791 protein-coding genes, 11 tRNA genes, 1 other RNA gene, 13 pseudogenes, 1 riboswitch and 2 other annotated features (1 of these 819 only partly in view) are annotated in these 922,746 nt (G+C 53.6%); of the genes and pseudogenes, 366 read left to right on the top strand and 450 right to left on the bottom strand.

What is annotated here, in order from left to right; genetic code table 11:
* Together aldA and FVB43_RS09460 are read left to right on the top strand one after the other, a co-directional pair.
* A protein-coding gene (gene aldA / locus FVB43_RS09465; RefSeq protein WP_167863824.1) for an aldehyde dehydrogenase crosses the window boundary here: on the top strand, positions 1–1,301 show its 3' portion. Its footprint begins 139 nt before the window's first position; only the last 1,301 of its 1,440 coding nucleotides appear in the window; its start codon lies beyond the left edge, outside the window; the stop codon is at positions 1,299–1,301.
* A 160-nt stretch (positions 1,302–1,461) separates the two neighbouring features.
* Complete coding sequence (locus FVB43_RS09460; protein WP_167863823.1) at positions 1,462–2,412, top strand: sulfonate ABC transporter substrate-binding protein; 951 nt, start codon at positions 1,462–1,464, stop codon at positions 2,410–2,412.
* 90 nt (positions 2,413–2,502) lie between these two features.
* Here FVB43_RS09460 and FVB43_RS09455 read toward each other — a convergent pair whose 3' ends face one another.
* Positions 2,503–3,708 (bottom strand): acyl-CoA dehydrogenase family protein, encoded by a 1,206-nt coding sequence (locus tag FVB43_RS09455; RefSeq protein ID WP_167863822.1) that lies wholly within the window; start codon positions 3,706–3,708, stop codon positions 2,503–2,505.
* Positions 3,701–5,164, bottom strand: coding sequence for an MFS transporter (locus FVB43_RS09450; RefSeq protein WP_133841963.1), 1,464 nt, complete (start codon positions 5,162–5,164; stop codon positions 3,701–3,703). Before FVB43_RS09450 ends, FVB43_RS09455 begins: the two co-directional genes overlap by 8 nt.
* 245 nt (positions 5,165–5,409) lie before the next feature.
* Between FVB43_RS09450 and FVB43_RS09445 the strand changes: the two genes are divergently transcribed.
* Complete coding sequence (locus tag FVB43_RS09445) at positions 5,410–5,778, top strand: hypothetical protein (protein ID WP_167863821.1); 369 nt, start codon at positions 5,410–5,412, stop codon at positions 5,776–5,778.
* A 45-nt stretch (positions 5,779–5,823) separates the two neighbouring features.
* Here FVB43_RS09445 and FVB43_RS09440 read toward each other — a convergent pair.
* Positions 5,824–6,126 (bottom strand): annotated as a pseudogene (locus tag FVB43_RS09440) (MetQ/NlpA family ABC transporter substrate-binding protein); the annotation flags it as partial.
* A gap of 94 nt (positions 6,127–6,220) precedes the next feature.
* On the opposite strand from FVB43_RS09440, the pseudogene FVB43_RS09435 reads away from it, so the two are divergent.
* Positions 6,221–6,589 (top strand): annotated as a pseudogene (locus FVB43_RS09435) (CHAP domain-containing protein).
* A complete protein-coding gene (locus tag FVB43_RS09430; RefSeq protein ID WP_167863820.1) occupies positions 6,589–7,050 on the top strand; it encodes a YqhG/Tai3 family protein in 462 nt (153 codons plus the stop codon). Before FVB43_RS09435 ends, FVB43_RS09430 begins: the two are co-directional and overlap by 1 nt.
* Positions 7,051–7,091: 41 nt before the next feature.
* Here the strand turns inward: FVB43_RS09430 and FVB43_RS09425 are convergent, their stop codons facing one another.
* From FVB43_RS09425 to ssuD, 7 genes are all read right to left on the bottom strand, one after another.
* Positions 7,092–7,967, bottom strand: a complete 876-nt coding sequence (locus tag FVB43_RS09425; RefSeq protein ID WP_167863819.1) for a MetQ/NlpA family ABC transporter substrate-binding protein — start codon at positions 7,965–7,967, stop codon at positions 7,092–7,094.
* A complete protein-coding gene (locus FVB43_RS09420) occupies positions 7,964–8,668 on the bottom strand; it encodes a methionine ABC transporter permease (RefSeq protein WP_167863818.1) in 705 nt (234 codons plus the stop codon). The genes FVB43_RS09425 and FVB43_RS09420 overlap by 4 nt, the downstream gene beginning before the upstream one ends.
* Positions 8,665–9,678, bottom strand: coding sequence for a methionine ABC transporter ATP-binding protein (locus tag FVB43_RS09415; RefSeq protein WP_133841958.1), 1,014 nt, complete (start codon positions 9,676–9,678; stop codon positions 8,665–8,667). Before FVB43_RS09415 ends, FVB43_RS09420 begins: the two co-directional genes overlap by 4 nt.
* On the bottom strand, positions 9,675–11,084 hold the full coding sequence (locus tag FVB43_RS09410; RefSeq protein ID WP_167863817.1) for an LLM class flavin-dependent oxidoreductase: 1,410 nt from the start codon (positions 11,082–11,084) through the stop codon (positions 9,675–9,677). The genes FVB43_RS09415 and FVB43_RS09410 overlap by 4 nt, the downstream gene beginning before the upstream one ends.
* A 193-nt stretch (positions 11,085–11,277) precedes the next feature.
* Positions 11,278–12,669, bottom strand: coding sequence for an FAD/NAD(P)-binding protein (locus tag FVB43_RS09405; RefSeq protein ID WP_167863816.1), 1,392 nt, complete (start codon positions 12,667–12,669; stop codon positions 11,278–11,280).
* A complete protein-coding gene (sfnG, locus tag FVB43_RS09400) occupies positions 12,662–13,753 on the bottom strand; it encodes a dimethylsulfone monooxygenase SfnG (protein ID WP_159336584.1) in 1,092 nt (363 codons plus the stop codon). Before sfnG ends, FVB43_RS09405 begins: the two co-directional genes overlap by 8 nt.
* Positions 13,754–13,763: 10 nt before the next feature.
* Positions 13,764–14,936 (bottom strand): FMNH2-dependent alkanesulfonate monooxygenase, encoded by a 1,173-nt coding sequence (gene ssuD, locus FVB43_RS09395; protein ID WP_167863815.1) that lies wholly within the window; start codon positions 14,934–14,936, stop codon positions 13,764–13,766.
* Positions 14,937–15,210: 274 nt separating this feature from the next.
* Between ssuD and FVB43_RS09390 the strand changes: the two genes are divergently transcribed.
* Positions 15,211–17,100 carry a sigma-54-dependent Fis family transcriptional regulator gene (locus tag FVB43_RS09390; protein ID WP_167863859.1) on the top strand — a complete coding sequence of 630 codons (1,890 nt, stop codon included), beginning with the start codon at positions 15,211–15,213 and terminating at the stop codon, positions 17,098–17,100.
* A 476-nt stretch (positions 17,101–17,576) separates the two neighbouring features.
* Entirely contained in the window at positions 17,577–18,617 is a 1,041-nt protein-coding gene (locus FVB43_RS09385) for an acyltransferase family protein (protein ID WP_133841953.1), read from the top strand.
* Between the two features lie 35 nt (positions 18,618–18,652).
* On the opposite strand, the gene FVB43_RS09380 is transcribed toward FVB43_RS09385, so the two are convergent.
* Entirely contained in the window at positions 18,653–19,924 is a 1,272-nt protein-coding gene (locus tag FVB43_RS09380) for an MFS transporter (RefSeq protein ID WP_171148426.1), read from the bottom strand.
* Positions 19,921–21,345 carry a M20 family metallopeptidase gene (locus FVB43_RS09375; RefSeq protein ID WP_167863814.1) on the bottom strand — a complete coding sequence of 475 codons (1,425 nt, stop codon included), beginning with the start codon at positions 21,343–21,345 and terminating at the stop codon, positions 19,921–19,923. Before FVB43_RS09375 ends, FVB43_RS09380 begins: the two co-directional genes overlap by 4 nt.
* Before the next feature lie 160 nt (positions 21,346–21,505).
* Here FVB43_RS09375 and FVB43_RS09370 point away from each other — a divergent pair, with 160 nt between their 5' ends.
* Positions 21,506–22,429 carry a LysR family transcriptional regulator gene (locus tag FVB43_RS09370; RefSeq protein ID WP_159336580.1) on the top strand — a complete coding sequence of 308 codons (924 nt, stop codon included), beginning with the start codon at positions 21,506–21,508 and terminating at the stop codon, positions 22,427–22,429.
* 547 nt (positions 22,430–22,976) lie between these two features.
* Here the strand turns inward: FVB43_RS09370 and FVB43_RS09365 are convergent.
* A complete protein-coding gene (locus FVB43_RS09365) occupies positions 22,977–24,569 on the bottom strand; it encodes an ABC transporter substrate-binding protein (RefSeq protein WP_133841949.1) in 1,593 nt (530 codons plus the stop codon).
* A gap of 127 nt (positions 24,570–24,696) precedes the next feature.
* Here FVB43_RS09365 and pepT point away from each other — a divergent pair, with 127 nt between their 5' ends.
* Positions 24,697–25,929: a peptidase T gene (pepT, locus tag FVB43_RS09360; RefSeq protein WP_167863813.1), complete on the top strand. Its 1,233-nt coding sequence runs from the start codon at positions 24,697–24,699 to the stop codon at positions 25,927–25,929.
* A gap of 388 nt (positions 25,930–26,317) precedes the next feature.
* Here pepT and FVB43_RS09355 read toward each other — a convergent pair whose 3' ends face one another.
* The 4 genes from FVB43_RS09355 to FVB43_RS09340 all read right to left on the bottom strand — a co-directional run bounded on the left by FVB43_RS09355 (position 26,318) and on the right by FVB43_RS09340 (position 29,491).
* Positions 26,318–26,686: a VOC family protein gene (locus tag FVB43_RS09355; protein ID WP_167863812.1), complete on the bottom strand. Its 369-nt coding sequence runs from the start codon at positions 26,684–26,686 to the stop codon at positions 26,318–26,320.
* 62 nt (positions 26,687–26,748) lie between these two features.
* Positions 26,749–27,450, bottom strand: coding sequence for a helix-turn-helix transcriptional regulator (locus FVB43_RS09350; protein WP_133841946.1), 702 nt, complete (start codon positions 27,448–27,450; stop codon positions 26,749–26,751).
* Between the two features lie 70 nt (positions 27,451–27,520).
* The gene (locus FVB43_RS09345) at positions 27,521–28,297 is read right to left on the bottom strand and encodes a transporter substrate-binding domain-containing protein (RefSeq protein WP_159336576.1); all 777 of its coding nucleotides are present in this window, start codon (positions 28,295–28,297) and stop codon (positions 27,521–27,523) included.
* A gap of 24 nt (positions 28,298–28,321) precedes the next feature.
* Positions 28,322–29,491: a pyridoxal phosphate-dependent aminotransferase gene (locus FVB43_RS09340; protein WP_167863811.1), complete on the bottom strand. Its 1,170-nt coding sequence runs from the start codon at positions 29,489–29,491 to the stop codon at positions 28,322–28,324.
* A 132-nt stretch (positions 29,492–29,623) separates the two neighbouring features.
* Here FVB43_RS09340 and FVB43_RS09335 point away from each other — a divergent pair, with 132 nt between their 5' ends.
* From FVB43_RS09335 to FVB43_RS24740, 3 genes are all read left to right on the top strand, one after another.
* Complete coding sequence (locus tag FVB43_RS09335) at positions 29,624–30,475, top strand: LysR family transcriptional regulator (RefSeq protein ID WP_133841943.1); 852 nt, start codon at positions 29,624–29,626, stop codon at positions 30,473–30,475.
* 79 nt (positions 30,476–30,554) lie between these two features.
* A complete protein-coding gene (locus FVB43_RS09330; RefSeq protein ID WP_167863810.1) occupies positions 30,555–30,842 on the top strand; it encodes a contact-dependent growth inhibition system immunity protein in 288 nt (95 codons plus the stop codon).
* A gap of 48 nt (positions 30,843–30,890) precedes the next feature.
* Positions 30,891–31,013, top strand: a complete 123-nt coding sequence (locus FVB43_RS24740; RefSeq protein WP_277950370.1) for a hypothetical protein — start codon at positions 30,891–30,893, stop codon at positions 31,011–31,013.
* On the opposite strand, the gene FVB43_RS09325 is transcribed toward FVB43_RS24740, so the two are convergent.
* Positions 31,010–32,662 carry a methyl-accepting chemotaxis protein gene (locus FVB43_RS09325; RefSeq protein WP_167863809.1) on the bottom strand — a complete coding sequence of 551 codons (1,653 nt, stop codon included), beginning with the start codon at positions 32,660–32,662 and terminating at the stop codon, positions 31,010–31,012. The genes FVB43_RS24740 and FVB43_RS09325 overlap by 4 nt on opposite strands.
* A 234-nt stretch (positions 32,663–32,896) precedes the next feature.
* Positions 32,897–34,426 carry a carboxylesterase/lipase family protein gene (locus tag FVB43_RS09320; RefSeq protein ID WP_133841941.1) on the bottom strand — a complete coding sequence of 510 codons (1,530 nt, stop codon included), beginning with the start codon at positions 34,424–34,426 and terminating at the stop codon, positions 32,897–32,899.
* Between the two features lie 165 nt (positions 34,427–34,591).
* On the opposite strand from FVB43_RS09320, the gene FVB43_RS09315 reads away from it, so the two are divergent.
* Positions 34,592–35,026 carry a DoxX family protein gene (locus tag FVB43_RS09315; protein WP_159336720.1) on the top strand — a complete coding sequence of 145 codons (435 nt, stop codon included), beginning with the start codon at positions 34,592–34,594 and terminating at the stop codon, positions 35,024–35,026.
* Between the two features lie 722 nt (positions 35,027–35,748).
* Here the strand turns inward: FVB43_RS09315 and FVB43_RS09310 are convergent.
* Positions 35,749–37,074: an MFS transporter gene (locus tag FVB43_RS09310; RefSeq protein ID WP_133841940.1), complete on the bottom strand. Its 1,326-nt coding sequence runs from the start codon at positions 37,072–37,074 to the stop codon at positions 35,749–35,751.
* Positions 37,075–37,420: 346 nt separating this feature from the next.
* Here FVB43_RS09310 and FVB43_RS09305 point away from each other — a divergent pair, with 346 nt between their 5' ends.
* Entirely contained in the window at positions 37,421–38,344 is a 924-nt protein-coding gene (locus FVB43_RS09305; RefSeq protein WP_133841939.1) for a LysR substrate-binding domain-containing protein, read from the top strand.
* Positions 38,345–38,348: 4 nt separating this feature from the next.
* On the opposite strand, the gene smrA is transcribed toward FVB43_RS09305, so the two are convergent.
* Complete coding sequence (gene smrA, locus FVB43_RS09300) at positions 38,349–38,915, bottom strand: DNA endonuclease SmrA (protein WP_133841938.1); 567 nt, start codon at positions 38,913–38,915, stop codon at positions 38,349–38,351.
* Between the two features lie 355 nt (positions 38,916–39,270).
* On the opposite strand from smrA, the gene FVB43_RS09295 reads away from it, so the two are divergent.
* Both FVB43_RS09295 and uspE read left to right on the top strand, forming a co-directional pair.
* Positions 39,271–40,026: an FNR family transcription factor gene (locus FVB43_RS09295; RefSeq protein ID WP_133841937.1), complete on the top strand. Its 756-nt coding sequence runs from the start codon at positions 39,271–39,273 to the stop codon at positions 40,024–40,026.
* Positions 40,027–40,142: 116 nt separating this feature from the next.
* The gene (gene uspE, locus FVB43_RS09290) at positions 40,143–41,093 is read left to right on the top strand and encodes a universal stress protein UspE (RefSeq protein ID WP_133841936.1); all 951 of its coding nucleotides are present in this window, start codon (positions 40,143–40,145) and stop codon (positions 41,091–41,093) included.
* A 48-nt stretch (positions 41,094–41,141) separates the two neighbouring features.
* Here uspE and FVB43_RS09285 read toward each other — a convergent pair whose 3' ends face one another.
* Positions 41,142–42,548, bottom strand: coding sequence for a PTS fructose transporter subunit IIC (locus tag FVB43_RS09285; protein ID WP_167863808.1), 1,407 nt, complete (start codon positions 42,546–42,548; stop codon positions 41,142–41,144).
* 279 nt (positions 42,549–42,827) lie between these two features.
* Between FVB43_RS09285 and FVB43_RS09280 the strand changes: the two genes are divergently transcribed.
* The gene (locus FVB43_RS09280; protein ID WP_238337017.1) at positions 42,828–43,325 is read left to right on the top strand and encodes a DUF2946 domain-containing protein; all 498 of its coding nucleotides are present in this window, start codon (positions 42,828–42,830) and stop codon (positions 43,323–43,325) included.
* A 181-nt stretch (positions 43,326–43,506) separates the two neighbouring features.
* The gene (locus FVB43_RS09275) at positions 43,507–43,773 is read left to right on the top strand and encodes a DUF2534 family protein (protein ID WP_133841934.1); all 267 of its coding nucleotides are present in this window, start codon (positions 43,507–43,509) and stop codon (positions 43,771–43,773) included.
* Between the two features lie 86 nt (positions 43,774–43,859).
* On the opposite strand, the gene pntB is transcribed toward FVB43_RS09275, so the two are convergent.
* Together pntB and pntA are read right to left on the bottom strand one after the other, a co-directional pair.
* Complete coding sequence (pntB, locus tag FVB43_RS09270; RefSeq protein ID WP_133841933.1) at positions 43,860–45,248, bottom strand: Re/Si-specific NAD(P)(+) transhydrogenase subunit beta; 1,389 nt, start codon at positions 45,246–45,248, stop codon at positions 43,860–43,862.
* Between the two features lie 10 nt (positions 45,249–45,258).
* Positions 45,259–46,788, bottom strand: a complete 1,530-nt coding sequence (gene pntA / locus FVB43_RS09265; RefSeq protein WP_167863807.1) for a Re/Si-specific NAD(P)(+) transhydrogenase subunit alpha — start codon at positions 46,786–46,788, stop codon at positions 45,259–45,261.
* Between the two features lie 518 nt (positions 46,789–47,306).
* Between pntA and ydgH the strand changes: the two genes are divergently transcribed.
* Together ydgH and FVB43_RS09255 are read left to right on the top strand one after the other, a co-directional pair.
* On the top strand, positions 47,307–48,257 hold the full coding sequence (gene ydgH / locus FVB43_RS09260) for a DUF1471 family protein YdgH (RefSeq protein ID WP_133841931.1): 951 nt from the start codon (positions 47,307–47,309) through the stop codon (positions 48,255–48,257).
* A 210-nt stretch (positions 48,258–48,467) separates the two neighbouring features.
* Positions 48,468–49,859, top strand: a complete 1,392-nt coding sequence (locus FVB43_RS09255; RefSeq protein ID WP_133841930.1) for an amino acid permease — start codon at positions 48,468–48,470, stop codon at positions 49,857–49,859.
* 3 nt (positions 49,860–49,862) lie between these two features.
* On the opposite strand, the gene FVB43_RS09250 is transcribed toward FVB43_RS09255, so the two are convergent.
* Positions 49,863–50,294: a hypothetical protein gene (locus tag FVB43_RS09250; protein WP_197931266.1), complete on the bottom strand. Its 432-nt coding sequence runs from the start codon at positions 50,292–50,294 to the stop codon at positions 49,863–49,865.
* Between the two features lie 177 nt (positions 50,295–50,471).
* On the opposite strand from FVB43_RS09250, the gene rstA reads away from it, so the two are divergent.
* The 7 genes from rstA to FVB43_RS09220 all read left to right on the top strand — a co-directional run bounded on the left by rstA (position 50,472) and on the right by FVB43_RS09220 (position 56,947).
* Positions 50,472–51,200 (top strand): two-component system response regulator RstA, encoded by a 729-nt coding sequence (gene rstA / locus FVB43_RS09245; RefSeq protein ID WP_133841928.1) that lies wholly within the window; start codon positions 50,472–50,474, stop codon positions 51,198–51,200.
* Positions 51,197–52,486: a two-component system sensor histidine kinase RstB gene (rstB, locus tag FVB43_RS09240; protein ID WP_133841927.1), complete on the top strand. Its 1,290-nt coding sequence runs from the start codon at positions 51,197–51,199 to the stop codon at positions 52,484–52,486. The genes rstA and rstB overlap by 4 nt, the downstream gene beginning before the upstream one ends.
* Positions 52,487–52,505: 19 nt before the next feature.
* On the top strand, positions 52,506–53,990 hold the full coding sequence (locus FVB43_RS09235; RefSeq protein ID WP_167863806.1) for a carboxypeptidase M32: 1,485 nt from the start codon (positions 52,506–52,508) through the stop codon (positions 53,988–53,990).
* Between the two features lie 327 nt (positions 53,991–54,317).
* Positions 54,318–54,839, top strand: coding sequence for an acid resistance repetitive basic protein Asr (asr, locus tag FVB43_RS09230; protein ID WP_133841925.1), 522 nt, complete (start codon positions 54,318–54,320; stop codon positions 54,837–54,839).
* An 86-nt stretch (positions 54,840–54,925) separates the two neighbouring features.
* Positions 54,926–55,009, top strand: a complete 84-nt coding sequence (ydgU, locus tag FVB43_RS24940) for a small membrane protein YdgU (RefSeq protein WP_455814865.1) — start codon at positions 54,926–54,928, stop codon at positions 55,007–55,009.
* A gap of 119 nt (positions 55,010–55,128) precedes the next feature.
* Complete coding sequence (locus tag FVB43_RS09225) at positions 55,129–55,935, top strand: trypsin-like serine peptidase (protein ID WP_133841924.1); 807 nt, start codon at positions 55,129–55,131, stop codon at positions 55,933–55,935.
* A gap of 121 nt (positions 55,936–56,056) precedes the next feature.
* Entirely contained in the window at positions 56,057–56,947 is an 891-nt protein-coding gene (locus FVB43_RS09220) for an N-acetylmuramoyl-L-alanine amidase (RefSeq protein WP_167863805.1), read from the top strand.
* A 55-nt stretch (positions 56,948–57,002) separates the two neighbouring features.
* Here the strand turns inward: FVB43_RS09220 and hrpA are convergent, their stop codons facing one another.
* On the bottom strand, positions 57,003–60,902 hold the full coding sequence (gene hrpA, locus FVB43_RS09215; protein WP_167863804.1) for an ATP-dependent RNA helicase HrpA: 3,900 nt from the start codon (positions 60,900–60,902) through the stop codon (positions 57,003–57,005).
* 237 nt (positions 60,903–61,139) lie between these two features.
* Here hrpA and FVB43_RS09210 point away from each other — a divergent pair, with 237 nt between their 5' ends.
* On the top strand, positions 61,140–61,745 hold the full coding sequence (locus FVB43_RS09210) for an FMN-dependent NADH-azoreductase (protein WP_133841921.1): 606 nt from the start codon (positions 61,140–61,142) through the stop codon (positions 61,743–61,745).
* Positions 61,746–61,812: 67 nt separating this feature from the next.
* On the opposite strand, the gene FVB43_RS09205 is transcribed toward FVB43_RS09210, so the two are convergent.
* Genes FVB43_RS09205 through FVB43_RS09195 form a run of 3 tightly spaced genes read right to left on the bottom strand, consistent with a single transcriptional unit; the run spans position 61,813 to position 64,953 of the window.
* Positions 61,813–62,136: a YdbL family probable chaperone protein gene (locus FVB43_RS09205; protein ID WP_133841920.1), complete on the bottom strand. Its 324-nt coding sequence runs from the start codon at positions 62,134–62,136 to the stop codon at positions 61,813–61,815.
* Between the two features lie 11 nt (positions 62,137–62,147).
* Entirely contained in the window at positions 62,148–62,339 is a 192-nt protein-coding gene (locus FVB43_RS09200; RefSeq protein WP_133841919.1) for a YnbE family lipoprotein, read from the bottom strand.
* Complete coding sequence (locus FVB43_RS09195; RefSeq protein WP_159336562.1) at positions 62,323–64,953, bottom strand: YdbH family protein; 2,631 nt, start codon at positions 64,951–64,953, stop codon at positions 62,323–62,325. Before FVB43_RS09195 ends, FVB43_RS09200 begins: the two co-directional genes overlap by 17 nt.
* Before the next feature lie 190 nt (positions 64,954–65,143).
* Here FVB43_RS09195 and FVB43_RS09190 point away from each other — a divergent pair, with 190 nt between their 5' ends.
* Complete coding sequence (locus tag FVB43_RS09190) at positions 65,144–66,136, top strand: 2-hydroxyacid dehydrogenase (protein ID WP_133841917.1); 993 nt, start codon at positions 65,144–65,146, stop codon at positions 66,134–66,136.
* Between the two features lie 169 nt (positions 66,137–66,305).
* On the opposite strand, the gene lapB is transcribed toward FVB43_RS09190, so the two are convergent.
* The 3 genes from lapB to pgpB all read right to left on the bottom strand — a co-directional run bounded on the left by lapB (position 66,306) and on the right by pgpB (position 68,734).
* A complete protein-coding gene (gene lapB, locus FVB43_RS09185; protein WP_133841916.1) occupies positions 66,306–67,475 on the bottom strand; it encodes a lipopolysaccharide assembly protein LapB in 1,170 nt (389 codons plus the stop codon).
* A gap of 6 nt (positions 67,476–67,481) precedes the next feature.
* The gene (locus FVB43_RS09180) at positions 67,482–67,790 is read right to left on the bottom strand and encodes a LapA family protein (protein WP_133841915.1); all 309 of its coding nucleotides are present in this window, start codon (positions 67,788–67,790) and stop codon (positions 67,482–67,484) included.
* Positions 67,791–67,966: 176 nt separating this feature from the next.
* Complete coding sequence (gene pgpB / locus FVB43_RS09175) at positions 67,967–68,734, bottom strand: phosphatidylglycerophosphatase B (RefSeq protein ID WP_133841914.1); 768 nt, start codon at positions 68,732–68,734, stop codon at positions 67,967–67,969.
* A 228-nt stretch (positions 68,735–68,962) separates the two neighbouring features.
* Here pgpB and ribA point away from each other — a divergent pair, with 228 nt between their 5' ends.
* On the top strand, positions 68,963–69,553 hold the full coding sequence (gene ribA / locus FVB43_RS09170; protein ID WP_159336561.1) for a GTP cyclohydrolase II: 591 nt from the start codon (positions 68,963–68,965) through the stop codon (positions 69,551–69,553).
* 63 nt (positions 69,554–69,616) lie between these two features.
* On the opposite strand, the gene acnA is transcribed toward ribA, so the two are convergent.
* The 5 genes from acnA to topA form a co-directional block, all read right to left on the bottom strand.
* Positions 69,617–72,298 (bottom strand): aconitate hydratase AcnA, encoded by a 2,682-nt coding sequence (acnA, locus tag FVB43_RS09165; protein WP_167863803.1) that lies wholly within the window; start codon positions 72,296–72,298, stop codon positions 69,617–69,619.
* A gap of 545 nt (positions 72,299–72,843) precedes the next feature.
* A complete protein-coding gene (locus FVB43_RS09160; RefSeq protein ID WP_133841911.1) occupies positions 72,844–73,011 on the bottom strand; it encodes an AraC family transcriptional regulator in 168 nt (55 codons plus the stop codon).
* Between the two features lie 2 nt (positions 73,012–73,013).
* Positions 73,014–73,172, bottom strand: a complete 159-nt coding sequence (locus FVB43_RS09155) for a YmiA family putative membrane protein (protein WP_133841910.1) — start codon at positions 73,170–73,172, stop codon at positions 73,014–73,016.
* 501 nt (positions 73,173–73,673) lie between these two features.
* Positions 73,674–74,648, bottom strand: coding sequence for an HTH-type transcriptional regulator CysB (cysB, locus tag FVB43_RS09150; protein ID WP_062743153.1), 975 nt, complete (start codon positions 74,646–74,648; stop codon positions 73,674–73,676).
* Positions 74,649–74,901: 253 nt separating this feature from the next.
* Positions 74,902–77,499 (bottom strand): type I DNA topoisomerase, encoded by a 2,598-nt coding sequence (topA, locus tag FVB43_RS09145; protein ID WP_133841908.1) that lies wholly within the window; start codon positions 77,497–77,499, stop codon positions 74,902–74,904.
* Between the two features lie 613 nt (positions 77,500–78,112).
* On the opposite strand from topA, the gene FVB43_RS09140 reads away from it, so the two are divergent.
* Genes FVB43_RS09140 through FVB43_RS09120 form a run of 5 tightly spaced genes read left to right on the top strand, consistent with a single transcriptional unit; the run spans position 78,113 to position 88,549 of the window.
* Complete coding sequence (locus tag FVB43_RS09140; protein WP_159336560.1) at positions 78,113–81,931, top strand: DUF4132 domain-containing protein; 3,819 nt, start codon at positions 78,113–78,115, stop codon at positions 81,929–81,931.
* Positions 81,932–81,960: 29 nt separating this feature from the next.
* Positions 81,961–83,040 (top strand): ATP-binding protein, encoded by a 1,080-nt coding sequence (locus tag FVB43_RS09135; protein WP_133841906.1) that lies wholly within the window; start codon positions 81,961–81,963, stop codon positions 83,038–83,040.
* Positions 83,041–83,072: 32 nt separating this feature from the next.
* Positions 83,073–85,379, top strand: a complete 2,307-nt coding sequence (locus FVB43_RS09130; RefSeq protein ID WP_133842149.1) for a DUF5682 family protein — start codon at positions 83,073–83,075, stop codon at positions 85,377–85,379.
* A gap of 9 nt (positions 85,380–85,388) precedes the next feature.
* Positions 85,389–86,525, top strand: coding sequence for a vWA domain-containing protein (locus FVB43_RS09125; protein WP_167863802.1), 1,137 nt, complete (start codon positions 85,389–85,391; stop codon positions 86,523–86,525).
* The gene (locus FVB43_RS09120; protein WP_422718019.1) at positions 86,522–88,549 is read left to right on the top strand and encodes an SWIM zinc finger family protein; all 2,028 of its coding nucleotides are present in this window, start codon (positions 86,522–86,524) and stop codon (positions 88,547–88,549) included. Before FVB43_RS09125 ends, FVB43_RS09120 begins: the two co-directional genes overlap by 4 nt.
* A gap of 35 nt (positions 88,550–88,584) precedes the next feature.
* Here FVB43_RS09120 and sohB read toward each other — a convergent pair whose 3' ends face one another.
* Positions 88,585–89,634: a protease SohB gene (gene sohB / locus FVB43_RS09115; protein ID WP_133841904.1), complete on the bottom strand. Its 1,050-nt coding sequence runs from the start codon at positions 89,632–89,634 to the stop codon at positions 88,585–88,587.
* Positions 89,635–89,854: 220 nt separating this feature from the next.
* Here sohB and FVB43_RS09110 point away from each other — a divergent pair, with 220 nt between their 5' ends.
* The gene (locus FVB43_RS09110; RefSeq protein WP_133841903.1) at positions 89,855–90,616 is read left to right on the top strand and encodes a YciK family oxidoreductase; all 762 of its coding nucleotides are present in this window, start codon (positions 89,855–89,857) and stop codon (positions 90,614–90,616) included.
* Entirely contained in the window at positions 90,616–91,209 is a 594-nt protein-coding gene (gene cobO / locus FVB43_RS09105; RefSeq protein ID WP_133841902.1) for a cob(I)yrinic acid a,c-diamide adenosyltransferase, read from the top strand. Before FVB43_RS09110 ends, cobO begins: the two co-directional genes overlap by 1 nt.
* Positions 91,210–91,271: 62 nt before the next feature.
* Here cobO and rluB read toward each other — a convergent pair whose 3' ends face one another.
* The 4 genes from rluB to FVB43_RS09085 form a co-directional block, all read right to left on the bottom strand.
* The gene (gene rluB / locus FVB43_RS09100; RefSeq protein WP_159336557.1) at positions 91,272–92,165 is read right to left on the bottom strand and encodes a 23S rRNA pseudouridine(2605) synthase RluB; all 894 of its coding nucleotides are present in this window, start codon (positions 92,163–92,165) and stop codon (positions 91,272–91,274) included.
* 203 nt (positions 92,166–92,368) lie between these two features.
* Positions 92,369–92,794 (bottom strand): glutaredoxin-dependent arsenate reductase, encoded by a 426-nt coding sequence (gene arsC / locus FVB43_RS09095; RefSeq protein ID WP_133842147.1) that lies wholly within the window; start codon positions 92,792–92,794, stop codon positions 92,369–92,371.
* Positions 92,795–92,807: 13 nt separating this feature from the next.
* Complete coding sequence (locus FVB43_RS09090; RefSeq protein WP_133841900.1) at positions 92,808–94,097, bottom strand: arsenic transporter; 1,290 nt, start codon at positions 94,095–94,097, stop codon at positions 92,808–92,810.
* 54 nt (positions 94,098–94,151) lie between these two features.
* Positions 94,152–94,475, bottom strand: a complete 324-nt coding sequence (locus tag FVB43_RS09085) for a metalloregulator ArsR/SmtB family transcription factor (RefSeq protein WP_272952604.1) — start codon at positions 94,473–94,475, stop codon at positions 94,152–94,154.
* 85 nt (positions 94,476–94,560) lie between these two features.
* Here FVB43_RS09085 and FVB43_RS24735 point away from each other — a divergent pair, with 85 nt between their 5' ends.
* Together FVB43_RS24735 and FVB43_RS09080 are read left to right on the top strand one after the other, a co-directional pair.
* Complete coding sequence (locus FVB43_RS24735; RefSeq protein WP_272952599.1) at positions 94,561–94,686, top strand: hypothetical protein; 126 nt, start codon at positions 94,561–94,563, stop codon at positions 94,684–94,686.
* Positions 94,687–95,397: 711 nt separating this feature from the next.
* Positions 95,398–96,024, top strand: coding sequence for a S1 family serine peptidase (locus FVB43_RS09080; protein WP_159336556.1), 627 nt, complete (start codon positions 95,398–95,400; stop codon positions 96,022–96,024).
* 56 nt (positions 96,025–96,080) lie between these two features.
* On the opposite strand, the gene FVB43_RS09075 is transcribed toward FVB43_RS09080, so the two are convergent.
* Together FVB43_RS09075 and rnm are read right to left on the bottom strand one after the other, a co-directional pair.
* Positions 96,081–96,701, bottom strand: coding sequence for an L-threonylcarbamoyladenylate synthase (locus FVB43_RS09075; protein WP_133841897.1), 621 nt, complete (start codon positions 96,699–96,701; stop codon positions 96,081–96,083).
* Positions 96,701–97,612: an RNase RNM gene (rnm, locus tag FVB43_RS09070; protein ID WP_167863801.1), complete on the bottom strand. Its 912-nt coding sequence runs from the start codon at positions 97,610–97,612 to the stop codon at positions 96,701–96,703. Before rnm ends, FVB43_RS09075 begins: the two co-directional genes overlap by 1 nt.
* A gap of 156 nt (positions 97,613–97,768) precedes the next feature.
* Positions 97,769–97,867, top strand: a sequence feature (Trp leader region).
* A gap of 23 nt (positions 97,868–97,890) precedes the next feature.
* On the opposite strand from rnm, the gene FVB43_RS09065 reads away from it, so the two are divergent.
* The 6 genes and pseudogenes from FVB43_RS09065 to FVB43_RS09035 all read left to right on the top strand — a co-directional run bounded on the left by FVB43_RS09065 (position 97,891) and on the right by FVB43_RS09035 (position 104,885).
* Positions 97,891–99,453, top strand: a complete 1,563-nt coding sequence (locus FVB43_RS09065; RefSeq protein ID WP_167863800.1) for an anthranilate synthase component 1 — start codon at positions 97,891–97,893, stop codon at positions 99,451–99,453.
* Positions 99,453–101,044: pseudogene (trpD, locus tag FVB43_RS24595) on the top strand (bifunctional anthranilate synthase glutamate amidotransferase component TrpG/anthranilate phosphoribosyltransferase TrpD). The gene FVB43_RS09065 and the pseudogene trpD overlap by 1 nt, the downstream one beginning before the upstream one ends.
* 2 nt (positions 101,045–101,046) lie before the next feature.
* Positions 101,047–102,408 carry a bifunctional indole-3-glycerol-phosphate synthase TrpC/phosphoribosylanthranilate isomerase TrpF gene (trpCF, locus tag FVB43_RS09050; RefSeq protein WP_133841892.1) on the top strand — a complete coding sequence of 454 codons (1,362 nt, stop codon included), beginning with the start codon at positions 101,047–101,049 and terminating at the stop codon, positions 102,406–102,408.
* 14 nt (positions 102,409–102,422) lie between these two features.
* Positions 102,423–103,613, top strand: coding sequence for a tryptophan synthase subunit beta (gene trpB, locus FVB43_RS09045; protein ID WP_133841891.1), 1,191 nt, complete (start codon positions 102,423–102,425; stop codon positions 103,611–103,613).
* Positions 103,613–104,419 (top strand): tryptophan synthase subunit alpha, encoded by an 807-nt coding sequence (trpA, locus tag FVB43_RS09040; RefSeq protein ID WP_159336553.1) that lies wholly within the window; start codon positions 103,613–103,615, stop codon positions 104,417–104,419. Before trpB ends, trpA begins: the two co-directional genes overlap by 1 nt.
* 151 nt (positions 104,420–104,570) lie before the next feature.
* Positions 104,571–104,885 carry a BON domain-containing protein gene (locus tag FVB43_RS09035; RefSeq protein WP_133841889.1) on the top strand — a complete coding sequence of 105 codons (315 nt, stop codon included), beginning with the start codon at positions 104,571–104,573 and terminating at the stop codon, positions 104,883–104,885.
* Positions 104,886–104,947: 62 nt separating this feature from the next.
* Here FVB43_RS09035 and ompW read toward each other — a convergent pair whose 3' ends face one another.
* The gene (gene ompW, locus FVB43_RS09030) at positions 104,948–105,583 is read right to left on the bottom strand and encodes an outer membrane protein OmpW (RefSeq protein WP_159336552.1); all 636 of its coding nucleotides are present in this window, start codon (positions 105,581–105,583) and stop codon (positions 104,948–104,950) included.
* A 370-nt stretch (positions 105,584–105,953) separates the two neighbouring features.
* On the opposite strand from ompW, the gene FVB43_RS09025 reads away from it, so the two are divergent.
* The 3 genes from FVB43_RS09025 (at position 105,954) to yciA (ending at position 107,807) form a co-directional block, all read left to right on the top strand.
* A complete protein-coding gene (locus FVB43_RS09025; RefSeq protein ID WP_133841887.1) occupies positions 105,954–106,691 on the top strand; it encodes a YciC family protein in 738 nt (245 codons plus the stop codon).
* 74 nt (positions 106,692–106,765) lie between these two features.
* Positions 106,766–107,305: a septation protein A gene (locus tag FVB43_RS09020; protein ID WP_159336551.1), complete on the top strand. Its 540-nt coding sequence runs from the start codon at positions 106,766–106,768 to the stop codon at positions 107,303–107,305.
* Between the two features lie 73 nt (positions 107,306–107,378).
* Positions 107,379–107,807 carry an acyl-CoA thioester hydrolase YciA gene (yciA, locus tag FVB43_RS09015; RefSeq protein WP_133841885.1) on the top strand — a complete coding sequence of 143 codons (429 nt, stop codon included), beginning with the start codon at positions 107,379–107,381 and terminating at the stop codon, positions 107,805–107,807.
* A 164-nt stretch (positions 107,808–107,971) separates the two neighbouring features.
* On the opposite strand, the gene tonB is transcribed toward yciA, so the two are convergent.
* Positions 107,972–108,697 (bottom strand): TonB system transport protein TonB, encoded by a 726-nt coding sequence (gene tonB, locus FVB43_RS09010; RefSeq protein WP_197931265.1) that lies wholly within the window; start codon positions 108,695–108,697, stop codon positions 107,972–107,974.
* Between the two features lie 202 nt (positions 108,698–108,899).
* Here tonB and FVB43_RS09005 point away from each other — a divergent pair, with 202 nt between their 5' ends.
* A complete protein-coding gene (locus FVB43_RS09005; RefSeq protein ID WP_133841884.1) occupies positions 108,900–109,196 on the top strand; it encodes a YciI family protein in 297 nt (98 codons plus the stop codon).
* Positions 109,197–109,239: 43 nt separating this feature from the next.
* On the opposite strand, the gene FVB43_RS09000 is transcribed toward FVB43_RS09005, so the two are convergent.
* Positions 109,240–109,413: a YciY family protein gene (locus FVB43_RS09000; RefSeq protein WP_133841883.1), complete on the bottom strand. Its 174-nt coding sequence runs from the start codon at positions 109,411–109,413 to the stop codon at positions 109,240–109,242.
* A gap of 171 nt (positions 109,414–109,584) precedes the next feature.
* Between FVB43_RS09000 and cls the strand changes: the two genes are divergently transcribed.
* Together cls and FVB43_RS08990 are read left to right on the top strand one after the other, a co-directional pair.
* Entirely contained in the window at positions 109,585–111,045 is a 1,461-nt protein-coding gene (gene cls / locus FVB43_RS08995; protein WP_133841882.1) for a cardiolipin synthase, read from the top strand.
* A 45-nt stretch (positions 111,046–111,090) separates the two neighbouring features.
* Positions 111,091–111,414 carry an HI1450 family dsDNA-mimic protein gene (locus tag FVB43_RS08990; protein WP_048915935.1) on the top strand — a complete coding sequence of 108 codons (324 nt, stop codon included), beginning with the start codon at positions 111,091–111,093 and terminating at the stop codon, positions 111,412–111,414.
* Between the two features lie 25 nt (positions 111,415–111,439).
* Here the strand turns inward: FVB43_RS08990 and FVB43_RS08985 are convergent, their stop codons facing one another.
* The 7 genes from FVB43_RS08985 to FVB43_RS08955 form a co-directional block, all read right to left on the bottom strand.
* Positions 111,440–112,297, bottom strand: coding sequence for an ion transporter (locus FVB43_RS08985; RefSeq protein ID WP_133841881.1), 858 nt, complete (start codon positions 112,295–112,297; stop codon positions 111,440–111,442).
* 141 nt (positions 112,298–112,438) lie between these two features.
* Positions 112,439–113,440, bottom strand: a complete 1,002-nt coding sequence (gene oppF, locus FVB43_RS08980; RefSeq protein ID WP_133841880.1) for a murein tripeptide/oligopeptide ABC transporter ATP binding protein OppF — start codon at positions 113,438–113,440, stop codon at positions 112,439–112,441.
* Complete coding sequence (gene oppD / locus FVB43_RS08975) at positions 113,437–114,453, bottom strand: ABC transporter ATP-binding protein (protein WP_133841879.1); 1,017 nt, start codon at positions 114,451–114,453, stop codon at positions 113,437–113,439. The genes oppF and oppD overlap by 4 nt, the downstream gene beginning before the upstream one ends.
* Before the next feature lie 11 nt (positions 114,454–114,464).
* The gene (oppC, locus tag FVB43_RS08970; protein ID WP_133841878.1) at positions 114,465–115,373 is read right to left on the bottom strand and encodes an oligopeptide ABC transporter permease OppC; all 909 of its coding nucleotides are present in this window, start codon (positions 115,371–115,373) and stop codon (positions 114,465–114,467) included.
* Between the two features lie 14 nt (positions 115,374–115,387).
* Positions 115,388–116,308, bottom strand: coding sequence for an oligopeptide ABC transporter permease OppB (oppB, locus tag FVB43_RS08965; RefSeq protein WP_062743122.1), 921 nt, complete (start codon positions 116,306–116,308; stop codon positions 115,388–115,390).
* Positions 116,309–116,391: 83 nt separating this feature from the next.
* Positions 116,392–118,029, bottom strand: coding sequence for an oligopeptide ABC transporter substrate-binding protein OppA (gene oppA / locus FVB43_RS08960; RefSeq protein ID WP_133841877.1), 1,638 nt, complete (start codon positions 118,027–118,029; stop codon positions 116,392–116,394).
* A gap of 786 nt (positions 118,030–118,815) precedes the next feature.
* Positions 118,816–119,463: a YchE family NAAT transporter gene (locus tag FVB43_RS08955; protein ID WP_133841876.1), complete on the bottom strand. Its 648-nt coding sequence runs from the start codon at positions 119,461–119,463 to the stop codon at positions 118,816–118,818.
* A gap of 24 nt (positions 119,464–119,487) precedes the next feature.
* Between FVB43_RS08955 and FVB43_RS08950 the strand changes: the two genes are divergently transcribed.
* Together FVB43_RS08950 and adhE are read left to right on the top strand one after the other, a co-directional pair.
* Positions 119,488–119,700 (top strand): hypothetical protein, encoded by a 213-nt coding sequence (locus FVB43_RS08950; protein WP_159336550.1) that lies wholly within the window; start codon positions 119,488–119,490, stop codon positions 119,698–119,700.
* A 236-nt stretch (positions 119,701–119,936) separates the two neighbouring features.
* Positions 119,937–122,627 carry a bifunctional acetaldehyde-CoA/alcohol dehydrogenase gene (gene adhE / locus FVB43_RS08945; RefSeq protein ID WP_133841875.1) on the top strand — a complete coding sequence of 897 codons (2,691 nt, stop codon included), beginning with the start codon at positions 119,937–119,939 and terminating at the stop codon, positions 122,625–122,627.
* Positions 122,628–122,756: 129 nt separating this feature from the next.
* Here the strand turns inward: adhE and tdk are convergent, their stop codons facing one another.
* Positions 122,757–123,383 carry a thymidine kinase gene (gene tdk / locus FVB43_RS08940; protein WP_167863799.1) on the bottom strand — a complete coding sequence of 209 codons (627 nt, stop codon included), beginning with the start codon at positions 123,381–123,383 and terminating at the stop codon, positions 122,757–122,759.
* Positions 123,384–123,744: 361 nt separating this feature from the next.
* Between tdk and hns the strand changes: the two genes are divergently transcribed.
* Positions 123,745–124,152: a histone-like nucleoid-structuring protein H-NS gene (hns, locus tag FVB43_RS08935; protein ID WP_133842144.1), complete on the top strand. Its 408-nt coding sequence runs from the start codon at positions 123,745–123,747 to the stop codon at positions 124,150–124,152.
* Between the two features lie 135 nt (positions 124,153–124,287).
* Here the strand turns inward: hns and FVB43_RS08930 are convergent, their stop codons facing one another.
* From FVB43_RS08930 to rssA, 5 genes are all read right to left on the bottom strand, one after another.
* Positions 124,288–125,295 carry an NAD-dependent epimerase gene (locus FVB43_RS08930; RefSeq protein WP_133841874.1) on the bottom strand — a complete coding sequence of 336 codons (1,008 nt, stop codon included), beginning with the start codon at positions 125,293–125,295 and terminating at the stop codon, positions 124,288–124,290.
* Positions 125,296–125,310: 15 nt separating this feature from the next.
* Complete coding sequence (locus FVB43_RS08925) at positions 125,311–126,651, bottom strand: UDP-glucose dehydrogenase family protein (protein ID WP_133841873.1); 1,341 nt, start codon at positions 126,649–126,651, stop codon at positions 125,311–125,313.
* Positions 126,652–126,677: 26 nt separating this feature from the next.
* On the bottom strand, positions 126,678–127,586 hold the full coding sequence (gene galU, locus FVB43_RS08920; protein WP_133841872.1) for a UTP--glucose-1-phosphate uridylyltransferase GalU: 909 nt from the start codon (positions 127,584–127,586) through the stop codon (positions 126,678–126,680).
* A gap of 194 nt (positions 127,587–127,780) precedes the next feature.
* Entirely contained in the window at positions 127,781–128,794 is a 1,014-nt protein-coding gene (gene rssB / locus FVB43_RS08915) for a two-component system response regulator RssB (protein ID WP_133841871.1), read from the bottom strand.
* Positions 128,795–128,889: 95 nt separating this feature from the next.
* Positions 128,890–129,798 carry a patatin-like phospholipase RssA gene (gene rssA, locus FVB43_RS08910; protein ID WP_159336549.1) on the bottom strand — a complete coding sequence of 303 codons (909 nt, stop codon included), beginning with the start codon at positions 129,796–129,798 and terminating at the stop codon, positions 128,890–128,892.
* A 106-nt stretch (positions 129,799–129,904) separates the two neighbouring features.
* On the opposite strand from rssA, the gene FVB43_RS08905 reads away from it, so the two are divergent.
* The 6 genes from FVB43_RS08905 to xthA all read left to right on the top strand — a co-directional run bounded on the left by FVB43_RS08905 (position 129,905) and on the right by xthA (position 132,746).
* Positions 129,905–130,366: a YchJ family protein gene (locus FVB43_RS08905; protein ID WP_167863798.1), complete on the top strand. Its 462-nt coding sequence runs from the start codon at positions 129,905–129,907 to the stop codon at positions 130,364–130,366.
* Positions 130,367–130,405: 39 nt separating this feature from the next.
* The gene (gene purU, locus FVB43_RS08900) at positions 130,406–131,254 is read left to right on the top strand and encodes a formyltetrahydrofolate deformylase (RefSeq protein ID WP_133841868.1); all 849 of its coding nucleotides are present in this window, start codon (positions 130,406–130,408) and stop codon (positions 131,252–131,254) included.
* A gap of 144 nt (positions 131,255–131,398) precedes the next feature.
* Positions 131,399–131,483: transfer RNA gene (locus tag FVB43_RS08895), tRNA-Tyr, on the top strand.
* Positions 131,484–131,554: 71 nt separating this feature from the next.
* Positions 131,555–131,639, top strand: a tRNA-Tyr gene (locus tag FVB43_RS08890).
* Positions 131,640–131,679: 40 nt separating this feature from the next.
* Positions 131,680–131,808: non-coding RNA, RtT sRNA (locus FVB43_RS08885), on the top strand.
* A gap of 134 nt (positions 131,809–131,942) precedes the next feature.
* On the top strand, positions 131,943–132,746 hold the full coding sequence (gene xthA / locus FVB43_RS08880) for an exodeoxyribonuclease III (protein ID WP_133841867.1): 804 nt from the start codon (positions 131,943–131,945) through the stop codon (positions 132,744–132,746).
* A 67-nt stretch (positions 132,747–132,813) separates the two neighbouring features.
* Here the strand turns inward: xthA and FVB43_RS08875 are convergent, their stop codons facing one another.
* From FVB43_RS08875 to FVB43_RS08860, 4 genes are read right to left on the bottom strand one after another with little or no spacing between them, the layout of a single operon-like run.
* Complete coding sequence (locus FVB43_RS08875) at positions 132,814–133,131, bottom strand: YnjH family protein (protein WP_133842143.1); 318 nt, start codon at positions 133,129–133,131, stop codon at positions 132,814–132,816.
* Positions 133,131–135,053 (bottom strand): DNA topoisomerase III, encoded by a 1,923-nt coding sequence (locus FVB43_RS08870; protein WP_133841866.1) that lies wholly within the window; start codon positions 135,051–135,053, stop codon positions 133,131–133,133. The genes FVB43_RS08875 and FVB43_RS08870 overlap by 1 nt, the downstream gene beginning before the upstream one ends.
* Positions 135,054–135,071: 18 nt before the next feature.
* Positions 135,072–136,118 carry a selenide, water dikinase SelD gene (gene selD / locus FVB43_RS08865; protein ID WP_422718018.1) on the bottom strand — a complete coding sequence of 349 codons (1,047 nt, stop codon included), beginning with the start codon at positions 136,116–136,118 and terminating at the stop codon, positions 135,072–135,074.
* A 9-nt stretch (positions 136,119–136,127) separates the two neighbouring features.
* Positions 136,128–136,679, bottom strand: coding sequence for an NAD(P)H nitroreductase (locus FVB43_RS08860; protein WP_133841865.1), 552 nt, complete (start codon positions 136,677–136,679; stop codon positions 136,128–136,130).
* A gap of 193 nt (positions 136,680–136,872) precedes the next feature.
* Between FVB43_RS08860 and sppA the strand changes: the two genes are divergently transcribed.
* The 3 genes from sppA (at position 136,873) to pncA (ending at position 140,476) form a co-directional block, all read left to right on the top strand.
* A complete protein-coding gene (gene sppA / locus FVB43_RS08855; RefSeq protein ID WP_133841864.1) occupies positions 136,873–138,729 on the top strand; it encodes a signal peptide peptidase SppA in 1,857 nt (618 codons plus the stop codon).
* A 102-nt stretch (positions 138,730–138,831) separates the two neighbouring features.
* Positions 138,832–139,845: an asparaginase gene (gene ansA, locus FVB43_RS08850; protein ID WP_133841863.1), complete on the top strand. Its 1,014-nt coding sequence runs from the start codon at positions 138,832–138,834 to the stop codon at positions 139,843–139,845.
* 16 nt (positions 139,846–139,861) lie between these two features.
* Positions 139,862–140,476: a bifunctional nicotinamidase/pyrazinamidase gene (pncA, locus tag FVB43_RS08845; protein ID WP_167863797.1), complete on the top strand. Its 615-nt coding sequence runs from the start codon at positions 139,862–139,864 to the stop codon at positions 140,474–140,476.
* A gap of 76 nt (positions 140,477–140,552) precedes the next feature.
* Here pncA and FVB43_RS08840 read toward each other — a convergent pair whose 3' ends face one another.
* Both FVB43_RS08840 and msrB read right to left on the bottom strand, forming a co-directional pair.
* On the bottom strand, positions 140,553–140,831 hold the full coding sequence (locus FVB43_RS08840) for a YeaC family protein (protein ID WP_133841861.1): 279 nt from the start codon (positions 140,829–140,831) through the stop codon (positions 140,553–140,555).
* A gap of 8 nt (positions 140,832–140,839) precedes the next feature.
* A complete protein-coding gene (gene msrB, locus FVB43_RS08835) occupies positions 140,840–141,250 on the bottom strand; it encodes a peptide-methionine (R)-S-oxide reductase MsrB (RefSeq protein WP_159336546.1) in 411 nt (136 codons plus the stop codon).
* A 341-nt stretch (positions 141,251–141,591) separates the two neighbouring features.
* Between msrB and gapA the strand changes: the two genes are divergently transcribed.
* Positions 141,592–142,587 (top strand): glyceraldehyde-3-phosphate dehydrogenase, encoded by a 996-nt coding sequence (gene gapA, locus FVB43_RS08830; RefSeq protein ID WP_166653688.1) that lies wholly within the window; start codon positions 141,592–141,594, stop codon positions 142,585–142,587.
* Positions 142,588–142,657: 70 nt separating this feature from the next.
* Positions 142,658–143,536, top strand: coding sequence for a D-hexose-6-phosphate mutarotase (locus tag FVB43_RS08825; protein WP_133841858.1), 879 nt, complete (start codon positions 142,658–142,660; stop codon positions 143,534–143,536).
* A 53-nt stretch (positions 143,537–143,589) separates the two neighbouring features.
* On the opposite strand, the gene FVB43_RS08820 is transcribed toward FVB43_RS08825, so the two are convergent.
* A complete protein-coding gene (locus tag FVB43_RS08820) occupies positions 143,590–144,441 on the bottom strand; it encodes an aldo/keto reductase (RefSeq protein ID WP_167863796.1) in 852 nt (283 codons plus the stop codon).
* Positions 144,442–144,523: 82 nt separating this feature from the next.
* The gene (locus tag FVB43_RS08815) at positions 144,524–145,273 is read right to left on the bottom strand and encodes a MipA/OmpV family protein (protein WP_133841856.1); all 750 of its coding nucleotides are present in this window, start codon (positions 145,271–145,273) and stop codon (positions 144,524–144,526) included.
* A 432-nt stretch (positions 145,274–145,705) separates the two neighbouring features.
* On the opposite strand from FVB43_RS08815, the gene yeaG reads away from it, so the two are divergent.
* The 5 genes from yeaG (at position 145,706) to FVB43_RS08790 (ending at position 154,268) form a co-directional block, all read left to right on the top strand.
* Positions 145,706–147,640 (top strand): protein kinase YeaG, encoded by a 1,935-nt coding sequence (gene yeaG / locus FVB43_RS08810; protein ID WP_133841855.1) that lies wholly within the window; start codon positions 145,706–145,708, stop codon positions 147,638–147,640.
* A gap of 70 nt (positions 147,641–147,710) precedes the next feature.
* Entirely contained in the window at positions 147,711–148,991 is a 1,281-nt protein-coding gene (locus FVB43_RS08805; protein ID WP_133841854.1) for a YeaH/YhbH family protein, read from the top strand.
* 309 nt (positions 148,992–149,300) lie between these two features.
* Positions 149,301–151,028: a potassium/proton antiporter gene (locus tag FVB43_RS08800; RefSeq protein WP_133841853.1), complete on the top strand. Its 1,728-nt coding sequence runs from the start codon at positions 149,301–149,303 to the stop codon at positions 151,026–151,028.
* Positions 151,029–151,456: 428 nt separating this feature from the next.
* The gene (gene wbaP / locus FVB43_RS08795) at positions 151,457–152,926 is read left to right on the top strand and encodes an undecaprenyl-phosphate galactose phosphotransferase WbaP (RefSeq protein ID WP_167863795.1); all 1,470 of its coding nucleotides are present in this window, start codon (positions 151,457–151,459) and stop codon (positions 152,924–152,926) included.
* 151 nt (positions 152,927–153,077) lie between these two features.
* The gene (locus FVB43_RS08790; protein WP_159336545.1) at positions 153,078–154,268 is read left to right on the top strand and encodes a multidrug effflux MFS transporter; all 1,191 of its coding nucleotides are present in this window, start codon (positions 153,078–153,080) and stop codon (positions 154,266–154,268) included.
* Between the two features lie 2 nt (positions 154,269–154,270).
* Here the strand turns inward: FVB43_RS08790 and dadX are convergent, their stop codons facing one another.
* Both dadX and FVB43_RS08780 read right to left on the bottom strand, forming a co-directional pair.
* A complete protein-coding gene (dadX, locus tag FVB43_RS08785; RefSeq protein WP_133841850.1) occupies positions 154,271–155,341 on the bottom strand; it encodes a catabolic alanine racemase DadX in 1,071 nt (356 codons plus the stop codon).
* A 29-nt stretch (positions 155,342–155,370) separates the two neighbouring features.
* Entirely contained in the window at positions 155,371–156,672 is a 1,302-nt protein-coding gene (locus FVB43_RS08780; protein ID WP_133841849.1) for a D-amino acid dehydrogenase, read from the bottom strand.
* 509 nt (positions 156,673–157,181) lie between these two features.
* Here FVB43_RS08780 and FVB43_RS08775 point away from each other — a divergent pair.
* Entirely contained in the window at positions 157,182–158,720 is a 1,539-nt protein-coding gene (locus tag FVB43_RS08775; protein ID WP_133841848.1) for a SpoVR family protein, read from the top strand.
* A gap of 104 nt (positions 158,721–158,824) precedes the next feature.
* Here the strand turns inward: FVB43_RS08775 and fadR are convergent, their stop codons facing one another.
* On the bottom strand, positions 158,825–159,544 hold the full coding sequence (gene fadR / locus FVB43_RS08770) for a fatty acid metabolism transcriptional regulator FadR (RefSeq protein WP_133841847.1): 720 nt from the start codon (positions 159,542–159,544) through the stop codon (positions 158,825–158,827).
* 285 nt (positions 159,545–159,829) lie between these two features.
* Here fadR and dsbB point away from each other — a divergent pair, with 285 nt between their 5' ends.
* The gene (gene dsbB / locus FVB43_RS08765) at positions 159,830–160,360 is read left to right on the top strand and encodes a disulfide bond formation protein DsbB (protein WP_133841846.1); all 531 of its coding nucleotides are present in this window, start codon (positions 159,830–159,832) and stop codon (positions 160,358–160,360) included.
* A 54-nt stretch (positions 160,361–160,414) separates the two neighbouring features.
* Here the strand turns inward: dsbB and FVB43_RS08760 are convergent, their stop codons facing one another.
* The 4 genes from FVB43_RS08760 to FVB43_RS08745 form a co-directional block, all read right to left on the bottom strand.
* A complete protein-coding gene (locus tag FVB43_RS08760; RefSeq protein ID WP_167863794.1) occupies positions 160,415–160,864 on the bottom strand; it encodes a YcgN family cysteine cluster protein in 450 nt (149 codons plus the stop codon).
* Positions 160,865–160,928: 64 nt separating this feature from the next.
* Positions 160,929–161,588 carry a fumarylacetoacetate hydrolase family protein gene (locus FVB43_RS08755; protein ID WP_167863793.1) on the bottom strand — a complete coding sequence of 220 codons (660 nt, stop codon included), beginning with the start codon at positions 161,586–161,588 and terminating at the stop codon, positions 160,929–160,931.
* A 69-nt stretch (positions 161,589–161,657) separates the two neighbouring features.
* Positions 161,658–162,698 carry a lytic murein transglycosylase gene (locus tag FVB43_RS08750; protein WP_167863792.1) on the bottom strand — a complete coding sequence of 347 codons (1,041 nt, stop codon included), beginning with the start codon at positions 162,696–162,698 and terminating at the stop codon, positions 161,658–161,660.
* A 90-nt stretch (positions 162,699–162,788) separates the two neighbouring features.
* Positions 162,789–163,064 (bottom strand): YcgL domain-containing protein, encoded by a 276-nt coding sequence (locus FVB43_RS08745; RefSeq protein ID WP_133841842.1) that lies wholly within the window; start codon positions 163,062–163,064, stop codon positions 162,789–162,791.
* Positions 163,065–163,220: 156 nt separating this feature from the next.
* Between FVB43_RS08745 and minC the strand changes: the two genes are divergently transcribed.
* Genes minC through minE form a run of 3 tightly spaced genes read left to right on the top strand, consistent with a single transcriptional unit; the run spans position 163,221 to position 165,050 of the window.
* Positions 163,221–163,916 (top strand): septum site-determining protein MinC, encoded by a 696-nt coding sequence (gene minC, locus FVB43_RS08740; RefSeq protein WP_167863791.1) that lies wholly within the window; start codon positions 163,221–163,223, stop codon positions 163,914–163,916.
* A 42-nt stretch (positions 163,917–163,958) separates the two neighbouring features.
* On the top strand, positions 163,959–164,771 hold the full coding sequence (gene minD / locus FVB43_RS08735) for a septum site-determining protein MinD (RefSeq protein ID WP_062746173.1): 813 nt from the start codon (positions 163,959–163,961) through the stop codon (positions 164,769–164,771).
* A gap of 3 nt (positions 164,772–164,774) precedes the next feature.
* Positions 164,775–165,050, top strand: coding sequence for a cell division topological specificity factor MinE (minE, locus tag FVB43_RS08730; RefSeq protein ID WP_133841840.1), 276 nt, complete (start codon positions 164,775–164,777; stop codon positions 165,048–165,050).
* A 54-nt stretch (positions 165,051–165,104) separates the two neighbouring features.
* On the opposite strand, the gene rnd is transcribed toward minE, so the two are convergent.
* The 5 genes from rnd to FVB43_RS08705 all read right to left on the bottom strand — a co-directional run bounded on the left by rnd (position 165,105) and on the right by FVB43_RS08705 (position 171,562).
* Positions 165,105–166,214, bottom strand: a complete 1,110-nt coding sequence (rnd, locus tag FVB43_RS08725; protein ID WP_167863855.1) for a ribonuclease D — start codon at positions 166,212–166,214, stop codon at positions 165,105–165,107.
* 120 nt (positions 166,215–166,334) lie between these two features.
* A complete protein-coding gene (gene fadD / locus FVB43_RS08720; protein ID WP_133841839.1) occupies positions 166,335–168,020 on the bottom strand; it encodes a long-chain-fatty-acid--CoA ligase FadD in 1,686 nt (561 codons plus the stop codon).
* 216 nt (positions 168,021–168,236) lie between these two features.
* Positions 168,237–168,833 carry a Slp family lipoprotein gene (locus tag FVB43_RS08715; protein ID WP_133841838.1) on the bottom strand — a complete coding sequence of 199 codons (597 nt, stop codon included), beginning with the start codon at positions 168,831–168,833 and terminating at the stop codon, positions 168,237–168,239.
* A gap of 58 nt (positions 168,834–168,891) precedes the next feature.
* A complete protein-coding gene (gene tsaB, locus FVB43_RS08710; protein ID WP_133841837.1) occupies positions 168,892–169,593 on the bottom strand; it encodes a tRNA (adenosine(37)-N6)-threonylcarbamoyltransferase complex dimerization subunit type 1 TsaB in 702 nt (233 codons plus the stop codon).
* 49 nt (positions 169,594–169,642) lie between these two features.
* A complete protein-coding gene (locus FVB43_RS08705) occupies positions 169,643–171,562 on the bottom strand; it encodes a DNA repair helicase YoaA (protein ID WP_159336542.1) in 1,920 nt (639 codons plus the stop codon).
* A gap of 132 nt (positions 171,563–171,694) precedes the next feature.
* Between FVB43_RS08705 and FVB43_RS08700 the strand changes: the two genes are divergently transcribed.
* Positions 171,695–172,039: a RidA family protein gene (locus FVB43_RS08700; protein ID WP_133841835.1), complete on the top strand. Its 345-nt coding sequence runs from the start codon at positions 171,695–171,697 to the stop codon at positions 172,037–172,039.
* Positions 172,040–172,075: 36 nt separating this feature from the next.
* On the opposite strand, the gene FVB43_RS08695 is transcribed toward FVB43_RS08700, so the two are convergent.
* A complete protein-coding gene (locus FVB43_RS08695; RefSeq protein WP_133841834.1) occupies positions 172,076–172,306 on the bottom strand; it encodes a YoaH family protein in 231 nt (76 codons plus the stop codon).
* A 116-nt stretch (positions 172,307–172,422) separates the two neighbouring features.
* On the opposite strand from FVB43_RS08695, the gene pabB reads away from it, so the two are divergent.
* From pabB to FVB43_RS08675, 4 genes are all read left to right on the top strand, one after another.
* Positions 172,423–173,790, top strand: coding sequence for an aminodeoxychorismate synthase component 1 (gene pabB, locus FVB43_RS08690; RefSeq protein WP_159336540.1), 1,368 nt, complete (start codon positions 172,423–172,425; stop codon positions 173,788–173,790).
* Positions 173,780–174,352 (top strand): CoA pyrophosphatase, encoded by a 573-nt coding sequence (locus FVB43_RS08685; protein WP_167863790.1) that lies wholly within the window; start codon positions 173,780–173,782, stop codon positions 174,350–174,352. The genes pabB and FVB43_RS08685 overlap by 11 nt, the downstream gene beginning before the upstream one ends.
* Positions 174,353–174,544: 192 nt before the next feature.
* Positions 174,545–175,909 (top strand): L-serine ammonia-lyase, encoded by a 1,365-nt coding sequence (locus FVB43_RS08680; protein ID WP_133841831.1) that lies wholly within the window; start codon positions 174,545–174,547, stop codon positions 175,907–175,909.
* Between the two features lie 240 nt (positions 175,910–176,149).
* On the top strand, positions 176,150–177,712 hold the full coding sequence (locus FVB43_RS08675; protein WP_133841830.1) for an EAL domain-containing protein: 1,563 nt from the start codon (positions 176,150–176,152) through the stop codon (positions 177,710–177,712).
* Between the two features lie 81 nt (positions 177,713–177,793).
* Here FVB43_RS08675 and FVB43_RS08670 read toward each other — a convergent pair whose 3' ends face one another.
* The gene (locus FVB43_RS08670) at positions 177,794–179,356 is read right to left on the bottom strand and encodes a TerC family protein (RefSeq protein WP_159336538.1); all 1,563 of its coding nucleotides are present in this window, start codon (positions 179,354–179,356) and stop codon (positions 177,794–177,796) included.
* Positions 179,357–179,873: 517 nt separating this feature from the next.
* Between FVB43_RS08670 and manX the strand changes: the two genes are divergently transcribed.
* The 4 genes from manX to FVB43_RS08650 all read left to right on the top strand — a co-directional run bounded on the left by manX (position 179,874) and on the right by FVB43_RS08650 (position 183,132).
* The gene (gene manX, locus FVB43_RS08665) at positions 179,874–180,833 is read left to right on the top strand and encodes a PTS mannose transporter subunit IIAB (protein ID WP_167863789.1); all 960 of its coding nucleotides are present in this window, start codon (positions 179,874–179,876) and stop codon (positions 180,831–180,833) included.
* A 57-nt stretch (positions 180,834–180,890) separates the two neighbouring features.
* On the top strand, positions 180,891–181,691 hold the full coding sequence (locus FVB43_RS08660) for a PTS mannose/fructose/sorbose transporter subunit IIC (RefSeq protein ID WP_133841827.1): 801 nt from the start codon (positions 180,891–180,893) through the stop codon (positions 181,689–181,691).
* 15 nt (positions 181,692–181,706) lie between these two features.
* A complete protein-coding gene (locus tag FVB43_RS08655) occupies positions 181,707–182,555 on the top strand; it encodes a PTS mannose transporter subunit IID (protein ID WP_133841826.1) in 849 nt (282 codons plus the stop codon).
* Between the two features lie 118 nt (positions 182,556–182,673).
* Positions 182,674–183,132, top strand: a complete 459-nt coding sequence (locus FVB43_RS08650) for a DUF986 family protein (RefSeq protein ID WP_133841825.1) — start codon at positions 182,674–182,676, stop codon at positions 183,130–183,132.
* Here FVB43_RS08650 and rlmA read toward each other — a convergent pair.
* From rlmA to FVB43_RS08625, 5 genes and pseudogenes are all read right to left on the bottom strand, one after another.
* Positions 183,113–183,970, bottom strand: a complete 858-nt coding sequence (rlmA, locus tag FVB43_RS08645) for a 23S rRNA (guanine(745)-N(1))-methyltransferase (RefSeq protein ID WP_159336536.1) — start codon at positions 183,968–183,970, stop codon at positions 183,113–183,115. The two genes, FVB43_RS08650 and rlmA, sit on opposite strands and share 20 nt — an antisense overlap.
* A gap of 163 nt (positions 183,971–184,133) precedes the next feature.
* Positions 184,134–184,343: a transcription antiterminator/RNA stability regulator CspE gene (gene cspE, locus FVB43_RS08640; RefSeq protein ID WP_001062678.1), complete on the bottom strand. Its 210-nt coding sequence runs from the start codon at positions 184,341–184,343 to the stop codon at positions 184,134–184,136.
* An 88-nt stretch (positions 184,344–184,431) separates the two neighbouring features.
* Positions 184,432–184,500 (bottom strand): annotated as a pseudogene (locus FVB43_RS08635) (DUF2627 domain-containing protein); the annotation flags it as partial.
* A 539-nt stretch (positions 184,501–185,039) separates the two neighbouring features.
* Positions 185,040–186,044: an MBL fold metallo-hydrolase gene (locus FVB43_RS08630; RefSeq protein WP_133841823.1), complete on the bottom strand. Its 1,005-nt coding sequence runs from the start codon at positions 186,042–186,044 to the stop codon at positions 185,040–185,042.
* Positions 186,045–186,063: 19 nt separating this feature from the next.
* Positions 186,064–186,339 (bottom strand): YebO family protein, encoded by a 276-nt coding sequence (locus FVB43_RS08625; protein WP_133841822.1) that lies wholly within the window; start codon positions 186,337–186,339, stop codon positions 186,064–186,066.
* A 230-nt stretch (positions 186,340–186,569) separates the two neighbouring features.
* Here FVB43_RS08625 and FVB43_RS08620 point away from each other — a divergent pair, with 230 nt between their 5' ends.
* Positions 186,570–186,806 carry a YobH family protein gene (locus FVB43_RS08620; RefSeq protein ID WP_133841821.1) on the top strand — a complete coding sequence of 79 codons (237 nt, stop codon included), beginning with the start codon at positions 186,570–186,572 and terminating at the stop codon, positions 186,804–186,806.
* A gap of 38 nt (positions 186,807–186,844) precedes the next feature.
* Here FVB43_RS08620 and kdgR read toward each other — a convergent pair whose 3' ends face one another.
* Positions 186,845–187,636 carry a DNA-binding transcriptional regulator KdgR gene (kdgR, locus tag FVB43_RS08615; RefSeq protein ID WP_133841820.1) on the bottom strand — a complete coding sequence of 264 codons (792 nt, stop codon included), beginning with the start codon at positions 187,634–187,636 and terminating at the stop codon, positions 186,845–186,847.
* Positions 187,637–187,824: 188 nt separating this feature from the next.
* On the opposite strand from kdgR, the gene FVB43_RS08610 reads away from it, so the two are divergent.
* On the top strand, positions 187,825–189,198 hold the full coding sequence (locus FVB43_RS08610) for an MFS transporter (protein ID WP_167863788.1): 1,374 nt from the start codon (positions 187,825–187,827) through the stop codon (positions 189,196–189,198).
* A 51-nt stretch (positions 189,199–189,249) separates the two neighbouring features.
* Here FVB43_RS08610 and htpX read toward each other — a convergent pair whose 3' ends face one another.
* The 4 genes from htpX to FVB43_RS08590 all read right to left on the bottom strand — a co-directional run bounded on the left by htpX (position 189,250) and on the right by FVB43_RS08590 (position 193,671).
* Complete coding sequence (htpX, locus tag FVB43_RS08605) at positions 189,250–190,131, bottom strand: protease HtpX (RefSeq protein WP_167863787.1); 882 nt, start codon at positions 190,129–190,131, stop codon at positions 189,250–189,252.
* Between the two features lie 185 nt (positions 190,132–190,316).
* Entirely contained in the window at positions 190,317–192,362 is a 2,046-nt protein-coding gene (prc, locus tag FVB43_RS08600) for a carboxy terminal-processing peptidase (protein ID WP_167863786.1), read from the bottom strand.
* 19 nt (positions 192,363–192,381) lie between these two features.
* On the bottom strand, positions 192,382–193,074 hold the full coding sequence (gene proQ, locus FVB43_RS08595) for an RNA chaperone ProQ (protein WP_133841816.1): 693 nt from the start codon (positions 193,072–193,074) through the stop codon (positions 192,382–192,384).
* 96 nt (positions 193,075–193,170) lie between these two features.
* The gene (locus tag FVB43_RS08590) at positions 193,171–193,671 is read right to left on the bottom strand and encodes a GAF domain-containing protein (RefSeq protein ID WP_133841815.1); all 501 of its coding nucleotides are present in this window, start codon (positions 193,669–193,671) and stop codon (positions 193,171–193,173) included.
* Positions 193,672–193,894: 223 nt separating this feature from the next.
* On the opposite strand from FVB43_RS08590, the gene yebS reads away from it, so the two are divergent.
* The 3 genes from yebS to rsmF all read left to right on the top strand — a co-directional run bounded on the left by yebS (position 193,895) and on the right by rsmF (position 199,345).
* The gene (gene yebS, locus FVB43_RS08585; protein WP_133841814.1) at positions 193,895–195,139 is read left to right on the top strand and encodes a membrane integrity lipid transport subunit YebS; all 1,245 of its coding nucleotides are present in this window, start codon (positions 193,895–193,897) and stop codon (positions 195,137–195,139) included.
* Complete coding sequence (locus tag FVB43_RS08580; RefSeq protein ID WP_159336532.1) at positions 195,108–197,741, top strand: PqiB family protein; 2,634 nt, start codon at positions 195,108–195,110, stop codon at positions 197,739–197,741. Before yebS ends, FVB43_RS08580 begins: the two co-directional genes overlap by 32 nt.
* A 167-nt stretch (positions 197,742–197,908) precedes the next feature.
* Positions 197,909–199,345, top strand: coding sequence for a 16S rRNA (cytosine(1407)-C(5))-methyltransferase RsmF (gene rsmF / locus FVB43_RS08575; RefSeq protein ID WP_167863785.1), 1,437 nt, complete (start codon positions 197,909–197,911; stop codon positions 199,343–199,345).
* 284 nt (positions 199,346–199,629) lie between these two features.
* Here the strand turns inward: rsmF and FVB43_RS08570 are convergent, their stop codons facing one another.
* Positions 199,630–199,923 (bottom strand): hypothetical protein, encoded by a 294-nt coding sequence (locus FVB43_RS08570; protein WP_133841811.1) that lies wholly within the window; start codon positions 199,921–199,923, stop codon positions 199,630–199,632.
* A 302-nt stretch (positions 199,924–200,225) separates the two neighbouring features.
* Here FVB43_RS08570 and FVB43_RS08565 point away from each other — a divergent pair, with 302 nt between their 5' ends.
* Positions 200,226–201,020 (top strand): spermidine synthase, encoded by a 795-nt coding sequence (locus FVB43_RS08565; protein ID WP_167863784.1) that lies wholly within the window; start codon positions 200,226–200,228, stop codon positions 201,018–201,020.
* Positions 201,021–201,146: 126 nt separating this feature from the next.
* On the top strand, positions 201,147–202,322 hold the full coding sequence (locus FVB43_RS08560; RefSeq protein ID WP_167863783.1) for an AI-2E family transporter: 1,176 nt from the start codon (positions 201,147–201,149) through the stop codon (positions 202,320–202,322).
* 138 nt (positions 202,323–202,460) lie between these two features.
* Here FVB43_RS08560 and FVB43_RS08555 read toward each other — a convergent pair whose 3' ends face one another.
* Both FVB43_RS08555 and FVB43_RS08550 read right to left on the bottom strand, forming a co-directional pair.
* Positions 202,461–202,820 (bottom strand): bleomycin resistance protein, encoded by a 360-nt coding sequence (locus FVB43_RS08555; RefSeq protein WP_167863782.1) that lies wholly within the window; start codon positions 202,818–202,820, stop codon positions 202,461–202,463.
* A 68-nt stretch (positions 202,821–202,888) separates the two neighbouring features.
* Positions 202,889–203,143 (bottom strand): hypothetical protein, encoded by a 255-nt coding sequence (locus FVB43_RS08550; protein ID WP_167863781.1) that lies wholly within the window; start codon positions 203,141–203,143, stop codon positions 202,889–202,891.
* A gap of 325 nt (positions 203,144–203,468) precedes the next feature.
* On the opposite strand from FVB43_RS08550, the gene FVB43_RS24590 reads away from it, so the two are divergent.
* Positions 203,469–203,615, top strand: coding sequence for a hypothetical protein (locus FVB43_RS24590; protein ID WP_242462126.1), 147 nt, complete (start codon positions 203,469–203,471; stop codon positions 203,613–203,615).
* Positions 203,612–204,136, top strand: a complete 525-nt coding sequence (locus FVB43_RS08540) for a hypothetical protein (protein WP_167863780.1) — start codon at positions 203,612–203,614, stop codon at positions 204,134–204,136. Before FVB43_RS24590 ends, FVB43_RS08540 begins: the two co-directional genes overlap by 4 nt.
* On the opposite strand, the gene FVB43_RS08535 is transcribed toward FVB43_RS08540, so the two are convergent.
* Positions 204,105–204,356 (bottom strand): hypothetical protein, encoded by a 252-nt coding sequence (locus tag FVB43_RS08535; RefSeq protein WP_167863779.1) that lies wholly within the window; start codon positions 204,354–204,356, stop codon positions 204,105–204,107. The two genes, FVB43_RS08540 and FVB43_RS08535, sit on opposite strands and share 32 nt — an antisense overlap.
* A 369-nt stretch (positions 204,357–204,725) precedes the next feature.
* Here FVB43_RS08535 and FVB43_RS08530 point away from each other — a divergent pair, with 369 nt between their 5' ends.
* Complete coding sequence (locus FVB43_RS08530; protein ID WP_167863778.1) at positions 204,726–205,496, top strand: hypothetical protein; 771 nt, start codon at positions 204,726–204,728, stop codon at positions 205,494–205,496.
* A gap of 14 nt (positions 205,497–205,510) precedes the next feature.
* On the opposite strand, the pseudogene FVB43_RS08525 reads toward FVB43_RS08530, so the two are convergent.
* Positions 205,511–205,975, bottom strand: a pseudogene (locus tag FVB43_RS08525) (phage portal protein); the annotation flags it as partial.
* 31 nt (positions 205,976–206,006) lie between these two features.
* On the opposite strand from FVB43_RS08525, the gene FVB43_RS08520 reads away from it, so the two are divergent.
* Complete coding sequence (locus FVB43_RS08520; RefSeq protein WP_167863777.1) at positions 206,007–206,585, top strand: hypothetical protein; 579 nt, start codon at positions 206,007–206,009, stop codon at positions 206,583–206,585.
* A 299-nt stretch (positions 206,586–206,884) separates the two neighbouring features.
* Here the strand turns inward: FVB43_RS08520 and FVB43_RS08515 are convergent, their stop codons facing one another.
* The 3 genes from FVB43_RS08515 to copC form a co-directional block, all read right to left on the bottom strand.
* Positions 206,885–207,223: a YebY family protein gene (locus FVB43_RS08515; protein ID WP_133841807.1), complete on the bottom strand. Its 339-nt coding sequence runs from the start codon at positions 207,221–207,223 to the stop codon at positions 206,885–206,887.
* Positions 207,224–207,285: 62 nt separating this feature from the next.
* The gene (gene copD, locus FVB43_RS08510) at positions 207,286–208,176 is read right to left on the bottom strand and encodes a copper homeostasis membrane protein CopD (protein ID WP_167863776.1); all 891 of its coding nucleotides are present in this window, start codon (positions 208,174–208,176) and stop codon (positions 207,286–207,288) included.
* Position 208,177: 1 nt separating this feature from the next.
* Positions 208,178–208,540: a copper homeostasis periplasmic binding protein CopC gene (copC, locus tag FVB43_RS08505; RefSeq protein WP_167863775.1), complete on the bottom strand. Its 363-nt coding sequence runs from the start codon at positions 208,538–208,540 to the stop codon at positions 208,178–208,180.
* Positions 208,541–208,707: 167 nt separating this feature from the next.
* Here copC and FVB43_RS08500 point away from each other — a divergent pair, with 167 nt between their 5' ends.
* The 3 genes from FVB43_RS08500 (at position 208,708) to exoX (ending at position 210,443) form a co-directional block, all read left to right on the top strand.
* Positions 208,708–208,938 (top strand): DNA polymerase III subunit theta, encoded by a 231-nt coding sequence (locus tag FVB43_RS08500; protein ID WP_133841804.1) that lies wholly within the window; start codon positions 208,708–208,710, stop codon positions 208,936–208,938.
* A gap of 68 nt (positions 208,939–209,006) precedes the next feature.
* Positions 209,007–209,765 (top strand): carbon-nitrogen hydrolase family protein, encoded by a 759-nt coding sequence (locus tag FVB43_RS08495; protein ID WP_167863774.1) that lies wholly within the window; start codon positions 209,007–209,009, stop codon positions 209,763–209,765.
* 12 nt (positions 209,766–209,777) lie between these two features.
* A complete protein-coding gene (gene exoX, locus FVB43_RS08490) occupies positions 209,778–210,443 on the top strand; it encodes an exodeoxyribonuclease X (protein WP_167863773.1) in 666 nt (221 codons plus the stop codon).
* On the opposite strand, the gene FVB43_RS08485 is transcribed toward exoX, so the two are convergent.
* On the bottom strand, positions 210,440–212,500 hold the full coding sequence (locus FVB43_RS08485) for a S9 family peptidase (RefSeq protein WP_167863772.1): 2,061 nt from the start codon (positions 212,498–212,500) through the stop codon (positions 210,440–210,442). The genes exoX and FVB43_RS08485 overlap by 4 nt on opposite strands.
* A 144-nt stretch (positions 212,501–212,644) precedes the next feature.
* Positions 212,645–213,298, bottom strand: coding sequence for a tellurite resistance TerB family protein (locus FVB43_RS08480; RefSeq protein WP_159336498.1), 654 nt, complete (start codon positions 213,296–213,298; stop codon positions 212,645–212,647).
* Positions 213,299–213,498: 200 nt separating this feature from the next.
* Between FVB43_RS08480 and FVB43_RS08475 the strand changes: the two genes are divergently transcribed.
* Positions 213,499–214,317, top strand: coding sequence for a sugar phosphate isomerase/epimerase family protein (locus tag FVB43_RS08475; protein ID WP_167863771.1), 819 nt, complete (start codon positions 213,499–213,501; stop codon positions 214,315–214,317).
* Between the two features lie 48 nt (positions 214,318–214,365).
* Here FVB43_RS08475 and FVB43_RS08470 read toward each other — a convergent pair whose 3' ends face one another.
* Positions 214,366–214,662 (bottom strand): YebG family protein, encoded by a 297-nt coding sequence (locus FVB43_RS08470; RefSeq protein ID WP_133841798.1) that lies wholly within the window; start codon positions 214,660–214,662, stop codon positions 214,366–214,368.
* A gap of 138 nt (positions 214,663–214,800) precedes the next feature.
* On the opposite strand from FVB43_RS08470, the gene purT reads away from it, so the two are divergent.
* The gene (purT, locus tag FVB43_RS08465; protein WP_167863770.1) at positions 214,801–215,979 is read left to right on the top strand and encodes a formate-dependent phosphoribosylglycinamide formyltransferase; all 1,179 of its coding nucleotides are present in this window, start codon (positions 214,801–214,803) and stop codon (positions 215,977–215,979) included.
* A gap of 46 nt (positions 215,980–216,025) precedes the next feature.
* On the opposite strand, the gene FVB43_RS08460 is transcribed toward purT, so the two are convergent.
* A complete protein-coding gene (locus FVB43_RS08460) occupies positions 216,026–216,664 on the bottom strand; it encodes a bifunctional 4-hydroxy-2-oxoglutarate aldolase/2-dehydro-3-deoxy-phosphogluconate aldolase (RefSeq protein WP_133841796.1) in 639 nt (212 codons plus the stop codon).
* A gap of 223 nt (positions 216,665–216,887) precedes the next feature.
* Positions 216,888–218,363: a glucose-6-phosphate dehydrogenase gene (zwf, locus tag FVB43_RS08455; RefSeq protein ID WP_133841795.1), complete on the bottom strand. Its 1,476-nt coding sequence runs from the start codon at positions 218,361–218,363 to the stop codon at positions 216,888–216,890.
* Positions 218,364–218,749: 386 nt separating this feature from the next.
* On the opposite strand from zwf, the gene FVB43_RS08450 reads away from it, so the two are divergent.
* The 4 genes from FVB43_RS08450 (at position 218,750) to FVB43_RS08435 (ending at position 225,392) form a co-directional block, all read left to right on the top strand.
* On the top strand, positions 218,750–219,622 hold the full coding sequence (locus tag FVB43_RS08450; protein ID WP_159336495.1) for a MurR/RpiR family transcriptional regulator: 873 nt from the start codon (positions 218,750–218,752) through the stop codon (positions 219,620–219,622).
* Positions 219,623–220,238: 616 nt separating this feature from the next.
* Positions 220,239–222,182 carry a methyl-accepting chemotaxis protein gene (locus tag FVB43_RS08445; protein ID WP_133841793.1) on the top strand — a complete coding sequence of 648 codons (1,944 nt, stop codon included), beginning with the start codon at positions 220,239–220,241 and terminating at the stop codon, positions 222,180–222,182.
* Between the two features lie 302 nt (positions 222,183–222,484).
* Entirely contained in the window at positions 222,485–223,927 is a 1,443-nt protein-coding gene (gene pyk, locus FVB43_RS08440) for a pyruvate kinase (protein ID WP_133841792.1), read from the top strand.
* Positions 223,928–224,165: 238 nt separating this feature from the next.
* Positions 224,166–225,392, top strand: coding sequence for an MFS transporter (locus FVB43_RS08435; protein ID WP_133841791.1), 1,227 nt, complete (start codon positions 224,166–224,168; stop codon positions 225,390–225,392).
* A gap of 43 nt (positions 225,393–225,435) precedes the next feature.
* On the opposite strand, the gene lpxM is transcribed toward FVB43_RS08435, so the two are convergent.
* From lpxM to znuA, 3 genes are all read right to left on the bottom strand, one after another.
* Positions 225,436–226,407, bottom strand: coding sequence for a lauroyl-Kdo(2)-lipid IV(A) myristoyltransferase (gene lpxM / locus FVB43_RS08430; protein ID WP_167863769.1), 972 nt, complete (start codon positions 226,405–226,407; stop codon positions 225,436–225,438).
* Positions 226,408–226,542: 135 nt separating this feature from the next.
* Positions 226,543–227,868: a murein DD-endopeptidase MepM gene (mepM, locus tag FVB43_RS08425; RefSeq protein ID WP_133841789.1), complete on the bottom strand. Its 1,326-nt coding sequence runs from the start codon at positions 227,866–227,868 to the stop codon at positions 226,543–226,545.
* Between the two features lie 12 nt (positions 227,869–227,880).
* On the bottom strand, positions 227,881–228,840 hold the full coding sequence (znuA, locus tag FVB43_RS08420; RefSeq protein WP_133841788.1) for a zinc ABC transporter substrate-binding protein ZnuA: 960 nt from the start codon (positions 228,838–228,840) through the stop codon (positions 227,881–227,883).
* 77 nt (positions 228,841–228,917) lie between these two features.
* Between znuA and znuC the strand changes: the two genes are divergently transcribed.
* A complete protein-coding gene (gene znuC / locus FVB43_RS08415; protein WP_133841787.1) occupies positions 228,918–229,676 on the top strand; it encodes a zinc ABC transporter ATP-binding protein ZnuC in 759 nt (252 codons plus the stop codon).
* Positions 229,669–230,454: a zinc ABC transporter permease subunit ZnuB gene (znuB, locus tag FVB43_RS08410; RefSeq protein ID WP_159336492.1), complete on the top strand. Its 786-nt coding sequence runs from the start codon at positions 229,669–229,671 to the stop codon at positions 230,452–230,454. Before znuC ends, znuB begins: the two co-directional genes overlap by 8 nt.
* 43 nt (positions 230,455–230,497) lie before the next feature.
* Here the strand turns inward: znuB and ruvB are convergent, their stop codons facing one another.
* The 6 genes from ruvB to aspS form a co-directional block, all read right to left on the bottom strand.
* A complete protein-coding gene (gene ruvB / locus FVB43_RS08405; protein ID WP_167863768.1) occupies positions 230,498–231,508 on the bottom strand; it encodes a Holliday junction branch migration DNA helicase RuvB in 1,011 nt (336 codons plus the stop codon).
* Between the two features lie 13 nt (positions 231,509–231,521).
* Positions 231,522–232,136 carry a Holliday junction branch migration protein RuvA gene (gene ruvA / locus FVB43_RS08400; RefSeq protein ID WP_133841784.1) on the bottom strand — a complete coding sequence of 205 codons (615 nt, stop codon included), beginning with the start codon at positions 232,134–232,136 and terminating at the stop codon, positions 231,522–231,524.
* A gap of 96 nt (positions 232,137–232,232) precedes the next feature.
* On the bottom strand, positions 232,233–232,754 hold the full coding sequence (gene ruvC / locus FVB43_RS08395; RefSeq protein ID WP_133841783.1) for a crossover junction endodeoxyribonuclease RuvC: 522 nt from the start codon (positions 232,752–232,754) through the stop codon (positions 232,233–232,235).
* Between the two features lie 31 nt (positions 232,755–232,785).
* Positions 232,786–233,529 (bottom strand): YebC/PmpR family DNA-binding transcriptional regulator, encoded by a 744-nt coding sequence (locus FVB43_RS08390; RefSeq protein WP_133841782.1) that lies wholly within the window; start codon positions 233,527–233,529, stop codon positions 232,786–232,788.
* A gap of 186 nt (positions 233,530–233,715) precedes the next feature.
* Complete coding sequence (nudB, locus tag FVB43_RS08385; RefSeq protein WP_133841781.1) at positions 233,716–234,150, bottom strand: dihydroneopterin triphosphate diphosphatase; 435 nt, start codon at positions 234,148–234,150, stop codon at positions 233,716–233,718.
* Positions 234,150–235,937, bottom strand: coding sequence for an aspartate--tRNA ligase (gene aspS / locus FVB43_RS08380; protein ID WP_167863767.1), 1,788 nt, complete (start codon positions 235,935–235,937; stop codon positions 234,150–234,152). The genes nudB and aspS overlap by 1 nt, the downstream gene beginning before the upstream one ends.
* 311 nt (positions 235,938–236,248) lie before the next feature.
* Between aspS and FVB43_RS08375 the strand changes: the two genes are divergently transcribed.
* The 6 genes from FVB43_RS08375 (at position 236,249) to FVB43_RS08350 (ending at position 241,324) form a co-directional block, all read left to right on the top strand.
* On the top strand, positions 236,249–236,818 hold the full coding sequence (locus FVB43_RS08375; RefSeq protein ID WP_159336490.1) for a hydrolase: 570 nt from the start codon (positions 236,249–236,251) through the stop codon (positions 236,816–236,818).
* 106 nt (positions 236,819–236,924) lie between these two features.
* Positions 236,925–237,749 (top strand): DUF72 domain-containing protein, encoded by an 825-nt coding sequence (locus tag FVB43_RS08370; RefSeq protein WP_133841778.1) that lies wholly within the window; start codon positions 236,925–236,927, stop codon positions 237,747–237,749.
* Between the two features lie 86 nt (positions 237,750–237,835).
* Positions 237,836–238,231 (top strand): MAPEG family protein, encoded by a 396-nt coding sequence (locus tag FVB43_RS08365; RefSeq protein ID WP_133841777.1) that lies wholly within the window; start codon positions 237,836–237,838, stop codon positions 238,229–238,231.
* 84 nt (positions 238,232–238,315) lie between these two features.
* A complete protein-coding gene (gene cmoA, locus FVB43_RS08360) occupies positions 238,316–239,056 on the top strand; it encodes a carboxy-S-adenosyl-L-methionine synthase CmoA (RefSeq protein ID WP_133841776.1) in 741 nt (246 codons plus the stop codon).
* On the top strand, positions 239,053–240,021 hold the full coding sequence (cmoB, locus tag FVB43_RS08355) for a tRNA 5-methoxyuridine(34)/uridine 5-oxyacetic acid(34) synthase CmoB (protein WP_133841775.1): 969 nt from the start codon (positions 239,053–239,055) through the stop codon (positions 240,019–240,021). Before cmoA ends, cmoB begins: the two co-directional genes overlap by 4 nt.
* Positions 240,022–240,226: 205 nt before the next feature.
* On the top strand, positions 240,227–241,324 hold the full coding sequence (locus FVB43_RS08350; RefSeq protein WP_133841774.1) for a glycerol dehydrogenase: 1,098 nt from the start codon (positions 240,227–240,229) through the stop codon (positions 241,322–241,324).
* A 54-nt stretch (positions 241,325–241,378) separates the two neighbouring features.
* Here FVB43_RS08350 and FVB43_RS08345 read toward each other — a convergent pair whose 3' ends face one another.
* Both FVB43_RS08345 and cutC read right to left on the bottom strand, forming a co-directional pair.
* On the bottom strand, positions 241,379–242,215 hold the full coding sequence (locus FVB43_RS08345; RefSeq protein ID WP_133841773.1) for a hypothetical protein: 837 nt from the start codon (positions 242,213–242,215) through the stop codon (positions 241,379–241,381).
* Between the two features lie 192 nt (positions 242,216–242,407).
* Positions 242,408–243,163 (bottom strand): copper homeostasis protein CutC, encoded by a 756-nt coding sequence (gene cutC, locus FVB43_RS08340; RefSeq protein ID WP_133841772.1) that lies wholly within the window; start codon positions 243,161–243,163, stop codon positions 242,408–242,410.
* A gap of 99 nt (positions 243,164–243,262) precedes the next feature.
* On the opposite strand from cutC, the gene FVB43_RS08335 reads away from it, so the two are divergent.
* Positions 243,263–244,408, top strand: coding sequence for a MalY/PatB family protein (locus FVB43_RS08335; RefSeq protein WP_167863766.1), 1,146 nt, complete (start codon positions 243,263–243,265; stop codon positions 244,406–244,408).
* Positions 244,409–244,410: 2 nt separating this feature from the next.
* On the opposite strand, the gene FVB43_RS08330 is transcribed toward FVB43_RS08335, so the two are convergent.
* Entirely contained in the window at positions 244,411–244,977 is a 567-nt protein-coding gene (locus tag FVB43_RS08330; RefSeq protein ID WP_159336489.1) for a VOC family protein, read from the bottom strand.
* A 662-nt stretch (positions 244,978–245,639) separates the two neighbouring features.
* Here FVB43_RS08330 and argS point away from each other — a divergent pair.
* Positions 245,640–247,370 carry an arginine--tRNA ligase gene (gene argS, locus FVB43_RS08325; RefSeq protein ID WP_167863765.1) on the top strand — a complete coding sequence of 577 codons (1,731 nt, stop codon included), beginning with the start codon at positions 245,640–245,642 and terminating at the stop codon, positions 247,368–247,370.
* 106 nt (positions 247,371–247,476) lie between these two features.
* Here the strand turns inward: argS and flhE are convergent, their stop codons facing one another.
* The 11 genes and pseudogenes from flhE to FVB43_RS24855 form a co-directional block, all read right to left on the bottom strand.
* A complete protein-coding gene (flhE, locus tag FVB43_RS08320; protein WP_159336488.1) occupies positions 247,477–247,869 on the bottom strand; it encodes a flagellar protein FlhE in 393 nt (130 codons plus the stop codon).
* The gene (gene flhA, locus FVB43_RS08315) at positions 247,869–249,959 is read right to left on the bottom strand and encodes a flagellar biosynthesis protein FlhA (protein WP_133841767.1); all 2,091 of its coding nucleotides are present in this window, start codon (positions 249,957–249,959) and stop codon (positions 247,869–247,871) included. The genes flhE and flhA overlap by 1 nt, the downstream gene beginning before the upstream one ends.
* Positions 249,952–251,103, bottom strand: coding sequence for a flagellar biosynthesis protein FlhB (gene flhB, locus FVB43_RS08310; RefSeq protein WP_133841766.1), 1,152 nt, complete (start codon positions 251,101–251,103; stop codon positions 249,952–249,954). The genes flhA and flhB overlap by 8 nt, the downstream gene beginning before the upstream one ends.
* Before the next feature lie 176 nt (positions 251,104–251,279).
* Positions 251,280–251,924, bottom strand: coding sequence for a protein phosphatase CheZ (cheZ, locus tag FVB43_RS08305; protein ID WP_133841765.1), 645 nt, complete (start codon positions 251,922–251,924; stop codon positions 251,280–251,282).
* A gap of 9 nt (positions 251,925–251,933) precedes the next feature.
* Entirely contained in the window at positions 251,934–252,323 is a 390-nt protein-coding gene (gene cheY, locus FVB43_RS08300; RefSeq protein ID WP_133841764.1) for a chemotaxis response regulator CheY, read from the bottom strand.
* A gap of 36 nt (positions 252,324–252,359) precedes the next feature.
* Positions 252,360–253,409 (bottom strand): protein-glutamate methylesterase/protein-glutamine glutaminase, encoded by a 1,050-nt coding sequence (locus FVB43_RS08295; protein ID WP_062746328.1) that lies wholly within the window; start codon positions 253,407–253,409, stop codon positions 252,360–252,362.
* Positions 253,409–254,281, bottom strand: coding sequence for a protein-glutamate O-methyltransferase CheR (cheR, locus tag FVB43_RS08290; protein WP_133841763.1), 873 nt, complete (start codon positions 254,279–254,281; stop codon positions 253,409–253,411). The genes FVB43_RS08295 and cheR overlap by 1 nt, the downstream gene beginning before the upstream one ends.
* Positions 254,282–254,361: 80 nt before the next feature.
* Entirely contained in the window at positions 254,362–255,918 is a 1,557-nt protein-coding gene (locus tag FVB43_RS08285) for a methyl-accepting chemotaxis protein (RefSeq protein ID WP_159336487.1), read from the bottom strand.
* Between the two features lie 106 nt (positions 255,919–256,024).
* Positions 256,025–257,704: a methyl-accepting chemotaxis protein gene (locus FVB43_RS08280; RefSeq protein WP_133841761.1), complete on the bottom strand. Its 1,680-nt coding sequence runs from the start codon at positions 257,702–257,704 to the stop codon at positions 256,025–256,027.
* Between the two features lie 205 nt (positions 257,705–257,909).
* Positions 257,910–259,577: a methyl-accepting chemotaxis protein gene (locus FVB43_RS08275; protein ID WP_133842138.1), complete on the bottom strand. Its 1,668-nt coding sequence runs from the start codon at positions 259,575–259,577 to the stop codon at positions 257,910–257,912.
* A 293-nt stretch (positions 259,578–259,870) separates the two neighbouring features.
* Positions 259,871–260,032, bottom strand: a pseudogene (locus FVB43_RS24855) (IS5/IS1182 family transposase); the annotation flags it as partial.
* Positions 260,033–261,861: 1,829 nt separating this feature from the next.
* Between FVB43_RS24855 and FVB43_RS08270 the strand changes: the two are divergent.
* The 16 genes and pseudogenes from FVB43_RS08270 to FVB43_RS24580 form a co-directional block, all read left to right on the top strand.
* The gene (locus FVB43_RS08270; RefSeq protein ID WP_159336484.1) at positions 261,862–262,353 is read left to right on the top strand and encodes a LuxR C-terminal-related transcriptional regulator; all 492 of its coding nucleotides are present in this window, start codon (positions 261,862–261,864) and stop codon (positions 262,351–262,353) included.
* Between the two features lie 91 nt (positions 262,354–262,444).
* Complete coding sequence (locus FVB43_RS08265) at positions 262,445–263,575, top strand: polysaccharide export protein (RefSeq protein ID WP_159336712.1); 1,131 nt, start codon at positions 262,445–262,447, stop codon at positions 263,573–263,575.
* Positions 263,576–263,683: 108 nt separating this feature from the next.
* Positions 263,684–265,840: a polysaccharide biosynthesis tyrosine autokinase gene (locus tag FVB43_RS08260; protein WP_167863764.1), complete on the top strand. Its 2,157-nt coding sequence runs from the start codon at positions 263,684–263,686 to the stop codon at positions 265,838–265,840.
* 110 nt (positions 265,841–265,950) lie between these two features.
* Positions 265,951–266,997: an EpsG family protein gene (locus FVB43_RS08255; RefSeq protein ID WP_159336482.1), complete on the top strand. Its 1,047-nt coding sequence runs from the start codon at positions 265,951–265,953 to the stop codon at positions 266,995–266,997.
* A gap of 74 nt (positions 266,998–267,071) precedes the next feature.
* Entirely contained in the window at positions 267,072–268,178 is a 1,107-nt protein-coding gene (locus tag FVB43_RS08250) for a glycosyltransferase (protein WP_167863763.1), read from the top strand.
* A 3-nt stretch (positions 268,179–268,181) separates the two neighbouring features.
* On the top strand, positions 268,182–269,057 hold the full coding sequence (locus FVB43_RS08245) for a glycosyltransferase (RefSeq protein ID WP_159336480.1): 876 nt from the start codon (positions 268,182–268,184) through the stop codon (positions 269,055–269,057).
* Positions 269,058–269,089: 32 nt separating this feature from the next.
* Positions 269,090–270,076: a cellulase family glycosylhydrolase gene (locus tag FVB43_RS08240; RefSeq protein ID WP_159336479.1), complete on the top strand. Its 987-nt coding sequence runs from the start codon at positions 269,090–269,092 to the stop codon at positions 270,074–270,076.
* Positions 270,077–270,092: 16 nt separating this feature from the next.
* Complete coding sequence (locus FVB43_RS08235; protein ID WP_192933164.1) at positions 270,093–270,950, top strand: hypothetical protein; 858 nt, start codon at positions 270,093–270,095, stop codon at positions 270,948–270,950.
* A 44-nt stretch (positions 270,951–270,994) separates the two neighbouring features.
* Positions 270,995–272,029 carry a dTDP-glucose 4,6-dehydratase gene (rfbB, locus tag FVB43_RS08230; protein ID WP_159336711.1) on the top strand — a complete coding sequence of 345 codons (1,035 nt, stop codon included), beginning with the start codon at positions 270,995–270,997 and terminating at the stop codon, positions 272,027–272,029.
* A 38-nt stretch (positions 272,030–272,067) separates the two neighbouring features.
* Positions 272,068–272,949 carry a glucose-1-phosphate thymidylyltransferase RfbA gene (rfbA, locus tag FVB43_RS08225; protein ID WP_167863762.1) on the top strand — a complete coding sequence of 294 codons (882 nt, stop codon included), beginning with the start codon at positions 272,068–272,070 and terminating at the stop codon, positions 272,947–272,949.
* Positions 272,936–273,472: a dTDP-4-dehydrorhamnose 3,5-epimerase gene (gene rfbC / locus FVB43_RS08220; protein ID WP_159336477.1), complete on the top strand. Its 537-nt coding sequence runs from the start codon at positions 272,936–272,938 to the stop codon at positions 273,470–273,472. Before rfbA (FVB43_RS08225) ends, rfbC (FVB43_RS08220) begins: the two co-directional genes overlap by 14 nt.
* Entirely contained in the window at positions 273,469–274,317 is an 849-nt protein-coding gene (rfbD, locus tag FVB43_RS08215; RefSeq protein WP_159336476.1) for a dTDP-4-dehydrorhamnose reductase, read from the top strand. The genes rfbC (FVB43_RS08220) and rfbD (FVB43_RS08215) overlap by 4 nt, the downstream gene beginning before the upstream one ends.
* A complete protein-coding gene (locus FVB43_RS08210; protein ID WP_167863761.1) occupies positions 274,314–275,795 on the top strand; it encodes a lipopolysaccharide biosynthesis protein in 1,482 nt (493 codons plus the stop codon). Before rfbD (FVB43_RS08215) ends, FVB43_RS08210 begins: the two co-directional genes overlap by 4 nt.
* Before the next feature lie 66 nt (positions 275,796–275,861).
* On the top strand, positions 275,862–277,319 hold the full coding sequence (wbaP, locus tag FVB43_RS08205) for an undecaprenyl-phosphate galactose phosphotransferase WbaP (protein WP_167863760.1): 1,458 nt from the start codon (positions 275,862–275,864) through the stop codon (positions 277,317–277,319).
* Positions 277,320–277,402: 83 nt separating this feature from the next.
* Complete coding sequence (locus FVB43_RS08200; protein ID WP_159336473.1) at positions 277,403–277,918, top strand: hypothetical protein; 516 nt, start codon at positions 277,403–277,405, stop codon at positions 277,916–277,918.
* 39 nt (positions 277,919–277,957) lie between these two features.
* Positions 277,958–278,107, top strand: a pseudogene (locus FVB43_RS24580) (IS5/IS1182 family transposase); the annotation flags it as partial.
* A gap of 70 nt (positions 278,108–278,177) precedes the next feature.
* On the opposite strand, the gene FVB43_RS08195 reads toward FVB43_RS24580, so the two are convergent.
* From FVB43_RS08195 to FVB43_RS08150, 10 genes are all read right to left on the bottom strand, one after another.
* Positions 278,178–279,848, bottom strand: coding sequence for a methyl-accepting chemotaxis protein (locus FVB43_RS08195; RefSeq protein ID WP_133841760.1), 1,671 nt, complete (start codon positions 279,846–279,848; stop codon positions 278,178–278,180).
* Positions 279,849–279,991: 143 nt separating this feature from the next.
* Positions 279,992–280,489 (bottom strand): chemotaxis protein CheW, encoded by a 498-nt coding sequence (cheW, locus tag FVB43_RS08190; protein WP_133841759.1) that lies wholly within the window; start codon positions 280,487–280,489, stop codon positions 279,992–279,994.
* A 24-nt stretch (positions 280,490–280,513) separates the two neighbouring features.
* Complete coding sequence (gene cheA / locus FVB43_RS08185) at positions 280,514–282,520, bottom strand: chemotaxis protein CheA (RefSeq protein ID WP_133842137.1); 2,007 nt, start codon at positions 282,518–282,520, stop codon at positions 280,514–280,516.
* 10 nt (positions 282,521–282,530) lie between these two features.
* Positions 282,531–283,562 carry a flagellar motor protein MotB gene (gene motB, locus FVB43_RS08180; protein WP_133841758.1) on the bottom strand — a complete coding sequence of 344 codons (1,032 nt, stop codon included), beginning with the start codon at positions 283,560–283,562 and terminating at the stop codon, positions 282,531–282,533.
* The gene (motA, locus tag FVB43_RS08175; RefSeq protein WP_133841757.1) at positions 283,559–284,443 is read right to left on the bottom strand and encodes a flagellar motor stator protein MotA; all 885 of its coding nucleotides are present in this window, start codon (positions 284,441–284,443) and stop codon (positions 283,559–283,561) included. The genes motB and motA overlap by 4 nt, the downstream gene beginning before the upstream one ends.
* Before the next feature lie 130 nt (positions 284,444–284,573).
* On the bottom strand, positions 284,574–285,152 hold the full coding sequence (gene flhC / locus FVB43_RS08170; RefSeq protein WP_133841756.1) for a flagellar transcriptional regulator FlhC: 579 nt from the start codon (positions 285,150–285,152) through the stop codon (positions 284,574–284,576).
* Positions 285,152–285,505, bottom strand: coding sequence for a flagellar transcriptional regulator FlhD (gene flhD, locus FVB43_RS08165; RefSeq protein WP_133841755.1), 354 nt, complete (start codon positions 285,503–285,505; stop codon positions 285,152–285,154). Before flhD ends, flhC begins: the two co-directional genes overlap by 1 nt.
* A 965-nt stretch (positions 285,506–286,470) precedes the next feature.
* Positions 286,471–287,901: an alpha,alpha-trehalose-phosphate synthase gene (gene otsA, locus FVB43_RS08160; protein WP_167863759.1), complete on the bottom strand. Its 1,431-nt coding sequence runs from the start codon at positions 287,899–287,901 to the stop codon at positions 286,471–286,473.
* Positions 287,902–287,905: 4 nt separating this feature from the next.
* Positions 287,906–288,685 (bottom strand): trehalose-phosphatase, encoded by a 780-nt coding sequence (gene otsB / locus FVB43_RS08155; RefSeq protein ID WP_167863758.1) that lies wholly within the window; start codon positions 288,683–288,685, stop codon positions 287,906–287,908.
* Positions 288,686–288,870: 185 nt separating this feature from the next.
* Positions 288,871–290,094, bottom strand: a complete 1,224-nt coding sequence (locus FVB43_RS08150) for an HD-GYP domain-containing protein (protein ID WP_133841752.1) — start codon at positions 290,092–290,094, stop codon at positions 288,871–288,873.
* A 370-nt stretch (positions 290,095–290,464) separates the two neighbouring features.
* On the opposite strand from FVB43_RS08150, the gene FVB43_RS08145 reads away from it, so the two are divergent.
* The 4 genes from FVB43_RS08145 to FVB43_RS08130 all read left to right on the top strand — a co-directional run bounded on the left by FVB43_RS08145 (position 290,465) and on the right by FVB43_RS08130 (position 295,994).
* Positions 290,465–291,196 (top strand): YoaK family protein, encoded by a 732-nt coding sequence (locus FVB43_RS08145; protein WP_133841751.1) that lies wholly within the window; start codon positions 290,465–290,467, stop codon positions 291,194–291,196.
* Between the two features lie 218 nt (positions 291,197–291,414).
* A complete protein-coding gene (locus tag FVB43_RS08140) occupies positions 291,415–292,914 on the top strand; it encodes a PTS transporter subunit EIIC (protein WP_133841750.1) in 1,500 nt (499 codons plus the stop codon).
* A gap of 59 nt (positions 292,915–292,973) precedes the next feature.
* Positions 292,974–293,990 carry a Mal regulon transcriptional regulator MalI gene (malI, locus tag FVB43_RS08135; RefSeq protein WP_133841749.1) on the top strand — a complete coding sequence of 339 codons (1,017 nt, stop codon included), beginning with the start codon at positions 292,974–292,976 and terminating at the stop codon, positions 293,988–293,990.
* Positions 293,991–294,518: 528 nt separating this feature from the next.
* Positions 294,519–295,994, top strand: coding sequence for a sugar porter family MFS transporter (locus FVB43_RS08130; protein ID WP_133841748.1), 1,476 nt, complete (start codon positions 294,519–294,521; stop codon positions 295,992–295,994).
* A 40-nt stretch (positions 295,995–296,034) separates the two neighbouring features.
* Here FVB43_RS08130 and FVB43_RS08125 read toward each other — a convergent pair whose 3' ends face one another.
* Genes FVB43_RS08125 through FVB43_RS08115 form a run of 3 tightly spaced genes read right to left on the bottom strand, consistent with a single transcriptional unit; the run spans position 296,035 to position 300,648 of the window.
* Positions 296,035–297,621, bottom strand: a complete 1,587-nt coding sequence (locus FVB43_RS08125; RefSeq protein WP_167863757.1) for a carbohydrate porin — start codon at positions 297,619–297,621, stop codon at positions 296,035–296,037.
* Positions 297,622–297,644: 23 nt separating this feature from the next.
* A complete protein-coding gene (locus tag FVB43_RS08120) occupies positions 297,645–299,039 on the bottom strand; it encodes an MFS transporter (RefSeq protein WP_159336471.1) in 1,395 nt (464 codons plus the stop codon).
* A 34-nt stretch (positions 299,040–299,073) separates the two neighbouring features.
* Positions 299,074–300,648 carry an alpha-L-rhamnosidase-related protein gene (locus tag FVB43_RS08115; RefSeq protein WP_420361206.1) on the bottom strand — a complete coding sequence of 525 codons (1,575 nt, stop codon included), beginning with the start codon at positions 300,646–300,648 and terminating at the stop codon, positions 299,074–299,076.
* Positions 300,649–300,854: 206 nt separating this feature from the next.
* Between FVB43_RS08115 and FVB43_RS08110 the strand changes: the two genes are divergently transcribed.
* Both FVB43_RS08110 and FVB43_RS08105 read left to right on the top strand, forming a co-directional pair.
* Positions 300,855–301,679 carry a helix-turn-helix domain-containing protein gene (locus tag FVB43_RS08110; protein WP_133841745.1) on the top strand — a complete coding sequence of 275 codons (825 nt, stop codon included), beginning with the start codon at positions 300,855–300,857 and terminating at the stop codon, positions 301,677–301,679.
* A 73-nt stretch (positions 301,680–301,752) separates the two neighbouring features.
* On the top strand, positions 301,753–302,055 hold the full coding sequence (locus tag FVB43_RS08105) for an EthD family reductase (RefSeq protein WP_133841744.1): 303 nt from the start codon (positions 301,753–301,755) through the stop codon (positions 302,053–302,055).
* A gap of 40 nt (positions 302,056–302,095) precedes the next feature.
* Here FVB43_RS08105 and hemB read toward each other — a convergent pair whose 3' ends face one another.
* Positions 302,096–303,076, bottom strand: coding sequence for a porphobilinogen synthase (gene hemB / locus FVB43_RS08100; RefSeq protein WP_159336470.1), 981 nt, complete (start codon positions 303,074–303,076; stop codon positions 302,096–302,098).
* A gap of 225 nt (positions 303,077–303,301) precedes the next feature.
* Between hemB and FVB43_RS08095 the strand changes: the two genes are divergently transcribed.
* Positions 303,302–303,862, top strand: a complete 561-nt coding sequence (locus tag FVB43_RS08095; RefSeq protein WP_133842135.1) for an NADPH-dependent FMN reductase — start codon at positions 303,302–303,304, stop codon at positions 303,860–303,862.
* A gap of 109 nt (positions 303,863–303,971) precedes the next feature.
* On the top strand, positions 303,972–305,306 hold the full coding sequence (locus FVB43_RS08090; protein ID WP_133841742.1) for a cation:proton antiporter: 1,335 nt from the start codon (positions 303,972–303,974) through the stop codon (positions 305,304–305,306).
* Between the two features lie 8 nt (positions 305,307–305,314).
* Here the strand turns inward: FVB43_RS08090 and FVB43_RS08085 are convergent, their stop codons facing one another.
* Positions 305,315–306,613 carry a flippase gene (locus FVB43_RS08085; RefSeq protein WP_167863756.1) on the bottom strand — a complete coding sequence of 433 codons (1,299 nt, stop codon included), beginning with the start codon at positions 306,611–306,613 and terminating at the stop codon, positions 305,315–305,317.
* Between the two features lie 28 nt (positions 306,614–306,641).
* Complete coding sequence (locus tag FVB43_RS08080; protein WP_159336709.1) at positions 306,642–307,613, bottom strand: glycosyltransferase family 2 protein; 972 nt, start codon at positions 307,611–307,613, stop codon at positions 306,642–306,644.
* A gap of 940 nt (positions 307,614–308,553) precedes the next feature.
* Here FVB43_RS08080 and FVB43_RS08075 point away from each other — a divergent pair.
* The gene (locus FVB43_RS08075) at positions 308,554–310,734 is read left to right on the top strand and encodes a putative bifunctional diguanylate cyclase/phosphodiesterase (protein ID WP_242462125.1); all 2,181 of its coding nucleotides are present in this window, start codon (positions 308,554–308,556) and stop codon (positions 310,732–310,734) included.
* Positions 310,735–310,799: 65 nt separating this feature from the next.
* Here the strand turns inward: FVB43_RS08075 and exaC are convergent, their stop codons facing one another.
* On the bottom strand, positions 310,800–312,320 hold the full coding sequence (gene exaC / locus FVB43_RS08070) for an acetaldehyde dehydrogenase ExaC (RefSeq protein ID WP_167863853.1): 1,521 nt from the start codon (positions 312,318–312,320) through the stop codon (positions 310,800–310,802).
* A gap of 239 nt (positions 312,321–312,559) precedes the next feature.
* On the bottom strand, positions 312,560–313,282 hold the full coding sequence (locus FVB43_RS08065) for a glutamine amidotransferase (RefSeq protein WP_133841739.1): 723 nt from the start codon (positions 313,280–313,282) through the stop codon (positions 312,560–312,562).
* Between the two features lie 238 nt (positions 313,283–313,520).
* Between FVB43_RS08065 and FVB43_RS08060 the strand changes: the two genes are divergently transcribed.
* Together FVB43_RS08060 and FVB43_RS08055 are read left to right on the top strand one after the other, a co-directional pair.
* Complete coding sequence (locus FVB43_RS08060) at positions 313,521–314,432, top strand: DMT family transporter (RefSeq protein WP_133841738.1); 912 nt, start codon at positions 313,521–313,523, stop codon at positions 314,430–314,432.
* 20 nt (positions 314,433–314,452) lie between these two features.
* On the top strand, positions 314,453–315,871 hold the full coding sequence (locus FVB43_RS08055; RefSeq protein WP_167863754.1) for a CoA transferase: 1,419 nt from the start codon (positions 314,453–314,455) through the stop codon (positions 315,869–315,871).
* A 190-nt stretch (positions 315,872–316,061) separates the two neighbouring features.
* Here the strand turns inward: FVB43_RS08055 and FVB43_RS08050 are convergent, their stop codons facing one another.
* From FVB43_RS08050 to ghrA, 3 genes are read right to left on the bottom strand one after another with little or no spacing between them, the layout of a single operon-like run.
* Positions 316,062–316,613, bottom strand: a complete 552-nt coding sequence (locus FVB43_RS08050; protein ID WP_133841736.1) for a TorD/DmsD family molecular chaperone — start codon at positions 316,611–316,613, stop codon at positions 316,062–316,064.
* 36 nt (positions 316,614–316,649) lie between these two features.
* Positions 316,650–317,387, bottom strand: a complete 738-nt coding sequence (locus FVB43_RS08045; RefSeq protein ID WP_133841735.1) for a phosphatase — start codon at positions 317,385–317,387, stop codon at positions 316,650–316,652.
* Between the two features lie 17 nt (positions 317,388–317,404).
* The gene (gene ghrA, locus FVB43_RS08040) at positions 317,405–318,343 is read right to left on the bottom strand and encodes a glyoxylate/hydroxypyruvate reductase GhrA (protein ID WP_133841734.1); all 939 of its coding nucleotides are present in this window, start codon (positions 318,341–318,343) and stop codon (positions 317,405–317,407) included.
* A 282-nt stretch (positions 318,344–318,625) separates the two neighbouring features.
* Here ghrA and FVB43_RS08035 point away from each other — a divergent pair.
* Positions 318,626–318,713, top strand: a tRNA-Ser gene (locus tag FVB43_RS08035).
* Positions 318,714–319,235: 522 nt separating this feature from the next.
* Here FVB43_RS08035 and FVB43_RS08030 read toward each other — a convergent pair.
* A complete protein-coding gene (locus FVB43_RS08030; RefSeq protein WP_167863753.1) occupies positions 319,236–320,390 on the bottom strand; it encodes a low temperature requirement protein A in 1,155 nt (384 codons plus the stop codon).
* A 113-nt stretch (positions 320,391–320,503) separates the two neighbouring features.
* On the opposite strand from FVB43_RS08030, the gene FVB43_RS08025 reads away from it, so the two are divergent.
* Positions 320,504–321,496, top strand: coding sequence for a phospholipase D-like domain-containing protein (locus tag FVB43_RS08025; RefSeq protein WP_159336464.1), 993 nt, complete (start codon positions 320,504–320,506; stop codon positions 321,494–321,496).
* Between the two features lie 47 nt (positions 321,497–321,543).
* On the opposite strand, the gene phoA is transcribed toward FVB43_RS08025, so the two are convergent.
* Positions 321,544–322,947, bottom strand: coding sequence for an alkaline phosphatase (gene phoA / locus FVB43_RS08020; RefSeq protein ID WP_167863752.1), 1,404 nt, complete (start codon positions 322,945–322,947; stop codon positions 321,544–321,546).
* A gap of 247 nt (positions 322,948–323,194) precedes the next feature.
* On the opposite strand from phoA, the gene FVB43_RS08015 reads away from it, so the two are divergent.
* Together FVB43_RS08015 and FVB43_RS08010 are read left to right on the top strand one after the other, a co-directional pair.
* A tRNA-Ser gene (locus FVB43_RS08015) sits at positions 323,195–323,282 on the top strand.
* Between the two features lie 303 nt (positions 323,283–323,585).
* A complete protein-coding gene (locus FVB43_RS08010; protein ID WP_167863751.1) occupies positions 323,586–324,326 on the top strand; it encodes an NADPH-dependent oxidoreductase in 741 nt (246 codons plus the stop codon).
* Between the two features lie 73 nt (positions 324,327–324,399).
* Here FVB43_RS08010 and phoH read toward each other — a convergent pair whose 3' ends face one another.
* The 5 genes from phoH to putP all read right to left on the bottom strand — a co-directional run bounded on the left by phoH (position 324,400) and on the right by putP (position 330,812).
* The gene (phoH, locus tag FVB43_RS08005; RefSeq protein WP_133841729.1) at positions 324,400–325,188 is read right to left on the bottom strand and encodes a phosphate starvation-inducible protein PhoH; all 789 of its coding nucleotides are present in this window, start codon (positions 325,186–325,188) and stop codon (positions 324,400–324,402) included.
* 548 nt (positions 325,189–325,736) lie between these two features.
* Positions 325,737–327,020: an iron uptake transporter deferrochelatase/peroxidase subunit gene (gene efeB, locus FVB43_RS08000; RefSeq protein ID WP_159336463.1), complete on the bottom strand. Its 1,284-nt coding sequence runs from the start codon at positions 327,018–327,020 to the stop codon at positions 325,737–325,739.
* A gap of 6 nt (positions 327,021–327,026) precedes the next feature.
* Positions 327,027–328,154 carry an iron uptake system protein EfeO gene (efeO, locus tag FVB43_RS07995; protein WP_159336462.1) on the bottom strand — a complete coding sequence of 376 codons (1,128 nt, stop codon included), beginning with the start codon at positions 328,152–328,154 and terminating at the stop codon, positions 327,027–327,029.
* 56 nt (positions 328,155–328,210) lie between these two features.
* Positions 328,211–329,044, bottom strand: a complete 834-nt coding sequence (gene efeU / locus FVB43_RS07990; RefSeq protein WP_133841726.1) for an iron uptake transporter permease EfeU — start codon at positions 329,042–329,044, stop codon at positions 328,211–328,213.
* Between the two features lie 283 nt (positions 329,045–329,327).
* Positions 329,328–330,812 (bottom strand): sodium/proline symporter PutP, encoded by a 1,485-nt coding sequence (putP, locus tag FVB43_RS07985; RefSeq protein WP_133841725.1) that lies wholly within the window; start codon positions 330,810–330,812, stop codon positions 329,328–329,330.
* A gap of 442 nt (positions 330,813–331,254) precedes the next feature.
* Between putP and putA the strand changes: the two genes are divergently transcribed.
* Positions 331,255–335,202: a trifunctional transcriptional regulator/proline dehydrogenase/L-glutamate gamma-semialdehyde dehydrogenase gene (gene putA / locus FVB43_RS07980; protein WP_167863750.1), complete on the top strand. Its 3,948-nt coding sequence runs from the start codon at positions 331,255–331,257 to the stop codon at positions 335,200–335,202.
* 142 nt (positions 335,203–335,344) lie between these two features.
* Here the strand turns inward: putA and FVB43_RS07975 are convergent, their stop codons facing one another.
* The 7 genes from FVB43_RS07975 to FVB43_RS07945 all read right to left on the bottom strand — a co-directional run bounded on the left by FVB43_RS07975 (position 335,345) and on the right by FVB43_RS07945 (position 343,084).
* The gene (locus tag FVB43_RS07975) at positions 335,345–336,418 is read right to left on the bottom strand and encodes an acyltransferase family protein (protein ID WP_167863749.1); all 1,074 of its coding nucleotides are present in this window, start codon (positions 336,416–336,418) and stop codon (positions 335,345–335,347) included.
* A gap of 168 nt (positions 336,419–336,586) precedes the next feature.
* Positions 336,587–337,681 carry an acyltransferase family protein gene (locus FVB43_RS07970; protein ID WP_167863852.1) on the bottom strand — a complete coding sequence of 365 codons (1,095 nt, stop codon included), beginning with the start codon at positions 337,679–337,681 and terminating at the stop codon, positions 336,587–336,589.
* Between the two features lie 186 nt (positions 337,682–337,867).
* On the bottom strand, positions 337,868–338,848 hold the full coding sequence (locus FVB43_RS07965) for a D-cysteine desulfhydrase (protein ID WP_167863748.1): 981 nt from the start codon (positions 338,846–338,848) through the stop codon (positions 337,868–337,870).
* Between the two features lie 84 nt (positions 338,849–338,932).
* A complete protein-coding gene (gene fliZ / locus FVB43_RS07960; RefSeq protein ID WP_062742545.1) occupies positions 338,933–339,436 on the bottom strand; it encodes a flagella biosynthesis regulatory protein FliZ in 504 nt (167 codons plus the stop codon).
* Between the two features lie 43 nt (positions 339,437–339,479).
* Entirely contained in the window at positions 339,480–340,202 is a 723-nt protein-coding gene (locus tag FVB43_RS07955; RefSeq protein ID WP_062742546.1) for an RNA polymerase sigma factor FliA, read from the bottom strand.
* A 167-nt stretch (positions 340,203–340,369) separates the two neighbouring features.
* Entirely contained in the window at positions 340,370–341,338 is a 969-nt protein-coding gene (locus FVB43_RS07950) for an HNH endonuclease signature motif containing protein (RefSeq protein WP_159336459.1), read from the bottom strand.
* 72 nt (positions 341,339–341,410) lie between these two features.
* Positions 341,411–343,084 (bottom strand): FliC/FljB family flagellin, encoded by a 1,674-nt coding sequence (locus FVB43_RS07945; RefSeq protein WP_167863747.1) that lies wholly within the window; start codon positions 343,082–343,084, stop codon positions 341,411–341,413.
* A 280-nt stretch (positions 343,085–343,364) separates the two neighbouring features.
* Between FVB43_RS07945 and fliD the strand changes: the two genes are divergently transcribed.
* The 4 genes from fliD to amyA all read left to right on the top strand — a co-directional run bounded on the left by fliD (position 343,365) and on the right by amyA (position 347,184).
* The gene (gene fliD / locus FVB43_RS07940; RefSeq protein ID WP_167863746.1) at positions 343,365–344,771 is read left to right on the top strand and encodes a flagellar filament capping protein FliD; all 1,407 of its coding nucleotides are present in this window, start codon (positions 343,365–343,367) and stop codon (positions 344,769–344,771) included.
* Positions 344,772–344,787: 16 nt separating this feature from the next.
* Positions 344,788–345,186 carry a flagellar export chaperone FliS gene (fliS, locus tag FVB43_RS07935; protein ID WP_167863745.1) on the top strand — a complete coding sequence of 133 codons (399 nt, stop codon included), beginning with the start codon at positions 344,788–344,790 and terminating at the stop codon, positions 345,184–345,186.
* A 12-nt stretch (positions 345,187–345,198) separates the two neighbouring features.
* A complete protein-coding gene (gene fliT / locus FVB43_RS07930; RefSeq protein WP_167863744.1) occupies positions 345,199–345,564 on the top strand; it encodes a flagella biosynthesis regulatory protein FliT in 366 nt (121 codons plus the stop codon).
* A 141-nt stretch (positions 345,565–345,705) separates the two neighbouring features.
* Positions 345,706–347,184, top strand: a complete 1,479-nt coding sequence (amyA, locus tag FVB43_RS07925; protein ID WP_167863743.1) for an alpha-amylase — start codon at positions 345,706–345,708, stop codon at positions 347,182–347,184.
* Positions 347,185–347,219: 35 nt separating this feature from the next.
* Here the strand turns inward: amyA and yedD are convergent, their stop codons facing one another.
* Positions 347,220–347,705: a lipoprotein YedD gene (yedD, locus tag FVB43_RS07920; protein ID WP_167863742.1), complete on the bottom strand. Its 486-nt coding sequence runs from the start codon at positions 347,703–347,705 to the stop codon at positions 347,220–347,222.
* Positions 347,706–347,959: 254 nt separating this feature from the next.
* On the opposite strand from yedD, the gene FVB43_RS07915 reads away from it, so the two are divergent.
* The 3 genes from FVB43_RS07915 to FVB43_RS07905 all read left to right on the top strand — a co-directional run bounded on the left by FVB43_RS07915 (position 347,960) and on the right by FVB43_RS07905 (position 351,264).
* Positions 347,960–349,525: a methyl-accepting chemotaxis protein gene (locus FVB43_RS07915; RefSeq protein ID WP_133841713.1), complete on the top strand. Its 1,566-nt coding sequence runs from the start codon at positions 347,960–347,962 to the stop codon at positions 349,523–349,525.
* A gap of 13 nt (positions 349,526–349,538) precedes the next feature.
* Positions 349,539–350,840 carry an ABC transporter substrate-binding protein gene (locus tag FVB43_RS07910; protein WP_238337012.1) on the top strand — a complete coding sequence of 434 codons (1,302 nt, stop codon included), beginning with the start codon at positions 349,539–349,541 and terminating at the stop codon, positions 350,838–350,840.
* Positions 350,841–350,940: 100 nt separating this feature from the next.
* Positions 350,941–351,264 carry a DUF6388 family protein gene (locus FVB43_RS07905; RefSeq protein ID WP_133841712.1) on the top strand — a complete coding sequence of 108 codons (324 nt, stop codon included), beginning with the start codon at positions 350,941–350,943 and terminating at the stop codon, positions 351,262–351,264.
* A gap of 92 nt (positions 351,265–351,356) precedes the next feature.
* Here the strand turns inward: FVB43_RS07905 and FVB43_RS07900 are convergent, their stop codons facing one another.
* From FVB43_RS07900 to FVB43_RS07890, 4 genes are all read right to left on the bottom strand, one after another.
* Positions 351,357–351,536 (bottom strand): YodC family protein, encoded by a 180-nt coding sequence (locus tag FVB43_RS07900; RefSeq protein ID WP_133841711.1) that lies wholly within the window; start codon positions 351,534–351,536, stop codon positions 351,357–351,359.
* 192 nt (positions 351,537–351,728) lie between these two features.
* On the bottom strand, positions 351,729–351,863 hold the full coding sequence (locus tag FVB43_RS24730; RefSeq protein ID WP_259151748.1) for a hypothetical protein: 135 nt from the start codon (positions 351,861–351,863) through the stop codon (positions 351,729–351,731).
* A gap of 34 nt (positions 351,864–351,897) precedes the next feature.
* Positions 351,898–352,809, bottom strand: a complete 912-nt coding sequence (locus tag FVB43_RS07895) for a DUF808 family protein (RefSeq protein ID WP_133841710.1) — start codon at positions 352,807–352,809, stop codon at positions 351,898–351,900.
* Between the two features lie 11 nt (positions 352,810–352,820).
* Positions 352,821–353,096 (bottom strand): hypothetical protein, encoded by a 276-nt coding sequence (locus FVB43_RS07890; RefSeq protein WP_133841709.1) that lies wholly within the window; start codon positions 353,094–353,096, stop codon positions 352,821–352,823.
* 166 nt (positions 353,097–353,262) lie between these two features.
* Between FVB43_RS07890 and yedA the strand changes: the two genes are divergently transcribed.
* The gene (gene yedA, locus FVB43_RS07885) at positions 353,263–354,183 is read left to right on the top strand and encodes a drug/metabolite exporter YedA (RefSeq protein WP_167863741.1); all 921 of its coding nucleotides are present in this window, start codon (positions 353,263–353,265) and stop codon (positions 354,181–354,183) included.
* A gap of 191 nt (positions 354,184–354,374) precedes the next feature.
* On the opposite strand, the gene FVB43_RS07880 is transcribed toward yedA, so the two are convergent.
* Positions 354,375–354,845, bottom strand: coding sequence for a very short patch repair endonuclease (locus tag FVB43_RS07880; protein WP_159336456.1), 471 nt, complete (start codon positions 354,843–354,845; stop codon positions 354,375–354,377).
* A gap of 72 nt (positions 354,846–354,917) precedes the next feature.
* Positions 354,918–356,327 (bottom strand): DNA cytosine methyltransferase, encoded by a 1,410-nt coding sequence (locus FVB43_RS07875; protein WP_159336455.1) that lies wholly within the window; start codon positions 356,325–356,327, stop codon positions 354,918–354,920.
* A 156-nt stretch (positions 356,328–356,483) separates the two neighbouring features.
* Here FVB43_RS07875 and FVB43_RS07870 point away from each other — a divergent pair, with 156 nt between their 5' ends.
* Together FVB43_RS07870 and FVB43_RS07865 are read left to right on the top strand one after the other, a co-directional pair.
* Entirely contained in the window at positions 356,484–357,140 is a 657-nt protein-coding gene (locus FVB43_RS07870) for an epoxyqueuosine reductase QueH (RefSeq protein ID WP_133841705.1), read from the top strand.
* 126 nt (positions 357,141–357,266) lie between these two features.
* Complete coding sequence (locus FVB43_RS07865; protein ID WP_159336453.1) at positions 357,267–358,868, top strand: methyl-accepting chemotaxis protein; 1,602 nt, start codon at positions 357,267–357,269, stop codon at positions 358,866–358,868.
* A 49-nt stretch (positions 358,869–358,917) separates the two neighbouring features.
* Here the strand turns inward: FVB43_RS07865 and FVB43_RS07860 are convergent, their stop codons facing one another.
* Together FVB43_RS07860 and FVB43_RS07855 are read right to left on the bottom strand one after the other, a co-directional pair.
* Positions 358,918–359,166 carry a hypothetical protein gene (locus FVB43_RS07860; protein ID WP_133841703.1) on the bottom strand — a complete coding sequence of 83 codons (249 nt, stop codon included), beginning with the start codon at positions 359,164–359,166 and terminating at the stop codon, positions 358,918–358,920.
* A 63-nt stretch (positions 359,167–359,229) separates the two neighbouring features.
* Complete coding sequence (locus FVB43_RS07855) at positions 359,230–359,943, bottom strand: phosphohydrolase (protein ID WP_167863740.1); 714 nt, start codon at positions 359,941–359,943, stop codon at positions 359,230–359,232.
* A gap of 594 nt (positions 359,944–360,537) precedes the next feature.
* On the opposite strand from FVB43_RS07855, the gene FVB43_RS07850 reads away from it, so the two are divergent.
* The 3 genes from FVB43_RS07850 (at position 360,538) to FVB43_RS07840 (ending at position 362,300) form a co-directional block, all read left to right on the top strand.
* A complete protein-coding gene (locus FVB43_RS07850; protein WP_133841701.1) occupies positions 360,538–361,194 on the top strand; it encodes a hypothetical protein in 657 nt (218 codons plus the stop codon).
* Positions 361,195–361,330: 136 nt separating this feature from the next.
* Positions 361,331–362,125 (top strand): DgsA anti-repressor MtfA, encoded by a 795-nt coding sequence (gene mtfA, locus FVB43_RS07845; RefSeq protein WP_133841700.1) that lies wholly within the window; start codon positions 361,331–361,333, stop codon positions 362,123–362,125.
* Between the two features lie 99 nt (positions 362,126–362,224).
* Positions 362,225–362,300 (top strand) — tRNA-Asn (locus FVB43_RS07840).
* A 116-nt stretch (positions 362,301–362,416) separates the two neighbouring features.
* Here FVB43_RS07840 and FVB43_RS07835 read toward each other — a convergent pair.
* From FVB43_RS07835 to FVB43_RS07790, 10 genes are all read right to left on the bottom strand, one after another.
* On the bottom strand, positions 362,417–362,662 hold the full coding sequence (locus tag FVB43_RS07835; protein WP_133841689.1) for a YmjA family protein: 246 nt from the start codon (positions 362,660–362,662) through the stop codon (positions 362,417–362,419).
* A gap of 146 nt (positions 362,663–362,808) precedes the next feature.
* A complete protein-coding gene (locus FVB43_RS07830) occupies positions 362,809–363,405 on the bottom strand; it encodes a hypothetical protein (protein WP_133841688.1) in 597 nt (198 codons plus the stop codon).
* Positions 363,406–363,530: 125 nt separating this feature from the next.
* Complete coding sequence (locus FVB43_RS07825) at positions 363,531–364,301, bottom strand: VOC family protein (RefSeq protein WP_167863739.1); 771 nt, start codon at positions 364,299–364,301, stop codon at positions 363,531–363,533.
* A 306-nt stretch (positions 364,302–364,607) separates the two neighbouring features.
* The gene (locus FVB43_RS07820; RefSeq protein ID WP_167863738.1) at positions 364,608–366,068 is read right to left on the bottom strand and encodes a methyl-accepting chemotaxis protein; all 1,461 of its coding nucleotides are present in this window, start codon (positions 366,066–366,068) and stop codon (positions 364,608–364,610) included.
* Between the two features lie 559 nt (positions 366,069–366,627).
* Positions 366,628–367,431, bottom strand: coding sequence for an ABC transporter permease (locus FVB43_RS07815; RefSeq protein ID WP_133841685.1), 804 nt, complete (start codon positions 367,429–367,431; stop codon positions 366,628–366,630).
* A complete protein-coding gene (locus FVB43_RS07810; RefSeq protein WP_133841684.1) occupies positions 367,421–368,290 on the bottom strand; it encodes an ABC transporter permease in 870 nt (289 codons plus the stop codon). The genes FVB43_RS07815 and FVB43_RS07810 overlap by 11 nt, the downstream gene beginning before the upstream one ends.
* Positions 368,287–369,378: an ABC transporter ATP-binding protein gene (locus FVB43_RS07805; protein ID WP_167863737.1), complete on the bottom strand. Its 1,092-nt coding sequence runs from the start codon at positions 369,376–369,378 to the stop codon at positions 368,287–368,289. Before FVB43_RS07805 ends, FVB43_RS07810 begins: the two co-directional genes overlap by 4 nt.
* Entirely contained in the window at positions 369,375–370,460 is a 1,086-nt protein-coding gene (locus FVB43_RS07800) for an ABC transporter substrate-binding protein (RefSeq protein ID WP_133841682.1), read from the bottom strand. Before FVB43_RS07800 ends, FVB43_RS07805 begins: the two co-directional genes overlap by 4 nt.
* Positions 370,447–372,474: a hydantoinase B/oxoprolinase family protein gene (locus FVB43_RS07795; RefSeq protein ID WP_133841681.1), complete on the bottom strand. Its 2,028-nt coding sequence runs from the start codon at positions 372,472–372,474 to the stop codon at positions 370,447–370,449. The genes FVB43_RS07800 and FVB43_RS07795 overlap by 14 nt, the downstream gene beginning before the upstream one ends.
* Complete coding sequence (locus tag FVB43_RS07790; protein ID WP_197931263.1) at positions 372,471–374,552, bottom strand: hydantoinase/oxoprolinase family protein; 2,082 nt, start codon at positions 374,550–374,552, stop codon at positions 372,471–372,473. The genes FVB43_RS07795 and FVB43_RS07790 overlap by 4 nt, the downstream gene beginning before the upstream one ends.
* 910 nt (positions 374,553–375,462) lie before the next feature.
* Between FVB43_RS07790 and FVB43_RS07785 the strand changes: the two genes are divergently transcribed.
* The 4 genes from FVB43_RS07785 to FVB43_RS07770 are packed head-to-tail and all read left to right on the top strand — an operon-like array spanning position 375,463 to position 378,864.
* Positions 375,463–376,374 (top strand): metal ABC transporter substrate-binding protein, encoded by a 912-nt coding sequence (locus FVB43_RS07785; protein WP_133841679.1) that lies wholly within the window; start codon positions 375,463–375,465, stop codon positions 376,372–376,374.
* The gene (locus FVB43_RS07780) at positions 376,371–377,174 is read left to right on the top strand and encodes a manganese/iron ABC transporter ATP-binding protein (RefSeq protein ID WP_167863736.1); all 804 of its coding nucleotides are present in this window, start codon (positions 376,371–376,373) and stop codon (positions 377,172–377,174) included. Before FVB43_RS07785 ends, FVB43_RS07780 begins: the two co-directional genes overlap by 4 nt.
* Entirely contained in the window at positions 377,174–378,028 is an 855-nt protein-coding gene (gene sitC, locus FVB43_RS07775) for an iron/manganese ABC transporter permease subunit SitC (protein ID WP_133841677.1), read from the top strand. Before FVB43_RS07780 ends, sitC begins: the two co-directional genes overlap by 1 nt.
* A complete protein-coding gene (locus FVB43_RS07770; RefSeq protein ID WP_167863850.1) occupies positions 378,028–378,864 on the top strand; it encodes a metal ABC transporter permease in 837 nt (278 codons plus the stop codon). The genes sitC and FVB43_RS07770 overlap by 1 nt, the downstream gene beginning before the upstream one ends.
* Before the next feature lie 45 nt (positions 378,865–378,909).
* Here the strand turns inward: FVB43_RS07770 and FVB43_RS07765 are convergent, their stop codons facing one another.
* Complete coding sequence (locus FVB43_RS07765) at positions 378,910–380,346, bottom strand: glycoside hydrolase family 1 protein (protein ID WP_167863735.1); 1,437 nt, start codon at positions 380,344–380,346, stop codon at positions 378,910–378,912.
* Positions 380,347–380,708: 362 nt separating this feature from the next.
* On the opposite strand from FVB43_RS07765, the gene FVB43_RS07760 reads away from it, so the two are divergent.
* Positions 380,709–380,784: transfer RNA gene (locus tag FVB43_RS07760), tRNA-Asn, on the top strand.
* A gap of 85 nt (positions 380,785–380,869) precedes the next feature.
* On the opposite strand, the gene FVB43_RS07755 is transcribed toward FVB43_RS07760, so the two are convergent.
* Positions 380,870–381,802, bottom strand: coding sequence for an ArdC family protein (locus FVB43_RS07755; RefSeq protein ID WP_167863734.1), 933 nt, complete (start codon positions 381,800–381,802; stop codon positions 380,870–380,872).
* A 953-nt stretch (positions 381,803–382,755) separates the two neighbouring features.
* On the opposite strand from FVB43_RS07755, the gene FVB43_RS07750 reads away from it, so the two are divergent.
* The 6 genes from FVB43_RS07750 to FVB43_RS07725 all read left to right on the top strand — a co-directional run bounded on the left by FVB43_RS07750 (position 382,756) and on the right by FVB43_RS07725 (position 388,693).
* Entirely contained in the window at positions 382,756–383,802 is a 1,047-nt protein-coding gene (locus tag FVB43_RS07750; RefSeq protein WP_197931262.1) for a thymidylate synthase, read from the top strand.
* The gene (locus FVB43_RS07745) at positions 383,799–384,353 is read left to right on the top strand and encodes an AAA family ATPase (RefSeq protein WP_167863732.1); all 555 of its coding nucleotides are present in this window, start codon (positions 383,799–383,801) and stop codon (positions 384,351–384,353) included. The genes FVB43_RS07750 and FVB43_RS07745 overlap by 4 nt, the downstream gene beginning before the upstream one ends.
* The gene (locus tag FVB43_RS07740) at positions 384,346–385,377 is read left to right on the top strand and encodes a nucleotide kinase domain-containing protein (RefSeq protein WP_167863731.1); all 1,032 of its coding nucleotides are present in this window, start codon (positions 384,346–384,348) and stop codon (positions 385,375–385,377) included. Before FVB43_RS07745 ends, FVB43_RS07740 begins: the two co-directional genes overlap by 8 nt.
* A 21-nt stretch (positions 385,378–385,398) precedes the next feature.
* A complete protein-coding gene (locus FVB43_RS07735) occupies positions 385,399–385,890 on the top strand; it encodes a TIR domain-containing protein (protein WP_167863730.1) in 492 nt (163 codons plus the stop codon).
* A complete protein-coding gene (locus FVB43_RS07730; RefSeq protein ID WP_167863729.1) occupies positions 385,884–386,546 on the top strand; it encodes an Nmad2 family putative nucleotide modification protein in 663 nt (220 codons plus the stop codon). Before FVB43_RS07735 ends, FVB43_RS07730 begins: the two co-directional genes overlap by 7 nt.
* Before the next feature lie 353 nt (positions 386,547–386,899).
* Complete coding sequence (locus FVB43_RS07725) at positions 386,900–388,693, top strand: ATP-binding protein (RefSeq protein ID WP_167863728.1); 1,794 nt, start codon at positions 386,900–386,902, stop codon at positions 388,691–388,693.
* A gap of 249 nt (positions 388,694–388,942) precedes the next feature.
* Here the strand turns inward: FVB43_RS07725 and FVB43_RS07720 are convergent, their stop codons facing one another.
* Genes FVB43_RS07720 through FVB43_RS07700 form a run of 5 tightly spaced genes read right to left on the bottom strand, consistent with a single transcriptional unit; the run spans position 388,943 to position 392,846 of the window.
* Positions 388,943–389,761 (bottom strand): hypothetical protein, encoded by an 819-nt coding sequence (locus FVB43_RS07720; protein ID WP_167863727.1) that lies wholly within the window; start codon positions 389,759–389,761, stop codon positions 388,943–388,945.
* Complete coding sequence (locus FVB43_RS07715) at positions 389,758–390,951, bottom strand: toll/interleukin-1 receptor domain-containing protein (RefSeq protein ID WP_167863726.1); 1,194 nt, start codon at positions 390,949–390,951, stop codon at positions 389,758–389,760. Before FVB43_RS07715 ends, FVB43_RS07720 begins: the two co-directional genes overlap by 4 nt.
* Before the next feature lies 1 nt (position 390,952).
* A complete protein-coding gene (locus tag FVB43_RS07710; RefSeq protein ID WP_167863725.1) occupies positions 390,953–391,465 on the bottom strand; it encodes a TIR domain-containing protein in 513 nt (170 codons plus the stop codon).
* 41 nt (positions 391,466–391,506) lie between these two features.
* On the bottom strand, positions 391,507–392,118 hold the full coding sequence (locus FVB43_RS07705; protein WP_167863724.1) for a TIR domain-containing protein: 612 nt from the start codon (positions 392,116–392,118) through the stop codon (positions 391,507–391,509).
* On the bottom strand, positions 392,118–392,846 hold the full coding sequence (locus FVB43_RS07700) for a hypothetical protein (protein ID WP_167863723.1): 729 nt from the start codon (positions 392,844–392,846) through the stop codon (positions 392,118–392,120). The genes FVB43_RS07705 and FVB43_RS07700 overlap by 1 nt, the downstream gene beginning before the upstream one ends.
* Before the next feature lie 391 nt (positions 392,847–393,237).
* Between FVB43_RS07700 and FVB43_RS07695 the strand changes: the two are divergent.
* The 4 genes and pseudogenes from FVB43_RS07695 to FVB43_RS24575 all read left to right on the top strand — a co-directional run.
* Positions 393,238–393,381, top strand: a pseudogene (locus FVB43_RS07695) (transposase); the annotation flags it as partial.
* Positions 393,357–393,716, top strand: a pseudogene (locus FVB43_RS07690) (integrase core domain-containing protein); the annotation flags it as partial. The pseudogenes FVB43_RS07695 and FVB43_RS07690, both read left to right, overlap by 25 nt.
* A gap of 219 nt (positions 393,717–393,935) precedes the next feature.
* Complete coding sequence (locus FVB43_RS07685) at positions 393,936–394,793, top strand: hypothetical protein (protein ID WP_167863721.1); 858 nt, start codon at positions 393,936–393,938, stop codon at positions 394,791–394,793.
* A 40-nt stretch (positions 394,794–394,833) separates the two neighbouring features.
* Positions 394,834–395,019: pseudogene (locus FVB43_RS24575) on the top strand (hypothetical protein).
* Between the two features lie 259 nt (positions 395,020–395,278).
* Here FVB43_RS24575 and FVB43_RS07680 read toward each other — a convergent pair.
* Positions 395,279–395,530 carry a hypothetical protein gene (locus FVB43_RS07680; RefSeq protein ID WP_159336428.1) on the bottom strand — a complete coding sequence of 84 codons (252 nt, stop codon included), beginning with the start codon at positions 395,528–395,530 and terminating at the stop codon, positions 395,279–395,281.
* 137 nt (positions 395,531–395,667) lie between these two features.
* Between FVB43_RS07680 and ccdA the strand changes: the two genes are divergently transcribed.
* A complete protein-coding gene (ccdA, locus tag FVB43_RS07675) occupies positions 395,668–395,886 on the top strand; it encodes a type II toxin-antitoxin system antitoxin CcdA (protein ID WP_133841674.1) in 219 nt (72 codons plus the stop codon).
* Positions 395,887–395,888: 2 nt separating this feature from the next.
* A complete protein-coding gene (ccdB, locus tag FVB43_RS07670; RefSeq protein ID WP_133841673.1) occupies positions 395,889–396,194 on the top strand; it encodes a type II toxin-antitoxin system toxin CcdB in 306 nt (101 codons plus the stop codon).
* Between the two features lie 156 nt (positions 396,195–396,350).
* Here the strand turns inward: ccdB and FVB43_RS07665 are convergent, their stop codons facing one another.
* The 3 genes from FVB43_RS07665 to FVB43_RS07655 are packed head-to-tail and all read right to left on the bottom strand — an operon-like array spanning position 396,351 to position 398,904.
* Positions 396,351–396,788, bottom strand: coding sequence for a hypothetical protein (locus FVB43_RS07665; protein ID WP_167863720.1), 438 nt, complete (start codon positions 396,786–396,788; stop codon positions 396,351–396,353).
* A gap of 50 nt (positions 396,789–396,838) precedes the next feature.
* Positions 396,839–398,227, bottom strand: coding sequence for a sensor histidine kinase (locus FVB43_RS07660; protein WP_167863719.1), 1,389 nt, complete (start codon positions 398,225–398,227; stop codon positions 396,839–396,841).
* On the bottom strand, positions 398,227–398,904 hold the full coding sequence (locus FVB43_RS07655; protein WP_167863718.1) for a response regulator: 678 nt from the start codon (positions 398,902–398,904) through the stop codon (positions 398,227–398,229). The genes FVB43_RS07660 and FVB43_RS07655 overlap by 1 nt, the downstream gene beginning before the upstream one ends.
* Positions 398,905–399,108: 204 nt before the next feature.
* Between FVB43_RS07655 and FVB43_RS07650 the strand changes: the two genes are divergently transcribed.
* Positions 399,109–399,945 carry a MipA/OmpV family protein gene (locus FVB43_RS07650; protein WP_167863717.1) on the top strand — a complete coding sequence of 279 codons (837 nt, stop codon included), beginning with the start codon at positions 399,109–399,111 and terminating at the stop codon, positions 399,943–399,945.
* A 140-nt stretch (positions 399,946–400,085) separates the two neighbouring features.
* On the opposite strand, the gene FVB43_RS07645 is transcribed toward FVB43_RS07650, so the two are convergent.
* Both FVB43_RS07645 and FVB43_RS07640 read right to left on the bottom strand, forming a co-directional pair.
* Positions 400,086–401,351 (bottom strand): MFS transporter, encoded by a 1,266-nt coding sequence (locus FVB43_RS07645; RefSeq protein WP_133841667.1) that lies wholly within the window; start codon positions 401,349–401,351, stop codon positions 400,086–400,088.
* 53 nt (positions 401,352–401,404) lie between these two features.
* Positions 401,405–404,512: a beta-galactosidase gene (locus FVB43_RS07640; protein WP_167863716.1), complete on the bottom strand. Its 3,108-nt coding sequence runs from the start codon at positions 404,510–404,512 to the stop codon at positions 401,405–401,407.
* Positions 404,513–404,717: 205 nt separating this feature from the next.
* Between FVB43_RS07640 and FVB43_RS07635 the strand changes: the two genes are divergently transcribed.
* Positions 404,718–405,788: a LacI family DNA-binding transcriptional regulator gene (locus tag FVB43_RS07635; protein WP_133841665.1), complete on the top strand. Its 1,071-nt coding sequence runs from the start codon at positions 404,718–404,720 to the stop codon at positions 405,786–405,788.
* 32 nt (positions 405,789–405,820) lie between these two features.
* Here the strand turns inward: FVB43_RS07635 and FVB43_RS07630 are convergent, their stop codons facing one another.
* The 7 genes from FVB43_RS07630 to FVB43_RS07600 form a co-directional block, all read right to left on the bottom strand.
* Positions 405,821–407,479: a glycoside hydrolase family 13 protein gene (locus FVB43_RS07630; RefSeq protein WP_167863715.1), complete on the bottom strand. Its 1,659-nt coding sequence runs from the start codon at positions 407,477–407,479 to the stop codon at positions 405,821–405,823.
* Positions 407,479–409,125, bottom strand: a complete 1,647-nt coding sequence (locus tag FVB43_RS07625) for an alpha,alpha-phosphotrehalase (RefSeq protein WP_197931270.1) — start codon at positions 409,123–409,125, stop codon at positions 407,479–407,481. The genes FVB43_RS07630 and FVB43_RS07625 overlap by 1 nt, the downstream gene beginning before the upstream one ends.
* 32 nt (positions 409,126–409,157) lie before the next feature.
* Positions 409,158–410,267, bottom strand: coding sequence for an ABC transporter ATP-binding protein (locus FVB43_RS07620; protein ID WP_133841663.1), 1,110 nt, complete (start codon positions 410,265–410,267; stop codon positions 409,158–409,160).
* Between the two features lie 61 nt (positions 410,268–410,328).
* Positions 410,329–411,690 (bottom strand): family 4 glycosyl hydrolase, encoded by a 1,362-nt coding sequence (locus FVB43_RS07615; RefSeq protein WP_167863714.1) that lies wholly within the window; start codon positions 411,688–411,690, stop codon positions 410,329–410,331.
* 32 nt (positions 411,691–411,722) lie between these two features.
* On the bottom strand, positions 411,723–412,568 hold the full coding sequence (locus FVB43_RS07610) for a carbohydrate ABC transporter permease (RefSeq protein ID WP_133841661.1): 846 nt from the start codon (positions 412,566–412,568) through the stop codon (positions 411,723–411,725).
* Positions 412,565–413,542: a carbohydrate ABC transporter permease gene (locus tag FVB43_RS07605; RefSeq protein WP_133841660.1), complete on the bottom strand. Its 978-nt coding sequence runs from the start codon at positions 413,540–413,542 to the stop codon at positions 412,565–412,567. The genes FVB43_RS07610 and FVB43_RS07605 overlap by 4 nt, the downstream gene beginning before the upstream one ends.
* A 35-nt stretch (positions 413,543–413,577) precedes the next feature.
* A complete protein-coding gene (locus FVB43_RS07600) occupies positions 413,578–414,843 on the bottom strand; it encodes an ABC transporter substrate-binding protein (protein ID WP_159336420.1) in 1,266 nt (421 codons plus the stop codon).
* A gap of 123 nt (positions 414,844–414,966) precedes the next feature.
* On the opposite strand from FVB43_RS07600, the gene FVB43_RS07595 reads away from it, so the two are divergent.
* Complete coding sequence (locus FVB43_RS07595) at positions 414,967–415,902, top strand: LysR substrate-binding domain-containing protein (protein ID WP_167863713.1); 936 nt, start codon at positions 414,967–414,969, stop codon at positions 415,900–415,902.
* Here FVB43_RS07595 and FVB43_RS07590 read toward each other — a convergent pair.
* Complete coding sequence (locus FVB43_RS07590) at positions 415,899–416,171, bottom strand: PTS sugar transporter subunit IIB (RefSeq protein WP_133841657.1); 273 nt, start codon at positions 416,169–416,171, stop codon at positions 415,899–415,901. The genes FVB43_RS07595 and FVB43_RS07590 overlap by 4 nt on opposite strands.
* A gap of 446 nt (positions 416,172–416,617) precedes the next feature.
* Between FVB43_RS07590 and FVB43_RS07585 the strand changes: the two genes are divergently transcribed.
* Entirely contained in the window at positions 416,618–418,420 is a 1,803-nt protein-coding gene (locus FVB43_RS07585) for a glycoside hydrolase family 13 protein (protein ID WP_167863712.1), read from the top strand.
* Between the two features lie 67 nt (positions 418,421–418,487).
* Here FVB43_RS07585 and FVB43_RS07580 read toward each other — a convergent pair whose 3' ends face one another.
* From FVB43_RS07580 to FVB43_RS07565, 4 genes are all read right to left on the bottom strand, one after another.
* Positions 418,488–419,402 carry a GGDEF domain-containing protein gene (locus FVB43_RS07580; protein WP_167863711.1) on the bottom strand — a complete coding sequence of 305 codons (915 nt, stop codon included), beginning with the start codon at positions 419,400–419,402 and terminating at the stop codon, positions 418,488–418,490.
* 421 nt (positions 419,403–419,823) lie between these two features.
* Positions 419,824–420,642, bottom strand: a complete 819-nt coding sequence (locus tag FVB43_RS07575) for an oxidoreductase (protein ID WP_133841654.1) — start codon at positions 420,640–420,642, stop codon at positions 419,824–419,826.
* 20 nt (positions 420,643–420,662) lie between these two features.
* Positions 420,663–421,445, bottom strand: a complete 783-nt coding sequence (locus tag FVB43_RS07570) for an SDR family NAD(P)-dependent oxidoreductase (RefSeq protein WP_167863710.1) — start codon at positions 421,443–421,445, stop codon at positions 420,663–420,665.
* A gap of 75 nt (positions 421,446–421,520) precedes the next feature.
* A complete protein-coding gene (locus FVB43_RS07565) occupies positions 421,521–422,612 on the bottom strand; it encodes an alkene reductase (protein WP_167863709.1) in 1,092 nt (363 codons plus the stop codon).
* Positions 422,613–422,745: 133 nt separating this feature from the next.
* Between FVB43_RS07565 and FVB43_RS07560 the strand changes: the two genes are divergently transcribed.
* Positions 422,746–423,318, top strand: a complete 573-nt coding sequence (locus tag FVB43_RS07560) for a TetR/AcrR family transcriptional regulator (protein WP_167863708.1) — start codon at positions 422,746–422,748, stop codon at positions 423,316–423,318.
* On the opposite strand, the gene FVB43_RS07555 is transcribed toward FVB43_RS07560, so the two are convergent.
* Entirely contained in the window at positions 423,269–424,177 is a 909-nt protein-coding gene (locus tag FVB43_RS07555) for a LysR family transcriptional regulator (RefSeq protein WP_159336412.1), read from the bottom strand. The genes FVB43_RS07560 and FVB43_RS07555 overlap by 50 nt on opposite strands.
* 121 nt (positions 424,178–424,298) lie before the next feature.
* Between FVB43_RS07555 and FVB43_RS07550 the strand changes: the two genes are divergently transcribed.
* Entirely contained in the window at positions 424,299–425,249 is a 951-nt protein-coding gene (locus FVB43_RS07550; protein WP_133841649.1) for an alpha/beta hydrolase, read from the top strand.
* Here the strand turns inward: FVB43_RS07550 and FVB43_RS07545 are convergent.
* A complete protein-coding gene (locus FVB43_RS07545; RefSeq protein WP_159336410.1) occupies positions 425,246–426,181 on the bottom strand; it encodes a LysR family transcriptional regulator in 936 nt (311 codons plus the stop codon). The two genes, FVB43_RS07550 and FVB43_RS07545, sit on opposite strands and share 4 nt — an antisense overlap.
* 119 nt (positions 426,182–426,300) lie before the next feature.
* On the opposite strand from FVB43_RS07545, the gene FVB43_RS07540 reads away from it, so the two are divergent.
* The 4 genes from FVB43_RS07540 (at position 426,301) to FVB43_RS07525 (ending at position 430,299) form a co-directional block, all read left to right on the top strand.
* A complete protein-coding gene (locus FVB43_RS07540; protein WP_167863707.1) occupies positions 426,301–427,398 on the top strand; it encodes an alkene reductase in 1,098 nt (365 codons plus the stop codon).
* Positions 427,399–427,488: 90 nt separating this feature from the next.
* A complete protein-coding gene (locus tag FVB43_RS07535; RefSeq protein WP_197931261.1) occupies positions 427,489–428,403 on the top strand; it encodes a helix-turn-helix domain-containing protein in 915 nt (304 codons plus the stop codon).
* A gap of 82 nt (positions 428,404–428,485) precedes the next feature.
* Positions 428,486–429,136 carry a LysE family translocator gene (locus tag FVB43_RS07530; protein ID WP_167863847.1) on the top strand — a complete coding sequence of 217 codons (651 nt, stop codon included), beginning with the start codon at positions 428,486–428,488 and terminating at the stop codon, positions 429,134–429,136.
* A gap of 251 nt (positions 429,137–429,387) precedes the next feature.
* Positions 429,388–430,299 (top strand): alpha/beta fold hydrolase, encoded by a 912-nt coding sequence (locus tag FVB43_RS07525; protein ID WP_167863706.1) that lies wholly within the window; start codon positions 429,388–429,390, stop codon positions 430,297–430,299.
* A gap of 228 nt (positions 430,300–430,527) precedes the next feature.
* On the opposite strand, the gene FVB43_RS07520 is transcribed toward FVB43_RS07525, so the two are convergent.
* The 3 genes from FVB43_RS07520 to FVB43_RS07510 all read right to left on the bottom strand — a co-directional run bounded on the left by FVB43_RS07520 (position 430,528) and on the right by FVB43_RS07510 (position 435,408).
* On the bottom strand, positions 430,528–433,611 hold the full coding sequence (locus FVB43_RS07520; protein ID WP_167863705.1) for an efflux RND transporter permease subunit: 3,084 nt from the start codon (positions 433,609–433,611) through the stop codon (positions 430,528–430,530).
* Positions 433,608–434,717: an efflux RND transporter periplasmic adaptor subunit gene (locus FVB43_RS07515; RefSeq protein WP_167863704.1), complete on the bottom strand. Its 1,110-nt coding sequence runs from the start codon at positions 434,715–434,717 to the stop codon at positions 433,608–433,610. Before FVB43_RS07515 ends, FVB43_RS07520 begins: the two co-directional genes overlap by 4 nt.
* Positions 434,718–434,793: 76 nt before the next feature.
* The gene (locus FVB43_RS07510; protein WP_133841643.1) at positions 434,794–435,408 is read right to left on the bottom strand and encodes a TetR/AcrR family transcriptional regulator; all 615 of its coding nucleotides are present in this window, start codon (positions 435,406–435,408) and stop codon (positions 434,794–434,796) included.
* 89 nt (positions 435,409–435,497) lie between these two features.
* On the opposite strand from FVB43_RS07510, the gene FVB43_RS07505 reads away from it, so the two are divergent.
* Positions 435,498–436,955 (top strand): efflux transporter outer membrane subunit, encoded by a 1,458-nt coding sequence (locus tag FVB43_RS07505; protein ID WP_167863703.1) that lies wholly within the window; start codon positions 435,498–435,500, stop codon positions 436,953–436,955.
* 150 nt (positions 436,956–437,105) lie between these two features.
* On the opposite strand, the gene FVB43_RS07500 is transcribed toward FVB43_RS07505, so the two are convergent.
* The gene (locus tag FVB43_RS07500) at positions 437,106–438,005 is read right to left on the bottom strand and encodes a LysR substrate-binding domain-containing protein (protein WP_133841641.1); all 900 of its coding nucleotides are present in this window, start codon (positions 438,003–438,005) and stop codon (positions 437,106–437,108) included.
* A 236-nt stretch (positions 438,006–438,241) separates the two neighbouring features.
* Here FVB43_RS07500 and FVB43_RS07495 point away from each other — a divergent pair, with 236 nt between their 5' ends.
* The 5 genes from FVB43_RS07495 to FVB43_RS07475 all read left to right on the top strand — a co-directional run bounded on the left by FVB43_RS07495 (position 438,242) and on the right by FVB43_RS07475 (position 444,039).
* On the top strand, positions 438,242–438,814 hold the full coding sequence (locus FVB43_RS07495; RefSeq protein WP_167863702.1) for an NAD(P)H-dependent oxidoreductase: 573 nt from the start codon (positions 438,242–438,244) through the stop codon (positions 438,812–438,814).
* Positions 438,815–438,964: 150 nt separating this feature from the next.
* Positions 438,965–439,684, top strand: coding sequence for a putative quinol monooxygenase (locus tag FVB43_RS07490; RefSeq protein ID WP_238337008.1), 720 nt, complete (start codon positions 438,965–438,967; stop codon positions 439,682–439,684).
* Positions 439,685–439,725: 41 nt separating this feature from the next.
* Positions 439,726–440,529 carry a carboxymuconolactone decarboxylase family protein gene (locus FVB43_RS07485; protein ID WP_159336405.1) on the top strand — a complete coding sequence of 268 codons (804 nt, stop codon included), beginning with the start codon at positions 439,726–439,728 and terminating at the stop codon, positions 440,527–440,529.
* Between the two features lie 142 nt (positions 440,530–440,671).
* Positions 440,672–441,379, top strand: coding sequence for a DUF1266 domain-containing protein (locus tag FVB43_RS07480; protein ID WP_242462122.1), 708 nt, complete (start codon positions 440,672–440,674; stop codon positions 441,377–441,379).
* A complete protein-coding gene (locus tag FVB43_RS07475; protein WP_167863701.1) occupies positions 441,376–444,039 on the top strand; it encodes a hypothetical protein in 2,664 nt (887 codons plus the stop codon). Before FVB43_RS07480 ends, FVB43_RS07475 begins: the two co-directional genes overlap by 4 nt.
* Before the next feature lie 52 nt (positions 444,040–444,091).
* Here FVB43_RS07475 and FVB43_RS07470 read toward each other — a convergent pair whose 3' ends face one another.
* The 7 genes from FVB43_RS07470 to FVB43_RS07440 form a co-directional block, all read right to left on the bottom strand.
* The gene (locus FVB43_RS07470) at positions 444,092–445,774 is read right to left on the bottom strand and encodes an Hsp70 family protein (protein WP_374760142.1); all 1,683 of its coding nucleotides are present in this window, start codon (positions 445,772–445,774) and stop codon (positions 444,092–444,094) included.
* A gap of 201 nt (positions 445,775–445,975) precedes the next feature.
* Positions 445,976–446,302, bottom strand: a complete 327-nt coding sequence (locus tag FVB43_RS07465; protein ID WP_167863700.1) for a hypothetical protein — start codon at positions 446,300–446,302, stop codon at positions 445,976–445,978.
* Positions 446,303–446,458: 156 nt separating this feature from the next.
* Positions 446,459–448,123 (bottom strand): dipeptide ABC transporter ATP-binding protein, encoded by a 1,665-nt coding sequence (locus tag FVB43_RS07460; protein ID WP_167863699.1) that lies wholly within the window; start codon positions 448,121–448,123, stop codon positions 446,459–446,461.
* Positions 448,113–449,654 (bottom strand): Sapep family Mn(2+)-dependent dipeptidase, encoded by a 1,542-nt coding sequence (locus FVB43_RS07455; protein WP_167863698.1) that lies wholly within the window; start codon positions 449,652–449,654, stop codon positions 448,113–448,115. Before FVB43_RS07455 ends, FVB43_RS07460 begins: the two co-directional genes overlap by 11 nt.
* On the bottom strand, positions 449,651–450,577 hold the full coding sequence (gene opp4C / locus FVB43_RS07450; RefSeq protein WP_197931260.1) for an oligopeptide ABC transporter permease: 927 nt from the start codon (positions 450,575–450,577) through the stop codon (positions 449,651–449,653). Before opp4C ends, FVB43_RS07455 begins: the two co-directional genes overlap by 4 nt.
* Positions 450,574–451,539, bottom strand: coding sequence for an ABC transporter permease (locus FVB43_RS07445; protein ID WP_133841635.1), 966 nt, complete (start codon positions 451,537–451,539; stop codon positions 450,574–450,576). Before FVB43_RS07445 ends, opp4C begins: the two co-directional genes overlap by 4 nt.
* A 72-nt stretch (positions 451,540–451,611) precedes the next feature.
* Positions 451,612–453,231, bottom strand: coding sequence for an ABC transporter substrate-binding protein (locus tag FVB43_RS07440; protein ID WP_242462121.1), 1,620 nt, complete (start codon positions 453,229–453,231; stop codon positions 451,612–451,614).
* 239 nt (positions 453,232–453,470) lie between these two features.
* On the opposite strand from FVB43_RS07440, the gene FVB43_RS07435 reads away from it, so the two are divergent.
* A complete protein-coding gene (locus tag FVB43_RS07435; RefSeq protein WP_133841634.1) occupies positions 453,471–454,169 on the top strand; it encodes an RluA family pseudouridine synthase in 699 nt (232 codons plus the stop codon).
* A 1-nt stretch (position 454,170) separates the two neighbouring features.
* Here the strand turns inward: FVB43_RS07435 and FVB43_RS07430 are convergent, their stop codons facing one another.
* The 4 genes from FVB43_RS07430 to FVB43_RS07415 form a co-directional block, all read right to left on the bottom strand.
* On the bottom strand, positions 454,171–454,707 hold the full coding sequence (locus FVB43_RS07430; RefSeq protein ID WP_133841633.1) for a DUF2058 domain-containing protein: 537 nt from the start codon (positions 454,705–454,707) through the stop codon (positions 454,171–454,173).
* Between the two features lie 117 nt (positions 454,708–454,824).
* Positions 454,825–455,583, bottom strand: coding sequence for a hypothetical protein (locus tag FVB43_RS07425; protein WP_167863697.1), 759 nt, complete (start codon positions 455,581–455,583; stop codon positions 454,825–454,827).
* An 82-nt stretch (positions 455,584–455,665) separates the two neighbouring features.
* Complete coding sequence (locus FVB43_RS07420) at positions 455,666–457,276, bottom strand: FAD-NAD(P)-binding protein (RefSeq protein ID WP_167863696.1); 1,611 nt, start codon at positions 457,274–457,276, stop codon at positions 455,666–455,668.
* 118 nt (positions 457,277–457,394) lie between these two features.
* A complete protein-coding gene (locus tag FVB43_RS07415) occupies positions 457,395–458,606 on the bottom strand; it encodes a multidrug effflux MFS transporter (protein ID WP_159336400.1) in 1,212 nt (403 codons plus the stop codon).
* Positions 458,607–458,815: 209 nt separating this feature from the next.
* Between FVB43_RS07415 and FVB43_RS07410 the strand changes: the two genes are divergently transcribed.
* Positions 458,816–459,271 (top strand): putative T6SS immunity periplasmic lipoprotein, encoded by a 456-nt coding sequence (locus FVB43_RS07410; protein WP_167863695.1) that lies wholly within the window; start codon positions 458,816–458,818, stop codon positions 459,269–459,271.
* A 247-nt stretch (positions 459,272–459,518) separates the two neighbouring features.
* Here the strand turns inward: FVB43_RS07410 and fepB are convergent, their stop codons facing one another.
* Together fepB and FVB43_RS07400 are read right to left on the bottom strand one after the other, a co-directional pair.
* The gene (gene fepB, locus FVB43_RS07405; RefSeq protein ID WP_167863694.1) at positions 459,519–460,565 is read right to left on the bottom strand and encodes a Fe2+-enterobactin ABC transporter substrate-binding protein; all 1,047 of its coding nucleotides are present in this window, start codon (positions 460,563–460,565) and stop codon (positions 459,519–459,521) included.
* A 139-nt stretch (positions 460,566–460,704) separates the two neighbouring features.
* Positions 460,705–461,826, bottom strand: coding sequence for a Gfo/Idh/MocA family protein (locus FVB43_RS07400; protein ID WP_167863693.1), 1,122 nt, complete (start codon positions 461,824–461,826; stop codon positions 460,705–460,707).
* A gap of 306 nt (positions 461,827–462,132) precedes the next feature.
* Between FVB43_RS07400 and FVB43_RS07395 the strand changes: the two genes are divergently transcribed.
* Positions 462,133–462,208 (top strand) — tRNA-Asn (locus FVB43_RS07395).
* Between the two features lie 180 nt (positions 462,209–462,388).
* On the opposite strand, the gene FVB43_RS07390 is transcribed toward FVB43_RS07395, so the two are convergent.
* Positions 462,389–462,871 carry a cold-shock protein gene (locus FVB43_RS07390; protein ID WP_133841625.1) on the bottom strand — a complete coding sequence of 161 codons (483 nt, stop codon included), beginning with the start codon at positions 462,869–462,871 and terminating at the stop codon, positions 462,389–462,391.
* Positions 462,872–463,293: 422 nt separating this feature from the next.
* Between FVB43_RS07390 and FVB43_RS07385 the strand changes: the two genes are divergently transcribed.
* The 4 genes from FVB43_RS07385 to FVB43_RS07370 all read left to right on the top strand — a co-directional run bounded on the left by FVB43_RS07385 (position 463,294) and on the right by FVB43_RS07370 (position 466,395).
* Positions 463,294–464,277 (top strand): DUF1852 domain-containing protein, encoded by a 984-nt coding sequence (locus FVB43_RS07385; protein WP_167863692.1) that lies wholly within the window; start codon positions 463,294–463,296, stop codon positions 464,275–464,277.
* Positions 464,278–464,301: 24 nt separating this feature from the next.
* The gene (locus FVB43_RS07380) at positions 464,302–465,333 is read left to right on the top strand and encodes a methionine synthase (RefSeq protein ID WP_167863691.1); all 1,032 of its coding nucleotides are present in this window, start codon (positions 464,302–464,304) and stop codon (positions 465,331–465,333) included.
* Between the two features lie 184 nt (positions 465,334–465,517).
* Positions 465,518–465,865 carry an HNH nuclease YajD gene (yajD, locus tag FVB43_RS07375; RefSeq protein WP_133841622.1) on the top strand — a complete coding sequence of 116 codons (348 nt, stop codon included), beginning with the start codon at positions 465,518–465,520 and terminating at the stop codon, positions 465,863–465,865.
* Positions 465,866–465,957: 92 nt separating this feature from the next.
* Positions 465,958–466,395, top strand: a complete 438-nt coding sequence (locus FVB43_RS07370; RefSeq protein WP_167863690.1) for a GNAT family N-acetyltransferase — start codon at positions 465,958–465,960, stop codon at positions 466,393–466,395.
* A 7-nt stretch (positions 466,396–466,402) separates the two neighbouring features.
* Here the strand turns inward: FVB43_RS07370 and FVB43_RS07365 are convergent, their stop codons facing one another.
* Positions 466,403–467,353 carry an AraC family transcriptional regulator gene (locus tag FVB43_RS07365; protein WP_167863689.1) on the bottom strand — a complete coding sequence of 317 codons (951 nt, stop codon included), beginning with the start codon at positions 467,351–467,353 and terminating at the stop codon, positions 466,403–466,405.
* A 107-nt stretch (positions 467,354–467,460) separates the two neighbouring features.
* On the opposite strand from FVB43_RS07365, the gene FVB43_RS07360 reads away from it, so the two are divergent.
* Entirely contained in the window at positions 467,461–468,696 is a 1,236-nt protein-coding gene (locus FVB43_RS07360) for an MFS transporter (protein ID WP_167863688.1), read from the top strand.
* A 149-nt stretch (positions 468,697–468,845) separates the two neighbouring features.
* Here the strand turns inward: FVB43_RS07360 and FVB43_RS07355 are convergent, their stop codons facing one another.
* Positions 468,846–469,820 carry a quinone oxidoreductase family protein gene (locus FVB43_RS07355; RefSeq protein WP_167863687.1) on the bottom strand — a complete coding sequence of 325 codons (975 nt, stop codon included), beginning with the start codon at positions 469,818–469,820 and terminating at the stop codon, positions 468,846–468,848.
* A gap of 109 nt (positions 469,821–469,929) precedes the next feature.
* Between FVB43_RS07355 and FVB43_RS07350 the strand changes: the two genes are divergently transcribed.
* Positions 469,930–470,796, top strand: coding sequence for a LysR family transcriptional regulator (locus FVB43_RS07350; protein WP_133841617.1), 867 nt, complete (start codon positions 469,930–469,932; stop codon positions 470,794–470,796).
* Between the two features lie 29 nt (positions 470,797–470,825).
* Here the strand turns inward: FVB43_RS07350 and FVB43_RS07345 are convergent, their stop codons facing one another.
* Positions 470,826–471,296, bottom strand: coding sequence for a DUF1203 domain-containing protein (locus FVB43_RS07345; protein ID WP_133842121.1), 471 nt, complete (start codon positions 471,294–471,296; stop codon positions 470,826–470,828).
* Positions 471,297–471,520: 224 nt separating this feature from the next.
* Here FVB43_RS07345 and FVB43_RS07340 point away from each other — a divergent pair, with 224 nt between their 5' ends.
* A complete protein-coding gene (locus tag FVB43_RS07340; protein ID WP_167863686.1) occupies positions 471,521–472,354 on the top strand; it encodes a hypothetical protein in 834 nt (277 codons plus the stop codon).
* A gap of 82 nt (positions 472,355–472,436) precedes the next feature.
* On the opposite strand, the gene FVB43_RS07335 is transcribed toward FVB43_RS07340, so the two are convergent.
* From FVB43_RS07335 to FVB43_RS07325, 3 genes are all read right to left on the bottom strand, one after another.
* On the bottom strand, positions 472,437–472,919 hold the full coding sequence (locus FVB43_RS07335; protein ID WP_167863685.1) for a glutathione peroxidase: 483 nt from the start codon (positions 472,917–472,919) through the stop codon (positions 472,437–472,439).
* A 10-nt stretch (positions 472,920–472,929) separates the two neighbouring features.
* Positions 472,930–474,150, bottom strand: a complete 1,221-nt coding sequence (locus FVB43_RS07330) for an MFS transporter (protein ID WP_159336385.1) — start codon at positions 474,148–474,150, stop codon at positions 472,930–472,932.
* Between the two features lie 337 nt (positions 474,151–474,487).
* Positions 474,488–475,285 (bottom strand): AraC family transcriptional regulator, encoded by a 798-nt coding sequence (locus FVB43_RS07325; RefSeq protein ID WP_159336384.1) that lies wholly within the window; start codon positions 475,283–475,285, stop codon positions 474,488–474,490.
* 87 nt (positions 475,286–475,372) lie between these two features.
* Here FVB43_RS07325 and FVB43_RS07320 point away from each other — a divergent pair, with 87 nt between their 5' ends.
* On the top strand, positions 475,373–476,563 hold the full coding sequence (locus FVB43_RS07320; RefSeq protein WP_167863684.1) for an MFS transporter: 1,191 nt from the start codon (positions 475,373–475,375) through the stop codon (positions 476,561–476,563).
* A 94-nt stretch (positions 476,564–476,657) separates the two neighbouring features.
* On the opposite strand, the gene FVB43_RS07315 is transcribed toward FVB43_RS07320, so the two are convergent.
* Positions 476,658–477,575, bottom strand: coding sequence for a LysR family transcriptional regulator (locus tag FVB43_RS07315; RefSeq protein ID WP_167863843.1), 918 nt, complete (start codon positions 477,573–477,575; stop codon positions 476,658–476,660).
* 130 nt (positions 477,576–477,705) lie between these two features.
* On the opposite strand from FVB43_RS07315, the gene FVB43_RS07310 reads away from it, so the two are divergent.
* From FVB43_RS07310 to FVB43_RS07295, 4 genes are all read left to right on the top strand, one after another.
* Positions 477,706–479,103 (top strand): amidohydrolase family protein, encoded by a 1,398-nt coding sequence (locus tag FVB43_RS07310; RefSeq protein ID WP_167863683.1) that lies wholly within the window; start codon positions 477,706–477,708, stop codon positions 479,101–479,103.
* 14 nt (positions 479,104–479,117) lie between these two features.
* Positions 479,118–479,591, top strand: coding sequence for a DMT family transporter (locus FVB43_RS07305; protein ID WP_167863682.1), 474 nt, complete (start codon positions 479,118–479,120; stop codon positions 479,589–479,591).
* Positions 479,592–479,648: 57 nt separating this feature from the next.
* A complete protein-coding gene (locus tag FVB43_RS07300) occupies positions 479,649–480,509 on the top strand; it encodes an SMP-30/gluconolactonase/LRE family protein (protein ID WP_167863681.1) in 861 nt (286 codons plus the stop codon).
* A 196-nt stretch (positions 480,510–480,705) separates the two neighbouring features.
* On the top strand, positions 480,706–481,035 hold the full coding sequence (locus tag FVB43_RS07295) for an NIPSNAP family protein (RefSeq protein ID WP_133841610.1): 330 nt from the start codon (positions 480,706–480,708) through the stop codon (positions 481,033–481,035).
* A 353-nt stretch (positions 481,036–481,388) separates the two neighbouring features.
* Here the strand turns inward: FVB43_RS07295 and FVB43_RS07290 are convergent, their stop codons facing one another.
* The gene (locus FVB43_RS07290) at positions 481,389–481,874 is read right to left on the bottom strand and encodes a GNAT family N-acetyltransferase (protein ID WP_167863680.1); all 486 of its coding nucleotides are present in this window, start codon (positions 481,872–481,874) and stop codon (positions 481,389–481,391) included.
* A gap of 225 nt (positions 481,875–482,099) precedes the next feature.
* Between FVB43_RS07290 and FVB43_RS07285 the strand changes: the two genes are divergently transcribed.
* From FVB43_RS07285 to FVB43_RS07270, 4 genes are all read left to right on the top strand, one after another.
* Positions 482,100–482,726 carry a type 1 glutamine amidotransferase family protein gene (locus FVB43_RS07285; protein WP_167863679.1) on the top strand — a complete coding sequence of 209 codons (627 nt, stop codon included), beginning with the start codon at positions 482,100–482,102 and terminating at the stop codon, positions 482,724–482,726.
* On the top strand, positions 482,719–483,162 hold the full coding sequence (locus FVB43_RS07280; RefSeq protein ID WP_167863678.1) for a MarR family winged helix-turn-helix transcriptional regulator: 444 nt from the start codon (positions 482,719–482,721) through the stop codon (positions 483,160–483,162). The genes FVB43_RS07285 and FVB43_RS07280 overlap by 8 nt, the downstream gene beginning before the upstream one ends.
* A gap of 272 nt (positions 483,163–483,434) precedes the next feature.
* Positions 483,435–483,908 carry an NUDIX hydrolase gene (locus FVB43_RS07275; RefSeq protein ID WP_167863677.1) on the top strand — a complete coding sequence of 158 codons (474 nt, stop codon included), beginning with the start codon at positions 483,435–483,437 and terminating at the stop codon, positions 483,906–483,908.
* 197 nt (positions 483,909–484,105) lie between these two features.
* Positions 484,106–484,543, top strand: a complete 438-nt coding sequence (locus FVB43_RS07270; protein WP_015697722.1) for a VOC family protein — start codon at positions 484,106–484,108, stop codon at positions 484,541–484,543.
* Positions 484,544–484,636: 93 nt separating this feature from the next.
* Here FVB43_RS07270 and FVB43_RS07265 read toward each other — a convergent pair whose 3' ends face one another.
* Together FVB43_RS07265 and FVB43_RS07260 are read right to left on the bottom strand one after the other, a co-directional pair.
* On the bottom strand, positions 484,637–485,155 hold the full coding sequence (locus tag FVB43_RS07265; protein ID WP_167863676.1) for a GNAT family N-acetyltransferase: 519 nt from the start codon (positions 485,153–485,155) through the stop codon (positions 484,637–484,639).
* Between the two features lie 254 nt (positions 485,156–485,409).
* On the bottom strand, positions 485,410–485,844 hold the full coding sequence (locus FVB43_RS07260) for a putative T6SS immunity periplasmic lipoprotein (RefSeq protein WP_159336365.1): 435 nt from the start codon (positions 485,842–485,844) through the stop codon (positions 485,410–485,412).
* 162 nt (positions 485,845–486,006) lie between these two features.
* Between FVB43_RS07260 and FVB43_RS07255 the strand changes: the two genes are divergently transcribed.
* Positions 486,007–487,512, top strand: a complete 1,506-nt coding sequence (locus FVB43_RS07255; RefSeq protein ID WP_167863675.1) for a hypothetical protein — start codon at positions 486,007–486,009, stop codon at positions 487,510–487,512.
* Positions 487,513–487,532: 20 nt separating this feature from the next.
* Complete coding sequence (locus tag FVB43_RS07250; RefSeq protein ID WP_167863674.1) at positions 487,533–488,141, top strand: glutathione S-transferase; 609 nt, start codon at positions 487,533–487,535, stop codon at positions 488,139–488,141.
* Between the two features lie 61 nt (positions 488,142–488,202).
* Here FVB43_RS07250 and FVB43_RS07245 read toward each other — a convergent pair whose 3' ends face one another.
* The 6 genes from FVB43_RS07245 to FVB43_RS07220 are packed head-to-tail and all read right to left on the bottom strand — an operon-like array spanning position 488,203 to position 494,495.
* Positions 488,203–489,066, bottom strand: coding sequence for a ribokinase (locus FVB43_RS07245; protein ID WP_167863673.1), 864 nt, complete (start codon positions 489,064–489,066; stop codon positions 488,203–488,205).
* Position 489,067: 1 nt separating this feature from the next.
* Positions 489,068–489,925 (bottom strand): MurR/RpiR family transcriptional regulator, encoded by an 858-nt coding sequence (locus FVB43_RS07240; RefSeq protein ID WP_167863672.1) that lies wholly within the window; start codon positions 489,923–489,925, stop codon positions 489,068–489,070.
* Positions 489,925–490,896, bottom strand: a complete 972-nt coding sequence (locus tag FVB43_RS07235; RefSeq protein ID WP_133841602.1) for an ABC transporter permease — start codon at positions 490,894–490,896, stop codon at positions 489,925–489,927. Before FVB43_RS07235 ends, FVB43_RS07240 begins: the two co-directional genes overlap by 1 nt.
* Before the next feature lie 21 nt (positions 490,897–490,917).
* Positions 490,918–492,411 carry a sugar ABC transporter ATP-binding protein gene (locus FVB43_RS07230; RefSeq protein WP_133841601.1) on the bottom strand — a complete coding sequence of 498 codons (1,494 nt, stop codon included), beginning with the start codon at positions 492,409–492,411 and terminating at the stop codon, positions 490,918–490,920.
* Positions 492,412–492,428: 17 nt separating this feature from the next.
* Positions 492,429–493,469, bottom strand: coding sequence for a sugar ABC transporter substrate-binding protein (locus FVB43_RS07225; protein ID WP_133841600.1), 1,041 nt, complete (start codon positions 493,467–493,469; stop codon positions 492,429–492,431).
* 45 nt (positions 493,470–493,514) lie between these two features.
* On the bottom strand, positions 493,515–494,495 hold the full coding sequence (locus FVB43_RS07220; protein ID WP_133841599.1) for a TIM barrel protein: 981 nt from the start codon (positions 494,493–494,495) through the stop codon (positions 493,515–493,517).
* A 319-nt stretch (positions 494,496–494,814) separates the two neighbouring features.
* Here FVB43_RS07220 and FVB43_RS07215 point away from each other — a divergent pair, with 319 nt between their 5' ends.
* The 6 genes from FVB43_RS07215 (at position 494,815) to FVB43_RS07190 (ending at position 501,756) form a co-directional block, all read left to right on the top strand.
* Positions 494,815–495,900: an aldose 1-epimerase family protein gene (locus tag FVB43_RS07215; protein WP_242462120.1), complete on the top strand. Its 1,086-nt coding sequence runs from the start codon at positions 494,815–494,817 to the stop codon at positions 495,898–495,900.
* Between the two features lie 272 nt (positions 495,901–496,172).
* Positions 496,173–497,156 (top strand): substrate-binding domain-containing protein, encoded by a 984-nt coding sequence (locus FVB43_RS07210; protein WP_234472508.1) that lies wholly within the window; start codon positions 496,173–496,175, stop codon positions 497,154–497,156.
* Positions 497,157–497,244: 88 nt separating this feature from the next.
* Positions 497,245–498,729, top strand: a complete 1,485-nt coding sequence (locus FVB43_RS07205) for a sugar ABC transporter ATP-binding protein (RefSeq protein WP_159336360.1) — start codon at positions 497,245–497,247, stop codon at positions 498,727–498,729.
* Positions 498,722–499,723, top strand: coding sequence for an ABC transporter permease (locus FVB43_RS07200; protein ID WP_167863670.1), 1,002 nt, complete (start codon positions 498,722–498,724; stop codon positions 499,721–499,723). The genes FVB43_RS07205 and FVB43_RS07200 overlap by 8 nt, the downstream gene beginning before the upstream one ends.
* Positions 499,720–500,760 (top strand): ABC transporter permease, encoded by a 1,041-nt coding sequence (locus FVB43_RS07195; protein WP_159336358.1) that lies wholly within the window; start codon positions 499,720–499,722, stop codon positions 500,758–500,760. Before FVB43_RS07200 ends, FVB43_RS07195 begins: the two co-directional genes overlap by 4 nt.
* 135 nt (positions 500,761–500,895) lie before the next feature.
* Complete coding sequence (locus FVB43_RS07190; protein ID WP_133841593.1) at positions 500,896–501,756, top strand: MurR/RpiR family transcriptional regulator; 861 nt, start codon at positions 500,896–500,898, stop codon at positions 501,754–501,756.
* An 18-nt stretch (positions 501,757–501,774) separates the two neighbouring features.
* Here the strand turns inward: FVB43_RS07190 and licT are convergent, their stop codons facing one another.
* From licT to nac, 13 genes are all read right to left on the bottom strand, one after another.
* Entirely contained in the window at positions 501,775–502,632 is an 858-nt protein-coding gene (gene licT / locus FVB43_RS07185) for a BglG family transcription antiterminator LicT (protein WP_133842119.1), read from the bottom strand.
* A 53-nt stretch (positions 502,633–502,685) separates the two neighbouring features.
* Positions 502,686–504,098: a glycoside hydrolase family 1 protein gene (locus FVB43_RS07180; RefSeq protein WP_167863669.1), complete on the bottom strand. Its 1,413-nt coding sequence runs from the start codon at positions 504,096–504,098 to the stop codon at positions 502,686–502,688.
* Positions 504,095–505,984: a beta-glucoside-specific PTS transporter subunit IIABC gene (locus tag FVB43_RS07175; protein WP_167863668.1), complete on the bottom strand. Its 1,890-nt coding sequence runs from the start codon at positions 505,982–505,984 to the stop codon at positions 504,095–504,097. The genes FVB43_RS07180 and FVB43_RS07175 overlap by 4 nt, the downstream gene beginning before the upstream one ends.
* 891 nt (positions 505,985–506,875) lie before the next feature.
* Positions 506,876–507,718, bottom strand: a complete 843-nt coding sequence (locus FVB43_RS07170; RefSeq protein WP_422718020.1) for an ABC transporter substrate-binding protein — start codon at positions 507,716–507,718, stop codon at positions 506,876–506,878.
* A 32-nt stretch (positions 507,719–507,750) separates the two neighbouring features.
* Positions 507,751–508,488 carry an amino acid ABC transporter ATP-binding protein gene (locus tag FVB43_RS07165; RefSeq protein ID WP_133841589.1) on the bottom strand — a complete coding sequence of 246 codons (738 nt, stop codon included), beginning with the start codon at positions 508,486–508,488 and terminating at the stop codon, positions 507,751–507,753.
* Between the two features lie 3 nt (positions 508,489–508,491).
* Complete coding sequence (locus FVB43_RS07160) at positions 508,492–509,250, bottom strand: amino acid ABC transporter permease (RefSeq protein ID WP_133841588.1); 759 nt, start codon at positions 509,248–509,250, stop codon at positions 508,492–508,494.
* A 6-nt stretch (positions 509,251–509,256) separates the two neighbouring features.
* Entirely contained in the window at positions 509,257–509,958 is a 702-nt protein-coding gene (locus tag FVB43_RS07155) for an amino acid ABC transporter permease (RefSeq protein WP_133841587.1), read from the bottom strand.
* Between the two features lie 28 nt (positions 509,959–509,986).
* Complete coding sequence (locus tag FVB43_RS07150) at positions 509,987–510,739, bottom strand: SDR family oxidoreductase (protein ID WP_167863666.1); 753 nt, start codon at positions 510,737–510,739, stop codon at positions 509,987–509,989.
* Positions 510,740–510,844: 105 nt separating this feature from the next.
* On the bottom strand, positions 510,845–511,618 hold the full coding sequence (locus FVB43_RS07145) for a LamB/YcsF family protein (protein ID WP_167863665.1): 774 nt from the start codon (positions 511,616–511,618) through the stop codon (positions 510,845–510,847).
* Positions 511,599–512,054, bottom strand: a complete 456-nt coding sequence (locus FVB43_RS07140) for an acetyl-CoA carboxylase biotin carboxyl carrier protein (protein ID WP_167863664.1) — start codon at positions 512,052–512,054, stop codon at positions 511,599–511,601. Before FVB43_RS07140 ends, FVB43_RS07145 begins: the two co-directional genes overlap by 20 nt.
* A 19-nt stretch (positions 512,055–512,073) precedes the next feature.
* Positions 512,074–513,042, bottom strand: coding sequence for a 5-oxoprolinase subunit C family protein (locus FVB43_RS07135; RefSeq protein WP_167863663.1), 969 nt, complete (start codon positions 513,040–513,042; stop codon positions 512,074–512,076).
* Positions 513,039–513,710: a 5-oxoprolinase subunit PxpB gene (gene pxpB, locus FVB43_RS07130; protein WP_133841582.1), complete on the bottom strand. Its 672-nt coding sequence runs from the start codon at positions 513,708–513,710 to the stop codon at positions 513,039–513,041. The genes FVB43_RS07135 and pxpB overlap by 4 nt, the downstream gene beginning before the upstream one ends.
* A 220-nt stretch (positions 513,711–513,930) precedes the next feature.
* Positions 513,931–514,854, bottom strand: coding sequence for a nitrogen assimilation transcriptional regulator NAC (gene nac / locus FVB43_RS07125; RefSeq protein WP_133841581.1), 924 nt, complete (start codon positions 514,852–514,854; stop codon positions 513,931–513,933).
* A gap of 320 nt (positions 514,855–515,174) precedes the next feature.
* Between nac and FVB43_RS07120 the strand changes: the two genes are divergently transcribed.
* Positions 515,175–516,383: an aspartate transaminase gene (locus FVB43_RS07120; protein ID WP_167863662.1), complete on the top strand. Its 1,209-nt coding sequence runs from the start codon at positions 515,175–515,177 to the stop codon at positions 516,381–516,383.
* Positions 516,384–516,395: 12 nt separating this feature from the next.
* Positions 516,396–517,088: an RraA family protein gene (locus FVB43_RS07115; RefSeq protein WP_167863661.1), complete on the top strand. Its 693-nt coding sequence runs from the start codon at positions 516,396–516,398 to the stop codon at positions 517,086–517,088.
* A 588-nt stretch (positions 517,089–517,676) separates the two neighbouring features.
* On the opposite strand, the gene FVB43_RS07110 is transcribed toward FVB43_RS07115, so the two are convergent.
* Together FVB43_RS07110 and FVB43_RS07105 are read right to left on the bottom strand one after the other, a co-directional pair.
* Positions 517,677–518,615 (bottom strand): 2-hydroxyacid dehydrogenase, encoded by a 939-nt coding sequence (locus FVB43_RS07110; protein WP_133841578.1) that lies wholly within the window; start codon positions 518,613–518,615, stop codon positions 517,677–517,679.
* A gap of 111 nt (positions 518,616–518,726) precedes the next feature.
* On the bottom strand, positions 518,727–519,239 hold the full coding sequence (locus FVB43_RS07105; protein WP_167863660.1) for an SRPBCC family protein: 513 nt from the start codon (positions 519,237–519,239) through the stop codon (positions 518,727–518,729).
* A 123-nt stretch (positions 519,240–519,362) separates the two neighbouring features.
* On the opposite strand from FVB43_RS07105, the gene FVB43_RS07100 reads away from it, so the two are divergent.
* Positions 519,363–520,262, top strand: coding sequence for a LysR family transcriptional regulator (locus tag FVB43_RS07100; RefSeq protein WP_133841576.1), 900 nt, complete (start codon positions 519,363–519,365; stop codon positions 520,260–520,262).
* A gap of 87 nt (positions 520,263–520,349) precedes the next feature.
* Positions 520,350–521,450, top strand: coding sequence for an NADH:flavin oxidoreductase/NADH oxidase (locus tag FVB43_RS07095; protein WP_133841575.1), 1,101 nt, complete (start codon positions 520,350–520,352; stop codon positions 521,448–521,450).
* A gap of 64 nt (positions 521,451–521,514) precedes the next feature.
* On the opposite strand, the gene FVB43_RS07090 is transcribed toward FVB43_RS07095, so the two are convergent.
* From FVB43_RS07090 to FVB43_RS07070, 5 genes are all read right to left on the bottom strand, one after another.
* Positions 521,515–523,866 carry a TonB-dependent receptor domain-containing protein gene (locus FVB43_RS07090; RefSeq protein WP_167863659.1) on the bottom strand — a complete coding sequence of 784 codons (2,352 nt, stop codon included), beginning with the start codon at positions 523,864–523,866 and terminating at the stop codon, positions 521,515–521,517.
* 272 nt (positions 523,867–524,138) lie between these two features.
* Positions 524,139–524,666 (bottom strand): PadR family transcriptional regulator, encoded by a 528-nt coding sequence (locus FVB43_RS07085; protein ID WP_242462119.1) that lies wholly within the window; start codon positions 524,664–524,666, stop codon positions 524,139–524,141.
* 1 nt (position 524,667) lies between these two features.
* On the bottom strand, positions 524,668–525,471 hold the full coding sequence (locus FVB43_RS07080) for a siderophore-interacting protein (protein ID WP_171149142.1): 804 nt from the start codon (positions 525,469–525,471) through the stop codon (positions 524,668–524,670).
* A gap of 112 nt (positions 525,472–525,583) precedes the next feature.
* The gene (locus FVB43_RS07075; protein WP_133841573.1) at positions 525,584–527,014 is read right to left on the bottom strand and encodes an EmmdR/YeeO family multidrug/toxin efflux MATE transporter; all 1,431 of its coding nucleotides are present in this window, start codon (positions 527,012–527,014) and stop codon (positions 525,584–525,586) included.
* A gap of 135 nt (positions 527,015–527,149) precedes the next feature.
* The gene (locus FVB43_RS07070) at positions 527,150–528,046 is read right to left on the bottom strand and encodes a Kdo hydroxylase KdoO (RefSeq protein WP_167863658.1); all 897 of its coding nucleotides are present in this window, start codon (positions 528,044–528,046) and stop codon (positions 527,150–527,152) included.
* A 175-nt stretch (positions 528,047–528,221) separates the two neighbouring features.
* On the opposite strand from FVB43_RS07070, the gene FVB43_RS07065 reads away from it, so the two are divergent.
* Positions 528,222–529,295 (top strand): LacI family DNA-binding transcriptional regulator, encoded by a 1,074-nt coding sequence (locus FVB43_RS07065; protein ID WP_167863657.1) that lies wholly within the window; start codon positions 528,222–528,224, stop codon positions 529,293–529,295.
* Between the two features lie 56 nt (positions 529,296–529,351).
* Here FVB43_RS07065 and FVB43_RS07060 read toward each other — a convergent pair whose 3' ends face one another.
* The 4 genes from FVB43_RS07060 to dacD all read right to left on the bottom strand — a co-directional run bounded on the left by FVB43_RS07060 (position 529,352) and on the right by dacD (position 532,874).
* Entirely contained in the window at positions 529,352–529,669 is a 318-nt protein-coding gene (locus FVB43_RS07060) for a DUF496 family protein (RefSeq protein ID WP_133841570.1), read from the bottom strand.
* Between the two features lie 161 nt (positions 529,670–529,830).
* The gene (locus tag FVB43_RS07055) at positions 529,831–530,889 is read right to left on the bottom strand and encodes an FUSC family protein (protein ID WP_159336346.1); all 1,059 of its coding nucleotides are present in this window, start codon (positions 530,887–530,889) and stop codon (positions 529,831–529,833) included.
* A gap of 213 nt (positions 530,890–531,102) precedes the next feature.
* A complete protein-coding gene (gene sbmC / locus FVB43_RS07050) occupies positions 531,103–531,573 on the bottom strand; it encodes a DNA gyrase inhibitor SbmC (RefSeq protein ID WP_133841568.1) in 471 nt (156 codons plus the stop codon).
* A gap of 155 nt (positions 531,574–531,728) precedes the next feature.
* Positions 531,729–532,874: a serine-type D-Ala-D-Ala carboxypeptidase DacD gene (gene dacD / locus FVB43_RS07045; RefSeq protein WP_159336695.1), complete on the bottom strand. Its 1,146-nt coding sequence runs from the start codon at positions 532,872–532,874 to the stop codon at positions 531,729–531,731.
* 619 nt (positions 532,875–533,493) lie between these two features.
* Here dacD and FVB43_RS07040 point away from each other — a divergent pair.
* Both FVB43_RS07040 and sbcB read left to right on the top strand, forming a co-directional pair.
* Positions 533,494–534,591 carry an acyltransferase family protein gene (locus FVB43_RS07040; protein WP_167863656.1) on the top strand — a complete coding sequence of 366 codons (1,098 nt, stop codon included), beginning with the start codon at positions 533,494–533,496 and terminating at the stop codon, positions 534,589–534,591.
* A gap of 796 nt (positions 534,592–535,387) precedes the next feature.
* On the top strand, positions 535,388–536,815 hold the full coding sequence (gene sbcB / locus FVB43_RS07035; protein ID WP_167863842.1) for an exodeoxyribonuclease I: 1,428 nt from the start codon (positions 535,388–535,390) through the stop codon (positions 536,813–536,815).
* Between the two features lie 61 nt (positions 536,816–536,876).
* Here the strand turns inward: sbcB and FVB43_RS07030 are convergent, their stop codons facing one another.
* Together FVB43_RS07030 and FVB43_RS07025 are read right to left on the bottom strand one after the other, a co-directional pair.
* The gene (locus FVB43_RS07030) at positions 536,877–538,244 is read right to left on the bottom strand and encodes an APC family permease (protein ID WP_133841564.1); all 1,368 of its coding nucleotides are present in this window, start codon (positions 538,242–538,244) and stop codon (positions 536,877–536,879) included.
* Positions 538,245–538,714: 470 nt separating this feature from the next.
* On the bottom strand, positions 538,715–540,130 hold the full coding sequence (locus FVB43_RS07025) for a glutamine synthetase family protein (protein ID WP_167863655.1): 1,416 nt from the start codon (positions 540,128–540,130) through the stop codon (positions 538,715–538,717).
* 221 nt (positions 540,131–540,351) lie between these two features.
* On the opposite strand from FVB43_RS07025, the gene puuD reads away from it, so the two are divergent.
* Genes puuD through FVB43_RS07010 form a run of 3 tightly spaced genes read left to right on the top strand, consistent with a single transcriptional unit; the run spans position 540,352 to position 543,005 of the window.
* Entirely contained in the window at positions 540,352–541,116 is a 765-nt protein-coding gene (puuD, locus tag FVB43_RS07020; RefSeq protein WP_167863654.1) for a gamma-glutamyl-gamma-aminobutyrate hydrolase, read from the top strand.
* Positions 541,113–541,670 (top strand): HTH-type transcriptional regulator PuuR, encoded by a 558-nt coding sequence (gene puuR / locus FVB43_RS07015; RefSeq protein WP_167863653.1) that lies wholly within the window; start codon positions 541,113–541,115, stop codon positions 541,668–541,670. Before puuD ends, puuR begins: the two co-directional genes overlap by 4 nt.
* Positions 541,671–541,727: 57 nt before the next feature.
* Positions 541,728–543,005, top strand: coding sequence for an NAD(P)/FAD-dependent oxidoreductase (locus FVB43_RS07010; protein ID WP_167863652.1), 1,278 nt, complete (start codon positions 541,728–541,730; stop codon positions 543,003–543,005).
* Positions 543,006–543,070: 65 nt separating this feature from the next.
* On the opposite strand, the gene FVB43_RS07005 is transcribed toward FVB43_RS07010, so the two are convergent.
* Entirely contained in the window at positions 543,071–543,898 is an 828-nt protein-coding gene (locus tag FVB43_RS07005; RefSeq protein ID WP_167863651.1) for an SDR family oxidoreductase, read from the bottom strand.
* A 190-nt stretch (positions 543,899–544,088) separates the two neighbouring features.
* Here FVB43_RS07005 and hisL point away from each other — a divergent pair, with 190 nt between their 5' ends.
* The 9 genes from hisL (at position 544,089) to hisIE (ending at position 551,349) form a co-directional block, all read left to right on the top strand.
* Complete coding sequence (hisL, locus tag FVB43_RS07000; RefSeq protein ID WP_100396937.1) at positions 544,089–544,136, top strand: his operon leader peptide; 48 nt, start codon at positions 544,089–544,091, stop codon at positions 544,134–544,136.
* Positions 544,112–544,234: a sequence feature (His leader region), on the top strand. It overlaps the preceding gene by 25 nt.
* A 58-nt stretch (positions 544,235–544,292) precedes the next feature.
* Entirely contained in the window at positions 544,293–545,192 is a 900-nt protein-coding gene (gene hisG / locus FVB43_RS06995; protein WP_133841557.1) for an ATP phosphoribosyltransferase, read from the top strand.
* 4 nt (positions 545,193–545,196) lie between these two features.
* On the top strand, positions 545,197–546,504 hold the full coding sequence (gene hisD / locus FVB43_RS06990; RefSeq protein WP_167863650.1) for a histidinol dehydrogenase: 1,308 nt from the start codon (positions 545,197–545,199) through the stop codon (positions 546,502–546,504).
* A complete protein-coding gene (hisC, locus tag FVB43_RS06985) occupies positions 546,501–547,592 on the top strand; it encodes a histidinol-phosphate transaminase (protein WP_167863649.1) in 1,092 nt (363 codons plus the stop codon). The genes hisD and hisC overlap by 4 nt, the downstream gene beginning before the upstream one ends.
* Positions 547,589–548,653 (top strand): bifunctional histidinol-phosphatase/imidazoleglycerol-phosphate dehydratase HisB, encoded by a 1,065-nt coding sequence (gene hisB, locus FVB43_RS06980; RefSeq protein ID WP_133841554.1) that lies wholly within the window; start codon positions 547,589–547,591, stop codon positions 548,651–548,653. The genes hisC and hisB overlap by 4 nt, the downstream gene beginning before the upstream one ends.
* Positions 548,653–549,243, top strand: coding sequence for an imidazole glycerol phosphate synthase subunit HisH (gene hisH, locus FVB43_RS06975; protein ID WP_133841553.1), 591 nt, complete (start codon positions 548,653–548,655; stop codon positions 549,241–549,243). The genes hisB and hisH overlap by 1 nt, the downstream gene beginning before the upstream one ends.
* Before the next feature lie 5 nt (positions 549,244–549,248).
* Positions 549,249–549,986, top strand: a complete 738-nt coding sequence (hisA, locus tag FVB43_RS06970; protein ID WP_159336341.1) for a 1-(5-phosphoribosyl)-5-[(5-phosphoribosylamino)methylideneamino]imidazole-4-carboxamide isomerase — start codon at positions 549,249–549,251, stop codon at positions 549,984–549,986.
* Positions 549,968–550,744, top strand: a complete 777-nt coding sequence (gene hisF, locus FVB43_RS06965; RefSeq protein ID WP_133841551.1) for an imidazole glycerol phosphate synthase subunit HisF — start codon at positions 549,968–549,970, stop codon at positions 550,742–550,744. Before hisA ends, hisF begins: the two co-directional genes overlap by 19 nt.
* Positions 550,738–551,349 carry a bifunctional phosphoribosyl-AMP cyclohydrolase/phosphoribosyl-ATP diphosphatase HisIE gene (gene hisIE / locus FVB43_RS06960; RefSeq protein WP_167863648.1) on the top strand — a complete coding sequence of 204 codons (612 nt, stop codon included), beginning with the start codon at positions 550,738–550,740 and terminating at the stop codon, positions 551,347–551,349. Before hisF ends, hisIE begins: the two co-directional genes overlap by 7 nt.
* 41 nt (positions 551,350–551,390) lie before the next feature.
* Here the strand turns inward: hisIE and FVB43_RS06955 are convergent, their stop codons facing one another.
* The 27 genes from FVB43_RS06955 to wbaP (FVB43_RS06825) form a co-directional block, all read right to left on the bottom strand.
* Entirely contained in the window at positions 551,391–552,401 is a 1,011-nt protein-coding gene (locus FVB43_RS06955; protein WP_167863647.1) for a Wzz/FepE/Etk N-terminal domain-containing protein, read from the bottom strand.
* A gap of 145 nt (positions 552,402–552,546) precedes the next feature.
* Positions 552,547–553,953: an NADP-dependent phosphogluconate dehydrogenase gene (gene gndA, locus FVB43_RS06950; protein WP_159336338.1), complete on the bottom strand. Its 1,407-nt coding sequence runs from the start codon at positions 553,951–553,953 to the stop codon at positions 552,547–552,549.
* 215 nt (positions 553,954–554,168) lie between these two features.
* A complete protein-coding gene (locus FVB43_RS06945; RefSeq protein ID WP_167863646.1) occupies positions 554,169–555,284 on the bottom strand; it encodes a glycosyltransferase in 1,116 nt (371 codons plus the stop codon).
* A 13-nt stretch (positions 555,285–555,297) separates the two neighbouring features.
* Positions 555,298–556,407, bottom strand: a complete 1,110-nt coding sequence (locus FVB43_RS06940) for a glycosyltransferase (RefSeq protein ID WP_167863645.1) — start codon at positions 556,405–556,407, stop codon at positions 555,298–555,300.
* A 41-nt stretch (positions 556,408–556,448) separates the two neighbouring features.
* Complete coding sequence (locus FVB43_RS06935; RefSeq protein ID WP_167863644.1) at positions 556,449–557,375, bottom strand: glycosyltransferase; 927 nt, start codon at positions 557,373–557,375, stop codon at positions 556,449–556,451.
* Entirely contained in the window at positions 557,372–557,962 is a 591-nt protein-coding gene (locus FVB43_RS06930) for a DapH/DapD/GlmU-related protein (protein WP_167863643.1), read from the bottom strand. The genes FVB43_RS06935 and FVB43_RS06930 overlap by 4 nt, the downstream gene beginning before the upstream one ends.
* Positions 557,959–559,281 (bottom strand): hypothetical protein, encoded by a 1,323-nt coding sequence (locus FVB43_RS06925; RefSeq protein WP_167863642.1) that lies wholly within the window; start codon positions 559,279–559,281, stop codon positions 557,959–557,961. Before FVB43_RS06925 ends, FVB43_RS06930 begins: the two co-directional genes overlap by 4 nt.
* 80 nt (positions 559,282–559,361) lie before the next feature.
* Positions 559,362–560,270: a glycosyltransferase family 2 protein gene (locus tag FVB43_RS06920; protein WP_167863641.1), complete on the bottom strand. Its 909-nt coding sequence runs from the start codon at positions 560,268–560,270 to the stop codon at positions 559,362–559,364.
* Positions 560,233–561,522, bottom strand: a complete 1,290-nt coding sequence (locus tag FVB43_RS06915; RefSeq protein WP_167863640.1) for a flippase — start codon at positions 561,520–561,522, stop codon at positions 560,233–560,235. Before FVB43_RS06915 ends, FVB43_RS06920 begins: the two co-directional genes overlap by 38 nt.
* A 24-nt stretch (positions 561,523–561,546) precedes the next feature.
* The gene (gene rfbC, locus FVB43_RS06910; protein WP_167863639.1) at positions 561,547–562,101 is read right to left on the bottom strand and encodes a dTDP-4-dehydrorhamnose 3,5-epimerase; all 555 of its coding nucleotides are present in this window, start codon (positions 562,099–562,101) and stop codon (positions 561,547–561,549) included.
* 4 nt (positions 562,102–562,105) lie between these two features.
* Complete coding sequence (gene rfbA, locus FVB43_RS06905) at positions 562,106–562,978, bottom strand: glucose-1-phosphate thymidylyltransferase RfbA (protein WP_133841540.1); 873 nt, start codon at positions 562,976–562,978, stop codon at positions 562,106–562,108.
* 33 nt (positions 562,979–563,011) lie between these two features.
* Positions 563,012–563,911 carry a dTDP-4-dehydrorhamnose reductase gene (gene rfbD, locus FVB43_RS06900; protein ID WP_167863638.1) on the bottom strand — a complete coding sequence of 300 codons (900 nt, stop codon included), beginning with the start codon at positions 563,909–563,911 and terminating at the stop codon, positions 563,012–563,014.
* A complete protein-coding gene (gene rfbB / locus FVB43_RS06895; protein ID WP_167863637.1) occupies positions 563,908–564,999 on the bottom strand; it encodes a dTDP-glucose 4,6-dehydratase in 1,092 nt (363 codons plus the stop codon). Before rfbB (FVB43_RS06895) ends, rfbD (FVB43_RS06900) begins: the two co-directional genes overlap by 4 nt.
* A gap of 590 nt (positions 565,000–565,589) precedes the next feature.
* The gene (gene galE / locus FVB43_RS06890) at positions 565,590–566,603 is read right to left on the bottom strand and encodes a UDP-glucose 4-epimerase GalE (RefSeq protein ID WP_133841537.1); all 1,014 of its coding nucleotides are present in this window, start codon (positions 566,601–566,603) and stop codon (positions 565,590–565,592) included.
* 46 nt (positions 566,604–566,649) lie between these two features.
* A complete protein-coding gene (galF, locus tag FVB43_RS06885) occupies positions 566,650–567,546 on the bottom strand; it encodes a UTP--glucose-1-phosphate uridylyltransferase GalF (protein ID WP_133841536.1) in 897 nt (298 codons plus the stop codon).
* Positions 567,547–567,694: 148 nt separating this feature from the next.
* Positions 567,695–569,035: a lipopolysaccharide biosynthesis protein gene (locus tag FVB43_RS06880; RefSeq protein ID WP_167863636.1), complete on the bottom strand. Its 1,341-nt coding sequence runs from the start codon at positions 569,033–569,035 to the stop codon at positions 567,695–567,697.
* Positions 569,032–570,255, bottom strand: coding sequence for a glycosyltransferase (locus FVB43_RS06875; RefSeq protein WP_159336332.1), 1,224 nt, complete (start codon positions 570,253–570,255; stop codon positions 569,032–569,034). Before FVB43_RS06875 ends, FVB43_RS06880 begins: the two co-directional genes overlap by 4 nt.
* Before the next feature lie 4 nt (positions 570,256–570,259).
* Entirely contained in the window at positions 570,260–571,510 is a 1,251-nt protein-coding gene (gene wcaK, locus FVB43_RS06870) for a colanic acid biosynthesis pyruvyl transferase WcaK (RefSeq protein WP_133841533.1), read from the bottom strand.
* 144 nt (positions 571,511–571,654) lie between these two features.
* A complete protein-coding gene (locus FVB43_RS06865) occupies positions 571,655–573,868 on the bottom strand; it encodes a phage tailspike protein (protein ID WP_133841532.1) in 2,214 nt (737 codons plus the stop codon).
* Between the two features lie 89 nt (positions 573,869–573,957).
* Entirely contained in the window at positions 573,958–574,992 is a 1,035-nt protein-coding gene (locus FVB43_RS06860) for a glycosyltransferase family 4 protein (protein ID WP_133841531.1), read from the bottom strand.
* Between the two features lie 18 nt (positions 574,993–575,010).
* Positions 575,011–575,763, bottom strand: a complete 753-nt coding sequence (locus FVB43_RS06855) for a glycosyltransferase family 2 protein (RefSeq protein WP_133841530.1) — start codon at positions 575,761–575,763, stop codon at positions 575,011–575,013.
* A gap of 142 nt (positions 575,764–575,905) precedes the next feature.
* Positions 575,906–577,030 carry an EpsG family protein gene (locus FVB43_RS06850; RefSeq protein WP_133841529.1) on the bottom strand — a complete coding sequence of 375 codons (1,125 nt, stop codon included), beginning with the start codon at positions 577,028–577,030 and terminating at the stop codon, positions 575,906–575,908.
* Between the two features lie 36 nt (positions 577,031–577,066).
* Entirely contained in the window at positions 577,067–577,972 is a 906-nt protein-coding gene (locus FVB43_RS06845) for a glycosyltransferase family 2 protein (RefSeq protein WP_133841528.1), read from the bottom strand.
* 89 nt (positions 577,973–578,061) lie between these two features.
* A complete protein-coding gene (wzc, locus tag FVB43_RS06840; RefSeq protein WP_133841527.1) occupies positions 578,062–580,242 on the bottom strand; it encodes a tyrosine-protein kinase Wzc in 2,181 nt (726 codons plus the stop codon).
* An 11-nt stretch (positions 580,243–580,253) separates the two neighbouring features.
* Entirely contained in the window at positions 580,254–580,688 is a 435-nt protein-coding gene (locus tag FVB43_RS06835; RefSeq protein ID WP_133841526.1) for an arsenate reductase/protein-tyrosine-phosphatase family protein, read from the bottom strand.
* A gap of 15 nt (positions 580,689–580,703) precedes the next feature.
* Positions 580,704–581,837, bottom strand: coding sequence for a polysaccharide export protein (locus tag FVB43_RS06830; protein WP_133841525.1), 1,134 nt, complete (start codon positions 581,835–581,837; stop codon positions 580,704–580,706).
* 115 nt (positions 581,838–581,952) lie between these two features.
* Positions 581,953–583,386, bottom strand: a complete 1,434-nt coding sequence (wbaP, locus tag FVB43_RS06825) for an undecaprenyl-phosphate galactose phosphotransferase WbaP (RefSeq protein ID WP_133841524.1) — start codon at positions 583,384–583,386, stop codon at positions 581,953–581,955.
* An 813-nt stretch (positions 583,387–584,199) separates the two neighbouring features.
* On the opposite strand from wbaP (FVB43_RS06825), the gene FVB43_RS06820 reads away from it, so the two are divergent.
* Positions 584,200–585,765 (top strand): TerC family protein, encoded by a 1,566-nt coding sequence (locus FVB43_RS06820; protein WP_167863635.1) that lies wholly within the window; start codon positions 584,200–584,202, stop codon positions 585,763–585,765.
* A gap of 48 nt (positions 585,766–585,813) precedes the next feature.
* Here FVB43_RS06820 and asmA read toward each other — a convergent pair whose 3' ends face one another.
* The 3 genes from asmA to udk all read right to left on the bottom strand — a co-directional run bounded on the left by asmA (position 585,814) and on the right by udk (position 589,139).
* Positions 585,814–587,661 (bottom strand): outer membrane assembly protein AsmA, encoded by a 1,848-nt coding sequence (gene asmA / locus FVB43_RS06815; RefSeq protein ID WP_167863634.1) that lies wholly within the window; start codon positions 587,659–587,661, stop codon positions 585,814–585,816.
* A gap of 230 nt (positions 587,662–587,891) precedes the next feature.
* Complete coding sequence (gene dcd / locus FVB43_RS06810) at positions 587,892–588,473, bottom strand: dCTP deaminase (protein WP_133841521.1); 582 nt, start codon at positions 588,471–588,473, stop codon at positions 587,892–587,894.
* A 24-nt stretch (positions 588,474–588,497) separates the two neighbouring features.
* Positions 588,498–589,139 carry a uridine kinase gene (gene udk, locus FVB43_RS06805; RefSeq protein ID WP_133841520.1) on the bottom strand — a complete coding sequence of 214 codons (642 nt, stop codon included), beginning with the start codon at positions 589,137–589,139 and terminating at the stop codon, positions 588,498–588,500.
* 272 nt (positions 589,140–589,411) lie between these two features.
* Here udk and FVB43_RS06800 point away from each other — a divergent pair, with 272 nt between their 5' ends.
* Both FVB43_RS06800 and FVB43_RS06795 read left to right on the top strand, forming a co-directional pair.
* On the top strand, positions 589,412–590,041 hold the full coding sequence (locus FVB43_RS06800; RefSeq protein WP_227534793.1) for a phosphatase PAP2 family protein: 630 nt from the start codon (positions 589,412–589,414) through the stop codon (positions 590,039–590,041).
* A 160-nt stretch (positions 590,042–590,201) separates the two neighbouring features.
* On the top strand, positions 590,202–593,540 hold the full coding sequence (locus tag FVB43_RS06795; RefSeq protein WP_159336328.1) for a diguanylate cyclase: 3,339 nt from the start codon (positions 590,202–590,204) through the stop codon (positions 593,538–593,540).
* Positions 593,541–593,562: 22 nt separating this feature from the next.
* On the opposite strand, the gene FVB43_RS06790 is transcribed toward FVB43_RS06795, so the two are convergent.
* The gene (locus tag FVB43_RS06790) at positions 593,563–594,978 is read right to left on the bottom strand and encodes an ankyrin repeat domain-containing protein (protein ID WP_159336327.1); all 1,416 of its coding nucleotides are present in this window, start codon (positions 594,976–594,978) and stop codon (positions 593,563–593,565) included.
* Between the two features lie 188 nt (positions 594,979–595,166).
* Between FVB43_RS06790 and yegD the strand changes: the two genes are divergently transcribed.
* Entirely contained in the window at positions 595,167–596,519 is a 1,353-nt protein-coding gene (gene yegD / locus FVB43_RS06785; protein ID WP_133841517.1) for a molecular chaperone, read from the top strand.
* An 89-nt stretch (positions 596,520–596,608) separates the two neighbouring features.
* On the opposite strand, the gene FVB43_RS06780 is transcribed toward yegD, so the two are convergent.
* A complete protein-coding gene (locus FVB43_RS06780; protein ID WP_167863841.1) occupies positions 596,609–597,571 on the bottom strand; it encodes an aldo/keto reductase in 963 nt (320 codons plus the stop codon).
* A gap of 255 nt (positions 597,572–597,826) precedes the next feature.
* Between FVB43_RS06780 and FVB43_RS06775 the strand changes: the two genes are divergently transcribed.
* From FVB43_RS06775 to FVB43_RS06705, 15 genes are all read left to right on the top strand, one after another.
* The gene (locus FVB43_RS06775) at positions 597,827–599,074 is read left to right on the top strand and encodes an MdtA/MuxA family multidrug efflux RND transporter periplasmic adaptor subunit (protein WP_133841516.1); all 1,248 of its coding nucleotides are present in this window, start codon (positions 597,827–597,829) and stop codon (positions 599,072–599,074) included.
* A complete protein-coding gene (locus FVB43_RS06770) occupies positions 599,074–602,190 on the top strand; it encodes an MdtB/MuxB family multidrug efflux RND transporter permease subunit (RefSeq protein WP_133841515.1) in 3,117 nt (1,038 codons plus the stop codon). The genes FVB43_RS06775 and FVB43_RS06770 overlap by 1 nt, the downstream gene beginning before the upstream one ends.
* The gene (mdtC, locus tag FVB43_RS06765) at positions 602,187–605,261 is read left to right on the top strand and encodes a multidrug efflux RND transporter permease subunit MdtC (protein WP_167863633.1); all 3,075 of its coding nucleotides are present in this window, start codon (positions 602,187–602,189) and stop codon (positions 605,259–605,261) included. The genes FVB43_RS06770 and mdtC overlap by 4 nt, the downstream gene beginning before the upstream one ends.
* A gap of 4 nt (positions 605,262–605,265) precedes the next feature.
* Positions 605,266–606,672 carry a multidrug transporter subunit MdtD gene (mdtD, locus tag FVB43_RS06760; protein ID WP_133841513.1) on the top strand — a complete coding sequence of 469 codons (1,407 nt, stop codon included), beginning with the start codon at positions 605,266–605,268 and terminating at the stop codon, positions 606,670–606,672.
* Positions 606,672–608,057, top strand: a complete 1,386-nt coding sequence (gene baeS, locus FVB43_RS06755; RefSeq protein ID WP_133841512.1) for an envelope stress sensor histidine kinase BaeS — start codon at positions 606,672–606,674, stop codon at positions 608,055–608,057. The genes mdtD and baeS overlap by 1 nt, the downstream gene beginning before the upstream one ends.
* Before the next feature lie 16 nt (positions 608,058–608,073).
* On the top strand, positions 608,074–608,781 hold the full coding sequence (gene baeR / locus FVB43_RS06750; protein WP_159336325.1) for an envelope stress response regulator BaeR: 708 nt from the start codon (positions 608,074–608,076) through the stop codon (positions 608,779–608,781).
* 190 nt (positions 608,782–608,971) lie between these two features.
* Positions 608,972–610,354 carry a prephenate-dependent tRNA uridine(34) hydroxylase TrhP gene (gene trhP / locus FVB43_RS06745; RefSeq protein WP_167863632.1) on the top strand — a complete coding sequence of 461 codons (1,383 nt, stop codon included), beginning with the start codon at positions 608,972–608,974 and terminating at the stop codon, positions 610,352–610,354.
* A 274-nt stretch (positions 610,355–610,628) separates the two neighbouring features.
* Entirely contained in the window at positions 610,629–611,528 is a 900-nt protein-coding gene (gene yegS, locus FVB43_RS06740; protein ID WP_133841509.1) for a lipid kinase YegS, read from the top strand.
* A 184-nt stretch (positions 611,529–611,712) separates the two neighbouring features.
* Complete coding sequence (locus FVB43_RS06735) at positions 611,713–612,168, top strand: hypothetical protein (RefSeq protein ID WP_167863631.1); 456 nt, start codon at positions 611,713–611,715, stop codon at positions 612,166–612,168.
* The gene (locus FVB43_RS06730) at positions 612,137–612,310 is read left to right on the top strand and encodes a hypothetical protein (protein WP_159336322.1); all 174 of its coding nucleotides are present in this window, start codon (positions 612,137–612,139) and stop codon (positions 612,308–612,310) included. The genes FVB43_RS06735 and FVB43_RS06730 overlap by 32 nt, the downstream gene beginning before the upstream one ends.
* 156 nt (positions 612,311–612,466) lie before the next feature.
* The gene (gene manD, locus FVB43_RS06725) at positions 612,467–613,681 is read left to right on the top strand and encodes a D-mannonate dehydratase ManD (protein ID WP_133841507.1); all 1,215 of its coding nucleotides are present in this window, start codon (positions 612,467–612,469) and stop codon (positions 613,679–613,681) included.
* A gap of 10 nt (positions 613,682–613,691) precedes the next feature.
* Positions 613,692–614,702, top strand: a complete 1,011-nt coding sequence (locus FVB43_RS06720; RefSeq protein ID WP_167863630.1) for a Zn-dependent oxidoreductase — start codon at positions 613,692–613,694, stop codon at positions 614,700–614,702.
* Positions 614,703–614,773: 71 nt separating this feature from the next.
* Positions 614,774–616,057 (top strand): MFS transporter, encoded by a 1,284-nt coding sequence (locus FVB43_RS06715; RefSeq protein WP_133841505.1) that lies wholly within the window; start codon positions 614,774–614,776, stop codon positions 616,055–616,057.
* A 47-nt stretch (positions 616,058–616,104) separates the two neighbouring features.
* The gene (locus FVB43_RS06710; protein WP_167863629.1) at positions 616,105–617,568 is read left to right on the top strand and encodes a mannitol dehydrogenase family protein; all 1,464 of its coding nucleotides are present in this window, start codon (positions 616,105–616,107) and stop codon (positions 617,566–617,568) included.
* 92 nt (positions 617,569–617,660) lie between these two features.
* Positions 617,661–618,347 carry a GntR family transcriptional regulator gene (locus tag FVB43_RS06705; RefSeq protein ID WP_133841503.1) on the top strand — a complete coding sequence of 229 codons (687 nt, stop codon included), beginning with the start codon at positions 617,661–617,663 and terminating at the stop codon, positions 618,345–618,347.
* A gap of 59 nt (positions 618,348–618,406) precedes the next feature.
* On the opposite strand, the gene fbaB is transcribed toward FVB43_RS06705, so the two are convergent.
* From fbaB to FVB43_RS06680, 5 genes are all read right to left on the bottom strand, one after another.
* The gene (gene fbaB, locus FVB43_RS06700) at positions 618,407–619,459 is read right to left on the bottom strand and encodes a class I fructose-bisphosphate aldolase (protein ID WP_133841502.1); all 1,053 of its coding nucleotides are present in this window, start codon (positions 619,457–619,459) and stop codon (positions 618,407–618,409) included.
* Between the two features lie 152 nt (positions 619,460–619,611).
* Entirely contained in the window at positions 619,612–620,412 is an 801-nt protein-coding gene (gene thiD / locus FVB43_RS06695) for a bifunctional hydroxymethylpyrimidine kinase/phosphomethylpyrimidine kinase (RefSeq protein WP_159336319.1), read from the bottom strand.
* On the bottom strand, positions 620,409–621,200 hold the full coding sequence (gene thiM / locus FVB43_RS06690; protein WP_167863628.1) for a hydroxyethylthiazole kinase: 792 nt from the start codon (positions 621,198–621,200) through the stop codon (positions 620,409–620,411). The genes thiD and thiM overlap by 4 nt, the downstream gene beginning before the upstream one ends.
* 34 nt (positions 621,201–621,234) lie before the next feature.
* A riboswitch (TPP riboswitch) is annotated at positions 621,235–621,331 on the bottom strand.
* A 111-nt stretch (positions 621,332–621,442) separates the two neighbouring features.
* On the bottom strand, positions 621,443–622,225 hold the full coding sequence (locus tag FVB43_RS06685) for a hypothetical protein (protein ID WP_167863627.1): 783 nt from the start codon (positions 622,223–622,225) through the stop codon (positions 621,443–621,445).
* 277 nt (positions 622,226–622,502) lie between these two features.
* On the bottom strand, positions 622,503–623,051 hold the full coding sequence (locus FVB43_RS06680; protein WP_133841498.1) for a helix-turn-helix domain-containing protein: 549 nt from the start codon (positions 623,049–623,051) through the stop codon (positions 622,503–622,505).
* 103 nt (positions 623,052–623,154) lie between these two features.
* On the opposite strand from FVB43_RS06680, the gene FVB43_RS06675 reads away from it, so the two are divergent.
* On the top strand, positions 623,155–623,817 hold the full coding sequence (locus tag FVB43_RS06675) for an AzlC family ABC transporter permease (RefSeq protein ID WP_133841497.1): 663 nt from the start codon (positions 623,155–623,157) through the stop codon (positions 623,815–623,817).
* A complete protein-coding gene (locus FVB43_RS06670; RefSeq protein WP_133841496.1) occupies positions 623,817–624,140 on the top strand; it encodes an AzlD domain-containing protein in 324 nt (107 codons plus the stop codon). The genes FVB43_RS06675 and FVB43_RS06670 overlap by 1 nt, the downstream gene beginning before the upstream one ends.
* Before the next feature lie 22 nt (positions 624,141–624,162).
* Here FVB43_RS06670 and FVB43_RS06665 read toward each other — a convergent pair whose 3' ends face one another.
* The gene (locus tag FVB43_RS06665) at positions 624,163–625,071 is read right to left on the bottom strand and encodes a LysR family transcriptional regulator (protein ID WP_167863626.1); all 909 of its coding nucleotides are present in this window, start codon (positions 625,069–625,071) and stop codon (positions 624,163–624,165) included.
* Between the two features lie 136 nt (positions 625,072–625,207).
* Between FVB43_RS06665 and FVB43_RS06660 the strand changes: the two genes are divergently transcribed.
* From FVB43_RS06660 to FVB43_RS06640, 5 genes are all read left to right on the top strand, one after another.
* Entirely contained in the window at positions 625,208–626,092 is an 885-nt protein-coding gene (locus FVB43_RS06660; protein WP_197931259.1) for a pirin family protein, read from the top strand.
* Between the two features lie 114 nt (positions 626,093–626,206).
* Positions 626,207–626,803 (top strand): NAD(P)H:quinone oxidoreductase, encoded by a 597-nt coding sequence (gene wrbA / locus FVB43_RS06655; protein ID WP_167863625.1) that lies wholly within the window; start codon positions 626,207–626,209, stop codon positions 626,801–626,803.
* A 162-nt stretch (positions 626,804–626,965) separates the two neighbouring features.
* Positions 626,966–627,388 (top strand): GNAT family N-acetyltransferase, encoded by a 423-nt coding sequence (locus FVB43_RS06650; RefSeq protein WP_133841493.1) that lies wholly within the window; start codon positions 626,966–626,968, stop codon positions 627,386–627,388.
* Positions 627,389–627,499: 111 nt separating this feature from the next.
* Positions 627,500–628,117 (top strand): trimeric intracellular cation channel family protein, encoded by a 618-nt coding sequence (locus FVB43_RS06645; protein ID WP_133841492.1) that lies wholly within the window; start codon positions 627,500–627,502, stop codon positions 628,115–628,117.
* Positions 628,118–628,149: 32 nt separating this feature from the next.
* Positions 628,150–628,398 carry a hypothetical protein gene (locus FVB43_RS06640; RefSeq protein WP_133841491.1) on the top strand — a complete coding sequence of 83 codons (249 nt, stop codon included), beginning with the start codon at positions 628,150–628,152 and terminating at the stop codon, positions 628,396–628,398.
* Between the two features lie 43 nt (positions 628,399–628,441).
* Here FVB43_RS06640 and apbC read toward each other — a convergent pair whose 3' ends face one another.
* Positions 628,442–629,554 carry an iron-sulfur cluster carrier protein ApbC gene (gene apbC / locus FVB43_RS06635; RefSeq protein WP_167863624.1) on the bottom strand — a complete coding sequence of 371 codons (1,113 nt, stop codon included), beginning with the start codon at positions 629,552–629,554 and terminating at the stop codon, positions 628,442–628,444.
* Positions 629,555–629,687: 133 nt separating this feature from the next.
* On the opposite strand from apbC, the gene metG reads away from it, so the two are divergent.
* From metG to sanA, 6 genes are all read left to right on the top strand, one after another.
* On the top strand, positions 629,688–631,769 hold the full coding sequence (gene metG / locus FVB43_RS06630; RefSeq protein WP_277950371.1) for a methionine--tRNA ligase: 2,082 nt from the start codon (positions 629,688–629,690) through the stop codon (positions 631,767–631,769).
* 71 nt (positions 631,770–631,840) lie between these two features.
* Positions 631,841–632,236 (top strand): CidA/LrgA family protein, encoded by a 396-nt coding sequence (locus FVB43_RS06625; protein ID WP_167863622.1) that lies wholly within the window; start codon positions 631,841–631,843, stop codon positions 632,234–632,236.
* Positions 632,229–632,921: a CidB/LrgB family autolysis modulator gene (locus tag FVB43_RS06620; protein ID WP_167863621.1), complete on the top strand. Its 693-nt coding sequence runs from the start codon at positions 632,229–632,231 to the stop codon at positions 632,919–632,921. Before FVB43_RS06625 ends, FVB43_RS06620 begins: the two co-directional genes overlap by 8 nt.
* Positions 632,922–633,047: 126 nt before the next feature.
* A complete protein-coding gene (cdd, locus tag FVB43_RS06615; RefSeq protein ID WP_133841486.1) occupies positions 633,048–633,938 on the top strand; it encodes a cytidine deaminase in 891 nt (296 codons plus the stop codon).
* Positions 633,939–634,064: 126 nt separating this feature from the next.
* Positions 634,065–635,762 carry an NAD-dependent malic enzyme gene (locus FVB43_RS06610; protein WP_167863620.1) on the top strand — a complete coding sequence of 566 codons (1,698 nt, stop codon included), beginning with the start codon at positions 634,065–634,067 and terminating at the stop codon, positions 635,760–635,762.
* A 153-nt stretch (positions 635,763–635,915) separates the two neighbouring features.
* Entirely contained in the window at positions 635,916–636,629 is a 714-nt protein-coding gene (sanA, locus tag FVB43_RS06605) for an outer membrane permeability protein SanA (RefSeq protein WP_159336312.1), read from the top strand.
* Positions 636,630–636,757: 128 nt separating this feature from the next.
* Here the strand turns inward: sanA and mglC are convergent, their stop codons facing one another.
* The 7 genes from mglC to FVB43_RS06570 all read right to left on the bottom strand — a co-directional run bounded on the left by mglC (position 636,758) and on the right by FVB43_RS06570 (position 645,121).
* Positions 636,758–637,768 carry a galactose/methyl galactoside ABC transporter permease MglC gene (gene mglC, locus FVB43_RS06600; RefSeq protein ID WP_133841483.1) on the bottom strand — a complete coding sequence of 337 codons (1,011 nt, stop codon included), beginning with the start codon at positions 637,766–637,768 and terminating at the stop codon, positions 636,758–636,760.
* 19 nt (positions 637,769–637,787) lie between these two features.
* Entirely contained in the window at positions 637,788–639,308 is a 1,521-nt protein-coding gene (mglA, locus tag FVB43_RS06595; RefSeq protein WP_133841482.1) for a galactose/methyl galactoside ABC transporter ATP-binding protein MglA, read from the bottom strand.
* Positions 639,309–639,385: 77 nt separating this feature from the next.
* Positions 639,386–640,381 carry a galactose/glucose ABC transporter substrate-binding protein MglB gene (gene mglB, locus FVB43_RS06590; RefSeq protein WP_133841481.1) on the bottom strand — a complete coding sequence of 332 codons (996 nt, stop codon included), beginning with the start codon at positions 640,379–640,381 and terminating at the stop codon, positions 639,386–639,388.
* Between the two features lie 319 nt (positions 640,382–640,700).
* Positions 640,701–641,741, bottom strand: a complete 1,041-nt coding sequence (gene galS, locus FVB43_RS06585; protein ID WP_133841480.1) for an HTH-type transcriptional regulator GalS — start codon at positions 641,739–641,741, stop codon at positions 640,701–640,703.
* 135 nt (positions 641,742–641,876) lie between these two features.
* Positions 641,877–643,046, bottom strand: coding sequence for a DUF418 domain-containing protein YeiB (gene yeiB / locus FVB43_RS06580; protein WP_167863619.1), 1,170 nt, complete (start codon positions 643,044–643,046; stop codon positions 641,877–641,879).
* 42 nt (positions 643,047–643,088) lie between these two features.
* Positions 643,089–643,754: a GTP cyclohydrolase I FolE gene (gene folE / locus FVB43_RS06575; RefSeq protein ID WP_133841478.1), complete on the bottom strand. Its 666-nt coding sequence runs from the start codon at positions 643,752–643,754 to the stop codon at positions 643,089–643,091.
* A gap of 233 nt (positions 643,755–643,987) precedes the next feature.
* Positions 643,988–645,121, bottom strand: a complete 1,134-nt coding sequence (locus FVB43_RS06570) for a YbfB/YjiJ family MFS transporter (protein WP_167863618.1) — start codon at positions 645,119–645,121, stop codon at positions 643,988–643,990.
* A 102-nt stretch (positions 645,122–645,223) separates the two neighbouring features.
* Here FVB43_RS06570 and ptrR point away from each other — a divergent pair, with 102 nt between their 5' ends.
* The 3 genes from ptrR (at position 645,224) to fghA (ending at position 648,149) form a co-directional block, all read left to right on the top strand.
* A complete protein-coding gene (gene ptrR / locus FVB43_RS06565) occupies positions 645,224–646,102 on the top strand; it encodes a putrescine utilization regulator PtrR (RefSeq protein WP_133841476.1) in 879 nt (292 codons plus the stop codon).
* A gap of 65 nt (positions 646,103–646,167) precedes the next feature.
* On the top strand, positions 646,168–647,295 hold the full coding sequence (locus tag FVB43_RS06560; protein WP_133841475.1) for an S-(hydroxymethyl)glutathione dehydrogenase/class III alcohol dehydrogenase: 1,128 nt from the start codon (positions 646,168–646,170) through the stop codon (positions 647,293–647,295).
* A gap of 11 nt (positions 647,296–647,306) precedes the next feature.
* Positions 647,307–648,149, top strand: coding sequence for an S-formylglutathione hydrolase (gene fghA, locus FVB43_RS06555; RefSeq protein WP_133841474.1), 843 nt, complete (start codon positions 647,307–647,309; stop codon positions 648,147–648,149).
* Between the two features lie 225 nt (positions 648,150–648,374).
* On the opposite strand, the gene FVB43_RS06550 is transcribed toward fghA, so the two are convergent.
* The 4 genes from FVB43_RS06550 to yieE form a co-directional block, all read right to left on the bottom strand.
* Positions 648,375–649,160: an ABC transporter ATP-binding protein gene (locus tag FVB43_RS06550; RefSeq protein ID WP_166653681.1), complete on the bottom strand. Its 786-nt coding sequence runs from the start codon at positions 649,158–649,160 to the stop codon at positions 648,375–648,377.
* Complete coding sequence (locus FVB43_RS06545) at positions 649,160–650,242, bottom strand: FecCD family ABC transporter permease (protein WP_133841472.1); 1,083 nt, start codon at positions 650,240–650,242, stop codon at positions 649,160–649,162. The genes FVB43_RS06550 and FVB43_RS06545 overlap by 1 nt, the downstream gene beginning before the upstream one ends.
* 152 nt (positions 650,243–650,394) lie before the next feature.
* Positions 650,395–651,861 (bottom strand): amino acid permease, encoded by a 1,467-nt coding sequence (locus tag FVB43_RS06540; protein ID WP_133841471.1) that lies wholly within the window; start codon positions 651,859–651,861, stop codon positions 650,395–650,397.
* A 190-nt stretch (positions 651,862–652,051) separates the two neighbouring features.
* A complete protein-coding gene (gene yieE / locus FVB43_RS06535; RefSeq protein WP_133841470.1) occupies positions 652,052–652,918 on the bottom strand; it encodes a DNA-binding transcriptional regulator YeiE in 867 nt (288 codons plus the stop codon).
* A 139-nt stretch (positions 652,919–653,057) separates the two neighbouring features.
* Here yieE and FVB43_RS06530 point away from each other — a divergent pair, with 139 nt between their 5' ends.
* Both FVB43_RS06530 and nfo read left to right on the top strand, forming a co-directional pair.
* Positions 653,058–654,119 (top strand): YeiH family putative sulfate export transporter, encoded by a 1,062-nt coding sequence (locus tag FVB43_RS06530; protein ID WP_133841469.1) that lies wholly within the window; start codon positions 653,058–653,060, stop codon positions 654,117–654,119.
* 65 nt (positions 654,120–654,184) lie between these two features.
* Positions 654,185–655,027: a deoxyribonuclease IV gene (gene nfo / locus FVB43_RS06525; RefSeq protein ID WP_133841468.1), complete on the top strand. Its 843-nt coding sequence runs from the start codon at positions 654,185–654,187 to the stop codon at positions 655,025–655,027.
* A gap of 71 nt (positions 655,028–655,098) precedes the next feature.
* Here the strand turns inward: nfo and fruA are convergent, their stop codons facing one another.
* The 3 genes from fruA to fruB are packed head-to-tail and all read right to left on the bottom strand — an operon-like array spanning position 655,099 to position 658,875.
* Entirely contained in the window at positions 655,099–656,787 is a 1,689-nt protein-coding gene (gene fruA / locus FVB43_RS06520) for a PTS fructose transporter subunit IIBC (protein WP_133841467.1), read from the bottom strand.
* Between the two features lie 16 nt (positions 656,788–656,803).
* Positions 656,804–657,745, bottom strand: a complete 942-nt coding sequence (fruK, locus tag FVB43_RS06515; RefSeq protein WP_167863617.1) for a 1-phosphofructokinase — start codon at positions 657,743–657,745, stop codon at positions 656,804–656,806.
* Positions 657,742–658,875: a fused PTS fructose transporter subunit IIA/HPr protein gene (fruB, locus tag FVB43_RS06510; RefSeq protein ID WP_133841465.1), complete on the bottom strand. Its 1,134-nt coding sequence runs from the start codon at positions 658,873–658,875 to the stop codon at positions 657,742–657,744. The genes fruK and fruB overlap by 4 nt, the downstream gene beginning before the upstream one ends.
* Before the next feature lie 372 nt (positions 658,876–659,247).
* On the opposite strand from fruB, the gene FVB43_RS06505 reads away from it, so the two are divergent.
* Positions 659,248–660,462 (top strand): sugar efflux transporter, encoded by a 1,215-nt coding sequence (locus FVB43_RS06505; RefSeq protein WP_167863616.1) that lies wholly within the window; start codon positions 659,248–659,250, stop codon positions 660,460–660,462.
* Position 660,463: 1 nt separating this feature from the next.
* Here the strand turns inward: FVB43_RS06505 and FVB43_RS06500 are convergent, their stop codons facing one another.
* On the bottom strand, positions 660,464–660,718 hold the full coding sequence (locus FVB43_RS06500) for a YkgJ family cysteine cluster protein (RefSeq protein WP_167863615.1): 255 nt from the start codon (positions 660,716–660,718) through the stop codon (positions 660,464–660,466).
* Between the two features lie 215 nt (positions 660,719–660,933).
* Here FVB43_RS06500 and yeiP point away from each other — a divergent pair, with 215 nt between their 5' ends.
* Positions 660,934–661,506, top strand: coding sequence for an elongation factor P-like protein YeiP (gene yeiP, locus FVB43_RS06495; RefSeq protein ID WP_133841462.1), 573 nt, complete (start codon positions 660,934–660,936; stop codon positions 661,504–661,506).
* 64 nt (positions 661,507–661,570) lie between these two features.
* On the opposite strand, the gene FVB43_RS06490 is transcribed toward yeiP, so the two are convergent.
* Positions 661,571–661,930, bottom strand: coding sequence for a hypothetical protein (locus FVB43_RS06490; protein WP_159336304.1), 360 nt, complete (start codon positions 661,928–661,930; stop codon positions 661,571–661,573).
* Positions 661,931–662,007: 77 nt separating this feature from the next.
* Between FVB43_RS06490 and FVB43_RS06485 the strand changes: the two genes are divergently transcribed.
* The 8 genes from FVB43_RS06485 (at position 662,008) to yejF (ending at position 672,359) form a co-directional block, all read left to right on the top strand.
* Positions 662,008–662,985 (top strand): CobW family GTP-binding protein, encoded by a 978-nt coding sequence (locus tag FVB43_RS06485; protein WP_167863614.1) that lies wholly within the window; start codon positions 662,008–662,010, stop codon positions 662,983–662,985.
* A 52-nt stretch (positions 662,986–663,037) separates the two neighbouring features.
* Complete coding sequence (locus tag FVB43_RS06480) at positions 663,038–663,745, top strand: phosphatase PAP2 family protein (RefSeq protein ID WP_133841459.1); 708 nt, start codon at positions 663,038–663,040, stop codon at positions 663,743–663,745.
* Positions 663,746–664,252: 507 nt separating this feature from the next.
* Positions 664,253–664,825: a bifunctional murein DD-endopeptidase/murein LD-carboxypeptidase gene (mepS, locus tag FVB43_RS06475; protein WP_133841458.1), complete on the top strand. Its 573-nt coding sequence runs from the start codon at positions 664,253–664,255 to the stop codon at positions 664,823–664,825.
* Between the two features lie 310 nt (positions 664,826–665,135).
* Positions 665,136–666,728, top strand: a complete 1,593-nt coding sequence (locus FVB43_RS06470; protein WP_133841457.1) for a cyclic di-GMP phosphodiesterase — start codon at positions 665,136–665,138, stop codon at positions 666,726–666,728.
* 109 nt (positions 666,729–666,837) lie between these two features.
* Positions 666,838–668,646, top strand: a complete 1,809-nt coding sequence (locus FVB43_RS06465) for an extracellular solute-binding protein (protein WP_133841456.1) — start codon at positions 666,838–666,840, stop codon at positions 668,644–668,646.
* A gap of 11 nt (positions 668,647–668,657) precedes the next feature.
* Positions 668,658–669,749 carry a microcin C ABC transporter permease YejB gene (locus FVB43_RS06460; RefSeq protein ID WP_133841455.1) on the top strand — a complete coding sequence of 364 codons (1,092 nt, stop codon included), beginning with the start codon at positions 668,658–668,660 and terminating at the stop codon, positions 669,747–669,749.
* Positions 669,749–670,774 carry a microcin C ABC transporter permease gene (locus FVB43_RS06455; protein ID WP_167863613.1) on the top strand — a complete coding sequence of 342 codons (1,026 nt, stop codon included), beginning with the start codon at positions 669,749–669,751 and terminating at the stop codon, positions 670,772–670,774. The genes FVB43_RS06460 and FVB43_RS06455 overlap by 1 nt, the downstream gene beginning before the upstream one ends.
* A 1-nt stretch (position 670,775) precedes the next feature.
* Complete coding sequence (gene yejF / locus FVB43_RS06450; RefSeq protein WP_167863612.1) at positions 670,776–672,359, top strand: microcin C ABC transporter ATP-binding protein YejF; 1,584 nt, start codon at positions 670,776–670,778, stop codon at positions 672,357–672,359.
* 13 nt (positions 672,360–672,372) lie between these two features.
* Here yejF and FVB43_RS06445 read toward each other — a convergent pair whose 3' ends face one another.
* The 3 genes from FVB43_RS06445 to rsuA all read right to left on the bottom strand — a co-directional run bounded on the left by FVB43_RS06445 (position 672,373) and on the right by rsuA (position 675,058).
* Complete coding sequence (locus FVB43_RS06445; RefSeq protein WP_374760141.1) at positions 672,373–672,717, bottom strand: YejG family protein; 345 nt, start codon at positions 672,715–672,717, stop codon at positions 672,373–672,375.
* A gap of 403 nt (positions 672,718–673,120) precedes the next feature.
* The gene (locus tag FVB43_RS06440; RefSeq protein ID WP_133841451.1) at positions 673,121–674,323 is read right to left on the bottom strand and encodes a Bcr/CflA family multidrug efflux MFS transporter; all 1,203 of its coding nucleotides are present in this window, start codon (positions 674,321–674,323) and stop codon (positions 673,121–673,123) included.
* Between the two features lie 30 nt (positions 674,324–674,353).
* The gene (rsuA, locus tag FVB43_RS06435) at positions 674,354–675,058 is read right to left on the bottom strand and encodes a 16S rRNA pseudouridine(516) synthase RsuA (protein ID WP_133841450.1); all 705 of its coding nucleotides are present in this window, start codon (positions 675,056–675,058) and stop codon (positions 674,354–674,356) included.
* A 189-nt stretch (positions 675,059–675,247) separates the two neighbouring features.
* Between rsuA and radD the strand changes: the two genes are divergently transcribed.
* Complete coding sequence (gene radD, locus FVB43_RS06430) at positions 675,248–677,002, top strand: DNA repair helicase RadD (protein WP_167863611.1); 1,755 nt, start codon at positions 675,248–675,250, stop codon at positions 677,000–677,002.
* Positions 677,003–677,172: 170 nt separating this feature from the next.
* The gene (gene rplY, locus FVB43_RS06425; RefSeq protein ID WP_133841448.1) at positions 677,173–677,457 is read left to right on the top strand and encodes a 50S ribosomal protein L25; all 285 of its coding nucleotides are present in this window, start codon (positions 677,173–677,175) and stop codon (positions 677,455–677,457) included.
* 57 nt (positions 677,458–677,514) lie between these two features.
* Here the strand turns inward: rplY and yejK are convergent, their stop codons facing one another.
* Entirely contained in the window at positions 677,515–678,519 is a 1,005-nt protein-coding gene (gene yejK, locus FVB43_RS06420; protein WP_133841447.1) for a nucleoid-associated protein YejK, read from the bottom strand.
* A 169-nt stretch (positions 678,520–678,688) separates the two neighbouring features.
* On the opposite strand from yejK, the gene FVB43_RS06415 reads away from it, so the two are divergent.
* From FVB43_RS06415 to FVB43_RS06405, 3 genes are all read left to right on the top strand, one after another.
* A complete protein-coding gene (locus tag FVB43_RS06415; protein WP_133841446.1) occupies positions 678,689–678,916 on the top strand; it encodes a YejL family protein in 228 nt (75 codons plus the stop codon).
* Between the two features lie 21 nt (positions 678,917–678,937).
* Positions 678,938–680,689, top strand: a complete 1,752-nt coding sequence (yejM, locus tag FVB43_RS06410; protein ID WP_133841445.1) for an LPS biosynthesis-modulating metalloenzyme YejM — start codon at positions 678,938–678,940, stop codon at positions 680,687–680,689.
* Positions 680,690–680,764: 75 nt separating this feature from the next.
* A tRNA-Pro gene (locus FVB43_RS06405) sits at positions 680,765–680,841 on the top strand.
* A 605-nt stretch (positions 680,842–681,446) separates the two neighbouring features.
* Here FVB43_RS06405 and FVB43_RS06400 read toward each other — a convergent pair.
* From FVB43_RS06400 to FVB43_RS06385, 4 genes are all read right to left on the bottom strand, one after another.
* Complete coding sequence (locus tag FVB43_RS06400) at positions 681,447–681,908, bottom strand: hypothetical protein (RefSeq protein ID WP_167863610.1); 462 nt, start codon at positions 681,906–681,908, stop codon at positions 681,447–681,449.
* Between the two features lie 4 nt (positions 681,909–681,912).
* Positions 681,913–682,272 carry a hypothetical protein gene (locus FVB43_RS06395; RefSeq protein WP_167863609.1) on the bottom strand — a complete coding sequence of 120 codons (360 nt, stop codon included), beginning with the start codon at positions 682,270–682,272 and terminating at the stop codon, positions 681,913–681,915.
* 174 nt (positions 682,273–682,446) lie between these two features.
* Complete coding sequence (locus tag FVB43_RS06390; RefSeq protein ID WP_167863608.1) at positions 682,447–682,653, bottom strand: recombinase family protein; 207 nt, start codon at positions 682,651–682,653, stop codon at positions 682,447–682,449.
* A gap of 117 nt (positions 682,654–682,770) precedes the next feature.
* The gene (locus FVB43_RS06385) at positions 682,771–683,541 is read right to left on the bottom strand and encodes a hypothetical protein (protein WP_167863607.1); all 771 of its coding nucleotides are present in this window, start codon (positions 683,539–683,541) and stop codon (positions 682,771–682,773) included.
* Positions 683,542–684,906: 1,365 nt separating this feature from the next.
* On the opposite strand from FVB43_RS06385, the gene FVB43_RS06380 reads away from it, so the two are divergent.
* Positions 684,907–685,875: a DUF4062 domain-containing protein gene (locus FVB43_RS06380; protein WP_167863606.1), complete on the top strand. Its 969-nt coding sequence runs from the start codon at positions 684,907–684,909 to the stop codon at positions 685,873–685,875.
* A 35-nt stretch (positions 685,876–685,910) separates the two neighbouring features.
* Here FVB43_RS06380 and FVB43_RS06375 read toward each other — a convergent pair whose 3' ends face one another.
* Both FVB43_RS06375 and FVB43_RS06370 read right to left on the bottom strand, forming a co-directional pair.
* A complete protein-coding gene (locus FVB43_RS06375; protein ID WP_167863605.1) occupies positions 685,911–686,873 on the bottom strand; it encodes a tyrosine-type recombinase/integrase in 963 nt (320 codons plus the stop codon).
* A 226-nt stretch (positions 686,874–687,099) separates the two neighbouring features.
* Entirely contained in the window at positions 687,100–687,513 is a 414-nt protein-coding gene (locus FVB43_RS06370; protein WP_133841444.1) for a hypothetical protein, read from the bottom strand.
* 509 nt (positions 687,514–688,022) lie between these two features.
* On the opposite strand from FVB43_RS06370, the gene FVB43_RS06365 reads away from it, so the two are divergent.
* From FVB43_RS06365 to FVB43_RS06330, 8 genes and pseudogenes are all read left to right on the top strand, one after another.
* Positions 688,023–688,229 carry a hypothetical protein gene (locus FVB43_RS06365; RefSeq protein WP_133841443.1) on the top strand — a complete coding sequence of 69 codons (207 nt, stop codon included), beginning with the start codon at positions 688,023–688,025 and terminating at the stop codon, positions 688,227–688,229.
* A gap of 73 nt (positions 688,230–688,302) precedes the next feature.
* Positions 688,303–689,037 carry a 4'-phosphopantetheinyl transferase family protein gene (locus FVB43_RS06360; RefSeq protein WP_167863604.1) on the top strand — a complete coding sequence of 245 codons (735 nt, stop codon included), beginning with the start codon at positions 688,303–688,305 and terminating at the stop codon, positions 689,035–689,037.
* A gap of 392 nt (positions 689,038–689,429) precedes the next feature.
* Entirely contained in the window at positions 689,430–690,428 is a 999-nt protein-coding gene (locus FVB43_RS06355) for an LLM class flavin-dependent oxidoreductase (RefSeq protein WP_167863603.1), read from the top strand.
* A gap of 11 nt (positions 690,429–690,439) precedes the next feature.
* The gene (locus FVB43_RS06350; protein ID WP_159336297.1) at positions 690,440–691,570 is read left to right on the top strand and encodes a M20 peptidase aminoacylase family protein; all 1,131 of its coding nucleotides are present in this window, start codon (positions 690,440–690,442) and stop codon (positions 691,568–691,570) included.
* 44 nt (positions 691,571–691,614) lie between these two features.
* Positions 691,615–692,568, top strand: a pseudogene (locus FVB43_RS06345) (ABC transporter substrate-binding protein); the annotation flags it as partial.
* Positions 692,569–692,579: 11 nt separating this feature from the next.
* Positions 692,580–693,104, top strand: a complete 525-nt coding sequence (locus FVB43_RS06340) for a GNAT family N-acetyltransferase (protein ID WP_133841438.1) — start codon at positions 692,580–692,582, stop codon at positions 693,102–693,104.
* Positions 693,091–693,990, top strand: coding sequence for an amino acid ABC transporter permease (locus FVB43_RS06335; RefSeq protein ID WP_167863602.1), 900 nt, complete (start codon positions 693,091–693,093; stop codon positions 693,988–693,990). Before FVB43_RS06340 ends, FVB43_RS06335 begins: the two co-directional genes overlap by 14 nt.
* A gap of 2 nt (positions 693,991–693,992) precedes the next feature.
* Entirely contained in the window at positions 693,993–694,787 is a 795-nt protein-coding gene (locus FVB43_RS06330; RefSeq protein WP_133841436.1) for an amino acid ABC transporter ATP-binding protein, read from the top strand.
* Between the two features lie 178 nt (positions 694,788–694,965).
* On the opposite strand, the gene FVB43_RS06325 is transcribed toward FVB43_RS06330, so the two are convergent.
* From FVB43_RS06325 to apbE, 3 genes are all read right to left on the bottom strand, one after another.
* On the bottom strand, positions 694,966–696,618 hold the full coding sequence (locus tag FVB43_RS06325; protein ID WP_133841435.1) for a multidrug ABC transporter permease/ATP-binding protein: 1,653 nt from the start codon (positions 696,616–696,618) through the stop codon (positions 694,966–694,968).
* 94 nt (positions 696,619–696,712) lie between these two features.
* Entirely contained in the window at positions 696,713–697,354 is a 642-nt protein-coding gene (alkB, locus tag FVB43_RS06320; protein ID WP_133841434.1) for a DNA oxidative demethylase AlkB, read from the bottom strand.
* 17 nt (positions 697,355–697,371) lie between these two features.
* The gene (gene apbE / locus FVB43_RS06315) at positions 697,372–698,421 is read right to left on the bottom strand and encodes an FAD:protein FMN transferase ApbE (RefSeq protein WP_133841433.1); all 1,050 of its coding nucleotides are present in this window, start codon (positions 698,419–698,421) and stop codon (positions 697,372–697,374) included.
* A gap of 452 nt (positions 698,422–698,873) precedes the next feature.
* Here apbE and FVB43_RS06310 point away from each other — a divergent pair, with 452 nt between their 5' ends.
* Positions 698,874–699,038 carry a hypothetical protein gene (locus FVB43_RS06310; protein ID WP_159336293.1) on the top strand — a complete coding sequence of 55 codons (165 nt, stop codon included), beginning with the start codon at positions 698,874–698,876 and terminating at the stop codon, positions 699,036–699,038.
* 107 nt (positions 699,039–699,145) lie between these two features.
* Here FVB43_RS06310 and ompC read toward each other — a convergent pair whose 3' ends face one another.
* From ompC to FVB43_RS06280, 6 genes are all read right to left on the bottom strand, one after another.
* Positions 699,146–700,252: a porin OmpC gene (gene ompC / locus FVB43_RS06305; RefSeq protein ID WP_133841432.1), complete on the bottom strand. Its 1,107-nt coding sequence runs from the start codon at positions 700,250–700,252 to the stop codon at positions 699,146–699,148.
* 473 nt (positions 700,253–700,725) lie between these two features.
* The gene (locus FVB43_RS06300; RefSeq protein ID WP_133841431.1) at positions 700,726–701,895 is read right to left on the bottom strand and encodes a beta-barrel domain-containing protein; all 1,170 of its coding nucleotides are present in this window, start codon (positions 701,893–701,895) and stop codon (positions 700,726–700,728) included.
* On the bottom strand, positions 701,892–704,057 hold the full coding sequence (locus FVB43_RS06295; RefSeq protein WP_133841430.1) for a type I secretion system permease/ATPase: 2,166 nt from the start codon (positions 704,055–704,057) through the stop codon (positions 701,892–701,894). Before FVB43_RS06295 ends, FVB43_RS06300 begins: the two co-directional genes overlap by 4 nt.
* A gap of 38 nt (positions 704,058–704,095) precedes the next feature.
* Positions 704,096–705,445, bottom strand: coding sequence for a TolC family outer membrane protein (locus tag FVB43_RS06290; protein WP_133841429.1), 1,350 nt, complete (start codon positions 705,443–705,445; stop codon positions 704,096–704,098).
* Positions 705,446–705,511: 66 nt separating this feature from the next.
* Positions 705,512–707,899 (bottom strand): BapA prefix-like domain-containing protein, encoded by a 2,388-nt coding sequence (locus FVB43_RS06285; protein ID WP_167863601.1) that lies wholly within the window; start codon positions 707,897–707,899, stop codon positions 705,512–705,514.
* A 447-nt stretch (positions 707,900–708,346) separates the two neighbouring features.
* Positions 708,347–726,616 carry an Ig-like domain-containing protein gene (locus tag FVB43_RS06280; RefSeq protein WP_167863600.1) on the bottom strand — a complete coding sequence of 6,090 codons (18,270 nt, stop codon included), beginning with the start codon at positions 726,614–726,616 and terminating at the stop codon, positions 708,347–708,349.
* Positions 726,617–727,414: 798 nt separating this feature from the next.
* Between FVB43_RS06280 and FVB43_RS06275 the strand changes: the two genes are divergently transcribed.
* Genes FVB43_RS06275 through rcsB form a run of 3 tightly spaced genes read left to right on the top strand, consistent with a single transcriptional unit; the run spans position 727,415 to position 731,894 of the window.
* Positions 727,415–728,569 carry an MFS transporter gene (locus tag FVB43_RS06275; RefSeq protein ID WP_167863599.1) on the top strand — a complete coding sequence of 385 codons (1,155 nt, stop codon included), beginning with the start codon at positions 727,415–727,417 and terminating at the stop codon, positions 728,567–728,569.
* 15 nt (positions 728,570–728,584) lie between these two features.
* Entirely contained in the window at positions 728,585–731,245 is a 2,661-nt protein-coding gene (gene rcsD / locus FVB43_RS06270) for a phosphotransferase RcsD (protein WP_133841425.1), read from the top strand.
* Position 731,246: 1 nt separating this feature from the next.
* Complete coding sequence (gene rcsB / locus FVB43_RS06265; protein WP_062742930.1) at positions 731,247–731,894, top strand: response regulator transcription factor RcsB; 648 nt, start codon at positions 731,247–731,249, stop codon at positions 731,892–731,894.
* A gap of 84 nt (positions 731,895–731,978) precedes the next feature.
* On the opposite strand, the gene rcsC is transcribed toward rcsB, so the two are convergent.
* Both rcsC and FVB43_RS06255 read right to left on the bottom strand, forming a co-directional pair.
* Positions 731,979–734,831: a two-component system sensor histidine kinase RcsC gene (gene rcsC, locus FVB43_RS06260; protein ID WP_133841424.1), complete on the bottom strand. Its 2,853-nt coding sequence runs from the start codon at positions 734,829–734,831 to the stop codon at positions 731,979–731,981.
* A 105-nt stretch (positions 734,832–734,936) separates the two neighbouring features.
* The gene (locus tag FVB43_RS06255; protein ID WP_133841423.1) at positions 734,937–735,920 is read right to left on the bottom strand and encodes a helix-turn-helix domain-containing protein; all 984 of its coding nucleotides are present in this window, start codon (positions 735,918–735,920) and stop codon (positions 734,937–734,939) included.
* 76 nt (positions 735,921–735,996) lie between these two features.
* Between FVB43_RS06255 and FVB43_RS06250 the strand changes: the two genes are divergently transcribed.
* Positions 735,997–737,013 (top strand): alpha/beta hydrolase family protein, encoded by a 1,017-nt coding sequence (locus FVB43_RS06250; protein ID WP_242462118.1) that lies wholly within the window; start codon positions 735,997–735,999, stop codon positions 737,011–737,013.
* A 67-nt stretch (positions 737,014–737,080) separates the two neighbouring features.
* Here FVB43_RS06250 and gyrA read toward each other — a convergent pair whose 3' ends face one another.
* Positions 737,081–739,717: a DNA topoisomerase (ATP-hydrolyzing) subunit A gene (gyrA, locus tag FVB43_RS06245; RefSeq protein ID WP_133841422.1), complete on the bottom strand. Its 2,637-nt coding sequence runs from the start codon at positions 739,715–739,717 to the stop codon at positions 737,081–737,083.
* 191 nt (positions 739,718–739,908) lie between these two features.
* Here gyrA and ubiG point away from each other — a divergent pair, with 191 nt between their 5' ends.
* From ubiG to yfaE, 4 genes are all read left to right on the top strand, one after another.
* On the top strand, positions 739,909–740,643 hold the full coding sequence (gene ubiG, locus FVB43_RS06240) for a bifunctional 2-polyprenyl-6-hydroxyphenol methylase/3-demethylubiquinol 3-O-methyltransferase UbiG (protein WP_133841421.1): 735 nt from the start codon (positions 739,909–739,911) through the stop codon (positions 740,641–740,643).
* A 492-nt stretch (positions 740,644–741,135) separates the two neighbouring features.
* Complete coding sequence (gene nrdA / locus FVB43_RS06235) at positions 741,136–743,421, top strand: class 1a ribonucleoside-diphosphate reductase subunit alpha (RefSeq protein ID WP_133841420.1); 2,286 nt, start codon at positions 741,136–741,138, stop codon at positions 743,419–743,421.
* 90 nt (positions 743,422–743,511) lie between these two features.
* Positions 743,512–744,642: a class Ia ribonucleoside-diphosphate reductase subunit beta gene (gene nrdB, locus FVB43_RS06230; protein WP_133841419.1), complete on the top strand. Its 1,131-nt coding sequence runs from the start codon at positions 743,512–743,514 to the stop codon at positions 744,640–744,642.
* 1 nt (position 744,643) lies between these two features.
* On the top strand, positions 744,644–744,898 hold the full coding sequence (yfaE, locus tag FVB43_RS06225; protein ID WP_133841418.1) for a class I ribonucleotide reductase maintenance protein YfaE: 255 nt from the start codon (positions 744,644–744,646) through the stop codon (positions 744,896–744,898).
* Positions 744,899–745,139: 241 nt separating this feature from the next.
* Here the strand turns inward: yfaE and FVB43_RS06220 are convergent, their stop codons facing one another.
* The 8 genes from FVB43_RS06220 to elaB form a co-directional block, all read right to left on the bottom strand.
* Positions 745,140–746,330 carry a nicotinamide mononucleotide deamidase-related protein YfaY gene (locus tag FVB43_RS06220; RefSeq protein WP_133841417.1) on the bottom strand — a complete coding sequence of 397 codons (1,191 nt, stop codon included), beginning with the start codon at positions 746,328–746,330 and terminating at the stop codon, positions 745,140–745,142.
* An 85-nt stretch (positions 746,331–746,415) separates the two neighbouring features.
* On the bottom strand, positions 746,416–747,801 hold the full coding sequence (gene menE / locus FVB43_RS06215) for an o-succinylbenzoate--CoA ligase (RefSeq protein ID WP_167863598.1): 1,386 nt from the start codon (positions 747,799–747,801) through the stop codon (positions 746,416–746,418).
* Positions 747,783–748,751, bottom strand: coding sequence for an o-succinylbenzoate synthase (menC, locus tag FVB43_RS06210; RefSeq protein ID WP_159336286.1), 969 nt, complete (start codon positions 748,749–748,751; stop codon positions 747,783–747,785). Before menC ends, menE begins: the two co-directional genes overlap by 19 nt.
* On the bottom strand, positions 748,751–749,608 hold the full coding sequence (gene menB, locus FVB43_RS06205) for a 1,4-dihydroxy-2-naphthoyl-CoA synthase (protein ID WP_167863597.1): 858 nt from the start codon (positions 749,606–749,608) through the stop codon (positions 748,751–748,753). Before menB ends, menC begins: the two co-directional genes overlap by 1 nt.
* Positions 749,609–749,617: 9 nt before the next feature.
* Positions 749,618–750,385 carry a 2-succinyl-6-hydroxy-2,4-cyclohexadiene-1-carboxylate synthase gene (gene menH / locus FVB43_RS06200; protein ID WP_166653679.1) on the bottom strand — a complete coding sequence of 256 codons (768 nt, stop codon included), beginning with the start codon at positions 750,383–750,385 and terminating at the stop codon, positions 749,618–749,620.
* Positions 750,382–752,049: a 2-succinyl-5-enolpyruvyl-6-hydroxy-3-cyclohexene-1-carboxylic-acid synthase gene (menD, locus tag FVB43_RS06195; RefSeq protein ID WP_133842110.1), complete on the bottom strand. Its 1,668-nt coding sequence runs from the start codon at positions 752,047–752,049 to the stop codon at positions 750,382–750,384. The genes menH and menD overlap by 4 nt, the downstream gene beginning before the upstream one ends.
* 85 nt (positions 752,050–752,134) lie before the next feature.
* Entirely contained in the window at positions 752,135–753,391 is a 1,257-nt protein-coding gene (locus tag FVB43_RS06190) for an isochorismate synthase (RefSeq protein ID WP_167863596.1), read from the bottom strand.
* Positions 753,392–753,536: 145 nt separating this feature from the next.
* Positions 753,537–753,848, bottom strand: coding sequence for a stress response protein ElaB (gene elaB / locus FVB43_RS06185; RefSeq protein ID WP_133841412.1), 312 nt, complete (start codon positions 753,846–753,848; stop codon positions 753,537–753,539).
* A 334-nt stretch (positions 753,849–754,182) separates the two neighbouring features.
* Here elaB and FVB43_RS06180 point away from each other — a divergent pair, with 334 nt between their 5' ends.
* Positions 754,183–755,841, top strand: coding sequence for a glucan biosynthesis protein D (locus FVB43_RS06180; protein WP_167863595.1), 1,659 nt, complete (start codon positions 754,183–754,185; stop codon positions 755,839–755,841).
* A gap of 111 nt (positions 755,842–755,952) precedes the next feature.
* Here the strand turns inward: FVB43_RS06180 and FVB43_RS06175 are convergent, their stop codons facing one another.
* The 15 genes and pseudogenes from FVB43_RS06175 to lrhA all read right to left on the bottom strand — a co-directional run bounded on the left by FVB43_RS06175 (position 755,953) and on the right by lrhA (position 773,042).
* Positions 755,953–756,411, bottom strand: coding sequence for a GNAT family N-acetyltransferase (locus FVB43_RS06175; protein ID WP_133841410.1), 459 nt, complete (start codon positions 756,409–756,411; stop codon positions 755,953–755,955).
* A gap of 74 nt (positions 756,412–756,485) precedes the next feature.
* On the bottom strand, positions 756,486–757,943 hold the full coding sequence (gene nuoN, locus FVB43_RS06170) for an NADH-quinone oxidoreductase subunit NuoN (protein WP_133841409.1): 1,458 nt from the start codon (positions 757,941–757,943) through the stop codon (positions 756,486–756,488).
* A 6-nt stretch (positions 757,944–757,949) separates the two neighbouring features.
* Positions 757,950–759,470, bottom strand: coding sequence for an NADH-quinone oxidoreductase subunit M (nuoM, locus tag FVB43_RS06165; RefSeq protein ID WP_167863594.1), 1,521 nt, complete (start codon positions 759,468–759,470; stop codon positions 757,950–757,952).
* 71 nt (positions 759,471–759,541) lie between these two features.
* Positions 759,542–761,380, bottom strand: a complete 1,839-nt coding sequence (gene nuoL, locus FVB43_RS06160) for an NADH-quinone oxidoreductase subunit L (protein WP_167863593.1) — start codon at positions 761,378–761,380, stop codon at positions 759,542–759,544.
* Complete coding sequence (gene nuoK / locus FVB43_RS06155; protein ID WP_133841406.1) at positions 761,377–761,679, bottom strand: NADH-quinone oxidoreductase subunit NuoK; 303 nt, start codon at positions 761,677–761,679, stop codon at positions 761,377–761,379. Before nuoK ends, nuoL begins: the two co-directional genes overlap by 4 nt.
* On the bottom strand, positions 761,676–762,230 hold the full coding sequence (gene nuoJ, locus FVB43_RS06150; protein WP_133841405.1) for an NADH-quinone oxidoreductase subunit J: 555 nt from the start codon (positions 762,228–762,230) through the stop codon (positions 761,676–761,678). The genes nuoK and nuoJ overlap by 4 nt, the downstream gene beginning before the upstream one ends.
* Before the next feature lie 10 nt (positions 762,231–762,240).
* A complete protein-coding gene (nuoI, locus tag FVB43_RS06145) occupies positions 762,241–762,783 on the bottom strand; it encodes an NADH-quinone oxidoreductase subunit NuoI (protein ID WP_048915455.1) in 543 nt (180 codons plus the stop codon).
* A gap of 13 nt (positions 762,784–762,796) precedes the next feature.
* Positions 762,797–763,774, bottom strand: a complete 978-nt coding sequence (gene nuoH, locus FVB43_RS06140) for an NADH-quinone oxidoreductase subunit NuoH (protein ID WP_133841404.1) — start codon at positions 763,772–763,774, stop codon at positions 762,797–762,799.
* Positions 763,771–766,497, bottom strand: coding sequence for an NADH-quinone oxidoreductase subunit NuoG (nuoG, locus tag FVB43_RS06135; RefSeq protein WP_133841403.1), 2,727 nt, complete (start codon positions 766,495–766,497; stop codon positions 763,771–763,773). Before nuoG ends, nuoH begins: the two co-directional genes overlap by 4 nt.
* Positions 766,498–766,547: 50 nt before the next feature.
* Positions 766,548–767,888: an NADH-quinone oxidoreductase subunit NuoF gene (nuoF, locus tag FVB43_RS06130; RefSeq protein WP_133841402.1), complete on the bottom strand. Its 1,341-nt coding sequence runs from the start codon at positions 767,886–767,888 to the stop codon at positions 766,548–766,550.
* The gene (nuoE, locus tag FVB43_RS06125; protein ID WP_133841401.1) at positions 767,885–768,400 is read right to left on the bottom strand and encodes an NADH-quinone oxidoreductase subunit NuoE; all 516 of its coding nucleotides are present in this window, start codon (positions 768,398–768,400) and stop codon (positions 767,885–767,887) included. The genes nuoF and nuoE overlap by 4 nt, the downstream gene beginning before the upstream one ends.
* A 2-nt stretch (positions 768,401–768,402) precedes the next feature.
* A pseudogene (nuoC, locus tag FVB43_RS06120) lies at positions 768,403–770,216 on the bottom strand (NADH-quinone oxidoreductase subunit C/D).
* Positions 770,217–770,319: 103 nt separating this feature from the next.
* Positions 770,320–770,994, bottom strand: a complete 675-nt coding sequence (locus tag FVB43_RS06115; RefSeq protein ID WP_133841399.1) for a NuoB/complex I 20 kDa subunit family protein — start codon at positions 770,992–770,994, stop codon at positions 770,320–770,322.
* 15 nt (positions 770,995–771,009) lie between these two features.
* A complete protein-coding gene (gene nuoA, locus FVB43_RS06110; protein ID WP_004158614.1) occupies positions 771,010–771,447 on the bottom strand; it encodes an NADH-quinone oxidoreductase subunit NuoA in 438 nt (145 codons plus the stop codon).
* A 668-nt stretch (positions 771,448–772,115) separates the two neighbouring features.
* Positions 772,116–773,042, bottom strand: coding sequence for a transcriptional regulator LrhA (gene lrhA / locus FVB43_RS06105; protein ID WP_133841397.1), 927 nt, complete (start codon positions 773,040–773,042; stop codon positions 772,116–772,118).
* A gap of 1,032 nt (positions 773,043–774,074) precedes the next feature.
* Here lrhA and FVB43_RS06100 point away from each other — a divergent pair.
* Together FVB43_RS06100 and yfbR are read left to right on the top strand one after the other, a co-directional pair.
* Positions 774,075–775,292 carry a pyridoxal phosphate-dependent aminotransferase gene (locus FVB43_RS06100; protein ID WP_133841396.1) on the top strand — a complete coding sequence of 406 codons (1,218 nt, stop codon included), beginning with the start codon at positions 774,075–774,077 and terminating at the stop codon, positions 775,290–775,292.
* 60 nt (positions 775,293–775,352) lie between these two features.
* Positions 775,353–775,949: a 5'-deoxynucleotidase gene (gene yfbR, locus FVB43_RS06095; protein ID WP_133841395.1), complete on the top strand. Its 597-nt coding sequence runs from the start codon at positions 775,353–775,355 to the stop codon at positions 775,947–775,949.
* A gap of 73 nt (positions 775,950–776,022) precedes the next feature.
* Here yfbR and FVB43_RS06090 read toward each other — a convergent pair whose 3' ends face one another.
* The 9 genes from FVB43_RS06090 to yfbV all read right to left on the bottom strand — a co-directional run bounded on the left by FVB43_RS06090 (position 776,023) and on the right by yfbV (position 785,983).
* Positions 776,023–777,507, bottom strand: a complete 1,485-nt coding sequence (locus tag FVB43_RS06090) for a surface lipoprotein assembly modifier (RefSeq protein WP_242462117.1) — start codon at positions 777,505–777,507, stop codon at positions 776,023–776,025.
* Positions 777,508–777,589: 82 nt separating this feature from the next.
* A complete protein-coding gene (locus tag FVB43_RS06085) occupies positions 777,590–778,351 on the bottom strand; it encodes a Slam-dependent surface lipoprotein (RefSeq protein ID WP_133841394.1) in 762 nt (253 codons plus the stop codon).
* A 187-nt stretch (positions 778,352–778,538) separates the two neighbouring features.
* Positions 778,539–779,393, bottom strand: coding sequence for an energy transducer TonB (locus FVB43_RS06080; protein WP_159336283.1), 855 nt, complete (start codon positions 779,391–779,393; stop codon positions 778,539–778,541).
* A 171-nt stretch (positions 779,394–779,564) separates the two neighbouring features.
* Positions 779,565–782,258: a TonB-dependent receptor gene (locus FVB43_RS06075; RefSeq protein WP_133841392.1), complete on the bottom strand. Its 2,694-nt coding sequence runs from the start codon at positions 782,256–782,258 to the stop codon at positions 779,565–779,567.
* A gap of 172 nt (positions 782,259–782,430) precedes the next feature.
* A complete protein-coding gene (locus tag FVB43_RS06070) occupies positions 782,431–783,399 on the bottom strand; it encodes a FecR family protein (protein WP_159336282.1) in 969 nt (322 codons plus the stop codon).
* Between the two features lie 83 nt (positions 783,400–783,482).
* Positions 783,483–783,983, bottom strand: coding sequence for an RNA polymerase sigma factor (locus tag FVB43_RS06065; RefSeq protein ID WP_133841390.1), 501 nt, complete (start codon positions 783,981–783,983; stop codon positions 783,483–783,485).
* A 257-nt stretch (positions 783,984–784,240) separates the two neighbouring features.
* Positions 784,241–784,900 carry a sugar phosphatase gene (locus FVB43_RS06060; RefSeq protein WP_133841389.1) on the bottom strand — a complete coding sequence of 220 codons (660 nt, stop codon included), beginning with the start codon at positions 784,898–784,900 and terminating at the stop codon, positions 784,241–784,243.
* 13 nt (positions 784,901–784,913) lie between these two features.
* Complete coding sequence (locus FVB43_RS06055) at positions 784,914–785,408, bottom strand: YfbU family protein (protein ID WP_133841388.1); 495 nt, start codon at positions 785,406–785,408, stop codon at positions 784,914–784,916.
* 122 nt (positions 785,409–785,530) lie between these two features.
* Complete coding sequence (yfbV, locus tag FVB43_RS06050; RefSeq protein WP_133841387.1) at positions 785,531–785,983, bottom strand: terminus macrodomain insulation protein YfbV; 453 nt, start codon at positions 785,981–785,983, stop codon at positions 785,531–785,533.
* Positions 785,984–786,335: 352 nt separating this feature from the next.
* On the opposite strand from yfbV, the gene ackA reads away from it, so the two are divergent.
* Both ackA and pta read left to right on the top strand, forming a co-directional pair.
* Positions 786,336–787,538, top strand: coding sequence for an acetate kinase (gene ackA, locus FVB43_RS06045; protein WP_133841386.1), 1,203 nt, complete (start codon positions 786,336–786,338; stop codon positions 787,536–787,538).
* 193 nt (positions 787,539–787,731) lie between these two features.
* Positions 787,732–789,873, top strand: a pseudogene (pta, locus tag FVB43_RS06040) (phosphate acetyltransferase); the annotation flags it as partial.
* A gap of 358 nt (positions 789,874–790,231) precedes the next feature.
* Here pta and FVB43_RS06035 read toward each other — a convergent pair.
* The 3 genes from FVB43_RS06035 to pdxR (FVB43_RS06025) are packed head-to-tail and all read right to left on the bottom strand — an operon-like array spanning position 790,232 to position 793,070.
* Positions 790,232–791,317, bottom strand: a complete 1,086-nt coding sequence (locus FVB43_RS06035; protein WP_133841384.1) for an ABC transporter ATP-binding protein — start codon at positions 791,315–791,317, stop codon at positions 790,232–790,234.
* Positions 791,295–791,519, bottom strand: coding sequence for a hypothetical protein (locus FVB43_RS06030; RefSeq protein WP_167863555.1), 225 nt, complete (start codon positions 791,517–791,519; stop codon positions 791,295–791,297). Before FVB43_RS06030 ends, FVB43_RS06035 begins: the two co-directional genes overlap by 23 nt.
* Positions 791,520–791,564: 45 nt before the next feature.
* Entirely contained in the window at positions 791,565–793,070 is a 1,506-nt protein-coding gene (pdxR, locus tag FVB43_RS06025) for a MocR-like pyridoxine biosynthesis transcription factor PdxR (RefSeq protein ID WP_133841383.1), read from the bottom strand.
* Positions 793,071–793,177: 107 nt separating this feature from the next.
* Here pdxR (FVB43_RS06025) and FVB43_RS06020 point away from each other — a divergent pair, with 107 nt between their 5' ends.
* From FVB43_RS06020 to FVB43_RS06005, 4 genes are all read left to right on the top strand, one after another.
* Positions 793,178–794,440 (top strand): 4-aminobutyrate--2-oxoglutarate transaminase, encoded by a 1,263-nt coding sequence (locus FVB43_RS06020; protein ID WP_133841382.1) that lies wholly within the window; start codon positions 793,178–793,180, stop codon positions 794,438–794,440.
* A 77-nt stretch (positions 794,441–794,517) separates the two neighbouring features.
* Positions 794,518–795,543: an ABC transporter substrate-binding protein gene (locus FVB43_RS06015; protein ID WP_133841381.1), complete on the top strand. Its 1,026-nt coding sequence runs from the start codon at positions 794,518–794,520 to the stop codon at positions 795,541–795,543.
* Between the two features lie 116 nt (positions 795,544–795,659).
* A complete protein-coding gene (locus FVB43_RS06010) occupies positions 795,660–796,919 on the top strand; it encodes an ABC transporter permease (protein WP_167863592.1) in 1,260 nt (419 codons plus the stop codon).
* Between the two features lie 10 nt (positions 796,920–796,929).
* A complete protein-coding gene (locus tag FVB43_RS06005; RefSeq protein WP_133841379.1) occupies positions 796,930–797,757 on the top strand; it encodes an ABC transporter permease in 828 nt (275 codons plus the stop codon).
* 54 nt (positions 797,758–797,811) lie between these two features.
* Here FVB43_RS06005 and yfcD read toward each other — a convergent pair whose 3' ends face one another.
* Positions 797,812–798,336, bottom strand: coding sequence for an NUDIX hydrolase YfcD (yfcD, locus tag FVB43_RS06000; protein ID WP_133841378.1), 525 nt, complete (start codon positions 798,334–798,336; stop codon positions 797,812–797,814).
* A 126-nt stretch (positions 798,337–798,462) separates the two neighbouring features.
* Positions 798,463–799,104 carry a glutathione transferase gene (gene yfcF, locus FVB43_RS05995; RefSeq protein WP_167863591.1) on the bottom strand — a complete coding sequence of 214 codons (642 nt, stop codon included), beginning with the start codon at positions 799,102–799,104 and terminating at the stop codon, positions 798,463–798,465.
* Positions 799,105–799,309: 205 nt separating this feature from the next.
* Here yfcF and FVB43_RS05990 point away from each other — a divergent pair, with 205 nt between their 5' ends.
* Complete coding sequence (locus FVB43_RS05990; RefSeq protein ID WP_159336278.1) at positions 799,310–800,203, top strand: TIGR01777 family oxidoreductase; 894 nt, start codon at positions 799,310–799,312, stop codon at positions 800,201–800,203.
* A gap of 346 nt (positions 800,204–800,549) precedes the next feature.
* The gene (locus FVB43_RS05985; protein ID WP_167863590.1) at positions 800,550–801,800 is read left to right on the top strand and encodes an MFS transporter; all 1,251 of its coding nucleotides are present in this window, start codon (positions 800,550–800,552) and stop codon (positions 801,798–801,800) included.
* Between the two features lie 134 nt (positions 801,801–801,934).
* Here the strand turns inward: FVB43_RS05985 and hisP are convergent, their stop codons facing one another.
* From hisP to FVB43_RS05910, 15 genes are all read right to left on the bottom strand, one after another.
* Positions 801,935–802,708 carry a histidine ABC transporter ATP-binding protein HisP gene (gene hisP, locus FVB43_RS05980; protein WP_133841374.1) on the bottom strand — a complete coding sequence of 258 codons (774 nt, stop codon included), beginning with the start codon at positions 802,706–802,708 and terminating at the stop codon, positions 801,935–801,937.
* 11 nt (positions 802,709–802,719) lie between these two features.
* On the bottom strand, positions 802,720–803,436 hold the full coding sequence (locus tag FVB43_RS05975; RefSeq protein WP_159336276.1) for an ABC transporter permease: 717 nt from the start codon (positions 803,434–803,436) through the stop codon (positions 802,720–802,722).
* Positions 803,433–804,119 (bottom strand): histidine ABC transporter permease HisQ, encoded by a 687-nt coding sequence (locus FVB43_RS05970; RefSeq protein WP_133841372.1) that lies wholly within the window; start codon positions 804,117–804,119, stop codon positions 803,433–803,435. The genes FVB43_RS05975 and FVB43_RS05970 overlap by 4 nt, the downstream gene beginning before the upstream one ends.
* 102 nt (positions 804,120–804,221) lie before the next feature.
* Positions 804,222–805,004, bottom strand: coding sequence for a lysine/arginine/ornithine ABC transporter substrate-binding protein ArgT (gene argT / locus FVB43_RS05965; protein ID WP_133841371.1), 783 nt, complete (start codon positions 805,002–805,004; stop codon positions 804,222–804,224).
* 274 nt (positions 805,005–805,278) lie between these two features.
* On the bottom strand, positions 805,279–805,848 hold the full coding sequence (locus FVB43_RS05960; RefSeq protein WP_133841370.1) for a UbiX family flavin prenyltransferase: 570 nt from the start codon (positions 805,846–805,848) through the stop codon (positions 805,279–805,281).
* Positions 805,849–806,027: 179 nt separating this feature from the next.
* Positions 806,028–807,545, bottom strand: coding sequence for an amidophosphoribosyltransferase (purF, locus tag FVB43_RS05955; protein ID WP_133841369.1), 1,518 nt, complete (start codon positions 807,543–807,545; stop codon positions 806,028–806,030).
* Between the two features lie 36 nt (positions 807,546–807,581).
* The gene (gene cvpA / locus FVB43_RS05950; protein WP_133841368.1) at positions 807,582–808,067 is read right to left on the bottom strand and encodes a colicin V production protein; all 486 of its coding nucleotides are present in this window, start codon (positions 808,065–808,067) and stop codon (positions 807,582–807,584) included.
* 333 nt (positions 808,068–808,400) lie between these two features.
* Entirely contained in the window at positions 808,401–809,147 is a 747-nt protein-coding gene (gene dedD, locus FVB43_RS05945) for a cell division protein DedD (protein WP_167863589.1), read from the bottom strand.
* On the bottom strand, positions 809,137–810,399 hold the full coding sequence (folC, locus tag FVB43_RS05940; RefSeq protein ID WP_167863588.1) for a bifunctional tetrahydrofolate synthase/dihydrofolate synthase: 1,263 nt from the start codon (positions 810,397–810,399) through the stop codon (positions 809,137–809,139). Before folC ends, dedD begins: the two co-directional genes overlap by 11 nt.
* Positions 810,400–810,464: 65 nt before the next feature.
* The gene (accD, locus tag FVB43_RS05935; RefSeq protein ID WP_159336273.1) at positions 810,465–811,376 is read right to left on the bottom strand and encodes an acetyl-CoA carboxylase, carboxyltransferase subunit beta; all 912 of its coding nucleotides are present in this window, start codon (positions 811,374–811,376) and stop codon (positions 810,465–810,467) included.
* A 172-nt stretch (positions 811,377–811,548) separates the two neighbouring features.
* Complete coding sequence (locus tag FVB43_RS05930) at positions 811,549–812,211, bottom strand: DedA family protein (RefSeq protein ID WP_133841364.1); 663 nt, start codon at positions 812,209–812,211, stop codon at positions 811,549–811,551.
* A gap of 30 nt (positions 812,212–812,241) precedes the next feature.
* Positions 812,242–813,057 (bottom strand): tRNA pseudouridine(38-40) synthase TruA, encoded by an 816-nt coding sequence (gene truA, locus FVB43_RS05925; RefSeq protein ID WP_167863587.1) that lies wholly within the window; start codon positions 813,055–813,057, stop codon positions 812,242–812,244.
* Positions 813,057–814,067 (bottom strand): aspartate-semialdehyde dehydrogenase, encoded by a 1,011-nt coding sequence (locus FVB43_RS05920; RefSeq protein WP_133841362.1) that lies wholly within the window; start codon positions 814,065–814,067, stop codon positions 813,057–813,059. Before FVB43_RS05920 ends, truA begins: the two co-directional genes overlap by 1 nt.
* Positions 814,068–814,181: 114 nt before the next feature.
* On the bottom strand, positions 814,182–815,309 hold the full coding sequence (gene pdxB / locus FVB43_RS05915) for a 4-phosphoerythronate dehydrogenase PdxB (RefSeq protein WP_133841361.1): 1,128 nt from the start codon (positions 815,307–815,309) through the stop codon (positions 814,182–814,184).
* A 102-nt stretch (positions 815,310–815,411) separates the two neighbouring features.
* Positions 815,412–816,200, bottom strand: a complete 789-nt coding sequence (locus FVB43_RS05910) for an AraC family transcriptional regulator (protein ID WP_167863586.1) — start codon at positions 816,198–816,200, stop codon at positions 815,412–815,414.
* A 99-nt stretch (positions 816,201–816,299) separates the two neighbouring features.
* On the opposite strand from FVB43_RS05910, the gene FVB43_RS05905 reads away from it, so the two are divergent.
* The 6 genes from FVB43_RS05905 to flk all read left to right on the top strand — a co-directional run bounded on the left by FVB43_RS05905 (position 816,300) and on the right by flk (position 823,846).
* Positions 816,300–817,181 carry a DMT family transporter gene (locus tag FVB43_RS05905; RefSeq protein WP_133841359.1) on the top strand — a complete coding sequence of 294 codons (882 nt, stop codon included), beginning with the start codon at positions 816,300–816,302 and terminating at the stop codon, positions 817,179–817,181.
* Between the two features lie 493 nt (positions 817,182–817,674).
* Complete coding sequence (locus FVB43_RS05900; protein ID WP_133841358.1) at positions 817,675–818,202, top strand: fimbrial protein; 528 nt, start codon at positions 817,675–817,677, stop codon at positions 818,200–818,202.
* Between the two features lie 66 nt (positions 818,203–818,268).
* Positions 818,269–819,021: a fimbrial biogenesis chaperone gene (locus tag FVB43_RS05895; RefSeq protein WP_167863585.1), complete on the top strand. Its 753-nt coding sequence runs from the start codon at positions 818,269–818,271 to the stop codon at positions 819,019–819,021.
* 50 nt (positions 819,022–819,071) lie between these two features.
* On the top strand, positions 819,072–821,603 hold the full coding sequence (locus tag FVB43_RS05890) for a fimbria/pilus outer membrane usher protein (RefSeq protein WP_167863584.1): 2,532 nt from the start codon (positions 819,072–819,074) through the stop codon (positions 821,601–821,603).
* A gap of 15 nt (positions 821,604–821,618) precedes the next feature.
* The gene (locus FVB43_RS05885) at positions 821,619–822,653 is read left to right on the top strand and encodes a fimbrial protein (RefSeq protein WP_167863583.1); all 1,035 of its coding nucleotides are present in this window, start codon (positions 821,619–821,621) and stop codon (positions 822,651–822,653) included.
* A 143-nt stretch (positions 822,654–822,796) separates the two neighbouring features.
* Positions 822,797–823,846 carry a flagella biosynthesis regulator Flk gene (flk, locus tag FVB43_RS05880; RefSeq protein ID WP_133841354.1) on the top strand — a complete coding sequence of 350 codons (1,050 nt, stop codon included), beginning with the start codon at positions 822,797–822,799 and terminating at the stop codon, positions 823,844–823,846.
* Position 823,847: 1 nt separating this feature from the next.
* Here flk and FVB43_RS05875 read toward each other — a convergent pair whose 3' ends face one another.
* Positions 823,848–824,300: a rhodanese-like domain-containing protein gene (locus FVB43_RS05875; RefSeq protein WP_133841353.1), complete on the bottom strand. Its 453-nt coding sequence runs from the start codon at positions 824,298–824,300 to the stop codon at positions 823,848–823,850.
* 89 nt (positions 824,301–824,389) lie between these two features.
* On the opposite strand from FVB43_RS05875, the gene pdxR (FVB43_RS05870) reads away from it, so the two are divergent.
* On the top strand, positions 824,390–825,820 hold the full coding sequence (gene pdxR / locus FVB43_RS05870; RefSeq protein WP_167863582.1) for a MocR-like pyridoxine biosynthesis transcription factor PdxR: 1,431 nt from the start codon (positions 824,390–824,392) through the stop codon (positions 825,818–825,820).
* On the opposite strand, the gene FVB43_RS05865 is transcribed toward pdxR (FVB43_RS05870), so the two are convergent.
* The gene (locus FVB43_RS05865; RefSeq protein WP_133841351.1) at positions 825,801–826,994 is read right to left on the bottom strand and encodes an MFS transporter; all 1,194 of its coding nucleotides are present in this window, start codon (positions 826,992–826,994) and stop codon (positions 825,801–825,803) included. The genes pdxR (FVB43_RS05870) and FVB43_RS05865 overlap by 20 nt on opposite strands.
* Before the next feature lie 187 nt (positions 826,995–827,181).
* On the opposite strand from FVB43_RS05865, the gene FVB43_RS05860 reads away from it, so the two are divergent.
* The 8 genes from FVB43_RS05860 (at position 827,182) to FVB43_RS05825 (ending at position 835,854) form a co-directional block, all read left to right on the top strand.
* Entirely contained in the window at positions 827,182–827,868 is a 687-nt protein-coding gene (locus FVB43_RS05860; protein ID WP_167863581.1) for a hypothetical protein, read from the top strand.
* Positions 827,869–828,325: 457 nt separating this feature from the next.
* Positions 828,326–829,312, top strand: coding sequence for an autoinducer 2 ABC transporter substrate-binding protein (locus FVB43_RS05855; RefSeq protein WP_133841349.1), 987 nt, complete (start codon positions 828,326–828,328; stop codon positions 829,310–829,312).
* Positions 829,313–829,363: 51 nt separating this feature from the next.
* The gene (locus FVB43_RS05850) at positions 829,364–830,863 is read left to right on the top strand and encodes a sugar ABC transporter ATP-binding protein (RefSeq protein ID WP_133841348.1); all 1,500 of its coding nucleotides are present in this window, start codon (positions 829,364–829,366) and stop codon (positions 830,861–830,863) included.
* Positions 830,856–831,842, top strand: a complete 987-nt coding sequence (locus FVB43_RS05845; RefSeq protein WP_133841347.1) for an ABC transporter permease — start codon at positions 830,856–830,858, stop codon at positions 831,840–831,842. Before FVB43_RS05850 ends, FVB43_RS05845 begins: the two co-directional genes overlap by 8 nt.
* A 1-nt stretch (position 831,843) precedes the next feature.
* Positions 831,844–832,797, top strand: coding sequence for an ABC transporter permease (locus FVB43_RS05840; protein WP_133841346.1), 954 nt, complete (start codon positions 831,844–831,846; stop codon positions 832,795–832,797).
* A 16-nt stretch (positions 832,798–832,813) separates the two neighbouring features.
* Complete coding sequence (locus FVB43_RS05835; protein ID WP_133841345.1) at positions 832,814–834,448, top strand: FGGY-family carbohydrate kinase; 1,635 nt, start codon at positions 832,814–832,816, stop codon at positions 834,446–834,448.
* Positions 834,448–835,050, top strand: coding sequence for a KpsF/GutQ family sugar-phosphate isomerase (locus FVB43_RS05830; RefSeq protein ID WP_167863580.1), 603 nt, complete (start codon positions 834,448–834,450; stop codon positions 835,048–835,050). The genes FVB43_RS05835 and FVB43_RS05830 overlap by 1 nt, the downstream gene beginning before the upstream one ends.
* A 276-nt stretch (positions 835,051–835,326) precedes the next feature.
* Positions 835,327–835,854, top strand: a complete 528-nt coding sequence (locus FVB43_RS05825; protein ID WP_133841343.1) for a CbrC family protein — start codon at positions 835,327–835,329, stop codon at positions 835,852–835,854.
* Positions 835,855–835,942: 88 nt separating this feature from the next.
* On the opposite strand, the gene FVB43_RS05820 is transcribed toward FVB43_RS05825, so the two are convergent.
* The 10 genes from FVB43_RS05820 to ada form a co-directional block, all read right to left on the bottom strand.
* On the bottom strand, positions 835,943–837,112 hold the full coding sequence (locus tag FVB43_RS05820; RefSeq protein WP_167863579.1) for an MFS transporter: 1,170 nt from the start codon (positions 837,110–837,112) through the stop codon (positions 835,943–835,945).
* An 81-nt stretch (positions 837,113–837,193) separates the two neighbouring features.
* The gene (locus FVB43_RS05815) at positions 837,194–837,958 is read right to left on the bottom strand and encodes an SDR family oxidoreductase (protein ID WP_167863578.1); all 765 of its coding nucleotides are present in this window, start codon (positions 837,956–837,958) and stop codon (positions 837,194–837,196) included.
* Between the two features lie 27 nt (positions 837,959–837,985).
* Positions 837,986–838,690, bottom strand: coding sequence for a cupin domain-containing protein (locus FVB43_RS05810; protein ID WP_167863577.1), 705 nt, complete (start codon positions 838,688–838,690; stop codon positions 837,986–837,988).
* A gap of 48 nt (positions 838,691–838,738) precedes the next feature.
* Positions 838,739–840,427, bottom strand: a complete 1,689-nt coding sequence (locus FVB43_RS05805; RefSeq protein ID WP_133841339.1) for an FAD-dependent monooxygenase — start codon at positions 840,425–840,427, stop codon at positions 838,739–838,741.
* A complete protein-coding gene (locus tag FVB43_RS05800; RefSeq protein WP_133841338.1) occupies positions 840,424–841,140 on the bottom strand; it encodes a methyltransferase in 717 nt (238 codons plus the stop codon). Before FVB43_RS05800 ends, FVB43_RS05805 begins: the two co-directional genes overlap by 4 nt.
* A 59-nt stretch (positions 841,141–841,199) precedes the next feature.
* A complete protein-coding gene (locus FVB43_RS05795; protein ID WP_167863576.1) occupies positions 841,200–842,906 on the bottom strand; it encodes a class I adenylate-forming enzyme family protein in 1,707 nt (568 codons plus the stop codon).
* Positions 842,903–843,730, bottom strand: a complete 828-nt coding sequence (locus tag FVB43_RS05790; RefSeq protein WP_167863575.1) for a class I fructose-bisphosphate aldolase — start codon at positions 843,728–843,730, stop codon at positions 842,903–842,905. Before FVB43_RS05790 ends, FVB43_RS05795 begins: the two co-directional genes overlap by 4 nt.
* An 11-nt stretch (positions 843,731–843,741) precedes the next feature.
* Positions 843,742–845,043: a 3-dehydroquinate synthase II domain-containing protein gene (locus FVB43_RS05785; RefSeq protein ID WP_167863574.1), complete on the bottom strand. Its 1,302-nt coding sequence runs from the start codon at positions 845,041–845,043 to the stop codon at positions 843,742–843,744.
* A 249-nt stretch (positions 845,044–845,292) separates the two neighbouring features.
* Positions 845,293–846,015, bottom strand: coding sequence for a 2OG-Fe(II) oxygenase (locus FVB43_RS05780; protein ID WP_133841334.1), 723 nt, complete (start codon positions 846,013–846,015; stop codon positions 845,293–845,295).
* Positions 846,008–847,075, bottom strand: coding sequence for a bifunctional DNA-binding transcriptional regulator/O6-methylguanine-DNA methyltransferase Ada (gene ada, locus FVB43_RS05775; RefSeq protein WP_133841333.1), 1,068 nt, complete (start codon positions 847,073–847,075; stop codon positions 846,008–846,010). The genes FVB43_RS05780 and ada overlap by 8 nt, the downstream gene beginning before the upstream one ends.
* A 302-nt stretch (positions 847,076–847,377) precedes the next feature.
* On the opposite strand from ada, the gene FVB43_RS05770 reads away from it, so the two are divergent.
* Positions 847,378–847,647 (top strand): YceK/YidQ family lipoprotein, encoded by a 270-nt coding sequence (locus FVB43_RS05770; protein WP_133841332.1) that lies wholly within the window; start codon positions 847,378–847,380, stop codon positions 847,645–847,647.
* A 53-nt stretch (positions 847,648–847,700) separates the two neighbouring features.
* Positions 847,701–848,078, top strand: coding sequence for an MmcQ/YjbR family DNA-binding protein (locus tag FVB43_RS05765; RefSeq protein ID WP_133841331.1), 378 nt, complete (start codon positions 847,701–847,703; stop codon positions 848,076–848,078).
* Positions 848,079–848,143: 65 nt separating this feature from the next.
* Here the strand turns inward: FVB43_RS05765 and fabB are convergent, their stop codons facing one another.
* Positions 848,144–849,367: a beta-ketoacyl-ACP synthase I gene (gene fabB, locus FVB43_RS05760; RefSeq protein ID WP_133841330.1), complete on the bottom strand. Its 1,224-nt coding sequence runs from the start codon at positions 849,365–849,367 to the stop codon at positions 848,144–848,146.
* A gap of 155 nt (positions 849,368–849,522) precedes the next feature.
* Here fabB and mnmC point away from each other — a divergent pair, with 155 nt between their 5' ends.
* From mnmC to FVB43_RS05730, 6 genes are all read left to right on the top strand, one after another.
* Positions 849,523–851,523, top strand: coding sequence for a bifunctional tRNA (5-methylaminomethyl-2-thiouridine)(34)-methyltransferase MnmC2/FAD-dependent 5-carboxymethylaminomethyl-2-thiouridine(34) oxidoreductase MnmC1 (mnmC, locus tag FVB43_RS05755; protein WP_133841329.1), 2,001 nt, complete (start codon positions 849,523–849,525; stop codon positions 851,521–851,523).
* Positions 851,524–851,685: 162 nt separating this feature from the next.
* The gene (locus tag FVB43_RS05750; RefSeq protein WP_133841328.1) at positions 851,686–852,159 is read left to right on the top strand and encodes a (2Fe-2S)-binding protein; all 474 of its coding nucleotides are present in this window, start codon (positions 851,686–851,688) and stop codon (positions 852,157–852,159) included.
* A complete protein-coding gene (locus tag FVB43_RS05745) occupies positions 852,156–854,393 on the top strand; it encodes a xanthine dehydrogenase family protein molybdopterin-binding subunit (RefSeq protein ID WP_167863573.1) in 2,238 nt (745 codons plus the stop codon). Before FVB43_RS05750 ends, FVB43_RS05745 begins: the two co-directional genes overlap by 4 nt.
* Positions 854,390–855,682: a c-type cytochrome gene (locus FVB43_RS05740; RefSeq protein ID WP_133841326.1), complete on the top strand. Its 1,293-nt coding sequence runs from the start codon at positions 854,390–854,392 to the stop codon at positions 855,680–855,682. Before FVB43_RS05745 ends, FVB43_RS05740 begins: the two co-directional genes overlap by 4 nt.
* Positions 855,683–856,261 carry a nucleotidyltransferase family protein gene (locus FVB43_RS05735; protein WP_159336257.1) on the top strand — a complete coding sequence of 193 codons (579 nt, stop codon included), beginning with the start codon at positions 855,683–855,685 and terminating at the stop codon, positions 856,259–856,261.
* A complete protein-coding gene (locus tag FVB43_RS05730; RefSeq protein WP_205945462.1) occupies positions 856,261–857,235 on the top strand; it encodes an XdhC family protein in 975 nt (324 codons plus the stop codon). Before FVB43_RS05735 ends, FVB43_RS05730 begins: the two co-directional genes overlap by 1 nt.
* 45 nt (positions 857,236–857,280) lie before the next feature.
* Here the strand turns inward: FVB43_RS05730 and FVB43_RS05725 are convergent, their stop codons facing one another.
* Positions 857,281–857,553 (bottom strand): YfcL family protein, encoded by a 273-nt coding sequence (locus FVB43_RS05725; protein ID WP_133841324.1) that lies wholly within the window; start codon positions 857,551–857,553, stop codon positions 857,281–857,283.
* Positions 857,554–857,583: 30 nt separating this feature from the next.
* Positions 857,584–858,132, bottom strand: a complete 549-nt coding sequence (locus tag FVB43_RS05720) for an elongation factor P hydroxylase (RefSeq protein ID WP_133841323.1) — start codon at positions 858,130–858,132, stop codon at positions 857,584–857,586.
* Between the two features lie 410 nt (positions 858,133–858,542).
* Here FVB43_RS05720 and FVB43_RS05715 point away from each other — a divergent pair, with 410 nt between their 5' ends.
* Complete coding sequence (locus FVB43_RS05715; RefSeq protein ID WP_133841322.1) at positions 858,543–861,128, top strand: bifunctional diguanylate cyclase/phosphodiesterase; 2,586 nt, start codon at positions 858,543–858,545, stop codon at positions 861,126–861,128.
* Here the strand turns inward: FVB43_RS05715 and FVB43_RS05710 are convergent.
* The gene (locus FVB43_RS05710; protein ID WP_159336256.1) at positions 861,102–861,923 is read right to left on the bottom strand and encodes a helix-turn-helix domain-containing protein; all 822 of its coding nucleotides are present in this window, start codon (positions 861,921–861,923) and stop codon (positions 861,102–861,104) included. The genes FVB43_RS05715 and FVB43_RS05710 overlap by 27 nt on opposite strands.
* A gap of 153 nt (positions 861,924–862,076) precedes the next feature.
* Here FVB43_RS05710 and iolE point away from each other — a divergent pair, with 153 nt between their 5' ends.
* Positions 862,077–862,970 (top strand): myo-inosose-2 dehydratase, encoded by an 894-nt coding sequence (gene iolE / locus FVB43_RS05705; protein WP_159336255.1) that lies wholly within the window; start codon positions 862,077–862,079, stop codon positions 862,968–862,970.
* A gap of 9 nt (positions 862,971–862,979) precedes the next feature.
* Positions 862,980–864,152, top strand: a complete 1,173-nt coding sequence (locus FVB43_RS05700; RefSeq protein WP_167863572.1) for a Gfo/Idh/MocA family protein — start codon at positions 862,980–862,982, stop codon at positions 864,150–864,152.
* A gap of 267 nt (positions 864,153–864,419) precedes the next feature.
* On the opposite strand, the gene FVB43_RS05695 is transcribed toward FVB43_RS05700, so the two are convergent.
* From FVB43_RS05695 to prmB, 4 genes are read right to left on the bottom strand one after another with little or no spacing between them, the layout of a single operon-like run.
* The gene (locus FVB43_RS05695; RefSeq protein ID WP_133841318.1) at positions 864,420–865,217 is read right to left on the bottom strand and encodes a sulfite exporter TauE/SafE family protein; all 798 of its coding nucleotides are present in this window, start codon (positions 865,215–865,217) and stop codon (positions 864,420–864,422) included.
* A gap of 13 nt (positions 865,218–865,230) precedes the next feature.
* On the bottom strand, positions 865,231–866,058 hold the full coding sequence (mepA, locus tag FVB43_RS05690; protein ID WP_167863571.1) for a penicillin-insensitive murein endopeptidase: 828 nt from the start codon (positions 866,056–866,058) through the stop codon (positions 865,231–865,233).
* Positions 866,059–866,061: 3 nt separating this feature from the next.
* Positions 866,062–867,147 carry a chorismate synthase gene (gene aroC, locus FVB43_RS05685; protein WP_167863570.1) on the bottom strand — a complete coding sequence of 362 codons (1,086 nt, stop codon included), beginning with the start codon at positions 867,145–867,147 and terminating at the stop codon, positions 866,062–866,064.
* Between the two features lie 25 nt (positions 867,148–867,172).
* Positions 867,173–868,105, bottom strand: a complete 933-nt coding sequence (gene prmB / locus FVB43_RS05680) for a 50S ribosomal protein L3 N(5)-glutamine methyltransferase (RefSeq protein WP_133841315.1) — start codon at positions 868,103–868,105, stop codon at positions 867,173–867,175.
* A gap of 199 nt (positions 868,106–868,304) precedes the next feature.
* Here prmB and smrB point away from each other — a divergent pair, with 199 nt between their 5' ends.
* Positions 868,305–868,862 (top strand): endonuclease SmrB, encoded by a 558-nt coding sequence (smrB, locus tag FVB43_RS05675; RefSeq protein WP_133841314.1) that lies wholly within the window; start codon positions 868,305–868,307, stop codon positions 868,860–868,862.
* 88 nt (positions 868,863–868,950) lie between these two features.
* Here the strand turns inward: smrB and sixA are convergent, their stop codons facing one another.
* The 4 genes from sixA to FVB43_RS05655 all read right to left on the bottom strand — a co-directional run bounded on the left by sixA (position 868,951) and on the right by FVB43_RS05655 (position 873,578).
* A complete protein-coding gene (gene sixA, locus FVB43_RS05670) occupies positions 868,951–869,433 on the bottom strand; it encodes a phosphohistidine phosphatase SixA (protein WP_133841313.1) in 483 nt (160 codons plus the stop codon).
* Between the two features lie 171 nt (positions 869,434–869,604).
* Entirely contained in the window at positions 869,605–871,758 is a 2,154-nt protein-coding gene (gene fadJ / locus FVB43_RS05665; RefSeq protein ID WP_167863569.1) for a fatty acid oxidation complex subunit alpha FadJ, read from the bottom strand.
* Positions 871,758–873,068 (bottom strand): acetyl-CoA C-acyltransferase FadI, encoded by a 1,311-nt coding sequence (gene fadI / locus FVB43_RS05660; protein ID WP_133841311.1) that lies wholly within the window; start codon positions 873,066–873,068, stop codon positions 871,758–871,760. Before fadI ends, fadJ begins: the two co-directional genes overlap by 1 nt.
* Before the next feature lie 213 nt (positions 873,069–873,281).
* Entirely contained in the window at positions 873,282–873,578 is a 297-nt protein-coding gene (locus tag FVB43_RS05655; RefSeq protein WP_167863568.1) for a YfcZ/YiiS family protein, read from the bottom strand.
* A 377-nt stretch (positions 873,579–873,955) separates the two neighbouring features.
* On the opposite strand from FVB43_RS05655, the gene fadL reads away from it, so the two are divergent.
* Entirely contained in the window at positions 873,956–875,293 is a 1,338-nt protein-coding gene (gene fadL, locus FVB43_RS05650) for a long-chain fatty acid transporter FadL (RefSeq protein WP_133841309.1), read from the top strand.
* Between the two features lie 57 nt (positions 875,294–875,350).
* On the opposite strand, the gene mlaA is transcribed toward fadL, so the two are convergent.
* The 10 genes from mlaA to ccmA all read right to left on the bottom strand — a co-directional run bounded on the left by mlaA (position 875,351) and on the right by ccmA (position 883,117).
* Positions 875,351–876,112 (bottom strand): phospholipid-binding lipoprotein MlaA, encoded by a 762-nt coding sequence (mlaA, locus tag FVB43_RS05645; RefSeq protein ID WP_167863567.1) that lies wholly within the window; start codon positions 876,110–876,112, stop codon positions 875,351–875,353.
* 35 nt (positions 876,113–876,147) lie between these two features.
* The gene (gene ccmI, locus FVB43_RS05640) at positions 876,148–877,353 is read right to left on the bottom strand and encodes a c-type cytochrome biogenesis protein CcmI (RefSeq protein ID WP_133841307.1); all 1,206 of its coding nucleotides are present in this window, start codon (positions 877,351–877,353) and stop codon (positions 876,148–876,150) included.
* On the bottom strand, positions 877,350–877,811 hold the full coding sequence (locus FVB43_RS05635) for a cytochrome c-type biogenesis protein (protein ID WP_133841306.1): 462 nt from the start codon (positions 877,809–877,811) through the stop codon (positions 877,350–877,352). Before FVB43_RS05635 ends, ccmI begins: the two co-directional genes overlap by 4 nt.
* Positions 877,808–878,365 carry a DsbE family thiol:disulfide interchange protein gene (locus FVB43_RS05630; protein ID WP_133841305.1) on the bottom strand — a complete coding sequence of 186 codons (558 nt, stop codon included), beginning with the start codon at positions 878,363–878,365 and terminating at the stop codon, positions 877,808–877,810. Before FVB43_RS05630 ends, FVB43_RS05635 begins: the two co-directional genes overlap by 4 nt.
* Positions 878,362–880,317 carry a heme lyase CcmF/NrfE family subunit gene (locus tag FVB43_RS05625; RefSeq protein ID WP_167863566.1) on the bottom strand — a complete coding sequence of 652 codons (1,956 nt, stop codon included), beginning with the start codon at positions 880,315–880,317 and terminating at the stop codon, positions 878,362–878,364. Before FVB43_RS05625 ends, FVB43_RS05630 begins: the two co-directional genes overlap by 4 nt.
* On the bottom strand, positions 880,314–880,796 hold the full coding sequence (gene ccmE / locus FVB43_RS05620) for a cytochrome c maturation protein CcmE (RefSeq protein WP_167863565.1): 483 nt from the start codon (positions 880,794–880,796) through the stop codon (positions 880,314–880,316). Before ccmE ends, FVB43_RS05625 begins: the two co-directional genes overlap by 4 nt.
* Positions 880,793–881,023: a heme exporter protein CcmD gene (gene ccmD, locus FVB43_RS05615; RefSeq protein ID WP_159336247.1), complete on the bottom strand. Its 231-nt coding sequence runs from the start codon at positions 881,021–881,023 to the stop codon at positions 880,793–880,795. The genes ccmE and ccmD overlap by 4 nt, the downstream gene beginning before the upstream one ends.
* The gene (locus tag FVB43_RS05610) at positions 881,020–881,763 is read right to left on the bottom strand and encodes a heme ABC transporter permease (RefSeq protein WP_133842107.1); all 744 of its coding nucleotides are present in this window, start codon (positions 881,761–881,763) and stop codon (positions 881,020–881,022) included. The genes ccmD and FVB43_RS05610 overlap by 4 nt, the downstream gene beginning before the upstream one ends.
* A gap of 80 nt (positions 881,764–881,843) precedes the next feature.
* A complete protein-coding gene (gene ccmB / locus FVB43_RS05605) occupies positions 881,844–882,503 on the bottom strand; it encodes a heme exporter protein CcmB (RefSeq protein ID WP_133841301.1) in 660 nt (219 codons plus the stop codon).
* Positions 882,503–883,117, bottom strand: a complete 615-nt coding sequence (ccmA, locus tag FVB43_RS05600) for a cytochrome c biogenesis heme-transporting ATPase CcmA (protein WP_167863564.1) — start codon at positions 883,115–883,117, stop codon at positions 882,503–882,505. The genes ccmB and ccmA overlap by 1 nt, the downstream gene beginning before the upstream one ends.
* 245 nt (positions 883,118–883,362) lie before the next feature.
* Here ccmA and FVB43_RS05595 point away from each other — a divergent pair, with 245 nt between their 5' ends.
* From FVB43_RS05595 to FVB43_RS05585, 3 genes are all read left to right on the top strand, one after another.
* Entirely contained in the window at positions 883,363–884,283 is a 921-nt protein-coding gene (locus tag FVB43_RS05595) for a formate/nitrite transporter family protein (RefSeq protein ID WP_133841299.1), read from the top strand.
* A 70-nt stretch (positions 884,284–884,353) separates the two neighbouring features.
* Positions 884,354–884,428: transfer RNA gene (locus tag FVB43_RS05590), tRNA-Arg, on the top strand.
* Positions 884,429–884,565: 137 nt separating this feature from the next.
* Complete coding sequence (locus FVB43_RS05585) at positions 884,566–884,853, top strand: hypothetical protein (RefSeq protein WP_167863563.1); 288 nt, start codon at positions 884,566–884,568, stop codon at positions 884,851–884,853.
* Positions 884,854–885,292: 439 nt separating this feature from the next.
* Here FVB43_RS05585 and FVB43_RS05580 read toward each other — a convergent pair whose 3' ends face one another.
* From FVB43_RS05580 to FVB43_RS05565, 4 genes are all read right to left on the bottom strand, one after another.
* The gene (locus FVB43_RS05580) at positions 885,293–886,231 is read right to left on the bottom strand and encodes a pectate lyase family protein (RefSeq protein ID WP_167863562.1); all 939 of its coding nucleotides are present in this window, start codon (positions 886,229–886,231) and stop codon (positions 885,293–885,295) included.
* Positions 886,232–886,790: 559 nt separating this feature from the next.
* Positions 886,791–889,550 carry an autotransporter outer membrane beta-barrel domain-containing protein gene (locus FVB43_RS05575; RefSeq protein WP_242462115.1) on the bottom strand — a complete coding sequence of 920 codons (2,760 nt, stop codon included), beginning with the start codon at positions 889,548–889,550 and terminating at the stop codon, positions 886,791–886,793.
* A gap of 143 nt (positions 889,551–889,693) precedes the next feature.
* Positions 889,694–890,884: a glycosyltransferase family protein gene (locus tag FVB43_RS05570; RefSeq protein ID WP_159336169.1), complete on the bottom strand. Its 1,191-nt coding sequence runs from the start codon at positions 890,882–890,884 to the stop codon at positions 889,694–889,696.
* Positions 890,881–892,974: a tetratricopeptide repeat-containing sulfotransferase family protein gene (locus FVB43_RS05565; RefSeq protein WP_167863561.1), complete on the bottom strand. Its 2,094-nt coding sequence runs from the start codon at positions 892,972–892,974 to the stop codon at positions 890,881–890,883. The genes FVB43_RS05570 and FVB43_RS05565 overlap by 4 nt, the downstream gene beginning before the upstream one ends.
* Positions 892,975–893,482: 508 nt before the next feature.
* On the opposite strand from FVB43_RS05565, the gene FVB43_RS05560 reads away from it, so the two are divergent.
* Entirely contained in the window at positions 893,483–893,710 is a 228-nt protein-coding gene (locus FVB43_RS05560; RefSeq protein WP_159336167.1) for a hypothetical protein, read from the top strand.
* Positions 893,711–893,777: 67 nt separating this feature from the next.
* On the opposite strand, the gene FVB43_RS05555 is transcribed toward FVB43_RS05560, so the two are convergent.
* The gene (locus FVB43_RS05555) at positions 893,778–895,025 is read right to left on the bottom strand and encodes a mechanosensitive ion channel family protein (protein WP_159336166.1); all 1,248 of its coding nucleotides are present in this window, start codon (positions 895,023–895,025) and stop codon (positions 893,778–893,780) included.
* Positions 895,026–895,238: 213 nt separating this feature from the next.
* Here FVB43_RS05555 and FVB43_RS05550 point away from each other — a divergent pair, with 213 nt between their 5' ends.
* Complete coding sequence (locus FVB43_RS05550) at positions 895,239–895,448, top strand: hypothetical protein (RefSeq protein ID WP_133841237.1); 210 nt, start codon at positions 895,239–895,241, stop codon at positions 895,446–895,448.
* 45 nt (positions 895,449–895,493) lie between these two features.
* On the opposite strand, the gene FVB43_RS05545 is transcribed toward FVB43_RS05550, so the two are convergent.
* Positions 895,494–897,422: a methyl-accepting chemotaxis protein gene (locus FVB43_RS05545; RefSeq protein WP_159336165.1), complete on the bottom strand. Its 1,929-nt coding sequence runs from the start codon at positions 897,420–897,422 to the stop codon at positions 895,494–895,496.
* A 343-nt stretch (positions 897,423–897,765) separates the two neighbouring features.
* Here FVB43_RS05545 and FVB43_RS05540 point away from each other — a divergent pair, with 343 nt between their 5' ends.
* Positions 897,766–898,989 carry an L-lactate MFS transporter gene (locus FVB43_RS05540; RefSeq protein WP_167863560.1) on the top strand — a complete coding sequence of 408 codons (1,224 nt, stop codon included), beginning with the start codon at positions 897,766–897,768 and terminating at the stop codon, positions 898,987–898,989.
* A gap of 478 nt (positions 898,990–899,467) precedes the next feature.
* Positions 899,468–899,620, top strand: coding sequence for a hypothetical protein (locus FVB43_RS05535; protein ID WP_166653668.1), 153 nt, complete (start codon positions 899,468–899,470; stop codon positions 899,618–899,620).
* Positions 899,621–899,730: 110 nt separating this feature from the next.
* On the opposite strand, the gene FVB43_RS05530 is transcribed toward FVB43_RS05535, so the two are convergent.
* The 4 genes from FVB43_RS05530 to FVB43_RS05515 all read right to left on the bottom strand — a co-directional run bounded on the left by FVB43_RS05530 (position 899,731) and on the right by FVB43_RS05515 (position 902,375).
* Positions 899,731–900,012: a putative periplasmic lipoprotein gene (locus FVB43_RS05530; RefSeq protein ID WP_133842101.1), complete on the bottom strand. Its 282-nt coding sequence runs from the start codon at positions 900,010–900,012 to the stop codon at positions 899,731–899,733.
* Between the two features lie 256 nt (positions 900,013–900,268).
* Entirely contained in the window at positions 900,269–901,078 is an 810-nt protein-coding gene (locus FVB43_RS05525; protein WP_133841234.1) for a hypothetical protein, read from the bottom strand.
* 48 nt (positions 901,079–901,126) lie between these two features.
* A complete protein-coding gene (locus FVB43_RS05520) occupies positions 901,127–901,576 on the bottom strand; it encodes a universal stress protein (RefSeq protein WP_133841233.1) in 450 nt (149 codons plus the stop codon).
* Positions 901,577–901,589: 13 nt separating this feature from the next.
* Positions 901,590–902,375, bottom strand: a complete 786-nt coding sequence (locus FVB43_RS05515; protein WP_167863559.1) for an IclR family transcriptional regulator — start codon at positions 902,373–902,375, stop codon at positions 901,590–901,592.
* Between the two features lie 166 nt (positions 902,376–902,541).
* Between FVB43_RS05515 and FVB43_RS05510 the strand changes: the two genes are divergently transcribed.
* From FVB43_RS05510 to ypdK, 3 genes are all read left to right on the top strand, one after another.
* Complete coding sequence (locus FVB43_RS05510; RefSeq protein ID WP_167863558.1) at positions 902,542–904,149, top strand: MFS transporter; 1,608 nt, start codon at positions 902,542–902,544, stop codon at positions 904,147–904,149.
* A 2-nt stretch (positions 904,150–904,151) separates the two neighbouring features.
* Positions 904,152–905,180, top strand: coding sequence for an HlyD family secretion protein (locus tag FVB43_RS05505; protein ID WP_133841230.1), 1,029 nt, complete (start codon positions 904,152–904,154; stop codon positions 905,178–905,180).
* Between the two features lie 99 nt (positions 905,181–905,279).
* Positions 905,280–905,351: a membrane protein YpdK gene (ypdK, locus tag FVB43_RS24850; protein ID WP_133842100.1), complete on the top strand. Its 72-nt coding sequence runs from the start codon at positions 905,280–905,282 to the stop codon at positions 905,349–905,351.
* A gap of 43 nt (positions 905,352–905,394) precedes the next feature.
* Here ypdK and alaC read toward each other — a convergent pair whose 3' ends face one another.
* On the bottom strand, positions 905,395–906,630 hold the full coding sequence (gene alaC, locus FVB43_RS05495) for an alanine transaminase (protein ID WP_133841229.1): 1,236 nt from the start codon (positions 906,628–906,630) through the stop codon (positions 905,395–905,397).
* 118 nt (positions 906,631–906,748) lie between these two features.
* Positions 906,749–907,276 (bottom strand): GNAT family N-acetyltransferase, encoded by a 528-nt coding sequence (locus tag FVB43_RS05490; protein WP_133841228.1) that lies wholly within the window; start codon positions 907,274–907,276, stop codon positions 906,749–906,751.
* Positions 907,277–907,399: 123 nt separating this feature from the next.
* Here FVB43_RS05490 and FVB43_RS05485 point away from each other — a divergent pair, with 123 nt between their 5' ends.
* From FVB43_RS05485 to FVB43_RS05475, 3 genes are all read left to right on the top strand, one after another.
* Positions 907,400–908,650: a DUF1479 domain-containing protein gene (locus FVB43_RS05485; protein ID WP_167863557.1), complete on the top strand. Its 1,251-nt coding sequence runs from the start codon at positions 907,400–907,402 to the stop codon at positions 908,648–908,650.
* A 184-nt stretch (positions 908,651–908,834) separates the two neighbouring features.
* On the top strand, positions 908,835–910,517 hold the full coding sequence (locus tag FVB43_RS05480; RefSeq protein WP_159336681.1) for a sensor histidine kinase: 1,683 nt from the start codon (positions 908,835–908,837) through the stop codon (positions 910,515–910,517).
* Positions 910,518–910,531: 14 nt separating this feature from the next.
* Entirely contained in the window at positions 910,532–911,260 is a 729-nt protein-coding gene (locus FVB43_RS05475; protein WP_133841226.1) for a LytR/AlgR family response regulator transcription factor, read from the top strand.
* Positions 911,261–911,293: 33 nt separating this feature from the next.
* Here FVB43_RS05475 and glk read toward each other — a convergent pair whose 3' ends face one another.
* Together glk and FVB43_RS05465 are read right to left on the bottom strand one after the other, a co-directional pair.
* A complete protein-coding gene (glk, locus tag FVB43_RS05470) occupies positions 911,294–912,259 on the bottom strand; it encodes a glucokinase (protein WP_133841225.1) in 966 nt (321 codons plus the stop codon).
* Between the two features lie 167 nt (positions 912,260–912,426).
* Positions 912,427–914,079, bottom strand: a complete 1,653-nt coding sequence (locus FVB43_RS05465) for an alpha-keto acid decarboxylase family protein (RefSeq protein ID WP_133841224.1) — start codon at positions 914,077–914,079, stop codon at positions 912,427–912,429.
* A gap of 206 nt (positions 914,080–914,285) precedes the next feature.
* Here FVB43_RS05465 and mgrA point away from each other — a divergent pair, with 206 nt between their 5' ends.
* Both mgrA and FVB43_RS05455 read left to right on the top strand, forming a co-directional pair.
* Positions 914,286–915,275 carry an L-glyceraldehyde 3-phosphate reductase gene (mgrA, locus tag FVB43_RS05460; protein WP_133841223.1) on the top strand — a complete coding sequence of 330 codons (990 nt, stop codon included), beginning with the start codon at positions 914,286–914,288 and terminating at the stop codon, positions 915,273–915,275.
* Between the two features lie 197 nt (positions 915,276–915,472).
* Positions 915,473–915,835 (top strand): DUF2502 domain-containing protein, encoded by a 363-nt coding sequence (locus FVB43_RS05455; protein WP_133841222.1) that lies wholly within the window; start codon positions 915,473–915,475, stop codon positions 915,833–915,835.
* Between the two features lie 238 nt (positions 915,836–916,073).
* Here FVB43_RS05455 and FVB43_RS05450 read toward each other — a convergent pair whose 3' ends face one another.
* Complete coding sequence (locus tag FVB43_RS05450; RefSeq protein ID WP_133841221.1) at positions 916,074–917,312, bottom strand: Nramp family divalent metal transporter; 1,239 nt, start codon at positions 917,310–917,312, stop codon at positions 916,074–916,076.
* Between the two features lie 440 nt (positions 917,313–917,752).
* Between FVB43_RS05450 and FVB43_RS05445 the strand changes: the two genes are divergently transcribed.
* A complete protein-coding gene (locus FVB43_RS05445) occupies positions 917,753–918,937 on the top strand; it encodes a NupC/NupG family nucleoside CNT transporter (protein WP_133841220.1) in 1,185 nt (394 codons plus the stop codon).
* 219 nt (positions 918,938–919,156) lie between these two features.
* On the opposite strand, the gene FVB43_RS05440 is transcribed toward FVB43_RS05445, so the two are convergent.
* Positions 919,157–919,232, bottom strand: a tRNA-Ala gene (locus FVB43_RS05440).
* A gap of 350 nt (positions 919,233–919,582) precedes the next feature.
* Between FVB43_RS05440 and FVB43_RS05435 the strand changes: the two genes are divergently transcribed.
* Together FVB43_RS05435 and FVB43_RS05430 are read left to right on the top strand one after the other, a co-directional pair.
* Entirely contained in the window at positions 919,583–920,371 is a 789-nt protein-coding gene (locus tag FVB43_RS05435; protein WP_133841219.1) for a formate/nitrite transporter family protein, read from the top strand.
* 154 nt (positions 920,372–920,525) lie between these two features.
* The gene (locus FVB43_RS05430; RefSeq protein WP_133841218.1) at positions 920,526–920,876 is read left to right on the top strand and encodes a YfeC-like transcriptional regulator; all 351 of its coding nucleotides are present in this window, start codon (positions 920,526–920,528) and stop codon (positions 920,874–920,876) included.
* A gap of 43 nt (positions 920,877–920,919) precedes the next feature.
* Here FVB43_RS05430 and gltX read toward each other — a convergent pair whose 3' ends face one another.
* On the bottom strand, positions 920,920–922,329 hold the full coding sequence (gene gltX, locus FVB43_RS05425) for a glutamate--tRNA ligase (protein WP_133841217.1): 1,410 nt from the start codon (positions 922,327–922,329) through the stop codon (positions 920,920–920,922).
* A 258-nt stretch (positions 922,330–922,587) separates the two neighbouring features.
* On the opposite strand from gltX, the gene FVB43_RS05420 reads away from it, so the two are divergent.
* A tRNA-Val gene (locus FVB43_RS05420) sits at positions 922,588–922,663 on the top strand.
* The last annotated feature ends 83 nt before the right edge of the window (positions 922,664–922,746 follow it).

Below are 922,746 nucleotides of genomic sequence, written 5' to 3'. Positions count from 1 at the left end.
GTGCTATTGATGCGGCAGAGGCGGCCCAGCCCGCCTGGGAAGCGCTGCCCGCTATTGAGCGCGGTAACTGGTTGCAAAAAATCGCCCAGGGTGTGCGCCAGCGTGCCGCAGATCTGACCGCCACCATCGTTGCCGAAGGGGGAAAAACCCAGGAGCTCGCCGAAACGGAAGTGTTCTTTACCGCGGACTATCTGGACTATATGGCCGGATGGGCGCGCCGCTATGAAGGTGAGATCGTGCAAAGCGATCGCCCGCAGGAGAACATCCTGGTATTTAAGAAAGCGATTGGCGTCACGACAGGGATTCTGCCGTGGAACTTCCCGTTTTTCCTGATTGCCCGTAAAGCCGCGCCGGCCCTGTTAACGGGCAACACCATCGTGGTCAAACCGAGTGAACTGACCCCGAACAACGCGATTATCTTTGCGCAGATTGTTGATGAGATTGGTCTGCCTGCCGGGGTGTTTAACCTGGTTACCGGCTACGGCCCGGTGGTCGGTCACGAACTGGCCGCAAACCCGAAGGTCGGACTGGTCAGCCTGACCGGCAGCGTGGGTGCCGGGATCGCCACCATGCAGGCGGCGGCAAAGAACATTACCAGGGTCTCGCTGGAGTTGGGTGGCAAAGCCCCGGCCATCATTATGAACGACGCCGATCTCGATCTGGCGGTAAAAGCGATTGTGGCATCACGCATGATCAATACCGGGCAGGTGTGTAACTGCGCAGAACGCCTCTACGTGCAGGATGGGGTATATGACGAGGTGGTTGAACGTCTCAGTGCTGCCTTTAAGCAGGTCACCTGGGGCGACCCGGCCAGCCAAAAAGGTCTGGACATGGGGCCACTGATCACGGCGGCAGCACTGCAACGCGTGGAAAAAAAAGTGGCGGATGCGGTGGCTGCCGGGGCAAAGGTGGTGACAGGCGGCAAGCGTTCAGGCAACACCGGTTTCTTCTTCGAACCCACCTTGCTGACCCATGTCGGGCAAAAGATGAATATCATGCAGGAAGAGACCTTTGGCCCGGTGCTGCCGGTGATGAAGTTCAGCACGCTGGATGAAGCCATTGCGCTGGCCAACGACAGTGAATATGGTCTCACCTCCTCCATTTTTACCCAGAATCTGAACACCGCGATGCTGGCCCTGAAGCAGCTTAAGTTTGGTGAAACCTATATCAACCGCGAGCACTTCGAAGCCATGCAGGGCTTCCACGCGGGCTGGCGTAAGTCCGGCATCGGTGGGGCCGATGGCCGTCATGGTCTGGAGGAATATCTGCAAACCCACGTCGCGTATCTGCAATACCAGTAACCCATATTGCTGGCGTATTCACCGTAGGGGGCGATCATTTTTTCCGATCGCCCTCTGTCCTTATCTATCCTGCACATATCGTTATCACAACTACTCGTTAAGCCCGCTTCATGCAGTTTGTTATGTTTTTCCCATAGCGCTTATTACCTGGGGAAATAACATGAATAAAGCATTACTGAGCGGACTGATTGCCGGGATCGTTATTGGCTCGACCTTTTCCGCCACCGCCGCTGAAACCGCACCAAAAACCATCAATATCGGCTACCAAAAAGCCAATATCTTCGCGTTGCTGAAGTATCGCGGCACGCTGGACGAGCAGTTTAAAAAACAGGGTATCGCCGTACGCTGGGTTGAATTCCCAGCCGGGCCCCAGATGCTGGAAGGCCTGAACGTCGGCAGCATCGACCTTGCGGCTACGGGTGATGCCCCGCCGACCTTTGCTCAGGCAGCCCAGGCCGATCTGGTTTATCTCGCCCACTCCCCGGCAAACCCGAAAACAGAAGCGATTGTGGTACCGGAGAACTCACCGATCAAAACCGTCGCGGACCTGAAAGGCAAGCGCGTGGCGCTGAACAAAGGCTCTGACGTAAACTATCTACTGGTCAGCGCCCTCGAAGATGCCGGCCTGAACTATAAAGACATTACCCCGGTTTATCTGCCTCCGGCCGATGCCCGCGCCGCATTCCAGCGCGGCGCGGTGGACGCCTGGGTGATTTGGGACCCGTACTACGCCGAAGTGGAAACCAACGCCAAAGCGCGTCTGGTGAAAGATGCCGAAGGTCTGGTACCGCACTACACCTTCTATCTCGCCAGCCGCAAGTTTGCCGATACCTATCCGCAGACGGCGAAACAGGTGGTCGATGAGCTGGGAACCCTGAGTACCTGGGCTAACGCCCACCCGGATGACGCCGCGAAGATCCTTTCAACCTCGACCGGCCTGCCTCAGCCCATCTGGCAGCGTGCACTGGCGAGAATGCCCTACGGTGCAGAGCGCATGACACCGGAAGTGTTTAAGCAGCAGCAGGCACTGGCGGATAAGTTTACCCAGATTGGATTATTGCCAGTGAAGGTGGATGTCAGTTCGGCGACGTGGTCGCTGGATAAGAAATAATTTCGGCCTGAATTCCACCCCATCCAAATCGCGGGTCGACCAGAAAAGGTCGACCCGCTGCTAAGAGTGAAGAGTGGGTAGGTTTGGGTGTTACTCCCCTTCGCCAATCTGCCAGATAAACGTCGGTTCCTTACCGTTCACCTCCCAGTCGCCCACATTACGGATCTTATAAATCACCGGATTATGCGACGACACGGTACGCGCATTACGCCAGTGGCGATCCAGCGCTTTACTGATGCGAGTATCTGATGCCCCCAGTGCATTAAACAGCTCGGTTGCGGCACGCGGGATCAGCTCCGTGGCAATCACCTGCGCCTGTGCTGACGCCAGTTCCGCCAGCACATTGGCCTGCTGGATCAGCGCCTCGTCCCCGCTGTTATGGACCTCATAAGCACCTTGCAGCGCATGCGTTGCCTGCTGAACGGCGGCGTCCACCGCATAGACCCAGCTGGAGATCTGCCCCACTACCTGCAACACCTGTACATCGTTTTTCACCTGCGTGGCATTGCCGTGGCTGTAGACGCGTTTACGGCTGGCAACGCCTGCCGCCGCATCGCGTTTCACGGCTCGGCCAATTCCCGCCAGCGTCGACAGTAAAACATGCTGATAAAACGCGGTCTGATAGCGAAAACGCTCGGTGAAATCATAGACATGCGCCTGCTCAACCTCTGCCTGATGAAAACGGGTGGTCCCACTGCCGCTCAGACGCTGGCCGAAGCCGTCCCAGTCATCTTCACGCTCCACGCCCTGCTGATGGGTATTGACCAGCGCAATCACATCACGACCGTTATCGTTGCGCTGGGCATAAACATCAATCCAGTCGGCGTACAGCGTGCCGGTGCTGTAAAACTTCTCGCCGGAGATCAACCAGCCCTTCTCTGACGGGGTGACGCGGGTGATTACCTCACCCAGCTTGAGATTGCCGATTTCCGTCCAGCCACTGCCCACCAGCTCGCCATCATGGAAGCGGCGGAACCAGCGCTGACGCTCTTCACTGTCAGGCTGATTCAGGCGATCTTCCACAAAAGCGAAATGGGCGCGCAGCGCCTGCGGCAGGTTAGAGTCGGCTTCCGCCAGCTCCGTCAGCAGCTGGAACAGCTGCGGCAAGGTGGCGCCAAAACCGCCCTCCGCCTGCGGGATACGCAGGGTGCCGAACCCGGCTTCTTTCAACCAACGTATCGGCTCCAGCGGAAGTGTACGCGTCACTTCACGTTCGGCAGCACCTGCAGCAATGCGGGCAAATACCGGGCGAAAACGGGCCGCCAGCGCGGCGTAATCAGCAACAGATTCAGACATAGGATTCTTCCTTTTCGGATGGGTCATCAATGTCCTGCTTCGTCGGTTCAAAACGGATCACCAGCAGGAAAATAATCGGGATAATCGCGGCCAGCGAGACAATCCAGAACATATTAGTGCCAAAAGAGGCCTGTAAAATGGGCAGGATAAACAGCGCCAGCGCACTGCCGACGCCGGACAGGGAGCGGCCAAAGCCGACGCCGGTGGCTCGGATATGCGTTGGATAAGAGAGTGCCGGGTAGATCATCATCTGCGCGCCAGGGCCGAAACCTTCAGCAAACAGCCACAGACCCAACATCAGGATGGCGAACACCACACCCATCGTGGCACTTGGGTGACCAATCAGCGCCAGCGAGATCAACGCGATAAATTGCAGGGCAAAACCGGCAATCGCCACATGACGTGATGGGAATTTCCATGCCAGACGCATGCCCAGCAGACCGCCGGTAAAGGCAAACAGCGCATTCAGCCCCAGTGAAGCAGAGATGGTTTCAAACACGCCTGCCCCCAGGAACTGCGCAAGAATTGACGGCAGGAAGAAGGCAATCGCGGTGTATTCAAACGAGATACAGATATTCATGACCGCCGTCACAATGGTGCGTTCGCGGTACGGTTTCTGAAACAGCACACGGAAACTCACCTTCGGGGGGGCCTTCTTCACGGGCTCTCTTTCATCGGGTTCGGCGGCATGCGCCGTAATGCCATAGGAGTCACGCAGAATACGCGCCGCCCCTTCCAGGTCACCCTGATTAGCGGCCCACAGCGGGGATTCATTCATAAACTTGCTGCGCACGGCGATGATCAAGAGCGCAGGCACCGCACCAAACAGCAGCGAGGCGCGCCACAGCCAGTCGGCGTGTTCGGCAGGCAGCAGGAAGTAGAGCGCAAAGATAATAAAGAAACAGGCGGACGAAGCGGCGTACCACATCGGGCACCAGGCCGCCAGCCGGGCGGCTTTGTTGCCTTTGCCCGCAAACTTCGAGAATTCAGCCAGATAGGCCATCGCCACGGGCAAATCGATGCCAACGCCAATGCCCATCAGGAAACGGGCACCGATCAGCACCCAAACGTTCGGCGCTAATCCGGCAGCAATCGCGGAGACCACAAAGAACAGCATATCGGCCATAAAGACGGAGTAGCGGCCATATTTATCGGTCAGCCAGCCACCCAGCAGGTTGCCCACTATGGTGCCGATCATGATCGATGACGTCACCAGCCCGGTGATCGCCGGCGTTAAGCCAAACTCTTTCACCACATCGTCAATGCCGTAGGAGAGCGTGGTCAGATCGTAGGCATCGAGAAACACGCCGCCCAGAGCCAGAAAGACTATCCAGCGTGCGTAACTATTTTTACTGGTACGGGTGTTAATCAGCTGCGCCACATCACTGACGGATCGAACCGGTGTTGAATGGGATGGCGATATTGCAATGCCATCGTCAATATTAATTGAACTCATAGTATCCCCATATATCTATTATTTTATTTGCAGGTTCACCCGTTATTTTCGGGTGCCACACTACTTTTATAGAGAGGAAACCTTGCAATAACAAACAAGGAAAAATTATTTGAATGTGCGACAAAGTCATAATGCACGTAAAATAAATCACTTAAATGTCATAATAAATGCAAATAGCACAATTAGCTTAGCAAGAAGCATGCCAAATTCATTAGAGTACGCGATTGTTTTAAAAGGAGAACGACATGAAATGGAACAGAGATAAAGCATTAAAACACTTGCGAAGTCGTGCAAAACCAGCATCCCAAAATAGTTGTGCCGAATTTACCAAACAGGCAATAGAAGCAGGTGGAATCACTCTGCACCGAACCAATAATGCAAAAAACTTTAGCGCATCATTATCACGTGCAGGGTTTGCCGAGTTGCCTGCTGACTCAATAATAATTGCTGGTGATATTGTTGTTATTCAAACACATAGTGAAGATGACCTGATCGGTCACATGGCCATGTTCGATGGTTCAATCTGGATTTCAGATTTCAGGCAGCGCGCAATGTATCCCGACCTCGCCTATCGACAAGCTCAACCTTTATTTACCCTTTACAGAATGCCTTGATGTTAAAAAAGCCCGGATTATCATTCCGGGCTTTTTTAATTTTTCCGAAACAGGCACCAGCACACCCTGCACCAGCGGATCGGTGGTTTCCTTTAACCACTGCTGCACACGGGGATCGGCAAACGCTTTTTTCAGCTTGATAATATTTTCATCGTTTAAATAAGGCGTACCAATCACCAACTGTGAGGAAAAGGTTTGTGGCGCAGGCGGGAATAATATGCCTTTGTCGCGAGAAACTTTTCCTGCATCAAACTGGGAAACATACCCAATCGCCGCACCCACAGAATTTAATGCCCGTGGAATAGTTAACAGGCCCAGCTCCTTAAAATTAAATTTTTTCGGATTTTCTTTAAAATCCCTACACTATAAAAAATAGCATTTTTTGCCTTGCACGTGATAAGGCATAGTTATTAACGTACTCAGCACTTAAAAGGAGACGTCTATGACATGGAACAGAGACCGGGCATTACAACATTTAAGAAGCCGTGCTAATGCAGAATCCCAAAATCGTTGCGCTGAATTTACCAGGCACGCAATCGAAGCTGGTGGCCTCACTCTCAATCGAACAAGTAATGCAAAAAATTATGGCACGTCATTATCTCGTGCAGGGTTTCGTGAATTACCTCCTGGTTCAACGATAAATGCTGGTGATATTGTGGTTATCCAACCTTATAGTGGAGGAAACCCAGCCGGGCATATGGCAATGTTTGATGGCTCAATATGAATCTCAGATTTCAGGCAGCGCACAATGTATCCCGGCCCTGGCTATCGGCATTCTCAACCTTCTTTTAAAATTTACAGGATGCCTTGATGCGTATTGGGATGATTTTAATTGCTTCTTTTCTCTCAGCGTGCTGTGTTGCAAATAGACAGGATTCACGCACTCAAGCATACGATTTTTATAAATCCTACCTCACATCATTCTCTTCATCAGCCTCTGAAAATCGACCTCAGTGGCTCAATCAGTATGTCTCCACAGATACGTTAAATCGTCTTGAAAACATTGCCAAAATTCCTGAGCAGGAAATCGTTAATTCTGACTATTTTACCTACACTCAGGACTATGACCCTGCATGGATCCCAGCTCTGAAGGTGGGAAAACCACAGGCAATGATGAGCAGTGAAGTGGTTGATGTTTGGCTGGGAGTCGAAGATGATCAATCGCTTCATCTCCAGGCCTGGTTGCGAGAAGAAAATGGACGTTGGAAGATTTACCGCGTACGCGATATTACTGACAATTTTGAACATCGTATATTCAGTTACAGCAAATAACACATCATTAATAAAGCCCGGACGATTCCGGGCTGAACATTTTATTTTTCCGAAACAGGCACCAGCACACCCTGCACCAGCGGATCGGTGGTTTCCTTTAACCACTGCTGCACACGGGGATCGGCAAACGCTTTTTTCAGCTTGATAATATTTTCATCGTTTAAATAAGGCGTACCAATCACCAACTGTGAGGAAAAGGTTTGTGGCGCAGGCGGGAATAATATGCCTTTGTCGCGAGAAACTTTTCCTGCATCAAACTGGGAAACATACCCAATCGCCGCATCCACAGAATTTAATGCCCGTGGCATGGTTAACAGATCGAGTTCTTTAAAATTAAACTTATGTGGATTCTCTTTAATATCTTTTAATTTCGCCGTACGCGGTTCTACCGCCGGATCCAAACCAATCAGACCAATACGCTGTAACAGCCACAGCGCCTGCCCCTGATTAGCACCGTCATTCGGTACCACGATTTCCGCGCCTTGCGGCAGATCAGCAATGGTCTTGTAACGGTCAGAGTAGATGCCGAATGCCCACTGGAATACCGGCAGGGTCGAGGTCAGTTCAAACTTGTTGGCATCCACCACCTGCTTCAGCCACCACTGGTGCTGATAGATGGTTGCCGCATACTGGCCTTCCGCCACCGCACGGTCAGCCTGCACCGGATCCTGCAACCCTACCGCTTCCAGCTTGATGCCATAATCTGGCGCAATGTTCTGCGCGACATATTCGATCAGCCGCTGCTCTCCGGCCATCGCCGGTTCAAAATGCACTTTCAGCGTGGTGCCGAAAGTCACGCTGTGACGCTGCTGGGCTGTGAAGTACCAGCCCAGTCCGGCGATCAGCACAATAGCCACGATGGCGACCTGCCACGGCCAGGTTTTCTTCTTTTTCAGTTCAAAATTCTGCTGTGTCATGATGAGTGTGTACCCTGTGAGTGTTGAAGTGCGGCAACCACGCGGTCGCCAATAAACTGAATCAGTTGGATGGTCACAATCAGCACCACAATGGTGGCGATCATGATGTGGTTATCAAAACGCTGGTAGCCATACACCACGGCCAGATAGCCGATGCCCCCGGCACCAATGGTGCCCGCAATGGCGGAGTATTCGATCATCGAGATGACGTTCAGGGTGATCGCAGCGACGATGGCGGGGAGCGCCTCACTGAGCTGCGCCCCGGTGATCACCTGCCAGCGCGAACCGCCGGACACCAGTCCGACCGCCGTCACTTCCGGCGGCAGTTCACGCAGTGCGTTCTCCACCAGGCGGGCGAAAAACGGCGTCCCGGCAACAATCATTGGGATCACAGCCGCCGGAATGCCGATGGTGGTACCGGTCAACCAGAAGGTGAACGGAATAATCGCCGCCATCAGCACCAGAAACGGCAGTGAACGACCAATATTCACCAACGCGCTCAGGATACGGTTCAGCCCCGCTTGCGGAAATAGTCCGGCGCGCGAGGTGTTAAACAACACCACGCCCAGCGTCCCGCCGAGAGTGACAACAAACAGCATCACAATGCCGACCATCAGCCAGGTTTCACCGTAGGCAGGCAGCATCAGTTCATGGATCTGGTTCCAGGGGGTATCCTGGCTGGTAACGTCAACGGGCTTCATCCGGCCTCCTGCAAGCGCGGGCGCGCCTCGATGATTTGTGCCTTCATACCCAGCTGTGCCAGAGCGGTAATTAGCGCCTCAGGTGACAGCGGGCGCTGGTTAAAACGCACCGCAATCTGCATCCGTCCGGCGAGTTGCCCCGCCACCTCTTCCACATGCGCCGCCAGCAGATCAACCTGCACGTTGTGCTGCACGCTGAGCCGGCTGATCCAGTCGGTGGCCAGTGGCGGTGCGCAGGTCAGACGCAGCAGCAGGTCACCGCTGGCGGTAACCGGACGCAGCGGGAACAGCTGTGCGGCCAGCGCCGAATCCGGGGTGCTGAGCAGCTGCTGTAATGGCCCCTGCTGCACCAGTTGACCGTCGCGGATTTCTGCCACGGCATCGGCGGTGCTGCGCACCACGTCCATCTCGTGGGTAATCAGGATGATCGACAACCCAAACTGCTGACGAAGTTGTTTCAGCAACAGCAGAATGGCATCGGTGGCCTGTGGGTCCAGCCCGGAGGTCGCTTCATCGGCCAGCAATACGGAGGGTTTCAGCGCCAGGGCGCGGGCAATACCGACGCGTTGACGCTGACCGCCGGAGAGCTGAGCCGGGTAGTACCCCGCTTTGTCCGACAACCCCACGCTGTCCAGCAGCTGACCAACGTGGCGTTTGATTTCCCCAGGCACCACACCCAGCCACTCCAGCGGCAGCGCGACGTTTTCCCAGGCGGTTTTGCGTTGCAGCAGCGCGGACGACTGAAAGACGGTGCCAATGGCACGCCGTTCACGCCGCAGCGCGACACCGGACAGGCGAGAGAGATCTTCGCCGTTGACCCGGATACTGCCGGAGCTGGGCCGCTCCAGCAGGCTGATGCACTTTGCCAGCGTCGACTTCCCGGCACCGCTCGGGCCAACCACTGCCGTGATCGACGCGGCGGGCACCGTCAGTGAAATGCCTTTCAGCACTTCAACCGTGCGGCCCCCTGCCGCCGTGTAGTGTTTACGCAGGCCGTCGATTTCAATCATGGAGTGACCTCATCTTCTGCCACGACCGCAGTCTGTGATTCCCGGCGGTAGCCCGCGCCCGGATGTGGTTCGGCCAGACGAGCGCCCTGGTGAAAGAGTTTTTCGCGCAGGGTGCCGGGCTGGTACTCTTTCTTGTACACGCCACGTTTTTGCAGTTCCGGGATCAGGTGTTCCACCACATCGCTGAAGGTTTCATGCGTTACCGCATACGCGAGGTTAAATCCGTCAACATCCGTTTCTTCCACCCAGCTTTGCAGCTCATCGGCCACCGTTTGCGCACTGCCGACCAGCAACGGACCAAAGCCGCCAATGCCCACCCAGTCCGCCAGCGCCTGCACCGTCCACTGGCGATCAGGGTCGGCGGTAAAGAAGGTTTCTACAGCTGACTGAATCGCATTGGTGTGCAGGTGTTTTAGCACCTGGTCAGGCTGATACTGGCCGAAATCGATGCCCGTCCAGCCGGAGATCAGCGCCAGCGCGCCCTCGTAACTGACGTAGCTTTTGTACTCCTGCCATTTGGCCTGTGCCGCCTGGTCCGTCTCATCGACGATCACCGTTTGCAGGTTGAAAATCAGGATGCTGCGCGGGTCGCGTCCGGCTTCGGCTGCGCGGCGGCGAATATCCGCCACGGTTTTCTTCAGCAGCACTTTAGACGGTGCGGCGACAAACACGCATTCAGCATGTTCGGCAGCAAACTGTTTGCCACGGCTGGACGCACCGGCCTGATACAGCACTGGGGTGCGCTGAGGCGAAGGCTCACACAGGTGGATGCCCGGCACCTGGAAGAAGGTGCCCTGATGGTTAATTGGATGAATTTTGTTCGGATCGCTGAAGATGCGGCGCTCACGATCGCGCAGGATTGCTCCCTCTTCCCAGCTCCCTTCCAGCAGTTTGTAGATCACCTGAAGATATTCATCGGCATAGTCATAGCGGGCATCGTGATCGGTCTGCGACTGATGGCCGATGTTGCGTGCCCCGCTCTCCAGATAGGAGGTAACGATGTTCCAGCCAATGCGCCCTTTGGTCAGGTGATCGAGCGTTGAGATACGGCGGGCAAACGGATACGGATGTTCAAACGACAGCGAGGCAGTGAGGCCAAACCCGAGATGTTCGGTCACCAGCGCCATCGGGGTGATCAGCGCCAGCGGATCGTTGACCGGCACCTGGGTGGCATTACGAATCGCGGCCTGGTTATCGCCGTTCAACACGTCGTAAACCCCCAGCACATCCGCAATAAACAGACCATCGAACTTGCCGCGCTCCAGCAGACGCGCCAGATCGGTCCAGTAGCTTAAATCTTTGTACTGCCAGGAGCGGTCACGCGGGTGCGCCCACAGGCCCGGCGACTGGTGACCGACACAGTTCATATCAAAGGCATTCAGGCGAATTTCACGTTGTTGAGACATAGATAGCACACTCCAGATTCCAGACAGCCGACACCCGTCATACTTCAAGCTGCAGGTGCGTTGGCTGCGCCCGATCACCCCAGTCACATAGTTATCTATGCTCCTGGGGACTCTCGGGCTTGCCGCCTTCCTTCAGCTCGAATTATTTAGGGTCTCGAATTATTTAGGTTATTTTTTTCGGTGAGTTAACGCGTCAGACGGGACATCGCTCCGCATCCAGCCCCAGCAGCTGCCGGGCAACGCTTTCCGCATGTTCTGCCACCTGCGGCAACCCCATTAGTTCACCGAAGCGGGCGCGCGCCGCCGGGCCGGCAACATAAAGATGTGGATTGGCGCTACCGTCAGCACGTTCCGTTTGCGAACGCGCATTAACCTGGATCCCCAGCGCCAGCGGATCGGCCTGTATTACGCCCGTCGCGGCCAGCTGATGCAGCAACACATCGCTTTGCAGTAGCCCGCCGTGCGCAGGTCCGGTGGTGATAATCAGCCGATCCACGTTCAGGCTCTGCGCTTCACCGCTGCGCGGTTGCAGCCGCAGGGTGATGTCGGCACCTGCTGCGGTAACCGCTGCCAGACGCGCAGCCTGAACCGTTAACTGGCCGCGCTGCTGCAGCTGTTCCAGTACCGCGCTGACCTGTGGCGCAATGCGATAGCGATGCACATCCCACCACGGGCGCAGATGCCGCAGGAACCGGCGTTGTTCATTGAGGGACAGTTGCTGCCACAGGCGCTGTCCGTTAACGCGAATATCATCGAGAACCAGCTGCCACGGCAGTTGCTGCAGAGCGGCAGCAGCCACTTCCTGGCGAATACGGTGCAGCCACGCGCGCGCCGAGGCGTGTTGCGGCTGCTGGTAGTCCAGTGGACGCGGTTCAAACGGGCCACTGAGGTTCGGGCGAGGCAGCAGCCCCCGGCGCGAAAACGCCACAATCGGCCCGCGATGTCCGTGACGGTGTAACGTTGCCACCACATCCGACATACTCAGGCCACTGCCCATAATGGCGACCCGTTCATCAGGGGCAATCGTGGTCAGCGCATCATGACGCCAGGGATCGGCAATCAGCCCCGGATGCCCTTCCAGCGCCAGTGCCACCGCACGCGGCAGCGCCGGAGGCGGATGACTGATCGCCAGTACCACATCATCGGCCTGAAGCTTTTTACCCAACGCGGTACGCAGCGTTCCCTGCTCCAGCGCCACCCCCCGGTCACAGAGATGGTGCAGTTTGACCGGAGAGTGCAGCTGTGCGCGGGCAAACTGTTCGGCGATATACGCGCCAAACTGACCGCGCTGTGGATAAACCTTGCCATCGTGCCAGCGTGCGTCCGGGTCCGTCTGGTAAGCCGGTGAGGCGCGGAACCAGCGATCAAAATCCCCCTGTTCCGCCCCCGAAAGCTGCATGCGGTCAGCGGGGACATTAATGCGGTGCGCCGGATCGCGGGTACCATAGGCCACTCCGCGTGCCAGCTGTGAACGCGGCTCCACCACCGTTACCATCAGCCCGGCGTCACCGAGCCTTGCCAGATGGATGGCCACTGCGGTGCCGGTAAAGCCGCCGCCGACGATAACGATATGACGCTCAGCCATGACTGTGCTCTCGCTGCTGTTGACGTTCCAGCTCACGCACCAGAGGAATCACCTCGCGGCCAAAGAATTCGACCTCTTCCTGAAAATGCAGAAACCCCAGCAACATCAGACTGACCCCGGCCTCTTTCAGCGCGATGATACGTTGAGCAATCTGCAACGGCGTGCCGATCAGGTTGGTTTTGAAGCCATCGTTATACTGCACCAGATCTTCCAGCGTCGATTTCGCCCAGTTACCTTCGCCTTCGGGTGAAGCGCTACCCGCATTTTTGACCTCATGCTGGAAGCCTTTTACCGCATCCGGGTTGGCATGGTCGAGGATCGCCTGTAGCGCCTGCTGGGCTTCCTGCTCTGTATCGCGGGCGATGACGAAACCGTTAACACCGATTTTGACCTGATGCTGGTTCTGTTCCGCTTTCTGGCGAATATCGTCTACCTGCTGGCGGATGCCTTCCACGCTGTTGCCGTTGGTGAAGTACCAGTCAGATACCCGTGCTGCCATATCCCGGGCGGCGCGTGAACTCCCTCCCTGGAATATTTCCGGCAATGGATCGAGCGGTTTTGGCTTCATCGAATAGTCGCGATAGCGATAGAAATCGCCGGAAAAGTTGAAGACATCCTGTTGCCAGATACCACGCAGGCAGCGAATAAACTCTTCTGAACGCAGATAGCGCTCTTCATGATCCAGCCACGGCTCACCAATCGCCTTGAACTCCCCACGAAACCAGCCGCTGACCACATTCACGGCAATACGCGCATTCGACAGATGACTGATCGTCGCAATTTGTTTCGCAGCCAGCGTGGGATTCCACGGTCCGGGCAGCAAGGCGGCGATGACTTTCAGTTTTTCAGTCGCGCCGAGCAATGCCTGCGAGAAGCTGACCGACTCATGCTGATTATCTGCACCGTATCCGGCCGTAAAACGTATCTGGGTCAGCGCATAGTCAAAACCGGCTTTTTCCGCGATTTGTGCCAGCTTGCGGTTATAGTCAAAATCCCAGCCAGTACGCTGGGGAATGTTACTGATCACCAGCCCGCCAGAAACGTTAGGCACCCAGTAAGCAAACTGTATTGGTTGATGACTCATCGTTCTCTCCTCAGCTGGCGCTGCTGTTTTTCGCCGGACGGCGGTCGCCGCCGATCGTTTCACCAAATGGACCGGTATTGACCGTACGCTGACGTTTTTCCGCATTCGATGCCAGTGGCAGCAGCGGCATCACCAGTTCGGCAAAACGGTGGGCTTCTTCCAGATGCGGATAGCCCGACAGAATAAAGTTCTCAATGCCCAGCGCCTGATATTCGCGGATGCGGTCCGCCACCTGCTGCGGACTGCCCACCAGCGCCGTGCCTGCACCGCCACGGACCAGGCCAACACCGGCCCACAGGTTTGGGCCAATCACTAAGTCATCACGCGAACCGCTGTGCAGCGCACTCATGCGGGCCTGGCCGGTGGAGTCCATACGGGCAAAAATCTTTTGAGCCGCAGCGATGGTGTCTTCATCCAGATGAGAAATCAGACGGTCAGCGGCAGCCCAGGCCTCTTCTTCCGTTTCCCGCACAATGACGTGCAGACGGATGCCGTAGCTCAACTGGCGGCCTCGCTCTTCTGCACGTTTCCGTACTACCGCCAGCTTTTCAGCCACCTGCGCCACGGGCTCACCCCATGTGAGGTAGGTATCGATCTGGCTGGCGGCAACATCAATCGCCTCATCGGAAGATCCCCCAAAGTAGAGCGGCGGACCATCTTCCTGCACGGGCGGGAACAGGATCTCCGCCCCTTCCACGCGAATATGGTCGCCGTGGAAATCGACCTTTTCACCCTTCAGCAGGCGTGAATAGACTTCAAGGAATTCGCGCGTCACCTGGTAGCGGTCCGCATGGCTGAGGAAGATGCCGTCACCTTTATTCTCAACCGGATCCCCCCCGGTCACCACGTTGATCAGCAAGCGCCCCTCGGACAGTCGGTCCAGCGTGGCGGCCATTCGTGCGGCAAGGCTGGGTGGTTGCAGGCCTGGACGCACTGCAACCAGGTAGCGCAGTCGTTTGGTGATCGGTGCCAGCGCAGCAGCGACCAGCCAGGAGTCTTCACAGCTTTTTCCGGTCGGGATCAGCACGCCGTAATAGCCGAGGTTGTCGGCGGCCAGCGCCACCTGTTGCAGATACGGCAGGTCGACGGGACGCCCGCCTTCGGTGGTGCCGAGATAGCGGCCGTCTCCGTGGGTCGGGAGAAACCAAAATACGTTGATATTGTCCTGCGCTGACTCGCTCATTATCTGTTTCCTATATAACTATATCTGAATTTATTCGATACAAAGTTACGCTTTGGTTATAAAACCATTAGCAGGAAGTGTGCCAACTGTTATCGGTGTAAAAATCGTTATTTATCATCGCATTGCCGTTGATAAAAACCGGCTTTCTCTGCTGCAAATGCAGCAGTCACTGACGGAAGTCTGTTGCATTTGCAGCAATCATGCCGGTTACCCCCTCGCCCCGGATGGCGCGCCAGGATACTCTTTTCCTCTCTTCTCTCGTCAGGAATACAGCATGTCGCATCCCGGCCCGTTACTGATTGATCCCGCCTCCATTGCGTTTCAAAGCGTACTGGATCGGCTGGCACCCACCGACGCCACGGTGCTGATTGTTGGTGAAACTGGCACCGGCAAAGAAGTGGTGGCGCGCTATCTGCACCATCACAGCCTGCGTCAGTCACAGCCCTTTGTGGCGGTGAACTGCGGGGCGTTGACCGAGAGCCTGGCGGAGTCGGAACTGTTCGGCCATGAGAAAGGGGCATTTACCGGGGCGACTGAACGTCATCAGGGCTGGTTTGAAGCGGCTGAGGGCGGCACGCTGTTGCTGGATGAGATCGGTGAGCTGAGCCTGCCGTTGCAGGTCAAACTGCTGCGTGTTTTGCAGGAGCGGGAGGTCACGCGCGTGGGTTCACGCCGCCCGGTGAAGGTCAACGTTCGGGTGATTGCTGCCACGCATGTCGACCTTGCCCATGCCATTCGCGAGCGCCGTTTCCGTGAAGACCTGTTTTATCGTCTTAATGTGGCAGCGGTGACGTTGCCCCCGCTGCGTCAGCGACGCGAAGATATTCCCCTGCTGGCCGACCACTTTCTGACGCTGTATGCCCGCCGTCTGGGGCGTCCGCAGCTGCGGCTGAGTGAAGAGAGCATCGCCACGTTGATGGACTATGCCTGGCCTGGCAATGTGCGTGAGCTGGAAAATACCCTGCATAACGCCGTACTACTGAGTAAAGAGTCGATTATCTCGCCGCATCAGCTCCGGCTGAACACCGAAAGACTCGAACCGCACCCCGTCAGCGAACAGGCGCTGGATACGTTTCTGCGCCAGCAGTTACAGGGCGATGGCGGCCCCTTGTATCAACGGGTACTGGATGCGCTGGTGCGTAATGCGTTTGAACTGAGCGGCGAAAATCAGCTTCAGGCCGCTGCGTTACTGGGGATCAGCCGTAATACCCTGCGCACTCACTTAGGCCATCTTGGCCTGATTAAAGCCCGCCGTAGCCTGGTCAGCACAGCACGGCACGATGCCTCACGCCAGGGCCACCAGGATCGTGAACTGCGTATCGGCTATCAGAAGTTTGGCAATCTCGGCATCCTGAAAGCGCGCCAGAGCCTGGAAGCTGAATTTACCCAGCGGGGGATCAGCGTGCTGTGGAGCGAGTTTCCCGCCGGGCCGCAGCTGTTACATGCGCTGGATAATCGCGAAATTGACTTTGGTACCACGGGTGAAGTGCCGCCTGTTTTTGCCCAGGCGGGCAACAGCCCGCTGCTGTACGTTGCCTGGGAACCCGCGGCACCGCAGAGCGTCGCCCTGCTGGTGACACCGGACAGCCCAATCCAGACGATTGCCGATCTGCGCGGTAAGCGCATTGCGGTGAATAAAGGGTCTAATGTGCATTACCTGCTGGTGCAGATGCTGGATGAAGCGGGTATGACATTGAATGATGTCCGTGTGCTGTACGCACCGCCCAAATATCCTCTGACCCCCAGCGATCATCATGCCGTGGATGCCTGGATGATGTGGGACCCGCTGCTGAGCGATGCGGAACTGAGCGGTCAGCTGCGCGTGATTGCCGATGGACGCGGACGGGTGAACAACCATCAGTTCTATCTGGCGCATCGCGATTTTGCCGCCCACTCCGCAGATTTGTTGCATCAGCTGCTGGCGGCGCTGGTACAAACTGGCAGCTACATTGATGCCCATCGCCCGGAGGCGGCCGCCCTGCTCTCTGCTGAGCTCGGCCTCTCCCCGCAGGCGGTGTCACATGCTTTACAGCGCCGCAGCCATCAAACCCGCCGCATGGATTTGTCGGTGATCCGCGCCCAGCAGGCGATTGCTGACCGTTTCTTTGCGCTGGGGTTACTGCCGAAAGCGGTGCATGTACGTGATGCCGTGTGGCGTGGATAAGGCCAATGATTAGCAAAGCTTACTTGTCACAAAATTTGTCTGAATAATTTCAACTTTCTGATAATGTTTCCAATGGTAACCGATAGCTTTATGTAAGGTTATCGTTATAAATCAGAAAGATAATAATCGCCATTTCGGCGAGAAAACATCAAATAAACTGATAAATTAGTCATACCAGGCTAATGAGTTTATTCCGCCACCCTGCGAGTTATTCCTAAATACTTCCTGACAATAGTTTACCTTTGGAATTCATCTCCCTGTTGGAGTAAAGTTTATTCGCCGTAGCCTGTCAGATCGCCATGATCCGAGATGATATGCGGTTGCGCAATAACACCAGGGAATCGTTCCTCCATAGCAGACTTATAGAATTGGCTGTTATTAGCCCTCTTTTGCCTTAATTTTATTTAAGAAGATTAAATTTTACATCCTTGCTATTGAGTGGTTCCTGGAAATTTAAAAATCCGAGGGGGTTGTCGGTGAAAACAAATATCCTGTCGATTACTTATCTACGGGCCATTGCCTGTATGCTGGTAGTCGTTTGTCATGCTGAAAGTTTTTCTGCCAAACTGAGTCCGGCTTATTTTTCCGGTCTGTTTGGTTACGGCGGCGCCGTGGGGAAACTCGGCGTATACCTGTTCTTTATGATCAGCGGTTACCTGATGGCCTGCGTGCACTGGGAGGACTTTGGTAAGGGCAAGATGGGGTTGTTTGTCAAAAAACGTCTCGTGCGTATTTTGCCAATGTACTATCTGTTCACCCTGCTGACGATTGTGGCCTGGGTCATTAATCCGGGTTGGTTCCCGTCGACGGTATTAACGCCGCTGGATGATATTCTCTCCTTGCTGTTTATTCCCTCTGTATATATTAAAGAACTGGACACACTGACACCGGTATTATCAGTAGGCTGGACATTGTGTTATGAAATGCTGTTCTATCTGGTATTTGCGATTGGTATGTTATTCAATCGCCGCAGTGGAATGTGGTTTATTTTCATCACTATTTTCGCCTTCATTGCGATCGGATCATTCGGCGATTCACAGCGGCCCTATTTCCAGTTCTATACCGATGAGATCATGCTTTATTTCCTCAGCGGCATTGTCTGTTTTATGCTGCAAAAACGATTCAGTCAACGTTATGCCCATAATGTTTTATCTCTTGCCGTGATTACTGGATTACTGGCGGTATCGACGCTGTGGTTGCAAGGCTATCCCCAGTTACTGCTGCTGTCGCTCAGTTTCTTTATGCTCACCGGGATGGAATTCGCCTCGCAACGTCAGACCCACTTTACGCGTGTCGTCACCGGCATTGGCCTGGCTTCTTACTCTATCTATCTCTGCCACCGTCTGTTTATGGGCGCACTGCAGAAAGTGCTGCATGTGCTGTTACCCACCCCCAGTACCGCCACGATGTATCTGGCGATGGTGATCCTCAGCGTGGCGTCTGCCGTTGTCGGTTATCTGATTTACTGGATGATTGAGAAGCGCGCCACAATGACCTTCCGCGTCAAAACCAGCTAAAGCAAAAGGGCCGGATAATCCGGCCCTTTTTCCGCTTAACGCCCTACCCGGTACTGACTTTTAAACAATGCCACCGCACTGAACACCGCCAGCAGCATCAGATAATAGCTCGGTGCCAGACTGGACCCCGTCATGCTAATCAACAGCGTACAAATCAGCGGGGCAAAACCACCAAACACCGTCACCGCAACGTTGTAGCTGATGGCCATGCCGCTTGCGCGGGTCGACATCGGGAACAGGTCAGCCATCATCGACGGCACGGTAGAGAAGTAGACCGATTTCAGTAAGGCCATCCAGCCAACCAGCAGGATCAACGTTGTCGGCGTGGTGTTATCTGCCACCATCTTAAAGGCAGGATAAATGGTCAGCGCCAGCAGAATAAGCGATCCCCACATCAGCGGCACGCGCCCCACTTTCTCGGCCCACAGCCCCATCAGCGGCGTGACCACCGTCAGAATAATCCCGGCGACCAGCGTGGCGGTAAAGGCCACTGAACCTGGCAGATGCAGCGTTTTCGTTGCATACGTTGGCACATAGTTCAGCATGTAGTTAACGCCCGTTGAGATCACCATCAGCCCGATGGCCAGCAGCAGCAATGTTTTCTGGCGCCCCATCAGGTCCTTCAGCGGGGCATGTGATTTAGGCTGGGCAACAAAGCTGGCTGGCTCATGCACATGACGGCGAATATACAGACCCACCGGACCAATCAGCAGACCAAACGCGAACGGAATGCGCCATCCCCAGTCCTGGATCTGCGCCTCTGTCAGCCAGGCGGTCAGCCCCAGGCCAAACGCCGACGCCATCAGGGTACTGGCACCCTGGGTAGCAAACTGCCAGCTGGCAATAAATGCGCGACGTTCCGGGAAATGCTCCACCAGGAAAGCCGTCGAACTGCCGAATTCCCCACCGGCGGAGAAACCCTGAATCAGACGCGCCAGCAGGATCATGATCGGTGCCAGCAGGCCAATACTTTCATATGACGGCATCACGGTAATCATCAGACCACCCAACATCATCAGGGTGATCGACATCAGCAACGCTTTTTTACGTCCGACTCTGTCCGCATACGCCCCCAGCACAACGGCCCCCAGAGGACGGATCAGGAACGCGACACCAAAGCTGCCGAAGGTCAGCAGCATGGAGACTGAGGCGTCCTCCGTCGGGAAAAAGGCGTGGGAAATATAATTGGCAAAAAAACCGTATACCGCGATATCAAACCACTCCAGCGCGTTACCGACGCAGGTGGCAAACAGGGTTTTATACAGGTTCGGTGTGACCGCCTGTTGTTGCTGTACGATAGTGCTCACTGGCATTCCCCCTGTGCGCGATGCGCACGATGACGGGCCAGCAACGTGCCGCCCTGTTCGCCTAAATCCCAGAACAGCCGGGTCATGATTTGTAATCCTTCGCGGGCAATGGATTTCAGCATATGTTCATCCACCGCATGCTGGCCGCAGGCCGGATAGGAGTGCGGGATCCACAACGTCGGTAATCCCAGCGCGTGGGCGAAGACATCATTCGGCAGTGAACCGCCAAGATTCGGCAGCAGCGCCGGTTTTTTGCCACTGGTGTTGGCAATCACCTCCAGCGCCCAGTCCACCAGCGGGTCGCTCGGGTCAAGACGTGTCGCCGGGGAACCGCGCAGCACCTCCACCGTCACCTGCGGAAAACCGTGCGCATCCAGATGGTTGCGCAGATGCGTGGCAATATTTTGCCAGTCGGTGTCCACCACAAAACGCAGCTGGCAGACGGCGGTCGCTTTGCCGGGAATGGCATTCATTGGTCGTGCCGGATTTCCGGCGAGGAATGAGAGTACCTCAAGCGTGTTCCAGCCATACAGGCGCTCTGTTGGCGTCAGACCGGCTTCGCCCCAGTTCGGATCAATCTGCGGGCCATTTTCATCGCCCACTTCAATGTCGCTGAGGATCGCTTTGACCGCCGCGCTGATCGCGGGCGGCTTCAGCGCTGACACCTGCAACTGGCCGTGCTGATTGACCAGGCAGGCCAGCGCACTGGCCAGTTGGGTGCCGGGGTTGGTCAGCAGGCCGCCCCAGTTGCCTGAGTGGTAGTCACGGTCGCGGGCCTGAATGCTGAGGCGGAAGTTCACCGCTCCCCGTGAGCCAAGGAACAGCGTGGGACGCACGGCGTTCAGGCGCGGGCCATCGGAGGCGATAAAGATATCGGCTTTCAACTGCTCGCCGTGGCGCTGGCAAAGCTCCATCAGGCCTGGGGAGCTGATCTCTTCGCCCATTTCAAACAGGAATTTACAGTTAAAGCCCAGCGTGCCGCCGCGCGCGGCTGCAACCTGCTCCAGCGCGGCGATATTCACCGAGTGCTGGCCTTTATTATCCGCGCTGCCACGTCCGTACCAGCGGTCGCCCTCTTCCACCAGTTCCCAGGGCGTCAGGCCGCTGCGCCAGTTTTCATCATCACCAAACACCACATCACCGTGGCCGTAGCAGAGCACGGTCGGCAGTTCCGGGTCTTCTATGCGGGTTGCCAACAGGAAAGGCCGTAACGGTGCCTGCGGGTTCGCCAGCTGTTCCGTGGTGAAGCCCAGCGCCTGCATCACTGGCGCCATCTCTTCATCAAGATAGCGCTGGATCACCTCATCGCGATCGTCACGCTGGCTTTCGCTGCGCAGGGCGACGCGGCGTGCCAGCACCTGTTTGAATTTGCCACTGTCAAAGTACGCCGTGGCCTGCGCTACCGTCTGTTCACCTGTCATATATCGGTCCGTTTTTATTGTGTTTACTTTTTGTGTTTGCCCCTCCGTTTTAAGCTAGAATCGCTCTTTGCCACAATCATCAAATAATCAAGTTAGCGTTGCTTTAAAAGCAATGCTGTTCTGCACGATCAGTGAACATGCACCATAACGAGGCAGCCCGATGCACAGCAGTGAAATTCGCTATTTTCTTGCCGTCGCCAACAGTGGATCGCTGAGTGCCGCCAGTCAGCAGCTGTTTGTTGCCGTGTCGGCAATCAGCCGCCAGATCCAGCGTCTGGAGGCGCGGGTCGGCGCTCCGCTGTTTGAACGGCATGCACGGGGCATGGTGCTGAATGATGCCGGGCAGATTTTCGAAAACCACGTGCGCAAGAGCATGATGGATATGGAACATGCCATCGCCGAGATCAAAGGACTGAAAGCCATTCGCCGCACCGCGCTGCGGGTGGCCTGCACCGACGGCATGGCGTTCAGCCTGCTGCCTGTGCTGTGCACCCAGTTTCGTCAGTTGCATCCCGGCGTCAGTTTTCATCTGACGGTCGCCAGTGCCCTGGAGGTGGCCGAAATCATGCGGCGTGGCGAATGTGACGTGGCGTTTCAGTTCAGTCTTCACCCGGAACGCGGCGTGGAGGTGGTGGCCGCCTGGCCCGCCCCGGTGTTGCTGGTGATGCATGAAAGTCACCCGCTGGCGCAACAGCAGATACAGCTCAGTGACCTGATGGCGTACCCGCTGGCATTACCGGATGCGGGAACCACGGTACGCCAGCTGTTTGACCTCTCCTGCCGTATGAGCGGGACGTTTGTTGAACCTGTGCTGACCTGCAATAACTTCAGCACGCTGTATACGTTCCTGTTACAGACCCCCACGGCAATCACCATTTGCAGCCAGTTCACGGTGATGTACCAGGCGGTTGAACACGGATTGATGCTGAAATCAGTAGGTGCTGAGCAGCTCAGCCAGCGTTCATTGCAGGTTCAGACCGCCATTGGCCGTAAACCGGGGACGGCGCTGACGCTGTTTCTGGAATTTGTGCGGCATGAGTTGAAGCAGAAGGATGAGAGTATCCGGGCGGCGTTTGATTTTTAATGTGGCACGGGGTGTATTGGCTGACAGCCTGGCTTCAGGTCTGGGGCCAGTTTGAGCACGCCGGATCGGCAACGGCCGCATCCCTGCGGGCCTCGGAACGCGGCGTCCCTGCCGCGTGACGTCCGGCTTACCTCAAACTGGCCCCATCCCCGCAAAAACTGTGCTCGCTGTGGGTTTTAAAATAGCGACAACATGATAATTTCTGTGGATTAATTTGAATTTGGTTTTGACCTGGGTTTTGACGTTGAGGCGGCATTCAGCAGCGCTGAGGAAGCGCAGTGAACCAGGACGAACCGCCAGGACGGCGGTGAGAGGGAGAGCCGGCACAGGGAGGTGCCGTCACGACCGTTCCGTCGGTGAGCGGCGCTTGCGAAGGCACCCGCTGAAAGCGGGCGATGCGCCTGCCGCAAAGCCCGGGTCCCCAGGGCGGCGGCGACTGGCCGCCCTGGGTCGCTCAGCCCGCGCAGCGGGTAAGCGAAACGCCCTTGACGTTGACGTTGACGTTGACCTTGACCTGGACAATCGCGCAGATCAGCATCACGGCGTTTTATTTCACATCCACCTGATAGAAGATGTGTTTGCCAAACGGGTCCACTTCATAACCCGTCACTTCTTTGCGTACCGGTTCAAAGATGGTCGAGTGGGCAATCATCACCGCTGGCGCCTGATCGTGCATGATCTGCTGCGCTTCGCGGTACATCACTACCCGCTTGTCGTGATCCTGTTCGGCACGCGCCTTGGTAATCAGCTGATCAAACGGCGCATAGCACCACTTCGCTGAGTTGGAACCGCCGTTGGCAGAGGTGCAGCTGAACAGCGGGCCGAAGAAGTTATCCGGGTCGCCCGTTGCCGTGGTCCAGCCCATCAGTGCCGCCTGATGTTCGCCGTTTTTCACCCTTGAGAGATATTCGCCCCACTCAAAGCTGACGATATTGGCTTTGATGCCGACCTTCGCCCAGTCCGCCTGGATCATCTCCGCCATACGCCGTGCATTCGGGTTGTAAGGCCGCTGAACCGGCATCGCCCACAGGTCAATGGTGGTACCCGGTGCAATGCCCGCCTCTTTCAGCAAAGCCTTCGCCTGATCTGGCGCATAGTCGTAATCTTTCAGATCTTTATCCGCGCTCCATACGCCCGGCGGCAGCAGGTTTTTTGCTGCGGTGCCCGTCCCCTGGAATACCGCCTCGATAATCGCAGATTTGTTAATCGCCATGCTGAGTGCCTGACGCACTTTGACATTATCCAGCGGGGCTTTTTGCGTATTGAACGCGAGGAATCCGGTGTTCAGCCCTGCTTTTTGCATCATGGTGATATTCGGGTTTTCCTCCAGGCGCTTCAGATCGGCCGGATTCGGGAACGGCATCACCTGACACTCGTTTTTCTCCAGCTTGGCCGCGCGCACTGAGGCATCCGGCGTAATGGTGAAGATCAGACGGTCCAGCTTCGCCTTACCCTGCCAGTATTGCGGGAACGCACGGTACAGGATGCGCGAATCTTTCTGGTATTGCGCCAGTTCAAAGGGCCCGGTGCCGATCGGTTCACGATCCACTTTTTCCGGCGTGCCCGCTTTCAGCATCGCATCGGCATATTCGGCCGAGAGAATCGAGGCAAAGTACCAGCCGAGATCGGCGAGGAATGGCGCCTCCGCATGGGCAAGCGTAAAGCGCACGGTGTGATCGTCAATCTTATCGATGCCTTTCAGCAAGGTGCCGAACTCCAGGCTTTCGAAGTTGGTGTAACTGCCGTTAGACACCTTGTGATAAGGGTTGGCGGGATCTTTCTGGCGCATAAACGAGAAGATGACATCGTCGGCGTTAAAATCACGCGTTGGTTTGTAGTTTTTATTACTATGGAATTTCACGCCCTTACGCAAATGGAAGGTGTAAACCGTGCCGTCCGGGCTGATATCCCAGCTTTCGGCCAGCGAGGGGATCAACTGGGTGGTGCCGGGGGTAAAATCGACAAGCCGGTTATAAATCGGCACCGCGCTGGCATCCACGCTGGTGCCTGAGGTGTACAGCTGCGGGTTAAAGTTTTCTGGCGATCCCTCAGAGCAGAACACCAGCGTTTTTGCCGAAACCGCTGAAGTGACGGTCAGCGCCAGAGCCGCCAGAACCGTGCGTAATACCGCTTTCTTCATCTCCATCCTCGCTTTTTATTTGACATTATCAGGGGGTGGTGCGTAAACCTGTAAATAACCTGTTCATGAATAACATGATTTTGCACATTACCGAAATCATACCGCTCGAGACAAATAAGGAAAGCTTATGACTGATTTACTGGCACGTCAGCTGACTCAACGTTTTTACCGCTATCTGGCGGTCACCAGCCAGAGTGACGCCGCGTCCACCGTGCTGCCCAGCACGCCTGAACAACATGATATGGCACGGCTGCTGGCGGATGAACTGCGTCAGCTGGGGTTACACAACGTGGTGATTGATGAATTCGCCACCGTGACCGCCGTGAAACCCGGTAATCGCCCTGGCGCCCCGCGCATCGGTTTTATTACGCATATTGATACCGTGGATGTCGGCCTCTCGCCGCATATTCACCCGCAGACCCTGCGCTTCGAGGGCGAAGATCTGTGCCTGAATGCAGAACAGGATATCTGGCTGCGCCAGGCGCAACACCCGGAGATCGCCGCTTATCATGGGCAGGACATTATTTTCAGCGATGGTACCAGCGTGCTGGGTGCCGACAATAAAGCCGCCGTGACGGTGGTGATGACGCTGATGGAAAACCTGAACGATGCGCAGCCGCACGGCGATATTGTGGTGGCGTTTGTGCCGGATGAAGAGATCGGCCTGCGCGGCGCGAAAGCACTGGATCTGAAGACGCGCTTTGATGTGGACTTTGCTTATACCATCGACTGCTGCGAACTGGGCGAAGTGGTGTATGAGAACTTCAATGCCGCCGCCGCTGAGATCATCCTGACGGGCGTTACCGCCCACCCGATGTCAGGCAAAGGCGTACTGGTGAACCCGCTGCTGATGGCCTGGGACTTTATCGGCCACTTTGATCGCCAGCAGACGCCGGAACATACTGCCGGACGTGAAGGTTACACCTGGTTTAATGATATGCAGGCCAACGCCAGCGAAACGCGCCTGAAGGCCTCGATTCGTGATTTCGATCTGGCAAGCTTTGAGCAACGTAAACAGCAGATGCATCAGGTGGCGGAAATCATTCGCCAGGCGTATCCAACGGGCAAGGTGGAGGTCAGTATTTCGGATACCTACAGCAATATCAGCAACGCGATTGGCGCCGATAAGCGCCCGATTGACCTGATTTTTGCCGCGATGAAACAGCTGGATATTGAACCGAAGGTGATCCCGATGCGCGGCGGCACGGATGGTGCAGCGCTGTCTGCAAAAGGGTTATTAACGCCGAACTTCTTTACTGGCGCGCATAATTTCCACTCAAAGTTTGAGTTCCTGCCGATCCCGTCCTTTGTGAAGTCTTACCAGCTGGCTGAGAAAATCTGCCTGCTGGCAGCGGAGTAATTTCTAGTGGGCCTACCGGGAAATACGGCCTTCCGTGGGGCTCAAGGATCCCTTTTTTTGTGGCTGACAGTTTGGCTTCAGGTCTGAGGCCAGTTTGAGCACGCCGGATCGGCAAAGTCCGCATCCCTGCGGGCCTCGGCACGCGACGTCCTGTCGCGTGACGTCCGGCTTACCTCAAACTGGCCCCATCCCCGCAGCACGGTTGCACGCTGTCGGTTTTAAAACCGGCAACCCGATGTGCCGTCAACAACCGGTGCGTCGGTGAACGAAGCTGACGAAGGGATTCGCTGCGAGTGTACGATGTGCCTGACGCAAGCCCTCGACCGCTCCGCCCACTTCGGGTAAAAGCGAAACGCCCTTGACGTTGAACTGCACCCGCGAGTACGCCTCATTCCTCATAAACATACACACGTAGACGATGCCCGTCCGGGTCGCAGGCGGTAAAGGTATATCCGAAATCCAGCGTTGCTGGTGGGTCGAGGATCTCAACGCCCCACGCCTGCCATTGGCTGAAGAGACTATCCACTTCGTCACGACTCTCTGCGGTAAACACAATCTCCGACTGGCTGGCTCCGGTATTCACCGGTGGCGTCACTCCTGATGTAAGCCACAACCCGAGACGACCGCCGGAAGGCAGGATAAACATCGCAAAGGTGGGCGAAAATTCGACGGCATCAACGTTCAGTATCCGCTGGTAAAAATCGGCGCTGTTAGCCGGGCTGGCAACATACAGAATGGTGAAATCAAGTGCTTTCATTTGGGGTTTCCCGTTTAATGACTGGACGGGAACAGACTAGGCGATGCGACTGACAGTTTTTGTCAGTAGCCAAATCCCTGAGCAGAAATATTATGGCGTTCCCGCCACGCTTTCATCAGCTGTGTGCGAGCACGTGGATACCGCTGCGCGGTGACCTGCAGGTGGGTGAAACGATCAAGGCGAAAATGGCGGTAATCATCGCGTGTTTCGCACCAGGCCACGAGCACCTGCACAGAGTCAAAAAAACCAATCGCAATGGGCCAGACTCTGCGCCGGGAGCTAACGTCTTTCAGATCAAGGTAGTCAATCTCTATAATGTTCTGCCGGCTGATAGCCTGACGTAATGCGCCAACATCAATACTGATAGCCAACTCCGCCTTCGCCGGGCCGACCATCAGCGGCGATAACTCCAGCTGCGAACGCAGTTCGGGTGGCAAAACGTCGGCAATCTTGCTTAATGCAGAGTGCGCCGCTGCGGCGAGTTCGTTATCGGTCCGGCGCGCAACCCAACGGGAGCCGAGTACCAGCGCCGCAATTTCCGCGGTGTTAAACATTAACGGCGGCAGGGTAAAGCCGGGTCTTAATACATAGCCCAATCCGGGTTCACCCACGATATCCGCCCCTTGTTGCTGCAAAGTGGCAATATCACGGTAAAGCGTTCGTGTACTGACACGCAATTCGCTGGCAAGTTGCTCAGCCGTAATGGGGAAACGGTGGTTACGCAAAAGTTGCAGCAGATCGAGCAGACGTTGAGCACGTGACATAGTGGCTTTCGGCGGTTTGGGGAGGATGTCAGGGACGGCCAGCAGGGCTGGCCGCCGGAGTGGCGTAACGTTATTTCACTGCCACATCAATACCTGGGAAGAACTTCGCGGCCAGTTTGGTGACGGTGCCGTCGTTCTGCACTTTCACAATGGCGGCATCCAGCGCTTCTTTCAATTTGGCATCGTCTTTACGCAGACCAAAACCAATGCCGACGCCCAGTACTACCTGATCTTCCACGGCCTTACCGGCAAAGCTAAATTCTTTACCCTGCGGTTTTTCCAGGAAGCCAGACTGCCCGGCAGCCGACATCACCAGCGTACCGTCAAGGCGGCCCGCGACCATGTCGTTGTAAACCTGGTTCTGATCCTGGTAAGGCGTCACAGTCACACCCTGTGGCTCCCAGTGCTTCTTGGCGAAGGTTTCCTGAACGGAACCCTGCAGCACACCAATGCTCTTGCCTTTCAGGCTGTCAACGGTTGGCAGCAGGCCGGAGCCGGTTTTCGCAATCAGCATGCTCGGGATACGGTAAATAGGATTGGTGAAACCGATGCTTTTCATACGCGCTTCGGTGATGTTCATCGCCGAGTTGATGGCATCGAATTTCTTCGCGGCCAGCGCCGGGATCAGGGCATCAAAACTGCTTTCCACCCAGCTGCATTTGAAATTTCCCACCTGGCAAATCGCTTTGCCCAGTTCGATATCAAACCCTTCCAGCTCGCCTGAGGCGTTGCGGCTTTCAAACGGTGGGTACTGTGACTCCAGACCGTAACGCAGTGTGTCCTGCGCCAGCGCTGACATGGACGTCAGCAACCCTACTGCCACAAACAACGCATTCAGTTTTTTCATTCATTTACCCTCAGAGTGGTGCTGTTAGCGAGGCTTGACCTGACAGAGTGCGCGCGCGCCCGCCTGCAAGGTGGCTTCGTCTTTTGCGAAAGAAAGACGGATTAATTTATTGTCGGTGCCATCGGTATAAAACGCCGACAGCGGAATGGTGGCCACACCGTGATCAACAATCAAACGTTTTACCATTTCACTGTCAGTCTCGTCACTGAAATCTGCATAACTGGCTAACATAAAGAACGATCCGGCCGAAGGCAGCAGCGTAAACGGTGAATCTTTCAGCAGGCTGGCCAGCGTATCGCGTTTACGCTGGTAAAATTCCCCCAGGCCCAGATAGTTAGCGGGCTGATGCAGATAGTCGGCAAACGCCACCTGCATGGGGGTGTCGGCGGAGAACATCATAAACTGATGCACTTTGACCACTTCATCCATCAACTCAGCCGGGGCCAGCAGATAACCGACGCGCCAGCCGGTCACATGGAAGGTTTTTCCAAAGGATGAAACAATCACACTGCGCTGCGCCAGCTCAGAGTGGGTTGCCATTCCGTGGTGTTGACGGCCATCAAACAGAATATGTTCATAGACTTCATCCGACAGCACCACGATATCCGTGTTGCGGGTCAGTAATGCCAGACGGTCAAGATCGTCACGGCTGAGGACCTGTGAACTCGGGTTATGCGGGGTATTGATAATGATCATGCGCGTTTTCGGCGTGATCGCCGCACTGACTTCATCCCAATTGATGGCGAAATCAGGTACCTGTAATTTCAGGCCGATGGGCGTTGCACCTTGCAGACGCACAATAGGCGCATAGCTGTCGAACGCTGGTTCGAAGAAAATCACTTCATCCCCCGGATGAACCAACCCGGCAATGGCCGAGTAGAGCCCTTCGCTGGCGCTGGCGGTGATCAGCACTTCGCTGGCAACGTCATACTTCTGGCCGTACAGCGTTTCAACTTTGTTTGCCAGCACCTCACGCAGCGCCGCCAGGCCGGTCATCGGGACGTACTGGTTATGACCCTGCTGCATGGCGCGGGTCACACCGTTCACCAACTGAGGATCACACGGGAAGTTAGGGGCGCCCTGCGACAGGTTAATCGCGTTGTACTGTGCAGAGAGCTGGCCGATCACCGAAAAAATCGTGGTACCGACATCGGGTAATTTAGAACGTTGCTGCACCGAAGAGGTGATGGTCATGGAAGCTCCAGGTCAGGACATTAGCCAAACAGGGTAAAATTCGTTAGCCCTATTCAACGCGGCGGCACTTGAGGCGACAAGCGAATTGTTGTCATAATAGCCATGACGTTTAATCATAGCTCAGAGAACCCCATGCCTCAGCGCCCGCTGCCGTTAAATGCCATCCATGCTTTTATTGTGACCGCCCGTCATCTCAATCTGACGCGTGCCGCCAGCGAACTCTGTATTACCCAGGGTGCCGTGAGCCGTAAAATTGCCGCGCTGGAAGCCTGGCTGGGTTTTGCGCTATTTGACCGCCATGCACGCGGTCTGACGCTGACCCCGCAGGGCGCCAGCCTGCTGCCCGCGCTGCAAAGTGGCTATCAGCAGATGCACGAAGCGGCGCAACAGGCCAGCAGGCAGAATGCGATGATCCGTCTGAAAGCCCCGACCTGCGCGATGCGCTGGCTGGTGCCAAAGCTGGTGGCGCTGGAGAAAGCACGCCCGGAACTGCACGTCTCCCTGACCACGACCGTGGATCACAGCAGCCAGCTGGATAACTTTGATGCGGCCATTCTGTATGGCAGCAGCCCGCGCAACAGCGTGTTGTTGTTTGAAGAGGCGCTGACACCGGTCATGGCCGCCTCCCTGCTCCCCGACGGGCCTGCAACGGCGACATCCCTGGCAGACATGACGTTTTTGCATCCCACTGCCGACAACCGCGACTGGCAGCTGTGGTTACAGGCACAGCAACAACCGCTGGCGATGAAACGGAATCAGCATTTTTCAACGATGGATTTGGCGATTAGCGCAGCCATTCAGGGGTTTGGCGTGACCGTGGCCGATGTCACACTGATAGCGGAAGATCTGACGATGCAGCGCCTGGTCGCACCCTTTGCGGGCAGTGTAAAAACGGGCGCGGTCTATAGCCTGATCCGTCGCCCGCCTTCAGTATCGCCACCGCTGCTGGATGAGCTGGTGGCGTGGTTATGTGAACAGCCTTAATCGGGTTTTTGGCGCGCCCTACCAGGCGTTTAGTCGGATCATTATATTTTAACTGCGTTTCCAATTTTGGGTTAACACGATGAAAAAATACGAATCGATAAGGATTTTTTTTCGGTTTTTTTTTGGCCCCGACTGGGGAGACAGTTATCAAGAAATCGTGGATGCATATATTGACGATCAGGATGAGGTTGATAATAACTTGATTGAGGAAATTGACGACTTTCTAAAACACTATCCTGATGATGACTCTGCAAACCGCGCCCTGGAGCAAGTGTGCAGTGTGAGTATGGCTTTTTTACGCCCCTCCCCGGTAGCGTTCCTGTCCTGGTTATCTCACTATCTAAAACAGCAACGCGACAGCCGCTGACAAAGAAGCGAAATTAACATTTTCGACGAAATATCTGGCGATTAGCACATGGTCACGCTGTTTGCGAACAATGTAAAAACGGGCGCGGTCTATAGCCTGAGCCGTCGCCCGTCGTCAGTATCGCCACCGCTGCTGGATGAGCGGGTGGCGTGGTTATGTGAACAGCCTTAGAAAGACACCCACTCGTCAGCAGAGGCGGCGCGGGTTTTTGGCGCACCCAGGGCTTTCAGCGGGCTTTTCAACGCTGCCGGTGCAGCGGCAGAATGACTGGCAGGGGCACTGTTGGCGGAAAGGCGGAACTTCGACACCGACCGCGTCAGCTCTTCCGTCTGGCGCTCCAGCGCGCTGGCTGCCGCAGAAACCTGTTCAACCAGCGAGGCGTTCTGCTGGGTGACGCTGTCCATTTCTGAAATCGCGGTGCCCACCTGAGAAATGCCTTTGCTCTGCTCTTCGGAAGCTGACGCGATCTGCTTCATGATTTCGGTAACTTCAGCCACCGATGTCAGGATGTCGCCCATCGTGCTTCCGGCTTCACCGACCAGTTTTGAACCGGTATCGACGCGGGAAACAGAGTCCGCAATCAGCGTTTCGATCTCTTTCGCTGCACCGGCACTACGCTGTGCCAGGTTGCGCACTTCGCTGGCCACCACGGCAAAACCACGCCCCTGCTCTCCGGCGCGGGCGGCTTCTACCGCTGCGTTCAGTGCAAGGATATTGGTCTGGAAGGCAATGCTGTTAATGACCGTGGTAATTTCGGCAATTTTCTTCGAGCTGCCGGCAATGCCCTGCATGGTGTTAACCACTTCATTGACCAGCTTGCCGCCTTTGCTGGCCGTTACAGAGGCAGTATCCGCCAGTGAGCTGGCCTGACGCGCGTTGTCGGCATTGAATTTCACCGTGGCGGTCAGTTGCTCCATGCTCGCTGCCGTCTGCTCCAGCGCCGAGGCCTGTTCTTCTGTTCGCGAGGAGAGATCATTGTTGCCGGAGGAGATTTCTGCCGCTCCGCGATGGATATTTTCCGTACCGCTGCGAATAGCGCTGACGGCGTCACGCAGGCTGTCCTGCATCGCCCGCAGCAGTGGCACCAGCTTGCCAACACAGTTACGGCCAAAGTCGTTGACCGGTTGGGTCAGATCCCCTTCGGCAATCACCCGGAAGTGTTCGCGGATGGTGTCCAGTGGGCGTACCAGCATCACCACCAGATAGCGGTCGGTAAACACCAGGATCAGCAATCCGGCAATCACCGCCAGTACCAGCACGGTTTTGGTGACGTGGGTCAGATGGTCGACCGTAACACGAGTCGCATCGAGTTTAGCCGCCGCCGCCACGTTGAATTTCTCCACGCTGGCGCCAAAATCACGGCTCAGGGCTGGCGTAATGCTGGCGGCATGGCGACGGTAGTCATCCGGTGAGCCCTGCTGCGCCAGTCGGACCTGCGGTTTAACACCGTCATCCAACAGTTTCTGCCAGCTGGCAATGGCGCCGGAAGAGTACTGCTGATCCAGCGGGCCCGGCGACTGTTGTTTGAACTCAGCCAACAGCGTGGTCATGTTATCCAGTGCTTTCTGCACCGACGCCATGTCTTCCGGTTTTTTGGAATCTATTGCACGCGTTAAACGGGTGATCACGCGGAAATACTGATCGTTACCTTTGCTTAATGTGCTCATCTGTCCGACCAGATGGCGATCGACGGCATTGCCGTCACTCAGTTGATCCAGTGAATACACGCTGTACGTACCGACAGCGCCCCAGAGCAGGCAGAAAAAGCCTAAGATCCACAGCAAAACTGCGCGGATGGTATAATTTTTTAATAATTTCATAATGACTCCGTGACCTGGTGATACCGATAAAAGTGTTGTTATCTAGGGCTATCAGGCAAGTTATCGGCACGGAGACTTTAAAAAATTAAGAAATTAACACGATTTATATTGCTGCGTTTTATTCCTCATACTTTCCATGGTAAATCATAAGTTATTGCTATGATGCCGTTTTCTGACGATTTAGGTCATTTAAAATACAGCAGTAAAAATTAACTATCCCCTGAGCAACCCTAATTAATCGTGTCTGAGATGCACAAATGCCCGCATCAGCAGACGAAACACCTGCATTCTGCGTCGCATAAAGCGTTTTTCAGGGGCAATACAGGCCAGGCCGTGACGACCAAAGCGTAGCGTGATGTCACTCCAGGGATGCCAGGCGGGCCAGTCGGTTTCCCCGTTTATCTGATGCGAGAATACCGTCGCATCGCGGGCAAAACGCAGCCAGTATTCGCTGACACGTTGGGAAAAATCATGGTCTCCCTCAGTGAAAGATCGTGCGGTGTCAACGGGATCTAACTGGCCCAGCGTGTTGAGGACGTACGGAATTTCATTGCCATGCCAGGTGCCATGAGGATAGAGATCATGCGCGTTTTCAGAGACATAATCAAAATAGTAGCGCCAGCCCGGCACACCAGCACGGTGCTGCGCCAGGGCGACAATGTACCCCTGCGTGGTGAAGGTCATGTCACGAGCCACCTGCCTGCCGAGTTCGCCATCATCCCAGACGTCCGGGTACAGCAGCTTGATCAGTCGGAGCGCCAGCGGATGCTTGCGGCGCATATCGGCAATCACCTTAGCCGCATCCACACCAAAATAAGCCAGTACGCTGGCTTCATCACTGTTGCTGCCAATCATCAACGGCAGGCGCTGCTGTCTGGCTGCGGCAAACACGCTGAGCATCGGCTGCGGCAGCACGCGGTCGCCGTGAATCGCCACCGGCCCGATGTTTAGCGCGCGATCCAGCGGCCAGAATGATTCAGCGGGTAAGGCACGTAGCTGTTCCGCGCTGGCATCAGGGAGATTAAAATGACTTGCCAGCGCCTGCCCTTTTTTGAGTGCCTCTGCACGTGACACATCCGGTACACCGTAGGCACTCTGGACAATGCCTTTATGGAATAACCCCTCGGCCAGCGGTGAGGCAAACAGCGAGAGTACGCTGCGGGCACCGGAGGACTCCCCCATCAGCGTGACGTTTTTCGGGTTTCCACCAAAGGCACGGATATTGCGCTGCACCCACTGCAAGGCGGCAATCTGATCGAGTAAGGCGAAGTTATTGACCACTTCACCGTCGGCATATTCACGGTCCAGCGCCGGGTGAGCAAAAAAGCCCAGTTGGCCCAGGCGATAGTTTATCGTCACGATCACCGCACCACGCTGCGCCAGCGGTTCCCCCAGATACGGGGTTAATCCACCGGAGCCAACGGCGTAGCCGCCACCGTGAATCCACACCATGACCGGCAGCGGTGTTGCCGGGGCGATATCCGGGGTCCAGACGTTGAGGTACAGGCAGTCTTCATGAAAACGGCCGGGGTCGCCGCCGCCTACCGCCAGGCAATACTCCCGACTCTGCCAGCTGGCCGGTCCCCAGTCTGTGGCGTCTTTATCTCCCTGCCAGGCATTCAGTGGTTTCGGCGCCTTCCAGCGAAGTTCGCCCACGGGCGGTGCCGCATAAGGAATCCCTTTGAAGACGAAAATCCCCTCTTCCACACTCCCAAGCAGGCTGCCTTCCGCCGTCATAATCCGTAATGATCGTTCGTTTCTCATAGGTTTTTCCACATCATCTCTGGGTTAATTATTTGCAGACGAAGGGAGAAAGTCCATCACGGCTTTTGATTTGCAGATTATGCTGATATGACGCGTGTTTTACTCAGTGCGATGATCGACACACCGCTTCATGCGCATTCCGCCTTTACCTTCAAGGATTACGTTATGTTTACCGCGATTAATAATGGATTTTCCCGCCTCAGCGATCATCCGGATTTGGGCAAGCTGGTTTTACGCGTTTCGCTTGGTGCACTGCTGCTGTTTCATGGCGTGTTTAAAGTTCAGCATGGCGTTGGCTGGATCGCCAGACTGCTTCATGCGCATGGCATCCCCGGCTTTGTGGCTTATGGCGCTTATCTTGGTGAGGTGGTGGCACCATTGATGATTATCATTGGCCTGATGACGCGTCCGGCGGCGTTCGTGATCGTCGTGAATCTGGCGGTGGCCACCCTGCTGGTGAAAACAGGCGCAGTGTGGGACCGCACTGGCGTGGGGGCCTGGGCACTGGAAGGGGAAGCGCTCTATTTCTTCGGCGCGCTGGCCGTGATGTTTCTGGGCGCGGGCCGTTTTACTGTGATCAGTAATAGTCAGTTGCAATAGTATGCCTGGCGGGTTGGTGATCAGTTAATTTTCATGTTTTAAGGTCAAGGGCCAGGTCAAGGGCATTTCGCTTTCCCGCTACGCGGGCTGAGCGACCCAGGGTGGACAATCGCCACCACCCTGGGGACCCGGGCTTGCGGCAGGCGCATCGCCCACTTCGTGGGTTCCCTCAGTCGGTCGGTTTTCCCGCCGGACCGGGCGTGACGGGACATCCCTGTCCCGGCTCACCCTCTCGCCGACGTCCTGTCGGCTCTCCTGGAAATCCGCTCTCCCTCGGCGAGGCTTAATTGCCGCTCAAAAGGTCAACGGCCGGGTCAAAATAAAAAGAAAAACCAATCAAACAGACCAGACACAAAAAGCCTTTTTGGTTTTATTTAATCTTTTAGATTTTGGTTTTGATGTTGAGGCGGCAATTAAGCTGCGCTGAGGAAGTGATGTGAACCAGGATGAACCGCCTGGACGGCGGTGAAAGCTCGGGCCGGCACAGGGAAGTGCCGTCACGAGTGGTCCGTCGGTGAACGGAACTGACGAAGGCATCCGTGAAACGGGCGCGGCGCCTGCCGCAAGCCCGGGGTCAAGGGGCGGCGGCGACTGGCCGCCCCTTGTCGCTTCGCCCGCGCAGCGGGAAAGCGAAACGCCCTTGACCTTAAGACGTTGACCTTAAGACCTTGACCTTAAGACCTTGACCTTAAGACCGTGGCCTTTCGGGTCGACCGCATACATCACGCCTCACGCTGATAACCATAACGGTATTTCGCCACCAGCATCAGAGTCGTCAGCACGGCCGGAATCGCCAGGAAAGAGAAAACATCCGTGATATTCCAGCCGAGCGACAGCATTTGTGCACCCGCGAACGCACTCAGGATGGCCCCGATACGCCCCACGCCGTGCATCCAACTGGAACCCGTGGCACGGGCATGGGTAGGATAGTAACTGGCTGACAGTGCATTCATGCCAGTATTCGCCCCGTTCAGACAAAAACCGCTGCAAAAGGCCACTGACCCCAGTACCCAGACATCCGCTGGCGCATAGCCAATGCACACCGTGGCAATTGAGCCAGTGAAATAGATCGCCGCCAACGCCAGATTGGCGTTAAAACGATCCATCATCCAGCCCGCAAACAACGACCCTACGGTGCCACCCGCCTGATACATCGCCGTAACCAGCGCCGCCTGCGTCACCGTCATACCGACATCCTTCACCAGCGACGGCAGCCAGGAACCAATCAGATAGACCAGAAACAGCCCCATAAAATAACTGCCCCATAGCATCATGCTGCCGAAGAAGTAACGGCGCGACAGCACCACTTTTACCGCACCTTCACTGGTTGCGGCTTCGCTGCGCGTGAAGATGCACGCTTCTCCTATACTGCCGGGATGCATCTTCTCAACGATTTGCCGGATCTGCGCCGCCGGGGCGTTACGGGTGATCATAAAACGCACGGATTCCGGCAGCCAGCGCAGCAGCAAGGGCACCATCAGCAGCGGCAGAATACCGCCCATCACCAGCACCGCATGCCAGCCTAAGTTCGGGATTAACCATGAGGCGGCGAACCCACCGCTGGCGGCACCAAAGGTAAAGCCGCAGAACACCACGGTGATGAGAAAGGCACGTTTTCGTTCAGGAGAGTATTCTGCTACCAGCGTGCCGACATTGGGCATGGCAGCGCCCAGCCCAAGCCCCGTCAGAAAGCGGAACAACATGATCTGGTCAAGGTTTTGCGAGAAGGCAGTGGCCAGCGTCCATAAGCCAAAGAAGAACACGCTGCAAATGATGATCACCCGGCGGCCAAAGCGATCGGCCAGCGGCCCGGCAAACATCGCGCCTAGCGCCAGCCCGATCAGCGCGGCACTGATGACGGCACCTAACTGATGGTTCGTCACTCCCCATGCGCTTTTCAACGCCGGGGCAATGAAACCCATCAGGGCAATATCCATACCATCCATTGCCACCACGGCAAAACTCAGGGCGATGATGCGTTTTTGATAACGACTCAACGACCCCTGATTAATCAACGTACGGATATCGATCGCTGCGGTACTGTCCACTTCGCGCTCCATAACAGGCCAGTGTTAACCCCGCCCGGATGACAACGTTGCAGAGGTTTACAGAAAAAGTGCCGGCTATCATAACGGATTGTTATGGAATTCTCCTGGGAAAATATGTCCGTTTTATCCTGAAATGTGACAGAAATGATCTCAATACGGTATTCAGGTATTCGCTCACTTTTTCAAAGGATTAATAATCTCTGCAATACCCTTTCGCTCTGTAGTCATACCAGAAGTAATGGATAACGTCGGAAAAGCGGTAAATGTTAATTAAATTTTGCAATAAGGTTAACAAAATACTCAGAGAAAACTTGCCAGTTTATCCGGGCCGTTATTATTCTGCGTAATGGACAAAAAATATCAGTTTAATCAGCGTATTCGTCTGCGCCATTTACATACCTTCGTCGCCGTTGCACAGCAAGGGACGCTGGGACGTGCCGCCGAAACGTTGTCACTCAGCCAGCCCGCTCTGTCGAAGACACTGAACGAGCTGGAGGATTTGGCGGGTGTGCGGCTGTTTGAACGCGGGCGTTTGGGTGCACAGCTAACCACAATGGGAGAACAGTTTCTCACGCACGCGGTACGTGTTCTTGATGCACTTAATCATGCCGGGCAGTCGTTTACATTACCGCACGAAAAATCCCCTGAAGTGATGCGCCTTGGCGTGCTGACCACTGTGGCGCTGGGAATGTTGCCGTCAATTCTCGATCGCTTTCACCAGCAACAGCCACAGGCGATTGTGCAAGTGGCAACGCTGCACAACAATGTACTGATCGCTGCGCTTAAAGCCGGAGAATTTGACGTTGGGATTGGGCGCATGGCCGATCCCGATTTGATGGCCGGGTTGACCTACGAACTGCTTTTTCTGGAGTCCTTGCGCCTGGTGGTACGGCCAGATCATCCACTATTAAGTGACAATGTCACGCTTTCTAAAGCGCTCTCCTGGCCCGTGGTCATTTCACCGGAGGGCACCGCCCCGCGTCGCATTGCCGAAGCCATGCTGAAAGAACAAGGTTGCACGTTGCCAGGCACCCTGGTGGAGACATCCTCAACGTCGCTGGCCCGCCAACTGGCGTTGCGTTACAACTATGTGTGGTTTGTGCCATCGGGCGCGATTAAAGAAGACTTGCTGCATAATGCGCTGGCTGCGCTGCCGATTGCCTCACATGGCCCCGGCGAAGCGGTCGGCATCATGACCCGCTCTGGTGCGCCTCTGACACTGAGTGCCGAGATCCTGCTGGCCACGATCCGAAAATCCCATTCAGGCTGACATATCATCGACTGCGTTTGGCATGACGTTCACGGTTTTCCAGCCGTGCCTGTTCATTCTTACGCAACCCAACGTAGCAGGCCCCCGTGCCGCCATCCTGTGACCGGGCGCAGCAAAATGCCTGTACATCCTCAAACTGCGGCAGCCAGCGCATCAGATAGCTGCGCACGATATTGGCATGTGAGGCATCATCACGCCCTTTTCCATGCACGATCAACACATTGCGCAGACCATCCTGTACGCACTGCAACATAAACAGATACAGGGCCTGACGGCACTGTTCGACGGTGTAACGAATGAGATTCAGCGTGGCCTGCGGCGGGTATTTTCCCTGAAAGAGTTTGTCCAGCACGCCCTGTTGAATTCCTTCCGCTTTGTATTCCAGCGGCGTGGTCAACGGGACGATATCCAGCAGGCCAGTGGTCAGCGGATTATCCAGCTGTGGATCGAGCACCTGGCGCACTTTATTTTGTGAAGAAGGTAACCATAAGGTGCTGGAACAGGCTTTCAGTGGCTTAACGTCTCCCATCGCCTGTTTAAACAGCTCCAGCTCATCAGCGTTGTTGCTCATCACGTTATCCCCGATCAATACGCGCCCTGCGCGCGTTTTCTGCATTTTTCTACAGCTGTGAGTTTAGCAAAAAACGGACAGGCTTCATCCGGGTTGTGTTTGTCCGCTTATTGATACGGATCATGGAGGTGGATTCTGTGGTGAGCTTAACTAAAAAATCGGATATCAAGCCTATTTGGCGGAGGTTAGCCTGCGAATCATCTGATTACAGATTGTTTTTCACACAACTTTTACAGAGATGACGATTATTAATAACGTCCACATATTTATTGTGCCTAAAACTGCTCAGATGAGTTCCCTTGTGTGCGGGAAAAATGGTAAATTGATGTCAGTCAATTATCATCGAGCGTACATTATGATTCCGGAAAAGCGAATTATCACTAGACGCATACAATCGGGTGGTTGCGCCATTCACTGCCAGGATTGCAGCATCAGTCAGCTTTGTATTCCCTTCACGCTTAACGAGCATGAGCTGGACCAGCTTGATAACATCATCGAGCGTAAAAAACCGATTCAGAAAGGACAAACGCTGTTTAAAGCGGGTGACGAACTGCGTTCCCTGTACGCGATTCGCTCCGGGACCATTAAAAGCTACACCATCACCGAACAGGGTGATGAGCAGATTACCGGCTTCCATCTGGCGGGTGATCTGGTCGGCTTTGATGCCATCAGCGGTAACCAGCATCCCAGCTTCGCTCAGGCGTTAGAAACCGCCATGGTGTGCGAAATTCCTTTCGAAACCCTCGACGATCTTTCCGGTAAAATGCCCAGCCTGCGTCAGCAGATGATGCGCCTGATGAGCGGCGAAATTAAGGGCGACCAGGAAATGATCCTGCTGCTGTCGAAGAAAAATGCGGAAGAACGTCTGGCCGCCTTTATTTACGGTCTGTCGCGCCGCTTCGGCCAGCGTGGTTTCTCACAGCGTGAATTTCGTCTGACCATGACCCGTGGTGATATTGGTAACTACCTTGGATTGACGGTAGAAACCATCAGTCGTCTACTTGGTCGCTTCCAGAAAAGCGGCATGCTGGCGGTGAAAGGAAAATACATCACCATCGAAAATCATGAAATTCTGTCAGAACTGGCAGGCCAGAGCCGTGCCATCGCCTGACCCGCGCCGGATCGATATTTCTTATTTTATTGATCCGGCAACAACTTTTCCCCTTCTTCCTTTGCCTCGATTGGGCTATCTTTAAGCTGACACGCTCAGTGTAAGGAGAAACCGTTATGGCTCAATATCAGAACATTCTGGTGGCGATCGATCCACAACAGGACGACCAGCCCGCACTTCGTCGCGCTGTTTACCTTAATCAGCGGCTTGGCGGTAAGATTACCTGTTTTCTTCCCATTTACGACTTCTCCTATGAGATGACCACGCTGCTTTCACCCGATGAACGCGTCACCATGCGTAAAGGGGTGATCAGCCAACGCACTGAGTGGATCCGTGAACAGGCGCAGGCCTATCTTGCGGCCGGCGTGCAGATTGATATCAAGGTGATTTGGCATAATCGTCCGTTCGAAGCGATTATCCAGGAAGTGCTGAACAGCAAACACGATCTGGTGATTAAGATGGCCCACCAGCATGACCGCTTACAGGCGGTGGTGTTTACCCCAACCGACTGGCACCTGCTGCGCAAATGCCCGTGCCCGGTCTGGATGGTGAAAGATCAGGCCTGGCCAGAAGGCGGCAAGGCGGTAGTCGCAGTAAACCTCGCCAGCGAAGAGCCACATCACGATCCGTTAAACAGCAAGCTGGTCAGAGAAACGCTGGAGCTGGCCGAACGGGTTAACCATACCGAAGTGCATCTGGTCGGCGCTTACCCTGTTACACCAATCAATATCGCCATTGAGCTGCCAGACTTTGATCCGAGCGTTTATAACGATGCCATCCGTGGTCAGCATCTGGTGGCGATGAAGGCGCTGCGTCAGTCATTCTCCATTGATGAGAAGTTCACCCATGTGGAGAAAGGGCTGCCTGAAGAGGTGATACCAGAGCTGGCCGCACACCTTGATGCCGGTGTGGTGGTGCTCGGCACTATCGGCCGTACCGGGCTATCGGCAGCGTTCCTTGGGAATACCGCCGAGCAGGTTATTGACCACCTGCGCTGTGACCTGCTGGCGATCAAGCCTGACGGTTTCGCCTCTCCGGTCGAACTGGATGATGACGAAGACGATTAATGACCACGGGCGAGCCTGATCCCAGGCTCGCCCTCTCCCTTCCCTCCGCTATGATGACGTTGCCGTTTCCACCACGTCCTTTTTCAGGAACCACAGAATTAACGCCGTCAGCAGTGACCCTGCAGCAATAGCCAGCAGATACGCGGCCAGATTAGCGATCACATTCGGAATAAACATCACAAAAATACCGCCATGAGGTGCACGCGATGCACAACCCAGCGCCATCGATAACGCACCGGCCAGCCCAGAGCCCGCCACAATCGCCGGGATCACCCGTAGCGGATCGGACACCGCATAGGGAATAGCCCCTTCAGTAATAAACGACAGCCCCAGCACCCACGTCACTTTGCCCGTCTCACGTTCGCTGCGGCTGAATTTACGCCGGAACAGCACTGTGGCGAGCGCTATCCCCAGCGGCGGCACCATTCCGGCAGCCATACAAGCGGCAATCGGCCCGTAAATGCCGCTGGACATCAGGCCGATGGCAAACATACACACGGTTTTATTCAATGGCCCGCCCATATCAAAGGCTACCATCATGCCAAACAGCAGGCCAAGAATGGCCGAGTTGGTGTGCCCCAATGCATTGAGGAAGTCCGTCAACCAGCCAAGCAGTAATTTAATCGGCTCGCCAATCAGCCACACCATCAGCGCCCCGGTAATCAGCACGCTCAGTAACGGCACAAGCAAAATCGGCTTCAGCCCGGCAATCACCTCTGGCAGACGAATGTAGCGGACAATCATCAGCGTGACGTAACCCGCTAAAAAACCCGCCAGCAGTGCGCCCAGAAAGCCCGACCCGGTGTGAATGGCCATCATGCCGCCCACCGCACCGGAGACAATCCCCATTTTCCCGCTGATGGACTGGCTGATTCCCAGTGACAGGATCGGCAGCATCAGGGCAAATGCCGATCCCCCGCCGATATCGGACAGCATTTTCGCCAGCGGGCTGAAGTTGGCATCACCCGGCGTGGCAGCGGTGATCCCAAATGAGAAACTGAGAGCAATCAGTATCCCTCCGGCAACCACGAATGGGATCATCAGATTGACCCCGGTAATAAGGTGGACATAGATGCTGGAATACCAGCTGTTGCCACTGACAACGGGCACCACATCACCCTCTTCGCTGGCAATCTCCAGCCGGTGTGGGGCTAATTCCCCGGCGGTGATGGCATTGAGCAGCCCTTCGGCGTCTCTTGCCGCCCGGGCTACCGGGACTTCGACGATGTTCTTGTTCTGAAAACGCGCCATATCAACTTTTTTATCGGCGGCGATCAGAACAATATCTGCGGCAGAAATATCATCAGGGCTGAGGATGTACTTGCTCTCAATAGCACCCTGAGTCTCCACTCGCAGGGAAAGGCCCAGCTTTCTGGCGGCTTTTTTCAAATTACTTTCGGCCAGATAAGTGTGGGCCACCCCGGTGGGACAGGCGGTGATGGCGATAATATTCATGGGTGTTCTCCGGTAACAATAAAATAACTGTCGGTTCCGGCCGGAGTCTTATCTAAACAGAGCCCGATGGGAAAAACACTACCAAACACTGTCCCACTGGCGGGACAAACCCTGTACTGTCACTCAACAGCACAGGCTATTTATCGCGGGTATTCACCCTGTAATGAGATTCATTAAAAAATAAAACAGCAAGAAGATGATTAATTAAATTTCCCATTAACATCGGGAATAAAAATCGCTACACTTCATCTATCTTTTCACTCTGCTATAGGTTGACTGTTGGTTTCTTTTTATCGCCTGTCGCAGCGTCGAATACCGGCATTTATCGCTATTATGGCGATCCTGCTGCTGTTCATTGCACCGGATGTCTCTAAAAGTCTGGAACATCAGCGTGTATCAACACCGGATGCCTCTGCCCGTGAAGATCACTCATCGATGGTGTCGATGCATCATGGAGACATGAGCGGCATGACGATGGATGAGATGGCTACCCTGCACTCAGCGCCACCGTCGATGGCAACAACGCCCCCGTCCGATTACGCTCAGCATCATGCGATGCCTGCCGGTATGGGTATGATGGATGACGTTGCCTGCGGTTATTGCCAGCTGCTGGCACATTTCCCCGTACTGCTCATCGTCTTTATCCCGCTAGTTTGGCTGCTGTACCGTCTGACGTTACGGATGCCACCCTCACGCTATGAATCCTGGCTCCCCTCCGCCTTCTTCCCGGGTATTGTACAACCGCGCGCACCGCCTGTTTTTTCATTCTCTTTCTAAGGTTGTTATTTTTATTTTAGTCACTGCTTACGCCTGAAATGAATATGCGACACTCGCAGGAATGTAATTTCAGCGCTTTCGGCCCGCGTGGAAGAAACGCTACAATGTCCACATCAGTCGGGCGGGTAACGTTGATGCCACTTGACGTTAAATTTTAGAAAACAGTAAAGGAGTACACATCATGTCATTATTCCCTCCGGGCAAAAAACGCCGGAATTTCTTTATCGCACAGGCCTGCCTGTGGGTGTGCGCCGCTATCGTGATGACCAAAGCGATCATCGGTGGTGCCATCGATGAATATAATATGCCCTTCTCTACCTGGCCGGTGGAGCTGTATGTTTCTGAGTTCTTTATGATCCTGATATACAGCTCGGTGTTTACCGTGCTGCTGTCTATCCCGCTGTGGTACTGGTTTATCGGCGAGCAGAACCCGGATAGCCGGGGCTAGATCACCGGCAAAAAAAAGAGCTGACCCGTATCAAGGGTCAGCTCTTGTTGTAGGGGGCCACGCTGGTTCTGACGCCCCACGGTTTGTTACAGCGCTTTCAGAATCGCTTCTACCGTTGCTTTCGCATCACCGAACAGCATCTGGGTGTTCTCTTTGAAGAACAGCGGGTTCTGCACACCGGCATAGCCGGTATTCATCGAACGCTTAAACACCACCACATTCTGCGCTTTCCACACCTCCAGCACGGGCATACCCGCGATTGGGCTGCGTGGGTCTTCCTGTGCCGCCGGGTTGACGGTGTCATTGGCGCCGATAACCAGTACGGTATCCGTATCGCTGAAATCATCGTTGATCTCATCCATTTCCAGCACGATGTCATACGGCACTTTGGCTTCGGCCAGCAGGACGTTCATGTGACCAGGCAGACGACCCGCTACCGGGTGAATACCGAAACGCACCTTGATGCCGCGCTCACGCAGTTTGGCGGTGATTTCTGCCACCGGATACTGAGCCTGCGCCACCGCCATGCCGTAGCCTGGGGTGATAACCACCGTGGTGGAGTTTTTCAGCAGTTCAGCGGTGCCCGCGGCATCGATTTCGCGATACTCGCCCATCTCTTCGCCTTCACCGGTTGAGCTGCTGTCAGTACCAAACCCGCCTGCAATCACGCTAAAGAATGAACGGTTCATCGCCTTACACATAATGTAAGAGAGGATGGCACCGCTCGAACCGACCAGCGCTCCGGTGACGATCAGCAGGTCGTTGCTGAGCATAAAGCCCGCCGCCGCTGCCGCCCAACCCGAGTAGGAGTTCAGCATGGAGACCACGACAGGCATATCCGCACCGCCGATAGACGCCACCAGATGCCAGCCGAACGCCAGAGCGATCAGCGTCATTACCACCAGCGCAAAGGCCTGGGTTCCGGTGCTGTCACTGCGCACAAACATAATCAACAGCGCCAGTGAAACCACCAGTGCCAGCAGGTTGAGCTTATGACGATGTGGCAACGCCAGCGGGCGGGAAGAAATTTTGCCGCACAGCTTACCAAAGGCCACGATAGAACCGGTAAAGGTCACCGCACCGATAAAGATACCGATGAAGATCTCGGTCAGATGGATGTTTTCCATCACCGGAAGCAGGCCCGGGCCGTGGTCCAGGTAGCTGTTAACACCGACCAACACGGCAGCCAGCCCCACAAAGCTGTGCAGCATGGCCACCAGCTCTGGCATTTCGGTCATTTCGACTTTCTTCGCCAGACGAATACCGATAGCACCACCGATCACCATCGCCAGCAGGATCCAGGCAACGTTGCCCGTATCCGGACCGAAGATGGTTACCACCAGCGCCAGCGCCATTCCGCTTACGCCAAAAATATTCCCCTGCTTCGAGGTCTCATGTTTAGACAACCCGGCAAGGCTGCAAATAAACAGGATCGCAGCGATGATATAAGCTGCTGTCACTAATCCGCCAGACATGGACTTCCCCTCAGTTTTTACGGAACATTTTCAGCATGCGCTGGGTGACGGTAAAGCCACCAAAGATATTGATGCTGGCAATCAGCACCGCAACGAAGGACAGGAAGCTGACCCAGCCGCCATGACCAATCTGCAACACGGCACCGACGACGATAATGCCTGAAATGGCATTGGTCACCGACATCAGCGGCGTATGCAGAGCATGACTGACGTTCCACACCACGTAGTAACCCACCACGCAGGAGAGCGCAAAGACGGTGAAGTGCGAAAGGAACTCAGGTGGAGCCACATTGGCCAGCCAGCCAAACAGCACAATCGCCAGCACCAGCAGCCCGTATTTACGCAGCGGTGAGACAGGTTTTTCCACCGGTTTTTCGATCGGGGTTTCCACTTTGGCCGCTTTCGGCGCAGCAGACACCTGAATTGGTGGTGCAGGCCAGGTGATTTCGCCATCACGGATCACGGTCACACCGCGGATCACCACATCGTCAAAGTCGATGGTGATTTCACCGTTCTTCTCTTTGCACAGCAGCTTCATCAGGTTCACCAGATTAGTGCCATAAAGCTGAGAAGACTGAGTCGGCAGACGACTTGGCAGATCGGTGTAACCGATGATTTTCACCCCGTTCGGGCTGGTGGTGATGGTATCGGCCACGGTCAACTCACAGTTACCGCCGTTTTGCGCAGCCAGATCGACGATCACGCTGCCCGGTTTCATGGAGGCAACCATTTCTGCGGTGATCAGCGTCGGTGCCGGTTTGCCCGGGATCAGCGCGGTGGTGACAATGATGTCCACTTCTTCCGCCTGAGCCGCAAACAGCGCCATTTCGGCCTTAATAAAGGCTTCCGACATGACTTTGGCATAACCATCACCGCTGCCCGCTTCTTCCTCAAAATCAAGTTCGAGGAACTCCGCGCCCATACTCTGGACCTGCTCTTTCACTTCAGGGCGAGTATCAAAGGCACGCACGATAGCGCCCAGGCTGCGGCCTGCGCCGATAGCGGCCAGACCGGCCACTCCGGCACCAATCACCATCACTTTCGCAGGTGGCACTTTACCGGCGGCGGTAATCTGCCCGGTAAAGAATCGGCCAAATTCATGCGCAGCCTCAACAATCGCACGATAACCGGCGATGTTTGCCATCGAACTGAGCGCATCAAGAGACTGCGCACGCGAGATACGCGGCACGGCATCCATAGACATCACGGTGACGTTACGCGCGGCCAGTTTTGCCAGCAGTTCCGGGTTTTGCGCAGGCCAGATAAAGCTCACCAGCGTGCTTCCGGCACGCGTCAGAGCAATCTCTTCGTCGGTCGGCGCATTCACTTTTAATACGATATCGGACTGCCAGACATTCACCGAATCGGTAATGGTTGCGCCAGCCGCTTCAAAGGCCGCGTCTTCAAAACTGGCGAGTTTACCCGCGCCGCTTTCTACAGCGACGCTAAAACCCAGAGCTAATAACTGTTCAACCGTTTTTGGTGTCGCAGCAGCACGGGCTTCGTTGGGCAACCGCTCTTTGGTAATACCAATAAGCATAATCTTCCCTTTTCTTCAGAGAGTACGATGGTTTGTTCTCATCGTCCCGGCCCTTATGACCGAAACGTAACAGGTTCAAACTGGTTATAACCTACTGAAAATAAGTGTTCCGATCCACCCACAGTCAGTGTCTGGTGATGACTAACCGATAAAAAAGCAGTACAGACCCCCTCCAGCGATATATTGAGCCTGAATCAGGATGTAAAGAACGCATTATCTGCTACGGTAAAATTTAACATTTACCGACAAACGTTATCAAAAAACATTGATTAACAATGTGTTAACGATATAAGTGTTAACAATTACCAGCTTAAGTTGTTAATGTTTGAAAAATGACACGATTCAGCCAGCTTTCTTCATTATTCTGAAAACGGGAATTGTACTGACATCAAATCCCCACAAAATGGCTGAGACAGCGAACATTATTACATGCAATAATCATCCGCTAATCTGTTACACATCAAGAGTCCAGCACGTTTTTGTACTCATTTTTTGCGTAAGGCGAAGGATTAATTTTTATGAAGCTGAAGAATACCATTCTGGCATCAGCCCTGTTGTCACTCACAGCATTGACCGCCCATGCGGCGCAGGAACTGACGCCGGAGAAAGCCGCTGCGCTGAAACCGTTTGATCGGATCACCATTAGCGGGCGTTTTAATGCCATCTACGAGGCCAGCGATGCCGTATCAAAACGTGCTGATGCGCTTGGTGCAGCCTCTTACTATATTCAGGGTATCAACGATACCAACGGCAACGGCGGCAACTGGAATGTGACGGCCGATCTCTATCATGCCGATGCGCCTGTTGCGCCGAAAAATAAAGATCGCATCATTAATGGCGTACGTGAGCTGACCAAAGCAGAAGCGTTTACTATTGAGCCTTACGACACCGTCAGCGCCAGCGGCTTTTTCCGCAGCCAGCCTGATGTCAATGATGCCATTACCCGTGCAGCAAAAGAGAAAGGCGCAGAGTCTTTCTTTATCGTGCGTCAGATCGACACCAACAGCGGTGGCAATCAGATTATCACGGCTTACATCTATAAAGCCGATGCGCCTAAGCGTCAGGTGCAGTCTCCTAACCTGATCCCGGCGGATTCCGAAGCAGGTAAAGCCGCGCTGGCAGCGGGCGGTGCGGCAGCGAAAACGGTTGAACTACCGGGTGTGGCATCCAATGAAACCCCAAGCAACAAAGTGGGCCGTTTCTATGAAACTCAAAGCTCAACCGGTAAGCGTTACACCGTGACTCGCCCGGATGGCAAAAGTGTGCAGGAAGTGAATGCCATTACTGCGGCGCAGATGCAGCCGTACGATAGCGTGACCTTCACCGGCCACTACAGCACCCCGACTGAAGTGTCTGAAGAAGTGGGTCGCCGTGCGATCGCTAAAGGTGCCAAGTATTATCACGTCACCCGTCAGTGGTCGAATCAGAGCGGCGGTAACCTGACCGTCTCTGCGGATCTCTTTAAGTAACGTCTCTTTGCGGGGCAACTGCCTGGTTGCCCCGTCGTTATGAATAATTCCCGTCTCTTTTTGCATAGTAAGTCATTGCATCCTGCCGCCGCTATCCGTAAAATCCCCCGCCACTTTCAGGCGTTTCGTTGCTTTTTCCGGCCTCACATCCTGAGTTAAAACCAACATGGTCGTTACAACTGGTGTTTTATTCTGTAACCGGAGTTTTTCTTGGACAAAAAGTTAGGTCTCACCGCGCTGACGGCGCTGGTACTCAGTTCTATGTTAGGCGCGGGCGTGTTTAGCCTGCCACAAAATATGGCGGCGGTCGCCAGCCCGGCTGCCCTGCTGATTGGCTGGGCCATCACCGGTGTGGGGATCGTGCTACTGGCGCTGGCCATGCTGCTGCTGAGCCGCTTGAAACCCGAGTTAGATGGCGGCATTTTCACTTATGCAAAGGCGGGATTTGGCGAACTGATTGGCTTCTGTTCTGCCTGGGGTTACTGGCTGTGTGCCGTGATTGCCAATGTGTCCTACCTGGTGATCGTTTTCTCCGCCATGAGCTTCTTTACTGACTCTCCCGGCCATATCATTTTTGGCGATGGCAACACCTGGCAGGCCATGCTTGCAGCCTCAATCCTGCTGTGGCTGGTGCATGCGCTGGTGCTGCGCGGTGTGCAGACGGCGGCCAGCATTAATCTGATCGCAACGTTGGGCAAACTGCTGCCGTTGGGCTTATTTGTCCTGCTGGCCATTGCCGCGTTCCATTACGATCGTTTTCGCTTCGATTTCAGCGGCGTCGCACTGGGGAAACCGGTCTGGCAGCAGGTGAAAGACACCATGCTGATTACGCTGTGGGTATTTATCGGTATTGAAGGTGCGGTGGTCGTTTCATCGCGTGCGCGAAACCGTCGTGACGTGGGACGTGCCACGCTGCTGGCGGTCACGGCGGCGCTGGCGATCTACCTGCTAGTGACGCTGCTGTCACTCGGGATCGTCCCGCGTGCCGAACTGGCTGAAATGCGCAATCCCTCAATGGCCGGATTGATGACCGCCCTGATCGGCCCTTGGGGCAACCTGGTGATTGTCAGCGGCCTGATTGTTTCTGTCTGCGGAGCTTATCTGAGCTGGACCATCATGGCAGCGGAAGTGCCGCTGGTGGCGGCACAGCATGGCGCGTTCCCACGCGGTCTGAGTCGGCAGAATGTACGGGGCGCTCCTTCTGCATCGCTGTGGCTGACCAATGGCTGTGTGCAGGTGTGTCTGATCCTGATCTGGCTGACCGGCTCCGATTACAACACATTGCTGACCATTGCTTCTGAGATGATTCTGGTGCCCTATCTGCTGGTCGGCGCTTATCTGTTTAAGGTCGCGCGTGAATCAAATAAACCCGGGGCGATGATGGTGGCGCTGGGTGCCAGCGTCTATGGTGTGTGGCTGCTGTACGCGTCGGGCCCGATGCATCTGCTGCTGTCGGTAGTGCTGTACGCGCCGGGGATGGTGTTGTTTCTGTTTGCCCGCCGTGGCGGCCGCGCCGGGACGTCATTGCACCGCGTTGAAAAATCGATCATGGTGCTGCTGGTGATCACCGCCCTGCCTGCCGTCTGGATGCTGACCCGTTAAGGGTCAGTGTGTCAGCTGCGGGAGTATCACGCTAAGGCGATCGTCGAGCTGCTCAAGCTTGAGCGGCCTGGCGTACTCCTGGCGAATAGCAACCAGCTGTGATTCGGACAAGGGGTAAGGCATCAGGATATCAAACTGCCCAATGTGCTGCTGTTGCGCCAGGGTGATCAGACGGGCGATATTGATTTCATCGCTGACCTGGGTCGAGATGATTTGCAGCGCGAGGTCTTTCAGCGGTTCGGATGATGAAGGCGGGCTGGTGGCTGACTTGCGGGTAATCATGCCAAAAAACGGGATCACACCATAGATGGCGTCAACAAAGCTCCAGCGTTTTTTACAGGATGCGGAGAGGAAATCGATATAGTTGAGGCAGATACGATCACTGTACTCTGCTGCAGCCAGCTTCTCTTCTGACACTCTTATCCCCTTATCCATTTCGACGCAAGAACAGCCCTGACCGGGCTCGACACCGCACACCCTTTCAGGCGCGGGATATAATGACATATTCGACTGAGTTTGTACTACATTCCCCCTAACATTTAGCGCTGATTAATGGTCGTTGCGACCAGGAAAGGATAAGCTACGGTTTCCAATAGCCTGATACCCGGCCCTATGAACAAAATTGTATTTGTCGAAGATGATAAAGATGTTGGTGAACTGATTGCTGCCTATCTGGGCCGGCATGACATTGACGTTATTGTAGAAAGCCGTGGCGATCGCGCGGAAGAGACTATTGCTGCCGCGAATCCTGACCTGGTGATGCTGGACATTATGCTGCCAGGCAAAGATGGCATGACGCTGTGCCGCGATTTGCGTACGCGTCACAGCTGGTCAGGCCCTATCGTGCTGCTGACGTCGCTGGACAGCGATATGAATCATATTCTGTCGCTGGAGATGGGGGCAAACGACTATATTCTCAAGACCACGCCGCCTGCGGTTCTCCTTGCACGTCTGCGGCTGCATCTGCGCCAGGCAGGGATCAATAGCCAGCATGAAGAGATAGCCCCTGGGATTGCGGGTCAGAAAGCCCTGCGGTTTGGCACCTTAAGCATCGATCCGATTAACCGTCAGGTCACGCTTTCCGATGAGATTGTCGCCCTCTCCACCGCCGATTTCGATCTGCTCTGGGAGCTGGCAACCCATGCAGGCACCATTCTTAATCGTGATGCGCTGCTAAAAACGCTGCGCGGCGTCAGTTATGACGGTATGGACCGCAGCATTGATGTAGCGATTTCTCGCCTGCGTAAGAAGCTGCTGGACAGCGCCACCGAGCCTTACCGGATTAAAACCATCCGTAATAAAGGCTATCTGTTTGCGCCGCACGCCTGGGATGCACAATGAAAAAACTGTTTATTCAGTTTTACCTGCTGCTGTTTGTCTGTTTCCTGGTGATGGCAATGCTGGTTGGGCTGGTGTACAAATTTACCGCCGAGCGCGCCGGGCGTCAGTCGATGGACGATCTGATGAAAAGTTCGCTGTACCTGATGCGCAGTGAGCTGAGGGAGATCCCCCCGCGCGACTGGAATAAAACCATCGACAACCTCGACCTCAATTTGTCATTTAAGCTGCATATTGAGCCAATGAGCAAATACCAGCTAGACCCCGGGACGCTGCGCCGCCTGCGTTCGGGTGAGATCGTGGCGCTGGACGATGAATACACCTTCTTACAGCATATTCCGCGCAGCCACTATGTGCTGGCCGTCGGCCCCATTCCCTACCTGTTTTACCTGCATGAGATGCGCATTCTGGATATCGCGCTGCTGGCGTTTATCGGTATTTCACTGGCGTTGCCCGTGTTTATCTGGATGCGACCGCACTGGCAGGACATGTTAAAGCTGGAGAATGCCGCGCAACGCTTTGGTCAGGGGCACCTTGAGGAACGTATTCATTTCGACAGCACCTCCAGCCTGCTGCGCCTTGGCGTGGCATTTAACCAGATGGCCGATAATATCAACACGCTGGTCACCAGTAAGAAACAGCTGATTGACGGCATCGCGCATGAATTACGCACCCCGCTGGTTCGCCTGCGTTACCGCCTGGAAATGAGTGATAACCTGACGGAAGCCGAGTCTGCGGCGCTTAATCGCGATATCGGCCAGCTGGAGTCACTGATCGAGGAGCTGTTGACGTATGCCCGTCTGGACCGTCCGCAGGTTAACCTGAATTTGCAAACGCTCGATCTGGCCCAGTGGCTGCATGAACGACTGGACGATATCCGTTCGGTGAAGCCGGCGTTTGATATTGCCCTGGATACGCCGCAGCGCGAGAATATTGGCGTTGCCGATACCCGTCTGATGGAGCGCGTGCTCGATAATCTGGTGAATAATGCCCTGCGTTATGCCGATCAACGTCTGCGGGTCGGCCTGTGGTTTGATGGCGATATGGCGTTCTTGCAGGTTGAGGATGACGGTCCGGGGATCCCACTGGACGAACGTCAGCGGGTCTTTGAACCCTTTGTACGCCTTGATCCCAGCCGCGACCGCGCGACCGGAGGCTGTGGACTTGGCCTGGCCATTGTCCACTCGATCGCCCAGGCTTTTGGCGGCTATGTCATCATCGACAGCAGTCCGCTTGGGGGCGCCAGCGTGCGTTTTTGCTGGCCAGTGACCCCCACTCTGCACTCTTAAACTCTCAATAAGGAAATCTATGTCTTCTTCCTATGCTCACCTGACACGTACCTTCCAGCGCCTTTCCCGCTTCGGCCATCTGTCGGCCATTGCAGGCTGGGATATGATGACCATGATGCCCGCGGGCGGCAGCCGCGCGCGCGGTGAAGCGCTGGCGGAGCTGAGCGTCCTGCGCCATGAAATCCTCACCGCGAAAGAGGTGGGTGTCTGGCTGCAACAGGCACAGCAGGAAGATCTGGATGATGTGGCACAGGCCAACCTGGCTGAAATGCAGCGCGCCTGGCAGCAGGCCTCGTTGCTGCCGGCTTCATTGGTAGAAGCCAAGTCTATTGTGGGATCGCGCTGTGAACATGCCTGGCGCCAGCAGCGTCCGGCCAATGACTGGACCGGGTTTTCCGCCAATCTGAAAGAAGTAGTAAAGCTGAGCCGTGAGGAGGCTGAAATCCGCGCTCAGGCCAGTGGAAAATCGCGTTACGATGCCCTGCTGGATGTGTTCGAACCCGGTATGACCAGCGCCAAACTGGATAAAACCTTTGGTGACCTGAAGCAGTGGCTGCCGAATCTGTTACAGCAGATCGTTGAACAGCAGGCTGGCGAAATTGTCGATCGCCCTGAAGGGCCTTTCCCCCAGGCATCACAGCAACAGCTGGGCCTGGCGATTATGCAACAGTTGGGTTTTGATTTTAACGCCGGGCGCCTTGATATCAGTGCGCATCCCTTCTGTGGTGGCGTACCCGAGGATGTCCGTATCACCACGCGCTATAACGAAGCCGAGTTTATCAGCGCCATGATGGGAGTTATCCATGAAACCGGGCACGCGCGCTACGAGCAAAATCTGCCTAAGCAGTGGGCCAATCAACCCGTGGCGCTGGCGCGATCAACCGCCATTCACGAATCGCAAAGCCTGTTCTTTGAAAAGCAGCTCGGCCGCAGCCCTGAATTCCTCAGCCTGATCCGCCCGCAGGTACAGTTGCTGCTGGGCGACCGCCCGGAACTCAATGAAGCGAACTTTATTGCTCTGAACCAGCGTGTGAAGCCTGGGTTGATCCGCGTGGATGCCGATGAGGTCAGCTATCCGGCACACATTATTCTGCGCTATGAAATTGAACGTGCACTCATTAGCGGCGAGATTGAAGTCGAGGATATCCCGGCGCTGTGGGACGAGAAAATGCTGGCCTGGCTGGGCCTGGATACGCGTGGCAATTACCGTGACGGTTGTATGCAGGATATTCACTGGACGGACGGTGCATTCGGTTACTTCCCAACGTATACACTGGGCGCGATGTATGCTGCACAGTTGTTCCAGGCCGTGAAGCGGGCGATCCCGCAGGTTGATGAACAGATCCGTCAGGGTGACCTCCAACCGGTGTTTGACTGGTTACAGCAGAATATCTGGCAGCATGGCAGCCGTTTCAGCACCCGCCAGTTGATTGAAAATGCCACTGGGGAAGATCTGAATCCGCACTATTTCCGCCAGCACCTGGAAAGCCGTTATTTGAAGTAACCTGCCTGTGGGTCAGGCGTGCCTGACCCCTACACGTTCCTGCCCCTGGCCGAGGCATGCCTGACCCCTACACGTTTCTACCCCTGGTCGAGGCATGCCTGACCCCTGCGCGTTTCTGCCCCTGGTCGAGGCATGCCTGACCCCTGCGCGTTTCTACCCCTGGTCGAGGCATGCCTCGACCTTTTTCTGCGTATCGCCCCTCTTGTACAATCGGTTACACGCCGATACCAATCACTCACGGAAAGCCCTCACTGATTCCCTTATAGTCTTTTCACCGGCCCCAGAGTGGGCTGACACCTGAACTAAAAACACCTTGAGGGTTTTGCAATGAAAAAATTATTTGCTCTGGTTGTCGCTGCTACAATGGGTCTGTCTTCTGTTGCTTTCGCGGCTGAAACAACGGCTGCTCCAGCTACCACCGCTGCACCGACTGTGGCTGCTGCTACCAACACCACCGCTGCTCCAGCACCAGTGAAAGCGTCTGTTAAGCATGTGAAAAAACACAAGAAAGCGGCTGTGCAGAAAGCCCAGGCCGCTAAAAAGCACCACAAAGCGAAAAAAGCAGCTGCACAGAAAGCTCAGGCGGCTAAAAAGCACCACAAAGCGGCTAAAAAACCTGTAGCTCAGAAAGCTCAGGCTGCTAAAAAACACCACAAAGCAGCAACCAAACCTGTAGCTCAGAAAGCCCAGGCTGCTAAAAAACACCACAAAGCAGCAACCAAACCTGTAGCTCAGAAAGCTCAGGCTGCTAAAAAGCACCATAAAGCAGCAACCAAACCTGCTGCTCAGAAAGCCCAGGCTGCTAAAAAACACCACAAAGCAGTGAAGAAAGCCGCTCCTAAAGCGTAATGACTGACGGCCGGGGTGTTATACCTCACGTACATTAGTTCACTCAAACACCCGGTTCTACCGGGTGTTTCTTTAAGGAGTTTCGGATGATGGTTCGTCGCTATTTATTCGAAATCATTCTGGCTGTGATGATCTTATGTGGCCTGGTAGCCGCCAGCTTTTACCTGTAATCAGGGTTGCTGTAGCGTGCTGATATTCCAAATTAATCTCCCTTTTCCAGCACTATCCGTCTATAGTTACTGCACTAGCATAATCACTGATATCAACGTTTTTCCAGCCTGAGAAAAATATGCGTCTGACCGCTGTGTTATTGATAGGTTTCCTTACCGTGTCCTGTTACACCCATGCCGAAGATCCCGAGCGGAGCGACGCTGACACGCAAACACTGTTTTTTGGTAAAGATGACCGCCAGCCCGTCAGCGAGACAGCTTCTGTACCCTGGGAAGCCATTGGCCAGCTGGAAACTGAAAGCGGCAACCTGTGCAGCGCGACGCTGATTGCTCCTCATCTTGCGCTGACCGCCGGACACTGCCTGCTTGCCCCACCGGGAAAACCCGACAAAGCCGTTGCCCTGCGTTTTATCTCCAGTGATAACGGCAGCTGGCGTTATGAGATCCACGATATTGAAGCGCGTGTTGATCCGGCCCTGGGGAAAAAACTGAAGGCTGATGGTGATGGCTGGATTGTCCCGGCTTCCGCTGCGCCTTATGATTTTGGCTTGATTATTCTGCGTAATCCCCCTTCCGGGATTGTCCCTATTCCATTGTTTTCCGGGTCGCGCAAAGATCTCACTGCCGCGTTAAAAATGACAGGTCGCCGCGTCACACAGGCGGGTTATCCGGAAGACCATCTCGATACGCTCTACTCTCACAACGACTGTCTGATCACCGGTTGGGCGCAAAGAAATGTGCTGTCACATCAGTGTGATACGTTACCGGGTGACAGCGGTTCACCGTTATTGTTAAAGGTTGATGGCAACTGGCAGCTGATCGCGGTGCAGAGTTCGGCCCCGGCGCCCAAAGATCGTTATCTGGCGGATAACCGGGCCATTGCTGTGACCGCATTTCGTGACAGCCTGGAAGCACTGGCACAATAAGGATGACACGGTAAAAAATGCGCTGGCATAGCATCGCCGTTTTTATCGCTATTTAGTGGATATTTCTATTTAAGTCCCTCGTCGATAATGTCACTGACTTTTCAGTGTTCAAGGATGAGGTATGAAAAAAATAGCGTTGATGAGCCTGATTTTCTTCATCGCAGGCTGCACCAAAAACCAAAGTCTTCCGCAATCAGGTAATCCGCTCCAACGGACGGGTTATCTGGTTAACATACAACACCCTTCCCAAAGCCAGAATGAGCGTGTGCGATTTCTGATCCTGCATTACACCGCCGCCAATGATACTGACTCAATGCGTCTGCTCACCCGGGGTAATGTCAGTGCACATTATCTCGTGCCCTCTTCCAACAACCCGTTACTGAGCAAAAATACGGTTTATCAATTGGTTGCCGAAGATAAGCGCGCATGGCATGCCGGTGTCAGCGCCTGGAATGGTCGCACGAACCTGAATGACAGCTCTATTGGCGTCGAAAATGTGAATCTGGGCTATGAACAGAATTTAATGGAGCGGGAATGGTATGCGTGGGATGCCAGGCAAATCAAACTGCTTGCCCGCCTCGCCAGCGATATCATCAAACGCTATGATATTACGCCGGATAACGTGCTCGGTCACAGCGATGTGGCCCCCACACGAAAAGTTGATCCTGGCCCACTCTTTCCGTGGAAACAGTTAGCCGATGAAGGTATCGGTGCCTGGCCGGACAGCAGCACCGTACAGCAGTTTCTGGCGGGCCGTGCACCCAGTGATACCGGTTCACCCGTTAAAATTCAGGCTTATCTGGCCCGTTATGGTTATTCAATCCCGCAAACGGGCGTCATGGATACCACTACCCGACAGGTCATTGCGGTGTTTCAGATGCACTTTCGTCCGTCTGATTACAGCGGCATCGCCGATGCAGAAACCGAGGCCATTGCCGCTGCGCTGGTGGAAAAATATCGCGGCGATACGCAACGTATCGCTTCCCAGCAGGAGAGTAATACCGATTTATAACGTTGTCCCTGCCAGCATGAACCGGCTGGCAGGGTAATGATTACTCAACACCTCGTTACAACGTCACTTGCTCCATCGCCTGTAGGATACGTTTTTCCGAGATAGGGAAAGGCGTCCCTAACTGTTGAGCAAAGAAGCTGACACGCAGCTCTTCAATCATCCAGCGGATATCCTGCACTTCCTCATCATCTTTACGTTCCGGCGGCAGCTTGTTGAACCACTGTGTCCACGCCTGCTGAACGGATTCGACTTTAAGCATACGCGCACGATCGCTGTGCGGATCAACCGCCAGCTTTTCCATACGGCGTTCAATCGCCTGTAAATAACGTAAGGTATCAGCCAGGCGCTTCCAGCCGTTGCCCGTCACGAAGCCGCGATACACCAGGCCACTCATTTGCGCTTTGATATCCGACAGCGCCAGCGCCATCGTGATATCGACGCGCCCTTTCAGACGTTTATTGATATTGAATACCGAGGTCAGGATCTGCTCGACCTTTTTGGCGATGGCTACTACTGTGTCGTTCAGTTCAGCACGCACTTTATCATGCAACTTCGCGTATCCCTGTTCCTGCCAGCTTGGGCCACCCGACTCAGCGATCAGTTTATCGACCCCACAGGCAATACAGTCATCAATTAAATCCAGCACCTTACCGTAAGGGTTAAAATACAGCCCCAGCTTGGCTTTATTCGGTAATTTTTCGTGCAGATACTTAATCGGTGAGGGAATATTCAGCAGCAGTAAACGCCGCTGCCCGCGCCACATCGCTTTTTGCTGTTCATGCTGAGAGTCAAACAGGCGGATCGCCACGCTGTCTTTCTCATCCACCAGCGCAGGCCAGGCTTTCACACTGTAATTGCCGCGCTTCTGCTCGAAATGGTCCGGCAGATCGCCAAAGCTCCAGATATGCAGCCCATTCTGTTCCAGTCCGTCATCGGCCACTTTAGACAGCGTTTCCTGAACCTTACCTTTGAGCTGGAGTTTCAGCGCAGAGAGATCTTTGCCTTCGGCCAGCTTGTGGTTATTTTCGTCAATAATGCGGAAGGTAATTTTAAGATGATCGGGCACCTGTTCCCATTGCCATGCTTCGCGATCCAGCGTGACGCCCGACATGCGGCGGAACTCACGTTCCAGCGACTCCAGCAGCGGCAGCTCCAGCGGCGTGGCTCGTCCGAGAAATGCTTCAGCGTAGTTCGGCGCCGGGACAAAGTTACGACGCAGCGGTTTAGGCAGTGATTTGATCAGCGCAATCACCAGTTCCCGACGCACGCCCGGGATCTGCCACTCAAAGCCCTTCTCTTCAACCTGATTGAGCAACGGCAGCGGAACATAAACCGTGACCCCATCCGCGTCGGCACCCGGTTCAAACTGATAGCTCAGACGCAGCTTCAGGTTGCCCTGATGCCAGAAGTTCGGATAGTCGAGCTTACTGACGTTCTCCGCGCCCTGCTTGATCAACATCTCGCGGGCAAAATTAAGGCGGTCCGGCTCTTCGCGACTGACGGTTCGCCACCAACTGTCAAAATGCCTGGCAGAGACCACCTCGTGGCTGATGCGCTGGTCGTAAAAATCAAACAGCGTTTCGTCGTCAACCAGAATGTCGCGGCGGCGGGATTTGTGCTCCAGCTCTTCCACTTCCGTGCGCAGTTTGAGGTTGGCCTTGAAGAACGCATGGCGCGTTTGCCAGTCGCCTTCGACCAGCGCATGACGGATAAACAGCTCACGCGACAGCACCGGATCAATCTGGCCGTAATTCACCTTGCGCGCCGCGACAATCGCCAGCCCGTAAAGCGTCACTTTTTCATTGGCCATCACCGCGCCCTGGCCTTTTTCCCAGTGCGGTTCACTGTAGCTGCGTTTGAGCAGATGCTGTGCCACCGGCTCTATCCACTCCGGCTCAATACGGGCAGCAATGCGCCCCCACAGGCGGCTGGTTTCTACCAGTTCGGCCACCATCGTCCACTTCGGCGGCTTCTTAAACAGGCCAGAGCCAGGGAAAATGGCGAAACGCGCATTACGCGCACCGGTAAACTCCTGTTTATCAGCGTCTTTCTGGCCAATATGAGACAGTAAGCCGGTGAGTAGCGCAGTATGGATCTCGCGAATTTCAGCGGGAGCACTGTTCACTGGCAGCCCCAGTTCACGCACCACCTGACGCAGTTGCGTGTAGATGTCCTGCCATTCGCGCACCCGCAGGTAGTTCAGGTAGTCCGTTTTACACTGACGACGGAAATGGCTGGAAGACAGCGCTTTCTGCTGCTCCTGCACGTAGTTCCACAGGTTAACAAAGGCGATGAAATCAGAGTCTTTATCGGCAAATCGCTGGTGCTTTTCGTCTGATGCCTGCTTTTTCTCGGCCGGACGTTCACGCGGGTCCTGAATCGACAGCGCGGCGGTAATGATCATCACTTCACGCACGCAGCCATATTTCTGGGCTTCCAGCACCATTTTTGCCAGACGCGGGTCAACCGGGAGTTGGGCCAGCGCACGACCCGACGTCGTCAGCTGATAGTGCTGGCTCTCATTCAGAGTGATCGCACCCAGCTCTTCCAGCAGGCGCACACCGTCCTGAATATTGCGTTGGTCAGGGGCTTCCACAAACGGGAAGGCGGCAATATCACCCAGCCCCAGCGCAGTCATTTGCAGGATGACGGAGGCCAGGTTGGTACGCAGAATTTCCGGATCGGTGAAGGCCGGACGGCTGAGGAAATCATTTTCATCATACAGACGAATACAGATCCCTTCGGATACGCGCCCGCAACGCCCTTTACGCTGATTGGCTGACGCCTGTGATATCGGCTCAATCGGCAAACGCTGCACTTTAGTACGGAAGCTATAGCGGCTAATACGCGCCGTACCCGGGTCAATCACATATTTAATGCCCGGCACCGTCAGTGACGTTTCGGCTACGTTAGTGGCCAGCACAATGCGCCGTCCAACGTGGGACTGGAACACACGGTTCTGTTCTGCATTCGACAGACGCGCGTAGAGCGGTAATACCTCAGTGTGCGGCAGATCGCGTTTCATCAGGGCATCAGCGGTGTCGCGAATTTCGCGTTCGCCGCTCATGAAAATCAGGATATCGCCACGACTCTCTCTGCCCAGTTCATCCACCGCATCAAAAATAGCCTGAAGCTGATCGCGGTCAGTATCGTCAGCATCTTCCACCACCGGGCGGTAGCGTACTTCCACCGGGTAAGTGCGGCCAGAAACTTCAATCACGGGTGCGTTGTGGAAATGTCGGGAAAAACGCTGCGGGTCGATGGTCGCTGACGTGATGATCACTTTCAGATCAGGGCGTTTTGGCAGCAGCTCGCGCAGATAGCCCAACAGAAAATCGATATTCAGGCTGCGCTCGTGCGCTTCATCGATGATTATGGTGTCGTACTGCATCAGCAGGCGATCCTGCTGAATTTCAGCCAGCAGTATGCCGTCGGTCATCAGTTTGACCTGCGTGGTGTCGCCAACCTGATCGTTGAATCGCACCTTGTAACCCACACAGCCACCCAGCGAGGTTTCCAGTTCGGCGGCGATACGATCGGCCACGGTACGCGCTGCCAGGCGGCGCGGCTGGGTGTGACCAATCAGCCCGCGAATACCGCGTCCCAGCTCCATGCAAATCTTCGGCAACTGCGTGGTTTTACCTGAACCGGTTTCCCCCGCCACAATCACCACCTGGTGATCGCGGATCGCGTCAGCAATATCCTGTTTCTTCTGGCTAACGGGTAAATTTTCCGGGTAGCGGATAGTTGGCCTGGCGGCAAGACGTGCACTGACCCGCAATTCTGAGGCCGCAATATCACCACTTAGTTCCTCAATCAGCGCATTCAGCGCCGTTGGATTTTTAATTTTTTTTGCCCCCTGAAGGCGGCGCTGCAGACGCTGGCGGTCGCGCAGCATCAGCGAATCCAGCCGCGAATAAAGAGGCGTCAGGGCAGATTGTGGCGTATCAGACATGGTAGTAAAGCTCGCTTTGTCGCCGTGACATTGGGCGACATGGATTAAACAGGGGATAAGAATTTTGCGTAGTGTAACACAGACAAGCACTTAGGGTTTTAATTGCCCGGCGCGTCTTATTCAATATTTTCGAACATTGATATCGAAAACTCGCACTTACACTGTCGGCAATTTATCCGTAAAGTGTTCCTTATTGAGCGGTATGTGATCCGCGTGACAAAACAGGAAAAAAGAACCATGAGCAAAGTATTAGTACTGAAATCAAGTATTCTTGCTGGTTATTCACAGTCTGGCCAGCTGGCAGACCACCTGGTTTCCGAATGGAAAGCGGCCCACCCTGGCGATGAAGTGACCGAGCGCGATCTGGCCGCTAACCCAATCCCGGTACTGGACGGTGAGCTGGTTGGCGCACTGCGTCCATCCGATGCCGCACTGACCCCGCGTCAGCAGGAAGCGCTGGATCTGTCCAACGAACTGATTGCTGAACTGCAGGCCCATGACACCATCGTGATCACGGCGCCAATGTACAACTTCAATATCCCCACTCAGCTGAAGAACTACTTCGACCTGGTGGCCCGTGCTGGCGTGACGTTCCGTTACACCGAACAGGGTCCTGAAGGCCTGATCAAAGGCAAAAAAGTCGTGGTTCTGTCAAGCCGTGGTGGTATCCATAAAGACACCCCAAGCGACCTGCTGACCCCTTACCTGACCCTGTTCCTTGGCTTCCTGGGTCTGACTGACGTGCAGTTCGTGTTTGCGGAAGGTATCGGTTACGGTCCTGAAGTGGCAGCGAAAGCCGCCAGCGATGCGAAAGCGGTGATTTCTCAGATCGTGACTGCCTGATTACCCGAAAAAACAGGTTGAGCTAACCCTCCTCAACCTGCGCGGTGGCACTGTGTCGGTGCCGCCGCTACTTCTTCAACCACTGACCGTTTATTCCTCGTACATATTCCCCTGATTTCGCTCTCTCAACCAGTTTGGAACCCGCAATACTGGCAACGTCGCGCGTGGTCATATTATTTTGCTGCGCCAGCAGCTGATATTGACGTGTACGCCCCTCATTAATCTGTTTAACCAGCGTGAGGGTTTCCGCATCCTGCTGAACCGCCGCAATGTAGCCATTCAGCGTTTCACCCACACGTCCCTGTTGGCGGGCTTCATCCAGCGTCAGCGCCATCACAGCAGGTGACAGCAGCAAACAACCCAGCAATATACCGCAGTTAAGTCGTTTCATATGCCCCGTCCTCAGAACAGACCACTCTGGGTTTTTAATAACGCTTCAACGTCCTTATCCACTTTGATATGAATTTCATGCTCGATTTTTACATTCATATTAATGGTGATCGGCTCTTTTGGGGCGGCCACTTCAATGCGCGGGATACACCCGCAAAGCAGCATCGTTCCACCCGTTATCCAAAGGCTACTGAGGGGTTTCATCACTGTTTTCCTTTTGCGACGGCAAGGTGGCATTCTGTTCCACCCAAGATTGCAGGTTATCGCCAAAGCGCAGACTGCGCCACAGTTGGAACAAATTTTCCTGCTGGCTGTAGTTCAGCGATACGCGTTGATTTCTGTTGCTGAAACGGCTGGTGCCATCGACTTTAGCGGTCATGTTCATCACGCCTAAATTATCGAGATCGATTGTTGCCCAGCTTCGGGAGATTTCCATATAACGCAGCCAGTCGATGGCAGCCCCGGCGGCAAAATTATTACGACTGATGGCATCGGCCATGTCTTTATCCATACGCACGGTGAGTGGCCCGCTGTTAGCAACCCAGCCCTCTTTCACCAGCCAGTGTGAATTATTCAGCCACAGCGGCAACGCACCATTGATGTAGCCCGACATGGCCAGCTGTTTAAGCTTCATGGTGGTGACCAGTTCGGACAAGCTCAGATGCGTGACATGGATCGTGGCTGCCTCCGTTTGTGGCATCTGCAAGCTGGCCATACTCAACTGCCCGCCGAGCAGCTCAAGGTTCACGTTACTCAGTGTGAGCGGCTGCCTGTCACTCCAGGGATACCAGCCCTGAAGATCGGCCGTGACATTGTGCATCGCAAACTGGTTGTTAATCTTTTTTATCCGTAATGATACGGGCCCGTGAGCGCCGAAATACCAGCGATGAGATTCCAGGCGGAAAGGTAGCGAGAAGTCGATACCCTCAAATTCATTATCCGGCAGTAGCACGCTGCCATTGCTCACCAGCCAGTGACCACCGGCTTTCAGCCCCTGATCGCTGGCCGCAGAGAAAGCCACCTGAGCTTTTAACATGCCCCCCTGAATCGCCAGTTTCAGCTCCGGACTGATCAGCGGCTGAAACACGTTTAATGGCTGTTCCGGCCACCACATTTGACCACGCAGACGTTCTCCATCCCAGCGGCCCCGTACCTGAACCGGGCCAATTTTCTTCGCCTGCAAACTCCCCTTGTACAGAAACGCCTCCGGGTCGCGCCCTTTGACAGTCAGTGTCAGGGTCGATGGGGGCAAATAGCCGCCGCTACTGAAGTGCGTCTCCCTGGCGTTCAGGCTTAATTGCCCGTTGAATGAGGGTGACTCAGGGTCACGTTGCCAGCGAACAGGCTGGTCCAGCGTTAATCGTGGGGCATCCATCGTGACGCTGCCATAGGCAAGATGATCAAACCCGGTCGACAGCGAGGTTAATTCAATCAACCGATCCTGCCAGCGTCCCTGACCTTTGACATCCCATTTTGCGTTCAGCGGGGCCAGATAACCATCCCCCCAGTAACGCCATAACCACGTGCCTTTGTCCGGCCAGAAGTCACTGGCCCGTCCGTCCAGATGCAGGCGAAACCGCCCCATTTCGCGATCATGAGCACTGAGGATCGCCTGTAGGCGCCCATCAATACCGGCAGAAGAAAGCGAGACGCCCGCCAGCGGCCAGCGTGCTTCATCCACTTCCAGGGTGGAGAGCAACCGCCCTTTCATACGCAGTAATGCACCCGGCCGCATCACTATCTGTGGGTCAAGCATCGGCCCACGTAACTCTCCCGGCAAGCCGGCAAAGAATTGCAGGCTGTCGAGTTTCGTCTCTCCTGTCAGCCGGAACGGCAGCTGACTGTTCTGCCAGTCCAGATTTCCCGGTCCCAGCGTTAATACCACATTACCTTTCCCGCCACGTCCCTCGGTCAGCATATTAAAGCGGCCGTTTAGTTCCGTGGCGGGTAACCCCTGCTGCCAGCCTTTTGCCGTCAGCGCGAAACCACCAGAAAGCGGTTGCACCGCCCAGGGCCAGTTCCACTGCCCCTGTTGCACCACGATGTTCTCACGAGTGATGTTCCAGGGCAGCGTTAACAGCGGTTGTTTTTGATCCTTCGCGGTCACGACCAACGTGCCGACCTGCTGCTGCCAGTCAAGGCGCAGATGCAGCGGTTCAGGGACACTATCCAGCGCCAAATCGCCCTGTAATGCACCACCTTCAGGTAAGGAGTCAGGGATGCGCGGTAACGTCAGCGTGCCGCTCAGGCTCACGGGCTTCGGCACGCCAGGTGCCTGAATGTTCAATGATGTGAGCGTCAGCTGCTGTCCGTTGAGTTCGGCATCCAGTGACAGGTTTTTTCCCTGATAGTGCAGGTGCTGACGTTGAGGGTCGAGATTAAGCTGAAGCTGCCCGGCCCAGTTCTGCCAGGGCGTAATCGTGAGTTGCCGGAGAGTGACGTTGGCGGCGGGAAGCATCTGCTGCCATTCTGCCAACGTACGTGGTGCATCGTGATTGTCGGCACTGGTAAGGTTAGCTGCGCATGAAGTATCCACGGTGGCGTCATCGACAATCAGTTGCCAGCGGCTCTGGTGGTAACTGAGCGCCACGCCTTTTACGCTCGCCAGCTCGCAGTCTCCCACCCGATAATGCACACCCGGCAGGCGTAACGCGCCCTGATGCCAGCCGGGGTTACCGTCAAGGACGACGGAAGTTTTTGCGGGCAGCCAGAGGCCGGCCAGTCGCGGCAGCCACTGGGTAACAGTAAGAAGTATGCCGGTCAGCAGCAGGATAACTGCCATCAGCACAGCAAGCGCTATTTTCCAGCCCCGATTCATGGCGGTGACATCCTGTTCATTCCGTGATTATCCCTGAATGATGGCATGGAATCCCTGAAGGGTGAAGTTTTTCGCCTGTAATCAATCGATTCGCTGCTTTTAACACCAGCTAAACAGCGGTCCTCTCCCGCGTAGGGATAAATTATTGTTACACTGCTTTATCACTGACGCACGGCGAAAGGAAAAGGCGATGAAACTTGCGGTATATAGCACCAAGCAGTATGACCGGAAATACCTCACACAGGTCAATGAGGACTTTGGTTTTGAACTGGAGTTTTTCGACTTTTTGTTGAGTGAACGTACGGCGAAAAACGCCGTGGGCTGCGATGGCGTTTGCATTTTCGTCAACGATGACGGCAGCCGCAAGGTGTTAGAGGAGCTGGCCGAACTGGGCGTGAAGTTTGTTGCGCTGCGCTGCGCGGGTTTCAATAACGTCGATCTCGACGCGGCGCGTGAACTGGGTATTCAGGTGGTACGTGTTCCTGCCTACTCACCGGAAGCGGTGGCTGAACATGCGGTCGGCATGATGATGACCCTGAACCGCCGTATTCATCGCGCCTACCAGCGTACGCGTGATGCGAACTTCTCCCTCGAAGGGCTGATTGGTTTCAACATGCACGGACGTACCGCCGGGGTGATCGGCACCGGGAAAATTGGTATCGCTGCGATGCGTATTCTGAAAGGCTTCGGTATGCGTCTGCTGGCGTTCGACCCTTATCCAAGCCCGCAGGCACTGGAGCTGGGTGCGGAATATGTCGACATTAAAACGCTGTTTAGCCAGTCCGATGTCATCACCCTGCACTGTCCACTGACGGCGGATAATCATCACCTGCTGAACAGCAGTGCGTTTGCACAGATGAAAGATGGCGTCATGGTGATCAACACCAGCCGGGGTGCTCTGATTGATTCCCAGGCAGCCATTGAGGCGCTGAAGCAGCAAAAAATCGGCGCACTGGGCATGGATGTTTACGAAAACGAACGTGATTTGTTCTTTGAGGATAAATCTAACGACGTGATCCAGGATGATGTGTTCCGTCGTTTATCAGCCTGCCATAACGTCCTGTTTACCGGCCACCAGGCTTTCCTGACTGCGGAGGCCCTGACCAGTATTTCTGAGACCACGCTGGAAAATCTGCGCCGCCTTGAGAAAGGTGAACCTTGTGACAATGTGCTGACCGTGTAATCCACACGCGTACCCTGCACAACCCCGGCATAGCCAACCTCCCCGGCTATGCCTTTTCGCCTTTTATCCTGTAGAAAAAAAAGAGCTCGGTGGTGCTGGCACCGTTTTTTTTCGCGCCATTAGTATGTTGTAACTAATGCGGGGTGAAGTAAGCCGTAACGCCCACGTATTACTGGCCGTCAAGACCACGAATAGGTTTAACGGAGGACCAGGCACGGCACGACGGGCAATGCCAGTAAAGCGCATGAGCCGTAAAGCCGCACTTGTGGCACCGATAACGAGGTTTGGTTCGGATCTGCTCGCCGACCATATCGCGCAGCACCATCAGGCTATCTTTCGCACGGCCATCCTCGGCTTCCTGCAAGTTGAAATCCATCAGCCGATGGAAAACACGCATCGTTGGATGGCGCTGAAGCTGGCGGGTAATATAAGTTTGTGCAACCTCGGCGCCCTCTTCACGGTCAAGGATCCCCGCCAGGTAGAGTTCGGCTGCAGCACCGGTATTTTCTTCCACGCAGCGTTTAAGGTATTCGGACCAGGCCTGAGGCTGATTAAGATGTTCATAACAGCCTTCCAGCATCTCAAGCGTTTCACTGACCAACTCTTTATCCTGTTCGATTACCCGCTGCAAATGCACCACGGCTTTGGCAAACTCATTCTTCGCCATATGGATGCGGCCCATCATAATGGAGACGCGGGCACTGTTGCGGTCGGCTGACTCCCCTTTCTTCAGCAGATTCATGGCACGATCGAGATCATCACTGCTGATAGCCTGCAAGGCCAGCTCACAGTAGAAATGCGCGATTTCCATCTTCAGGCGATCTTTGCCCTGTTTCACCAGTCGTTCAGCCACTTCAATGGCATTCGGCCAGTCACTGGTGGCCTGGTGGATAATCAGCAGTTGCTGCAAGGCGCTGATGCGGAAATCCGTTTCGTCCACCAGCTGACCGAACATCTGTTCAGCGCGATCGTAGAACCCCGCAGCCATATAATCGCGGCCCAGCTGTTGGATCGCCAGCAGGCGCTGGTCGTAAGTGAGGGAGGCGCTTTCCATCAGTGCCTGGTGAATGCGTATAGCGCGATCGACTTCACCTCGGGAGCGGAACAGATTGCCCAGTGTCAGGTGCGCTTCCACCGTGCCACTGTCCTCTTTTAACATATCGAGAAACAGGTCGACGGCTTTGTCCTGCTGGTTAGAGAGCAGGAAGTTCACCCCGGTCACATAGTCACGCGACAGGCGGCTGGCTTCCTGTTGCTTATCCTGTTGCGCACTTCTGCGCCCCATATACCAGCCATAGGCGGCAGCAATGGGAAGTAACAGAAACAGCAGTTCTAACATAAATGATTATTCCTTGACGGCAGGTGCCTGTGACGCTGTCACGGATGGCTCTGTCTGCCCCAGTTGCTGCTGAAGACGTTTAAGTTTACGTTGCGTATGTGCCAGTGATACCCGCACACGCAGCCAGAACAATCCACAAATCGCCCAGCCCAGTAAAAATCCAGCGGCAAACAGTGAAGCCAGCAACGTTGAAACACGGAACTCACCCTGCGCCAGCAGATAGTTAAACTTCACTACCTGGTCGTTGTGCGCGCCCAGCGTGACTGAAATGACGAAAATCGCCAGGACCACTAAAAAAATCAGCAAATATTTCACAGTTCATCCCATACCCTGGTGTTAACCAGATGAATTATGCCAAAAAAATCGGTCTGATGCTTGCATTGATGTCACGTGTTATTCCTCGCCCCATCACTTTTCCCTGCACTTCCTGCCATCAGGCAGCCATAAAAGAGCCGAACAAAAGATATGGGGACAGGATACCGTCTTTACAATCAGGAGGCCTCATTTTCCCGCTGCGCTATCTCCTGCTGCTCCTGCGGAGGCACCGTTAGAGGCCCACAGAACCGCTGAGCCAGCCAGGTTGCGAGGGTAATGAATAACCAGCTGATAAGCGTAGCGAAAACCAAATCACGCGGCCAGTGCATCCCCAGCACCAGGCGGCTACCCATTACCGCTATCGCCCAGCTCATCAGCAACACGATAGTGACGTAGCGCCTGCGTGGCCACAGCAGCCCCACGCCGAGCAACGCCCAACTGGCGGCAAACATGGTATGCCCCGAGGGGAAAGCAAAACCGGTTTCAAATGCCCAGTGTTTTTTTAGCCAGTCAGGTAACTGGCTATTCTCCGCAACGGCGGCGCTGACCATCTCACTGCGCTGTTTGCGTTTCTGGTCATAGAATTGCTGCTCATTAATACCGTACGTTTTCTCCAGCCACAGAACATAGGGGCGCGGCTCCTGTACATGTTCTTTAATCAGGCTTTTGGTGTACTGCCCGGAGAGCAGCGTGGCAATAATGATCCCCAGAAGAAATACCGCGGGTTTCCAGCGAAAGCGCAGGCACCAGAGGAACCAGCCGCAAAGAATAGCACTGGTCAGCGTCCCCCAGGGGCTGGTGACTGTTTCGGTAAACCAGAAGAGCAGCTTGTGCCCCCATCCCATTGACACAGGCTGCCAGTGCCAGCCTGACAGCATCACCCCGAGTGGCATCATCAACAATACCAGCATGCCCAGGGTGGTACGTTTGAGGATCTCTGCCATTTATCTTCCTTTCGAACCGTTATGTTCACGAGTTTGTTATAAGATTATCTTAAAAAATAATAACATAAGGATTGTTATAGTGATAATTCTGCGTTATTAAAACAATCGCTCTAACGTGTTAACTGCCACGCGATATGTTGTGGCAAAATAGGCACAATTGTTTGCGTCAGGCAACTGACACAGCGATATCTGATGATAGCGCAACACCTGAAGTTTCTGGAGAGTCACATGCAGCTTAAACGGGTAGCAGAAGCCAATCTGCCCACGCCTTGGGGGGATTTCCTCATGGTTGGTTTTGAAGAACTCGCCACCGGGCACGATCATGTCGCCCTGGTGTTTGGCGATATTTCCGACAGCAAACCTGTGCTGTCACGCGTCCATTCTGAGTGTTTGACGGGCGATGCATTGTTCAGCCTGCGTTGCGATTGCGGGTTCCAGCTTGAAGCTGCCCTGGCGCAGATTGCTGAGCAGGGGCGCGGTATTCTGCTGTATCACCGTCAGGAAGGCCGTAATATCGGTCTGCTGAACAAGATCCGCGCTTATGCGCTGCAGGATAAAGGCTTTGATACGGTTGAAGCCAACAACCAGTTAGGTTTTGCGGCTGATGAGCGCGACTTCACCCTCTGCGCCGATATGTTCAAATTGCTGGGCATCCACGAAGTCCGCCTGCTGACCAATAACCCGCGCAAGGTTGAGATCCTCACTGAGGCGGGTATCAATATTGTTGAGCGCGTACCACTGATTGTGGGAAGAAACCCTAGCAATGCGCATTACCTGGATACGAAAGCCGCGAAAATGGGCCATCTGCTATCCAAATAACCCTCTCGGGTTAGCACTCTGGCGACCGGCAGCTTGCAGGTCGCCAGAGAAACACGGCGCGGACTATTGCAACATATTGCGGATCACGTAATGCAAGATGCCGTCATTCTGGTAGTACGTCAGCTCATTGCCGGTATCAATACGACAACGCGCTTCCAGCACTTCCTGGCGCCCATCAATGCGTGTCAGCGTGACTTTCACCACGCCTCCCGGTGTTAACTGCTTCAGATCCTGCACATCAATCTGCTCATCCCCGGTCAGCCCCAGCGTTTTCCGTGTGACGCCTGACGGAAACTCCAGCGGCAAGATCCCCATCCCAATAAGATTCGAGCGGTGAATACGTTCAAAGGATTCGGCAATGACCACCCTAACCCCTTGCAGACGTGGACCTTTCGCGGCCCAGTCGCGGCTGGATCCCGAGCCGTACTCTTTCCCGGCGATCACCGCCAGCGGAATGCCAGCCTGCTGATAACGCATGGCGGCATCATAGATCGCCATCTGCTCATCGCCAGGAATGTAACGCGTCATTCCCCCTTCCACGCCCGGTACCATTTCGTTACGAATACGGATATTGGCAAAGGTGCCGCGCATCATCACTTCATGGTTACCACGGCGTGAGCCATAAGAGTTGAAATCCGTTCGCTCGACGCCGTGCTCCAGCAGGTAACGTCCGGCCGGACTGTCGGCTTTAATGCTCCCTGCCGGTGAGATATGGTCTGTGGTCACCGAATCACCGAGCATCGCCAGAATGCGTGCCCCCTGAATGTCCTGAACTGGCTTCGGTTCTCTTTCCATATCATCGAAGAAAGGCGACAGCCGGATGTAGGTCGAACTGCCATCCCAGTCATAGGTCGCGGCTTCACTGACCTTGATCTGCTGCCATTCCGGGGTGCCCTCGAAGACTTCGGCATACTCTTTATGGAACATATCGGTAGAAACCATCTGCACGGCTTCGGCGATCTCTTCCGGCGAAGGCCAGATATCCTTGAGATACACTGGATGACCTGCTGCATCTTCGCCAAGTGGCTCCGTTTGCAGATTCAGGGTCATATTACCTGCCAGCGCATAGGCCACGACCAGCGGCGGTGACGCCAGCCAGTTGGTCTTCACATAGGGATGGATGCGTCCTTCGAAGTTTCGGTTTCCCGACAGCACCGCGCCGACGGTCAGATCGCCCTGTTTGATCGCGGATTCGATCTCATCCGGCAGCGGGCCGGAGTTACCGATACACGTCGTGCAACCATAACCGACCAGGTTAAAACCGAGTTTATCGAGATAAGGCGTCAGGCGCGCAGCGGCAAGATAGTCAGACACCACTTTGGAACCTGGCGCAAGAGACGCCTTCACCCAGGGCTTAGGAGCAAGCCCCAGATCCACCGCTTTTTTCGCCAGCAGACCCGCCGCCATTAATACACTGGGGTTGGAGGTATTGGTACAGGAGGTGATCGCGGCAATCACCACCGCGCCGTCATCCAGCTGATACTGTTGATGGGTTTTACTGTCCAGGTAGCTGACGGTTTTGTGGGCTTTCTGCGCGTGATTCACTTCCAGTTCATTACTGGCGCGGAAGGCCGCCGGGACGTCGCCCAGTGCGACACGGTCCTGCGGGCGCTTCGGCCCGGCCAGGCTGGATTCGACTTCCCCCATATCCAACGCCAGCGTGCTGGTAAAGACCGGTTCATCACCGGTATTGCGCCATAATCCCTGCGCTTTACTGTAAGCCTCAACAAGCGCTACCTGCTGCGTGCTGCGCCCGGTCAGTTTCATATAGCCCAGCGTTACGGCATCCACCGGGAAGAACCCGCAGGTCGCACCGTACTCCGGGGCCATATTGGCAATGGTGGCACGGTCGGCCAGCGGCAGATCATCCAGCCCGTCGCCGTAGAATTCAACAAATTTACCCACTACGCCGTGCTTACGCAGCATCTGCGTTACGGTCAGCACCAGGTCAGTGGCGGTGATACCCGCTTTCATCTTACCGGTCAGTTTGAACCCGACCACATCCGGAATGAGCATTGACACCGGCTGTCCCAGCATCGCGGCTTCCGCTTCAATCCCGCCAACGCCCCAACCCAGCACGCCCAGCGCATTAATCATTGTGGTGTGTGAATCGGTCCCCACCAGCGTATCGGGGTAAGCCACCTCTTTTCCATCTTGTTCTTCATGCCAGACGGCCTGACCCAGGTACTCCAGATTAACCTGGTGACAAATACCCGTCCCCGGTGGCACCACGCTAAAACGATTAAAGGCCTTCTGCCCCCAGCGCAGGAAGACGTAACGTTCATGGTTACGCTCCATTTCCAGACGCACGTTTTCTTCAAACGCATCGTCATCACCAAAGTGGTCAACCGTTACCGAGTGGTCAATGACCAGATCAACCGGCGACAGCGGGTTCACCCGGGCGACATCGCCACCCAGCCGTTTCACCGCCTCACGCATGGCGGCAAGATCAACCACAGCAGGCACGCCGGTAAAGTCCTGCATCAGGACACGTGCCGGGCGATAGGCAATTTCGCGGTCAGCATGCGCATTTTTCAGCCAGCCGGCCAGTGCATGGATGTCCTCATCGGTTACAGAGTCACCGTCCTGCCAGCGCAGTAGGTTTTCCAGCAACACTTTCATTGATTTCGGCAGGCGTGAAATATCGCCCAGTTCAGCCTCAGCCAGGTGAAGACTGTAATACTGGTAACGTTGCTCGTGGACAGACAGTACATCCTGACTGAGTTGGCGTAGGGTCGTCGACATTGCTCCTCCATTGCGTATTATTTTAACATTTACCTTAAGTCACCGGAGCCGTGCTGCGGGGATAAAAGGTAAAACCTTAGTAAGCACAAGGTTTGTTTAAACATAGCACAAGCGAATCGCAACGATTTGATAACAACACTAATTGACAACAGCTGAAACAAACTGAAATTAAAATACAAAAACGCCCCGCTGTACTGGCCAGCGAGGCGTTATTTGTTATTACGCGGGTGATGATTAAATAGTGCGATTAACGCACCATCATTCCAATCCATACCGCGCTGGTCCAGAACAATGCTGAGAATGTCCAGGTGCTGAACCAGGTAATTTGGGTTAAGTTCATGTTTATACTCCTGCAGGCCATCTCTGACCAAAACGTACCACATTAAACACTCTGCATTTAAAGCGAGGGTTTTACCGTTAAATGATGGGTTTAGCATCAAAAATGGGCGTCAAGATGCCCTGGCCAGTGAGTCGGCCTGAATGATAATTAACGCTGTTTTAATTTTGATTCTCAGCAAAACGCCGAGTGAGTTTTAATAACTGCTTTATTTAACTTTCTTCTCTTCGAACATTGACTCAATAAAATTGCGCTGCAGGTCATTCAAATCCCATGATGCCGGAATGGCGTCCTGAGCCTTGTTCTTGCCCTTACAGAAACGATCGTTCGTTTTGCGGACTTGCTGTGCTTTTTGCTCTGGCTGTCTCAGGTACATTGTTATCCCCATATACGCCATACGAATAAGCCAACCACTCCCCAAAACAGGGCTGAAGCAGCGAATACCGTCATCCAGGCTTTGCGTTTCAGATTGCTGTTACGCTCAACCTTGATGGTTTTGTCCCCGAAGCCGGGTTGTACAGATAATCTAGTAGCCATAGTTTTTGATAATCACTCTCATTAAAACGATTGTTTGAACCAATCAGAAATTAGGATGAATCCTAAACATTCTCTGTTGCAAAATCCAGTAATTTTTATTGAACAAAACGATTAACAGGATTAATCATCCATGAAGAAGATTAATTAAAAATGCTCACTCAACTCAGTCTCATTAATTATCACTTAACACAAATTAAGAACACCGAGTTCCATTACAGGTCCATTCTAAATTAGAGTTTTCTTTACTCCTCCTTTCGTTGCAGCTGTTCTCACCTGCTTTTAACTAGAGTATGAGAATCATCCTAACTGAGCGCAAAGGGGGACAATGAAAACTGTGTACTGTTTCTCATTTAAGAAATAACAATAGGAGAACATGTGATACATCTTTCATTTACGAAAAAATAATCAAAGGACATTAACGAATGGGGTGCCAGCTGGCATCAATGGAAAAAAAAAGAGCCGCAAAGCGGCTCCGGACAGGTTTTTTCATCACCTGAGTGATTATTTTGCGGGCAATTTTATATCTTTAAACATCGCTTCAATATCTTCATTCGAACGCAAACCTACAGCAGTATCAACAACATCGCGCGTCAGATGTGGGGCAAAACGTTGAATAAAGTCATACATATAGCTGCGCAGGAATGTGCTGCGACGGAAACCGATTTTGGTCGTACTGAAGCTGAATACATCGGTTGCTTCGATACGCACCAGGTCCGGATCGGACACCGGATCGACCGCCATGCTGGCAATCACCCCAACGCCCAGTCCCAGCCGGACGTAGGTTTTGATCACGTCGGCATCGGTCGCAGTAAAGACAATACGCGGGGTCAGCCCGGCACGGTTGAATGCGGTATCCAGTTCTGAGCGGCCCGTAAAGCCGAAGGTGTAGGTCACTAATGGGTATTCTGCAAGTTCCTCAATGGAGACTTTGCTCTTCGCTGCGAGGGGATGATCGGGCGTGACGACGATGGCACGGTTCCAGTGGTAACACGGTAACATGATCAAATCGTCGTAAAGGTGCAGCGCTTCGGTGGCAATCGCGAAGTCGGCATTGCCTTTTGAAACCGCCTCTGCGATCTGCGTAGGCGATCCCTGATGCATATGCAGGGAGACGCGCGGATAGCGCTCAATAAACCCTTTAATCACATTGGGCAAAGCGTAACGTGCCTGCGTATGCGTAGTGGCAACGTACAGAGAACCCTTATCTGGCCAGGTGTGCTCTCCGGCGACAGATTTAATCGCATCCACTTTCGATAACACTTCTCGTGCAATGCGGATGATCTCCTGCCCGGCAGGCGTCACCTGAGTCAGATGTTTGCCACTACGGGCAAAAATCTGAATGCCAAGTTCATCCTCCAGCATACGTACTTGCTTACTGATGCCCGGTTGCGAGGTATACAGCCCTTCGGCCGTTGAAGAGACGTTGAGATTGTGATTCACCACTTCAACGATGTAGCGCAGCTGCTGCAATTTCATTTTTCGTTCCATCCAGGGTTTGAAACAATGCGCCGAAAACCGAGCAACAGTGTTCAACTCTGTGGCTGGCGCTCTAATCAGGCAATCGCTCTAATGCAATTAGATAATAAGAAAGGGGTTATCTATAACAACTATATCAAAAATGTGGGATATGTATAGCACAGCCAGGGGAATTCATCAGCGGGAACAGAAGAAAAGAAGGTGCGGGGGCAGCGATGACAGGCCGCCCCCGACGAGGATAATTCACGCAACGTTACTTCTTGGTGACTTCCCATTTACCATCAACAAAGAAAGCAGACCAGCCAGTGGCTTTTCCGTCTTTTTCTGTGCTGACGTACTGCTGTTTTGTTTTGCGACTGAAACGCACGACGGCTTTGTTACCTTCTTCATCGGTCGCTGGCGCATCGGCCAGGTAACGCAGTTTTTCCGGCAAACGGTCGCGGAAGCGTTGCAGCTCTTCCACCTGCGGCGCGCGGGTCTCACGCGATTTAGGGAACGTATTGGCCGCGAGGAATACACCAGCAGCACCATCACGTAGAACGAAATAAGCGTCTGACTTCTCACACGGCAACTCAGGTAACGGCACCGGATCTTCTTTCGGTGGCGCGACTTCGCCGCTGCGCAGAATTTTACGCGTATTTTTGCAATCGTCATTGGTGCAGGACATGTACTTACCAAAGCGACCCATTTTCAGGTGCATTTCGGAACCACATTTCTCACACTCAACGATCGGACCGTCATAACCCTTGATGCGGAACTCGCCCTGCTCGATCTCATAACCATCACATTCTGGGTTGTTACCACAGACGTGCAGCTTACGCTGAGGGTCGATCAGATAGCTGTCCATCGCAGTGCCACATTTCTGGCAGCGGCGACGGGCGCGCAGTGCGTTCGTTTCCGCGTCATCACCTTCGAGAATATTCAGTACTTCATTCTCAGGAATCAGGTTAATGGTCTGCTTACAACGCTCTTTCGGCGGCAACGCATAGCCAGAGCACCCGAGGAATACCCCGGTGCTGGCAGTACGGATACCCATCTGGCGGCTACAGGTTGGGCAGTCAATTGAAGTCAGGACCATCTGATTAGGCTGCATACCGCCTTCTTCAGGATCTTTCTCTGCCTGCGCCAGTTGATCGCTGAACTCACTGAAGAACTTATCCAGTACGGCTTTCCACTGGGCTTCATTCTTCGCGACTTTGTCGAGGTTGTCTTCCATGTGCGCGGTGAAGTCATAGTTCATCAGCTCACGGAAGTTCTCTTCCAGACGGTCGGTAACGATCTCACCCATTTTTTCCGCATAGAATCGACGGCTTTCTACCTTCACATATCCACGATCCTGAATGGTCGAGATAATAGAGGCATAGGTAGAAGGACGGCCGATACCGCGTTTTTCCAGCTCACGAACCAGCGAGGCTTCGCTGAAGCGGGCCGGTGGTTTGGTGAAGTGCTGGCTTGGCACCAGTTGCTGGAGACTGAGCTCACTCCCCACTTCCACAGCAGGCAGCACGCGATCTTCATCACCTTTACGCAGCGCAGCCATCACACGCGTCCAGCCGTCAAAGCGCAACGTGCGCCCTTTCGCCTTCAGTTTGAAATCGCCCGCTTCCACCGTCAGCGTGGTGGAATCGTATTGCGCCGGCATCATCTGGCAGGCAACAAATTGACGCCAGATCAGCTGATACAGCTTCTGCGCGTCGGTTTCCATATCTTTTAGCTGCTCAGACTGCACTTTCACATCCGATGGACGGATGGCTTCATGCGCTTCCTGGGAATTCTCTTTGCTGCTGTAGACGTTGGCGGCTTTCGGCAGGTATTTCGCGCCGAACTCATCTTCGATGTAGCCGCGCACCATGCCGACAGCATCCTGGCTCAGGTTGGTTGAGTCAGTACGCATATAGGTGATATGACCGGCTTCATACAGACGCTGGGCCATCATCATGGTTTTCTTCACGCCAAAGCCAAGACGGGTACTGGCCGCCTGCTGCAGCGTAGAGGTAATAAACGGTGCGCCGGGCTTGCTGCTGGTGGGCTTATCTTCACGATCGGCAACCACATAGCGGGCTTTCTCCAGCAGGCTGACAGCGGCGTAGGTCTGCTCGCGGTTTACCGGACGGAACGGTTTATCGCCCTGATGCGTCACCTGCATCGGCAAATCCACCCCTTTCGGCGTGGTCAGGTCCGCATTCAGATCCCAGTATTCTTCCGGAACAAACGCTTTGATTTCGCGCTCACGCTCAACCACCAGTCGAACGGCGACCGACTGAACACGGCCAGCGGAAAGACCACGTGCCACTTTTTTCCACAGCAGTGGAGACACCATGTAACCCACAACGCGGTCCATAAAGCGGCGCGCCTGCTGGGCATTAACACGGTCAATATTCAGTTCACCCGGCTTTTCAAATGCCTGGCGAATCGCATTCTTGGTGATTTCGTTAAACACCACGCGGCTGTAGCGCGATTCATCGCCACCGATCACTTCCCGCAGGTGCCAGGCAATGGCTTCCCCTTCGCGGTCAAGGTCCGTTGCGAGATAGATATGGTCAGCTTTCTCAGCCAGCGCCTTGAGTTCAGCGACAACTTTTTCCTTGCCCGGCAGGATCTGATAATTCGCATCCCAGCCGTGATAAGGGTCGACGCCCATACGGTTAACTAACGCCGTCTTTTCGTCTTTTTTGACCTTTTTGGTTGTTTTACTGGTTGTAGAGTCAGCGCTCTTTTTAACTGTTGATCCACTGGTCGGCAAATCACGGATATGGCCTACGCTGGATTTCACCACGAAGTCATTACCGAGATATTTATTGATCGTTTTGGCTTTTGCCGGGGACTCAACTATTACGAGAGCTTTTCCCATAGTTACCTTTACCTGATTAAAACATCCGAGAGTAAGTGTGCCGTTTTGCACTCGTCACATCGCGCACTAACGATAGGGTTATCGGGATAACAGATTCAACCCGGTTAACTTTTTATCCATTCCAACATAATAACGCACGTTGCAACCAGTTGATTAACGGTACTTTTTACAACCTGTTAAGCGAATCTCTAACAGAGCGTAAAGTCTGTTTTACGCCCGGAACCCGAAACGCCCACACTCTACCTGATAAAATCTGTTACGCAACTTAATTAGCATCAAGCCCCCATTTACGCCAGGAAAGGCAGCAAAAAGAGATAAATTTGTGCTATTCGCCGCAACGCCCGGGCACCACGAAGCACAGCATTTGTTCACTGAGACGACTGCCTTATAAAGGAAGAAAAAAACGATTTGCCTGCGGATATGATATTTGGATAATCAACCGATTGATAAAAGCGAGATTTTTCCGCTTGAACCCCTTTCTGGCGTTGATTACATTGACCCACCGGTCTACCGCCGCTGCTGCAAAAAAAAAGTGACCGGAGGCAGAGAATCGCTTCTCTTTTACGGATATCGCTGCGCTATCGATGTCCTGTTCAACACAAATGGAAACCACATGACCACCTTGATTTATCAGGATGAAAAATCCCACAAATTCTGGACCATTGTACAAAAACAACAGGAACTCCATCTCAGTTGGGGACGTGTGGGAACTCAGGGGCAAAGCCAGATAAAAAGCTTTGATGATGATGAACAGGCCAGAAAAGCGTGCGAGAAGCTCATTAAAGAGAAGAGCCGCAAAGGCTATCTGGCAGCAGGTGAAGATAAACAACAGAGCATCGCTTCTGCTGGCAGTGCAGCCTCAGTCCAGGCCGTGCCACCCGCAGCCGTGGCGCCAGCCAGTCCGAAAAAAACACCGTCCGCCGCGCCAACGGCTGACGAGCCTCTCACCGCTTCCCCCGTAGCCGCTCCCCTCAGCGCCGTCGTCAACCCTGCGGCACCGCTGTGGCTGACAGAAGATGATGCCATTACGCTGCCGCAGAAGCTGTCCGTACTGGCACTCAGCCACCGTGACAGGCCACTCCCGGCCATCGGTAAAGTCGAAGAACCCGCAGAACAGTTACGTCGTCTGAAGGTCTTGAGCCAGGAAACCAAAAAGAACGGCGGCATGGTCCTGGACGGCAGTCGCTGCGATAGCAGCTGGCAGCAGGCGTTCGCCATCGCGCAGGCCTGCCTCGCCGAGGCAAAACCGCTGCCGCAGGACTCCCCGATGGCCGCTGCGGCCCTGATGAAAATCAATCAGACCTATGCGGGGCGCGACACTTCGCTGCTGATCGATGCCATCGTGGCCAGCTATGGCCTGGAGTATGCCGTCGAGATGATCATCGCCAGCCTGCAGATTGGTCTCGACCGGGATTACCGCTCGCGCAACATCTCGTTTTATCCGGCGGATAACCCACCTGCGGGTTACCAGCAGAATATCGTTGATTATGAAATGCGTCTGCGCTGGCACCTCTCTGCGGCACAGCCAGACCTGTGGCAACGCTGCGCAGACCGCCTGGTCGCCGCCCTGCCGCTGATCCCACTCTGGCGTCAGCCGCTGGTGTCATTGCTGCTGCCTGAGCGGCCCGAACTGGCCGATGAAATCACCCTGCGTGCAGGACGCAACCGGGATCTGACGGCGCTGGAGTGGCTGAAAATGACCGCGACGGATGAGGATACCCTGCATGTACTGGAGTATTACCAGGCGTTAGAACTGTTTGATAGCTGGTATTACGGCGAAATACTGACCAGCACTGTGCTGCTGGAGCAGGGTGTGCGCGCGCTACCGCGCCTGGCGCCCTATGCTCACGGCGATCGCTGTGGCGAAGTGCTGATGCACATCAACCATCCGCAGGCACTCATGATGTTAATTGACGCTGCCGGCAAGGGAAAACGCAGCTATGAGCGCGCAGCAAAAGCCAGTAAACGCTTCCCTCACGCCGCGTTCGCGGCCCTGGTTCGTCTGCTGAACGGTAAAGAGGATGCGCTGTGGCGTAGTCAGCTTCATGCCCTGCTGCACACTCAACCGCAGCTGGCTGCTGAGGTTGCCCCCTGGCTCTCCGCAGAGGAACGCGCTTTGGTGGAGAGCAGTCTTGCGCAGCTGAACGTTAAAACCGACTGCGCCAGCGCGGAGATGTTACCGGCGATCCTCGTGTCACCGCCGTGGACCGTCAAAAAACAGGTCGGCACCATTCCGCAGTTGACGTTATCGGTGCAGCCTGTCGCGCCACAGTTCGACGGCGTGCCAGAAGACCAGCTGTCGATGTGGTCGAATCATCGTAAGCTCAAGGTGGAGGGTCTGAAGACAGAAGAGATCCTCGCGCGTTTTGGCTTCAATTCATGGAACCAGTCATTGCCAGACACAGCGGTGCAGGCCTATGACGAGGATAATTACAGTCAGCTTATTGCCGACTGGGCGACCAACCACTCGCATTACGCCAGTGACTGGAATCTCACTATTTTACCCGGGTTGCCGCGTGAAAAAGGCCTCAACCTGTGGAATGCGCTCAGTACGGAGCATCACACCGGTATTGCGCTGGTCATGGCACATTTCGGCCTGGACGGGCTGCCCGGCTTTATCAACAGTGTTGGCCGCCAGCCGCAGGAAGCGCTACCCGTCGCACTCTGCGTGGGTAGCACCGACCTCGCACCGCTGGTTTCACGGGCGTTTTCCAAACTGAAAACCCTGCGTGCAGAGGCGCGTAACTGGCTGCTGAAGTATCCGGAACATGCGGTAGCTGGCCTGCTGCCGGTGGCTTTCGGCAAAGCCGGAGAAGCGCAGGATCACGCGCGTCTGGCGCTGCGTCTGCTGCTGGATAACGGCTATCAGGAACTGCTGGAAGCGGTGGCTGGACGCTATGCGCAACCCGAGGTGCTGGCAGCGGTCAATGCCCTGGTGCAGCTTGACCCACTGGACGATTTCCCGGCGAAGCGCCCTGCATTGCCGGACTTCTGGCAACCCGTGCTGTGGACACGTCCTCTGCTCCATAACGGTAAAGCCCTGCCGGAGGATGCCCTGATGCACCTCGGCACCATGCTACGATTCCCGACGGAAAATGGCCTGTATCCGGGGCTGGTCCAGGTCAAAGAAGCCTGTACGCCGGACTCACTGGCGGCGTTTGCCTGGGATCTGTACACCGCGTGGATGGCCGCTTCAGCGCCATCAAAAGAGGGCTGGGCGTTCAGCACGCTCGGGCTGTTCGGCAACGATGATATCGCCCGTCAGTTAACCCCGCTGATCCGCAGCTGGCCGGGTGAATCCCAGCATAAACGTGCCGTTGCGGGTCTGGATATTCTGGCGGATATTGGCTCGGATATCGCGCTGATGCAGCTGAACGGTATTGCGCAGAAGCTGAAGTTCAAAGCGCTGCAGGAGCGGGCGCGTGAAAAAATCAGCCAGATTGCCGAAAAACGCGAACTGAGTGTCGCAGAGCTGGAAGACCGCCTGGCACCAGATCTGGGGCTGGATGACAATGGCTCATTGCTGCTTGATTTCGGTCCGCGCCAGTTCAGCGTCAGTTTTGATGAATCACTCAAACCTTTCGTACGCGACAGCAGCGGCAGCCGCCTGAAAGACCTGCCAAAGCCGAACAAGAATGACGATGCTGCGCTGGCGACAGATGCGGTCAATCGCTTCAAATTACTGAAAAAAGATGCGCGCACCATCGCCAGCCAGCAGATCGCCCGTCTGGAAAGCGCAATGTGCCTGCGCCGTCGCTGGACAGAAGCCCAGTTCATCCAGTTCCTGGTGGGTCATCCGCTGGTCGGTCACCTGACCCGCCGCCTGGTGTGGGGTGCCTATGATGCCGATAACCAGTTGCTGAGCTGCTTCCGCGTCGCGGAAGACAACAGTTACAGCACCGCAGACGATGACCTGTTCACACTGCCGCATAACGCTGTTGAAATCGGTATTCCGCATATTCTGGAAATGCCGCCCGAAGATGCCGCTGCCTTTGGTCAGCTGTTTGCCGATTATGAACTGCTACCGCCCTTCCGCCAGTTGGATCGTAACCGCTATCTGCTGACCGCTGAAGAGCGTGAAGCCACCGATTTACAACGCTGGCAGGGCAGGCTCTGCCCAAGTGGACGTCTGGCCGGACTGACCAGCAAAGGCTGGCTGCGTGGCGTGCCACAGGATGCGGGATGGATCTGCTGGATGTTAAAACCCCTGGGGGACCTGACGCTGGTGCTGGAAATGGGTGAAGGCCTGGGCGTTGGCATGGCACCGGATGAATTTAACAAGGAGCAGTCGCTGGCAAGCATCTGGCTGTGGCACGGCGATGCCCACCAGTATGGCTGGGGCCAGCAGCACCCGCAAAAGCATCCGTTCTCACAACTGCATCCGATTACCGCCAGCGAAATGCTGAGTGATATTGATGCGCTGTTTGATTAATGCCTGAACCCGTTTGTTAAGGAAAGACCATGTCTGATGTATTGCAGCGGCCCCCGGCCGCGGTACTTTACGCTGCGGAACTGGCGCGGCTGAAACAGGATGACAGTGGCCCCCTGCCCCCCGGCTGGCAACTCAGTCTGCCGGCAGCACGGGCATTTATCCTGGGCGATGATGCCCGGGATATCAGTGCAAAAGTCGTCACATCGATCGCCAGCGTTGAGCGCATGCTGGTGACGCTGGCCACCGGGCGCGGTCTGATGCTGGTCGGTGAACCCGGCACCGCAAAATCGCTGCTGTCAGAGCTGCTGGCAACCGCCATCAGCGGTGATGCCGGGCTGACCATTCAGGGCGGCGCATCGGTGACAGAAGATCAGATTAAATACGCCTGGAACTATGCCTTACTGATTAACCAGGGGCCATCAACTGATGCCCTGGTCCCGGCCCCGCTTTATCAGGGCATGCGTGAGGGTAAAATCGTACGTTTCGAAGAGATCACCCGCGCACCGCTCGAAGTGCAGGACTGCCTGCTTGGGATGCTGTCTGACCGCGTGATGACCGTGCCGGAACTGAGCGGTGATGACAGCCAGCTGTATGCCCGTGAAGGCTTCAATATTATCGCCACCGCCAACACCCGCGATCGTGGCGTTAACGAGATGAGTGCCGCGCTGAAACGCCGCTTTGACTTCGAAACCGTGTTCCCGATTATGAATTTCGAGCAGGAGCTGGCGCTGGTCTCTTCTGCGTCTGCACGTCTGCTGACGCACAGCGGCATCCCGCATAAAGTGCCGGATGACGTGCTGGAACTGCTGGTGCAAACCTTCCGCGATCTGCGCAGCGGTGGAGAGAAAAAAAGCGCGATGGACAGCCTGAACGCCATTATGTCGACGGCTGAAGCGGTCAATGTGGCACATGCGGTGGGCGTGCGCGCCTGGTTCCTGCAACAGCGCGCCGGTGAACCGGCTGACCTGGTTGACTGCATTGGTGGCACCATCGTCAAAGATAATGAAGACGATCGCGCACGCCTGCAACGCTACTTTGAGCAGCGCGTCGGTAACCGTAAAGAAGCGCACTGGCAGGCGTATTACCAGGCGCGTCACCGGCTGCCATGACCCTCCCGGCAACAGATCGTCCTCCAGTCACGATGCCCCCGGCCGGTGAACCGCTCATCCTCGGCATCCGCCACCACAGCCCGGCCTGCGCCAGGTGGGTTAAGCACAGCATCGAACAGCTACGCCCGGCCTGGGTATTGATTGAAGGCCCGGCGGATTTTAACCCCCGACTCGATGAACTGCGGCTGGCGCATCAGTTGCCGATCGCGATTTACGGTTACTGCCAGTTTCAGGATCACGATACGCCCGGTATCGGTGCCTGGACACCGTTTGCCGAATGGTCACCTGAATGGCAGGCACTGCTGGCCGCACAACGGCTGAAGGCCGAAACGCGTTTTATCGATGTGCCGATCTGGGCGCAGACAACCGACGATGACGAAGACGACAGCGACAGCCAGCACTATCATCAGCGCCAGCAGGCGATGATGGCGGCCTGCGGGATGGAGAGCAGCGATGCGTTATGGGACCATCTGTTCGAAGATGACGATCAGCATAACGAACTCCCCCGCACGCTGGATCGGTGGTTTCAGCAACTGCGTGACGGTTGCCCTGGCAGCCCGCAGGATCGGCAGCGCGAAGCTTATATGGCTCGCTGGATCGCCTGGGCGATGGCACAGGATAACGGCCCGGTGCTGGTGGTCTGCGGAGGCTGGCATGCTCCAGTCCTTGCCCGTCTGTGGCGCAGCGTTTCAGATACCAGGGAACCCGGGCTGCCTGACCCACCCCTTACCGGTGCCGTCACCGGCAGCTATCTGACCCCCTACAGTGAAAAGCGGCTGGATGTGCTGGCAGGCTATCTCTCCGGGATGCCCGCGCCGGTGTGGCAGCACTGGTGTTGGCAATACGGGCTGCAACAGGCCGGGCAGCGTCTGCTGGAAACCGTTCTGACCCATCTGCGCCGCCAGCATCTGCCCGCCTCAACCGCGGATATGACCAATGTCGTCTCCATGGCGCGGGGGCTGGCGGCACTGCGCGGGCACCGGCTACCGCTGCGCAACGACTGGCTGGATGCGCTGGCGGGCAGTCTGATCAAAGAAGCCCTGCATACACCATTACCGTGGAGCTATCGCGGTCAGTTACAGGCGGGCACGGATCCGATTCTGATCACCCTGGTAGACGTGCTGGCAGGACATCGCTTTGGCGAACTGGCCGCCGACACACCACAACCCCCCTTACCCCAGGATGTGATACGCGAGCTTGCGCACGCCAGCATTACGCTCCCGTCCACCCTGACCCTTAACCGCTTTGATGCGGAAGGATTAGGGCAAAGTCAGGTGCTGCATCGCCTTGCGGTGCTGGATATCCCCGGCATTCTCTGCCAGCAGGGCCACACGCTGGCGCTTTCCGGTGACGGTGAAGAGCAGTGGACGCTGACCCGGCCGTTGCAGCAACATGCCGCCCTGATCGAAGCCGCACGCTATGGCGCCACGCTGATCGAGGCCGCGCGCAACCGTCTGGAATCCGCGATGGCCGGGGCCGATGACATTGCGTCACTGGCCGCCTGGCTGCAACGCGCCGCCCTCGCCGGGCTGTCCACATTCAGCCTGCAACTGCTCTCCCGGCTGGAGCAGCAGATCGCGCTGGAGAGTCAGTTTGAGCAGATGGGCCCCGCGATGGAGATCCTCTACGCGCTGTGGCGCCACGACACCTTCAACGGAATGCGCGACGCCGCCATCCTGCACACCACTCTACGGGCAGCGATAGACCGCACATTGTGGCTGGCGGAGTCGACCGGGCTGATTGATGCCACGCAGATCAATGCCCATCTGCACAGCTGGCAGGCACTGTGCCATATTTTGCGCGATGAGCAGAGTCACCCGCAGCCCGATCGCGCTCTGGTGCTGTTGCCGCGTGCGCTTGCCGTGCTGGAACGCCGCTGCCGTGCAGCGGAGGCGAGTGCGCTCAGTCGCGGCGCGGCGCTGGGTGCGTTAATTCGTCTTGAACATCCCAGCGCCGATGCAGAGGCGGCACTGGCGCTGCTGGCGGCACTGCCTCCGGCACGGCTGGGCGAGGCGCTGCACGGACTCATCGCGCTGGCACGCCACCAGTTGGCATCACATCCGGCCTTTGTGGCCGGGTTTAATCAGCAACTGATGCAGCTGGCGGACGATCAGTTTATCGCCGCCCTGCCCGATCTGCGTGCCGCACTGGCGTGGCTACCGCCGCGCGAACGGGCAGCGCTTGCACGTCAGGTGCTGGCGCATTACCAGCTCTCCCACTTGCCAGAACATCTGTTACAAACGCCGCTGCCGGATGCCTGTGCACCTGCCGATTTTCTTCGTCATCAGCAGCAGGAGCAGCGCGCCGTCGATGCGCTCCGCGCCTGGGGCATACTGTGAGGACCCCGGATGCCTGAACTCTCCGATATGTTAACCAGCACTGAGCTACAACGCTGGCGGCTGATGCTCGGTGAGGCTGCGGAAAGCAGTCTCGGCGGGCTTGATGAACATGCCCGCGCGGTGGATAACGCCCTGGAGTGGCTGTACGGTCGCGATCCGCAGCGCCTGCAACGCGGTGAGCGCCACGGCGGCAGCGAGGGATCGCAGCTCACCACCCCGCAATGGATCAACGCCATCCATCAACTGTTCCCTGCAGAGGTGATTGAACGGCTGGAAAGTGACGCCGTATTGCGCTTCGGCATCGATGATGTGGTCACCAACATTGAGGTACTGGAACGCATCGCCCCCTCTGAGGGCCTGCTGCGCGCGGTGTTGCACACCAAACACCTGATGAATCCACAGGTGTTACAGGCCGCCCGACGTCTGGTGCGTCAGGTGGTGGAACAGATTATGGCGCGGCTGGCGACTGAGGTCCGGCAGGCGTTTTCCGGCACCCGCGACCGCCGACGCCGATCGCCGGTGGCCATTGCCCGTAACTTCGATTTTAAAGGCACACTGCGTGATAACCTGCACCGCTGGGACCCACAGCGCGGACGGCTGTTTATTGAATCCCCGGTCTTTATGAGTCGGGTAAAACGCCACAGCGAGAAATGGCAGCTCATTTTGCTGGTCGATCAGAGCGGATCGATGGTGGATTCGGTGATCCACTCCGCCGTGATGGCCGCCTGCCTCTGGCAGCTACCAGGGATCCGTACCCATCTGGTGGCATTCGACACCAGCGTAGTGGATCTGACGGCTGACGTGCAGGACCCGGTTGACCTGCTGATGAAAGTTCAGTTGGGTGGCGGCACCGATATTGGTAAAGCCGTGCAGTATGCGCGGCAGCTGATCGAACAGCCGCAAAAAAGCGCGATTGTACTGGTCAGCGATTTCTTCGAAGGCGGATCCCCCTCACTGTTGGTCAACCAGGTCAGGCAGTGTGTGCAGAGCGGCAGCAAAGTGCTGGGACTGGCCGCACTCGACAGTAAAGCCGCCCCCAGCTATGACCGTGATATGGCCCAACGGCTGGTCAATGCCGGGGCACAGATTGCAGCCATGACGCCGGGTGAACTGGCGGCCTGGCTGGCGGAGAACCTGCAATCATGAGTGAGATGCTACGCAGCGAGCTGCTCGAACTGACCCCGCAGGCGTTAATCGCCCTCAGCAATGCGGGTTTCGTTAAACGCAGCCAGAAAGAGATCGCCGCCGGAAATCTGCCCTCGTTCAGCGATAAGGACGGCGTGCTGACAGCGCAGTTTAGCGATGGCATCCAGACCCGGTTGAGCCAGGGTCAGGCATTGAAAGAAGCACAGTGTAGCTGTGGGGCCAGCAACATGTGCCGCCATCGGGTTATGCTGGTGCTCGGCTATCAACAACGGTGTGCCACTGAAGCGCCAGTCCCCGCCGCCTCTGTCCGCTGGCAGCCCGGCGAGTGGCTGGCGGAACTACGCTCACTGCCTGCAGCAACGCTAAAACGCGCACAGCAACTGGCTGATAAAGGGCTGGTGATAGAACTCCAGTGCGAACCCGGAAAGGTGCCCGCAGCGAAACTGCCGATGAGCGATGTGCGTTTTTTTTCACGCAGCAGCATGCAGTTTGCCCGTTGCGACTGCGTTGAAGGCACGCTGTGCGAACATATCATTCTCGCGGTGCAGGCCTTTGCCGCGGCCGAAGCACAGCATCCGGGTTTTGAACACCTCGTCTGGCAATTACAGGGCGAACGGCAGGATGATGTGACTGACCTGGCGGAGAGTGAAGGCAATCTGGCAGAGCTTTGTCACCTGGGCCACCAGCTATGGAGCCGTGGGCTCAGCCAGCCTTCTGTCACCTTTGCTCCGCTACTGACTCAGGCACAACGCAGCGCTCAGCAGGCCAACTGGCGTTGGGTGACACTGTCACTCCAGCAAATGACTGAAGGGATCGACCACTTTCACCAACGTGCATCCCATTATCGTGCCGGGCCGTTTCTCAGTCAGTTATCCGGGTTAACGGCTCGCGTGCTGGCTGCCCGCGAGATGGCACGCGTGGCCTCGGAGGGCAAAACGCCCGCACAGCCCTGGCGCAACATTGTTGGCCTCGGGATTCAGGATCGGGTCAAACTCGACCATCTGCGGCTGGTATCACTCGGCATGGATTGCTGGCAGGACAACCGCCATTACGGGGTACGCATCTGGTTTACCGATCCGGATACGGGCAGCGTTCTGCATCTGTCACGCCAGTGGCCGCTGGCAGAACAGCAGAATGCACCCGGCTGGCAGCGCCGTATTGCGGGGTTCCAGGCTTCAATCCTCGCAGGTGGGCAAATCATCTCGCAGGCGGCACAGCGCGATGCGCGCGGGGAATTACACCTGGCGGCGCGCGATCGTCTGACTAGCGTCGCGCCCCTGACGCCCTCGGCATGGGAGATGCCCGAGTTCCCCCTTTGCCAGCCGGGTGTCGAAGCCCTGCGGCACCATCTGCAACAACGCCCGCCCGCCTTCACCCGACCACTTAGCCACAGTGATAGCCTGTTTATCCTGCCGCTGGGTGAATGTCTGGATATCCGCTGGGATGCCGGGCGACAAACGCTGGAAGCTGATGTTATCAGCGGTGCAGGTGAAGAAAATGTTCTGCGGTTATCACTGAGTGCATCGCCTTCGGCCCCACGCGCCATTGACTGTCTGACGGCCCTGCTGCAACAGCAGGATGATCCGCCCTGCAAGGTCTCCGGTCGGGTATCGGTGGTGGACGGTGTTCTGGTGCTGGAACCGCTGGTGATCATGACGCGCCAGCGTGCCTGGGTGCTGAATGCCGGGAACCCGCCATCTCAGGCGCTGCCTGTCAGCGCATCCCCTCCGGCATTACCGCTGCCTCTGGCCCTGCTACAGCAGTGCCAGCAGATGCTGATCCAGTGGCTACACAACGGGTTGTGCCACCAGGAACAGCGTGCCTGTCGTGAAGCGGAAACGCTGGCGCAGGCGCTGGATGGATGCGGCTTTGAACGGCTGGCACGTCTGCTGCGTCATCTGCCTGCATTACTGGCGGGTACGGATCATGAGCGGCTGGTGAATACGCTGAACGCGATTGTGTTGCTGCGGGATGAACTGGAACAACAGTGTCTACTGACGCCGCAGGACGCGAACGCCCGTTAAAAGTATCACGCCCGCAGACGCGGGCGTAATGAGGATTACAGCAGCGGTTTATCACCACGCTGCCAGAGACGCAGCAGCAGACGTTCAACACTACCCGTCGCGCTATCGGTAAAGCGGCTCATCACCCCTTTGCGGCGCGCATAACGCACCCCAATCACCTGGTGTTTCTCCATCTGAGCGATAATCAGATCATCACTGGTGCTGATGGCATCAACCAGGCCTTTATCCAGCGCCTGCGTCCCGTACCAGTGCTCCCCGGTCGCGACACTGTCAATATCCAGCGAAGGACGCATCTGGTGTACAAACTGCTTAAACAGCAGGTGCGTTTCATTCAGGTCCTCACGGAATTTCTCGCGTCCCTGCTCGGTATTCTCACCAAACAGCGTCAGCGTACGTTTGTATTCCCCGGCCGTGTGCAGCTCAACGTCAATCTCATTGCGCTTCAGCAGACGGTTAAAGTTAGGGATTTGCGCCACCACGCCAATGGATCCGATGATCGAGAACGGAGCGGCAACGATACGATCCGCCACACAGGCCATCATATAACCGCCGCTCGCCGCCACTTTATCAACGGCCACCGTCAGCGGGATTTTCTTCTCACGCAGGCGCTGAAGCTGAGAGGCTGCCAGGCCGTAACCATGCACCACGCCGCCTGGGCTTTCCAGACGCAGCAGGACTTCATCCCCGGCCGTCGCCACCGCCATGACCGCCGACACCTCCTCACGCAGCGAGGAGACTTCACCGGCATCCATGCTGCCTTTGAAATCGATCACATACAGCGTGGGTTTCGTCGCTGCCGGTGGACGCCCCAGCTTCGCCTGCTGTTTGGCGGTTTTTGCCTCCAGCTTCTCTTTTTTCTTCTGCTCTTTGTGCCACAGTTTTTGCTGTAACGGCTTCATCTTCGCCAGCCGCATCGTATCCTGCATTTCCGTGTAGCGTTCATCCAGGTGGGTCAGTTTTAGCTGGCCGCTCTGGGCGCGTTTCCGCATGGCAAGATTAGCGATCACCACGGCGATGGCCACAATCGCCACCACAACGGTGACGGTTTTTGCCAGAAAAAGTCCATAATAAGAGAGTAAGTCCACTCAAACCGCCTTGATTTACATTATGTTAGAGATTGACTTATTGTAGCGGAGTCGCGCTCAGGAGTCGCCTGCTGACGTGACTTCACCGTAAATCCGGGCAGCGCGATTGAACTCATCACCGTTTTCAGGCATAAATCACTTTATTCAATCCGTGCAAAGGCTTACGCCAACCAGGATCATCAGCCCGCGGATATCATCCCCATCGCCAGAGGATCTTTACGTGCATTATCAACCGAAAAGCGATCTGCTTAATCACCGAATTATTCTTGTGACCGGCGCCAGCGATGGCATCGGGCGCGAGGCCGCCCTCTCCTATGCCCGCTACGGCGCGCAGGTGGTGCTACTGGGCCGCAATGCCGAAAAACTGCAACGGGTCTGTGATGAAGTGAATCAGCACAGCAAAGCCCCGGCGTTGTGGTTTACTCTCGATCTGGAAACTGCGACGCCGGAAAGCTGCCATCAGCTGGCACAGTCGGTAGCAGCAGAGGTGCCGCGCCTGGACGGCGTGCTGCATAACGCCGGGTTGTTAGGTGACGTCGTACCGATGGATCAGCAGGACCCGGCGACCTGGCAGCAGGTAATGCGCGTCAATATCGACGGCACGTTTTTCCTGACCCAGGCCCTGCTGCCGCTGCTGCTGAAGTCCGATGCTGCTTCGCTGGTGTTCACCTCTTCCAGCGTTGGCCGCCAGGGGCGTGCAGGCTGGGGTGCCTATTCGGTGTCGAAGTTTGCCACCGAAGGCATGATGCAGGTGCTTGCCGAAGAGTACGATGCACGCCAGCTACGGGTGAACTGCATAAATCCCGGAGGCACCCGCACCAAAATGCGCGCCAGTGCCTTCCCACAGGAAGATGCCAATAAGCTGAAAACCCCTGCCGACATTATGCCGCTTTATCTCTGGCTGATGGGTGATGACAGTAAACGTAAAACCGGGATCAGCTTTGATGCGCAGCCTGGACGTAAACCAGGAGCAGCAGAATAATGGCCGCAGAAGATCGTCATCAACAGCGCCAGCAGCGACTGAAAGAGCAGGTGGACGCGCGCATTGCGGCGGCGACCGATGTTCGCGGTATTCTGATGGTATTTACTGGTAACGGTAAAGGAAAAACCACGGCGGCGTTTGGCACCGCCACGCGTGCCGTCGGGCATCAGAAGCGTGTCGGCGTCATCCAGTTTATCAAAGGCGAATGGCCCAACGGTGAGCGTAACCTGCTGGAACCTCATGGCGTAGAGTTTCAGGTGATGTCCACCGGATTTACCTGGGACACGCAAAACCGTGAAACGGACACCGCCGCCTGCCTGAGCGTGTGGCAGCATGGCAAACGCATGTTGCAGGATCCGACGCTGGACCTGGTGGTGCTGGATGAACTGACCTATATGGTGAGTTTTGACTATCTGCCGCTGGAAGAGGTGCTTGAGGCATTGCAACAACGCCCTGTTCATCAGAGTGTGATTATCACTGGCCGCGGCTGTCATCGGGAGATTCTGGAGCAGGCGGATACCGTCAGTGAAATGCGCCCGGTTAAGCATGCCTTTGATGCCGGGATCCAGGCACAGCAGGGCATAGACTGGTAAGCGCTATAACGCAAAAGGGACCCGAAGGTCCCTTTTGACATCACACACTGCATCACGCAACGTTAGCCTTGCTGACGCTTAGACGAGCGGCGATTGCTGCCCGGCTTGCTGGCTTTCGTGGTCGTGGTGGTATGACGCTTGACCGCACGGCGGATCTGGTTCGCTTTAGTACGGCGGCGATCTTTTTCCACGGCGACTTTGGTGACCGTTTCCGGCGCCAGACCGACCAGCTCACGCAGGTAGTTGGTCGGCTGGAGTTCCAGCTCTGTCCAGCCGCCACGCGGCAGACCTTTCGGCAGGTCGATATCGCCATAGCGGATACGGATCAGACGGCTCACCTGCACACCGACCGCTTCCCACAGACGACGAACTTCACGGTTGCGCCCTTCGGTCAGCGTGACGTTGTACCACTGGTTAATCCCTTCCCCGCCCGTAAACTTCAGGGTTTTAAAGGCTGCCGGGCCGTCTTCTAACTGCACGCCACGGCTCAGCTGTTTGATCTTCTCGTCATCGACGGCACCAAATACGCGGACGGCATATTCGCGCTCAACTTCACGGCTCGGGTGCATCAGGCGGTTTGCCAGTTCACCATCGGTAGTGAACAACAGCAGACCACAGGTGTTCACATCCAGACGGCCAACGGCCACCCAGCGTGCACCGCGCAGCTTCGGCAGACGGTCAAATACCGTTGGACGGCCTTCCGGGTCATTACGGGTACAAAGCTCGCCTTCCGGCTTGTAATACGCCAGTACGCGGCAGACTTCGGCAATGGATTCACTGACAGGAACAATATGGCCGTCAACACGGATCTTCATTGAGGCACTTGGCTCAACACGGTCACCCAGTGTGGCCAGCTTGCCATCAACGCTGACGCGTCCGGCAGAGATCAGGGTTTCGATTTCACGACGGGAACCGTGCCCGGCGCGTGCTAAAACTTTTTGTAATTTCTCGCTCATGGAGCTACCTCTGTGTCGCCTTCCCAGGCGTCATGGTGAAAACAGAATTTCTTTTGTTTTCAATAACTTAAAGTGTGTATCGCGTGTCATTATACAGCCTTTTTACTGCGGTGTAACCTTCTTACACCGCGCAGGCCCAAAAAAAGCCCTACACCTCGTCCCCATAACCCGTGCGACCCATTGAAAGAGTGAGCATTGTTGGACTACACCAGCCGCTTTCCTTGTTTGTCGATCAGTTTTTCACCCCCTTCCTTGCTGAATTCGCCCTGCTGCGGGTCTGGCAATATTTCAAGAACGATTTCTGACGGCCTGCATAACCGCGTGCCAATCGGTGTGACAACAATCGGGCGATTAATCAGGATCGGATATGTCAGCATGGATGCAATCAATTCATCATCGCTGAAGCGCTCTTCGGCTAATCCCAGTTGCTCGTAAGGTTCCACGTTCTGACGAAGCAATGCACGGGGGCTAATCTGCATTGCAGTGATCAACTGTACGAGCTTATCGCGATCGGGCGGTGTCTCCAGATAGAGAATAATTGTTGGTTCAACACCGCTATTACGAATCAGCGCCAGCGTGTTACGTGATGTTCCACAGGCCGGATTATGGTAGAGGGTAATATCTGTCATGTTCATTCTCATCTCATTGGGTCAGCGCCAGACGCAAAGCCAGCGCACTCAGGGTGACAAGCAACACGGGCAGTGTCATCACCACGCCAACCCGGAAGTAGTAACCCCAGCTAATCTTGATGTTTTTCTGGTCGAGTACATGCAACCAAAGTAACGTCGCCAGACTTCCAATCGGTGTAATTTTCGGCCCCAGATCGCAGCCAATAATGTTGGCGTAAATCATAGCTTCTTTGATGACACCTTCCGCCGCGCTTGCGTCGATTGAGAGCGCGCCGATCAAAACAGTGGGCATATTGTTCATCACTGATGAAAGCATCGCCGTGACCAGCCCAGTACCAAAGGTGGCACTCCACAACCCCCCGTTTGCGAAGGTATTTAACAGTGAGGTGAGATACTGGGTGAGGCCCGCATTTTTCAGACCGTAGACAACCAAGTACATCCCCAGTGAGAAAATAACAATCTGCCACGGTGCACCGCGTAGCACTTTCCCGGTGTTAATGGCATGGCCGCGTTTAGCCACAACAAACAGAATGAGCGCACCAGACGCAGCTATAGCACTCACGGGAATGCCGAGCGGCTCAAGCAGGAAGAAGCCAACCAACAGCAGAACCAACACCAGCCAGCCCATTTTGAATGTCGCTGGGTCTTTGATGGCATTCGCAGGAGATTTCAACAGTGAAAGATCGTAGGTAGCGGGAATGTCTTTACGGAAGAAAAGATGAAGGACAATCAGCGTGGCAATGATAGCGGCGAGATCAACCGGCACCATGACTGACGCATAGTCACTAAACCCCAGTTGGAAAAAATCTGCAGAAACGATATTAACGAGATTGGAGACTATCAGCGGCACACTGGCTGTGTCAGCGATAAACCCGGCTGCCATAACGAAAGCCAGTGTTGTTCCTTTGCTAAAACCTAATGCCAGCAGCATAGCGATAACAATGGGTGTCAGAATGAGCGCAGCACCATCATTAGCAAATAGCGCGGCCACCGCAGCACCTAACAGCACAATATACGTAAAAAGCAACCGCCCTCGCCCGTTACCCCATTTGGCAACATGCAACGCACACCATTCAAAAAATCCTGATTCGTCCAACAGCAGGCTGATGATGATTACTGCGATAAATGCAGCCGTTGCGTTCCAGACGATATGCCAGACAGCCGGAATGTCATTCAACTGAATGACTCCGGTCACCAACGCAAGCACTGCACCTATTGACGCTGTCCAGCCAATGCTAAGCCCGCGAGGCTGCCAGATAACCAACACGATGGTCAGGATAAATATTGCGCCTGCGAGTAACATTGAAATCTCCCACCTCGAAAAAATACATACGTTTTTGTGAATGCGTTTTTGCGATCAGCTGCACACATTAGCGTTAGCGTTTTTGAGTGATTCACGTACTTCCTCACGCTGACTGCTCCATGCGGTATCAATAATCGAGGCAGCCCATGCCGGCATATGAGGTGAAAGACGATAATGAACCCATTTGCCCTCACGGCGATCCAGCACTAATCCTGCATCACGTAACAGGGCAATATGCCTGGAAATTTTCGGCTGCGACTGGTTTGTCACTGCGCAAAGGTCGCACACACACAACTCTCCCGCTTCCCGTAACAGCAAAATAATGGTTGTCCGCGTTTCGTCGGCAAGCAATTTGAAAAGTTGAACAGGATGCATAATCAAACGTTCCAGTGAAAACAAGACAAATATGATAATTCATATATGTTAAAAGTAAAAGTGGATTTCAATCACTGGAAAATTTCCTATGCCAGCATTTCCAGCCCTTGATGCTGAACACGTTGATCTGTTCTTCTCAGGGAAAAATGCTGGCAGTGACGCAGTTTGCGGCGGGTCGCCGTCGTTCAACGCCGTCAATCAGGCAAAGATTTGATTGCTCCCCGTGCCATTGGTCATCAAACCCAAAGGACGCAGTGCGTGACCGCGCCATTTTTATTACATTTAAAAGACTTAACAGTTACCCACCTGAATGAAAGTATAAATACTTATCATTTAGCGTATTTTTCATTCATTCGTTAAAAAATGAATTAACCGAAATAACAGCAGGTTACTGCCTTACACTCCCCTTATTTGTTGAACCTTTCAGCCCGCACCAGGCCTGGCGCCAGCCCGAAAATCCCGTATCTACGCGTGAACACCAGCCCGCCACTCCAGTTTTTTTGATTTTTTTAGTTTCAAATACCAGACTGAAACTATTTTACATTATATCATGCTGCCATAATCACTATCAGCCGAGGATACAGGAGAATAAATACCAAATATTCAGTTAATTTACACAGCAGGTTGGGTTAATTCTGGATTATCCGGCATATTAAGATTAAGGCTCAGATATTAATTTGCTCAACTTATAAGTTTGTGTAGAATTCACTCAGGCAGAAGAGCGCCATATAAATAGATAGTTAAATAGATATTATAAATACACGTTTAACGTGAACATAAAAACTTCGTTTTTCTTTTCGTTGTTAGCAGTAAACGGGAGTGAATGCTCCTGAAAAAATACGCTGAGTCACACTCGGCATCGGCATTACACGTCATTACTCCTCACCAGGGATTTTACTGACGTGTCCGACAAAATGTGATTATTATGAAAATTAAAAACACCCTGCCGGCGTTGGCATTGCTAATGCTGACCGGCTGCTCTGTAGGCAAATATGACTACAGCAGCGAAGCTATGAAACGCGTAGATATGAACTTTACCGGCATTCCGACCATTCTCGGCATCGGCGCGCTGGGCACCAGTATCCCTATCACCCCGGAGTACAGCCTGACTGCAGCGCATGTGGCAAAGCTTTCCGTACAGAAAGTGAAGGCCTATCACCCTTACTGCGACCTGGCGATCATCTACCACAAGAACGACATCAAAACGCTGCCGAAATTTCGCGACGGTGCCATTGGCGAGTCAGTGAAAATGTACGGTTACAGCTTTATTTCCGCCATGCCCGTTGAATCAGCAGGCGTCAATCTGGCTCTGACGGGAATCCGCAATGAATGGAATAAACGACCTTGCGTAGCGATGGCATCCAATGCTGGCGTGGTAAAAGGCATGTCGGGGGGGGCGGTTTATAATAGCGATGACACCATTGGTGGCGTCATTGTTGGCTTTACTAGCGAAATAAAAAGACCGCGTAAATCTCCAGTTCCGCTTAAGGATGTTTCACTGTATATCCCGTATAAGGATTTTAAAGAGTGGCTGGGCAAATCAACATCGTAATAACAATGAATGAGAATAAATAACAGGCCCATTCTCAGCGGCCTGTTATTTAACGCTTAGAGAAAGGGTTGAATATCGCCCACACCCTCGCGGATCACTTCCGGGGTATTTTCCGTTAAATCAATGACGGTGGTTGGCTGCTGCCCGAGATACCCGCCATGAATAATCAAGTCCACCAGCTTGCCAATTTCATCCTGGATCGCTTCCGGATCGGACTCGGTAAAGTCATTTCCCGGCAGCATCAGCGACGTCGACATCATCGGCTCATTCAGTGCTTCCAGCAGTTCCAGCGCAATCGGGTTTGAGGGGACACGCAGACCGATCGTCTTACGTTTCTCGCTCATCAGACGGCGTGGCACCTCTTTGGTTGCCTTCAGAATAAACGTGTAGTTCCCCGGCGTGTTGTTCTTGATCAGGCGAAATGCGGTGTTGTCTACGTGCGCATAGGTCGACAGCTCTGAGAGATCACGACACATCAGGGTAAAGTTATGGTTCCCATCCAGCTGACGAATGCGACAGATACGCTCCATCGCACTTTTATCTTCCAGCTTACAGCCCAGTGCATAGCCAGAATCCGTCGGATAGACAATCACACTGCCCTTGTTGAGCATTTCAACCGCCTGCTTGATCAGACGCGGCTGGGGATTATCCGGATGAATATAGAAAAATTGACTCATTACACACCTCTTGTTTGCGCTTCACTGCCACAAACCTGATTGACAATTTCAGGAAAACGGTGCCATACCGCTTCGACACCGCCCGGCAGCCACAATTTTTTTCCCAGTTCAATCCAGGGACAGGCCTGATGGAAGTCAGAACCCTGCGAGGCCGCTAACTGGTAGTCCTGCGCATAGCGTGCCAGCTGCTGACGCTCATTGGGCGCCTGCTGACACTGAGCCACTTCCATCGCCTCGCCGCCCTGCTCACTGAAGTGAGCCAGCAGACGTTTCAGCCATTTTGCCGACAGACCGTAGCGGCCGGGATGGGCTACCACGGCACGGCCACCTGAATGATGAATGGCATCAATAGCTTGTTTAATTGTACACCACTGTGGCGGGGCATAACCGGTTTTGCCACGTGCCAGATAATTTTTGAATACCTGCTGCATGGTGTCCGCTTTACCGGCGTTAATCAGAAAGCGGGCAAAATGCCCGCGCGTCACGGCACCGCCTTCCGCCAGCGCCAGCGCACCCGCTAATGCACCGGGGATATGCGCTTTTTCCAGCCGTTCAGCGATCAGTTCCGCACGCGCCAGACGGCGCTGCCCCTGTTCAGCCAGGAAGGCCACCATCTGTGGGTGGTCAATATCAATACCCAGGCCAACGATATGGATTTCATGGTTCTCCCACAGCGTTGAGATCTCCACGCCATTGATCAACTGCAACGGCAACGCATGACGTGCAATCGCTTCACGCGCGGGTTTAATGCCCTCCGTTGTATCGTGGTCGGTGATGGCCAGCACGCCCACGCGCTGTTCCACCGCACGCATAACCAGTTGCTCCGGGGTCAGTAACCCGTCGGAAGCCCGCGTGTGGCTGTGAAGATCGTAGATAGGGAAAGCGCTGAGTGAGGCGGCAACTGCGGTCAAAACGACTCCGGGAAAGACAGAAAAATATCGCAGCATGATACCGACATTTTGCCCTAAGGGAAAAAGAGTATTGACTTTTCTCCCGCGAACCAGTTAACTAGTACGCAAGTTCACAAGCAAGGTATCTGTATCATGACGTATTCATTCTCTCTGATGACTGGTTGGTGGCGTACTTCTCCCTGAACGGGCGAGGTTGTCATGCACGGTCAATACGTAGTGCAGATACTCAAGCCCGCCTGATGCGGGCTTTTTTTTGAGCAAAAAACAGAGAACATCACATGCAAAATGCCAAACCTACAGTGAAGTTGATTACCGGCAACGCACCTTACCGCGAAGATCCGGCCGCTGTTTTTCATCAGCTGTGTGCCGCCCGTTCCGAGACTCTGCTGCTGGAATCTGCGGACGTTGACAGCAAGCGCAACCTGAAAAGCCTGCTGATTGTGGATAGCGCCCTGCGCATTAGCGCCCTCGATAACCGGGTACAGGTGCAGGCACTGTCTGAGAATGGTCGCGCACTCCTGCCGCTGCTGGATGCCGCGCTGCCCGAATCGGTTGAGAACAGCGTGCGCCCGGATGGCCGCGAACTGGTGTTCCCGATTAATCACGCTTTCCTCGATGAGGACGCCAATCTTCGTGCGCTGTCGGTCTTTGATGCATTACGCCTGATCCCACAGCTGGTTAATGCCCCGGCAGAAGAGCGTGAAGCCGTGCTGCTCGGCGGCCTGTTTGCTTATGATCTGGTGGCAGGTTTTGAGTCACTGCCGGAATTAAAGAATGAACAGCGCTGCCCGGATTACTGCTTCTATCTGGCAGAAACGCTGCTGGTGATTGACCATCAGACGCAAAGCGCGCGACTGCAGGCCAGCCTTTTCACCCATTCACCTTCAGAATTTATGCGCCTGCAAAGCCGCATTGAGCAGCTGCACGGTCAGATGCTGCAGCCTGCCAGCGCACTGCCGGTGAAGACCGTCGAAAGTATGACGCTCAGCGTCAGCCAGAGCGATGAGGATTACTGCCAGGTGGTGCGCCAGATGCAGGATGCGATCCGCATCGGCGAAATCTTCCAGGTGGTGCCATCCCGTCGCTTCTCACTGCCCTGCCCGTCGCCGCTGGCCGCCTATGACACGCTGAAGAACAGTAACCCAAGCCCGTATATGTTCTTTATGCAGGATCGCGAGTTCAGCCTGTTTGGCGCTTCGCCGGAAAGCTCACTCAAGTATGACGCCATCAGCAACCAGATTGAAATCTACCCAATTGCCGGCACCCGCCCACGCGGCCGCCATGCGGATGGCTCACTGGATCGCGACCTCGACAGCCGCATCGAGCTGGAAATGCGCACTGACCATAAAGAGATGGCCGAGCATCTGATGCTGGTTGACCTCGCCCGTAACGATCTGGCGCGTATCTGCGAGCCGGGAACGCGTTATGTGGCAGACCTGACCAAAGTTGACCGTTACACCTTTGTCATGCATCTGGTCTCCCGCGTGGTCGGCCAGCTGCGTGCGGATATTGACGTGCTGCACGCTTACCGTGCCTGCATGAACATGGGCACTCTGAGCGGCGCACCAAAAGTCCGCGCTATGCAGCTGATTGCCAAAGCCGAAGGCACCCGTCGCGGCAGCTACGGTGGTGCCGTTGGTTACTTCACCGCCAGCGGCGATCTGGATACCTGCATTGTGATTCGCTCTGCCTACGTCGAAGACGGCGTGGCAACGGTTCAGGCCGGTGCCGGGGTGGTTCTGGATTCCAATCCGCAGGCGGAAGCGGATGAAAGCCGTAATAAGGCGCGCGCGGTTCTGCGTGCCATCGCGACAGCGCACCATAGCAAGGAGATGTTCTGATGGCCGATATTCTGCTGCTCGATAACTTCGACTCATTTACCTACAACCTCGTCGACCAGTTACGTGCCTTTGGCCATAACGTGGTGATTTACCGTAACAACGTCCCGGCGGACCAGCTGATTGCCCGTTTGCAGCAGATGGAAAATCCGGTCCTGATGCTTTCTCCCGGTCCGGGCGCACCGTCAGAAGCGGGCTGTATGCCAGCGCTGTTACAGGCCTTACGCGGCCAGTTGCCGATTATCGGTATCTGCCTCGGCCATCAGGCGATTGTTGAAGCCTATGGCGGCCACGTGGGTCAGGCGGGCGAAATCCTGCACGGCAAAGCCTCTGCGATTGATCATGACGATCAGGGCATGTTTGCCGGGCTGAACAACCCGTTACCGGTAGCACGCTACCACTCGCTGGTCGGCAGCAATATTCCCGATGGATTAACGGTTAACGCCACCTATAACGGCATGGTGATGGCCGTCCGTGATGACGCCAACCGTGTCTGTGGCTTCCAGTTCCATCCGGAATCTATTCTTACCAGCCAGGGCGCACGCCTGCTGGAACAAACTCTTGCCTGGGCGCTGGCGTGATCAAGGAGACAGCAATGAACACTATTCTGGAAAAATTATACCAGGCCGAGATCCTGACGCAGGCAGAAAGCCACCAGCTGTTTTCGGCGATTATTACCGGGCAGCTGGAGCCAACCCAGCTGGCGGGAGCGCTGATCGCCATGAAGATCCGTGGTGAACGTCCTCAGGAGATTGCCGGGGCAGCCACCGCCTTGTTAGAAGACGCTAAACCTTTCCCGCGCCCGGACTATCCGTTTGCGGATATTGTCGGGACCGGCGGTGACGGCAGTAACAGCATTAATATTTCCACCGCCAGCGCATTTGTTGCCGCCGCGTGCGGATTGAAGGTGGCGAAGCACGGTAACCGCAGTGTTTCCAGTAAATCGGGTTCGTCAGATTTGCTGGCCGCTTTCGGTATCAGCCTGGATTTACCCGCAGTGCAGGCACGCCAGGCACTGGATGATTTAAACGTGTGTTTCCTGTTTGCCCCTCAGTATCACAGCGGTTTTCGCCATGCGATGCCGGTGCGTAAAGAACTGAAGACGCGTACCATCTTTAACGTGCTCGGCCCGTTGATTAACCCGGCACGTCCGCCGCTGGCAGTGATCGGTGTTTACAGCCCGGAGCTGGTGCTGCCGATTGCTCAGACGTTGAAAGTGCTGGGTTACCAGCGTGCGGCAGTCGTGCATGGCGGGGGGATGGATGAAGTGGCTCTGCACAGCGCCACTCATGTGGCCGAACTGCGTGACGGCGAGATCACCAGCTATCAGTTAACGGCTGAAGATTTTGGCCTGAGCTACCATCCGCAAGAGGCGCTGGCCGGGGGTTCACCGGAAGAAAACCGTGACATTTTAACCCGTTTACTCCAGGGTAATGGCGAGCTGGCGCACGAAGAAGCCGTGGCGGCAAACGTCGCCCTGTTGCTGAAAATTTTTGGTCATGAAGACTTACGACACAATGCCCAACAGGCGCTGAAAACCATTCGCAGCGGCAAAGCCTACGAGCACGTGGTCGCACTGGCAGCAAGAGGATAATCATGCAGGAAACCGTACTCACTAAAATCGTTCAGGATAAAGCAATCTGGCTGGCAGAACGTCAGCAGCAGCAGCCGCTGGCCACCTTTCAGAACGACATCACACCCTCCACGCGCAGCTTTTACGATGCGCTGAAAGGTGCGCGCACCGTCTTTATTCTGGAATGTAAGAAGGCTTCGCCCTCAAAGGGCGTGATCCGTGAAGACTTTGACCCGGCGGTGATTGCCGGCGTGTATAAGCATTATGCCTCTGCCATTTCGGTGCTGACGGATGAGAAATACTTCCAGGGAAGCTTCGATTTTCTGCCGATCGTCAGCAGTATTGTCACCCAGCCGGTACTGTGCAAAGACTTTATTATTGACCCGTATCAGATCTACCTGGCGCGCCATTACCAGGCCGATGCCATCCTGCTGATGCTCTCCGTGCTGAACGACGATCAGTATCGCCAGCTGGCTGCCGTGGCGCACAGCCTGAACATGGGCGTCCTGACGGAAGTGATCAGCGATGAAGAGCTGGAACGCGCCACCGCGCTGGGTGCCAAAGTGGTCGGCATTAATAACCGTGACCTGCGCGATCTCTCCATCGATCTGGACCGCACCCGCCGCCTGGCACCGAAAGTGGCGCATGGCGTCACGGTGATCAGCGAGTCCGGCATCAACAATTATGCGCAAGTGCGCGAACTGAGCCACTTTGCTAACGGCTTCCTGATTGGCTCGGCGCTGATGTCAGAAGATGACCTGGCTGCCGCCGTGCGTCGGGTGATTATCGGCGATAACAAAGTCTGCGGCCTGACGCGTGCCGAAGATGCCCGCAACGCGCTGGAGGCAGGTGCACTGTATGGCGGCCTGATCTTCGCCGAGGGTTCCCCTCGCCAGCTCAGTATCGAACAGGCTCAGCAGATTATCCCTGCCGCTGCACTGAAGTATGTCGGCGTGTTCCGTAATAATGTCATCAGTGACGTTGTCACCTGTGCGCAGCAGCTGAATCTCTCCGCCGTACAGTTGCACGGCGACGAAGACCGCGACTACGTCAGCCAGTTACGCAGCCAGCTACCGGAAACGGTAAAAATCTGGAAAGCGTTCAGCATCAGCGACAGCCTGCCTGACCGTGACTGGGCTGGCGTTGACCGCTACGTCTTCGACCACGGAAACGGGGGCAGCGGTCAGGCGTTTGACTGGTCACTGCTTGCCAACCAGTCGCTGGACAATGTGCTGCTGGCCGGTGGTCTGGGTGCAGAAAATTGCGTACAGGCGGCACAGCTTGGCTGTGCGGGCCTCGACTTTAACTCCGGCGTGGAAAGTGCCCCTGGAGTGAAAGATGCCGGTAAAATTGCTTCCGTGTTTCAGACACTGAAAGCCTACTGATAAAGAGAAACGACATGACCCGATTAAATCCGTATTTTGGTGAGTTTGGCGGCATGTATGTGCCGCAGATCCTGATGCCTGCACTGCTCCAACTGGAAGATGCCTTTATCAGCGCTCAGAGCGACCCGGCGTTCCAGGCGGAATTTACTGACCTGCTGAAAAACTATGCTGGCCGCCCTACCGCACTTACGCTGTGCAAAAACCTGACGGCAGGCACCAAAACCCGCCTGTATCTGAAGCGTGAAGACCTGCTGCACGGCGGCGCGCACAAAACTAACCAGGTGTTGGGCCAGGCACTGCTGGCGAAACGCATGGGGAAAAAGGAGATTATCGCTGAGACGGGTGCCGGTCAGCATGGCGTGGCGTCTGCACTTGCCAGCGCACTGCTTGGCCTGAAATGCCGCATCTATATGGGCGCGAAAGATATCGAACGCCAGTCTCCTAACGTATTCCGTATGAAGCTGATGGGTGCGGAAGTGATCCCGGTTCACAGCGGTTCCTCAACGCTGAAAGATGCCTGTAACGAAGCGCTGCGCGACTGGTCGGGCAGCTATGAAACCGCTCACTATATGCTGGGTACCGCAGCGGGCCCGCATCCGTTCCCGACCATCGTGCGTGAGTTCCAGCGCATGATTGGTGAAGAGACCAAAGCGCAGATTCTGGAAAAAGAGGGTCGCCTGCCGGATGCGTTGATTGCCTGTGTGGGTGGCGGCTCTAACGCCATCGGTATGTTTGCTGATTTTATTGATGACACCAGCGTTGGCCTGATTGGCGTTGAACCGGCGGGGCACGGGATTGAAAGCGGCGAGCACGGCGCGCCACTGAAGCATGGCCGCGTGGGCATCTATTTCGGGATGAAAGCCCCCATGATGCAAACCCACGATGGCCAGATTGAAGAGTCTTACTCTATTTCTGCCGGTCTCGACTTCCCGTCCGTCGGCCCTCAGCACGCCTATCTCAACAGCATTGGCCGCGCTGATTACGTTTCTATTACGGATGACGAAGCGCTGGATGCCTTTAAAACACTGTGCCGCAGCGAAGGGATTATCCCTGCGCTGGAATCGTCACACGCGCTGGCCCATGCCCTGAAAATGATGCGTGAAAACCCTGAGAAAGAGCAACTGCTGGTGGTGAATCTTTCCGGCCGTGGTGACAAAGACATCTTCACCGTGCATGACATCTTTACCGCTAAGGGAGAAATCTGATGGAACGTTACGACCTCTGTTTTAAACGCCTGGCAGAACGTAAAGAAGGCGCTTTCGTGCCTTTCGTTACCCTCGGTGACCCGAATCCTGAGCTGTCATTGCAGATTATTGATGCGCTGGTGGCCGGAGGCGCGGATGCCCTTGAACTTGGCATCCCCTTCTCCGATCCGCTGGCGGATGGCCCGACCATTCAGAATGCCAATCTGCGCGCCTTCGCCGCCGGCGTGACGCCATCACAATGCTTCGAGATGCTGGCCGCCATTCGCCAGAAATACCCGGAACTGCCGATTGGCCTGCTGATGTACGCGAACCTGGTGTTCTCAAACGGCATCGATAATTTTTATGCCCGCTGCCAGCAGGCTGGCGTTGATTCCGTGCTGATTGCGGATGTGCCGGTGGAGGAGTCCGCCCCCTTCCGTCAGGCGGCGATGCGCCATAACGTCGCCCCGATCTTTATCTGCCCGCCGAACGCCAGTGACGATCTGCTGCGTGAAATCGCCTCGCACGGCCGGGGGTATACCTACCTGCTGTCACGTGCTGGCGTCACCGGCTCCGAAACCCGTGCCAATCTGCCGTTGAAACATCTGGTCGATAAGCTGCGCGAATACCACGCTGCGCCTGCCTTGCAGGGCTTTGGCATTTCTGAACCTTCACAGGTTAAAGAAGCGATCGCGTCCGGTGCCGCCGGGGCGATTTCAGGCTCGGCGATTGTCAAAATCATTGAGCGGAACGCCTCCCACCCCGACGTGATGCTGAAAGAGCTGACTGCCTTTGCCAGCTCACTGAAGGCCGCCACCCGCAGCTAATCTCTGTTAATGCCTTATTCCTGTGATAAGGCATTATTTTCTTTCTGTTTGTCACAATCCTGATTTGCTTTCTTTCCTTCTGTGAACAACTATTATTGTGAACCGCAATCACGCGGATGACTGCCTTTTGATGATGACAGGGAGAGATGCAATGAAATTGTTTAAAGTCTTATCGGGTATGGTTATTGCCGCTGTTGTGGCACTGTCCGTCAGCGCCTGCGCGCCTACGGCAACCAAAGAAGGTACTGGCGGGTATATTGACGATACGGTAGTAACGACTAAGGTGAAAGCCGGGTTGCTGAATGATAAATCACTGAAGTCCACGGAAATCAACGTTGAGACCTTTAAAGGCCGCGTGCAGTTAAGTGGTTTTGTCAGTTCACCGCAGGCGGCAAACCGCGCCGTACAGGTCACACGTGGTGTGGCGGGTGTGAAATCGGTGGTAAACAATATGCAGATTAAGTAACGAACTGTATAAAAGAAAAAGGCGCGAACTTCGCGCCTTTCTTGTTTCTGGCCCAGACAGGCTTAGAAACGGTAACCCGCCCCGAAGAAGAACACGAACGGATTAATGTGTGTATCAATACTCTGATGACCTGCCGTCTGAGAGTCGAAACTGACTTTAGTATTAATATCCATGTACCACAGTGACGCATTCAGCATCCAGTCAGGCGTTAATTGATAATCCAGGCCTAACTGCCCCGCCACGCCCCAGGAGTTTTTCACTTTCAGGTTACTCAGCCCTGCCGCTCGCCCGGTGTCGTTAAAGTCCGTGTCATAGAACATGGTGTAGTTAACACCGATACCGGCATAAGGCTGCCATTTGCTGGTATTGCCCATGAAGTACCACTGTGCCATTAACGTTGGCGGCAGTTGATGAACTGTTGCCAGTGTTCCGGTGGCCTGTAGTCCAACGTGATGTTTGAACGGTGTGGCACCCAGCAACTCAATACCAATGTTGTCCGTCGCCATATAGGTAAAAGTCAGACCAAGCTGGGTATTGTTATCAATATCGAACTCCCCCAGCCCCATCACATTATCTGAGCCACCGGTCGGGCGCACAGTCGCTGAACCGGCGCGCATAAAGAAGTCCCCGGCTTGGTGGGCGGAGGCAACAGCAGGCAGTAGGGTAACAAGGGCCAGTGCCAGTGCTTTCAGTTTCATAACCATTCCTTTTGTCGAATTGTTGTCAGCATGTGGCCTGCTACGAGGCCTTAGTGCGAAATCACGAACATATTTACGCTTATTTACGCAAAAGGTCATGTGAATCAATCCGTATAAACTTGATAAAAAACATAGGGTTGATTTAGATCAATTTTGCCCAATTAACCCCGGGATTAATCTTAGTGATCCAGAGAGGGAAAATGAGAAATGACACAACGTCAGCTCAGACGCAGGGAAATGTCACGCAGCAGCGCGTGAAAGCTGCGGTAATACCTTCTTAAATCGAAAGTTATGTCAATCTGAGTGCCAGCACCCCATGAGAGCATGTACAATCGCCGGGTCTATAACACCGGCCTTTCAAGGAGAGTACATGTCTATCACGGCGGGTTCGCTATACCGTGACACGGGGAATTTTTTCCGTCATCAGTTGGTTACCATTACACTGATGGCGCTACTGACCTCATTTATCACCATGATGCTCGGCAAGGCTTTTACGCCTGATGCCGATCAAATGCAGATCCTGGGTGACGGTGCTGCAGGTTCGGCCGGCAGCCTGATGGAAATGATTCAAAACATGTCGCCGGAACAACAAAAGGTGCTGCTAAAAGCCTCCGCTGCGGGGACTTTTGCTTCACTGGTAGGGAATGTGCTGCTGCTGGGCGGCATGCTGTGCCTGATCCCGATGGTATCATCCGGTCAGCGTGTCAGTGCACTGCGGGCCATTGGTGCTTCAGCTCCGCTATTACCGCGCCTGCTGCTGCTGACGTTCCTGATGACGTTAGTGATCCAGCTTGGCTTTATGGTGCTGGTGGTGCCGGGTGTATTGCTGGCCGTGACGCTGGCGTTGTCACCAATCATCATGAACACAGAGAAAATCGGCGTTTTTGCGGCCATGCGCACCAGCGTTCGCCTCGGATGGAGCCAGATGAAACTGGTGGCACCGGCTGTTGTTCTGTGGATTGTGGCGAAACTGGTTGTGCTGCTGCTGGCATCTTCATTGCTGTGGTTGCCACCTGACGTCGCCTCCGTCCTGTTGAACGCCATTAGCAATCTGATTTCAGCCATACTGATTATCTATTTGTCACGCCTGTATATGCTGTTACGTTAATTCATCGGGAATGCCTCGACAGAGTCATTCCCGATTCATAATATTCCGGTTTAGTCTGTTATTTGGAAGCCGCTATGAAGCAGTTACTCGACTTTCTTCCGCTTGTAGTGTTTTTTGTTTTCTACAAGTTGTACGACATTTTTGTTGCCTCTGGTGCACTGATCGTTGCCTCAGGTCTGGCGCTGGTCGCCAGCTGGCTGCTGTATCGCAAGCTGGAAAAAATGTCGCTGATCACCTTCGCACTGGTGGCTATTTTTGGCACCCTGACGATTGCGTTGCATAACCCGGACTTTATCAAATGGAAAGTCACCATTATTTACGGTCTGTTTGCTGTCGCACTGCTGTTCAGCCAGTGGTTTATGAAACAACCTCTTATCCAGAAAATGCTGGGCAAGGAGATTCAACTGCCAGAATTTGCCTGGCGACGTCTGAATATCGCCTGGGCGCTCTTTTTCCTTGCCTGCGGACTGGCCAATATCTACGTGGCGTTCTGGCTTTCCCAGGACATCTGGATGAACTTTAAAGTCTTCGGTCTGAGTGCGTTAACGCTGCTGTTCACATTATTAAGCGGTGTCTATATTTACCGTCTGATGCCACAACAAGAAGAAAAATAAGCGTTAAATGCCCGACGGAACCCCCGATCGGGCAAGTGGGTTATTTGAAATCAGCAATGTCAGGAACATAACAATGAGCGAAGAACTAAGAACACCGCAGGGTGAGATGGTGCTGCGCACCCTCGCCATGCCAGCAGACACCAATGCCAACGGTGATATATTCGGTGGCTGGCTGATGTCGCAGATGGATATGGGCGGCGCTATTCTGGCCAAAGAGATTGCCGGGGGACGTGTGGTCACCGTGCGCGCTGACGGGATGACCTTTCTGAAGCCGGTCGCGGTGGGTGATGTCGTCACCTGCCATGCACGCTGCATTCGCACCGGCACCAGCTCCATCACCATTAATATTGAAGTGTGGATAAAGAAAGTGTCGTCAGAACCCATCGGGCAACGCTACTGCACCACCGAAGCCGTGTTTATTTACGTCGCCGTCGACCCGGACGGAAAACCGCGCTCCCTGCCGGATGATAAAATCAATTTCACGCTAGATATCCAGCAGTAACTCACTTTAAAAATTGATTTTTGGCAGAACACTTTAATTAGCGAGTAGATTTTGCATTAAAGCAAGGCGGCAATTGAGCTAATCCCCGGGAGCTTACATCAGTAAGTGACCGGGGTTAGCGAGAGCAGCCAACGCCGCTATGGTACAAAAGATGCTGGCTAATTTTATTCGATGCTGGTGCCGCCGTTAATCTTGAAGACAATATTCATCGTAATGTCCTTGCCGGGCTTGCCTGCTTCATAGCGCCATTTGCGCATCGCCAGCTTCACCTCCCGCTCAAACATGTTACGAGGTTCGGCAGACAGGATACGAATGTTATCGACCTGTCCTGAGCTATCGACGTCAAACTGCACGCGTACACGCCCTTCCACACGCAGCGCAAAGGCGCGTGACGGATAGGACGGCTTACCGACGGTCAGCGCCCGTGGGCCTGTTGAAACGGCCGTAGACGGCGCCTGAGAGGTCTTCGGTGCCGTGGATGGCTTTGTCTGCTCGGTCGGCCGGGTTTCCACCGGAGCAGCAGGACGCGGTTTCACTTCCTGCTTCGGCTTCACCACTTCTTTCTTCACCGGCTTCGGTTTAGGTTTCGGTTTCGGTTTCGGTTCCGGTTTCGGGATCGGCACGGGTTCAGGCTTGGGTGGCTCCGGGGCAGGTTCAGGTTCCACTACCGGCTCTGGTTCAGGTTCAACAACAGGGGGGGCGGGTTGCGGTTCCGGCTGCACCTCAGGTGCCACCATCGACACGCTAATCGGCTGAGACGCTTTGGGCATTTCGACCACCTGATGAAATGAGGCGTACAGCAGTGCCCCGATCACCGAACCATGCAGTACGATCGAGATCAGCAATGGCAAAGGTGAGCGGCGAGGTAGATCAGTTGTTAGCGTCGTCATAATCTTTCTGGTCAAAATGTGAAGGGGTGATTTTAAATGCAAATAGCAATCAATTTCAATAACCGCTCACGATCAATCGCGGATTTACGCTTTTAAGGGCAACAACCTGACCTTTATCAAGGGCAAATTATCTTTCATTTGCACAAATGTTAACGATCACTTAACGTGATGCCGAATCTCATCCCCGACAGGAGTTCTGAAGGTGCTCTACGTAATTTACGCTAAAGATAATGCTGACTCACTGGATAAACGCACCGCTGTGCGCCCTGCTCACCTTGCACGCCTGCAGTTACTGCGTGATGAAGGTCGTCTGATTATTGCTGGCCCAATGCCTGCGGTGGACAGTAATGAACCTGGCGTGGCGGGTTTTACCGGGTCGACGATTATCGCCGAGTTTCCTTCACTGGAAGCAGCACAATCCTGGGCTCAGGATGACCCTTATATCGCTGCTGGCGTGTACAAAAAGGTGGATGTTAAGCCTTTCAAACGCGCGTTTTAATCTCGGCCGGCGGTTCGGTGAACCGCCGGAAGCACGGCGAGCATCAGTGATGCTGAGTAATAAACAGAATTGAACGACGCTGCAGTTGGCTGACCAGATGTCGGAAAGAGTGCATGCGGCCATAACGACGTGACTGCCCTTCTAACCAACGTGCCCGGCGACGCTGAACCTGGCGACTCATGCGCCAGCGCGCAACTTCATTTCTGCTTCGTCTCATTACACCCTCAGTCTGTTGCTCTGTGTACGGTAAAAACTCGCGACGCATTATAGACCTTTCTTTTCCCTCACAAGGTCCGATGTCTTTAGGCTGATGATGGTTTAAAGGTTCCCAGCGTTGTCATCTGCACGTAAACTCCAAAGACTTTCGCGTGAACAGGACTTTCACTTAATGACCACTTTTTACACCGTGATGAGCTGGCTGCTGGTATTTGGTTACTGGTTACTGATTGCCAGTGTGACCTTGCGCATTCTGATGAAGCGCCGCGCGGTGCCCTCTGCCATGGCATGGCTGCTGATTATCTATATCCTGCCGCTGGTGGGTATTATCGCTTATCTCTCATTCGGTGAACTTCATCTGGGGAAACGCCGTGCAGAGCGCGCGCGCACCATGTGGCCTTCCACGGCCCGTTGGCTCGCCGAATTGAAATCCAGTCATCATATTTTTGCTGAAACCAACAGTGACGTTGCCCGTTCACTGTTTCAGCTGTGTGAGAACCGTCAGGGGATCGCCGGGGTAAAAGGCAATCAGCTGCAACTGCTGACCAGCACTGACGATACCCTGCGCACGCTGGTGCGTGATATCCAGCTGGCACGCCATAACATTGAAATGGTGTTCTATATCTGGCAGCCCGGCGGACAGGCCGATGAAGTGGCGGAAGCACTGATGGCAGCGGCACGCCGGGGTGTTCACTGTCGTTTAATGCTCGATTCCGCAGGCAGCGTCGACTTTTTCCGCAGTCCGTGGGCGGCCATGATGCGCAACGCCGGGGTCGATGTGGTGGAAGCGCTGAAAGTCAGCCTGCTGCGTGTTTTCCTGCGCCGTATGGACCTGCGCCAGCACCGGAAAGTCGTGTTAATCGATAACTATATTGCCTACACCGGCAGCATGAACCTGGTCGATCCGCGTTACTTTAAACAGGATGCGGGCGTCGGCCAGTGGGTGGATTTGATGGCGCGGATGGAAGGCCCGGTCGCCACCACAATGGGAATTATCTACTCCTGCGACTGGGAAATTGAAACCGGTAAGCGTATTTTACCGCCACCGCCCGATGATAATGTGATGCCGTTTGAAGCCGAGAGCGGCCACACCATTCAGGTGATCGCCTCAGGCCCCGGCTTCCCGGAAGATATGATCCATCAGGCGCTGCTCACTGCGGTCTACTCTGCGCGCGAACAGCTGATCATGACCACGCCCTATTTCGTACCCAGTGACGATTTGCTGCATGCGATCTGTACGGCCGCGTACCGGGGCGTTGAAGTCAGCATTATTGTGCCACGGCACAATGACTCCGTACTGGTCGGCTGGGCCAGCCGAGCCTTCTTTGGCGAACTGCTGGACGCCGGTGTGAAAATCTATCAGTTCGAAGGCGGTCTGCTGCATACCAAAAGTATTCTGGTGGATGGGCAACTTAGCCTGGTGGGGACGGTAAACCTGGATATGCGCAGTCTGTGGTTGAATTTCGAGATTACTCTGGTGATCGATGATGATGGCTTTGGCAGCGATCTGGCACGCGTGCAGGATGATTATATCGCCCGTTCACGTCTGGTTGACGGAAAACGCTGGTCACGCCGTGCTTACTGGCAGCGCATCGTTGAACGACTGTTTTACTTCTTCAGTCCATTGCTGTAAAACGAGCGAAAATGCACAACCCCCCGGGGCACGACAGGACATATTATGGATTTGAACAACCGCCTTACCGAAGACGAGACGCTGGAACAGGCTTACGATATTTTCCTTGAGCTGGCGGTCGATAATCTCGATCCTGCCGACGTCATTCTGTTCAACCTCCAGTTTGAAGAACGCGGCGGCGCAGAGCTGTATGATCCTGCTGAAGACTGGGCAGAACATGTCGATTTCGACCTGAACCCTGACTTTTTCGCTGAAGTCGTGATTGGACTGGGCGAAGAAGACGGCGAACCGATTACCGACGTGTTTGCCCGCGTGCTTCTCTGCCGCGAGAAAGACCATAAACTCTGCCATATTTTGTGGAAAGAGTAAGCCCTCTTACGGCTATCAGGCCCGGTTAATCCGGGCCTTCTTTATTTTTATCGCCCAGTCTCCCCCCGCACCCTTTGCAGAAATGCGCATCATCCTCATGGCCCGTCTGCTTACACACGGTGCAGTGACGCCGGTGACGATTACGCTGCATTACCTCCGTCATATACGAGCTCATCACCCCAGTCGGTATAGCGATCAGTGAATAACCGAGCAAGATCAGTATTGATGAGATCATCCGGCCCAGCGGTGTATGTGGCGTAATGTCTCCATAACCGACCGTGGTCATGGTCACCACCGCCCAGTAGACGGCAACCGGCAGGCTGGTAAAACCGTTCTCCGGCCCTTCAATGACATACATCAATCCGCCAAAAACGCAGAGCAATATCATTACCCCGCCGAAGAACAGCGAGAGCTTTTTCCGCGCACTGACCAGACTGTCCCACAGCACATTGGCAGAGCCCATATAGCGCAGTAGCTTTATCAGCCGAAGCAGGCGCAACACACGCAGCAGCCTTATCGCCATCATGTAACGTAGGGCGATATCCGGCCAGAGCCAGAAGATATACAACGGCAGCGTGGTGATCAGATCGACAATGCCAAAAAAACTGAAAACATACCGCATGGGGCGTTCCGTGGTCAGTAACCGCAGCACATATTCCAGACTGAAAAGCAGGGTAAAAGCATACTCAAGCAGGAGAAACACCGAGGCTTCTTTCAACTGCAGGGTTATTTTGTGTGGTTCCGCCGACTCAATAAACAGCGTCATCACACTGACCAGTGTCGTAATAACCCAGAAAATTTCAAACCGGCGACCCGCCGGGCTGCTCACATCAAACAAAAAAATATAGAGGCGCTGACGCCAGCTCCGATCCTGTTTAGCCATCTGCATGCCCTCCGGCCATCCTTTGCGAATCTGTATTACTAGAAGGGGCCAGACGGAAGATCAAGCAATATGCGGATAAACAAAAAAAACCCGCATTGAAAGCTCAATGCGGGAAGATAACGAGAGGGTTGTGACGAACGGTCAGAGCGGATCCACTTTCAGGCAGGAGACAGCGTGACGGAAACTGCCCTCCAGCAATGGCCGTGTTTTCGCGCACTCCGGCCCGGCAATCGGGCAACGTGTGCGGAACACGCACCCGGATGGCGGGTTGATCGGTGATGGCAGTTCCCCTTCCAGCAGTTGAATCACCTTCTGCTTTTCCAGATCGGGGTCGGGAATGGGTACCGCTGACATCAGCGCCCGCGTATAAGGATGCTGCGGATTCTGATACACCTCATCATAGGTGCCCAGCTCCACGGCATGCCCGAGATACATCACCAGCACGCGGTCAGAAATATGTTTTACGACAGCCAGATCGTGCGCGATAAAGATCAGTGACAGCCCCATCTCACGCTGCAACTTTTGCAGCAAATTCACCACCTGCGCCTGAATAGAAACATCCAGTGCCGATACCGGTTCATCACAGATAATCAGTTTTGGTTCGAGGATCAACGCGCGTGCAATACCGATACGCTGACACTGTCCACCCGAAAACTCATGAGGATAACGGTTGATCAGGTTAGGCAGCAGCCCCACCTTCAGCATCATCTCTTTCACGCGGTCTTTCACTTCCTGGCGCGGCATACGCGGGTGATAGGTGCGCAGCGGCTCCGCAATAATCTCTCCGATATTCATACGCGGATTCAGCGATGCCAGCGGGTCCTGGAAGATCATCTGGATATCGCTGCGCGCGGCACGCCATTCGTCTGCACTCTGCCCTAACAGATCGCGCCCCAGCCAGGCCACCCTGCCGTCTGTCGCTTTCACCAACCCGATAATCGCGCGCGCCAGCGTGGATTTACCGCAACCGGACTCACCCACCACGCCCAGGGTTTCTCCCTCGTACAAACGCAGGCTGACGCCATCAACGGCTTTCAGCGTTTTTGGCGGTTGCCAGAACCACTGACGTCCGTCTTTGATATCAAAATGCACCTTCAAATCGGCGATTTCGAGCAACACTTTTTTCTCAGCAACCGTTGTCATACCAACGCCTCCACGGGCTTAAAGCAGGCACGCAGCCGTCCGTCACCAAACGCCTCAAGAGGCGGCGCGCTGGCACAGATATCCATCGCATGCGGGCAGCGTGGCTGGAACGGGCAGCCTTTCGGTAGGCGTGACAGATTTGGCGGATTACCAGGAATGGTCATCAGTGTGTCGCCCTCATCAGCATCCAGACGCGGGACTGCATTCAACAGGCCAATGGAGTAAGGGTGTGACGGATGATAGAAGACGTCACGCGCTTTTCCATACTCCATCGTACGCCCTGCGTACATCACCATCACCTGGTCACAGATCCCTGCAACCACACCCAGATCGTGGGTGATCATAATAATCGCGGTGTTAAATTCGCGCTTCAGTTCGTTCAGCAGGGTCATAATCTGCGCCTGCACCGTCACATCAAGCGCGGTCGTCGGCTCATCCGCAATCAGCAGCTTTGGCCGACACAGCAGCGCCATGGCGATCATCACACGCTGACGCATTCCCCCTGAGAATTCGTGGGGAAACATTTTCATGCGTTTGCGGGCTTCCGGCATTTTTACCGCATCGAGCATACGGACTGACTCTTCAAACGCCTGTGCCCCGCTCATGCCTTTATGCAGTTGCAGCACTTCCATCAGTTGCTCACCGACACGCATATACGGGTTCAGCGAGGTCATCGGGTCCTGGAAGATCATCGCAATTTGTTCGGCACGCAGCTTGTTGAGCTGTTTTTCCGGCAGATTAAGGATCTCACTACCGTTGAAACGTGCTGAACCACCGATGCGGCCGTTGCTGGCCAGCAGCCCCATCAGGGCAAATGCGGTCTGCGATTTTCCCGATCCGGACTCGCCGACAATGCCAAGGGTTTCACCCGCACTCAGGCTGAAATTCAAATCGTTCACTGCCGTGACATCGCCATCGGGAGTGCTGAACGTCACACGCAGATCTTTCACATCCAGCAGCCGTTCGCTTCCCTGGGTCTTTGCCATTGCTGGCTGAAGTTCAATTACGCTCATAGGGAAACTCCTTAACGGTCTTTCGGGTCGAGGGCATCACGCAGGCCATCGCCAATAAAGTTGAAACAAAACAGGGTAATCACCAGGAAACCGGCCGGATAAAGCAGCAGCCAGGGTGAAACCTCCATCGAGTTAGCACCGTCGCTGAGCAACGCACCCCAGCTGCTCAGCGGTTCCTGCGTGCCGAGGCCGAGGAAGCTCAGGAAGGATTCAAACAGGATCATGCTCGGCACCAGCAGTGAGGCATACACCACGACCACGCCCAGTACATTGGGAACGATATGGCGCAGCACGATATTCAGCGTCGACACGCCGCCCACTTCCGCCGCTTCAATAAACTCTTTACGTTTCAGGCTCAGGGTCTGTCCACGCACAATACGTGCCATATCCAACCACGACACCATACCGATGGCGACGAAAATCAGCAGAATATTTTGACCAAAGAAGGTGACCAGCAGGATAACGAAGAACATAAACGGGAAGGAGTTGAGGATCTCCAGAACACGCATCATCACGGAGTCGATTTTACCGCCCAGGTAGCCCGCCAGTGTGCCGTAAAGTGTTCCCAGCACCACCGCCACCAGCGCCGCAGCAATCCCCACCATTAAGGAGATACGCCCGCCAATGGCGACACGCACCAGCAGATCACGCCCTGACGAGTCGGTGCCCATATAGTGGCCCGAACTCATGTCTGGTGCCGCTGACATCATTGCCCAGTCGGTGTCGTCATAAGTAAACGCAGACAACATCGGAGCGAAAATGACAAACAGGGCGACCAGCAGCAGCACAAACAGGCTGGCGACCGCCGCACGGTTATGGATAAAACGGCGGCGCGCGTCCTGCCACAGGCTGCGTCCTTCGATCTCTAGCTTTTCACTGAAGTTATCCAGAGCTTCGCTGTTTTTCTTAACAAAAATCATCTCCAGCTCCTGGATCAGTAACGAATTTTTGGATCGATGACCGCATACAGCACGTCAACAATCGCATTGAACAGAATGGTCAGCGCCCCGACCAGGATCGTCAGGCTTAATACCAACGAATAATCTCGATTCAGCGCGCCGTTAACAAATAGCTGACCAATACCTGGCAGACCATAAATGGTTTCAATCACCATTGAACCGGTAATGATGCCGACAAAGGCCGGGCCAAGGTAAGACAGGACAGGCAACAGCGCGGGTTTCAGCGCGTGGCGCAAAACGATGCGGTGCATCGGCAGCCCTTTGGCGCGTGCGGTGCGAATAAAGTTGGAGTGCAGCACTTCGATCATCGAACCACGAGTAATACGCGCGATGCTGGCGATATAGGCCAGCGACAGCGCCACCATCGGCAGGATCATAAATTTCAGCGCCCCGCCATTCCAGCCTCCTCCGGGCAACCACTTCAAGGTAATGGAGAACAGCAACACCAGGAGCGGCGCGACCACGAAACTGGGGATGACGATCCCGGTCATTGCCACGCCCATAACGGCATAATCCCATTTGGTGTTTTGTTTCAGCGCGGCAATCACGCCAGCACTGACGCCCAGTACCAGGGCAAACAGAAACGCAGCCGCCCCCAGTTTGGCCGACACAGGGAATGACCCGGCCACCAGATCGTTGACCGTATAATCTTTGTATTTAAACGATGGACCAAAATCCCCGTGCGCAAGCTGCTTCAGATAACTGAAGTACTGCGTCAGGATCGGATCGTTTAAATGATATTTGGCTTCAATATTTGCCATGACTTCAGGTGACAGCGTGCGCTCGCCGGTAAACGGACTTCCGGGAGCCAGACGCATCATAAAAAAGGAGATGGTGATCAGAATAAATAACGTCGGGATCGCTTCAAGAAAACGACGAAAAATAAATTTTAACATTGCCCTACCTGCCCGGCTTACTGCCTCAGCACTGCTCTATAAAAGATCTGCCGGGGAGAGTTCCCCCTCCCCGGGAACGACCATTAATGTTTAATGATGTACAAGTTTTTATCGTAGACGTTATCCAGCGGATCTTTACCGGTATAGCCGCCGACGTAAGGTTTCACCAGACGGGCATTGACGTAGTAATAGACCGGCACGATGACGGAATCCTTATCGAGGATTTTCTCAGCATCGGCATAACGGGTAGCGCGGGTCGCTTCGTCCGGTGATGCCAGCGCGTCATCCATCGCCTTATCGAAGGCCTCACTCTTATAGTGGGAGGTGTTGTTGCTGCTGTTTGACTGCATGGTGCCTAAGAAGGTGGTCGGTTCGTTGTAGTCAGCGCACCAGCCTGCACGAGCTACATCAAAGTTGCCCTGGTGACGGGTGTCGAGGAAGGTTTTCCACTCCTGATTCTCCAGTTTAACGTTCACACCCAGGTTTTTCTTCCAGATCGACGCAGCAGCAATAGCCAGCTTCTTATGCAGATCGGAGGTGTTATACAGCAGGTTGAAGGTCAGTGGTTTATCCGCTGTGTAACCGGCTTCAGCCAGTAATTTTTTCGCTTCTTCGTTACGTTTTTCCTGCGACCAGCCAAACCACTCTGGTGGCGTCAGCTTAATACCTTCGGTGTAAGGCGGAGTGTAGCTGTAGGCAGGCAGATCGCCCTGTCCTTTCACTTTGTTAACGATAATGTCGCGATCAATACCCAGTTTCAAAGCAGCACGAACGCGAGGATCGTTGAACGGAGCTTTCTGGTTATTGATTTCGTAGTAGTAAGTACAGAGATAAGGGTCAACATGCACTTCGGTCGGGATATCTTTTTTCAGCTTCTGGAATAACTCAATCGGCATGTTGTTGTAGGTCATATCGCTGCCGCCGCTGCGGTAGCGGTTAACATCGGTCACTTCAGAAGAGATCGGCAAGAAGGTGACTTTATCCAGTTTGGTTTCTGCGTTGTCCCAGTAATCGGTATTACGTACCAGAACAATACGTTCGTTCACTACCCACTCGGAGAGTTTGAAGGCGCCGTTGCCCACCCAGTTAGCGGGCTGAGTCCACTTATCACCAAATTTGTCTACTGCCGCTTTATTCACCGGAGACATGGAAGGATGGATCAGCAGCTTATAGAAATAAGGTACGGGTTCGCTCAATGTAACTTCCAGCGTATGCGCATCGATCGCCTTCACGCCCAGCGTGTCCGGGCTTTTTTTACCCGTAATGATATCGTCGATGTTCTCAAGATGGCCGTACTGCAGGTAACTGGCGTAAGGAGAAGCTGTTTTCGGATCGGAGAGGCGCTGCCAGCTGTAAACGAAGTCCTGTGCCGTTACCGGCTCACCATTGGACCATTTAGCATTATTGCGCAGGTGGAATGTCCACACCTTGCCATCTTTATTGTCCCAGCTCTCGGCCACGCCTGGAATCGGGTGCCCCTGCGGGTCACTGATAACCAGACCTTCAAGCAGGTCGCGGTTGACGTTAGATTCAGGCACGCCTTCTATTTTATGCGGGTCCAGCGACTGTAATTCAGCACCGTTACCTTTAACCAACTCCTGCTTAGCAGCCAGTTCGACTCCTGCTGGCACGGAGGCTGCAAACGCCTGCTGTGCTGTCATTGATCCCAGAGCCGCCATCACGCCAGCGGCGATCAGACTCTTCTTCGTGATGTTGATCATTTTTTACCTACTCCAGTTTTTATTAATACCAACGAGTGACAGGCACCGCGGTTACCCTATTTTCGGGAAAACTTAACCGGGCAGCGGAACGAGGCCGCCCGGCTTGTTTTTTTATACTTTGTACTGCTGAGAACTGCTGCTATCACCTTTCAACGCCCGGCGTTGCCGCACGTTGTTGTGTTCGTTCAATCATGGGATCTGAAACGCTTCAGAACGCTCCCCTTCGGATTGCATTTCCAGTGCCACTTTTTATCAAAGCCACTAAAAAATTATCAGAAGGACTCCATTTCCGCTAAAGCTAAATAGCAAAAATGTTAACCATTTCTCTTTTATCATGATCAAAAGCAGGGGCAAAGCGTTATTTATTATTGAAAAATAACAGATAACTTGATGATAAATAGGAATAAAGACGAGTTACACCGTGAGAGTTTTCAAAAAAAGAACTTTTTTTGAGTGATTTTTAAACAAATATCGTAAAAATATGAGCAATAATTACATTAAAACTACCAACCAACGAAAAACCAGCATTAACAACCATAAAGATACAAAATCGCACTATGTTATAATGTTAAAAAAATCACACCCCCTACAATTGCATGGATAATCATATTGTTTTCAGTAATTACATTAATAATCGATGCACCAATGTAAGAGAAATGAATAAATGCACCAAAATAATACATCAGAATGGTGTATTGCACTTTTATAGTGCATTGCAATGTAGGGATGTTTAAAAAAAGCGCATTAAATGCGCTTTATATTCACCAATTCAGAATTTTAACCGGGTTAATTTGTGAGCCCCGGAAACAGTGCGCGAATGCCTGTGACGACAAATTCAATCCCCAGTGCCATCAATAGTAAGCCCATAATACGTGTGACGACATTTATACCCGTTTGACCCAGTACTCTGACCATCAAAGGGGCTGCGCGGAATAACAGCCAACAGCAAAAAGCAAACAACGCAATCGCCAGGGTAAAGCCCAGTAAGTTTTGCCAGCTATGGTAGCGGGTGCTCCAGACAATGGTTGAACTGATAGCGCCTGGCCCGGCCATCAGCGGCAGCGCCAGCGGCACGACGCCAATACTTTCACGGTTAGCGCTTTCTGACTTCTCCTGCTTGTTCTGTTTGTCCTCGCCCAACTTCCCACTGATCATCGACATCGCGATAGTGACCACCAGAATGCCGCCCGCGATACGAAAAGAATCAATAGAAATGCCAAAAATATGCAGGATGCCGTCTCCGAGAAACAGCGCCGTCCACAGAATGATCGCCACTGACAGATTGGCCGTCAGATTGGTTTTATTCCTCGCTGCCGGAATCTGGTAGCTGGTCATACTGATAAACACCGGAATGATCCCAATGGGGTTGACCAGTGCAAACAGACCAACGAAAAATTTGATATAGCCAGAGAGATCTAAAAGTGCAGGATTCACATGCGCTCCTGTGGGGGACGGTTGATGGCGGCTAATGTAATGGAAATTGCCGATAATGACTATCCCCTCAAGGCTGGAATATCACACCAAATTATCAGCATAAACCCAGCGATTCTGACTACCTTGACATCACATTTCAGCACAATAAAAAACAAAAATGCGCAGTTTTTTTTCGTAACAGACGACTTTGCTTTAGACCGGATTATTCCTACAGCTGAATGGTATCAGCTTACATAATTAATGATCTAAATCATGTTTTCACCCCTGCACAACCGCTATGCTCAAGGACATCAAAGGGAAGTGATAACGTACCGAAAGGGGTCTGTAATGACCTGTACCACAGACTCTTTTAGTAAACCTATTAGAACGTTTTTAGCCATTCGGCAAGCCCTGACGGGCAGTGTTCTCCGACATGACTATAATTGCTAATTCTGACTTGTTTACTAATAGAGTTTAACTTTCAGGAGAGCCACATGGCCGTTACTAATATCGCTGAACTTAATGCACTGGTTGAACGTGTTAAACAAGCACAGCGTGAATATGCCAACTTCACCCAAGAACAAGTAGACAAAATCTTCCGCGCCGCCGCGCTTGCCGCAGCAGATGCCCGTATCCCACTGGCTAAAATGGCCGTTGCCGAATCTGGCATGGGTATCGTTGAAGATAAAGTGATCAAAAACCACTTCGCTTCCGAATACATCTATAACGCCTACAAAGACGAAAAAACCTGCGGTATTCTCGCCACCGATGACACCTTCGGTACGATCACTATCGCAGAGCCCACCGGCATAATCTGCGGTATCGTCCCAACGACTAACCCAACCTCGACCGCTATCTTTAAAGCACTGATCAGCCTGAAGACCCGTAATGGGATCATTTTCTCGCCGCACCCCCGTGCTAAAAACGCCACGAATAAAGCCGCAGATATTGTTCTGCAGGCCGCCATTGCTGCGGGTGCTCCAAAAGATATTATCGGCTGGATTGATGTCCCTTCTGTTGAGCTGTCCAATCAGTTGATGCATCACCCGGATATCAACCTGATTCTGGCAACCGGCGGTCCGGGTATGGTGAAAGCGGCCTACAGCTCGGGTAAACCTGCCATCGGCGTTGGTGCAGGTAACACCCCTGTCGTGATCGATGAAACTGCGGATATCAAACGTGCCGTAGCCTCTATTCTGATGTCAAAAACCTTCGATAACGGCGTTATCTGCGCCTCTGAGCAATCCGTTATTGTTGTCGACAGTGCTTATGAAGCCGTTCGTGAACGCTTCGCCAGCCACGGCGGTTATATGTTGCAGGGCAAAGAGCTGAAAGCCGTTCAGGACATCATTCTGAAAAATGGCGCACTGAATGCTGCCATCGTTGGACAGCCTGCGGTGAAAATTGCGGAAATGGCCGGCATCACCGTTCCGGGCACCACCAAGATTCTGATTGGTGAAGTGAAACTGGTCGATGAGTCAGAGCCTTTTGCCCACGAAAAACTGTCTCCGACACTGGCCATGTACCGTGCCAAAGATTTCAATGACGCGGTAAGCAAAGCAGAAAAACTGGTGGCAATGGGCGGTATCGGTCATACCTCTTGCCTGTACACCGATCAGGATAATGAACGTGAACGCGTGAACTACTTCGGCGATAAAATGAAGACCGCGCGTATTCTGATTAACACCCCTGCTTCTCAGGGGGGCATCGGTGACCTGTACAACTTCAAACTCGCCCCATCACTGACACTGGGCTGCGGCTCATGGGGTGGTAACTCGATTTCTGAAAACGTCGGACCAAAACATCTGATCAACAAGAAAACCGTGGCCAAGCGAGCAGAGAATATGTTGTGGCACAAGCTTCCTAAGTCTATTTACTTCCGCCGCGGTTCACTGCCTATTGCTCTGGACGAAGTGGCCACCGATGGGGCGAAACGCGCCTTTATCGTGACCGACCGCTTCCTGTTTAACAACGGCTATGCAGACCAGGTCGTTAACGTGTTGAAAGCACGTGGCGTTGAAACCGAAGTGTTCTTCGAAGTGGAAGCCGACCCGACGCTGAGTATCGTACGCAAAGGTGCTGAGCAGATGCTTTCGTTCAAACCTGACGTCATTATCGCCCTGGGCGGTGGTTCACCGATGGATGCAGCGAAAATCATGTGGGTCATGTACGAACACCCTGAAACCTCTTTCGAAGAACTGGCACTGCGCTTTATGGATATCCGTAAACGTATCTACAAGTTCCCGAAAATGGGCGTGAAAGCGAAAATGATCGCGGTGACCACCACCTCAGGGACCGGCTCAGAAGTGACACCGTTTGCGGTTGTTACCGACGATGCTACAGGCCAGAAATACCCACTGGCAGACTATGCGCTGACCCCGGACATGGCGATTGTCGATGCCAATCTGGTGATGGATATGCCGAAATCCCTGTGCGCCTTCGGTGGACTGGATGCCGTGACCCACGCACTGGAAGCCTACGTTTCTGTGCTGGCTAACGAATACTCTGACGGCCAGGCGCTTCAGGCGTTAAAACTGCTGCAGGAAAACCTGCCAGCCAGTTACAACGAAGGGGCGAAAAATCCGGTAGCACGTGAGCGCGTTCACAACGCCGCGACCATTGCAGGTATCGCCTTTGCCAACGCCTTCCTTGGGGTTTGTCACTCAATGGCCCATAAACTGGGTTCTGAATTCCACATCCCACACGGTCTGGCGAACTCGCTGTTGATTTGCAACGTCATCCGCTATAACGCTAACGACAACCCGACTAAACAGACCGCGTTCAGTCAGTATGACCGTCCTCAGGCGCGTCGTCGTTACGCCGAAATCGCCGATCACCTGCGTCTCAGCGCACCGGGCGACCGTACTGCGCAGAAAATCGAAAAACTGCTGGTCTGGCTGGATGGCATGAAAGCGGAACTGGGCATTCCTAAATCCATCCGCGAAGCGGGCGTCCAGGAAGCAGACTTCCTGGCAAAAGTCGACAAACTGGCCGATGATGCTTTCGATGACCAGTGTACCGGCGCTAACCCACGTTATCCGCTCATTGCTGAGTTGAAACAGATTATGCTGGATAGCTTCTACGGCCGTGACTTTGTTGAGCCCTTCGCCAATTTGGCCGAAGCGGTAACAGCGACTGATTCTGCCGCCGACGTTAAGAAAACAGAACGTAAAGTGAAACGTTAAATCCATCGTGACACAAAAAAACCCGCCATCTGGCGGGTTTTTTTATACATAAAGGGGCATAAAATAGTAAGCAATACTTATAAACGGAATAACGCGTACTACCTAAACCTTTAACGTAAAAGAATACTGTCAGACACTGTTTTCAGAATGACGATGTCCATAGATAGCCACCAAAGAGCCACTGTCCAGCGCTTCATAGTAGTGTTTACGACACACTGAAACGTAACGCTCATTGCCGCCAATCTCTACCTGAGCCCCTTCTTTAAAGGGTTTTCCTGTTTCATTAAGACGCAATACCATGCTGGCTTTCCTGCCACAGTGGCAGATGGTTTTTAATTCAACCAGTTTATCTGACCAGGCCAGCAGATACTGACTGCCGATAAATAACTCGCCGCGAAAATCTGTACGCAAACCATAACAAAGTACAGGTATATCTAAATTATCAACAACATCAGATAATGCTTTCACCTGATCGCGTGTCAAAAACTGACTTTCATCCACAAGCACACAGTGAATCGGTTCGATCTGATGCTCTGCGTTTATCTCACTAAACAGCGACGTGCTGTTATTATACAATTTAGCCGGAGAAGAAAGCCCAATACGTGAACTCACCCGGGCTGCACCAAAGCGATTATCAATCTCTGCGGTATACACCAGCGTGCGCATGCCGCGCTCATGATAGTTATATGAGGACTGCAGCAATGCCGTTGACTTACCGGCGTTCATGGCCGAGTAATAGAAATAAAGTTGAGCCATGAGCTCCGCTCCGAATGTCACTTAAGATGGCCGGAGTGTAACATAAACACGGTTGTTCACGCCCTGCCACATGTAATAACCAGGGGGTAAATAGTAGCAAAGTGGTATGTATCGCACAGTCCGTGCAGGGTTTAACAATTAACAAATGTTAACGAGAGAGTGTTCCATCTGTGCAATCATCGACTAAAAAGCGCATTATTTAGCTAGCACATCATATTTTGGCTCTCATTTTTTAACTCAACATTATGCTTTATTAGCTCATTCAGCTTTCTTACAAAATTAACTATTGCAGTTCCGAATGGCGAACACTATTATTATCAGGCAGAAACATCCCTATCAATATAATTTAGAGAATTGGACAATGAGCGAAGCACTTAAAATTCTGAACAACATCCGTACACTGCGTGCTCAGGCAAGAGAATGTAGCCTGGAAACTCTGGAAGAAATGCTGGAAAAACTGGAAGTTGTCGTGAATGAACGTCGCGATGAAGATAACCAGGCGCAGGCAGAAGTTGAAGAACGTACACGTAAACTTCAGCAATACCGCGATATGCTGATCGCTGATGGTATTGATCCAAATGAATTACTGTCTACTCTGGCCGCGGCTAAAGCACCAGGTAAAGCTAAACGCGCTGCGCGTCCTGCTAAATATTCTTACATCGATGAGAATGGCGAAAGCAAAACCTGGACAGGTCAGGGTCGTACTCCAGCAGTTATCAAAAAAGCCATTGAAGAGCAAGGCAAAAAGCTGGAAGACTTTCTTCTGTAATTCTGCTCAGGGTCCTTTTCTACTACCCCATAATTAAATGGGGTTTTTTTGGTCCTATTTTTAGTCGTTATCACCGGGCACGGATAAAAAAAGGAAGCCGATGGCTTCCTTTTTCTTTAGTTACGCAAACCCAAATTAAACCGGGTAAAAGCCTTTGTACCAGTCGACAAAGCTCGCCACACCCTCTTCTACCGACGTTTTCGGCTTAAAGCCGATAACCTGATATAAAGCCGTGGTATCGGCACTGGTTTCCATCACATCACCGGGCTGCATCGGTAACATATTTTTCTCAGCCACCTGCCCCAGTGCTTTTTCCAGCGCTTCAATATACGCCATCAGCGTCACAGGCTGGCTGTTGCCGATATTATATACCCGGTAAGGTGCAGAGCTGGTTGCCGGGCTGCCGGTTTCCACCGTCCAGTCTTTATCTGCGTGCGGAATGACGTCCTGCAGGCGTACAACCGCCTCGGCAATATCATCAATATAGGTAAAGTCGCGGCGCATCTGTCCGTGGTTATAAACGTCGATTTTTTCACCCGCAAGAATAGCGCGGGTAAACTTAAACAGCGCCATATCCGGACGTCCCCAGGGACCATATACTGTAAAGAAGCGCAGCCCCGTGGTGGGAATACCGTAGAGATGAGAATAAGTATGCGACATCAGCTCATTCGCCTTCTTGGTCGCCGCATACAGCGATACAGGATGGTCAACGGAGTCATCCGTCGAGAATGGCATTTTACGATTGAGGCCATAGACTGAACTGGAAGAAGCATACAGCAGATGTTCCACTTTATTGTGGCGGCACCCTTCCAGAATATTAAGATGGCCAATGAGGTTAGCGTCTGCGTAGGCCAGTGGGTTTTCCAGTGAGTAACGGACACCTGCCTGTGCGGCAAGGTGGATAACGCGTTGGAAGCGCTGGTTGCGGAACAGTTCGGCTATCCCTTCACGGTCGGCAAGATCGCCTTTCACAAAGGTGAATTCGGGGTGAGTATTAATCAAATCAAGACGTGCCATCTTGAGATTAACATCATAATAATCATTCAGGTTGTCGAGCCCGACAACCTGGTGACCGGCGGCAAGCAGACGTTGCGTGACATGAAAGCCAATGAAGCCTGCTGCGCCGGTGACCAGATATTTCATACTACCCTCGTTTAATTATGCAATTTGTAGAGATGCTCCGCGGCCGATTGCATAATAAACAAAACCGCGTTTGCTGATTCTTTCTGGATCATACAGGTTACGACCATCAAAAATCACGGGTTCTTTCAGAGCATTTTTAATCACATCAAAATCAGGCGCACGGAAGTTTTGCCATTCAGTACAGATAACCAGGCCATCTGCTCCCTGAAGTGCCGCTTCTTTGGTTCCCATCAGCTTCAGATCGCTGCGGTGACCATAGATGCGCTGTGCTTCGTCCATGGCTTCTGGATCAAAGGCCTGAACCGTTGCCCCTGCCTGCCATAATGCTTCCATCAGAACACGACTGGAGGCTTCACGCATGTCATCGGTGTTTGGCTTAAATGACAGCCCCCACACGGCAAAGGTTTTGCCCTGCAAATTTTCACCAAAATGACGCTTGATAAAGGTTGGCAGCTTATTTTTCTGCGAATCGTTAACGTCTTCCACGGCTTTCAACAGACGTGGCGTGTAGCCAATCTGCTCAGCGGTGCGAATCAGTGCCTGCACATCTTTCGGGAAGCAGGAACCACCGTAACCGCAGCCCGGATAGATGAACGAGTAGCCAATGCGCGAATCAGAACCAATTCCCTGACGGACTTTTTCAACATCTGCACCCAGGCGCTCGGCGAGGTTGGAGATTTCGTTCATAAAGCTGATTTTAGTCGCCAGCATGCAGTTTGCTGCATACTTGGTCAGTTCAGCACTACGAATATCCATCAAGATCATACGATCGTGATTACGATTGAACGGCTCGTACAGCTCACGCAGCAGCTCGACAACGTCATCATTGTCCGTACCGATAACGATACGTTCCGGGCGCATACAGTCGCTGACTGCCGCACCTTCTTTCAGGAATTCAGGGTTAGAGACCACATCAAAGGTCAGCGAAACGCCGCGCCCTTTCAGGGTTTCTTCCATGACCTGACGCACACGGTCAGCCGTACCGACTGGAACGGTTGACTTGTCCAGCACCACTTTGTGGTCTTTCATGTGCTGCGCGATAGTACGCGCAACCGCTGTAACATATTTCAGGTCAGCCGAACCATCTTCATCCGGAGGCGTACCAACAGCGATAAACTGCATAACACCATGGTTGACGCCATCTTCGGCGTTCGTGGAGAATTTCAGGCGACCCGCCTCATAGTTCTGCATAACCAGCGGCGTCAGGCCCGGTTCAAATATAGGAATGATCCCTTTCTTCAGATTCTCGACTTTGTTCTCGTCGACATCGATGCAAAGAACGTCATGTCCGACTTCGGCCAGAACTGCAGCCTGAACCAGACCAACATAGCCGATACCAAATACGGTGACTTTCATTGAATTGTCCCGGTTAGAAATTAAACTTACTTTTTATTACCGACGGTGGTTTCCAGCCAGGCTTTAAAATCGCTGCCCAGTGTGTTGTGACGCACACCGTACTCAACGAAAGCCTGCATGTAGCCCAGTTTGTTACCACAGTCGTGGCTCACACCTTTCAGGTGGTAAGCTTCTACGGTCTCTTTCTCCATCAGCATAGCGATAGAATCCGTCAACTGGATTTCATCACCCGCACCTGGAGGGGTTTTCGCCAGCAGTGGCCAGATATCCGCAGACAGAATGTAGCGACCTACAACCGCGAGGTTGGAAGGTGCTTTGTCCGCTTTTGGCTTCTCGACCACACCGACCATCGGGGCGCTGTCGCCTGGCTTCAGCTCTGCGCCCTGGCAATCAACAACGCCATAGGCCGTTACGTCCGCTACCGGCTCAACCATAATCTGGCTATGACCGGTTTCGTCGAAGCGCTTCATCATCTCTGCCAGGTTTTCTTTAGACAGGTCAGATTCGTATTCGTCGATAATCACATCGGGCAGGATCACCGCAACAGGCTCATTACCAATCACCGGCCAGGCACACATGACAGCGTGGCCCAGGCCTTTTGCCAGACCCTGACGGACCTGCATGATGGTGACGTGCGGAGGGCAGATGGACTGGATCTCTTCCAACAGCTGACGCTTAACACGTTTTTCCAGCATCGCTTCCAGCTCAAAACTGGTGTCGAAGTGGTTTTCGATGGAGTTTTTGGAAGAGTGCGTAACCAGCACAATTTCATTAATTCCTGCGGCGATACATTCGTTTACGACATACTGAATCAGCGGCTTATCAACCAGCGGCAGCATCTCTTTTGGAATCGCTTTTGTGGCAGGTAACATACGCGTTCCCAAACCAGCAACCGGGATAACCGCTTTTTTTACTTTGGACTTATAGGCAGACATCAAAGTACCTCTCTTTAGGCCGTTCAAGTTATTACTTGATATGTCGAGTTAAAAAACGAAGTGAGTATACCAGTTGAACCCACGCGGATTTATCCTGGTTAGACCATTTCAGCGCAAATTAAGACTATTACCCAAGTGTAAAGCTTATCTCTGGCCCTGTCTGCCAGGGCCAGATGAAAATAGTCACGGGGTGGTCATTCTGTAGACAACATCAGGCGCAGCCGCCCTCCGGCGCCCCATACCTGACATTGCCAGGCATCACAACGCTGGCTAATTTGATTAAGATGTGTACCGCCGAGCGTGCCAAGAGGGACACCGTTGCTCAACTGAATTTGATGAGGATGAACATTGAGAGTGGCGTTTAAACCAGCAGAAACCAGAATCAGGTTCTTTAAACCCTGGTGGTAATAGCCAACCAGCAACGGAAATTGCCCTTTCAGGTTGGCCTGACGCAATAAAAGATTGACCTGTTTAAGTAATGCACCCAGTTCGGGTAAACGCGGTCCCTGCCCTGACAACTGTTCCTGCAACAGGCCATTAAACAGTGCCCGCAATAACAAGGCAGCCAGCACCCCGTTGTCGCCTGCCCGGGTGACATCCAGACAGTAGAAAGCCAGATCTTTCTCTGACAACGCTGCGACATCCAGCACCAGTCCTGGCTGTTCGGCCATGGTGAGCTGACGATAGTTCACCCGGCAGTGGGCAATCGTCTGTTGCACGGGGGGTTGCAGTTCTTTCAACAGTTTTGCGGCAGCCTTAGGATCGCTGACCAGCGCGTCCCAGTCCTGAAACAATTGCTCATCCTCTTCCACTTTAGAGGTAAACATTGAGGGATAGAGGCATTCAAAAACAGCTTCGCGCAGGCGCCCAAGGTCTTTTACAGGCTTAAGCAGGACATCCTGCACGCCCAGACGCAGAACATGCGCAATGTCCGACATGTTCTCCGTGGCTGAGATAACGAGGATAGGCAGTGTTCCGCCCTTGCTACGCACATGCTCAACCAGTTGAATGCCGCCCATGCGCGGCATGGCGAGGTCACAAATCATCAGGTCGGGAAGCGAATGCGTCATGGTTTCAAGAGCATGGACGCCGTCATCCGCCAGAGTGACAATAGCGCCCAATGCAGTGAGGAAATTATCCAGCAGGGACCGGAAAACGACTTCGTCCTCGACGATGAGAATATGTTTTCCGCTTAATGGCTTTTCCATTGTGTCCCCCTGCATGACAGATACCTCAATAGTGGTCTATAAACGCCTTTTGCGCCTCTCAGAATTGCCTGAAGTAGCATGCTTAATCGACCACGCTATTGTCTGTCACGCACCAGCGGTAACAGTTCGTCCATTTTTTTCTCAACGGATAATCTCCCCGCTTCAATCGCTTCCTCTGCCCGGTGAAAATCCAGAGTGGAGATTTGCGGACAGAGTGGTTGTATCAGTACATCAGGAGGATCCCCAGCCATGCGATTACGCTTAAGCCGGTTTTCCAGAACCTGAATAGAGGTGGACATGATCTCCATCGCGCCGGGCGTATACTGCATTTTACGCGACGTGATGCGCCCGATACGCTGGCGCAGTCTACCGCTCCAACTGTTTGGTGCAGGTAAGTGAGTATCGCCATCCGATTCTGGCGTTACGGAGAAAAGTTCCTGCTGCATAAGATGTGCATCATGCTGAAGGTCGACCGCAATAACGATATCTGCTCCCAACGCGCGCGTCAGAGAGATAGGAACAGGATTGACGACCGCACCATCCACCAGCCAGTAGCCATTCCAGCTCACCGGCGCCAGTAAGCCTGGCATACTACAGGAAGCACGTACGGCCTGATGCAGATCGCCTTCCGTCAGCCACAGCTCGCGCCCGGTGCTGAGGTTCGTCGCTACGGCACCAAAAGGCAGGTCGCACTGCTGGATAGTGTCGCAGTTGATCAAACTACGGACATGACTGAAGACGCGTTCGCCACGGATTAACCCGCCACGCTGCCAGGAGAAATCCATCAGGCGAATGACCTGCCAGTAGCTGAAAGAACGCACCCAGCGTTCCATCAGCGGCAGGCGCTGAGTGGCATAGGCAGCGCCCACCAGCGCGCCAACGGAGCATCCTGCTACCACGTCAATTCGAATTCCGGCACGTTCAAGGGCATTAATTACACCAATGTGCGCCCATCCTTTGGCTGCTCCCGATCCCAGCGCAAGCCCGATTTTTACCTGTCTCATTCCACCTCTGGCCAGTGCTCAACGAACAAAATGGCATCACCGCGTCTGCCCGGTTATCATGACGCCTGAAAATCTTCTTACCTGTTATAAAACTTCCGGAGTCAACGTGTCTGAACATTGTCCGTGCGGTAGCGGATTGCAGTATAGCCTATGTTGCGAATCGTATCTAAACGGGAACGCTCTCCCTGCCACACCAGAAAGCCTGATGCGCTCGCGCTATAGTGCTTATGTGAAGCATGATACGGCTTATCTGGTGGCAACCTGGCATCCGTCGTGCCACGCAGAACGATTCTCAGCCAGTATTGAAGAGAGCTATGCTCACACTCACTGGCGGGGATTAACCATTCTTAGCAGTGAAATATTGCCGGATAAACCCCAGGGTTATGTGACATTTTTTGCCCGATTTACGGAAAATGGGCGTGAAAGTTTTATTCATGAACGTTCGCGCTTTCTTCGTGAGGAACAACGCTGGTACTATATTGACGGAACTTTCCCGCCAATCGGGCGTAATGACCAGTGCCCTTGTGGTTCTGGCAAAAAATACAAGAAATGCTGCGGTCAGTCGTGACCCGGATTTCCCTTTTGTATCGACAGGATTACCATCGCAATGCAAGCGCAAACACTGCAACGTAAAGTTCTACGCACTATCTGCCCTGATGCTAAAGGGTTGATCGCGAAAATCACCAATATTTGCTACAAACACGAACTGAACATTGTGCAAAACAATGAGTTTGTTGATCATCGCACCGGGCGCTTCTTTATGCGCACTGAGCTGGAAGGCATCTTTAACGACAGTACGCTGCTGGCCGATCTCGACAGCGCCCTGCCCGTTGGATCCGTGCGTGAGCTGCAACCCGCCGGCCGTCGCCGAATTGTCATTCTGGTGACGAAAGAAGCGCACTGCCTGGGCGACCTGCTGATGAAAAGCGCCTACGGTGGTCTGGATGTCGAAATTGCCGCCGTGATTGGTAACCATGACACGCTGCGCACGCTGGTTGAGCGTTTTGACATTCCCTTCGTTCTGGTCAGCCATGAAGGCTTAACCCGCGAAGAGCATGATAATAATATGGCTGCGGAAATTGACCGCTATCAGCCTGATTATGTTGTGCTGGCAAAATATATGCGCGTGCTGACGCCGGGCTTTGTGCAGCGTTATCCAAATCAGATTATCAATATCCACCACTCATTCTTGCCCGCCTTTATCGGTGCGCGCCCTTATCATCAGGCCTATGAGCGCGGTGTGAAGATCATTGGTGCAACGGCGCACTACGTGAATGACAATCTGGATGAAGGCCCGATCATTATGCAGGACGTGATCCATGTTGATCACACCTACACTGCTGAAGATATGATGCGCGCGGGTCGTGACGTTGAGAAAAATGCCCTGAGCCGTGCTCTCTACCAGGTACTGGCCCAGCGCGTGTTTGTTTACGGCAACCGCACCATCATTTTGTGAGCCGGATGATGCTGTTTTGTCTGACAAAACAGCATCCCGGGCAAAAAAACGGCAAACACGCTGTTTTATGCAAAACGGGGCTTTACAGCATCACTTCATTTGATATGATGCGCCCCGCTTAACAAGCACAGTAATCAGGCCAGTGGTGGGGTTCCCGAGCGGCCAAAGGGAGCAGACTGTAAATCTGCCGTCATCGACTTCGAAGGTTCGAATCCTTCCCCCACCACCATTTCTGGAGCGCGCAGCGACGCTGTTACGCTTCCCCAGCAAAGATACTGAACTTGTTAACACGCTTCCCCTGGTGGGGTTCCCGAGCGGCCAAAGGGAGCAGACTGTAAATCTGCCGTCATCGACTTCGAAGGTTCGAATCCTTCCCCCACCACCATCTTCAGATACCTAAACACTTCCAAACTTGTTCCACACTTTCATATTCCCGTTGGGGAAGAATGAGAAGCTTCGACCGAAGGTTTGCGTCGAACGCAGTGAGACAACGCCATTTATGGCGGCCCGAAGGGTGAGGAGCGACGCGACGAATAATCCTTCCCCCACCACCATCTTCAGATACCTAAACACCTCCAAACTTGTTCCACACTTTCATATCCCCTTTATCAATCGCAGCAATATTTCTTTCTGCTGGCAAAACCTGCTACCATTCCGCCCACTTTTTCCACGCAAAATGGCCTGTGCTATGAAATTTCTTTCTTTTAATATCAATGGGCTGCGTGCACGCCCTCATCAGTTACAAGCAATCGTTGAGCAGCATCAGCCGGATGTCATCGGCCTGCAAGAAACGAAAGTTCACGACGATATGTTCCCCCTCGAAGAGGTCGCTAAACTCGGCTACCACGTGTTTTACCACGGGCAGAAAGGCCACTACGGCGTAGCGCTGATGACCAAAGCAGAGCCACTGGCCGTGCGCCGTGGCTTTGACGGTGATGATGAAGATGCTCAGCGTCGTATGATCATGGCCGATATCCCGACCGCATCCGGCATTGTGACCGTGCTGAATGGTTATTTCCCTCAGGGCGAAAGCCGTGACCATGCGACCAAATTCCCGGCAAAAGAGAAATTCTATCGCGACCTGCAAAGCTATCTCGAGCAGCAAAGCACCGACAATCAGATTCTGATCATGGGCGATATGAATATCAGCAGCACCGACCTGGATATCGGCATCGGTGAAGAGAACCGCAAGCGCTGGTTACGCACCGGCAAGTGCTCTTTCCTGCCGGAAGAACGTGAATGGATGGATCGTCTGATGAACTGGGGGCTGGTTGATACATGGCGTGCGCAGAATCCGGACGCTAACGACCGTTTCTCATGGTTCGACTACCGTTCTAAGGGTTTTGATGACAACCGCGGATTGCGTATTGATCTGGTGCTGGCCAGCAAACCACTGGCGGAGCGCTGCATCGCAACCGGGATTGATTATGATATTCGTGGGATGGAAAAACCGTCAGACCATGCGCCGATTTGGGCAGAGTTTTCACTGTAATTCATCGTACTGATGTCATGTTGCAGGGCGGCGGTCCATCGCCCTGCAACATCAACAATGATGCCTGTTACTTCACAATACGCCAGATAAGATTGTTTGTTCCCAGCGATTGCTCATCACGCACACACTGCAACAGCACCCCTTCACTTTTCAGTACGGCCCCCTCGGTATAGCTCTGGTTCTCATAGATACAGCAGCGTTGACACGGAGGCTGACTGTTGCGGCTACCCTGAGTCCAGACTTCCGGGGGCATATCGACCACGACGTCAGCATTTCCGCCGCCGTTATTACCATTATTATTACCATGACCGTTACTGATGTAACGTTCGGCCATCGTTGGGGCGCTGATAGCAAGCAGCAGTAACATAGCCAGACGCAATTTCATCACTCGCTTTCCTTCTCTTTTGCCGCCTTACGGCGCGGTTTTTTCGCTTTGTTTGTCGATGGTGCCGGTAAGCCCCGGAAGGCATGCGCAGCGGGTTGCTGTCGCGCCTGGTGGATAAGACTGTGCAGTGTCTCTACCAGCGGGAACATAAAGTCCTGATAGCGGCACTGCTTCTCACTGATTTTAGTCAGCGTTGACTCCCACTGCGCGGTCATATCCGGCCGCGCGGCCATCTCCGGCAGTGAATGGATTAACGCGCGTCCCGCCGGGCTGGAGTGGATATAACGCCCTTTCTTAAATAAGAACGTGCGTTTAAACAACAGCTCGATAATGCCGGCGCGCGTAGCTTCCGTTCCTAAACCATCGGTCGCACGTAGCACTTTCTTGAGATCTTTATCCTGAACAAAGCGTGCAATGCCCGTCATCGCCGACAGTAACGTGGCATCGGTGAAGGGGCGCGGCGGCTGGGTTTGCTTATCGATCACTTCCCCGCGCTCGCACAGCAGCTCATCGCCCTTCGCCACCACGGGCAGCGGCGTGCCATCGTTCTCTTCATCACGCTCTTTGCTGCCCAGCAGCGCACGCCAGCCCGCTTCAGCAAGGAAACGCGCCTTCGCCACAAACTTGCCGCCTGCGATATCCAGCTCGATCACGCACTTACGATAGACCGCATCCGGGCAGAACTGCATCAGATACTGGGTGGCGATCAGCCGGTAGATCTGCTGTTCGTTCTCCGTCAAAGAGACCCGGCTGCTGCGTGCTGTTGGGACAATGGCGTGGTGAGCATCTACCTTTTTATCATCCCAGCAGCGATTTTTTTGATCGCTGTTGAAATCAGCGGGTGGTGTCAGATCGGGCTGATGGGCATTGATGGCATTCAGTACCGCCTGACGCCCGGCAAAGTGCTCGTCGGGCAGATAGCGGCTGTCAGAACGCGGGTAAGTGATCAGCTTATGGGTTTCATACAGACGCTGACAGGTATCGAGAACAACCTGCGCGCTCAGCCCAAAACGTTTACCCGCTTCAATCTGTAATGCCGACAATGAGAACGGCAACGGTGCAGTATCGTTCTCACGCTTGTCGTTATAGCTGGTGACCAGCGCGGGCTGGCCATCAATACGCGCCACTACATGGTCCGCCAACGGGCGATGCAGCAAACGCCCCTCTTCATCCTGATAAGGCTCACAGGAGTCACTGGGCTGCCACAACGCGACAAATCGTTCATCCTTTGGCGTAACGATATGCGCTTTCACTTCAAAAAAATCTTTCGCCACGAAGTTTTCAATTTCTTCATCACGGCGGACCACCAGCCCGAGCACCGGTGTCTGGACACGCCCCACGGACAGTACGCCATCGTAGCCTGCATTACGCCCCAGCAGGGTATAGGCGCGCGTCATATTGATGCCGTACAGCCAGTCGGCGCGTGAACGCGCCAGCGCAGAAACGCACAGAGGAATAAATTCGCGGTTTTCGCGTAGTCGCGTAATGGCTCTTTCCACCGCCTGCGGGTTGAGATCGTTAATCAGGCAGCGTTGTACCTTTGCCCGCTTTTCTACCGGCATGGTGAGGTAGTCCAGCACTTCATCGACCAGGAGCTGACCTTCACGGTCCGGGTCCCCCGCATGAACCACTTCACTGGCCTGCTCCAGCAAGCCTTTAATCACATTGAGCTGTTTGGCGACGGATGGTCGCGGCTTCAACTGCCACTTCTCCGGCACAATAGGCAGATCCGCCAGCGACCAGCGGGCGAACCGGCTGTTATAACTGTCAGGTTGCGCCTGTTCTAACAGATGCCCCACGCACCAGGTCACCACCTGGTCGGGGCCACAGGCAATATAACCATCACCACGGCGATGTGGTTTCGGCAGGACATCCGCAATAGCACGGGCAAGGCTGGGTTTTTCGGCAATAAACAAACGCATCCGGGGGTGAATTCCTGCTCAGGGTTTGACTTCAATAACGGCCCTTTCGGCCTGCGCCGTCAGGAGTTCGCCAATCGGTGTTAGCGAAATAGCATGTGCGGTCGCCATCGCCTCAACGGCGGCTTCCGCGCCCGGTAAAACGGCGAGTAACAGGCCACCCGAGGTTTGCGGGTCGCACAACAGATGACGCTGCATATCGCTCATGGGCCCCACCAACTGACCGTAGCTGGCAAAGTTACGCCCGGTGCCACCAGGCACACATCCCAGGGAAATATACTCTTCAACGCCCGGCAAACGCGGGATCGCGTGGAACCACAGATCGGCATGCAATCCGGCACCCTGACACATCTCGCTCAGATGCCCCAGTAAACCAAAGCCGGTCACATCCGTCATGGCACTGACCCCCGCTTCAGCCGCGAAGGCCGCACCGATCTGATTAAGCTGGCACATGGTGGCCGTCGCAAGGCCCTGGTGCTCCTGACGCAGCAACGATTTCTTCTCTGCGGTGGTCAGGATACCAATCCCTAAGGGTTTGGTGAGATAAAGGCGGCAGCCCGGCAAGGCTTCGCTGTTACGTTTTACCTGGTCGGTATTGACAATGCCCGTGACAGCCAGGCCGAAGATTGGCTCCGGCGCATCAATAGAGTGCCCCCCCGCCAGGCTGATCCCCGCCTGTTCACAGACGTTGCGCCCACCTTCTATCACTCTACGCGCAATTTCCGGTGCCAGTACGTTAACCGGCCAGCCCAGAATGGCAATCGCCATAATCGGTTTGCCGCCCATCGCCCAGATATCACTGATGGCGTTAGTCGCAGCAATACGTCCGAAATCGTAGGGATCGTCGACGATTGGCATGAAAAAATCGGTGGTGCTGACCACTGAGGTGCCGTTACCCAGGTCGTACACGGCCGCATCATCGCGGGTTTCATTTCCCACCAGCAAATTGGGATCTTTGCGCAGCGGGTGATCGCTGTGCAGAATACGATCCAGCACCGCCGGGGAAATTTTACATCCGCAGCCTGCTCCATGGCTGTACTGCGTCAGACGAATCGTGTTCTCGTTCATCTGCATCACTCAGAAATAGCTGACGAATGGCGCGCTGTCTGGCGACTGGATAGTGGTAGAGGATTTCAACTGCGGCGTACCCAGATAGAGGAAACCGACTATCGCATCCTGTGCACGGCAACCAAATGCCTGGCGTACCGCTTCGTCTTCTGTCCAGGCACCACTGCGCCAGATGCCGTTAAAACCCTGTGCCGCTGCGGCCATCTGCATTGCCATCACGGCGCAGCCAGCAGAAACCACCTGCTCCCAGTGCGGGACTTTGGGGTGCTCTTCACAGTGAGCCACCACGGTAATAATCATCGGAGCACGGAACGGCGCCTGCTGCGCTTTTTCAATGGCTTTATCATCCAGCTGTGCATCACGCGAGACGTTTTCCAGCAGCGCACTGAAGCGATCGCGCCCTTCATTTTCAATGATGATAAAACGCCACGGCTGTAAGGTGCCGTGATCGGGAGCACGCATACCTGCCTGCAGAATGTTTTCCAGCGCTTCACCTGTCGGAGCTGGCGCAGCCAGACGGGATGCAGAGCGGCGGTTAACCAGTAATTCCAGAGCGTCCATAACTTCCTCCTGATAATAATTTGTATCCCGCAGAAACTAGCACAGGATGATGTTTTGTTACAGCATTGCGCTTTTTCCTGCTGACAATTACGCCACTGCTAATTAGGATGTGAGCTATTACGGCCCGGTTTAGCGGTTACGCTGTCATCGACATCACGCGTATCGGGTATTTCATTGCGATTATGGAGAGTTTATGCGCGTCTTGTGGCGAATTATCGCTAATTTTTTTAAGTGGACTTGGCGGGTGCTGAATTTCGTACGCGAATTTATTCTCAACCTTTTCCTTATTCTACTGATCCTGGTGGGCGCGGGTCTCTGGTTCCAGTTTAACAGCGCCAGTACGCCTGCCGATGTTCAGAAAGGCGCACTGACCGTCGACCTCAGCGGTGTGGTGGTCGACAAACCGTCTGTCAGCAACACCATGAGTAAACTGGGCCGCCAGCTGCTGGGTGCCAGCAGCGATCGCCTGAAAGAAAACTCACTGTTTGACGTGGTGGATGCGATTCGCCAGGCCAAAGGCGATGCCAAAATTACCGGCATGGTACTGGATCTGCGCAATTTTGCGGGCGCTGACCAGCCGTCACTGCAATATATTGGTAAGGCACTGCGCGAGTTCCGCGACAGCGGCAAACCGATCTACGCTACCGGCGACAGCTACAGCCAGGCACAATATTATCTCGCCAGTTTTGCGAATAAGATTTACCTCTCCCCACAGGGTACGGTCGATCTGCATGGCTTTGCCACCAATGGTCTCTACTACAAAACGCTGCTGGATAAACTGAAAGTCAGTTCCCATGTCTTCCGCGTCGGGACCTATAAATCAGCGGTTGAGCCTTTCCTGCGTGATGATATGTCACCTGCGGCACGCGATGCCGACAGCCGCTGGGTCGGTGAGCTGTGGCAAAACTATGTGAATACGCTGGCGGCCAACCGTCAGATCACCGCAGATCAGGTCTTCCCGGGTGCACAGGGCGTGCTGGATGGCCTGCAGAAAGTCGGTGGCGATACCGCTCAGTATGCCAAAGACGCCAAACTGGTGGATGAACTGGCCTCTCCGTCCACCGTGGATCAGCAACTGGTGAAAACATTCGGCTGGGATAAACAGGCGAAAGACTATAACGGCACCAGTATTTATGACTATCCGCTGAAAAATGCCCCGACCACCGATGGCAACATCGCGGTGATCATGGCTAATGGCGCGATTATGGATGGCGAAGAGACACCAGGCAGCGTGGGCGGTGACACCACTGCAATGGAAATCCGTGATGCCCGCCTTGATCCGAAAATCAAAGCTATCGTCTTCCGCGTGAACAGCCCGGGCGGCAGCGTGACGGCCTCTGAAACTATCCGTGAGGAGCTGGCAGCTGCGAAGGCAGCCGGTAAGCCGGTAGTCGTTTCGATGGGCGGTATGGCAGCCTCAGGCGGTTACTGGGTCTCTACACCGGCTAACTACATCATTGCCAGCCCGAATACGCTGACCGGCTCCATCGGCATTTTCGGCGTGATCAACACCGTTGAGAACTCGCTGGATGCTATTGGCGTGCACACGGACGGCGTAGCGACCTCACCGCTGGCTGATATTGCCAGCACCAAGGCGCTGCCGACGGAAGTGCAGCAGTTGATGCAGTTAAGCATCGAGAACGGCTATAAAAACTTCCTTAACCTGGTGGCAACGTCACGCAACAAAACACCGGAACAGATTGACCAGATTGCACAGGGCCATGTCTGGACCGGCAGTGACGCGAAAGCGAACGGACTGGTCGATGCCCTGGGTGACTTTGACGATGCCGTCGCCAAAGCTGCAGAGCTGGCTAAACTCACGCAGCCGCAGCTCAGCTGGTATCAGAATGACCCCAGCCTGATTGAGGTGCTGTTCAGCCAGGTCGATGCCTCTGCACATGCGGCGTTACCTGAAACGCTGAAAGCCTGGCTGCCCGCTCCAATGATGGATGTGATGAATGCCATGAAGGATCAGCCAGGACTGATGAACGATCTGAATGATCCTCAGAACCGTTACGCATTCTGTCTGAGCTGCGGTAACGTCAAATAGCGGTGACCGCGATCACTATTCAGCCCGACGCCATCTGGTCGGGCTGCTTTTCCTCTCCTTTCCCCTTATACTGCGCTTTTTTGGCAAGTCTTGAGTTTACTAATGCAAAAGAAATCCATTTACGTCGCCTATACGGGCGGTACGATCGGTATGCAGCGCTCTGAACACGGCTTTATTCCGGTCTCCGGCCATCTGCAACGTCAGCTGGCCAATATGCCGGAGTTTCACCGCCCGGAGATGCCTGATTTCACCATCCATGAATACCAGCCGCTGATTGACTCCTCGGATATGACTCCGCAGGACTGGCAATCGATTGCGGATGACATTCGTCAGAATTATGACAATTACGATGGCTTTGTCATTTTGCACGGCACCGACACCATGGCCTTTACGGCCTCTGCGCTGTCGTTCATGCTGGAAAACCTGGCCAAGCCGGTGATTGTGACAGGCTCACAGATCCCACTGGAGCAACTGCGCTCCGACGGCCAGCAAAATCTGCTGAACTCACTGTTTGTTGCCGCAAATTATCCGATTAACGAAGTGACGTTATTCTTCAATAACACGCTTTATCGCGGTAACCGCACCACCAAAGCGCACGCTGACGGTTTCAATGCGTTTGATTCGCCAAACCTCGCCCCGCTGCTGGAAGCCGGTATCCATATTCGTCGTCTGAATACCCCTGCCGCACCTGCAGGCCAGGGAGCGCTGATCGTGCATCCGATTACACCGCAGCCGATTGGCGTGGTGACAATCTATCCGGGCATTTCTGCTGCCGTGGTGCGTAACTTCCTGCAACAGCCGGTAAAAGCACTGATCCTGCGTTCTTATGGCGTCGGGAATGCTCCGCAGAACAAAGAGTTCCTGCAGGAGCTGAAAGAGGCTTCCGATCGCGGCATTGTGGTCGTTAACCTCACGCAGTGCATGTCCGGTAAGGTCAATATGGGGGGTTACGCCACCGGAAACGCTCTGGCCCTGGCTGGCGTGGTGAGTGGTGCCGACCTGACCGTTGAGGCTACACTGACCAAACTGCACTTCCTTCTGAGCCAGGACCTGACCAGTGACGAAATTCGTCAGCTGATGAAACAAAACCTGCGTGGTGAACTCACCCCGGACTAATCCAACGGAGTAACTGATGCGTGACCGCCAGGCGTTGTTGTTGATTGATCTGCAAAATGACTTTTGTTCTGGTGGCGCGCTGGCTGTCAGTGACGGCGATCAGACGATTGCGGTGGGAAACCGCCTCGCTGCCGAGTTCCACCAGCGCGGTGAGCCGGTGATTGCCACGCTGGACTGGCATCCGGCTGGGCACGGTAGTTTTGCCAGCAGCGCTGGCACGCAGCCTGGGACCCTCGGTGAGCTTCACGGCCTGCCGCAAGTGTGGTGGCCGGATCATTGCGTGCAGCACAGCCACGGCGCGCAGTTGCACCCTCAGCTTAACCAGGCGCTGCTGACACTGCAGGTATGCAAAGGCGAGAATCCGGATATCGACAGCTACAGTGCGTTTTATGATAACGGCCAGCGTCACCAGACGCCGTTACATGCCTGGCTCCAGGAGAACGGCATCACGGCGCTGACGGTCATGGGGCTGGCAACAGATTACTGTGTTAAATACAGCGTGCTGGATGCACTGGCGCTGGGCTATCAGGTCACTCTGGTGAGCGCCGGATGCCGTGGGGTCAATTTGCAGGCTGATGACAGCCAGAAAGCCCTGGCCGAAATGGCCCTGGCGGGCGCGAAAATTATCTAAAGGCTACAAAATGACCGGGCGGGTCTGAGGCCCACACGGTCATACCACCAGGACGAATTATTCCGGAAGGAATAATTTACTGGAGTTTTATTCGCGTGATCGCATCGTCGCTGATCCCGAACTCTTCTTTGAGCTGTTTCTTACTTTTCATCACGATTTCCCCGCCTTTCGCGACACTCATATGTTGCGGGTTTTCATTGTGACGCGCCTGCCACAGCAAGACTAATTGTAAGCTGTTCTCTTTCTGCTCCGGCGTCAGTGCCACGCCATCAGCCCACTTGCCAGTCTCTACCGCCGTCACCAGTCGCTGATACACGTCTGGTGTCATACTGGCAATCATTTCATCCAGTTCCATCGCGACTCCTAGCCCTGAGTACTGTTGCCGTCTTCGTCAGTAAAACTCAACGAAGCGGAGTTGACGCAGAAGCGCTCACCCGTCGGCTGTGGGCCATCCGGGAACACATGACCAAGGTGAGAATCACAGCTTCCGCATCGGATTTCAATGCGTTGCATGCCATGAGTGTCATCTTCCAGATAGCGAATCGCATCATCACTGTAGGGCTCATAGAAGCTGGGCCAGCCGCAGCCTGAATCATATTTTGACCCGGACAGAAACAACGGTGCCTGGCAAACCAGGCAGTGATAAATGCCTTCGTGCTTGTTATGCAGCAATTTGCCGGAATACGGCGGTTCTGTGCCGCGCTGCTGGGTCACGTAGCGCTGCATCTCGGTTAACACATTTTCGGGTGAGAAAGGTGTATCATCTTTAGCCATGTTAGACTCTCTGGCAGTGTTATTCTGAAATTATCGGCTAGTATTCTAACAAATACTTAACAAGAGCAGGTGAATTTTTCGTATCGGGTGCACAAGGTGATCCAGTCAGCGTTGAATTTGTGACGCAGATCACCCTTTGGATCCATCACCCCTTTATATCCGGGCAACTTGCCCCAAGATCAATGGTGTTCATGCGTCAAGAAATAGGTTTTGTGTTGAATAATTCCTGGTCGACAGTTTGATTTGTCGCAACAATTGACACGATTCCGCTTGACGCCTGGTATGGTTTTTGTAATTTTACAGCCAACCTTTTATTCACTATCAACAAGCTGGTGGAATATATGACTATCAAAGTAGGTATCAACGGTTTTGGCCGTATCGGTCGCATCGTTTTCCGTGCTGCTCAGGAACGTTCTGATGTAGAAATCGTTGCAATCAACGATCTGCTGGACGCAGAGTACATGGCTTACATGCTGAAATACGACTCAACTCACGGCCGTTTCAAAGGCACCGTGGAAGTCAAAGACGGCCATCTGGTTGTTAACGGCAAAACCATCCGTGTTACCGCTGAGCGTGACCCGGCTAACCTGAAGTGGGATGCAGTAGGCGTCGATGTGGTTGCAGAAGCGACCGGTATCTTCCTGACTGACGAAACTGCACGTAAACACATCGAAGCTGGCGCGAAGAAAGTTGTACTGACTGGCCCATCTAAAGATGACACCCCAATGTTCGTTATGGGTGTAAACCACAAGTCATATGCTGGCCAGGATATCGTTTCTAACGCGTCCTGTACCACCAACTGCCTGGCACCACTGGCTAAAGTGATCAACGACAACTTCGGTATCGTTGAAGCACTGATGACCACTGTTCACGCAACTACCGCGACTCAGAAAACCGTTGATGGCCCGTCTCACAAAGACTGGCGCGGCGGCCGCGGCGCATCTCAGAACATCATCCCTTCTTCTACCGGTGCTGCTAAAGCGGTAGGTAAAGTGATTCCTGAGCTGAACGGCAAACTGACCGGCATGGCGTTCCGCGTTCCTACTCCTAACGTTTCTGTTGTTGACCTGACTGCACGTCTGGCTAAACCAGCATCTTACAAAGAAATTTGTGCTGTGATTAAAGCGGCTGCCGAAGGCGAGATGAAAGGCGTTCTGGGTTACACCGAAGACGAAGTAGTTTCTACCGATTTCAACGGTGAAACACTGACTTCTATCTTCGATGCGAAAGCGGGTATCGCACTGAGCGATACTTTCGTTAAACTGGTTTCCTGGTACGATAACGAAACTGGTTACTCCAACAAGGTCCTGGACCTGGTTGCTCACATCGCTAAATAAGCGACGTGAATGAGACTGAGGGCGACGGAAGTCGCCCTTTTTTTATGGTTAAATTTCAGAAGGCTGACTCATGAACGAGAAACTCTTTTCACTGCCCGTGATTAACCAGATTACCCCTTACCTCTCTCAGCGTCAGGTTGGCGAATTACCCGTTGTCGTCGTGGCGCATCCTAAAGTGCGTGCTGCCGTGACGTTACAGGGTGCCCAGCTGATTGCCTGGCAACCTGCCGGTGAAAAACCGGTGATCTGGTTAAGCGATAAAACCGCCTGGAATGTGGGTAAAGCTATCCGCGGTGGTGTGCCGATCTGCTGGCCGTGGTTTGGCCCGGCTGGCGAACCTGCGCATGGCTTTGCCCGTATCCTGCCGTGGACGCTGACCGCTCACGATGAAAATGAAAACAGCGTGATGCTGACCTTCGAATTAAAAAGCAGTGAACAAACGAAGAAATTCTGGCCGCACGATTTTACGCTGTTTGCCCGTTTCCGCTTCAGCGATCGCTGTGAGATTGAACTGGAAGCCCACGGTGACTTCGATGCCACCGCCGCACTGCACAGCTACTTTGAAGTGGCTGACATCGCCGGTGTTGAAGTCAGCGGCCTAGGTCCGAGTTATATCGACAAGGTCAACAACGGAGTCACCGGCACCTCAGCGGAAGGTAAGCAAACCTACCCGCAACGCATTGACCGCATCTATACCCAACCGGCAGATTGCAGCGTGATTGACGATAAGACGGGTCAGCGTGTAATTGAGGTTTACCACCATCATCAAAGTGACGTTGTCACATGGAATCCCGGCGCGGAGCTGTCATGCAGTATGAGTGATATGGCTAACGAAGGTTTTAAGACCATGGTGTGCGTGGAAACGGCCCATGTCAGTCAGCCGATGAAAAGCGCGGGTGAACAACCTGCCCGCCTGGCGACCACCTTCCGGGTGCGCAGTAAGCGTTAAGAATAGACCGGAGTGACCCTTTTCGGGCCGCCCCTGCTCTGCCTGCCCCGGACTCAGACCACATCCAGCGGTTGCTTTGTTTCTGGCGGTGGGAATGCCTGATTGATCAGTGCCAGTTCCTCGCTGGTCAGTACCACCCCGAGCGCCGCAGCATTGTCATCAACATGCGCAATGCTGCTCGCTTTCGGGATCGCCATCACTCCTTCTTTACGGATCACCCACGCCAGCAGCAGCTGCGCCATGCTGATGCCCTTTTGTTGTGCAATTCGGGTCAGCGTCGGGTGACTCATCAGCTCTGTGCGTAATCGACCCGCCTGCGCCAGGGGGCAATAAGCCATCAGCGGCATCGCCAGCTGCTGACAGTCAGGCAGCAAATCATACTCAATTCCACGGGATGCCAGATGGTAAAGCACCTGGTTAGTAGCGCACTGCGCGCCGCCTTCTTCAGCAAGTAACTCGTGGAGATCATCGCTGTCAAAATTAGACACCCCCCAGCGGCGAATTTTTCCCTGTTGTTGCAGTGTTTGCATCGCACGTAGCGTCTCTTCCAGCGGAATATTTCCCCGCCAGTGCAGAAGATAGAGATCGAGATAATCGGTGTTCAAGCGTGTCAGGCTGCGCTCACAGGCATCAACAGCATCCACCTCACTGGCATTCCACGGATAAACTTTGGAGACCAGATACGCCTGGTCACGACGCCCGCGCAAGGCCTCACCCACCACCCTTTCAGCGCCGCCATCGGCATACATCTCGGCGGTATCGATCAGCTTCAGACCCCGCTCCAGCCCGGCTTGCAAAGCAGCGACCTCCTGATGATGTTGAGCAGCGTCTTCCCCCATAAACCATGTACCCTGACCTATCACAGGCAGCTCGGTGCCATCGGCAAACGTGACGACTCGGTTCATCTTTCTCTCCATGCACTTTTTTAGGGCGCCACCATGATAAAAAAGGGCGCAGAGCGCCCTTTTTTAGTGCAGAGTGATGGCATCAGAAGGTATAGCTTACCCCGGTCCACAACAACATCTGTGAATCTCTGTCCACCATCGGGCTGTCTTTAATTTCATCAGCAAGACGGCTGTAACGACCTGAAAGGGTCGCATTCCAGTTCTGACTGATGGCCCAGCCTGCGGTCAACTCAACGTACGGGCTCCAGCTGCTGTCCGGATCGTAACGATCCAGCCCGCTGCGGCGGGATTCCGCTGACGAGATACCATAATAATACCCGTTCTGGTTTGAGCTGTTCCATAACGCGCCGATACCCGGTGTCAGGTTAAACTGGCCGAATTCAAAGCGATACAGGTAGGTCAGGTCCCAGATAATGCCGTTACTGTTGTCCAGCATGTCACCCACCAGCGTGGTGCGCACGATGCCCCAGTCGGCTGAGTGACGATACGCCAGGCCACCCATCAGGGTCATATGGCGCTTATTCAGCGATTTCATATCCCCGTCATCGACATCATCCGGATCATAGTTCTGCGGCGAACCAAGGACGGTCAGAGACAGCTGGTCCTGCTGGTCTTTCCACAGGAAATACCCGGCCTGAAGGCTACGGATATAGAAGCTGTCGCCCTCATAATTGATGATGGGAACCGGATAGTAACGGTCCTGACCGCTTTTATAAGGGCTCTGGCTATAGAGCAGCGACGCGCCCAACGTTAACGGATTGGCTTGTGCGAGAGGCGCAGCAAAACAGACAGGTAAAAGTGCAGTAAGCGCTGTAAGTTTGAATTGGTTCACAATTTATTCAGTCCATTAATATAACAATCGGTCATTAGTCTAAACAGTATGGTCGTATTGAGTCATACATTTACATTATTAGTAGCACATATAATCAATAACCCGAAAGAATGCGGTTGCAGATGCCAGTTGTTGAGGTTTACAAAAACCCGTCAGCCCGCATCCACTAAGGGGATGGTATAGCTGGTTTATAACTTTGTTATTGAAATTTCATTGAAAATGCTCAGCAAATCAGGAAATTTCCTAAATGCGATCTACGCTTATTTATAAGACGCTAAATTCCAACGAGCAGAGTGACCAGCATTTTTGTGTTTCCCGATAAAAAAAGTCAGGTTGGCATAAGGGTTGCTGTACTCACTGTAAGTTCCTTCAGGGGCTGACCAAACTTAGGCTCCTGGTACCTGTGCTAAAAACGAAAGGACGGGCATCGCCATGAATATATTCGATCACTACCGTCAGCGCTATGAAGCTGCCAAGGACGAAGAGTTCACACTGCAGGAATTTCTTACGGTTTGCCGGCAAGATCGCAGTGCATACGCCAATGCGGCGGAACGACTGTTAATGGCTATTGGTGAGCCAGTAATGGTGGATACCGCGCTGGAGCCACGCCTTTCCCGCCTGTTCTCTAATCGTGTTGTTGCGCGCTATCCTGCATTCGAAGAGTTTTATGGTATGGAGGATGCGATTGAGCAAATCGTTTCCTACCTGAAACATGCGGCACAGGGCCTGGAAGAGAAAAAACAGATCCTGTATCTGCTGGGCCCGGTCGGTGGCGGGAAATCCTCTCTGGCCGAACGTCTGAAATCACTGATGCAGCGTGTGCCCATCTATGTGCTCACGGCAGATGGCGAACGCAGCCCGGTGAATGACCATCCGCTGTGCCTGTTTAATCCGCAGGAAGATGCCAACATTCTTGAAAAAGAATACGGCGTTCCACGTCGTTACCTTGGCACCATCATGTCGCCGTGGGCCGCCAAACGCCTGCACGATTTCGGTGGTGATATCACCCGCTTCAAGGTCGTGAAGGTCTGGCCGTCGATTCTTGAACAGGTCGCGATTGCCAAAACCGAACCTGGCGATGAAAACAACCAGGATATTTCGGCGCTGGTGGGTAAAGTGGATATCCGTAAACTGGAAAACCACGCGCAAAACGATCCTGATGCTTATGGTTATTCCGGAGCGTTATGCCGGGCGAACCAGGGGATTATGGAGTTCGTTGAAATGTTTAAAGCGCCTATCAAGGTGCTGCATCCGCTGCTGACGGCCACCCAGGAAGGGAACTATAACGGGACTGAAGGGATCTCTGCCCTGCCGTTTAACGGGATAATCCTCGCGCACTCCAACGAATCTGAGTGGGTGACATTCCGTAACAACAAGAATAACGAGGCGTTCCTTGACCGTGTTTACATTGTCAAAGTGCCTTACTGCCTGCGCGTGTCGGAAGAGATCAAAATCTACGACAAGCTGCTGGTTAACAGTGAACTGACCCACGCACCTTGCGCGCCGGGTACGCTGGAAACACTGGCTCGCTTCTCGATTCTGTCGCGCCTGAAAGAGCCGGAAAACTCCAGTACCTATTCGAAAATGCGCGTCTACGACGGTGAAAGCCTGAAGGATACCGATCCTAAGTCGAAATCCTACCAGGAATACCGCGATTACGCAGGTGTGGACGAAGGGATGAACGGGTTATCTACCCGCTTCGCCTTCAAAATTCTCTCCCGTGTGTTCAACTTCGACCATGCTGAGGTCGCAGCTAACCCGGTGCACCTGTTCTATGTACTGGAACAGCAGATCGATCGTGAGCAGTTCCCGCAGGAACAGGCTGAGAAATACCTTGAACACCTGAAAGGCTACCTGATCCCGAAATATGCCGAGTTTATTGGTAAAGAAATTCAGACGGCGTACCTGGAATCTTACTCTGAATATGGTCAGAACATCTTCGACCGCTATGTGACCTACGCTGACTTCTGGATTCAAGATCAGGAGTATCGTGATCCGGATACCGGGCAGTTGTTTGACCGTGAGTCCCTGAACGCAGAGCTGGAAAAAATTGAGAAGCCGGCCGGGATCAGCAACCCGAAAGACTTCCGTAATGAGATCGTCAACTTTGTTCTGCGCGCCCGTGCTCATAATAATGGCCGTAATCCGAACTGGACCAGCTATGAGAAGCTGCGCACCGTGATCGAGAAGAAAATGTTCTCGAACACCGAAGAGCTGCTCCCGGTCATTTCGTTTAACGCTAAAACATCCACCGACGAACAGAAAAAACACGACGATTTTGTCGACCGTATGATGGAAAAAGGCTACACCCGCAAACAGGTTCGCCTGCTGTGCGAATGGTATTTGCGCGTAAGAAAATCGTCCTGATTCGGAAGTCGCATCCAGACGGGTCAGGGCTGATGCCCTGACCCGTCTGGCAACACTGTTTGGGGGAGCTATGGCCTATTTTATCGATCGGCGTCTTAACGGTAAAAACAAAAGCGCGGTCAATCGTCAGCGCTTTTTGCGCCGCTATAAATCGCAAATCAAACAGTCGATCTCCGAGGCCATTAATAAGCGTTCGGTTACCGACGTTGAGAGCGGTGAATCCGTCTCTATTCCAATTGAAGATATTAACGAACCGAGTTTCCATCAGGGACGCGGCGGCCAGCGCCATCGCGTTCATCCAGGTAATGACCACTTCGTCCAGAATGACCGCGTGGAGCGCCCACAGGGCGGTGGCGGAGGGAGCGGCAGTGGTCAGGGTAATGCCGGAAAGGATGGTGAAGGCCAGGATGAGTTTGTCTTCAATATCTCGAAAGATGAATATCTCGATTTGCTGTTTGAAGATCTCGCATTGCCGAATCTGAAAAAGAATCAGCATCGTCAGCTCAATGAGTATAAAACCCACCGTGCGGGCTATACCGCTAACGGTGTACCGGCCAATATCAGCGTGGTGCGCTCATTACAAAATTCGCTGGCGCGGCGTACCGCCATGACGGCGGGGAAACGGCGTCTGCTGGCCGAACTGGAAGAATCGCTGTTGCTGGTTGAAAACAGTGAGCCGGCTCAGTTGCTGGAAGAAGATCGGCTGCGGAAAGAAATTGAAGAGCTGCGTGCCCGCATCAAACGCGTGCCCTTTATTGATACCTTTGACCTGCGCTATAAAAACTTCGAAAAACGCCCGGAGCCATCCAGCCAGGCCGTGATGTTCTGTCTGATGGACGTGTCGGGTTCAATGGACCAGGCCACTAAAGATATGGCTAAACGTTTTTATATTCTGCTGTATCTGTTCCTCAGCAGGACCTATAAAAACGTCGATGTGGTGTATATACGTCACCACACTCAGGCAAAAGAAGTCGATGAGCAGGAATTTTTCTACTCACAGGAAACAGGTGGGACGATCGTGTCCAGCGCACTAAAACTGATGGATGAAGTCGTGAAAGAACGTTACGACCCGACCCAGTGGAATATCTATGCCGCACAGGCTTCCGATGGCGATAACTGGGCCGACGACTCACCGCTGTGTCACGAAATCCTGGCAAAAAATATTCTGCCCGTGGTGCGTTACTACAGCTATATCGAAATCACCCGGCGCGCTCACCAGACCTTGTGGCGTGAATATGAACATCTGCAATCGACCTTCGATAACTTTGCCATACAGCACATCCGTGAACCGGAAGATATCTATCCGGTGTTCCGTGCTCTGTTCCACAAACAGGCAGAAGAGAATTACTGATGTCTGTCCTCAGCCGACGTCTGCCGTCGGCTGAGAAATTTTGTATATAGTCCATTCCCCGCTTTTAACCCGTGTCATACTGCCCTCCTGCCAGGCTTTTATCTGGCTTTCACGCCTTTTTTTCGAGTCTGCATCGCTAATGCGTCAAATAAAGCCCATTTTGGTCGCACTCAGCGGCATTTACTTCTGGCTGTTTTGCGATATTTTATTCTGACTGACCTTTTCTTCTGTCCGTAAATGAATTGCGTACAGATTTTGACCCCTTCACTGAGTGAAGCGGTTTTTTCCTCATCACAGGAGAGATGCCCATTGGAAGCCAGCGCGATTTATAGTTTGTTCATTATTGGTTCTGTGCTGGTTGCGTCGAGCATTTTACTCAGCTCTTTTTCATCGAAACTGGGTATCCCGATTCTGGTTATCTTCCTGGCGCTCGGTATGCTGGCGGGTGTGGACGGTATTGGGGGGATCGCCTTTGACAACTACCCCGCGGCCTATCTGATCAGTAACCTGGCACTGGCAGTGATCCTGCTGGATGGCGGTATGCGCACCCAGGCCAGTTCGTTTAAAGTGGCGCTCGGTCCGGCGCTGTCGCTGGCAACGGTGGGCGTACTGATCACCGCGGGACTGACAGGTCTTGCCGCCGCCTGGCTGTTTGATCTCAACCTGATGAACGGTTTTCTGGTGGGGGCCATTATCGGTTCCACCGATGCCGCTGCGGTGTTTTCACTGCTGGGCGGTAAAGGCCTGAATGAGCGCGTCAGCGCCACGCTGGAAATTGAGTCCGGCAGTAACGACCCCATGGCCGTATTCCTGACCATCACCCTGATTGAGATGATTCAGCAGGGCCAGAGCGGATTAAGCTGGATGTTTGTGGTGCACCTGGTGCAGCAGTTTGGACTGGGCATTGTGCTTGGGCTCGGCGGCGGCTGGGCCTTACTGCAATTGATTAACCGTGTCTCTCTGGCCAGCGGTCTCTATCCACTGCTTGCCGTCAGCGGAGGCATTCTGGTCTTCGCCCTCACCACCGTTCTGGAAGGCAGTGGCATCCTCGCCGTCTACCTGTGCGGCTTTGTGCTCGGTAACCGCCCTATTCGCAACCGTCATGGCATTTTGCAAACCTTTGACGGCATGGCGTGGCTAAGTCAGATCGGCATGTTCCTTGTGCTCGGCCTGCTGGTCAATCCCATCGATCTCTGGCACATCGCTATTCCGGCCACGTTGTTATCACTCTGCCTGATTCTGGTCGCACGCCCGCTGTCGATAATGATTGGGCTGTTGCCGTTTCGCGGTTTCAATATTCGTGAAAGGATTTTTATTAGCTGGGTCGGGCTCAGAGGTGCCGTGCCGATTATTCTGGCCGTCTTCCCGATGATGGCCGGGCTGCCACATGCCTCCCTGTTCTTTAACATTGCTTTCTTTGTGGTGCTGGTGTCACTGATGGTTCAGGGCACGTCACTGGGCTGGGCAGCACGCAAAGCCAGGGTTGTCGTTCCGCCGATGGCTTCGCCTATTTCCCGCATCGGTCTGGATATTCACCCGGAGAATCCCTGGGAGCAGTTTGTTTATCAGCTCAGTGCCGACAAATGGTGTGTGGGTGCCGCGCTGCGTGACCTCAGAATGCCGCGAGAAACGCGTATTGCCGCGTTGTTCCGCGATAACCTGCTGTTACACCCGTCCGGCAGCACCCGCCTGAGAGAGAATGATGTGCTGTGCGTCATTGGCCGTGAGCGTGACCTGCCCGCACTCGGCAAGCTGTTCAGCCAGTCCCCGCCGGTGTCGCTGGATCAACGCTTCTTTGGTGACTTCATTTTGCAAGCCGATGCGCGCTTGCACGATGTCTCCGAGATTTACGGTATTGAACTGGATGCGGGCTCTGATACTCAGCAAACGCTGGGACAGCTGGTGCTGGGGATGATTGGCGGCGCACCCGTGGTCGGTGACCAGGTGGAATGGAAAAACATGGTCTGGACCGTGGCTGAGAAAGAGGCTAACGAGATCGTCAAAATCGGCGTCAGGGTTCAGGAAGAAAGGGAATAATTTTTCCTGATTTCATTCAGAACACGAATCCCACTCCACAAGATTTATCTGAAACCGTCATATTTAACCCTGGCGGTTTCAGATTCATCAAATAGTGATTTTTTGTTTATCGTATTGTCATATTTTTTATTTATATCTTTCATTTAGCATCAAAGCTTAAGATTAATCCCCTGTTTGATTTTTCATCTTCTTTTAGGATTATCCCGTATTAACTAACTCAAATAACTCCTGCATACTTATCACTTCATTATGTGACGGATATAGCGTGGTTATCTCATCTCCCACCGCTCCGCTGCCCTGAACACAGTTACGATAATGGCAATACCGACGTCAGTCTGATAAACCCAGAAGGTTTACTAAAGAGACTCCTGGACGCGTGCTTTATCCTCGTCAGGTCATTGATTTCTCATGATAAGAGAGCAGGCATTATGGCAAGTACTCTGGTACTGAATGAAAGTCGCCGGACATTCAGCGGCACACGAAAAAACATTATTGCGAAAGTTGCGTTAAGTTTCTCAGATTTACTCTCCATCAATCTGGCACTGTTTTTATCCGCAGCGACGCTGCAGGGTATTTGGGGTAATCTGGATATTTTTATCCCGCCGCAAGAAGTTGAAGTCCGCTTTATCGCGCAATTCATTATGTCAGTATTATGTACCGCATGGTTCTGGATGCGCCTGCGCCACTATACCTACCGCAAACCCTTCTGGTTTGAATTAAAAGACATTATTAAAACGCTGGTGATCTTTTCACTGTTAGACCTGGCACTGATTGCGTTTTCCAAATGGGATTTCTCCCGCATGCTCTGGAGTTTCACCTGGCTGTATGCCTTGATTCTGGTGCCTCTCCTGCGCTCATGCGTTAAGAATGCCATCCTGAAAGCGGGACAGTGGCAGAAACACACCATCATCATTGGTTCCGGTAAAAATGCCCGTGAAGCCTATGCCGCGCTGCAAAGCGAAGAGCTGCTGGGCTACGACGTGAAAGCCTTCGTTGCCCCGAGCGGTGAAAAGAACGGCGCTGATAGTTTCAATGGCATCCCGGTGATCACACACAAAGATATTGTCTGGGAGACTGTCGACCTCGATAACACCCAGTTTATTGTAGCGATGGAGAACGACCAGCGCGCCATTCGCGATAAATGGCTGAAACTGCTGTCGAAGAAAAAGTGCCGCTCAGTCTCCGTGGTGCCAACGCTACGTGGCGTGCCGCTGTACGGTACGGATATGTCCTTTATCTTTAGCCATGAAGTGATGCTGCTGCGCGTCAGCAATAATCTGGCGAAGCGCTCTTCACGCTTCCTCAAGCGCACCTTTGACGTTGTGGTGGCCTCACTGCTGTTGCTGTTCCTTGCTCCGGCATTTGGTTTGATCTGCTGGATGGTCAGCCGTGATGGCGGCAGCCCGATCTACGGTCACGAGCGCGTTGGTCAGGATGCGAAGAAGTTTAAATGCCTGAAATTCCGTTCGATGGTGATGAACTCGAAGGAAGTGTTGGAAACCCTGTTGGCCACCAGTGAAGAAGCACGCGCAGAGTGGGACAAAGACTTTAAACTGAAGAACGATCCCCGTGTCACCAAAATTGGCTCATTTCTGCGTAAGACCAGCCTGGATGAACTGCCGCAGCTGTGGAACGTCATTCGTGGTGAGATGAGTCTGGTGGGCCCACGTCCGGTGATTGAAGCAGAACTGGAGCGTTATGCCGGTGACGTGGATTACTACCTGATGGCTAAACCGGGTATGACAGGACTGTGGCAGGTGAGCGGTCGTAACGATATCGACTATGACACCCGTGTTTACTTCGACTCCTGGTATGTCAAAAACTGGGCGTTGTGGACCGATATCGCCATTCTGTTCAAAACAGCCGGTGTGGTACTGCGCCGCGACGGCGCGTACTAACCTGAGCTGAACAGTGCCAGCCATCGTCATTGCCGGCATCCGGCAATGACGATGGCCACATCCCCGAGCGCTTTTATCACTTTCTCCTTTTCTTTTCCCTCTGTTATCTCTACCCTGTCCGGCTTGCTTTAATCTGGACGCCACACCTGCTATGCAAAAATTTACGCTACTGTTACTCAGCCTGGTGCTGCTTGCACCGTTAGGCATTGACCTCTATTTGCCCACGCTGCCCGATATTGCTCTCGGTCTGAATACGCCCGTTTCTGCCATCCAGACAACGATCCCTTTGTTTTTACTGGTGATGGGCCTGGGGCAAATTATCGCCGGACCGCTGGTGGATAATCTGGGCCGTAAACCCATCGCGCTGATTGGTCTTCTGCTGTATGTCACCGGAAGCATCCTGGCCGCCACCGCCACCGGCTGGCCGCAGTTCCTCAGCGCCCGTGTCATTCAGGGCTGTGCCGTGTGCTGTACCGCCGTCGTGGCGTTCAGCGGCGTACGCGACCGTCTTAATGGTGAAGAAGCGGCGCGTGCTTATGGATTCTTAAACGGCGCGTTAAATATCGTCCCGGCCCTGGCACCGATGCTGGGTGGCTTCCTGGCCGATGCATTTGGCTGGCGGGCGAACTTTTGGTTCCTGACCGGTTATGCGCTGTTTATTGCCGTACTGGTGATGCTGTTCCTGCCGGAAACCCGCCCTGCTGATACGCAAAAGGTGAAAGGTTTACCCGTGCGTCAGTACTGGCAAATTCTGCGTCAGCCGCGTTTCCTCGCCTTTGCTTTTGCCAACGCGGGCGCACTGGGTATGGTGCTGACCTATGTTTCTCTGGCTCCGCAGGTTTTGATGACCGAAGGCAAACTCAGCGCACTGCAATTCTCCATCGCGTTTGGTGCTAACGGCTTCTGGATTATGCTGGTCAGCGTGCTGGTGAATAAGATGATCCGAAAACTGGGTCGCCCGATTTGTCTGGCAATTGGCGCACTGGCGATGACGATTGGTGCGATAACGTTAATGGGCGGTGTGATGCTGTTCCCGGCGGCCATGCAGACACACTGGGCGCTGTATATGCTGCCCGTTGCTATCTCCGTTGCCGGACTGGCCTTCACCGTGGGACCTGCAACCAGCTACGCCCTGGAGCCTTATCAGCAGCAGGCCGGTGTCGCCTCTGCACTGGCAGGTTTTATTCAGATGGCGGGAGGATCGTCGGCGGGTCTGTTAGTGATGGCGCTACCGATTGCGGAGAAATCCGCGCTGGCACTGATGATGGCGGCCGGTGCGCTGCTGGCACTGACCGCCTGGCGTATCAGTAAAAATGTGCGCGGTACGCTGACCTCGCTCTAAGATTATTCAACGATCACCGGCACCCGGGGGGCGAGCGCGCACATCAGCTCATAGCCAACGGTGCCGGCGGCGGCGGCCACATCATCAATTTTGACGTTGTTGCCCCACAGCTCAACCTGGCTACCTATGCCCGCCTGAGGGCACGGGGTTAAATCGACAGTGATCATATCCATTGAAACCCGCCCGACCGTCTGCGTCATCACACCATCAACCAAAATCGGCGTTCCGGTCGGCGCATGACGGGGATAACCATCAGCATAGCCGCAAGCTACCACTCCGATACGCTGTTCACCTGATGCACGGTACTGGCCGCCGTATCCAACAGCAGAACCCGCCGTCAGCTGCTGAATGCCGATCACTTCGCTGGTCAATGTCATCACGGGTTGCAAACCACTGCTGGCAATGTCCTGCCACTGGCCGCTGGGGGATGCGCCATACAGGATAATACCGGGACGTACCCAGTCATGATGCGTTTGCGGATGCCACAACGTAGCCGCGGAGTTCGCCAGCGAACGCGCACAATTCAGCCCTTCAGCCGCCTGCTCAATGCGCTGCAAGGGTCCGGCAATACCTTCACTGGTTTCAGCGTCAGCAAAGTGGGCCATCAGCGTCATTTCACCAACGTTATCCAGGGAACGTAATTTTTGCCACGCGTTATGCACCTGATCGGGCTGGAAGCCCAGTCGGTTCATACCGCTGTTCATTTTGAGATAAATATCCAGTGGCGCCGAGAGCCTGGCTTTTGCCAGCGCCTGAATTTGCCAGTTACTGTGAACGCTGGTGGTCAGGCGATACTGGTCAATAATCGCCAGTTCATCCTGATGGAAGAAGCCCTCCAGCAGCAGGATCGGTTTTTTCCAGCCCTGTTCGCGTAACAGAATAGCCTCTTCCAGGTTGAGCAAGGCGAAACCATCCGTTTCCACCAGACTCTGCCAGACTCGCGCAATACCGTGTCCGTAGGCATTCGCCTTCACGACTGACCACAGGCGCGAACCACCCGCCGCCTGGCGCGCTACTGCCAGATTTTGCCTCAGCGCAGCGAGATTAATCGTTGCGAGAATAGGACGAGACATACTCTCTCCTTGTAAAAAAATACGATGAGTTAGCGAACATTGGCACTGTGCAGTGAGCGAGCCGGCGCCGGAATAAAACCTGGCAGATAGCGCATGACAGACAGATCGTCAGCGGAAATCGCGGGTGTCACACCGCTAATAATATCCGCAAGAAGCTGCCCTGAACCACAGGCCATTGTCCAGCCAAGAGTACCATGTCCGGTATTAAGGAACAGGTTTTTCAACGGGGTACGACCTACAATTGGCGTGCCGTCGGGTGTCATTGGGCGTAAACCACTCCAGAAAACCGACTGCTCAATATACCCACCTTGCGGGAAGAGATCGCCGACAACCATTTCCAGCGTGCGACGGCGTGCCGGTAACAGTTTGGTGTTAAATCCGACAATTTCTGCCATTCCCCCCACACGAATACGATCGTCAAAACGGGTGATCGCCACTTTATAGGTTTCATCCAGCACCGTTGAAATCGGTGCCGCAGCCGCATCTTTGATCGGTATCGTCAGTGAATACCCTTTTAGGGGGTAAACAGGCACCTTAACAATATCCTCTAACAGCGCCGTCGAGAATGACCCGAATGCCACCACATAAGCATCCGCAGTCACCATCTCGCCGCCACATTTGACGCCGCTGATGCGATTACCATCCTGTACCAGAGCATCGACAGAGGTATTGAAACGGAAGGTGACTCCCGCGTCTGCCGCCATCGCCGCCAGACGCTGGGTAAACAACTGGCAATCACCGGTTTCATCATTGGGCAAGCGTAAACCGCCCGTCAACTTGTGCTGGGTTGCCGCCAGTGCCGGTTCTGCCTGCAACAGCTGCGTGGCCTCCAGCAGCTCGTAGGGGACTCCGGCCTCTTTCAGGACCGCGATATCCTTCGCTGCACTGTCAAACTGCTGCGCGGTGCGGAATAACTGCAATGTTCCTCCCTGACGCCCTTCATAGGCAATGCCCGTTTCCTGGCGCAATGCTTTGAGGCAGTCACGGCTGTATTCCGCAATTCGCACCATGCGGCTTTTATTCTGCTGGTAATGGCGCATATCGCAGTTACGCAACATCTGCCACATCCATTCCAACTGGAAGCGGCTGCCATCAAGGCGGATCGCGAGTGGAGCATGGCGCTGGAACATCCATTTTACGGCTTTAAACGGCACACCCGGTGCCGCCCAGGGGGCGGCATATCCGGGTGATATCTGCCCTGCATTCGCCGCACTGGTTTCCAGTGCTACTGCGGGCTGACGATCGATTACCGTCACCTCATGTCCGGCCTGCGCCAGATACCACGCACTTGCCACACCCACCACGCCACTACCCAGAATGACAACTCGCATACCCACCTCATAGAGACACATTATAGAATTATGCACTGGACATTCGACATCAACATGGATGAAAACACCAGTGATAACACTCACATTACGCTGACATATTTCACATCTTTTTTACCCTCCAGGTAAATAAAAACAAGATGCCCAGCTTAATTCAGTCAAAACCTCTGGTTTAATACATTAAGTAGCAGATAATAATTTAATCACAGCATATATGCGCAAACACCAGAACAATCCCACCCTGTCATAACTTAATGCTATAAACAGGATATTATCCTGCAAAATGCATGTTTTTATGAATTTATTGTTACGTAAAAATCTTTTTTTAAACAGCACTGGATTTTGTATCGAAGATTTCAATTGTTTTAACGAGAGGGATACGAGACAGTGAACTATCATTGAGATATTGGCTTTAATTCCAGGCTTATCAGCGCCTCATTTGTGCGGGTGAGCCGAGATGAAAACGGACATTCTGCCGTAAGGTAATCCGGTTTTATAAAAAGGGGTGCGCTATGACCACGATCTTTGACGATCCGATTAAGGACAGCAAACGACTCGATGATGGACCAGACTGGACCTTCGACCTGCTTGATGTGTATCTCAAGGAGATCGACCGCGTCGCTAAATCCTACCGACTGGATACCTACCCGCATCAGATTGAGGTCATCACCTCCGAACAGATGATGGATGCTTATTCCAGTGTCGGGATGCCAATCAACTATGCACACTGGTCATTCGGTAAGAAATTTATCGAGACAGAACAGCGCTATAAGCACGGCCAGCAAGGTCTGGCCTATGAAATCGTCATCAACTCCAATCCGTGTATTGCCTATCTGATGGAAGAAAATACCATGACGATGCAGGCGCTGGTGATGGCGCATGCCTGTTATGGTCACAACTCCTTCTTCAAGAATAACTATCTGTTCCGCAGTTGGACGGATGCCAGCTCCATCGTCGACTACCTGATCTTCGCCCGTAACTACATTACGCAGTGTGAGGAGCGCTACGGAGTGGAAAACGTGGAACGGCTGCTCGACTCCTGCCATGCGCTGATGAATTATGGCGTTGACCGCTACAAACGTCCGCAAAAAATCTCCTTGCAGGAAGAGAAAGCGCGGCAACAGAGCCGTGAAGAGTACCTGCAAAGCCAGGTGAACATGCTGTGGCGCACCTTGCCACGGCGTGAGCGCGAGGAAGCGCAATTCGCCAACACGCGCTACCCATCCGAACCACAGGAAAACCTGCTGTACTTTATGGAGAAGAATGCGCCGCTGCTGGAACCCTGGCAGCGTGAATGTCTGCGCATTGTCAGAAAGGTCAGCCAGTATTTCTACCCGCAAAAACAGACTCAGGTGATGAATGAGGGATGGGCTACGTTCTGGCACTACACCATTCTTAATCACCTGTATGACGAAGGGAAAGTTTCTGAGCGCTTTATGCTGGAGTTCCTGCATAGCCACACCAATGTGGTCTTCCAACCCCCTTACAACAGCCAGTGGTATAACGGTATCAACCCGTATGCGCTTGGCTTTGCGATGTTCCAGGATATTAAGCGCATCTGCGAGGAGCCAACGGAAGAAGATCGTCACTGGTTCCCGGATATTGCCGGTTCTAACTGGCTGGATACCCTACACTTTGCGATGAAGGAGTTTAAGGACGAGAGCTTTATCAGCCAGTTCCTTTCACCGAAGATCATGCGCGATTTCCGCCTGTTCACGGTGATGGATGACGATCGCAATAATTTCCTCGAAATTGCGGCCATTCATGATGAAGCGGGCTACCGGGCGATCCGTCAGCAGCTCTCCGCTCAATATAATTTGAGCAATCTCGAACCGAATATACAGGTTTATGACGTGGATCTGCGTGGGGACCGATCGCTGACCTTACGCTATGTTCCGCATAACCGCGCACCGCTGGATAAGAGTCGTCGGGAAGTGTTGAAGCATGTACATCGTCTGTGGGGCTTTGACATCAATCTGGAACAACAGAACGATGATGGCACAGTGGAGATCCTCGAACGCTGCCCGCCCCGCCCGGGCACCACTATCTGATCTGAGGTCAGCCTCAATGTGAAGAGGGCGACCCGCCAATGGGTCGCCCTCTTTTTCTGTTTCTTCGGGCTGACCGCATAAAGAGGTCAGCCCTTTTTATCGACTTAACGGCGAGCAGGCGGCAGATCGGTTGGCATACTGGTCTGCATGGCATGCCAGATTTCCCCGCTGCGACGACCATAGTCGCGCACGCTGTCTACAATCAGGTCATATTGCTGGGTATGAAGGATATTCAGCAGTTGCTGATAGAAAGCCTGTGCCAGACGTCGCGCTTCCGGGTTGGAGAAATAGTGACGCCCAACGCGCGTATACAGTCCTTTCAATCCATTGATGATCAAACCGTAAATAGGATTACCCGAGGCGAACGCCAGCCCACGGAAGATGCTGTAATCGAGATTGGTATAGGCTTCCGCCTGGTCGTCCACGTGGCTTGCGGTTTCCAGCACTTCACGCGCTTTATCCGGGTAAGTACGGATAGCACGACGAATAAAGATAGACGAAATATTGGTGCGAACTGACAGCAGGTTATCCACTAACTGCGGTACGCTGTCATGATCGAGACGGGCCAGTGTTTCCAGAATACTTAATCCGGAGGTTTCCCAGAAATTATTCACTTTGGTCGGTTTGCCGTGCTGAATGGTCAGCCAGCCATCGCGCGCCAGGCGCTGTAAGACTTCTCGTAGTGTGGTTCGGGTGACACCTATCAGTTCGGAGAGTTCGCGTTCAGCGGGCAGAATTGAACCCGGAGGGAAACGGTTATTCCAGATACTTTCAATGATGTACTCTTCCGCGAAACCCGCAGGGCTCTGCGCCTTAATAACCATAGCGTTCTTCTTCCGTTGCGTTCATTACGTCAAAAATTCGGCTCATCATACCAGAGGCACCAGGCATCACCTAGCCTGGCTGCCAGGGAAAAGACGATCGTCTGCAAAAAATATGACATTGCCGTCCTGGCAGCGAAACCACAATACAGCCTGTCCACAGACCTTCGTTTATCATCGGAAACATTATTTTAAGTCACTTTCCTGCTTAAATTTTTCCCTCCTGGCTGGATTGCAGACGCTTTTCGTTTACACTGCCGTCTAAATGTATTCCAGACGGATAAACTAATGTTGAGATACCTGAATAGCTGCTCCCGTGGCCGGGGCGCCTGGTTGCTGATGGCACTGACCGCTTTCGCTCTTGAGATGACCGCGCTCTATTTTCAGCATGTGATGCTGCTGAAGCCGTGTGTGATGTGTATTTATGAACGCTGTGCCCTGTTCGGCATTATGGGGGCGGGTATCGTCGGCGCTATCGCACCGAAATCACCTTTGCGCTGGGCCGCTATTCTGATCTGGTTATACAGCGCATGGGAAGGCCTGCGACTGGCGTGGGAACATACCATGATTCAGTTGCATCCCTCTCCGTTTGCGACCTGTGATTTTGCCGCCCGCTTTCCGTCCTGGCTGCCGCTGGATAAATGGTTACCTTCCGTGTTTGTCGCCAGCGGCGACTGTGCAGAGAAGTCCTGGTCATTTCTGACCCTGGGTATGCCGCAGTGGCTGGTAGGCATCTTTGCCGCATACCTGGTTGTTGGTGTGCTGGTGCTGATAGGTCAGCCCTGCAAACCTAAAAGACGCGACCTGTTCTCACGTTAAAAAAAAGCTCCGCCTTCGCGGAGCTTTTCTGCTTATCATACCCACTCTGAACGTCTATTTACCGTACCAGCGCGGGCGGTTGATAATATGCTCTTCCCAGTCAACCACTTCACTTTCATGCACGGCAATATGCCGTACCGAAATACGCGCAGCATGCATAGCTGCACGTGAACCACTTCGCAGCGGATGCCAGGGTGGCAGAGTTTTCCCTTCAGCCAGCACACGGTACGCGCAACTTGGCGGTAACCATTGAAAGGTGGGCAGATTTTCGCGCGTCAGCTTAATACAGTCCTCTTCCAGTTCGAAGCGGCGCTCATAGTTACGGCATTGGCAGCTTTTGATATTCAGCTGATTACAGGCAACGTTGGTGAAATAGATTTCATCGGTGTCGGCGTCCTGTAACTTATTCAGGCAACACTGGCCACAGCCATCACATAAGGACTCCCATTCCTCGTCGCTCATTTGTTCCAGCGTTTTACGCTGCCAGAAAGGGGTATCAGTCATGTTGGGTGTCCGGTAAAAGTAAAAGCCCGCACCTTATAGAGGGTTTAGGCTTTAGTTGCAAGTTTTACAGCACGCGCGTGGCAACACCGTGGCCGCCGAGCGACACTTCAAGACGATCGCCTGAGACCATCGGCCCCACACCTTCCGGTGTCCCGGTCAGGATCACATCGCCCGCGCGCAGGGTAAAGAACTGGCTCATATACGCAATCAACGGCAAGATTTTATGGATCATGTCAGCAGTCGTTCCCTGCTGGCGGACCTCTCCGTTGACGATCAATTTCAGCTCGACATCCTGAGGGTCGTGTTTGAATTCACTCACCGGAATAAAACCGGACAGCGGGCAGGAATTATCGAATCCCTTGGCTTTTTCCCAAGGCTGTCCGGCTTTCTTACAGCCTGCCTGAACATCGCGTAAGGTTAAATCCAACGCAACACCATACCCGGCAATCGCCTGCGCGACGTGTTCTTCGGTCGCATGCTTAAGTGTCACGCCAATCAGTATCGCCAGCTCGACCTCGTGATGCACGGCACCGAGGTTTTTTGGAATAGAGAGCGGCTGGCGGATATCACACAGCGCAGTTTCCGGTTTAATAAACAGTACGGGTTCCGTAGGTGTCGCGCTGCCCATCTCTTTAATGTGGTTTGCGTAGTTACTCCCAACGCAAACCACTTTGCTGACCGGAAAATCTAACAATGCGCCCTGCCAGTTATGGTGCTGATACATGCTTTTCCCCTGCTTCGTTAGAGTGGCTGCGCCGACATCATGCCGCCGCATATCTGCTGACTGTTCTTTTTACTGCGCTGCGATGGCATCGGCCATCATGCCAATACTGATAGCGAAATAATAAGACCGATTCCAGTGCATCAACGTTCGGAAATTGTCATAAACCATGAATGAACGACCGTCACCGTCCTGTGGCGTGATGATCCAGGCGCGCTGGCTGCTGCTGTTCTGTTCGGGATGCAGTAGCTGTACGCCTGACTGCTGCCACTGCGCCGGGGTTTTGGCCTGTGCCGTTTTTAATCCCGCCAGTTGCGCATTAAAATCAGCCGGCAACGTCACTTCCACGCCCCACCCCTGCCCGGCTCGCCAGCCTTCACGTTGTAAATAGTTCGCTGTGGAGGCAAAGACATCATCCAGATTGTTCCAGATATCAATTTTGCCGTCACCATCACCATCCTTTCCGTAATTCAGGAAGGAGCTGGGCATAAACTGGCTCTGACCCATCGCCCCTGCCCACGATCCTTTCAGCTCAGCGGCTGTCATCTGTTGGCGTTGGATGATTCGTAGCGCTGCCATCAGTTCTTTCGTGAAGAAGGCTTCTCTCCGGCCTTCAAAGGCCAGCGTGGCCAGAGCAGAGACCACCTCCTCCTTGCCCTGAATCCTGCCGAAGTGACTCTCAAGCGCCCACAGCGCGACAATATATTGTGTCTGAACGCCGGAGGCATCGGCTATCGGTTGCAGCTGGTTGTGGTATTGCTGCCAATATTCCCGGGCCTGAGCGATCTTTTCTGGCGTGATCACGCGGGTCAGATAATCGTTGAGGGTGACTTTGTTTTCCAGCTGTCCGCGATCGGATTTAATGACCCGGTCAACAAAATGCACGCCGGTAAACGCCGTCTCGATAGTCGCATCATCATAACCCTGCTGACGGGCCTGTGCTTTGAGCTGCTCAACGAAAGCAGGAAATTGTGCCGGGTCGCGGCCCTGCTGTGCCAGCGTGGTGTCTGACGTGTTTGTGCTGTTACCGGAGTTTAGGAAGGCGGCGTGGCTGGCAGAGCTCCCCACCAGAAAGAGAGAAAATACGAAGAAATTTCGGGCTGAGAGCTTCATGCGGGCATCCTTTTATCGCTATCTACACCGGTAATTTAAAATAAAAAGCGATCCCTGACCGGCGAAGATATATTTGCAGATGATTCCGAATTAATCTTTTTTAACATCGTTAAGATGCATCTTAAGCAGACTTTCCAGCGGCGGAGGCAATTGTAAATAAAACCCCTCATCGCGCAGCGCGGTTTTCACTTTTTCAATATCCGCCCCCACCAACTTCTTGCTGCCGTCCAACGGAAGCAACATCGCCAGTTTCGGCTTGCCAAAGCCCTTCAGCAACGCTTCAGGGACGCGTGAGAAATCGTCTTTTTTTTCAACATAAAGATAAGTCTGGTCACGCTGGGGACTTCTGTAGATCACACAAAACATATTTTTTACTCGAATTAACCTGGATGGTGACTTGCCTGAATATTACAGTAACTATAACATGCTTGCAGAACTTCGGAATATTGCCTGTCTTGATTTAACGCCTGAAAGTGGCGTTGATTTAGCCAGGATAGGAAATAACAGGACTGAGCGGGACAGATGTCACAATCGCCAATCGAGTTAAAGGGCAGCAGTTTTACGCTGTCAGTCGTTCATTTGCATCACACCGACCCTGAAACGGTGCGTAAAGCCATTCAGGAAAAAGTCAGTCAGGCTCCAGCTTTTCTGAAAAATGCCCCGGTGGTGATCAACGTATCCTCGTTAACCCGAGAGGTGAACTGGCGACAAATGCAGCAGGCAATCGCCGAAACGGGTCTGCACATTGTGGGTATCAGCGGCTGCAAAGATGAGCAGTTGAAACGCATGATTGCCCGGTCCGGCCTGCCGGTGTTGAGCGAAGGCAAAGAACAGAAGTTCAGCGCTGAGAGTGCACCGCCTGTGGCCATTCCTGTCGAACAACCCGCCATAAAAACCCGGCTTATCAGTACCCCGGTGCGTTCCGGTCAGCAGATTTATGCCAAAAACTGCGACCTGATCGTCACCAGCAGCGTCAGCGCGGGTGCCGAGCTGATTGCCGATGGCAATATCCACATTTATGGCATGATGCGCGGCCGCGCGCTGGCTGGCGCGTCTGGCGACAAGCAGTCTCAGATTTTTTGCACCAGTTTATCTGCAGAGTTGGTATCCATTGCTGGAAATTACTGGCTTATGGATCAAATCCCTGCTGAATTTTTCGGAAAAGCGTCTCGTCTTTGTCTCATGGACGGCGCATTGACTATACAGACACTGAACTGAGCCAGGCTCTCGAGCCCTTTCTTTTCTTAAGGAAATTATTTTATGGCACGCATTATTGTTGTTACATCGGGTAAGGGAGGCGTGGGTAAAACCACGTCCAGCGCGGCCATCGCTACCGGTTTGGCGCAGAAAGGGAAAAAAACTGTCGTTATCGACTTTGATATCGGCCTGCGTAATCTGGATTTAATCATGGGCTGTGAGCGCCGCGTGGTGTATGACTTCGTTAACGTCATCCAGGGTGATGCCACGCTGAACCAGGCGTTAATCAAAGACAAACGCACTGAAAATCTGTTTATCCTGCCAGCCTCTCAGACGCGTGATAAAGATGCGCTGACCCGCGAAGGCGTGGAAAAAGTGCTGGATGACCTGGCGACCATGGATTTTGAGTTCATTGTCTGTGATTCACCGGCGGGCATCGAAACCGGTGCGCTGATGGCGCTCTATTTCGCCGATGAAGCGATTATTACCACCAACCCGGAAGTCTCTTCTGTACGTGACTCCGACCGTATTCTCGGCATTCTGTCCTCTAAATCACGCCGCGCTGAAAGAGGCCAGGATGCAATTAAAGAACACCTGCTGCTGACCCGCTACAATCCGGGACGCGTGAATCGTGGTGATATGCTGAGCATGGAAGACGTGCTTGAGATTCTGCGTATTCCTCTGGCCGGCGTTATCCCGGAAGATCAGTCAGTACTGCGTGCCTCGAACCAGGGTGAGCCCGTGATCCTGGATGCCGAATCCGACGCAGGTAAAGCCTATGCTGATACTGTTGACCGCCTGCTCGGAGAAGAACGCCCCTTCCGCTTCATTGAAGAAGAGAAGAAGGGTTTCCTGAAACGCCTGTTTGGGGGATAAACCATGGCCTTACTCGATTTCTTTTTATCCCGTAAAAAGAGCACAGCCAATATTGCCAAGGAACGGCTACAGATTATTGTGGCGGAGCGCAGAAGGGGCGATAGCGAGCCCCACTATCTGCCACAGTTGAAAAGGGATATTCTGGAAGTGATCTGTAAATACGTGAAAATTGATCCGGAGATGCTGACTGTGAAGCTGGATCAAAAAGATGATGATATTTCTATTCTCGAACTGAACGTAACGTTACCGGAAACGGAAACGGAAGAAGCACCGAAATGATCTTCTCCTGCTCATGATTTTCCCCTGCTATGGTGCAGGGGAAAATTGCAGGATTTAGTGTGCCGCTAAAATGTCAGCAATCCCGTCTTCAAGTAATGTCCCCCGCCAGCCATCTACCAACTCCGGTTTACCGGCCTGTGGCTTCAATTTCCAGTGCCAGTTCAGCAACTGATTAATCTGACGACGCGATGCCAGCAACTCCTGGCTGACGCCATGCTGCTCCGCCGTTTCTGCCACCAGGGCTTTCAGACTTTTGAACACCTGCTTGTAGTTCGGGTAATCGATGAGATTCGGCACCGCTTCCGGCAGCTCATCTTCCCCGAGCGCATTCGCTTCAGCGACCATCGCCACCAGCGCCTTACCGTGGAAACGGATCTCCTGCCCCGGCAACCCCAGATGATCAAGCTCGCCAAGGGAACCCGGCATATAGCGTGCGATCTTCCACAGGTTCTCTTCACGCACCACAAAATTCACTGCCATATCTTTTTCGCGGGCCAGCGTCAGACGCCATGCCGCCAGCAGGCGCAATGCAGCAAGCTGACGCGGACGCAGTTGCCACGCATTGGCGATCTCACGATACGCTTCCTGCGGGTCAACCACGGTGGTACGGCGCTGGCACAGCAGACGACACTCATCCAGTGCAGCGGCCATTTGCCCGGCGTCTTCCGTTTCTGCCACCAGCTTGACGGCAATCGGTAACAGATAGAAAACATCGGCTGCAGCATAAACGCACTGCTTTTCCGTCAATGGACGCGCGAGCCAGTCAGTGCGTGATTCGCTTTTATCCAGCGCGATCCCGGTGAAGGACTCTACGATGGTTGCAAAACCGCAGGAGAGCGGGCGGCCGCTGAACGCGGCGAGGATCTGTGTATCAATCATCGGCTGCGGCAACACCCCAAACTCATGCTGGAAGACTTCAAGATCTTCACTGCCGGCATGCAGATATTTGACGACCTGCTGGTCCATCAGGAGGTCACGGAACGGCGTCCAGTCGGTAATCGGCAAAGGGTCAATCAGCGAGATGGTTTCACCGTCAAACAGTTGTATCAGACCCAGTCGCGGGTAATAGGTGCGGGTGCGAACAAATTCAGTATCCAGCGCCAGAGCAGGAACCTGGCGGGCACGCAGACAAACCTCAGCCAGCGCGTCATTAGTGGTGATCATGATGTAATTCAAAATAGCGTTCTCTCGCCACTGGCGGATGATGCCGGTGGTCAACTGTAATGGCGCAATAAAAATGCCGGGTAACCCGGCATGATAGATATCGGCAAAAAGCAACGCCCCTCAGTCTAAGGGGGGTTGGGCTTTTATCGCTTCCTCGCGCAGTTCACGGCGCAGGATTTTGCCGACGTTGGTTTTCGGAAGCTCATCCCGAAACTCAACAATTCTGGGTATTTTATAGCCTGTCAGATGCCGCTTGCAGTGGGTGATAAGCTCTTCTTTGGTCAGTGAATCATCTTTTTTCACCACACAAACTTTCACCGTTTCGCCCGCCACATCATTTGGAACACCGATGGCGGCGGCTTCACGTACTTTCGGGTGCAGCATCAGGACATCTTCAATCTCATTAGGATAAACATTGAAACCGGAAACCAGAATCATATCCTTTTTACGATCGATAATACGCAGGAAACCTTCGTGATCAACGGTAACAATATCACCGCTGCGAAGCCATCCATTTTTTAAAACTTCATCGGTCGCATCCGGGTGCTGCCAGTAGCCCAGCATGACCTGCGGCCCTTTTATGCACAACTCACCCGGCTCCCCTTCTGGCACTTCATTACCGTTATCATCCACCAGCATAATATCAGTAGAGGGAACCGGCAGGCCAATGCTGCCGTTGTGGCACTGAATATCATACGGGTTCACTGAAACCAGCGGGGAACATTCGGTCAGACCGTATCCTTCCAGCAGATAGTGACCTGTCAGCTTTTCCCAGCGTTCGGCAACCGCTTTTTGTACCGCCATCCCGCCGCCTGCGGATAACGTCAGCGTGGAGAAATCCAGCTTATTAAAGGCATCATCATTGAGCAGCGCATTAAACAAAGTATTCACCCCCGTAATAGCGGTGAAAGGATGTTTACTCAGTTCTTTGACCAGCCCCGGAATATCACGCGGATTGGTGATAAGCAGGTTAGCCCCCCCCAGTTCGATAAACAGCAGGCAGTTCACTGTGAGGGCGAAGATATGATACAGCGGCAATGCCGTTACCACGGTTTCTTCACCCGCTTTCAACAGCGAGCCGTAGGTGGCTTTTGTTTGTTCGAGGTTTGCCTGCATATTCCGGTGGGTCAGCATTGCCCCTTTCGCCACCCCGGTGGTCCCACCGGTATATTGCAGGAAAGCGAGATCGTCATTAATGATCGTCGGTTTGACATACTCCATCTGCGCACCGTTTTGCAGCGCCTGACGGAAAGATATCGCACCGGGAAGATAGTATTTCGGCACCATCTTTTTAATGTACTTCACCACGAAGTTAACCAATGTCCCCTTCGCAGGGGAAAGCTGGTCACCCAGGCGGGTGAGGATCACATGCTTCACTGTTGTCTTCGCCACCACTTTTTCCAGCGTATGGGCGAAGTTAGAGACAATCACAATAGCGCTGGCACCGCTGTCATTGAGCTGATGTTCCAGTTCTCGCGGGGTATAAAGCGGATTGACGTTAACCACGATCATTCCGGCACGAAGAATGCCAAACAGCGCGATCGGATATTGCAGCAGATTGGGCATCATCAGTGCGATACGGTCGCCTTTCTTTAGCCCTAATCCCTGTTGTAAATAGGCCGCAAAGGCCCGACTGCGGTCATCGAGCTGCTGGAAAGTAAGACTCTTCCCCATATTGATAAACGCCGTTTGCGTAGCGTAACGCAATACCGCGTGTTCAAACAGATCGATTAAAGAGCCATAACGATCAGGATTAATCTCCGCCGGAACATCCGCCGGATAACGGTTTAACCAAACCTTATGCAAGGAATCACCTCGAAAATGATAATTTGTCGTCATCGCAGCCTCAACCTTTCAGCGCCTGTTAACATTATTTTAACTCAGCGTACCAGTTTGCTCAGGTCTCTATTGAGAGGTTGCGAAGCCCATCACTAAATTTCTCTCATCCTGAGAGAATCAATTAAAAAAGGCCTATCCGCTGATATCCAGCGGATCTGCCGTGTCTCTTTTATACGATACGAATTATGGGGTAAGAATGGTCTGCACCTGAGCGGGACCGGGATTGTAGTAACCCCAGGGAGCGGGGCCCCAGTAGCCTCCGCGATGGCGGCCATAGCCTGGACCGTACCAGATCCACGGATCAATTGGCTGCGGCGGGGTAACGATCTGCTGGGACATATGCCAGCGCTGATAGCCTGTGACCTTGATGACCACAAAGTTATACTGCGCATCACCAATTTTGCCTTTCTCAGTCCCGCTAATAGTGCCGACAACGGTGACCATCTGCTGATTAAAATCGACCGGATCGACAAAGCCGTTCACATCGGCAAAAATGCGGCCAATAGACGGTGAACCCAGCGTCGGCCTGGCGCCTTCATCGAGGGGCATTGCGGCAATCTCCAGGCGTGTCATCCCGTTACGATTGTCCACCTTGAGGACCTTACCGCCAAAACGTGACTCCTGGCCAATAAACAGCTCAGGAGCATTCAGCACTCGCGCCAGATCCTGTTGCGGGGTCTCTGAATGCCCTTTTATCGAATCAGGCACGGTAACACAGCCGCTTAATACCAGCGACGCTAAGAACAGAACACTGCACTGCCAGACACTGGATTTACGCATAGAAACTCCCCCATTGTTATGCTACTTCGACTGCTACCGACTCAAATAGTTGCTGCCACTACTCGCGGCCCGGTAATTTTTTCCATGTCACTTCATTACGCAGATAGGTCGGTTCAGCATGTTCGGGGGCGACGGTCATACCGGCTGCCAGCGCCTGTTGTGCCAGCGGCAGCATATCTTCGGCGCAGGGCAGCGTCACGTCTGATAACGTCAATGCCAGCGCGCTGTTTTCTGCCAGCTGCGGCCAGGCTTGCCAGCCGGTGCCCACACAGGCCCACTGCCCGCTCAGCGCTGCCATCCGCGCCGCTGCGGCATCGGGTTTCAGCACGGCTTCTGTTTCTTCACCCTGCCAGTTGCCCTGCTCATCACGCTGATATTCGGCCCAATACACTTCGCCCATCCGCGCATCAATCGCCGCCAGAACACGGCTGGCACCGTGCAGACGCCAGGCGCTCTGCGCCATGGTTTTCAGTGTCGACACGCCGATTAACGGCAAGTTTGCCCCCAGCGATAACCCCTGAGCAATGCCGATGCCAATACGCACACCGGTAAAACTGCCGGGCCCGCGGCCAAAGGCCAGCGCATCCAGGTCCTTCAGCGCAACGCCGCCTTCCTGCAAAATTTGCTGCACCAGCGGCAGGATGCGTTGCGTATGTTCCCGGGCACAAAGTTCAAAATGTGCCAGCAACCGATCTTCATTCAGTAGTGCGACCGAACAGGCTTCCGTTGCCGTATCAATGGCTAAAATTCGCGTGGACATACTAACCTCAGGGGAGAAAATTTTCGGCGCGCATCATAGCACATCGCCGTTAGATTAATGACTGCTGCGTCGTTGACTGGAGAAAGTCCACGGCTTTTTGCAGATCGCGCGTGCGCGGCGTTGGCGGCAGGCTGTTAAGAAATACCGCCCCGTAAGGACGCATCACCAGACGATTATCACAGATCACCAGCACGCCACGGTCGTCAACGTCACGAATCAAACGTCCAACACCCTGTTTAAGCGCGATCACCGCATCGGGCAGTTGCACATCGTCGAACGGCTCACCGCCACGCACTTTGCAGTCTTCCATGCGGGCTTTCAGTAGCGGATCCTCTGGCGAGGTAAACGGCAGCTTATCGATAATCACCAGTGATAATGCATCGCCACGCACGTCCACCCCTTCCCAGAAACTGTTCGTCGCCACCAGCAGTGCATTGCCTGCCGCAACAAACTGCTTGAGGATCTGTCCCTTGCTGGTTTCCCCCTGGAGCAAAACAGGAAGCGTCATGGAGGCGCGGAACTCGGCCGCCAGCTCACGCATCACCTGGTGTGACGTACAGAGGAAGAAGCAACGGCCATTATTGGCTTCAATCAGCGGTTTCATCATTCTGGCCAACTGGCGGGCACCGCCAGGCTGATTGGGTGAAGGCAGGTTACGCGGCACACAGAGGAGCGCCTGGCGGGCGAAATCAAACGGGCTGTTGAGGATCAACGTCTCCGCCTTCCCCACGCCAAGCCGTTCAACAAAGTGTGTCATCTGTTCATTCACCGCCAGCGTCGCTGAGGTAAATATCCAGCTCGCCGGGCGTTCATCCATCACTTCACGGAAACGGTCGGAAACGGAGAGCGGGGTCAACGCCAGTACAAAATTACGCGCGTTACATTCATACCAGTAGCTGAAACCGGGCTGCGTGGTGTCTTTCAGGCGTTTCAGGCGCCCGCGATAGAGTGACGCACGTTCGAATGCCGCATCCAATAGCGCAGAGCGCCCCAGTGAGAGTTTCGCCACGTCGTAACACAGTTCAAGTGCATCATCCAACAGCAGCAGGGCACGCTGGATCTGCGGGTTGCTCAGCAGCTCTCGCAGGTTACCGCGAAAACCGGGATCGCCTAATGACAGACGAAAATCCTGAGTGCTTTGCGCCAGGCGATCGGCCGACTTCTGGAGCTGCTGCATATCACGGACTTCGGTGCGGTAGGCAATGGTGATGTCTTTCGCCAGATCGAGCAGCTGGCGGCTGGAAAGTTGTTGCCCGAAATACTGGCTGGCGATATCCGGAACCTGATGTGCTTCATCGAAAATCATCACGTCGGCATCGGGGATCAGCTCGGCAAAGCCACTCTCCTTCACCACCATATCGGCCAGGAACAGATGATGATTGACCACCACCACATCAGCATCCATCGCTTTACGTCGCGCTTTCACCACAAAACAGTCTTTATACTGCGGGCAGTCACTGCCCAGACAGTTATCGTTGGTGCTGGTGACCAGCGGCCAGATGGTGCTGTCTTCCGCTACGCCACCGCAGGTGCTGATATCACCATCCACCGTTTCGTTTGACCAGCCGCGCAGATGAACGAGATCGCTCATTGCCTGCACCGCCAGCTCGCCCCCGGCCATCGACTGCTGCTCCAGTCGCTCCAGGCAGAGATAGTTGGACCGCCCTTTGAGCAGCGCCATGATACCTTTGAATTTAAGCGCTTTTGCCACCGTTGGCAGATCGCGGCTGTAAAGCTGATCCTGCAACGCTTTTGATCCGGTCGAGACGATCACTTTTTTTCCCGAACGCAGCGCCGGGGCCAGATAGGCATAGGTTTTCCCCGTACCGGTTCCGGCTTCCACGACCAGCTCACTTTTGCTGTCAATGGCACGCGCTACCGCAGCCGCCATCTCACGCTGAGGTTCACGTGGCCTGAAGCCGGGAATCGCCTGCGCCAGAGCGCCATCTGCTGCAAAATCGTCTACCACATACCCTCACCACCTGGTTAAAACGACAGTGATTATGGCAGTATCCGCCAGCGCACTCCACCCTTTAGATGACAGGCACCGCTAATCTGTGCCAGTCTGTCGCGGTTTTGAGTGCATTTAAAAGGAGCCAGCATGACCATTGAACGTATTGATCCTGAACATCGTATGTCCGAAGCCGTTATACATAACGATACGGTGTATTACACCAGCGTGCCGGAAAATCTGGATGACGATGCTGAAGCGCAGACGGCGAATGCCCTGGCGGTGATCGATAAACTACTGACTCGCGTCGGTTCAGACAAAAGTAAGATTCTGGATGCCACCATTTTTCTGGTGAATAAATCGGATTTTGCGGCGATGAATCGCGCGTGGGATGCGTGGGTGTCTCCAGGTAACGCACCGGTGCGCTGCACAGTGCAGGCCAACCTGATGAACCCGAAATATCTGGTCGAAATTAAAGTGATTGCTGCCAGGTAATGCTTTCCCCCTGCCGGGCTGGCAGGGGTTAACCACTTATTCGTCGTACTCTTCTTCTTCGTCGTCGTGGTTGTTGTCACCCATGTAATCTTCTTCATCTTCATCGAACATCACCGGAACATTGCCGCCAGTGTGGTTCTCACGGATTTCAGCTGCCACCAGGCCAATCGCCTCGCCGCTGCTCATTCCCTCTGACATCAGCTTATGAATGCGTTCAACCGCGTCCTGCTGCTGTTCGTGTGATAACGCGGGTAATCCTGTAGACATAGTGACTCCTGGGGTGATTTGCGGTGCGGATTATTCCACGGGCGACAAAGAGATGCCAGCAGCATAAAAATATGTCACGCTTGGCGTCTCATTGAAATTTTCTCTGCTGAAAAACCATGTCGCCTGTTTATCATCTTCTCAAGTATACGCCAGATGCCGTTGAGCATCATTTTGCCCGCCTGTCCCATCGGCCCTGGGCGATGCTGCTGCATTCCGGTTTCGCCGATCACAGTGATAACCGATTCGATATTATGGTCGCTGACCCCCGGGTGACGCTGACCACGCGCGGTATCCAGACCGTGATTGAACAGGATAGCACCTGCTGCGTCAGCGAAGACGATCCGCTGGCGCTGCTCCAGCAGCAGTTAACAGCCTGCGGATTACAGGCGCAGCAGCAGGATGACCTGCCTTTTCAGGGTGGCGCACTTGGCCTGTTTGGTTATGATCTGGGCCGCCGTTTTGAGCGAATACCCACGACGGCCGATCAACAGCTGACCACACCGGATATGGCGGTGGGCATCTATGACTGGGCGTTAATCGCCGATCATCACAAGAAGACGCTAACGCTGGTGGTTCAGGGCGACCTCGCAGCGCGTCTGGCGTGGCTGGATGCTCAGCAGGCAACACCCGCCGTCCCCTTCCAGCTCACCAGCGCGTGGCAGGCGAATATGACGCGTGAGCAATACGGCGAAAAATTTCGTCAGGTGCAACAGTGGTTACTGTCCGGTGACTGCTATCAGGTCAATCTGGCGCAGCGCTTCGCCGCCCGTTATTGCGGTGATGAATGGCAGGCCTTTTTACTGCTGTGCCGTGCTAACCGCGCGCCGTTTAGCGCCTTTATCCGTCTGCCAGGCAGCGTGCTCCTCAGCCTTTCTCCGGAACGGTTTATTAAACTGCGCCACCGGCAGATTGAAACCCGCCCGATTAAAGGCACACTCCCCCGCCTCGCGGACCCGGTTGCCGATCGCCTGCAAGGCGAGAAGCTGGCGCAGTCACCGAAGGATCGCAGCGAGAATCTGATGATTGTGGATCTGCTGCGCAATGATATCGGTCGGGTAGCAACGCCGGGCAGTGTCAACGTCCCTGAGTTATTTGTCGTCGAGCCTTTCCCGGCAGTACATCATCTTGTCAGCACCATTACCGCCGTGCTGAAGCCTGAGCTGACCGCCTGTGATTTACTGCGCGCCTGTTTCCCCGGCGGGTCCATTACCGGCGCACCAAAAGTACGGGCGATGGAAATTATTGAAACGCTGGAACCTCAACGGCGTAATGCCTGGTGTGGCAGTATCGGCTATATCAGCGTCTGCGGGCGGATGGATACCAGCATCACCATTCGCACCCTGATTGCTGAAGACAGTACGCTATATTGTGCTGCCGGCGGCGGTATTGTCGCCGACAGCGATGAAGCCTCTGAGTATCAGGAGACGTTTGATAAAGTGAATCGCATTTTGCCCTGCCTGGAGTCACCGCCTGATGAACGCTGAGCATCCATCACTCACGCGCTTTCTGACGCGTTTCATGCTGCAACTGCCAGAGGCAGGCCAGCAAAATTTGCCTCGTCGACAGGCTGCAGTCCTGGTGCCGATTATTGCGCATCCTGAACCGACGTTACTGCTGACACGTCGCGCCGCGTCACTGCGCAAGCATGCGGGCCAGGTGGCTTTCCCCGGAGGCATGATGGACAGCAGCGATGCTTCTCTGGTGGCTACCGCCCTGCGTGAAGCGCAGGAAGAAGTCGCCATACCGCCCGATGCTGTGCGGGTTATTGGCGTGCTGCCCCCGGTGACCAGCAGCACCGGTTTTCAGGTCACGCCAGTGGTTGGCGTGCTGCCGCCGGGTCTTAACTGGCATGCAAATGAAGATGAAGTGGAATCGGTATTTGAGATGCCGTTGCGTGAAGCGCTGCGTCTCGGGCGTTATGCGCCGTTGGATATCCAGCGCTCAGGACAGATGCACCGCGTCTGGCTTTCATGGTTCGATGACTACTTTATCTGGGGTATGACCGCCGGAATTATTCGCCAGTTGAGCCTGCAAGTGGCTAAATAACGATAAACAGGCTAAAATACAGCCATTAGTTGCTTCAAAAAGCGCCTTTACATTATTTTTCACCAGATTATTGCCACATGGCGATCCAAATCACTGCAATACGGCGTTTTTTCATTTATATTTCACGCAAATTGTGGGTACCCGAAATCTTCTCCCACTGCGTGATTAAAAATCCTCCAAGGAGCGTACAACGTGATTAGCGTTTTCGACATGTTTAAGATCGGCATTGGCCCGTCAAGTTCTCATACGGTTGGCCCAATGAAAGCCGGCAAACAGTTCGTCGACGATCTGGTGAACAATCGCCAGCTCTCTTCGGTGACGCGTATTGCTGTCGATGTCTATGGTTCTCTGTCCCTGACGGGCAAAGGCCACCATACCGATATCGCCATTATTATGGGGCTGTCTGGCGCCTCGCCGGAAAGCGTTGATATCGATGCTATCCCTGCCTTTATCCGTGATGTCGAAGAGCGCCAGCGCCTGCTGCTGGCCAGCGGTGCCCACGAAGTTGATTTCCCACGTGAAGGCGGCATGGTGTTCCGCAGCGATAACCTGTCGCTGCATGAGAATGGCATGACCATTCACGCTTTTGCTGGCGACCTGCGTATCTACAGCAAAACCTACTATTCTGTTGGCGGCGGCTTTATTGTTGACGAAGAGAACTTCGGTAAATCGGTGGTGAATGAAGTCGCCGTTCCTTATCCGTTCAACTCGGCAAAAGAGATGCTGGCCCACTGCCAGATGACCGGACTGTCGCTCTCCGGCATGATCATGAAGAACGAACAGGCCGTGCACAGCCGTGCCGATATCGAGCGCTATTTCACCGATATCTGGCAGACGATGCGTGAATGTATCGATCGCGGGTTGAACACTGAAGGCGTGCTGCCAGGCCCACTGCGTGTACCGCGCCGTGCTTCGGCGCTGCGCCGCCTGCTGGTGTCCTCTGATAAAATGTCCAGCGACCCGATGATTGTCATCGACTGGGTCAATATGTTTGCTCTCGCCGTGAATGAAGAGAATGCGGCCGGTGGCCGTGTTGTGACGGCACCGACTAACGGCGCATGCGGCATCGTCCCTGCGGTACTGGCTTACTATGACCACTTTATTGAGCCTGTCACCCCTGAAATCTTTACCCGTTACTTTATGGCCTCTGGCGCCATTGGCATTCTGTATAAAATGAACGCCTCTATCTCCGGCGCGGAAGTCGGTTGCCAGGGTGAAGTGGGCGTTGCCTGCTCCATGGCGGCGGCGGGTCTGGCAGAACTGCTGGGGGCTAGCCCGGAGCAGGTCTGTGTGGCGGCGGAAATCGGCATGGAGCACAATCTGGGGCTGACCTGTGACCCGGTTGCCGGACAGGTGCAGGTGCCGTGCATTGAACGTAATGCGATTGCCTCGGTAAAAGCGATTAACTCCGCCCGTATGGCGATGCGCCGTACCAGCGAAGCGCGCGTCTCACTCGATAAAGTGATCGAGACCATGTACGAGACGGGCAAGGATATGAATGCTAAATACCGCGAGACATCGCGCGGTGGACTGGCGATAAAAGTCCAGTGTGATTGATTCATCAACGCCACCTCCCCGGTGGCGTTTCTTTTTGCGCCATTCAGCAAAAATAGTTTAGCTCCCGGCTATCGCCAACAGCAGGAAATAGCTAAAGTGTTTTGGCGTGTCTTGTGAGAGTAAGTTCCTGTTTTTGAGCCATTCAGCTTTTCTCTTCAACACTACTAAACTTAATGCCTCAGTTGCCGATAATTGGTATTCGGTCTCTATATACGCGTCTTGATCTAAGGGTGGTTACTGATGCAAATGTCCCAGGAAGTATTCGGACAGTTTCGCCGTAAGCGGTTACTCATCGCTGCGGTTGTTGCCGCGTTGGTGCTCATTCTCACATTAACCTTCCGTTTTATGGAAGAGAAAGGCCGAATAGAGCAGCAGTCGCGCACATTTGCCGATAATGCCATCCAGCGTTTTGATCGCATGTTTTCGCCACTGGATGTGGCGGCGAATAACACCATTGGTCTGGTAGGGCTCACCTGTGGTGAAATCCGTTTCCCACTGATTGAGAAACTGGCGTCATTACAGACGGTCAGATCCATTTTACTGGTCGATGAAGACCGGATTTATTGTTCGAGCATTTATGGCAGTTCGGATATTCCATTTACTGATAACTACCCTGAACTGGCGGTGAATAACCAGCGAATGCTGCTGGCGGTGGATGAGCATCTGATTAAGGGGTCTCCGGTATTATTGTTCTGGACACCGCGTTCGCTGGATAACCGTTCAGGTATTATTCAGATCATCAACATTGAGCTGATGACCAACTATCTGTTGGAGCCAACGCTCCCCTGGGTAGAACGCGCCATTTTCAATGTCGGTGGGAAGAGTCTCGAATACGGCAACCCAATGATCGAAACGGCGGTGCCGTCGGAAGATGAAGTCAGCTACGAAGAATCGTCGTTACGTTACCCGTTCTCTATTACACTTTTTGGGCCATCCCCTTCCCGTCTGGCATTGATGACGGTACCTTCGCAACTGCCACTGGCGCTGCTGTTAAGTTTACTGATGGGATACATTGTCTGGCTGGCAACCGCCAACCGCATGAGTTTGTCCTGGCAAATCAGCTATGGCATTACCGCACGTGAGTTTATGGTTTACTGTCAGCCGCTGATCAACGCTCGCAGCGGCGCCTGCGACGGTATTGAACTGCTGTTACGCTGGCATAATCCCCGTCAGGGATGGATACCGCCGGATGTGTTTATCCCGCTGGCTGAACGGCAGAATCTGATTGCCCCGCTGACACGTTTTGTTATCAGCGAGGTGGTTCGCCATCTGCCCGATTTGCCTGGCTGTAAGTCGTTCCATATTGCTATCAACGTTGCAGCTAGTCACTTCCACGATCGGGCGATTATTGATGATTTACAGCGTCTGTGGTGGCCGGCAAACCCGAAACCTCAGCTTATCGTTGAGCTGACAGAGCGTGATTCACTGCCGGTTGTTGATCAGCGCGTCGTCTCCCATCTGCATAAGATTGGGGTCAAACTGGCTATTGATGACTTTGGTACGGGGCACAGTTCGCTCTCCTACCTGAAGACACTCAGCCCGGACGTGCTCAAAATCGATAAGGTGTTCACAGCGGCGATTGGAACAGATGCGATTAATGCGACGGTGACCGACATGGTGATCTCGCTGGCGCAACGGCTGAATATCAGCCTGGTAGCCGAAGGGGTGGAAACCGCAGAGCAGGCGGCTTATCTACGTGAGAAAGGCGTGGATGTGTTGCAGGGTTACTTCTATGCCCGCCCGATGCCATTAGGGGATTTCCCTGACTGGTTGGTGAATCATGAAGAAACACTGGATGCCTGATCGAAAACGGGCAGACCTTTGCAGGTTCTGCCCGTAACAATATTGTTAAGGGGCGCCCGGTGAAGACCTGGCGCCCTTTTTTTATTGTTCGTCTTCGTCGTGCTCATCGCGCTGTTTCGTCACACGAACCAGGTCAATGCGATAATCAGTGGCTTCGATAATCTGAAAGCGCAGTGGCAGTAGCTCAATGACTTCACCAGGCTTAGGTAACTGCCCTTTCTGCTCAATCAACAGACCCGCCAGCGATGCATGATCGTCTTCCGGCCTTACCAGTTCCTGCGTATCCAGCAACTGCTGCAGCGAGTGCAGATCCGTACCGCCTTTCACCAGCCATCCATCACCATCTGCGATAATATCCGGGGTTTCATCTTCGTCCGGGAATTCACCCGCAATCGCTTCCAGCACATCCAGCGGCGTAATCAACCCCTGCACCACACCGAACTCATTGGTCACGACCACAAAGCTGCCTTTGGCGCGGCGCAGCACGCCCAGCAGATTCAGCGGGTCAAGCGTCTCCGGCACGATAATCGGCGGTGTGCCCGAGGCAAAGCTGGCAACATCAATACCATGATCGAGGGCAACCAGCAGCTCTTTGGCACGCACCACGCCGATGATTTCATCCAGCTCTCCACGACAGACCGGGAATAAGCTGTGCGGCGTGTCCAGAAGCTGGAGGCGAATTTCGTCCATCGGGCGCGTTGCATCCACCCAGGAGATCTCACCGCGTGGCGTCATAATGCTGCGTACGGAGCGTGAAGCCAGCGTCAGTACGCCATTAATCATGTAACGCTCTTCGTCTTTAAACGCTTCCTGCGGCATGATCGCGGCAACTTCGCTACTCTCACTGTTGTGATTTTCGCTCTGGCGGCGGCCCCCCATCAGGCGCTGAATCGCCTCAGCGGTACGCTCACGCATTGGTCGTCTTTCCTGATGGCGCATAAAGTTATGGCGCGCAATCTGGTTGAACAACTCAATCAGGATTGAGAAGCCAATCGCGGCATACAGGTAACCTTTTGGTATATGGAAACCAAAGCCTTCTGCCACCAGGCTGAGACCAATCATCAGCAGGAAGCTCAGACACAGCACCACTACCGTTGGGTGCGCGTTGACGAAGTTTGTCAGCGGCTTAGACGCCAGCAACATCACACCCATCGCGATCACCACGGCCGTCATCATAATCGCCAGGTTGTTTACCATCCCGACCGCTGTGATCACGGCATCAAGCGAGAACACGGCATCAAGAATAACGATCTGCACCACTACTGCCCAGAAACTGGCATAACCTTTATTCCCGCCGGCGTTCATGTCGCGGTTTTCCAACCGTTCATGGAGTTCCATCGTGGCTTTGAACAACAGGAAAAGTCCCCCGAGCAGCAGAATAAGGTCGCGTCCGGAGAAGCTGAACTCGCCAATGCTAAACAGCGGGGTGGTTAACGTCACAATCCATGAAATCAGCGACAGCAGTCCCAGACGCATAATCAGCGCCAGCGACAGGCCAATAAGACGCGCTTTATCGCGCTGCTTCGGTGGCAGTTTGTCAGCGAGGATGGCAATAAAGACCAGGTTATCAATACCCAGCACGATCTCAAGAACGATGAGCGTGAAGAGACCTGCCCAGATTGAGGGGTCTAAGAGAAATTCCATGACAGACTCCGGAAAAAGGAACGGCAATACGCAGCAGACGTTCGAATGAGCGTGCAGCAGGGATGACAACAAGAGGAATGTACGGTTACGTCAGGAGACGTTAAAAGCGGTACCGGAAAGCCCGGCGGCATCATTGAGCGACTTCGGTGACAGTCCATAGGGAGGGCTGAGGCCCGTTACTCCTGTATTGAAAAAGGATCCCTACTCTATCAGGTGAAACATGCGCGTCAAAATAATTTCTTACACTCCCGCGGCGTGCTGCACATTTCTGGATAATGTTTCATCAACGTTCCAGAAATCGCGATTAACGTCTAAATAGCTGAGCACCGTCACATAATTTATTTTTTCGCGTACTAAAATAATTCCCGTTACTACGCTGTGTGTTTAAAGGCGCTGATACATTCTCACCGCGCTGCACTAAAAGTTGGACCTCAATCATACTGGATGCAACAGGATTCAGGTGAACCTCGCGCGGCTTGCAGACAAAGCCGTTGCCAACTGATACAGGAGGTAGCAAGTGACTATTGCTATTATGATTGGCACGCACGGCTGGGCAGCAGAGCAACTGCTGAAAACCGCCGAAATGCTGTTAGGGGAACAGGAAAATGTCGGCTGGATCGACTTTGTCCCCGGGGAAAACGCCGAAACGCTGATGGAGAAATACCAGGCGCGGCTGGCTGAGATGGACAGTACGCAGGGCGTGCTGTTTCTGGTTGATACATGGGGAGGCAGCCCGTTTAACGCCGCCAGCCGCCTTGTTGTCGATAAACCAGGTTATGACGTTGTCGCCGGGGTCAATATTCCGATGCTGGTCGAAGTGCTGATGGCACGTGACGATAACCCCACGTTCGATGAACTGGTCGCACTGGCCGTTGAAACCGGGCGCGAGGGCGTCAAAGCACTGAAAGCCAAAGTTCCTGAAGCCACGCCTGCCGCTATAACAAAAGCCCCTGCCGCTCCGCAGGCTCCCCTTCAGCCCGGTGAGCATATGAAAATCGGGCTGGCACGTATCGATGACCGCTTGATCCACGGGCAAGTTGCCACACGCTGGACCAAAGAAACTAACGTCACACGTATTATTGTCGTCAGTGATGAAGTCGCCGCCGACAACGTCCGTAAAACGCTTCTCACTCAGGTTGCCCCACCCGGCGTTACCGCTCATGTGGTGGATGTCGCCAAGATGATCCGTGTGTGGAATAACCCAAAATATGGCAAAGACAAAGTCATGTTGTTATTTACCAATCCCACCGACGTTGTTCGCCTGGTCGAAGAAGGTGTGACGATCCCCTCAGTGAATATTGGTGGTATGGCATTTCGTCAGGGGAAAACCCAGGTGAATAATGCTGTCTCGGTCGATGCCAAAGATATTGAGGCGTTTAAAAAACTCAACGAACGCGGTATCGAGCTGGAAGTGCGCAAAGTCTCCAGCGATCAGAAACTGAAAATGATGGACCTGATCGGCAAAATAGCTCAGTAGCCCGTGGCCTGATGTTTCAGGTTGAACTCCGTTCTGGCATTAAAGAGGAAAAGTGTAATGGAGATTACCACGCTGCAAATTGTTCTGATTTTTATCGTCGCCTGTATTGCAGGTATGGGATCAATCCTCGATGAATTTCAGTTCCACAGGCCATTAGTGGCCTGTACGTTAATTGGCGCCGTTCTCGGCGATATGAAAACAGGCATTATCATCGGTGGTACGCTGGAGATGATCGCGCTGGGCTGGATGAATATCGGTGCCGCCGTGGCCCCGGATGCCGCACTGGCGTCTATCATCTCGACCATTCTGGTTATTGCGGGTGGGCAGAGCGTGGGTGCTGGTATTGCCCTTGCTATCCCGCTGGCAGCAGCTGGTCAGGTGCTGACCATCATCGTGCGTACCATCACCGTTGCCTTCCAGCATGCGGCCGATAAGGCAGCCGAAAAAGGTAATTTAACCGCTATCTCATGGATCCACGTCTCTGCGCTGGTATTGCAGGCGATGCGTATCGCCATCCCGGCACTGATTGTTGGCGTCTCTGTGGGCACCCACATCGTGCAGGAACTGCTGAACTCGATCCCAGACGTGGTCACTAACGGCCTGAATATTGCCGGTGGCATGATCGTGGTGGTGGGTTACGCGATGGTGATTAACATGATGCGTGCCGGTTATCTGATGCCGTTCTTCTACCTCGGTTTCGTGACCGCGGCATTCACCAGCTTCAACCTGGTTGCGCTGGGCGTGATTGGTGTGGTGATGGCCATCCTGTACATCCAGCTGGCACCGAAATATAACCGTGTTGCTGGTGCGCAGGCCTCAGGCCCGGCGAATAATGACCTTGATAACGAACTCGATTAAGGAAAGGTGAGAGAAATGGTTGATACAACTACCACTACGCAGAAGAAATTAACACCAGGCGACATCCGCGGTGTGTTCTTACGCTCAAACCTGTTCCAGGGTTCGTGGAACTTCGAACGTATGCAGGCGCTGGGATTCTGTTATTCCATGGTGCCGGTGATCCGCCGTCTGTATCCGGAGAACAACGACGACCGTAAACAGGCGATCAAACGCCATCTGGAATTCTTTAATACCCATCCCTACGTTGCCGCACCCGTGCTCGGCGTAACGATGGCGATGGAAGAGCAGCGTGCGAACGGTGCCGCCATCGATGATGCCGCGATTAACGGTATCAAGGTGGGCCTGATGGGGCCGCTGGCCGGCGTGGGTGACCCGATCTTCTGGGGAACCGTGCGCCCGGTATTTGCGGCACTGGGTGCGGGTATCGCCATGAGTGGCAGCCTGCTGGGCCCACTGCTGTTCTTCGTACTGTTTAACCTGGTGCGTTTACTGGTACGTTATTACGGCGTGGCTTATGGCTACCGCAAAGGGGTGGATATCGTCAGTGATATGGGCGGCGGCTTCCTGCAAAAACTGACTGAGGGGGCGTCCATTCTCGGCCTCTTTGTGATGGGGGCGCTGGTCAACAAATGGACCCACGTTAACGTGCCGCTGGTGGTATCGAGGATCACTGACCAGACCGGAAAAACTACGGTCACCACTGTGCAATCCATTCTTGATCAGTTGATGCCGGGCTTAATTCCGCTGCTGTTGACCTTCGGGTGTATGTGGCTGCTGCGTCGCAAAGTCAACGCATTGTGGATTATCATGGGGTTCTTCGTGATTGGTATTTTCGGTTACTGGGTCGGCCTGCTGGGCGTTTAACAACGTATCACTAAACGCTAAATCATTCGAGCCCCCTCCTGGGGGCTTGAACCAGGATGTGTTCATCACATATTCTCTCAGGGGCCAGCACAGTCTGGCCCTTTTTTTGGACGCTGATATGTTTTTGACTGATTACCTGATTATTCTGTTTATTGTTTTGATTTTTCTTTATGGGCTTTACGACGAACTGATCATGGACCGTTTGCAGGGTCCAACGCGGCTGAAAGTCCTGTTGCAACGGCGTAATAAGCTCGACAGCCTGATTTTCATCGTCCTGCTGGGTATTCTCTTATACAAGAATGTGAGTGACCAGGGTCCGCAGATCACCACTCTGTTGCTCATGGCGCTGGGTGCGTTGACGGCGTGGTTATTCTGGATACGCGCACCGAAGCTGCTGCTAAAGCAGCATGGTTTTTTCTACGCTAACGTTTTTATCCCCTGGGGGCGTATCAGCGCCATCAACCTGTCTGAAGATGGCGTGCTGGTGATTGCACTGGAAAACCGTCGTTTACTGATCCATGTGCGTCAGCTCGACGATCTGGAGAAGATTTATCAGGTTATGCTGGAGAGTCGCTAACATCCATCGCGATGACAGAAGCGCTGTCGCGCTGCCACAGACGCAGGGTGAAGTCGGTCTCACAGGAGAACTGTTCGGTGGTGGCAAGAATTCCCCACACTTCAGGGCGCGCACGCCAGGCGAAAGGCGTCATCTGCAACAAGGCGCCAGACTCTTCGCTGTTCAATGTCATGGGATAGCTTAGCTGCTGCTCTTCGACCAGCGTAAAGCCAGGCATCTCTTCAGGCGTGGTATCGTGCAACTGCACATCCTGGTAAATCAGCGCTTTAAACTGCATCAGATGGCGTGGACCGGGCGTCACTGTCAACACGTAGCCCTGAGGTCTGACTACGCGTGCCAACTCCTCAGCCTTGCAGGGTGCGTAGATGCGCAGCACGGCATCAAACTGATTATCACTGAACGGCAGACGATGGCTGGAAGCCACGCAGAACTCAACGTTGCCATAACGCTTTGCCCCGGCACGAACGGCAATCTTCGCCACATCCAGACCGTAGACTTTCGCCTCCCCCTGCGCTTCCAGGCGGTTGGCCACTTCATGGGTGTAATACCCCTCCCCACAGCCAATATCCAGCACGCTGACAGGCGGCTGTGGCAAAACACGCACCAGTAAATCACAGACCTGTTGTTGCAGCGGCTGGTAGTGCCCGGCATCCAGGAAGTTGCGTCTTGCCTGCATCATGTCAGCGCTGTCACCCGGCTGTTTAGAGCGTTTATGCTGTACCGGCAACAAATTGACGTAGCCCTCTTTCGCCTGATCAAACTGATGATGATTTGAGCAGCTGTAAATACGCTGATTAAACAGCAGCGGTTGCTGGCAGAGAGGACACTGGTACGACATAACAACACTCCATAAACAGATGACGCGGCAGTTTACTGTAAACCCCGATGAAAATCCCGCAGACAATGACGCAAAAAAGCCCCGTCATTTCTGACGAGGCTTTAGTATTCAGATTTCAGCCTGGATTACACGCAGGGCGGCAATGACAGGCTCAGATCGAAAATTAGATAGCGGTGACGTTCACAGCAGCAGGGCCTTTCTGGCCGTCCTGAATTTCGAACTCAACGTTCTGGCCTTCAGCCAGAGTTTTGAAGCCATTACCCTGGATTGCAGAGAAATGTACGAATACATCTTTGCTGCCGTCAGCAGGAGTGATGAAACCAAAACCTTTAGACTCGTTGAACCACTTAACCTGACCTTTAATCTTTGCCATTTTGCAAATTCCTTAGAGTGTTTATTCGCCCGTGGGCTTTACTTACAGAAAAACCAGAGACATAACTGCATGAGGCACTAAATTAAAGATCGGCAAGGAAGTGGAATTCAACGTCAACGTCTTTACTCAGAACTTCTTTACTGAAGATGCCATACATAAACAGAACTGTACCTCGTTTTACCCGAATGTTTTATCACATATCCGTTAATTAATGGCAAGTCATTTTTAAACAGAGATAGTGATGTCGCACACATTTGAAACGATAGCCGATACAGATTGCACGTACATGCATGACGCTTCATCAACGATGAACACCTCATTCCCCTGCTGCCCCCTTTCACTGCCTGCTCAGGCTGAGCGATATTTTAAACCGCAGATGCCATGAAGTCTATGCTGATAAGGTGTAAACCTTATATTTTGCGCGAAAATTATTGCATAAATATGGCAAAGCATTGACGAAAGTTATCGTTGATAAACACACAATAACGGGAGTAAGGCCACCTCCACTTGTACAAAAATCCGGCATTAGCGCCAGTGTATATTTGTATTGCACCAAAATCATGAAAGTCGCTAACTCATTGCCCCATTTAAAAGCATTGATCTGACCCCGCGTATTATCACAATCAAATCACTCTATTTGCATTATTAGATCCGGGTTCTTAATTTTCACTGCGATATAAGAAAACAGAGTTAAGGTCAATCCGAATCGATATTATCCAGCAGCATTTTACCTCCGATTATCCACGGCTTAAAACGGGTCAAATCCAGCCCTGCGGACAGCATTGCCTGCTCCAGTACCTGAGGGGGTTCATCCAGTGATTCATCGGCAAGCTCAAATACCCCCCAGTGGATCGGGATCGTCACAGGCTCACCTATTGCCTGATGGAGCGAGACGGCCTGGTCAGGGTCCATATGCTGAGACTGCATGAACCATTTTGGTGCATAAGCACCGACCGGCAAGGCAGCAAGTGTAAACGGCCCTAACCGTCTTGGGATCTCCAGTAACCCCTCCCAATAACCGCTGTCGCCGCTAAACCAGAAATTAAGCGTCTGACTTTTTATGACCCAGCCGCACCACAATGAACGATTTCGGTCCCACAGCGTACGCATACTCCAGTGGCGTGCAGGCACTGCGTGAAAGGTTAACCCGTACGCCTGAGTCTGCTGCCACCAGTCGAGCGGCACGACCTGACGTGCACCGCGATGCTTAAACCACGTTTCCAATCCTAGCGGCACCACAAAGGTGACCTGCGGAAAACGACGTAGAATTTTTTTTATCGTTGGACGATCAAGGTGGTCGTAATGATTGTGGGAGATCAGCACCACATCCAGCCTGGGTAAATCCTCAATCGCCAGCGCAGACGGCGTTTGACGCTGTGGACCATAAAAACTAAGGGGGGAAGCGCGTAATGAGAGCGCAGGATCGATCAGGGTATAATGTCCGGCGGTACGTAGCAGCATGCAGGCATGACCCAGCCACCAGACGGCATCCTGTTCACCGCTAAGATCGGCGGGCTGCCACCATTGCCTGATGAACTGTTCATAGCCTTGCGCCGGGGGCCGGGGTAATCCCTGCTGCTTACGTTCTTGCCGCCAGCGTTTGAGATCGCCGTTCTGGCGCAAATCTGGCTCCAGGTTACGAAACCCCTCCGGGGTATGGTGAGGTTTTTCAGGGTCGTACCAGGGATTCTGCCAGGCCATTGACGGCTCCTTGATGAAATTAACGCTCCGGAATCAGACGGGTAAAATCTTTGTTCTCAGCGGTATCCGTGGTTTTTTCTGCCTGCTCTTTACCCGCAACCGAATCGGTCAGACGGCGCAGCAACACATTTTGTTTTTTCTGCTCTTCCAGCAGCGCTTCCAGCAACTGAATTTGCTGATTTGCCCTGACGCTGGCCCGATTAACAAAAAACCAGACTACCAGCCCAATAATGACCAGGACAGTCACCACACCCATTGATGCGATATCCATCGCACCTGTCGTCATTTCGTTCATACATGCCTCAAAACTGAAAATGGGCTACCGAAGTACGTTAGCGCCGCCGAGATGATTTTACCTGCTCGGGCGTTAATTGATAGCTGCATCACAAAATACTCAACGTACTGCGACAGAAATGTTCCGCGCTTTCAGTATCCTCTTATCGTTTTTAGTACCAGTAACCTGCATGGTGCTATGCTTAGCGCGGGCAGTGAGGACACCGCCTGAACAATAATAAGGGGATACACATGAAATTTTTGCTACGGATCGTTGCATTGCTGGTCATCATCTGGCTGGCAATGCTATTGACAGGCTATGGCGTTCTGACAGGCAGCAACAAAAATGTCGCGGGAATGGGGCTTCAGTGCCAGTATCTGACAGCACGCGGCATGGTGATTGCGCAGTATCTGCATACTGATAGCGGGATCATCGGCGTGACAGACTGTCCTCTGCTGAGGAAGAGCTCGGAAGTGGTCGACAACTGACAGACAATCGGGCCAGCGCACTGCTGGCCCATTCCGTATCAGAAAGGATAGTCGTGGTAGCCCATCTGCTCGGAGATGTTTTTCGCCGCCTGATGCAGCATCGCGACGTATCCTTTTTTATGTTCTTCTGAGAAACGAATGGTCGGGAATGAAATACTCAGACCAGCAATCACCACGCCGAAGCGATCAAAGACTGGCACCGCAATACAGCGTAGACCTTCTTCCTGCTCTTCATTATCCTCACCAAAGCCCTGAGAACGCACCTGGTCCAGCGCAGGTAACAGTGCTGCAGCGCTGTCGAGCGTCCTTGACGTGCTGCGGGTAAACTCGACACCCGTCAGAATCTCCTCGACTTCTGCGCGGTCTCGCCAGGCCAGCAGCACTTTACCAATTGCCGTGCTGTGGAGTGGATTACGACGACCAATACGGGAATACATACGCAGGTTGTATAATGAATCCACCTTATGGATGTAAACAATACTGTCTTCTTCCAGGGCCCCAAGGTGGATCGTTTCTTTCGTCTGACGCGAAATATCACGCATCTGTACATCGGCACTGCGGATCAGATCGACATTCTGTAATGCTTTTGCGCCCAGCTCGAACAGTTTAAGGGTCAGCGCATACTTCTCAGACTCCCCTTCCTGTGAGACGTAGCCCAGGGTTTTCATGGTCTGCAGAAAACGGTAAACGGTACTTTTCGACATCATCACCCGCTGCGAAAGCTCGGTGATTCCATTTTCACGTTCCTCGCCCAGCGCCTGCAAAATGCCAAACACTTTCATGACCGAAGAGACGGAGTCTGGTTGTTTATCTGAATCGGCACTGATCATGTTTTACCTTTAAGTGTTTTATAAAAAATGGAACGCTATTTCCATTATACGGCCCGCACCCTGAGTGTGCAACGACCTGCGCGTGATGACGGACACATCCGGTGATAGTTTTCAGCCAGTTACAGACTGGAAAAAATCGTAAAAACCATTAGCATGGTGATATTCGCCCCTCTGACTATTTCATCACCATGCCGCCTGAATCACCGACTGACGGTTTACCGTTACCCCAACGCTACGGGGCCATTGTGGCCATTGCGCTCGGCATTACTGTCGCTGTGCTTGATGGTGCCATTGCCAACGTCGCACTACCGACCATCGCCCGCGAGCTTCATGCCAGCCCGGCACAGTCCATCTGGATTGTGAATGCCTACCAGCTGGCGATTATTGTCTCGTTGCTGTCGCTCTCTTTTCTGGGTGATATGCTGGGTTATCGCCGCGTTTACCAGTGCGGCCTGGTGCTGTTTACCTGCACGTCATTATTCTGCGCGCTTTCTGACTCACTGAGCATGTTAACCTTCGCCCGCGTGTTGCAAGGGTTCGGCGGCGCAGCGCTGATGAGCGTCAACACCGCACTGATACGTATTATCTATCCCCAGCGCCACCTCGGGCGCGGTATGGGAATTAATTCGCTGATTGTCGCCGTCTCCAGCGCCGCGGGGCCAACGGTGGCCGCTGCGATACTGTCTTTCGCCTCCTGGCAGTGGCTGTTTCTGATCAATATCCCGGTCGGCATTGCCGCACTGTATCTCGCCCTGCGTTTCCTGCCAGACAATCAGCAGAAGTCTCAGGGGCAGCGTTTTGACGTCGCCAGCGGTGTGATGAACGCTCTCACCTTCGGCCTGCTTATCTCGCTGCTGAGTGGGTTCGCCCAGGGGGTGGATGGCAGGCTACTGTTGGCAGAGCTGTTGTTGCTCCTGGTTGTTGGCACCCTGTTTATTCGCCATCAGCTTAGAATGACATTTCCGCTGCTGCCGGTGGATCTTTTCCGCATCCCGGTCTTTGCATTGTCAATTGGCACATCGGTCTGTTCTTTCTGTGCGCAGATGCTGGCGATGGTTTCACTGCCGTTCTTTTTGCAAAGCGCACTGGGGCGGAGCGAGGTCGCCACGGGGCTGCTGCTAACGCCGTGGCCGCTGGCCACCATGGTGATGGCACCGATTGCTGGCAGGCTGATTGAACGCGTTCACACCGGGCTATTGGGCGCTATTGGGCTGGCAATGTTTGCCAGCGGGTTATTTGCTCTGGCTTTGTTGCCTGCCAGCCCGGCTGACGGCGATATTATCTGGCGAATGATACTGTGCGGTGCCGGATTTGGTCTGTTCCAGTCGCCCAACAACCACACAATTATCTCTTCTGCCCCGCGCCATCGTAGCGGGGGTGCCAGCGGGATGCTGGGTACGGCAAGACTGCTGGGTCAGGCCAGCGGTGCTGCGTTGGTGGCACTGATGTTTAACCTCTTTGCCACCCAGGGTACTCATCTTTCGCTGCTACTGGCAGGCAGCTTCGCCACCGTAGCCGCGCTGGTCAGCGCCCTGCGCATCACTCAACCACGTAACGTTTGAGCATAAAAAAACCCGCCAGAAGGCGGGTTTTTTACTTAAAAAGGTGGGTGGTTACTTCAGGTATTCACCACTACGCAGCGCTTCAATACGTTTGTCCAGCGGCGGGTGAGACATAAACAGCTCACTCAGCGACTTAGACTTCCCGTTGATGCAGAACGCCATCATGCTGCTGGCTTCCTGTGGCTCATAACTGGTTTTAAGGCGTTGCAGCGCGGCAATCATCTTCTCACGGCCGGCCAGACGTGCAGCCCCCGCGTCCGCATGGAACTCACGGTGACGTGAGAACCACATGGTGATGATGCTGGCAACAATACCAAAGACCAGCTCCAGTACCATTGAAACCACAAAATACACCATCGGGTTACCGTTGCTGCTCCCTTCTTCATCGCGGTTGCCAGACATAAAGCCTGCCGCCAGCTGCGCTAAAATACGCGAGATGAAGATCACAAAGGTGTTCACAATACCCTGAATCAGCGTCATGGTGACCATGTCACCGTTAGCGATATGGCTAATTTCATGTGCCAGCACCGCTTCTGCTTCATCACGGCTCATGTTCTGCAACAGGCCGGTTGATACCGCGACCAGTGAAGCATCACGACGCGCACCCGTTGCAAAAGCATTGATATCGGGCGCATGGTACACAGCCACCTGCGGCATCGCGATGCCTGCCTGCTGTGCCTGGCGGCCTACGGTTTCCATCAGCCAGCGTTCGGTTTCATTACGCGGCTGTTCAATCACTTCACCGCCGACGGAACGTAACGCCATCCATTTCGACATCAGCAGTGAAACAAACGCACCGCCGAAGCCAAACAGACCCGCCATGATCATCAGGCCCATAACACTGCTTGACTGGATCCCTGTCAGGCTGAGGATCAGCCCGAACACCACCATAACCCCAAGGTTGGTTAACAGGAAAAGAGCAATACGCATCATAAAATTTATTCTTCCTCAGTTATTCCGCTATTCGCGTAACACCATCGTAAGGTCAATACTGTGCATTTCAAGCACTCTTAATCTTTAAGTGCTTAAAAAGACATAACTTTACACTTTGTCTTACTTTTTACGCACCACGCCAGGAGGGAATAAAAAAGGCACAGCGAATGCTGTGCCTGTTGGGCTTATTTCGCCGCGGCTGGGGTCGCTGGCGGCTGCTGTTTTTCCAGCTGCGCCAAGTCTTCAGCAATCTTCACCGTTTCATCGAGATACGGGTCAGGCTCTTTATAATCTTTCGGCAAATCGTCCAGTTTCACCAGGGCCTTTTTGCCTTCTGCTTTCAGACGCGCATTGATGCGTTCCAGACGCAGAGCATCATCTTCCCGGTTCTCTTTTTCACGCTCGGCCAGATTGAGCGAGATGATATTGCGCTTCTCTTTATTCGCATTGAAACGAGCAATATCTTTGATGATGTACTGGAACTCTGCATCTTTCGCGATGCGATCCTGATGTTGCTGGATCAGTTTCGGTTCCAGCGGCTTGAGGTCACCCATTTTCACGTAGGTCGCGGCTTTAACGCTGTCCCACGGCAAGGCATTGTCCTCAAACTTCTCGCCGGTTTCCACCGCTTCCACGCCGGTCGGCATCAGCAGATCAGGGGTCACCCCTTTCCGTTGTGTGCTGCCGCCGTTGATACGATAGAACTTCTGAATGGTGTACTGTACAGATCCCAACGCTGGCCACTCAGGGCGCAACATCTGATCGTAGATACGGTTCAGTGAGCGATACTGCTGCACGGTGCCTTTACCGAACGTCGGTTCACCGACAATCAGCGCACGGCCATAATCCTGCATTGCAGCGGCAAAGATTTCAGACGCTGAAGCACTGAAGCGGTCAACCAGCACCACCAGCGCACCTTTGTAATAGGTCACACCGTCGTTGTCGCTATCCTGACGAATTTTGCCGTTATTATCACGCACCTGCACAACAGGGCCGCCAGGGATAAACAGACCAGAAAGCGATACCGCTTCCGTCAGAGCCCCACCGCCGTTAGTACGCAGGTCGATAACAATACTGTCAACATTCTGCTTTTGCAGTTTCTGCAACTGCACTTTCACGTCATCGGTCAGACCAACATAGAAGCCGGGGATATCCAGCACGCCGACTTTCTGTTTGCCAACGTTGTGCACGGTCATTTTTACCGCGCGATCTTCCAGACGGATTTTCTCACGCGTCAGCGTGACGGTACGGGTTTTGGTTCCTTTACCGGCAGGCAGGATTTCCAGGCGCACTTTGCTGCCTTTTGGTCCTTTAATCTGCGCAACCACATCGTCCAGACGCCAGCCGATCACATCGACCACCGGCTTACCTGGCTGGCCAACACCGACAATACGATCGCCAACGGTGATCGTTTTGCTTTTAGCAGCAGGGCCACCCGCCACCATGGAATTGATCACGGTGTAGTCATCATCCATTTGCAGCACCGCACCAATACCTTCCAGAGACAGGCTCATTTCGGTATTGAACTGCTCGGTGTTACGTGGAGAGAGGTAGTTGGTATGCGGATCAATTTCGTGCGCAAATGCCGTCATTGCCAGCTGGAAGACGTCCTCGCTGTTGCTTTGCGCCAGACGGCGTACCGCGAACTGATAACGTTTAGTGAGAACTTCACGGATCTCTTTCTCATCTTTACCGGCCAGCTTGAGGCTCAGCTCATCATATTTGACCTTCGCGTCCCACAGGGCGTTGAGCTCTGCGGTGCTTTTAGGCCATGGCGCTTTGCTGCGGTCGATATCAATGGTGTCATTGCCGGTGAAAACCATCGGCTTATTCAGCACGGAGAGTGCGTACTGATAACGTTCAAAACGGCGTTTCTGTGTCAGATTGTAGAGATCATAAAACGCCGAAAGCTGGCCGGTTTTTAACTCGTCGCCCAGCGTCGTTTTCTTGTCCGCATATTGCGTAATATCCGACTCCAGCAACACATTGTGGCTGTAGTCGAGCAAGTTCAGATAGCGCTCAAAGATTTTAACGGAAAAATCTTTGTCGAGATCGAACTGGCGATAATGGGAACGGGTGAAACGGGAGGTCACACGCTCACTGACAGTGGCATGCTGTGCTTCCTGATGTAACTGCGGGATTTGATCGGCGCGCGAGATATTGTCAGCCGCAAAAACATTGCCTGCGATAAACAGGCCCGCAATGATGGTGCTTTTAAAAAGAGTGTTCATGCCCTGATTAGCCTCCGTATCAGAACTGCAAGTGTTCTGCGCGTACTATCATTGCCAGGCCGGAAGCTAACTGCACCCGAACGCCATCTTTTGAAATTTCCAAAATAGTGGCATCCATTGCACTTTTACCTGCGGTAACTTTAATGCTCTGGCCAACTTGCAACGCTGATGTGTCGGTAACCGGTTTGCGTGGCTCCGGCTGAGTTTCTACACGAGGTGCGGAAGAGCCTGATTCGACCTGAGGACGAGCGGGTTTGCTGCGCACTTTACGTGGCTGCTCACCTTCTGCCGCAGGTTTACGAACAGGTTTGCGCGGACGACGCGGTGTGGTTTCTTCACCCGCTTCACGCTTTTTCGCCTGCTGCTGTTCGCGTTGTGCCTGCACACGCGCTTTGGCTTCTTCAAGCTGTTTACGCGCATGTTCAACATGCTGTTCGTCCAGTTGGCCACAGGCATTACCATCAAGGTCAACACGCGCTGCGCCAGCTTTGATGCCATAAAGATAGCGCCAGCTGGAAGTGTAAAGACGCAGTGCTGAACGAAGCTGAGTTTTGCTCAAGTTCATTTCGCCCTGCACGCGGTCGACTAAATCCTGAAAGATGCCGATTTTAAGTGGTCGTGCTTCCCCTTCTGCGCTAAAGCATTGTGGAAAACGCTCTGCCAGAAAGGCGATGACTTCTTTGGTGCTATTCAACTTAGGTTGATTTTCCATGAAATTTCCTGATTACAACGGGTTTGCCAATCAGCGCGGGCATGAACAGGCGTCATTATAATGACACCATCAGCAATTGCTACGTGATCCAGCGCTTTAGGTGCGTTTCATGTGAATAAATTTTTCCACATCCGATCCGGCAAGCACCTCACAAAGCCCGTCCGTCAACGCTTTTAGCCCCGCTTCATCCTCACTGTCAAAGCGGTTATATTCCACACTATCAATGTCCAAAACACCAATAACACTGCCATTAACCACCAGCGGCAACACAATTTCTGCATTACTGGCGGCATCACAAGCGATATGTCCGGGGAATGCGTGCACATCATCAACGCGCTGAACGGTATTCTCTGCCACGGCCGTTCCACAGACACCACGCCCCACAGGAATACGCACACAGGCGATTTTCCCCTGGAATGGCCCCAGAACCAGCGTTTTTTCTTCCGTTAACAAATAAAAACCTGCCCAGTTAACCCCATCAAGACGTTCGTATAAAAGCGCGCTACAATTGCCCATCACCGCCAGAAAGCTGGTTTCGCCACTGAGTAAGGCACGCATATCACGATTGAGGTCGGTATAAAATTCTGCTTTTGTCATTGTTTAACCATTGTAGAAACGAAGACGACACCGTCAGGCTGCATCGCCCGAAAAATTAAGCATTAAAAAACCAGCGGATCAGATGAATCATTCTGTTAGTTACTATAACCTTAGAATTATCCGAATACTGAAGCATGGCTATACTGAGTCTTGCTCTCATGGCGTTAATCAGCCTAACCCTGCCCTGCACCTGCGCTGTTTGGGCTAAAGCACGATCGGGAATATGAAAATACACGCCATCAGTCATGCTCTGCCACAGGCACGTTATCAGCGATGTCCCCAATGTGATACCCTTTTTTCCTTACCAGATGTGAAATCACGCCAGTCAGCACACTGCCCGCGTTGCAATGCGCTTATCCTTAATGGACGTGACTGGTCAATGACGCGTCTGGCGGCCATGGCCGTCACCATGATGTTGCTGATGCCGTTCGCATTTAATGAATCGTTAATGTCGGTGCGTCTGCTGGGAACCAATATTTATGCCAGCCTGCTGGGCGGCATCATGCAGATGGCGCAACAGGGCGATGTGATCACCGCTGCGATGGTGGCGTTCTGTACCATTGGTGCACCGGTGACGCTGGTCGCCTCCATTGCTTACCTCTATTTTGGTGAAAAACTGGGCATGAACCTGCGCCCGGTGCTCCTGATGCTCGACCGCTTAAAAGAGTGGGTGATGCTGGATATTTATCTGGTGGGCGTCGCCATTGCCTCCATCAAGGTTCAGGACTATGCGGCGATTACGCCAGGCATTGGGCTGATTGCTTTCATTATATTGACGCTACTGAGCCTGCTGACGTTAATTCACCTGAATGTTGAACAGCTGTGGCATCGTTTTTATCCGCAGCCAAACCCCAATGTCCCCCTCGTACAATTGCAGGTTTGTCTGAGCTGCCACCACACCGGGGTCGCCGATGATCGTGGACGTTGCACACGCTGCCACACTCCACTGCGTTTTCGCCGCCACTTCAGCCTGCAAAAATCCTGGGCATCACTGATTGCCTCCATCGTGTTGCTGATCCCGGCAAACCTGCTGCCGATCTCAATCATCTATTTGAACGGCGCGCGTCAGGAAGACACGATTCTTTCCGGGATACTTTCGCTGGCCTCCGGTAATATTCCGGTGGCCGCCGTGGTGTTTATTGCCAGTATTCTGGTGCCCTTCACTAAGGTCATCGTGTTACTGACGCTGTTAATCAGCATTCACTTTAATTGCGAACAGGGGCTGAAAACCCGCATACGCCTGTTGCGCGTGGTGAAATGGGTTGGCCGCTGGTCAATGCTCGATCTCTTCGTTATTTCGTTAACCATGTCGCTGGTCAATCGCGACCAGCTTCTGGCTTTTACAATGGGACCCGCTGCGTTCTACTTCGGATCGGCGGTCATACTTACTATCCTTGCCGTTGAGTGGCTGGATAGCCGTTTACTTTGGGATGCTCATGCAACAGGAAACGCCGACTACACCGACTAGCGCACGCATCAAAAATCGGCGCAAAATATCGCCGTTCTGGTTGCTGCCCTTTATTGCGCTGCTGATTGCCGGCTGGCTGATCTGGACCAATTACCAGGAGCGCGGCACCACGGTCACCATCGATTTCGCTACCGCCGACGGTATTGTGCCCGGCCGCACGCCAGTGCGTTACCAGGGGGTGGAAGTCGGTCTGGTGCAGGGCATCAGCATGACTGACGATCTGCGCACCATTAAGATCAAGGCCAGTATTAAAAGCGATATGAAGGATGCGCTGCGTGAAGATACGCAGTTCTGGCTGGTCACGCCCAAAGCCTCACTGGCCGGTGTTTCCGGCCTGGATGCGCTGGTTGGCGGGAACTACATCGGGATGATGCCCGGTAAAGGCGAACCGCGCGAGAACTTTGTTGCGCTGGATACTCAGCCGAAATACCGCGTCAATACGGGTGAAATGATGATCCACTTACATGCCCCGGATCTCGGTGCATTGAACAGCGGATCGCTGGTCTATTTCCGCAAAATCCCGGTCGGACGCGTCTACGACTATAGCCTGAATTCGGGCAACAAGGGCGTGACCATCGACGTACTGATTGAACGGCGTTTCACTAATCTGGTGAAAAAAGAGAGCCGCTTCTGGAATGTTTCAGGCGTGAAAGCTGATGTCGGCCTCAGCGGTGCAAAAGTGCAGCTGGAAAGCCTGGCCGCACTGGTCAATGGCGCTATTGCTTTCGATTCACCAGAAACATCGGAGGCCGCGAAATCCGACGACACCTATGCCCTCTACCCTGACCTGGCGCAAAGCCAGCGCGGCGTGATGATTTCGCTCGATCTGCCAGATGGTAAGAATTTGAAAGAAGGCAGTACTCCGCTGATGTATCAGGGACTGGAGGTCGGCACGCTGACAAAAATGACGCTGCTGGACAGCGGCAAAGTCAGCGGTGAACTGACCCTCGACCCGTCCGTGACCAGCCTGATGCGCACGGGAACCCGCATTGAAATGCGTAGCCCGAAAATTAGCCTGAGCGATACCAGCCTCAGCAGCCTGCTGACAGGCAATACGCTTGAGCTGATCCCGGGTGACGGTGAGCCACAAAATCATTATACGGTCTTGCCAAGCAATGAATCGCTGTTACAGCAACCCAACGCGCTTGAGCTGACGCTCAATGCCCCGGAAAGCTACGGCATTGATGCCGGGCAGCCGCTGATGCTGCACGGAATGCGCATTGGACAGGTGATCAAGCGTACCCTGAATGAAAAAGGCGTAACCTTTAATGTTGCCGTGGCGGCCGAGTACCGCCATCTGGTGCATGGTGACAGCAAATTTATCATTAACAGCCGCCTGGATGTGAAGCTCGGCATAGACGGAATGGAAGTGCTGGGCGCCAGCGCCCGCGAGTGGGTCGACGGGGGCATTCGCCTCGATCCGGGTAACAAAGGCGCGGTGAAAACCCGTTATCCGCTGTATGCCAACAGCGAGAAAGCGGAGGAAGGCATTCTCGGTGACACTCTGCCCACCACCCTCACCCTGACCGCCAGCAGTCTGCCCGACATCCAGGCAGGTTCTGTGGTGCTTTTCCGTAAGTTCCAGGTGGGTGAGATTGTCAGCGTGAACCCTCGCTCCGATGCTTTCGACGTCAACGTACATATCAAGCCGGAGTACCGACGCCTGCTGACACAAAGCAGCGTCTTCTGGGCCGAAGGCGGTGCACGCGTGCAGTTGAACGGTAGCGGCCTGACCGTGCAGGCCTCACCGTTGAATCGTGCACTGAAGGGCGCCATCAGCTTTGATAATTTATCCGGTGCGGGCGTCGGTTTAACCCGTCAGGATAAACGCGTTCTGTATGACTCAGAGACCACAGCCCGCGCCGTGGGCAGCCAGATCACCCTGCGGACTTATGATGCCAGTAAGCTGTCAGCGGGTATGCCTATCCGCTATCTCGGTATCACCATTGGGCAGTTAGAATCACTGGCACTGGGGGCCGATAATAATCAGGTGATCGCCAAAGCGGTGCTCTACCCTGAATACGTGCAGGATTTCGCCCGTCTTGGCACCCGCTTCTCCGTGGTATCGCCGCAGATTTCGGCTGCCGGCGTTAACCACCTGGAAACCTTGCTTCAGCCTTATATCAACGTAGACCCGGGCAAAGGCCGAGCTCAGCGCACCTTTGAGCTCCAGGAATCCACCATCACCGATGCGCGTTATCTTGACGGACTGAATGTGGTGATGGACGCACCGGAAGGCGGTTCACTGTCGGTCGGTACGCCAGTGCTGTTCCGCGGCGTGGAAGTCGGTACGGTGACAGGGACATCACTGGGAGCAATGGCCGACCGCGTACAGATTACGCTGCGCATCAGTAAGAAATATCAACACCTCGTGCGTAATAACTCGGTGTTCTGGCTGGCATCGGGCTACAACCTGAAATTTGGGCTGATCGGTGGGGTGGTGAAAACCGGAACCTTCCAGCAGTTCATTCAGGGTGGTATCGCCTTCGCCACACCACCAACCGTGCCGCTGGCTCCGCAAGCCTCTTCCGGTAAACACTTCCTGCTGGAGGAAGAGGAACCGAAAGAGTGGCGCAAATGGGGTACCGCACTGCCACAGTAGTGGTGTAAACAGGGCAAAACACAGCGGGGCCTTATGTCGCAACATAAGGCCCCGCTCTTTATCCGCGACATTTTATAGGAAAAAAACAGATTTTTTTGGCTTCTTATTTTTTACCACTGTCATGACCATGCTAAACTGCAAGCACTTATTTCCCCTGGATTCAGCCTGTGTCTCACTCTTCCCGCGTCTATTTTCCGCAAGCCTTTCTCGATCAAATGCAGCAGTTACTGCCAGATAACACCGAATACGAACGTTTTCTCGCCATCAGTGAGCAACCTCTTCGCCGCAGCCTTCGCGTCAATACGTTAAAAATCAGCGTGGCGGACTTTCTCCTACAGGTGGCGCCGTATCAGTGGGCATTAACGCCGATTCCCTGGTGTGCAGAAGGATTCTGGATCAGCCGTGACGATGCCGACACGCTGCCGCTGGGCAGCACCGCTGAACACCTCGCCGGGCTGTTCTACATCCAGGAAGCCAGCTCGATGCTACCGGTCAGTGCACTGTTTTCCGGTGATACCTCTCCTGAGCGGATTATGGATATGGCGGCAGCGCCAGGTTCAAAAACCACGCAGATTGCTGCCAGGATGAAGAATCATGGCGCCATCCTTGCCAATGAATTCTCCGCCAGCCGCGTGAAAGTGCTGCACGCTAACCTTAGCCGCTGCGGCGTGAGCAATACCGCAATGACCCATTTCGATGGACGCGTCTTCGGCCCGGCGCTACCCGAGTGCTTTGACGCTATTCTGCTGGATGCCCCCTGCTCGGGTGAAGGTGTCATCCGCAAAGATGCGGACGCCCTGCGTAACTGGTCTGAAGCCAGCACCGCCGAGATTGCCGCCACGCAGCAAGATTTGATCAACAGTGCGTTTCATGCCCTGCGCCCGGGTGGCACGCTGGTTTACTCCACCTGCACCCTGAACCGCAGTGAAAATCAGCAGGTCATTACCTGGTTGCAGGAACAGTACCCGGATGCCGTAGAGATTGAACCCCTGAACTCGCTGTTCGAGGGAGCGGAAAAGGCGGCCACGTCGGAGGGTTTCCTCCATGTGTTCCCGCACATTTTCGACAGCGAAGGCTTCTTTGTTGCACGTCTGCGCAAAACGGCAAGCGTGCCTCCTCTGCCGGTGCCCGGCTATAAAGTGGGGAAACCGCCCTTCAGCCCGCTCAATCGTAAACAGCAGGAAGAGGTGATCGCCGCGGCGGCAAAATCGGGACTGCGCTGGGAAGATGACATGGCGCTGTGGCAGCGTGACAAAGAGCTGTGGCTGTTCCCGCGCGCGATAGAAGCATTGCTGGGCCGCGTACGTTTCTCTCGAATCGGCCTGAAGCTGGCAGAAACATTCCCGAAAGGTTACCGCTGGCAGCATGAAGCCGCTATCGCGTTGGCTGATCCGGCGGCACCTCATGCTATTGAATTGAGCAGCAGTGAAGCGGAAGAGTGGTATCGTGGGCGGGATATCTATCCTGAGCGTGAACTGCCGGGTGATGAGCTGATCATTTGTTATCAGCAGCAGCCGATTGGTATAGCCAAAAAGGTCGGTAGCCGCATTAAAAATAGCTACCCCCGAGAACTGGTACGCGACGGCAAGCTGTTCAGCGTGTAACTCACTGGCGGTTTTTCGGAGCCGCCATTGACGTTATGGCACGGCCAATTGGCACGATATTGAGGCATGGTTTATCGCAATTGCTTTAAAATGATGTCTTTCTGACCTTCACGGATTTCACAGAGATGAGCAAACGCAGGCAGTTTTATCTGACGCTGGCCCTGATTACCACAGGCAGTTTATTAATTATTGAGGTGCTGGCGCGACTGGTACATTTGATTATCGTGGGATAGGCGAGATAAGCAGACAGGAATACAAGGGCCATCACAGCCCCGATAACAGAATTATTTCAGTGCGCGCGGATTTTTACGCAGTGAACCACTCCAGCTAAAATCTTTCACTTCGCTCTCTTTTGCCGCAGACGGTTTACGCGGTTTCTTAGCCAGTACCACTTTGCTGCTTTCGCGCACAACGCGCTCTTTCATCACTAACCGCTTGGCCTCTTTGAGGATTTCTTTCTCTTCTTTCTTACTGGCGACGTGACTGAGTTTATCGGTCAACGTTTTAACCCGCTGCTCCACCAATACTTTTTCATCATCCGTAAACTGGTCGATGGAAATTTCTTTCTCGCTTTTCATGCAACAGGCTCCTGGCCAGTCATCAGTGTTACGGTTATCCGCAGCACCGGGCCACCTGACATCGTAGAGTGCCGGGCGATGATGCACAAGCCATGATGGCAGAAAGTGGGGTTGAATCGTCCTTATTTCATCATGAAACCCTCATGCTACGATATTTTGCGTGATTTCTTGCGGGTAAAAACCGTCAGGGGCTGCCTTTATGCGAGCAACACGCATTGCTCTGCCCTGCGGTTAAATGTAAACATAGTATAAAAATGATCATCAAGGGCTCGGCTCCGGCTGAGAGCCACGGAATCACCATCATGTCTGACAACGATGTTTACACTTCTTCCATGCTGTTTCGCATTCGGGGCGACATTGTGGCCACCGCTGAGGATGCACACGGTGAGGTCACCGTGATCGATAACAAGGTCTACCGCCTTCTGAGCTTTGACCGGGTTTTCGAGCAAAGCAAAATGCAGAAAAGCAACCCGATGATCCCCGTACATAAATACATTTGTGCCATGTTGATGGCTACGGCGCTGACTCCCGCGAACCGCATTCTGGTGCTGGGTCTGGGTGGCGGATGCCTGATACGACCGCTGTTTGCAGGTAACCCACAGATCGTCATTGATGCCGTGGAGCTGCGTCAGGTGGTGCTGGATGTTGCCCTGGCGCATTTTCACCTGCCGGTAACCCCAGATATTCAATATCGGGTGGAAGATGCCGCCGATTTCATGGCGCAGGCAGACCCTGCCCGCTACTCACTGATTTTTTCTGACCTGTATTCCGCCAGCGCCATTGTGCCACTGCAGTCTTCACGTGAGTTTTTGCGTCAATGCGCGCAAACGTTACAGCCCAACGGTTGGCTGGTACTGAACCATCCTCAGGCCCCGGATGAAGACTCCGCGTTTTCCGATGCACTCACAACCCTGTTTCGCACTGTGCTCTATTGCACCACGCCCAGTGGCAATGTGGTGATCTATGCCAGCGTCGGGCATTGCAGCACGCCGCTGACGCAACTGCGCGCCATGATGAAAGCCAGCGGCGAAGGGTATCAATCTGATTTCTCCCTGCTGGCGCATAAAATTTATCGCTGGCCTGGTCAACAGACCTGATACCGTTGCTTAGACTTCATTTCCTTTAAATTTTCCGGCGAACATTGCTGGTAACCGGAGCGTGGTCTATTTTTAGCGATCAAAGGGAATACGTTCATTACCGAGACCATAAACAGAGACAATAAAATGATCATTCAGGGCATTAGTAAGGGATTCTTTATCTTTATACTGGCGGCAACCACGCTGGCTTTTTTTCACATCCTGGGGCCTTATTTTTCGGCGATCCTCTGGGCCGCCATTCTGGCGATTATTTTCCATCCACTTAAAACCAAAATCAGAAAACATCTTGGCGATAAAAACGGCCTGGCATCGCTGCTGACGTTGTTGGTGATCTGCCTGATTGTATTTATCCCACTGGCCGTGGTCGCCTCCTCACTGGCGGTAGAGTTCAACGCCCTCTACAACCGTTTGCAGGGTAACCAGACCGAGCTCACCACGGTGGCAGCAAGCGTTATCAATCATTTGCCCGACTGGTTGCGTCACTTCCTGCAAGAAAACAACATGAACGATGCCAGTGCCATTCAGGAAAAGCTGTCTGGTGTGGCGATGAAAGGCGGCCAGTTCTTTGCGGGTAGCCTGATGATGATTGGTAAAAGCACCTTCAGCTTTGCCATCGGCTTTGGTGTGATGCTGTATCTGCTGTTCTTCCTTCTGAAAGATGGAGCCTATCTTGTCGGCCTGGCGCTGGATGCCATTCCGCTGTCGCAGTTTGTTAAACAACATCTGTTTGTGAAGTTTGCGGCAGTATCACGCGCAACGGTTAAAGGCACCATCGTCGTAGCTGCAGTACAGGGTGCGCTGGGGGGTATTGCATTCTGGTTTGCGGATATTCAGGGCAGTATTTTATGGGGGTCGCTGATGGCCTTCCTGTCACTGATCCCGGCGGTTGGTTCAGCGATTATCTGGCTGCCTGTGGTGCTGTATTTCTTCTTCACCGGTGCGATGGTGAAGGGCCTGGCACTGACGTTCTTCTTTGTGGTGGTCATCGGTCTTATCGATAACATCCTGCGCCCACTGCTGGTGGGGAAAGACACCAAGATGCCGGACTACCTGATTCTCATTTCGACCCTCGGTGGCATGGAAATCTATGGTCTCAATGGCTTCGTGATTGGTCCCTTGATTGCCGCGCTGTTTATCTCCTGCTGGAACCTGTTGTCCGGTAAGGACCATAAAGGCAATACCGATGGGATTGATCCTGACTTTATTGAAGAAGGTCAGACACATCAGGAAAATCAGGAGAGAGAGGGTCAGGAAAGAGAACAGCTGGAAAAAGAGAAGCTCGAGCACAAGAGCAAACCATAAACAACAACGGGGCTGAATCAGCCCCACTTTTTTCTATCGTGTTCACAAGAACGCTGACCGTTAGCACAACGATGACGGCTGACGTATTTGGGCACCGTGTGCTTGTTGTCGGCGGCAACTCTCAGGTATCCGACTGGCTCAATTGCTGATTAAGCGAATCAACGTTCCATCATGATCCACCAGAGCCGCCATTTTCAGCCCCGAGGGTTGTTCCACGGGCGGATGAATACGCGGGAAATCTTCGCACTTCTCCTCAATGCCGGCCGCCTGCAACACCGCATAAAACCCATCGAGATCATCCAGCCGCAGACAGCAGCTAAACCAGCTACTGTAAGGGTCAAGATCCTGATGCGGGAAAAACTCCAGCGTCAGGTCCCCACGCAGCATAATCAACCAGTACTCATCTTTATATTGCGTGGTAAAACCTATCTGACGATAAAAATGTTCTGTCTCAGTGAAACTCCGGGAGGGCAGATTAGGCGTGGCGCGATCGGTCATACGAGGTTCCTTGAGAGGCAGTGAGCAGCATTCCGCTGCAACGTCATTGCAGGGGCCAAATGTTGGCTTTACTCTTCGTTGGCGGCATCGTCTTTATAGACACGATTTCCGTACCACACCACCGCCGCCCCAATCAGCATCGCAACGATAACGTACGGGATCTTGTCCTCTTCCGTGCCCCCTATCCCGCCTGCCGAGAGAAAATACAGCCCGGCAATCAGCGCAAGGATCACCTTCTTCACATTGTTTATGGGTTTCATACAGATACTGCGTACCGCCCATGCACCCAACATCAATCCCAGCAGCCCCAACATGGTTCCCATCGCAATACCCTTTTGTACATGTGATTTATTGATATCGGGCATCGGAACCCGTGGCAGCGTAACGCCGCAGTGCAAGTTGCCCATGTAGCGGCAAGCCGTTGAAGATACTGCGTTATGTTAGGGGGAAAAGCAAACGGAGGTGGGGGCTTTAACATGGGGGGTTGATTTCATTATTAAGCATGTGAGTCCGCTCGCATTTTTATTGCCACCCACATTAATGATGTTAATATATATAAAATTGTTAATGGCTATAGGAAAGGGACGAAAAAAAATGTGGAAGTTGTCCATTATCTGTTCAGTTATTGGTTTTATTCAAGGTGTCGTGATGGTTTGGGCCGCTGACAGCGCCCCCCAACAAGCTGCCGGTGCAGCGATGGGCCTTGCATGGGCGGTGATCCCATACTGCATTTGTCGCGCTATTCAGCAACTGAAACCCCGTGAAGTGGTCATTAAGCAGGAGATTGTGAAGTGATAACCAGAGCCGTAACTACCCTTTCCGCTTTCGTCTTAACGATTTCAAGCTGTTATGCCAACATCTGGCACACAGCTTACCAAAACGATGAAATGCGTGGCACCGCACAGAAATATAATCAGAATGACTCGGAGAACAAAGTAAATTTTGAATTTCCCTATAACGGTGGTTCAAGTATGAGTATTGTTCTTCGCTCCAAAAAAATTGAACTCAAAGAAGGTCAAAAACCAGAAGACCTGGTCCCCACGGAAGCGATGCTTGTAATTAGTAAAGGACAGTTTTTGTGCAGTTCTTTTAGTGAATGCCATGTTTCGGTGAAGTTTGATAATGAAAAAGTTCAAAAATTTTCAATGGGCGGCGCAGCAGATGGCAGCTCTAATGTGATTTTCTTCAAGAACTCATCTGAATTTATCAAGAAGTTACAATCACATAAGACACTCTTTATTGAAGCTCCTTTTTTCCAGGCTGGTGATCAGCAGTTCAAATTCACTATAGATGGCTACTCGCCTTTACAGAAATAGCGATATGGAACAATAAAACCTTAAGCTTCAGTAAGAAACAGAGATCCCACAGCAGCAGTATCAGGAAAATTTTCTCGAAATTTCCACGGCTGACGTTGTTCAACGGGTTATTGGTGCCGGCTATGCGATTACTGCTGCTGAGGCTAATATCTACATCACGGCGCATCGCCAGATCGTTACTGAAGGTGTACACGGTTTCCACCTCTTCCGCGTCATTCATTAAACTGCCTTACAGGCCATCGAATCGGTGGCCTGTAGCTATGCATGTGTAGAGTGCATGGATCCGCATGTAGGATCCCCTGCCCCACACTCCTCACCACACCAGTTGCGGCGCAGCTTCGTGAGGATCGTGCAGTTGCATGAAATGAGGCCACTAAAGCGGGCAGGCGTGGCGGGGATAGCATTGCGCGCGAGGGGTGCAAACATGTATGCGAGCGATACAACAGCGCTGAAGCATATTGGATGGTATATACGCTTCTAAAAATGTTCCTACAGGCTTAAAATCAATGTGTTGGACATGTTTCTTGAGCGATGCAATTTTGAAGTGAAAAATTATCAATCACATGAGAATTTAGTCAGAGGGTGGATTATGGAAACTGATAACAACTTATCAATTTATATATCTATTGGGGGTTTTTTTATCTCGTGTTTGGGGTTTGTCAACACCTTACGTCAAGCCAGTATTACAAGAAGAAATGAAAAGTTAAGAGTTTACGACAAGGTCTATTTTGATGTGTGCGATTTACTTCTTTACGATTATAAATTAAAAACAAACACACCATATGTATCCGAGGATAAAACACTCGAACGTGCAGTAAACGAATATGAAAAACTTCATTGGCTTGAACAGCATTACGGCCCAGCTAAATACGATTATGTTGATTTCGAAAGTAGCAAGTCACTGATAGAATTTCACAGAAAGGTTGCAGATGAATATAGGGTGCATAACAGAAGCAAAGTGGAAATGTGGGATATGAATCAATCACCAGTTATGCACTTAGACAAAAAGGATTTTTTAGAGCGCTTTGATAGAGTAATGGGGCATGTAAAAGAAAATATTTCTTTCTTCTCTCCTTTCATTCGCACTCAATGGGAGAAGGCTGCTTTCATGAACCCTGATAATATTAAGGCTGAGTACGAGTCTCTCAAGCGAGTGAATGAATATAGTTGTGAAGAGTTTCAGGAGCGGGTTGATGATCCATTTCTTAATGTTTTTCTTTTTATCAGAAGCGAGCACAGAATTTTGAATCAAACACAATCCGATAAATTTGGTGAATTTTTTTATAACTTAAAATACTACTTTCCAAAAAAAATTTACAAGTGGAAAAAGAAACGAAAGCAAAGAGGATATAGCTCATAAAGAGCCATATATTATTAACTATTAATTTCCAGAATATATGGCCGGAATGATACGATCTCATTCCCTATCCATGAATTAATCTCCTTCATCCGTTCTTGCAATGGCGTCAGCTCGTTCCTAACAAACACCTGTGCCGCTTTCACCACATCACCAAAGCCGCCAGCATTGTCAGGGATAATGCCCATCATCTGAGGCGGCACCCGGTTCGCGGCAAGCAGGTCGTCACGGCTGGCCTTTTTGATATTGAAAAAGTCATCTTTGGGGGCGACCTCGCTCAGGGGCAGGATCTTAATCCCATCCGGCTTTCCGTTCGGCGCATACATAAAAAGGTTGCGGAAATTGCCCTCGCCTTTAGTGTCGCGCATTGCCTTTCGCATTTGCTCAATGTCGCTGCTGCTCTGCGCGGCGTCCGTCATATACAGGATATAACCCGCGTGCGCGCCGTTCTGGTAATACTTGCGGCGGTAGAGGGTGTGGGCGCTGGGTTCAATTGGTCTGGCGTCGTGGCCGGTGATTTCGGGCATCAATACGATCATCTCAATCGGCGGCAAAATGGGCGTTGCTTTCAGCGTGGCCGGGGAAATGATTGTTGCCGCCCTCGGTGCCATCTCCCTGCCGGTTGTTCTGGTGGCCGCCGCCATCGTCGCGGGTGCGTTGCTTATCAGGAAATACTGGGAGCCTATCAGCGAATTTCTGAAAGGGATGGCCGCGGGCTTTACCGCTGCAATGGGGCCAATCGCTGATGCATTTGCACCGCTCAAGCCCGCCTTTGACTGGCTGGGGGATAAGCTCGGCGGGGTATGGGACAAGTTCAAAGGGCTGCTTGAACCGGTCAAGTTAACCCAGGATGAACTGAAAGCGGCGGGTGATATGGGCAAGCAGTTTGGTGAGCTGCTGGCCGCCGGGATTAAGTTCGTACTTTCACCGCTGACTGAGTTGCAGAACGGCATTGACTGGGTGCTGGAAAAGCTCGGCATGGTTGACGATAAGTCGAAAAAACTTAAAGACAACATTCCGACTAAGTGTCTACAGAGGTTCCTACAGGGTGTAATGGGGTGTAACAGGGTGGGATGTAACTCATTGATTTAAATCTAAGTGATTGTTTTAACGTACTATCCAAAAAAAGACCAAAGACGATTCCTGTCTTTGGTCCAGGGAAAGGGCTCTTTTCAGAGCCGTGCGCTAAAAGTTGGCATTATTGCAGGCGATTCGCCTTGCACTTTAAAAGATAGACCAGTTGTGGGGGTTTACCAGCCAGTTGTAAACAACGTAATAACTGATTGTTAGCATTGTGATCGCGGCGGCAGAAACGGGCGGGCTGCGCTTTTCAGCGAGAGTGGAATGGGAAATAACTGGCGCACCGAAAGGTATGCGCCAGCGTCGTGCAATCAGTTACAGAGCTTTTCGGCGCGCGCGATAATCGGGGCCAGGCTCTTCTTCTGGCCCGGGTTGGCCGGGTCGTCAGCCAGAATCTTACTGATTGGGAATCCGGCCTTTATCTGGCCCGCTTTGACTTTGGCTTCCGCCGCATCATTCAGCGGATATTGCACCAGCGTGCCATCGTTAATGGCGAGCAGCACGTTGCCTTTTTCACAGCTTAACATCATCTCTTCACGCACAAACGGCCAGTTCTCTTTGCCCATATCGAAACGGCTCACGGTTTCGATGCCAGCCATTGCACTGCTGCTGATGCCCAGTGCGACGCAAAATAATGCCAACTTTTTCATCTTGTTAGTACCTCAAACGATAAAACATAAACTGAATCGGGATAAGCGAAAACAGGTGTTGATCAGGCAGGTTCGAGTGTGGCAAAAATGCCCACCACCAGCAGTACCACCGCCGCCAGAGCGATCTCCACCAGCGTACTGGTGATAAACGACTGCTGCGCCCCTGCCCCGCTATGCTGAAAACGCGGTACCAGCCAGTAGCGGTTAAACAGAGCAATGCCCATCATTACGCCAACCAGCAGGGATTTCAGCACCAGCAGCTGGCTGTAGAGGCGGAAACTGGCAGGCGGCCAGCCGAGCAGCAGCAACGCATTGATCACCCCGCTGATGACCACCAGCATGACGGCCAGATGACCGTAGCGAGAAAAACGCATCATGGTGCTAATGGCATCGTAACGATGCTCGGGGCTCCGCGCTGCGCGCATCAGGTAAACGACAGGAAGCAGGCCACCCGCCCAGAATGCCGCGCTCAGCAGATGCACTGTCTGATTGGCGCGCTGGAATACACCGCTCCAGCCATCCAGCATCGCAGCATGTCCGGTAAAGGCCAGCCCGCAGAGCTGCAATACGGCTAACAGCAACACCGTCTGCTGGCACAACTGCCCACTCAGTCGTCTGCGAAAGCACAGCACCAGACAACACAGTACGGCCAGCGCCAGTTGCCACTGCCATGCGCGGCCAAACTGCGTCTGTAGCACCGCCAGCCAGATATCACCTTCAAGCGTATCCTGCCAGCCGTCCCCCATCTGTCCTGTCTGTGCCGCGAGCAACAGTACCGCACTCAGCAGCGTCAGCCCTGTACTCACCCGGATTAACGGCATCAGCCGCCGGGTAAGATCGGCGCGATAACGTGCCGGAGCCAGCAACGTCGTGGTGACTCCGGCCCCGACCAGCGACATCAGTGCGCAGAAATGCAGCCAGCGGCACAGAATATAGAAGCCCGTGAGTGACATATCACTTCACGTTGAAGGTGTAGTTCCCTTTGGTCTTATGGCCGTCTACTGACAGCACATGCCATGTCACCTTGTACTCACCACTGCTCAGCGGCTGTTTAAACTGTACCCGCAGGGTATTGTGCTGTTTCGGGTCAAGGGCGGCTTTGATCTGATCGACCGGCTTGTTGTCCGTACGGCTGACGACCACGCCGCTAAATGCTGGCTCGATATCCTCGCTGAAGGAGATGGTCAGTGACTCAGGCCATTCGCTACCGGCGGGATTAACCGCGGTATACTGGCTTTTAAGGTGGGCATGAGCGGAAACCTGTTGGGTAAACAGTGCGGCGAGTAAGAAGCCGGAAACCCTGAAGAAATGTCGCATATGTCGCAATGATCCTTAGCAAATCGCAGCGCCTTGCTGCCTGAGGGCGAAAGAATACTCCGCTTAAAAACGGGTGTCGAGGTGATAGCGACTATCAATGGGCCGTCAGACTTGCTAATCCGTGCCTTCTGCATTATTTTCTGCCACACACTAAGGGGGGGAATACCATGAGCTACAATCTGGCCACATTGCCGCAGACAGATAAAGACAAAATCAACGTTGATCTGGCCGCTGCCGGGGTGGCGTTTAAAGAACGCTATAACATGCCGGTTATTGCCGAAATGGTGCTGCGTGAGCAACCGCCAGCGCTACAGGAGTGGTTCCGTGAGCGTCTGACTCACTACCGCCAGGCCTCCCTGTCACTCTCGCGTCTGCCGTACGAACCTAAACAAAAATAGTGGCTTGTTTTTTGCTCCCGCTTCGGTTGAGATGAAGGCCTTACTTTACTCTTCAGGGTGGTTTTTTTATGTCCAGCTGGACTATCGCGGCAGCACAGTCAGGTTCCCGTCCGGGCGATATCGCCTGGAATATTCACCACCACCTCGAATTTATCCAGCAGGCCGCGTCGCTGCGCGTTGAACTGCTGATGTTCCCTGAACTTTCGCTGACCGGTTATGAGCTTCCGCTGATGGCTGAACTGGCGCTCTCGCTGGACGACGAACGGCTGCAACCCTTTGCCCACGCGGCGCAGCAGCATCAGATGGGCATCAGCATCGGTCTGCCATTAAAGGCGGACAATAATGTTCGCCTCTCCGCACTGACATTCCTGCCGGACGGTACGCGCATCGCCTACAGTAAGCGCAATTTGTACGGTCAGGAAAAAGAGATTTTCGCGGCAGGTAATACGGTGCCGTTATTTGGATATCAGCGTCATCAGGTGGCGCTGGCCATTTGTGCCGATATCAGCGTGGAAGCCTTTGCCCGTGATGCCTCCGTTCGCGGTGCCGATCTCTATGCCACCAGCGTGCTGGTTTCCGAGCAGGGATATGAAACCGACTGCAGCTACCTCGCCCGCTGGTCGCGTGATTATCAAATGGCCGTGGTGATGGCGAATCACGCCTGGCCCACGGGCGGCTACCAGTGTGCGGGTAAAAGTGCTTTCTGGGACGCGACCGGACGCCAGGTCATACGCGGGGGCGAAGGCGAGCAACTGATTATTGCCCGTCGTAGCGGTAATCATTGGCAAGGAGAGGCGCATTCGTTACCCTGCCCGTCAGTTCTGTAAACGGGAGAAGCTATGTTACGCGTGATAGACACGGAAACCTGCGGCCTGCAGGGTGGTATTGTCGAAGTGGCATCGGTGGATGTGATTGACGGACAAATCGTCAATCCAATGAGCGACCTGATCTCACCCGACCGCCCTATCAGCCATCAAGCCATGGCCATCCATAAAATTACCGAGGCCATGGTGCGGGGGAAACCCACCATTGAGCAGGCGATCGGCCGCTATCACGGCAGCCCTTATTATGTGGCGCACAATGCCAGCTTTGACCGCCGTATGCTGCCAGAGATGCCCGGTGAATGGATCTGCACAATGGCGCTTTCGCGCCGCCTGTGGCCGGGCCTGAAATACAGTAATCTGGCGCTGCGCGAATCCTTACAGCTGGAGGTGACGCCGCCGGAAAATTTACATGCCCACCTTGCGCTATATGACTGCTACATCACTGCGGCGCTGCTGATCCGTATTATGTCGTTCAGCGGCTGGGATGCGCCAGAGATGATCCGTCGGATGCAGGTGCAGGGATCGTTTAATACCTTCCCGTTCGGTAAGTATCGCGGGCAGAAAGTGGATGATGTGGCGAAGAAAGATCCGGGATATTTAAAGTGGATGCTAAAAAATATCACGGATCTGAAGCCCGACTTACGCAGTGCCATGCAGCGGGCGTTGAGTGCGACGGATTAAGCCGCGGGTGTGGTCAGCAGGCCGCTGGCCAGCCCGATAAGAAATGCATACTCCAGCGCCACCCCTTCATAGGCTTTAAAACGGCCTGACTTTCCGCCATGACCAGAGTCCATATCCGTTTGCAGCAACAGTAGATGATTATCGGTTTTCAGCTCACGTAGCTTAGCCACCCATTTTGCTGGCTCCCAGTACTGAACCTGGGAGTCATGCAGACCGGTGGTGATCAACAGATGCGGATAATCCTGCGCCTTAATGTTGTCATACGGGCTGTACTGTTTGATGTAGTGATAATACTGCTCCTCAGCCGGATTGCCCCACTCGTCATATTCGCCAGTGGTAAGCGGAATGGTTTCATCCAGCATCGTCGTCACCACATCCACGAACGGCACCTGCGCGACGACCCCCTTGAAACGCTCCGGGGCCATATTAATGACGGTGCCCATCAGCAACCCACCGGCACTTCCGCCCATCGCATAGAGTTTTTCCGCATCGCCGTACTTTTTCTCCACCAGCGCATCGGTGATATCGATAAAGTCATGGAAGGTGTTCATTTTATTCAGCAGACGTCCATCGTCGTACCACTGCTGACCCATCTCACCGCCGCCACGAATATGCGTCAGGGCAAAGACAAACCCGCGATCCAACAGGCTGAGACGACTGGCGCTGAAATCAGCATCCATACTGCTGCCGTAAGAACCATAACCGTAAACCAGCAACGGGTTGGTTCCCGGCTGGTAGCTGTCTTTACGGTACACCAGTGAAACGGGGACCTCGACGCCATCACGCATGGTGATCCAGTGGCGTTCGCTGCGATAGCGCGCCGCATCAAACCCTTTCACTTCCGTCTGCTTAAGGACTTCACGCTCACCGGTGTCCAGGTCCAGTTCAAACAGCGTATCCGGCGTGGTCATGGATGAGTAGCCGTAGCGAACTTTGCTGCTGTCCGGCGTCGGGTTATGGCCAATCCAGGTCACATAGGCCGGATCGTCGAAGGCAATGCTGGTGCTCTCACCGCTTTGCCAGTTTATCTGACGCAGGCTGGTCAGCCCCTGCTGACGCTCTTCCACCACCAGCCAGTCGCGGAACAGCGTATAGCCTTCCAGCACAGTCGTATCCCGTGGCGCAATCAGCGGCTGCCACTGCTGCTCATCTGCACTGTCGCTGCGGTACAACCCGAAGTTCTTGCCATCCCGGTTGGAACGCACATAGAACTGCCCCTGATAATGGTCCACGCTGTACTCATGATCTTTACGCCGCGCAGAGAACAGCTGGGGCTGAGCATCGGCATCAGCGGCATCCAGCAACAGGATCTCACTGGTGGTGCTGCTGCCGAGAGCAATCGCCACAAACTCTTCGGACGTGGTTTTGTAAACGCTGACGTAGAAGGTGTCATCTTCCTCTTCATACACCAACTGATCCTGCTGCTGCGGCGTGCCCAGCGTATGCCGCCATACCTGATACGGCAGCAGCGTCTTTTTATCTTTCAGCACATAGTAGAGGGTTCGCGAATCACTGGCCCACGTCATCGCGGAGGAGACGCCTTCCAGCACTTCCGGGTACCACTCGCCGTTCTCAAGGTTGCACAGACGAATGCCGTACACCCGGCGTGACAGGAAGTCTTCTGCCACGGCCATTTTCTGGTTATCCGGGCTGATCGCCACGCCGCCCAGGGTATAAAACTCATGGTCAGCAGCACGCTGATTGCCATCCAGCAGCGTATCCCAGTGGTCCGGCGTCTTCGTGTCGGCGGGCTGACGGGCGTAAATCGTGTATTCATTCCCCTCTTCATAGCGGCTCTGATAACGATATCCCCGCTTCACATAAGGCACCGAATGGTCACGGGCAGGAATGCGGTCGATGATCTCCTGCAACAGCTCCGCCTGTAAGGCCTGCTGCGGCAGCAACTGTTGCTGACAGTAGTCGTTCTCAGCCCGCAGATAAGCAAGCACCTCTGGCGCTTCGCGCTCGTCGTCGCGCAGCCAGTAATAATTATCGATACGGGTATCACCGTGCAGGGTCATCTGATGGGGAATTTTATTCGCTTTAGGAGGTGTCATAGTCTCTTCGCAGTTGCTGTGCCTGTGTGTAAGGTTGGCAGCAACCAGACTGATTAACAAGCCGTTATCAGTGCAACAACGTGCTTTTCAGGGGATTTTTTTGCGCGGGTGACAGTGTTCACCCGCGAAGGATTAACTGATCTATCAGGCAGGGAGCTTCTGCTTCTCGGCACGAATGTCGGTTTCAATCGACTGACGCACGTCCTGTGGGATTTTCAAGGCATCGCCCAGCGCCTGCAAATAGCTGCGCTCCATAAAGTGGTCAACATCGATGACAAGGTTGCTGAGGAAATAGACCTCCAGCGCTTCTTCTTCGTTTTTCACATCGGCCGCCAGCTTCTGCGGATCAAGCGGAGAGTCAATGGCACGCTGCACCAGCTGCTCGCCCTGCGCACCTAAACCAGACTGGCGAATATGTTCATCAATGGCTTTACGCTCATCGTTGTCGATATGGCCGTCACTTTTGGCCGCAAAGACCAGCGCTTCAATCAGACGCTCGGCGCGACGGTCGACCGGGGAGCTCTGCTGACCAAACTCAGGCTGATCCTGATGGGTTTCACTGACACGCTGTTTGTACTTATTCCACAACAGGGCACCCGCAGCAGCACCGCCGCCGATGATTACGGCGTTCTTCCCGTACTTCATCAACAGGTTGCGGGAAGATTTACTGGCAATCAGCAATCCCGCCAGGCCACCGAGTGCACCGGGGGCCAGCATTTTGCTCAGCCCTTCTCCGCCAGAGGAGGATTTGCCTGCCTTGCCTAATACCGTCTGAATCTGTTGCAGCCAGTTGCTCATAGTCAGTCCTTCATTACCCGAAAACACCACAATAAAGCAGCACACGTCAGGAAACGTCAAACGATGAAAAGGCTGTAAAATTTCCCGTTGTTTCCAGCGGCAGATGGACAGATATCCTGCAGTCAGTCGTGGATAAGTTGTTGGATGGTTGCATTGCCTCTACCCTGAAAAGGAAATTACGCAGAGGAGAATCGATACAAATGGCATTTTCGGCGAACCCATTGTTTATCAATACCATCCTGCTCGGTGGCAGCAGTGAAGAGAAACTGCGTGCAGCTGCAGCGGCGGGTTTCAGTCAGGTGGAATTGTGGCAGCAGGATGTGAGTGAAGCCGTGGGCGATGCCGCCGCGCTGGCCGATCTCTGCCAGCAGCTTTCCCTCGGGCTGACGGATTACCAGGTGCTGCTGGATTTTGATGGGGCGCCAGAGAGCCTGCGTGAGGATAAACGGCATGAAGCCTTACAGATGATGGCAACGGCGCAACGCCTTGGCGCATCAACGCTGTTGGTGCCGGCATCCACTCATCCGCACTGTTGCACAGAACGTATCGAAGCGGATTTACGCTGGCTGGTGCAGCAGGCGGCAGATCATGGCCTGCGCGTAGCGTATGAGGCGATGGCCTGGAGCCAGCATATTAATAACACCGCCCAGGCATGGCAGCTTATCCAGCAAATTGACGCACCCAATCTGGGGCTGGTGGTGGATGCTTTTCATATTTTTGTACGCCAGAGAACGCTGGAAGACCTGGCCGGTATTCCGGCAGAGAGGATTTTTCTGGTGCAGTTGTCCGATCTGAATGAGCAGCCGGATGCAAAGCATCTGGTCGATACGGCCCGGCATCACCGATTGTTACCCGGTGAGGGCCAATACCCACTGAAGGCGCTGTTAGCGCATTTGCAGCAGATCGGTTACGAGGGGCCAATAGGCCTGGAAGTATTTAACGATCAACGCCACGCTGCTGACCCGCTGGCAACGGCACAGGCAGCGATGGCGTCATTGCGCAGTGTGCTGAGCACATAATGATCTGAACGGCTGATCAGAAAAAAGATCAGCCACAGCAGGGGCGGGTTACACCGCGCGCAGTTTGCCTTCATCAGATGCGTCGCTGTTATCAGCCGCACTGCTCTCTTCAGGCAGTTTACCGGTGCGGAGGATCTGTTGCAGCGCGTCTTTATTTTCCGCCATAAACAGCCCCAGCGCTTCACCCTGCTGTTCTTCCATTTCCAGCGGGCTGGCGGTCAGCCAGTCGGCAAAGACTTCCGCCAGGTCGAGCATCTTGTCGTAAGCATCGGCTTCTTTCTTGCTGGCAAATGTCATCTTTTCCTCACCTTTTCTGACGACAACGTATTTGATTTCAACAGCCATGATTTTCGTCCTGTTTAACTGTATTTTTATACAGTGTAGCAGCGTCGCTTTTTTCACTCAAGCGTAAAGTGCGGATGATTACGCAAACGTTTTCGTTTATACTTCGCGCGTTTTTTTCAATCCATTCAGGTAGAGATTATGACAACTCTTGGAACTGCGCTGCGCCCTAATGCAACCCGTGTAATGCTGCTGGGATCCGGTGAACTGGGCAAAGAAGTAGCGCTGGAATGCCAGCGTCTGGGTGTGGAGGTGATCGCCGTGGATCGCTATGCCGATGCCCCTGCGATGCACGTTGCCCACCGCAGCCATGTGATCAATATGCTGGATGGCGCAGCCCTGGCCGCACTGGTCGCGCAGGAAAAGCCGGACTTCGTGGTGCCGGAAATTGAAGCGATCGCCACCGATATGCTGATCGAACTGGAAAAACAGGGACAGCACGTAGTGCCGACCGCACGCGCCGCGAAACTGACCATGAACCGTGAAGGTATTCGCCGCCTTGCTGCGGAAGATCTGGCGTTGCCGACGTCATCCTACCGCTTTGCCGACAGCCGCGAGGCTTTCCTGGCCGCCGCTGATGAGATCGGTTTCCCGTGCATCGTAAAACCCGTGATGAGTTCTTCCGGTAAAGGGCAGAGTTTTATCCGTGAAGCCGCACAGCTGGATGCTGCATGGGAATATGCACAACAGGGTGGCCGTGCCGGTGCCGGTCGGGTGATCGTTGAAGGCGTGGTGAAGTTTGATTTCGAAATTACCCTGCTGACCATCAATGCTGTCGACGGCATTCACTTCTGCGCGCCTATCGGACATCGTCAGGAAGATGGCGACTATCGCGAATCCTGGCAGCCGCAGCAGATGAGCGAGCTCGCACTGAAACGTGCGCAGGAGATTGCTGAAAAAGTGGTGAATGCACTGGGTGGACGCGGCCTGTTTGGCGTTGAGCTGTTTGTTTGCGGTGATGAGGTGGTGTTCAGTGAAGTGTCGCCACGCCCGCATGATACCGGCATGGTCACGCTGATTTCTCAGGACGTCTCCGAGTTCGCGCTGCATGTGCGCGCGTTCCTCGGTCTGCCAGTCGGCGGCATCCGCCAGTACGGTCCGGCAGCATCAGCGGTGATCCTGCCAGAGCTGGACAGCAATAATGTGCAGTTCGCCAACCTGTCTGCTGCACTGGGCGCCGGGCTGCAACTGCGCCTGTTTGGCAAGCCAGAAATTCAGGGCAAACGCCGTCTTGGTGTGGCACTGGCAACGGGCAATGACATGGAAGAGGCGGTGCAGCGTGCCATCAGTGCCGCTGCCAGCGTAAAAGTCAGCGGCTGACAGACCTGCGGATTATTCAAGGGGCGGAATTCCGCCCCTTGCGGTTTTATCGCGCCCCGGCAACGGCTTCCTGCGCCAGGCGGGTAATACGGTCATAATCTCCCGCTTCCAGCGCATCCGCTGGCACCAGCCACGACCCACCAATACACAGCACACTTTTCAGCGCCAGGTAGTCGCGGTAGTTAGCCGGCGAGATGCCGCCCGTCGGGCAAAAACGTACCTGTGGGAAAGGCCCGCCAATCGCCTGTAAGGCTTTCACGCCGCCGTTAGCTTCCGCCGGGAAGAATTTAAACTCACGCAGACCATAATCAAGACCGGTCATCAATTCAGACACGGTGCTGATTCCCGGGATCAACGGCACTGAGCCGTCTACAGCGGCTCTGAGCAACGGCTCGGTCAGGCCCGGGCTGATGATAAACTGCGCGCCCGCATCGGTGACTTCTTTCAACTGCTGCGCGTTCAACACGGTGCCTGCCCCAACAATCGCTTCAGGCACTTCTCTCACCATGGCCTTCAGGGCATCCATCGCGCAGGGCGTGCGCAGCGTCACTTCCAGCACACGCACACCACCCGCTACCAATGCTTTCGCCATCGGAACAGCATGCTCAAGCTTGTTCACCACGATCACCGGCACAACCGGGCCTGTTTTCAGAATCTGTTCAGCGCTTGTTTTCCAGTTACTCATCAACGACGTTCTCCTGTCTGGCCTGCCTTCCGTCCTGGTGGATCGTAGCAGGCAAAAGTGACGCTCGCGGCGTCAGGAAGTGATTATGCGATCTACCATACAGGAGAAGCACCGCGAGCGTCTACGCGATCGTTGTGTTTTTAAAATGCAGGTTCATTTTTTATGAAGCCGTATTTTGCCCACAAAAAAGCCCGCCGAAGCGGGCTTAACCTGTCAGGACAGATTACTCGAATTCATTCCACGAGCGACCATCACGGGTGATCATGGCCACGGAAGCCACAGGCCCCCATGTTCCCGCCTGATAAGGCTTAGGTGCTTCTTTATCGGAAGACCAGGCATCCATAATGGAGTCAACCCATTTCCAGGCTTCCTCAACTTCGTCACGACGCACGAACAGGGCCTGGATACCGCGCATGGTTTCCAGCAGCAGGCGCTCATAGGCATCCGCCAGATGCGACTGATTGAAGGTTTCTGAGAAGCTCAGGTCCAGCTTGGTGGTTTGCAGGTTATGTTTGTGATCCAGCCCTGGCACTTTGTTCAGGATCTGAATATCCATGCCTTCATCCGGCTGCAGACGAATGGTCAGTTTGTTCTGTGGCAGTTCCTGCCAGGTGTCTTTAAACAGGTTCAGTGCCGGGTTTTTGAAATACACCACCACTTCTGAACACTTGGTTGGCAGACGCTTGCCGGTACGCAGATAGAACGGAACACCAGCCCAGCGCCAGTCGTCGATGTCCACGCGGATGGAGACAAAGCTTTCGGTGGTGCTGGATTTGTTCGCCCCCTCTTCTTCCAGATAGCCAGGGACTTTTTTGCCCTGTACAAAACCGGAGGTGTACTGACCGCGTACGGTTTTTTCACGCACGTTGGTGTGATCGATACGACGCAGGGAGCGCAGAACTTTCACTTTTTCGTCGCGAATGCGATCCGCAGAGAGATCGGCTGGCGGCGACATGGCCACCATGGTCAGCACCTGTAACAGATGGTTCTGGATCATATCACGCATCTGGCCCGCTTTATCGAAGTAACCCCAACGGCCCTCGATCCCCACTTCTTCCGCCACGGTGATCTGCACGTGATCGATGGTACGGTTATCCCAGTTAGAGGCAAACAGGGAGTTAGCAAAACGCAGCGCCAGCAGGTTGAGTACCGTCTCTTTACCGAGATAGTGGTCAATGCGGAACACCTGGTTCTCTTCGAAGTATTCACCCACCTGGTCGTTAATCTCGCGCGATGTTGCCAGAGACGTACCCAGTGGTTTTTCCATCACAACGCGTGCAGGTTGCGCATTCAGCTTCGCTTCACCCAGGCCCTTACAGATGGCTCCGAAGGTGCTTGGCGGCATCGCGAAGTAGTTAATGGTGACGCGTTTTTTCTGGTCGAGCATTTTTCCCAGACGAGGGAAATGGCTGCGGTCATCCACATCCAGGTTGCAGAAATCGAGACGGCTGCTGAGTTTATCCCACAGCGCTTCGTCGATCTTCTCCTTCATAAAGGTTTCCAGTGCCTCACGCACCACCTTGGTATAAGCAGCCTTATCCCATTCCGCACGGCCAACGCCGATAATGCGTGAATCTTCATGGATCTGACCGGCTTTTTCCAATTGATACAGAGAGGGCAACAGTTTCCGGCGCGCAAGATCGCCTTTGGCACCGAAAATTACCAGATCGCATGCCTGGGCTGTTTGTGTAACCGCCATTTCATTCTCCTCGTTGCAGGATTAGCCTGTCCCTGAGATTCCGTAGTCGGACAGACTCTTATTGTAATTTTGTTTCAATACAATGTACTGCTTTTGCCTGCTCCTCGTAAACCAGGGGAGGCCACTGCGGCACAATGTATTCAATCAATGCTTAATTTAGTGGCAACCTTCGGAGGCCTACCATCAGATTGTGCGTAATTTTTCGTCATTTTTGTTACTGTTCTTACCATTCTGAAAATCAGACACAGCTCAAACTCTGGCAAAAAATGTAAATTAATGTCGTTATGCTACTGCCACCGAGGCTGTAGCGCATTGTATATTCTCTACAAAATGACATCGATTTCTCCTTTGATTGAAATCGTCAGAATGTATGAACGGGTAGCACTATGAATATGCTGGAAAAAATTCAATCACAGCTGGAAAATCTGAGCAAATCAGAGCGCAAAGTTGCCGAAGTCATTCTCGATTCTCCCACCACTGCCATGCACTCAAGCATTGCCCTGCTGGCTCGCGCGGCGGGCGTAAGCGAACCGACGGTGAATCGCTTTTGCCACCGGCTGAAAACCAAAGGTTTCCCTGACTTCAAATTGCAGCTGGCACAAAGCCTGGCCAGCGGAACGCCCTATGTCAGCCGCAACGTTGAACAGGACGACAGCGTTGAGTCTTACTCAGGGAAAATTTTCGAGTCCGCGATGGCCGGGCTGGATCGGGTGAAACAAAGTCTGGATGTCGGTGCCGTTAATCGTGCCGTCGATCTGCTGACCCAGTCAAAGAAAATTGCCTTCTTCGGTCTGGGGGCTTCTGCTGCCGTGGCACACGATGCAATGAATAAATTTTTCCGCTTCAATGTGCCGGTGATCTATTCCGATGACATTGTGATGCAGCGCATGAGCTGCATGAACAGCGGTGAAGGCGATGTGATGGTGCTGATCTCCCATACCGGTCGCACCAAAAATATGGTTGAGCTGGCGATGATGGCGCGGGAAAACGATGCCACGGTACTGGCCATCACCTCTCCCGGGTCGCCACTGGCGCGCGAGGCCACGCTGGCCCTGACGCTGGATGTTCCTGAAGATACCGATATTTATATGCCGATGGTGTCGCGCCTGGCGCAATTAACGCTGATTGATGTGCTGGCCACCGGCTTCACCCTGCGGCGCGGAGCAAAATTCCGCGATAATCTTAAGCGGGTTAAAGAGGCGCTCAGAGAATCCCGATTCGACAAAGACAGCCCTGATTCTGTGCTGAAAGCGCATTGAGTGAGCCATTTTTATCGCGTCATCGCGTGGGGGACATTCATCTGGCCCCACGCTGGCTGCTATGAAACAAAAAAATGTCCTACCCTCAGAATGTAATCAACAGAGCAGATTGATACTGCCACTGTGTCGATGTATCCGCTCCCCCCACAGCGATAAGAACAGGTAATAATTTACTCATTTCACCTAATAATAAGATACGTATCTCAAAAAACCGCTTATCGGCATTATTGAGCAAAACTTAAATCTTTTTTTCAAACCATAAGAAATACGTATGATCGATTAAAACCATCGTGACCATATAAACAGCTAAATCTAAAAATAACGATAAAAATCAACTTACTGATAATGAATTGGATTCAAAAGTCACGTTAATAAATATCATCTATTTACCTCGTGGACAATCGCGAATCCCTACCTATAATTCATAAAAATTAATCGACCAATTGGTAAAAACAACTTATTGCCCGTCATGGCATGAAAATGCTTTTAAAAAAAATCAGTTTATTCATTTTCGTTAATCACTACATTTTGGCTCTGACAAAAAATACAAACTGAGCACAATGCATTAACAGCACATTTTTAGTACTAAAATTTCACCTGTGGAAATAAATACAAAATGAAAAAGATACTGAATAATATCAACCTGCCTGCAAAATTCATGCTCCTTGCTTTCTTTGCACTGATACTTTTTGCTGTACCTACCGCCTTATTTATTGATGAGGGAAATCAGCAGATCAGTGCAAAAGAGTTAGAACTACAGGGCATCCCCGTTGAAAAACAGATGCTGGTACTGCTGAATCTTATGCAGCGCCATCGTGCAGAAGCCGCCATCGCTATCGCTCAAAACACGCCCGATGCACCGGCAAGGCTGGCATTGAAAGAACAGATCAACGTATTAAGCGATGCCATTCAGGGCACATTGCGCTCCTCGGCCAGTGAAAGTGCTGCCCTGCAAAGTTTTAGCAGGCTGACCGGCCTTTGGCGTCAACTACAAACTGATATAGATAACCGAAATTTAACCCTGGCAACCAGTTTAACGCACCATGCCCAGCTGATACGTACATTGCTCGATACCAATATGCAGGTCGTCGATTTCTACGGATTATCACTGGATCCTGATTTAAATACTTATCAGTTTATCATCAGCACCTTTAACCGGTTGCCGGAATTGACTGAAACACTCGGGCAGATCCGTGCCCGGGGTACCTCATTACTGGCAAGTAAGGAAGGTATTAACGACAGCGACTATGCCCGCATGGAGTTTCAGATACTGAATGGCAGAAATGCCCTGCGTCTTTATAATGACAATCTGCTGAAATCATTCGAGACCGATCATTCTTTGCGCACAAAATTCAGTACTCGCACGAGCAATGCTTTTAAACAAACCGATGAAGCATTGAAAATGGCAGAAGCTGTCTTTGTGAATCGTAGTCTGAATAATCTCAAACCGACCGAATTTGTTGCTGTTTTCACCAATGCTATCAATCAGTACTCTACCTTCGCCAATGAAGCAGCGGATGAATTAGATAACATGCTGTCGGCGCAGATAAGTGAACATAGATATAATCAATATGAACTGTTAGGCGTGCTGGCAACGATTATGCTTATCGTTGTGACACTGGCGATTTATATCATCCGTTCCATCACTGATCCGCTGCGTGATGTGGCACACGTTGCCAGAGAGGTTGCCTCGGGTAATTTGACGTCTCAGGTTCAGGTTAACGGCACCAATGAAATGGCGGCGCTAATTCACTCCTTAATGCAAATGCGTCACCGCCTCTCGGAACTGGTTGCCGATATAAAAAATAATGCGACAACCATCGCCACCTCCTCTGAAGAGATAGCACAGGGAAATGGCGATCTCTCAGCACGCACAGAAGAACAGGCCGCCTCTCTCGCTCAAACTGCTGCCAGCATGGAACAACTTTCATCGATTATTTTGCAGAATGCGGATAACACCCGCCACGCTGCCGGCATGGCCAGTTCAGCAACCGATGCTGCGCTGCTGGGCGGGGAAGCCATGGAGTCCGTTCTGGAGTCAATGCAAAAGATCAGCTCCAGTGCCGGTCAGATTGAAGAAATTATCCGTGTGATCGACAGTATCGCGTTTCAGACCAACATTCTGGCACTGAACGCTGCCGTTGAGGCCGCACGTGCGGGTGAACATGGAAAAGGGTTCGCGGTTGTGGCGGCCGAAGTCAGAGCGCTGGCTCAGCGCTCCGCCAGTGCAGCTAAAGAGGTCAAGCAGTTGATCACCCACTCGGTTGAAAATGCCCGTCAGGGTATTTCTATGGCGCAGGATGCAGGGGACAAAGTGAAGCAAAGTGTCTCAGCGATTGAGCAGACGGCCCAGTTGGTTAACGACATTGCCTCCTCCTCACAGGAGCAGAGTGCGGGTGTTGCGCAGATCAATATTGCGGTGAATCAGATGGATCAGGTCACCCAGCAGAACGCCGTTCTGGTTGAACAATCAGCGTCGTCGGCAGACGAGCTTGCCGCGCGTGCGAATCAATTACGCGAGCTGGTGGCGGTGTTCCGCACGGAGGAGAATCGGCTTTAGTCACATCAACACCTTTAGGCGCGCTCTTCTTTATCCTCGCGCGGCGTCAAGGTTATAGCAGGTTCCTGCACCACCAAGGTCATTCTTAAGGGAATGTCTTACGATAGGAGTGACTTTGGCGGGTTGTGTCAGTATTGTATCAGTCGAGGCCTTCACACTACGCCAGCCTTATTCGAATGCAGAAGAAGGCTGGCGTACGAGAATGAATAACTAAACCGTACATCTGAATAGATAATCATCTTTAGACCTCTTAAGTGAATACTCTACACATCACTTTAGGTCTCCCTAGCTAAGGAAACTCTATGTCTCGTCGTCTCAGAAGAACCAAGATTGTAACCACCTTGGGCCCCGCTACCGATCGCGATAATAACCTCGAAAAAGTCATCGCTGCCGGCGCCAACGTCGTTCGTCTTAACTTCTCACATGGCACGCCAGAAGATCACCAAATGCGCGCCGACAAAGTGCGCGAGATTGCCGCTAAACTGGGACGGCATGTCGCGATTCTGGGTGACCTTCAGGGGCCGAAAATCCGCGTTTCTACCTTTAAAGAAGGCAAGGTTTTCCTGAATATCGGGGAAAAATTCCTGCTGGATGCCAGCATGGGCAAAGGCGAAGGCGACAGAGAGAAAGTGGGGATCGATTATAAAGGTCTGCCTGCCGATGTGGTACCGGGCGATATCCTGCTGCTGGATGATGGCCGTGTACAGTTGAAGGTACTGGAAGTCCAGGGCATGAAAGTCTTCACCGAAGTGACCGTTGGTGGGCCACTGTCGAACAATAAAGGCATCAACAAACTCGGTGGTGGCCTGTCAGCCGAAGCGCTCACGGAAAAAGACAAAGCCGATATCCTGACCGCCGCCAAAATTGGCGTCGACTACCTGGCCGTGTCCTTCCCCCGCTGTGGTGAAGATCTCAACTATGCACGTCGTCTGGCACGTGAAGCCGGCTGTGATGCAAAAATCGTCTCCAAAGTGGAACGTGCTGAAGCCGTTGCCAGCCAGGAAGCGATGGATGACATCATTCTTGCCTCGGATGTCGTGATGGTGGCCAGGGGCGATCTGGGCGTTGAGATTGGTGATCCGGAGCTGGTCGGTATTCAGAAGGCCCTGATCCGTCGTGCTCGCCAGTTAAACCGTTCTGTGATCACTGCCACCCAGATGATGGAATCGATGATCACTAACCCGATGCCGACGCGTGCAGAGGTCATGGACGTGGCTAACGCCGTGCTCGACGGCACCGATGCCGTCATGCTGTCTGCAGAAACGGCAGCAGGCCAGTACCCGGCAGAAACCGTTTCAGCGATGGCGAAAGTCTGCCTGGGCGCAGAAAAAATCCCAAGCATTAACGTCTCCAAACACCGTCTTGATGTGCAGTTCGATAACATCGAAGAAGCCATTGCGATGTCGGCGATGTATGCAGCGAACCATCTGCAGGGCGTCACGGCCATTATCACCATGACCGAGTCAGGCCGTACTGCGCTGATGACCTCACGTATCACCTCAGGTCTGCCAATTTTCGCGATGTCGCGCCATGAGCGCACGCTGAATCTGACCGCGCTGTATCGTGGTGTCACCCCGGTCTTCTTCGACAGCAATAATGATGGCGTTGTCGCTGCGCATGACGCTATCAATCTGCTGCGTGAAAAAGGCTTCCTGATGTCAGGTGACCTGGTTATCGTTACCCAGGGCGATGTGATGAGCACCACCGGAACCACCAATACCAGCCGTGTGCTGCGCGTTGAGTAATTCCGCCTGAATATATTGGGCCGCAAGGCCCAATATATTCCACTCCCACTTCGTGCTCGCTTTAGACTCACTCTGCAAAGCGTATTACCCCTCAACTCTCCATCATGTGATGCCGTTAAATGGCCACCTACCTCACCTTCATATTTATGCATTGTGATCGGGCGAGAATGCGTTATGTTAGCGCGGTTCCGAAAGCTGACACGCTGCTGCATTACACCACCCCCTGGAGGGAGCCAGAATGGCGTCATTTGTTCCACTGTCGAACCTGACCCGTCGACACCTGATATTCCCATTGTCATTAGTCCTCTTCGAGTTTGCGACCTATATCGCCCACGATATGATTCAGCCCGGTATGTTGCTGGTCACTCAGGAATTTAACGTTGGGCCAGAATGGGTATCAGCCTCTCTGACGGCCTATCTGATTGGCGGCATTGTGTTGCAGTGGTTGCTGGGCCCCCTGTCGGACAAGCTGGGTCGGCGCCCGGTGATGCTCGCCGGAGTTACCTTCTTCATGCTGACCTGTATGGCGACCCATTGGGTGCAGAGCATCGAGCAATTTATCCTGCTGCGTTTCCTGCAGGGAATCAGCCTGTGCTTCATTGGCGCCGTGGGGTATGCCGCGATACAGGAAGCCTTCGATGAAGCCCTTAGCGTGCGTATCATGGCGTTAATGGCCAACGTTGCGCTGCTGGCTCCGCTCGCGGGTCCGCTGGCCGGGGCTGCATTTCTGGAAATCAGTGACTGGCGTACCATGTTCTGGCTGTTTGGTGCCGTCACGGCCATTGCCCTTCTGGGCCTGTGGCGTACCATGCCGGAAACGGCCGGTGACCCGCAGATGTCGCTGTCACTTCCCTCTCTGGGCAAAGGGTATCTGGCCCTGCTGAAAGACCGTCAGGTGATGAGTGGTTCACTGGCAATAGGCCTGGTGACCATCCCGTGCCTGGCCTGGGTGGCGCTGTCGCCCGTGATCCTAATCCACGATGAGGGGCTGACACGGCTGGATTACGCACTGTTGCAGCTTCCCGTATTCGTCGCCATGATTGCCGGGAACCTGACCCTGGGCAAGCTTGCCTCTCGCGTGCCTATCGATCAACCGCTGCGCCTGGGCGCCTGGCCGATTTTACTGGGCCTTGGGATCGCCGCACTGGCCTCCGTTATCGACAAGCACAGCTACCTGTGGCTGACTGCCGGGCTCAGTCTCTACGGTTTTGGCACCGGACTGGTGAACGCGGGTCTGTACCGTTTGACGTTGTTTTCCAGCCAGGCAGGCAAAGGCAGTGTCGCCGCAATGCTCGGCATGGTGAGTATTCTGGTGTTTGCGTTGGGGATTGAGCTGGCGAAGTTTGCTTACTTTAGCGACGGTGCCCGCGCTTTCAGCCTGGCGAATCTGGCCTGCGGTCTGGTGTGGTGCGTGTTAGTACGGGCATTTCTGCGGGAATGGAAGCGTCGTTCCTCACTGAACTGATCGGCCAGGGGACAACAACATAGCGCGTTGTCCCCTGCCAGTATTACTTCTTTGGATAAAGTTCTTTGCGATCGTAAGGTTCTTTCTCACCGGGTTTGCGTGTTTTCAGCAACTTGAGTATCCAGGTGTACTGCTCCGGATGCGGACGCACAAAATCTTCCACTTCTTTATTCAACCGGCGAGCCTGTGAAGCATCATCAGAATCCGGCAGATCGTCCATCGGCGGACGTAGATAAATATCCAGACAGTGGCGTTTGCTGTTATACACCGGGAAGAGCGGTACCACTTTCGCCCGGCAGACTTTCATCATACGCCCTACCGCGGGTAGCGTAGCTTTGTAAGTATCGAAGAAATCAACGAATTCACTCTGCTCTGCACCGTGATCCTGATCCGGCAGATAATAGCCCCAGTATCCCTGACGGATAGACAGGACAAACGGTTTGATGCCGTCGTTACGCGCATGCATACGACCGCCAAAACGGCGTCTTACCCGGTTCCAGACGTAATCCATTACCGGATTGCTCTGGTTATGGAACATCGCCGCCATCGGCTGCCCTTCAGACGCCAGCACCATCGCCGGCAGGTCGACGGCCCAGGCGTGGGGTACCAGGAAAATGACATTCTGCCCGTCATTCTGCAAATCATCGATAATCTCACGTCCGTGCCAGCGAATACGCTTCTTTGCGTTCTTCGGCCGCAGGGCGAGTTCGGCCATCATCGCCATCGACTGCGGGGCAACGGCAAACATCTCGTCGATGATCGCTTCGCGTTCTTGCTCTGACTTATCCGTCATGCAGTACAACAGGTTAATCTGTGCACGACGGCGCGCACTGCGGGCAAATTTCCCTGCCAGACGACCTAATGCACCCAATAACGGGTCACGCAGACGTGGGGTCACCAGCGTCAGACTGGCAAATGCGCCAACACCCAGCCAGCTTCCCCAATAGCGTGGCAATAAGAAACTTTTGTTAAACGTGGGAATGAACTCAATTTGATTATTTTTTCTGTTTTCCATGCACTGGCCTCGAACAATAACGGGCTTATGATAGTGCTGACGGAAGATTTTGCAAAGTTATTGCCGTGAATGCGCCTGTTTAGGCTAAAAAAAAGCCGATGGCATCCACCATCGGCTTTTTTATGTGCAGCAATCTTACTTGAAGCGAAGTTGAGGCACGACTTCGCGCACTTTCGCCAGGTAATCGCGACGGTCTTTACCGGTCAACCCTTCCATACGCGGAAGTTTGGCCGTCAACGGGTTCACTGCCTGATTGTTAATCCAGATTTCAAAGTGCAGGTGTGGCCCCGTAGAACGCCCCGTATTACCGGAAAGCGCGATGCGATCGCCACGCTTCACTTTCTGACCGGGTTTCACCAGCAGCTTCTTCAGATGCATATAGCGCGTCATATACTGACGTCCATGGCGAACGGCAACGTAGTTACCCGCCCCACCGCTGCGTTTAGCAACGATAACCTCACCATCACCGACAGCCAGCACTGGCGTCCCCACTGGCAGAGCAAAGTCCACGCCTTTGTGTGGCGCAACACGCCCGGTTACCGGATTTAAACGACGCGGGTTAAAGTTCGATGACACGCGATACTGTTTCACGGTTGGGAAACGCATAAAACCACGCGCCAGGCCGGAACCGTTACGGTCATAGAACTTACCGTCTGCCCCACGGATCGCGTAATAATCTTTGTCACCACTGTTCAGGCGCACGCCAGCCAGTTCACTCTGCTCGCTTTTACCATTCAGCATTTCGCGCGACATCAGTACGGAGAACTTGTCGCCGTTACGCAGCTTGCGGAAATCCATCTGCCATTGCAGGGATTTAATCACCGCGCTGATTTCACTGCTGGACAGCCCCGCTTTCCTGGCACTGCTGACAAAACTGCCGTTGACCACACCGCTTAATACGCTGTTTTGCCACTCTCCCTTCTGAATGGCAGAAGAGGGTTTGAAGCCGTCACCGGAGCGGTCGTAAGTGCGCGTTTCACGGCGGGACACTTCCCAGGTAATGCGCTGTAAATCACCATTGTCGTTCAGCGACCATGAGAGTTGCTGCCCGACTTGCAGGTTGCGCAAATCTTTATCGCTTTTCACCAGCATGTTGATTTCCGACATATCAATGCCGTACTGGTTTAACACGCTGCTGAGGGTATCACCTGTTGAAACAACGTAATCGTGCGTGCCGCTTTCATCCGGAACGTCTTCATCGATTTCATCTTTCGGGGCATCGTCAGCCGGGGATGGGGTGTCCTGATCTATCGGCTCACTGGCTTCAGGAAGCAAGGTACGTAGTTGATTTTTATCGAGCTCGACGGTTTTAACAATCGGGCTTTCGTTACCCGGATGATAAACGTAAGGCCGCCACAGCGTGACGGCCAGCGTTACAACGGTCAGCGACCCCAACATAATGCGGTGGGGCCGGGGTAAATTATTAAACGCCATGGCGACAGCGCGGGATATCTGCTGCACTTAAATGTTCCTCTATTCTCCTTTCAGGCAGCTCTCATACTGGCTGGACAACTGTGAGAGGAATGTCACATAGCTGTCTTTACCTGGGGTGATGTCCGTCCCGAGTGGATCCAGTGTGCCCGAACGCACGGTGGTCCCTCTGGCAACGGCCTCTATCACGGCTGGCCTGAATTGTGGTTCAGCAAAAACGCAGGCTGCTTTTTGCTCAACCAACTGTGTTCGTATTTGATGTAAACGCTGCGCACCGGGTTGGATCTCAGGGTTGACGGTAAAATGACCTAATGGGGTCAGACCGAAGTGTTTTTCAAAGTAAGTGTAAGCATCATGAAAAACGAAATACCCTTTGCCTTTAACCGGGGCCAACTGTTTACTGATTTTCGCATCGGCTGACGCCAATTCTGCCTCAAAGTGCTGCAGGTTTGCGTCTAGTTTGTCCTTGCTTTGCGGCATAAGTTCCAACAATTTTCCATGGATTGCAATCGCCGTTTGCTTTGAGATCTCCGGAGACATCCACAGATGCATATTATACTCACCATGATGGTGGTGATCGTGGCTGTCAGCAGCCTCATGCGAATGCCCCGCATGTGCTTCATGCTCTTCTTCTTCTTCGTCTTCGCCGCCCTTCAGCAGCAAGCCTTTCACACCTGGGAGGGCACTCATTTCGACGTTCTTTTGTGCGGGCAAACTGGCGGCAGATTTGGTCATAAACGCTTCCATTTCCGGGCCAACCCAGACCACTAAATCCGCGCTTTTTAAGCGTTTAATGTCGGAAGGACGCAAGGCATAATCATGCTCTGAGGCACCATCGGGCAGCAAAACATTCACCGGTGTGACGCCATCCGCAATCGCGGCAGCGATAAATCCAACAGGTTTAACGGAGGCAACAACGTCTGCATGGGCAGGAAGCACAAGCGAAGCGGCAATGCTCATGCCTGCGAGCATTGATAAGGCACGTGTTTTTTTGTGTAACATAATGATTCAATCCATCGTGAAGAGCTGATGGATTGTGATATTATAACATTCGTAATTTTCTGCAACCAGTAATCGACATGTCATCTTTGATCACCCTTGAAAAAATTTCTGTGAGCTTTGGACAGCGCCGTGTCCTGTCCGATGTGTCACTTTCGCTGCAACCTGGCCGAATTCTGACCCTGCTCGGGCCGAACGGGGCCGGTAAATCAACGCTGGTGCGCGTGGTGCTCGGGCTGATTGCCCCCACCGCCGGTACCCTGCTGCGCCCGGCGCAACTGCGTATTGGTTACGTGCCGCAAAAAATCCATCTTGATGTCACCCTGCCCCTCACGGTTGCGCGCTTTATGCGTCTGCGACCTGGGGTAAAGTCAGACGATATTCTGCCCGCGCTGAAACGCGTGCAGGCGGCTCATCTGCTGGAATACCCGCTACAAAAACTCTCCGGTGGCGAAATGCAGCGTGTGCTGCTGGCACGAGCACTGCTCAACCAGCCGCAGCTACTGGTGCTTGATGAACCCACGCAGGGCGTTGACGTCAACGGTCAGGTGGCGCTGTATGACCTGATCGACCAGCTGCGCCGCGAACTCAACTGCGGCGTGCTGATGGTCTCCCACGACCTGCATCTGGTGATGGCGAAAACCGACGAGGTCTTGTGCCTCAATCACCATATCTGCTGTTCGGGTACGCCAGAAGCGGTGTCCAAACACCCTGAATTTATCTCGATGTTCGGCCAACGCGGTGCTGAACAGCTGGCGATTTATCGCCACCATCACAACCATCGTCACGATCTCCAGGGACGAATTATTTTGCGCAAAGGGACCGGCCGTCATGATTGAATTATTATTACCCGGCTGGTTAGCAGGCGTATTACTGGCGCTGGCAGCCGGGCCGCTGGGTTCCTTTGTGGTGTGGCGTCGCATGTCCTATTTTGGCGACACGCTGGCACATGCCTCCTTGCTGGGCGTAGCTTTTGGCCTGCTGCTTAATGTCAGTCCGTTTTATGCAGTGATCGTAGTCACTCTGCTGTTGTCGCTGGTGCTGGTGTGGCTGGAGCGTCGTCCGCATCTGGCGATTGATACCCTGCTGGGCATTATGGCGCACAGTGCGCTGTCGCTGGGCATGGTGGTGGTCAGCCTGATGTCTGACGTGCGTGTGGATCTGATGGCCTATCTGTTTGGTGACCTGCTGGCCGTGACACCAACCGATCTGTGGACGATTGTCGCGGGTGTGGCGGTGGTTCTGCTTCTGCTGGCGTGGCAATGGCGTGCCCTGCTGTCAATCACCATCAGCCCTGAGCTGGCGCAGGTGGATGGCGTCAATATTCAGCGGACCAAAATGATTCTGATGCTGATCACGGCGCTGACGATTGGGGTAGCGATGAAATTTGTCGGGGCGTTGATCATCACCTCACTGCTGATTATCCCTGCCGCCACCGCCCGCCGTTTTGCCCGCTCACCGGAGCAGATGGCGGCACTGGCGGTGGTCATTGGCATTATGGCCGTGACCATCGGTCTGACCTTCTCTGCCTTCTACGATACGCCAGCCGGCCCTTCTGTGGTGCTGGGGGCAGCGGTGATGTTCATGCTGAGTATGGTGAAGAAACCGGCGGTGTAACCCGCCGTTTTTGCACGGGCAAGGAGGCATCCCTCGCCCCTACTTACTGTGATTCTGGTCGGTCGATGCCGAAGTGCTTGTAAGCATGCTGGGTGGCCATACGGCCACGCGGCGTGCGTTGAATAAAGCCCTGCTGGATCAGATACGGTTCCAGCACGTCCTCGATGGTTTCGCGCTCTTCACCGATTGCCGCCGCCAGGTTATCCAGCCCGACCGGGCCACCCATAAATTTATCGATAATCGCCAGCAGTAGTTTGCGGTCCATATAGTCGAAACCTTCGGTATCCACACTCAGCATATCCAGTGCTTTTGAGGTCACGTCACCGCTCATACTGCCGTTCGCACGCACCTCGGCAAAGTCACGCACGCGGCGCAGCAGTCGGTTAGCGATACGCGGCGTACCGCGAGCACGGCGGGCGATTTCCAGCGCGCCATCATCACTCAATGGCAACCCGAGGCAGGACGCACTACGGGCAACGATGTGCTGCAAGTCTTCTACCCGGTAAAACTCCAGACGCTGCACAATGCCGAAACGGTCACGCAACGGTGACGTCAGTGAGCCCGCGCGCGTGGTAGCGCCAATCAGGGTAAACGGCGGCAGGTCGAGTTTAATCGAACGCGCGCCCGGGCCTTCCCCGATCATAATATCCAGCTGATAGTCTTCCATCGCCGGGTACAGCACTTCTTCCACCACGGGCGACAGTCGGTGGATCTCATCAATAAACAGGACATCATGAGGTTCGAGGTTGGTCAGCATCGCCGCCAGATCGCCTGCTTTCTCCAGCACCGGGCCGGATGTGGTACGCAGGTTAACGCCCATCTCGTTAGCAACAATATTTGCCAGCGTGGTTTTTCCCAGGCCCGGCGGGCCAAAGATCAACAGATGGTCGAGCGCATCACCGCGATTCTTAGCGGCTTCGATGAAGATTTCCATCTGTTCACGCACCACCGGCTGACCAACGTACTCTGCCAGCATTTTCGGGCGGATAGCGCGGTCGATAACTTCTTCTTCGGTGATGACCCCGGCGGAGACCAGGCGGTCGGCTTCAATCATGCTCTACCTCAAATCAAATAGCGGCGCGCAGGGCTTCGCGAATCAATGTTTCGCAGTCGGCGTTCGGTTTACCCACTTTGCTGACCATGCGGCTGGCTTCCTGAGGTTTATACCCCAGCGCCACCAGGGCAGAAACGGCTTCGCTTTCGGCATCGTTGGCGGCTTCTGTCGGCATTTCACTGGTCAGTGCAAACGGTGCATCGGTGGCAAACAGATCGCCGTGCATCCCTTTGAAGCGGTCTTTCATTTCCACCACTAAGCGCTCAGCGGTTTTCTTACCCACGCCTGGCAGTTTCACCAGCACAGCAATCTCTTCACGTTCAACGGCGGTGACGAACTGCTGCGCTGACATACCGGACAAAATGGCCAGTGCCAGCTTAGGCCCGATGCCGTTAACCTTGATCAGTTCACGGAACAGCGCCCGCTCCGGCTTGCTGTTAAAACCAAACAGCAACTGCGCATCTTCGCGCACCACAAAGTGAGTAAAGATAATCGCTTCATGGTTGATGTCGGGAAGCTCATAAAAACAGGTCATTGGCATTTGCACCTCATAACCCACGCCGCTGGCTTCCAGTAACACCACGGGCGGCTGTTTTTCCAGGATAATGCCTCTCAGACGACCTATCACATTCGCTTCCTTCTGATAACAATTTAGAGGGGAGTTTATAGCATAAAAAAGGCTGGATGAATATCCAGCCTGTTGAGATTAGCGGGCCATTGTCCATTAACTCAGACGACCACGAGCGAGGTTAAGCTTGCCCTCACCGATACGATTGACGTTCTGGCTCAGGTGACAATGCGTGATGGCAATCGCCAGCGCATCGGCGGCATCCGCCTGGGGGTTCGCTGGCAGTTTGAGCAAGGTACGCACCATATGCTGTACCTGGCTTTTCTCTGCACTACCGATGCCCACAACGGTCTGCTTCACCTGCCGCGCCGCATACTCAAACACTGGCAGATCCTGGTTCACGGCAGCAACAATGGCCGCACCGCGCGCCTGGCCCAGTTTCAGGGCTGAGTCGGCGTTCTTCGCCATAAAGACCTGCTCAATCGCGAAAAACTCAGGCTGAAACTGAGTAATAATCTCGCTAACACCCGCATAAATCAGCTTCAGGCGCGACGGCAGGTCAGCCACACTGGTGCGGATACATCCACTGCCCAGATACGTTAACTGCCGCCCCACCTGCCGAATCACACCGTAACCGGTGATGCGCGAACCGGGGTCGATCCCCAAAATAATAGCCATTACGCGCTCACCCGATGTGATGGACGGAGTGTCACAGGGTTTCCGCCACCTCGTCAGAAATTTCACCGTTATGGTAAACCTCCTGCACGTCGTCGCAGTCTTCCAGCATATCGATCAAACGCAGCAGTTTTGGTGCGGTCTCCACATCCATATCGGCTTTGGTCGATGGGATCATGGTGACTTCGGCACTTTCTGCCTTCAGACCCGCCGCGTCCAGCGCGTCTTTAACGGCCCCCAGGCTTTCCCATGCGGTGAATACGTCGATGGTGCCATCGTCCCAGGTCATCACATCGTCAGCACCGGCTTCCAGCGCCGCATCCATCACCTGGTCTTCTTCCAGGCCCGGTGCGAAGGTGATCACGCCTTTTTTGGTGAACAGGTAGGCCACAGAACCATCCGTCCCAAGGTTACCACCGGTTTTGGTGAAGGCATGACGCACTTCTGACACGGTACGGTTACGGTTATCACTCAGGCACTCCACCATCACAGCGGTGCCACCTGGGCCGTAACCTTCATAAATGATGGTTTCCATATTGCTGTCATCATCACCGCCCACGCCGCGTGCAATCGCACGGTTCATGGTGTCACGGGTCATGTTGTTTGACAGTGCTTTGTCCATCGCCGCACGCAGACGCGGGTTGGAGTTAGCATCACCACCGCCCAGTTTGGCAGCAGTCACCAGCTCACGAATGATTTTGGTGAAGATTTTACCGCGTTTGGAATCCTGAGCAGCCTTGCGGTGCTTGGTATTCGCCCATTTACTATGTCCCGCCATTTACACTGAGTCTCCAGATTGCCTATTGCACAGGCTATCTTGCTTGCTATTTTGCACCCGGGCAGTGCTCGCAATCCTCACATACATAAGTATGCTGCGGTTGCTCCGCGCTGGCCGTGCGCAAACTATCTGCGCCGATAACGCCTGGACATCAAGCTAAGTTCAAAAGATAAAAATTAAACAAAATTACAGTACGAATTCTTCAATTGCCTGGCGGTTACTCCAGGACTTGGTGAGCGCGGCGGCGGCCGGGGCATCCAGCCACTGAAAGGCCAGATGCTCGCTCAATGTGATGCTGCACTCCGCAGGGAGCATGAGGCTAAACCAGTGTTCCCGATTATGGGTGGTGCCCGGTGCGTAACGATGAAGAAAGTGCGTAAAGATTTCGAATTCTATATGACGCTGGCAGTCCACTAATGTGAGCTGCCCGGCGTTTATATCAATGCCAATCTCTTCCATCACTTCCCGCTGTGCGGTCTGCGCCAGGCTTTCGCCCGGCTCCTGGCTGCCGGTCACCGACTGCCAGAAATCCACATCATCGCGTCGCTGCAACATCAGCACCCGCCGGGTATCCTGGGCATAAATCACCACCAGAACCGACACCGGATGCTTATACGCCATCAGTTATTCTCTGACGGCTGATCTTTCACTTTCTTGACCACTTCAATGCCCAGCTCGGCCAGTGAGGCCGGGTTAGCAAAGTTTGGCGCTTCGGTCATCAGACAGGCCGCAGCGGTGGTTTTCGGGAAGGCAATCACGTCACGAATGTTATCCGTGCCGGTCAGCAGCATGACAAGGCGATCAAGACCAAAGGCCAGACCCGCATGCGGTGGCGTACCGTATTTCAGCGCATCCAGCAGGAAGCCAAACTTCTCACGCTGTTCGTGCTCTTCAATACCCAGAATGCCGAACACCGTCTGCTGCATCTGACCGTTGTGAATACGCACGGAACCGCCACCCACTTCATAGCCATTGATGACCATATCGTAGGCGTTAGCAATCGCGGTTTCCGGTGCGTTCTTCAGTTCTTCCGGCGTCATCTCTTTCGGCGCGGTAAACGGATGGTGCATCGCGGTCAGACCGCCTTCGCCATCGTCTTCAAACATCGGGAAGTCCACGACCCACAGCGGCGCCCAGGAGGCCTCGTTGGTGATCTTAAGGTCACGACCCAGTTTCAGACGCAAAGCACCCAGGGCATCGGCCACGACTTTCGCGCTGCCCGCACCGAAGAAGATCATATCGCCATCGGCGGCGCCGTTACGTGCCAGAATCTCTTCAACGATTTCTGCATTAAGGAATTTCGCTACCGGGCTGGTGATCCCTTCCAGGCCTTTAGCACGCTCGTTGACCTTGATGTAAGCCAGGCCCTTCGCGCCGTAGATTTCGATAAATTTGCCGTAGTCGTCAATCTGCTTACGGCTCAGCGTCGCGCCACCCGGCACACGCAGTGTTGCAACACGGCCTTTGGCATCGTTAGCCGGGCCAGCAAAGACGCTGAACTCAATGTTTTTCAACAGATCCGCGACGTCAACCAGCTCCATTGGGTTACGCAGGTCTGGCTTATCGGAACCAAAACGACGCATCGCTTCGGCGAAGGTCATGGTTGGGAAGTCACCCAGTTCAACAGACTTCACATCAACCCACAGATTGCGAACCAGACGTTCCATGATTTCACGCACCTGAGCGGCGGTCATGAACGAGGTTTCAACGTCGATCTGGGTAAATTCAGGCTGACGGTCAGCACGCAGATCCTCGTCACGGAAACATTTGACGATCTGATAGTAACGGTCAAAACCGGACATCATCAGCAGCTGTTTGAACAGCTGTGGCGACTGTGGCAAGGCGTAGAATTTGCCTTTATGCACGCGGCTTGGCACCAGATAGTCACGGGCACCTTCCGGCGTGGCTTTGGTCAGCATCGGGGTTTCGATATCGAGGAAACCGTGCTCATCCATAAAGCGGCGCACAAAGCTGGTAATTTTCGCACGAGCTTTCAGGCGGTTCGCCATATCAGGGCGACGCAGGTCAAGATAGCGATACTTCAGACGCGCTTCTTCGCTGTTCGCCATATTGGAGTCTAACGGCAGCGGTTCTGAGCGGTTGATGATGGTCAGGTCGGTGGCGAACACTTCGATCTCACCGGTGGCCATATCTTTGTTTTTGTTCTTCTCATCACGCGGACGCACGGTGCCGGTGATCTGGATGCAGAACTCGTTACGCAGTTCAGACGCCAGATCGAAAGCCGCCTGACGGTCCGGGTCGAAGAACACCTGCACGATGCCTTCACGGTCACGCATATCAATAAAGATCAGGCTGCCCAGATCGCGACGGCGATTAACCCAACCGCACAGTGTCACTTGCTGGCCTACATGAGACAGATTGATCTGCCCACAATACTCAGTACGCATAACGATATCCTTTTAACTTCAGCGCTGCTGCCGCAGCTTTATAATCACTATCCTGCTCTGAGGAGCGCTGCTGCCGCGAAAAATGGCTGCCATTATAATGGAAAATGGCTCACAGGATAAGTGCTGTCATCAGGGGAAAGTGGCAGAAAAACGCTGCGATGTGCTGCCACCGGACGCTGTGGTTAACAAAACATCATCACCACGACATAACCGCTAACAAATCTCAGCGCTTTACCCACATTATTTTCATCGCCTCGTTTAACTGTTCCTTTGTATTCTCAATGGTTTTCCCCCTTATCCCGGAGAAACGCATGCTCAATCTCAATCCCCAGACCACCGCACTGGTGCTGATCGACTTACAGGAAGGCATTCTGCCGTTTGGCAAGGCACCACACGCGGCCAGTGATGTCGTGCCACGTGCCGCGAAACTGGCCGACCACTTTCGTGCACACAACGCCCCGGTCGTGCTGGTACGTGTAGGCTGGTCAGCGGATTTTGCCGATGCGCCAAAACAACCGGTTGATGCCGCCCATGCCGGAGGCGCACTGCCGGATAACTGGTGGGTCTACCCTGAAGCGCTGGGTGTTCAGGAGAGCGATCTGCACGTCATCAAACGCCAGTGGGGGGCATTCCACGGTACCGATCTGGAACTGCAACTGCGCCGTCGTGGCATTGACACCCTTGTGCTGGGTGGCATCGCCACCAACATTGGCGTTGAGTCCACCGCACGTAACGCCTGGGAACTGGGTTTCAATCTGGTGATTGCCGAAGATATCTGTAGCACCGCCAGCACTGAGCAGCATCAGGCCAGCGTCGAGTGGATCTTCCCACGTATTGCCCGCGTGCGTCAGTCAGATGACGTCATCGCCGCGCTGTCTTAACCTGCGCATGACCGGAGGGAACCGGTCTTTCTCCCCACTGCCTGCCTTGCACTCCCCTGTATCCACACGGTAAAGTTGCCCGCAACTGACTGAATGTGGATAAACAATGAAGCCGTTGTATCTTGGCCTGCCACAGTGGCAGCACCCGCAATGGAAAAAACTGGGGATGACCACCCTGGAAGATTATGCCCGTCACTTTAACTGTGTCGAAGGCAATACCACGCTGTATGCACTGCCGCGCCCGGAAGTGGTACAGCGCTGGCGGGCAATGACGCACGATGACTTCCGCTTCTGTTTTAAATTTCCGGCGACCATCAGCCATCAGGCCGCGCTGCGCCAGTGCGGCGATCTCAGCGCAGAGTTTTTTGATCTGCTCTCTCCGCTGGCCGATCGCATCGGACAGTTCTGGTTACAGCTTCCCGCGGCTTTTTCGCCTGCTGACCTGCCTGCTCTCTGGCAGTTTCTCGATAACCTGCCTACGGAATTCCGCTACGGTGTGGAAGTGCGGCATCCGGAGTTTTTTGCCAAAGGCGAGGCCGAGCAGGCGCTGAATCGCGGATTGCATCAGCGCCGCGTCAACCGGGTGATCCTCGATACCCGCGGCGTGCACAGTGCCCATCCTTCAACGGCCGCGATTATTGAGGCACAACGCAAAAAACCTAAACTGCCAGTCCATGCGGTGATGACCGCAGACGCCCCGATGATCCGTTTTATCGGCGGCGACAACGTCGAGGCTAACCTGAGCTGGTTCAACGCCTGGCGAGATCGGTTACCGCAGTGGTGCGAAACGGCCCAGCCGTGGCTGTTTATACATACCCCGGATGTCGGCTTCGCACCGGATTTGGTGCGCGCGCTGTGGCCCGGATTACAGCAGGTGCTCCCGCATATCGGTGATGCCCCTGAATGGCCGCAGCAGGAGATGTTATTCTGAACCGGTTCATGCTGATGCCTGGCGACAGTGTCAGCATTGTTCGATACCCTACTCAATAAGATCATTATTACATCATGGAGTGAGTCATGGTCAGTGCGCTTTACGTGGTACTTGGTACGCTTTTTATCCTGAAGTTTTTACTCGACGTGGTGCGCTTACGTCGTCAGTACCGGGTCTCGATCGGTGATGGTGGGGTGTCTGATTTACAGCTGGCCATTCGCATCCACGGTAATGCGGTCGAAAATATCCCCATCGCACTCTTTCTGCTGGTAATGATGGAGATGAACGGTGCCGATATCTGGATGCTGCATCTGCTCGGGCTGTTTTTCTTTTTCGGCCGTCTGATGCATGCGTATGGTTTACGCAGCCGCACCGTACTGTGGCGCCGTAACGGCATGCTCCTGACGCTGCTTTCGCTCTTCGGCATGGTGGTCGTCAATCTGCTGTTCCTGCCCTGGGACCTGGTTCTCGGCACTTCCTGACCGTTCTACTGGCAGAAAAGATGCAGCCCGCCGCGCTTTCTGCCAGAATATGCCCTTTCCGTTAGCTTCCCCGGACTTACCACTATGTCTAACCGCGATACGCTGTTCTCCGCGCCAATTGCCAAGCTGGGCGACTGGACGTTTGATGAGCGCGTGGCTGAAGTCTTCCCCGACATGATTCAGCGTTCTGTGCCCGGCTATTCCAACATTATTTCCATGATTGGCATGTTAGCCGAGCGCTTTGTCCAGCCCGACTCCCGTGTTTACGATCTCGGCTGTTCGCTGGGCGCGGCCACGCTGTCAGTGCGCCGCAATATTACTGCCGCTGGCTGCAAGATTATTGCTGTTGATAACTCACCCGCCATGGTTGAGCGCTGCCGCCGCCACATTGATGCCTTCCGTGCCGATACGCCGGTCGAGGTGATTGAAGCGGACATCCGCCAGATCCCGATTGAGAATGCCTCCCTGGTGGTACTGAACTTCACGTTACAGTTTCTGGCACCGGAAGAGCGTCAGCAGTTGCTGAATACCATTTATCAGGGACTGAAACCCGGTGGTGCGCTGGTGCTTTCTGAAAAATTCAGCTTTGCTGACTCTGACGTGGGTGAACTGTTGTTCAACATGCATCACGACTTTAAACGCGCGAACGGTTACAGCGAACTGGAGATCAGCCAGAAGCGCAGCATGCTGGAAAATGTCATGCTGACCGACAGCGTGGAAACCCATAAACAGCGTCTGCACAATGCCGGTTTCCAGCATGCAGAACTGTGGTTCCAGTGTTTTAACTTTGGCTCTCTGGTGGCCTTAAAAGCAGGTCATCCCTGATGGATTTCGGAAATTTTTATCAACTCATTGCCAAAAGCCCGCTGTCTCACTGGCTGGAAACCCTGCCTGCGCAGATCGCGGCCTGGCAACGCGAGTCACTGCACGGTCACTTTAAAAACTGGGACCGTTCCGTTGAACACCTTCCCGCACTGACCCCGGAGACGCTGGATTTACTGCACAGCGTCACCGCCGACAGCAGCCATCTCTCCGCACGCCAGCGTGACGGCATTGAAAAACTGCTGCGTAATCTGATGCCATGGCGTAAAGGGCCGTTCTCACTGTACGGCGTGACTATCGATACAGAATGGCGTTCTGACTGGAAGTGGGAGCGGGTGCTGCCGCATATTTCCTCACTGGCCGGACGTACGGTGCTGGATGTCGGTTGTGGCAGCGGCTACCACATGTGGCGCATGCTGGGCGCGGGTGCCAACCTCGTGGTCGGCATCGACCCGATGCAGCTGTTCCTGTGCCAGTTTGAAGCCGTGCGTAAACTGCTGGGCAACGATCAGCGTGCGCACCTGCTGCCGCTGGGCATCGAGCAACTGCCCGAGCTGAAGGCGTTCGACACCGTATTTTCAATGGGCGTGCTGTATCATCGCCGCTCCCCGCTCGACCACCTTTTCCAGTTGAAAAATCAGCTGGTCAGCGGCGGCGAACTGGTGCTGGAAACCCTGGTGGTCGAAGGCGATGACCTGCAGGTACTGGTGCCGGGTGAACGCTATGCGCAGATGCGTAACGTCTACTTCATCCCGTCAACCGGGGCGCTGAAAAACTGGCTGGAGAAGTGTGGATTTGTTGACGTCCGTATTGCTGATTACTCGGTCACCAGCACGGATGAACAGCGTCGTACCAGCTGGATGACCAGCGAGTCCCTGGCCGAGTTCCTCGACCCGAACGACCCAACGAAAACCGTCGAAGGTTATCCTGCCCCCCTGCGTGCCGTGTTGGTAGCGACCAAACCATAATCCCGACAGGGTTGGCCGTCTTACGGCTGACCCTGCCTCCCCCTCGTCGTTGCCCTGCCTCCTCACCGCTCTGAGTGAAATCCTGATCTGTGTCAATGAGAATGATAATTCTTATTAAATCACTCTTTTTGATCAAATGGCCTAATACTTACGGGTTAGTGTGGGATCAGTTGTGCGTTAAATTCACCTGAAAGGAGTATCTGGTATGAGTAAATTTGTTTTTTCATCACCACGGAAATACATTCAGGGCGCGGGTCAGCTAGCCCACCTGGGCGAGCATCTGGCCGAACTGGGCAGCAATGCGTTCCTCGTTGCTGACAAGATTGTCTGGGGGCTGATCGGAAAAGACGTTAAAGCCTCCCTGATCGCGAACAAGGTCGAATTCCACTACGAAGAGTTTAACGGTGAAGCCTCCAGCAATGAGATCACCCGCCTGGCTAAACTGGCGAAAGCCAACGGAACAAGTATTGTGGTCGGACTCGGTGGCGGTAAAACCCTGGACACTGTAAAAGCGGTTGCCGATGAGTTGAAACACCCCGTTGCCGTCGTGCCCACTATCGCCTCTACCGATGCCCCCTGCAGTGCGCTGTCAGTGATCTACTCGGATACCGGCGTGTTCGAAAGCTACCGTTTCTACAGTAAAAACCCGGATCTGGTGCTGGTGGATACGCAGGTCTGCGTGCGCGCGCCGGTGCGTCTGTTTGCCTCCGGTATTGCGGATGGCCTGGCGACCTATGTTGAAGCGCAGGCGGTGAAACGTTCACACAGCAAATCGATGGTCAACGGTGACCCGACCATTGCCGGAATGGCGATCGCCGAAGCCTGTGAAAAAACACTCCTGACCTGGGGGCTGAGTGCCTATCAGGCCGTGGAGAAACAGCTGGTGACACCCGCGGTGGAAGCCGTGGTGGAAGCCAATACGCTGCTTTCAGGGCTGGGGTTCGAAAACGCCGGTCTGGCCGGTGCCCACGCTATCCACAACGGTTTTACTGCGATTGAGGGCGATATTCACCACCTGACGCACGGTGAAAAAGTGGCTTACGGCACCCTGACCCAGATGGTGCTGGAGCAGCGCCCTGATGAGGAGATCGCACGCTACGTGCGTTTCTACCGAGCCATCAAGATGCCGACCACGCTGAAGGAGCTGCATCTGGACAACGTAAGCTGGGACGATCTGGTGAAAATCGGCGCGCTGGCCAATAACGAAGGGGACACGTTGAAAAACCTGAACCCGGGACTGAGCGCTGAGGATGTGGCGAACGCCATTCTGGCCGTAGATGCCTTTAGTCTGTCAGTGAAATAACCGTATTGTAGTGAAGGCCGATCCGGGCGATCGGCCTTATTTTTCTGCCGCGGTTTATTCCCAATATTCGTAGCGGTAAGCGGCAGTAATATTGCGCCGGATAATCCCGGAGGGGAACACTTCCATTTCACGCGTATAGCTCAACGTACAGTTCCCCTGGTCATCCCACAGCTGGCACTCCTCCAGCGTTGTCATACTGCTCATCGCTGTATCCGAGCGGCTGCTCAGACGTAACTCACGCTGATCCCGGTCGTAGTCCAGCGTCATTTTTTCTCGATCAGACGCCAAAGCCACCAGCAGGTTCTGTTTGTTCCAGCGGTAGGTGAATTTACCGTTACTGTTGCTATCCGATCCCCGCGCAATACTGCTAATCAGCCGCGACTGGCGGTCGAAATGGTGGGTGGTTTCCGTGAAGCCTTTTTCACCATTGAGGACGAACGTATCCGCCGAGCTAATGATATTACCGCGGCTTCCCGTCCGATAATGTGTGGTGCCACGTTTATCATTGATCACCACCGGCTGGCCGTTACGTAATTCAGCAACGGTCATTTCATAGCTTGAAAGCCAACCATCCCTGACATGTTCAATACTCTGCACCAGTGAGATCTGGAGCTTGCCTTCCTGTTTATCGAAGCGCAAATCGGCACGTTTCAGCGTTCCGCAGCGATCAAACTCGCCAATCATGCGTTTTTGCTGATTAACATCCTTACCAAATTCGCCGAGGACAAACTGTTTAACCGGGCCTCTGGCCGTTCCCCCCAACATCACAATGCTGTTATTACTGGCCACCTGCTGAAAGCCCGGCGTGCAGTCTGTTGCCGCCTGTGCAGCCGGAGTCAGCAAAAAGGCCAGCGTCATCATCAGCGTACAACCCGAAAACGGAATCTTCATCACAGCTCTTATGGCAGATTAAGGAGATGACTCAGTGTAGTTTTTTTTGGGTACAACACGCATTACAAACCCGCACCAGGAGCAAAAAAAACCCCAACAAAAGGCGCTGGGGTCTGGTACTTGCAAACACCACGTCTGAGAACGGCGTGCTGCGCGGCAAAATCGGCACGTTACCGCCAGGCGGCAACGGATTTAGGCAACGTGAAGCGGTGCGCCGAGCGACATCACGCTTTTCATCGCGGCGACCACATCACCATCAACGCAGGTGCGGGTAAATTCGTCATTTTCAGCATCCGAACACATAGACACACCGGCTTTACGGTAACGCATCGATGAGGCAATACGTTGGCTGGCGGAGCTGTGCAACTCAAGCAGGCCAGCATCGATAAACTTTTGCACATTGCTCAGGCGCACACCCGCACCGGCCATCACTTTTACGCCCTTCGCCATGCGGGTAAGCTCCCTCAAGAGGGGTAAGCCGCTTTCTGCACTCTGCTGCTGTCCGGAAGTGAGGATGCGCGACACGCCTAAATCAGTCAGTTGCTTAAGTGCCATGACCGGGCTGTGGCACAAATCGAAGGCACGATGAAAGGTCACCTCCATACCCTGACACAGCTGCATGACGTGCTGCATGCGCGGCAGATCAATATGCCCGTCCACATCCAGCAACCCGATCACCAGCCCCGGAAAGCCCTGTTCCCGGATAAACGCAATATCTGACTTCATCTGCTCAAATTCGATATCGCTGTAACAAAAATCTCCCCCTCTGGGGCGCACAATCGGATGGACCGGGATCGCAACGCGACGACGAGCTGACATCAATGTCCCCGCCGATGGTGTTAATCCCCCTTCCGTTGGCGCAGCACATAACTCCACGCGATCGGCTCCCGCTCGTTCCGCCGTCACGGCACATTCCACTCCGTAGCAGCATATTTCCAGTTTTCGCATCCCATCCTCCGGTTATCACTGCTGTCTGGTTGTTTATTTTCATGCCGATGATTAGTCTGATCGACATTACTGGTATTTATCTTAACGGGAATCATCAGCATGGCATTCAATTTTGACCAACGGATAGACCGCCGTCACAGCGATAGCCTGAAATGGCAAAAATATGGTGATCGGGATATCCTTCCGTTGTGGATCGCAGACACGGATTTTCGCGTAGCTGATTGTATTACTGAAGCATTACAGACTCGTATCTCACACGGCATCTTCGGCTATGGTGTCCCGCCGCAGGCCTTTATTGAGGTCGTCATTGAGCGCATGAACACACGTTTTGGCTGGAAAATTCAACCCGAGTGGCTGGTCTTTCTACCGGGCGTCGTTACCGGGCTGAATCTGTGCGTACGCGCGTTTACCGAGCCACATCAGGGCACCATTGCGCCCATACCAATTTATCCCCCTTTCCGCCTGGCAGCAAAGCTGGCCGGACGCGAGCAGGTCAGCGCCCCGTTACAGCTTCAGAATCAGCGCTGGGTGCTGGATCTGGATGCTCTGGAACCTGAGCTTAAGGGCAACGAAAAACTGCTGCTGTTGTGTAACCCGCAGAACCCGGGCGGTACCGTTTATCGCCGTGAGGAACTGGAGGCACAACTGCGCTTTGCCCAGCGACATGACCTGATAGTGTGTTCTGATGAAATTCACTGCGACCTGCTGCTGGAGCCGGGCGCTGAACATATCCCGTTTGCCAGCCTGAGTGAAGATGCCGCCCAGCGCTCCATTACCCTGCTGTCTCCGTCGAAAAGCTTCAACATTGCTGGCCTCGGTGCGTCTGTGGCCATCATTCCTGACCGCGAACTGCGTGACCGTTTTAACCGGGAACGTAAAGGGATGGTGCCGGATGTCGATGTTCTGTCCTATGTCGCCGCAACGGCCGCCTGGCAGGACGGGCAACCGTGGCTGGATGCGCAGGTGGAGTACCTGCGCAGCAACCGTGACGCACTGACACAGCACGTGAATGCGCTACCGGGACTGAGCATGGTGGCACCAGAGGGCAGCTATCTGGGCTGGATTGATGCCAGCAAACTGAAAGTCGCCAGCCCGGCCCTGTTCTTTGAAAAACATGGGCTGGGCTTTTCACCGGGGCGTGACTTCGGTGACGATAAGTTTATCCGTTTCAACTTCGGCTGCCAGCGTGCGATGTTAGACGAAGCCTTGCGCCGCATGACGCTGGCGCTGGCTATCGGCCGCTAGATTTAACGGTCCACTTCACTGGCGACGATCTCTTTCAAGCTCCACGGATGGAACTTGATGGTCACCTGCCCGTCAGTTACCGCCAGCGTTGGGTTAGGCAGGCGTTCGCCGTCACCCTTTGGTGCACTGGTTTTAATCGAAATTCCCTGCTGTGTCAGGCCTTCGTCACCCATCAACGCCAGAGCACGTGCGCCGAGCGTCTCTTCGTCGCCGCGCAGAACCACTTCGACATGTTCCCAGCCTTCATGGCGATAAAGCCGCTGCCCTGGCCAGGGGAGTTCCACCACGCCGATCTTCCACAGGCCCACGTCCAGCGGTGTAGCCAGCTCAAACAGGGCGACGGGACGTCCGGCAATCTCTTTTTCCGAAAACAGCGAACCGCAACGCAGAAACCCCTGTTTCCACCGCGCTGCGGTGGTGTTCTGGTGACATCTGACCGCAATGTGATCAACCTCAAGAACATCAAGATCAAGGCTTAATCGCTCAGCCAATTGGTAAAGGGATTGTAAAAAACGCGGTAAATCATTAGCTAAATCGCTTAATTCTTCTGCATTGTTTATGGATAACATCTCAAAACCCTTCATTTACAGTAATTTCACTTATCATTTTCACTTAAAGCATATGATTTTACAGACCAGATAATGGAATAGAAACTTAGCATTTCATCGGAATTATTCATATAAATTGCCCGCTTAGAAAACATTTCATCCAGCATCTGGTGGTTCAGTACCAGTGATTTTTTTAGAAAATGGCCTTTAACTTTATGTTTTAGTTTAGTTAAATTTATACAATGCGACAATTCCTAAATCATTAGGGGTGCATTGTAGGCTATTCTGCTTTCTTATAGATTTATCCCGACCATCAACACAAGGAAAAGCTTAATGCTTATGTTATTACTTGTCGCCGTGCTGATCGCGATGATGGGATTGGCGATTGTACGCCACTGGAAGGTACGGAACGGAAAAACGACGGTGGCAAGTCCCCACCGCCCGCAACGTCGCCGCTAATCTGACTTTCCGTGGAAGACAGCCTCACAGCACTGTTTTCCCGCGCGCAAAACACAAGTTATCCAGGGGCTCAGGTTCCTGGATAACTTGTTCCTAAATGCAGTATACTTTTCCCCTTCTTTTTTAGGCGCTGCCACCCTGGGTGAATGTCCCCCGGAATGCGGCGGCGTCGAGACCATGGCCTGCACCTCTGCGTGTGGGTTTAAAAAAATTAAGGTAACTCGGTGAATATTCAGGCCCTTCTCTCAGAAAAAGTCAGTCAGGCGATGATCGCAGTGGGAGCACCCGCAGATTGCGAGCCTCAGGTGCGTCAGTCGGCAAAAGTGCAGTTTGGTGATTATCAGGCCAACGGCATGATGGCCGTGGCCAAAACCCTGGGTATGCCGCCACGACAACTGGCCGAAAAAGTGCTGGAGCAGCTGGATCTCACGGGGATTGCCAAAAAAGTTGAGATCGCCGGGCCGGGCTTTATCAATATCTTCCTGGCACCTGAATGGCTGTCTGCACAGATCGACAGCGTGCTGGCCGCCCCGAAACTGGGTGTGGCCGCTGTGGAGCCGCAGACCGTGGTAGTTGACTACTCTGCACCGAACGTGGCGAAAGAGATGCACGTGGGTCACGTGCGCTCCACCATCATCGGGGATGCGGCAGTGCGTACGCTGGAGTTCCTCGGCCATAACGTTATCCGTGCCAACCACGTTGGCGACTGGGGCACCCAGTTCGGTATGTTGATTGCGTTCCTTGAGAAACAGCAGAACGAGAATCACGAAGAGATCGCGCTGGCAGACCTGGAAGTCTTCTACCGTGAAGCCAAACGTACCTACGATGAAGACCCGGCCTTTGCCGAGCGCGCACGCGGTTATGTCGTTAAGCTGCAGGGCGGCGATGAATACTGCCGCAAGATGTGGAAGCGACTGGTCGACATCACCATGGCACAGAATCAGCTGATTTATGACCGTATGAACGTCACCCTGACGCGCGACGATGTGATGGGTGAAAGCCTGTATAACGATATGCTGCCGGGCATCGTTGCTGACCTGAAAGCCAAAGGTCTGGCGGTAGAGAGCGAAGGCGCCACCGTTGTGTTCCTTGATGAGTATAAAAACAAGGAAGGCGAACCGATGGGCGTGATCATCCAGAAAAAGGATGGCGGCTACCTTTACACCACAACGGATATTGCCTGCGCGAAATATCGCTACGAGACGCTGAAAGCGGACCGTGTGCTGTATTACATCGATTCACGTCAGCATCAGCACCTGATGCAGGCCTGGACTATCGTGCGCAAAGCGGGCTATGTACCGGCGTCCCTGCCACTGGAACACCACATGTTCGGCATGATGCTGGGTAAAGACGGTAAGCCGTTTAAAACCCGTGCTGGTGGCACCATCAAGCTGTCCGACCTGCTGGATGAAGCCATTGAACGCGCAACGGCGCTGGTTGCCGGTAAAAACCCGGATATGCCTGCCGATGAGCTGAAAGCACTGGCCAACATCGTCGGTATCGGTGCCGTCAAATACGCCGACCTGTCGAAAAGCCGCACCACCGACTACATCTTCGACTGGGACAACATGCTGGCGTTTGAAGGTAACACCGCACCGTATATGCAGTATGCCTACACGCGTGTGCTGTCCGTCTTCCGCAAAGCAGGCATCGATGAGCACGGCATCAGCGGCACGACCGCGATCGCTGAAGATCGTGAAGCCGCGCTGGCAGTACGCCTGTTGCAGTTTGAAGAAACCATTACTCAGGTTGCGCGCGACGGGATGCCACACGTGATGTGTGCGTATCTTTACGATCTGGCGGGTCTGTTCTCAGGCTTCTACGAACACTGCCCTATCCTGACCGCCGACGATGACGCAACAAAACAGAGCCGTCTGCGTCTGGCGCTGTTAACGGCGAAAACTCTGAAGCAGGGGCTGGATACGCTGGGGATTGAAACCGTAGAGCGGATGTAAGTCTTTTCGGGCGAGGCGTGCCTCGCCCCTACGGGGATCGGTGGAGCCTGGCCCCGACATAAATCCTCGTAGGGGTCGGGCATGCCCGCCCCTTCTGCTCTGATGATTACTGGTAATTCACCATCACTTCATTACTCAGCACATGCAGCACCGGAAACACCCGCCCTTTACCTTCAACCTGATAAATAAAGCGTAATGTCTCTCCGGCGGCCACATTGGTCAGGCCCTGAGTACTGCCGCTGCCCCCTTCCACAGGCACGCAACGACTTTCTGAACACAGACGAACCTGCAGCCCGGCGGGTGCGGGAGCCGTCAGCGTATAGCGCCATATTACCGTACTCATGACGCCGGTCACCGGTTCTGGTGGCGTGAGCGGGCGTGATGACGCCTGCACACCACGATTAGAGAGTGACGGACCTGTGGCGCTGGCATGCCAGCCGCCCTCAGCCGCCATCGACAGGCCGGGCAACGTCAGCAGCAACCACAGCATCACTTTCATCAATGGCCACCAATCGTTGACGTCATACGAATATTGCGGTTGTCCGTCAGTTCCATATTGGAAATCACCATCAGCTGCGGCAGCGAACGACGCAGGAAGCGCGCCAGCAGTGCACGCAGCGGATGGTTCACCAGCAGCACCGGCGGTGCACCCAACCCTTCCTGATGCTGCAATGCCGTCTGCGCCTGCGCCAGCAGACGGTCAGCCAGACCCGGCTCCAGACCGCCACCGCCCTGCAAGGCCTGCAACAGCAGACGTTCCAGCGTGGTATCCAGCCCGATAACCTGCACTTCGCCATTGCCCGGGAACCATTGCTGCGTAATGGCACGGCCTAACGCCACACGGACCACTGAGGTCAGCTCCTGCGGATCGGTCTGCACCGCCGCATGCTCCGCCAGCGTCTCAATAATCGTCCGCATATCGCGGATAGAGACACGTTCAGCCAGCAGGTTCTGCAACACTTTATGCAGGGTGGTCAAGGTAATCACGCCAGGGATCAGATCTTCAGTGAGCTTCGGCATCTCCTGGGTCACGCGATCCAGCAACTGCTGCGCTTCCTGGCGACCGAACAACTCACTGGCGTACTGACCAATCAGATGGTTAAGGTGGGTGGCCACCACGGTACTGGCTTCCACCACGGTGAAGCCCTGAATCTGCGCCTGCTCTTTCAGCGCACTGTCAATCCAGATCGCTTCCAGCCCGAAGGCCGGGTCAACGGTCACTTCACCCGGCAGCGAACCCGCTGCCGTCCCCGGGTTGATCGCCATCCAGCGGCCCGGATAAGCATCACCACTGCCGATCTCTACCCCTTTCATCAGAATACGGTAGCGTGCCGGGGTCAGATCCATGTTGTCACGAATATGAACCACCGGTGGCAGGAAGCCCATTTCCTGGGCGAATTTCTTACGGATACTGCGGATGCGGCCGAGCAACTCGCCATCCTGTGCACTGTCCACCATTGGGATCAGGCGATAGCCCACTTCCATCCCCAGCGAATCTTCCAGCTGCACATCACCCCAGGTGGCTTCGACGCTGGCCGCACTTTCCGGCTGTTTGGTCATGGACATCTGCGGGGCCGCAGCGCTTTTCGGCTTCATCTCTTTACCGCGTATCCACCAGGCCAGGCCTAGCAGCGCAGCAGTAAACAGCAGGAACACCAGATTGGGCATGCCCGGTACCAGGCCCAGCAGGCCGAGAACACCGGCACTCAGCATCATCACGCGCGGGTTATTAAACAGCTGGCTGACCATCTGCTCGCCGACGTCCTGATCGGTGCCGACGCGGGTGACGATAACACCCGCCGCGGTGGAGATCACCAACGCGGGGATCTGAGCAACCAGACCGTCACCGATGGTCAGCAGCGTATAGGTTTCGGCTGCATGACCGGCATCCATACCGTGCTGGAGAATCCCCACCAGCAGGCCGCCGATCACGTTGATAATCATGATCATGATACCGGCGACGGCATCACCACGAACAAACTTACTGGCACCGTCCATTGACCCGTAGAAGTCGGCTTCCTGGGTCACATCAGAACGGCGTTTTTTCGCTTCCTCTTCACCAATCAGCCCGGCATTCAGGTCGGCATCGATCGCCATCTGTTTACCCGGCATCCCGTCGAGGACAAAGCGCGCCCCCACTTCCGCAATACGCCCGGCACCCTTGGTGATAACCATAAAGTTGATAATCACGAGGATGACAAACACCACGATACCGATGGCGAAGTTACCACCAACGAGGAAGTGGCCAAAGGCTTCAACAACCTGACCCGCAGCAGCCGCACCGGTATGGCCGTCCATCAAAATAACACGCGTCGAGGCCACGTTCAGAGCCAGACGTAGTAATGTGGAGAACAGCAGAATGGTCGGGAAGGCGGCGAAATCCAGCGTGCGCTGGGTAAACATCGCCACCAACAGCACCATAATCGACAGGGCAATGTTAAAGGTAAACAACAGATCGAGGATAAACGGTGGTAACGGCAGCACCATCATCGACAGGATCAGCAAGATCAGTATCGGTCCGGCAAGGACTTTCCACTGTGTATCTTTCATGTTGCCCGGTAAGCGCAGTTTAGCGGCCAGATTAGCCATCAGATTTTTGTTCTCCAGCAAAGTCCAGCGCGTCCGGCACTGGCAATTTAACAGGTCTCTTCGGGATCAGCCCCCCTTCCACTTTCCAGCGGCGGAGTTGCCAGACCCAGGCCAGCACTTCAGCAACCGCTGCGTACAATGTCCCGGGAATATGCTGACCAATTTCACTGTGGCGATAGAGCGCACGTGCCAGCGGTGGCGCTTCTAAAATCGGGATACGGTGCTCTTTCCCCATTTCACGAATACGCAGGGCAATCTCCCCTGCGCCTTTTGCCAGCACTTTCGGTGCACTCATTTTTTTCTCGTCGTACTGCAACGCGACCGCATAGTGGGTCGGGTTGGTCACAATCACGTCAGCCTTCGGAACATCAGACATCATGCGGCGGCGTGCGGCGGCGCGCATTTGCTGGCGGATGCGCCCTTTAACATGCGGGTCACCCTCCTGCTGCTTATGTTCGTCGGTAATATCCTGACGCGACATGCGTAAATTTTTAAAATAGCTGAAGAGCTGGAAGAAGACGTCAAAGCCCACCATCGGCGACAACCCCAATACAATGAGGATGCTGCACATGGCAATCATATTCAGCGAGCCCGCCAGGGCTGTCACGGGTGATTCGCTGATCAAATGCAGCATCTCAGCCCAGTGGTTATGGATATATATCCAGGCGACCACGCCAACCAGCACCGCTTTCAGCACGGCTTTCAACAGTTCAGCGGCTGACTGGGCAGAAATCATCTTTCCCAACCCTTTAATCGGGTTCATTTTGCCGACGTCAAACTTGATGGCTTTCCCGCTGATGACCAGGCCACCCAGCAACATCGGTGCCGCAATCGCCATCACCACCAGACCAAACATCATCGGCAGAATAGCCATCACCGCCTGCATCAGCAGATCGCTGATCTGACGCAGCATCTGACTGGTATCACTGACCACGGAATGATTGAAGACCAGCCCATCCGCGACCAGTGCACCCAGCTTGCGTCCCATCCATTCACCACCCGCCCATAAAATACTCAGGCCAGTCACCAGCATCAAAATAGACGTCAGTTCGCGCGAACGCGGGATTTGCCCTTCTTCTCGTGCTTTTTCAAGTCGATGGGCCGTGGGGGACTCTGTTTTTTCCTCATCGCTATCCTGAGACACGGTAGCAAACCTTCAATACGGAATGACTGAGGGTAGAATGCCAAATTCGCGCAGGGGTAATGCCACGAGTAAACGTGTAAATAGGGGGTTATTTACGGAATGGAGAAAAGACAGTGCCCGCACAGGATGGCGGGACACCGTTTTAAAGCAGGGGCAGAAAGGCTCTGCCCCTGTTATCAGAAGCCGAGGCTGTCCAACAGATCGTCAACCTGATCCTGGCTTGCCACCACATTGGGGGCCGCCGCATTAATCTGCGGGCCGTTCAACAGGCTGTCAGCATCTTTCTTCACACGCATGCTCTGGTCTGGAATGTTTTCCATGAGGACCGACAACAGCTGTCGCTCAATTTCCTGGATCACATCCATCATACGTTTAATCACCTGCCCGGTCAGGTCCTGGAAATCCTGAGCCATCATGATTTCCATCAGCTGAGCATTGGTGAAGCCAGTATGTTCCGGTACCGCGTCGAGATAACCACGCGTATCCGAAACCAGAGAGCGGGCATCTGACAGTTCGATAGGATTCTCGAACCATTCGTCCCAGCGAACTTTCAACGCCTTCGCCCCATTCTCCATCACTGTCTGACGAGGCTGTGCAGCCTCGACGCAGTTTAAGGCACGTTCTGCCGCCTGGCCGGTCATTTGAATCACATAATCAAGGCGATCGCGGGCATCTGGGATCGCCTCTGCCGCTTCTGCGATGGCCTGATCAAGACCTAACTCACGCAGACTGTCGCGCAGCATGCGCGTCAGTGAACCAATTTTAGAGATAATGTCCTGCGCTGAAGCTGCATCAACATTTGGTTTCGGAATAGCGTTCATCTCAGCTCCTTACATACCCAGTTTTTCGAAGATCTTACCTAACTTCTCTTCCAGGGTAGCCGCTGTGAATGGTTTAACCACATAGCCGCTGGCACCCGCCTGCGCAGCCGCAATAATGTTCTCTTTCTTGGCTTCTGCCGTCACCATCAGTACGGGTAACTTACTCAGCGCACCGTCTGCACGGATGGTTTGCAACAGTTGCAAACCATCCATATTCGGCATGTTCCAGTCAGACACCACGAAGTCGAAACCGCCTGCACGCAGCTTGTTCAGCGCGTCCACACCATCCTCTGCTTCTTCAACGTTGTTGAAACCCAACTCTTTCAGCAGGTTACGGACGATACGACGCATTGTGTTGAAGTCGTCGACCACCAGAAACCGCATATTTTTATCTACCATACTTACTCCCGTAATGTGTAGCCCGCGAGGACCGCGTTAGATACGCAACGCCTGTCCGGCGCTAATTTTTGCCAGCATGTGCTGGCTGATTTGGTGAAGATCCACCACCTCACTGGCTCCCCCGAGGGCAATAGCCTCTCGTGGCATGCCAAATACGACACAGCTCGCTTCGTTCTGGGCAATGGTCCAGGCACCGGCTTTATTCATCGCCAGCAGTCCGGCAGCACCATCGTTACCCATGCCGGTCAGGATAACGCCGACGGCGTTACGACCGGCAAACTGCGCCACTGAGTTAAACAACACATCGACCGACGGTTTGTGACGATTAACCGGCGGTCCATCATTCAGTTTGACCTGATAGTTCGCGCCGCTGCGCGTCAGTTCCATATGCATCGCTCCCGGTGCGATGTAAGCATGTCCGGGCAGGATGCGCTCACCGTCTTCCGCTTCTTTCACCGTAATCTGGCACAGCTTGTTCAGACGTTCGGCAAACGATTTGGTGAATCCCGGTGGCATATGCTGCGTAATCAACAGCGCCGGGCTGGTCGCCGGCAACGGTTGCAGCACATGTCGAATCGCTTCGGTTCCGCCGGTAGAGGCACCAATGGCAATCAGTTTTTCACTGCTCAGCAACGGTCCGGCTTTCAGCATCACCGGGGCCGGCTGTGGCCCACGCGTATGCAGACGAGCACGGGAAGCGGCGCGTACCTTGTCAGCAATCATCTGACTGTAGGCCAGCATCCCTTCGCGAATACCCAACGAGGGTTTAGTCACAAAGTCGACAGCCCCCAGTTCCAGCGCCCGTAGCGTAATTTCAGAGCCTTTCCCGGTCAGTGAGGAAACCATCACCACCGGCATCGGGCGCAGACGCATCAGCTTTTCCAGAAAATCGAGGCCATCCATGCGCGGCATCTCGACATCCAGCGTCAACACATCCGGGTTAAACTGTTTAATTAAATCCCGCGCGACCAATGGGTCCGGCGCCGAGGCCACCATCTCCATATCGGAATGACTGTTGATAATTTCGGTCATCAACTGGCGCATTAACGCTGAATCATCAACGCATAAAACTCTGATTTTACTCATTATCTTTCCTTAGTCAGTCCATAGACCGTCTGGCCACGCAGATAAAATTCTTTGCTAATCTGGCTGAAGTTTTCTGAGTGACCGGCAAACAGTAAGCCGCCAGGTTTCAGTAACGGAACAAAGCGTCGTAAAATCTTCTCCTGCGTTTCTTTATCGAAGTAGATCATCACGTTACGGCAAAAAATCACATCAAACTGTCCCGGTAACGCCCAGTCGTTGGCCAGCAGATTAAGCTGGGCAAAGGTGACCATATTGGCCAGCTCCGGGCGCGCACGCACCATGCCCTCATGAGGACCGGTGCCACGCAGGAAATAGCGTTGCAGCTGCTGAGGCGAAAGCGTACGCAGCTCTTCCTGGCGGTACACACCCGCCAGCGCTTTTTCCAGCACCTGCGTATCAATGTCGCTGGCGTGGATCTGGAATTTACCCGGACCGGTACCCAGCGTTTCGGCCAGCGTCATGGCGATTGAGTAAGGCTCTTCCCCTGTCGAGGCGGCCGCACACCATACGCTGTAATTGCCAGTACGGCGTTTCGCATGCTCTGCCAGGATCGGAAAGTGATGCGCCTCGCGGAAAAAGGCGGTCAGGTTAGTGGTCAGGGCATTCACAAACGCCTGCCATTCAGCGCTGTTAGGATCATTTTCCAGCAACGCCATATAACGACCAAAATCATCGATATTCAGCGTGCGCAGCCTGCGGACCAGGCGGTTATAAACCATTTCCCGCTTATGATCGGCGAGCACTATGCCAGCTCGCTGATAAATCAGCTGACTGATACGCTTAAAATGCGTATCGGATAACGGCAAGCGCTGTACCATCTGCGACAGCAGCGTTGCGTTTTCCGGTGGAGCTAACAACGTCGATTTCTTCATGTAGCCATCCTGCAAAGCGCGGATAAAGATATTAATAGGGTGTCTCGTTCCCGCCAGCCTGAAGGCCTGAGGATCGCTCTTTACTCTGTACGCTCATCCAGCGCGAAACGGCTGACTGCCGCCGTCAGATATTCTGCCTGTGATTCCAGTGCGCCTGTTGCCGCTGCGCCCTCTTCGACCAGCGCGGCGTTCTGCTGGGTCACCTGGTCCATCTGGCTGACAGCCAGTGCAACCTGTTCAATACCGCGTCGCTGCTCATCGCTGGCGGCGGCGATTTCGCCCATAATCCCGTTGACCCGGTTCACCGACTGGACAATCTCATCCATCGTTTCCCCGGCGGAGGCCACCTGCTTCGCCCCCTGATCGACCCGGCTTACCGACTCTTCAATCAAGGACTTAATCTCTTTTGCAGCCTGTGCACTGCGTTGAGCCAGGTTACGCACTTCCCCCGCTACCACGGCAAAACCACGTCCCTGTTCCCCGGCTCGGGCGGCTTCTACCGCGGCGTTCAGGGCCAGGATGTTGGTCTGGAAAGCGATGCCATCAATCACGCTGGTGATATCAGCGATTTTCTTCGAACTGCCCGCAATCGCGTTCATCGTCGTGACTACATTGCCCGTCAGCGAACCGCCTTTATGGGCGGTGCCTGAGGCTTCACGGGCAAGATCTGACGCCTGACGCGCGTTATCGGCGTTAGCCGAGACCGTCGCCGTCAGCTGTTCCATACTGGCCGCCGTCTGCGCCAGCGATGCCGCCTGCTGTTCAGTGCGGGCTGACAGGTCATCGTTTCCGGCCGCAATTTCTTGAATGCCGGTCTGCATGGCACGACTACCATCGCGTACATCACGCACGGTGGACGCCAGCGCCTGCTGCATATGCTGGAGGCTGGTAAAGAGCTGGCCCAGCTCATTGCTACCGCCGGTCTCCACTTTTCCGTTCAGATCGCCTGAAGCGATACGTTCAAAATGGCTACGCATGCGGGCCAGGGGGGCAATCAGCCCCTGCTTCGCCCACCACAGTCCGGCCAGCGTCACCAGCAGTGACAGCGCGACCGCGACCACGAAAATCACCTTCGACTGTGAGTAGAAGCCTTTACTGGCGTCCCCTGCATGGTCACGCAACGCATCAATATGTTTCATCCAGAGGCTGTACTGCACCTGGAATTTATCCTGTTTACCCTGAGTGGGTGAATCGAGAAACGCCTGCAATTGATTGTTTTGCAGGTAAGCGATCAACTGCGCCAGCTCGCTGTAATAAACGTCATAGGTGGCAACAATCTCTTTTTCTAACGCCTGCCCTTCCGGTGTCACGGCGGGGATGGCTTTGAATGTTTTAAACGCTTTGTCGGCCAGATCGAGGTCGCTTTGCGCTTTGGTCATCAGGCTGACGACCTGTTCGCGGGGCAGATTAAGTGCTGCACGCGTTCCTGCACGGCTTAATGTCACCCGGGCACTGAGCAGTGCCGCCCAGCTTTCACCCAGCGCATCACGCTGGTCACCGCTAATCTCGACCTGATGAATGTTGTTTGCATCCAGACGAAACGAGTTGAAGGACAACCCACTGGCAATAATCTGCATCAGGCAAAAAAGTCCGAGCAGAGCGATAATCGTGCCAGAAATACGTAAACGACTTAACATTGCACACTCCCCGGGAAGGTCACCTGATACAGGCAACAAAAAATCTTTTTATCGGGCCGCCCGTTTAACGGGCTGGCCCTTTATCACATCACTTCATGTAAACGGCTTAAAAGGTTTCCCAGTTATCGTCTGAGTTGCCCGGCGGCAGCGCTTTACGCGCGGCTGGCGGCGGTGTCAGCAGAGGAGAAACCTTGCCCCTGTTGTTATTAACGGCCGCGATGACATTTTCTTTACGGATTCGGAACACAGCAACGGCCTGAGTCAGACGACTTGCCTGATCTTCGAGCGATGCAGCGGCAGAAGCAGACTGTTCTACCAGTGCAGCGTTCTGCTGGGTGACACGGTCCATTTCGTTCACGGCGGTGCCCACCTGGTCAATACCACGGCTCTGCTCGTCGCTCGCGGAGGCGATCTCCCCCATGATATCGGTCACGCGGGTCACCGCGCTGACGATGTCATTCATGGTTTCCCCGGCGCTTTCTACCAGCACAGAGCCGGTATCCACACGGGCGACAGAGTCCTCAATCAACCCTTTAATTTCTTTCGCTGCCTGCGCACTGCGCTGGGCCAGGTTACGCACTTCACCCGCTACCACGGCAAAACCACGCCCCTGTTCACCGGCGCGTGCGGCTTCCACTGCGGCGTTCAGTGCCAGGATATTGGTCTGGAAGGCAATACCGTCAATCACGCTGATAATGTCGGCAATCTTCTTCGAACTGCCGGCGATGTCGTTCATGGTTTTCACCACACCATCCACCACCTTGCCGCCCTTCTGCGCGGTTTCTGACGCGCTGAGCGCCAGTTGCGATGCCTGACGGGCATTCTCGGCGTTCTGTTTCACCGTTGACGTTAACTGCTCCATACTGGCCGCGGTTTCCTGCAACGCGGAGGCCTGCTCTTCGGTACGCGAGGAGAGATCATTATTCCCCGCCGCGATTTCGCTGGCCCCGGTGTAGATAGCATCTGAGCCATCACGCACAACGCTCACGGTCTTGATCAGTTCCTGTTGCATATGCTGGAGGCTGATCGCCAGTTGTGCCATTTCATTACGCCCTTCCACATCGATTTGCTGCGTCAGATCGCCGCTGGCAATATGACGAATATGGTCGATGCTGGATTTCAGCGGACGTAACAGGATCTGATGAATACCTGTCCAGACGGTCGCGATGATCACCACAGAGATGAGCAAAATTGCCAGCAACACCCAGATAGCGCGCTGATAGGCACTCTCATTCTGTGCCGAACCCGCTGCGAGCATTGAGTCGGTATGGGCTAACCAGACGTCATAGGCTTTTTCGAAACCGTTCTGGAAACCGGTGGTGGGCTGGTCAACGAAACCTTTAAAGTCTCCGCTGGTCAGCATCTGGATCAGCTCGACTAACGCGCCGTGCAGGATCTTGTAGTTCTCGTTCACACCTTGCACATGCGGCAGGTTGAGCACATCCGGTGGCAGCTCTTTGTTATATTCACTGAACTGCTGTTCTGCGGTTGCCAGCTGCGTTTTTGCCAGCGCGACGAGGTCAGTGACGGTGGAACCGCTGCCCTGCCCTTTATCGTCCAGCAAATAGCGCGTTGCTGCGCGATTGAGTGTATTACGTGTTTGTACCAGAGCTATCCATGCAGAGGTGAGATTGGCCTGTTCCCGGCGAATCTGTTGTGTCAGGCTGAAGTTTTCTTTATCCCCTTTCAGAGACTGGAAAAATAAGCCACCAGAAATCAACTGCAATGAACCAAAAATGACCAGGACCAACACCAGGCTGGTCACGACTTTCATACGCTTAAACATACCTTTCCCCAATTGGATAGCTACTGCTGAGAGATTTATCGGCAATTACACGGGGATCTTTATCAGCGAATGCAGATAAACGGGGAAAGAAGCGGGCGGGTCATGACCCGCCCCTACAAAATGTACGGGTCGGGCATGCCCGACCCGTATTAACAACGGTCATCAATCGGGTATGCCCGACCTGCTGTTCAGGTTGATCAGATTATCAGAAGGTTTCCCAGTGACTGTCGCCGGAAGAAGGCGCGGTCAGCTTAGGCTGTTTTGCTGTAGCGGTCAGCGCTGGCCGTTTCAGCACCACGGAGGGTGCACTGCTCTGACGGCTGATGCGGAACACCGCCACCGCCTGCGTCAGACGGCTTGCCTGATCCTCCAGTGACGCAGCCGCCGATGCAGACTGCTCCACCAGCGCCGCGTTCTGCTGGGTAACGCGGTCCATTTCGTTCACGGCGGTGCCGACCTGGTCAATGCCCCGGCTCTGCTCGTCGCTCGCGGAGGCGATTTCACCCATGATATCGGTCACGCGGGTCACCGCGCTGACGATGTCATTCATGGTTTCCCCGGCGCTTTCTACTAGCACAGAGCCGGTATCCACACGGGACACCGAATCCTCAATCAGCCCTTTAATTTCTTTCGCTGCCTGCGCACTGCGCTGCGCCAGGTTACGCACTTCCCCGGCCACCACGGCAAAACCACGCCCCTGTTCACCAGCACGCGCCGCTTCCACTGCCGCATTCAGTGCCAGAATATTGGTCTGGAAGGCAATACCGTCAATCACGCTGATAATGTCGGCAATCTTCTTCGAACTGCCGGCGATGTCATTCATGGTTTTAACCACGCCATCCACCACTTTGCCACCCTTCTGCGCGGTTTCTGACGCGCTGAGTGCCAGCTGAGAGGCCTGACGGGCGTTTTCGGCGTTCTGTTTCACCGTTGACGTTAACTGCTCCATACTGGCCGCGGTTTCCTGCAATGCCGAAGCCTGCTGCTCAGTACGGGATGAGAGGTCGTTGTTACCGGCAGCGATTTCGCTGGCCCCGGTGTAGATGGCATCCGATCCGTCGCGCACCACGCTGACGGTTTTGACCAGCTCGTCCTGCATATGTTGCAGGCTGGAAGCCAGCTGCGCCATTTCGTTACGCCCTTCCACCGCGATCGGACGTGTCAAATCACCACTGGCGATACGACGAATATGGTCAATGCTGGTCTGTAGCGGACGCAACAAAATATGGCGGATACCGGTCCAGACGCTGAAAATGATCAGCAGGGAGAGGATCAGCACACTGCCGAGGACCCACACCGCCTGACCGTATGCGCGCAGATTTTCATCTGCCCCGGCTGCCGCCTGTGCATCATTTTTCGTCAGCCACGTGTTATAGGCATGAGCGAATCCGTCCTGATAACCCTGGGTTGGCTGGTCGAAGAATTCGTTAATTTTTCCGGCATTCATCAACTGGATGAGTTCGCTCAGTGCGTCATGCAAAATCTGATAATTCTGCTGAATGGCCTGCACGTTCTCGGCGGTTTTCCCTTCTTCTGACAGGCGGGAGTTCCAAAGCGCATAGTTCTGTTCAGCAAGGGTTAACTGCCCCTGCGCATCGGCCAGCAGCTGTTTAACGCCATCGCTGATGCCTTCACGGTTAGCATCCAGCGTGTAACGGATACCCGAACGATTGAGGGTGTTACGCGCCTGAATCAGCGCGATCCAGGACTGGTTGAGGGCAGACTGTTGCAGACGAAGCTGTTGGGAGACGGCGAAGTTATCCTTATCGCCTTTGAGAGCCTGGAAGAACAAACCGCCAGTGATTAACTGCAATGAACCAAAAAACACCAGAACCAGAATCAGGCTGGTGACGACCTTCATACGCTTAAACATAATGTTCCTTATTAGCCAGTTGACGCTGCTGTTATCGGCAGGGGCATTCAGATCTTTATGTTGCAAAGACATCAGAAAACCAGTCAGTCATATGGCTGTCGAGTTAATCATCACGATGAAACGTTTTATTATCGTTGCGGAGATAAACTATTAACATGTTTGGCGATTTGCATGACGGGTTGATCGAAAAAAAGCCTCCCTACAGAGGCTAATCATGCTGAGAGTGGAAGGTATGGTTGTGGCGGGTAGTGGCCGACTCTTTATTTCGGTCGGCCAGAGGTTTTGTTGAATAAATAAACTGAATGCCATTTCCAGTAAGCATTGCTCCCGGTAAGGAGTTGCCTCGCCACCGCCTGATTTCTGTTGGCATACTCCACCGGTCAATAACCGGCGCATTCTCACGGCAGGATCAGTGCCCTGATTTTCCTGTGCGTCTGACGGATAAGTCCCGGGAAGAGGGTTTGGGGTCGTCGTACCAATCCTGAATGGCCTGCTCATCCAGCCACAATTCAGTGAACCCCGATTGACAAGAACCTTACTGAAGATAGCCCGGTTGGTGATGTTGAACTTTTTTGCTACGCGATATCGTTACAGGGCCAGGTACATAGTGATCGGATCCTGATTGCATCTAAGGGCTCGATTTATTCATCAAAGCCTCGGCATCGTTTCCGTTTCACGGAGGCTTAGCCTGCCAAATTTCTATTTATCCATGGAACATCTCTGCAGGTTTAGAGCGGTATTGTTATAACGCAAATCTGATCAATACCAATTTTTTTACAATAACATATTGATTTTAATCACATTACTACATTGAATGGTTATATTTATGATTTTTTTAACTTAATTCCACACACATACACCGTAATGATAAATATTTTTAGAATTTTATGCTTTTTATTTGATTTGAGTAAGATTTTAACGATCAAATTATTTTGTTTAATAGGTTAAAACATAGGTATACCCAATCATAACTTGTTTATTAATTGGTTAAATTGATCATAAAATAGGACCAGTCTGATGCAGGAAGTCGATGGTATGGTCCGTGAAGCTATGTGAGATTGTAAAAAAAGGATGAGGAGTGGCTTGACAGCAGCTCCCATCGTCGAAATGTCGGGAAAGGTACTGGCCGTAAAAATTGGCACAGAAGGGGTCTCACCAGGGAAGCTTCTATCTTCTGATATCACCAAACTTAAAAAAACAGAAAAAAAGGTTGCTTGAAGAACAGATTAATCAAGAGAAAACAAAAAATCTTTCTTTATACAGAACACTATTCTTTGCTCCATTGATATCGATTTCGATATGGCATCTATGCTTATCCATGACGACGATATTGTTGAATTGGCACGGCTGAAACCTTTTTTAAGATTGATATTATCAGAAAGATTTCCGAATATTTCTGATGGAATAAAAATCCGTTGTTAAAATCTTTGTCGGAAAGTTATACGTTGTGGCTGGGAGATCTTGGTTCAGGTGAGGCTAACCTCAAGGCGTTACAAGATAACCTTTTTGAGAGCGTGAAAATTGATAATAATCTTCAGCGTATATGTAAAAACACTGAAATGTGGTTAAGCGTTCTTAAGAACGTTATGCACTTCTGTGATTTCATTATCCTTGAGGAAATGATTTTTATTTATAAAAAAATAGCTTAACTAAAAAATAAACACATTGAAAATAGATTACTCAAAAGCGATTCCACTTACGGAGGTAGATTCAATCAAGCATTACATTACGACGAATATGGGCACTGCAACCCGTTAAAGAAAACACAATTAAAAATATTCTAGATATAAATTTTTAGAATACTCCTTGGTATTTTCTTTTTATTTTTTATCATTAATGGACCCGGAATTTGGCGCCAGGAAGCTAATGGCGGTAGCGTGGCAGAAGGCAAGAAGAGTTTCAATGTTAGATTTAAATAAATATTTTTATAATCGCAACATTTGATAACACAGGTAAGACATGAAGATAAACAGGGTAATAATACTTCTATTCGCTGGCATGCTCAGCGGTAATGCAACAGCGGAAAATGAAATAAATCAAAAGCCCCTGCCCGCCACGACTCCGCATACAGGTGTTGCTGCAGGCGATACTGCGACAAGTTATGCGACGGGCAACAGTCTGGCTACAGATGACTTATCGGCAACAGCATTAGCTGGGGTAGCCCTAGACACATCATTACCAGACGGAGGGAAAACCTCGACAGCATCGCCGGATACAACAAGTACTCACGAAAAAAAATAGTTATTTTACAACCATGGGGGACACCAACTGGTGTCAAATAACGATGAGGATAATATCCGATGATTACTATTTTAAGTTTGGATTAAAAGATGTTTTGAAAATTCACGGAGATGATCTCAATGATATAACCATTGCAACAAGTTATGATATGCAAACCATCCGGTTATATAAAGGAATTAGTATTAATTCTAATGAGCGACTCTTTTTTGGAGACTGTCTCAACACCTTTGTTCTGAGCTGTCAGCTTCGCAATGGTTTAACTCCGCTGCGATATAGCATCTATAAGTTAATCGCCGAAAGGAAATCGGTTTTTTTAACACCACGAGAGATTAGTGTTTTAGGTGGGTTATTAAAAGGTGAGTCGCTAACCGGATTATCACGAACCTCCGGACTAAGTCCTAAAACAATCAGCGCCCAAAAAAACTCGGCATTGAAGAAACTTGAAGTAAAAAACCTACAGGTATTACATAAAGACATATCGTCATTCAGAGAACTTTTTTATAGAGAGCAAAATAAATCATGGAATGATTCGTGAGAGATGAATAACAATTCACTCAACACATCTCTTTGTTATTTTCAAAGGGCTTTATTTTCTACAATTTAACAGGGTTATAATCCTCACTATGATGATGAAGCCAACATTAAAAACATCCGTCGTCATTACACTCTCTTTTTTACTTTCAGCTTGCGTTTTAGCACCAGGTCAGTCACTGACGACTGGGAATAAAAACGTCATAGAAGAATCGGACTCAAATACAGATATCGATAAATTTGTCACCGTTTATCCTTTGACGCCAAAACTGGTCGAAATACTTCAGCCGAAGTCGATTATCTCCAGCCAGAATACATTGCTGGAAGAAGAAATTAAAAAGTACCAATACCATGTTGGTATTGGCGATGTTCTGATGGTGACAGTGTGGGACCATCCTGAGTTAACCACACCTGCCGGACAGTACCGCAGCGCCAGCGATACAGGTAACTGGGTGAACACTGACGGCAGTATCTTCTACCCTTATATTGGCAAAGTGCAAGTAGCAGGCCGCACGATAGAAGAAGTCCGTACGGAAATTACCGCTCGTTTGAAGACCTATATCGAAAGCCCACAGGTTGATGTCAGTATCGCGGCCTTTCGTTCGCAAAAAGCTTATGTCACTGGTGAAGTGATGCGTTCGGGGCAGCAGGCAATTAGCAATATTCCGCTGACAATAATGGACGCTATTAACGCCGCAGGTGGCTTAGCGCCTGATGCAGACTGGCGCAATGTGGTGCTGACACATAAAGGGAAGGACAGCCTGATCTCATTGCAGGCACTGATGCAGCAGGGTGACTTAAGACAAAACAGATTGCTAACACCCGGCGATATTTTGTTTGTTCCACGCAACGATGCTCTAAAAGTCTTCGTCATGGGTGAGGTAAATAAACAGTCTACTCTGAAGATGGACCGTAGCGGTATGACCCTTGCTGAAGCTCTTGGTAATGCTGAAGGACTCAGCCAGGAAATGGCCGATGCATCAGGCATTTTTGTTATTCGCGCATTGCGTGGTGGTGAAGGCAACAGCAAGCTGGCCAACATCTATCAGCTGAATGCAAAAGATGCCGCCGCAATGGTCATGAGCACCGTCTTCCAGTTACAACCCTATGACATCGTCTATGTTACCACCGCCCCAGTGGTGCGCTGGAACCGTGTTATCTCGCAGCTCGTTCCCACCATCGGCGGAGTGCACGACATTATTGAAGCCACGAATTACATTCGGTAATGGTGATACGGGAAAGTGAACCGGCCTTTGAGGATGTGTTCAATTCTATCAACATGACTCGCTCTCCATGGGGCAAAAAACGTAGTGGTAACCTTTCAGGGAAAAACGATGACGAAATTAATAGCCAATAAACAGAAATCTGCCGGACCAGATGATGAAGGAGCGGGCCGTTATATTGCTGAGATTATGGATAATAGAAAACTGATCATCATCATCACAACCAGCTTTCTAATTATTGCCATACTGTATTCCTTTCTTGCAACGCCAGTTTATCAGGCCGATGCATTGATCCAGGTTGAACAGAAACAGGGTAATGCGGTACTGGATAGTCTCAATCAAATCCTGCCTGATTCACAGCCTATTTCAGCCCCAGAAATCGCACTATTGCAGTCAAGAATGGTGGTAGGGAAAACAGTCGATGACTTAAATCTGCAAATCAGCGTACAGAAAATAAACTTCCCCATTATTGGTAAAGGTCTTGCGAGGCTGCTAGGCAATGATGCTGGTTCCATATCAGTGACAAGACTGAATATCCCTACCACAAGGGATGAGAAACCCGGAAAGATAACGTTAAAAATCATCGATGATAAACGTTTTAGCATCGATTATGGCAACACCAGTGCGCTGGGTGAAGTGGGTAAGTTATTACAGAAAGATCGGTTAACGCTATTGGTTAGCGAGAGCCATGCCAAACCGGGTGAAGAATTCGAGATACTACAATACACCCGGCTAGCTGCGATTGACCGACTGTTACAAAACCTGGTGGTCGCAGATCAGGGTAAAGATACCGGTATGCTGGAGCTTAAACAGACTGGCGAAGACAAAAAACAGATAACCGCGATCCTGGATAACATCAGCTATCACTACGTTACACAGAATATTGACCGTCAGGCGGCACAAGACGCCAAGAGTTTGGAGTTTTTAAACCAGCAACTGCCAAAGGTCAGAAGCGAACTCGATAGCTCGGAAAATAAATTAAATACCTATCGTAGACAAAAAGACTCGGTAGATCTGTCACTTGAAGCCAAGTCAGTTCTTGAGCAAGTGGTGAACGTCGACAACCAGCTCAACGAGTTGACGTTCCGGGAAGCTGAAGTCTCGCAACTGTTTACGAAGGAACATCCCACCTATAAAGCTTTATTAGCCAAAAGAGGAACGCTACAGCAGGAGCGGGAGAAATTAAACAAGCAGGTCTCCTCGATGCCGTCAACCCAGCAGGAAGTTCTTCGGCTCAGCCGGGACGTTGAAGCCGGGCGCGCAGTGTATATGCAGTTGCTCAATCGCCAACAGGAACTTAGCATCGCAAAATCAAGTGCGATTGGTAATGTGCGCATCGTCGATAACGCAGTCACCGTGCCAAAAGCAGTACGACCACAAAAAGTGATCCTGATTCTTGCAAGCATCATTGCTGGTTTGATTTTTTCCGCCAGCCTGATCCTCATCAGGGTATTTTTCCATCGTGGCATCGATTCAACCGAGCAGCTGGAACAGGCAGGACTCAGTGTTTACGCCAGTATCCCCAAATCAGACTGGATGGTCCGGCACACCCGCAGTAAAACGTCTAAAGCGCATTTACTCGCAGTCGAAAATCCAGCAGATTTAGCCATAGAGGCAATACGCAATTTACGTACCAGCCTGCACTTCAACATGCTGAATGCGAAAAAAAATGTGCTGATGATTTCAGGCGCGACGTCTGAAGCAGGAAAAACCTTCATTAGCACGAATCTGGCCGCCATTATCTCGATAGCAGGGAAAAAGATTCTGTTTATCGATGCGGATATGCGCAGAGGCAGGGCACATGAAATATTCCATATCAGCAATGATGTAGGGCTGGCGGACGTGCTCACCCATAAAGTGGGGGTGGCAGATGCGATTAAAAAAGTGCAGCAGGGAAAATATAATTTTGACTTTATGTCACGAGGAAAAGCGCCTGATAACCCGGCTGAATTGCTGATGGGTGAAAATTTACTCTCGCTGCTGGACTGGGCGAAAGCCAGATATGACCTGGTGATTATCGATACACCTCCGGTTTTGGCAGTGTCGGATGCGGTGCTGATTGGCAAGTATGCTGGAACGTTGTTGCTGGTAGCACGTTATCAGACCAATACGGTGAGGGAAATTGAGACAAGCATCAATCGCTTCACCCAATGTGATATACACGTTCAGGCGTGCATTTTGAATATGGTAGAAAACAGCTTCAGAAGTTATTACACCTACGGTTACCGTCATAATACATACGCCTACGATGACAAAAAAATTAAATAATCCCTAAATCCTAAAAATGACCTGCCTCACATCATGTAATCGATGCCAAGCAGGATATTAGAAATAACAGACATTATACCCCTGAACGGTAACAATTAAAGAGATAAACCATGTTGCCATACTTAATTGTAGCCCTGCTTAGTGTTTTCTTTGTTTACATCCAGGAGGAGTCACTTAAATCAAGAGGAGTGATCCTGCCACTCTTTCTTTTGGCGTTAATGGCATCCATACGGGATTACACCATCGGGACTGACTCATATGTCTACACGCGATACTTCAGGTTTCCATTTAGCCATTACCCGTTAACATTTGACCCTGATATTGAGCGGGGTTATCAGTTACTGGTTATGATTACCCGTGATATTTATAGTGAATATTTTTTCTATTTTATTATTATGGCACTGGTCTGCATAATTCCTGTGCTTTTGACGTTAAAGATGCGTTCGGTTAACTATTCGTTATCCCTCTATATTTACGTGACGTTTGGCCTGTACTTTGCTCTTTATAATCAGGTGCGCCAAACCATCGCTATGGGGATCTGTTTCCTGTCAATGCGGTTTCTGGTAGAAAAACGTTTTCTGACTTATGCATTATTAATTTTATTTGCCAGCCAGTTTCATATCAGTGCAGTTCTGATGCTGGCATTTTACTTCCTTTGTCACTGGACAGTTCGCATCGAATATAAAGTCATCTCAACTTTCCTGACAGGATTGATTGCCACTCCCTTGATTATTGCGCATATGGCAGCGAATAACGTTCGATATGAACATTACACTGAGGGATCGGCAAATGGAAAAAATGGACTGATGACGGTTACACTCTATGTACTGATTGCCATGGCGGTCTATGTGCTAGGAAAAAAAATCAGAAAAGAGAATCGTGAATACAGTTGTATCGAGTGTATCTATCTTTGTGGCATAGCAGCACTACTTCCGGTGACAATGCTAGGGACCGACCCAGCAGGACCGCAGCGAGTTGCTCAGTATTTTGTTTATTACCTGATGTTAATCATCCCATTAATACTTGATAAGATTAACAATAAAATGGTCACGATTATGTTTTGTTTTTTTGCATTCACTTATTTTATATTGATGATTTACAGTAACTTGGGTGGAATTTATCCATTCAAAATTAATGATGTTTTTAATGTATTTTAATTTTTAACACAAAGAGTGAGATCTAATTAAAGAAATAATAGAAATATAAAATAAATTAAACGAAGGAATAAGACATGAGAGTATTGCACGCAGCTGAGACGATTAAAGGCGGTGTCGCTACTGTACTTGATAGTTTGGTACAGCATCAACTAGAGAGCCGTGAGATCTCGGAAATTAAAATTATCGCCCCTGAGCAGCAGAGCGCAGAGTTAGAAAAAAATCTGTTGCCGAATATCGTTACGTTCAGCAGAAAGAACAGAGGGATAGTGGCTCTTTATGCTTTTGCTCGCTGTTTTCATTATCAGGTTCACACCTTCAGACCTGATATAATTCATTTACACAGCACTTTTGCTGGTTTCATTGGTCGATTGATATTAATAATCTTTTTTTGGCGTCAAAAACCGCAGGTCATCTACTGTCCTCATGGTTTTTCATTCCTTGTGAAAACCTCATTCATTAAGCTCACTCTTTTCACGGCCTGTGAACGTCTGCTATCACGATTTACACAAAGTATCATTTGTGTAGGTGAGTATGAGTATCTTAAATCACTCGAAAAGGGATTCTCCGAAGAAAAACTCTGTCTGATCAGTAATGGTGTTGATCTTCCTGAGAAAAAAAACACAAATACACACAATAAATTAAATGAATACACCCTGCTTTATGTTGGCCGATTTGACCGCCAGAAAGGCACGGATACGTTACTTGATGCTCTTAGAACCTTAGACGATAAAACGTTAGAATTTTCAATAAAAGTGATTATGATTGGTTCTGCCATTAACAAGACCCATTCGGCAGAAAAAATACATCTGAAAAATATTAATATAGAATATACTGGTTGGCTAAAAAAAGAAGATATCGGTAAGTATTATCGCAAAGCAAACTGTTTAATCATTCCTTCACGCTGGGAGGGTTTTGCCATGGTTCCTCTGGAAGCAATAAGCTATAACCTGCCAGTTATCACCAGCGACATCACTGCATTTAAGGAACTAAACAAAGTCAGCAAATTATTTTTCAACTGCGGTAACAGTTCATCTCTTGCCAGCCTTCTTTCCGGTATTAATACCTACGACCTCGACAGTATAAAGGAAAAGTTGATGACAAAGGTGACCGAGTCCTACACCAGAGAAAAGATGAATGACATGACGATGAAACTATATTCTCATTCTTTACAAGGTAAATAATAAATGAATGACACGCCGTTAGTTTCTATCTATATTCCCACTTTTAACCGACTTCAGTTACTCACACGTGCACTGGATTCTGTTCGTAATCAGAGTTACAAAAATATTGAAGTTATTGTTGTTGACGATCACTCTTCCGATGGCACACAGGATTACCTGGCTGAAGTCGCGTTAATTGACCAGCGTGTAAAATACATTTTGAAAGAAGTTAATTCTGGTGCTTGTGCCAGTCGAAATCTGGCTATTGATAAAGCCATGGGTGTATATATCACTGGGCTTGACGACGACGATTATTTTTTAGATGGTAGGATATCTTATTTTATTGAAAATAGGCAACTATTGGAAAAATATAGTTTTCTGTACACTAACTATCTGACATTAAACAAGAAGGGTAAATATAATAAAACCAGACACCTTAATATGTTATTACCACGAGAAATCACATCCAAAGATATTTTATTTAAAAACATCATTGGTAACCAATGTTTTACCTATACAAAGAGAATGAAAGATGCAGGGAAGTTCACTGCCGATATGCCAGCATGGCAAGATATAGATCTTTTTTATAGGCTATTAACAAGAACCAGTCATAACCATGCAAAGCTATTGAGCAAATCACTTTATGTACAAGATACTTCTCACGACCTAAACCGCATCACATTAGGCAACAAAAATAAGATTCTCAATGCTTATAATTTATTTTGCCAAAAAAATAACATAACTGGAAAACACAAAAAAATACTTGAGGCACAGCTTGTTAGCTATGGATTAAAAGTTAATTGCTCTATATTTTTCACCCGTCTCAAGTCACACACAAGGCTATACTTTTATATTGTCGATATCTTTCTTTTTATAAAAAACAATAATAACAAACTCTAAGAACCACTACCGATAATAATTATGGAGTTCATATGGTTAACTTTAGAGCTTTCGCGTTGTTTTTACTTATAGCCACAAGTTCTGGAAATGCAACCGCCGCTTTCCTGACCGGTGTGTGCTTCCATCCAGACCGGATGAAGATATCTGCCAGTGAAACACTCCAGAAATTGCATAAATATCAATTTTCCTCCTACAGAACAGATTTACGATGGCGAGAGATTGAAAAAAAAGAAGGTGTTTATAAACTGCCCTACGAGAATTTGAAATTTATTATTGATGGTTCACTCAAAGTGGGTATTATACCTATCGTTATCCTGGGCAGTGCAAACCCGCTGTATGGCGATAGCAAACCCGTCACTGATGAGCAGGTACATGCTTTTACTCGTTATGTCGAGTGGGTGGTCAATCAATACCCCCATGAGAATATTATTTATGAAATATACAATGAATGGTGGCACGATGATTTTAAAAGTCACCCAGAAAGTAACGATGCCCTATCAGCAAAAAAATACGCACGGCTAATAAAAGAAGTCTCAGCCGTCATCAGAAAAAACAACCCTAGAGCTACCATTATTGCGGGAAGCCTCAACCCATTAGCGCTACGGCAGGTAAAGTGGCTGGATTCCATGATTAAGGATGGTATTCTGACGGCTATTGACGGAATATCAATACATCCTTATTCAACGAATTTTCCGATTATGGATTTTTCAGCCATTGATCTATTCTCTCAACATTTGACAGCAATGAATGACGGTAAGCAGGTCAATATATTTATTACTGAAATGGGATATTCAAATTCTTTGCGTGGCAAGCTATCACCCAGCCAACAGGAAAACTACACACAGCAATACTTCAAAATGGCGAGCGAAAGAGATTATATCAAAGGGCTTTGGTGGTATTCACTGACGGATGAGAAAAGTACCGATACCTATGAGTCAAATTTTGGCTTATTGGATAATAACGGGATTGAAAAAGACATCATCCATGGCTATCTCTCATGGTTGAACAGTAAAAAATAACCTCAAGGGTTTATTTATGCGCAAAACAATATTGACTGTAATCCTATACGACAAAACATTCAAAGAGTCGCTTACACTCAACTGCCTCATGAATAAAACGTATGTTGATATCGACCTGTTAATTATTAACAATGGACCTAAACCTCTTGAATTTGATAAAAGATTTATTCATACGCTTGGCTTTTTCGTTAACAGCATTAAAAACAAAGAGTTCCTTGATAACAGGCCATTGAGTTGGATATATAACGGTGTAATCAATGAGTATCATGACTATGACCGTTTTATTTTTTTAGATGATGACAGTATTTTAACGAAAGAGTACATCAAAAAACTTGATCAATACGATCCCAGTGGCATTGACCTACAAATACCGAACATCAGGGAGCGAACTAACGGTATGATTTACTACCCGCTGATCAATAAAAAGGTAAAAAAATTCAGAGATGGTGACAACATACCCCCTCAGAGCAGCGTACTGTCGATTGGATCTGGACTGGTGATTCATCGTTCACTCGTTGATAAATTTTCAGAAATGAATATGGAAGTTTTTGATAGCCGGTTCGCACTTTATGGCGTCGATTATAGTTTTTTTAACCGTATTGAATTATTAAAAAAGCACAATTTTGATGTCACTATTCAGGTCGTCGGAACGCTTGACCATTCGCTATCAAGAGTCGACGAGCCCTACAATCAATGGCGGACCACTGAGCGACTTTACGATAGCGTGTTATCAGTAAAATATTATTCTGGCAGCAAAGTCATCATTTTAATGCGAATGATTAAACTATTCTGCAAGCAGCTAATTAAATTAAGACCATCCTATCTCGTCTTAATCATAAAGACATTCATCAAGGGTAAGCATCCACGCTGCTAAGTGCTCATCCTGTTTTACATTTATTTTCACAGCATCTAAGGTTTATTATGAAAATCATCGTTACGGGTGGCGCAGGATTTATTGGTTCTGCAGTAGTCAGATATATTATTGAGCATACTCAAGACGAGGTGGTGGTGGTTGATAGCCTGACCTATGCCGGGAATATGGCCTCGCTGTCGCCGGTCATTGATAGTAAAAGGTTTACCTTTGAACTCGCTGATATCTGTGATGACAACCTCGTCGCTGAGATTTTTAACCGCTACCAGCCCGATGCCGTGATGCATCTTGCGGCGGAAAGCCATGTTGATCGTTCAATAGATGGGCCAGGCACATTTATCCAGACCAATATTGTTGGCACCTATACATTGCTGGAAAGTGCAAGGGCTTACTGGTCTGGCCTGAGCCCATCGCGCAGCAATGCTTTTCGTTTCCACCATATTTCAACTGATGAGGTTTACGGCGATCTCGATGGCACCGATGCGCTGTTCACTGAAACCACCTCTTATGCTCCCAGCAGCCCGTACTCTGCATCAAAAGCGGCCAGTGACCATTTAGTACGCGCCTGGCTGCGTACCTACGGTATGCCGACCATCGTGACAAACTGTTCCAACAACTATGGCGCCTACCATTGCCCGGAAAAGCTGATCCCTTTAGTTATTTCCAACGCCCTGTGCGGCAAACCTCTACCGGTCTATGGTGATGGCAAACAAGTTCGCGACTGGTTATATGTTGACGATCATGCAAGAGCACTATACCGGGTAGTTACCGCTGGCGTACCCGGGGAAACCTACAATATTGGTGGCTATAACGAGAGAAAAAATATCGACGTCATCATTACGATTTGTCACTTACTGGATGAATTAGCACCGATAAACCATGAAACTTTTAGCAGCTATGCCGAGTTAATCACCTTCGTGAAAGATCGCCAGGGACATGACCTGCGTTATGCCATTGATGCGAAAAAAATCGGCCAGGAACTTGGCTGGTATCCACAAGAAACGTTTGAAACTGGACTGCGAAAAACCGTTTCCTGGTTCTTAGATAATGAGAGCTGGTGGCGAAATACGCAGCATAAATAATTTCTCCATTACTTCACATTAAATATCAGGGTGACATCATGAAAGGTATTGTACTGGCAGGTGGTTCAGGGACGCGTTTATATCCATTAACCCAAGGAGCATCAAAACAACTGATGCCAATTTACGATAAGCCTATGGTTTATTACCCTATCTCGGTATTGATGCTTGCAGGCATCAGAGACATTCTTATTATTTCCACCCCTGAAGACATGCCTGGTTTTAAACGTTTATTAGGAACGGGGAGTCAGTTTGGCGTGTCGTTTACCTATGCCATCCAGCCCAGCCCAGATGGCCTTGCCCAGGCATTTATTATTGGTGAGGAGTTTATTGCAGGTGAGCGCTGTGCTTTGGTTCTGGGTGATAACATCTATTTTGGCGAAAGTTTCGGCCGTAAACTGGAACACGTGGTGGCTCGGGAACAAGGAGCGACCGTGTTCGGTTATGAAGTAATGGATCCTCAACGTTTTGGTGTCGTCGAGTTTGATAAAAATCAGCGTGCAATATCAATTGAAGAGAAACCAGAAAACCCAAAATCAAATTGGGCAATAACCGGACTCTATTTCTATGACCATCAGGTTGTCGAGATGGCAAAACGGGTACGCCCGTCCGTTCGGGGAGAATTAGAAATTACCACCCTCAACCAAATGTACCTGGATCAGGGGAATCTGACGGTGGAATTACTTGGCCGTGGTTTTGCCTGGCTTGATACCGGAACACATGAAAGCCTGCTTGAAGCATCACAGTTCATTCATACCATTGAACAACGCCAACGCTTCAAAGTCGCCTGTCTGGAAGAGATAGGTTATCGCAAAGGATGGCTCAATAAGGAGCAGGTTGCAGAACAGGCAAGAAAACTGCAAAAAACCCAATACGGCCGATATCTATCCTTATTGACGGAGGCGATTGATGAAAGTTACTAACACTGACCTTCCCGGCCTGAAAATAATCCAACCGAGTGTGTTTGGCGATCCGCGAGGATTTTTTCTTGAAACCTTTGAGAGGGATCGTTACCAAAAAATGCTGGAAATTGACCTTGATTTTGTCCAGGACAACCATTCCCGTTCATCAAAGTCGGTGCTGCGTGGCTTACATATTCAGTCCCAGCGACCACAGGGTAAATTGGTTCGCGTAGTTCGTGGGGCGGTTTTTGATGTTGCTGTTGACCTCCGACAGGGCTCAGCCACTTATGGTGGTTGGCATGGGGTGCTACTGTCAGAAGATAATCATACGCAGTTTTGGATCCCACCAGGCTTTGCACACGGCTTTCTGGTGTTATCTGACATTGCAGATTTTGAATATAAATGCACCGACTATTATTTCCCGGAGCATGAAGAGTGCCTGCTATGGAATGACCCTGAGATCAATATTACCTGGCCAGAAGACACTCCGTTGCTCTCTCTTAAAGATCAAAATGGTCAGTCGCTAAAGGGGTACAGAAAATGAAAGTTCTGCTAACAGGTGCCAAAGGACAACTGGGGCGGTGTTTTTCAGACTGCGCCCCTGAGAGCTGGAAAATTTATAGTCTGAGTTCTGCTGAGCTGGATATTACTAATGGCAGAAAAGTCGAAGCTATCATCCGTGCATTAAAACCCAATTTCGTTGTCAATGCGGCAGGTTATACCCAGGTTGATCAAGCTGAGTCACAGCAGTTTTTAGCCAATGCCGTGAATCGTACAGGACCAGAGAATCTCGCGCGTGGTGCCAATAGTATTGGTGCAAGATTAGTCCATGTCTCTACCGACTATGTTTTTGATGGCAAGTCACAGCGTCCTTATCTTGAAGACGACAAGACCGCCCCGCTCAACGTCTATGGCAAGACGAAACTAGAGGGAGAAGCTGCCGTGTTGTTGCGTCAGCCTGAAGCCATTGTGTTACGAACCTCTTGGGTTTTCAGTGAGTATGGTAATAATTTCGTCAAAACCATGCTGCGGTTAGCCGCCACAAGGAAAATTCTGCGAGTAGTCGGTGATCAGCTTGGTTGTCCAACCGATGCACGCGATATTGCCATGGCCATCATCATGCTGCTCAAAGCACAGGCTCCCGGCGGGATATATCATTTTTCGGGAAGTACGATGATGAGCTGGTACGATTTTGCCAGGCAGATTATTGACATGGCCGCCAAGAATGAACTCCTGAACACCTGTCCGGAGTTGGTGCCTATCGCCACATCTGAATATCCATTTCAAGCGGTCAGGCCACTCTATTCCGTTTTAGACACTCATAAGATAGCTCCTTTTTATCATCCGTCGACCTTTGATGAATCATTGAGAAGGGTGATTTTTAGATGAGCCTTTTGTCTAATGCAAAGTGGAATGCCCTGTCACAATTTTTTAAGATATTTGTCCAGGCGGTCAATCTTATTTATCTGGCCAAAATCATTCCACCGGATCAATACGGCATCATGGTCATGGCAGTGGTGGTGATCAACCTCGGGATTCTGCTCAGGGATCTCGGAACATCAGCGGCAATTATTCAAAAGAAATCACTCAGCCACGATTTGATCAACTCCATTTTCTGGCTTAATGTGACACTCGGTGTTGTCTTATGCGGGGTTATCACGCTACTGGCTAAGCCATTGGCTATGCTGTACGGGCATCCTGAACTGACTACGATACTGATGATGCTTGCCGTGACGTTCCCGTTATCCAGTTGTGCCGCGACGCATCTCGCCTTACTGGAAAGGGATTCGCGCTTCAAAAGCATCGCCAGGATCGAAGTGACATCGGCGCTGGTGTCAGTGGTTGTCGCGGTTACAATGGCCAACCTTGGTTATGGCGTGTTTAGCCTGGTTGCTCAGGCCATTACGTTGAATCTGATGTCTGCCGTGCAGTTCTGGGTGGTTTCCCACTGGAGACCTTCCGTCAAACGGCTCATCCAATTGCGTGATATTAAAGAGATTTTTTCGTTCAGCACACATCTCTCTTTATTCAACCTGATCAACTATTTTTCGCGTAATGCTGACAGTTTCATTATAGGGAAATTTATGTCAGCAGCAATTTTGGGCCAATATAATCTGGCCTACCGCATCATGCTTTTCCCCTTACAGAGCCTGACCTTTGTCGCCACTCGTTCGCTTTATCCTATTTTAAGCAAATATCAGGATGAAAATGGGAAAATTCTTAACACTTATATCAATACTGTTTTTGTTATTCTTGCGTTAACTTCACCGCTAATGACAATTATAGGATTTTACAGTTTCCCATTGATCGCTACTTTTTTTGGTGAACAATGGCTAAAAACGGCTGAAATTCTCAAATGGCTGGCACCCACAGCCATTATACAGTCGGTTTTGAGCACCACAGGTTCGGTATTTATGGCAAAAGGAAGAACCGACATATTGATGCGCCTGGGTATATTAGGGGCATTTCTCCAGTTGACTGCTTTTATCCTTGGCGTTCAGTTTGACATTAACACATTTGCTAAGTTTTACTTAATTGCAAACGTGCTTAATTTCGCCCCTGTCATGTACTGTCTGATGAAAATCATTGGCGGTGATATATCCACCTTGTTTTTTAAAACATATCCAATTGCAATCTCTGTGATGAGCATGATTTTCTTTATGTTGCTTATCGACCACCAACTTCCTAATAGGGAGATAAAAGAGATATCACCTCTGATATTGATTTTTTTCAGCAACCTTTTATTTTATTTTCTTTGTCTTCTTGCCATATCAAAAGGTTCGAGAAAATTCATATATGGAAAAGTAGTCACACGAGCAGACGGATTTTTATCCACTAATCGACACAAGCGATCTATTGATAAATAGACACACAGCCATTAAACAAAATCACCCTTATAAATATCAACTTCTTCATTAATTAGGTTTATTCTCATGAATACACTGCCGCATCACGTAAATATTAGCGCCAACATTTCTTATAAAAACACAATTAATAAATTCACACTCATATTTTCGGATCTTGTTTTTTTCAATGCGGCATTATTTATCACTCTGCAATTAATTAGTTCACATTCACTGCTCAGTCTTTCTGCTATTTCCACAACCAATTTTCAGATACATATCGCCACACATATTGTTTTATCCGTGGCTTGTATTGGTTGGTTCTGGATGCGCTTGAATCATTTCACCTACAGAAAACCCTTCTGGTTTGAGTTGAAAGAGATTTTCCGCACCATTCTTATTTTTTCAGTGATCGATCTGTCCATTACCGCACTCTCACAGTGGCAAATGTCCCATTCTGTCTGGCTCTTAACTTGGCTACTTACCCTGGTCATGGTCCCTTTAGGTCGTGCGATTTCCCGACGTTTACTGAACCATTTTGGACTGTGGAAAAAGCAGACAATTATCATTGGTAGTAACAAAAATGCCAAGGAAGCCTCGCAGGCATTACAGAGTGAAAATGTACTGGGGCTGGATATCATCGCCTTCTACGATGTCGACGGCAGCAGCCCACAAGCCAGTATCAACGGCATACCGGTACTGCATTATGAGCAGGAGCTGTGGCGGCTGACGGACAGCGAGACCCAGTTCATCGTGGCGGTGGAGTTTGAGCAGAGCCAGCACCGTGATCTCTGGCTGAAAATGCTGGCAACGCAAAACTGCCAATCCGTATCGGTTATTCCTTCCTTACGCGGCGTCCCACTTTATGGTACCAACATGGCTTATATTTTCAGCCATGAGGTGATGATTCTGCGGGTTAAAAACAACCTGGCGAAGCGGACATCACGCTGTCTGAAACGTACCTTCGATATCGTTGGTGCCCTCGGAATCATCATTTTGCTGTTACCGGTATTGCTGTTGCTAGGCTTTATGGTCGCACGCGACGGCGGCCTGCCAATTTACGGTCACGAGCGTGTGGGCATTAATGGGCGCAAGTTTAAGTGTCTGAAATTCCGGTCTATGGTGATTAATTCTAAAGAGGTGCTGGCAGAAGTGCTGCGCACTGACCCGGTAGCCCGCGCCGAATGGGATAAGGATTTCAAAATCAAGAACGATCCTCGTATTACTAAAGTGGGTCAATTCATCCGCAGAACCAGCCTGGATGAGCTGCCACAGTTGTGGAACGTGGTGCGGGGCGAGATGAGCCTCGTAGGCCCGCGCCCGGTGGTTGAAGATGAACTCAGTCGTTATGCCGGTGATGTTGACTATTACCTGATGGCAAAACCCGGGATGACGGGATTATGGCAGGTCAGCGGTCGCAATGACGTTGACTACGAAATACGTGTTTATTTAGATTCGTGGTATGTCAAAAACTGGTCACTGTGGCATGACATCGTGATTTTGTTTAAGACGGTCGCTGTGGTGCTAAAACGTGACGGTGCTTATTAATAACCAGACAGCGCTAAAAAAACGCTCATCTTTATTACCCAATCGACATTTCCACTCAATCTATGAGGTTTATGTGATAGCAAATGACCAGAATTGTCACCCAACTGCAAAATAAATTTATTATGCATGCGATAAAAAACTTATCTCATGAAAACCTTATTAAAAATAGCAGCTATTTTATTTGCGATGCTCAGTATTTCTTACTGGCATTAACCAAAAAAAATAACCATTTAAGCATGAAAAATATCGTTCTTATTTTCAATAATGAATTGGAGGTTTTTATTTTTCAATCAATATGTAATGTGCCATTTTTTGCGCTGGATGTTCGCAGCCAGGATGTATTTACCTTCTTCAAAAAAAACAAATTATTTAAAAAAATTAAACCATTGAAAAAAAATAATGACAGTATCAGAATGCGTGTTTTTCTTCTTATTCTTCGCCATTTTGATGATGAAGCTATTTGCCAGTCACTATTCATCAGCATGAAAAGATTGAAAGAGATTAAGTCGCAACTGACCTGGATTTTCTTCGAGAAAAGAAGAAACCTGTTCTATCTTACCTTGAATGTATTAATCAACCATCACAGACTGGCTGCATGAACAACCGGAGTCTGGGTTGAATAAATCTAACTGTTGAGCGTAATCAGGCGGGCCAGCTCCGTCAGCATACAGTGCAAAAAAACCACGCACGGTGAAATTGCACATCGGGTTATCGACTCCAATGGCTTAACACTTTTCGGTGAGGGTGAGTGGAAGGTGAAAAAACACCGTAAGGAAAAGCGTCGCGTCTGACGGGGAGTGGCCGACCCTCTGTTTCGGTCGGCCAGCACGGGGCAATCGAAAAATCACCCCGGTAAAATCAGAACGTTTCCCAGTTTGAATCAGACACAGGTGCGGCTACGGCAGGTGCCTTGCGCGCTGGAGTGCCCTTCAATGCCGGTCGCTTCAACGGTGCCGGTGCCACACTGCCCTGACGGGCAATACGGAACACGGCAACAGCCTGCGTCAGACGGCTGGCCTGATCTTCCAGTGAGGCCGCCGCCGAAGCAGACTCTTCCACCAGTGCGGCGTTCTGCTGCGTCACACGATCCATCTCTGTCACTGCCGTGCCGACCTGATCAATACCGCGACTCTGTTCATCACTGGCTGAGGCAATCTCACCCATAATGTCAGTCACACGGCTCACTGCATTGACGATATCCGTCATGGTTTCCCCGGCGGTACCCACCAGCGCAGAGCCGCTGTCCACCCGAGAAACAGAATCTTCAATCAGCCCTTTAATTTCTTTCGCTGCCTGCGCACTGCGCTGGGCCAGATTACGCACTTCTCCTGCCACCACGGCAAAACCACGGCCCTGTTCACCGGCACGTGCCGCTTCCACTGCCGCGTTCAGTGCAAGGATATTGGTCTGGAAGGCAATACCGTCAATCACGCTAATAATGTCGGCAATCTTCTTCGAACTGCCGGCGATGTCATTCATGGTTTTCACCACGCCGTCCACCACTTTACCGCCCTTCTGCGCGGTTTCTGATGCGCTGAGCGCCAGCTGAGAGGCCTGACGGGCGTTCTCGGCATTCTGTTTCACGGTCGCCGTCAACTGCTCCATGCTGGCCGCCGTTTCCTGCAACGCGGAGGCCTGCTGCTCAGTGCGCGATGACAGGTCATTGTTTCCGGCAGCGATTTCGCTGGCACCGGTGTAAATAGCATCAGAACCGTCACGCACCACGCTGACCGTTTTCACCAGCGACTGCTGCATATCATGCAGACTGGACGCCAGCTGGGCCATCTCATTGCGCCCTTCTGACACAATTTTCTGCGTCAGATCGCCCGATGCGATACTGCGGATGTGGGCAATCGTCGCCTGCAACGGACGAATCAAAATATTACGCAGACCAAACCAGCACAGCACAATCAGTGCGATCACCAGCGCCATCACGGCGGCGATGGTCCACAGCATATGCTCATAGGCTTCCTGGTTCTGCACGGCACCCTGTGCGCTCAGCTGGTTCTGCACCTTACGCCATTCGGTATATACCGCCTGCATGGCAATCTGCTTCTTTTCAATGTTCTGTTTGAACATCGCATCCAGCTGTTTGTTTTCCATCTGCTGCGTCATCGCGACAAGCGCAGTGACGTAATCGCTGTAGCGCTGCTTAAGACGTTCGGTCAGATCAACATCCACACCTGGTGTTGCGGGCGTCGCCAGGAAGGCATCATAAGATTGTTGTGCGGTAACCAGCTGCTGTTTTGCCTGCGCACTGAGCGTAGACAGAGAGGCGCTGCTGCCGCTGTTCGCCGCTTCACTCTGAATGCGCAACATCCCGCGGTTCAGGGTGATACGTGTCTGGTTTAGCGTGACCCACGCATCGGTAAATAATGAGACGTTATCATTCGCCGTTTGAGAAACCGCAAAACTATTTTTGTCGTGTGTGAGCGCGTTGATAAACAAGCCGCCCGCCGCCAGTTGTAAAAATCCGAAGATAAATAGCACCAGAATCAGGCTGGTGACGACTTTAATACGCGTGAACATAAGTGAACCCTTGGTGAAATAAATGGAATAACAGTGGATGTATCGGTTACCAGGCGGGGATCTTTATGTTGCTGGGAGTTTAGTAACTAAAAGAGGCGAATCACCGATTCGCCTCTTTTTATAACACGCGGAAAAACACGCTATTACGCGCTACGCAGCGTATCCATCAGCGCCATCTCTTCACTGCTTAACAGCTTCTCGATGTCGACCAGAATCAGCATACGCTCACCCAGTGCACCCAGACCTGTCAGATACTCTGTCGACATGGTGACCGCGAATTCCGGGGAAGGACGAATTTGGTCCTGCGTCAGAGACAGCACGTCAGACACGCCGTCAACGACGATACCCACCACGCGCTGTTCCAGATTCAGAACGATCACCACGGTATTGTCGTTGTACTCGACATCGGGCTGCGCGAACTTGATGCGCAGATCGATAATCGGAACAATAACGCCACGCAGGTTAGTCACACCTTTAATAAACGCCGGGGTGTTGGCGATACGCGTCACCTGGTCGTACCCACGGATTTCCTGAACTTTCAGGATATCAATTCCGTACTCTTCGTCACCCAGCGTAAACACCAGGAACTCCTGACCCACGGTTTCGCCGGCGAGTTTAGTGACAGTGGCCATTCCAGTCATAATTCTACCCTTAATCAGTTATTGTCAGGCTGCGGCTCCCGCCACACGCTTTTCACGGTTCAGAGACTGCAGTGCTGAGACATCGACGATCAGCGCTACACTGCCATCGCCAAGGATGGTGGCAGCAGAGATGCCCGGCACTTTGCGATAGTTGCTTTCCAGGTTTTTCACTACCACCTGGTGCTGACCAATCAGTTGATCAACCAGCAGCGCGTAACGTTTTCCGGCGCTTTGCAGGATGACAACAATCCCCTGCGTGGCTTCGGTTTTGGCCCCCTGGACCTCAAAGACGTTCCACAGCTCAACCAGTGGCAGATACTCGCCACGCACTTCCAGCACGCGTTCGCCGCCTGCCAGTGCTTTCAGGTCGTCTGCCAGCGGTTGCAGTGATTCCATGACCGCATTCAGCGGCAGGATAAACACTTCGTTCGCCACGCGCACTGACATCCCATCGAGGATAGCCAGCGTCAGTGGCAGCAGGATACGGATTGTGGTGCCCTTGCCCTGTTTAGACGAAATTTCAACGTGTCCACCCATTTCCTGGATATTACGTTTCACCACGTCCATACCAACGCCACGGCCGGAAACATCCGTCACCTGCTCAGCGGTTGAGAAGCCTGGGGCGAAGATCAGCATGCCGACTTCTTCGTCGCTCATGGATTCGCTGACCGGCAGGCCAGAAGACAAGGCTTTCGCCAGAATACGTTCACGGTTGAGACCGGCACCATCATCGGTGACTTCGATGCAGATGTTGCCGCCCTGATGTTCCGCAGACAGCGTCAGGTTACCGATCGCATGTTTGCCTACCGCCTGGCGTTTGTCAGGGGTTTCGATACCGTGGTCAAGGCTGTTACGCACCAGGTGCGTTAACGGGTCAATGATACGTTCGATCAGGCTCTTATCCAGTTCGGTCGAGCTGCCCATCAGGGTCAGTTCAACTTCTTTACCCAGCTTACTGGCCAGGTCACGCACCAGGCGTGGGAAGCGGCTGAAGACGTATTCCATCGGCATCATACGAATCGACATCACCGACTCTTGCAAGTCACGGGCGTTACGTTCCAACTGCCCCATGCTGTTGAGCAGGTCGCCGTGGTTAACCGGGTCAAGTTCACCGGAGCGCTGGGCCAGCATTGACTGGGTAATCACCAGTTCGCCAACCAGGTTGATCAACTGATCGACCTTCTCTACCGCCACACGGATACTGGTGGATTCGTTAACTTTTGGATTAGCGACTTTTTTCGCCGGCTCACGCTTCAACTGCACAATGTCGCTGACACTGGCCAGTTCAGGCTCTGCAGCGACGTCAGCTTCAGCATCCGCCACGGCCTCAACCACAGGCGCTTCCGTCATGGCGCTGGCAATATCCACCACATCAGCCTGCGGGAAGTGGATCTGCGACTCGTCGATAACGAAGCACAACACGGCAACGATATCGTCTTTACCAACAGAGGAGTCGAGTGTGGCTTCCAGTGAATCATCACCTTTTACCGCATCGGAAACCGTGCCCAGGTTACCCAGCTCTTCCAGCATCAGATCGGCTTCGTTGGTTTTCAACCCGGTCAGTTTAATGCGCAGACCGCTGGCCACTACGGAAGGCGTACCGCCCGCTGCAACAGGTGCGATGTCGGTGACCGGTGCTTCGCCTTTGGCTTCCAGCGCGAGCTGACGTAAGGCCTGACAAATGTATGCAAACGTCGCGGCGTCGGGTTCCGAGGCGGTTTTATACGCATCTAGCTGTTCCTGCATAATATCTTTGGTTTCCAAAAACAGGTTGATGATATCGGTACTGAGCTGCATTTCGCCGCGGCGCGCACCGTCGAGAATATTTTCCAGAATATGCGTGGTTTCCTGTAAAACAGTGAAACCAAAAGTACCCGCCCCGCCTTTAATCGAATGGGCAGCCCGGAAGATAGCATTAAGCTGTTCCGAATCTGGTTCCTGCGGGTCAAGACCCAACAGGTGTTGTTCCATGTCCGCCAACAATTCGTCGGCTTCATCAAAGAACGTCTGGTAAAAGTCGCTGATATCCATGCTCACGGTATCACCTCGGCTGTGAGTCGCGATCGGTCTGGGTCGTCGGTGCCGGAGCAGCAGGTAACGAAGTTACCGGCGCCTGGGTACTGACAGACTCAGCCTGTGGGTGTTGAGGGTCTTGGTTTTTGGTGGCTGTGGAAGGAACTTCCGGCGCCGCTATCTCTTTAAGGCTACTTGCATCGTTAATCTGCACCGCATCACTTTCGGCGTTTTCACGCTCGATCTGCGTTTCGGTGTCATGATTTAACACCAGCAGACTGATACGTCGATTCACCGAATCGTTTCCGCCGCGATTCTTTAGTTTCATGGTGTCAGACATGCCCACCACGCGCAGCATCTTGCCACCGTCCAGTCCTCCCAGTACCAGCTCACGCCGTGATGCATTGGCGCGGTCGGCAGAGAGTTCCCAGTTACTGTAGCCACGGTCGCCCCCGGCATACTGGAAATCATCGGTATGGCCCGCCAGGCTGATCCGGTTCGGAATATCATTCAGAATCGGGGCAATAGCGCGCAAAATATCGCGCATATAAGGTTCAACCTCAGCGCTACCGGTTTTAAACATGGGTCGATTCTGGCTGTCGATGATCTGAATACGCAGCCCCTCTTCCACCATGTTAATAATCAGGTGCGGACGCAGAGCACGCAGTCGCGGGTCAGCTTCAATCAGCTGGTCCAGCTTCTCCCGCAGGCGGTTCAGACGAATCTCTTCCAGCTTGCGTTTCTGCGCATCCATATCCACCACTTTATGGACTTCACCGATTTTTTCCGTCGGGTCCTGGCCACCGCCAGGAATCGGGCTTGAGCTATCGCTGCTGCGCTGCCCGCCGGTTAACGCCACTTTCAGCGGCGTTTTAAAGTAATCGGCAATCTGAATCAATTGTTGAGGACTCGAGATTGAAATCAGCCACATCACCATAAAAAAGGCCATCATTGCCGTCATAAAGTCGGCGTAGGCGATTTTCCATGAACCGTGCGAGCCGGCATGCTTATTCGACTTTTTCCGCTTTACCAGCACAATGGGGTGATTGTTATGCTTCATGCGTCTTGGTCCGAAGTCTGCTTATTGGATTTAGCATTACGCACATGCTCTTCCAGCTCGGTAAACGACGGTCGGTCGGTTGAGTACAACGTCTTACGACCAAACTCCACCGCAATCTGCGGGGCATAACCGTTGAGGCTGGAAAGCAGCGTGACTTTAATGCACTGCATCATCTTGGTGTTCTCTGCACACTTCTGGCGTAATACACCCGCCAGTGGAGAGATAAAACCGTACGCTAACAAAATACCGAGGAAGGTTCCCACCATCGCGTTGGCGATCAGCGCACCCAGTTCCGCCGCAGGTCGGTCTGCAGAAGCCAGGGTATGAATAACCCCCATTACCGCTGCAACGATACCGAATGCCGGAAGTGAGTCACCCATCGTCGCCAGTGCCGTTGCCGGGACATCACACTCGTGTTCGTAGGTTTCAATCTCTTCGTCCATCAACGCTTCGATCTCAAAGGCATTCATATTGCCGCTGACCATCAGGCGTAAATAGTCGGTAATAAAATCCACTAATCTTTTATCGGCAAGAATGCGCGGGTAATTAGCAAAAATCTCACTTTCCTGCGGATTTTCGATATCGCGCTCCAGCGACAGCATCCCCTGCTGGCGCGATTTAGCCATCAGGCGATACAGCAGCGCCATCAAATCCATATAAACGGCTTTATTGTATTTCGCGCCACGCATCAGCAACGGTAGCGATTTCAATGTCGCTTTAATCGCCTTACCGTTGTTACCAACGATAAACGCACCGACACCGGAACCGACAATAATCAGCACTTCTGAGGGTTGGTATAATGCGCCAAGATGGCCGCCAACCATTGCGAAGCCGCCTAACACCGACCCGAGGACAAGGATGTAACCCAATATAATCAGCACAAATAATCCTTACGCTGCAAACGTGTGGGTGGAAGGGAGCCAGAATAAACAGGGGGAACACCAGACGTGGGGCAAAAAAAAAGCAGCGGTCAAAGACCGCTGCTGGATTCACTCCACGTGGCGAACACTATTAAACGGCTTGTTTAACCTGTTCATCCAGCAGTTGTGAATTGTTATCGGCAACTTCTGCGATAAGTTTACGTCTTTTTACCGCTCGAGATGGCGGTTGGCACAGGCTGCAAGTGAAGCTACCCACGGGCTGATGCGCATGGTTAATAAAGCTTCCGCCGCAGCATTTGCAACCGGTTAATTCCAGCATGCCACTTTCAACAAACCGGACCAGGGTCCAGGCGCGTGTCAGCGCCAACAGCGGGCCCTCGTCCTGTTGCGGGCACTGTTCGAGATAGAGACGGTAAGCTTTGATCACCGCTTCCACACCCGTACACAACCCGCTTTTCACCATAAACTGCCAGGCATTACAAAACATGGAAGCATGGATATTCTGCTCCCAGGTCATGAACCAATCGGTAGAAAACGGCAGCATGCCTTTTGGCGGTGGGCTACCGCGCAACTCTTTATACAACTTAATTAAGCGACCGCGACTCAGCTGCGTTTCGCTTTCTAACATTTGTAAGCGTGCACCCAGAGTGATGAGTTCCATCGCCAGCTGAATATCGCGCGCTTCCTGAACAATACTTTTCTCAGCCATTAGCTCGCCACTCTCTTTTTCGGTGTCTCATCATCTTTCGAGACATCACGTAATAAACGACTAGATAACAAGATGCCTGTATGGATCTGTTGTAAGTCGTCCACGCGAGATTCCTGAGTGAGACGGCTGATTGACTTGTGATCGTTGAAACGGAACTGACACACCAATTGATTGGTTTCGGCCAGCTTAACCATTTCGGGCAATGTTAATCCTGCAAGCGCATCGGCCATTGGCTCATCGATGCCCAGACGGAACATTGCTGAAGCTTTTTCCTGGTTAATTAAACGTTGTGCGAGCAATAAATATGACAAGTTGATGTCGTAAATATGTTTGAGTAATTCTGATGTACCCATTTTTTTTCCATCCTGACTGACACTACTTTTAACGTGTGCGGCTGAGGCCGCTACCATGGTTGCTGGTTGGTAAATCTAAAGATGGCAAAAAATTTAGTGGCAAACGCCAAACGTATAAATAAGCTGTCTTGTTTTTCGGCAAACCAAGCCAGGAAATAATCATGAATTCATTTTGCCAGTGGCCTTTCCTGAGCCCTCTCTTCCCTGACCCCGTCCGTGACTTCTTGTTACATTCTTTTAAGACTATTCCGAAAACAAGGCAACTCTATCCCCTCTATTCGTGGGATACAACGAGAAGCCAGCCGAATTTTAGATAAAGTGTGACGTAGATCACATTTTTAAGGCAAATACTTCCCAAAAACCCATCAGCAATACTGTTGATTAGCTCACTAACTAACCATTTCGGTCATTTTTTGTAAATTTCACACCGTGAGTAACCATCACCAGTCCAAAAGCGGACTAATTGGTATATTAAAGCGAACCGGCTGAGACGAAGCGGCAAACACCGAGCATTAATCTCGCAATAAATAAAATAAACAGGATTTAATGCCAGAAAAGACAGTGAAGCAGACGAGTATGGTTAGTTACTCACGGTGAGTATCTGACAGCTACATGAAGTCAAAAATGTGACATAGCGCAGGTTTTTTACAGGAAGTGATAATGCTTTGTAAGCAGTCAACCTCTTACGTTCAGCCTGTGACAGCAGATGTAAACAAGCGTTACATAAGTGATATGAATGTTTTGGCGGGAGTTTTAGGAATTACCCTATGAGTATCGACAAAAGACCAACTTTCTTTAGTGAAAAGTGGATTTTTTTTAGTTTCTATGGGCCGGATGGGTGTTTTTTCCACAATTAACCGCATAAATAGCGATGTGGTGATCGGGAATGGTTAAGCGGGGGGCCATAAAATCAGGGGGCATCGCCCCCTGTTACGAACCGTTCTTATTTAGGCTGGACCGTCTTATCAGGCGAGTTTGGGAAAGGCGGCCACATTACTCTCCTTTTCCTGCACCCGCCCTTCCTGCGGCAACGCCCGCAGATCTTTCAGGTAGCTCTCACGCCAGTGGGTGATGTCGTTTTGGCGCAGTACAGTCATCATGTCGTTGTAGCGCGATATTCGCTCCGTCCGCGACATGGTCATCGCCTGATTCAGTGCGGCAGCAACCTCATCCCGATCGTAAGGATTGACGATCAGGGCTGATGTGAGTTCATTGGCCGCCCCGGCGAAGCGTGACAGCACCAGCACGCCGGGATCATCCGGGTCCTGTGCCGCCACATACTCTTTCGCCACCAGATTCATGCCATCACGCAACGGCGTCACGAGGCCGATATCCGTCAGACGGAATATCTTCATCAGCAGTCGGCGGTCAAAATGCTGGTTCAGGTAGTAGAGAGGCGTCCAGCCCAGCGTGCCATACTTACCATTGATGCGCCCTGCTTCCGTTTCCAGCTGGTGGCGAATGTCCTGATAGGCCTGCACATCACCGCGCGAAGTCGGCGCAATCTGTGAGTAGCGGATTTTCCCATGATGCTGTGGGTAGTTTTCCAGCAGCGCCTCATAGGCGAGAAAACGCTCCGGCAATCCTTTCGAATAGTCGAGCCGCTCACAGGCAATGATGTTCTGCGCATCACCTAAATCTTTTTTCATGGCCACCATTTTCGGTGGTAGCGGGCCTTCAGCCATCTCTTTGATACTGTCTGGCTCAATCCCTATCGGATAAACTTCGGTGGAGAACCGGTTACCAAACGCACGATGCGATTTCCCCTGGGTGGACAGCGGAGTCAGCAGTGACACACACTCCAGAAACGCGATGCGGTCGCTTTCTGTCTGGAAGCCCAGCAGATCGTAATCGCACATCATCTCCAGCAAATCGGCATGAGGGGGCAGCGCGTTGAAGATTTCCGGCGTTGGGAACGGGATATGCAGGAAGAAACCAATGCGATTATTAATGCCCAGCTTACGCAGCTCAGCGGCAAACGGCAGCAGATGGTAATCATGGATCCACAGCACATCGTCTTCTTTCAATAGCGGCTTTAAACGCTGCGCCAGCTGAATGTTCACGCGACGATAACCCTCCCACGCTTCGCGCTGGAAATTCACCAGGTCAAGGCGGTAATGAAAGGCAGGCCACAGTACGGCATTCGAGAACTGAAGGTAATAAAGGTCATAATCGTTCTGGTTCAGACCAAAGGAGGCATAAGTGATGCCATCCTGCTCAAGCATGTTGAGTTCGTCATCATCCTCACCGATTTCATTAATGTCTCCATTCCAGCCATACCAGACGCCTCCTGTGGATTTCAGCGCATCGACAATCCCGACGGTGAGCCCCCCTGCACTGGCCTTACTGCCATCCGGGATGGCAATACGGTTAGATACAACAACTAAGCGACTCATAACCTTAACTCCTTTCTGACGTTAAAACGTCTTCATCTAGTTTTAATCGTGCCTGTTCCAGCCAGACATAAACGGCAGCAACATCACTGAGATGTCCCCGCGCGTTGCTGGGGCCGGCACCGACTTTAATGGAAATGCCGTCCAGGGCATTGACCGTGGTAAACCCTGCCTCATCGGTCAAATCATCTCCGAGAAACACCGGGACACGCCCGGCGAACGGAGGCTGCTGCATAAAATCATCAATGGCGGCGCCTTTGTTTACGCCCCGGGGTTTCAGCTCCACCACACACTTGCCGGGTTGCTGCACCAGTTCCGGGAAGCGCGCAACACAGGCTTCCGCCAACTGTTCCACCGCATGCTGATGCTCTGCTGCCTGACGATAGTGCAGGGCAAACGCCATGCCTTTACTTTCCAGCGTGGTGCCTGGCAGTGCGGCGAGCGCCGAGGTCAGTTCACGATTGAGCGTCCTGACGGTGTCGGGGTCGAGAGAGATGCGCGTGATATGCCCTTCGCTGTCACGTCGTTCCGCGCCGTGTACGCCAGCCATCGGCAACACGAGCGGAGACGCCAGCGCATCCAGTTGATCAATTGGCCGACCGGAGATCAGTGCCACGGCCCCCTCGCAGCGATGTGCCAGCCGTTTGAGATCGTCCAGCGCCTGCGCCGGAATAGAAACCTCATCGGGCCGCGGCTTAATCGCTGCCAGGGTGCCGTCCACATCAAAGAAAAAGGCGTAGCGGGTATCTGCCTGGAGTGGGGGAACGAAATCTGTTTGCGTTGTCACACATTCCTCCTGAGTTAGGGTTTCAGAAGATGCTGCTGACAATGAGGGGGACAGCGTAGCCTGACGAACGGGGTAAACGGGACCTGTCGTCAGACGTGGTCGAGGGCAGGAAATCTCATGCGTCGGCCCTCAGTGCAGACAACATCAGACTAAAGTATAGCGGGGTTTCCAGATCCCGCCAGAAATCAGGCGCTAACAGGCTGCTGCCACAGAGAATTCACATCTAACTCCGGCCAGCGGTTTACCTCTTCGGGTCCCACGATGTTGTCTTCACAGTGCAGACTGGCCAGATCAATGACGTGCGGCGTCAGTCGTTTTCCACTATTCAGTGAGAAGAAAACGCAGACTTTGGGTTGCAGCAGCGAATGGTCTCCGGGTTCAATCACCACCCCAAGACGCCCTGACGACAGGCGCACCAGTGAGCCAACGGGATAGATGCCCACCGCTTTGACAAAGGCATACAGCAGTTTGCGGTCGAAGTGCCCAGGCCAGTTCGCCATCTGGTGCATCGCACTGGCCGGGTTCCAGCCTGCTTTATAAGGACGTTCGGAAGTGACGGCATCGTAGACATCACAGATGGCCGCCATACGCGATAACAACGAGATGCCATTGGCGCGCAGCCCGTGCGGATAACCGCTGCCATTCACTTTCTCGTGATGGTGTAATGCCACATCCTGCAAATCGTCATCGGCTCCGCTCAGACGCAGGATCTCCGCCCCCGCCACCGGATGGAATTTCATGATATCGAACTCTTCATCCGTCAGCTTGCCAGGTTTGTTGAGGATCGCCAGCGGTATCGCCGCTTTGCCCACATCATGCAGCAGCCCCGCCATCCCGGCGCGTTTCGCCTGCGCCTCGTCCAGCTCCAGCTGTGATGCCAGCGACAGCATCAGTGCACAGACAGCCACGGAGTGAAGATACGTGTAATCATCATGGGATTTCAGACGCACCACGCTGAGCAATGCCGCCGGATGGCGGTTGAGCGATCCGGCGATATCATTCACCAGCGGGACGGTACTCTCAGCATCAATGGTTTTACCCAACCGCGCATCGCTGAACATCGCCATCACCGGGCCTTTTGCCGCGAGGCAGATTTTATTTGCCTGTGCCATTTCACTCTGCATCGTCACGACGGCATCTTCAGCAACAGACTGCGGTTCGTAAACAGCGGGAACCTCTGCAATCGGTTGTGTCAACGGTGCCCCTTCGCGGATTTTCACCTCAGGGCCTCGGCCACGGGACAGATCGATCCACACCTCACGAACATCGCTTTGCTGGATGGCATGGATGTGTACGGCGTCAGACAGCAGCATCTCATTATGTACCAACGGGTGCTTAAGCCAGAACACATCCAGCTTGTATAAATACATCCCCGTTTGCAGTTCATTCACCGCAATACTGATGATCATCCGGCCTCCCCCTGACAATGTGAATTCCATTCCTTCATTACTATCGGCAGATCAACAAAAAATCTGCAGGGCTGGCGGACAAATCAGCGGGAATTTTACCGGAGATTACGCCAGATGTGTCCCTGCTCACAGCCGATCGCCCTGTGCGAGAGTGCAGAATTAAGAATAGGATTCTTCCACCAAAATACCGGGGTTTTATTGACAGAAATTGAACTAAGTATGGGTAACCACAGAATCAGCATCAGACCTGTCTGGAATATCAGGCAGCGGGTTCATCCTGCCAACACATTCCACACCAATGCGCTACATTGCCTTAATTACCCGGCCATCAGTCAGACTGAAGCGCCAGCATGCAGAATAAGGGGCGATAATGTTAAACATGATGATCAAACGAAAGCGTGAACGCCGTCACACGGAAGACCGCTATCTGGCCCTGGTGCTGGCCACCAGCGCCGGGCTACTCAATGCCATGGCACTGGGCGCGTTCGGCGTCTTCCCTTCGCACATGTCCGGTAACACCTCCCAGCTCTCGACTGAAATCTCCCGCGTTGATATCCGCGACCTGACCTTTCTCCTCGCCATCATTACTGCTTTTGTGACCGGCTGCGTCACCGCCCGCATGATGGTGATCGTCGGTATCAGAAATAATATCCGCACCATCTTCAGCCTTATCCTGCTGACTGAAGGGGTATTGTTGATGATGATGTCGGCGTTTGAACTGTTGTTCTACTCTTCCGGCAATAACCGTGAGGTGCTGGTGTTTCTCGGCTTTTTAATGGGGATCCACAACGCCACCTCTACGCAGCTATCAAATGGCCGTGTGCGCTCAACGCATATCACCGGCACGCTGACGGACGCTGGCATTGCGCTGGGTTCTTTGCTGGCAACCCTGTTTCGTCGCGACCCGTCAAAAGAGGTCAACGTTCAGCGCAAACAGTTTATTACCCACCTGATCACCATCCTCTCATTCCTGTCGGGCGGCATCGCCGGCTTGCTGCTATTTAACCAGTTTGGCTTTAGTTCAATGATTGCGGTGGGGGGCTTTCTGGTGGTGATCGCCCTCAGTTCGATTGCCATCGCTGTACAGATGGCCCGACGCTAACGCCGTTTCCTTTCCTGATAATGTCCTTTTGCCTCCTGCCTGACGCAGCAGCTTTCAGAGCTGCGTCATAAAATAACAATTTGATCTGACCCGGTGTGACATTTTCGTTGCGGAAATAAACACACTACATAACTATAGGTAGAACGTTCTACTAAAACGTTCTACTGATTTTAATTACGCACACTCATACTTAAAACTCTGTCCCAGCAGGAGACACCATGCGTTTTTTTACCGGGTTCGTTAAATCGCTTTCAAAACTGTCGATGATAGGCCGCGCGCTGATGCTGCCCATTTCACTGCTGCCCGCAGCAGGGTTGTTACTGGCCTTCGGGGATAAATTCCATCTGCCGCTGATGATGAATGCCGGTGGGGTCATCTTCGATAACTTACCGCTACTGTTTGCGGTCGGTTCGGCTGTCGGTCTGGCTTCTGAATCCGGTATCGCGGCGCTGGCCGCCACCGTTTCCGTGCTGATTACCAATATGACGATTGGTACCGTGATGCACATTACACCGGAAATGGCCGCCAGTGGCGGTAAGTACGCGATGGTGATCGGCATCCCGACATTACAGATGGGGGTGTTCGGCGGCCTGATATGCGGCGTCCTCGCGGCATGGTGCTTCAACCGTTTTCACACCTTACAACTGCCTGAATTTCTCGGTTTCTTCTCCGGCAAGCGTTTTGTCGCTATCGCCACCGCGTTCCTCTCTTTCCTGCTCGGCCTGGTCTTGCCGTATATCTGGCAACATATCCAGGCGGGCATTGATGCCCTGTCGATTGTGGTCAATGGGGATAATCAGGCGCTGTCGACCTTTATCTTTGGTCTGGTTGAGCGTGCGCTGATCCCACTGGGACTGCACCATATCTGGTATCCGTCTTTCTGGTACTCCTTTGGGGACTACACCACCCAGGCCGGGCAGCTTATCCACGGCGATCAGACCATCTGGTTCAAGATGCTGGAAGAAGGCACCAAGTCCTTTAGCAGCGACAGCTATCAGAACGCCGGTAAGTTTATGCAGGGGGAATTCCCGCTGATGCTGTTCGCTCTGCCCGCCGCCTGTCTGGCGATGTACCATGAAGCGAATACCAAAAACAAAAAAATTGCCGCCGGTATTCTGTTCTCTGCCGCCCTGACCTGCTTCCTGACCGGCATTACCGAACCGGTAGAATTTACCTTTATCTTCGTCGCCCCGATCCTCTATGTGTTTAACGCCGTTATGGCGGGCCTTTCTTATATGTGTATGTACCTGCTGCACGCACATATCGCCAAATCGTTCTCGGCCGGGCTGATTGACTATATCTCATTCGGTATTCTGCCTTCCTTTAATGGCTTCCAGACCAACTTCCTCAGCGCCGTGATCGTCGGTGTGCCGATGGCAGTGATCTACTACGTGGTGTTCCGTTTTGTTATCCGCCGTCTGGACGTTAAAACACCGGGCCGCGCCGATATCACCGCTAACGCCGGAGATAAAAGCGATATCGAGCTGGCGACAGAGATCGTCGGTCTGCTGGGAGGCAACAAAAATATTGGCAGCGTGGGTGCCTGTATCACACGACTGCGACTGGAAGTTGAAGACAGCGAACTGGTTGATAAAGACGGGCTGTATCATCTGGGCGCACGCGGCGTGGTGTTCGTCGGGGATAACGGCATTCAGGTTATCTTTGGTGCCCGGGCGCAGTTTATCGCTCAGCAAATGACGCAGCTGACCGGGCGGTAACTGGCACAAATCGTCGTCTCCTGTATGCTACGGGAGACGCGTTTTTTACAAGGATTGCAATGAAGAAGGTCAGCATCATTGATGTGGCAAAACTGGCGGGAGTTTCCGTCTCCACGGTGTCGCTGGTACTCCGTCAAAAAGGGAAGATTTCAGCGCAAACCATTGAAAAGGTAAAAGAGGCCATCACTGAACTGGGCTACGTACATAACGTTGCCGCCGCTAACCTGCGCTCTAATACCTCAAATCTGATTGGTCTGATCGTGCGTGACTTTAGTGATACCTTTAACCTTAAGGTGATCACCAGCATTGTACAGGCGCTGGAGCAGCAGGGTTATATGGTGTTTCTTGCTCATCCTCAGGATGATGAAGATCGCCTGGTCCAGTGTCTGTTGTCCTTCAGCCGCCAGGGGGTGGCAGGTGTTATTTATCTCACGAATGATGCCACGCGGCTCACCTTACCGGGTCCCATTCGCCACTGCTCACTGCCGCTGGTCACCGTTTCTCAGGCAATGATCGAAGGTCAGTACGATCTGGTGATGCGGGACAACCGCCAGGCCGCGGCCCAGGCCACACGCTATCTGATTGAGCGTGGGCATCGTAATATTGCGTATATTGGCGGGGAAGAGCGCTGTCAGATCCGCGCTCAGCGTCTGGCCGGTTACCGCATGGCGTTGCAGCATTACGGCTTACCTTATAAAGAAGAATTGACGCCTTCCTGCCTGGAAGAGACGAATGCGGCCCGCCTGGCCACCCGGCGCTTGCTGGAAAGCAATAATAAGATCACCGCCCTGCTGTGCCACTCATCACATGCCATTATTGGCTGCCTGAACGGCATCCATCAGGTGGGTCGTACCGTCGGGAAAGATGTATTTCTGACTCAGCAGGTGTCGCTGCTAGGCTTTGAAGATATGTTGCAGATTAACCTCAGCTCCCCCTCCTTTACTTACGTCTCTTCTGCCAGTGATGAAACAGGCCGACAGGCCGCTGCGCTGATCCTGCGTAAAATCCAGCAAAGCGACCTGCCGCCTCAGCGTATTGTCGTTTCGGGCGAACTGGTGCTCAGAGAATCCGGCTGATCGCGCCTACCCCTGTCCTGTATTCACCCGCTTGCCGATATTTTTCCATGGTCATTGAGAGCACACTAACCGCCCTCGGGATCCATACCGGCTTAGATCAACAATTAGAATGTAAATTCCATGCAGTACGAAAAAAACCCTTATTTGAAAAATTCAATCCGTTAAATGGGCCGTTTTGATCGTATTTCCACTGAAAAAAAACGGTTTACCCCCTCCCCAACGCGCCGATTTTGTCATAATACCCATCCAACGCCATTTTTCATATCACTGATTAAATTCAGTTTTTACTTTTCACCCGCCACCATTTCATAACCAGGGGTAATGAAACCTGTTTATCTCACACCAAAATCACCGCTCAGTGCAACAATCGCTTAAATAGTTTTAACCCGCTCACAGATTTCGAAATATTCAATTCAATACGTACCGAATAGAACATACATTCCACTGAGTTAACAAATAAAACGAGATGGGAATCGCAGTCCCATCGTGACAGGCCGCTCTGTGGCCAGCTTTGAAAAGGGTTAAAAAATGGATACCAGGCAAACGCGTTATAATATGAAGTACGTAATGCTCTGTTGCACGGTGGCGGCATTTGGTGGGCTGCTTTTGGGGTATGACTCCTCGGTGATCTCCGGTGCTATCGAACCACTGAGTGACTATTTCCAACTCTCCCCCAGCGAAACCGGCTGGGCGGTGTCAAACATTCTGCTCGGCAGCCTGATCGGTTGTTTCATCGCCCCTAAACTCAGCGATAAGCTGGGCCGCAAAAACTCACTGGCGATCACCGCCTTTATCTTCACCGTGTCGGTGGCAGGCACCGTGGTGGCGCACAACTTCACTACCTTCGTGATTATGCGCATGCTGGGCGGGCTGGCGATTGGGCTGGCATCGGTGATCTCCCCTATCTATCTGGCCGAGCTGTCACCGTCAAAGTTTCGCGGACGCACCTCAGCGCTCTACGCTGTCTGCTGTGTTGGCGGCCAGTCCGTCGTGCTGTTAACCAACTTCTTTATTAATAAATCCATGGCGCCGGAAGCGATGATCGATATGGGCTGGCGCTACATCCTCGCCACGGCGCTGATCCCCTGCGCGCTGTTCCTGTTCTGCATTCTGTTTATTCCTGAGTCACCGCGCTGGAACGTGCTGAAAGGACGCGATAAAGCCGCCCTGGACACACTGACTAAAATCTCGAATAAAGAACATGCTGAAACCGTGTTTAGTGAGATCAAACGCTCCTTCAGCCACCAGGCAGCGAATCAGCATAAAACCAAATTCCGTCTTGATAAAACCACGGTGCCTTTACTGGTGATCGGTATCGGTCTGGCCATTGGTAATCAGATTAGCGGTATTAACGTGATCCAGTACTTTGGCCCGTCCCTGCTGAAAAACGTCTCGTCCAGCACCGACAGTGCGCTGCTGGTGACCTTCTGGCTGTCCGTTTGTCAACTGGTCGGGGTGTTGATCGGGATGTCATTGATTGACCGGGTGGGACGCCGCAAGCTGCTGCTGATGGGTGCCATCGCCTCCAGCGTGTTTCTGACCTACTCGTTTGTCGCCTTCTATTATCAGTTGCCTGGCCTGCTGGCCGTGGTCGGCCTGTTCGCTTACATGGTGTTCTTCGGTATTTCATGGGGCCAGATCGTCTGGACCGTGCTGGGTGAGATTTTCCCGACGGAAATCCGTTCGGTGTGCGTCGGTATCTCCATCTGCATGATGTCGATGGCTAACTTTATCATCAGCACCACCTTCCCGATTTTAAACAGTAACGCCTTCTTGCTGGACGTGTTCCACGGTGGCTTCCCGCTGCTGCTGTTCGCGATTTTCTCGCTGGGTATGTACTTCTTTACCTTCCGCTATCTGCCAGAGACGGCTGGCGTGTCGCTGGAGAAAATTCACGGTCTGGTCCTGAAACAGTTCAATGTCAACGTGGATGAATCAGAACTGCTGGGCACTAAGGCAGGTGATAAAAACACCGAGTCGTTTAATGTCCCGATGGGGCACTGATTACCCTGGCGGTCCGCATTCTGCGGACCGCCAGCCTCACTCAGAACCAGATTTCACTCTGCACGCCAAAACTCCAGTTCCCTCCTGCACTAAATCCGGCGCTGCCAAAATCATCATTCACTGCATACCGATCCAGATCCTTCGACCAGTTCATATACGTCACGAAGAAACGGATTTCCGGCCGCGCCTTAATATCAAACACCTCCCCAACCTTAAAGGTCGGGGCAAACGTCAGCTTGTAAAAGTCCCCTTTCACAGCCTGGTATTGATTCAGCGCGCCATCACTGCGATAGCTTCTGCCATTAGGGTCGAGATCCATATACTGCCAGGACGCTTCATACAGCAGCGCAACGTTGCGGCTGATAGCCTGTGAAGCACGCAGATTGAACGTTGCCCAGTCATAGCGATCCCCCTCGCGATAACGGTCTTCACTGTGCTGGGCAATCACTGACGGTGCCAGTTCCCAGCGTTCACTCAGCGGCACAATACCGTAAGAGGCGAAGCGCAGAGACTGTGCATTACGCGTCAAATCTCCATCACTTCCCGGTTGCCGTGCTTCAGCCCCCAGGCCGCGACCATATTGCAACGCACTCTCTGATGTGCCGGGCAGCAGACCATAAAAACGCTGTTTATCATGCCAGGCCAGCATGGTATAGGCACCATTTTTGGCCGTGTTATCGCTGCGGGTGGCATAGCTGCCGGTGGTCGAGGTGTTGTCTTGCAGGTCATCGTTGCCTTGCGCACTCATTCCCGTCAGCATCCATTGCAGATTGCCCCAGTAGTTGTTGGCCGTCAGCATCACGTTCTGCACATCGTTGTCGTTGTAACGGTCGCTGCCGAGATCGCCAAAATTACGCGCATACAGTGAGAAATTACTGTGGAAGCCCGGCGTCCACTGCACGTCATTTATCCCACCGCCCGTGCCCCCCAGAAAGACAATATCGCTGTCGGTAAAGTGGATATCGAAATTATCGCGATCGAAGCGTTTACCGGCCCACAGCGTGGCATTTTTTAGCGGGCCACCGAAATCGGCAAGGCTACCCATTTCCACATACAGCTGACGAATATTCAGATGGTGGCTGTCATTATCCTGTACCCACGGATCGGGATTATTCGCGCCGTCGGCCAGCATGGTTTTAAATCTGGCCCAGGAGCCATCGTTAAACGTCAGGTTCTTAATGAAACTCAGCTCAACATAGTTGTCTTTCTCGTTGCCCAGACGGCCAATATGCGCGTCGCCGCCGATAGAACTGGCGGGAGAAACTCCCGGCCCACCGTGAGCACCGCGTCCGCTGCCGCTCAGCAATGCGCCGGAACGGGCATAGCCGGAAAACTCAAACCCATTGTCTTTCTCAGTGGCCGCTACCGCTGGGGCAGCAGGCGATGCTGCCGGCTGTGCCGCTGCCAGCTGACGCTCTGCACGCACGGCGCGCGCCTCAGCCTGGGCCATTTTTTCACTCGCCTGCTGCGCGCTGAGGCGTGCACTGCTGGCCTCTGCTTCCGTTTTTTCCAGCCGCTGCTCCAGCAGTGCCAGGCGTTGTTCTATGGTCAATCCTGTGGCGCCTTGGGCCATCGGGCAGCTCAATAGCGCGCAGCAGAGCGCCACGTAAAGAGGACTTTTACGCATTATCCGTTCCTGTTTGAAGGTGATCAGTGCTGCGGGGTTGGCAGCGAATCCGGGTCTGAAGGTGAGGTCTCAGTGGCAGACGAGGCTTTACGGCGCGCTAATTCCGCGCGGATATTCTCGTAGTCGTTGTCCAGTCGGTAATATTTCCCCATCCAGATCATCGACAGAATAATCAGCACCAGCGGGATATACAGATAGCAGGTTTTAATCGCCAGCAGCGCCTCTGTGCTCTGCGCATGGTTGGCATGGTAGCCACCCAGTGACAACAGGATACCCGTTATCGCTCCGGCGCCCGCCATCGCCACTTTGCCGAGGAAGCCGTTCACGGAGGTGAGTATCCCGGCGGTATTAATCCCGGTTTTCCATTCACCGTAATCCACCGGATCGGCCTGCATGGAGAAGTAGATAGCGGTTCGCTGCCCGGCGCCAATGGAGAGGATGGTGGCCCCCATCAGCAGACCCGTGACATGCGTATCTGCCACGATCATCACCAGCATTCCCAGTACATTGATGGCACTGGACAGCAGATAGACGTGACATTTTTTCATCCGCGCAGCGAGTAACGGCACGGTCAACGTCCCCAGCAACGGTACAAACGTGGAGATCCCGGCAGCCACTGCCGTGATATTGACGTCCCCCACGTAGTAGTTAAAGAAATAGACCAGCGCCCCGGTCTGGAAGAAGAACGCCCCCCACATCAGGAAGATATTCACGGCAAATACCGCCCACGGTCGGTTACTTTTCAGCCCCTGCCAGGCACGCGGTAGCGTCATACGCTCCTGTTGAACCTGAATTCGCTCCTCCACGCTGCGAAAACTGAGCAGCAGGAAAAAGGCCGCAATGCCGCCAAAAATCATCGCCGTATACAGAAAACCCTGCGCCTGATCCCCCTGCCCGAGGCTTTTCACCAGCGGCAACGTCAGCACCGCGACCAGCGTGGATCCCAGCGATCCCATCACAATGCGCACCGCCGACAGCGTGGTGCGCTCCCGGGAGTCACTGGTGATAAACGGCAGCATTGCGCTGTAGGGAATATTCACGAACGTATAAAGGAATGACAGACACAGATAGGTGACGAAGGCATAGAATAAACGCCCGGTCGTGGAGAGCTCCGGCGAATAAAAGGCCAGCATACACAGCAGCCCGAACGGGATCGCCCCCAGCAATAAATAGGGGCGACAACGTCCCCAGCGGGTCGTCGTATTATCAATCACCAGCCCCATCAGCACATCGGCGACGCCATCCACCAGCCGCGTCACCAGGAACATCAGCCCGGCGTAATAAGCAGGCAACCCCATAATATCGGTATAGAAAAACATCAGGTACAACGAAATTAACTGCCAGACCAGGTTACAGGATAGATCGGCTACCCCGTAGCCCAGCCGCTGACGCCATAGAGCAAAAAGTGAAGTTGGCATAATCATCTCTCAGAATTTATAGGTTATTTGTTGTTCAGAGTTCAAAGTGACGAATCAGCCATGCCGGGGTACAACTCCAGGCATGGCAGTAGCTGTTAATTAATTTGCTGCCGTAGGGTGAATAGTCGGGATTATCCGGGTCATATAACTCCCAGAAGGTCTCCGCCCCGGCCTGCACCATGCCGCCCCAATAGCGTTTAATTTCAGCAACAGCCTGCTCACGTTCACCGTGAGTGAGCAGCGCTTCAATAAAGTGGTGCATCATATAAGGCGTGTGCATTTTTATCACCGGGGGATGACGCTGTAAGCGGGCTAACAGCTGGCGACGAAATGCCACGTCACCCACTTCGCCGAGGATCAACCAGACTTGCGCAGCCCAGGAAACCTGCCGCGCTTCCCCGCTGACAAAAAAGCCCTGCTCGTCATCCCACAGATGGGTCAGTGCCGCCTGGCTGACGCGTTCAAGCGTGGTTTCCAGCCAGGCGATGTTGGCGTTATCACAGCGCCGGGCCAGCTGTATCCCTTTACGCAGGGCATAGATCAGCACGCCCTGTGCGGCAGCCTGTTTGTTGAGCTGTTCATGCCAGTCGATAAACGCCCACCAGTCTTCGCTATCACGCAGAATATGGCGATCGTCCAGACGTTGCAGCGACAGCTCAATCTGGCGCCGCGCCGTCGGCCACAGATCGTCCAGCGTTGCCCGGTCACCCGTTGCAGCCACGTAGTCTTCCAGCGTGGCGACAAACAGCAGCGCATAATCGAACAGGAAAGTATCGTCGGCGATCACCTGCGGCTGCATAAACAGATTGGAGGAGACCATACCGTCTTCGCGCGTTACCCCGGCGAACAGGTAGAGGCAGCGTTTAACCAGGTCGTTGTGCGCATAGGTGGGATAGTTGACCAGCGCCTGTAAGCGCAGGTCGCCCAGCCACAGCCGTCGATCGCGCTTCGGGCCATCTTCGAAGACATCCTGCATACAGTTTTTGAGCGTACGCACGCTGATCTCATCGATCTCCCGCAATAAGGGATCGGCAATCTGTACCTGTTGCAGGGTACTGTCACTGGCGGAGCTGACGGTGTCGAGATGGAAAGTGGGGAAACGCAGACCGTATTTCGGTGACGTCGAAACCACCCGCACTTTGACATAGCGACAGCAGTAGCGGCGCGGCAGGGTCATCTCCACGGGCAGAACATCCAGATAACTGTCCTCCTGTTGCAGCCAGCTGCGACTGAGCCAGCCATCGTATTGGGAGAACGGCTCTGCGACCTCCGCACTGATTTCGCCGAAGATAAATTGCAGGTGCGCGGGGGCATCCGGCGGACTGCCTGCCGACTCACAGCGCAGCGAGAGATACCCCACGCAATGCTGACCAAAATCCACAATAAATTCATCACCGCTGGCAAACGTTTGTTGGCTCAGTTGCTCTGGTGTAAAGCGCGCTTCACTGCGCCAGCCGTGAATAGTCAGCGCATCGGGTATCATGGTGACGACAGAAATCGGCATGACCCGCTGACGATAAAGCGCCGGCCGCATGGCATCGGCCTGGGTAAGAAACGCCGCATGAGTGCGGGTGCGTAATTCGCTATGTTTTTGCATGGCAGCGACCACAAAAGACTCCTTTAACCGGTTCAAGAGTCAGCGAGTGTAGAGCCACGGTTGGCGGGCGATCTATTCTGAAACCGCCAGGTAAAACGCGGGACTGGCGCTGCGGGAAAGGTGTCCCCGATAGCGATCACAAAATGATAAACCCGACTCGCCCACCGTTGAGAAATCCCTTAAGTTGAACGGATATCAGTGAGTGAGATGTGTGAAAGATGAATAACCTGCGGCTTGACCAGTATTTCAGCTCGGCGCGTGACCAGTTTTCCCTCTATACCAGTGACCCGGAAGATAACAATTGTGAGCACCGCCATGAATTTAATGAGCTGGTGATCGTTGAGAGCGGGCATGGTCTGCATGTGATTAACGGCAAACCTCATTTTATCCAGGAGGGTGACGTTTTCTTTGTTAAGGATGGTGACTGCCATTTCTATGATGAGCTGGGCACACTGCGCCTGATCAATGTGCTGATCAACCGCCAGCAGCCGTTTCAGTGGCTGAACAATGTCGGGGCGTTACTGGCGCGTTTTGATGCAACCCAGCCGGGCAGTTATCACTGGCTGCTGCCGCAAACCAAAGCGCAGTGTAAACAGATGATCGGACAGCTTTTTAGCGGTCAACAAACCCGCCACGAGGAGACGAACAGCGGCTGGCGGGAAGCCTGCTTCTTTCAGTTGCTGATGAATATGGCCTGCCAGCAGGATGAACACACCAAAAGCCAGACCAAATACAAGTTGCACAAACTGCTGGGTTTCCTGCAACAACACTGTTTTGAAGAGATTGACTGGGAGGCATTAAGCGATCGGTTCTATCTGAGTAAGCGCACACTGCAACGCCAGATTAAAGAGACCACCGGGCTCACGCCTGACAATTACATTAAACGTTTGCGGCTGGTTTCGGCGCGGGAAAAGATCATCAATACGGAGGAGAGCATTACCTATATTGCCTATCTGTGTGGCTTTGCCAACAGCAATCACTTCTCCACCTGCTATAAGCAGGTGTTTGGGCAAACACCCAGCCAGCAGCGCTCAATGCGCTAACCCGCTTCGCCCATCACTGGTTATAATCTTTTTCTTAGCATCCTATGTGGCTGCTTAACCAGAGGAGAAACCTGTGATCAAATTCAGCGTACTTTATCCACGTCAGGCCGATGCCCATTTCGACCATGATTATTACCGCGATGTGCACCTGCCGCTGATCAAATCACGGATGGGTGAACGTTGTCTGAGCTATGAAATTGATACGCCGCTGGATAACAACGCGCCGTTTATTGCGGCCTGCCATATTTACTGTGCGGATATCGAGACGTTTGAACAGGTGATTGCTGAACATGGCGAGGAGTTTGTCGCTGATGTGGCGAATTTTTCTAACATTGAGTCAGTGAAGCTGGTTTCCGACGTTTTGCGCGTCGAATAAGCGATAAAAAGGGGGCCAGCAGATCGCTGGCCCCGTTAAATCAGGAAAGGATTTTCTTCTCGGCCAGATCCAGCGCGAAGTAGCTGAAGATAATATCGGCACCGGCGCGTTTGATGGCACCCAGGCTTTCGAGCGTCACGTCAAGCTCATTGATCGCCCCCGCCTGCGCACCAAATTTAATCATCGCGTACTCACCGCTGACCTGATAAGCCGCCAGCGGCAATTGCGTACGCTCACGCACGTCGCGCAGGATATCCAGATAGGCGCCTGCCGGTTTCACCATCAGCGCATCAGCACCTTCACTTTCGTCAAGCAGTGACTCACGAATCGCTTCACGGCGATTCATCGGGTTCATCTGGTAGGTTTTACGATCGCCTTTCAGCGATGTACCTGCCGCTTCACGGAACGGGCCGTAGAAAGAAGAAGCAAACTTGGTGGAGTAAGACATGATGGCAGTGTCAGTAAAGCCTGCAGCATCCAGCGCGTGGCGAATCGCTGCCACCTGCCCGTCCATTGCCGCCGAAGGCGCGATAAAATCCGCACCCGCCGCCGCGGCAACCACGGCCTGCTTGCCGAGGTTAATCAGCGTGGCATCATTATCCACGCCGTGGTCGTGCAGCACGCCGCAGTGGCCGTGGCTGGTATATTCACAGAAGCAGGTATCGGACATCACGATCATTTCCGGCACGGTCTGCTTGCAGATACGTGACATACGCGCCACCAGTCCGTTCTCATTCCAGGTATCACTGCCGTCCGCATCCGTATGATGCGAAATCCCAAAGGTCATGATCGACCGCACTCCCGCTTTCGCAATACGTTCAATTTCATACGCCAGACGTTTTTCAGGAATACGCATCACGCCTGGCATGGCGGCAATGGGTTTGTAGTCATCAAGACCTTCCTCAACGAAGATCGGCAGAGCCAGATCATTCAGACTGAGGGTATTTTCCTGGAACAAAGTGCGAAGAGAAGCAGACTGACGCAAGCGTCTTGGGCGCTGGACTGGAGAATAGCTGGACAAAACAACCTCGGTTTAGCGGGTCACGCAACGGTAATATTCACCGATGGTGATAAACATGAATAGTGTGCTAACACTATACCTCCGGGCGCGTGATGACAATCCTTGCGCCGTTACCCGGCACAGAATGATTCATTTTATTGACCCCGCATCGCCGTAAACCCGAAAAGATCGGGCACGATGGCGCTGTGTGATTCACGGTTCTTACACTGACTAAAGGAAAATATGATGTCTGAAGACGCCAAACTGACGTTTGTCACCCTGCTGGGCAGCCTGCGTAAAGCCTCACTGAATGCCGTTGTGGCACGCAACCTGCCTGCGCTGGCTCCGGTTGGGGTTGAGATTCACGCACTCGGTTCGATTGCCGACTTACCGCACTATGACGCCGATATTCAGGATGAAGGCATCCCGGCAGCAGTACTGGAAATGGGTAAAGCGATTGCCGCCGCCGATGGCGTGGTGATCGTGACGCCGGAATATAACTATTCGGTGCCGGGCGCGCTAAAAAACGCCATCGACTGGCTGTCCCGCCTTCCGGAGAATCCGTTTGCCAACAAACCGGTGGCGATCCAGAGTGCCTCGCCGGGGATGATTGGCGGCGCACGTGCGCAGTATCATCTGCGTCAGAGCATGGTCTTTCTTAACGCCCAGGTGCTGAATAAACCGGAAATTATGATCGGCCAGGCCACCAGCCGTATTGATGCCGCGAGCGATACCATCACCGATGAAAGCACCCGCCAGCATCTGACCGCACAGCTGGCAGCGCTGGCGCAGGCAGCACGTCGCTAATCGCTGTCCCCTCTTTCCGTTACGCACACGCTTTTCCTGGCAAAACCAGGAAAAGCTCTATCCTGTATAGAGCACATTGGCACAATGAAGTATCGCAAGCGGAGAAAAGATGGGATTTATTGGATGGACCGCGGCCACAGGCGGGTTGTTATTATTGATGTCGCTCGCCTCTGGCTGGATAAGCCGGGGCCCGGTGACGGCTTTTGCTCTCTATTTAATCGCCGGGGTCCTGTGTGGCCCCTGGGTACTGAATCTGCTACAGATTGATATTGCTGCCCACGCCCACCTCGCAAAAAATCTGACTGAAATCGCGATGGCCGCCTCACTGTTTATCACCGGACTGAAACTGCGTCTGCCGCTGAACAGTCCCGGATGGCGGATGGGGCTACGACTGGCTTTCCCCGGGATGTTACTCACGGTGGCAGGCGTCACGCTGGCAGCACACTGGCTGGCCGGATTCTCATGGCCGCTGGCGCTGGCGTTTGGTGCTATCGTGGCCCCCACCGATCCGGTGCTCGCCAGCCTGATCTCCGTGAATGATGCGCGCGATGACGATAATCTGCGCGTCTCGCTCTCCAGTGAAGCCGGGCTGAATGATGGCACAGCCCTGCCATTGCTGATGCTGGCAGTATTGCTGCTCACCGGCAGCGGCGAGCTATCCTGGACGTTATTCAGCCACTGGGCGCTGGTGGATGTTCTCTGGGCGGTGGTGGGGGGAAGCCTGATCGGCTTTGTGCTCGGTCGGCTGATTGGGCAGTATGCCTCGCACCTGCGCCATACCCATCAGGATGTCGCCCCCAATGATTTTCTCGCGCTGGCGCTGATTGCGCTCAGCTATGCGATTGCACAGTCGCTGGATGCCTCCGGCTTTCTGTCAGCCTTTGCTGCCGGGGTCGGTTTACGCCGCGCCGAGATGCGCGTGGTGCGGCACTTTCCAACGGAAGCGTTTCAGGAGAGTGATTACCATCCGCCTGCGGAGGAGCTGGTCAATCCTAATGCACGCCACCAGGGGGAACAGACCAACCCGGTCGGTTCAGCCGGACTGGTGGTCAGCGATGCGCTGTCGTTTGGCGATACGATTGAACGCCTGTTTGCCGCGGCCATTATTATTGTTCTGGGTGTCACACTGGCGCAGCACTGGAACGTCACCGGCATCCTGCTGGCCGCCCTGCTGTTTTTCGCCATCCGCCCGCTCTCGGTCTGGATTGCCACGCTGGGTGTTGATACTCCGCCGCTACAACGCGCCACCATCGGCTGGCTGGGCATACGCGGCATTGGCAGCATCAACTATATTGCCTGGGCCTATACGCATGGGCTTGATGGCCCGGAGGCCGCACGCATGGCGGATATGGCATTCACGCTTATCGTTGCCAGCGTGGTGGTGCATGGCATTTCCGTCACACCGTTACTGAACTGGCGTCAGTCACGCCTTCGCCGCGACTAACGCCTGATTCAGGCCTGTTCATTGCCTGGCTGCTTAAATGCCGCTGGCCGGGCAAGATAGACCTTCAGAATATCGTGCTTGACCATAATGCGCAGGATACCAACAAACACCAGGAACTCTGAGAGCACCAGTGAACTGGCCGCGCCGATGGCACCATATTGCCATGCCAGCAGGCAGCAGATCGGGATGTTAATCAGCCCGACAATAAACATCACATGCATACGCTGTTTCGCCAGGCCGAACGGGATAAGGATTTGCAGTCCGGCCGGGTAACTGATATTGCCAAAAATAAAGCCGCACACCACCACGCGCAGCACATTGGCTGAGTCATGAAACGCCGCCCCCAACAGGATCCGCACCACATAATCCGCAAAAAAGAAGGTGAACACCACGATAAACAGACTGATCAGAAACGACAGAGTGATGCTTTTCCGCGTTGCGGCAATCGCGGCAGCACGATCTTTATGAAACAGATGACTGACGCGCGGAAAAAACGCATTGCCTATCTGTTCCGGCACTGAGTTAGCGGCTTTCTTCAGGCGGTCGGCACCGTTATACAGCCCCACCATATAGGTGCTGGTCATACTGGCGAGGATCAGCACGTTAATGTTATTGAATAAATTGGCACCAAAGATCGCCAAAAACACATGCAGGCTGTCTTTGATGCGTTGCATTATTTCGCGTGGTTCAAAGCGGTAGAAACCAATAACCCGCATCTGCACTACCAGACTCAGGGTGATGATGGCAGTAATAAAGGCCACTACACCCGGGATCAACGCCGCCAGCCAGGTGTCTTCTGGCGTCTTCACCAGCAGAAACGTCAGGGGGATGGAACAGAACTGCCCGACGGTGGAAATAATCGAGGTTTTACCCAGTTTTTCAAACCCCTGCATCAGCCAGCCAAAAGAGAGCAACTGGCCAAACAACACCGTAGAGTTCGCCAGCACGATATAGAACAGCGCGTGCCACGCCGGGTTAAACCAGGTCAGCAGCAGCAGGATCGCCAGCGTTGAGCAGCCCAGGATCAACTTAGCATTAAACGTCGACCAGAATAGCTGCGTCACGCGCTGCTTATCGTCGCGATGTTGAGCAATGTCCTTGGTGGTGTAGACATTGAACCCCCAGTCGGAAATCGTGCTGCAGTACATCACGCACGCCAGACCCAGCGCCAGCAGCCCCATATGCTCAACGCCAAGAATGCGCGCCAGATACGGCAGGGTAACCAGCGGGAAGATAAAGGACGTCCCGCGATAGGCCAGCAATGACAGCACGTTAATTAACAGACTTTTATCGATTACTTTAGCCATCAGTCTCTGACCTTATGTGAGATTCCATTCATGCTTTACGCAGACTCCGCTTTATCCTGATCAGATGAGAATATAATTCGGGTTGTCTTAACAGCAGCCAGTTGACCGCACCTTCCGGCTTTAGTGTTTTCCCGAAATAATAAATCGCATTCATGACATAATCGGGCACCCGCTGTCCACTGGCCAGGGAGAGATGGATCATTAATCTGAAGGAGTGAATAAGATAAAGACGACGAAGCTCGGCCTTTTCACTCACACCATCGGTCAGTTTAACTAATTTTTCATACGAGCCGAGAAAGGCGTCATAACGTTGGCGAAAAAAACTGTCACTTTTATGACTGTTGGTCAGTGAGCCACTGCGAATACGTTGCCGATAGTAAAGGTGCCGACTCACCCAGGCAATACGACAGCGCATAAATGCCTCTACGGTAAAACTATGATCTTCATGCAGCCGGGTAATGTATTTCAAATGAAACCGGTCTATGATCTCTTTTTTAAGAACGTAATTCCAGGTAGCCGATGTATACGCGCCACTATTAAGCAGACCCTGGAAAATATCCTGCGCACGCAACAAGCCAAATTGGTGGTGCTGTACTTTGGGGTAGATACGTTCCGGATCATTGTCTTCAAACATGAGTGAATTAAAACAGAAGAGTTCCAGCTCTGGATAAAGCGTAGTAATCTGGCTTAATTCCTCATAAAACCCCTCACAAACGACATCATCAGGATCACAGCAGAAGATGTATTTACCCTGTGCCAGCGCAATGCCGTAGTCGCGCGCCTGACCCAATCCGCCATTAGGGATGGTGAAGATACGGACCTGCTCTTCGCGGGCATAGTGTTGTTCTATTCGTTCCAGGGTGTCATCCGTCGAACCGTCATTAATGATAATTAATTCATTCGGCGCAGGGATTTGCGCCAGTAAAGAATCAATGCACTCGACAATATAATTCGCCACGTTATACGCAGGGATAATCACCGACAGATTTTTTTGTGTCATCACATTTGTCTCACCGTTTTGGGAACCTGTTTAATTAACACCAGAAAACGATAAAGATCAACGCACCTTCAGGGCGGGACAAGGGTTTAGGAAAATACCTGGAACATTATTAGAATCACATAAGAAAAACCCAAACAAAACGTAAACAAGATACGGGGAATCATTAATTAATCTATTTATAAACGATTCATAAACAGCTAATCAATTAAGTCACATATTAAAATATTCATTAATACATAATTAATGAATTACTCATGGGTCCATTCCGTAAAAAAATGCCATTGCAACAGTATCAACCTCCTGTAAACCTTGATGCTCTTCAGGATAAATCTCAGGCACTCACTGTTTCATGGAGTAACGCTGAAATGAGGATTATCTTAGCAACGAATCAATACACCGTGTTTTTCTTACCCTGTTTCCTATTAAAATCGTCATGTTAGCCCTATAAAGGCCATGACGTCGTCGGGCACCAGACCAAACTGATGAAAGGGTTGTTTACACTTTCTACCGTCAGGGGACGTCAAAAACGCTCAGGCAGAAAGATAACAAAACCGATCGCAACACTACGCAAAGCAGACAAATCTGATTGAAACACCCTTAAACCCCATTAACTAAACCCTCCATAGCGAGGAGGCGAATTTGTGTTAAGGCTCATACTGACATTATTATCGGTAAAGAGACGCTTCCGGATAAGCTTTTCGCCACACCTCTCATCCTTCAAATGCCCTGTCAGTGAGGCATCAGCCTCGCGCCAACGCCCGCATTAACGCAAAACTGATAAATTTGTTTTATTACTTAACACAAACTGAACAAATAATCGTTTGAAAAATCAATCTCGCGTCAAATCCCCGAGGCACTGAAGCCGCGCACGTTGTCATTTATGCTAGCCTCAATTAAGCGCTTTCGGCCACACCCAAGAGCAACCTGGATGGTTAAAATCATGAAGATCTCTGACAATTTTCGTCAGCATTTCATTAAAGATGTGCTGATCCCTTTGATTGTCGTTTTACTTATCACCTTTAGTGCTGGCATTTTTACCTTGAACTGGGCGAGCACACGCACCAATAACGACGCAGCCATTCAGCAGCAGCAAATTATTCAGACCACGATGTCGCAAAGCCTGAGCGATATGCTCAAACAACAACGCAGTCTGACGCAGTGGCAGCCGTTGGCCGATCGCCTGGCGCAGGGTACGCACAACCTGCAATGGCTCAATGAGAATGTCGGTGCCTGGCTCTCCACCATGTTTGATCATCAAGTCATCTCCCTGCTGGATGCTTCGGGCAATCCGGTTTATCTGTGGGAGAATGGACGTAATGCGCCGGTGGAGCAGTTCGGCCATATTGCCTGGCCCGTGCGTCCGTTTCAGCAAAGTCTGCTGCATGCGAACAGCCCAAACAGCGGACGCCGTGATCGGGTGGGCTTCGCGCTGATCGATAATGCCCCGGCGATTGTCGCTATCGGGCAGATCAGCGGAGATGCCGCCGACAGCGGTCAATATTCCATGCTGAGTATTCGCCGTCTCGACAGCGCCTGGCTGGAGACACTGGCCCAGCGGAGCCTGTTGCACGGCCTGCATTTTACCGACGGTCTTACGCCCGTCACCGAGAGCGGCCATTATGCGCTGACCTCTCTCGACGGGGTCCCGATTGGCAACCTGCAATGGCAGGCTGACCGCCCCGGATCACGTATGCTGAAGGTGATTACACCGCTGGTGCTGCTGGTGTCGCTGGTGATCACCCTGATTTGTATTCTGATGATACGTCGGCTGTGGGTGTCATCGATGCGCCTCTCAGACTCCCTCCTCCAGCTGGGTGCCAGCGAAGCGCAGGCACAGCATCTGGCATTTCATGATGTGCTGACCGGTCTGCCTAATCGGGCACTGGTGGAAGAACGCATGACCCAGGCTCTGGTGCGCGTCTCCCGGCAGAAGGATAAGGTGGCGGTGCTGCTGCTCGATCTCGATCGTTTTAAAATCATCAATGACACCTATGGGCATCAGGCCGGTGATGAACTGATTATTGAGGTCGCCCATCGTCTGAACGGACTGGTGCGTCATATCGACACCGTGGGTCGCCTGGGGGGTGATGAATTTGTCATTATTCAAAAAGACATCACCTCAACGCAGGAGGCCACTGCGCTATGCCAGCGAATTCTCGACGTGATGAGACATCCCTTTACTCTACTGGGAAATGAAACCTGGGTGGGTATCAGCATTGGCGTGGTACTGGCGCCTGACGATGCTACGGAACGGATGGAGATAATGCGCAAAGCGGATATCGCGCTGTATGAAGCGAAAAATCAGGGACGCGGACAGTACCGCCTGTTTGAAAGGTCGATGGATGAGTCCCTCAAAACTCGCCAACAGATCGGCGCTGACCTGCGGCATGCGTTGAAGACCAAAGACGGTCTGAACGTCTATTACCAGCCTCTGATGGATATCAGTGGGGAAAAAGTCGTGGGGCTGGAGGCACTGATGCGCTGGCAACATCCGGTTCACGGTATGATCTCGCCGACGGAGTTTATCCCGATAGCGGAAGATATTGGGCTGATCACCCAGCTCGGAGAGTGGGTGCTGCGTGAAGCCTGCCGCGTTGCCCGCCTGTGGCCGGATTTAACCCTTGCTGTCAATGTGTCCCCGTTGCAGTTTCGATCGCTGGGCTTTGTCGACCGCATCAAGGCTATCGTCAGGAAAGAGCAGATTTCCCCGTCAAACATCGAGCTGGAGATCACCGAAGGCGTGCTGATTGACGATGAAAAAATGGCGAAGGCGATTATCGATGAGCTGCGCGAAGCCGGGTTCCGCATTGCCCTTGATGACTTCGGCACGGGTTATTCCAGCCTCAACTACCTCAGTCATTTTGCCGTGGACAAAATCAAAATTGACCGCTCGTTCACCCAGTCGCTCGGCGTGACCAGTAATTCCAGCGCCATCATCGAATCCGTGGTGAAGTTGGGCCATGCAATGGGATTGATCGTAACCGCTGAAGGCGTGGAAACATCCGGGCAGATGAATGCGCTGGCCCGCGCGGGCTGTAACCAGCTGCAGGGTTTTCTGTTCTCTGAAGCAGTGCCTAAAGAGCAGATCCCACAGTTAATTAATCAGCGTCACGCCAGCTAGTGGTTGATGAAGGAAGGAAGGAAGGAAGCAAACGGAGATGGCCGGGGGGGCCCCGGCCAAGACACTCAGAAGAAACCCAGCGGTTGAATGCTGTAACTGATCAGCAGGTTTTTGGTCTGCTGGTAGTGATCGAGCATCATTTTATGCGTCTCGCGGCCAATACCCGATTTCTTATACCCACCAAACGCAGCATGTGCCGGATAGAGGTGGTAACAGTTGGTCCACACGCGCCCGGCCTTAATCGCCCGCCCTACGCGGTAAGCACGGTTGATATCACGCGTCCAGACCCCCGCGCCAAGGCCGTAAATAGAATCATTGGCAATCGCAATCGCCTCAGCCTCATCTTTAAAGGTGGTAATCCCGACCACCGGTCCGAAGATCTCCTCCTGGAAGACACGCATGCTGTTGTCCCCCTTGAGTAAGGTTGGCTGAATGTAGTAACCGGTGGCAAGATCGCCCTCCAGTTTTTCCACCCCGCCGCCCGCCAAAATTTCAGCGCCCTCTTTCTGAGCAATCTCCAGGTAAGAGAGGATTTTATCGAACTGCTGCTGTGAAGCCTGCGCACCAACCATGGTATCGGTATCCATCGGGTCACCGCGTTTGATGGTTTTCACCCGTTTCATCACCGCGGCCATAAAGGGTTCGTAAATCGACTCCTGTACCAGAGCACGTGACGGACAGGTACAGACCTCGCCCTGGTTGAGGAAGCCCAGCACCACCCCTTCGGCGGCTTTCTCAATAAAGGACGGTTCGGCCTGCATAATGTCTTCAAAGAAGATGTTCGGCGATTTACCGCCCAACTCCACGGTGGACGGGATCAGGTTTTTCGCCGCCAGTTCAAGAATATGTCCGCCTGTGGCGGTTGAGCCGGTAAAAGCGACTTTGGCGATACGCGGGTTGGACGCCAGCGCTTCACCCGCTTCGCGGCCAAATCCGTGGATCACATTCAGCACGCCTTTGGGCAGCAGGTCGCCTATCAGTTCAACAAACAAGGTGATCGACAATGGCGTCTGCTCAGCCGGTTTCAGCACCACGCAGTTGCCCGCCGCCAGCGCGGGTGCCAGTTTCCACGCCGCCATCAGCAAGGGGAAATTCCACGGGATGATTTGCGCCACCACGCCCAGCGGTTCATGGAAATGGTAGGCCGCAGTAAATTCATCAATCTCTGCCGCTGTGCCCTCCTGAGCGCGCAGGCATCCGGCGAAATAGCGGAAATGATCCACCGCCAGCGGCAGGTCAGCGGCCAGCGTCTCACGGACTGGTTTGCCGTTATCCCAGGTTTCATTCACGGCCAGGGTTTCCAGATGCTGTTCCAGACGATCGGCAATTTTCAACAACGTCAGAGAGCGCGACTGCACCGATGTTTTTCCCCAGGCATCGGCAGCGGCGTGCGCCGCATCCAGAGCTTTTTCAACGTCGTCTTTGTCAGACCGGGGAAATTCGCCAATCACCGATCCATTGACCGGGGAGGTATTCGTGAAGTAAGCACCGTTCACGGGCGCGGAGAATTCCCCGTTGATGTAATTGCCATACTGCGGCTTCAGGGTAATCAGTGACTCTTTACTGCCCGGATATGCATAGCGCATCATCGCTCTCCTGTAGAAAGATATCGCCGTAGCGACTTCGCCGTTAACAATAAAATAACTCATTATTAACATTATCGACAAAAGTGAGCTTGTCAGATTGCCCGGCAATAAACTGTGACGGCATCGAAAGGAAATCAGGATTTTAGCAAGGCGGTGTGAGGTAGCGCACAGGGTGTTCATGATGACTGAAAGCGCACGAACTTCCGCCGGGTAGAGGCTATCCCGGCGGCTTTAGCGGGTCAGGCGCGTTTTGCCACCGGCAGACCCTGCTGCCAAAAATCGCGCAGTAACTGACGCGGCCACTCCGGCTCCGCTCGCGCAGGCACCAGGTGGTCGATCTCGGCATCTTTCAGGCTGTTTTTCAGGCAGGCCGTCATGATCTCGGCGGTGAATTCCGGGTGAAACTGCACCGATAATGCCTGCGCCGAGTAGCGAATAATCTGGCAACCGTCCTGTGCAGAAGCCGCGAGCACCTGGGCACCCGGCGGCGGCGTGAGCACCGACTGACGGTGCGACAGCCAGGCCGAGAACTGCGTTGGCAACGATGCCAGAAGCGGATCGTGATGGCTCTCGGCGCGCGCTTCCAGTGCCGTCAGGCCGCGTTCCCAACCATTAGGGTTATCGCCGACTTCACCGCCCAGCGCATAAGACATCAGCTGATGTCCGTAACAGACACCCAGCAGCGGTAACTGTTCTGCCACCGCATGGCGTACCCAGGCGGCGGTACGCTCACTCCATTCAGCATGATCGGTGACCATCGCCCAGGAGCCACTGAGAATGGCCGCAGAAATCGTCTCCAGCGCCGGTAAAGGTTCGCCCAGGTCCGGGCGCACCACAATATAGTCCTCCACGGACAGATTCAGCGCATCAACGAACCATTGCTTCTGCTCCCCGACAAGGGTGCTGACCGCCTGCGGCGGTGTTTCAAGCTGGATAATGGCTAACGGAAGTCTCACGGTCATCTTGCTCAATCCTCGAATCTCGGCGGAGTCGCTCACCCCGGTGATTATCATGGCAGCTTGTCACGAACCTGTCTCATAACATTTTCTGGCATTCTTTAAACAAAGCATCGGGTTAAGCCCTTCGATTTTCGCCTGGTTTGCGCCAGAGGCTGCTAAAAAAACTACGGAGTTCAGCGCCTCATTTGGTGCATTTCATGCCATGATTATCGTGACTACTTCGTTTGCTAAGGACTGTGCAGTGGCTCTGCGTCATTTTTTGCTGATTTTGCTGGTGGTGTCCATTTGGGCATTTAATAACATCGCCATTAAATGGGGGCTGCTCGACCTGCCGCCTCTGTTGATGATTACCATGCGCTTTGTGGTGGTGGCATTAATCCTGGTGCCTTTTACCCGCGTGACCCGCCAGCAGCTCCTCTATCTTGTGCCGCTCGGCTTTACGTTCGGCTTTATGCATTTCGCCCTGCTGTTTGTCAGCCTCAGCTATACCGATGCCGGAACGGCGGCGGTGATCGTGCAGTTGGGTACGCCGATCGCCATGTTGCTGGCGATGGTGCTGCTGAAAGAAAAACTGCGGCTGGTGCAGCTGCTGGGCATTGCTCTGTCACTCAGCGGCGTTGTGGTGCTGGCCGGCAGCCCGACCATCCCCAACGGGTGGGTGCTGCTGCTGCTGTTACTTAGCGCCTTCGGCTGGGCCATCAGCAATATGATCGTGAAAAAATCCCCGGCCATCAGCCCGCTGACGCTGACCGGCTGGCTCTCCTTTTTTGCCATCCCGCTGGTGGGATGTGCCTCCTGGGTGGTCGAATCTGACCAACTCAATCTGCTGCTACACTCTTCATGGCGGGGTTGGTTTGGCATTCTTTTCAGTGCGATTGGCTCCTCCATTGTGGCCTACTCGCTGTGGTACAGCCTGCTGAAGCATTACAACGTCAACCTGATTATGCCGTACTCACTGCTGACGCCGGTGCTGGCGGTGATTATGGGCGTGGTGGTACTGGGCGACAGCATGAACAGTTTTAAGGCGATGGGTGGCGTGCTGGTGATTGTCGGCACGGCGATTGCGGTGATTAACCTGCGTAACCTGAAAATGCATGCACGCTTGCCGCGCTTTCGTTATGACCGCCACAGGAAAAACCGTACCCGGCCCTGAAACCCTGTAAGGAGAGTCAGATGGATAACCGCCTGAGCGATGCGCTATGGCAACAGCTGTGGCACGGACTGCGTAACAACAGTTCACCTCTGCCCTCACTCACGATCCGCGGCGATCGGGCGCTGGTATCGGCTTATCCGGTCAGTGAGCTCGCCGCCACCAGTATCGGGCTGGCCGCTCAGGCCGCAGCCAGCCTGACGGGAAACCCGTCTTCGCTGGAGGTGGACGGGATGCTGGCTTCACGCTGGTTCCAGCATGCCCTTCGCCCGGTCAATCGTCAGATGCCGCCACTGTGGGATCCCTTCGCCGGGGATTACGCCACAGAGAACGGCTGGATCCGCCTGCACACCAACGCCCCGCATCACCGGGCCGCGATGGAAAAGGTGCTGGGGAAACACGCCGACCGTCAGACGCTGGCGGCAGCCGTCGCGCAATGGACAGGCAGCGATCTTGAGCAGGCCGTGGTGGATGCCGGAGGCTGCGCCGCTGCCCTGCGCAGTTTCAGCGAATGGCAGCAGCATGCTCAGGGCCAGAGCGTCAGCCGGGAAGCGCTTATCGAACAAACCCTTCAGGCCTGTGGCCCGGCACCAACCTGGCGTCTGCTTCCCGCCCGTCCGCTGCTCGGCGTACGCGTACTCGACCTGACGCGCATCATTGCCGGGCCGGTGGCCACTCGCTTTCTCGCCGGGCTGGGCGCAGAGGTCCTGCGCATTGACCCACCCGGCTGGCAGGAGCCGTCGCTGGAAGAAGAGATCAGCCTGGGAAAACGCTGCGCACGGCTTGACCTGAAATCCAGCGAAGAGCGACAGCAGTTTGAAAAATTGCTCAGCCAGAGCGATGTACTGGTGCACGGTTACCGCGCCGATGCGCTCAGCAATCTGGGCTATGACACGGAAACGCTGCAACGTATCAGGCCGGGGCTGGTCGATGTCAGCCTGAATGCCTGGGGCTGGACCGGGCCGTGGCGCAATCGCCGTGGATTTGACAGTCTGGTACAGATGGCCTGCGGCATCGCCGAGCGCGGCCGCCTGTGGCAGGGCAGCGATGCGCCGGTGCCGTTACCCGTGCAGGCACTGGACCACGCCACCGGCTATATAATGGCAGCCGCTGTACTGGAAGGATTACGCCAGCGCCTGCTGCATAACACCGGGTTTACTGCCCGTCTGTCACTGGCGCGCACCGCCTGCCTGCTGACGGATGCGCCCTATCCACAGGATGCGCAGCCCGCAGGGCTTGGACCGCGACAGGTTCAGGACGACGATGCCGAAGCCGTTATTTCTCAATGGGGGGTAGCTTACCGTCTGCGTTCACCCTTCTGGCTGCCGGGGATGCCGCTGAACTGGTCAAAAACCCCTTCACCGTTCGGTTCGGCAGCGGCGGAGTGGACCCGCACGGGTCAGGCATGCCTGACCCCTGCATGGTTATTACCCTCGCCGTAGGGTCGGGGCATGAATGCCTGACCCCTGCATGGTTATTACCCTCGCCGTAGGGTCGGGGCATGAATGCCTGACCCCTGCATGGTTATTACCCTCGCCGTAGGGTCGGGGCATGAATGCCTGACCCCTGCATGGTTATTACCCTCTCCGTAGGGTCGAGGCACGCCTCGACCGGGATCACGATGCCCGACGCTTACGCCTGCTCGTCTTCCAGTTCATCACGCATCGCCTGCAACGCTTCGCGGCTGATGGCCGCCAGCGTGCGGTAAAATGCGCTGCCCGCATGTGCCTCCACTTTTCCGAGGAAAGCACCGACCCACGGCATCAGGAACTCATCAAACAGCTGGATCTGCGCCTGGTACTCATCGACCTCAGACTGATCTTCCAGCCAGGACGATGCCAGCAGCAAGGCACCAATATGATCGGCAGGCGCATCAGTTAGCGGCATCCCACGCTGGCTGAGAAACGCCCGCACTTCGGCTTCCTGCGGGCCATTTTCCCACTGAGAACCGTACGGTGACACCTTGCATTCCGGGCCTACAAACAGCGCATTATAGTCAGACGCCAGCAGCGCGGGATCGCAGTTCTGCTGTAAGCGGGTTAACAGTTCGTCCTGCTCCAGCGGCCAGTGCTGCTGCAGTTTGCCTTCGCGCAGCAGGGTAAACAGAGGGACCAGCAGCGGGTCCTGAGGCTGACGATTATACAGCGAGCCCAGGATGCGGCAGATGATGGAAAACTCATTCATGTGTTTCAGTTCCGTTAAAGGTAATATGTGACACCGTCACAAATCAGCGAATTCAGCAATTTCCCTGCCGGTGCGCTGTTGTAAAAAGTCCAGCAGGCGGCGTGGCGTGACATTTAACACGCGATCCTCTGGAAAATCCACCTCGCGCATAATGCGCAGGCAGTGGTCGAAGTGACCAAGGGTAAACGCGGTATGCGAATCCGACCCCAGCGCCAGACGGCCACCGGCATCACGCACAGCGGCGGCTACGGCACGACAGTTAGGTTCACTGCCCACGCGGGAGGTGGTAAACGAGGAGTTATTCAGCTCCAGTGCAACATCATACTTCGCTGCCGCTTCGGCAACGGCCCGAATATCGATGGGATATTTCGGGTTGCCCGGATGACTGATGATATGCACCAGTCCGTTCGCCATCGTGGCGATCATCGCTTCGGTATTGCTCGCTTTATCCTGCGGGGCCAGCACCGGTTCGTGAAAACCGGCTACGATAATATCAATCGAGTCGAGCATCGGCCCGCTGCAATCAATCTCACCCTGATTATTTTTGATGTTCGCTTCTATCCCGCGCAGTATGCCCACGCCATCAATCACCCGTGGCCAGACCTTCATATTTACGAAGTGCCAGTAGTGCGGCGCATCGGCCATATCCGGGCCGTGGTCGGTGATCGCCAGCAGTTTGACGCCACAGGTTTGTGCCTGTAACACGTAGTCACGCAGCGTACTGTAGGCATGAGTGCTGGCCACAGTGTGCATATGCAGGTCAACTGGATACATCGGTTTTCTCCTTTATATTAATAGCCGCGGCTGATATCAACGCGCCCTTCTGGCATCTCGCCATTCTCACGTCGCAGTATAGCCTGTGCAATGTAGTCCATAGCTTCGTCTGGTAAGGTTACAGCCGCATTATGGGGCGTAATCGCAATATCAGGATGCGACCAGAAAGCATGTTCGGCCGGCAGCGGTTCGTGATTAAACACGTCCAGTGCGGCAGCGCTCACCTCGCCCGCTTCCATTGCGGCGAGCAGATCGGCTTCCACCAGATGCGCACCGCGTGCAAGGTTCAGCAAAAACGCGCCGGGTTTGAGCTGGCTGAGCAACTGGCGATTGAGGATCCCTTCGGTCTGTGGCGTATTAGGCAGCAGATTGATCAGTACCTGCGTAGAAGAGAGGAAGTCGCCTAACTGCTGCTCGCCATGGAAACTGCTAACCCCGTCGATCTGTTTCGGTGAGCGGCTCCAGCAACTGACCGGAAAATCCCATGCCAGCAGGCTTTGCGCGACGCTGCGGCCCAATACGCCAGCACCGAGGATGCCGACAGAGAACTCATCGCGCTTACGGTTACGCAGGTGATGCCAGAGCGTTTCGGTTTTCTGTTTCTGATATTCAGGAAAGCGGCGGAACCAGCCGAGCACGTGATACACCGCGTACTCCTGCATCTGACGCCCCATTCCGGTATCTTCCAGGCGGAACAGCGGCACGCCCGGGGCCAGCATCTCAGGGTGCTCACGCAGCTGCCCCAGGATATCGTCAACGCCCGCGCCCAGCGCAAACGCCCCCTTCAGCTCGCGCCCCTGAAGCATTTCAACGGGTGGCTGGCGCACCAGCGCATAGTCGGCCGGGCCGTTGTCTCCCACCTGCCATTGACGAATGCGGGCATGAGGCAGACGTTGCTGCAAACCGTTGATCCAGGTCTCTGCCTTGAAAAAGGGGTGATAAAAAATGATATCCACGTTTTTTCTCCTGTTTTTTGCTTAAGCTCGTGGAAAATGCGACGGCTGGCAAGTGAAACTTTAGCCGGGCGTCCGTCCGGTGGCCTGCACAGTGTGAAATTATCAGGCCATGATCCGCGCGTAACCCGCTTAACAGCGGATGAAGTCTTCCCACTGCCGTTTTAAGCAGCAAAGTGATTTAAAACTGACTAAACGCACGCATATTTCGGGAATCAGTGTTGACCGCAACCGCAGTTTTCCCTACATTAGCGCCCGTCAGCAACCCGGTTGTGACAACAATATGGTGAGGTGTCCGAGTGGCTGAAGGAGCACGCCTGGAAAGTGTGTATACGGCAACGTATCGAGGGTTCGAACCCCTCTCTCACCACCATATTCTAAGAGAATGCCTGAGCGAAAGTTCAGGCATTTTTTTTGCCTGTCATTCCGTGGAGAGAGGGAGTGAAGAACCCTCGCCAGGGTTCGACAAAACGGCAGGATAGCCGTTTTGCACAGCCGCAGGCTGCCCGCAGGGCGAGCGCCAGGGATGGCGCGAGTGATCCCCCTCTCTCACCACCATATTCTAAGAGAATGCCTGAACGAAAGTTCAGGCATTTTTTTGCCTGTCCGACCCGGGCGAGGCATGCCTCGCCCCTACATCAGGGAGGGTACGAGTCTCGCCCTATTCAAGAATAATGCCTGTACGTAGGGGTCGGGCATGCCCGACCCGGGACGAAGCATGCCTCGCCCCTACATCAGAGAGGGTACGAGTCTCACCCTAATCAAGAATAATGCCTGTACGTAGGGGTCGGGCATGCCAGACCCGCAACAAGGCATCAGGAATGATCCCGTCAAAACAATAAATGTGCTCTTCCATGCAAACGAGCGACATGATTTGCAGACCACGCCCATGCCACTAACCCGACCGCCGTGAAACGCTCTCCCATCCGGCGACCACGATCATAATCACCGTGGTGAGACCATTCACCATCAACCTGTCGGTGATAAACACCACAGGAATTAATCCGGCCAGCGCCACCAGCCCGACAATATGCGACAGCGGAAACCGGCCGTAGACCATCAGTTTATAAATCGCATTGGCCAGCAGATAGACCGCCGGGCCGAGCAGCAAAACGGCGGCGGCGGCCATGTCGATATGTCCATCAGGATGGGCGATCACCAGCTCATTGGCTACGGCGCAGACAATAATCGCGCCGACCAGCACCACATGAACATAATGGAAGCAGGCACCCATCTGTCCCGGATTATCCGCATGTTGTATAGCATGACTGCCTGCCTTGCTGCTGGTATCGAAATAGACCCACCACATTGCCAGGCTGCCGATAAAAGCCACCAGCGAGGCAATAATAATCGGCGCATCCCACACGTCGGTTTCACTCAGCGTTGCACCGGTAATCAGAATGGTTTCACCCAGTGCGACAATAACAAACAGCTGGCAACGCTCCGCCAGATGGTGCCCTTCTATGGTCCATTCACTGCTGCTGTCTGAACGGCCCAGGCCCGGCAGCGGGAAACCGAACATCGGTGAGAAGTAGGTGCAGGCCACCGCTATCCCCCACAGGATCAGGCGTTCCGGCCCTTCTGCAATGCCACCCCACAGCCAGAACACCCCAGAAATACACATCCAGCCGAGGATGCGCTGGAAATTACGCCGCAGCAAATGCCCCGCGGGCAGTAACCATAATGTGACAGCGCTGCGCCCAACCTGCATCGCAACGTAAAACAGTGCAAATATCCAGCCGCGTTCACCGAATGCCTGCGGCAGTGCTGAAGAGGCAAACAGGCCCAACAGCATCACACCAAACAGCAGCAGGCGAATTTGTCGGGTTTCAGGATCGAACCAGTTGGTGACCCACGCGGTATACTGCCAGGCGAGCCAGACGGCAAACCACAGCAGCAGGGTTTCCAGTGCGCCAGTGAGCGTCAAATGATGCAGAAGATAATGGGAAAGTTGAGTGACCGCGAAAACGTAAATCAGGTCGAAAAGAAGTTCAGAAAATGACACCGTTGCGCCGTGGCCATCACGTACGCGAAGCAGAGTTAGCGCCATGGAAATGTTCCTGAAAAGGGGGCATTACATTGATAATAGCGAGACGCCCGAAACAGGAACATGTTTTATTGATGTCGGGCAGCGCCTTATTGGCATGATAAAGAGGGAATACGATGTTTTTAACATCTTCAGATTATCAACAGGCGGTTACATCGCTGGCAGCAGACGAAGAAGAACTGCTTGCGGCAGTGGCATTTTGGGGAAAAGGGGCAGACACGATGATCTGCCCACGCGTCGGTCAGCGCGCCAGGCTGATTTGTAATGTAGACAGCGGCGCCACCAATCCCCAGGTGATCAAAGCGCTGCGTGATAAGCCGGGCGTGACAATACGCCAGTCGGACAAACTGCATGCCAAAGTCATCGCCGGGGCGAAACAGGCGCTGGTCGGTTCGGCCAATTTTTCCGCTAACGGATTAAATCTTGAAGGCAGCGAGCAGTCCTGGTGGGATGAAGCCGGACTGTTAACCGAGGACCCCGGGCAGATCGCAGCTATCCATCAATGGTTTGCCGCGCAGTGGGAAGCATCACGCGACATTAGCGATAAAGACCTGCAACTGGCCCAGCTGCGATGGTCACAGCGGCGAGCCAGCCGAACCGCATCGGCACCGATTCACGCATTTGAACGCCTGCGCCCCACCGATGCTGAAGACAGGGAAATCTACCTGGTGATTTATAATGAGGCGATGTCGCAGGACGGTGAAAAGGCCTTCCAGGAAGAGCAGAAAAAACGGACCTGTCAGCCACAAACGGATATCACTGTGTTACCGCCCCTGTATGAAGGCTGGCCAGATTTGCCAACGAATGCCTTGCTGATAGACCTGTATTACGAGGAAGGGAGGAAGATGGAGTGCGCGGGCATTTTTACGCGTACCCTGCAGGATATCAATTTCACCTATTCCGATGGCAGTGCGGGCCATCTGGCGTTGTGCGTTCAGGAAGACAAGGTCATGGGTTATCTGTTTGATGATAAAGAGGCCAGATTGTTCGTGAAGCAAATCCGGCCTTTTATAAAGAAAATCCTGCAACACGCCACAGGTTCAGAGAAGAGTCGCTCTGTGTGCATCCCTTTTTCAGAGGTACTCCACATCTGCCAGCAGTCACGTTAACCAGCATCAGGATGGCGACGACGCACCGTTCGTCGCCCACCTTATCGTTACTTGATCGCCAGAGCAGCCTTGATGGTATAGAACAGATCGGTTTGATCGGTCAGACCGACCACATTCGCCGCATGAGGACCATATGCCGCAATGCGCAGTTGCGTGCCGGTGTGGCCCTGAGAATCTTCTTCCGAATTGCCGTAGCTGATGGTCATCGGGCTGCCATCTTTAGTGATCAGCGTCTGCGTCAGGCCCGGTGCCTTGCTGTCATTGGCAATGATCTGGCTGGAGTGCGCATGGTCAGCGGTGACAATCACCAGTGTGTTGCCGTCCTTACGCGCAAATTCCAGCGCCTTTTGTACCGCTTCATCCAGATCGACCGTTTCACCAATCTGGCCGCACGGATTAGCCGCATGATCCTGCTTATCAATAGATGCCCCTTCCACCTGAAGGAAGAAGCCCTGCGGCTTGCTGCTTAGCAGTGAGATGGCTTTATCGGTCATCTGGGCCAGGGTTGGCGTTGATGCCGGACGTTCCGCATTCACTTCACAGGTGATCGGTTTCCCGTCCAGGTTACCGTGATAAGTGGCTTTCGGCCCTTTCCAGCGCACCGGCATATTGCCGTCAGCAAACAGCCCCAGTACCGGCTTATCGTCGCCCGCTTCGCTCAGGCCGTTCATCCCCGCGAGATCGCTCACCAGCTGATAGCCGCGCAGCTTCGCCTGCTCTTGCAGAGTTTTGCCCTGCCATTCGCCCGCTTTCGCCGTCTCACTGAAGGTTTTCCCACCGCCGCCGAAAGTGACGTCCGCGCGGGCATTCAGCAATTGCTCAGCGATGGAACCTTTACCGCCCTTTTCCAGCGCGTTGGTGGCACAGAGTTCGCTGGTTTTCACCGGGCCATAGCATTTACGTGAGGTAACATGGGCAATCTGCGCGGCCGGGGTGGCATCTTCCAGTTCGGCGGTAGATACGTTACCCGTGGCTTTACCGGCGGCTTTAGCCAGTTCCAGCAGTGAAGGATAATCTTTACCGTTCACATCCACGCCGATGGCGCCATTATAGGATTTTACCCCGGTGGCCCAGGCGGTGGCAGAAGCCGCAGAATCGGTGACGTAGTCGGGTTTATGGCTTTTTTTATCCAGCGAGTAATGGGTGTACTGCCCGGTCAGCGGCAGCGCATCAATACCTTTAAAGAAACCGCCCGCGCCTTCTGCATAGTTACGCGCTGCCGTGATTTCAGAGTCACCCATGCCATCGCCGATCAGCAAAATGACATTTTTCGCCGTGGTATTGTTTAACGAGGCTTTAATTGCCTCGGTCTGATCACCGGTCAGGCGGCGTGCACCACCGGGCTGGGTGATATCCCCCTGTGCGGCACGATTCCAGGTGGCAATATCCGCCACGGCAGAGGAGCAAATCAGCGAGGTCAGCAGGGAAAGGGCAAAGGCTTTGTGTTTCATTGTTGGCGATCTCCATGAATAAATTTAACTTAATGTTTCTGCGCCACAGTCTGCGATACAACTATTTCATTTTCGTGTCAGCCACGTGACAGGGAGATTTCATCGCCGGGTATGCTGATGATGGAATTTTGCGACTGCTCATGAGTTAAGCGAATAGAACCATAGGGAAAAATACTACTTGACCCATTAACGGCGACTGCCTATAGTACCGCCCCGTTACCCCCTGTGGGTGACGGCAGTAAAATATGGTGAGGTGTCCGAGTGGCTGAAGGAGCACGCCTGGAAAGTGTGTATACGGCAACGTATCGAGGGTTCGAACCCCTCTCTCACCACCATATTCTAAGAGAATGCCTGAACGAAAGTTCAGGCATTTTTTTTGCCTGTACGTAGGGGTCGGGCATGCCCGACCTGGACGAGGCATGCCTCGCCCCTACATCAGGGAAGGTACGAGTCTCGCCCTATTCAAGAATAATGCCTGTACGTAGGGGTCGGGCATGCCCGACCCGGGACGAGGTATCAGGGATGACCCCGTCAAAACAATAAATGTGATCTGCCGCACAAACGGACTACTCGAATATCCTCCACATTTATTATCTTGACCCCCTTTATTCTCACCTCTTATAACAGCCAGGTATCCCATGAATGATATTACCCAACTGCTGAAAAGCCATCGCAGCGATCGTAGCTACCTTGATAAACCTGTCGCCGACAGCATTATTGATGACATTGTTGAAGCAGCGTGGCTTGCACCGACCTCCGTCAACTCGCAGCAGGTATCACTGGTTGTTGTACGCGATGCCGCTACCCGCGCCCGCATTGCCGAAATCGCCGGTGGCCAACCGTGGATCGCAAAAGCACCGGTATTTATCACCTTCGTGCTGGATATGTACAAAAGCCAGCAGGGTATTGCCGCAGAAGGTAAAACGCAGATTGCGCATGAAAGCCTGGAAAGCCTGATCTCTGGATCGACTGATATTGGTATCGCGCTGGGTGCGGTGATGACGGCGGCCCGTTCACACGGGCTGGGCGTAGTGCCGATTGGCGGGATCCGCCGTGAACCCGAAGCCATGATTGAGCTGCTGAATCTGCCTGAACTGACCTTCCCGGTGGCGGGCGTGGTACTGGGCTATGTCGATGAACCCGCCGTGCAGAAGCCCCGCATGTCGCTGGCAGGCTTCCGTCACGAAGAACGTTATGACAGCACCTCATTGCCAGACGTGATTAAAGCTTACAACGAAGTTCTGGTGGCACACTGGAACAGTACCGGGCGTACCGATGGTGATAACTGGGGCAACAACACCGCCAGCTATTATCAGAATATCTATTTCCCGAACGTTCAGCCGGCTATCCTGAAACAGGGTTTCGGCATCGATAAATAAACAAAAAAAGCCCGGCACTGCCGGGCTTTGATTCGTACGGGGCGATCGCAGACCGCCCCGCTTTCATCTCTGATTAACTGTAAGCAAGCAGTGCTCGTTGGCAAAGCTCTGAACGCACACAGTCCTCTTTATCAAAACGCACCACACCAATCATCTCGTCTTCCTCGAAGCGCGCCATCGCGTCGCTGAGGCCAGACTTCACATGAGCCGGCAAGTCACACTGGGTGATATCACCGTTAACGATGACCGTGACGTTTTCTCCAAGGCGAGTTAAGAACATTTTCATTTGGGCTGCGGTGACATTCTGCGCCTCATCCAAAATAACCACCGCGTTCTCGAAGGTACGACCGCGCATATAGGCAAAAGGCGCAATTTCCACTTTGCCTATTTCGGGGCGCAGGCAGTACTGCATAAAGGACGATCCCAGACGTTTAACCAGAACGTCATATACTGGCCGGAAGTACGGGGCAAATTTCTCGGAGATATCTCCGGGCAGGAATCCCAAATCCTCATCTGCCTGAAGGACCGGACGAGTCACTATGATCCTGTCGACATCCTTATGTATCAGGGCCTCGGCTGCTTTCGCAGCGCTGATCCAGGTTTTACCGCATCCGGCTTCACCGGTGGCAAAGATCAGCTTTTTGTTTTCTATGGCGTGGAGATAGTGCGCCTGAGCTTCATTTCTGGCTTCAATCGGTGAATGGTCGCGGGTATCGCGAGCCATACCAATGGAATCCAGCCCACCCATCTGCACCAGCGAGGTGACCGATTCTTCTTCACGCTGACGATGACTGCGTGAATCGCTACGAAGCACACGTTTTGCTTCACGACGCGCTTTGATCACTGCTTTCTGTCTTCCCATAGTGGCACCTTACAGTTGGTTTCATTTCCCGCATCGGTATATCGATGCGATTACGTGAACGCTTTAGAGGTCGTGGCTTCCTTTTAAGCCTTGTCTGGCCGTTGAAACAAATGCACAGCAGAAATCATGCCCGCCATGCACCGGTAAGGGTTAAAGGAATTGAGTAGCCGTTGAGTTGTGAAAGAAGAGAAAGCTGAAGAGGAAATGTTTTCCTCGCAAATATTCGCGATATGAGACTTTTTGACGACTGGCCCGGTAAAGGACTTCTGCATTCGCTATCTCCAGAGTGGAAAACTATATGCGAAAATCAACAGCAATTTCATATTCTTCATATTAGCGAAGAAATGCAACACTTTTTTTAACGTTATTATGACATTCAGATGAATGCATTTAAAATCATGAAGTTATAATTATATGTTTATTAACAATGGCGAGGTGGCGAAGATGGGTTGTGTGATTTTTAATCAGTTTGATTTTATTGATGCTAAGAATCATCCCAGCATAACGAGCTTAGAATTAGCGGATTAAGATTAATCCGCTAATTAAGATTAAGCCTCCAGCAATCCCTGTGCCAGATAGTGCTGGGCATCGGCAACGCCGGGAAGAACGAAGAAATACCCCCCGCCGATCGGTTTTATATATTCTTCCAGCGCTTCGCCATTAAGTCGTTTTTGCACGGCCAGAAAACCTTTTTCTAAATCGTGCTGATAACAAACAAATAACAGCCCCATTTCCAACTGTCCGGCGTTAGAGACACCCAGAGAATAGCTGTAACCACGGCGCAGCATCAGGCTGCTTTGCGTTTCCGGCGTACGCGGGTTCGCCAGACGGATATGGGCATCCATTGGGATAACATCTCCGTTAGGATCGCTGACGTAGTCCGGCACATCGTGCTCTTTGTGCATCCCCAGTGGCGCACCGCTGTGCTTCTCGCGACCAAAGATGGTTTGCTGTTCACGTAACGGCGTACGGTCCCAGAACTCCACATGGAACTGAATAATACGTGCCGCCTGATAGCTGCCGCCCAGCGTCCACGCCGGTTCGCCCTGCGCTTTGCTGACCCACAGAATATTATCCATCAGACTGTTATCGGTGCTGTCCGGATTCGCCGTACCGTCTTTGAAGCCCAGCAGATTAATCGGCGTCTCTTTGCCTTTGCTGCGCGCTGCGTGGTCGGAGATAAACCCTTCACGCCGCCAGCGTACGCTCAGCAGATCCGGCGAATGCTTGATAATATCGCGCAGCGCGTGGATGACCGTATCATTGGTATTGGCACAAATCTGCAGCAGCACATCGCCGTGGCACAGGCTGGCATCAAGCGAATCGTTAGGGAAGCGCGTCATCCGCTGTAATTTCAGCGGTTTTAACGCTTGCAGGCCAAAACGCTCGTCGAACAAAGAGGTACCAACAGAAACGGTAATGGTGAGGTTATCCGGGTAGATATCCTCCCCCAGAATGCCGGAGTCCATCGGTGGCAGCTGCGGGTTGGTCACCAGCGGGGCTTTACCGCCGGTGGTCAGAAACGCAATACGGTCGGTTAACAGCCTGAACAGACGCACCAGATCGGCTTTGTCCGTGGCCAGTACATCAAACGCCACCAGCATCATCGCCGCCTGCTGCGGCGTGGTGATCCCCGCCTGATGCGCACCATAGAACGGCTGACGTTCCTGGCGGGCGCCAGGTGACAGCGTTCCGGGTGATGAGGTTTTCTCGTCACTGGCCGCATGAACCGGACAACCGCCCGCCACTACCAGGGCACCACTGAGGATGCCCATTCCTTTCAGTAAACGACGACGTGACGCTAACGCCACACCGTCAACAGGTTTTGCCATTTCTGATTAATCCAGACCGAGCGTACCACGCAGCAGGGAAAGGTCTTCGGCCAGCGCCGTAATAGGACCTTTCAGTGCCGTGCGATCGGCATCAGTCAATTTCTCGTAAGATTCATAGCCGTCTTTGGTACGGTACTTCGCCAGAATGGTATCGACTTTTTTGAAGTTACCGTCCACTTTCGCCAGCAGTTCAGGGTCAGATTTCTGCACCAGCGGACGCAGCAGGTTGACGATCTTCTGCGCGCCATCAACGTTGGCCTGGAAATCCCACAGGTCAGTACGGCTGTAGCGGTCTTCTTCACCCGAAATTTTGCTGGAAGCGACTTCCTCAATCAGACCCGCAGCACCGCCAACCACTTTGCCCGGAGGGAAAGCCAGTTCACTGATACGGGTCTGCAGATCCAGCACATCTTTGTACAGCTGGTCGGCGAATTTATCCATACCTTTGGTGGTGTTATCGGCAAATAACACTTTTTCCAGACGGTGGAAGCCGGTGAAATTAGGGTCCTCTGCTTTCTTCTCGAAATCATCTTCGCGGGCATCAATCCGGCCATCAAGATCGGAGAACAGCTCAGCAATCGGCTCAATACGCTCGTAGTGCTGACGGGTTGGCGCAAACAGGGCTTTCGCTTTCGCCAGATCGCCCGCTTTCACGGCATCAGTGAAAGCTTTGGTGCCGGTGACCAGCTGGGCCACTTCCTGAGTGACATACAGCTTATAATCAGCAATCGGCCCAACCAGTTGCAGTACATCCGGCTTGCCGTCGTTCACTTTACTGCCGTTCGCTTTCACGATCAGCTTGCCTTTCGGGTTGCTCAGCAGGCCGCAGGTAATATCGTACTCACCCGCTTCCAGATTCGCGGTCAGCTTCTGGGTGAAGGATGGCGCGATATTTTCACGCTCTTCCACCACCATTACGCCTTTCAGAATCTCCCACTCCAGCGCTTTCTGGCTGTTGTTCTTAATGATGAACTGCGTTTTGCCTGCATCCACGGTCAGTGTCATCGGTTCACACTGTTTATCGGTCACGCTGACGTTAACCTGTGGGATATCGGCAGCCAGCGCTGCGCCGGATGAAGTCAGGGCGGCCAGCAGGGCAGCATTCAGTGCGTGGCGGCGAAAGTGTGTGGTCATTGAGTCATCCCAGTCAAAGTGTTGTTAACGGCAGACCATCAGCCTGCCAGACAGATTCAGCGCGTGGTACGCGCAGAGGTCGATACAGAGCGCGCAGGCAGTGCAAACAGCAGCAACGCAGGAATCAGATAGATAAACCACACCGCGACTTCACTGACGCTTGGCGCTTCCTGATAGCCCAGCAGGCCCTCCAGTAAGGTGCCAACAACGCTGTGGGTGGTCAGGGTGTTACTCAAATCAAACGCCACGTCCTGGAAGTGATTCCATAACCCGGCTTCATGAAAGGCGCGGATCGCCCCTGCGGCCAGTCCGGCAGCGACGAAAATAATGAACAGGCTGGTCCATTTAAAGAAGCTGGCCAGGTTAAGGCGCACCCCACCCCAGTAAATCAGCATACCCAGCACCACCGCAGTGCCAAGGCCGAGCATCGCACCCAACGGTGGCGCATAACCCACATCCTGCTGGAACGCGGCCAGCAGGAAAAAGACGGATTCCAGCCCTTCACGCGCCACGGCAAGGAACACCATCATGATCAGCGCCCAGCCGCTGCTGTTGCCCTTCTGTAACGCGCTATCAACAGCCTCTTCCAGCTGTGCCTTTACGTTACGTGAGACTTTACGCATCCAGAACACCATCCAGGTGAGGATCACCACGGCAACGGCGGCAACCAGGCCTTCAAACAGCTCCTGCTCTTTCTGCGGGAACTCGCCCGTGGTTTCATTGATAAACCAGCCGAGTGCAAGGCACAGCGCGGCAGCAACAAACACCCCAATCCACATGGCACCAAACCACTGACTGCGCTGGGTGCGTTTCAGGTAACTGGCGATCAGGCTGACAATCAGCGCCGCTTCCAATCCTTCGCGTAACATAATAAGAAACGGGACAAACATGCCATACACCTCAAAGCGTGAAATTAGGTCAAAACCAGTAAAGATAAGTAAAATAAAAACGATATTGATTATCATTATCGGGCGACTAATTACAAGATGGCGGAACGATATTTTCGTGTTTTGCGAGATGGGAAAAATTAAGCAAATGTAACGATGACGACAGGGCTTTCTCCCGCTCGTTCCCGACGGACAGACAGGAGCGAGGGCATAAAACGGGAAAGCGGGCTGAATTGCAGAGGGGGAAGATTCGCTGGTACCGGGCGGCACCAGCGAAGAGGAGAGCTTAGTCGGCCTGATATTCGGCTTCAGCGGCATCAAAACGCTGCTCAGCAGCGGCAGATGGCCCTTTGCCCAGCAGGCTGAAGACCACAATGGCGATACTGCCGAACAGGAAGCCTGGAATAATCTCGTAGAGGTCAAACCATTCGTATTGTTTCCATACCAGCACGGTCGCCGCACCGACGATCATCCCGGCCAGTGCACCGTTACGCGTCATACGTCTCCAGACAAGAGAGAGCAGAACCACCGGACCAAATGCCGCACCGAAGCCAGCCCAGGCATAGCTCACCAGACCCAGTACACGGTTGTCCGGATTCGCGGCCAGCGCAATAGCAATTGCCGCCACCAGCAGCACCATCAAGCGCCCCACCCACACCAGCTCACGCTGGCTGGCCCCTTTACGCAGGAAGTTCTTATACAGATCTTCCGTCAGTGCGCTGGAGCACACCAGCAGCTGGCAACTGAGCGTTGACATCACCGCCGCCAGAATTGCGGACAGCAGGATCCCGGCAATCCATGGGTTAAACAAAATGCGCGCCAGTTCAATAAAGATACGCTCACTATTCTGCGAAACCTCGCCCGCCAGTGCAGGGTTGTTCTGGAAGTAGGCGATACCAAAGAAGCCCACGGCGACAGCACCCGCCAGGCACAGAATCATCCAGATCATCCCGATACGACGCGCGGTACGAATAGAACGGTGAGAATCCGCCGCCATAAAACGCGCCAGAATATGCGGCTGGCCGAAGTAGCCCAGCCCCCAGCCCAGCAGGGAGATAATCGCCACAAAGTTGAGATTTTTCAGCATATCAACATTGGCAAGGCTCTTGGCTTTGATCACGACCATCGCATCGTCCAGACCACCGACCGCAAGAATGACCATCACCGGCGTCAGGATCAGGGCAAAAATCATCAGGCTGGCCTGCACCGTGTCGGTCCAGCTGACTGCGAGGAAACCGCCAACGAACGTATAAACGATAGTGGCAGCGGCACCGGCCCACAGGGCTGTCTGGTAACTCATACCGAAAGTGCTTTCGAACAGTCGCGCACCCGCCACCACGCCAGAAGCGCAGTAGATGGTGAAGAAGATCAGGATGACCACGGCGGAGATCACGCGCAATAGCTTGCTGGTGTCTTCAAAACGGCTGGAGAAGTAGTCCGGCAGCGTCAGGGCATTGCCGTGATGCTCAGTCTGCACGCGCAAACGGCCCGCGACAATTTTCCAGTTCAGATACGCCCCCAGGGTCAGGCCAATGGCGATCCAGCTTTTTGAAATCCCGGCAAGGAAGATAGCGCCCGGCAGGCCCATCAGCAGCCAGCCGCTCATATCGGACGCACCGGCAGAGAGTGCCGTCACAACAGCACCTAAACTACGACCACCGAGAATATAGTCATCAAAGTTTTTCGTTGAACGGTATGCGATGAAACCAATCAGCACCATGCCAAGAATATAAACACAAAATGTCACCATCATGGGTGTACTTACAGTCATTTAAGTTCTCCACTTATTATTCGTTTCCACAGCGGGAGGCTGCATATGCGTCATCTGCCGGAACGAAGCAGACCGGCGCACGGGGGGGGCATCCAGCCGGGGGGCGGTATCCTGCCGTAAACGGCTGTGTGGCACAAACGATTTAACACAGCTCGCACATCCATTTCACCAGGTTGTTACTATTAAATGCCAGCAGGTTGCACTCCATCACACTTCACCGGGTTGCACCCGAATAGCAACCCCATAAAAACCAGGTTTAACGGCGCTTTCACGAACCTGGCGAGTTTCTTGCAGCAATATCCATGCCGCTTTTTGTACGTTAACAAAAAGCCCATTTTTAAGTTTGAGGAGAGGGTCACATTTAACGAGGTTGCACAAAGTTGCAACATCAGTGATATTGCACCCTATCATTTGTTATCTACTGATTCAGGAGCTGTAAGGCATGGGCACAACTACCATGGGTGTGAAACTGGACGATGCAACACGCGACCGGATTAAACAGGCCGCGCTGCAGATTGACCGTACGCCGCACTGGCTGATCAAGCAGGCCATTTTCAACTATCTGCAACAGATCGAACAAGGCACCACGCTGGCCGAGCTCCCCACCAGCACCCTCGCTGTAGAGAGTGATGTACGCCCGTCGGAAGAAACGCACCAGCCCTTCCTGGATTTTGCCGAGCAGATCCTGCCGCAGTCGGTCGCCCGTGCCGCCATCACATCCGCCTGGCGCCGCCCGGAAACCGAAGCAGTGCCCATGCTGCTGGAACAAGCGCGTTTACCGCAGCCTCTGGCAGAGTCCACCCATCGCCTGGCTTATCAGCTGGCGGACAAGCTCCGGCACCAAAAAGGGGCGGGCGGGCGCGCCGGAATGGTGCAAAGTCTGCTCCAGGAGTTCTCACTTTCCTCCCAGGAAGGCGTGGCGTTGATGTGCCTGGCCGAAGCCTTACTGCGTATTCCTGACAAGCCGACCCGTGATGCCCTCATCCGCGATAAAATCAGCAACGGTAACTGGCATTCTCACCTTGGGCGCAGCCCGTCGATGTTCGTCAATGCCGCCACCTGGGGGCTGTTGTTTACGGGCCGCCTGGTGTCGACCCATAACGAAGCCAATCTGTCACGCTCGCTCAACCGGATTATCGGCAAAAGCGGTGAGCCCTTGATCCGTAAAGGGGTTGATATGGCGATGCGCCTGATGGGCGAGCAGTTCGTCACCGGGGAAACCATCGCCGAAGCGCTGGCCAATGCCCGCAAGCTGGAAGAGACCGGTTTCCGCTACTCCTACGATATGCTGGGTGAAGCAGCGCTGACGGCGCAGGACGCCAAAGCTTATCTGCTCTCCTATCAGCAGGCGATCCATGCCATCGGCAAAGCGTCTAACGGTCGTGGCATTTATGAAGGCCCGGGGATCTCCATCAAGCTTTCTGCGCTGCACCCACGTTACAGCCGTGCGCAATATGAACGCGTGATGGAAGAGCTGTACCCGATCCTGAAATCACTGACGCTGCTGGCACGCAGCTACGATATCGGTATCAATATCGATGCTGAAGAAGCCGACCGCCTTGAGCTGTCGCTCGACCTGTTGGAAAAACTCTGCTTTGAACCGGAGCTGGAAGGCTGGAACGGCATTGGTTTTGTGATCCAGGCCTATATGAAACGCTGCCCGATGGTGATCGACTATCTGACCGACCTGGCACAACGCAGCCGTCGCCGTCTGATGATCCGTCTGGTAAAAGGGGCCTACTGGGACAGCGAAATCAAACGCGCCCAGACGGACGGACTGGAAGGCTACCCGGTCTACACGCGCAAGGTGTATACCGATATCTCCTACCTTGCCTGTGCCCGCAAACTGCTGGCGGTGCCGAACCTGATTTACCCGCAGTTCGCCACCCATAACGCCCATACTCTGGCGGCAATCTATCAGCTGGCAGGCAACAACTACTATCCTGGCCAGTATGAGTTCCAGTGTCTGCATGGCATGGGAGAACCACTGTACGAGCAGGTGGTAGGGAAAGTCGCCGATGGCAAACTCAACCGCCCTTGCCGCATTTATGCCCCGGTCGGGACACACGAAACACTGCTGGCCTACCTGGTGCGCCGCCTGCTGGAAAACGGCGCGAATACCTCCTTCGTTAACCGCATTGCCGATGCCACCCTGCCGCTGGACGAACTGGTGGCCGACCCGGTGTCTGCCGTGGAAGCTCTGGCACGTAGCGAAGGTGCGGTCGGTCTGCCCCACCCGAAAATCCCGTTACCGCGCGAGCTGTATGGCGAACACCGTCAAAACTCATCCGGGCTGGACCTCGCCAACGAACATCGTCTGGCGTCACTGTCGAGCGCACTGCTGAACAGCGCCAGCCAGACCTGGCAGGTGCAACCGCTGATTGATGGCCCGCTGGCCGCTGGCGACAGTATTCCGGTGATCAACCCGGCAGAACCGCGGGATGTGGTGGGCTATGTCCGTAGCGCAAGCCCGGAAGACGTTTCCGCTGCACTGGATGCCGCCACCCGCGTTGGGCCAATCTGGTTCGCCACCCCGCCGCAGGAGCGTGCCGCCATTCTGGAGCGCGCCGCCGTCATGATGGAGGGCCAGATGCAGCGCCTGATCGGCATTCTGGTGCGTGAAGCGGGTAAAACCTTCAATAATGCCATTGCCGAAGTCCGTGAAGCCGTGGACTTCCTGCACTATTACGCGGGTCAGGTGCGCGACGATTTCGATAATGAAACCCACCGCCCGCTTGGCCCGGTGGTCTGCATCAGCCCGTGGAACTTCCCGCTGGCGATCTTCAGCGGCCAGATTGCCGCCGCACTGGCCGCCGGTAACAGCGTGCTGGCCAAACCGGCAGAGCAGACGCCTCTGATTGCAGCTCAGGCCGTTGCCATTCTGCATGAAGCTGGCGTACCACCGGGTGCATTACAACTGCTGCCCGGCAGCGGTGAAACCGTGGGGGCGCAGCTGGTGCAGGACGACCGTGTACGCGGCGTGATGTTTACCGGCTCGACCGCCGTTGCCACTCTGCTACAGCGTAATCTGGCCGGACGTCTGGATCAGCAGGGCCGCCCGACGCCGCTGGTGGCGGAAACCGGTGGGATGAATGCGATGATCGTCGACTCCTCGGCCCTGACCGAACAGGTGGTGACCGATATCGTTGCCTCTGCTTTTGACAGCGCAGGACAACGTTGCTCCGCCCTGCGCCTGCTGTGCGTGCAGGACGACGTGGCAGAACACACGTTAACCATGCTGCGTGGCGCAATGGCCGAATGCCGTATGGGCAACCCGGAGCGCTTCTCCACCGACATTGGTCCGGTGATTGATGCCGAAGCCAAAGCAGGCATTGAGCAACATATTGAGGCGATGCGCAGCAAAGGCTTTACCGTGTTCCAGGCAGCGCAACCGCAGGCACCAGGGCGCCGCGAATGGCAAACCGGCACCTTTGTGATGCCCACGCTGATTGAGCTGCACAAGGTAGAGGATTTGACAAAAGAGATCTTCGGGCCGGTACTGCATGTGGTGCGCTATGCACGCAATACCCTGCCGCAGGTGATTGAGCAGATTAATGCCTCTGGCTACGGACTGACGCTGGGCGTGCACACGCGCATCGATGAGACGATCCATCAGGTGGTACAGAAGGCGCACGTCGGTAACCTCTACGTTAACCGTAATATGGTCGGTGCCGTGGTGGGTGTACAACCGTTTGGCGGCGAAGGTCTGTCCGGCACCGGGCCGAAAGCCGGTGGCCCGCTTTACCTTTATCGTCTGCTGTCGTCACGCCCGGATAACGCGCTGTGCATCACTCTCCATCGCCAGGACAAAGAGCGCCCTGTTGATGCCGCACTGCGCCCTGCACTGCAGGCCGCGCATCAGGCGTTGAGTGAATGGGCCGTCGACCGTACCGATCTGGCAACCTGCTGTGCCCGTTTTGCCGAGCTGGGCCAGGGCGGCACCATCCGCCTGCTGCCTGGGCCAACGGGTGAACGCAATACCTTTACTCTGCTGCCGCGTGAGCAGGTGCTGTGTCTGGCCGATAACGAGCAGGATGCGCTGGTGCAGCTGGCAGCCGTCACGGCCGTGGGCAGCCGCGCGCTGTGGGCGGAAGACGAGCTTCATCGCAGCCTGTGGCAACAGTTGCCGCCAGCGGTACAGCAGCGCATTGATTTTGCGGCGCAGCCACTGGAGAGCAAAACCATTGACGCGGTGATTTACCACGGCGATGCCGACCAGTTACGTGATCTGTGCCAGGCAGTGGCGGCACGCGACGGCGCGATTATTTCCGTACAGGGCTTTGCCCGTGGCGAAACCAATCTGCTGCTGGAGCGGCTACTGCTGGAACGTTCGTTGAGTGTGAATACCGCAGCGGCAGGAGGGAATGCCAGTCTGATGACCATCGGTTAACACGTCATCTCATGACACGGGGCGACCGGAGAAAAAGTTTTTCCGTCCCGACATGTGCAAACCATCAACACGGGGCGACCGGAAAAAATGGTCGCCCCCTACATGTAGGGGCGGACCTTCTGTTTCGGTCCGCCCTTCTCTCTTAACTCTCAAATTTCATCCGCAGTAGCTTCGGGTAGATAAACAGCGACTGGCCCCAGCCGCGATTCAACAGCGTCCACACGCCGACCGAACACCCTACGCACAGCAACACCATCAGCGGCGGGAAACCCACGGCCCACAGCAGCGAAAATGCCCGACTGGCAAACAGTTGATGACCCACGGCATACAGGATCGCTGACAGACCAAAAAACTCAATAAAGATGCGGTGCAGCACGTAGATCTGCAAGGTGTTCTTCCCCACCCAGTTGAGCCAGCGCATGGAAAATATCCGGTTCAGGGTGCGGCAGAGTGCAATGCAGCCGAGGATCGCCAGCACGCACAGGAACAGGCTTTGTTCCAGGCCCAGCAGGCTGTGCGCGGTTGTCAGTACCAGCAGCAGTGCCCAGGGCAGCAGGTTATCCCGTCGCCATTCGCTCCAGCGGATCAGGACCTCGCTGTAAAATGCACCAAACAGGAAGAAGACAAAGTATTGCGACAGGCTTTCCGGCCCCCAGCCGGGGATGATGCCGGTGACCGCCGCATAGTTGAGTCCTGCCGCCAGCAGCAGGATCAGCGGCTTATGCTGGCGAAACAGTTTCGCAAACAGGAAGAACAGCGCCAGGGCGTAAAGATACCAGGAGGAGCTCATCGCCAGCAGCATCAGCTTGAGAAACTGCCACGGCGAATCGGCCCAGGCGGCATTGATATTGCCAGAGAGATGCTCGCCCATCATGCCGACCGATACGCCATTAATCATCAGCCACTGAATCAATCCCCAGAGAAAATAGAGGTAAAACAGGTTGGTTACGCGGCTGGTGAATACCTGTTTCCACGGACGATTCAGAATGGCATTGGCCGCCAGCAGGCCAGAAACAAAGAAAAACGCGGGCATACGTAACGGGGAAAGCTGGTTATTAAACGCCAGCCAGAGTTTGGCCGGTAACTGCCCGGCGGTCAGTAAAGGGGCAATATCGGCATAACCGGGAAGTACAACGTGATAAAGCACTACAAGTAAAATACAGCCGCCTTTCAGGGTATTAACCCAGGCGATATCTTTTTTGGTCGTCATATTCATGACAATACTCCTGCTGTGAGCATCTGATGTTGATAAAAAGGGAAAAGCATCCTCCGTCACGGTCGTTTTTATATTTTTTATTGGTATTGATAAAAATATACCCGTCATACTTATCTGCATGGCGGGTATAAAAAATGGCCGATATTATTATCGGCCAGATTTGAAAACTCAGCCGTTGTTAGCGACTTTCTCCACAGGGCGCGGTTTACGCAGCAGCCTTGGGTACATAAAGAGTGCTTTGCCCGGCCCGCGATTCAGCAGGTTCCAGGCCACCAGTGAAATACAGGTGGTGATGGTTACCGCGAAAATCGGCAGCAGCAGTGCCCAGGCCAGCGAGAATCCCTGATTGTCGAACAGGCTGTATTTCACCGCCAGCGTCAGCATGGTCAGGCCCAGCAGTTCGATAAAGATACGGTGCAGCACGTAGATTTGCAGCGTGTTGCGGCCAATCCAGTTCAGCCATCCCATATTGAAGCGGTTATTCAGCGCCCGGCACAGCACAATACCCGCGACAATCGCGACGATGCAGTAGAACGGGTTTTTCATCATCCCGGCAGCATGATGCGCTACCCCAACCAGCACCATCGCCCCTAACAGAGCCAGATGACGGCGCGACAGCTGGCTGATCTCCACCAGCGTGTGGCTGAAGAAGGCCCCCAGGACAAAGTAGACAAAGTTCTGCACCACGCCATTCGGGCCCCAGCCAGGCACCAGATGAAACTGCGTGGCATAGTTCAGCAGCACCGCGCCCACCAGCAGCGCAACTTTTTGACGATGGAACAGTTTCGCCGCGATAAAATAGCCCGCCAGCGCATACAAATACCACAGGCTGGTCATCGACAGCGTCAGCAGCTTAACGAACTCCAGCGGCGAACTGGCATAAGCGGCATTGACGGCGGTGGAGAGTTTCTGCCCAATCAAATTGGCGGAAATATTGTAGATACTTGCCCACTGAATCACCCCCCAGAGAATATAGAGGTAGAGAATATTGGTGAATTTCTTAGTAAATACCTCGCTCCAGCTCTTTTTACTGATGGCACTGGCTGCCAGCAGACCTGAGACGAAAAAGAAGGCAGGCATACGCAGCGGCGAGAGGTATTTATTAAACACAACCCATATGTCAGCCGGTATCATTCCGGCCGTGAGATACTGCAAAGAGGGAATGAAGGTGGTAATAATGGTGTGATGCAGGACCACCAGTAATATGCACCCGCCCTTGAGGGTATTAATCCACAGGACTTCTTGCTTGCCAGCGACAGACATAATAATAAAACCCAATCTCATCATAATATCCCGAAAGTATCCCTTGATACTCTACGGATCACTATGAGGATCGTCTGAAAGCGTTCCGAATGCTTTCAAATCCTTAATGTTTTTCCTGCCCTCATCCGCAATATGCTCTGATTTCAGGCAGGTAACATTTTACTTTAAGAATAACCTTATTAAAGTTTAGGGGTGATAGGCAAACAGCGCGGGTGAACCCCCGGTGTGAATAAACACAATCGGCCCTTCACGACGAAAACGCTGCCGGGTAATCCCGTCGATCAGGCCCGCCATCGCCTTGCCGGTATACACCGGATCGAGGAAGATCCCTTCCAGTCGTGCCAGCAGTTTAACCGCTTCCATGCCCTCTTCATTCGGCTCGCCGTAGCGCGGAGCAAAGTAGTCATCCCATAACGTGATGGGGGCTGTACTCACCATCTCCAGCGACCGGGCCAGTTCCTGACGGATTTTCTCGACCTTGGGTAATTGATCGGCCACCTTACGTGAAACGGTGACCCCCACCAGCTCCGTCTCCGGCAGCAGATGTTCCAGGCCCACTGCCAGCCCGGCATGTGTACCCGCACTGCCCGAAGCCACCACCACCGCAGCAAAGTCGACCACGCCTTCACTCTGGTGGGCAATTTCCTGCGCGCAGTCAACGTAGCCCAGCGCACCCAGCGCATTGGAGCCGCCCACCGGGACGATATAAGGGCGAAAACCCTGCGCCTCCAGCAGCGTGGCCTGCTCTTCAAGCTGTGCATCCGGGGCGTGCAGCGCATCGACCATCACAATCTCGGTGCTCATCAGCTCCAGCAGCAGGCGGTTACCGTTGCTCAGGTAGTTTTCAGCGGTGGTGCCAATTGGATTTTCCAGCAGTGCCACACACTTCAGGCCCAGCTTCGCGGCGACCGCCGCCGTCTGGCGTACATGATTGGACTGAATCGCCCCCGCTGTCAGCAGAACGTCAGCCCCGGCACGCAGCGCATCAGCGGCGAGAAACTCCAGCTTTCTGAGTTTGTTACCCCCCAGGGCCACCGGCGTGACATCGTCACGTTTGATAAAAATATCGCGGCCGAGATAATCAGACAGACGGGGAAGATGCTCTAAAGGCGTGGGCGAACCCAGCAGTTCAAGACGGGGAAAATTAGCAATATTGTGTAAGGACAACGCGGCCTCCATAGCAGGCGTTCAGGTTATCCTTACAGTGTTGCAGAAGATGACCTGATGGTCATCTTCTTATCATCGGTGCCATTAATTACGTTGCCAGCCGAGGAACTGATCATACTTACGCAACGCAATGCGGTAATTGTTATTTCCCGCATCCGGTAAATCATTTTCGAGGCATTCATGCCAGCTTGGGCCACTCAGGCGCTCTGCCGGGAAGCCTCGTGCTGAGAGCATATCGTCAAGACGACGCAGGCGAACAACATATTCGCGAATGGTACTGTGGCTCATTTCAGTCTGCTCGAACAGGTACTGTTTGAACGCCATGATGTCAAAGTAAGTCGGATGTGTGTTGCAATAAATGTCGCTACAAAAACGGCACAACGCCGTAAGCTCATTCTGTAATTTTAACCAGACCTGATCGTCGATCAGCTGATCCATCCGGGCGATGGCCTCTTTGTTAATGATCTGACCACGAAAAACCAGTGCCATGCGGTCTAATACTTTTCCGCAATGTGAGCAGTTGCTCTGGCTGTGTTTGTAGTCTTTCAAATAACGGCTCAACGGCCTCATTTTAGTTTTGGATCCCATTCGAGATTCCCCGGTTGGTGTTGAGAGTGCAAAACTGACTTCGTCAGCGCGCCCCCGTTAACCGGGCGCGCAGGCGTTTTATCGCCTGACTGTGCAGTTGGCTGACACGGGACTCGCCCACCTCAAGCACTGCGCCAATCTCTTTCAAATTCAGCTCTTCCTGGTAATACAATGTCAGCACCATTTTTTCGCGATCGGGCAAAGCCTCAATTGCTTCAATGACACGCTCGCGCAGACTGCCTTCCATTAACTGGTGCAGCGGATTGGCTTCTTCATGGCCGTCCGTCACCAGCTCTGCGCTGTCACCGTGCTCTTCACGATACTCATCGTAGGAGAACAACTGGCTATTATTGGTATCCAGCAGGATCTGCCGGTACTCCTCCAGCGAGACATCCAACTGCGAAGCCACTTCCTGCTCGGTGGCTGAGCGCCCCAACGCCTGCTCCACCTGATGCATGGCCCCCGCTACTTCGCGCGCATTGCGGCGCACGCTGCGTGGTGCCCAGTCGCGGCTGCGAAGTTCATCGAGCATCGCCCCACGGATACGCTGTACGGCGTATGTCGTGAACGCAGTGCCTTGTAGCGCGTCGTAACGCTCTACGGCATTCAGTAGCCCGATGCCTCCCGCTTGTAACAGGTCATCCAGTTCAACGCTGGCGGGCAGACGTACCTGCAAGCGCAACGCTTCATGGCGAACCAGCGGTATGTATCGCTGCCACAGAGAATGTTTGTCCATCACGCCATCGGCGGTATATAGATCGTTCACTCTGACCTACCCTGCTGTAATTAAGTTATCGGCACGATTATCTGTTTCTGTAGGGCAGATTGATTGGGGGAATAGCGGTTAAAAAGGCGGGTTATTTCATTTTTGTGGACCTGAACGATCCCGGCGACGCGATTTTTCGACGCGGGGATCCCTCAGCATAGAACAGGTCAAACTTTGCGCAGCAAACGCTGCCGCGTGTTCTCCGGCACCTGCTGCCACAGCGCACAGACCTTCCCTTCCAGCTCCTGATAAAACGGCAACAGGGTCTGATCTTCCTGTAACGTGCGGCGAAAATGCACCGTGCCGTTTAACGGGTCGATAGTCATTCTGCGGCTGGTAAACAGACGTTGCAGATCGCTTCGCAGGAACAGGCCGTTATCTGCGCTGTTATCCAGCAGGAAGCCCTGTTCGTTCTCACGTATATCGATGTGGCAGGCCTCCACCCACGGCCAGGCATGTTCGTCGGTAAGCAGCGTACCGGTGATGACACAGGCACCATAGCGCTCGCGTACCGCATGGCTGAACTCATGATGGCTGGCCCGATGCCACAGCCGGGCTTTCACGCGTCGCCCGACCTGCGTACCCTGGATGACACCGGCTGGCGGCGGCAACAGCGGTGAGGTCAGCACCACGATAAACTGCAGCTGACGCGAATACTCAAAGCATGGCTGCGACTGGCGGTCATACAGCTGCCAGTATTCGTCATCTTCATCGCTGCGTAACAGCGTCAGGGTGTAACCCCGCTGCTGTAACAGGCTTTGCGCCATGATCGATGCCGGATCCAGCATCGCCAGCACTTTGCTCTCCCCCATCACCTTCCAGGTATTCCACGGTGTGGGTTCCAGCGGGCGACGGAAATAGAGAAAACTCTCCTGGCGCTGCAAATAATGCTCGAAGCGCTGCAGGTAGTTTTTACGTTCGTTATCGTTGGTAATAAACAGCAGATCTTCCAGCGGAATATGGCTGTCTTTGCTGGCAAAGATGGCGCGAATAGTCCAGTTTTTGCTGGAGGTTGACGGGCTCAGCAACCCTCTGGTCGTCAACGATTTATCGTCGGGGTACTTTCTGCTGTAGCGGTCGTTTATCTCCTCAAACGGCAGCAGTTCCCCAGGTAACAAGTCATAATTGAAGCGCATAGCACACTCCAGAGAAAAAAAACCCCGCAAAAGCGGGGTTTTAAAGGGTTCAACGTGGCGTTAAGTCGCCGATTAGCCCTGCAGCAGAGACAGAACCTGCTGTGGAACCTGGTTAGCTTTAGCCAACACTGAGTTACCTGCCTGCTGAACGATCTGAGCTTTAGACAGGTTAGACACTTCAACCGCGTAGTCAGCATCCTGGATACGGGACTGTGCTGAAGACAGGTTGGTGGTGGTGTTGTTCAGGTTAGTTACCGCAGAACCCAGACGGTTCTGGATAGCACCCAGGCTTGAACGGAATTTATCGATTGACGCGATTGCTGCATCCAGTGCTGCCAGTGGATCTTTAGTCGCAGTACCTACGCTGGTGGTGTCGGTGGTCAGTTTGCCTGTAGCGCTAACGAACGCCTGTGCACCTACGTTTGGAGCATATTTATCAGTACCAGTACCACCAGTAACAGTCACTTGACCGTTATCTTTATCAACAGCATAAGTAGTGCTGTAACCAGTAGAAGTGGTCAGCGCACCATCGCTGTCTGTGTAGGTCAGAGCAGACACACCAGAAGTCAGGGTAGCAGTTGCAGTCAGACCGTCCTGGTTGAATTTGATGCTAACATCGTCAGCAGTAGCGTTAGCTTTAACAGTTGCCAGCAGCGCGTCAGAAGAAACGGTGTCTTTGTAAGTCACACCACCGCCAGAACCCGCGAACTGGTAAGTTTTGCTGTCGAAGGAGATGGTAGATGCAGCACTACCGGCGGTAGCATCAGCCGCACCGAACAAGTCTTCCATAGTAGCGGCTGTTGAGCCAGCCACGTTGTTGGTGGACAGAGCGCCATCAGCAGTGATGAAGGCTGCTGCGCCGCCGATGGTGATGTTGCCTGAAGCATCGGTGTTGAAGTCAACTTTACCGGTTGAAGAAGTGTAAGTACCGGCTTTAGTCTGGCCAGCAGCGGCTTTCAGAGTCGCACCGAGGTCAGAAGTATCAGTACCGGTAGCAACGGTTTTAGTGGTAGTAAAGTTTTTCGCGGTAGCGTCGTAAGTGTAAACTTCAGCATCAGTGGTCAGAGTGACAGTGTCGCCAGTCTGAAGTTTAGCGAACGCTTTATCAGCAGTCAGCTTGTCGAAGGCAGTAGCAACAGTGTAAGGACCAGTACCGGTTGCGCCAGCTGCAGTCAGGTCGCTTACGGTCGCGGCTTTGTTAGTGATAGTGCCGGTGCCGTTAACGTTGAAGCCGTTCAGACCCAGAGTAGAAGAGTCGATTTTTTTCAGGTCGATGGAGATAGTCTGGCCATCGTTCGCGCCAACCTGGATTTTCATGGTGCCGTCTTTTGCCAGCACGTTCACGCCGTTGAACTGAGTCTGACCGGATACGCGGTCAATTTCGTCCAGACGTGATTTGATTTCGTCCTGGATTGAATCAAGGTCAGAGCTTGAGTTGGTGCCAGTAGTTGCCTGAACACTCAGTTCACGAACGCGCTGTAAGTTGTTGTTGATTTCTGACAGTGCGCCTTCAGTCGTCTGTGCAACAGAGATACCGTCGTTGGCGTTACGAGCAGCCTGAGTCAGGCCCTTGATGTTAGAGGTGAAGCGGTTAGCAATTGCCTGGCCAGCAGCGTCATCTTTCGCGCTGTTGATACGCAGACCGGAAGACAGGCGCTCCATAGAAGTAGACAGAGCAGACTGGTTCTTGTTGATGTTGTTCTGGGTGATCAGCGAGAGGCTGTTGGTATTGATTACTTGTGCCATGATAAAGTTTCCTGTTAAATCATTTCGGGTTAAGTGGTTGGGCTTGTTTGCCCCCCGGCTTCATCGCCGTCAAAGTTGTTATCGTCTGTCCCCCAATAACCTTTAGAATTTTTTTACCCTCCCCCCGATTTTTTTTTCGTTTTCACTTACTGGCCGAAATACCCCTCTTTATTACCGTTATTCGTTTTATTGCCGTTGCGCAAATAATCGTAAACTTTATGCATCAGTCGCCGATAACTTCGGTATTCATACTCCGTCCTGATTAAATAAAGGAAACATCATGGCTAGTATCTCTACTTTAGGTATCGGCTCCGGCCTTCAGTTAGCTGACATCCTTGACAGCATGCAGACAGCTGAGAAGGCGGCATTAGCGCCTATCACCAAACAGCAAAGTGCGTATTCTGCCAAGCTCAGTGCCTACAGTACCATGAGCAGTGCGATAGAGACCTTTCAGACCGCCAACACCAAACTGAACAATGCCGACCTGTTCAGCGCCTTTAAGACCGTCAGTTCGTCAACCGCCTTCAGTGCCACCGGAACTACAGGCGCGGTCGCCGGTAAATACAGCATCAGCGTCACCGCGCTGGCCAAAGCGCAGACACTGACCACGGCAACTCAGACCAGCAACACCACGGCACTGGCCACCACCGATAGCACGCTGACCATTCAGGCCGCTGCCGATGGCAGTAAGCCGATTGAAGTGAAAATTTCAGCAGCGGACTCCTCACTGACCGGCGTACGCGATGCGATCAATAAAGCCAATGCTGGTGTGACTGCCAGCGTGATTAAAACCGGTGATGGCAGCTACCGCCTGTCATTGACCGCCGATAAAACCGGTTCAGATAATGCCGTGACGCTGAGCGTCGATGGCGATAACGTTATGAAAGACCTGCTGAACTATGGCGGCGCCGGGGCCAGCAACGTCGTACAAAGCGTGACCGCACAAAATGCCGAGTTGACGGTTAACAATGTGAAGATTGTTAACAGCAGCAACACCATCAGCGATGCGCTGGAAGGCATTACGCTGAATCTGAATGATGTGACCACCGGCGAGCAGACGCTGACCATCACTAAAGATACCAGCAATGCCTCAACCGTTCTGACTGACTGGGTGACCGCCTACAATACCCTGCAGGATGCCTTCAGCAGCCTGACCAAGTACACCGCAGTGGAAACCAACGCTGATACCCAGGACACCAGCAACGGTGCACTGGTCGGTGACAGTGCGCTACGTACCATTCAGCAGCAGATGAAATCGCTGTTGACCAATACCGCCAGCACCTCAACCTTTAAAACGCTGTCACAGATTGGCATCACCACTGACCCGACCACCGGGCAACTGGAAACCGATAAAACCAAGCTCGATGCGGCGCTGGCGAAAGATCCAGCCGGTATTAAAGCGATGATCATTGGCGATGGAAAAACCACTGGTATTGCGACCAGGATGGCGACCAACATGAGCGGCTGGCTCTCCAGTAAAGGGATCATTCAGTCAGCAAAAGATGGCGTCAGTAAAACGCTGAATAGTCTGACCCAGCAATACAATGCAGCTAACACGCGGGTTAACGACACCATTGCGCGCTTAAAAACGCAGTTCACTGCGCTGGACTTAATGGTCAGCAAACTGAACAGCACCAGTGACTACCTCACTGCGCAGTTCGAAACGACCAAATCCACCAATTCTTAATGAGTCAGGAGCCATAATGTATAGCGCAAACGGTACCCAAGCCTATGCAAAAGTCGGCGTGGAAAGCGCAGTGATGAGTGCCAGCAATGACCAGCTGATCACGCTGCTGTTCGATGGGGCGATCAGCTCCCTCGTCCGCGCACGCCTCTTTTTGCTGGAGGGCAATATCGTCAAAAAAGGTGAATCGCTCTCCAAAGCCATTAACATTATTGATAATGGTCTAAAACTCGGACTGGAAGAGACCAGTGAAGATGATTTAACCCGCAATCTGGCGTCTCTGTATCGTTATATGGTGCACCGTCTGTTGCGCGCCAATATCGATAACGATGCCGACGGCATCGAAGAAGTTGAGAAGTTACTGCGCAATATCGCCGACGCCTGGAAAGAGGTTTCAGGCACAACCGCTCTGGTTTAGGACTCTGTAGACATGAACATTGCCCCACATCTGCTCGCGATTTATCAGGAAATTTTGACTCACAGTCAGTCTATGCTGCGTCTGGCTGGCGAAGGACAGTGGGATGCACTGATTGATATGGAAGTTAACTATCTTAGCGCCGTGGAAAAACTGGCGAAAGCAACCCAGAACGAGCCGGTTCCAAGCCATACCCAGGAACAGCTGCGTCCGGTACTGCGTCATATCCTCGATAATGAATCGGAACTTAAAGTCCTGTTGAAGAACCGTCAGGATGAGATCTCCGGTCTGATACAGCAGGCCGGGCGTCAGAAATCGGTCAATAATGCCTACACGAAAATGTCCGGTGTGGTGTTGTTTCCCACTGGAGCCAATGGATAAACCAGACCTTTAAATTTTTATGCTTTTACTCAGCACCTTCTGTGGGCCAGAGTGGAATAAATAATTCCCTTCTGGCCCGCACTTTTTCTCCCCGCCTCGCTCATACTTCATTTTCCCGTCTGGCGAAAATGGACCCACTACATGCGCAATCCCACACTGTTGCAGTTTTTTCACTGGTATTACCCCACAGGCGGCAAACTCTGGCCGGAAGCGGCAGAACGTGCGCAGTGGCTGGCTGAAACGGGCATCACTGACGTCTGGCTGCCCCCGGTTTATAAAGGGGAATCCGGCGGCTATTCGGTTGGCTACGACAGCTACGATCTGTTTGACCTCGGTGAATTTGACCAGAAAGGCTCGCGTGCCACTAAATACGGTGACAAAGAGCAGCTGCTGGCCGCCGTTGAAGCGTTAAAATCGCACGGCGTGGGGGTAATCCTCGACGTGGTGCTCAACCATAAAATGGGCGCCGACGAAAAAGAACAGGTGCAGGTCAACCGCGTTAATCCGGACAACCGCGATGAGATCGACCCGGAAGTGCTCACCGCAGAAGCCTGGACGCGCTTTACCTTCCCGGTGCGTGCCGGGCAGTACTCGCAGTTCGTCTGGGACTACAAATGCTTCAGCGGCGTCGACCATATCGAAAATCCCGATGAAAACGGCGTATTCAAAATCGTTAACGACTACACCGGGGAGGGCTGGAACGACCAGGTGGATGACGAGCTGGGCAATTTTGACTATCTGATGGGTGCCAATATCGATTTCCGTAACCACGCGGTGACCGAAGAGCTGAAATACTGGGCGCGCTGGGTCATGGATGAAGTGCATTGCCGCGGTTTTCGTCTGGATGCGGTGAAGCATATTCCCGCCTGGTTCTATAAAGAGTGGATTGAACACGTACAGGAAGTGGCACCCGAACCCCTGTTTATTGTGGCGGAATACTGGTCGCACGAAGTGGATAAGCTGCAACAGTACATCCACCAGGTCGATGGCAAAAGCCTGCTGTTTGACGCCCCGCTGCAAATGAACTTCCACAATGCGTCCAAACAGGGTGCGGGGTACGACCTCAGCCAGATCTTCACCGGTACTCTGGTGGCTGCCGATCCCTGGCATGCAGTCACCCTTGTGGCTAACCATGACACACAGCCGCTACAAGCGCTGGAAGCCCCGGTGGAACCCTGGTTCAAACCGCTGGCCTACGCGCTGATCCTGCTGCGTGAAAACGGCGTGCCGGTGCTGTTCTACCCGGACCTGTTCGGCGCGCGCTATCAAGATGAAGGCGGTGACGGCGAACAGTATGACATTGAGATCCCGGTCATCGCCGAGCTGGAAACCCTGGTACGTGCCCGCCAGCAGTACGCCCACGGAGAACAACGTGAGTGGTTTGATCACCCTAACTGCATTGCCTTTGCACGCAGTGGGACGGAAGAGATGCCAGGCTGCGTGGTGATCATGTCAAACGGTGAAGCCGGTGAGAAAACGCTGGATTTAGGGGAGAACTACGCCGGGAAGCGCTGGCACGATCTGCTGGGGCACATCAGTGAAGAGGTCGGGAGCGACGAACAGGGCAACGCGGTGTTTCGTTGTCCGGCGGGCAGCGTCAGCGTCTGGGTGCTGAACTAAGGAGGATCGTGGCCACGATGGCCACGACAACCTGATTACTTCTCGGTGTAGATCATCTTATTGTGTTTTTTGGGCTGCTCTGTGGCGGCGCTGGCAGGCTGTTCACCCTTCGTTTCCTGGGGTTTCGCCTGATCGGCCAGCGCCTTCTGGCACTCCACGGTGGGTTGCGACACTTTCTGCAGCGTCAGTTTATCGTAGTGCAGCTCGGTGCCTTCCAGATCCAGCGGCATCACGCGCACCTCGTTGTTTACATTCACCCACTCGCCGTCAAAATGCGTGACTTTACCCGGCTTGGCAATCACGCGCTGCCACTGGCGGCAGTCCAGCGTATCGCCCTCGGCGGTAATCATCAGGCTGGCTTTGGCCTCCTTGCTCACCAGGCCTTTCTGCGGGCCGAAGGTTTGCCAGTTGCCAACCAGCGCGGCCGGTGGCGGCGTTTTCACCGCACTGGCGTAATCGGTTAACTGCGCACAACCACTTAAGGTCACCACTGCTGCGGCGGCAACAATCCACTTTTTCATTTTTCTCATCCTGATTTTCTCAATTAGGCGATACGTTATAATTTTTCCCTGCCCTGCCGCAAGCCCGGCGCGCCCTGCCGCTGTGCTTTCTGATTTTTCATGTCTTTTCTGATACTTGCTTTGCAGCATAATTAAGCAAATCGTTAAAGTTTGCCTTATGTGCTGCCGATAGCAGTTTAATGAGGGAACCCGCCGCACAGAGAACAACCACCCTCCCGGACTATTGAATTGTCAATTCAGGGGAAACAACTGCTATGCGATTAACCATTCGCGCCCGCTTAATCGGGATCGTGGGCCTGCTGTGCATACTGCTGATTATCGCCGCAGTATGGGGAATTATCGGGCTTCGTGCTGCTGACCAGCGCGCCGCCGCCACCTACCAAACCGAATTGCTCCCGTTACAAAGTTCTTCCCGCCTTTATCGCCTGGCCCAGCTGCAATCCGCCACGCTGTTTGAAGCACTGCGTTACTGGACCGACGCCGGAGAAGTGGATAAACGTCTTGCCATTATCCAACAGTATGCCAGCCAGATTGAACAGGTTCGCGGACAGTACCAGAGCCTGGCACAGATCCCCGGAACCGAAAACCTCAGTAAACAATTTGTCACAGACCTCACTCAGTGGCAGCAAGCGTTGAAAGACGCGGGTGCGCTGCTGAAAACCGGCAATCCTTCTGCGGCGTTGGTGATCATCGAAACCCGCCTGCGCACCGGCAGCCTCGCACTGCAACAGGGCATTGACCAGCTTGATCGCCTGATGCGCGAACATGCAGAACGTAACTACCAGCAGAGTGCGCAATCTTACCAGCTGGCACGTAACAGCCTGATCGGCATTCTGACGGTTGGCCTGCTGCTGGCACTGGTGGCGGGGATAATGCTGGTGCGCTCCATCAGCCATTCGGTGGGTAAAGCCCGTCGGCTGGCTGAAGCGATCGCCAACGGCAAGCTCGATCACCATATCGAACGTTTCGCCCCTGATGAACTGGGCGAACTGATGCGTGCGCTGGCCAGTATGGACCATCGCCTCTCCGGCATCGTGCGTGAAGTGGGCGACAGCGCCGTGGCATTGAATGATGCCGCCCACCAGATGGCAGAAGGCAATCAGGATCTCTCCGGTCGCACCCATGCCCAGGCCAGCTCGCTGGAGCAAACGGCCGCCAGCATGGAACAGATGACCGCCACCGTAAAACACAACGCGGATAACGCCGCACAGGCGAACGAACTGGCGATGACGGTGCGTGAACAGGCGCTGCGCGGCAGCAAGGTACTGGAGGATGCCGTCGGTGCGATGCGGGAAATCGAAAGTTCCAGCAAGCAGATTGGCGATATTAACCGGGTGATCGATGAGATTGCTTTCCAGACCAACCTGCTGGCCCTGAATGCGGCAGTGGAAGCCGCGCGTGCGGGCGAAATGGGCCGTGGCTTTGCGGTGGTGGCGTCAGAAGTTCGTCAGCTGGCCCAGCGTTCGGCGCAGGCAGCCCAGCAGATTAAAACCCTGATCCAGGCCAGCGTCAGTAAAGTCGATACCGGCAGCTCGCTGGTGATGCGCTCTGGCGAGATGCTGCAGGAGATCAACGGTGGCGTGGCGCGAGTGGTGGCTATCGTCGGTGAAATCGCCGTGGCCAGCCGTCAGCAATCCAGCGGCATTGAGCAGGTCAACCTGGCGGTGATCCAGATGGACAGCGCCACCCAACAAAATGCCGCACTGGTCCAGCAGGCGAGTAGCGCCAGCCAGACGGTGAATCAGCATGCCGGGTTGCTGGTTGAAAAAATGGCCTTCTTCCGTTTTCGCGGTGACCGCCCCCGTTCCCCTTCGCTGTAAATCAGGAGCGACTATGCGTAGCAAACTGACCGCCGCCCTGCTGCTGATGCTGGCTGCGGGCGCTGCCCGGGCTGACACCACTCTGACCATTGCCACCATCGCCAACGGTGACATGACCATTATGCAGCAGCTTTCCGGCACCTTTGAGCAGGCGCACCCTGGCATTCACCTGCGCTGGCAGGTGATGGATGATGCAGAACTGCGTAAACAGGTGCTGGCGGCGATGAACAGCGGCCAGCCGACTTTTGATGTGATTACCGTCGGCACCTATGAAGCACCGCTGTGGGGCAAGCGCGGCTGGTTAACCCCGCTGGATGCCCTGCCCGCTGATTATCAGGTGGATGACCTGCTGAAGCCCGTGCGTAAAGCCCTCTCCTGGCAGGATAAACTCTTTGCCCTGCCGTTTTACGGCGAAAGCAGCATGACCTATTACCGTAAAGATCTGTTTGCTGCCCGTGGTCTGACGATGCCTGAAGAGGTCAACTGGAGTGATATTAAACGCCTGGCGGCGAAGCTGACGGACAAAGCGAACGGCGTTTATGGCCTGTGCCTGCGCGGCCGTCCGGGCTGGGGGGATAACGTGGCGTTTGTCACCACCATGGCCAACGGCTACGGTGCACAGTGGTTCGATCTCGACTGGAAACCCACGCTGGACAGCCCGGAGTGGCGGGAAGTGCTCAGCGACTATGTGCAGATGGTGCACGACTACGGCCCGCCGGACAGCGCTGAGAACAGTTTTGGTCAAATCCTTAAGCTGTTTGCCGAAGGCAAGTGCGCTATGTGGGTCGACAGCACCGTGGCTGCCGGTCTGCTGATTAACCCGCAGATCTCCCGTGTGGCCGACAAAATTGATTTTGCCCCGGCCCCCGGTGAACTGACGCGCAATGGCTCGAACTGGCTGTGGTCCTGGGCACTGGCCGTCCCCACCAGTGCGGCGAACAAAGCGGCCGCACAGGAATTTATCAGTTGGGCAACCTCACCCGCCTACATTCAGCAGGTGGCGCAAACGGTCGGCTGGGGGGCCGTGCCGCCAGGCAGCCGCTACTCAACCTACCAGCAGGCGAGCTATCAGCGCCTGGCACCCTATGCAAAACGGGTACAGGCCGCCATGGAAAGCGCCACGGTGGAACAGCCGACCCTCGGCCCGGTGCCGTATCAGGGCGTGCAGTACGTCAGCATTCCCGGCTTCGACCAGATGGGCAATGCCGTGGGTGAGAATATCGCCGCGCTGTTACAGGGCAAACTGACGCTGGACGAAACCCTGACGCGAAACCAGCAGGTCGTGACCGAGATTTACACAAAGACCCATCCATAAACGGGTGGCGGGCAGCGCTGCTGCCCGGCTTTCCCCGACCAATCCAGCCGTGTACACTAGCGCCAGTCAATTTTCCTGCATGAATCCGGGCATTATCGTTATGAAAACCGTTGAAGAATATTACGCCATCGCCAAAGATCTGTTTCTTGAGGCCCACCCGACGCTGAAAGCCGGTATTGAAAATCTGACGGCAGACCAGGCCGCCACGCTCGGAATGACGGTGGAGCAGCTGCAATCCATGCAGAAAGATCGCGCCTATGCCGCGTATGTACGTGAAAAGAAACTGGACGGCATGCTGTTTGCCATTCAACTGGCTGAGCCGGATAAAGCGGTGATGGTGAATGCGATTGAAGCGTATCTGCACACCCATGCCGAAGCGCTGGGGATGAGCTGGGAAGAGTTTTGTATTAAAAACGAGTTGTAATCGTATTCACGGGCCGATCGGGAAAAATGATCGGTCCATGGGCACAGGGCAAACCTCTTTATCGGCCCACCCCGTCACATAAAACAGTGGAACTACCCCGCTAATCGCGCTGCGGACGATAATGATGACAGCTCTTCTTCGCGAAACGCCTCGCGCTTCACACTGAAACCATCGTACCAACGACACTCGACCATACCGCTGGCCACTCCCGTCACAATCATTGCGGGGCCACCATCCTTATGTTGCACTTCATCACTGACAATAAAGCTCATACAAAGTACCTCCCTATCTGGTTATCACTGGTTATGAAACGTCAAATAGTTATAGCATCTGAATATAAACCGTGCTGTTAACGCCAGGTAAAGTATTTGTTAAATTCAAATAAGCAGTTAAAAACACTAAATATAAAAAAAGCGTGTAGTTTTACTACACGCTTTTTATGTGAAACTCGTCGCATTTTGCGATTAGATTTTGCAGCCTTCGCAGTCGGCTTCATCGCCTAAGTCAGCCGGTACTTCGGCTGCTTTCTTCTGGGCATTGGCTTCTGCCTGCTCAAGTTGAGCATCAATATCAAATTCAAACATATCGTCGTTCATCATTAACCCCTGGATATTTACTGATTTCAGCCCGTCTTTATACTGATGACGGGCGCATTTTGGCAATCAAATTTACCGCGCACAGCACAATCGACCCCACAATAAAGCCGATGATGAGGTTAGCAACATTGCTCAACAGCATCGCCAGCAGACCATGCAGGCCTGCGCTAACGCCTTCAATAAGATGGTGCAGTAATGGCACGCCGTGCACGATAATCCCACCGCCGACCAGGAACATCGCCAGGGTGCCCACCACCGTCAGGATTTTCATCAGCCACGGTGCGGCCACCAGCAGCACGCCGCCCACCGCTTTCGCTGCCGCCGAAGATTTCTGCTGCAGCCACAGGCCGAGATCGTCAATCTTCACGATACCCGCAACAATCCCGTACACACCAACGGTGACCGCAATCGCCACGCCAGCCAGAACGATCACCTGATTCAGCAGCGGTGCTTCAGACACGATACCCAGGGTAATCGCCACAATCTCCGCCGAGAGAATAAAGTCAGTGCGTACCGCCCCTTTTACTTTTTTCTGCTCAAACTCCGCCGGGTTCTGCTCGGCCGCTTTCAGCAAACGCGCTTCACGAGCCTGCGGCGTTTCCTGGCTTTTATCTTTATGCAGACTGTGCAGTACTTTCTCCACGCCCTCAAAGCACAGGTATGCGCCACCCACCATCAGCAGCGGGGTGATCGCCCAGGGGGCAAACGCGCTGATCAGCAGCGCCAGCGGCACCAGAATCAGTTTGTTAAGGAACGACCCTTTCGCCACGCTCCACACCACCGGCAGTTCACGGTTGGCTTTTACCCCGCTGACCTGCTGCGCATTCAGCGACAAATCGTCGCCCAATACACCGGCGGTTTTCTTTGCCGCCACTTTGCCCATCACGGCGACGTCATCCAGCAGTGTGGCAATATCGTCCAGTAAGGTCAGTAAACTACTTCCGGCCAAAATCAGATTCCTTATTCATGTCCATCATGTTGACAACAGGGGCACAGCTCCATTTCGGTCACCGCCATATCGGCAATGCCATCACAGTCCCACTCAACGCGCACTGGCTGCCCCTGCGTTTCCGCATGGTGCAGATACTTACTCACCGGGCTTTCGGTCATCCCGCTGATCTCTTCCGTGGCAATCAGGCGATCGCCCACGAAAATACGCGCCGTCGCCTGAGTATTGACCATGCGCTCGCCGCTGAGTTTATACAGACGTCTTACCGTCAGTTTGACACTGGCCATGGCTCACCCCTGGCTGGCTGTATTAAAGAGGGAACAGATCTAAGCAATTATGGGCATGGAGTGCAAATTTTGTAAAAAAATAACGCCCGCCGGGGATAATTAGTGGCAGAATCGGGTCCTTATAACATTTTCACAACCTGATATAACTTTAGGAAGAGTCTCTGACATGACGTTACGCCGTGCCCCCGCCCTGCTGCCCCTGCTGGCCGCGCTCTTTTCTCTCTACTTTATCTGGGGTTCCACCTACCTGGTGATCCGTATTGGTGTGGAAAGCTGGCCGCCGATGATGCTGGCCGGGTTGCGCTTCTTACTCGCGGGCGTGGTGCTGCTGGCATTCCTCCTGATGCGAGGGGAAAAATTGCCTTCCTGGCGTGAAGCCGGTAACGCGGCGATCATCGGTGTCCTGCTGCTGGCAATGGGTAATGGTGCAGTCACCGTTGCAGAACATCAGCATGTGCCTTCCGGGCTGGCTGCCGTGATGGTGGCGACCGTTCCCCTGTTTGCCATGTATTTCAGCCGTATGTTCGGCATTACCACGCGCTGGATTGAGTGGCTGGGCATTGGCGTCGGCCTGGTGGGGATTATTTTACTTAACAGCGGCGGCCATCTGGCAGGGAATCCGTGGGGTGCCCTGATGATTTTGGGCGGATCGCTGACCTGGGCCTTTGGCTCGGTATGGGGGTCACGTATTGCGCTACCGCACGGCATGATGGCCGGAGCTGTCGAGATGCTGGCCGCCGGGGTGGTGTTGCTGACCGCCAGCCAGTTGACGGGTGAACATCTGGTTCAGAAACCCTCACTGGCGGGCTTCTTCTCGCTGGGTTATCTCAGCCTGTTTGGTTCGGTGATTGCCATCAATGCCTATATGTTCCTGATCCGCAACGTCACACCCGCTATCGCCACCAGCTACGCCTATGTCAATCCGGTGGTTGCCGTGCTGCTGGGCATCGCTTTTGCCGGTGAAAGCCTGTCAGGACGTGAATGGCTGGCGCTGGGCATTATTGTGCTGGCGGTGGTGCTGGTCACGCTGGGTAAATACCTCTTCCCGGCAAAACCGGTGGTGAAACCCTGCTCGCCGACTGATTAAATCCTCAGCGTGTGCAGCATGACCTCTAAGGTATACCCACAAAAATGAATGGCTTCCCGTCTGGCGTCAGGTCCGGGGCCAGTTTGAGCACGCCGGAGCGGCAAAAGACGCATCCCTGCGGGCCTCGGCACGCGCAGCGGGAAAGCGAAACGCCCTTGACGTTGACCTGGCCAGCGTCGCTGACAGAGGGTTTACGGTAGTACGCGAATCCCTTGTTCATCGATCTCGCCGTTGTTTTCCGCGGCGCAAATCCACTCCTCCAGCCGCGTGCGCAATGCCTCTTCCTCCAGTCGCGTTTTCCCGCGTAGCGCACATTCCCACACCAGCAACACGCGCCAGCCGCTGGCCGTCAGCTCCTCGACATAACGTTTATCACGCGCCACATTACTGTCTATTTTGCCCTGCCAGAACGCCGTGCGTGTTGCCGGCATCTTGAACAGATGACAGTGATGACGATGCCAGAAACAGCCGTGAACAAAGATAATGGCCTGATAGTCTGCCAGAACAAAGTCGGGACGACCGGGCAACGATTTATCCTGCACCCGATAACTCAGGCCCAGTTCAACCAGCAGTTCTGCCAGCCGCTTTTCGATTGCCGTATCGCGGGTACGAATAGCGCGCATATTCTTACTGCGCACGTCGGAAGAGTGAACGTCGGCCATCTTGATATTCCTTTAACGAAGACCTTAAGTGTAGCTAAAAGCGGCCCTGCCGTGATGGCACCGGGCCACATTTCACTGGCGCTGTTGTACCGCCTGTAGGATCCAGGGGCGCAGGAGTTTGGCAACCGCCGCGAAGGCAGGCACCACCACCGAGTTACCAAACTGGCGATAGGCCTGGGTATCCGATACCGGAATATGGAACGCCTCCTGGCCGGGCTGTTCAAAGCCCATCAGTCGGGCGCACTCGCGCGGTGTCAGACGACGCGGTCGGTTCTGCTGATTGTCCGCGTTATCGAAGTCTTCCTCACCCAGCGCTTTGTCCCAGCCGCGATCGATCAGAATCTCCGAGCCATCTTTGTAATAACGCGCCGACAACGTCCGAACCACTCCCTGCTCAAGCGCCGGATCAACCAGCCCGTAGCCAAAGCCGTTACCGCGTGCCTGGTGCTTCTTCGCATAGAGGTAGAGATACTTCCATAGCGTTGGCGTCAAAATATATTTCGCATCAACGACCGGGTCGAGTAAGGCCTTGAGTGGCGTGCGCTGCGGCGGGTAGAGCGCAGATAACGCGCTCAGGCTGAAAGCGGGCAGCGCCAGATCGCGACGGAACCCTACCAGCACAATGCGTTCACGGTGCTGCGGCAGGAAATGCTTGCCGTCGATAATTTTCGGGTCCGGCGAACCGGTGACCGCCGCATCCGCCACGTCATAGCCCAGCTCATCTAGCGTCGACATAATAATGCGGAAAGTATTACCCTTATCGTGGCTTTTCAGGTTTTTGACGTTTTCGAGGACAAAGATCGCCGGTTTTTTGGCCGTAATAATGCGTGCCACATCAAAGAACAGCGTCCCCTGCGCTTCATCTTCAAAACCATGTTTACGGCCCAGGGCATTTTTCTTCGACACGCCCGCCAGTGAGAAAGGCTGACAAGGGAATCCCGCCAGCAGCACATCATGGTCCGGCACCTGCTGGCGAATATGCTGATACGCCTGCTCTTCGTCCACCTGGGGATCGCCACTCAGCGTGACATCGCGGATATCCTGATTAAAGCGGTGCTGCTGCTCATCACAGTACCAGTTGGCTTTATAGGTGCGCACCGCATGTTTGTTCCACTCACTGGTAAACACGCACTGTCCACCAATCGCTTCGAAGCCGCTACGTATGCCACCAATACCCGCAAAAAGGTCAATAAAACGAAAAGCATAATCGGGATGATGTGCCGGAGGCGCAGGCAGCATACTGTGCAGCAAACTGACTTCGGCTTCATTCAGCGTTTTGCGGCTGTTGCCCTTCACCCAGCGATTAACAGACTCCCGCGTCCACTCCTGCTGACTGACCTTTCGCAGGGTCGCCGCGACCGTTTTCTGGTCATAAATCTCCAGCACCCGCAGCAGCAGCTCACGATCCTGCTGTTCTTTATGCCGGGCATCTTCTCGTGCCTGTTCAGCCAGTTCTGCGGCCACGCGGTCAAAATCGCTCATATTTACTCAGTTAACAGGGGATAAACGGGTGTCAGTCTATCACTTAGTTGACCCAGCGCCAGGCGGAAATTGGCCGCAGCGAGGGCAATTAATGACAGCGCGTCATGCTGCCTCTACACTGATGCGGTTTTACTGTTAACAATGGAGCTATTACCGATGAACGCCCCCCAACGCGAGCTGCTTAGCCTTCCCGATGGCGCTAAAAAACTGCTGCTGCACTCCTGTTGCGCCCCCTGCTCCGGCGAAGTGATGGAAGCCTTGCAGGCATCAGGCATTGATTACACCATTTTCTTCTACAATCCAAATATTCACCCGCAGAAAGAGTATCTGCTGCGTAAAGAAGAGAATATCCGCTTTGCGGAACAGCACGGCATCCCGTTTGTCGATGCTGACTACGATACCGATAACTGGTTTGCCCGCGCGAAGGGCATGGAGTGGGAGCCAGAGCGTGGCGTGCGCTGCACCATGTGCTTTGATATGCGCTTTGAACGCACCGCACTGTATGCCTATGAAAATGACTTTCCGGTGATTTCCAGCTCTTTGGGTATTTCGCGCTGGAAGAATATGCAGCAGATTAACGACTGTGGCGATCGGGCGGCCGCGCCCTACCCCGGCATCCAGTACTGGGATTATAACTGGCGCAAAAAAGGCGGGTCGGCGCGCATGATTGAGATCAGCAAACGTGAGCGTTTCTATCAGCAGGAATATTGCGGCTGCGTATATTCGTTGCGCGACAGCAATTTGCATCGCAAAAGTCAGGGCCGGCCATTAATCAAGCTCGGCGTCCTCTATTACGGTGATGAAGAACAATAACGCTGAAAAACAGCGGGGTAATTTGCCTTATCAGCGGATAATCCCCTGTTTCCTTTTTCTATTTTATCGCGGTAACACAAGTGACATAAAAGCGGCGAATACTCCCTTTTATTTTAAGGGAAGCTTATGTCACTGCTCACGATTTTACCCTTACGCACTATGCTGCGCCGTCCACGTTTTGCCTCGTTGATGACCGGTTGGGGCTGGCTACGCAGCCTGCGGGGTGGCTTCATCCTGTTTCTGCTGGTCTTCTCGCTGCTGCAGTGTGCCAGCGTGTTGCTACTGACCCGCCTCGTTTCCAGCACGGGTGACAATATTTCCGAGATCCATACCCTGTCTGGCCGCCAGGCGCTGTTGGATAAAGCCCGTATGGAACTGCTCACCGCCAGCGACAACAGCCACCGCGCCGGGATCTACCTGATGCAGGATAACCAGACCGGCTCCGTCGACAGCTGGAAAAGCCTGGCCGAAACGGCTCAGACCTCACTGCAAAATGCGCGAAAACTGTTTGGACAGTATCCGGTGGCGCAGGACAGTCCGCTGAAGCAGAACTTCGATATGCTGGCCGACGGATTGCAGGAGCAGTTAAAAGGGCTGAATGCGAAAGATATTGATGCCTTTTTTATGGTGCCAATGCAGGCCTTTCAGCAGCAGTTTAATGACACCTACTATCAGGTGCTGACGCAGGCCAATCACCAGGCCGACGATCTCAACCTCTCTACGCTCTCATCGCTGACCACCAGCCGCAATCTTTCCCTGGGTATCTCTGCCCTGCTGGGCGGACTGCTGTTACTGAGCGGCGGGTTACTGCTGATGGGGGTGATCCAGCCGATGGAACGCGTGTCGCGCTGGCTGGCACAGATCGCAACGGGCGATATCTCGCAGCAGGCGTATCAGAGCCGTTACCAGTCAACGGAGATCAGCCAGCTGATACAGAATGTGGACGGGATGCAGCAAGGTTTACGGCATATCGTGGGCGAGATTAACGCCATCTCCGGTGCGGTGCGTGGCAGCGCAGACCGCATGGCACAACAAAATGATGAGTTTAGTGCCCACAATCAGCAGCAAAGCAGCGCGTTTGAGCACATCAGCCAGCGTCTGAACCGGGTGGCAGAGGAAGTGGGCCACAGCGTGACGTTTACCCATCATGCGACGCAGCAGGTACAGGCCGCCGATGAACTGACCCGCCGCTGCGGCACCGTGGTGACCGCTGTTGATGCGCAGATGCGCCAGATTGTTGACGCTTCCGGTGAGATTGCCGGGATTGTTACCCTGCTGGAGGGCATTTCGCTGCAAACACGGCTGGTGGCACTGAATGCCGCTATCGAATCAGCCCATGCCGGCGTTTATGGGCGCAGCTTCTCCATTGTGGCAAAAGAGATCGGCCTGCTGTCGGAGAAGAGCAGTGCCTCGACGCGATTGATTGACGGGCTGATCGGCTCAACCCATCAACACATTGATAGCGGCTTTAGCCAGGTACAGACGCTGGAGGGATTGTATCGGGAAATTACGCATGCCGTATCCGGCGTGGTGACGCTACTGAGCGAGTTGCAACACAATGCGGATGCGCAGAGTAAAAGGGTCAATGCGATAGCGCTGGAGATTACTCGCCTGAATCAGCAGGTCAAAGAGAGCGAGCAACTGACACGTCGCAGCGCAGGGACATCGGAAGCGCTGGTGGATCATGCGCAACGGCTCTCGCACAGCGTGAGTCAGTTTGTTATGTAAGGGGGTTGAAAGCGTCTCTCAGAACGAGAGACGCTGGATAAGACGGGGCTTACTTTTTCTTCTTCGACTTTTTCAGCAGTGCGCGAACTTGTTTCAGTTCTGCCTGGCTCAATTGTTCGGCCGTCTCTTCTTCTGTATGGGTACTATCTACCGCATCGGGTGCCTGAGCAGAAAAACTCTTTACCAGATGCTGGGTAACCAACTCGCTAAGCGAAATCTCACTATCCAGAGCGAGTGTTTTAATCGTTTCTTTTAAGGCGGGATCGATCTTTATTGTTAAGCTAACTTTGTCGGTCATTGCCTGATTCTCCTGAGAATTGTCCCAACAACGTAACCTGTAACGTGCGATTTAACCATACTGTCATAAAAATTTAATATTTGACGATCCCGGGCTGAATTCTTCCAGTACGGTTTGATCCAACGCGCAAAAATCCCCCTTCAATTCAGCGCACAGCTTCGCCATATAGGTCACGAGAAAGCGGGCATTAAATTCCGCCAGGCGTCGCCCTTCTGCCGTTTGCATCGTTTCAGGCAATTTCAGTAATTTTTTCTGGAAATGGTCCAGCGCCCATTCAGCATCATCCAGTGGGCGTTCGCGCCCCAGCGGATCGCGACTGTCAAACAGAGAACGCCCTAATGCGCCAGAGACATAAAACACCCGCGCCAGACCAATAGCGCCCAGTGATTCCAGACGGTCGGCGTCCTGCACGATCTTGGCTTCAAGGGTTTCTGCCGTTACGCCAGCACTGAAGCTGTGCGCGTGAACCGCGTGGGCCACGGCTTCAATTTTATCACTGGGGAAATCCGTAAAGACCTGCCGTAACGCACGCCGGGTCTCGTCAGCTGCCTGCGCGGAAGCCAGATGGCGCTCAGGGTGATTTTTAGGCAGATTGACAATGTCATGGAAGTAGCACCCGGCCAGCACCACCAGCTCGTCGGCCCCGGTGCCCACCATAATGCGCTGTGCAGACTGCCAGACGCGCGTCAGATGCGCCACATCATGGGCTTTATCATCATGTTGCCAGGTGTCGTGCAGCCACTTTTCAAAACGTAATTGCCAGTCAGTCAGCGTCATAGACTTCTCCTTAATTGTTTGAACTTTTTGAGATGTCAGTGGTGGTCACCCACTGCAACGGGTTAACCATTTCTGCTTAAAAATGAGATCCACATCAAACTTATAGCGGTTGTTACGCGCTGGTGACAGCATTTTTCCCATTTTCAGTTTTTTCTGGCTCACTTTTAACTGGCTGCTTTTTGATCTAAATGATAAACAATAGTTATGATCAGATGCGGGTAATTGTCTCTCAAACAACAATACAGGCGCGGTGTGCGCCCGTTCTGTCAGTGATCGTGAGGAACAGGCGATCGCCACGGTTAGAGGCCATCGTCGCTAAGCATTCGTCACACTAACACATTGTAATATGGTAAAATGTCAATTTGGTTACGGCATGACGACCCCGTGATGACGACGCGGGACGCACCAGACAATTGCGTCCGGCAGAAGTGCAAATTTGCCCTAAGTCATTTTTTTTAAAAGTTTTTCCTAAGTTTAGTAAAATAAACGTGCTGAATCGTTTTTTTGCGCTAAGGTTAGGAATTATCTGTATTGTGTTTCTACTTTGCTTATGAACCAGGAACTGGTCGAGAAAGTCATACTAGAGGTTAAACCATGAAAGAACGCCCGATTCTATTTAGCGATCAACGGGTGCGCGCCCTGCTTTCAGGCCAACAAAAACAGACACGGCGCATCATGAAATCCCAACTGTTCGGGCCAGGCCAGGACAACCATGAAGGTTGTTACGGCATTGATGTCCTGAGCAACAATTTGCAGGGTAACCGTGTTCTGGGCATGGAAAACCTGAGTTATCACTGCCCTTACGGGCAGCCGGGCGATCGCCTGTGGGTGCGTGAAACCTGGCGCGGCCCTGTGGTGCCCGCAGAAGAGATGACGAAATATCAGACCTCTCCTGCACAGTTTAAAAATATTGACTACTGTCAGTACCGTGCCGACTCCAGCATCTATACCTCTGACGAAGAAGAGACCAACTTTGGCTGGCAGGCCGGTATTCATATGCCGCGCTGGGCCAGCCGTATCGACCTGACCATCACGGCTATCCGGGTCGAGCGCATCCAGGATATCAGTGACGATGACGTGCTGGCTGAAGGCGTGCAGGTAGACTCTCATTTTCTCAATAACTTTTTCACCCTGCATAGCGAAGCCGTTTCCGCTAAAGATGCTTATCGCAAGCAGTGGGCCATTCAATACGGTGGCACCAGCTGGGAAGTGAACCCCTGGGTCTGGGTGATTGAATTCGCGCGTATCTGACCCTCGCAAATCGACGCGGCGCTGACTTTTTTCAGCGCCGTTTGCGTTTCGTCACAGACAATCTGCATTATAACTGATTGAATCTTCCCCTTATTCAGCGGCATTAACGCCATCATCAGGCAGGAGTGACAACAGCATGATCAAATGGCCGTGGAAAGGCGGTGATGACGCAGTGGAAAGTGGGCTGCCATGGCAACAGGCGCTGGAGATCCCGCTGCTGGCAAGCTTAACGGCTGCTGAACAACAGACGATCTGTCAGCTTGCGACCCGTTTTCTGCGCCAGAAACGTCTGGTGCCTTTACAAGGCTTCGAACTGGACGATGTGAAAAGCTGCCGACTGGCTCTGCTGTTTTGCCTGCCGGTTCTCAGCCTCGGCTACGACTGGCTGGACGGTTTTCATGAAGTGCTGATCTATCCTTCCCCGTTTATGGTCGATGATGAATGGCAGGATGAGTTCGGCCTGGTGCATCGTGAACAAATGGTGCACGCCGGGCAAAGCTGGCAGCAGGGTCCGATTGTCCTGAACTGGCTGGATGTGCAGGACTCATTCGATCTCTCCGGTTATAACCTGGTGATCCATGAGGTCGCGCACAAACTTGATGCGCGCGGCAGCGGTGAAGCTAACGGTGTACCGGCCATTCCCCTGCGCGAAGTGGTGGGCTGGGAGCGCGATCTGCGTGCGGCAATGAGTGCAATACAGGATGAAATTGACCAGGTGGGTGAAAACGCCACCAGCATTGATGCCTACGCCGCCAGCGAACCCGCGGAATGCTTCGCGGTATTGTCAGAGTATTTTTTCAGTGCGCCTGAGCTGCTGATCGCCCGTTTTCCGGCGCTTTATCAACGGTTCCGCCAGTTTTATCGCCAGGATCCCCATCAGCGCCTGGAGCAGCAGCAGTTACACCATAATGCGGGTGGAATTGTTCACTAATCGGGCGGGTTGATTCAAACGCAGCCAGTTGAAAGCTAAAATGTTTTTTGCTGTTGACAGTCTGAGGGCGTATCGCTACTATTCGCCTCGTTCCACAATTCCTCTGTAGTTCAGTCGGTAGAACGGCGGACTGTTAATCCGTATGTCACTGGTTCGAGTCCAGTCAGAGGAGCCAAATTGAGAAAAGCCCGCTTAAGGAAACTTAAGCGGGCTTTTTGCTTTTCGTGTTTTTTGAGGGACAGGATACCCGGTAGAAAACGTGCCCGGGCATCAAAAACCTATCAGAGGGTGTTACTCATTGCCCCATTGATTCAGAAACGTCGCGATATCATCAATACGCAACGCGTGGATACCAGCTTCAGTGGCCATCTCTTTCTGCTGTTCTTCGCTGATTTCTTCGTTATTGGTTAAATGCGTCATCAGCAACTCGAAATAACGCGCCAGAGGGCTGCGCTCTGATTCGGTTACCGGCTGTGCGGCTTCCGTCGCATACTCATCTACGAAGTCATAATACTTAAGGGGGATGTCATTGCTCATCAGTCGTTTCCTGAAGGTAGTGCCAGTTTTTTCAGCGGGTGCAGGTTAATCAGGCTTAGCATCTGATATCGGCCTGATATATCCCGCTTGTCAACCAGTGGATAATGCGGGGGATTATACCTGTAATTTGGCAGGCTGTACCCTGTTTAACCGAACAGTTTCCCCAGCCGTTCTTTTGCCTCAGCGGGAGGCAGTAACTGAATATGCAGCCCCTGAGCATCCAGCGTAAAAAAGCCTTTGCACAGATCCGGCATCGCATCATATTGCGCATTGAGCTGTTCTGATGCCTGTATAAAACAGGCATAGCCATAGTGCGCCACTAAATAAGGCAGCCCAAATTGAGATCGTAACATCTCATATTCCTGGTAAGGATAGCGTGTATGCGCGGGGAGCTTTTTGATGATATCGGAAAGTTTAGTCATCAGCGGAATCACCTCTTCTTCAGAGGCATAGTGCGTATAACCGCGCAGGGCGACTAATCGCATATCGACATGACGTTCTTTTTTGAATGCCGCCAGGAAAAAATCTTTCAGGTCCCTGTCCGGACAAGTTAAGACCAATGCATACAATATCTGATTACGGCTGAAAACATCTTTTGATGTGAGGTAGTGCGCCTCAAAAAAAGCCACATCGTCATCCGTGAAGGTCTCAAAACGCATCTGTATCATGGCCTCACGATACACAGGGTTATCCTTGTACCCTCTTTTGCCCACTACACCCCTGACTGTGTCGATATTCGTCATACTTTATCCAAATATACCCCTTGAGCGATAATTCTAGCACGATGTGAAATTTGACAGGGCAGATCTGCCGTTCTGCCCTCTCCTCTCTGCCCGGCGCCGATAACATGATCCTGTGTTATCGCCGGTTATCCCTGCGCGAAAACATACTCGCCATGCCCCACCGACCAGCGCTTGCCGTGTAACGCAGGCTCCCCGGCCGTCAACACCAGTTCCACCAGTCGGTTGTCCGCACCGGGGCGGAAAATAAACTGCTGGTCACCCAGATCCAGCCCTTCCTGCGTGGCATCCGCTAATGGGGCAAAGCCAAACAGCGCCTGCCAGTGAGCGCGCACCGCCTGCGGGTCCTGCACGTCAAACACCGCACGCGTCAGCGCCACCTCTCCGGCAGGATGCGGGCTGTCCAGCCCCTGTGCCCGTAACCGCGCCAGGCGGGCATCATCATCTTCCCCCCATTGCAGAACAAAGGGATAAGGCAAACCGTTAACGTCGCCATCAATGGTAAAAATACGCCAGCTGATCACGTTGCCCTGCGGATCGTTGCGCTGGCCGTCCGCAATCGCCGACACCTGTAAGCCTTTGCGGTGCAGGTCCTCGTGCGTCTGCACAATATCGTCGCTGCGCAGGGCCACCCGATACAGTGCCTGGTTTTCCGGCAGTAACTGCGACGCATCGCGCGACAGCAGGAACCTCTGTGCGGCAGTCTCCAGCTCTGCCTGGTCAGCAATCGCGAGAAACTCGATATAGGTCAGGCCGAAGTAACTCAGCGCATTCCGGGTGCCCCACCCCGGATGGCGCCCGCCCGGTATGGCGTTCAGCTGCTGTGCGGCGAAAATCTGAATCGCCTCTTCGGGATGATTGACAAACTGAACCGCATGATCCCACTTTAGTGTTGCCATCCTGCCTCCTGAATCTGTTGGTAAAGATGGATGGCATCATTATCTTTTGGCCGAATAATGCCTCTTTTGCCTCTATCGCAGCGCGATAGAGGGTTCTGGTGGCAACTATATTGCTGCGACACGTGCAAAAACAAACAATAAAATAATCTATCCAAAGTCGTAAAAATCGCTTCCCTCATGAATGTTAAAACCAATAATTACTTGTTGTTACTGACGTTATTTTTCGCTGCAAAGCCAGCAGGCATAAAAAAAGCCCGCTCTGGTTTTCCTGAGCGAGCTTTTTTGTTCTTGAGTCGTCGTCAGCGATTAATGCGACGCAACGGGGTCCACTTTGAACACATCCACCATCACCATCAGATCGCGCGCCTGTTCCTGCATCGATGCGGCGGCAGCGGCAGACTGCTCCACTAAGGCGGCATTTTGCTGGGTTGCATCATCAATGTGATTCATTGTGTTGTTGATCTGCGCCAGACCATCGCTCTGCTCATGGCTTGATCCCGCAATATCACTCATCAGGCTCGCCATACTGGTAATGTTCTGCACCATATCCTGCATCGCTACATCGGCTTTCCCCACCAGCTCACGACCTTCGTCAATCTGGCCAACAGAACGATCAATCAGCTCACGGATCTCCTTCGCGGCGGTGGCACTGCGCCCTGCCAGCGTGCGCACTTCGCCCGCCACCACCGCAAAACCGCGTCCGGATTCTCCGGCACGGGCTGCTTCGACGGCGGCATTCAGCGCCAGAATGTTGGTCTGAAAAGCGATGCTGTCGATCACCTGAATAATATCGGCCATCCGGGAAGACGAATCATGGATGCCCTGCATACGGTGAGTGACGGAGCGCATCAGCTCCCCGTTATGCCTGACAATCCCGCCCGCTTTGGTCGCCAGCTGATGTGCCTGCCCGGTATGCCCGGCCGTCTGGCTGAGCGTGCTGGTCAACTGGCTGAGCGTGGCTGCCGTTTGCTCAACGCTGGCCGACTGCTCTTCGGTTCGCGCCGACAGGTTGCTGTTGCCGGAGGAGATTTCATCCGCAGCATTGACGATTTCACTGGTGCGCACCTGGATGCGGTGAACAATCTGGTTAAGCTGCGCCTTCATGCCCGCCATGCTCTGCAATAACTGGCCGATTTCATCCTGACGATCGCTATTCAGCGTGCCTGTCAGGTCACCATGAGTAATACGGTTGGCCTCCTGTAGGGCTTCATTCAGCGGTGGAACGATCTGCCGGTGAATACTGACGGCAACGATCACGCCCACCAGCATCGCGACAATACCGAGAACACCCAGCAGCCAGCGATTCCAGGCCAGCAGCTCAGCGGAGTGCGACTCTTCAGCCCCGTAGATTTTATTGATGTCTTCCAGCAGGCCCGAGATCCGCACCTGGGTGGACTTATCATTGCGGGCCGCGGTGCTTTGCAGATCGGTACGGAGGGCGTCGATATCTTGCTGTATGGTGTCGGCTAAGGGCGCGTACTGGGCTGGCCAGTCGCCTTCGCGGATCAGTGAGTGGATTTTGTCGAGTTCGGTGCTGACCGCAGCCAGCTTCGTCATCGCGACGGCAGGGTTCTCCTGCAAGCCATCCTTGACGGCACCGGCATTATCATACAGTGCGCCGACCACCGATAAACGTGCCGATGAATCTTCCGCAGTGCTGAAACCACTAAAGCCGCAGTAACAAATGGCGGCGACAAAAAAAAGTAATACACCGAAACCTGCCGTCAGTTTTCGGCCAACCTTCATGTTCCTGAGCAGTTGCAGCATCAACATCCTCCGTGAGACAGCATGAGTGGGATTTTTATTTAAGATGACCTGATCAGTTACGGCATGTTGGCGCCGATCTTTATAGTGTTTCTATTTTTCAGGCAGTTAAATATAAAAGAAGAGAGGCATTCACCCGGAGTGGCTGACCATCTGTTCCGGTCAGCCAGCAAAGCTGACCTGATCCCTGGAACACTCCATCAGCACGGCTCGTTCGGAAAATATGATCGCCCCCTGAGGGATCCCCACAAAAATTAATGGCTTCCCGTCCGGATTCAGGTCCGGGGCCAGTTTGAGCACGCCGGAGCGGCAAAATCCGCATCCCTGCGGGCCTCGTCACGCGACGTCCTGTCGCGTGACGTCCGGCTTACCTCAATCTGGCCCCCTCCCCGCAAGATAGCGCTCGCTGTGGGTTTTAAAACGCTACGACGTGACTGACTTTGCTGATTGATTTGGGTTTTGACCTGGGTTTTGACGTTGAGGCGGCATTCAGCAGCGCTGACGAGGGCATCCACGCAGTGGAGGTTTAAAACCCACCGCGAGCGATTAGACGCCCTGCCTCTTACAAAATCTTCACTAACCCGATGGTGCGTTCAATCGCCAGCAGGATCAGCACCGCAATCACAATAAAGATCACCGAAATGGCATTCACCGTCGGGTCGAAGGTCTGATCAACATAGTTAAAGATCCTCACCGGAACGGTGATGGTATCCGGTGCGCTGAGAAACAGGCTGACGGACACTTCGCCAAACGACGTGACCCCGGCAAACACCGCGCCGGCCAGCATTCCGGGTTTGATCAGCGGCAGCGTCACGTGGCGGAAAGTGTACCAGCGCCCGGCCCCGAGGCTCATGGATACGGCTTCCAGCCTTCTGTCCATCGCCGCCAGACTGACGCTCACCGTACGCACCACATAGGGCAGCGCCACCACGATATGACCTATCACCAGCCCACTGACCAGCCCGGCAATCCCGGCGGCGGTCAGCACATACAGCAGGGCAATCCCCAGCACCACCTGCGGGATCATCAGCGGCGATAAAATAAAGGCCTGCAACGTCTCACGATAACGAAACTCAAGCCGCGCCAGCGCCCAGGCGGCAAAGGTGCCGAGGATCACCGTCAGCGGCGTCACCACCACTAACAGGATAAGGCTGATACTGAGCGACTCCCGCCAGCCCGCATCATCCAGCAATGCGGAGAACCAGCGCAGGGACACACCCTGCGGCGGAAACTGTGGATACGGTTCCGGGCTGAAGGCCGAGAGCACAATCACGCCGACCGGTAAGGCGAGAAACAGATACACCAGAATCCCGGTCAGCGTCACCAGCCCCTGGGTCAGGCGCCGCAGTATACGGTCAGTGACCATGATTTTTCTTCTCCCAGCGTTTGAGGAACAGGCCAACAATACCGGCCACCGCCAGCGTCATCACCAGCAGCGTCAGCGACAGCGCGGCCGCCAGCGGCAGATTCGCCGTCTGCATCGCCTGCTGATAGATGGCAATCGGCAACAAGGGTTGCAGCCGCCCGCCAATCAGCAACGGCGTAATGTAACTGCCTGCCGCCAGTGAAAAGACAATGATAAATCCGGTCAGCATCCCGGGCAGCGTCAGCGGTAACACCACCCGACGGAACGTCTGGCCCGGCGTGGCGCCCAGGCTCATCGCGGCCAGGCGCAACGACGGGGCAATTTCATTTAACGAGGTGATCAGCGGCAGCACGGCAAATGGCAGCATGACCTGCACATAGGCAATCACCACCGCATTCATATTCCACAACAGCGCCAGCGGCTGCGGGATCAGCCCGGTAAACAGCAGGAAGCCGTTAATCAGCCCGTTCTGCGCCAGCAGCACAATCCAGGCAAACGTGCGGATCACCACGCTGGTCAGCAGCGGCGAGATTAAAATCACATACAGCAGCGTACGCCAGTGGCGGCCTTTCACGGTCACCAGCAGCCAGGCGGCGGGCCAGGCCAGCAGCACGGTCATCGCCGCCGTCAGCAACGACACCCACAGCGTGGTCCAGAGCGCATACAGATACTGCGACTCGCCAAACACCGTCAGGTATTGCGCCAGGCTGTGGCCGGGCAGCGGATTCAGCAAACTGTCGACCGCGGTCAGGCTCTGATCGAGCAGCAGCAGCAGCGGCACCAGCAGAAACAGCACCAGGAACACCAGGCACGGCGTCAGCATCAGCCAGGGAAAGGCGTTCTGCCTAAGCCGGTTCATTGCGGCGCTCCCGGCGTGGGCAGCACGATGACATCGTCTTCACGCCACGCCAGGTAGAGCTTATCGCCCGGTGCGGGTAACTGACGGAAGTCCTGTTCCGCAGGCTGCACGCGCAGCTCGCCGCCGCCGGGAAGCTGGCACAGCAGGCGCAACGTCGCCCCGGCAAAGCTCGCCTCTTTTACGCTGGCGAAGGTGCCGTTAACCGCCGGTTCACCGCCGCCGGGCAGAATGCGGATGCGTTCCGGTCGCACAATCAGTAATGCGCTACGGGCATCAAAACGACTGGCTGCCAGCTGTAACGGCTGCCCCGCTGCACTGAAATGTTCGCTGGCCTGATAACGTTCGCTGCCACGGTCGGCCGTCACCTGGAACAGGTTCGCCTGCCCGACAAACTCGGCGACAAAACGGTTCTCCGGCTGACGGTAAAGTTCCGACGGCGTGCCCACCTGCTGCAACTGCCCCTGACCGAGAATACCGATGCGATCGGAGAGCGTCAGCGCCTCTTCCTGATCGTGAGTGACTAGCACCGTGGTGATGCCCACCCGTTTTTGCAGCGCACGCAGCTCATCCTGCATCTCCTTGCGCAGCCGGGCATCCAGATTGGACAACGGCTCATCCAGTAACAGCACCTGCGGCTCAATCGCCAGCGCACGGGCAATCGCCACGCGCTGCTGCTGGCCGCCGGAGAGCTGATGCGGCATGCGCGTTCCCAGCCCCTCCAGGCGCACCTGCCTGAGGGCCTCCGCGACCCGGCGGCGCTGCTCATCGCGCGCCACATGGCGCACCTTTAGCCCAAAAGCCACGTTATCCGCCACGCTGAGGTGCGGGAACAGCACATAGTTCTGGAACACCATGCCGATATTGCGTCGGTAAGGGGGTAACGCGGTCATATCCTGACTGCCAATCAACACCCGCCCGTCATCGGCCGCCAGAAAACCCGCGATGATATTCAGCAGCGTGGTTTTGCCACAGCCGCTGGGGCCGAGCAGGGAGAAAAACTCCCCCTGCTCTATCGTCATGCTGACGCCATCCAGCGCGCGATGCTGCCCAAACTGCCGCTTCACCGCGTCAATCACCACGGAACTCATTTTGTCGCCCCCAGCGACTGGCTCCAGCGGTTGGTCCAGTCGGCCAGCTGCGGCGTGGCCGTGGCGTAATCAATCCAGATCAGTTTGCTGTAGGCTTCTTCACCCACTTTCACCTGTTTTTTCAGGTTGTCGCTGTACTGCACCTCTTTATTGGTCATGCCGTACAGTGATTTATCGGAGAAGGCTTTCTGCACCTGGGCGCTGGAGAGCGCATTCACCACTTTGTAAGCATTCGCCAGATTCGGTGCGCCTTTCGGGATCACCCAGTTGGCCGCGCCAACCACCGCGCCTTCAGACGGGTACACAAAGTCGATTCTCATCCCCTGCTGTTTCAGGGCAAACACGCGACCATCCCAGAACGGCACAATCCACGCATCCCCGCGCTCCAGCAGCGTCTGGATGGCACCCGGGCTGTCCGGGAAGGCCACCGCGTTACCGCGCAGATCTTTCAGTTTGGCAAAGGCTTTATCCACATCAGCCGGGTTGTTCAGCTCACCGCCCAGCGCATGCACCAGCCCGGCAAAGAACTGCAGCCCCGCCGCATAGGTCGGTGACGAAATCGCCACGTGGCCTTTGTATTCCGGCTTCCACAGATCCAGCCAGCTGGTCGGCGGGGTTTTCACCAGGTCGCTGCGGTAGGCGAGGCCTAACTGCCCAAGACTGAACGCGGCAGCATAGGTTTTGTTCTCGCTGACAAAGCGCGTTTGCACACTCTGATAGAGCTTATCGAGGTTAGGAATCTCTTTGGCCTCCAGCGGTTGCAGCAACCCTGCTGCCGTCGCACGCTGCACGGTATCCGGCTGGAAAACCACAATATCGTAAGGCGAACGACGCCCTTTTGCCGCACGCAGTTTGGCAAACCATTCGGCATCGGCACCGGGCACCACGGTCAGTTTGATATGGTTATCTTTAGCAAACTGCTCCAGGCCGGAGGCACGAATATTCTTCTCCCAGTCACCGCCATACACCCCCACCACCACCGAATCCGTGGCTTCCGGCGCGGTTGCTGCCGTGGCTGCACCGCTGATAACAAGGCCGATCAAGGCAGAAAGCAGTGCCCCACTGTTTTTAGTTAAACGCATGTTCATCTCCTGGTGATGACGAGGTAAGGGATAAAAACTGCTGTTCCAGTGCGGCAACAGCGTCGGCAAAACACTGACGGGCAGTGTGAATATCGGCCTGCGTTTCACGCGGGAAGTGAGGCGGTAACTGCGCCAGCGCGGCGGCAAACGCCTGCTGGCGATAACGCTGTCTTTCCGCCGGCGTCAGCGCATAAAGTTGTTGGTTGAGGCGTGATAACAGCGCGGGGGAAAACACGGCCAGCCAGTTATCCCGCGCCGGGCCGGAGGACGAGCCCGGTGTTCTGGCCTGCTGACGCAGAGTGGTTGTCGCCTGCTGATCCACCTCGCCGTTGACGATGATCACGCCATACTGGTCGGCGGCGGACAGAATACCGATCAACTGGTTATCGACATCACGCTTCACCGCTGCCGGGTCGCGCAGGAAGGGATCGCCCCAACCGCCGCCGCCCGGGGTTTGCAGCAGCACCTCATCCCCGGCTTTGACGCTGAGCAGGTCAATTTTGCCCAGCACGGTGCCGCCCGCATCGCCCGGGTTGAGCGTCATGCGCGTGGGTTGCCCGGGCAGCCCGCCGTTGACGCCCCAGGGCTGGAACACCATCCGCTCCATGCCGCGCGCCAGCAGCGTGGTGTCATCGTGCAAAATGCGAATACGGATTTGCTGGCCCATACCACCGCGCCACTGCCCGGCTCCGGCAGACTCTGCGCGCAGGGCATACTGCACGATTTCGATTGAGGTTTCGGCTTCGACCATCTCCACCGGGTTGTTCGCCAGGTTAGAGATGCTGTTGTCACGCCCGTCGATGCCGTCACGGCCAAAACGGCCGCCACCGCCGCCGACCATCGGTTCAATCACCTGTACATTCTGCTCTTTGCCGTGGCGGGCCGTTTCTGCCACCACCAGCGGAATAATGGTGCCGCCGCTGGCCGCTGGCATCACTTCAGGCAGCGCCTGCCCCAGCAAACCGTTCAGTAAGTCGTTGACGCGCACGGCCGTGGCATGGCGCACGCCAACGGCGGCCGGGAACTGCGGATTGACCAGCGAACCGACCGGGGCAAACAGGGAAACAGGTTGCAGCAGACCGGCATTCAGTGGCACGGTTTTATCCAGCGTGCAGACCAGCGCCAGAATGCGCAGCGTCAGCCAGGCATGGGGATCGCCGTGGCTCGGGATATTCAGCGCCACAGCCACCTGAGCATCGCTGCCGCTGAAATCCAGATGCACATTGCCATCGTCAAAGGTGGCTTTCAGCGCCAGCCGCACCGGCAGGCCGCTGCCAGCCGCATCATCCAGATAGTCTTCAAATTCGTAGCTGCCCTGCGGGATACGGCGCAGCACCTGATGCGCACGGGCCGCCGCATACTGTTGCAGATCCTGCTGCGCCTGAATCACCTGAGGTGCAGCGTGCTGAGCAACGATTTTTTGCAGGCGCTGGCGCCCGGCCCCCAGTGCGGCGAGCATCGCCTGAATATCCCCGGCGTTGGCATCCGGCGTGCGGCTGTTGGCGGCGAGAATAGTGACCACGTCCTGATTCAGCACCCCCGCCCTGACCAGTTTGACCGGCGGGATTTGCAGCCCTTCCTGGAAGATATCGCTGTTGGTCGGTGAGATGCTGCTGGGCACACGGCCACCGACATCGGATGCATGGAGGAAGGCCCAGCCCCAGGCGACGATCTCCCCGTCAATAAACCAGGGTTCCAGCACCTGTAAATCCGGCAGGTGCGTTGCCAGCCCGCGCGAACGCCAGGGATCGTTAGTGAGGATCACATCCCCCGGCTGCACCTCGCCCACCGCCTGCATTGTGGTCAGCAGATTCAGCCCGACAAAACCGGACACCCCGATGCCGCGCGGATAGGCGAAGAACTTGCCGTGCCGATCGGCCACCGCGCAGCAGAAATCCGCCGTCTCTTTCACATACAGCGTGCGCCCGGTGCGTTGCAGGATATGGCACATCTCTTCCGTCAGCGCCGTCAGTTTATGGTTGAGGATCTCAAGCGTAATCGCGTCGAGCTTCACAGGGGGCCTCCCGTTTCACGGGTGATCAACAGGTTGCCTGCCGGGTCGAGCTGTGCCGTCCAGCCGGGGAGAATCAGCGTGGTGGTATCATCCTGTTCGACAATCGCCGGGCCTGTCAGGCGATCGTCAAACTGGATCTGCACACGCTGCCAGATATCCGCCGGCTGCCAGCGCTGGTTAAGATACAGCGGCCGCCGGGGGCGATGGGCTTCCGGCGCGTGTGGCACAAAGGCTTTCTCTGTCGGGCGCGGCAGCGGTGCCGTCAGCGACAGCCGCAGGGTGGTTAATTCGATATCGGTGCGGGCACCGGTAAAGCCGTAGCGCTGCTGGTGCAGCTGCTGGAAACTCTCCTGCAATCCGTCCAGGGTGAGCGTGTCCGCGCTGGCAAGGCTGACGCTCAGCTCATAGGCCTGGCCGCTGTAACGCATATCGGCTTCTACCGTATAACGCGGCGCTGCGCGGCTCAGGGCAGCGGCCTGCTCACCGAACCACTGCTGCGCCAGCAGATGAAGTTCGTCAAGGGTCGTGGTCAGCGTAATGAAGGTGGTGGCATTGACGCGCACGCGCAGGCTGCGCACAAAGTCACGGCGAATATCGGCGGTGATCGCCCCCTGTGCGCAGAAGGTGCCAGGACGTAACGGCACCACAATGCGTTCCAGGCCCGCCTCACTGGCAAACAGGTTGGCGTGCGTCGGTCCGGCACCGCCGAACGGGATCAACGTCAGGGCATCGGCCGAGACGCCGCGCTGCGCCACGGCTTTATTCAGCTCCGTCGCCATCTGCGTGGTCGCCACCGCCAGCGCCCCGCTGGCAACCTGCTCTGCCGCATCCTCGCCGCGGATACCGAGTTGCGCCGCCAGCGCGGCAAGCGCCGTTCGCGCCGCCGCAAGGTCGAGGGGAATGGTGCCGCCCAGCCGGGCATCAGCCGGCAGGATGCCGCAGACCAGATAGCAGTCGGTGATGGTCGGGGCCACGCCGCCGCGGCGATAGGCCACCGGGCCGGGATCGGCCCCTGCGCTTTCCGGCCCCACTTTTAAAATGCCGTATTCATCGACATGGATAATCGACCCACCTCCGGCGCCGATGGCAGAGACGCCGACCACCGGTAACATCAGCGGCAGGCCGCCAATATCAGTGCGGTTGACGCGTTCAACATCGCCCTCCGCAGAAAGGGAAATATCGCTGCTGGTGCCGCCCATATCGAAGGAGACATAGCCACCGCTGTGCGTGGTGGCCGCAAGATGTGCCGCCGCCATCACGCCCGATGCCGGGCCGGATAACAGCGTATCGACCGGGCGCTGGCGAGCCGACGCCAGCGGCAAGACGCCGCCGTTAGAGGCGGTGATCAGGAGCGGTGCGGTCACCGACTGCGGCTCCAGCAGCCCGGTGAGGCGGCTGAAATAGCGCTGCATCAGCGGCTGAATATAGGCATTCAGCCCGGCCACCAGCGTGCGTTCATATTCCCGGATTTCCGGCCACAGTTCGGCGGATGAGAGCACGGGGACATCATCAAGCTCAGCCTGCAGCCGCTGCGCCAGCTCGCCCTCCTGTTGCGGATTGGCGTAACCATTCAGGGTGACCAGCGCCACGGCGCTGACGTCGAGCCGGGCAATGGCCTGCGCCAGCGTGCTCAGAGCGTGCTCGTCCGGCCACTGCATCACCTCACCTGTCGGACTGAAGCGCGCGCCGATCTCCAGCACCCGCTCACGCGGTAGAAACGGCGGTTCACGGTCGGCATGAAAATCAAAGGAAGACGGCATACGTGCGCGGCCAATTTCCAGCACATCACGAAATCCCTGGGTGATCACCAGGGCAATTTTCGCACCACGACGCTGAATAATGGCGTTCAGGCCCAGCGTGGTGCCGTGCAGCAACAGGGAGAGTGCGCTGGCAGGCTGGCCCGTTTTCTTCAGCGCCGCCTGTAAGCCATCGCTAAAGGCCAGCGCCGGATCGGCCGGGGTACTGGGTTGTTTATGAAAGAAATAGTGCTGACGCTGAGGGTCAAATATCACAAAATCAGTAAAGGTGCCCCCGACATCCACTCCCACTGTCAGCCCGGCATCGGGAATGTTGTTCACCTTTTTCTCCTGATTCACGCGTAAGTCGCGAAATTGATTAATGAAATATTTTGTTAATTTTCCCTGGATACTCCCGTATTACGAATAACAAATAGGACTAACCTTTGCCGGAAAAAGCATGACGGTGTGTAACAGCCTTAATAGATGGTTTTCGTGTAGGCCGTGGAGTACCCATCATGATCTTTTGCAGAGTTCGGCCTCTGAGGGATCCCCCAGGCATTTTTTATCGCTGATAGTTTGGCTTCAGGTCTGAGGCCAGTTTGAGCACGCCGGATCGGCAACTGCCGCATCCATGCGGGCCTCGGCACGCGGCTTCCCTGCCGCGTGACGTCCGGCTTACCTCAATCTGGCCCCATCCCCGCAAGAGAATGCTCGCTGTGGGTTTTAAAACCGCGACGACATGATGATTTATGTGGATTGATTTGAATTTGGGTTTGACCTGGGTTTTGACGTTGAGGCGGCATTCAGCAGCGCTGAGGAAGCACAGTGAACCAGGACGAACCGCCAGGACGGCGGTGAGAGGGAGAGCCGGCACAGGGATGTGCCGTCACGACCACTCCGTCGGTGAACGACGCTTGCGAAGGCATCCACGCAGTGGACGCAGCGCCAGCCGCAAGCCCGGGTCCCCAGGGTGGGGGCGACTGCCCACCCTGGGTCGCGCAGCGGGAAAGCGAAACGCCCTTGACGTTGACGTTGACCTGGCCCTGGCCCTGAACCATCGTGCAAACCATCCCCAAAGGGTCGACCGGAAAAAGGGTCGCCCCCTTCGGCTCGCCGCCAGTCTCCCCCCTTTAATTGTCAAAGAGTGTAATCCCACACAAAAAACATTCACACGGAGATATAGCCTGTGCTATACCTTATAGCAACTGCTAATTACGTCGTATTTTTAAGCGCTTTCTGGGAGATTTCTATGCGTTTTCAGTTCCGGTTAAAAAGGTGGATCTGCGCCACTCTGCTCGCCACATTGCCGCTGGCACCCGCGCTGGCACAGGAAAAATTCAAGGTCATCACTACCTTCACAGTGATTGCCGATATGGCCAAAAACGTGGCGGGTGACGCTGCGGACGTGGCGTCCATCACCAAAGCCGGGGCAGAAATCCACGAATATCAACCCACGCCGGGGGATATCAAACGCGCCCAGGGCGCACAGCTGATCCTCGCCAATGGCCTGAACCTGGAGCTCTGGTTCCAGCGTTTTTATCAACACCTTTCCGGCGTGCCGGAAGTGGTGGTGTCTGACGGCATTGTGCCTATGGGCATCAGCGAGGGGCCTTACAGCGGTAAACCCAATCCTCATGCCTGGATGTCACCCAAAAATGCCCTGATCTACGTTGATAACATCCGCGATGCGCTGGTGAAACACGATCCGGCCAATGCCGATATCTATCGTAAAAATGCCGCCGCTTACAAAGAAAAAATCAGCGCCACGGTGGCCCCGGTGCAGCAGGCTCTGGCGAGTATCCCGGCCGATAAGCGCTGGCTGGTGACCAGTGAAGGCGCCTTCTCCTATCTGACGCGTGATTTCGGGATGAAAGAGCTTTACCTGTGGCCGATCAACGCCGACCAGCAGGGCACCCCGCAGCAGGTGCGTAAAGTGATCGATAAAGTGAAGCAGGAGAAGATCCCGGCGGTGTTCAGCGAAAGCACGGTTTCCGATAAAGCCGCCCGCCAGGTGGCGCGTGAAACCGGCAGTCATTACGGCGGCGTGCTGTACGTTGACTCCCTCAGCGCCGCCGATGGGCCGGTGCCGACCTATCTCGATTTACTGCGCGTCACCAGCGACACCATCGTTAAAGGCATTCAGCAGGGGCTGGCAAAATGAACACTATCCAGGCGGCACCCGACGGCATTCGGGTTAACGATCTGACAGTCACCTATCGTAACGGGCATACCGCCCTGCGCGATGCCACCTTACAGGTACCCGGCAGCAGCATCGCCGCCCTGGTGGGGATTAACGGTTCGGGTAAGTCCACGCTGTTTAAAGCCATTATGGGCTTTGTGCCGCTCTCCCGTGGATCAATTACCCTGCTGGGCCAGCCCGCACACAAGGCACTGAAGCAGAATATGGTGTCTTATGTGCCGCAGTCTGAAGAGGTTGACTGGTCCTTCCCGGTACTGGTGGAAGATGTGGTGATGATGGGCCGCTACGGCCATATGGGCATGCTGCGCATTGCGCGTGCGGAAGATAAACGCCTGGTGACAGAAGCCCTGGAGCGCGTCGGCATGGCGGAGTTTCGTCAGCGTCAGATTGGCGAGCTTTCCGGCGGGCAGAAGAAACGCGTATTCCTGGCGCGTGCCATCGCCCAGCGCGGCCAGGTGATCCTGCTGGATGAACCCTTTACCGGCGTCGACGTCAACACCGAACGCCAGATCATCAGCCTGCTGCATGAGCTGCGCGAGGAAGGCCGCACCCTGCTGGTCTCCACCCATAATCTGGCCTCGGTCAGTGAATACTGCGACCACACGGTGATTGTGAAAGGCACCGTGCTGGCCTGCGGCCCGACGGCCACCACCTTTACCCGCGCCAATCTTGAAAACGCCTTTAGCGGCGCACTACGCGACGTGGTGTTCGGCGACGGCGATGCGCGTCCTGCGCTTTCCATGGTGCAGGGGGATCGCTAATGGCGTGGCTGGCGGAACCGTTCCACTATCAATATATGCTGAATGCCATGTGGGTATCGGCGCTGGTGGGCGGCGTGTGTGCGTTTCTCTCCTGCTATCTGATGCTCAAGGGCTGGTCCCTGATTGGAGATGCGCTGTCACACTCCATCGTGCCGGGCGTGGCCGGGGCATATATGCTCGGGCTGCCTTTCGCCCTGGGCGCGTTTCTCTCCGGCGGGCTGGCGGCGGGCAGTATGCTGTTTTTAAATCAGCGCACCCGGCTGAAAGAGGACGCGATTATCGGGCTGATCTTCTCCTCCTTCTTTGGCCTTGGGCTGTTTATGGTGTCGCTCAACCCCACGTCGGTGAACATTCAGACCATTGTGCTGGGCAACATCCTGGCGATTGCCCCGGAAGATATCATTCAGCTGGCGCTGATTGGCTTTATCTCGCTGCTGATCCTGCTGATCAAATGGAAGGATCTGATGGTGACCTTCTTTGACGAGAACCATGCGCGCTCCGTCGGGCTCAATCCCACGCGGCTGAAACTGCTGTTTTTCACCCTGCTGGCCGCCTGCACCATTGCTGCGTTGCAGACCGTGGGGGCATTTCTGGTGATCTGCCTGGTGGTCACGCCGGGTGCTACTGCCTATCTGCTCACCGACCGTTTCCCGCGCCTGCTGATGATTGCCGTCGCTATCGGCAGCACTACCAGCTTCTTCGGTGCGTGGATCAGCTACTACCTGGATGGCGCCACGGGCGGCATTATTGTCGTGGCACAGACGCTGGTGTTTCTCACCGCCTTTGTGTTTGCCCCTAAACACGGACTGCTGGCCCGCCGCCGTCGCGCAGCCGCCCCGCAGCAGGAGGCATGATGAACCTGACAGAACTGCTGTTAAGCCCATTTGAATTTGATTTTATGAACACGGCGCTGACCATCTCGGTGATTGTCGCCATCCCCTGCGCCCTGCTCTCCAGCTTTATGGTGATCAAGGGCTGGTCGCTGATGGGCGATGCCATGAGCCATGCGGTGTTCCCCGGTGTGGTGATCGCCTGGATTGTCGGCATTCCGCTCGCCATCGGGGCCTTTTGCGCCGGACTGTTCTGCGCGCTGGCCACCGGTTATCTGAAAGAGAACAGCCGCATCAAGCAGGATACGGTGATGGGGATTGTCTTCTCCGGGATGTTTGCCGCAGGGTTGATCCTCTACATCTCGATTCAGTCCGAGGTGCATCTCGACCATATTCTGTTTGGCGATATGCTGGGGATCTCCACCAGCGATCTGCTGCAAAGCGGCGGCATTGCCTGCGTGATTGCGGTGATTATCGGGGTGAAATGGCGCGACCTGGTGCTGCATGCGTTTGACCCGCATCAGGCGAAAGCCAGCGGGCTGAACACCACCCTGCTGCACTACGGCCTGCTGAGTATGATTGCCCTGACGATTGTGGCGACGTTAAAAGCGGTGGGGATTGTGCTGTCGATTGCCCTGCTGATTGCACCGGGTGCGATTGCCATTCTGCTGATGCGTCGCTTCTCCAGCGTGATGATCTGCGCGGTGCTGTTGTCGGTGGTGGTGTGCTTTAGTGGAACCTATCTTTCTTTCTTCCTCGACAGTGCCCCCGGCCCGACCATTGTCGTGCTGTTCGCCCTGCTGTTTATCGCGGCGTTTATCTGGTCAGTGCGCCGCGAGCGCCGGGTGGTGCTCTCCTGACCGATAAGAAAAACGGCGTCTGCACAGGACGCCGTTTCTGTCGGTTTAGCTGATATCCTGGCCGTTGGTGGCGATCACTTTCTGATACCAGTGGAAGGATTTCTTCTTGTAGCGGTTGCCGGTGCCGCTGATCTTGTCGTCCAGATCAACATAGATAAAGCCGTAACGCTTGCTCATCTCCCCCGTCGACATGCTCACCAGATCGATGCACCCCCACGGGGTGTAGCCCATCAGCTCAACGCCATCGTCAATCGCTTCCGCCATCGCATCAATGTGCTTACGCAGGTAGTTAATGCGGTAGTCATCGGCGATGTTGAAGCTCTCATCGGGCTCATCCACCGCGCCCAGACCGTTTTCAACAATAAACAGCGGCTTCTCATAGCGGTCATACAGCTGGTTCAGCGCAATGCGCAGGCCAACCGGATCAATCTCCCAGCCCCAGGCACTGGCTTCGAGGAACGGGTTACGCGCCCCGCCCAGCAGGTTACCGCTGGCTGCTGCCGCATCCGGGTCGGTGGCATAAGTGGTGGAGGACATGTAGTAGCTGAAACCGATGTAATCGACGGTATGCTGCTTAATCAGCTCCAGGTCACCCGGCTGGATATCCAGCGTCACGCCCAGCGACTGCCACAGTTTTTTGGCGTAGTACGGATATTTCCCGCCCGCCTGCACATCAGCGCAGTAGAAGTTAAACGCCTGGGTCTCTTTCAGCGAGGCCAGCTGGTTGAGCGGATTACAGTCGTACGCGTAGTTGGTGGCAAATAGGATCATGCAGCCCATCTGGATCTGCGCGTTGGTTTCGTGGGCAATTTTCACCGCCAGACTGCTGGCGACAAACTGGTTATGCCAGCCCTGGAATTTCGCCTGCGCTTCCAGCGCGCCGGTTTTCACCGTCAGCCCCTGGCTCATCATCGGGAAGTGCGCGGCGCTGTTGATCTCGTTAAAGGTCATCCAGTACTTCACTTTATCGCCGAATCGCTCGAGCACCGTGCGGGCAAAGCGCTCAAAGTGGCCGATCACCTCACGGTTTTTCCAGCCACCGAACACGGTCGCGAGGTGCAGCGGCATTTCGTAGTGGGAAATGGTGATCACTGGTTCAATGCCGTGTGCAATACAGGCATCAATCACCTGGTCGTAATGGCTGAGGCCCGCCTCATTGGGCTGCTGTTCAATGCCGTTCGGGTAGATGCGCGTCCAGGCAATCGAGAAGCGATAGCATTTGAAACCCATCTCAGCAAACAGCGCGATATCTTCACGGAAGCGATGATAGTGGTCGATGCCTTTGTGGTTGGGATAGGTGAAGCGGGTTTCATCCAGCGTAAAGTCGAACTCTGGTGCGGCCACAATGCTCAAGCGCTGTTTGCCGCCCGGGATGGCATCGACAATCGACAGGCCTTTGCCGTCGACGTCGTATGCTCCTTCAACCTGATTAGCAGCCGTTGCGCCGCCCCACATAAAGCCCTGCGGAAACCTGTCTTTCATGCCACTTTTCCTTAAATGATACGGAGAGTTAGCGGCGCCGCAGCGCGAACGCACTGCCCTGACCCGACGTCAGCACCGCCTGAACGGCAGAAATAGTAGAGCAAAATCGGTGGAGTGAACAGCACCATGAAACCGATTGCAGAAATGAACCATATAATGAAACTTACCCTCTCCCGCCCACTGCGCTTTGGCACGAATAACTTTCGCAGCATGCCCTTTGGCTGAAGTTACTGACGATAAAGCACGATAAATGTTGAGTAAATCATCAGGTTGCTGCAAACATCAGCAGTTAGTTGCCCATCGTAACTTTTGCCGTTGACACCCAGGGTCGGGATCATTAATATGCGCCTCGTTCACACGATTCCTCTGTAGTTCAGTCGGTAGAACGGCGGACTGTTAATCCGTATGTCACTGGTTCGAGTCCAGTCAGAGGAGCCAAATTTAGAGAAGCCCGCTCAGGGAAACCTGAGCGGGCTTTTTGTTTTTGGCGCGTATCAATCGTGGCGGGATCAGATGTCATTCATCAAAAGCGATGTGCTTTCGATGCTGCGCTTGGTGGCTTTGAAAAAATATAGCGTTTGTCGTTCTTCAGTGCTTTCAGCCAGGAAGCGATATAGCTTTCATGCTGGACCTCTCCGACAATCCCCAGATCCGCCATCAGGAACGCGCTTCCCAGCTCGGCGATCAGCTCCTCAAAAGCATAATTCTCACTGCCAAACTTTCCTTTCATTTCACGGTTCAGCCGGCTTTTTGCCCCGCTCCAGTGAACCAGCTCATGCAGTCCGGTGGCGTAGAAATTGGCCGCATCGGTAAAAAGACAACGTTCAGGTAAACGGATTTCATCAGTTGACGGTGCAAAAAAGGCGTTTTGTCCCTTCTCAATGATGGTTGCACCACTGTTACGGAAAAGCGCTTCCACCTGCGGTAACGGCTCAAAGGTCTCTGCCGGGAAAACGGCTTCGTCACTCAGAGGCAAACCATCAATTTGCTCAACATTAAACACGGTGAACGTCTTCAGCATCGGGATAAAGTCAGTTTCTCCGTCGTCATTTTCCTTTTCCAGTGTGGTATAGAAAATGGCGGTAGTGCCGTGTTCCCCTTTACGCACCTGCCCGCCTTCCGCTTGCGCCTGTTTGTAAGTCATCCAGCGGGAATCGCTGAATCCCTGCTCGGACGCACTGCTCCACAACAACATGATATTCATTCCACTGTAGGCCGCTCCAGTTGAGTAATTTGTAGGTAATCCTGACGTGCCCGGTACCCGCTGCCACGGGCAGGACCACGGTTTTACACCGGCTTCAAGCGCTGTGATGATGCTCTCGGTAACTGTCTGATAAATATCCGTCCTGGTTTTAGAAAATTTCGTTTTTGAGGAGCCTGACTGCTCCAGCGGGGATACGCTGGTCGCCGCTGCGGTGTTAGGGGCGCTAGTCTGGGTATGCAGGGAAATCGTCATGATTTTTTCTCCGTCAGTGGTGTGATTTTCGTCTTCGTATCGCCTGACGGTTCGCTTTCCCGACATCGTTCCGGCACGCAAGGACGCAGAATGCGTGCCATTTATCCTTGCAGGACGGGTTGTGTTGGGAAACGATTAACCGAAAGCCGATACAGGAACGAAAAGCGCACAGGAGAAAAAACTGCCCCTGCATAGCCGGGCGTAGCGCCCCTTACTCCGCAGTGGTGAAAAGTAGATTGGTGGTGTTGAGTCTAGGACCGGCACTGACAGGAACTTCATGTAGGTGTTAGCATGCTTTCCTGCCGGACGTGGCGATCCTGCTAACCGGGGGCGGTTTGTTCTTAAATAGTCTCGTTCCAGCATCAATTACTACCTGTTTCGGGCTGTCTCTGTATTGAACGCATCGTACAGTCTGTCCACCACCACCCGGATCCGGGGTGAGAGATTTCTTAAGCAGCCCACAACGTCGTAACCGGGGCAACCGGGCTTAGCAAGCGGCCCCAGCTTGCTACGCAAGTGTGACTATGGTTTTGATAGTAACCAGCATCGTCAGTTGTGATTCTGGTACATATAAGAGGCGGTCTTACTCGCTAGCGACTCGCTCTCCCACTTAAGTAATAAGCCTAAAGTTTCGTAATTATCTGATTGCCAGATTGACCAAATCCATAACATGAGTAACATTTGTAAATATTCATACAAGTGCAGTGCCTATGCAGCTGAGGGCGGTAGCGTGGGCCGAGGTCTCACTTTCTACTTTGGAAGCCAATTGGCTATCACGTTCGAGCCTGTTCTTAGCAGCAAGAGATTGAAACGTGCTATCCGGTTAGTCCAAAGTATGGCTGGACCAAATTCTGGATTAGGTCCAATAAACTATATCAACCAGAAAAATATTTTTATAGCATGAGGGTTTGTTTATGCACGTCATTTACGGAGAAACTATTAACGATGTAATAATGAAACTCCTAGAAAAAGTGCTTAATGAAGGAGTTCGTGTTTCGACAAGGAATGGGGATGCTATAACTATTTATGATGTTAGTATGATCTTGCGAAACCCTAGATCAAGGCATTTAAGTTTAGCAGGTCGAAAAAATAACATCTTCTCCACATTTGCTGAAGCTATATGGGTATTTTCTGGCGATAACCGAATTAAACCATATCTAACTTTTTTTTTACCAAGAGCGCCTAAATACTCAGATGATGGTGTCACTTGGCGAGCAGCTTATGGAGAAAGACTATACGCTCACGGGCAACTTGAAAATGTCGTCCAACAATTCAAAAACGAAGGAATATTTACAAGAAGAGCGGTTATTAGCTTATACATGCCTGACAGAGATACAAGTGAAAGTCTCATAAAGTTATACAACATAGAACATAGTGTCGATATACCTTGTAATAACTTAATTCATTTTTTTATCACTCCTGATAAAAATTTAAACATTAAAGTAGTCCAAAGAAGTGGCGATCTAATATTTGGAGTGAGCAATATAAATATTTTCGAGTTTAGTTTACTTCAAGAGATAGTACTTTCAATGTTACAGAGGGAAGTTGATAGCGAGATTAAACTGGGATACTTACATCAGTCTGTAACTAATCTTCATATATATGATGATAGAATAGGACAAGCCAATGAAATATACAAAAGAAAAGAAGAGCAAATGACAGATTTGATAAACGGTGATGAAATATCATTCCCTCCATCACTCCAAAATATAAAATCATTGTTCTGTGATATAGTTTTATTCCTTCAAAGAATAATAACAGAAAATGCACATAAAATAGACACAATAGACAAGGAAACTGAAAAACTAAAAAAAATATTTATTGAACATTTTGTAGAAACTGAAAGAAATTTACTTTGGGGATATGCAGAAGCAGCTTTATCATATATTTTTCAGGAAAGGTTTAACCAACCGATAGAGTTAACAGCTAAGTTAAGCAATGATTTCAATCTAAGCGTAACTTCCAATCACTTTAATAACTCTAATAAGGATCGCCTATGAAAATTGCACTCATGGGAATATCTGGTAGTGGAAAAGATTTTCTTGCCAATTATCTAATATCCAACTATGAATTTGTTAGATTATCATTTAGCGATCAACTAAAAAAATTGGCCAATTATATCTACCCTTGGATGGAAAAGGATTATAGCCCTGAAAAGAAAATGTTACCACTCAATATAACCTTACCTACCGGCGACTTTATCAACCATTCACCAAGACATATATGGCTGAGCTTAGACAAACTAAGGGAAATTGAAGAAAAAATATTTATTAGAATGCTATCAGAAGAGTTTAAAGTTTTAGAGAAAAATGAAGGGGTGAATAAAAACATAATAATTACTGACATAAGATCAAATGAAGAATTATTATGGTGTAAGAACAATCAGTTCACAATAGTACATATAGAACGGGAAAATAATAATTATAAAAAATACGAAATTGACAAGTATGTTAATGAAAATAAAACAAAATCAGACTATCATTTTAACAATAGTGTGAACGGAATTGATAGTTTTAAAAAATTCTTCGAAAAGGTATTATTTAGTGAATAGTAAAAACGATCAACTTTTTTGTAATGTCAGAGAAATGAAAATTAAAACCGCCAAACCCATCTTAAATGAAGATGTTATCAGGGAATGGTTTTATCATCAACGAGAGAGAACCTCTATATATTACAAGAAAGAGATACTTAACCTTCCGCCATATTGGACAGAAGACAAAATATTGAGAAACTATAAATTTGTAAATACTAAAAGAACATGGGACAAAGAAACCAAATGGTTATTAAAAAACATAACAAGCAATAATGAATTGAGTTATGAAAATAAAATACTCAATTCATTTTTATTTAGAGTGGTCAATAAAAGCGATACGTTAAATGAAATTGATGCGCCCTTTGATTTCACAAAAATGACGACTCGTGATATTAATGAAAAGATCAGGGAAAAGATTCTCAATATATCCACAAAAAAACCAGGCTATGTATTTTTTAGTGCAGCCTACATTTTAGGAGGTCCGAAATTTAATTTCGGGAAATACTTAGAGAATATCGAGGGCGCAACGGAAAATGACATGGTAATTAGAATGATAAAATTTGTTTATTATAACCAAGATAAAATCGTTAATGGTGTAAAATCATCAAGAAATCAGTTTGAAGTTTTTGAACATTTAAAATCATTTTCAGGGATTGGGGATTTTCTAGCATATCAAATTTTCATAGATCTGACATACATAGCCAATTTTCCGTTTACAGAGTTGAATTTTGTTATTTCAGGCCCTGGTTGTGAAAGAGGAATAAATTGGATTTTTTCTAATAGAGATGGAATGAATAGCGAAGAGTGTTTGTTCTGGTTTACTATTAACCAAAATAACATAGCAGAAAAATACAATGAAAACTGGAACATGGATGAAATATTCCATTTCATGCCTAAAGAAGAAAGAGTTTACACCTTAATGGATATGGAAAATAGTGGTGCATGCGAAATAGATAAAAGATGCCGAACTAAATTTAACAATAAAAGACCTAAACAAAAGTATCATTATCAGAGTAATAATATAGAATTATTTTATAATTAGCAAATTACAAAGGATTTTAAAATGGTTAAAGAAATTAAGAAAAATGTTTTTGTTAGCCATCATCATAAAGATGACGCTAGTGTTGATGGAGTTTCTCGTTTAGCTGCTGCAAAAGGTTATCATTTACGTAATAGTTCTATCAGAATGAAACCTGAAAACCAGCGACGAGTTGAGGAAAAAAAACTTAGTGATAGAACGATTGCACGTTTACTTAGAATGAAAATGAGGTGGGCTAGTCAAGTTATAGTTGTTATCGGGAAAGAAACACATACCAGACCTTGGGTAAACTGGGAAATTCAAGTAGCTCATCAACTTGGAAAACCAATTATAGGTGTATATGAAAATGGTTTAAAAGGCGATGTAAAACTACCAGAGAATCTCGAAAAGTATTCAACCTCTATAGTGGCCTGGAGAAGTGACGCCATTATCAACGCACTTGAAGGTAAAACTTCCTTTGAAAAACCTGATGGTACGGATCGTGATAAAGCTCAAGGTGGGAATGTCGTATGCTAATTGAGCCTAACTCTCACCTTTATGTCTATGCAATAACGAGAGACTTTGGTTTTGCACCCAATCCATTTCATGGAGTTTGCACCTTGGCAACATGCAAACCTGGAATTAGAAAGTCGGCTAAAGTGGGTGATTGGATACTCGGAGTTGGTGGAGCTAATTTAAAATTAGCTAAAAAAAAATGTATCCTATTAATGAAAGTTTCAGAAAAAATTAGTTTCAATGGTTATTGGGAGGACACAAGGTTCTCTATCAAAAAGCCGGCTAGAAATGGTAGTCATGTACAAATTCTGGGCGATAATATCTATCATCAAAATGAAAAAAATGAATGGATACAAGAAGATTCTCATCATAGCAATGCTGATGGTTCATTTAATATGACAAATCTTGAACGAGACACTGGTTCTAATAACGTGCTTATTTCAGATCATTTTTATTATTTCGGTAATAAAGCGATTGAAGTAGACTTAGACTCAATTGAATATCATAGAATTAGAAACTATAAAAAGATCTCTTTAAATTATACTATACCAGCCATTAACCTTATAAATAAAATAGAATTTGATTGTCGTAGTGATAAAAATTTAATTATATCTGACCCATGTAATTTTTCCGATTTCTATAAACGTGTAGATCAGGGAACTGGAGAACTTTATTAATAAGTACATATATTTTTGTTCCATGTTTTTAAAAGTAGAAGTGAAATAATTTTGTTAGACTATCGCAATTTTCTCTTATCTTTCGAACTTGCTAATCTGAAGGAGCATCAGGTCTAGAATGAGCAAAACATTACTATTTTTCCGCGTATTTCATAAAGTATCTATTGCTCAATTCGTAGTGATCCGTTTTATTAAAGAGAAAAATCGTCTTATCCAATACTTTGATTGAATTAATTTTGTAAAATGTGATTATTACTTCTACCACAACAAAAATCAATTATTTTTAAACGATTTTTTGAATGCATTAATTTTTTTTAAAATATAATTTTAATGTTTAAAAAATGGAGATTTTAATGAAACTTGAAAAACTAATCTTAAGGAACTTCCGTGGCTATCATGGACAACATAGCATTGACATTAACTCATTAACTTCATTAGTTGGTCGTAATGATGTTGGTAAAACAACTATCCTAGACGCACTTGGTATCTTCTTTGAACATAAACTATGTAAATATGATGCTACCGATAAGTGTGTCGATAGCATGGAAAATGAAGACGTGTCAATTGGTTGTATCTTTTCAGGGGCTGATATACCTATAGTTTTGGATGCCACGTCTATAACTAACCTTAGAGAAGAATATTTATTAAATAGTAATGGAAAGCTGGAGATATATAGAGTTTTTGCAAAAGGTAAGGGATCTGGCAGCGTTCAAGCTAAATGTATGGCTCCCTCAGTAAAAAGTGCGAAATCTTTACTTGCCAAAAAAAATGATGAACTTAAAGTAATTGCCGAATCTATTGGCGTGGATGGGGCGGATAAAAGATCAAATGTTAGTTTAAGACAAGAAATTTACAGGAAAGTTGGAGATTTGAAGCTTAAAGAAATCTTCGTTAAATTAAATGCTGAGGAGGGCAAGGTTATTTGTGAAAAAATATATGACAAACTCCCCCACTTTGCATTATTTCGCGCAGATAGACCGAGTACCGATGAAGAATCAGAAGTACAGGACCCTATGAAGTCAGCGGTCCAAACAGCATTGCAGAAGATTGATATTCAACTTGAATCAATTAAAGAAAGCATAAAAGAACATGCAGTTGAAGTGGCTGAAAATACAATTAAACATTTACATGATATATCTCCTAATCTTGCTGCCGGGTTAATCCCAAAATTTAAAGTGGAACCTAAGTGGGAAAATATTTTCAAGCTAACATTAGAAGATGATAGAGGAATAGCTATCAATAAACGTGGTAGTGGTGTTAGACGCTTAGTTCTGATTAGTTTCTTTAAAGCAGAAGCAGAAGCAGAAAGATTGCAAAAAGAATTCCCGGATAAAGGAGTTATTTATGCAATAGAAGAACCTGAAACTTCTCAACACCCATCTAATCAAAGACTTCTTATTGATGCATTTCAAGAATTAGCAAATGCTGATAAATGCCAGGTGTTAATTACCACCCACGTACCTGCACTTGTGGAAAAGATACCTACAGAGTCTCTACGCCATATAACCCGAACACTCGATAATGGTTTGGAAGTTAAAAATGGTGATGATGATGTGCTAAAGAACATAGCGAATGATCTTGGCGTATACCCTGATAGTAGGGCATCTGTTCTTGTATGCGTTGAAGGCCCTAATGATATAAACTTTTTAAAGAACATCGGTAAAATTTATCTCGACCATGGTGTTCCAAATGTTCCTGATATGATAAATGATCCACGTATAGTTTTCATTCCAATGGGCGGGCATACTCTTAAAGATTGGGTTAATAATAATTACTTAAAAATTCTAAGTAAACCAGAGGTTCACATCTATGATAGAGATGTTGCCATCCCTCCTCAGTATGAAAAGGAATGTAATTCAGTAAATGCAAGAAATGATGGTTCCATCGCATTCATGACTGTAAAAAGGGAAATGGAAAATTATTTACACCCTGATGCTATTCAGGCGGTGTTTGGTGTAAAAATAACCATAGATGATACGACAGATGTCTCGACAGCAGTATCCACTTTAACACGTTATAATGAAAGTAAAGCGAAGAAGAAGATTAATACATTTGCTACAGCAAAAATGAGTTATCAAATGCTCACTGCATGTGATGCAAAAGGCGAGATATTAACATGGTTCAATGCTATATATACGAGATTATAACATTTGGGCCGCGATTGCGGCTCTTCCTTAATATTATAATGATTGCTCTGCATATCGTCATCGTCTCACAATGTTGGCTTATCCTTCGGCACTTCTGTTACTTATACAAATTAAAAGGCTACTATGTGTACTGGCTTGTCGCCACTAGCACAGAACTACATATTAGATTAGGTTTAGCTCCGTGCCGCAAGAGTGCCAAAGGAAGTCTAAGCTAATACATATAATGATAATGGAATTTAAAGTCTTTTTTCAGCTACGTTTTACTAATCGAAAAAGCCCTCTCAAAATCATAGCGATAGCTTGGTCCACATGCGGAGTCTGTGCTAGCACAGTATTTTCTTCCTCAGTGAGGCCGTTATTAAGATCCTGGAAAGAGAAACCAACAAATTCTTCCCGCCCTCCCCAGTTGCGTTGCTGCATTCCATCAGATTCCACAATATTCAGACACTCCGTGATATCTTTTGCACATCCACCAAAGCCTCCCATAATAAAAAGGGGTTGTTTAGCACGAAGTGATAATACAGCCTCTTCTGCTATACCGGGCATTGCCCCCTTATACTTATCAACCTGCCCGCCAAGAATAATACGGGCATGTGTGTCTTGTAACATAGCATGTCGCATTGCTGTCAAACCTATTGCCCAATCTTCATCAGAAGGAATAGTTGCTATGTAATGGGCTCGTTCTGCCATTGGCAACTGCTCGCCATCCCGATTGAACAAAACAAGTCTTGCCATTCCTTTCAGGTCCGCACTGAGCCTTTCCAAGTCACTGGCATCTTTTTGCATATGCACCGGCCATGCAAGATAGTTCAATATACTGGAACGTTCATCCCCCTCATCGGCATCTCTTCTATGGCGTGCTACTAACTCAAATAACAGTTCAGTAAAACCATTTGCACGTAGATCTCCGCCATAAACAATCCGGGCTCCCAAGGCTAATAAATGACGCGCAATTTCTGTCATCGCGTCATATAAATGCTGTTTACTTAACCCCAATACAGGCATATCTGGGCTATCTGATGTAGATATTGCAATAACATGCTGACTAAGCATTTCACGATAAGTCATGATGTTCCCTCTGCCAGCCATTCGGTAAAACTTCTAAGCCTGATACCGGGTTTAACTTCTTCAAATAATCGCTCCTCTTCGGAACTTAAGGGTGGGTCAGGATATACAATTGTAGGCTGCCCAATACCGGGGAACTTTAAACCAGCAAGTGAAATTAACTCCGGCGCACGTGGAACAAACTGCACTGCACTTTGTTCAGTATTAATCAATTGTATACGACAACGCCACAGAAAATCTTTCAGAACCTCATCAAGCAGGCGTGCAATAATGATATTAATTCGTTCAGTCTGCTGGGGATCCATTCTCACTATGGGGACATTTCCCATATAAGGAAATCCCCTTTCATCCAATTCGCTAATACAGTTGGCAACAACTAAAGGTACACTATTACGTTTAGCTTCTATAATCTCTCGGCGACACCATTCACGCGAAGAATAAGAGTCGGTATGTATGGCAACAACTGCGCTTTGCGCCAGCTGTTTCAATAGCACCTGATGAAACCGAAGCCCGGCAGGGATATCATGGACATCAAAGAATGAACTTAACCCATGTCCACTATGTAATTTCTCACGTATCAAACGAGCAATCCGCTCTCCATCTTCATCATGTTTAGAATGGCTAAGGAATATCTGAACCTTCTTGAGATAATTAAGCAAATCATCTTCATCTTTTTCTGGTTGTTTCAGATGCTCCAGGTAATGGCGCAGCATCCTACAAAATTCGTATGTAAGCTCACTAATCAATCGTATATGAAGATTTGCTGTATTGTTGCTCCCATCCTGTATCCATTGGTCCCAGCGCAATGCCTGTTCTTCCAGTCCAAGATTTAATCCTTCTCCTTCAATAGCAATGGGGAAAAGATGTGTACCCAGTCCAGCTATTTCCGACTGTATTGATAGCTCCCGAAGGTAAGTCCCCCATTCAGGATCATTTGCCATACATGATTCTGCAAGTATAAGGACTGCGGTGGTCTCTGATTCTGAAAAATTGATCGGCAATGGCTTCCGCGTTTCAGGTAGAGGCTCAGAACGAAAAATAACACTTAAACCGGTTCCTCCAGCAACGTTCTGATAGAGTTCCCGACGAAAGTGTCCCCGCAATATTTCAGCCAGTCCAGCACCACCGGCGAAATCCGGGTGCCAAATGATATAAACAACAAGAAATGGTTTTGCTAAATTCGTCTCAAGCATATTATGCATTCCTTAAGCGGCGTTCACGAGTATTTCTTATCAGAGTATTACTACGGCAATTGGCTTGTTCGATATATCCCCTACACGACGAAATATTAGCTGTAAAATTAACCCAACTTACCCACAGTGCATATCCAGAATCAATATTATCACTGAGTCGAGCGGGCACATTCACTCGTCCAGAAGAATTTGATAACAATGTTGGCAACTGGACACCAATAAGTCCATGTTGTTTATCAAGCGTCGCGTTAATTTCCCAGTCAATATATTTCCTCCCCCATGATTCATTACCGACCAAGACAATAGAACATGAAGTCCCTGTGATATAATACTCACGAATACGTCGCATGACATAGTCAATATCCTCACTATCAACTCGACGATTAAGGGAATTATCCGTTACAGCCTCATATTCATCATGAAATTTTTTTGAGAATTCATTATAGTAATATTGGTCACCATCATGGTGGTAACTTAAAAAAACCTTTCTTTTAATTACTTTGCTATTATACATATCTGATCTCTTAAATTTATCTTAGCGTAAAAACAATCTCATCACCATAGTAAATTAGTTCTTATAGCCGGGACGTCCGCGGGATTTTTCTTTGCTGCTGGTTCCATAACATTTCTTTTATCAAATGCCTGGTTAATATAAAATTCACTATTCCCTATAAAATCTGAATAGTTAACTAGTGAGCAGTAAACATCCATATCCTCATAGTGAGGGACGACTTTTGAAAAGCTATGGTTTTTTTTAATTAACCAAGGGAGATAATGTTCATAACCCCAATCAATGGTTCTAAGTCCAATGCCGCAATTGCAAAAAATATCACTACACACACCAGAGCTAAATACGCTCGAATATATTTCATCTCTAATTACACCGATTAATCCAGCAGGATTTGCCCCCCATAAAGATGCCTGAATTTCTGAGTTAACGAAAGGTCTGTTGGCAGTTTCTGTACCTATGAGTACTACTGTTACGGTAGAGTCACCAAGATAGTCCTCCCGAATTTTCCTCATAATGTAATCTTCACTGACATTAGTGCTGATATCCCCGTCACTTACGGACTTGTCAATAAATGACGCACCACCAAATGCTTCAATGATTCCGTCCTTCAAATCTTGTTCGTTTGCATGATGATAACTCAGAAAAGTTTTATGCATTACTCCTCCCACTTAGCAATATCGATGTCAAAAATAACACTAATTTCCTCACAGAAAAATTTATTAATGCATTCAAAATCAGCCATCAATTGGCTGAAATGATAGTAATGAGTCTGGATTATTCCAATTGGTGTTAAATGATAAATTAAAGAAACATTTTCACCATTAGAATCTTTATCCCTCGTCAATACAATATCGTTTGTTGAGATGTACTTATGCCAACGCCTGTAATTATTCTGATGTTTGGTTAGCAATTGATTCAGTTTTTTTAGTATTTTATTAGATATAAGATACAACTCTATATCTCTTTTCCGCTTAACATCCAGCACTCTTATTTCAATACGAATGAAATTATAGATATCATATAAAGAGTTAAAAACCTCTTCAAATGAGTCAGAATGTGGATCAATTTTGAATACACTCCTTTTAGTATCAAGAAAATTTCGAACAGATCTTTTATATAGCAAGTCAGAACTATCAAATAAAATATTTAACCCACCGAAAGTTAGTTTTTCTAACTTTAATGAATATTTTTTCTCTAAAATACCGAAAAACAAAAATATAGTAATCAATGTTAATATTAGAATTGAAAGGAGCGCTTTTACAAAATCAAAATTTGATATGATATTTTTGATAAACCACCATTGTGAGGCCGGTAGAAAAGAGAAGCACCCCATTAAAATAATTGCTATTAAAATAATTCCAACTAGTAACAATCCCCTAGCCATAAGCGAATCCTTATGAAAAAATTTCAATCAAGTTGCATTTTTGTCAACAAACTTATAAAAAATATTATTCTTTATTATCAATGAGTTACAACTTCATAACACAACTATTCATTAATACTCAGAGACTACTATACCCTGATTCGGATTTATCCGAAATCCTTTAGGATACCAATTTCACTTTTTACAGCCCGACTAAAAATTTAGATATATCTGGTGGATTGCATTGGAGTTTTCTCTAGACAAGCAGTGGATATCTTCATCAGCTAGCTGTTTGTTGCAATGCAGGACTGTAGCAGATCACTAAAACATAATTGTAGGTATCCCTGCAAAAGGAACCGTTCACTTTTAGAGATCTTCCGACATACTGATTATGCCCCTGAAGGAGATCGCCATACGCAAAACCCGATTCACTGAGCATCAGATCATTGCCGTTTTGAAGTCCGTCGAAGCCGGACGCACCGTTAAGGATGTCTGCCGCGAAGCGGGTATTTCAGAAGCCAGCTATTACAATTGGAAAGAGAAGTTTGGCGGTATCCGCTGAAAATGCGGATGGATAACGGGCCGGAACTCGTATCTCTGGCTCTGGCGCAATGTGCCGAAGTCCACAGTGTGGTGCTGGGATTTATCAGGTCGGGTAAACCCACTCATAATGCGTTTATTGAACGTTTTAACCGGACATACCGGACATACCGGACAGAAGTACTAGATTTTTACCTGTTCAGAATGCTGAATGAAGCACGGGAAATAACGGCACGCTAGCTGACAGAATACAACAGCGAGCGTCCCCATGAATCTCTGAATAACCTGACGCCGGAAGAATACCAGCTGATGGCTGAGAAACCGGAAATCTCAAAAAGTGTGTGGAACTAAAACGGGTATGCTTACATTTGAACTTTTATGTTCTTAATATTCAAATACATTACTCGGATACTTGCAAGACAAAAGCAAGAGAATAAATAGATACCTCACAAAATAAATTACACCCATAAATTCATTAGGTTATAGTACTTTTCAGTATAAAATGGTAGGATTTTCCGCATTAAATTACGATACTTTCTCACAGCTATAAACAAAAAACGGGGATTAAAAATGGAGATGTTGGGAAATTTACTTTTACAAACGATTACGTCCACCGCTTTCAGCCTAGTATTTCTGGCTGGCGTTGGATGGCTTTTTAGAGCCTGGATTGGAAACCGAATTCATTTAAGCATTAAAAATGAATATGATAATAAATTAGAGAGGCTTAAAGCTGAACTTAAAACAGAAGGCGATGCTCATCTTACAGATATGAAGGCAGAATTAGAGCGACAATCAAACATATTAAAAATCGCTGCTTCGTCTTTCTCTGAGGTACAAAAAGCAACAATTTCAAGAAAAATTGATGCAGTCGATATTCTTTGGAAGGGGATAATCGACTTTCGCAAAAAATTTCCTGGAGTTGTCTCTTTTACGGACATTCTCACTGATGAAGAAATGAAAAAATTTTATACTGATGCACGATTATATAAATATTCACATGAATTGGAGCAATTTGATCTGACCCATTTAATCAATGCGAGTTCTGAAGACGTTAAGTTGGTAAGGCCACATATTGGTGAGTTTGTGTGGGCGCTCTACTCTACTTACTGTACTATTCTGATGCGTTCCATTTATTTATTAAAGGCAGGAAAAGAGGAGCCATCCAAAGTGGCATGGCATTGCGATTCCAATATTGAAAATTTAATTTTAGTTGCATTTGGTAAAGAGTGTTTTTCTGAGTTTAAAAAACTCCGTTGGGGGAGATATCAATGGCTTCATAACCAGTTTGATTCGTCATTATTTAAAGCGATTGACACTCTTCTAACTGGTAAAAGTTTTAGTGCCGCAGCTTTACATGAAGCACAATTGATGGAGCGTCAAATTAGCGCCAGTAGATCAAATGAGCTCAAGATTTCACATCCTCTATAATAGGCGTGATGATTCGCACCATTCTAGATATACAATCTAAATGGTGGTCATTTTGGTGGTCTTGACAAGACTGAATTTCTGATTTAGCTTAATATTCAGCCAATTAATGGCAAAGGCGATCCCAGTCAGAGGAGCCAAATTTAGAGAAGCCCGCTCAGGGAAACCTGAGCGGGCTTTTTGTTTTTTGCTGGATGAAACTGGGCGGCAGGTTTGGCCTAGGGGCTGACCATTTTTTCCGGTCAGCCCGCAGGCACAGGTGCTAACTTTTCACTCGAAGCGGCTGAAAGGTTGGTGACAGGCCCGGGGCCAGTTCGGGCACACCGGATCGGCAAAATCCGCTTCCCTGCGGGCCTCGGCACGCGACGTCCTGTCGCGTGACGTCCGGCTTACCCCGAACTGGCCCCCTGCCCGCAAGAATAGTGCTCGCTGTCGGTTCTAACACCCGCAACAGCATCACGATCTGGCATGGGGGTTTACCTGACGTTTTAACCATTCTGCTTTTGTTTCAAATATCCTAACAACCATTGCAAAAATTCAATCGCTGATGGATGGAGAAAAGACAGATCGCCAACTTCCATCCTGGTTATGTCATTCAGAGAGCAAGCCGCAGATTCATTGTCTGGATACTCTTCAATGAAAATAGAAAGTTCATCAACAAGGTCATCCACCAAACCAGAAAGAAGCGTTGTTGCTGTATCGACAATTTCACTATAGCTGTCGCTGTAAGTATCCATCACTAACAGACTCGACCAACCAACTCGAGAGCGCTGTTTTTGTGCAGCAGGCTACGAATCCTTACACCTGTTGCAGGATTGATTGATGAATAATTACGCAAAGTATATACTTCAGGTATGCACACAAGAGGAGCACGGCCATGAAACACAGAGTCAGCGTGACTGTAGACAAAGAGAACTATCTGGTTCTGAATGCTGCGGGCGTCAATATTTCTGGTCTGGTGAATGATGTCATCGGCAAGGAAGCTCGTCGTATAAAGGCAGAAGAGTGGAAAGACCAGAACCGTGAAGGGATGGAGGAAGTCGCCAGCTTTATCGCAAAGAATGGCTCTTTCGCCGATGAAAACAGGAACTGGTGATTATGCAATTTATTGTTTATCAATATAAACGCACCAGCCATTACAAAATTTTTGTCGATGTGCAAAGTGATATTGTCGATACCCCTGGGCGACGCATGGTTATCCCGCTCATTGAATCGCACCATCTTTCTGAGAAAGTGAATAAAACCTTGTTCCCGCTGATCCTCATCGAGGGAAAAAATCACCGATTGATGACCACGGAACTTTCTAGTGTCCCTGTCGAGGTTATCGGTGATGCAGTAGTGGATATCACCCGGTGTCAGGATGATATCAAAAATGCCATCAACCTCATGTTTTGGGGTATTTGAAAAAGCATTCACGGTGCGTGCCGTACGGCTCACCCCAAACTGGCCCCTCCCCACAACACTGTGCTGGCTGTCGGTTCTAACACCCGCAGCAGCATCACGATGCTGGCATGGGGATTATCTAATCCTGGGGGCACGTCAGTATGGCTAAGTGCCACACTAGCAGGCTCTATCGCCGTCAGTCCATCGCTTGATATCACTTATATTTGGCGACCTGATGCCCGTACTCAAAATATTCTTGGTTGTGTACAGGCTGATCTTAGCTTTGTCACCATCATGACTTTCTATCTCAATGAGTGTGTTGTTGATCAACAGTCCCTCTGAAACCAGTTTTTGAGTGATCTCACCTTCTTTACGCTCACCGTCAAACTCGCTAAATACGATGACCGGATTTCCTGAATATGACTCATATTCCAGACACTGCCTTGCAATGTGCCTTAGGGTTCGATAAGTATCGGAGGACCCCGTCTTGCTAATGAAACTGCCGTCTAAGGATGTTTCGCTGTTTTTTAAATCGCTGACGGTTATGGCACATCCGCTCAGTGATATAGAAAATAATAGTGTAGCCAGGGCCAAATATTTCAATTTATGCTCCATTATTCTGGTAAATGTCCTGGGCAGGATGGGGACTAAAATTGCGTTCTCTTTCAGACGGAATTGTGATTTGGGATATCAACAATAACCATAAGCCCGCCTTCTGCAGACGTACTTAGAAAAACACTGCTGTTGTGTTGCTGCGCAACCGCTTTGACTATTGCCAGCCCCAATCCACTCCCGCTTTGTATCTGATTGGGATCACGAAAAAATCTGTCGAATACTCGCTCCCTCAATTCAACCATGATTCCGGGTCCTGCATCTGAGATACGCAATTGGGTGGATTTATCTAACAATCGTACTTCTACCTCAACTCGCCCGCCCTCAGGACTGTACTTCACAGCATTTTCAATTAAGTTGTCGATTAGCGACATCAGGCGTTCCCTGACGCCTGTAATCCAGACTTCATCATGAAAGTAGAATTCAAGCTCAATCTGGCTCTCAGCCGCTAGCGGTGATAACTCAGCCATTCGCTCTTGGATGAGCGTCGTCAGCGGTACAGGCTCCATAACAGTGTCAATGCGCGCCTCACTGTGCATCAGCAGCAGCAACTGATTGACGAGTCGAGCAGCACGGCTATTGCTACGAATAATCCCTGCAAGCAATTCCTGTTGACGAACGTTGCTGACATCGGACTGCAAAGCCTCAACATTGACTCGCATTGCAGCCAGCGGAGTACGCAACTCGTGAGCGGCATCTGCAATGAACGTCCGTTCCCTTTCAGTGCTCTCTCGTACCCTGGCAAGGAATATATTAATCGCGTCCACTATTTGGCGCAGCTCCTTGTGCTTTGGAACTGCTTTTAAGGGAGAAAGATCTTCTGGTGTTCGTAAGGAAACTTCATTTGCCACCTTGTTCCAGGGACGCATGGCAATGCGGATTGACAGCCACGCAGGAAACAAAAGAAAAGGAATGCATACCAGCAGCGGTAATATGTAGTATCCGCGCGAGTTCAGGTATATGAAGAAGTTCCAACCGCCAGCAGGAGTGAGCAGTGTTACCTCTGTGTCGGAGTTCCCGGACTTCAGAGTACGGCTCGTCCAGGTGCGGCCGTGACTCTGAATACTCTGAATCATCCCATAACCGGTGTTTGTCACTCCTGCCGGAGCGCCATCAGATGCGTAAATTATCTCTTTATTCTTCCGAACGATTAGGCTGATTGACATTTTGGGGTCTTCACCTCCGCCATAGCCTTCCCGCAATGCCTTGCTGAATTTTTCCAGCACATCGGTGAGATCGTGCGGACGATCCCCCATACGATCCACCAATGTCAGAATGGTTTCATAGGTTTTGCTGCCTGATAGCATTGGAGGGTTACGTAAGTTATCCCATAAAATGTAGGTCAGAAAAATACACCAAAGCAGCGTCAGTAATAGCATCTGGGCGATCATCATTCGCCGTACGAGCGTTGGGATTCTCAGATAGCGCCAAAAATTACGCATCAACCTGCCCCCTTCTGAATGGGTACGGTATCAATGACAAACCCCACTCCTCTCACCGTTCGCACATAGCCGTCACCGATTTTGCGACGTAAATTTCCCATATGTACATCGAGCGCATTACTCATATTTTCTTTTGCACCGAAGATCTTTTCTTCCAGAAAACTACGTGTCATAACACGATCAGCACGCAACATTAATGTTTCAAGCAGCGCGTATTCACTTGCCGTCAAATCAACATGCCTTTCGCTCACGGCCACGCGACGAGTCGGCACATGGAGAGATAGCCCTCGAATCTCTATCACCTCATTCTGAAAACCGTAACTGCGCCGCACAAGTGCCCTCACCCTGGCCAATAGCTCGGCGAGAACAAAAGGTTTGACGAGATAGTCGTCTGCACCGGCATCCAGCCCAGTCAAGCGATCTTGCAGAGTGCCCCGGGCAGTCAGGATGATGACGGGGATCCCCTTGAATTGCTGACGCAGACGCGCCATCAGGCTCATGCCATCACCGTCGGGCAGGCCGAGGTCGAGCAAGACAAGTTCTGGCACGCATACATCAAGTTGATGCAGAGCATCCACTTTTCGGCGAACCCATATGACATCTAATCCCTGGTCTGTGAGGGCAATACGTACGCCGTTGCCGAGATCGATGTCGTCTTCGATTAGGAGAATTTTCACAATAGTGACTTTATCAACAGTGAATGAAGAACGTCTGAAGAAAAAACGGTATCAGTAAATCTATCAGGTTTGCAGAACGGGTACTTACTTCAGTATTTCTTCATTTTGGGCTCATGAGAACTTCAGGGTCAGCATTCAAACTGAGCGTTCTGGCGTTTAAAACCGCTTGCATCGTAGTCAGTTGACCCAACAAGGACTTCCTTAATGAGAAACATCGAACTGAGTCATAAGTTCCTCCCTTCACTCCCGGGGCAACCCCTGGGAAAATTGTTGTCAGGATTTGTCCTCGCGTTACTGGCAACCCCAATACTGGCAGCAGAACAGAAACAGGGCAACGAGTTGACCCTGGGAGGAGGCGTGGATGTTGCGCCACGTTATTCTGGTTCGGATGAAAGCCGAGTCACGACGGCCCTGGTGATTGATTACTCTATGGTAAATGGTTTCTTCGTCAGCTCCACGCGTGGTATCGGTTACGGTAACAACATCGGTAAATTTGATTACAGCGCTGCGCTGAGTTATCGCGCAGGCAGAAAGGATCGTGACGTGGACAGCGACTCGCTCAGCTACGGTAGCGACGACTTGCGAGGTATGGGTGACGTTAAAGGCTCAGCTATCGTTGTGCCTGGCCTGGGATACAAGGTGACCGACTGGCTTAATTTGCAATTGCAGGCTGAGGTGCCGATTTCTCAGCGAAGCAATGGTGAGGCCCTGCATTTCAGCATTGTCAGCCCGCTCTATACGTCATCGAAAAACGCTGTGACGCTGGCGCTGACCAGTAGTTGGGGGACCAGCAAGTACATGCAGACTTACTACGGGGTAAGTGCATCACAGTCGGCCGCATCGGGGTTTACTCGATATGAAGCCAGATCGGGAATTTATGCCTATTCACTGAATATGGACTGGACGCACAAGCTTAATCAAGACTGGAGCGTAGTTGCCGCAGCAGGTTTTACGCAGCTGGCTGGTGATGCACGCAACAGCCCAATTGTTCAACGAAAAACATCGCCCACTGGCAGCCTGAAGGTGACATATAGCTTCTGATCGTTGTTCGACGTGTGCTTCCCGGTAGCTTGTGGCTATGCTCTGTCAATAAAGACACATTCGCCCCACCCTATTTCAGATGATGGGGCGCTTGTAAATATCCCGCTTAAGTGCCCGTTATGTGAGACGGGCATTTCGTATCAGGTTGCGTTGTTATATTCGGATGTCGAGAGCAGTGTTTTACTTCCTTTCAAGGTAAATACTGAAATAAGGGTAAAGCTCAGTGTGATACAGCCTAAAACAAGATAAGCCTGATGGAAGCCTACGGTGTCATACATCCGGCCTACCCATGTCGACAGTACGACGCCCGAAAGTTGCTTTGATAAATTAAAACCAATCAGGAACAAGGTTGCCGAAAGTTTTGGGTTAAATGCGGAGGAGATATATTTAAAGGTGCCGACCAGGAGGAACGGCAGTTCAAACATATGGAGCATTTTTAAGATAACCACTTCTGTGGCTGAAGAGGCAAAAGAAGAACCCAAAATACGCGCCGACATAATGACGCCTGCGGCCAGGAGGGCGTTCTTCGCACCAATGCGATTAACGATGGCAGGGGCAAAAAACATAATCGTTGCATTGAGTATTTCCCCACCGGTAGTGACAAAGCCAAACACTTCGGTCCCGCGTTGTGGGCTGGAGAAAAAACCTTTGAAGAAGTTAGCAAACTGCTGGTCGAATACGTCATAGACACTGGCGACGCCTACAACGTAAATAATAAATCCCCAGAAGCGTGGCATCCGCAATAGCTCGGCGGCGGTGCGCATAGAAAAAGCCTGGCGGTTGGCACCAAGCGCGTCGATAACCCGCTCGCTGTTGCTCCCTTCCGGGCGTGACATCCATAACAGTACGGCAAGCGCCAGCGCAAAACCGGAGGCAATCCAGAATGTAATATTAGGGTCGATGCTAAATAAAATACCGGTGATTGATGCACATAACGCCCAGCCAATACAGCCGGAAACGCGAACCTTGCCGTACTCAAAACGGTTAGCCCGACTTACGCGTTCAATATAGGCTTCTACCGCTCCGGAGCCACTGGAGAAGACGACGCCCAGATAGATCCCGCCAGCCAGTGCACCAGCAAAAATATTCATCTGCAGCAGAGGGGACAGAACAAAAATAAAGAATGGCGCAAATAAAATCAGTAAAACCGTGATAATCCAGAGCAGGTGTTTGCGTAATCCCAGTTTATCGGAGAGCAGACCAAACACCGGCTGGAAAATAATTGCAAAAAGCGAGATAGATGAAAACACAATCCCTGTTTCTGTTTTGGTTAAGTGGTTAACTTCTGCCAGCCAGACCGGAAAGAAAGGAAAGTAGGCCGACATAATGAAATAATAGAAGAAAAAGAACAACATAAAGTAAATGAAGTTATGTCGTTCTCTTGGTGCGAGTTCAGAGAGTTTCATTTTGACTGTTCCATCTGGTTATGCCGGTAAGCCCGGGGCTCACGCTTCGATTATTATTGGAAATGAATCGTTAACTGATATTTCCATTGTGTTTCAAGCAATAGCCATTGCTGCAGTACGCTAGGCGTCCAGGAGTCATCACCGCCAACGCCCATGTGCTGCCCATCAAGGGTTATCCAGACGCCACTTTCCGGCTGCATCCAGTGCCAGTGGTCAGTCTTCATTAATTGCTCGGTGCCGTAAGGCTGTAGGGAAAAGTGGAAATCGCCCGCCACGTGCCAGCGCCCCCAGTCCAGTGCTTTGTTATCACAACGCAGGCCATTCTCGGTGGGGAATATGTACGGTGTCGTCATCTCGTCCAGCGGCAGTTCCCAGCGGGAGAAACAGGCGCTGGTGCGACGATCCGGGTAGTTCTCATGCGGGCCGAATCCCAGCCATGAGACCGGTTTGTTCTGATCCAGTACCTGGAAATTCAGCCCGATGCGTGGCAGCGGCGGCAGGGTGCCAGCACGTTCGCCGTCAATGGCCAGGTGCAATTTGCCCTGCGCGTCAAAGGTCATCTGCCAGTGGCTGACGATCATAACCTCGTCCCCGTTCAGGTAATGCCAGCGGCTATCTACCACAACGCTGCTGTTCAGACGCTGCGCGTCACACTGCACGCAGCGGGTAGTGAGGTTGTACAGGCCAGCACTTTTCCAGCGTTCAACCCAGGCGTTGGGATCGATGCGCTCCACTTCACTCACGCCAATATCATTATCCAGTGGTGCGCGTACAAACTGGTCGCGCAACGGGGTCAGCAGTTGCTCCACGCCGTCCACCTGCCAGTGTGTCAACAGTCCGCTTTGACGGTCGATCACCCACTGCTGCGAGCCGCTGCGCACCGCCCATGCACTGTCACTGACCTCAAGCTCAGGGGCATTTCCTGCTGACAAAGGCGCCCGAAGCACCAGCGGTGCTGCGAGGGCAAACTGCTGCCAGGCGACGCGATGCCCGGCATCGGACCATTTCGTGGCCTGCGGCTGGATAACCTCCAGCGTGAGCCATACCTCTTTGGCCCCGGCAGGCAGTGTTAATGTCCCCGACAGCGTCAGCTCGCGCTGTCCTTCAGGGCGAAGCTCAAGTGTTAAGCGGCCACTGGCAACCGTTTCTCCCGCAGCCTGGACCTGCCAGTGCAACTCCTCGTTATCCGTTGTGCGAAACAGGTACTCACTGGTGATGCTAATGCAAAGCGGAGTTTGCGACAGCAGGGTAAACTGGAAGTATTGCTGTGCATGTTTGGCTTCAATTAATGACGGATGAGGGCTACGGTCGGGGAAGACAAGACCGTTCATACAGAACTGGCGATCGTTGGGTTTATCGCCAAAATCACCGCCATATGCCCAGCCGACGCTGCCATCATCGAACGTTTTAGTGATGGCCTGATCGGCCCAGTCCCAGATAAAGCCCCCCTGCAGGCGCGGATAATCACGGAATGCCTGCCAGTAATCGGCAAAATTTCCCAGGCTGTTGCCCATTGCGTGAGCGTATTCGCAAAGGATTAACGGGCGCTGCTCGCCAGGCAGGCTGATCCACTTTTTAATCCCCCATTTCGGTACCGCAGGGATAAGCTGATCGCTGTCTACGCGGGCATACATCGGGCAGAGAATATCGGTGGTCGTGCTGTTAGCGCCGCCGCCTTCATACTGCACCGGGCGTGACGGGTCGTTACGCTTGAGCCAGTGGTACATAGCTTCGTGATTGCCCCCCACGCCAGACTCGTTGCCCAGCGACCAGATAATAATCGACGGGTGGTTGCGATTGTTTTGCACCATCCGTGTGACGCGGGCGCTCCATGCCGCTAACCAGGAGGGATCGTCGGAAAGACGGCTCATTGGCACCATGCCGTGGGTTTCGATATTAGCCTCATCGACCACGTACAGGCCATAGTGGTTACAGAGTTCGTACCAGCGTGGCGCGTTAGGATAGTGAGAGCAGCGAGCCGCGTTAAAGTTATTCTGCTTCATCAGCAGAATGTCCTGCACCATATCGTCTTCGGTAACAACCTGACCGCGCTGATGGTGGTGCTCATGACGGTTTACCCCCCGGATCAACAGCGGTTTACCATTCAACTTCAACAGGCCATTATCGATTTCAACCCGGCGAAACCCGATATCCCAGGCTTCGGCTTCAATCAGTTCATCGCCGCGCCACAGTGAGACGACTGCCCGGTAGCAGTTCGGTGTTTCCGCGCTCCACAGTGCCGGACGTTCCACAGGGAAACGTATCACTGTGCGTTCAGCATAATTGCCGCGTTCATCCGTGACGGGTGAGCCGAGCGACTGCTGATGTCTGGCGACCCGTTGCGTGTCATTCCACAGCTCAACGGCCACCGTCAGTTTTTCCAGCAACGGTGTCGGGGCGGTGACGGTGGCATTGACCTCCAGTTCGGCATCGCGATAAAGCGCATCGAGTTGCGGAGTGAGGTGGACATCGCTCAGGTGCAGCGTCGGTTTATTCAGCAGCCAGACGGAACGGAAGATCCCGCTCATACGCCACATATCCTGATCTTCAAGCCAGGTGCCTGCGCTCCAGCGCATCACCATGACGCAGAGGCGGTTCTCGCCCGCCTGTAGGAACGCACTGAGATCGAAGGCCGCGGGCAGGCGACTGTCCTGCGAGTAACCGACCCATTCGCCGTTGCACCACAAGTGGAATGCGGAGTTCACGCCATCGAAGATAATCTGCGTCTGGCCCTCAGCCAGCCAGTCTTTCTCCACGCTAAACGAGAGTGAATAGCAGCCGGTCGGGTTTTCGTCTGGTACGCGTGGCGGCGTCGTATCGATGGGGTAACGCACGTTGGTATAGATTGGCGCGTCATACCCCTCCATTTGCCAGTTCGAGGGGACCGGTGTACTGCGGCTGCCCGCCAAATCGTTTTCCAGCCAGCTGGCGTCCACCTCAAACGGGCTGCGGGCATAAGAAAATTGCCACTGACCATCCAGCAGGCGGCGCTGTGCAGAGAGCTGATTCTCCCTTGCCGAGCGAAGATCGCGCCAGCTGGCAAAGGTCGGATGGGCCGGTAAACGGTTCAGGTGCGTAATGGTCTGGTTTTGCCAGTCTTCACGGGCAAGTACGTCATGAAACAGAGGACCACCGGAGAGGTGGCAATCGTGATGTCGCATAGGTATACCTGTAGGATCAATGTAAAATGTCATTCGCCAGACAAGATAGAATGAGTTATCAGATATTTTGTTAAAAGCGGCAATCATGTTGAAGTTGAAACTCACGGACGATCACGAAACAAGGCTAAAGCAACAATGTATTGTCGTCTTTCTGACATAAAATGTTAGCGAACGACATTATTGTTAACGGGTAAAGGAGAAGACGATGGAGCGCCGTACGGCAACCTTAGAAGATGTGGCTCGCGAGGCCGGGGTATCCCAGCAGACGGTCTCACGCGTGCTGAATAAACCTGATGTGGTGGCTGAGCGTACCCGCGATAACGTCATTCGTGCAATGCAGGCACTGCACTATGTACCGAACCGCTCAGCACAATTGCTGGCGGGGAAGTCGGCACCGTCTATAGGGTTGATTACCGCGTCGTTGACCCTGCACGCGCCCTCGCAAATCGCTGCTGCGATAAAAAGTCACGCAGGTACACATCAACTGGAGGTCGCTATCGCGATGCCGGTGATGGCTGACTACGCCTCACTTCAGGCGCGGCTGAATGAATTTCGCGCACAAAATATCCGGGGCGCGGTGATTAATCTGCCCCTTGAGGATCACATTGCGGAAAAACTGGTGAATGAGAACCCGGATATTTGCTGTCTGTTTTTAGATGTTTCGCCGGAAACGGATGTCTGCTGCGTACGGTTTGATCACCTTAATGGCTGCGGAGCATGCATCCGTCATCTCTGGGAACTGGGGCATCGTGAGTTCGGCCTGCTTGCAGGGCCAGAGAGTTCCGTTTCGGCGCGTATGCGATTGAGTAGCTGGCGTGAGACATTGCACCGGCTTGGAGTGAGTAATGCGGTTACGGTCTTTGGTGACTGGAGTGCCGCCAGTGGCCGGAATAAGGCCCTTGAGCTGTTACATCAGTATCCGCGGATTAGCGCGATCGTCGTCGCGAACGATCAAATGGCGCTAGGGGTTTTGAGCGCCCTCGCGCAACTGAATCGCACCGGCAGCAGGATGGTTTCCGTCACCGGTTATGATGATACGGCGGACAGCCTCTATTTCCAGCCACCGCTCACCACCGTTGCGCAGGATTTCAACAAGCTGGGTAAGCGGGCCGTCGAGCTGTTAATCCAGCAGATGGCCGCCCCTCAGATTCACATCCGTGAATTGCTGCCGACACATTTGATTATCCGCCAGTCAACCTGTCCTTACGGTGGAGAAGAAGAGGATGAGAAAAAATCTGTCATTGCACAATTAAAATCACTGGTAGAAAAGCTGTGAAAATTATCAAATCCTCCCCGACAGGCCGAGGTTTACCGCTGATAAATTTGTGCCTCATAAGCCCGTAAGATTTGCCGTTTCCCCTGCTCCTGATAATTGCTCAGCAGCGGTTGCCAGCCGTCCAGTAACAGCTGTTGCGGATCTATCTCCTGCTGATGGGCACTGAAATTGACGATCACCAACACCTGCTGCTCATTCAGACTACGGGTATAAGCATAGATCTGCGGATGTGTCGGCAGCAGGAGTTGATAAGCCCCTTCAATCAGTACCGGCATCTTCCGCCGCAGGCGAATGAGCGCACGATAGAAGTTCAGCACGGAACCGCTGTCAGCGCGTTGGTCCGCCACGTTGATCTCAGGGTAATTACTGTTCGCAGGGAACCAGGGGGTGGCATTGCTGAAACCGCCGTGGGTACTCTGATCCCACTGCATCGGGGTGCGCGAGTTATCGCGCCCGGTGCGGCTGAGGAAGGCGAGGATCTCGGGCTCTTCCCTGCCCTGTCGGCGCATTTCAACGGCGAGTTTCTTCGCGGCAACGTCGTCAAAATCCTCCAGGCTGGCGAAATGCGTATTGGTCATGCCAAGTTCCTGCCCCTGATAAATAAACGGCGTACCTTTCATCAGGAAGAACATCGCCGCAATGGCGGTCGCGCTTTCACGTTGATAATTTTTATCGTCGCCCCAGCCCGATACCACACGGGAAAGATCATGATTTTCTACGTATAACGCGTTCCAGCCTTTGTTTTCCAGCAGTGTCTGCCAGCGCGTGAAAATCTCTTTTAAGCCGGGTAAATCGAGACTGGCCTCCAGGGTGTCCTTTTGCCCATCCTGCCACAGCTTCACGTGCTCAAACTGAAAGATCATATTCAGCCTGCCCCGCTGCTCGCCGACCCACTCTTCACCCTGTTCAGCGGAGGCACCGTTCATTTCGCCGATGGTCACAATGTCATAGTGACTGAACACCTGTTCACACATGTCATCGACGTAATCAAGCAGGCCGTCGTAGTTGAGGTGGCGCTCGAATGACGGTACGTAAGGCAGCGCCAGGGGATTAGGCATATCGCTGAAAGTCGGCTCTTTTTTCATATGGCAGATGGCATCAATGCGAAAACCATCTACCCCTTTGTCAAGCCACCAACGCATCATGGCATACACCGCTGAACGCACCTCGGGGTTTTCCCAGTTCAAATCTGGCTGCTTTTCGGAGAACAAATGCAGGAAATACTGCCCGGTCGCCGCGCTGTATTTCCAGGCAGAACCGTTGAAGATGCTTTCCCAGTTGTTCGGCTCAGCGCCCGCTTTACCGTCGCGCCAGATGTACCAGTCGCGTTTCGGGTTATCCCGTGATGCGCTGGACGCTAAAAACCACGGATGCTCATCAGAAGTATGGTTCACCACTAAATCAATAATCAGGCGCATACCGCGCGCATGCACCTGTTCAAGCAGACGGTCAAAATCGTCCATCGTGCCAAACTCAGCCATGATTTTCTGGTAATCGCTGATGTCATAGCCGTTGTCATCATTGGGGGACTGATACATGGGGCAGATCCAAATCAGATCGATGCCCAAATCTTCCAGGTAATCGAGTTTTTCCGTGATGCCATTCAGGTCACCAATGCCATCGTTATTGCTGTCGTTGAAGCTGCGCGGGTATATCTGATACGCCACGGCCTCTTTCCACCAGTTTGCCATCACAGCCTCTCAATAAGTAATGCAAAGGATTCATAAGGTTGCAGTTCCATAATCGGCTCCAACTGCTCCCGTGGCGCGTAATTGTTGATGAGACAACGGCCCTGCTGGCTCTGCAGATTGTCGGGGATCGCCAGCATCACAGCGTCTCGCGTGAAGTTATTGATCACCACCAGCGTCTGCTCCCCCAGCGTGCGCAGCCAGGCAAACACCTGCGGATGTTCGACAACGATCTGCCTGAAGTCGCCGTGCACCAGCAGCGGCAGCTGCTTACGCAATGCCACCAGCTTCTGGTAGTGGTAAAAAACAGAGTCAGGATCGTCAAGCGCAGCCGCGACATTCACTGTCCTGAAGTTAGGATTAGCCTCAATCCAGGGCTGACCGGTGGTAAACCCGGCATGTGGACTGCTGTCCCACTGCATTGGCGTTCGCGCATTATCGCGCCCGTTGGCGTGGATACCGCGCATCATCGCTTCGTGGCTCATCCCTTCGGCGATCCGCTCCTGATAAAGATTCAGGCTTTCAATATCCCGATAGTCGTCAATATCAGCAAAATTCACGTTGGTCATGCCAATCTCTTCACCCTGATAAATGTAAGGTGTGCCTTTAAGGCAGTGAAGCGCGGTGGCGAGCATTTTTGCTGATACCACGCGATACTCACCGTCGTCACCAAATTTGGAGACCGCGCGAGGCAAATCATGGTTGCTCCAGAACAACGAGTTCCAGCCATGGTCAGCCAGTGCCGTCTGCCACTTGTCAATCACGGCCTTAAAGCGCAACAGATCAAACGGCTGGTTACACCACTTCCCGTACTGTTCATCCCAGAAAAGTTTGATGTGCTCAAACTGAAAGACCATCGTCAGCTCTTGCCGCTCTTCGGCACTGTAGAGCAGGGCGTCTTCCGGCGTTGCGCTCCACGTCTCCCCTACCGTCACGCTGCCGCGCGGGCCAAAGGTCGCCCGGTTCATCTGCTGAAGATACAGGTGAAGATGACGACCATTCGCCATGATCTGTTGATCCACTTCTTTCCCGATCAGGTCGATAACGTCCATTCGGAATCCCCCGATGCCCTTATCCAGCCAGCGGTTCATCATGGCGTGGATGGCTTCACGAACGCGCGGGTTTTCCCAGTTGAGATCGGGCTGGCGCGTGGAAAACTGATGCAGGTAGTATTCACCGCTGGCCTCATCAAGCGTCCAGGCACTGCCACCAAAGTTCGAACGAGAGTCATCAGGCGGCCCGCCGTCTGCCGCCGGTGCTCGCCAGATATAAAAGTCACGGTAAGCACTGTTTTTTGAGCTCAGTGCGTCGATAAACCAGGGATGTTCGTCAGAGGTATGGTTGACCACCAGATCCATCAGGATCCCGATATCACGCGCTTTAGCTTCTGCAATCAGGCGCTCCATGTCGCTCATCGAACCAAAAATGTCGGCAATATCTTCGTAATCAGAGATGTCATAGCCGTTATCGTCCATCGGCGAACGGTATACGGGCGACAGCCACAACAGCGTGATGCCGAGCTGTTGCAGGTAATCGAGCTTGCTGATAATACCGTTGAGATCGCCGGTACCGTCGCCGTTACTGTCCATAAAGCTGCGCGGATAGACCTGATAAACCACGGCCTCTTTCCAGTGCGGTGTGCTGCGCATATCATTGATCACGTGATTTTCCCCCAGACGAATTAGTGTACTTTTGCCAGATGACGTTGGAACGCCTGGCCGTGACTGTCGAACAGGTAACAGCATTCCACCGGAAGCCGTACCCCAACGGTTTGGCCAACATGGATGGCGGAACGCTCGGCATGCCGCACGACCCAGGGTTCGCCCGCATTGCCGTTGTCCAGATACAGCAGGGTTTCATTGCCCATCTGTTCCACAAACATCACCTCGCCCTGGTATTCGCACTGTTCCACATTGCCACTGCGAATATGTTCTGGACGAATACCGATGTTGACGCTGCGGCCCTCCGCCTCGGCCGGGGTGGCGATGGATAACACCAGCGTTTTGCCATTGTCCAGTTCCACCACGCTTTGCTGTTCGCCCGACCGGCGCAGCGTCGCCGGGATCAGATTCATCTTCGGTGAACCGATAAACTGGGCGACAAATTCATTGGCGGGCTGGTCGTACAGCTCAAGCGGCGTTCCCACCTGTTCGATATTGCCCTGATTGAGCACCACGATCCGGTCAGCCAGCGTCATCGCCTCGACCTGATCGTGCGTCACATAAATAATGGTGACACCCAGACGTTTATGCAGGGCAGAGACTTCCATACGCATCTGCACCCGCAGCGAGGCATCAAGGTTGGATAGCGGTTCATCGAACAGGAACAAGCGCGGTTCGCGCACAATGGCACGCCCGATCGCCACGCGCTGACGCTGGCCACCCGACAAATCTTTTGGCCGTCGTTCCAGCAAAGGCTCCAGCTGTAAAATGCGTGCACACTCCCTCACTCGTTGATCAATTTCCGCCTTTGAACAGTGCGCAAGCTCCAGCGCGAATGCCATATTCTGATAAACACTCATATGCGGATACAGTGCATATGACTGGAAGACCATGCCGATACCGCGTTCGGCCGGGCTGTCGTCATTGGCGTAGTGACCATCGATGTACATGCCCCCGCCGCTGATCTCCTCCAGCCCGGCAATCATACGCAGCAGCGTTGACTTGCCGCAGCCAGAAGGCCCGACGATCACCACAAACTCTCCGCTTTTAATCTGCAAATTCAGCGAACGGATGACCTCCGCCTTCGCGCCATAGCGTTTTTGAATCTTATCCAGCGTCAACTGCGCCATATTCCCCTCCCGGTCCTCGATAAAATGATGCCGGCCAGCCACCGGCATGAATGAAATGACGCTATTTCAGATAGTTGAGCCAGGGCTGTTGACGAGAGATCATCACATCAACCAGCTCTGGGATCGCACGGCATTGGTTATTCACAGAGTCCACAAGCAGCGCCTGAATCACCAGATCGCGCGATCCGGCAATAATGGCCTCGGCCGTAAGATCGTGAATGGCAATCTGATTACTGAGCAGCCCACCAATACCCGGTGGGATGTCTACCTGAATACCGTGCACGCCTCTACGGTCAATGATTGCCGGCACTTCTACCGCGATAAATTCGGGCAACTGTTTAATAAAACCACGATTAGGAATGTTGACGGCGGCCTCCTCATAGCCGGAGTCGGTCAGGATGCCCTCCATAATCGACACCACTCTTTCCTTTAATTTAAGCTCGATCTTCGGCTGCACCCCGCCAAGGTAGTTACGGTAGAACGTGTAAAAATCGAGAATGCCACGGTGGTCACTGACCTCACCTGCCCAGCTGATGTATTCGCCAAAGTGGCTATCCACGGTGATAGGCATGCAGTGGAACTTCTCCAGGATCTCTTTGAACAGGGTGCGGTCTGCCCACGGATACGAACTGTCTTTGCCGCCCAGCGCATGACGCTCAGTACTGCCCTCGGTATCCACCAGTTTGCCGTGCTGACGCGTATACGCCAGGATGTCGCTGTAACCCGGCAGGCTGGCGAAATAGTCAGGCGCTTTGGCGCGGACATCAGCATAAGCATCTTTGCCACTGTCTTTGTAACGCGCTTCCAGCAGCACGCTGAAGTGGTTAAGGCCGCCCGCCCGCAGGCTCAGGTTATCGAACGAGGTGTTGAGCATTTCAGGCAGATAGCGCTCCAGTGAGGCAATTTCGTGGCACATGCCAACAAAATTGAGTTCCGGGAAGCGGCGATGAACGGTGGTGCAAATGCGGCTCATGGGATTTGAATAGTTAAAAATCCAGGCATCAGGACAGATGTCAGCCACATCGGCACAAATATCGAGGATCGGAGGAATAATACGCAGCGAATGGAATAACCCCCCCGGCCCCCCATTCTCACCATAAACCTGCTGAATGCCGTACTGCTGCGGGATCTGCCAGTCAAGGTCCCACAAGGCAAAACGGTCGCCCACCTCAATCGAAATGATGACAAATTCGGCCCCGCGCAGTGCCGTGCGACGGTCGGTGGTGGCACTGACGATGAACGGCAAATCTTCTTTTGCCAGAAAGTCTTTCGCTGTCTTTTCGGTCACCGCCAGTGCAACAGGATTAATGTCATGCAGGATGATTTCACTGCCGTACAGCGCACGGCTCTGAAAAATGTCACCTAAGGTGCCGTAGCCAAACTGTGCACTGCCTGCACCCACTAAAACGATTTTTGTAGCCATGTTTACGTCTCCTGACGAGGATAATGTGGGCGTTAGCCCTTAACTGCACCGTTGGTTAATCCACTGACGATGCGTCGCTGGAAGATCAGCACCAGCGCCACAATGGGAAGCGTCACGATCACCGAGGAGGCCATGATGGCTCCCCAGGGAAGTTCAAATTGAGAAGATCCCTGCATCATGCCGATCGCGACAGGCACGGTGCGTTTATCACCGGAAATGACAAACGTCAGGGCGAACATGAATTCATTCCACGCGCCGATAAATGCCAGCAGTCCTGTTGTCACCAGCGACGGTCCCATGATCGGCACGAAAATGCGACGGATGATGGTCCAGGTACTGGCACCGTCGACGATGGCCGCCTCTTCCAGCTCCGTTGGGATAGCCTTCATAAAGGTGGTCAGCACCCAGATGGTGAACGGTAATGAAAAGGTGGTGTAAGAGAGCACCAGCGCGCCAAGCGAGTCATACAACCCCATAAAACGCACCAGCTCAAACATGCCGGAGAGCACCGCCACCTGTGGGAACATCGACACGCAGAGAATGGTGAACAGCAAATACTTGCGGCCTGTAAACTGAATGCGCGACAAAGCAAAAGCGGCGGTAATCGACACCAGAAGGCACAGCCCCACAGTCAGCGTTGCCACCACTGCCGAGTTGAAAAGGCTGCGGGCGATGCCGTTATCCATCAGCGCCGTGACATAATTTCCCCAGTTCATTTCATTGGGTAACCACTCCACGTTGAAGAGATTCTGCCCTGAACGCAGGGACGTGATAATGGCGTAATAAAACGGGAACAGGCAGATCAGACAGGCGAGTGTCGCTGCGGTCAGAATCATTAAACGCCGGGCAAGCTGTTGTTGTTGACGGTTCAGCCTCATGATTTTGCCTCTCCATTGCTGCGGCGGCCCAGCATCACAAAGCAGGCTGCAATCCCGGCCACCATCATGAATACCAGTACCGACGCAGCGGAACCGGACCCCATTTCCTGATAACTCACTAACTGATCGCGTGCGTAACCTGACACCGACACCGTCGCCTCACTGTTGGAGGTCAGGATATAAATCAGATCAAAGACGCGCAGCGCATCCATGACGCGGAAAATCAGCGCCACGATCATCGCCGGCATAATTAAGGGCAGCGTGATGCGACGAAAACGCTGCCACGCGTTGGCACCATCAATCCGTGCCGCTTCGTACAAGTCGCGGGGGATCAGCTGCAGCGCGGCTAACAGCATCAGTGCCATAAACGGCGTGGTTTTCCACACGTCAACGATCACTACCGCCCACATTGAGAGCACCGGGTCCGCTACCCACGCCAGCGGCGTGTTGATCACGCCCATTTTGAGCAGCAGGTCGTTCACCACGCCGTACTGATCGTGGAACATCCAGCTCCACATTCTGGCTGACACAATCGTCGGGATCGCCCAGGGCACGAGGATTGCGGTGCGCACCAGCCCCTGCCCGCGAAACTTCTCGTTCATCAGCAGCGCCAGCAGCATGCCGAAGACCAGCTCAAGCGATACCGACATCATGCTGAAACGCAGCGTGTTACCCACGGCCATCCACCACAGCGGGTCCGCCAGCACGCCGTAATGATGGCCACCCGCAGCAACGTCAAAATAATTGGAAAAGCCGACAAAGTGGTAATCGTCAGGCGCATCCAGCATGGCATCAGTGAAGCTGTAAAACAGCGTACGAAAGAGAGGCCAGCCAGCGACGGCGGCCAATAACAGTAGCGCAGGCGCCACCAGCAGCCAGGCAATACGGCTGCGGCGCAATTGATAGCTGCGCTTCGCCACCGGTGCGCTGGCGGTGTTGTCAGGAAGGGACAGGGAAGGCGTTTCTTGCTTCATACATCGTACTCCGGACCGTTAATGGGGCATTGGGTTCAACGCCATCCTCTGGCTTTAATTCTCTCCAGCCGCTGCTGTAACCCGGCCACCGCGGTTGCCCCATCAATGTCACCGCGCAACACGTTGTAGGTGGCGTTATAGATCGCTTTAGAGACCTGCGCGTACTGGCGGCGGGTCTGCGTGGCAGGGCGCGGTTTGGCCAGCAAGAAGATGTTTTTGAAGTCAGACAGATAAGGTGCCTGCGCCAGGACCTCAGGATCGTCATACAGCGCGGTGCGTGACGGAGTCCACCCCATCAGCGCCAGGGTTTTCTTCTGTGATTCGGCACTGCTGACGATCTTGAGCAGGGCAATCGCTGCCTGTGGATTTTTGGTATACGCACTGATCGCCCAGTGCCAGCCGCCCATGGCGCTGACCGATGTGCCATCGTCGCTGGCGGGTAACGGCATAACGCCGACCTTGCCACGAATGGCACTGCTGCGGTCTTCTGCCAGCGTATAGGCGTAAGGCCAGTTGCGCATAAACAGGGCATCACCGTTTTGGAATACCGAACGCGACTCCTCTTCCATATAGCCCAGCGCCCCAGGCGGGACGATTTTACCGATCCACCCTGCGGCCCTATCCAGCGCCTGTGCAGCGCGCGCGTTGTTGATGGTAATATTGCCTTGAGAATCAATCACACTGCCGCCGTTCTGTGACTCCACCCACTCCAGCGCGTTACAGGTCAGCCCTTCATAGGCTTTGCCCTGAAACACCATTCCCCAGAAATTTTTATGCCCTGATTCGCGTTCACTCTGCTGAATGCGCGTGGCAATGCGGGTCAGTTCTGTCCAGGTCACCGGGGGCTTTTCGCCGTATTTAGCCAGTAAGTCTTTGCGGTAAAACAACGCTCCCGCATCCATATAGGCGGGAATCGCTTTCACGCGTCCATTGACCACATCGTTTTGCATCGCGGTGGGGAAAAAGTCATGGCGGATATCGCTAACGCTGTCCGTCAAATCGAGAAGATGTTTGTCCAGCACGCCAATCCATACGGTATCCGCCTGAAACAGATCAATGGCATCGGAATCTTTCGCGGCAAACAGCTGCTGAAACAACGACAGTTTTTCATTAGAGGCAGGAGGAAGATCGATAAATTTCAGGGTATGGCCCGTTTGAGCCTCAAACTTCTGCTTAATATAGTGACAAAATTGACGGCCTTCCTTGCTTGGCGGGCACTCCATGCGCAGGGTATCTGCAGCAGCCAGACCCGATGTCAGGGTCAGTACGGCAAGCACCAGTTCCGGGATCACTCTTCTCATAGCTTGTTCTCAGGTGGGGGCGAGAATATCGTCATAGGAAAAAAAATAGCGAAACCATGACATTGACGGAAATTGATTTTCACCGCTAAGCTATAGAAAAAATCTATAGCATGAAGGGAATATGTGATCGTGGATAAAATTCTTCGTCAGTTTATTGAAGTCGCGATGTTCAAAAATGTGAGTCATGCTGCAAACAAACTTTGCCTTAGCCAGCCCACCGTTACCCATAATATGAAGAAGTTAGAAGAGAGTCTGGGCGTGCAGCTGCTGGAGCGCACGTCAACGGGCGTGAAGACCACCGAGTATGGCGACCTTTTGCTGGAGCAGGCGCAAATGATGCAGCGGATTTATGAAAATACGCTGACAAAACTGGCGTTTATCAAAGCACGTCAGGTGCAAAGCCTGCGCATGGGCACGGGGCATGCCTGGTGGCATCTGTTTATCCGCGACAGCTTCACCGCTTACCGAACGCTGCACCCTACCGTCAATATTCACATCGACCAGGGAAACCATCTCAGGTTGATGGATCTGTTACTGGGGGGGGATATCGATCTGTTTGTCGGGCATGAAATTCAGGGTCTGAATTCGAAGGCGGGGATCAGCTTTGTGCCGCTGTTTAGCGTCACTGACAGCCTGTTTGTCCGGCAGGGTCATCCGCTGAGCAACAGAGTTATCGAACCGGTTGAACTGCAGGACTATCCTTGTGTGGAGTTGACGCCGGATGAGGGTCGCTTTCAGCATATGATGGAAGATATGCAACCGAAAAGGCAGGCAAGAAACCGCATGCATTTAGAGGAGAGGGTGATCTGGTCGACAAACTCCATGATGGCGGCAGTCGACATGATCAACGAGTCGGACGCCGTGATGTTAAGCTATCCGTTATGCATGGCTGACTACTTTTCTCGCCATAAGATTGTTCCCTTGCAAACCACACAACCCAGCACACGCTATAACGTCGGCTTTTATTTGATGCGTGAGAAGAGGGACACGGCTCACGTGGTGCAAATGCAGGAACTGATGCAACAGCATCTTGAGCCGATCCGCCACCTGCTGGTTTAACGACGGTGATCGGTTAACCCCGTCAGCGCCTCATACAACGAACGGGAGTTACCCGGGCCGACAACCAGGTGATACTCAGTGCTGTGCTGAGCCGTGTCGACTTCCAGCACGGATTTAATCGCGTCTAACGCTTCCAGCGCGTGCCTGTCAAAGCACGCGTTGTCACGAATGGTCACCCTGATGCGACTGGCACAGTAACTCAGCTTAACGAGATTCTCCGCCCCCCCTAATGCCTTCAGTACACCCGCCGCGAGCTGTTGTTTTTCCATATTTCCTCCTGAGAGCCTTTCATATTTTCTGCTGTAGCATAGGGTTGGCATCTGGCGAAGTGAAATTGATTTATTGCCGAGAGATATAGAATCCATCTATAACTCGCTTCAGCAGCATAGCGCGGTGGATATTTTTCAATGAAAAAAAACAGAATTATCCCCCAGAGAGCAAAAGAAACTAAATCGATTCAGCTTAATATCACTCATCCTGAATAAAAATAGAGAACATGATTCCTTTTAGCGACGTAAATTTTATTTCACATTTACTTGATCACCCGGAAGTCGCATAATTTAAAAAAAACAAAAATACGCATAATAATTAATAATAATTTAGTCAATAAGTCTATTTTTGACATTGCAGTCTCAATGTATCCTACTCCACGCGTATTAAAGTGATAACTCATCACCTCTCTATTTTTTAGGATTAATCATAGGAGAATTATGTTATGTCCTCTCAAGGATTGAAAACGGCTGTCGCTATTTTTCTTGCAACCACTTTTTCTGCCACATCCTATCAGGTCTGCAGTGCCGGGCCAGATACCGCCCCCACGCTCAACGTTCAGCAATCAAATGCTCTGCCCACATGGTGGAAGCAGGCTGTTTTTTATCAGGTATATCCACGCTCATTTAAAGATACAAATGGGGATGGCATTGGGGATTTAAACGGTATTATTGAGAATTTAGACTATCTGAAGAAACTGGGTATTGATGCGATTTGGATCAATCCACATTACGATTCACCCAATACGGATAATGGTTATGACATCCGGGATTACCGTAAGATAATGAAAGAATACGGTACGATGGAAGACTTTGACCGTCTTATTTCAGAAATGAAGAAACGCAATATGCGTTTGATGATTGATATTGTTATCAACCACACCAGCGATCAGCATGCCTGGTTTGTTCAGAGCAAATCGGGCAAGAACAACCCCTACAGGGACTATTACTTCTGGCGTGACGGTAAGGATGGCCATGCCCCCAATAACTACCCCTCCTTCTTCGGTGGCTCAGCCTGGGAAAAAGACGATAAATCAGGCCAGTATTACCTCCATTACTTTGCCAAACAGCAACCCGACCTCAACTGGGACAATCCCAAAGTCCGTGAAGATCTTTATGACATGCTCCGCTTCTGGTTAGATAAAGGCGTTTCTGGTTTACGCTTTGATACCGTTGCCACCTATTCAAAAATCCCGAACTTCCCTGACCTTAGCCAACAGCAGTTAAAAAATTTCGCCGAGGAATATACTAAAGGTCCTAAAATTCACGACTACGTCAATGAAATGAACAGAGAAGTATTATCCCACTATGATATCGCCACTGCGGGGGAAATATTTGGCGTTCCGCTGGATAAATCGATTAAGTTTTTCGATCGCCGTAGAAATGAATTAAATATAGCGTTTACGTTTGATCTGATCAGGCTCGATCGTGATGCTGATGAAAGATGGCGGCGAAAAGACTGGACCCTTTCTCAGTTCCGAAAAATTGTCGATAAGGTTGACCAAACGGCAGGAGAGTATGGGTGGAATGCCTTTTTCTTAGACAATCATGACAATCCCCGCGCGGTTTCTCACTTTGGTGATGATCGACCACAATGGCGCGAGCATGCGGCGAAAGCACTGGCAACATTAACGCTGACCCAGCGTGCAACGCCTTTTATCTACCAGGGTTCAGAACTCGGTATGACCAATTATCCCTTTAAAAAAATCGATGATTTCGATGATGTAGAGGTGAAAGGTTTTTGGCAAGACTACGTTGAAACAGGCAAAGTGAAAGCTGAGGAATTCCTTCAAAACGTACGCCAAACCAGCCGTGATAACAGCAGAACCCCCTTCCAGTGGGATGCAAGCAAAAACGCGGGCTTTACCAGTGGAACCCCCTGGTTAAAAATCAATCCCAATTATAAAGAAATCAACAGCGCAGATCAGATTAACAATCCAAATTCCGTATTTAACTATTATAGAAAGCTGATTAACATTCGCCATGACATCCCTGCCTTGACCTACGGCAGTTATATTGATTTAGACCCTGACAACAATTCAGTCTATGCTTACACCCGAACGCTCGGCGCTGAAAAATATCTTGTGGTCATTAATTTTAAAGAAGAAGTGATGCACTACACCCTGCCCGGGGATTTATCCATCAATAAGGTGATTACTGAAAACAACAGTCACACTATTGTGAATAAAAATGACAGGCAACTCCGTCTTGAACCCTGGCAGTCGGGCATTTATAAACTTAATCCGTAGAAGATCCTTGTGGGGCTACAAGCGTTTGTAGCCCCTTCCAGGCTCAAAAAAGGCCTGGCGACCCGGTTTACTCTGCTGCCCATTCGATTCGGTTCTTGCCCCGTTTTTTCGCTTCATACAGGGCGATATCGACACGTTTAAGTAAATTCTCGACCGTTTCGTCTTCTTTTTTGTGACCGGCGCCGATACTGACAGTAAAACGTATTTCATCCCGGATGATTATGTCCCGGGTTCGGGATAATATCTTTTCCGCCACAACGCTGGCGTCCTGTTGTGATGGCAATGTCACTATAACGGCAAATTCTTCACCGCCGATTCTTGACGCGGTAACATTACCGTCATGCAGACTACTCAACAGATTACCGAACTCCCTAAGGACTTCATCACCCATATCGTGTCCATATTTATCATTGATGTTTTTAAAAAAGTCGATATCAATGATAAAAACATAATTATCTGTGTTTTTTAACTCCAGAAGAATGTTTCTGAAATACCGTCTGTTTGGCAAGCTCGTCAATTCGTCACGATAAGAATCAATGCTGATATCGGCATATTTTCCATTGACATATCTCACAATAAAATAGATGCCAATCGAAACACAGAGCATCCCTGCCAGCTTGAAGACATCTTCAATATAATACCCCACCCACCGTGGCTGCTGGATAAATTCATCCATCACATCAAACGCAGCAGAGATGATCCAGATATGCAGGCCCAGGTTAATGCCTCTGCGCAGGCTGGCGTTAACCGTTAAACGGTTAAAACTCCATAAGATAAAGTTAAGTATTAGCCACTGAATGATGTCCACTATCCAGCCGGAATTTTCCATCCATGAATGTCCAATTTTCTTTTCCGGAAAGCTGGCCAGATTAATAATCACCACAAAAAAACATAACACCAGAGAGGATAGCATTGGTATGTAAAGATTTTTTAGTGATTCATTTTTTGTAAAAAGTCCGTCTTCATATTTCACAAATGGCATACTAACCCCTGATAAATATTGAAATGAAAATCATTCTCATATAAATTTTATGCCTGAATATTTCATTATTTACCTATCCCTGGCGGTTATAACAACATGTCATCTCCTTGTTTTGGTTTGCGTGAAAACATTGTGCTGATCTTCTCGGAACATAACAACTGGCTACCTGAATTTTACCCTGTACCAAAATCCTGCCGCACTCAGCAACAGAATTCCGGCATGATAAACACGCTCCTGAACGGAGGAAGAATGAGAAAAGCCCGCTCAGGAAATCCTGAGCGGGCTTTTTGTTTTTCATAACTTTGCACGAACCTTTGTATGATTTTAATGCATTGAGGTGAACGGGAAAGACATCCCTACTGTTACCCTACCGTTACCCTACCGGGAAAAAGGTCAGAATAGCCCGTTAAGAAATGTCATTTTATTCTTTCGCATCAAGCTGAAGATTTTTGCGCACGACCTTATCCAACAATGACGCAGGCGCGAATCTGAGAATAAAATTCAACTGTCCTGCCAGCGCGCCCGCCGTGTAACGCACCTTCGGGCGTAACGCCTGAGCCGCTTTCACCACCACGTCAGCCACAACCTCCGGGCCTTCCGCTGCGTCCATTGCTTTGCTCACCACTTTCGCAAGTTTAGCCCGGATCAGGTCATACTCTTCACGCTTCGCATCCGGCTCGATGTTATTGGCTTCAAACTGCGTTTTCGTATAGGCCGGTTCGATGACGGACACTCTGATACCCTGCGTGCGCAGTTCATGATCCAGTGCTCCCGTATACCCTTCGACCGCATGCTTACTGGCAGCATACAGGGCCACGTAGGGCAACGGAACGATGCCCAGTATTGAACCGATGTTAATGATCCGCCCACTGCCCTGACGGCGCATGTGAGGGATCACTGCCCGCGTCACCCTGACGATGCCCAGAAAGTTAGTGTCGAAAATGCGCCTGGCCTGTTCGACAGAACTTTCTTCCGCCGCCGCCGGGGCAATTCCGAAGCCCGCATTGTTCACCAGAATATCGATTCGCCCCTCCAGACGCAGCAATTCCTCAATGGCAGCCTCGACAGAAGCGTCGTCCGTCACATCCAGCGTTAATAACGGAAACGGATGCGTTCCCGCCTGGGAGCCACGCCGACTCGTGCCATAGACCGTATAACCCGCGGCTAACAGTTTATGAGCCGACGCTTCGCCGATACCTGAGGAAGCGCCGGTCACCAGTGCTACACGTTTTTTTGTCATGCTGAACAGGACCTTATTCACTAAAGCGTTTTATATCGCTCTGCGGCTTCATCTTGTTTGATGTCCGAAAGCAGAGCCTGACGCGAGGCATCGAGGGTGTCCCAGCGTGCAGCATGATGCAGTGGTGGGATGGTGACGAGTTCACGGCGATCAAAGCCCACCAGTGCGGCATCCACTAACTCGCCCACTTCCATGAATTTTGACGCATGAGTGATGTCGATCCCCGCACGATCCCAGATTTCCGTGTAAGTGCCGGCAGGGAGCACCGCCTGGACATAAATGCCCTGAGATGACAGCTCGACATTCATTCCCTGAGACAGGAAAAGAACAAAAGCTTTGGTTGCGCCGTAAACCGACATAGAAAATTCAGGGGCCAGGCCTACGATAGAACTGATGTTGACGATCGATCCTTCACCCGCTTGCACAAACCGTGGTGTCACGGCACTGGCCAGTCTCGTCAGGGCGGTAACGTTAAGCGCGATAAGGCGTTCTATCGAATCAGGCGTCTGCTCTGTAAAACTGCCGGACTGCGCGATACCCGCGTTATTGATCAGAATGCCAATCTGCGTGTCTTCACGCAGGCGGGCTTCGACCACGGCTAAATCACGCGTTTGCGTGAGGTCCGCAGGTAACACATCGACAGAAATGCCATTTTCCTGTCGCAGGCGATCGGCAAGTGTCTCTAACCTTGCTTTGTCGCGTGCAACCAGAACAAGGTTGTGTCCCCGGCGGGCGAACCGCTCAGCATAAACAGCACCAATACCCGTCGAAGCGCCTGTAATAAGAACTGAATTTTTAGTCATAAGGTGATCTTCTTTATTAATGTGTAATCAGAATCCGCAATGTGCGGTCCGGGTAGAACCTGGACATCGGCTGCTTTACTTGCTGGTTTCAGCAAGCGACGGGTAATCGGTATATCCCGCTGCGCCACCGCCATACAGCGTGTCAGGGTTAAGTGAGGCCAGAGGTGCGCCCGTTTTCAGCCTGTCGACCAGATCCGGGTTAGAAATGAATGGGCGGCCAAACGCGAACAGATCGGCTTTGCCTTGCGTAAGTTGAGCGGACGCCAGCGCCAGGTCGTAGCCGTTGTTGCCGATCCAGGTGTTTTTAAAGCGGCGGCGCAGGGAGCCGTAATCGAACGGCGATACATCACGCGGGCCACCCGTCGCGCCTTCAACCACATGGAGGTACACGATGCCTAATGCATTGAGTTGATCGGCAACGTAATCATATTGCGGCTGCGGATCGCTGCATGAAATCGCATTCGCAGGTGAAACCGGTGAAATGCGTACGCCGGTGCGATCAGCGCCGATCTCCTCTTTCACGGCCGCCGTCACTTCTAACAGCAGACGCGCACGATTCTCGACAGAGCCGCCGTACTCATCGGTACGCTGATTAGCGCCGTCTTTCAGGAACTGTTCCAGCAGATAACCATTTGCGCCATGGATCTCTACGCCATCAAACCCGGCGGCAATGGCATTGGCCGATGCTTTTCTGAAATCGTCGATAATCCCCTGTATTTCTGGTAACTCGAGCGCACGTGGCTCAGAGACATCAGCAAAACCGTTGTTCACAAAGGTCTTCGTCTCGGCACGAAGAGCAGACGGTGCGACCGGCGCAGCGCCACTCGGCTGTAAATCGACATGCGAGATGCGTCCTACGTGCCATAGCTGTACAAAAATTCGCCCACCTTTGGCATGAACCGCGTCAGTCACTTTGCGCCAGCCTTCGATTTGCGCTTGCGTATAGATCCCCGGCGTATCCTGATAGCCCTGTGCCTGTGCTGAGATCTGCGTGGCTTCGGTAATCAGTAATCCTGCGGTGGCACGCTGGGCGTAGTAGGTCGCCGCCAGTTCGCTGGGTACCAACCCTGCTGCTGCCCGGTTACGCGTCAGGGGTGCCATCACGAGATGGTTGGCCAGGGTGATGGTCCCCAGCTCGTAGGGTTGAAATAGTGTCTGGTTTGTCATGTTTAATCGCCTGCTCAGTGGATGGTCAACGTGTTGATGTAATGATGATGATCGTAATCTATAAAGTCAACTGGTTTGATTATGGTCATCATCAATGTATACTTACCTCCTATTTTTGAAACGGGCAGAAAGCATGAAAGTGTCGAAAGAGCAGGTTCGGGAAAACCGAATACGCATTGTTGAAACGGCCTCAGAACTTTTTCGTGAGCGCGGTTACGATGGCGTGGGCGTCGCGGAACTGATGTCAGCGGCAGGCTTCACCCACGGAGGGTTCTACAAGCACTTTGGTTCCAAGGCTGATCTGATGGCGGAGGCAATGAGCTGCGGTTTCACGCGATCGGCAGAAAGCACGGCAGGTGTGAACCGGGAAAAATTTATTGAATACTACCTCTCCCGACAACATCGCGATGAGATGGGAAAGGGATGTGTGATGTCGGCACTGGGCACCGATACGGCCCGTCAGTCTGAATCCATCAAGGCGACATTTGCGGCCGGGATTGAACGTCAGCTGGCCGTTTTAGGCAATGAAAATGGATCGCGCGCTGAGCTGATAGACACCATTGCGCATCTTGTCGGCGCCCTGGTGCTGTCCCGTGCCTGCCCGGATGATTCCGCTCTGGCTGATGAAATTCTGGATGTATGCCGCACTCGCCTTCTCATTCCCAGGGTAAACCTGGCTCCCAGCGTTCCACAAGCAGGTCAATAAAGGCTCTGATTCGCGGTGATAAATGGCGTTTGCTGGGATAAATGATCCGAATGGGTTCCGGGGGGAAAGGATACTCCTCAAGCACAGGGATTAACTTACCGCTACGCAAATCTTCTCCGAGCAAGTAGGTGGGCAAGTGAACGAGACCAAATCCAGCAATAGCCGATGCCCGCATGGCTTCCGAACTGTCGAGGTTCAGCCGACCGGGTCCTTCATAGACAAACGTGCCTTCCGGAGTCGCAAACCGCCAGCTGCGTCTCTTTTCTGCACTCAGAAGAAAGATAGTGTCATGCCCGGTTAAGTCTGCGGGTGTTTCTGGAACGCCTCGTGAGGATAAGTACTCGGGTGATGCACAAGTGACAATATGTTGCGAAGCAATCGTTCGGGTAAGAATGCGTGAGTCGTCGCGAGGTTCACCTATGCGAATAGCAATATCAAAACCTTCTTCTATCAGGTCAACAAACCTGTCGCTAAAGGAGACTTCTGCACGAAGTTCTGGCCACTTTTTCAGATAAATATCCAGAACAGGAAGGATATGTCGCTGCCCAAAAGAGAGCGGCGCACTCAGCCTGAGAGTCCCCGTTGGCTTAACCCTGCGCATGGCCATGGTGGCATCGACCTCCTCCAGGTCATCCAGTATCTGTCGGCAACGATCAAACATGACCCTCCCTTCATCGGTGAGACTCAGACTTCGGGTAGTACGGTTCAGTAAACGCACCCCCATACGCGTTTCGAGCCTGACAACACTTTTGCCAATGGCAGAACGAGTAAGCCCAAGGGAACTCGCTGCGTGGGTATAACTCCCGGCTTTTACCGCAGCGACAAACGCTGCGATATCACCAATGCTGTTGATCTCCATGCTTTATTTATCTCATCCAATACGGGCGTTAACGTACCCTGATATGGGAAACACATTCCCCAAATGTTTATATATTATAGGTTCCTGTTCTTTTTTAACGCAAATACAAACAGGAATAAAAATGTTGAATCAACAAACCAGGCAAGCCGTAAAAGAGTGGTCAGAAAGCCTGGCCGGTCTGGGTCCAATTATTACGGGTGAGGATACCGTAACGCCGATGAGTGAGGTGCGTGAAGCCTATACCCGTATGCTGGCTAAAAATCCTGCACCTGCCGGTGTCAGCTTTACTGAGATCGACATGGGGGGCGTTCCGGGAACGCTGGTGACTCCCGATACTCTTAAAACAGAGGCCATCGTTATGTACATCCACGGCGGGGCCTATATTGTCGGCGAACCGGCTGGCTATCACGGTATTGGTGGCAACTACGCCAGCATGCTGGGAGCACGGGTGTTCATGCCGGATTACCGACTGGCACCAGAGTATCCTTTCCCGACGCCCGTTACCGATACAGTTCGTGCGTATGAGTGGTTGATTGAACAAGGCTTTGACGCCAGCAAAATTGTGCTGGCCGGCGAGTCTGCGGGCGGCGCGATGGTTATCACCGTGATGGTTGCTGCTCGCAACAAGGGTCTGCCACTCCCAGCCGGCGGTGTTTCTATTTCACCCTGGGCTAACCTTGAGCACACTGGCTTCTCTATGACCAATAGAGAAGGCCTTGATCCTCTGAATACCAAAGCGGGTCTTGATTTTCTTGCGCGAACGTTCCTCGGCGAGGCATTGCCTAATCATCCAATGGCATCACCGGTATTTGCTGATGTAACGGGCCTGCCGCCGGTGCTCATTCAGATTGGCGAGAACGAACTGATGCTGAGCGACGCTATGCGTCTTGCAACTCATCTGGGTGATAACCGCGTTCGCGTAAACCTGGAAGTCTGGCCGGGTATGTTCCACGCCTGGCATTTCTTCTCCACGCTACAGCCTGAAGCGGTACAGGCGCTTGAGAGTTCAGTCGCTTTTATTGAACAGGCTTTGCGGGATGCAGCGAAGTCATCATTATTGATGATTGACTAAATAACGGGCGCAGCAGATGAACGCTGCGCGCTAGCTAACCGTGTCGGCAACTCTTTTTTGAGTTCCTCAAGTAAGACTCTCACTTTGGGAAGCACCGCATGAGTCCTGGGCCACATTGCAGAAATGGGGGTGGGTGGTGCCTGATATGCGGGTAAAATTGTTTGAAGCTGCCCCTTTTTAATGGCATCCCCGCACAACCAGTCAGGCAACTGCGTCACCCCACATCCGGCAATGGCGGCCTCCAGCATGGCATGACCATTATTGAAACGATAAGCAGAGGATACGACATGCCTTACAACGTGCCCCTCTTTACCCCTGATTAACCAGTAAGTTTGCCCATCTGAAGGCAACCCTGAAATGCAGTTGTGTGATGAAAGCCCATGAAGATCAATGGGGGTGCCTGCTCGTTCCAGATAGACCGAAGAGGCGCAAATAATAAGCCTTTGCTCGCCCAGTCGGGTGGCTACCAGGTCGCCTGAGTCAGGCAGAGGGCCAAGCCTCAGAGCCAGATCAAAGCCGTCTGTCGCCGGGTCGCGAACACGATCGCTGAAATCAACTTCGATATTCAGGGCGCGGTATTTTAACGCCATGATATTGAGTAAAGGCATCATAAAAAGATGCCCAAAGGCCACCGGTACCGTCAGGCGCATCAGCCCGGAAGGTTCCACTGTCCCCGCCTCGATTTTGCTTTCGGCATCTGAAATCATCTCCAGAGCAGCATTGCAGCTATTGAAATAGATCTCCCCTTCCGGTGTCAGCGACAGGCTCCGCGTACTGCGGTTGAGTAAGCGAACCCCCAGACGTGTTTCCAGACGCTTGATGCTTTTGCTGAGTGCCGAACGCGTCACGCCTAAACCGTCAGCTGCAGCGATGAAACTGCCTTTTCTGACGACTTCAGTAAATTCCTGTACGCCATTGAGTTGTGCCGTCACAGATATTGGTTCCTTTATGTCAACACTGAGGGTTTTTTTGACCAGGTAATCAGGGCCTGTAAATCAAGGTAAGATCCTCGACACTAGTTTTTTACCATGAAATTCATTCAGGAGACAGAATGAGCGAGTTATTGAATATCTATACAATGAATGGAATAAGTCTTGGTAATCGCGTCGTTATGGCACCAATGACCCGATCCCGGGCTTACAATCTTGTCCCCACTGACAGTATGGTCACCTACTATCGTCAGCGCGCCACAGCAGGTTTGATTGTTTCCGAAGGTTCACCTGTTTCAATGGAAGGTCGTGGACAAGCTTACACACCGGGAATATACACTCACGAACAGATAGAGGGCTGGAAAAAGGTCACTGAGGCAGTACATGCGGAAGGCGGGAAAATATTCATTCAGCTTTGGCACGTGGGACGTTCTTCCCACATTGCTCACCAACCTGATGGACAGGCACCGGTCAGTTCCGTCTCACGTATTGCAGAAGGCTGTACAACTCACATTCCAGGGGAAAACGATCAGTCTGTACGCGCATTTCACAGCCAGCCTCGGGCATTAACAACGGATGAAGTACCGCGGGTGACGCAGGATTTCGTTCAGGCGGCTAAAAATGCCATCGAGGCGGGATTTGACGGTGTAGAGATCCACGCTGCTAACGGCTACCTCTTTGAGCAATTTATCAATGGCGGACTTAACGACAGAACAGACCGCTATGGCGGTAATATTGCTAATCGCCTGCGATTCACGCTGGAAACGGTGGATGCGGTCTCTGCTGCCATCGGGAGTCATCGGACGGGTATCCGTATTGCACCTTTTGGTCGCCTGCAGGATATGCATGGCTTTGATGATGAGCAGGAGACCTGGCTTGCCTTGGGTATCGAACTGCGTCGTCGTCATCTTGCTTATGTGCATTTGAGCGATCAGGAATCTCTGGGGGCTCAGGCCCTCCCTGCCGGCTTCCTGACAACGTTTCGCGAGACCTACGAGGGAACTCTCATCGTCGCGGGCAGCTATACACCGGAGCGCGCAAAACGGGCACTCAGGGAAGGTTTTGCCGACTTGATCGCATTTGGACGCCCTTTTATCGCCAATCCCGATCTCGTTACACGCATGAAGAACGAGTGGCCGTTGGCTGTTCCTGACAAGAATACGTTCTACACCGGGCGAGATGCAGGTTATATAGATTATCCCTCGTATCACGTGGATTAGGTAAACCCGCGGTAATATCTCTGTGCCAGATGAGGACTCACCCGCGCAGGTTCTCTTTTTAATTGATGACAACGTGTCTGGCTTTACGCCATGCTTACGTCAATGTTCATCAGGATGAAATCAGACATGCTCATCAGGCCCGCTCCACTCTCTGTGGATTTGCCCGACTGTGGTTACAATAACGTCAGTCCCCCCAGCCAGGCACAATTCTGGCGTGATTCGACTACGGGTTATGTGGAAAGTCGTCGCGCCTGTAACAGCCGTGCATGTTATAAGCCACACAGTCACCCCACCTTTTCAATAGGGGCAGTGGATGCAGGCGGTAGCACATTTACAGGAGCGTCCGGGGGCCCTTGCGCTCTTCGGCCAGGAATGATGGTTTTCATTCCCGCTAACTGCGTTCATGCCTGTAATCCATTACCCGATCAGTCCTGGAGCTATCAGATGCTGTATCTGGATGCTGCATGGTTAAATGAAGTCATGGCTGAAATAAGCCCTATTTCAGGGGAATTCATCAGTAAAAAAGACATTCGAATCATTGATAATGAAGCGGTCTATGGCCGCTTTTGTGAAATGAATGCCACCCTGTTTTCAGACGCCAGTGCAGAAGACAAAAATACAGCGTTAATAGAGTTTATTGGCGACTGTGACTGTGGCATCAATCTGGTAGACACATTTCCTGGGTTATCAGCGGGTGTCAGGCTGGCGCTGAAAAACGTTATCGATGTGTTGCAGCAAACTGACCGGCAGCCGTGGGCATTAGCCGCGTTGGCAAATATTGCAGGCATGAGTCGCTATCAACTCATCAGGGAGTTTCGCGCGGCCACCGGAATGACACCACATGCTTACCAACTCAATGTGCGTATTAATCAGGCACGCCGCTGGCTACAGTCAGGCCATGAAATAACAGAAATTACTTATCGACTGGGTTTTGCCGATCAAAGCCATTTTCAGCGCGTATTCAAGGCTTATGCTGGCGTAACGCCGGGTTGCTATCGAGCCTGAGTAAAATGCAATTTTATTCAATACAATCCTGCCTCAAGGCTGCACCCTATTAAAAAATATTTTCTAAAAGGGTGATACCGTGATGCAACAATTTCTTATCGTGGCCGCAGCGCATTTTTTGGCGTTGCTGTCGCCAGGCCCGGATTTTTTTCTGGTTGCCCGAACCTCAATTAAAGCTGGCTGGCGTCACGCAGCGAAGGCTTGTCTGGGAATCGCGATCGCTAACGGTGTTTTTATCTTCGCGGCTTTCAGTGGTCTTACGCTTCTTCGCCCTGGCAGCATGAGCTTTATTGCCATTCAGCTTGCAGGCTGTGCCTACTTACTGTACATCGGTATACTTTTCATCCGTTTTGCAGGCACGAGTACTATCGCCGAGCATCATGTCAAAGCACCCGGGCGTGTCACCGCATCTGCCGATGTATTGAGTCACTGGCGTGTATTCGGCATGGGCTTTTTATCGGGTATTCTCAATCCAAAAAATGCGCTGTTTTACGTCAGCCTGGCCACGCTGATTGAGGGATCTCATACCGAGACAAATTTGAAGGTCTTCTATGGTGTGTGGATGTTTAGTATTGTGCTGCTGTGGGATTTACTGATAGCCATCTTCATTGGTAATCGTCTGGTATTACAATCCTTTTCGCAGTCATTACCCTGGCTGGAACGTATCTCCGGAGTCATGCTGATTGGGCTGGCGCTGAGTGTCCCCGTGGTCAATGTCATGGCACTGGCTTGAAAAGCAGCGTACTCCCCGCTTCCGACATCCGTATTATTTCGCAGCATCCACGTCTGCTGTTGGCACGGCGCAGATCGAGGCCGGTAGCAGGTCTGCGATAAGCGGACTAAGGTCTATCCTATCCGTTCGGAGCTGTAACCGGCACATTCCAAAGCCTTTGTATCCATTCCTTAATGATTTTATCATCTATGATAAACCCTTCTGTCAGCTTGACCTGGTTTATCAGGGATAAAATAACAAGGACTAAACGCATGCTTACCGTAAATATTCGAGCCACGATCGGAGGGGCTCTTTTATTGATGTCAGTCGTGGTCTCAGCGTCCGCAACTCAGTCTTTGTCCGTACCATCTGAACATCCGAACTCGCAGCGTATCTCTGTACAGACGGAAGGTTCAGGAACGGATGTCGTATTGATTCCGGGGCTGGCGTCGTCTCGCGAAGTTTGGGCCGAATTAGCATCAACTTTACGCAGGAGCCACCGTATTCATCTTGTTGAACTTGCGGGCTTTGCAAGTACGCCTGCCATTTCCAATCCTGAGGGAAAGGTCATCGCTCCGGCAGTTGACGCCATTGCTGATTACATTCACACCCAGCACATAAAAGCACCGGTGATCATTGGCCATTCTCTTGGAGGGGAGATTGCATTGATGCTGGGGGCCCGTCATCCCGACCTGGTCGGTCGTTTGATGATCGTCGATGCCTTGCCGTTCTATACGTTGATGATTGACCCTGCGGCGACCACCAAAACCGCTGCCCGGCATGCCACAGCCACGCGGGATTGGCTACTGGGGCAGTCGCCGGAACAAATCAAAGAGTCTCAGAATACATCTATCGCCCGTTTAGCTAAGACCGAGGCTGTGAGGCCTGCTCTGGTGGCTGCGGGGATCCATTCTGATCGCAAAACCGTTGCGGATACCGTGTATGAATTGATGATTACCGATTTGCGCCCCGAGCTTGGACGCATTAGAGCGCCGATTGAGGTCGTGTACGCGTATGACGCCTTATTCGGGGTTCCTGCAGCCAGCGTGGATGCGATGTACCGTAAAGCCTATGCATCTGCATCTGATATCCATTTCACGCGTATCGATGACAGTTTTCACTTTGTCATGCTTGATCAGCCAGAACGTTTTTCCAGCGCGGTTGAGTCATTCTTAAATCAATAAAGGATGCTGCTACACATCAAGTTGACGTTGGAGCTGCAGCTAAGTCCGGCCAGCAGATATAGCTGCCAAAAACAGCGATCCGGTGAACCCACTTGCCGCTCCGCTTAAGTGAAAGGCATCGCGGCATGAGGTTTTTTTGATGGTAAACCGGTCACACTCGCTGACCGGATCCCTGCTTAGCATCGTGATTAAAGCATCATGGTGTCATGCCCGTCTGCTGGCATCATGTCAGGCTTTGTTTTCGGTAAACTCCCCCTTATCGGGCCGTATCCTGAACCAGATGGCATACATGGCAGGCAGGAAGACCAGCGTGATGATGGTGCCGCCAAAGGTTCCGCCAATCAGGGTATAAGCCAGCGTGCCCCAGAACACCGAGTGCGTCAGTGGGATAAACGCCAGAATGGCCGCCATTGCCGTGAGCAGCACCGGCCGGGCTCGCTGTACCGTTGCCTCCACCACCGCATGGAAGGGTGCCAGCCCTTCCTGTTCGTTGTGATGGATCTGCCCTATCAGGATCAGGGTGTTACGCATCAGGATACCCGACAGCGCAATCAGTCCGACCAGCGCATTGATGCCAAACGGCTGATTGAACAGCAGCAGCGTGGGCACTACGCCAATCAGCCCCAGTGGCGCGGTGAGGAAGACCATCACCATCGCCGACATCGACCGCACCTGCAGGATAATAATCAACAGCGTCATGGCGATCATGACCGGGAACAGCGGTGCCATCGCCTGGGTGGCTTTGCCGGATTCTTCAATAGAACCCGCCTGCTCGATGCGGTATCCGGCCGGAAGCGTATCGATGACCGGCTGCAATGCTGTCATCATTGCCGTCGAAACATCCGGCGGCTGCAGGTTTTCGGCAATGTCCCCCCGCACGGTAATGGTCGGCGTACGATCGCGACGGCGCAGAACAGGATCTTCCATTTGCACCTCAACCTCCCCGATCTGCGACAGCGGAATGCGCTGGCCGGCAGAGCCCACTAAGGTAAAGCCCGCTATTTTGGCCGGGTCGAGCCGGATATCTCCTGCCGCCCGCCCCATGACCTGCACCGAACGAATATCTTCACGCACAGCGGTAACAGGAACCCCAGAAAGCAGGAACTGAAGCTGCTGCGCGACCGCATTCGATGTCAGCCCCACCGCCTGCAGGCGGTCCTGATTGAGGGTGAAATGCAGCGCAGGTACACGCGGCCCCCAGTCGGTGTTGACGGTCCTCATCATCGGGCTGGCCTGCATCACCTTTTCGACTTTGCCTGCAATTTCGCGCAGTTGAGTCGGATCCGGCCCCATAACACGGTAAGCCACCGGATACGGTGAATACGGACCAAACACCAACTGCGTCACGCGCACGTGCGCCTCAGGCGCCAGGCCGCTGGCCGCTGCCTCACGCAGTCTGAATTTGAGCGCTTCGCGCGCTTCCTGGCTATCCGTCAGCACGACAATTTTCGCGAACGACGGATCGGGCAGCTCGGGTGCCATCGCCAGATAAAAACGTGGCGATCCCTGGCCGATGTAAGATGTGACGATTTTTGCCTCTTTTTGCTTTTCCAGCCAGGCTTCGATTTTCGCCGTCGTGGCGCTGGTCTGTTCAATCGCGGTGCCATAAGGCATCTGCACTTCGACCAGCACCTCCGGACGATCGGAGGTAGGGAAAAACTGTTTTTTCACCAGTCCCATACCGAGAATCGCTACCGTAAAGACGGCAATAACGGTGCCAGCCACTATCCACTTGCGCGCGATCACGCGGGTCAGTACACGGCGAAAACGGTTGTAATGGCGGGTGTTGTAGATAGCAGCGTGTCCCCCTTCAACCTTTTTGATGTCGGGCAGCATTTTCACGCCCAGATAAGGCGTAAACACGACCGCCACAACCCAGGAGGCAATCAGGGCGATACCGACAATCCAGAACATGTTGCTGGTGTATTCGCCGGCGGTGGACTGGGCAAAACCATTGGGCATGAAACCGACGGCAGTGACCAGCGTGCCCGCCAGCATCGGGGCCGCCGTGTGGCTCCAGGCATAGGCCGACGCTTTGACGCGGTCGTAGCCCTCTTCCATTTTCACCACCATCATCTCGATGGCGATAATGGCATCATCGACCAGTAACCCGAGAGCCAGGATCAACGAGCCCAGGGTAATGCGGTCAAAGTTTTTGCCGGAAGCCTCCATCACCACGAAGACGATCGCCAGCGTTAACGGCACCGCTGCGGCCACCACCACGCCCACGCGCCATCCCATACTGACGAAGCACACCAACATCACCACCAGCAGCGCGACAAAGAATTTAATCATAAACTCGTCAACGGCGGAGCTGATGTTGACTGACTGATCCGTGACCTTGGTCAGGGTCATGCCCAGCGGCATGCCCTCATTGATGTTGACCATTTCCGTATCCAGCGCCTTACCCAACTCCAGACCGTTCCAGCCGTCGCGCATGATGACGCCCAGCAGCAGCGCCGGTTCACCCTGATTGCGGATCTTAAAGGTTGCAGGGTCTTCATAGCCACGCTCAACGGTGGCTACGTCAGAAAGCTGCAGGGTCCTGCCCTGCACAACGATGGGCGTTTTGCGGATTTTTTCCAGTGTGTCGAAGGCACCGTCCAGGCGGATAAAGACCTGCGGCCCCTGGGTATCAATCGAACCCGCGGGCGTCAGGACGTTCTGGCTGTTAAGGGCGGAGAAAATATCCTGAGGCGAAATACCCAGCGTGGCCAGCCGGTCATGCGAGAACGAAACAAAGATGCGTTCGGCCTGTTCGCCAATGATATTGACCTTCTTGACCCCCGGCACATGCAGAATTTGCTGGCGCAACGCTTCCGCATCGCGCACCAGCAGCCGCTGTGGCTCGCCTTTGGCCTTCAGCGCAAAGAGCGCAAAGGTCACGTCGGAGAATTCATCATTGACCATCGGCCCGATGACGCCTGCCGGCAGGTTTTTGGTCTCATCCCCCAGCTTCTTACGTGCCTGATAAAACGCTTCCTGCACCTGTGAAGGCGGTGTGCTGTCCTTCAGCGAAAGCATGGTAAAAGCCAGACCGGGACGCGTATACGTTTCGCTGCGGTCATACCACTTCAGCTCCTGCATCCGCTTTTCCAGCGGTTCAGCCACCTGATCCTGCATCTCCTGCGCGGTGGCGCCCGGCCAGGCAGAAATAATGGTCATCTGCTTGACCGTAAACGGCGGGTCTTCAGCCCGTCCCAGTTCAAAAAATGAAAGAATACCGGCCACAGTAATCAGGATAATCAGGAACAGCGTGATTGAGCGCTCACGCACGGCGAGCGCTGAAAGATTGAATCGCCCCCCGCTCATGGCTGGCTCCCGGCGACGCGGGCATCGCTTTGTTCGGCCATGCGTACGGCCTCACCGTCATGCAGCAGATGCGCTCCCAGGGCGACCACCTGCTCTCCCGGCTTAAGGGAACCGGTCACCCTCGCCGCATCGTCACCCAATCCCTGCACCTGTACAGGCCGCCATGACACTTTGGCGGGCTTACCCGAAATCTCCCAGACCCCCGGCCCTTTGCCCGGATCATAGATGGCCGCTAAAGGCACCTGCATCACCTGGCCCGGTAATTTATCGTCTGCAATATGAAGGGTAACGGTGGATCCCAGAGGCGCGCTCGCCAGTGCCCCCTCAAGCACATATCTTGCCTCGAAGGTACGTGTGAGTGGATCTGCCGCATCGGAAAGGAGCCGCAGTTTCGCAGGGACGGACTGTTTACCGGTGCCGTACAACGTTGCCCCGGCCTCGCTTCCGGCAGCCGGGCGTAGCGTCTCGGGCAACTGCACGATGGCCTCGCGCTGCCCTGCTCTGGCCAGACGAACCACCGGCTGACCGGCACTGACAACCTGACCGGGTTCAGCCAGCGTATCCATGACCACGCCGTCGGCATCCGCCAGCAGCACGGCGTAGCCCGTCGCGTTTTGCGCCACATTCGCCTGTGCCTGGGCCGCACTGAGTTCGGCTTTCGCCGTATCGGCAACGGCCTTGATCTGATCGTAGGCCGATGCCGATACGGCACCGCCCGCAACCAGCCCGCGGTAACGCGCCTCGTCAGCAGACGTTTGTTTTGCACGAGCCCGTGCCGCCGCGACGGCCTGTTGCTGAGCCTGCGCCTGCAGGCTCAGGTCAACCGGATCCAGACGCATCAATGGCTGGCCGCGTTTAACGGTCTGGCCGGTATCGACCAGACGTTCAAGGATTTTGCCTTGCACTCTGAAACCGAGATCGCTTTGAATCCGGGCGACAACAACGCCGGTAAATGATCGGGAGACATCGGCAGCACTCACCACGGTCGCAGACCTGACCAGAGGAGGCTGAGCACGAGGGTCGTCGGTGACGGAAGTGTCACCGCAGGCCACAAGGGCAAGTGGCAACAGGCAAACGGCAAAGGTGGCAGGATTAAGCCTGAGCATGGGTTCCCTTCATTACGTTAACAGGAGAGTAACCGCATTCTCAGACCAGTGACCAATAATGTCAATAGTCACCTTTTCAGGGTGACAAACTTCTCAGGATCAGTGAGGACAGGAGCGTAGCCGCAGCCGGTGCTGTTTCCAGATTGTATTGTAACTGGACAGGACTGATATAAGGCCGCATGACCAGATATATCGCATGAGCCGCCTCGTCCAGCGGGGTTTTACGTTCAAATTCTCCCGCCTGCCGCCCTTCAACAATGATTTGCTCAATCAGTTTTCGCAACCGTTCTTCATGAGCCTCTGCTGACGGCCACTTGTCCCGCGCCGCGACGGCAGCAATGTCGTAAAGCTTGCGATCGTGAAAAAACAGATCACTGCCGGCTTCAGTCAGTGCTCTGAATAAACGCCGCAATTTTTCGGAAGCTGACGGCGCATCAGCAATCGCTGAATTGACAATCGCCATGATCATCGCCAGCCGGTTGGTGCAGATCACCTCGCCGATCGCCTGCTTGGAATCAAAAAATTTATAGATATAAGCTTTTGAAAAACCTATCGCTTTTGCCAAATCGGAGACGGTGGTTTTTTCATAGCCAAAATGCCCGAAATGCTCTGTGGCCGCGTCCACAACCTGATCGCGAACACCGTGATCCGATGGCCCCCTTGGGGCATGTACATTTATATGTTTAGTCATTTTTCCAGCTTAGCTCAATGAGCCCTGATTGACAACGAGTGACCATTTGGTAATGTAGTCACTTCTCAAAATTGACTCAAGGAATATCAATGTTCCCCCTCCGTACTCTTGCACTGGTGGTGAGCGCCGGCTTACTGGCGGGTTGCGCCGTCGGGCCGGATTATCATCGCCCGGATGCGCCACTTGCGGAACGCTATCAGGCGCAGTCGGCCGTCCAGCAGAGAAGCGCATCCCGGCCCGCCACTTTTGCTGAGTGGTGGGACGGCTTCGACGATCCCCTGTTAAGTCAGTTCGTTGCGGATGCCCTCGCGCAAAATCTCGACCTCGCCCAGGCCACTGCCCGCATGGCCCAGGCCCGTGCCGGACTGGGCGCGGCCACAGCAGCGCTGTTGCCCTCTGGTAACATCAGCGGGCAAGCGGCACGCGCGTATCAGTCGGCCGAAACCCCGCTGGGTCAGGTTCTCAGCGCCACGCAGGATTATAATCGCTACGGCAGTAGCGATGAAACCAATCTCAACGCAAGCTGGGAGATTGACGTATTTGGGGGGCTGCGACGTGGGCGACAGGCTGCACTCGCAGACTATCAGGCTTCCGAAGCGGGCGTTGCCGCAACCCGTCTTGCCGTCGCGGCGCAGACTGCCGATATCTATATCACCCTGCGCGGATTACAGACACGGCTGTCCATTGCGGAGAAACAGGTCAGTACGCAGCAGGAACTGCTGGAAAAGGTACAACTCCTGAACGCTAAAGGACTGGCGCCCGGGTATCAGGTTCGCCAGACCGAAGGGGAACTGGCGCAGGTTCAGGCAACCGTACCGGTTCTCCGTACGGGGCTTGATGCGGCCATAAATGCATTAGACGTTATGCTTGGCACGCCGCCCGGCACCCATCGCGCTGAGTTAGCGTTGCCGGGGGCCATTCCGCAGGCTCCGCAAATCGTCTCAACGGGCACACCTGCCGACCTGCTGCGCCGCAGGCCTGACATTATCGTGGCGGAACGTCGTCTCGCCGCCTCAAGTGTACGCATCGGCGTGGCCATCAGTGAGTATTATCCGAAGTTTTCACTCAGTGCACTGCTCGGCAGCGCAACCGCCGTGTCGGGGAATAACCTGTTCTCCGGCGGAGCCAGCCAGTCGGCAGGCGTGCTGGGACTGCGCTGGCGGATCTTCGATTTCGGTCGTATCAACGCCCAGATAAACCAGGCAAAGGGCCAGGAACAGGAGGCGCTCGCCGCTTATCGTCTGTCGGTATTACGCGCTACTGAAGACGTCGAAAATGCCTTCTCCGCTCTGATCAATCGCGAAACACAGGCAGCCACGCTGACACGAGGTGAAACCGCGCTGGCCAGCGCGCGCGAATCGTCATTCATTGCCTTCCAGCAGGGAACAGCCAGCCTGATTGACGTCCTGCATAACGATGAAACCCTGTTGCAGGCTTCCGATGCCAGAGTACAGGCCCAGACAGAATCCGCACGCGCCGCTGTCGCTACGTTCAGGGCGCTCGGAGGGGGTTGGCAGCCCCCGGAAGCGGCCCCAAAGCGTTCATAAATCGCGTGTCCGGGGACACACGGGCAAAGACATGACGAACCTTCTACCGCGGATAGCATCAGGTAACCGTACTGATAACCGGTGGTATGGATGAAAAAAACAGGTACTCCTGGCGTTAATACGTTAACCGAAGAACGGATCTGAGCACGTTTACCCGCCGGTGGTTGTGATGAGGAAATCAATCAATGTCTTTACTCGTTTCGTTTTACCCGCGCTTTTCGGGTAATAGACATAAACCGGTGGGTATGTTTTCCAGTAGCGCTCCATCACGGGGATCAGTTTTTCCCGATCCGGTTGTAAGCGGTGAATGGGTTCAAATAACCGTCCAATCCCCAGCCCGTTACGTATTCCGTCAGCCATCACCTCAATATCATTGCTGATTAACTGGCCGGGCATCTCAACGGTCAACTGCTCCCCGTGGTCATCCAGGATCAGGGGCAGAATTCGGTTGTTGGTGATGAAGCGATACCCGATAAGCTTGTGCTGATAGAGATCGGCGGGTGCCTCAGGCGTACCGTACTCGGCAAGATAGGCAGATGAGGCATACAGCCCTTCCCTGAAGGGCTTCATTAACGGGCGTGCCACTACGCCGCCATCCAAAATATCGCCAAAGCGGATCCCCAGGTCGAAGCGATCGTCAATGATATTCACAGTGCCGTCGTAAACTGAAATCTCTAGCTGGATACCCGGATACTGCTGACAAAACGCGGCCATCACGGGTTTGAGTATCAGCAAATACGCGAAGCGAGAGAGGGTAATCCTCACCAGACCTGACGGTTCCTGATTCTGATCGCGGATGCTTTGCAACGATTGCTCAAGCGAATCCATCGCTACTGCGGTTCGCTCAAGCAACTGCTGCCCGATATCGGTCAGCTCAATGCGCCGCGTGGTTCGTACAAAAAGCGGATGCCCAATGTGTTGCTCCAGCAACTTCAGGGCATGGCTCACTGAGGGAGGGGTAATTTCATGCTTACGAGCGGCCGCTGAGATACTGCCTTCCCGGGCAATACTTTGAAAAATACGTATCTGGTTATAAATGGCGTTATTCATAGCGTCATCCTCAAACAATAGCCACCTGATTGTTAGATACAGACTAAATATCCTTAAGTCAATGATGGCCTAATCTTCCCGAAAAAGTGAACTTATACTTCTCATCTGTTCAATCTGAGAGTCAGTTCGGGAGACTGAAATGCAAGTTCTATGTTTGGATAATTGGGGGCTGATATGCGGGATTATCGTGACAACCAGGATGCGCAACGCATTATCCGTGAGGTGTACAAAAGCGAATGAATAATATTCTGATTATTTCCGGCCATCCTGACCTGCGTTCATCCATCGGTAATGCAACCATTCTGCAAGAAGTGGCTGCTGCGCTGCCTGAGGCCGAAATTCGTCGTCTGGACTGGCTTTATCCTGACAGTAAAATCAACATCCAGGCGGAGCAGGACAGCCTGCTGAAAGCGGATGTGATTGTCTGGCAATTCCCTTTTTCGTGGTACTCGCTCCCGGGGATCATGAAGTTATGGCTGGATGAGGTTTTTATCCATGGATTCGCGCATGGCTCCATGGCAAAACTCGGCGGTAAAAAGCTTATCCTTTCATTTACGACGGGGGCTCCTCAGGCGCTGTATACCTCAGAGGGATTCTTTGGACATCGCGTCGAAGATTACCTCATCCCGTTAGAAACGACGGCCAGGCTTTGCAATTTTGAGCTGCTCAAACCTGTTTATACCTGCGGTATCAGCTATGCGGACAGGGATGCAGATAAAATTGCGCAACAAAAAACGATCGCAAGGGAACACGCATCACGGCTTATCGGGGTGCTTAATGCCGTCACCGACGGATACCCATTATCTTGATAACGTGCCATCAGCCGCAGGCTTTACCGGGGATCATGGCGAAAATTACGTCGAAAAAGAAAGATGTAAAACTGGTAGGCAGTTTATCGCACCACTGAAAAAGTGATTTTCCGTTATATGAATATTAACCCTCGACGATAAAGGTTATCTGTGAAAAACATTGGCGTAATGACCCTCAGTCTGATGATGAGCAGTTCCGTCATCGCGAAAGCAACGAATTCTCCGCACAGCCTGGTAATGAGTATTTTTGAGCTCAGCGTGAAACCGGATAAAAACCCGCAATATGATGAAATGGCAAGGGATACGATTTCCACGTCACTCGACGAGGAAGCGGGGACGCTGGCGATGTACGCCCTCAAGCATAAGGATCATCCGCAACAGGCTTACATGGTTGAAATATATAAAAACAAAGAGGCTTATCACCATCACCTTAATTCTGCGCAATATAAGAAATTTATTGCCCATGCCCCTGAAATAATCAACCAGAAGCATCAGATAAAGTTAACACCACAATTTCTCAGCGATAAGCCCGTGATACAAAATTCAGGAACCATCAATAATCTGGTGGTTGTCGATGTGAAACCTGAATTTCAGGAGGCATTTAAACGCATTGTCCTTCCTGAAATGGCGGAGTCCATCAGAATTGAGCAAGGCGTTCTTGCTATGTATGCCGCAACGGATGTGAACAATAAGTACCGCTGGTATTTTTATGAAATTTACGCCAGCGAGGCGGCTTATCAGCAACACAGGCAGACGCCGCACTTTCGGGACTACATCGCGCAGACAGCACACATGGCCGTCAGCAAAGAATCCCTCCCTGTCGCCCCGCTCTCTCTGCGAAATAAAGGCGAAATACGGTTTGTTGAGTGAGGCTTCAGCTTAGCCGTTCAGACAACAGGTGAGGCGCTAACATGAAAAAGGTCATTGCGGCAGCGGCAATGTCGCTTGTGCTTGCAGATGTGACGAATGCAAATGAAAAAAGAGGTGAAGCTATGTTGAAAACTGAACCATCAGGCCTTTCCGAGGCCGATATTCTGTCTGTCTCTCCGGCACTTGCCCGGTATGGTCGCGAAGCCATTACAGAGGATCTCTGGCAGCGCAATGCGCTTTCTCCACGGGACCGCAGCATGATTACCGTCGCCATCCTCATTGCCAGAAACCACCCCACTGAGTTGAAGTATTACCTCGAGGTCGCGCTAGACAGCGGCGTCACAGCGGCCGAAGTTTCGGAAATGATCACTCACCTTGCCTTCTATTCCGGCTGGCCAAATGCCATGTCGGCGATTAGTGTCACGAAAACTGTTTTTCAGGAGCGTGGGGTCAAGGCTGAAGATCTGCCTGACGCCTCACCGGAACTGTTACCGCTCAATCAGCAGGCAGAAAACCAGCGTTCGGAAACGGTGGAAAAAAATGTGGGTCCCCTTTCTCCGGGGCTGGTCAAATTCACCGCCACCCCTCTCTTCCTCGATCTCTGGCAGAGACCTGCGCTGAAGCCCCGTGACAGAAGTCTGGTGACGGTCAGCGCGTTAATCGCTTCGGGACAGAGTGCGCAAATTAGCTATCACCTTCATCGGGCGATGGATAATGGTCTGACGGCTGCAGAAGCCGGTGAAATTATCACTCAGGCAGCTTTCTATGCGGGCTGGCCAAATGCTTTTTCTGCGGCGCCGGTGGTGGGTGAAGTATTACGTACGCGGCTGCCCAAAGAGGATTAATACGCCTTACATGAAGGGTGGAGGGTTTTAGTACAACAATGAATTGACTCAACTAAAAATTAACCGTCAGAAACATTTCATGTAACCTAAGCGCACTTTTTTCAAATGGATAGCGGATACCCCCCTACCGGAGAAATGCTCAGTGATTGATGATTCTGCACGGCGCTGGTTGCTCGCGCTTTCAGCCCCGATGGTGGCGATAAATGCCGGAGCGGGTGCCGCCTACGACTGCGATCAGTTTTATCCGTTTGATACCGGCGTGGACCTGAGTGACAGCTGGGGCATTGATTCCCGTGAAGAGCTGTTTGAGATGATTGTCAGGATGAGCGACAACGGCCACGCGGACGATCTGGCCCATTACTTCAGGCTCTGGCACCGTCTGCCCCTGACAGAGTGGCAGGATTATGCGGCACATCAGGCGCCGGACGTACAGCCCCTGCTGGCACTGGTGGCTGACAGCGCGGTGATGTGCGGTGACGGCGGGATCCGCGCCTGGGATTTGGCAAGAATGGGCTTTCTTTGCCGTATCGCGCTGCTTAACGACTGGATTACGCCGCATGAAAACCTGTGGCTGCACAGCCGTCTGGCAGCGCGAACTCGTTACTACTACACCAGCTGGCAGCGCTATAACGCCGGTTTTATCATCGGAAGGCTCTACTGGCAGTCACTCAATGCCTCCGACGCCGATGCCCGGCGTTATGCCTTCAGTGCCGATGCCGGTAGCACCACCAATATTGAATTAATGCGCCAGCTTTACACGCATCCGGATAGCCCGGTATCCCAACTGCCGTGGCACATCGCGATGAATGAAATTGAGAAACCCGCATCATTGCCGGAGATGGATCTATGAGTAACCCGTCATGTTGGGAAACCCTGGGCATTGAACCGACGCAGGATCAGCAGGTGATTCGCCAGGCCTACCGCGACCTGCTGCCCACCTGCCACCCGGAAAGCAATCCGGAAGGGTTTAAGCGTCTGCGTGATGCCTATGAACAGGCGCGTAAAGGCGTGGATGAACCCGCCACCCTGATGCCGTTTGCGCCACCAGCCCCCCCGCCAGAAACCCCCTCAGCCGATCCCACGGGCCTGCTTGATGCCTTCAGCCAACTGATCGCCTCCCCCGCTGAGCGTTATCTGCCGATCAACTGGCTGCGGTTTATCAGCCAGCTCGACGCTCACCCCGTCGCCACCATCGACCAGCTCCGCTGGCCGTTACTGGAGGCCGTTTTGCAGGTGAATTTTGTCTCGGCCGACTGCCTGCTACTGCTGGCTAACCGCCTGCAATGGCGCATGCGTCTGCAGGAACTTGATCAGGACATGGGCGCACGGGCGGACGACTTACTGAACTTTGCCGAGGGCGGCGACATTTTCGATCTTTCGACGCTGGCCCCTCTCAGTCTGGCAGCACAGGACGAAACGCTGGGTTATTTCCATCAGATTCGGCACTTTTACTGGGAACAACCGACGGGCTGGTTGCGGCATCTGCTGAGAGAACCGCGTGTGATTTACTGGCCATCGTGTCCACGCCTGATGAAACAGGTAGCGCGCTGGTTTAATGTCGCGGCAGATTCTAACGCGGAGGTGCGTGACTACTGCCTGCGGCAACAGGAACGCCATCCGGATGACCCTGAGTGGCTTTATCTGAGCGCCAGCCACTGCAGTATGATGGGGGATCATGACACAGCCTTCCCGCTGTGGCTCATCCTGCATGAACAGTACCAGCATGCCGAAGCCGAACAATGGCTGCTGGCGTGGTGTGCCAGCCATTCTCCGGATTACCTGCCCCTGCTGATTCAGGCCTTTGACCGCCCGGATGTTCCGCCAGCGGCCTCCGCCACCGACGAGGAGGAAACCGCTTATCGGCCGCAGGCACAATCACCTCAAACGCTGGTGCGCTGGGCCGAAACGATACCTGTGGATGTGTCCCCTGTGGCCACTGACTTCATCAGCTGGAAATCAGGCCGCTATCGCGCGCAGGTGATGTTCCCGCATCTTTTGCAGGTCGATGGCTCGGATACACTGCTGCACCTCTACTGGCAGGCCAGCATGTTAACGATGGGCAACGAAGCCTTATTACAGGCTATTCTTGACCAGCCGCTTCCCGCGGCACCGCTGGAAGCGCTGATCTTACGCGGTCTGCAGCGCCAGGCCACACAGCGCCTGGCGTGGCTTCAGGGTTCACCGGTGCTGGCGGCGTTCAGCGCGTGGTTATCTGCGCCAGAAGAGACGCCGCTGCCTGAGATTTTCGCCGACGGCGAGGGTGCCGCCTGGAAGCAGAGCATCGCCTGGTTGTGGCACTGGCGCCCGCTTCCCCCTCACAGCCTGTCCAGGCTGGCACAACATCCGGGGTATGGCGAGAGCGTGTTGCCCGCGCATACCAGCTGGCTGTGCTATCTCCTCGGTCATGCCGATATTGCCTTGCCGGAAGAGGACCAGACGCCGCCGCACGATGCGCTGCGTCAGGTGATGCTGCTGGAGACGATGCTCGAACTGGATATCGACAACATCTCCCTGCTCAGCCAGCTGAAGGATTTCCCGCTGGATGAACAGCACCCCTTCTGGTCGATGTATCAGGTATTTACCCAAATTGACCCGGCTCAGGGTGATGAAGTTGGCCAGCTCAAAAGCCATCTGGACCTGAACAACTCGCTGCATTTCAACTGCTGGACCCGGCTGCCCGTCAGTATCGAAGAGTATATTGCGCGGCGTGAAGAGCTCTCATCTAACTCGGCTCACTATTTCTATCGTTATCAAGCCGAGTGGCAGTCACGGCTGGAGCAATCCCCCTTCGCGTATCAGGCCCTGTACCACGCGGTTTTCCTGTCGCATGACAATGCGCAGTATGCACAGGACAATCTGGATGCTCTGGAGGCCCTCACCGCCAGCTCGCCAGAAGAAGCCGCGTTTAAGCAGCAATTGCTGTTACGCCAGTTGCCGGTATTCCCGACAGACGACACGGTTGCCAGCGGGGCAAGCGACGCGTCGGCAATCGCCCTGGGGATCCATCAGCTTGGCAGCAATCCGGAATATTTGCTGGATGCTAAACTGAGTGCCGCTGCCGGCAACTGTGCTGACGACCCCGCGATGGATATCGCGTTGCGCTTAGCGGCAGCGACGATGCTGCAAGTCAATACCCGCCGTCAGAATGCGTTCGCACAGTACCCGCAGCGCCGCAGTTATTTCTGGCAGTTCTGGCGGGTTAATTCACGCCTGGGTCGGGTGGGGTTGATATTGCAGATTGTGCTGGGGAGCGAGCTCGCTATCCTGCTGGTAAACGCGATTGTCGCTGAAGGGCAGGTGGCGAATACCGCGCTGTCAGCGCTGCTGGTGGTGATGAACGTTTACAGCGCGATCGTGCGCCGTGGACGGGATTTGGGCCTGGCCTCTGCGGATAAACTGAAAGAGATTAAAATTCCGGTGCTGAAACTGCTGGGGATGTATCTGTTCAAACGCGGGATGCCTGAGCCAAACCGCTTTGGCCCTCCGCCCGGCTGGCGGCGAAAGAAATAGTCGGAAAGGTGTGTATGCCGCCCTGGTTCACGGGCGGCATATTTTTTTGGTTTTACAGCGTCATGTCCTTGAGCATGCCTTCCAGTTGCTGACGCAATGGCGCGATACGGCTTTCCTGTTGGCTGGCTAACGCCATTTCAAACTCTTCTAACCACAGGCCAATCTGTCCACGGGTATCGCCCAGCGATTGCGCCCAGGATTTCTCCAGACGCGCCAGCAAGTTGCGGTTCACCAGCGTGTCGCGGGGATGAATTTTCACCGCTGTTAACCGTTCACGGCTGCGCTGCTGCTGTTCCGGGCTGAGGCCAATCGGGCTGTGGTCGATCACTTTACTTAGTGACTCACCGCTTTCGGGCAAATGCACATCCACTTCCAGCAATCCGTTAATGTCATAACTGAAGCGCACGTCGATATTCTGTAACGCGCCGTTGGGTTTGACCGGCACCTGTAATTCATCGATAAAAATGTTGTTGGCGACCAGGGGATTCTCACCCTGATAGATAGCAATGCGGATAAACGTCTGTTCGACGTGACGGGTCGTGAACGTCTCCACCCGTGACGCCGGTACAACGGTATTACGCTCAAGGATCGGGGAAAATATCCCGCTCCTTTGCTCGCTGGCGGTGGCAATACCGAGCGTATAAGGGCAGACATCGGTGAGGATCACCTCTTCAATATCTTCATTACGCAAGCGACAGGCGGCCTGTGCGGCGGCACCGAGCGCAACAATGGTGGCAGGGTCCAGATGCTGGTGAGGCAACTTCCCGAACAGTTTCACCACCAGCTTCTGAATCACCGGCATACGCGATGCACCGCCGACCAGGACCAGATGATCAAGCTGCTCCGGCCGCAGACGGGCATCGTGCAGCGCCTGTTCTATCGGGGCTCGCAGACGCGTCATCAGCGGCAACCAGATCTGTTCAAGTTTCTCTTCATCAAACAAGAGCGTCCACGCCTTATCCTGCCACTGCCAGCTCAACTGATTCGGGGCATTATGCTGACCGAGCTGGCATTTTAGCTGTTCAGCACAATCGGAGAGGCGCGCCAGTTCGGTCGCGGGGATTGTCTCCGCGTTGAGCTTCCACTCACGGAGACAGGCATCAATCATCGCCTGGGTAAAATCTTCACCGCCCAGATAATTGTCGCCCGCCGAACCATGCACCTCGATCAGCGGCAGATCGTATTCCAGCACCGTGACGTCAAAGGTTCCCCCGCCGAGATCAAAGACCAGCGTGCGGCCGGTATTTTGGGTATGCAACCCGTAGGCCATGGAGGCGGCGGTCGGTTCGTTAATCAGCCTGACAGCATTGAGCCCTGCCAGTTCTGCGGCAAAGCGGGTCTGTTTGCGTTGTTCGTCGCTGAAATAGGCAGGCACCGAGATCACCACGTCGGAAATGTCATGACCAAGGTAAGCCTGAGCATCCGCTTTCAGGGATTTCAGCACCAGCGCCGATAACTCGGGCGCATCAAAGGTTTGTGTCTCAAGCCGAAACTGTTTCTTACTGCCCATAAAGCGCTTAAACAGCGCCGCTGAGCGCTGCGGATGGGTGGTCAGACGCGACAGTGCCGGGCGGCCAATCAGCATTTGTCCATCGTCATCCAGGCTCACCACCGACGGTGTTAAATATTCATTCAGCGCATTGGGGATCAGCCGTGCCTGGCCGTCCTGCCAGACGCTGATCAAACTGTTGGTGGTGCCTAAATCAATACCGATCGCCGGGACAGCCATCTTCAGTTCCGTCATGATTCTTTCTCATCAATGATGTGTTCCATCGATTTTATTCAATCATATTGAATTATAGAAGCCTTTGTCACACAGCAGAGTCACCATACTGTATCAAGCCGAGTGAAATTACCGGTGCTCGCTAGCCATCTGATGTTAGGTTCAGGGAGGTAACAGGGTGACAGTGGCCCACAAGAACGTGGACCCGGGGGTTTATCTGGCGTTATGCTCATCACGCTTTTGTTTCAGAGTAGAGGAAAGCCATTCCAGGAAGCCAAGAAGTGTTGGTGTGTGATATCTCGTATCCCCCACAGAGCCGTCGGTAAGTTCATTCAGGGCAACAACTGCGGACTCATTATCCGGGTAACATTGGCGGAAGTCGTCAATATTGGTAATCAGGTTATCGAGATAATGACCAGCATCTTCAACATAAATCTTAAAAGCAGAATCGACAATCTCTTGATAAGTTTCGCCATATTCATCGCTATCCTGTCCAAAAAAAACGATAAAAAAGGTACTGATAGTTGTGAATTTTTTCATTTTTAAAGCACCGGGGTCATGGCAATACTGAAACCGTTTTCCATCACATTTCCCTGTTATTAAACAATCCAGGGCTGAGGGTAAATAAGTGGGGTGACGCGGTAAATATTATCCTGTGCGACATCCTCTTTCTATAAAAACACTGACACGGCACTGTCATGTCACAAGTTCCCAGGGGTGAGCAAATAGCCACGGCGCTCGCTGGCGGCGTTTATTTTCCTGATGCTGCGGATCGGCAAAAGGAATGCTGTCGATCAGCGATCGCGTATAGTCACTGGCAGGCCGGGAGAACAACTCACTGACCCGCCCCTGCTCAACCACATGACCGTCTTTCAATACCAGCACCGACTGGCACAGGCTGCGCACCACCGCCAGGTCGTGGCTGATAAACAGGCAGGCAAACTGATACTCCTTTTGCAGATTGCGCAGCAGTGTGAGGATGCTTTCCTGGATAGAGACATCCAGTGCCGAGGTGGGTTCGTCAGCAATTAATAGCTGCGGGTTCAGCGCCAGCGCACGGGCAATCGCAATGCGCTGGCACTGCCCGCCTGAAATCTCATACGGATATTTCTGCTGCCATTCGGCGGGAAGCCCAACCTCCGTGATTAATGACGTCACCCGCTTGAGGATCGCCGCCTCTTTTAACGTGGTGTGCGTGCGCAAGGGTTCAGCAATCGACTGGCCGAGCGTCATGCGGGGATTCAGCGAGCTAAGCGGGTTCTGGAAAATAGCCCCAACCTGCGATTTAATCGCTTTGCTGCGCGTGCGGCTGGGATGATAAATCGCCTCGCCCGCCAGCGTCAGCGTTCCCTGGTGCGGTTTAATGATGCCCAGCAGGCTGCGACCCAGGGTGGTCTTCCCCGATCCGGACTCCCCCAGCAGGCCGAGGAACTCGCCTTTGCCGATGTTAAAAGAGACGCCATTAACAATATTATGGCGCTTGCCAAACCCTGCCGGATAACTGATGTGCACGTCATCCACCCGCACCAGTGCCTCAAACGTTTCCTCAACGGCGACCGGTGTTGATGTGGATGATGGGATCGCCGCCAGCAGCTGGCGGGTATAGGCACTTTCAGGCGCGCGGAACAGGGTTTTTGCCGCACTGTTTTCCTCTATTTTCCCGTGCCGCATTACAATCACCCGCTGTGCAATATCAGCGACCACGCCCATGTCGTGGGTGATCAGCAGCAGCGCCATACCGGACTGCTGGTTCAGGCTGAACAGCAGGTCGAGTATTTCCTGCTGAGTGGTCACGTCCAGCGCAGTGGTCGGCTCATCGGCAATCAGCATCTTCGGGCGTCCGGCCAGCGCCATCGCGATCATGATGCGCTGGATCTGGCCACCTGAGAATTGATGAGGGTAGTTCTTCAGGCGTTTATCCGCCTGCGGAATGCCCACCTGCGACAGCAGCTCAATGGCACGCGCCTTGCGCTGTGCAGCCTTGAGTGACGGATCGCACAGGGCAATCGACTCATCCAGCTGGGTGCCGACGGAGAAAACCGGGTCGAGCGATGACGTCGGGTCCTGAAATACCATCGCGATCTCCCGCCCTCTGAGGGTGGAAAGTTCAGTACGATTTAACCTCAGCAGATCGATACCCTGAAACAGGATCTTGCCGGAAACGATGGCATTCGCCGGTAATAATCCCGGGATCGCCTGCGCAATGGCCGATTTTCCAGCCCCCGACTCGCCGATGACGGCCAGTATTTCTCCGGCAGCGAGACTCAGGCTGACCTGATCCACTGCGGTCACGCCTGCGTCCTGCCCCGGATAGCACACGGACAGCCCTTCAATGCGGAGTAACGGTGTGTTATCCGGCATTGTCGATTAATCCCTGCGCCAGCCAGCTGTCTAACCGCGGAATGGCGATCGCATAGACTTTAAACGCGCGCTTCAGGTTTTCAATCGACACAAACTCGTCAGGGCCGTGCGGAGAGCCATGCCCGTCAGGGATAAAGTCAGGGCGCTCGCTGACGTTTTCACCGTTAAACAACGCCGATGCACCCCGGCCAAATCCCGGGCCAAAGGTGATGGCGTTCGGCAATACCCGCGCATGGGTGCCGCCGCCCATGGTGTAAGGGTCGGTTTTGGCGTCCGCTATCGCGTCATAGGTTTGCTGCAAGCGCTGCACCAGCAGGCTGTCTTTATCCACATGCATCGGCACGTCGTCACGCAGGATCGTTAAGCTGCCGTTCAGCGGCGCAATGGTCTGTTTCAGCGTCGCCAGCAAACCGTCTTTATCGGTAAAAATCGGATAGCGAATATCCAGATAGATCGCCACACCGTGCGCATTCGGGATCGCTAATCCCCCGTTCAACGTCAGCTTACCGGTCTGCTCATCTTCAAAGGCAATACCCGCTCCGTGCCCCCAGGGATCGGCCAGCAGCTGCGCAATCAGCGTTGCCGCATTGAGGTCTGCATCAGCCAGCAGCCCGGCACCCACGGCGGCATTCAGCAGCAGCGGGATGGCATTTTGCGTGTTTTCAGGAAAGGCGGCGTGCCCGGATTTGCCATGCGATACCAGCAGCACATCGCTGCCGTCAGGCGTAATCGACAGCGATTCGCGCAGCCCGGCAGGTAATCGGGCAAGCGCACTGTCAACGGTGGCAATGTCCGTAGCGGTCAAACGCAGTGTCGCACTGGCCGGAACGGCATTTTCCGCCACGCCCGCCGACAGACGGGATAACACCGGGCCGGTCGGGATCTGTAAAATCAGGTTCAGACCGCCTTTTTGCGCATAGTTGACGGGGAATGCGCCATCGGTGATCACGGAAAAGCGCGGAACCGGCCCGTTTTTCGCGAAGTATTTCATGTCGCCCATACCAATTTCTTCTGCGCCCCCGTAGATCACGCGCAGCTTGTGATGCAGGAAGACGCCGAGATCGCGGAAGGCACGCAGCAGGTAGAGGTCCAGCAGCGCCGGGCCTTTGTTATCCGATGCCCCGCGGCCAATAACGAAACCCTGTTTGTGGAACGGTTCGAACGGCGCAAAGGTCCAGTTATCGCCGGGTGGCACAACATCAAGATGCGAGATCAGCCCCAAATCCTGGGTCGCGTTGCGGTTATCCGCCAGCACAGACAGCGCGTGCCCCTGATGCGCTTCGGTGGCAAAGCCCAGCTTCTCCGCCTGCGCTTTAACGTGCTGGAAAATCGCGTCCACCTCGTTGCCATAGGGCTTGCCGTCCTGCGCTAATTTCTCATCGGCAATGCTCGGATAAGCCACCCATTGCAGCAGATCCTGAATGAATTCTTCACGGTGTTGCTCAAACCACTGTTCAATTTTTTCCGAAAAAGCGGTCTCCTCTGCGGAGAGATTTCCGGTAAAGCCTTTTTCCTGCAGTGACTGACTCATGCGCTTTTCCTTTTTTGGGAGAGTTTCAGCGAGTGAAGGTGGATATCTTTCACCGGGACCGCAGGCCGTGGATTTAACACCCGGGCAAGCCCCTCGCCGATAAAGTTGATCGCCAAAACCATCAACACAATGGTTAAGCCGGGGGGGATCCACAGCCACCATTCGTCATCAATGACTCTGATACTTTGCGCCGCCGACAGCATGTTGCCCCATGACGGCTGCGGCTGTTTGACGCCCAGCCCGATAAAGCTCAGCGCGGCTTCGGCAAGAATCGCATTCGCCACCGCGAGGGTAAGATTTACGACGATGGGCGCGCAGGCATTCCTCAGCAAATGCCGCCAGACAATCGTGAAGCTGCTCACGCCCATGGATTTTGCGGCCTGAACATAGCCGCTTTCGCGCAGCGACAGCAGTTCAGCGCGCACCAGCCGGGCGATACCCGTCCAGTGAAGCACGCCGATGATCAGAATCACGTTCCAGACGCTGGCACCCAGCAGGGCGGCGAGAGTTATCGCCATCGCGTAAAAGGGAAAACACATGATGATGTCGGTGATGCGCATAATGATCATATCGGCCACACCGCTTTTATAGCCCGCGATGCTGCCGAGTACGATGCCGATCGCCGCCTGAAAGAGCACCGCGGCCAGCGCGACCATGATGGATACGCGGCCGCCGTAGAGCAGCCGCGAGAAGACATCGCGGCCAATCTCATCGGTACCCAGCCAGTGTTCGCTGCCGGGCGGTGCCTCAATATTGTAGAGATCCATATCATCGGGGTTGTAGAGTGTCAGCCAGGGCGCGAAGAGGGAAAAAGCAGCAAGCAGCGTCAGTAGAATCAATCCACTGACGAAATAGTGATCCTTCAGCAGGGGATGCAGCCGGGTTCGCGGCCGCAGAGCCGCGTCATCATGGTTCAGCATCATCGGGTCAGCCTTACTCGCGGGTCGGCGAGTGCATAGAGAATATCCGCGAGGATATTGATGGCTAAAGTGATCACCGCCAGAAAGAGCACAATGCCCATCAACAGGGGAAAATCGCGTGACTGGATAGCATCAAAACTCAGACGTCCGATGCCCGGCCAGTTAAAGATAATCTCGGTCAGCAGCGTTGCCGAGAGCAGCGCCGGGATCTCCATCCCCACCACGGTAATCAGCGGTTTGGCGGCATTTTTCAGCAAATGCGGATAGATCACGCCCGATCGCCTCATTCCCCTGGCGAACAGCGCCTTGATAAAGTTCTGGTTAATTAACTCGCTGATGCTGGAACGCAGGTAACGGCTAAAAATAGCGATGTTGCCTAACGCCAGCGTGACTGCGGGCAAAACAAGGTGTTTAGCCACATCGACAATATGATCAAAACCGGTAAGGTGACTGCCCAGCGTAGAGACGCCCGAAACGGGAAACCAGCGCAGATTCATGGCAAAGACTTTCACCAGTAAAATGGCAATAAAAAATACCGGAATGGAGAGGATGACAAAAGACAACAGCGAGACCGCGATATCCGCCGTAGCACCACGGCGCAGACCGAGATAAATCCCCAGCGGCAGCGCCACGATTAAGGTGATCAACAGCGAACTGCCCGCCAGCAATAGCGTGTTGAAGACCCGTTCACCGATAAGCGTGAGTACCGGTGCCCCACTCTGTAAGGAGTAACCGAAGTCACCCACCATCGCTCGCGAAGCCCAGCGCAAGTATTGCAGCCATATCGGGTCCAGGTAGCCAGCCTGACGCAGCATTTCCTGTTTCTGCTCTGGCGTTGTTTCGGGCGAGATCATGCCGACCAGCGGATCGCCGGGCTGTAACTGTATTAAGAAGAAGACCAGCAGCGAGATGCCGATAAGCACCGGAACAGCGATCAGTAACCTGTGAAAAATAACCCTGAACATAAAAAATCCCGTGCTGAAGTGAACGGGTTTTACAGAAGAGGTGCTCTGTAAAACCCTGTACCGTGCAATGCGTTACTGTTTTACGCTCCAGCCAGCGACATCGGCGAAAGGTTCATAAGGGTAAGAGTGATAGCTTGTTATTCGCTTACTCAGGGCGTAGCCGATATTGGGGATGTAGAGCCAGACGTGCGGCACTTCTTCATTAATCCCGGTTAACCACCCGCCAACGCTGGTCTTGAGGGCGTCACGGTCGATGGTGGCATTAAACTGACTGGCGAAAGCGTCCAGCTGTGGGGTGGAGAATCGTTCCCACCAGAAGTTGTTATCATATTCGCCAGGCCTGAAAGTCCCTCCCATCAACACGCCATCGTAGACTTGCGCTTTGTCCTGCAAAATAGAGAGCGTGGCGTTGAAGTCGGCGACGTTAAGCACCACGTTGATGCCGATTTTTTTCAGGTTTTGCTGAATAACGGGTGCGGTGAGTTCGCGGGTGCGGTTCCCTGTCGGGTAGTTAATGGTTAGGGTGAAATCTTTGCCGTCTTTATCGACAACGCCATCACCGTTGGTGTCTGCCCAACCGGCTTCTTTTAATAACGCCTTCGCCTTTTCAGGGTTATAGGCATAATTATTTAACGCTTTAGGGTAGTAAGGGCTGTGCGGATTATCTTTGGTATTGAATATCTGAGCGTGACCGTAGAGTAATTTATCGACAATCGCCTGTCGGTCAATGCCATAGACCAGCGCCTGTCTGACCCGGCGATCGGACAGATTTTTATTGCGCGTATCCAGTGATAAATACTGTGCACCTACGCCCGGCTGCTCAATAATCTGAATGCCGGCATTTTTATACGTCTGTAAATCGCGGCCATTCCATGATGAGAGTTCAGCAATATCAACGTCGCCATTGATCAGCTCATTCTGTACCGTCTGTGCGTTAGAGACTTTAAATATCAGCGTTTTGGTTTTCGGTTTTCCGCCGTAATAGTCGTCGTTGCGTTCCAGCTTGACGTACTGATCCGGGAGAAACTCGACAAACTTGTAAGGGCCGGTGCCGACCGGGTTGCGCAGCAGGTCAGTCGCTTTATTCCACTCTTTAACCGGGACTTTGCTCCAGATATGTTGGGCCAGCACAGGACGGTCGGCAAAGTGAGAGAAGGCCGCAGCATACGGGGCTACAAAGGTGAAGCTCAGGGTTTGCGCGTCAATCACCTTGATGCCCGCTAAACGGTCCGTTTTACCCATATGGTAATCCTCGTAACCCACCAGGTGTTTGACAAAGCCAGGGGTGTCTTTCGGGAAGCCCGCATCGGCTTCGGTGGCATAGGTAAAATAGACATCTTCCGCGGTAAACGCGGTGCCATCATGCCATTTCACGCCCGGTTTTAAATGCAGCGTCAGTGTTTTTCCGTCAGCCGAGTAGTCATATTTTTCAGCGAGAGACGGTTTTGGGTTTTGCTGTTCATCGAGGGTAAACAAGCGGCCAAACAGAGTGAATATAACCGCGCGATCGTAGTCAGTAAAATAAAGCGTGGGATGGAAGTTACCGCTGGGATTGCTCCATATTGCGTAGCGAATAATATTATTACTGTTGTTATTCTCTGCCGCTGCAACGTTAAACGCCGTCAGGCTCATTGCCGCAAAAGCAATGGCTTTTGAAAATCCCTTCATTCCCACCCCAGATAAAGTTGTCATAATTCACCCCGTCATTTTACTTCCAGAGGTAAATTAATAATAAGCCCATCGTTAATACGCCATTTTTAACAACGTTACTGTTTGAAACAAACACAAGCAAATAGAATGATTGGTAATGGTTATCTGATTATGTTGCAAGTGAGGTGACGGCACGCTGACGCCCACGGGCGCACAGCCAGATTCGCCAGCTGGCTGAAAATTCGTTATTATCCGCTCCCACTCGCTACCGGGGCAGTCTGATGTCTGTGATTTTCGATACCTTTATTGCCCCACCCTGCCATGACAAGATTGAAGTCCTGTATCAGGACGATCACCTGGTGCTGATCAATAAACCCGCCGGGCTGCTCAGCCTCTCGGGGAAAAATCCGCTCAATCTCGATTCAGTGCATCACCGGCTGGTACAGCTTTTCCCCGGCTGCACCCTGATCCACCGGCTTGATTTCGGCACTTCCGGGCTGATGGTGATTGCGCGCAATAAGGCGATCAATGCCGCCCTTTGCCAGCAGTTCAGCCAGCGTACGGTGACCAAGGTGTACAGTGCACTGTTGTGCGGGCATCTGGATAATGATGAAGGGATCATTGATGCGGCGATTGCCCGCGATCCGGCGCTGTTCCCGCTGATGTCGATTTGTGCCATCCACGGTAAACCCGCCCGCTCCCGCTATCGGGTCGTTGAGCGCATTGTTCAGGAGCAGGAAGACGGGACGTTACTGCCTGTGACGCGGGTACAGCTCACCCCGGAGACCGGGCGCACCCACCAGCTACGCATTCACTGCCAGCAGCTGGGCCACCCGATTCTGGGCTGCGATCTGTATGGCGGTCGCCTGTTGCCAGGCACCGAACTGACGCCGCGGATGATGCTGCACGCCAGTGAATTACATTTTGTTCATCCGATCAGCGAAGTGCCGATCAACGCCTGCAATGCCTCGCCGTTCTGATTTACCACATCAAATCATCAGGTACTTTGAAATCAGCATACGGATCGTCTTCGTTTTGCTCTTCCAGGCTCAGGGCGCTATTTAACACAATGCTGCCTGCATCGCGCTGCGCAATCTTATCGGCGACCACGGCGGGAATGATGACGTATTCGCTTTCGCCGCTGTTGCCGAGCAAACGTGCAATGGCGAGGCGACCGCTGATAAGCTGAGCTTGCGTGGCCTTATCGACGGCGATTTTCTTAATCAGGTTGTTATCGGTGAAATTAAAATCAATGTTGCCTTTGGCAATGTCGACTTTGTTCATCTCAATCAGCTGCTTCACCTGCGCTTTATACTCTTTCGATAACGCCGCCTGCTTCTGCTGTTCACTGAGCAGCTTATCCCGCTCGATCTGCGCTTTTTTATTCTCTTCTACCGCTTCTCTGGCCTCACGGGCCTGAGCCTTAGATTTTTTGACCGTTCTCTGAACTTTGGCCATTTTTTTGCTGCTGACTAATCCTGCTTTCAGCATCTGCTCTTGCAAGGTGAGTTTTGTCATGTTCGCTTCTAAATCCGTTGAATAATGCGGGGGATTATACCTTTAATTTTTAGGGCTGTACCAGGTTGCGCCAAAATAGCCAGCCTTGCCGGATGGCCCCACAGGCTGTTTACTCTGCTACTGCGCACTCTCTGCAAACGGCACTTTCACTTCCCGACTGACGGTGGTGGTTATCTCAGACTTATCGGTAAACGACGGCCAGTCGGAAGATTTGGTGATGAACTCCCAGGCATAGTACGCCTTCCCCTGGTCCAGTATTTTCAACTGCAAAACACGCCAGCTCTCATCGTGACAATGGGACTTGCGGGCATAATCCTGTTCAGAGAAACAGGCCCGGATCATTTCACGGGAGGAAAACAGAATATCTTTGAAGGCGGCGTTGTAACTTCCGTCATCATTCAACTGCATAAAGTCGGCGTAATTTTCTTCACGCCCGCCGCCCGAATACCCCGTCGACCATTGCGACACCAGGGCCACCGCCTGTTGGCTTTGGTTCAGGGGATATAACGCGGGATAGAGTGTGACACCGTTTGCAGACAGCTCATCATCCCCCTCGTTCTTATCACTGTGACTGTGATGATACGGGCTAAAATCCCACGTTCCTTTCACGCGCCAGGTGCTGCCCGTTTTCTCAATCTTCATCAACTCGGGGGAGGAATTGATTAAATAGACGGTGTTCGCATCGGCCTTGCTCTTCCATAAGGTGGTTTCTTTCCCGGCGTTACAGCGATCTTTTAAAGCGGCACACAAACTGTTGTACTGATCGCTGCCGCTTTTCACCGCCGTCAATGCCAGCGGCCTGATGGAAGGTGGCACCTCAGCCGCCAGGACGGATGCCGATGCCACGGCCAGAAACGGAACCCAAAACCTGATCATAGTGCTCTCAAATAATGATGACGTATCAAGCAATTATGAAGAATACGCAAAACGATGCAAAGCAGTAATCAACGCAGGCGCGTCAGATGTCGATATAACGCAGTCGCCTGCGTGCGCGTGAGGGGGGCTCCAGGGCCGCCTTCGCTATTGCCGCACCGATATCAGCGCTGACGGTAATACCCTGCACAAACGGCCGATCGTGCATTAAATAAGGCAAGGCACCGAATGCAATGCGCCCCCGAGCACTCTCCGGTGACAGCAATGTGTAATCGTTACCGACGTCAGGAATCTCATCCCCACAGGACTGCAACTGGGCGCGCAACGTCGGAAATGGCAGGTCACGGGTCTTCAGCGGTTTTTGCCCGCGGGCATCAATAAAGACATCAAACACCCGCGTTTGCCCTTCAGCGGAAATCACGGTCTGGTTGTCATCTTCGTGCAGATGATAATCCTGCCCGAGGGCCTGGATGCTGATGATCCCGGCCTCGCGCAGCGCCAGCAGTCGACGGATCGACTGTGATGGAATAGCGGCATAATTATCGATAAACACACGGGCCAGACCACCGTTGAATCTTTTCGCGTCTTTGTCATTGAGAAAAGGGACGATTTCTTCAACGGCTTCGTGTAAACGCAGCACGGTATAACGCCAGGCCACCGTGTGTTTTTCGCGCTTATTGCGCTCGACTTCATTAAGATTGGCGCAGGCCCAGTGAAAAGGGTCATGCTGATGCCGATCGGCGAACCAGGCTGCGGAAAAACCGTCGACGTCCAGCGTCCGCAGCGAGATATGTTGGCTCCAGGCCGGATCGCTTTGTGCCATCTCCTCAACCATCAGCCCGAACACCCGGTCGAGCAGGCCGTCCGCTCCCTCTGCAATGGCGTTTTCGATGGCCTCTGGCGTGACGATGTTCAACGGTTCATAAGGGAGCGGGCAATAAAAATCGGCCTCCGGCAGGATGCCTGTGCGCGACATCAGCGTGATGTTCAGCCGCTCACTTCCCTTATTCAGTCTGAAGGTTATCTGTTCGTCATCGCCTTCTTTAAATGTCCCATGCTGAGCCACCACTGCCATTGCCGCATCAATGCCACTCAGCGACGTGCCCATAATGCCGACTTCACATGGGGGAATACGGGCATCCATGAGCCCGGACCAGGGGCTGGGGAAAAAGGTGCGGGTCGCCTTGCTGTCATCAGGCCAGACATGCCCTGTGGCAATCACCGCAAGATCAAACAGCGCCGGGATGCGTTCACCCTGCGCCCAGATATGCACGCCCTGGGAGGTGGCTTCCAGATCGGTCACCTGGCACGCTTCGTGGATATTGACTTCAAAACCCTGGCGTTTAGCCTGAGCGACGATTTCCAGAAACTGGTGGCGGAAATATTCACCCAGCAGGATCCGCGGCAGGAACTGCCGCACATGCAGGGAAGAAGCCTCGACGCCATAGCGAGCCAGATGGCTGTCACTCAGGGTGCGCAGCCACGCAATATAGGTGATAAAAACAGGCGGAATTTCAATACTGGCGATATTGGCCAGCATCATCCGCGAGTTATCTTCATCGCTGTAGGGCATGCCGACGCCCGCCTCGGCGGCCTGCTCATAGACAGAGACAGACAGCGGTTGCGGATTGCCCAGCAGTGCATAAAACGTATAAATGCCTGTTGGCCCCGCCCCGATGATGGCTATCTTTTTCATTGCCGCTCCCGCCTTATTATTGTTGTTAAATCCAGCTATTTTCCGGGAATACCTCTTTTCTGAATGAATGCCATTCCCCCCCTTTCCTGAACAACGCTCATCAGCCGGTAGATCAAGTCTATATGACTATTTTCGTTGTGCGCGTGGTCAGTGCCATTACGGCACTGGCCAGGGTAAAAAGTGCGATAATCCAGCCCATGGTCCAGGGCGTGCCATCGCTAAACAGCGCCAGTAGCAGCGAGGAGATAATGCCGCTGCCGTACTGCAACGATCCCACCAGTGCCGATGCCGAACCCGCCATCTCCGGCGCAGCATCCAGCGCAGCTGCGGTCGATGTTGCCGCGATAATGCCGTTCATGGAGAAGAAAACGAATACCGCCGCGATAATCAGGCCTATCCCGCCCATGCCAGACCCGGTCGCCACCGCTAATAGCAGTGCGGCAAGTGCGGCAACGGAGGCGGCACACTTAAGCAGTGTTTCCAGCGGATAGCGATGTACCAGCCGTCGGTTCACCATGCTGACCGCCATTAATCCGACAATATTCACGGCAAACAGCCAGCCGTAATGCGCGGGTTCAACACCAAAATACGAGATGTAAACAAAGGGTGAGCCGGTAATAAACGCATAGGCCGCGACATAATAAAACGTCACGCAAAGCGTAAAGCGCATAAAGGTGGCATGCGTCAGTAAGCGGTAATAATTGCGAAAGGCACCGGACAGGGAGGCTTTCACCCGTTTTGATTCAGGCAGAGTTTCAGGCAGCCAGGCGATTGCCAGCAGCATCACGGCACCGATTATCGCCAGCAGCCAGAAAATGGCATGCCAGGAGGCGATGTGAATCATCTGCCCCCCCAGCAGCGGCCCGGCTATCGGGGCAATGGCCATGACGATCATCAACGTGGACATCATCTGTGCCGCACGGGTACGGCTGTAGAGATCGCGGATCATCGCCCTGGCCAGCATCGGCCCGGTACAGGCACCCAGCGCCTGAAATACCCGCCAGAAGACGATATGCACGATATCAGTGGATAAGGCACAGCCCACCGACCCCATCACAAACAGCACCATACCGATGCACATCGGCAAACGCCGACCGAAGTGATCGCTGATCGGTCCCCAGACCAGTTGAGCTATGCAAAAACCGATTAAGAAGCCGGTGATGGTCAGTTCCGCATCGCCCTGTAAATCTTTCGCCATCACGGGCATGGCGGGCAGATAAATATCGGTCGATAACGAGGTAATGGCCATTAGTGCACTGAGGATCAGTACAAAGGTAAAGCCGGTGGTTTTTGGGGTGGCTAACGGCGTATGCGCCTGAGAGTCAGTCATGACAATCCATCGGGACAGAAAGGGAGAACGGTAGAGTAGCGGTTTGCCATCAGAAGATAATGTCCGGTAATCAGGCCGTCGTTATGAGCTGAATTCATAAATGGCGATAGCGGATAATCGCACATCACCGAATTTCCAATAAAATACGCCGTTGTTATGCTTGAGCATCAGTGATGACTTATGGATAAACTCAGGGATATGTATGCCATATGAAAATCAATAATCCCCTCCTGCCCGCTCTTCTCTCTTTGTTACTGACTGGCTGCTGGTTGGGAGATCACTTCCCCTCGCTTGAGATCGGACAGGTTTCCAGAACGGACGCCGGATTCTGTTTCCAGATTAACAATGCCGGCGACTATTACGCACATTACCTTTCTATCAGAGACAGAGATGCACCGCCGAGGTCGGGTTTCAACAGGGATTTCCCTGCTTTAAAAATTGCTCATAATCAGCTATGCATCCCAGACACTTACTATCAATTTCCGGAGTCCGGTGAGTTAAACGTGGAGATCTCATTACGTTCACCCACCGAGAGAAGGATGATGCGCCGCATTATTGTTTCTGAGTTCATGATGATAAAAGGTGTACCGCATCCCTTCGCGCCGCGGGATTATTCCGTGATAACAGAGGATTATATCCGGGAGAGGGAAAAAAACGGCGGCTGACCAGGCCCCTGATGAATCCCCACAAAAATGAGTGGCTGATCATTCGGCTTCAGGTCTGAGGCCAGTTTGAGCACGCCGGATCGGCAACTGCCGTATCCATGCGGGCCTCGGCACGCGACGTCCTGTCGCGTGACGTCCGGCTTACCTCAAACTGGCCCCATCCCCGCAGCACCGTTGCTCGCTGTTAGTTTTAAAACTGCCACAACATGACGATCTCTGCGGTTTATTTGGGTGAGGACATCCCACCTTAGTGGGACTTAAAATGCCGCTCAATACTGTCCAGCATATTGCTGGCACTGTAATAATCCAGACGGAACGTATCCGGGCCCATTGCATAGACCCGCTCAGCCGTTACCGGCTCCAGATGCTCAAGGAAGGGATTGGCCCGTACGCGCCCCACCGTCTCGTCATCTGCTGAGAACAGCAACATACTCTTCCCGGTGAGGCCGGCCGCCATATTCTCACCTGACAGCTGAATAATATCGTTACGCTTACCCATGCTGGTGCCGCCCTGCACGTCCGCGGGTGGCATCGCCAGCGTAAAACCCAGTTCCGACAGCAGCTTGCCCTGCGCTGATGCCAGGGTCCACAAATTCACACCGCGGCCATCTTCATAATAAACCAGCGCGGAAACCGGCTGGGGTGGCAGCGTGATCGCCTGCTTCACCGCCTGCACCCGTTGCTCAAAACGGTCAATCACGGTGCTGGCGTCTTTCTCATGCCCGGTGATCTCCCCTAACTGCACAGCCAGCTGTTGCCAGCTTTTATCACCGTAGTCGATCACCAGCGTCGGGGCGATAGCCGACAGCTGATCGTAGAGCTTTAACGCTGAATCACCGCCCGTGGCGGCAATCACAATCAGGTCCGGCGCCGCAGCGGCAATCGCCTCGGCGTTCGGTTCAGAAATGTAGAGGGGTTTCAGATGGGCCTGCTTCGCCACTGCACTCCATTGTTTAAAAAAACCCTGGTCATCCGACACCGTGCTGTTACGACTGGTGCCGCCGGAACCGACCAGCGGCGCATTGATTGCCAGCAGCGTACCGGTAATGGTCACGCTGGTGGAGACGATACGTTCCGGGGCCTTAGTCAGGGTCAGTGGCCCTTTAGGGGTTTGCAGCGTACGCGGCCAGCCCTGCTGTGCGCCTGTTGGCGCAACAGCTGCGGCCGCAGCCGGTGGCGAGGCGGGTTGCGACTCTGAATACTGAGTTGAACAGCTGCGGACGGATACAACAAAGATCAGTGCGGCAGCCACCAGCAGTGCACACAGCACCGGGAAGGAGAACAGTTTTTTCATCTTAGCCATTTCATTGAAAATGAGTCTTATTATCATACATTTAATGGCGGGGAATTTAAATCGCTTATGACAATGGAGAAGAGGCGGGAAAAAATGGCTTACGCTAAAAAGGCCGGGCAAGCCCGGCCTGAGTAAAAATTTACACTTTCATCCAACGCCCTTCGGCGGCAGAGAGGGCAATCGCCTCCAGCACTTTCGATACCTGCAAGCCTTCAGCAAAGTCTGGCCACATACGGTCATCGGCGGCAATCCCGTTAATCAAATCGCGCACTTCCACCGTTTTCTGATCGTTAAAGCCAATACCGTGCCCGGCAGAAATACAGAACGCCGCATAATCCGGGTGCGCCGGGCCAGTCAGAATGGTTTTAAAGCCCTGGCGACCGGCCGGGTCATCATGGATATACAGCTCCAGCTCCGCCATGCGCTCCTGGGTGTAACGGATGCTGCCTTTGGTGCCGGTCACCACGTAGGTCAGGCCCATTTTGCTGCCGCAGGCGATACGTGAGGTTTCAATCACACCGTGCGCGCCGTTAGCAAAACGCAGCAGTGCGCTGGCCTGATCTTCGTTTTCCACATCGCGCAGCTGGGACAGATTTTTCGGGTCCGGGCGCTGCTTGATGACCGTCATCATATCGCCGCTAACCTCATCAATGTTGCCCACCAGATAGTGCGCCATGTTGACAATATGCGCGGCCAGGTCGCCCAGAGCGCCGAGGCCCGCCAGCGCTTTCTGACAGTGCCAGTCCAGCGGGGTGTTCGGATTCGCCAGGTAATCTTCATTGTGCGTGCCGTAGAAGTGCACCACCTCGCCGATTTCGCCACGGGCAATAATCTCTTTCGCCAGCTGGCTGGTCGGGTTTTTCATATAGTTGAAACCCACCAGCGTTTTCACCCCGGCTTTTTCGGCTGCACGCACCATCTCTTCAGCATCGGTGACATCCAGCGCCAGGGGTTTTTCGGAGTAGACGTGTTTGCCGTGGCGAATGGCTTCCAGCGCCATCTCTTTATGCAGGAAGTTAGGGGCACAGATATCAACAACGTCGATATTTTCATCCGCAACCAGTTCACGCCAGTCTCCGGTTGAACGATTGAAGCCGAGTGTGGCCGCCTGCGCGCTGGCCAGTTCCGGGTTCACTTCCGCCAGCATCTCACGAACCAATTCCCCTTTCAGGTTGAACACGGTCGGCGCCTGAGAGTAGGCAATCGCGTGGCAGCGTCCGATATAACCGGTACCGATCAGGCCAATTCTGACTTTTTTCATGATAAATCCTTAGATGTAGGGAACAGGAAATGGAACAAAAATTCAATATTGATGAAATGTATATTTCGCAACACTGTGATTCAACGTCAAAATGAAACAAACGTGATCGCCCTGGCGAAAATGAATGTAACGCCGCTGCAAGTCCCACCGCATCCTGCAACGCAATACGCAAAAGCACGATTTTTGTGGTAAAAATCACATAGGCTTGTTCCGTATGCTGCTTTATTCAGCAGTTGAACCAAAAGCGTGAAAACAGCCTTTGACATCCCCTGCCCTGCTGGATATCATGCGCCCCGTTCCAACAATTCCTCTGTAGTTCAGTCGGTAGAACGGCGGACTGTTAATCCGTATGTCACTGGTTCGAGTCCAGTCAGAGGAGCCAAATTTAAGAAGCCCGCTCAGGGAAACCTGAGCGGGCTTTTTGTTGTTAATGATTTCGTGCCGCCGGATGACAGGCAGTGGGGAAATGTGTGAAGGGGACGTTCTCAAAGGCCGTCAGCGATGCCGAAATCCTTCCGCTCAATGGCGCAGGATTTCGGCACAGGGATCAGTCCGGATGGTGTCAGACCTTAAGCAACTTCACCGTGCTGTCGATGTCGATCTCATCTTCCGAGAAGATCAGGGTTGTTCCCTGGAAAGTGGTGATCGCCAGTTTTTTTACCGTACGCATTTCACCCGGCTGAGTGGCTGATTTTGGCCGGATGCTGTTCATCAGTATGCCCACAGATAGCACCGTATTTTCTTTATCAATGCGGGTTTCCGCAGGGACTTCTTCGCTGTACACCAGGTAAGACTTGATCGAGGTGAGCTTCAGGCGCTCCCCCGCGATATAGATGTAGGAACTTTCGGGTATCACTTTCACATCATAAGCTGACAGCCCTTTGCTGTTGGTGGTGGGCTCGAAAGTCACCGCCGCATCTTTCTTAATCAGCTCAGGATTGGCGATTTTAATCACATGGACATAACGGTTATCGCCGTTTTCATCTTTGATAAATCCAAAGCCTTTATCTTTAAACCAGGTTGTGATCGTGCCGTTCATCGCCATTGTCGCCTACTTAATCGTTAATCTACTCAATTTTCAGCGCGCAGTGTAAAACACAATGCCTGCGCAGACTATGCCTTTGCGGTAAGTCTGGACGATAAATTGCAGGTACGCGAGGAACGGCAGGCAGGTGACGGCGGATAAGAGGCAAAGTGGGACGTGGAATGTGAGTGAACCCGGAGCGGTTGGAGAGTATGATGAACTTCCGATCACCTCTTTCCTTCTTCTACCCGCGATCATGAAAATCGCTCATGTTGCTGTGAAATTATATCACTTCCCCTCACCCAGTGACTCTGGCATAAAATATGCACTATAGAATGTGTGCAGACGGCTGAATGTTGGAACCTGAAAAGAAAATTGCAGCTTCATGAAAAGTGCAAGAAGTAAGCTCAGGTTTGTAGCGGAAATTAGGATACCAGATTACGATGAATAATAACTTTGCGTTTACCATAAAAAAAATCTGTTTCGATGAGAATTATAATCCATCCGAAAATACGCGTATCACAACCAACTTTGCTAATCTGGCCAGAGGTTCAAAACGCCAGGAAAACCTGCGCAACGCCTTAGTGATGATGAAAAATCGCTTTAATTCCCTGGCGCATGGGGATAATCCCAAAGGGGATCGTTACGCTGTCGAACTGGAAATCATCTCCGTTGAGATGAATATTGCTGTCGAAGGCAATAACGATAGCTTCCCGGTGATTGAAATTTTAAAAACCAATATTATTGATAAGAAAACAGATGAACGCATTGAAGGTATCGTAGGAAATAACTTTTCCTCTTACGTACGCGATTATGATTTTAGCGTGGTATTGCCAGAGCATAATAAAAACCAACCCGAATTTAGCATCCCCGCTAACTTTGGCGACCTGCATGGCAATATCTTTAAACGCTTTGTGGATTCAGATATCTACAAAGAAAACTTCTCCAAAGCGCCGGTGATTTGCCTGAGCGTCTCAAGCAAAAACACCTATCATCAGACGGGTTATCAGCATCCTGCACTGGGCATCGAATACCAACAGAATGAACTGTCCCTGACCGATCACTATTTCAATAAAATGGGCTTACAGGCACGCTATTTCATGCCTGCAAACAGTGTTGCGCCGTTAGCTTTTTATTTCGTAGGGGATCTGGTGAATGATTACACCGATCTGGAGCTTATCGCCACCATCAGTACGATGGAGACGTTCCAGAAGATCTACCGACCAGAGATTTACAATGCCAATTCTGCAGCAGGAAAGCATTATCAACCCAACCTGGCGCAGCGAGACCATTCATTAACGCTCATTACTTACGATCGCGAAGAACGTAGCCAGCTGGCCGTTGAACAAGGAAAGTTCACTGAAGAGAAGTTCATCAAACCATATCAAACTCTTCTTGAACAATGGTCTGCTGATCCCGTTCTTTGATTAAACAAATACAAGGTTTCTATTATGAAAAAGTTATTGCCCACGTCCACGGCTGGCAGCTTACCTAAGCCTTCATGGATTGCACAACCTGAGCAACTCTGGTCCCCGTGGAAATTGCAGGATCAGGAATTAGCCGACGGCAAAAAAGATGCGCTGCGTTTGTGCCTGGACGATCAACAGCAGGCCGGTATTGATATCGTCAGCGACGGTGAGCAAACACGCCAGCATTTTGTTACCACGTTTATTGAGCACCTTGAGGGTGTTGATTTTGAGAAACGTGAGATCGTTAAAATTCGCGATCGCTATGATGCAAGTGTGCCAACGGTTGTCGGCCCTGTCAGCCGCAAGAAGTCGGTGTTTGTGGAAGACGCTAAGTTTTTACGTCAGCAAACCGATAAGCCGATCAAATGGGCCTTACCTGGCCCGATGACCATGATCGATACGCTGTATGATAACCACTATAAAAGCCGCGAAAAACTCGCCTGGGAATTTGCCAAAATTCTCAACGAAGAAGCCAAAGAGTTAGAGGCTGTCGGCGTTGATATTATCCAGTTTGATGAGCCTGCATTTAATGTTTTCTTCGATGAAGTGAATGACTGGGGTATTGCCACCCTGGAACGCGCCATCGAAGGACTGAAATGCGAAACCGCTGTCCATATTTGCTACGGCTACGGCATCAAAGCCAATACCGACTGGAAAAAGACGCTGGGTACAGAGTGGCGACAATACGAACAGATTTTCCCGAAACTGCAAAAATCTAATATCGATATTATCTCACTCGAATGTATGAACTCGCATGTTCCTATGGAGCTGATGGAACTGATTCGCGGTAAGAAAGTGATGGTTGGTGCCATAGATGTGGCGACCAACACCATTGAGACGCCAGAAGAAGTTGCCGCGACGCTGCGCACAGCCCTGCAGTATGTTGATGCCGACAAGCTCTATCCTTGCACCAACTGCGGCATGATCCCGTTACCGCGGGGCGTTGCACGCGGCAAGCTGGATGCATTAAGTGCAGGCGCAGAAATCGTGCGTAAAGAACTGCTGGCGAAATAACGGCGTCAGCCCGTCATCATTTGAAACTACGCAGTCCGGATTGGGCGATCTGATCAGTCCGGACTGTGCCCTCCCCCCCAGCGCCTCCCTGCACTTCCCTGTTTGATTTCTCCTTCGCTTCGATTATGGGATATATTGAAGGCACTCTCGTTAAATACTCCCTATAGAACAGGTAATATCGGCAATGGCTCTGATCCCCAAAAACTACGCACGGCTGGAAAGCGGCTACCGTGAGAAAGCACTCAAAATCTATCCGTGGGTCTGCGGGCGCTGCGCGCGCGAGTTCGTTTATTCCAACCTGCGCGAATTAACGGTTCACCATATGGATCACGATCACACCAATAACCCGGAAGATGGCAGTAACTGGGAGTTGTTGTGCCTGTATTGCCATGACCACGAACACTCGAAGTACACCGAAGCTGACCAGTACGGCACCACCGTTGTGGCGGGAGAAGATGCGCAAAAAGACGTGGGTGCTGCCACCTATAATCCTTTTGCGGATTTACAGTCGATGCTGAATAAGAAGAAGTAACGGCAGAACCGTTAGCTTTTGGAATCCTACGGACTGCCAGCATATTCAATGTAAGCGGGCAGTCCGATCATTTCACCGGATGAATAATGATAATGAATATCACTATCCGATCAGCGCGAGTTTCTGATGTAGAGCGTATTTTCGACGTCAGAACCTCGGTTATTGAAAACCATCTGAGTCGTGAAGAAATGCGCCAGATGGGGATCACTGAAAGCCTGGTGGCCGATATGATTCAGAACAGCCCTTGCGCCTGGGTTGCGGTTGAAAGCGAAAAAATCATCGGTTTCTCTATGATTTTGCCGGATGAAGGCTGCCTGTTTGCGGCATTTGTTCTGCCGGAATATGAAGGCAAGGGAGCGGGACGCAGACTGGTGATGGCCGCTGAGCAGGAATTATTTAAACACCATGATATCGCCTGGCTGGAAACCGATAAGAACAGCCGTGCTGCTAACGTTTACCTGCATCTTGGCTGGGGCAATAAAACGGATATTAATGACACTGATATCCGCTTAGAAAAGGCCAGAGGATAACGCTCTGTCAGTTAAGGATACGCATTGCGCCGGGAGACTTGCCTGTTACACGCTTAAAAGCCCGGCTGAAAGCGGCCTGTGAGGAGTAGCCCAGCCGCTGGGATACCAGATCGACGGTGATTTTTTCTGACGATAACCAGCGGACAGCAAGGTGCATCCGCACTTCCGTGGCATACCGCAATGGTGGGATACCGATCGTGGTCTGAAACCTTTCGGCGAAGGCGGATCGGGATATATGCGATTCAGCGGCGAGTTCTGCCACGCTCCAGTCACGGCCCGGTTCGCGGTGAATCGCCAGGATGGCCCGAGCCAGACGCGGATCGCGCAGTGCTGCAGCGAGCCCCTGGCTGGTGCCGCAACCGCCTTCCACCCACCCTCTGATAAACATCGCCGCAACCACATCGGCCAGCCGGGCGAGAATGCCGGCATAGCCCACGCGCCCGGAACATATCTCACGCTTCATCGCATCCAGGATATGCATCAGTCCCGGCCAGTTAGCCCCCTTCGCATCAGCACGCATAACCTCAGGCATCACGCCTGCCAGTCGTTGCATGCTTCCCAAATCAATTTCCATGCAGCCAAAGAACAGCACGGCACCTGGCGTTTCCTGGGTGCTGGGACAGGTATCAATCCCACTCACGTTTTCATCCAGGGGTACCGTTTCAAAATCATCGATATCCATCACGTCAGCGGCTGTTGCCGACATGAGCTGGTGCTCTCCGCCGTGAGGAATAAACAGGGCTTCCCCGGCTGAAAGCGAGAAACAATCGCCCTTTGCAGTCTGAAGCACCACATCCCCCACCGCGACATAGTGCAGGTAAGCATGGCCGGGGCGGCTGGCGAAATTCACACCAAACGTATTGCCCGTTTGAATACGCTGATACCGCACACCGTTAAGTCGCAGGCCAGAAAGCAGTTCACTGATGAGTTCAGATGAGAGGGCAAAAGGTGAAGTCATGACCATATTCGGGTTTTCGGGTAATAAAGGAGGTTTTTAGAGCATAGCTCATCCAGCCACACCTGAATAGACTTCATCCTTTAACCCCTTTACCTGGAAACTCAGTCATGACCAATGAAGCCTCTATCAGGCAGAACAAAGCCGTATTAACCACCGATGAGCCAATCCGGCCTGCCTGGCGGGCGGTGTTTTCGTTAACCATGGGCGTTTTTGGCCTACTCACCGCTGAATACCTGCCTGCCAGTTTATTAACCCCGATGGCTCAGGATTTTGGTGTGTCCGAATCTCTTGCCGGACAGGCCGTCACGGCGACGGCGGTCATTGCGTTATTTGCCGGATTACTGGTCCCGCGATTTACGCGTGCGTTTGACAAGCGCGCCGTACTGTTGAGCTTCACTGCGTTGATGGTCTTTTCAAACCTGCTCGTGGCGCTCTCTTCAGGCATTGTCATGCTGCTGGCAATGCGCGTCTTGCTGGGTATCGCACTGGGTGGATTCTGGAGCATGGCTGCGGCGGTGGCGATGCGCCTGGTGCCAGAAAGGCTGGTGCCGCGCGCCCTGTCGATCATTTTTAGTGGTATCGCGGTAGGTACGGTGGTTGCCGTGCCGCTGGGAAGCTATCTGGGGGGGATTTGGGGCTGGCGTAGCGCCTTTATTGCCGCTGCCGCGGTGGGTGTCGTCACTTTGCTTTTCCAGTATTTCACGCTGCCCGGAATGCCACCGCTGATTCGGAGTAAAACGGCATCGGTCTTTTCTCTACTGCGACGGCCTGGTGTTAGCATCGGTATGATGGGGTGCGTGCTGGCACACACCGGCCAGTACGCGCTATTTACCTATATACGGCCTGCGCTGGAAGGTCTCGCACAGGTGGATGCCGAAGGGCTGGCGTTACTGTTGCTCGGATTTGGGCTGGCTAACTTTTGCGGGACGCTGTCGGCGGGATGGCTGATGGAACGCAGCTTGCGTTTGACGCTCATCATGATGCCCGCTCTGGTGGGTGCAGCCGCACTGGGCATGATCATCATGCCACTATCGATAGTGGGGCTCACGATGCTGGTGATGCTGTGGGGTCTGGCATTTGGCGGCGTACCGGTGGCGTGGTCAAACTGGGTCGCACGGACGCTTCCAGATGAAGCAGAGAGTGCGGGAGGTATGGTGGTCGCCGCCGTTCAATCCTCCATTGCTGCCGGTGCGGCCATCGGTGGCCTGATATATGGCATCAACGGCGTGACGGGGGTATTTATCACAGCGGCATGCATCATGTTCAGTGCCGCGCTGATTATTGCCTTCCGGGTCAGAGTCTCTTCATCACCGACAGAAACGCAAAGCAGGACATTTCACTGACACGTTAACCACGCCGGGGACATCGCGTCCGTTCAGCTAGCGGAGTAGCCCACAAGCCGTTATCAATGCGGAAAATCACAGACATCTTTTAATGTAATGGGTAAAAGCAGAAGAGGCGGGTTCTGCTTTTACCCTTGTAACAACGGAATCTACACGGTCAGTATCACACTTCCTGTTGTACGTCCGGCTTCGAGGTCAGCGTGTGCTTTCGCCGCCTGCGTCAGGGAATATTCCGCTCCGACGGGATTTTCCAGACCATTCTGCAGGGCCGCCATGAGGTCGCTGGCCCCCTGTCTGTAGAGATCGGGGTCGTCAGCATAGGCAATGGAACTTGGCCGCATCAGTGCGATTGAGCGGGCGAAGCCAAGATCCTCTACACGCACCGGTGGAATAGGCCCGGCAGGCTGACCCAGGCTTGCGACAATGCCAAAAGGGCGCACCACGCCGAGCGTTGCAGCAAGCATGTTTCCTCCAATCCCATCAATGGCAAGATGCACCCCGCGCCCCTCCGTCATTTCGCGCACGGTTTCCGCCCATGCCGCATCGGTATGAAGCAGCACTTCAGCGGCCCCTGCATTCTGCACAATGTTCACTTTAGCCGCGGACCCCGTTGTCCCAATCACCCTGGCACCTTTCATGGTTGCCCAGCGGGTGACAATCTGGCCCAGACCGCCCGCTGCAGAATGAACCAGCAGCCAGTCACCCGCTTTAACCTCCCGTACCTTGTGAAGCAACATATGTGCGGTAAGCCCCCTCAGCATCGAGCTTCCGGCGGTCCGAATCGTTACCCCATCGGGTATTTTAATGAGCCGACTGGCAGGGATATTCCTGAGTGCTGTATAGGCTCCCATCGGGTTCCCGGTATAAGCAACGCGGTCCCCGGGGGTAAATGCGCGAACGTTATGCCCCACGGCCGTTACCACCCCGCCCCCTTCAAAGCCGGGCACTGTCGGGGAAGAGGACAAAGGGTAAAGCCCTGAACGGAAGTAAATATCCACAAAGTTGACGCCGATCACCTCATGCTGAATCTGAACTTCATCGGGGCCCGGTTCATTCAGCGTCATTTCAATGGCTTTAAGGACGTCGGGACCGCCCGGCTGACTGATAACGATGGCTACTGACATATTGCTGTCCTCACTGTTTACGTGAGAAAAATTATAAAGTCGTTTATGTCAGGAAAAATACGGGTATAAAAGAACCATGTATGTGTAAAAATGCACAAGGAAAGAGTGAATGGACTGGCAGGATTTACATTACTTTCTTGCTCTGGCCCGCTGGGGTTCCATGTCCGCTGCGGCAAAAGAGCTTCACGTTGACCATGCCACCGTAAGCCGCCGCATCGCCGCCCTCGAAACTTCGCTCGGCCTTCGTCTTACTGAACGATTGCCCCGGCGTACCGCGCTGACGGAACAAGGCAAAGTCATCGCCTCTTTGGCTGATGAAATGAACAGGATTGCCGACCGGGTGGGTATACAGGCAAAGTCGCTGTCTGCTGCGCCAGCGGCGGCTGTCAGGATCAGCGCATCCCCGGCGGTGGCTGCACAGTTGATTGCACCGGCCGTGGCTGAGTTTACGCAGCGTCACCCGACTATCTCACTCTCATTATCAGGCGTATCCCATCATGTTCAACTGAACAAAGGCGAGGCTGATATCGCGGTCCGTCTGACAAGACCGGATGATCCCGATTTGCTGACGCGCCGTATCGGGACGATGCGTTTCGGTCTGTATGCTTCACCTTGCTGGCTGGATAAGCCGCCCGACAGTTGGGTATTCATTGCCTACGAGAACTCGCTGGATCATGTGACGCAGCAGCAATGGCTGGAATCCCTGCTGGACGGAAGGCGGATTATATTCAGGGCCAGTGACCTGATGGCACAGCAGCAGGCTGCAAGGAGTGGGCTGGGTGTGGTGACGTTACCCTGCTTTATGGGGGACAATGACAGCTCGCTGATAAAACTGCCTGTCAGTTCGCGCCCCCCAGGCAGGAGCATGTGGCTGGTTGCCTATCCAGAGTACAGACGCGATCCCTTCGCGGTGATGGTCATGGAATTTCTGGCTGATGTTATTGGCAAGGCCTGTCCGCCTGACAGAACGCCCTGAACCGTGATGTGGGTGACGTCTCTGAAGGTTCATTCAGAACGCTCAGCGCAACAGGCATAGCATCCCTGTTTTGCATTGTGTATCTGGATATAACTAATCAGTGGATCGGCAAAAAAAAGGCCGATAAGATTTTCAGAAAATTGTCCCTCACAGATATCTGCCCGTCTTAAAAAGTGATTTTCATCATAGGCCCGCAATGACAGCACTCTGGTTTTCATCACCTCAGGTAATTCATTGAGGTAAATGCCTTGTTGGGTACATCCCTCCCATATATAGATGGCATGAGAGCCGAAATAAGGGGTATCTGCAGGCTGGTAGATGTGGTTGATCAGAAGCGCGGTTTCGCCAGCAGGGATATCGCACAACGAGATTCTGTCGGGATAGCCGGGGTAGCTCACTACCGTTTTTCTGATGGCACCGTATCTTTTTAGATAGGTATCGCTCTGTCCAAAAAGATGGGTAAACTGCTCGGCTCTCAGGCCAGAAATTCTGTATTTCATCATGTCTCCTGTGGTTTTCAGCATGACATTAGCGGTTATTTGCAGGAGGAACTCGCTGTTATCGGTCAGGGAAATTATCACTTAGCTTTAACCGAGGCGCGGACATCCCCTTCTTACCGTCCCTGCCCTACGCTTTCACTCATCAATGATGTCACTCAAATTTTTGGGTGACATCATTGTGAGCGACTGGCACAGGCCCAACGACAGACTTTTCGGAAGCCATCATGGACAAGAAAGCAAAGAACATACTGTTCAAAACATATTGGAGCAGCAGCGGCTGGCTCTCTGAACAAAAGACCGCCCCCGACGACTTCGCTTATGCCAAATCCCAGGGGATGATGTTCGATCCGGTCAACGTGACCCACGACGAATGTCTGGAGAAAGTCCTGGCGATGGCGAAACGGATGTCGCCAACCAAAGCGGCACACGCCTTTCTGGCCAGCCTGTCGGCAAAAAGGCTCGACTGGCGGTCAGGCATCGCCTCATACAACCTCGCCCGTCAAATGGTTCCACATCAATACGCGCCGGTTATCAGCGGGCAAAGTTTTCGGCCGGACGGTTCCATAGAGAGCACGAGCCATACCTGCAGCGTTTGCCGGGATGTCGTACCCGGCCTCACGATTGGCGCTGAGCGCTATGAGAATGAGGATCTCAACGTCCTCAATTTCGAACGCATTAAGTGGGGCGGCGTCCGTCACGGCCAGCTGATCTATACGTGGTTTGATCTGCAAGAGTTGGAACGCGCCGATATTCCAGAGCCGACGGAGGAGGACATCGTGATCCTCCAGAGCATCCTCTCGACCATCGAATCAAGCCAACCGACCGACCATGCGGGTGCGCTAGAAAAGCGACTGGCTGCCGTCGTTAAATCGTCGAAGGACGAACGACGAACAATCATCGACATCCTTGCCCACCTGGACGTGCTCAGGCCTGCATCCTTTGAACGCCCGATTCACGGCAAGAGCGACTGGTCAGCGGCGGCCGCAGCATGGCGCGGCGAGGACAAATATGACAGGGAGGCTGTTCGCCTCTACTTTGGGGAATGGTTGTATCGCTGATTCAGGCTCTGTCGCGTTAACGGATGAACGATGAAAATCGGGGTCGTCGGCGTTTTAGACGACCAGCAGATAACAGGAGCCCTTAGTTTTCAAGTGCAGCCAGGATAGCAGCTTCCATTTTCTCGGGGGAGGTGAACGGGGCAAAACGCTTCAGCGGTTCGCCGTCGCGTCCGATCAGGAACTTAGTGAAGTTCCATTTGATCCGCCCACCCAGCACGCCGGGCAAGGCGTCTTTCAGGTAACGAAACAGCGGGTGTGTAGCGTTTCCGTTGACCTCCACTTTCCCGAACATCGGGAAGCTCACGCCGTAGTTGATGTGACAGGTCTGCGCGATGTCGTCAGCACCGCCGGGTTCCTGCTTACCGAACTGGTTGCAGGGGAAACCCAGCACCACCAGCCCCTGTGCAGCATACTTCTTGTAGAGCGCTTCAAGGCCTGCGTATTGTGGCGTGAAGCCGCAATGGCTGGCGGTATTCACCACCACAACCAGCTTGCCAGCGTAGTCGGCCATCGGGATGAGCTCGCCACCCAGACTGGTGGCGGTAAGTTGGTGAAAGGCGGTCATATCGGGATCCTCAGATCGTCTCTTGTTCAGGCTGACGTGAATTAAAAACGTACCGGCTAAACATCAGCCAGATGAAAAGAGCACAGAGCGCAATGCCTGCCAAAATCATATAGGCGAAGCTCCATGACGTATGGCTTACGATGACGCCAGCCAACGCCGGACTGAATGAGGCACCCAGCCCCTGGAGCAACATAACCAGCCCAAGCGCTGCGTTGATATGTCCTGAGCCATTAAACAATGAGGCGATAAGTCCGGGTACGGCCACGCCCAAAATTCCCGCACCGACACCGTCTAACGCCTGGACTGGAAATATAACAAATTCATTGCCCCAGAAAGACGCAATCGCGGCACGAACAGGTAATACGATCAACGCAATGACGATAAGCCTCGCGTAGCCATACTGTGCGGCATATCTTGCCGTGAGCAATGCAACGGGAATCATCACCGCCTGAGAAATCGCGACCGTCAGGGCGGCATAGGTGCCAGGCGTAAACAGGGAACCCGAGGGAGAGGAGGCGACCTGCATGCTTAACATCGGCAGTTGTGCCGCATTGGCCAGGTGGAAGAGGAGCAGTGTCACCCCCGTTACCGCCAGTTCAGGTCGCTTTAGTAACGCCAGAACAGAGACCGAAACCGTCGGACCTTCGTGTTTTTCCACCCCTCTCGCGACATCATGGTCAATATCGTTTTTATTAATCGCTAATGTACACATCACGGCGCATACCGCCATCGTGGTCATCAGTAAAAACACGGAACCCGTGCCCCAGACCCAGCAGGTTATCGCTGCCAGCACCGCCACCGCCATATTACCGCTATGGTTGAAGGCTTCATTTCGGCCCATCTGCGACAAAAAACCTTTCTGACCGGCGATGCCTAAGGTGATGCCGGCAATGGCTGGCGCGACGATAGCGGCCGCGATACCGGTAATGATTTGCGATAAAATCACCACGACGGAAGTCGGAAAATACCAGAGGGCAAGCGCGCTCAAGGTAATGAGCAGGGATGAAGTGATAATTAACAGACGTTTGTAACGCGTGGCATCGACGATCATCCCTGAGGGGAACGTGGCTAACAATCCGGCCAGGCCCCCCACCGTCATCACCAGACCAATTTCTTCTGCCCGCCAGTGATGGGACACCAGAAATATACCTAAAAACGGCCCCAGCCCATCGCGGACATCCGCGATAAAAAAGTTGAGCAAACAGAGAACTTGCAGTGAACGTAATCTCATCAACATTCGCCCCAGAAAGAATCGTCATCACGAAAAACCCCGGCACGATGGCCCGGGTTAATTTGCCTGGCTTTTGATTGTTCAGTACTTGAAGAGCCTTGCTGTTTATACGCGTGAACCCGGCTCAAAAATAGTGCTCATCTCCTGCCCCGTCAACGTCATTGCCACAATGGGACGACGAGAAGATGGGAGAAATGGCGTTAAGGGTCAAGGGGGCATGGGGAATGTCGTCGGAACAGGGTGCATTCCGCAGATGGAGAGGAGAACTAAAGGCCAGCTTTGAGTGAAGAGCGGACCTTGGCGTTCTTTGTAAAAATCCAGTTTGTGTTGTTTTGCACTAGTTTAGAGACGAAAAATATTGCGTCGGTGATTTACCCAGCGCTTTTCTGAACATCGTAATAAACGCGCTGACCGAATCATACCCCAGAGTCCCGGCTACGCGCTGCACGGACTGACCTTCAGCCAGATGGCTCAGGGCAATCATCAAATGCAGTTGCTGACGCCAGCGCCCAAAGCTCATTCCTGTCGCCTCTTTTATCAGCCTGGCCAGCGATCGTTCGCTGGTGACCAGATGTGCAGCCCACTGCTTTAACGTTCGCCGATCATCAGGCTCATTAAAAAGTGCCTCCGCCATATTCCGGATTTTAGGATGATCGGATACGGGAAGATGGAGCGCTTCAACCGGCACATCCGGAATATGCTCCAGCAGCACCGCTGCGAGCCTGGCCGTTTTACTGTCAGGAGAATAATCATGTTCCTGCCCGGCCAGATACAGAACAAGCTCGCGGACCAGAGAAGTAATCGCCAGGGTACAGCAGATTTCCGGCATCGCTGCCGCGCCGGGTTCGATAAACAGAAAGCAGGTATCTGCATTCTTCGTGACCCGGCAGTTGTGTGGGGTTTCACCCGGAACCCAGACAGCATGTCCCGGTGGAACAAGCCACAGCGCATCCTGAACCTCACAACTCACTGCACCACGTAAAGAGATAATAAGTTGTCCCTTACGGTGAGCATGCGGACTCTGCCCGGCATACTCGCCTGATGATGATACATGGAGGGCGATAGCAGCCTGACTGAAAGTATCAGCATCAAAATCTTCAGGTGAAGTCACCGGTTTTTTCTTATTAAGTGGCATGATTTAGCTATATGTTGTCAGGTTATCTATATTCTGTAACTCATGCGTACTTTAAAGTCTTTCTTTTTTCCAGAGAACGTCAAATTTATGCCCCACACTTCGAACAAGTGGCCTTCAATCATACTTGTAACCGGTATCCTTTTTATTGCCATTAACCTGCGCGTTCCCTTTACCGCTATCGCTCCCGTTTTAGAACACATTCGCCATGATTTTGGGCTGAGTATGACTGCCGTTGGGTTGCTTAACTCGCTGCCCTTACTGGCCTTTGCCGCCTTTTCTCCTCTGAGCGCATCTATCTCCCGGAAGTTCGGTATGGAACGCACCCTTTTTGGTGCCCTGGCAGTGATTTCTGCAGGCATCCTGCTTCGCTCCACAGGCAGTATCTGGGCGCTTTATGGCGGAACAATTTTCATCGGTATCGGGATTGCCTTGGGCAATGTCCTGCTGCCTGGCCTTATCAAACGTGATTTTTCCGGCAATATGGCCTCCGTGACGGGGGCGTATTCCATCACGATGGGCGCCGCTGGCGCAGTTGGCTCTGTCATTGTCATTCCTCTTGCGCTGAGCTGGGGCTGGAACATCGCACTGGCGATGCTGGTAATTTCGCCTCTACTTGCGCTGCTTTTATGGCTGCCCCAGTTAAAGAAAAAGCATCAGCTGCCAGCATCGGGTGAGAAAAAAGCGGCGCCCGTCGCGGTCTGGCGCTCGCCTCTGGCATGGCAGGTCACCTTATTTATGGGCCTGAATGCGATGCCGTTTTATGTTGCTGTCGGCTGGCTGCCAGCCATTCTAACGGACAGTGGACTCTCCTCAGCCCAGGCCGGTGAAGTACACGGCATTCTTCAGCTGACCACCGCCATTCCCGGCCTGATTCTGGCGGCCACGCTACGTCGCCTCAACGATCAGAAAGCAGCCGCTGCCGGCGTCAGCCTGTTAACCGCTGCGTCCTTTATCGGCATCCTCTACCTGCCGAATCTGGCGATGCTGTGGGCTGCTCTTCTTGGCTTCGGCTCGGGTGCCAGTATGATGCTGGGCCTGACCTTCATCGGGCTACGTACCAAAAATGCCGGTGACGCCGCAGCGCTGTCAGGCATGGCGCAGAGCGTCGGTTATCTGATGGCGGCGATGGGTCCGCTGCTGCTGGGCAAAGTACAGGAGTTGTCCGGAGGCTGGACATTGCCATTACTGATGACCGCAGCAATCGCGGTCGCTGGTGCCTGCACAGGAATGGCTGCCGGACGAAATGCACACCTGGAACCGGTACAGCAGCCGGGCTGAATTTGCCGATACAACAGGAGAGCGCTCTGTTCTCCTGCTGCGGATACTCTCCATTATCGTTCCGATAAATATCCCTGCTACTTAAGCTGACCTTTTACAGAGAAGACCGTTTTTGACCTGTGCCATCGTTGAAAAGCCCGGCGACCCAGTCAGCAAAAGCACGCACTGCGGGAGAGAGAAAACGCTGATGCGGATAGAGCATCGTCACCGGAACTGAAGGTGGCTGCCAGTCTGCCAGAACCTCGACCAGCTTGCCTTGCTGCAGATTCTCCGAAATCACATTCTCAGCAAGCTGCGCCAGCCCAAAACCCTCAAGACACAGTCTGATATAGAGTCCCGTTTCGTTAACGGCTGCATCTCCTTCTACCGGAACGGAAAGCATCTCAGTGCCACGCGTAAAACGCAGTTCATTGGTCCGTCTTCCCGAACCGGAAAAGTAATGGATTGCCCGATGCTGCGACAACGCTTCCGGCGTCTCAGGGATACCGTACTCCCTGAGATAGTCCGGCGAGGCACAGGTCACCCAGCGAAACCGGCCAAGGGGACGAGCAACCAGCGTGGAGTCGGTTAATTCCCCGGTTCTGATGACGCAATCCACACCTTCCTGAACAAGATCAACCTGCCGGTCGCTGACGCCAATCATCAGATAAATATCCGGATAGAGCCGGTAAAAATCTTTCAGATTCGGCATGACGATAAAATGGGCGATCCCACCGGGCATATCTATCCGCAGTCGCCCCTGGGGCCGCCTGACGGAATCGGTCAGGCTGGATTCCGTGTGTTCAATCAGTGAAAGGATTTCCCGGCACTGCGCAAGATACTGCAGGCCTTCAGGAGTGAGTCTGACCCGCCTCGTCGTCCGGTTAAGCAGACGCACCTGCAGGTATTTCTCCAGATTTTTAATCGTGCTGGTGACGGTGGAAGCTGGCAGTGACAGCGTCTCTGCCGCGCGCACAAAGCTTCCAGCTTCAGCAACCCTTATAAAAACCTGCATAGCCTGAATCCGATCCATCATCCTGCTCCTGGGTAAAAGTGAGTCTGATTATTCGCGAATTATGAATTATGAAAACGGTTTAAGCATCTTTTTCAGGATAATGGCGTGGAGTATCGTTTCCTCATTAATCAGGAAAGAGGCAGGTTTAATGACCGACTACATCCGAAATATTGTTAACAATCAGAATGTCACTTCACGGGCTACGTTGATTCGTGGCGCAACGATACTGAGCATGGACGAGCGTATGGGTAATATAGAGCGCGGCGATATCCTCATCACTGGGTCGACTATTACTGCCGTGGGCCATAACCTGGACGCGTCAGGTGCTCATGTGATTGATGCCAGCAACATGATCGCCATGCCGGGAATGGTCGATTCTCATCGCCATGCATGGGAAGGACAGCTACGCCGCATTAACCCTAATGCCACCTGCCTGGACGACTACAGCAACGCCACGCACTTCTCGTTCGCTAAATATTACCGGCCTGCCGATATCTATGTCGGTAACCTGCTGACGGCGTTGGGCGCTATTGACGCAGGTATCACTACGATGATCGATAACTCGCACAACAGCCGAACCGCAGCGCATTCCGATGCCGCCGTCGAGGCCCTGCTTGATACCGGCATTCGCGCTATTCATGCTTCCGGCGCACCGGTAGCCGGCGAATGGGATAAGGCGCACTGGCCGGGAAACTGGCAGCGTCTGCAGGATAAGTATTTCACCGACAATCCTGAAAGCCTGGTCTCTCTCGCGGTCATGGCCCAGCTGGAGCCAGAGTTGTGGGCCGAGGCCCGCAGGCTGGGACTGTCGATTGTCACTGAGTTCTTTGGCGCTGAGATGGGGGCCGAACTTGAGTCGCTGCATCAGCAGGGGCTGCTGGGTCCGGACAATATTTTCAATCACTGTACGGCGCTGCCTGATCGGGGATGGGAAATTCTGCGGGAAGCCGGTGTCCGGGTGAACGTCTGCCCGCGCTCAGATTCGCACTATGGCATCGAAAGCGGAATGTTCGCCATAGAGGCCGCGCAGCGTCATGGCATCAACCCTGGCCTGAGCGTTGATAATGAAACGTCATACAGCACTGACATGTTTATGGAGATGCGCGTGGCCTTTTACCTGCAGCGCGTGATGGGTATGCATCAGCAGCAGTGCTGCGACTCTGAACATGCGCTGAAAACGCTTCCGGCGGCGCAGCTCCTTAAAGCAGCGACCCTTGATGGCGCTGCCTGTGCAGGGCTGCAGGATAAAGTCGGCAGCCTGACGCCGGGCAAACAGGCAGACCTGGTGCTGATTAATGCCAGTGATCTCAATCTTTACCCATCGGGAAATGCCTTTGGCACGGTGGTTCATGCCGCCGAGCGCAGCAACATCGACACCGTCATGATCGGCGGACGCATCGTTAAACAGAACGGTAAAGTGCTGGGCGTAGACAGCGCGCGACTACGTGCGGCGATTGATGAGTCGCGTGAGCACCTTTTTGCAGCCTCTGGCTACCAGCCTGACATTTTTGCTGACACCTTCCTGCCGCTGATGCAGGCGGACTGACCAGGATGAAAAGCATGGGCATGATCTATTACGTAATCGCTTTTGCCGCAGGTCTTGGGATCACCCTGCAGACGACACTGAACAGCCAGCTGGCACGCGGACTGGGCGGCGACCCGGTCACCGCTGCCCTGTTTTCCTTTACGGCGGGTGCGTTCAGCCTGGCGATTTACGCGCTGTTGCGGGGTGGATTGATGACATCGCTGGCGGCAATACCATCCCAACCCGCCTGGAGTCTGGCGGGCGGAATGATAGGCGCATGTGCACTGTTCAGCTATGTGGTGCTCGCGCCTAAAATCGGGTTTTCAGCCCTGCTCGGGCTGGCGATTGTCGGACAGCTACTCTCGTCTCAGATGATTGACCATTTTGGCTTGCTGGGTGCCGTGCGACGGCCGGTTTCGTTACTTCGGCTGGGGGGAATGGTTGTCATGCTGATCGGACTTGCCGTCATGCTTTTTGGCGATCGGCTCTCTGCTCGTTTTCTGCAGTAACGGCGTTATCCACTTTTGCCATCGTGCATTACGACCTTTTATATCCGGAGGATTATCATGTTTTCAATTGCAGCTGAGGTCAGGAATACACTGGGAGAGTGCCCGCTGTGGTGTGAAAGAACCCGCAGGCTCTACTGGACTGACATCGAAGGCAGTGAGCTGCTCGCCTTAGGAGAAGACAATGACGCGGTTATGCGCTGGTCGCTGCCAGAACGCCTTGGCTCCTTTGCACTGACTGAACAAAGTCACATTCTGCTGATGGGATTCGCGTCAAGGCTGGCTTTTTATGATCTCAATACCGGGTTACTTACCCAGGTGGCTACCTCACCGGGAGAATCAGGCACCCGCATAGGTGATGGACGGTGCGACCGTGCCGGTAATTTTGTCTTTGGGACAATGGATGACGGTTATCCCGTAAAAGTTATCGGAAAATTTCATCGACTTAATGCGGCAACACTGACTGTTGAGACGCTTGCACTACCCGATGTCGCTATCCCGAACAGCCTGTGTTTCAGCCCCGATAGTGGCACGATCTACTACAGCGACTCAATGCAGGGCAAAATCTTCTGCTGCGATTACCCCTCACTGCAAAACCGGCGCGTGTTCACCGAAATCGAAGGCAACGGGGCGCCCGACGGCTCCTGCGTGGATGGCATGGGCTATCTATGGAATGCTGAATGGGGAGGGAGTCGTGTTGTCCGTTACCGTCCGGATGGAACCACAGACGCTATCCTGTCATCCAATGGAATTCAGAGCACCTGCCCGACACTGGCCGGTGAGGGTTTCACCCGCCTCTATTGCACCACGGCTTCTGTGGGTCTTTCTTCGCCATCAATTTATGATGGTGCCTTGCTGAAGGCTGAGTCCGAAGTGAATGCCGGCTTATCAGAAAGCCGGTTTGCAGCAAATACAGTGTAACGATTTGGATACTAGCAGCACTGTATGTGCTTCAGGCTGAGAGAAAATGTCCGCTTCTGCACTCAGAAGCCGCTCAGGCCCAGCATGGCGAGGAAAGAGCTAATATCAATCAGGACGCAACGCCAGTTCTGGCAAGCCTCATGGTTCCACGGCGCAATAATTCGCTATGATGATAAAAATGAACAGGATATCGAAGATGAAAACAGTCGAATTTTTGCTGTACACCCTAAAACCCGGCACCGGGAAAGACTTCCACAGGATAATGACGGAGGAGAGTGCTCCACTTCACCGTTTAGCGGGTATGGATATCATTTCTTTTGGTATATCAGCCCATGACGACGATGCTTACTATTTGATCAGAGCTTATGACAGCCTCTCCCAGCTGAAATCCTCTCAGGAATCTTTTTATAACAGCGAAGAGTGGCGTCTTGGCCCGCGGCAGGCCATTGTCGACAGAATCAGCGTCAGCGTTAAATCCGTGCTCATGCTTAGCAACAATGCCATTGAGAATTTGCGATCCAGCTGATTGTTCAGCGTGGGCTGACTGCCCATCACAGCTATAAAGGATGGAACTGTCGTCACATTGTTTGCGTGGCGAAAGGAAGTCTGATTGACGTCCGTATGGATGATCACAGAGTCGACAATACGGGGCTGACTTTCCGATGGAAAAATGGAAATATCCTACGCTAAGCCTATTTCTTAGGCAGGCATGACAGGCAACTTTGAGCGACAAGCGGACATGTATCAAGGGATACATGTCCCTATATTTAACGTAAATCAGAATGTAAAATTATAAAAAACCCCAATCACAACCATAGAAATAAATCTCATTAAAGACTGATCTGGACAGTAATAAATCGGGTAACAAAAAATTATTGACTATATTTCTCGCTGTAGAATTTCACCTGGCAAACCTTCAAAATCCCTGAACTCAACGGAAACGAAATCATGGTTCGTCAGAATTTTTCTCGAAGCCACATTTGCAGGATCGATAATGGCGATGAGTGTGGATATTTCATGATTTTTACTGGCTTTCTCAATCAATAATCTGGTGACACGGCTGGCGATACCGCGCCCCCAGAATTCAGGTAATAGCATGTAACCAAGCTCGGCGGTCTGCGGTTTTTCACTAATCTGCACCAGTTTAGCAAGGCCGATAAAATTACCTTTATTAGCATCTACAATCCTGAAACAGCCTAATTCTGCATTCCGTGCATTATCATTAAGCATCTTTTCAAAATCATGGCATGCCTCATCATAGGGAATCGCACACTCTGTGATCATAGCCATAACTTCTACGCTACTGACAAGTCTGAAATAATCGGGGAAACACATTTCTGTGAAATCTTCAAGTAAGATATCCATTTAACGCCTCCTAGAACAGATTGCAGATAATGTCACTCCCCAGCTCACGCTGGCATCAATAATGACGTCACGTTGCTCCACGCCTATGGCACCTGATGATGCCCGAATACCCGATATCACTCAACCAGACAAGACCGTATGGTGTACACACTATTCATTTGCCAAGATGACAGCAAGCTGTCATCTTGGTGCTCTGCTGTCAAATTTAAACAGGGAATGACAGGAATGAATAAAAAAACAGTTCATCTCGCGATTTACGACACCATGGCTGATTGGGAGGTGGGTTATGTAATCGCACATTTAAACTCACCTGAATTCCATAAAAAACCAGGGATGTTTGAGGTAAAAACAGTTGGCAAATCGCTAGCGCCGATTATCAGTAAAGGTGGGCTAAAGATTGTTCCCGACCTCAGTCTGGACACGTTGGAACCGCAAAAAAGTCAGATGCTGATATTACCTGGTGCAGATATTGCCCTAAAAGGAGGGATTGATAGCTTTGTCAAAACAGCCTCTCAGTTCTTAAGTGCCGGAACCCCAGTTGCTGCCATTTGTGGGGCAACGGCTGCACTTGCTAAAGGTGGACTCTTGGATGAATTACCACACACCAGTAATGCAAAAATTTTTCTTGAAATGGTGGGCTATAAAGGTGGAGCCCACTACCAGGACCAACTGGTTGTAACTTCTGGAAACTTGATCACTGCGAGCGGAATTGCTCCAATTGAATTTGCGATCGAAATTTTCCGTAAACTTGATGTTTACTCCGACACGACATTGCGTGCCTGGAGCAAGTTATATAAAGACCACAATCCTGAAGGCTTTTACGAACTTATGGCGGAACATAGCGATGAGTGAAACACAGGAAAAGCTGAGTACATTAGCGTTGACGACCTTCGCACTGAATGGCCTGTTTCTTACTGTTGCTGAACAGCTTACTGCGCCGGTAGGGATTACGGCAACCCGCTGGCAGGTCATTGGCGCAGTTTTGAAAGAACCCTTAACTCAGTCAGAAATTGCACGCAGGATGGGAATAACACGGCAGAGCGTACGCAGAACAAGCCTCCAACTCGTTGCTGAGGGAATGCTATATTTCACTTCAAACCCATCAAGCCGCAAAGCTATGCTGCTCCATCCGACAGAAAAGGGGTACGCGGTTGTCAATAAAATCAGTCCGCAACACGCTGCGTTTGCAAAGCAACTAGAAGATAGAATAGGGAAAGACAAGATGGCAGAAATTATTGATGCTATGACCGGACTGCGAAATACGCTCGAAGAAATTGTACGATCTTAAAAGCATGTGGGCTTGCACATTTCCCGTTTCTGGAACACAACCCTGATGGCTTAGCGTGAAAACGATGATCTCATCAAGCTCATAGTTTCTGTCCACTTCTGGCATTAAGCAGCCAGAAGCGGGACCCGGTCTGCTGTCTGCCATGGGCGAGGAGCGGACGTTGAGTGAGATTAAAGCTGTAAAAAAATGCAGACCTATAGGCCGATTCAGGCTGCAATTTATGTTTAGATAAATATCGAGAATGAGTATTTAAGCTTTTTTAAGGAGGGTACGTGCGCATTCGACCATCATCTCGATTGATCATTCTTTCGCCTGAAAATCACGTCCTGCTCTTTAGGTTCTGTCATAAAGATGGTGCTCTGAGAGGAAAAACATACTGGGCAACGCCGGGCGGAGGGCTTGAAAAAAATGAATCTTTCGAGCAGGCCGCTATACGCGAATTATTTGAAGAAACGGGTTTGACAAGAACATTAACCGGACCACAAATAGCGTCCCGTACCTTCACAATGATGCTACCAAGTGGGGAGACGGTACTTGCTGAAGAACGTTTCTTTATGATTAATGCAAATACAGTCGATGTCGACCGCTCAGGGTGGAGTCGCAATGAAAAGGAAGTCATTTGCGATAATCATTGGTGGACAATAGAAGAAATCATACACACCAATGAGACAATTTTCCCACGCGACTTAATCATTAACATCCTTGAAAGCAAGTCAGCCGGCACTTCGACGTTAAGTGCATCATGATATCCTGAACGTTCCCTTCTGGCACTCAGCAGACAAGCACGTGAAGCTGAAGGTCCGCTGAGAGCGAAAGCGGACATTCGCAATTTATCGATAAAAGATGCAGGCTTGTAAAACGGTCGCGCATTTATCTTGTAGAAATAAAGCAGGCTTTCTATATAGTTGGATGATGAACTTTTCAAATATCAGCAGGTAATTGCATGATCTTAAGTGTTAATCACGTTGGTTTTTCAGTTAAAAACATTGAAGACTCATTATTTTTTTGGACTCAGATTCTTGGAGGTAAATTATTACGTGAAGGAAAAATGTCCGGACCTATAATCGATGAGGTAACAGGTGCAAGGGGAGCTGATGTACGAATGGCTTTGCTTGAACTGGCTGATATTCGAATTGAATTACTACAATACAATAACATTGAGCAGCCAGAAGAACCTTCAGCGCCCTATATCCCAGGCTACGCTCACCTTGCTTTTAATGTAGAGGATCTTGATACGCTCTTGGGCAAAGTATCGGACTACGGCTGGAAGACGCCGGGTAAACCTCAGACAGTATTGTCAGGCCCCATGCAGGGAACCAGAGTAATATATTTACAAAGCCCTGATGGTCAGACGCTTGAATTGATGGAACGCAGTCAATGAGGCCCACATATCATGACCTGTTATCCTCTAATTAAAACAGAGATGTTTGCAAAGTCCGCTGTTGGGCACAAAGCGGACGTTGTCACATCCCTATTACGATTCAGCGCGCTGAATCCTCAGTTCATAAACTACGCAGGGTACATCGTAATGCTGTTCTATTGCTTTGTAAGTCATGCCTAATCGCTGCATCACGCGCTGAGAGGGAGCATTTTCAGGATCGGCAACAGCCACTAAATACGTTGCGCCTATCTGCTCTGCCGCGAAATCAATAATCGCTTTCGCCGCTTCTGTTGCATAGCCTTTGCCATTCTGTTCTGGGACGAGCCGCCAGCCAATCTCTAAGGGTGCACCCTCAACGTTTGCCAGGTACTGGAGGCATGCTGCGCCAACGATGGCCCCGGAAGCCTTCTCTTTGATAGCCCACCACGAAAATCCGTATTTCTGCCATCGGGCCTGAACACGCCTGATACTTTCCCAGGTCTCTTCTGGTGTTTTAACAATCCCCTTGCTGATATACCGCAGCACGCCGGAATCGTTATCCATCACCCTTAAGCCTTCGTAGTGTGAGTCATGATAGGGTTCAAGCCTTAAACGCGCAGTTTCTACATTCATCTGACAATCCTATTTACTAGAAGGTATGACTTTCGGTGAATTTCTCCACATAAATCAACATAGCACGATGTAAGTAATGTGCGCTTCTGACATAAAGCAAACCGCCTAAGTGGATGACCCTGACAACCAGAAGCAAAGCCTCGCCTCACAACGAAGACTCTCTCCTGGATGATTTCAGTCTGCTACGACAGAGCTGGCGTGAAGAAACCTGAGTGGTTTCAGCATCAACGTCAACCCCCCTCTTATCCCGATCGCTAATCCTCAGAATCGTAAGTCGGCACTGAATACTCATCCGCATTGAAGTTCTGCGGCACGCCCTTCACCATTCTGAATTCAGACACAATATCGCGGCGTTTCATTTTTTGCGTTGGTGAACGTAAAGCAATATCAACGCGTACCTCACCGGAGTCCGGGAATGAATAATAAGTCTCAGGGATACAGAACTGGCTGTGATCAATCTTTATCGCAGGGTGCAACTTGTTGAATCCAGACCTCTCAGGCGCATTACGATCTCTGATCGAGAGGTAATAAGCGTAATAATCACCAGGTTTTTTAATCGGGAAACAAAATCCCCCCTTCGCCCTGGAAACCGGTGCTATTTCATCCGGGGGGATATAGTCGCCCATCAATCCGCAACTGGTGAGAAGTGAGCTAAAAAGAGTCAAAAGCAGCATTTTTCTGATTATCATGAAAACTCCCTGGGAATGATCCCTATTTATCCTGACCGCTGGTGTCGTTGATCCTCAGCGGATAGTAGTGGGAAAACGTATTGTCTGTCACGCCCCTCCCCGGCATACTGAAATCACACCCCTTCACTGCAACAGCCACCTAACCTCAGGGAAAGACAGGGAATGAAACCCACGCCAGGCGATATCTATTGTGTTTTTTATCCCAAGCTTCAGCAGTACGTAGCCTGCCAGATCACTGCGCTAAAAGAGGGCAACCTGGTCGCGGTGCTGGATCTCGACTGGTCAGGAGAAGCCTTACCCGATGAGGCTGCGCTGGCCGCGATGCAGCCGCTGGTCTGTGATTACTTTTTCTGGCGGGGCCGCTACGATCACACCTTTCTCTCCGACAGTGTCCCATCCCATTACACTCGGGTCGGGAATATTCCGCCTCTGGTGAATGAAGAGGTGAACAGCTACGGCGGAGGCTGGAATGTCGGCAGCAGCCTGTATCAGCAGCGCTGCTGGGATCGAATTGCCCCGGAAAAGCGCGCACGCTTCAAAGCCGCCTCCCGCGACCGTCAGGTCACCCTACCCGGCGGCGTGCTGCCTGAGAATGCGACGAAAATCAGCGATACTTTCCTGCAGGGCATCACGGATTATGCTGAACTGGACCGGCTGCCTTGCCTCACCTCACTCGACACGACGGAGGGCAACGCCAGGCTGGCGGAGTACGTTAATCAGCATGCCTTTATCTATGAACTCCACTGGGCATCCTCCTGCGTGACAACGCTCGACCTCAGCGGCAGCCAGCTGCAACGCCTGATCGTTGACCCTACGGGGCTGGTATCCCTGTCGCTCAACGATGGCCTGAAGCTGCTCTCTTTCACCCGTCCCCCGGCGGCGGAATTGCAAATCAACAGCCGCTATCTTGGCCGTGACCTGACCGTTCAGCACAGGCAAACGCTGGCTGAACTCCAGGGGCTGGAAGCGCTGGGCGGGTTGCATTTAACCGAGGTGGCAGAAGTGGATATCGCCGCGATTGCCGATCGTTACCCGACGTTAAACACCCTGCGCCTGTGGGGTAAGCCGGGCATGGTGAGCAATATGGCCAGCCTGTCACGCCTCGCGGATTTGCAAATGTTCACCACCGTTGATCTGTTTGGCTTCGGCCCGGAGGCGTTTCCCTCGCCGCCGCAGTTACCGCATCTGTCGCTACTGTGGATGAACAGTTTGCCTGCTGACGCGGCGAGTGCCATTAAAAAAGCCTGGAAGAAAGCCGCGTTATCGGGTGTGGATCTGGCGATCAAACAGGCGCGTAAACCGGCATGGCTGGCAGAAAACCTGAATAACCCGTTCCGGGACTGGGATGGCCGTGAACATATCAGTGCCGCCAACGCGAAAAAGGCCGCCACGCTGTATAAAAAAATGCTGGCCTCGCTGCGCACTATTGATGCCTCCAGCGAGGCGGCCAGTGTTACCGCCCTCGCTGAAGCCATGGTGCGCAGTTACACCGAGGCGTTTAATGCCATGGATCGCCGCAGCAACATCATTGAAACGATAGAGCGTGAAGAAATTGGTGAGGTGCTTTATGGTCTGTTATCCCTGATTGAGCAGCAAACCGCAGGGGCGTCAGAACCGTTTGATAAAGACCCGATGATGAATTTGTTCGATGAGTTACGTGATTTTTAACCTGACGATGAGGAGTTGAAATGAAGCTGATCGGTATGCTGGATTCGCCGTATGTGCGGCGGGTAGCGGTTTCACTGGCGTATTACGGCGTGGTGTTTGAAAACCAGCAGCTGTCGGTTTTCAGCACGTTTGACGCGTTTGCCCAGCTTAATCCGGTGGTGAAAGCCCCCACGTTGATTCTCGACGATGGCACGCAGTTGATGGATTCGTCACTGATCCTCAGCTATTTCGAGGCACAGGCTGACGCACAACATCAGCTACTTCCCTCAGCACCTGCCGCGCTGGCAACCGATTTAGCGCTGCTGGGTGTGATCCTGGCTGCCAGTGAGAAAGCCGTGCAGCACGTCTATGAGCACAACCTGCGCCCGGCGGAGAAACAACATCAGCCCTGGACCGATCGTGTTACCGGGCAGTTGCTGGCGGCCTGTCGCAAGTGGGAAGCCGCGCTGAGCCCCCGCTCCACAGCGCAGGAAAAACCCGACCAGGTGGCGATCACCAGCGCCGTCGTATGGAGCTTTATTCAGCTGATGATACCTGATGTGGTGAAAGCAGATGCGTTCAAGGCGATTGCCGCCCATGCAGAGAAGTGGGAAGCGCTGGACGCGTTCAGACAATACCCGCAGAAATGATGCCATCGTCGTGGTGGTGTTAAAACCAACAGCGAGCATACATTCTGCGGGGGCACTGCCTTTACAATGCAGGGCGTGAGACGTGCTCAGCCGCCGCACGGTTAGCGTTGCTGACGGCAGTCGCCAGCGGCGCTCCCTGTAATAACGTGGTGCACAGCATGCCCATAAAGCAGTCTCCTGCACCGTGGGTGCTGACCAGCGTCACTTTCTCTGCCGGCAAGGACTGGCTGGCACTGCCTTTCTCACAGAACGCCACGCCATGTTCGCCAGCGGTTACCACCACGGCCGGGAAGCTCTGCCCCAGGCTTTCGGCAGCAAGGCACGCCGCAGACAGATTCGGCACCGCAATCTGGCTCAGGTCGCGCGCTTCCACCGCGTTCACCACCAGCAAATCAACGCTTGCAAGCATCTGTTCGCTGACCTCGCGCGCCGGGGCAGCGTTATAGCACACCAGAATGCCGCGCTTCTTCGCTTCGGCAGCGGCCTGATGATTAACGGCGTCTGGCACTTCATTTTGCAGCAGCAACATACTCACCTGTTGCCACAAACGGTCATCGCTGAGGGCATCGGGAGCAATCAGGTTATTGGCGTTGGACACCACCACCGCGCCGTAGTCGCCCTCTGCATCCTGAATCGCCACGCTCATCCCGGACGGCACACCCGCTTTCACCGCCACATCCGCCGTGTTCACGCCATGTTGCTGGAGATACGTCAGCAAAAACTGCCCTTGCGCATCATCCCCCACGGCCCCGGCAAAACGCACCTTCGCGCCTGCCAGCGCCGCCGACACGGCCTGATTACCGCCTTTGCCGCCAAATTTATAGGCACAACTGCTGCCAATCACCGTTTCACCTTTTTCCGGGCGATGGTGTGCCGCCAGCATAATGTCGTAATGGAGACTGCCGATGACTAAGATGTGACTCATATTAGTATTCTCTGAGATCCTGGACTGCCTGCTGGGTTTTCTTCAGGTTCTTCTCCGCCGTCTTCAGATCCTTCTGCGCTATCGCCACAAACAGTGCATCCAGAATATTTAACTGGGCAATGCGTGACGCGGCGTTTTCCCCCAACAAATGCGAGCCCTGAGAGGTTGAATTGAGCACCACATGCGCGCTGCGCGCAATGGGCGACTCGGCATAGTTCGTAATCGCAATCACTTTGGCTCCGTTACGTGCTGCCAGTTTTATCGGGTCATTCACCGCACGCGTGGCGCCGGAATGACTGATGGCGATCACTACGTCGTCATCCGATAACACTGCCGCTGACATCAACATAATATGCGCATCATCGTACACCGTGGTTTTAATCCCAATCTTCAACATCTTATGGGATAAATCCCGTGCAACGGCGGCAGAGCCGCCGACGGCATATAAATCGACATGTCGCGCTTTGAAGATAATATCAGCCGCTCGGTTGAATTCAGACACATCAAGAATAGAACGTGTTTCTTCTATTGCCTGAATGGAGGTTCTGAAAACTTTTGCCAGTAATTGCTCCGACGAGTCATCCGCTTCAATTTCCGCATGCATCCCGGCGACTTCAGAATAGTTATAATAAATCAGACTACTTCTGAAATCTCTGAACCCCGAGAAGTTTAATTTCTTGGCTATTTTCACCACCATGGCTTCGGAAACATTATTTATCTGGGCAATTTCTTTAATCGATGTTTGCTCAGTTAAATCTGTTTTCGACGTAACGGAATCCACGACTTTCCTTTCCAGTGGCGTCAGGCTGGGTAAACGCATGCGTATTTGAGCGCCTATGGCTCGCGGGTCTTGCTTCATTACTTGCCTCGTGTCGCTCTGTCAATCAACATGGCTATGATAATAATAAGGCCTGTAGCAAGCAATTGATAAAACGCCTGAATATTGAGAAGCGTCAGACCGTTACGTAATGCACCGAGGATGACCGCCCCGATCAACGTACCGATAATACTGCCCTTTCCGCCCATCAGCGACGCTCCGCCAATGGCCGCAGCGGCAATCGCATCCAGTTCCCACAGGTTTCCGATAGTCGGTTCTGCGGCCCCCAGGCGGGCAATCAGGATCAGTGCAGCCAGCGAGGCCAGCACCCCGGAAATCACAAACACAGTCACTTTGGTGCGTTTAACGGGCACACCGGCCACACGCGCCGCTTCTTCATTGCCGCCCACCGCCAGAATATATTCACCCAGCGGGGTTTTGTTCATCACCACCCACAGGAAAACGGCAATCACCACCACCACCACAATCGGCGTGGGCACGCCAAATACAGTACTGTTGATCAGATTACGGAACTCCATCGGAATCCCAAAGATCGGGTTGCCGTTGGTGAAGATCAGGGCTAAAGCACGGAACAGGGACAGCCCGCCCAGCGTCACGATAAACGGCTGTAATCCGGCATAGGCTACCAGCGTACCGCTGAACACACCGCACAGTGCACCAACGCCCAGCGTGGCCATTACCGCCAGCGGAACCGGCACCCCGGCCACCATCAGCGTGGCACCCAGTACGGCTGAAAGTGCCGCCGTCGGCCCCACGGAGAGGTCAATCCCGCCGGAAATAATCACCAGCGTCATACCAAGGGCAATAATGGCATTGATGGAAGACTGCTGAAGAATATTAAGCAGGTTAGGCAGCGTCCAGAATACCGGTGACAGCAGTGAAAACGTCACCACAATAATAAATAAACCAATCAGTGTTCCCGCATCGCGCAGATTAAATTTAAACAGCGCCGCTGACGGCACGTTAGGTTGCGTTTTATCTTGCGTCATCATCTTGATTACCTTCATTCGTTCTTAAGCCAGATCGTTAATCGCATAACGGGCGATGTTTTCTTCGGTGATAGCCTCACCGCTCAGTTCTCTGGTGATTTTCCCTTCACGCATAACCAGTACCCGATCCGAAATACGCATAATTTCTGGCATTTCAGAAGACACCACCACAATGGCTTTTCCCTGGCGGGCTAATTTTTCAATCAGATTATAAATTTCTGATTTGGCACCTATATCAATTCCCCGTGTTGGCTCATCAAAAAGAAACACTTTATTATCCGCGGCCACCCAGCGTCCGATAATCACTTTCTGCTGATTACCGCCGCTCAATGTGCCAATCGGCTTTTCAATATTCAGGGGGCGCAGGTTGAGGTCGGTCATTACCTCCAGCGCCACTTTATCAAGCTGGCGCTGACGCAATATTCCCGCGCGGGTAAATTTCATCATCGATGGCAGCGCCATATTCATTTTCACTGCGCGCTGCTTAATGATGCCCTCTTTTTTACGATCTTCCGGCACCAGACCGATGCCGGCCTTAATGGCGCTACTGACATTGAGATTTTTCACTGCCACACCGTCAACCAGCACACTGCCGCTGGTACGGGTATCAATCCCGGCAATCAGCTTCAGCAGTTCGGTTCGCCCTGCCCCGACCAACCCGGCAATCCCCAGCACTTCACCGGCATTTACGCTGAAGCTGGCAGGCTGAACCGCACGGTCGCGCCCCAGCCCCTCCACCCGCAGCACCTCTTTATCGGTGATATGCGACTGATGATGTACCTTCTCAATTTTGCGGCCGACCATCTTGGTGACAATGGTCTCTTCCGTTTCATCAGAGATGTTCACCACGCCAACTTGCCTGCCGTCACGCAGAATGGTGGCGCGGTCGCAAACCTTAAAAATCTCGTTCATCTTGTGTGAAACGTAAATCAGCGCCACGTTCATCGACTTCAAATCAGAAATCAGTTCGGCCAGCCGGTCAAACTCACGCGGTGTCAGGCTGGACGTCGGCTCATCCATCGCAATGATTTTGGCTTCATCCAGTAAGGCACGGGCGATCTCGACAATCTGCTGCTGCGATACCTTCAGATTCTTAATCGGCTCGTCCGGGTCGATGCTCGGATCAAGGCGGCGCAGAATGGCGATCGCCCGCTTACGCTGCGCCTTACGGTCAACAAAGCAGCCTTTGAAACGCGTCAGCGGCCTGCCGAGAAACATATTTTGCGCAACGGAGAGCTCAGGAACATGCTGCAACTCCTGGTGGATCATGGCGATCCCGGCCTGGCGCGCAGACAGTGGATTCTTCATCTGCACCACCACGCCGTTGACGCTGATCTCCCCGGAATCGGCGGAGCGCACGCCGGAGAGGATATTCAGCAGCGTGGATTTCCCCGCGCCGTTCTCACCGATTAATGCGTGAACTTCTCCGGGTCTGACGGAAAAATCCACACCCTGTAGAGCGGCCGCACTGCCGTAGGTTTTATTGATGCCGCGCATCGTCAGGCAAAACTGTTCCATACACCCTCCTGCCTTGATTACTGCTGAGCTAACAGCTGGCGCAGCTTGTCGTTATCTTTCGTCGAGAAGGCATCGGCATTATCTTTGGTGATCAGCGCCTGCGGAGTGGAGACCACGCGTGACAGCTTCTGACCATTAATCAGACGCAGCATCACTTCCATCGCCACTTCCCCCGTCAGAACCGGGAAGCTGTCGACGGTGCCGGTCAGCTCGCCGCGTTTGATAGAGGCATAGGCATCTGAAATCCCGTCGGTGCCAAACACCGCAGTCTGCGCCGATTTGCCCTGTGAACGCACGGCTTCCACCACGCCCAGCGCCATGCCGTCATTGTTAGCGTAGAAGCCAATCAGGTCCGGGTGCTGTTGCAGAATGGTTGAGGCTGCGTTGTAGGCATTTTCACGGCTCCAGTTGGCCGGAACGCTGGCTACCAGGCTGAATTTGCTGTTTTTCGCGATGGTTTCACGGAATCCTTTGGTACGCTGCGCGGCGGCGTAAACCCCAGGCTGGCCTTCAATCACCGCCACTTTGCCGCCCTTCGGATAGTGCTGGATAAACCAGTTCGCCACGCGTACGCCGTTGTCTTTCTGCACGTTACCGACGTAGTTCGCCACGTTTGGCATCACGGCATCATTAACGTTGACCACCGGAATGCCTTTGCTTTTCGCCACTTCATAGGCGGGTTGCATGTTGGCGTCCGTTTGCGGGGACACCAGCAGGCCATTGAAGCCCTGAGAGATCAGGGTTTCCGCGATTGACAGCTGCCCCAGCTGATCGTCCTCGTTAGCGGCCGCCTGGTACTCCACGGTGAAACCGTATTTCGCTGCGGCGGTTTTGTAGCCCTCACCCAGCGAACGCCAGTATTCGTTGGTCAGCGTTTTTGATACGCCGCCAATTTTCAGGGCTTTGTCCGGTGCCGGCAGTGGGCCGTACTTTGCCGTGAGCTGCGTCCAGTCGGTGCGATCGGGTTCAGTATCCGACTGCAACGGCGGCAGATCAGCGGCATAAACGGTTGAGCAGAACAGCGTAGCGGTGAGTACAGAGAGCAAGTGTTTTTTCATAATCTATCCTGTTATTTTTATAGGGTTTAACACCCGGAGAGACGTTTATTGCGCCAGCATAATGTCGTTAACAATCTGCTGGGAGGTGACGGCATCCTGACGGCTGATGGCGTCCAGCAAGGCAGGGTTATTGTCGAGCTTGTCGCACAGTTTCAGTAAACGGGTCACGGTGGCGATGTTGGTTTCGGCTTCACGCACCGGGTCAAGGCCGCTGGCATCCGGGAAGGTGTCGAAGTAATAGGCGCCGTTGTAGCCGTCACGCTTCATCTGCCAGAGGAACTCCAGCGTGGCACGCGGATTCACCGCAGCGACCATCAGGCCGTCATCGCGCTTGCCCCAGCCATCATTCAGGTCCAGGCCCAGCAGACGGGAACGGCGGGCAACCATCGCGGCAGCGTAAGCCGGGATTTCATTGGCGTAGAGCACATGTGCGAAGTCGAGGGTAATCCCCAGGTTCGGGCAATCCGCTTCTTCCACCGCCAGCAGACAGGTGGTCACGTTCGGGAAAATGGCAAATGCACGCGGCTCATTGGGTTTGTATTCGATGCTGACATCCATATCCCCGGCGTATTCCGCCACTTCACGCACTGCGCTTACCGCATCTTCCCAGATTTTTTTGTAGTCAGCCTGGAAGCTGTAATCAAACCCGTCCTGCCCCATCCACAGCGTCATGATGCTGGCACCAAATTCACGACCGGCATCAATGCCGCGTTTGGTCAGCTCAATCGCCTGGCGGCGGATTTTGGCATCCGGATTGGTGTAAGCACCGATTTTGAATTCCGGTGCATCCCAGCGCATCTGCATACCGTTTACCGCCAGGCCGACATCTTCAATTTTCTGACGCATGGTTTTCACATCGTCGGTGATGTGCTGAGGGTAGTTCAGATCCAGATGGGTCAGGCCTTTCGCCGTGGCAGCGCGCTCAATCATTTGCAGCACGGAAGGCTTGCCTTTCAGTTCAGGCCAGTAGCGAAAAGCGCCGGAAGCAAAGGAGTTAAGGCGTGTGGCAAATTTAAGTTCTGACATAGTTGATGTCCCTGGTCGTTGGCTTGTGAATTACTTTACAACTTCACATTTGTTTGTGAATAAGTGCATTTCTATCATCAACGATAATCTGCCGCAACACAGCGTGCGGTTTTAATCAGCAATTTGAGACGCAATTCACGAAATTTTGACTGGCGCGGCAGGAAAAACAAAAAAGTCACGCAACTGTGTGACAGGTCGCATTTTGCACAATTAACACAGAGTGAGCGGGTCTCTCCCCGTTGTGTGATGCAAACGAAAGATTTACTGTTCAGTTAATGCCAGTAAATTACCAGCGCACCCGCACAGGATGGAGACGTCAATGCAGCAAACCAAAATCACCCTCAGGAAATCCTTTTTCAGCACCACTCCGGTGGACATCGTCAGCACCGATGGCTGCCGTGCCGAACTGTTCACCTTCCCTTCCGGTATTGAAGCCGTGCGCCTCAGCAACCGGCGCGGGCACCTGATTATCCTGCCCTGGTACGGGCAGATGATCTGGCAGGCGGTGTTCGATGGCGTCGACCTCACGATGGAGAGTCGCTTTCGCGAGCCACGCCCGGCAACGGATGTCGTTGGCACCTACGGGTGTTTTATGTATCACTCAGGCCTGCTCCGTAACGGCAACCCCGGCGAGCATGACAGCCACGCCCTGCACGGCGAGATGCCGCTGGCCCCGATGGATAGCGCCAGTATTGAAACCGGCGAAGATCAAGACGGCCCGTGGATGGCGCTGGCGGGTGAGCGTGAATACCTGATGGGCTTTGGCGACCACTACATGGCACGTCCGCGTGTGGTGATCCGCCCTGACGATGCCACCTTTGGGATTCATATGGCGGTGGAAAATCTCGGTCAGGATACGATGGATTTGATGTACATGTGCCACGCCAACTTTGCCTTTGTTGAAGGAGGCCAGATCGTGCAACCCACCGGGTTCAGTCGTGAGGATCTGGTGGTGCGCACCTCGGTGCCCGCCATCGTCAAGTCTGATGACAACTACCTTCAGCAGTTAGCAAAAATGCAGGAAGACCCCTCTGAGACAGCGGTGATCAGCACGGCTCTCGGCGTGGACCCTGAGCTGGTTTTTTATCTGAAAAACCTGAAGACAGCGCAGGACGGAAAGGTGCACGTAATGCTGCGCAGACCAGCAGGTGATGCATTCACCGTGAGTTACTCCCCGGATGAATTCTCGCATCTGGTGCGCTGGATTCTGGCTAACAACAAGCAAAAAGTGTGCGCCTTTGCCATGCCGGCCACCTGCGGCGTTGAAGGTCACTTCGCAGAACAACAGCAGGGCAATGTCCGATCGCTGGCCGGGGGTGAGCACGCCCGTTTCCACGTACAGCTGGGCTATCTGAATGTCGCTGAGGCGAAGATGAAAGACGCGATCATCCGCACTTCGCGTTAGCGTTTTTGCCGAAATTGCAAAACGGAGGTGTGAGCTGAATCAAATAAGGACACTTTGGTAGAGCAATAAATTTACTTTGAAAGTTTTTTCAGTAAAGTCGATGTCGTCAGACGGACATTTAATGCGGTTTGTTCCTGGCACAAAGAGAAGACGTGTTCGTTTTTGCCCTACACGCTAACGACGCGCACACCTCGTCCTGAAAGGTTAATTTTTGCCGATATCAACAATAAATAAGTGGGTTAAAAATGAATCGTCGCATCCTTGTTAAATTAATGAGTTTATCTGTCCTGATATCCATGACCGCAGGGATTGGCTGGTCAGGCATCGCTGCCGCTGCCGAGACAAAAACCATGGTTACCGTCGTGAAGACCGTGGGCGTTCCGTGGTTCAACATCCTCAACCAGGGGCTGGAGGAAGGCGGCAAACAGTTCAACCTCAAAACCTCCATGGTCGGCCCGACCCGTGCCGACCCGGCACAGCAGGTCAAACTGATTGAGGACCTGATCGCCAAGAAAGTGGACGTAATAGGGCTGGTCCCGCTGGATACGAAAGTGACCGCGCAGGTGGTAAAACGCGCACGAGATGCCGGGATCATGGTGATCACCCAGGAAGGGCCAAACCAGCCGGGGAAAACCTGGGATGTGGAGCTGATGAGCGCCCAGGCCTATGGTGAAGCACAGATGAAAGCGCTGGCACGTGAAATGGGTGAAAAAGGGGATTATGTCGTGCTGGTCGGCACGCTGACCACCACCGGCCATAACCAGTGGGCTGATGCCGCCATCGCTTATCAGAAAGCGCACTACCCTGATATGCGTCTGGCCGCCGACCGTTTCCCGGGGGCTGACTTTATCGATGAGTCTGAGCGCGTCACCCAGGATATTTTGAAAGCCTATCCTAAAGTCACAGGCATTATGTCGATGGGGTCCAACGGGCCGATCGGTGCAGGTAACGTGCTGAAAAAACGCCATTTAGAGAAGAAAATCGCGCTGGTGGGAACCACCATCCCTTCCCAGGCACGGGCCTACATTCTGTCGGGCGTGATCCGCGAAGGCTTCCTCTGGAACCCGAAAGAAGCTGGGCTGGCGATGACATCCGTGGCACGACTGGCGCTGGATAATACAAAATTTGAAACCGGTATGACTATCCCGGGCCTGGGTAAAGCCACGGTCGATACCGAAAACAACGTGGTGATGGTGGATCGAATTCTGATGATCACCAAAGATAACATCGCGGACCTGATCAAGCTCGGACTCTAAAACACACCGTTAATTATTGACAGGCATCGGGCTCCAGGGAGCCCGATGCCGATTCCTTGTACCCTAAATTAATGAAAGGGGTAGCCTGATGTCCGTTTTTTTACAGCTGAATGGAATATCAAAAATATTTGGCGGGGTTCATGCCCTGTCGAACGTCAATCTCACGCTAGAAAAAGGCGAGGTGCACTGCCTGTGCGGGCAGAATGGCTGCGGTAAATCCACACTCATTAAAATCATGTCCGGGGTGCATCAACCTGAACCCGGCGGGCACATTACCATTGCCGGGGATCGCATCAGTCACCTGACGCCGGTAGAAAGCACCCGCCTTGGCGTTCAGGTGATTTATCAGGATCTGTCACTGTTTCCCAACCTGACCGTGGCCGAGAACATTGCCATTGGTCTGCACGCGGGGGGCCTGCGCCAGGTGAACTGGAAACAGGTTCATCAGCTCGCCCGCGATGCCATGCAGCGCATCGGCGTTTCGCTGCCACTCGGCGACAAAGTGGCCGATATTTCTATCGCGCAACGCCAGCTGGTCGCTATCTGCCGGGCAATGGCTGCCGATGCGCGGCTGGTGATTATGGATGAACCCACCTCCTCGCTGACGCGTCACGAAGTGGATGCCCTGCTGAAGCTGACACTGCAACTGAAAGAACGCGGTATCACCATCGTTTTCGTCAGTCACCGTCTGGATGAAGTGCTGGAAATTGCCGACCGGGTTACCGTGATGCGCGATGGCAAAATGCTCGGCACTTATGATGCCAGAGAGATGTCCGACCGCAAGCTGGCCACCCTGATGACCGGTAAAGAGTTCAGCTACCAGTGTGCTGCCAAAGATCGCCCGGAAACCGACACCGTGCTGGAGGTTCGCGGGCTGTCTCGCAAAGATGAATATCACGACATTACCCTTGATGTCCGCCGGGGCGAAATCCTTGGTCTGACCGGGTTACTCGGCTCCGGGCGCACTGAGCTGGCGCTGTCGCTGTTTGGCCTCACCCGCCCTGAACAGGGTGAGATTATCGTGAATGGTGAAGTCGCAGTAATGCGATCCAACAGGGATGCCATTCAACGCGGCATCGCTTATCTGTCAGAAGATCGCCTGGCACTCGGGCTGGTGTTGGAACAGTCCATCAGCACCAATATCACCCTGTCGGTGATTGAAAAACTGGTCAACAAAATCGGTTTTATTCGTGATGATCTCTATGCAGACACCGTGCGTCACGGCATCGACGCCCTGACCATCAAAGCAGGCAATCCTGAGAACAAAGTGAAAACGCTGTCCGGCGGCAACCAGCAGCGCGTGGTGCTCGCCAAATGGCTGGCGACGAACCCCAGCCTGCTAATACTCGACAGCCCGACCGTCGGCGTGGACATCCACGCCAAAGACGGAATTTACGCCGTAATCAGAAACCTTGCCGCACAGGGCATTGCCATCATCATGATTTCGGATGAAATCCCGGAAATTTACTATCACAGCGATCGCGTGCTGGTAATGCGTGCCGGGCGGCTTAACGGCGAATATATTCCAGGTCGCTGCTCGGAAGAAGAATTGAAGGAGGCGGTCAATGCGTGATTTTTTCCAGCGTTTCATCCACACCCACGAGTGCCGGTTGCTGATTGTTATCACGCTGATGGTGATCTTCCTCACCCTGTTCACCCCGGAGTTTGCCTCGCTGCAAAACCTGGTGGATGTCCTTGGGGCAACATCATTTATCGGTATCCTCGCCGTCGGCCTGCTGGTGGTGATCATCACGGGAGGCATTGATATCTCCTTTGCGGCCACGGCCTCGATTACTCAGTTTGCCGCACTGACGGTGGCCAACCACTACGGCATCGGCTGGGTGGGGGTTTTCGCCATCGCTGTCGGGCTCGGGGTCGCACTTGGGCTGATTAACGGCCTGCTGGTGAATTCGCTCAGAACCTCGGCGCTGATTATCACCATCGCCACGCTGAACGTGTTCTTTGGCATTTTACTGACCGTCACCGGCGGTGCTGACATCTTTGCCCTGCCGGACTGGTTTACGGCGGGCTTTGAATTTGTTTTTCATACCGATGCTGACGGCATTCCTTACGCCGTGAACTTCCAGATTATCGCCATGTTCCTGGCCTTCCTGCTGACCTGGCTGCTGCTTAACCGCAGCAATGTAGGCCGTCAAATCTACGCCATGGGCGGCAATCCTGATGCGGCGCAGCGCGTGGGGTTTAACGTTTACCGATTGAATATGCTGGTATACGGCTATATGGGGGCGCTGGCAGGCATTGCGTCACTGGTGCAGGCGCAACTGGTGCAATCCGTATCGCCTACCGCGCTGGTCGGACGCGAACTGGATGTGGTGGCGGCCGTGGTCATTGGCGGTGCCAGTCTGACCGGCGGTTCCGGTACGGTGCTGGGTACCGTACTCGGGCTGGCGCTGATCGCGATTCTGCAAAATGGGCTGATCCTGCTCGGCGTGTCGTCGTACTGGTCGCTGTTCAGTACCGGTCTGGTGATCATCACCGCGATGATCATGATGGCGAGAGAAACGCGCAAACGTCACAAGCAGGCAGAACCCGGAGTGGCATCATGAAAAATCATAACAACAGCCTGTTAGATAACCTGCATCACCGCGTAGGGGCCACCAATGCCCGCCTGCTGGTGATGCTGGCCCTGATGGTCATCGGCCTTGGCCTGCTGGAAGGCAACAAACTGTTTGGCATCGCCGGGCTGCAGTCGATGGGCTTTCAGCTCCCCGAGCTGGGATTCCTGGCGCTGGCCATGATGATCCCGATGCTGTCTGGCGGTATCGACCTGTCGATTATCGCCACGGCTAACCTGTGCGCCCTGACGGTGGCCTATATGCTGGCCGCTCTGATCCCTGAAACTCAGGGTGTGGCCTGGGGCATGGTCCAGTTTGCGGCGATCGGTGCCGGGCTGGTGGTCGCCGCGCTGGTAGGCTTGCTCAACGGCATACTGGTGGCGTACGTGCGAGTGCCACCGATGCTGGCCACCCTCGGCACCATGACCGCGGCGAAAGGGCTGGCGATTGGTATCAGCCATGGCAATGTGATCTCCGGTTTCCCTGAGCCGATTGTCTTTATCGGTAATGGCACGCTGCTCGGCATTCCCGTGGCGCTGCTTATTTTTGCCGCCGTCATCGTCCCGTTAAGCATCTTCGTCAATAAAACCCCGCTGGGTAATGCTATTGCGATGATAGGTTCCAACGAGCGGGCAGCACAGTATTCCGGCATCAATACACGACGCAGTCTGGTCTGGGTCTACCTGATCGCTTCCCTGTTAGCCGGTGTCGCAGGGATCATCATGATGGCACGCTTCGATTCGGCTAATGCGGCCTATGGTGAAAGCTACCTGCTGGTGGCGATCCTCGCAGTGGTGCTGGGTGGCGTAGATCCCTTAGGGGGATTTGGCAGAGTGAGCGGCGTGATCCTGTCGCTGCTGATCCTGCAACTGATGTCGACGGCATCCATCCTGCTCGATCTCAGCCAGTTTATTACGCTGGCGCTGTGGGGGGCGATCCTGCTGCTGGCCTCCGGCGGTCTGGTGCTGAAAGAGTGGATGTCTGAACGCGCGAAAGCGAAGACGGCGACACGGGCTTATAAGGTCTGACGACCCCTCATGGACGTACAGATGACCCACATTGATCGTCACCCGATCAATGTGGGAAATCATTACATTAGCCCCACTCTATGGGTCATGATATGTTTACGCGTTAACACACTGAGTAAGGAAATAAGGTGTCTCATGGTCAACTCTGCCGATGATGCAAGTTCGATTGGCCCCCGGTTACGCATGATGGTGTCGCTGCTGACCCCGCTGGAAACGAAACTGGTCAACGCGGTGCTCTCAAACGACTTTCATGAACGGGTTGCCCTGAAAGACGTGGCCAGCCAGTGCGACATGTCTGAAGCCATGGTGGTCAAAACAGCAAAAAAACTGGGCTTCAGTGGCTTCAGAGAGTTGCGCAGTAAAGCGGCGGAATATAATCGCCTGCCGATCACCGAAATGCATCAGGAAGTCTCCCCGACGGATACGGCAGCGGAAATTGTCACCAAGGTGTTTCGCACTTCGGCGCAGGCGCTGGAAGAAACCCTGGCGATCCTCGATATGAAAGCCTTTGAACGTGCTGCCGAACTGCTGGCGAAAGCGCAACAGCGTGATTTTTATGGCTTCGGAGGGTCAGCACAAATCGCCCGCGATGCGGTGCATAAATTTCTGCGTATTGGTGCGCGCGCCACCGCCTGGGATGATCCCCATATGATGCTGATGTCAGCCTCATTACTGGGTAAAAATGATGTGGTGCTGGCGATTTCGCATTCCGGCCAGACCAAAGATATTCTCGAAGCCGTTAAAGCCGCACAGGCCAACCAGGTGCCGGTGATCGCTATTACTAATTATTCCGGCTCGCCGCTGGCCAATCTGGCCGATACGGTATTGTGCTCCACGGCACGGGGGTCTCCACTCACCGGTGAAAACGCCGCCGCACGCGTCGCCCAGCTCAACATTCTGGATGCCCTGTTCGTGGTGGTGGCGCAAAGTGATTATGCTCATGCCGAGCAACAGCTCAACCGCACGATGATGTCTGTCGCCCACAAAAGAAAATAATCCGGCCGCTAGCCGGACTTATTCTGTTTGGGGCAGATCCTCATCCGGCGTCACAATGCGCACCAGATGAATAATCAGATACAGCAGCTCATCGTTGGTTAATGACACCTGCAACAGGTTAAACACATATTCGCCAATCAGCTGACTGGCGCGATAGTGATCGGGATATTCAGCCTTGACCTGGGTGAAAATAAAATCGTCTTTATTGGCGATCTGCCGCCCCTCCACCATCCGTTGAATAAAAAATTGCAGGTGGGTCAGGAAGCGCTGGTAGTTCAGGGAGTCCCGGTTGATCTCCACGCGAAAGTGATACTTGATGATATTGAAAATATCTTTCAGCATCTTCACCGACAGCAGCGTGGTTTCCATGTTTTGCACATCGGTTTGCCCGTTAACCAGATGGAAGGCAATATTCCCGGCCTCCTCTTCCGGCAGGTCAATATTCAACTGCTGGTTAAGCTGCCGCACCGCCTGTTGCGCCACGGCAAATTCACGCGGATAAAAACGTTTTACCTCAAACAGCAGCCGGTTCTGGATGGCAATCCCTTTTGTAAAACGCTCAACAGCAAAGCTGATATGGTCCACCAGCGTAAAAAACAGCTGCTCACTCAGCCGGCTGTTTAACTGGGCGCTGGCACGATCGAGCAGCTCCTGCACCAGCGGCAGCAAAGACTCCGGCGCGTTTTCAATCACCCGCAGATAGTCGCGGCGGGTCTGGCTTCCCTGCACGATAAAGATCTTCTCAATCTGTGACGCATCCAGCGTATCACCCACCTTACTGTTAAAGCCGATGCCCTTCCCCATCACGATGACTTCGTCATGGTCAGCGGTGCTGGAGAGCACCAGACTGTTATTCAGCACCTTTGCTACGGTCATTTTATCCATCGTGCTGCCATCCGGCCCCTGTGCTGCTGATTGTGCGCTCTGTTTTACCGGGTCGCGCCGTTGCTGGCAATCACCCGCTGATACCAGCCGAAGCTGGCCTTGCGGATACGCCGTAGATCTTTCACGTCATGCTCGCCGCGATCCACATATATAAAGCCGTAGCGTTTACCATAGCCCTGATGCGTACTGACCACATCGATGGCTGACCACGGGCAATACCCCATCAGCGACACGCCATCCGCTATCGCCAGCTGCATTTGCGCGATGTGCTGACGCAAAAAATCGATACGATAATCATCGGCAATGATATCGCCTTCCTCCAGCACATCCGGCGCGCCCATCCCGTTTTCTGTGATCAGAATCGGCAAATGATAGCGTTCCCAGGTTTTACGCAACGTCAGACGCAGCCCGACCGGATCAACCACCCAGCCATACGGTGTTTTCTCCACCCAGGGATTTTCGGCTGCCCGATAGACACCCGGTTCGCCCAGCATGATTTGCTGGTCACCGGCACGTGCGCTGATATCCGACGCATCACCCTGACTGGCGGCGATGGTGGCGGTCGAGTAGTAGTTAATCGCAATAAAATCCGGTTTACCCTGGCGTAAAATCTCAGCATCCCCGGCGGCCATCTGTGGGGCAAGACCGCGATCCTGCAGATAACGCCAGGCCAGCGCGTTATAGCGCCCGTGCACCGCCACATCAAGAAAACTCCAGCAGCGCAGGGTTTCCCAGTTATGCGCGGCGATAGCATCTTCCGGGCGGCATGTGGCCTGATACATTGACGTGGTATTGATCGCCGGGCCAATTTTGCTGTCGGGCAACATCTGATGACACAGCGCCATCACCTGTGCCTGGGCCAGCATCATATGATGATTTTGCTGCCAGAGGGACGCTGGCGACGGCAGCTCACCACCGGGTGGCAGGCCAATGGCACCCGGATGCAGGATCATGGTGTTCTGTTCGTTGATAGTCAGCCAGTGTTTCACTTTGCCGCCAAAATGGCTGAACAGCGTACGCGCATACTCAACAAATGCCGCTATCGTTGCGCGGTTCTCCCACCCGCCCTGTTCCTCCAGGCACCAGGGCAGGTCAAAGTGATAAAGCGTGGCAATCGGCTCAATGCCGTGACGGTTCAGTTCATCAATCAGTCGCTCATAGAACGCCAGCCCCGGCGCATTCACCTCACCGACGCCGCCGGGAATGATGCGCGTCCAGGCGATGGAGAAGCGATAGGCTTTCAGTCCGAGCTCGGCGAAAAGCTGTACATCTTCGATGCAGCGATGATAGTGGTCGCTGGCAACGGTAAAATCTGCCGTCTCCTGCGGGTGCTGGCACATATCGATAATCGACGGGCTTTTGCCGTCTTCATTCCATGCACCTTCTACCTGATAGGCAGAGGTGGATGCCCCCCACAAGAAGCCGTCCGGGAAAGGCTGGGATTGTTGATAAATCATGATACGCTCGCTTGTTGTTTTGGGGTCAGGGCCAGCAACGCTGAGCCGCCATTGACCTGGTCTGTAGCCAGATTCTGCACGATCTGATAGCCATCACTGTTGACCACCAGCACCGGGGTAATCAGTTCATATCCCGCGGCGGTAATGGCTGCGCAATCAAAGGTCACCAGCACATCCCCCGTCTGCACACGGTCGCCCACCTGTAATGAGGAGGTGAAAAATGTGCCGTTCAGATTGACGGTATCGATTCCGACGTGGATCAACACCTCTGCGCCACTGTCCGACAAAATTCCCACGGCATGCTTCGACGGCAGAAAGGTCACGACCACCCCATTAACCGGCGAGAGCAGTTCACCGCGATCCGGCACAATGGCCACGCCCTGGCCTAACAGGCCCTGAGAAAAAACGTCGTCCGGTACTGCCGACAGCGGCAGCACGCGCCCGCTCAGAGGACTGTGCAGGGTTTCACTCACCTGAGTTGATGGCGAGACGCCTGCTGCCTGCACCGGCACAGGTTCGGCAGTCGCTTCATCCGCGGCTTTGGGATCATCAAAACCCAGTATCCAGGTCAGCGCAAAGGCGACGACCACCGCGATCAGGCAGGTCACCAGCGCATGCACAATATTCATCGGGTTTTCACCAATAAACGCTGGCAACGCCGCCAGGCCCGGTGAGACGAAGGCGTAGCGCACCAGCCCACTTAACCCGGCATAGATTCCGGCACAGCCGCCGCCGATCATCGCGGCAATCAGCGGGCGTTTTAACTTCAGCGTCACCCCGTATAACGACGGTTCAGTAATCCCCAGCAGCGCGGTAAAACCGGAGGACGATGCCAGCTGTTTCAGATCTTTATTTTTGGTTTTCAGTGCAACACAGAGCGTCGCCGCCCCCTGGGCAATATTGGAGGCCAGCATACCGGGGCCGTTAATCGTCTCAAATCCCTGGCGGGTCAGCTGCATGGTGGCAATCGGTGTCATCGCCCAGGCAGTGCCGGTGATCACCAGGAAGGGTTGCAGCCCGCCCATCAGCATTGGAATCAGCCAGCTGGCCTTGCCGTTAATCGCCGCCGCGCCGCTCGCCACCAGGTCATTGAGTAAAATCCCAAACGGCCCTATCGCCACCAGCGCCAGCGGTGCCGTCACCAGCAGCACAATCATCGGTTTGATAAAGAAGGTGATCATCGACGGCGACACGCGTTCAGCAAAGCGTTCCACCCACGACATGATCCACACGGTAAAGATGATAGGCAGCACGGAGCCGGCATAATCGGCCAGACGAACGTCGATCCCGATAAAGGTGATCTCCCCGCCTTTCGCCAGCATTTGCGCCAGGTTGGGGTGCAGCATCGCCCCGGCAATCGTCATGGCAAGGATGGGGTTGCAGGAAAACTTAATCGCCGCACCGTAGGCCAGCAGCACTGGCAGGAAGAAGAAGGCGGCATCAGCAATGGTATCCAGTAGCTGATAGGTGGTGCTGCTGACGCTGATCAGCCCGCACAGTTTCAGAATCGCCAGCAGGGCTTTGATCATCCCGGCACCGGTGATTGCCGGGATAACCGGGGTGAACGTGGTGGAAATCACGCTGATAATCTGGCTGAAAATTCCGCCTTTTGCCGCCGCAGGTTTGCCGCCTGGCGCGGCATTGCCAATAGCATCCAGCATCGTACGGTAGGTCTGCTGCACCTGGTTTCCCACAACAATCTGGAACTGGCCGCCGCTTTCCACCACGCCGATCACACCCGGAAGTTTTTCAATTTCCGTCTCCTGTACCCGGCTGCGGTCGCTGAACTCAAGACGCAGACGTGTCGCACAGTGAGTGAGCCTGCTGATGTTATTTTTGCCGCCGCTGAGAGCTAAAATCTCATGGCCGAGTTTTTTATAATCCACGGTATTCCCTCAAAAAAAACCAAAAAAAAAGACCAAAATAAAAATGCGCCTCAATAAAGAGGTCATGCATTTTTATTTTGGTCTTGCCTGCTTTACCAGTGACATGCCGCAATAAAAAATGGGGGCAACCTGTAAAGCCGTTGCGCCGCGATTATCATCATTTCCGGCATTAACTGGCAATGACTCCCATAACAAAATGGGATCTGGCTCGCATGTTTTAGCGAATAAACGTCGAGGTACGCCTCTGTTCCGGCAACCAGCTGACCTCAGGGGACGACCGAAAAAAAGGTCGTCCCCTGAGTGAGCCCCACAAAAATGAATGGCTGGCAGTCTGGCTTCAGGTTCGGGGCCAGTTTGAGCACGCCGGATCGGCAAAAGACGCATCCCTGCGGGCCTCGGCACGCGGCGTCCCTGCCGCGTGACGTCCGGCTTACCTCAAACTGGCCCCATCCCCGCAGAACCGTTGCTCGCAGTGGGTTTTAAAACTGCCACGACATAACTGACTCTGCTGATTAATTTGGGTTTTTGACCTGGGTTTGGATTTTGACGTTGAGGCGGCATTCAGCAGCGCTGAGGAAGCGCAGTGAACCAGGACGAACCGCCAGGACGGCGGTGAGAGGGAGAGCCGGCACAGGGATGTGCCGTCACGACCGGTACGTCGGTGAACGGCGCTTGCGAAGGTATCCACGCAGTGGACGCAGCGCCTGCCGCAAGCCCGGATTCCAAAGGGCGGGGCGACTGCCGCCCTTTGGTCGCTCAGCCCGCGCAGCGGGAAAGCGAAACGCCCTTGACGTTGACCTTAACGTTGACCTTGACGTTGACCTTGACGTTGACCTTAACGTTGACCGTCGTGCAGACCATCACCCCGGGTCAGGGGAAGTCCCTCCCGTGCTACTCCAGCGGCACGAATTTCAGCTCACTCAGCGGCTGCACTTTCTCTTCACGCACCATTTTGTATTCGGTGTCCGGCCCCAGCCAGCGGTTCCAGATGCGGTCAATTTCACCACCCTGCTCCATCGCCCTCAATCCGGCATTCACTTTGGTCAGCAGCGCCTCATCGCCTTTTTTCATCCCAACGGCGACCGGTTCCAGCGCCATCGGCTCTTTGATCATCGCCAGCTTGATATTGTCAGCCGCAGCGCGGTTCACCAGTTGAGTGGCGGTCATACCGTTGGTGACAAAACCCACGGATTTATTCTGTTGCAGTGCTAAGTAGGCCGATGCGGTATCCTGGAACGTCACCGGCTTAGCCTGCGCCATGCGAATGGATTGTTCTGAGGTGGAACCTTTCGTTGAACTCAGGCGCTTGCCTTTGAAGTCTGCCGGGGTTTTATCGGCATTGGGGCTTTTCACCACCAGCACCTCTTTCGCAATGTAGTACGGATCGCTGAACTGGATCTGCGCAGCACGGCTTTTGGTGTAAGCGAGGTTGGCGATCAGCACATCCACGCGCCCGGTCGTCAGCACCGCGATACGGGCTTCGACGGAAACCGGCATCAGGTTCACCTTGACTCCCAGTTGACCCGCCAGCGCCTGGCACAGGTCAACATCCATCCCCACCAGCTGACGGGTTTTCGGATCCGGTGAGGAGAACGGCGGGACATCAGCGTAAACGCCACAGTTAAGCTGACCACGGCTGGCAATATCAGACAGCGTATCAGCCTGCGCAGACAGGGTGGCACTCAGCAGTAAGGGCAGGCAGATCGCCCACGACAGCGGAAGTTTCTTATTCATCATCGACAGACTCCGTTAATGTGCAGGTGAGATCAGTGCTGACGCAGATCGGTCAGGAAACGCTGGGCGCGCTCATGTGCGGGCCGGGTAAAAAAGTCTTCAGGTCGGGCTTTTTCGAGGATCTTTCCTTCATCCATAAACCAGACCGTGTCCGCCACTTCGCGGGCAAAATTCATTTCGTGTGTCACACACATCATGGTCATGCCATCCCGTGCCAGACCGCGCATCACGTTCAGCACTTCCCCGACCATTTCCGGGTCAAGCGCCGATGTCGGTTCATCAAACAGCATCACCGGGGGCTTCATTGCCAGCGCCCGGGCAATCGCCACGCGCTGTTGTTGCCCACCGGAGAGCTGAGCGGGCCAGGCATTGGCTTTGTGTGCAAGACCCACGCGGTCGAGTAAAGCCAGCGCCTGTTGCTTCGCTTCACTGCGCTTCATCCCCAGCACTTTCACGGGTGAAAGCATCACGTTGTCGACCACCGACAGATGCGGGAACAGGTTAAAACTCTGGAACACAAAGCCAATGCGCGCCCGCAGCTTGTTCTGCTGCATGCCGCTGCCGTGAATATCATGACCATCGAACACGATCTGCCCCTCCTGGATCGGCTCCAGGCGGTTGACGGTGCGGATCAGGGTAGATTTGCCAGAACCGGACGGGCCACACACCACCACCACCTCACCGCTGTTCACTTCCGCGTTGAGATCGGCCAGAGCGTGATACGCGCCATACCACTTATTAACCTGATTAAACCGGATAATCGGATGCATGCCTTACTCCTCAATAACGGGTTTGGTCACCAGCAACGTGCCGGACTGTGAAGAGGCCACTGGATGGCTGCGATTACGTTTCTGCGCAATGCGCCGCTCCAGCCAGTTCGCCAGCCACGTCAGACTGAAACAGATGATGTAATAGCTCAGTGCCACAATGGCAAACACCTGGAAAGGTTTAGTCAGCAGCTGGTTGTTGACCTGGTTGGCCGCAAAGGTCAGCTCAGGAACGTTGATCACATAGCCCAGCGTGCTGTCTTTAATAATCGAGACCAGCTGGCTGACCAGGCTTGGTAACATGTTGTAGAGCGCCTGCGGCAGGATCACCAGACGGAAGGTGCGGGTGTAGCTCATGCCCAGCGCACGTGATGCCTCGTACTGCCCCGGCGGCAGTGCCTGGATACCGGCACGGACGATCTCCGCGATATAGGCACTTTCATAGATCACCAGGGTGATCAGCATGGTGCCGAAGCCGCTCAGGGTGTGCCCCAGTAACAGCGGCAGACAAAAGTAGGTCCAGAACACCACCATCAGCAGCGGGATGCCGCGCAGCACGTACACCCAGGCAGTCGCTGGCCAGCGCAGCCAGCGGTAAGGTGAAACACGTGCCACGCTCAGCAGTACGCCGAGCGGCAGCGCAAACACAATCGCCAGTACTGACACCAGTAAGGTACAGAGCACCCCGCCCAGCGGGCCGTTCGGATACTGCCCCATCAGGAACAACATGCCGTTCTGCTGTAAAATCGTCAGCATTTCCGTCATCAGACGTTACCTCGCATAGACACGTTGGAAACGTTGCGCCAGCAGCGCACCCGCGCCCATCAACAACAGAGAGAAGAACAGGTAACAGAGCGTCGACACCAGGTATGCTTCAAAGGTACGGAAGGTGTAGTTTTCGATTTCCCGCGTCACGTAGGTCAGGTCTGCCACGCCAATCACCATCGCCAGACTGGTATTTTTAAACAGCAGCACCGTGTGGTTAATCAGCGCAGGCAACGCATTACGAATGCCCTGCGGCAGAATGATCAGATGCATCGACTGCATATATCCCATGCCGAGGGCGCGGGCGGCTTCCGTCTGCCCCTCCGGCGTGGCACGCAGGCCGCTGCGGATGTCCTCGGAAAAATACGCCGCCTGGCACAGCCCCAGCGCCACCAGTGAGAAGACAAATTCGGCGTTGAAATCATTCAGCCACATCTGCACCGATTCCGGCAGCAGCGTGGGAATGGCGAAATACCACATCATCAGCTGGATCAGCGTGGGCACATTGCGGTGATACGAGACATAAGCGGCCACCAGCCACTGCAATACGCGCAGGTTACTGAGGCGGATCACCACCAGCAGCATCGCCAGTACCATCGCCAGCAGCCAGGAACCCAGCGCCAGTTGCAGCGTCAGCAGCATGCCGTCGATGATCATCTGCCCGTACTGGCCATGCAGAATGACGCTAAAATCAAGTGAACCGTTCATTGTCGCTTGCCCTCAGTTAATCGGCTTGTCAGCGGATGGCATCACCAGGACGCATGGTTGACAACCCACCCGGCACCTGAAGCGTCGGCGTGATCTCGATATGACCGATATTCACCGCCACCGGGGCGGCCAGCGCGAAGGCAACGGTATCGGCGATATCTTTGGCCTGCGGCAGTTCGAAGCCGTCGATAAACTGACGGCGCGCCCCCTCTTTATCACCGGACACGTTACCGAAGATATCGGTCGCCACCCGGCCAGGACAGATTTCGGTGATACGCACACGTTTGCCATAACAGTCGACGCGCAGCTGACGCGAGAGCGCATGCACACCTGCTTTCGTGGCGTGGTAAATCGAGTTGCCACCGAAGTTGTAGATCGCCGCAATCGACGTAATGTTGATCACATGCCCGCAGTCGCGCTCCATCATGCCCGGCACCAGCAGGCGGCAGAGATGCAGCACGGCACGCAGATTCACATCCACCTGGGTGTCAACATGCTGCTCTTCGGCACTAAGAATGGAGCCAGGATGTGAAACACCGGCGTTGTTGACCAGAATATCGATCGGCAGGTCGCGGCAGACTTCGGTCAGTGCGTTAACATCTGCAACATCCACTACGTGGGGAATACAACCGGTCCGGGCAGCCAGGCGATCCAGCTCATCACTGCGGCGTGCCAGCGCATGCACCACAATGCCCTCTTTGCACAGGCGCTCGACGATGGCTTCCCCCATGCCGGCGGATGCGCCGGTGACCAGGGCCGTTTTGTAATCTGAAAAAGGCATAATGCACTCCTGTTATTCTTCTGGTGTTTTGACTCTATCCCCCTGGGCTTACCAGGGGGTAAGAGGTTAAGCCTTTGTGGCAATAAGCCACTCTTATAACCGGGCTTAACGGGCTTTTTGTTGTGACAGCGATCTGATTTCTCCGCCATTTGCCTGGATATCCCGGCGCAGACGCGCAATCAGTGCCAGCGCCCCCGGCGTGTCACCGTGCAATAAAATGGAGGACACATTCATCGGCAGCCGCGTGCCGTCGATGGCGGTGATGGACCCGGTGGTCAGCAGGTCAATCACCCGGCGGCTTACCTCTTCAACATCATGAATAACGGCCCCCGGCGCCCCCCGCGGCACCAGCAGGCCATTGGCCTGAAAAGCCCGGTCGGCAAGGAAGGTGCAGGCGACATGCAGCCCCAGCGCCCGTGCGCAGCGTTCAACGGCATTGCCCGGCGTGGTGCTGATAATCAGTGCGGGATCAAAAGCCTGCACCGCCTGTAACAGCGGCCGTGCCAGCGCCTCCTCTTCTGCCGCCATATTGCCCAGTGCGCCGTGAAAGCTCATGTGCGTCAGCGGATAGTCGGCGGCACGGGCAAAGCCGGATAATGCCCCCAGTTGATAGGTGACATCGTGCGCAAGCCGCGCCGGGTCGATCTGCATCCGGCGGCGACCAAACCCCTGTAAATCCGGGAAACCAACGTGGGCACCCAGGTCAACACCGTGCTGTTTCGCCAGCGCGACGCTGCAAGCCATAATGGTGGCGTCGCCCGCATGAAATCCGCAGGCCACGTTCGCCGAGCTGATCAGTGCCATCAGTCCGGCATCATCCCCGAGGGTGTAGTCGCCAAAGCCTTCGCCGAGATCGGCGTTAAGATCGATGCTGCGCATGGCTCTGTTCCTCTGTCTGTGGTTTTTCCTGCGGCAGCAATTGCATCAGCGCCTGGGCGTACTCCACTGCCTGACCTTGTGTCGCCTCAATGCTAGTCAGGATGCCGTCCTGCGGCGCACGGACCGGCAGGCAAAGCGGCCCGGCCTGAACCAGCGCCAGCAGGCAGCCTGCTTCCACCGGCCCGGAAACGGGGCCGACGTTTTTACCGCTCAACGGGTCCTGTAACCAGAGGCGGCCCGGCATCGGTGCCGTGACGGCAACCGGCATGACGGGCACCGCTATGGCAGCAACCGGTTCGGGGGCAGCGACGGGCCGCTGACTTCCCGGCTGACAGGTCATGCGAATGGCATAGTCCGCGCTGTTAATTTGCAGGCTGGTCAGGCCGCTACGCTGCATCTGATTGACCAGGCCCTGTAACTCTCGAAATGCTAACATTCGTTCTCCTTTTATCGGGTCAGCCCGCGCTGCGGCGGTAACGTTCAATCTGATGACACAGGTTATCCAGCCAGCGGTCCTGCTCCTGCTGTGCCTGCTGCGCCTGAAGCAGATCCACTTCCACAAAACGTACCTGGCTGCCCACCGGCACCTGTCCCAACAGCCACATGTCGGCGTCTATCACCGTCCCCAGTTTCGGATAGCCTCCGCTGGGTTGCGCATCACGCATCTGAATAATCGGCTGGCCGCTATGGGTAACCTGGATAACGCCAGGGATGATGCCGTGAGAACGCATCTCCAGCGGCACTTTTGCCACCAGCCCTTCGCCTTCCAACCGGTAGCCGTAGCGGTTGCTTTGCGGTGTGATACGCCACGACTGCTGCCAAAAGCGCTGGACAGATTCCGCCGTGAAGCGGGTGTATTCGGCCGCGGGCAGCACGCGGATGTGCGGCACATGCAATGAGCCTGCTTGCAACGTCAGTCGTGGTGAGGGAATACCGAAGTCAGAGGCACCACGATAGTCAGGGGTGCGGGCGTTCAGCCGGTCGCCTGCGCTGAGGCCGCGTCCCTGCCAGCCGCCAAATTCACCGCGTAACTGCGTGCTGCGCGAACCGAGCACCCGGGGAACATCCACCCCACCCGGCAGGTGCAGATAGCTGCGGGCGGAAAAACGCGAGGCATTGAGCGTCAGCACTTGGCCTGCGCGGGCGTGTGCCACCCACCATGCGGGAACCGGCTTTCCGTCCAGCGAGGCCTGGCTGTCACCGCCGCTGAGCGCAAACAGGCCATCGCTATGAAAACGGACACGGAAAGGAAACAGCGGGACTTCAATCACTGCGTCGTCCGGGTGATTACCCAGCAGCGCATTACCGAGGCGCAGCGCCAGAGGGTCCATCACCCCCGCCGTACCGACGCCGTAATGCAGCGCGCCGAAGCGACCATTATCCTGCACGCTGGTGAGCGGTGTGGTGCGTTCAATTTCGATCATGCCAGCACCTTTTCCACGCGAAAACGAATGCTGTCACCGGGCTGCAAACGCACCGGCGGTTCAGCGTGGGCATCAAAGAAGATAAAATCCGTGCGGCCGATGGTGTTCCAGCCGCTCGGTCCGGCGGAGGCGGAAACGCCCGTCTGCACACCGCCAATCGACACTGAACCACCGGGAATGCTCTGCACCGGGGTACTGCGACGTGGCGTGGCGATCTGCGGGTCCATATTGCCGAGATAGCAGTAACCCGGATGGCTACCGAGGGCATAAACCGGATAGAGGGGTTCGCTGTGACGCTGAACGATTTCCTGAATCGTCATACCGGTGTGTTCCGCCACATCGCAGATATGCGGCCCCGGTTCGCCACCGTAGATGACGTTCAGTTCGATGATGCGCCCAGAGAAGGTTTTACTCTCCCCCCGCTCCCACTGGCGCAGCAGCTGTTCCGGCAGCGATTCGGCCCCGCACCACTGTGGCCCGAACACCAGCATCAGGTTGTTCATCCCCGGAACCACGCCGCGAATACTGTTCAGCCTGGCGCTGTAGTCTGCCAGCGCCCAGATGCGCTGCTGGTTCACTAGTGAAAGTGCCCCCGGCGCTTCAAACAGCAGCGCGTGGGTGCCCAGCCAGCTGATTTGCGGTGCCTGTAACTGACCTGCTGGATCCATTCCTCATCCTCAACATCATATCCGTCAACGGAAAGCCCGACATAAGGCCACTGTAGCCCGGTCGTTCTGCCAGTCTGTAAGAGGGTTTCGCTTTAGGGGGATAAGACAGACTTATTACTCTTAAGATTTTGCGTGCATGAGGTGCATACCATCAGCACGGGTCGATCGAAAAAGATGATCGACCCCTACAGAGTATCGCCGCCTCCTTCAGAAGATGACCTTACCCTACCAGCGTCAGTGGGCGATTGTCCTGGGTGCGTTCGGCCATCAGCGCCAGCAGGATTTTTTTCACCGCCTCGGCAGGCTGTGAAAGCGGCAGGTGATCTGAGGTACAAAATGAGAGTGGCGCCTGAATGCCCGGGTCGACAATCTTCGCCATGCGTGCATGGGCCTGTGCCACCATGTTGCGCGCAATGGACTCCGGCAGAATAGTGGCACCGAGGTTATTATCCAGCGCCAGTGCCAGCGTAGAAGCTGACTCAATTTCACATTTTACGCTGTAAGAGAGGTTTTTCTGCACGAAGGCTTCATCGACCAGTTTGCGCATAATGTTGTAAGGACGCGGCAGAAACAGCTCCAGATGTGCAATCTCTTGCAGGGTAACGGTTTTACCAAAGCTGGCGGTGGCCTGCGGCGTCACCAGATACAGGTCCTCTTTCATCAGCGGGATATACGCCAGCCCGTGCACCTGACGGTTGCCATACAGCACCGCCATATCCATACGCCCGCTCATGATCAGTTCACTGAGGGTGGTGCCGAAGCTTTCATTAAAATAGAGCAAAATGCCCGGGTGCTGTTTACGCACTTCTTCCATCAGCGGCAGGGCCAGCAGCGAGGCCGCCGTACCGGGCGCCAGCCCGACCGACACCTGCCCACTCAGTGCCTGCCCGGCACCATCAATGGCACTCTGTGCCTGTTCGCACTGGCGCAGGATCGCCTGGGCGTGCGCATAAAGAATATTGCCCGCCTCGGTGGGCGTGACGCCGCGTTTGGTGCGGATCAGCAGTTGCTGTTTGACTTCGCCTTCCAGCGATGCGAGCTGCTGGCTGAGTGCAGGCTGCGCGATGTGCAGAATATCAGCTGCCTGAGTCAAACTGCCGACATCGACAATTTTGATAAAGTATTTGAGCCGCCTGAGATTCATCGTGACCTTCCTCTTCTGCACTGCGCTGCGGTAACAATCGGGTGAAGGGGAATATAGCAAGATCCAGACCACTCTAAGGGTGAGCGCCGACACATCAAGAAAGTTAATATGTAAAACAGTGAGATAGATCGCTATTTTAACCGTTTTTTAACATCCTTTTTCTCCGTTCTGTGATGCAGCGCTGCACCAATAAATGGCTTTTGCTTATGGCTCTGCCCCATCCATAAGCTTTCGCTCTTGAATCAGAACAAACTCCTCTTAGCCGAAGCGCGCCGGTGTTCGTAACTTAAGGCTATTACGCCACCGACCGGAGTGTTGCCATGAGTGCCATCCATATTGCTAATCGCGTTACCCGCATTAAACCCTCGCCGAGCAGTACCGCTTCCGACCGCGCTAATGCGCTAAAACGTGCCGGAAAATCGATTGTTAATCTGGTGGTGGGTGAGCCGGACTTTGACACGCCCGCGGTGATCCGCCAGGCCGCCAGCGCCGCGATTGAGCGCGGTGAAACGCGCTATACACAGAATAACGGTACCCCGGCACTGCGTGCGGCGATCGCAGAGAAGTTCCTGCGTGAGAACCGCCTGACGGTAAATGCCGATGATGTGATTGTCACCAACGGGGCCAAGAGCGCCATTTTTAACGCCTTTGCCGCTACGCTGGAAACCGGCGATGAAGTGCTGATCCCGGCACCTTTCTGGGTTTCCTATCCGGATATGGTGCTGGCCTGCGATGGCCGCCCGGTGATTGTCACCTGTAGCGAGCAGGACGGGTTCAAACTGACGCCGGAAAATCTGCGTGCGTCGATTACCAGCCGCTGCCGCTGGCTGCTGATTAACTCCCCTTCCAACCCGAGCGGTGCCAGCTATACGCGTGCCGAGCTGCGCGCGCTGGCCGATGTGCTGCTGGATTACCCGCATCTGGCGATCATGACCGACGATATCTACGAGCATATCCGCTATGACAATGCGCCGAATGTGCATCTGCTGGAGGTGGAGCCGCGCCTTGCTGACCGTACCCTAATCGTCAACGGCGTGTCGAAAACCTACGCTATGACCGGCTGGCGTATCGGTTATGCCACCGGGCCTAAAGCATTGATCGCGGCGATGGGCACGCTGCAATCGCAGTCCACCAGCAACGCCAGCTCCGTCAGCCAGGCTGCGGCACTGGCGGCGCTGAACAGCGGTACCGAATTTATCACCCACAGCCTGGAGGTTTACCGCCAGCGCCGTGACGATATGGCCGCACGTCTGAATGCTATTCCCGGGCTGAGCTGCCGTCTGCCGGAAGGCGCCTTTTATCTTTACGTCAACTGCGGGGGGCTGCTGGGGAAAACCACGGCGGAAGGGCAACGTCTGTCCACGGATAACGACGTGGTGCTGTGGTTGCTGGATACCGCAGGTGTTGCTGTGGTGGCCGGGGCTGCTTACGGCCTGTCGCCTTATTTCCGCCTGTCGATTGCTACCGATTTACCTGCCTTGCAACAGGGCGCGGATCTGATTGCCGCTGCCGTTGCCAGCCTGAACTAAACGAGGATTGTTATGACTGTTGGTAACCGTATTTTCTTACAACGTGATTTACAGGCCGCGCCCTGGGTTGAGGCGTTCCGCACCCTGCCTGCGGCTGTAGTTGCAGACTGCATGAGCCGTCTGCCTGCGCTGGCCTGCAATATTCGGCTGATGAGCAATCCGTCCCATTCCACCATGTGCGGTCTGGCGGTCACGGTCAAAGCCCGTTCCGGTTGTAATCTGATGCTGCATAAAGCGATGGATATGGCAGGTGCGGGTGATGTCATCGTGGTGTCGAACGAGGGCGATCGCAGCCAGGCGCTGATGGGGGAAGTGATGACCACCTGGGCACGCCAGCGCAATATTGAAGGACTGGTACTGGACGGCGCGATCCGTGATATTGAGGGCATCAGCAAGATGGATTATCACCTGTACGCTGCCGGCGTCACGCCCGGCGGGCCGTTCAAAGATGGCCCTGGTGAGATCAATGTGCCGATTGCCTGTGGGAATATTCATGTCTCGCCGGGCGATATCATTCTCGGCGATCACGATGGCGTGATAGTGATCCCCAAAGCAGATGCCGCGCAGATTCTGGAAGCCGCGCAGGCTTATCTGATTGTTGATGAGCGCAATTTTGAACTGGCGAAGCGCGGAGAGCTGGAACGGGAGTGGATCGACCCCTGGCTGGCTGGTAAGGGCGTAGAAGTGATTGACGGGCAGTATTAAGCTTTTGCGATCTGTCGCAGGCTCTGCTGATCTGCACGATTGTCCAGGTCAACGTCAACGTCAACGTCAACGTCAAGGGCGTTTCGCTTTCCCGCTGCGCGGGCTGAGCGACCAAAGGGCGGCAGTCGCCCCGCCCTTTGGAATCCGGGCTTGCGGCAGGCGCATCGCCCGCTTTCAGCGGGTGCCTTCGCAAGCGTCGTTCACCGACGGAGCGGTCGTGACGGCACATCCCTGTGCCGGCTCTCCCTCTCACCGCCGTCCTGGCGGTTCGTCCTGGTTCACTGTGCTTCCTCAGCGCTGCTGAATGCCGCCTCAACGTCAAAATCCAGGTCAAAACCCGAACCCATCCCAAAGCCCAGAATTCTGATTCCAGTCAATCCGCAGAGATCGTCACGTTCTGATGCTTTTAAAACCCACAGCGAGCGCTATCTTGCGGGGAGGGGGCCAGTTTGAGGTAAGCCGGACGTCACGCGACAGGACGTCGCGTGCCGAGGCCCGCAGGGAAGCGGGTCTTGCCGATCCGGCATGCTCAAACTGGCCCCGGACCTGAAGCCAGACAGGAAGCCATTAATTTTTGTGTGGATATTTCTACTCCACGGGCGTGACCGCCCCCTTCCCTGCAAACCATCCCGCCAGATTATCCACCACATTTTGTGCCATCGCCTGACGCGTCTCGACCGTTGCACTGGCAATATGCGGCATCAGAACCGTGTTGGTCAGCGCCGCAAAACGTGTATCAATCGTCGGTTCATTGTCAAACACATCCAGTCCTGCCCCGCGAATGGCATGATTTTGCAGTGCTTCGATCAGATCATCCTCATTCACTACCGCCCCACGGGCAACGTTAATCAAAATGCCCTCTTTCCCCAGCGCGCTGAGGATATCCGCATCCACCATCTTGCGATTACGTTCATCTCCCGGCACGGCCAGCACCAGGAAATCACTGAACTGCGCCAGCTGATGCAAATCGCCAAAACGCTGCCATCCTGGCTCACTGCTCTGGCGACTGTTGCAGTAACCGACCTGCATATCAAAGCCCGCACAGCGCCGGGCAATAGCGGCACCAATCTTACCCAGCCCCATAATCCCCACGCGTTTACCGCACAGCTTATAACCCAACTGCGGCGGGCGTTCCTGCCAGGCCCCGCTGCGCAGAAACGCATCCTGCGCCACGATCTGTCGTGACACACCAAGCATCAGCGCCAGTGCCAGATCCGCCACGTCATCCGTCAGAATGCCGGAGGTGATGGTCACCGTGATATCGCGATCGCGGGCAGCCGACAGATCGATACCATCGGTGCCAACACCAAAAACAGCGATCAGTTCCAACGCAGGCAGCGCAGCCATCAAATCGGCCGCCAATCCGACATCTCCCCGGGTGGCAACCGCTTTGATCTTGCCTGCATGTTCCTCAAGAAAGGCAGCCATGTCCGTCTGTTCATACAGACGATGACAGTGATAGTGCTGGTGCAGAACCTCGCTCAGTTCCGGCATCAGTGGCTGAATAATCAGAATGTCCTGTTTCATTGCGGGTACCTTTATTATTAACGTCAGGGTAAGAGGAAAAACACGTTAATAACCTGGCAGACTTTCACTCTCCCTCCAGCAACATTCTACTTATTACCTGATAAGGTGAACTTATTGCTGCGCGGTGCGGGCTGCTGCAATCATGCCGTCCAGCCACGCCTGATGACCATTGATCATCGGATTGGGGCGGGCAGACGCCAGATCGCGGGCAGGTTTACCGTTCTGTGTTTCCTGCGTCAGCAAGCGGACGCGGCCGCCCGGCAGCGCTTCAATCAGCCAGGCATGATGCACATCCAGGCGGCTTTCGCTGTCGTCACCGCACCAGCCATGCCAGGCAATGCGTCCTGCGCTGCCCGCCAGCGGTGGCTCAAATTCGTTCACTTCGGCCTCGACCAGGAAACCAAAAGTGGTAAAGCGGAAGCGTGCGCCATCCGTCAGTCGTGGGCCAGTGCCATCGCGGAAATGTATATCACTGGCATTGCTGTAGTAACCCGGCCATGCCGCCGTATCGGTCAGCTTGTCCCACAGGGCGGCGACGCTGACCCCGGTGATGACCATTTCATTGGAGGCAAAGTTATCGCTAAAACCGGGAATATAGCCTTGTGGCCAGTTAATGCTGTTCATCGGGAGTGCCTTCATTAAGATTGAATTCACCGCTATGCTGCACCGGCCTGAGACATAAAACCAATCGTCATTTTTTATTTAAGATATTCTATATTCTAATATCTTAATCAGTGAGTCTGCACCATGGCCGATCTCCGAACCCTTGATCTTAACCTGCTGAAAACCCTGGATGCCCTGCTGGATGAATGCAGTGTGACACGCGCTGCTCAGCGTCTGGCCCTGACGCAACCCGCCGTCAGTGGCATGCTGACCCGGCTGCGCGAATGTTTTAACGACCCGCTGTTTATCCGTAACCGTCACGGCATTACGCCGACTCTGCGTGCGCTGGAGCTGGCCGCTCCGGTGAAGCAAATCCTGGCTGAAGTCAGCCTGCTCCTGCAACCGAAGGTCTTCGATGCTGCCCGTGCGCAGATGTCGCTGCGGATTGCCGCCACCGATTACGCGCTCAGTGCCGTAGTGGTGCCGTTTATTACGGCGCTGCGCCAGCAGGCACCGGGAGTGCGGGTCAGCGTGCAGCCGGTGGTCAACGAACAGCTGGCCGCACAGATGGCACAAGGAGAGGTGGATATGGCGCTGGTCACGCCAGAGACCACCCCACCTGACCTGCATGCCCACCCGCTGTTTGAGGAGCAGTATGTTTGCCTGTTGCGCACCGGGCATCCGGATGCAGCATCGGGTGCGCTCTCACTTGACCGCTTCTGCGCACTCGACCATGCACTGGTGTCACACAGCGGCACACAGTTTCGTGGTGTGACCGACGAGGCGCTGGCCACATTGGGTCGCGAGCGTCGGGTGACGCTGGCAGTGAACAGTTTTCTGGTACTGCCTGAGATCCTGCGCAGCAGCGATCTGATAGCCGTTGTACCGCAGCGACTGGCGCAGCATACCCACGGTTTGATCCAGCTCGCGCCGCCTTTGACGATCGTCGGGTTCAGTAAAAGCGTGGTCTGGCATGAACGCAGCCATCGCGATCCCGGGCATCGCTGGCTGCGTACACTGTTGTTAAAGATGCTAACCCACTGATACAGCACTCACAGCTTATCGTCCGCCGTATCACGTGCCTTAGTGTGGCGCACTGTTTCCCGTATTTTCTCACTTTACAGGTTGATTATGTCTGCACTGTTTACTCCTTTCACACTGAAAGACGTCACGTTACGTAACCGCATCGCCATCCCACCCATGTGTCAGTACAGCGCCGAAGAGGGCCTGACCACTGACTGGCATCAGGTGCACTACCCGGCGCTGGCGCGCGGCGGTGCCGGGCTGGTCATTGTCGAAGCCACGGCGGTGTCACCGGAAGGCCGTATCACTCCGGCATGTACCGGGCTGTGGAATGATCAGCAGGCTGAAGGAATGGCAAAAATTGCCGCATCGATTAAAGCCGCCGGGGCCGTGCCGGGTATTCAGATCGGCCATGCCGGACGTAAAGCCAGCGCCAACCGTCCGTGGGAAGGTGATGATCATATCGCCGCCGGGGACAGTCGTGGCTGGGCAACCCTCGCTCCGTCTGCAGTCGCCTTTGGGCACCATCTCCCACAGGTGCCGAAGGCCATGACGCTGGATGATATTACCCGGGTGAAAAGCGATTTTGTCGCGGCCGCACGTCGTGCACGGGATGCCGGTTTTGAATGGCTGGAGCTGCACTTCGCGCACGGCTATCTGGCCCAGAGCTTCTTCTCAGTCCACGCTAACCAGCGTAACGACCAGTACGGCGGAGACTTCGCCGGGCGCAGCCGCTTCCTGCTGGAAACCCTGGCCGCTGTTCGCGAAGTATGGCCAGAAAATCTGCCGCTGACGGCACGTTTTGGCGTAATCGAATATGACGGACGTGATGAGCAGACGCTGGCGGAATCGATCGAACTGACGCGACTGATGCGTGATGGCGGTCTGGATTTGCTGAATGTCAGCGTGGGCTTCACGATTGCTGAAACCGAGATCCCGTGGGGATCGGCCTTCCTGGCACCGGTGGCAGAACGCGTGCGCCGTGAAGCCGGTTTACCGGTGGCATCATCCTGGGGCATTGAAGCGCCGGACGTGGCTGAGCGGGTGATTGCCGAACAGCAGATGGATCTGGTGATGATTGGTCGTGCGCACCTCGCCAACCCGCATTATCCGTACTATCTGGCGAAGAAACTGAACGTTGAGCGCCCATCCTGGGTACTGCCTGCGCCTTACGCGCACTGGCTGGAACGCTATCGTTTAGGCGAGTAACCGCTCAATAAAAACGGCGCAGCCTGATGAGGCTGCGCCGTTTTTTTATGCCTCAATCGCTTTATCAGAAATCAACATTGACACCCAACTGGAAGGTACGGCCCGGCATGACGGCCAGCGCCTGCTCATACGCATCCTGTGTGCTGGTGCTTGTCAGCTGACGGCTGCTGAGGTAATCCCAGTATTTGCGGTCAGTCAGGTTATAGATGCCCCCGCTTAACTTCATGTTTTTCGCCACACGCCAGTACGCCGTCATATCCACCATGCCGTAACCCGGGATGCGGGTGTAGTCATCGCTGCCACTGGCCAGCGCGGTCCCGGTGTTGCTATAGCTTTCACGGCTGGTGGACTCGGCTTTTTTGCCTTTCACAAAGGTCGCGGTGACCGCCGCACCATAACGCTGTGCAGGATCATCCCAGGCCATACCCACTACCGCTTTCATCGGTGCCACGCTGTCGAGATCAACATAGCTGTCGCCGCTGTAGCTGGACTTCGATTTCCCTTCGCTGTAGCCCACAGCCAGAGTTGTACTCAGGCCATTGAGCGCGTTAAACCAGGTGCCGACGTTCACTTTGGTACTCATCTCACCGCCCCAGATATAGGCTTTATCACGGTTCTCAGCCTGATAAACGGTGTAAATATTTGACGGTACGTTGGTGAATTTTTCCGGATTACCCGATCGGGTGTAGCGGGTATTGGCGATAAAGTTCTTATAAGAGTTATAGAACATCGCCGCGCTGAAGTTGACGCCTTCAGTCACGTTGCCCTTCAGGCCCCACTCGACGTTGTTACTGGTTTCGGTTTCCAGATCGGTATTGCCGATCAGCGCATACTGCGCCGTACCGGCATAGGACGATCCGAGGTTCCACGAACCATAAAGCTGACTGGCGTTCGGGAACTGCGCGCCGCGCTTGTACTGCACGTAAGTCAGCAGTGACGGCGTTAACTCATACTGTAAGGTCAGCGAGGGCAGAACCTGGCTATCGCTGTTGGCTTTGCCGTACAGCGTTTCCAGCTCTGACTCCGTCAGCACCGTACTGCCCGTGGTCAGGCTACTGAGGTTCTGCGGCCTGGTGTTTTGATAAGCCAGACGCACCGCCGGGATCACGGCGAACTTGCTGCCCTCCACGTCGAAATTGATTTTGTCCTGGAGATATCCGCCGAGAATATAGGTACGGCTGTCGGCCTGCGGCTGCATGATCACGCTGTAGACACTGGGGGCCGGAGACTGACGGAACGGACGTTCGCTGTCAGTCATACGTGCATTCAGCCCGGCGCTGAGATCATGACGGCCCAGCGTTTTCGTGACGCGGGTATCCAGCCCCCATGTTTCAACGTTGTAGTCGGAATAGACAATGCTCTGGCTGCTGGTTGACGGTATCAGGCTGGTGTCATGCGCTTCCGTATGCTGATAATCCAGGCGCGTGGTCAGGCTGTCGACCCACCCATTATCCGGCGTGTACTCGTCACCCAGAGCAATCCCCCAGCGGCGCGTATCGCTCTGCTGTTGGGTGTCGCCAATGATGCTGTCGTTTGACCAGGTATCGTAATGGGTATGGTTGGTTTTATGATAGTCATCCAGCGTGGCGGTGAACTTGTGTTCATCGTTTGGCTGCCAGATCCCCGACATCATCACCGCCGTCGAATGCCAGTTTGCCGGGTAAGCATCGACTGTCCCGCTGTTATTGCGGGTTTCCTGCCCATCACGGCGGCTGATCACCACCACACCGCGCAGGGTACTGTCTCCTGCCGCAGCGGTGATGCCATTGTGCCAGCCACGGTTAGAGGAGTCGTAATCACTCTGGTAACCAAAGTAGCTCTCTTTATCCGGACGCAGATAATCATCCGCACTTTTATTACGGAAAGAAACCGTACCGCCAATACTGGTATTTGACTGCTCAACGGCAGAGGCACCTGCCTGAATATCAACACGGCCATACATATAAGGATCAATATAGTCGCGACCAATACCGAAGGTATTTAATCCGGCACGGCTGACGTAACTGCGACCTGTGGCATCTGGCAACGGACTACCGTCAACATCAAGACCGACACGGTTACTTTCCAGCCCGCGAATATTGAAACCGGTATAACCGCTGCGGTCAAAACCGCTTTTACCGGCGCTGGACCCTCCACTGACGCCGGTGGCGCTGATCAATGGCTGATAGCGCATCACCGAACCAAAATCGGTGGTCCCATTTCTCTGCATCTGCTCAACCGTGACGCTGGTTTTACTGCCCGCCTGCAATGGCACCCGTGGTGAAATGACGGTCATTTCACCCTGAGTATCCGTGCTATTGTCTGAAGGTGCCGTGGTGGTCTGTGCGAAGCTACAGGCACAATGGATGGCCGTAGCCAGCACCGCCCATTTCATCGCGGGCGCGGTGATCCCCTGGAATGTTGAATATGTGAGCATTAGATAACCCTTACTATGTTATTAGTATTTGCTCACGGGTTGCTTCAATAGAAAAAATGCAGGCCTTATTCACCAGGCTCCGCTAATTGTTATTATTTTAAAAGCGAGAGATAGTAGGTTGGATAAAATATTTAATCAAGAAGTTATCGAGGTGAATAAGACGTTTATATTCTGCGTTAAATATTAACGCAGAATAGTGTTAAGACAGGAAATTAAATAAAGAAGTCTTTGCGCAATACTTTCACTCTCTACACAATTCACTCACAATTATTCTAACTACGTTCAATCTTTTTCGCTGCATCATCCAGCGCATCAATAATCGCGAACAGCGACTGCTGCGAGATCCCGTCCTGCGACAGGCGAACATTGAGCGCCGTTTTCATATTATGGATGGCACGTTCCACATCCGGCAGACTGCGGTTGTTCACCAGCACTGCCAGCGTGGACAGTCGCTGAATGATGCTGACCAGTGCCGCAGCGTGCTGCTGCAACTGCTCGGTCCCTTTCTCTTCCAGACGATAGGCTTTACGTGTCGCCTGACCATCCACTACCGCGATGCACTCCATCTCCTCCAGCAGCTGGAGATTGGGGTAAATAATGCCCGGACTGGGGCTGTACTCCCCTTTCGACAGCTCCTCAACGGCTTTGATTAACTCATAACCATGCGCGGCGTTGTGGCTGAGGAAATGCAGCAGAAGCAGCCGGATATCGCTGGCATCGAGTATTTTTTCCCGACGTTTTCTGCGGTGGCCGGCACGTGCTGCGCCATCGGGATGCCACACGGGCGGCTCCGTTTTCACGTTACTTCTGATGCCAGTAAGCAACGGCGCGCACGAAGGTCGCGTCACAGCCACGCTGTTCGATAAAGTAATCACTCAGCTTTTTCACAAACTCCGCTTCGCCGGTCAGCCAGATAAAGTAATCCTCTGTCGGAAGCTGAATGCCGTTGAATGTCTCAATCAGTGCAGCCAGATTCTCTGTTTTCATGGCACCGCTGCCGACCCAGGTTGCATCCACGCCGTTCAGGCCGTCCAGATAGGTCTGCCCGACGACCTCATCCACATAGGCGAACAGACTGAGCCGCTGACCGCGGAGGGTTTCCTTACGGCGTTTAAATGCTGGCAACCCGCTTTCATCGCAGACATACAGCTGGAAGGCATAGTCTTCCGGCACCACCAGAGAACCACGCGGCCCGCCAATCGCTAAGGCATCACCGGGCTGTGCCTGGGCGGCCCAGTCACTGGCCACGCCGCCGTCATGAATATAGAAATCGAGGGTCAGCGTTTTGGCTACGCCATCAAAGAACAGCGGTGTGTAGTCTCGGGAAACGGGCCGTGCGCCCTCTTTCCACACCACGCCGTCTTCGGTCACTTCCGGTAGATGTAGCGTACCGCTGCTGGCATCGGGGAAAAAAACTTTGATGTGGTCATCGAAGCCCGGAGAGATAAAGCCCGCGAGATCTTCACCGCTAAATTCGATACGCCAGAAACTGTCGGCCACGTTGGTTTTCGCGGTGACCGTCAGCTGGCGGAAACGCAGTTCATTACGTACGCGCTGTGGCGCACGGTTTGCTTTAGGAGAGTCAGTCAACGTGCTTGTCCTCATTAGGATATGAAATCAGGAATCATTCTCATTCGAGGTAAAATATATCTATGATATATCTTAAGCGCAACATAGACTGACCTCATAATGCGAAAAAAAAGAGGCAATTTGTGCGCTATTGTTGCTCTGGCTGTGGGCGATACTTCCACAACCAGCGGCCGCTGTTCATTCGATGGTAGAAGAACCCCCCACGGATCATCCAGTCCAGCACCATGCCCAGCCAGATCCCCACGACGCCGAAGCCCAGCACAATGCCCAGCAGGTATCCAGCCACGATACGTCCGCCCCACATGCTCAACAGAGACACCCACATGGTGTAACGCGCATCGCGTGCCCCTTTCAATCCCGCGGGCAGCACCCATGATGCCGCCCAGAACGGCATAAACGCCGCATTGAGCCAGACCAGCATTTTCACCACATGGATAACTTCCGGGTCCTGGGTGTAAAACTGTGCCAGCAGCCCGGCAAAAGGCACCGTCAGCAGCGCCAGCAGGCACAGACCAATACTCGACAGCCCGAAAATAAAGCGCAGCAGGCGCTCCGGCTGGCCCAGTTGACCGCGCCCCAGACGGGTACCGACAATGATGGTCGACGCGGAGCCAAGCGCATTACCTGGCAGGTTAATCAGTGACACAATGGAGAAGGCGATAAAGTTACCGGCGATGACATCGGTCCCCATTCCGGCGACAAAAATCTGGGTTAACAGCTTGCCGCCGTTAAACAGAACCGATTCAATGCTGGCCGGAACGCCAATGCCGAGCACTTCGCGCAGAATACTCATATTCAGACGGGTGAAATAGCTTCTTAGCGAAATTTTCAACGCCGGAACAAAACCTATCACCAGCACGTAAATCACCGCTGCCGCACCGATATAGCGCGAGATCGTCAGTCCCAGACCGGCCCCGACAAACCCCAGCCCATGCCAGGAGAAACAGCCGTAGATCAGTACACTACTGATGATGATATTGAGTATGTTCATCCCGCCGTTGATCAACATCGGGATTTTGGTGTTTCCGGCACCACGTAACGCCCCGCAGCCAATCAGGGCGATGGCTGCCGCCGGGTAACTCCAGGCGGTGACTTGCAGGTAGGAGAGCGCCAACGCTTTGACTTCCGGCTCTGCTTTACCCGCAATCAGATCGATGATCTGCGGGCCAACAAACTCGATCGCCAGCGCCAGCAGAACGGCAAAAATCGTCATGATGATCAGCGACTGACGCGCGGCGGCCACCGCTCGTTCCCGGTTCAGCTTACCGAGGCTGAACGCCACCACCACCGTTGTGCCGAGGTCGATAGCGGCGAAAAAGGAGATCACGACAATATTAAAACTATCGGCCAGCCCGACCCCGGCCATCGCCTCTTTGCCCAGCCAGCTGACCAGGAAAGTACTCAGCACCCCCATCAGCAAGACGCATAAATTCTCAAAAAAGATCGGCACCGCTAACGGGGTGATTTCACGCCAGAAGAGTACGCGGAAGGAACGTCTTTTAGGATACCAGTCCGTACGTTGTATCGCTTGCTGCAATGAAACACGAAGGTTTTGCAAGATTGTTCCCGCTTTTCTCTGGGAAAGAAATATACGCTAACCAGATGATGGTAAAAGACATGACATTATGCAAAGTCTTTTTATGTTTCAAATTGCAGAAACAAAGAGATACCTGCATGAGGCATCTCTTTAACGTTACAACAGCGGTTGCTGCAACAGTTTTTCCAGTACCGACAGCGGCGCATTTTGCGGATTTTTCATCCCGGAAATCGGCAGTAAAAAGGTCTGCTCCAGCATAAACTGGCCACTCATTGCCGCGTGGGGCGTCTGGTCAGCAAAACAGACCCAACTGCTGCCCGGCGGCAGCGTCAGCGCCACCTGTGGCCCCTGTTCCTGATAATGCCTGTCCGCTTTCATCGCATCATGCAGTCTGAGCATCATATGGTCGTATCCGGTGCGTCGGGATTTGGTCATGCCCAGGCGATGCTGTAGCCAGCTTCCCAGCGGGGAATACCCTTTCAAATGTGACATAAATCGCTGTGCCAGCACCGGAAAAGGTTCGCCAACACGCCACTCACGGCTTTCACCGTGCGGATTAATATTGGTGAAAATACGCAGAATACGCTCGCCCTGGATGGGACGTGAAGGGAACGCATCCACATGCAGGCGACTGTCATCCTTACGCCAGGAACTGGCATCACGCCAGGCGGTGACCGGATGCAGGCGCAGAGTATTTGACGGGGAGTGCACCGCGTGGCGGTACTCCGGTAGCAGCGCGTCGAGCAGTTGCAGGCAATGCTGATAATAGCGCGACAGTAACGCGGTCACCTCAGGAGCTTTATCCTGCTGCGCAATGCCTCGCACCTGATTTTTTTGCGGATTAAAGCTGATATTTTTACGTTTGGGGTCCACCAGCGCTGGCGTCAATAAAGCCAGCTCTTCCGGCAGCAGCGTAAAGGTCAGGTGAGGCATAAACAGGACATTGCCCTGCTCAAGTGACTCGAGAGCATTGCTATCGTGCTGTGGTTGATTCCAGCCGGTCAGCGGAAGTGTGTGGATCACCCGATCCCGGGATAACGTGTGTTCAGACATGTTATATCCTTATTGTCTGTCAAAAATGAGGTCAGTTCGGCGACCATTATATTCTGCGACATCAATTTTAATTAAACACGGGCTAAACCATAAGGCCGTGTGAAAGGAGGGTGCAGAGCGAAAGATGCGGCTGCGTTTTATTGCTACACTGCGCATTCAAAAACAGGAGTGAACTATGAGAGCCCGTTCCGTAACGCTGGAAGACGTTGCCAGTGCTGCTGGTGTGTCTTATCAGACCGTCTCCCGGGTGCTGAATCATTCGAGCCAGGTGGCAGAGCAGACCCGCATGCGGGTGGAAGCGGCGATGCAGGCGCTGAATTATGTGCCTAACCGGGTGGCGCAGCAGCTGGCGGGGAAAAATACCCGTACACTCGGCCTTGCCACCAGCGATCTCGCGCTGCTGGCACCGGCACAGATTGCCTCGGCGATCCAGCAGCGTACCAGCCAGTTGGGTTATCATCTGGTGATCGCGATGGCGGGCAGCGGCGGCGCGCAGCAGGCGGTCAGCGATCTGTTATCCCAGCGAGTCGATGCGCTGCTTATCAATGTGCCGCTTGAGGCGCAGGCCGCGCAACAGATTGAACGCATGGCAGCCTCCCTGCCCTGCCTGTTCTTAGATGTGGCGGAAGATGCCGATGTTGCCGCCTGCACCTTCAGCGCGCATACCGGTGCACGTCAGGGTGCGGAACATCTGCTGCAACTGGGGCACCGCCATATTGCCCTGCTTAACGGCCCGGCAGATTCGGTCGCGGCACGCGCACGCCGCGCGGTCTGGATTGAGGTATTGCAGGAACATCAGCTGTCACCCTGCAACCAGTTAGAGGGCGACTGGAGTGCTCAATCAGGATTTAAGGCTGTGATGCAACTGGCCGGGCAGGAGATGCCCTCTGCTCTGTTGGTCGCTAACGATCAGATGGCACTGGGCGCAATGCAGGCACTGCATCAGATGGGCGTAGCCGTGCCCGCAGAGATGTCGGTAGTCGGTTATGATGATACGGCAGACAGTGCCTGGTATCAGCCACCGTTAACCACGGTGCGTCAGGATATGCGTCAGTTGGGCGAACACAGCGTACAGTGGCTGACCCGCCAACTGGAGCAGCCCGGCAGTGAAACAGGATTACCCCCGTTTGCAACGTCCCTCGTGGTGCGAGCCAGCACTGCTGCCCCCCGTTACGCGCAGCGTACGCCTCATCCGGTGGCAGAGGAGTTACGCCGTCTGGCACAACAGTTGGATAATGACGTACCATAAAAAAAGCCGGGCATCTCTGCCCGGCTCACTCTATTCACTGATGTCACCACAGGCTATTACGCTTTTGGTTCGCCCAGTGATTTCAATTTTTTCGACAGATCGCGACGTTCTTTCGACAGGTCGGCATTTTTGATGATGTAGTCATCAACGCGATCTTCGTAGTCGCTACGCATGCTGGCGATAATTTCCTGAATGGCTTCGACGCTCATCCCTGGCTTGATGTACTCACCGAGGTTATCGAGCAACAGCACACGCTTCTGGTTATCACGGATTTTCTTTTCATTATCGTGAATTTCACGTTGCAGCTTGTTCTTACGACGGAACATACGCACGAACTCCAGTACGTCCTGAAATGATTGCTTTGCATTTTCCATGAAGACACCTTTCATTTGGGCCTGTGCAAACAGGCATCATTGTCGTGGCTATCAGCTTAACGGCGGGCCGCTGCCGATGGCAATTTTAAACTTACAGAACTGCGCTGTCCCCATCTTACCCTGAACCGAGTCAGCTCGCAGTAAGTTGTTGCTGAATCATTCTATTTTCGCAACGCGAGTCGGATAAGTTCGGTCAGTCTTTCCAACTGACTGGCCATTTCCAGACTGAGCCAGACATAACCGTGAATAGGCGTTTCCACCAGTTCGTCGCTGTCTGACTCGGCAATCAGCTGCCGCAGTTCCCGGGTGATTTCCGCCAGCTCTTCGCTGTTGGCGGCAATTTTCCCGGTATCCCCTTCGACAATCACCTTTGACAGTGCGCGCAGGGTATTTTCGGTCATTTGCTGGGTACGCCGCAGCGCCGGCGCGTTGAGCATAATCAGATGGCTCTGACGGGAAGCCCACCAGGCATTGAGCTGGAGTTCCAGCGTGCAAACCAGATTACGGTTCAGCGTCTGGATACCTTCAAACACCGAACGCGGCGTACGTGTTTCCTTGCTGGAGGGTTCGATCAACGCACGCATTTTAATCACGTTAGTTAACAGACGCTGTAACGGGCGTGACAGACGCGGCTTCTCGACGAGGTTGGAGGAAAAGCCAGCGTGATACACCCGCGCGGTCTCCAGCAGCAAATCGGAAAGCTGAATGCGCCAGTGAGTATAGGCTTTCTGCGGATAGATACTGGTAAACAGTAGCGCCAGCAGCGAACCGAGGATCACATCGCCCCCACGCCACAGCGCGGTGGTCATATCGCCCGGAATGCCGCCACAGATCACGGCCAGAGTGATGCCGATCAGCAACGCCATATAAGGGTGCTTACCCAGCGTCAGAAAACCACTGATAAACATCACCGCCGCACACCACACCAGCATGACCGGCATAGAGATCAGTTCCAGTTTGAGCGCAATCAACCCGGAGATTGAACCAAAGATGGTACCGCCAATACGCTGAACCGCACGGGGGAAGACGTTGCCCCACGAGGAGATCGGCCCCATCACCACCACCAGCGTGATAAGCGGCCAGCTGCCTTCCGGGATCTCCATTATGCGCACCAGCAGGAACGTCAGGATAAATGCCAGAGCGATACGCACACCGTGGACGATGCGGTAATTACGGTACAGGCTGAACTCAAAGGCCGACAGCGGCTTGTCCGGTCGCAAAGGTAGCTCCGAAAGAAGAAAGAATCAGCGGGACATCATACCTGAAGCAGGCTCAGGTAACAGGCGAACGAGGGATGTTTTCCCCCGTTTTCTCGCTCATTTCACTGCATTAAGCAGCAGAAAACACTGAGATTACCGCACTGATACAACCCGTTAATCGGCCATTTTCTTCTTGCGGATGTCATTCACATTTCGACAACAAAACAGAGTGTGCTAAAGGCTGCGTTTAACCAGCGGAACGCAGATCAGGAACTCCCAAATACCGCTTTGCGATCCGTCATTCAGATAGTGATCAAAACAGGGCCCTTCTGCACGCTGATAGCCACTGTTCGGCAACCACTCGTCGTAAAAGGCCAGCCAGGGGGTTGAAAAATCGCCGTCGTTGACGGTGACTTTCGCCACGCCATAGGTGCCACCGGGAAGAGAACGCAGTTCAACCCCTTCACTGCCCAGCGGCAAAACGTAGCCATCAGGCACACTGATACCGGTATCAATACGCAACTGTTCGGGGGGGACGATCTCGGGGTTATCGTAATAGATCGCCAGCCAGTCTCCTGCCAACTGATGACGTTCCACCCATTCGCTCAAACGGGCAAAGCCTTGCGGCGCGGTGTCCTGCCAGGGACCGACCAGACGAAAGGCGGCTACATTTTTCGCCTCAAGATGCTTAATCTCGACCTGCATGGTTCTCTCCTCAATGAATTAACCACTGTATAAATAACCATTAAGATAGATTTTTACCAGGCATCTTTCGTTGAAGAGAAATGATTTGTGAGGCGCTGCACAGAGTGGAGGGATGGCCGGGTCATGTTTTTATGCCCGGCCCGCGCAGAGTGAGATTATAACTTCTGTTTGATGTAGTCGCTGATGCGGGTGATAAGCCCCGCCTGCTCAATCGGTTGCAACGCCACCAGCGGGTAGCTGGCCAGCGTTTTGTCCCCTTCGACCAGTTGGATAGTGCCCACCTGTTCATGCAGTTTAATCGGGGCTTCCAGGTCTTTGCGGTCAATCACATACCGGGCTTTCACTTTCTGCACTTGATCACGCGGCAGTGCCAGGAATACATCTTTCTCGCTGCCCAGAGAAACGCGGTGCGGGTTACCGTACCAGACGTTTTCATGGCCAATCTCTTTGCCGGCGTGGAACAGCTGGATGGTATCGAACTGGCTCTGGCCCCAGGTCAGCAGTTTACGCGCCTGCTCTTCCCGCCCTTTAGAACTTTTTCCGCCCATGATCACGGCAATCAGGCGGCGCTGCCCGTCAACACTGGAGGCGATAATATTGAAGCCCGCGCTTTCGGTATGACCGGTTTTCAGCCCATCAACATGCAGTGTTTTATCCCACAGCAGGCCGTTGCGGTTCTGCTGAGTAATGCCATTCCAGGTGAGCGATTTCTCACTGTACATCTGGTAGAAGTCCTGCTCACCGCTAATGATGGCGCGCGATAGCGTGGCCAGATCGCGTGCCGTGGTGAACTGCCCTGGTGCATCCAGTCCATGCACAGTTTCAAAGTGGGTATTGCTCAGCCCCAGTTTATCCACGTACTGATTCATCATGGTGACGAAATTCGCCTGACTGCCGGCCACATAGTCAGCCAGTGCAACACAGGCATCGTTACCGGAATCAATAATCACACCCCGGCTGAGGTCGCGTACTGAGATTTTCTCCCCCGGTTTAATGAACATCAGTGACGATCCTTTAAATACCGGGTTACCGGCTCCCCAGGCATCGTTACCCACGGTCACCATGTCGTCACGGGTGATGCGCTTTTTATCAATGGCGCGATCCACCACATAGCCGGTCATCAGCTTGGTGAGGCTGGCCGGGTTGCGGCGTTCGTCCGGATTCCCGGAAGTGAGGATTTGTCCGGTGGTGGCATCCATCAGCACCCAGGAGGCGGCATCAATCGCCGGAGCGGTCATCGGGAATGCCAGTGCATCCCCGGCAGGCTGGCCTTCGGCACAGACGGCGGTACTCAGGGCCATAACCACACAGAAACTTGCAAGCTGATGCTTTTTCAACGCTCAATCCTCAACATAGACACAATAAAAAACTGCGCATGTTGTACGGGATCCGTGATGTCTTTGCGTGACTAAATTGCAAGAAAATATGAATAAATCAGGGAATTATCCCTTACCTACTCCCGCTGAACATGCCGTGATAGACGATGTATTCATTTATGTTCAAATGGACAGCGATATCCGCGTCCGGCAGTTAAAGACCTGAGGTTCTCCAAAGGCCATAACATAAACCAGCTAATCAAGCGCTCAACGGATGAGCGGATGCAGCAGAACGTTCTGGCGACGTCGCAGACCTTGTTATCCCGATTTTGCATAAGCAAGGCTGTAAACCTGCAGGGCAGGGTTTTTTGTCCTGCGTTTTATGGATAGTTCTTTGCATCAGGCATCGTTTGATACGGTGTATTAATGCTATGATCGGTATGGCCCTGTCCGTTTGGTTTGGTTTGGTTTGGTTTGGTTTGGTTTGGTTTGGCGATTGATCAGATCGCAGAATCCTGACTAAGTTTTCTCAAAGTGATCTACTATTCTGCGCAACTACCTTAACTCTGCTGAATATAGAAAATTATTTAAATGAGATTTAAAAATGGCGATTTTCATTTTCCTCTTGAATTTTATTTTTTTATTGTTTATCTCAATAAAAGTACTGGGTAAATATTATAAACCAAGCTATAGAAACGAATTGCTTGATGCTTTCAGAGGACTTCTGGCACCCCTTGTTTTTATCCACCATTTTATACTCACATATTACTGGAAAACTGAAGGTGGATGGGCGAGGCCCAATGACAGGTTGGTCAGCAATCTAGGTTCAATACCAGTGTCTTTATTTTTCATGATCACTGGTTATTTATTCATCAAGAAAATTTCTTCAACCAAGGTGTCATGGGTACAATTATTAATTAACAGAGTACTAAGAGTGTACCCGATGTACCTACTGTTAATAATTCTAATATATATTACTTTTTTATGTTTAAACAAACATACCACAAACTACCACGATGTTATTAATTCTTTACGACATGGTTTTAGTTTTATCCTTTCTCCGATTTCTGGCTTTAATATCGGAAGAGTCATAGCTGGAGCTCAATGGACGTTAGCTTATGAAGCTATATTTTACTTCTCACTCCCTATAATATATATATTAATCTCTAGAAAACTTAGCTTAATCTCGATTGTATCTTCGATTCCCTTCTTTTTCGTTTTAAATTACTTCCATAAAAATACTATTATTTTCAATAAATTATTCATACTATTTGCTATTGGCGGTGCCTGCTGGTATTTTTCAGAGAAATATTCTAAAATCATAAACTCCTCGTTGGCAGGTTTGCTTTCTCTGATAATAACAACATTATCATTCCTGTTAACTGATAGTTACTCATACGCACAAATGATAATTGTTGGTATGCTTTTTATATTAGTATGTTCTGGCAACGATATGTTAGGATTGCTGAGAGCAAAAGGATTGGTCGTACTTGGTGATATGAGCTATAGTTTTTACCTGACCCATGGAATAATTATTTATTACGCATTCTCAGTTTTCAAATTACAAGAAACATCACTACCATACTTATACACATTTTCGGCATTACTGCCTGTAATCATGGCTTTAATAATATTATTATCATACTTCACCAATAAAATCATTGAACAACCATTTATTAGGTTAAGTAGAAAAATAAAATAGGTAAAACCAAGGGGGCCGGCCAATTCCCGCCTCCATAATACTTTGCCTCTTGATTCGATCGTAATATATTACGATGGTTTGGCGCCTCTCCTTAGCACTTAACTTAATATGACCCACCAAGGCCACTTACTATTTCAACAGCATTAGTATAATTTACTCATCATTAATAGCAATCAATCCGCAAAAACGTTCAAAATAGCTACAGGGAAATGTCGTTCCAACTACTCGTAATCTCAATATGTACTTTCGATGCCCTTCTTCCGCGATATCAGGATTGCTGTAAACTGAGTAAGAGTCAGTTTCTTCCATCAAGTTTATAGCCCGCCCTCTACTAAAGTTCAGTCCTTTTGTCGTGACCATGCCAGCAATGCCACAGCGTAACCATTGTTACCATTAATACCTTCCCGGACAAAACTAACTCATGTCGTTCGTGAGGCATCGAGCCTTTTTGGCTTAGACCAGTACTCATTATTACTGTTATGTACCCCAAACATGTTGCATAAATCATTATCATTATGGTTTATCTCTTTTACATGCGAACGCCAAGGCCATCAGCGTCTACCGCTTCAGGACGCCCCAATTATGGTTTACCATGTAACGCACAGAGTTTAGTGTCGCTGAGAGCCATAATAATTTTCTGTACACGTGGTTTCAGGGATTCTTTACCCACTATGTACACGATATTGCATAGACTGAAGCCAACCGCAGTGAATGAGCGTGAACGAAGCAGGGTTTAGACATTATGCTAAACACTACATTTTCAGAGAGTTAACAAACAGAAGTGGACAGCGAAACAGTGAAAGACAAAGCCAACCAACCCACCTTCCTTTTCCACGATTACGAAACCTTCGGTAAAAGCCCCTCGCTGGACCGCCCTGCGCAGTTTGCGGGCATCCGTACCGATATGGATTTCAACATCCTGGGCGAGCCCGAGGTATTTTACTGTCAGCCTGCGGATGACTATCTGCCACAGCCGGAAGCCGTGATGATCACCGGCATCACGCCGCAAATTGCGCGTGCTCGCGGTGTCAGTGAAGCGGAATTTACCCGCCGTATTCATCAGTTGTTCAGCGAACCCAACACCTGTGTGGTGGGCTATAACAATGTGCGCTTTGACGATGAGGTCAGCCGCAATCTGTTCTATCGTAACTTTTACGATCCCTACGCCTGGAGCTGGCAGTACGGCAATAGCCGCTGGGACCTGCTGGATGTGATGCGTGCCTGCTATGCCTTGCGCCCGGAAGGCATCGAATGGCCTGAAAACGAGGACGGCTTCCCCAGCTTCCGCCTTGAACACCTGACCAAAGCCAACGGTGTTGCCCATGAAAACGCCCACGATGCGATGTCGGATGTTTATGCCACCATTGCGATGGCAAAACGGGTCAAGGAGAAGCAGCCACGCCTGTATGACTTCCTGTTCAGCCACCGTAATAAGCAAAAAATCAGCGCGCTGGTTGATATTCCGCAGATGAAACCCCTGGTGCATATTTCCGGCATGTTTGGCGCGGCTCGCGGTAACACCAGCTGGATTGCCCCGCTGGCCTGGCATCCCGATAATCGCAATGCCCTGATCACCTGCGATCTGGGCGGTGATATGACCCCCCTACTCACCCTGAGCGCCGATGAACTGCGTGAGCGGCTGTATACCCCGCGCAGTGAGCTCGGTGATGCTGCCCCGGTGCCACTGAAGCTGGTTCATATTAACAAGTGCCCGGTAGTTGCCCCGGCGAATACCCTTCGTCCGGAAGATGCGGAACGCATTGGGATTGACCGTCAGCACTGCCTGAATAATCTCGCCCTGCTGCGCCAACACCCTGAGGTACGCGAGAAAGTGGTGGCGCTGTATGCCGATGCCGAACCGTTCAAAGCCTCCAAAGATGTGGATGCCCAGATTTATAACGGCTTCTTTAGCGATGCCGACCGCAATGCGATGAATATTATTCGTCAGACCGTGCCGGAGAATCTTCCGGCGCTGGATTTAGCATTCAATGATGCACGCATTGAGAAGTTACTGTTCCGCTATCGCGCACGTAACTTCCCCGGCACGCTGGATGATGCCGAGCAGAAACGCTGGCTGCAGCATCGTCGCGAAGTGCTGCATCCTGAGCGGGTGCAGAATTATATTCAGGAACTGGAAATGTTGTTTAATCAGTACGAAGGGGAACAGGCGAAGCTGGATCAGCTGAAAGCGCTGTTTGAGTACGCGCGGGAACTGGTGTCCTGATATGAAAAGGGCGGACCCAACAGCGGCCCGCCCTCACAGAGAATGATGCACCCACGAGGGTTTACATCAAATCTTCACTGCACTGTGGCACCGGATTACGGAAGCTGCGGGTGACAAAGGCCAGATACAGCAGACCAATCGCGGCCCAGACCAGGCCCAGCACCATGGAGCTCTCTTCCAGATTCACCCACAGTGCACCCACTGTCAGTGCACCCATCAGCGGCAGCACAAGGAACTTGAAGTTATCTTTCAAGGTCTTGTTACGCTTCTCACGGATCCAGAACTGAGAAATCACCGACAGGTTAACGAAGGTAAACGCCACCAGCGCACCAAAGTTAATCAGCGCCGTTGCCGTCACCAGATCGAAGGTGATTGAGGAGAGTGCGATCACCCCGACCAGCAGCACGTTCAGTGCTGGCGTACGCCATTTCGGATGGATATAACCGAAGAAACGTACCGGGAATACCCCATCACGGCCCATCACATACATCAGACGTGACACGCCCGCATGCGCCGCCATACCAGAAGCCAGTACCGTCACGCAGGAGAAGATCAGGATACCGAACTGGAAGGCTTTACCTGCCACATACAGCATAATTTCCGGCTGTGATGCGTCCGGATCTTTAAAGCGCGAGATATCCGGGAAATACAACTGCAGGAAATAGGACACCACAATAAAGATGACGCCGCCAATCAGTGCGGTGAGGAAGATCGCTTTCGGGATAACGCGCTCTGCATCTTTGGTCTCTTCCGACAGTGAACTGATACCGTCAAAACCAAGGAAGGAGAAACAGAGTATCGTCGCGCCAGTGATCATCGGCACCACATTGGCATTTTCTGACCAGAACGGTTTGCTGCTGACCAGCGTGCCTGCGCCTTCACCGTGCGCCACACCCCAGACAACCATCGCCATGATCGCCACCATCACCACTACCTGCAGCACAACAATTACACTGTTAAAGTTGGCAACGGTTTTAATACCTTTGAGGTTGGAGAGGGTCATAAAGCCCACCAGCAAGATCACAAAGATCCACGATGGAATGCCAGGGACCAGTGCTTCCCAGTATATTTTCGCCAGCAGGATATTGATCATCGGCATAAACAGATAATCAAGTAGCGAAGACCAGCCGACCATAAAGCCGACGTGCGGGCTGATCGCTTTCTGCGCATAGGTATAGGCCGATCCCGCAGACGGGAAACGACGAACCAACTGGCCGTAGCTCAGTGCGGTAAACAGAATAGCAATCAGCGCAAAGGCGTACGCGGTCGCGACGTGGCCATCTGTCAGGCCAGAAACAATGCCAAACGTATCAAATAAAGTCATTGGCTGCATATAAGCCAGACCCATCATCACAACAGGCAGTAACGTCAGCGTTTTTTTCAGTTTTGCACGCGGCTGGGCGGCTGAATTGAGCGTATCAAACGACATGATTTAGCCTCCCCACAGCATCAACCGTTCTGGGTTGAACCACAGGGGAGCTATGCATCGTGCGATAGCTTTTCGAAAGAGGATACTGGGAAGAACAGGCAGGCGTGAAGGTATCACCTGCTGTGGCGCCGTAGTCATCGCGCTGACGGTTCCCAGCAGACGCTGGAGTAAGATGGTGAAGCCCCATGTTTGTTTCCTCAATAAAACACGTCAAAGTGTATTTAAAAGCGAATATCTATCCGGTTCTGGACCGGCCTCTTTAAAATGCGAAAGTTGTGTTGCCTGCTGACCGACAGATAAAAAAATACCGCCGCCAGGAAATAAAGCGTCGGTTTACAGGTATCATTTTGCAGGGCGCACATTCTGCACCAAAGTAAGGCGCAATGACAAGCCCCTAAGAGTTTCAGTTACAATTTATTGAAACAAAGAGAGTAAGCCGGGCGTGACAGTCACACCCGGTACAGGGATTTTCAGGCATTTTTCAGCATCCAGTCAATCTCCGTGGTGGTGATCAACCGTTCAAACTGCATCAGTTCATGGTGCTTACACTGATGCCAGACAAAACCAAAACGCGTGCCCAATAATGCCTGTATCTGATGGCTTTGCTCAAAGGCATTCAGCGCATCGCTTTGGCGGATCGGCAGCGGGTTCCCTTCCGCTTCGTGTCCGTTACCTTTGACCGCAGGAGGTAAAGGTAATTGATTGTCCAGCCCATGTAATATGCCTGCCAGAATGGCCGCCATCACCAGATAAGGATTAGCGTCCGCCCCGGCGACACGATATTCCACGCGATGGTTTTGCTGATCGCCACAGGGGATGCGCAGGGCCACGGTACGGTTGTTATGGCCCCACGATGCCTGAAGCGGAACGAACGCCTCCGGCAGAAAACGGCGATAAGCGTTCACATTTGGGGCCAGCAGCGCCATTGATGCAGGCATCAGGTCAATCATGCCCGCCAGCGCGCGCTTCAGCAGCGGCGAATCGCTGCCATCGTCATTGGCAAAAGCATTATGATCGGCCGCATCCAGCATGCTGATATGCACGTGCATGCCACTGCCCGCATAGGCCTCGTAAGGTTTTGCCATAAAGGTGGCATTCATCCCGTGCTGCTCGGCAACCTGGCGCACCAGGCGTTTTAGCTGTACAGCATGATCGCAGGCATTGAGCACATGGCGGGTGTGATGCAAGTTGATTTCAAACTGCCCCGGTGACGCTTCCGCCAGCGCACCGTCAGCCGGTATCCCTTGTAAATGCGCCAGGGAATCGATATCACCCAGTACCGCTGAGAAATGGTCAAGATTATCGACAGAATAGACCTGGCTCTGCATGCTGCGTTCGTCGCTGCCCGGCGCACACGGTGGCTGAATATCGCCTTCCGCATCACGCTGCTTGTCGACCAGATAGAACTCCAGCTCTACCGCTACCACCGGAAACAAACCTCGATTGCGCAGTCGCTGCCAGAGGTGATTGAGTACGTTTCGGGGTTCAACGTCAAAGGGAGTGCCATCTTGATTACACATAGTCAGCAGAACCTGTGCCAGATGGTGCGGGTCCGCCGCAGAGGGGGTTAAGGTGCCTTCAACCGGCATGCAAAGGTTATCGGGTTCGCCCAGCGCCTGGCCGAGTCCAGCCTCTTCAACGGTATTGCCCAGAATATCCATGGCGAAGACCGATGCCGGGAAGTAGCAACCCTTATCAAGTTTTGTCAGACTGGCGATGGGGATACGTTTACCGCGAAACACCCCATTTAAATCATTAAGAAGAATATCGGCATACTGCGTTTCAGGATGGCGTTCCAGATAAGCTTTCACTTCATTCTGGAACGCGCTGGTTCGTTTTTCTTCACTGTGCCGCGTGAAGTCTTCAACTTCGACAATATTGGTCATCGCATCACCTTTTCAGGTTGTTGAATACTGCTCAAAATAACAGCCACCCTCTTAACATAGCGCCAACACAAAAAGTGTGCAAATGTAACTATGCGCTTTATATTTGCGCTTATTGCGTTTGAATATTAAGCACCTGATTGCTAGATTGAAAATATATTGCACAGTTTTCGGCCATTCCGGGCTCGAATGGTTGATATATTGACCAGCGTGAGGAGGAATTGATGGGCATTATTTTTGACAAGCCGTTGATTGGCGTGGTGATGTGCCAGACCAACATGGGCGGCCACCCGACGCAGATGGTGCATAACAAATACCTTGATGCCATTTTATCGACTGGCGGTATCCCACTTGCCCTGCCCCACGGACTAATGTCCGCTCCTCAGCGGTTAGACAATGCTATGGCGGTGCTGGACGGCATTCTGCTGACCGGCAGCCCCAGCAATATTGAACCCCACCACTACGGCGAGAGCGGCAAAGAAGCCCTGGCCGATCCCGGCCGCGATACGCTCTCCTTTGCCCTGATCCGCTATGCGCTGGACCACCAGATGCCGTTGCTGGCGATTTGTCGCGGCTTACAGGAGCTGGTGGTGGCCACCGGCGGTACGCTGCACCGTCAGTTACATCAGGTTGCGGGCCTTCAGGAGCATCGTGAGGACGAGGAACTGTCGCTGGACCAGCAATATGCGCCGGCGCATGAAGTCTGGGTGGAACCTGGAGGCTTGCTGGCACCGCTGGTGAATCACTGTGAAAAATTTTGGGTTAACTCCCTGCACCAGCAGGGTATCCGTTCGCCGGGTGATGCCTTGCGCATTGAGGCGCGTGCCGGAGACGGGCTAATCGAGGCTGTCAGCCATCGCCAGCACCCGTTTGCGCTGGCGGTGCAGTGGCATCCGGAATGGCACAGCGACAGCTCGGCGCTGTCACGTCAATTGTTTGAAGGCTTTCTCGCCGCCTGCGCGGCATCAAAAAAGGACGCGCAGCAATGAGTGAAACCACGCTGGCACCGGGACGGCGCCTATCCGAAATCCGGCAACAGATGGGATTGTCACAACGTCGCGTAGCGGAGCTTTCCGGCCTGACGCACAGCGCCATCAGTACAATTGAACAGGACAAAGTTAGTCCGGCCGTCAGCACGCTGCAAAAACTTCTCAAGGTATACGGCCTGTCGCTGTCCGAGTTTTTTGCCGAAAAAGTGCAGGATGAACCGCCAAAGGTGGTGATCGATGCCCATGAGCTGATCGATATCGGCAGTCAGGGCGTATCGCTGCGTCTGATCCACAATGGCAATCCTCAGCGCACGCTGGCGATGCTGCTGGAAACCTACGAACCCGGCGCCACCACCGGCGAAAAAATCCGCCATCAGGGGGAAGAGACCGGCACGCTGCTGGAAGGCGAAATCATTCTGACGATCAGCGGCCAGCATTTCGCACTTCACGCCGGGCAGAGCTATGTGATTGATACCGGCAAACCGCACAGCTTTACCAATTCGTCCACGCGGCCCTGCCGCATTATCAGCGCACATACCCCGGCCACATTCTGACGGCCAGAGGCGATGCTGTTTCCGATCGCCTCTGAGGCAGTGATTAAGGGAGAAGAGATGGAACATATCAACAGCTATTATGCCGCCACCACGAATCCGCACGATCCCTGGCCGGTGCTGGACGGGGATATACATTGCGACGTCTGCATCATTGGCGGAGGCTTTACCGGACTGTCGTCTGCCCTGTTCCTCACCGAGGCGGGCTACGATGTGGTATTGCTGGAGGCGGCCCGGGTGGGTTTCGGTGCCAGCGGGCGCAATGGCGGCCAGGTGGTTAACTCTTACAGCCGCGATGTTGACGTTATTGAGCAGCGCTACGGCAAAGAAACTGCACGTCTGCTCGGCAGCATGATGTTTGAAGGCGCAACGATCATCCGCGATCGCATCGATCGCTATGCGATTCGCTGCGACTATCGTCCGGGATGCATTTTCGCCGCATTAAACAACCGCCAGATGCAGCATCTGACAACTCAACACCAGCTGTGGCAGCGCTATGGCAATCACGACGTCGAACTGCTGGACCAGAGTGGCATACGACGAGAAATAGGCACTGAGCGCTATGTCGGCGGGCTGCTGGACAAACGTGGTGGCCATATTCACCCGCTGAACCTGGCGCTGGGTGAGGCCGAAGCCATTCGCCGCCACGGCGGGCGTATTTATGAAAACTCTGCCGTGACTGCCGTAAACTATGGCACCCCGCATCGGGTACGTACCGGGCGCGGTGAGGTCAGTGCGCGTTTTGTCATCTTTGCCGGGAATGCTTATCTCGCACCACATCTTGAACCGCGGCTGGCGAAAAAAAGCCTGCCCTGTGGTTCACAAATTATTGCCACCGAACCGCTGTCGGCGGACCAGGCCCTGTCGCTACTGCCTAACCATCGCTGCGTGGAGGACTGTAACTATCTGCTGGATTACTTCCGTCTGACGGCGGACAACCGTCTGCTGTATGGGGGAGGCGTGATCTACGGGGCGCGCGATCCGGGCGATATTGATGCCCTTATCCGCCCGAAACTCATGAAGACCTTCCCGCAGCTGGCTGGCGTGAAGTTTGACTATGCGTGGAGCGGTAATTTCCTGCTGACCCTGTCGCGGATGCCACAGTTTGGGCGTCTGGAGAACGGCGTTTACTATATGCAGGGTGACAGCGGCCACGGCGTAACCTGTACCCATCTCGCCGGGAAGCTGGTCACCGAAGCCATGCAGGGAGATGCCGGGCGCTTTGATGCGTTTGCCCGGCTACCGCACCTGCCCTTCCCCGGCGGTCGTCGTCTGCGCGTGCCGTTAACCGCGATCGGTGCGGCGTGGTATGCATTACGAGACCGGCTGGGCGTGTAAGCGGGCCGGACATCAGCACGGGGCGACCGGAAATAGGGTCACCGCCTGCGACAACCCCTTGTTGATTATGACAATGGCATCCTGGCAGGATCGGGATAACGGTACTCAAACCCCAGCTCGCGACAGATTTTACTGCCGTCGATCAGCTTGCCACTGTTTTTATCATCGTCTGCCTGGAAGGTTGGCGGCGTCAGCCCTAACTGCCGCGCAACCTGCGGGTAAAACTGATTACGCGCCGGATGCTGCGGGGCACTGAGATTATAGATATGCCCGCCTTTCGGCGTCTGCAACAGCAGGCTAATCGCCGCAATCACATCGTCCAGGTGCACCAGGTTGACACCCTGATTGCCATTGGCGATATCGGTTTTTCCGGCGAGGAAACGTCCGGGGTGGCGATGTGGGCCAACCAGTCCGGAAAGACGTAAGATATCCACCGAGGTGTTCGGCAGCTTGTGCAGCCAGCTCTCCAGCGTCTTTAGCGTCTGTCCGGCCACGGTGACCGGGTCCAGCACGCTGCTCTCTTTAGTGAGGCCGCTATGCTCACCGTAAACCGAGGTTGAACTGGTAAAGATAATCCGTGGCACGTTAAACGCCAGCGCACTGTCTACCAGTTGCTGCACGGACAGCAGATAATTTTCGCCCCCCGCCGCCGTCCGGCTGGCCGGTAACGTCACCACCAGCGCATCCACGCTGAGTAGCGCCTCAAGATCGTCTGCCTCGCAGTTCAGTTCCGGTGTCAATTCAAGAAGATAACTGTCAATACCGCTTGCTCGCGCAGCATTTACGCCATCAGGCGTGGTTTTCGTACCAGTGACCTGCCAGCCAGCGCCCGCCAGCGACATCGCCAGTGGCATACCTAACCATCCCAGGCCAACAATTGCGACTCGTTTCATCCCTCAGCTCCTGTAGTTAACGCAGATCGTGTAGACCGCTATCTTGTCAGGCTACGCCAGCGCTCAGTCGGTGACAACCGACAGTTGATAAGAGAATTTTTCAACATTGACAAAAAAGTGTTGCGCCACGCGTCCATTCTCGTTAGGTTATTTGTCACGTAATGAATATCCATTCATCCAAGAGAATTTTATGACACGCGTTCAGTTCAATCACCATCATCACCATCACCCTGACTAGTCTTTCAGGCGATGTGTGCTGGAAGACGATCAGGATCTTCCAGTGGTGCAGAACGCAAACTCAGCCCCCGGAAGATCGCCTTCCGGGGGCTTTTTTTATGCCCTGAGATCAGAAGAACGCGGATACACCATACAGACAGGAAAAGGATAAGAACCCATGTTAGATAACACCCGTTTACGCATAGCTATGCAGAAATCAGGCCGTTTAAGCGACGAATCACGCGAATTGCTCGCGCGCTGCGGTATTAAGATTAACCTCCAGCAGCAGCGCCTGATCGCCTTCGCCGAAAACATGCCGATTGATATTCTGCGGGTGCGCGATGACGATATTCCGGGCCTGGTGATGGATGGCGTGGTCGATCTGGGGATTATCGGTGAAAACGTGCTGGAAGAAGAGCTGCTGACCCGCCGTGCACAGGGCGAAGATCCTCGTTACTTCACGCTGCGCCGCCTCGACTTCGGTGGCTGTCGACTGTCGCTGGCGATGTCCGTTGATGACGAATATACCGGTCCACAGTGTTTACAAAACACCCGCATTGCCACCTCTTATCCGCACTTGCTGAAAAAGTACCTGGACAAGCAGGGCGTCAACTTCAAATCTTGCCTGCTGAACGGTTCCGTCGAAGTCGCCCCGCGCGCCGGCCTGGCCGATGCGATCTGCGATCTGGTCTCGACCGGCGCCACGCTGGAAGCCAATGGTTTGCGTGAAGTCGAAGTGATCTACCGCTCTAAAGCCTGCCTGATTCAGCGCGATGGCGAAATGCCTGCTGCCAAGCAGGAGCTGATCGACAAACTGATGACCCGTATCCAGGGTGTGATCCAGGCGCGTGAATCCAAATACATCATGCTGCACGCACCGAGCGAACGCCTGGACGATATCATCGCCCTGCTGCCGGGTGCTGAGCGCCCCACCCTGCTGCCGCTGGCCGGTGATAAGAGCCGTGTAGCGATGCACATGGTCAGTACTGAAACCCTGTTCTGGGAAACAATGGAAAAACTGAAAGCCCTGGGTGCCAGTTCCATTCTGGTACTGCCCATTGAGAAGATGATGGAGTAATTCGATGGCGACCCTGATGACCCCCATTGCCTGGCAGGATTGCAGTGCCGAACAGCAGCAGACCCTGCTGCTTCGCCCGGCGCTTGGCGCCTCTGACAGCATCAGTGCCACCGTGCGCGGCATTCTCGACAAGGTTTCGAGTGAAGGTGACGATGCGTTGCGTTATTACAGCGCCACCTTCGATAAAACTCAGGTTGATGCACTGCGCGTCAGCGAACAGCAGATCACCGATGCCTGTGCGCGATTGGGTGATGAGATCAAGCAGGCGATGGCTGTTGCGGTCGCCAATATTGATACCTTCCATCAGGCGCAGCAGCTGCCGCCGGTGGATATCGAAACACAACCCGGCGTGCGCTGCCAGCAGGTCACGCGCCCGATAGCGTCAGTCGGCCTCTATATTCCGGGTGGCACGGCTCCGCTGTTCTCCACGGTACTGATGCTGGCTACCCCGGCGCGTATCGCAGGCTGTGGCCGTGTAGTGCTCTGCTCTCCACCCCCGATTGCCGATGAAATCCTTTATGCTGCACGCCTGTGTGGCGTGCAGGAAGTGTTCCAGGTCGGCGGGGCGCAGGCGATTGCCGCCCTCGCCTTCGGGACAGAATCCGTGCCTAAGGTGGATAAAATTTTTGGTCCTGGCAATGCGTATGTCACCGAGGCCAAACGTCAGGTGAGCCAGCGCATGGACGGCGCGGCGATTGATATGCCTGCTGGCCCGTCTGAAGTGCTGGTGATTGCCGATGAAGGGGCCACGCCGGACTTCGTGGCCTCTGATCTGCTGTCACAGGCGGAACACGGCCCGGATTCGCAGGTGATCCTACTGACGCCGTCGCAAACCATGGCCGTGGCGGTCGCCGAAGCCGTTGAACGCCAGCTGGCTGAACTGCCTCGTGCGGCCACGGCAGCAAAAGCCCTGGAAAGCAGCCGCCTGATTGTAATGCGTGATCTGCAACAGTGCGTTGAAGTCAGCAACCGTTACGGGCCTGAGCACCTGATCATTCAGACGCGCCAGGCACGCGACCTGGTCGACAGCATCACCAGTGCCGGTTCTGTGTTTCTCGGTGACTGGTCACCAGAATCCGCAGGTGACTATGCCTCGGGAACCAACCACGTCCTGCCGACCTACGGTTATACCGCCACCTGCTCCAGCCTGGGGCTGGCGGATTTCCAGAAGCGTATGACCGTGCAGGAACTGACAAAGCAGGGCTTTATGGGGCTGGCGGCCACCATTGAAACTCTCGCCGCTGCCGAGCAACTGACTGCCCACAAAAATGCCGTGACCCTGCGCGTAGCCGCACTGAAGGAGAAGCCATGAGCAGCAAGATTGAAGATCTGGCCCGTGCTAATGTGCGCGCCCTGACGCCCTACCAGTCGGCACGCCGTCTGGGGGGCAACGGTGATGTCTGGCTGAACGCCAATGAATACCCGCTGGCGGTGCCGTTTGAGCTCAGCCAGCAGACCCTGAATCGCTACCCGGAATGTCAGCCTAAGTTAGTAATTGAGCGTTACGCGGCCTATGCGGGACTGACGCCGGAGCAGGTGCTGGTGAGCCGCGGTGCTGATGAAGGCATCGAACTGTTAATGCGCGCCTTTTGTGAACCGGGTAAAGACGCGGTGTTGTTCTGCCCGCCAACCTACGGCATGTACAGCGTCAGCGCTGAAACCATCGGCATTGAATACCGCACGGTAGAAGCACGCGAAGACTGGCAGCTGAACTTGCCCGCCATCGCTGACCAGTTAGACAATGTGAAACTGGTGTATGTGTGCAGCCCGAACAACCCGACCGGAAATCTGATTAACCCGGATGATATTCGCCAGCTGCTGGAGATGACGCGTGGCAAAGCGCTGGTCGTCGCCGACGAAGCCTATATTGAGTTCTGCCCTTCAGCCTCACTCGCTGGCTGGCTGAAGGATTACCCGCACCTGGTGGTGCTGCGTACGCTGTCTAAAGCGTTTGCGCTGGCAGGGCTGCGCTGTGGTTTCACTCTCGCCAACGCCGATGTCATTGCGCTGCTGATGAAAGTGATCGCCCCTTACCCGCTCTCTACGCCTGTGGCGGATATTGCGGGTCAGGCACTGAGCGAGCAGGGCATTGCACTGATGCGCCAGCATGTGAGCGAGCTGGTCGCCACCCGGGAAAAGCTGATTGCCGATCTGCGTACGTTAGACTGCGTTGAGCAGGTGTTTGAGAGCGATACCAACTATATTCTGGCGCGCTTCTCCGCCTCAAGTCAGGTATTTAAGACCTTGTGGGATCAGGGCATTATTTTGCGCGATCAGAACAAACAGCCTGGTCTGGCGGGCTGTCTGCGCATCTCTATTGGCACCCGCGAAGAGTGTGAACGCGCAGTGGCCGCACTAACATTATTACCCGGTTCATCCGTATCTCAGGAGCAAGCATGAGTCAGAAAGTCCTTTTTATCGATCGCGATGGCACCCTCATTTCTGAGCCGCCAGAAGATTTTCAGGTAGACCGCATGGATAAACTGGCCTTCGAGCCTGACGTCATCCCTGCCCTGCTGTCGTTACAGAAAGCGGGCTATCAGCTGGTGATGATCACCAATCAGGATGGCCTGGGGACCAGCAGCTTCCCGCAGGACGATTTCGACGGTCCGCATAATCTGATGATGCAAATCCTCCGTTCGCAGGGCGTGAACTTTAGCGACATTCTGATTTGCCCACATAAGCCGGAAGATCACTGCGACTGCCGTAAGCCAAAAACAAAAATGGTGGAAGCCTGGCTGGCGGAAGGCGCACTGGATATCGCCAACAGCTATGTGATTGGTGACCGCGCAACTGACGTGCAGCTGGCGCAGAACATGGGCATCACCGGTCTGCTGTACAGCAAAGACCTGAACTGGAACGCGATTGAACAGCAGCTGACGAAGCGTGACCGTTATGCGCTGGTGCAACGCAACACCAAAGAGACGCAGATTAAAGTCGAAGTGTGGCTGGATCGCGAAGGCGACAGCAAAATTAATACCGGCGTGGGTTTCTTTGACCATATGCTCGATCAAATCTCTACCCACGGCGGCTTCCGCATGAACATCGACGTGAAAGGCGATCTCTATATTGACGATCACCACACCGTGGAAGATACCGGGCTGGCGCTGGGTGAAGCCCTGCTGAAAGCGCTGGGTGACAAACGTGGCATCGGTCGTTTCGGTTTCGTGCTGCCAATGGACGAATGCCTGGCACGCTGCGCACTGGATATCTCCGGTCGTCCGCACCTCGAATATAAAGCGGAGTTCAGCTATCAGCGCGTTGGCGATCTGAGCACAGAGATGGTGGAACACTTCTTCAGCTCACTCTCTTACACCATGGCCAGCACCCTGCACCTGCGCACCAAAGGCAAAAATGACCATCACCGCGTTGAAAGCTTGTTTAAAGCCTTCGGCCGCACGCTGCGTCAGGCGATCCGCGTGGAGGGAAATACCCTGCCAAGTTCGAAAGGAGTGCTGTGATGGATGTGGTGATCCTCGATACCGGCTGCGCCAACCTGTCCTCCGTTAAGTGGGCGGTACAGCGTCTTGGCTATGATCCGGTAGTCAGTAAAGAAGCGGATATCGTGCTGAACGCCGACAAACTGTTTCTGCCCGGCGTGGGCACCGCCCAGGCCGCGATGGATCAGCTGCGTGAACGCGAACTGATCGCGCTGATTAAAGCCTGTACCCAACCGGTACTGGGTATCTGCCTCGGTATGCAACTGCTGGGCAGCGGTAGCGACGAGAGCGGCGGCGTACCCACGCTGAATATCATCGACCAGCCTGTGCAGCGCATGAAAGATCACGGCCTGCCGCTGCCACATATGGGATGGAATCAGATCACCTCGCAAGCGGGTAACCACCTGTTTCGCGGTATTGAAGACGGTGCCTATTTCTACTTCGTGCACGGCTACGCCATGCCGGTCAATGAATACACCATTGCCCAGTGCAATTATGGCGAAGCCTTTACCGCCGCCGTGCAGAAAGATAATTTCTTTGGCGTGCAGTTCCACCCGGAGCGTTCCGGTGCCGCTGGCGCGCAGCTGCTGAAAAACTTCCTGGAGATGTAACCGGCATGATTATCCCGGCATTAGATTTAATTGATGGCAAGGTGGTGCGTCTGCATCAGGGCGATTACGGCCAGCAACGCGACTACGGCAGCGACCCGCTGCCGCGCTTACAGGATTATGAAGCACAGGGTGCGCAGGTGCTGCATCTGGTCGATCTGACCGGGGCAAAAGATCCGGCCGCACGTCAGATCCCCCTGCTGACCAAACTGCTGGCAGGCGTCACCGTCCCGGTCCAGGTGGGCGGTGGTATCCGCACTAAAGAGGATGTGGACGCACTGTTAAAGGCGGGTGCCACACGCGTAGTGGTGGGGTCTACGGCGGTGAAACAGCCGGAAGAAGTGCAGCAGTGGTTTAAACAATACGGCGCGGAAGCGATTGTGCTGGCGCTGGACGTACGCATTGATGCCAGTAACCGTAAAGAAGTGGCGATCAGCGGCTGGCAGGAAGCCAGCGGCATCACGCTGGAAGAAGTGATTGAGCAGTTTTTGCCTTTCGGCCTGAAACACGTGCTGTGCACGGATATTTCACGCGATGGCACACTCAGTGGCTCTAACGTTGAACTGTATCGCGAAGTGTCTGCCCGCTACCCGAGCATTGCTTTCCAGTCCTCCGGCGGCATCGGCTCTCTGGACGATATTGCCGCCCTGCGCGGCTGTGGCGCTCGGGGCGTGATCGTGGGTCGCGCTCTGCTGGAAGATAAATTCACCGCATCGGAGGCTATTTCATGCTGGCAAAACGGATAATCCCTTGCCTGGACGTACGTGACGGCCAGGTCGTGAAAGGCGTGCAGTTCCGCAACCACGAAATCATCGGCGATATCGTGCCGCTGGCGCAGCGCTATGCGCAGGAAGGGGCCGACGAACTGGTGTTTTATGATATCACCGCATCCAGTGATGGCCGTGTGGTGGATAAAAGCTGGATCTCACGCGTGGCAGAAGTGATTGATATTCCTTTCTGCGTGGCTGGGGGCATTAAGTCGGTTGAAGATGCCGCCCTGCTGCTCTCGTTCGGCGCGGATAAGATTTCGATTAATTCCCCGGCGCTTGCCGATCCTTCCCTTATCACGCGCCTGGCCGATCGCTTTGGCGTGCAGTGCATTGTGGTGGGCATCGATACCTGGTTTGACAGCGAAAGCGGCAAGTACCATGTGAATCAGTACACCGGAGATGAAAGCCGGACCAAAGTCACCACGTGGGAAACCCTCGACTGGGTGGAAGAAGTGCAGAAGCGTGGTGCGGGTGAGATTGTGCTGAACATGATGAACCAGGATGGCGTGCGCAATGGTTACGACCTGGTACAACTGCAAAAAGTACGCGCACGCTGTAAAGTACCGCTGATTGCTTCCGGCGGCGCGGGCACCATGGAGCATTTCCATGAAGCCTTCCGCGATGCTGACGTTGATGGCGCACTGGCGGCATCGGTGTTCCATAAACAGATTATTAATATCGGTGAGCTGAAAAGTTATCTGATTGAAAAAGGTGTGGAGATTCGCGCGTGTTAACAGAACAACAACTGTCCCAGCTTGACTGGGTGAAAACCGAAGGCATGATGCCCGCTATCGTCCAGCACGCGGTGTCTGGTGAAGTGCTGATGCATGGGTATATGAATCAGGAAGCACTGGCGAAGACGCTGGAGATTGGCAAAGTGACCTTCTGGTCACGCACCAAACAGCGCCTGTGGACGAAAGGCGAATCCTCGGAGCACTTTCTGAATGTGGTCAGCATCACGCCAGACTGCGATAACGATACGCTGCTGGTGCTGGTCCACCCGGTCGGCCCAACCTGCCATCGTGGCACCACAAGCTGTTTCTCGCCCGCAGCGACAGACTGGACTTTCCTCTATCAACTGGAGCAGGTCCTGGCCGAGCGTAAACACGCTGACCCGAAAAGTTCCTATACCGCCAGCCTGTACGCCAGCGGCACTAAGCGCATTGCACAGAAAGTGGGTGAGGAAGGCGTGGAAGTGGCACTGGCTGCCACCGTCAACGACCGTCATGAGCTGACCAATGAAGCCTCTGATTTGGTCTATCATCTGCTGGTTCTGCTACAGGACCAGGATCTGAACCTGTCAACGGTGATTGAGAACCTGCGTCAGCGTCATAAGTAAGCCCCTCTCATTATCAGGCCGGGTTATGCCCGGCCTGCACCCTATTCTGCTCTCATCCTCAAACGATAATCAGCGACCACATTACGCCCGATAACAATCGCTGAACCTGCAATCGCGCCCAAAATGGCGGCCAGCAACAGCACTAACGATTTTCTAGGATTGACAGGTGCCGCAGGTAAGTCGGGTTGAGTGATGTACGTGAAGGGTTGTAACTTTTCAGCGTCAGGCTTCAACTGTGAGAGTGCCAGGAGCTGAGTTTGTGTATCGAAATACTGTTTATCGAGCACGAGAGGCTTGTTGGCCTCATTAGCAATCATCGCACTTAGCGCATGGGTACCCAGCAGATATAACGTATCATCCGACAGGTTCTCCACCTGAGTCAGTTGAGAACTGGAAATATTCGAATCTTCCGCAATCTTCAACGCATAGCGAATAACCTCAATACGATGCGCATTACGCTGCTGCGCGATTTTTTTCTGCGCTTCCAGCGATGCGGTCAGTTCGCTTTGCTTTGCAATAAGGTTAGTTTTGATTTCAGCGAGATAATCATTCAACAGTGTGGTATTGACCTGCTGAATGTAGCTTGAAAGCTGCTCTTGCGCGTGATTGGCGGAATCGGCCGTTAGTGAGATGCTCAAGGGATAGCTGAGGGCTTTGTCTACGGCTTTAATATCGACTAAGTTTGATGCGGCAAGCGAAGCGCTAAAGCGATTGAAAAGCGTTTGCTGGAGGATATCCGGAGAGAACTGTCCAGGTTTACTCTGAGTGTTGTTACCATTGTTATCAGCATCATTTAGTGCATAGACTTGATTTAAAATACCACTGTAATAGACCATCTGGCCGATATCAGGTTGCGTCAGGATGGCCGTTGACGTCCATTTAGATTTAACTGAAGCAAGGTATATCCCCGCGCCAATCAGGCTAACAACTATCAGTGCAATGATGATCCATTTACCTTTCCATAACTGGAAAAAAATGTCCAACAGGTCCAGTTCATCATGCTTTACAGATTCAAATTGCTCAAAGTTTGTTGTGTTTTTTTTGCTCATCATGACTCAACTTAAAAAATTGGTATCGTTTTTATGGTTATGCGAATAAAAGATAGTCGAGCAGTTGGCAGAGCGCCAGAAGGATAGTCTTAAAATCGGGGAGAAGAAGGAAAATAACCTCCCGTAAAACGGGAGGTTAGGCATTGACTTAGTCCAGCCATTCGGTGTGGAACACACCGTCTTTGTCAGTACGCTTGTAAGTATGCGCACCAAAGTAGTCACGCTGCGCCTGAATCAGGTTCGCAGGCAGTACCGCTGAACGGTAGCTGTCGTAGTAGGCGATAGCCGCAGAGAAGGTTGGTGTTGGGATACCGTTCTGGACAGCCCACGCAACAACGTCACGCAGCGCCTGCTGGTATTCGTCAGCGATATTTTTGAAGTACGGAGCCAGCAGCAGGTTAGCGATGTCAGCATCAACAGCATAAGCATCGGTGATTTTCTGCAAGAACTGGGCACGGATAATGCAGCCCGCACGGAAAATCTTAGCGATTTCACCGTAGTGCAGATCCCAGTTGTTTTCAGTAGAGGCCGCTTTCAGCTGAGAGAAGCCCTGCGCGTAAGAGACGATCTTACCCAGGTACAACGCACGACGTACTTTCTCAACGAATTCGGCTTTATCACCGCTCACAGTCTGAACTTTAGGACCGCTCAGTACTTTAGACGCTGCAACACGCTGTGTTTTCAGTGAAGAGAGGTAGCGTGCAAATACGGACTCGGTGATCAATGAGAGTGGCTCACCGAGGTCCAGTGAGCTCTGGCTGGTCCACTTACCAGTACCTTTGTTCGCTGCTTCATCCAGAATCACATCAACCAGGTAGTTACCCTCTTCATCTTTCTTAGTGAAGATATCTTTGGTGATGTCAATCAGGTAGCTGCTCAGCTCGCCTTCGTTCCACTCGCTAAAGGTCTTAGCCAGATCGTCGTTGCTCAGGTTCAGCGCGCCTTTCAGCAGTGAATAGGCTTCAGCAATCAGCTGCATGTCACCGTATTCAATGCCGTTGTGAACCATTTTCACATAGTGGCCTGCACCGTCCGGACCCATATAGGCCACACAGGCTTCGCCTTCAGCGACAGCTGCAATCTCAGTCAGGATTGGCGCAACCAGCTCGTACGCTTCTTTCTGGCCGCCAGGCATGATAGATGGGCCTTTAAGCGCGCCCTCTTCGCCACCGGAAACACCGGTACCGATGAAGTTAAAGCCCTGCTCGGACAGTTCACGGTTACGGCGAATGGTGTCTTTATAGAAGGTGTTACCGCCATCGATCAGGATATCGCCTTTATCGAGGTGTGGCGTCAGGGAGGCGATGGTTTTGTCGGTGGCTTCACCGGCCTGAACCATCAAAAGGATACGACGAGGTTTTTCCAGAGAGTCAACAAACTCTTCGATGCTGTAGTGCGGAACCAGTTTCTTACCTGGGTTCTCAGCCACGACTTCATCGGTTTTTTCACGCGAGCGGTTGAAGATAGAAACTGTGTAGCCACGGCTCTCGATGTTGAGTGCCAGATTACGGCCCATCACAGCCATACCTACAACGCCGATCTGTTGCTTGGACATACCTACTCCTGTCTGGGTGGAAAACCCGCAGTTCTGTGACTGCGGTCAATGTTCCGAACATGTTAACTCAGGTTTATGGGGGGGTGGTAGTGATTGGTGCGATAGTTCTTATGTTCAGTTAATCTAATTTGAAGTTGTTTGTTACACTAAATCTAGAAGTGTAAGTTCGAGAGATTCATAAACGTAATTCCAGAAAAGCATAAATATCAAAAATTTTAAGGAATTAGTTTTTTGATAGCATGTAAGTATTTAGATATTACTACTTTTTCGTCAAAATTCTCTTCCATTTTTTGGCGACTCTTAATACCCATAGCTAGACGTTCATCATATGTCATATCAATGATAAGTCTCATAGCTTTGAGTAGACTATCCAAAGAGCGTGATTGGCATAGATAACCATTAATTGAATCATCAACAGTTTCACGGCACCCAACATTATCTGTTGTAATGATGGGCTTCCCCATAGCACCAGCTTCGAGAAGTGATTTAGGCACACCTTCCCGATAAAATGAAGGCAAAACAACGCAATCAACTAAGGCTATTTCTTTTTCTACTGCATCGGATGTACCTTTATAAATAATCCACCCGCCTTTGACCCACTCGTCAATTTTCTTAGATGAAATCCCTTTTGGGTTTTGATCATCTATAAAACCAAGCAGGTAGAATTCAACCGAGCCTCCGTACTCTGCTTTTAATATTTCCGCAGCATCTGCATAGTAAGAAATCCCTTTTTCATAAAGCATTCTAGCCACAAGTAAAAAACGAGTCACACCATCGTTATTAGACTTTTGAATTTCAAACCTGGTGAGGTCAACACCCGAACCAGGTAGACGTTCTGTTTTATCTTCGGTAGTTATTCTATTTTCAAGGAAAATTGTTCGATCATCATCATTCTGAAAGAAAATGACATCAGCATGAGGCTGACTCACTTTATAAAGGAACCGGGCAATCTTAGAAACAAAAGTCTCATTGACAAATACGGTCCCTAAACCCGCAATATTATTGATGACTTTTATTTTTAGCAGTTTTGCAGCTATCGTGCTATATATATTATTCTTTGGCGTGAAGTTTAGAACTAAATTTGGAGATAATTTTTTATATAAAAAGTAAAAGCTTATGCAAGTGAAAAGATCTTTTATAGGATTAGTGCCATCACGCTGAATTATTATATTTTTAAAATCAGCACCAAGTTCTACGAGCTTATCAGAATATTCATCTTTAGGAGAAACAACTATGACATGATAATCATTTTCTATAAGTGTCAATATTGTGTTCCTCCTGAAATTATAAATATACCATGAGGTGTTGGCTGAAATAACAATTTTCATCATGAGTTCCTTCTTATTAATTCCATTTCTTTAATTTTAAACTTTCGTATAATTGAAGCCATTCGAGCATTCTATTTTCAATGGAAAAAAATTTTTTAACTCTTTTTCTAGCGGAATTACCTAACTCATGTGCTTCTTCATTTGAAAGTGCCAATGAATTCTCAATGGCAATACCTAATTCACGATGATTTTTGACAGGCACAAGAAAACCGCGATCGCCTAATACTTCAGCAACACCGCCTGAATCAGTTGCAACTACAACTCGTTCGCATGACATTGCTTCAGCAACGACCAAACCAAATCCTTCCCATTCAGAGGAAAGTACAAATACATCTGCAGCGCTGAGCCATTGCTGGACATTATGCTGAATGCCTACCCAGTTTATTTTATGATCAATATTTAAATTTACAGCCAAGGCACGTAGTTCAGCAAAAAGCTCTCCATCTCCAATGATAACCAAAAGTATATGTTCATTACTTATACCACTAATGGCATTAAATAAATTTGGATAATCCTTTTGTTTAGTAAGTCGTCCAATTGAAAGAATAATTTTTGTTTGGTCATTAACATTTAACTTCTCCCTCAAATGTACTCGGTCGACTTCACTAAATATGTATCGGTCGGTATCAATTGCATTTTTGAAAGGAATAATCCTTCCATGCTTAACGGCTTTTTTTTCCAGATATGAGTTGACTGCTTCTTCACTCACATTTGTAGTAATATCTGTCAGGAAGTCTGTAACCCTATAGCATAACATCCTAACTTTCCCACCTTCATAACTATTATGTACAGTAGAAATCAATGCACTAGAATTAAATGGAGGGAAAACTCTTAATAACCTTGAGAAAATATTAGCATGAAACATATGGCTGTGCACAATATCGGGTTTGGTTTTAAATAAAATTATTTTAGTTTTTATTAATGCTTTTATAAAACCAACAAGATTTTTTTTTAAGTGAAGATTATGAATTTTGATCTTTTCGGAAATGGGGGAAACTACAACATCACCAGACAGACAAATTATTTCAACTGAATGGCCATATTCATTCATTTTATCTGCCATATTACAAACTTGGTTCTCTGCACCACCCATGCCAAGTCCTGTAATGATGTAAGTAATCTTCATTGAACTCACCAATTTATTTTTATTTATAAACTCGAATGAGCTTATCGCTCAATTGTATTTCTAACCATAACTAATTTCAGAAATGCTCTTATTAGACTATGCTGTAATTTCAATTTATTCTTCAAAATAAAAATAAAAGTACTTAGTTTGCCTTTATTTATTGCAACTAAAAAGCAATCGATATCCCTCTTGATTTCATGATCCAAACTATTTCCGAGAAGTGAAGTAAATTCGTTAAAAAGTAAGTAAGAAGAGTAGTTGACTAAAAAACTATCTTTATTAAGGTGAATATATCTTTTTATCTTGTCTTTCATAGTAGAGTTGTTAAAACCAAGCACATTGTTATCATGCTGCCTATACAAGAAAAGTGGTGATTCACAAAAATAAATTTTACCAAAACAGGCTGCATATAAGCTCAAAACCTGATCGTGCATGTGCCAATGAAAGTTTGTTTTTAACGCCAGTTTGTAAAGATGTTTATTGATCACCATGGCACACCCCTGGACACCTCCATTCATAAGATACATATCCTGAACTTTTCCAATTTTCAATCTATAATCAGTCAGTTCCCCTGTTGGGTTGAGTTCTGAATCTACCACCCTACCTGGCGCATATGCAATAAATGGCTGATCTTGATCACACCGTTTTATAAAGGATAACAATCTCTCAATTTTATCCTCTTGCCAATGATCATCTTGATCTGCAATAAAAACATAATCGGAGTTACAGTGTTTTAATAATTGTTTGAAGTTTTCTCCTACACCTTTAGATTGAATATCATCTTTGACAATTTTTACGCGAGTATCTGAGAGTGATATTTTTTTTAATATATCTATGGTACCATCCGTTGAACCATCGTCTCGAATAAGAACGGTTATGTTTTTGTAGGTTTGATTAAGGATAGAGTATATTTGCTCTTCAATATGATTGAAGCCATTATATGTGGCTACTATTACGTCGATATTCATATTAAACCATGAGAATTATTAGATTTTTTTTCTAAAATGCGGGCTGGAATACCACCTATCACTAAGCCTGCAGAAAAACTTTTCGTCACCACTGAGTTTGCAGCTACAACCACATTTTTACCTAAAGTCACACCCGATAAGACCTTAACGTTATCACCAAGCCAAACATTCTCACCAATTTCGGTGTTGCCTTTGACAGTAAGTCCTCTTTTTTTCGGTATAATATTTTCGAAACATTTACCAAATTTATGGTCATGATCAGTGATCAGCACATCACTGCCTATCAATGCTCCGTTACCTATTTTTACTGTTGATTGCGCAGCAATATGAACATTCTGACTACATGATACATTATCACCAATATATATAACTCCATCGCCAATGGAGTCCAACCAAGAGTTATTACCTAAATAAACATTCTCACCTATAAAAATATTTTTACTTCCTGATATGGATAAGCCATGCCCGACCTTTATATTTTTTGCATTGAATATCATGCTATACGTACGATTTCGCAAAAAATTATAAAAGAAAGGAATGACCCTTAACGAAATCATACCCAACCTTTCTCTTTTAATTTTACTCATCGGTAATCAACCTTATTATTATTACTATCATTAAAGCTTTTAAATCTATTGATGACAACTGAAACAAATATCATCGCTTTCAAAAGAGTAGCACTTATGTAAACTAATGCTTTGATATAAAGACCAAAACATAATAAGAAACAAACCAATAGCGTAACATAATAAAATTTATTTTTTTTAGTGAGCATGAAAAAATCAAAAAACACTCTAGTGTTAATCAACATTAACAGTGTAGTACACACTACTCCAAACATGCCATAGGCTACAAAATTAATAACAAAGGATGAATCTGATGAGCGAGAAATCTCAGACTGAACTTCTTCTCCATCACCAATAAATGTATTTTCACCAAATGCAATATTGTTTATGTTAGGAATGAATAAGTGGTTATTAATAAGATCATCAGTAGAATTTGTGTGGAAATTACCATTAATGACATTAACGAAAAGTTCCAGTGCAAAATCAACGACCCTAATTATCACTTCACTTCCGGATAAAGTGATAATCATTAATATCATTAGAAACAGCGTTAATGCGAAAAATAATAGCAGGCTTTTTTTTTCATACAAAACGCAGAGAAGAAATACAAAGGAGCAAAGAAATAGTAAACCAGTCCTGCCGCTCAAACCAACTAAAAGAAATGTAATTGCAATAAAAACATAAATAGATAAATTAGAGATATTTTTTTTATTCGTTTTAACCACGCCAAAACAGATAAAAATAAAAATTGAATATGCGACAGATGTATCCCATATTGACATTGCTTTCAAGCCAATTGCTCTATTACTCTGTTTTGCCCACTCAAGCCAATATCCATCTATTGCAGTTCTCTCAAGAAACCACATTCTGAAGTCGCTGCTTCCTAGTTGAAGAAGGCTAAATACTACCAAGAATAACATAAAAGTTAATACACTAAAAAATATCTGCTTAGGCGTTAATCTATATAACAATGCGTTAAGTATAATAGGAAACAAAAGAAATGAAATAAATGCCAATACAAGACGCTTAATTTGCAAACCAAAAAAAAACTCATCGCCAACATTCATTATTAGATAATTAAATGCAGACACAATAAACATTAAGAACATTACATAGAAATACAATCTGTATTTTCTTGTATTAAGAATGTATAGTTTTGCCCACTCACGTGATGGAGTTGTTAAATAACAGGCTAGCAACAAAGCAGCCCAGATAACAATAATATGTGCTGTACTTATGTTTCCTAACGGGCTTTTATAAGCACCACCGAAAACAATTATTAATGCCAGCCATATGCCAGCATACCTTAGAATATTATTTAATGAGACATTTCTACCCAAGATTAACCTCAATAATTTAACTATCAAAAAATAGAATAAAACCTCATAAAGAAAATTTCCAAAAAGTTTTATTTGTTCTCTTAGCGCACAAAATCATAAATTTTTTCTTTAAATAATCTGAGATATGCCAAGACTTTAACTTTCAGCAACCCAGCAAGTCCATATTTTCTTTTGATAATTAAATCAGCATTATGGTTGTCAAATGTATAACCTTTATCAGTGGTTATAGTTTTAAAATACCATGGCGCGATGAAGTTTAAAAGCATATCGGACTTCAATCTATCAAAGACCTTAGCTTTCAACTTATTTGAGTCTACTTGCTTCTGCAGCATTTCAAGGTATATTACACAGAAATTATAAAATATGTTATAACCACCTTTTTTTTCTACTGAAATATTCTCCATAATTTTTTTATTGCAGATAATATATTCATTTTTAACACAGTTAAAAATTATAGATGTATGAGGAAACATTGAATCAACTGAATGAATATCATGCTTCGTGTTGATAAAATCACTCTTCCAGATGGAAAAGGCAGAACTCCAGGTGTTCAAATAACTCGTAGATGCTATGAAATCATTAAATGATTTTACTTCCGTTAGTATTTCTTTCGATTTTAATTCACCGTTGGAGAAAAAAATAATAGGCTTTGCTGTATTGTTACTTTCAACAAGTTCAACTAAATACTTAAAGGATCCCTTGCTGAACATACTGTAATCATTATGTAGCTTTAAAAAATCACCAGTTCCAAACGACAAGGCTTTAACTGAATTGTAAAAACCTTTCAATTCATTCTTGAAGAAGATGATTTTTATTTTCTTATCGCTTAAAGTCTCAATATACTCTTTGACTTCATCATTATCTGAGTTATCAGAAATAACAATCTCATACAGACTTGGGTCTACATCATCATCAATAATAGATTGGATGGTTCTTTTTAAATAATTAATTCTATTTTTTGTTGGTATGCATATTGATAACAATGTCATCAGCTTGTCCCTTGTTAAATCTTTTGCATTCAGATATGACAATAAATGAAAATAAAACGACTATCGAAAATTCCACACATACTGCAACATATGCAACCCCAACATATGAGTATAAACTCGATAACACCAGCAAGCAGGGAAGTCCTATCAGCCCAACTATAATATAACAGTAACCAAATTTCTTACTCAATCCCATAGGTAACAATAGCTGAACACCTAATAGATTAGCAATAGCGACAATAGGTGGAATCCATATTATTATTCCAAGAACAATAGATGAACCTACATGCCCTGCCCCGAAAACAAATTTAATAATATCCTCTGACATTATCGTCACGATGAAACTTACGATCACCATCGGGGTTACAAGAATAAAACCAATTTTTTTAACAAAGTTCAATGCTCTTTCGCGTGACTCCATCATAATTCTATTGCTGCGTGGATATATTGCTTGTGATACGGGACCTATCAACCCCTGGAGAGCTTGCTTCAATTTATCAGCTGCAGTATATATACCAACACTATCCGCCCCCGAGGTAAACCCTAGTATTATTGGAATGCTTGTAGTATATAGGCTTACGAAAAATGAAGAAATGAATATATTCCAGCCAAGTTTCAATTGCTTTTTAATATCATTATAACCAGGAAAAACAAGAACAAGCAATTTCTCATGATAGGCTTTAAATAGTGCAATTATCGAAGCGAAGACCCCGACAACCCCTTGACTTAATAGAGCAATCCAGATGTCTTGTTTTGATTCTACTAAAGAAAAAATAATTACAACACCTACAATTTTAGCTAAAAAATTGCTAATTGCAATCCATTGCATCATTTCATAGCCTTGAAAAAGCCATATTGGATAGAATGTGGTACCAATTACCACCGTATAGCCAATGATAAATAGCATTATGTTTTCGCGAATGATCACATAAAAAGTTGAGCTAATAATAAGAATAAAAAAACCCAATATTGCTATTACTACCTTACAAAACATAACCGAAAAAAACACTTTGGATACTTCATGAATATCATCAACTTTTATCGATATTTGTCTACTTGCCGACAAGTTAAACCCATAATCACCAAAGATAACAAAATATTGTATAACTGCGAGAATCAAACTATAGGTGCCGAACTCACTAATTCCTAAAACCCTTACCAAGTAAGGCACTGTTATTAAAGGTATAAGATAATTTAAACCTTGAATGCTGAACATCGAAAATATGTTTTTAAATAATTTTTTATCTAACATAGTTAAGTTTAAACATCCCTAACATTAATTATTGGAAATAACACTTCCTAGAAACTCTCGAGCCGACTTATCTTTTGCTGAAAGTGCCAAGTCCAAACCATTAATGGGCCATTCAATTGCTAAGTATTCATCATTCCACCGGATTGAATTTTCACTAAGTGGTGCGTAAAAACTAGTCGTTTTGTAAACAAATTCCGCACTGTCGCTCAATACCAGAAAACCATGTGCAAATCCCTCAGGGATCCACATCTGGTGCTTGTTTTCAGCAGAAAGATTCGCTCCTACCCACTGACCAAAGGTTGGCGAACCTTTGCGAATATCTACTGCCACATCAAACACTTCACCCGCTACACAACGTACCAACTTCCCCTGCGCATGAGGCGCAACCTGGTAATGCAAACCGCGAAGAACCCCTTTTGAAGACTTCGAATGGTTATCCTGCACAAACTCCACCTTACGGCCTACTGCTTCTTCAAATACTTTCTGGCTGAAGCTCTCAAAAAAGAAACCTCGTTCATCCCCGAACACTTTAGGCTCAAAAATCAGCACATCCGGTATTTCTGTTCTAATCACGTTCATAGCATTAATACCCTTTTACCATCTTGAGCAGATACTGCCCATATTCATTCTTCGCTAATGGCGCAGCCAGTTTCTTCACCTGCTCTGCATCGATAAATCCTTTGCGATAGGCAATTTCTTCCGGGCAGGAGACTTTCAGGCCCTGACGTTGCTCAATGGTCTGAATAAAGTTGCTCGCCTCAATCAGACTGTGGTGCGTACCGGTATCCAGCCACGCATAGCCACGCCCCATCATCGCCACCGACAGGTTGCCCTGATCCATATACAGGCGGTTGATGTCGGTAATTTCCAACTCGCCGCGATGTGACGGTTTCAGGCTTTTCGCCATTTCCACTACGCTATTGTCGTAGAAATAGAGCCCGGTAACCGCATAGTTACTCTTGGGCTCCAGCGGTTTCTCTTCCAGAGAGACCGCAATGCCGTCTTTATCAAACTCCACCACGCCATAACGCTCAGGATCATTAACATGGTAAGCAAATACCGTCGCGCCGGAGGTCTGGCTTACTGCCGCTTGCAGCTCTTTCGGCAGGTCGTGGCCGTAGAAGATATTGTCGCCTAACACCAGTGCACAGCTATCTTCACCAATGAACTCTTCACCCAGAATAAAGGCCTGTGCCAGGCCATCGGGGCTCTCCTGTACAATGTATTGCAGGTTAAGCCCCCACTGGCTGCCATCGCCCAGCAGCTGTTCAAAACGTGGCGTATCTTGCGGGGTACTGATAATCAGAATATCGCGAATGCCTGCCAGCATCAGCGTGCTGAGAGGGTAGTAGATCATGGGTTTATCGTAGATGGGCAGCAGTTGCTTGCTGACGGCCATAGTGACCGGATACAGGCGGGTTCCAGACCCCCCTGCCAAAATAATTCCTTTACGCATGAGATATCTCTAATTTATATCGGGTTAATGAGGTCAGAGCGCATTAAACGCGGCTAACTCAGCCATCATCCGCTGAACCCCGCGTTGCCAGTCGGGCAAGGTCAGACCAAACGTGTTTTGAAATTTACGTGTATCCAGCCGGGAGTTAAGCGGACGCTGCGCGGGCGTTGGATAGTGGCTGGTGTTCAACGGATGTAACGTCTTCAAGACTAACTCAACACCTGCGTCTTTTGCTTCGGCAAACACGACGTTAGCGTAATCATACCAGGTCGTAGTGCCCGCTGCGGCAAGGTGATATAACCCCGCCACCGACGGATCGCGCATCGCAGCAGTAATAGCATGAGCCGTACAATCCGCGATCAGATCAGCCCCGGTTGGTGCGCCATGCTGATCGTTAATCACTGACAGTTCATCACGCTGCTTCGCCAGACGAAGCATCGTTTTGGCAAAATTATTACCTTTGGTGGCATACACCCAACTGGTGCGGAAAATCAGATGCCGGGAACAATACTGCTGAATGGCCAACTCACCGGCCAGTTTGCTGGCACCATACACATTAAGCGGCCCAGTGGAATCGTCTTCTTCCCAGGCCTGCGCACCTTGTCCCGGAAACACGTAGTCAGTCGAATAGTGAACCAGCCAGGCACTCAGCGATTCGGCCTCTTTAGCAATAGCTTCTACGGTCAATGCATTGACCCGATGCGCCTGCTCAGGCTCACTCTCGGCTTTATCGACGGCAGTATATGCCGCAGCATTCACAATCACATCAGGGCGGATGCTGCGGATCGTAGCGATAATTCCCTTGGTATCAGCAAAGTCACCGCAATATTCTGTTGATGATGTGGCCAGCGCGGTAACGTTCCCCAGTGGAGCCAGCGCACGCTGCAATTCCCAGCCGACCTGGCCATTTTTACCGAACAGCAGAATATTCATGGCTGACGTTCACTGTAGTTCTGTTCAATCCATGACTGATAGGCGCCGCTTTTGACGTTACTCACCCACTCGGTATTGTCCAGATACCACTGCACCGTCTTGCGGATCCCGCTATCAAATGTTTCCTGTGGTTGCCAGTTAAGTTCTTGACTGATTTTAGAGGCATCAATCGCATAGCGACGGTCGTGCCCCGGGCGGTCGGCAACATAGGTAATCTGCTCACGGTAGCGAGTGGCTTTCGGCACCATCTCATCCAACAGATCACAGATGGTTTCTACCACCTCTAAATTCTGCTTTTCGTTATGGCCGCCGATATTGTAGGTTTCACCTATCTTACCCTTTGTTACCACCGTATAAAGTGCGCGCGCATGGTCTTCCACATACAACCAGTCGCGGATCTGATCGCCACGTCCGTAAACCGGCAAAGGCTTACCGTCAAGTGCATTCAGGATCACTAAAGGGATCAGTTTTTCCGGGAAGTGATAAGGGCCGTAATTGTTTGAGCAGTTGGTAATTATCGTTGGCAAACCGTAGGTACGAAGCCAGGCACGGACTAAATGGTCACTGGAGGCTTTTGATGCCGAATACGGGCTGCTGGGTGCATAGGCGGTGGTTTCGGTAAATAATGGCAGCGCAGCTGAGTCATCATTCATCTCGTCCGGATGAGGTAAATCTCCGTAGACTTCGTCGGTGGAAATATGGTGGAAACGGAAAGCCGTTTTGCGCGTAGAATCCAGCCCGCTCCAGTAACTGCGCGCTGCCTCCAGCATGATATAAGTGCCGACAATGTTGGTTTCAATAAAATCAGCCGGGCCGCTGATGGAGCGGTCTACGTGGCTTTCAGCCGCCAGATGCATTACCACATCAGGTTGATGTTCATTGAAAATCGCACTAATGGCATCTTTGTCACAGATGTCGGCCTGTACAAAAGCATAACGCGCATCATTGCTGACACCAACTACGGACTCAGGATTGCCCGCATACGTGAGTTTATCAACGTTCACGACACTGTCTGTAGTCTGCGTAATAATATGGCGAACTACTGCTGAACCAATAAATCCGGCGCCGCCGGTCACTAGAATTTTCACGCCGTCGTTCTCTCTTTGGCTAATATCAATAATGCTAAGAATGCTCGCTGATGGTCATTGGGCCGTCAAACAGCGTGGTGAAGTCACAGTCATTTTTTGCCGTACTTTTATGGCGTATAACATCAACAGGTATACGGTGATGACCAGAATTGTTGTTATCAAATGTGCATACTGTTTCGCCTGGCCACGCTACCGCCACTGGCTGTAGCCACCAGATAGCTGTCTCTTACCTCGTTACACAAGCATAGCCTGACCCTGTCACTCGACGTGCTTTTCATAACCAGATTAGTCCTGGAAATAATCAGACATAAAGCCTCACAAAATCCAGCGCCAATTTTTATACTAAGTACTGGACCATACAAGCCTAATCTCTATTTTTTTGTGGGTTTGACGCTTTCGACATTTAATGGACAATTAAGCAACACTGATAGGTTATTTTCTAACTCACCTTAGCAAGTGCTCCCTTACGCACGCTCTACCTACAGTAACTATTGGAAATATAGAGGGTTAAAATATACCATTGCCACAGCCCACAAACAAAAAAACTCCCAGATCAGGGAGTTTTATACACAAGGGATTTCACGTTTTATTCAACGATACCCATTAGGATTCTTCGACTGCCAGTTCCACGTATCACGCATCATCTCATCGATACCGCGTGACACACGCCAGTCCAGCTCTTTGTCCGCCAGCGAGGCATCCGCCCAGAACGCAGGAAGATCGCCATCACGGCGCGGTGAGATCTGGTAAGGCACAGGCTTACCTGCGGCTTTCTCAAAGGCTTTCACCATCTCCAGCACCGAGTACCCTACCCCGGCACCGAGGTTGTAAGCTTTGTAGCCATCAACCGCAGCAATATGGTCCAGCGCTTTAAGATGGCCTTCAGCCAGATCCATCACGTGAATGTAGTCGCGTTCGCCGGTGCCATCTTTCGTTGGGTAATCTCCGCCAAAGATGCCCAGCTTTTCCAGACGGCCAATGGCCACCTGAGCAATGTACGGCAGCAGGTTGTTCGGGATGCCGTTCGGGTCTTCGCCGATCTGGCCAGACTCATGCGCCCCCACCGGGTTGAAATAACGCAGCGCGATGGTTTTGAATTCCGGGTTCGCTTTGGCATAGTCACGCAGAATCTGCTCAACCATCAGCTTTGAGGTGCCATACGGGCTGGTTGTGCCGCCAATTGGCGTGGTTTCCACATAAGGAACCGGCGCATCAGCACCGTAGACGGTAGCAGAAGAGCTGAAGATAAACTGATTCACACCCGCAGCACGCATCTCTTCCAACAGCACCAGCGTACCGGTAACGTTATTCTGGTAGTACTCCAGTGGTTTGCGGGTGGATTCGCCCACGGCTTTCAGGCCGGCAAAGTGAATCACGGCATCGATGCGGTTACTGGCAAAAATATCGCGCAGGCACGCACGGTCGAGGATATCCCCTTCGCAGAAGGTGGCCGTTTTACCCGTCAGCTTCTCTACGCGGTTAATCGATTCGCGTGAGGCATTGCTCAGGTTATCCAGTACGACAACATCATCACCACGTTGCAGCAGCGATAACACGGTATGGGAACCGATGTAGCCCGCCCCGCCCGTTACTAAAATTGCCATGTTGACTCCTTCAGACCACGCCCGGCGCGGCCATAATCAAATAAGATTACTTCGCCAGAATTTTTTGAATTTCTTCACGGAACTCGCGGCCCTGAGCGTGGTTACGCAGGCCCCAGGTCACAAACGCTTTCATATAGCCCAGTTTACGACCGCAGTCGAAGCTGTCGCCACTCAGCAGGTGTGCATCAACCGGCTGTTTTTTGTTCAGGTTGGCAATCGCATCGGTCAGCTGATAGCGGCCCCAGGCACCCGGCTCAAGGTTTTCCAGTTCTGGCCAGATGTCCGCAGACAATACATAGCGGCCAACGGCAGCCAGGTCAGAATTCAGGGTCTGTGGTTGCTCTGGTTTTTCCACGAATTCGACAATAGAACTGACTTTGCCTGGGAAGTCCAGTGGCTCCTCGGTAGTGATCACGGAGTATTCAGACAAATCCACGTCAGGCATATGATGGGCGAGTACCTGGCTACGGCCAGTCTCTTCAAAGCGTGCCACCATCGCGGCAAGGTTGTAACGCAGCGGATCGGCACTGGCGTTATCCAGCAATACGTCCGGCAGGACCACCACGAAGGCATCATCATGCAGCATCGGGCGGGCACATAACAGGGAGTTTGCCAGGCCCAGCGGCTGTGGCTGACGCACGTTCATGATCGTCACACCCGGCGGGCAGATAGACTGCACTTCACTCAGGAGCTGACGTTTCACACGCGCTTCAAGCAGGGCTTCAAGCTCATAGGACGTATCAAAGTGGTTTTCAACCGCATTCTTGGATGCATGAGTGACCAGGACAATTTCCTTGATACCCGCTGCCACGCACTCGTCGATGATGTACTGAATCATCGGCTTGTCGACAACAGGCAACATCTCTTTAGGAATGGCTTTTGTAGCAGGGAGCATATGCATACCGAGACCCGCAACCGGGATAACTGCTTTAAGCTTGGTCATAGTGTTTCCATATAAATGAAGTAAAAAACGTCCATTGATTATGCATTAAAGAGATGATTCACAAGTATAATCTTAATCTGAAAAATAAGCAGCCAGGGCCAGCAATAAAAAAGGCCACCATCACGGTGACCTTATATTTATTACCGGGTTACAGCCAGTGAGTGAACCATTCCGGCCTGATAAACAGATTGAAATAACTCACCAACGCCATGATCCCGACAAACACCACCGCCACCGACATCCACTGACGAGCATAGGGGATAAATGGAATGCCAATCACCGGTTTGATAAAGAACGGATGGGCAAAGGCAGAGATGAGAACCTGAGAAATCGACAGCGTCAGCGCCACATACCAGACGTTCGGCCAGATCCAGGTGGTTGCCAGTACCAGCACCACGATGATGCTTGCCACCACATTCCACCAGAACTCGACGTTGGTACGGCCGTTAGCCTGAGATATCGCGCCGGTCAGCCCGCCCATCGGACGCAGCATACCGAACAGCAGCATCAGTGGGATCAAATGACCAACCGCCTCGTGTGCCGGGCCGTAAAGCACGCGCACCACCACCGGGGAGAGGATACCAATCGCCAGATACATCAGGCTGCTGAACAGCATGATCATGAAGGTGCCTTTCAGGAACAACTTCTGCAACTGCGCAGGTTCGTGTTGTTGCTCAGCAAAGCGGGGTAGTGCCAGGCGATTAATCACCGGCGTCACCAGTTTCAGCGGTTGCAGCACCAGCTCTTTCGCCAGTGAGTATACCCCGAGCATTTCAGCGCCCATCACTTTACCGACGATCAGGGAGTCGGCCTGAGTACGTAACTGGTTAATCGTCTGTGAGCCCAGCTGATACACACCGTACTTCATCGAGCTGAAGAACGTCGATTTATCAAACTCGAAGGTCGGCCGCCAGGACTTTTCACCAAACCAAATCATGCACAGAATACGCATCGCGGCATTGGCAAACAGGCCGAGGATCACCGCAGAGACATTGAGCGGCGAGTAGTAAAGCAGCCCCACCGTCAGTGCAAAGGCAAGAAACTTGGTGACCATTTCGATCTTCGCCAGCAGCACCATGCGTTTGGCTTTAACGAAATGGGCCTGATACTGCGACAGCGATCCCAGTACCAGGAAGTTAATGCTGGTTAGCATGATCAGCCCGGTGAGTTCCGGAATGTGGTAGAAATGCGCGATCGGCCAGGCAATGGCGATCAACAGCAATCCGGTCATCAGACTGAGTAAAACGTTCACCCAGTAGATGGTGCTCTGCTCCTTGCGGGTGATGTTCTGGCGATGGACGATGTAGCTGCTCATCCCCATATCCTGCAACACCATCGCCACGGCCAGAATGGCGTTAATAATCGCCAGAATACCCAGCTCGTGGGTCTCCAGCTTACGCGCCAGCACCCCAAGCTGTATCACCTGTAACACGGCGGCGAAACAGGTACCACCAAACAGCCATACGGCCTGATTTTTTAAACTACTCACGCTAATTGCTCCAGAATCTCTGCCAGTTCGCGGTAGGCGATATGCTGGTTAAATTCGGTTTCTACCTTGTGCCGTGCGGCCACCACCACCGGTGCGATATCGGCCTCACCCTGTGACAGTTTCAGCAGAATGGCGGCGAGAGCGCTCGCATCGCCTTCCGGTGCCAGCCAGCCGGACACATTGTGTTCAATCAGTTCAGGAATACCACTGTGCTCGCTGGACACCACCGGCAGCCCGACGGCCATCGCTTCCATCAACGCCACCGGTATCCCTTCCATGTCTCCATCCGCTGCGGTCAGCGACGGAAGCAGGAAGATATCGGCTTCATCGAGATAGCGTTTGATCTCTTCCTGCGGCTTAAAGCCGACCATTTTCACGCAGTCAGCCAGATCGGCCGCCGCAATGGTGGCACGCAGTTCCTCTTCGAGGTCACCGTTGCCGACAATGGTGTATTCAAACTGTCCGCCCTGCGCTTTAAGGATTTTGCAGGCATCAATTGCCACGCCCAGCCCTTTCTTCTCGGTAAGGCGCGCCACGGAAAGAATGCGCAGCGGCTGATGGAGAGAATCCCTGATTTTGAGATTAAATTTCTCCGGCTCGATGCCCATGCGCGTTACATGAATCTTCTCTGCCGGGCAGCCCATGCTAATCAGCTTGTTCTCCCACAGGTGGCTGATAGGCAGCAGCAAATCGGTCTGGGTAAACAGGCGTGCATAGTCATCTTTATGCTCGTCGAGGATATGGCGGCGTGAAATATCGGCACCGTGGAAGACGGTCGCCTGCTTGCCCTGCAGAACATTCAGTTCACGCAGTTTATTGGCGAGCGCCCCGGCATAACCGAAGTGCACTAAAAACACATCGGCAACGAACGGGGTTTTGTTGGCGGCCACAATTGCCGGCAGCAGCAGCTTGCTGGATTGGGCGCCATAGCGCCCGATATTGAAGGATTTTAACGTGGCGGTATTGAGGATTTTTGGCAGCACAATTTGCAGACGCTGTTTCAATTTATCCGCATTACTGACCTTCTCTTCTGGCAGCAGATAGTGGGTCTTCTCTGCCAGATGATAACGGTCAAACGCACCGTGTCGATTCACCAGGTCGCCCGGAAAAACCGAAATGATCTCAACGTCGTAGCCGATATCAATAAAATGCGTCACCTGGTTCAGTACGAAGGTTTCCGAGGAAACCGGAAATCGCATCGTGAAAAATGTCAGTTTCATTGGTTCACCCTAAGCGTTTGACCACGTCGTCAGTGATACGGTTACCCAGGATCCGTTCCTGTTCCACAGCCGTATCAACCTGCTGCTTCACCGCCTCATAGTTATCCAGCACATTATTCACCCGCGTGATAATGCTGCCGTCCATCAGACTCTTCACATCGCTGGCCATGTCTGGCAGCCCAAGTTGGTTCATCACGCCCAGAGATTTGTGCTCGTAGTTAATCGCCACCGCTGGTGTCCCAAAGTTCATTGAGATAATTGCGGAGTGTAAACGGGTGCCAATCGTGAGATGGCACTGACCCAGCAGGATACCCAGCTCAAGGTCGTTAAATTCATCCATGATCACGTGGTACTTATCTTTCTGCTCAATATGATCGCTCAGTGTCATTGCCACCATACGGTCATCTTTGTTGTAGCTGTCGATGCCGGTACAGGTGGAGAAGGCGACCACCTGATAACCACGTGCAATCATCGCGTTGATCACACGTCCAAACGCCGCTTCGTACTGCTGCTGGGTCACCCCAAGGCGCTTATCGAAAGGTGCCAGTTCACGCACGGTAATGGCGATCGTTTTTTGCTGGTCAATGACCTGCTGCCAGTGCACCAGGTTATGACCCGGTTCTTCCACCTCACGTGCACGGACCAGGAAGGCGGTATCAGCACCTTTTACCACTTTCCCGGTGGTGATACCGCCCTGCTTCATCATCTCCAGGCTGACGCTTTCGCGCAGCACCAGACTATCGACGCGGTCGAACACGAAGTTCGCAATTTCATTGAAACGCGGCTTCTGGAACGGGCCCACGCTGTGGCCGATCATATGGATCGGTTTCTTCGCCAGCAGCGCACACAGTGAATGCTCAAACTGCAACGGACCGTACAGATCCACAAAGAACGAACCGCCAACCTGGATAATCGCATCGTACTGCTTCAGGTTGTCGCTGAATTCCTGTAAATACTGCGGCACCGGGAACAGCTTGAACACGCCCTTATTCGCGATATGCGCCATCATAATTTTTGGCATCAGGCGGCGTTTGATCTTATCGACGATCTTGTTTTTGCCCTTTTTGGTCTGCAAAAAGAGCGCATCAGGCAGAATGTCTTGCTGGAGCAGGTAACCAGAACTGGTTGGATAACGGCTAATAATGTCGATATCAATATCGTTCCTTGCCAGGTTCAACGAATCAATAATCCCGCGTAAAATAGCGCCATCACCACGATTTCCACATGTATGATTGCCAACTAATAAAATCTTCATAACTACTCCAGAAAAATTTTTGTAATTTTTACAGGCTAACGCCCATCAATGCAGCTGAATCGTTTAAAACAGGCTGCCTGTCCTGCCCGAGGAAAAACAGCCTGATAACTCTGAAATTGCCTGGTCTTAACGGAAAACCGACACTTATTTCAGTGAAAAGTACGGGATGGCGACCTGGCGGCCATTCAGCACGATAGAAACAAAGCCTTCCGGGTGATCCGTATTGACCTGGTCGGCGGTGAGTGGACGGGAAGCCATCAGCAAATCACCCGCCTCATTCGCGCCGATTCCGGCCTTGCCGTTATGCAAGCTGAAACGCTGACTTGCGCGGCTGACATCCTTGCCCGAGGGGGCGTTGCCAAATGCCATTTTGCTGTCGAAACGTGCGCAGCGGCCGGTCTTAAAGCGGTCTTTTGCGGTGGTTTTGATCAACACACCGGCCGACGCGACCCAGCCATCGATTTTGACAAACACCCGCACATCGGTGTCGTGCGGCGTCACAATCATCACATCAAGCACCGGGCTGGCCCCTTCGGCATGCCAGGACGCTTCAAACTTGTGGGTTTTACGTTGCAGGCTGACAATCGCCCTACCGCCGGTGGTTTTGTCACCCACTACTTTGTTGAGCGGCGCATTGCCGCTGCCGTTGCTGAAGGAGGACTGGCCGAAGATTTCAATCTCCCAGGCATCGCCGACATCCGGGGTATAGATATTGCCCAGCTCCACCCACTTCTGCTGGTCGCTGTTGTTTTCGATGCGGAACCGTGAGGTCAGATAGTTGTATTTCATACTGCCATCAACCGCCACGCCGTAAGACTCCACGCGCGTGGAACCGCGTTCCCAGGCGCCCAGCCACTCGCCTTCCGCCAGCGAATTATCAATCCAGCTACCGGCCTGAAGATTGGTCTGACGCATATTGAGACGCGAGTTGTGCGCAATCAGCGGGTTTTTACAGGTTTCCAGGCTCAGCGCATCAATGATCCACTGCCCGTTCGAGATATCACCGGGGAATTCGGTGTGTTCAATCCAGCCGTTGTGGATCAGCGACTGACCGCAGCGTTGCAGGTTCAGCACCTTACCGTCGGTGCAGTATTGTGCATTAAAGTTAGACAGCTCGATGGCCGTGCTGTGATCCCACTTACCCTTAGGTGCATTGGACCAGACAGACTTGATCACGTCGCCGCTACAGCGCAGCGCATACCACTGATCAATTTTGCAGTCGAGGGTATCCATCAGGCTGATCGCCGTGCCGCCAACGCGAACAAACCGCAGGCAGGCGCCACGGAAATACTGGCCGCCTTCGCATTGGTTATCGAAGAAGCCCTGCTTGTTCGGCTGGGTGTCGGTGCGACCGTTAAATTGCAGGTTGCTGACTTCCACCCAGCGGGTGTTGACCTTGAAAATGAAGTCAGAATCGCCGTTGGAGACGATGGTGGTGGCCGGGAAATAGCCAAAGTTCACCATCGCACCGGAGACGCGGAAGAAACGCGTCTGCTGCTGCGAGAAATCACAGGCGCTGACGAAGAAGGTGCCCGCCGGGAATTGCAGGCAGATCTGCTGGTTCGCATCCTGCGCCCACTGATACATCGCTTTGATCGCCGGAGCACTGTCCGTTTTACCATCGGCAATCGCACCGAAGTCAAACAAGGTCAGACGGTTGAAGTCCTCCACCACGCGGCGCCAGTGGTAATCCGCACCGGAGGAGATCGTTACCCCTCCGTCGTCTTTGGCGGCTTCCAGTGTGCCAACGAACTCACCGCCGCCCACTTCCAGCCCCTCATGCCAGCTTTTCAGCTTAATTTTAGCGCCACTAAACAGCGGGCGCGTTTTACGCAGATCGTCAACCGAAGGAATTTCACCAATCAGCTGATATCCGGCAGGTTGCGCCAGACGCTGGCTGAAATTATTCGCGCCACGGGTTACATCCGGAATATTAAACAGCGTATTTCCGGCATCATCGACCACCGCCATAGAGTGCGAAGGATCGGCAATCAGTGCTGCATTGTCAGCGATAAACTGCTCAAAGTTGCCCTTATTCAAGGCAACGGGCTGCTGTACCTGTGACAGTTTGCCAGAGGCATCGCGCAGATAGAGGTTAATCAGATTTCCGGATTGGGTCGGGTCCGTACCCGCTTTACCGATAAACAGTTTACCGTTGAAATTCTTCCAGAACTGGTCTGGCATGGTGTAGACATTCTCTGGCGTCAGAATCGGCACATCGCCTTTCGGCAGCTCACCGGGTGTAATCCCTTTTAACGCCAGAGAGGGATCGCTTTTCGCCGCCGCACTGGAAATAGAGCTGACAGAGAGTCCGGCAAGAATCGACGAGAACGCCGTGAGTAATTCTCTTCTTTTCATTGGTGTTATCCCATGGTCAATTTTTTGGAGCCTGCAAAGCAGGCAGGAAACGGATGTCCAGAGATACTCAATTGGAACCTGAACCGCCCTTACACCAGGGACAGCCAGCTCTCTTTAATCACGCGGCCGTCAAATTTAAGGGCCGTGGTTTGGGTACTGGCGCTCATCGCATAGAACAGGTCATCGTCATGAGCAAGCTGGTTCATACTGGCAATGAAATGGGCTTTGTCGTTCATCGCCACCAGGAAACCATCCTGCTGATGATTAATAATTTCCTGCGGCCCGGTCGGGCAATCGTACGCGACAACAGGCAGTGACCAGGACTTGGCTTCCAGCAACACCAATGGCAGACCTTCATAGCGCGACGTCATCAGCGCCATATCGCTGTCGCGGTAGTAGTCGTTGATATTACTCACCCGGCCAACGAAATTAACGCTGTCGCTGATGTTCAGCTTTGCTGCCTGCGCGATCAGTTCATCTTTCAGCTCACCGTCACCGGCAATCACCAGCGTCCAGTCAGGATTGCTGGCAACAAAGCCCTGCCAGACATCCAGCAACAGGTCGAAACCTTTTTGATGATCCAGACGTCCGACCGCCAGCGCCTGATAGTGCCGCGTTGTGCGCTGAAGATTTTTGTACACCACAGGATTGGGGATGGTTTTGCTAGCGATATTCCAGCCGTTGAACACCTGATGATCTTTATCGGTCAGTACGATCACGCGGTCGTAATAACGCAGCATCAGGTACTTGAGGAGTTTGATCGGTTTACTGAAGGAGTTAATCGCCACATGTTCACAGGCATAGACGCGGGCGGTTTTCTTTTTGAGGGTCATCATGCTGTAGAGCGCAAACATCACGCTCAGGCGCCCCATGCTGATCAGAAACACCGCGTCAAACTGCTGCTGCTGAATCTGCTTCACGGCGGCCTTAAGCGGATTTTTTTCGCCAGCGAAGCTGACGATCTGCTGTACCTGGCTGAAAGGATAAAACGGTTCTCCCGACCCTTCCAGTGAATAGATGGTCACCTCATGCTGCTCACCGAAGCACTCTGACATGAAGTTACAGATATTCTCAGTTCCGGCATAGGAATACGCATCCTTGATGACCAGTACGATTCTTTTCATTATTTCAGCCACCTCAGATCAGCGATGTTTTAAGGTAAACAACACGCCATTAACCATGTACCAGACGTAGTAGTAATAAACCTTCAGCGGGTTATTTTTATAAATGTACTTGAGTAAATCGAGGTGCCATTTCGCTGCTTTATTTTTATTACGCGACAGGGAGTCCCCCATTTCATAATAGGTCACCAGATTTTTATCAATCACCCGCGCCTGCTTGTACTGCTCGAACAGCTCATAGAGGAAGAGAAAGTCTTCATGCCCTTTCTTCTTAAACAGCACCTGACGCGCCGGGCGACGATAGCAGACAGAAGAGAAGCAGATACGGAACTGCTTTTTAACGAAGTTATCCTTCAGCAACACAGGGTTACCGTAACGGACCTCGTAGGATTTCGTGCGTGACTGATAGTGATAATGACTGATCACCAGGTCATCACCGGCCGCCAGGCAGGCGGTTTGCAACATCAGCTTATCGCTGGCCCACTCATCGTCACTGTCGAGGAAGGCAATAAACGGCTCCGTCGCGGCTTTTAATCCCACGTTGCGTGTTTCTGCTGCACCGAGGTTGACGTCATTGCTGAGAAGAGTAATCCGCGGGTCAGTACAATGCTGCTGCACAAATTCCAGTGAGTCATCGGTGGATTTATCATTAATCAGATAGATCCGCCAGTCGGTATACGTTTGATCAATCACCGACTGCACCGCACGCAAAACGGTCGCGCGCGCATTGTACATCGGGATAATAATCCCTACCGTGCCGATTTGATTATTCATCTGATACCCTATTTTTATTACGGGTCAGGCATGCCTGACCCCTACGAAATATATCTGTCGAAGATTACGGACCAGGCAGGCCTGACCCCTACGAAATATATCTGGGGAAACGTAGGGGCGAGGCACGCCTCGCCCGCTGGCGTTAAAAAAGACGGAATAACGGTGCAATGCTGTAACCATTGATGGACTGCACTGACAGAATGGTGTTGTACGCCAGATAATAAGAGGTCATGGCAAACAGCAGCCCAAAGTTAAGCAGCGTGTGACGGATACGCATCATCAAAAACGCCAGCAATAACGGTTCACAGTGCAGGAACAGGTTCCCGACTCGTCCACCGATAATGGAGAAGTCCGAGAAAATGATACGCACGGCGGCACCGGCCGAGTAAGCGATAAACAGAATGTAGGCAATACGGTCTTCTTCTTTAATCGGACGGTTAAAATAAACCACGGTAAAGAAGGCAATAAAGGCGATGTTTTTTAAGTTCGCCAGACCAAAGACCGGTGAGGCGGCATCAAATACCGTCCCGCTGTAGCCCATCGCTCGGTCCCCGATCACCGGAACAATCCCCAGTGAGTCCAGGAACAGCTTTTTCCCGCCGATCAGCCCCAGCGGGATCGCCGCCAGTACCATCGCAATACCAAAGTATTTACGCTCACGCAGGAACAGGAACGGTAACACCATCAGTACCGCATAGCCGGTTGAGTGTGACTGGGTGCTGAACGCCAGAAAAACAAACGCCAGAAAATATTTACGCCCGGCGGCCGAACAGATGCAGGCCACCGCGAAGGCGCTGGAAAGCCCGAAACGAATCTGGTTCATATCCTTGTTGATGAACAGGTGCGCTGAGTAAAGGCACAGCGAACAGAGGATCAACGGTGAATACTTCTTAAAAATCCAGGCATTGGTTGATACGGCAATAAAACTGATGAACAGCAGGAAAAAGTAGCTTTCATGGGTGAACCACGACAATATCCATGCCAGTAACATAAACAGGTTTTCGTAACGGTAAATATCCGCCACGGTTTCATAACCACTGATACTCGACTGACGGGAAAAATCGTAGAAGAAACCCAGATACTGCCAGTCATCAATACCGGAGTTGGGGCCCCTGAAGCCCGCAAACATAATCAAAGCCACCACCGCGATAAAGAAGAAGTAGGTGGTCACGCGCTTCATTTTTGGCTCATTCGCCTGGTTAATCGTCGCCAGTTCAAAGAAACATAAAATCAGAATGCTGTAACTGACTATCCAATATATTGCCATAGTGTTTCCCACCCAATTATTATTCTTCTGCTCACGTTACTTCCCTCCGAGTTTTGCCCGAAGTTTGTCTTTCACACGATTGAGGAAGTAAGTGCGGTTATCTTTATTGGTTAAGAAAAAGTAGCGGGCAAAGCTGAGGCTGGCCTGGAACGACTTACCGTCCATCTTATAACGCAGCGGCAGTTTGTACGCTTTATAGGTGTGAACATCACGCCGGGTGAGATACGGCTTCATGTTGTCGAGCCAGAAGAAGGAATACTTCACCGACTCGCCTTTATGTTTAGAACCAAATTTGGTGACCAGATGGTAGTTGGCTAGCGGCTGGTCAATCATCACAAACTCGTAGCCGAGTTTGTCAGCACGGATGCAGAAGTCGTAGTCCTGGTGACGGATATACTTCTGATCAAAGCGGATATCCTGCGCGTATTCACGTTTCAGCACAATGGTGCTGGTCTGGATAAAGCCATAGCAGCCAAACAGATACTCGGCCACGGTTTCATGGCGCCCCACCTGCTGCAATGGCAACACCTTCAGGAACTGCCCATCCTGAATAATATTGACCTGGCTGTAAATCACGAACTTCTGCTTGCCCTGCCCTTCCAACTGATGAATCAGCTTCAGGGTCTCAGTCAGCTTGTCTTTGTGCCACTCATCATCCGCATCAAGGAAGCTGATGTAATCGCCCGTTGCCAGTTCGATACCTTTGTTACGCGCACCGGAGCCGTTCAGTTTTTCCTGCGACAGCACCAGATTAATCTTCAGCTGGCGGTAACGCTCTGACTGCACCAGCTCGGCCAGCTTATCGGCGTCAGCCGATTTATCATCAACGATGATCACTTCGAAATTCTGGTAACTCTGCGCCGCCACACAATCCAGCGTGGTTACAATAGATTCGGATGCATTATATGCAGGAATGACGATCGAAAAGAAAATATCCTTCATTACCAGGCACCTTTTAAACGGTTACAAACAAACACTCACCAGAAAAAAAGGAACCTTTACCCTTTCGGTATAAAGGTTCCTCAGGGATATTAGCTCTTTGCATCCTGCTTATAGCTGTAGTCGTAATAGTCATAGCCGTAACCATAGGCATTAGCTGACTTACGTACTACGGCGTTGAGGATCACCCCTTTAATATCGATACCGTTCTGGGCGAAACGTTTGTAGCTGATTTCCACTTCCTTAAGGGTGTTGGTTTCGAAACGCGCCACCATCAGGGAGGTTCCCGCCAGCTTGCCGATAATAGACGCATCGGTCACAGCCAGAATCGGTGGGGTATCAATTAACACCAGGTCATAGTGCTGACTGGCCCAGTCAAGCAGCTCATTCATGCGGCTGTGCATCAGTAGCTCAGACGGGTTAGGCGGCACCTGACCACGCGCAATAAAATCAAAACCGTAATCACCGCGCTGGATCAGATCCGGGGTAAAGGGTGTCTTACCGGACAGAATGTTCGACAGACCCGTTTTACTGTCAGCACCCAGCAAATCATGGGTGTAACCGCGACGCATATCGCCATCGATAAACAACACTTTCTGACCGGCTTTCGCCACCAGCGTTGCCAGGTTAGAACAGATAAAGGTTTTACCTATTCCCGGGCTGGCACCGGTAATCATCAGAATGTTGTTTTTCGCTTCCATCATGGCGAAGTGCAGGCTGGTGCGCAGGCTGCGGATTGCTTCGATGGAGAGATCCGTTGGATTGCCCAGTGCCAGCAGCGTGTTGTGCGGGTCTGTTTTACCTTTCAGGTTACGTTTCGCCAGTGCTTCGGCATCTTTCTTACGCTGCCATTCGGAAAGCGGTACGCTGGCATACACGCTCAGGCCCAGCTCTTCCAGCTGTTCAGGGTTATCAATGCCATGATGGAACAGGGCTTTCAGCAGCACCAGACCCACCGATACCACCAGGCCTGCCACCAGACTGGCCAGAATCAGTAACAGTTTTTTCGGTGCGACCGGCGTACCAGCGGTTTCCGCATGGTCGATGATGCGAACATCACCTACGGTGCTGGCCTTACTGATGCTCAGTTCCTGCTGACGATTCAGCAGTTGCATGTAGATTTCCTGCCCTGCCTGCACATCACGCGTTAAACGCACAATTTCCTGCTGAGTCTGCGGCATCTGGCTGATTTTGCCGTTCAGCTTTTTCTGCTCACCTTCCAGCGTGGCGCGTTTTTCCAGCAGGGCGCGGTAGGTCGGGTGATCTTTCTTGAACAACTGTGACACTTCCGCTTCACGGAAAGTCAGTTCGTTCAGCTGTGTCTGAATGCTGACAGAAGAGTCGAGCGCAGACTTCGCTTCCAGCGACACATCGACGGAGTCATTCTGGCGACGGAAGGTATTCAGCTTGTCTTCTGCGACATCCAGTTTGCTGCGAACATCAGGCAGCTGGTTCTTCAGGAAGGCCAGACTCTTCTCGGCTTCTTCAGATTTGCGCTCAACGTTCTGATACAGATAGTTATTAATCACCTGGTTCAGCACCTGGCTGATCAATACTGGATCTTCACCGGTATAGGTCAGGCCCAGCACGCCGGTGTCCTTGCCCATATCCGCAACGGTCAGGTTGTTGTAGATCAGTTTGATGGCCTGCAGGTCACTCAGTTTAGACACGGTGAAGCTGGTGCCTTCTTCTGCCTGAATGTCGCTGACCAGCATGGTGACATCGCCGTGCTGTTCAAACTGGCCGACTTTACCTTTAAACAGCTCATCGCCGTCTTTGCTGACGGTGTAGCTGTCCGGCCCATCGACTTCGACCGTTAGCTGGCGTTTATCCCAGATAGCCGGCACTTTCAAGCGAGAAATGGCTATCTGCTGCGGCTTATTGCCCATCATGCGTGACAGGCCTTTACCGATCACCGGGAAATAATCCTCCTGCACCAGCACATCAAGGCCGAGATCTGCCACCGTTTTCCCCAGCACCATACGTGAGGTAACAATTTGCACTTCAGTCGCTGACGCAGGTTGTGCATTGGGCATCATCTGCGACAGGTCATTCAACACGGTGTTGGCATTTTTCTGCTCAACCTGCACCATGGCATCCGCGCTGTAAATCGGCGTGGCGAACAGGCTGTAAAGCGTGCCCATCAACATAAATAACGCCGTAACCGCAACGATTATCCAGCGATGGTCAATGAACTGTCCCACAAGATGCGCCAGATCGAACCCGTTTGAATCGTCTTGAGGCGCTGACGGTGCCTTACTTTTTATTTTCATGGAAGTCCCAACTATCGGCTTAATGCGTTGACCCATTTCTGGGCAGCGTTTTCAAGGATTCCGTACACGGCCTCAAAGGCATCGCGGCTTTTCTTATACGGGTCGGCGATTTCCTGCTGATTGATCCAGTGTCCAAACAGCATGGTTTTGCCACGTACGGAAGGGTTGATGCGGCAGACCTGGTCGACATGTTTTTTTTCCATCACCAGGATCAAATCGTAATCCCGGCACATGCCCGACGTGAGTTGCTGTGCCACATGCCCTTGCAGTGACACACCATTTTCACCGGCCACGCTGCTGGCAGTGTCGTCAGCAGCGTGGCCGACCATGGCCCCCAATCCCGCGGATGCGATATTCTTCTCAGGTAGTGCGGATTTCAGCAGTCGTTCCCCGGTGGGGGAACGGCAGATATTTCCGATACAAACAACTAAGATTGAATTAATCATAATGTTTCCCGGCGGTTACCAGTTATGAAGCGTCTGCACGGTACGTGTCGCATCGTAAACACCGCTGATGGTCGGAACGAGCTGTGAAATCACGCGGTTCCAACGGGTGAGCGGCGTAGAAGTGACATAAACGATGTCATAAGGTTCTAACTGGAACTCGGTACCCATTACCATCGCGGCGGCATCTTTAGTATTGAGCTGATAGATGTTGGCGATTTTGCTGCGGTTAGGTCCTTTAGTTGGACGAATCACGAAGACACCCGTTGCATCAGCAGCGGCCTGATCCATGCCCTGAGCATTACCCAGCGCTTCCGACAGCGTCATGCCGCTGCGGTCCATTTTCAGTGTGGCCTGCTGTTTCACTTCACCCATAACGAACACTTTGAGGTCGTCATTACGCGGCACATAAAGAATGTCGCCAGGGTACAACAAATGGTTTTGCGACAGGTCACCGTTCTTCATCAGCGCCTGTAATGAAATAGGCTGCTCGCGGCCGTTGTGCGTCAGCACTACGTTTCGCCAGTCGGCGTTGGCGGTTAACCCGCCCGCGGCGTTGACGGCATCAAGAATGGTCAACGGCACGTTGGTGATCGGCTGCTGGCCAGACGTCGTCACTTCACCGGTCACATAGGTTTTCTGTGATTTAAATGAGGCAATGCTGACATCGACCTGCGGGCTTTCAATGTACTGGGACAGGCGGCGGGCGATCTCATCACGGATTTCCTGCACCGTGCGACCCGCTACACGCACTTTTCCGATATACGGATAGAAGATCGTGCCATCGGAATGGACCCAGTTACCGGTGTCGCTGGCGCTACGATACTGACCAGATGGGGTTGTCAGTTCCGGGTGATCCCAGACGGTCACCGTCAGAACATCACCGACCCCGATACGATACTCATAAGCCTGCAACTCGCGCTGCAGCGCTTCATTCGCCTGTGCCACAACCGGTTTTGGTCGCATGCGTTCAACCAGGCCCGGCGTCAGCGGGAAGACATTAACGTATTTGTCGATGTCAAAATCACTGTCCTGTTGCTTGACAACATCTTTACCCGTGGTGGAAAGGTGGCTGCCCGGCTCGATGGTACAGCCGGAAAGGAACGCTGCTGAGACCAGCAGGGGTATCAATTTAGTTTTGATTTTAATCATCTGGTTTATCGCTATCAGTAATTTGAATGTGAATGGCGAGACCGCCGCTGTGTAGCGTCTAAAAGTTGCTAATACTGCAAATCAGGTACTTATTTGTAAGGCCCCCTGCTTTGTTTTAATAAGCCCCATCCCGTTTCAGAACCACACCGACGGTTTTGAACAAGATGGCGATATCGTTCCACAGTGACCAGTTTTTCACGTACCAGGAGTCGAAGTAGACGCGCGTTTCGTAATCAACATCATTACGTCCGCTCACCTGCCACAATCCGGTCATGCCTGGTTTAGCCATATAGTAGTAATCCACATCACCCGCATAGCGTTCCAGTTCGGCTTCAATCACCGGACGTGGCCCCACCAGACTCATTTCACCGCGCACGACATTCCATAACTGCGGTAATTCATCAAGGCTGGTTTTACGGATAAAATGTCCAACGCGGGTAATGCGCGGGTCATTTTTCAGCTTAAAGTCTTTATCCCACTCTTCACGCGCTGCCGGGTCAGTGCGCAGCACCTCTTCGAGCACCTCTTTCGAATTCACCACCATGGAGCGGAACTTCAGACATTTAAATTTGCGGCCTTTGAAGCCAACGCGTTCATGACCATAAATAGGGGCACCACCGTCGCGGGAAACCATAAATATCAGCGCCGCTAATGCAGGCAACAGCATAGTGATAATCCCCAGCGCGCCAACGATATCGAAGGTGCGTTTCAGGAAGCGCGAGGTGCGCTTGGCGAGATTGTTGTTCACGCGCAGAATCATCACTTCATGGCTAAAGATGTATGCCATATCTGTGCCATAAAGTGGCACACCACGCAGTGAAGGGATGACGGATACTGAACGGCAGTTATGTTTGGCCAGATTCTTCAGCCACAGATCGCGTGACTGGCTCTGCTCATATTCCACTGCCACGATAAACTGCGTTTCGCTGTTCACCATTGCCCACAGCGTCTGCTCGTCTTTCACAACCGGGATACCGAAGAGTTCATGAGCGGGCTGGCTGCCATCGACATCAAAGAAAGCCACCACATCAAAGCCCATCACTTCTTCGCTTTGCAGCGCCTGATACGCTTCTTCGGCATTTTTACCACTGCCTAAAATAATCGACTGCTTTTTCCACAGATTGTTTCGATTAAGCACGCGTTTCACAACGGCACGACCCACCGGGATCATCACCATCGCCAGCAACCAGGTTAATACCCAAATCCAACGGGACAATTCCCATTTAGATAATGCGCTGATTGAAAGTGCAATAATCGAAAATACTAAGACGGTTCTGAAGACTTCTTTTAACTCAAACCAGAAGGGTTTGCGGTAAGTGTAATGGCGTAATCTCACCCAGAACCATCCCACACAAACAACAGAAAGGAGAATATGTGTAACAATAGTCAATTTGAAATCGATGGCAGGTATATCCGACAGAATATCACCTGGAAAACTATTAATGAGCAGAATGGCCACAGCCAGTGCCGCATTAAAACAGATGAGATCTGAGAGAGCCAATGACAGTTTTATTAACAACCCTTTAAAGGTAAATTCAATATCGCGCATAGTTAACTCGTAATTTTTATCTTAGGAAGCCTGTGTTTTATTGGTCTCTGACCTGGTGAGATGAGTATTTAATCAACACATCAGTTATTACACAGGAAACTTATTTAGGGAGTCTGACAAAAAGGTCATCGTAGCTGGCATAGCGGCTAGAGATTTTGGCAAGAAAATCAACATGAACGTTTACTGTTCCGCGGCGCTTCCTGAACAGTCTCAAGACTCGTCAGGACACGCTACCGCCCCTGGCTTGTAGCTGCCAATGCGCTGTAATGTTGCCATTTCATGTTGTTCACCTGCCATTTTAAGCGTCAGGTTTTAGCGTTTTTATCGACGGAAATGCGTCATCATTCACATAAATCAACATTTAATCCGTCAGTACTGCGCTAAATACAACATCCACGCAGACATTCAGTAACACGTTGCTATACTAGTTATAACTGGCCTGTTTACAAGAGGCTCCCCTCGCCCGTACCTTCTTTTAGGAATAAGACTACGTTGCTGCTGCGTCAGTACCACTCATTGCCCTACTCCTCTCACAGTAAAATTAAGATTAATTCCCTGTCGAAAACTAAGAATAATCCTACTTCCGTGTATTCAGGTTATAAGTATTACTCTTTAATCAATCTGGCCCTATACGATTAATCCTGAAAAGAAACAGTTTAAGAATTTCGGTAACCGATGGTTATTAATCCGCCGATAAGGTTGATTTATGGTCCATCCCCGAAGCCATAAAGACAATACGCCCGGATTACAGGTTGAAATGGTGGCGATTCCGACTCATCATTGATGATCTCATATGCTGTTCAGGTGAAAACAATGTTCGAATGGATCGCCGACCCGTCAATCTGGGCCGGCCTGGTCACGCTAGTCCTGCTGGAACTGGTCCTGGGTATTGATAACCTGGTGTTTATAGCCATCCTGGCTGAAAAGCTTCCCCCCGCACTGCGCGACCGTGCTCGCGTCACAGGCCTGATGCTGGCTCTGCTGATGCGCCTTGGCTTGTTGGCTTCGATCTCCTGGCTGTCATCACTGACCGATGCCCTGTTTAGCGTCAACGGTCACGGTTTTAGTGCACGCGATCTGATCATGCTAGTCGGCGGCGTCTTCCTGCTGTTTAAAGCCACAATGGAGTTGAACGAGCGTCTGGAAGGTAAGGATGGAGAAGAAGGCCCGCAAAAACGTGGCGCACGCTTTTGGCCTGTGGTGGCACAGATTGTGGTGCTGGATGCGGTGTTCTCGCTGGATTCAGTGATCACCGCGGTAGGTATGGTTGACCACCTCGCTGTGATGATGGCAGCGGTGATTATTGCCATCTTCCTGATGCTGCTGGCCAGTAAGCCTCTAACCCGTTTCGTTAACGGTCACCCGACCATTATCATTCTCTGCCTCAGCTTCCTGCTGATGATCGGCTTCAGCCTGATAGCCGATGGTTTTGGCTACCATATTCCTAAAGGGTACCTGTACGCTGCCATCGGTTTCTCAGTGATTATTGAAGCCCTGAACCAGCTGGCGCAGTTTAATCGCCGTCGTTTCCTCTCTGCAAAATCGCCGCTGCGTAAACGCACCGCAGAAGCGGTACTGAGACTACTGCGCGGCCACCACGAGCAGGCTGAACTGGATGCGGAAACCTCATCACTGATTGCCGATAATGCCGGGCGCAAAGCCATCTTCAACAAGCAGGAGCGCATGATGATTGCTCGCGTGCTGGCCATGGGCCAGCGCAGCGTTCGCAGCATCATGACCTCACGTCATGATATTGAGCATATTGACCTGGCAGAGTCGCCGGAAAAAATCATGGCGCTGCTGGACAATAATCAACATACGCGACTGATCATTACCGAAAACAGTGATGAACCGCTCGGTGTGGTACACATTATTGACCTGTTAAAGCAGGCTCTGCATGGCAATGACCTTGATCTGCGCGCGCTAATCCGCCAGCCATTGGTTTTCCCTGAGCAACTTGCCCTGCTGCCCGCGCTGGAACAATTCCGTACCGCCCGTACCCATTTTGCGTTTGTCGTCGACGAGTTTGGATCGGTTGAAGGCATTGTGACGCTGAGTGATGTGATGGAAACCATCGCCGGCAACCTGCCAAATGAAGGGGAGAAGATTGATCCGCGCTACGACATTCAACAGAATGCTGACGGCAGCTGGACGGCAAATGGCCATATGCCACTCGACGATCTGGCCATGCATCTGCCGCTGGTACTGGATGAGAAGCGCGAATACCTCACGCTGGCAGGATTACTGATGGAACATTTGCAGCGCATACCGCAGGAAGGGGAAGAGGTTCAGGTGGGAGATTATCTGTTCCGGACGTTACAGGTTGAGAGTCATCGGGTACAGAAGGTGCTGATTATCCCGCAGAATGAGGCCGGATAATGTCAGCCAATGTCGGGGTCGATCCTGTTCCCATCGACCCCGACAACATTACAAACCTTTCAGCAATCTATTCATATCGTCTTTGTTGTTGCTATCCGGGTTACGTTCAATCCACTGCTGCAGACGCTGACGGGCTTCGTCACGTAACTGGTCACGCAGAACCTGATCCACTCTCAGATTGTAGTTAATCGCCGACCACGGACCAAAGATGTGTAACGGCACTGGCGTTTGTTGCAGACGTTGCACCAGCGTACTGTCACCAACCCAGCCTTGCGTCACCGTCACGCCAAAGCGAATATCCAGCGTTCTTTTCACCACATCAATGATGCCAGCGCCGGTATAGTTGAGCTGATCGGACCGGGCATCCAGGCGACCAAAATTAAACACGCCATTATTGAGTGCCAGCCGCCCCTGGATTTGTTGCAGGTTGGGCTGGCTGTCGTCATTCTGACCGCGCACCTTGGTGCTGTTATTCTCCACCGCACGCTGGATCAATTGCTGGAAGTTCAGACCGGCAAACTGCGCATTACGAATACTCAGATCTGCACTGCCCTGCCACTGTCGCTTAAAGGCGTCGACTGTCAGCCCCTTACCGTGAAAGTCCCCTTTGAGCGAAAGTGCACCACTGACGTTGTTTGGCAATTCAAACCCTTTCAACAACGGCGTCAGTGCAAAATGCTTCAGGTCTGGCTGGAGTGCCACTTTGGTCTGTGCGCTACGCACATCAATCGTACCTGGCAGAGAGAAACTGCCGTCAGCGGCCTGGCCCCTGAAGGTGTTCACCGTCAGTAACCCCCCTTCACTGGCGGCGTCCAACTGCACATTGTTCATCTGCAGCCCGCGCCAGTTGAGTTTGTCGGCCACCAGGGAGAGCTGACCGTCCATCGCATTGAGAGGGGAATCGGCATTATCATACTCTGGTAACGCAGCAATCACCGGTGCAGGGCCGGAACGCTGTTCAGCCCCTGTGCCCCCCCCGGCAGAAACGGGGTTCAGGCCCAGTAAGGCATCCAGATCGAGACTGGCCGCGTGCAGACTGGCAACCACCTGGGGGCGCGTCCCCAGGGAACCTGACACCGTGCCAGTGAGCTGACTGTCATTGGCACTGAGGCTGATATCTTCAAGACTGAACTGACGGGTTGGTGACGTCCATTGGGCTTTCATCCGGGCGCTGCCTTTCACGCCGTCCTGAGGAAGATTGGCCCCTTTGAGTTGGTAATCGAACTGATTGATGACCGCGCCGATGTGTCGTGGATAATCGGTAATATCCAGATCGCTGTCCATGCTCACCTGCAACTCGCGCTGGTCACGGTTTATCCGGCTGCTCAGCGTGATGTTTGCACGGCGAGGCTGCGTCTGATCCAGCGCCAGATTAAAATCACGCACGTTCAGTTGTTCACCATTAGCTTGCTGCCAAACCAGCAGGCTGTCAGCAATGCGCAGATGGGAAATATCGAACTTCCAGCCATGCGTTACGTCACTGACGGAAGCAGTGTTACCTTTATCGACGGGACCGATAGGTGCATCGGCAGGACGCTGGCTTTCGCTGTCCTGCGTCAGGCGCACAACGGCACCTTTCAGCATCACCTGCTTGACGGAAAGCTGATGGGAAAGTAGCGGCAACAGATCGACGTCAAGCCGCATATTTTGCGCACTGACAACGGGCTGTGCGGCACCCGGCGCGGTCAGGGTCACCGGCCCGGAAAGGATGCTGAGCTGCGGCCAGACATGCCAGCGCAAATCGCCATTGAGCGCCAGTTGGTAGCCGTTACGCTGCTCCACCTGGCGAATCATATAGGCGCGAAAATCATTAGGATTGACCAGCACGACCAGCGCGGTCATACCCGCTACCATCACCACCAGTAGAATGGCAAGGGTCGTTATAAATCTTTTCATGCCTCTCCTTAACCCTTCATCTATCCGCTCACAGCGGTGTTGGCTGCCTTCCCTCACCCCAGTCACTGACTGATGTAAGCTCCTGGGGATTCGCTCAGTTGCCGCCTTGCTGCAAGCTGAAATCTAAAGGGTTTCATCACTCTTCTTTCCGCTCACAGCGGTGTTGGCTGCCGTCCCTCATCCCAGTCACTGACTGATAGTGTAAGCTCAGCTTGAATGATGCCGGGTAATCAGTCTTTATCGATGCGGCTGGCATCCGCCCCCTGCTGCCCTTTGTACTTGGCATCCTGGCGGCTGTTATAAGGACGCGCTGCCGGCCCCGACAGCGGCTCAAAGCTGAGTGCGCCAATCAGCATGCCAGGGCGCAGCGCTAATGGCAGTTTACCTGAATTATAGAACTCCAGCACAATCCGGCCCTGCCAGCCCGGGTCAATACGATGAGCGGTCACGTGAACCATCAGCCCAAGACGCGCCAGTGAAGAGCGACCGTCCAGCCAGCCCACCAGATCGTCGGGGATGGTCACCGACTCCAGCGTCACCGCCAGCGCCAGTTCACCAGGGTGCAGATAGAAGGCATCGCCTTCCGGCAGCACAATTTCATCGCTCATCACGCGTTCCAGCGCCGCGCTGACTTCGTCTTTCGGTCCACTTAAATCAATAAAAGGAGCAGTATGACCGCGAAAAGTGCGGAACTGATTGCCCAGGCGGACATCAACGGTGGCACCATTGATACGTTCAACCGGCGGGCGGGGATCAATGCCCAGTTTGCCATTATCAAGCCAGGCTTCTATATCGCGGTCACATAATCTCATGGTGCACTCCAACAGACGCTTCGATTACTCGAAGAACTGATTAATTTTCGCTTTCAGGATATCAATGGCAATACGGTTTTTGCCGCCACGCGGCACAATAATGTCAGCGTATTGTTTTGAAGGTTCGATAAATTGCAGGAACATCGGGCGCACCGTCTTCTGATACTGTGCCATCACCGAGTCCATTGAGCGCCCGCGCTCGTTCACATCACGTTTCATACGACGCATCAAACAGATGTCCAGCGGGGTATCAACGAAGATAGAGAAGTTCATCTCCTGACGCAGTCGCGCATCCGTCAGCAGCAAAATCCCTTCAAGGATGATCACTTTCTTCGGCTTAAGGCAGATGGTTTGCTGGGTGCGAGTATGTTCCACATAACTGTAGACGGGGAGCTCAATCGCCTGCCCGGCTTTCAGCATCTGCAGATGTTGTAGCAGCAGATTGTGGTCCATAGCGCTGGGGTGGTCGTAGTTCGTCTTGACCCGCTCCTCCATAGTGAGGTGGCTCTGGTCTTTGTAGTAGGCATCCTCGGGGATGACACCAATATTTTCATCGCCCACGCGATCGCGTACTTCACGATACAACGTACTGGCAATAAGACTTTTTCCCGAGGCTGAAGCGCCTGCGATACCTACGATGACGCACTGATGCGACTTGTCAGTCATATATTAAAGACCTGGTTCTGAGACAATATAAGGGTAAGCATAACCCGGCAGATTTCGAGCCCCCTCTTAGGGTCTGATGTTAGCGCAGACAAAAAACGCCAATAAAAACGCCTGCGGCTTGAAAAATGAAGGGCATAGCGGGCGCAATTATAGGGAGTTACCCCTGCTGATGCCAGTAAAAAGCGCCTGCAACTTTTTCAGACTTTCCCGTTAGGCGACAATCAGTTTCATCGTTAAACTGATGGACAGAAAAACAGTAAAAAGGAAACCGTGTGTCCTGGCATATCGTCCATATTTTGACCTATTTTGGCGACAGCATGTTGCTGATCCCCACCGCTGCCATTATGGCGTTATTACTCCACCGGAAAAGTGACAATAAACGCACGGCCTGGTACTGGCTGCTGGCCTTCTGCACCGCAGGCGCGGTGGTCAGCCTGTCAAAAATCGCCTTCCTGGGGTTTGGTATTGGCAGCGCACGTTTCAATTTCACCGGCTTCAGCGGCCACAGCGCGATGTCTGCCACCCTCTGGCCGGTGATGCTCTGGCTGTTGAGTGCGCGTCTGCCGGCAATCTGGCGTATTTCAGCCATCGCTATCGGCTATCTGATCCCGCTGATGGTCGGCATCTCACGCCTGGTACTACATTATCACTCCGTCAGTGAAGTGGTCTGTGGATTAATCCTCGGCTTTACACTGAGCAGCGCATTCCTGATCGGCCAGCGTCACACCCGCCCGCGCGGATTTTCCCTGTGGCAACTGAGCATTGCCCTTCTGGTGCCGCTGCTGCTGATTGGGCATGGCCGCATCGCCACCACCCAGCAGTTCCTGCAACGCCTGTCCGTACAGATCGCCGGTATCGACCATGCCTGGACCCGTGAAGAGTTGCTCAAATTGCGCCAGTAATGGCGCAAAACCTCCCCCTGACGCGATATTGCCCCCCTTTCAATCGTCCGAATAAGACGATCTTTTGATTGTGCATTTGCCGCTGCATCGTCTATTCCTTATGCTAGCATGGCATTAGTTATTGAGATTACGCCTATATCGGCGCTGCGCTGGATATGTAATGACGACAGAAACGTTACAACGAATAGCCCTCTCCCGCCCACGTTGGGTCAACGGGCTGCTATTGGGATTATTGAGTTTTGTCGTCACCTTTTTCTGCCTTGAGCTGATTAAAGTCAGCGGGCAAATTTCCCCGCTGTGGTTTTCCACCGCCCTGATGACCATGGTGGTTTTCCGCAATCCTTCGCGCGATCTGCCTGTGCTTCTGTTCGGTTGCGTGTTGGGGGTCACCTGCGCTAATGCCACGGTGCTGGGTCTGTCGTTCTCCAATCTAAAATTCCCCCTGGTTAACCTGCTACAGGCATTGATGGGGGGAATACTGCTTCGCCAGCTGCTTGACCGACGTGCGCCGCTCAACTCCCTGTACAGCTGGTGCAAGATGGTCGTTTCCATCGGCATATTTACGCCACTGGCAGGCGGGTTGTTAGCCACCTGGATACTGGATATCAACGGCCATGCCTCATTTCGTTTTTTTACCACGTGGACGATTTCCGAGGTGATCGGCATGCTGGCTCTGGGGCCGGTTTGTCTGCTGTGGCAGCCTGATTATGTTCGCCGTCACTTACGCCAGAATGTCTTGTTCGAAACGCTGCTGACTCTGGTCATCACATTGTTCCTGTGCTGGGTAACGCTGCGCTATGCCCCCTGGCCGTTCACTTTTGTGATTGTGATCCTGTTCTACAGTGCGGTGCGACTGCCCCGCTTTGAAGCCTTTGTTATCTATCTCGCGACCATTTCCATGATGTCGCTGATGCTGGCGCTTCACCTCATCCCAACGGACAACACCAGTGCACAGCTGCTCTCCTCCATGCCATGGGTGCCTTTTCTGCTGGCGCTGATCCCCAGCCATATGATGACGCTGGTGATGCATTCGTTTCGCGAGGAGCGCAAACATATTTCTGAGAGCGAGACCCGTTTCCGTCACGCGATGGAATATTCAGCTATCGGTATGGCACTGGTCTCTACCCGTGGTCAGTGGATGCAGGCCAATAAAGCCCTGTGCCAACTGCTGGGGTATACGCCCGAGGAACTCTATGCGATGACCTTCCAGCAGTTGACGCATCCTGACGATCTTGATGCAGACCTGGTTCAGTTACATACCCTGTTGGCAGGTGATATTCAAAGTTACAGCATGGAGAAGCGCTATTTCAGTAAGAACGGGCAAACCCTTTGGGCACTGCTGGCCGTCTCGCTGGTTCGTGATAATGAGCAGCAGCCGCTCTACTTTATTGCGCAAATTGAAGATATTACCGAGTTGAAGAAAACCGCGAAGGTCAATCAGCAGTTGATGGAACGCATCACCCTGGCGAATGAAGCTGGCGGTATCGGCGTGTGGGAGTGGGACCTGCAAAGCGGAACCATGAACTGGGATAAGCGCATGTTCCAGATTTACCAACTCCCCACCCATGCGCAGGCGACCTATCTGACCTGGGCAAACAGCCTGCACCCTGCCGACCGCGATGAGGCCATCACCACTTTCGACAACGCGATTAAGAATGCCACGCCCGTCGATATTGAATTTCGCATTGAGACCGACATCGGCATCCGCCATATCCGCGCGCAGTGCAGTATCGTGCTGGATGAAAAAGGCAACGTCGAACGTATGCTGGGCATCAATCAGGATATGACCCCGCTGCGCCAGTTAACCGATGCGCTCTATGAAGAGAAAGAACGCATGCATATTACTCTCGATGCTATCGGTGAAGCCGTGATCAGCACCGATGAAGAGATGCGCGTTATCTTTATGAACCCGGTGGCGGAAAAAATGAGCGGATGGCTGCAACATCAGGCATCGGGTCAACATATCAGCAATATTCTGCATATCACTCACGGCAGCCAGGGTCCCGAGCGTGAAAATCTGCTGCTGTGCGACTTACCCCAGCAAAAAATACCGGGCGATCTTGATGCCGAACTGGTGCTGCATAATCGTTCCGGCGAACAGTTCGCCATACATTACAGTCTGTCGCCACTGAAAACGCTGACCGGAGAAAATATCGGTAGCGTGATGGTCATTCAGGACGTCAGCGAATCACGTGCGATGCTTAAGCGTCTGAGCTACAGCGCCTCTCACGATATGCTGACCCGCCTTCCCAATCGCGTCAGTTTCGAACATCAGTTAAAACGTCTTATCCTCTCTTGCACAGAACAGCAGCAACATGTGCTGGTCTTTATTGACCTCGACCGTTTTAAAGCGGTCAACGATACCGCGGGCCATGCAGCGGGTGACGCATTGTTACGTGAAGTCTCTGGCGTGATGCAGCAGCATCTGCGCGCTAGCGATTTCCTGGCCCGCCTGGGGGGTGACGAATTCGGTGCATTATTGCCAGATTGCTCACTGGAACAGGCCAGTGAGGTAATCGACCGTATTGTTCACGCCGTGAACGATTATGGTTTCCTGTGGGAGGGCCGTTTGCATCATGTTGGTGCCAGCGCAGGTCTGACGCTTATCAGCCCGGAGAATGCCAGCGCCAGTGAACTGATGGCACAGGCCGATCTCGCCTGCTATCACGCCAAAAATAACGGACGCGGCCAGCTTTCCGTGTATGAAAGCCACCTGCTGAAGCGCCTGAAACCCGTAATGAGTCGCATTGAAAACGAACAAATCATCGCTCAGCAGCCGATGCGGCTGCACGTCTGGGCCGCCGCACCGCCTGGGAAAATTCATGCCACCAGCTTCTATCTGGCGGAGATGCAATTGTTTACACCGGAGGGACAAGAGATTGATGAGGCCAGCTTCCGCGCCGGGTTACAGGATGGTGATCTGTTTGTGGCCCTTGACCGTAAACTGATTAGAGAGTTTTTCCAGCATTATGCGCAGGGTGCGCTGAGCAAAGGGTTAACGCTGGCGCTACCGGTTTCAGGTTTTGGTTTACGTGATCCGCACTTTATCAACGAGACACTCGCACAGTTTGCACGCTACGACGTTCCGGCCAACCTTATCTGGTTCGCGATCAACGCCGATGTACTGAGCCAGCATGATGTCGTACTGCACCAGAATATTGCCCGTCTGCGCGCCACGGGAAGCCGTATTGTACTGCGCAATTTTGGCCGTAATCTTGATGCGTTTAACCAGCTACCGGCCGAGGAGATCGACTATCTGATCCTCGCCAGTGAGCTGGTCGCCAACGTTCACTGCAACCTGATGGACGAAATGATGGTGTCGATCATTCACGGCCACGCCCAGCGTCTGGGGATCAGCACCCTCGCCGGGCCAGTAGAACTGCCGGTGGCACTGAATACGCTGTCGAACATTGGGATTGATGTCGTCTGGGGTGAGGTGATTGCGCCACGCCAGCCGCTGTCGACACTGCTGCTCAACAGCTACTTCGCGATAAAATAACCCCCTCACCGCAATACAGGTGTTATTGACCGCCGGGCTGACGCAGGCAGGACTCACTGACCCAGCGCCGGACCAGGCTGTCCTGCACCGAATCAGTTAACAGCTCTGCGCTGGCCGACATCAACGGGCCACAGGGCAATCCTGCCTTGCGCATAACGGCCAGCGTCTCGGGCCCATCTTCATAACGAAAAACCGCCAGCATCTGTTGAGGCGATAAGGTCACCCCCTGGGCGATCGCACTGGCCAGCACCTGCTGTAACACGCTGGGTGACTCTTCACGGAAACGCCAGTTGCCACGGGATTCATCAATCAACGTATTGGTCATTGCGCCCTTCCCGTCACGGGGAGAGGGTTCCTGGTAATGATCCCAGACGATTAATTTGCTGTTCAGCAGCGCGGTGCGGGTGGCTGGCGGGGCATATTTGATCATCCACGCCATCAGGTTCAGGTGACGCCCTTCCCCATCAGACAATGTTTGTTCCAGCTGTGTCGGCTGCTCACGCAGTGCGGCCATCAGCGTTTGCGTGTCCTCATTGAGCGCCAGCAGTGCCAGCCGCCAGAGCCCTTCCGGCGCGGGCAGATACTTCAGTAAGAAATTTGCGCTCTGACCGTTGCCGTTAAAAATCGCACGGGTCAGGTAAGAGGCGGCGCGCTTGTCACGCGGGTGAATCCAGTCCGGGCGTGCCGCCAGTAACAGCGCCATGCTGTCATAAAACTGCTGCTGTTCTGCCTCACCCGCTGGCGGGTCCTGGCGCAGATCGCGCAGCGGGTCGTAATCGAAGGATAATGACTGAATCTGCGCCGGGGTGAGCACCGACAGGAACAGCTTCAGCGCCACCGTATTATGGCTTTCGATGGCATTGCTTAACGCGCTATAGCCATTTTCACCTTTATCCAGCGGTGAGAGGCCACGACGGATAAAATAGCGCAGCGTCTGTTCAGGATACTCTTTTGCCGCAGCCCGATAGAACAGCTCGCGCGCACTCTCATCCGAAAGCCTGTCCAGCTGCGAACGAGCCCCCTGCTCCAGAAGTACCAAATTATGCTGCATCTGCTGTTCGTGGCGTTTCCAGGCCATCGTGCTTTGATTGGAGGGATTAAAATAGAAGGCGGCAGCCAGGACAATAAACAGCAGCCAGCTGGTCACCAGCGCAGGGATGGGCGGTGTGCCCCGGCGCTGCCAGCGTGCCAGAAATAGCGTCAGCCAGGTTATCAGCGTGACCAGCCACATGAGAATTTCGCTGGAGAACTCCACCACCTTCAGGCCACCCGGCCAGAGTATCAAGGCAATCATCAGGGATTGAGGCAACAACGCGCCCAGTAATACCCATCGTGACCGGGCTCGCTGTGATAACACCACGGTAAAGATGGCCGTAACGGCAAGCATCAGTGGTGCAAGCATCAATGCCAGTAATAATATCAGTACAGACCAGTCCATTTATTTCTCCCTGCCCCCCGGCCAAACGGCAAGGCGGTGATTCCATGTGAAGGGCGTGATTCTATACAAAGCAGGCAAATATACCCAAAATAATTCGAGTCCCCGCGTGCGGCCTCATCTTGTCGCTTGCACCGCCAACGCTCTCAAGCTAAAGTCGCCCCCTTTTTTCACACTCAGCGGAGGAAACGATGTTTATCGGTTTCGACTACGGTACGGCAAACTGCTCTATTGCCATCATGGAAAACGGCGCACCTAAGCTGCTGCCGTTAGAGCAGAGCTCGCCTTATTTACCCTCAATGCTGTGTGCGCCAACCCGTGATGCGGTCAGCGAATGGCTGTTCCGTCATCACCAGGTACCGACCCCGCAGGCAGAAAACCAGGCGCTGTTACGTCGCGCGCTGGCTTTTAACCGCGAAGAAGATATTGAGGTTCTGCCTGCCAGCGTCAAATTTGGCCTTGCCTCACTGGCACAGTATATGGATGACCCGGAAGACGTGTGGTTTGTGAAATCACCCAAATCTTTCCTCGGAGCCAGTGGACTAAAACCACAGCAGGTCGCCTTCTTTGAAGACCTGGTGTGCGCCACCATGCTGCATATCCGTCAAACAGCAGAAAGCACCCTGAATGACAGCGTCACCCAGGCGGTGATTGGCCGTCCGGTTAACTTCCAGGGACTGGGCGGCGATGAGGCCAACCAACAGGCTGAAGGCATCCTGGCGCGCGCGGCCAGCCGTGCCGGCTTCCAGGATGTGATCTTCCAGTTTGAACCAGTCGCCGCGGGTCTGGACTTTGAAGCCACGCTGACAAAAGAAACGCGTGTGCTGGTCGTGGATATCGGCGGGGGAACCACCGACTGCTCTATGCTGCTGATGGGGCCGCAGTGGCACGATAAAGCCGATCGTGGCGACAGCCTGCTGGGCCACAGTGGCTGCCGCGTCGGCGGGAACGATCTGGATATCATGCTGGCCTTTAAAGAACTGATGCCACTGCTCGGTCTGGGTGGCGAAACCGTGAAAGGTACCGGACTTCCGGCCCTGCCGTGGTGGAATGCCGTTGCCATCAACGACGTTCCTGCACAGAGCGACTTCTATGCCACAGCATCGCGTAAGCAGTTGCAGGATCTGATCCGTGACGCGGCCGAACCAGAAAAAGTGCAGCGCCTGCTGAAAGTGTGGCAACAACGTCTGAGCTATCGTCTGGTGCGGGCAGCGGAAGAGAGCAAAATTGCGCTGTCAGATCGTGATGAGGTGATGACGGCCATGCACTTTATTGATAATGGGCTGGAAACCGAAATCAGTGTGGCGGGCCTTCAGGCGGCGATCAGTCAGCCGCTGGAACGTATCCAGGAGCAGGTGACGCTGGCGCTGAACACCAGTGGCACACGTCCTGACGTGATTTATCTGACGGGTGGCAGCGCCCGCTCGCCAGTACTGCGTGCGGCACTGCAACAGCAATTACCGGATATTCCGCTGGCAAGCGGAGATGACTTCGGTTCCGTAACGGCGGGCCTGGCGCGCTGGGCGCAGGTGATGTTCCGGTAACGAAGCAACCGGGCGAGGCATGCCTCGCCCCTACGCGGTCGTGCTGTAGGGGTCGGGCATGCCCGACCCGTGTTCACTGTTGGCAATAATTAATAACTACTCACTTCCGACAGCAGACGCAGATCGTCGTCCTTAAGCCTCAATACCGCCGCTTTCGCCAGCTCATCAACCTGTGCCAGTGAGGTGGCGCTAACAATCGGCGCGGTGATCGACGGACGGGCAATCTGCCACGCCAGCGCAACCTGCGCAGGCGAAGCATGATGTGCTTCTGCCACCTGCACCAGCGCATCCACAATCTTCAGACCCCGATCGTTCAGATACTTCTCGACCACACCCTGACCGCGCGCGCTTTTGGCGGCATCCGCTTTACTGCGGTATTTACCGCTGAGGAAGCCGCTGGCCAGAGAATAGTAGTTAATCACCCCCAGACCGTGCTCTTTGGCGACCGGCTCAAGACCGCTCTCATAACCCTGACGATCGTAGAGATTGTACTCGGGTTGCAGGGTTTCATAACGCGCCAGCCCATTTTCAGCACTGATTTTCAGCGCCTCGTTCAGGCGGTCATCAGAATAATTAGAGGCACCGATGGCACGGACCTTACCTTCTTTAATCAACGCGTCAAATGTCGCCAGCGTCTCCTGCAATGGCGTATCCGCATCGTCGCGATGCGCCTGATACAGGTCGATATAATCCGTTTGCAGACGCGCCAGCGAGGCGTCTACCGCCTGACGAATATAGTTCGGTGCCAGGCCGGTTTTCCCGTCACCCAGATCCATCCCCACTTTGGTCGCCAGCACGATCTTATCGCGCTTACCGCTTTTTTTCAGCCAGTTACCGATAATGACTTCCGATTCGCCACCTTTGTTACCCGGTGCCCAGCGAGAATACACATCAGCGGTATCAATAAAATACAGCCCTTTCTCCACCAGTGCGTCGAGCAGAGAAAACGAGGTCTTTTCGTCAATGGTCCAGCCAAACACATTGCCGCCAAACGTCAGCACCGGAACCTGAATGCCGGAACGGCCCAGCTGGCGATGTTCTAAAGTACTCATCATGATTCTCCTGATTGGATGTCAATAAAGCAGTCCCTAAGTCTAACAAAGAACCTGGAGCACGCTTGGTTCAATAATGGTAATGAATTTGCGAGAAGTGATTAAAATCATTTCATGCTCACGCGACAGCGTATCGCTAACCCGTTATTCTTAATTCCTTCATTTTTCAGCGGTTGAAGTTCGCTATTCTTTTAAGATTCGGGGCACCTTTTTGTCCCGCCTGGGTATTCACCAGATTTACTGAGAGCAAAAAACATGAAAACACCGCGTCGTTTCCCTGTCATCCCCCTGGTTATCGCTGTTGCGCTGATCGCAGGCGGCGGCTATTGGTGGTACAGCCACAGTAGCGCTTCCCAGGCACAGCCTGCCGAAGGCGCAGAGCAATCCCGTGGCAAAGGTCATCGCGGCGGTGGGCGGAACGGGGGTGCAATGGGTGCGGCGATGGCCCCGGTGCAGGCCGCCGACGCCATACGTCAGAGCGTGCCTCAATACCTTACCGGGCTGGGGACCGTAACGGCGGCAAACACCGTTACGCTGCGCAGCCGCGTCGACGGCGACCTTATCGCCCTCCATTTTAACGAAGGCCAGGAAGTGAAAGCCGGGCAACTGCTGGCGGAGATCGACCCGCGTCCCTATCAGGTGGCGCTGATCCAGGCCGAAGGGCAGCTGGCAAAAAGCAACGCCACGCTGGCCAATGCAAAGCGCGACCTGGCACGCTATGAAAAGCTGGCGAAAACCAGCCTGGTCTCACAGCAGGAGCTGGATACCCAGCGTTCGCTGGTCAGTGAAACCCAGGGCACCATCAAAGCCGATGAAGGCAGCGTGGCCAGCGCCCGGCTCAACCTCACCTACAGCCGCGTGACGTCACCGATCGACGGACGCGTGGGCCTGAAGCAGGTCGATATTGGCAACTATGTCAGCAGCGGCGACACCACTGGCATTGTGGTGATCACGCAAACGCATCCCATCGACCTGATTTTCAGCCTGCCGGAAAATGATATTTCCGCCATCCTCAGTGCGCAAAAACAGGGTGCAGTGCCGGTAGAAGCCTGGGATCGCAGCAATAAAACGCTGCTGACCACCGGGGCGCTGCTGAGCCTGGATAACCAGATCGATACCACTACCGGCACCGTCAAGCTGAAAGCGCGTTTCGAGAATCAGGACGACCGCCTGTTCCCCAATCAGTTTGTTAACGCCCGTCTGAAGGTCAGCACCTTGCAGGATGCGATTGTCATCCCGGCAGCCGCATTACAAATGGGTAATGAGGGCAGCTTTGTCTGGGTGGTCAACAGCGACAACAAAGTGAGTAAGAAAATCGTCACCATTGAATTCCAGGACAGCGAAAAAGTGGTGATCAAGGCCGGGCTGGAAGCCGGTGAAAAAGTGGTGACAGACGGTATCGATCGTCTGACAGACGGGGCAACGGTGGAAGTGGTCGCCCCGCAGGCCACACCGCTGACATCCGGTAAAACCGCCCAACCGGCGAAGGGAGCCAGCGACTGATGCAGGTTATGCCCCCAACGCCAGGCGGTGGTCCATCCCGCCAGTTTATTCTGCGCCCGGTCGCCACCACGCTGCTGATGATCGCTATTTTGCTGGCGGGGATTATCGGCTATCGCGCCCTGCCGGTTTCGGCGCTGCCAGAGGTCGACTATCCGACAATTCAGGTGGTCACGCTGTATCCCGGTGCCAGCCCGGACGTGGTGACCTCAGCCATTACCGCACCGCTGGAACGCCAGTTTGGCCAGATGTCCGGTCTGAAACAGATGGCGTCACAAAGTTCCGGCGGGGCTTCGGTTGTCACCCTTCAGTTCCAACTGACGCTGCCGCTGGATGTGGCCGAGCAGGAAGTGCAGGCCGCGGTCAACGCCGCCACCAACCTGCTGCCCTCCGACCTGCCTAACCCGCCGGTTTACAGCAAGGTCAATCCGGCCGATCCTCCGATCATGACCCTTGCCGTCACCACCACCAGCCTGCCAATGACCCAGGTTGCCGACATGGTGGAAACCCGTGTGGCACAGAAGATATCGCAGGTTTCCGGTGTGGGGCTGGTGACGATCGCCGGCGGTCAGCGTCCGGCCGTCCGGGTGAAACTGAACGCCCAGGCGCTGGCGGCGATGAATATCACCAGTGAGACGGTGCGTACCGCCATCAGCAATGCCAACGTCAACTCAGCGAAAGGCAGCCTGGATGGCCCGGAACGCTCGATTACGCTCTCGGCCAACGACCAGATCAAAACCGCCGAAGGCTATCGCCAGCTGATTGTCAGTTTCCAGAATGGGGCGCCGGTGCGGCTCGGGGATGTGGCCACCGTAGAGCAAGGAGCCGAAAATAGCTGGCTCGGGGCATGGGCTAACCGCCAGCCCGCCATTGTGCTGAATATCCAGCGTCAGCCGGGGGCCAATATCATCGCCACCGCCGACAATATTCGTCAAATGCTGCCCGCCCTCACCGCCTCACTGCCCAAGTCCGTAGACGTGAAGCTGCTGACCGACCGAACCACCAATATCCGTGCCTCGGTCCACGACGTGCAGTTTGAACTGCTGCTGGCTCTGGCGCTGGTGGTGATGATTATTTATCTGTTCCTGCGCAACGTCGCGGCGACCATTATTCCCGCCGTGGCGGTGCCACTCTCTCTGGTGGGCACCTTTGCGGTGATGTATTTCTTCGGTTTTTCGGTCAACAACCTGACGCTGATGGCGCTGACGATCGCCACCGGCTTCGTGGTCGATGATGCCATCGTGGTGATCGAAAACATTTCACGCTATATCGAGAAAGGCGAAAAACCGCTGACGGCTGCGCTGAAAGGGGCAGGTGAAATTGGCTTTACCATTATTTCCCTGACCTTCTCGCTGATTGCGGTGCTGATCCCGCTGCTGTTTATGGGGGATATCGTTGGCCGCCTGTTCCGCGAATTTGCCATTACCCTGGCGGTAGCGATCCTCATCTCGGCCATTGTGTCGCTCACGCTGACGCCGATGATGTGCGCACGCATGTTAAGCGTTGAGTCTTTGCGCAAACAGAACCGTTTTTCGCGTGCCAGTGAAGCCCTGTTCGAACGGATTATTGCCCGCTATGGCCGCCTGTTGCAGAAGGTACTGAAACATCAGTGGCTGACACTCGGTGTCGCCTTCGGCACCATGGCGCTGACCGTGCTGCTGTGGATGGTGATCCCCAAAGGCTTCTTCCCGCTGCAGGATAACGGCATTATTCAGGGAACCCTTCAGGCTCCGCAGTCGGTCTCCTACAGCAATATGGCGCAGCGCCAGCAGGAAGTGGCTTCGGTGATCATGAAGGACCCGGCGGTACAAAGCCTGACGTCCTTCGTGGGGGTGGACGGCACCAACGCCGCACTCAACAGCGGCAGGTTGCAAATCAACCTGAAACCGCTGGATGAACGTGACGATCGTATCCCGGTGGTGATGGCCCGTCTGCAACAGCAGATCGCGAAAATCCCTGGCATTAACCTCTGGCTGCAACCGGTGCAAGACCTGACCATTGATACCCAGGCCAGCCGCACGCAGTATCAGTTTACCCTGCAGGCCGGATCGCTGGACTCACTGAGCCTTTGGGTACCGAAGTTACAGGCCAGGCTGGCCACACTGCCTGAACTCAAAGAGGTGAGCAGTGACTGGCAGGACCAGGGGCTGGAAGCGTATATCCGCGTTGACCGTGACAGCGCCAGTCGCCTGGGGATCTCCCTGGCCGATGTGGATAACGCGCTGTATAACGCCTTTGGTCAGCGACTGATATCGACCATTTATACCCAGGCTAATCAGTACCGCGTGGTGCTGGAGCATGACACGGCGGCCACGCCAGGCCTGGCAGCGCTGCAATCCATTCGCCTGAACAGTACCGATGGCGGCAGCGTGCCACTCAGCGCGATTGCCAGCGTAGAGCAGCGTCATGGTGCGTTGAGCATCAATCACCTCGACCAGTTCCCGTCCACCACCTTCTCGTTTAACGTCAGCGATGGCTATTCGCTGGAGCAGGCGGTGAATGCCATTACCCAGGCGGAAAAAGATCTCTCGATGCCGTCAGAAATCATGACGCAGTTTCAGGGCAGCACCCTCGCCTTCCAGGCCGCGCTCTCCAGTACCGTATGGCTGATTGTGGCGGCGGTTGTCGCAATGTATATCGTGCTTGGCGTGCTGTATGAGAGCCTGATCCACCCGGTAACCATTCTTTCCACCCTGCCAACGGCGGGAGTCGGTGCGCTGCTGGCACTGTTGCTGAGCGGTAGCGAGCTGGATGTGATTGCCATCATTGGCATTATTTTGCTGATTGGCATCGTCAAGAAGAACGCCATCATGATGATCGATTTCGCACTGGCGGCAGAACGTGAACAGGGTATGACGCCGTATGAGGCCATTTACCAGGCCTGTCTGCTGCGTTTCCGTCCGATCCTGATGACCACCCTGGCCGCCCTGTTTGGTGCGCTGCCGCTGATGCTGAGTACTGGTGTCGGTGCGGAACTGCGTCGTCCGTTGGGAACCGCGATGGTCGGTGGGCTGATTGTCAGCCAGGTACTGACGCTGTTTACCACGCCGGTGATCTACCTGCTGTTTGATCGTCTGTCGCGCGCGACCCGCCGCCTGGCACGCCGGGAGGCAGAGTGAAATTTTTCGCCCTGTTTATTCATCGTCCGATCGCCACCAGCCTGCTGACCGTGGCGATCCTGCTGGCCGGGATCCTCGGTTTCCGTCTGCTACCGGTCTCCCCGCTGCCACAGGTGGATTTCCCGGTGATCATGGTCAGCGCATCGCTGCCTGGCGCCTCGCCGGAAACCATGGCGTCCTCCGTTGCCACGCCGCTGGAACGCGCGCTGGGCCGGGTGGCCGGCATCACTGAAATGACCTCCACCAGTTCGCTTGGCAGCACGCGGATTATCCTGGTATTTGATTTCGAACGCGATATCAACGGCGCGGCGCGCGATGTACAGGGGGCAATCAACGCCGCGCAGAGCCTGCTGCCGACCGGGATGCCCAGCCGACCGACCTACCGCAAAGCGAACCCGTCTGACGCGCCGATTATGATCATGACGCTCACCTCAGACAGTTGGTCTCCGGGTCAGTTATATGACTACGCCTCGACACAGCTGGCGCAGAAGCTGTCGCAAATCGACGGGGTGGGAGATGCCACCATCGGCGGCAGTTCACTGCCTGCGGTGCGTGTTGCACTCAATCCACAAGCTCTGTTCCATCAGGGCGTGTCGCTCGACGCGGTACGCACGGCCATTGCCAGCGCCAACGTGCGTAAACCTCAGGGTGCCGTTGAAGATCATCACCAACGCTGGTGGCTGAAAACCAACGATGAATTGCAAACCGCCGCCGAATACCAGCCGTTAGTGGTGCATTACAACAATGGGGCGGCGGTACGTTTGCAGGACGTTGCCACGGTGACTGACTCGGTCGAGGATGTGCGCAACGCCGGGATGTCAAACGCCCGCCCGGCGATCCTGGTGCTAATCCGTAAAGCGCCGGAAGCCAATATCATTGATACCGTCGATCGGATCCGGGGAAAAATCCCTGAGCTGAGCCAGATTATTCCCGCCTCGATTCAGCTGGAAGTGGCGCAGGACCGTTCTCCGACCATTCGTGCTTCACTGCACGAGGTGGAACAGTCGCTGGCGATCTCTGTCGGCCTGGTGATCCTGGTGGTGTTTGCCTTCCTGCGCTCCGGCCGCGCCACGCTGATCCCGGCAGTGGCCGTACCGGTGTCGCTGATCGGCACCTTTGCCGCGATGTATCTCTGTGGCTTCAGTCTGAACAACCTGTCGCTAATGGCGCTGACGGTGGCGACCGGTTTTGTCGTCGACGATGCCATTGTGGTGCTGGAGAATATCTCACGCCATGTTGAGGCTGGCATGAAGCCGCTGCAGGCATCATTGCAGGGGGTACGCGAGGTCGGATTCACCGTGGTGTCGATGAGTATCTCGCTGGTGGCGGTGTTTATTCCGCTGCTGATGCTCGGCGGCATTATTGGTCGCTTTTTCAGAGAGTTTGCCGTCACACTCTCGGTGGCCATCGCCATCTCGCTGGTGATATCCATTACCCTGACGCCGATGATGTGTGCGTGGCTGCTACGTAATAAACCCCAACATGAGCAGCCGCGCATTCGCGGTTTTGGCCGCGTGCTGCTGGCGGTACAACAGGGCTATGGCCGCACCCTGCACCGGGTGATGGACCATGCGCGCTGGACGCTGCTGGTATTTCTCGCCACCATCGGGCTGACCCTCTATCTGTACGTTTCCATCCCGAAAACCTTTATGCCGGAGCAGGACACCGGGCGGCTGATGGGCTTTATTCAGGCCGACCAGAGCATCTCGTTCCAGTCGATGCGCGGCAAGCTGGAAGACTTTATGCGTATCGTCCACGCCGATCCGGCCGTCGAAAGTGTGGTGGGCTTTACCGGAGGTTCTCGCACCAATAGCGGCTCGATGTTTATCTCACTAAAGCCGCTCAGTGAGCGCAGCGAAAACGCCCAACAGGTGATCGCCCGACTGCGCGGCAAGCTGGCAAAAGAACCGGGCGCCAACCTGTTTCTGATGGCGGTGCAGGATATTCGCGTCGGCGGGCGCGAGTCCAACGCCGGATATCAGTACACGCTGCTCTCAGACAGCCTGGATGATTTACGTGAGTGGGAGCCTAAAATCCGCCGCGCCTTTGCTGCCCTGCCCGAGCTGGCCGATGTGAACTCCGATCAGGAAGACAAAGGCGCTGAGATGGCACTGACTTACGATCGCGCCAGCATGGCCCGGCTCGGCATTGATGTCGCCGATGTCAATAACCTGCTCAATAACGCCTTTGGTCAGCGGCAGATCTCCACCATTTATCAACCGCTGAATCAGTACAAAGTGGTGATGGAGGTCGATCCGCGCTACACCCAGGATATCAGCGCCCTTAACCAGATGTATGTGATTAACAGCGAGGGGAAATCCATCCCGCTCTCCTGGTTTGCAAAATGGCAGCCGGCGAACTCACCGCTGTCGGTGAATCATCAGGGATTGTCTGCCGCCTCCACTGTCTCGTTTAACCTGCCCGAAGGAGTATCGCTGTCGCAGGCCTCAGAGGCCATTGACCGCAGCGTCACCTCGCTGGGCGTGCCATCCAGCGTGCGCGGCAGTTTTTCCGGCACGGCGGCGGTGTTTGAGCAAACCCAAAGCAGCCAGCTGTGGCTGATTGTGGCGGCGATTGCCACCGTGTATATCGTGCTGGGGATCCTGTATGAGAGCTACGTTCATCCCCTGACTATCCTCTCCACTCTGCCATCCGCGGGGGTCGGCGCCCTGCTGGCACTGGAGCTGTTTAGTGCTCCGTTCAGCCTGATCGCGCTGATCGGCATCCTGTTGCTGATCGGCATCGTGAAGAAAAACGCCATTATGATGGTCGACTTCGCGCTGGACGCCCAGCGCAACGGCGGAATGACGGCGCGTGACGCAATATTCCAGGCCAGCCTGCTGCGCTTCCGCCCGATTATGATGACCACCCTGGCCGCGCTGTTTGGTGCGCTGCCGCTGGTGCTGACCAGCGGTGACGGTGCCGAGCTGCGCCAGCCGCTGGGGATCACCATCGTCGGCGGGCTGGTGATGAGCCAGCTACTGACGTTGTACACAACGCCGGTGGTCTATCTGTATATGGACAAACTGCGGCGTAAACCGCGCTTTGATGCCGTCACCGGGGAAAGCTGATGCCATGAACGCACCTCCTGCCTCCGTACGCTGGCAATTGTGGATAGTGGCCTTCGGCTTCTTTATGCAGACGCTGGATACCACCATCGTCAATACGGCGCTGCCCTCGATGGCGGCCAGCCTGCATCAAAGCCCGCTGAATATGCATTCGGTGATTGTCTCCTACGTGCTGACGGTGGCGGTGATGCTGCCGATCAGCGGCTGGCTGGCAGACCGCTTCGGGGTGCGAAATGTGTTCTTCAGCGCCATTGTGCTGTTCAGTGCGGGCTCGCTCTGCTGTGCGCTCTCCACCACGCTGGACCAGCTGATTCTCTCACGCGTGTTACAGGGCATCGGAGGGGCAATGATGGTACCGGTGGGCCGCTTAACGGTGATGAAGCTGGTGCCGCGTGCCGACTATATGGCCGCAATGACCTTCGTCACCCTGCCGGGACAAATTGGCCCGCTGCTCGGCCCGGCGCTGGGTGGTGTGCTGGTCGAGTACGCCAGTTGGCACTGGATTTTCCTGATCAACATCCCGGTGGGGATTATCGGGGCGATTGCCACGCTCACGTTGATGTCAAACTTTACCCTGCAAACCCGACGCTTCGATTTTACCGGCTATCTGCTGCTGGCAGCCGGTATGGCCACGCTCACGCTGGCGCTGGACGGCCAGCGCGGCTCCGGTCTCTCCCCCCTGCTGCTGTGTCTGCTGATCCTCTGCGGCGTCTTCAGCCTGCTGTTTTATCTGCTGCATGCCCGTCACAACGATGGCGCACTGTTCAGCCTGAAACTGTTCGACAATCGCATCTATTCTATTGGCCTGATTGGCAGCCTGACCGGACGTATCGGCAGTGGCATGCTGCCGTTTATGACGCCCATTTTTCTGCAAATCGGCATGGGTTACAGCCCGCTGCACGCGGGATTAATGATGATCCCGATGGTGCTGGGCAATATGGGAATGAAGCGCATTGTGGTGCAGATCGTTAACCGCTTTGGCTACCGCCATGTGTTGATGGGGTCGACACTGGCACTGGCGCTGGTGGTGCTCTTGTTCCCTGCCGTGGCGCTGATGGGCTGGCATGCCCTGCTGCCCGTGGTGCTGTTTTTACAAGGGATGGTCAACGCCATTCGCTTCTCTGCCATGAATACACTGACGCTGAAAGAGCTGCCTGACGAGCTTGCCAGCAGCGGTAACAGCCTGCTGTCGATGGTGATGCAGCTGTCGATGAGTATCGGCGTGACCGTGGCCGGGCTGCTGTTGGGCACCTTCGGCCACGAGGCCGCGAGCGGCAGCCCGCAAATCGCAGAGACGTTTATCTATACCTGGCTGTGTATGGCACTGATCATTGCCCTGCCGGTCTTTGTTTTCTGGCGTGTCCCCAAAGAGACGTCCCCTAATACGCTTCCGGCGCGCAGGAGAAAGCCTTAATGCTGGCAAAATTACGTATCGGCATCACTGCCAAGCTTTTCGCGGCAATCTTCTCCACCTGCATGCTGGTGTTGATCACCATGCACTGGGGCGTTCGTCTGAGCTTCGAACACGGTTTTATCGACTATATCAAACGTGGCAATGAGCAGCGGCTCACGCTGCTCAGCGATGCGCTGGCAGACCAGTATGAGCAGCATGGCAACTGGGATTTCCTGCGTAATAACAACAAGCTGGTGTTCAATATTCTGCGCTCGCTGGAGCAGAACCCGGATGCCAACAATCAGCTTCCGCCTCACGGCTGGCGTACACAGTTCTGGATTATCGACCAGCAGTATCATGTGATGATTGGCCCACGCGCACCGGTACCGCAGGAAGGCTCCCGCCGCAGTATTACCACCAGCAATGGTAAAGTGGTCGGCTGGGTGATTGGCTCCCCCTCTGAACGCCTGACGCGCAGCGCCGACATTAATTTCGATCGGCAGCAGAATCGTACCAGTTGGATGATCGTCGGCCTGACGATGCTGCTGGCCGCAGCCGTTACCTGGCTGCTGTCACGGGGGCTGCTGGCGCCGGTAAAACGTCTGGTGGAAGGCACCCATCACCTCGCGACAGGGAATTTTACCAGCCGGGTGCAGGCCTCCAGCCGCGATGAGCTGGGCAGGCTGGCGCAGGACTTTAACCGCCTCGCCAACACGCTGGAGAAAAACGAAAAAATGCGCCGTGCGTTTATGGCCGATATCTCCCACGAGCTGCGCACGCCGCTGGCGATCCTGCGCGGTGAACTGGAAGCGATTCAGGACGGGGTGCGGAAACTGACCCCGGAATCGATTGTGTCCTTACAGGGCGAGGTCGCCACGCTGACCAAGCTGGTGGACGATGTTCATCAGTTATCACTGTCAGATGAAGGGGCTCTGGCCTATCGTAAAAGCCAGACCGATCTCGTCCCGCTGCTCGAACTGGTCTCCGGCAATTTCCGCCATCGTTTTGAACAGCATCCGCTGAATCTGACGCTGACGTTACCCGACCAGGCACCTCAGTTTGGCGACCCGGATCGTCTGATGCAACTGTTCACCAACCTGATGGAAAACAGCCTGCGCTATACCGATCCCGGCGGCAGTCTTCATATCACGCTGCAACAACGTGCCAATGCCAATGTGCTGCACTTCGATGACAGCGCCCCCGGTATCAGCGATGAACAGCGGACGCAGATTTTTGAGCGTTTCTTCCGTGCTGAAGGTTCACGTAACCGGGCCAGCGGGGGCTCAGGATTGGGGCTGGCTATCTGCCATAATATTGTCGAAGCGCATGACGGCACCATTGTTGCGGAGCACTCCGATGCCGGTGGCGTGCGAATTACGGTACACTTGCCGTATAAGACTCACTGACCATGGCGACCATACTATGACGCTCGACACGCCCGCTCCGCTGATTTTAATCGTTGAAGACGAACCCAAACTCGGCCAACTGATGATCGATTACCTGCAGGCCGCTAACTTTCGTACCCATCATCTGCTGCGCGGTGATGAAGTGCTGGGATGGGTAAAACAGCATTCACCGGACCTGGTCCTGCTGGATCTGATGCTGCCGGGGCTGGACGGTTTATCGGTGTGCCGCGAACTGCGCGGTTTCTCCGACCTGCCCGTGGTGATGGTGACGGCAAAGATTGAAGAGATTGACCGCCTGCTCGGTCTGGAAATTGGCGCCGATGACTACATCTGTAAGCCTTTCAGCCCGCGTGAAGTGGTGGCGCGTGTCAAAACCATTCTTAAACGCTGTCAGCGCACCCCGGAAGAAGCCCGTCAGGTGTCGCTGCTGAAGGTGGATGAAAACCGTTTCCAGGCAAGCTGGGACGATAAACCCCTCGATCTGACGCCCGCGGAGTTCCGTCTGTTGAAAACCCTGGCTCAGGAGCCGGGCAAAGTGTTCTCACGCGAGCAGTTGCTGAATCATCTCTATGACGACTATCGCGTGGTCACTGACCGTACTATCGACAGCCATATTAAGAACCTGCGCCGCAAACTGGAATTGCTGGATGCCGACCAGCCATTTATCCGTGCAGTCTATGGCATGGGATATCGCTGGGAAGCAGATATCTGTCGTTTGATGTAGATCAATTTCCCCAAACAATCACCGCCTTACAATCCCCGCCGGGCAAAACACCGGGCGAGGCATGCCGCGCCCCTACGTTGATCTCCGGGTTTGACCGTCTCGCTCCTCCCCAGGGGCCAGGCATGCCTGACCCGCGCCGCACCTAAATATCATCATCGCAATATCTGACCTGACATCAGACTGAGACATTATGAAAAAACCGGAACTGCTTTCTCCGGCCGGGACACTGAAAAATATGCGTTACGCTTTTGCGTATGGCGCAGATGCCGTGTATGCCGGTCAGCCTCGTTACAGCCTGCGCGTGCGCAATAACGAATTCAACCATGAGAATCTGGCCACGGGCATTAATGAAGCCCATGCGCTTGGCAAAAAATTCTACGTGGTGGTGAATATTGCCCCGCATAACGCCAAGCTGAAAACCTTTATTCGTGACCTGAAACCGGTGATTGATATGCAGCCAGATGCGCTGATCATGTCCGATCCCGGGCTGATCATGCTGGTGCGCGAAGCGTTTCCACAGATGGATATTCATCTGTCAGTGCAGGCGAACGCCGTCAACTGGGCGACGGTGAAATTCTGGCAACAGATGGGGCTGACAAGGGTGATTCTGTCACGCGAGCTGTCTCTGGAAGAGATCGGTGAGATTCGTCAGCAGGTGCCAGAGATGGAGCTGGAAATTTTCGTCCACGGCGCACTCTGCATGGCCTACTCCGGCCGCTGCCTGCTTTCCGGCTACATCAACAAACGCGACCCGAATCAGGGCACCTGCACCAATGCCTGCCGCTGGGAATATAACGTCCAGGAAGGCAAAGAGGATGCGATTGGCAATATCGTGCATCGCCAGGCGCCGATTACCGTACAGAATGTCGAGCCCACGCTGGGCGCCGGGCAGCCAACGGATAAAGTGTTTATGATCGAAGAGGCCATGCGCCCGGGTGAGTATATGACCGCCTTCGAAGATGAACACGGCACCTACATTATGAATTCGAAAGATCTGCGCGCCGTGGCGCACGTTGAGCGTCTGACGCAGATGGGCATCCACTCGCTGAAAATCGAAGGACGCACCAAATCCTTTTATTACTGCGCACGCACCGCTCAGGTATATCGGCGCGCTATTGACGATGCTGCCGCCGGGAAGCCCTTTGACCCTGCCCTGCTGGAAACCCTGGAAGGGCTGGCACATCGCGGTTATACCGAAGGCTTCCTGCGCCGCCATACGCATGACAGCTATCAGAGCTATGATGCTGGCTACTCGGTCTCAGACCGTCAGCAGTTTGTCGGTGAATTTACAGGTGAGCGCCGTGGCGCCCTGGCGCAAGTGGATGTGAAGAACAAATTTAGCGTGGGCGACAGTCTGGAACTGATGTCCCCGGCGGGAAATATCAACTTCACCCTGACGCAGATGGAAAATGGAAAAGCACAGCCGATTGATGTGGCACCGGGCAACGGCCATCTGGTGTGGCTGCCGCTGCCGGAGGAAATGGATCTTCAGTATGCCCTGCTGATGCGTAATCTCGCAGGCACCACCACCCGCAATCCTCATGCGGTGGAAACTGCGAAAGAAGTTACATGATGTTACTGATCTTAGAATGCGATCACATTACCGCATGGCAATCATCGTTATGATGCTCCCGCTCCTAACGAACAAATCCAAATAGCATGTTATCTGGACCCTGGTGTCCAGAACCACCTTATTCGGCCCACACGGCTCCCCCGTGCGGGCCATTTCTTTTTTCAGCCCCCGCGTTTTTTTCAGAAAACTCCGCGCTTTTTCGACCTGAGGTAACCCTCTGTGGCAGGGTATGCTATATGTTGATGCAAACCGCAAATGCCTTCAGGGATTAAAAATGGAAAAACATTCACTTACGCTGGCAATCTTAAATGGTAAAAGCGCAGGCAATGAAGCGCTGCGTGAGGCCATAGCGACACTGCGCAATGAGGGATTCCCGCTGGAAGTGCGGGTGACCTGGGAGCACGGTGACGGCGAGCGCTACGTGCGCGAAGCGGTAGCATTGCAGGCTGAAACCGTCATTGCCGCTGGCGGCGATGGCACCATTAACGAAGTGGCGACTGCGCTCGCCGGATTATCGCCTGAGCGCCGTCCGGTGCTGGGCCTGGTGCCGCTGGGCACCGCCAATGACTTTGCCACCAGCGCAGGTATCCCGCTGGAGATGGAAAACGCACTGCGCCTGGCGATTCTCGGGAAAGCCACGGCCATTGACCTCGCGCGGGTGAATGATGATCACTACTTCATCAATATGGCCACTGGCGGGTTCGGAACGCGGATTACCACCGAAACCCCGGAAAAACTGAAATCTGCCCTGGGGGGCGTGTCCTACTTTATTCATGGGCTGATGCGCATGGATACCCTGAAAGCCGACAGTTGTACGCTGGAAGGCCCGGATTTTCACTGGCAGGGCGATGCGCTGGTGATTGGTATTGGGAATGGTCGTCAGGCGGGTGGCGGTCAGCGTCTGTGCCCAACGGCGCTGATTAACGATGGCAAACTGGAGTTGAGTATCGCCACCTCGCAGGAGCTGTTGCCCACGCTGGTGCATAAGTTAACCAGTAACGAAGAAAATCCTAATCTGATCACCGCCTCACTGCCATGGCTGACCATTCGTGCGCCGAATGAGATGACCTTTAATCTCGATGGCGAACCCCTGAGCGGGACAGAATTTCGCATTGAGGTGATGCCGGATGCACTGGAATGCCGCCTGCCACCCTCCTGTGAATTACTGATGTAATATTCTCTGCGCAATGTTCTGCTCACCCTGTCGTTATTAACGTCAGGGTGAATTTTTGCGGCGCAGCTCCAGAATAATGAATAAGCAGACCTGATTAGAGGAAACCATTAAACGTTATCGTTATTATCCCCTGTAATAACAGATGTCTTTATTTTTGTTGCGGATAAATAAGGAGATGACGGAAATGGAATTCAGGCCATTCTATCTTTACACCAACAGAGTTACCTACTTTAATGATTTTACATCAAAAGATGTAGAATATGAGTTGGTTATTCAGCAGATTACTCAACAAAGTGATTCAGGTATCCACTTACAAGCAGGCTTTACCTTGAGCCACAATGGCGCTTATGAAGTTTCTTTTGATACTCGTGATAATCGCGTAAAAAACTCAACATGCTTTCATCCTCCGCGTGGAAATATTTCGTCTATACATGTTATCCGCCATGTCGAAAGAGCACTTATTGAACACTATATTCAGTACCATGCTGGTATGTATCTCTTTCTTGCTGTTAATGACAAGCTATGCAAAATATATCAGCGTATCGTCAAAAAGCATTTTGTATCAGGAAATACACTTGAGTCAGGTTTTCAACCCAACAGGAGGGGATATGTCATACGAACGCCGCGATGCTATCTATGAACAAGAACAGCAAATCGCTCTACAAAAAGCAGTGGATAAACTGGGTCAGAGAATGCGCGAAGTCGGAGAGGCGGTAGATGCGATAAAAGCTGTTGAGAGAAAACAGGCCACCACTCAGGCTGAATCGTCGCCTGTGCGTTAATACCACACTCACTAAAAGCGCCCCTGGGCGCTTTTTCCCCCCTCCTGCTCCACCGACGAAATGTGATCCCTCTCGCGAATCCCACATGCACAACTTGTATGGTAGTACGTTATAAGCGTATTTTTTCACCATTGTTGACGTACAAGGCGGTTCAGAATGAAAATTGTTAACGCAGAAGTGTTTGTCACCTGCCCGGGCAGAAACTTTGTCACCGTAAAAATCACCACCGACCAGGGACTGACCGGTATTGGTGATGCCACGCTGAACGGCCGCGAGCTGCCGGTGGCGTCTTACCTGAAAGATCACGTTTGCCCGCAGCTGATTGGCCGCGATGCCCATCAGATCGAAGATATCTGGCAGTTCTTCTACAAGGGTGCCTACTGGCGTCGTGGCCCGGTTACCATGTCGGCCATCTCCGCCGTAGACCAGGCGCTATGGGACATTAAAGGCAAAGCGGCCAATATGCCGGTCTATCAACTACTGGGTGGCGCTTCGCGCACGGGCGTGATGGTCTACTGTCACACCACCGGGCACAGCATTGACGAAGTGATGGACGACTATGCGAAGCATAAAGAGCTGGGCTTCAAAGCCATTCGCGCTCAGTGCGGCGTACCGGGAATGAAAACCACCTACGGAATGGCTAAAGGCAAAGGTGAAGCTTACGAACCCGCGACCAAAGGCGCACGCCCGGAAGAGCAGCTGTGGTCAACCGAGAAGTACCTCGATTTCACCCCGAAACTGTTTGAGGCCATTCGCGATAAATTCGGCTTTGATGAGCACCTGCTGCACGACATGCACCACCGCCTGACCCCTATCGAAGCGGCCCGCTTCGGCAAAAGCATCGAAGACTATCGCCTGTTCTGGATGGAAGACCCAACACCGGCTGAAAATCAGGAAAGCTTCCGCCTGATCCGTCAGCACACCGTAACGCCGATTGCCGTGGGCGAAGTGTTCAACAGTATCTGGGACTGCAAACAGCTGATCGAAGAGCAGCTTATCGATTATATCCGCACCACCATCACCCACGCAGGTGGCATTACCGGTATGCGCCGCATCGCAGATTTCGCCTCGCTGTATCAGGTACGAACCGGATCGCACGGGCCGTCCGATCTGTCACCGATTTGCATGGCGGCAGCGCTGCACTTTGACCTGTGGGTGCCGAACTTCGGCGTGCAGGAATACATGGGCTACTCCGAGCAAATGCTGGAAGTCTTCCCGAACAGTTGGCGCTTCGATAACGGTTATATGCATCCGGGCGATAAACCAGGACTGGGTATTGAGTTCGACGAAAAACTGGCCGCGAAATACCCCTATGAACCCGCCTATCTGCCTGTGGCCCGTCTGGAAGACGGCACCTTGTGGAACTGGTAAGGAGCACAACATGAAAAGCGTGGTGATTGAACGTCCGGGCGAGTTGCAGTTGCAGGATCGTCCCCTGCCGGAACCGGCTGCCGGTGAAGTACGGGTTAAAGTGAAGTACGCCAGTATCTGTGGGTCGGATGTGCATATCTGGCACGGCCACAACCCGTTCGCTCGCTATCCGCGTGTGATCGGTCATGAGTTTTTCGGTCTGATTGATGCCACTGGCAGCGGTGTGGACAGTGCGCGCGTCGGTGAGCGCGTGGCGGTCGATCCGGTTGTCAGCTGTGGCCACTGCTATCCCTGCTCAATCGGTCGACCGAATGTCTGTAGCGAATTGCAGGTCATCGGCGTGCATCGCGATGGCGGTTTCAGTGAGTATGCGATTGCGCCAGCGGCGAATGCTTATGTGCTGCCGGAGGCGATACCGGACACGCTGGCCAGCCTGGTCGAGCCGTTTACCATTGCGGCCAATATCAGCGCGTTCCTCAAGCCGGTTCCCGATGATGTGGCACTGATTTACGGCGCCGGGCCAATGGGGCTGACCGCGATTCAGGTGCTGAAAGGCGTCTACAAGGTCAAGACGGTGATTGTTGCTGACCGTCTGAAAGAGCGCCTGACGATGGCACGGGAAAATGGTGCGGACCAGGCACTGAACAACAGCACCACGCCGCTGGCAGAACAGCTTAACGGCGTACAGCCCACGCTGATTATTGATGCGGCCTGCCATCCGACAATTCTGTCCGAAGCCGCCGCACTGGCCTCTCCGGCCGGGCGCATTGGCCTGCTGGGCTTCTCTGGCGACCCCTGCACCCTGACGCAGCAAAGCCTGACCAGCAAAGAGCTGTCGTTGTTTACATCACGGCTGAACAGTCACCGCTTCCCCCAGGTTATCGCGTGGATGGAGCAGGGGCTGATTCAGCCAGAAAAACTGGTGACCCATACCTTGCCCCTGAGCCAGATTGAACAGGCCATGACACTGTTCGAGAAGGACCCGCGCAGCTGCTGCAAGGTGATAATCAGCATGCATTAACCCTAAAGCCGGGGTGACGCCCGGCCATCACCTCTACCCTACAATGACAAATAGAACGCGGAGTTATTACCATGTTTAAGAACCTGCGCTGGACCATCGTATTACTGCTGTTCCTTGTTTACATGATTAACTACCTTGACCGGGTGGCGCTGTCCCTGACCGTGCCAATGATTGAAAAAGATCTGATGCTGAATGCGGAAGAGTTTGGCCTGATTTTCGGCAGCTTCTTCTTCGGCTATGCCATCTTCAACTTTGTCGGTGGCCTCGCGACCGATAAGTTCGGCCCGACGATCACCCTCGGCGTTGCCGTCGGGATGTGGTCACTGTTCTGCGGCTTTACCGCCCTGGCCACCGGTTTCTGGTCAATGTTAATCCTGCGCGTGCTGTTCGGCATGGCAGAGGGGCCGATCTGTGCCTCGGCGAATAAAGCGATTAACGGCTGGTTCCCGAAAAAACAGGCCGCCACGGCGATGGGCTTGCTAAGCGCCGGTTCGCCCCTTGGCGGCGCAGTCGCCGGGCCGATCATCGGCTACCTGGCCCTTGCCTTCGGCTGGCGTCCGGCCTTCGCCATTATCTGCTCGATTGGCATCATCTGGATGGTCGTGTGGTTCTTTATTGCCGCTGACAATCCACTGAAAAGCAAATTAATCAGCGAACGTGAACGTGCACTGATTGCGCAGATGAAAGACGAGCAGCTCAGTCCTGAAGAGGAACTGTCACAGTCACAGCACGGCTTAGGCTACTATCTGCGTCAGCCGATTATCCTGGTCACGGCATTCGCTTTCTTCTGCTACAACTACATCTTGTTCTTTTTCCTCAGCTGGTTCCCGGCCTATCTGGTCCAGGCGCACGGGCTGGATATTAAAGCGATGAGCATTACCACCATGATCCCATGGATCGTCGGCTTCGTCGGTCTGGCGCTCGGGGGGATTATTTCGGACAAAATTTTCAAAGTGACCGGCAAGCTGCTGCTTTCACGCAAAATCGTGCTGGTGGTCTCGTTAATGGCTGCTGCAATTTGTGTCGGCTTTGCAGGTACGGTAAAAGAAGTCACATCCGCCGTCGGTCTGATGTCTGTCTCTATCTTCTTCCTCTACATCACCGGGGCAATTTACTGGGCGATTATTCAGGATGTGGTGCATAAAAGCCGCGTCGGCAGTATCAGCGGATTTATTCACCTGATCGGCAGCCTTTCCGGGATTGTCGGGCCGATTGTCACCGGCTATATCGTGCAGCACACCGGTAAGTTCGACAGCGCCTTTGTGCTGGCGGGCGTGGTGGCCGCGCTGGGCGCGTTCCTGGTGCTGTTTGTGATTAAACCACCGAAGAAACTGGATACTCCGGTGTCCATTTGATTAGCGCGGGTGGGCTTGCCCCACCCGTTTATCTGTAAGGATGCGTTATGTTGTCTCTTGATACCCTCCCGCCCGATGTAGAACGCCCCCAGTACAACCGTCACGCGCTACGGACCCGCATGGTCCATATTGGCTTTGGTGCTTTCCATCGTGCTCACCAGGCCGTCTGTAGCGATCGGCTCGCCGCTGAACAGGGCAGCGACTGGGGATATTGCGAAATCAATCTTAACAGCGGCGAACTGATTACCGCCCTGCGCCAGCAGCAACTCTGCTACACCGTGGCCGAAATGGCCGATGACCAGCTCAATCTGCGTGTGATAGGTGTGGTGACTGCCGCCCTGCACGGCCAGTCCGACGGTATTGAGGCGGTGCTGGACGCGCTGAGCCAGCCCGACGTCGCTATTGTCTCCATGACGGTCACGGAAAAAGGCTACTGTCATTATCCGGCCAGCGGTGAGTTAAATCTTGACCATCCGGCGATCCGTCATGATCTGGAACATCCCGATGTGCCACAGTCGCTGCCGGGCATTATTCTCGCGGCCATTCGTCGACGCCGTGAGCGAGGGCTGGCACCTTTCAGCGTGATGTCCTGCGATAATATGCCGGAAAACGGCCATGTCACCCGCAACGTAATCACCGCGCTGGCACGCCAGCAGGCGCCGGAACTGGCCGACTGGATCGCAAAAACGCTGACCTTCCCTTCCACCATGGTAGACCGTATTGTTCCGGCGATGACCGATGAAACCCACCGCGCCTTGCGTGAAAAACTGGGCTGTGAGGATCCGGTGGCGGTGGCCTGTGAGCCGTTCTTCCAGTGGGTTATCGAAGATAACTTTGTCAGCGGCCGCCCGGCGTGGGAACTGGCCGGAGCGGAACTGGTGGCTGACGTGCTGCCCTTTGAAGAGATGAAGCTGCGTATGCTGAATGGCAGCCACTCGTTCCTTGCCTACCTGGGTAACCTCGCCGGGTATCAGCACATCAGCGACTGTATGACAGATGTTCATTTCAAACAGGCGGCGCGCCAGCTGATGCTCGAACAGCAGGCTCCGACGCTACGCACAACGGACGTTGATCTGACGGCCTACGCCGACTCGCTGATTGCGCGTTACAGCAACCGTGCTATCAGGCACCGCACCGCGCAGATCGCCAATGATGGCAGCCAGAAACTGCCCCAGCGCTGGCTGGACAGCATCCGCTGGCACCTCGCGCATGACAGCAATTTCGATTTACTGGCACTTGGCGTGGCAGGATGGATCCGCTATGTCAGCGGTTACGATGAGCAGGGTCAGCCGATGGTGATCAACGATCCCCTTAGTGCCGAGCTGGCAAAAAGGGTCGCGGAAAGTGCCGAAGGAGAACCCCGCGTGGCCGCCTTGCTGGGTCTGAAACATGTCTTTGGTGAGGATTTGTCCGGTAACCCGCAGTTTGTCCACCAGGTTAACCATTTTTACCGTCTGCTGTTGAGCCTGGGAGCGAAACAAACGGTGCATCAACTGGTTGCCCGCGTTTAACTCTGGCGCTGATGCGCCTGCCTGATTAGACTGAAGGCTTTCACGCCATAGGCGGGCAGGCTGTTGACCCGCCGCTAAAGGGACGTTGCCGAATGTCGACAGTTTATACCATCACCGCCAGTGAGCCGGTCAACCAGCAGATTTATCGATTCCTGCGTCAGGATATCGTCACCTGTGCGATCCATCCCGGCTCACTGCTGTCGGAAAAAGAGGTGTCCACGCGCTTTAACGTATCGCGTCAGCCGGTTCGTGAAGCCTTTATCAAACTGGCAGAAGCGGGCCTGGTGCAGGTCCTTCCGCAGCGCGGCACCTTCGTGCGTAAAATCTCCGCACAGCGCGTTGCCGATGGTCGCTTTATACGTGAAGCTGTTGAAGTTGCAGTGGTACGCCGTGCAGCTGCAGAAGCCACACCTGTCGGGCTGGCGGCGCTGGAGCATAATCTGCAATTACAAAAGCTGGCCGCCGATCGCCACGACAGCCAATCGTTTCTCTTGCTGGACGATGAGTTTCACCGATTGATCGCGCAAAGTATTGCCTGTGAACTGGCGTGGGAGACGGTGGAAAATATTAAAGCCACCATGGACCGCGTGCGTTTTCTGACGTTAAGTAAAGTGTCACCGCCAGAGAGCCTGATCGAGCAGCACCACCAGATTTACCTGGCCTTGTGTGCGAAAGATGCCGATGCCGCTGAACAGGCGCTGCGCCGCCATTTGCAGGAGATGATTTTCTCTATTACCCCGATTGCCGAGCAGAACAGCGAGTGGTTTGAGCCATTCTGAAACCGGCGGGACAAGGCACGGTTGATACAGGGTCAGGCATGCCTGACCCCTACGATAAATCAGGCGATGGTGACGTTTTTCGCGAGGTAGACATCCTGCACTGAATTAATCAGCGCCACGCCGTCCTTCATCGATTTCTTAAAGGCCTTGCGCCCTAAAATCAGCCCCATGCCGCCTGCACGTTTATTGATCACCGCCGTACGTACGGATTCAGCAATATCCGTATCCCCTGCTGCCGCACCGCCGGAGTTGATCATCCCGGCGCGCCCCATATAGCAGTTCGCCAGTTGATAACGTACCAGGTCGATAGGGTTATCTGTAGTCAGTGTGCTGTAGACGCGCTCATCGGTATGGCCGAATTTCACTGCTTTATAACCGCCGTTATTCTCCGCCATTTTCTGTTTCACAATATCCGCGCCAATGGTGGCCGCCAGATGGTTTGCCTGGCCTGTCAAATCAGCGCTGGCATGGTAATCCACCCCGTCTTTTTTGAAATCATTATTGCGCAGATACGCCCACAGTACGGTGACCATCCCCAGTTCATGGGCGCGTTCAAAGGCTGCAGAGATCTCTTCAATCTGACGCCGTGACTGCTCTGAACCGAAATAGATGGTGGCCCCGACGGCGACAGCACCGAGGTTAAACGCCTGCTCAACGCTGGCATACAGCGTCTGGTCATACTGGGTGGGATAGCTCAGCGTCTCGTTATGGTTGAGCTTAACCATAAACGGGATGCGGTGTGCGTAACGCCGTGAGACAGAAGCCAGTACGCCATACGTGGAAGCCACACAGTTACAGCCCGCTTCAATCGCCAGCTCCACAATATTTTTCGGATCGAAGTAGAGCGGGTTCGCAGCAAAAGAGGCGCCCGCCGAATGCTCGACGCCCTGGTCTACGGGGAGGATAGAGAGGTAACCTGTCCCGGCTAAACGTCCGGTGTTGTACAGTGTTTGCATATTGCGTAAAACTGCCGGGGGACGATTGTTATCGACCATCACCCGATCCACATAATCCGCCCCTGGAAGATAGAGGTTGTCCGCTGGAATAGTCATGCAGCGATGTTGCAAAAGAGAATCCGCTTCTTTGCCCAATAACTGTACGATGTCCGTCATGATAACTCCTGTTAAAATGTGTGAGGGCCATTTTGATGGCCCGCGGGTCAGTTTTCCTGACCCCAACAGGGTGGACCCAAAACTGTTATTAAGGCAAATTGCTGACTCCATTTTTCAGAACGATCCGCACAAAAAAACGCGGACCATCGTGGTCACCACCACTGATGAAAATGATGCACCGGACCATGCCCGTGGCCGACCTCCAGCGAGTCTGCCTGCTCAAGCGCCCCCTGCAACCAGTATTTAGCCGCTTGTACGGTGGCAACCCAATCATCGTGTCGCGGACGGAGTGCCGCCAGCGCCGCCGACAGCGAACAGCCCGTACCGTGCGTATTGCGCGTCATAATGCGAGGCGCGGTAAACCGCTGTTCAAGTTGGTGGGTAAACAGCCAGTCCGGGCTTTCCGATTCGCTAAGATGGCCGCCCTTCATCAGTACCGCCTGACAGCCCAGCGCCAGCAGCGCCCTGCCCTGCTCACGCATCTCAACCTCATCACGCGCCGGATCGCAGGCCAGCAGCGCGGCGGCTTCTGGCAGATTGGGCGTAATCAGGGAGACCTGCGGTAACAGACGCTCGCGTAAGGTGGCAACCGCCTCAGCAGAGAGCAGCGGATCGCCGCTTTTTGCCAGCATCACCGTATCCAGTACCACCCAGGGCACCGGGGTCTCTTTCAGCCGTTCGGCAACCACCTCAACGATGGCGCTTTCTGCCAGCATGCCAATCTTTATCGTGTCGATACGCACATCCGACAGGACGGAATCCAGTTGCGCAGCCACGAACGATGGGTCAATGCGATACACCGACTGCACGCCCGTGGTGTTCTGCGCCACCAGCGCGGTGATCACGCTGGTGCCATAGGCGCCCAGCGCGGAAAAGGCTTTCAGATCGGCCTGGATCCCGGCGCCACCGCTCGGGTCAGTTCCGGCAATGGTCATGGCGTTAATCCGTTTCATACCAGTGCCTCCGGGTTCAGTTGATACAGTGCATCAAGGAACGCGGGGATGAAGCTGCCCGGCCCCTGCGCCGCTGCCGCTGCACGCTCTCCCGCCAGCGCCACTACGCGGCAGGCGCTGGCGATATGCACCAGACGATCGCCGGGCAGCGCGGCAAATCCAGCGACCACGGCGGACAACGCACAGCCAGTGCCGACCACGCGCGTCATCAGCGGGGAACCGCCGCTGACGCTGAGGGTGCGCACGCCATCGGTGACAAAATCCACTTCCCCGGTAACCGCCACCACCGCCCCCGTTTCCGTCGCCAGCGCAACGGCTGCCTGTAATGCCGCCGTTGACGCATGCTGAGTGTCTACGCCCCGTCCGCTGACCGCCTGTTTTGCCAGTGCCATAATTTCCGAAGCATTGCCGCGGATCGCAGCGGGCTTGAGTAACAGGAGTTGGTGACAGAAAGTGGTACGGAAATCCAGCGCCCCTACCGCCACCGGATCTAATGTCCAGTGTCGTCCGGCAGCGCTGGCCGCATGGATCGCTGCCCGCATCGCTTCACTGCGGGAATGGGTCAGCGTACCAACGTTTACCAGCAGGGCATCAGCAATGGCGCTGAACTGCGCGGCTTCGTCCTGATCGATCACCATCGCCGGGGAAGCCCCCAGTGCCAGCAGCACGTTGGCGGTAAAGGTTTGCACCACATCATTGGTCATACAGTGAATCAGGGGGGATTGCTGTTGAAACAGCGTCAGGGAATGGGCCACATCGGCGTGGCTCAGGCGTTCAGGTTGGATCATATATGCTCCCAACCGGCGATCAAGAAGGCGATGCCGGCCGGGCATCTGACTTCCCTACGCTGGCATTATCCAGATCAGGTGGTACGGGTATTTCTCAGCCTTCACGAAGAAGGGCACCCCGAGTCATTTAAATAGTAAAATCAATGTGTTGTAATTACCATTGCGATAATCACCCTTCAGAATCATGCCAGTTAGATGGCAGAGAAACAAGCTTTTACGTCTCCCGCCGCCCGGGCTGGAGGTTATTCAGGCTTGTCACTCACCGCCACAGCCTCGCTGTCCGCTTTCGGCAATGTTGACAAAATCTCCGCAAGGTCTGCCTGAGCATTCTCTCCGGCGATCATTTTTTTACTAAAGCTACATTTCCTGTCAACACCAGCAGAGTGGATATGCAGTTTGAAGACATTTTTATTTTCTTTGATTAACGTGACATCGGTTAGCGGGATCAGACAGGTTTCAGCATACAGCGCCGGGGTCAGGATCAATTTATCGCCTGACACCCCAATCATCACGCGTTGCTTTAAACGCATCGCATTTGAGATAAAAATGATCCCGGTACAGACTAATAATCCGCCAACGCTCACACCATCGGCCAGAATAAACAATCCGATAGCAAGGGAAATCCCGCCCTGCACATAGAACATCGATGTTTTAAATGTTAAAGCCTGTGAAAGTGTGTTTTTATCACCTGGCGAAAATACTTCCAGGCCCTTGTTGCAATGCTTTTCATAGCTAAACATATAACCGGCGAGGAAAATCATACTTAATGGCAGGATAATAAGCGAGCCAATGATAGCCAGCGCCAGTCCCCACTTTGGGCTTTTGAATAACAGGGGCAAACTGATGATCTGCAATAAAATAGAAACTAAAAATGGGATGGAGAAGTACTGTAAAAAAGCAATCGCATTGCGTGCAAAAATAGTTAACTCACCATCCTCTATCTGGGTAGTGAGATAGACTACCGCGCCGAGATAGCAGATATTCAGCGCGAGACCTGCCCAGACCAGTTTACTGATGCCTTTCATTCTTAACTCCATTTTATAATTTATTTCGGCCAGAACATTCTGAACGTCAGCCTGACCGATTTTGATTTAAATCCCAGATTGCTTTATTAAAAGCAAATACACATTTTATGTAGAAATGATAATACACCTTCACTTTTTCAGGCCGCATTCTAGCTAACGATAAGAATAGTCTCAACAAAAAATCGGTTCGATAGAATCATAACTCCCCGTCAACCGCTATTCAGCGACACGGTATAAAAACCCGATTACGGGACGGTTTTCCGTCCCCATCCTCCCTTTATCCCTGCTCTGCCACCAGCAGTGCCAGGGTGTCGGGTTCCAGCGCTTTAAAGATATGCTCACGATCGGCGGGATAGCAGATGTAATCGCCTGGCGCTAGCTCTTCCGGGGCATCCTTAAGCCCGACCAGCGCCCGCCCCTGGGTGACGATAATGTGCTCAACCGATCCAACAGGATGCGGCTGTGACAGACGGTCAGCACCCGGCTGGGTCATTAACAGATAGATATCGCGCCGCGCACCCGGTGGGCAGCTGGCCAGCAAAATGGCCTGATAGTTCGCTTCTCCGGCCACCACTTTCGCCCCTTCGCCACGCCGGATGATCTGGGTTTTGTTGCCTTCAGGTTCCAGCAGTTTGGCAAAGGGAATATTCAGTGCCACACACAGCGCCCACAGCGTCTCCAGGCTGGGGTTACCGTTGCCCGCCTCCAGCTGCGACAGCGTCGACTTTGCAATTCCCGCCCTTCGGGCCACTTCGGCGAGTGAAAGCCCGGCCTGTGTGCGTTCCCGAATCAAACTTTCCGCAATTACCGCTATGGGCTGTGTCATCTTTCGCCTTATCGTTCGCCAAAATGAACGAAACGTTCGTGTTGATCTTAGAAGCACCTGCGTTCATTATAATGACAACTTCGTTCGTTATGGAAAACAAATAATGTTCAGTCGGCATTTTTCATCACTCAGCCCGGACACGCGTAAAGCGATTTATCTGATCTGCCTGGCGGTCGGCGTTGTGGGCATCTCCTACGGTTCGCTGGCCACCGCTTATGGATTCCCGCTATGGGTTCCGCTGTTCTCCAGCCTGTTTGTGCTGGCCGGTGCCTCAGAGTTTATGTTTATTGCCATCGTCGCTGGCGGGGGCAATCCGCTGGCCGCTGCGCTGGCCGGGCTGCTGGTCAATGCGCGCCACTTCCCCTTTGGCATTGCCGTACGTGACCTGGTAGGTTCGCGTCTCTCTGCCGTGCTCGGTTGCCATATTATGAATGACGAAAGCGTGGTGTTTGGCCTGTCGCAGCCCACGCACGCGCAGCGTAAAGCCGCCTTCTGGCTGTGTGGCCTCGGCGTCGCCGTGGTCTGGCCGTTGGGGGCCATGCTGGGCAGTGTGATTGGCACACTGCTGCCTGATACCCAGGTGATTGGGCTGGATGCGGTATTTCCGGCCATTTTACTGGCGCTGGTGATCCCCGCCCTGAAATCCCGCACCACGCTGATCCGCGCCGCCTGCGGGGCGGTAATCTCACTGCTGGCCGTGCCCTTTACGCCTATCGGGCTGCCGGTATTGCTCTCAATGGCCGGACTGCTGGCGAGGAGGAAATAATGGCAGACAACGCACTGATTATCTGCGGGATCGTGATTCTGGCCGTGGGAACCTGGCTGATGCGCTTTGCCGGTGCCACGCTGGGTAACCGCATGACCCTGTCTGAAAACGCGCGTAAGTTGCTGTCTGATGCGGCCACTACGCTGCTGTTTGCGGTGGCGCTGGGCAGCACATTTTATGCAGGTGACCACTTTGCCGGGACGGCACGCGTCGCCGGGGTGGCGGTTGCCGTGCTGCTGGCCTGGCGCAAAGTGCCGCTGATTGGGGTGATCCTGGCGGCAGCGGCAGTCACCGCCCTGCTGCGGCTCGCCGGTGTTCAATAGCCTTCGCAGCCGCATCGCTTTCTTAACGGCGATGCTTATCAGAGATGGTTTTTTTGAGCAGAGTCACCGTGTGATCGACAAAGGTCGACACCGCCAGCGGGATGTAATGACGGCTGGGATAGACAATCGACAAATCGTTATTCAGCTGGCCATAATCAGGCAACACGGCGATCAGCTGTTGACGGCTCAGGCTGTCGTACAACAGGGATTCTGGTAAAAAACAGATGCCCAGCCCGCTGAGAGCCGCTTTAAGCTGGGCCTGCGCGGTATTGGCCGAGAAACGGCCAGTCACCTCAACCTGCACCGCACCTTGCGGCCCCACCAGATGCCAGATAGCCGGTGAAGAGGATGCAGACTGGCCGATGCAGGCATGATGCTGCAGCGCGTCGATGCTGTCAGGCACACCAAAGGTATCCAGATAATGCTGGCTGGCGGCCATCAGACGCCGACCCGTGCTGATTTTTCGGGCAACCAGACTGGAATCCTTTAAGCGTCCACCACGAAACGCGACATCAATGCCCTCGCCGATCATATCCGCATGTGTATCACTGAGAATAAAATCCAGCTGCAGCTGCGGATATAACGCCAGAAAATCGGCCACCCACTCCATTAAAAACAGATCGAAGAAGTCAGCAGGCGCGGCGACTTTTATCCGTCCCATCGGCACCTGATTCTCACTGACCAGCTGCGTACTGATGGCGTTTAACTCACTGATTTTTTGTGCACTGTGGTCATACAGCTGCTCACCGGCACCGGTCAGGGTCAGTTTGCGGGTGGAACGATGAAATAACCGCACCGCCAGACTCGCTTCCAGCAGCTTAATCCGTCGACTCAGTGTATTCGGTGGCACTCCCAGCCGTCGCGCAGCAGCGGCGAAACTTCCCGTTTCAACGATATGGATAAAGATCGCGACGTCGTTCAGATCGAGCATCTTATTACGTCCAAAAATGGATGAGTCCAATGATATTACGCCCTCTAATCAAGCAGTGTTCGAATGGTTAAGATACAACACTATCATGTACTCCAGCGGAATAACCTTGCGTTCACCGCTTACCAGAGGAAGTCAAATGTCACCGTTAGCGCCCGAGGAACACCCCGTTTCCCGCCACATCGAACACCGGACACGCGGCAGAGGAACGGGGCCCATTATCCGTCTGATGAGCCCGTCAGACTATGGCACGATCGTCAGACCTTTCGTTTTCCTCGATCGCTTCACCGGCGATCGCACGATGATTGATCGTATGCCGCTTCATCCGCACTCTGGTATTGCCACTGTCACCGTAATCACGGAAGGCAATCTGCGCTTTGACGATCCGGATTCGGGTAAAGGCATGATTGGCTATGGCGGGGTGGAATGGATGCGCGCAGGCGGCGGCGTCTGGCACGGCAAAGAAATGTCGGCAGGTGATTCTGAGTATGTTGAGGGATTTCAGCTCTGGCTGGCGTTGCCACCTGAACTGGAAAATGGCCCCGTTGACAGTCAGTATCTTGAAGCGCAGTCGATGCCGCAAACCGGCCCGGCATACGTCATTCTGGGTGAATATCAGGGCGTAAAAAGCCCGGTTCGCTCGCATGAGGGCATCAATTATCTGCTGGTGACCCTGCCCGCACACTCATCCTGGCAGTATATTCCGCCGGAAAATCACTCCAGCCTGTGGCTCAGTATCAGTCGCGGCACGCTGGTTTCACCTGAAAAGATCGCTACAGGTGAAATGGTCATCTTCGCAGCCGGTTCTCAACCCGTCACCCTTCACGCCGGAGACGCCGAAACGCGCTTCGTGATCGGTTCCGCTGTTGCTCATCCGTGGTCCCTCTCACTGGGGAATTATTCTGTGCACACCAGTGATGCGGCATTACGCGCAGGCGAAGCTAGAATTAACGACATCGGTCGTCGCCTGCGTGAGGAAATGGAGGGCCAACCTCAGCCCACCTCCATGCCTATTTTTAAATAATGTGGCTTATCAACGCCTTCACCAGGGGTGATATCAGTGTTTGTATTACGTCGTTTTATTTCACGTTTATTAGCACCAAAAGAAAATGCCATCCATCCCAATAAGGAAAGTAAAATGTCAAAGATTTTAGTTCTTTACCATTCAATGTATGGGCATATTGAAACCATGGCGCAGCACGTTGCGCAAGGGGCAGCCAGCGTGCCGGGCACCGAGGTCACCGTCAAACGCGTGCCGGAGACCATGGATAGCGAGGCGTTCAAAGCGTACGGCGGTAAAGCCGATCAGACCGCCGAGATTGCCAGCCCGACAGAACTGGCTGACTATGATGCGATTATTTTTGGCACGCCCACCCGCTTTGGCAACATGTCAGCGCAGATGCGTAATTTCCTCGATCAGACCGGCGGCCTGTGGGCCAAGGGGGCTCTGGTAGGCAAAGTGGCCAGTGTGTTTACCTCTACCGGCACCGGCGGTGGGCAGGAAATGACCATTACCTCGACCTGGACCACCCTCGCGCATCACGGGATGATTATTGTCCCCATCGGATACAGCACCCCCGAACTGTTTGATATTTCAGAAGTGCGTGGCGGCACACCCTATGGCGCGTCCACACTGGCGGGTGGCGATGGGTCGCGACAACCCAGCGAACGTGAACTGGCTATAGCAAAACACCAGGGGCAACACGTGGCGGCGATCGCGGCAAAATTGAAGTAAAAAACGCACTGTCCCCTGCAAAGAGATGAGCCCATCATCTCTTTTTTTTGCGCCCTTCTCTCATGCGTTCCTCCTGCCTGATGCCTTTCGCTGCTACCGACGCGCTTTTACGCTACACTCTGCGCCGTTGCCACCCGGCGTTTATGTTGCAGGAGTTTTTCCATGAATATCCGTCCTTTCACCGAAGCGGATCGGCCATTCCTACGCACACTGTTTCTTGCCTCGCGTAAAACCAACTGGACCTGGCTGGATGACAGTCAATGGCAGTTAGAGGATTTCGATCGGGTGACGCGGGGCGAGCGGGTGCTGGTGGCAGAAGAAGACGGCCACCGCATCGGATTTGCCGCCGTACTGGATAACGATAATTTTCTGCACAGCCTGTTTATCGACCCGGCCTGGCAGGGCAGCGGCGCGGGCAGTGCATTATTGCAGGCCGTGCAAAAAAGCTTTACCTCCACTGGCGCGCTCAAATGTCTGGCGGAAAACCTGCAGGCTCAGCTGTTTTATAAAAAGCACGGCTGGCGGGTGGTGGCCGAAGGGGAAAGCGATCAGGGCGAGTACCTGCTGATGCACTACGTGCTGTAACCCCCCCTACCGCACCCTCTGCTCACGACGACAGCGCAGAGGCAGGGTTATCTGTCACTCTCTTTACAGGCGTTGGAAAATCATTTTTCACGCTCATCAGGGATGTGTGACATGTTGAATGTTTTTCATCTGCTTGATTTAGCTGGCACGCTGGCCTTTGCGTTAAGTGGCGCGACCGCCGGAGTACGCGAGGATTTTGATCTCTTCGGGGTGTTTGTACTGACGGCGACCACCGCGATTGGCGGTGGCGTGATCAGAGATATCTGTATTGCCAGCCTTCCCCCCGCCGGGCTGGTCAGTTCAGCCTATCTGGTGGTAATCATGACAGCCGTCATCTGCGTTGCCTTTTTTCAAAAACTCATCCTCTCTTTTGAAAAAGCCACCCTGTTCTTTGATGCGCTGGGTTTGGGTTTCTTTGCTGCCTTCGGTGCCAATAAAACCTGGGAGCACAGCCACAATATTGAGCTTTCCCTGATACTGGGCTGCATCAGCGCCGTCGGTGGCGGCTGCCTGCGCGACGTGTTAACTGGAAAAACTCCGGCGATTTTCAGCCAGGATATTTATGCCAGCGCGGCGCTCATTGGCGCCGCGATTGAGCTGACCGGCTCAGCCGGGCTGATCCCGCAGATCTACAGCGCCTGGTTCGCGATTATTAGCTGTACGTTGCTCCGTCTGATTTCACTAAAATACAAAATCGGCTTGCCGTCGATTAAACACAACGGATTATAATGACGTTTTAGCACTGAAAATGGCCGTAGCAGATGACAAGCAGACCCCCTCATGAACAGGCAGGCGTAAGTGTACGTGCATACGACATGCTGCAATATCTGAAGCGTATCGCGCGCGGTGACCGTTCGTTTACTATTCAGGACACCCTGCTTAACCATCGTTGCAATGTCACACCGGACAATGATTTCACGTTGATTACTCAGCTTTTCGACGGTGGGAAAATTGATTTCGATTATTCAATGGTGGATGGATTTCAGCAGCGGCACGTCAGACTGGTGTAACGGATTCATCACGGGCCGACCAGAAAAAGGCCGGCCCGTCTCACTACACCGCGCGGAACGCGATATCTTCCGGGATAACCTCACCCTGCCAGTAAAGTTGCGCGGCCACCTGTGTCGCCAGCTGACGGTACAGTGCGGTGAAATCGCTGTCGGGACGACGCACAACGGTGGGCTCGCCATTATCCAGGTCTTCGCGCAAGCTGATATGCAGCGGAAGCTGGCTCAGCAGACGAGTGTGATACTGTTCCGCCAGCTTTTCGGCCCCCCCCGTACCAAAGATCGCTTCATGATGACCACACTGGCTGCAAATATGCATACTCATGTTTTCCACTACGCCCAGCACCGGGACATTCACTTTTTCAAACATCACAATGCCTTTGCGCGCATCGATCAGCGCAATATCCTGCGGCGTGGTCACGACCACGGCACCGGTCACCGGCACGTTCTGTGCGAGGGTTAACTGAATGTCCCCTGTGCCAGGCGGCATATCCAGCACCAGGTAGTCCAGTTCCGGCCATAACGTTTCGTTAAGCAACTGCATCAGCGCTTTGCTGGCCATCGGACCACGCCATACCATGGCGTTATCCTCGGTCACCAGATAACCAATTGAGTTGGTGGCCAGGCCATGGGCCATAATCGGTGCCATATGTGTGCCGTCCGGTGAGGTTGGCCGCTGATCTTCAACACCGAGCATATCCGGGATCGACGGTCCGTAAATATCGGCATCCAGCAGTCCGACTTTCGCTCCCTCTGCGGCCAGCGCCAGCGCGAGGTTGACCGCCGTGGTCGATTTGCCGACGCCCCCTTTACCAGAGCTGATGGCAATAATGTTTTTTACGCCGTTGACGCCAGGGCGATTTTTGACCCGTTGTAACGTCGCCACATTCAGCGTTAAGCGCCATGAAATCGCTACCGCGCCAGTCAGACGCAGCAGGTCAGCACTGACCGTCGCTTTCAGGCTTTCAAACGGCCCCTGCCAGACAAACGGCATATTCAGTTCAATATGCAGAGTGTTATCGAGCAGCGCACAGTGGCGCAGCGCCTTCAGTACGGTGAGATTACGGTTCAACGTGGGGTGTTCAAACGTGGTCAGCACGCCCATCACGATCGCGCGTAGCGCTTCGGGGGAATGATGCCCCTGGGATTGTGAAGTCATCTGTGTTCCTTGATATTGCTGGTTGTTCTGCCTGCATTTATGTCATTAAGCATATCAGATCTGGCCCGAACTGACGTAACCAGCCGGAAAAAACCGCAGGGAGTTGAACCCCTTGTTTACGCAGGGTCAGGCAATCGGTTACCATCTAAACCCCTTTTTCAACAGGTATGAGCTAAGTCTTAATATGACTCAAGTCGCGAAAAAAATTTTGGTAACGTGCGCACTGCCGTACGCAAATGGTTCCATTCATCTCGGCCACATGCTCGAGCATATCCAGGCAGATATTTGGGTCCGTTACCAGCGAATGCGCGGCAATCAGGTTTACTTCATCTGTGCCGATGACGCACATGGCACGCCAATTATGCTGAAAGCTCAGCAGATGGGCATCGCGCCGGAGCAGATGATTGCCGAGATGAGTCAGGAACATCAGACCGACTTTGCCGGTTTTGATATCAGCTACGACAACTACCACTCTACGCACAGCGAAGAGAACCGTGAGCTGTCTGCACTGATCTATACCCGACTGAAAGAGAACGGTTTTATTAAGAACCGTACCATTTCTCAGCTTTACGATCCGGAAAAAGGCATGTTCCTGCCCGATCGTTTTGTGAAAGGCACCTGCCCGAAATGTAAGGCGCCGGATCAGTATGGCGACAACTGCGAAGTCTGTTCGGCCACCTATAGCCCGACTGAACTGATTGATCCGAAATCCGTCGTCTCTGGCGCAACACCTGTGATGCGTGATTCTGAGCATTTCTTCTTCGATCTGCCGGAATTCAGCGCCATGTTACAGGCCTGGACCCGTTCCGGTGCGTTGCAGGAGCAGGTGGCGAACAAAATGCAGGAGTGGTTCGACTCCGGCTTGCAGCAGTGGGATATCTCCCGCGATGCGCCGTACTTCGGCTTCGAAATTCCTGATGCCCCAGGCAAATACTTCTACGTCTGGCTGGATGCACCTATCGGTTACATGGGTTCCTTCAAAAACCTGTGCGATAAGCGCGGTGATATCGACTTCGATGCGTTCTGGCAAAAAGATTCGGATGCCGATCTCTACCACTTTATCGGTAAAGATATCGTCTACTTCCACAGCCTGTTCTGGCCAGCCATGCTGGAAGGCAGCAACTTCCGTAAACCGACCAACCTGTTTGTGCATGGCTATGTCACGGTTAACGGCGCGAAAATGTCTAAATCACGCGGCACATTTATTAAAGCCAGCACCTGGCTGCAACATCTGGATGCCGACAGCCTGCGTTACTACTACGCAGCGAAGCTTTCATCACGCATCGACGATATCGACCTCAATCTGGAAGATTTCGTGCAGCGTGTGAATGCCGATATCGTCAACAAGGTGGTTAACCTGGCATCACGTAATGCCGGCTTTATCGCCAAACGTTTTGACGGGCAGCTTTCTGCTGAACTGGCAGATCCGGCGCTGTACAAAACCTTCACGGATGCGTCAGCCAGCATTGGTGAAGCCTGGGCCAGCCGTGAATTCAGCCGTGCTGTGCGCGAAATTATGGCGCTGGCCGACGTGGCTAACCGCTATGTTGACGAGCAGGCTCCGTGGGTGGTGGCGAAACAGGAAGGACGTGATGCCGACCTGCAGGCTATCTGCTCTATGGGTATCAACCTGTTCCGCGTGCTGATGACCTGGCTGAAGCCTGTGCTGCCATCGCTGACCGCCCGCACCGAAGCTTTTCTGAATCAGGATCTGAGCTGGGATGGTATTCAGCAACCTCTTCTGAACCACAGCATTGCGCCATTTAAAGCCTTGTATGGCCGCATTGAGATGGACAAAGTGAACGGTTTGATTGAAGCATCAAAAGAAGATGCCGCCGCAGCGAAGGCACCTGTGACCGGTCCGCTGGCGGAGGATCCGATTCAGGACACCATCAGCTTCGATGATTTTGCCAAAGTCGATATGCGTATTGCGCTGATCGAAAACGCGGAATTTGTTGAAGGCTCCGATAAGCTGCTGCGTCTGTCACTGGATGTGGGTGGAGAGAAGCGCAACGTGTTCTCCGGCATCCGTGCGGCCTACCCGGACCCGGCGGTACTGGTTGGCCGTCTGACAGTGATGGTGGCAAACCTCGCGCCGCGCAAAATGCGTTTCGGCATCTCAGAAGGTATGGTGATGGCGGCGGGTCCTGGCGGGAAAGATATCTTCCTGCTCAGCCCGGATAGCGGCGCTCAGCCAGGCCAACAAGTTAAGTAAATTCGTAGGGGGTCAGGCATGCCTGACCCAGGCGGGGCCTGCCCCGCCCCTACGTATTCTGGGATCTGACCATGCGCAGCACTCTCCTGGTTTTATGGCAATACCTTCGCGCTTTCATCATCATCTACCTCTGCCTCTATGCCGGTCGCGGCCTTTCGGCCCTGCTGCCTGTTGTCATTCCCGGCAGTATTCTCGGTATGCTGGTGCTGTTTTCGCTGCTGGCTTCGCAACTGCTTCCGATCCACTGGGTAAAACCCGGCTGCCATCTGCTGATCCGTTATATGGCCCTGTTGTTCGTCCCCATCAGCGTTGGCGTCATGAACGATATGGATATTCTGACCGCTCAGTTCGGCCCGATTGTGATCTCCTGCGTGGTGAGTACGCTGATTGTGCTGGTCACCATTGGGTTGATGTCACAGCGCCTTAATGACCGCCATCAGCGACGCACGGGAGCAAGCGATGAGTGATATCTGGTGGTCGCTGCCGCTGACCGTGCTGGTCTTTCTTGCCGCACGCAAGCTGGCGGCAAAAGTCAAAATGTCGATCGTTAACCCGCTGCTGATTGCGATGGCGGTGATTATTCCGCTGCTGCTGCTGCTGCAACTGCCCTACACGCGCTATTTCCAGGGCAGCGCCCTACTCAATGACCTGCTGCAACCGGCCGTCGTGGCGCTGGCGCTGCCGCTGTATGAGCAGATGCATCAAATCCGTTCGCGCTGGAAGTCGATTATCAGCGTCTGCTTTGTCGGAAGCATCACGGCAATGGTGTCCGGTACGGCGATTGCGCTGTGGTTAGGCGCGACGCCACAGATTGCCGCCACGCTGTTACCCAAATCGGTCACCACGCCGATTGCGATGGCCATCTCCGGCACGCTGGGTGGCATCCCGGCTATTAGTGCTATCTGCGTGCTGCTGGCGGGCGTACTGGGGGCTGTCTTCGGCCATATGCTGCTCAACATGCTGCAGGTGCGCAGTAAATCCTCACGCGGTCTGGCTATCGGAAATGCTTCGCACGCACTGGGGACAGCACGGGCTGCCGAGATCGATTACCAGGAGGGGGCGTTCAGCTCACTGGCACTGGTGCTGTGCGGCATTATCACTTCGCTTCTGGCACCGTTTATTTTTCCGCTATTAATGATGCTGTGGGGTTAAAACTTGCGATAAGTCTCGCATTTTGTTGATCAATTTCATTTATTACATTGATAGAGAGACTTAGATCACATATAACTGGCTGCCGGCCCGCTAACATGGGCTGCATTCAGCGAAAGAGGCCCCACTATGCACCCACGTTACCAGCAGGCATTTGCCACGCTTCCTACCCTGTTACAAAGCGCACTTCAGCCGATCCTGGCCGCGGATGACTTCGCCGGATTTATCACGGCCAGCCAGGCGGGTGAACTGAAAAAGCACTGCGGATTTAACGACAGTGAACTGGCCTTTGCCCTGCTGCCGCTGGCGGCCGCCTGCGCGGTAGCCACCTTGTCTGATTTTAAAGTGGGTGCCATTGCACGTGGTAAAAGCGGCACGCTGTTCTTTGGTGCCAATATGGAGTTTGCCGGTACCACGATGCAGCAGACCGTTCATGCCGAGCAGAGTGCGGTGACGCATGCCTGGCTGCGGGGAGAAAGTGCACTGGCGTGCATCACCGTCAACTACACGCCATGCGGCCACTGCCGACAGTTTATGAATGAGCTGAACAGCGGCAGCGGGCTGACGATTGAACTGCCTGGCCGTGCTGCGGCCACGCTGGGGGACTATCTGCCGGATTCCTTTGGCCCGCACGACCTGGCCATCACCACCCTGCTGATGGACGATATTGACCACGGCTTTATCGCGGCGGGCGATGCACTGACGCAAGCCGCCATTAACGCCGCCAGCCACAGTCATGCGCCTTACAGCAAGGCCTGGAGCGGTGTCGCCTTACAAACCGTCAGCGGCGCGATCTTTGCCGGGCGTTATGCAGAAAACGCGGCGTTTAATCCCAGCCTGCCTCCGTTGCAGGGCGCACTGAATTTACTCAGCCTTAGCGGACATAGCCTGAGCGATATTCACCAGGCCGTTCTGGCCGAAGCCCCGGATGCCGCATTAAGCCAACAGAGCGCCACAGCAGCCACGCTGGCCGCGCTGGGTTGCATGCGTTTGACTACGGTTGTGCTGAAAAAATCGTAAAAGAGTCTTTATAATTCGAGAAAGATCGCAGCTTTTGTTATTGCATGTTAACAAAAGCTGTACTTTCAGATGAATTATTTTAGGATTGGCGCCACAACATCCCGATCCTAATAGAGTATGAATTGCATGGAACTCGAATACGAAAGTAAACGACCGCTATACATCCCTTATGCTGGCCCTATCTTGCTGGAATTCCCCCTTCTGAACAAAGGCAGTGCGTTCTCAATTGAAGAGCGTAATGACTTCAACCTGAATGGCCTGCTGCCAGAAACAGTGGAAAGCATTGAGGAGCAGGCAGAGCGCGCATGGCGTCAGTTCCAGGACTTCAAGAACAATAACGATAAACACGTCTACCTGCGCAATATTCAGGACACCAACGAAACGTTGTTCTACCGCCTGCTCGATAATCATCTGGAAGAGATGATGCCGATCATTTACACCCCAACAGTGGGTGCCGCCTGTGAGCACTTCTCTGAGATTTATCGTCGCGCGCGCGGTTTGTTCATCTCTTATCCGAACCGTGCCAACATTGAAGATATGCTGCAAAACGCCACCAAGCAGAATGTGAAGGTGATTGTGGTCACCGACGGTGAGCGTATCCTCGGCCTGGGCGACCAGGGCATTGGCGGAATGGGTATTCCTATCGGTAAACTCTCCCTCTATACCGCCTGTGGCGGCATCAGCCCGGCTTATACCCTGCCAGTGGTGCTGGATGTGGGGACCAACAATCAGCAGTTGCTGAATGACCCGCTGTATATGGGCTGGCGTCATCCGCGTATTACGGGTGAAGAGTACGAGAGCTTCGTGAATGACTTTATTCATGCCGTGAAAAGCCGCTGGCCTAACGTGCTGTTGCAGTTCGAAGATTTCGCACAGAAAAATGCGATGCCGCTGCTTGAGCGCTATCGTGATGAAGTCTGCTGCTTTAATGATGATATTCAGGGCACCGCGGCAGTGACGCTGGGGACGCTGATTGCCGCCAGCCGTGCAGCAGGCAGCAAGCTGTGTGAACAGAAAGTGGTGTTCCTGGGGGCGGGTTCAGCCGGTTGCGGTATTGCCGAGCAGATCATCGCGCAGATGAAATCTGAAGGCCTCAGCGATGAAGAGGCCCGTGGGCGCGTCTTTATGGTCGATCGTTTCGGTTTGTTGACCGATAAGCTGCCCAACCTGCTTAACTTCCAAAGCAAACTGGTGCAGAAAAGCGAAAACCTGACCGTCTGGGACAGCAGCAGCGACTCGCTGTCACTGCTCGATGTGGTGCGTAACGCGCAGCCAAACATTATGATCGGCGTGTCCGGCCAGCCAGGCCTGTTCAGCGAAGAGATTGTGCGCGAAATGCACAAACACTGTGCGCGTCCCATCATCATGCCGCTGTCTAACCCGACCTCTCGTGTAGAAGCAACACCGCAGGATATTATGGCGTGGACCGACGGTAATGCTTTAGTGGCGACGGGCAGTCCGTTCTCCCCGGTCACCTGGAAGGATAAGATCTACCCAATTGCCCAGTGTAATAACTCGTATATCTTCCCGGGGATTGGCCTTGGCGTGATTGCGTCGGGTGCAACGCGCGTCACGGACGGCATGCTGATGGCGGCAAGCCGGGCGCTGGCAGAGTGTTCTCCGCTGGTCAACGAGGGTTCTGGCCCGGTCCTGCCTGAAGTGAAAGATATTCAGGGCGTGTCAAAACTGATCGCCATGGCAGTGGGGAAAGCCGCACAGCTATCAGGCGTGGCGGTGGTGACCTCCGAAGATGTGCTGTCGAAGGCTATCGCGGCCAACTTCTGGCTGCCGCAGTACCGTAATTATCGCCGCACCTCAATCTGATAGCGCGATTTCCCTTCCAGGCGGGTCATACTCTCCGCCTGGGAGGGGTTATTGCGCGAAAAAGCCCCATCCGATACGGTGTGACTTGCTTCACCTCTCCGCCTCAAGTAGCCTTGAATCCATATTCCACCGCCAACCTGAGCGCCGTTCCGCATGTTGAAACGCCTGATTTATGGTCTGATTATCATCATTGCCCTGGTGGTACTGACCGCGCTTGGCCTCGATCGCTGGATGAGCTGGAAAACCGCACCTTACGTCTATGACGATCTGAAAGCACTGCCGCACCGTCAGGTTGGCGTGGTTCTGGGTACCGCCAAATATTACCGGACCGGGGTTATCAACCAGTATTATCTGTACCGCATACAGGGAGCGATTAACGCGTATAACAGTGGCAAAGTCAGTTATCTGCTGCTGAGTGGCGACAATGCGCAGCAAAGCTATAACGAACCGATGACCATGCGCCGCGACCTGATTGCCGCAGGCGTGGCACCCTCAGATATCGTGCTGGATTATGCTGGTTTCCGCACCCTCGATTCGATTGTGCGCACCCGGAAAGTGTTCGATACCAACGATTTTATTATTATCACTCAGCGTTTCCACTGTGAGCGTGCGCTGTTTATCGCCCTGCATATGGGGATTCAGGCTCAGTGTTATGCCGTTCCCTCACCCAAAAATATGTGGAGCGTGAGAACGCGTGAAGTGGGTGCCCGTTTGGGTGCGCTGGCCGATCTGTATCTGATGAAGCGTGAGCCGCGCTTCCTCGGGCCGCTGGTGCCCATCCCGGCGCGGCATGAAGTACCGGAAGACGCCCAGAGTTATCCAGCGGTGACCCCGGAGCAGTTACTGGAGATACAGAAGAAGAAATAACAAAAGGACTGACCAGAAAAGGTCAGTCCTTCAGGCGAGGCGTGCCTCGCCTCTACGTATCGTCGAGTGAGCGCTTATCGTAGGGGACGGGCATGCCCGTCCCGAAACCCGTCGAGCTCGCCTCGCCGCTATTTCTTACGTGCGTACTTCAGGGAGTCCAGCGCAACGGCGAAGATAATAATGCCGCCCTTGATGATGTACTGCCAGTAAGGGTTAACCCCGATATAGGTCAGACCGTAGTTGATCACCGTAAAGATAATCACCCCGGTCACAACACCCGCAACCGTACCCACGCCCCCTGCAAATGACACCCCACCGACCACACAGGCAGCGATCGCATCCAGCTCATACATAAAGCCGAGGTTGTTAGTAGCAGAACCGATACGCCCCGCTTCCAGCATCCCGCCAAAGGCATAGAACACACCGGACAGTGCATAGACCAGAATCAGGTTGAAGGGAACGTTAACACCAGAGACGCGTGCCGCTTCCGGGTTACCACCGATGGCGAAAATGTTTTTACCGAAGCGGGTTTTGTTCCACAGGATCCACACCACAAAGATGGCGATAATCGCGTAGAAGGTAATGTATGACAGTTTGAAATCACCGAAACGCAGGAATCCCTGAGCAAAGGTAGAGAATTTCTCGTCAAAGCCCGCGACCGGAGATGCCCCAACGAAGTCGTAATACAGTGAGTTAACACCGTAAACAATAATCATGGTGCCCAGCGTGGTGATAAATGGCGTCACCTTCAGGTAAGCAATGATCAGACCATTAATCAGACCAATTACGGCGCCAATCGCACAGACAATCCCGATAACAACAGCAATCGGCAGGGTTTCCAGATGCGGGAACACCTTATTGGCGTTATCCATTGCCTGTAACAGCGTTGCGGCCACAACCGCAGCCAGACCCACCTGACGTCCTGCTGACAGGTCGGTCCCCTGGGTAACAATCAGACCCGCCACACCCAGTGCGATAATCACACGCACCGAAGACTGGGTCAGGATATTACTCAGGTTCATTAAACTTAAGAACGTTGGATCCTGGATAATAATGATGGCCAGTAATACCAGCAGCACCACATAAATCCCACCTTCTTTCAGCCAGGTGAGCAAACTTTTCTTATTCACTGCTTTCATAGTAACAGCCCTTACATCATTAAAGGTGCAACGATGCCAAACGCAATATTTCGTTTTGCGTGGTAGTCTTCGTTTCGACAATGCCTGCGGCCAGGCCATTACTCATTACCAGAATACGATCGGTAACGCCCAACAACTCTGGCATTTCGGAAGAGATGATAATAATCCCCTTCCCTTTTTTTGCCAGTTCAGAAATCAGCTGATAGATTTCGAATTTCGCCCCAACGTCAATACCACGTGTGGGTTCATCGAGCATCAGTATTTCTGGTTGCGTTAATAACCAACGACCAATAATCACCTTCTGCTGGTTACCACCGGACAATGAACCAATCGAGGTATGATGTCCGGGCGTTTTCACCCGCATAGAGTCAATCACCCATTGGGTATCACTCTTCATTCGGGTGTTATCCAGCAAACCAATACTGTTTTTATATTTACCGATATTTGAAATCAGTGAATTAAAACCAATATCAAGGTAAGCGTAAATCCCGGTAGAACGACGTTCTTCAGTCACCAAAGCAAAACCATGATTAATGGCTTCATTGGCGCTGTTGTTATTAATGGCCTTACCATGCAGCTTAATCGTACCGCCTGATTTTTCGCGAATACCAAACAGTGTTTCAACAATGTCAGTACGTTTCGCGCCGACCAGACCGGCAATCCCGAGGATCTCCCCTTTGCGCAAATCAAAGGAGATGTCGCGAATCGACGGCTGACGCAGTGAGGTCAGATTACGCACTTCCAGGATGGTTTCACCCGGCACGTTGGTCTTATCCGGGAAGCGCTGATTCAGCGACCGCCCAACCATCATGGCAATAATCTTATCCATATCCAGCCCTTCCAGCGGCTGAGTAGCAATCCACTGTCCGTCGCGCAGGATGGTGATTTCATCACACAGCTGAAAGATCTCTTCCATCTTGTGAGAGATATAGATAATGCCGCAGCCACGATCTTTCAGCTTACGAATAATCGTAAACAGGTGATTAACTTCTTTTTCCGTCAACGATGAGGTGGGCTCATCCATAATGACGATTTTTGCGTTATAGGAAAATGCTTTCGCAATCTCAATCATCTGCATTTGAGAAACAGACAGTGAAACCACTTTGTCACGCGGGTCAATATCAATATCCAGCTCGTCGAAAATCGCTTTGGTATCGCGATACATTTTATCCTGATCGACGAAAAAGCCTTTTTTTGGATAACGACCCAGCCACATGTTATCCATAACCGTACGTTGCAGAACCAGGTTTAATTCCTGATGCACCATCGACACGCCATTTTCCAGTGCCTCTTTGGAGCTTTTGTAATTAATTTCCTCGCCCTGAAAAAGAATGCTCCCCGTATCTTTACTGTAAATACCAAAAAGGCATTTTAAGAGTGTTGACTTACCGGCACCATTCTCCCCCATCAAGGCGTGAATCGAATGTGGACGGACTTTTAAATTAACATTATCGAGCGCTTTAACACCGGGGAATGACTTACTGACGTCAGTCATCTCCAGTAAAAACTCGCGCTGTGTTTGCACGTTATCGCTGCCCATATTTCTACCCGGCTGAAGGTTTTTTATTCAACGCCTGAAAAACGGATGCTGGAACCAGCATCCGTATCAGATTGTACTTATTTAGGCAGGTCGGCCAGGTTGTCTTTGTCGACCGGGACATAGGCAACACGAACCACTTTGCCATCCAGTTTGTAATCAGTACCTTCGGTGGCAGGTTTACCCGCCGCCAGGTTAATCGCCATATCAATGGTCGCTTTCGCCTGGTTTTTCGCATCATTCAGCACGGTGCCGGCCATTGCGCCAGATTTCACCATCGCCAGAGCTTCTGGCAGCGCATCCACACCAAAGACCGGTACAGAGGACTTGTTGTGTGCTTTCAGTGCTTCTACTGCACCCATTGCCATCGCATCGTTATTGGCGATAACCACTTCAATTTTGTTGCCGTTCGGGCCAGACAACCACGCATCCATCTTATCTTTCGCCTGTGCGGTATCCCACATCGCGGTGTCGAGATGCAGCTGCTGCGTTTTCACGCCATCTTTGTTCAGCGTATCGATCACGTATTTGGTACGGGCTTCCGCATCCGGGTGACCTGGCTCGCCTTTTAACAGCACGAACTGAATCTGACCATCTTTGTTCAGATCCCAGTTGGCATTCGCTTTCCAGTGTTTCTCAATCAGCTCACCCTGCTTCACGCCAGACTCTTTAGAGTCAGTACCGACGTAGTAAGCTTTGTCATAGCTGGCCAGTGCTTTCGCGGTCGGTTCTTTATTGAAGAACACAACCGGGATATCGTTAGCTTTTGCTTTGCTGATCACAACGGCAGCAGCAGCCGGGTCAACCAGGTTAATGGCCAGCGCTTTTACGCCCTTAGCAACCAGTACGTCAACCTGATCGTTCTGAGTAGACTGGCTGTTCTGCGAGTCATTCATCAGCAGCTGCACGCCCGGGTTGAGCTTGGCTTCTTTCTCAATATCCTTGCGCACGACGGACATAAAGTTGTCGTCGTATTTATAAATGGTGACGCCAATACGGGTATCTGCTGCCTGAGCAGTTGCGCCAAACAGCATGGTGGCCACCAGGGCGCTGAGAGTGAAAACCTTCTTATTCATGGTATCTCCGGTTTTTGTAGGGTAGTACTCAACGCCACGTGCCAGTCAATGATGAGGCACGGGGCGATCAGTTTGTTGGCGGCGGCGCGAAATGTTACATCTACGATCTGCGGCACCGACATATTGCTAACATCAAACCCGACTTCCCTGTACGGAATGCTTCCTGAATGCTGTGTGTGAAACTGTTTCGCAGGGAGGGCAAATGAGCGTCACAAGGGGACGTTCTGCCGTTACATAATGTTTCAAACCCTGCAGGACGCTGCCATCATAGAGAAGGCCTTGTTAATTAACTGTGAATTTACTCACAGATTGGAAACGGTTACATCGTAGATTCGCCTGAGTTAGTGACGGCCGCCACATTTTGTCGTGTTGCCACTGAATGGCGTCGCACCAGGGTCGGCATAAAGCAGTGCTGGGCGCTGCTGTCCAGCTCCCCGGCGGCGCCTTTGAGCGCCAGCTCAGTGGCCAGTTTTGCCATAGAAACAATCGGGTAGCGCACGGTACTGAGCTGCGGATCGGTGTAACGCGAGATGGGAATATCATCGAACCCGACGACAGAAAGCTGCTGCGGCACCGCAATACCATTATCTTTCAGGGCGGCCAGCGCCCCGGCAGCCATACTGTCGTTGTAGGCAAACACTGCCGTCAGCTGCAGGTTACGCCCCAGCAGCTCCACCATCGCCGCCTCACCGCCCTGTAAATCAGGCTCACCGCTGGCACACCAGCTTTCAACGGGCGTCACGCCCTGCTCGCTCAGCGCCTGAGACCAGCCCTCACGGCGCTGATCGTTGTCTTCAATCGGATGTACGGAACCTAAGTAGCCAATGCGCTGGTGACCGTGCTGTTGCAACATACGCATCGCCATCAGCGCCCCGCTGACGTTGTCGAGGCAAACACAGCGATGGGCAAAACCAGGCACAATACGGTTAACCAGTACCATACCCGGCACCTGCTGCATCAGAGAGGCAAGCTCGGCGTCTGGTAAGGCTTTCGCATGGACGATCAAGGCGTTACAGCGCTGGCGAATCAATACTTCAATCGCGTGACGCTCTTTATCCGCCTGATGATAGGAGTTGTTGATTAATACATGTTTGTGCAGACGCTGGGCCACGGTATCAACCGCTTTCACCAGCGCGCCAAAGAAGGGATCGGACACGTCCATCACCACCACACCAATGGTGTCGCTGACCTGCGTGGCCAGCGCCTGGGCGTTCGCATTGGGACGATAACCGAGGCGTGCAACCGTTTTCAGCACCACCTCGCGGGTGTCTCCGGTCACCGCCGCACTGTTATTCAGCACCCGGGAGACCGTAGCGACCGAAACGCCCGCCTCGCGGGCAACATCACGTATGGTAATCATGAGCGATTACCACTGAAGCCTGTTATTTGCATAGCTCTTCCTGACCCAGACGCATTCTGACGTCTATTCTGTCAGGTGAAAGACCCGGGCTACGTGAAATCCGTCACAGGCTTGAAAACGGTTACATACAATTTTTTAACCTTTGTGATGAACATCATCTTCCAACGGTTTTTTCTCTAGCCCCACCCCGGTCAGCTGGCGCCATAACCACTCGACGGGGCCCTGACGGAATATGCGCAGCCAAAAGTGGGAAAACAACAGGTTAACGACCCAGACCAGCGGAACAATCAGCAGCAACTGCAGGCGGTCGAAGTGATTGAACAATGCAAAGTGGTTAAACAGCGTGGTACAAATCAGCGTCTGTAACAGATAATTGGAGAGTGCCATTCTGCCCACCGCACTCACCATTAGCGTCAGGCGAAAACGCTGGAGCTGCGGCCACCAGCCAAAGCACAGCGCGGCGTAGCCCAGCGACTGCAAGGGGGCACTGATTTCACGCGGCACCTGCAGGAAGAAGCCCGCCCAGCGAAACTCCCATTTGACGTGCCATTGTAACGCAATCGACAACCCTTCAATCAGCATGCCTGCCAGCACCAGCATCGCGCCCGTACGGCGATAATGTTTCAGGCTCCAGGTGCCGCGCAGCCAGCCGCTGCGCATCAATGCGGCACCCACCATCATCAGGCCCGCCAGCTGCCAGCCATACTGCGCCGCCAGCGCCATCAGCGCCGACCCCAGCATATCCAGGCGATTGACCATCGCCTCCCAGCCACCCTGCGTGCGCCAGAAGGTTTCATACTGCACGTCGGCCGCGCCTGCCAGCCATGAACTGTTCGGATTTGGCCCGGATGCCATGCCGAGCACCACCAGCACCGCACTGCCAATCAGGTAAAGCATTAACCCGGTATTGAAGAGCTGCTTTGTACCGGGCACATCGCGGATCATGCGCCAGGTCACCAGCCCGGTCAGCCCGTAAGCCAGCAGGATATCGCCCTCCCATAGCAGTAAGGCGTGCAGGAAACCGAAGATCACCAGCCAGGAGAGGCGTGACTGTATCCAGCGCTTACCGCGCGGCAACAGCAGTTGCAGCCCGGCACCGAACAGGATGGCAAATAGCGTGAGAAACTTTGCCTGGGCGAACAGATCCATCGCCGCCCATACCAGAAAATCGCGGGTCGATGGCAATCCTTGCCAGGCTGGATTCAGATAAGCCGCCTTCGGCAAACCAAAGGCGGTGATATTCAGCAGAAGAATGCCAAGAATGGCCAGTCCACGAATAAAATCGAGAGGAAGAATACGGGACATGGAGGCAATCCTGTAGGGGCCAGGCATGCCTGGCCCTGAACATTAGCGATGGCGTACCGAGCGCAGGAACTCCTGGCGCGTGTTCTGGCTGGACTTGAACAGCCCACCCAACGAGGTCGTTGTGGTGGCGCTGGTGGCATCGCGAATACCGCGCGCTTTCACACAATAGTGCACGGCATCAATGGACACCGCGACGTTGCTGGTGCCCAGCAGTGTTTGCAGTGCGACCAGAATCTGCTGCGTCAACCGTTCCTGCACCTGCGGCCGCGAGGAGAAGAACTGCACGATACGGTTGATTTTCGACAGACCAATCACCTTCTCTTTCGGGATATAGGCCACGGTCGCCTGACCATCGATAATCACAAAGTGATGTTCACAGGTGCTGGTCAGCGTAATATCACGCACGGTCACCATTTCATCCACTTTCATCTTGTTTTCGATAACGGTGATTTTCGGGAAGTTGGCATAGTCGAGGCCGGAGAACACTTCATTAACGTACATTTTGGCAATACGCTGCGGTGTTTCAGCCAGGCTGTCATCTTCCAGATCAAGATTGAGCAACTGCATAATTTCGGTCATATGACCGGCGATCAGCTGCTTACGCGTATCGTCATCCATTTCACGCACAGGTGAACGCAGCGGGGTTTCCAGGCCGCGGGCAACCAGCGCCTCATGAACCAGTGTGGCTTCCTGACTTAACGTCGCCATTTGTCTCTTTTCTCCAGCAGGTCTGACAAAATCCAATCCTCAATAGATTTCATGATGCAGGAAGGCAGCAACCGAACGAATCCCCGGGAGCTTACAACAAGTAAGTGACCGGGGTGAGTAAGGGCAGACAACGCACCTGCAGCGTGAAAGATGAAGAGGATTTCTGAGGCGCTATTTTGGAACACATTTGGAGTCTGATCCAGTGAATCAATTTAATTGTCGATGAAACAGTTTCATTCAGCTGCCGCCTCGCGATGCCACACCAGCACTCCCGCCACCAGCAGCGCCGCCCCGGCCACATACAACGCGGGTTCAAGACGGTGCGTCAGCGCCGTAGAGATGGCCGATAACATCGGCCCCACCAGTTGCCCGACTGCGTAACCGGTGGTCAGTAATCCGGCGAGATAGCGCGTGTGCAGCGGGGCCAGTTCACGGGCATATTGCAGAGAAAGCTGTACTACACAAAGAAAGCCGCCACCAATCAGCGCCGATCCCAGCGCCAATCCGCCCAATCCGGGGATCAGATCCGCTGCAAAAACCCCCAGCGCCTGCACCCACAGCACCAGCGCCAGGCGACGGTTACTGTCACCCAGGTGACGGGTCAGAATACCGATAGCGATCCCCACCACGGCAGCCCCACCAAACACCGGCCAGACAAACTGGCTGATCAGGCCGGGAAAACGTGTGGTCGCCATCTGTGACAGAAAGGTTGCGGGCAGAATATAGCCAAATCCGGCCAGACTGTAGCTCCATACCAGCCGCTTCAGCCCAGGTGTCAGGCGCAGCGGCTCCGGGGCGGTTTCCGGGAGATGCAACTGACCGGTACGCGGTAAGGTGCGGGCAATCAGCGCCACCAGGGCCAGCGCCAGCACGCCATAAGCGCCCCAGGCCCAGGCCGCGCTGACCTGCTGGCTGTGCAGCCACACCGCCAGCAGTCCGCTGATCAAAATCCCGGTTCCCGGCCCGGCGAACACGGCGGCACTCAGCCCCGGACGCTGATAACGGTGCAACTGCTCATTGCTCCAGGCTGCAATCAGCACCATGGCCCAGCCGCTGGCCCAGCCAATCAGGAAGCGCACCACGCCGTGCTGCCACGGGCCGGAAACCAGGGCGGAAATCAGCGTCAGCACGACGGCTCCCCAGACCCCCGCCTGTAAGCGCCATTCCACGCGCCGCGTAGCACGCATGGCATCAAACGAACCGCACAGATACCCCAGATAGTTCAGCGCCGCCACCACCGCCGCACTCGTCAGCGATAGCTGATTTTCGCCTATCATTAAAGGCACCTGTGGGGTAAAGGCAAAGCGCCCTATCCCCATCGCCACCACCAACGTCAGAAAAGCACATAGCGCAACACGTACTGCCATTTTTGACTCCCGAGCCGATTTTCAGTTGCCATCAGGATGAGTGATGGTTAAAATCACGAAAAGTGAATAATACTAACTAAGTTGCTGACGATAAGAGAACGAATGGACCTGACCCAACTTAAAATGTTCTGCGCGGTGGCTGACAGCGGTTCCGTCGTGCGGGCAGCGGAGCAGTTACATCGGGTGCCGTCAAACCTCACTACGCGCCTGCGCCAGCTGGAAGAAGAGCTGGGCACCGACCTGTTTATCCGCGAGAAGCAGCGCCTGCGCCTGTCGCCGATGGGCCATAACTTCCTCTGTTATGCTCAGCGTATCCTTGCGCTGAGCGAAGAGGCGCTGAACATGGCTCACGGTGGCAAACCGGCGGGCAATTTTGCCCTCGGATCGATGGAGAGCACGGCCGCGACGCGGCTGCCCTCACTGCTGGCAGAGTTTCATCAGCGTTATCCCGCCGTCAACCTGGCGCTGAGTACCGGTACCTCTTCTGAGATTATCGAAAAAGTGCGCGTTGGCACTCTGGCCGCCGCGCTGGCGGATGGCCCGGTCAATGCGGATGAACTCAACAGCTGTGTGGCATTTCCCGAGCAGATGGTGCTGATTTCCAGTCTGGATCATGCCGGGATCATAACGCCCGCCGATGCCGCAGGCAGCACGCTGTTTGCCTTTCGTCCGGGCTGCTCCTATCGCATTCGCTTAGAGAACTGGTTCCGCGATGCTGGCGTCCAGCCGGGCAATGTGATGGAGATTCAGTCGTATCACGCGATGCTGGCCTGCGTTGCCAGCGGCGGCGGGCTGGCATTGCTGCCTGCCGCCGTGCTGGCGCAGATGCCGGGCCACGAACGCGTGCGCCAGCACCCGCTGCCACCTGAAATGCGCGAAACCGAGACCCGACTGGTGTGGCGCCGTGATGCCTTCACGCCCAACGTTGAGGCGCTGAAGTATCTGATTATTGAACAATTTGATGAGAAGTCCAGCGATTAACTGCTGTTTCCTTCAACTCTGGTTACGCTTATTACACCCCTTTGAAAGAAAGACAGGAGCAACATATGCAGATGATTAAAACGCGTGCCGCCGTAGCATGGGCCGCCGGTGAACCACTGAAAATTGAAGAACTGGATCTGATGCCACCGCAAAAAGGCGAAGTGCTGGTCCGTATCGTTGCCACTGGCGTCTGCCACACCGATGCTTACACGCTGTCCGGTAAAGATCCGGAGGGTGTGTTCCCGGCGGTGCTGGGCCATGAGGGCGGCGGCGTGGTGGAAGCCGTGGGTGAAGGCGTTACCAGCGTGGCCGTGGGCGACCATGTGATCCCGCTGTACACCCCGGAGTGTGGCAAATGTAAATTCTGTCTGTCCGGTAAAACCAACCTGTGTCAGGCGATCCGCTCCACCCAGGGCAAAGGCCTGATGCCAGACGGCACCACTCGCTTCTTCAAAGACGGTCAGCCGATTTTCCATTATATGGGCACCTCAACGTTCTCTGAATACACCGTGATTCCGGAAATCTCCCTGGCGAAAATCAGTAAAGAAGCGCCGCTGGAAGAAGTGTGCCTGCTGGGCTGCGGCGTCACCACCGGCATGGGTGCCGTGACCAATACCGCGAAAGTGAAAGAAGGCGATACCGTGGCGATTTTCGGCCTCGGCGGCATTGGCCTGTCGGCGATTATTGGCGCGAAAATGGCGAAGGCCGGACGCATCATCGGGATTGATATCAATACCAGCAAATACGATCTGGCACGCAAACTGGGCGCGACCGATCTGATCAACCCGAAAGATTTCGACAAGCCGATTCAGGATGTGATCGTTGAAATGACCGACGGCGGGGTTGACTACTCCTTCGAGTGTATTGGTAACGTCAACGTGATGCGTTCAGCTCTTGAGTGTTGTCATAAAGGCTGGGGCGAGTCCGTGATCATCGGTGTAGCCGGTGCCGGTGAAGAGATTTCTACCCGTCCCTTCCAGCTGGTGACCGGGCGCGTTTGGCGCGGTTCTGCCTTCGGTGGCGTAAAAGGCCGCTCGCAGCTGCCGGGCATCGTGGATCGTTATATGGCGGGTGACTTCCAGCTGAATGACTTTATTACCCACACCATGCCGCTGGAAGAGATCAACGACGCATTCGACCTGATGCACGAAGGGAAATCGATTCGTTCTGTGGTGCATTTCGCCAAAAAATAAGAGAGGAAAGGATGCCATCGACTCTGGAACTTCTGGAAGAACATCGCCTGTTTGGCGGCTGGCAGCAGCGCTACCAGCATCAGTCTGAGACGCTGAACTGCGCGATGACCTTCAGCGTCTTTTTACCGGGACCGAAAAGCAGTTCACCGCCACCCGTGGTCTACTTTCTGGCGGGACTGACCTGTAGCGACGAGAACTTTAGCGTGAAATCCGGTGCGCAGCGCGTGGCGGCCGAACTGGGCCTGGTGCTGGTGATGCCGGATACCAGCCCGCGCGGCGAAGGCGTTGCCAACGACGACGGTTACGACCTCGGTCAGGGTGCCGGTTTCTACCTCAATGCCACCGAAGCGCCCTGGGCAGATCATTTTCACATGTACGATTACATCAACACTGAATTACCTGCATTGATTGCCGGTAATTTCAATGTCAGCGATCGTCAGGCGATTATGGGGCATTCGATGGGCGGCCACGGTGCACTGATGATTGCACTGCGTAACCCGGGTAAATTCAGTTCGGCGTCGGCGTTCGCACCGATTGTGAATCCGCTGGAAGTGGCATGGGGGCAGAAGGCCTTCCGCACCTATCTGGGGGATGATATCAACACGTGGAAGCAGTACGACAGCTGCTGGCTGATGCGTAACGGTGGTGCCGTGCTGCCGATGCTGGTCGATCAGGGCGATAACGATCAGTTCCTCGCCGATCAGCTGAGGCCGCAACGGCTGGAGGCCATCGCGCTGGAGCTGAACTATCCGTTAACCGTGCGGGAACAGCCCGGTTACGACCATAGCTACTTCTTTATCGCCAGCTTTGTGGAAGATCACCTGCGCTTCCATGCGCAGCATCTGCTGGTGTAAATCGCGCACGGTTGGCATCTCTTATCCAGGGCGAGGCATGCCTCGCCCCTACCCAAGATCACCGCACCCTCCTGAACGTAGGGGTCGGGCATGCCCGACCCTGCCCAATATCACCGTACCCTCCCTGAACGTAGGGGGCGGCCATGCCCGACCCTGCCCAATATCACCGTAGCCACCCTGAACGTAGGGGTCGGGCATGCCCGTCCCTGCTGCGGCAGGCACGCGCTAGCTGATGGCCTCTGCCACTAAACCATCAATCAACACCTGCGGCACACCCTGCGAGCAGCGCTCAATGCGCCCTTTTACACCATACACCCGCGCCAGACTTTCCGGCGTAATCACCGCTTCCGGTAAACCATCGGCAATCAGCTCACCGTTTTGCAGCATCAATACGTGCTCGCTGTGACGCAGCGCGATATTAATATCATGCACCACCACGACGGTAACGATGTTGCGCAGGCGGGTTTCCCGCCGCACTAAATCCATCACGTGGAACTGGTAATTGAGGTCGAGTGCACTTAACGGTTCGTCCAGCAGCAACAGCTCCGGGCGGCGGATTAGCGACTGCGCCAGCCCGACTAACTGTTTCTGACCGCCTGACAGCTGGTCAAGATAACTCAGCGCCAGATGCGCGATACCCAGTTGCTCCAGCAGCGCCATCACTTCGGCTTCGCTGCTGGCATTACTGCGCCCGCCGCTGGCTCGCTGCGCCACAATAATCGACTCCAGCACATGCAGATGCACCCCAGCCGGCAGCGACTGCGGCAGATACACCACGCGTGAGGCACGGCGGGCAAACGGCAACGCCATCAGGTCTTCACCGTTCAGCCACAGTTCACCTTTGGCGCGGTTCAGCCCGGCCAGCGAGCGCAGCAGCGTTGACTTGCCGCAGCCGTTAGGCCCCAACAGCACGGTAATTTTGCCACGTGGCAGCAGCGGAACATTGAGATTGCTGATCACCTGACGTTTTGGATAACCGGCATGGAAACCGCTAATTTTCAGCCCCTGCATCAGACACTCCCCCGATGGCGCAGAATAATACTCAGGAAGAACGGCACGCCCACCAGTGAGGTGACAATCCCTACAGGAATGATGACGCCAGAGATCAGGTTCTTCGATACTACCGATGCCATCGACAGCACCAGTGCCCCCGTCAGCGCACTGGCGGGCAAATAGAAGCGGTGATCCTCACCAAAAATCATGCGGGCAATATGCGGTGCTACCAGGCCGATAAAGCCAATCGGGCCGACAAACGCCACCGCCAGTGCCGAGATCACGCTGATGCGCAGCAGCGTAACCAGACGCAGGCGGCGCACATCAATACCGAAACTCACGGCCCTATCTTCACCCAGACGCAGCGCCGTCAGTTTCCACGCGCTTAACATCGAGAACGGCACCAGGATCAGCAGAGCCACGCAGAGCACCGCCAGCTTTTCCCACGAGGCGCGCGCCAGGCTGCCCATCGTCCAGAATACCAGCCCCTGCAAAGTATCTTCGCTGGCAATAAACTGCATCATCGAGACCAGTGCATTGAAGGTAAACACCAGCGCGATACCAAACAGCACCACACCGGAGGTGGACACCTGCGTCCAGCGCGTAACCGCGTCCAGCATCAGTGCAGCCAGCAGCGCAAAGACAAATGCATTGGCGGAGATAAACCACTGGTCCGGGATGCCCGGGATACCAATGCCCAGCACAATGGCCAGTGCAGCACCAAAGGCGGCGGCAGACGACACCCCAAGGGTAAACGGGCTGGCCAGCGGGTTATTCAGGATGGTCTGCATCTCAGCCCCGGCAAGGCCCAGTCCTAAGCCCACCACCACAGCCATCAACGCATACGGCAGGCGTATGTCCCAGACGATCACTCGGGTACCGGCATCAACCGTCTCCGGTGACAGCAGCGTTTGCCATAATACCTGTAACGACAGGCCGGACGGGCCAAGCGTGAAGTCCAGCACCAGCGAAGCGGCGATCGCCAGCACCAGTACGGCCATAATTAACAGTCGGTGGCGCAGCAGCTGGTGGTAACGCCCCATGACACCTTCAGGCGGGATGTTGCCCGCGTGCTGCACGGGTTCCTGGGTCAGACTCATTCTCAATACCTGCTAGAAATGTATTTAATGCCGCTTAAAATAAAGCAAATGCGAATACTAATCAGTAATATTTTTAGTCTGTTTTATTGACATAAATGATTCAGATAAAAAAAGGCGCGGGATCCGCGCCTTCTTCTGTTATCCCATCGCCATTACTTTTCGAACTTAGGGAATTCCATCTCACTGTACTTCACAAAACGCGTTTTGCGCGTCAGCTTGAAGCCAAACCAGATGATCAGGAACAGCGGGATGCCAATATAGGTGGCCGCTACGCCACCCCAGTCAATGGTATCCGACAGGAACGCCTGATAGTTCTGGCCCAGGGTAATAATCAGACACAGCACAAACGCAAAGATCGGCCCCAGCGGGAAGAAACCAGAACGGTACGGCAGATCGGCCAGATCCCGGCCCTGAGCCACATACCCTTTACGGAAACGATAATGACTGATAGCAATACCCAGCCAGGCAATAAAGCCCGTCATCCCGGAGGTGTTCAGCAGCCACAGGTACACCGTCTGATTGCCAAACATCGAGGTCAGGAAGCACAACCCCGCCACCACTGTTGTGGCATACAGCGCATTACGCGGCACACCGCCTTTGGACAGTTTGGCGAAGATACGCGGTGCTTTACCCTCTGAAGCCAGGGTATAGAGCATACGCGTGGAGGCATACATCCCGGAGTTCCCCGCTGACAGCACCGCCGTCAGGATCACCGCATTCATGACTGCCGCTGCCGACAGCAGGCCGGCATGCTGGAAGACCAGCGTGAACGGGCTGACGCTGATATCGGTCACATTGTTACGCAGCAGGCTCGGGTCGGTGTAAGGGATAATCAGGCTGATCACCAGAATCGCAAACACATAGAACAGCAGGATGCGCCAGAATACCTGACGAACGGCACGCGGAATGTTCTTCGCCGGGTCTTCCGACTCACCGGCGGCAATACCAATTAATTCGGTGCCCTGGAACGAGAAGCCAACGATCATCGCCACGCCAATCATCGCGGCAAAGCCACCAGAAAACGGCGCATCACCAATCTGCCAGTTATGCCAGCCTGCACTTTCACCGCCGCGCAGAATGCCCACGATCATCGCTACACCCACGATAATAAAGATGATGACGGTGACCACTTTGATCAATGAGAACCAGTATTCCGCTTCACCAAAGCCTTTTACGGAGATGTAGTTCAGCAGGAAGATCAGGCAGAGGAACAGTGCGCTCCAGATCCAGCCCGGGGTGTCCGGGAACCACCAGGTCATCACCAGCTGTGAAGCAACGAGGTCAACGGCGATGGTGACCGCCCAGTTGTACCAATAGTTCCAGCCCAGCGCGAAACCGAAGCCTTCTTCGACGTATTTGGCGCCGTAGGTAGAAAATGAGCCTGAAACCGGCATAAAGGCCGCCAGCTCACCGAGGCTGGTCATCAGGAAGTAAACCATCAGGCCAATCAGCATATAGGACAGTAATGCCCCGCCTGGACCCGCCTGAGAAATAGTGGCACCTGAGGCGACAAATAAGCCTGTGCCAATCGAACCGCCAATGGCGATCATGGTTAAGTGACGTGCTTTCAGTTCACGTCTTAATCCAGTGGGTTGTGTTGTTGTTGTGTCATGATCCATGTTTTAACGCTGCGCCTTGCAAAAAATAAGGCGCGATTATAGCAACCTGGCGGGGGTCGTATAGCGATTACGCCACGTTATAAGTTAGCTTCATGATCGGCGGGAAATTATTAGCGTAACACGGGAGAGGCGTGCTCTCCCCTGTCAGAGCGCATGATTTCGCAGGGGTCGGGCATGCCCGACCCGGGTTTTATTCCGTGCAATAGCTCAGAAAACGGTTCAGCGCCTTCGAGAGGTGTTTCTGCCGATGATGAATCCGGTACAGCGTGCGTTTGAGTTTTGGCAACGGAATGGTCACTTCGACCAGCGTCCCCATCTCCAGTTGTTCGGCAATCACCCTCCGCGACAGGCAGCTGATCCCCATGCCGTGACGCACCGCATTTTTAATCGCCTCAGAGTTACCCAGCTCCAGCGCCAGATCGAACTGCGGCAGATGTGACAACAGCAGATAGTCGACGATTTCACGCGTGCCGGAGCCATGTTCGCGCAGGATCCAGGGCGCGGCGGCCAGGCTCTGTAACGTCACCGGCTGGTTGAGAATATCGGCATTCGGGGCCGCAAAAACCACCAGCTCATCTTCCAGCCAGGGCTCCGTGATCAATTCAGCCATATGGCATGGCCCTTCAATCAGACCAATATCCACCCGAAAATCAGCGACATCAGTAATCACGTCCTGGCTGTTACCGACGCTCAGCTCTAAAGGCAGCATCGGGAAATCGCGGCGGTAGTGGGCGATCATGCCGGGTAACAGATAGTTGCCGATGGTGCTGCTGGCCGATACGCGCAATGCCCCGTTGTCTTCACGGAATAACTGCTCAATATCCTGCGCCTGCTCAAGCAGCCCAACGGCACGTGGATATAACAGGCGGCCATGTTCGTTAATGACCAGGCGTTTGCCGACCCGGTCAAACAACTGGACACTCAGTTGGCCTTCAAGATCGGCCAATGCGGCACTGACCGCTGACTGGGAAAGTGCCAGCACCTGAGAGGCCTGAGTGGTTGAACCGCTTTTCAGGACTTCGGTGAAGACTTCCAGTTGGCGCAGGGTGATATGCATCGTCATTCCTTTCACAAAAAAAGTGGCTTACAAGTAGACCGCTTAACACTTAGAGTGGTTGATTATAAGTATATAATCAATTTCTCTTTTAAGTAAGTTGCCATCATCATATCGCCATCATCTTATGGAGGAAGATATTTTGGCTGACATCGCTCTCAAAAATCATCATCACTCGATACAGCACTTTATTCCAGGCCTCGCGCTGGCAGGCGGGATTGCCGCGCTGGCTATCTGGGCGGGCAATATCCCCTGGGTTGCCGGACTGGGGCTGGGCGCACTGACCCTGGCGATTGTATTTGGCATCGTCGCTGGCAATACGCTGTATCCCCTTATTTATCCGTCTTGCGATAGCGGTATTCTGCTGGCAAAGCAGAAGTTGCTACGGCTGGGCATTATTCTCTATGGCTTTCGGTTAACCTTCCAGCAAATAGCCAACGTCGGCATCAGTGGCGTGATCATCGATATCATGACCCTGAGCTCCACGTTCTTTATTGCCTGCTGGCTGGGGCGTAAAGTCTTCGGGCTGGATCGCGACACGGCCTGGTTGATTGGCGCCGGCAGCAGTATCTGTGGTGCCGCGGCCGTGCTGGCAACAGAACCCGTGCTGAAAGCCGAAGCCTCAAAAGTCGCGGTGGCCGTGGCTACGGTTGTGATCTTTGGCACTATCGCGATTTTCCTTTATCCGCTGTTATATCCGCATGTCTTACAGATGTTTCCGTCGGTGACACCTGAAAGCTATGGTATTTACACGGGCTCTACGATGCATGAAGTCGCGCAAGTGGTCGCGGCAGGACATGCTATCGCCCCGGAAACAGAGAACGCGGCGGTGATCAGTAAAATGCTGCGCGTGATGATGCTGGCCCCCTTCCTGGTGATCCTCAACTGGCAGATGAAGCGTATGCAGCCAGCCACTGAAACCCAGAGCAAAAGCGCACTCTCTTTCCCATGGTTCGCTCTGCTCTTTATTGTTGTCGCGCTGTTTAACTCTCTCCATCTGTTCCCACAGTCCGTCGTCAACGCCATTAACCAGCTGGATAATGTCTTTCTGGCGATGGCCATGGCAGCGCTCGGCGTCACGACGCAGGTCAGCCAACTGAAGCGCGCCGGGATGCGCCCGATTCTTCTGGGCCTGACGCTGTTTATCTGGCTGATAGTGGGCGGTGGTGCTATCAACCTGTTGGTTCAACATTTGATGGCATAGTTTCCGCACTTTTCCGGTTATGATGACCTGACTGCCATTAGGCAGGCCATTAACAGGAGAACGGCATGAAATATATCGGTGCCCACGTCAGCGCAGCTGGCGGTGTGGATAAAGCGGTTGAACGCGCATACGAACTGGAAGCCACTGCTTTCGCGCTCTTTACGAAAAATCAGCGTCAGTGGCGCGCGGCTCCGCTGACTGATGAAGTGATTTCGGCCTTTCGCACTGCCTGTGAAAAGTATCACTACACTCCCGGGCAAATCCTGCCCCACGACAGCTATCTGATCAACCTCGGCCACCCGGTAGAGGAGGCCCTGGAAAAATCACGCGAAGCTTTCCTCGATGAAGTGACACGCTGCCAGCAATTGGGGCTGACGTTGTTGAATTTCCACCCCGGTAGCCACCTGCATCAAATCAGCGAAGACGACTGCCTTCAGCGCATTGCTGAGTCGATCAACATCGTGCTGGATAAAACGGAAGGCGTGACGGCGGTGATCGAGAATACCGCCGGTCAGGGCAGTAACCTGGGGTTCCGCTTTGAACATCTGGCGGCGATCATTGATGGCGTGGAAGATAAATCCCGCGTCGGTGTCTGCATTGATACCTGCCACGCCTTTGCCGGGGGTTACGACCTGCGCAGTGAAGAAGAGTGCGTGAAGACGTTTGCCGATTTCGAACGCATCGTGGGCTTTCAGTATCTGCGCGGTATGCACCTCAATGATGCGAAAAGCGAGTTTAACAGCCGTGTCGATCGTCACCACAGCCTGGGTGAGGGGAATATCGGTAAGACGGTATTTAGCTGGTTGATGAAGGATAAACGCTTTGATGGGATCCCGATGATTCTTGAAACGGTCAATCCGGATATCTGGAAAGATGAAATTGCGTGGTTGAAGTCAGAGCAGAAATAAAACCCGTAGGGGTCAGGCATGCCTGACCCTGTGAAACGGGCGAGGCGTGCCTCGCCCCTACGGGGATAAGATTATACTTTCAGCGCTTCTGCTTCCGGGCGTTTCAACACCGCGTAAGAGAGACCTGCCACCAGCGTACCCACGATAATCGCCGCCAGGTAACCGACGACCGGAGTGATTGCGCCAGGGATTAACAGGACAAACAGACCACCGTGTGGCGCCATCAGTTTGGCACCAATCGCCATCGACATTGCGCCGGTTACGGCACCGCCGATGATGCAGCAAGGCAGAACGCGCATCGGGTCACGGGCAGCAAACGGAATCGCACCTTCAGAGATAAAGCACAGACCCAGTACCAGCGCCGCTTTGCCCCCTTCCTGCTGACCTTTGTTGAACTTCCTGCGTGCAACCAGCGTTGCCAGACCCATCGCCAGCGGTGGCACCATACCGGCTGCCATAATCGCCGCCATCGGCGCATAGGTTTGCGAACTGAGCAGTCCGACACCAAAGGCATAAGCCACTTTGTTCACCGGGCCACCCATATCGGTACACATCATGCCACCGAGGATGGCGCCCAGAACCACCGCGTTAGCCGTACCCAGGTTTGCCAGCCAGGCCGTCAGACCTGCCATGATACCGGCCACCGGTTTGCCCACCACGTAGATCATCAGCAGACCTGTAATCAAACTCGCGACCAGCGGAATGATCAGAATCGGCTTTAATGCTTCCATGCTGGTCGGTAGTTTGACCTTCTGGCTAAGGAACTTCGCGGCATAACCGGCAATGAAACCGGCGATGATACCGCCAAGGAAGCCGGCGTTAATGCTGGTCGCCAGCATCCCGCCAATCAGGCCAGGCGTCAGACCCGGACGGTCTGCAATCGAGAAGGCGATAAAGCCTGCCAGCACCGGCACCATCAGGGCAAACGCACTGCTGCCACCAATCTGCATCAGCGCTGCTGCCAGCGTACCCTGCTCTTTAAACGCAGTGATACCAAAGGCGAAGGACAGGGCAATGCTCAGCCCCCCTGCGACCACCATCGGCAGCATGTAGGACACACCGGTCAACAAGTGACGATAGGCCCCTGCTTTCTCTTTTTTCTCATCCTGTGCAGCAGACTGTCCACCCTGAGGCTGGTAAACACGGGCTTCTGCCACGGCTTTATCCAGTTCCTGAGCGGTTTTCTTCAGCGCCAGGCTGGTAGAGGTGCGGTACATCGGCTTACCGGCAAATTTTGCCAGGTCCACTTCGATGTCTGCCGCAACAATCACCAGATCGGCTGCCGCCACTTCTTCAGCGGTAATGGCATTGCCAGCACCCACTGAACCACGGGTTTCCACCTTCACCCACCAGCCGCGTTTTTTCGCTTCGGTGTCAATGGCTTCGGCGGCCATAAACGTATGTGCCACACCAGTCGGACACGCGGTAATCGCGACAACACGTTTAGGCCCGGTGCTGACCGCAGCAGGCGCAGCCGCTGATGCCGCCGGTGCCTGATAAGGTTGTGCGTGAGTTTGCGCCTTTGCCAGCACCTCGGCTGGCTGACGCAGCAGCTGTTCGATGTCAGCCAGATAAATGGCTTTGCCGTTCAGCGTGCTGTCTGCCGGAATATTTTTGCCTGCCACAATGACTTGATCCGCTTCTGCCGGATTATCCGTCAGAGTCAGACCGGCGCTTGCCGCAGCCGCTGTGGTGATATTTTTTGCCAGATAGCCCGTTGCCAGCCCCAGCGAAGAATCGATTATCAGCAGCGTTTTCATTATGCGTCTCCTGCTGTTAGTTAATGAAAGGTTGTAGGTCGACACGCGCCATCATTGCGGCCAACTGGGTACGATCGGTAACGCCCACGTTGCTCTGGCTGACGGCCATAGCCGCCACTGCCGTTGCAAGACGCAGTGTGTGCTCGCTCGATTCACGCATCAGCAGGCCATATATCAGCCCGCCAACCATAGAATCGCCCGCACCCACGGTGCTCACAACTTCACAGGCAGGTGGTTTTGCAATCCATTCGCCTGAAGCATTCACCCACAGCGCCCCTTCGGCACCGAGAGAGATAACCACGTGAGCGATCCCCTGCTCACGCAGCGCATGTGCTGCTTCAATCACATCTTGTAATGTCGGTAATTTGCGGCCTGCCCAGATTTCGAGCTCACGGCGGTTGGGTTTGACCAGCCACGGTGCAGCTTTCAGGCCCGCAACCAGCGCCTCACGGCTGCTGTCAAAAATAATGCATGGGCAGTGGGTACGCAGTTGCGTCATCCACTCGGTGAAGGCATCCGGGTCAACGCCTGCTGGCAGGCTGCCGCTGACGCAGACCATGTCGAACTGCCCCAGCCAGGTCAGTGAATCCGCCGTAAAGCGCTCCCAGTCCTGTGCCGTTACGTCAAAACCCGAGAAGTTCAGGTCAGTGACATCGCCATCTTTCTCGGTCAGTTTGACGTTGATACGGGTGCGGCCTTCAACCACCTGGAAGCGGTTAGCAATCCCCAGCTCGCTGAAGAGGTGCTGGAAGCCGTCCTGATTATCTTTACCCAGGAAGCCGCCCACGGTGACATCAATGCCCAGGTCTTTGAGAACCTTGGCCACGTTGATACCTTTACCCGCTGCGTGCAGCCCGGTGGTTTTCACCAGGTTGACTTCGCCGCGCTCAACTTCCGGAACGTACCCCACCAAATCGTAGGCAGGGTTCAGAGTAATAGTGGCGACACGTCTGCTCATGATGCACCCTCGCCCAGACCGGCAGCGATGGCTTCACCAATGGCATCCAGTGCTGCGCGGGCATCTTCACCGCTGGCGCTGAAGCGCAGGCGATGGCCTTTTTTCACGCCAAGCGCCACGACTTTCATCAGGCTGCGACCGTTAGCCGGTTTACCGCTACCATCAAGGTTTGTGACAGTCACATCACAGTTAAACTGTTTGATCACACTGACCAGTGCTGTACCCGGACGCGCATGCAGGCCATGTTCGTTACGAATGGTGAACTCTTCGGTCAATACGTCAGCCTGTTCGGAGACGTCGCTGGTCAGCAAGGCGAGAATTCCGGCTGCGTCCGCACTCAGCAGACGATCCGCTTTCTGCTTAATCAGCAGATCGCTTAAGTAGTTCAGCACATTCAGCGGCTGGTCGTCGGTGACGGAAACGGTGATCAACAGTGACGCGCTTTCACCGTTAACGCTGAACGGGGCAGCAGCACGGCTGATGGCAACCGCACTGGCCAGGTTACCGTTGGTGCTGTCACTAAGCCAGATACCCTGCCCCAGATTCAGCGGCTTACCGGCAATCACGCAGCTCACGAAGGAAGCATCCACTGCGCCTGCCTGTTGCAGACGACCGGCGTTCAGTGCCTGTAAGGTCATCAGGTCACTGGCGGCCACATCGATCGTGATCAGCGAGGTATCGAATTTGAATTCTGCCGCCAGTTTTTCACCCATCAAAATACTGCGCAGGGTTTCTGCGGAGTCGGTGGTGCGCAGCTGTTCTGCCACACTGTCATCACTCAGCACATGCGTCAGCTGGCGCAGCAGCGCGAGGTGTTCGTCAGACTTCGCGGCGATACCAATCACCACGTAGGCCGTTTGATCTTCGCCCCAGGCAATGCCCTGCGGGAACTGGAACACCTGCACACCGGTTTTTAACACCAGATCGCGGGTATCGGTGGTGCCATGCGGGATAGCAATACCGTTACCGAGGTAAGTGGAGGTCTGCTGCTCGCGTGCCAGCATGCCGTCGACATAACCTTCGCCGACATTACCGGCGGCGGTCAGCGCGGCGGCGACCTGACGGATAGCATCTTGTTTGTCGCCTGCCTGGGCTCCAGGCTTAATGGCGTTGAGTTCTAACTGGAACATGGTTCTCCTCGCTGCTGATTTGAATCGTTTCAGCTAATTTGAGAAAAAAAGCGCTATCTCTGCACTAACAACCTGAGGAGACAACGCTGAAACGTTTCAATGAGTTTGGTCCCGATAGCGGATCTGTTGCAAGTTTTACTGTGAATCGCGTAGCAGATTTTTGACGCTCCGCACATTTCATCAATCATTTTCAGAAAAACGCACCTCAAAAGAGTGAAAAGCTGAAGGCATGCTGACGAGCATTCTCACCGCTGAATTGTGCAAAAAGTGCCTAAAATGAAAACGCTTTCGCCCCCGATTGAAAAAGGTTTCCCGACTTTCATATTAGGGCGTAAAATCTCGCCGTTTTTCCTCACCAGGCTTATCGAACCCATGTCATTACCTGCTGCGCCCGCCCGTACCTTGCCTGACAGCAAATCCCTTGCATTTCTGATCGTGGCATTTATTTCCGGGCTGGCCGGTGCGCTGCAAACGCCAACCCTCAGCCTGTTCCTGAGCACTGAAGTTCATGTTCGCCCCTTTATGGTTGGCCTGTTCTTCACGCTCAGCGCCGTGATTGGCATTGTCGTCAGCCAGCTTCTGGCGCGCTATTCAGACCGCAAAGGCGATCGTAAAACACTGATCCTCTATTGCTGTTTGCTGGGCGCAATGGCGTCGCTGCTGTTTGCCTGGAACCGCAACTACTTTATTTTACTGTTCGTAGGCGTTTTGCTTTCCAGTTTCGGCACCAGCGCCACCTCGCAGATGTTTGCGCTGGCGCGTGAGCATTCAGATAAAACCGGGCGTGAAAACGTGATGTTCAGTTCGGTCATGCGTGCGCAGATCTCTCTGGCCTGGATGGTGGGTCCGCCGCTGGCCTTTGCTCTGGCGCTGGGCTACGGCTTTCGCACCATGTATCTGACAGCCGCCGTGGCCTTTGTACTTTGCGCGGTGATTGTGCGCTATCTGCTGCCCTCAATGCGCAAAACCACCCTGGTGATGCGTCAGCCCATTCAGGCTCCGCGCCGTCATCGCCGTGCCACGCTGATGTTGTTTATTGCCTGCACGCTGATGTGGTCGAGCAATGGTCTGTATCTCATTACCATGCCGTTATATGTGGTGAATGAGCTGCATCTGCCGGAAAAACTGGCCGGGCTGATGATGGGTCTGGCTGCCGGGCTGGAGATCCCGGTGATGCTGCTGGCGGGGTATTATGCCAAACGCTGCGGTAAGCGCCGCCTGATGCGTGGCGCCGCGTTTTCAGGATTGCTGTTTTACAGCGGAACGCTGATGTTTGATGGCGAAGTGTCGATGCTGCTTTTGCAGGGGCTGAATGCGATGTTTATTGGGGTGGTGGCAGCCATCGGGATGATTTACTTCCAGGACATGATGCCAGGCCAGGCCGGTGCAGCGACAACGCTGTTCACCAATTCAACCCGTATGGGCTGGATTGTTGGCGGCTCGCTGGCTGGGATGGTGGCTGAGGTCTGGAGTTTCCACGCGGTATTCTGGTTTGCCGTGATCATGATGGCCGCCTCGCTGCTTTGCCTGCTGCGCGTGCCGGAACCTCAGTCAGGGGAAATCAGCACAGAACAGCCCGCAGGCTGATTCAGGGGGCGGTCTGTGCTTCCAGGTCCAGCAAATACACCATCGATTGCTCGCGGCTTGTGCCACACATCTCAAACTGCGGCTGCAATCCTGAGCACACTTTAGGCCGCAGTGGCGAACCAAAGATTTTGCAGCGCATCTGAGCATCGAGCTGAATACAGGGTGTATTCGCCGGTTTTCCGTGCGGATGACCGGGGATAGGCGATGAAATTGACGGTGCTGTACAGCAGGCACCACAGGCGGCGCGACATTCCATCACTGACCTCCAATACGAAAGCGCGACAATAGCAGGTCGCCCTCGCGAATACTATTCTTGTCCTGTAACCGGTTCGGTCCGATCGCCCCCCCTGTCCGGCCCGTGCGTATTCCTTCAGGCGCATATTTTTCTCCGGGCCATCTTGCCTGGCGACGCGGGCGCGAGTAACGTGTCGCGATAAATTTCCCCCTCATCTTTCATACGAGACCTGTTTTATGCCAAGAGCCAATGAAATCAAAAAAGGCATGGCCGTCAGCTTTAACGGCAAACTGCTGTTAGTTAAAGATATTGACGTACAAAGCCCGAGCGCACGCGGCGCGTCCACGCTGTACAAAATGCGTTTCACGGATATCCGCACCGGGATGAAAGTGGAAGAACGTTTCAAAGGTGACGACATCATCGACACCATTTCACTCAGCCGTCGCCAGGTGACCTTCTCGTACATTGATGGCGATGAATACGTCTTTATGGATGATGAGGATTACACGCCGTATAACTTCAAGCAGGAGCAGATCGAAGATGAACTGCTGTTCCTGCCGGAAGGCGGTATTCCGGGTATTCAGGTACTGACGATGGACGGTATGATTTTGGCGCTGGAGCTGCCTCAGACGGTAGATATGGAAATTGTCGAAACCACCCCGGGAATTAAAGGTGCTTCCGCCAGCGCCCGCACAAAACCCGCAAAAATGGCCACAGGTCTGGTCGTTCAGGTGCCGGAGTACCTCAGCAATGGTGATAAGATTCGCATTCATATCCCTGAGCGTCGTTATATGAGCCGCGCGGACTAGTCAGCGTGAAAAATGGCGCGGTCAGGTGACGGCGTCATTTATAATATGTTATAACATAACAATATCACCGATAATCAACCAAGAGAATGCCCGTCTTGTGTTGTTGGTCGAGCCAGCGAATCTGGCTGGTGCCGAGATTGTAGGGTAAAGACTGTGGGGCCGTGCTTTTCAACGACATATGACTGAATCTTGCCTGGCCATTACGCTCGCATGAGACTTGCACCTGTTTTTGCTGAATCTTATGGGTGCATTCAGACTCCACAATCCTCCCGCTGAACTGGATGACTCCCGAACTACCTGGTAACTGACGCTGGTCTGCCACTACATTGCTCGTCCATGAGGCGAAAAACATAACGACGGCTGTCGTTGCAATAATGTTCATATCAACCTCACTGTTCATCTTCTTCTCGATGACTTTAGCCAATTACATACATTGATGTGATGAAAACAAATACGGGCCAAGAACGATAAATATCATTAAAGTTTTCCTGAGGAGCGAATATGACCCGAGTCAATCTGATTACCGGCTTTCTTGGCAGCGGAAAAACCACCACTCTGCGCCATTTACTGGCCAGTAAACCCGAAGGTGAGCAGTGGGCCGTTCTGGTGAATGAGTTTGGTGAAATTGGCATCGACGGTGCCCTGCTGGCAGAAACGGGGGCGGTACTGAAAGAGATCCCCGGTGGCTGCATGTGTTGTGTCAACGGGCTGCCCATGCAGGTAGGGCTAAATATGCTGCTGAAGCAGGCTAAGCCTGACCGCCTGCTGATTGAACCTACCGGGCTTGGTCATCCAAAGCAGATCCTTGATATGCTGTCAGCCACCGTTTATCAGCCCTGGATCGACCTGCGCGCCACCCTGTGTCTGCTCGACCCGCGTCAGCTTGCCGATAAACGCGTGGTAGAAAATGAAAACTTCCGCGACCAGCTTGCCGCCGCAGATATTATTATCGCCAACAAGCAAGATCGCTGGGAAAAGGCCGACCGGGAAAGGCTTGATCAGTGGCAGCAGCTCACAGCAACGCCACGTCAGCTGGTTGCCACCTCTCACGGCCAGATCGATGCTGCACTACTCGATCAACCGCGCGCCAACCTGCAAGCGCTGCCAACACCCTCGCACCATCATCATCATCATCGCCCGTCGCAGTCCGGGCTGGCCGCGCTGAAGCTGGACGACAACGCGCGCTGGCGGCGGGCAGTGAATCAGGGACAGGGTTACTTTGCGGCGGGTTGGATTTTCGACAGTGAAACTGTATTTGATACCATCGGCCTGCTTGAATGGGCCAGACTGGCACCGGTTTCGCGTGTTAAGGGTGTATTACGCATTCCGGAAGGGTTAGTGAGTATTAATCGTCAGGGTGCGGACTTTCATATTGAAACCCGTCAGACGACACCGCCTGATAGCCGTATCGAGTTAATTCATGAGGAAATAGCAGAATGGAATCTTTTGCAAAATGCTTTGTTGAATCTTCGTTTATAGTTGTAGATATATTATACGCCGCGACTTTTCTATAAAAAGCCCCTATACGGATATGACTATTAAACGTTTTTTACTGATTTTGCTGCTGAACGTTCTCGGCCTGGCGCTGTTTTTCTCATGGTATATTCCGGCCAACCATGGCCTGTGGTTTACCCTCGATAAAACCATTTTTTACGGGTTCAATCAGCGACTGGCGACCAATCCGATCCTGTTATGGCTGGTGGCTATTACCAACTTCCGCGCCTTTGACGGTGTGTCACTGCTGGCGATGGGCGGGTTGTACCTGCATTTCTGGCGTCGTGAAACACCTGAAGGGCGCCGCCGCATGTTTGCCATCGGCATCACCATGTTAATCACGGCAGTGGGCCTTAACCAACTCGGCCATCAAATTCCGGTTTCGCATCCCAGCCCAACGAAATTCTTCCCGGACGTTAATCACGTGACCAAACTCACCGGGATCCCGACAAAAGATTCCTCAGCAGACAGTTTCCCCGGTGACCACGGCATGATGCTGATGATTTTTGCCTGCTTTATGCTGCGCTATTTCACCCGCCGCGCATTTGGCCTGGCCGTGATTATTGTGCTGATTTTTGCCCTGCCGCGCGTGATGATTGGCGCACACTGGTTTACCGATATTGCCGTGGGTTCCCTGTCAATCGTACTGGTTGGTATGAGTTGGTGGTTGCTGACACCGGCGAGTGATTATCTGGTGAACTGGCTGTATCGCAATTTGCCGGGCAAATATAAACCCGCACAATAATCCCAGCCGCATGGATGTAAAGACTCTTTTTTACGTCCACTATATTGCCGTTCAGGCAAATAATCTGCAGGCGAAAAAGGGGCTATAAGACGTATTTATTATGCCCCGGATAACAGCCGAAACCGCTACATCTCAAGCTTGTCCATCCAGATTGTTCTGATTTTGACTTGACCCGTAGTTGTTAGCAGCAAAATTGCGCTTAAGCACATTCAGTTAAGCTGCTAATTGGCGATAATATGACCAATTCGTTACGTAATGGTTTTACATCGTAAAATCCTCTAAAAAAGTGCTTAAAAGCCCTCGCTATGGGGCTTGTTATCGGGTAATCTCGTTTTCGATTAGGCTAAATGGCTAAAGTATTTCGGTAAGTTACATTTTAATTTGTGCTCAATGACACATTTTAAGGTTTTCCGATTTGTCTTAACCTCCTGCACTAATTAATCTCGTTTCGTTTCGCAATTTTGCTAACGACTTAGTCGTTAAGGACTTCAAGGGATCACAAACATAATGGTCAAGTCTCAACCTATTCTGAGATATATCTTGCGGGCGCTCCCCGCCGTTGCATTAGCAACACTGTTGTCAGCATGTAGTTCGAACAGCGGACACAACGTACAAACTGATACTCATGCAGTTAAAGATCAAAACGGTTTTTTACTGCAAGCGTCTCAGGATGAATTCGAACAGATGGTCCAGAATGTGGATATCAAATCCCGCCTGATGGACCAGTATGCGGACTGGAAAGGTGTACGTTATCGTCTTGGCGGCACCAGCAAACGTGGCATTGATTGCTCTGCGTTTGTCCAGACCACATTCCGTGAACAGTTTGGCCTGGATTTACCGCGCTCAACGTATGAGCAGGAAGATTCCGGAAAAAGTATTCAGCGCGCAAAACTGCGTGCAGGTGATCTAGTGCTGTTCCGTGCAGGCTCCACGGGTCGTCATGTCGGTATTTATATCGGTAATGACAACTTTGTTCATGCCTCCACCAGCAGCGGTGTGATGATTTCGAACCTGAATGATTCTTACTGGAAAAACCGTTACCGCGATGCCCGCAGGGTATTGAGCCGAACGCAAAGCTGATTTCACTCCCTTGAAATCTGCGAACACGAGATATGAAAACGCTGCCATGGCAGCGTTTTTTTTTGCCTTTTATACCGTCCTTCCTGCTCGTCATTTCGCGGAGTGAACCCTGTTTTTTGCCGCAAAAAGGATTACGTCGTCCTGGAACAATTTTTCAGTTGTTTTACCTGGCAGGCCGCCCGAAAAGGAATTGATTACCATCAATAAGATAGAGACAGAATTTCCCCTCCGTTATATCCTCACTGGCTGACACCAGAAGCAGTTCGCGACCAATAATAATAAAATCGGCGAAAACGGGAGAGATCACCGAATGCCACTATCTACCACCGTCAGGCGGCAGGTGACTCAGCCGCGCAAGATAGTTTGTCTCAGTGCGTCCATAGGTTTTTTCTTTTTTCTACTGTTTCTTATCATTATGCTGACCGTCACCTGGAGCCGGCGATCCGCAGCGCACGATCGCCTCGCGAGCTATACGCAACGTTACGTTGTTAACGCCTTCGACGAGTTGCAGACCACACTCCAACCACTTCAGGTTGCCACCAACGCGACCTGTGAAACCATACGCAACGATCTTACGCAACGCTCAGCCTTTGCAGCCAATGTTCGCGCTATTCTCCTGGTCAAAGATCACAGTGCCTTTTGCTCATCCGCTACCGGTCCGATGCAAATGGATATCCGCGAAATCTCTCCCTATACCGATGTCAGAAACGCCACCGACATTCGACTGATCTCCGGTACGCCGATGATGCCCCATACACCCGCCATCGTGCTGTGGCTAAAAAACCCTGCCCTGCCCAACAGCGGTGTTTTCACTACCCTCAATATTAATCTCACCCCTTATTTACTGCTGGCCTCACGCGAGCAACAGATTAGCGGTATGGCAATCGTCGCCGGAGACAGTGCGATGACCACCTGGGATGAACAACGCGTGGTGAAACGCAGCGCGCTGCCAAAGGTGCCACTGCGCAGTATTGCCATTCCAGGTTATCCCCTCACGCTCTATCTTTACGGCGAAGCGCTGCCACGCCGCGATATCCATATTATCCTGCTGGCAGGGCTCTTAATGGGCGTACTGATTACCTGCGGCTGTTTCCTGATGCTTACGCTGCGCCTGCGCTCGGGTAAAGAAATCATGCTTGGCATTAAGCGCGGAGAGTTTCATGTTGAATACCAACCCGTCATCGAAACCCACAGCGGAAAATGCTACGGGCTGGAAGCATTGCTGCGCTGGACGCATCCGACTGATGGCCGTATCCCGCCAGATTCGTTTATCAGTTATGCCGAAGGACAGAATCTGATTGTGCCGCTGACCCGCCATCTTTTTACGCTGGTGGCACAGGACGCGCATCGTCTCTGTAAAGTAGTGCCCGTCGGCACTCAAATGGGGGTTAATCTGTCGCCCAATCACCTTGTTCACCCGAGCTTTCGCCAGGATGTGCGGGACTGGCTGGCCATGATGCCTGCGGGCCATTTTGAGTACGTGTTTGAAATCACCGAACGGGCGATGGTCAGCGAACAGGGGACTGAGGAAATATTCGACTGGATCCGCCAGCAGAACATCAGAATAGCCATTGATGATTTCGGCACCGGTCACAGCGCATTAATCTATCTGGAAAAATTCCAGTTTGATTATCTGAAGATCGACCGGGGGTTTGTACAAAGCATCGGTATGGAGACGGTCAATTCTCCCGTATTGGACGCGGTGCTGACGCTGGCGAACAAACTCAACCTTAATACGGTGGCCGAAGGTGTCGAAACGGGCGAACAGGCATTGTGGCTGATCAACCGCGGCGTAACCTATTTGCAGGGCTATCTGTTCAGTCGCCCACGTACCGTGCCACAGCTTATTGAGTACTACCTTGAGCAACAAACGCCTGTTCCCAGTACAATTTTAAAGGAATAACGGGCTGTTAAATCAGATAAAAACCTTTACTATCATTGTCTCATCGTGGTTTGACTGCCACGGCTTGCAAATATAACCGATTTGTCGCTGGTGGGAGCCTGTTGAAACCATGATTGTGCGTATTGTTGCCCTTGCATTACTTAGCCTGTCTGCGGCCAGCGTGCAGGCAGAAAAAATTAATGAGAGCTACAGTTTCGCTCAACTGGGCACGGCGAAGTACGCTGCCGGGTTCACACACTTCGATTATGCTAACCCGGCCGCACCGAAGGGCGGCAGCGCAACACTTTCTTCTATTGGTACCTTTGATAATTTCAACCGCTTCGCCCTGCGTGGCAGCCCCGGGGTGGGTACGGACACGTTGTATGACCGCTTATTTACCTCATCTGATGACGAAGTCGGCAGCCTGTATCCATTGATTGCGGAATTTGCCCGTTATCCGGATGATTATCGTTGGGTAGAAGTGACCCTCAATCCACGGGCGCGTTTTCAGGATGGTTCACCGATTACCGCTGCGGATGTGGCCTTTACCTTCAATATGTTTATGACGCAGGGCGTGCCGCAGTATCGGGTGTTTTACAAAGGGGTGACAGTGAAAGCGCTTTCACGCCTCACCGTACGCTTCGATCTGCCGAAGGGAGACCGCGATAAGATGATGTCGCTGATCTCTTCTCCCGTGTTTCCGGAAAAATTCTGGAAAAATCGCAATCTCGGGGAACCCCTGCCCTCCCCTCCTCTTTCCAGCGGACCTTATCGTATTTCTGCGTATAAAGTGGGCCAGTCGATAACCTATTCGCGGGTGAAAGACTACTGGGCGGCAGATTTACCGGTGAATAAAGGCCGCTATAATTTCGATACGATCCGCTACGACTATTATCTTGACGACAACGTCGCCTTTGAGGCCTTTAAAGCCGGCGCATTTGATTTTCGTACCGAAGGGTCGGCCAAGAAATGGGCTACGCAGTACAGTGGTTCGAATTTCGAACGCGGATATATCATTAAAGAACAGGTGCCGAATACCGTTGCCACAAACACCCAGTGGCTGGCATTTAATACCCAGAAGCCCCAGTTTGCCGACCGTAAGGTACGCGAAGCCATGTCGCTGCTGTTTGATTTTGAATGGATGAACAAGGCCCTGTTTTATAATGCTTACAAACGTGTCGACAGCTATTTTCAGAATACCGAGTATGCCGCGCGCCACTTTCCTGATGCCAAAGAGCGTGAGATCCTTGGCCCCTTTAAGGGCCAGTATCCACAGGAGGTGATCGATAAGATCTATCAACCTGCGAAATCTGACGGCACGGGTTACGACCGGGAAAAACTGTTGCAGGCGCTGGCGCTACTGAACCAGGCAGGCTGGGAGCTGAAAAACCAGCGGCTGGTCAACAGTAAGACCGGCAAACCCTTTACGTTTGAGCTGCTGCTGCGCAGCGGCGGCAACGACCAATGGGTTCTCCCCTTCCAGCACAACCTGGCGCGGGTCGGCATTACCATGACGGTGCGTCAGGTTGACAGTTCGCAATATCTGGCACGCCTGCGGAAACGTGACTTTGATATGCTGCCGACCGTTTATTCGGCCTTTCCTACGCCCGATACTGGCCTGCAGTTTTACTGGGCCACGTCCTATATGGACTCCAGTTACAATACGCCTGGCGTGAGCAGTCCGCTGCTTGACGACCTGATCACCCGCATTAATCAGAATCAGGGCAATGCCGAGGCACTGTTGCCGCTGGGCCGCGTCCTGGATCGCGTGCTGCTGTGGAACTATTACATGATCCCGATGTGGTATACCGCCAATGACCGTTACGCATACTGGAACAAGTTTTCGATGCCAGCCACGCGCCCAACCTATGCGCAGGGTTTTGATAACTGGTGGTACGATGTCAACAAAGCCGCACAGTTGCCGGCGCAACGTCGCTAAGGAGTCTGACTGTGGGTGCTTATTTACTTCGTCGTTTATTGCTGATTATCCCAACGCTCTGGGCGATCATCACTATCAACTTTTTCATTGTGCAGATCGCACCGGGCGGCCCGGTAGATCAGGCGATTGCTAATATTGAGTTTGGTCAGACGACCGGTCTCCCCGGGGCCGGGGCCGAAGGTTCGGCTCACGGGCGTAGCTCGCTTAACGCCGCGCCGGGCGACGGTCAGTATCGGGGTTCACGCGGCCTGGACCCGGAAGTGATTGCCGAGATAACCAAACGTTACGGCTTCGACAAACCGTTGCATGAGCGCTACTTCACCATGTTGTGGAACTACGTGCGCTTTGACTTTGGCGACAGCCTGTTTCGTAGCAGCTCAGTAATCCAGCTGATCAAAGAGAGCCTGCCAGTGTCGGTGACGCTCGGGCTCTGGAGCACGTTGATTATTTATCTGGTCTCGATACCGCTGGGCATAAAAAAGGCGGTGCGCAACGGGAGTGCCTTTGATATCTGGAGCAGCACGCTGATCATCGTGGGTTACGCCATTCCGTCTTTCCTGTTCGGTATCATGCTGATTGTGCTGTTTGCCGGGGGCAGTTATCTCGACTGGTTCCCACTACGCGGGCTGGTTTCCCCGCAGTTTGATTCCCTGCCGTGGTATGGCAAAGTCACCGATTATCTCTGGCATATCTGCCTGCCGGTACTGGCAACGGTGATTGGCGGTTTTGCTACGCTCACCATGCTGACCAAAAACTCATTTATGGATGAGATCCGCAAGCAGTATGTTGTTACCGCCCGCGCTAAAGGGCTGGACGAGAAAAAAATTCTTTATCGCCACGTGTTCCGTAACGCCATGCTGTTGGTGATTGCCGGGTTCCCGGCCACCTTCATCAGTATGTTTTTCACTGGTTCACTGTTAATCGAAGTGATGTTCTCACTCAACGGGCTGGGATTGCTGGGCTACGATGCCACGATCCAGCGCGATTACCCGGTGATGTTCGGCACGCTGTATATTTTCACCCTGATTGGCCTGCTACTGAATATCCTGAGCGATATCACCTATACGCTGGTCGACCCGCGCATTGATTTTGAGGGCCGCTAATGAGCCGTTTAAACCCGATTAATCAGGCGCGCTGGGCGCGATTCCGCCATAACCGCCGGGGTTACTGGTCGCTGTGGATCTTTGCCGTGCTGTTTATTCTGTGTCTTGGTGCAGAGCTGTTAGCCAATGATAAACCGCTGGTGGTGCATTATCAGGATCGAACTTACTTCCCGCTGCTGGTCAACTATCAGGAGAGTGATTTTGGTGGCCCGCTGGCAACCCCGGCTGACTACCAGGATCCGTGGCTGAAATCGCGTCTGGAACAGAATGGTTGGGCCATCTGGGCACCGATCCGCTTTGGTGATGATACGATTAACTTTGCCAGTACCGTGCCCTTCCCTTCGCCCCCCTCCACGCAGAACTGGCTCGGGACCGATGCTAACGGTGGCGATGTGCTGGCGCGCATTCTTTACGGCACACGTATCTCCCTGCTGTTTGGTCTGATGCTGACGATTGCCTCCAGCGTGATGGGTATTTTCGCCGGAGCGGTGCAAGGCTATTTTGGCGGGCGGGTCGATCTCTGGGGGCAGCGTTTTATTGAAGTCTGGTCCGGTATGCCAACGCTGTTTCTGATTATCCTGCTCTCCAGCGTGATTCAGCCCGGCTTCTGGTGGCTGCTGGGGATCACCGTGCTGTTTGGCTGGATGGGACTGGTCGGCGTGGTGCGTGCAGAGTTCCTGCGTACCCGTAACTTTGACTACATCCGTGCCGCGCAGGCAATGGGTGTGAGCGACTGGCGCATTATGTCTCGCCATATGCTGCCAAATGCGATGGTTGCCACACTGACCTATCTGCCTTTTATTCTCTGCGGATCAATCACCACGCTGACCTCGCTGGACTTTCTCGGCTTTGGTCTGCCGCTCGGCTCACCTTCGCTGGGCGAACTGCTGTTACAGGGTAAAAATAACCTGCAAGCCCCATGGCTCGGCCTGACCGCCTTCTTCTCACTGGCGATCCTGCTGTCGCTGTTAATCTTTATTGGTGAAGCCGTACGCGACGCCTTTGACCCCAGCAAGGTGTATTGATATGGCGCTGCTCACGATTCAGGATCTCAGTATCGCGTTCCGTCAGGGTGGCGTAGAACGTCGTGTTGTGGATGGGCTGTCACTATCCGTGGATGCCGGTGAAACGCTGGCACTGGTGGGTGAGTCGGGTTCAGGGAAAAGTGTCACTGCCCTGTCGGTGATGCGTCTGCTGCCCACACCGCCGGTGGTCTATCCGCAGGGCGATATTCTGTTTGATGGAAAAAGCGTGCTACACGCTGAGGAAAGTACGCTAAGGGGCCTGCGAGGCAACCGCATCGCGATGATCTTCCAGGAACCGATGGTATCGCTGAACCCCCTGCACAACATCGAAAAACAGCTGTATGAGGTGCTGTCACTGCATCGTGGTATGCGCCGTGAAGCCGCACGCGCTGAGATGCTGACCTGCCTCGATCGGGTGGGCATCCGCCAGGCCGCCAGCCGTCTGAATGATTTCCCGCACCAGCTTTCCGGCGGTGAACGCCAGCGCGTGATGATTGCCATGGCGCTGCTGACGCAGCCTGAACTGCTGATCGCCGATGAGCCGACCACCGCACTGGATGTCACGGTGCAGGCACAGATCCTCACCCTGCTGAAAGAGCTCAAGCAGGAGCTGAATATGGGCCTGCTGTTTATCACCCACAACCTGAATATTGTGCGACAGCTGGCGGATAGTGTGACCGTGATGCGTAACGGTCAGGGCGTGGAACATAACAGCACCCATCAGCTTTTCAGCGCCCCTCAGCACGCTTACACACAGCAGTTACTGAACGCGGAACCCGAAGGCCAGCCGGATCCGGCTGACGAGCAGGCCGAGCCGTTGCTGCGCGTGGAAAATCTGGCCGTCGCGTTCCCGATCAAACAAGGTTTGATGAGGCGCACCGTGGGTTATCATCATGCGCTGAAGTCACTGAGTTTCACGCTGCGGCCAGGAGAGAGCCTGGGCCTGGTGGGAGAATCCGGCTCCGGTAAAAGCACCACCGGGCTGGCGTTGCTGCGTCTGCTGCATTCGCAGGGGGAAATCTGGTTTAAGAACCAGCCTCTGCACCTGTTGAACCGCAAAAAAATGCTGCCCGTCAGGCGCCAGATTCAGGTGGTGTTCCAGGATCCTAACTCCTCACTCAACCCGCGCCTGAACGTTTTGCAGATTATCGCCGAAGGTTTGCAGGTACATCATCCTGAACTGAGTCACGCTGAACGCGAAGCACGGGTCATCACCGCAATGCAGGAAGTGGGGCTGGACCCTGAGACGCGTCAGCGTTATCCCTCTGAGTTTTCCGGCGGGCAGCGCCAGCGCGTGGCTATCGCCAGGGCATTGATCTTACAACCGCAGCTGATCATCCTTGATGAACCGACCTCATCGCTTGATCGTTCGGTGCAAAAACAGATCCTGACATTGCTGAAAAAGCTTCAGCAACAGCACCGTCTGGCCTATATCTTTATCAGCCATGATTTACGCGTTGTGCGATCACTGTGTCATCAGGTAGTGGTACTGCGTCAGGGGGAAGTGGTTGAACAGGGTGAGTGTGAGCAGGTATTTAGCGCACCGCAGCAGAGCTATACACAACAGTTACTCACGCTGGCCTGACGCTGAATGGCGATCAGGCACTGCGGTCGCTAAGAAAAGGTTCGGCAATACCCACGCCGAAACTTTTCAGTCGGCAGGTTGCTGCGCATTCATCATCACGATGAACAAAGAGACAAGGTTCCCCTTCCCACTCGACCACCGAACATACCAACTGAATTTCCGCGAGCGCCGACTCAATCTTCTGCATGGTTTCCCATGCCGACTCGCCGCTATGGCTCAGCAGGCGCAACCCGATAAGATCGTCATCGCCGTTCAGACCGTTAAGGGTCTGTGCTTCAATGACCTGTCCGACCGGGCCGGCACACCAGTGATAGCGTTGCGGCAGTCGATGTACCACTGAATGTTGTAACGTATTCACCAGAGCTCCCCAGAGCGATTTTTAAACAATATTTTCACAAATAATTCACAAGGTAAATCATCAATTCTCGCTAACAGATTAACCTGTTAATTACTGGAACTATTTACCCTGTGTCAGAGCATCGGCTGACATGAAAAATCACGTATCCGGCCCCATTTTTGAGAGATGTCTCTCATTTATTCGTTATATTTACCGCGTTCGCCGGGTGATAACAACCGTTTTCGCTGCAATGTTGTTACTTTTTTATGGAAATTTTTTTACAAAAAATCAACATCCTGAGCAGGGTTTTTAGGCCGGGAGGCGAGATTTGGGGAGCCAGTGGGGTGAGAGAGGGTTGTCATTACGCCGGGAGACATTTTTCGCACGGGCCGATCGCAACACATGATCGGCCCTACACGACTCGTCAGCCCGCAGGGACAGATTTGCGCGGTCGCGAAGCGTAGATAAACAACAAGATGGACGTGGTGGCGCAGATAAAGATGGCGCTGACCATGGGCCACGCGCTGGTGAACGTAATCGTGGAGAGCAGTGCGCCTGCCAGCGCGCCCACGCCGAAGCGTAGCGTACCCGCCAGCGAGGAGGCGGTTCCTGCCATATGCGGAAATTCTTCCAGAATCACCGCCATCGCATTAGACGAGACCATTGCCACGCAGCCGATAAACATCGCCACGCCGAACACCAGTGGTATAAAACCAAGATTCAGCGCACTCACCACCACCAGCCAGACGCCCATCGAGAACTGGATTAACAGCCCAAAACGGAACATCACCAGCGGACCAAAGCGGCGCACGCAACGGCTGTTTAGCAGCGTCATCAGGAACAGAAACACCACGTTCAGCGCAAAATAATAACCAAAATCCTGCGGCGAAATATGGTTCAGCTCGATATAGACAAACGGCCCGACGTTCAGAAATGAGAACAACCCGGCGAACGAGAATCCACTGGCCAGCATATAGCTGAACACCCGCTTGTGACGAAACAGAGAGAGGAAGTTACGCAACGTGGTACGCAGGCTGAACGGTTGCCGTTTGTCCTTCGGCAACGTCTCTTTGATTTGGGTCACCACCAGCAGCGTGGTGACCACCGCTGCCGCCGAGATGGTCCAGAAAATGGCATGCCAGCTCCAGATCAGCAGCATCCAGCCCCCAACAATCGGTGCCAGCAGGGGTGCAATGGTGGTGACCAGCATGACAAAGGACATCATGCGGGAAAACTCCTCTTTCGAGTAGCTGTCACGCATCAGTGCACTGATCACCACGCTGCCCGCCGCCGCCGACAGGCCGTGCAGAAAACGCAGTGTGATCAACTGATCGATAGTCTGCGCCAGAGCACAGGCGGCAGCCGCAATAGCAAAAATCAGCGTTCCTGCCGCAATCACCGGTTTGCGGCCAAAGCTGTCAGCCAGCGGCCCGTAGACCAGCTGACCCAGGGCAAAACCGAGAATATACGCGTTCAGCGTCATCTGTACGCTGCCCGCTGACACCGCGAATTCGCGGGCAATCTGCGGTAAGGCAGGAAGATACATATCGATCGACAGCGGCATAAGCATCGCCAGCAGCCCGAGGATCACCACCAGTCCCATGGAGGAATTCTTATCTTTTGCCACTCACCTGCCCCTCTGCTGGACAAAAATTCACTAACGCGTCAGTCCGACGCTGGCAATTTCTTCTGCGGTTAAAGGACGATACTCACCGGGTTCCATCTCTGTATCGAGCGCAATCGCACCAATACGTTCACGATGCAGCCCCACGACGTGGTTCCCCACCGCGGCAAACATACGTTTTACCTGGTGATAGCGCCCTTCGCTGATGGTCAGACGTACCTGATGCGGATCAATCACTTCCAGCGTAGCAGGTTTGGTCAGCGTCTTCTCATTGTGCAGCTGAACGCCGTCAGCAAACTGCTGTGCGGTATCGTCACTGAGCGGAGATTCCAGCGTCACCAGATAGGTTTTTTCACAGTGATGGCGCGGAGACGTGATGCGGTGGGACCACTGACCATCATCGGTCATCAGCACCAGACCGGTAGTATCAATATCCAGACGCCCGGCGGCATGCAGCTTCCAGGCGGAAGGTTCTTCAAGGAAGAACAGCACCGTCGGGTGATCGGGATCCTCAGTGGAACAGACATAACCGACCGGCTTATTCAGCATAAAGTAGCGCGGGCCATGCTGCTGTTGCAGCGGATTGCCATCATATTCAACCGCGCTGTCCGGGCTCAGTTTAAATGCACTATCGCGTACAACGTCACCGTCTACGGTCACTTTCTTTGCACGAATCTCACGCCCGGCGATGACACGGCTGACTTCCAGTTGCTGGGATATAAATTTATCAAGTCGCATTAACTCTGCACTGCCTGTAATTAGTTTGGAGTGGAAACTGACGATAATCGTCTTTTGATGTGGCGCAGAACGCTCATCCGGAATGGAACAGGGAGTATAGCGGCAGAAGGGGCTGAGGCACAGAGGGGATCGTATTCTTATGGCGCTTTCATGGCATAATGTCCCTTTATTGCTGCTTTACAGGTCTTCATGTCGTTCACCCTACGTCCCTATCAGCAGGAAGCCGTGGATGCCACCATCCGCTATTTCCGCCACACGTCGCAACCTGCGGTCATTGTACTGCCTACCGGAGCCGGTAAAAGCCTGGTGATTGCAGAACTGGCACGGGTCGCACGCGGGCGCGTGCTGGTGCTGGCCCACGTGAAAGAGCTGGTGGCGCAGAACCACAGTAAATATCAGGCATATGGGCTGGAGGCCGATATCTTTGCCGCCGGGCTGCAACGTAAAGAGAGCCATGCCAAGGTGGTGTTTGGTAGCGTGCAGTCAGTAGCACGAAATCTGGCGCAGTTCAGTGCCGAATTTTCGCTGCTGATTATCGACGAATGCCACCGCATCAGCGATGCCGACGACAGCCAGTACCAGCAAATTATCAATCAGCTGCGCCAGCATAATCCGCAGCTCCGGCTGCTGGGCCTGACGGCCACGCCGTATCGCCTGGGCAAAGGCTGGATTTATCAGTTCCATTATCACGGCATGGTCAGAGGCGACGAACGCGCCTTCTTTCGCGACTGCATCTATGAGCTACCGCTGCGCTATATGATCAAACACGGCTTTCTGGTGCCGCCTGAGCGGCTGGATATGCCCGTGGTGCAGTATGATTTCAGTCGTTTACAGGCGCAGGAAAACGGCCTGTTCAGCGAGGCGGATCTCAACCGTGAACTGAAACAGCAACAGCGTATTACGCCGCACATTATCCAGCAGATTGTTGAATTTGCCCAACAGCGGGAAGGCGTGATGATTTTCGCCGCCACGGTCGACCATGCGCGTGAAGTGCTCGGATTGCTGCCGGGCAGTAAAGCGCTGATCAGCGCGGGCACGCCGGCTGCCGAGCGTGACGCGCTGATCGCCGCATTTAAAGCACGTGAACTGCGGTATATGGTCAATGTGTCGGTGCTGACGACAGGGTTTGATGCCCCGCATGTTGATCTTATCGCTATTCTGCGCCCCACCGAGTCAGTCAGCCTGTATCAACAAATTGTCGGACGCGGGCTGCGGCTCAGCCCTGGTAAAACAGACTGTCTGATCCTCGACTATGCCGGTAACCCCCACGATATTTTTACCCCGGAAGTCGGTGCGCCCAAGGGTAAAAGTGATAATCAGCCGGTGCAGGTTTTCTGCCCTGGCTGTGGTTTTGCCAATACCTTCTGGGGTAAAACCACTCAGGATGGCACCCTTATCGAACATTTTGGCCGTCGCTGCCAGGGCGTGCTGGAGGATGATGACGGGCTGCGTGAACAGTGTGATTACCGTTTTCGCTTTAAAAACTGCCCACACTGTCATGCTGAAAATGATATTGCCGCACGCCGCTGCCGGGAGTGTGATGCAATCCTTGTTGACCCTGACGATATGCTGAAAGCCGCACTGAAACTGAAAGATGCGCTGGTGCTGCGCTGTGCGGCGATGGTGCTGGAGAGCGGGAGCGACGACCAGGGCGAATGGCTGAAGGTGCGTTACTTCGATGAAGAAGCGACCGAAGTCAGCGAGCGCTTTCGTTTAAAAACCCCGGCGCAGCGCACCGCCTTTGAGCAGCTATTTCTGCGCCCGCATCAACGTGCACCCGGCGTACCGCTGGGCTGGAAGAGCGCTGCCGATATCATTGCGCTTCAGCCGCTGCTGCGTCATCCCGATTTCGTCGTCGCGCGTAAACAGCGCCATTACTGGCAAGTGCGCGAGAAAGTGTTTGATTACCAGGGACGTTTCCGCCGGGCCAACGAATTACGTTAAAACAGACGGATTGCCGCTCCTGCTCTGCTTTCCGACTTAATACATTGCCTGAAAAGGCAAACCCGGGTATAATTCCGCCCGCTTTTAACTGGCTTTGCCGGATAAAAGCTGAACAATCCACCTGTTGCTGGGTCGCCTGTAGCAGGAATAAAACTTGAAGAGACTTAAAAATGTTCACTATTAATGTTGAAGCTCGTAAAGAGCAGGGCAAGGGTGCGAGCCGCCGCCTGCGTTTAGCTAACAAATTCCCAGCCATCATCTATGGCGGAAATGAAGCAGCTGTTGCTATCGAACTGGACCACGACTCTGTTATGAACCTGCAGGCGAAGCCTGGTTTCTACGACGAAGTTCTGACCCTGGTTGTTGATGGCAAAGAAACTAAAGTAAAAGTGCAGGCTGTTCAGCGTCACCCGTTCAAGCCAAAACTGCACCACATCGACTTCGTTCGCGCTTAATCGCCCGTTCGTTTTAGATGTGAAAAAAACGCCGCTTAATGCGGCGTTTTTTTTCGTCTATTTTCCGCTGGTACGGCGCTGCAACTGGTCGCGCAGGTTAGGCGGTGTCCCTTTAATGGTCAGCGTGTCAGTGGTCGGATCCCAGAAGATACGTTCACCTAACAGCATTGCGTCAAAGTTGATCGTCAGCCCGCCGCCGCTGCCGGCAAATTTGGTCAACTGGCGCAGCGTACTGCGGTCTGCCGGGAAGCTCTCTTCCAGCTCGTAACCCTGTTCCTGAGTAAAGGCCTGGAAGGTTTTGTCTCCCAGCGGGGCCAGCTCATTCGACAGGCCTTCCAGTTCAATCTCTTCACCGGATTTAAGCTGCTCGTTGCAATAAGTGGAAACCTGCTGGCGGTAGTTTTGCCGCTCATTTTTATCGAGGCTGGCTTCGGCACAGTAGTCATCCACCGCCTGTAGCAGGCCACGGTTCTGCGCTTTTGTATCCAGGCCCACGCTGGCACCGAGGAAGTCCATAAAGAAATCAGCCACTTTACGCCCCACCCGCCCACGCAGGAAGGTCAGGTAACGAGTCGATTCCGGGTTGGTTTCCCACTCGGTCAGATCGATGCGAGCCACGATATCGGCATGATTGATGTCCAGATAGTGGGTCGTGCTGATATCCAGCTCTTCGTTAACACGCATGCTGTTCTGGCTGTTCAGTACCGCAATCAGCAAATACTCAACCGCCAGATAGCGATAGTGACCGAATAACACCACGCCACCCTCTGCGAACGGATACTTGCTTAGCTCATCGCGCAGGCGTGCACTGGCGGCGCGGCTAAACGCCAGGAAATCATTCTCGCCCTTACGACAGTTGCGTAATGCATCGGCGAGTTCGCTCTCTTCATTAAACAGGCCATAGGCTTTGCTCTTGGCACTGTAAACGCGATGCAGCTCTTCCATCATTGCCGTCACGGGCGCGTTGGACGGTAACAGTGAATCTCGCAGCACCAGCTCCAGCGTCTGTTCGTCACGCTTGATCATCTGGTGAAGGGCAATCTGGGTGATATCCAGACTCATGGTAAACTCTCCTTTAAGCACAGGCGCGTATTCAATCACTGTGCGACTTTACGATCAACTGTCAGAACGATGCACAGTTCATTCGCGCGTCATTACGATAAAAATGCAGAAAAAAGCACGTTCTTACGGTAAGATAGCGCCCTTTAAACCTCAGTATAAAATTGACGTTATGGCACAATCATCCCGCTACAGCAACGAGCGCGTGGAGAAGATCCTCGCAGAAATGGTCCAGGTTCTGGAATCAAACCAGACCCCAACCGATCTTTCCCTGATGGTATTGGGGAATATGGTGACCAACTTACTTAACACCAGCGTGTCACCGGCACAGCGCCAGGCAATGGCACGTTCGTTTGCCGATGCCCTGCAGGCGTCGGTACGCGATGACCAAGCCCACTGATGAGATGATCCTGATTCCGATATGGTAACAAATCGACAGCGCTACCGTGAAAAAGTGTCCCAGATGATTAGCTGGGGGCATTGGTTCGCCCTGTTTAACATCATCTTTGCGCTTATTCTGGGTAGCCGTTACCTGTTTGTCTCCGACTGGCCAGCCTCGCTGGCCGGTCGCATCTACTCATTCAGCAGCTGGATTGGCCATTTCAGCTTTATTGTTTTCGCTGCCTATCTGCTGATTATATTTCCACTGACCTTTGTGGTGATGTCGCAGCGCCTGCTGCGCTTTCTCTCTGCGATTATCGCGACTGCCGGGCTGACGCTGGTTCTGGTGGATAGCGCGGTGTTTTCCCGCTTCCACCTGCACCTGAACCCGGTCGTCTGGGAGCTGGTGGTGAACCCCGACCAAAGTGAGATGGCCCGTGACTGGCAACTGATGTTTATCAGCGTACCGGTCATCTTCCTGGTGGAGATGCTGTTTGCCACCTGGAGCTGGCAGAAACTGCGCAGTCTGAACCGTCGCAGCTTTGGTAAACCCCTGGCCGGGCTGTTTATCAGCGCCTTCTTTGCCAGCCACCTGATGTACATCTGGGCGGATGCCAATTTCTACCGTCCAATCACTATGCAGCGCTCGAACCTGCCGCTCTCTTATCCGATGACCGCGCGACGCTTCCTTGAGAAGCACGGCCTGCTGGATGCTCAGGAATATCAACGCCGCCTGGTACAACAGGGTAACCCTGAAGCCGTGTCAGTCGCTTATCCGCTCAGCGATATCACCTTCAGTGATAAAGGCACGCGTAACAACCTGCTGGTGATTACCGTTGATGGGCTGAATGAAGCATCGATGGCGAAATCATTGCCCAACCTGACACGTTTTGCCGAAAGTAACGTGCGCTTCAGCCAGCATTTCAGCTCAGGCGCTACGGAAGACAGTGGATTATTTGGCCTGTTCTACGGCATCTCACCAAGCTATATGGATGGCGTGCTGTCATCGCGTATTCCCTCAACGCTGATCACGGCGTTGGGGCAACAGGGTTACCAACTGGGTCTGTTTGCCAGCGACGGTTTCAACTCGCCGCTGTATCGCCAGGCCCTGCTCACCGACTTCTCTTTACCGACATCGCAGAGCCAGTCGAATGCGGATACCACCCGTCAGTGGCAGCGCTGGCTGGACGGACATAAAAACGAAGGGACGCCGTGGTTCTCCTACCTGTCGTTGTCGACGTCTGACAGCAGTGATAGCGCCGATAAGCAGAGCGCTCGTCACTACAATCGCGCCGCGGCCAGTGTAGACCAGCAGATCCAGACGGTGCTGACGACCCTGGAACAAAAAGGATTACTGGCGAACACCGTGGTGGTGATCACCGCCCAACACGGCGTGGTGCTGGAAGGCGATACCACGCCGGGAAATCGTGAAATGTTGCAGGTACCTCTGGTAGTTCACTGGCCGCAAACCCCTGCGCAAACCGTCAATAAGTTGACAGATCATCAGGATATAATGACCACCCTGATGCAGCGCCTGCTGCACGTCAACACGCCAGCGGTTGATTACTCGCAGGGCGAGGATCTGTTTGCTGCCCAGCGACGTCACAACTGGGTTGCCAGCAGCACCCATCATCAACTGCTGATCACCACCCCGCAGGAGACGCTGGCGCTGGATAACAATGGGGGCTATGCTGCCTGGGATTTGCAGGGCCAGCCGTTGAAAGATCACAAGCCGCAGCTGGCATTGTTGTTACAGGTTCTCACTGACGAAAAACGATTTATCGCAAATTAGCTGTATAAATCTAGAGCAGTCAACGCGTTAGCGGGTTGCAATCAGGATGCAGTTGGGTAATATAGATGACTCTGTCGGCGCGTAGCGCAGCCTGGTAGCGCATCGTCATGGGGTGGCGAGGGTCGAGAGTTCAAATCTCTCCGTGCCGACCAAATTACTCCGATAGGTCAAGGGGTTAATCGTAAGGTTAGCCCCTTTACTTTATGTAGATTTTTGCACATGTGCAACACCCCATTGCACATGCCCTCTCCCGCTTTTTTGCACCTTGCACTTCACACATGAGTACATCCAGCAAATCCTCCCCATACGATTGAGAATGTCGCCTTGCTACATTCCCTCGCTCGCTAGCTCGCTATGCGCTACCAGGCTGCGCTACGTGCCGACCTGCCAATGACGCATTCCATGCGAGACACATTAAGCCGTGTGTACGCTCGTAGGTAACCTATTGAATACAAGTAAATTACCCCCGTCTAGCTAAGACACGGGTCAGTTTTATTTTTATTAAGAGTGCTGTCAGGAACGATGATGGGGGGTACGGGGGGGTTGCCTTATAGTGCATCACACCTTCTGAGTTTCTAGCAGAAATTATGTGTATGCGGGGCCTTGTACGGGATGTTAAGAAGAAGCCCCTTTACAGGGGCATTCAATAGGTAAGACGCATCCTACAGCGTATTGCTGCATCAGATTGCGTATATGAGGGCTTTATGAGGATGGGGTAATCAAATCACCTAGGGAGTGTAAAGCGTCAAAAAATTATCTAATAAAAATTGTCATCTGGTGCCCATTCTAAGCGGTCATCCCACTCTTCATGGTAACAATAGGGGCATTGCAAAATTTTCCCCTCAAGATAGTCTTCAAGCTGCTCTCTCCTGAAGAGGAAAGGCGTTCCGCAATCATTACATTTAACGTTCCTGTTACGCTCCCTTAGACGCGCGAGCTTAGACACAGAGGATTGGCACAGACCAGCTTCAATAACACTTCTTAACGTTTGAGAGTTGTTGAAAATGCCAGCTACTGATGCAACAGGAAATCCTTCAAGTTTAACATCCCTCACCTTGTAGAGGCTGTTGCGCTTCTCAATGACAAGCCCCTTGTAGGCAAAGACCATAGCGCCGTCATGCGTATTAAACCCCCTCCAGCGCTTGTTCTCTTCCTCCGTATATTTGGAGCGTTTCACGTTACCCTTGAAATGAGTTTTAGGTACGTAACCTTTACGCATAAGGTTACTCTCCGTTGCGTTGCTGTTTGAACCACTCAATAGCCGCTCTCGTATTACGAAGAGGTGAGGCGGAGGCTGGATTACGCGCCCTCATGTTCTGTTTGAAAGTTTCAAATGCATCGGGAGCTTTAGCTTCAGCCTCTTGTGCTTCCCTGATAGCAGGCGGAATCCACACTTCCTGCTCTGCTTGTCTGCGAAGCTGCGCCCAATAGGCCGATACCTCTTTGTCACTTGCTCCCCTGCGTAGAGGTGTGTTTTTAGTTGCTGGTTCCATCATGCTTACAGCATCTGCTACCATCTGGATTGCTTGTTCCTGCGAATAGCCTTCATTGACCAACTGATTAATAGCATCAGGTACATTCATTATTATCTTCCTTTCCAATTAAAAGTTTTCGTGGGGTCATAACAACCTCTTTCAACCATTTTATCAATAAAACCTTCTCGCCAGGTGTTAGTGAATAAATGGCGTGGGGTAATATATTTTTTATCTTTTGCATAGGAGACGGGTGAGTTTGCGAACCCTGACATAGCGCCTCTCTTATAAAGTTTTTAAATCAAGGCGCTTGAGGGTTTTCTTCACACTGTCAATTGTCCAAGGCTGTCCCCAACGCGTCAGGATGCCTTTGTTGTTTAAAGCATTAGCTAACGCAGTTAAGCCGTAACCATATTCAATTAACTCAATAATTGTTGGCTTTACCTTTTCGTCAAAAATAATTGTTTTGTTATTTCGAATATCTTCGTACATTGTTAATCCTTTTTTATTATTATAATTTAGATTGACCTATCATCTGCTGAAACAGGTCTAACAACTCTTAGTAAGAAATAAATTAGCGCTAGTGATTTACAAAATTGTGAAATCATTCTAAAAAGAATTCATTGAAATTAAATGATGGATACGTACCATCATGCGCTTTGAGTGCTCGATTACGTTTTGGATATACTGACTCAACCTAGCGTCATTACCCGTTCTGGCAAAATGTCGAATTGACCGCCTATCTCCCTTCGTAAACTCAATTGGGCATAGAACCCCATTAGAAGCCCCCTGAGATCTTTCATACGCTAATTTGTCAGCATTAAACTGGAAGGACGTAGAATCACTAAGGTTGATAATGCCACGCTCCTGATGAAGCTCAACACGTTTAATAAGACATTCAGCAGACTCCAAAAGAGAGCGGCAATAGCGCTCCCCTGGTGCATCACCCCCTTTAATGATACGACGTTTCCCAAGTGAAGCCTGAATGGACTTAACCGATAACTCTTCTCCTCTCATAACATTCACTAACTGCTTAATAGGAACTCGGGTATTCCCTGATGATGTGGTAGAGGCTGAGTAAACCAAATCATCCAACGCATTAGGCATGTTGCTTCGCCCGGTATCTTCGCAGTATTGAACGTTACAAAAGAAAGAGGAATACTGATTAGAGATTCTTTTAGGCTTACGCCCTCTCACCTCAGGATTAATTTCGGAGGTAGTATTTAGAGAGCTTCCAAAAAGATCATCTAGAACCTCACTGACGCAATCATTAACATCATACTCAAGCGGGAGTGTATCAATTGTATCATTGATGATTTCACCAGTATGCACATCGATAGCCATCACCTGACCATCCATTACCAACCATTTAACCTTCATTATTATTGTCCTGTTTGGTTTTTATTTCGGAGGTAGTTATTAAGAATCTCTAAAACTGTCATAGGTATCAACTTTCGTAATCTGCCCATGTAGATATCTTGTGCCAACATGGTTCACAATTAGATTAAAGAAAATATAGAGCGTGCAGCGTTGCTGCGTTAAACTCAACCCTTCATTAAGAATTAAATTAATAACATACATGCACAGCAAAGCTGCACATGTCGAGAAGTTCAATAGAATGCCTACGGCGTTACGCAATAAACTCATTCAGCCAGATAGGCTGGCTTCATCTCGTTTACATCAAGTGCTTTCTTTAGGAGCGTAGAGAGGCCTCAAGGCTGAGTGAGCTTCTTGCGTGCTTTAGGCCCGCACGGCCTGAGTGAGTTCATTGAACGAACGGGGAGTGCGTAAGGATGTTAAGGTTCTACTACAAGTGATAGAGGTAAAAAAACATCTCTTATATCTATATAACCGTTTTTTTCGAAAAAGGTTAGAAAGAAACCTCATTTTTTTAGTCTCTGTGTAGCACTTCTCTCTCTATATAAACTCTTTTTTTCAGAAAACATTTCAACTTTTTGAAAATAAATTTTACTTTTCTTCGAGGATTGACACCACTCTTCGCAGTGCTCGTGCGTAACCTACTGAATCTGCTTGCTTATATGCCCAAGAGGGTGAATCATAGTCAGCAGAGCGATTTCGTAGCTCCTCTTCTTCAAACGCCTTCAAGACTTCAACAAGACGACGACGGATTAGAGCTGAGGGGCCAAAGGCCTCCTCCACGTCCTTCGCTTCTTGTGAACCCTTGCGTAAGCCTTTGGTCCACGCTGAATACTTCCATAGGTGGTGCTGAGTTCTCAACCTGCAAGTGTTTCTGTGTTTGAATTCAGATAATACATGGTGTGATGATAGCATTACATTGATAGAAGCGATTTAAACGCACTGAGAGCCAATTTAAGGGAATTAAAACCAAAAGACACTCAAAGACATTGCCATGATCCAGATCTCGTTAGAATGCTTTACAGAGAGAATTAAGGGTATGTAACAGAATAACCCTTTAACCTTAGGCTTATACTTCACACTAATACCCAATTATCCCCTTGTTCACTAATGCTTTCATGGCAAGATAAAAATCCTCCGAACTCAATTCACAACTATAGCTCCACCCTCTGCGTCACAACAACAACTTGCTAAACAAGGATAGTCTGTGACAATTTCCCTACCGCCTCTCTCCCCCCTAATGCATGGATAACCGACAGATTTCTTTATCAATCCTTGACAGGCGCTACTACTAAAGCTATCAAGTGTTGTTACCTTTTTCGTTAGCCGCATATGGCTTACTATACACAAGCAAAGCTGAGATTTGACATGGATAAACGATATCAAGTTTTTGTTAGTTCCACTTTTACTGACCTTAAAGAAGAGCGTAAACATGTAATTCAAACGCTCATGGAAATGGACTGTATCCCAGCGGGAATGGAGCTATTTCCAGCTATTGATGAAGAACAGTGGGAATTCATCAAAAAAATCATTGATGACTGCGACTATTATCTTCTCATCATTGGTGGCAGGTATGGTTCAGTTGCTGAAGATGGATTAAGTTATACTGAAAAAGAATTCGATTATGCTATTGAAAAAGGCTTAAAAGTAACGGTATTAACTCATGAAAGTCCAGATTCATTACCTGTCAATAAGTCAGAAATTAATCCAGAGTCCAGAGAGAAACTAACAGCATTCATTACTAAAGCCACCACAGGACGCTTAAGAAGAACATGGTCATCTGAAAAAGAGCTTCCGGGCCTAGTCGCTTTGAGCATGACAAAAACCATTAAAACTTATCCAGCAGTAGGTTGGGTTCGAGCAGATAAAATTACTAACGAGTCTGCGCTTGAGGAGCTCAATGAGCTGAGAAAAGAGAACCTTAAAATTCAAAAAGAACTAGACGACAATAAAAACAAAAACCTTCCATCAATACCAAAAAACATTGCTGGACTTGATAAGGAATTCACAATAAATTTTGAACTAATTTCGAACGATATTATGAGATTTCAACGTTATAATTCGACGATCACTAAAAAGCTTAGCGATATATTTAACTTCATCTCACCTATTATATACAAAACATGTAATGATTCAGATGTTGTGGATAAAATCAATGAACTCATTAAAAAGAACACAAATAGCGATGGTCTTTCAGCATATGTAGACGATGACGATTACCAAGTGATTAGCTTGCAACTTTTAGCCCTAGGGTTAGTTGAAATAAATGCAGGAAAATGGAATCTCACCACAGAAGGCATTAACAAAATGATGGATCTTAAGTTAGTTAGAGATTAATAATCATGGGTGAGAAATGGCTCACCCGTTTTATCTTACCCCATCAGATCAGCCACTTTACTTGCCTTTATGTGGCTGTATCTTGCCAGCATACTAATACTTTTATGCCCGGAGATGCACTGAAGCTGTATAGTGTTAAATCCCATTTCAGCGTAACGAGTGATAGCAGTGTGACGCAAGGAATGGAAGCACACCCCGTACACATGGCTTAATCTTGCTGCTCTTCTGAAAGCTTGTGTAACAGCGTAAGGGGTTAATATAAACAGCCTGCTATTATGCTGCCTGCCATCACATAACTCTCTGAGTAAAGATAACGCATTAGAAGATAGGGGAACATCTCGTCCTTCTCCATTCTTCGTCTGTTCATCAGAGAGGTGGATAACCTTTTGCTTAAAATCCACCATAGAAGGAGTGATGGCTAATAACTCCCCCCTTCTCATAGCAGTTTCCCACGCAAGCATGATGATAGCTTTGGACTTCTCACTAGCGCGTTCCAATATCATCCTATATTCGAACTCTTCAACAATTTTGGTACGGGGTTTACCAGCGTTAGGGAGCTTAACTGGCTTAACCACATCACTACAGGCTATACCCTTCTCCGTGCTAGCCCAGCGCAGCACTCGTGATAATAGCTGTAACTCTAAACGGACAGTAGAGCCTGCTACTTGTTTAAGTCGCTCTACCTTATATGTTGAAATGTCTTCAGAGGTTATCGCCTCCAGTGGCTTTCCTTTGAGGTTGCGCCCCACAACAGCCAGGCGGGATCTTGTCGTTTCATATGCCCCTCTTCGCTTACCCTCTCTTATCATCACTTCTTCAAGATATGAAGGAATCAAAAATTCTATTGGTGGGGATACTCGTTTTAAGTCCCGTTCTAAGTTTTTTGCCCACTGTTCAGCCTCTTCGCGCGTTAAATGTGTAGCTGTCTTAGTCGGGTATCCCTTAATCCTGACCTGTGCATTCCACTTGCCAGAGGGAAGTTGTCTGATGGTAGCCATATGCAATTATCTCATGTGCATGATGACCTATCATATTGAGTAAGCTAACATTTCCATTTCCATATTGGTCATGGGGTGGCGAGGGTCGAGAGTTCAAATCTCTCCGTGCCGACCAATTTTTATCTTACCCCACAATGACTTACCTATATTTAACCTTCCTTAGCCTGGTGGCTTATTGTGGCTCATGCCGTAAGAGACCTTACCACCACTAACAGAACCATTAGTTTCATTTCAAAGCCCCCTGAACAACACCAGATTTAATTAGCCACACTTTCCCGGATGGGTAGAAAACAACATCAAACAAACCCTGTTGATAACTCTTAGTTCCGTTAGGTGCTGATTCAGTCAATACAGCAGGCTTACCCTCAACAGAAACGATACCTAAACTATCCTGCTTAACGACCACGCCGTACCCTTTCCACACTTTGACTTTATGCGCTGATTGAGCATGAAATTTTACAGTGCTTGCATTACGTAAAGCCTGATTTTCAGCAGCTCCGACAATAGCCGCTTGACGATTTTGTTCTGCAAGGTAGCACGTATCACGGCTGATGCCTTGAGCCTCACAGGAAGCCAAACGTGAAGCCTGAGAGCTACATCCAGCGAATAACACAGCAGCAACAATAAATAGTTTTTTCATAAACTTAATGCCCTAATTAAAAAATGTGATGAAAGTCACCATCATCACTAATTAAAGTCACTGTATCGGATTAATGAATCCAAATCTTGACACTAGTCAATAAATCACACAGCACACTACCTAAAGACTTTTTTAAGACTAAATAACTAATAATTAGCCTTAACTGTAGGGACGTGTAAGACGGCGTTAACTGTTTAGTTGGGGCGATCTGAGGGGGTAACTGGGCCAGCGTTGACGGTGAACCGGGATGGCCGACCTTCTGTTTCGGTCGACCAGTGTTGCAGGCCAGCCTCCTGATGCACACCCTCAGCACGGGTCGCTCGGAAAAAATGATCGCGCCCTGCAAGAGATCGCATTGTTTTTACGCTCTTTTTTTCGTCGATTCTCTGCATTTTTCCGTCAAAAAACGTGGCGAAACTCTCAATCTTCATCACTGAAACAAAACTGTCACAGTAATATCATACGCTGTCGCTAGACTTTCATCGCACTGTCAGACAGGGATAACTCAAATGGCCATTATCAAAGCAAAAAACTTCAAAGACGCAGAAGAACTGCTTCATTCAGGTATCAGTAAAGTGGAACTGGCTTATGACATCGGTAGTGACGACTTCTTTCGTCTTGCCAGCCAGTGGTGCGATCGTGGCGCCAAGATCTCCAAAGGCCACGATCACTTCGTTGTCTCACTGAAAAGTTTCGCGATCCCCCCTAATCACTGATTAACGCCTTTATTTTGATATCCAGCCACTAACCTGTTTAAATAAATCATCTTATTTGAACAGGTTAGCGGCTATGACTGCACTGCACCTCCCGTCTTACCCGCCTTTTATTTCACACTGCACCCTGCAACCGCTGGCCGAGCATCCCGATATCTATCTGCTGGATGCACACTACGATGCCGCGCATTTCACGGAATCCCTGTTTACCACGCTGACTATCCCTGCGCCTGAACACTTACAGCGGGCAGTCAAAAAGCGCCGTGCTGAATATCTGGCCAGCCGCTACTGCCTGCAACAGGCGCTGACAAGCTGGGGTATTCCCTCGTTTTTGCTGCGTAATACCCCCGATCGCGCCCCCATCTGGCCACAAGGTATCAACGGGTCACTGTCGCACACCCACCAGCAGGTCTGCGCACTGCTGACGCGTCGTCAGGATCGGCTGCTCGGCGTTGACTGTGAACGTATTATGACGCCGCAGGTCGCCCATGAGACGCACCCCATGCTGATCACCGCAGCAGAGAAAGCACGCCTGGAACTGAGTGAAGTTCCCTTTACGACGGCGCTGACCGTGGCTTTTTCGCTAAAGGAGAGTCTGTATAAGGCGCTTTACCCGCGGGTGTTGCAGTTTATGGATTTCAGTGCAGCGGAAGTGATTCAGTGCAGTGCCGACTTACAGCACATCAGCCTGCGTCTGACGCAGACAATTTCCGGGGAGATGGTGGTCGGGAGAATTTTTGAGGGAAGAGCCATACTGCAACCCGATCAGGTGATCACCTGGATTATCGGGCCGCAGCAGCGCAGAGATTAACGGGATGCATCGTGATGACGCTGTTGCAGCGACGGCAGATCGTGTAGATCCACACCGTACAGCTCAACCATCGGCATCATTGCCTCAATCACCCGACAGCTGTCTAATGTTGCCATGCCAGAGGGTGCCTGAAAAAATCGCGTGAAGTGCAGCCAGATACCTTTCATCATTTATTCCTCTGTTAACCGCCTGTCGCATCAGGCTTCAAGTGAAGCTTTATTAAACCCGACTCCCCCCGCCAGACAAAATACCCATTTCGCACAGCCTTTGCCGATTCCCGGCAAACGTGGGTTAATCCCATTTCCCGACTGATATAAGCCAGATTTGTTGTTTTACAGCAGCGGACCCTCCTTCAATAATTGCCAGCAACTGATACCGTTCAAGGATGCATTATGGCTTACCGACTGAGCTTACTGGATAAAAGCCCCCTGGCTGAAGGCGAAACCGCGGCGGTTGCGCTGGCACGAACCCTGACCCTGGCGCAACGGGCGGAAGAACTGGGTTATCACCGCATCTGGCTGGCAGAACACCACAACACGGCCGCACTGGCCAGCCCGTCACCGGAAGTGCTGATCGCCTGGATCCTCGCCCACACGCGCCACATCCGTGTCGGTTCCGGTGGCGTGATGTTGCAGCACTACAGCCCGTATAAAGTCGCGGAAAACTTCAATTTGCTGGCATCACTGGCCCCTGGCCGCGTCGATTTGGGCGTGGGTAAAGCGCCGGGCGGGCTGCCGCTGTCCACGAAAGCATTACAGCAGGGTGTAAACGCGGAAGAGAAAGGGGATTTTGCCAGCCAGCTGCGCGCGCTGGATCAGTGGCTGAGCGCCTCCCCTGCCCCTGAAGGTGAAGACCAGCTGCTGGCCACGCCGGTACCACCGCGCCCGGCAACTCGTTTTCTGCTGGGTGCCAGCGAAGCCAGCGCTCAGCTGGCCGCCGAGCTGAACTGGCAGTTCGTGTTTGCCGCCCACCTGAATGGCGACAAGCAGGAACTGGAACGCGCCCTGACGGCTTACCGCACACACAGCAAAGGACAATCCGCGCTGCTGGCCGTGCAGGCCATTGTTGCCGATAGCGAAGCCGAAGCCGATCTGTTGGCGGCCGATTTACAGCACTTCCGCGTGCATGTGGATAACGGCCAAAGCGTCACGGTCGGCAATCTGGCCCAGGCCGAGGCCTTTATTCGCCAGTCCGGCGCGAAACAGTACCGGATTGAACCACGTGAATCCGCCGTACTGAAAGGCACCGCCGCAGAGGTTCACGCCCATCTGGACGCGCTGCATCAGCGTTTCGGGGTGGAAGAATTCATTATTGATACCCCGATCAGTGCAGGTGTTCCACGCCTGAAATCCCTGCAACTGCTGGCCACCCACCAGCTGGTTGCCGCATAAGGAGCCGGACCATGAGCCACTCTCTTGCACAGCAGCTCGTCGCCTGGCGCCGTGAACTGCACCAGTATCCTGAGCTGTCGAACGAGGAGTTTGCCACCACGGAACGCATCACCGGCTGGCTGAAAGAAGCTGACATTACCCTCCTGCCTTTTGATCTGGCGACAGGCGTCGTGGCCGAAGTCGGTCAGGGTGAGCCGTTGATCGCCCTGCGTGCTGATATCGATGCCCTGCCGATTGAAGAGATCGTCCCGGTCGAATTCCGCTCGCAGCATCAGGGCGTGATGCACGCCTGCGGTCACGATGTGCACACCTCTGTGATTCTGGGTGCCGCAAAACTGCTTAAGGCCCGTGAAAAGAGCCTGCCCGGCCGCGTTCGCCTGCTGTTTCAACCGGCAGAAGAACGCTTTGGTGGCGCGAAAACGCTGATCAAAGCGGGTGCTTTACAGGACGTGGCAGCGATTTTCGGTATGCATAACGCCCCGGAACTGCCGGTCGGTACGTTTGAGACGCGTGGTGGCCCGTTCTACGCCAACGTGGATCGTTTTGACATCGACATTCACGGCAAAGGTGCCCATGCAGCCCGGCCGCAGGAAGGGGTGGATGCGATTGTGATCGCCAGCCAGATCGTCAGCGCCTTACAGACCCTGGTCAGCCGCAGTTACAGCCCGCTAGAATCCGTGGTGGTCAGCGTCACACGCATTGAGGGCGGCAATACCTGGAATGTGTTACCGCAGAAAGTGGTGCTGGAAGGCACAGTACGGACCCATAACGCGGCGATCCGCAGCGAGCTGCCGCAGCGCCTGCGCACGCTTATTGCAGGCATCGCCAGTGGCTTTGGTGCACGTGCCGACCTCAACTGGCATGCCGGCCCGCCGGCATTGATTAATACCGAGTACTGGGCCGAGTTCAGCAAACAGGTGGCTGCCCGTCAGGGTTACGCAGTGCAACATGCCGAACTGCAAATGGGGGGCGAAGATTTTGCCTTCTACCTGCATAACACGCCGGGCACCTTTGTCAGCATCGGCAGCAACAGTGAATTTGGTCTGCATCACCCTGGTTTTAACCCGGATGAAGCCCTGCTGTATCCCGCCGCAGAATACTTTAGCCAGCTGGCTGAAGCGGCGCTGAAGGACATCGCTTAACGGGCTGAGAACGGCCCGATTCATCTGCATTTTCACCATAATAAGAGTCATTCATCATGAAAAAATCATCCGTATTACTGGGCCTGCTCAGCGCGTCTTTGTGGCTTGGCACCACAGCAAATGCAGAAACCGTCAAGATTAACGGGACCGGGATCAGCGTCGAGGCCAATGCCACGCCGGTGCACGCGCCGCTGAATCCGGACGCCGTCAAACTGCTGCCGAAAGATCTTAAGCTGGCCGTACCGGGCAAGTTTACCGTCGCCGTTGCGGCACTGAACTCACCGCCACTGACGCTGTTCTCCGATGACAATAAAACCCTGCAAGGCAGTGAAGTGGATATCGCCCGCCTGGTGGCTGACAGCCTGGGGCTGGAGCTGAACGTGGTACCGACCTCATGGGAGGACTGGCCGCTGGGCGTCAGTTCCGGTAAGTATGACGCCGCCATCACCAACGTGACGGTGACCAAAGCGCGTAAAGAGAAGTTCGATTTCGCCACCTACCGTAAAGACTCCCTCGGTTTCTACGTGAAGTCTGACAGTAAAATCACCTCACTGACCAAAGCCGAAGATATCGCCGGGTTGCGCATTATTGTCGGCTCCGGCACCAACCAGGAAGCGATCCTGCTGGCGTGGGATGCCGAAAATCAGAAGAAAGGTCTGAAACCGTTCACGCCTAACTATGTGAAGGATGATGCTGCGCAAACGCTGGCACTGCAGTCCGGACGCGCCGATGCCTTCTTCGGCCCGAACGTGATCGGTGCATGGAAAGCCGCACTGACCGGAAAAACCAGGCTGGTGGGCAGCGTGGATGGCGGCTGGCCGAAAGCGGCCCATATCGCCGTAACGCTGAAGAAAGGTAACGGGCTGGTGACTGCCGTTAACGCCGCGCTAAATGGCGTGATCAAAGGGGGCGAGTACGACAAGGTGCTGAACCGCTGGGGCGAAGGCATTGAGCGTCTTGACCATTCTGAAATCAACCCGGAAGGCCTGGGCGACTAACGGAGGTCAGCATGAGCCATGAACAGTTCCGCCAGCTGTCGCCGGAGGCGCCTGAACTGGCGCCGATTATCGACGGGTTATTTGGTGAGTACAGCGCACGTTACGGTGACTTCTTTGCACGCGATGCCGAAGTCGAACTGACCGAATGGTATTTGTCGCCCCGGGGGATGTTTGTGGTGCTGGAGCGCGACGGGGACATTATTGCGATGGGCGCTTACAAGGCACTCGATGCCGAAACAGCAGAATTGAAACGCATCTGGACGCGCAGTGACCTGCGCCGCCAGGGCCTGGCCCTGAAGGTGCTGGTGGAGCTGGAACGCCGCGCCCTGCTGGCGGGTTATCGTCAGGTGTATCTGACCACCGGTTTCCGTCAGCCGGAGGCCGTGCGACTGTATCTGTCCCACGGTTATCAGCCGCAGTTTGATACCCGCCGTGACCCGGAAGAGTACAGCCTGCCACCGCATGATGGCCGCCTGCGCTTTACCAAGCCGTTGCACGAGAACGTCGATGCAGGAGCCGCCAATGAAACCCAGTGAAACCCTGCGCGTCGTGCCCGCACGCTACCCGCTGCGATTGGTGGGGGCGGTGATCGCGCTGTTTATTCTGGCCGTGGTGATCCAGTCCGTGGCGTTTAACCCACGCTGGGAGTGGTCAGTATTCGCTCAGTGGTTCTTTGCCCCGGCGATCCTCAGTGGTCTGGGCCAGACGCTGCTGCTGACGCTGATCGCCAGCCTGCTGAGTATCCTGCTCGGAGTGGGCCTTGCGCTGGCACGTCTCTCCCCTTCCTGGCTGCTCTCCGGGCTGGCGTTCGGTTATATCTGGCTGTTCCGCTCGCTACCGCTGATTGTGGTGCTGATTATTCTCTACAACTTCTCCTATCTGTACGACACGCTCTCACTGGGGATTCCGTTTACCCCGCTAACACTGATTGAGTATAAAACCATTGATGTGCTCGGGCAGTTCAGCACCGCGGTGATTGGGCTGACGCTGGTGCAGGCCGCCTATACCGCTGAGATTATTCGTGGCGGGATTTTAGGCGTGGATCAGGGGCAGTTTGAAGCCGCTGCCGCTCTTGGGTTACCCTCATCGCGCCGCACGCTGCGCATTATCCTGCCGCAGGCGCTGCGCTCCATTATTCCTACCGGCTTTAACGAAATCATCAGCCTCGCCAAAGGCACCGCGATGGTTTATGTGCTGGCGATGCCGGAGCTGTTTTACACCATCCAGATGGTTTACAACCGCACGCAGCAGGTGATCCCGCTGCTGATGGTGGCGGCCGTCTGGTATCTGCTGATCACCACGGTGTTATCGGTGTTCCAGCACTATGTGGAACGCTGGCTGGCCCGGGGGGCCACGCGTGAACCCGTTAGCCGCCTAGCCTCTGCGCGTCTGCGCGCCGCCGTTACCCCTGTCAGGAGCTAATCATGTCTGAAGCTATCGATCTGCACAGCGATGCCACTCTCGGTCATATTTCGATTGCCGGGGTGAGTAAAAGTTATGGCCGTTTCAAGGCGCTGGACGATGTGTCGCTGGAACTACCGCCCGGTTCCGTGACGGTGATCCTCGGTCCTTCCGGATCGGGAAAGTCCACCCTGCTGCGGGCAATCAATCATCTTGAGCGCGTGGATGAAGGTTTTATCCGTATTGATGGCGACTATATTGGCTATCAGCGTAAAGGCAATAAGCTGTATGAGCTGAAGGAAAAAGCGATCCTCAAACAGCGTATCGGCGTGGGCTATGTGTTCCAGAATTTCAATCTGTTCCCCCACCTCACGGTGCTGGAAAACATTATTGAAGCGCCGCTGGCCCATAAGCAACTGTCACGCGCCGATGCCGAAGAACGGGCTTTGCAGCTGCTCGACACGGTCGGTCTGCGCCATAAAGCCGATGCCTGGCCGCGCCATCTTTCTGGCGGGCAGCAACAGCGAGTGGCGATTGCCCGCGCGCTGGCGCTGAATCCGAAGGTGATTCTGTTTGATGAACCCACGTCGGCGCTGGACCCGGAGCTGGTCGGCGAGGTACTCGATACCATTAAGCAGCTGGCGCGTTCCGGCACAACGCTGGTCGTGGTCACGCACGAGATCGGTTTCGCCCGCGAGGTGGCGGATAATGTGGTGTTTATGGTGGAAGGGAAAATTGTGGAGCAAGGCAGCGCCGGGCAGGTGTTGAACCAGCCGCAGCATCCGAGGACCCGTCGTTTTCTGGCGAAGGTGCTGTGATAAGTCAGTATCACCATAGGGTCGGGGTACGCCTCGACCTCATCGGCAACGGGCGAGGCATGCCTCACCCCTACGAAAACCTTTATCTGTCACGGGCGAGGCGTGCCTCGCCCCTACGAAAACCTTTACCTGCCACGGGCGAGGCGTGCCTCGCCCCTACGAAAACCTTACCTCGCCCCTAGACTAATGTATCCGTCCTTTTCACGGCATCCAGCGTAGCCTGATCGCGTTCATCCCCTGTCAATTCACTCAGTGTGCCGTCACGCATCTCCAGCAGGCGATCCGCATGCAGGAAATAATGGTCATCATGGCTGATGGCAAACACCGTTTTCCCCAGTGACTGCAACCACGGCAACAGCTCGCGATAGAAGATGCGGCGGAAGTGCGGGTCCTGATCGGCGGCCCACTCGTCAAGCAACAGGATATCGCGCTGCTCTGCCGTCGCCAGCAGCAGCGCAAGGCGCTTGGTCTGCCCCTTCGACAGCTTCAGGTTCAGCACGCGGTTGCCTTCCAGCTTGATTTTATCCTGCATTTTCAGGCGTTCCAGCCAGTTCTGTACCAGCGCCGGGTCAATCGCCTGCCCCTGATCATCAATCAGGCGGTCAAACAGATGCACATCGGTAAACACCGCCGAAAACAGGCGACGATAGCTCTCCATTGAGGACGCTTCCACCACCTGGCCATCCAGCAGAATGTCGCCAGATACCGGCTGATATAACCCGGTCAGCAGCATCGCCAGCGTGGATTTCCCACTGCCGTTACCGCCAATCAGGAACACCAGTTCGCCACGCTTAAGCGTCATGTTCACCGGGCCAACGTGGAAACCGTTATCGCCGTAATGGAACATCAGATTACGCAGTTCCAGCGTCTGCCAGTTTTTCGCCGCCGGAAGCTGCGGGAACTCAGCTTCATAAGGCGCCAGATTAAAGGTGTTCAGCTTGTCGAAGGCTACCTGTGCGGTCAGCAGCGTGGGCAGTGCTCCCACCGCTGAAAGCATCGGCGTGCGCAGGAACAGCAGGGTCAGCGAGTAGGTCGCCGCCACCGCGGTATCGGCCCAGCCAAGGCTGTTCGCCAGGTAAAATGCCAGCCCGATGGCGCCCAGCATCATGATATTCGACCAGTTCACCGCGCTCAGATGGTAAGTATCGGCCCGCACAATATGGTGACGATAGGTCTTTGCATCTTCGCTGTAGACGTTTTCAAAGATCTGCTGCGCGCGCTGACGGTTCAGCGCCAGCTCTTTACGCCCTTCAATAATAATCTGGAAGTCGTGATACAGACGGTCTTCCGTGTCGCGCAGCACCGCCATATGTTGATAAACGCGTGCCACCAGCAGCCAGCCGCCGATAATCGTCACCGCCACCCACACGGAGGTCACCACCATCATTTTCGGTGACAGCCAGGCCAGATAGGCCGCAGAGCCGATCGTCAGGATGATCCCCTGAATCAGCTCCGGCAGACGCACAAAAGCAATGGTGATATTACGCACATCACTGGTCAGGCTGGCCAGCAGCTGAGCGTTACCAATCTGCTCAATGCGCTCAACCCGCGTGTCGAGAATACGTTTGATAAATTCGCCGCGCAGACGATAGACGAAATGGTGGCCCAGCATGGTCAGCGCCAGCTGTGAACCCAGCGTAACCGCCATCAACAGCAGCAGCAGTCCGAGAAACTGCGGTAACACCATCACAGAGGAATTAAGGGTGACGATCAGTTCGCGGTTAATGAAAGCAATCAGTCCAATCCCCAGCGCGGCGCTAAGAAGGCTAAGCACGATCACCAGAATAAACGGCCAGCGATACTGCTTATAAACAACGTGAAGCAACTCCATGAATACGTCCCGGCAGGTAAAAAGCAGCTTGCAGTTTAATGAGAAGCAAGACGAGATCAATAACAATTCTCATTCGGGAACGTTTACACGCGGGCTAGCGGGCGCGGCGAAAGGTCAGATTGAAGCGAAAAGGCCCGGTGAGCGGATGGATGCCGGGTTTGAGCGGCAGAATACCGTGGTAACGCAGACGTGATGGCCCGCCCCAGACCACCACATCCCCCTGCTCCAGCAGCACGCGCTGGCAGGCGTCAGCGCGCTCAAAACCACCAAATAAAAAGACCGCTGGCAGCCCCAGCGATACGGACACAATAGGCTGACGCAGATCGCGTTCATCTTTGTCCTGATGCAGGGTAAGCTTTGCCCCCGGTTCGTAGCGGTTGATCAGACAGGCATCGGGGGAAAAACCACTAAACCCGGCTTCAGCGGCGCAGGTCACGGCCAGCTCCCGGAAGGAAGCGGGCATCGCGGGCCAGCGCTTGCCGCTGACGTCGTCCTGGGCGCTGTACTGGTAACCGCGTGAGTCCGTAGACCAGCCAAGATCGCCGCAGTTGGTCATCGCCACTGACATCTTATGGCCGCCGGGCGTGATGCGATGTTCAAAAGGATTCTGCGCAGCAATCTGGTTCACCTGTGCCATCAGCTCTGCGGCGCTGTCACGAACGCGGCGGCGCAGGATCACCGCGCCGTCCATCAGCGGTTCTTGCCACGGGGCATCATCGGCAAACAGATCGAGCATTGGAACTCCTTCGCGTATCAGTGTGGAGAGGATGGCGGGATAAAGGCCGCAAACTGTGGCGACATCCAGTGGCTGAAATGATCACCCTCTTTGAAAATCAGATAGACCGCCAGCTTATCACGCAATGCCAGTGCTTTGGCCTTCTCGGTACCCAGCACCATCAGCCCGGTGTCCCAGCCATCGGCTTCCAGCGCCGTGGTGGCAATCACCGTGACAGAGACCAGCTTATGCTGAATGGGGCGACCCGTTGACGGGTCAATCACGTGTGAGATGCGTTTTCCTTCCAGCTCATAATAGTTGCGATAGCTACCGGAGGTGCTGATGCCGTGCCCCTGAAGGTCGACAATCGCCTGAACGGCGTTCTCCTGATCGGTCGGTTTCTGGATCGCCACCTGCCACGCATTGCCCTGGGCATTTTTGCCGCGCGTCAGCACCGCGCCGCCCACCGACACCAGATAATGGTTAATCCCCTGCTGCTCCATCAGCCGCGCCAGATGGTCGGTGGCAAAACCTTCACCGACGGTCGAGAGATCAACATACAGCTCAGGCAGGTCTTTCTGCAGCCAGGATTGCCCGGCACGGTTGATCACCTGTAAATGTTCCAGCCCGGTTAAGGCGCGGGCAGCATCAATCTGAGGTTGTGTCGGCGTCTTCAGCGGCTGTTTATCCGGCCCAAACCCCCACAGGTTAACCAACGGACCCAGCGTGATATCCATCGCGCCTGAGGTCTGCTGCCCGATGCGTAACGACAGCGTGATGATATCGGCCATGTTGTTACTGATGGGCTGCGGCGCGCTGCCGCGATACTGGTTAAAACGTGACAAAACCGAATCACTTTTCCAGGTGGAAAGTTCGTGGTCATCGTTATCCAGCTGCTGCTGTATCGCTTTTTGCAGGGCGTCACGACGCTCAGGCGCGACGCCCGCCAGGCTCACCCTCCAGAATGTTCCCATTGTTTTACCTTCGAGCACCATCCCTTCAGATCCCGCTGATGGCTTAGGATTGTCACAGGACGTCAGCAAGTAAACCACCATCAAACCTAAAAAAAACCGCCATTTACTCTTCATATCAACCTGTAACCTTGATTAAAAACTGGTCCGAACCGTGCTTTACCGCAGGGAAAACTAGGACTCGATGCCTTGATCTTACCGCCATTGCTCACCAGGATGGTAGCTGTACAGGGCACTCGTGACGCCCATCATTCACTCTTAAAGGAGAGCCATAATGATCTATTACGTGCTTCTCATGGCTTCAATCGCCCTGATTATCTTTGCAGGCTTTAAGCATTACAAGCAGACACACGTCCGACACTTACCGCGTCCGCGTCACCGCTAACACGGTATGCCAGACTCCCCCGGCCGCACCGGGGTGAGTTCACCGGCACCATCCTGGTGCATCATGCCTCTCTCTGAGCCGCGCACAGTATCACAAGCCACCTGAACCGCCCCTCAATCCGCTCTCCCCCAACCTGGCACGTTTTCTGCTTGATAACCCTTATTGTTCAGAATGAGGAAAGGTCATGCGCAACAAAAATGCGGTCAAAGAAAACCAGGCCCGACGTCGTCTGTTGAGATTTTCACTGCTGACGCTCGGAGGAGCAGGACTGGAAGGCAGTACGCAGCATTTCGCCGGGAAAGAAGAAGGAGAAGAGAGCGATAAAAAAGTGGCCGTGATGGCCGCCTGAACCTGGCATGATCAAAAAAGCCGCCTCTGCGTCATATCACGCAGAGGCGGCTTTTTATTGTGCCTCAGGCTTATCGCGGCCAGGAAAATGGCCGTATCAGGTGAGGATTAGAACTGGTAAACCAGGCCTACAGCCACCACGTTGTCGGTATTGATACCGGCAGCCTGGGTGAAGTTGTTGTCATCCAGCAGATTGATCTGGTAATCCGCATAGGTCGACATGTTTTTGTTGAAGTAGTAAGTCGCGCCGACATCGATGTACTGTTTCAGGTTCTGGGTGCCCCAGTTCTGAATATCGGTTCCGCGTGAAGTCACGTAAGCCAGTGACGGACGCAGACCAAAGTCGAACTGATACTGTGCAACCAGTTCCCAGTTTTCTGCTTTATCGGCAAAGCCGTAGGCGGCCGGATTATCCGTGCTGCCGAAGCGAGTCGCGTTGTACGATTTGGTGTACATGGCTGCCAGGTAAACGTTGTTCGCGTCATATTTCAGACCACCGGTGTAAGCTTCTGCTTTGTCACCGTTGCCCAGCAGCGCATTGCTGTTCTGGGTATTGGTGCGGTCAGAAGAGAACATGGCAGCACCAGCGCTGAAGCCCGCACCGATGTCGTAGGTGGCAGAAAGGCCATATCCATCGCCGTTCTGTGCGGTAGCGCTACGGTTGCCCGCCACTTCAGCATCGCTGTCATTTTTACCCTGGTACTGTACGGCGAAGTTCAGGCCTTCGACCAGACCAAAGAAGTTGTTGTTACGGTAGGTCGCCATGCCCGAGCCGCGCTGGAACATGAAGTTATCTGCACCGTAGGTATCGCCACCGAACTCTGGCAGTACGTCGGTCCATGCGCCGATGTCGTATGCCACGCCGTAGTTACGACCATAATCGAATGAGCCAGCGTCACCGAATTTCAGACCGGCAAAACCAACGCGGGTATAGCTGTTCGCTGTTCCCTGGGCTTCAGCGGTGTTCAGGGCTGCCTGATATTCCCACTGACCGTAGCCGGTCAGCTGGTCGGAAATCTGGGTTTCACCTTTGAAGCCGAAACGCAGATAAGACTGGTCGCCATCTGAACCGGAGTCGTCTGAGAAGTAGTGCAGACCATCAACTTTACCGAACAGATCCAGTTTGTTGCCGTCTTTGTTATAGATTTCTGCCGCACCCGCTGAACCTGCTACCAGCAACGCCGGGACCATCAGAGAAAGAACGCGAAGTTTCATTTTTTAATACCCTCTCGATTATAAGTCTTATATTGCCACTGCGTGCTGTAGGTAAAAATTAAGCACTTAGTGTCATGTTAAGCTTGGGAGAGTAATAATCCATCAAGAAAATGATACTAAATCACATAAAATGTTTCTTAAGGGGGTAAACACATTTCTTAATGTAAATAAAGCGGAACTTTTACGCAGCACAAATAGATAACTAATTGCGCACTTAAAGACAAAAAATAAGATTCGTCTTATAATTCATTGCATTACACCTACATGTAACAATGCGCACTGATTGATAAAATTATTCTGCCATGAAGCAGTATTATTAGCGCGCTATCATCATTTATTGAATTATTATCTTCATTCACCCCGAATGAGTTGCACCACCTATTAATATTGCCAGGCTTTGTGCCTGGCATTTTTTTACGTATTTTATTCCCCTGCGAAATTATTCTTTCCTGGTATTATCTGGCGACGAAAATCTAGCGTTCGCGCATCGACTCTTTAACTTTATTCAGCGGTTTAATCAGATAATCCATGACGGATTTCTGGCCGGTTTTAATCTCTACGTTCGCGACCATCCCCGGCACGATCGGGAATTTTCGTCCGGCTTTGTTGGTCAGTTCGGCCTTGTCGGTACGCACATAAACCCGGTAATAGTACTGGTCACGTTTGACCTCATCCTGCAAGGTATCGGGTGATACCGTCTCCACTTCACCGCGCAGATCGCCATAGATTGACGAATCATACGCCGTCACTTTGACCGTGGCGGGCAGCCCCGGACGGATATAGGCGATATCACGCGGGTTAATGCGTGTTTCGATCAGTAGCTGGTCCTCAAGGGGGACAATCTCCATCAGCTTACCGCCGGGTTGCAACACGCCGCCCACGGTGGTGACCTGAATATCTTTAACGATGCCGCGTACCGGTGAGTAAATAGTGGCGCGGGTCAGTTGATCCTCTTTCCCGGTCATCACCTGTAATTGTGCATCCAGGTCCGCGTTGTTCTTCACCTGCTCTTCGCGTGCGCGTACCGCGTAGTCATTACGTGCCTCATCTATTTTTCCCTGAAGCTCAGCGACCTGACGGCGCAGGCGGATCACTTCCACCTCACCCGCCGCCCCTTTCGCCACCAGCGGCTGGGTCATGCGCAGCTCATCCTGAACCAGTTTTTTTGACTGCTCCAGATTGCTGACGGTCTCTTGCAAATTACGCCGCCGCGACTGGTAAAGTTGCGTTTCACGCGCCACCAGATCCGGCTCTTTCAGCGTTTCGGCACTGAATTTCAGCGGCGCGCCCGTCAGTTCAGCGGTTAAGCGTTCGGCCGATCCGCGCAGCGTTCGCGCGCGTGATGCCGCCTCACCAAAGTTGGACTGAAAACGCGTCGGGTCAAGTTTTGCCAGCACCTGCCCTTTCTCGACGATATTGCCTTCATGGACGTTGAGCTGGTCGACGATGCCGCCATCCAGACTTTCAATCACCTGCGCACGACTGAGCGGCGTGACCTTGCCCGTTCCCACCGTCACTTCATCAAGAATGGCGAAATGTGCCCAGACAAAAAACAGCACCAGCGCGACAGTACAGACCCAGATGATGGCCGAGGTGCGCCGTTCATTCTGTTTCAGACTGCGATCCATCAATACAAGGCTCATGCGGCATCTCCTCTTGCACTGGCCGCCGGCGGTTGGGCCTGTGCCGTCTGCGCGGTAGCACGTTTCAGGATGTCATCTTTCGGGCCATCAGCAATCACGCGGCCGTTATCCATGACAATAATGCGATCGACCATTTTCAGCAGCGCCGGGCGATGCGTCACCAGTATCAGGGTGCGCCCACTCAGCCAGCCTTTCATCTGACTGATCACATGTTCTTCCAGCTGTTCATCCATCGACGCGGTGGGTTCGTCCATCAGCACCACCTGCGGCTGGCGCAGGATCATACGGCTGAGCATCACCATCTGGCGCTGCCCGCCGGAGAGTCCGCGTCCGCCCTCATTAATAATGCGGTCCAGGCTGGCCGCATCCTGCTGCACCAGGCTCAGTGCACCGCTGACGCGTAGCGCCTGTAACATATCCTGCTCGCTGGCGTGGGGGTTGCCCAGCATCAGGTTCTGGCGCAGGGTGCCGAAGAACAGACGAGAATCCTGTGACAACCAGCCCAACTGTCGCCGCAGGTCAACCGGGTCAATGCGGCGTAAGTCCACGCCGTCGACGATCACTTTGCCCTGGGTCGCCATCGCCTGCCCGGCCAGCAGTTTCAGCAGCGTCGACTTCCCGGCCCCCACACGTCCCAGGATAGCGATGCGTTCGCCGGGTTTAATTTGCAGCTGGTTAATGGTGATCACGTTTTTCACGTTTTCTTCATCGTAGCTGTACTGCACGCCACGCAGATCGTAGTGACCGGTCAGCGTTGGGCAGTGCGCCATTTCTCCCTCTTCCGGCTGGTCGAGCGGTTTCTTCAGCAATTCATCCAGCCCGTTCATCGCACTTTTCGCATGTTGCCAGCGCGAGAACACCATCGTCAGCTGCATCAGCGGCGCAATGGTGCGCGAAGAGAGCATACTGCTCGCCACCAGCGTACCGGTGGTGATCTGACCATCGAGCACCAGATAGACCCCAAACACCAGCATGCTGGCGTAGGTCAGTTGCTGCACGCTTGACGCCCAGCCCGTGAGGCGCGCGCCCCACAGACGCTGCTGCATGCCAATCGCGGCGCTCACTTCGTGCGTCTGCTCCCACTGACGCTGGAAATAGGGTTCAGCCTGCAGTGATTTAATATCTTCAATACCTTCAATGGTTTCCACCAGGATGGCGTTACGCAATGCCCCTTCGCGTAATCCCTCTTTGGCCAGTTTCGCCATAGGAATCTGGATCAGCAGGCCGGGAATGACGATCAGCGGGATCGCCAGCAGCGGCACGATCACCAGCGGGCCGCCAATAAACGCCATAATAAACAGGAACAGGATGACAAACGGCATATCCGCCGCCGCCCCCACGGTGGTGGAGGTCAGCAGCTCACGCACCTGATCAATTTCACGCAGCTGGGAGATAAACGATCCGGTGGATTTTGGTCGCGCCTCGTTACGGATATTCATCGCACGCGCAAACAGCATGGAAGAGACTTTCAGGTCGATGCGTTTTCCCATCATGTCAGACACCTGCGTACGCATCAGACGGATGAGATATTCGATCACGGCGGCAATCAGTACGCCGCCAAACAGCACCCACAGCGTGGCTTCTGACTGCGCGGGGATCACCCGGTCATAGATCTGCATGGAGAACAGAATCCCCGCCAGCGCCAGCACGTTACCGACTATCGAGGCCAGGGAAATCTCACCGATTTTGCGCCCCATTCCCTGGAAGTTCTGCCAGAACCAGTGCTTTTTATACGGCTGGACGAACTCATCAATACGCGCATCGCGCCCACGTGCCGCCACGCCGATAATCCCCACCTCTTGCTGACTTTGTGCCAGCAGCAGCGCCAGTTCGGTTTCACGCACCACGTCACCGCCGTCACTGAGCCAGTAACGGGCATTGCCTTCACCATCAATGGCTTCAATCACCACCACACTGCCGCTCTCCATAATCAGCACCACGGGCGTCACTTCCTGACGCCAGCGGATTTTGTCACGCGGTGTCATAGTGAGATGCAGCCCGAGCAGCCCCGCCAGTCGCTCCAGCTGCTGCGGCGGCGTGAGGTGCTCAAACCAGCGCATCTGCTGTCGCAGTGTTTTACCATCAGCCGGTTTACCGAAGCGGGCGGCCACACGCAGCATGGCATCGATCCAGTTTTCCGTGGTTGCGGTTTGTTTAGTCATAAAAAACGGCCTTATCTGGTTGTCTTACGAGCGCCGCATCACAGCGACGGCAGCGTTTGTCCACTGTTCTTTTCCCGGTCAATGCCCAAAATATCCAGCAGATTATCCACCGCTGCGGCATAACGAACCGTGGCATCCCAGCCATCGTAGAGCGCCGTCAGGCGGCTGCTGTCAGCCTGAAAGACATCCTGCTCAACACTCAGCAGGTCGTTCAGGCTACGCTTATTCAGTTTGTATTCATCGGCATACACCTCACGGGTATGATCTGCACTGCTCAACTGCTGCTCACCGGCCTCTTTACGCTGTTGCGCGCCAATCATGTCGGCATAGGCCGTAGAGGCATTCTGGTTGATTTGCAGTTTTGACTGCTGGATGGCGGCCTCAGCCGCTTCACGATCGCCCTCAGCGGCACGAGTTTTGGCGTTCACCAGCCCGCCCTGATACAGCGGCGCTTCTACCTGCAATTGCAGTTCGTCATCCCAGTAGGATCGGCTGTCATTTTCATAACGGGTGCGGCCAGCCTGGACTTTAATGGTCGGCCAGTGGTTGGATGAAGCCTGGCGCACACGCTCCAGCGCCGCCTCTTGCTTCGCCTGCGCACTGCGCACGGCAGCGCTTTTCTCATAGGCGATTTTGTCCAGTGTCACCTGCTGGTTCAGCAACGCCTGTGGCAGTTCTGGCAGGTTTTCAGACGTTACGCCCGTCAGCACGGTCAGCTGCGCACGCGCCGATCGCGCCTGTGCGCGATACTGCTCCATGCTGGCGTTCATACCGGCAATGCGGGTTTGTGCCTGCAGGACATCAGACTGGGAACTTAGCCCGGCATCTGCACGCAGTTTTGCCATGTCCCTGACGCGCTGCAAAGACGCGATATTCAGACGCGCGGCATCCACCAGCGCCTGGTAGCGTTTCACTGCCAGATACGCCTGAAGGGTGTCCTGCGCCACGGTGGTCATGGTGTCATAAAGCGCATAGCGGTAGGCATCGGACAGCTTGTGCTGCTCGTCGATTGCCCCCCCGGTACGGCCAAAGTCATACAGCAACTGGCTGAGGGTGATGCCACCCGAACCGCTGTTATTCAGGCTGCCGGAGGAGTCGGTCTGGTGCGATCGCCCGCCGCTGGCTGCGAGCGACACCTGGGGATACCAGGCGCTTTTCGCCGCATCCAACTCGGCCTCACCGACGCGGATCTGTGCAGCGGCTTCAGAAATTTTGGGATTACGTGCAAAGGCTCGCAGGATAGCGTCACGCAGCGTCAGGCTGGCAATCTGCTCTTCCGTGGGTGCTGCGCGCCAGTTAAATGCCGCAACAGGTTCCTCTTTCGCCGCCAGTGCGCTCTGCCCAACCAGACAGGTTGTGAAACACAGCAATATCACCCTATTTTTCATCCAGACACCTGTGATCATTATGTTCCGGGCCAGAGGCGGGAAATACCCCGCCTCTTCTGCCCCCAATTAAGCGGTTTGTAACTGCAATTGATGCTGCGTCAGCACGTCTGCCAGCGTGCTTTCCTGAAGGGGAGCGTGATACACATCCGACATCGGTTCGCTGCTGCCCCCCGGTAACACCTGTGACCAGACACCACTGTCGGTGGTACTGAGCGCCACCGGGCTGTCCCCGGTCAGGAGCAGTGACTGAACGGCGGTGAGGTCGTCCTGCGTTGTCGCGGCCACCAGCGCATCGCTCTGCGTTGCCAGACCCAGACTGGCGAGTTGCAGCGATCCGCTGTCCGTCGCATTCCCCAGATCAACGTGGATCTGGTCAGACTGTTCAACCCAGTTACCGGCACCGTCCGAGGTACCAAAATAGATATAATTCAGCCCGTCATGCACATTGGAACCGGACAGCGGCACGGTGATGCTCCAGTGGTGATCCTCCGTCAGGGTCGCGCTGTAATACGGATAGTCATCCACCCGGATGCTGATCAAGTTAATGGGGAAGGTATCAGCGAAGGTGCCGCCAATAGTGACGTACTCCTGGCCGTCAACCACGCTGACGTCCGCCGGGGTAACGTCATCGACGGTGAAACCAATTTTGCTGGTGTAATGACTGATTAGCAGGACATCGCGGGTGGCGCTGGTGCTGTTGCCATTGGGGTCGGTGGCGCTGAAGGTAAAGGTATATTTACCGTCGGTGATCGCCGCCAGTTCGCTGTCATTGATCGACACGCGCCAGATATTGTCACTGGCGACGTTGCCATAATAGGTTTTACCCGCAAGATCCAGTGTAACCACCGTGCCGGAAGGCAGGTTGCTGGAGGTGCCCCACATTTCAAGCCCATAGATCCCTTCACGGTAGTTGACGGCATCATCGGTGGAGATGGGGTCAATGCTCAGTGACGGCAGGGTATCAACAGAGGTTGCGAGGGTGATGTTGTGCGCCGTAGATGTGCTGTTACCCGCGGCATCACTCAGGCTGGCCTGCACGCGATAGACGCCATCGTCCAGCCCCTGAAGCGCGCTGGCCGGGATAGCCAGATTCCATGTGCCACTGCTGCTCACCACCGCGTGCCAGGTCTGCTCATTGAACAGCACATCCACGGTCCGTCCCGCTTCGCCCCAGGCCGAACCGCTAATCAGCAAATCGTCACCCTTTTCACTGGCATCAATCACGTCATCGCCCGAAATCTCATTCATGGTGATTTGTGGGTCGCTGGTGTCGATAACAATCGGCGTGCTGCTGCTGCCCTGCTGGCCCCAGCCATCGGTGGCGGTGACCACAATGGTGCTTTCCCCCTGGCCCATCAAATACAGGGCATACGAATCAGGACTCAGTGACCAGTTACCGTCGTTGTCCACCGTGGCGTTGTAGTTTTCTTCACCCATCGTCACCACCACCTTCTGCCCACTGCCGGTCGATCCCGTGCTGCCGGTCAGGGTCTGCTGCGTTGCCAGCTCGGCACTGTTCAGGATGCCATCGCCAAACGGCAGGTCGAGGGTGGGATGCGGCGGCTCACCGATGGGCGTCAGCGGCTCAACGGTAATCACTTTATTTGCGGTCGACGTACCGCCGCTGGCGTTAACGAAGCTGATACTGATGGTGTTGCTGCCGTCGGGCAGCGCCTGGAGATCTGCGGCAGGCAGGATGACGCTCCAGCTGCCATCGCTGGCAATCTGCGTGCTGTAAGTGTGCGCATTCAGGCTGACGGTCAGGGTGCTGCCTGCGGCAATATTGGTGGAGGTCCCGCTGAAGGTTTGATCGCTCTGGCGCTCGTCAGCACTGATCACCGTATCACCCGTCAGCGGGGTCACGGTGAGTGACGGGCTGCCGCCCGTTCCTGTGCCGCTCTCCGGTGGCACAACCACCGGGGTGTCACCGCCGCTGGCAGGCGCACTCTGACTGCTGCTGTCATCGTTGCTGCTGTGATGGCTGGCCAGCGCCACGCCACCGCCGACCCCGGCCAGTCCGAGTAGCCCCAGACCAACGGCCGTCAGGGTTCCACTGCTCTCCGCTGCGGCGGGCGCGCCGAGCAGCGCATCGACGCTGGCCAGTGCCTGATAGGTTGGTGTCAGCGGCGTTGCGGCATCGGTAGTATTCAGCCCGCTGCTGAACAGCGCATGCTGCGGCGGGTTCACCCCGTCATCAAACAGCAGTTCACTTTGTTCGCCGTCGGTGGCCGTGAAGAAATGCTGATAGCGCACCGTGCTGCCATCGCGCATGTGGAGGATCAGATCGTCGCCCTGCTGTTGATACTCAACAACGGAGGTGGTCAGTGCGTGAATTTTCACCAGCGAAGGCTGATCAAGCCGCACGGTTTGAGACGTATGAGGCTGGCTCTGAGACAGCAGTTTTCCGCTATCGCGAGAGAGTATATCGACGAAGCCAGATGCAGGCTGAGTCATGGTGTTTCCCCTTGTGTACCCGGTAAAGTGAGTAAGCGTTTGCGAAGAAAAGCCCAGCCAGAGGCCGTTTTTTTCACGCAAAACATCAGCCAGCGCTACAAAAATAGCGCCGAGCGTCACCCGGTGTACAACGGATCACAATGCAATCCATAACAAGGAAAATGATTAAAATAGCTATTATAGTAGCGCTGGCGCGGCCTACGTTAGCCTTGTCATCAGCACATTACTACTGGCCAAAATCTGGAATTACACTTCGCCAGCGGCCTTATATCTTATTGTAATTTCTGCCTTACTCACTTTAAAAAAACCTTTCTTAGTTTATTTAGGTCCACAACGAACAACAGCGGCCGAAGCCGCTGTTGGATTGTTTCGCTACCAATCTATCACTTCTTCTTAACTTTAGACGCCCAGCGCGGGAATGCGACCCGCGCAGGGGTTATTTTTTCGTTATACGACATGGACCTGGAGATTATGCTGGATCAGCACATCGCCCAGGGTGTTGTCTGACGACAGCGCCGAGTTGTGATAAACGTCAAAGGTCTGCCCTTCTACCGTCCGTTGCCCGGTGGTGGCCCAGACGCCACCATCGGTATTGGCCAGCGTCACCTGGTCACCCAGCGTTCCTTTGATCAGCAGGTCATCGCTCTGTTTATCGGTAATATTCAGCGCTTCGTTCAAGTCCAGCTTAATGCTGTTATTGCCCGAGGTGCCAAGGTCGATAATCTCCACATGCTCGACTTTCAGACCGAGCGAGGTGAGATCCAGCGCAATATGTTCACCGTTCAGTACCAGGGTATCCGTCCCTGCGCCGCCATCGATATGCGTAAAGTCGAGCGAATTCACCGTGATGGTGTCATTACCTACGCTACCCGTCACCGATTCGCCGTGCACGGTCTGACCATCCGCCAGCGTAATGGTGACCCCGCCAATGGTATAGCTGCCGTCATCCGTTGCCGTCGATGCCACTGTTTCACTGCTGGCCGTGGTGCTGGCCGCCGCCGTGGAGGTGGCATGGTCGGTGCTGCTGGTATCGCTGTCGGTCACCAGCGTTGAGGCCACACGCGCTGCCGTATGCACGGTAGTGGTGGTGCTCTCTTCACTGGTGCTGGCCGCACTGATTGAAGACGTATCCGTCGACGCCAGAGATTCATCGGAGGCCACCGCCATCATCACCGAGGCGGTAGTGGCTAGCGGCAACACTGAACCCAACAGCAGCGTGGTGACGGTGGTCGCCGGGTTACCTGCGGCATCAACCGCCGTCACTGTGACCACCGAGCTGAGATCCAACGTGCTGAGTAATCCCCCGACGAACTTCGCACTGTACCGTCCATTAGCACCTACCGTCGTGGTCATTGTCTGGGTTTGCCCGCTTTGCGACAGCGTGATCGTCACCGCGGTCCCCGTCGCCAGACGCTGGCTTCCTCCTGAAATGGTCAGCCCGGTCAGCAAGACACTCAACAGACTGGCAACCGCATCAACGCTCACCGCCGGCAGGTTTTGCGTCACGGCGTTGAAGCTGGCGCTGGTGCTGCTGGTGTTACCTGCGCGGTCAGCAACAGTGATTGCCGCTGTATGCTGCCCATCGGCCAGAGAGGTCAGCCCTCCTGCCGGGATGGTCACACTCCAGGTCCCATTAGCGGCTACCGTGCCGGTGTATGACATCCCTTCAATGTTGACAGTGACCCGGCCCCCCGCTGCACTGGTGGACGTCCCGGTAATGACTTGTGCGGTACCGGATTCAGCAAGGTTGAAGTAACCATCGCTGAAGCCCGCGGTATTGCCTAACGTCACCGTCGGCGTGCTGTGGGTACCGACAATCACCGGAACCGTAATGGTACCGCTGCTGGTGCCGGCCCCGTTGATTACACTGGCGCTGATTGACGCCGTGTTATCCGGCAATGCTTTCAGATCCACCGACGGCACCGAAACGCTCCAGCTGCCGTTGGCGGCGACCACCGTGCTGTAGGTCTTCGACCCGACGTTAACCAGAATGGTCGAACCTTCGGCATTAAACGCCGTACCGGAGATGGTTTGCGCCGTCTGCGCTTCCACCGCATTCAGTGCCCCATCGCCAAACAGCGTGCCAAAGGTGATGGTCGGCGTATTGTGCGCAATCACGCTGGCGCTGTTGCTGCCGGACGCGGTATTGCCATACGGGTCAGCCAGATTGGCGGTGATGGTCAACGGACCGTCCGGTATGGCAGCCAGCGCAGTTTTCGGAATGCTGATACTCCAGTTGCCGTTACTGCCCACCGTCGTACTGTAAGCAATACCATTCAGGGTAAAGCTCACCGTTGAACCCGCCACCGCATTGGTGGAGGTACCGCTGATGGTCTGCGCTGTCGCCAGCTCAGCGGCGTTAAGAACGCCATCACCAAACAGCGTGCCTACGGTGACCGTCGGTGCCACATGCACCCCGATGGTGACGCCGACACTGCTGCTGCCCACATTGCCTACCGCATCGGTCACGGTTGCTGACACCGTCAGTCCCCCCGTCGCCAGACCCAGTAACTGTGCCGATGTGAGTGTCACACCGAAGTTGCCGTTGGAGTCAGTGCTCCCCTGTAAAGTCAGGCCACCGACTTTAATACTGACCAGGGTACCGGTTGGGACATTATTGACATGACCACTTAACAGCTGCCCTAACGAAGAGAGGGCCTCTGTCACACTTAATATCCCATCGCCAAACAGCGGGTTAAGGGTGACCGATGGTAAAGCATGAATGCCCACCGTCCCCGCCAGTGTGCTGCTGCTGCTGTTACCCGCCGTATCGGTGACGGTCACTTTAAGGGTGACACCGCCGTCTAACAGGGTCGCCAGCGCCGATGGCGTCAGCGCCAGATTAAAGGCCCCGTCAGTCCCTGCCGTGCCGGAGAGCAGTGGCGTAGTGCTGTCACCAACAGTGACCACGACACGCGCCCCCGCCGTGGTGGTGCCGCTGATCAGCTGATTAACCAGTGCATCCGCCGCATTCAGCAGGCCATCCCCGAACAGCTGCGTCTGGTTCAACGACAGGCTTGGCGGAGTCAGACTGACCTGCAGCCCGCCCACAACATTAAGGGTGGACTCATTACCGGACAGGCTGTCTTTCACCGAGGCACTGATATCCAGCAGCCCGGACTGCAGCCCCTGCAACTGACCCAGAGTCAGGCCCGCGCTGAACTTACCATTGGCATCAACCGTCGCGTCAACCTCAGTTGTCCCGATCATCACTTTGATGATGGTACCGGCCGCCACATTTTTCACCGTACCGCTGACCAGCTGACTGGCGACATTGCTCAAATCGGCAATATTCAGTAAGCCGTCACCCAGGATTGGGTTGAGGATAATCTCTGGCTTGATCGTCGCAACGGTGATGCTGGCGCTATTACTGGCAACGTTACCTGCCGGGTCGACCACTTTTACCCCCAGCGACACATTGCCATTCCCGAGCGCCAGCAGATCGGTGGCGGAGAGATTCACGTTCCAGCCGCCGCCCGCCTGCACGGTGGTGGTATACGCTTTAGCCCCCAGCGTCACCGTGACAACCGAGCCGGCCACCGCATTTAATGTGCCGCCGATGGTCTGTCCGGCCTGCGCTTCCAGCAGGTTAAGCACGTTATTGTCGCCAAACAGGTTGGTCAGCGTGTTAACCACCGGCAGATTATTGACAATCGTGGTGACCGATGTCGTCGCGCTGGCAACGTTACCGACGACGTCAGTCACCACCAGGTTCAGCGTATTGGCCCCTTCCTGCAAGGTCGCCAGCGCCGCCGGCGGCACTGCCAGCGACCACTTGCCGTCCTGGCCGACTGTGGCTTTCAATATCTCACCATTGAGAAGCATGAGTGACACGAATCCCCCCGCTGCGGACACGGCCGTACCGGTGATCAGCTGACTAAGGCCAGCCTCAACCGCATTCAGGAACCCTCCGGTGCCCGCAGGATCGCCAAACACGGTATCAACTGTCAGCCCCAGCAGGCTGTTAAACACTTTATTAATCGTGATGGCCGCACTGGTCTGGTTGCCATGGTCATCCGCCACTTTCACCGTCAGCACGTTACCGCCCTGCAACAGGGCGCCGATCGCCGTCGGGCTCAGCCCAAGCTCAAAAGCACCATTGAGGACGGTTGCCTGCGCCAGAGGAACAGTGCTGTTACCGAGGTAAACATAAATCGTTTGACCATCGGCTCCCGACACAGTCCCCGTCAGCGTCTGCGTCAGCAGTGATTCAGTCGCGTTGATGACGTTATCACCCAGCAAGGCGTCTACATTAAGCAACGATGGCGCGACAGTATCCACAATCACATTGTTAAGTACCGCAGACCCGGTATTACCCGCCGCATCCTTCACGCTGGCGCTGATGCTGGTCACATCCTGAGCCAGCCCTTGCAGATCGGCAGACGGCACGTTCACCGTCCAGGCGCCGCCAGCCTGCACCACGGCGGTGTAGGTTTTGGTTCCCAGCGTCACAGAAACCGTGCTGCCAATTTCCGATGAGGTACCGGTAATGGTCTGCGATGTGGCCGCTTCCGCCACGGTGAGAATGTTATCTCCGGCAAATTGCGTGATCGTCACAGTCGGCGCAGTGATATCAATCAGAACCGTCGTGTTGGCGACAACAGGGTCGCCAACGGTTGGCGTAAAGGTCACCACCACCTGCTGTGAACCGGCCGGAAGGTCCGCATTCACCAGCGTCTGGGAGGTAAACTCATTGTTCAGGCGCAGTGCATCGACCGAAATGGTATCGACCAGAATGCCACCCACCGTGATGGTGATCTGCCCGCCCAGCGACAGAGGGACATTGTTGAGCGTCCCGCTGATAAGGGTATTAGGGCCATCGGCCACATTGATAATGTTATCGCCGCTGACAGGAGCCAGCGTAATGTAACCGTCAAGCGTTGGGCTGAGGTTTAACCCGACAGCGCCATTAACGCTGGTGGTATTGCCCGCAACGTCAGTAATGGACACCGTGTAATTACCGCCTGCAGTCACCAGTGCCGCGAGATCCGTCACCCCGACATTAATCGTCCATGCTCCGTTGGCACCCACCTGGCCGGTTAAGGTCTGAGTACCAATTTGAAGTGTCACAGTGGCCCCTGCATCAGCAGGATTGGAAATCCCGGTCAACGTCTGCGTATTCAGGCTTTCGACGTAGTTGAGAACATTATCGCCGGCGAAGGTCAGTCCGTTAATTACTGGAGCAGCCGTATCGATGATAAAGCCTTCGGTGAGGGTATTGGTGTTGCCCCCCGGATCGGTCACGCTGACCTGAAGGGTGTGAGGGCCTTGAGTTGTCACGATATCGGCGAGTTCGCCCGGCGTGAGCGTGGCCGTCCAGTTACCGTTGGCATCAACAATGGCTGGAATAGGGATATTACCATTGAAGATCACGGTGACGGTTTGCCCTGCGCCAACCGCGCCGGTGGTGCCGCTCAAGACTGTACCCGCCAGGTCCGCCACGTTGAGGTAGCCATTATCAAATGGCACTTCCAGCGTAGGCTGCGGCAATGTCAGATAGGCATTGAAGTCGAGCGTTTTCGTCGCCGCATTGCCTGCCGCATCAATCACCGTCACGCTAATCTGATGAAGGTCGTTATTCAGGCCATTTAGCGCTCCGGCAGGCAGAGTGACTGACCAGTCACCGTTTGGCTGTACCACGCCGTCATAAACGACGCCATTGACATCCACTTTCAACTTAACCGTCTGATCCTGCCCAGCCACGACCGGAATGCCGGTGGTGCCGGTCACGATGATGGTACCCGCCGCTTCCGTGATACCCAGCCCGTCGCCAAACGGATTAACAATGGTCGGCACAGGCAGGGTCAGCAGCGCATCAAAACTGCCCTCAACCTCCGCCTCATTGCCGTAGGCGTCTGTCGCCACCACGGTAATGGTGTGTTCACCGTTGGCCAGACCAGACAACAGGCCGGTGCTGAGATCCAACGACCAGCTACCATTGGCATTAACGACGGCAGGCACAGCTGCCGCGCCGTCAATACTGACGGTGACGGTTTGACCCGCACCCAATACCCCCGTCGATCCCCTCAACACCTGATCGACCGCGGCTTCCGCAATATTGAGCAGGCCATCAACGAACGGGGTGGTAATGGTCGGAACGGGCACATCGTTAATCGCCACGGTCAGCGATGCATCTGCCGGGATCCCCACGTTGCCCACGCCATCCGTCACCGTCACCGTAATTGGCCAGTTGCCGTCCGGCAGCGTGGCTAATACGCCACCCGACAGTGGCAGACTCCAGGTGCCATCACCGTTGATGGTGGCCTCAATCGGCGTACCGTTCACATTGACAATGACATGGGTGTTAGCCGCATCACCATTAAAGGTCACGTTACCCGCCAACGTGATCCCGCCAGCGACTTCATTCAGCGTTAGAATACCGTTACCCGCCAGCGACAGCGGATCGAGGGTGACCGTCGGTAATCCGGTGACAATCGCGGGGAAGTCCAGCGAGGTTGATGCCGTATTGCCCGCCGCATCGCCGACCACAATCACAATCTCATGGCCTGCCCCCGTGCTGTTGCCCAAAGCAAGCAGCTCTGTCGGGGTTAAGTTGGCCGTCCAGACACCGTTGGCATCAACACTGGCGGCATAGACGTTGCCGTTAATCGTCAGTACGATAGTCTGCCCTGCACCAATCACACCAGTCGTGCCCGTCAGCGTCTGCGACACTGCGGCTTCGGCCACATCCAGCAGACCATCAACAAACGGCTGGTTGATCACCGGGTTCAGCGTATTGGTCAGTATCAGCTCGACATCGGCCGATACGCTCACCGGGTTCACCGCATCCACTGTTGATACACTGACCTGAATAACCCCATTGCCCATCGCGGCCAGATCGGCGGCCGGGATAGTCACCGACCATCCCCCCAGACCATCCAGAACCACAGGGGAGTAAATCTGTGTCCCGACAGTCACCACCAGGCTGGCACCGTTCGGCAGATTATCCACCGTGCCCCGGATCGTCTGATCAACTAAAACTTCGGTACTGTTAAGGAAGCCATCAACGAATGGCGTCTCCAGGGTCAGTTCCGTGAGGGCGTTCACTGCCACGTTGACGTCGAGAATTTGCTCCGTGGTGTTACCGTACGCATCCTTGACGGAGACACTGAGCCCCAGATCACCGTCGACCAATGCCAGCAAATCAGCACTTGGAATGGTGGTACTCCAGTTGCCCAGGTTATCGGAGAGCACGCTGTAGACATTGGTCCCAAGGGTGATCTCAACGTTGAGATTCGGCGCTGTATTGCCTGACAACACCAGCCCCGTCAGAGCATCCGCCAGGCTGAGCACACCGTCCGTCACCAGGTTGGCGTCGATTTCCAGCAGTGGCGGTTGAGTATGAACGGTAAAGCTCTCATTGGCCGTCGCGGTATTGCCTGCAACGTCGTTACCGCTGGCAGTAATGGCATTGCTGTTCTGCGGCAGATTTTGCGCATCAGTCTGCGGGATCGTCGCTGTCCAGTTACCGTCGCTGTCCACGGTTGCCGGATAGTCTTTACCATTAACGCGCACGGTAATGGTGTCACCTTCCGGAATATGCTGGCTGCTACCGGTGATGATGACGCCATTCGGGTCGCGTGACTCGTTGTAGTTCACCATGTCATCACTGGTGACCGGGTTGATGGTAATGGAAGGCAGATCGTCACCACGCGCAATCACGGTAAAGTCACGGGTATCATCGCCCACGTTACCGTAGATATCGTTGACCGAGACACTCACCTGCTGCGGACCATCCGCAATGCTTCCCACTGCCGTATCCGGTACCAGGTAACTCCATACTCCGCCGTTAACCTCAGCGTAAAACGTCTGCCCGTTAAAGGTAATCTCCACCATCTGGCCATCGGTCACATTGGTGGTGGTACCGCTTAACTGCAGTGCCTGACCCACTTCACTGGTGTTGAGATAGTCATCACCGGTGATCGCATCAATGGTAATCAGCGGCAGATCGCCGGCTTCTGCCCTCACTTCGACGGTTTCCGTGGCCACCAATGAGGTGTTACCCGCTTTGTCGGTCAGCGTGGCGGTCACAGTATAACTATTGTCGGCCAGGTTCTGCGTCGCACTCCCCGGCAGATCAAAGCGCCAGCTACCATCCTCCTGCACAATCGCAATATAAGCAGGCTGGTTACCGTTAAAGGTGATGCTCACCTGCTGACCTGCTTCATCCGGCGATGCCGTGCCGCTGATGGTCACGGTTTGCAGAATTTCAGTGCCGTTGATCACGTTATCACCGGCAACCGGATCCAGACTCAGCGTTGGCGCAGTCCGATCAACGATGACGGAACTGCTGATGCTGCCCGTATTGCCCTGCGCATTGGTCACGTCCACGCTGATGGGCAGGCTACCCTCGCCGAGGGCCTGCAACTGTGTGGTACTCAGCGGTAGCGTCCAGTTACCGTTAATGTCTGCCGTAACAGGGAACGCCTGGCTGCCGATGGTAACAATCACCGTCTGACCGGCACCGATCGCGCCGGTGGTGCCCGTGAGGGACTGCCCGGCAGGATCAGTCGCTTCGTTATTGTTGAGATAACCATCGCCAAACGGGAGGTTAATCGTTGGCTGCAGTGCGCCGGTAGCCAGCGTCACGTTGGTGCTGACAGGGCTGCTGTTACCTGCGGCATCCGTCACGGTGGCCGTCAGCGTATAGCTGCCGTTGGTCACACCGGTCAGGGCATCGGCAGAAATAGTCAGGTTCCAGTTCCCCTGATCATCAACGGTCGTAGTGTAAGTCTGTCCGTTGAACACCACGTTCACTGCCTGACCTTCCTGCGCACCGGTACTGCCCCCGCTGATGGTGACACCCTGCGCGGCTTCAGTAGCGTTGATCACACCGTCAGTGGCGATCGGATCCAGCGTAATCGTTGGTGCGACCGTATCCACACCGACCGTCACCGTCTGGCTACTGCTGTTGCCTGCCACATCCGTGACCGTAACGGCCAGATCTGCCCCTGTCTGCGGCAGACCTTGCAAGACTGCTGACGGCAAAGGAATGCTCCAGTTACCGTTAGTATCCACCGTGCCGGTATAGGTGGTGGTGCCGATAAGCACGGAGACCGTTTGTCCTGCCCCCGCCACACCCGTGGTGCCATACAGCGTCTGCCCCAGTGCCGCTTCGCTGGCGTTCAATACACCATCGCCAAACGGGATATCGACGCTGATTTGCGGCAGATTATGGACAACCACGTTCAGCGTGGCGTTACTGGCAACCGGATTACCGTTGGCATCCAGCGTACTGGCAGAAACAATGGTTTGGCCGTCAGCCAGGCCCGCCAGCGCACTTGCCGGTACCAGCGCACTCCACACACCACCGGCACCCACGTTCACGGTAAAGGTCTGACCATTAATCAATACTGACACCGGGGTGCCCGTCGCCACGTTGGCGGTATGACCGGTAACGATCAGCGACTGCTGAGCCTCATCGGCGCTGAGATAACCGTCGCTGATCGGATCGATACTGATCCCCGAGGCAAGGGTGTTCACCGTGATAGTGAGAGTGTTGCTGGCTGGGTTGCCCGCAGCATCACTCACCGCGGCAGTAATGGTTGGTGTGCCGTTCTGCAAGGTACCGGACGGAATGCTGATGCTCCAGCTGCCATCTGACTGTACAACCGGGTTATAGACCTGCGAACCCAGGGTGACGGTCACCGTCTGTCCCTGCTCGACATTTGTCGTTGTACCGGACAACAACTGACTGCTCTGCTGTTCAGCACCATCAACGATATTGTTGCCGGCAAAGGTATTAATCGTAATCGTGGGGAGATCCGCCACATCCGCTTTCACCACCAGCGTGCTGGTGACAGGGGCACTGCTGTTCTGCGCCGCATCCGTCGCCGTCACACTCACCGCGTAGCTGCCATCCGGAATAGCCTGTAAATCTTCCGCAGGAACGTTTATCGTCCAGATTCCGCCGCTCACCACCACCGGCGGGTAGGTGACGCCGTTCAGCGTCACGACGATGCTGCTGCCATTTTCACCCGTTCCTGAAACCGCCAGGTCGGCGCCACGCTCTGCGGCATTCAGCACCCCGTCACCCGCTATCACATCAACGGTGACCGCCGGCGCCAGGGTATCAACGTTAAACGGTACGGTGAGTTCTGACGGATTACCCGCAGCATCGTTGACCAGCACCGCGATGTTGTTGGTATCCTGCGGTAATCCCGCCAGTACCGTTCCCGGGATTGCCACGCTCCAGTTGCCGTTACCGTCAACCGTGCCGGTATAAGTGATACCTGCCAGTGTGATGGTGACCGTCTGACCGTCGCCAGAGATACCGGTTGAGCCGGTCAGGGTTTGCGTACTGCCTGCCTCTGTCGCATTCAGGACGCTATCACCGAACGGTGCATCAACCACCACGTTGGGGAGATTCGTCACGTGAACATCCAGCGAGCTGCTGCTGGTCACTGCCGAACCTGTCGCATCAGTACCGCTCACGGTTACCGTCAGCGGCCCATCCACTAAGGGGATAGCCCCCGGTTGCAAGGTTAATGTCCACTGACCATTTGCGCCAACGGTGACCGGGAAGTCGCTGCCACCCACGCTGACCGTCAGCAGAGTACCGACCGTGAAGTTAGCTGAAGTACCGCTGATTTCCAGCGGCTGAGCCGCCTCCTGCGCATTGAGGAAACCATCACCGCTGATCGGATTGATTGCCAGGCCCGAAAGCAGGTTGTTCACCTCAAAGCTTCCGGTTTGTTCAATCGCTGTATTGGCACTGTTGCTGACAGAAACCACATAGGTTTGCTGTCCGTTGCTTAAGGCTTCCAGCGCCGTCGCGGGAAGCGTAATGCTCCATGCGCCGCTCGCCTGTACCACGCCACTGTAAGTGACGCCGTTCAGCGCGAGGGTAACGAGTTGACCTTCTTCCACGTTGGTAGTGGTCCCGGTCAGTTTCTGGCTGACATGCTGCTCTGCCCCATCAACAATATCGTTGCCGGTAAACGGATCAACCGTAATCGTCGGTTGCGAGGTATTGATCTGCACCGTGGTCGTCTGGGTAGTTTTGTTGCCGGCCAGATCGGTTTCCGTAACGCTGACCGGGTAGCTGCTGCCCGTGAGAGCGCCGAGGTCAGTTGCATTCACCTCTACCGACCACAGCCCGTTAACCCCAACGGTGGTCTCGTAAGTTTTGCCATTCAGCGTCACCACAATGGCTGCGCCATTTTCACCCGTACCTCTGATGGCGATACCATTTTGCTGCTCGCTGGCGTTGATAATATTGTCGCCGGTGACAGGATCCAGCGCCAACGACGGTGCAATAGTGTCAACAGTGAAATTGCTGCTGCTGGTTGAGGTGTTGCCTGCCGGATCTTTCACTACCACGCTGACGGTGTTGGTACCGCTGTTCAGGCCCGCCAGATCGCCGGTCGGCACGCTCACCGCCCAGCTGTTGTCATTGCCCACGGTGGTCAGATAAACCTTGCCGTTCAACGTGACGCGCACGCTGTCGCCAGGCGTACCGGTCCCCGTGATCGCCAGAGGTTGCCCCAGCTCAGTGCCATTCAGATAGCCATCAGATACCGGAGTGATCACAAAATCAGGTGGCGTGGTGTCCAGCACAATCGGACGTGTGACCGTCACGCTGTCACCGACCGATGGTGTTGCAACCACCGTCACGGTATAACCCGTGTCGGCCAGCCCGGTGAGGGCCGTGGACGGAATGGTGGCGCTCCACAGACCATCAGGCCCGACGGTGGCGTTATAAGACTGGTTATTAAAGGTAACCACCACGCTGGTGGTGCCGTCCGGTACGCTACCGGTAACGGTCAGACCTGCGGCCGCTTCCAGTGCATTAACCACATCGTCACCCGCGACCGGATTCACCAGCAGCGCGTTGGAAACAGCGGTATCCAGAATCACCGAGGTGTTCTGCGTCACGCTGTTGCCTTCCGGATTGGTGACCACAATGGTGACCGGGTTCTGCCCCTGATCGAGATTATCGAGCGTGGTCACCGGGAAGGTGACCGACCACTTGCCGTCACTGCCTACCGTGGTATCCAGCGTGGTGCCGCCAAGGGTGACGCTGACGCTGTCCCCAATGGTGCCACTACCGGTGATATCCAGTGGCTGCGTCACTTCAACACGATCGATGATGCCGTCACCGCCGATCGGATCGAGGGTGTACGTTGGCGCGGCGGTATCAACAATCACCACCTCAGTATCCACCGTTTTGTTGCCTGCCGGATCGGTGACGGTAACAGTGACATCGTAGCCACCGTCTTGCAGCAGGGCCAGGTCAGCAGGTGGGATGGTTACCGTCCAGCTGCCATTGTTGCCGAATACCGCGTTATAGGTTTTACCCTCCAGCGTGATCACCACGGTATTACCCGCAGCGGTGGTGCCTTCAATCACCAGCGGCGCCTGTTGTTCGGTGGCATTGATAATGCCATCTTCGGCGATAGTACCCAGCGTCAGAGAAGGCAGATCGGTGGCAATCGTGACGGATGACGGCCCGGCTTCGGCGCTGTTCCCGGCCACATCAATCGCCGTAACCAGAATGGAAGACGCCCCCTTCGGATCCAAATCCAGTAACTGCTGCGTGGTCAGCACCAGAGTCCAGACGCCGGAGCTGTTAACGGTGGCCTCAAACGCACTGTTGCCGATGTTAATGATCACTCTTTGACCGTCGCCCAGTTCCCCGGTGGTGCCCGTCAGGGTCTGCCCGATAAGTGCTTCAGCATTGGTGAGCGTATTATCGCCAAACGGCGTATCCAGCGTTGGGTTCGGCAGGTTGGTGACGTGCACAATCAGCGAGGCGTTGCTGGTGGCCAGTGGGTTATCACTGCTGTCATAAACGGTCGCGACACCCGTCACGGTGCCATTGGTCAACGCTCCCACGTCAGCACGCGGAATGTTGACCAGCCAGGTTCCGTTCGGCTGCAATAAACCATCATAAGGGAGGCCATTAAAGCTAAAGGTCACTCTGCTGTCAGCAGGAACATTCAGCGTGGTCAGAATGATATCCAGTCCCTCTGCCGCCTGAGACTCAGCGAAGTTGAGGTAGCCATCGTCACTGATCGGGCTGACGGCAATCGCGGGCTGCGTGTCATCGACGTTGAAGGTTTTATCCGTGGTGCCGGTATTACCCGCTTTGTCGGTGACACTGGCGGTCAGGGTGTACGATCCGTTCGCCAGCCCCTCCAGCACCTCTGTCGGCAGATTGGCCTGCCAGCCGCCGCCGGACTGAATGAGGGCGGTGGTGGTGTACGTCGCGCCATTGCCACTCAGCGTTAGCGTCAGGGTCTGACCGGCTTCCACATTCGAAGCCGTACCGGTGATAATCTGGTCCACCTGCTGTTCAGCGCCATCAATACTGTTATTCGGCGTGACATTGTTGACAACAATGGACGGCACACCGGTATCCACGACCAGCGGGGTGCTGGTGATAGTCGTGTTGCCCGCCGGATCAACGGCCGTTACCGAGAGCGTATAGTCACCATCAGTCACCCCGGCCACCACGTTGCCCGGGATCAGGGCAGACCAGGACCCGTCTGCACCGACCACGGTAGTAACCGTGGTTCCCGCCAGTTCCACGCGGATAACATTGCCGGCTTCCCCGGTGCCGGTCACCGTCAGCGGCTGAATAGACTCTGCCGCATTGATATAGCCCCCGGAAACCGCATTGACGGTCACTGGCGGCGGAGTGATATCCACCTCAATGGTACGGACCACGGTGGTCACGTTGCCGGCTTCATCGGTGCTGGTGACCTGCAGTTCATAGCTGCTCGCGGTCAGCGCTTTCAGCGCGTTAACCGGCAGCTCGATCTCCCAGTGCCCGGTGCCATCCACGACAACGTCATACGTCTGGTTGTTCAGTGTGACACTGATACGGTCACCCTGCGTACCTGACCCACCGATGGTCTGTATATCGTTCTGTTCTTCAAGGTTAATGCGGTTATCGGCCGCTACCGGATCCAGCGTGACCACCGGTGCCACAGTATCCACGGTAAAGTCGGTATTCACTTTAACGCTGTTGCCCGCATTATCACCCAGCGTCACGGAGACAGTATTTGGGCCCTGCGGCAGGTTTTGCAGCGTGGCAGACGGTACCGATACGCTCCAGTTACCCAGCGCATCCACTGTACCGGTATAGGTGATGCCGCCAATCAGCACGTTCACCGTCTGACCTGCGCCCTCAACGCCCGACGACCCACTGATGGTCTGTGCACTACTCGCCTCGGCAGCATTGAGATAATCATCACCAAACAGCGGGTTGATCTCCGGCAGGAAGCCCGGAAGCACTTCACTGTTGAGTGAATGCTCAACGGTGATGGTATTGCCATTGACATCAACGGTGCTGGCGGTGACTAACAGCGTGGTATTGGTCAGGTTCGCCAGATCGGCAGGTGGAACCGTGACCGTCCAGCTGCCATCACTGTTGGTGGTGGTGAGATAGGATTTTCCGCGGAATGACACCGATACCGAACTGCCTGAGGCCACAAAGCGGCTGAAACCATGGATGGACAGCGGCAACAGTGCCTCACTGGCGTTCAGCGTATTGTCGTCGCTGATCACCCCGATGGCGATGGCGCTGAAGGTATTATCAACGGTGAAGCTGCCATTGGTGCTGGCCGGGTTACCGGCCACATCGCTGACGCTGACGGTATAATTATCGGTGCCGTTCGCCAGATTATGCAACGCCGAGGCCGGAACCAGCACACTCCAGCTGCCATCTGACAGTACCTGACCGGTGTAACTTGCACCATTAAGGCTGACGGTGACCGTCTGGCCTGCCTGAACATTCGTGGTGGTTCCGGTGACAAACTGAGACAGCCCTTTTTCCGCGCCATCGAGGATATTATCGCCCGCAAACACACCGACGGTGACGGTCGGCAGTGAACCGCCGCCAGCAATCACCGTCAGCGGCTGGCTGCTGCTGCCGCTGTTGCCCAGGGGGTCGGTGGCCGTCGCAGTCACGGTGTAGGTATTGTCGGCCAGGCCGGTAACGACGTTCGCGGGAAGGGTTGCGGTCCAGTTACCGCCAGCATCCACCGTGGCGGGGTAATCAACGCCATTGACGCTCACCACCACCGTCGCACCCGGCTCAGTGGTACCGGTAATGGCCAGCGCTGCATTGTGTTCCAGCGCATTGAGATAGCCGTCGCCAGAAACCGGTGCAACCGTCACAGACGGTGAAGCCGTATCGAGGGTGACCGGGGTCAGCGTCGTCGTTTCATTGCCGCCGCTGTCGCGAGCCGTGACGCTGATATCATATTTACCATCAGCAAGCGTTTGCAGCGTCGATGGCGCAATATTGACGCTCCAGTTGCCATCTGCATCGGCGGCAGTGCGGTAAGTCACGCCGTTGAGTACCACCGTAATGGTACTTAACGGGTCTGCTGTCCCGGAAAGCGGCAGCGGCTGACCCTGTTCGGTGCGGTTGATCACCCCGTCCCCCGCTACCGCGCCGACATTCAGGTCTGGCGCGAGTGTGTCCACGCTGACGCTGGCATTATGGATAACTTCATTTCCTGCGGCATCGCGCACCGTCACGATCACAGCGTTGCTGCCCTGCTGCAGCAACGCTAGATCAGCAGGAAGTAAGTTAACACTCCATGCGCCCGTAGCAGGATTCACCGTGGCGTTATAGGAGGTGCCGTTTATCTCAACGGTCACCGTCTGATCCGGCAGTGTCAATCCGGTGTTACCGGTGATCGTCTGCGGTGTGGCTGATTCGGTTAGATTAAGGATATTGTCGCCACCAAAGGCAGCGTTGACAGTGACATTGTCCGGGAAGTTGGCCTGCACTCCAATGTTCAGCGTGGCGCTGATGCCAGGATCGGTGGCAACTTCGACCTTAATGTCATAAGTATTGTTAGCGACCCCAACGAAGTCAGCAGGCGGAATTTCAGTGGTCCATTTACCGTCTGCACCCACGGTGGCAGTGTAGGATTTATCGTTAAACGTCACGGTGAGCAGGGTGCCCTGCGGCACGCCCTGACTACTGCCGGTGACGGTCACCGGTGACCCGGCTTCCGACGCGTTGATCCAGTTATCGCCACCAACCGGCGCAATCGCCAGCGTCACGGCTAACGGATCGTTAATCACGGGATAATTGCCGCCAAACAGGGCGGTGACGCCGGCAGCATTGGACACGGACACACCGTAATTCACAAATTGGCCGTTAGTCAGGCCTGCCAGTGCATCGGCAGGAATGGTGACATGCCATAATCCCCCCGCCAGCACGGTCGTCGGGTATGGCTCGCCGTTGAACGTGACAATCAGGGGCTGGCCCTGCTCAACATTGAGAACCCGGCCACTCAATTCCTGATCCACACCCAGTTCGGCATTTTGCAGAACGTTGTCTCCGGCAAAGGTATTCACCTCGATCAACGGCTGGCTGCCCGGTTCAACGGCCAGAGTGACATTCCCGTATGCCGTCGTCACGTTGCCTGCCGCATCGGACGCTTCCACTCTTATTGGGTAACTGCCGTCGGCCAGAGCGGCCTTGTCGGCGTCAGAAACCACGATGCTCCATTCGTTATTGCCATTCGCATTGCCGGTCAGGCTCAGCTCCCGGTCACCGATGAAGACGCGAATGATACTGCCCGATTCCGCCGTCCCGCTGATAGTCAGGGTGCCCAGTTCATCAGCGGAAACGTAGTTATCGCCATTATCAGTGACAGGCGTCAGCGTAACGCCCGTCGGTGCCACGGTATCCACACTCAGCGGGAGGGTGGTTTCAGCCGAGGTATTACCGTATTTGTCGGTAGAGGTGACAACCAGGTCGCTACTCCCCTGATCGAGCTGTTGTAACGCCGAAGCCGGAATGTTCACACTCCAGCTACCGTCGGGATTCACTGAAGCGGTATACGTCTGACCATCCAGAGAGACGGTCACCGATTGACCGCCAACGCTGCTGCCAGTGATTGTCAGCGGTTGCGTGATGTCAGTGGCATTCAGCGCACTGTCAAACGGCGCGACAGTGACAACCGGAGGCGTATTATCCACCGTCACCTCAACTGTGCTGCTGCCCGTGTTACCCGCCGGATCGGTGATATTCACCACCAGAGGTAATGTCCCTTGCGTTGGATCGGTCACTGAACCCGCTGGAATAGTGACACTCCAGCTCCCGTCGTTATTGACCGTACCGGGGTATTTCTCACCGTTAAAATCGATGGAAACCGTCTGATTAGGGCCCGTCACGCCGGTCGTCCCGGTCACAGTCTGCGGCTGACCGATTTCCGTGCCGCTTAACACACCATCGACAAACGGCAGATCGACCTGCACGACTGGCGCAGTGGTGATCACATCCACCGAGACAGTGGTGCTGTTTTCAATGAGGGTGCCATTAGGCAGCGTAATGCTGGCAACAATCAGATTCGAGCCCTGCGGAAGCTGTTGCAGGTCGGCTGACGGCACCGTTACCGTCCAGCTGCCGCCTGCCTGAGTGACAGCGGGATAACTTACCCCCCCCAGGGTTACAGACACGGCAGTGCCCACCGGTACGCCACTCGCCGACCCGCTCAGGGTGAGCGTGCCCTGTGCTTCAGTCGCACTGAGATAGCCATCGTCACTGACTGGCGAGGTAATGCTGACGCTTGGGGTGGTGCTTTCCTGCACGTTGAAATTGTGAGTGGCGCTGGCAGACGTGCCGCCCGTATTGCTCACGCTGGCAGAAATAGTCGCACTGCCGGTGGACAACAGCGCAAGATCGGCCGCCGGCACCGACACGCTCCATACGCCGTCAGCATCAACCGTTCCGGTGTAGGTTTTTCCGTTCAGCGTAACGGTAACGGTTTGCCCCTGTTGCACGTTAACGGTCGTACCGCTCAGGGTTTGTGAGGTCAGTTTTTCCGCGCCATCGAGCACATCGTTACCGGCAAAAATAGCAATGGCAATCTGAGGCACGTTTGCCGCCGGAGAGACTTCAACAGTAAAGTTATGCGTATCGTTGGCAGACTGGCCGGCGATGTTAGTCACCGAGGCTGAAATGGTCGCCGAACCGTTCGACAGCGCTTCTAAGGCCGAAACCGGAACCGCCACACTCCAGCTACCATTCGCCTGCACCGTCGCATTATAGGTGACGCCGTTCAGCACGATCACCACCGTTTGTCCGGCTTGTACGTTGGTGGTAGTACCGCTTAACAGCTGAGTGGTCTCTTTTTCTGCGGCGCTCAATACGTTATCGCCCGCGAAAGTGCCAATGGTCAGTGTCGGTCCGTTAGCAGGAGGGTTAGGAGGATTGGGAGGGTTGGTCCCACCGCCATTACCGCCATCATCACCACCGCCGCCGCCGCCACCACCCAGTGCGGCAGCACCCAGCCCCACCAGGCCAAGCGCACCCAGACCTGCAGCGGTGACAAGGCCCGGACCCGCCCCGGTATCAGCCAGCAGCAGAGGTTCAATACTTCCCAGGGATTCATACTGCGGCGTGATGACCATCGCGGTCTGCGCATCGGCAAACTCGCTGGTCACCGGGAACAGAGCGTGTTCCGGCGGATTAACTCCGTCATCGAACACCAGTTCGCTGTGATCGCCATCCACGTCATCCAAGAAGAACTGCTGATAGCGCACAGTGGTGCCATCTTTCATGTGCAGAATGAGGTCGTTACCCTGGCGCTCGTATTCGGCCACCATTTCGCGCGTGCCATGCACTTTTACGATGCTGGGTTGATTAAGGAGAACGTTCCTGGACGAGCCCGCATTGGCCTGGGAGAGAATAGAGCCGTCGTCGCGTGAGAGAATGTCTACGCGGCCATCATTGAGCTGTGCCATTTTAGTAACCTCATGTACATCAGATAACAGGATTTAGAAGTTCAACGCGAGAAAAGTGAAAAAAAACTTCACTTTTAGCTCACCTTAAACAAAATATTTTCACACCGTGTTGGGCGTTACTTTTCACCTGATGCACAGTCAGAGAGTGACTCTCCCTGAAAAAAATGGCTTAAATTTGCTGAAACTGACTTATTTTTTGTTTAATTCCTCATTCACATATAATTAATAAAATGAATGTGTGATTTGATTAAAATTTATCGATGCGATTAATTATTTTAATTTAATGGTTTAGTACAGTAGCCGATTAATTGCCAAAAAATGCTGAAAAATAGTGCAACCACTGATTAATGATTTGATTTAGTTAACAGAAAAATTAGTTTGATGATGGCCGTTTAGACACTTTCAGGCATAAAAGCGACTTAACCGTGGTAATAACGCGGGGTTAATGACGCGAAAATTTCATGTTGATTCGTGACCGTAAGCACAAGCAGGCAATAGCTTAAAAAGCCACCAACCCCGCTCCGGGTTCAACAGTAAAAATCGGCATTTTATGTTCCCTCACAATAATTTGAGTTAAGTAAAAGAGGCTCAGCCTTAGCCAGGAACCTTCTTAAAAGCTGGCGTTAAGGGACAATTCTGATTCACCGCCCTATTTATCCAGGTTATTAACTTTGCCCATCCTGTCTTTCTGTGTTGCACCCTGCCCGGCATCGCCTTCGCAGGCAGGGTTTAGCTTCTTAACTGGCAACAATTGTGGTAAAAAATGGGGTTGATTACGCGACAGGCAAAATGGATACAATGACGATACTGGAAGGCTCTGCCTCAGAGGAAAAAGCGCTGGCAACACAGCGTGCCACGCGTGCGGTATTTTTAATCGCCGGTATCGGCATGGCCTCCTGGGCCCCCCTGGTTCCTTATGCGAAAGATCGTGCCCTGCTGAGCGATGGCTCACTCGGCACCCTGTTATTGTTTCTTGGATTAGGCTCGCTGATTGCGATGCCATTGACCGGGATGCTGGTGGGTCGTCTGGGATGCAAACGCGTTATTGCAGCGGGCAGTCTGTTGCTGTTGCTGCTCTTACCCCTACTGGCAACGCTCTCCAGCCCTTCTACACTGGCGCTGGCGCTGATGATCTTCGGTGCCGCCATCGGTCTGATCGACGTTGCCATGAATATCCAGGCCGTCGAGGTCGAAAAAACGGCTAAAAAAGCGATGATGTCAGGGTTTCATGGTTTCTTCAGCGCGGGCGGGATTGTGGGTGCCGGACTGGTCAGCGCTGCGCTCGCGCTCGGTGCCTCTCCGTTAGTGTCGATACTGATGATCAATGTTTTGCTGGTGTTGCTGTGGCTTTACTGCCAGCAGCACCTGCTGAGCCAGCGTCTGCACCAGCCCGATATGCCGCTGTTTGTGATGCCGCGCGGCTGGGTACTGTTCCTTGGCGTGCTCTGTTTTATTCTGTTTTTAACCGAGGGTGCCATTCTTGACTGGGGCGCACTGTTTCTAACCCATAACCGTGACCTGCCCGCCTCACAAGCCGGGTTGGGTTACGCGGTATTTTCCATCGCCATGACCATTGGCCGCCTGTTTGGCGACCGCATCGTCAACGTGTTCGGGCGCACAGCAACGTTATTCTGCGGTTCATTATGCGCGGCGGGTGGCCTGGTGCTGGCAGTGGCGATACCGGATGCCACCTGGACGCTGGTCGGTTTTCTGCTGGTGGGGTTTGGTGCTTCAAACGCCGTGCCAATTATGTTCAGCGCAGCGGGAAAGCAGCAAGTGATGCCCGCCAATCTGGCCATCGCGGCGATGACCACTATCGGTTACGCCGGCATTCTTGCAGGGCCCGCGTTGGTCGGTTTTATTTCTCAATTATCCAGCCTGTCCGTCGCGTTCAGCGGCATTGCGGCGCTGCTGTTGGTCGTTGCTGCCAGCGCCCGACAGATTACTCGTTAACCGGGGTTTCACTGCATGTTGCCATATAAATTTCCACTGACTTCCGGCAATGTTACGCGCTTCTTTGCACTGTTTATTCTGGTGCTGGTACTGGCATCAGGATTTATGATCCACAATGCAGTTAACGCCTGGCTGACAGAAAAGCGCTACGCGATGGCGGATATCACTCACGCGATGCAAAAGCGTATTGATACCTATCGCTTCGCCACCTGGCAGATTTATGAAAACCTGGCGGCCAATGCGGCGGGCACGGCGGGCAACAGTTTGCAGGAAACCCGTCTACGTCAGGATGTCTATTATCTGGAGAAAACCCGGCGTAAAACCGAAGCATTGATTTTTGGTTCACACGACAGTGGCACGCTGGATATGACCCTGCGTATGTCCAACTATCTCGACACCTTATGGGGTGCCGAGAACAGCACCTGGTCGATGTATTTCCTCAACGGGCAGGACAACAGCCTGATCCTGGTCTCTACCCTGCCATTAAAAGATATGGCCTCACGCTATAAAGAAAGCGCGATCAGCAACATCGTTGAGGCACGTCGCGCCGAGATGCTGCAACAGGCTAATGCGCTGGACGAGCGTGAGAGCTTCTCGCCGTTGCGCCGTTTTACCTGGCAGAATGACCACTACTTCACCGTGCGTACCACCTTCAATCAGCCGGGGCATCTGGCGACCGTGGTGGCTTTCGATCTGCCGGTGAACGACATTATTCCGCTGAATATGCCGCTGGAGAATTTCCAGCTAAAGCAGGATACCACCCCGGTTGCCGAAGGGGATGATAATCAGGACAGCAGCAGCACCACCCGCATCAATTGGGTTAACCCTAATATCGAAATTGCCGGTTCACTGGCCAGCACACCCTTACAGCTGATCTATCGTGTACCGATCACCGGGCTGGTGGTAGATACCTTACATAATCTGCTGTGGCCGCTGCTGGCTAATCTCGCGTTGCTGCTGATGTCACTGGCGGGTCTTTTCCTGCTGCGCCAGCAGTCGTTGCGCCCCAGTGAAAACCAGAGTGCCGAGCTGGAGTCGCTGCGCCTGTTGAATGAAGAGATCGTCGGTACGCTCCCGGTGGGGCTGCTGGTGTATGATTTTGCCAATAACCGCACCCTTATCAGCAATAAAATTGCTGAGCACCTGCTGCCGCATCTCAATCTGCAAAAAATCATCAATATGTCCGATCAACATCAGGGTGTTTTGCAGGCCACGGTGAACAACGAGGTGTATGAGATCCGTCATGCCCGCAGCATGATTTCACCGCATACGCAGGTGTTTATGATGCGCGATCAGGATCGTGAGTTGTTGGTGAACAAAAAGCTGCAAAAAGCACAGCAGGTGCTGGATAAAAACCATCAGTCACGCCAACAGCTCTTGCAGAATCTCGGTCACGCGTTGCAGCGTCCACTGAACGAGGTGATCACCAGCCTGCAAGCGCTGGCTGCCGCACATCCGGACGAACAGGTGGATACCTCGCTGGAAGCCTCTCAGGCTCTCAGTCGTCTGGTTGACGATATTGTGTTACTGAACCAGCTGGAAACCCTCGACTGGACCCCGGACGCAGGCAGTTTCAATCTGCAAACCCTGCTGGATGAGCTGGTGGCTGAGCTGCTACCGGTTATGCGCCGCAAAGGTCTGACGCTGATGATCGCCAATCACCGCAGCAGCGATGAGACGCGTTTTGGCGATCGTCGGGCAATCAGTAAGATCTTGTCCACGCTGCTGCACTATGCCGTGACCACCACAACCTGGGGCCGGGTCAGCGTCACCGTAAGCGCCCCCGACGATCGCCCGGATCGCCTGTCGATTGAGATTGTTGATACTGGTGCTGGTCTTTCGGCTGACGAAATGTCGAACACGGATTTCCCGTACCTGGGTGAGACTCATCAGGACCGTTATGGTCAAGCCTCAGGCATGGCCTTTTTCCTGTGTAAGCAACTGTGCAAACAGTTAGGTGGCCATCTGGATATCAGCGCCAGCCCGGATATCGGCTCGCGCTACAGCATCCAGCTCCATACGCCGCTGGAACCCCAGCTGGTACAGGAAGAGAAGCTCCTGGAGGGCGTCAACGCCCTGATTGATATTACCGTTGATGACGTGCGTAAAATCGTCGTACATCAGCTTGAAGACTGGGGAGCGAACTGCATTACGCCAGACGAACGTTTCTCCGGTCAGGAACACGATGTACTGGTAACGGATGAACCTGAGCATTTGACGCCCTGGTCATTACTGCTCTCCGGTGATGAACCGGGTTTCTGCCAGATTTCATCCAATCAGTACCGGGTCAATTTCAATATCAGCAGTGCGATGCAGGATGCGCTGCTGACGTTGATTGAACAGCAACTGGCTCAGGACGAGCTGGGTGACGAAAATGCGGAACAACAGACCACGGCTCAACTTTTCGCCAGTGGTTACTTCCAGCTTTTCGTCGATACAGTACCCGATGATGTCAAGAGACTGTATAATGAGGCCGCAAACAGGGACTTTACTGCGCTTGCTCAGACTGCGCATCGGCTGAAAGGCGTGTTTGCCATGTTAAATTTATTACCCGGCAAGCAGCTTTGTGAAACGTTAGAACATCACATTGAACAGTGTGACGATTCAAACATCAAAAATACCACCAGTGAAATTGACAATTACGTCAATGACCTGCTGCAGCAAGGTAACCAATAATATGAATAACCTGAATGTCATTATTGCCGACGATCACCCCATTGTTCTGTTCGGCATTCGTAAGTCGCTCGAACAAATTGAATGGGTCAATGTTGTCGGTGAGTTTGAAGACTCCACTGCATTAATTAACAGCTTGTCTAAGCTTGATGCCAACGTTCTGGTGACAGATTTGTCTATGCCAGGCGAAAAATATGGCGATGGCATTACACTGATCAAATATATCAAGCGTCACTATCCTGATCTGTCGATCATTGTTCTCACCATGAACAATAACCCAGCCATTCTCAGCGCTGTGCTGGATCTGGATATCGAAGGCATCGTACTGAAGCAGGGTGCACCAACCGACCTGCCTAAGGCTCTGGCCGCATTGCAGAAAGGCAAAAAGTATACGCCGGATAGCGTGGCGAAACTGCTGGAGAAAATCAGCGCGGGCGGTTACGGCGACAAGCGTCTGTCACCGAAAGAGAGCGAAGTGCTGCGTCTGTTTGCTGAAGGCTTCCTGGTAACCGAAATTGCCAAGAAACTGAACCGCAGTATTAAGACGATCAGTAGCCAGAAGAAATCAGCCATGATGAAACTGGGTGTGGATAACGATATTGCGCTGCTGAACTATCTGTCATCAGTCAGCATGTCACCGGTTAAAGATTAAGTTTAAGACTGACGGGGCGACCGGAAAAATGGTCGCCCCTACATCTGCAGGGGCTGACCTTCTGTTTTGGTCAGCCTTTATGATTTAAACGTTCGCCCTGCTCTCTCTTGCCCGCTGCGCATATAACGTTAACGCCTGCTGTAATGTATCCATCGTCACCGGCTTAGACAGACAGTTATCCATTCCCGCATCAATACAGCGCTGTTTCTCTTCCGCTAACGCATTCGCCGTCACGCCCACCACCGGGAACGTTTTCCCCAGTTCGCGCAGACGTCGTGTCAGGCCATAACCATCCATATTCGGCATATTGACATCGGTCAACACGATATCAATCTCGTTACGGCCGATCACGTTAAGTGCATCAAGACCGTCGCGCGCCGTTTTCACGCGGTAACCCAGCGATCCGAGCTGATCGGAAAGCAACATACGGTTGATCGGATGATCGTCGACCACGAGGATCAGGATGTCATCATGCGCGGCGGTTTGCGCTTCTTTCGCCAGTACGGCAAGCCCGCCTTCAGGCTGATCCGCCTCCACCCGGTAGATCCGCGCCAGCAATGAAGGTAATTCGTGCGGCGTGGTTGTCGCACAAACCCAGTGCCCCGCGCCCAGATGCTGTGGTGCATCATTGTGGCGACTGTCAAAGCGGATAGTGGCACGTACGGCCTGCTCAGGCAGGAAATCATGATCGGTAATCATCACGTCATCTGCCGCCGCCTCGCCTTCGTAGCGCTGCACCTGAATACCGTGTTCGCCCAGCAAGCGCGTCAGGAACGTGGCCAACTGCTCATTACGCAGTGCCAGCCAGCACTGCTTATCGTGCAGACCGTCCTGCAACTCTGGCGCTATCACCCGGCTGTTATAGAGCGGAATACGGATAATAAACTGGCTGCCCATGCCCGGCTCAGAGTCGACCTCAATATCACCGTCCATCATATTGATCAGCTTCTCACAGATAGCCAGCCCCAACCCGGTTCCCTGGAAGTTACGCTGTACCCCACTTCCGACCTGGAAGAACGGGTCAAACAGACGCGTCAACTCCTTTGCCGGGATCCCCACGCCGCTGTCGCGCACGCGGAAAGCCAGATACCCATCTTTGACGTAAACCTGCAGGATGATCCCGCCAGTATGAGTGAACTTAATAGCATTATTCAGCAGGTTGGAGATGACCTGCTGCAAACGCATCGGGTCACCATCCAGCGTGGCTGGAACATCGCTGTCGACAAAGCACCACAGCGTCAGACGCTTTTTCACCACCATTGCCAGATAGTTGGAAGTGATATGTGCCACCACTTCACGCGGAGAGAACTCAGCGGGTTCTATTTTCAGCTGCTCAGACTCAATTTTGGAGAAATCGAGAATATCACTGATGATTTTCAGCAACAGGCTGGAGGAGTTGTTCATGGCCGTCACCAGCGACTCAACGCCCGGCGGCAGAGATTTTGTTTGCAGCAGGTCAAGGTTACCGATAATGCCATACAGCGGCGTACGCAACTCATGGCTGACGGTCGCCAGGAACATGGATTTGGACTGGCTGGCCTGCTCTGCGGCCTGAGCCATCTCCTGTAATGACTCTTCCATTTTGACGCGGGCACTGACGTCAACCAGCACGCAGATCGCCACATTCTCATTGCGGTAGCGCGAATGGACAAAGCTGATTTGCAGATTGGTATTACTGCCTGTCAGCACATCGACAAAGTTAACCTGCTGTCCACAGATAATCTCGGTTAAGCGCAGCCGATCTTCCTGAGTCAGCATGGTGAGATAATTATGAGCCAGCTCGTTACTGAGGATGTTGGTGCCATCACTGGTGCGCAAAATGCAGATCCCGACCGGCGCCGAGGCCACAATTTTACGGTTAAACTGCTCGTGCTCCTCCAGCCGGTGGGCATTATCTTCTGCGGGCAAAAACATTCTGCGTTCAAACAGCCATGCCAGCGTAAACAGCACTACCGCACTGATCAGGTTCAGCAACAGGGCGTTGATAATCAAAATTTTCAGCCGTTCAATCATCACATTGGTCGGCACCGAGTAGACGATACTGAGCGAAGACGGTGACAGACTTTTCTTCATGATCAGTTGATTGTAGCCGGAAATATAGCCAAACCAGGCGGCGTCATCAGGCAGGTCATCCGCTGAGAAATCCGGGCCATTGCGCGCAGAAGAGAGCAGACGCTGATTATTCTGATCCACCAGCGTGGCCGTTACCGGCATGCTACCCGGCAGGATCAGGTCTTCCATACGGATGCTCTGCTCAATGCCCAGCAGAGCCGTGACCTTATTGGCCACATACACCGGGGTGATCATGTAGTAATAGCCAACGCCGGGCTGTGCCGCCGGAGAGATCCAGAACAGGCTGTTTTTACGCTCGTCGTCGTTACCATTACGGTACTTCAGGATGCGCTCGCGCAGCGATTTCATCGCGCGTTCACGATCGACGGATGCCGTGCCCAGGCCGAAATCCGCCAGGCAGGTGCTGTCGCCACCGATAAAGAACACCCGGTTCAGTTCATAGGCGGAAGCGAAATTTTCTTTCCAGTAACTCAGGAAATAACTGAGAGGCTCCAGTGAGTTGCGCCAGGTATTGCTCATTGCATTGCAGTCGGAATCCGCATACAGAGGGTAGAACTGTGGCGGCGATGCTTTGCCTGCAGAGACACCGCTCAGTCCATCAAGGCTGCTGGTCGCAGTATTCAGGCGGTTTTCCGCAATAAACTTCAGCTCACGCATGACGTCCGCTGAGTGGCGCACATACCACTGAGCCTGATCATAGCTGGTATTGAATTCCTGGCGTACCTGCGATTCTCTTTCGTGTATGACGTTAATGATATAAAACGTGGTCAGCAGTGCGCCCAGCGTCCACAGCATCAACGCCAGGGCGCGGAACAGATAGCGGGAGATCTTTAACGTCGTTCGGAAAGAGACAAGATATTTCAAGCGTAACCCACTGGCAGCCATAACGGACAAAAGAAAATGATTGCCGATACAGTAGCGTCAGCATGGTAAAAAAGCCAGTTATCAGCACGCCCGCAGGCCGCTATTTCAGTGATTTTCAGCCTGTTCCCAGGCATCTTTGCGCCACTCAGATGGGGTTTTACCCGTGATGCGGCGAAACTCGCGATTAAAGTTGGATTTGGTCTGGAAACCGACGCTCTCCATCACTTCAATCACCGTCTGCTGGCTGCCCGCCAGACGCTCCCCCGCCTCGCGGATACGCCAGCCATTCACATACTGAGACACGCTTTGCTGATAGAGGGCATTCACCGCCGCGGATACCTGCCGCGTCGGGATCCCGGCTTTGCGCGCCAGTCGCGCAAGGTTCAGCTGAGGTTCCCGGTACAGCCCGGCCTGCATCAGTGCATCAATACGGGCCACAATATCCGGGTCCTCTGCACTGGCCTCCCGCGTCACCTTGATCACAGGCGGTGCAACAGGTACACGGCTTAACAACAGCAACAGCGACATCACCGCCGCGATGGTCAGATTTCCGGCTAATAACAGTCCCGGGGTTCCCTCCGCCGCCGCAAATATCATTAACCAGGACACGGTGATATCCAGTAAGGCTACCGCAACCAGCAATAGCGCCAGCAGCCGCCAGCCGCGCAGCGTCAGATCACTCTCGCTCAGTACCGCCTCCGGCAACACATCGCTGCCCGATTTCAGCCGCAGCAACATCAGGCCGGCACAGCCCAGCCAGATGGCAGGCAGCAGCCAGTCAATCCCCTGCGGCAGCCACAGCACGCAGGCGACCATCAACATGACCACCAGCGCACTGCGCCAGGCGTGTACGCTCTGCCCGGTTGCCTGTGCCAGCGCCAGACGGCACATCAGCGGCAGTGCCGCCGCCGTGATGGGCTGCAATCCGCGCCAGACCTTTTCCCCGGGCAGCATAATAGCCAGCCCGGCAATCAGACTGTGCATCAGACACAACCACAGCAGCAGTTGAAACAAGTGTCCGGTGTATCGGCGCTGCACCAACAGCAACACGCACACCAGGCTGAGCAAAAAATTAACCGGTATCAGCATAGGACTCTATCGCGATCGAGGACGCCAGGCGCCTGTAATGTCCTGATAATAGTCTTTTTCCACACGACGAGTGAATATGATGCGTTTAATTATTTCCACAATGCTATGGATACTGAGTCTCCCCGCGTGGTGCTATTCCGTCGGCAGCCAGCAGGAAACGATCGTTGATAGCCAGCGCGCACGCACGCTGAATGTGCGTATTTTTTATCCCAGCCATAGCGAGCAAGTCCCTCAGCGACAGGCAGAGAATGGCGTTTTTTCGGGGTTCTCGGCTATCGTGAATGCGCCGCTGGCAACAGGCCGTTTCCCGCTGATTGTGTTGAGCCACGGCAGCGGCGGTAATAACGCCAGTCTCGCCTGGCTGGCCGTTCCTCTGGCAGCGCGCGGTGCCATCGTTATTGCCGCCAGCCACCCCGGCAGTACCACCGGAGATTCCAGTCCAAAAACCGATCTGACCCTTCAGATAACCGATCTCTCTTTTATGCTCACCCACTATCTTCAGGCTCCACGCTGGCAGCAGACCATCGATGCAGAAAAAATCGGCGCGATAGGTCATTCTAAAGGCGGATACAGCGTGCTGGCGCTGGCCGGTGCCCGCACCAACCGCCAGCAGATGAGCCACTACTGCCAGAGAATGCCACAGATGCCAGACTGTCAGTTTTACTATCGTGATGGCGTCAGACTGGAAAACACGGACGACCAGCGCCTGGCGGCCAGCTATCGCGATCCGAGGGTGAAGTGGGTCATAGCCCTCGACCCCGGCATGAGCTACGTACTGACCCGCAGCAGTCTGGATACCATCAAGATCCCGTTGCTGACCATCGCCGCAGACTATTTTATTCGTGCCACCGGAAAGATGAATCTCGGTGTGGATCGTCTTAAATTACCGCTGATAACCGTGCCTGATGCCGGGCACTTTGACTTTCTACCGCTCTGCCAGCCCAATGCCGCCGCGATTCTGGCAGAGGAAGGGGAGGCATTTATTTGTGAAACCCCAACGGCGCAACGGGAAGTGATCCACCAGAAAACCCTGGCCGACGTCGGCCAGTTTATGCAACACCACGGTTTTCTCGCGCCCCGGCCCGCTAAGTAAGTTCTGTTTTTCAGGTAAAAAAAAGCCGGTTCAGAGTGAACCGGCTTTTTTATCAGACCCTTAACGATTACTCGTCATCGGCCTCAGGTGCATCGTCGTCGCTTTCCACTTCCGGGGCAATATCGTCATCCCCTTCCGCGACGCTGCCGTCGATAGCATCAAGTTCATCTTCTGCTACCGGTTCGGCCACACGTTGCAGACCCACCACGTTTTCATCTTCAGCGGTACGAATAAGGATAACACCCTGGGTGTTACGCCCTACTACGCTCACTTCAGACACGCGGGTACGCACCAGCGTACCGGCATCGGTGATCATCATAATCTGATCGCTGTCGACAACCTGTACCGCACCAATAACCGGTCCATTACGTTCGGTCACTTTAATCGAGATCACACCCTGCGTCGCACGCGACTTGGTTGGATACTCGGTGTTCGCCGTACGCTTACCATAACCGTTCTGTGTCACGGTCAGGATGGCACCATCGTCACGCGGTACAATCAGTGACACCACGCGATCGCCTTCTGCCAGTTTGATACCGCGCACGCCAGAGGCAGTACGACCCATCGCACGAACAGCGCTTTCTGCGAAGCGCACCACTTTACCGGCGGCAGAGAACAGCATCGCTTCATCGCTACCGTTGGTCAGTGACACACCAATCAGTTCGTCGTCGTCACGCAGGTTGACGGCAATGATACCGGCGCTGCGTGGGCGGCTGAACTCTTTCAGGGCCGTTTTCTTCACGGTACCGCTGGCGGTCGCCATAAAGATGTTAAAGCCTTCTGCATACTCACGCACCGGCAGGATTGCGGTGATACGTTCGTTGGCTTCCAGCGGTAACAGGTTGACGATTGGACGTCCACGCGCACCACGGCTGGCTTCCGGCAGCTGATAAACCTTCATCCAGTACAGACGACCACGGCTTGAGAAGCAGAGGATGGTGTCATGGGTGTTGGCCACCAGCAGGCGGTCGATAAAGTCTTCTTCTTTAATGCGTGCAGCCGATTTACCTTTACCACCACGGCGCTGCGCTTCGTAATCAGTCAATGGCTGATACTTCACGTAGCCCTGATGCGACAGGGTCACCACAACATCTTCCTGGTTGATCAGGTCTTCGATGTTGATGTCGGCGCTGTTAGCGGTGATTTCGGTACGACGCTCATCGCCGAACTGATCGCGGATCAGCTCCAGCTCTTCGCGAATCACTTCCATCAGACGCTCGGAACTGCCCAGAATGCGCAACAGCTCTGCGATCTGCTCCAGCAGCTCTTTGTACTCGTCGAGCAGTTTTTCATGCTCAAGTCCGGTCAGTTTCTGCAGGCGTAAATCAAGGATCGCCTGAGCCTGCTGCTCAGTCAGATAGTACTGACCATCGCGGATACCGAACTCATCTTCCAGCCACTCAGGGCGCGCCGCATTATCACCGGCACGTTCCAGCATCGCGGAGACGTTACCCAGCGCCCATGGACGCGCAATCAGGCCCGCTTTCGCTTCAGAAGGAGAAGCAGCGCGGCGAATCAGCTCAATAATCGGATCGATGTTCGCCAGCGCTACGGCCAGTGCTTCAAGGATATGAGCACGGTCACGCGCTTTACGCAGTTCGAAAATGGTACGGCGGGTAATCACTTCACGACGGTGACGCACGAAGGCTTCAAGAATATCCTTCAGCGGCATAATCTTTGGCTGGCCCTGGTGCAGTGCCACCATGTTGATGCCGAAAGAAGTCTGAAGCTGAGTCAGTGAATACAGATTGTTCAGAACCACTTCGCCAACCGCATCGCGCTTCACTTCGATCACGATGCGCATACCGTCTTTGTCAGACTCATCGCGCAGGGCGCTGATGCCTTCCAGACGTTTTTCTTTTACCAGCTCGGCAATTTTCTCAATCAGGCGCGCTTTGTTCACCTGATACGGAATTTCATGCACGATGATGGTTTCACGGCCGGTCTTCGCATCCACTTCCACTTCGCCACGGGCGCGGATGTAAATTTTTCCACGGCCAGTGCGATAAGCTTCTTCAATGCCACGGCGGCCATTGATGATAGCGGCGGTCGGGAAGTCCGGGCCTGGGATGTGTTCCATCAGCCCTTCGACGGTAATGTTTTCGTCGTCGATATAGGCCAGGCAGCCGTTGATCACTTCGGTCAGGTTATGTGGAGGAATGTTCGTGGCCATCCCGACGGCAATCCCTGAGGAACCGTTAACCAGCAGGTTGGGAACGCGGGTCGGCATCACTTCCGGGATCTGCTCGGTGCCATCGTAGTTAGGCACAAAGTCAACGGTGTCTTTTTCCAGATCCGCCAACAGTTCGTGAGCGATTTTGGACATGCGAACTTCGGTATAACGCATCGCAGCAGCGGAGTCGCCGTCTACGGAGCCGAAGTTGCCCTGACCGTCCACCAGCATGTAACGCAGCGAGAACGGCTGCGCCATACGCACGATGGTGTCATACACGGCAGTGTCGCCATGAGGGTGATATTTACCGATGACGTCACCGACGACACGGGCGGATTTTTTATAAGCTTTGTTCCAGTCGTTACCGAGGACGTTCATAGCGTAAAGCACGCGGCGGTGAACCGGCTTCAGGCCATCACGGACATCTGGCAGCGCACGGCCAACGATGACCGACATTGCATAATCCAGATAGGAGTTCTTTAACTCTTCTTCGATATTGACCGGTGTAATTTCGCGGGCCAGGTCGCTCATGGAGGCGCTTTCCTTCTGTATTATTCCCGGATTCAAAGGTGCGAAAGTATATCACAAAGCAGCCATGTGTTGAATGGAAAGCGTTGCTTTGGCCGCTTTATTGCATTCTGTCCCTCTCCGGCCCGCGCCCCTGCCCATCGCAACGCGTAAACATGTATAATGGGGCAAACTTTGGCTGGAGTAATAACCCAATGAAATCAGAACAAAACGCGGGTACGCAGAACGTTGATCACGGTGAAATCGCTAAATTTGAAGCAGTTGCTTCACGCTGGTGGGATTTAGAAGGCGAATTTAAGCCTTTGCACCGGATTAATCCGCTGCGCCTTGGCTGGATTGCCCAACACGCTGACGGCCTGTTTGGCAAGAAGGTGCTGGATGTTGGCTGCGGCGGCGGTATTCTCGCCGAGAGCATGGCGCGTGAAGGTGCGAACGTCACCGGGCTGGATATGGGAGCGGAACCGTTGCAGGTTGCCCGTCTACATGCACTGGAAAGCGGCGTAGCCATTGATTACGTCCAGCAGACCGTGGAAGAGCACGCTGAGCAGTTCGCCGGACAGTACGATGTGGTGACATGCATGGAGATGCTGGAGCACGTGCCCGATCCACGTTCCGTGGTCCATGCCTGCGCCCGGCTGGTGAAACCGGGTGGCGAAGTGTTCTTCTCAACCCTTAACCGCAATAGCAAATCCTGGCTGATGGCGATCATCGGCGCAGAATACGTATTACGTATGGTGCCGCGCGGCACACACGACATCAAAAAGTTTATCCGTCCGGCTGAACTGCTGAACTGGGTCGATGAAACTCCCCTGCGCGAACGCCATATTATTGGCCTGCACTACAACCCGATCACCAACCACTTCAAACTGGCTCCGGGCGTTGACGTGAACTATATGGTGCATACGCACAGCGCCATCGACGCGTCGTGACGCTATACGGGCGGATGCCGATCCGCCCGTGCGATATACGTGCGATATATAAGTCCATCTTAGTGCCTGACGCGAGATAAGATCGTTTTCGTCTTATCCCTGTCATCAAGATCAGGTTAATCTCACCGCATCACGCCATTTGTGCCCGTGAGGCGTCTTATTGTGCGTACTTTTTCAGCGCCCCAAAGCTCGAATTTTTTAACCTGAACAAGAAACCCGCGCTCGATCAAGATTCTAAAAAAAATCTCAACCCATTGACATTGACCCAGGGCCTTGAGAAACGTGGACTTAGGAAAAATACCAGCCCTAGAACCGGAGTTTGCCGCGAAAATCAAGCCTTGTTAAGCACGCGGAAATTACTAGAATACTCACCATATTGTTATCAAGGTTTCTTCCACCCCCTATATGTAGTGTTTATCCACAGAGTTACTCACAATGAGAAATCTGTGTATAAACGTGGGGACTATTTGTTAAGGACAGGTAAAACGCGACATGAATCAGAGTCTGCTTGTAACCAAACGCGATGGCCGCACCGAGCGTATCGATCTCGATAAAATCCACCGTGTTCTCGACTGGGCTGCCGAAGGACTGCAAAACGTCTCCGTCTCTCAGGTTGAACTGCGATCCCACATCCAGTTCTACGAAGGTATCCGCACTTCTGATATCCATGAAACTGTCATTAAGTCTGCTGCTGATCTGATTTCTAAAGATGCCCCTGACTATCAGTACATGGCTGCCCGTCTGGCCATCTTCCACCTGCGCAAAAAAGCCTACGGCCAGTTCGAGCCGCCAAAGCTGATTGACCAGGTCACCCGCATGGTAGAGATGGGCAAATATGACCATCACCTGCTGGAAGACTACAGTGCGGAAGAGTTTGAGCTGATGGACGGCTTTATTGACCACTGGCGTGATATGAACTTCTCCTACGCTGCCGTGAAGCAGCTGGAAGGCAAGTATCTGGTGCAAAACCGCGTGAGTGGTGAGATCTATGAAAGCGCCCAGTTCCTGTACATTCTGGTCGCGGCCTGCCTGTTCTCCGGCTACCCGCGCGAGACGCGTCTGGACTACGTGAAGCGTTTTTATGATGCGATCTCCACCTTTAAGATCTCACTGCCAACGCCAATCATGTCTGGCGTGCGTACGCCTACGCGCCAGTTCAGCTCTTGCGTGCTGATCGAATGTGGTGACAGCCTGGACTCTATCAACGCCACTTCCAGCGCCATTGTGAAATATGTTTCTCAGCGCGCCGGGATTGGTATCAATGCGGGCCGCATTCGTGCGCTGGGTAGCCCGATCCGTGGCGGTGAAGCCTTCCACACCGGCTGTATCCCGTTCTATAAGCATTTCCAGACTGCAGTGAAGTCCTGCTCTCAGGGCGGCGTTCGCGGCGGGGCAGCCACGCTGTTCTACCCGATGTGGCATCTGGAAGTCGAAAGTCTGCTGGTACTGAAAAACAACCGTGGTGTTGAAGGCAACCGCGTGCGCCATATGGACTACGGTGTTCAGATCAACAAACTGATGTATCAGCGCCTGCTGAAGGGCGAAGATATCACCCTGTTCAGCCCGTCTGACGTGCCGGGCCTGTACGATGCTTTCTTTGCGAATCAGGACGAGTTCGAGCGCCTGTACACCAAATACGAGCAAGACGACAGTATCCGCAAGCAGCGTATCAAAGCGGTAGAGTTGTTCTCACTGATGATGCAGGAACGTGCTTCTACCGGCCGTATCTACATCCAGAACGTCGACCACTGTAATACTCACAGCCCGTTCGATCCGGCTATCGCACCTGTTCGCCAGTCCAACCTGTGCCTGGAAATTGCGTTACCAACCAAACCGCTGCTGGATGTGAACGACGAAAACGGCGAAATTGCGCTGTGTACGCTCTCCGCATTCAACCTGGGCGCGATTGAAAGTCTGGATGACCTGCAAGAGCTGGCCACGCTGGCAGTTCGCGCGCTGGACGCCCTGCTCGATTATCAGGATTACCCCATCCCGGCCGCCAAACGCGGTGCAATGGGGCGTCGTACGCTGGGTATTGGTGTGATCAACTACGCCTACTATCTGGCTAAAAATGGCGTACGCTACTCCGATGGCAGCGCCAACGTCCTGACGCACCAGACCTTTGAAGCTATTCAGTACTGGCTGCTGAAAGCGTCCAACGATCTGGCCATCGAACAGGGTGCCTGCCCGTGGTTCAATGAAACCACGTATTCTCAGGGTATTATGCCAATCGACACCTATAAGAAAGATTTGGATGCGATTTGTAACACACCGCTGCTGCTCGACTGGGAAGCACTGCGTGAATCCGTGAAAACGCACGGCCTGCGTAACTCCACGCTGTCTGCGCTGATGCCGTCAGAAACCTCTTCGCAGATTTCTAACGCCACCAACGGGATTGAACCACCGCGCGGCCATATCAGTATTAAAGCATCAAAAGACGGTATCCTGCGCCAGGTGGTCCCGGAGTACGAACGTCTGAAAGACAGCTACGAGCTGCTGTGGGATATGCCAAACAATGATGGCTATCTGCAACTGGTCGGCCTGATGCAGAAATTTATCGACCAGGCGATTTCGTCGAATACCAACTACGATCCAACGCGCTTTGCCAACGGTAAGGTGCCAATGAAGCAGTTGCTGAAAGACCTGCTGACGGCCTATAAGTTTGGCGTGAAAACGCTTTACTATCAGAACACGCGTGACGGTGCAGAAGATACCCAGGAAGACCTGGCACCATCGATTCAGGATGATGGCTGTGAAAGCGGTGCCTGCAAGATCTAATCTCCGTGGGCCAGGTTTGCCTGGCCCCTTCGCGAAACATTGACTCTGAGGGTCGGGCATGCCCGACCCTGAACGCATCTGGAATACATCATGGCTTACACCACATTTTCGCAGAATAAAAATAATCAGCTGCTGGAACCGATGTTCTTCGGCCAGCCGGTGAACGTGGCGCGTTTCGACCAGCAGAAGTATGACATTTTTGAAAAACTGATCGAAAAGCAGCTCTCTTTCTTCTGGCGCCCGGAAGAAGTGGACGTCTCACGCGATCGTATCGACTATCAGGCACTGCCGGATCACGAAAAACACATCTTTATCAGCAACCTGAAATATCAGACGCTGCTGGACTCCATCCAGGGACGTAGCCCGAACGTGGCGCTGCTGCCGTTGATCTCGATTCCTGAACTGGAAACCTGGATTGAAACCTGGGCATTCTCAGAAACCATCCACTCACGTTCTTACACCCATATCATCCGCAATATCGTTAACGATCCGTCGCTGGTGTTTGACGATATCGTCACCAACGAGCAGATCCTGTCGCGTGCCAAAGATATCTCTGGCTACTACGACGATCTGATTGAGATGACCAGCTACTGGCATCTGCTGGGTGAAGGTACGCACGAAGTGAATGGTAAAACCGTCACCGTCAGCCTGCGTGCACTGAAAAAGCAGCTCTACATCTGCCTGATGAGCGTGAATGCGCTGGAAGCCATTCGTTTCTACGTCAGCTTTGCCTGCTCCTTCGCCTTTGCCGAGCGCGAACTGATGGAAGGCAACGCCAAAATCATCAAGCTGATCGCCCGTGATGAAGCCCTGCATCTGACCGGCACCCAGCACATGCTGAACCTGCTGCGCAGCGGCGAAGATGACCCTGAAATGGCAGAGATCGCCAAAGAGTGTCGCCAGGAGTGCTACGACCTGTTTGTGCTGGCAGCCGAGCAGGAGAAAGAGTGGGCAGAATATCTGTTCAGCGGCGGTTCGATGATCGGCCTGAATAAAGACATTTTGTGGCAGTATATTGAGTACATCACCAATATCCGCATGAATGCCGTCGGTCTGGATCTGCCGTTTAAAACCCGCTCCAACCCGATCCCATGGATCAACTCCTGGCTGGTTTCCGATAACGTGCAGGTCGCGCCGCAGGAAGTGGAAGTGAGTTCTTACCTGGTCGGCCAGATTGACTCTGAAGTAAACGCTGACGACCTCAGCGACTTCGAGCTGTAAGATGGCGAGCATTACACTGCGTACCACCGGTACGCAGCTTGAATGTCATGATGAACACCCTTCCCTGCTTGCCGCACTGGAGTCGCACCGGGTGTGCGTGGAGTATCAGTGCCGTGAGGGCTACTGCGGTTCGTGCCGCACACGTCTGCTGAAGGGTGAAGTCAGCTACAGCGCAACGCCGTTGGCCTTTGTGCAACCGGGTGAGATTTTGCCCTGCTGCTGCAAGGCCGAAGGGGATATTGAGATCGCGCTGTAAGGGGTTAAGCGCGGCTGTCTCATCGACATCGGGTCGGGCGTGCCCGACCCCTGCGCATTACTGATAATCGATACCATCACCGCACCACATCGGGTCGGGCATGACCGACCCCTACACGTTCCCGATAATCGATACCGTCACCGCATCACATCGGGCCGGGCATGACCGACCCCTACACGTTCCCGATAATCGATACCGTCACCGTATCACGTAGGGGCGAGGCATGCCTCGCCCGGGGCGTTTACAGCGTTTCTACCACATCAATCCAGCCGTGTCCGGTGGTCACTGACTGACCATTCAACCAGCGGCGCAGCATATTCATCGCCAGCATGGCCACCATCTCCTGCCGTGCTTTCAGACCATGTCGGCTGACGTTAAACTTCACTTTTTGCGCAAAAGTGCCGTCCGGCGTGTGCAGAGCAAAGCCCAGACGATCGTCCTCCAGACTTCCCACGACCAGCGATAACCGGGCATGGTTCTGTTTCGCCAGCTGCTGACTGCGTGCCGCCAGCAAGCCCAGTGACTCACTCTGATGAGGCAACACGTTGCCCGCCGCCAGAGAAGCACCGGCGGAAATAAGCTGCCATTGCAACAGCCCGGCGCTGAACTGCTCGCTAACGGCAAGCGTAAGCTTATGTTCTTTCAGACGGCGTGCCAGCTGCTCGGGTAAGGTTTCAAACCCTTCAAAGATCACACTGTCACCGGCAATCTCACGTACCTGCTGCCAGAACTGCTCCATCTCGGCACGCTTTGACGCCGGACCGTTCAGCTTCAGTTCGATAATCGGCATCGATGCGCGGTAACCCATCACCACCCCTTCCGGCAGCGCTAAAGGCTCAATATCAGAGGCGAGGTCACTTTCCCCGCGACCAAAAGTGGTCATCCGCAGGCAGACGGGCGGCTCGGGCAACTGGAAACGGGCTTTCAGGCGCGGCAGGATTTGATCCATGACCATCACCTTGTATTCGGAAGGCACACCCGGCGTGAAGAAGATCCAGCAGCGATTAAGCTGCATGGCGAAACCGCAGGCGGTGCCGACCGGGTTATCGATCATCTCCGCACCCTGCGGGATTTCAGCCTGCTTACGATTACTGGCGGCCATCACTTTGCCACGGCTGGCAAAGAAGGCTTCCATTTTCGCCAGCCACTCAGGATGAATTTGCAGTTCCACTCCGGCTGCGGTGGCGGCGGCCAGCGCACTCAGATCATCACTGGTCGGCCCCAGGCCACCATTCACGATCAAGACATCAGCCACTTTGCTGCGCTCGGTCAGTACCGTCACCAAATCCTGCAAGCTGTCCCCTACCGTCTGACGGCTGGTCATCGGTAAGCCCTGCTCAAACAGTACGCCAGCCAGCCAGGCCGCGTTGGTATCGACGATTTGTCCGTGCAGCACTTCGTCGCCGGTCGCGAGCATTTCCACTCTTATCATGTTGTTCTCCGGGTACACTCAAGCTTTACACTGTAAGAAGCGCCCGGCAGAAATACAACGTCAATTTCCACTTCTTTAGCCGTCATTAGACCCGCGATGTCAAACAGGCCTGCGTCTGATTTGCCACCCATGCCTTCAGCTGCACGCGTGAGCGCTTGATCGCCCCGCCGTTATCAGCCGGTAGCGGATACCACGCCACCGGGCGCTGATACCCGGCCAGCTTTGGCGCGGCCCAGTCGGCCAACACCTCCAGCCCAATATTGCCTTCCACCAGTGCGACCGCGCGATGACCGTACTCCGCATCGACTTTTGGCACAATAAACACCTGTGTCACCGCCGGATGGGCGAGCAAAATGCGTTCAATATGCTCCGGCTGTACCGACTCACCGCCTGAAAAGAACAGGTTATCGCGCCGTCCGTCGACCTGCAGCTCGCCCCGATGCCAGTGCCCACAATCGCCGGTACGTAACCAGCCGTCGTGATCCGTCAACGGCATCAGTGCGCCCTGCAACCAGTAGCCGGAGGCCAGAGCGGGCGAACGCACCCAGATCTCACCGTCGACCACCCTGACCTGATGGCCAGCCAGCGGCGCACCCACGCCTGGATGTTCGTCTGCCCGTCGGGCGCAAAGAGTCGATGCAGTTTCCGTCATACCGTAGCCACAATAACAGTGCAGCCCGGCGGCCTCCGCCTGACGCGTCAGCTCAGCGGGGATTTGCGCACCGCCCAGCAGTACCGCGCGCAATCTGGCGGGTAAAACAGGTTGATTGAGCAGGCGCCAGAGCTGCGTGGGCACCAGAGACGCGATGCTGCTGCGCGCCAGTGCAGTATGCAATCCTTTGTCATCGGGGATCACCAGCGTGCCTCCGGCCAGCAGCCAGCGCCAAAGGATGCCCTGCCCGGAGACATGAAACAGCGGCAGCGACAATAACCAGCGATCATCAGCTGTCAACGCCATCAGCTCAATGACCGCTGCGGCGCTGTGCAGATGGGCGCTGAAAGTGTGGGCCGCTGCTTTAGGCAGCCCGGTAGAGCCAGAGGTTAACGTCAGGGTGGCGATCCGATCCGGCTGCCACGGCTGGCTGCCATCACCGGCAATCGGACGCAGCGCCAGCATGGGTCTTTCAATACTGGTTTCCCCGGCCAGATTGAGTACAAAGTCCAGCCCCAGCCCCGGCAACAGCTGGCGTAGCTGGGCATCCGGCAACTGAGGGTTAAGCCCCAGCACTCGTGCCCCGCAGGCCATCAGTCCGAGCCACGCCAGCAGCGCCGCCAGACTGTTCGCGCTTCGCAGCGCCACGACATCTCCGGCGGCCACGCCTTGCTGCTGAAAGCCCTGAGCATGTTCTGCCACCGCCTGTGACAGCTGCTGCCAACTGAGCGTGACCTCGCCACTATCAATCGCCAGCGACGCCGGACAACACTTCTGCCAGTCACGCCACGGCCAGTCGGCTATCGTTGCCAGAGACATTGCAGCACCTCTCTGTTCTGCACAGGTAACATACTGCCGGGCCACGCCCGCAGCACCTGCTGCTGCATCAGTTGCAGCGTATCCAGACCTGGCCGCACGCCCGGCGTCAGCTCATGTGCGAGCCGTGCCAGCTGGGTCAGCCCAAGGCTGGACTCCAGCGCACTACTGATCACCGGGGTTAACCCCTGCGCCTTCGCCTGTAACACCTGATGCTGTACGCGCTGAATACTGCCCGTGAGCATCGGTTTGATGACCACGGCCACCACGCCGGGTGCGGCGGTCAGTGCGTCATCATGGTCACGCAGGGTTTCATCCCAGGCGATGTTAATACCTGTCTCAGCGGCAAAGGCGAGGCTCTGCTGTCTGTCACGGCAAGGCTCTTCGATAAACGCAATGCGTGAACGCAGCTCCGGCGACACATAGCGGGCAAAGCTCAATGCCTTTTCCAGCGTCCAGCTTTGGTTGGCATCCAGCCGCAAGGTGAGGTGCGGTAACGCCTCCAGCAGCAGGTTGACCTGCATGCCGTCGCGTATCGCCTCGTACAGGCCCACTTTCATTTTTGCCAGCGGCTCTGGCTGACGCAGCAGTTGCTGAAATAACGCGTCCGGATCGCCACTGCACAGCTGCGCCAGACGATACTCCCCTTCTGCGGGCAGGGTGTTCGTCAGCTCGGCCTGCGCACAGCTGATGCCGAACGCCACAGAAGGCCGTTCACTCTCTGCGGGCGTTTCACCCTCACACCACTGCGCCAGCCAGCTCATCGCCTGCTGCTGTGCTTGTTCAAGTGTCTCATGGCTGAACTCAGGGAGGGGGGCAATCTCACCCCAGCCTTGCGCTGCTCCCTCCATCAGGTTCACCAGCAGTCCCTGGCGGGTTTTTAACCGCTGGTTTCGTAACACCACCCCGGCGTCCATGGCGACCTGATAACCGTATAACGTGGCGTGACGCATCAGGGATTACGCCGGAAGTTGCTGAAGTCAGGCTGACGCTTTTCGTTGAATGCATTGCGCCCTTCCTGCCCCTCTTCCGTCATATAGAACAGCATGGTGGCATTGCCCGCCAGCTCTTGCAGCCCGGCCTGGCCATCACAATCCGCATTGAGAGCGGCTTTCAGGCAGCGCAGCGCCATCGGGCTGTTTTGCAACATCTCACGGCACCAGCGAACGGTCTCTTTTTCCAGCTCGGCCAGCGGTACAACGGTATTAACCAGCCCCATATCCAGTGCCTGCTGTGCGTTATACATCCTGCACAGGAACCAGATTTCACGCGCCTTTTTTTGGCCGACAATACGCGCCATGTAGGCCGCGCCCCAGCCGCCATCAAAGGAGCCCACTTTCGGCCCGGTCTGACCAAACTGTGCATTATCTGCCGCAATCGTAAGGTCGCACATCATATGCAAAACGTGGCCGCCACCCACCGCATAGCCCGCCACCATCGCCACGACCGGTTTCGGACAGGTACGAATCTGGCGTTGCAGGTCGAGGACGTTAAGATGATGAACGCCCGCGTCATCTTGATAACCGCCGTAGTCGCCGCGAACTTTCTGGTCCCCACCGGAGCAAAATGCCCGTTTGCCTTCGCCGGTCAGCACAATCACGCCCACCGCCGGGTCACGGCGCGCATTATCCAGCGCCTGCTGGATTTCACTGACCGTTAACGGGCGAAAGGCATTACGTACTTCAGGGCGGTTGATGGTGATTCTGGCAATACCATCGTCCGTTTTGTGATAGCGAATATCGCTGAACTCAGCGCCGCAATCCCGCCACTGCGCCGGGGCATACAGCAGGCTTTCATCTGGATACAACATCAAAGCTCCTTAATGGTGATTAAGCACGCGGGCAAGTTGATGGGCAAATGCCAGGGGATTCGCCAGGTGCGAGTTATGGCCCGCTGCGGGGATAACCGCAGGAGGAAGTGCGGCCTGCTGAGCAAGCTGCAAAAATTTTTGATCCCACTCACCGCAGAGATAGCGGAACGGAAAGGTTTTTTCTCGCAGTTCCGGCAGCAGGTCGGGCTGCTCTGAGAGTGAGGTGGCCTGTAACATCGCCGCCAGATCTTCACCGCGATTGTTGAGCCGCCGGGCGACCAGGCGCTGGCGTTGGATTGCGGTCAGTTCGGCAAAAACCGGCTGCTGATACCACTGGTCCAACGCCTCTTCCAGCGGTTGCTGGCGGAAACACTGTACCCAGCCCTGGTCATGCGCCCGGCGGCGGGTACGCTCACTGGGGCAACTGAGGCCAAAATGCCCGGCTTCCACCAGCAATCCTGCCAGACCGTTACCGGCGTGACGGCAGGCGTGATAGAGCGCCAGCCGTCCGCCGAGGGAGTAACCGATCAGCCAATAGCGATCGACCTGGTGATAGTGCAGCGTGGCGTTAAGTCGCTGGCATACATCATCAAAACCGCTCACGGTCTGCGCACGTGAACCACCGTGACCGGGCAGATCAATACTGAGCAGCGGCCAGTGACTGAAATAGCGCTGAACCGGCTGCCAGTCCGTTGCACTCCCGAGAAAACCGTGCAGCCATACCAGTACCGGACGCGTACTGTGATGGTGCCCCTGCCAGTGCGCATGTAGCATCATAAATGGACCACCTCGCTGGCGCAGCGCGCCAGGGTTTGTGCACCCTCATCACCGTCGACCACCACCTCAATCAGGGTGATGCCCGAACTGAAACCCTGTTCAACCGCCCGCTGAAGTGCCTGCCAGCTGGCTGGCTGTGCAAAATGCAAACCAAACAGTGCCGCAGCATGGCGAAAATCAACGCTGGGCGGCATAGTGAAGAAGCGTTCACGTTCAGATAAGGGCGTTGGCAGCATAGAGAAGATCTGGCCGCCCTGGTTGTTTACCACGATGACCACCACCGGCGCAGAAGCCTGCTGCAACAGCGCCAGGCTATTCAGATCGTAGAGCGCGGAGAGATCGCCCAGCAGGATCAGTAGCGGCTGGCCCGTGCCGCGCTGTACGCCCGCCGCCGTTGCCAGTAACCCGTCGATGCCGCTGGCACCGCGATTACAGTACAGCGGATAACCCGCAGGAAGCTGTGCAAAAGCATCAACCAGGCGAATGGCGAGGCTGTTGCCGATAAACAGCGCGCCGTTTTCCGGCAGCAGTGCGGGCAGACGGTGCGCCAGCTGTGCCTCGCCAAACTGCTGCAAATGCTGTTGCAGATAGTCCCGGGTACGTTCAGCCAGCGGCACCAGCTGTGGACACCAGGGATGACGAGGCGCCGCAGGATGGTGCTGCAACCAGTCAGAAATATTGGCCTGAATGCGCCGCCCGCCAGGGTTCCCCGGATGGCGCTGCCCCGGTAATGCATCGATCAGCCAGTACATCTCAGTGCCGCTGTCGTTCTGATAGTTGAGCAGGTTTTTTCCCGTCAGGCTGCTGCCGAACTGCACCACGATCTGCGCCTCACTCAAGGCCCGCTGTGCCGATGGATGCCCCAGCCACAAGGCCGCGCCAGGCAGTGGTTGCCCGGTTTGTGACACCACGTCACCGAGCAGCGGCCACCCCAGCATTTCCGCCCACTCGGCCAGCTGCTGGCCTTGCTGAGCACTGACGCGCCCGACAATCACCACCCCCCGTTTCTGGCGCCAGAAAAACCAGTCTTCTTCAATGGGGGTATGGCTGCGCTGTGGATATTTCAGCCAGGGTTCGTTGCTGTCCCACCAGTTTCCCAGTTCATCCTGCCAGGCGAGGTAATCGTTGCTGTCAGCGCCATACAGAGGTTCAGCAAACGGGCAGTTGATATGCACGCCGCCATGCTGCTGCTGTGCCAGCAAGGTATCGATGGCCGAGACCAGCCAGCGTGCGGGGATCGACGGTGAAGGCCGGGGAAGGTTGAGTACAGCGGAAACGTGGGACGCAAAGAGACCAGGCTGTTCAATGGCCTGATTCGCGCCACAGTGAATCAATTCGGGTGGGCGGTCGGCGCTGATGGCGACCAGTTTTTCGCCGGTCAGATGTGCTTCAACCAGCGCGGGATAAAGGTTGGCTACCGCCGTCCCGGAAGTGACAACGATCGCCACCGGTTGATGGGTGGTTTTGGCCAGGCCGAGCGCGAGAAAACCGAGGCCACGCTCGTCAAAATGGGTATGACACACCCATTTATCACTGGCTGCTACTGCCAGAGCCAGCGGCGCAGAACGGGACCCGGGAGCAATGCAGATATGCCGTATACCGTGGCGCGTCAGCGTTTCCAGCAGTACGGTAGCCCAGCGGCGATTAAACGTTGCGTGCGACATCTCTTGCTGCATAGCCACTCCAGATCAAAAATCCTCGCGCTATTATAATCAGCTGAATTGAGGTCCTTTTTGATTTGGGCCAGTTTTACCCCTGGTTTTCCGCCGTGAGTAACGTGCCCAGCGTCGCGGCTTTGCGTTCAATTTCCTCCCACTCCCGCTCCGGTTCGGAGCCGCTGACAATACCGGCCCCAGCGTAGAGGCGAACCTGTGCCCCCGACACCTGCGCGCAACGGAGCACCACGGCAAACTCGCTGTGTGACTGCGACAGATACCCCACCGACCCGCTGTACCAGCCGCGACTAAAGGGTTCCTGCTGACGAATAAAAGCCTGTGCAGCGGCACGCGGCACCCCGGCAACGGCCGCTGTGGGTTGAAGGCGATCCACGCATTGCGCATCGTCCGCTCGCATTAACCGCGCGCGGATCCGCCGCCGGATATGTTGCAGATGACGCAGCGGCAGTAATTCTGCGGGCATGACTTCCAGTTCAGTAACAATATCCGCCAGCCGCTGACGGATATCCTCCACCACCAGGGTGTTTTCCCACTGGTTTTTTTTATCCATCAGCAACCCTGGCTGATGCACGTCAGCCGTTCCGGCCAGGGCTTCACTCGAAAGCTGGCTGCCCTCGCGCGCATACAGCCGTTCAGGGCTGGATCCCACCAACGCCTGATGTTCCTCTGTGGCCAGCATAAAATGGTAGCTATGGGGGTTAATGCGCTGGCTGGCGGCCAGCAAGGCGGCGGCAGACAAGGGGCCAGACAGGCTGAAATCGCTGACCCGTGCCAGCACGACTTTCTCCAGTTCGCCAGCGGCTATAGCCGTCAGCGCATGGTTAACCCGTTGGACCCAGCCCGTTTTATCCGGGGCATGATGCACGCAATGATAATGCGGCAAGGATGTAGCCGGCTGCACCGGGCGCAAGCCTGCCAGCCAGTGCAACAAACGCCGGGCTTGCTGCTGTAACGAACCGTCGCTGACCAGATTGAGCGTCAAGTGGTGCCCTGCACTGTCCTGCTGCCACAGCAGGACAGGCAGAAACAGGTCACTGGCACCAAAGATGCTGTTTGCGCCAAACATCCGCCAGCCCGGCGGCAATGCCTGCAAGCGCAGGGTAGCCTCTGCAACGGAGTGAAACCGCTCAAGCGCACCACAGGCTGCCACGATCTCTTCACCACTGCGCGACTGCCAGTAAAACTGGGGCCAGCAGGACTGGGAGGCCAGCCAGTTCAGCGCATCAGTTTCGGGGGAAAAGCGCACGCTGATTTGCCGCACGCCGGGCACCGATTCGCTCACCTGTGCGAGCCGATCGCGTAGCTGTTCTACCGCCTGAGCAAGTTGCACGCTGACCTCAATAGAAAGTAAAACACGGATGGGCAGTTATGTTAGCGGGATTAGCAAGGCAGGATATTGATCTGAAAACAGCGGAGAGAAATGAACAGACGCCCGGGAGGGCGTCTGTTGTGCTACTGCCTGTTGTTCTACTGAATTAGCGACGCGCCAGCAGCAGGCCGATGACCAGGCCCAACGTGGCACCGACACCAATCCCCTGCCAGGGTTTATCGTGGACATAATCATCAGCACGCGTAACGGCCTGACGGGCTCGCACATAGTAGGTATCAGAGGCATCGCTGATGCGGGACTTCACCTGGTTCAGTGATTTTTCCGCTTTCGCTTTCAGCTCAATGTATTTCTGATCGGCCGGATCGCCCGACGACTTCAGCACTTCTTCCAGGGTTTCAGTGAGCAGCGCCAGATCGTCATCCAGGCGAGTTTCATGTGGTTCAGTCGTTGTTGCCATTTCCATTCTCCTTGGGCGAAAAATCTTCGTCAGGTAACTATAGACAGTTTTTGCCGCTCTGCTTGATTAAAACCGCCAGGAATCGACTGAGAATGGTGTGTTCAGGGACAGTAAAACGGGTCAAAGGGTGCTTATTTTCCCGATATTTACGTTAATTCACATGCGAAACCACTGCGGTAGTTAGATTTATCTGATAAATTTTGCGTGAACTGAATCATTACCCAGGCAAGCTGTCGTAACTCTCTGTAACCGGACCTTTATCCGGCGAAGCGAATGCGTGCAAACGCACGACAGTCACTACAAACTCCGTTCACCTGAGGAAATTATTTCCGGCATGAATCGAAGAATGTTTATGAAAGCGTCAATGGCATTCGCAACCCTCAGTGGGATGTCGGGTTTATCCACGTTGTTCTCCCAGGCTGCCTGGGCGGAAGACGGGATTGCCGATGGTTCCGCAAAGCGATTTGATTTTGATGTGCTTAAAAAAATGGCCGCCGATATGGCAAAACAGGCCTATGGTGGTGCTCCGGCGCCGTTGCCTGAAACACTGGCAACGCTGACGCCGCAGGCCTATAACGAAATCCAGTACGATGCCAACCATTCGCTGTGGAACGGCATCGACAACCGTCAGCTTGACGTTCAGTTCTTCCATGTGGGGATGGGCTTTAAGCGCCGTATCCGCATGTTCTCCGTTGATGGTGCCAGTCGTGAGGCGCGTGAAATTCACTTCCGCCCTGAGTTGTTTAACTACAACAATGCTCACGTCGACACCAAACAGCTGGAAGGCAAAACCGACCTTGGCTTCGCCGGTTTCCGCGCATTTAAAAAACCCGAGCTGGCAAAACGCGACATCGTCTCGTTCCTCGGCGCCAGCTACTTCCGTGCTGTCGATGAAACCTTCCAGTACGGTCTGTCCGCGCGTGGCGTGGCCATCGACACCTTCAGTAACGGTAAAGAAGAGTTCCCGGACTTCACCGCCTTCTGGTTCGAAACCCCGAAAGCCGATGACACCACCTTTGTGGTGTATACCCTGCTGGATGGCCCGAGCTGCACCGGCGCGTTTAAATTCACCATTCACTGCGAAGATAAACGCGTAGTGATGGAAGTGGAAAACCACATTTATGCGCGCAAGGATATCCAGCAGTTGGGTATCTCGCCGATGACCACCATGTTCAGCTGCGGCAATAACGAGCGCCGCATGTGCGATACCATCCATCCGCAGATCCACGACTCCGATCGTCTGGCCATGTGGACAGGGGGCGGTGAGTGGATTTGCCGTCCGCTGAACAACCCACAGCGTCTGACGTTTAACGCCTATCAGGATGAAAACCCGCGTGGTTTTGGCATGTTACAGCTTAATCATGACTTCGACAGTTATCAGGATGTGATTGGCTGGTACAACAAGCGCCCAAGCCTGTGGGTGGAACCGGTCGGTAAGTGGGGTAAAGGTGCGATTAACCTGATGGAGATCCCGACCACGGGTGAAACGCTGGATAATATTGTCTGCTTCTGGCAGCCAGCCGATGCCATCAAAGCCGGGAGCGAGCACAGCTTCTCCTACAAGCTTTACTGGAGCGGCCTGCCACCGGTACGTAGCGGTCTGGCACGTGTTAATGCCACCCGCACCGGCATGGGCGGTTTCCCGGAAGGCTGGGCACCGGGCGAGCATTACCCGAACGTCTGGTCACGCCGTTTCGCCGTTGACTTTGTTGGCGGCGATCTGAAAGCCGCAGCACCGAAAGGCATTGAGCCGGTGATTAACGTCACCTCCGGTACGCTGAAGCAGGTTGAAATCCTCTACGTTGAACCGATTGATGGTTACCGTATTCTCTTCGACTGGTATCCAAACAGCGATTCCACCGAACCGGTAAATATGCGTCTGTTCCTGCGGACTAAAGATGAAACGTTAAGCGAAACCTGGCTGTATCAGTATGTTCCACCGCCGCCGGATAAGCGTAAATACGTGGATGACCGGATTATGACCGCGGGTTAATCGCGTTTGGACCTGGCCGGTCAAGGGCCAGGTCAACGTCTCAAGGTCCAGGGCGTTGACGTTGACGTTGACGTTGACCTTAAAATAAACGATTAACGCCAAACGCTATCGCTAACCAGACGTCCGCTGCATATCAATATGCGGAATATTATCCTCCAGATACTCCCCGCTGACTGCCACAAACCCCAGACGAGCATAGAAACGATGCAAATGCGCCTGTGCAGAAAGAAAAATAGGCTGCCCTGGCCAATGGTGTTCGCAGCTATTCATGGCCTGCTCCATTAGCCGACTCCCCAGGTTCAGCCCGCGCGCCTCTCCGGACACAATCACCCGACCAATTTTGACCGGCTGGCCCTCCCCTTCAGGCATCAGAATGCGTGCACAGGCAACCAGCTGATTGTCGAGGATACCCAGCAGATGGCGGTTTTCACCCACCAGATCCGCACCATCAATATCGAGATAAGGGCACTGCTGCTCAACAATAAACACCGCGTTGCGCAATGCCAGCAGCCGATAAAGCTGGGCGGCACTGAGTTCGCTGTGGTGCAGGTCCTGCCAGATGATGTCCATCAACTTAACTCCTCAGACTGAAGCAAAAAAAATCGGGCCACTGTGGGCCCGATTATTACCTGTCTTGCATCAAATTACATCAGTGGCTGCGCCAGTTTCACCAGCGAAATCAGCGGCTGCGGGAAGATACCCAGTATCAGCACCAGAATCGCGGAAATCAGCACCACCACACCACCGGCAGTAAATGCCCAGTTAGCAGGCGCATCACGCTGGGACAGTTCCGGTGGTGAAAGATACAGACTGACGGTCATACGCAGATAGTAGTACAGGCCAATGGCACTGCCCAGCACCACAGCTCCGGTCAGCCACCACAGGTGCGCACTGACACCGACAGCAATCACATAGAACTTACCGATAAAGCCCAGCGTCATCGGGATACCCGCCAGCGACAGCATCATCACGGTCATGACTGAGGCGAGGATCGGACGGTGCCAGAACAGGCCACGGTAAGAGTACATAGAGTCTGCATCCGGGCCACGGTACGGGCTGGACATCAGGCTGACCACACCGAAGGCGCCGAGGCTGCTGAACAGATAACCGGCCAGATAAACGCCAACGGTTTCCATCGACAGCTGATGGGTCTGTACCGCAATCAGGGCGACCAGCAGGTAACCAAGGTGAGCGATAGAAGAGTAACCCAGCAGACGCTTGATATTGCTCTGCGAGATTGCCATCAGGTTACCAAACAGCATGGATGCCACGGCGATCAGGCTGAGTACGGTACGCACACCTTCGTTATCCGCCATTGGCGCATACATAAACAGACGCATCAGCACGCCAAAAATGGCGATCTTGCTGGCGGTTGCCAGGAAGGTGGATACCGGTGCAGGTGCGCCCTGGTAAACATCCGGCGTCCAGAGATGGAACGGCACCAGTGACAGTTTAAAGCCAAAGCCGACAATCATCAGACCCAGGCCCGCTAACAACAGCGGCTGGTTGATCACACCGTCATTCAGGCTTGCACCCAGTGATGCGAAAGCAAGGTTACCGGAATCGGCATACACCAGCGCCATACCAAACAGCAGGAACGATGAGGCCGCTGCCGACAGAATGGCGTACTTGATGGCGGCTTCCAGCGAGCGTTTTTGCTGGAAGGCATAGCCCACCAGACCAAACAGCGGCAGCGAAATCAGCTCAATACCAATGAACAACGATGCCAAATGGTTCGCACTGGCCAGCACCACGCCACCGAGGGCAGCAATCAGCACCAACAGATAGAACTCTTCACGGTTGTCCGGGTACGTTGCCAGCCACGGATAGGCAAAGGTGCAGGTCGCCAGGCTGGCAAGGATCACCAGCCCGGTATACAGCATCGAATAACCATCCACCCGCATCAGCGGGGTGACATCCATGGGGCCTGCCTGACCGACAAAGTACAGTGAAAACAGCGCCAGGTTGAGACCGACAACTGCCAGCGTCGCATTGACGAAGTGATTGCGTCGCCACGCAATGGACAGCATCACAACTACCACCGTCAATCCGACGATCAGCAGCGGCAGAAGCGCGATCAATTGTTGAGGAGTTATTGTCATGGCGAATTACAGCCTTGTAGTTGAAATTGAAGCAGTAAACCACTGCTGAATATTGCTCATCGCAGCATGAGAGGTATCCAGAATCGGCTGCGGATAAACACCCAGCAACACCAGCAGGACCACCAGCACCATGATCATCAGGAACTCACGTGCAGACATCCCCCGCAGCGGCGTTTCTGACTTCGGCGCACCGTAGTAAGCGCGTTGCATCATAATCAGCGAGTACACCGACGCGAACACCAGACCAAAGGTGGCGATGACAATAATCACCGGCACAGTCTGGAAGCTGCCCGTCAGGATCATAAACTCACCGACGAAGTTACCGGTGCCCGGCATCCCCAGGTTAGCAACGGCGAAGAACAGCGACAGGCCCGGCAACCACTTGATACGTGACCACAGGCCGCCCATCTGACGCATATCGCGGGTATGCAGGCGCTCATACAGCTGGCCACACAGAATAAACAGCGCAGAAGCGGAAAGACCATGCGCGATCATCTGGATGACGGCACCCTGGAACGCCAGCTGGCTGCCCGTGTAGATAGCAATCAGCACGAAGCCCATATGGGAAATCGAGGTGTAGGCAATCAGACGTTTGATGTCGTACTGCGAGAACGCCATCCATGCGCCGTAGAAGATCCCGATAATCCCCAGCCACATGGCAATCGGTGCAAACTCGGCAGAGGCATTCGGGAACAGCGGCAGGGCAAAACGCAGCAGGCCATAGGCCGCGGTCTTCAGCAAGATCCCCGCCAGGTCAACAGAACCTGCCGTAGGGGCCTGACTGTGCGCATCCGGTAACCAGCCGTGCAGCGGTACCACCGGCATTTTCACCGCGAACGCAATGAAGAAGCCCAGCATCAGCATGTATTCCACGCCGTGCGTCATTGGGGTTTTCAGCAGCAGTTCGTAGTTAAACGTCCATACGCCCGTTGCGTTGTAGTGCACAAACACCAGCGCCAGAATGGCGATCAGCATCACCAGACCACTGGCCTGGGTGTAGATGAAGAACTTGGTGGCAGCAGAAATACGCGTCTTCCCGTCAGAGGCTTTGTGGCCCCAGAGTGCGATCAGGAAGTACATCGGCACCAGCATCATCTCCCAGAAGAAGAAGAACAGGAACATGTCCATTGCCAGGAACACGCCGATTACGCCACCGAGGATCCACAGCAGGTTCAGATGGAAGAAACCCTGCCATTTCTCGATTTCATTCCACGAACAGAGAATAGCCATCAGGCCTAACAGGCCGGTCAGTACCACCATCAGCAGCGACAGACCATCCAGGGCCAGATGGAACTCAATACCGAAGCGTGGGATCCACGGCACGGAGAACTCAGATTGCCACTGCGGCAAGCCCGCCGCCTGAGTCAGTGAGTAATCTCCCTGCAGCCACAGTTGCAGCGAGAGCACAAACGTCAGCCCCATTGCGATCAGTGCAATCCAGCGTGGCAGCTTAGGCCCGAAGCGCTCCAGCTGCCAGCATAGTAACCCACCGACAAACGGGATGAATATTAGCCAAGGTAATAACATGGCGGTTTTCCCTTTATTGCGATTTTTATTCTTTATAGGGTGTGGCTCTGCCCCACCCCACTCACAAACCTTTAAATCACCAGCAGCAGCGCCAGTACCACAACGGCACCAATGCTCATGGAGGCGAGATACCAGCGCAGATAGCCATTCTCACTGACGACCAGGCCTTTGTTAGCGCCGCGCGCCAGCAAAGCAGGAATATTCATCAGTGAATTGAGCGGATCACGCGACAGCAGCCAGGCAACGCCGAGATAAGGCTTAACAAAGACTTTGTCATACAGCCAGTCGAAGCCCCAGGCAGCAAACCACCAGGTACTGAAGAAACGGCCTACTGCGCTGTTGGCAATTGCCGTCACCAGAGTGCGTTTACCCAGCCAAAGAGCAGCTGCCAGCAGGATGCCCACAATCGCCACTACGCCAGACGCAATCTCCAGCGTCAGAACGCTACCGTGCGCCAGCTCACTGGTCTCAGGCAACACGCCTTTCAGCGGTGGAACAATCATCGCACCAATAAAGGTTGAGAGAATTAACAGCACAATCAGCGGCAGATGGTGAGTGATCCCTTTGCCGGCATGAGCGTGAATTTTTTCTTCCCCGTGGAAGGTAATGAAGATCATACGGAAGGTGTAGAGGGAGGTCATAAACGCCCCTGCCAGGCCGGCAATCATCAGATTCAGATGACCGTTAGCCAGCGCACCCGCCAGGATCTCATCCTTACTGAAGAAGCCTGCGGTGATCAGCGGCAGCGCAGACAGCGCAGCGCCCCCGACCAGGAAGCAGACATACACCAGCGGGATACTTTTACGCAGACCGCCCATCTTGAAGATGTTCTGCTCATGATGGCAGGCAAGGATCACCGAACCAGAAGAGAGGAACAGCAGCGCTTTAAAGAACGCATGAGTCATCAGATGGAAGATCGCCGCGTCCCAGGCCTGAACACCCAGCGCCAGGAACATATAACCAATCTGGCTCATGGTGGAGTAAGCCAGCACGCGTTTGATATCGGTTTGCACCAGCGCGGCAAAACCGGCCAGTACCAGCGTGACCGCACCAATAATGCCGACCAGATGCAGCACTTCCGGCGTCATCAGGAACAAGCCGTGTGTACGGGCAATCAGGTAAACACCCGCGGTAACCATCGTGGCGGCGTGGATCAGAGCAGAAACCGGCGTCGGGCCGGCCATTGCATCAGCGAGCCACGTTTGCAGCGGCAGCTGTGCAGATTTACCGACCGCCCCGCCTAACAGCATCAGGGTCGCCCACTGCAGCATGTGGTTATCCGCTGCAAAGTGCTGTGGTGCCAGCTCCATCATTTCGCGGAAGTTCAGCGTACCCAGCTCGTTGTAGAGAATAAACAACGCAAATGCCAGGAACACGTCGCCCACACGGGTGATGATAAAGGCTTTCATTGCCGCCGCGCCGTTGTTCGGGTTGGTGTAATAGAAGCCAATCAGCAGATAAGAGCAGAGACCCACCCCTTCCCAGCCGAGATACATCAGCATCAGGTTATCGGCCAGCACCAGTACGACCATGCTGGCGATAAACAGGTTGGTGTAGGCGAAGAAGCGTGAGTAGCCCTCTTCTCCCCGCATATACCAGGACGCGAACATGTGGATCAGGAAACCAACGCCAGTGACCACCGACAACATGGTCAGCGACAGGCCGTCCAGCGTCAGGTTGACATCAATTTTGAAATTACCCACCTGCATCCAGGTCCACAGCGCCTGGTTGAATACCTGCTGGCCGTTATTGAAGAAGTCGATACCTGCATATGCCGCCACCAGCGCCGCAAGGCCGACCGATCCCATCCCCACGGTAGCAGACAGATTCTCTGACCAGCGGCCACGGGAGAACGCCAGCAGTAAGAAGCCAATCAGCGGAAACAGGATAGTTAAATAGAGAAGGTTCATCCGCGCATCTCGCTCACTTTATCAATGTTGAGGGTCTGGCTACGACGATGGAGCTGCAGCAGCAGCGCCAGGCCAATGCTGGCCTCAGCCGCGGCCAGGCTGATTGCCAGGATAAACATCACCTGACCGTCGGCCTGTCCCCAGTAGCTTCCCGCCACCACAAACGCCAGTGCTGCGGCGTTAATCATGATTTCGAGACTAATCAACATAAACAGCAGATTGCGGCGGATCACCACGCCTGTCAGTCCAAGGACAAACAGGATGGCTGCCAGAATAAGTCCATGCTGTAGAGGGATCATACCCGCTCCTCCTTATTACTTTTCGCCGCATCACCCGGACGGTTGCTCAGAACCTCACCAGAACGCTGTTCGCGCCCGATGTGGAATGCCACCACCAGACCCGCCAGAAGCAGCATCGATGCCAGCTCAACGGCCAGAACATACGGACCGAAAAGACTGATACCCACTGCTTTCGCATCGATCATCTTGCCGTCGATGCCCTGGTCATTAATGCCGCTAATGGCATAAACCAGCACCACCAGCAATACCAGGGAGAGCGCAGCCGGCCCCATCCACATACTCGGTTTCAGCCACTGGCGCTCCTGCTCGACTTCCTGGCCGCCCAGATTCAGCATCATCACCACGAAGACGAACAGCACCATAATCGCACCGGCATAAACAATGATTTCCAGCGCGCCCGCAAAGTAGGCGCCGAGCGAAAAGAACACTCCTGAAACGGCCAGCAAAGAAATAATCAGGTACAGCAACGCATGTACCGGGTTGGTATGAGTGATGACGCGCAACGTCGCCAGCACCGCTACCAGACCACTAACATAAAAAGCAAATTCCATGCCTGGCTCCTTAAGGTAACAAGCCCTTGACGTCGATAGGTTTGGCTTCGTTTTCAGCGTCGCCTTTGTCTTTACCGTCGATCGCCATACCCGCCATCCGGTAGAAATTGTACTCCGGGTATTTACCCGGGCCGGAAATCAGCAAGTGTTCTTTTTCATACACCAGATCCTGACGCTTGAACTCACCCAGTTCGAAATCTGGGGTAAGCTGAATCGCAGTGGTCGGGCAAGCCTCTTCACACAGGCCACAGAAAATGCAGCGCGAGAAGTTAATACGGAAGAACTCCGGATACCAGCGGCCATCCGCCATCTCTGCTTTTTGCAGAGAAATACAGCCTACCGGGCAGGCAACAGCACACAGGTTGCAGGCAACACAGCGCTCCTGGCCATCCGGATCGCGCGTCAGCACAATACGGCCACGGTAGCGTGGTGGCAGATAAACCGGCTCTTCCGGATACATCATGGTTTCGCGTTTGGCGAAGGCATTCATGCCTATCAGCCAGATACTGCGTACGGTTGTCCCGAAACCAACGACAAGGTCTTTTAATGTCATGTTCTTAAACCCCTTACTGCGCCGTGTACAGAATGACTGCGGCAGTCGCCAGCAGATTCAACAGCGTCAACGGCAGACAGACTTTCCAGCCGAACGACATCACCTGGTCATAGCGCGGACGCGGTAACGCAGCACGAATCAGAATGAACATCATCATGAAGAATGCCGTTTTAATCGCGAACCAGAAAATCGGTGGCAACCACGGACCGTTCCAGCCGCCGAAGAACAGCGTGACGATCAGTGATGAAACGGTCACGATACCGACGTATTCACCGACAAAGAACAGGCCGAATTTCATCCCGGCATATTCAATGTGGTAACCGTCGGCCAGTTCCTGTTCCGCTTCTGGCTGGTCAAACGGATGGCGGTGACAGACCGCAACACCGGCGATGCAGAAGGTAAGGAAACCTAAGAACTGCGGGATCACGTTCCACAGATGCTGCTGACTGTTAACAATGTCGACCATGTTGAATGAGCCCGCCTGTGCGACCACGCCCATCAACGACAGACCGAGGAACACTTCATAGCTCAGGGTCTGCGCAGAGGCACGCATTGCGCCCAGCAGCGAGTATTTGTTATTACTCGACCAGCCGGCAAACAGCACCGCGTACACCGCCAGACCCGCCATCATCAGGAAGAACAGCAGACCAATGTTCAGGTCGGCGCCCATCCAGGTGGAGGTCACCGGCACAATCGCCATCGCCAGCAGCAGCGAGGTAAAAGCAATCATAGGAGCGAGGGTAAAAATCACGCGGTCGGTAAACGGCGGGATCCAGTCCTCTTTAAAGAACATTTTGATCATGTCAGCGACCAACTGCAGGGAACCGCCCCAGCCGACACGGTTAGGCCCGTATCGGTTCTGGAACAGGCCGAGCAGACGGCGCTCACCAAAGCTCATAAAGGCGCCACAACCGACCACCACAAACAGGATAATCAGCGCTTTTACGACGGCAATCAGCACGTCGATAACTTCCGGTGTCAGCCAGCTCATTGTACTGCCTCCCGCAGATTGTCGATGTTGCTACCCGCCAGGAACGGTGGAATGCCCGGTAAACCGAGTGGCAAACCCACCTGCCCTGCCTGCAACGTGCTGGAGAAGCGTACTGGCAGGCGCAGTGTTTCGCCCTGGCAAGTAAACTCAACGGCCGTGCCGACATTCACCCCAAGCTTCGCAGCATCATCCGGATTAACCATCAGGTAGGCTTCTGGCATACGCTGCTGAATAACCGGGGCGCGCTGAGTCATTTCATCGCTGCCGAACAGGTGGAAATACGGTGCCACACGCCAGGCATCGTTCACGCCAGTGAAGGCAGCAGGTACCGTGTCGAACCAGCCCAGCTGTGTGGCCCCCGCTTCGATCAGACGCACGCCTGGATCGCCATTACGCAGGCTTCCGCCCACTTCCGCCTGGAATTTATTCCATGCCTGAGGTGAGTTCCAGCCTGGTGCCCAGGCAAACGGAATTTGCGAACGTGCTGCAGACGGCTGGTTGTTCCCTTCCATAGAGAAGGCAAACATGCTGTCTTTGTCCTGCGGCTGACGCGGCTCATGCACGTCGATGTTGGCGCGCATTGCAGTACGCCCACTCGAACGGTTAGGTGAACGTGCCAGTTTCTGACCACGAATACGGAAGCTGGCATCAGGTGCCGCTTCTTTAATCCCAGCCAGCTGTGGCAACGCCGCTACGCAGGCATCGATCACATGATCGAGCTGGCTCCAGTCCACTTCGCGGCTGTTAATCGTGCTTTGCAGCGAATGCAGCCAGCGCCAGCTTTCCAGCATCTGTACTTTTTCGTCGTAGTAGGCAGGGTCATAAACCTGGAAGAAGCGCTGTGCGCGGCCTTCCTGATTCACTACCGTACCGTCGCTTTCAGCAAAGCTGGCGCTGGAGAGGATCAGACCGGCTTTTTCCGTGGTCGACGTACGCTGATGATCGAGTACGATCACGTTTGGCGTATGGGCCAGCGCAGCATCCACCTTCGCCTTTGGCAGGTGACGGTAGAGATCGTTTTCCATGATAATCACGGCATCTGCTGCACCGCTTTCCAGCTCGGACAATGCCACATCAAGGGATTTCCCACCGATCAGGCCAAGACCCACGCTGTTCGTCGCGGTTGCCAGCAGGGTAATACCTACATCAGCACCGCGATTCTTCAGTGCTTTTGCCACGTTAGCGGCCGCCTGAATCATCGCTTCGCTGCCGGAGTTAGTCCCGGAGATAATCAGCGGTTTCTTCGCCCCGGCTAATGCCTGAACGATGACGTCAATTTTGCCTGCCAGTGACTTATCAATATCCGTAACGACAGGCGCACTTTCATCCAGTTCATGCGCAACGGCAAAACCAAGACGCGCCTGATCTTCCACCGGGGCGCGATAGCTCCAGGCGGCAATGTCATCAAGACGGGTCTGGTCAACGTTGGTGACAAACAGGGGGTGCTTCGCGTTCTGCCCGATGTTCAAAATGGCGGCAATCTGCCAGTCTGCCACTTTCTGTGCGGCAGCCATTTCACGGGATTTGCCCTTCACCGCCTGACGCACTGACAGTGCAACGCGCGCTCCGGTCTGGGTCAGATCTTCACCCAGCACCAGCACCGCATCGTAGCTTTCAATTTCGCGCAGCGCCGGAGTATGAATTCCGCTGTCGCGCAATACTTTCAGCATCAGATCCAGGCGCGCCTGCTCTCCCGCCGCAATGCCGGTGGAGAAGTTTTCTGCACCGACCAGTTCACGCAGTGCAAAGTTGCTTTCTACGCTGGCTCGCGGGGAACCAATGCCGATCACTTTCTTCGCCTGGCGCAGCACATCCGCCGCGCCCTGCATTGCCTGGTCAGCATTCAGCGCGATCCAGTCATCACCGCGACGCTGCATCGGCTGGCGTGGACGGTCTTTCAGGTTCACGTAGCCATAGCCGAAACGACCACGGTCGCAGAGGAAGTAGTGGTTTACAGTACCGTTGTAGCGGTTTTCAATACGACGCAGTTCGCCATAGCGCTCACCCGGGCTGGTGTTACAACCGATGCTGCACTGCTGGCAAATGCTCGGTGCAAACTGCATATCCCATTTACGGTTATAACGCTCAGAGTGCGTTTTATCCGTGAATACGCCGGTCGGACAAATTTCAACCAGGTTACCGGAGAATTCGCTTTCCAGTACGCCGTCTTCCGGGCGACCGAAGTAGACGTTATCGTGCGCGCCGTAGACACCGAGGTCGGTGCCATCCGCGTAATCTTTGTAGTAACGCACGCAGCGGTAACAGGCGATGCAGCGGTTCATTTCGTGGGAAATGAACGGGCCGAGATCCTGATTACGGTGGGTACGCTTCGTGAAACGATAACGACGGAAGCTGTGGCCGGTCATCACTGTCATATCTTGCAGGTGACAGTTACCGCCCTCTTCACATACCGGGCAGTCGTGCGGGTGGTTAGTCATTAACCACTCGACAACGCTTTCGCGAAACTCTTTGGCTTCGCCATCATCGATCGAAATAAAGGTGCCGTCAGACGCCGGGGTCATGCAGGACATAACCAGGCGGCCACGGGTGTCTTCGGCATTCTGAAATTGCTTCACCGCGCACTGGCGGCAGGCACCGACGCTACCGAGCGCCGGGTGCCAGCAGAAATAAGGAATATCTAAGCCGAGGGAGAGACAGGCCTGCAAGAGGTTGTCTGCGCCATCAACATCATATTCTTTACCGTCTACATGAATTGTAGCCATAGTGAACATGCTTCCGTAAGGCCCGTGCGAACACGGGCGTTAAACTTTGCTTACCAGCGCGCCTTTAACAGGTTGGGCTGGATGCCGCTAATCGCGTGCGCGTTGCTGAATACCTGGGGTGCCATACCCGCTTCAAACTCTTCGCGGAAATATTTAATGGCACTTTGCAGTGGCTCTACTGCACCAGGCGCATGCGCACAGAAGGTCTTACCCGGGCCAAGCTGGCGGCAGAGTTGCAGCAGGGTTTCAATATCCCCCGGCTGTCCCTGTTTATTTTCCAGCGCGCGCAGAATTTTCACACTCCACGGCAGGCCATCGCGGCATGGCGTACACCAGCCGCAGGATTCACGGGCAAAAAACTCTTCAAGGTTACGCACCAGCGACACCATGTTGATTTCGTGGTCGACGGCCATCGCCAGCGCCGTACCCAGACGACTACCGGCTTTACCAATACTGGCAAATTCCATCGGCAGATCGAGGTGCGACTCGGTCAGGAAGTCCGTACCTGCGCCACCTGGCTGCCAGGCTTTGAACTTCAGGCCATCGCGCATGCCACCGGCATACTCTTCGAGGATCTCGCGCGCGGTGGTGCCAAACGGCAGCTCCCATACGCCCGGGTTCTTCACACGACCGGAAAAGCCCATCATTTTGGTACCGGCATCTTCGCTGGTAGAAATCCCTTTGTACCAGTCAACGCCGTTGGCGATAATGGCCGGTACGTTAGAGAGCGTCTCTACGTTGTTAACGCAGGTCGGCTTGCCCCAGGCACCCGCAGAAGCCGGGAATGGCGGCTTGGAACGCGGATTAGCGCGACGCCCTTCCAGTGAGTTAATCAGTGCGGTCTCTTCGCCGCAGATATAACGCCCCGCGCCGGTATGCACAATCAGCTCAAAGTCAAACCCCGTGCCGAGAATGTTCTTACCCAGCAGACCCGCTTCGGTCGCTTCCGCAATGGCACGGCGCAGGTTAACGGCCGCCTCAATGTACTCACCGCGCAGGAAGATGTAGCCACGGTAGGTTTTCAGTGCAAACGCGCTGATCAGCATGCCTTCCACCAGCTGGTGTGGCATCTGCTCCATCAGCAGACGGTCTTTATAGGTGCCCGGCTCCATTTCATCCGCGTTACACAGCAGGTAACGGATGTTCATGGATTCGTCTTTTGGCATCAGGCTCCACTTCAGACCCGTGGAGAAACCTGCACCGCCACGCCCTTTCAGGCCCGAATCTTTAACCTGACTGACAATCTCTTCCGGCGACAGGGATTTCAGCGCTTTTTCAGCCCCGGCATAACCATTCTTACTGCGGTACTCTTCGAGGAATACCGGCTGTTTGTCTTCACGCATGCGCCAGGTCAGCGGATGCATTTCGGCAGTACGCACGATCTGTCTCATTGATACTGCTCCAGTAAGTTGGCGATACCTTCCGGCGTCAGATGAACGTGGGTATCTTCATCCACCATCATCACCGGCCCTTTGTCGCAGTTGCCGAGACAGCAGGTTGGCAGCAGCGTAAAGCGCCCGTCCGCCGTGGTCTGACCCGGTTTGATATTCAGGCTGCTTTCCAACGCCGACTGAATCCCCTGGAAGCCCGTAATATGACAAACCACGCTATCGCAATAACGGATCACATGGCGGCCCACCGGAGTGCGGAAGATCTGGCTGTAAAACGTTGCCACCCCCTCCACATCACTGGCCGGGATCCCCAGCACATCAGCAATGGCGTGGATTGCACCGTCCGGCACCCAGCCACGCTGTTTCTGGACAATTTTCAGCGCTTCAATGGAAGCCGCACGCGCGTCTTCATAGTGGTGCTTTTCATGCTCGATGGCGTCGCGCTCTGCCGCACTCAGCACAAAAGCCCCGGTTTCATCGATCGTTTCGATCGCAATTCTTTGATCGTGCATAATTAGCGGTCCACGTCTGACATAACAAAATCGATACTACCGAGGTATACGATCAGGTCGGATACCAGGCTGCCGTTGATCACCGAAGGGATCTGCTGCAAGTGCGGGAAGCTTGGCGTACGCACGCGGGTGCGGTAGCTCATGGTGCTGCCATCACTGGTGAGGTAGTAACTGTTGATCCCTTTTGTCGCCTCAATCATCTGGAAGGATTCGTTGGCCGGCATAATCGGGCCCCACGACACTTGCAGGAAGTGAGTGATCAGGGTTTCGATATGTTGCAGCGTGCGCTCTTTCGGCGGCGGTGTGGTCAGAGGATGGTCGGCTTTGAACGGGCCTGCTGGCATGTTCTTCAGGCACTGTTCCAGAATGCGCATACTCTGGCGCATCTCTTCCATCTTCAGCATCACACGCGTGTAAGCACAGCTCACGCCGTCTCCGATTGGCACTTCGAAATCGAAGTTTTCATAACCGGAGTACGGGCGCCATTTACGCACGTCAAAGTCCAGCCCCGTACCACGCAGACCAGCACCGGTGGTGCCCCAGGCCAGCGCTTCTTCCATGTTGTAGGCAGAAACACCTTTGGAGCGGGCAATCAGCACGGAGTTTTTCAACGCCGTCTGTTCGTAAGCTTTCAGACGTTTTGGCATCCAGTCGAGGAACTCACGCAGCAAGCGTTCCCAGCCTTTCGGCAGGTCATGCGCCACGCCGCCAATGCGGAACCAGGCCGGATGCATACGGAAACCGGTAATAGCTTCCACTACGTCATAAATTTTCTGGCGATCGGTAAAGGCAAAGAACACCGGAGACATAGCACCGACGTCCTGAATAAACGTAGAGATGTACAGCAGATGGCTGTTTATACGGAACAGCTCTGAAAGCATCACGCGAATCACTTCAACGCGTTCTGGCACCTTTATACCTGCCAGTTTTTCAACCGCCAGTACATAAGGCATTTCATTGACGCAGCCGCCGAGATACTCGATACGGTCAGTGTACGGAATGTAGCTGTGCCAGGACTGGCGTTCGCCCATTTTTTCCGCACCACGATGGTGGTAACCGATATCCGGCACGCAGTCGACGATCTCTTCGCCGTCCAGTTGCAGGATGATACGGAAAGCACCGTGCGCTGATGGGTGGTTCGGACCCAGGTTGAGGAACATGAAGTCCTCATTGTTGGTCGAACGCTTCATGCCCCAGTCTTCTGGTTTGAAGGTCAGGGACTCCATCTCCAGATCCTCTTTCTGCTTGGTCAGCTCGAAAGGATCGAATTCGGTCGCACGCGCCGGATAGTCTTTACGCAACGGGTGCCCTTCCCAGGTCTGCGGCATCATGATGCGCGTCAGGTGTGGGTGGCCCTCGACATTGATACCAAACATCTCCCAGGTTTCACGCTCATACCAGTTGGCATTCGGGAAAATTTTGGTGATGGTTGGCACATTCAAATCGTTTTCAGACAACGCCACCTTGAGCATGATGTCGCGATTGCGTTCAATGGAGATGAAGTGATAGAAAACGGAAAAATCCGCCGCCGGTAATCCGGCACGGTGCGTACGCAGACGCTCATCCATGCCATGCAGGTCATACAGCATCACATAAGGTTTAGGCAACTTGCGCAGGAACTCAATAATCTCAAGCAACTGCTCACGTTTCACCCAGACTACCGGCACGCCGGTACGGGTTGCTTGCACGGTAAAGGCATCAGGCCCAAAACGATTACGCAGCTCGCCGATCACCGGGTCATCCTGGTGATCTCGGGTTTGCCATAACGGCTGAGCGAGATCTTGCGTGGTTAAATCTGTCATAAGTTGTTCACCATTCTGGCCTGTCAGACAGGCACTCAGTGTTGGCGTCAGGTGGGTCAGCGCGATGACATTGTGTTTTTATTGCGCTTTTCATGACCACATCCATAAACTGCTGTCTTAAATTTCGTCAGGGGTACGCAGATTAGTGACTGCGATACGCTCGGCGTTTTTCCTGTCGCGCTCAGATTGCATATTGGCGCGATAAACGCCCTGATCGCTGACCACCCACGACAGCGGGCGACGTTCTTTTCCGATGGACTCCTGCAGCAGCAGCAGCGCCTGCATATACGCTTCAGGGCGCGGTGGGCAGCCTGGAATATACACGTCAACTGGCAGGAATTTATCCACGCCCTGTACTACGGAATAGATGTCGTACATGCCACCGGAGTTGGCACAGGCACCCATTGAGATCACCCATTTCGGTTCCAGCATCTGGTCATACAGGCGCTGAACAACCGGAGCCATCTTGGTGAAGCAGGTTCCTGCAACCACCATAAAGTCTGCCTGGCGCGGCGAAGCACGGATAACTTCAGAACCAAAGCGCGCAACGTCATGCACCGACGTAAACGACGTGGTCATTTCGACATAGCAACAGGAAAGACCGAAGTTAAACGGCCAAAGGGAGTTCTTGCGACCCCAGTTCACCATGTCGTGCATGGCATGTTCCAGCTTGCCCATGTAGACGTTTTGATGAACGTGCTTTTCCAGGGGATCGGTCACGATCTCCTGTTTTTGCAGTGGGTAACGGTCATTCTCACCGTTCGGGTCTATGCGGGTGAGCGTATAGTCCATGTTAATGCCTCGCTGTTACTGCTTGTGACGGTTGGCGTGCGAGATGGTGGTAGGTTTGACGTCAAACTGACGACGGGCAGGAGCCCAATCCAGTGCGCCAATGCGAACCAGATAAAACAGACCAGCAAGCAGAACCAAAATGAAAATGGCGGCTTCGACAAAGCCGACCCATCCGCTTTCGCGAATAGCCGTCGACCATGCGTAGAGATAGAGGGCTTCAACGTCGAAGATGACGAAGAACATGGCAACCAGGTAGAACTTGGCAGACAGACGCAGTTTTGCGGTGCCTACAGAGGCGATACCGGATTCAAAAGGTGTATTTGTATGCCTTCCACGGGCTTTTCCGCCCAAAAACCATGCTCCGGCCAACATCAGGCAGCAGAGACCAATCGAGACGATCAGGAAAACAGCGAATGCCCAGTGATGGGCGACGACTTCTGTGGTTGTTGACATACTCTTGCTTACTCACCAAAAGTGGCGTTTTGCGTCCTGCTCTATTATTTGGCAGTTAACACACCACATCGATTCAAGGGAAGAATGAAAAACCTTATAAATTTTACCGTCTTTAGCGATTAGGCAGTAATTTTATGTGGTTTTTTACTCCTTTAACTGACCTTTTGTCAACTTTGACAAAACTATCCGCACATTATTTTACACTCACAACATTTATTTAACACATGATGCTCAAAAAATGGGCTAAATCGAGTCAGTGACATCATGTGATCAAAGTGTAGCGGTTAAAACCTTGTTTGGATCGTGTATTTAACAAGGCCTATTTTGGCAGGATTCGTCCTCTTTTCCTGCCCCTTAATGGGGTTATTTTTTTGATCCAGAACACAGTTTGGTGTTTTTAGTGATAAAAACGGTCGGTTTTTTTACTGCCGAATCAATTCACTGATCGGACCAGATGGCTCGGAAAGAGGAAAAAAATCGTCGTTCAACGAATAGGTGAATTTTTGACACCGCAGTGTTAATTGACGTCAAAAAAAGAAGGGTTTCACTCGACTAAAAGGTAAAAAAAAGGCCTTTCAGATTAAAAATACGCTGAAAGGCCTTTTTTACTCAGTAAAACTTAAATTCATCAATGTTTAATGATAAAAGTAATCGTTTGCGTTTACTGGTTATTCTTCTTCATCGGCAAAAGCTGCGCTGTCTGGCGCTGCAGGGGTCAGGCGATAGGGATCATTGCCGGACTCCATTGCGTTGAAGATTGCCAGCGCCAGTTCGTTATCGCTGTCCGGGTTACGGCACAGCAAATACTCGGTGTCTGGCAACATTGGCAGCCCTTCAGCAGCCCCCATTACGCGTAATTCCGGGCTCATCATCTCAACCGGACGAGCTGTGACACCCAGGCCCGCTTTCACCGCAGCACGGACCGCAGCAAGTGTTGAGGCAACGTACGAGATACGCCACGGAATGCCCGCTTCGTTAAGATGGTCAATGGCCATGTCACGGTATGGGCTTGGCTCATCCAGCAGAACCAAAGGAATGGCTTCTCCACGCTGGAAGATGTAATCCGCTGCGCAGTACCACAATGTTGGAGACGTACGCAGAACCTGCCAGGCGAAGTTCATCGGGCTGGAGGTCGTCACCACCAGATCAACTTCACCCTGGTTTAACATTTCCATCATGAAGGGATTGCGTTTCACACGGACATCGATAGCCAGTTTCGGGTAAACCGATGTCACGCGGTTGAGCAGAAACGGTAAAATGGTATCAGAAGTATCATCAGATGCGCCGATGGTCAGTACGCCCTGAATGTTGCTGTACATCAGAGAAGTACAGGCTTCATCGTTGAAGCGCAGGATTTTTCTGGCGTAGCCCAGTAACTGAATACCATGTTCCGTTAATAACTTGTTGCGTCCATGCCTGGCAAACAGCTCTTTGCCTACCAATTGTTCCAGACGCTGCATCTGCTGGCTTACGGCTGACTGCGTTCTGCACACCGCTGCTGCAGCGGCAGCAAAGGTGTTCAAATCAGCAACAGCAACGAAGGTTCTCAGCAGATCGAGGTCAAGATTAAGTATTGGACGATTTGCACTAGTCATGTTTTTTTCTTCACTTTATAAGTTTTTTACAAACAGCTACCCTGGTGTTATTACCTTTTTTATCAATGGGATAAAATGATAACAATTGCATAATGGCTACAGTGTTTAGCAATAAAAAAAATTACCCGATGCATTACTTTCATTGGCAGACGAATAAGTAGTTTTTACTCTGGTAATTTTGACCAATGGTGAATGGCAAGATCGCAGAGAAAAGGTTCTTCCGTCTGATACATCACTAATGCACGCTGCACTAACCCATAAGTTGCAGGAAGCCGCGTCGTTATAGTTAAGTAACGCCGACAAAACTCAAAAAGAGACGAGTTGCGGTGTCGTTAGTCTAAAACAACCCTTGAAAATTAAGTTACCAACACGCTGTAGAAACAGCGAAAAATGTTAAGCAGTACTTATTGTTTAGGGTAATAAAAATCTTTTTTTTATTACCGGAAGAACCTGCACACCCGGTGCAAAGTCTCCTGAAGGTTATCCTGACATACTGTCGTTTACTTTTTAAGCCCAAAACTGATTATTCTTATCACTAAAGTAAGATTTTATTGGCAACAGCCCGCAGCACAGGCCCTGACACTACAAACTTTATTATTCCCACAGCACGATTATCACACTCGGTCGAGGCAGCATGCGGATCAGCCCTCAATGGTCAATCTTCACGCAAAGCCCCCTTTGTACAAAAAACATACCGACAAATAAGCGTGACTTGACTGTTTCATGTATCATCAGTACATCAATATTTACTAAATAATTTAATAATCACGTTGAAAAAGTATGACGGATAGGACAATACGCTGAGATTTTAAAACATCTGAATAGTTGTTCACATCGGATTACACTCAGATAACAGCATGAAATGTCATAAAACAGCGATCCAGTGTGCACGCCTGCCATCTGAATGAAAAAACATCCTTTAACACACCAAAGCCTGTTGCCACCCTTCAAAAGGAACCAGGAGAAGAGTACATTGTGCAATGTTTAGTTTTCCACGGCAGGAATGCCCTTCTGCCAGTCAAGGCGACAGAGATGACCCCAATTGATAAATCCAGCAAACTGGATAATGTGTGTTACGACATTCGCGGCCCGGTATTAAAAGAAGCCAAGCGCCTCGAAGAAGAAGGAAATAAAGTCCTCAAGCTGAACATCGGTAACCCTGCCCCGTTCGGTTTTGAAGCCCCGGATGAAATTCTGGTCGATGTCATCCGTAACCTGCCAAGCGCACAGGGTTATTGCGACTCAAAAGGCCTCTATTCCGCCCGTAAAGCGATCATGCAGCATTATCAGGCGCGCGGCGTGCGTGATATGACAGTAGAAGACATCTATATCGGTAACGGTGTGTCTGAACTGATTGTGCAATCCATGCAGGCGCTGCTGAACAGCGGCGACGAAATGCTGGTGCCCGCACCGGATTATCCGTTGTGGACGGCGGCCGTATCGCTCTCTGGCGGCAAAGCGGTTCACTACCTGTGTGATGAGTCTGCAGGATGGTTCCCGGACCTGGATGATATCCGCAGCAAAATTACACCGCGTACTCGCGGCATTGTGATTATTAACCCGAACAACCCGACCGGTGCCGTCTACAGCAAAGAACTGCTGTTGGAAGTGGTCGAACTGGCGCGTCAGCATAACCTGATTATTTTTGCCGACGAGATCTACGACAAAATTCTTTATGACGCCGCACAGCATCACTCTATTGCCGCGCTGGCACCGGATCTGTTGACCATCACCTTTAACGGTCTGTCAAAAACCTACCGTGTGGCGGGCTTCCGTCAGGGCTGGATGGTGCTGAACGGGCCGAAAAAACATGCGAAAGGCTATATTGAAGGGCTGGAAATGCTGGCCTCAATGCGCCTGTGCGCTAACGTCCCTGCGCAACATGCGATTCAGACGGCGCTGGGGGGATATCAGAGTATTAGCGAATTTATCCAGCCTGGCGGCCGTCTGTATGAACAGCGCAACCGTGCCTGGGAGTTGATCAATGAAATCCCGGGAGTCAGCTGCGTGAAGCCGGATGGCGCGCTGTATATGTTCCCGAAAATCGACAGTAAGAAGTTCAACATCCACGATGACCAGAAAATGGTGCTCGACTTCCTGCTACAAGAAAAAGTGCTGCTGGTGCAGGGTACTGCGTTTAACTGGCCGTGGCCGGATCACGTTCGTATCGTCACCCTGCCGCGCGTGGATGAGCTGGATATGGCGATTAACAAGTTTGGTCGCTTCCTCAGCGGCTATCGCCAGCTGTAATGTTCCCCCCAAAGAGCGGCTAAGGCCGCTCTTCGCATTTTGACGTAAGGGAAAATGACCATGACTCAAAGCCACTTCTTTGCCCACCTCTCCCGCCTGAAACTGATCAACCGCTGGCCGCTGATGCGTAATGTGCGTACCGAAAATGTCTCGGAGCACAGCTTACAGGTGGCAATGGTCGCCCATGCTCTGGCCCTGATCAAAAATAAGAAATTTAATGGCAATCTCAACGCTGAACGTATCGCAATGATGGCGATTTATCACGATGCCAGCGAAGTGCTGACCGGCGATCTGCCCACACCGGTGAAGTATTACAACGCGCAGATTGCCCATGAGTACAAAAAGATAGAGAAGATTGCCCAGCAAAAGCTGATTGAAATGCTGCCGGAAGAGCTGCGTTCCGCCTATGCACCGCTGATTGATGAACATCAGCACAGCGAAGCGGAGACGGCCATCGTCAAGCAGGCTGATGCTCTCTGTGCCTATCTGAAATGCCTGGAAGAATTATCAGCGGGTAATAATGAGTTTCTGCTGGCAAAAGCGCGGCTTGAGAAGACGCTGACGCAGCGCCACAGCCCGGAAATGGACTATTTCGTCGAAGTCTTCGTGCCGAGCTTCAGCCTGTCGCTGGACGAAATCAGCCAGGACTCGTTGTAATCCTCCCGGGCGCGGCATGCCACGCCCAGCTGCACGGATATTTCCCAGGGGTCAGGCATGCCTGACCCGGCGGTCAAAACGCATACTCCAGTTTCAGACTCACGTCATTACGATCATAGCTGTACAACCAGTCGACGTTACTCTTCACCTTGTTATGCCGCACGGTCAGCAGTGGAACAAACCCCGCGACCTTCCAGTCAACCGCCTTCAGCACCAGCGTATAATTCTGCTCTTTGTCGCGACGACGCATCTCAAGAAGCGGACTGTACATGCCGTAATCACGCTGCCGATACGCGCTAAATACGGTCGCCTGGAACCCGGCAGGTAACTCAACAGAAGCGCCCAGACGAACGCCCTTCTGCTGATAGGCATTGACCTTATCTTCCGCCGTACTGTCGACAAAATCGATACCGCCAAACAACGTCACCCCTGCCCCAACCTCACGATAAAAGGTGGTGTAAGTTGAGGTTTGCCCGCCATCAAAATTTTGCGCATACAGCTGCTGCCGAAAGCGCATCGCTTTATAGTCGCTCTCAATTTTCAGCAACGAGGCGCTGCCCGCCAGATAGCTCCACTCTGCGTGCGCACCCCAGGCACCGTAAAAGGCGTCATTGCCCAGATCGTAATACTCAAACGTGGGTGCAACAGCAATCTGATGGCGTCCCTTGCGATAGCTGTAACCCGCCTGAGTACTGAAGGTCGTTTCGTTGTAGTCGCCGTGGGTGCGGTACTGAGTACCAAACAGCTGTGAACGAATATACAAGCCATGATGCTGCCAGATGGGAATACGCCGCTGCACGCTGGCGTCAAAGCTGATGCCAGTGGTACTGATCGCCTTCGGCAAGGTGCGCTCGTAATAACACTGACCACTGATCGACAGCAGGCAGGTCTGGCTGGCAGAGGTCCGGTTAACGTTATCCGTCCATTCGGGACCAAAAGCGAAAGCCCCGGTCCAGGCCTGACGTTGTTCCAGTGCATCACGGAACAGGCCAATCGACTTGCGGACGCCCGCCGTTTTTGGGTCGCTGGCATCAATACTCTCCAGCGTCTCGGTGAAGGTATTCTCCGCCTCGCGCTCCTGACCATCTTCAAACAGCGTGCGGGCCAGCTCAAGCCGGGCTGGCAGGAAACCGGGCTGCCTGTTCAGCAGTGCGGTAAATTCAGCAACAGACTGCGAAAAATCACCCCTTTTGCGCGCCAGCAATCCCTGTGCGTAGTGCACCAGCAGCGGGTCACGGTCGGCAAAGGTCAGATAGTCATTGAGAAAACGTTGCGCTTCCGGCCACTGCTGCGATTGCAGCGACAGATAGAGCGCCTGCCCCACGGCCGGGGAGCTGTGCTCTACCTGCCAGGTTTGTCCATCAATCGTAATTGTACTGCCCGCCGGGGCGGTGGTTTCACTCTGCAACAGATCGCGTTCGCGGTCTGCCGCCTGGCGCTGCACGTTCATCTCAAGCATGCGGCGAGTATCTTCACGCTCCTGAGCATGAGCGACTGAGAGCGTACAAAAAAAGGGTATAGCGATTCGTAAGGCACGGATACCCATCAGCCTGCTCATCCGCATAACGTTCCCCGAATAAAAAAAGCAGGGATCCGATAAAGGATCCCTGCTGAGGAGCAACCCTCAGGCTGCCGGTAGATTAGTTTTTAGTACCACCAAAGGCAGTATCTTTATTACGGTCTGAGAATTTCACCAGACCGGCTACAGCAGAAGCGCCGGTACCGTAGAACTGACCATTCAGAGCACCACCGGTACCGCTAACGCTGGTTACCGCTACGTTGCTTGCCGCCAGTTTCACATCGGAAGCAGAAGTGGTAATGGTGCCGCCGGTGAAGGCAATATCACCGGTAGAGCTGGCCGTTTTGGTGCTGAAGTTAGCAGTCAGCGTACTGGATGGCAGGGCTGCTGTCGCAGAGGTGCCACGGTTGATGGATTTCACCGCATAGGTCACTGGACCAGTGGTTGGCAGCGTGGTGGCAACATTCCCATTGTTCCCTACGTAAAATGCGGTATGAGTGCCATTAACTTTGCTACCGACAGCCGTCCCTTCTGCATCCCACTCACCGAACCACACATCCTGGGTTCCCACCTTGGCAAATGACCAGACCCCCAGGCCACCATGACCAGGAACGCCGATAGCCGTCAGTTGTTTACCGGAGAATTTGTAGCCATCGTTCCCACTGTTTTTGAACATCGGTAACGTGAAATGGCTGAAAGCCGTGATGGCACTGTTTAACTGCCCGCTCACTCCCGCCCCTGCAACAGCAGGCGTCGTCGTTCCAGCCTGACCAATAAGCAGGTTACTGCTGGCACTGGTCCCCCCGACAATGACCGCTGCCTGTGCCACACCTGTTGTCGCCAAAATTGCCAAAGCCAGAACCACTTTATTCTTTGCAAACATTGGAACTCTCCTTAAAAAGATGATTTACAACGGTTAACTGCAAATTTAGAGCCGCCCTTACGTATTACACCAGCGGCTCCGGTCAAAAAATTAAATACAAATCACAATGATATGTATTTGCATTTACATATAAGAGCGTAGTTACCCCGGAAAAAGCGGAATATCCCCCTGGTAACTTCCTCTCGCGCTACGAACGCGGGAAGAACTGAATCTGTGCGGTAAGTCGTTTCGGTTCACCATCTGGCGGTGCCGGTACCGGTGAAGCACGGCGTAACAGCGACAACACTTCATTATCCAGTGCGCTAAAACCCACGCCCTTTCTGAGTGCTACCGTCTGTACATTTCCCTGACCATCAAGGGTAAATTCGACGGTCGCCACCCCCTGCTGTCCGCGATCCTGTGCCGCCTGCGGATAGCGTTTGCGCTTCTCCAGATGGGCCATCACTTTGCTCATCCAGGTCGCCCTCTGTTGGGGTGACAGCGCGTTGCTGGCGACGGTCTGGCGGGCGGCGTTACGTAATGCCTGCTGCGCCTGTACCTGTGCCTGAACGCTCTGGGCTGATGCAGTTTGCTCGCGTTGCTGCTCTTGTTGCTGTTTTTGCTGTTTTTGCTGACGCTGCCTTTTCTGCTGCGCCTTGCGTTGTTCATCTTTTTTACTTTTCGATGCCCGGGCGGCTGACTGGGTCATCACCGTTTTTTCCACGACAGGCAGCGGTTTTTCTGGTTCCTTCAATGATGGCTGCGGCTGTGCTTGCGCGGGTGCCGCTGCGCCTTCGCTCTGCGCTTCTTCTTTGTTCTGCGCCTGACTGGCCTGGGCATCCACCTTTTCCGTGGTGATATTGTTCTGCTGCGTCTGTACAGCCTGCGCCGTATCGGCGATTTCAATCATAATGGCTGCGGGAGGGGCATGGTCAGCAGCAACCGGCGGTGGCGTCCACATCCACCAGACTGCCAGACCGCCATGTAGTGCCAGCGCCAGCAGACCACCCGTTAACCACAGCGGAGAATCTTGCTGACTCTCCGGCCCGAGTACGCCTTGCATACCACCCCCAACCTGTTTTTATTCTTTCACCCCTCTCGGGTTGATTGCCTGGCATCTTGCTTCTTACTAATAAAACGAACGGCGCGGCTTTTTTTTCTCAGTGAAGACAACGTTTTTTGATTTAAATGAAAAAAGAAAACGGGCGGGGTTTCCCCCGCCCGCAAAAGGCTATCAGAACTTCATCGTCACGCTACCGCGCAGTGTCCTGCCTGGACCGGCCTGCGGTGAGATACTCATCGCCTCGACATAATAACGGTCGGTCAGGTTATCAACGGTCAAATCAAACGTCGTATTCCTGTTCAGCTTATAACTGGCGTACAGGTCAACCAGCGCATACGGACGCCAGCGAGAAGGCTGAATTGAGCCGACACCCAGTGACTGTGTGGTTTTCTCACTGCCATCACCAATTCCCTCGGTGTAGCGGCTGCCGATCCAGTTAACACGTGAACCCACGGTCAGCTTGTCATCGAGGAAACGGCTTCCCAGATTCACCGTCACCGTATCTTTCGGCGGTACCTGTTGAAGCGCGAAGCTGTTGTAAATCCCCCCGGCTGCACACTCGGTATATTCAGGATTAATACTGCCCGGTACCGCGCAGAACATCACATGGGTATAGTGGTTCCAGCCCACACTGCCGAACACTTTGCCGGTGTCATACTCAGCGGAAACTTCAAAACCGCGCATCTCGGCTGACTTCAGGTTAATGCGTCCCAGCGCATACCAGGTGAACCACGGCGTCTCCATAGGGACATTGGAACGGGTAATGTAATTATCAACCTGGTTATCAAAATACGCCGCATGCAGGCGCAGTTTGTCTTCTTTCATCAGTACGCCATCGCGCAGAATGTTAATTCCGGCCTCATAGCTGCGTGCCTGTTCCGGTTTCACGGCGTTATCCGCCACCGGCACGCCAAATGACGGGCTGGTCAGTGACTCAAAGATACTGGGGTTGCGCATGACATTGCTGTACTTCACATAAGGTTTCACACCTTCAAACGGCTCAACCGTTGCACTGATAATCCGTGACCAGCCTTTATCGGTACGCTCATACGGTGTTTCCAGGGTTGGCGCCTCATCCAGGGTTTTATAGTGCTGATAGCGCACATGGCCGTTCAGTGTCAGCCATTCCTGCGGTTTCCATTCCAGTGTGGTAAAGGCATTACTCTCGCGGCGATTACCCTCGCGCGGTTGTGGCATGACCACCGAAAGATCATCGACAAATGTAACACCCCTCGGTGTGCCAACGTCTTCACGTGTATAACCTCCGCCCAGCTCAACGCTGACATCCCCGACAGGCGTGGTGAACAGTGAGGTATTCGATGCGGTGGCACCCCAGCGATCCGCACCGACCAGCATAGCGGTAGAGGTCAGAGTGCCCAGCGTTTCATTGTAGCTGGTGGCATTAGCACGGTTATCCACCTGATTGTAAAACGTGTTCACTTTGAGGTTAATCAGATCGGTATCATCGGGCTGCCACTGATAACGCGCAGTCCAGGTATCTAGCGTGATATTACTCAGCCGTCCCTGATAGAAAGAGGGGGTGATAAAATACGTCGATCCCAGCTGATAGCCGTAGTCACTGATGTATTTTGAATATCCCAGTTCCAGCGTCTGGTTATTCACCATCTTCAGCTTGCCTTTCAGCAGCCAGGATTCGTTATCCAGCGAGGTATTCAGCACCTGCTCACCGCCACGGTAAGGTCCAATGCCGCCGTTGACTAAGGTGTTATTACCATAGAGATCCACTTTGGTCGTCACCCGGGGCTGGCCGCCACCGTGCTTACCCGCGTAGTAGTTACCGTTGTAGCGCCGGGCATAGGCAGCTACACCGTCAAAATAGTCGCTCGTCCCTGCCACCGCAATACTTCCGGAACCGCCCGTTGCCTCCAGTAACCCCGGACGCCGGGTGTCATTCTTATAATACATCTGGTCATAAGTCGGACTATCGCCAGCATAGCCGAACGATTTTTTCATGCCCGCACGGGTACCTTCCGCAGGAACATGACCACTGTTGCTGTTAAAGCCGCCCTTAATACGTACCCCCAGACTTTCGCCCGGCAGCAAAATATCCTGTACACCGATGGTACTGACGCGCACCACCCCACCGATGGCACCAGTGGCATCGGCACCCATGCTGGCACCCTTTTCAATCTCGACGGAACCAATAAAATCCGGGTCAATATAGGTACGTGAGTTCGATCCATTATATCCCTGATAAATGCTGGTCTCCTGGCTGGATCCATCGACAATAACCGGTGCTCGTCCCTGTCCCTGCATACCACGTATGTTCACATCCAGCGCCCCTGAGTTGCGGGCATCACCATTCAGCACACCGGGTACACCAGAGAGGAAGTCGCCTACCGAGGTGCCGCGAAAACGCTCCACCTGTTCGCCAGAGAGATACGCTCTGGAACCGGCACTTTCATAGGGTGCGTCCGCTGGCGTTCCACCTGCTTTAGCGGTCACGGTAATGGTGCCCAGCATCAGGGCATCATCGTCGGCATTGGATGCTGAAGCCGTATTCAGTGTGACCGTGTTGCCGCTGAAGTTTGCCTGTAGCCCACTGCCCTGCAACAACCGGTTCAACGCGGCGTCAGACGTGGTGGTGGTGGAGATACCCGGAGATGTCTTCCCGGCCGCCATTTCTGGTGGATAACTGATCTGCATACCGGACTGGCGGCCAAACGCGGCCAGCGCGCCGGACAGTGAACCGGCCGGGATGCTGAATGAAATTTGCTGTGCGGCTTCTGCGTGTGCACTGTGAGACAGCACCACCAGCGGCAACGAAAGTGAACCTAAAAGCGTTGCGCTTAACAGTCGGGTACCGACACGACGTGCAAGGCGAACTTCAACTGACGAAATCATAAATCCCCTCGGCAAAATATTGTTATTTTGTAAGCGGCCGATGATGCAGGTGACAGCCAGCACGCTCTGTCAGATACAACGAATGGGAATGACAATTTTTCTCATTAAGATGTTTTTTTTACAAAACTATTTTGGGGGAGAATGAAAACGTAGGGAGGAAGGTCTTTTTCGGTCAGATCGTGGCGATTACCGTCAGCCACGGACTCAGTTCATGCACTTTGCCACCACGAGGCTGCACCGCAGCCTGCAAGGCGCTCAAGGGGTCACTCAGATTATAGACACCGCTAATACGCTGATGACCAAGGCGGCTGCTGGCCATCACCACCTTGCCCGGCTGCCAGCGCGCAATGCGTGCGACCACTGATGATAATGTTTCGCCGTCCACCACCAGCGTACCGTCCTGCCAGGCACCGGCGGCATCAGCAGAATGATGACCATGTTCGATCAACTGGCTGTGCAGATCCAGGGTCAGCCAGTCACCGGCACCCAGCTGCGGACTGACCGGGTCACTGTTACCCGCGATAAGCACTTCAGCACTGCCGCGCCCGACGCTGACATTCAGCAGCGAACTCTCCTGGCTCAAATCGAAAGCACTGTCGAAAGTACTGACCTGCATATCACGCGCCACCGCGCGAAAAGTACGCATGTCGTCAGCGGCAACATCAATCCACGCCATCCCGGAGAGCAGCTCAATACGGCGTTCCTGCGGGGTAAAATGATAACGAACGGCACTGTCCGGTCCCAGCGCGATAGCGGTTCCGTCCTCCAGCCGCAGATGTTTCACTTCTGCGGTCGCCGTCACGTTGTCAGCACGAAGGTTAAGCAGCAGTTGGGGTCCCGCCACTGCCAACAGAGCCCCCGCAGCAGCAACTGCAGTTGCCCCCAGCAGAAAACGACGACGGGATAATCCCGGTCGGGAAGGAAGGGGCACAACGGTGGAGGGGGAAACATGCAGCAAATCGCCGGACAGGCTGTGAATATGCATCGCCTCGCGCCAGGCCGCTTCATGGGCAGGGCCACGCGCGCGCCAGACCTGAATCAGATCGCGCACCTGCGGGGTATCCTTGCCAGCCTGCAACATGATGATCAGGTCGAAGGCTTCTTCAAACAATTTATCGTCCTGCGACATGTTTCCAGTCATCTGAGCAAATCCGGTTCGCTAGCGCGTCGGCAAAAAGAGCATTCATACTGTAATGGATAAGAGATGCGTTTGCTTATTTTAGTTCATTGCTTATGCGCATCGTTCAATTTCACGCGCAGATGAAGGTAGGCGCGTTGAATCAGTTTCCAGCAGTGGGAAATAGAAATATCCAGCTCCTCTGCCACCTCGTTAATCGTCATCTCCCCTAAACGATACAGGCGGAAAGCCTGCTGAGTTTGTAACGGCAGCTCATGCAGCGCATCGTTCAGTATTTGCAGATCCTGACGCGCACCAAAGGTCCGTTCCGGCCCGGAGAGCGGGTCAGCAATGGCATAGAAGTCCTCTTCCGGCATCTCTTCTATGGTGACAATCTGCTGGCGGCGATAGAGGTCAACCGAGAGGTTACGTGCCACCCGGTGCAGCCACGCACGCGGGTTATCATCCTTTTGCGGTGCCGAACTGAGGATGCGCAGGAAAGTATCCTGGGTCAGATCGGCGGCCACATCAGGCCCGTGCCCGCGTTTCTGAAGAAACTGCTGGATCTCGTGCGCGTGCTTCTGGAAGAGCAATTTGAGGTTCAGCATAGCGCCACCCCGGGAGCCGTAAGTTTAAAGCGAGCACAAGCAACGTTAATGCACACCATAAAAAAGTACCCTGGAGAGGACCAGCACGCGGTTGCGCGGGTCGCTATTTGTTCGTTTTAGGTAAGAATATAGAAAAAAATATAAAAATGATAATGATTCTTATTAACATTAAAATTGGTGTGACATTTATGTTGTGTTTTTTACCACGGGGAACCAGGGGGAAATAAAAAGCCCCGCGAGAGCAGGGCTGAAAAGAATTAATGTTTACGGTGAATATTAACGCTGCCATCAGCATTTTTATGGATGATAAGCTCATCCAGCGAGGTGAGTACCATATCCACATCTTCCAGACGGGGTGCATCAACGGGCACGTTCACGGCAATCACATGGCAGCCTGCGCTCAGTCCGGAGAGAATGCCCGCTGCGGCATCTTCTACCACCACACACTCTTCCGGCTCCAGGTCCAGCAGCTGTGCACCCAGTAAATAGGCATCAGGTTCAGGTTTACCGCGCTCGACACGTTCTGCGGTAACAAACGCGGCAGGAGCTGGCAGCCCTGCCGCCGCATGACGGGCGCTGGCCACAGGCACAGAACCGGAGGTCACGATGGCCCAGGGGATGTCCATTTCATCAAGCTGCGCCAGCAACGCTAGCGCACCCGGCAACGCCACAATCCCGTCCGTGTCTTCGGCTTCCATTTTTTCCAGGGCGATAAACTCCTGCTGAATGGCGTCTGCTGACGCCCCGGCCATAAAATGGCGCAGTGAGGTAATAGCCTGCTTACCGTGGATGAAACCAAGCACTTCGTCCGGGTCAATCCCGTGGCGCTTACCCCAGTTTTTCCAGGCACGTTCAACGACCGTAAGTGAGTCGACTAACGTGCCATCCAGATCAAACAGAAAACCTTTACACTTCACTGCATCTTCCTTCTCAGGCGTTGATAACTTGCGCGATCTCATTCGCACTCAGATGGTACTGTCGGGGACAATTGTGCCACACAGCCAGCATCCGTTGATACTTTTCCCACATCGGCACCTGAGCATTAAACTCGTGGTTGCCCGCGGAAAAATGACCGTAACGCCCTTCCACATTCACCAGAAAGCGCACGTAGCCGAGGTAACGCCCTTCTGTGGCGGCATCAAAACCCAGGAATACCAGGCGACGCGCTTCAACCCCCTGAGGCTCTTTCAGATTAGTCCAGGAAACATGCAGCGCGTGATACATCTCCATCATCGCGACTAGCGTGCGGCATTCCGCTTCCGGCAGCTGGCTGAATTCATTATCCAGCTCGCGCAGTTGCAGGCCGTAACCGCGTTCGACAATAGTCTGATAGCGACGATGACGCGCCGCATTATCGGGATCGAGCATCGCCATTAACTGGTATTGATTGGAAAGAATTAAACGCTGTGCGTGGGTCATATCCATTTGGGGCTCCTCGGCCACGGGGGGCAATCTGAAAGTTGCACAAGGATCGCATAGCGAGGGGAAAGGCTTCTTTGACGCAAAGCGGGTTTACCTTCACTTCAGTGAGGAAAACCCGCCTGCATTTAGAGGTCATCAAGGAACGTTTTATCCAGCTGCTTGAACGCCCGTTTCAGAACATCAGCCAGTGACTGATACGTGGGCTTGCCTTCAACCGGGGTCATCGCCTGGCCGGCGGCTTGCAGTTTCTCACGCACATCGTGGAACCAGCCCAGCAAAGAAGGAGGCAACGGCGTGACCGAACGTCTTCCCAGCCACCACAGCCCCTGCATTGGCAGGCTACAGGCAAAGAGCGCGGTGGCCACGGCCGGGCCAAGTTGCCCGCCGAGGGCAATTTGCCAGGTCAGGCTGAAAACAGCGACGGGAGGCATAATGCGGATAGCAAACCGCGTGGCGCGCGTCACTCTGTTTTCTGGAAACATAGGTGCAAGGCGTTTATCGACAGGCCACGTCTTCATATAGTGCTGCCCATGCTGGAACAGCTTAAACCAACCGACACTGCCGGACTCATTCGCCATGTCTGACCTCAACTTCAGAGATAAATATTAAAAAAAAACTGTAACTCACCAACTTTACCTAACATGATTCAAAATATTTTGTCTTTGCGAGTGACCCTGGTTATCCTGTGCGCGATTTATTCCCATCATATCGGGTACGGGCAGTGGATAACGAGCAATCCGGGTCAACAATCGACCAACTTATAAAAATAACAGACAAGATTTAAAAAAATCTCGTAATATTTCCAAAAAATTTGCTTTCGGACAAAACTTTTCGAAAGCCTGACCTTCATCATTAATGTACCAGCTTTCATGCACTACGCTGATAGACTGTTGACTTTATTTTCGCCACTTTAAACAAATAGGACCTTCCATGTCGAGTAAGTTAGTACTGGTTCTGAACTGCGGTAGTTCTTCCCTGAAATTTGCCATCATCGATCCGGCAAACGGCGACGAATACCTGTCAGGTTTAGCTGAATGTTTCCACCTTCCGGAAGCCCGTATCAAATGGAAGCAGGATGGCGCTAAACAAGAAGCGGCTCTGGGTGCTGGTGCAGCTCACAGCGAAGCACTGAACTTCATGGTTAAAACTATTCTGGCACAAAAACCAGAACTGTCGGCACAAATCGCTGCAATCGGTCATCGCATCGTACATGGCGGCGAAAAGTTAACTCAATCTGTGGTTATCGATGCGTCTGTTATCCAGGGCATCAAAGATGCTTCTTCTTTTGCACCGCTGCATAACCCGGCGCACCTGATCGGTATTGATGAAGCACTGAAAAACTTCCCACACCTGTCAGATAAGAATGTGGCTGTTTTCGACACCGCTTTCCATCAGACAATGCCTGAAGAGTCTTATCTCTACGCCCTGCCGTACAAACTCTATAAAGAGCACGGTGTTCGTCGTTACGGCGCACACGGCACCAGTCACTACTATGTAACTCAGGAAGCGGCGAAAGTCCTGAACAAACCTGTTTCTGAACTGAACGTGATCACCTGCCACCTGGGCAACGGAGGCTCTGTTTCGGCTATCCGTAACGGCGAATGTGTGGACACCTCAATGGGTCTGACTCCGCTGGAAGGTCTGGTGATGGGCACCCGCAGTGGTGACATCGACCCGGCGATCATCTTCTTCCTGCACGACACGCTGGGCATGAGCGTGGATGCGATCAACAAACTGCTGACCAAAGAGTCTGGCCTGCTGGGTCTGACTGAAGTCACCAGCGACTGCCGTTATGTTGAAGACAACTACGCCACTAAAGAAGATGCCAAACGCGCGATGGATGTGTTCTGCCACCGTCTGGCGAAATACATCGGTTCTTACACTGCACTGATGGACGGCCGCCTGGATGCGGTTATCTTTACCGGCGGGATCGGCGAAAATGCAGCGATGGTTCGTGAATTGTCACTGGGCAAGCTGGCGCTGCTGGGCTTCGAGGTTGACCACGAGCGCAACCTGGCCGCACGCTTCGGCAAATCAGGCTTTATCAACAAAGAAGGCACGCGTGCAGCGATTGTCATCCCAACCAACGAAGAGTTGGTGATCGCGCAGGACGCCAGCCGCCTGACGGCATAATCTCGCAACGAGCCGTCAGCCCAGGCTGACGGCGTTGTTTTAGACACCATTTTATATAGCTACATATTTCGCGTTACAGGAAGGCGGCAACTGAGTGAATCCTCAGGAGCTTACTCAAGTAATTGACTGGGGTGAGCGAAGGCAGCCAACACACCTGTAGCGTGAAAAATGACGCTATAGGAGAGAATCTATCGTGTCCCGTACTATCATGCTCATCCCTACCGGTACCAGTGTCGGTCTGACCAGCGTCAGCCTGGGCGTTATCCGTGCTATGGAACGTAAAGGCGTGCGTCTCAGCGTCTTTAAACCGATCGCCCAGCCACGTGCAGGCGGCGACAGCCCAGACCAGACCACCACCATCATCCGCAAAAACTCCAGCATTCCTGCCGCTGAACCGCTGGCAATGAGCCGCGTTGAATCTCTGCTGGGCTCTAACCAGCAAGATGTGTTGATGGAAGAGATCATTGCGCGCTATCACGAAAACACCAAAGATGCCGAAGTGGTGCTGGTAGAAGGCCTGGTGCCAACGCGTAAACATCAGTTCGCCAATGCGCTGAACTATGAAATCGCCAAAACACTGAATGCTGAAATCGTCTTCGTGATGTCACTGGGTAATGACTCAGCGGCCCAGCTGAAAGAGCGCATCGAACTGACGCAGAGCAGCTTCGGTGGCAGCAAAAACAAAAGCATTACCGGCGTTATCATCAACAAGTTGAATGCCCCGGTTGACGAACAGGGTCGTACGCGCCCGGACCTGTCTGAGATCTTTGACGACTCAAACAAAGCCAGCGTGGCCAATATCGATCCTAAGCAGCTGTTCGCTAACAGCCCGCTGCCCGTGCTGGGCTGCGTGCCGTGGAGCTTCGAGCTGATTGCCACCCGCGCTATCGATATGTGCCGTCACCTGAATGCACGTGTGATCAACGAGGGCGACATCGCCACTCGCCGCGTGAAATCCGTGACCTTCTGCGCCCGCAGCCTGCCACACATGCTGGAACACTTCCGTCCGGGTTCACTGCTGGTGACCTCTGCTGACCGTCCTGACGTGCTGGTTGCCGCCTGCCTGGCCGCGATGAACGGCGTGGAAATTGGTGCCATTCTGTTGACCGGCGGTTACGCCATCGACGCGCCGATTCAGAAACTGTGTGAGCGAGCTTTCCAGACTGGCCTGCCCGTCTTTATGGTCGACACCAATACCTGGCAGACCTCTCTCAGCCTGCAGAGCTTCAACCTGGAAGTCCCAAGCGACGATACCCAGCGTATTGAACGCGTGCAGGAATATGTGGCCAGCCACATCGATGCCGACTGGATCGAATCGCTGACCGCTGAATCTGAGCGCAGCCGTCGTCTGTCTCCACCTGCCTTCCGCTACCAGCTCACCGAACTGGCACGCAAAGCGCATAAACGTATCGTCCTGCCAGAAGGCGACGAACCACGTACTGTTAAAGCCGCAGCCATCTGTGCTGAGCGCGGCATCGCCACCTGTATCCTGCTGGGTAACCCGGAAGAGATCCAGCGCGTAGCGGCCGCTCAGGGCGTTGAACTGGGCAAAGGTATTGAGATTGTTGACCCGGTCGTTGCACGCGAAAACTACGTTGCCCGTCTGGTTGAGTTGCGTAAGAGCAAAGGCATGACCGAAGTGGTAGCGCAGGAGCAGCTGGAAGACAACGTGATGCTCGGCACCATGATGCTGGAGCGCGGTGAAGTTGACGGACTGGTTTCCGGTGCTGTTCACACCACCGCGAACACCATTCGTCCGCCATTACAGCTGATCAAAACCGCACCGAACAGTTCACTGGTTTCCTCCGTGTTCTTCATGCTGCTGCCTGAGCAGGTTCTGGTTTACGGTGACTGCGCGATCAACCCGGATCCCAACCCTGAGCAGCTGGCAGAGATCGCTATCCAGTCCGCCGACTCTGCACTGGCGTTTGGCATCGAGCCACGCGTGGCGATGATCTCCTACTCCACCGGAACCTCCGGTGCCGGTAGCGACGTTGAGAAAGTACGCGAAGCCACGCGCATCGCGCAGGAAAAACGTCCTGACCTGGTGATCGATGGTCCATTGCAGTATGACGCAGCGATCATGGCTGATGTTGCCAAATCAAAAGCGCCAAACTCACCGGTTGCAGGCCGTGCTACCGTGTTCATCTTCCCAGACCTGAACACCGGTAACACCACGTACAAAGCCGTACAGCGCTCTGCTGACCTGATCTCCATCGGGCCAATGCTGCAAGGGATGCGTAAGCCGGTCAACGACCTGTCACGCGGCGCGCTGGTAGACGATATCGTTTACACCATCGCCCTGACGGCGATTCAGTCTAAACARKYWKMAGGSTNNCRACSYKKCANKRAMAGKGTYANNCSTGYSTGNCCCSKWCKRATCTNNSKTACCNMYGTNSCSGGTCNNASRCRTGCCTGACCCCTACGAATCYAACGTACCCCGTGCGGGTCAGGCGTGCCTGACCCCTACRAATCYAACGTACCCCGTGCGGGTCAGGCATGCCTGACCCCTACGAATCYAACGTACCCCGTGCGGGTCAGGCGTGCCTGAMCCCTACGAATCCAACGTACCCCGTGCGGGTCAGGCKTGCCTGAMCCCTACGAATCYAACGTACCCCGTGYGGGTCAGGCGTGCCTGACCCCTACGAATCCAACGTACCCYGTRSGGGYCAGGCATGCCTGGCCCTTTTTTATTACTGGATCACCACATCAAGCGCACGCAGATGCTCAGGCTGCCACGAGAGTTTTACCTCACTGCCCGGCTGCCAGCGGCTGTCCATTTTGGCCGGCGACAGCTTGACCATAAAATTCCCCTGCCCCGCGACCTCAGTCAGCATGCGCACATGATCGCCCAGATAGATAAACTGCTGGATACGCGCGCTCACCTGCTGATCGCCCTGTTCCGGGGCATTGACGTTAATACGCTCCGGACGAATACTGAGCTGGATTTTTTTCCCCGGTGAGCTTGGCCGCACTTTCAGCGCATCCAGCTCATAACCATCGTCCAGCTTGACGCGATAGTAGTCGCCCTGTGCTGCGACCTGCGTGGCGAGCAGGCTGTTATTTTCACCAATAAACTGCGCCACAAAGGCATTGGCGGGCTGCTCGTAAAGCTGGCCAGGGCTGTCCATCTGCTGGATCATACCGTCGTTAAATACGGCAACCCGGTTAGACATGGTCATGGCTTCGCTTTGATCGTGCGTCACATAAACAATCGTCAGACCCAGCATCTCATGGAGCTGCTTAATTTCCAGCTGCATATGCTCACGCAGCTGTTTGTCCAGCGCCCCCAGCGGCTCATCCATCAGGATTAGCTTTGGCTCAAACACCAGCGCACGCGCCAGGGCCACCCTTTGCTGTTGTCCCCCCGACATCTGCGCCGGATAGCGATCGGCCAGTGGGGTGAGTTTGATCATATCCAGAATGCGTGCCACACGCTCTTTAATATCAACCTTGCTCATACGGCGGATCGACAGCGGAAACGCCAGGTTTTCCGCCACCGTCATATGCGGGAATAACGCATAATTCTGGAAAACCATGCCAATATCACGCTGGTGCGGCGGCAAGGTATGCAAGGGTTTATCACGCAGGAAAATCTCGCCATCGGTCGGAGTTTCGAACCCGGCCAGCATCATCAGGCTGGTCGTTTTTCCAGAACCAGACGGCCCTAACAGCGTTAAAAATTCCCCTTCCTGCACGTCAAGATTCAGATTACGAACCACCAGCTTTTCGCCGTCGTAGCTCTTTTTGATGTTCTTAAAACTTACCAGGGATCTCATAGTATTCTCTCGTCAAACGGGCAAAAAACGTCCCAGGCACGCTTTGTGCATAACTCACAAGAGGTGCATCTGTTGGGTGGCTCTTTTTTAGCTCTACCACAACAAATTTCACTTCGACAAGTAGAATCTGACAAAAAATCAAAAAAAAGCCTGAAGGCATTGCTTTCAGGCTGTTGTTTTCTATTGTTTTTTTAAAAACCACCAAAACACATCAACAAAAAACCAGCAGAATCAGGCAATCATCGCCCTATGCACCATGAAAGGGCAATTCGCCCGGCGTGATGCGCCGTGACAGACAGGCGAGGATCGGGGCAAATTTCTCCGCCATCTGTTGCTCGTCGACGCAGGCATATCCCAGCAGCAGCCCGCGTCGCGCGGTACCCAGCAGGTAGTAAGCCGACAGCGGACGCGTCAGTACACCGTTTTGCTCCAGCTCAGCGCTGAGTGCCACATCGTCGATGTTATCGGGCAGCGACAGAATCAGATGCAGCCCGGCATTGCTCTGCTGAGCGATAAATTTATCTCCCAGACTTTCGCGGATCACCCGCACCAGCTCAGCGCGACGTCGGCTGTACAGCTGGCGCATCTTGCGCACATGGGCTGCGTAATGCCCCTCGCGGATAAACTCCGCCAGCGTCAACTGCACCAGCCCGTTGCCGCCACGGTACAGCTCGGAATGGGCCATTTTCATCCGCGCCGCCAGCGGCTTGGGCACCACCATGTAGCTCAGGCGCAGGCCGGGATACAGGGTTTTGCTGAAGGTGCCGAGATAAATGACCGGCGCATCCGGCGCCAGCCCTTGCAGGGCGGGGATCGGGGAGTCGGTAAAGCGAAACTCACCGTCGTAGTCATCCTCCACCACCCAACTTCCGGCGTTTTTTGCCAGCGCCAGCAGCTGGTGCCGTCGTTGCAGGCTCATTACCGATCCCAGCGGATACTGGTGTGAGGGCGTCACACAAATCAGGCGCGGCGCACGCGCTTCACCGCTCAAATCAGGCAGCGTCATCCCCTCGTCATCCACCGCCGTTGGCAACAACTCAATGCCGTTCACGGCCAGGACGTTACGGATGCCCCAGTAACCCGGCTCCTCCACCCACGCCCGGTCCCCCGGATCGCACAGCATTTTTGCCAGCAAATCCAGCGACTGATGCGTCCCGGCCGTCACCAGAATCTGGTCTGGCGTGCAGTTCAGCGAACGGATCACCCGCAGATAGTCAGCCAGCGCCTGTTGCAGTTGCAGGCAACCGCCGTGGCCGGAATAACTCAGCGCCTCCACCGGCATGCGGCGGCTCAGACGCAGGTGGATCTTGCGCCAGATATCGTGCGGCATATGGCTGACGTCGGGCACACCGGGCATAAACGCCCCCCACTGATACGCTCCGGCCCCGCTGCGCGTCAGCAGACGCGATCCCCGACTGGAGAGGCGCACGAAATTAAACGGGCGCCCGGCACTGACCGGCACGCCTTCGGTTTCCGGCACGCTTTCCGGCAACGCATCGCTGACGAAGGTACCGCTGCCGGTACGGGTTTGCAGATACCCCTCTGATTGCAACTGCTCATACGCCGCCAGCACGGTATTCCGCGACACGGACAGATCTTTTGCCAGATCGCGCGTGGCCGGCAAACGACTGCCCGTGGCAATGGATCCATCCTGAATCGCGCACTGCAACACATCGTATAAACGCTTGCCCAGCGCGCCCTCAGGCGCCAGTGCCAGGCGATGCGCGAGCAGGTCACCGAGTAACGTTCGCAAAATTGGTTCCTTGAAATAAAAAAAACTGGCTCTGGTTTATAAAACCCCGAAAAGGCTACAAAGCAAGGAGAGCAGAGAGTATTCAAAATTCATAACGAGGTTACACCATGAGCAACAGTGAAATACAGCAGCGCCGTCTGAACGCCACCCCACGTGGAGTGGGGGTGATGTGTGATTTCTTCGCCACCAAAGCAGAGAACGCCACGCTGTGGGATCACCAGGGCCGTGAGTATATCGACTTCACCGCCGGGATTGCCGTGCTGAACACCGGCCACCGGCACCCAAAAGTGATGGCCGCCGTCAGCGCCCAGCTGGACTGTTTCACTCACACCGCGTACCAGGTTATACCCTACGAAAACTACATTGCTCTGGCCGAGCAGCTTAATGAACTTGTGCCTGTGACCGGGCCATGCAAAACCACCTTTTTCTCCAGCGGTGCTGAAGCGGTCGAAAATGCGGTGAAGATTGCCCGCGCCGCCACCGGACGCCCGGGGGTGATTGCTTTCAGCGGTGCTTTCCACGGCCGCACGCTGATGACCATGGGACTGACGGGTAAAGTCACCCCGTACAAAACCGGCTTTGGTCCCTTCCCTGGCTCCGTGTTCCATGCCCGCTACCCGAATGCCCTGCACGGCTTCAGCGTAGAGGACGCGATGGAAAGCCTGGAAACGCTGTTCAAATGCGATATCAGTCCGCAGCAGGTTGCCGCCATTATCTATGAACCGATTCAGGGTGAAGGCGGCTTTAACATCGCCCCGGCTGAATTTGTTACTGCACTGCGTGCGCTGTGCGACCAGCACGGCATTGTGATGATTGCCGACGAAATCCAGACGGGCTTTGCCCGTACAGGCAAACTGTTCGCCAGCGAATATTATCCTGACGCGCAGCCTGACCTGATGACCATGGCGAAAAGCCTGGGGGGAGGACTGCCCATTTCAGCGGTATCTGGACGCGCTGAACTGATGGACGCGCCTGAACCCGGCGGCCTTGGGGGCACCTATGCGGGTAACCCGCTGGCCGTTGCCGGTGCGCTGGCTGTGCTGGAAGTGATTAAAGAAGAAGATCTGTGCGCCCGCGCCCTGCGCCTTGGCGCGGAACTGGTGGAAACGCTGAATGCCAGTGGAAACCCGGCGCTGGTTGAAGTGCGCGCGCGCGGCTCAATGGTGGCCGCTGAATTTAATGACCCGGCCACCGGAAAACCTTCCGCGGCGATGGCCCGTGATATCCAGCAACGCGCGCTGGCGCAAGGATTAATCCTGCTGACCTGCGGCGTACACGGCAATGTCATTCGTTTCCTTTATCCCCTCACTATTCCTGACGCTCAATTCAAAACGGCACTTAGCCTGCTGACATCACTTTTACGCGGCTGACTGCATCATTCCGCCGGCCACCGGGATGTGGCACATAAAATGCTTATAACAACCTAATAGAAAATGAGGAATTTGGCATGGTAAAGACCTTAGCAGCACTGATTCTCGCCACACTGACACTTCAGGCTCAGGCGGAAAGCCTGACAGTGATCTCTTTCGGCGGCACCAATAAAGCAGCACAGGAAAAAGCGTTTTATAAACCCTTCACTGCCGCGGGCCTGGGATCGATTGAGGCGGGTGAGTTTAACGGCGAAATGGCTCGCATCCGTTCAATGGTTGAAACCGGCCAGATAGGCTGGGACGTGGTGGAACTGGAAACGCCGGAACTGCAACGTGGCTGTGAGGAAGGTCTGTTGGAAACGCTGGACTGGAACAAGCTGGGTAATAAAGCCGACTTTATCCCTGCCGCCGTGAGCGAGTGCGGGGCCGGGATCTTCGTCTGGTCTACGGTGCTGACCTATGACGCCAGCAAACTGAAAAAAGGGCCAGCAAGCTGGGCAGATTTCTGGAATGTGAAAGACTTCCCGGGTAAACGCGCCATGCGTAAGAGTGCCAAATACACGCTGGAAATTGCATTGATGGCAGACGGTGTGAAGCGTGAAGACATCTATAACGTGCTGGCGACACCAGCCGGGGTGGAACGCGCCTTCAAAAAACTGGATCAGTTGAAGCCCAATATTCAGTGGTGGGAATCAGGCGCACAGCCGCTGCAATGGCTGGTGTCCGGCGACGTGGTGATGAGCTCCGCCTACAACGGCCGCATTGGTGCCGCACAGGATGAAGGTCATGACTTCAAAATCGTCTGGGACAACGCGCTGTACGACCTCGACAACTGGGCGATTGTGAAAGGATCTAAACACAAAGCACTGGCGGAGAAGTTTATCGCTTTTGCCAACAAAGCCGAAAACCAGAAAGTGTTTGCTGAAAATATTCCTTACGGGCCGACCAATATCAACACCAGCAAGCTGCTTGATCCGGCACGCGTAAGCAAACTGCCCACCGCGCCAGATAACCTCGCCACCTCATTACAGGTAAGCAGTGATTTCTGGCTGGAGCACGGTGAAGATCTGGAACAGCGTTTTAACGCCTGGGCCGCGAAGTAACGGCTCTGCGGGCGGACCGAAACAGTAGGTCCGCTCCTGCGCGCTTGTCGGGGGGCGCCCCCTTTATCCGGTCGCCCTGTGAGTAAACGGCCCCGCCATGATGTCAGGAGACAGTAATGAGCAATCCCGTAATGGAATCCCCCATGCCATCAACACCGGACAGTACGTCATTAAGTCAGCGCCTGCGCAAGGTCGATGGTGTGAAAACCCGTCGTTCCCTGCTGCTGATTGCGCCGCTGCTGATCTTCGTCGTGGTCTGTTTCCTGTTTCCTATCGTCTCTATTCTGAGTAAAAGCGTTCAGAACCCTGAGATCCACGAAAACCTGCCGGAAACCTCAGCCGCGCTGGCCTCCTGGTCTGGCAGTGCGTTACCGGATGAGGCAGTGTACGCCACGCTGGGAAAAGAGTTGATCGCCGCCAGGGAGCGCGGACAGATTGCCATCGTTGCCAAGCGTCTGAGTTATGAAAACACCTCGTTTCGCCGCCTGATCACCACCACGCCACGGCTTGTCCCCGCCTCGGGTGAAGGCGTAAAAGCGGCGCTGATTTCCGGACAACCGGCCTGGGGAGAATTGAGTACCTGGCAAACGCTGAAACGCGTATCCGGCCCGGTCACCAGCTACTATCTGCTGTCCGTGTTCGACCGTAAGGTCGATGCAGCCAGCGGTGATATTCAGGCACTGCCTGCTGACCAGGCACTGTATGTCAATGTGCTGCTGCGCACCCTGTGGATGGCCACGGTGGTGACACTGCTGTGCGTCGGTATTGGTTATCCGCTGGCATACTGGCTGGCGAAACAACCTGCCAACCGCGCTAATCTGCTGATGATCCTGGTACTGCTGCCGTTCTGGACGTCACTCATTGTCCGCACCGCCAGCTGGATTGTGCTGTTGCAGTCCGGCGGGCTGATTAACCGCGCCCTGATGGGTATGGGCGTTATCGACTCCCCACTGACGCTGGTGTTTAACCGTATCGGGGTGTTTATTTCGATGACCCATATCCTGCTGCCGTTTATTGTTCTGCCGCTGTATGCGGTGATGAAAGGCATCTCACCGAGCTATGTACGCGCGGCTGTCTCACTGGGCGCCCATCCTTTCCTCGCCTTCTGGCGCGTTTATGTCCCACAAACCTATGCCGGGGTTGCCGCAGGAGCATTGCTGGTATTTATGATGGCGATTGGTTACTACGTTACCCCTGCCCTGCTGGGCGGGCCGAACGACCAGATGGTGAGTTACTTTGTCGCCTTCTTTACCAACACCACCATGAACTGGGGAATGGCCGCTGCGCTCGGCAGCCAGTTGCTGGTGATCGTCCTGCTGCTGTATATCGTCTATATCCGTGTCACACGTACCTCTGCCGAAGCGGCAGCTCACTAAGGAGATGATGATGAGACAACAGGGAACCCTGATCCTGCGCCTGTGGAAAGGCCTGTTTAACTTCTATGCGGCGGCGGTGCTGCTCTTTCTTATCGTCCCGGTACTGGTCATTGTGCCGCTGTCATTTAACAGCAGCTCGTTTCTCAGCTATCCGCTCAGCGGTTTTTCGCTGCGCTGGTATGACACATTCTTTCATTCGCAAGAGTGGCTGGGTGCGCTGGGTAACAGCCTGCTGATTGCCCCGCTGGCCACGCTGCTGGCCACCGTACTGGGCGTGCTGGCCTCAATGGGCCTGGTGCGCGGTGAGTTTCGCGGGAAAGGCATCGTGATGGCGATTATCATTTCGCCGATGGTGGCGCCGGTGGTGATTATTGCCGTTGGCATGTTCTTTTTCTTTGCCAAACTGTCGCTGCTTAACAGCTATCTCGGTCTGGTGCTGGCCCATGCGCTGCTTGGCGTGCCGTTTGTCGTGATCACCGTGGTCGCCGTGCTGAAAAGTTACGATACGACGCTGTCCCGCGCTGCCGCCAGTCTGGGTGCCTCCCCCCTGCTGACGTTCCGCAAGGTGACGCTGCCCCTGATCGCTCCAGGCGTCTTCTCCGGCGCACTGTTTGCCTTTGCCGCATCGTTTGATGAAGTGGTAGTCACGCTGTTTTTGGCCAGCCCAACCCAGCGCACACTGCCGATCCAGATGTTTGCCGGGATCCGTGAAAACCTGGATCCGACGATCGCCGCGGCGGCCAGCCTGATGATTGGTGCATCGCTGATTCTGCTGATCGTGATGGAAATATTGCGTCGACGTGGCGAGAAGATGCGCCAGTCCAGCCCGGCACATTAATCACTGTTATCACAGGAATATGAGTGGCGCAGGACTACTGCGCCACAGGGAGGGTTAGTCGTAGCGGCCTGATTCGTTATTACGCGTCAACCACAACGACAAGGCTTTCAGCGAGTCAGCGGTAAACTCATCGCAGCGGGCAGTGATCTCTTCCGGCGTCATCCAGAAAATCTCATCCACTTCTTCTTCCTGCATGGCAAACGGGCCGTGAGACACACAGCTGAACAATCCGCCCCATACGCGACAGTGTTCATCTTCATAGTAGAACTGGCCATGTTCGGCAAACGGCACCGCGGCAATGCCCAGCTCTTCTTCGGCTTCACGTCGCGCCGAGCCCAGCATCTCTTCACCGGTCTGCACTACGCCCCCGGCGGTCGCATCCAGCATCCCCGGCATAAAGTCTTTCGTCTCGGTACGACGCTGCACCAGAATTTTGCCCATGCCATCGTGAACCACGATGTAGGTTGCGCGATGGCGCAAACACTGCGCACGCATCTGTACACGGCTGGATTGTGCAATGACCTCGTTATCTTCGTTAACGATATCCACCCACTCCGTGCCCTGATCTTGCTCCACCATCCGTAACCCTTTTTGTTCTGGCGCCTGGCGCACAGTTGAATCAAACGTTTTCGCACACGGTTGCGCGATCCGCCCTAAATTAATGTTTAACGCCGCACGACGCAATCATCAATTTGTGCTGATGCGCTATGCCGCTTTTGACGATTCGGATAACCACAGCTGTACAGACGCACGCTGCCACTGAAAATGCGCATAATCAGCGAGCCGCGGCGGTAACGCATCGCCGTGCAGCGCCAGGCGATTCAGCATGACCGCAAGGTCAGTATCCGCTATCGACCACTCGCCAAACAGGTTCTGCTGACCTTGCGGGAGCAGACGTTCCACGGCGCTAATCAGTTTTGCGGCCGCCTGCTGACCGGCCTCATCCAGCGGGGCAAACCGCGCTCCGGCAAACAACACTTCCGTCGGGCGCTGCTGACGGATGGGCATAAAGTCACTGCGCAACCAGGCCTGAATCTCACGAGCTTTAGCACGTTTTTCGATATCACGTGGATAAAGGCGCTCATAGTCCGGGGCCGGGAAACGGTCTTCCAGATACTCCGCAATCGCCGAGGATTCAGACAAATGGAAGTTGTCGACCTGCAACGTTGGCACCCGGCGCGTTAACGACACATCGCCATAAGCCTGCTGCTGATGCTCACCGCTGCCGAGATCGACGCGCTTCAGGGAAAAAGGAATGCCTTTTTCGCTCAGGGCAACATAGACCGACATCACATAAGGGCTGAAAAAGCTGGAATCTGACCACAACAGGATCGTGGGATAACGCATCAGGACGTCCTCTGACGTTCACGGATAGGAACATCCTGTTTACCGACTTTTCACGCCGATGGCAATCTCCGCAATGAGGGAGTTTACCATTTCAGAACAACCACCACAGCATCTGCACGTGCGCCCTGTCACACGCAATCCTGGTATCTTCACCTATGCTGAAAGCAGCATACTGTGTACTGGCGCATTCTGAAGGATAATCCGCATGCATATTCTGATTACCGGCGGGACGGGGCTGATTGGCCGCCCGTTAACGGCCCGATTACTTCAGGCAGGCCACCAAATCAGCGTGGTCACGCGTGATGTCGCCGCGGCACGCCGTACCCTGAGTGAAAAAATTAACCTGTGGTCGGGCCTGGACCAACAGCGTGATCTGAACGGCATTGATGCGGTCATCAACCTGGCGGGAGAGCCGATCGCGGCAAAACGCTGGAGCGAGCCGCAAAAGCAGCTGTTATGCGATAGTCGCTGGCAAATAACGATGCGCCTGGTTGAATTGATCAAGGCCAGCAGCGCCCCCCCTGCGGTGCTGATTTCCGGTTCCGCCACCGGTTTTTACGGCGACACTGGCGAACTGGTGGTGACCGAGGATGACCCCGGTCATGCGGAGTTTACGCATGACCTCTGTGCACGCTGGGAGCAGCTGGCGTTGAACGCACAAAGCGACCGCACCCGCGTGTGCCTGCTGCGTACGGGCGTCGTGCTGGCGGAGAAAGGCGGAGCGCTGGAAAAGATGAAGCTGCCGTTTAAGTTGGGGATTGGCGGGCCGCTGGGTAACGGTAAGCAGTACCTCCCGTGGATACATCTGGAAGACGCGGTAAACGGCATTCTCTGGCTGCTGGATCATCCCGAGCTGGACGGGCCGTTTAATCTGGTAGCGCCCTACGCGGTGCGCAACGAGCAGTTCGCTGCGGCACTGGGTGAAGTGATGCACCGTCCGGCATTTATGCGTACGCCCGCCACGGCCATTCGCCTGATGATGGGCGAGTCAGCGGTGCTGGTGTTGGGGGGACAGCATGTGCTGCCGCAACGGCTGGAAGCATCGGGTTTTCGTTTTCGCTGGTACGAGCTGGATAAAGCGCTGGCAGATGTGGTGTGAATGACGGGCGGATTTCTCTTGAATATAATATCCCCTTTCCGGGTCACTGATCGCCATATTTGATATCACCTTCCACATAACACGACGAGTAGCGGGTATCTGTAGCAAAATGATTTTCCACTGGACAGGCATGATTAAAGAAGTTGATTGCCTGTTCTTTGGTCGGTCTGAATTTTCTACAGGTATTCATCTCATCGATATTGGTGACGCCTTTAATGTCTGACCATTACCGATTGTGTTGATGGATTTATAGGTAAACACTTGATTTCTCAAAAGTAATCGATTACTTTTAATCGTCGTATTTTTTACACGCGTATTCCTGTGCATACCCGACACGCTGTTTTCCATGCACTGTCAGAGATCATTACCTTTTTATATTAACAATGCGGAATTAATTTTGAGCGATCACAATGCAGTCAACACCAGGAGTCCAGGCTTCGCCCTGCTGTCACTTGCCCTCGGGGGATTTGGTTTAGGAACCGGTGAATTTGTTATCATGGGACTTCTCCCTGATGTCGCCCATTCGCTGAATATCACTGAGCCTCAGGCCGGGAATGCCATTGCCAGCTATGCGTTGGGCGTGGTGGTAGGCGCACCGATTATTGCCGTGCTCACTGCGCGTATGAACAGAAAAATCCTGTTGATTGCTCTGATGTTTATTTTCTTTATCGGTAATCTTGCTACCGCACTGGCCGGTAACTACCCGACACTCGTCGCTGCCCGGTTTATCGCCGGGCTTCCTCATGGTGCTTACTTTGGTATTGCCTCACTCGTTGCGGCCTCACTGGTGCCTGCGGATAAACGCGGTAAAGCCATCAGTCTGGTGATGCTGGGCCTGACGGTCGCCACGCTGGCGGGTGTACCTCTTGCCGCATGGTTAGGGCAGTTTTTCTCCTGGCATATCGCTTTTGCTTTTGTCGGTGCAATAGGCTTGAGCACCTGCCTGATGATTACAATGTTAGTTCCTGCAACAGCAAACCGTTCCGATGCTCATCCGATGAAAGAACTCACGGCGCTGAAAAATTCGCAGGTGCTGATGACCCTGCTGACGGGCGCAGTGGGTTTTGGCGGCATGTTTGCCATATTCACCTATATTATCCCCACGCTAAAAAACCTCGCTGCATTGCAGGACAACCTCGTCCCCTGGGTCATGGCTGCCTTTGGATTGGGAATGATCGTCGGTAACCTTGTTGGCGGGCGTCTCGCCGATCACAACCCGCTTAAGGTCATTGGCGGCGCTCTGGTCTGGAATACCCTGATCATGGTCCTGTTCCCTTTCCTTGCAGGGCACGTGTTCACCGGCCTGTTGGCGACCTTCCTGGTCGGGACTTCATCGGTATTGCTTCCCTCGATTCAGATCCGCCTGATGGATGTGGCAAAAGAAGCACAAACGCTTGCGGCCGCAATGAATCACTCTGCGTTGAATATTGCCAACGCGATGGGGGCTTATCTGGGAGGGGTGGCGATTACGATGGGGTTTGGATGGATCTCAACGGCGTATGTCGGCATCGCTCTGGGTATCTCAGGCATACTGGTTTACCTGCTTACCGCGTCACATGCTTCACGATTAATTTTGTCAGCCGATAATCAGAGCTGACTTCAGCATGGGTCGATCGAAAAAGATGATCGACCCCTACGCGGCTCATCTCGTAATGGCTGACCTTCTTTTTCGCTCAGCCAGCAACGCCGATCTCCCCTCAACACGGGTCGATCGGAAAAGATGATTACCCCCTACTTCAATGCCCCGGACAAAAACTGTTGCAGGCGGGTACTCTTCGGATGATTAAAGACCTCTTCCGGTGGCCCTTCCTCTTCTATCTTGCCCTGATGCAGGAAGATCACATGGTTCGACACGTGGCGGGCAAATTCCATCTCATGGGTCACCACCACCATGGTTTTACCCTCCTCCGCCAGCTTCTGCATAATGCGCAGCACCTCCCCCACCAGCTCCGGGTCCAGCGCTGATGTCGGTTCATCAAACAGCAACACTTCAGGCTCCATCGCCAGCGCACGGGCGATAGACACGCGTTGCTGCTGACCACCTGACAAGTGTACCGGATACTTTGCCCGTGCACGCTCGTCAATCCCGACCTTGTCAAGGTAACGAATGGCACGTTCACGCGCTTCCGTTTTACTCAGGCCCAGCACCTGCACCGGCGCTTCCATTACATTCTCCAGCACCGTCATATGGCTCCACAGGTTAAAGTGCTGGAACACCATCGTCAGGCGGGTGCGCAGCATACGCAGCTGCTCTTTGTTGGAGACTTTCAGCTGGCCGTCGACATCACGTACCAGAGTGATATTTTGGTTATTCACCGAAATCGTGCCTTCACTCGGTTTTTCGAGGAAGTTAATGCAGCGCAGGAAGGTACTTTTCCCTGAGCCGGAGGAACCAATGATACTGATCACATCCCCGGCATTCGCCTGGAGTGAAACACCCTTTAGCACTTCATGTTCACCGTAACGTTTATGCAGCTCGGTGACGCTTAATTTATTATCAGCCATAGTGTTGTTACTCAATGTGACGATGAAGGTTTAACGTGCGCCAGCCAGCGTTTTTCCGCTTTACGGAACAGACTAATCAACACATAGGAAATAATCAGATACAGCACGGCCGCAATACCAAAGGCAATAAACGGTTGATAGGTGGCCGAGTTTATATCGCGTGCCACTTTCAGCAGATCGGGCACCGTGGCGGTAAACGCCAGCGCAGTGGAGTGCAGCATTAAAATCACTTCATTACTGTATGCAGGCAGCGCAGAGCGCAATGCGGAAGGCATGATAATGCAGCGATACAGTTTAAAGGTGGAGAAACCGTAAGCGCGCGCCGCCTCGATCTCACCATGCGGCACCGAGCGAATCGCTCCGGCAAATATTTCCGTGGTGTACGCACAGGTGTTCAGCGTCAGTGCCAGTAGCGTACAGTTCAGTCCACTGCGGAAAAATGCATTCAGCAGGTCCGTGCCTTTGACAATTTCCAGCGTGTACATACCGGAGTAAAACACCAGCAGTTGCACATACAGCGGCGTACCACGAAACACGTAGGTAAACAGCCATACCGGAAAACGGATCGCCCTGATGGGAGACACGCGGGCAATCGACATCAGCACCGCCATACACCCGCCCAGCACGACAGACACCACCAGCAGCCACAGCGTGATTGCCACGCCAGAGAAGCGGTAACCATCCGTCCATAACAGGGCTTTCCAGTACTCCTGAATAATCTCAATCATAGGTCAGCCCTTTTTACACCCACCGTATAACGGCGTTCCAGCCACCACAGCACACCATTGGAGAGCGTGGTAAAAATCAGATAGATGACACCCGCGACAATCGCGAAATAGAAGGGTTCCCAGGTCGATTTCCCTGCCAGCTGCGTTGCTTTCACCACATCTTCCAGCCCCAGCAGTGAGACCAGCGCCGTGGCTTTCAGGATCACCTGCCAGTTGTTACCGATACCCGGTAGCGCAAAGCGCATCATCCCTGGGAACAGCACACGGCGAAAGGTTTGAGAACGGGTGAAACCAAAGGCGGTCGCGGCCTCAATCTGCCCTTTTGGCACGGCCATATAGGCGCCACGAAATGTTTCGGTGAAGTAGGCTCCGTAGATAAAGCCCAGGGTGATAATCCCGGCCACCATCGGATCAATATCAAACTGTGACAGGCCGAAGAAGTCGGTTACCTGGTTCAGCGCAATTTGCAGACCATAGAAGATCAGCAGCATCAGGACCAGATCCGGAACCCCACGGATGAGTGTTGTGTAGCCTTCAAAAATAACCACCAGCAGGCGGCTGTTGGAGAGCTTGGCCCCGGCGCCAATCAACCCCAGCACCACGGCAAACACCACTGAGCTGAGGGCCAGCTCGAGTGTTACCATTGCGCCTTTAAATATCACTTCAGAGTAGCCGTACAGCATAGGCAATATCCTGTTCTTATGATTCTAACTTCACGTTTACGCCATCGGCATTAAACGCGGCCCCACTGCATGACACAGTGAGGCCTGCAGACAGGGTTTTACTTAACCGCCGTACACATCAAAATCGAAGTATTTTTTCGCTAACTTGTCGTAAGTACCATCTTTGCGGATTTCATCAAACGCTTTATCGATAGCGGCTTTCAGCTCAGGGTTCTCTTTGCTGAGGCCGATCCCTGTACCCACACCAAAGATTTTTTCATCTTTAACAGCCGGGCCTGCAAACGCATACTCTTTGCCCGCAGGCTGCTTGAGGAAGCCCTCGCTGGCAGCCACTTCATCCTGGAACGCGGCATCAATACGGCCCGCAGTCAGATCCTGATACACCAGATCCTGGTTAGCGTATGGCGTCACAGTCACGCCTTTTGGACGCCAGTTTTCGTTCGCGTAGGTTTCCTGAGTGGTCCCCTGCAACAGACCGATGGTTTTGCCTTTCAGCGCTTCCAGCGTTGGCTGAATTTTCGAACCTTTCGGCGCGATCAGGCGCGAGTTGGCCGCATACAGTTTTTCAGAGAAGGCGATCTCCTGCTGGCGTTTTTCAGTGATCGACAGGGAAGAGATGATGGCATCGATCTTCTTCGCTTTCAGAGAAGGGATCAGCGCATCGAAGTCGCTTTCAACAAACGTACATTTGGTTTCCATACGCTTACAAATTTCGGTCGCCAGATCGATATCAAAACCGACCAGCTGCCCCTGAGCATTTTTCATTTCGAACGGTGCATACGTTGGGTCGGTACCAATACGCAGCGTTTTTGGACCCGCAGCAAATGCGCTGCCTGCAGCTGTAATTGACATTAACAGGGAGAGAGCCAGGACCTGCTTTTTCATACATTACCCCAATTTAAATATTATTTTTAATGGTTCGTGATGTGTTTGCACAGTGACTTACACAATACAATTAGCAGGTTCCGTGCCACATTTTGTGGCAAACCGCTGTTTATATTGCACGATGCTTCAGGCACTGTGATTACTCAGTTTGCAGGAAAATTTATAGCAGGTTTGTTGGCAGACCGAAGCAACAATGTTTCATTTTGGTGCGCAACTTGCACGAAAAGCGATTCAGCACCAATAGGCGCACCAAAATGGTGCGACATATTCCCCGTTATGCACCTTGCCAGCGCGTAAACAGGTCTTCATCCAGTTCGATATCAAACTGATCGAGTACCCGATTAACAGTCTGATCGACAATATCCATCACGCTCTGTGGGCGATGATAAAAAGCGGGCACCGGCGGCATAATAATGGCCCCCAGTTCTGCGGCAGCGGTCATCGTACGCAGATGGCCAAGATGCAACGGGGTTTCACGCACACACAGCACCAGTCGGCGCCGCTCTTTCAGCACCACATCAGCGGCGCGGGTCAGCAGGCCATCGCTGTAGCTGTGAACAATACCTGACAGGGTTTTCATTGAGCAGGGAAGGATCGCCATACCCTCGGTTTTATAAGAACCCGAGGAGATACTGGCAGCAATATCGCGTACATCGTGGACCACATCCGCCAGCGCCTGGACTTCACGCAGCGTATAGTCACTTTCCAGCGCCAGCGTCTGCCGCGCAGCCTGGCTCATTATCAGATGGCTCTCTACCCCGCTCACCTGCTGCAAAATTTGCAGCATGCGAATGCCATAAATCACACCGCTGGCGCCAGAGATGCCAATAATGAGTCGTTTCATACCAAATCCTTCAAAAAAAATGGGCCGGAATTGCTTCCGGCCCATCTTAGCCTATTTACCCTGAATCATTCGAGTTAGATGAAGGCGGCAAGGCTGATCATCCCCGGGAGCATAGACAACTATGTGACCGGGGTGAGCAAACGCAGCCAACGCACATATCACTCGAAGTACGACGGGTATCAGCCTTCGTTGTGCATCTCGAGATTTTCCACTTCGTTCTGACGCTGCATCGCTTTCGCATCGTCATTACGCAGAGATTGCAGATACTCCAGGTACTGCTGGTCCACGTCTTTGGTCACGTAGATACCATCAAATACCGAGCACTCAAACTGGGCAATATCCGGGTTCTCTTCACGCACCGCTTCAATCAGGTCGCTCAGGTCCTGGAAAATCAGGGCATCTGCACCGATCAGCTGGCGGATCTCTTCCACTTCACGGCCGTGAGCAATCAGCTCAGTGGCGCTTGGCATATCAATGCCATAGACGTTCGGGAAGCGAATTTCCGGTGCCGCAGACGCGAGATACACTTTCTTCGCTCCCGCTTCACGTGCCATTTCGATGATCTGCTCAGAGGTGGTACCGCGCACGATGGAGTCATCCACCAGCAGCACGTTTTTACCCCGGAACTCAGCACGGTTAGCATTCAGCTTACGGCGAACCGCGCTGCGACGCAGGTGCTGACCTGGCATGATAAAGGTACGGCCGACATAACGGTTTTTCACAAAGCCCTGACGGTAGGGCTTGTCGAGAATACGCGCCATCTCCAGTGCGATATCGCAGGAGGTTTCAGGGATTGGAATCACCACATCGATATCCAGATCTTCCCACTCGCGGGCAATCTTGGCACCGAGTTTGGTGCCCATACGCACGCGGGCGCTGTAAACCGAAATCTTATCGAGGAACGAATCCGGGCGTGCAAAGTAAACGTACTCGAACAGGCACGGATTCCACTTTGGATTTTCAGCACACTGACGGGTGGACAGCTGGCCTTTCACGGTCACATACACCGCTTCGCCCGGTGCCACATCGCGCAGGAACTCAAAGCCAAGGGTATCCAGCGCCACGCTCTCTGAAGCCACCATATACTCGATACGGCCATCAGCCATAGCGCGTTTGCCGATCACCAGTGGACGAATACCGTTAGGATCGCGGAATGCCACCAAACCGTGGCCGATGATCATCGCCACGCAGGCATACGCACCGCGAACACGCTGATGCACCGCGGCAACGGCGGAGAAGATGTTCTCTGCTTCCAGCGGGTCATGCTGGAAACGATCCACTTCCTGCGCAAAGATATTCAGCAGGATTTCAGAATCAGAGGTGGTATTCACGTGACGACGACCCGTTTCGAACAGCTCTTTACGCAGTTCGTGAGCGTTGGTCAGGTTGCCGTTATGGGCAAGAGTAATACCGTAAGGGGAGTTTACGTAGAATGGCTGGGCTTCAGAAGCACTTGAGCTTCCTGCCGTGGGGTAACGAACGTGGCCGATACCCATATTGCCTTGCATACGTTGCATGTGGCGGGCTTCAAATACATCGCTAACCAGACCGTTTGCTTTGCGCAGACGGAAGCAATTCAATGCATCAATGGTAACGATGCCTGCGGCATCCTGCCCACGGTGCTGAAGCACCGTTAACGCGTCATAAATCGACTGGTTGACCGGTGCAAAACCGGCGATCCCGACAATACCGCACATATTGACATTTCCTCATAAGCCGCAACCCCGGTTCGATTACCGGGGCAAAAAACTCGACGTGCTTTTCAGGTAATCAAAAAACCACCTGATAATACTACTGAACTGAGGGATTAGCTGGGACTGTTGCCAGTCCGGACTCTTAGAAAAACCGGTGAATGTGTCGAGGAAAAACAGCATGGCTGAAACGATCAGCACACCGCGTAATGCCCCAAAACAGACGCCAAGGACTCTGTCGGTTCCCGACAGGCCGGTTTTTTCAACCAGCGAACCAATAACGTAGTTAACAATGGCCCCGACAATCAGGGTAGCAATGAATAACACCGCTACGGCGATTCCATTTCGAACCAGTTCGTCTTCAAATCCTGTGAACCAGACGGCAAGGAAGGAGTAGTAATGACTGGCGACAAAAAATGCGCAACCCCAGGTGACGAGAGAAAGAGCTTCCCGAACAAACCCTCGGATCAGGCTAACAAGAGCCGAAAAACCAATAACCGCAATAATGACGTAATCTATCCAGACCATGAACGCTTCCAGTGACCATGCCCCTGTATCAGCCGCTCTCCCCTTGTAAGCACAGGTGCAAGGGGATACTGCCTCAGTTCGGGGCGAATTCTAACAGAAAAAGAAAACGTTTGCGTAGCGTTTTACTGACGCGATTTAAATAAACGAGAACGCTTAAAAAAACCCCTTCCGGACACCGATTTCAACGGCCCGGACCCCACCACGCAATACCTTGATTTGCCAGCATCATCACGCACGACGCCCGGAGTGACGAGGTGTCGACTCCGGGCGCAGGGTGATCATAGCTATCGCAATAATAGTCCGTCGCTGAGAGAAACAACGGACCAGAACGGCTTATTTAACACTGTACGGTTTAACAACTCCGCCCAGCCCCGAGATCCCCTGCAATGTGCCAACGGCAGCCTGCATTTTCGCTTTCGAAGCATCCGGCCCCACGTAAATACGGGTAATTTGCCCCTGCACCGGCGTGGACGGAACGGTAAAGGCGCGGTAGCCCGACAGGCGCAACTGTGCGACGATCTCATTCACTTTTGCCGCATTTTTCAACGCACCCAGCTGTACAACCCAGGCCTGCCCTGATGGGGCTGATTCCGTCACTGGTGGCTGAATCTCAACAGGCGCCTCCACTTTCGGCTCAGGCTTCTCAACCGCTTTCGGTTTTTCAACAGGTTTAGGCTTCTCGATCGGTTTTTCGACCGGTTTAGGCTGCGGCTTCGGCTTTTCCACCACTTTCGGCTGCTGCTGCGCAGGCTTCACCGGCGGCGGCGTCACTACCGTTGGCTGGTTATGAGACTGCGGCGCGGTGGAGCCGCTGTCGGCCTGCGAGGAGTTGTCGTTAGCATTGCTACCCGCACTGATCGCCGCCCCTGCCCCTTCCGGCGGTTGTGCCGGTAAGGTTTGCGTCACAGGCGGAACCAAATCGGTTTCCTGCTGGTCTTCGGGTTTCGGCACCAGAGGAATAGCCGCAAACTCTTCTTTATAGTGCTTCTTTTTACCATCGAGTAAGCCGGGCAGCACAATCACACCCAGCGCCACAATGATAATGGTTCCGACTAAACGGTTTTGAAACTTACTTGCCACTGCCGTTCTCCGTTTCCATCGTTTCCATGACCTGTGCCACGGTGTGGAACGAACCACACACCAGCACAATATCCTGTTCGGTTGCCTGTTGCAGCGCCTGTCGCCAGGCAAGCTCAACCGAGCCAAACGCCTGCGCCCCCTCAAGATGCACCATCAGCTGTTCAGCGGTGGCACCGCGCGGGCCATCGAGCGGTGCACAGTACCAGTAATCCACCTGCGGCGAGAGGCACGCCAGCGTACCGGCAATGTCTTTATCATGCAGCATGCCTACCACCGCATGAACCTTGCCGTTGCGTGGCACTTCTGCCAGGCGCCCCGCCAGATAGCCTGCCGCATGGGGGTTGTGCGCAACATCAAGGATCACCCGCGGTGATTCGGCGACCGTCTGAAAACGACCGGGCAACATGGCCAGGTGCAGTGAACGACGGATTATTGCCTCATCAACGTTAAGCGGGGATGCACGCAGCGCCGCAAGTGCGGTAGCCGCATTCGGCAATGGGACTTGTGGCAACGGCAGCTGCTCCACAGTGCCGTGGGCATCGCGGAAAGACCAGCTGTCATGAGTTACGCTGTATGACCAGTCGCGGTCGCGCTGCAACAGCTGTGCGCCCTTCTCTGCGGCCACATCCGCGATGGTGTGCGGCATATTCGGCTCACCCACTACGGCAGGTTTCCCCGCGCGGAACACCCCGGCTTTCTCCCGGCCGATGCTTTCGCGATCCGGCCCGAGCCAGTCGGTATGATCCAGCGCAATACTGGTTACCACGGCGACATCGGCATCCACAATATTGGTGGCATCAAGACGCCCGCCCAGCCCGACTTCAAGGATCACCACATCCAGCTTCGCCTCAGCAAACAGCCACAGCGCCGATAGTGTGCCGTACTCAAAGTAGGTCAGCGTGGTGTCACCCCGGCCCGCTTCAATGGCCGCAAAGGAGGTGGTATGCGCTGACTCCGCCAGTTCTTCACCCTGAATGCGCACCCGTTCGGTGTAACGCACCAGATGCGGCGAACTGAAAACGCCCACGCGATAGCCCGCCGCCATCAGCACCGTTTCAAGGGTTCGGCAGGTGGTGCCTTTACCATTGGTTCCGGCGACGGTGAAAACCACAGGGGCTGGTGTCAGAAGGTCGAGAGAAGAGGCAACGCGCCGGATACGATCCAGCCCAAGTTCGATAGCCTGAGCGTGTAAATGCTCAAGATAATAAAGCCACGAGGCAAGAGGCGACGTGGCTTGAGGAAGATTATCCATGTGTCCCGTTCACAACGTTACGGTTCATTGGTGAAAGGGACGCAGGGTCCCTTTCTCATCATCGGTCAGGCCTCGTGGCTCTGGGATGCGTCAGCAGGCGCTTCTTTGACAATATCTTCCTCAGGTGCAGGCAGATTCATCATTTTCGCCAGCACACTGGCCAGCTTGAAGCGCATCACTGGACGGCGGACGATCATGTCAATCGCGCCTTTTTCGATCAGGAACTCACTGCGCTGGAAGCCCGGCGGCAGTTTTTCGCGCACGGTCTGCTCAATTACGCGTGGACCCGCGAAGCCGATCAGGGCTTTAGGTTCCGCAATGTTCAGATCGCCCAGCATCGCAAAGCTGGCAGAAACGCCGCCCATAGTTGGGTCAGTCAGCACGGAGATATAAGGCAGACCACGTTCCTGCATCTTCGCCAGTGCTGCACTGGTTTTTGCCATCTGCATCAGCGACATCAGCGCTTCCTGCATACGGGCACCGCCTGACGCAGAGAAACAGATCATCGGGCAGTTATCTTCCAGTGCCTGCTCAACCGCACGCACGAAGCGCGCGCCCACCACGGAACCCATTGAGCCGCCCATAAAGGAGAACTCAAACGCGGCTGCAACAACCGGCATCCCGTGCAGGGTACCTTTCATCACAATCAGCGCGTCGGTTTCGTTGGTCTCTTTCTGAGCCGCAACCAGACGATCTTTGTATTTTTTTGAATCCCGGAACTTGAGCACATCTTTTGGTTCCAGTTCACTGCCCAGCTCAATCAGTGAGCCTTCGTCCAGCACACTGTGCAGACGATCGCGACCATGCATGCGCATGTGATGGTCGCATTTAGGGCAGACTTCCAGATTACGTTCCAGCTCGGCGCGGTAGAGAACCTGCCCGCAGCTATCACATTTTGTCCAGACCCCTTCAGGAATGCTTGCTTTACGCGATGGGGTGATGGTGCTCTTATTGAGAATTCGTTCAATCCAGCTCATTGATGACCTTTCTGTTTGAACCTGGCGCTCCTGCTGGGGAGCGCCAGTTTTTCTTTTTCCACGCAGCGACCTGTAGTCGCAGCGCAAACCATAATTTATCGCTCATTAAACCATAACCGCCCGTGACTGTGGATAAAAATCTGGTCAGAGGGCGCAATCCTGAGGATTTATTTTATTGCTGTTTCTGCTGACGTGCTGCGCGGCGATGACGTACCACTTCAATCACTCCTGGCAATACGGACAGCAGGATAATCGCCACAATCAATAGCTTAAGGTTTTCCTGCACCACCGGGAAATTACCAAACAGATAACCCGCATAGGTAAACAGCAGCACCCATAGCAGTCCGCCCGCCACGTTGTACAGGGCAAAATGACGATAGGACATCTTGCCCATTCCCGCCACAAACGGGGCGAAAGTACGGACGATCGGCACGAAGCGCGCCAGAATAATGGTTTTCCCGCCATGACGCTCATAAAATGCATGGGTTTTATCAAGATAGCTGCGACGGAAGACTTTTGAATTGGGATTACTGAACAGCTTATCGCCAAACAGCCGCCCGATCGTGTAGTTCACCGCATCACCCAGTATCGCGGCGACGACCATCAGTGCCACCATCGTATGCACATTGAGGTCATTGCCTGGCAGTGCGGCCAGCGCCCCCGCAACAAACAGCAGGGAATCCCCTGGCAGGAATGGCGTCACCACCAGACCGGTTTCACAGAACAGGATCAAAAACAGAATGGCATACACCCAGACACCGTACTGGGCAACCAGCTCCGCGAGGTGGACGTCGATATGCAAAATGAAGTCGACAACAAAACGAATCAATTCCATACAGGCTTCCTTTAATACTCCAGGCCAGGGTTAATCCCCGAGGAACAGTGGTCCCATCGGTGGACGGGGTATTTCAAAACGGGCGGGATAGTCGACCGCGACCAGATACAGACCCTCTGCCCGCCCTGTCGCCGCTGCCAGCTTGCGGTCTTTTGCCACCAGCAACTCTGCTATCCAACTCTCAGGCTGATTTCCACAACCCACTTCCATCAGACTGCCAACAATGTTGCGCACCATGTGATGCACAAACGCATTGGCTTTAATATCGACCACCACATACGCGCCGTGGCGGCTGACGTTCAGATGCATCACATTACGCATTGGCGTACGTGACTGGCACTGCACGGCACGGAACGAGGTAAAGTCATTCTCGCCCAGCAGGCACTGCCCGGCACGCTGCATTTTTTCCACATCCAGCGGATGATAAAAATGCGTGATGCCACCCCCGAGGATCGCCGGCCGCAGCCGCTGGTTATAAATCATATAACGGTAACGGCGAGCCGTGGCGCTGAAACGGGCGTGGAAATCATCCGGCACCGCTTTCACCCAACGCACGGCAATATCCGCCGGCAGATGGGTGTTCACGCCCAGCGTCCAGGCGGCATCTTTACGCTGCGAGGTGGTCTCAAAATGCACCACCTGCCCCGTACCATGCACTCCGGCATCGGTTCGCCCTGCACAGACCACCTCCACCGGATGGTTGGCGACTTTTGTCAGCGCAATCTCCAGCTTTTCCTGCACGCTGCGGACTTCCTGCTGCCGCTGCCATCCGTAATAGCGGCTACCATCATATTCAATGCCCAGCGCGAGTTTTAACGTCGGCTGTGGCACGGCGATGTCGGACATTAGTAGAAGTACTCCTGCACCAGCTTCTCAGCGGTTTTGACGGCCATCAATGCCCCGCCAAAACGCACGTTGTCGGCCACGGACCAGAACTGCAACAGTTCAGGAATACCGTAATCATTGCGCACACTACCAATACTGAGGTGCGCACTACCGGAAGCATCGCCCACCTGCGTCGGGAAATCATCTTCTGCCGTCAGGTTGATATCTTCCACCTGGCCCAGCGCGTCACGGGCTTCTTCTGCAGAGATCGGGCGCAGATTCTCAATGTAGACAATCTGCGCGTTACCGTAGAATACCGGTGCCTGAATGGTGCTGACCGCAATCGGCAACCCATCGTCCTGCAGGACTTTACGCACCTGCTCTACCAGACGACGTTCCTGCGGCACACTGCCCTCTTTATCGGCAATCAGCGGCAGCACGTTGAACGCCAGCTGACGACCAAAATAGCCGTCTTCCGCAGGAAGGCCGTTCAGCAGCCGCGCACTTTCACCGGCCAGCGAATCCACCGCCGCCTTGCCGTGGGAGGATGCCGCCAGCAGATTCGTTACCTGCAAACGCCCCAGACCTGCCTGATCAACCAGCGGTTTGATGGCGCACAGCAGCTGGCTGGTTAATGCATCGGCCACGCTGATAATATTGCGGTTACGGTAATCGGCCAGTACCTGTGGATTGACATCCGGCACCACTAACGGGACATCCGGCTCAAGTGCAAACAGATCGCTGCTGTCGATCACCAGGCAACCGCCGTTAGCGGCTTCATCAGCGTAACGTGCTGATGCTTCGCGCCCGGCAACGAAAAACGCCAGTTGCACCTGCGTCCAGTCAAACTCTGCCGCATCGGACACGTGTAACGATTTACCTTCATAGCGCAGCACTTCACCCGCACTACGTTCGCTTGATAGCGCATACAGCTCACCAACAGGGAACTGACGTTCCGCCAGCAATTCCAGTAAAGCTCCCCCTACTGCGCCTGTCGCACCTAAGATTGCGATATTCCAGCCGTCGGACATGTTGGTTTACTCCAGACAATGACACAAAAATAGAAGGCGGTGAGTTCACCGCCCGAATTTTGGGAATAAACCTACGCAGGGGATTCACCCTACGCAGGTTGACTTAATAAAGACTTAAAGGTGGGCCGCGTTAAAGCCCAGCTTATTCAGCAGCACAGCGGTGTCGGCGTTATCACACTCAACCCGCAGCGAAGACCACTCGCGGCGCTCCTGATAATTCTTGCGCAGACGATCAAACTCACCTGGGATCGCAGCCACATGGCGCAGCGGCGCATCATCGCGGCGCACATCATACACCAGATGCACCAGACGTTTCAGCGTTGCCTGATCCAGCTCACCGCGCAGCGTGATGCGGCCAAATTCCGGTGCGGGCAGCAGCGTATCCAGCGCCACCTGCTGCGGTTGGCCGATGAACTGTGTCCAGGCTTCAAAAACCTGGGTGGTACCGCGTGCTTTCCCTTCCAGGGTGTAACCGGCGATATGCGCCGTGGCGATATCCACTTTATTCAGCAGCGGCAGCGACAGCTCCGGTTCTGGCTCCCAAACGTCCAGTACCACGCTGAGGTCATCACGCTGTTCCAGCACCTTCAGCAACGCGGCATTGTCCACCACCGGGCCACGGCAGGCGTTGATCAGAATGGTGCCCGGTTTCAGCGCCAGCAACAGGGCTTCATCAGCCATATGCAGCGTCTGGTAAGGGCCCTGTTTAAACAGCGGAGTATGGAAGGTCAGCACGTCGGCTTCCGCCACCAGCTGTGCCAGTGGCTGGAAGTCCCCTTCATCACCGCGTTCGGCACGTGGGGGATCGCACAGCAGCGTGCGAATGCCCAGCGCCTCAAGGCGCGCCTGCAGGCGCCCCCCAACGTTGCCCACTCCCACAATGCCGACGGTACGGTCGGTTAACTGGAAACCGTCACGTTCGGCCAGTAACAACAGCGAGGAGAAGACGTACTCCACCACCGCAATGGCGTTACAGCCGGGTGCGGCTGAAAACGCAATCCCCTGCTGGTTAAGCCAGCTCTCGTCGATATGATCGGTGCCTGCGGTGGCGGTCCCGACAAATTTCACCGGCTTGCCGCTCAGCAGTTCGGCATTCACTTTGGTCACTGAGCGCACCATCAACCCGTCGGCATCATCCAGCTCTTGCTGCGGGATCGGACGGCCCGGCACGGCCACAACGTCGCCAGTACGGCTGAACAGTTCACGGGCGTACGGCATATTTTCATCAACGAGAATTTTCACAAGCGGTTTCCAGTCGGTTCAGTGAGGGGCGTTATTCTGCCATAAAGCAGGAAAGCGAATAACCCGCATATGCGGGTAACGGCAAAAAAGGAGGGTATCAGGTTACCTCGCTTCAGAGCGCTGATGCCGATAGCGTTCTGGCGTGGTGCCAGACTGTTGCTGAAACATCACGATCAGCGCGGAAGCCGAGCTGTACCCTAAATCCAGCGCCACATCCTGCACACTTTTTCCCCGTTCCAGCAGTGAAACCGCATGCAAAAACCGCAGACGCTGCCGCCACTCGCTGAAGGATATGCCCAGCAGTGCCTGGCAGCGCCGTGAGAGTGTGCGCTCGGTGGTGTAGACCCGCTGCGCCCACTGAGCCAGCGTGGTGTTATCGGCCGGATTCTGCTCCAGCGCCTGAAGTACCGGCGCGAGGGTCTTATCCTGGGTGGAAGGCAGATAGCTTTGCTGACTCTCTGCTACCCGTAGCTGATCGATCAATACTTCACAGAGGCGAAGATCCTGCGTCGTCTGTGGCACCAGCAGCTCGCGCGCGGCGCACTCTTCGATAATCGCATGCACCACCAGACTGACGCGCAGCAGGCAGGCACGCTCGGGAAACCCCTGGCATGCATCCGCTGCAATATTTAGCGTGCGAAAATAGGCTGCTTTATGGTTGTAACAGGCGTGCTGATGGCCAGGCGGTACCCAGATCGGCAAATTGGGGGGTGTCAGCAGGCGCTCTCCCTCTACTTGCATCTCCAGCACATTACATTTCACAAAAATCACCTGCCCCCAGGGATGCTGATGCGGCAGATACTCTGTACGGGCATTGGCCAGTTCATAGCGGAAAAAGAGGGGAAGCCGTTCGGCATCCTTAGGAGCCTGGTACGTCAGTTGCTGGATCATCTTGTCCGGTTCCGGCGTGCATTTGTCTTATTATCGTTATCTGTATTAAACAGGACAAGTTTACACTAAAGCTCTCACGCTAACCTTAAGAGCATACTGATGAGTTTTCTGTTTCCCCTGCTGGCCGTGCTGATCTGGTCGATCAATGCGATTGTCAGCAAAATGTCGGCTGCAGCGATCGATCCTGCTGCGATCTCCTTCTATCGCTGGCTGCTGGCCCTGCTGATTCTGGCACCTTTTGCCCTGCCTGGCGTCTGGCGCAATCGCCAGCAGATCAAGCAATCATGGTGGAAACTGCTGGTGCTTGGCCTGCTCGGTATGGTGCTGTATCAAAGCCTGGCGTATTACGCTGCACACAGCGTCAGCGCACTGTTTATGGGCATTCTTAATGCACTGATCCCCTTACTGACCGTGTTGTTCAGCGTGGTGATAATACGACTGGCCCCGACGCAGGGCATACTGCTGGGCAGCCTGCTCTCCTTTTCCGGGCTGGTATGGCTGGTCAGCGAAGGTAATCCAGCGCAGCTGTTATCACACGGATTAGGCAAAGGTGAGATAATGATGTTCGCCGCATCCGCCTCTTATGCGCTGTACGGCGTACTGACCAAACGCTGGGCAATTCCTTTGCCGAACTGGCAAAGCCTGTGGATGCAGATCTTTTTTGGCGTCTTGCTACTGACACCTAACTTCCTGCGGGCACCCGATGTATCACTTAACACGCACAATATTCCGCTCATTTTGTTTGCCGCCATCCCTGCTTCGATCGTGGCACCTTTCCTTTGGGTACAGGGCGTAATGCGTATGGGAGCCAGCACGGCCAGTATTTTCATGAATCTGGCTCCGATTTTTACTGCAATTATTGCCGTGACCTTTCTGAATGAATCACTGCACAGTTATCATTTTATCGGTGGAGGTATCACACTCGCTGGCGTCGTTCTCGCCCAAAATCTCCGCAAGCCCTTGATGACCAGAAGAAAGTAATCACTCTCAAACCGCCGATGTTGTCACGCCCTTCTCCTTAGCAGTTGCACTTTCAGCTGCTAAGATCATTCTAATAATAAAATACGCCCCACCTCCCCTCCTTAATTTTCATTAAAAAAACACACCTAAGATTAAATTTAAAACACCCTGATATTATTTTGGCTTATTTACTATTTACCAATTTCTACTACAAGCTACTCTTCTTCACATGAAAAAAACAAAAACACAATGACGTGAATCATTAACAAGGTAAACAATGTGCCTGCTTTTATTCTAACGAAAGTACATCATCTGAAACCAGTGACATCGCTTAAAAAGCCCTATTCTGCCAGGTGGTTTTTATCCATTTCATTTCACACCAAAACCTTATTTAGTTGCTTTTCATGCAATTAAACACCCCCGTTTTTTTTAACGGGAATACCCAAGCAAGGGTTTCCCTGTAATAACCCTTGTGCTTCAGGAATCAACCACGTTACTCAATAAGGATATACAGATGAAAAAAAGACTACTGGCAACCTCGATGATCGCTGCTCTGGCCCTCCCTGTCCCGGCAGTCATGGCGGCAAACGGCACGATCACGTTCACAGGAGATATATCAAATACGACGTGCAACGTTAGCGTCAATGGCCGTAACAGCAGCACGACCATCGTATTTGAACCTATTTCGGCCTCCGCACTTGCCAAAGCAGGTGAAGTTGCTAATGAACAGCCTGTGATCCTGACGTTAACCAACTGCCAGAACCCAACAGAAAATGTTCGTGCTCTCTTTGACAGCACTGAAACAGACAGCATGACAGGTAACCTGAAAAATAAAGGCTCTGCGGCGAATGTTCAGGTCCAGCTAATGGACAACAACCGTAAGCCGATCAAGTTAGGCGATGGATCACAGGCCAGCGGCCCTTCATTCAAAATAGTCGACGATTTAGCGACTCTCAATTATTTCGCACGTTATTACGCTACGGATAAAGTGGAAGCTGGTGATGTCAGTACAGTCGTTAATTACTCGTTAAGCTATTTCTAATTTTTTCTCCCAGTGCAAGAAGCAATTCTTGCACTTTTATGTTTACTGACAAGCCGAGCCACCATCATGTCTGTTGTAAGCAATATGTCCCTGTCAGCCTGGAAATGCCTGCCTTTTTATCTTGTTGCCTCACTCCTTTCTCAGCAGGCTAACGCCAATGTTATTATTAATGGAACACGTGTTATCTATCCACAACAAAAAAATGAAGTGAATATTCATTTGAGTAATGATAGTGATAAGCCTGCGCTGGTTCAGTCCTGGATTGACAATGGTGATGAAAATGCTGCTTTAGACAAAATATCCGTTCCTTTTGTCCTCACACCGCCGATTGTCCGTATTGAACCGAACAGCGGGCAAACGCTGAGGATCACCTGGACAGGCACAGCGTTGCCTCAGGATAAAGAATCTATCTTTTGGTTAAATATTTTGGATATTCCGCCAAAAAGTGCAACCGCCATCAACGCCGATATATTGCAAATGGCGATCCGCAGTCGCCTGAAAATTTTCTTCCGACCGCCCGCCCTGAATGCCAATGGCGCGAATCAGGCATTCCACGATTTACAGTGGCAACGCTCCACTTCCGCGCCAGGTACGGTGTTACGGGTAAATAACCCCTCTGCGTACTTTATTAATGTCTCCAATGTAAAAATTGAAACGCGTCGTAAGGAGATCAAAAGCCTGAATGGCGAAATGATTGCGCCAAAAAGCTCCGCTGAGTTCAGGTTTACTGCGCTTCCAGAAAAAATTGAAAATGCCGCCCTACGTTATGAAGTCATTAATGACTACGGCAGTATCACTACGGTCAAAAATACACAGTAAGCCAGATAAAAGAGTCACGAATGAGATGAGATCTCACAGGGAGAGCTAAGATGCCCAGGACAAGGCGCATTCATTTTTTCTGTTATTCAGTATCTGGCGTATTGCTGGCAGGAGTGATGGGATGGGATATCCAGCGGAGTGCCTTCGCTGCCCCTGCTGAGGGATATGCCAGCTTTGATATCAACCTGTTACGCCACCCATCGGATAAAAAAATCGATGTCACCCAGTTCAACCACCGCCATGCTCTTCCTCCCGGCGCTTATGATGTCGGGGTGATGCTGAATAATAAATATGTTGGCTATACACGTCTGCAGGTCAAAAAAAACCATGAAGAGTCGGTTATTTGTACTACCCGCTCGCTGATCAATTTGCTCCCCCTTAAACCCGGAGAGATTGATAGCAAAAAAATGGCAGAGCTGGATGATGCCGACCACTGCCGCAGTATGGATTACTGGGTTCCCAGTGGCCAGGGTTACATTGATGTTTCCACATTGCAGATGATCGTTACTGTCCCTCAGGTACTGCTGATGCAGCGCGCCCAAAATGAAGTTGACCCCGCGCAGTGGGATGGCGGCGTCAACGCGCTAATCCTCGGGTACAACGCGAATTATTATCAATCAAAACAGGATGATAACGCATATCGCTCATTCTACAACGGAGACAATATTGGCCTGAATTTATGGGGATTTATGTTTCGCCACCGTGGCTCAATGAACTGGCAGAATAACAGCGGAACCCACTATCAGAGTTTGCGTAATTACATGGAACATGGCATTAGTGCGCTGAGATCGCGCATTATCATCGGCGATACGGATACCAGTGGTCATCTGTTTGACAGTTTTTCTCTACGCGGCGTCTTGCTCTACAGCGACGATAATATGCTGCCAGATTCCAGGCGTGGCTATGCCCCGATGATCCGGGGTGTGGCCGAAACCAATGCGCGTATCAGCGTGCGGCAAAATAACGTGCTGCTGTACGAAACCACCGTCTCTCCCGGCCCCTTCAGCATTGATGACCTTTATCCCACCGGGTACGGCGGCGATCTGACCGTGACCATTCGCGAGTCCGATGGCCGTGAGAGCCAATTTATGGTGCCCTATGCTGCGGTTCCACAGCTGGTTCGCCCCGGGCTAACAAAGTACAGCCTGACTGCAGGCACCTTGCGTAACATGAACCTGTCAAAGCAGGACGCCGTCGCACAGCTCACGTTACAACGGGGCATCAATAATCTGCTGACGGGCTACGGCGGCGTATTAACGACACGTGATTACCATGCTTTCCTGCTGGGCGGGGCCATAGGCAGCTCATGGGGTGCGCTGGCACTGGATGTCACACAGGCACAGACCGACACTCAGGATCGTCATCTTTCAGGGCAGAGCTATCGCGCCACCTACAGTAAAGGGTTCAATGCCAGCAGCAGCACGATGTCATTGAGCGCATGGCGATTTTCCTCTCCAGGCTATCTCGGTCTGAATGATGCCATGTCTGCCATTGATTATGCCCGGCACCCTTCTCCCGGTTCGTATAACTCTGCATTCCTGTCCCCTCGCAGCCGCTTATCCGCCAGTCTGGCACAAGGATTTCCCGGCAAATGGGGACAGCTTTATCTGACCGCTATTCGGCAGAGTTACTGGGGGAGCCGGAGCACTAACAATCAACTACAGGCTGGTTACAGTAATACTTTTGGTTCCCTGAGCTGGTCCCTTTCCGTTAACCGGGTCAATGGACGTGATGGCGAAGAGACGCAATACACGCTGGGTCTGTCAGTCCCACTGGGTGGCAGTGCGCGCCATACCTATTTGAATATGAATGTGAGCCACGATGCGGAAGGAATGTCCAGCCAGGCGAGTATCAACAGCACATTGGGTGCCGAACAGCAGTTTGATTACGCCCTGGGTCTGCGTCATGACAGCCAGCAACGCGCCAGCGCGAATCTGGCGGCGAACTGGCACACGCGTTACACCTCCGTTCAGGGAAGTGTGGAACAAGGCAGGCACAGCCAGTCATGGTCCGGTGGGCTGAGTGGTGCGTTAGTGGCATTACCTGATGGCGTGGTGACCAGCCCCTGGTACAGTGAAACCATGGCACTGGTCGATGCACCTAACGCCTACGGCGCCAGGGTCGAAGGCCATTCCGGGCTGACGCTGAACCCACAGGGACGCGCGCTGGTGCCTTATCTGCGTCCCTATCGACTGAATGAAATCACGCTCGATCCACAAGGGCTGCCCACCGATATTGAACTGAAAAGTACCCGTCAGCAGACCGCGCCTCATACCGGTGCGCTGGTCAAAGTCAATTTTGCCACGTCACGCGGGCGAGCTGTATTGATTCATTCAACGCTGCCCGATGGAAAGAGCCTGCCCTTTGGCGCAGTCGTGCAGGATGAACAGGGTAATCACCTTGGGCTGGTCGCGCAGGGCGATCTGATTTACGTTCGCCTGCCCCCAGGGCGCTCACACCTGCAAATTAAATCAGGCGATACCAGCCTGTGTTCGCTATCGCTGCAGCTTAGCCCTCACGCCACTCTGCAAAACGGTTTTGAGCGTTTTAGTCAACCCTGCTTACCCCTTTCTGCCCATTGATGATGAGCGTATAAAATGAATAACCGTCTGATTTTATTGATATCAACCACCCTTGTCGCGCTGTCATTTTTCAGCCTGAATGCTCAGGCCGGGTCGCTTAAATGTGCTGCCGCCACCAATAAGGCTTTCCCGCTGGTACTGTTCAACGGCAGCAACAACATCAAACTCTCCTCCTCCCTGCCAATTGGCAAGACGGTTTTCAACCAAAGTTACACCCTCGATGTCTGGTGCAGCATCAGCGATCCTCTTCAGCAGGAAGCCGAAATGGCTTTTTTGATTCGCCGCACCAGCATGCAAACACTGGGCAATGGCTTAACCCTGTTCACCACGGTTAACGGCAACCGTGGCAGCGAATACAGCGTTGTCAGTTCCGGGATCATGATTGATAACCATAATGCTGCCGCCAACCTGCCGTCCCGTACCTGGCAGCACTTTTCTCTCAATGTCACCGTTGATATCGTCAAAACGGCAAAGACACCTGAACGCCCGGAGCAGGTCACCCCGATCCCTTCACGTATTGCCCTTTTCGAGGTGGGATCGGAAACCGGAATAAAAAATGCAAAGTTTATGATGCTGGATGCCACTACCGGCCTGACGTTTATCGCCCAGAGCTGCCAGATTCAGGGACTTGCCTCATTTAATGTCCCACTAGGTCAGGTCAGAACACGGCGCGAACAGGGGCTGGGATCCGGCATCGGATCGACAAATGCAGGTAAACCTTTCTCACTTCATTTTCTCTGCGACACGGATGTGTCCGGTAACTTCACTGTGCTAATGCAACTTGATGGCACGGCCCCCACCGGTACGGTCAATCCCAGTTTGATTGCCCTCAGTGATGAGGCGAACAGCGCCACTGGGGTAGCACTGCAAATCTTACATACTGACAACGGCACGCCGGTGAATATCGGCCAGCGCTGGCAAATCGCCCGCTATCCGCTGGCCGATCGCACCCTCACCGTCTCCTTCCTGGCACGCTATTACCAGACGGCGGAACGCATCACCCCCGGTAAGGCTAATAGCACCCTGACCTGGACCCTCAACTACCTTTAACCCGCCACCATGAAAAAAAAGGGGGAAAGCATCGGGATTGTTCCCCGTTCCTCTACCTATCACCGGACGGGATTGTTATCATAGTGGATGACCATTCTGTTCCGGCGCCCCCCGGACGTTGACTCTGACTGAAGGACTTCGCCATGCAACCTATAAGCGGCCCCGGTGCGCCGTTACCCGGCGATCGCCCGACGATCGATGCCCGAACCGGCGCAACACGCCCGGGCACCAGTACGGGAACGGGCGAACAGCCTCTGACACCCGCGCAGCGCACCACGCTGGAGCGCCTGATCGTCAAGATTATGTCGCTCAGTTCGCTGAAATCTGCCGAGCTTTGGGCCGGGTTACGTCATGAAGTGGGGGTTAAAAACGATGCAGGTCTTCAGGCACGCCATTTTCCGCCTGCGGAACAGTTTCTTAATACCCGTCTGTCGCAGGTACAAAACACCCACGCCACACGTCAGCTTCTGCAACAACTGACAGACCTGTTACCGACCGGCAATAACCGCCAGGCGGTCAGCGATTTCATTCGTCAGCAGTTTGGTCATACCGTGCTCAGCTCGTTGAATCCTGACCAGCTTCATCAGGTGCTGACGATGTTGCAAAATGGTCAGATGGCCATTCCCCAGCCACAGCAAAACCGTGTTACCGACCGCTCTCTGCTTCCGGCAGAGCATCAGACGCTGAATCAGCAGATCTCACGTCTTGCCGCCGCGACCGGGGAACAGCCGGCCAAGCTGTGGACCTCGCTGCTGAAAGTGGTGAACCTGCACAGCGGCGACCCGATCCCATCGCGTTTCTTCCCGCTGATGAACCAGTATTTGCAGGCCAGCCAGACCCTGAGCCAGCATACTGCCCCTACGCTGATACAGCTGACCGCCACGCTAAAACAGCCGCCGGATGCCGGTGAACAGCGGATGCTGGAGGATTACAGCCAGCAGCGCTTTAACGCCGCACCGCAAACGCTGCTGACGCCAACCCAGACGCAGGATCTGCTGAACCAACTGTTCAGCCGCCGTGCAGAGCGCCTGCAAGAACAGCAGTTGGCCGACAACGAACTCAACCCACGCCCGATCACCGTGCCATTGTGGGGTGCACTTCCACCTGTGCTGCAACCCCTGGCTAATCGTCCGGTGTTTGCCGCTTTTGCCATCCTGTTTGTTGTGGTGCTGGTACTCTGGATACTGCTTTAACTTAGCAACCGCAGTCGGGCAGTGTTGTCATTTCAGGCCAACTGCCCGGCCGATCGCCTTCCGTTACCGGATGGTTATCGCGCCGCCAGAAATCCAGCCCACCAATCAACTCCTTCACCCTGAAGCCCGCCGCCGCCAGCTTCCATGCGCCTTTTGTTGATCCGTTACAGCCAATGCCGTCACAGTAAGTGATATACACTTTCTCACGGTCCCATTCCGCCAGCGTATCGGCATTCATGAAACGATGAGGGAAGCTGACGGCACCGCAGATATGCCCGGCGTGATACTGCTGCTCTGAGCGCGTATCAATCACCACAATCTCCGGCACGCCGTGTGCCAGATCCTGCGCCACATCCCAGGCATCAGCATAGAGTGCCAGCTTCTGGCGCAGCAGCGCCTCACTCTGCTCAGGTGCCGCCGGAGGAAATTGTAAAACCGCTGAAAACGAACTCATGATGCACTCCCGTTCATTATTAATGTTGCCATCATAGAATGGATGGGTCTTAATCATAAGACCCATTCTGAGACAATGATAAGACCACAATGAACCCCACTCCCGCTCCCTTTGCCGCTCTTTTTTCCCGCCAGAATGGGTCCACCCTGCGGGAAAAAGTGTGTGCCATGTTACGGGAGGCGATTGCCAGCGCAACGTTACCCGCAGGGTCTCGCCTGCCCTCTTCCCGCCTGCTCGCCAGCGATCTCTCACTGTCTCGCGTTACCGTTGAGGCCGCTTACAGCCAGCTGGAAAGCGAGGGATATCTCTCACGTAAAAGCGGGCGCGGCACGTTTGTTGCCATCAGCCCCACCGTATCGCAAAACCGCCACCGCCCCGCTTCTGCGGCGCCACAACTCTCAGCACGCGGGGGGAAAATGGTGGCGGGAGGCGGCTGTGACGATCCACTGTTTCCCCGTGCTTTTGCCGCCGGTTCGCCGGACTTGCGCGCTTTCCCACAGGTGCTGTGGCGGCGCCTGACCCAGCAGCGCCTGCGCTCAGAGAGCACTTCCCTGATGCAATATGGCGATCCGCTTGGTCTGTCCGATCTGCGCCAGGCGGTGGCGCATTACCTGGGGCAGTCGCGCGGCGTGCGCTGTTCGGCCGACCAAGTGATGATCCTCACCAGCTCTCAGCAGGCGCTGCAAATGATCGCCCTGCTGCTGTGCGATGCCGGCGATCCGGTTGCAATGGAAGATCCCGGTTACCCTGGTGCCTGGCATGCTTTTCGCTATGCCGGGGCGCAGCTCACCAGCATCGCCACCGACGAACAGGGAGCTATCCCGCCCGACGGGCCAGCCCCACGGCTGGTCTACCTGACACCTGCCCACCAGTATCCGACCGGCGTGACGATGAGCGGGCAGCGGCGGCTGGCGTGGCTGGCGTGGGCACGTCGCCACCAACGCTGGCTGATTGAAGATGACTATGACAGTGAATTTCATTATGACGGACGCCCGCTACCGGCATTGCAGGGGCTGGAGGATCGCGCAAGGGTGCTGTATCTCGGCACTTTTTCCAAAGTGCTGTTTCCCTCGCTGCGACTGGCGTATCTGGTGGTGCCCGATGCGCTGATTGAGCCGCTGCGGCGGCTGCGCAGCGTGATGGATGGCCACAGCGCCCAGTTGATGCAGGCGGTGACGGCGGATTTTATCCAGCACGGTCATTTCGCTGCCCACCTGCGCCTGATGCGCCAGCTCTATGCCAGCCGCCGTCAACGGCTGATCGAGGAATTAAACGAGAAGCTGGCGGATCGACTCACACTGTTTCCCCAGCAGGGCGGCTTACAGTTGACGGTGCACCTGACATCCGGCGGTGAACAACGACTGACGCAGCAGGCAGTGCAGAGCGGGCTGCTGTTACCGCGTCTGTCACCGTTGTATCAGCAGCAACCTGCACGGGAAGGCTGGCTGCTGGGATTTTCAGCACTACAACCCGCAGAGATTGTGCAGGCGGTATTAAAACTCAGCCGTCTGAGCTACTGACGGCACTGCGCGAGAAGCTGAAGGTCACGGCAATCCCCGCCAGCGCACAGATCGATCCGGCGACAAACACCGAACCGTAGCCCAGCGAGGTCGCCAGGATGCCAGTAAGCGGGCCGCTGGCCCCATAAGCGATATCCTGAAACGCCGAGAAGCCGCCAAGCGCCGTGCCACGCACCTGCGGGGCTACCCGCTTCAGCACCTCAACGCCCAGCGCCGGGAACACCAGCGAACAGCCGCAGCCGGTCAACGCCGCTCCCGCCAGCGCCACCCAGCCATTCGGCGCCAACCCAAGCAGCAGCAGCCCGCAGGCTTCCACCCCCAGCGAGATCAGCGCCACGCGCGTGCCTCCGAGCCGGTCCGGCAGCCCGCCGAACAGTACGCGCACCAGCACAAATGCCAGCCCAAACGCGGTCAGCGCAAACCCGGCATTGCCCCATTGCTGATCGGCAAAGTAGAGCGAGGTAAAGGTGCCGATCACCGCAAACCCGGTGCCCTGTAACGCCAGCGCCAGGCCCGGCTGAGTAATCTGCCCCACCACCTTCCACAGCGAGGGACGCTCGCCGCCGTGGATCGGTACAGGGCGTACGCCGGTATTGAACAATAGCGCCACCAGCGGCAGCAGGATCGTTGCCACGCCCAGCGCCATAAATCCCCACTGACTGTGTAACCACAAGCCCAGTGGCGCCCCGGCGGCCAGCGATCCATAAATCGCCATGCCGTTCCACGACATCACCTGGCCACCGCGTTTCGGCCCGACCAGCCCCATTCCCCAGGTCAGATTCCCGGTCAGTAACTGACTTTCGCCAAAGCCCAGCAACAGCCTGCCCGCCACCAGCAGGGCAAATTTCCCCATGATCGGCAGCGGCAGCAACGCCGCCAGCAGATAGGCCACACCGACCAGGGCCAGCGCCATCATGCCCTGCATCGTTGAGCGCTTTGCCCCGCGCTGATCGGCCAGCCGTCCGGCATAACCGCGGGTCAGCAGCGTGGCAAAAAACTGAATGCCGACGGCAATCCCCACCATCACATTGTTCAACCCCAACTCCTGGTGAACATAGAGCGGGATCACCGGCAGCGCGAGGCCTGCCGTCAGATAGGTGAGAAATACCGCGAAGGAAATACGTGCAAGAGCATGGGTGCCCGCTTTCGGGCTCTCATCACTGCAACTGGACATGGCGAACTTCTCCTGGAAAACCTACAGCACAGCCTGTGCCGCTCAGTTGGCTTGTGTGAAATTTTATTTTCAAAGCACCATAGATTGGCTAAAAAATTTCAAATCGTCAATATCACATCAGGAAGTTCGTGAGGAAGCCCGCAGTCAGTTATTATCAGGGCAATATTGACGATGCGGGAACAAGACATTGAAAACAGGGATATTCGCTTTAACACTGACCACACTGCTGACCAGCGTCCATGCCTTTGCCGCGGAAGAAGATACCTGCCGTAACGGCTATTTCCCCAGCTATCAGGGAGAGTATCACCAGGCAGAGATCAGCGCAGATGCAGGTAACGTCCATTTCTATGATGATGATAACGGCTGCCCGGAAAAAGGGGCAAGCTGCGCGCGTAAAGCCTATCTGGTCCCTGGTAATCAGGTGCTGGTGGCGCAGACCAAACCCGGCTGGAGCTGCGTCTGGTACTTCGCGAAGAAGCGCGACTTTACCAGTTGGATCCCCACGGCCAGCCTGACCACGCTCCCGACACGCGCGGTAAAGCCTGAAGACTGGCTGGGCCTGTGGCTTCCGGTGGAAGGGTCCGATGCCATCACGCTTTCACGCAGCGGCGAAAAACTGCACGTCAGCGGTACGGCGAACTGGCACGGCGGCATCAACAGCTACGGTGAACAAGTGGTGCATATCGGTGAAATCGATGATGATGCCACGGTAGACGGCAACCGTCTGACGTTCGGCAAACCGGATTCACAGAACTACGAGTGCGGCGGTGAAATGCTGTTGATTAATGGCAATCTGGTGGTGCGCGATAACAGCAACTGCGGCGGGATGAACGTGCGCTTCGACAGTGTTTACCGCAAGAGCACAACAAAATAGTGTTCAGGGCCGCCTGCGGGCGGCTCATTGACCTTATTTTTCCTCTGTGTAAGGAAATTACGTCACCACCTTCCTCATCTTTCAGGCTAAAGCAAGGCGGCCGGATGGCAAATTCGCGAGATCGCTCGCATTCGGTGAATTCTTCCAGGCAGAAAACAGCATCTGACCGCCATACCCTGTGCTTTTTGTCGTATGAACCACTCATAATGTTATTTATTTGTTAAATAAAAATTAAACTAACAAATACACAACACTTTATCGTGGTAAAAATCCAACAACCACAGCAAAACAAACAAATAATTAACACAATAATGCTCGTAATTTTACATATAAAGTTACCGATCACACTTCTTCATCTCGCTCAACTCTTCGCCAAAATCTTCTTGCTATCTTGATCCGGTGGTCAATGCCACCTCTTACCTGACAAAAACAACGAATCAGATAACAAGGTACTGCTATGAAATTTAACCTCTCGTTACTCAATGCATGTGTTGTCTCTGCCTGTATGTTGTTCGCGACTCCGCTGCTGGCCGCAGAAAAACACGATATCGCCCTGGTGGCAAAAGTGACCGGGATCCCCTGGTTCACCCGGATGGCCGTTGGCGTAGATGAAGCCGCGAAAAAACTCGATGTAAATGCTTATCAGGTGGGCGGTTCCACTGCCGACCCGGCGCAGCAGGTGAAAGTGATTGAAGACCTGATTGCCAAGAAAGTGGATGCGATTATCGTGGTGCCGAACGACGCTAAAGTGCTGGAGCCGGTGCTGAAAAAAGCCCGCGATCAGGGCATCGTGGTGCTGACGCATGAATCCCCTGACCAGCCTATTGGCCAGTGGGATATTGAAACCATCGACAGTGTTAAATACGCCGAAAAGAATATGGACGAGCTGGCCAGCAATATGGGCGGCAAAGGCGGTTATGCCATCTATGTTGGTTCGCTGACCGTGCCCCTGCATAACGCCTGGGCGGATGCCGCCATCAAGTATCAGAAAGAAAAATACCCTGAGATGCATGAAGTCACTTCACGCCTGCCGGTGGCTGAGAGCATCGATAAATCTTACGCCACAACGCTCGATCTGATGCGCACCTACCCTGATCTGAAAGGCATTATCGGTTTCGGATCGCTTGGCCCTATCGGTGCCGGACAGGCGGTGAAAAGCAAACGTGCGAAAAATAAAATCGCCGTCGTCGGTATCGCGATGCCCGCTCAGGCTGCACCATACCTGGCAACGGGTGATATCAAGAAAGCCCTGTTGTGGGATCCAAAAGATGCCGGGTTCGCTCTGGTGAGCCTTGCCGATCAGCTGCTGGATGGCAAACAGGTTACGCCGGATCTGACCATTGACGGCCTGGGTAAAGCCGATGTGGATATGGAACACCATGTGATCCGTTTTAACCGCATTCTGGAAGTGACCAAAGATAACGCGAAATCCCTCGGCTTCTGATTGTTTTGGGCCAGCCTGACTGGCCCTTTATCCACTCCAGGGTACTGAATTATGTCCACGCAAACACCGTTTATCTCACTGGAAAACATCAGTAAATCCTTTCCCGGCGTCCGCGCACTGGATGATGTGACACTGACGCTGAACCGGGGTGAAGTGCATTGCCTGGCCGGACAAAACGGCTGCGGTAAAAGCACGCTGATCAAAGTGATCTCCGGGGTGTATCAGCCCGATAAAGGTTCACATATCAGCATTGACGGAAAGCGGCTCAACCATCTGACGCCTGCCCTTTCGGCTTACTATGGCATCCAGGTGATCTATCAGGATCTGTCGCTGTTCCCCAATCTGTCGGTGATGGAAAACATTGCCGCGCATCGCTATCTGCCAGGCGGTCACTTCTGGGTAAACCGCCGGGCCATGCGCCAGCTGGCGCAGGAAACCATGGCACGTATCGGCGTGCAGCTCGACCCGGCGCGCAAGGTTGAAAAACTGTCGATTGCTGACCGCCAGCTGGTCGCTATCTGCCGGGCACTGGCGGCAGACGCCAGCCTGGTGATCATGGACGAGCCAACCGCATCGCTCACGCGCCATGAAGTGAACGGGCTGCTGCGTGTGGTGAATGAACTGAAAGCCGCCGGGATCTGCGTGGTGTTCGTCAGCCACAAGCTGGATGAAGTGATGGAAGTGTCCGATCGCATCAGCGTGATCCGCGACGGCAAGCTGGTGGGCACCTGGCCTGCCAGCAAACTGGATAGCGATGAGCTGGCATGGCAGATGACCGGGCAGCGCTTCAGCTTCAGCCCTCTGCCGGAACGTGCTGACCTCAACGAAACGCCGTTGCTGGAAGTGCGTAACCTCTCGCGCCGCAATCAGTACCAGCAGATCAATCTGCAACTCAGAGGCGGTGAGATCACCTCGATTGTCGGCCTGCTGGGCGCCGGACGTACCGAGCTTTGCCTGTCGCTGTTTGGTATTACGCGGCCCGACAGCGGCGAGATGATTATCGACGGTCAGCCGGTGGCACTGCGCAGTAACCGCGATGCCATCCGCCACGGTATTGCTTACGTCTCGGAAGATCGGCAGACGGAAGGGCTGATCATGACGCAGTCGATTTTCGACAACCTGCTGTTGCCGATTTTCTCCCAGCTGCGCAACCGCCTGGGACTGCTGGATCGGCATGAAGCCCGCCAGCGGGCATCAAAACTGATCCGTGAACTGAATATTAAAGTCTCTGACAGCCAGCTGGCCGTTCAGACGCTGTCCGGCGGTAACGCTCAGCGTGTGGCGATTGGTAAATGGGTCGCGACCCGGCCAAAAGTGTTGATCCTCGACTCCCCGACCGTCGGCGTCGATATCGCCAACAAAGAGGGGATCTATCGCATCGCCCGCGAACTGGCAGAGTCCGGTATGGCAGTGCTGATGATCTGCGATGAGGTCCCGGAAGCGTATTACAACAGCCACCGCGTGCTGGTGATGCGTAAAGGCGAGCTGGTGGCGAGTTTCGCCCCCCATCTGTGCCGTGAAGAGGAGATAGCCGGAGTGGTCAATGAATAACAAACTGCGTCACCTTATCAGCCTACACGAATTCTGGCTGGGCATGCTGATTGTGCTGCTGGCGCTGGGCCTGAGCGTGCGCACCAGTGAGTTTCTTACCCTCGGTAACCTGACCGATGTGGCCACCAGCTATGCCATCCTCGGCATTCTGGCCTGCGGCCTGTTTGTGGTGCTGATTGCCGGCGGCATTGATATCTCATTCCCGGCGATGACCGCCATTGCTCAGTATGTGATGGCCAGCACCATGCTGACGCATGGCGGGAACCTGTTTAGCGTCTTTGCCATTGCCATCGGCTGCGGTCTGGTGCTGGGGATGTTCAATGGTTTATTGGTTTACCTGCTGCGGGTTCCGGCGATCATTATCACCATTGCCACGCTGAATGTGTTTTATGGACTGCTGGTCTGGGCCACCAACGGCACCTGGCTGTACGGCTTCCCGGACTGGTTTATGGAGGGCATTAACTGGTTTTCCTTCACCGCGACCGACGGCTACGAATATGGTCTGACGCTGCCGCTGCTCAGTCTTCTGGCGGTGTTTGTGCTGACCGGGGTAATGATGAACTTCACCCGCATTGGACGCCAGATTTACGCCATGGGCGGCAACCGCGAGTCCGCTTCACGCCTTGGCATCAACCTCAGAGGCTTGCATCTGGCGGTCTACGGCTACATGGGTGTGCTGGCCGGTGTGGCCGCAGTGGTACAGGCGCAGACAACGCAGTCTGTTGCACCCAACTCACTGGTGGGCTTTGAGCTGACGGTCCTTGCTGCCGTGGTCCTGGGCGGTGCCAGCATGAGCGGTGGACGCGGAACATTAACCGGCACGCTGCTGGGCGTACTGCTGCTGGCCTTCCTGCAAAACGGCCTGACGCTGCTGGCGGTCTCGTCCTACTGGCATATGGTGTTTAGCGGCATCATTATTCTGGTCAGCGTGAGCGCCACGGCATGGAACGAAAAACACCAGCGGGCAAAGGGGAACTGAGATGCAAACATTACTGAATAAACTGCCAGGTGACCGCATTATCCGGCTGCAGGTGCTGATGCTGGTGGCCGTGCTGGTGCTGTTTTCTCTGACGCTGGGGGGGCGCTTTTTTAGCCTCGGTAACTTCCAGTCGATAGCGAGCCAGTTGCCAGTGCTCGGCCTGCTGGCGCTGGGTATGGGCATCACTATGCTGACGGGTGGCATTAATCTGTCGATTATCGCCAGCGCCAACGCCTGCTCACTGCTGATGGCCGCACTGATTGTCGCGCATCCTGACCAACCGCAGTGGGTTTTCCTCGCACTGCTGGCCGGGCTGGGGCTGGCCGTGGTGATTGGCGTGGTCAACGGCGTACTGATTGCGGTCATTGGCGTCTCGCCGATTCTGGCCACGCTGGGCACCATGACGCTGATTGCCGGGCTGAATATTCTGCTCTCCAACGGTGCGGTGATCTCCGGCTTCCCACCAGTGATCCAGATGCTGGGTAACGGCAATATCGCCGGGATCCCGCTGGCACTGTTGCTGTTCCTGGCCGTGGCGGCGCTGATGTGGCTGCTGCTGGAGCGCACCACGCTGGGCCGCACCATATTGCTGCTGGGCAGCAACGAGAAGGCCACGCGCTTTAGCGGGGTGAACACCACCCGCGTCACCATTGTGGTGTATGTCCTTTCGGCGCTGATGAGCTGGGGGGCCGCGCTGTTGATGATGTCGATGTTCAACTCGGCCAAAGCTGGCTATGGCGAATCCTGGCTGCTGGTGACCATCCTCGCCTCGGTGCTGGGCGGCATTAATCCTGACGGCGGTTTTGGGCGTATTCCCGGCCTGGTGATGGCGCTGATTGTGCTGCAGATGCTGGAAAGTGGACTGAATCTGCTGGGAGTGAGCAGCTACCTCACTATGGCCCTTTGGGGTGGTGTACTGATCCTGTTTATTGCGTTGCAACATCGCAGAACCTGAGGACTAAGGATAAAAAATGGCGAGCTATTACATTGGTGTGGATGTGGGAACCGGCAGCGCACGCGCAGGCATTTTTGATATTACCGGGCGCATGATGGGACAGGCGAGCCGTGAGATCGCGATGTTTCGCCCACAGGCCAATTTTGTTGAGCAGTCTTCCGACAATATCTGGCAGGCGGTGTGCCGGGCGGTACGCGATGCGATTAATCAGACCAACATTAACCCGGTGCAGATAAAAGGTCTGGGGTTTGATGCCACCTGTTCACTGGTGGTGCTGGATAAAGAGGGGCAGCCGCTGACGGTCAGCCCTTCCGGGCGCAGCGAGCAGAATATTATTGTGTGGATGGACCACCGCGCCATTGTGCAGGCGGAACGCATCAATGCATTGAAGCACCCGGTGCTGGACTACGTGGGTGGGGTGATCTCGCCGGAAATGCAGACGCCAAAACTGCTGTGGCTGAAGCAGCATATGCCAGCCAGCTGGCAGAATGTGGGTCACCTGTTCGATCTGCCGGACTTCCTGACGTGGCGCGCAACGGGTGACGTCACCCGCTCGGTCTGTTCGCTGGTGTGTAAATGGACCTGGCTGGCCCATCAGGACGGCTGGGATGCCAGCTACTTTAAACAAGTGGGTCTGGAAGATCTGCTGGAGCATGACGCGGCGAAGATCGGCAGCGAGGTCAAAAGCATGGGCGAACCCCTGGGACGTGGTCTGACACAGCGTGCGGCCAGTGAACTGGGCCTGCTGCCCGGCACCCCGGTCAGTGCCTCGATAATTGATGCCCACGCCGGAAGCCTGGGCACGCTGGGTGCCGCCGGGCCATCCGGCGAGCTGGCCGACTTTGACCGCCGCATTGCGCTGATCGGCGGCACCTCCACCGGGCATATGGCCATCTCCCGCGAGCCGCGTTTTATTAAGGGCGTCTGGGGCCCCTATTACAAGGCGGTGCTGCCTGACTTCTGGCTGAATGAAGGCGGCCAGTCCGCCACCGGTGCCCTGATTGATCATGTGATCCAGTCGCACCCCTGCTATGCCGCCCTGCATGAGCAGGGCAAAAGTCAGGGAAAAACTATTTACGAGGTGCTGAACGATCTGCTGCGTAAGATGGCGGGGGAAGCGGATAAAATCGCGTTTCTGACGCGGGATATCCATATGCTGCCCTACTTCCACGGCAACCGTTCGCCGCGTGCCAACCCTAATCTGACCGGGATACTGACCGGACTGACACTGTCGCGCACCCCGGAAGATATGGCGCTGCACTATCTGGCAACGATTCAGGCCATCGCGCTTGGCACCCGGCATATAATTGAAACCATGAACCAGACGGGCTACAGCATCGACACGATTATGGCCAGCGGCGGCGGCACCAAAAACCCGATCTTTGTGCAGGAGCACGCCAACGCTTCCGGCTGCACCATGCTGCTGGCGGAGGAGAGCGAATCGATGCTGCTGGGCAGTGCCATGATGGGCACCGTGGCCGCAGGCGTTTACGACACGCTGCCGGAAGCGATGAACGCCATGAGCCGTATTGGTAAAACCGTGACGCCACAGACCAACGAGATCAAACGCTATTACGACCGTAAATATCGGGTGTTCCGCGAGCTGTATCACGACCATATGAAATACCAGCAGATGATGCAGGAGGAATAATGACGCCGGAACAGAGCTGGCAACAGGCCACCACAGGCTGGAATACCTACCGCCAGGCGCTGGCCGCACTGGAAACACAGCTTGACCGTCAGCAGTGGCTGGCGGTGCTGAATGCCCTCGCCGCCTGTCGCGGCAAGATTGCCGTCACCGGCATCGGCACCTCCGGCATTGCGGCGCGTAAAATCGCCCATATGCTGGCCTGCGTTGAGCATCCCGCCATCTGGCTCAGCGCTGCCGATGCCGCCCACGGCGATATCGGTTTTCTGCGCCACGACGATGTGCTGATTATGCTGTCACGCGGCGGTAACTCCGATGAACTCACGCGGCTGCTGCCAACGGTGCGTGCTAAAGGCTGCACGCTGATTAGCGTCACGGAGAACGCACACTCGGCCATCGCTCAGGCCGCCGATCGGCTGCTGCTGATGCCAAAATCGCAGGAGATCGACCCGCTGAATATGCTGGCCACCACGTCGATTATCAGCGTGCTGGCGGTATTTGACGCGATGATTGCGGTACTGATGTCGCAGAGTGGCTACAGCAAGGAGACGTTGCTGACCCTGCATCCGGGGGGGAATGTGGGGAAGATGTTGAGGGAGGAGTGACCCCTGAGGGATCTCCACACATTTTTAGTCGCTAATCGTTCAGCTTCAGGTCTGGAGCCAGTTTCAGCAGGCTCATAAACAAGGAACATCGGAGCAATACGTTTCAATATAGAATGTCTCAAAGAAATCATTCATCAAATCTTCTGCCACAAGATCATCAAGGTTCATACTGTCGGTGATGTAATCCTATGAATTTACTCTACAGGTTTAATGATAAGGTTTTCTGACGGATAACGATGCGATATTATCCGTTAAAACCTTTATGGACGCTCCCTAATGAACAGGCCGTTACCGCAGTTTACCTACCTCAGCGCTGACTTCGCTCGCGATGTCTTTATTCAACAAGCCGCCACCTGCAACTGCTGTGGTAAAGACACTGATCGCCACTATAACGGCACCATTTACAGGGTCGGTGACAGCGATATCACCCTGTGCCCGTGGTGCATCCATGATGGCAGCGCAGCCGCTAAGTACGCATGCAGCTTCAACGATCTTTATGATGAAGCACTTGATGATGCCATCGCGGCGGAAGTTTGCGAACGCACGCCGGGTTACAGTTCATGGCAGGACCAGAGCTGGGCGACCCACTGTAACGATGCCTGCGTTTATCACGGCGATGCCAGTGCGAAAGATGTTGCCGACGCCAGTGCAGAAACCCGTCAAAAGTGGATGAGCGATTACGAAATGGATGAGGAGAGCTGGTCGCAGTTTATGGCCGATTACAAACCGGGTGGCGATCAGGGCGTTTATAAGTTTGTCTGCCGCCATTGCGAATTGGTGATGTTTAACTGGGATTTTTCCTGACAGGTGTTTCTGCGGGAGGCAATGTGATGGCATCACCGTTGCCTCCCGACGAGAGGGGATGAGAAAGGTCAACCCGATGCGGTATCACTCACTGCATTAATGTTTTCTCTCGCATTGCTCTGGCACTGTGTCGGGTCAGGAAAGGGAGAATACTTAACAACCCGAAGGCTGCCAGTATCCCCCCGATCCAAAGAGGTGAACGAAGTCCATATCCCTCAGCAATCGCCAGCCCCCCTACCCATGACCCCACGACAATCCCCACATTACTGACAGCAATATATATCGTATTGACTAAAGAACTGTTTTTCGCCAGTCGCATAACCCGTGTCGCCAGTGCCGGATTCATCGGTAATCCCACCAGACCTGTCAACAACAGGGCCAGAGTGCTGATCACCATGGACTCCGTATTCAGGGCAAAAGTCACCAGCAGCGTAATAAGAATAACTTGCCCGCAGAACAGGATACGCATGGTATATCTGTCCGCTATTCGCCCTACTATCATGATACCGACCACCGTCGCAGCGCCGTACATCGCCAGAAGCACCGGGATGGTCGTCGGAGAGAAACCGGTGACCTGAGTAAGAATGGGAAAAAGATAAGTGAACATGGCGAAAACAGCACCAACCACTAAACCACTGGTGATACAGGCAGCCCACAGTTCTCCCTTACCTAATGCCGCTATTTCCTGTTTCAAACTGGCGCTGCTTTTAACAGGTTGTTTAGGAACCAGAGTCGCGCATGCAATGATGCCCAACAGCATCAATCCGGAAATAATCCAGAAACTCATACGCCACGACGTATATTGATCAAGCCAGGTGGCCGCGGGTAATCCGATAACGGAGGCAACCATTAATCCCCCCATGACAATCGCGGATGCCCGACCTATACGCTCCGGGCCAGCCAAAGATGCACAGACGGATAAAGCAACTCCGAAGAAAGCAGAATGTACCACGCCGGAAAGAATGCGGGAAAATAGCATCACATTATAATTCATGGCCACAGCACCGATCGCCTGGCTGAGACAAAACAGTGAAGCCAGGGTAAGTAATGCGTGTTTATTTGACGTTTTAAATAAAAGAACAGCTAATATCGGCCCGCCGACCACAACGCCTCCGGCAAAAGCGGAAACGAGATAACCGACAGAAGAGACGGAAACGCCCAACGAGACCGCTAACGATGGCATCATACCGACAACCATAAACTCGGAGGTGGTCATTGAAAAAACACACATCGCCAAAACATAAATAACCACAGGCATGATTACGTCCTTATAGAAAGCATCCAATATGACTTTCTGCTCTGACGATCTCATTCAAAGCCAGAGCAGAAAAAAACCAGATTACGTACGATTAATGCTCACACCACCGTCAACAAATAAAGCGGTGCCGGTAGTAAATGCCGACAGCTCGGAAGCCAGATACATTGCAGAATTGGCAATTTCTACCGGCGTTGCCCTGCGTTTCATCGCATGAAGCCCATTGATAAAAGCCTCTTTCTCCGGCGTATCGGTGGATGAACGCCCCATTTCTGTATCCGTTCCTCCTGGTAATAACGCATTAACCCTGATCCCTGCCGGGCTGTACTCGGCTGCCAGCGCACGCGTCAGGCCAATCAAACCCGCTTTGCTTGCAGCGTAGGCGGCCATTCCAGGAAAGCCAATGGCATGCCCTACGAATGAGGACGTAAAGATCAGTGACGCATTGCCACGTTGCAGCATCGCGGGAATCTGATATTTAGCCGCAAGAAACGCACTGGTCAGATTGGTCTCTATCGTTTCATTCCAGCCTTCCAGAGAAATACCGGTGGTCTCGCCCATTTCGCCCATCGTGGCAGCGTTGTTGAAAGCAATATCCAGCCCACCAAAATGGTGAACCGCTAATCTCACCGCTTCTTTCGCACAAGCTTCATCCTTTACGTCAGCGGCTAACATTACGGCCCTTCCGCCCGAAGAGATAATTTCATCAACCAGCGACCCCAGCTCGGCAGCACGACGGGCGACCAGTACCAAAGCGGCACCTTCTTTGGCGAAAATTTTCGCCGCTTCACGCCCGATTCCTGAACTTGCACCTGTAATTAATGCTGTTTTATTTTTCAACATCATCATAACTATGATCCTTTAATAAATGACGTATTAACGTACCTTGGCCGGATTAATCAATGTGATAAGTTCCGACATATTTTTACCGAATGGCGCTTCTCCATCTTCAACCCTTTCGGCATATTTCCAAAAACCAGTACTAAACATCATCCCATAGTCGCGTGCTTCGCTTACGGCCTTGAGTTGAACTATCGGATTATTCTTTGCCCCCTTTAAACCCGGTAAAATGGGTTTGGTAATAGATTCGAAATAGCCAAGAATAGATTTCTTCTCAGTATCCGGCGTCCAGATAAGCTGAACAATAATTGTCTTATCCGTGACATTAAGGTAGCCGTGAATAGAATGCCGCGGACCAAACACCAGGCTTCCTTTTTTCATAGGCACCATGCGGATAGTATCGCGCCCAGAAATATCGGGTGGGTTATCCAGATCATCATATTTCTTGGTTCCCATCAGCATAACAACACCGCCTTCCGGGGTATAAAACCACTCATCCGTTTGAGTATGAACATGTAATGGCGGCCCGGAACCCGGAGGAACTTCAACTTCAGCCATTAAATACCGTCCATCCGTGGACTTACCGGTGCGAAGAAATTTTATAGATGCACCTTCAGGCTCACCATTGACGACCAGTGGGTTCGGATCATGTGTTATTTGAGAAAAAACAGCCGCATTTTCTTCTGCATCAATTGCCCACTCGGAAAAATCGCGTTCAGTATTCATTAATTCCATTTTCATGACATCCTCCTGACTACATTGATACCCAGAAATTCAACGGGTGAAACTTCATTCACTCATCTTGCTTCCTGTCACACGGGAAAATAATGAGTCTGTGTTTTCAGGATTATCATTTCCTCGCCAGCAAATGTACTGATCAGGGCGAATAAGCAGTAATGGGTAGCGATATAACGACAATGCATCTGGTGCAGGAAGCTCAATGATTTTTAACGGTATCCCTCTTTTTTTCGCCACACGGAGAAAATCGCTCACGTCGGGCGCATCTGCGCCAATACGCAGCAGAGAAAATCCAGAACCAAGCAGATCAAACAGGGATCGCCGATGTCCCTTAGCGTCCTCCACCCAGATATGCGGAAGACGCCCTCCCGGCGTGCTATCGGGCTGATAGTCATGAAGGTTATCGAATGGAGGACGTTCGCCATCAGTACAAATCAGAGGAGACTGGTCATAGCGAGCCCCCAGCTCGATGCCGGGCGAACTGAACTGACTACGAAATACCTGCAAAGCCTGACCAAACTCAAGACGCGATCGATGCGCCGCCGGACTCTCTGCAATCTCAATATCGCCCGGTATTTTCAGACGACTTGCGCGCTGCGTGAGCTGACGGGCCGCAGCAGTATTGCGCCTGGCCACGGGCCTCCGTTCAATTTCATAAGAGGCCAGCAGCCCGGGCTGCGCCCACCCCTGAATCACTGCGGCCAGTTTCCAGGCAAGATTTGACGCATCATCAATGCCGGTATTCATGCCAAACCCGCCGGTTGGGGAAAATAAGTGAATCGCATCACCCGCCAGATGAATCCGCTTTTCAGAAAAACGCTCTGCAATTTGAGCAAGGCCACCGTGCCATACTGAATGTGCGATAATGTCAACATCGACCGGTTCTCCACACCCTGCCTGTATGTGCTGAATCATCTTCTGATCGTCCGGCTCTTCCGTTTCTGAACCCGGTTTGGATAACAACACGAATTCATCTTTTCCATTCAAACTGATAAGCAACATTCTTAAACCTGGCGCCATAACGTTGTACATCCAGGCTTCTTTACCTCGCAATATTCTGTTGTGTAATGCCGGAATACGGAGGTGCGAAGAAAACATTCTTCCCGTTAAGAAACCCGCGATCGCCGTGTCGGTCCCCTGGTAACCTATCCCCAGCGTTTTCCTGACAAAGCTATGACTGCCATCACATCCAATAAGATAATCCGCACGCCACGACTCCCTGCGGGACGAATGAGTAGAGTCTTCAATAATGACGTTAACGCCAGCCTCATCCTGTTCTAAAGAAACCGCGTGCCAGCCGAAGCGCACCTCTATGTTTTCTCTTTCGTTGAGATGATTGTGCATATAACGCTCAACATACATTTGATTCGCTCTGAGCAAAGGCTCAGGTATTTGATGCGTGACATCATCATCCCGTGCTATCACCGCTCTTTGCTGTTCTGACGGCATGCTGAAGCGCACCAGCTCCCAACTGTTTAATCGGGTAAAATAGGTAATATCTCTGGGATACGTTGATGGGAGACCTAATTTTCTGATGGCAGCTGAAATTCCGACACGACGGTAGTGCTCCATCGTCCGGGAGTTATGTGTGTTCCCCTTAGGGTGAAGGCGTGTCTCTTTATCTCGGTTGACAATAAGGCTACGCACACCATGATAATCAAGGAACAACGCCAGCATCATCCCAACAGGCCCACCGCCGATGATGATGACGGGTGCGTGATGTATGGCAGGTGAATTCATATAACCTCCTGGTGATCAACAGAAAGTGGTATCAATTTCATAATATAAAAATGGTTTTCACTGCCATTCCCGCCGAATTCAGAGGCCACGATTTCATATTGATAACCATATTGACCAAGCAATTCTGTCAATGCAGAAATATCCCCCTGACTGCTGAACCCCAACAGCAACGCACCACCAGGAGCCAGATAATTTTTTACTTCCTTAAAAAAACGATGATGTGTGGCATAGCCAACATCGCAAAATGCGTGAAGTATCTTATTATCGAAAACATAGTCTTCAGGAACAAAAACAAAGTTTGAATTCCAGAAAATAGTATCAAACTGGTCGCCTTGCTTGAGCGCATTGAAAAGATCGCTTTGAAGCGTCGATACAATATGATCAACACCATGCCTTTCTACATTCATCCGCGTATTGTTCACCGCTGCTTCGCTAATATCGGTGGCAACAACTCGTGCACAACCGCTAAGGGCAGCAACAACCGCAGTGACACCTGCACCACATCCTATTTCAAGAAAACGGCCACCTTTAGGATAAGGTATCAGACGGGTAAATATCCCTGTAGACTGAAAATGAGTGGGAGGAAAAACGCCCTCGTTAATCATAAAATGATGGCCAAGACATTCGTAATTATGGCAACCATCGCTTTCAGCATCATTCAGTCGTTGGATAACGGAATTAAGCACTGCCGAGTTAAAAGTATGTTCCTTCATCTTTTCTCTCTTAGATAATAGATTACTGTTAAAGAGAATGCTGTATTTAAGAAAAAACCTTAATTCATTAAATTTCTTTCAGCGTTTATCCTGATAAGCGATAAAGCAGACTGACGCAGTTCTCTCTTTAATATTTTACCTGTGGCACCCACGGGCAGGAATGCCAGACTGTCCACAACGATCGAGGCAATCGCGTGTTTCGCTAAAAGTGGGCCAGAGTTCATCATTGACTCATAGATACGCTCCGTTACCTGTAGCGAAAGTGCAGCGGACTCACGTGTCGCTTCCCTGTCTGCCAGAATCAACACCAGTATTTCAGGATCGTTAGCGGTTCTTCCTGCAACGCCCACCACCACGGCATCACAGACGCCATCGACCTGCTGCGCGACCTCTTCGAGAAACAAGGTATAAAGGTTGCCTGACGGTGTTACCACAACATCCACCTCCCGGTCGACATGATAGAAAACACCCTTTTTGCACAGCGCGATATCACCCGTCACAAAGTAACCATTTCGCCATGCCCTGTTCGTCTGTTCCGGCTGCTGCCAGTACCCTGAGGTAATGGTGGGTGAACGTACAGCAAACAGGCCGGGTGTTCCGGAAGGCACCTCTTCTCCCGTTGCAAAATCGAGAATTTTAGCCACGGCAATATCAACAGGACGGCCAATTGAACGATGAGGGGCCAGGGCATCAATCCGCGACTCATTACGAAATAACGCCATTCCCAATTCCGAGCTGCCAAAAGAGTCCATATATTTTGATTTCGGCGCCCCCTGCAACAACCGGCGTATATGGCTTTGATGAGAGGCATCTCCCATACTTAACCATCGGCGTACAGTGGTAAATTCGGCATCACCGATCCCCGCTTCGATCAACGTCATATAGCTGTGAGGAAAGGCGGCAACGGTGGTGGGAGAAAAAGCATGTATTGCCTGCCGTAAAGCTTCTCCATCCTGAGAACCCACGACATACGTGGGGATACCATGCAGAATTGCCGTTTCTAAATGGCTGATTGCCGCTGAATGTGACTGAGGAAGGGCAGTGAGCAGTCGCTCATCTGGCCCCTCTGAAAAGCGGCCAATGCGCACTCGTTTTCCCATAAAGAACTGGCGGTGTTCAAAACGGACCGCTTTTGGCACACCTGTGGTGCCGGAAGAATGGCTCAACATCACCAGAGTGGAATCTTCAGGTTCGAATGGCCACGACTCAGGGAGGGAAATCGCCCGGTGAAAATCCGCCGTCGAAATATCAAGCGTTTCATTCGACTGTTGCCATTGCCGGACAAATGAACTCTTTTTACTTGTCTCAGCGTCAATGACCAGTTTCAGGAAACCGTTCTCATTCATATACAGAATCCCGAGATCTGCAGGTATTCCTGGATTGATAAGTGAGATAGTCGCGCCAAGGCTGGTCAATGCAAGATAATGTAAAAACGGTGTAATACCATCCTCAACACAAACAGAAATGACATCCCCTTTTTTCACTCCATGCTGTAAATACCACTGCGCCAGAAACATTCTATACTGCTGTAATGTGTTAAGGCTGAGAGCCTGTGTATATCCTCCTCCCGGGGAAAGGAGCGGGCGGTCCAGAAAGAGGAATGCTCTCTCTTTACAGACGTTGAGTAACAAAATACGGTCCAACATATTCCCGCAACCGAGAGACTCATCCTCACGTAACCGGTGTAATATTTTTTCCGAAAATAACCCACTATCCTGTAGTATTTCACTGACAAAACGTTCTCTCGATCGCATGTGATGACTCATTTCAGCGCCCTTCCCTCTGGGTATTTTTGTCTTGAGACTCTTAAGGGTATTTTTATACTTTTCATTAAATTCACAATGCTAACTAACAACTCTTCGGGTTGAGGATGCTGAAACACATTACGACCGATACACAAACCATATGCACCATGAGCTACCAGCGTCGAGGTCATCTCACACAATCTGTCTTCCGTGCATAACTCTCCTCCGGCGAAATAAACCTGAATATCCTGGCAATGCTTAGCCAATATAATGGGTATGTCAGATATCGCTTTTGGTGGTGCTAACTTGATTGCATCCGACCCTAATTCAGAGACAATTCTGATGATGTGATTGATTCTGACTATTCTTTCATCATCATTGGATAATTCCTCTTTATCGTATGCCATCGTTAACACAGGCATCCCGTACGCGTGTGCTTCATCCACAACGCGGCCAAGCAGAGAAAGGTTATGCCCATAATTATCCTTTGAAAAGTTAACCTGAACGGATACAGCATCAGCACCAAGCCGCAATGCGGCTACTATATTCGAGACAATAATTTTCTTATCAGGGTCGGGGGCTATACCGGGCATTCCATTAAGCTGAACCACAATTCCTGTTGCAGGGTGCAACATATCACGATCGATTAACCTTTCGATAAGACCTTTATGTCCAATAACCGCACTGATGTTTTTGCTGCCAATCCATCGGGACAGCCTTTCGGTTGTCTCTATTCCGTCAATTGGACCTAGTGTGAGACCGTGATCAAGAGGGACAATAAGTCCCAGTGGGAAATCATAAAATAATAGTGAGTGTAGCCTTGTTTTTCTTCCAATGAAACTCATCGCTCACCTCGCTATTTTTCTATAATACTTTCATTTATTTTAATGCCTACATGGCGGCCAGGTTCGGTGACGTACCCTAAAACCTTATCGCCTGCCTTGAGTTCAGAAATATTAAGAGGCTTAGCCGCGTCAGAAAATATACGGACATGCCAGTCATCCTGCATAATGACGCTGACACGTTCTTGATGAGAAAACTCAACCTCAATCAGCCTCAGAGGGCGCAGCTCTATTTTCATACGGCCAACAGCAGCACGGCGGGTACGCCCTTTAGCATTCACAACCATAACGGGAGAACCGGTTTTAAGTTCGCTCATATAATCCGTGAGGTTGTCCTGATTGAATACATACGAATGCATCGCCCCTGCATTCACCCTGAACGGGCGTAATTCCATATAGGGTAGGAAAAACACTTCAGCACAGCAGAGCAAACCGCCCTGTGAGGTATTGCCGACCAGAATGCCTTCATCAGGCTGGAACAACGTTGCGGTATCAATGCAGGCACGGTATCCCATTCCTACGGGTCGACTATCCATCACCGTCCCGACCTGAATAGTGATGTCTTTGTTTCCACGATCTGACATTCTATTAAGAAAGTCACTCATGACATCATGCTCTACCGGAGAAAATATAACGCCTTCAGCACCATATTCCATTACGCCATAAGAAACGATTGCATCATCCACATTTGAAGGTTCCTTCACTTCTTTCATTAAAATTGTGTGCGTTGATTGTAATGATGCAATGACGAGTTCTAGCGGAATGTTGGTGGGATCGCGAAAAAGTATCCAGAGATAGTCAAAATCAATACCATCACTAATTGATCCCAGTAGACTTTTCTGGTCATCGACATAACAAATATAGCAGGATGGAATATCATTTTTTTTAATATTTTTTAGTGCATGAACATCATGATAGGCGACACTGAAACGAGAACTTCCTTTCTGCGCTTTAAACTCATCAAAAAAAACACTCTCATGAAACTTTTTTAGTTCTGTTTCGTTGCGGATTTTCAATACTATTTGCATCCTCTCTGGGATCGCTTTAATGAGATCGTTGATATTTTCAAGATAAACAACAACTCCACTATAAATAGAATTTATCACTCTAATGAACATACCGTCATCCGGCTTTTTATTTTTCAACTGAATCGTATCAAACCAAATATGAGGGGTGTCATCACACTCTCTTTTCAATCGCCCCTGAGTTTTAATGTTTCCTAATTTTACCGATGAGCGTTTTAATACTGTCTCTTCGGTAACGAAATTGTCAACCTTAGCTTCATTTTTATTCACTTTAACGTCAGAAGGTTTCATGTAAAATCCTTTTATAAGTAAGAGGTAGGAATAAAATTCCAAGAAAAAAGCCACAGTAGAATGCAGTATTGTTCTTAAAACCAATACAGTATTCTTCCGTGCGATGCTTTTAAACCATCCGAATCTTGCTTTTGAATTCTTAACGAATAAAAATCATTATCTGTCTTTAAATTAAATAAGGATTCTATAAAGCAATCTTACTTTTTATGATTTTTACACTTCAACATCTGCCATTCAGCATTTAATATTTTATAAAGCATCATGAAAAATGATGCCTAGCGTATGCCGGTTACCATGATGAATTTTACTGACACCGTGCCGCATATTGACTCGATAATGCCCTTTATTTCCTTGCACCGGGCGGTGAGACACAGCAAAAATTACCGCATCCCCCTTTTTCAAACTGAGCACTTCTGCCCGGGTTTGCCTACGGGGCCTCTGTTCGGTTAAAACAAACTCACCGCCCAGGAAATCCTGTTCAGGTTCGGAAAGCAGAATGGCAACCTGTAAGGGGAAAACCCGCTCCCCGTACAGATCTTGATGCAGGCAATTATAATCCCCTTTGGTGTACTGCAAGAGGAGAGGCGTTGGCCTTATCTGGCCCGCGCTATGACAAAGGTCAAGATAGCGTTGATGCGTTGATGGATATTCCCACTGAATATTCATTTTTATATTCCAGTCATTGGCTATTTTTGCCAACTCTGGATATAACCCCGTGCGCAGCTCGGCGACCCTATCGGGTAACGGATATTTAAAGTATTTATACTCCCCCTGACCAAACCCATGACGCCCCATATGGATATGGGAGCGAAACCATTCACCCTGTGGATACATTGCTTTGAGGGTATCGCATTCTTCATCAAGGAGAAGCCCACTGATACAGGCGCTTCCTCCTGCATTCAGTTCAACAGTAATACGTTCCCAATCGAGCACTAAGGCACGATGGGTACACCGTGGATGATATTCATTCATTGAATTTTTCTTCCCGGTCTAACAGCGTTCGTTTGCGTTCGACTCCCCAGCGATAGCCAGACAGAGAACCATCATTTTTCACCACACGATGGCAAGGGATCGCCACGGCCAGAATATTGGCTGCACAGGCCCCCGCGACAGCGCGCACTGCTTTTGGGGAACCTATACGCTTCGCAATATCGGTATAACTGACCGTAACCCCAACAGGGATCTCGCAGAGTGCTTTCCAGACGCGTTGTTGAAATGAGGTACCGCGGATATCTAAAGGCAACGCTAATGTCATTTGCGGGGCTTCAATAAACCCAACCACTTGCGCTACCACCTGTTCGAATTCCGAATTGCCCCCCACCAGATTCGCCTGGGGGAATTTATCTTCCAGATCCTGTAGCAATTTATCAGCATCATCCCCCAGAAGGATGGCACAAATGCCCTTCTCACTTTGAGCCACCAGGATATTACCTAAAGAACATATGCCTATTGCGAAATATATCTTTGCCCCTTTTCCCCCTTCTCTCCATGCCTTAGGCGTCATCCCTAGCATTGCAGAGGCATTTTCATAAAAACGGCTATTGGAGCTAAAGCCTGCACTGTAAATGGCCTCTGTTACGGAATCACTCTGCCCAAGATTGTCACGCAACTTTTCATGCAATCTTGCGATGGAGTAATCTTTTGGTGTTAAACCGGTGATCGATTTAAACAGTCGGTGAAAATGGAAAGAACTCATCCCTACATAATCTGCCACGTCAGACAGTTTCATTATTCCTTCACTTTTCTCTATGTAACGGCAGGCTTCTTCGATTTTATCCGTGTAGATTTTTTCTAATTCTGGTTGCCCCTGATAGAAACGCTTACTGGCACGATAGCCTTGCTGTTCCGCTTCACTGGCGGAATTAAAAAACACCACGTTATGTTGTTTTGGCTGCCGCGTCGCACTGGACGGCGAACAGTACACACCTGTCGTACGCACGCCATAGACATAGTGACCATCTGCCTCTTTATTTCTTTCAACAATGCCCTGCCAGCGCTCTTCATCTGTCATCCATTTCTTTGACTCACTCATACACTTTACCTGTGAAAGTTGAATACACCAGGGCATCCAGCCCGAACATATTGGTTAATTTAAAAGTAAAAATAGAGAGAAAACACTCCGTTTTTTGCTTTTGTATTAACCTGCAAAACGGGAGGCCGTAATGGCACATTAAATTTGTTCCCCGTACGCAAGTCATATCATGGCCGGACAACACCGTGGTCACGATGAGTTGACCGCGACATGATACCTCCCCTTCCTCCGCACTTATCATCCTCCTCTTCCCCCATGCTTTCCCCTACCCTATTGACGGCTATCATCACAGGGATGTCATCATGCTCAAGAAAATCGGCCTTACTCTCGCTATGCTGCTCTGCGGCTGCGCAACCATCACCAGCCACACCGTTGGCAACAATCCAAAAAACTCCTTTTATGCGGGGACGCAACTCGACGTCCACACACTGCCTGACTGTCTCGGGTGCTGGCTCGATCTGCCGTTCTCCGTCGTGGCCGATACGCTGATGTTGCCGTTTGATACCTGGCATTACTACCACACGCCGGACAACATCACACAGCCACCGAAGCCGGCAGAGAACGTGAAATAAACGTCCTGTTTATGCTAGCCTGCGGAAAACGAAAACAGCACAGGAATAGGGCAATGGACGGACAGCAGATTCAGACACTCACCATGCAGATAGCTCTGGCGCTGCCCGAAGCAGAGCTTGACTACCCTTTCGGCCCGGAGATTGAGGTATTTAAAGTGCGCGGTAAGATGTTTGCGCTGATGTCGCAGGTGCGCGGCGAACGCATCGTGAACCTGAAGTGTCGCCCGGAAGATGGCGAACTGCATCGGGTGATCTACGACAGTATTCATGCGGGCTGGCATATGAATAAACGCCACTGGATTTCGATTTATCCGGGGGAGCAGATTACTGAGGGATTAGTGAAACAACTGGTGGAGGAGTCTTACGATCGGGTGGTGGCAGGTTTGCCGAAACGCTTAAGGCCAAGCGCACTGAGGGACAGTCGCGAATAGCCCCCATTTAAGATCAAAAAAAGGGGCGATGACTCGCCCCTTTTTCAGCACTGCGTAGCAGCAAACTATGCCAGCTTGCGCATCACCAGGGTGGCGTTGGTGCCACCGAAGCCGAAGCTGTTAGACATCACGGTGGTCAGCTTACGCTCGGTAGGCTGAGTCACGATGTCCAGGCCTTCTGCTGCCGGGTCCAGTTCATCAATGTTGATGCTTGGTGCAACAAAACCGTGCTCCAGCATCAGCAGCGAGTAAATCGCTTCCTGCACGCCAGCGGCGCCCAGTGAGTGACCTGTCATCGCTTTGGTCGCCGACATCGCCGGGGTTTTATCCGGGAATACGGCACGGATAGCGCCCAGTTCTTTCACATCGCCCACTGGCGTTGAGGTTCCGTGGGTGTTCAGGTAGTCAATTGGGGTATCCACACCTTCCATTGCCATACGCATGCAGCGCATTGCGCCTTCACCGGATGGCGCCACCATGTCAGCACCGTCAGAGGTCGCACCGTAGCCAACGATTTCAGCGTAGATATGTGCGCCACGCGCCAGTGCGTGCTCCAGCTCTTCAACCACAACCATACCGCCGCCGCCTGCGATAACGAAGCCGTCACGCTGCTGATCGTAAGTACGGGACGCTTTTTCCGGAGTGTCATTGTATTTGGTGGACAATGCGCCCATCGCGTCAAACTCACAGGACATTTCCCAGCACAGCTCTTCGCCGCCGCCAGCAAATACGATATCCTGTTTGCCCAGCTGGATCTGCTCTACAGCGTTACCGATGCAGTGCGCAGACGTGGCGCAGGCAGAGCTGATAGAGTAGTTCACGCCATGAATTTTGAACGGGGTCGCCAGGCAGGCAGACACGCCAGAAGCCATTGCCTTGGTCACCATATACGGGCCAACGCCACGCAGACCTTTGGCACGCATACCGTCAACGCTGGCAGCCTGATAGAACGGTGAACCACCGCCGGAACCGGCAACCAGGCCCACACGTGGGTTGTTCTGGTACTGCTCATCGGTCAGGCCGGAATCTTTCACCGCATCCTGCATGGAGAGGAAAGCATAGATTGACGCATCGCTCATAAAACGCAGCATTTTGCGATCGATACGGGCTGAAATGTCGTCCTTCGTTAACTTAACGTTACCCCAGACGTGACTACGCATGCCGGAATCTTTGAGTTCTTGCGAGAAGGTGATGCCAGAACGGCCTTCACGTAATGATGCCAGAACTTCCTCTTGGTTATTACCAATACTGGAAACGATCCCTAGGCCAGTAATCACAGCACGTTTCATTCAATACCTCTTTCACTTCTAATTAGGATTCGACTGGCACTCTAGCTTACAGTTGTACGCCGAACAAGTCCGATCAGCGAATTCCTTGTGTAAATTTGCGTAGGGTCAAGCACATCGTTAAAATCGCGCCACTGCCTGAGCAATGAGCCTTTGCCGTGAAAACCGCACCAATAGAGCACGCACAACTACGCTGGAACGATCAGGGTACACCTGTATCCCGAGTATTTGATGATGTCTATTTCTCTAACCAGAATGGTCTGAAAGAAACCGGCTACGTTTTTCTGGAGGGTAATCACCTCCCCGAACGTTTCACCACGCACCCGCGCGATCTCTTTATTGTGGCCGAGACTGGATTCGGAACGGGCCTGAATTTTCTGACGCTATGGCAGGCTTTTGATGCCTTCACCACGCGTGAGCCAGAAGCCAGACTCCAGCGATTACACTTTATCAGCTGTGAAAAATTTCCTTTAACGGCCAGCGATCTCGACGCCGCCCTGCAAAGCTGGCCACAGTTGGCCAATTATGCGCGCCAGCTGCGTGAACAGTGGCCGCTCGCGTTACCCGGCTGCCATCGTCTGCTGCTGGATGGCGGGCGTGTTACGCTCGATCTGTGGTTTGGCGATATTAATCAACTTATCCATACTTTTGATGACACCCTGAATCAGCAGGTCGACGCCTGGTTTCTGGATGGTTTCGCCCCGGCCAAGAACCCGGATATGTGGACGCCGGAACTGTTTGACTGTATGGCACGCCTGGCGAGGCCGGGCGGCACGCTGGCCACCTTTACGGCGGCCGGATTTGTGCGTCGTGGTCTGCAGCAGGCCGGATTTGAGGTGACAAAGCGCAAGGGGTTTGGTGAAAAGCGCGAGATGCTGATTGGCCATCTGCCCGCTGCTGTTGTCCGGCCTGCGCAGGCTCCGTGGTATGCGCGCCCGGCCGCTGAGGGCGATGATTTTGCCCTGGCAGGGGGAGGCATTGTCAGCGCACTGCTGGCCCTGGCATTACTGCGGCGCGGTAAAAAGGTCACGCTTTATTGTGCCGATGCGCGCCCGGCCGAGGGCGCTTCCGGCAATCGCCAGGGCGCAGTTTACCCGCTGCTCAACCACCACGATCCGGCACTGGCACAGTTTTTCCCTGCCGCCTTTACCTTTGCCCGCCGCGTCTACAATCAGCTGACCCTGCCGTTCGAGCATGACTGGTGCGGCGTCACTCAGCTGGCGTGGGACGAAAAAAGCGCGGAGAAGATCAGCAAAATGCTGCAAATGGCGCTGCCGCCCGCGCTGGCTGCCGCCGTGAACACTGAAGAAGCGGAAGCACTGTGCGGCGTCACCACCGGCTGCGGCGGCATCACCTACCCGCTGGGTGGCTGGCTCTCTCCTGCAGAACTGACCGCGGGACTGTGGCAGCAGGCAGCACAGCAGGGCGCGACGTTACACTGGCAGCAGGAGATCACGCAGTTGACGCCACACCCGGCAGGCTGGCAGCTAAGCTTCCGCACGCAGCCTGACTGCACGCATCGTAACGTGGTGCTGGCAACCGGCCACCGTCTGACAGATTTCATCCAGAGTGAGAAGCTGCCCCTCTATGCGGTGAGTGGTCAGGTCAGCCACGTACCCACCACGGAGGCACTGTCCGCGCTGAAACAGGTGCTGTGCTACGACGGCTATCTGACGCCGGTCAGCCCACAGTTTCAGCAGCACTGCATCGGAGCCAGCTATCATCGCGGCGATACTGCGACAGAGTACCGCGCCGACGATCAGCAGGAGAATCGCGATCGCCTGCTCCGCTGTCTGCCGGATGCAGGATGGCCGCAGGAGATTGATGTCAGTGACGGCAAAGCACGCTGTGGCGTTCGCGCCGCCACGCGCGATCATCTGCCGATGATGGGCGCACTGCCGGACTATGCCGCTACGCTGCACCAGTACGAAACGCTGGCGCAGCAGCAGCAACAGGCTGAGCCCGCACCGGTTTATCAGGGCCTGTTCGTGCTGGGTGCGCTGGGATCGCGTGGACTGTGCAGCGGACCGCTGGCAGCAGAAGTGCTGGCGGCGCAGCTGTGTGGCGAACCGATCCCGCTTGACCGCTCCACCCTGGCCGCCACCAGCCCCAACCGCTACTGGGTGCGCAAACTGCTGAAAGGAAAAGTACCGAAGTAAGAATAATCCTTGCTTTAATGTGCTTATGGCAGGAAATATCATGACCCGCGCCGGATAAATAGCATAAGATTCCCATTGTGCCCCTGAATTCTTCAGGGGCATTTTTGTATCTGGCCCGTAAACGAACAAACGGAAAGAACGGGCCATCAAGGATGATTTGCTATGGACTTCACGCTTAACGGCCGGCACGTCTCGATTGACGATGTGCACTCAGATACCCCCCTTCTTTATATATTGCGTAATGACTTCCAGTTAAATGGTCCAAAGTTTGGCTGCGGCATCGGTGAATGTGGTGCCTGCACCATTATTATTGACGGTGTGGCCGCCCGATCCTGTAGCGTGCCTGTCCATACTGTCGCCGGCAGGCAAGTCACGACCCTGGAAGGATTGGCAGAGGATGATGGGCTGCATCCGGTACAACAGGGCTTTATTGATGAACAGGCCGCTCAGTGTGGCTACTGCACCAACGGCATGATCATGACGCTGGTGGCACTCTTCCGGCGCAATCCGCGGGCATCAGAGCTGCAGATTAAAAATGAGCTGGCATTTAATCTGTGCCGCTGCGGCACCCATCTGGAAATTTTGCGCGCGGCGCAGAAGGCACGCGAACTCATCAGCGGAAGTCAGCCATCATGAACCTGTTCACTCTGACACGCCGCCGCCTGGTGCAGATGGGGGGTTTTATAAGTGTAAGCACTCTCCTGCCAAACCTTTCGCTGGCCCAATCCACGGCAATAAGCGCTTCACCCCCGGTCACGATCGGCAGTTTTATCGCACTGGCCGCAGATGGCAAAGTGACCGCCTTTAACGGCCATGTCGACCTCGGCACCGGTGTGCGTACGGCGCTGTCGCAATATGTCGCCGATGCACTGGATGTTCCCTTCAGCGCCATTACGATGATACTGGGTGATACCGCTTCAACGCCGGATCAGGGCCCGACAATTGCCAGCGCCACACTACAGGTGACGGCGGTCCCGCTTCGCCAGGCAGCCAGCCAGTTGCGTCAACAACTTATGCTGTTGGCGGCAAAAGCCATGAATCTCTCCGCAAGCCAGGTGTATACCAATGCGGGCTGGGTCATTGACCGACAGCGTCCGGATCGCCGCCTGAGCTATGGCCAACTGGCTCAGGATAAAGACACGCATTTGCCTCTGGACACCGCTGTCCCGCTGTATAGCGCAAACCGCTATACCGGTAAATCGGTGGCGCGCGTGGATATTCCGGCAAAAGTGAGTGGCAAACTGACCTGGGTTCACGATCTCCGCATACCCGGTATGCTGCATGGCCGCGTAGTGCGCCCGCCTTATGGCGGTGCTGATAGCAGTGCCCCGCTGGGGCACAGTCTGATTTCAGTCGATGAGCATTCTGTTGCCCATCTTCCGGGTATCGTGAAGATTGTGGTGATGAAGGATTTTGTCGGCATTGTCGCCTTACGTGAAGAGCACGCGATTGCTGCGATGTACGCGCTAAAAGTGAACTGGAAGCCCTGGGCCGGACTGCCTGCGCTGGGCCTGGACCAGTTGCATCACACGCTGGCCAATTGTGAGAAAACCCCGCGCGTACTGCGTGACGATGCAGGCACTGACAGCGCGCTGAAGAACCGGCATGTCGCCGTTGATGCCGACTACGTCTGGCCCTATCAACTTCATGCCTCTATCGGTCCTTCCTGTGCCGTAGCCGACGTGCGCAACGGGCAGGCCACGCTGTGGTCAGGCACGCAGAACCCACACGATCTGCGTAAAGACATCGCACTGCTGCTGGAACTGGCCCCTGCCATGGTCGAGGTGAAACGTATGGAGGCCTCCGGGTGTTACGGGCGTAACTGCGCGGATGATGTCACCGCCGATGCGGCATTGCTGTCACAGGCAACGGGCAAACCCGTGCGCGTGCAGCTCATGCGCGAACAGGAAGCCGCATGGGAGCCCAAAGGCGCCGCGCAGTTAATCCGCGTCAGCGGTGGGCTGGACCGCATGATGAATATCTCATGCTATACGCTGCGCACCTGCTATCCCTCCAATAATGCCACCACCCTGCCGCTGATCCTGACGGGAAAAGTGCCCAATCAGCCAGTCGTCCAGTCAATGGGGGATCGCACCGCCATTCCGCAGTACCACTTTCCCCATATGCGGATGATCTGTGAAGATGCCGCCCCGCTGGTACGCGCTTCATGGATGCGCGGCGTTTCGGCTCTGCCGAACGTGTTTGCTCATGAGAGTTGGATCGATGAAATCGCCTGGCATTCTGGCCGCGATCCGATCGATCTGCGCCTGGAACACCTTGAAGATTCACGTGCGATTGTCATGATTAACCATCTGAAGAAAATGGCTAAATGGAAAAATGGCCCGCCTCACCATCGCCCTCAACACGAGGGTTCCGTACTACGGGGTCGTGGTTTCGCCTCGGCGCGCTATGTCCACAGTCAGTTCCCCGGATTTGGTGCCGCCTGGGCTGCCTGGGTCTGTGATTTAAGCGTGAATCGCCAAACCGGAGAGATTACGCTGAACAACATCTTCGTCAGCCACGACTGCGGGCAAATGGTCAACCCGGACGGGGTTCGCCATCAGGTGCACGGCAATATTATTCAGTGCGCCAGCCGGGTGTTAAAAGAGTTTGTCACGTTTGATGCCAGCGGGACGACCTCACTTGAGTGGGGCAGCTACCCGCTACTGCGTTTTGACGAGCTGCCTGACATCCAGATCGCGCTGATGGACTACCCGGACGAACCCGCTATGGGTGCCGGCGAATCCGCGTCCGTGCCGGGGGCCGCAGCCATCGCAAACGCCCTGTTTGATGCCACCGGCATTCGTTTCCGTGCGCCGCCGTTTACCCCGGATCGCGTGCTGCGCGCGTTACAGGGAGGCCACGTATGATTCAGAATAAATGGCTGCGCATGTCAGGCGGGACGGTGCTGGCACTGGTTGTCGCCGTGGCGATATTCAGTCTGCAACCCGAGATTGCCCCGATTTCCCCTCCGGATGCCGCGCAGTTTTCTGCCGAAAGTATCAATAGAGGAAAAACCCTGGCGGCACTGGGTGACTGTAGCGCCTGTCATACCCGCCCGGGGGGCGTGACCAACAGCGGGGGGCTGGCCATGGACACGCCGTTTGGCACGATCTACACCAGTAATATCACCCCGGATTTCACCAGCGGGATTGGCGGCTGGTCTTACCCGGCATTCCTGCGCGCGATGCGTTACGGTATTGACCGCCGTGGGCATTACCTCTACCCGGCGTTTCCCTATACCTCCTTCACGCAAGTCAGCAACGATGATTTGCATGACCTTTATGCCTTTCTGATGACCCGGCCCGCCGTCAGCTATCAGCCGCCGGAAACACGGTTATCCTTTCCGTTCAGTATTCGCCAGGGGATGGCGGCATGGAACTGGCTGTTCCTGCACCCGGGAGAACGCACACCGGACCCGCAGCAGAGCGCCATATGGAATCGGGGGGCTTATCTGGCCGGAGGGCTGGGCCACTGTAGCGCCTGCCATTCACCGCGTAATCTGGCCGCTGCCGAAAAACACGGTAGTGATGCGCTGAGTGGCGGTGTTGCTGAAGGATGGATCGCCCCCGCGCTTAACGACCGATCTCCGGCACCTGTCGCCTGGGATGAAGTGCAGTTGCAGCGCTATCTGCGTACCGGATATTCCCCGGAACACGGCGTAGCAGCAGGCCCGATGGGACCGGTGATCGCGGGCGGGCTCTCGCAGCAATCGGATGAGGATCTGCAGGCATTAGCCCACTGGCTGGTCAGCTTCCAGTCCCCCAGCTTGGCACAGGCCGATGAACTGACTGCACGTGCAGAACAACGTGCACTGCGTCTCGACTCCGCAGGAGCGCGGCAGTATGCCGGTTCCTGTATGGTCTGCCACTCCCGGCAGAAAGGGCCGCAGCTGTTGGGTGTGCGCCCGTCACTGGCGCTGAACAGTAATCTGTATAGCGCTATGCCCGATAATCTTATCCGCATTGTGCTGGACGGTATCAGCCATCCGGCAACCCGCGATCTGGGCACCATGCCCGGCTTCCGCCATCAGCTTAGCGATCACCAGATCGCCACGTTGCTGAACTGGTTGCGCACTGATTTCGCGGGTCAAACGCCCTGGTCCGATCTGGAGAACAAGGTGGCAGCGATTCGTCAGCAGAATCATGGAGCCGAATAAATGAAGGATGTGGGGATATTAGTGATGGCGGCAGGCAACAGCCGGCGCTACCGCGAACAGGATGGGCGGCATAAGCTGCTGGTCAGGCATCAGGTGTGCGGCAATCTGTCGCTGCTGGCCCACACCTTGCAAATAGCCACTGCCGCCTGCGGCAAGCGGGTGAATGTGGTGTTACGTCCGGAAGATCACGCGTTGATCGAGACGACACGGCGTTATCACTGTGGCATCACGTTGCTGGAGAGCCCTTCTCTGGGCGACTCGATCGCCGCAGGCGTGGCGGCACAGCCTTACTGGTCCGGCTGGCTGGTGATGCTGGCTGATATGCCCTGGTTACAGTTAAATACGGTAAAGCGAGTCCGTCAGGCACTGGCCTTTGCCGATATTGTCCGCCCGCAGTGGAAGCTGCAGGTCGGCCACCCTGTCGGCTTCAGTGCCAACGTGCGTGAAACGTTACTCGGCCTGCAAGGCCAGGAGGGGGCACGTTCTATTCTGAACGGTGCCCCGCCGCTGCTGTTACAGGTGGACGACCCGGGTTGCGTGCGCGATGTGGATGTCCCTGGTGACTGGGCGGAATTCTGATGGTGAGCTCTCTGGATATCCAGGTGCTGGAAAACGCCCTGACCTGGGTGAGTAAGCAGCGTTGTATCTGGCTGTGTACCGTCCTGCAAACCTGGGGATCGGCACCCCGTGCGCCCGGCTCGTTGCTGGCGGTTTCTCAAGAGGGTGCTGTCTGTGGTTCGCTTTCCGGCGGCTGCATCGAACAGGATTTTCTGCAGCGGCTGGCTGCAGGTGACCACCGACTGCCCAGCCAGCAGGTACGATACGGTACAGGGGGGCTGTCACCGAATGTCGCGCTGCCCTGCGGCGGCAGCCTTAATGTATTGATTGAATACCTCCCCGCGTCGGCAGAGACCGAACACTACCTGACGCAAATGCTTCAGGCGCTGCGCGGCGAGGTCAGTCTGGAAAAACAGATTGCGCCCGGCCAACCGGGGCGGTTGCTCCCCACTGACATCATAACAGGGCGGCCGCGCGTGACGCAGCAGGCTAATGGCCTGGTCCTGACGCTCAGTGCAGCTACCACGTTACTGATTGCCGGGCTATCTCCGGTGGCGGAATACTGCATGCATTTCGCACGCATGCTGGGGTTTCATATCCAGGTATGCGAGCATCGCGATGCGTGGCTGGCTGAGTTTGACGCCCGCACGATGCTGAATTCCGGGGTGGAAATGATTCGTTGTTTTCCTGCCCGCCATCTGGAGCAGCACGGATGTCCTGCACATACGGCGGTGCTCAGCCTGACACACGATGCGCGCATTGACGACCTGACGCTGGTAGAAGCCTGTCATACGTCCGCATTTTATATCGGTGCACTGGGTTCACAGAGTACCAGTGAACGCAGGCGGGTGCGGCTGGCAGAAATGGGAGAGCTGAGCCGTGAACAGCTGGCACGTATCAGCGCGCCAGTAGGCATGGCGCTGGGCAGCAAAACGCCGCCAGAAATTGCGCTGGCGATTATGGCGGATATTGTTCGGGTAAAGAATGGGGTTTGAATACAGGGCAGAAGGCGGCCTTCTGCCCTGCGGGTCGTACGCCGTTTACTGGGCCTGCAGGAACAGCCTGTCCCACATGCTCATCACCAGGACCTGGTCACGCGGGGAAAGCTCACCTGCCTTGATCGCTTTATCCAGGCTGATTTGCACCTGAGTCTGCAACGCTTCCGGCGTGTGTTCGCCGGCCTGTTCAATTTCGGCCACGGCCAGCGTCAGATGACCACGCAGGTAACCGCCGGCAAACAGCTCATCGTCGCTGGCATGTTCTACCATGTCATCAATCAGGCCCAGAATACGCGCCTCAAATTCATCGATCATATAATCCTCTGTAAGCTAGTCGCTCCCCGTTCAGCACAAATCTTCCGGCCAGGGAAACAGTGCCGCCGTCAGCGGTGGAGTTGAGTAAAACGAGCGAAGTTCAGCGATCAGTCGGGCCGGGCGCGCAGGAATGCCCTTCTCCAGATAGTCCATCACCTGAGCATGAACTTTACGCTGGAACGCAATGCGATCCGGTTCACAATCACCTTCAAGATTGTCACAACTTACATTGAACGGAAAGCCTGCCGCAACACTTAACAACCACTCCAGCGCCTGGGGTTTGATCTCGACGGATTCAAACTGGCCCTGGGTCTCAGCATCACGCCCATCAGGGCAGTACCAGTAGCCAAAATCCACCTGCTTGCGGCGCTCGGCACCGGCAATGCACCAGTGGGAAATTTCATGCATTCCGCTGGCGTAGAAACCGTGGGCAAACACTACCCGGTTCCAGGGTGACGTCTCGTCAGCAGGAAGATAGATCGGTTCGTCATCACCTTTAATCAGGCGGGTCTGAAAATCATTCATAAAGCAGCGATCGAAGATATCGATCAGATCCTGATAGTGGTGTTGCTGGCTCATAGCTATTTGTCGTGTCAGTAAAAAACGCGCAATTTTGACATTTTGTCAGGCAGGTTTCGAGCACTATTGCATATATTGTCTCACGCGAAAAAGGTGGGCAGGTTATCAATGTCTTACCACCACTCGCCAACATGACGCATAAAGTTTCGGCTTAACGCTCCGATAACCGTTGGCACAGGCGCGATCGTTTTATTGCGCCATCTTATTTTATGGAAAAATAAACGTTTTACTTTAACTATGCGCAATCTCAAAACATCTCATTGAACATGCTGATGAGATAACGCTTTCCACCTTTAAATATTCTCTGGCTGCCACGCTTATCCCGCTGAAATCAGTGAAATAATCTTAGCCCGTGACATGGACGTCCTGAAATCCTGTTGACAACCTCATACCCTTTCAGGCGAGTGTGAATGAAGCAAAAATCAAATAAAACAACAATGATGATCAACGGAAATACCCGTGGACTGATCAGGCAGCCCCTGGTCGGTATGCTGGTATTACTGGGAGGACTTTTTCTTTGCGCTATCGTTGCGCTGTTTTACATCGCCGCTCAACAGAATACCCATGAAGACAAGCACCTTCAGTTACTGATGGGTAAAGCAATCGAAAACCGTCAGGATATTATGCATGCGCATACGATGGACAATGCCGACTGGGGCGAAGCCTGGAAAAATCTGCATTTGACGATAAACACCGAATGGGCCTGGGACAATCAAAACCTTGGGGAGTCCCTGTATCAACGTTTTCATTATGAGGGCATTTTCGTTGTCTCTCCGCAGGGAAAAACAGGTTACAGCGTGCTCGAAGGACAGCTGAAGCTACAGAGCGTTGCAACATGGCTGGGCATCGATCCTCTGCCCCAGCTTCAGCAACGGCTGAATGTGTCAGGGGGGAATGCCATCTCGATGCTGGTGGTCTCGCAGGGGCGAGTCACCATCGTCAGCGCCGCTTGGATCACCCCCGATGGGGCGGCCAGTGCAGATACGGAAAACGGCCCGCATTCAATTCTTATCTTCGCCGACAGGCTCACCCCGGAGAAGCTGAGTCATATGGCGCTGGAATACGGTATCCAGGGCGCACAAATATTCAGTACACAAACCGCACTCCAGCCTGAAGACCGTAACATGCTGGCACTGCCCGCCTTGGGCGGAACGATCACATTCACCTGGCAGAGTGATGATCCCGGTAATGCTCTGGTAACGGGTATTCTGCCTGCGCTGGTATTGCTGATGTTTACCACCCTGCTGACCGCCCTGATGCTGATGAAAAATGCCCTGCGTAAAGCACGTCTCAGTGATGAGAGTCATTTCCAGCTGGAACAAAGCAAGAAGGCACTCTACAACAGCGAATGCCGTTTCAGGGATGTCGCTGAAACCACCACGGACTGGATTTGGGAAGCGGATGAGAACTTAACGTTTACCTGGATATCCGAGCGCTTCCCGGTGATTACCGGCTACCACATTTCTGACTGGATTGGCCGTCCGGCAACGGAGTTTTTACTGAACGACAGTAATGCCCTGGCGCAACTGACTTACCTGTGCCAGTCCGGTGGCCGCATCACGCTTCCTCATTGCCACTATCTCTCGGCCCAACAACATCAACGCTACTGCAATATGATCGTTAAACGCGTGTACCTGCCTGGCGGAAAAACCGGGTTTCGTGGCACAGCAACCGATGTCACCCAGGAAGTAAAAGCACAGGAGCGCGTGCGTTATTTATCACACTTCGATGAGTTAACCGGCCTGCCTAATCGTGTGCAGATGAAAGAGTTCCTCGAAGGAAAATTGAATTCAGCGCCCAGCACTGAACAGCAGCTGGCTATTGTGATGGTTGACCTGGATAAGTTTAAACCGGTTAACGATGTCTACGGGCATGCGGCCGGTGACAGCGTGCTGCATGAAGTCTCTGCCAGGCTACGCGCCTGCCTGAAAACATCCGGCATGGTGACCCGCCATGGCGGTGATGAATTTATTATTATTCTGCCGGAGGTTCAGGATCAGCGCGATATTGCCACCCTGTGCCAGCAGATTATTGATGAGATTAACCGGCCCTTCCTGATTGCCAACGGCGAAATTTTTATCGGGGTCAGCCTGGGCATTGCCCTCGCCCCTCAGGACGCCAGTACCGCCAGTGACCTGCTGCGTTATGCCGACATCGCACTCTACAAAGCCAAAAATGAGGGGCGTAACCAGTGGGCATTCTTCCAGCGCGATATGGGGGAAAAAATTGTCCAGCGCCGCGAGATGGAACAGGAACTGCGTGAGGGAATTCGCGCAGGCCAGCTGCGTCTGGTTTACCAGCCGCGTTACGATACCCACTGTTCGTGTATCACGGCGGTTGAAGCGCTGGTCAGATGGCAACACCCACACCACGGACTGCTGATGCCTGACCAGTTTATCCCGCTGGCGGAAGAAACCGGCTTGATTAACGCACTCAGCGACTGGGTATTGTTCACAGCCTGCAGTGATGCGCTGAACGCTATGCCGGGGTTAACGGTGTCGGTGAATATCTCGGCAAGTGAATTCCAGGACAGCAGCCTGTACAACAGAATAAAAGGGGTGTTAGAAAAAACAGGACTGGAGAGCTCATTGCTGGAGATCGAAGTCACCGAAAATGTCACATTGCATGATCCGGCCAAGACACAGAAAACCATGCTACAAATTAAGGAACTGGGCGTGAAGTTCCTTATCGATGATTTCGGCACGGGTTTTGCCTCGTTAAGCTATCTGCGCAACTTCCCGTTTGACGGTATAAAGCTGGATAAATCCTTTATTTTCCCTATGGATGATTCGGTACGCGCCAGGCAAGTCGTCGAAAATATGATTGGCCTCGGCAAGGCCTATTCTCTCTATGTCACCGCCGAAGGCGTTGAAACACAATCGCAGATGGAGCAGTTAACGCTGTTGCAGTGTGACAGCCTGCAGGGGTATTACATCGGCAAACCGATGGCCCTTGAACATCTGATTGCACTACCGACCTGCCGCACCCGCACTTAATGCCTGTGCCTGCTGGCGAAAAGCCAGCGGAGCCAGGCCGTAATGTTCTTTGAAGATGCGTGAAAAGTGAAAAGGCGAAACAAAACCACACTGCTCGGCGATCAGTGCCACGGGCAGGTGGCTGCGCATCAGCAGGCGTTCCGCATGGCGCAGGCGCACATCGCGCAGATAGCGGGCCGGAGTCTGGCGCAGATGACGGCGAAACAGCGCAATCAGATGATTTACCGAACAGTGGGCGCGGGCTGCGATATCCTCCAGCGCCAGCGGATGCTGGTAGCGCATAGCAATAAAGCGGCAGGCTTCACGTACCCCCTTCGGCATGGTTTGCCGCTCCTCTCCCGATGGCTGAATAGCGCGTGAGGCGTAGTAATAGAGCAGTGTTTCTGCCAGCGAGATTAACGCTCGCGGTGCGCCTTCAGGCTGAGAGGTTAAACTGATGCCCAGCTCCATCAGTTGCTCTACCTGATGGTCAAAAGCAATGGTGGCAGGCAAATGTGCCAGCTCGAGATTAAAGTTCGCCGGGAGGGCCGCGAAATCCAGCTGGCACCAGATATGCTCGCTGGGCAGCAGTGAGTCAAACTGGAACAACTCACGCTCTCCCGGCAGCAGCAACGCCAGCGTGCCGGGCAATAACAGCAGTGAACGCTGCGCCGTCTCAATCGTCACGCTGCCACTCAGCAGCGCAATAAACTGAATGCCGCGCTGAATACGCGGCCCGTACACATCCCCAGCCCCGTACCGCGACAGACCGAAATATCCCTCCATGACGGGGACCGTCAGTGTGATTTCAGACATTTTTTTCACCACTTTGGTCATGTACCCCCCGGCCCCTGGCAGGCTATCTTTTCTCCACTCTTCAGCCGTATAGCGGCGAACACAACCCGAAACTGTGCGCAGAGCCTGATTGTGCGACGCAGATCAAACTTTGATTTCAGACAGGAGAAAACTATGGCAAATGCCAACGTGCGTCTTGGCGTCAGTCCGCTGGCCTGGACCAACGATGTGCTGGAAGATCTGGGGGATGATGTCACTGCCCTGCAATGTATGCAGCAGGCTGCCGCCATCGGCTATCAGGGGATTGAACTGGGCCGTAAATTTCCCCGCGAGCTGGCAGCCTTGCAACCGCTGTTGCAGGAAACCGGGCTGTCACTGGCTTCCGGCTGGTTCTCCGGCACCCTGGCCGACATTAGCGTGCAGCAGGAGCTGCACAATGTGGCCGATCATGCCCGCCTGCTGAGTGCGCTGGGCTGTTCCGTCATGGTGTATGGCGAATGCGGGGGGATGCCCGGCGAGACACCGCTGGATATCGGTATTTCCCACTCACCCAAACTCAGCGCCATTGACTTTGATGCTTACGTACGGCGGTTGAGCCAGTTCGCCTCGGCACTGTATCAGGAATATGGCCTGAAGCTGGCTTACCACCACCATCTGATGATGCTGGTGGAGCATCAGGATGAGATCGAGCGCTTTTTCTCTGCCACCCATGAGGATGTCGGGATGCTGCTGGATACCGGGCATGCCGTGGCGGCAGGCGCCGATCTCAACGCGCTGATCCGCCAGTTCGGCAGCCGTATCTGCCATATCCACCTGAAAGATATTCGTCGTGCGCGCCTGGAAAAGGTGTACCAGCAGGATGAAAGTTTTAACCAGGGCGTACGCGGCGGCATGTTCACCGTGCCCGGTGATGGCGGTATCGATTATCAGCCGGTGGTGGATTTCGTCAATCACAGCGGCTATCGCGGCTGGCTGATCGTTGAAGCAGAACAAGACCCGATCCAAGCGCCCCCGGTGCCCACCGTGACGCGCGCCTTCCATCACGTTAATGCTCTTTTTTCGCGCTAAGGAAATACGATGTCTGACACTCTGAATATTGGCCTGATCGGCTCCGGTTTTATGGGGCAGGCGCATGCAGACGCCATCCGCCGCGCTGCCCTGCTCTACCCTGATTTACCGAAAACACCGGTGTTGTACGCCATTGCCGACCAGAACCAGGCGATGGCACAGCAGGCGGCACAGCGCTTCGGTGCGCTGCACGCCTTTGGCGACTGGCGGGAGATGGTGCAGGACCCGAACATCGATGTGATTGATATCACCTCGCCCAACCATCTGCATCATCAGATGGCACTGGCTGCGATCAACGCCGGGAAGCATGTTTACTGCGAGAAACCGCTGGCCGTCACGGAATACGAGGCACGAGAGATGGCGGAAGCCGCACGCCGGGCCGGGGTGAAAACCATGGTGGCGTTTAACAATATCAAAACCCCGGCGGCGCAGCTGGCGAAGCAGCTGATTGAGCGCGGCGAGATCGGCACCCCGGTGCGTTTTCGCGGCACTTTCGACCAGGGTTTCTATAACGACCCGGAGCTGCCCTGGTCCTGGCGTTGCTCGAAAGAACTGGCTGGTTCAGGTTCTCTTGGCGACCTGGGCGCCCATACCCTGTCGGTGGCACAGTATCTGATGGGCGGCGTCAAAGAAGTGTGCGCCAGCGGGCAGACACATCTTAACACCCGTCCGGTGCCCGGCGTCGACAGCGGTTACGCCAGTAAGGTCGAGGCCAATGCGCAACGTCGCGAGGTGGAAAACGATGACCAGATGCAGTGCCTGGTGAGCTTCGACAGCGGCGCTGCCGGGGTGATTGAGTCTTCACGTATTGCCGCCGGGCGCATTTTCGGCGTCTACTGGGAAGTGTCCGGCACCGAAGGCACGCTGTATATGGACGGTGAGCGCTTTAACGAACTCCAGGTATTCCGTTTTAACGATGATAAGCGCGATCGTGGGTTCAAAACCCTGTATGCGGGCAGCCAGATCCCCGCTTATTCAGCCTTCTTCGGCTTCGATTTCGGCGGCGGCGGGCTGGGTTACTTCGATGTCAAAGTGCTGGAAATGTATGACCTGGTGCAGGGAATTTGCCGCGATGACGACTGCTACCCGAACTTTACGTTCGGCTGGGAGAATCAGCGCATCTTACAGGCGATTGAGGATTCGATGGAGCAGCGCCGCTGGATCAATGTGAGAAGAGGTTAGGTGTTGTGCAGCGGGTCAGGCATGCCTGACCCCTACTGATGCTACATACGGAGAAGCGTGGCATTCGTAAGAGCATGCCATGCGCGGGCAGTGACATCCGTAGGGATGTGGCATCCGTAGAGGCGAGGCATCCGTAGGGACGTGATATCCGTAGGGGCGTGGCATGCCGCGCCCGAAAGCACATTATGAGGCGCGGCATTCGTAAGAGCATGCCATGCGCGGGCAGTGGCATCCGTAGAGGCGAGGCATGCCGCGCCCGAAAGCACATTATAACGAATGGAACCACACCATGATTTCCGCGCCGTGGCTGTCATACAGCAATTTCGCACTCATCACCGCCGACACAATCACAATCATCGGGCGGATCAGCTTCTGCCCTTTGGTCAGCACCATTCTGGCACCCAGACGTGCGCCGCACACCTGACCCGCGAGCATCACCAGCCCCACCAGCCACACCACTTTTCCGCCAATCATAAACAGCAGCAGGCCACCGAGGTTGGAGGTGAAGTTCAGCACTTTGGCATGGGCGGTCGATTTCGCCAGGTTGTAACCGCACAGGGTCACGAACGCCAGCGCATAAAACGAACCCGCGCCAGGGCCGAAGAACCCGTCATAAAACCCAACGCATCCTCCAGCCACCAGTGCAAACGGCAGACCATGGAGACGACGCTGACGATCTTCCTCCCCAATCTTCGGCATCAGCAGGAAATAAAGACCAATGGTAATCACCAGCAGCGGCAGCAGCTGGCGCAGAATATCGCCCTGCACGTGCTGTACCAGCAGCGCACCGCTGATCGATCCTAAAAAGGTCAGCGCAATATTCAGCTTTTGCTCGCGTAAATCCACGGCTTTGCGGCGGATAAAATAGAGGCTGGCAGAAAACGACCCGCCTACCGACTGCAGCTTATTGGTCGCCAGCGCCTGGGCTGGCGACAACCCGGCGGCCAGCAGCGCAGGCACCGTCAGTAAGCCGCCGCCGCCCGCAATCGCATCGATAAACCCCGCCAGTAAAGCCACCAGAAACAGCACGCCCAACAGCCACGGAGCAACACTTACCCATTCCATTTATCGTTATGCCTTACAGTAAATGTTTATCCAGCAAAGCCTGGCAGGATGGCGGTAACGGAGGGGGCTCGCGCTTCACCGGCGGTGTACTGCCCGGTTTCGCTGGCGCAAACCAGCTTTGCAGTTCGGCACCACAGCCATCACCCGGCGGTGGGATCGGTTGATCCTGGCACTCAAGGCTTCCCGCCGGACAGCGCAGGCGCACATGCATATGGGCACGATGCTGGAACCACGGACGCACCTTGCGTAACCACTCACGATCGCTACCGGCATCCGCACAAAGCTGCTTTTTAATCGCCGGATTCACGAAAATACGCGTCACCTCGGGATCTTTCGCCGCCAGCTTAATCAGGCTGTCAATTTCTGGCTGCCAGTGGCGTGCCACCACATTTTTTCCATCGGCGGCAACCAGATCAAGCGGCTGAGGTTTCAGCAGCATTTGCTGTGTCCAGCGCTGTTTGGGGAGCTGTAACCAGATATCCACATCCAGCCCGGACTGATGACTGGCGTGGCCGCTGCTGAAACGACCGCCTGCCGCCATGCCCATATCACCGACCAGCACTTCCCCCAGCCCCCGTTGATTTGTCTGGGTGCTGAGACGCTGAATAAAAGCAATCAGGTCCGGGTGACCAAAATAGCGACGCTGATCGGTACGCATCACCTGATAACCGGATGCCTCCAGCGGCAGCGGCTGTGCACCAATAATACAGCCGTTAGAGAAGGCACCAATTGACTGCGGTGCACCGCTAATCGGCTGGTGGATTGTCTGCCACGGCGTGGCGGCCTGTGCGGTCGCCGTCGATATCAACAGCGCACACAGCGCCATCAGCGTCTTTTTCATGGGTTACCAGCGCGGGTAAGTGGTTTCAACGTCAGCATTCTGCGCACGATGACGCAGCAAGTGATCCATCAGCACAATCGCCATCATCGCTTCGGCAATCGGCACCGCACGGATCCCCACGCACGGATCGTGGCGGCCTTTGGTGATCATCTCAACTTCTTCACCGCTGCGGGTCAGTGTTTTGCCGGGTACGGTAATGCTTGAGGTCGGCTTCATCGCCAGATGAGCCATAATGCTCTGACCGCTGCTGATGCCGCCCAGAATGCCGCCAGCATGGTTGCTCTGGAAGCCATTAGCACGGATCTCATCACGGTGTTCGCTACCGCGCTGGCTGACCACGGCAAAGCCGTCGCCAATCTCAATGCCTTTTACCGCATTGATGCTCATCAGCGCATGTGCCAGGTCAGCATCCAGACGGTCAAAGACTGGCTCGCCCAGACCTGCCGGGACGTTTTCCGCCATCACGGTCACTTTGGCACCAATGGAATCGCCCTCTTTCTTCAGAGCACGCATCAGTTCGTCCAGCGCGTCAATTTTATCAGGGTCCGGGCAGAAGAAGGGATTCTGTTCTACCTGGTCCCAGTCTTTCAGCTCGCAGGCCACGTCACCAATCTGCGCCAGATAACCGCGCACGATAATGCCGTGTTTCATCTCAAGGTATTTTTTCGCAATGGCCCCGGCCGCAACGCGCATCGCCGTTTCACGCGCCGATGAGCGGCCACCGCCGCGATAGTCGCGAAAACCGTATTTCTGGTCGTAGGTGTAATCCGCATGACCGGGACGGTAGAGATCTTTGATCGCGCCGTAGTCCTGCGAACGCTGATCGGTGTTTTCAATCAGCAGACCAATACTGGTTCCGGTGGTTTTGCCTTCAAACACGCCGGACAAAATTTTCACCTGGTCCGGCTCACGGCGTTGGGTGGTATAGCGCGAAGTGCCAGGGCGGCGGCGATCGAGATCGTGCTGCAAATCGGCTTCGGTCAGTGGGATGCCCGGAGGCACGCCATCCACAATACAACCGAGGGCGATGCCGTGTGATTCGCCAAACGTCGTGACCCGAAATACTTGTCCAATGGTATTACCCGCCATGCTGGCTCCTCGCTAAAATGGTGAATCAGTCTTTATAGATTTTAAAATGATGTTGTGCATCGATAATCTGTTGTTTCGTCAGCATGAACACGCCGTCGCCACCGTTATCGAATTCCAGCCAGGTGAAAGGCACATCCGGGTACTGGTCAATCATATGCACCATGCTGTTACCCACTTCACAAATCAGCACGCCCTGCTCACTGAGGTAGTCCGGTGCGCAGGCGAGAATACGACGGACCAGTTTCAGACCATCGCTGCCTGCTGCCAGACCGAGTTCCGGCTCATGGCGGTATTCGTTTGGCAGGTCGTCCATATCATCCGCATCAACATACGGCGGGTTGGTGACAATCAGGTCGTACTGCGTCTTAGGCAGTTCGCGGAACAGGTCGGCACGAATTGGCGTAACGTGGTGATCTAAACCGTGTGCGCCAATGTTCTGCTCGGTAACCGCCAGCGCATCGGTGGAGATATCCACGGCATCCACTTCAGCGTCCGGGAAGGCATAGGCACAGGCGATAGCGATACAGCCGCTGCCGGTGCACATATCCAGAATATGCTGGGGTTCATGGCTGATGATGCCGTCAAAGTGGCTGTTAATCAGCTCACCGATCGGCGAACGTGGGACCAGCACGCGCTCATCAACATAAAACTCATGACCGCAGAACCAGGCTTTATTGGTGAGGTAAGCCACCGGAATGCGTTCGTTAATACGGCGGATCACACGCTCAACAATGCGGTGACGCTCGCTCGAGGTCAGACGCGCGGTGCGCATATCTTCAGGAATATCCAGCGGCAGATAAAGCGTCGGGAGCACCAGCTGAACAGCTTCGTCCCAGGGATTGTCGGTGCCGTGGCCATACCAGATATCAGCAGCAGAAAAGCGGCTGACCGACCAGCGCAACATGTCCTGAATAGTGTGCAGTTCATTGACTGCTTCATCGACGAAAATTTTGTCCAAAGTGCCCTCCGCAGGCCGTTCTGTTAAACCCGGGCGCTAGTTTGCCACGAAGCTTGAGATAATTCAGCGCGAGGGGGTGAAAAAGCTGAGATTTGTTTCAGCGATGGGCGAGGAAAAGGTAGACTGACCCCAAATTGTGGATGAAATGACCCTTTAAAGGGGCAGTAAACCCTAACTGACAGCATAGCGATCCCCTGAGATGAGTAAAAAAGAGAATCTGAATGCGGACGATCGGGCGCTGTTTCGCGGGCTGATGACCGGCACACGCAAGCTGACCCAGGACACGATTGTCCATAAGCCACCGCGCAAAAAGATAAGCGAAGTCCCGCAGAAACGCCTGCTCTCCGAGCAGATGGATAACAGCCACTATTTTTCCGATGAGTTCCAGCCGCTGCTGGCGACGGAAGGCGCGGTGCGTTACGTTCGTAGCGACGTAGACCACTATGAGTTGAAAAAGCTGCGACGCGGGGATTACAGCCCGGAGATATTTCTCGACCTGCACGGATTAACCCAGAAGCAGGCCAAGGAGGAGCTGGGTGCACTGATTGCCGCCTGTCGCCGCGAACATATCTTCTGTGCCAGCGTAATGCACGGCCACGGCAAGCATGTTCTCAAACAGCAGACACCGCTGTGGCTGGCCCAGCACCCCATGGTGATGGCCTTTCATCAGGCGCCGAAGTTGTTTGGCGGAGATGCTGCCCTGCTAGTGTTGATTGAGATTGAAGAGTGGATGCCGCCGGAATTGATGCTGCCGTAGCGCGGAGCCTGTATTTCGCTACGGAGGTGTCACGATGGAGATCAGGGGTCGGGCCGACCGGAATAAAGATCGGCCCCTGGGGCAGGCATCACATCGCTTTCGCTAACTTGGCAGGGGATACCTGCCATTCCAGCTTGCCAGCCGCATTCTCCGCATCGAAGTCAACGCAGGCAATCGCCGAGGTGGCAAACATCGGTGGCGCTTCCTGCGGGCATAACTCAGCCACCAGATAGCCCACCAGCGGCAGGTGAGAGATCACCAGCGCCGATTTGACGCCTTCGTTTGCCAGTACCTGCAGGTAGCAGGCCACCAGGCCAGGATCGCCGCCCGGAGTCAGCTCCGGCAGCACATCTTCGCCTTCCGGCAAGGGCAACACTTCACGTACCTGATTCAGTGTTTGCTGCGCACGCAGATAAGGACTGACCAGTACGCGCTCAATATCCACTGACTGGCCGTTAAGCCAGGTCGCCATCTGGCGAGTCTCATCACAGCCGCAATGGGTCAAAGGTCTGACTGAATCACTTGCTGCATCTAATGCTGCATCGCCGTGACGCATAATGAAAACTTGCATATAGCACCGCTGTTGTTAAACAAAAACGCCGGGGGACAACGCCGTCCGACTCTTCATCCAGAGAATGAACGCTGTGTTGTACCCCAATGCCTTGAGTATAGTCAACCGATTGTTTACTTAGTGAGCGACGTGCAGATTAACCCGCCAACATCATTCGCTAACCCCACCAGACTATCCCACTGAATCAGTGCAACTATTCAGCTTAACTTCCGGTTTATAGAAGGTTTCCTCGGCGTCAGCCATTTTTTTCAAACGTTCACAAGGGGCAAAACGCGGCCCGTGACGCTGCATAAGTTGCTCTAAACTGTTTACCACTTCACCGATGCCTAACTGGTCCATATAGTGGAAGGGACCCCCGAGAAACGGCGGGAAGCCGATGCCAAAAACAGCGCCGATATCGCCGTCACGCGCGCAGGAAACCACCTCTTCGTCCAGCGTACGCGCCGCCTCATTCAGCAGCATCATCACACAGCGCTGAGCGATATTCTGTGCGCTGAGATGGTGTTTTGCACTGATATTCAGCAAGCGATAAATCGCGCTGTCCGGCTGCTTTTTCCGCCCTTTCTGCGGATAAAGGTAGAAACCACGTCCGTTCTTCCGTCCCTTGCGATCGTCCTTCAGCACCGCATCCAGCGTGGCCGGTAATGCAAAACGCTCGCCCCATGCCTGTTGCAGGATTGGCATAATATGCGTGCCGACATCAATCCCGACTTCATCCAGTAACTGCACCGGCCCCACCGGGAAACCGAACTGCACCAGCGCGTGGTCAATAGACTCAATCGGCTCCCCTTCCAGCAGACAGTGCATCGCTTCAATCATATAGGGGGCGAGAATGCGGTTAACGTAGAACCCGGCCCGATCGGCCACCACAATCGGTGTTTTACCCTGTTTCTTCGCCAGCGCCACCGCCGTGGCCACGGTGACCGCCGCCGTTCCGGCATGGGGGATCACCTCCACCAACGGCATTTTTTCCGGCGGACTGAAGTAATGCAAACCGATGACATTCTCTGGCCGCTGCGCACCAGAGGCAATATCCGCAATCGGCAGCGATGACGTATTAGAAGCAAACAGCGTGTCTGGCGAACAGTGCGCCTCAACCTCAGCCACCATTTTTTGCTTCAGCGCCAGATCTTCAAAGACGGCTTCAATGACCATATCACGCTGGCGGAAGCCCTGATAGTCAGTGCCACCGCTGATCAATGCCATCTGTTGCTGACGCTCTGCCACACTCAGGCGGCGGCGGTTGACCTGCTGAGTCAGCACCTGCCAGCTGGTTTTCAGCGCCCGGTTAATGCCTTCCGGGTTCACATCTTTAATGCGCACGGGCAGCCCGGCGCGGGTAGCCGTGATGCAGGCGATACCTCCCCCCATCAGGCCACCGCCCAGCACACCAATACGCTTCAACTCACGCGGCGCAGCCTGGGCACCCGGATCTTTTTTCAGGGCGGTAGTGGCGAAAAACAGGCTGCGCAAAGCGGCGGACTGCGGCGTCATCGCCAGTTCACCAAATGCCTGCGCCTCGGCGGCATAACCGCTACCGCTGCCCTGTTCCAGCCCGCAGCGCACCACGCTGAGTATTTTGTCTGTCGCCGGGTAATTCCCGTGCGTTTTCGCCTGCGTCTGGCGTTTTGCCAGCGCGAACAGTATCGCCCTGCACGCCGGGCCGGTTAACAGCCGTTCGCGCAGCGGTAACGGCTTTCTGGCGCTGCGCGCTTTCAGTGCCAGCTTCACCGCTGTCTCCAGTAATATACTCGCTGCCACCGCGTCATCCACCAGCCCGCATTTCAGGGCCGCACGCGCACGCAGGGTTTTGCCTGTCAGGATCATATCCAGCGCGGTCGAAGCGCCAATCAGACGCGGCAGCCGCTGCGTTCCCCCGGAGCCCGGCAACAGCCCCAGCTGGACTTCCGGCAGGCCGAGCCGGGTTTTATCATCCAGCGAACAGACGCGATGATGGCAGGCCAGTGCCAGCTCCAGGCCGCCCCCGAGGCAGGCACCGTGGATGGCGGCCACGACCGGCACCGGCAGCGCAGCGATCTCCGCCATCACGGTCTGCCCGGCGTGTGCCAGCGCGCTGGCCTGCTCTGCCGTGTCGCAGGCCGCGATCATGCTGATATCGGCCCCGGCAATAAAAGAGTCCGGCTTGCCGGAGATCAGCACCAGCCCGGCAAGGTGCGGATTGGACCGTGCCTGTCTGAGGACATCGCGAATTTGCCCGGCAAAGGCCTCCTTCAGCGTGTTCATCTTCTCATCAGGCACATCGATAGTGATCACGCCGACGTTATCCAGGCGCATGCTGAGCGTAAAAGCCGTTTTCTGTTCCATTATTCCGCCTCCAAAACCATTGCGGCACCCAAACCCCCGGCGGCGCAGGCGGTCACCAGCCCCAGCCCGCCACCGCGCCGACGCAGCTCATTTAGCGTCTGCGTGATCATCCGTGCCCCGGTCGCGGCGAACGGATGACCATAAGCGATAGAGCCACCCAGCACGTTGAACTGCTCCTGATTCACCTCGCCCAGCGCATGGGGACGGTTCAGCACCTCGCGGGCAAAACGTTCATCCGCAAACATCTTCAGGTTAGCCAGCGTCTGCGCCGCAAACGCTTCATGCATATCAATCAGAGAAAGGTCGGCCAGCGTGATCCCCGCACGATCCAGCGCCAGCGGTGAAGCATAGGAAGGCCCCAGCAGCATATCCTGGCGCACATCAATGGCGGTAAACGCATAGCTGCGCAGGTAGCCCAGCGGCACCATGCCCAGCTCGCGCGCGCGGGACTCGGTCATCAGAACCACCGCAGCAGCCCCGTCGGTGAGTGGCGTGCTGTTTGCTGCCGTGACCGTACCGTGTTTTCGGTCAAATGCCGGGCGCAGGCGGGCATAGTCTTCAGGACGGGATTCGCTGCGCACATTGTTATCCTGCTGAACGGGCTGCTTCCACGGGGGAGCATAAGCCGTCATCACCTCGTCATTTAACAGCCCCTGTTGCCAGGCACGCGCCGCATGAAGATGGGAGCGGTGCGCCAGTGCATCCTGCTGCTCGCGGGTAATGCCATGATCTTTCGCCATCTGTTCGGCGGTATCGCCCATGCGCAGCCCGGTGGAATATTCGGCCACCGCCGGAGGCACCGGCAGTAAATCGCGCGGACGCAGCTGGCTAAGGAGTGTAAGTTTTTGCGGCAACGTACGCGCTTTGCTGAGGTCGACCAGCACCCGCGCCAGCGTTTTACTGACGCCAATCGGCAGCACTGAGGAAGAGTCCGCGCCACCGGCAATACCGGCCTGAATCGTCCCTGCCAGCAGGCTCTCGGCCACATTCGCCACCGCCTGAAAGCTGGTGGCGCAGGCGCGGCTGACGCTGTAGGCATCGGTATGCACACTCAGGCCGCTGGCCAGCACAATTTCACGGGCAATATTGGGGGCTTCCGGCATCTGCACCACCTGGCCGAACACCAGCTGTTCAATGGCGTCAGCGGGGATCTCGCTGCGCGCCAGCAGTTCACTGATCACCATGCGCCCCAGTTCCAGCGCCGGAATACCGTGAAACGCGGTGGCCTGGCGGACAAATGGCGTACGCAATCCGTGGGTGATTGCGATACGGTCACCCTGACGTGTCAGCAAAGGTATAGCTTTACTCATTATTCTCACCTTTCTGCTCCCTGTTGCGTCGTGTTGCCGGTGCATGGGCGGCAATACGCGAGGTCGGGAGCATATCTTAGATAGACGGCATCATTGCCAAGAGGTCTGACCTGATCAGTGTTAACCAGATTAATGACGGGCGCTACGGCAGAAGGGAAAAAATGCGAGAACACACACGATTCTGGTGGAGGGCGGGCACCCTCCACCGGGAGATTAGCGCAGGCCCAGCTGGAAAATCATCGTTTCCGCCTGGCAGCTAAAAGTAAACTCACAGTCCAGCGTGACACCGGCCGGGGTTTCGCTGAAGCGGCTTTCGATCAGGCAAGGTTCTGACTCAACGGCACGCGCTTTATCCGTCAGCGTACGCAGCATCGCTTCAGCCTGTTCACGACGTGCAAATTCCTGGCTGTAGCTGGCGGTACAGTCCGTGTTATCCATTACTGTCCCAACATCGACACAGCAACACGCAGCGGTTTCACTGGCGTTACAGCGGTTAATAGCTTCAGTCATACATCCTCCGGCATACCACCCGGTATCTGGCGGCAGGTTAATTTAGATAAGTATAAGTCTACGCCTGCGCCTGTTTTCGCTCCAGCCATCCGGGGAAAAGAGCGCGTTAAGTGATGAAAATCACACTATTATTTGATCCGAAACAAGTCACACTAAATCATCAAAAAATTGATTGTAAGTTTTTTGCAAGCCAGATCGCTTTTTCAGCATCATTTTAGAAATATTTGAAAAACAATATTGCAACATAGACACAGGTCGGACCTATACTTGGCCCACTGGTCTGATTTGTTGGTTGTCTGTCAGTCCCTAGAATCCGCGATCCCTTGTTACGTTACGTAACAGAGCTTAAATAAAAATCAGATAATGAGGTTGTGGTTATGAACCATAAAAACCTGTTTGCTAAGTCTGCACTCGCAGCAGCAGTGGCGCTTGTTTCTTCAAATGCTTTATCGGCTGGCTTTCAACTGAACGAATTTTCCACCATTGGTCTTGGCCGCGCTTATTCCGGCGAAGGCGCAATGGGTGATACCGCAGCATCGGCCAGTCGTAACCCGGCCACAATGGCATTAATGGATCGCCCTATGTTTTCCATTGGCGCGGTATTTATCGATCCCGATGTGAATATTCAGGGACAGTCTGGTGCAGGTAATAGTCTGAATGCCGATAATATTGCACCGACGCAGTGGGTACCAAATATTCACTACGTCCAGCCGCTGAACGATCAGTGGTGGATTGGCGCCTCAGCAACCAGTAATTATGGTCTCGCCACCGAGTTTAACGATGGATATGCCGGCGGTCCTTTTGCGGGCACCACCGATCTGTTGACCATGAACCTTAACCTCAGCACCGCCTATCGTCTTAACCAGCACTTCAGCATGGGTGTCGGCGTCAATGCCGTTTATGCGAAAGCGAAAATCGAACGTAATATTGGTGAGCTGGGCGCTTTCCTGCCCGCCGCAGGTTTACCTGCCGCACCGGCTGATACCCAGATTGCTCATCTGAAAGGCGATGAATGGGGCTACGGCTGGAACGCCGGTATTCTTTATGAAGTGGATGATAAGAACCGCTTTGGCCTGAGCTACCGTTCAGAAGTGAAAATCGACTTTGACGGTGACTACAGCAGTGATATTCCGGTGGCCTACAACCCGATCGGCGGTCAATTTGGTCTGCCGTCCGGTACTGGTGGTAATACGGTTTCAGGCTCCCTGTCACTGCACCTGCCTGAAATGTGGGAAGTCTCCGGATACCACAAAGTTGCACCACAGTGGGCCGTTCACTACAGCCTGGCGTATACCAGCTGGAGCCAGTTCCAGGAGCTGAGAGCGACCGGCAGCAATGGTCAGGACCTGTTCGTTAAAGATGAAAGCTTCCACGATGCCTACCGCATCGCGCTGGGTACCAGTTACTTCTACGATGATAACTGGACCTTCCGCACCGGTATTGCCTTCGATGACAGCCCGGTTCCTTCGGATAAACGTTCCATCTCTATTCCTGACCAGGACCGTTTATGGCTGAGCGCGGGTACCTCTTACGCCTTTAATAAAGATGCGTCAGTGGATGTCGGTATTTCTTATATGCACGGACAAAAAGTCACGGTTAAAGAAGGGAATGATCCGGTTGCCACCGCCCAAAATGGTGGCCAGGCGACACCTTATACCTTTACTTCCAGCGGTAAAGCCTGGTTGTACGGTGCGAGCTTTAACTATAAGTTCTGATCACTGCGCTTTATCAACGCGAATAAAAAACCCCACTTCCGTGGGGTTTTTTATTATTTACTGCGAATCAATATCGCCCAAATCACCCTTAATTGCGGCGGCGTTTGGATTTTCCTGCGGAATTAATTTTCCATCGCTGGCGAGGAAATCATGATACTGGAAATAAGCCGCACGCATAAATGCGTAAGGATCGTTAGAATTTCTCAAAATAGCATCGGAGTCGAGCAGCTGTGCACGGGTTTCAATCCCTTCCAGTGCCCATTTACCCGCAGACATCCACCAGGTCAGCCAGAGCAGCGGCGGATAAACATCATCGACCAGCCCGCCAATATCTTCACGCGGCGTAAAACCCCCGTAGCCAGGGACTTCGACATACGTGCCATATCCCACGCCGTAATGCCCCAGCGTACTACCGAAAGCACGGGTCTCTTCTTTCGCCAGTTTCGGGTTAGCCATGGAGGCCACATCAATCAGACCGCCCATACCCAACAGCGTATTCAGGAAGAAACGGTTGAAGTGCACCATCGCCTTATACGGATTACCCTCAATGAAATAGTTCACCATTGAAGAGGGTTCTTCCAGGTTACTGAAAAAGTTGCCCAGCCCGTTACGTGCAGGCTGCGGCAGATAATCACGCCAGACCACCGCAACCGGGCGCAGAACATACGGATCCAGCACATTGTAGTTAAAGTCGAACATAGAACGGTTGAAGCTTTCCAGAGGGTCGGCATGGCCCTGCGGCTCATTCGCCGTCTCAGAAGTGGCACATCCCACCATCAGTACGCTAGCCAGCACTAAGCCCGTCAGGCGATAGTTCATCGTTTTCTCCCTGTACTGTTATAAATTATCGTCCACTACTGCCGGTTAATTTCCACGGCAATCTGCTGCTGACCGGCAAAAGGCAGTACTTCAGTCAGCCCGAACCAGTCACCAGGTGAACGGTAAGCGCTGCCATCGCGCGATATTCGCACGCGAACCTGCACCTGATGCTGCGAGGATAACAACCGATCCGGCATCATAGCATTGCTGTCATCCAGCGTGATCGATAAAGGAAAATGGCTCAACGGACTCTTTTTCACGGCTACAGGAACCTGAGAAACGCCGTCAGACACAGAAATATACAACACTCCGTTCGCGGGTAACATTTTTTCTGCTTCAGGTGACAGGCTGATGGTTAACGCCAGGTGGCTTTTTTCTTTGCCGGAAGCGCTGTCTGCCTGCTGGATACTGCGCTGGATCATCACCCGGCGTCCGTCATTTTCCGGTAACAACGACAGCATTTTCTGCCAGGTCGTGACCGCCTGCGCATAGTCTTGCTGGTTGTACGCGTTAAAGGCTAACAGCCCCAGCACCTGCTCATTTGTAGGATACTGCACGGCCATGGCTTCCAGCATCATGAGCGCCTCACGATTATCCTGCGGATCGTTCGAGCGGGTCTGTACTTCAGCATAGCTCAGGCGAACATCAATGTCGGTCGGTGCCAGCTGCAAGGCATGACGAAAAGCCTGGCTGGCCATGCTGGCATTGTTAAGCACCATACCCAGCCGGCCGAGCATCTTCCAGTTTTCAACATCATCCGGCGTGCGCTGCAACTCGCTGCGAACCCCCAGAGCCAGACGTGCCAGCTGTTCCATACTCAGCGGCCGCGCCTGCGGATCCATCACCTGTGCACGCAGCGCAGGCAGCTCGTTTTTCACCTGCTGCCAGGCCAGGACCTGTTGCAGCCCTCCGGTTTTAACGTAGAAGCCGAGACTCACCAGCAGCAGGATCACCACGCCCGGCAGCAGTGCCCAACGGCTGACCTGACGGGATGTTTGAGAAGGGGTCTGGGGAATATCCAGTAGCAGCGTTTCCTGCAACTCGCGCACCATCTCGGGACGTTCTGCCACCACACCCTGCCCTTCATCCTCTTCCAGCTCACGCAGGCGCTGATGATAGAAAGCCTGATTAAGCCGATCGCGATCGGCGGTGCTTCCCCGCTTGTTGCGTACACCTGCCAGTAAAAATAGCGCACAGGCGGCGACCAGCAGCAACAGGATGGTTAAGAACAGTGTGCTCATGGCTGCTTCTCGTCATGGTTTAACAGGGTATCAAGCCGCTGCTGCTGTTCCGCATCCAGCGCGACGTGCTCAGCACGCCTGCGGCTGCGCAGAATAATCACCAGCGTGCCGATAATCACAAACAGCGCCGGACCCGCCCAGAGGATCAGCGTCGACGGCGTCACCGGCGGTTGATAAGAAACAAAATTGCCGTAGCGCGCCACCATATACGCTTTCACCTGCTCCGGCGTTTGCCCTGCCTGCAACAGCTGGTAAACCTTCAGCCGCATATCACCGGCAATCATGGCATTGGAGTCGGCAATACTGTTGTTCTGGCACTTCGGGCAGCGCAGCGAGGCCGTAAGCTGGCGATATTGCTGCTCCTGATCCACGGTGGCAAAAGAGTAGGTGTCGATGTTGTCAGCCTGCACACCCGCGCTGAACAGCACCAGCGCCAGCAGCATCAGATAAGCTTTCACGATCCGGCCTCCTGGCTGTATTTTTCCCACAGGGGTTTCACTTCCTCGTTCCATACGCGGTCGTTCATATCACCGGCGTGGCGATAGCGGATAATACCGTGGCCATCGATCAGAAACGTCTCCGGCGCACCGTACACACCCAGATCCAGCCCGAGCATTCCGTCACCGTCGTACAGGCTCAGGGCATAAGGGTTGCCGAGCGTATTAAGCCAGGTGATCGCTTTCTGACGATCGTCTTTATAGTTCATCCCCACAACGCGAACGCCTTTTGCAGCCAGCGTATTCAGATACTGATGTTCCGCCCGGCAGGTCGGGCACCAGGTGGCCCAGACATTCAGCAGGATCGGCTTGCCGTCATTCAGCACCGACTGATCGAAGGTTTTACCCGGCTGGTCCAGTGACTCCAGTTTGAAGACCGGGACCGGCTTACCGACCATCGCCGATTCCAGCCGCGTCGGGTCATCGCCGTTGGCGTTTCGGCTCAACTGCCACAGCAGCGCCGCCGCCAGCAGCAAAAACAGCACCAGAGGGAGATAAAGAATTTTCTTGTTCATGCCAGCTCCTTTTGTGCTTTACGACGCGAACGGTAGCGCGGGTCCAGCAGGCACAGCACCCCACCGAGCGCCATAAAGACACCACCAAACCAGATCCAGCGGACAAAAGGTTTGTAATAGAGGCGTACAGCCCAGGATTTACCCTCCAGCTCTTCGCCCAGCGCCGCATAGAGATCGCGCGTGAAGCCGCCGTCGATGGCCGCTTCGGTCATCATGGTGCGTGCCGCACTGTAAAAACGTTTTTCCGCCTGCAAGGTCGCTTCATGTTTCCCGTTGCGGGTGACGTCAATCACACCTGTGCTACCGGAATAGTTCGGCCCGACCAGACGCACCACACCGCGCAGTGTGAACTGATACCCGGCAACGCTCACGCTATCGCCCTCTTTCATCCGCACATCACGTTCCACGCTGTAGTTCTGGCTGAAGGCGATGCCGATCACCGTCACGGCAACACCCAGATGGCCGAGCACCATGCCCCAGTGACTGCGCGACAGATGACGCAGGCCAGCGAAGAAATCATGGCGATGCGTGGCGCGCTCATGCAGTTCCATCAGCGTCAGGATAATCACCCACACCGCCATCAGCAGGCCGACCACCGTCATCGCCTCAATGCGATCGTGCATCAGCCACGGCAGAACAATCGACAGCAGCAGCGTGACGACCAGCGCCAGCCCCAGACGCTTCCACAGTTTCTGTGGCTCATCACGACGCCAGCGCACCAGCGGGCCGATGCCCATCAGCAACGCCAGCGGAGCCATCAGCCAGGTAAACAGCGTATTAAAGAAAGGTTCACCGATGGAGATGGTGCCCAGCCCGAGCTGTTTATGTATCAGCGGCAGCAGCGTACCCAGCAGCACCACCAGCATCGCGGCAATCAGCAGCACATTGTTCCCCAGCAGGAAGGATTCGCGCGACCAGGCCTCATTCTGCACCCGGCTGCGTACCTTACCGCCTTTGATGGCATACAGCAGCAGCGAACCGCCAATGACGATAATCAGGAACGCGAGGATAAACATGCCGCGCGCCGGATCGGAGGCAAACGAGTGGAGCGATACCAGCACCCCGGAGCGCACCAGGAAGGTGCCCAGCAGACTGAGGGAGAAGGCGGTGATTGCCAGCAGCACCGTCCAGGCTTTAAAGGTGCCACGTTTTTCCGTCACGGCCAGTGAGTGGATCAGCGCGGTCCCGGCCAGCCACGGCATAAAGGAGGCATTTTCGACCGGGTCCCAGAACCACCAGCCGCCCCAGCCCAGCTCGTAATAAGCCCAGGCCGAGCCAAGCACAATCCCGATGGTGAGAAACACCCAGGCCGCCGTAGTCCAGGGCCGCGACCAGCGCGCCCAGGCGGTATCCAGCCGCCCGGCCATCAGCGAGGCAATGGCAAACGCGAAAGCGACGGAGAAACCGACATAGCCCATATACAGCAGTGGCGGATGGAAGATCAGCCCGATATCCTGCAACATAGGGTTAAGATCGCTACCCTCTATCGGAAAGTCCGGCAGTGTGCGGGTAAACGGGTTCGAGGTCAGGGTGATAAACAGCAGGAAACCGAGGTTGATCATCCCCATTACCGCCAGCACCCGGGCAATGGCATCCGCCGGCATGGCGCGACTGAGCAGCGCCACCGCCAGCGTCCAGCCGCTGAGCAACAGCACCCACAGCAGCAGCGAGCCTTCGTGCGCCCCCCAGGTGGCGGCAATGCGGTAGTAAACCGGCAATAAGGTATTGGAGTTGGTCGCCACGTAAGCCACGCTGAAATCGTTCACCACAAAGGCATGAACGAGGATCAAGAAGGCCCCGGCAATGCAGGTAAACAGCCCGTAAGTCAGCGGACGCGCCAGCCCCATCAGACGAGCATCCTGACGCGCGGCCCCCCATAACGGATAAACACTCAGCAGCAGCGAAAACGCCAGCGCCAGGCACAGCAGGAAACTGCCGATTTCAGGCATCATGACTGGCCTCCGCTCGCGCTGATTGCCGCCGGGGAACGGTGATTTTTCTTCATCGCATCTTCAATTTCGGGTGGCGTGTATTTTTCATCATGTTTGGCCAGCACTTCTTTGGCCTGTACGTGGGTGCCGTCCTGCAATACGCCCTGCGCCACCACGCCCTGCCCTTCGCGGAACAGATCCGGCAGAATGCCCTCATAGCTGACGCTAATCACGCCCACCGCATCGTAGAGTTTAAACGAGACCTGCAAGGTGTTCGGATCGCGTTTAACGCTGCCCGGCATCACCATGCCGCCCACGCGCAGACGCTGGCCCGGCTCCGGCTTAATCTGCTGAGCGCCTTTGCCGTTGATCACTTCGCCAGGCGTGTAAAACAGGTCAATATTGGAACGCAGCGCGTACATCACCAGCGCCGTTGCCAGCCCCAGCCCGATTAATATCAACATCACCAGAATCAGGCGACTTTTACGACGGGGATTCACGATCGTTCTCCTGCCGCGGTGGCGGCTTTTTTCATTTTTGCTGCGCGAATACGCTGCTCACGGGCATGGCGCTGACGGATGTCAGCCAGCAGACGGCGGCGTTGCCACAGCGTATGTATCAACAGCGTAACCAGCGGGATCAGGGTGCAGCTCACGGCCAGCCAGACATAGAAGCCGTAACGGCCCATGGCAAAGAAATCATGCCAGGAAGAGAAAGCAGGTGTCATCGGTGATGCCCTCCCTTGACGGCCAGCTCCGCGACCCACGGGCGATGGCGCTCGGTATGCAGCAGCAGGTTACGCAGGCGCATCAGCGTCAGGGTAATAAACACCAGCCACACGCCCAGGATTGACCAGTACAGCGGTGCCCGCATAGTCGGGTCAACGGCCTGTAACAGTACCCCGGACGAGCCCTGATGCAGGGTATTCCACCACTTTACGGAGTAATGAATAATCGGCAGGTTAATCACACCAACGAGGATCACAATCCCCGCGGCGCGCCCGGCCATGCGGCGGTCATCATAGGCGTGATACAGCGCAATGGCGCCCATATAAAGGAACAAAAGCACCAGTTCGGACGTCAGACGAGCATCCCACATCCACCAGGTGCCCCACATCGGTCGGCCCCAGGCGGAGCCGGTAACCAGCGTAATAAAGGTAAACACCGCACCGATTGGGGCCATGGCCATCATGGCAAGGTCAGCTGTTTTCCACTGCCACACCAGCCCGATAAAGGCGGCGCACGCCATCGCGGCATAGATGCCCATCGACCACATGGCCATCGGTACGTGGATATAGATGATGCGGAAACCGTCACCCTGCTCAGATGCTGGCGGAGCATAACCGAACCCCCACGCCCAGCCCAGCAGCAGCGCAGCCACGCCCGGGATCGCAAACCACGGCACCAGGCGTCCGCATAATCGGTACAACCGATCGGGCTTGCCCAGTTGATGTATCCATTTCCACATGATGTTTTTGCTCACAATTAAAGATCATTCGTCTGGCGTAAGTTCGCGCTAAAACGGCGTACTCCCGGTCTTTTCGCCGGTTAGTGAACGCTCACCCGTAATGCAGCCGCCGTGGCAAAAGGTGCCAGCGTGGCACTCCCTGCCAGCAGGGCACCCAGAATGGCCAGATAGCCGTCAATCGGCAGCCCCTGGCCCGCAGCATCGATGGCTGCACTGGCAAAAATCAGTACCGGCACCGCCAGCGGCAACACCAGTAAACTCAGTAATACGCCCCCACGACGCAGCCCCACCGTCAGCCCGACACCAATCGCGCCGAGGAAACTGAGCGTCGGCGTGCCCAGCAGCAAAGTCAGCGCCACCGCGCGCCAGCTGGCAAAATCCAGCGACAGCAACAAGGCGACCAGCGGTGACAGCAGCAGCAGCGGCAGCCCGGTAACGATCCAGTGTGCGGCCACTTTGCCCAGCACCGTCAACGGCAGCGGCGTGGGCAACAGCAGAAGCTGCTCAAGCGAACCATCGAGAAAATCATCACGGAACAGCCGCTCCAGTGCCAGCAGCGAGGAGAGCAGCGCCGCGACCCAGACAATGCCAGGTGCAATGCGCGCCAGCAGCTGCGGCTCCGGCCCGATGCCTAAGGGAAACAGCGTGACAACAATCAGAAAGAACCACAGCGGGTTGATAATTTCTGACCCGCTACGAAAAGCGATGCGCAGTTCACGCTGCAATACGCGCCAGAACATCAGGCCATCCCATCCGTCAGCCGAATGCGGCTGAGATGACGCACGGTCGCAGGCAGTTCCTGGTGCGTGGTGAGGATCACCGCCCCGCCCCGATCGGCATGAAGCACCAGCCTGGCTATCAGCTGGTCCACACCCGATTTATCAATGGCGGTCAGGGGTTCATCCAGTATCCACAGCGGTGCCGCTGACAGCCACAGACGCGCCAGCGCCACGCGCCGCTGCTGCCCGGCGGAGAGCTGGGACACCGCAACGTCTTCATAGCCGGTAAGGTCAACCTGCTCCAGCGCCTGCCAGAGTTCCTCCGGCGAACGCTCCGCGTGCCAGAAGCTGAGATTTTCAAATGGGGTTAATACCGCTTTGATCCCCGGCAGATGGCCGAGGTAAAGCAGGCTGGCGTGATAGTTTTCACGCTCCTGCTGAATGCTGCGCTGCTGCCAGAGCACGTCGCCCTGCTCTGCCCGGTTGAGCCCGGCCAGAATACGCAGCAACGAGGTTTTTCCTGCACCATTTTCCCCTTCCACCTGCACAATATCGCCGGCCTTCACGGTAAAACTGAGATCGCTAAACAGCGTCCGCTCATCGCGAACACATGTCAGATTTTGGGCTGCCAGCATGGGAGGAAAATCGCACATTGTTAAATTTGATGCAGGATAGTACCACAAACTGTGTGTCTGCCTACGCTGACCAGGCGGCATAAGGCACGTCTTCCCCCCCTGAAAAACCGGGCTATGGCGCTTTTTTGCACGGTTTCACGCCTGGGTTAAAGCTTTGTTACTCTTCTTATTAATGCAGGTTACATTTCATCGCGTCGGATAATACCCGCTACGCTTAAGAGGGAACGCTATTCTCTGGGGGAAAGATGAAAAACACACAAAACGATAATGATAATCAGGTTGAGAGTGAGGAAAGCGAACAGGGCAAAGAGATTGAGGTGGATGAAGAAGCCCTGCCCTCGCAGGCTGCCGCCGTACACGAGCAGATCCGCCAGGAGGGGGAGAAAGAGCTGGAGCGTGATGCCCTCGCCCTGCTGTTTTCTGCTATAGCGGCCGGGCTGTCGATGGGGGCCTCACTAATGGCAAAAGGCATCTTCCACGTCAATCTGCAGGATGTTCCCGGCGGGTTTCTGCTGGAGAACCTCGGCTACACCTTCGGCTTTATTATCGTGATTATGGCGCGGCAGCAGCTGTTTACCGAGAACACCGTCACTGCCGTGCTGCCCGTGATGCATAAACCGAACGGCGGGAATTTTCTGTTGCTGATGCGTCTGTGGGGGTTAGTGCTGGGCGGTAACCTGATTGGCACTGCGCTGGCCGCGCTGGCCTTTAACCACCTGCCCATTTTCGACGACGCCGTACGCGGGGCGTTTGTCAGCATCAGCCAGAAAGTGATGGAGAACAGCCCGATGGAGATGTTTGCCAACGCGGTGGTTTCCGGCTGGATCATTGCCACCATGGTATGGATGTTCCCGTCTGCGGGCGCCGCTAAGATTTGGGTGATCATCCTGATGACGTGGCTGGTGGCATTGGGTGACCTGGCGCATATCGTGGTGGGATCGGTGGAGATCTTCTATCTGGTGTTCAGCGGCGACCTGCCGTGGCAGCAGTTTATCTGGCCGTTTGCGCTGCCAACCCTTGCCGGCAACATCATTGGCGGCACCTTTATCTTTGCCCTGATCAGCCATGCACAGATCCGTAACGACATGAGCAACAAAGCCAAAGCGAAAGCCGCAGCTGAGGCGAAGCGCAAAGAGAAGAAAGAGGCAGAAAATCAGCCGGATTGATGGTAAAACGCGCAGTCAGGCGGGTAAGTGGTTAATCTGCGGCGCGAAACAGGCTATACTGCGCGCCGCTGTCCCCTTAGTTAAATGGATATAACGAGCCCCTCCTAAGGGCTAGTTGCAGGTTCGATTCCTGCAGGGGACACCATTTTCCTATCCTGTCGCCCTACGCAGTAGTTCGCAAAAACCCTTTTAAACTCAAGATCCATCTAAATGACCCGTTCATAGTGGTTTGTTGCATCCGCGCTCCGCAACAGGCTGGTTTGGCTATAGGATTATATTTACATGAATAAATTTATCAGGTTTGTATTTATTCTTTTTTACCTGCTGGGCATGATGGCCATTTATTTATCTACGGTGGATAAATATGATGTTATCTATGATATGGACCCAATGATCCATCAAGGATCATTGATTAACAACAGTAATAATGGAAAGATTCTTTCTGGTGTTATTCTGTTTTTTATCTTGATATCCCAGATAAGCTTTTTTTACTTTGAAAAATCCAGAAAATGGAAATGGGCAACAGGGATCATGACAGGAATAGCATGCTTCCTTTTCTTCATTAGATAAATCTCATTTATAATTATTATCGCTTTTATCTGGATGAATATGTGGGGAGATCTCTGAATATGAATAGAATGATGACGCAGGACGGTTACACCGCCGCCCCACGATAGGATAAAGTCCGCGTGTGCGCTGAGGGATCCCCAAAAAACAAGACCTGCATTATTGGCAGCCACCTTCTTTAATCCTGATTCAAATCAATCCGCAGAGACTGTCACGTGGTGGGGGTTGTAATACCCACAGCGAGCAATCGTTCTGCGGGGATGGGGTCAGTTTGAGGTAAGCCGGACGTCACGCGGCAGGGACGCCGCGTGCCGAGGCCCGCATGGATGCGTCTTTTGCCGATCCGGCGTGCTCAAACTGGCCTCAGACCTGAAGCCGAATGATCAGCCATTCATTTTTGTGGGGATACCTCAGCGCGTGTGCGGGCTTCCGTTACCTCCCGTTAACCACCAAATACCAGCGTCGTAGACTTCGCCCCGGCATTAGCAGCCGCAAACGTTTTCGCATCCGCCGCCGATTTTGCGCTATAAGCGTAGTTTGATGCCGCTGTCCACTGACTCTTCGGCGACTTCTGGTTGGTAATGGCAGGCACGCTGCCTGTATCAGTAAAGGTGCCGTTGCCTTTATCATCCAGCATGCCTTTATTCGCGCTGCCCTCACCGAAGTAGTTATTTTCAGAAATAATTTTTGCGTTCTGAGCCAGCGTAAAGCCAAGCTGGAACTTGTTGATATAGTTACTGTAAACATGGAAGTAGCCATAACGCATCAGTCCCGGTGCCCTGACCTCCATATTATCGAAGTAACTGTGGCAAATGGTTAGATGCGGATAACCGTTATACGTTGCATCATTATCATCTGCCGGGTGCCCCAGAATCAGCCCGTATTTTTGGTTACCGAAATAGCAGTTGCTGATGGTTGCGTAGTCAGCTTTCTCACCGATATACAGCAATTTATCCAGGCTGCCGTCACCATCTGACCAGGTGTGACCGACGAATGAGCAGTGATCGATCCAGTATTTACTGCCGTAGTTCAGGTAAAGCTGGATATCATCATTGGCTTTAATATTCACTGAATGCTGGAAAATCAGATTCTGGAAAATAATGTTCTGCGAGGTGGTCGTCGCACGGAAATGGATATTGTTTAAGGTGCGATTCTGGAATGAACCAATAATAGTTTTATTCGAACCGAGATTCACTTTCGTCAGACTTGAGGCGGTGATATTACTGTTGATCACTAGTACCCGCGCCGTGCTGTCACCTACATACTGGTTAAGCTGCGCCAACGTATTAATTTCCACCACCGAGCCATTCCAGCCACCTGTCACATTGGCGGCTTTAGCAAAGCCGACCAGACCATTCAGTTTGCTTGTTGGATATGTCATAAAAGCCTCTGTTTGCATGATGTTTTTTTGAGATAACTCTGTGTATGACACCCTGTCGATTGAGCCATTTGTGAGAGCGTAAGAACTCACTCCATCGGCTTACGGGGCTATTTATACGCATCGTAAAAACCATGAACCAGCCAGTTCATGTCGCTGGTCGACAGGCAAACAAAAGTAGGCATTAAGAAGCCATCATCAACATTGGACTTTTCGCTAAACGGAAATGTACTACTACATGGGCTTTATGACTTTACGTTAAAGGAGGGGTCTGGAAGGTGCGGTGAAACGGTTTCTGTTCTGGCTTTTGGGTGCGGTTTTGGGATCCGGCAGCAGCTGTAAGTATCCCGCTAAAACGCACTATTCACTTTTAGAGGTCGTCCTGCATACTGATAACGTTGCCCCGAGGAGATCGACATGCGAAAGGCCCGGGTCAGTGGACTTGTCGTGGCATGTCTGTTTTTCTTCATTCGATAAGAATCATTATTTTGGCACATGCGCGAGGGATAAATACCGCTTCAGAGGCCTTTCTCAGAAGCGGTATTCGGGTGACGGGAACGGATCAGAACTGCTGACGTACCTGCAAAGTGACGGTCTGCCCTTTGTACTGCTCACCGAGTTGCGCGTTATAACGCGCGGTCAGGCTGAGCGTGTCTGATTTAACCACGGTAGCACCAACAGACAGATCGGCAGTGTCTTCAACGGGTGAAGCACCAAAGGTGGTGAAACTGGTTTCACCTGCTGTATCAGCAATATAGCTGGCGGTAGTGGCACTGCGCTGAGGATTATACTGATGGGTCCAGACAGCCTGTACATAAGGCACAACATCGCCAAAGCCTGTCTGGAATGATTTATCCAGACGTGCGCCCAGTCCGCTACGCAGCGCGTTATTATGGCTGCCTTCTACTGACAGGGCTGAACCATTACCGCTGCTTTCTTGATAACTGTCCAGCGTCTGATAGCTGTAGCTCAGACTGGCTAGCGGCGTCAGAGTGGTGGCGTCCGCCACGGCCAGCGGATAACCAAACTCCGCTTTGGTGACGTACTGCTGCCCATCAAACTTGCCCTGCGCCGTATCGGAGTAACCCGTCACACTCACATTGCGCGTGGTGTCGTAACGTTGCTGGGTTACACTGGCCGAAAGGTTAACGAACCAGGGTTCACCGGTATAGCTGGCATAGCCAATCAGGCCATATGAGTCAACGCCCGTCTTGTTACCGGAAAGATTATCTTCGCCATGAACCGAGGTGTAACTGTAGGTCAGGGCACCACCGGCGCGCCAGGCGTCTCCCAAGCCCCGATCGCCGCCCAGTACCAGCCCGCTGTAATTCGCTTTATAACCACTGACAGCATCCACCATCCCCTGATTAGCATGGCCGCCAAACACCTGCCCCCATGCAGACCACTCAGCAGGATCATCACCGGTAGCCACACCACGCATGCCATGCGATTGTGCCAGACGCACGGCATCAACTCGCTGACCGACCACGCTGACTGCGTCGAATGTTGCAACTGAGGCCACATGGCTGGCGCTGCTGTTCTGTACTGGTGATAACTGCTCACCCACCTTGTTTGCTTCCCGGGTAGAGTCAATGGCCAGGGAGGCGTTATACAGATCGAGCAGTCCCGGGGCAATGCCGGAGTACTGCTTCAGTCCCTTCAACGATGAGATCGCGTTGCCAGTCGTGGCGTAGCTGGTGGAAGGGGTAGTAGGATTGGTCGGGTTAGTAGGATTGGTCGGATTAATAATATTGCCAAGCGTCACCACCAGGCTACTGGTGTTGCCATTGACAACAGCGGCACCCGTGTTTAACCCACTGTATCCGGAGGCCAAATAATTTAAGGAATCGGCATTGTAATCGGTGCCACTGGTAGCAGCGGTGATCACCACGTAGCGCTGTCCTGCCGCAAAGCTGTAGGTATTGAGTGCCTTGAGTGAAACAGTCGAACCACTTTCGATGGTTGCGGCACCACTGACAATCAGACGCCCATAGCCGGTATCGGTATCATTCCCGCTGCTTATTGCTGAATCACTGACACCGACCAGCAATGTCGCCAGGGCGCTCTGAGTGTAATTGCCGGTGATGCTGATAAGGTTATTGACCTGCAACGTCGCGCCCGTGTTGTTCACGTAATTGCTGCCGACGTTGATTTTATCGTTGAGCAGCAGATTGCCGGACGCGAAATAGAGGCTGGCGGCGTTACTTGAGATCGTCCCGATATCGGCACTGCCGATGCCGCCACTGGCACCGGTCAGGGTACCGAAGATCGTATCGCTGCCACCGTTGATAGTCATGCTGCGGCTGGATAAATTACCGATCAAACCGGAGACCAGGCCGCTGTTGGTGATCGGCCCCAGGGTACCAATTGAAGCGTTATAAATGGCATAGCCGCTGCTGCTGGCAATGGTTCCGCTGTTCACCAGCGCACCGAGAGTACCGGAATTCGCGACAGCGCCAAGAGCACCGGTGATAGTCCCGCTGTTATTCAGGCTACCGATGGTGGCGTTGGCGCTGGTGCCAACACCCACGTTAGTCGTCCCTGAAATCCGACCGGCATTGGTTAGCGTGTTGATATTGATCACGCCCGAGGGAGTAAGGTTGCCAGCCAGAACCCCTGTCCCTGCTTCAATAAGGCCAGTGCTGGTATTCTCCAGCGAGGTGATGAGGCTGCCGTTATCAGCTTGAACGCCGTAACTATTGGCAGAAATAGTGCCGCTATTGAATAAGCTGGTGATCGCACCCGTACTCTGAATGCCCGCTGTCGTTCCGGTGAGGCTTCCCGTATTGGACAACGTGCCGATCGTACCGGCATTGAGGATGCCAATGCCACCCGAGATGATATTGCCATTACTGAGTGACGTAATGAGGCTGTTGTTCCGAATACCTGCCGTGGTGCCGGAAATCGTCCCTCCGGCATTGTTGGCCAGCGATACGATCGTTCCGTTATTTAAGATCCCGAAAGTGTCACTGATGATCCTGCCGCCATTCACAACGCTCAAGGAGTTGCTGGTGTTCTGCAGGGCGGCGACGGATGTCCCACTCAGCAATCCGTCATTGGTTAATACTCCCGCTGAGGAGGATGCCGCCAGGGGCGGGGTACCCGTTGAAATAAGTGCACTCTCACTGACAATGTTAAAGTCCCCGGCAGACCAGTCGATGCAGTCGGTCGTTCCCACCAGTGTCGACGAGATATTAACGGGGAAACAGGCTGCATAGGCCTGTGCTGACGACAGCAACACCATTGCGGACCCCAAAGAAAGGCCCAGCACCTTGCGTCTGTTGAGTGCTTCTGCCACTGGACTCATTCTATATTTTAACATTCCCCGCCCCTGCATTTTTTATGATTTATAAGATTAAACTTATATCATTAGCCACAAATTTGTAACAAGTGATTATTGCATTAGAATCGTACAATTCTGACGTGCGGTGTTAGCAACCGGTATCACCTGCTCCGCAACAGCGATTAAGGCTGTGCAGGACCGTGCGCTTCAGGCACATCCTTTAATGTTTTTAACGCAATGGCAACGTTTTGCAGGACGGTATGCCATTGCCCTGACGCGGGTTGGCGGAACAACCGCATGCCAGGATACCAGGGGGAGTCCTCACGTTGCTGTAACCAGCGCCAGTCGTGTTGGAAAGGCAACAGCACCCAGGCTGGTCGGCCGAGCGCACCGGCCAGGTGAACCGGCGAGGAGTCCACAGAAACCAGGGTATCGATCACGCAAAGGATGGCCGCAGTATCATCGAAATCGTGGATCTCATCACTCAGTGACAGCAGCGACATACCTGGTGGCGGCGTGGCGGCCTGCTCGGCCGCTGGCCCTTTCTGTAATGCCAGGAAGGTGATGCCCTCCTGCGCCAGCGGTGCCAGTTCGCTCAGCGTCAGCGAGCGGCGCTTATCGTTGGCATGAGTGGGACGACCGGCCCACACCAACCCCACTAACGGGCGTGGCAGGTCGGCCAGGCGTACGCGCCATTTTTCTACCCGGGCAGGATCGGCAAACAGATAGGGCATTTTCCCCGGCAGATGCGACAGCTGTAAACCGAGCGCCGCTGGCAGACTCATCAGTTCACAGTGGAAATCGAAGGGCGGCGGCAGCGTCCCGCGCACCATCAGTTGGTGATATCCGCTGACGCCACGCGCCAGGTGATAAGCCTCCGGATTCACCTCCAGCACAACATGGGCACCGCTGCGCTCTTGCGCCTGCTGTACCAGCCGCAGAAACTGAAAGGTGTCGCCATAACCCTGTTCATCGTGGATAAGCAGCGTTTTCCCCTGCACAGACTGCCCTTCCCATCGCGGTTTAGCGATGTGGCGTTCAAGCATGCGGGTGTTGTCGAGCCGGTAACGGAAGCGATATTCGCGCCAGCCGCGCGTGAATTCGCCCTGTAATAACAACATCTCAGACAAGTCGAAGCGCACACTCACGTCACCGGGCGTTGCCTGCACGATCATCTCCAGCACCTGAGTCGCCTCGGCAAACTTCCCTTGCTGGCGAAACGCCACATAGAGCTGCCGCCACAAGGGAATTGGCCCGGTACCGGAGGCCAGCGCCTGGCACAGCATCACGTCAGCCTCAGCCCAGCGTTCGGCCTTCAGGAGTGAGTCAACTTGCAGGAAAATGGCGTGGACATCTGTCGGTATGAGGTTCATTGCGGCTCCAGACCCAGTGCGTACAGCAAAGGACCGAGGTGCGCCGCGTGCCGGTGCCAGCGTCCTTTGGAGGAGGTGTAGATCGGCTGACGCACCTGAGCCACGCTGGCCGTGCGCACAATGCGACGTGTTTCGTGGAAGGTCAGGCAGGCGTCGTCCCAGGGAAGATCGATGAAATCAATCAGGCGCCGCGCCTGGCCTTCGAGGTCGTCGACCACAGCTTCGTAATCAACTTCGATGAAGCATTCTGCGGGCATAATCTGGCGAAAATGTGCCATCAGCGTCTGGTACGCCAGGTAGAACTGGCCCAGTTCATCCAGCTGGTAAGCGAATAGCTGCTCGCCAGAAAAATGCTTGCTGTAACAGGACAGGCAAGTATCAACAGGATCGCGGCGGCAATGGATGATGCGCGCGCCGGGCAGCAGCAGTGGAATCAATCCGGCATAGAGGAAGTTGCCAGGCAGTTTGTCGATCACCCGCAATGCATCCGGCGCCAGATGGCGCACCTGCTCAAGGTAATCCGCACCAATATGGGCAAAATCGGCCTTGCTCCAGTGCGCCACATCATCCGGGAAGCGGCCTCCACGTGACACTGCCCGATCCAGCGCACGCAACTCCCCTGCACCATAAACCGCAGGATGTGAGGCCAGAATCTGCTCAATCAGCGTGGTGCCTGAGCGCGGCATACCGATGACAAACACCGGTCGGTCAGAAGCAGCGCCAGCGCCGCTGAACTGTGCCATCAAAGCTGGTGTGAAAACGGCAGCAATATTTTTCATCCACGCACTGGTTTGTGCGGCATCGTAATGAAAAGAGGCCCGTTTAAACGCATTACCCTGGTTTAAATGGAAAAATGCGCGATCAGAATCATGGGTATCCAGATAAGCTTTGCCCAGCGAAAAATGCAGCATCATTTTTTCATTCAACGGGGGAGCAGGTTCGCGTACTAACGCGGCTTCCATGACCACCACGTCGGGGTCGCCTGCCCGATAGAATTTGTTATCGCAACGCGCAGCGATAACCCGCGGCGAATCAGGAAAACGTTCCAATGCGCGTTCAAAGCCCGCCGTCGCTGCGTCCTTATCACCGATTTCCATCAGTAACACAGCACGCGCAATCAGGGCTTCCTCGGCGACCGTACCAGGTAATGCCGCAGCCTGGTGATAAGCCTGCTCAGCTTCTTTATACTGCCCAAGCGCCTGCAAGGCTTTACCCAAAATCTTATGCGTATTGGCACTATCCGGTGCGATGGCCAGGGCGTGACGTGCAGCGGCGACAGCGTCTTCGTAACGCTCATCGGCATTCATGATATGGGCAAGTGCAGTGAGCGCACCCGCGTGTTGTGGGGCAAACGCCAGCAGTGCGTTGACCCAGCGCAGCGCATCGGCATAGCGCATACGCGACAACGCAATTTCCGCCAGATTTAGGTACGCATCAGCCAGCTGCGGGTTGATATCTATCGCCCGCATGGCAGAGGCCACAGCCTCATCAATACGGCCCTGGTCAATCAACAGTAAGACAAGATTGCTGTACACCTCGGCGTAATCGGGGCGCAATGTCAGGGCACGCTGGTAACTGTCGTGGGCGCGGGGCAGATCGCCCAGACGCTTGTAAGTATTGCCCAGATTGTTGTACACCTCGGCATTATCCGGCTGCAATGATGCAACGTATTTCAGGCATTCCAGGCTAGCATTGAATTTTCCGGCCTCCTGCAGAATGATTCCAAGATTACTCCAAGCTGCGACAAGTTCCGGCTCTTGTTCGGTTGCGCGCCGGGCGGCTTGCTCGGCTTCCAGCAGCAAACCTTTCTGGCGGTAAAGCTCGGCCAGGTTGCTGTGAATGATTGCCGGTGCCTCCGGTGACTGGCTGGCCTTATGGATATAATCGAGAGCCAGATCCGGCTTGCCGTAGGCATGCATCATCATCCCCAAAAGATTGAGGGCATCGTGCTGTAATGGCGCGACCTGCAGCACCCGTAAACAGAGCTGCTCTGCCTGCGCCGCCTGGCCCGCGTTCCAGTGAGCATTCGCCAGCTCCAGGGCCTGAAACACCGTCAACTGCTGCGGGTGAAGAGGATTGCTATGACTCAAAATATTCCCCAGATATAAAAGGTAAAATCTCACTGGCTACATATGCAACTTACCGACCAGGAAATATCCCACTTTCAGATAACTCCTTATAGTATTTACTCCTTTCAAATTCCACACAAAACTCGCTCCACCATCTCCGTGCTTGTCTTACGATCCTCAGGGCAGAGTGAGTTTCATTTTGAACAGACATCAGCATTTTCTCGTATTAATCCATTAATATCCCCGTTACACACCCAGCTGCATGCTGCAACCCGGTGTAATCGGGTATTGCACTGTTAGTTACGCTTTTTCTGGCACCAGGGTAGACAGTTCACTCATGGGGAGAATCTGGAAAAACAAAGAAAAAATCAGCCATCAATGTCCGGAAGCATTGCTATCCATTCGCTTATATCATCATGCACATTTAATTATTAAGTGTGATGACTGTCACCCAAAATAACCACTTTGGACTTTTTGCTACTCGAAAATGTGCTAACACATGGCTTCTTGTAACTTAAGGTAAGATGCGATGAGGCTGTTTTTGTTTTCGCTTTTGGGCACGATTGTGGGATTTGGCGTAACATTTGCTGTATTCCCACTACTATCCGATCTGATCGTCGGCCCGGTGGTCAGTGATGAGGAGATGAATCAAAACGTTGGCTTGTTTCTGATTACCGCTTCCCTTTTAACGGTGATCGGCGCTCTGGCAGGCGGGTTATTTCAGCGGCAGCGACGCAGTAAGAAAAAAAGTTTCTGAATCCGCGTTATTTATCCGTTGCAGAAAGGGGCTAACTATTTAGCCCCTTTCTTATTCAGTACAGTATTTAAGAAGAAACAACTCCCGCAATCGCCCGCACATCACTGCCGGTCGGTGCCTGATGCACCCGCAGGCCGAACTCGCCCACTACCGCAAAGACATGATCGAAAATATCGGCCTGAATGCTTTCATACTCCAGCCAGGCAACGGTATTGGTAAACGCATAGATCTCAATGGGTAAACCCTCGGCGCCCGGTGCCAGCTGGCGTACCATCTGCGTCATGTCTTTACGAATCGACGGATGCTGGCGCAGATACTCAGTCAGGTAGGCGCGGAACGTACCCACGTTGGTCATACCGCGCTGATTCAGTACGGAGGCAGCGGCAACGTCGCCCTGCCCGTTCCAGCTGTTAATCTCCTCCTGGCGCGCCGCCATATAGGGCTTAAGCAGGCGTGCCTGCATCAGTTTTTCATGCTCTGCATCAGAGAGGAAACGGATACTGGTGGTATCGATATTGATACAGCGCTTAATACGTCGCCCACCGGAGGCTGACATGCCGCTCCAGTTTTTAAAGGCATCGGATACCAGGGCATAGGTCGGGATAGTGGTAATGGTGTTATCCCAGTTCTGCACTTTCACCGTGGTCAGCCCGATGTCGATTACCGCGCCGTCCGCGCCGTATTTCGTCATCTCCAGCCAGTCGCCCAGTTTCAGCATGGTGTTGGCAGAAAGCTGAATGCCTGCCACCAGCCCTAAGATCGGATCTTTAAACACTAACATCAGCACGGCGGCCATTGCGCCCAGTCCACTGATCAGGATCGCAGGGGATTTACCGATCAGCAGTGAGATCATCATGATGCCAATCACGATTGCGCTCAGCAGCTTCACGCCCTGGAAGATCCCCTTCAGGGGGAACTGCGCAGCAAACGCAAACCGGTGCGACAGGCCAGCGATCACGTCAAGCAGTGAGAAGAATGACATCAATGCATAGATCATTACCCACAGCTGGGCGCAGGTGGACAGGATCAGGGCGGCATCGCTGCCCTTTTCCAGCCACAGAACGGCCTGGAGATTGACGATCATCCCCTGAAGCATAAAGGCCAGCCGGTGGAAGAGTTTGTTCCCGGTAATGATTTGCAGCCACAGGCGGTTGCTGCCCTGCGCACGCCGTTCAAATGCCCGCAGGACAATGCGGTGCAGAATAAAATGCACGATTAATGCGGTAAGAAAAATGATGCCAACAATCACAATCAGCGAGGTAGGGTGACCTGGTTCTATTCCATATTGCTTCAGAAATGTAGCCAACTGCTGCATAACGCCTCCTTTATAAAACGAGGGGCGATCATGCCCTCTGAAGATGCCAGGTTCAACCTTTAGCGGTCCGTGGTCCCGACATTTACAATGACAGAGAAAAATGGGGTTTACGTGACAAACCGGTGCGAAAAACAGCGATACTCTGCCGATTGATTCGAACGGATAGCGGGTAACCTAAAAGGATTGTTATTGACCGTTGTACCGGAGCATCCTATGCCAGATAAAGACCCCGTTGTTGAACGCCTCTCTTTAGAAGTTCTTGCGCTGAGAAATATTGTCCAGATGCTCATCGCTTACGGCAATGTCCCGACCGGCGGCAAGCTGAATAAGTACCTGGAGAAAATTGCGGAAGAAGTGGAACACCGCGATGGACGTGAAGCGAATAAAGCCATTGCGGATGTGATACGCGGTTATATTCGTTAAGCGATATCCTGCCGCCCCGGCTGATACCGGGGCGGCAGGAAGGGATTACACGACTTTAAACACCGAAATATCTTCCGCCAGCTGCGAGGCTTCCGCATGCAGGGCGTGAGTATTTTCCGCTGTCTGATGAACCAGTGCCAGATTTTGCTGAATGGTACGCTCCATCTGCGATACGGCGAGCGTCACTTCGGCAATACCTTTGCTCTGCTCATCACCGGCTACGCGGATCTCCCCCACCACTTCTTTCACTTTCAGCACATCTTTCACCAGTTCTTCTAACTGACGTCCTGCGCCTTCCACCAGCTTACTGCCGGTCAGCACATTGCTGTCGGACTGACCGATCAGCGTTTTGATCTCCTGTGCGGCCGTTGCACTGCGCTGGGCCAGCGCACGGACTTCAGCAGCAACCACGGCAAAACCGCGCCCCTGCTCCCCGGCGCGCGCCGCTTCAACCGCCGCGTTCAGTGCCAGGATATTGGTCTGGAACGCAATGCCATCAATCACGCTGAGGATCTCACCCACACGGCTGGAAGAGACTTTGATGGTCTCCATCGTATCGATCAGCTGTCGCATCACATGACTGCTGCTGCGGGCGATCTGCGCCGTCTGCTCGGTGAAGGAATCGGCCAGGCGGGTATTCTCGGCATTCTGCTGCACGGTGGCATTCAACTGCTCCATCGCTGCCGCACTCTCTTCCACCGCTGCCGCCTGTTCGCTGATCTTGTCGGTCAGCTCCTGATTACTCTGCTCCAGCCCGCTGGCGTTGTGTGCCACATGCACACCGCTCGACTGCACGTTGGTGATCACCCCGGCAATCTTGTCGACAAACTGGTTGAAGGATACGGCAATATCGGCGATTTCATCACGGCCTGAGGTATCCAGGCGTCGGGTCAGATCGCCATCACCGTGCGCGATATCATCCAGCGCTTTACGGGTCGACTCCAGCCGCCCTGAAATCTGACGCGAGATAAACCACGAGGCAATCAGCAGCACGAACAGTGACGGGATCAGCAGCACAAAAATGTCCTGCATGATGTTGTGCGCCAGTGCGGTAACGGCGGCCTGAGGCGTGACCAGACCAATTATCCAGCCGGTATCCGCCATGCGGAACAGGGTGACCTGTGCCTCCTGGTGCAGCCATTCATCGCTGATGGCACTGAGTGTGGTGCTGCCGCTGGCCGACCCTGCCGTTTTCACCCCGGCAACCATCGGGGCCAGCCAGGGTTGTTGCTGCGCCAGATCGCTGAATTTTTTCAGTGCCTTATCTTTCACGCCAGGGAAATACAGCACGTTACCGGCCTGGTCGAGGGCGAAAGCATAGCCCCCGGTATTGCTGCCGTTGCGTTGCATAAAACCGGAAAGATTATCCAGCAGCACATCAAAGGTCGCGACCCCGGCAAAAGCACCGCCGTGGCTGTAAGGTACGCTACAGGTGACCATATTCACGTTGGAAACCGGGTCCTGGTAGACTTCGGACCAGTTGCACTTGTTGGCAGACGCCGTGCGGCTTGAGGTATACCAGCTTTCATTGTGATAGCCCGCCCCGGCCGGGTCGTTGTAGCCGTCCGAGTAATCCAGCCCACCGCTGGCGTTACGCGACCAGAAGAAACTGCGGCGAGCCACCCCCTCACTGAACGCGTTGGGCTCCGGCCAGATACCTCCCCCGGCGATACTTTTATCCCCTTTACTGTCGATGATTTGTGGCAAGACCTGTTTCACCAGCGCGTCATCATGTGGCAGCACTTCGGCCAGGCGGGCCAGACTGACGCCTTCCCCTTCAATACGGATAAGCTGCTGGTTAAGCTGACCGACGATATTCTCACCGGTTTGCTGAATTAAGCTGTTGCTGGCATCGATCACACGCGGCTGACCGCGCAGTGAAATCGCCAGGTAGACGATGACGCAGGTAAGCAACAACATAAACATGCCACCTAACGTCAATTTCCCTGATAAACGAACGGGAACCCACGACATAATGATTACCTCGGAAAATAAAATTGAAAATCGACAATCAGAGATAAGCCAAAGGAAAAGTGATTTTTATTGTTATGCGGGTAAGTTCTATCGACATACCATCAATGACTATCATCGGCCGCGCGCTGATAAAACTTTAATTCCACTTAATAACTTGATATATATCAAGTTCTAACCCTGCCGTTTATTCCGCGCCCATGCCCGATATCCGCCATTCATGTCGTCCTGAAGGCATTTCATTCCCTGTTCATGGCAGTTCATGCCTTTTTTCCCCCGCTCTCACAGGGGCGAATTTATCATTGTGCTAATTCAAGATTCTTAGCATTCCCATCGGGAGATATCCATGAACACACCTACTGCAGGCAGCAGCGTTAACCGCACCCGCTGGTTAACCCTGATCGGTACCATCATTACCCAGTTTGCACTGGGATCGGTCTATACCTGGAGTCTGTTTAACGGGCAGCTCTCCCTGAAACTGGATACCACAATCAGTCAGGTGGCTTTCTCGTTCGGTTTGCTGAGTCTGGGTCTGGCACTGGCTTCATCCGTTGCCGGAAAATTACAGGAACGTTTTGGCGTTCGTCACGTCACCATCGCCGCCGGGCTGCTGATGGCGGTCGGTTTGATGCTGACCTCGCAGGCCGATAACCTGTTTATGCTCTATCTCAGCGCGGGCCTGCTGGTCGGCCTGGCGGATGGTGCAGGTTATCTGATGACGTTATCAAACTGCGTGAAATGGTTCCCGGAACGCAAAGGGGTGATTTCAGCCTGTGCCATTGGCGCATACGGCCTGGGCAGCCTTGGCTTCAAGTTTATCTGTAGCTATCTGTTGAGCGTCTATAGCCTGGAAACCACCTTTATGATTTGGGGCGGACTGGCGATGAGTATGATCATCATTGGCGCACTGCTAATGAAAGATGCGCCTGCACAGCAGCCATCCGGCAGCAAATCCGCAGAGAAACGCGATTACTCGCTGGCGGAATCCATGCGTATGCCGCAGTACTGGATGCTGGCACTGATGTTCCTGACCGCCTGCATGAGCGGCCTGTATGTGATTGGCGTGGCGAAGGATATCGGCGAAAGCATGGTACACCTGAGCGCGCAGACCGCCGCCAATGCCGTCACCATCATTGCCATTGCCAACCTGAGCGGTCGTCTGGTACTGGGTGTCCTGTCCGATAAGGTGGCACGTATCCGGGTTATTACCCTGGCACAGGTGGTGTCACTGGTCGGCATGAGCATCCTGCTGTTCAGCCACATGAATGAAAACAGCTTCTTTATTGCCATTGCCTGCGTCGCCTTCAGCTTCGGTGGCACTATCACGGTTTATCCGTCACTGGTCAGCGATTTCTTCGGCCTGAACAACCTGACCAAAAACTACGGCGTGATTTACCTGGGCTTCGGGATTGGGAGCGTAATGGGATCGCTGATTGCCTCACTGTTCGGTGGCTTTACGGTGACCTTCAGCCTGATTATGGCGCTGCTGGTGATTTCACTGCTGATGTCCGCCACCATCCGGATGCCGTATAAACAGGCAGAAACGAAGAAAGAACTGCAACACGCCTGATAACACCCGTCAGTCAATTAACGCCCGCTATCGATAACGACAGCGGGCGTTTTCATTAATTTCCCACTATACCCAAAATAATTCGAGCTGCAGGAAGGCGGCAAGTGAGTGACAAATTGGCCGACGGCCATTTTGAACAGCGTTTACGCTGGCCCACAGGGTGAGCTTCAGAAATGAAGCTCATAATCCCGATGAGCATACTCGAGTAAGTGATTCGGGAGAGCAAACGTAGCCAACGCACATGCAGCTTGAAGTATGACGGGTATATTCAGACGATTCCCACCAATAAACTGCCTTTTTCATCCTTATCTTATTTCATTAAAGCCTTCTCATTCATTCGAGAGATATAATGAATTATTTGGAAATAACTTCCCGAATAAATCTACATTCACCGCATTATTCCTCCACTTTTCTTTCGTAAAGTTGTAGTCATTGAAAAGAGCAGGAGAACAACATGAAGACAACAATGAAAACAATAATGAAAGCAACCTCTGTGGTGTCTCTGATTGTTATGCTGAGCGGCTGTATTATTGCCCCTCCTCATCATGGCGGTGGCGGTGGGTATCACGGTGGCGGTGGGGGTTATCATGGCGGCTATCATCATGGTGGTGGCCCACGACGCGGCAGATAGGAATTTTTAGAAGGGTGGGCAAAGCCTGCACACAGCAATAAGCCGTAAGTCGGTAAATAAAATAAATGGTAAATAAGTACATTGGGCGGGAATTTTCCCGCCCTTATTTTTTAGCTTTTAATACTGTAATTACATTGATACCAGGCTTTCACCAGACCGGGCACATGACTATCCTGTGGCCGCAACGCTTCAACTTTATCAAAGCCGCGTTCACTACAATAACGCTCAACGTCTTTCTCCATCGCGGTTTTATCCACGCGGACGGGATTAAAACGGTATTGAACGGTATTCACTGCCGGATCTTCATCGACCTTTTCATAGGCTCCGGGTTTGCCGGAAGTACAACCTGCCAGCAACAGTAGCGCAAATGCGCCGATTATTTTTGATTTCATCATGGCTCCCTTCTTCCAGTGCCGCATCATGAGCTGCCCCGCCCCCCGGCGCTATCAGACGCCAGCGCATTTGCATAATTTTACTTAAGTTATGCAATGTTTTACCGATTGAATCGATTCAGGGAGATGAATAGCGTCAGAACGATTTCAGTGCGACTATGCACCCAGACATCGCAAGATGTCTGCGCAACACCAGGAAATTTTTTGCTATAATTAGAATGACTTATGCCCGCGGCGAGCGGGCTTTTTTTTGGACTTAATTACCTGTTCCGCTAATAATTATACGCAGAACGTTGGCGGAATCCTTACCAGTAAGTGCCAGAACCGACTGATAAAGGTCAATGGTCATGTCGCAGAGTTTCGCTTCATTCACCCCGGCTTCCGCAGGCGTGTTTAACGTTTGCAGATCGCTTCCCCAGCGCGCATACAACTGACGCACCACCGCCTGCAACTGCTCCCTTCCCTGTTTGAAATCAATGGGTTGCTCAATGCCATTACTGTGCTTAAGCAATACATCCATCGCCTGCAGCTCCCGCTCCGTCAGGGTTTTCGGTACCAGTTCACTGACATTCACCCCGCCTTTCACCTGGGGAAACAGGAAACGGAAGCACTGCTCCGGGCCACGCTGGCGGATCTGTCTCATCTGCTCCAGGGAAACCTGCATATAGTTAATCAGATCCTGGTCACGCGCCGCGTTAATCCGCTGATTCAACAGATCGGCCACCAACGGGCGCAGATGCTCAATCGCCTGTTGCTGCGGTATACCGGCTTCCAGCTGAGCGATCAGTTCATCATGCGCCTGCTGATATAGCAGGGGTTGCTGCGTTTTTACCGTACGCCAGACCGGGAGCTGTGCCAGACGGGCAGCGGCGGCATCAATTTCCGCCTGCTTTTCCCGTGCCGGGCTGACCCAACCATAGTAATAAAGATTCCCCACCAGCAGCGGAACCGAAAACAGCAGGATCGCCACGGCAGAGGCCATCTTTTTACGTTTGAAAAGGGCACCCAAAACGACCAGCCAGACCAGAGCGGAGAACAGCGAGGCAAGAATAGCGTGAGAAATCAAAACAGAACCCTGACGTTATCAGGCCGGATAACCGGCCCGTTAGAAATGTTAGTCGACGCGCACATCAAGTAATACCGGGCAACTGGCACGTTCAATCACCGCAGCACTGCAAGAGCCTTTCAGCAGACGGTTAAAGGAGGAGAGATGACGGCGACCCATGATGATCATCGCTGCGTTCAGGCTGTTCGCCTGGGCCACAATGGTTTCTGCCGATTCTCCGGCAGCGACGCGCCCACGCGCTGCCACACCCGCACGATGCAGCTCGGCTAACGCCTGACGCACAACGCCTTCTGCGGTATTTTGCTCATCCAGCGCCAGACCAAAGTCGCCGGGATCTTCGCCCGCTTCAATATCAAACGGACCGGATGCCGCATAGCTGGCATCCACACAGCACAGCACCACCACCTCTGCCTGCAAGGCCAGTGCCTGTTCGGTCGCAAGCTGAATCACTTTGCGGGCAATCACCGAATTATCAACAGCGACCAAAAGCGTTTTCATAGCCCTTCTCCTGTCAGTCTCGTAATGCAACTTTTCCAATTTCATCGATCAGCGCCTCTTTGCATTTGAGGATCGCCTTGCGATTACGTGCTTCATGCCGCTGGAAACGGGCGCCAGGGATCAAAAGACTGATGGAAAAGCGTCCCAGAATCGTGTCGATTGCCACGGCCATCGTGGAGATCCCTTCCAGCGTCTCGCCCCGGTCATACGCCAGACCGGTACGACGAATTTCGGTTAAATGTGCCAGCAACGCGGGGAAATCGCGCACGGTCAGTTCGGTAATGGCCTGATAAGCCTCACCCACCAATTCTCTGGCAGCGTCATCGCTCTCCAGCGCCAGCAGCGCACGGCCACCGGAAGTGCTGTAGAGCGGCAGGTTCATGCCTATGCGTGGCACCACCCGCAGTTCCCGGTCAGCCACAACATAATGCACAATCGCCAACTGCAGGCCGCTGGCCCGGGCCAGCGACACGGTTTCTCCGGTGGTGTCGCACAGTGCCTGAAGCCACGGCTGAGCAATAGCCACCACATCGGTATGCACGTTGGCGATCAGCCGCAGCAGAGCCGGGCCAAGCCGTACGCCACCGGCCGCGCCGTGGCTGCGCACCAGCTGCACTGAATCCAGCGCGTTGACGATGCGCTGCACGGTGGAACGCGGCAAATCGACCGCCAGAGCGATTTCGCCGAGGCTCATTCCGTTCGGTTTTGCGCCCAACGCATCAAGAATTTTCGCGGCGCGCGTGATCACCTGAATGCCGCCGATACGTTCGTCATCACGGCAGGTTGCGGACTCAAACATAGGGATTCTCTTTCCTTGTCATCGGCAAATACTGTAGCACTATTTGGCTTACTGGACACGCTGTATCACATTGCAATACAGCGCATCACCATGTAATATTCCGCTCAATGTATCACGATGCAATACACTGCATCGATAATAATAATTCTCGTCCGGGATACCTGCTATGAATGGCCAGCCAGCGGCGATGCCGCCGTCTCCGCACCCTTTTACTCTTCGCCTGGCGCTGGGCCTGGTGGGTGTACTGATCGCCGCGCTCAGCTCCGGTCTTAACGATCGCGTGACCGACCTGGCATTGGCTGATATTCGCACCGCGCTGGGGATCGATTTTGATACCGGCAGCTGGATCACCTCCGCTTACCAGGCCGCAGAAGTGGCCGCCATGATGATCGCCCCCTGGTTTGCGGTCACCTTCTCACTGCGCCGTTTTACGCTGTCAGTCACCCTCGGATTCTGCCTGATTGCGGCAGTCCAACCGCTGGTGACCGATGCCTCAGGCTTTATCGCTCTCAGGGTGATTCAGGGGATTTTTGGGGGTGCGCTGCCCCCCATGCTGATGACGGTTGCCCTGCGCTTTCTGCCCCCCGGCATCAAGCTTTACGGACTGGCCGCTTATGCCATGACGGCAACGTTTGGCCCGAATATGGCGGCGTCACTTGCCGCTTTCTGGACCGATTCCGTCGGCTGGCAGTTCACCTTCTGGCAGGTGATCCCGCCGTGTATGATCGCCACGTTGCTGATTAGCCGCGGATTGCCGCAGGACCCATTGCGTCTCGAACGTTTCCGCCAGATTGACGCACTGGGGATGCTGACTGGCTGTAGCGGTATCGCGCTGCTGGTGCTGGCGCTGACGCAGGGCGAACGGCTGGACTGGTTCCAGTCACCGCTCATCAGCGGCATGTTACTGAGCGCCGCCGCACTGCTGGTCGTGTTCTTCATTAATGAATGGTTCCATCCGCTGCCGCTGTTCCGGCTGCAAATGTTGCAACGTAAAAATCTGACGCATGGACTGCTGGTCCTCGCGGGCGTACTGATGGTCGCGCTGTCGGGGTCGGCCCTGCCCTCGGCGTATTTCGGTCAGATAGAAGGATTCCGCACCGCGCAGTTTGCTCCGCTGGCGCTGACCATTGGGCTACCGCAGTTGGTGATTGCCCCCCTGCTCGCGGCCTTACTGAATCTGCGCTGGATTGACTGCCGCTGGATGCTGACGGCAGGTGCCGGGCTGATGATCCTCTCCTGCGTACTGGGGATGCAGATCACCTCGGAGTGGGCGCGACAGAATTTCTGGTTAATTCAGGCGCTACAGGCGTTTGGTCAGCCGATGATGATCCTGCCCGTGCTGATGAGCGCCACCAGCGTGGTGCTGCCACCGGAGGGCCCCTTCGCTTCCGCCATGTTTAATACTGTCCGGGGTTTTTCCAGCGTCGCCGCTGGCGTGCTGGTCGAAAATTTCCTCACCCATCGGGAAAAATTCCATTCGCATACGCTGGTCGATCAGTTGGGTAACCGCCCGTGGCTGATGACCGCCACCCGTAGCGACACGGCCAGCAGCATGATGCCGCTGCTGCCGGATGGATCGGCCAGCTCGGTTGAGAATCTCAGCCATTTCAGCACGCTGGTGAAACACCAGGCGGTGATCCTCAGCCTCAGCGACAGCTATCTGATGATTATTGGCTTCGCACTGCTGCTGATCCTTCTGACCGCCTGGCTACCAAAACGCGTCTGGCCGCCACAAACACTGTTAACTTCAGCTCCGCAAACATCGAGATCATAACAATGAGTTTCACACCTGCTAAACGCACCTCTTTGCTGGTACTGCTGCTGCTGGTACTTTTGACCATCGCCTTTTTCATCTGGTCAGCGATCAATCGCCATCACCTGCGGACCGATGATGCCGTGATCGCCGCTGACTACACGCTGGTGGCCCCCAAAGTGTCCGGCTATATCCGCACGGTCAATGTGACTGACAACCAGCAGGTGAAAGCCGGTGATGTGCTGGCCACCATTGATGACCGCGACTATCGTGTGGCACTGGAAACTGCCAACGCCAATCTTCAGGTCAGCGAAGCGAAACGCAGCAGCATAGAAGCCCAACTGGAGCAGCAGAAAGCGACCATCGCCCAGACCGAAGCAGCCGTTAGCGCCAGCCAGGCCACGCTGAACTACGCAGGACAAAATGCTGACCGCTATCGTCGCCTGCTGAAAAGCGGCACCGCGACCGCCGATGAGCAACAGAAATCCAGTTCAACGATGTTAAGTGCGGCAGCGCAGGTTAAGCAGAGCCAGGCTGCCGTACTGGCCGCACGCAAAGAAGTCGCCGTCTTGCAGGCAAGCGTGAAGCAGGCGGATGCGGACATTGCGGCGATGCAGGCCAGCGTCGATCAGGCGCAGCTCAACCTTTCCTATACGCAGATTACCGCACCGATTTCAGGCAGCGTTGGCCAGCGGGCCGTGCGTCAGGGTGCGTGGGTCGCGGCGGGAACGCGTCTGCTGGCGGTCGTCCCCTTGCAGCAAAGCTATGTGGTGGCAAACTTCCTTGAAACCCAGCTGGCCCATGTGACCCAGGGGCAACCCGTTTCAGTGACGGTCGATGCCCTGCCAGGCGTGACGCTGCGCGGCCATGTTGACAGTATTGCCCCTGCTACAGGTTCAACTTTTGCGGCGATTACTGCTGATAACGCGACCGGAAACTACACCAAAGTCGTGCAGCGCCTGCCGGTAAAAATCGTGCTGGAACCGGGCCAGTCAGACCTGCCACGACTGCGCGTTGGTATGTCCGTCGTTCCAGAATTAGAAATGCATTAATGTGAGAAAGATCCCAGAACAATCACCTTTATTTCGCAAGGGAATGCGGGTAGATTAGCGTCCGATCCTGCCTGTTTTAGGCGTTTAGAGGAATTGTTCGTGAAATATGCTTTGATGGGAATCTCTTTTATCCTGTTAATCTGGGTTGGCACTTTCTATCTGATGGTGTAGGGATAAAAGTGAAGGGGTCAGGACAACCTGACCCTTACTGTTTTCAGACGTCGTCTTCGCCGCTTTTTGTGGCACTCGCTAAAATACCCTCAGCCCGAAACATCGCTTTAATGCCTCTGACCGCCTGACGAATACGGTCGCTGTTTTCAATCAGGGCAAAGCGCACGTGCGTATCACCGTAATCCCCAAAGCCGATACCCGGCGACACACACACCTTCGCCTCCTGTAACAGCAGTTTGGCAAACTCAAGCGATCCCAGGTGCGCATAGTGGTCGGGAATTTTCGCCCAGACGTACATCGATGCTTTCGGGTTATCCACCATCCAGCCCGCCTCATGCAGACCTTTCACCAGCACGTCACGGCGGCGTTTATACTGCTCGGCAATATCGCGTACGCACTGCTGATCGCCTTCCAGCGCCGCAATCGCCGCCACCTGCAACGGGGTGAAGGTGCCGTAATCATGGTAGCTTTTGATACGCGCCAGCGCAGACACCAGCTCTTTGTTACCCACCATAAAGCCGATACGCCAGCCCGCCATATTGTAGCTTTTGGACAGCGTAAAGAACTCCACCGCCACATCACGTGCGCCCGGAACTTCCATGATAGACGGGGCTTTCCAGCCGTCGTAGACAATATCGGCGTAGGCGAGATCGTGGATCACCAGCACGTTGTACTGTTTCGCCAGCGCAATCACTCGCTCAAAGAAGTCCAGCTCCACACACTGCGCGGTCGGGTTTGACGGGAAGCCGAGGACCATCATCTTCGGCTTCGGATAGCTTTCGCGAATGGCGCGTTCCAGCTCGTTAAAGAAGTCGACGCCCGCTACCAGCGGCACAGAGCGCACCTGCGCACCGGCGATCACCGCCCCGTAGATGTGGATCGGATAGCTCGGATTCGGCACCAGCACGGTATCGCCGTGATCGAGCGTGGCCAGCATCAGATGCGCCAGCCCCTCTTTGGAGCCAATGGTGACAATCGCTTCCGATTCGGGGTCAATGTCCACCTGGTAGCGGTCGGCATACCAGCGTGAAATCGCACGACGCAGGCGGGGAATACCGCGTGAGGTGGAGTAACCGTGCGTGTCTTCGCGCTGCGCCACGGTGCAGAGTTTTTCCACGATATGCGGCGGCGTCGGACCGTCCGGGTTACCCATACTGAAGTCGATAATATCTTCACCGCGACGACGGGCTGCCATCTTCAATTCGGAGGTAATGTTAAAAACATACGGGGGAAGACGTTCAATACGGGAAAAACGGCGTGGGGAATTATTGTCAGTCATAGCAACCTCTGATTCACGTAAGCGCCCGGACCATCCGAGCGACGCTGACCACTGCGGTGGTCGAGGAATCAACATATCTTACCTTTCTGTAACCTGTCGATAGGCAGAATAAAATTTTTTACTGGGCCGGGTTAATGCGCCCAAACAGCCAGTCATTCACCCATTTGCCACGTAACAGGTAATTATCCCGTAGTGTCCCTTCCAGCGTGAAGCCGTTTTTTTCCAGCACGCGGCGCGAAGCATGGTTCCCCTCCACCACCTGCGCTTTCAACTTGTGAAACTCACACTCATTGAAGAGAAAATCACACAGCGCGCCCAGCGCTTCGCTGCCGTACCCCTGACCAAAACAGTCGTTCAACAGTGAGTAACCGACTTCCGCCTGACGATGCGGTGCCCACTCCGGGTTAGCTCCCATCAGCCCCACAGCCCGGCCATCCTCTTTGCGCCGCACCACCAGGCACAGCATGTGGAAGCTGGTGATCTGCCAGGGAGCCAGACGGTCATGAAAACGCTGGCGGATATCGGCCAGTTGCGGCACCGCGCTGATAAATTTCATGCAGGTTTCATCGCTGTGTACCGCCAGGAACAGCTGCCAGTCTTCCGGCTGTAGCCGGGTCAGGATCAGTCGCTCAGTCGTGAGTTGCATAAGCCATCTCGCTAAAAGGGGAAAAACCACAAAGAACACATCTCTTTTATCTGCCGCTTTTTCGCCGTGTAATGATCCGCAGCAGTAAGGCCATGATAATGAATTTGTCACAGGAGAACGACAATGTCCCATCTCAAAATTGACAATATCCCGGATGCGATTCGCACGATAAAACACCAGCTACGCCAGCAGCTTCCCCACTACCGCGCCGTCTTTGCCGAGCTGGATGACGAGATGCGCCTCCAGATCCATGCCCTTAAGGCAGAACAGCAGCGCGGCGAACATCCGGTGCCGGAACTTGATGCCAACGATATCCTGAACCATCACGTCACAGAACAGCAAAAAAAACGCATCCGCCAGCGCGGCTGCTGCACGGTGCGTGGCGTCTTCCCCCGCGCGCAGGCCACGGAGTGGAACACGCATATTTGCCGCTATCTTGACGACAATCAGTTTGTTGAGAAGCTGCAAAATGCGGCGGAGGATAATTACTTTGGCGATCTGAAGCAGGGAAAGCCGCAGATTTATGGCGTTTACTGGTCACAGCCGCAGGTGCAGGCACGTCAGGATGCGCGGATGCAGGCGGTACAGGTGTTCCTCAATTCCCTCTGGCAGACCGAAAGCGCGGGTAAACAGCATTTTGATCCCACGCGTAGTGTCAGCTACGCCGATCGCATTCGCCGCCGTCCCCCTCATTCTGGCTCGCTGGGCCTGTCGCCGCACGTTGACGGCGGCTCACTGGAGCGCTGGCTGGATGAGAATTTCCGTCACGTTTACCGCCATGTCTTTAGCGGCCACTGGCAGCAATATAATCCGTTTGATGCCGAAGGACGCACCGAAGTACGCGAGTTCCCCTCTCCCGCCGTCTGCTCAATGTTCCGTACGTTCCAGGGCTGGACAGCGCTGACGCCGCAGCGCAAACACGGCGGTACGCTGAAACTGCTGCCAATTGCCAATGCGATGGCGTGGATTTTACTGCGCGCACTACAGGATGATGTGGCAGACGATGATCTGTGCGGTGCCGCGCCAGGGCGTGCCTTATCGGTCAGTGAAAAATTCCATCCTCTTTTACTTGAAGGTTTTTCCTCTATTCCTGATATGGAACCGGGTGACACGGTGTTCTGGCACTGCGACGTGGTGCATGCAGTGGAGAATGAACATCTGGGTGAGTTTGACAGCAATGTGATGTATATCGCTGCGGCCCCCTGGTGCGAAAAGAATGCCACCTATTTGCAACGCCAGTGGCCTGCTTTTGTCGACGGGCGTTCGCCACCGGATTTCGCTGCGGATAATTTTGAAGTCGATTTTTCTGGCCGGGCGACGGAAGACGATTTGACGCCATCAGGCAGGAAACAGATGCTATCCCAGGACGGTTAACATTTATTGTGGCGTAGGGGCGAGGCACGCCTCGTCCTGGATCACCCCGGGTCAGGCATGCCTGACCCCTACGCAGGGGATTTGCGCATTGCACCACGTTGATGCCTGGCACATCCCCCCCACATTCCCTATCATAGGCACATTATCCCCACCAGCCGAGACGCCCGTGCATTCGATGTTTGAGATGTTGCTCGCCGTGTTTGACCGCGCAGCGCTGATGTTAATCTGCCTGTTCTTCATTACCCGTACCCGCCATTTCCGCCAGCTCTTGCAAAAAGATGAGCATTCGCGCCAGGAACTGATCGCCGTCACCACCATTTTTTCGCTGTTTGCGCTGTTCAGTACCTGGACCGGGATCAACGTTGAAGGCTCACTGGTTAACGTTCGCACCATTGCGATTATGTCCGGCGGGATCCTGTTCGGCCCCTGGGTGGGCATTGCGACCGGGGTGATTGCCGGGACGCACCGCTTCCTGATCGACATTGATGGCGTCACCTCGGTGCCCTGCCTGATCACCAGCATTGTCGCCGGGGTGGTCTCCGGCTGGATCAATCTGAAAGTGGTCAAGGAGAAGCGCTGGAGCATTGGCATTATTGGCGGGATGGCCTGCGAATCACTGACCATGCTGCTGATTGTCGTCTGGGCCTCCCCGACTGCGCTGGGGCTGGATATTGTCTCGGAAATCGCCATTCCGATGATCCTCGGTGCGGCCAGCATCGGGCTGATCGTTCTGCTGGTGCAGAGCGTGGAGGGAGAAAAAGAAGCCATTGCCGCCCGTCAGGCCAAGCTGGCGCTGGATATTGCCAATAAAACCCTGCCGCTGTTCCGCCAGGTCAACAGCCAGTCTCTTAGCCAGGTGTGCCACATTATTCGTGATGATATCAATGCCGATGCGGTGGCAATGACCAACAACACCCAGATCCTCGCCTATGTTGGTGTGGGAGAAGAGAACTACCGCGACGGTGATGATGGCATCAGCCCGACCACGGCGGCTGCGATTTCGGAAGGGAAGATCATCATCAAAAACAATGATGAAGCCCACCGCACCCCTGAAATTCATTCGATGATCGTCATTCCGCTGTGGGAAAAAGGCGAAGTCACCGGCACGCTGAAAATTTACTACCGCCATGCTCACCGCATCACCTGGTCGTTGAAGGAGATGGCGGTGGGCCTGTCGCAGATTATCTCGACCCAGCTGGAAGTCTCGCGCGCGGAACAGCTGCGAGAAATGGCTAACAAGGCTGAGCTGCGGGCATTACAGAGTAAAATTAACCCCCATTTCCTGTTTAACGCCCTCAATGCGATCTCCTCTTCCATCCGCATCAATCCGGACACCGCGCGCCAGCTCATTACCAATCTGTCCCGTTATCTGCGCTATAACCTGGAATTGAACGATGATGAGATCATTGATATCAAGAAGGAGCTTTACCAGGTGAAGGACTACATTGCCATCGAGCAGGCCCGCTTCGGGGATAAGCTGACGGTCATCTATGATATCGAAGAGGACGTCAACTGCTCACTGCCCAGCCTGCTCATTCAGCCGCTGGTGGAGAATGCCATCATGCACGGCATCCATCCCTTCCGGGGGAAAGGCGTGGTGACGCTGAGTATTCACGACCTGGGCGACCGGGTGCGCATTGCGGTGCGGGATACCGGGCAGGGCATCAGTGAAGATGTGATTGCACGGGTGGAACGTAATGAGATGCCGGGGAATAAAATCGGTCTGCTGAATGTCCATCACCGGGTGAAGTTGCTGTACGGTGAAGGACTGCACATTCACCGCCTGAATCCCGGCACGGAGATTGCCTTCTATATCAGTAAAAATGGTGCAGGTTTGCCTGAAAAACCCAGTATTTCTTTGGCCTGAACCCGAGGTATGACGTGAAAGCAATCATTGTAGAAGACGAGTTTCTGGCCCAACAGGAGTTGAGCTGGCTGATCCGCGAGCATAGCCAGATCACCATTGAAGCAACGTTTGATGACGGGCTGGACGTGCTGAAGTATCTGCAAACCCATCAGGTCGACGTGATTTTTCTGGATATTAATATCCCGTCACTTGATGGCATGCTGCTGGCGCAAAATATCAGTAAATTCGCCAATAAACCGCTGATCGTGTTTATTACGGCCTACAAAGAGCATGCGGTAGAAGCCTTTGAGCTGGAGGCATTCGACTACATTCTGAAGCCCTGGTCCGAAATGCGCCTCATTACCTTGCTGCGTAAGCTGGAAAATCATGTGCAGAGCAGCGCCTCGCTCAGTCCGGCGGCCACGCGTCCTGCGCCGCACACCATCAATCTGGTGAAAGACGAACGCATTATCGTTACCGATATTAATGATATCTACTACGCGGAAGCCCATGAAAAGCTGACGTTTGTGTATACGCGGCGCGAAGAGTATGTGATGTCGATGAACATGACGGAATTTTGTCAGCGGCTGCCGGATGAGTATTTCTTCCGTTGCCACCGATCCTACTGCGTCAATCTCAGCAAAATTCGTGAGATCGAACCCTGGTTTAACAACACCTATATTCTCAAACTACGCGATCTTGAGTTCCAGGTGCCGGTGAGTCGCAGCAAGGTGAAAGAGTTTCGGCAACTGATGCGGCTGTAATTCTCCGCATCCGTTGCCTTGTACAGGCGGGAATTACAGTACCAGACCAAGCGTCTGACGCAGATGCGCACCCGCGCCCAGCAGGCCTGGCTGATCGTGGGTGATCAGGTAAACCGGAATGCCGGAGACGTAATCTTTAAAACGGCCTTTATCTTCAAATGCTGCACGGAAACCGGAGGCTTTGAAGAACTCCAGGAAACGCGGAACAATGCCCCCGGCAATATATACGCCGCCGAACGTGCCCAGATTCAGCGCCAGGTTGCCGCCGAAACGCCCCATAATCACGCAGAACATGGACAGGGCGCGACGGCAGTCAGTGCAGCTGTCCTGCAAGGCGCGTTCGGTCACATCACGCGGTTTCAGATTTTCTGGCACCCGGTCATCTGATTTAACAATCGCCCGATAGAGGTTCACCAGCCCGCCACCGGAGAGAATACGCTCGGCAGACACATGGCCCAACTCTTCACGCAGCACTTCGAGGATCTGATCTTCTTCTTCGCTGTTCGCGGCGAAATCAACATGCCCCCCTTCCCCCGGCAGGCTGACCCAGCGCTTATCAACATGGACCAGATGTGCCACGCCCAGGCCCGTTCCCGCGCCATACACGGCCACCGGTTTGTCCTGCACCGGCGATTTACCGCCGAACTGCAACACATGGTCTTCCTTCAGCATCGGGATGGCCATGGATACCGCAGTGAAATCGTTGATGATTTCCAGCGTTTCAAAGCCCAGGCTGGCTTTCATCTTGCTGGTAGAGAACGCCCAGTCGTGGTTGGTCATTTCAACCCAGTCTTCAGTGATCGGGCAGGCAATGGCGATACAGCCATGTTTGATGTCCTGCTGCTGCTCATCGAGATAAGCGCGGATCACCGCTTCCAGATTGTCATACTCTGCTGTGGAAAACGTTTTGGCTTGTGAAATAGCACCGCTCTCAACTTCACACAGTGCCAGACGCGCATTTGTGCCGCCGACATCACCCACCAAGGCATAGCTGGTCATTATTGTTTTGCTCCGCTCAAGTCAATTAGACACACTATAAATTTCCCCCGCTAAAACAACAACGCTCACTGGGAAAAAGGTGAGCGTTAAATCTGATAATGGCTACCTTAACGGGATTAGTGTCCCTTTCCCACGGGCAACTGTCTGAATTGCGAGTCAAACGGCGGTTATCGGCTGTTACGCTGATGCAGTGCCTGCGTGACAGACGCCAGCAGCGGCGGAATATCCTGCTGTGGCAGTACAACTTCCACCAGCGACAGGCGTGATGGCGCCTCAAGCAGCGCCATCACCTCCCGCAGCTGTACCGTGTGCGTCACACGCCAGCTCTGCGCCTGACTGTCGACGTTCAATGCCTGCGGCAGACGCGTCCAGTCCCAGGGGGCAATATCGTTATAGCGCTGCTGTGCACCGTGGATGGCACGTTCGACAGTATAGCCGTCGTTGTTCAGCAGGAAGATCACCGGGTTTTGCCCGTCACGCAGCATGGTACCCAACTCCTGCACCGTCAGCTGCGCCGATCCGTCACCGATGATCAGCACCACACGCTGCTGCGGCTGCGCGGTCTGGGCACCGAAAGCGGCCGGCAGCGTGTAGCCAATCGATCCCCACAGCGGCTGCACCAGCAAACGTGCCCCTTCAGGTAAACGCAGCGCGGCAGCGCCAAATGCCGCCGTCCCCTGATCGGCCAGCACGATATCGCCAGGGCGCAGAAAGTCCTGTATTGCCAGCCAGAACGTGCTTTGTATCAGACTGTCCGAACTCGCGCTGTCCATTTCCGGCGGTGCCACAATCCCCCGCTGCCAGCCTCGACCATGCTGGCGTGCCAGTTGATGTAACACCGCCAGCGCCGCCGCCATCGGTATGCGCGGAAAATCACGTTCGGCTATCCGGCAGCCGTGCAGGCCAACATCAATGGTCCGACTGCGGGTGATGTTTTGCGTAAATCCGGCGGTAATGGTGTCGGTATATTTCACGCCAATCGCAATGAGCACATCGCTCTGCTCAATAACGGCCCGGGTACTTTCAGCGCTGGACGATCCGGCATAGGTTCCGGCAAAGCCATACTGGGTTTCCGGCAGCACACTTTTACCCATCAGCAGCGTGGCAAACGGCATCGGAATATCCGTTAGCCAGCGCTGTAAAAGGGGCTGTTGCCCGGCACGGTCGGCGAGAAAATCCGCCAGCATCGCCACGCTGCCCGCCGCGGCCAGCAGGCTTTCAGCCTTATCCGCAAAGGCGGCGAGCTGTTCCCGATCGATTTCCCGGGCCAGTGTCAGAGGATCAACAGGCGGCGGCAACGGACTTTCCGCCACATTGGTTGCCAGTAGCAGATAGACCGGGCGGCGCTCGGTTAATGCACACAACAGGACACGATCAATCTCTGCCGCCGCGTTGTCGGCGGTAAGCACCGTAGTGGCCACCGCGATTTCCTGATGCATGCGCAGGAAGTGACCGAAATCGCCATCACCCAGCGTGTGATGCAGCAGTTCGCCGTTGTTCTGCGAGGTTTGCGATGGGGCGCCTACGATATGAATTACCGGCAGATATTCAGCGTAACTGCCCGCCACGCCGTTCAGAGCGCTTAACTCACCGACGCCAAACGTGGTCAGCAGCGCCGCAACGCCGCGACAGCGGGCATAACCGTCAGCAGCATAGGCCGCATTCAGTTCATTGGCACAGCCGACCCAGGCCAGCCGGGGATGATCAATCACATGATCGAGAAATTGCAGGTTGTAATCACCGGGCACCCCAAACAGGTGATCGATACCGATTTCATTTAACCGCGCAAGCAGATAGTCACCCACCGTATAGCTGTTCATCGCCCTGCTCCTCTGTGGCTTCTGTTCTCAGTATTGGTGATTATTTTCATTCTGTTATCGGAAAGATGCCGGGTGAAATGGCAACAGATCGTTACGGGCCAGGAATTATCCTTAAGTTGCGATCCGCCGCCCGATTTCATTCAGTGTAACCGTATACACTACTATGCTGTTCAACGACCCCAACGTTTTAACAACAGGATTTATTCATGGTTTATCAAGCAGATGCCCAGCGGTACGAGACAATGACTTATCACCGCTGCGGGCGCAGCGGCCTGAAGCTCCCGGCCATCTCCCTCGGTTTGTGGCATAACTTTGGTGACAGTACCCGCGTAGATAACAGTCGTGACCTGCTGCGTCATGCTTTTGATAACGGTATCACTCATTTCGATCTGGCCAATAACTATGGCCCCCCTCCGGGTTCGGCTGAAGAAAATTTTGGCCGCATCCTGCGTGAGGATTTCCGCGCCTTGCGTGATGAACTGGTGCTTTCCAGCAAAGCCGGTTACACCATGTGGGATGGCCCTTACGGCGACTGGGGATCGCGCAAGTATCTGATTTCCAGCCTCGACCAGAGCCTGAAACGTATGGGCGTGGAGTACGTGGATATTTTCTACCATCACCGCCCGGACCCGGAAACACCGCTGGAAGAGACCATGACCGCCCTTGACCATCTGGTACGCCAGGGTAAGGCACTGTACGTTGGGTTATCTAACTACCCGGCAGAGTTAGCAGCGCAGGCGATCACCCTGCTGAAAGCACTCGGAACCCCTTGCCTGATCCATCAGCCGAAGTATTCGATGTTTGAACGCGCCCCGGAAACAGGACTGCTGGATGTGCTGGCAGAACAGGGGGTTGGCAGCATCGCCTTCTCACCGCTGGCCGGTGGCATGCTGACCGACCGCTATCTTAACGGTATCCCTGAGGATTCCCGTGCCGCCAGCGGCAGTCGCTTCCTGAGTGGTGATCAACTGACGCCAGAGAAGATGGATAAAGTTCAGCGTCTGAATGCGCTGGCGCAGCGCCGTGGGCAGAAACTGTCGCAGATGGCGCTGGCCTGGGTGTTGCGCGGCGACCGGGTCACCTCGGTGCTGATCGGTGCCAGTAAAACCAGTCAGATTGATGATGCGGTGCAGATGCTGGGTAACCGTCGCTTTAGCGCCGATGAACTGGCTGAGATAGAAACGATTCTCGGTTAATATTTCAGTACGCCCGCTATCAGGGCCGATCAATAAAAAGATCGGCCCTTACCGTTAACCCCGCCTCTGCTCCCTCCAGATAAATCCCAAATCAACCTGTTCCCTGTTTTTTCAGAGTTCGCCAGGCGTAACGGCGATGAAGTGTTTATATTGTGCTCCTACGGTGGGGAAGTCAGACCACTGATAAAGGAGATAATATGAAACGCTTATTGCTTGTTGCCACGTTGCTGGCAAGTTTATCCCCGTTGGCGATGCACACAGCTCACGCCGACAGCGCCCGTATTACACTGGCGCCTGGCATTACACTGCATTTAGGCGATCGCGACGATCGTGGACGTTACTGGGATGGCGGCCGCTGGCGCGACAATCACTGGTGGCGTAATAATTATCGCTACGATGAGGGCCGCTGGTGGCGACACGAGCAGTGGCGCCGTCATGAAGAAATGCGCCGTCATCAGGAGTGGGAGCGGGAACGTCGCTGGCGCGACCACGATCGTCGCCGCGAATGGCGCCATCATGAGAATGAGCGACGTCATCATGACCGCCACGACCGCTGGTAAAGAATGATCATCTTGGGGGCTAAAAACAGATGCCTGTAGTTAGCCTAAATAATTCGAGCTGCAGGAAGGCGGCAAGCCCGTGACAAATCGGTCAGGAACCGATTTGAACAGCACTTGTGCTGGCCCGCAGGGTGAGCCTCACGGATGAGGCTCATAGTCCCCAGGAGCATAGCCAACTATGTGACTGGGGTGAATGGGTGCAGCCAACGCATCTGCAGCTTGAAGTATGACGGGTAACTTACAGATTTATCGCCATCGCGATAAGCAGATAACCATTCAGCACCACCACCACGGCCACAATGGCGCGGCCGACATTCTGCATCAGACGCGAGTTCACCATATCGCCCATCAGCTCACGATTGCCGGTAAAGGCCAGCAGTGGCACCAGCGCCAGCGCAATACCAAAACTTAACAGCACCTGGCTCATCACCAGAATGCGTGTTGGCTCCCAGCCCGCCATAATCACAATAAAGGAAGGCAGCATGGTGACCACGCGCCGCACCAGCAGTGGAATATGGAAGCGGATAAAGCCCTGCATCACCACCTGACCTGCCATGGTCCCCACCACCGTAGATGATAAACCGGCAGCCAGCAGGCTCAGACCGAACACCATGGCGGCGGCTTTACCCAGCAGCGGGTCAAGGGTCAGATAGGCCTGGTCAAGGTCAGCAATACCGCTGTGACCGCTAAAATGAAACGTCGCCGCTGCCGTTGCCATCATCGCCAGGTTAACAAAACCCGCAATCGTCATCGCAATCGCCACGTCCAGTTTGGTGGAGGCGTAACGCTCAGTCCGCGTGGCGCCATCGCCTTTTTGTGTCAGCGACGAGTGCAGATAAATGACATGAGGCATAATCGTCGCCCCCAGCACGCCAGCCGCCAGTAATACGGCATCTGCCGTGGGCAGCGAAGGCACGGCCATTCCCTGGAGCAAATCGACCACTTTCGGCTGAGAGAAGAACAGCTCGATCACATAAGCGGCGGCAACAAACAGCAGCAGCCCCCCAATCACCAGCTCTAGTGGCTTCTGGCCGCGACTTTGCAGCATCAGGATCAGGAAGGTGGCGACCCCGGTGAGCATCGCGCCCTGTAACAAACTGACGCCGAACACCAGTTTGAAACCGATCGCAGCGCCAATAAATTCAGCAAGATCGGTCGCCATCGCGATAATTTCTGCCTGCACCCAGTAAAACCAGACGGCGGGACGGGGGAAGCGGTCGCGGATATGCTCGGCCAGGTTTTTGCCGGTGGCGATGCCCAGCTTGGCTGACATCAGCTGGATGACCATCGCCATAATGTTCGCCCACACCACCACCCATAGCAGGGTATAGCCGTAGGAAGCCCCTGCCTGGATATTGGTTGCGAAGTTGCCGGGGTCGATGTAGCCAATTGCCGCAATAAAGGCTGGCCCCATTAAGGCAAATTTGATTTTACGACTACTGCGAATGTTCTGCTCCGCAGTGCGGCTTCCGAACATAGTTGTTACCCCTGAGACGATTCACCCGGCAACTATAGTGCCTTTAATTGATAATGATTATCAAGTGCATTTAGAACGGTTATTCTGATTGCAGTGATAGCCAGCACTATGAAGTATAGCACTGGCTATACTTTGGAATAAATTACGGCATAGCCAAAAAATCAGCAACCGTTTTCACTGTAGGGTATTCGGAAATCACTTACCAGCTAGGGGGTCATTTTTTCAGCAAAAGAGTGTTGCAAAGCATTAGTGGATCGAGCATTAAAGTGCCTGAACGTAACGAAATGGGTTCAAATGGGTTGAAAACATGTGACGGCTCAAGCTTTTCTGAAATCTGATGCAATAGGGAATTGTTATATTGCGGTATAGATCTCGTTTTTCCGGTTCTTGTTACATAGAATGTGCAACGAAATATAACAGCCCTCTAATTTGGAGCAAATATGTCCCGCATTCTGCACTTTGCTTTGGCACTGGCGATGGTCGCCCTGTTGGCCTTGTTGGTCAGCCGCGATCGTAAAAACATCCGTATCCGTTTTGTGGTACAGCTTTTAGTGATCGAAGTTCTGCTTGCCTGGTTCTTCCTGAACTCAGAAGCGGGCCTCGGGTTCGTTAAAGGTTTTTCTGATATGTTCGAAAAATTGCTGAAGTACGCGGCGGAAGGGACCAACTTCGTCTTTGGCAATATGAGTGATAAAGGCCTGGCCTTCTTCTGGCTCAACGTCCTCTGCCCTATCGTGTTTATCTCTGCGCTGATCGGTATTTTGCAGCATTTCCGCATCCTGCCCATCATCATCCGCGCCATCGGTACCGTGCTGTCGAAGGTCAACGGCATGGGTAAACTGGAATCTTTCAACGCCGTAAGTTCACTGATTTTGGGACAGTCAGAAAACTTTATTGCCTATAAAGATATCCTCGGCAAGATGTCAGAGCGCCGCATGTACACTATGGCCGCTACCGCGATGTCCACGGTGTCGATGTCAATTGTGGGTGCCTACATGACCATGCTTCAGCCGAAGTATGTGGTGGCCGCGCTGGTGCTGAACATGTTCAGTACCTTTATTGTGTTGTCGCTGATTAACCCGTACCGCGTGGACAGTGAAGAAGACCTGAAACTGGGTAACACCCATGAAGGCCAGAGCTTCTTTGAAATGCTGGGCGAGTACATTTTGGCCGGTTTCAAAGTGGCGGTGATTGTTGCCGCGATGCTGATCGGCTTTATCGCCCTGATCTCTGCCATCAATGCCCTGTTTGATACCATTTTCGGTATCAGCTTCCAGGGTATCCTCGGCTATGTGTTCTTCCCGTTTGCCTGGGTGATGGGCGTGCCGAGCAATGAAGCGTTGCAGGTCGGTAGCATCATGGCCACCAAACTGGTGTCTAACGAGTTTGTGGCGATGATGGATTTGCAGAAGATTGCCTCCACCTTGTCACCACGCGCGGAAGGCATCCTGTCCGTGTTCCTGGTTTCCTTTGCTAACTTCTCGTCTATCGGTATCGTTGCCGGGGCGATCAAAGGGCTGCATGAAGAACAGGGTAACGTGGTATCCCGCTTCGGTCTGAAACTGCTGTACGGCTCAACGCTGGTGAGTGTGCTGTCGGCATCCATTGCCGGTCTGGTGCTGTAATCACCTGGCGGGGCCTCTGGCCCCGCTTTCTTTCCTTCCCTGCCTTCCCGTCTACGCTAAGCCTTCCCACGCCTCAACCGCCTCACAGACGCTTAAACAAAGCCTAAGAGTGACCACCAACGATTCTGTCGGTGAGAAAATATCCGGAAGGGGAAAATAGAAACGAAAAAAAATCCGCCGAAGCAGATTATGGGTACATCATCGAAATTATTGAGAATTTGGTGGAGATAAGCGGGATCGAACCGCTGACCTCTTGCATGCCATGCAAGCGCTCTCCCAGCTGAGCTATACCCCCAAGCCGAAAAACTCTGTCGTGTTGACGGCGGGGATAATATGAAACAGTGGGGTTGGTGTCAACGCCAAAATAACAATCTGAGATCGATCGCTGAAAAAGCCGTCAAAGCGCCCAGAAAAGCGCTAACCCTCTGTTTTTATCACACCTGTAACGCATTACGCGCTGACTCCCCTGTATTGTGTTAATCACACGTTAATAATGAGCCTAAAAGCTACTTGTTTTTGTTAATTGACCATGCAAGACTGCGCCGGATTTTGAATGCCAGGCCTACTCCGTGACGGATGATCACCTATTTTCAGAGAGCGGCGAAATCTGGCACTTTACCAGCAACTCACAACACCAGAGCTATTATGTCCTTGCACACTCCAAAAGAGATTTCGGCTGTCGTCGTTCAGGCAGGCGTGATCAAAAGTCGTACCCCGATTTCCTCTTTATTGATCCTGGGCTTTCTCGCCGGTTCTTTTATCGCCTTTGGTTTTCTTCTCTATATTCATGTCGTCACCCAACTGCCCGTTGGCTGGGGGTCATTTGGCACGCTGCTGGGAGCGGCGGTTTTCCCGGTAGGGATTATCCTGACCGTGCTGGCGGGGGGAGAGCTGCTAACAGGCAACATGATGTTGCTGCCCGTTGCGTGGTTTGCCCGCCAGATTTCTGCGCTGAGTGTCATGCGTAACTGGTTCTGGGTCACCCTCGCTAACTTTATTGGCAGCGTCACCATCGCCTGGTTCTTCGGCCATATGCTGGGAATGACGGAAGGGGATTACCTGAAGAAAACGGTCGCCGTTGCCAGCGCGAAAGTGAATGCCGATTTCCTGCACGCCTTTATTTCTGGTGTCGGTTGTAACTGGCTGGTGTGTCTTGCCACCTGGATTGCGTTTGCTAGTAAAGATGTGGTGGGCAAAATCTTCGGGATGTGGTTCCCGATCATGGCGTTCGTTGCCATTGGCTTCCAGCACGTGGTCGCCAATATGTTTATCGTTCCTGCTGCCATTTTTGCGGGCTACCTGAGCTGGGCCGAATACCTGCCTAACTTTGTTGCGGTGTTTCTTGGCAATGCGGTTGGTGGCGCTATTTTTGTCGGTCTGGCCTATTTTGTCGCTTACCGCGCCCCACAACCTGAAAGCTCTGTTTCCCGCTAATATGAGTATCCCCTGCTGTTTTAGGGGATATTTCTCGATCCAGCACCACTTTTTTACACTTTGCCCTGCCAAGGTTAGTAATTTGTGTTAGTTGTTCGCGTGATGAATTGTTGTAATATGCTAATGACTTTTATTCGGCAAAAGGGACAAGAGCGTGAAAAAGGATTGGTTAACGCCGGAAGAACTGGCACAGCAAACAGGTTTTAGCAGACAGACTATCAATAAGTGGGTTAAGAAAGAAAACTGGACGACCGCACCGAAACCCGGCGTTCAAGGTGGGAAAGCACGCATGATTCATATTGATGAGCGCGTGAAAGTCTTTCTTAAATCCACACGTCATGCAGCAGAACCGAATGCTCAATATCGTGTAAATCAGAATTCGCTTCCTTCACTGTTAATCACTTCTCTGCAGCAATTGAGCGGTGAAGAACAGGACAAACTGGCAGCCATGCTGCTGCGCGAGGGTATTCAGGGGATTTTGCAACGACTGGGCATTAATGACTGATTAAAAACCCCGGCAATAAGCCGGGGTTTTTTTATGCTGTATGTCAGGCTTCGCGGGTGGCGATAAACGCCAGCGCTTTTTCAATGCGTGCCACACTGCGTGAACGCCCAATGGCATGCACGGTCACATCAAGCGCAGGCGACTGCCCTGCCCCTGTTACCGCAACACGTAACGGCATACCGACTTTACCCATACCGATTTCCAGCTCATCGGCCGTTGCCTGAATGGCATGATGGACATTTTCAGCCGTCCAGTCGGTAATGGCAGCCAGCTTGTCACGCACCACTTCCAGCGGCTGACGCGCGACCGGGCGCAGGTGTTTCTTGGCTGCATCGGCATCAAATTCGTCAAATTCTTCATAGAAGTAACGACATGACGCGGCCATCTCTTTCAGCGTCTTACAACGCTCGCCCAGCAGGGTAACCAGTTGCGCCAGCTCCGGACCGGTGCGGGTATCGATGTTTTCCTGCTCGATATGCCATTGCAGATGGGTCGCAACGTATTCCGGTGCCAGGGTGTTGATATAGTGATGATTCAGCCACATCAGCTTTTCAGTATTAAAGGCGCTGGCAGATTTGCTGACCACATCAAGGTCAAACAGCGACTTCATCTCATCAATCGTGAAGATCTCCTGATCGCCATGAGACCAGCCCAGGCGCACCAGATAGTTAAGCAGGGCCTCCGGCAAGTAGCCGTCATCACGATACTGCATCACACCCACTGCACCGTGGCGCTTAGACAGCTTCTTGCCGTCATCACCCAGGATCATAGAAACGTGCGCGTAAACCGGCACCTGTGCACCAATGGCTTTCAGGATGTTGATCTGGCGCGGGGTGTTGTTGATATGATCTTCACCACGGATAACGTGGGTAATTTCCATGTCCCAGTCATCGATCACGACGCAGAAATTGTACGTTGGTGCACCGTCGGTACGACGAATAATCAGATCGTCGAGTTCCTGGTTGCTGAACTCGATGGGACCACGGATCTGATCGTCAAAGATCACAGAGCCTTCCTGCGGGTTGCGGAAACGCACCACGCAAGGTTCATCATCGGCGTGATGCTCATGGCTGTCGCGGCAGCGGCCGTCATAACGTGGCTTCTCGTTGTTAGCCATCTGGTTTTCACGCAGCGCTTCCAGACGTTCTTTCGAGCAGTAGCACTTATAAGCGCTGCCTGCTTCCAGCATCTGATCAATCACCGCGTTATAGCGGTCAAAACGTTTGGTCTGGTAGTACGGGCCTTCATCCCAGTCGAGATTCAGCCAGTTCATGCCATCCATAATGGCATCGATCGCCTGCTGAGTTGAACGCTCCAGGTCGGTATCTTCGATACGCAGCACAAACTCACCGCCGTGATTGCGGGCAAACAGCCAGGAGTAAAGTGCGGTACGAGCGCCGCCAACATGCAGGTAACCAGTTGGGCTGGGAGCGAAGCGGGTTTTGATTTTCATTAATGAATGCCTTATTACGCGGAGGCTTTGGCCAGAGTCAGAACAATTTTTTCGTGGGCCACATTCTATCACCTGCGGGCGAATCCTCAACGCGAATCCCTGTTTGCAGCCAGGGATTCGCCCCCATGGTGCTCAGCAAGCCACTGTTTTTGCCTGAAATGAGAACATCCTGATTATTTTTACGACGAACACACATTTTACGCTGAAAAAGCGTTGACTCATTTCCGCGTATCCCTATAATGCGACTCCACACAGCGGGGGTGATTAGCTCAGTTGGTAGAGCATCTCCTTTACACGGAGGGGGTCGGCGGTTCGAGCCCGTCATCACCCACCATTCATGATATGAATGATGCCCGCGTAGTAAGCAGTACCCAGAGATTTGAGATGTGGGTGATTAGCTCAGTTGGTAGAGCATCT

Origin of the sequence: Erwinia rhapontici (assembly GCF_012271765.1) — a bacterium.
Lineage (GTDB): Bacteria > Pseudomonadota > Gammaproteobacteria > Enterobacterales > Enterobacteriaceae > Erwinia > Erwinia rhapontici.
Note: the sequence above shows the minus strand (reverse complement) of the source record. Positions and strands in the feature narration are given on the sequence as shown.

What these genes read in the sequence shown, in the direction of transcription:
- lrhA (WP_133841397.1), bottom strand. Translation starts at nt 773,042, where the DNA reads ATGACTAGTGCAAATCGTCCAATACTTAATCTTGACCTCGATCTGCTG.
- FVB43_RS07510 (WP_133841643.1), bottom strand. Translation starts at nt 435,408, where the DNA reads ATGACTAAACATATAAATGTACATGCCCCAAGGGGGCCATCGGATCAC.
- FVB43_RS09405 (WP_167863816.1), bottom strand. Translation starts at nt 12,669, where the DNA reads ATGGCTGAGCGTCATATCGTTATCGTCGGCGGCGGCTTTACCGGCACC.
- fliS (WP_167863745.1), top strand. Translation starts at nt 344,788, where the DNA reads ATGTATAGCGCAAACGGTACCCAAGCCTATGCAAAAGTCGGCGTGGAA.
- ssuD (WP_167863815.1), bottom strand. Translation starts at nt 14,936, where the DNA reads ATGAGCGAGTCAGCGCAGGACAATATCAACGTATTTTGGTTTCTCCCG.
- FVB43_RS08655 (WP_133841826.1), top strand. Translation starts at nt 181,707, where the DNA reads ATGGTTGATACAACTACCACTACGCAGAAGAAATTAACACCAGGCGAC.
- FVB43_RS06875 (WP_159336332.1), bottom strand. Translation starts at nt 570,255, where the DNA reads ATGAAACTGACATTTTTCACGATGCGATTTCCGGTTTCCTCGGAAACC.
- FVB43_RS05985 (WP_167863590.1), top strand. Translation starts at nt 800,550, where the DNA reads ATGCACTGTCAGAGATCATTACCTTTTTATATTAACAATGCGGAATTA.
- FVB43_RS07800 (WP_133841682.1), bottom strand. Translation starts at nt 370,460, where the DNA reads ATGCGTTTAACTAAAAACAGTGGGGCACTGCTTTCTGCCTTGATCGGC.
- FVB43_RS05505 (WP_133841230.1), top strand. Translation starts at nt 904,152, where the DNA reads ATGAGTTTCACACCTGCTAAACGCACCTCTTTGCTGGTACTGCTGCTG.
- fghA (WP_133841474.1), top strand. Translation starts at nt 647,307, where the DNA reads ATGCCATCGACTCTGGAACTTCTGGAAGAACATCGCCTGTTTGGCGGC.
- FVB43_RS07250 (WP_167863674.1), top strand. Translation starts at nt 487,533, where the DNA reads ATGAAGCTGATCGGTATGCTGGATTCGCCGTATGTGCGGCGGGTAGCG.
- FVB43_RS06020 (WP_133841382.1), top strand. Translation starts at nt 793,178, where the DNA reads ATGAGCAACAGTGAAATACAGCAGCGCCGTCTGAACGCCACCCCACGT.
- FVB43_RS05810 (WP_167863577.1), bottom strand. Translation starts at nt 838,690, where the DNA reads ATGAAAATGGAATTAATGAATACTGAACGCGATTTTTCCGAGTGGGCA.
- oppD (WP_133841879.1), bottom strand. Translation starts at nt 114,453, where the DNA reads ATGAGCGTAATTGAACTTCAGCCAGCAATGGCAAAGACCCAGGGAAGC.
- FVB43_RS07315 (WP_167863843.1), bottom strand. Translation starts at nt 477,575, where the DNA reads ATGGATCGGATTCAGGCTATGCAGGTTTTTATAAGGGTTGCTGAAGCT.
- FVB43_RS08930 (WP_133841874.1), bottom strand. Translation starts at nt 125,295, where the DNA reads ATGAAATATCTGGTCACCGGCGCAGCAGGCTTCATTGGCTTTCATGTC.
- FVB43_RS08685 (WP_167863790.1), top strand. Translation starts at nt 173,780, where the DNA reads ATGAACGCTGAGCATCCATCACTCACGCGCTTTCTGACGCGTTTCATG.
- FVB43_RS08120 (WP_159336471.1), bottom strand. Translation starts at nt 299,039, where the DNA reads ATGCCAACTTCACTTTTTGCTCTATGGCGTCAGCGGCTGGGCTACGGG.
- minC (WP_167863791.1), top strand. Translation starts at nt 163,221, where the DNA reads ATGTCACAATCGCCAATCGAGTTAAAGGGCAGCAGTTTTACGCTGTCA.
- menH (WP_166653679.1), bottom strand. Translation starts at nt 750,385, where the DNA reads ATGATGCTACATGCGCACTGGCAGGGGCACCATCACAGTACGCGTCCG.
- FVB43_RS08350 (WP_133841774.1), top strand. Translation starts at nt 240,227, where the DNA reads ATGAGTAAATTTGTTTTTTCATCACCACGGAAATACATTCAGGGCGCG.
- galS (WP_133841480.1), bottom strand. Translation starts at nt 641,741, where the DNA reads ATGATTACCATACGTGATGTTGCCCGCGAGGCGGGCGTTTCGGTCGCT.
- mglB (WP_133841481.1), bottom strand. Translation starts at nt 640,381, where the DNA reads ATGAATAAGAAGGTTTTCACTCTCAGCGCCCTGGTGGCCACCATGCTG.
- FVB43_RS05865 (WP_133841351.1), bottom strand. Translation starts at nt 826,994, where the DNA reads ATGTCCAGTTGCAGTGATGAGAGCCCGAAAGCGGGCACCCATGCTCTT.
- FVB43_RS06250 (WP_242462118.1), top strand. Translation starts at nt 735,997, where the DNA reads ATGATGCGTTTAATTATTTCCACAATGCTATGGATACTGAGTCTCCCC.
- FVB43_RS09430 (WP_167863820.1), top strand. Translation starts at nt 6,589, where the DNA reads ATGCGTATTGGGATGATTTTAATTGCTTCTTTTCTCTCAGCGTGCTGT.
- FVB43_RS07500 (WP_133841641.1), bottom strand. Translation starts at nt 438,005, where the DNA reads ATGAATAACGCCATTTATAACCAGATACGTATTTTTCAAAGTATTGCC.
- FVB43_RS08570 (WP_133841811.1), bottom strand. Translation starts at nt 199,923, where the DNA reads ATGAAAAGCGAGAAAGAAATTTCCATCGACCAGTTTACGGATGATGAA.
- FVB43_RS06930 (WP_167863643.1), bottom strand. Translation starts at nt 557,962, where the DNA reads ATGAGTAAAATTAAAAGAGAAAGGTTGGGTATGATTTCGTTAAGGGTC.
- FVB43_RS07100 (WP_133841576.1), top strand. Translation starts at nt 519,363, where the DNA reads ATGGCCGATCTCCGAACCCTTGATCTTAACCTGCTGAAAACCCTGGAT.
- FVB43_RS05450 (WP_133841221.1), bottom strand. Translation starts at nt 917,312, where the DNA reads ATGTTCGGAAGCCGCACTGCGGAGCAGAACATTCGCAGTAGTCGTAAA.
- FVB43_RS08925 (WP_133841873.1), bottom strand. Translation starts at nt 126,651, where the DNA reads ATGAAAGTCACCGTATTTGGTATCGGCTATGTTGGTCTGGTTCAGGCT.
- FVB43_RS09325 (WP_167863809.1), bottom strand. Translation starts at nt 32,662, where the DNA reads ATGAAATTATTAAAAAATTATACCATCCGCGCAGTTTTGCTGTGGATC.
- FVB43_RS09200 (WP_133841919.1), bottom strand. Translation starts at nt 62,339, where the DNA reads ATGAAACCCCTCAGTAGCCTTTGGATAACGGGTGGAACGATGCTGCTT.
- FVB43_RS06180 (WP_167863595.1), top strand. Translation starts at nt 754,183, where the DNA reads ATGAATCGAAGAATGTTTATGAAAGCGTCAATGGCATTCGCAACCCTC.
- FVB43_RS07065 (WP_167863657.1), top strand. Translation starts at nt 528,222, where the DNA reads ATGAGAGCCCGTTCCGTAACGCTGGAAGACGTTGCCAGTGCTGCTGGT.
- nuoE (WP_133841401.1), bottom strand. Translation starts at nt 768,400, where the DNA reads ATGCACGATCAAAGAATTGCGATCGAAACGATCGATGAAACCGGGGCT.
- FVB43_RS06560 (WP_133841475.1), top strand. Translation starts at nt 646,168, where the DNA reads ATGCAGATGATTAAAACGCGTGCCGCCGTAGCATGGGCCGCCGGTGAA.
- FVB43_RS08025 (WP_159336464.1), top strand. Translation starts at nt 320,504, where the DNA reads ATGTTTTTAACATCTTCAGATTATCAACAGGCGGTTACATCGCTGGCA.
- FVB43_RS07420 (WP_167863696.1), bottom strand. Translation starts at nt 457,276, where the DNA reads ATGAAAAAGATAGCCATCATCGGGGCGGGGCCAACAGGCATTTATACG.
- FVB43_RS06355 (WP_167863603.1), top strand. Translation starts at nt 689,430, where the DNA reads ATGGCTTACCGACTGAGCTTACTGGATAAAAGCCCCCTGGCTGAAGGC.
- FVB43_RS08050 (WP_133841736.1), bottom strand. Translation starts at nt 316,613, where the DNA reads ATGAATGAGTTTTCCATCATCTGCCGCATCCTGGGCTCGCTGTATAAT.
- cdd (WP_133841486.1), top strand. Translation starts at nt 633,048, where the DNA reads ATGCACCCACGTTACCAGCAGGCATTTGCCACGCTTCCTACCCTGTTA.
- ubiG (WP_133841421.1), top strand. Translation starts at nt 739,909, where the DNA reads ATGAAATCAGAACAAAACGCGGGTACGCAGAACGTTGATCACGGTGAA.
- FVB43_RS07825 (WP_167863739.1), bottom strand. Translation starts at nt 364,301, where the DNA reads ATGGCAACACTAAAGTGGGATCATGCGGTTCAGTTTGTCAATCATCCC.
- FVB43_RS05560 (WP_159336167.1), top strand. Translation starts at nt 893,483, where the DNA reads ATGAGGCTGTTTTTGTTTTCGCTTTTGGGCACGATTGTGGGATTTGGC.
- pyk (WP_133841792.1), top strand. Translation starts at nt 222,485, where the DNA reads ATGTCTCGTCGTCTCAGAAGAACCAAGATTGTAACCACCTTGGGCCCC.
- smrB (WP_133841314.1), top strand. Translation starts at nt 868,305, where the DNA reads ATGAGTAAAAAAGAGAATCTGAATGCGGACGATCGGGCGCTGTTTCGC.
- FVB43_RS07225 (WP_133841600.1), bottom strand. Translation starts at nt 493,469, where the DNA reads ATGAAAAAACACTTGCTCTCTGTACTCACCGCTACGCTGTTCTGCTCA.
- FVB43_RS08470 (WP_133841798.1), bottom strand. Translation starts at nt 214,662, where the DNA reads ATGGCTGTTGAAATCAAATACGTTGTCGTCAGAAAAGGTGAGGAAAAG.
- nudB (WP_133841781.1), bottom strand. Translation starts at nt 234,150, where the DNA reads ATGGCGTATAAGCATCCGGTGTCGGTTCTGGTGGTGATTTATGCCCAG.
- FVB43_RS08535 (WP_167863779.1), bottom strand. Translation starts at nt 204,356, where the DNA reads ATGAATGACGCGGAAGAGGTGGAAACCGTGTACACCTTCAGTAACGAT.
- FVB43_RS06865 (WP_133841532.1), bottom strand. Translation starts at nt 573,868, where the DNA reads ATGAAAAGAAGAGAATTACTCACGGCGTTCTCGTCGATTCTTGCCGGA.
- pabB (WP_159336540.1), top strand. Translation starts at nt 172,423, where the DNA reads ATGTCGCCTGTTTATCATCTTCTCAAGTATACGCCAGATGCCGTTGAG.
- FVB43_RS08245 (WP_159336480.1), top strand. Translation starts at nt 268,182, where the DNA reads ATGAATGACACGCCGTTAGTTTCTATCTATATTCCCACTTTTAACCGA.
- FVB43_RS07350 (WP_133841617.1), top strand. Translation starts at nt 469,930, where the DNA reads ATGGACTGGCAGGATTTACATTACTTTCTTGCTCTGGCCCGCTGGGGT.
- FVB43_RS08750 (WP_167863792.1), bottom strand. Translation starts at nt 162,698, where the DNA reads ATGAAGCTCTCAGCCCGAAATTTCTTCGTATTTTCTCTCTTTCTGGTG.
- dacD (WP_159336695.1), bottom strand. Translation starts at nt 532,874, where the DNA reads ATGGCCCTGAGTACCGCCGTCTGTGCCGAAGGCCAGCCTGCCGGGGAT.
- FVB43_RS07550 (WP_133841649.1), top strand. Translation starts at nt 424,299, where the DNA reads ATGTTGAATCAACAAACCAGGCAAGCCGTAAAAGAGTGGTCAGAAAGC.
- FVB43_RS07180 (WP_167863669.1), bottom strand. Translation starts at nt 504,098, where the DNA reads ATGATTTATCAACAATCCCAGCCTTTCCCGGACGGCTTCTTGTGGGGG.
- FVB43_RS07565 (WP_167863709.1), bottom strand. Translation starts at nt 422,612, where the DNA reads ATGACAAACCAGACACTATTTCAACCCTACGAGCTGGGGACCATCACC.
- fliT (WP_167863744.1), top strand. Translation starts at nt 345,199, where the DNA reads ATGAACATTGCCCCACATCTGCTCGCGATTTATCAGGAAATTTTGACT.
- hisH (WP_133841553.1), top strand. Translation starts at nt 548,653, where the DNA reads ATGGATGTGGTGATCCTCGATACCGGCTGCGCCAACCTGTCCTCCGTT.
- pdxR (WP_167863582.1), top strand. Translation starts at nt 824,390, where the DNA reads ATGAACCCCACTCCCGCTCCCTTTGCCGCTCTTTTTTCCCGCCAGAAT.
- topA (WP_133841908.1), bottom strand. Translation starts at nt 77,499, where the DNA reads ATGGGAAAAGCTCTCGTAATAGTTGAGTCCCCGGCAAAAGCCAAAACG.
- yedD (WP_167863742.1), bottom strand. Translation starts at nt 347,705, where the DNA reads ATGAAAAAGTGGATTGTTGCCGCCGCAGCAGTGGTGACCTTAAGTGGT.
- oppB (WP_062743122.1), bottom strand. Translation starts at nt 116,308, where the DNA reads ATGTTAAAATTTATTTTTCGTCGTTTTCTTGAAGCGATCCCGACGTTA.
- FVB43_RS08840 (WP_133841861.1), bottom strand. Translation starts at nt 140,831, where the DNA reads ATGGAACTGGATGAAATGATTGCCAGTATGACACCAGACGTGTATCAG.
- FVB43_RS05535 (WP_166653668.1), top strand. Translation starts at nt 899,468, where the DNA reads ATGAAAGCAACCTCTGTGGTGTCTCTGATTGTTATGCTGAGCGGCTGT.
- FVB43_RS06375 (WP_167863605.1), bottom strand. Translation starts at nt 686,873, where the DNA reads ATGGCTACCATCAGACAACTTCCCTCTGGCAAGTGGAATGCACAGGTC.
- FVB43_RS08565 (WP_167863784.1), top strand. Translation starts at nt 200,226, where the DNA reads ATGTCTGACAACGATGTTTACACTTCTTCCATGCTGTTTCGCATTCGG.
- FVB43_RS24735 (WP_272952599.1), top strand. Translation starts at nt 94,561, where the DNA reads ATGCCAGCATTTCCAGCCCTTGATGCTGAACACGTTGATCTGTTCTTC.
- FVB43_RS09220 (WP_167863805.1), top strand. Translation starts at nt 56,057, where the DNA reads ATGAAAAAAATAGCGTTGATGAGCCTGATTTTCTTCATCGCAGGCTGC.
- FVB43_RS07805 (WP_167863737.1), bottom strand. Translation starts at nt 369,378, where the DNA reads ATGAGTTCCGTGGTGATTGACGCGGTGAAGCGGCAGTTTGGGCAGCAT.
- yeaG (WP_133841855.1), top strand. Translation starts at nt 145,706, where the DNA reads ATGAATATATTCGATCACTACCGTCAGCGCTATGAAGCTGCCAAGGAC.
- FVB43_RS07120 (WP_167863662.1), top strand. Translation starts at nt 515,175, where the DNA reads ATGAGTGCCATCCATATTGCTAATCGCGTTACCCGCATTAAACCCTCG.
- FVB43_RS06370 (WP_133841444.1), bottom strand. Translation starts at nt 687,513, where the DNA reads ATGAAAAAACTATTTATTGTTGCTGCTGTGTTATTCGCTGGATGTAGC.
- FVB43_RS07270 (WP_015697722.1), top strand. Translation starts at nt 484,106, where the DNA reads ATGATCTTAAGTGTTAATCACGTTGGTTTTTCAGTTAAAAACATTGAA.
- FVB43_RS07305 (WP_167863682.1), top strand. Translation starts at nt 479,118, where the DNA reads ATGGGCATGATCTATTACGTAATCGCTTTTGCCGCAGGTCTTGGGATC.
- rcsB (WP_062742930.1), top strand. Translation starts at nt 731,247, where the DNA reads ATGAATAACCTGAATGTCATTATTGCCGACGATCACCCCATTGTTCTG.
- FVB43_RS07150 (WP_167863666.1), bottom strand. Translation starts at nt 510,739, where the DNA reads ATGCCTTTTTCAGATTACAAAACGGCCCTGGTCACCGGCGCATCCGCC.
- cspE (WP_001062678.1), bottom strand. Translation starts at nt 184,343, where the DNA reads ATGGCAAAGATTAAAGGTCAGGTTAAGTGGTTCAACGAGTCTAAAGGT.
- FVB43_RS08700 (WP_133841835.1), top strand. Translation starts at nt 171,695, where the DNA reads ATGACCATTGAACGTATTGATCCTGAACATCGTATGTCCGAAGCCGTT.
- FVB43_RS08480 (WP_159336498.1), bottom strand. Translation starts at nt 213,298, where the DNA reads ATGAGCAACTGGCTGCAACAGATTCAGACGGTATTAGGCAAGGCAGGC.
- FVB43_RS08435 (WP_133841791.1), top strand. Translation starts at nt 224,166, where the DNA reads ATGGCGTCATTTGTTCCACTGTCGAACCTGACCCGTCGACACCTGATA.
- FVB43_RS05710 (WP_159336256.1), bottom strand. Translation starts at nt 861,923, where the DNA reads ATGTCTGAAATCACACTGACGGTCCCCGTCATGGAGGGATATTTCGGT.
- FVB43_RS09340 (WP_167863811.1), bottom strand. Translation starts at nt 29,491, where the DNA reads ATGACCATCACCTCTTCGGTGCAGCAACGTTCTAAATTACCCGATGTC.
- FVB43_RS06640 (WP_133841491.1), top strand. Translation starts at nt 628,150, where the DNA reads ATGACAAGCAGACCCCCTCATGAACAGGCAGGCGTAAGTGTACGTGCA.
- FVB43_RS07355 (WP_167863687.1), bottom strand. Translation starts at nt 469,820, where the DNA reads ATGTCAGTAGCCATCGTTATCAGTCAGCCGGGCGGTCCCGACGTCCTT.
- FVB43_RS07435 (WP_133841634.1), top strand. Translation starts at nt 453,471, where the DNA reads ATGTCTGTGATTTTCGATACCTTTATTGCCCCACCCTGCCATGACAAG.
- FVB43_RS08550 (WP_167863781.1), bottom strand. Translation starts at nt 203,143, where the DNA reads ATGGGAACCATGTTGGGGCTGCTGGGATTGATGTTGGGTGCATGGGCG.
- FVB43_RS07090 (WP_167863659.1), bottom strand. Translation starts at nt 523,866, where the DNA reads ATGCTCACATATTCAACATTCCAGGGGATCACCGCGCCCGCGATGAAA.
- FVB43_RS08530 (WP_167863778.1), top strand. Translation starts at nt 204,726, where the DNA reads ATGGAAACTGATAACAACTTATCAATTTATATATCTATTGGGGGTTTT.
- sanA (WP_159336312.1), top strand. Translation starts at nt 635,916, where the DNA reads ATGTTGAAACGCCTGATTTATGGTCTGATTATCATCATTGCCCTGGTG.
- htpX (WP_167863787.1), bottom strand. Translation starts at nt 190,131, where the DNA reads ATGATGCGTATTGCTCTTTTCCTGTTAACCAACCTTGGGGTTATGGTG.
- FVB43_RS08500 (WP_133841804.1), top strand. Translation starts at nt 208,708, where the DNA reads ATGAGCTACAATCTGGCCACATTGCCGCAGACAGATAAAGACAAAATC.
- FVB43_RS06500 (WP_167863615.1), bottom strand. Translation starts at nt 660,718, where the DNA reads ATGGAATGTCGCGCCGCCTGTGGTGCCTGCTGTACAGCACCGTCAATT.
- galF (WP_133841536.1), bottom strand. Translation starts at nt 567,546, where the DNA reads ATGACCAAGCTTAAAGCAGTTATCCCGGTTGCGGGTCTCGGTATGCAT.
- FVB43_RS05785 (WP_167863574.1), bottom strand. Translation starts at nt 845,043, where the DNA reads ATGAAACCTTCTGACGTTAAAGTGAATAAAAATGAAGCTAAGGTTGAC.
- FVB43_RS08715 (WP_133841838.1), bottom strand. Translation starts at nt 168,833, where the DNA reads ATGCGTAAATCCAGTGTCTGGCAGTGCAGTGTTCTGTTCTTAGCGTCG.
- FVB43_RS07170 (WP_422718020.1), bottom strand. Translation starts at nt 507,718, where the DNA reads ATGAATAAGAAACTTCCGCTGTCGTGGGCGATCTGCCTGCCCTTACTG.
- FVB43_RS06955 (WP_167863647.1), bottom strand. Translation starts at nt 552,401, where the DNA reads ATGATGAGCAAAAAAAACACAACAAACTTTGAGCAATTTGAATCTGTA.
- FVB43_RS06330 (WP_133841436.1), top strand. Translation starts at nt 693,993, where the DNA reads ATGTCTGAAGCTATCGATCTGCACAGCGATGCCACTCTCGGTCATATT.
- FVB43_RS08255 (WP_159336482.1), top strand. Translation starts at nt 265,951, where the DNA reads ATGTTGCCATACTTAATTGTAGCCCTGCTTAGTGTTTTCTTTGTTTAC.
- FVB43_RS07835 (WP_133841689.1), bottom strand. Translation starts at nt 362,662, where the DNA reads ATGAGCAATGACATCCCCCTTAAGTATTATGACTTCGTAGATGAGTAT.
- FVB43_RS09195 (WP_159336562.1), bottom strand. Translation starts at nt 64,953, where the DNA reads ATGAATCGGGGCTGGAAAATAGCGCTTGCTGTGCTGATGGCAGTTATC.
- FVB43_RS08650 (WP_133841825.1), top strand. Translation starts at nt 182,674, where the DNA reads ATGTTTTTGACTGATTACCTGATTATTCTGTTTATTGTTTTGATTTTT.
- mglA (WP_133841482.1), bottom strand. Translation starts at nt 639,308, where the DNA reads ATGGGCAGCGATAACGTGCAAACACAGCGCGAGTTTTTACTGGAGATG.
- FVB43_RS07285 (WP_167863679.1), top strand. Translation starts at nt 482,100, where the DNA reads ATGAATAAAAAAACAGTTCATCTCGCGATTTACGACACCATGGCTGAT.
- FVB43_RS08195 (WP_133841760.1), bottom strand. Translation starts at nt 279,848, where the DNA reads ATGTTCACGCGTATTAAAGTCGTCACCAGCCTGATTCTGGTGCTATTT.
- FVB43_RS06075 (WP_133841392.1), bottom strand. Translation starts at nt 782,258, where the DNA reads ATGATTTCGTCAGTTGAAGTTCGCCTTGCACGTCGTGTCGGTACCCGA.
- alaC (WP_133841229.1), bottom strand. Translation starts at nt 906,630, where the DNA reads ATGACTGACAATAATTCCCCACGCCGTTTTTCCCGTATTGAACGTCTT.
- FVB43_RS08030 (WP_167863753.1), bottom strand. Translation starts at nt 320,390, where the DNA reads ATGGCGCTAACTCTGCTTCGCGTACGTGATGGCCACGGCGCAACGGTG.
- menB (WP_167863597.1), bottom strand. Translation starts at nt 749,608, where the DNA reads ATGTTGTATCCAGATGAAAGCCTGCTGTATGCCCCGGCGCAGTGGCGG.
- copC (WP_167863775.1), bottom strand. Translation starts at nt 208,540, where the DNA reads ATGCGACATTTCTTCAGGGTTTCCGGCTTCTTACTCGCCGCACTGTTT.
- msrB (WP_159336546.1), bottom strand. Translation starts at nt 141,250, where the DNA reads ATGGCTAAAGATGATACACCTTTCTCACCCGAAAATGTGTTAACCGAG.
- mlaA (WP_167863567.1), bottom strand. Translation starts at nt 876,112, where the DNA reads ATGAACTATCGCCTGACGGGCTTAGTGCTGGCTAGCGTACTGATGGTG.
- FVB43_RS05555 (WP_159336166.1), bottom strand. Translation starts at nt 895,025, where the DNA reads ATGCAGCAGTTGGCTACATTTCTGAAGCAATATGGAATAGAACCAGGT.
- minE (WP_133841840.1), top strand. Translation starts at nt 164,775, where the DNA reads ATGGCCTTACTCGATTTCTTTTTATCCCGTAAAAAGAGCACAGCCAAT.
- FVB43_RS09355 (WP_167863812.1), bottom strand. Translation starts at nt 26,686, where the DNA reads ATGAAAGCACTTGATTTCACCATTCTGTATGTTGCCAGCCCGGCTAAC.
- trpCF (WP_133841892.1), top strand. Translation starts at nt 101,047, where the DNA reads ATGCAGGAAACCGTACTCACTAAAATCGTTCAGGATAAAGCAATCTGG.
- FVB43_RS09190 (WP_133841917.1), top strand. Translation starts at nt 65,144, where the DNA reads ATGAAACTTGCGGTATATAGCACCAAGCAGTATGACCGGAAATACCTC.
- tsaB (WP_133841837.1), bottom strand. Translation starts at nt 169,593, where the DNA reads ATGTCCACGCGAATTTTAGCCATTGATACGGCAACGGAAGCCTGTTCG.
- FVB43_RS07295 (WP_133841610.1), top strand. Translation starts at nt 480,706, where the DNA reads ATGAAAACAGTCGAATTTTTGCTGTACACCCTAAAACCCGGCACCGGG.
- FVB43_RS06780 (WP_167863841.1), bottom strand. Translation starts at nt 597,571, where the DNA reads ATGAGTACTTTAGAACATCGCCAGCTGGGCCGTTCCGGCATTCAGGTT.
- FVB43_RS08485 (WP_167863772.1), bottom strand. Translation starts at nt 212,500, where the DNA reads ATGACACCTCCTAAAGCGAATAAAATTCCCCATCAGATGACCCTGCAC.
- ruvB (WP_167863768.1), bottom strand. Translation starts at nt 231,508, where the DNA reads ATGATTGAAGCCGACCGCCTGGTCTCCGCCGGGGTCATCACCGAAGAA.
- FVB43_RS08085 (WP_167863756.1), bottom strand. Translation starts at nt 306,613, where the DNA reads ATGGCTAAAGTAATCGATAAAAGTCTGTTAATTAACGTGCTGTCATTG.
- FVB43_RS07165 (WP_133841589.1), bottom strand. Translation starts at nt 508,488, where the DNA reads ATGCATCCGATTATCCGGTTTAATCAGGTTAATAAGTGGTATGGCGCG.
- FVB43_RS05805 (WP_133841339.1), bottom strand. Translation starts at nt 840,427, where the DNA reads ATGAATTCACCTGCCATACATCACGCACCCGTCATCATCATCGGCGGT.
- gndA (WP_159336338.1), bottom strand. Translation starts at nt 553,953, where the DNA reads ATGTCCAAGCAACAGATCGGCGTTGTAGGTATGGCTGTGATGGGCCGT.
- FVB43_RS06295 (WP_133841430.1), bottom strand. Translation starts at nt 704,057, where the DNA reads ATGACTAAACAAACCGCAACCACGGAAAACTGGATCGATGCCATGCTG.
- FVB43_RS05465 (WP_133841224.1), bottom strand. Translation starts at nt 914,079, where the DNA reads ATGAACAGCTATACGGTGGGTGACTATCTGCTTGCGCGGTTAAATGAA.
- FVB43_RS08095 (WP_133842135.1), top strand. Translation starts at nt 303,302, where the DNA reads ATGTCTGAAGACGCCAAACTGACGTTTGTCACCCTGCTGGGCAGCCTG.
- FVB43_RS08990 (WP_048915935.1), top strand. Translation starts at nt 111,091, where the DNA reads ATGGATTTGAACAACCGCCTTACCGAAGACGAGACGCTGGAACAGGCT.
- yejF (WP_167863612.1), top strand. Translation starts at nt 670,776, where the DNA reads ATGGCGCTGCTCACGATTCAGGATCTCAGTATCGCGTTCCGTCAGGGT.
- FVB43_RS08695 (WP_133841834.1), bottom strand. Translation starts at nt 172,306, where the DNA reads ATGTCTACAGGATTACCCGCGTTATCACACGAACAGCAGCAGGACGCG.
- tonB (WP_197931265.1), bottom strand. Translation starts at nt 108,697, where the DNA reads ATGACGACGCTAACAACTGATCTACCTCGCCGCTCACCTTTGCCATTG.
- galE (WP_133841537.1), bottom strand. Translation starts at nt 566,603, where the DNA reads ATGGCAATTTTAGTAACGGGCGGGGCGGGCTACATCGGTTCCCATACC.
- cheA (WP_133842137.1), bottom strand. Translation starts at nt 282,520, where the DNA reads ATGGATATCAGCGACTTTTACCAGACGTTCTTTGATGAAGCCGACGAA.
- FVB43_RS09125 (WP_167863802.1), top strand. Translation starts at nt 85,389, where the DNA reads ATGCCTGAACTCTCCGATATGTTAACCAGCACTGAGCTACAACGCTGG.
- FVB43_RS09370 (WP_159336580.1), top strand. Translation starts at nt 21,506, where the DNA reads ATGCACAGCAGTGAAATTCGCTATTTTCTTGCCGTCGCCAACAGTGGA.
- aroC (WP_167863570.1), bottom strand. Translation starts at nt 867,147, where the DNA reads ATGGCGGGTAATACCATTGGACAAGTATTTCGGGTCACGACGTTTGGC.
- ccmD (WP_159336247.1), bottom strand. Translation starts at nt 881,023, where the DNA reads ATGACACCTGCTTTCTCTTCCTGGCATGATTTCTTTGCCATGGGCCGT.
- FVB43_RS07390 (WP_133841625.1), bottom strand. Translation starts at nt 462,871, where the DNA reads ATGGCGATGAACGGCACGATCACAACCTGGTTTAAAGATAAAGGCTTT.
- purU (WP_133841868.1), top strand. Translation starts at nt 130,406, where the DNA reads ATGCAAGCGCAAACACTGCAACGTAAAGTTCTACGCACTATCTGCCCT.
- copD (WP_167863776.1), bottom strand. Translation starts at nt 208,176, where the DNA reads ATGTCACTCACGGGCTTCTATATTCTGTGCCGCTGGCTGCATTTCTGC.
- FVB43_RS08285 (WP_159336487.1), bottom strand. Translation starts at nt 255,918, where the DNA reads ATGTTAAGTCGTTTACGTATTTCTGGCACGATTATCGCTCTGCTCGGA.
- yieE (WP_133841470.1), bottom strand. Translation starts at nt 652,918, where the DNA reads ATGCATATCACCCTGCGCCAACTGGAAGTCTTCACCGAAGTCCTGAAA.
- FVB43_RS09320 (WP_133841941.1), bottom strand. Translation starts at nt 34,426, where the DNA reads ATGAGAAACGAACGATCATTACGGATTATGACGGCGGAAGGCAGCCTG.
- yejK (WP_133841447.1), bottom strand. Translation starts at nt 678,519, where the DNA reads ATGAGTCTGGATATCACCCAGATTGCCCTTCACCAGATGATCAAGCGT.
- FVB43_RS09330 (WP_167863810.1), top strand. Translation starts at nt 30,555, where the DNA reads ATGAAAAAATACGAATCGATAAGGATTTTTTTTCGGTTTTTTTTTGGC.
- licT (WP_133842119.1), bottom strand. Translation starts at nt 502,632, where the DNA reads ATGACCGTAGCAAAGGTGCTGAATAACAGTCTGGTGCTCTCCAGCACC.
- FVB43_RS06390 (WP_167863608.1), bottom strand. Translation starts at nt 682,653, where the DNA reads ATGTACGAAGATATTCGAAATAACAAAACAATTATTTTTGACGAAAAG.
- FVB43_RS08240 (WP_159336479.1), top strand. Translation starts at nt 269,090, where the DNA reads ATGGTTAACTTTAGAGCTTTCGCGTTGTTTTTACTTATAGCCACAAGT.
- FVB43_RS09140 (WP_159336560.1), top strand. Translation starts at nt 78,113, where the DNA reads ATGACCACCTTGATTTATCAGGATGAAAAATCCCACAAATTCTGGACC.
- yeiP (WP_133841462.1), top strand. Translation starts at nt 660,934, where the DNA reads ATGCCAAGAGCCAATGAAATCAAAAAAGGCATGGCCGTCAGCTTTAAC.
- smrA (WP_133841938.1), bottom strand. Translation starts at nt 38,915, where the DNA reads ATGAGCAACAACGCTGATGAGCTGGAGCTGTTTAAACAGGCGATGGGA.
- FVB43_RS07850 (WP_133841701.1), top strand. Translation starts at nt 360,538, where the DNA reads ATGAAAGAACGCCCGATTCTATTTAGCGATCAACGGGTGCGCGCCCTG.
- FVB43_RS09410 (WP_167863817.1), bottom strand. Translation starts at nt 11,084, where the DNA reads ATGTCTCAACAACGTGAAATTCGCCTGAATGCCTTTGATATGAACTGT.
- FVB43_RS08280 (WP_133841761.1), bottom strand. Translation starts at nt 257,704, where the DNA reads ATGTTTAAGCGTATGAAAGTCGTGACCAGCCTGGTGTTGGTCCTGGTC.
- putP (WP_133841725.1), bottom strand. Translation starts at nt 330,812, where the DNA reads ATGACTGTAAGTACACCCATGATGGTGACATTTTGTGTTTATATTCTT.
- uspE (WP_133841936.1), top strand. Translation starts at nt 40,143, where the DNA reads ATGGCTCAATATCAGAACATTCTGGTGGCGATCGATCCACAACAGGAC.
- prc (WP_167863786.1), bottom strand. Translation starts at nt 192,362, where the DNA reads ATGAACACTCTTTTTAAAAGCACCATCATTGCGGGCCTGTTTATCGCA.
- FVB43_RS07255 (WP_167863675.1), top strand. Translation starts at nt 486,007, where the DNA reads ATGAAACCCACGCCAGGCGATATCTATTGTGTTTTTTATCCCAAGCTT.
- ccdB (WP_133841673.1), top strand. Translation starts at nt 395,889, where the DNA reads ATGCAATTTATTGTTTATCAATATAAACGCACCAGCCATTACAAAATT.
- FVB43_RS09390 (WP_167863859.1), top strand. Translation starts at nt 15,211, where the DNA reads ATGTCGCATCCCGGCCCGTTACTGATTGATCCCGCCTCCATTGCGTTT.
- FVB43_RS08590 (WP_133841815.1), bottom strand. Translation starts at nt 193,671, where the DNA reads ATGACAAAAGCAGAATTTTATACCGACCTCAATCGTGATATGCGTGCC.
- cls (WP_133841882.1), top strand. Translation starts at nt 109,585, where the DNA reads ATGACCACTTTTTACACCGTGATGAGCTGGCTGCTGGTATTTGGTTAC.
- FVB43_RS09090 (WP_133841900.1), bottom strand. Translation starts at nt 94,097, where the DNA reads ATGTTACTCGCAGGCGCAATATTTATCCTGACCATCGTGTTGGTTATC.
- gapA (WP_166653688.1), top strand. Translation starts at nt 141,592, where the DNA reads ATGACTATCAAAGTAGGTATCAACGGTTTTGGCCGTATCGGTCGCATC.
- FVB43_RS07425 (WP_167863697.1), bottom strand. Translation starts at nt 455,583, where the DNA reads ATGATCAGGTTTTGGGTTCCGTTTCTGGCCGTGGCATCGGCATCCGTC.
- nfo (WP_133841468.1), top strand. Translation starts at nt 654,185, where the DNA reads ATGAAATATATCGGTGCCCACGTCAGCGCAGCTGGCGGTGTGGATAAA.
- FVB43_RS06850 (WP_133841529.1), bottom strand. Translation starts at nt 577,030, where the DNA reads ATGGCAATATATTGGATAGTCAGTTACAGCATTCTGATTTTATGTTTC.
- baeR (WP_159336325.1), top strand. Translation starts at nt 608,074, where the DNA reads ATGACGCTCGACACGCCCGCTCCGCTGATTTTAATCGTTGAAGACGAA.
- FVB43_RS09335 (WP_133841943.1), top strand. Translation starts at nt 29,624, where the DNA reads ATGCCTCAGCGCCCGCTGCCGTTAAATGCCATCCATGCTTTTATTGTG.
- puuR (WP_167863653.1), top strand. Translation starts at nt 541,113, where the DNA reads ATGAGTGAAACCACGCTGGCACCGGGACGGCGCCTATCCGAAATCCGG.
- FVB43_RS07660 (WP_167863719.1), bottom strand. Translation starts at nt 398,227, where the DNA reads ATGCGTAATTTTTGGCGCTATCTGAGAATCCCAACGCTCGTACGGCGA.
- FVB43_RS05695 (WP_133841318.1), bottom strand. Translation starts at nt 865,217, where the DNA reads ATGGAATGGGTAAGTGTTGCTCCGTGGCTGTTGGGCGTGCTGTTTCTG.
- FVB43_RS07610 (WP_133841661.1), bottom strand. Translation starts at nt 412,568, where the DNA reads ATGAGGCTGAACCGTCAACAACAACAGCTTGCCCGGCGTTTAATGATT.
- FVB43_RS08460 (WP_133841796.1), bottom strand. Translation starts at nt 216,664, where the DNA reads ATGAGTAACTGGAAAACAAGCGCTGAACAGATTCTGAAAACAGGCCCG.
- putA (WP_167863750.1), top strand. Translation starts at nt 331,255, where the DNA reads ATGGGCACAACTACCATGGGTGTGAAACTGGACGATGCAACACGCGAC.
- FVB43_RS06855 (WP_133841530.1), bottom strand. Translation starts at nt 575,763, where the DNA reads ATGAATAATCAAATCGGCACGGTAGGGATTATTATCCCGATGTACAAT.
- mgrA (WP_133841223.1), top strand. Translation starts at nt 914,286, where the DNA reads ATGGTTTATCAAGCAGATGCCCAGCGGTACGAGACAATGACTTATCAC.
- FVB43_RS06795 (WP_159336328.1), top strand. Translation starts at nt 590,202, where the DNA reads ATGACGACAGAAACGTTACAACGAATAGCCCTCTCCCGCCCACGTTGG.
- fruA (WP_133841467.1), bottom strand. Translation starts at nt 656,787, where the DNA reads ATGAAAACGCTGCTGATAATCGATTCTTCGCTGGGGCTGGCAACGGGC.
- FVB43_RS07360 (WP_167863688.1), top strand. Translation starts at nt 467,461, where the DNA reads ATGACCAATGAAGCCTCTATCAGGCAGAACAAAGCCGTATTAACCACC.
- FVB43_RS05730 (WP_205945462.1), top strand. Translation starts at nt 856,261, where the DNA reads ATGGTGAGCTCTCTGGATATCCAGGTGCTGGAAAACGCCCTGACCTGG.
- FVB43_RS07535 (WP_197931261.1), top strand. Translation starts at nt 427,489, where the DNA reads ATGCTTACGTCAATGTTCATCAGGATGAAATCAGACATGCTCATCAGG.
- FVB43_RS07555 (WP_159336412.1), bottom strand. Translation starts at nt 424,177, where the DNA reads ATGGAGATCAACAGCATTGGTGATATCGCAGCGTTTGTCGCTGCGGTA.
- FVB43_RS09415 (WP_133841958.1), bottom strand. Translation starts at nt 9,678, where the DNA reads ATGATTGAAATCGACGGCCTGCGTAAACACTACACGGCGGCAGGGGGC.
- FVB43_RS05520 (WP_133841233.1), bottom strand. Translation starts at nt 901,576, where the DNA reads ATGAAAACGCTTTTGGTCGCTGTTGATAATTCGGTGATTGCCCGCAAA.
- FVB43_RS08080 (WP_159336709.1), bottom strand. Translation starts at nt 307,613, where the DNA reads ATGACACAAAAAAATCTGTCGGTGATTATCCCTGCGTATAACGTGGCG.
- ccdA (WP_133841674.1), top strand. Translation starts at nt 395,668, where the DNA reads ATGAAACACAGAGTCAGCGTGACTGTAGACAAAGAGAACTATCTGGTT.
- tdk (WP_167863799.1), bottom strand. Translation starts at nt 123,383, where the DNA reads ATGGCTCAACTTTATTTCTATTACTCGGCCATGAACGCCGGTAAGTCA.
- FVB43_RS08235 (WP_192933164.1), top strand. Translation starts at nt 270,093, where the DNA reads ATGCGCAAAACAATATTGACTGTAATCCTATACGACAAAACATTCAAA.
- FVB43_RS08210 (WP_167863761.1), top strand. Translation starts at nt 274,314, where the DNA reads ATGAGCCTTTTGTCTAATGCAAAGTGGAATGCCCTGTCACAATTTTTT.
- FVB43_RS07040 (WP_167863656.1), top strand. Translation starts at nt 533,494, where the DNA reads ATGGCGATTTTCATTTTCCTCTTGAATTTTATTTTTTTATTGTTTATC.
- FVB43_RS08985 (WP_133841881.1), bottom strand. Translation starts at nt 112,297, where the DNA reads ATGGCTAAACAGGATCGGAGCTGGCGTCAGCGCCTCTATATTTTTTTG.
- dadX (WP_133841850.1), bottom strand. Translation starts at nt 155,341, where the DNA reads ATGTCTCGTCCTATTCTCGCAACGATTAATCTCGCTGCGCTGAGGCAA.
- wbaP (WP_133841524.1), bottom strand. Translation starts at nt 583,386, where the DNA reads ATGCGCGATATTGAATTTACCTTTAAAGGGTTGTTAATAAAACTGTCA.
- FVB43_RS05595 (WP_133841299.1), top strand. Translation starts at nt 883,363, where the DNA reads ATGAAAAACACACAAAACGATAATGATAATCAGGTTGAGAGTGAGGAA.
- ccmB (WP_133841301.1), bottom strand. Translation starts at nt 882,503, where the DNA reads ATGTTCTGGCGCGTATTGCAGCGTGAACTGCGCATCGCTTTTCGTAGC.
- FVB43_RS06015 (WP_133841381.1), top strand. Translation starts at nt 794,518, where the DNA reads ATGGTAAAGACCTTAGCAGCACTGATTCTCGCCACACTGACACTTCAG.
- rfbD (WP_167863638.1), bottom strand. Translation starts at nt 563,911, where the DNA reads ATGAATATTCTGCTGTTCGGTAAAAATGGCCAGGTCGGCTGGGAATTG.
- FVB43_RS05570 (WP_159336169.1), bottom strand. Translation starts at nt 890,884, where the DNA reads ATGAACCTCATACCGACAGATGTCCACGCCATTTTCCTGCAAGTTGAC.
- FVB43_RS06035 (WP_133841384.1), bottom strand. Translation starts at nt 791,317, where the DNA reads ATGAGATCCCTGGTAAGTTTTAAGAACATCAAAAAGAGCTACGACGGC.
- FVB43_RS07060 (WP_133841570.1), bottom strand. Translation starts at nt 529,669, where the DNA reads ATGGAAAATGCAAAGCAATCATTTCAGGACGTACTGGAGTTCGTGCGT.
- pepT (WP_167863813.1), top strand. Translation starts at nt 24,697, where the DNA reads ATGACTGATTTACTGGCACGTCAGCTGACTCAACGTTTTTACCGCTAT.
- ruvC (WP_133841783.1), bottom strand. Translation starts at nt 232,754, where the DNA reads ATGGCTATTATTTTGGGGATCGACCCCGGTTCGCGCATCACCGGTTAC.
- glk (WP_133841225.1), bottom strand. Translation starts at nt 912,259, where the DNA reads ATGACCAGCTATGCCTTGGTGGGTGATGTCGGCGGCACAAATGCGCGT.
- FVB43_RS08820 (WP_167863796.1), bottom strand. Translation starts at nt 144,441, where the DNA reads ATGAACCGAGTCGTCACGTTTGCCGATGGCACCGAGCTGCCTGTGATA.
- znuA (WP_133841788.1), bottom strand. Translation starts at nt 228,840, where the DNA reads ATGTTACACAAAAAAACACGTGCCTTATCAATGCTCGCAGGCATGAGC.
- FVB43_RS06255 (WP_133841423.1), bottom strand. Translation starts at nt 735,920, where the DNA reads ATGCTGATACCGGTTAATTTTTTGCTCAGCCTGGTGTGCGTGTTGCTG.
- FVB43_RS09305 (WP_133841939.1), top strand. Translation starts at nt 37,421, where the DNA reads ATGGACAAAAAATATCAGTTTAATCAGCGTATTCGTCTGCGCCATTTA.
- FVB43_RS07290 (WP_167863680.1), bottom strand. Translation starts at nt 481,874, where the DNA reads ATGGATATCTTACTTGAAGATTTCACAGAAATGTGTTTCCCCGATTAT.
- alkB (WP_133841434.1), bottom strand. Translation starts at nt 697,354, where the DNA reads ATGCTCGATCTGTTTGCCGATGATGCCCCGTGGCAAGAACCGCTGATG.
- FVB43_RS07095 (WP_133841575.1), top strand. Translation starts at nt 520,350, where the DNA reads ATGTCTGCACTGTTTACTCCTTTCACACTGAAAGACGTCACGTTACGT.
- FVB43_RS06300 (WP_133841431.1), bottom strand. Translation starts at nt 701,895, where the DNA reads ATGAGCCTTGTATTGATGGATCGCAGTCTGAAACAGAATGAACGGCGC.
- oppC (WP_133841878.1), bottom strand. Translation starts at nt 115,373, where the DNA reads ATGATTTTTGTTAAGAAAAACAGCGAAGCTCTGGATAACTTCAGTGAA.
- FVB43_RS07780 (WP_167863736.1), top strand. Translation starts at nt 376,371, where the DNA reads ATGAACACTATCCAGGCGGCACCCGACGGCATTCGGGTTAACGATCTG.
- FVB43_RS06380 (WP_167863606.1), top strand. Translation starts at nt 684,907, where the DNA reads ATGGATAAACGATATCAAGTTTTTGTTAGTTCCACTTTTACTGACCTT.
- ackA (WP_133841386.1), top strand. Translation starts at nt 786,336, where the DNA reads ATGTCGAGTAAGTTAGTACTGGTTCTGAACTGCGGTAGTTCTTCCCTG.
- wzc (WP_133841527.1), bottom strand. Translation starts at nt 580,242, where the DNA reads ATGAAAATAAAAAGTAAGGCACCGTCAGCGCCTCAAGACGATTCAAAC.
- ccmA (WP_167863564.1), bottom strand. Translation starts at nt 883,117, where the DNA reads ATGCTGGCAGCCCAAAATCTGACATGTGTTCGCGATGAGCGGACGCTG.
- FVB43_RS08090 (WP_133841742.1), top strand. Translation starts at nt 303,972, where the DNA reads ATGGGATTTATTGGATGGACCGCGGCCACAGGCGGGTTGTTATTATTG.
- amyA (WP_167863743.1), top strand. Translation starts at nt 345,706, where the DNA reads ATGCGCAATCCCACACTGTTGCAGTTTTTTCACTGGTATTACCCCACA.
- FVB43_RS07945 (WP_167863747.1), bottom strand. Translation starts at nt 343,084, where the DNA reads ATGGCACAAGTAATCAATACCAACAGCCTCTCGCTGATCACCCAGAAC.
- iolE (WP_159336255.1), top strand. Translation starts at nt 862,077, where the DNA reads ATGGCAAATGCCAACGTGCGTCTTGGCGTCAGTCCGCTGGCCTGGACC.
- FVB43_RS07195 (WP_159336358.1), top strand. Translation starts at nt 499,720, where the DNA reads ATGAAAAATCATAACAACAGCCTGTTAGATAACCTGCATCACCGCGTA.
- FVB43_RS07725 (WP_167863728.1), top strand. Translation starts at nt 386,900, where the DNA reads ATGAAACTTGAAAAACTAATCTTAAGGAACTTCCGTGGCTATCATGGA.
- FVB43_RS05745 (WP_167863573.1), top strand. Translation starts at nt 852,156, where the DNA reads ATGAACCTGTTCACTCTGACACGCCGCCGCCTGGTGCAGATGGGGGGT.
- pxpB (WP_133841582.1), bottom strand. Translation starts at nt 513,710, where the DNA reads ATGGATCCAGCAGGTCAGTTACAGGCACCGCAAATCAGCTGGCTGGGC.
- FVB43_RS07640 (WP_167863716.1), bottom strand. Translation starts at nt 404,512, where the DNA reads ATGCGACATCACGATTGCCACCTCTCCGGTGGTCCTCTGTTTCATGAC.
- fruB (WP_133841465.1), bottom strand. Translation starts at nt 658,875, where the DNA reads ATGTTCCAGTTAGAACTCAACGCCATTAAGCCTGGAGCCCAGGCAGGC.
- FVB43_RS07210 (WP_234472508.1), top strand. Translation starts at nt 496,173, where the DNA reads ATGAGTTTATCTGTCCTGATATCCATGACCGCAGGGATTGGCTGGTCA.
- nuoK (WP_133841406.1), bottom strand. Translation starts at nt 761,679, where the DNA reads ATGATCCCTCTACAGCATGGACTTATTCTGGCAGCCATCCTGTTTGTC.
- FVB43_RS06085 (WP_133841394.1), bottom strand. Translation starts at nt 778,351, where the DNA reads ATGTTTGCAAAGAATAAAGTGGTTCTGGCTTTGGCAATTTTGGCGACA.
- FVB43_RS09455 (WP_167863822.1), bottom strand. Translation starts at nt 3,708, where the DNA reads ATGTCTGAATCTGTTGCTGATTACGCCGCGCTGGCGGCCCGTTTTCGC.
- proQ (WP_133841816.1), bottom strand. Translation starts at nt 193,074, where the DNA reads ATGGAAAATCAACCTAAGTTGAATAGCACCAAAGAAGTCATCGCCTTT.
- FVB43_RS05485 (WP_167863557.1), top strand. Translation starts at nt 907,400, where the DNA reads ATGTCCCATCTCAAAATTGACAATATCCCGGATGCGATTCGCACGATA.
- fadJ (WP_167863569.1), bottom strand. Translation starts at nt 871,758, where the DNA reads ATGGAACAGAAAACGGCTTTTACGCTCAGCATGCGCCTGGATAACGTC.
- FVB43_RS07910 (WP_238337012.1), top strand. Translation starts at nt 349,539, where the DNA reads ATGCGTAGCAAACTGACCGCCGCCCTGCTGCTGATGCTGGCTGCGGGC.
- FVB43_RS24740 (WP_277950370.1), top strand. Translation starts at nt 30,891, where the DNA reads ATGGTCACGCTGTTTGCGAACAATGTAAAAACGGGCGCGGTCTATAGC.
- malI (WP_133841749.1), top strand. Translation starts at nt 292,974, where the DNA reads ATGAAGAAGGTCAGCATCATTGATGTGGCAAAACTGGCGGGAGTTTCC.
- FVB43_RS07115 (WP_167863661.1), top strand. Translation starts at nt 516,396, where the DNA reads ATGACTGTTGGTAACCGTATTTTCTTACAACGTGATTTACAGGCCGCG.
- rsuA (WP_133841450.1), bottom strand. Translation starts at nt 675,058, where the DNA reads ATGCGACTTGATAAATTTATATCCCAGCAACTGGAAGTCAGCCGTGTC.
- FVB43_RS07430 (WP_133841633.1), bottom strand. Translation starts at nt 454,707, where the DNA reads ATGACAAAACTCACCTTGCAAGAGCAGATGCTGAAAGCAGGATTAGTC.
- pncA (WP_167863797.1), top strand. Translation starts at nt 139,862, where the DNA reads ATGCGTGACCGCCAGGCGTTGTTGTTGATTGATCTGCAAAATGACTTT.
- FVB43_RS06505 (WP_167863616.1), top strand. Translation starts at nt 659,248, where the DNA reads ATGTCATTACCTGCTGCGCCCGCCCGTACCTTGCCTGACAGCAAATCC.
- FVB43_RS06470 (WP_133841457.1), top strand. Translation starts at nt 665,136, where the DNA reads ATGCCACTATCTACCACCGTCAGGCGGCAGGTGACTCAGCCGCGCAAG.
- FVB43_RS06935 (WP_167863644.1), bottom strand. Translation starts at nt 557,375, where the DNA reads ATGAATATCGACGTAATAGTAGCCACATATAATGGCTTCAATCATATT.
- FVB43_RS08745 (WP_133841842.1), bottom strand. Translation starts at nt 163,064, where the DNA reads ATGTTTTGTGTGATCTACAGAAGTCCCCAGCGTGACCAGACTTATCTT.
- FVB43_RS08790 (WP_159336545.1), top strand. Translation starts at nt 153,078, where the DNA reads ATGCAAAAATTTACGCTACTGTTACTCAGCCTGGTGCTGCTTGCACCG.
- mglC (WP_133841483.1), bottom strand. Translation starts at nt 637,768, where the DNA reads ATGAAAGCAGTGAATAAGAAAAGTTTGCTCACCTGGCTGAAAGAAGGT.
- FVB43_RS08370 (WP_133841778.1), top strand. Translation starts at nt 236,925, where the DNA reads ATGAAGCCGTTGTATCTTGGCCTGCCACAGTGGCAGCACCCGCAATGG.
- FVB43_RS05780 (WP_133841334.1), bottom strand. Translation starts at nt 846,015, where the DNA reads ATGAATGAATATCATCCACGGTGTACCCATCGTGCCTTAGTGCTCGAT.
- FVB43_RS06670 (WP_133841496.1), top strand. Translation starts at nt 623,817, where the DNA reads ATGGCAGACAACGCACTGATTATCTGCGGGATCGTGATTCTGGCCGTG.
- FVB43_RS07335 (WP_167863685.1), bottom strand. Translation starts at nt 472,919, where the DNA reads ATGACCGCCTTTCACCAACTTACCGCCACCAGTCTGGGTGGCGAGCTC.
- FVB43_RS07880 (WP_159336456.1), bottom strand. Translation starts at nt 354,845, where the DNA reads ATGGCCGACGTTCACTCTTCCGACGTGCGCAGTAAGAATATGCGCGCT.
- FVB43_RS07715 (WP_167863726.1), bottom strand. Translation starts at nt 390,951, where the DNA reads ATGCTTGAGACGAATTTAGCAAAACCATTTCTTGTTGTTTATATCATT.
- ada (WP_133841333.1), bottom strand. Translation starts at nt 847,075, where the DNA reads ATGAGTGAGTCAAAGAAATGGATGACAGATGAAGAGCGCTGGCAGGGC.
- FVB43_RS05830 (WP_167863580.1), top strand. Translation starts at nt 834,448, where the DNA reads ATGACGCCGGAACAGAGCTGGCAACAGGCCACCACAGGCTGGAATACC.
- phoA (WP_167863752.1), bottom strand. Translation starts at nt 322,947, where the DNA reads ATGAAACACAAAGCCTTTGCCCTTTCCCTGCTGACCTCGCTGATTTGC.
- FVB43_RS05815 (WP_167863578.1), bottom strand. Translation starts at nt 837,958, where the DNA reads ATGATGATGTTGAAAAATAAAACAGCATTAATTACAGGTGCAAGTTCA.
- FVB43_RS07215 (WP_242462120.1), top strand. Translation starts at nt 494,815, where the DNA reads ATGCAGCAAACCAAAATCACCCTCAGGAAATCCTTTTTCAGCACCACT.
- FVB43_RS07265 (WP_167863676.1), bottom strand. Translation starts at nt 485,155, where the DNA reads ATGAATGTAGAAACTGCGCGTTTAAGGCTTGAACCCTATCATGACTCA.
- thiM (WP_167863628.1), bottom strand. Translation starts at nt 621,200, where the DNA reads ATGATCCAACCTGAACGCCTGAGCCACGCCGATGTGGCCCATTCCCTG.
- flk (WP_133841354.1), top strand. Translation starts at nt 822,797, where the DNA reads ATGCAACCTATAAGCGGCCCCGGTGCGCCGTTACCCGGCGATCGCCCG.
- FVB43_RS06665 (WP_167863626.1), bottom strand. Translation starts at nt 625,071, where the DNA reads ATGCTCGATCTGAACGACGTCGCGATCTTTATCCATATCGTTGAAACG.
- FVB43_RS08345 (WP_133841773.1), bottom strand. Translation starts at nt 242,215, where the DNA reads ATGAAGATTCCGTTTTCGGGTTGTACGCTGATGATGACGCTGGCCTTT.
- FVB43_RS06620 (WP_167863621.1), top strand. Translation starts at nt 632,229, where the DNA reads ATGAGTGATATCTGGTGGTCGCTGCCGCTGACCGTGCTGGTCTTTCTT.
- yejM (WP_133841445.1), top strand. Translation starts at nt 678,938, where the DNA reads ATGGTAACAAATCGACAGCGCTACCGTGAAAAAGTGTCCCAGATGATT.
- znuC (WP_133841787.1), top strand. Translation starts at nt 228,918, where the DNA reads ATGTCATCTTTGATCACCCTTGAAAAAATTTCTGTGAGCTTTGGACAG.
- FVB43_RS08495 (WP_167863774.1), top strand. Translation starts at nt 209,007, where the DNA reads ATGTCCAGCTGGACTATCGCGGCAGCACAGTCAGGTTCCCGTCCGGGC.
- asr (WP_133841925.1), top strand. Translation starts at nt 54,318, where the DNA reads ATGAAAAAATTATTTGCTCTGGTTGTCGCTGCTACAATGGGTCTGTCT.
- udk (WP_133841520.1), bottom strand. Translation starts at nt 589,139, where the DNA reads ATGACTGACAAGTCGCATCAGTGCGTCATCGTAGGTATCGCAGGCGCT.
- FVB43_RS09075 (WP_133841897.1), bottom strand. Translation starts at nt 96,701, where the DNA reads ATGAGTCAATTTTTCTATATTCATCCGGATAATCCCCAGCCGCGTCTG.
- FVB43_RS09275 (WP_133841934.1), top strand. Translation starts at nt 43,507, where the DNA reads ATGTCATTATTCCCTCCGGGCAAAAAACGCCGGAATTTCTTTATCGCA.
- apbE (WP_133841433.1), bottom strand. Translation starts at nt 698,421, where the DNA reads ATGAAGAGTAAATGGCGGTTTTTTTTAGGTTTGATGGTGGTTTACTTG.
- FVB43_RS07975 (WP_167863749.1), bottom strand. Translation starts at nt 336,418, where the DNA reads ATGAATATGACGACCAAAAAAGATATCGCCTGGGTTAATACCCTGAAA.
- asmA (WP_167863634.1), bottom strand. Translation starts at nt 587,661, where the DNA reads ATGAAAAGATTTATAACGACCCTTGCCATTCTACTGGTGGTGATGGTA.
- FVB43_RS06705 (WP_133841503.1), top strand. Translation starts at nt 617,661, where the DNA reads ATGTCGACAGTTTATACCATCACCGCCAGTGAGCCGGTCAACCAGCAG.
- FVB43_RS08625 (WP_133841822.1), bottom strand. Translation starts at nt 186,339, where the DNA reads ATGAACGAAATGACGACAGGTGCGATGGATATCGCATCAATGGGTGTG.
- ribA (WP_159336561.1), top strand. Translation starts at nt 68,963, where the DNA reads ATGCAGCTTAAACGGGTAGCAGAAGCCAATCTGCCCACGCCTTGGGGG.
- FVB43_RS07300 (WP_167863681.1), top strand. Translation starts at nt 479,649, where the DNA reads ATGTTTTCAATTGCAGCTGAGGTCAGGAATACACTGGGAGAGTGCCCG.
- FVB43_RS07710 (WP_167863725.1), bottom strand. Translation starts at nt 391,465, where the DNA reads ATGTATAATAGCAAAGTAATTAAAAGAAAGGTTTTTTTAAGTTACCAC.
- cysB (WP_062743153.1), bottom strand. Translation starts at nt 74,648, where the DNA reads ATGAAATTGCAGCAGCTGCGCTACATCGTTGAAGTGGTGAATCACAAT.
- efeU (WP_133841726.1), bottom strand. Translation starts at nt 329,044, where the DNA reads ATGTTTGTCCCGTTTCTTATTATGTTACGCGAAGGATTGGAAGCGGCG.
- FVB43_RS07515 (WP_167863704.1), bottom strand. Translation starts at nt 434,717, where the DNA reads ATGCTCAGGCTTAATCCTGCCACCTTTGCCGTTTGCCTGTTGCCACTT.
- cheZ (WP_133841765.1), bottom strand. Translation starts at nt 251,924, where the DNA reads ATGAACGCTATTCCGAAACCAAATGTTGATGCAGCTTCAGCGCAGGAC.
- minD (WP_062746173.1), top strand. Translation starts at nt 163,959, where the DNA reads ATGGCACGCATTATTGTTGTTACATCGGGTAAGGGAGGCGTGGGTAAA.
- FVB43_RS06310 (WP_159336293.1), top strand. Translation starts at nt 698,874, where the DNA reads ATGCGCAACAAAAATGCGGTCAAAGAAAACCAGGCCCGACGTCGTCTG.
- FVB43_RS07155 (WP_133841587.1), bottom strand. Translation starts at nt 509,958, where the DNA reads ATGAACGGTTCACTTGATTTTAGCGTCATTCTGCATGGCCAGTACGGG.
- FVB43_RS08150 (WP_133841752.1), bottom strand. Translation starts at nt 290,094, where the DNA reads ATGATCATCAGTATTGCGGTGAATGAACTGCAAACGGGGATGTATTTA.
- nac (WP_133841581.1), bottom strand. Translation starts at nt 514,854, where the DNA reads ATGAATCTCAGGCGGCTCAAATACTTTATCAAAATTGTCGATGTCGGC.
- FVB43_RS05700 (WP_167863572.1), top strand. Translation starts at nt 862,980, where the DNA reads ATGTCTGACACTCTGAATATTGGCCTGATCGGCTCCGGTTTTATGGGG.
- FVB43_RS06175 (WP_133841410.1), bottom strand. Translation starts at nt 756,411, where the DNA reads ATGGACATCATCTGGCAGGACCTGCACCACAGCGAACTCAGTGCCGCC.
- FVB43_RS05435 (WP_133841219.1), top strand. Translation starts at nt 919,583, where the DNA reads ATGTCCTTGCACACTCCAAAAGAGATTTCGGCTGTCGTCGTTCAGGCA.
- FVB43_RS05820 (WP_167863579.1), bottom strand. Translation starts at nt 837,112, where the DNA reads ATGCCTGTGGTTATTTATGTTTTGGCGATGTGTGTTTTTTCAATGACC.
- FVB43_RS06455 (WP_167863613.1), top strand. Translation starts at nt 669,749, where the DNA reads ATGAGCCGTTTAAACCCGATTAATCAGGCGCGCTGGGCGCGATTCCGC.
- FVB43_RS07105 (WP_167863660.1), bottom strand. Translation starts at nt 519,239, where the DNA reads ATGAACAGCATTAACTGGCCACAAGGCTATATTCCCGGTTTTAGCGAT.
- FVB43_RS07190 (WP_133841593.1), top strand. Translation starts at nt 500,896, where the DNA reads ATGGTCAACTCTGCCGATGATGCAAGTTCGATTGGCCCCCGGTTACGC.
- oppF (WP_133841880.1), bottom strand. Translation starts at nt 113,440, where the DNA reads ATGACAACGGTTGCTGAGAAAAAAGTGTTGCTCGAAATCGCCGATTTG.
- FVB43_RS07630 (WP_167863715.1), bottom strand. Translation starts at nt 407,479, where the DNA reads ATGGCAAACTGGTGGAAAGAGGCCGTGGCGTATCAGATATACCCGCGC.
- rstA (WP_133841928.1), top strand. Translation starts at nt 50,472, where the DNA reads ATGAACAAAATTGTATTTGTCGAAGATGATAAAGATGTTGGTGAACTG.
- yebS (WP_133841814.1), top strand. Translation starts at nt 193,895, where the DNA reads ATGAAAATACACGCCATCAGTCATGCTCTGCCACAGGCACGTTATCAG.
- nuoH (WP_133841404.1), bottom strand. Translation starts at nt 763,774, where the DNA reads ATGAGCTGGCTGACACCGGAAGTTATCGACGTGCTGATTGCCGTCGTA.
- yeiB (WP_167863619.1), bottom strand. Translation starts at nt 643,046, where the DNA reads ATGTCCCGTATTCTTCCTCTCGATTTTATTCGTGGACTGGCCATTCTT.
- FVB43_RS07475 (WP_167863701.1), top strand. Translation starts at nt 441,376, where the DNA reads ATGAGTAACCCGTCATGTTGGGAAACCCTGGGCATTGAACCGACGCAG.
- FVB43_RS06770 (WP_133841515.1), top strand. Translation starts at nt 599,074, where the DNA reads ATGCAGGTTATGCCCCCAACGCCAGGCGGTGGTCCATCCCGCCAGTTT.
- FVB43_RS07455 (WP_167863698.1), bottom strand. Translation starts at nt 449,654, where the DNA reads ATGAGTCAGTCACTGCAGGAAAAAGGCTTTACCGGAAATCTCTCCGCA.
- FVB43_RS06680 (WP_133841498.1), bottom strand. Translation starts at nt 623,051, where the DNA reads ATGACACAGCCCATAGCGGTAATTGCGGAAAGTTTGATTCGGGAACGC.
- FVB43_RS07400 (WP_167863693.1), bottom strand. Translation starts at nt 461,826, where the DNA reads ATGAAAAAAGTCAGAATTGGCCTGATCGGTACCGGTTATATCGGACGC.
- FVB43_RS08870 (WP_133841866.1), bottom strand. Translation starts at nt 135,053, where the DNA reads ATGCGTTTGTTTATTGCCGAAAAACCCAGCCTTGCCCGTGCTATTGCG.
- kdgR (WP_133841820.1), bottom strand. Translation starts at nt 187,636, where the DNA reads ATGATCAGTGCCGATTCAGATAAACAACCAGACTCCGTCTCTTCGGTC.
- nuoN (WP_133841409.1), bottom strand. Translation starts at nt 757,943, where the DNA reads ATGACAATAACTCCTCAACAATTGATCGCGCTTCTGCCGCTGCTGATC.
- FVB43_RS05625 (WP_167863566.1), bottom strand. Translation starts at nt 880,317, where the DNA reads ATGATGCCTGAAATCGGCAGTTTCCTGCTGTGCCTGGCGCTGGCGTTT.
- hrpA (WP_167863804.1), bottom strand. Translation starts at nt 60,902, where the DNA reads ATGTCTGATACGCCACAATCTGCCCTGACGCCTCTTTATTCGCGGCTG.
- opp4C (WP_197931260.1), bottom strand. Translation starts at nt 450,577, where the DNA reads ATGATGCTGAACCATGATGACGCGGCTCTGCGGCCGCGAACCCGGCTG.
- yedA (WP_167863741.1), top strand. Translation starts at nt 353,263, where the DNA reads ATGACGTTACGCCGTGCCCCCGCCCTGCTGCCCCTGCTGGCCGCGCTC.
- FVB43_RS06570 (WP_167863618.1), bottom strand. Translation starts at nt 645,121, where the DNA reads ATGGCAGTACGTGTTGCGCTATGTGCTTTTCTGACGTTGGTGGTGGCG.
- trpB (WP_133841891.1), top strand. Translation starts at nt 102,423, where the DNA reads ATGACCCGATTAAATCCGTATTTTGGTGAGTTTGGCGGCATGTATGTG.
- FVB43_RS05795 (WP_167863576.1), bottom strand. Translation starts at nt 842,906, where the DNA reads ATGAGTCATCACATGCGATCGAGAGAACGTTTTGTCAGTGAAATACTA.
- FVB43_RS05630 (WP_133841305.1), bottom strand. Translation starts at nt 878,365, where the DNA reads ATGAACAAGAAAATTCTTTATCTCCCTCTGGTGCTGTTTTTGCTGCTG.
- FVB43_RS07720 (WP_167863727.1), bottom strand. Translation starts at nt 389,761, where the DNA reads ATGACTTATCGTGAAATGCTTAGTCAGCATGTTATTGCAATATCTACA.
- FVB43_RS07080 (WP_171149142.1), bottom strand. Translation starts at nt 525,471, where the DNA reads ATGAGGACAAGCACGTTGACTGACTCTCCTAAAGCAAACCGTGCGCCA.
- FVB43_RS07745 (WP_167863732.1), top strand. Translation starts at nt 383,799, where the DNA reads ATGAAAATTGCACTCATGGGAATATCTGGTAGTGGAAAAGATTTTCTT.
- nuoA (WP_004158614.1), bottom strand. Translation starts at nt 771,447, where the DNA reads ATGTCAACAACCACAGAAGTCGTCGCCCATCACTGGGCATTCGCTGTT.
- FVB43_RS05990 (WP_159336278.1), top strand. Translation starts at nt 799,310, where the DNA reads ATGCATATTCTGATTACCGGCGGGACGGGGCTGATTGGCCGCCCGTTA.
- FVB43_RS05910 (WP_167863586.1), bottom strand. Translation starts at nt 816,200, where the DNA reads ATGATCCAGCAACTGACGTACCAGGCTCCTAAGGATGCCGAACGGCTT.
- FVB43_RS07140 (WP_167863664.1), bottom strand. Translation starts at nt 512,054, where the DNA reads ATGTTAGCATTTCGAGAGTTACAGGGCCTGGTCAATCAGATGCAGCGT.
- sbmC (WP_133841568.1), bottom strand. Translation starts at nt 531,573, where the DNA reads ATGCAGGTCGAGATTAAGCATCTTGAGGCGAAAAATGTAGCCGCCTTT.
- FVB43_RS07605 (WP_133841660.1), bottom strand. Translation starts at nt 413,542, where the DNA reads ATGAAGCAAGAAACGCCTTCCCTGTCCCTTCCTGACAACACCGCCAGC.
- pntB (WP_133841933.1), bottom strand. Translation starts at nt 45,248, where the DNA reads ATGTCTGGCGGATTAGTGACAGCAGCTTATATCATCGCTGCGATCCTG.
- FVB43_RS09365 (WP_133841949.1), bottom strand. Translation starts at nt 24,569, where the DNA reads ATGAAGAAAGCGGTATTACGCACGGTTCTGGCGGCTCTGGCGCTGACC.
- FVB43_RS06860 (WP_133841531.1), bottom strand. Translation starts at nt 574,992, where the DNA reads ATGAAAAGAATCGTACTGGTCATCAAGGATGCGTATTCCTATGCCGGA.
- FVB43_RS07525 (WP_167863706.1), top strand. Translation starts at nt 429,388, where the DNA reads ATGCTTACCGTAAATATTCGAGCCACGATCGGAGGGGCTCTTTTATTG.
- FVB43_RS07770 (WP_167863850.1), top strand. Translation starts at nt 378,028, where the DNA reads ATGAACCTGACAGAACTGCTGTTAAGCCCATTTGAATTTGATTTTATG.
- FVB43_RS08825 (WP_133841858.1), top strand. Translation starts at nt 142,658, where the DNA reads ATGAACGAGAAACTCTTTTCACTGCCCGTGATTAACCAGATTACCCCT.
- FVB43_RS05855 (WP_133841349.1), top strand. Translation starts at nt 828,326, where the DNA reads ATGAAATTTAACCTCTCGTTACTCAATGCATGTGTTGTCTCTGCCTGT.
- FVB43_RS06720 (WP_167863630.1), top strand. Translation starts at nt 613,692, where the DNA reads ATGAAAAGCGTGGTGATTGAACGTCCGGGCGAGTTGCAGTTGCAGGAT.
- mtfA (WP_133841700.1), top strand. Translation starts at nt 361,331, where the DNA reads ATGATCAAATGGCCGTGGAAAGGCGGTGATGACGCAGTGGAAAGTGGG.
- fliZ (WP_062742545.1), bottom strand. Translation starts at nt 339,436, where the DNA reads ATGGGATCCAAAACTAAAATGAGGCCGTTGAGCCGTTATTTGAAAGAC.
- yfbR (WP_133841395.1), top strand. Translation starts at nt 775,353, where the DNA reads ATGACTCAAAGCCACTTCTTTGCCCACCTCTCCCGCCTGAAACTGATC.
- FVB43_RS07570 (WP_167863710.1), bottom strand. Translation starts at nt 421,445, where the DNA reads ATGACTAAAAATTCAGTTCTTATTACAGGCGCTTCGACGGGTATTGGT.
- dcd (WP_133841521.1), bottom strand. Translation starts at nt 588,473, where the DNA reads ATGAGATTATGTGACCGCGATATAGAAGCCTGGCTTGATAATGGCAAA.
- FVB43_RS07815 (WP_133841685.1), bottom strand. Translation starts at nt 367,431, where the DNA reads ATGGTCACTGACCGTATACTGCGGCGCCTGACCCAGGGGCTGGTGACG.
- rfbD (WP_159336476.1), top strand. Translation starts at nt 273,469, where the DNA reads ATGAAAGTTCTGCTAACAGGTGCCAAAGGACAACTGGGGCGGTGTTTT.
- FVB43_RS09025 (WP_133841887.1), top strand. Translation starts at nt 105,954, where the DNA reads ATGTCTATCACGGCGGGTTCGCTATACCGTGACACGGGGAATTTTTTC.
- FVB43_RS08580 (WP_159336532.1), top strand. Translation starts at nt 195,108, where the DNA reads ATGCAACAGGAAACGCCGACTACACCGACTAGCGCACGCATCAAAAAT.
- nuoF (WP_133841402.1), bottom strand. Translation starts at nt 767,888, where the DNA reads ATGAGACAGATCGTGCGTACTGCCGAAATGCATCCGCTGACCTGGCGC.
- FVB43_RS07855 (WP_167863740.1), bottom strand. Translation starts at nt 359,943, where the DNA reads ATGACGCTGACTGACTGGCAATTACGTTTTGAAAAGTGGCTGCACGAC.
- fadL (WP_133841309.1), top strand. Translation starts at nt 873,956, where the DNA reads ATGAACCATAAAAACCTGTTTGCTAAGTCTGCACTCGCAGCAGCAGTG.
- FVB43_RS06480 (WP_133841459.1), top strand. Translation starts at nt 663,038, where the DNA reads ATGACTATTAAACGTTTTTTACTGATTTTGCTGCTGAACGTTCTCGGC.
- FVB43_RS05655 (WP_167863568.1), bottom strand. Translation starts at nt 873,578, where the DNA reads ATGACTGAAGCTATTAACCGCTGTAACGCCAGTGAAACCGCTGCGTGT.
- FVB43_RS08555 (WP_167863782.1), bottom strand. Translation starts at nt 202,820, where the DNA reads ATGACCGATCGCGCCACGCCTAATCTGCCCTCCCGGAGTTTCACTGAG.
- FVB43_RS07310 (WP_167863683.1), top strand. Translation starts at nt 477,706, where the DNA reads ATGACCGACTACATCCGAAATATTGTTAACAATCAGAATGTCACTTCA.
- FVB43_RS08110 (WP_133841745.1), top strand. Translation starts at nt 300,855, where the DNA reads ATGAATAACCTGCGGCTTGACCAGTATTTCAGCTCGGCGCGTGACCAG.
- FVB43_RS08365 (WP_133841777.1), top strand. Translation starts at nt 237,836, where the DNA reads ATGGTCAGTGCGCTTTACGTGGTACTTGGTACGCTTTTTATCCTGAAG.
- FVB43_RS09460 (WP_167863823.1), top strand. Translation starts at nt 1,462, where the DNA reads ATGAATAAAGCATTACTGAGCGGACTGATTGCCGGGATCGTTATTGGC.
- FVB43_RS05530 (WP_133842101.1), bottom strand. Translation starts at nt 900,012, where the DNA reads ATGAAATCAAAAATAATCGGCGCATTTGCGCTACTGTTGCTGGCAGGT.
- FVB43_RS07445 (WP_133841635.1), bottom strand. Translation starts at nt 451,539, where the DNA reads ATGTTCAGGGTTATTTTTCACAGGTTACTGATCGCTGTTCCGGTGCTT.
- hisP (WP_133841374.1), bottom strand. Translation starts at nt 802,708, where the DNA reads ATGGCTGATAATAAATTAAGCGTCACCGAGCTGCATAAACGTTACGGT.
- FVB43_RS07665 (WP_167863720.1), bottom strand. Translation starts at nt 396,788, where the DNA reads ATGGAGCATAAATTGAAATATTTGGCCCTGGCTACACTATTATTTTCT.
- sppA (WP_133841864.1), top strand. Translation starts at nt 136,873, where the DNA reads ATGCGCGTCTTGTGGCGAATTATCGCTAATTTTTTTAAGTGGACTTGG.
- FVB43_RS08805 (WP_133841854.1), top strand. Translation starts at nt 147,711, where the DNA reads ATGGCCTATTTTATCGATCGGCGTCTTAACGGTAAAAACAAAAGCGCG.
- FVB43_RS05905 (WP_133841359.1), top strand. Translation starts at nt 816,300, where the DNA reads ATGAGTTTTCTGTTTCCCCTGCTGGCCGTGCTGATCTGGTCGATCAAT.
- ydgU (WP_455814865.1), top strand. Translation starts at nt 54,926, where the DNA reads ATGATGGTTCGTCGCTATTTATTCGAAATCATTCTGGCTGTGATGATC.
- FVB43_RS08145 (WP_133841751.1), top strand. Translation starts at nt 290,465, where the DNA reads ATGTTAAACATGATGATCAAACGAAAGCGTGAACGCCGTCACACGGAA.
- FVB43_RS09205 (WP_133841920.1), bottom strand. Translation starts at nt 62,136, where the DNA reads ATGAAACGACTTAACTGCGGTATATTGCTGGGTTGTTTGCTGCTGTCA.
- FVB43_RS06010 (WP_167863592.1), top strand. Translation starts at nt 795,660, where the DNA reads ATGAGCAATCCCGTAATGGAATCCCCCATGCCATCAACACCGGACAGT.
- FVB43_RS06090 (WP_242462117.1), bottom strand. Translation starts at nt 777,507, where the DNA reads ATGAGCAGGCTGATGGGTATCCGTGCCTTACGAATCGCTATACCCTTT.
- FVB43_RS06735 (WP_167863631.1), top strand. Translation starts at nt 611,713, where the DNA reads ATGGAATTCAGGCCATTCTATCTTTACACCAACAGAGTTACCTACTTT.
- cheW (WP_133841759.1), bottom strand. Translation starts at nt 280,489, where the DNA reads ATGACTGGAATGGCCACTGTCACTAAACTCGCCGGCGAAACCGTGGGT.
- FVB43_RS08260 (WP_167863764.1), top strand. Translation starts at nt 263,684, where the DNA reads ATGACGAAATTAATAGCCAATAAACAGAAATCTGCCGGACCAGATGAT.
- exoX (WP_167863773.1), top strand. Translation starts at nt 209,778, where the DNA reads ATGTTACGCGTGATAGACACGGAAACCTGCGGCCTGCAGGGTGGTATT.
- FVB43_RS09375 (WP_167863814.1), bottom strand. Translation starts at nt 21,345, where the DNA reads ATGACAGGTGAACAGACGGTAGCGCAGGCCACGGCGTACTTTGACAGT.
- FVB43_RS08670 (WP_159336538.1), bottom strand. Translation starts at nt 179,356, where the DNA reads ATGGAATTTCTCTTAGACCCCTCAATCTGGGCAGGTCTCTTCACGCTC.
- FVB43_RS09425 (WP_167863819.1), bottom strand. Translation starts at nt 7,967, where the DNA reads ATGACACAGCAGAATTTTGAACTGAAAAAGAAGAAAACCTGGCCGTGG.
- FVB43_RS05550 (WP_133841237.1), top strand. Translation starts at nt 895,239, where the DNA reads ATGCCAGATAAAGACCCCGTTGTTGAACGCCTCTCTTTAGAAGTTCTT.
- FVB43_RS09350 (WP_133841946.1), bottom strand. Translation starts at nt 27,450, where the DNA reads ATGTCACGTGCTCAACGTCTGCTCGATCTGCTGCAACTTTTGCGTAAC.
- FVB43_RS05480 (WP_159336681.1), top strand. Translation starts at nt 908,835, where the DNA reads ATGTTGCTCGCCGTGTTTGACCGCGCAGCGCTGATGTTAATCTGCCTG.
- FVB43_RS05540 (WP_167863560.1), top strand. Translation starts at nt 897,766, where the DNA reads ATGAACACACCTACTGCAGGCAGCAGCGTTAACCGCACCCGCTGGTTA.
- FVB43_RS07615 (WP_167863714.1), bottom strand. Translation starts at nt 411,690, where the DNA reads ATGGCTACAAAAATCGTTTTAGTGGGTGCAGGCAGTGCACAGTTTGGC.
- FVB43_RS08860 (WP_133841865.1), bottom strand. Translation starts at nt 136,679, where the DNA reads ATGGACGCTCTGGAATTACTGGTTAACCGCCGCTCTGCATCCCGTCTG.
- nuoI (WP_048915455.1), bottom strand. Translation starts at nt 762,783, where the DNA reads ATGACATTAAAAGACCTTGTCGTTGGTTTCGGGACAACCGTACGCAGT.
- FVB43_RS09080 (WP_159336556.1), top strand. Translation starts at nt 95,398, where the DNA reads ATGAAAATTAAAAACACCCTGCCGGCGTTGGCATTGCTAATGCTGACC.
- FVB43_RS07705 (WP_167863724.1), bottom strand. Translation starts at nt 392,118, where the DNA reads ATGCATAAAACTTTTCTGAGTTATCATCATGCAAACGAACAAGATTTG.
- FVB43_RS08335 (WP_167863766.1), top strand. Translation starts at nt 243,263, where the DNA reads ATGGCATTCAATTTTGACCAACGGATAGACCGCCGTCACAGCGATAGC.
- flhC (WP_133841756.1), bottom strand. Translation starts at nt 285,152, where the DNA reads ATGGCTGAGAAAAGTATTGTTCAGGAAGCGCGCGATATTCAGCTGGCG.
- FVB43_RS07340 (WP_167863686.1), top strand. Translation starts at nt 471,521, where the DNA reads ATGGACAAGAAAGCAAAGAACATACTGTTCAAAACATATTGGAGCAGC.
- sitC (WP_133841677.1), top strand. Translation starts at nt 377,174, where the DNA reads ATGGCGTGGCTGGCGGAACCGTTCCACTATCAATATATGCTGAATGCC.
- wbaP (WP_167863795.1), top strand. Translation starts at nt 151,457, where the DNA reads ATGGCAAGTACTCTGGTACTGAATGAAAGTCGCCGGACATTCAGCGGC.
- hisC (WP_167863649.1), top strand. Translation starts at nt 546,501, where the DNA reads ATGAGCAGCAAGATTGAAGATCTGGCCCGTGCTAATGTGCGCGCCCTG.
- FVB43_RS07245 (WP_167863673.1), bottom strand. Translation starts at nt 489,066, where the DNA reads ATGAGTCACATCTTAGTCATCGGCAGTCTCCATTACGACATTATGCTG.
- FVB43_RS06360 (WP_167863604.1), top strand. Translation starts at nt 688,303, where the DNA reads ATGACTGCACTGCACCTCCCGTCTTACCCGCCTTTTATTTCACACTGC.
- ccmI (WP_133841307.1), bottom strand. Translation starts at nt 877,353, where the DNA reads ATGAGCACACTGTTCTTAACCATCCTGTTGCTGCTGGTCGCCGCCTGT.
- FVB43_RS06715 (WP_133841505.1), top strand. Translation starts at nt 614,774, where the DNA reads ATGTTTAAGAACCTGCGCTGGACCATCGTATTACTGCTGTTCCTTGTT.
- zwf (WP_133841795.1), bottom strand. Translation starts at nt 218,363, where the DNA reads ATGGCGGTTACACAAACAGCCCAGGCATGCGATCTGGTAATTTTCGGT.
- FVB43_RS05850 (WP_133841348.1), top strand. Translation starts at nt 829,364, where the DNA reads ATGTCCACGCAAACACCGTTTATCTCACTGGAAAACATCAGTAAATCC.
- mepA (WP_167863571.1), bottom strand. Translation starts at nt 866,058, where the DNA reads ATGAAAAAGACGCTGATGGCGCTGTGTGCGCTGTTGATATCGACGGCG.
- rfbA (WP_167863762.1), top strand. Translation starts at nt 272,068, where the DNA reads ATGAAAGGTATTGTACTGGCAGGTGGTTCAGGGACGCGTTTATATCCA.
- FVB43_RS06710 (WP_167863629.1), top strand. Translation starts at nt 616,105, where the DNA reads ATGTTGTCTCTTGATACCCTCCCGCCCGATGTAGAACGCCCCCAGTAC.
- FVB43_RS07580 (WP_167863711.1), bottom strand. Translation starts at nt 419,402, where the DNA reads ATGCCATTTGTGAAATATGAAGACGGACTTTTTACAAAAAATGAATCA.
- apbC (WP_167863624.1), bottom strand. Translation starts at nt 629,554, where the DNA reads ATGACTTCACAATCCCAGGGGCATCATTCCCCCGAAGCGCTACGCGCG.
- FVB43_RS06275 (WP_167863599.1), top strand. Translation starts at nt 727,415, where the DNA reads ATGACGATACTGGAAGGCTCTGCCTCAGAGGAAAAAGCGCTGGCAACA.
- FVB43_RS08270 (WP_159336484.1), top strand. Translation starts at nt 261,862, where the DNA reads ATGAGGATAATATCCGATGATTACTATTTTAAGTTTGGATTAAAAGAT.
- FVB43_RS06675 (WP_133841497.1), top strand. Translation starts at nt 623,155, where the DNA reads ATGTTCAGTCGGCATTTTTCATCACTCAGCCCGGACACGCGTAAAGCG.
- FVB43_RS07380 (WP_167863691.1), top strand. Translation starts at nt 464,302, where the DNA reads ATGAAAAAGTTATTGCCCACGTCCACGGCTGGCAGCTTACCTAAGCCT.
- FVB43_RS07590 (WP_133841657.1), bottom strand. Translation starts at nt 416,171, where the DNA reads ATGGAAAAACAACAGCTCGCGGCGGGTGTACTGAAGGCATTAGGGGGG.
- hisB (WP_133841554.1), top strand. Translation starts at nt 547,589, where the DNA reads ATGAGTCAGAAAGTCCTTTTTATCGATCGCGATGGCACCCTCATTTCT.
- rfbC (WP_159336477.1), top strand. Translation starts at nt 272,936, where the DNA reads ATGAAAGTTACTAACACTGACCTTCCCGGCCTGAAAATAATCCAACCG.
- lpxM (WP_167863769.1), bottom strand. Translation starts at nt 226,407, where the DNA reads ATGGAAAACAGAAAAAATAATCAAATTGAGTTCATTCCCACGTTTAAC.
- FVB43_RS05975 (WP_159336276.1), bottom strand. Translation starts at nt 803,436, where the DNA reads ATGATTGAGATTATTCAGGAGTACTGGAAAGCCCTGTTATGGACGGAT.
- FVB43_RS07870 (WP_133841705.1), top strand. Translation starts at nt 356,484, where the DNA reads ATGAACGCCCCCCAACGCGAGCTGCTTAGCCTTCCCGATGGCGCTAAA.
- FVB43_RS07220 (WP_133841599.1), bottom strand. Translation starts at nt 494,495, where the DNA reads ATGTCAGAACTTAAATTTGCCACACGCCTTAACTCCTTTGCTTCCGGC.
- fruK (WP_167863617.1), bottom strand. Translation starts at nt 657,745, where the DNA reads ATGAGCAGACGTGTCGCCACTATTACTCTGAACCCTGCCTACGATTTG.
- FVB43_RS24730 (WP_259151748.1), bottom strand. Translation starts at nt 351,863, where the DNA reads ATGATGAACGACGATATGTTTGAATTTGATATTGATGCTCAACTTGAG.
- FVB43_RS05585 (WP_167863563.1), top strand. Translation starts at nt 884,566, where the DNA reads ATGAATAAATTTATCAGGTTTGTATTTATTCTTTTTTACCTGCTGGGC.
- FVB43_RS07765 (WP_167863735.1), bottom strand. Translation starts at nt 380,346, where the DNA reads ATGAAAGACAGGTTTCCGCAGGGCTTTATGTGGGGCGGCGCAACGGCT.
- FVB43_RS08140 (WP_133841750.1), top strand. Translation starts at nt 291,415, where the DNA reads ATGCGTTTTTTTACCGGGTTCGTTAAATCGCTTTCAAAACTGTCGATG.
- FVB43_RS05895 (WP_167863585.1), top strand. Translation starts at nt 818,269, where the DNA reads ATGTCTGTTGTAAGCAATATGTCCCTGTCAGCCTGGAAATGCCTGCCT.
- rssA (WP_159336549.1), bottom strand. Translation starts at nt 129,798, where the DNA reads ATGAGACAGGTAAAAATCGGGCTTGCGCTGGGATCGGGAGCAGCCAAA.
- arsC (WP_133842147.1), bottom strand. Translation starts at nt 92,794, where the DNA reads ATGACAGATATTACCCTCTACCATAATCCGGCCTGTGGAACATCACGT.
- FVB43_RS07735 (WP_167863730.1), top strand. Translation starts at nt 385,399, where the DNA reads ATGGTTAAAGAAATTAAGAAAAATGTTTTTGTTAGCCATCATCATAAA.
- FVB43_RS07575 (WP_133841654.1), bottom strand. Translation starts at nt 420,642, where the DNA reads ATGACAAAAAAACGTGTAGCACTGGTGACCGGCGCTTCCTCAGGTATC.
- adhE (WP_133841875.1), top strand. Translation starts at nt 119,937, where the DNA reads ATGGCCGTTACTAATATCGCTGAACTTAATGCACTGGTTGAACGTGTT.
- selD (WP_422718018.1), bottom strand. Translation starts at nt 136,118, where the DNA reads ATGAACGAGAACACGATTCGTCTGACGCAGTACAGCCATGGAGCAGGC.
- FVB43_RS07730 (WP_167863729.1), top strand. Translation starts at nt 385,884, where the DNA reads ATGCTAATTGAGCCTAACTCTCACCTTTATGTCTATGCAATAACGAGA.
- FVB43_RS07820 (WP_167863738.1), bottom strand. Translation starts at nt 366,068, where the DNA reads ATGCTGCAACTGCTCAGGAACATGAAGGTTGGCCGAAAACTGACGGCA.
- FVB43_RS07505 (WP_167863703.1), top strand. Translation starts at nt 435,498, where the DNA reads ATGTTCCCCCTCCGTACTCTTGCACTGGTGGTGAGCGCCGGCTTACTG.
- FVB43_RS08445 (WP_133841793.1), top strand. Translation starts at nt 220,239, where the DNA reads ATGAAAAAGATACTGAATAATATCAACCTGCCTGCAAAATTCATGCTC.
- FVB43_RS09250 (WP_197931266.1), bottom strand. Translation starts at nt 50,294, where the DNA reads ATGGATAAGGGGATAAGAGTGTCAGAAGAGAAGCTGGCTGCAGCAGAG.
- FVB43_RS07135 (WP_167863663.1), bottom strand. Translation starts at nt 513,042, where the DNA reads ATGATCGAAATTGAACGCACCACACCGCTCACCAGCGTGCAGGATAAT.
- FVB43_RS05770 (WP_133841332.1), top strand. Translation starts at nt 847,378, where the DNA reads ATGCTCAAGAAAATCGGCCTTACTCTCGCTATGCTGCTCTGCGGCTGC.
- FVB43_RS08475 (WP_167863771.1), top strand. Translation starts at nt 213,499, where the DNA reads ATGGCATTTTCGGCGAACCCATTGTTTATCAATACCATCCTGCTCGGT.
- FVB43_RS07345 (WP_133842121.1), bottom strand. Translation starts at nt 471,296, where the DNA reads ATGAAATACAGAATTTCTGGCCTGAGAGCCGAGCAGTTTACCCATCTT.
- FVB43_RS07530 (WP_167863847.1), top strand. Translation starts at nt 428,486, where the DNA reads ATGCAACAATTTCTTATCGTGGCCGCAGCGCATTTTTTGGCGTTGCTG.
- FVB43_RS07385 (WP_167863692.1), top strand. Translation starts at nt 463,294, where the DNA reads ATGAATAATAACTTTGCGTTTACCATAAAAAAAATCTGTTTCGATGAG.
- cvpA (WP_133841368.1), bottom strand. Translation starts at nt 808,067, where the DNA reads ATGGTCTGGATAGATTACGTCATTATTGCGGTTATTGGTTTTTCGGCT.
- FVB43_RS06100 (WP_133841396.1), top strand. Translation starts at nt 774,075, where the DNA reads ATGACCCCAATTGATAAATCCAGCAAACTGGATAATGTGTGTTACGAC.
- thiD (WP_159336319.1), bottom strand. Translation starts at nt 620,412, where the DNA reads ATGAAACGGATTAACGCCATGACCATTGCCGGAACTGACCCGAGCGGT.
- yajD (WP_133841622.1), top strand. Translation starts at nt 465,518, where the DNA reads ATGGCTCTGATCCCCAAAAACTACGCACGGCTGGAAAGCGGCTACCGT.
- FVB43_RS05885 (WP_167863583.1), top strand. Translation starts at nt 821,619, where the DNA reads ATGAATAACCGTCTGATTTTATTGATATCAACCACCCTTGTCGCGCTG.
- FVB43_RS05445 (WP_133841220.1), top strand. Translation starts at nt 917,753, where the DNA reads ATGTCCCGCATTCTGCACTTTGCTTTGGCACTGGCGATGGTCGCCCTG.
- FVB43_RS06835 (WP_133841526.1), bottom strand. Translation starts at nt 580,688, where the DNA reads ATGATTAATTCAATCTTAGTTGTTTGTATCGGAAATATCTGCCGTTCC.
- FVB43_RS08660 (WP_133841827.1), top strand. Translation starts at nt 180,891, where the DNA reads ATGGAGATTACCACGCTGCAAATTGTTCTGATTTTTATCGTCGCCTGT.
- FVB43_RS09000 (WP_133841883.1), bottom strand. Translation starts at nt 109,413, where the DNA reads ATGAGACGAAGCAGAAATGAAGTTGCGCGCTGGCGCATGAGTCGCCAG.
- FVB43_RS06820 (WP_167863635.1), top strand. Translation starts at nt 584,200, where the DNA reads ATGTTCGAATGGATCGCCGACCCGTCAATCTGGGCCGGCCTGGTCACG.
- FVB43_RS07860 (WP_133841703.1), bottom strand. Translation starts at nt 359,166, where the DNA reads ATGACCGACAAAGTTAGCTTAACAATAAAGATCGATCCCGCCTTAAAA.
- FVB43_RS06055 (WP_133841388.1), bottom strand. Translation starts at nt 785,408, where the DNA reads ATGGATATGACCCACGCACAGCGTTTAATTCTTTCCAATCAATACCAG.
- FVB43_RS07540 (WP_167863707.1), top strand. Translation starts at nt 426,301, where the DNA reads ATGAGCGAGTTATTGAATATCTATACAATGAATGGAATAAGTCTTGGT.
- FVB43_RS05515 (WP_167863559.1), bottom strand. Translation starts at nt 902,375, where the DNA reads ATGTTTGAGTCCGCAACCTGCCGTGATGACGAACGTATCGGCGGCATT.
- FVB43_RS07750 (WP_197931262.1), top strand. Translation starts at nt 382,756, where the DNA reads ATGAAACTCCTAGAAAAAGTGCTTAATGAAGGAGTTCGTGTTTCGACA.
- wrbA (WP_167863625.1), top strand. Translation starts at nt 626,207, where the DNA reads ATGTCAAAGATTTTAGTTCTTTACCATTCAATGTATGGGCATATTGAA.
- mdtD (WP_133841513.1), top strand. Translation starts at nt 605,266, where the DNA reads ATGAACGCACCTCCTGCCTCCGTACGCTGGCAATTGTGGATAGTGGCC.
- FVB43_RS08045 (WP_133841735.1), bottom strand. Translation starts at nt 317,387, where the DNA reads ATGTATCCAGTTGACCTGCATATGCACACTGTGGCCAGCACTCATGCC.
- FVB43_RS07410 (WP_167863695.1), top strand. Translation starts at nt 458,816, where the DNA reads ATGAAAATCAATAATCCCCTCCTGCCCGCTCTTCTCTCTTTGTTACTG.
- FVB43_RS06080 (WP_159336283.1), bottom strand. Translation starts at nt 779,393, where the DNA reads ATGCAAGGCGTACTCGGGCCGGAGAGTCAGCAAGATTCTCCGCTGTGG.
- FVB43_RS05930 (WP_133841364.1), bottom strand. Translation starts at nt 812,211, where the DNA reads ATGGAATTGATTCGTTTTGTTGTCGACTTCATTTTGCATATCGACGTC.
- folE (WP_133841478.1), bottom strand. Translation starts at nt 643,754, where the DNA reads ATGGCGACGTTAAGTCAGGAAGCCACACTGGTTCATGAGGCGCTGGTT.
- pgpB (WP_133841914.1), bottom strand. Translation starts at nt 68,734, where the DNA reads ATGGCAGAGATCCTCAAACGTACCACCCTGGGCATGCTGGTATTGTTG.
- FVB43_RS07440 (WP_242462121.1), bottom strand. Translation starts at nt 453,231, where the DNA reads ATGACAACTTTATCTGGGGTGGGAATGAAGGGATTTTCAAAAGCCATT.
- FVB43_RS07810 (WP_133841684.1), bottom strand. Translation starts at nt 368,290, where the DNA reads ATGAACCGGCTTAGGCAGAACGCCTTTCCCTGGCTGATGCTGACGCCG.
- FVB43_RS07585 (WP_167863712.1), top strand. Translation starts at nt 416,618, where the DNA reads ATGTCCTCTCAAGGATTGAAAACGGCTGTCGCTATTTTTCTTGCAACC.
- FVB43_RS08250 (WP_167863763.1), top strand. Translation starts at nt 267,072, where the DNA reads ATGAGAGTATTGCACGCAGCTGAGACGATTAAAGGCGGTGTCGCTACT.
- FVB43_RS06115 (WP_133841399.1), bottom strand. Translation starts at nt 770,994, where the DNA reads ATGGACTATACGCTCACCCGCATAGACCCGAACGGTGAGAATGACCGT.
- FVB43_RS07890 (WP_133841709.1), bottom strand. Translation starts at nt 353,096, where the DNA reads ATGGCCAGTGTCAAACTGACGGTAAGACGTCTGTATAAACTCAGCGGC.
- FVB43_RS06350 (WP_159336297.1), top strand. Translation starts at nt 690,440, where the DNA reads ATGAGCCACTCTCTTGCACAGCAGCTCGTCGCCTGGCGCCGTGAACTG.
- FVB43_RS08560 (WP_167863783.1), top strand. Translation starts at nt 201,147, where the DNA reads ATGATCATTCAGGGCATTAGTAAGGGATTCTTTATCTTTATACTGGCG.
- nrdB (WP_133841419.1), top strand. Translation starts at nt 743,512, where the DNA reads ATGGCTTACACCACATTTTCGCAGAATAAAAATAATCAGCTGCTGGAA.
- FVB43_RS08265 (WP_159336712.1), top strand. Translation starts at nt 262,445, where the DNA reads ATGATGAAGCCAACATTAAAAACATCCGTCGTCATTACACTCTCTTTT.
- FVB43_RS08075 (WP_242462125.1), top strand. Translation starts at nt 308,554, where the DNA reads ATGAAGATCTCTGACAATTTTCGTCAGCATTTCATTAAAGATGTGCTG.
- FVB43_RS08610 (WP_167863788.1), top strand. Translation starts at nt 187,825, where the DNA reads ATGCCGCCTGAATCACCGACTGACGGTTTACCGTTACCCCAACGCTAC.
- FVB43_RS09210 (WP_133841921.1), top strand. Translation starts at nt 61,140, where the DNA reads ATGAGCAAAGTATTAGTACTGAAATCAAGTATTCTTGCTGGTTATTCA.
- rplY (WP_133841448.1), top strand. Translation starts at nt 677,173, where the DNA reads ATGTTCACTATTAATGTTGAAGCTCGTAAAGAGCAGGGCAAGGGTGCG.
- accD (WP_159336273.1), bottom strand. Translation starts at nt 811,376, where the DNA reads ATGAGCTGGATTGAACGAATTCTCAATAAGAGCACCATCACCCCATCG.
- FVB43_RS09120 (WP_422718019.1), top strand. Translation starts at nt 86,522, where the DNA reads ATGAGTGAGATGCTACGCAGCGAGCTGCTCGAACTGACCCCGCAGGCG.
- FVB43_RS09285 (WP_167863808.1), bottom strand. Translation starts at nt 42,548, where the DNA reads ATGAATATTATCGCCATCACCGCCTGTCCCACCGGGGTGGCCCACACT.
- nuoL (WP_167863593.1), bottom strand. Translation starts at nt 761,380, where the DNA reads ATGAACCTTCTCTATTTAACTATCCTGTTTCCGCTGATTGGCTTCTTA.
- rssB (WP_133841871.1), bottom strand. Translation starts at nt 128,794, where the DNA reads ATGGAAAAGCCATTAAGCGGAAAACATATTCTCATCGTCGAGGACGAA.
- FVB43_RS07240 (WP_167863672.1), bottom strand. Translation starts at nt 489,925, where the DNA reads ATGAAGCAAGACCCGCGAGCCATAGGCGCTCAAATACGCATGCGTTTA.
- FVB43_RS06915 (WP_167863640.1), bottom strand. Translation starts at nt 561,522, where the DNA reads ATGTTAGATAAAAAATTATTTAAAAACATATTTTCGATGTTCAGCATT.
- aspS (WP_167863767.1), bottom strand. Translation starts at nt 235,937, where the DNA reads ATGCGTACTGAGTATTGTGGGCAGATCAATCTGTCTCATGTAGGCCAG.
- FVB43_RS05750 (WP_133841328.1), top strand. Translation starts at nt 851,686, where the DNA reads ATGGACTTCACGCTTAACGGCCGGCACGTCTCGATTGACGATGTGCAC.
- FVB43_RS07205 (WP_159336360.1), top strand. Translation starts at nt 497,245, where the DNA reads ATGTCCGTTTTTTTACAGCTGAATGGAATATCAAAAATATTTGGCGGG.
- FVB43_RS07160 (WP_133841588.1), bottom strand. Translation starts at nt 509,250, where the DNA reads ATGACGGAAATGCTGACGATTTTACAGCAGAACGGCATGTTGTTCCTG.
- FVB43_RS07485 (WP_159336405.1), top strand. Translation starts at nt 439,726, where the DNA reads ATGAAAAAGGTCATTGCGGCAGCGGCAATGTCGCTTGTGCTTGCAGAT.
- menE (WP_167863598.1), bottom strand. Translation starts at nt 747,801, where the DNA reads ATGTCTCTGGCAACGATAGCCGACTGGCCGTGGCGTGACTGGCAGAAG.
- FVB43_RS06545 (WP_133841472.1), bottom strand. Translation starts at nt 650,242, where the DNA reads ATGAGTCTGACCCAGGAACCCGTGCAGCACGCGGGCAACATCCCGCCT.
- FVB43_RS07685 (WP_167863721.1), top strand. Translation starts at nt 393,936, where the DNA reads ATGGAGATGTTGGGAAATTTACTTTTACAAACGATTACGTCCACCGCT.
- FVB43_RS05720 (WP_133841323.1), bottom strand. Translation starts at nt 858,132, where the DNA reads ATGAGCCAGCAACACCACTATCAGGATCTGATCGATATCTTCGATCGC.
- trhP (WP_167863632.1), top strand. Translation starts at nt 608,972, where the DNA reads ATGAAAAAACCGGAACTGCTTTCTCCGGCCGGGACACTGAAAAATATG.
- FVB43_RS05610 (WP_133842107.1), bottom strand. Translation starts at nt 881,763, where the DNA reads ATGTGGAAATGGATACATCAACTGGGCAAGCCCGATCGGTTGTACCGA.
- cheY (WP_133841764.1), bottom strand. Translation starts at nt 252,323, where the DNA reads ATGGTAGATAAAAATATGCGGTTTCTGGTGGTCGACGACTTCAACACA.
- fliD (WP_167863746.1), top strand. Translation starts at nt 343,365, where the DNA reads ATGGCTAGTATCTCTACTTTAGGTATCGGCTCCGGCCTTCAGTTAGCT.
- fadI (WP_133841311.1), bottom strand. Translation starts at nt 873,068, where the DNA reads ATGAGTAAAGCTATACCTTTGCTGACACGTCAGGGTGACCGTATCGCA.
- otsA (WP_167863759.1), bottom strand. Translation starts at nt 287,901, where the DNA reads ATGAGTCGCTTAGTTGTTGTATCTAACCGTATTGCCATCCCGGATGGC.
- FVB43_RS07415 (WP_159336400.1), bottom strand. Translation starts at nt 458,606, where the DNA reads ATGACTGACTCTCAGGCGCATACGCCGTTAGCCACCCCAAAAACCACC.
- FVB43_RS06285 (WP_167863601.1), bottom strand. Translation starts at nt 707,899, where the DNA reads ATGACTCAGCCTGCATCTGGCTTCGTCGATATACTCTCTCGCGATAGC.
- FVB43_RS07495 (WP_167863702.1), top strand. Translation starts at nt 438,242, where the DNA reads ATGAATAATATTCTGATTATTTCCGGCCATCCTGACCTGCGTTCATCC.
- FVB43_RS05765 (WP_133841331.1), top strand. Translation starts at nt 847,701, where the DNA reads ATGGACGGACAGCAGATTCAGACACTCACCATGCAGATAGCTCTGGCG.
- FVB43_RS06385 (WP_167863607.1), bottom strand. Translation starts at nt 683,541, where the DNA reads ATGAAGGTTAAATGGTTGGTAATGGATGGTCAGGTGATGGCTATCGAT.
- FVB43_RS06685 (WP_167863627.1), bottom strand. Translation starts at nt 622,225, where the DNA reads ATGAAAGGCATCAGTAAACTGGTCTGGGCAGGTCTCGCGCTGAATATC.
- FVB43_RS07325 (WP_159336384.1), bottom strand. Translation starts at nt 475,285, where the DNA reads ATGCCACTTAATAAGAAAAAACCGGTGACTTCACCTGAAGATTTTGAT.
- FVB43_RS06790 (WP_159336327.1), bottom strand. Translation starts at nt 594,978, where the DNA reads ATGGACTGGTCTGTACTGATATTATTACTGGCATTGATGCTTGCACCA.
- FVB43_RS07645 (WP_133841667.1), bottom strand. Translation starts at nt 401,351, where the DNA reads ATGAAACTCTCTGAACTCGCACCAAGAGAACGACATAACTTCATTTAC.
- pntA (WP_167863807.1), bottom strand. Translation starts at nt 46,788, where the DNA reads ATGCTTATTGGTATTACCAAAGAGCGGTTGCCCAACGAAGCCCGTGCT.
- fabB (WP_133841330.1), bottom strand. Translation starts at nt 849,367, where the DNA reads ATGAAACGTGCTGTGATTACTGGCCTAGGGATCGTTTCCAGTATTGGT.
- ptrR (WP_133841476.1), top strand. Translation starts at nt 645,224, where the DNA reads ATGGACCTGACCCAACTTAAAATGTTCTGCGCGGTGGCTGACAGCGGT.
- FVB43_RS06940 (WP_167863645.1), bottom strand. Translation starts at nt 556,407, where the DNA reads ATGAAGATTACTTACATCATTACAGGACTTGGCATGGGTGGTGCAGAG.
- rstB (WP_133841927.1), top strand. Translation starts at nt 51,197, where the DNA reads ATGAAAAAACTGTTTATTCAGTTTTACCTGCTGCTGTTTGTCTGTTTC.
- FVB43_RS06340 (WP_133841438.1), top strand. Translation starts at nt 692,580, where the DNA reads ATGAGCCATGAACAGTTCCGCCAGCTGTCGCCGGAGGCGCCTGAACTG.
- znuB (WP_159336492.1), top strand. Translation starts at nt 229,669, where the DNA reads ATGATTGAATTATTATTACCCGGCTGGTTAGCAGGCGTATTACTGGCG.
- FVB43_RS09020 (WP_159336551.1), top strand. Translation starts at nt 106,766, where the DNA reads ATGAAGCAGTTACTCGACTTTCTTCCGCTTGTAGTGTTTTTTGTTTTC.
- FVB43_RS09130 (WP_133842149.1), top strand. Translation starts at nt 83,073, where the DNA reads ATGCCCCCGGCCGGTGAACCGCTCATCCTCGGCATCCGCCACCACAGC.
- FVB43_RS08760 (WP_167863794.1), bottom strand. Translation starts at nt 160,864, where the DNA reads ATGACTGATACCCCTTTCTGGCAGCGTAAAACGCTGGAACAAATGAGC.
- FVB43_RS07950 (WP_159336459.1), bottom strand. Translation starts at nt 341,338, where the DNA reads ATGCGCTTCAATTATGACTTGTTACCTGGGGAACTGCTGCCGTTTGAG.
- FVB43_RS07235 (WP_133841602.1), bottom strand. Translation starts at nt 490,896, where the DNA reads ATGATGACGCAAGATAAAACGCAACCTAACGTGCCGTCAGCGGCGCTG.
- purF (WP_133841369.1), bottom strand. Translation starts at nt 807,545, where the DNA reads ATGTGCGGTATTGTCGGGATCGCCGGTTTTGCACCGGTCAACCAGTCG.
- FVB43_RS06775 (WP_133841516.1), top strand. Translation starts at nt 597,827, where the DNA reads ATGAAAACACCGCGTCGTTTCCCTGTCATCCCCCTGGTTATCGCTGTT.
- FVB43_RS07005 (WP_167863651.1), bottom strand. Translation starts at nt 543,898, where the DNA reads ATGAAACGAGTCGCAATTGTTGGCCTGGGATGGTTAGGTATGCCACTG.
- FVB43_RS05970 (WP_133841372.1), bottom strand. Translation starts at nt 804,119, where the DNA reads ATGCTGTACGGCTACTCTGAAGTGATATTTAAAGGCGCAATGGTAACA.
- FVB43_RS07650 (WP_167863717.1), top strand. Translation starts at nt 399,109, where the DNA reads ATGAGAAACATCGAACTGAGTCATAAGTTCCTCCCTTCACTCCCGGGG.
- FVB43_RS06415 (WP_133841446.1), top strand. Translation starts at nt 678,689, where the DNA reads ATGGCACAATCATCCCGCTACAGCAACGAGCGCGTGGAGAAGATCCTC.
- FVB43_RS06365 (WP_133841443.1), top strand. Translation starts at nt 688,023, where the DNA reads ATGGCCATTATCAAAGCAAAAAACTTCAAAGACGCAGAAGAACTGCTT.
- FVB43_RS09225 (WP_133841924.1), top strand. Translation starts at nt 55,129, where the DNA reads ATGCGTCTGACCGCTGTGTTATTGATAGGTTTCCTTACCGTGTCCTGT.
- FVB43_RS09235 (WP_167863806.1), top strand. Translation starts at nt 52,506, where the DNA reads ATGTCTTCTTCCTATGCTCACCTGACACGTACCTTCCAGCGCCTTTCC.
- FVB43_RS05840 (WP_133841346.1), top strand. Translation starts at nt 831,844, where the DNA reads ATGCAAACATTACTGAATAAACTGCCAGGTGACCGCATTATCCGGCTG.
- FVB43_RS06465 (WP_133841456.1), top strand. Translation starts at nt 666,838, where the DNA reads ATGATTGTGCGTATTGTTGCCCTTGCATTACTTAGCCTGTCTGCGGCC.
- FVB43_RS05920 (WP_133841362.1), bottom strand. Translation starts at nt 814,067, where the DNA reads ATGTCCGACGGCTGGAATATCGCAATCTTAGGTGCGACAGGCGCAGTA.
- yegS (WP_133841509.1), top strand. Translation starts at nt 610,629, where the DNA reads ATGGAAAAACATTCACTTACGCTGGCAATCTTAAATGGTAAAAGCGCA.
- gltX (WP_133841217.1), bottom strand. Translation starts at nt 922,329, where the DNA reads ATGAAAATCAAAACCCGCTTCGCTCCCAGCCCAACTGGTTACCTGCAT.
- FVB43_RS06395 (WP_167863609.1), bottom strand. Translation starts at nt 682,272, where the DNA reads ATGAATGTACCTGATGCTATTAATCAGTTGGTCAATGAAGGCTATTCG.
- phoH (WP_133841729.1), bottom strand. Translation starts at nt 325,188, where the DNA reads ATGGGAAGACAGAAAGCAGTGATCAAAGCGCGTCGTGAAGCAAAACGT.
- FVB43_RS07320 (WP_167863684.1), top strand. Translation starts at nt 475,373, where the DNA reads ATGCCCCACACTTCGAACAAGTGGCCTTCAATCATACTTGTAACCGGT.
- FVB43_RS08390 (WP_133841782.1), bottom strand. Translation starts at nt 233,529, where the DNA reads ATGGCGGGACATAGTAAATGGGCGAATACCAAGCACCGCAAGGCTGCT.
- FVB43_RS07010 (WP_167863652.1), top strand. Translation starts at nt 541,728, where the DNA reads ATGGAACATATCAACAGCTATTATGCCGCCACCACGAATCCGCACGAT.
- FVB43_RS07755 (WP_167863734.1), bottom strand. Translation starts at nt 381,802, where the DNA reads ATGACGATTTCCCTGCATACCCAGACTAGCGCCCCTAACACCGCAGCG.
- FVB43_RS06625 (WP_167863622.1), top strand. Translation starts at nt 631,841, where the DNA reads ATGCGCAGCACTCTCCTGGTTTTATGGCAATACCTTCGCGCTTTCATC.
- FVB43_RS06550 (WP_166653681.1), bottom strand. Translation starts at nt 649,160, where the DNA reads ATGCAGGGGCTGAAAATTAGCGGTTTCCATGCCGGTTATCCAAAACGT.
- nuoM (WP_167863594.1), bottom strand. Translation starts at nt 759,470, where the DNA reads ATGTTATTACCTTGGCTAATATTCATCCCGTTTGTCGGTGGGTTACTA.
- FVB43_RS05575 (WP_242462115.1), bottom strand. Translation starts at nt 889,550, where the DNA reads ATGTTAAAATATAGAATGAGTCCAGTGGCAGAAGCACTCAACAGACGC.
- FVB43_RS05455 (WP_133841222.1), top strand. Translation starts at nt 915,473, where the DNA reads ATGAAACGCTTATTGCTTGTTGCCACGTTGCTGGCAAGTTTATCCCCG.
- FVB43_RS08775 (WP_133841848.1), top strand. Translation starts at nt 157,182, where the DNA reads ATGACCACGATCTTTGACGATCCGATTAAGGACAGCAAACGACTCGAT.
- argT (WP_133841371.1), bottom strand. Translation starts at nt 805,004, where the DNA reads ATGAAAAAGCAGGTCCTGGCTCTCTCCCTGTTAATGTCAATTACAGCT.
- FVB43_RS07600 (WP_159336420.1), bottom strand. Translation starts at nt 414,843, where the DNA reads ATGAGAAGAGTGATCCCGGAACTGGTGCTTGCCGTACTGACCCTGACA.
- FVB43_RS07900 (WP_133841711.1), bottom strand. Translation starts at nt 351,536, where the DNA reads ATGAGCTTTATTGTCAGTGATGAAGTGCAACATAAGGATGGTGGCCCC.
- ansA (WP_133841863.1), top strand. Translation starts at nt 138,832, where the DNA reads ATGCAAAAGAAATCCATTTACGTCGCCTATACGGGCGGTACGATCGGT.
- FVB43_RS05845 (WP_133841347.1), top strand. Translation starts at nt 830,856, where the DNA reads ATGAATAACAAACTGCGTCACCTTATCAGCCTACACGAATTCTGGCTG.
- purT (WP_167863770.1), top strand. Translation starts at nt 214,801, where the DNA reads ATGACAACTCTTGGAACTGCGCTGCGCCCTAATGCAACCCGTGTAATG.
- FVB43_RS06065 (WP_133841390.1), bottom strand. Translation starts at nt 783,983, where the DNA reads ATGCTGAACCTCAAATTGCTCTTCCAGAAGCACGCGCACGAGATCCAG.
- FVB43_RS07865 (WP_159336453.1), top strand. Translation starts at nt 357,267, where the DNA reads ATGTCACTGCTCACGATTTTACCCTTACGCACTATGCTGCGCCGTCCA.
- FVB43_RS08450 (WP_159336495.1), top strand. Translation starts at nt 218,750, where the DNA reads ATGAATATGCTGGAAAAAATTCAATCACAGCTGGAAAATCTGAGCAAA.
- FVB43_RS09065 (WP_167863800.1), top strand. Translation starts at nt 97,891, where the DNA reads ATGCAAAATGCCAAACCTACAGTGAAGTTGATTACCGGCAACGCACCT.
- FVB43_RS07700 (WP_167863723.1), bottom strand. Translation starts at nt 392,846, where the DNA reads ATGGCTAGGGGATTGTTACTAGTTGGAATTATTTTAATAGCAATTATT.
- FVB43_RS07145 (WP_167863665.1), bottom strand. Translation starts at nt 511,618, where the DNA reads ATGCGCAGCATCGATCTTAACGCCGATCTCGGCGAAGGCTTTGGCGAC.
- FVB43_RS07230 (WP_133841601.1), bottom strand. Translation starts at nt 492,411, where the DNA reads ATGGAACAGTTTTGCCTGACGATGCGCGGCATCAATAAAACCTACGGC.
- FVB43_RS08780 (WP_133841849.1), bottom strand. Translation starts at nt 156,672, where the DNA reads ATGCGAGTTGTCATTCTGGGTAGTGGCGTGGTGGGTGTGGCAAGTGCG.
- FVB43_RS08620 (WP_133841821.1), top strand. Translation starts at nt 186,570, where the DNA reads ATGAAATTTTTGCTACGGATCGTTGCATTGCTGGTCATCATCTGGCTG.
- FVB43_RS07970 (WP_167863852.1), bottom strand. Translation starts at nt 337,681, where the DNA reads ATGTCTGTCGCTGGCAAGCAAGAAGTCCTGTGGATTAATACCCTCAAG.
- sixA (WP_133841313.1), bottom strand. Translation starts at nt 869,433, where the DNA reads ATGCAAGTTTTCATTATGCGTCACGGCGATGCAGCATTAGATGCAGCA.
- fbaB (WP_133841502.1), bottom strand. Translation starts at nt 619,459, where the DNA reads ATGACGGACATCGTACAGTTATTGGGCAAAGAAGCGGATTCTCTTTTG.
- FVB43_RS08330 (WP_159336489.1), bottom strand. Translation starts at nt 244,977, where the DNA reads ATGTTATCCATAAACAATGCAGAAGAATTAAGCGATTTAGCTAATGAT.
- yfcD (WP_133841378.1), bottom strand. Translation starts at nt 798,336, where the DNA reads ATGGTGGAGCAAGATCAGGGCACGGAGTGGGTGGATATCGTTAACGAA.
- flhD (WP_133841755.1), bottom strand. Translation starts at nt 285,505, where the DNA reads ATGGGTACATCAGAATTACTCAAACATATTTACGACATCAACTTGTCA.
- FVB43_RS07830 (WP_133841688.1), bottom strand. Translation starts at nt 363,405, where the DNA reads ATGACGAATATCGACACAGTCAGGGGTGTAGTGGGCAAAAGAGGGTAC.
- FVB43_RS09315 (WP_159336720.1), top strand. Translation starts at nt 34,592, where the DNA reads ATGTTTACCGCGATTAATAATGGATTTTCCCGCCTCAGCGATCATCCG.
- lapB (WP_133841916.1), bottom strand. Translation starts at nt 67,475, where the DNA reads ATGTTAGAACTGCTGTTTCTGTTACTTCCCATTGCTGCCGCCTATGGC.
- FVB43_RS05545 (WP_159336165.1), bottom strand. Translation starts at nt 897,422, where the DNA reads ATGTCGTGGGTTCCCGTTCGTTTATCAGGGAAATTGACGTTAGGTGGC.
- elaB (WP_133841412.1), bottom strand. Translation starts at nt 753,848, where the DNA reads ATGGCAACAACGACTGAACCACATGAAACTCGCCTGGATGACGATCTG.
- menD (WP_133842110.1), bottom strand. Translation starts at nt 752,049, where the DNA reads ATGTCGCACGCAACGTTTAATCGCCGCTGGGCTACCGTACTGCTGGAA.
- FVB43_RS05875 (WP_133841353.1), bottom strand. Translation starts at nt 824,300, where the DNA reads ATGAGTTCGTTTTCAGCGGTTTTACAATTTCCTCCGGCGGCACCTGAG.
- rlmA (WP_159336536.1), bottom strand. Translation starts at nt 183,970, where the DNA reads ATGTCGTACCAGTGTCCTCTCTGCCAGCAACCGCTGCTGTTTAATCAG.
- FVB43_RS06610 (WP_167863620.1), top strand. Translation starts at nt 634,065, where the DNA reads ATGGAACTCGAATACGAAAGTAAACGACCGCTATACATCCCTTATGCT.
- FVB43_RS08010 (WP_167863751.1), top strand. Translation starts at nt 323,586, where the DNA reads ATGAATGATATTACCCAACTGCTGAAAAGCCATCGCAGCGATCGTAGC.
- FVB43_RS09035 (WP_133841889.1), top strand. Translation starts at nt 104,571, where the DNA reads ATGAAATTGTTTAAAGTCTTATCGGGTATGGTTATTGCCGCTGTTGTG.
- hisG (WP_133841557.1), top strand. Translation starts at nt 544,293, where the DNA reads ATGTTAGATAACACCCGTTTACGCATAGCTATGCAGAAATCAGGCCGT.
- FVB43_RS06070 (WP_159336282.1), bottom strand. Translation starts at nt 783,399, where the DNA reads ATGACTGGAAACATGTCGCAGGACGATAAATTGTTTGAAGAAGCCTTC.
- FVB43_RS07280 (WP_167863678.1), top strand. Translation starts at nt 482,719, where the DNA reads ATGAGTGAAACACAGGAAAAGCTGAGTACATTAGCGTTGACGACCTTC.
- FVB43_RS09445 (WP_167863821.1), top strand. Translation starts at nt 5,410, where the DNA reads ATGAAATGGAACAGAGATAAAGCATTAAAACACTTGCGAAGTCGTGCA.
- ydgH (WP_133841931.1), top strand. Translation starts at nt 47,307, where the DNA reads ATGAAGCTGAAGAATACCATTCTGGCATCAGCCCTGTTGTCACTCACA.
- baeS (WP_133841512.1), top strand. Translation starts at nt 606,672, where the DNA reads ATGCTGGCAAAATTACGTATCGGCATCACTGCCAAGCTTTTCGCGGCA.
- puuD (WP_167863654.1), top strand. Translation starts at nt 540,352, where the DNA reads ATGGGCATTATTTTTGACAAGCCGTTGATTGGCGTGGTGATGTGCCAG.
- yciA (WP_133841885.1), top strand. Translation starts at nt 107,379, where the DNA reads ATGAGCGAAGAACTAAGAACACCGCAGGGTGAGATGGTGCTGCGCACC.
- FVB43_RS07915 (WP_133841713.1), top strand. Translation starts at nt 347,960, where the DNA reads ATGCGATTAACCATTCGCGCCCGCTTAATCGGGATCGTGGGCCTGCTG.
- ompW (WP_159336552.1), bottom strand. Translation starts at nt 105,583, where the DNA reads ATGAAACTGAAAGCACTGGCACTGGCCCTTGTTACCCTACTGCCTGCT.
- dsbB (WP_133841846.1), top strand. Translation starts at nt 159,830, where the DNA reads ATGTTGAGATACCTGAATAGCTGCTCCCGTGGCCGGGGCGCCTGGTTG.
- FVB43_RS08065 (WP_133841739.1), bottom strand. Translation starts at nt 313,282, where the DNA reads ATGACCGTGAGACTTCCGTTAGCCATTATCCAGCTTGAAACACCGCCG.
- FVB43_RS06005 (WP_133841379.1), top strand. Translation starts at nt 796,930, where the DNA reads ATGAGACAACAGGGAACCCTGATCCTGCGCCTGTGGAAAGGCCTGTTT.
- manD (WP_133841507.1), top strand. Translation starts at nt 612,467, where the DNA reads ATGAAAATTGTTAACGCAGAAGTGTTTGTCACCTGCCCGGGCAGAAAC.
- cutC (WP_133841772.1), bottom strand. Translation starts at nt 243,163, where the DNA reads ATGCGAAAACTGGAAATATGCTGCTACGGAGTGGAATGTGCCGTGACG.
- FVB43_RS07200 (WP_167863670.1), top strand. Translation starts at nt 498,722, where the DNA reads ATGCGTGATTTTTTCCAGCGTTTCATCCACACCCACGAGTGCCGGTTG.
- FVB43_RS06400 (WP_167863610.1), bottom strand. Translation starts at nt 681,908, where the DNA reads ATGCGTAAAGGTTACGTACCTAAAACTCATTTCAAGGGTAACGTGAAA.
- FVB43_RS08755 (WP_167863793.1), bottom strand. Translation starts at nt 161,588, where the DNA reads ATGTATCAGCACCATAACTGGCAGGGCGCATTGTTAGATTTTCCGGTC.
- FVB43_RS07635 (WP_133841665.1), top strand. Translation starts at nt 404,718, where the DNA reads ATGGAGCGCCGTACGGCAACCTTAGAAGATGTGGCTCGCGAGGCCGGG.
- exaC (WP_167863853.1), bottom strand. Translation starts at nt 312,320, where the DNA reads ATGCGCTATGCATATCCGGGCAGTAAAGAGTCACTGATTACCCTGAAG.
- FVB43_RS05510 (WP_167863558.1), top strand. Translation starts at nt 902,542, where the DNA reads ATGAATGGCCAGCCAGCGGCGATGCCGCCGTCTCCGCACCCTTTTACT.
- nrdA (WP_133841420.1), top strand. Translation starts at nt 741,136, where the DNA reads ATGAATCAGAGTCTGCTTGTAACCAAACGCGATGGCCGCACCGAGCGT.
- efeO (WP_159336462.1), bottom strand. Translation starts at nt 328,154, where the DNA reads ATGACCACACACTTTCGCCGCCACGCACTGAATGCTGCCCTGCTGGCC.
- FVB43_RS05800 (WP_133841338.1), bottom strand. Translation starts at nt 841,140, where the DNA reads ATGAAGGAACATACTTTTAACTCGGCAGTGCTTAATTCCGTTATCCAA.
- yegD (WP_133841517.1), top strand. Translation starts at nt 595,167, where the DNA reads ATGTTTATCGGTTTCGACTACGGTACGGCAAACTGCTCTATTGCCATC.
- FVB43_RS06280 (WP_167863600.1), bottom strand. Translation starts at nt 726,616, where the DNA reads ATGGCACAGCTCAATGATGGCCGCGTAGACATTCTCTCACGCGACGAC.
- FVB43_RS08375 (WP_159336490.1), top strand. Translation starts at nt 236,249, where the DNA reads ATGCTCAATCTCAATCCCCAGACCACCGCACTGGTGCTGATCGACTTA.
- FVB43_RS06920 (WP_167863641.1), bottom strand. Translation starts at nt 560,270, where the DNA reads ATGACATTGTTATCAATATGCATACCAACAAAAAATAGAATTAATTAT.
- FVB43_RS24590 (WP_242462126.1), top strand. Translation starts at nt 203,469, where the DNA reads ATGGTTTGGGCCGCTGACAGCGCCCCCCAACAAGCTGCCGGTGCAGCG.
- hisD (WP_167863650.1), top strand. Translation starts at nt 545,197, where the DNA reads ATGGCGACCCTGATGACCCCCATTGCCTGGCAGGATTGCAGTGCCGAA.
- FVB43_RS08630 (WP_133841823.1), bottom strand. Translation starts at nt 186,044, where the DNA reads ATGGCCTGGCAGAATCCCTGGTACGACCCTGAAAAACCTCACCATACC.
- motB (WP_133841758.1), bottom strand. Translation starts at nt 283,562, where the DNA reads ATGAAGCATAACAATCACCCCATTGTGCTGGTAAAGCGGAAAAAGTCG.
- FVB43_RS05960 (WP_133841370.1), bottom strand. Translation starts at nt 805,848, where the DNA reads ATGAAACGACTCATTATTGGCATCTCTGGCGCCAGCGGTGTGATTTAT.
- wcaK (WP_133841533.1), bottom strand. Translation starts at nt 571,510, where the DNA reads ATGAAGATTTTATTAGTTGGCAATCATACATGTGGAAATCGTGGTGAT.
- FVB43_RS08125 (WP_167863757.1), bottom strand. Translation starts at nt 297,621, where the DNA reads ATGCGTAAAAGTCCTCTTTACGTGGCGCTCTGCTGCGCGCTATTGAGC.
- FVB43_RS07625 (WP_197931270.1), bottom strand. Translation starts at nt 409,125, where the DNA reads ATGCGCAGCACACCGCACTGGAAAGAGGCCGTGGTTTATCAGGTCTAT.
- cobO (WP_133841902.1), top strand. Translation starts at nt 90,616, where the DNA reads ATGGCCGCAGAAGATCGTCATCAACAGCGCCAGCAGCGACTGAAAGAG.
- FVB43_RS07785 (WP_133841679.1), top strand. Translation starts at nt 375,463, where the DNA reads ATGCGTTTTCAGTTCCGGTTAAAAAGGTGGATCTGCGCCACTCTGCTC.
- FVB43_RS08515 (WP_133841807.1), bottom strand. Translation starts at nt 207,223, where the DNA reads ATGAAAAAGTTGGCATTATTTTGCGTCGCACTGGGCATCAGCAGCAGT.
- folC (WP_167863588.1), bottom strand. Translation starts at nt 810,399, where the DNA reads ATGGATAATCTTCCTCAAGCCACGTCGCCTCTTGCCTCGTGGCTTTAT.
- FVB43_RS06830 (WP_133841525.1), bottom strand. Translation starts at nt 581,837, where the DNA reads ATGATTAAAATCAAAACTAAATTGATACCCCTGCTGGTCTCAGCAGCG.
- FVB43_RS07330 (WP_159336385.1), bottom strand. Translation starts at nt 474,150, where the DNA reads ATGAGATTACGTTCACTGCAAGTTCTCTGTTTGCTCAACTTTTTTATC.
- FVB43_RS07025 (WP_167863655.1), bottom strand. Translation starts at nt 540,130, where the DNA reads ATGACCAATATTGTCGAAGTTGAAGACTTCACGCGGCACAGTGAAGAA.
- FVB43_RS08295 (WP_062746328.1), bottom strand. Translation starts at nt 253,409, where the DNA reads ATGAGTAAAATCAGAGTTTTATGCGTTGATGATTCAGCGTTAATGCGC.
- acnA (WP_167863803.1), bottom strand. Translation starts at nt 72,298, where the DNA reads ATGTCGACGACCCTACGCCAACTCAGTCAGGATGTACTGTCTGTCCAC.
- mepS (WP_133841458.1), top strand. Translation starts at nt 664,253, where the DNA reads ATGGTCAAGTCTCAACCTATTCTGAGATATATCTTGCGGGCGCTCCCC.
- sfnG (WP_159336584.1), bottom strand. Translation starts at nt 13,753, where the DNA reads ATGAGTCATCAACCAATACAGTTTGCTTACTGGGTGCCTAACGTTTCT.
- rfbA (WP_133841540.1), bottom strand. Translation starts at nt 562,978, where the DNA reads ATGCGTAAAGGAATTATTTTGGCAGGGGGGTCTGGAACCCGCCTGTAT.
- FVB43_RS07070 (WP_167863658.1), bottom strand. Translation starts at nt 528,046, where the DNA reads ATGTCTGAACACACGTTATCCCGGGATCGGGTGATCCACACACTTCCG.
- FVB43_RS08130 (WP_133841748.1), top strand. Translation starts at nt 294,519, where the DNA reads ATGGATACCAGGCAAACGCGTTATAATATGAAGTACGTAATGCTCTGT.
- FVB43_RS07260 (WP_159336365.1), bottom strand. Translation starts at nt 485,844, where the DNA reads ATGATAATCAGAAAAATGCTGCTTTTGACTCTTTTTAGCTCACTTCTC.
- FVB43_RS09160 (WP_133841911.1), bottom strand. Translation starts at nt 73,011, where the DNA reads ATGTACCTGAGACAGCCAGAGCAAAAAGCACAGCAAGTCCGCAAAACG.
- FVB43_RS05735 (WP_159336257.1), top strand. Translation starts at nt 855,683, where the DNA reads ATGAAGGATGTGGGGATATTAGTGATGGCGGCAGGCAACAGCCGGCGC.
- FVB43_RS09420 (WP_167863818.1), bottom strand. Translation starts at nt 8,668, where the DNA reads ATGAAGCCCGTTGACGTTACCAGCCAGGATACCCCCTGGAACCAGATC.
- xthA (WP_133841867.1), top strand. Translation starts at nt 131,943, where the DNA reads ATGAAATTTCTTTCTTTTAATATCAATGGGCTGCGTGCACGCCCTCAT.
- cheR (WP_133841763.1), bottom strand. Translation starts at nt 254,281, where the DNA reads ATGAAGAAATCGACGTTGTTAGCTCCACCGGAAAACGCAACGCTGCTG.
- FVB43_RS05715 (WP_133841322.1), top strand. Translation starts at nt 858,543, where the DNA reads ATGAAGCAAAAATCAAATAAAACAACAATGATGATCAACGGAAATACC.
- FVB43_RS06650 (WP_133841493.1), top strand. Translation starts at nt 626,966, where the DNA reads ATGAATATCCGTCCTTTCACCGAAGCGGATCGGCCATTCCTACGCACA.
- yfcF (WP_167863591.1), bottom strand. Translation starts at nt 799,104, where the DNA reads ATGCGTTATCCCACGATCCTGTTGTGGTCAGATTCCAGCTTTTTCAGC.
- radD (WP_167863611.1), top strand. Translation starts at nt 675,248, where the DNA reads ATGTCGTTCACCCTACGTCCCTATCAGCAGGAAGCCGTGGATGCCACC.
- FVB43_RS06540 (WP_133841471.1), bottom strand. Translation starts at nt 651,861, where the DNA reads ATGGATCATGACACAACAACAACACAACCCACTGGATTAAGACGTGAA.
- FVB43_RS07365 (WP_167863689.1), bottom strand. Translation starts at nt 467,353, where the DNA reads ATGACTTCACCTTTTGCCCTCTCATCTGAACTCATCAGTGAACTGCTT.
- truA (WP_167863587.1), bottom strand. Translation starts at nt 813,057, where the DNA reads ATGTCCGACATCGCCGTGCCACAGCCGACGTTAAAACTCGCGCTGGGC.
- oppA (WP_133841877.1), bottom strand. Translation starts at nt 118,029, where the DNA reads ATGATCAACATCACGAAGAAGAGTCTGATCGCCGCTGGCGTGATGGCG.
- FVB43_RS05580 (WP_167863562.1), bottom strand. Translation starts at nt 886,231, where the DNA reads ATGACATATCCAACAAGCAAACTGAATGGTCTGGTCGGCTTTGCTAAA.
- FVB43_RS06290 (WP_133841429.1), bottom strand. Translation starts at nt 705,445, where the DNA reads ATGAAAAATAGGGTGATATTGCTGTGTTTCACAACCTGTCTGGTTGGG.
- FVB43_RS06730 (WP_159336322.1), top strand. Translation starts at nt 612,137, where the DNA reads ATGTCATACGAACGCCGCGATGCTATCTATGAACAAGAACAGCAAATC.
- efeB (WP_159336463.1), bottom strand. Translation starts at nt 327,020, where the DNA reads ATGGCAAAACCTGTTGACGGTGTGGCGTTAGCGTCACGTCGTCGTTTA.
- cmoA (WP_133841776.1), top strand. Translation starts at nt 238,316, where the DNA reads ATGTCTAACCGCGATACGCTGTTCTCCGCGCCAATTGCCAAGCTGGGC.
- fepB (WP_167863694.1), bottom strand. Translation starts at nt 460,565, where the DNA reads ATGAAAAAACTGTTCTCCTTCCCGGTGCTGTGTGCACTGCTGGTGGCT.
- FVB43_RS06220 (WP_133841417.1), bottom strand. Translation starts at nt 746,330, where the DNA reads ATGATAAGAGTGGAAATGCTCGCGACCGGCGACGAAGTGCTGCACGGA.
- FVB43_RS07460 (WP_167863699.1), bottom strand. Translation starts at nt 448,123, where the DNA reads ATGCCGGATAACACACCGTTACTCCGCATTGAAGGGCTGTCCGTGTGC.
- FVB43_RS07560 (WP_167863708.1), top strand. Translation starts at nt 422,746, where the DNA reads ATGAAAGTGTCGAAAGAGCAGGTTCGGGAAAACCGAATACGCATTGTT.
- FVB43_RS09155 (WP_133841910.1), bottom strand. Translation starts at nt 73,172, where the DNA reads ATGGCTACTAGATTATCTGTACAACCCGGCTTCGGGGACAAAACCATC.
- FVB43_RS08055 (WP_167863754.1), top strand. Translation starts at nt 314,453, where the DNA reads ATGGATAACCGCCTGAGCGATGCGCTATGGCAACAGCTGTGGCACGGA.
- FVB43_RS09135 (WP_133841906.1), top strand. Translation starts at nt 81,961, where the DNA reads ATGTCTGATGTATTGCAGCGGCCCCCGGCCGCGGTACTTTACGCTGCG.
- menC (WP_159336286.1), bottom strand. Translation starts at nt 748,751, where the DNA reads ATGCGTCACGCCACGTTATACGGTTATCAGGTCGCCATGGACGCCGGG.
- flhA (WP_133841767.1), bottom strand. Translation starts at nt 249,959, where the DNA reads ATGGCTAATCTGGCCGCTAAACTGCGCTTACCGGGCAACATGAAAGAT.
- FVB43_RS07370 (WP_167863690.1), top strand. Translation starts at nt 465,958, where the DNA reads ATGAATATCACTATCCGATCAGCGCGAGTTTCTGATGTAGAGCGTATT.
- FVB43_RS08950 (WP_159336550.1), top strand. Translation starts at nt 119,488, where the DNA reads ATGGCGGCTAATGTAATGGAAATTGCCGATAATGACTATCCCCTCAAG.
- FVB43_RS06660 (WP_197931259.1), top strand. Translation starts at nt 625,208, where the DNA reads ATGTCACCGTTAGCGCCCGAGGAACACCCCGTTTCCCGCCACATCGAA.
- rluB (WP_159336557.1), bottom strand. Translation starts at nt 92,165, where the DNA reads ATGAGCGAGAAATTACAAAAAGTTTTAGCACGCGCCGGGCACGGTTCC.
- FVB43_RS07030 (WP_133841564.1), bottom strand. Translation starts at nt 538,244, where the DNA reads ATGTCGTTTGATACGCTCAATTCAGCCGCCCAGCCGCGTGCAAAACTG.
- FVB43_RS06325 (WP_133841435.1), bottom strand. Translation starts at nt 696,618, where the DNA reads ATGGAGTTGCTTCACGTTGTTTATAAGCAGTATCGCTGGCCGTTTATT.
- yfbV (WP_133841387.1), bottom strand. Translation starts at nt 785,983, where the DNA reads ATGGCGAATGAGTCCGGCAGTGTCGGTTGGTTTAAGCTGTTCCAGCAT.
- FVB43_RS06485 (WP_167863614.1), top strand. Translation starts at nt 662,008, where the DNA reads ATGACCCGAGTCAATCTGATTACCGGCTTTCTTGGCAGCGGAAAAACC.
- FVB43_RS09345 (WP_159336576.1), bottom strand. Translation starts at nt 28,297, where the DNA reads ATGAAAAAACTGAATGCGTTGTTTGTGGCAGTAGGGTTGCTGACGTCC.
- rnd (WP_167863855.1), bottom strand. Translation starts at nt 166,214, where the DNA reads ATGATCACCACTAATGACGCGCTGGCTGAGGTTTGTCTGCGTGCCCGC.
- hisF (WP_133841551.1), top strand. Translation starts at nt 549,968, where the DNA reads ATGCTGGCAAAACGGATAATCCCTTGCCTGGACGTACGTGACGGCCAG.
- FVB43_RS05835 (WP_133841345.1), top strand. Translation starts at nt 832,814, where the DNA reads ATGGCGAGCTATTACATTGGTGTGGATGTGGGAACCGGCAGCGCACGC.
- FVB43_RS07465 (WP_167863700.1), bottom strand. Translation starts at nt 446,302, where the DNA reads ATGAAAAAATTCACAACTATCAGTACCTTTTTTATCGTTTTTTTTGGA.
- FVB43_RS05725 (WP_133841324.1), bottom strand. Translation starts at nt 857,553, where the DNA reads ATGATCGATGAATTTGAGGCGCGTATTCTGGGCCTGATTGATGACATG.
- FVB43_RS05890 (WP_167863584.1), top strand. Translation starts at nt 819,072, where the DNA reads ATGCCCAGGACAAGGCGCATTCATTTTTTCTGTTATTCAGTATCTGGC.
- fadR (WP_133841847.1), bottom strand. Translation starts at nt 159,544, where the DNA reads ATGGTTATTAAGGCGCAGAGCCCTGCGGGTTTCGCGGAAGAGTACATC.
- hns (WP_133842144.1), top strand. Translation starts at nt 123,745, where the DNA reads ATGAGCGAAGCACTTAAAATTCTGAACAACATCCGTACACTGCGTGCT.
- hisA (WP_159336341.1), top strand. Translation starts at nt 549,249, where the DNA reads ATGATTATCCCGGCATTAGATTTAATTGATGGCAAGGTGGTGCGTCTG.
- FVB43_RS08275 (WP_133842138.1), bottom strand. Translation starts at nt 259,577, where the DNA reads ATGTTTAAGCGTATGAAGGTCGTCACCAGCCTGATTCTGGTTCTGGTG.
- FVB43_RS05490 (WP_133841228.1), bottom strand. Translation starts at nt 907,276, where the DNA reads ATGCAACTCACGACTGAGCGACTGATCCTGACCCGGCTACAGCCGGAA.
- FVB43_RS07520 (WP_167863705.1), bottom strand. Translation starts at nt 433,611, where the DNA reads ATGAGCGGGGGGCGATTCAATCTTTCAGCGCTCGCCGTGCGTGAGCGC.
- FVB43_RS07620 (WP_133841663.1), bottom strand. Translation starts at nt 410,267, where the DNA reads ATGGCGCAGTTGACGCTGGATAAGATTCAAAAACGCTATGGCGCGAAG.
- rfbC (WP_167863639.1), bottom strand. Translation starts at nt 562,101, where the DNA reads ATGAACGTGATTAGAACAGAAATACCGGATGTGCTGATTTTTGAGCCT.
- nuoJ (WP_133841405.1), bottom strand. Translation starts at nt 762,230, where the DNA reads ATGGAATTTGCTTTTTATGTTAGTGGTCTGGTAGCGGTGCTGGCGACG.
- yfaE (WP_133841418.1), top strand. Translation starts at nt 744,644, where the DNA reads ATGGCGAGCATTACACTGCGTACCACCGGTACGCAGCTTGAATGTCAT.
- wbaP (WP_167863760.1), top strand. Translation starts at nt 275,862, where the DNA reads ATGAATACACTGCCGCATCACGTAAATATTAGCGCCAACATTTCTTAT.
- FVB43_RS07875 (WP_159336455.1), bottom strand. Translation starts at nt 356,327, where the DNA reads ATGAGCGATTTTGACCGCGTGGCCGCAGAACTGGCTGAACAGGCACGA.
- FVB43_RS05740 (WP_133841326.1), top strand. Translation starts at nt 854,390, where the DNA reads ATGATTCAGAATAAATGGCTGCGCATGTCAGGCGGGACGGTGCTGGCA.
- flhE (WP_159336488.1), bottom strand. Translation starts at nt 247,869, where the DNA reads ATGAAAGTGATGCTGTGGTTGCTGCTGACGTTGCCCGGCCTGTCGATG.
- nuoG (WP_133841403.1), bottom strand. Translation starts at nt 766,497, where the DNA reads ATGGCTACAATTCATGTAGACGGTAAAGAATATGATGTTGATGGCGCA.
- FVB43_RS08875 (WP_133842143.1), bottom strand. Translation starts at nt 133,131, where the DNA reads ATGAAATTGCGTCTGGCTATGTTACTGCTGCTTGCTATCAGCGCCCCA.
- FVB43_RS08200 (WP_159336473.1), top strand. Translation starts at nt 277,403, where the DNA reads ATGACCAGAATTGTCACCCAACTGCAAAATAAATTTATTATGCATGCG.
- FVB43_RS05790 (WP_167863575.1), bottom strand. Translation starts at nt 843,730, where the DNA reads ATGAGTTTCATTGGAAGAAAAACAAGGCTACACTCACTATTATTTTAT.
- FVB43_RS08675 (WP_133841830.1), top strand. Translation starts at nt 176,150, where the DNA reads ATGCAAATGTCCCAGGAAGTATTCGGACAGTTTCGCCGTAAGCGGTTA.
- FVB43_RS06335 (WP_167863602.1), top strand. Translation starts at nt 693,091, where the DNA reads ATGAAACCCAGTGAAACCCTGCGCGTCGTGCCCGCACGCTACCCGCTG.
- FVB43_RS06845 (WP_133841528.1), bottom strand. Translation starts at nt 577,972, where the DNA reads ATGAAGGATATTTTCTTTTCGATCGTCATTCCTGCATATAATGCATCC.
- ompC (WP_133841432.1), bottom strand. Translation starts at nt 700,252, where the DNA reads ATGAAACTTCGCGTTCTTTCTCTGATGGTCCCGGCGTTGCTGGTAGCA.
- FVB43_RS06645 (WP_133841492.1), top strand. Translation starts at nt 627,500, where the DNA reads ATGTTGAATGTTTTTCATCTGCTTGATTTAGCTGGCACGCTGGCCTTT.
- trpA (WP_159336553.1), top strand. Translation starts at nt 103,613, where the DNA reads ATGGAACGTTACGACCTCTGTTTTAAACGCCTGGCAGAACGTAAAGAA.
- FVB43_RS05825 (WP_133841343.1), top strand. Translation starts at nt 835,327, where the DNA reads ATGAACAGGCCGTTACCGCAGTTTACCTACCTCAGCGCTGACTTCGCT.
- FVB43_RS07905 (WP_133841712.1), top strand. Translation starts at nt 350,941, where the DNA reads ATGAAAACCGTTGAAGAATATTACGCCATCGCCAAAGATCTGTTTCTT.
- galU (WP_133841872.1), bottom strand. Translation starts at nt 127,586, where the DNA reads ATGTCTGCCTATAAGTCCAAAGTAAAAAAAGCGGTTATCCCGGTTGCT.
- FVB43_RS09295 (WP_133841937.1), top strand. Translation starts at nt 39,271, where the DNA reads ATGATTCCGGAAAAGCGAATTATCACTAGACGCATACAATCGGGTGGT.
- rcsD (WP_133841425.1), top strand. Translation starts at nt 728,585, where the DNA reads ATGTTGCCATATAAATTTCCACTGACTTCCGGCAATGTTACGCGCTTC.
- FVB43_RS07110 (WP_133841578.1), bottom strand. Translation starts at nt 518,615, where the DNA reads ATGAAACAGGACATTCTGATTATTCAGCCACTGATGCCGGAACTGAGC.
- gyrA (WP_133841422.1), bottom strand. Translation starts at nt 739,717, where the DNA reads ATGAGCGACCTGGCCCGCGAAATTACACCGGTCAATATCGAAGAAGAG.
- FVB43_RS05900 (WP_133841358.1), top strand. Translation starts at nt 817,675, where the DNA reads ATGAAAAAAAGACTACTGGCAACCTCGATGATCGCTGCTCTGGCCCTC.
- FVB43_RS09450 (WP_133841963.1), bottom strand. Translation starts at nt 5,164, where the DNA reads ATGAGTTCAATTAATATTGACGATGGCATTGCAATATCGCCATCCCAT.
- FVB43_RS06945 (WP_167863646.1), bottom strand. Translation starts at nt 555,284, where the DNA reads ATGATGAAAATTGTTATTTCAGCCAACACCTCATGGTATATTTATAAT.